This window comes from Burkholderia sp. HI4860 (genome assembly GCF_002223045.2).
Taxonomy (GTDB): Bacteria; Pseudomonadota; Gammaproteobacteria; order Burkholderiales; family Burkholderiaceae; genus Burkholderia.
Window position 1 is genome coordinate 627,165 of the sequence record NZ_NKFO02000001.1, and the last position, 918,865, is coordinate 1,546,029.

At 66.5% G+C, this 918,865-nt stretch carries 794 protein-coding genes, 2 tRNA genes, 3 rRNA genes, 13 pseudogenes and 1 riboswitch (1 of these 813 running past the window's edge); of the genes and pseudogenes, 452 read left to right on the forward strand and 360 right to left on the reverse strand.

The window, feature by feature from the left end:
- Positions 1-55: 55 nt before the first annotated feature.
- From CFB34_RS39170 to CFB34_RS02870, 4 genes and pseudogenes are all read right to left on the reverse strand, one after another.
- Positions 56-230 (reverse strand): annotated as a pseudogene (locus tag CFB34_RS39170) (LysR family transcriptional regulator); the annotation flags it as partial.
- 128 nt (positions 231-358) lie between these two features.
- Positions 359-778 (reverse strand): type II toxin-antitoxin system VapC family toxin, encoded by a 420-nt coding sequence (locus tag CFB34_RS02860; protein WP_174975468.1) that lies wholly within the window; start codon positions 776-778, stop codon positions 359-361.
- Positions 778-1,029: a type II toxin-antitoxin system Phd/YefM family antitoxin gene (locus tag CFB34_RS02865; protein WP_089429196.1), complete on the reverse strand. Its 252-nt coding sequence runs from the start codon at positions 1,027-1,029 to the stop codon at positions 778-780. Before CFB34_RS02865 ends, CFB34_RS02860 begins: the two co-directional genes overlap by 1 nt.
- A gap of 315 nt (positions 1,030-1,344) precedes the next feature.
- Positions 1,345-2,229: a LysR family transcriptional regulator gene (locus CFB34_RS02870; RefSeq protein ID WP_089443551.1), complete on the reverse strand. Its 885-nt coding sequence runs from the start codon at positions 2,227-2,229 to the stop codon at positions 1,345-1,347.
- 132 nt (positions 2,230-2,361) lie between these two features.
- Here CFB34_RS02870 and CFB34_RS02875 point away from each other — a divergent pair, with 132 nt between their 5' ends.
- Entirely contained in the window at positions 2,362-3,399 is a 1,038-nt protein-coding gene (locus CFB34_RS02875; RefSeq protein WP_089443552.1) for an aldo/keto reductase, read from the forward strand.
- A gap of 42 nt (positions 3,400-3,441) precedes the next feature.
- Here CFB34_RS02875 and CFB34_RS02880 read toward each other — a convergent pair whose 3' ends face one another.
- The gene (locus tag CFB34_RS02880) at positions 3,442-5,106 is read right to left on the reverse strand and encodes an ABC transporter ATP-binding protein (protein ID WP_089443553.1); all 1,665 of its coding nucleotides are present in this window, start codon (positions 5,104-5,106) and stop codon (positions 3,442-3,444) included.
- Positions 5,107-5,461: 355 nt separating this feature from the next.
- Between CFB34_RS02880 and CFB34_RS02885 the strand changes: the two genes are divergently transcribed.
- Positions 5,462-5,938 carry a GNAT family N-acetyltransferase gene (locus CFB34_RS02885; RefSeq protein ID WP_089443554.1) on the forward strand — a complete coding sequence of 159 codons (477 nt, stop codon included), beginning with the start codon at positions 5,462-5,464 and terminating at the stop codon, positions 5,936-5,938.
- Positions 5,939-6,095: 157 nt separating this feature from the next.
- On the opposite strand, the gene CFB34_RS02890 is transcribed toward CFB34_RS02885, so the two are convergent.
- Positions 6,096-6,821: a class I SAM-dependent methyltransferase gene (locus CFB34_RS02890; RefSeq protein ID WP_089443555.1), complete on the reverse strand. Its 726-nt coding sequence runs from the start codon at positions 6,819-6,821 to the stop codon at positions 6,096-6,098.
- 192 nt (positions 6,822-7,013) lie between these two features.
- On the opposite strand from CFB34_RS02890, the gene CFB34_RS02895 reads away from it, so the two are divergent.
- Positions 7,014-8,021 carry a hypothetical protein gene (locus tag CFB34_RS02895; RefSeq protein ID WP_089443556.1) on the forward strand — a complete coding sequence of 336 codons (1,008 nt, stop codon included), beginning with the start codon at positions 7,014-7,016 and terminating at the stop codon, positions 8,019-8,021.
- A 222-nt stretch (positions 8,022-8,243) separates the two neighbouring features.
- Positions 8,244-8,834 (forward strand): DUF4410 domain-containing protein, encoded by a 591-nt coding sequence (locus CFB34_RS02900; protein WP_069250552.1) that lies wholly within the window; start codon positions 8,244-8,246, stop codon positions 8,832-8,834.
- Between the two features lie 98 nt (positions 8,835-8,932).
- Here CFB34_RS02900 and CFB34_RS02905 read toward each other — a convergent pair.
- Positions 8,933-10,124: pseudogene (locus CFB34_RS02905) on the reverse strand (MFS transporter).
- 626 nt (positions 10,125-10,750) lie between these two features.
- Here CFB34_RS02905 and CFB34_RS02910 point away from each other — a divergent pair.
- Entirely contained in the window at positions 10,751-11,560 is an 810-nt protein-coding gene (locus CFB34_RS02910; RefSeq protein ID WP_089443557.1) for a TlpA disulfide reductase family protein, read from the forward strand.
- 37 nt (positions 11,561-11,597) lie between these two features.
- Here the strand turns inward: CFB34_RS02910 and CFB34_RS02915 are convergent, their stop codons facing one another.
- Positions 11,598-12,515, reverse strand: coding sequence for a LysR family transcriptional regulator (locus CFB34_RS02915; protein WP_089443558.1), 918 nt, complete (start codon positions 12,513-12,515; stop codon positions 11,598-11,600).
- 110 nt (positions 12,516-12,625) lie between these two features.
- On the opposite strand from CFB34_RS02915, the gene CFB34_RS02920 reads away from it, so the two are divergent.
- The 3 genes from CFB34_RS02920 to CFB34_RS02930 all read left to right on the forward strand — a co-directional run bounded on the left by CFB34_RS02920 (position 12,626) and on the right by CFB34_RS02930 (position 14,782).
- Entirely contained in the window at positions 12,626-13,225 is a 600-nt protein-coding gene (locus CFB34_RS02920) for an NAD(P)H-dependent oxidoreductase (protein ID WP_089443559.1), read from the forward strand.
- A gap of 87 nt (positions 13,226-13,312) precedes the next feature.
- Positions 13,313-14,149, forward strand: a complete 837-nt coding sequence (locus CFB34_RS02925) for an ion transporter (protein WP_089443560.1) — start codon at positions 13,313-13,315, stop codon at positions 14,147-14,149.
- Between the two features lie 144 nt (positions 14,150-14,293).
- Complete coding sequence (locus tag CFB34_RS02930) at positions 14,294-14,782, forward strand: heme-binding protein (protein WP_089443561.1); 489 nt, start codon at positions 14,294-14,296, stop codon at positions 14,780-14,782.
- A gap of 3 nt (positions 14,783-14,785) precedes the next feature.
- Here the strand turns inward: CFB34_RS02930 and CFB34_RS02935 are convergent, their stop codons facing one another.
- Entirely contained in the window at positions 14,786-15,037 is a 252-nt protein-coding gene (locus CFB34_RS02935; RefSeq protein ID WP_089443769.1) for a hypothetical protein, read from the reverse strand.
- Between the two features lie 20 nt (positions 15,038-15,057).
- A complete protein-coding gene (locus CFB34_RS02940; RefSeq protein ID WP_089443562.1) occupies positions 15,058-15,726 on the reverse strand; it encodes an NAAT family transporter in 669 nt (222 codons plus the stop codon).
- Between the two features lie 336 nt (positions 15,727-16,062).
- Here CFB34_RS02940 and CFB34_RS02945 point away from each other — a divergent pair, with 336 nt between their 5' ends.
- On the forward strand, positions 16,063-16,749 hold the full coding sequence (locus CFB34_RS02945) for an SDR family oxidoreductase (RefSeq protein WP_089443563.1): 687 nt from the start codon (positions 16,063-16,065) through the stop codon (positions 16,747-16,749).
- A gap of 109 nt (positions 16,750-16,858) precedes the next feature.
- Here CFB34_RS02945 and CFB34_RS02950 read toward each other — a convergent pair whose 3' ends face one another.
- From CFB34_RS02950 to CFB34_RS02975, 6 genes are all read right to left on the reverse strand, one after another.
- Positions 16,859-17,851 carry a serine protease gene (locus CFB34_RS02950; RefSeq protein ID WP_242808551.1) on the reverse strand — a complete coding sequence of 331 codons (993 nt, stop codon included), beginning with the start codon at positions 17,849-17,851 and terminating at the stop codon, positions 16,859-16,861.
- A 302-nt stretch (positions 17,852-18,153) separates the two neighbouring features.
- Positions 18,154-18,492, reverse strand: coding sequence for a hydroxyisourate hydrolase (gene uraH / locus CFB34_RS02955; RefSeq protein WP_089443565.1), 339 nt, complete (start codon positions 18,490-18,492; stop codon positions 18,154-18,156).
- Positions 18,493-18,523: 31 nt separating this feature from the next.
- Positions 18,524-19,039, reverse strand: coding sequence for a hydroxyisourate hydrolase (locus CFB34_RS02960; RefSeq protein WP_089443566.1), 516 nt, complete (start codon positions 19,037-19,039; stop codon positions 18,524-18,526).
- Positions 19,040-19,076: 37 nt separating this feature from the next.
- On the reverse strand, positions 19,077-19,793 hold the full coding sequence (locus tag CFB34_RS02965) for an outer membrane beta-barrel protein (protein ID WP_089443567.1): 717 nt from the start codon (positions 19,791-19,793) through the stop codon (positions 19,077-19,079).
- A gap of 130 nt (positions 19,794-19,923) precedes the next feature.
- Entirely contained in the window at positions 19,924-20,571 is a 648-nt protein-coding gene (locus tag CFB34_RS02970; protein ID WP_089443568.1) for a response regulator, read from the reverse strand.
- Positions 20,568-22,001, reverse strand: a complete 1,434-nt coding sequence (locus tag CFB34_RS02975) for an ATP-binding protein (protein ID WP_089443569.1) — start codon at positions 21,999-22,001, stop codon at positions 20,568-20,570. Before CFB34_RS02975 ends, CFB34_RS02970 begins: the two co-directional genes overlap by 4 nt.
- 476 nt (positions 22,002-22,477) lie before the next feature.
- On the opposite strand from CFB34_RS02975, the gene CFB34_RS02980 reads away from it, so the two are divergent.
- The 4 genes from CFB34_RS02980 to CFB34_RS02995 all read left to right on the forward strand — a co-directional run bounded on the left by CFB34_RS02980 (position 22,478) and on the right by CFB34_RS02995 (position 32,151).
- On the forward strand, positions 22,478-23,269 hold the full coding sequence (locus tag CFB34_RS02980) for a winged helix-turn-helix domain-containing protein (RefSeq protein ID WP_242808552.1): 792 nt from the start codon (positions 22,478-22,480) through the stop codon (positions 23,267-23,269).
- A gap of 107 nt (positions 23,270-23,376) precedes the next feature.
- Complete coding sequence (locus CFB34_RS02985) at positions 23,377-26,388, forward strand: sensor histidine kinase (protein WP_089443570.1); 3,012 nt, start codon at positions 23,377-23,379, stop codon at positions 26,386-26,388.
- A gap of 201 nt (positions 26,389-26,589) precedes the next feature.
- Positions 26,590-31,233 (forward strand): ESPR-type extended signal peptide-containing protein, encoded by a 4,644-nt coding sequence (locus CFB34_RS02990; protein WP_242808553.1) that lies wholly within the window; start codon positions 26,590-26,592, stop codon positions 31,231-31,233.
- A gap of 228 nt (positions 31,234-31,461) precedes the next feature.
- A complete protein-coding gene (locus CFB34_RS02995; protein ID WP_089443572.1) occupies positions 31,462-32,151 on the forward strand; it encodes a response regulator transcription factor in 690 nt (229 codons plus the stop codon).
- Between the two features lie 136 nt (positions 32,152-32,287).
- Here CFB34_RS02995 and CFB34_RS03000 read toward each other — a convergent pair whose 3' ends face one another.
- The 3 genes from CFB34_RS03000 to CFB34_RS03010 all read right to left on the reverse strand — a co-directional run bounded on the left by CFB34_RS03000 (position 32,288) and on the right by CFB34_RS03010 (position 43,245).
- Positions 32,288-33,007: a response regulator transcription factor gene (locus tag CFB34_RS03000; RefSeq protein WP_089443573.1), complete on the reverse strand. Its 720-nt coding sequence runs from the start codon at positions 33,005-33,007 to the stop codon at positions 32,288-32,290.
- Between the two features lie 268 nt (positions 33,008-33,275).
- Positions 33,276-33,998 carry an OmpA family protein gene (locus CFB34_RS03005; protein WP_089443574.1) on the reverse strand — a complete coding sequence of 241 codons (723 nt, stop codon included), beginning with the start codon at positions 33,996-33,998 and terminating at the stop codon, positions 33,276-33,278.
- A gap of 94 nt (positions 33,999-34,092) precedes the next feature.
- Positions 34,093-43,245, reverse strand: coding sequence for a YadA-like family protein (locus tag CFB34_RS03010; RefSeq protein WP_089443575.1), 9,153 nt, complete (start codon positions 43,243-43,245; stop codon positions 34,093-34,095).
- A gap of 475 nt (positions 43,246-43,720) precedes the next feature.
- On the opposite strand from CFB34_RS03010, the gene CFB34_RS03015 reads away from it, so the two are divergent.
- From CFB34_RS03015 to CFB34_RS03025, 3 genes are all read left to right on the forward strand, one after another.
- Positions 43,721-46,747, forward strand: a complete 3,027-nt coding sequence (locus CFB34_RS03015; RefSeq protein ID WP_089443576.1) for an ATP-binding protein — start codon at positions 43,721-43,723, stop codon at positions 46,745-46,747.
- 284 nt (positions 46,748-47,031) lie between these two features.
- A complete protein-coding gene (locus CFB34_RS03020; protein ID WP_089443577.1) occupies positions 47,032-47,367 on the forward strand; it encodes a SymE family type I addiction module toxin in 336 nt (111 codons plus the stop codon).
- Positions 47,364-47,684 carry a helix-turn-helix transcriptional regulator gene (locus tag CFB34_RS03025; protein ID WP_089443578.1) on the forward strand — a complete coding sequence of 107 codons (321 nt, stop codon included), beginning with the start codon at positions 47,364-47,366 and terminating at the stop codon, positions 47,682-47,684. Before CFB34_RS03020 ends, CFB34_RS03025 begins: the two co-directional genes overlap by 4 nt.
- 275 nt (positions 47,685-47,959) lie before the next feature.
- Here the strand turns inward: CFB34_RS03025 and CFB34_RS03030 are convergent, their stop codons facing one another.
- Together CFB34_RS03030 and CFB34_RS03035 are read right to left on the reverse strand one after the other, a co-directional pair.
- Entirely contained in the window at positions 47,960-48,235 is a 276-nt protein-coding gene (locus CFB34_RS03030) for a hypothetical protein (protein ID WP_242808554.1), read from the reverse strand.
- Between the two features lie 141 nt (positions 48,236-48,376).
- Positions 48,377-49,219: a peptidyl-prolyl cis-trans isomerase gene (locus tag CFB34_RS03035; RefSeq protein WP_089443580.1), complete on the reverse strand. Its 843-nt coding sequence runs from the start codon at positions 49,217-49,219 to the stop codon at positions 48,377-48,379.
- A 221-nt stretch (positions 49,220-49,440) separates the two neighbouring features.
- Between CFB34_RS03035 and CFB34_RS03040 the strand changes: the two genes are divergently transcribed.
- Together CFB34_RS03040 and CFB34_RS03045 are read left to right on the forward strand one after the other, a co-directional pair.
- Positions 49,441-49,839 carry a hypothetical protein gene (locus CFB34_RS03040; protein WP_143329539.1) on the forward strand — a complete coding sequence of 133 codons (399 nt, stop codon included), beginning with the start codon at positions 49,441-49,443 and terminating at the stop codon, positions 49,837-49,839.
- 357 nt (positions 49,840-50,196) lie between these two features.
- Positions 50,197-51,795 (forward strand): tetratricopeptide repeat-containing glycosyltransferase family protein, encoded by a 1,599-nt coding sequence (locus tag CFB34_RS03045; RefSeq protein WP_089443581.1) that lies wholly within the window; start codon positions 50,197-50,199, stop codon positions 51,793-51,795.
- Positions 51,796-51,932: 137 nt separating this feature from the next.
- Here the strand turns inward: CFB34_RS03045 and CFB34_RS03050 are convergent, their stop codons facing one another.
- From CFB34_RS03050 to CFB34_RS03065, 4 genes are all read right to left on the reverse strand, one after another.
- Positions 51,933-52,337 carry a peptide ABC transporter ATPase gene (locus CFB34_RS03050; protein ID WP_089443582.1) on the reverse strand — a complete coding sequence of 135 codons (405 nt, stop codon included), beginning with the start codon at positions 52,335-52,337 and terminating at the stop codon, positions 51,933-51,935.
- Between the two features lie 272 nt (positions 52,338-52,609).
- Complete coding sequence (locus CFB34_RS03055; RefSeq protein WP_089443583.1) at positions 52,610-54,193, reverse strand: DHA2 family efflux MFS transporter permease subunit; 1,584 nt, start codon at positions 54,191-54,193, stop codon at positions 52,610-52,612.
- Complete coding sequence (locus CFB34_RS03060) at positions 54,190-55,314, reverse strand: HlyD family secretion protein (RefSeq protein ID WP_089443584.1); 1,125 nt, start codon at positions 55,312-55,314, stop codon at positions 54,190-54,192. The genes CFB34_RS03055 and CFB34_RS03060 overlap by 4 nt, the downstream gene beginning before the upstream one ends.
- Before the next feature lie 59 nt (positions 55,315-55,373).
- Positions 55,374-56,792, reverse strand: coding sequence for a TolC family protein (locus CFB34_RS03065; RefSeq protein ID WP_242808555.1), 1,419 nt, complete (start codon positions 56,790-56,792; stop codon positions 55,374-55,376).
- Positions 56,793-56,926: 134 nt separating this feature from the next.
- On the opposite strand from CFB34_RS03065, the gene CFB34_RS03070 reads away from it, so the two are divergent.
- Entirely contained in the window at positions 56,927-57,700 is a 774-nt protein-coding gene (locus CFB34_RS03070) for a helix-turn-helix transcriptional regulator (protein WP_089443771.1), read from the forward strand.
- 113 nt (positions 57,701-57,813) lie between these two features.
- Positions 57,814-58,869: a LysR family transcriptional regulator gene (locus CFB34_RS03075; RefSeq protein WP_089443585.1), complete on the forward strand. Its 1,056-nt coding sequence runs from the start codon at positions 57,814-57,816 to the stop codon at positions 58,867-58,869.
- On the opposite strand, the gene leuA is transcribed toward CFB34_RS03075, so the two are convergent.
- Positions 58,787-60,496, reverse strand: a complete 1,710-nt coding sequence (gene leuA, locus CFB34_RS03080; RefSeq protein ID WP_179243759.1) for a 2-isopropylmalate synthase — start codon at positions 60,494-60,496, stop codon at positions 58,787-58,789. The two genes, CFB34_RS03075 and leuA, sit on opposite strands and share 83 nt — an antisense overlap.
- 970 nt (positions 60,497-61,466) lie before the next feature.
- Here leuA and CFB34_RS03085 point away from each other — a divergent pair.
- The 3 genes and pseudogenes from CFB34_RS03085 to CFB34_RS03095 all read left to right on the forward strand — a co-directional run.
- Complete coding sequence (locus CFB34_RS03085) at positions 61,467-61,856, forward strand: fucose-binding lectin II (protein ID WP_043178912.1); 390 nt, start codon at positions 61,467-61,469, stop codon at positions 61,854-61,856.
- A gap of 134 nt (positions 61,857-61,990) precedes the next feature.
- Positions 61,991-62,848, forward strand: a complete 858-nt coding sequence (locus CFB34_RS03090) for a fucose-binding lectin II (RefSeq protein WP_089443587.1) — start codon at positions 61,991-61,993, stop codon at positions 62,846-62,848.
- Positions 62,849-62,879: 31 nt separating this feature from the next.
- A pseudogene (locus CFB34_RS03095) lies at positions 62,880-63,059 on the forward strand (GyrI-like domain-containing protein); the annotation flags it as partial.
- Between the two features lie 70 nt (positions 63,060-63,129).
- Here CFB34_RS03095 and CFB34_RS03100 read toward each other — a convergent pair.
- Together CFB34_RS03100 and CFB34_RS03105 are read right to left on the reverse strand one after the other, a co-directional pair.
- Positions 63,130-66,432: an autotransporter outer membrane beta-barrel domain-containing protein gene (locus CFB34_RS03100; RefSeq protein WP_089443588.1), complete on the reverse strand. Its 3,303-nt coding sequence runs from the start codon at positions 66,430-66,432 to the stop codon at positions 63,130-63,132.
- Between the two features lie 478 nt (positions 66,433-66,910).
- Entirely contained in the window at positions 66,911-68,275 is a 1,365-nt protein-coding gene (locus CFB34_RS03105) for a M23 family metallopeptidase (RefSeq protein WP_089443589.1), read from the reverse strand.
- A gap of 350 nt (positions 68,276-68,625) precedes the next feature.
- On the opposite strand from CFB34_RS03105, the gene CFB34_RS03110 reads away from it, so the two are divergent.
- A complete protein-coding gene (locus CFB34_RS03110; protein ID WP_089443590.1) occupies positions 68,626-69,495 on the forward strand; it encodes a mechanosensitive ion channel family protein in 870 nt (289 codons plus the stop codon).
- 68 nt (positions 69,496-69,563) lie between these two features.
- Here the strand turns inward: CFB34_RS03110 and CFB34_RS03115 are convergent, their stop codons facing one another.
- Both CFB34_RS03115 and CFB34_RS03120 read right to left on the reverse strand, forming a co-directional pair.
- Positions 69,564-70,697: a branched-chain amino acid ABC transporter substrate-binding protein gene (locus CFB34_RS03115; RefSeq protein ID WP_089443591.1), complete on the reverse strand. Its 1,134-nt coding sequence runs from the start codon at positions 70,695-70,697 to the stop codon at positions 69,564-69,566.
- Positions 70,698-70,841: 144 nt separating this feature from the next.
- Entirely contained in the window at positions 70,842-71,879 is a 1,038-nt protein-coding gene (locus tag CFB34_RS03120; RefSeq protein ID WP_089443592.1) for a histone deacetylase family protein, read from the reverse strand.
- A 115-nt stretch (positions 71,880-71,994) separates the two neighbouring features.
- Here CFB34_RS03120 and CFB34_RS03125 point away from each other — a divergent pair, with 115 nt between their 5' ends.
- The 5 genes from CFB34_RS03125 to dbpA all read left to right on the forward strand — a co-directional run bounded on the left by CFB34_RS03125 (position 71,995) and on the right by dbpA (position 76,881).
- Positions 71,995-72,483, forward strand: a complete 489-nt coding sequence (locus CFB34_RS03125; RefSeq protein ID WP_039344260.1) for an Lrp/AsnC family transcriptional regulator — start codon at positions 71,995-71,997, stop codon at positions 72,481-72,483.
- Positions 72,484-72,552: 69 nt separating this feature from the next.
- Entirely contained in the window at positions 72,553-72,858 is a 306-nt protein-coding gene (locus CFB34_RS03130) for a hypothetical protein (protein WP_089443772.1), read from the forward strand.
- Between the two features lie 492 nt (positions 72,859-73,350).
- Positions 73,351-75,012: a malate dehydrogenase (quinone) gene (mqo, locus tag CFB34_RS03135; protein WP_179243681.1), complete on the forward strand. Its 1,662-nt coding sequence runs from the start codon at positions 73,351-73,353 to the stop codon at positions 75,010-75,012.
- A 277-nt stretch (positions 75,013-75,289) separates the two neighbouring features.
- Entirely contained in the window at positions 75,290-75,487 is a 198-nt protein-coding gene (locus CFB34_RS03140; protein ID WP_011356541.1) for a hypothetical protein, read from the forward strand.
- Positions 75,484-76,881, forward strand: a complete 1,398-nt coding sequence (gene dbpA, locus CFB34_RS03145) for an ATP-dependent RNA helicase DbpA (protein ID WP_089443594.1) — start codon at positions 75,484-75,486, stop codon at positions 76,879-76,881. Before CFB34_RS03140 ends, dbpA begins: the two co-directional genes overlap by 4 nt.
- A 160-nt stretch (positions 76,882-77,041) precedes the next feature.
- Here dbpA and CFB34_RS03150 read toward each other — a convergent pair whose 3' ends face one another.
- Complete coding sequence (locus CFB34_RS03150; protein WP_089443595.1) at positions 77,042-77,866, reverse strand: PhnD/SsuA/transferrin family substrate-binding protein; 825 nt, start codon at positions 77,864-77,866, stop codon at positions 77,042-77,044.
- Positions 77,867-78,166: 300 nt separating this feature from the next.
- Between CFB34_RS03150 and CFB34_RS03155 the strand changes: the two genes are divergently transcribed.
- The gene (locus CFB34_RS03155) at positions 78,167-79,192 is read left to right on the forward strand and encodes a fatty acid desaturase (RefSeq protein ID WP_089443596.1); all 1,026 of its coding nucleotides are present in this window, start codon (positions 78,167-78,169) and stop codon (positions 79,190-79,192) included.
- A gap of 184 nt (positions 79,193-79,376) precedes the next feature.
- Positions 79,377-80,579 (forward strand): benzoate/H(+) symporter BenE family transporter, encoded by a 1,203-nt coding sequence (locus CFB34_RS03160; RefSeq protein WP_089443597.1) that lies wholly within the window; start codon positions 79,377-79,379, stop codon positions 80,577-80,579.
- Between the two features lie 25 nt (positions 80,580-80,604).
- Here the strand turns inward: CFB34_RS03160 and CFB34_RS03165 are convergent, their stop codons facing one another.
- Together CFB34_RS03165 and CFB34_RS03170 are read right to left on the reverse strand one after the other, a co-directional pair.
- Positions 80,605-81,492: an NAD(P)H-binding protein gene (locus CFB34_RS03165; protein WP_089443598.1), complete on the reverse strand. Its 888-nt coding sequence runs from the start codon at positions 81,490-81,492 to the stop codon at positions 80,605-80,607.
- Positions 81,493-81,755: 263 nt separating this feature from the next.
- Positions 81,756-82,673 carry an AraC family transcriptional regulator gene (locus tag CFB34_RS03170; RefSeq protein ID WP_089443599.1) on the reverse strand — a complete coding sequence of 306 codons (918 nt, stop codon included), beginning with the start codon at positions 82,671-82,673 and terminating at the stop codon, positions 81,756-81,758.
- 194 nt (positions 82,674-82,867) lie between these two features.
- Here CFB34_RS03170 and CFB34_RS03175 point away from each other — a divergent pair, with 194 nt between their 5' ends.
- Complete coding sequence (locus tag CFB34_RS03175) at positions 82,868-83,071, forward strand: hypothetical protein (RefSeq protein WP_179243680.1); 204 nt, start codon at positions 82,868-82,870, stop codon at positions 83,069-83,071.
- Positions 83,072-83,092: 21 nt separating this feature from the next.
- Here CFB34_RS03175 and CFB34_RS03180 read toward each other — a convergent pair whose 3' ends face one another.
- Positions 83,093-84,046, reverse strand: a complete 954-nt coding sequence (locus CFB34_RS03180) for a LysR family transcriptional regulator (RefSeq protein WP_046548935.1) — start codon at positions 84,044-84,046, stop codon at positions 83,093-83,095.
- Positions 84,047-84,147: 101 nt separating this feature from the next.
- Here CFB34_RS03180 and CFB34_RS03185 point away from each other — a divergent pair, with 101 nt between their 5' ends.
- The 3 genes from CFB34_RS03185 to CFB34_RS03195 all read left to right on the forward strand — a co-directional run bounded on the left by CFB34_RS03185 (position 84,148) and on the right by CFB34_RS03195 (position 88,071).
- Positions 84,148-85,506, forward strand: coding sequence for an NAD(P)/FAD-dependent oxidoreductase (locus CFB34_RS03185; RefSeq protein ID WP_089443773.1), 1,359 nt, complete (start codon positions 84,148-84,150; stop codon positions 85,504-85,506).
- A gap of 325 nt (positions 85,507-85,831) precedes the next feature.
- A complete protein-coding gene (locus CFB34_RS03190) occupies positions 85,832-86,266 on the forward strand; it encodes a phosphatase (protein WP_089443601.1) in 435 nt (144 codons plus the stop codon).
- A gap of 179 nt (positions 86,267-86,445) precedes the next feature.
- Positions 86,446-88,071 (forward strand): histidine-type phosphatase, encoded by a 1,626-nt coding sequence (locus CFB34_RS03195; RefSeq protein WP_089443774.1) that lies wholly within the window; start codon positions 86,446-86,448, stop codon positions 88,069-88,071.
- A gap of 89 nt (positions 88,072-88,160) precedes the next feature.
- Here CFB34_RS03195 and CFB34_RS03200 read toward each other — a convergent pair whose 3' ends face one another.
- The 3 genes from CFB34_RS03200 to CFB34_RS03210 all read right to left on the reverse strand — a co-directional run bounded on the left by CFB34_RS03200 (position 88,161) and on the right by CFB34_RS03210 (position 90,656).
- Positions 88,161-88,691: a YcxB family protein gene (locus CFB34_RS03200; protein WP_089443602.1), complete on the reverse strand. Its 531-nt coding sequence runs from the start codon at positions 88,689-88,691 to the stop codon at positions 88,161-88,163.
- 228 nt (positions 88,692-88,919) lie between these two features.
- Positions 88,920-89,600, reverse strand: a complete 681-nt coding sequence (locus tag CFB34_RS03205) for an alanyl-tRNA editing protein (RefSeq protein ID WP_089443603.1) — start codon at positions 89,598-89,600, stop codon at positions 88,920-88,922.
- A 36-nt stretch (positions 89,601-89,636) separates the two neighbouring features.
- The gene (locus CFB34_RS03210; protein WP_089443775.1) at positions 89,637-90,656 is read right to left on the reverse strand and encodes a sterol desaturase family protein; all 1,020 of its coding nucleotides are present in this window, start codon (positions 90,654-90,656) and stop codon (positions 89,637-89,639) included.
- Between the two features lie 94 nt (positions 90,657-90,750).
- On the opposite strand from CFB34_RS03210, the gene CFB34_RS03215 reads away from it, so the two are divergent.
- Both CFB34_RS03215 and CFB34_RS03220 read left to right on the forward strand, forming a co-directional pair.
- Positions 90,751-91,797: an AraC family transcriptional regulator gene (locus CFB34_RS03215; protein ID WP_089431975.1), complete on the forward strand. Its 1,047-nt coding sequence runs from the start codon at positions 90,751-90,753 to the stop codon at positions 91,795-91,797.
- Between the two features lie 74 nt (positions 91,798-91,871).
- Complete coding sequence (locus tag CFB34_RS03220) at positions 91,872-92,177, forward strand: hypothetical protein (protein WP_089443776.1); 306 nt, start codon at positions 91,872-91,874, stop codon at positions 92,175-92,177.
- Between the two features lie 34 nt (positions 92,178-92,211).
- On the opposite strand, the gene CFB34_RS03225 is transcribed toward CFB34_RS03220, so the two are convergent.
- On the reverse strand, positions 92,212-92,508 hold the full coding sequence (locus tag CFB34_RS03225; protein WP_089443604.1) for a hypothetical protein: 297 nt from the start codon (positions 92,506-92,508) through the stop codon (positions 92,212-92,214).
- A 488-nt stretch (positions 92,509-92,996) separates the two neighbouring features.
- Here CFB34_RS03225 and CFB34_RS03230 point away from each other — a divergent pair, with 488 nt between their 5' ends.
- Positions 92,997-94,571: an EAL domain-containing protein gene (locus CFB34_RS03230; protein WP_089443605.1), complete on the forward strand. Its 1,575-nt coding sequence runs from the start codon at positions 92,997-92,999 to the stop codon at positions 94,569-94,571.
- Positions 94,572-94,660: 89 nt separating this feature from the next.
- Here the strand turns inward: CFB34_RS03230 and CFB34_RS03235 are convergent, their stop codons facing one another.
- The 7 genes and pseudogenes from CFB34_RS03235 to CFB34_RS03265 all read right to left on the reverse strand — a co-directional run bounded on the left by CFB34_RS03235 (position 94,661) and on the right by CFB34_RS03265 (position 96,965).
- Positions 94,661-94,972 (reverse strand): hypothetical protein, encoded by a 312-nt coding sequence (locus tag CFB34_RS03235; RefSeq protein ID WP_089443606.1) that lies wholly within the window; start codon positions 94,970-94,972, stop codon positions 94,661-94,663.
- A 46-nt stretch (positions 94,973-95,018) separates the two neighbouring features.
- Entirely contained in the window at positions 95,019-95,225 is a 207-nt protein-coding gene (locus CFB34_RS03240) for a hypothetical protein (protein WP_089443607.1), read from the reverse strand.
- 9 nt (positions 95,226-95,234) lie between these two features.
- Entirely contained in the window at positions 95,235-95,447 is a 213-nt protein-coding gene (gene rpsU / locus CFB34_RS03245; protein WP_006754722.1) for a 30S ribosomal protein S21, read from the reverse strand.
- Positions 95,448-95,480: 33 nt separating this feature from the next.
- Positions 95,481-95,690, reverse strand: coding sequence for a hypothetical protein (locus CFB34_RS03250; protein ID WP_089443608.1), 210 nt, complete (start codon positions 95,688-95,690; stop codon positions 95,481-95,483).
- A gap of 47 nt (positions 95,691-95,737) precedes the next feature.
- Entirely contained in the window at positions 95,738-96,016 is a 279-nt protein-coding gene (locus CFB34_RS03255) for a hypothetical protein (RefSeq protein ID WP_089428589.1), read from the reverse strand.
- Positions 96,017-96,418: 402 nt separating this feature from the next.
- Entirely contained in the window at positions 96,419-96,574 is a 156-nt protein-coding gene (locus CFB34_RS03260; RefSeq protein ID WP_179243679.1) for a hypothetical protein, read from the reverse strand.
- A 188-nt stretch (positions 96,575-96,762) separates the two neighbouring features.
- Positions 96,763-96,965: pseudogene (locus tag CFB34_RS03265) on the reverse strand (cold-shock protein).
- 351 nt (positions 96,966-97,316) lie between these two features.
- On the opposite strand from CFB34_RS03265, the gene CFB34_RS03270 reads away from it, so the two are divergent.
- The 4 genes from CFB34_RS03270 to CFB34_RS03285 all read left to right on the forward strand — a co-directional run bounded on the left by CFB34_RS03270 (position 97,317) and on the right by CFB34_RS03285 (position 101,921).
- Positions 97,317-97,613, forward strand: a complete 297-nt coding sequence (locus CFB34_RS03270; RefSeq protein WP_089443609.1) for a hypothetical protein — start codon at positions 97,317-97,319, stop codon at positions 97,611-97,613.
- Between the two features lie 140 nt (positions 97,614-97,753).
- Positions 97,754-100,138: a DNA polymerase II gene (locus CFB34_RS03275; protein ID WP_089443610.1), complete on the forward strand. Its 2,385-nt coding sequence runs from the start codon at positions 97,754-97,756 to the stop codon at positions 100,136-100,138.
- An 87-nt stretch (positions 100,139-100,225) separates the two neighbouring features.
- Positions 100,226-101,341 (forward strand): J domain-containing protein, encoded by a 1,116-nt coding sequence (locus tag CFB34_RS03280; protein WP_089443611.1) that lies wholly within the window; start codon positions 100,226-100,228, stop codon positions 101,339-101,341.
- Positions 101,342-101,597: 256 nt separating this feature from the next.
- Entirely contained in the window at positions 101,598-101,921 is a 324-nt protein-coding gene (locus CFB34_RS03285) for a DUF4148 domain-containing protein (protein WP_089443612.1), read from the forward strand.
- Between the two features lie 109 nt (positions 101,922-102,030).
- Here the strand turns inward: CFB34_RS03285 and CFB34_RS03290 are convergent, their stop codons facing one another.
- Entirely contained in the window at positions 102,031-103,407 is a 1,377-nt protein-coding gene (locus CFB34_RS03290) for a pectin acetylesterase-family hydrolase (protein ID WP_089443613.1), read from the reverse strand.
- Between the two features lie 66 nt (positions 103,408-103,473).
- Positions 103,474-104,193, reverse strand: a complete 720-nt coding sequence (plcR, locus tag CFB34_RS03295) for a phospholipase C accessory protein PlcR (RefSeq protein ID WP_089443614.1) — start codon at positions 104,191-104,193, stop codon at positions 103,474-103,476.
- 430 nt (positions 104,194-104,623) lie between these two features.
- Here plcR and CFB34_RS03300 point away from each other — a divergent pair, with 430 nt between their 5' ends.
- From CFB34_RS03300 to CFB34_RS03320, 5 genes are all read left to right on the forward strand, one after another.
- Entirely contained in the window at positions 104,624-105,850 is a 1,227-nt protein-coding gene (locus CFB34_RS03300) for an amino acid deaminase/aldolase (protein WP_089443615.1), read from the forward strand.
- 75 nt (positions 105,851-105,925) lie between these two features.
- Positions 105,926-107,344, forward strand: coding sequence for a D-arabinono-1,4-lactone oxidase (locus tag CFB34_RS03305; protein WP_089443616.1), 1,419 nt, complete (start codon positions 105,926-105,928; stop codon positions 107,342-107,344).
- Complete coding sequence (locus CFB34_RS03310) at positions 107,341-108,531, forward strand: MFS transporter (RefSeq protein ID WP_089443617.1); 1,191 nt, start codon at positions 107,341-107,343, stop codon at positions 108,529-108,531. The genes CFB34_RS03305 and CFB34_RS03310 overlap by 4 nt, the downstream gene beginning before the upstream one ends.
- A 136-nt stretch (positions 108,532-108,667) precedes the next feature.
- Positions 108,668-109,864, forward strand: coding sequence for a porin (locus CFB34_RS03315; RefSeq protein ID WP_089443618.1), 1,197 nt, complete (start codon positions 108,668-108,670; stop codon positions 109,862-109,864).
- A gap of 100 nt (positions 109,865-109,964) precedes the next feature.
- A complete protein-coding gene (locus CFB34_RS03320; RefSeq protein WP_089443619.1) occupies positions 109,965-110,987 on the forward strand; it encodes an AraC family transcriptional regulator in 1,023 nt (340 codons plus the stop codon).
- 78 nt (positions 110,988-111,065) lie between these two features.
- Here CFB34_RS03320 and CFB34_RS03325 read toward each other — a convergent pair whose 3' ends face one another.
- From CFB34_RS03325 to CFB34_RS03350, 6 genes are all read right to left on the reverse strand, one after another.
- Positions 111,066-111,971: a LysR family transcriptional regulator gene (locus tag CFB34_RS03325; RefSeq protein ID WP_089443620.1), complete on the reverse strand. Its 906-nt coding sequence runs from the start codon at positions 111,969-111,971 to the stop codon at positions 111,066-111,068.
- A 76-nt stretch (positions 111,972-112,047) separates the two neighbouring features.
- Positions 112,048-113,292, reverse strand: a complete 1,245-nt coding sequence (locus CFB34_RS03330; RefSeq protein WP_089443621.1) for an acyl-CoA dehydrogenase family protein — start codon at positions 113,290-113,292, stop codon at positions 112,048-112,050.
- 33 nt (positions 113,293-113,325) lie between these two features.
- Entirely contained in the window at positions 113,326-114,084 is a 759-nt protein-coding gene (locus CFB34_RS03335; RefSeq protein ID WP_089443622.1) for a glucose 1-dehydrogenase, read from the reverse strand.
- Between the two features lie 7 nt (positions 114,085-114,091).
- Positions 114,092-114,856, reverse strand: a complete 765-nt coding sequence (locus CFB34_RS03340; protein WP_089443623.1) for an SDR family oxidoreductase — start codon at positions 114,854-114,856, stop codon at positions 114,092-114,094.
- A 58-nt stretch (positions 114,857-114,914) separates the two neighbouring features.
- Complete coding sequence (locus CFB34_RS03345) at positions 114,915-115,946, reverse strand: phosphotransferase (RefSeq protein ID WP_089443624.1); 1,032 nt, start codon at positions 115,944-115,946, stop codon at positions 114,915-114,917.
- A gap of 19 nt (positions 115,947-115,965) precedes the next feature.
- On the reverse strand, positions 115,966-116,640 hold the full coding sequence (locus CFB34_RS03350; RefSeq protein WP_089443625.1) for a histidine phosphatase family protein: 675 nt from the start codon (positions 116,638-116,640) through the stop codon (positions 115,966-115,968).
- A gap of 208 nt (positions 116,641-116,848) precedes the next feature.
- Between CFB34_RS03350 and CFB34_RS03355 the strand changes: the two genes are divergently transcribed.
- A complete protein-coding gene (locus CFB34_RS03355; RefSeq protein WP_089443626.1) occupies positions 116,849-117,004 on the forward strand; it encodes a DUF3309 family protein in 156 nt (51 codons plus the stop codon).
- A gap of 174 nt (positions 117,005-117,178) precedes the next feature.
- Here the strand turns inward: CFB34_RS03355 and CFB34_RS03360 are convergent, their stop codons facing one another.
- On the reverse strand, positions 117,179-118,192 hold the full coding sequence (locus CFB34_RS03360) for an NAD(P)H-quinone oxidoreductase (RefSeq protein ID WP_089443777.1): 1,014 nt from the start codon (positions 118,190-118,192) through the stop codon (positions 117,179-117,181).
- A gap of 173 nt (positions 118,193-118,365) precedes the next feature.
- On the opposite strand from CFB34_RS03360, the gene CFB34_RS03365 reads away from it, so the two are divergent.
- The 7 genes from CFB34_RS03365 to CFB34_RS03395 all read left to right on the forward strand — a co-directional run bounded on the left by CFB34_RS03365 (position 118,366) and on the right by CFB34_RS03395 (position 124,207).
- Positions 118,366-119,259, forward strand: coding sequence for a LysR family transcriptional regulator (locus CFB34_RS03365; protein ID WP_226207436.1), 894 nt, complete (start codon positions 118,366-118,368; stop codon positions 119,257-119,259).
- 95 nt (positions 119,260-119,354) lie between these two features.
- Positions 119,355-120,092, forward strand: coding sequence for a response regulator (locus tag CFB34_RS03370; RefSeq protein WP_089443628.1), 738 nt, complete (start codon positions 119,355-119,357; stop codon positions 120,090-120,092).
- 1 nt (position 120,093) lies between these two features.
- Positions 120,094-121,179, forward strand: a complete 1,086-nt coding sequence (locus CFB34_RS03375; protein ID WP_089443629.1) for an ATP-binding protein — start codon at positions 120,094-120,096, stop codon at positions 121,177-121,179.
- 374 nt (positions 121,180-121,553) lie between these two features.
- Positions 121,554-121,907: a hypothetical protein gene (locus tag CFB34_RS03380; RefSeq protein ID WP_143329541.1), complete on the forward strand. Its 354-nt coding sequence runs from the start codon at positions 121,554-121,556 to the stop codon at positions 121,905-121,907.
- 391 nt (positions 121,908-122,298) lie between these two features.
- Positions 122,299-122,820: a PAAR domain-containing protein gene (locus CFB34_RS03385; RefSeq protein WP_089443631.1), complete on the forward strand. Its 522-nt coding sequence runs from the start codon at positions 122,299-122,301 to the stop codon at positions 122,818-122,820.
- A gap of 2 nt (positions 122,821-122,822) precedes the next feature.
- On the forward strand, positions 122,823-123,584 hold the full coding sequence (locus CFB34_RS03390; protein ID WP_143329542.1) for a hypothetical protein: 762 nt from the start codon (positions 122,823-122,825) through the stop codon (positions 123,582-123,584).
- Complete coding sequence (locus CFB34_RS03395) at positions 123,584-124,207, forward strand: hypothetical protein (protein ID WP_143329543.1); 624 nt, start codon at positions 123,584-123,586, stop codon at positions 124,205-124,207. Before CFB34_RS03390 ends, CFB34_RS03395 begins: the two co-directional genes overlap by 1 nt.
- Before the next feature lie 312 nt (positions 124,208-124,519).
- On the opposite strand, the gene CFB34_RS03400 is transcribed toward CFB34_RS03395, so the two are convergent.
- Complete coding sequence (locus CFB34_RS03400) at positions 124,520-125,206, reverse strand: hypothetical protein (RefSeq protein WP_089443632.1); 687 nt, start codon at positions 125,204-125,206, stop codon at positions 124,520-124,522.
- Between the two features lie 202 nt (positions 125,207-125,408).
- On the opposite strand from CFB34_RS03400, the gene CFB34_RS03405 reads away from it, so the two are divergent.
- Positions 125,409-126,686, forward strand: a complete 1,278-nt coding sequence (locus CFB34_RS03405; RefSeq protein WP_089443633.1) for an MFS transporter — start codon at positions 125,409-125,411, stop codon at positions 126,684-126,686.
- 417 nt (positions 126,687-127,103) lie between these two features.
- Here the strand turns inward: CFB34_RS03405 and CFB34_RS03410 are convergent, their stop codons facing one another.
- The gene (locus tag CFB34_RS03410; protein ID WP_089443634.1) at positions 127,104-128,051 is read right to left on the reverse strand and encodes a LysR family transcriptional regulator; all 948 of its coding nucleotides are present in this window, start codon (positions 128,049-128,051) and stop codon (positions 127,104-127,106) included.
- Positions 128,052-128,166: 115 nt separating this feature from the next.
- Between CFB34_RS03410 and CFB34_RS03415 the strand changes: the two genes are divergently transcribed.
- From CFB34_RS03415 to CFB34_RS03440, 6 genes are all read left to right on the forward strand, one after another.
- Positions 128,167-129,222 carry a 4-hydroxythreonine-4-phosphate dehydrogenase PdxA gene (locus tag CFB34_RS03415; protein ID WP_089443635.1) on the forward strand — a complete coding sequence of 352 codons (1,056 nt, stop codon included), beginning with the start codon at positions 128,167-128,169 and terminating at the stop codon, positions 129,220-129,222.
- Positions 129,223-129,289: 67 nt separating this feature from the next.
- Complete coding sequence (locus CFB34_RS03420; protein WP_089443636.1) at positions 129,290-130,462, forward strand: L-rhamnonate dehydratase; 1,173 nt, start codon at positions 129,290-129,292, stop codon at positions 130,460-130,462.
- Positions 130,463-130,470: 8 nt separating this feature from the next.
- A complete protein-coding gene (locus CFB34_RS03425; protein ID WP_089443637.1) occupies positions 130,471-131,388 on the forward strand; it encodes a dihydrodipicolinate synthase family protein in 918 nt (305 codons plus the stop codon).
- Between the two features lie 123 nt (positions 131,389-131,511).
- On the forward strand, positions 131,512-132,804 hold the full coding sequence (locus CFB34_RS03430) for an MFS transporter (RefSeq protein ID WP_039344369.1): 1,293 nt from the start codon (positions 131,512-131,514) through the stop codon (positions 132,802-132,804).
- A 51-nt stretch (positions 132,805-132,855) separates the two neighbouring features.
- Positions 132,856-133,803, forward strand: coding sequence for a hypothetical protein (locus CFB34_RS03435; RefSeq protein WP_089443638.1), 948 nt, complete (start codon positions 132,856-132,858; stop codon positions 133,801-133,803).
- Position 133,804: 1 nt separating this feature from the next.
- On the forward strand, positions 133,805-134,764 hold the full coding sequence (locus CFB34_RS03440) for an amidohydrolase family protein (RefSeq protein WP_089443639.1): 960 nt from the start codon (positions 133,805-133,807) through the stop codon (positions 134,762-134,764).
- Positions 134,765-134,895: 131 nt separating this feature from the next.
- Here the strand turns inward: CFB34_RS03440 and CFB34_RS03445 are convergent, their stop codons facing one another.
- Both CFB34_RS03445 and CFB34_RS03450 read right to left on the reverse strand, forming a co-directional pair.
- Positions 134,896-135,261, reverse strand: coding sequence for a DUF1493 family protein (locus CFB34_RS03445; RefSeq protein WP_071333448.1), 366 nt, complete (start codon positions 135,259-135,261; stop codon positions 134,896-134,898).
- 3 nt (positions 135,262-135,264) lie between these two features.
- Complete coding sequence (locus CFB34_RS03450; RefSeq protein ID WP_071333449.1) at positions 135,265-135,696, reverse strand: STM2901 family protein; 432 nt, start codon at positions 135,694-135,696, stop codon at positions 135,265-135,267.
- Positions 135,697-135,957: 261 nt separating this feature from the next.
- Between CFB34_RS03450 and CFB34_RS03455 the strand changes: the two genes are divergently transcribed.
- From CFB34_RS03455 to CFB34_RS03500, 10 genes are all read left to right on the forward strand, one after another.
- A complete protein-coding gene (locus tag CFB34_RS03455; protein WP_089443640.1) occupies positions 135,958-137,232 on the forward strand; it encodes a sugar ABC transporter substrate-binding protein in 1,275 nt (424 codons plus the stop codon).
- Positions 137,216-138,184, forward strand: coding sequence for a sugar ABC transporter permease (locus CFB34_RS03460; RefSeq protein WP_242808557.1), 969 nt, complete (start codon positions 137,216-137,218; stop codon positions 138,182-138,184). The genes CFB34_RS03455 and CFB34_RS03460 overlap by 17 nt, the downstream gene beginning before the upstream one ends.
- Positions 138,172-139,011, forward strand: coding sequence for a carbohydrate ABC transporter permease (locus CFB34_RS03465; protein WP_089443641.1), 840 nt, complete (start codon positions 138,172-138,174; stop codon positions 139,009-139,011). Before CFB34_RS03460 ends, CFB34_RS03465 begins: the two co-directional genes overlap by 13 nt.
- Before the next feature lie 10 nt (positions 139,012-139,021).
- Positions 139,022-140,056: an NAD(P)-dependent alcohol dehydrogenase gene (locus CFB34_RS03470; RefSeq protein WP_089443642.1), complete on the forward strand. Its 1,035-nt coding sequence runs from the start codon at positions 139,022-139,024 to the stop codon at positions 140,054-140,056.
- 291 nt (positions 140,057-140,347) lie between these two features.
- Positions 140,348-141,541 (forward strand): sn-glycerol-3-phosphate ABC transporter ATP-binding protein UgpC, encoded by a 1,194-nt coding sequence (gene ugpC, locus CFB34_RS03475; protein WP_089443644.1) that lies wholly within the window; start codon positions 140,348-140,350, stop codon positions 141,539-141,541.
- 30 nt (positions 141,542-141,571) lie between these two features.
- On the forward strand, positions 141,572-142,507 hold the full coding sequence (locus CFB34_RS03480; RefSeq protein ID WP_089443645.1) for an AraC family transcriptional regulator: 936 nt from the start codon (positions 141,572-141,574) through the stop codon (positions 142,505-142,507).
- Entirely contained in the window at positions 142,504-143,970 is a 1,467-nt protein-coding gene (xylB, locus tag CFB34_RS03485) for a xylulokinase (RefSeq protein WP_089443646.1), read from the forward strand. Before CFB34_RS03480 ends, xylB begins: the two co-directional genes overlap by 4 nt.
- Before the next feature lie 113 nt (positions 143,971-144,083).
- Complete coding sequence (locus CFB34_RS03490) at positions 144,084-145,109, forward strand: MerR family transcriptional regulator (protein WP_089443647.1); 1,026 nt, start codon at positions 144,084-144,086, stop codon at positions 145,107-145,109.
- A 59-nt stretch (positions 145,110-145,168) separates the two neighbouring features.
- A complete protein-coding gene (locus CFB34_RS03495) occupies positions 145,169-145,558 on the forward strand; it encodes a hypothetical protein (RefSeq protein ID WP_089443648.1) in 390 nt (129 codons plus the stop codon).
- Positions 145,559-145,674: 116 nt separating this feature from the next.
- A complete protein-coding gene (locus CFB34_RS03500; protein ID WP_143329544.1) occupies positions 145,675-146,211 on the forward strand; it encodes a hypothetical protein in 537 nt (178 codons plus the stop codon).
- Positions 146,212-146,535: 324 nt separating this feature from the next.
- Here the strand turns inward: CFB34_RS03500 and CFB34_RS03505 are convergent, their stop codons facing one another.
- Positions 146,536-147,948 carry a PLP-dependent aminotransferase family protein gene (locus CFB34_RS03505; RefSeq protein WP_089443649.1) on the reverse strand — a complete coding sequence of 471 codons (1,413 nt, stop codon included), beginning with the start codon at positions 147,946-147,948 and terminating at the stop codon, positions 146,536-146,538.
- Positions 147,949-148,032: 84 nt separating this feature from the next.
- Between CFB34_RS03505 and CFB34_RS03510 the strand changes: the two genes are divergently transcribed.
- Together CFB34_RS03510 and CFB34_RS03515 are read left to right on the forward strand one after the other, a co-directional pair.
- On the forward strand, positions 148,033-148,482 hold the full coding sequence (locus tag CFB34_RS03510; protein ID WP_089443650.1) for a GNAT family N-acetyltransferase: 450 nt from the start codon (positions 148,033-148,035) through the stop codon (positions 148,480-148,482).
- Positions 148,482-149,096 carry an NAD(P)H-dependent oxidoreductase gene (locus CFB34_RS03515; RefSeq protein WP_089443651.1) on the forward strand — a complete coding sequence of 205 codons (615 nt, stop codon included), beginning with the start codon at positions 148,482-148,484 and terminating at the stop codon, positions 149,094-149,096. The genes CFB34_RS03510 and CFB34_RS03515 overlap by 1 nt, the downstream gene beginning before the upstream one ends.
- An 84-nt stretch (positions 149,097-149,180) precedes the next feature.
- Here CFB34_RS03515 and CFB34_RS03520 read toward each other — a convergent pair whose 3' ends face one another.
- The 3 genes from CFB34_RS03520 to CFB34_RS03530 form a co-directional block, all read right to left on the reverse strand.
- Entirely contained in the window at positions 149,181-149,996 is an 816-nt protein-coding gene (locus CFB34_RS03520; RefSeq protein ID WP_089443652.1) for an alpha/beta fold hydrolase, read from the reverse strand.
- Between the two features lie 13 nt (positions 149,997-150,009).
- Positions 150,010-151,305: an MASE1 domain-containing protein gene (locus CFB34_RS03525; RefSeq protein ID WP_089443653.1), complete on the reverse strand. Its 1,296-nt coding sequence runs from the start codon at positions 151,303-151,305 to the stop codon at positions 150,010-150,012.
- Positions 151,306-151,654: 349 nt separating this feature from the next.
- Positions 151,655-152,155 (reverse strand): lipocalin-like domain-containing protein, encoded by a 501-nt coding sequence (locus CFB34_RS03530; RefSeq protein WP_089443654.1) that lies wholly within the window; start codon positions 152,153-152,155, stop codon positions 151,655-151,657.
- Positions 152,156-152,317: 162 nt separating this feature from the next.
- Here CFB34_RS03530 and CFB34_RS03535 point away from each other — a divergent pair, with 162 nt between their 5' ends.
- The gene (locus CFB34_RS03535; RefSeq protein ID WP_089443655.1) at positions 152,318-153,223 is read left to right on the forward strand and encodes a LysR substrate-binding domain-containing protein; all 906 of its coding nucleotides are present in this window, start codon (positions 152,318-152,320) and stop codon (positions 153,221-153,223) included.
- A 129-nt stretch (positions 153,224-153,352) separates the two neighbouring features.
- Positions 153,353-153,790, forward strand: coding sequence for a GNAT family N-acetyltransferase (locus CFB34_RS03540; protein WP_089443656.1), 438 nt, complete (start codon positions 153,353-153,355; stop codon positions 153,788-153,790).
- 33 nt (positions 153,791-153,823) lie between these two features.
- Here the strand turns inward: CFB34_RS03540 and CFB34_RS03545 are convergent, their stop codons facing one another.
- The 3 genes from CFB34_RS03545 to CFB34_RS03555 form a co-directional block, all read right to left on the reverse strand.
- A complete protein-coding gene (locus tag CFB34_RS03545; RefSeq protein ID WP_089443657.1) occupies positions 153,824-154,663 on the reverse strand; it encodes a peptidylprolyl isomerase in 840 nt (279 codons plus the stop codon).
- A 353-nt stretch (positions 154,664-155,016) separates the two neighbouring features.
- The gene (locus CFB34_RS03550; protein ID WP_089443658.1) at positions 155,017-156,951 is read right to left on the reverse strand and encodes an SMP-30/gluconolactonase/LRE family protein; all 1,935 of its coding nucleotides are present in this window, start codon (positions 156,949-156,951) and stop codon (positions 155,017-155,019) included.
- 550 nt (positions 156,952-157,501) lie between these two features.
- Positions 157,502-158,806 carry a dicarboxylate/amino acid:cation symporter gene (locus CFB34_RS03555; RefSeq protein ID WP_089443659.1) on the reverse strand — a complete coding sequence of 435 codons (1,305 nt, stop codon included), beginning with the start codon at positions 158,804-158,806 and terminating at the stop codon, positions 157,502-157,504.
- 605 nt (positions 158,807-159,411) lie between these two features.
- Here CFB34_RS03555 and CFB34_RS03560 point away from each other — a divergent pair.
- Genes CFB34_RS03560 through CFB34_RS03570 form a run of 3 tightly spaced genes read left to right on the forward strand, consistent with a single transcriptional unit; the run spans position 159,412 to position 161,890 of the window.
- A complete protein-coding gene (locus tag CFB34_RS03560) occupies positions 159,412-160,557 on the forward strand; it encodes a glycosyltransferase (protein WP_089443660.1) in 1,146 nt (381 codons plus the stop codon).
- Positions 160,557-161,123 (forward strand): hypothetical protein, encoded by a 567-nt coding sequence (locus CFB34_RS03565; RefSeq protein ID WP_241022387.1) that lies wholly within the window; start codon positions 160,557-160,559, stop codon positions 161,121-161,123. Before CFB34_RS03560 ends, CFB34_RS03565 begins: the two co-directional genes overlap by 1 nt.
- 23 nt (positions 161,124-161,146) lie before the next feature.
- A complete protein-coding gene (locus CFB34_RS03570; protein ID WP_089443661.1) occupies positions 161,147-161,890 on the forward strand; it encodes a polysaccharide deacetylase family protein in 744 nt (247 codons plus the stop codon).
- 246 nt (positions 161,891-162,136) lie between these two features.
- Here CFB34_RS03570 and CFB34_RS03575 read toward each other — a convergent pair whose 3' ends face one another.
- The 12 genes from CFB34_RS03575 to thrS all read right to left on the reverse strand — a co-directional run bounded on the left by CFB34_RS03575 (position 162,137) and on the right by thrS (position 178,200).
- Positions 162,137-163,372: an acyltransferase gene (locus CFB34_RS03575; protein WP_089443662.1), complete on the reverse strand. Its 1,236-nt coding sequence runs from the start codon at positions 163,370-163,372 to the stop codon at positions 162,137-162,139.
- Positions 163,373-163,437: 65 nt separating this feature from the next.
- On the reverse strand, positions 163,438-164,187 hold the full coding sequence (locus CFB34_RS03580) for a glucose 1-dehydrogenase (RefSeq protein ID WP_089443663.1): 750 nt from the start codon (positions 164,185-164,187) through the stop codon (positions 163,438-163,440).
- A 195-nt stretch (positions 164,188-164,382) separates the two neighbouring features.
- Entirely contained in the window at positions 164,383-166,101 is a 1,719-nt protein-coding gene (locus CFB34_RS03585) for a GMC family oxidoreductase (RefSeq protein WP_089443664.1), read from the reverse strand.
- A gap of 81 nt (positions 166,102-166,182) precedes the next feature.
- Entirely contained in the window at positions 166,183-166,947 is a 765-nt protein-coding gene (locus CFB34_RS03590) for an SDR family oxidoreductase (protein ID WP_089443665.1), read from the reverse strand.
- 66 nt (positions 166,948-167,013) lie between these two features.
- Positions 167,014-167,772: a cupin domain-containing protein gene (locus CFB34_RS03595; RefSeq protein WP_143329545.1), complete on the reverse strand. Its 759-nt coding sequence runs from the start codon at positions 167,770-167,772 to the stop codon at positions 167,014-167,016.
- Positions 167,773-167,803: 31 nt separating this feature from the next.
- A complete protein-coding gene (locus CFB34_RS03600) occupies positions 167,804-169,597 on the reverse strand; it encodes an FAD-dependent monooxygenase (RefSeq protein ID WP_218828639.1) in 1,794 nt (597 codons plus the stop codon).
- A 13-nt stretch (positions 169,598-169,610) separates the two neighbouring features.
- Positions 169,611-170,330, reverse strand: coding sequence for a methyltransferase (locus tag CFB34_RS03605; protein ID WP_089443667.1), 720 nt, complete (start codon positions 170,328-170,330; stop codon positions 169,611-169,613).
- Between the two features lie 16 nt (positions 170,331-170,346).
- A complete protein-coding gene (locus CFB34_RS03610) occupies positions 170,347-172,752 on the reverse strand; it encodes an AMP-binding protein (protein ID WP_179243678.1) in 2,406 nt (801 codons plus the stop codon).
- Positions 172,753-172,798: 46 nt separating this feature from the next.
- Entirely contained in the window at positions 172,799-173,530 is a 732-nt protein-coding gene (locus CFB34_RS03615; protein WP_242808631.1) for a hypothetical protein, read from the reverse strand.
- A gap of 78 nt (positions 173,531-173,608) precedes the next feature.
- Positions 173,609-174,931, reverse strand: coding sequence for a 3-dehydroquinate synthase II (locus tag CFB34_RS03620; RefSeq protein WP_089443670.1), 1,323 nt, complete (start codon positions 174,929-174,931; stop codon positions 173,609-173,611).
- Positions 174,932-176,209: 1,278 nt separating this feature from the next.
- A complete protein-coding gene (locus CFB34_RS03625) occupies positions 176,210-176,800 on the reverse strand; it encodes an autoinducer binding domain-containing protein (protein ID WP_179243677.1) in 591 nt (196 codons plus the stop codon).
- Between the two features lie 191 nt (positions 176,801-176,991).
- Positions 176,992-178,200 carry a threonine--tRNA ligase gene (thrS, locus tag CFB34_RS03630; protein ID WP_089443673.1) on the reverse strand — a complete coding sequence of 403 codons (1,209 nt, stop codon included), beginning with the start codon at positions 178,198-178,200 and terminating at the stop codon, positions 176,992-176,994.
- A 436-nt stretch (positions 178,201-178,636) separates the two neighbouring features.
- Here thrS and CFB34_RS03635 point away from each other — a divergent pair.
- From CFB34_RS03635 to CFB34_RS03645, 3 genes and pseudogenes are all read left to right on the forward strand, one after another.
- Positions 178,637-178,747 (forward strand): annotated as a pseudogene (locus tag CFB34_RS03635) (IS5/IS1182 family transposase); the annotation flags it as partial.
- Positions 178,748-178,879: 132 nt separating this feature from the next.
- Positions 178,880-179,494 carry a LysE family translocator gene (locus tag CFB34_RS03640; protein WP_089443674.1) on the forward strand — a complete coding sequence of 205 codons (615 nt, stop codon included), beginning with the start codon at positions 178,880-178,882 and terminating at the stop codon, positions 179,492-179,494.
- Between the two features lie 110 nt (positions 179,495-179,604).
- On the forward strand, positions 179,605-179,853 hold the full coding sequence (locus tag CFB34_RS03645; RefSeq protein WP_046548863.1) for a hypothetical protein: 249 nt from the start codon (positions 179,605-179,607) through the stop codon (positions 179,851-179,853).
- A gap of 60 nt (positions 179,854-179,913) precedes the next feature.
- On the opposite strand, the gene CFB34_RS03650 is transcribed toward CFB34_RS03645, so the two are convergent.
- From CFB34_RS03650 to pobA, 7 genes are all read right to left on the reverse strand, one after another.
- Positions 179,914-181,272 (reverse strand): MFS transporter, encoded by a 1,359-nt coding sequence (locus CFB34_RS03650; RefSeq protein ID WP_089443675.1) that lies wholly within the window; start codon positions 181,270-181,272, stop codon positions 179,914-179,916.
- A gap of 184 nt (positions 181,273-181,456) precedes the next feature.
- The gene (pcaC, locus tag CFB34_RS03655; protein ID WP_089443676.1) at positions 181,457-181,843 is read right to left on the reverse strand and encodes a 4-carboxymuconolactone decarboxylase; all 387 of its coding nucleotides are present in this window, start codon (positions 181,841-181,843) and stop codon (positions 181,457-181,459) included.
- Positions 181,844-181,853: 10 nt separating this feature from the next.
- Positions 181,854-182,639 (reverse strand): 3-oxoadipate enol-lactonase, encoded by a 786-nt coding sequence (gene pcaD / locus CFB34_RS03660; RefSeq protein ID WP_039344475.1) that lies wholly within the window; start codon positions 182,637-182,639, stop codon positions 181,854-181,856.
- Positions 182,639-184,012, reverse strand: a complete 1,374-nt coding sequence (locus CFB34_RS03665) for a 3-carboxy-cis,cis-muconate cycloisomerase (RefSeq protein ID WP_089443677.1) — start codon at positions 184,010-184,012, stop codon at positions 182,639-182,641. The genes pcaD and CFB34_RS03665 overlap by 1 nt, the downstream gene beginning before the upstream one ends.
- 89 nt (positions 184,013-184,101) lie before the next feature.
- On the reverse strand, positions 184,102-184,758 hold the full coding sequence (locus CFB34_RS03670; RefSeq protein ID WP_059240863.1) for a CoA transferase subunit B: 657 nt from the start codon (positions 184,756-184,758) through the stop codon (positions 184,102-184,104).
- 11 nt (positions 184,759-184,769) lie between these two features.
- Positions 184,770-185,486, reverse strand: a complete 717-nt coding sequence (locus CFB34_RS03675; protein ID WP_039344485.1) for a 3-oxoacid CoA-transferase subunit A — start codon at positions 185,484-185,486, stop codon at positions 184,770-184,772.
- Positions 185,487-185,628: 142 nt separating this feature from the next.
- A complete protein-coding gene (pobA, locus tag CFB34_RS03680) occupies positions 185,629-186,861 on the reverse strand; it encodes a 4-hydroxybenzoate 3-monooxygenase (protein ID WP_089443678.1) in 1,233 nt (410 codons plus the stop codon).
- Positions 186,862-186,977: 116 nt separating this feature from the next.
- On the opposite strand from pobA, the gene CFB34_RS03685 reads away from it, so the two are divergent.
- From CFB34_RS03685 to CFB34_RS03695, 3 genes are all read left to right on the forward strand, one after another.
- Positions 186,978-187,904 carry a LysR family transcriptional regulator gene (locus CFB34_RS03685; protein ID WP_089443679.1) on the forward strand — a complete coding sequence of 309 codons (927 nt, stop codon included), beginning with the start codon at positions 186,978-186,980 and terminating at the stop codon, positions 187,902-187,904.
- Positions 187,905-188,000: 96 nt separating this feature from the next.
- Entirely contained in the window at positions 188,001-188,633 is a 633-nt protein-coding gene (folE, locus tag CFB34_RS03690) for a GTP cyclohydrolase I FolE (protein ID WP_089443680.1), read from the forward strand.
- Positions 188,633-189,436, forward strand: coding sequence for an SDR family oxidoreductase (locus CFB34_RS03695; protein WP_089443681.1), 804 nt, complete (start codon positions 188,633-188,635; stop codon positions 189,434-189,436). Before folE ends, CFB34_RS03695 begins: the two co-directional genes overlap by 1 nt.
- 43 nt (positions 189,437-189,479) lie before the next feature.
- On the opposite strand, the gene epsC is transcribed toward CFB34_RS03695, so the two are convergent.
- Positions 189,480-190,400: a serine O-acetyltransferase EpsC gene (epsC, locus tag CFB34_RS39005; protein ID WP_089443682.1), complete on the reverse strand. Its 921-nt coding sequence runs from the start codon at positions 190,398-190,400 to the stop codon at positions 189,480-189,482.
- Between the two features lie 137 nt (positions 190,401-190,537).
- Positions 190,538-190,771 carry a hypothetical protein gene (locus CFB34_RS03705; RefSeq protein ID WP_011356723.1) on the reverse strand — a complete coding sequence of 78 codons (234 nt, stop codon included), beginning with the start codon at positions 190,769-190,771 and terminating at the stop codon, positions 190,538-190,540.
- Positions 190,772-191,048: 277 nt separating this feature from the next.
- On the opposite strand from CFB34_RS03705, the gene CFB34_RS03710 reads away from it, so the two are divergent.
- The 3 genes from CFB34_RS03710 to fnr all read left to right on the forward strand — a co-directional run bounded on the left by CFB34_RS03710 (position 191,049) and on the right by fnr (position 193,361).
- The gene (locus tag CFB34_RS03710; RefSeq protein WP_089443683.1) at positions 191,049-191,459 is read left to right on the forward strand and encodes a DUF3005 domain-containing protein; all 411 of its coding nucleotides are present in this window, start codon (positions 191,049-191,051) and stop codon (positions 191,457-191,459) included.
- Between the two features lie 584 nt (positions 191,460-192,043).
- On the forward strand, positions 192,044-192,511 hold the full coding sequence (locus tag CFB34_RS03715; protein WP_089443684.1) for a universal stress protein: 468 nt from the start codon (positions 192,044-192,046) through the stop codon (positions 192,509-192,511).
- Between the two features lie 103 nt (positions 192,512-192,614).
- The gene (gene fnr / locus CFB34_RS03720) at positions 192,615-193,361 is read left to right on the forward strand and encodes a fumarate/nitrate reduction transcriptional regulator Fnr (RefSeq protein WP_089443685.1); all 747 of its coding nucleotides are present in this window, start codon (positions 192,615-192,617) and stop codon (positions 193,359-193,361) included.
- 51 nt (positions 193,362-193,412) lie between these two features.
- Here fnr and CFB34_RS03725 read toward each other — a convergent pair whose 3' ends face one another.
- Positions 193,413-194,306: a LysR family transcriptional regulator ArgP gene (locus tag CFB34_RS03725; RefSeq protein ID WP_089443686.1), complete on the reverse strand. Its 894-nt coding sequence runs from the start codon at positions 194,304-194,306 to the stop codon at positions 193,413-193,415.
- 110 nt (positions 194,307-194,416) lie between these two features.
- Here CFB34_RS03725 and CFB34_RS03730 point away from each other — a divergent pair, with 110 nt between their 5' ends.
- Together CFB34_RS03730 and CFB34_RS03735 are read left to right on the forward strand one after the other, a co-directional pair.
- Positions 194,417-195,037: a LysE/ArgO family amino acid transporter gene (locus tag CFB34_RS03730; RefSeq protein ID WP_089443687.1), complete on the forward strand. Its 621-nt coding sequence runs from the start codon at positions 194,417-194,419 to the stop codon at positions 195,035-195,037.
- Between the two features lie 378 nt (positions 195,038-195,415).
- On the forward strand, positions 195,416-196,363 hold the full coding sequence (locus CFB34_RS03735; RefSeq protein WP_089443688.1) for an aldo/keto reductase: 948 nt from the start codon (positions 195,416-195,418) through the stop codon (positions 196,361-196,363).
- 62 nt (positions 196,364-196,425) lie between these two features.
- Here the strand turns inward: CFB34_RS03735 and CFB34_RS03740 are convergent, their stop codons facing one another.
- The 5 genes from CFB34_RS03740 to CFB34_RS03760 are packed head-to-tail and all read right to left on the reverse strand — an operon-like array spanning position 196,426 to position 203,319.
- On the reverse strand, positions 196,426-197,670 hold the full coding sequence (locus tag CFB34_RS03740; protein WP_089443689.1) for a type VI immunity family protein: 1,245 nt from the start codon (positions 197,668-197,670) through the stop codon (positions 196,426-196,428).
- Between the two features lie 14 nt (positions 197,671-197,684).
- Complete coding sequence (locus tag CFB34_RS03745; protein ID WP_089443690.1) at positions 197,685-198,908, reverse strand: type VI immunity family protein; 1,224 nt, start codon at positions 198,906-198,908, stop codon at positions 197,685-197,687.
- Positions 198,909-198,919: 11 nt separating this feature from the next.
- The gene (locus CFB34_RS03750) at positions 198,920-200,314 is read right to left on the reverse strand and encodes a hypothetical protein (protein WP_143329547.1); all 1,395 of its coding nucleotides are present in this window, start codon (positions 200,312-200,314) and stop codon (positions 198,920-198,922) included.
- Positions 200,311-203,073 carry a type VI secretion system Vgr family protein gene (gene tssI, locus CFB34_RS03755; protein WP_089443692.1) on the reverse strand — a complete coding sequence of 921 codons (2,763 nt, stop codon included), beginning with the start codon at positions 203,071-203,073 and terminating at the stop codon, positions 200,311-200,313. The genes CFB34_RS03750 and tssI (CFB34_RS03755) overlap by 4 nt, the downstream gene beginning before the upstream one ends.
- Positions 203,074-203,319, reverse strand: a complete 246-nt coding sequence (locus CFB34_RS03760; RefSeq protein WP_242808632.1) for a PAAR domain-containing protein — start codon at positions 203,317-203,319, stop codon at positions 203,074-203,076.
- Here CFB34_RS03760 and CFB34_RS03765 point away from each other — a divergent pair.
- The 3 genes from CFB34_RS03765 to CFB34_RS03775 all read left to right on the forward strand — a co-directional run bounded on the left by CFB34_RS03765 (position 203,221) and on the right by CFB34_RS03775 (position 206,486).
- Complete coding sequence (locus tag CFB34_RS03765; RefSeq protein ID WP_242808648.1) at positions 203,221-203,655, forward strand: hypothetical protein; 435 nt, start codon at positions 203,221-203,223, stop codon at positions 203,653-203,655. The two genes, CFB34_RS03760 and CFB34_RS03765, sit on opposite strands and share 99 nt — an antisense overlap.
- Before the next feature lie 138 nt (positions 203,656-203,793).
- Positions 203,794-204,768, forward strand: coding sequence for a helix-turn-helix domain-containing protein (locus CFB34_RS03770; protein ID WP_089443695.1), 975 nt, complete (start codon positions 203,794-203,796; stop codon positions 204,766-204,768).
- A 152-nt stretch (positions 204,769-204,920) separates the two neighbouring features.
- The gene (locus tag CFB34_RS03775) at positions 204,921-206,486 is read left to right on the forward strand and encodes a GMC family oxidoreductase N-terminal domain-containing protein (protein ID WP_089443696.1); all 1,566 of its coding nucleotides are present in this window, start codon (positions 204,921-204,923) and stop codon (positions 206,484-206,486) included.
- A 91-nt stretch (positions 206,487-206,577) separates the two neighbouring features.
- Here the strand turns inward: CFB34_RS03775 and CFB34_RS03780 are convergent, their stop codons facing one another.
- A complete protein-coding gene (locus CFB34_RS03780; RefSeq protein ID WP_089443697.1) occupies positions 206,578-207,558 on the reverse strand; it encodes a helix-turn-helix domain-containing protein in 981 nt (326 codons plus the stop codon).
- A 178-nt stretch (positions 207,559-207,736) separates the two neighbouring features.
- Between CFB34_RS03780 and CFB34_RS03785 the strand changes: the two genes are divergently transcribed.
- The 5 genes from CFB34_RS03785 to CFB34_RS03805 all read left to right on the forward strand — a co-directional run bounded on the left by CFB34_RS03785 (position 207,737) and on the right by CFB34_RS03805 (position 212,683).
- Entirely contained in the window at positions 207,737-208,270 is a 534-nt protein-coding gene (locus CFB34_RS03785; protein ID WP_089443698.1) for a 2,4'-dihydroxyacetophenone dioxygenase family protein, read from the forward strand.
- 18 nt (positions 208,271-208,288) lie between these two features.
- Positions 208,289-209,593, forward strand: coding sequence for an MFS transporter (locus CFB34_RS03790; protein ID WP_089443699.1), 1,305 nt, complete (start codon positions 208,289-208,291; stop codon positions 209,591-209,593).
- Position 209,594: 1 nt separating this feature from the next.
- A complete protein-coding gene (locus CFB34_RS03795; protein ID WP_089443700.1) occupies positions 209,595-210,716 on the forward strand; it encodes a 2,3-butanediol dehydrogenase in 1,122 nt (373 codons plus the stop codon).
- Complete coding sequence (locus CFB34_RS03800; protein ID WP_089443701.1) at positions 210,694-211,416, forward strand: SDR family oxidoreductase; 723 nt, start codon at positions 210,694-210,696, stop codon at positions 211,414-211,416. The genes CFB34_RS03795 and CFB34_RS03800 overlap by 23 nt, the downstream gene beginning before the upstream one ends.
- Positions 211,417-211,591: 175 nt before the next feature.
- Positions 211,592-212,683, forward strand: a complete 1,092-nt coding sequence (locus tag CFB34_RS03805) for a porin (RefSeq protein WP_089443702.1) — start codon at positions 211,592-211,594, stop codon at positions 212,681-212,683.
- A 289-nt stretch (positions 212,684-212,972) separates the two neighbouring features.
- Here the strand turns inward: CFB34_RS03805 and CFB34_RS03810 are convergent.
- Together CFB34_RS03810 and CFB34_RS03815 are read right to left on the reverse strand one after the other, a co-directional pair.
- Positions 212,973-215,813, reverse strand: a pseudogene (locus CFB34_RS03810) (TOMM system kinase/cyclase fusion protein); the annotation flags it as partial.
- Between the two features lie 20 nt (positions 215,814-215,833).
- Entirely contained in the window at positions 215,834-216,835 is a 1,002-nt protein-coding gene (locus tag CFB34_RS03815; protein WP_089443703.1) for an FHA domain-containing protein, read from the reverse strand.
- Between the two features lie 810 nt (positions 216,836-217,645).
- On the opposite strand from CFB34_RS03815, the gene CFB34_RS03820 reads away from it, so the two are divergent.
- The 3 genes from CFB34_RS03820 to CFB34_RS03830 all read left to right on the forward strand — a co-directional run bounded on the left by CFB34_RS03820 (position 217,646) and on the right by CFB34_RS03830 (position 219,614).
- Positions 217,646-218,356: a PadR family transcriptional regulator gene (locus CFB34_RS03820; RefSeq protein ID WP_089443704.1), complete on the forward strand. Its 711-nt coding sequence runs from the start codon at positions 217,646-217,648 to the stop codon at positions 218,354-218,356.
- A gap of 38 nt (positions 218,357-218,394) precedes the next feature.
- Entirely contained in the window at positions 218,395-219,216 is an 822-nt protein-coding gene (locus CFB34_RS03825) for a siderophore-interacting protein (protein WP_089443705.1), read from the forward strand.
- A gap of 173 nt (positions 219,217-219,389) precedes the next feature.
- On the forward strand, positions 219,390-219,614 hold the full coding sequence (locus CFB34_RS03830; protein WP_089428705.1) for a hypothetical protein: 225 nt from the start codon (positions 219,390-219,392) through the stop codon (positions 219,612-219,614).
- Positions 219,615-219,647: 33 nt separating this feature from the next.
- Here CFB34_RS03830 and CFB34_RS03835 read toward each other — a convergent pair whose 3' ends face one another.
- Positions 219,648-220,229, reverse strand: coding sequence for an undecaprenyl-diphosphatase (locus CFB34_RS03835; protein ID WP_089443706.1), 582 nt, complete (start codon positions 220,227-220,229; stop codon positions 219,648-219,650).
- 443 nt (positions 220,230-220,672) lie between these two features.
- Here CFB34_RS03835 and CFB34_RS03840 point away from each other — a divergent pair, with 443 nt between their 5' ends.
- The 4 genes from CFB34_RS03840 to CFB34_RS03855 are packed head-to-tail and all read left to right on the forward strand — an operon-like array spanning position 220,673 to position 223,990.
- Positions 220,673-221,413 (forward strand): acetoacetate decarboxylase, encoded by a 741-nt coding sequence (locus CFB34_RS03840; RefSeq protein ID WP_021157498.1) that lies wholly within the window; start codon positions 220,673-220,675, stop codon positions 221,411-221,413.
- A gap of 52 nt (positions 221,414-221,465) precedes the next feature.
- A complete protein-coding gene (locus CFB34_RS03845) occupies positions 221,466-222,251 on the forward strand; it encodes a 3-hydroxybutyrate dehydrogenase (RefSeq protein ID WP_039344578.1) in 786 nt (261 codons plus the stop codon).
- Positions 222,248-223,465, forward strand: coding sequence for a patatin-like phospholipase family protein (locus CFB34_RS03850; protein WP_179243675.1), 1,218 nt, complete (start codon positions 222,248-222,250; stop codon positions 223,463-223,465). The genes CFB34_RS03845 and CFB34_RS03850 overlap by 4 nt, the downstream gene beginning before the upstream one ends.
- A gap of 60 nt (positions 223,466-223,525) precedes the next feature.
- Positions 223,526-223,990 (forward strand): hypothetical protein, encoded by a 465-nt coding sequence (locus CFB34_RS03855; RefSeq protein WP_089443707.1) that lies wholly within the window; start codon positions 223,526-223,528, stop codon positions 223,988-223,990.
- A 70-nt stretch (positions 223,991-224,060) separates the two neighbouring features.
- Here the strand turns inward: CFB34_RS03855 and CFB34_RS03860 are convergent, their stop codons facing one another.
- Complete coding sequence (locus CFB34_RS03860; protein WP_089443708.1) at positions 224,061-224,945, reverse strand: LysR family transcriptional regulator; 885 nt, start codon at positions 224,943-224,945, stop codon at positions 224,061-224,063.
- Positions 224,946-225,065: 120 nt separating this feature from the next.
- On the opposite strand from CFB34_RS03860, the gene argC reads away from it, so the two are divergent.
- A complete protein-coding gene (argC, locus tag CFB34_RS03865) occupies positions 225,066-226,013 on the forward strand; it encodes an N-acetyl-gamma-glutamyl-phosphate reductase (protein ID WP_089443709.1) in 948 nt (315 codons plus the stop codon).
- A 158-nt stretch (positions 226,014-226,171) separates the two neighbouring features.
- On the opposite strand, the gene CFB34_RS03870 is transcribed toward argC, so the two are convergent.
- Positions 226,172-227,095: a LysR substrate-binding domain-containing protein gene (locus CFB34_RS03870; RefSeq protein ID WP_089443710.1), complete on the reverse strand. Its 924-nt coding sequence runs from the start codon at positions 227,093-227,095 to the stop codon at positions 226,172-226,174.
- A gap of 117 nt (positions 227,096-227,212) precedes the next feature.
- On the opposite strand from CFB34_RS03870, the gene CFB34_RS03875 reads away from it, so the two are divergent.
- Positions 227,213-228,298 (forward strand): tartrate dehydrogenase, encoded by a 1,086-nt coding sequence (locus tag CFB34_RS03875; RefSeq protein WP_089443711.1) that lies wholly within the window; start codon positions 227,213-227,215, stop codon positions 228,296-228,298.
- Between the two features lie 493 nt (positions 228,299-228,791).
- Here CFB34_RS03875 and CFB34_RS03880 read toward each other — a convergent pair whose 3' ends face one another.
- Together CFB34_RS03880 and CFB34_RS03885 are read right to left on the reverse strand one after the other, a co-directional pair.
- A complete protein-coding gene (locus CFB34_RS03880) occupies positions 228,792-229,271 on the reverse strand; it encodes a nuclear transport factor 2 family protein (RefSeq protein ID WP_089443712.1) in 480 nt (159 codons plus the stop codon).
- A 63-nt stretch (positions 229,272-229,334) separates the two neighbouring features.
- Positions 229,335-229,940, reverse strand: a complete 606-nt coding sequence (locus tag CFB34_RS03885) for a TetR/AcrR family transcriptional regulator (protein ID WP_089443713.1) — start codon at positions 229,938-229,940, stop codon at positions 229,335-229,337.
- A 182-nt stretch (positions 229,941-230,122) separates the two neighbouring features.
- Here CFB34_RS03885 and CFB34_RS03890 point away from each other — a divergent pair, with 182 nt between their 5' ends.
- Both CFB34_RS03890 and CFB34_RS03895 read left to right on the forward strand, forming a co-directional pair.
- Entirely contained in the window at positions 230,123-230,761 is a 639-nt protein-coding gene (locus CFB34_RS03890) for a GNAT family N-acetyltransferase (RefSeq protein ID WP_089443714.1), read from the forward strand.
- Positions 230,758-231,174 carry a hypothetical protein gene (locus tag CFB34_RS03895; RefSeq protein WP_089443715.1) on the forward strand — a complete coding sequence of 139 codons (417 nt, stop codon included), beginning with the start codon at positions 230,758-230,760 and terminating at the stop codon, positions 231,172-231,174. The genes CFB34_RS03890 and CFB34_RS03895 overlap by 4 nt, the downstream gene beginning before the upstream one ends.
- 397 nt (positions 231,175-231,571) lie before the next feature.
- Here CFB34_RS03895 and tdh read toward each other — a convergent pair whose 3' ends face one another.
- On the reverse strand, positions 231,572-232,600 hold the full coding sequence (gene tdh, locus CFB34_RS03900) for an L-threonine 3-dehydrogenase (RefSeq protein ID WP_011356765.1): 1,029 nt from the start codon (positions 232,598-232,600) through the stop codon (positions 231,572-231,574).
- Positions 232,601-232,613: 13 nt separating this feature from the next.
- Positions 232,614-233,813: a glycine C-acetyltransferase gene (locus CFB34_RS03905; protein ID WP_089443716.1), complete on the reverse strand. Its 1,200-nt coding sequence runs from the start codon at positions 233,811-233,813 to the stop codon at positions 232,614-232,616.
- A gap of 161 nt (positions 233,814-233,974) precedes the next feature.
- On the opposite strand from CFB34_RS03905, the gene CFB34_RS03910 reads away from it, so the two are divergent.
- The 3 genes from CFB34_RS03910 to CFB34_RS03920 all read left to right on the forward strand — a co-directional run bounded on the left by CFB34_RS03910 (position 233,975) and on the right by CFB34_RS03920 (position 236,237).
- Entirely contained in the window at positions 233,975-234,586 is a 612-nt protein-coding gene (locus tag CFB34_RS03910; RefSeq protein ID WP_089443717.1) for an XRE family transcriptional regulator, read from the forward strand.
- A gap of 148 nt (positions 234,587-234,734) precedes the next feature.
- Positions 234,735-235,115 carry a DUF2471 family protein gene (locus tag CFB34_RS03915; RefSeq protein WP_089443718.1) on the forward strand — a complete coding sequence of 127 codons (381 nt, stop codon included), beginning with the start codon at positions 234,735-234,737 and terminating at the stop codon, positions 235,113-235,115.
- A 102-nt stretch (positions 235,116-235,217) separates the two neighbouring features.
- Complete coding sequence (locus CFB34_RS03920; RefSeq protein ID WP_089443719.1) at positions 235,218-236,237, forward strand: tyrosine-type recombinase/integrase; 1,020 nt, start codon at positions 235,218-235,220, stop codon at positions 236,235-236,237.
- Positions 236,238-236,373: 136 nt separating this feature from the next.
- On the opposite strand, the gene CFB34_RS03925 is transcribed toward CFB34_RS03920, so the two are convergent.
- Positions 236,374-237,555, reverse strand: a complete 1,182-nt coding sequence (locus CFB34_RS03925; protein WP_089443720.1) for a DNA-binding protein — start codon at positions 237,553-237,555, stop codon at positions 236,374-236,376.
- A 1,823-nt stretch (positions 237,556-239,378) separates the two neighbouring features.
- Here CFB34_RS03925 and CFB34_RS03930 point away from each other — a divergent pair.
- Positions 239,379-240,746, forward strand: coding sequence for a replication initiation protein (locus tag CFB34_RS03930; RefSeq protein WP_089443721.1), 1,368 nt, complete (start codon positions 239,379-239,381; stop codon positions 240,744-240,746).
- Positions 240,747-240,835: 89 nt separating this feature from the next.
- Here the strand turns inward: CFB34_RS03930 and CFB34_RS03935 are convergent, their stop codons facing one another.
- Positions 240,836-241,897, reverse strand: a complete 1,062-nt coding sequence (locus CFB34_RS03935; protein ID WP_089443722.1) for a ParB/RepB/Spo0J family partition protein — start codon at positions 241,895-241,897, stop codon at positions 240,836-240,838.
- A 23-nt stretch (positions 241,898-241,920) separates the two neighbouring features.
- A complete protein-coding gene (gene parA / locus CFB34_RS03940) occupies positions 241,921-242,583 on the reverse strand; it encodes a ParA family partition ATPase (protein ID WP_011353621.1) in 663 nt (220 codons plus the stop codon).
- Between the two features lie 1,030 nt (positions 242,584-243,613).
- On the opposite strand from parA, the gene arsC reads away from it, so the two are divergent.
- Positions 243,614-243,973: an arsenate reductase (glutaredoxin) gene (gene arsC / locus CFB34_RS03945; RefSeq protein WP_089443723.1), complete on the forward strand. Its 360-nt coding sequence runs from the start codon at positions 243,614-243,616 to the stop codon at positions 243,971-243,973.
- A gap of 134 nt (positions 243,974-244,107) precedes the next feature.
- Here the strand turns inward: arsC and CFB34_RS03950 are convergent, their stop codons facing one another.
- Both CFB34_RS03950 and CFB34_RS03955 read right to left on the reverse strand, forming a co-directional pair.
- Positions 244,108-244,329, reverse strand: a complete 222-nt coding sequence (locus CFB34_RS03950; protein WP_089443724.1) for a zf-HC2 domain-containing protein — start codon at positions 244,327-244,329, stop codon at positions 244,108-244,110.
- Positions 244,307-244,906, reverse strand: coding sequence for an RNA polymerase factor sigma-70 (locus CFB34_RS03955; RefSeq protein WP_011353624.1), 600 nt, complete (start codon positions 244,904-244,906; stop codon positions 244,307-244,309). Before CFB34_RS03955 ends, CFB34_RS03950 begins: the two co-directional genes overlap by 23 nt.
- Before the next feature lie 368 nt (positions 244,907-245,274).
- On the opposite strand from CFB34_RS03955, the gene CFB34_RS03960 reads away from it, so the two are divergent.
- Entirely contained in the window at positions 245,275-245,829 is a 555-nt protein-coding gene (locus CFB34_RS03960; RefSeq protein ID WP_089443725.1) for an NAD(P)H-dependent oxidoreductase, read from the forward strand.
- A gap of 52 nt (positions 245,830-245,881) precedes the next feature.
- Here the strand turns inward: CFB34_RS03960 and CFB34_RS03965 are convergent, their stop codons facing one another.
- A complete protein-coding gene (locus CFB34_RS03965) occupies positions 245,882-248,140 on the reverse strand; it encodes a hybrid sensor histidine kinase/response regulator (protein WP_089443726.1) in 2,259 nt (752 codons plus the stop codon).
- Between the two features lie 108 nt (positions 248,141-248,248).
- Positions 248,249-248,590, reverse strand: coding sequence for a hypothetical protein (locus tag CFB34_RS03970; protein ID WP_089443727.1), 342 nt, complete (start codon positions 248,588-248,590; stop codon positions 248,249-248,251).
- Positions 248,591-248,610: 20 nt separating this feature from the next.
- On the opposite strand from CFB34_RS03970, the gene CFB34_RS03975 reads away from it, so the two are divergent.
- Genes CFB34_RS03975 through CFB34_RS03985 form a run of 3 tightly spaced genes read left to right on the forward strand, consistent with a single transcriptional unit; the run spans position 248,611 to position 250,533 of the window.
- Positions 248,611-248,979 carry a response regulator gene (locus CFB34_RS03975; protein WP_039344648.1) on the forward strand — a complete coding sequence of 123 codons (369 nt, stop codon included), beginning with the start codon at positions 248,611-248,613 and terminating at the stop codon, positions 248,977-248,979.
- Positions 248,972-249,598: a chemotaxis protein CheC gene (locus tag CFB34_RS03980; RefSeq protein WP_039344650.1), complete on the forward strand. Its 627-nt coding sequence runs from the start codon at positions 248,972-248,974 to the stop codon at positions 249,596-249,598. The genes CFB34_RS03975 and CFB34_RS03980 overlap by 8 nt, the downstream gene beginning before the upstream one ends.
- The gene (locus CFB34_RS03985) at positions 249,595-250,533 is read left to right on the forward strand and encodes a diguanylate cyclase (RefSeq protein WP_089443728.1); all 939 of its coding nucleotides are present in this window, start codon (positions 249,595-249,597) and stop codon (positions 250,531-250,533) included. Before CFB34_RS03980 ends, CFB34_RS03985 begins: the two co-directional genes overlap by 4 nt.
- 54 nt (positions 250,534-250,587) lie before the next feature.
- On the opposite strand, the gene CFB34_RS03990 is transcribed toward CFB34_RS03985, so the two are convergent.
- Positions 250,588-251,472, reverse strand: a complete 885-nt coding sequence (locus CFB34_RS03990) for an alpha/beta fold hydrolase (protein WP_089443729.1) — start codon at positions 251,470-251,472, stop codon at positions 250,588-250,590.
- 175 nt (positions 251,473-251,647) lie between these two features.
- On the opposite strand from CFB34_RS03990, the gene CFB34_RS03995 reads away from it, so the two are divergent.
- The 5 genes from CFB34_RS03995 (at position 251,648) to CFB34_RS04015 (ending at position 257,066) form a co-directional block, all read left to right on the forward strand.
- Positions 251,648-251,980, forward strand: a complete 333-nt coding sequence (locus CFB34_RS03995; protein ID WP_046548815.1) for a hypothetical protein — start codon at positions 251,648-251,650, stop codon at positions 251,978-251,980.
- Positions 251,981-252,253: 273 nt separating this feature from the next.
- On the forward strand, positions 252,254-253,102 hold the full coding sequence (gene hpnD, locus CFB34_RS04000; protein ID WP_089443730.1) for a presqualene diphosphate synthase HpnD: 849 nt from the start codon (positions 252,254-252,256) through the stop codon (positions 253,100-253,102).
- A gap of 13 nt (positions 253,103-253,115) precedes the next feature.
- Positions 253,116-254,369, forward strand: a complete 1,254-nt coding sequence (gene hpnE, locus CFB34_RS04005) for a hydroxysqualene dehydroxylase HpnE (RefSeq protein WP_089443731.1) — start codon at positions 253,116-253,118, stop codon at positions 254,367-254,369.
- Positions 254,370-254,384: 15 nt separating this feature from the next.
- Entirely contained in the window at positions 254,385-256,358 is a 1,974-nt protein-coding gene (gene shc / locus CFB34_RS04010) for a squalene--hopene cyclase (protein ID WP_089443732.1), read from the forward strand.
- A 51-nt stretch (positions 256,359-256,409) separates the two neighbouring features.
- On the forward strand, positions 256,410-257,066 hold the full coding sequence (locus CFB34_RS04015; protein ID WP_242808633.1) for a phosphorylase: 657 nt from the start codon (positions 256,410-256,412) through the stop codon (positions 257,064-257,066).
- Between the two features lie 112 nt (positions 257,067-257,178).
- On the opposite strand, the gene CFB34_RS04020 is transcribed toward CFB34_RS04015, so the two are convergent.
- Entirely contained in the window at positions 257,179-258,159 is a 981-nt protein-coding gene (locus CFB34_RS04020) for a VacJ family lipoprotein (protein WP_089443734.1), read from the reverse strand.
- The gene (locus CFB34_RS04025) at positions 258,152-260,785 is read right to left on the reverse strand and encodes an MMPL family transporter (protein ID WP_089443735.1); all 2,634 of its coding nucleotides are present in this window, start codon (positions 260,783-260,785) and stop codon (positions 258,152-258,154) included. The genes CFB34_RS04020 and CFB34_RS04025 overlap by 8 nt, the downstream gene beginning before the upstream one ends.
- Before the next feature lie 322 nt (positions 260,786-261,107).
- On the opposite strand from CFB34_RS04025, the gene CFB34_RS04030 reads away from it, so the two are divergent.
- Positions 261,108-261,704 carry an ABC transporter substrate-binding protein gene (locus CFB34_RS04030; protein WP_027790211.1) on the forward strand — a complete coding sequence of 199 codons (597 nt, stop codon included), beginning with the start codon at positions 261,108-261,110 and terminating at the stop codon, positions 261,702-261,704.
- A gap of 188 nt (positions 261,705-261,892) precedes the next feature.
- Here the strand turns inward: CFB34_RS04030 and CFB34_RS04035 are convergent, their stop codons facing one another.
- From CFB34_RS04035 to glcD, 8 genes are all read right to left on the reverse strand, one after another.
- The gene (locus CFB34_RS04035) at positions 261,893-262,537 is read right to left on the reverse strand and encodes a response regulator transcription factor (RefSeq protein ID WP_043186307.1); all 645 of its coding nucleotides are present in this window, start codon (positions 262,535-262,537) and stop codon (positions 261,893-261,895) included.
- Between the two features lie 28 nt (positions 262,538-262,565).
- Complete coding sequence (locus CFB34_RS04040; RefSeq protein WP_089443736.1) at positions 262,566-263,951, reverse strand: cache domain-containing protein; 1,386 nt, start codon at positions 263,949-263,951, stop codon at positions 262,566-262,568.
- Between the two features lie 189 nt (positions 263,952-264,140).
- Positions 264,141-265,703 carry a sensor domain-containing diguanylate cyclase gene (locus CFB34_RS04045; RefSeq protein ID WP_089443737.1) on the reverse strand — a complete coding sequence of 521 codons (1,563 nt, stop codon included), beginning with the start codon at positions 265,701-265,703 and terminating at the stop codon, positions 264,141-264,143.
- A 530-nt stretch (positions 265,704-266,233) separates the two neighbouring features.
- Positions 266,234-268,408 (reverse strand): malate synthase G, encoded by a 2,175-nt coding sequence (locus tag CFB34_RS04050; RefSeq protein WP_089443738.1) that lies wholly within the window; start codon positions 268,406-268,408, stop codon positions 266,234-266,236.
- A gap of 43 nt (positions 268,409-268,451) precedes the next feature.
- Positions 268,452-268,856 (reverse strand): heme-binding protein, encoded by a 405-nt coding sequence (locus CFB34_RS04055; RefSeq protein WP_089443739.1) that lies wholly within the window; start codon positions 268,854-268,856, stop codon positions 268,452-268,454.
- Positions 268,857-268,876: 20 nt separating this feature from the next.
- A complete protein-coding gene (gene glcF / locus CFB34_RS04060; protein WP_089443740.1) occupies positions 268,877-270,097 on the reverse strand; it encodes a glycolate oxidase subunit GlcF in 1,221 nt (406 codons plus the stop codon).
- A gap of 23 nt (positions 270,098-270,120) precedes the next feature.
- A complete protein-coding gene (glcE, locus tag CFB34_RS04065) occupies positions 270,121-271,197 on the reverse strand; it encodes a glycolate oxidase subunit GlcE (protein ID WP_089443741.1) in 1,077 nt (358 codons plus the stop codon).
- Complete coding sequence (glcD, locus tag CFB34_RS04070) at positions 271,197-272,696, reverse strand: glycolate oxidase subunit GlcD (protein ID WP_089443742.1); 1,500 nt, start codon at positions 272,694-272,696, stop codon at positions 271,197-271,199. Before glcD ends, glcE begins: the two co-directional genes overlap by 1 nt.
- A 224-nt stretch (positions 272,697-272,920) precedes the next feature.
- Between glcD and glcC the strand changes: the two genes are divergently transcribed.
- Positions 272,921-273,691 (forward strand): transcriptional regulator GlcC, encoded by a 771-nt coding sequence (gene glcC, locus CFB34_RS04075; RefSeq protein ID WP_089443743.1) that lies wholly within the window; start codon positions 272,921-272,923, stop codon positions 273,689-273,691.
- A 280-nt stretch (positions 273,692-273,971) separates the two neighbouring features.
- Positions 273,972-274,409: pseudogene (locus CFB34_RS04080) on the forward strand (DUF6306 domain-containing protein); the annotation flags it as partial.
- 112 nt (positions 274,410-274,521) lie between these two features.
- Here the strand turns inward: CFB34_RS04080 and CFB34_RS04085 are convergent.
- The 7 genes from CFB34_RS04085 to ugpC (CFB34_RS04115) form a co-directional block, all read right to left on the reverse strand.
- Complete coding sequence (locus tag CFB34_RS04085) at positions 274,522-275,139, reverse strand: LysE family transporter (RefSeq protein ID WP_089443745.1); 618 nt, start codon at positions 275,137-275,139, stop codon at positions 274,522-274,524.
- Between the two features lie 103 nt (positions 275,140-275,242).
- Positions 275,243-275,830 carry an AAA family ATPase gene (locus CFB34_RS04090; protein WP_089443746.1) on the reverse strand — a complete coding sequence of 196 codons (588 nt, stop codon included), beginning with the start codon at positions 275,828-275,830 and terminating at the stop codon, positions 275,243-275,245.
- 201 nt (positions 275,831-276,031) lie between these two features.
- Complete coding sequence (locus CFB34_RS04095; RefSeq protein ID WP_089443747.1) at positions 276,032-276,883, reverse strand: carbohydrate ABC transporter permease; 852 nt, start codon at positions 276,881-276,883, stop codon at positions 276,032-276,034.
- 17 nt (positions 276,884-276,900) lie between these two features.
- Positions 276,901-277,854, reverse strand: a complete 954-nt coding sequence (locus tag CFB34_RS04100) for a sugar ABC transporter permease (protein WP_089443748.1) — start codon at positions 277,852-277,854, stop codon at positions 276,901-276,903.
- Between the two features lie 54 nt (positions 277,855-277,908).
- Positions 277,909-279,168: an extracellular solute-binding protein gene (locus CFB34_RS04105; protein WP_089443749.1), complete on the reverse strand. Its 1,260-nt coding sequence runs from the start codon at positions 279,166-279,168 to the stop codon at positions 277,909-277,911.
- Positions 279,169-279,231: 63 nt separating this feature from the next.
- Positions 279,232-281,217, reverse strand: coding sequence for a beta-galactosidase (locus tag CFB34_RS04110; protein WP_089443750.1), 1,986 nt, complete (start codon positions 281,215-281,217; stop codon positions 279,232-279,234).
- A 9-nt stretch (positions 281,218-281,226) separates the two neighbouring features.
- The gene (gene ugpC, locus CFB34_RS04115) at positions 281,227-282,375 is read right to left on the reverse strand and encodes a sn-glycerol-3-phosphate ABC transporter ATP-binding protein UgpC (protein WP_089443751.1); all 1,149 of its coding nucleotides are present in this window, start codon (positions 282,373-282,375) and stop codon (positions 281,227-281,229) included.
- Positions 282,376-282,563: 188 nt separating this feature from the next.
- Between ugpC (CFB34_RS04115) and CFB34_RS04120 the strand changes: the two genes are divergently transcribed.
- On the forward strand, positions 282,564-283,604 hold the full coding sequence (locus tag CFB34_RS04120) for a LacI family DNA-binding transcriptional regulator (RefSeq protein WP_089443752.1): 1,041 nt from the start codon (positions 282,564-282,566) through the stop codon (positions 283,602-283,604).
- 113 nt (positions 283,605-283,717) lie between these two features.
- On the opposite strand, the gene CFB34_RS04125 is transcribed toward CFB34_RS04120, so the two are convergent.
- The gene (locus CFB34_RS04125) at positions 283,718-284,359 is read right to left on the reverse strand and encodes a GntR family transcriptional regulator (protein ID WP_089443753.1); all 642 of its coding nucleotides are present in this window, start codon (positions 284,357-284,359) and stop codon (positions 283,718-283,720) included.
- 131 nt (positions 284,360-284,490) lie between these two features.
- Between CFB34_RS04125 and CFB34_RS04130 the strand changes: the two genes are divergently transcribed.
- Complete coding sequence (locus CFB34_RS04130; protein WP_089443754.1) at positions 284,491-284,967, forward strand: OsmC family protein; 477 nt, start codon at positions 284,491-284,493, stop codon at positions 284,965-284,967.
- A 24-nt stretch (positions 284,968-284,991) separates the two neighbouring features.
- On the opposite strand, the gene CFB34_RS04135 is transcribed toward CFB34_RS04130, so the two are convergent.
- Entirely contained in the window at positions 284,992-285,942 is a 951-nt protein-coding gene (locus CFB34_RS04135; RefSeq protein WP_089443755.1) for a LysR substrate-binding domain-containing protein, read from the reverse strand.
- A 114-nt stretch (positions 285,943-286,056) separates the two neighbouring features.
- Between CFB34_RS04135 and CFB34_RS04140 the strand changes: the two genes are divergently transcribed.
- The 7 genes from CFB34_RS04140 to CFB34_RS04170 all read left to right on the forward strand — a co-directional run bounded on the left by CFB34_RS04140 (position 286,057) and on the right by CFB34_RS04170 (position 294,481).
- Positions 286,057-287,808: an IlvD/Edd family dehydratase gene (locus tag CFB34_RS04140; RefSeq protein WP_046548787.1), complete on the forward strand. Its 1,752-nt coding sequence runs from the start codon at positions 286,057-286,059 to the stop codon at positions 287,806-287,808.
- Positions 287,809-287,911: 103 nt separating this feature from the next.
- Complete coding sequence (locus tag CFB34_RS04145; protein WP_089443756.1) at positions 287,912-288,841, forward strand: dihydrodipicolinate synthase family protein; 930 nt, start codon at positions 287,912-287,914, stop codon at positions 288,839-288,841.
- Positions 288,842-288,877: 36 nt separating this feature from the next.
- Positions 288,878-289,807 (forward strand): Gfo/Idh/MocA family oxidoreductase, encoded by a 930-nt coding sequence (locus tag CFB34_RS04150; RefSeq protein ID WP_089443757.1) that lies wholly within the window; start codon positions 288,878-288,880, stop codon positions 289,805-289,807.
- Positions 289,808-289,890: 83 nt separating this feature from the next.
- Positions 289,891-290,895 carry an arabinose ABC transporter substrate-binding protein gene (locus CFB34_RS04155; RefSeq protein ID WP_089443758.1) on the forward strand — a complete coding sequence of 335 codons (1,005 nt, stop codon included), beginning with the start codon at positions 289,891-289,893 and terminating at the stop codon, positions 290,893-290,895.
- Positions 290,896-290,915: 20 nt separating this feature from the next.
- The gene (gene araG / locus CFB34_RS04160; protein ID WP_089443759.1) at positions 290,916-292,460 is read left to right on the forward strand and encodes an L-arabinose ABC transporter ATP-binding protein AraG; all 1,545 of its coding nucleotides are present in this window, start codon (positions 290,916-290,918) and stop codon (positions 292,458-292,460) included.
- Positions 292,461-292,492: 32 nt separating this feature from the next.
- Positions 292,493-293,512 carry an L-arabinose ABC transporter permease AraH gene (araH, locus tag CFB34_RS04165; protein WP_089433524.1) on the forward strand — a complete coding sequence of 340 codons (1,020 nt, stop codon included), beginning with the start codon at positions 292,493-292,495 and terminating at the stop codon, positions 293,510-293,512.
- Between the two features lie 51 nt (positions 293,513-293,563).
- Entirely contained in the window at positions 293,564-294,481 is a 918-nt protein-coding gene (locus CFB34_RS04170; protein ID WP_089443760.1) for an SMP-30/gluconolactonase/LRE family protein, read from the forward strand.
- Between the two features lie 93 nt (positions 294,482-294,574).
- Here the strand turns inward: CFB34_RS04170 and CFB34_RS04175 are convergent, their stop codons facing one another.
- The 5 genes from CFB34_RS04175 to CFB34_RS04195 form a co-directional block, all read right to left on the reverse strand.
- Positions 294,575-295,447, reverse strand: coding sequence for a hypothetical protein (locus CFB34_RS04175; protein WP_089443761.1), 873 nt, complete (start codon positions 295,445-295,447; stop codon positions 294,575-294,577).
- A 205-nt stretch (positions 295,448-295,652) separates the two neighbouring features.
- The gene (locus CFB34_RS04180) at positions 295,653-296,660 is read right to left on the reverse strand and encodes a hypothetical protein (protein ID WP_242808559.1); all 1,008 of its coding nucleotides are present in this window, start codon (positions 296,658-296,660) and stop codon (positions 295,653-295,655) included.
- Between the two features lie 67 nt (positions 296,661-296,727).
- Positions 296,728-297,633, reverse strand: a complete 906-nt coding sequence (locus tag CFB34_RS04185) for a hypothetical protein (protein WP_242808560.1) — start codon at positions 297,631-297,633, stop codon at positions 296,728-296,730.
- Entirely contained in the window at positions 297,599-301,453 is a 3,855-nt protein-coding gene (tssI, locus tag CFB34_RS04190) for a type VI secretion system Vgr family protein (RefSeq protein ID WP_089441348.1), read from the reverse strand. The genes CFB34_RS04185 and tssI (CFB34_RS04190) overlap by 35 nt, the downstream gene beginning before the upstream one ends.
- Complete coding sequence (locus CFB34_RS04195) at positions 301,454-301,723, reverse strand: PAAR domain-containing protein (RefSeq protein ID WP_089441349.1); 270 nt, start codon at positions 301,721-301,723, stop codon at positions 301,454-301,456.
- Positions 301,724-301,954: 231 nt separating this feature from the next.
- On the opposite strand from CFB34_RS04195, the gene CFB34_RS04200 reads away from it, so the two are divergent.
- The 7 genes from CFB34_RS04200 to CFB34_RS04230 all read left to right on the forward strand — a co-directional run bounded on the left by CFB34_RS04200 (position 301,955) and on the right by CFB34_RS04230 (position 311,328).
- Positions 301,955-302,458: a MarR family winged helix-turn-helix transcriptional regulator gene (locus CFB34_RS04200; protein WP_089441350.1), complete on the forward strand. Its 504-nt coding sequence runs from the start codon at positions 301,955-301,957 to the stop codon at positions 302,456-302,458.
- A gap of 233 nt (positions 302,459-302,691) precedes the next feature.
- A complete protein-coding gene (locus CFB34_RS04205) occupies positions 302,692-303,522 on the forward strand; it encodes a p-hydroxycinnamoyl CoA hydratase/lyase (RefSeq protein WP_089441351.1) in 831 nt (276 codons plus the stop codon).
- Between the two features lie 71 nt (positions 303,523-303,593).
- Complete coding sequence (locus tag CFB34_RS04210) at positions 303,594-305,042, forward strand: aldehyde dehydrogenase (protein ID WP_089441352.1); 1,449 nt, start codon at positions 303,594-303,596, stop codon at positions 305,040-305,042.
- Entirely contained in the window at positions 305,039-306,952 is a 1,914-nt protein-coding gene (locus CFB34_RS04215) for a feruloyl-CoA synthase (RefSeq protein ID WP_089441353.1), read from the forward strand. The genes CFB34_RS04210 and CFB34_RS04215 overlap by 4 nt, the downstream gene beginning before the upstream one ends.
- Positions 306,953-307,153: 201 nt before the next feature.
- Positions 307,154-308,359, forward strand: a complete 1,206-nt coding sequence (gene mhpT / locus CFB34_RS04220) for a 3-(3-hydroxy-phenyl)propionate transporter MhpT (RefSeq protein WP_089441354.1) — start codon at positions 307,154-307,156, stop codon at positions 308,357-308,359.
- Positions 308,360-308,421: 62 nt separating this feature from the next.
- Complete coding sequence (locus CFB34_RS04225) at positions 308,422-309,570, forward strand: porin (RefSeq protein ID WP_089441355.1); 1,149 nt, start codon at positions 308,422-308,424, stop codon at positions 309,568-309,570.
- A gap of 33 nt (positions 309,571-309,603) precedes the next feature.
- The gene (locus CFB34_RS04230; protein WP_089441356.1) at positions 309,604-311,328 is read left to right on the forward strand and encodes a tannase/feruloyl esterase family alpha/beta hydrolase; all 1,725 of its coding nucleotides are present in this window, start codon (positions 309,604-309,606) and stop codon (positions 311,326-311,328) included.
- 71 nt (positions 311,329-311,399) lie between these two features.
- On the opposite strand, the gene CFB34_RS04235 is transcribed toward CFB34_RS04230, so the two are convergent.
- Entirely contained in the window at positions 311,400-311,876 is a 477-nt protein-coding gene (locus CFB34_RS04235; RefSeq protein WP_089441357.1) for an Lrp/AsnC family transcriptional regulator, read from the reverse strand.
- Between the two features lie 156 nt (positions 311,877-312,032).
- On the opposite strand from CFB34_RS04235, the gene CFB34_RS04240 reads away from it, so the two are divergent.
- Together CFB34_RS04240 and CFB34_RS04245 are read left to right on the forward strand one after the other, a co-directional pair.
- Entirely contained in the window at positions 312,033-313,265 is a 1,233-nt protein-coding gene (locus tag CFB34_RS04240; protein WP_089441358.1) for a diaminopropionate ammonia-lyase, read from the forward strand.
- Between the two features lie 59 nt (positions 313,266-313,324).
- On the forward strand, positions 313,325-314,500 hold the full coding sequence (locus CFB34_RS04245) for a M20 aminoacylase family protein (RefSeq protein WP_089441359.1): 1,176 nt from the start codon (positions 313,325-313,327) through the stop codon (positions 314,498-314,500).
- A gap of 150 nt (positions 314,501-314,650) precedes the next feature.
- Here the strand turns inward: CFB34_RS04245 and CFB34_RS04250 are convergent, their stop codons facing one another.
- Positions 314,651-316,009 (reverse strand): aspartate aminotransferase family protein, encoded by a 1,359-nt coding sequence (locus CFB34_RS04250; protein WP_089441360.1) that lies wholly within the window; start codon positions 316,007-316,009, stop codon positions 314,651-314,653.
- A 530-nt stretch (positions 316,010-316,539) separates the two neighbouring features.
- Here CFB34_RS04250 and CFB34_RS04255 point away from each other — a divergent pair.
- Complete coding sequence (locus tag CFB34_RS04255; protein ID WP_089441361.1) at positions 316,540-317,112, forward strand: fimbrial assembly protein; 573 nt, start codon at positions 316,540-316,542, stop codon at positions 317,110-317,112.
- A gap of 251 nt (positions 317,113-317,363) precedes the next feature.
- On the opposite strand, the gene CFB34_RS04260 is transcribed toward CFB34_RS04255, so the two are convergent.
- On the reverse strand, positions 317,364-317,873 hold the full coding sequence (locus CFB34_RS04260; protein WP_089441362.1) for a GNAT family N-acetyltransferase: 510 nt from the start codon (positions 317,871-317,873) through the stop codon (positions 317,364-317,366).
- 142 nt (positions 317,874-318,015) lie between these two features.
- Positions 318,016-318,651, reverse strand: coding sequence for an XRE family transcriptional regulator (locus tag CFB34_RS04265; protein ID WP_089441363.1), 636 nt, complete (start codon positions 318,649-318,651; stop codon positions 318,016-318,018).
- A 296-nt stretch (positions 318,652-318,947) separates the two neighbouring features.
- Here CFB34_RS04265 and CFB34_RS04270 point away from each other — a divergent pair, with 296 nt between their 5' ends.
- The 3 genes and pseudogenes from CFB34_RS04270 (at position 318,948) to CFB34_RS04280 (ending at position 322,080) form a co-directional block, all read left to right on the forward strand.
- A complete protein-coding gene (locus CFB34_RS04270) occupies positions 318,948-319,301 on the forward strand; it encodes a RidA family protein (RefSeq protein ID WP_089441372.1) in 354 nt (117 codons plus the stop codon).
- Positions 319,302-319,332: 31 nt separating this feature from the next.
- A complete protein-coding gene (locus CFB34_RS04275) occupies positions 319,333-320,583 on the forward strand; it encodes an FAD-binding oxidoreductase (RefSeq protein WP_089441364.1) in 1,251 nt (416 codons plus the stop codon).
- Between the two features lie 169 nt (positions 320,584-320,752).
- A pseudogene (locus CFB34_RS04280) lies at positions 320,753-322,080 on the forward strand (amino acid permease).
- A 227-nt stretch (positions 322,081-322,307) separates the two neighbouring features.
- On the opposite strand, the gene CFB34_RS04285 reads toward CFB34_RS04280, so the two are convergent.
- On the reverse strand, positions 322,308-322,955 hold the full coding sequence (locus CFB34_RS04285; protein ID WP_089441366.1) for a glycine zipper 2TM domain-containing protein: 648 nt from the start codon (positions 322,953-322,955) through the stop codon (positions 322,308-322,310).
- Between the two features lie 464 nt (positions 322,956-323,419).
- On the opposite strand from CFB34_RS04285, the gene CFB34_RS04290 reads away from it, so the two are divergent.
- The 3 genes from CFB34_RS04290 to CFB34_RS04300 all read left to right on the forward strand — a co-directional run bounded on the left by CFB34_RS04290 (position 323,420) and on the right by CFB34_RS04300 (position 326,430).
- On the forward strand, positions 323,420-324,619 hold the full coding sequence (locus tag CFB34_RS04290) for an amidohydrolase family protein (protein WP_089441367.1): 1,200 nt from the start codon (positions 323,420-323,422) through the stop codon (positions 324,617-324,619).
- 85 nt (positions 324,620-324,704) lie between these two features.
- Positions 324,705-325,889, forward strand: a complete 1,185-nt coding sequence (locus tag CFB34_RS04295) for an amidohydrolase family protein (protein WP_089441373.1) — start codon at positions 324,705-324,707, stop codon at positions 325,887-325,889.
- Positions 325,890-325,956: 67 nt separating this feature from the next.
- On the forward strand, positions 325,957-326,430 hold the full coding sequence (locus tag CFB34_RS04300; protein WP_089441368.1) for a nuclear transport factor 2 family protein: 474 nt from the start codon (positions 325,957-325,959) through the stop codon (positions 326,428-326,430).
- Between the two features lie 98 nt (positions 326,431-326,528).
- Here CFB34_RS04300 and CFB34_RS04305 read toward each other — a convergent pair whose 3' ends face one another.
- A complete protein-coding gene (locus CFB34_RS04305) occupies positions 326,529-327,389 on the reverse strand; it encodes a LysR family transcriptional regulator (RefSeq protein WP_069252751.1) in 861 nt (286 codons plus the stop codon).
- Positions 327,390-327,574: 185 nt separating this feature from the next.
- Here CFB34_RS04305 and CFB34_RS04310 point away from each other — a divergent pair, with 185 nt between their 5' ends.
- From CFB34_RS04310 to CFB34_RS04345, 8 genes are all read left to right on the forward strand, one after another.
- A complete protein-coding gene (locus CFB34_RS04310; RefSeq protein WP_089441369.1) occupies positions 327,575-328,249 on the forward strand; it encodes an ankyrin repeat domain-containing protein in 675 nt (224 codons plus the stop codon).
- 239 nt (positions 328,250-328,488) lie between these two features.
- Positions 328,489-335,895: a hemagglutinin repeat-containing protein gene (locus tag CFB34_RS04315; protein WP_089441370.1), complete on the forward strand. Its 7,407-nt coding sequence runs from the start codon at positions 328,489-328,491 to the stop codon at positions 335,893-335,895.
- A 75-nt stretch (positions 335,896-335,970) separates the two neighbouring features.
- The gene (locus CFB34_RS04320) at positions 335,971-336,963 is read left to right on the forward strand and encodes an IS5-like element ISBmu2 family transposase (RefSeq protein ID WP_006412423.1); all 993 of its coding nucleotides are present in this window, start codon (positions 335,971-335,973) and stop codon (positions 336,961-336,963) included.
- A 212-nt stretch (positions 336,964-337,175) separates the two neighbouring features.
- Positions 337,176-337,964 (forward strand): hypothetical protein, encoded by a 789-nt coding sequence (locus CFB34_RS04325; protein ID WP_143329578.1) that lies wholly within the window; start codon positions 337,176-337,178, stop codon positions 337,962-337,964.
- A 313-nt stretch (positions 337,965-338,277) separates the two neighbouring features.
- On the forward strand, positions 338,278-338,592 hold the full coding sequence (locus CFB34_RS04330; protein WP_143329579.1) for a hypothetical protein: 315 nt from the start codon (positions 338,278-338,280) through the stop codon (positions 338,590-338,592).
- A gap of 5 nt (positions 338,593-338,597) precedes the next feature.
- Entirely contained in the window at positions 338,598-338,861 is a 264-nt protein-coding gene (locus tag CFB34_RS04335) for a hypothetical protein (protein WP_143329580.1), read from the forward strand.
- A gap of 313 nt (positions 338,862-339,174) precedes the next feature.
- On the forward strand, positions 339,175-339,435 hold the full coding sequence (locus tag CFB34_RS04340) for a hypothetical protein (protein WP_143329581.1): 261 nt from the start codon (positions 339,175-339,177) through the stop codon (positions 339,433-339,435).
- A 486-nt stretch (positions 339,436-339,921) separates the two neighbouring features.
- Entirely contained in the window at positions 339,922-340,182 is a 261-nt protein-coding gene (locus tag CFB34_RS04345; protein WP_089444677.1) for a hypothetical protein, read from the forward strand.
- Between the two features lie 37 nt (positions 340,183-340,219).
- On the opposite strand, the gene CFB34_RS04350 is transcribed toward CFB34_RS04345, so the two are convergent.
- On the reverse strand, positions 340,220-341,212 hold the full coding sequence (locus CFB34_RS04350; protein ID WP_006412423.1) for an IS5-like element ISBmu2 family transposase: 993 nt from the start codon (positions 341,210-341,212) through the stop codon (positions 340,220-340,222).
- Positions 341,213-341,395: 183 nt separating this feature from the next.
- Between CFB34_RS04350 and CFB34_RS04355 the strand changes: the two genes are divergently transcribed.
- Together CFB34_RS04355 and CFB34_RS04360 are read left to right on the forward strand one after the other, a co-directional pair.
- On the forward strand, positions 341,396-343,156 hold the full coding sequence (locus CFB34_RS04355) for a ShlB/FhaC/HecB family hemolysin secretion/activation protein (RefSeq protein ID WP_089441374.1): 1,761 nt from the start codon (positions 341,396-341,398) through the stop codon (positions 343,154-343,156).
- Positions 343,157-343,277: 121 nt separating this feature from the next.
- Positions 343,278-344,138 carry a hypothetical protein gene (locus CFB34_RS04360; protein ID WP_089441375.1) on the forward strand — a complete coding sequence of 287 codons (861 nt, stop codon included), beginning with the start codon at positions 343,278-343,280 and terminating at the stop codon, positions 344,136-344,138.
- Positions 344,139-344,415: 277 nt separating this feature from the next.
- Here CFB34_RS04360 and CFB34_RS04365 read toward each other — a convergent pair whose 3' ends face one another.
- The gene (locus CFB34_RS04365; protein ID WP_089441376.1) at positions 344,416-344,895 is read right to left on the reverse strand and encodes a helix-turn-helix domain-containing protein; all 480 of its coding nucleotides are present in this window, start codon (positions 344,893-344,895) and stop codon (positions 344,416-344,418) included.
- 362 nt (positions 344,896-345,257) lie between these two features.
- Between CFB34_RS04365 and CFB34_RS04370 the strand changes: the two genes are divergently transcribed.
- Both CFB34_RS04370 and CFB34_RS04375 read left to right on the forward strand, forming a co-directional pair.
- Positions 345,258-346,061, forward strand: coding sequence for an ABC transporter substrate-binding protein (locus tag CFB34_RS04370; protein ID WP_089441377.1), 804 nt, complete (start codon positions 345,258-345,260; stop codon positions 346,059-346,061).
- A 39-nt stretch (positions 346,062-346,100) separates the two neighbouring features.
- Positions 346,101-346,949, forward strand: coding sequence for a phytanoyl-CoA dioxygenase family protein (locus CFB34_RS04375; RefSeq protein WP_089441378.1), 849 nt, complete (start codon positions 346,101-346,103; stop codon positions 346,947-346,949).
- Positions 346,950-347,031: 82 nt separating this feature from the next.
- Here the strand turns inward: CFB34_RS04375 and hutC are convergent, their stop codons facing one another.
- Both hutC and CFB34_RS04385 read right to left on the reverse strand, forming a co-directional pair.
- Entirely contained in the window at positions 347,032-347,769 is a 738-nt protein-coding gene (gene hutC / locus CFB34_RS04380; RefSeq protein ID WP_069252748.1) for a histidine utilization repressor, read from the reverse strand.
- A 30-nt stretch (positions 347,770-347,799) separates the two neighbouring features.
- Positions 347,800-348,342 carry an XRE family transcriptional regulator gene (locus CFB34_RS04385; RefSeq protein WP_011353691.1) on the reverse strand — a complete coding sequence of 181 codons (543 nt, stop codon included), beginning with the start codon at positions 348,340-348,342 and terminating at the stop codon, positions 347,800-347,802.
- 133 nt (positions 348,343-348,475) lie between these two features.
- On the opposite strand from CFB34_RS04385, the gene CFB34_RS04390 reads away from it, so the two are divergent.
- From CFB34_RS04390 to CFB34_RS04400, 3 genes are read left to right on the forward strand one after another with little or no spacing between them, the layout of a single operon-like run.
- Positions 348,476-349,258: an aldolase gene (locus tag CFB34_RS04390; RefSeq protein WP_089441379.1), complete on the forward strand. Its 783-nt coding sequence runs from the start codon at positions 348,476-348,478 to the stop codon at positions 349,256-349,258.
- Between the two features lie 50 nt (positions 349,259-349,308).
- The gene (locus CFB34_RS04395) at positions 349,309-350,205 is read left to right on the forward strand and encodes a dihydrodipicolinate synthase family protein (RefSeq protein ID WP_089441380.1); all 897 of its coding nucleotides are present in this window, start codon (positions 349,309-349,311) and stop codon (positions 350,203-350,205) included.
- Positions 350,202-350,909: an MOSC domain-containing protein gene (locus CFB34_RS04400; RefSeq protein ID WP_089441381.1), complete on the forward strand. Its 708-nt coding sequence runs from the start codon at positions 350,202-350,204 to the stop codon at positions 350,907-350,909. The genes CFB34_RS04395 and CFB34_RS04400 overlap by 4 nt, the downstream gene beginning before the upstream one ends.
- 48 nt (positions 350,910-350,957) lie before the next feature.
- Here CFB34_RS04400 and CFB34_RS04405 read toward each other — a convergent pair whose 3' ends face one another.
- On the reverse strand, positions 350,958-351,722 hold the full coding sequence (locus CFB34_RS04405) for an SDR family oxidoreductase (protein WP_089441382.1): 765 nt from the start codon (positions 351,720-351,722) through the stop codon (positions 350,958-350,960).
- Between the two features lie 384 nt (positions 351,723-352,106).
- On the opposite strand from CFB34_RS04405, the gene CFB34_RS04410 reads away from it, so the two are divergent.
- Entirely contained in the window at positions 352,107-352,811 is a 705-nt protein-coding gene (locus tag CFB34_RS04410; RefSeq protein WP_089441383.1) for a YceH family protein, read from the forward strand.
- 91 nt (positions 352,812-352,902) lie between these two features.
- Here the strand turns inward: CFB34_RS04410 and CFB34_RS04415 are convergent, their stop codons facing one another.
- The 3 genes from CFB34_RS04415 to CFB34_RS04425 are packed head-to-tail and all read right to left on the reverse strand — an operon-like array spanning position 352,903 to position 355,174.
- Positions 352,903-354,168 (reverse strand): hypothetical protein, encoded by a 1,266-nt coding sequence (locus CFB34_RS04415; protein ID WP_089441590.1) that lies wholly within the window; start codon positions 354,166-354,168, stop codon positions 352,903-352,905.
- Positions 354,168-354,620: a hypothetical protein gene (locus tag CFB34_RS04420; RefSeq protein ID WP_242808561.1), complete on the reverse strand. Its 453-nt coding sequence runs from the start codon at positions 354,618-354,620 to the stop codon at positions 354,168-354,170. The genes CFB34_RS04415 and CFB34_RS04420 overlap by 1 nt, the downstream gene beginning before the upstream one ends.
- Positions 354,620-355,174 carry a hypothetical protein gene (locus CFB34_RS04425; protein WP_089441384.1) on the reverse strand — a complete coding sequence of 185 codons (555 nt, stop codon included), beginning with the start codon at positions 355,172-355,174 and terminating at the stop codon, positions 354,620-354,622. Before CFB34_RS04425 ends, CFB34_RS04420 begins: the two co-directional genes overlap by 1 nt.
- A 402-nt stretch (positions 355,175-355,576) precedes the next feature.
- On the opposite strand from CFB34_RS04425, the gene CFB34_RS04430 reads away from it, so the two are divergent.
- From CFB34_RS04430 to CFB34_RS04440, 3 genes are all read left to right on the forward strand, one after another.
- Positions 355,577-356,893, forward strand: coding sequence for a lipase family protein (locus tag CFB34_RS04430; protein ID WP_089441385.1), 1,317 nt, complete (start codon positions 355,577-355,579; stop codon positions 356,891-356,893).
- A 194-nt stretch (positions 356,894-357,087) separates the two neighbouring features.
- Entirely contained in the window at positions 357,088-358,218 is a 1,131-nt protein-coding gene (locus CFB34_RS04435) for a 3-deoxy-7-phosphoheptulonate synthase (protein WP_089441386.1), read from the forward strand.
- 225 nt (positions 358,219-358,443) lie between these two features.
- Positions 358,444-358,872 (forward strand): PRC-barrel domain-containing protein, encoded by a 429-nt coding sequence (locus CFB34_RS04440; RefSeq protein WP_046548755.1) that lies wholly within the window; start codon positions 358,444-358,446, stop codon positions 358,870-358,872.
- Between the two features lie 92 nt (positions 358,873-358,964).
- Here the strand turns inward: CFB34_RS04440 and dapF are convergent, their stop codons facing one another.
- Positions 358,965-359,795 carry a diaminopimelate epimerase gene (gene dapF / locus CFB34_RS04445; protein ID WP_089441387.1) on the reverse strand — a complete coding sequence of 277 codons (831 nt, stop codon included), beginning with the start codon at positions 359,793-359,795 and terminating at the stop codon, positions 358,965-358,967.
- Positions 359,796-360,064: 269 nt separating this feature from the next.
- On the opposite strand from dapF, the gene CFB34_RS04450 reads away from it, so the two are divergent.
- The 3 genes from CFB34_RS04450 to CFB34_RS04460 all read left to right on the forward strand — a co-directional run bounded on the left by CFB34_RS04450 (position 360,065) and on the right by CFB34_RS04460 (position 363,164).
- A complete protein-coding gene (locus CFB34_RS04450; protein ID WP_089428804.1) occupies positions 360,065-362,143 on the forward strand; it encodes a carbon starvation CstA family protein in 2,079 nt (692 codons plus the stop codon).
- A gap of 12 nt (positions 362,144-362,155) precedes the next feature.
- Positions 362,156-362,362, forward strand: a complete 207-nt coding sequence (locus CFB34_RS04455; protein WP_011353713.1) for a YbdD/YjiX family protein — start codon at positions 362,156-362,158, stop codon at positions 362,360-362,362.
- Positions 362,363-362,543: 181 nt separating this feature from the next.
- Positions 362,544-363,164: a hemolysin III family protein gene (locus CFB34_RS04460; protein WP_039349524.1), complete on the forward strand. Its 621-nt coding sequence runs from the start codon at positions 362,544-362,546 to the stop codon at positions 363,162-363,164.
- A gap of 67 nt (positions 363,165-363,231) precedes the next feature.
- Here the strand turns inward: CFB34_RS04460 and CFB34_RS04465 are convergent, their stop codons facing one another.
- From CFB34_RS04465 to CFB34_RS04475, 3 genes are all read right to left on the reverse strand, one after another.
- On the reverse strand, positions 363,232-364,641 hold the full coding sequence (locus CFB34_RS04465) for an MFS transporter (RefSeq protein WP_089441388.1): 1,410 nt from the start codon (positions 364,639-364,641) through the stop codon (positions 363,232-363,234).
- Positions 364,638-365,069, reverse strand: coding sequence for a nuclear transport factor 2 family protein (locus tag CFB34_RS04470; RefSeq protein ID WP_089441389.1), 432 nt, complete (start codon positions 365,067-365,069; stop codon positions 364,638-364,640). The genes CFB34_RS04465 and CFB34_RS04470 overlap by 4 nt, the downstream gene beginning before the upstream one ends.
- Before the next feature lie 118 nt (positions 365,070-365,187).
- Positions 365,188-365,541 (reverse strand): DOPA 4,5-dioxygenase family protein, encoded by a 354-nt coding sequence (locus CFB34_RS04475; protein ID WP_047851356.1) that lies wholly within the window; start codon positions 365,539-365,541, stop codon positions 365,188-365,190.
- A 492-nt stretch (positions 365,542-366,033) separates the two neighbouring features.
- Between CFB34_RS04475 and CFB34_RS04480 the strand changes: the two genes are divergently transcribed.
- Together CFB34_RS04480 and CFB34_RS04485 are read left to right on the forward strand one after the other, a co-directional pair.
- Entirely contained in the window at positions 366,034-366,411 is a 378-nt protein-coding gene (locus tag CFB34_RS04480; RefSeq protein ID WP_089441390.1) for a hypothetical protein, read from the forward strand.
- A gap of 223 nt (positions 366,412-366,634) precedes the next feature.
- Positions 366,635-367,123 carry a hypothetical protein gene (locus tag CFB34_RS04485; RefSeq protein WP_089441391.1) on the forward strand — a complete coding sequence of 163 codons (489 nt, stop codon included), beginning with the start codon at positions 366,635-366,637 and terminating at the stop codon, positions 367,121-367,123.
- Positions 367,124-367,354: 231 nt separating this feature from the next.
- Here CFB34_RS04485 and hpnH read toward each other — a convergent pair whose 3' ends face one another.
- The gene (hpnH, locus tag CFB34_RS04490; RefSeq protein WP_039349540.1) at positions 367,355-368,515 is read right to left on the reverse strand and encodes an adenosyl-hopene transferase HpnH; all 1,161 of its coding nucleotides are present in this window, start codon (positions 368,513-368,515) and stop codon (positions 367,355-367,357) included.
- 12 nt (positions 368,516-368,527) lie between these two features.
- Complete coding sequence (gene ispH / locus CFB34_RS04495) at positions 368,528-369,469, reverse strand: 4-hydroxy-3-methylbut-2-enyl diphosphate reductase (protein WP_039349543.1); 942 nt, start codon at positions 369,467-369,469, stop codon at positions 368,528-368,530.
- Between the two features lie 402 nt (positions 369,470-369,871).
- Between ispH and CFB34_RS04500 the strand changes: the two genes are divergently transcribed.
- Entirely contained in the window at positions 369,872-371,059 is a 1,188-nt protein-coding gene (locus tag CFB34_RS04500; protein ID WP_089441393.1) for a glycosyltransferase, read from the forward strand.
- Positions 371,060-371,176: 117 nt separating this feature from the next.
- Here CFB34_RS04500 and CFB34_RS04505 read toward each other — a convergent pair whose 3' ends face one another.
- Positions 371,177-372,631, reverse strand: coding sequence for a phage tail protein (locus tag CFB34_RS04505; protein WP_089441394.1), 1,455 nt, complete (start codon positions 372,629-372,631; stop codon positions 371,177-371,179).
- A gap of 108 nt (positions 372,632-372,739) precedes the next feature.
- The gene (gene hpnA / locus CFB34_RS04510) at positions 372,740-373,747 is read right to left on the reverse strand and encodes a hopanoid-associated sugar epimerase (RefSeq protein WP_059780150.1); all 1,008 of its coding nucleotides are present in this window, start codon (positions 373,745-373,747) and stop codon (positions 372,740-372,742) included.
- Positions 373,748-373,923: 176 nt separating this feature from the next.
- Here hpnA and CFB34_RS04515 point away from each other — a divergent pair, with 176 nt between their 5' ends.
- The 3 genes from CFB34_RS04515 (at position 373,924) to CFB34_RS04525 (ending at position 376,660) form a co-directional block, all read left to right on the forward strand.
- Positions 373,924-374,220, forward strand: coding sequence for an acylphosphatase (locus tag CFB34_RS04515; protein ID WP_069253069.1), 297 nt, complete (start codon positions 373,924-373,926; stop codon positions 374,218-374,220).
- 19 nt (positions 374,221-374,239) lie between these two features.
- Positions 374,240-375,139 (forward strand): EamA family transporter RarD, encoded by a 900-nt coding sequence (rarD, locus tag CFB34_RS04520; protein WP_089441395.1) that lies wholly within the window; start codon positions 374,240-374,242, stop codon positions 375,137-375,139.
- Between the two features lie 396 nt (positions 375,140-375,535).
- Positions 375,536-376,660 (forward strand): OpgC domain-containing protein, encoded by a 1,125-nt coding sequence (locus CFB34_RS04525; RefSeq protein ID WP_089441396.1) that lies wholly within the window; start codon positions 375,536-375,538, stop codon positions 376,658-376,660.
- Positions 376,661-376,706: 46 nt separating this feature from the next.
- On the opposite strand, the gene CFB34_RS04530 is transcribed toward CFB34_RS04525, so the two are convergent.
- Both CFB34_RS04530 and CFB34_RS04535 read right to left on the reverse strand, forming a co-directional pair.
- Positions 376,707-376,913 carry a hypothetical protein gene (locus CFB34_RS04530; RefSeq protein WP_089441397.1) on the reverse strand — a complete coding sequence of 69 codons (207 nt, stop codon included), beginning with the start codon at positions 376,911-376,913 and terminating at the stop codon, positions 376,707-376,709.
- 120 nt (positions 376,914-377,033) lie between these two features.
- A complete protein-coding gene (locus tag CFB34_RS04535) occupies positions 377,034-378,554 on the reverse strand; it encodes an oligopeptide:H+ symporter (RefSeq protein ID WP_089441398.1) in 1,521 nt (506 codons plus the stop codon).
- Positions 378,555-379,057: 503 nt separating this feature from the next.
- Here CFB34_RS04535 and CFB34_RS04540 point away from each other — a divergent pair.
- From CFB34_RS04540 to CFB34_RS04570, 7 genes are all read left to right on the forward strand, one after another.
- Positions 379,058-379,636 (forward strand): cupin domain-containing protein, encoded by a 579-nt coding sequence (locus CFB34_RS04540; RefSeq protein ID WP_069252724.1) that lies wholly within the window; start codon positions 379,058-379,060, stop codon positions 379,634-379,636.
- Between the two features lie 179 nt (positions 379,637-379,815).
- A complete protein-coding gene (locus CFB34_RS04545; RefSeq protein ID WP_089441399.1) occupies positions 379,816-381,429 on the forward strand; it encodes a peptide ABC transporter substrate-binding protein in 1,614 nt (537 codons plus the stop codon).
- Between the two features lie 11 nt (positions 381,430-381,440).
- Entirely contained in the window at positions 381,441-382,379 is a 939-nt protein-coding gene (locus CFB34_RS04550; protein ID WP_089441400.1) for an ABC transporter permease subunit, read from the forward strand.
- A 13-nt stretch (positions 382,380-382,392) separates the two neighbouring features.
- Positions 382,393-383,295, forward strand: a complete 903-nt coding sequence (locus CFB34_RS04555; RefSeq protein ID WP_089441401.1) for an ABC transporter permease subunit — start codon at positions 382,393-382,395, stop codon at positions 383,293-383,295.
- Between the two features lie 2 nt (positions 383,296-383,297).
- Positions 383,298-384,290, forward strand: coding sequence for an ABC transporter ATP-binding protein (locus CFB34_RS04560; RefSeq protein ID WP_089441402.1), 993 nt, complete (start codon positions 383,298-383,300; stop codon positions 384,288-384,290).
- Positions 384,287-385,306 (forward strand): oligopeptide/dipeptide ABC transporter ATP-binding protein, encoded by a 1,020-nt coding sequence (locus tag CFB34_RS04565; RefSeq protein ID WP_179243776.1) that lies wholly within the window; start codon positions 384,287-384,289, stop codon positions 385,304-385,306. The genes CFB34_RS04560 and CFB34_RS04565 overlap by 4 nt, the downstream gene beginning before the upstream one ends.
- 165 nt (positions 385,307-385,471) lie before the next feature.
- Positions 385,472-386,932 carry an OprD family porin gene (locus CFB34_RS04570; protein ID WP_089441403.1) on the forward strand — a complete coding sequence of 487 codons (1,461 nt, stop codon included), beginning with the start codon at positions 385,472-385,474 and terminating at the stop codon, positions 386,930-386,932.
- Between the two features lie 54 nt (positions 386,933-386,986).
- Here the strand turns inward: CFB34_RS04570 and CFB34_RS04575 are convergent, their stop codons facing one another.
- The 3 genes from CFB34_RS04575 to CFB34_RS04585 form a co-directional block, all read right to left on the reverse strand.
- The gene (locus tag CFB34_RS04575; RefSeq protein ID WP_089441404.1) at positions 386,987-387,982 is read right to left on the reverse strand and encodes a DedA family protein/thiosulfate sulfurtransferase GlpE; all 996 of its coding nucleotides are present in this window, start codon (positions 387,980-387,982) and stop codon (positions 386,987-386,989) included.
- Between the two features lie 152 nt (positions 387,983-388,134).
- Positions 388,135-388,404 (reverse strand): hypothetical protein, encoded by a 270-nt coding sequence (locus CFB34_RS04580; RefSeq protein WP_039349596.1) that lies wholly within the window; start codon positions 388,402-388,404, stop codon positions 388,135-388,137.
- 270 nt (positions 388,405-388,674) lie between these two features.
- On the reverse strand, positions 388,675-391,020 hold the full coding sequence (locus CFB34_RS04585) for a phospholipase C, phosphocholine-specific (RefSeq protein ID WP_089441405.1): 2,346 nt from the start codon (positions 391,018-391,020) through the stop codon (positions 388,675-388,677).
- 577 nt (positions 391,021-391,597) lie between these two features.
- Between CFB34_RS04585 and CFB34_RS04590 the strand changes: the two genes are divergently transcribed.
- The 3 genes from CFB34_RS04590 to CFB34_RS04600 all read left to right on the forward strand — a co-directional run bounded on the left by CFB34_RS04590 (position 391,598) and on the right by CFB34_RS04600 (position 394,405).
- Positions 391,598-392,098 carry a GNAT family N-acetyltransferase gene (locus CFB34_RS04590; protein WP_089441406.1) on the forward strand — a complete coding sequence of 167 codons (501 nt, stop codon included), beginning with the start codon at positions 391,598-391,600 and terminating at the stop codon, positions 392,096-392,098.
- Positions 392,099-392,370: 272 nt separating this feature from the next.
- Positions 392,371-393,966, forward strand: coding sequence for a thioredoxin family protein (locus CFB34_RS04595; RefSeq protein ID WP_089441407.1), 1,596 nt, complete (start codon positions 392,371-392,373; stop codon positions 393,964-393,966).
- 73 nt (positions 393,967-394,039) lie between these two features.
- Positions 394,040-394,405 carry a 5-carboxymethyl-2-hydroxymuconate Delta-isomerase gene (locus tag CFB34_RS04600; RefSeq protein WP_089441408.1) on the forward strand — a complete coding sequence of 122 codons (366 nt, stop codon included), beginning with the start codon at positions 394,040-394,042 and terminating at the stop codon, positions 394,403-394,405.
- A 77-nt stretch (positions 394,406-394,482) separates the two neighbouring features.
- On the opposite strand, the gene CFB34_RS04605 is transcribed toward CFB34_RS04600, so the two are convergent.
- A complete protein-coding gene (locus tag CFB34_RS04605) occupies positions 394,483-394,746 on the reverse strand; it encodes a DUF4148 domain-containing protein (protein ID WP_089441409.1) in 264 nt (87 codons plus the stop codon).
- Between the two features lie 254 nt (positions 394,747-395,000).
- A complete protein-coding gene (locus CFB34_RS04610) occupies positions 395,001-396,404 on the reverse strand; it encodes a GntP family permease (protein WP_089428826.1) in 1,404 nt (467 codons plus the stop codon).
- A 316-nt stretch (positions 396,405-396,720) separates the two neighbouring features.
- Between CFB34_RS04610 and CFB34_RS04615 the strand changes: the two genes are divergently transcribed.
- The 5 genes from CFB34_RS04615 to CFB34_RS04635 all read left to right on the forward strand — a co-directional run bounded on the left by CFB34_RS04615 (position 396,721) and on the right by CFB34_RS04635 (position 402,488).
- Positions 396,721-398,199, forward strand: coding sequence for a sigma 54-interacting transcriptional regulator (locus CFB34_RS04615; protein ID WP_089441410.1), 1,479 nt, complete (start codon positions 396,721-396,723; stop codon positions 398,197-398,199).
- A 54-nt stretch (positions 398,200-398,253) separates the two neighbouring features.
- Positions 398,254-398,781, forward strand: a complete 528-nt coding sequence (locus CFB34_RS04620; RefSeq protein ID WP_089441411.1) for a BON domain-containing protein — start codon at positions 398,254-398,256, stop codon at positions 398,779-398,781.
- Between the two features lie 61 nt (positions 398,782-398,842).
- Positions 398,843-399,115, forward strand: a complete 273-nt coding sequence (locus tag CFB34_RS04625; protein WP_081421152.1) for a hypothetical protein — start codon at positions 398,843-398,845, stop codon at positions 399,113-399,115.
- Between the two features lie 103 nt (positions 399,116-399,218).
- Positions 399,219-399,518, forward strand: coding sequence for an H-NS histone family protein (locus tag CFB34_RS04630; RefSeq protein WP_089441412.1), 300 nt, complete (start codon positions 399,219-399,221; stop codon positions 399,516-399,518).
- 612 nt (positions 399,519-400,130) lie between these two features.
- Complete coding sequence (locus CFB34_RS04635) at positions 400,131-402,488, forward strand: GNAT family N-acetyltransferase (RefSeq protein WP_089441413.1); 2,358 nt, start codon at positions 400,131-400,133, stop codon at positions 402,486-402,488.
- 687 nt (positions 402,489-403,175) lie between these two features.
- Here the strand turns inward: CFB34_RS04635 and CFB34_RS04640 are convergent.
- A complete protein-coding gene (locus CFB34_RS04640; RefSeq protein ID WP_039349620.1) occupies positions 403,176-403,727 on the reverse strand; it encodes a hypothetical protein in 552 nt (183 codons plus the stop codon).
- Between the two features lie 172 nt (positions 403,728-403,899).
- Entirely contained in the window at positions 403,900-404,721 is an 822-nt protein-coding gene (locus CFB34_RS04645) for an IclR family transcriptional regulator (RefSeq protein ID WP_089441414.1), read from the reverse strand.
- A gap of 664 nt (positions 404,722-405,385) precedes the next feature.
- Here CFB34_RS04645 and CFB34_RS04650 point away from each other — a divergent pair.
- On the forward strand, positions 405,386-406,234 hold the full coding sequence (locus CFB34_RS04650) for an ureidoglycolate lyase (protein ID WP_089441594.1): 849 nt from the start codon (positions 405,386-405,388) through the stop codon (positions 406,232-406,234).
- A gap of 109 nt (positions 406,235-406,343) precedes the next feature.
- On the opposite strand, the gene CFB34_RS04655 is transcribed toward CFB34_RS04650, so the two are convergent.
- Positions 406,344-406,727, reverse strand: a complete 384-nt coding sequence (locus CFB34_RS04655) for a VOC family protein (RefSeq protein ID WP_089441415.1) — start codon at positions 406,725-406,727, stop codon at positions 406,344-406,346.
- Between the two features lie 252 nt (positions 406,728-406,979).
- Between CFB34_RS04655 and CFB34_RS04660 the strand changes: the two genes are divergently transcribed.
- Positions 406,980-407,624: an ABATE domain-containing protein gene (locus CFB34_RS04660; RefSeq protein ID WP_089441416.1), complete on the forward strand. Its 645-nt coding sequence runs from the start codon at positions 406,980-406,982 to the stop codon at positions 407,622-407,624.
- Positions 407,625-407,659: 35 nt separating this feature from the next.
- Here CFB34_RS04660 and prpR read toward each other — a convergent pair whose 3' ends face one another.
- Positions 407,660-409,642: a propionate catabolism operon regulatory protein PrpR gene (gene prpR, locus CFB34_RS04665; protein ID WP_089441417.1), complete on the reverse strand. Its 1,983-nt coding sequence runs from the start codon at positions 409,640-409,642 to the stop codon at positions 407,660-407,662.
- A 170-nt stretch (positions 409,643-409,812) separates the two neighbouring features.
- Here prpR and prpB point away from each other — a divergent pair, with 170 nt between their 5' ends.
- The 6 genes from prpB (at position 409,813) to CFB34_RS04695 (ending at position 417,517) form a co-directional block, all read left to right on the forward strand.
- Positions 409,813-410,706, forward strand: a complete 894-nt coding sequence (gene prpB, locus CFB34_RS04670; protein ID WP_039349639.1) for a methylisocitrate lyase — start codon at positions 409,813-409,815, stop codon at positions 410,704-410,706.
- 162 nt (positions 410,707-410,868) lie between these two features.
- Positions 410,869-412,041 carry a 2-methylcitrate synthase gene (gene prpC / locus CFB34_RS04675; protein WP_027790338.1) on the forward strand — a complete coding sequence of 391 codons (1,173 nt, stop codon included), beginning with the start codon at positions 410,869-410,871 and terminating at the stop codon, positions 412,039-412,041.
- A 78-nt stretch (positions 412,042-412,119) separates the two neighbouring features.
- On the forward strand, positions 412,120-414,714 hold the full coding sequence (gene acnD / locus CFB34_RS04680) for a Fe/S-dependent 2-methylisocitrate dehydratase AcnD (RefSeq protein ID WP_089441418.1): 2,595 nt from the start codon (positions 412,120-412,122) through the stop codon (positions 414,712-414,714).
- A 26-nt stretch (positions 414,715-414,740) separates the two neighbouring features.
- Positions 414,741-415,931, forward strand: a complete 1,191-nt coding sequence (gene prpF, locus CFB34_RS04685) for a 2-methylaconitate cis-trans isomerase PrpF (protein ID WP_089441419.1) — start codon at positions 414,741-414,743, stop codon at positions 415,929-415,931.
- 167 nt (positions 415,932-416,098) lie between these two features.
- A complete protein-coding gene (locus CFB34_RS04690) occupies positions 416,099-417,151 on the forward strand; it encodes a CaiB/BaiF CoA-transferase family protein (RefSeq protein WP_089441420.1) in 1,053 nt (350 codons plus the stop codon).
- A 117-nt stretch (positions 417,152-417,268) separates the two neighbouring features.
- Positions 417,269-417,517 (forward strand): type II toxin-antitoxin system prevent-host-death family antitoxin, encoded by a 249-nt coding sequence (locus CFB34_RS04695; protein WP_089441421.1) that lies wholly within the window; start codon positions 417,269-417,271, stop codon positions 417,515-417,517.
- Between the two features lie 227 nt (positions 417,518-417,744).
- On the opposite strand, the gene CFB34_RS04700 is transcribed toward CFB34_RS04695, so the two are convergent.
- Positions 417,745-418,188 carry a PaaI family thioesterase gene (locus tag CFB34_RS04700; protein ID WP_011353771.1) on the reverse strand — a complete coding sequence of 148 codons (444 nt, stop codon included), beginning with the start codon at positions 418,186-418,188 and terminating at the stop codon, positions 417,745-417,747.
- Positions 418,189-418,458: 270 nt separating this feature from the next.
- On the opposite strand from CFB34_RS04700, the gene CFB34_RS04705 reads away from it, so the two are divergent.
- Positions 418,459-420,078: a methyl-accepting chemotaxis protein gene (locus CFB34_RS04705; RefSeq protein WP_089441422.1), complete on the forward strand. Its 1,620-nt coding sequence runs from the start codon at positions 418,459-418,461 to the stop codon at positions 420,076-420,078.
- Here CFB34_RS04705 and CFB34_RS04710 read toward each other — a convergent pair.
- The gene (locus tag CFB34_RS04710) at positions 420,051-421,160 is read right to left on the reverse strand and encodes an AGE family epimerase/isomerase (protein ID WP_089441423.1); all 1,110 of its coding nucleotides are present in this window, start codon (positions 421,158-421,160) and stop codon (positions 420,051-420,053) included. The genes CFB34_RS04705 and CFB34_RS04710 overlap by 28 nt on opposite strands.
- A gap of 114 nt (positions 421,161-421,274) precedes the next feature.
- Between CFB34_RS04710 and CFB34_RS04715 the strand changes: the two genes are divergently transcribed.
- Positions 421,275-421,973 carry an MgtC/SapB family protein gene (locus CFB34_RS04715; RefSeq protein WP_089441424.1) on the forward strand — a complete coding sequence of 233 codons (699 nt, stop codon included), beginning with the start codon at positions 421,275-421,277 and terminating at the stop codon, positions 421,971-421,973.
- A gap of 1,017 nt (positions 421,974-422,990) precedes the next feature.
- Positions 422,991-423,797, forward strand: coding sequence for a helix-turn-helix transcriptional regulator (locus tag CFB34_RS04720; RefSeq protein ID WP_242808562.1), 807 nt, complete (start codon positions 422,991-422,993; stop codon positions 423,795-423,797).
- 11 nt (positions 423,798-423,808) lie between these two features.
- Here CFB34_RS04720 and CFB34_RS04725 read toward each other — a convergent pair whose 3' ends face one another.
- From CFB34_RS04725 to CFB34_RS04750, 6 genes are all read right to left on the reverse strand, one after another.
- On the reverse strand, positions 423,809-424,765 hold the full coding sequence (locus CFB34_RS04725) for a D-aminoacyl-tRNA deacylase (protein WP_089441425.1): 957 nt from the start codon (positions 424,763-424,765) through the stop codon (positions 423,809-423,811).
- A 35-nt stretch (positions 424,766-424,800) separates the two neighbouring features.
- Positions 424,801-425,403 carry a LysE family translocator gene (locus tag CFB34_RS04730; protein WP_089428855.1) on the reverse strand — a complete coding sequence of 201 codons (603 nt, stop codon included), beginning with the start codon at positions 425,401-425,403 and terminating at the stop codon, positions 424,801-424,803.
- The gene (locus CFB34_RS04735; protein WP_089441426.1) at positions 425,404-426,219 is read right to left on the reverse strand and encodes a formyl transferase; all 816 of its coding nucleotides are present in this window, start codon (positions 426,217-426,219) and stop codon (positions 425,404-425,406) included. It lies immediately after the preceding gene.
- The gene (locus CFB34_RS04740; protein WP_089441427.1) at positions 426,216-428,786 is read right to left on the reverse strand and encodes a lyase family protein; all 2,571 of its coding nucleotides are present in this window, start codon (positions 428,784-428,786) and stop codon (positions 426,216-426,218) included. Before CFB34_RS04740 ends, CFB34_RS04735 begins: the two co-directional genes overlap by 4 nt.
- A gap of 3 nt (positions 428,787-428,789) precedes the next feature.
- A complete protein-coding gene (locus CFB34_RS04745) occupies positions 428,790-429,722 on the reverse strand; it encodes a pyridoxal-phosphate dependent enzyme (protein ID WP_242808635.1) in 933 nt (310 codons plus the stop codon).
- 81 nt (positions 429,723-429,803) lie between these two features.
- Positions 429,804-430,784 (reverse strand): GHMP kinase, encoded by a 981-nt coding sequence (locus tag CFB34_RS04750; protein WP_242808563.1) that lies wholly within the window; start codon positions 430,782-430,784, stop codon positions 429,804-429,806.
- 513 nt (positions 430,785-431,297) lie between these two features.
- Here CFB34_RS04750 and CFB34_RS04755 point away from each other — a divergent pair.
- The 16 genes from CFB34_RS04755 (at position 431,298) to CFB34_RS04830 (ending at position 446,536) form a co-directional block, all read left to right on the forward strand.
- A complete protein-coding gene (locus tag CFB34_RS04755) occupies positions 431,298-432,107 on the forward strand; it encodes a hypothetical protein (RefSeq protein WP_089428860.1) in 810 nt (269 codons plus the stop codon).
- Positions 432,108-432,177: 70 nt separating this feature from the next.
- A complete protein-coding gene (locus CFB34_RS04760; RefSeq protein ID WP_089441429.1) occupies positions 432,178-433,014 on the forward strand; it encodes an alpha/beta hydrolase in 837 nt (278 codons plus the stop codon).
- 79 nt (positions 433,015-433,093) lie between these two features.
- The gene (locus tag CFB34_RS04765; RefSeq protein WP_089441430.1) at positions 433,094-434,695 is read left to right on the forward strand and encodes an amino acid adenylation domain-containing protein; all 1,602 of its coding nucleotides are present in this window, start codon (positions 433,094-433,096) and stop codon (positions 434,693-434,695) included.
- Positions 434,628-434,885: an acyl carrier protein gene (locus CFB34_RS04770; RefSeq protein ID WP_089428863.1), complete on the forward strand. Its 258-nt coding sequence runs from the start codon at positions 434,628-434,630 to the stop codon at positions 434,883-434,885. The genes CFB34_RS04765 and CFB34_RS04770 overlap by 68 nt, the downstream gene beginning before the upstream one ends.
- A gap of 29 nt (positions 434,886-434,914) precedes the next feature.
- Positions 434,915-435,838: a chlorinating enzyme gene (locus CFB34_RS04775; RefSeq protein WP_089428864.1), complete on the forward strand. Its 924-nt coding sequence runs from the start codon at positions 434,915-434,917 to the stop codon at positions 435,836-435,838.
- 106 nt (positions 435,839-435,944) lie between these two features.
- Positions 435,945-436,160 (forward strand): phosphopantetheine-binding protein, encoded by a 216-nt coding sequence (locus CFB34_RS04780; RefSeq protein ID WP_242808564.1) that lies wholly within the window; start codon positions 435,945-435,947, stop codon positions 436,158-436,160.
- The gene (locus CFB34_RS04785) at positions 436,157-437,062 is read left to right on the forward strand and encodes an alpha/beta hydrolase (RefSeq protein ID WP_089441431.1); all 906 of its coding nucleotides are present in this window, start codon (positions 436,157-436,159) and stop codon (positions 437,060-437,062) included. The genes CFB34_RS04780 and CFB34_RS04785 overlap by 4 nt, the downstream gene beginning before the upstream one ends.
- Positions 437,059-437,637, forward strand: a complete 579-nt coding sequence (locus tag CFB34_RS04790; protein WP_089441432.1) for a GNAT family protein — start codon at positions 437,059-437,061, stop codon at positions 437,635-437,637. Before CFB34_RS04785 ends, CFB34_RS04790 begins: the two co-directional genes overlap by 4 nt.
- A 69-nt stretch (positions 437,638-437,706) precedes the next feature.
- On the forward strand, positions 437,707-438,330 hold the full coding sequence (locus tag CFB34_RS04795) for a LysE family translocator (protein WP_089428868.1): 624 nt from the start codon (positions 437,707-437,709) through the stop codon (positions 438,328-438,330).
- Positions 438,331-438,351: 21 nt separating this feature from the next.
- Positions 438,352-439,179: an alpha/beta fold hydrolase gene (locus CFB34_RS04800; RefSeq protein ID WP_089441433.1), complete on the forward strand. Its 828-nt coding sequence runs from the start codon at positions 438,352-438,354 to the stop codon at positions 439,177-439,179.
- Positions 439,176-440,777: a gamma-glutamyltransferase gene (locus CFB34_RS04805; RefSeq protein WP_089441434.1), complete on the forward strand. Its 1,602-nt coding sequence runs from the start codon at positions 439,176-439,178 to the stop codon at positions 440,775-440,777. The genes CFB34_RS04800 and CFB34_RS04805 overlap by 4 nt, the downstream gene beginning before the upstream one ends.
- Positions 440,770-442,311, forward strand: coding sequence for a threonine ammonia-lyase, biosynthetic (gene ilvA, locus CFB34_RS04810; RefSeq protein WP_242808565.1), 1,542 nt, complete (start codon positions 440,770-440,772; stop codon positions 442,309-442,311). The genes CFB34_RS04805 and ilvA overlap by 8 nt, the downstream gene beginning before the upstream one ends.
- 57 nt (positions 442,312-442,368) lie before the next feature.
- Entirely contained in the window at positions 442,369-442,941 is a 573-nt protein-coding gene (locus tag CFB34_RS04815) for a LysE family transporter (RefSeq protein WP_179243778.1), read from the forward strand.
- Positions 442,942-444,004: 1,063 nt separating this feature from the next.
- Positions 444,005-445,576: a flagellar hook-length control protein FliK gene (locus CFB34_RS04820; protein WP_218829648.1), complete on the forward strand. Its 1,572-nt coding sequence runs from the start codon at positions 444,005-444,007 to the stop codon at positions 445,574-445,576.
- A gap of 175 nt (positions 445,577-445,751) precedes the next feature.
- Positions 445,752-445,907 (forward strand): hypothetical protein, encoded by a 156-nt coding sequence (locus CFB34_RS04825; RefSeq protein WP_006481665.1) that lies wholly within the window; start codon positions 445,752-445,754, stop codon positions 445,905-445,907.
- A gap of 149 nt (positions 445,908-446,056) precedes the next feature.
- The gene (locus CFB34_RS04830) at positions 446,057-446,536 is read left to right on the forward strand and encodes a GNAT family N-acetyltransferase (RefSeq protein ID WP_089441436.1); all 480 of its coding nucleotides are present in this window, start codon (positions 446,057-446,059) and stop codon (positions 446,534-446,536) included.
- 268 nt (positions 446,537-446,804) lie between these two features.
- Here CFB34_RS04830 and CFB34_RS04835 read toward each other — a convergent pair whose 3' ends face one another.
- Both CFB34_RS04835 and CFB34_RS04840 read right to left on the reverse strand, forming a co-directional pair.
- The gene (locus CFB34_RS04835; protein WP_089441437.1) at positions 446,805-449,894 is read right to left on the reverse strand and encodes a heavy metal translocating P-type ATPase; all 3,090 of its coding nucleotides are present in this window, start codon (positions 449,892-449,894) and stop codon (positions 446,805-446,807) included.
- Between the two features lie 218 nt (positions 449,895-450,112).
- Positions 450,113-450,250, reverse strand: a pseudogene (locus CFB34_RS04840) (toxin-antitoxin system HicB family antitoxin); the annotation flags it as partial.
- Positions 450,251-450,536: 286 nt separating this feature from the next.
- Between CFB34_RS04840 and CFB34_RS04845 the strand changes: the two are divergent.
- Together CFB34_RS04845 and CFB34_RS04850 are read left to right on the forward strand one after the other, a co-directional pair.
- Positions 450,537-451,973 carry a DUF1254 domain-containing protein gene (locus CFB34_RS04845; protein WP_089441438.1) on the forward strand — a complete coding sequence of 479 codons (1,437 nt, stop codon included), beginning with the start codon at positions 450,537-450,539 and terminating at the stop codon, positions 451,971-451,973.
- Between the two features lie 148 nt (positions 451,974-452,121).
- Entirely contained in the window at positions 452,122-455,922 is a 3,801-nt protein-coding gene (locus tag CFB34_RS04850) for a DUF748 domain-containing protein (RefSeq protein ID WP_089441439.1), read from the forward strand.
- Positions 455,923-455,985: 63 nt separating this feature from the next.
- On the opposite strand, the gene CFB34_RS04855 is transcribed toward CFB34_RS04850, so the two are convergent.
- Positions 455,986-456,210, reverse strand: coding sequence for a hypothetical protein (locus CFB34_RS04855; protein ID WP_027790361.1), 225 nt, complete (start codon positions 456,208-456,210; stop codon positions 455,986-455,988).
- 311 nt (positions 456,211-456,521) lie between these two features.
- On the opposite strand from CFB34_RS04855, the gene CFB34_RS04860 reads away from it, so the two are divergent.
- Positions 456,522-458,201 (forward strand): alkaline phosphatase family protein, encoded by a 1,680-nt coding sequence (locus CFB34_RS04860; RefSeq protein WP_089441441.1) that lies wholly within the window; start codon positions 456,522-456,524, stop codon positions 458,199-458,201.
- Between the two features lie 94 nt (positions 458,202-458,295).
- Here CFB34_RS04860 and CFB34_RS04865 read toward each other — a convergent pair whose 3' ends face one another.
- The gene (locus CFB34_RS04865) at positions 458,296-459,192 is read right to left on the reverse strand and encodes a LysR substrate-binding domain-containing protein (RefSeq protein ID WP_089441442.1); all 897 of its coding nucleotides are present in this window, start codon (positions 459,190-459,192) and stop codon (positions 458,296-458,298) included.
- Between the two features lie 161 nt (positions 459,193-459,353).
- Between CFB34_RS04865 and CFB34_RS04870 the strand changes: the two genes are divergently transcribed.
- The 7 genes from CFB34_RS04870 (at position 459,354) to CFB34_RS04900 (ending at position 464,597) form a co-directional block, all read left to right on the forward strand.
- A complete protein-coding gene (locus CFB34_RS04870) occupies positions 459,354-460,205 on the forward strand; it encodes an ABC transporter permease subunit (protein ID WP_089441443.1) in 852 nt (283 codons plus the stop codon).
- Positions 460,206-460,212: 7 nt separating this feature from the next.
- Entirely contained in the window at positions 460,213-461,256 is a 1,044-nt protein-coding gene (locus CFB34_RS04875; RefSeq protein ID WP_089441444.1) for an ABC transporter ATP-binding protein, read from the forward strand.
- 26 nt (positions 461,257-461,282) lie between these two features.
- Positions 461,283-462,371: an extracellular solute-binding protein gene (locus tag CFB34_RS04880; RefSeq protein ID WP_089441445.1), complete on the forward strand. Its 1,089-nt coding sequence runs from the start codon at positions 461,283-461,285 to the stop codon at positions 462,369-462,371.
- 10 nt (positions 462,372-462,381) lie between these two features.
- Positions 462,382-463,215, forward strand: coding sequence for an ABC transporter permease subunit (locus CFB34_RS04885; protein ID WP_089441446.1), 834 nt, complete (start codon positions 462,382-462,384; stop codon positions 463,213-463,215).
- Entirely contained in the window at positions 463,208-463,741 is a 534-nt protein-coding gene (locus CFB34_RS04890; RefSeq protein ID WP_089441447.1) for a TIGR00725 family protein, read from the forward strand. The genes CFB34_RS04885 and CFB34_RS04890 overlap by 8 nt, the downstream gene beginning before the upstream one ends.
- A 122-nt stretch (positions 463,742-463,863) precedes the next feature.
- Positions 463,864-464,058, forward strand: coding sequence for a YqaE/Pmp3 family membrane protein (locus CFB34_RS04895; RefSeq protein ID WP_089441448.1), 195 nt, complete (start codon positions 463,864-463,866; stop codon positions 464,056-464,058).
- Between the two features lie 254 nt (positions 464,059-464,312).
- Positions 464,313-464,597 carry a helix-turn-helix domain-containing protein gene (locus CFB34_RS04900; RefSeq protein WP_089441449.1) on the forward strand — a complete coding sequence of 95 codons (285 nt, stop codon included), beginning with the start codon at positions 464,313-464,315 and terminating at the stop codon, positions 464,595-464,597.
- A 64-nt stretch (positions 464,598-464,661) separates the two neighbouring features.
- On the opposite strand, the gene CFB34_RS04905 is transcribed toward CFB34_RS04900, so the two are convergent.
- The gene (locus CFB34_RS04905; protein ID WP_242808566.1) at positions 464,662-465,567 is read right to left on the reverse strand and encodes a LysR substrate-binding domain-containing protein; all 906 of its coding nucleotides are present in this window, start codon (positions 465,565-465,567) and stop codon (positions 464,662-464,664) included.
- Positions 465,568-465,734: 167 nt separating this feature from the next.
- On the opposite strand from CFB34_RS04905, the gene CFB34_RS04910 reads away from it, so the two are divergent.
- Positions 465,735-466,382 carry a hypothetical protein gene (locus CFB34_RS04910; protein ID WP_242808567.1) on the forward strand — a complete coding sequence of 216 codons (648 nt, stop codon included), beginning with the start codon at positions 465,735-465,737 and terminating at the stop codon, positions 466,380-466,382.
- A 177-nt stretch (positions 466,383-466,559) separates the two neighbouring features.
- Here CFB34_RS04910 and CFB34_RS04915 read toward each other — a convergent pair whose 3' ends face one another.
- The 3 genes from CFB34_RS04915 to CFB34_RS04925 are packed head-to-tail and all read right to left on the reverse strand — an operon-like array spanning position 466,560 to position 469,159.
- Complete coding sequence (locus CFB34_RS04915; protein WP_089441452.1) at positions 466,560-466,739, reverse strand: hypothetical protein; 180 nt, start codon at positions 466,737-466,739, stop codon at positions 466,560-466,562.
- A complete protein-coding gene (cydB, locus tag CFB34_RS04920; RefSeq protein WP_089441453.1) occupies positions 466,711-467,718 on the reverse strand; it encodes a cytochrome d ubiquinol oxidase subunit II in 1,008 nt (335 codons plus the stop codon). Before cydB ends, CFB34_RS04915 begins: the two co-directional genes overlap by 29 nt.
- Positions 467,719-467,746: 28 nt before the next feature.
- Positions 467,747-469,159: a cytochrome ubiquinol oxidase subunit I gene (locus CFB34_RS04925; protein WP_089441454.1), complete on the reverse strand. Its 1,413-nt coding sequence runs from the start codon at positions 469,157-469,159 to the stop codon at positions 467,747-467,749.
- A gap of 501 nt (positions 469,160-469,660) precedes the next feature.
- Here CFB34_RS04925 and CFB34_RS04930 point away from each other — a divergent pair.
- The 3 genes from CFB34_RS04930 (at position 469,661) to ltaE (ending at position 471,745) form a co-directional block, all read left to right on the forward strand.
- Positions 469,661-469,987 carry a hypothetical protein gene (locus CFB34_RS04930; RefSeq protein WP_089441597.1) on the forward strand — a complete coding sequence of 109 codons (327 nt, stop codon included), beginning with the start codon at positions 469,661-469,663 and terminating at the stop codon, positions 469,985-469,987.
- Between the two features lie 13 nt (positions 469,988-470,000).
- On the forward strand, positions 470,001-470,555 hold the full coding sequence (locus tag CFB34_RS04935; RefSeq protein ID WP_089441455.1) for a YMGG-like glycine zipper-containing protein: 555 nt from the start codon (positions 470,001-470,003) through the stop codon (positions 470,553-470,555).
- 176 nt (positions 470,556-470,731) lie between these two features.
- Entirely contained in the window at positions 470,732-471,745 is a 1,014-nt protein-coding gene (gene ltaE, locus CFB34_RS04940; RefSeq protein ID WP_089441456.1) for a low-specificity L-threonine aldolase, read from the forward strand.
- Between the two features lie 114 nt (positions 471,746-471,859).
- Here ltaE and CFB34_RS04945 read toward each other — a convergent pair whose 3' ends face one another.
- The 4 genes and pseudogenes from CFB34_RS04945 to CFB34_RS04960 all read right to left on the reverse strand — a co-directional run bounded on the left by CFB34_RS04945 (position 471,860) and on the right by CFB34_RS04960 (position 474,378).
- Positions 471,860-472,072, reverse strand: coding sequence for a DUF1059 domain-containing protein (locus tag CFB34_RS04945; RefSeq protein WP_089441457.1), 213 nt, complete (start codon positions 472,070-472,072; stop codon positions 471,860-471,862).
- Between the two features lie 154 nt (positions 472,073-472,226).
- The gene (locus CFB34_RS04950; RefSeq protein ID WP_046548680.1) at positions 472,227-473,132 is read right to left on the reverse strand and encodes an HTH-type transcriptional regulator ArgP; all 906 of its coding nucleotides are present in this window, start codon (positions 473,130-473,132) and stop codon (positions 472,227-472,229) included.
- 72 nt (positions 473,133-473,204) lie between these two features.
- A pseudogene (locus tag CFB34_RS04955) lies at positions 473,205-473,447 on the reverse strand (tyrosine-type recombinase/integrase); the annotation flags it as partial.
- A 178-nt stretch (positions 473,448-473,625) separates the two neighbouring features.
- A complete protein-coding gene (locus CFB34_RS04960) occupies positions 473,626-474,378 on the reverse strand; it encodes an immunity 52 family protein (protein ID WP_242808568.1) in 753 nt (250 codons plus the stop codon).
- Between the two features lie 759 nt (positions 474,379-475,137).
- On the opposite strand from CFB34_RS04960, the gene CFB34_RS04965 reads away from it, so the two are divergent.
- The 4 genes from CFB34_RS04965 to CFB34_RS04980 all read left to right on the forward strand — a co-directional run bounded on the left by CFB34_RS04965 (position 475,138) and on the right by CFB34_RS04980 (position 478,944).
- Positions 475,138-475,653 carry an HAD family hydrolase gene (locus CFB34_RS04965; protein WP_179243775.1) on the forward strand — a complete coding sequence of 172 codons (516 nt, stop codon included), beginning with the start codon at positions 475,138-475,140 and terminating at the stop codon, positions 475,651-475,653.
- Positions 475,654-476,295: 642 nt separating this feature from the next.
- Positions 476,296-476,949, forward strand: a complete 654-nt coding sequence (locus tag CFB34_RS04970; protein WP_089441599.1) for a peroxiredoxin — start codon at positions 476,296-476,298, stop codon at positions 476,947-476,949.
- Between the two features lie 140 nt (positions 476,950-477,089).
- A complete protein-coding gene (locus CFB34_RS04975; protein ID WP_089441460.1) occupies positions 477,090-478,160 on the forward strand; it encodes an MBL fold metallo-hydrolase in 1,071 nt (356 codons plus the stop codon).
- Positions 478,161-478,284: 124 nt separating this feature from the next.
- Positions 478,285-478,944, forward strand: a complete 660-nt coding sequence (locus CFB34_RS04980; protein ID WP_089441461.1) for a glutathione S-transferase family protein — start codon at positions 478,285-478,287, stop codon at positions 478,942-478,944.
- A gap of 100 nt (positions 478,945-479,044) precedes the next feature.
- Here CFB34_RS04980 and CFB34_RS04985 read toward each other — a convergent pair whose 3' ends face one another.
- On the reverse strand, positions 479,045-479,737 hold the full coding sequence (locus tag CFB34_RS04985; RefSeq protein ID WP_089441462.1) for a phosphatase PAP2 family protein: 693 nt from the start codon (positions 479,735-479,737) through the stop codon (positions 479,045-479,047).
- 429 nt (positions 479,738-480,166) lie between these two features.
- Positions 480,167-481,399 (reverse strand): MFS transporter, encoded by a 1,233-nt coding sequence (locus CFB34_RS04990; protein ID WP_089441463.1) that lies wholly within the window; start codon positions 481,397-481,399, stop codon positions 480,167-480,169.
- A 101-nt stretch (positions 481,400-481,500) separates the two neighbouring features.
- Here CFB34_RS04990 and CFB34_RS04995 point away from each other — a divergent pair, with 101 nt between their 5' ends.
- The gene (locus tag CFB34_RS04995) at positions 481,501-482,484 is read left to right on the forward strand and encodes a LysR family transcriptional regulator (protein ID WP_089441464.1); all 984 of its coding nucleotides are present in this window, start codon (positions 481,501-481,503) and stop codon (positions 482,482-482,484) included.
- Between the two features lie 53 nt (positions 482,485-482,537).
- Here CFB34_RS04995 and CFB34_RS05000 read toward each other — a convergent pair whose 3' ends face one another.
- Together CFB34_RS05000 and CFB34_RS05005 are read right to left on the reverse strand one after the other, a co-directional pair.
- Positions 482,538-483,176: a 2-hydroxychromene-2-carboxylate isomerase gene (locus CFB34_RS05000; protein WP_089441465.1), complete on the reverse strand. Its 639-nt coding sequence runs from the start codon at positions 483,174-483,176 to the stop codon at positions 482,538-482,540.
- Positions 483,177-483,317: 141 nt separating this feature from the next.
- Entirely contained in the window at positions 483,318-484,139 is an 822-nt protein-coding gene (locus tag CFB34_RS05005; RefSeq protein WP_089441466.1) for an IclR family transcriptional regulator, read from the reverse strand.
- Positions 484,140-484,311: 172 nt separating this feature from the next.
- On the opposite strand from CFB34_RS05005, the gene CFB34_RS05010 reads away from it, so the two are divergent.
- The 4 genes from CFB34_RS05010 (at position 484,312) to CFB34_RS05025 (ending at position 489,097) form a co-directional block, all read left to right on the forward strand.
- Positions 484,312-485,298, forward strand: coding sequence for a hydroxymethylglutaryl-CoA lyase (locus CFB34_RS05010; RefSeq protein WP_089441467.1), 987 nt, complete (start codon positions 484,312-484,314; stop codon positions 485,296-485,298).
- Complete coding sequence (locus tag CFB34_RS05015) at positions 485,295-486,575, forward strand: CaiB/BaiF CoA-transferase family protein (RefSeq protein WP_089441468.1); 1,281 nt, start codon at positions 485,295-485,297, stop codon at positions 486,573-486,575. The genes CFB34_RS05010 and CFB34_RS05015 overlap by 4 nt, the downstream gene beginning before the upstream one ends.
- 82 nt (positions 486,576-486,657) lie before the next feature.
- The gene (locus tag CFB34_RS05020; RefSeq protein WP_089441469.1) at positions 486,658-487,965 is read left to right on the forward strand and encodes an MFS transporter; all 1,308 of its coding nucleotides are present in this window, start codon (positions 486,658-486,660) and stop codon (positions 487,963-487,965) included.
- A gap of 1 nt (position 487,966) precedes the next feature.
- Positions 487,967-489,097, forward strand: a complete 1,131-nt coding sequence (locus tag CFB34_RS05025; RefSeq protein ID WP_089441470.1) for an amidohydrolase family protein — start codon at positions 487,967-487,969, stop codon at positions 489,095-489,097.
- A 31-nt stretch (positions 489,098-489,128) separates the two neighbouring features.
- On the opposite strand, the gene CFB34_RS05030 is transcribed toward CFB34_RS05025, so the two are convergent.
- The 3 genes from CFB34_RS05030 to CFB34_RS05040 all read right to left on the reverse strand — a co-directional run bounded on the left by CFB34_RS05030 (position 489,129) and on the right by CFB34_RS05040 (position 490,554).
- Positions 489,129-489,605: an SRPBCC family protein gene (locus CFB34_RS05030; protein WP_089441471.1), complete on the reverse strand. Its 477-nt coding sequence runs from the start codon at positions 489,603-489,605 to the stop codon at positions 489,129-489,131.
- A gap of 126 nt (positions 489,606-489,731) precedes the next feature.
- Positions 489,732-490,217, reverse strand: a complete 486-nt coding sequence (locus tag CFB34_RS05035) for an SRPBCC family protein (protein ID WP_089441472.1) — start codon at positions 490,215-490,217, stop codon at positions 489,732-489,734.
- A complete protein-coding gene (locus CFB34_RS05040; RefSeq protein ID WP_089441473.1) occupies positions 490,189-490,554 on the reverse strand; it encodes a metalloregulator ArsR/SmtB family transcription factor in 366 nt (121 codons plus the stop codon). The genes CFB34_RS05035 and CFB34_RS05040 overlap by 29 nt, the downstream gene beginning before the upstream one ends.
- Positions 490,555-490,758: 204 nt before the next feature.
- On the opposite strand from CFB34_RS05040, the gene CFB34_RS05045 reads away from it, so the two are divergent.
- The 3 genes from CFB34_RS05045 (at position 490,759) to CFB34_RS05055 (ending at position 492,774) form a co-directional block, all read left to right on the forward strand.
- Positions 490,759-491,289 (forward strand): GNAT family N-acetyltransferase, encoded by a 531-nt coding sequence (locus CFB34_RS05045; protein WP_089441474.1) that lies wholly within the window; start codon positions 490,759-490,761, stop codon positions 491,287-491,289.
- An 11-nt stretch (positions 491,290-491,300) separates the two neighbouring features.
- Complete coding sequence (locus tag CFB34_RS05050) at positions 491,301-492,086, forward strand: YhfC family glutamic-type intramembrane protease (RefSeq protein ID WP_089441475.1); 786 nt, start codon at positions 491,301-491,303, stop codon at positions 492,084-492,086.
- 109 nt (positions 492,087-492,195) lie between these two features.
- On the forward strand, positions 492,196-492,774 hold the full coding sequence (locus tag CFB34_RS05055; RefSeq protein WP_069252651.1) for a hypothetical protein: 579 nt from the start codon (positions 492,196-492,198) through the stop codon (positions 492,772-492,774).
- Between the two features lie 84 nt (positions 492,775-492,858).
- Here the strand turns inward: CFB34_RS05055 and CFB34_RS05060 are convergent, their stop codons facing one another.
- Entirely contained in the window at positions 492,859-493,443 is a 585-nt protein-coding gene (locus CFB34_RS05060) for a TetR/AcrR family transcriptional regulator (RefSeq protein WP_089441476.1), read from the reverse strand.
- Positions 493,444-493,784: 341 nt separating this feature from the next.
- Between CFB34_RS05060 and CFB34_RS05065 the strand changes: the two genes are divergently transcribed.
- Positions 493,785-494,489 (forward strand): SDR family oxidoreductase, encoded by a 705-nt coding sequence (locus CFB34_RS05065; protein ID WP_089441477.1) that lies wholly within the window; start codon positions 493,785-493,787, stop codon positions 494,487-494,489.
- 64 nt (positions 494,490-494,553) lie between these two features.
- On the opposite strand, the gene fabV is transcribed toward CFB34_RS05065, so the two are convergent.
- Positions 494,554-495,756 carry an enoyl-ACP reductase FabV gene (gene fabV, locus CFB34_RS05070; RefSeq protein ID WP_089441478.1) on the reverse strand — a complete coding sequence of 401 codons (1,203 nt, stop codon included), beginning with the start codon at positions 495,754-495,756 and terminating at the stop codon, positions 494,554-494,556.
- Positions 495,757-495,917: 161 nt separating this feature from the next.
- On the opposite strand from fabV, the gene CFB34_RS05075 reads away from it, so the two are divergent.
- The 6 genes from CFB34_RS05075 (at position 495,918) to CFB34_RS05100 (ending at position 501,476) form a co-directional block, all read left to right on the forward strand.
- Positions 495,918-496,451 carry a MarR family transcriptional regulator gene (locus CFB34_RS05075; RefSeq protein ID WP_011353812.1) on the forward strand — a complete coding sequence of 178 codons (534 nt, stop codon included), beginning with the start codon at positions 495,918-495,920 and terminating at the stop codon, positions 496,449-496,451.
- Positions 496,452-496,539: 88 nt separating this feature from the next.
- Positions 496,540-497,847: an SDR family oxidoreductase gene (locus CFB34_RS05080; RefSeq protein WP_089441479.1), complete on the forward strand. Its 1,308-nt coding sequence runs from the start codon at positions 496,540-496,542 to the stop codon at positions 497,845-497,847.
- Positions 497,844-498,314, forward strand: coding sequence for a DUF2269 domain-containing protein (locus CFB34_RS05085; RefSeq protein ID WP_089441480.1), 471 nt, complete (start codon positions 497,844-497,846; stop codon positions 498,312-498,314). The genes CFB34_RS05080 and CFB34_RS05085 overlap by 4 nt, the downstream gene beginning before the upstream one ends.
- A gap of 97 nt (positions 498,315-498,411) precedes the next feature.
- Positions 498,412-499,284 (forward strand): DUF393 domain-containing protein, encoded by an 873-nt coding sequence (locus tag CFB34_RS05090; protein WP_089441481.1) that lies wholly within the window; start codon positions 498,412-498,414, stop codon positions 499,282-499,284.
- Positions 499,281-500,780, forward strand: coding sequence for a TIGR01777 family oxidoreductase (locus tag CFB34_RS05095; RefSeq protein ID WP_089441482.1), 1,500 nt, complete (start codon positions 499,281-499,283; stop codon positions 500,778-500,780). Before CFB34_RS05090 ends, CFB34_RS05095 begins: the two co-directional genes overlap by 4 nt.
- 72 nt (positions 500,781-500,852) lie before the next feature.
- Positions 500,853-501,476, forward strand: a complete 624-nt coding sequence (locus CFB34_RS05100) for a glutathione S-transferase (protein ID WP_089441483.1) — start codon at positions 500,853-500,855, stop codon at positions 501,474-501,476.
- A gap of 97 nt (positions 501,477-501,573) precedes the next feature.
- On the opposite strand, the gene CFB34_RS05105 is transcribed toward CFB34_RS05100, so the two are convergent.
- Positions 501,574-502,974: a serine hydrolase gene (locus CFB34_RS05105; protein WP_089441484.1), complete on the reverse strand. Its 1,401-nt coding sequence runs from the start codon at positions 502,972-502,974 to the stop codon at positions 501,574-501,576.
- Between the two features lie 259 nt (positions 502,975-503,233).
- Here CFB34_RS05105 and CFB34_RS05110 point away from each other — a divergent pair, with 259 nt between their 5' ends.
- The 5 genes from CFB34_RS05110 (at position 503,234) to CFB34_RS05130 (ending at position 507,436) form a co-directional block, all read left to right on the forward strand.
- Positions 503,234-503,653 carry an HIT domain-containing protein gene (locus tag CFB34_RS05110; RefSeq protein WP_043181059.1) on the forward strand — a complete coding sequence of 140 codons (420 nt, stop codon included), beginning with the start codon at positions 503,234-503,236 and terminating at the stop codon, positions 503,651-503,653.
- A gap of 256 nt (positions 503,654-503,909) precedes the next feature.
- Positions 503,910-504,074, forward strand: a complete 165-nt coding sequence (locus tag CFB34_RS05115; protein WP_179243774.1) for a hypothetical protein — start codon at positions 503,910-503,912, stop codon at positions 504,072-504,074.
- Positions 504,075-504,241: 167 nt separating this feature from the next.
- Positions 504,242-504,901, forward strand: coding sequence for an isoprenylcysteine carboxylmethyltransferase family protein (locus CFB34_RS05120; protein WP_089441485.1), 660 nt, complete (start codon positions 504,242-504,244; stop codon positions 504,899-504,901).
- 378 nt (positions 504,902-505,279) lie between these two features.
- The gene (locus CFB34_RS05125; RefSeq protein ID WP_039349867.1) at positions 505,280-505,726 is read left to right on the forward strand and encodes a hypothetical protein; all 447 of its coding nucleotides are present in this window, start codon (positions 505,280-505,282) and stop codon (positions 505,724-505,726) included.
- 873 nt (positions 505,727-506,599) lie between these two features.
- Positions 506,600-507,436, forward strand: coding sequence for a bifunctional allantoicase/(S)-ureidoglycine aminohydrolase (locus tag CFB34_RS05130; RefSeq protein WP_039349877.1), 837 nt, complete (start codon positions 506,600-506,602; stop codon positions 507,434-507,436).
- 201 nt (positions 507,437-507,637) lie between these two features.
- Here CFB34_RS05130 and CFB34_RS05135 read toward each other — a convergent pair whose 3' ends face one another.
- Both CFB34_RS05135 and CFB34_RS05140 read right to left on the reverse strand, forming a co-directional pair.
- Entirely contained in the window at positions 507,638-508,705 is a 1,068-nt protein-coding gene (locus CFB34_RS05135; protein WP_179243777.1) for a zinc ribbon domain-containing protein, read from the reverse strand.
- A gap of 158 nt (positions 508,706-508,863) precedes the next feature.
- The gene (locus tag CFB34_RS05140) at positions 508,864-509,658 is read right to left on the reverse strand and encodes an aminoglycoside phosphotransferase family protein (RefSeq protein ID WP_089441487.1); all 795 of its coding nucleotides are present in this window, start codon (positions 509,656-509,658) and stop codon (positions 508,864-508,866) included.
- A gap of 237 nt (positions 509,659-509,895) precedes the next feature.
- Between CFB34_RS05140 and CFB34_RS05145 the strand changes: the two genes are divergently transcribed.
- Both CFB34_RS05145 and CFB34_RS05150 read left to right on the forward strand, forming a co-directional pair.
- Positions 509,896-512,025 (forward strand): PBP1A family penicillin-binding protein, encoded by a 2,130-nt coding sequence (locus tag CFB34_RS05145; RefSeq protein WP_089441488.1) that lies wholly within the window; start codon positions 509,896-509,898, stop codon positions 512,023-512,025.
- A gap of 8 nt (positions 512,026-512,033) precedes the next feature.
- Complete coding sequence (locus tag CFB34_RS05150) at positions 512,034-512,645, forward strand: trimeric intracellular cation channel family protein (protein ID WP_089441489.1); 612 nt, start codon at positions 512,034-512,036, stop codon at positions 512,643-512,645.
- 85 nt (positions 512,646-512,730) lie between these two features.
- On the opposite strand, the gene CFB34_RS05155 is transcribed toward CFB34_RS05150, so the two are convergent.
- The 10 genes from CFB34_RS05155 to CFB34_RS05200 form a co-directional block, all read right to left on the reverse strand.
- Positions 512,731-513,117: a VOC family protein gene (locus tag CFB34_RS05155; RefSeq protein WP_089441490.1), complete on the reverse strand. Its 387-nt coding sequence runs from the start codon at positions 513,115-513,117 to the stop codon at positions 512,731-512,733.
- 107 nt (positions 513,118-513,224) lie between these two features.
- Complete coding sequence (locus CFB34_RS05160; RefSeq protein WP_089441491.1) at positions 513,225-514,046, reverse strand: heme ABC transporter ATP-binding protein; 822 nt, start codon at positions 514,044-514,046, stop codon at positions 513,225-513,227.
- Between the two features lie 19 nt (positions 514,047-514,065).
- The gene (locus tag CFB34_RS05165) at positions 514,066-515,154 is read right to left on the reverse strand and encodes an iron ABC transporter permease (RefSeq protein WP_089441492.1); all 1,089 of its coding nucleotides are present in this window, start codon (positions 515,152-515,154) and stop codon (positions 514,066-514,068) included.
- 15 nt (positions 515,155-515,169) lie between these two features.
- A complete protein-coding gene (locus CFB34_RS05170; RefSeq protein WP_089441493.1) occupies positions 515,170-516,087 on the reverse strand; it encodes a helical backbone metal receptor in 918 nt (305 codons plus the stop codon).
- Positions 516,084-517,175: a ChuX/HutX family heme-like substrate-binding protein gene (locus tag CFB34_RS05175; RefSeq protein ID WP_089441494.1), complete on the reverse strand. Its 1,092-nt coding sequence runs from the start codon at positions 517,173-517,175 to the stop codon at positions 516,084-516,086. The genes CFB34_RS05170 and CFB34_RS05175 overlap by 4 nt, the downstream gene beginning before the upstream one ends.
- 49 nt (positions 517,176-517,224) lie before the next feature.
- On the reverse strand, positions 517,225-519,492 hold the full coding sequence (locus tag CFB34_RS05180; protein ID WP_089441495.1) for a TonB-dependent hemoglobin/transferrin/lactoferrin family receptor: 2,268 nt from the start codon (positions 519,490-519,492) through the stop codon (positions 517,225-517,227).
- Between the two features lie 237 nt (positions 519,493-519,729).
- Positions 519,730-519,957, reverse strand: coding sequence for a hypothetical protein (locus CFB34_RS05185; RefSeq protein WP_039350095.1), 228 nt, complete (start codon positions 519,955-519,957; stop codon positions 519,730-519,732).
- 200 nt (positions 519,958-520,157) lie between these two features.
- A complete protein-coding gene (locus tag CFB34_RS05190) occupies positions 520,158-520,541 on the reverse strand; it encodes a DUF6232 family protein (RefSeq protein WP_089441496.1) in 384 nt (127 codons plus the stop codon).
- Positions 520,542-520,665: 124 nt separating this feature from the next.
- Positions 520,666-520,926: a DUF2866 domain-containing protein gene (locus tag CFB34_RS05195; protein WP_011353838.1), complete on the reverse strand. Its 261-nt coding sequence runs from the start codon at positions 520,924-520,926 to the stop codon at positions 520,666-520,668.
- A gap of 212 nt (positions 520,927-521,138) precedes the next feature.
- The gene (locus CFB34_RS05200; protein WP_089441497.1) at positions 521,139-522,296 is read right to left on the reverse strand and encodes a porin; all 1,158 of its coding nucleotides are present in this window, start codon (positions 522,294-522,296) and stop codon (positions 521,139-521,141) included.
- 308 nt (positions 522,297-522,604) lie between these two features.
- Between CFB34_RS05200 and CFB34_RS05205 the strand changes: the two genes are divergently transcribed.
- Positions 522,605-523,411 carry a MetQ/NlpA family lipoprotein gene (locus CFB34_RS05205; RefSeq protein ID WP_089441498.1) on the forward strand — a complete coding sequence of 269 codons (807 nt, stop codon included), beginning with the start codon at positions 522,605-522,607 and terminating at the stop codon, positions 523,409-523,411.
- A 133-nt stretch (positions 523,412-523,544) separates the two neighbouring features.
- Here the strand turns inward: CFB34_RS05205 and CFB34_RS05210 are convergent, their stop codons facing one another.
- From CFB34_RS05210 to CFB34_RS05235, 6 genes are all read right to left on the reverse strand, one after another.
- Entirely contained in the window at positions 523,545-524,660 is a 1,116-nt protein-coding gene (locus tag CFB34_RS05210) for a succinylglutamate desuccinylase/aspartoacylase family protein (protein WP_089441499.1), read from the reverse strand.
- 225 nt (positions 524,661-524,885) lie between these two features.
- A complete protein-coding gene (locus CFB34_RS05215; RefSeq protein ID WP_089441500.1) occupies positions 524,886-525,668 on the reverse strand; it encodes an ABC transporter substrate-binding protein in 783 nt (260 codons plus the stop codon).
- A 226-nt stretch (positions 525,669-525,894) separates the two neighbouring features.
- Positions 525,895-526,815, reverse strand: a complete 921-nt coding sequence (locus tag CFB34_RS05220) for a LysR substrate-binding domain-containing protein (protein ID WP_179243773.1) — start codon at positions 526,813-526,815, stop codon at positions 525,895-525,897.
- Between the two features lie 221 nt (positions 526,816-527,036).
- Positions 527,037-527,630 carry a hypothetical protein gene (locus tag CFB34_RS05225; RefSeq protein WP_089441501.1) on the reverse strand — a complete coding sequence of 198 codons (594 nt, stop codon included), beginning with the start codon at positions 527,628-527,630 and terminating at the stop codon, positions 527,037-527,039.
- 214 nt (positions 527,631-527,844) lie between these two features.
- Positions 527,845-529,233 carry an NCS2 family permease gene (locus CFB34_RS05230; protein ID WP_089441502.1) on the reverse strand — a complete coding sequence of 463 codons (1,389 nt, stop codon included), beginning with the start codon at positions 529,231-529,233 and terminating at the stop codon, positions 527,845-527,847.
- A 529-nt stretch (positions 529,234-529,762) separates the two neighbouring features.
- Complete coding sequence (locus CFB34_RS05235; protein WP_242808569.1) at positions 529,763-530,395, reverse strand: TetR family transcriptional regulator; 633 nt, start codon at positions 530,393-530,395, stop codon at positions 529,763-529,765.
- Positions 530,396-530,488: 93 nt separating this feature from the next.
- Here CFB34_RS05235 and CFB34_RS05240 point away from each other — a divergent pair, with 93 nt between their 5' ends.
- A complete protein-coding gene (locus tag CFB34_RS05240; RefSeq protein WP_089441504.1) occupies positions 530,489-531,154 on the forward strand; it encodes an O-methyltransferase in 666 nt (221 codons plus the stop codon).
- Between the two features lie 120 nt (positions 531,155-531,274).
- On the opposite strand, the gene CFB34_RS05245 is transcribed toward CFB34_RS05240, so the two are convergent.
- From CFB34_RS05245 to CFB34_RS05265, 5 genes are all read right to left on the reverse strand, one after another.
- Positions 531,275-531,811, reverse strand: a complete 537-nt coding sequence (locus CFB34_RS05245) for a DUF3455 domain-containing protein (protein WP_089441505.1) — start codon at positions 531,809-531,811, stop codon at positions 531,275-531,277.
- A 284-nt stretch (positions 531,812-532,095) separates the two neighbouring features.
- Positions 532,096-533,211 carry an alkene reductase gene (locus tag CFB34_RS05250; protein WP_089441506.1) on the reverse strand — a complete coding sequence of 372 codons (1,116 nt, stop codon included), beginning with the start codon at positions 533,209-533,211 and terminating at the stop codon, positions 532,096-532,098.
- Positions 533,212-533,282: 71 nt separating this feature from the next.
- On the reverse strand, positions 533,283-534,089 hold the full coding sequence (dkgB, locus tag CFB34_RS05255; protein WP_089441507.1) for a 2,5-didehydrogluconate reductase DkgB: 807 nt from the start codon (positions 534,087-534,089) through the stop codon (positions 533,283-533,285).
- Between the two features lie 133 nt (positions 534,090-534,222).
- Positions 534,223-535,182 (reverse strand): LLM class oxidoreductase, encoded by a 960-nt coding sequence (locus CFB34_RS05260; protein WP_089441508.1) that lies wholly within the window; start codon positions 535,180-535,182, stop codon positions 534,223-534,225.
- 13 nt (positions 535,183-535,195) lie between these two features.
- Positions 535,196-536,398 carry an MFS transporter gene (locus CFB34_RS05265; protein WP_089441509.1) on the reverse strand — a complete coding sequence of 401 codons (1,203 nt, stop codon included), beginning with the start codon at positions 536,396-536,398 and terminating at the stop codon, positions 535,196-535,198.
- 111 nt (positions 536,399-536,509) lie between these two features.
- On the opposite strand from CFB34_RS05265, the gene CFB34_RS05270 reads away from it, so the two are divergent.
- Positions 536,510-537,451, forward strand: coding sequence for a LysR family transcriptional regulator (locus CFB34_RS05270; protein WP_089441510.1), 942 nt, complete (start codon positions 536,510-536,512; stop codon positions 537,449-537,451).
- Positions 537,452-537,541: 90 nt separating this feature from the next.
- Here CFB34_RS05270 and zwf read toward each other — a convergent pair whose 3' ends face one another.
- Positions 537,542-539,017 carry a glucose-6-phosphate dehydrogenase gene (zwf, locus tag CFB34_RS05275; protein ID WP_089441511.1) on the reverse strand — a complete coding sequence of 492 codons (1,476 nt, stop codon included), beginning with the start codon at positions 539,015-539,017 and terminating at the stop codon, positions 537,542-537,544.
- A gap of 282 nt (positions 539,018-539,299) precedes the next feature.
- The gene (locus CFB34_RS05280; protein WP_089441512.1) at positions 539,300-539,920 is read right to left on the reverse strand and encodes an NAD(P)H-dependent oxidoreductase; all 621 of its coding nucleotides are present in this window, start codon (positions 539,918-539,920) and stop codon (positions 539,300-539,302) included.
- Between the two features lie 144 nt (positions 539,921-540,064).
- Here CFB34_RS05280 and CFB34_RS05285 point away from each other — a divergent pair, with 144 nt between their 5' ends.
- Complete coding sequence (locus CFB34_RS05285; protein ID WP_218828645.1) at positions 540,065-540,466, forward strand: helix-turn-helix domain-containing protein; 402 nt, start codon at positions 540,065-540,067, stop codon at positions 540,464-540,466.
- Between the two features lie 35 nt (positions 540,467-540,501).
- On the opposite strand, the gene CFB34_RS05290 is transcribed toward CFB34_RS05285, so the two are convergent.
- The 4 genes from CFB34_RS05290 to CFB34_RS05305 form a co-directional block, all read right to left on the reverse strand.
- On the reverse strand, positions 540,502-541,080 hold the full coding sequence (locus CFB34_RS05290) for a peroxidase-related enzyme (protein ID WP_089441514.1): 579 nt from the start codon (positions 541,078-541,080) through the stop codon (positions 540,502-540,504).
- A gap of 85 nt (positions 541,081-541,165) precedes the next feature.
- Positions 541,166-542,149, reverse strand: a complete 984-nt coding sequence (locus tag CFB34_RS05295) for an MDR family oxidoreductase (RefSeq protein ID WP_089441515.1) — start codon at positions 542,147-542,149, stop codon at positions 541,166-541,168.
- 45 nt (positions 542,150-542,194) lie between these two features.
- Positions 542,195-542,833 (reverse strand): TetR/AcrR family transcriptional regulator, encoded by a 639-nt coding sequence (locus CFB34_RS05300; protein ID WP_089441516.1) that lies wholly within the window; start codon positions 542,831-542,833, stop codon positions 542,195-542,197.
- A 187-nt stretch (positions 542,834-543,020) separates the two neighbouring features.
- Positions 543,021-543,731 (reverse strand): IclR family transcriptional regulator, encoded by a 711-nt coding sequence (locus CFB34_RS05305; RefSeq protein ID WP_046548623.1) that lies wholly within the window; start codon positions 543,729-543,731, stop codon positions 543,021-543,023.
- 165 nt (positions 543,732-543,896) lie between these two features.
- Between CFB34_RS05305 and CFB34_RS05310 the strand changes: the two genes are divergently transcribed.
- The 11 genes from CFB34_RS05310 to CFB34_RS05360 all read left to right on the forward strand — a co-directional run bounded on the left by CFB34_RS05310 (position 543,897) and on the right by CFB34_RS05360 (position 555,568).
- Positions 543,897-544,595: a diguanylate cyclase gene (locus tag CFB34_RS05310; RefSeq protein WP_039349976.1), complete on the forward strand. Its 699-nt coding sequence runs from the start codon at positions 543,897-543,899 to the stop codon at positions 544,593-544,595.
- Positions 544,595-545,542 carry an NAD(P)-dependent oxidoreductase gene (locus CFB34_RS05315; RefSeq protein ID WP_089441517.1) on the forward strand — a complete coding sequence of 316 codons (948 nt, stop codon included), beginning with the start codon at positions 544,595-544,597 and terminating at the stop codon, positions 545,540-545,542. Before CFB34_RS05310 ends, CFB34_RS05315 begins: the two co-directional genes overlap by 1 nt.
- A 21-nt stretch (positions 545,543-545,563) precedes the next feature.
- The gene (locus CFB34_RS05320) at positions 545,564-546,493 is read left to right on the forward strand and encodes an SMP-30/gluconolactonase/LRE family protein (protein WP_089441518.1); all 930 of its coding nucleotides are present in this window, start codon (positions 545,564-545,566) and stop codon (positions 546,491-546,493) included.
- A gap of 86 nt (positions 546,494-546,579) precedes the next feature.
- The gene (locus CFB34_RS05325; protein WP_089441519.1) at positions 546,580-547,959 is read left to right on the forward strand and encodes an MFS transporter; all 1,380 of its coding nucleotides are present in this window, start codon (positions 546,580-546,582) and stop codon (positions 547,957-547,959) included.
- Between the two features lie 46 nt (positions 547,960-548,005).
- A complete protein-coding gene (locus tag CFB34_RS05330; protein ID WP_089441520.1) occupies positions 548,006-549,157 on the forward strand; it encodes a porin in 1,152 nt (383 codons plus the stop codon).
- 10 nt (positions 549,158-549,167) lie between these two features.
- A complete protein-coding gene (locus tag CFB34_RS05335; RefSeq protein WP_089441521.1) occupies positions 549,168-550,214 on the forward strand; it encodes an amidohydrolase family protein in 1,047 nt (348 codons plus the stop codon).
- On the forward strand, positions 550,211-551,491 hold the full coding sequence (locus CFB34_RS05340; RefSeq protein WP_089441522.1) for an MFS transporter: 1,281 nt from the start codon (positions 550,211-550,213) through the stop codon (positions 551,489-551,491). Before CFB34_RS05335 ends, CFB34_RS05340 begins: the two co-directional genes overlap by 4 nt.
- Positions 551,488-552,726 carry an MFS transporter gene (locus tag CFB34_RS05345; RefSeq protein ID WP_089441523.1) on the forward strand — a complete coding sequence of 413 codons (1,239 nt, stop codon included), beginning with the start codon at positions 551,488-551,490 and terminating at the stop codon, positions 552,724-552,726. Before CFB34_RS05340 ends, CFB34_RS05345 begins: the two co-directional genes overlap by 4 nt.
- 11 nt (positions 552,727-552,737) lie before the next feature.
- Positions 552,738-554,060, forward strand: a complete 1,323-nt coding sequence (locus CFB34_RS05350; RefSeq protein ID WP_089441524.1) for an MFS transporter — start codon at positions 552,738-552,740, stop codon at positions 554,058-554,060.
- Between the two features lie 2 nt (positions 554,061-554,062).
- Positions 554,063-554,995, forward strand: coding sequence for an amidohydrolase family protein (locus CFB34_RS05355; RefSeq protein ID WP_089441525.1), 933 nt, complete (start codon positions 554,063-554,065; stop codon positions 554,993-554,995).
- A gap of 177 nt (positions 554,996-555,172) precedes the next feature.
- A complete protein-coding gene (locus tag CFB34_RS05360; RefSeq protein ID WP_039350098.1) occupies positions 555,173-555,568 on the forward strand; it encodes a hypothetical protein in 396 nt (131 codons plus the stop codon).
- A gap of 145 nt (positions 555,569-555,713) precedes the next feature.
- On the opposite strand, the gene CFB34_RS05365 is transcribed toward CFB34_RS05360, so the two are convergent.
- Positions 555,714-556,661: a GlxA family transcriptional regulator gene (locus tag CFB34_RS05365; RefSeq protein WP_089441601.1), complete on the reverse strand. Its 948-nt coding sequence runs from the start codon at positions 556,659-556,661 to the stop codon at positions 555,714-555,716.
- Between the two features lie 314 nt (positions 556,662-556,975).
- Here CFB34_RS05365 and CFB34_RS05370 point away from each other — a divergent pair, with 314 nt between their 5' ends.
- From CFB34_RS05370 to CFB34_RS05385, 4 genes are all read left to right on the forward strand, one after another.
- Positions 556,976-557,785: an SDR family oxidoreductase gene (locus CFB34_RS05370; protein WP_089441526.1), complete on the forward strand. Its 810-nt coding sequence runs from the start codon at positions 556,976-556,978 to the stop codon at positions 557,783-557,785.
- A complete protein-coding gene (locus CFB34_RS05375) occupies positions 557,766-558,686 on the forward strand; it encodes a type 1 glutamine amidotransferase domain-containing protein (protein WP_242808570.1) in 921 nt (306 codons plus the stop codon). Before CFB34_RS05370 ends, CFB34_RS05375 begins: the two co-directional genes overlap by 20 nt.
- Before the next feature lie 627 nt (positions 558,687-559,313).
- Entirely contained in the window at positions 559,314-560,504 is a 1,191-nt protein-coding gene (locus tag CFB34_RS05380; RefSeq protein WP_089441527.1) for a M20 aminoacylase family protein, read from the forward strand.
- Between the two features lie 58 nt (positions 560,505-560,562).
- Positions 560,563-561,897, forward strand: coding sequence for an MFS transporter (locus CFB34_RS05385; RefSeq protein WP_089441603.1), 1,335 nt, complete (start codon positions 560,563-560,565; stop codon positions 561,895-561,897).
- Between the two features lie 46 nt (positions 561,898-561,943).
- Here CFB34_RS05385 and CFB34_RS05390 read toward each other — a convergent pair whose 3' ends face one another.
- Positions 561,944-562,864: a LysR substrate-binding domain-containing protein gene (locus CFB34_RS05390; RefSeq protein ID WP_089428962.1), complete on the reverse strand. Its 921-nt coding sequence runs from the start codon at positions 562,862-562,864 to the stop codon at positions 561,944-561,946.
- Positions 562,865-563,001: 137 nt separating this feature from the next.
- Here CFB34_RS05390 and CFB34_RS05395 point away from each other — a divergent pair, with 137 nt between their 5' ends.
- Together CFB34_RS05395 and CFB34_RS05400 are read left to right on the forward strand one after the other, a co-directional pair.
- Positions 563,002-563,775, forward strand: a complete 774-nt coding sequence (locus tag CFB34_RS05395; RefSeq protein WP_089441604.1) for a transporter substrate-binding domain-containing protein — start codon at positions 563,002-563,004, stop codon at positions 563,773-563,775.
- 59 nt (positions 563,776-563,834) lie between these two features.
- Positions 563,835-564,950 carry a succinylglutamate desuccinylase/aspartoacylase family protein gene (locus tag CFB34_RS05400; protein ID WP_089441528.1) on the forward strand — a complete coding sequence of 372 codons (1,116 nt, stop codon included), beginning with the start codon at positions 563,835-563,837 and terminating at the stop codon, positions 564,948-564,950.
- A 383-nt stretch (positions 564,951-565,333) separates the two neighbouring features.
- On the opposite strand, the gene CFB34_RS05405 is transcribed toward CFB34_RS05400, so the two are convergent.
- Complete coding sequence (locus CFB34_RS05405) at positions 565,334-566,122, reverse strand: IclR family transcriptional regulator (RefSeq protein WP_039367952.1); 789 nt, start codon at positions 566,120-566,122, stop codon at positions 565,334-565,336.
- A gap of 228 nt (positions 566,123-566,350) precedes the next feature.
- Between CFB34_RS05405 and pcaF the strand changes: the two genes are divergently transcribed.
- Positions 566,351-567,553, forward strand: a complete 1,203-nt coding sequence (gene pcaF / locus CFB34_RS05410) for a 3-oxoadipyl-CoA thiolase (RefSeq protein ID WP_089441529.1) — start codon at positions 566,351-566,353, stop codon at positions 567,551-567,553.
- Positions 567,554-567,646: 93 nt separating this feature from the next.
- On the opposite strand, the gene CFB34_RS05415 is transcribed toward pcaF, so the two are convergent.
- The 3 genes from CFB34_RS05415 to CFB34_RS05425 all read right to left on the reverse strand — a co-directional run bounded on the left by CFB34_RS05415 (position 567,647) and on the right by CFB34_RS05425 (position 569,671).
- On the reverse strand, positions 567,647-568,174 hold the full coding sequence (locus CFB34_RS05415) for a DUF523 domain-containing protein (RefSeq protein WP_089441530.1): 528 nt from the start codon (positions 568,172-568,174) through the stop codon (positions 567,647-567,649).
- 82 nt (positions 568,175-568,256) lie between these two features.
- Positions 568,257-568,817, reverse strand: coding sequence for an N-acetyltransferase (locus CFB34_RS05420; protein ID WP_089441531.1), 561 nt, complete (start codon positions 568,815-568,817; stop codon positions 568,257-568,259).
- Positions 568,814-569,671 (reverse strand): class I SAM-dependent methyltransferase, encoded by an 858-nt coding sequence (locus tag CFB34_RS05425; protein ID WP_089441532.1) that lies wholly within the window; start codon positions 569,669-569,671, stop codon positions 568,814-568,816. The genes CFB34_RS05420 and CFB34_RS05425 overlap by 4 nt, the downstream gene beginning before the upstream one ends.
- Before the next feature lie 323 nt (positions 569,672-569,994).
- On the opposite strand from CFB34_RS05425, the gene CFB34_RS05430 reads away from it, so the two are divergent.
- Positions 569,995-571,539 carry a PAS domain-containing methyl-accepting chemotaxis protein gene (locus CFB34_RS05430; protein ID WP_089441533.1) on the forward strand — a complete coding sequence of 515 codons (1,545 nt, stop codon included), beginning with the start codon at positions 569,995-569,997 and terminating at the stop codon, positions 571,537-571,539.
- Between the two features lie 413 nt (positions 571,540-571,952).
- Complete coding sequence (locus CFB34_RS05435; protein ID WP_089441534.1) at positions 571,953-573,497, forward strand: PAS domain-containing methyl-accepting chemotaxis protein; 1,545 nt, start codon at positions 571,953-571,955, stop codon at positions 573,495-573,497.
- A gap of 119 nt (positions 573,498-573,616) precedes the next feature.
- On the opposite strand, the gene gabD is transcribed toward CFB34_RS05435, so the two are convergent.
- Both gabD and CFB34_RS05445 read right to left on the reverse strand, forming a co-directional pair.
- Positions 573,617-575,086, reverse strand: coding sequence for an NADP-dependent succinate-semialdehyde dehydrogenase (gene gabD / locus CFB34_RS05440; RefSeq protein WP_021156413.1), 1,470 nt, complete (start codon positions 575,084-575,086; stop codon positions 573,617-573,619).
- Between the two features lie 92 nt (positions 575,087-575,178).
- Entirely contained in the window at positions 575,179-576,462 is a 1,284-nt protein-coding gene (locus CFB34_RS05445) for a 4-aminobutyrate--2-oxoglutarate transaminase (protein WP_083266220.1), read from the reverse strand.
- 125 nt (positions 576,463-576,587) lie between these two features.
- Between CFB34_RS05445 and CFB34_RS05450 the strand changes: the two genes are divergently transcribed.
- Positions 576,588-578,099 (forward strand): PLP-dependent aminotransferase family protein, encoded by a 1,512-nt coding sequence (locus CFB34_RS05450; protein ID WP_089441535.1) that lies wholly within the window; start codon positions 576,588-576,590, stop codon positions 578,097-578,099.
- Between the two features lie 118 nt (positions 578,100-578,217).
- On the opposite strand, the gene CFB34_RS05455 is transcribed toward CFB34_RS05450, so the two are convergent.
- The 3 genes from CFB34_RS05455 to CFB34_RS05465 are packed head-to-tail and all read right to left on the reverse strand — an operon-like array spanning position 578,218 to position 581,449.
- Positions 578,218-579,750, reverse strand: coding sequence for a YfcC family protein (locus CFB34_RS05455; protein ID WP_089441536.1), 1,533 nt, complete (start codon positions 579,748-579,750; stop codon positions 578,218-578,220).
- Between the two features lie 29 nt (positions 579,751-579,779).
- Entirely contained in the window at positions 579,780-580,553 is a 774-nt protein-coding gene (locus tag CFB34_RS05460) for an IclR family transcriptional regulator (RefSeq protein ID WP_089441537.1), read from the reverse strand.
- Positions 580,550-581,449, reverse strand: a complete 900-nt coding sequence (locus tag CFB34_RS05465) for an N-formylglutamate amidohydrolase (RefSeq protein ID WP_089441538.1) — start codon at positions 581,447-581,449, stop codon at positions 580,550-580,552. The genes CFB34_RS05460 and CFB34_RS05465 overlap by 4 nt, the downstream gene beginning before the upstream one ends.
- A 348-nt stretch (positions 581,450-581,797) precedes the next feature.
- Here CFB34_RS05465 and CFB34_RS05470 point away from each other — a divergent pair, with 348 nt between their 5' ends.
- A complete protein-coding gene (locus tag CFB34_RS05470) occupies positions 581,798-582,901 on the forward strand; it encodes a porin (protein ID WP_179243772.1) in 1,104 nt (367 codons plus the stop codon).
- 35 nt (positions 582,902-582,936) lie between these two features.
- Here the strand turns inward: CFB34_RS05470 and CFB34_RS05475 are convergent, their stop codons facing one another.
- Entirely contained in the window at positions 582,937-583,773 is an 837-nt protein-coding gene (locus CFB34_RS05475) for a DMT family transporter (protein WP_089441605.1), read from the reverse strand.
- A 115-nt stretch (positions 583,774-583,888) separates the two neighbouring features.
- Here CFB34_RS05475 and selD point away from each other — a divergent pair, with 115 nt between their 5' ends.
- From selD to CFB34_RS05490, 3 genes are all read left to right on the forward strand, one after another.
- Positions 583,889-584,953 carry a selenide, water dikinase SelD gene (gene selD, locus CFB34_RS05480; protein ID WP_076841442.1) on the forward strand — a complete coding sequence of 355 codons (1,065 nt, stop codon included), beginning with the start codon at positions 583,889-583,891 and terminating at the stop codon, positions 584,951-584,953.
- A 73-nt stretch (positions 584,954-585,026) separates the two neighbouring features.
- Positions 585,027-585,617 carry a LysE family transporter gene (locus CFB34_RS05485; protein WP_089441540.1) on the forward strand — a complete coding sequence of 197 codons (591 nt, stop codon included), beginning with the start codon at positions 585,027-585,029 and terminating at the stop codon, positions 585,615-585,617.
- A 247-nt stretch (positions 585,618-585,864) separates the two neighbouring features.
- The gene (locus CFB34_RS05490) at positions 585,865-586,944 is read left to right on the forward strand and encodes a purine nucleoside permease (protein ID WP_089441541.1); all 1,080 of its coding nucleotides are present in this window, start codon (positions 585,865-585,867) and stop codon (positions 586,942-586,944) included.
- Between the two features lie 219 nt (positions 586,945-587,163).
- Here the strand turns inward: CFB34_RS05490 and CFB34_RS05495 are convergent, their stop codons facing one another.
- Both CFB34_RS05495 and ceoR read right to left on the reverse strand, forming a co-directional pair.
- Positions 587,164-587,457 carry a DUF4148 domain-containing protein gene (locus CFB34_RS05495; protein ID WP_089441542.1) on the reverse strand — a complete coding sequence of 98 codons (294 nt, stop codon included), beginning with the start codon at positions 587,455-587,457 and terminating at the stop codon, positions 587,164-587,166.
- 407 nt (positions 587,458-587,864) lie between these two features.
- Positions 587,865-588,869, reverse strand: a complete 1,005-nt coding sequence (gene ceoR, locus CFB34_RS05500) for a putative multidrug efflux transcriptional regulator CeoR (RefSeq protein ID WP_089441543.1) — start codon at positions 588,867-588,869, stop codon at positions 587,865-587,867.
- A gap of 174 nt (positions 588,870-589,043) precedes the next feature.
- Here ceoR and CFB34_RS05505 point away from each other — a divergent pair, with 174 nt between their 5' ends.
- The 4 genes from CFB34_RS05505 to opcM are packed head-to-tail and all read left to right on the forward strand — an operon-like array spanning position 589,044 to position 595,946.
- Positions 589,044-589,904: an alpha/beta hydrolase gene (locus tag CFB34_RS05505; protein ID WP_089441544.1), complete on the forward strand. Its 861-nt coding sequence runs from the start codon at positions 589,044-589,046 to the stop codon at positions 589,902-589,904.
- 32 nt (positions 589,905-589,936) lie between these two features.
- A complete protein-coding gene (gene ceoA, locus CFB34_RS05510; RefSeq protein WP_039367880.1) occupies positions 589,937-591,154 on the forward strand; it encodes a multidrug efflux RND transporter periplasmic adaptor subunit CeoA in 1,218 nt (405 codons plus the stop codon).
- 45 nt (positions 591,155-591,199) lie between these two features.
- Positions 591,200-594,400 carry a multidrug efflux RND transporter permease subunit CeoB gene (gene ceoB / locus CFB34_RS05515; RefSeq protein ID WP_089433382.1) on the forward strand — a complete coding sequence of 1,067 codons (3,201 nt, stop codon included), beginning with the start codon at positions 591,200-591,202 and terminating at the stop codon, positions 594,398-594,400.
- Between the two features lie 10 nt (positions 594,401-594,410).
- A complete protein-coding gene (opcM, locus tag CFB34_RS05520; protein WP_089441545.1) occupies positions 594,411-595,946 on the forward strand; it encodes a multidrug efflux transporter outer membrane subunit OpcM in 1,536 nt (511 codons plus the stop codon).
- A gap of 101 nt (positions 595,947-596,047) precedes the next feature.
- Here the strand turns inward: opcM and CFB34_RS05525 are convergent, their stop codons facing one another.
- Positions 596,048-596,644 (reverse strand): TetR/AcrR family transcriptional regulator, encoded by a 597-nt coding sequence (locus tag CFB34_RS05525; protein WP_047851230.1) that lies wholly within the window; start codon positions 596,642-596,644, stop codon positions 596,048-596,050.
- A 125-nt stretch (positions 596,645-596,769) separates the two neighbouring features.
- On the opposite strand from CFB34_RS05525, the gene CFB34_RS05530 reads away from it, so the two are divergent.
- Positions 596,770-597,204 (forward strand): Tautomerase enzyme, encoded by a 435-nt coding sequence (locus CFB34_RS05530; protein WP_089441546.1) that lies wholly within the window; start codon positions 596,770-596,772, stop codon positions 597,202-597,204.
- 65 nt (positions 597,205-597,269) lie between these two features.
- Here CFB34_RS05530 and CFB34_RS05535 read toward each other — a convergent pair whose 3' ends face one another.
- Positions 597,270-598,160: a LysR family transcriptional regulator gene (locus tag CFB34_RS05535; RefSeq protein ID WP_089441547.1), complete on the reverse strand. Its 891-nt coding sequence runs from the start codon at positions 598,158-598,160 to the stop codon at positions 597,270-597,272.
- Positions 598,161-598,256: 96 nt separating this feature from the next.
- On the opposite strand from CFB34_RS05535, the gene CFB34_RS05540 reads away from it, so the two are divergent.
- Entirely contained in the window at positions 598,257-598,700 is a 444-nt protein-coding gene (locus CFB34_RS05540) for a PACE efflux transporter (RefSeq protein ID WP_089441548.1), read from the forward strand.
- A gap of 146 nt (positions 598,701-598,846) precedes the next feature.
- On the opposite strand, the gene CFB34_RS05545 is transcribed toward CFB34_RS05540, so the two are convergent.
- The 5 genes from CFB34_RS05545 to CFB34_RS05565 form a co-directional block, all read right to left on the reverse strand.
- On the reverse strand, positions 598,847-599,698 hold the full coding sequence (locus CFB34_RS05545; protein WP_089441549.1) for an alpha/beta hydrolase: 852 nt from the start codon (positions 599,696-599,698) through the stop codon (positions 598,847-598,849).
- 272 nt (positions 599,699-599,970) lie between these two features.
- Positions 599,971-600,300 (reverse strand): DUF3579 domain-containing protein, encoded by a 330-nt coding sequence (locus tag CFB34_RS05550; protein ID WP_089441550.1) that lies wholly within the window; start codon positions 600,298-600,300, stop codon positions 599,971-599,973.
- Positions 600,301-600,325: 25 nt separating this feature from the next.
- The gene (locus tag CFB34_RS05555; protein ID WP_046546168.1) at positions 600,326-601,687 is read right to left on the reverse strand and encodes a sigma-54 dependent transcriptional regulator; all 1,362 of its coding nucleotides are present in this window, start codon (positions 601,685-601,687) and stop codon (positions 600,326-600,328) included.
- Positions 601,677-603,560, reverse strand: a complete 1,884-nt coding sequence (locus CFB34_RS05560) for an ATP-binding protein (RefSeq protein WP_089441551.1) — start codon at positions 603,558-603,560, stop codon at positions 601,677-601,679. The genes CFB34_RS05555 and CFB34_RS05560 overlap by 11 nt, the downstream gene beginning before the upstream one ends.
- Before the next feature lie 139 nt (positions 603,561-603,699).
- On the reverse strand, positions 603,700-605,064 hold the full coding sequence (locus CFB34_RS05565) for a 2-hydroxycarboxylate transporter family protein (RefSeq protein WP_089441552.1): 1,365 nt from the start codon (positions 605,062-605,064) through the stop codon (positions 603,700-603,702).
- A 432-nt stretch (positions 605,065-605,496) separates the two neighbouring features.
- Between CFB34_RS05565 and CFB34_RS05570 the strand changes: the two genes are divergently transcribed.
- The 6 genes from CFB34_RS05570 to CFB34_RS05595 are packed head-to-tail and all read left to right on the forward strand — an operon-like array spanning position 605,497 to position 611,719.
- The gene (locus CFB34_RS05570; protein ID WP_039367858.1) at positions 605,497-606,327 is read left to right on the forward strand and encodes a MetQ/NlpA family ABC transporter substrate-binding protein; all 831 of its coding nucleotides are present in this window, start codon (positions 605,497-605,499) and stop codon (positions 606,325-606,327) included.
- Between the two features lie 10 nt (positions 606,328-606,337).
- Positions 606,338-607,756, forward strand: a complete 1,419-nt coding sequence (locus tag CFB34_RS05575) for an LLM class flavin-dependent oxidoreductase (protein ID WP_089441553.1) — start codon at positions 606,338-606,340, stop codon at positions 607,754-607,756.
- 18 nt (positions 607,757-607,774) lie between these two features.
- Positions 607,775-608,965 (forward strand): ATP-binding cassette domain-containing protein, encoded by a 1,191-nt coding sequence (locus CFB34_RS05580; protein WP_089441554.1) that lies wholly within the window; start codon positions 607,775-607,777, stop codon positions 608,963-608,965.
- Positions 608,958-609,614 (forward strand): methionine ABC transporter permease, encoded by a 657-nt coding sequence (locus tag CFB34_RS05585; RefSeq protein ID WP_046546161.1) that lies wholly within the window; start codon positions 608,958-608,960, stop codon positions 609,612-609,614. Before CFB34_RS05580 ends, CFB34_RS05585 begins: the two co-directional genes overlap by 8 nt.
- Before the next feature lie 54 nt (positions 609,615-609,668).
- Positions 609,669-610,511 carry a hypothetical protein gene (locus CFB34_RS05590; RefSeq protein WP_089441555.1) on the forward strand — a complete coding sequence of 281 codons (843 nt, stop codon included), beginning with the start codon at positions 609,669-609,671 and terminating at the stop codon, positions 610,509-610,511.
- Positions 610,508-611,719 carry an acyl-CoA dehydrogenase family protein gene (locus tag CFB34_RS05595; RefSeq protein WP_089441556.1) on the forward strand — a complete coding sequence of 404 codons (1,212 nt, stop codon included), beginning with the start codon at positions 610,508-610,510 and terminating at the stop codon, positions 611,717-611,719. The genes CFB34_RS05590 and CFB34_RS05595 overlap by 4 nt, the downstream gene beginning before the upstream one ends.
- 16 nt (positions 611,720-611,735) lie before the next feature.
- Here CFB34_RS05595 and CFB34_RS05600 read toward each other — a convergent pair whose 3' ends face one another.
- Positions 611,736-612,557 carry a hypothetical protein gene (locus CFB34_RS05600; RefSeq protein WP_089441557.1) on the reverse strand — a complete coding sequence of 274 codons (822 nt, stop codon included), beginning with the start codon at positions 612,555-612,557 and terminating at the stop codon, positions 611,736-611,738.
- 247 nt (positions 612,558-612,804) lie between these two features.
- Here CFB34_RS05600 and zigA point away from each other — a divergent pair, with 247 nt between their 5' ends.
- The 5 genes from zigA to CFB34_RS05625 are packed head-to-tail and all read left to right on the forward strand — an operon-like array spanning position 612,805 to position 617,510.
- Complete coding sequence (zigA, locus tag CFB34_RS05605; protein ID WP_179243771.1) at positions 612,805-614,013, forward strand: zinc metallochaperone GTPase ZigA; 1,209 nt, start codon at positions 612,805-612,807, stop codon at positions 614,011-614,013.
- A gap of 58 nt (positions 614,014-614,071) precedes the next feature.
- Positions 614,072-614,992 carry a GTP cyclohydrolase FolE2 gene (folE2, locus tag CFB34_RS05610; RefSeq protein WP_179243770.1) on the forward strand — a complete coding sequence of 307 codons (921 nt, stop codon included), beginning with the start codon at positions 614,072-614,074 and terminating at the stop codon, positions 614,990-614,992.
- Positions 614,986-615,564 carry a 6-carboxytetrahydropterin synthase gene (locus tag CFB34_RS05615; RefSeq protein WP_089441560.1) on the forward strand — a complete coding sequence of 193 codons (579 nt, stop codon included), beginning with the start codon at positions 614,986-614,988 and terminating at the stop codon, positions 615,562-615,564. The genes folE2 and CFB34_RS05615 overlap by 7 nt, the downstream gene beginning before the upstream one ends.
- Positions 615,564-616,124 (forward strand): carbonate dehydratase, encoded by a 561-nt coding sequence (locus CFB34_RS05620; RefSeq protein WP_089433370.1) that lies wholly within the window; start codon positions 615,564-615,566, stop codon positions 616,122-616,124. Before CFB34_RS05615 ends, CFB34_RS05620 begins: the two co-directional genes overlap by 1 nt.
- A gap of 3 nt (positions 616,125-616,127) precedes the next feature.
- Positions 616,128-617,510 (forward strand): dihydroorotase, encoded by a 1,383-nt coding sequence (locus tag CFB34_RS05625; protein WP_089441561.1) that lies wholly within the window; start codon positions 616,128-616,130, stop codon positions 617,508-617,510.
- A gap of 15 nt (positions 617,511-617,525) precedes the next feature.
- Here the strand turns inward: CFB34_RS05625 and CFB34_RS05630 are convergent, their stop codons facing one another.
- Both CFB34_RS05630 and CFB34_RS05635 read right to left on the reverse strand, forming a co-directional pair.
- Positions 617,526-618,557, reverse strand: coding sequence for a hypothetical protein (locus tag CFB34_RS05630; protein ID WP_089441562.1), 1,032 nt, complete (start codon positions 618,555-618,557; stop codon positions 617,526-617,528).
- Positions 618,558-618,811: 254 nt separating this feature from the next.
- Positions 618,812-619,276: an Lrp/AsnC family transcriptional regulator gene (locus CFB34_RS05635; RefSeq protein WP_089441563.1), complete on the reverse strand. Its 465-nt coding sequence runs from the start codon at positions 619,274-619,276 to the stop codon at positions 618,812-618,814.
- A 154-nt stretch (positions 619,277-619,430) separates the two neighbouring features.
- On the opposite strand from CFB34_RS05635, the gene CFB34_RS05640 reads away from it, so the two are divergent.
- A complete protein-coding gene (locus CFB34_RS05640; RefSeq protein ID WP_089441564.1) occupies positions 619,431-620,060 on the forward strand; it encodes a LysE family translocator in 630 nt (209 codons plus the stop codon).
- 31 nt (positions 620,061-620,091) lie between these two features.
- On the opposite strand, the gene CFB34_RS05645 is transcribed toward CFB34_RS05640, so the two are convergent.
- Complete coding sequence (locus CFB34_RS05645) at positions 620,092-620,940, reverse strand: helix-turn-helix transcriptional regulator (RefSeq protein ID WP_089441565.1); 849 nt, start codon at positions 620,938-620,940, stop codon at positions 620,092-620,094.
- Between the two features lie 196 nt (positions 620,941-621,136).
- Here CFB34_RS05645 and CFB34_RS05650 point away from each other — a divergent pair, with 196 nt between their 5' ends.
- The gene (locus CFB34_RS05650; protein WP_089441566.1) at positions 621,137-622,099 is read left to right on the forward strand and encodes a DUF2167 domain-containing protein; all 963 of its coding nucleotides are present in this window, start codon (positions 621,137-621,139) and stop codon (positions 622,097-622,099) included.
- Entirely contained in the window at positions 622,096-622,821 is a 726-nt protein-coding gene (locus CFB34_RS05655; protein ID WP_089441567.1) for a site-2 protease family protein, read from the forward strand. The genes CFB34_RS05650 and CFB34_RS05655 overlap by 4 nt, the downstream gene beginning before the upstream one ends.
- A 78-nt stretch (positions 622,822-622,899) precedes the next feature.
- Here the strand turns inward: CFB34_RS05655 and CFB34_RS05660 are convergent, their stop codons facing one another.
- A complete protein-coding gene (locus CFB34_RS05660; RefSeq protein WP_089441568.1) occupies positions 622,900-624,279 on the reverse strand; it encodes an MFS transporter in 1,380 nt (459 codons plus the stop codon).
- Between the two features lie 247 nt (positions 624,280-624,526).
- Between CFB34_RS05660 and CFB34_RS05665 the strand changes: the two genes are divergently transcribed.
- Positions 624,527-626,104: an aldehyde dehydrogenase (NADP(+)) gene (locus CFB34_RS05665; protein ID WP_089441569.1), complete on the forward strand. Its 1,578-nt coding sequence runs from the start codon at positions 624,527-624,529 to the stop codon at positions 626,102-626,104.
- A gap of 208 nt (positions 626,105-626,312) precedes the next feature.
- Positions 626,313-626,867, forward strand: a complete 555-nt coding sequence (locus CFB34_RS05670; protein WP_089441570.1) for a hypothetical protein — start codon at positions 626,313-626,315, stop codon at positions 626,865-626,867.
- A gap of 118 nt (positions 626,868-626,985) precedes the next feature.
- Here the strand turns inward: CFB34_RS05670 and kdgD are convergent, their stop codons facing one another.
- Positions 626,986-627,900 carry a 5-dehydro-4-deoxyglucarate dehydratase gene (gene kdgD / locus CFB34_RS05675; RefSeq protein WP_089441571.1) on the reverse strand — a complete coding sequence of 305 codons (915 nt, stop codon included), beginning with the start codon at positions 627,898-627,900 and terminating at the stop codon, positions 626,986-626,988.
- A 229-nt stretch (positions 627,901-628,129) separates the two neighbouring features.
- Between kdgD and garD the strand changes: the two genes are divergently transcribed.
- From garD to CFB34_RS05695, 4 genes are all read left to right on the forward strand, one after another.
- Positions 628,130-629,683, forward strand: coding sequence for a galactarate dehydratase (garD, locus tag CFB34_RS05680; protein ID WP_089441572.1), 1,554 nt, complete (start codon positions 628,130-628,132; stop codon positions 629,681-629,683).
- Positions 629,684-629,963: 280 nt separating this feature from the next.
- Positions 629,964-630,356, forward strand: coding sequence for a nuclear transport factor 2 family protein (locus CFB34_RS05685; protein WP_089441573.1), 393 nt, complete (start codon positions 629,964-629,966; stop codon positions 630,354-630,356).
- A gap of 78 nt (positions 630,357-630,434) precedes the next feature.
- Positions 630,435-630,890, forward strand: coding sequence for an RbsD/FucU family protein (locus CFB34_RS05690; RefSeq protein WP_089441574.1), 456 nt, complete (start codon positions 630,435-630,437; stop codon positions 630,888-630,890).
- Between the two features lie 193 nt (positions 630,891-631,083).
- Complete coding sequence (locus tag CFB34_RS05695; protein WP_069260786.1) at positions 631,084-631,521, forward strand: DoxX family protein; 438 nt, start codon at positions 631,084-631,086, stop codon at positions 631,519-631,521.
- A 156-nt stretch (positions 631,522-631,677) separates the two neighbouring features.
- On the opposite strand, the gene CFB34_RS05700 is transcribed toward CFB34_RS05695, so the two are convergent.
- Both CFB34_RS05700 and CFB34_RS05705 read right to left on the reverse strand, forming a co-directional pair.
- The gene (locus CFB34_RS05700) at positions 631,678-632,985 is read right to left on the reverse strand and encodes an MFS transporter (RefSeq protein WP_089441575.1); all 1,308 of its coding nucleotides are present in this window, start codon (positions 632,983-632,985) and stop codon (positions 631,678-631,680) included.
- A gap of 341 nt (positions 632,986-633,326) precedes the next feature.
- Positions 633,327-634,463 (reverse strand): branched-chain amino acid ABC transporter substrate-binding protein, encoded by a 1,137-nt coding sequence (locus CFB34_RS05705; protein ID WP_089441576.1) that lies wholly within the window; start codon positions 634,461-634,463, stop codon positions 633,327-633,329.
- A gap of 658 nt (positions 634,464-635,121) precedes the next feature.
- Between CFB34_RS05705 and CFB34_RS05710 the strand changes: the two genes are divergently transcribed.
- Positions 635,122-635,916, forward strand: a complete 795-nt coding sequence (locus CFB34_RS05710; RefSeq protein ID WP_089441578.1) for an AraC family transcriptional regulator — start codon at positions 635,122-635,124, stop codon at positions 635,914-635,916.
- Between the two features lie 79 nt (positions 635,917-635,995).
- Here CFB34_RS05710 and CFB34_RS05715 read toward each other — a convergent pair whose 3' ends face one another.
- Both CFB34_RS05715 and CFB34_RS05720 read right to left on the reverse strand, forming a co-directional pair.
- Positions 635,996-636,259 carry a hypothetical protein gene (locus tag CFB34_RS05715; RefSeq protein WP_089441579.1) on the reverse strand — a complete coding sequence of 88 codons (264 nt, stop codon included), beginning with the start codon at positions 636,257-636,259 and terminating at the stop codon, positions 635,996-635,998.
- Positions 636,260-636,547: 288 nt separating this feature from the next.
- Complete coding sequence (locus tag CFB34_RS05720) at positions 636,548-638,440, reverse strand: sugar phosphate isomerase/epimerase and 4-hydroxyphenylpyruvate domain-containing protein (RefSeq protein ID WP_089441580.1); 1,893 nt, start codon at positions 638,438-638,440, stop codon at positions 636,548-636,550.
- Positions 638,441-638,696: 256 nt separating this feature from the next.
- Between CFB34_RS05720 and aroQ the strand changes: the two genes are divergently transcribed.
- The 3 genes from aroQ to CFB34_RS05735 are packed head-to-tail and all read left to right on the forward strand — an operon-like array spanning position 638,697 to position 641,379.
- Complete coding sequence (aroQ, locus tag CFB34_RS05725) at positions 638,697-639,152, forward strand: type II 3-dehydroquinate dehydratase (protein ID WP_089441581.1); 456 nt, start codon at positions 638,697-638,699, stop codon at positions 639,150-639,152.
- Positions 639,149-640,003: a shikimate dehydrogenase gene (locus CFB34_RS05730; RefSeq protein ID WP_089441582.1), complete on the forward strand. Its 855-nt coding sequence runs from the start codon at positions 639,149-639,151 to the stop codon at positions 640,001-640,003. The genes aroQ and CFB34_RS05730 overlap by 4 nt, the downstream gene beginning before the upstream one ends.
- A 32-nt stretch (positions 640,004-640,035) precedes the next feature.
- Entirely contained in the window at positions 640,036-641,379 is a 1,344-nt protein-coding gene (locus CFB34_RS05735) for an MFS transporter (protein ID WP_039339244.1), read from the forward strand.
- Positions 641,380-641,484: 105 nt separating this feature from the next.
- Here the strand turns inward: CFB34_RS05735 and CFB34_RS05740 are convergent, their stop codons facing one another.
- The gene (locus CFB34_RS05740) at positions 641,485-642,594 is read right to left on the reverse strand and encodes a 2-aminoethylphosphonate--pyruvate transaminase (protein WP_089441583.1); all 1,110 of its coding nucleotides are present in this window, start codon (positions 642,592-642,594) and stop codon (positions 641,485-641,487) included.
- Positions 642,595-642,853: 259 nt separating this feature from the next.
- On the opposite strand from CFB34_RS05740, the gene phnS reads away from it, so the two are divergent.
- The 13 genes from phnS (at position 642,854) to CFB34_RS05805 (ending at position 657,935) form a co-directional block, all read left to right on the forward strand.
- Positions 642,854-643,942, forward strand: coding sequence for a 2-aminoethylphosphonate ABC transporter substrate-binding protein (phnS, locus tag CFB34_RS05745; protein WP_089441584.1), 1,089 nt, complete (start codon positions 642,854-642,856; stop codon positions 643,940-643,942).
- Positions 643,943-643,976: 34 nt separating this feature from the next.
- Positions 643,977-645,080, forward strand: a complete 1,104-nt coding sequence (gene phnT / locus CFB34_RS05750) for a 2-aminoethylphosphonate ABC transport system ATP-binding subunit PhnT (RefSeq protein ID WP_069252529.1) — start codon at positions 643,977-643,979, stop codon at positions 645,078-645,080.
- Complete coding sequence (locus CFB34_RS05755) at positions 645,058-645,978, forward strand: 2-aminoethylphosphonate ABC transporter permease subunit (RefSeq protein WP_089441586.1); 921 nt, start codon at positions 645,058-645,060, stop codon at positions 645,976-645,978. The genes phnT and CFB34_RS05755 overlap by 23 nt, the downstream gene beginning before the upstream one ends.
- On the forward strand, positions 645,968-646,828 hold the full coding sequence (phnV, locus tag CFB34_RS05760) for a 2-aminoethylphosphonate ABC transport system, membrane component PhnV (RefSeq protein WP_060074338.1): 861 nt from the start codon (positions 645,968-645,970) through the stop codon (positions 646,826-646,828). Before CFB34_RS05755 ends, phnV begins: the two co-directional genes overlap by 11 nt.
- The gene (phnA, locus tag CFB34_RS05765) at positions 646,825-648,132 is read left to right on the forward strand and encodes a phosphonoacetate hydrolase (protein ID WP_089441587.1); all 1,308 of its coding nucleotides are present in this window, start codon (positions 646,825-646,827) and stop codon (positions 648,130-648,132) included. The genes phnV and phnA overlap by 4 nt, the downstream gene beginning before the upstream one ends.
- Positions 648,129-649,583 carry a phosphonoacetaldehyde dehydrogenase gene (phnY, locus tag CFB34_RS05770; RefSeq protein ID WP_089441588.1) on the forward strand — a complete coding sequence of 485 codons (1,455 nt, stop codon included), beginning with the start codon at positions 648,129-648,131 and terminating at the stop codon, positions 649,581-649,583. Before phnA ends, phnY begins: the two co-directional genes overlap by 4 nt.
- 4 nt (positions 649,584-649,587) lie before the next feature.
- Positions 649,588-650,142 (forward strand): phosphonate degradation HD-domain oxygenase, encoded by a 555-nt coding sequence (locus tag CFB34_RS05775; RefSeq protein ID WP_089441589.1) that lies wholly within the window; start codon positions 649,588-649,590, stop codon positions 650,140-650,142.
- Positions 650,143-650,649: 507 nt separating this feature from the next.
- A 16S ribosomal RNA gene (locus tag CFB34_RS05780) occupies positions 650,650-652,181 on the forward strand.
- Positions 652,182-652,244: 63 nt separating this feature from the next.
- A tRNA-Ile gene (locus CFB34_RS05785) sits at positions 652,245-652,321 on the forward strand.
- A 44-nt stretch (positions 652,322-652,365) separates the two neighbouring features.
- Positions 652,366-652,441, forward strand: a tRNA-Ala gene (locus tag CFB34_RS05790).
- 281 nt (positions 652,442-652,722) lie between these two features.
- A 23S ribosomal RNA gene (locus CFB34_RS05795) occupies positions 652,723-655,604 on the forward strand.
- A 134-nt stretch (positions 655,605-655,738) separates the two neighbouring features.
- Positions 655,739-655,851 (forward strand): 5S ribosomal RNA (gene rrf / locus CFB34_RS05800).
- Together the 16S, 23S and 5S rRNA genes with 2 tRNA genes alongside form the textbook arrangement of a ribosomal RNA operon.
- Before the next feature lie 659 nt (positions 655,852-656,510).
- Complete coding sequence (locus CFB34_RS05805) at positions 656,511-657,935, forward strand: DHA2 family efflux MFS transporter permease subunit (RefSeq protein ID WP_089441606.1); 1,425 nt, start codon at positions 656,511-656,513, stop codon at positions 657,933-657,935.
- 274 nt (positions 657,936-658,209) lie between these two features.
- On the opposite strand, the gene CFB34_RS05810 is transcribed toward CFB34_RS05805, so the two are convergent.
- The 3 genes from CFB34_RS05810 to CFB34_RS05820 form a co-directional block, all read right to left on the reverse strand.
- Positions 658,210-658,953 carry a 2OG-Fe(II) oxygenase gene (locus CFB34_RS05810; RefSeq protein ID WP_089441786.1) on the reverse strand — a complete coding sequence of 248 codons (744 nt, stop codon included), beginning with the start codon at positions 658,951-658,953 and terminating at the stop codon, positions 658,210-658,212.
- A 363-nt stretch (positions 658,954-659,316) separates the two neighbouring features.
- Positions 659,317-660,909 (reverse strand): inorganic phosphate transporter, encoded by a 1,593-nt coding sequence (locus CFB34_RS05815; protein ID WP_089441607.1) that lies wholly within the window; start codon positions 660,907-660,909, stop codon positions 659,317-659,319.
- A gap of 185 nt (positions 660,910-661,094) precedes the next feature.
- A complete protein-coding gene (locus CFB34_RS05820) occupies positions 661,095-661,682 on the reverse strand; it encodes a histidine phosphatase family protein (protein ID WP_089441608.1) in 588 nt (195 codons plus the stop codon).
- Positions 661,683-661,727: 45 nt separating this feature from the next.
- Positions 661,728-661,870, forward strand: a riboswitch (cobalamin riboswitch).
- Between the two features lie 32 nt (positions 661,871-661,902).
- Here CFB34_RS05820 and CFB34_RS05825 point away from each other — a divergent pair.
- A complete protein-coding gene (locus tag CFB34_RS05825) occupies positions 661,903-662,112 on the forward strand; it encodes a CbtB-domain containing protein (protein ID WP_089441609.1) in 210 nt (69 codons plus the stop codon).
- Positions 662,113-662,125: 13 nt separating this feature from the next.
- Positions 662,126-662,848 (forward strand): CbtA family protein, encoded by a 723-nt coding sequence (locus tag CFB34_RS05830; RefSeq protein WP_089441610.1) that lies wholly within the window; start codon positions 662,126-662,128, stop codon positions 662,846-662,848.
- 22 nt (positions 662,849-662,870) lie between these two features.
- Here the strand turns inward: CFB34_RS05830 and CFB34_RS05835 are convergent, their stop codons facing one another.
- On the reverse strand, positions 662,871-663,779 hold the full coding sequence (locus CFB34_RS05835) for a LysR family transcriptional regulator (RefSeq protein ID WP_089433228.1): 909 nt from the start codon (positions 663,777-663,779) through the stop codon (positions 662,871-662,873).
- 128 nt (positions 663,780-663,907) lie between these two features.
- Between CFB34_RS05835 and metE the strand changes: the two genes are divergently transcribed.
- The gene (metE, locus tag CFB34_RS05840; protein ID WP_089441611.1) at positions 663,908-666,202 is read left to right on the forward strand and encodes a 5-methyltetrahydropteroyltriglutamate--homocysteine S-methyltransferase; all 2,295 of its coding nucleotides are present in this window, start codon (positions 663,908-663,910) and stop codon (positions 666,200-666,202) included.
- Between the two features lie 106 nt (positions 666,203-666,308).
- Here the strand turns inward: metE and CFB34_RS05845 are convergent, their stop codons facing one another.
- The 3 genes from CFB34_RS05845 to speB form a co-directional block, all read right to left on the reverse strand.
- Positions 666,309-667,811: a cytosine permease gene (locus CFB34_RS05845; protein ID WP_089441612.1), complete on the reverse strand. Its 1,503-nt coding sequence runs from the start codon at positions 667,809-667,811 to the stop codon at positions 666,309-666,311.
- 172 nt (positions 667,812-667,983) lie between these two features.
- Positions 667,984-669,309, reverse strand: coding sequence for an MFS transporter (locus CFB34_RS05850; protein ID WP_089441613.1), 1,326 nt, complete (start codon positions 669,307-669,309; stop codon positions 667,984-667,986).
- A gap of 54 nt (positions 669,310-669,363) precedes the next feature.
- On the reverse strand, positions 669,364-670,320 hold the full coding sequence (speB, locus tag CFB34_RS05855) for an agmatinase (RefSeq protein WP_011353980.1): 957 nt from the start codon (positions 670,318-670,320) through the stop codon (positions 669,364-669,366).
- Between the two features lie 140 nt (positions 670,321-670,460).
- On the opposite strand from speB, the gene CFB34_RS05860 reads away from it, so the two are divergent.
- Positions 670,461-671,372, forward strand: coding sequence for a LysR family transcriptional regulator (locus CFB34_RS05860; protein ID WP_043181461.1), 912 nt, complete (start codon positions 670,461-670,463; stop codon positions 671,370-671,372).
- A gap of 135 nt (positions 671,373-671,507) precedes the next feature.
- On the opposite strand, the gene CFB34_RS05865 is transcribed toward CFB34_RS05860, so the two are convergent.
- Positions 671,508-671,972 (reverse strand): Lrp/AsnC family transcriptional regulator, encoded by a 465-nt coding sequence (locus CFB34_RS05865; protein WP_046549763.1) that lies wholly within the window; start codon positions 671,970-671,972, stop codon positions 671,508-671,510.
- Between the two features lie 134 nt (positions 671,973-672,106).
- On the opposite strand from CFB34_RS05865, the gene CFB34_RS05870 reads away from it, so the two are divergent.
- The 3 genes from CFB34_RS05870 (at position 672,107) to CFB34_RS05880 (ending at position 676,340) form a co-directional block, all read left to right on the forward strand.
- Entirely contained in the window at positions 672,107-672,733 is a 627-nt protein-coding gene (locus CFB34_RS05870; RefSeq protein ID WP_089441614.1) for a LysE family translocator, read from the forward strand.
- A gap of 247 nt (positions 672,734-672,980) precedes the next feature.
- Positions 672,981-674,588 (forward strand): S53 family peptidase, encoded by a 1,608-nt coding sequence (locus CFB34_RS05875; protein WP_089441615.1) that lies wholly within the window; start codon positions 672,981-672,983, stop codon positions 674,586-674,588.
- Positions 674,589-674,663: 75 nt separating this feature from the next.
- A complete protein-coding gene (locus tag CFB34_RS05880; protein WP_089441616.1) occupies positions 674,664-676,340 on the forward strand; it encodes a peptidase S1 in 1,677 nt (558 codons plus the stop codon).
- A 60-nt stretch (positions 676,341-676,400) separates the two neighbouring features.
- On the opposite strand, the gene CFB34_RS05885 is transcribed toward CFB34_RS05880, so the two are convergent.
- The 4 genes from CFB34_RS05885 to CFB34_RS05900 all read right to left on the reverse strand — a co-directional run bounded on the left by CFB34_RS05885 (position 676,401) and on the right by CFB34_RS05900 (position 680,071).
- Positions 676,401-677,621 (reverse strand): ISL3 family transposase, encoded by a 1,221-nt coding sequence (locus tag CFB34_RS05885; protein WP_242808571.1) that lies wholly within the window; start codon positions 677,619-677,621, stop codon positions 676,401-676,403.
- Between the two features lie 101 nt (positions 677,622-677,722).
- Positions 677,723-678,571 (reverse strand): ammonia-dependent NAD(+) synthetase, encoded by an 849-nt coding sequence (gene nadE / locus CFB34_RS05890; protein ID WP_089441618.1) that lies wholly within the window; start codon positions 678,569-678,571, stop codon positions 677,723-677,725.
- 242 nt (positions 678,572-678,813) lie between these two features.
- The gene (locus CFB34_RS05895; RefSeq protein WP_089441619.1) at positions 678,814-679,683 is read right to left on the reverse strand and encodes a DMT family transporter; all 870 of its coding nucleotides are present in this window, start codon (positions 679,681-679,683) and stop codon (positions 678,814-678,816) included.
- Between the two features lie 202 nt (positions 679,684-679,885).
- A complete protein-coding gene (locus CFB34_RS05900) occupies positions 679,886-680,071 on the reverse strand; it encodes a hypothetical protein (protein WP_006480515.1) in 186 nt (61 codons plus the stop codon).
- A 208-nt stretch (positions 680,072-680,279) separates the two neighbouring features.
- Between CFB34_RS05900 and CFB34_RS05905 the strand changes: the two genes are divergently transcribed.
- Together CFB34_RS05905 and CFB34_RS05910 are read left to right on the forward strand one after the other, a co-directional pair.
- On the forward strand, positions 680,280-681,038 hold the full coding sequence (locus tag CFB34_RS05905; protein WP_069252505.1) for a DeoR/GlpR family DNA-binding transcription regulator: 759 nt from the start codon (positions 680,280-680,282) through the stop codon (positions 681,036-681,038).
- 105 nt (positions 681,039-681,143) lie between these two features.
- The gene (locus CFB34_RS05910; protein ID WP_089441620.1) at positions 681,144-682,937 is read left to right on the forward strand and encodes a phospholipase D-like domain-containing protein; all 1,794 of its coding nucleotides are present in this window, start codon (positions 681,144-681,146) and stop codon (positions 682,935-682,937) included.
- Between the two features lie 75 nt (positions 682,938-683,012).
- Here the strand turns inward: CFB34_RS05910 and CFB34_RS05915 are convergent, their stop codons facing one another.
- The 3 genes from CFB34_RS05915 to CFB34_RS05925 form a co-directional block, all read right to left on the reverse strand.
- Positions 683,013-683,687 (reverse strand): TetR family transcriptional regulator, encoded by a 675-nt coding sequence (locus tag CFB34_RS05915; protein ID WP_011353990.1) that lies wholly within the window; start codon positions 683,685-683,687, stop codon positions 683,013-683,015.
- A gap of 116 nt (positions 683,688-683,803) precedes the next feature.
- Positions 683,804-685,072 carry an FAD-binding oxidoreductase gene (locus CFB34_RS05920; protein ID WP_089441621.1) on the reverse strand — a complete coding sequence of 423 codons (1,269 nt, stop codon included), beginning with the start codon at positions 685,070-685,072 and terminating at the stop codon, positions 683,804-683,806.
- A gap of 155 nt (positions 685,073-685,227) precedes the next feature.
- Positions 685,228-686,712, reverse strand: coding sequence for an amino acid permease (locus tag CFB34_RS05925; protein ID WP_306427085.1), 1,485 nt, complete (start codon positions 686,710-686,712; stop codon positions 685,228-685,230).
- 134 nt (positions 686,713-686,846) lie between these two features.
- Between CFB34_RS05925 and CFB34_RS05930 the strand changes: the two genes are divergently transcribed.
- A complete protein-coding gene (locus tag CFB34_RS05930) occupies positions 686,847-687,128 on the forward strand; it encodes a hypothetical protein (protein WP_143329479.1) in 282 nt (93 codons plus the stop codon).
- A gap of 311 nt (positions 687,129-687,439) precedes the next feature.
- Positions 687,440-688,951: an aldehyde dehydrogenase family protein gene (locus CFB34_RS05935; protein ID WP_089441623.1), complete on the forward strand. Its 1,512-nt coding sequence runs from the start codon at positions 687,440-687,442 to the stop codon at positions 688,949-688,951.
- Between the two features lie 105 nt (positions 688,952-689,056).
- On the opposite strand, the gene CFB34_RS05940 is transcribed toward CFB34_RS05935, so the two are convergent.
- The gene (locus CFB34_RS05940; protein WP_089441624.1) at positions 689,057-691,504 is read right to left on the reverse strand and encodes a DUF3772 domain-containing protein; all 2,448 of its coding nucleotides are present in this window, start codon (positions 691,502-691,504) and stop codon (positions 689,057-689,059) included.
- Positions 691,505-691,971: 467 nt separating this feature from the next.
- On the opposite strand from CFB34_RS05940, the gene CFB34_RS05945 reads away from it, so the two are divergent.
- The 8 genes from CFB34_RS05945 to CFB34_RS05980 all read left to right on the forward strand — a co-directional run bounded on the left by CFB34_RS05945 (position 691,972) and on the right by CFB34_RS05980 (position 704,436).
- Complete coding sequence (locus CFB34_RS05945) at positions 691,972-696,621, forward strand: RHS repeat-associated core domain-containing protein (protein WP_242808572.1); 4,650 nt, start codon at positions 691,972-691,974, stop codon at positions 696,619-696,621.
- Between the two features lie 15 nt (positions 696,622-696,636).
- A complete protein-coding gene (locus CFB34_RS05950) occupies positions 696,637-697,233 on the forward strand; it encodes a hypothetical protein (protein ID WP_089441787.1) in 597 nt (198 codons plus the stop codon).
- Between the two features lie 324 nt (positions 697,234-697,557).
- Positions 697,558-697,956 (forward strand): SMI1/KNR4 family protein, encoded by a 399-nt coding sequence (locus tag CFB34_RS05955; RefSeq protein WP_089441625.1) that lies wholly within the window; start codon positions 697,558-697,560, stop codon positions 697,954-697,956.
- A gap of 162 nt (positions 697,957-698,118) precedes the next feature.
- Entirely contained in the window at positions 698,119-698,775 is a 657-nt protein-coding gene (locus CFB34_RS05960) for a hypothetical protein (protein WP_143329481.1), read from the forward strand.
- 187 nt (positions 698,776-698,962) lie between these two features.
- Positions 698,963-700,390, forward strand: coding sequence for an MFS transporter (locus CFB34_RS05965; RefSeq protein WP_089441627.1), 1,428 nt, complete (start codon positions 698,963-698,965; stop codon positions 700,388-700,390).
- A gap of 399 nt (positions 700,391-700,789) precedes the next feature.
- The gene (locus CFB34_RS05970) at positions 700,790-702,100 is read left to right on the forward strand and encodes a hypothetical protein (protein ID WP_089441628.1); all 1,311 of its coding nucleotides are present in this window, start codon (positions 700,790-700,792) and stop codon (positions 702,098-702,100) included.
- 160 nt (positions 702,101-702,260) lie between these two features.
- Positions 702,261-703,373 carry a porin gene (locus CFB34_RS05975; protein WP_089441629.1) on the forward strand — a complete coding sequence of 371 codons (1,113 nt, stop codon included), beginning with the start codon at positions 702,261-702,263 and terminating at the stop codon, positions 703,371-703,373.
- A gap of 10 nt (positions 703,374-703,383) precedes the next feature.
- Entirely contained in the window at positions 703,384-704,436 is a 1,053-nt protein-coding gene (locus CFB34_RS05980) for a nucleoside hydrolase (RefSeq protein WP_089441630.1), read from the forward strand.
- Between the two features lie 6 nt (positions 704,437-704,442).
- On the opposite strand, the gene CFB34_RS05985 is transcribed toward CFB34_RS05980, so the two are convergent.
- Complete coding sequence (locus tag CFB34_RS05985; RefSeq protein ID WP_089433213.1) at positions 704,443-705,354, reverse strand: LysR family transcriptional regulator; 912 nt, start codon at positions 705,352-705,354, stop codon at positions 704,443-704,445.
- Between the two features lie 94 nt (positions 705,355-705,448).
- Here CFB34_RS05985 and CFB34_RS05990 point away from each other — a divergent pair, with 94 nt between their 5' ends.
- The 3 genes from CFB34_RS05990 (at position 705,449) to CFB34_RS06000 (ending at position 710,189) form a co-directional block, all read left to right on the forward strand.
- On the forward strand, positions 705,449-706,798 hold the full coding sequence (locus tag CFB34_RS05990; protein ID WP_089441631.1) for an NCS2 family permease: 1,350 nt from the start codon (positions 705,449-705,451) through the stop codon (positions 706,796-706,798).
- Between the two features lie 46 nt (positions 706,799-706,844).
- Positions 706,845-707,945: an adenosine deaminase gene (add, locus tag CFB34_RS05995; RefSeq protein WP_089441632.1), complete on the forward strand. Its 1,101-nt coding sequence runs from the start codon at positions 706,845-706,847 to the stop codon at positions 707,943-707,945.
- A 330-nt stretch (positions 707,946-708,275) separates the two neighbouring features.
- Positions 708,276-710,189, forward strand: coding sequence for a WG repeat-containing protein (locus CFB34_RS06000; RefSeq protein ID WP_089441633.1), 1,914 nt, complete (start codon positions 708,276-708,278; stop codon positions 710,187-710,189).
- 46 nt (positions 710,190-710,235) lie between these two features.
- Here the strand turns inward: CFB34_RS06000 and CFB34_RS06005 are convergent, their stop codons facing one another.
- Both CFB34_RS06005 and CFB34_RS06010 read right to left on the reverse strand, forming a co-directional pair.
- Complete coding sequence (locus tag CFB34_RS06005; protein WP_089441634.1) at positions 710,236-712,464, reverse strand: transglycosylase domain-containing protein; 2,229 nt, start codon at positions 712,462-712,464, stop codon at positions 710,236-710,238.
- Between the two features lie 194 nt (positions 712,465-712,658).
- A complete protein-coding gene (locus CFB34_RS06010; RefSeq protein ID WP_089441635.1) occupies positions 712,659-714,185 on the reverse strand; it encodes a PLP-dependent aminotransferase family protein in 1,527 nt (508 codons plus the stop codon).
- A gap of 123 nt (positions 714,186-714,308) precedes the next feature.
- Here CFB34_RS06010 and CFB34_RS06015 point away from each other — a divergent pair, with 123 nt between their 5' ends.
- Complete coding sequence (locus tag CFB34_RS06015; protein ID WP_089441636.1) at positions 714,309-714,947, forward strand: FMN-binding negative transcriptional regulator; 639 nt, start codon at positions 714,309-714,311, stop codon at positions 714,945-714,947.
- A 55-nt stretch (positions 714,948-715,002) separates the two neighbouring features.
- Here the strand turns inward: CFB34_RS06015 and CFB34_RS06020 are convergent, their stop codons facing one another.
- Complete coding sequence (locus CFB34_RS06020) at positions 715,003-715,584, reverse strand: thioredoxin family protein (protein WP_089441637.1); 582 nt, start codon at positions 715,582-715,584, stop codon at positions 715,003-715,005.
- A 227-nt stretch (positions 715,585-715,811) separates the two neighbouring features.
- Here CFB34_RS06020 and CFB34_RS06025 point away from each other — a divergent pair, with 227 nt between their 5' ends.
- Together CFB34_RS06025 and CFB34_RS06030 are read left to right on the forward strand one after the other, a co-directional pair.
- Entirely contained in the window at positions 715,812-716,552 is a 741-nt protein-coding gene (locus CFB34_RS06025; protein ID WP_089426714.1) for a response regulator, read from the forward strand.
- A complete protein-coding gene (locus CFB34_RS06030; RefSeq protein ID WP_089441638.1) occupies positions 716,549-717,871 on the forward strand; it encodes an ATP-binding protein in 1,323 nt (440 codons plus the stop codon). Before CFB34_RS06025 ends, CFB34_RS06030 begins: the two co-directional genes overlap by 4 nt.
- 60 nt (positions 717,872-717,931) lie before the next feature.
- Here CFB34_RS06030 and CFB34_RS06035 read toward each other — a convergent pair whose 3' ends face one another.
- The 4 genes from CFB34_RS06035 to CFB34_RS06050 all read right to left on the reverse strand — a co-directional run bounded on the left by CFB34_RS06035 (position 717,932) and on the right by CFB34_RS06050 (position 720,630).
- Positions 717,932-718,543: an alpha/beta fold hydrolase gene (locus tag CFB34_RS06035; RefSeq protein ID WP_089441639.1), complete on the reverse strand. Its 612-nt coding sequence runs from the start codon at positions 718,541-718,543 to the stop codon at positions 717,932-717,934.
- A gap of 62 nt (positions 718,544-718,605) precedes the next feature.
- Complete coding sequence (locus CFB34_RS06040; protein ID WP_089441640.1) at positions 718,606-719,340, reverse strand: metallophosphoesterase family protein; 735 nt, start codon at positions 719,338-719,340, stop codon at positions 718,606-718,608.
- Between the two features lie 111 nt (positions 719,341-719,451).
- On the reverse strand, positions 719,452-719,985 hold the full coding sequence (locus tag CFB34_RS06045) for a GNAT family protein (protein ID WP_089441788.1): 534 nt from the start codon (positions 719,983-719,985) through the stop codon (positions 719,452-719,454).
- Between the two features lie 12 nt (positions 719,986-719,997).
- Positions 719,998-720,630, reverse strand: coding sequence for a LysE family translocator (locus CFB34_RS06050; protein ID WP_089441641.1), 633 nt, complete (start codon positions 720,628-720,630; stop codon positions 719,998-720,000).
- A 305-nt stretch (positions 720,631-720,935) separates the two neighbouring features.
- On the opposite strand from CFB34_RS06050, the gene CFB34_RS06055 reads away from it, so the two are divergent.
- Both CFB34_RS06055 and CFB34_RS06060 read left to right on the forward strand, forming a co-directional pair.
- The gene (locus CFB34_RS06055) at positions 720,936-722,129 is read left to right on the forward strand and encodes a porin (RefSeq protein ID WP_089441643.1); all 1,194 of its coding nucleotides are present in this window, start codon (positions 720,936-720,938) and stop codon (positions 722,127-722,129) included.
- 100 nt (positions 722,130-722,229) lie between these two features.
- Positions 722,230-722,661 (forward strand): GFA family protein, encoded by a 432-nt coding sequence (locus CFB34_RS06060; RefSeq protein ID WP_089441644.1) that lies wholly within the window; start codon positions 722,230-722,232, stop codon positions 722,659-722,661.
- Between the two features lie 145 nt (positions 722,662-722,806).
- Here CFB34_RS06060 and CFB34_RS06065 read toward each other — a convergent pair whose 3' ends face one another.
- Positions 722,807-723,049: a hypothetical protein gene (locus tag CFB34_RS06065; protein ID WP_179243758.1), complete on the reverse strand. Its 243-nt coding sequence runs from the start codon at positions 723,047-723,049 to the stop codon at positions 722,807-722,809.
- 78 nt (positions 723,050-723,127) lie between these two features.
- Here CFB34_RS06065 and CFB34_RS06070 point away from each other — a divergent pair, with 78 nt between their 5' ends.
- Entirely contained in the window at positions 723,128-725,050 is a 1,923-nt protein-coding gene (locus tag CFB34_RS06070; RefSeq protein ID WP_089441645.1) for an SMP-30/gluconolactonase/LRE family protein, read from the forward strand.
- Between the two features lie 168 nt (positions 725,051-725,218).
- Complete coding sequence (locus CFB34_RS06075; RefSeq protein WP_089441646.1) at positions 725,219-726,094, forward strand: LysR family transcriptional regulator; 876 nt, start codon at positions 725,219-725,221, stop codon at positions 726,092-726,094.
- A 32-nt stretch (positions 726,095-726,126) separates the two neighbouring features.
- Here CFB34_RS06075 and CFB34_RS06080 read toward each other — a convergent pair whose 3' ends face one another.
- Positions 726,127-727,329 carry a multidrug effflux MFS transporter gene (locus CFB34_RS06080; protein ID WP_089441647.1) on the reverse strand — a complete coding sequence of 401 codons (1,203 nt, stop codon included), beginning with the start codon at positions 727,327-727,329 and terminating at the stop codon, positions 726,127-726,129.
- Positions 727,330-727,512: 183 nt separating this feature from the next.
- On the opposite strand from CFB34_RS06080, the gene CFB34_RS06085 reads away from it, so the two are divergent.
- The gene (locus tag CFB34_RS06085; RefSeq protein ID WP_143329482.1) at positions 727,513-727,710 is read left to right on the forward strand and encodes a hypothetical protein; all 198 of its coding nucleotides are present in this window, start codon (positions 727,513-727,515) and stop codon (positions 727,708-727,710) included.
- 110 nt (positions 727,711-727,820) lie between these two features.
- On the opposite strand, the gene CFB34_RS06090 is transcribed toward CFB34_RS06085, so the two are convergent.
- Positions 727,821-730,004: a TonB-dependent siderophore receptor gene (locus tag CFB34_RS06090; protein WP_089441648.1), complete on the reverse strand. Its 2,184-nt coding sequence runs from the start codon at positions 730,002-730,004 to the stop codon at positions 727,821-727,823.
- A gap of 398 nt (positions 730,005-730,402) precedes the next feature.
- Here CFB34_RS06090 and CFB34_RS06095 point away from each other — a divergent pair, with 398 nt between their 5' ends.
- Complete coding sequence (locus CFB34_RS06095; protein ID WP_089441649.1) at positions 730,403-730,849, forward strand: hypothetical protein; 447 nt, start codon at positions 730,403-730,405, stop codon at positions 730,847-730,849.
- A gap of 26 nt (positions 730,850-730,875) precedes the next feature.
- On the opposite strand, the gene CFB34_RS06100 is transcribed toward CFB34_RS06095, so the two are convergent.
- The 5 genes from CFB34_RS06100 to CFB34_RS06120 form a co-directional block, all read right to left on the reverse strand.
- Positions 730,876-731,970: a porin gene (locus tag CFB34_RS06100; protein WP_089441650.1), complete on the reverse strand. Its 1,095-nt coding sequence runs from the start codon at positions 731,968-731,970 to the stop codon at positions 730,876-730,878.
- A 102-nt stretch (positions 731,971-732,072) separates the two neighbouring features.
- A complete protein-coding gene (locus tag CFB34_RS06105) occupies positions 732,073-733,416 on the reverse strand; it encodes an MFS transporter (protein ID WP_089441651.1) in 1,344 nt (447 codons plus the stop codon).
- A 155-nt stretch (positions 733,417-733,571) separates the two neighbouring features.
- Positions 733,572-734,633, reverse strand: a complete 1,062-nt coding sequence (locus CFB34_RS06110) for a Rieske 2Fe-2S domain-containing protein (RefSeq protein ID WP_089441652.1) — start codon at positions 734,631-734,633, stop codon at positions 733,572-733,574.
- A 49-nt stretch (positions 734,634-734,682) separates the two neighbouring features.
- Positions 734,683-735,648 (reverse strand): PDR/VanB family oxidoreductase, encoded by a 966-nt coding sequence (locus CFB34_RS06115; RefSeq protein WP_089441653.1) that lies wholly within the window; start codon positions 735,646-735,648, stop codon positions 734,683-734,685.
- Positions 735,645-736,724, reverse strand: coding sequence for an aromatic ring-hydroxylating dioxygenase subunit alpha (locus CFB34_RS06120; protein WP_089441789.1), 1,080 nt, complete (start codon positions 736,722-736,724; stop codon positions 735,645-735,647). Before CFB34_RS06120 ends, CFB34_RS06115 begins: the two co-directional genes overlap by 4 nt.
- A 199-nt stretch (positions 736,725-736,923) precedes the next feature.
- On the opposite strand from CFB34_RS06120, the gene CFB34_RS06125 reads away from it, so the two are divergent.
- Positions 736,924-737,412: a MarR family winged helix-turn-helix transcriptional regulator gene (locus CFB34_RS06125; protein ID WP_089426730.1), complete on the forward strand. Its 489-nt coding sequence runs from the start codon at positions 736,924-736,926 to the stop codon at positions 737,410-737,412.
- A gap of 54 nt (positions 737,413-737,466) precedes the next feature.
- Here the strand turns inward: CFB34_RS06125 and CFB34_RS06130 are convergent, their stop codons facing one another.
- Positions 737,467-738,213: a TetR/AcrR family transcriptional regulator gene (locus CFB34_RS06130; RefSeq protein WP_089441654.1), complete on the reverse strand. Its 747-nt coding sequence runs from the start codon at positions 738,211-738,213 to the stop codon at positions 737,467-737,469.
- Positions 738,214-738,383: 170 nt separating this feature from the next.
- On the opposite strand from CFB34_RS06130, the gene CFB34_RS06135 reads away from it, so the two are divergent.
- From CFB34_RS06135 to CFB34_RS06160, 6 genes are all read left to right on the forward strand, one after another.
- Positions 738,384-739,565, forward strand: a complete 1,182-nt coding sequence (locus tag CFB34_RS06135; protein WP_089441655.1) for an isovaleryl-CoA dehydrogenase — start codon at positions 738,384-738,386, stop codon at positions 739,563-739,565.
- Between the two features lie 31 nt (positions 739,566-739,596).
- Positions 739,597-741,204, forward strand: a complete 1,608-nt coding sequence (locus CFB34_RS06140; protein WP_039339637.1) for a carboxyl transferase domain-containing protein — start codon at positions 739,597-739,599, stop codon at positions 741,202-741,204.
- A 19-nt stretch (positions 741,205-741,223) separates the two neighbouring features.
- The gene (locus CFB34_RS06145; RefSeq protein WP_089441656.1) at positions 741,224-742,009 is read left to right on the forward strand and encodes an enoyl-CoA hydratase/isomerase family protein; all 786 of its coding nucleotides are present in this window, start codon (positions 741,224-741,226) and stop codon (positions 742,007-742,009) included.
- Between the two features lie 45 nt (positions 742,010-742,054).
- A complete protein-coding gene (locus CFB34_RS06150; RefSeq protein ID WP_089441657.1) occupies positions 742,055-744,052 on the forward strand; it encodes an acetyl/propionyl/methylcrotonyl-CoA carboxylase subunit alpha in 1,998 nt (665 codons plus the stop codon).
- 327 nt (positions 744,053-744,379) lie between these two features.
- Complete coding sequence (locus tag CFB34_RS06155; protein WP_039339629.1) at positions 744,380-744,583, forward strand: hypothetical protein; 204 nt, start codon at positions 744,380-744,382, stop codon at positions 744,581-744,583.
- A 42-nt stretch (positions 744,584-744,625) separates the two neighbouring features.
- A complete protein-coding gene (locus tag CFB34_RS06160) occupies positions 744,626-746,740 on the forward strand; it encodes a phospholipase C, phosphocholine-specific (RefSeq protein WP_089441658.1) in 2,115 nt (704 codons plus the stop codon).
- Positions 746,741-746,844: 104 nt separating this feature from the next.
- Here the strand turns inward: CFB34_RS06160 and CFB34_RS06165 are convergent, their stop codons facing one another.
- Positions 746,845-748,167, reverse strand: a complete 1,323-nt coding sequence (locus CFB34_RS06165) for a galactosyl transferase GMA12/MNN10 domain protein (protein ID WP_089441659.1) — start codon at positions 748,165-748,167, stop codon at positions 746,845-746,847.
- A 444-nt stretch (positions 748,168-748,611) separates the two neighbouring features.
- Here CFB34_RS06165 and CFB34_RS06170 point away from each other — a divergent pair, with 444 nt between their 5' ends.
- A complete protein-coding gene (locus CFB34_RS06170) occupies positions 748,612-749,754 on the forward strand; it encodes a DUF2827 domain-containing protein (RefSeq protein ID WP_089441660.1) in 1,143 nt (380 codons plus the stop codon).
- Positions 749,755-750,160: 406 nt separating this feature from the next.
- Here CFB34_RS06170 and CFB34_RS06175 read toward each other — a convergent pair whose 3' ends face one another.
- On the reverse strand, positions 750,161-750,460 hold the full coding sequence (locus tag CFB34_RS06175) for a hypothetical protein (protein WP_143329483.1): 300 nt from the start codon (positions 750,458-750,460) through the stop codon (positions 750,161-750,163).
- 70 nt (positions 750,461-750,530) lie between these two features.
- Between CFB34_RS06175 and CFB34_RS06180 the strand changes: the two genes are divergently transcribed.
- Positions 750,531-751,334 (forward strand): EAL domain-containing protein, encoded by an 804-nt coding sequence (locus CFB34_RS06180; RefSeq protein WP_089441790.1) that lies wholly within the window; start codon positions 750,531-750,533, stop codon positions 751,332-751,334.
- 92 nt (positions 751,335-751,426) lie between these two features.
- Positions 751,427-751,843 (forward strand): hypothetical protein, encoded by a 417-nt coding sequence (locus tag CFB34_RS06185; protein WP_089441791.1) that lies wholly within the window; start codon positions 751,427-751,429, stop codon positions 751,841-751,843.
- Between the two features lie 283 nt (positions 751,844-752,126).
- On the opposite strand, the gene CFB34_RS06190 is transcribed toward CFB34_RS06185, so the two are convergent.
- The 8 genes from CFB34_RS06190 to CFB34_RS06225 form a co-directional block, all read right to left on the reverse strand.
- On the reverse strand, positions 752,127-753,263 hold the full coding sequence (locus CFB34_RS06190) for a DUF2827 family protein (RefSeq protein WP_089441661.1): 1,137 nt from the start codon (positions 753,261-753,263) through the stop codon (positions 752,127-752,129).
- Between the two features lie 27 nt (positions 753,264-753,290).
- Positions 753,291-753,755 carry a DUF4019 domain-containing protein gene (locus CFB34_RS06195; protein ID WP_089441662.1) on the reverse strand — a complete coding sequence of 155 codons (465 nt, stop codon included), beginning with the start codon at positions 753,753-753,755 and terminating at the stop codon, positions 753,291-753,293.
- Positions 753,756-753,780: 25 nt separating this feature from the next.
- Positions 753,781-754,935 carry a DUF2827 domain-containing protein gene (locus tag CFB34_RS06200; protein ID WP_089441663.1) on the reverse strand — a complete coding sequence of 385 codons (1,155 nt, stop codon included), beginning with the start codon at positions 754,933-754,935 and terminating at the stop codon, positions 753,781-753,783.
- Positions 754,936-754,949: 14 nt separating this feature from the next.
- Complete coding sequence (locus CFB34_RS06205) at positions 754,950-756,095, reverse strand: DUF2827 domain-containing protein (protein ID WP_089441664.1); 1,146 nt, start codon at positions 756,093-756,095, stop codon at positions 754,950-754,952.
- Positions 756,096-756,490: 395 nt separating this feature from the next.
- Entirely contained in the window at positions 756,491-757,159 is a 669-nt protein-coding gene (locus tag CFB34_RS06210) for an OmpA family protein (protein ID WP_089441665.1), read from the reverse strand.
- Positions 757,160-757,283: 124 nt separating this feature from the next.
- Positions 757,284-765,842, reverse strand: coding sequence for an ESPR-type extended signal peptide-containing protein (locus CFB34_RS06215; protein ID WP_242808636.1), 8,559 nt, complete (start codon positions 765,840-765,842; stop codon positions 757,284-757,286).
- Between the two features lie 1,062 nt (positions 765,843-766,904).
- Positions 766,905-767,807 (reverse strand): aminomethyltransferase, encoded by a 903-nt coding sequence (locus CFB34_RS06220; RefSeq protein WP_089441666.1) that lies wholly within the window; start codon positions 767,805-767,807, stop codon positions 766,905-766,907.
- Positions 767,808-768,123: 316 nt separating this feature from the next.
- A complete protein-coding gene (locus CFB34_RS06225) occupies positions 768,124-769,050 on the reverse strand; it encodes a LysR family transcriptional regulator (RefSeq protein WP_089441667.1) in 927 nt (308 codons plus the stop codon).
- Positions 769,051-769,355: 305 nt separating this feature from the next.
- Between CFB34_RS06225 and CFB34_RS06230 the strand changes: the two genes are divergently transcribed.
- The 11 genes from CFB34_RS06230 (at position 769,356) to CFB34_RS39010 (ending at position 778,763) form a co-directional block, all read left to right on the forward strand.
- Positions 769,356-770,270, forward strand: a complete 915-nt coding sequence (locus CFB34_RS06230) for a transporter (protein WP_089441668.1) — start codon at positions 769,356-769,358, stop codon at positions 770,268-770,270.
- An 87-nt stretch (positions 770,271-770,357) separates the two neighbouring features.
- The gene (locus CFB34_RS06235) at positions 770,358-771,518 is read left to right on the forward strand and encodes a prolyl oligopeptidase family serine peptidase (protein WP_089441669.1); all 1,161 of its coding nucleotides are present in this window, start codon (positions 770,358-770,360) and stop codon (positions 771,516-771,518) included.
- A 31-nt stretch (positions 771,519-771,549) separates the two neighbouring features.
- Positions 771,550-772,506: a VOC family protein gene (locus CFB34_RS06240; RefSeq protein ID WP_089441670.1), complete on the forward strand. Its 957-nt coding sequence runs from the start codon at positions 771,550-771,552 to the stop codon at positions 772,504-772,506.
- Positions 772,507-772,525: 19 nt separating this feature from the next.
- The gene (locus tag CFB34_RS06245) at positions 772,526-772,885 is read left to right on the forward strand and encodes a Rieske 2Fe-2S domain-containing protein (RefSeq protein WP_089441671.1); all 360 of its coding nucleotides are present in this window, start codon (positions 772,526-772,528) and stop codon (positions 772,883-772,885) included.
- 35 nt (positions 772,886-772,920) lie between these two features.
- A complete protein-coding gene (locus tag CFB34_RS06250) occupies positions 772,921-774,051 on the forward strand; it encodes an FAD-dependent oxidoreductase (protein WP_089441672.1) in 1,131 nt (376 codons plus the stop codon).
- A gap of 16 nt (positions 774,052-774,067) precedes the next feature.
- Positions 774,068-775,270: an MFS transporter gene (locus tag CFB34_RS06255; protein ID WP_089441673.1), complete on the forward strand. Its 1,203-nt coding sequence runs from the start codon at positions 774,068-774,070 to the stop codon at positions 775,268-775,270.
- A 2-nt stretch (positions 775,271-775,272) separates the two neighbouring features.
- On the forward strand, positions 775,273-776,088 hold the full coding sequence (locus CFB34_RS06260) for a cyclase family protein (protein ID WP_089441674.1): 816 nt from the start codon (positions 775,273-775,275) through the stop codon (positions 776,086-776,088).
- The gene (locus tag CFB34_RS06265; protein WP_089441675.1) at positions 776,085-776,681 is read left to right on the forward strand and encodes a cupin domain-containing protein; all 597 of its coding nucleotides are present in this window, start codon (positions 776,085-776,087) and stop codon (positions 776,679-776,681) included. Before CFB34_RS06260 ends, CFB34_RS06265 begins: the two co-directional genes overlap by 4 nt.
- Positions 776,678-777,685 carry a fumarylacetoacetate hydrolase family protein gene (locus CFB34_RS06270; RefSeq protein ID WP_089441676.1) on the forward strand — a complete coding sequence of 336 codons (1,008 nt, stop codon included), beginning with the start codon at positions 776,678-776,680 and terminating at the stop codon, positions 777,683-777,685. The genes CFB34_RS06265 and CFB34_RS06270 overlap by 4 nt, the downstream gene beginning before the upstream one ends.
- Positions 777,682-778,632, forward strand: coding sequence for an NAD-dependent epimerase/dehydratase family protein (locus CFB34_RS06275; RefSeq protein WP_089441677.1), 951 nt, complete (start codon positions 777,682-777,684; stop codon positions 778,630-778,632). Before CFB34_RS06270 ends, CFB34_RS06275 begins: the two co-directional genes overlap by 4 nt.
- Entirely contained in the window at positions 778,629-778,763 is a 135-nt protein-coding gene (locus CFB34_RS39010) for a hypothetical protein (protein ID WP_256979880.1), read from the forward strand. The genes CFB34_RS06275 and CFB34_RS39010 overlap by 4 nt, the downstream gene beginning before the upstream one ends.
- Before the next feature lie 96 nt (positions 778,764-778,859).
- Here the strand turns inward: CFB34_RS39010 and CFB34_RS06280 are convergent, their stop codons facing one another.
- The 3 genes from CFB34_RS06280 to CFB34_RS06290 form a co-directional block, all read right to left on the reverse strand.
- Complete coding sequence (locus CFB34_RS06280; RefSeq protein WP_011354057.1) at positions 778,860-779,078, reverse strand: hypothetical protein; 219 nt, start codon at positions 779,076-779,078, stop codon at positions 778,860-778,862.
- Positions 779,079-779,306: 228 nt separating this feature from the next.
- Entirely contained in the window at positions 779,307-779,957 is a 651-nt protein-coding gene (locus CFB34_RS06285; protein WP_089433181.1) for an NAD(P)H-dependent oxidoreductase, read from the reverse strand.
- A 325-nt stretch (positions 779,958-780,282) separates the two neighbouring features.
- On the reverse strand, positions 780,283-780,588 hold the full coding sequence (locus tag CFB34_RS06290) for an NIPSNAP family protein (RefSeq protein ID WP_089441678.1): 306 nt from the start codon (positions 780,586-780,588) through the stop codon (positions 780,283-780,285).
- A gap of 279 nt (positions 780,589-780,867) precedes the next feature.
- Here CFB34_RS06290 and CFB34_RS06295 point away from each other — a divergent pair, with 279 nt between their 5' ends.
- The 3 genes from CFB34_RS06295 to CFB34_RS06305 all read left to right on the forward strand — a co-directional run bounded on the left by CFB34_RS06295 (position 780,868) and on the right by CFB34_RS06305 (position 784,839).
- Positions 780,868-781,656: a GNAT family N-acetyltransferase gene (locus CFB34_RS06295; RefSeq protein WP_089441679.1), complete on the forward strand. Its 789-nt coding sequence runs from the start codon at positions 780,868-780,870 to the stop codon at positions 781,654-781,656.
- Positions 781,657-782,015: 359 nt separating this feature from the next.
- Positions 782,016-784,100, forward strand: a complete 2,085-nt coding sequence (gene kdpB, locus CFB34_RS06300; RefSeq protein ID WP_089441794.1) for a potassium-transporting ATPase subunit KdpB — start codon at positions 782,016-782,018, stop codon at positions 784,098-784,100.
- 40 nt (positions 784,101-784,140) lie between these two features.
- On the forward strand, positions 784,141-784,839 hold the full coding sequence (locus tag CFB34_RS06305) for a response regulator (protein WP_089441680.1): 699 nt from the start codon (positions 784,141-784,143) through the stop codon (positions 784,837-784,839).
- Between the two features lie 8 nt (positions 784,840-784,847).
- On the opposite strand, the gene CFB34_RS06310 is transcribed toward CFB34_RS06305, so the two are convergent.
- The 3 genes from CFB34_RS06310 to CFB34_RS06320 form a co-directional block, all read right to left on the reverse strand.
- Positions 784,848-785,501 carry a lytic transglycosylase domain-containing protein gene (locus CFB34_RS06310; RefSeq protein WP_089441681.1) on the reverse strand — a complete coding sequence of 218 codons (654 nt, stop codon included), beginning with the start codon at positions 785,499-785,501 and terminating at the stop codon, positions 784,848-784,850.
- Between the two features lie 129 nt (positions 785,502-785,630).
- Positions 785,631-786,974: a DUF3999 domain-containing protein gene (locus CFB34_RS06315; protein WP_089441682.1), complete on the reverse strand. Its 1,344-nt coding sequence runs from the start codon at positions 786,972-786,974 to the stop codon at positions 785,631-785,633.
- Positions 786,971-790,384 (reverse strand): DUF2339 domain-containing protein, encoded by a 3,414-nt coding sequence (locus CFB34_RS06320; RefSeq protein ID WP_089441683.1) that lies wholly within the window; start codon positions 790,382-790,384, stop codon positions 786,971-786,973. Before CFB34_RS06320 ends, CFB34_RS06315 begins: the two co-directional genes overlap by 4 nt.
- A gap of 483 nt (positions 790,385-790,867) precedes the next feature.
- Between CFB34_RS06320 and CFB34_RS06325 the strand changes: the two are divergent.
- The 6 genes and pseudogenes from CFB34_RS06325 to CFB34_RS06350 form a co-directional block, all read left to right on the forward strand.
- A pseudogene (locus tag CFB34_RS06325) lies at positions 790,868-792,159 on the forward strand (glycine betaine/L-proline ABC transporter ATP-binding protein); the annotation flags it as partial.
- On the forward strand, positions 792,152-793,048 hold the full coding sequence (gene choW / locus CFB34_RS06330) for a choline ABC transporter permease subunit (RefSeq protein ID WP_089441685.1): 897 nt from the start codon (positions 792,152-792,154) through the stop codon (positions 793,046-793,048). The pseudogene CFB34_RS06325 and the gene choW, both read left to right, overlap by 8 nt.
- Before the next feature lie 108 nt (positions 793,049-793,156).
- Positions 793,157-794,155, forward strand: coding sequence for a GlxA family transcriptional regulator (locus CFB34_RS06335; RefSeq protein WP_089441686.1), 999 nt, complete (start codon positions 793,157-793,159; stop codon positions 794,153-794,155).
- 98 nt (positions 794,156-794,253) lie between these two features.
- Positions 794,254-795,201, forward strand: a complete 948-nt coding sequence (locus CFB34_RS06340) for a choline ABC transporter substrate-binding protein (protein WP_089441687.1) — start codon at positions 794,254-794,256, stop codon at positions 795,199-795,201.
- Positions 795,202-795,503: 302 nt separating this feature from the next.
- Positions 795,504-796,130: a trimeric intracellular cation channel family protein gene (locus tag CFB34_RS06345; protein WP_089441795.1), complete on the forward strand. Its 627-nt coding sequence runs from the start codon at positions 795,504-795,506 to the stop codon at positions 796,128-796,130.
- Positions 796,131-796,262: 132 nt separating this feature from the next.
- Positions 796,263-797,021: a hypothetical protein gene (locus CFB34_RS06350; protein ID WP_089441688.1), complete on the forward strand. Its 759-nt coding sequence runs from the start codon at positions 796,263-796,265 to the stop codon at positions 797,019-797,021.
- A 38-nt stretch (positions 797,022-797,059) separates the two neighbouring features.
- Here the strand turns inward: CFB34_RS06350 and CFB34_RS06355 are convergent, their stop codons facing one another.
- On the reverse strand, positions 797,060-797,485 hold the full coding sequence (locus CFB34_RS06355; RefSeq protein ID WP_089441796.1) for a PACE efflux transporter: 426 nt from the start codon (positions 797,483-797,485) through the stop codon (positions 797,060-797,062).
- Between the two features lie 147 nt (positions 797,486-797,632).
- Here CFB34_RS06355 and CFB34_RS06360 point away from each other — a divergent pair, with 147 nt between their 5' ends.
- Positions 797,633-798,562, forward strand: coding sequence for a LysR substrate-binding domain-containing protein (locus tag CFB34_RS06360; protein WP_089441689.1), 930 nt, complete (start codon positions 797,633-797,635; stop codon positions 798,560-798,562).
- Positions 798,563-798,611: 49 nt separating this feature from the next.
- Here the strand turns inward: CFB34_RS06360 and CFB34_RS06365 are convergent, their stop codons facing one another.
- Complete coding sequence (locus CFB34_RS06365; RefSeq protein WP_089441690.1) at positions 798,612-799,760, reverse strand: sialidase; 1,149 nt, start codon at positions 799,758-799,760, stop codon at positions 798,612-798,614.
- A 67-nt stretch (positions 799,761-799,827) separates the two neighbouring features.
- Positions 799,828-800,097, reverse strand: coding sequence for a MoaD/ThiS family protein (locus CFB34_RS06370; protein ID WP_089441691.1), 270 nt, complete (start codon positions 800,095-800,097; stop codon positions 799,828-799,830).
- 236 nt (positions 800,098-800,333) lie between these two features.
- Here CFB34_RS06370 and CFB34_RS06375 point away from each other — a divergent pair, with 236 nt between their 5' ends.
- Positions 800,334-800,699 (forward strand): ASCH domain-containing protein, encoded by a 366-nt coding sequence (locus CFB34_RS06375; RefSeq protein WP_089441692.1) that lies wholly within the window; start codon positions 800,334-800,336, stop codon positions 800,697-800,699.
- 98 nt (positions 800,700-800,797) lie between these two features.
- On the opposite strand, the gene CFB34_RS06380 is transcribed toward CFB34_RS06375, so the two are convergent.
- Entirely contained in the window at positions 800,798-801,487 is a 690-nt protein-coding gene (locus CFB34_RS06380; protein ID WP_089441693.1) for an aspartyl/asparaginyl beta-hydroxylase domain-containing protein, read from the reverse strand.
- 242 nt (positions 801,488-801,729) lie between these two features.
- On the opposite strand from CFB34_RS06380, the gene CFB34_RS06385 reads away from it, so the two are divergent.
- The 3 genes from CFB34_RS06385 to CFB34_RS06395 all read left to right on the forward strand — a co-directional run bounded on the left by CFB34_RS06385 (position 801,730) and on the right by CFB34_RS06395 (position 802,727).
- Positions 801,730-802,074 carry a DUF4148 domain-containing protein gene (locus CFB34_RS06385; protein ID WP_089441694.1) on the forward strand — a complete coding sequence of 115 codons (345 nt, stop codon included), beginning with the start codon at positions 801,730-801,732 and terminating at the stop codon, positions 802,072-802,074.
- A gap of 80 nt (positions 802,075-802,154) precedes the next feature.
- Positions 802,155-802,430, forward strand: coding sequence for a DUF4148 domain-containing protein (locus CFB34_RS06390; protein WP_089441797.1), 276 nt, complete (start codon positions 802,155-802,157; stop codon positions 802,428-802,430).
- Between the two features lie 66 nt (positions 802,431-802,496).
- Entirely contained in the window at positions 802,497-802,727 is a 231-nt protein-coding gene (locus CFB34_RS06395) for a hypothetical protein (protein WP_089441695.1), read from the forward strand.
- On the opposite strand, the gene CFB34_RS06400 is transcribed toward CFB34_RS06395, so the two are convergent.
- The gene (locus CFB34_RS06400) at positions 802,697-803,224 is read right to left on the reverse strand and encodes a cytochrome b (protein ID WP_089441696.1); all 528 of its coding nucleotides are present in this window, start codon (positions 803,222-803,224) and stop codon (positions 802,697-802,699) included. The two genes, CFB34_RS06395 and CFB34_RS06400, sit on opposite strands and share 31 nt — an antisense overlap.
- A 187-nt stretch (positions 803,225-803,411) precedes the next feature.
- Here CFB34_RS06400 and CFB34_RS06405 point away from each other — a divergent pair, with 187 nt between their 5' ends.
- The 3 genes from CFB34_RS06405 to CFB34_RS06415 all read left to right on the forward strand — a co-directional run bounded on the left by CFB34_RS06405 (position 803,412) and on the right by CFB34_RS06415 (position 806,079).
- Positions 803,412-803,762 carry a hypothetical protein gene (locus CFB34_RS06405; RefSeq protein WP_089441697.1) on the forward strand — a complete coding sequence of 117 codons (351 nt, stop codon included), beginning with the start codon at positions 803,412-803,414 and terminating at the stop codon, positions 803,760-803,762.
- A gap of 62 nt (positions 803,763-803,824) precedes the next feature.
- The gene (gene hpnI, locus CFB34_RS06410; protein WP_089441698.1) at positions 803,825-804,994 is read left to right on the forward strand and encodes a bacteriohopanetetrol glucosamine biosynthesis glycosyltransferase HpnI; all 1,170 of its coding nucleotides are present in this window, start codon (positions 803,825-803,827) and stop codon (positions 804,992-804,994) included.
- Complete coding sequence (locus tag CFB34_RS06415) at positions 804,991-806,079, forward strand: lysylphosphatidylglycerol synthase domain-containing protein (RefSeq protein WP_089441699.1); 1,089 nt, start codon at positions 804,991-804,993, stop codon at positions 806,077-806,079. The genes hpnI and CFB34_RS06415 overlap by 4 nt, the downstream gene beginning before the upstream one ends.
- A gap of 48 nt (positions 806,080-806,127) precedes the next feature.
- On the opposite strand, the gene denD is transcribed toward CFB34_RS06415, so the two are convergent.
- The 8 genes from denD to CFB34_RS06455 all read right to left on the reverse strand — a co-directional run bounded on the left by denD (position 806,128) and on the right by CFB34_RS06455 (position 814,276).
- Positions 806,128-807,099: a D-erythronate dehydrogenase gene (gene denD, locus CFB34_RS06420; RefSeq protein ID WP_089441700.1), complete on the reverse strand. Its 972-nt coding sequence runs from the start codon at positions 807,097-807,099 to the stop codon at positions 806,128-806,130.
- A 28-nt stretch (positions 807,100-807,127) separates the two neighbouring features.
- Positions 807,128-807,904 (reverse strand): 2-oxo-tetronate isomerase, encoded by a 777-nt coding sequence (gene otnI, locus CFB34_RS06425; RefSeq protein WP_089441701.1) that lies wholly within the window; start codon positions 807,902-807,904, stop codon positions 807,128-807,130.
- Between the two features lie 80 nt (positions 807,905-807,984).
- Positions 807,985-809,310 (reverse strand): MFS transporter, encoded by a 1,326-nt coding sequence (locus CFB34_RS06430; RefSeq protein WP_089441702.1) that lies wholly within the window; start codon positions 809,308-809,310, stop codon positions 807,985-807,987.
- A 112-nt stretch (positions 809,311-809,422) separates the two neighbouring features.
- On the reverse strand, positions 809,423-810,061 hold the full coding sequence (locus tag CFB34_RS06435) for an aldolase (RefSeq protein WP_089441703.1): 639 nt from the start codon (positions 810,059-810,061) through the stop codon (positions 809,423-809,425).
- Positions 810,058-811,356, reverse strand: a complete 1,299-nt coding sequence (otnK, locus tag CFB34_RS06440; RefSeq protein ID WP_089441704.1) for a 3-oxo-tetronate kinase — start codon at positions 811,354-811,356, stop codon at positions 810,058-810,060. The genes CFB34_RS06435 and otnK overlap by 4 nt, the downstream gene beginning before the upstream one ends.
- A gap of 19 nt (positions 811,357-811,375) precedes the next feature.
- Entirely contained in the window at positions 811,376-812,266 is an 891-nt protein-coding gene (gene ltnD, locus CFB34_RS06445; protein WP_089441705.1) for an L-threonate dehydrogenase, read from the reverse strand.
- A gap of 49 nt (positions 812,267-812,315) precedes the next feature.
- A complete protein-coding gene (locus CFB34_RS06450) occupies positions 812,316-813,020 on the reverse strand; it encodes a FadR/GntR family transcriptional regulator (protein WP_011354089.1) in 705 nt (234 codons plus the stop codon).
- 188 nt (positions 813,021-813,208) lie between these two features.
- On the reverse strand, positions 813,209-814,276 hold the full coding sequence (locus CFB34_RS06455) for a GlxA family transcriptional regulator (RefSeq protein WP_089441798.1): 1,068 nt from the start codon (positions 814,274-814,276) through the stop codon (positions 813,209-813,211).
- Positions 814,277-814,565: 289 nt separating this feature from the next.
- Between CFB34_RS06455 and CFB34_RS06460 the strand changes: the two genes are divergently transcribed.
- The 7 genes from CFB34_RS06460 (at position 814,566) to CFB34_RS06490 (ending at position 822,119) form a co-directional block, all read left to right on the forward strand.
- Positions 814,566-815,951, forward strand: coding sequence for an L-serine ammonia-lyase (locus tag CFB34_RS06460; RefSeq protein WP_089441706.1), 1,386 nt, complete (start codon positions 814,566-814,568; stop codon positions 815,949-815,951).
- A gap of 16 nt (positions 815,952-815,967) precedes the next feature.
- Positions 815,968-817,212: a sarcosine oxidase subunit beta family protein gene (locus tag CFB34_RS06465; protein ID WP_006480591.1), complete on the forward strand. Its 1,245-nt coding sequence runs from the start codon at positions 815,968-815,970 to the stop codon at positions 817,210-817,212.
- A 22-nt stretch (positions 817,213-817,234) separates the two neighbouring features.
- On the forward strand, positions 817,235-817,534 hold the full coding sequence (locus CFB34_RS06470; RefSeq protein ID WP_089441707.1) for a sarcosine oxidase subunit delta: 300 nt from the start codon (positions 817,235-817,237) through the stop codon (positions 817,532-817,534).
- Entirely contained in the window at positions 817,531-820,542 is a 3,012-nt protein-coding gene (locus CFB34_RS06475; protein WP_089441708.1) for a sarcosine oxidase subunit alpha family protein, read from the forward strand. Before CFB34_RS06470 ends, CFB34_RS06475 begins: the two co-directional genes overlap by 4 nt.
- Positions 820,532-821,164, forward strand: coding sequence for a sarcosine oxidase subunit gamma (locus tag CFB34_RS06480; protein ID WP_089441709.1), 633 nt, complete (start codon positions 820,532-820,534; stop codon positions 821,162-821,164). The genes CFB34_RS06475 and CFB34_RS06480 overlap by 11 nt, the downstream gene beginning before the upstream one ends.
- Positions 821,161-821,601, forward strand: a complete 441-nt coding sequence (locus CFB34_RS06485) for a dihydroneopterin aldolase (protein WP_039346594.1) — start codon at positions 821,161-821,163, stop codon at positions 821,599-821,601. Before CFB34_RS06480 ends, CFB34_RS06485 begins: the two co-directional genes overlap by 4 nt.
- Before the next feature lie 194 nt (positions 821,602-821,795).
- Positions 821,796-822,119, forward strand: a complete 324-nt coding sequence (locus CFB34_RS06490) for a helix-turn-helix domain-containing protein (RefSeq protein WP_089441710.1) — start codon at positions 821,796-821,798, stop codon at positions 822,117-822,119.
- A 26-nt stretch (positions 822,120-822,145) separates the two neighbouring features.
- On the opposite strand, the gene CFB34_RS06495 is transcribed toward CFB34_RS06490, so the two are convergent.
- A complete protein-coding gene (locus tag CFB34_RS06495) occupies positions 822,146-823,219 on the reverse strand; it encodes an alkene reductase (protein ID WP_089441711.1) in 1,074 nt (357 codons plus the stop codon).
- A 172-nt stretch (positions 823,220-823,391) separates the two neighbouring features.
- Here CFB34_RS06495 and CFB34_RS06500 point away from each other — a divergent pair, with 172 nt between their 5' ends.
- Entirely contained in the window at positions 823,392-824,267 is an 876-nt protein-coding gene (locus CFB34_RS06500) for a LysR family transcriptional regulator (protein WP_089441712.1), read from the forward strand.
- Between the two features lie 22 nt (positions 824,268-824,289).
- On the opposite strand, the gene CFB34_RS06505 is transcribed toward CFB34_RS06500, so the two are convergent.
- From CFB34_RS06505 to CFB34_RS06535, 7 genes are all read right to left on the reverse strand, one after another.
- A complete protein-coding gene (locus CFB34_RS06505) occupies positions 824,290-824,688 on the reverse strand; it encodes a lysozyme inhibitor LprI family protein (protein WP_089441713.1) in 399 nt (132 codons plus the stop codon).
- Between the two features lie 22 nt (positions 824,689-824,710).
- Positions 824,711-825,394, reverse strand: a complete 684-nt coding sequence (locus CFB34_RS06510) for a lytic transglycosylase domain-containing protein (RefSeq protein WP_089441714.1) — start codon at positions 825,392-825,394, stop codon at positions 824,711-824,713.
- 158 nt (positions 825,395-825,552) lie between these two features.
- Positions 825,553-825,948, reverse strand: coding sequence for an NAD(+)--rifampin ADP-ribosyltransferase (arr, locus tag CFB34_RS06515; protein WP_089441715.1), 396 nt, complete (start codon positions 825,946-825,948; stop codon positions 825,553-825,555).
- A gap of 32 nt (positions 825,949-825,980) precedes the next feature.
- On the reverse strand, positions 825,981-826,748 hold the full coding sequence (locus CFB34_RS06520; protein WP_089441716.1) for an ABC transporter permease: 768 nt from the start codon (positions 826,746-826,748) through the stop codon (positions 825,981-825,983).
- Positions 826,745-827,683: an ABC transporter ATP-binding protein gene (locus CFB34_RS06525; protein ID WP_089441717.1), complete on the reverse strand. Its 939-nt coding sequence runs from the start codon at positions 827,681-827,683 to the stop codon at positions 826,745-826,747. Before CFB34_RS06525 ends, CFB34_RS06520 begins: the two co-directional genes overlap by 4 nt.
- Complete coding sequence (locus CFB34_RS06530) at positions 827,680-828,858, reverse strand: ABC transporter permease (RefSeq protein WP_089441718.1); 1,179 nt, start codon at positions 828,856-828,858, stop codon at positions 827,680-827,682. Before CFB34_RS06530 ends, CFB34_RS06525 begins: the two co-directional genes overlap by 4 nt.
- Entirely contained in the window at positions 828,855-829,778 is a 924-nt protein-coding gene (locus tag CFB34_RS06535; protein ID WP_089441719.1) for an ABC transporter substrate-binding protein, read from the reverse strand. The genes CFB34_RS06530 and CFB34_RS06535 overlap by 4 nt, the downstream gene beginning before the upstream one ends.
- Before the next feature lie 166 nt (positions 829,779-829,944).
- Between CFB34_RS06535 and CFB34_RS06540 the strand changes: the two genes are divergently transcribed.
- Positions 829,945-830,874, forward strand: coding sequence for a 2-hydroxyacid dehydrogenase (locus CFB34_RS06540; RefSeq protein ID WP_089441720.1), 930 nt, complete (start codon positions 829,945-829,947; stop codon positions 830,872-830,874).
- 95 nt (positions 830,875-830,969) lie between these two features.
- Here the strand turns inward: CFB34_RS06540 and CFB34_RS06545 are convergent, their stop codons facing one another.
- The 3 genes from CFB34_RS06545 to CFB34_RS06555 all read right to left on the reverse strand — a co-directional run bounded on the left by CFB34_RS06545 (position 830,970) and on the right by CFB34_RS06555 (position 833,690).
- Positions 830,970-831,977: a zinc-binding dehydrogenase gene (locus CFB34_RS06545; protein WP_089441721.1), complete on the reverse strand. Its 1,008-nt coding sequence runs from the start codon at positions 831,975-831,977 to the stop codon at positions 830,970-830,972.
- Between the two features lie 76 nt (positions 831,978-832,053).
- Positions 832,054-832,494 (reverse strand): DoxX family protein, encoded by a 441-nt coding sequence (locus CFB34_RS06550; protein WP_089441722.1) that lies wholly within the window; start codon positions 832,492-832,494, stop codon positions 832,054-832,056.
- Positions 832,495-832,568: 74 nt separating this feature from the next.
- Complete coding sequence (locus tag CFB34_RS06555) at positions 832,569-833,690, reverse strand: alkene reductase (RefSeq protein WP_089441723.1); 1,122 nt, start codon at positions 833,688-833,690, stop codon at positions 832,569-832,571.
- Positions 833,691-833,833: 143 nt separating this feature from the next.
- Between CFB34_RS06555 and CFB34_RS06560 the strand changes: the two genes are divergently transcribed.
- Positions 833,834-834,742, forward strand: a complete 909-nt coding sequence (locus CFB34_RS06560; RefSeq protein WP_089441724.1) for a LysR family transcriptional regulator — start codon at positions 833,834-833,836, stop codon at positions 834,740-834,742.
- A gap of 550 nt (positions 834,743-835,292) precedes the next feature.
- Here the strand turns inward: CFB34_RS06560 and CFB34_RS06565 are convergent.
- From CFB34_RS06565 to CFB34_RS06575, 3 genes are all read right to left on the reverse strand, one after another.
- Positions 835,293-836,396, reverse strand: a complete 1,104-nt coding sequence (locus CFB34_RS06565) for a methyltransferase type 12 (RefSeq protein WP_143329484.1) — start codon at positions 836,394-836,396, stop codon at positions 835,293-835,295.
- Between the two features lie 45 nt (positions 836,397-836,441).
- Complete coding sequence (locus CFB34_RS06570) at positions 836,442-837,404, reverse strand: class I SAM-dependent methyltransferase (protein ID WP_089441726.1); 963 nt, start codon at positions 837,402-837,404, stop codon at positions 836,442-836,444.
- 267 nt (positions 837,405-837,671) lie between these two features.
- Complete coding sequence (locus tag CFB34_RS06575) at positions 837,672-839,624, reverse strand: Xaa-Pro dipeptidyl-peptidase (RefSeq protein ID WP_089441727.1); 1,953 nt, start codon at positions 839,622-839,624, stop codon at positions 837,672-837,674.
- Between the two features lie 592 nt (positions 839,625-840,216).
- Between CFB34_RS06575 and CFB34_RS06580 the strand changes: the two genes are divergently transcribed.
- Complete coding sequence (locus tag CFB34_RS06580; protein ID WP_089441728.1) at positions 840,217-841,029, forward strand: hypothetical protein; 813 nt, start codon at positions 840,217-840,219, stop codon at positions 841,027-841,029.
- A gap of 32 nt (positions 841,030-841,061) precedes the next feature.
- On the opposite strand, the gene CFB34_RS06585 is transcribed toward CFB34_RS06580, so the two are convergent.
- Positions 841,062-842,315, reverse strand: a complete 1,254-nt coding sequence (locus CFB34_RS06585; RefSeq protein WP_242808573.1) for a lipoprotein-releasing ABC transporter permease subunit — start codon at positions 842,313-842,315, stop codon at positions 841,062-841,064.
- A 301-nt stretch (positions 842,316-842,616) separates the two neighbouring features.
- On the opposite strand from CFB34_RS06585, the gene CFB34_RS06590 reads away from it, so the two are divergent.
- Together CFB34_RS06590 and pbpC are read left to right on the forward strand one after the other, a co-directional pair.
- Complete coding sequence (locus CFB34_RS06590; RefSeq protein ID WP_089441730.1) at positions 842,617-848,619, forward strand: MG2 domain-containing protein; 6,003 nt, start codon at positions 842,617-842,619, stop codon at positions 848,617-848,619.
- Between the two features lie 72 nt (positions 848,620-848,691).
- The gene (pbpC, locus tag CFB34_RS06595) at positions 848,692-851,088 is read left to right on the forward strand and encodes a penicillin-binding protein 1C (RefSeq protein ID WP_089441799.1); all 2,397 of its coding nucleotides are present in this window, start codon (positions 848,692-848,694) and stop codon (positions 851,086-851,088) included.
- A gap of 34 nt (positions 851,089-851,122) precedes the next feature.
- Here the strand turns inward: pbpC and CFB34_RS06600 are convergent, their stop codons facing one another.
- Entirely contained in the window at positions 851,123-852,337 is a 1,215-nt protein-coding gene (locus CFB34_RS06600) for an MFS transporter (RefSeq protein ID WP_089441731.1), read from the reverse strand.
- A 288-nt stretch (positions 852,338-852,625) separates the two neighbouring features.
- On the opposite strand from CFB34_RS06600, the gene CFB34_RS06605 reads away from it, so the two are divergent.
- Positions 852,626-853,357 (forward strand): alpha/beta hydrolase, encoded by a 732-nt coding sequence (locus tag CFB34_RS06605; RefSeq protein WP_089441732.1) that lies wholly within the window; start codon positions 852,626-852,628, stop codon positions 853,355-853,357.
- On the opposite strand, the gene CFB34_RS06610 is transcribed toward CFB34_RS06605, so the two are convergent.
- Both CFB34_RS06610 and CFB34_RS06615 read right to left on the reverse strand, forming a co-directional pair.
- Positions 853,354-854,010 (reverse strand): hypothetical protein, encoded by a 657-nt coding sequence (locus CFB34_RS06610; protein WP_143329485.1) that lies wholly within the window; start codon positions 854,008-854,010, stop codon positions 853,354-853,356. The genes CFB34_RS06605 and CFB34_RS06610 overlap by 4 nt on opposite strands.
- A gap of 82 nt (positions 854,011-854,092) precedes the next feature.
- Positions 854,093-854,431: a helix-turn-helix transcriptional regulator gene (locus tag CFB34_RS06615; protein ID WP_011354126.1), complete on the reverse strand. Its 339-nt coding sequence runs from the start codon at positions 854,429-854,431 to the stop codon at positions 854,093-854,095.
- A gap of 79 nt (positions 854,432-854,510) precedes the next feature.
- Here CFB34_RS06615 and CFB34_RS06620 point away from each other — a divergent pair, with 79 nt between their 5' ends.
- Both CFB34_RS06620 and CFB34_RS39175 read left to right on the forward strand, forming a co-directional pair.
- Positions 854,511-855,410 (forward strand): hypothetical protein, encoded by a 900-nt coding sequence (locus CFB34_RS06620; RefSeq protein WP_089441733.1) that lies wholly within the window; start codon positions 854,511-854,513, stop codon positions 855,408-855,410.
- Between the two features lie 207 nt (positions 855,411-855,617).
- The gene (locus CFB34_RS39175; RefSeq protein ID WP_089441800.1) at positions 855,618-855,848 is read left to right on the forward strand and encodes a hypothetical protein; all 231 of its coding nucleotides are present in this window, start codon (positions 855,618-855,620) and stop codon (positions 855,846-855,848) included.
- Between the two features lie 97 nt (positions 855,849-855,945).
- Here the strand turns inward: CFB34_RS39175 and CFB34_RS06630 are convergent, their stop codons facing one another.
- The 7 genes and pseudogenes from CFB34_RS06630 to CFB34_RS06660 all read right to left on the reverse strand — a co-directional run bounded on the left by CFB34_RS06630 (position 855,946) and on the right by CFB34_RS06660 (position 861,244).
- Positions 855,946-856,953 carry an aldo/keto reductase gene (locus tag CFB34_RS06630; protein ID WP_089441734.1) on the reverse strand — a complete coding sequence of 336 codons (1,008 nt, stop codon included), beginning with the start codon at positions 856,951-856,953 and terminating at the stop codon, positions 855,946-855,948.
- A gap of 51 nt (positions 856,954-857,004) precedes the next feature.
- A complete protein-coding gene (locus CFB34_RS06635; RefSeq protein ID WP_089441735.1) occupies positions 857,005-857,331 on the reverse strand; it encodes a carboxymuconolactone decarboxylase family protein in 327 nt (108 codons plus the stop codon).
- A gap of 132 nt (positions 857,332-857,463) precedes the next feature.
- Positions 857,464-857,817, reverse strand: a pseudogene (locus CFB34_RS06640) (LysR substrate-binding domain-containing protein); the annotation flags it as partial.
- A gap of 35 nt (positions 857,818-857,852) precedes the next feature.
- Positions 857,853-858,731, reverse strand: a complete 879-nt coding sequence (locus CFB34_RS06645; RefSeq protein WP_179243756.1) for an alpha/beta hydrolase family protein — start codon at positions 858,729-858,731, stop codon at positions 857,853-857,855.
- 110 nt (positions 858,732-858,841) lie between these two features.
- Entirely contained in the window at positions 858,842-859,582 is a 741-nt protein-coding gene (locus CFB34_RS06650; protein ID WP_089441737.1) for an alpha/beta hydrolase, read from the reverse strand.
- Complete coding sequence (locus tag CFB34_RS06655) at positions 859,579-860,385, reverse strand: DinB family protein (protein WP_089441738.1); 807 nt, start codon at positions 860,383-860,385, stop codon at positions 859,579-859,581. The genes CFB34_RS06650 and CFB34_RS06655 overlap by 4 nt, the downstream gene beginning before the upstream one ends.
- Before the next feature lie 88 nt (positions 860,386-860,473).
- The gene (locus tag CFB34_RS06660; protein ID WP_089441739.1) at positions 860,474-861,244 is read right to left on the reverse strand and encodes an alpha/beta hydrolase; all 771 of its coding nucleotides are present in this window, start codon (positions 861,242-861,244) and stop codon (positions 860,474-860,476) included.
- A gap of 183 nt (positions 861,245-861,427) precedes the next feature.
- Between CFB34_RS06660 and CFB34_RS06665 the strand changes: the two genes are divergently transcribed.
- Positions 861,428-862,024 (forward strand): TetR/AcrR family transcriptional regulator, encoded by a 597-nt coding sequence (locus tag CFB34_RS06665; protein WP_089441740.1) that lies wholly within the window; start codon positions 861,428-861,430, stop codon positions 862,022-862,024.
- 69 nt (positions 862,025-862,093) lie between these two features.
- Here the strand turns inward: CFB34_RS06665 and CFB34_RS06670 are convergent, their stop codons facing one another.
- A complete protein-coding gene (locus CFB34_RS06670; RefSeq protein WP_089441741.1) occupies positions 862,094-862,525 on the reverse strand; it encodes a YciI family protein in 432 nt (143 codons plus the stop codon).
- Between the two features lie 159 nt (positions 862,526-862,684).
- The gene (locus CFB34_RS06675) at positions 862,685-864,448 is read right to left on the reverse strand and encodes an ATP-binding protein (protein ID WP_089441742.1); all 1,764 of its coding nucleotides are present in this window, start codon (positions 864,446-864,448) and stop codon (positions 862,685-862,687) included.
- Positions 864,449-864,609: 161 nt separating this feature from the next.
- Between CFB34_RS06675 and CFB34_RS06680 the strand changes: the two genes are divergently transcribed.
- Positions 864,610-864,840, forward strand: coding sequence for a hypothetical protein (locus CFB34_RS06680; protein ID WP_039369487.1), 231 nt, complete (start codon positions 864,610-864,612; stop codon positions 864,838-864,840).
- Positions 864,841-864,882: 42 nt separating this feature from the next.
- On the opposite strand, the gene CFB34_RS06685 is transcribed toward CFB34_RS06680, so the two are convergent.
- From CFB34_RS06685 to CFB34_RS06700, 4 genes are all read right to left on the reverse strand, one after another.
- Entirely contained in the window at positions 864,883-865,338 is a 456-nt protein-coding gene (locus tag CFB34_RS06685; RefSeq protein WP_242808576.1) for a hypothetical protein, read from the reverse strand.
- Positions 865,339-865,364: 26 nt separating this feature from the next.
- Entirely contained in the window at positions 865,365-866,777 is a 1,413-nt protein-coding gene (locus tag CFB34_RS06690) for an MFS transporter (protein ID WP_089441743.1), read from the reverse strand.
- Between the two features lie 173 nt (positions 866,778-866,950).
- Positions 866,951-867,712 (reverse strand): ABC transporter permease, encoded by a 762-nt coding sequence (locus CFB34_RS06695; RefSeq protein WP_083266168.1) that lies wholly within the window; start codon positions 867,710-867,712, stop codon positions 866,951-866,953.
- Positions 867,713-867,715: 3 nt separating this feature from the next.
- Positions 867,716-868,660 carry an ABC transporter ATP-binding protein gene (locus CFB34_RS06700; protein WP_089441744.1) on the reverse strand — a complete coding sequence of 315 codons (945 nt, stop codon included), beginning with the start codon at positions 868,658-868,660 and terminating at the stop codon, positions 867,716-867,718.
- A gap of 434 nt (positions 868,661-869,094) precedes the next feature.
- On the opposite strand from CFB34_RS06700, the gene CFB34_RS06705 reads away from it, so the two are divergent.
- From CFB34_RS06705 to CFB34_RS06750, 10 genes are all read left to right on the forward strand, one after another.
- Complete coding sequence (locus CFB34_RS06705; protein ID WP_089441745.1) at positions 869,095-869,391, forward strand: cupin domain-containing protein; 297 nt, start codon at positions 869,095-869,097, stop codon at positions 869,389-869,391.
- Positions 869,392-870,008: 617 nt separating this feature from the next.
- Complete coding sequence (locus CFB34_RS06710) at positions 870,009-871,622, forward strand: DUF2957 domain-containing protein (RefSeq protein WP_089441746.1); 1,614 nt, start codon at positions 870,009-870,011, stop codon at positions 871,620-871,622.
- 71 nt (positions 871,623-871,693) lie between these two features.
- Positions 871,694-872,947 carry a DUF2957 domain-containing protein gene (locus CFB34_RS06715; protein ID WP_089441747.1) on the forward strand — a complete coding sequence of 418 codons (1,254 nt, stop codon included), beginning with the start codon at positions 871,694-871,696 and terminating at the stop codon, positions 872,945-872,947.
- Between the two features lie 73 nt (positions 872,948-873,020).
- Complete coding sequence (locus tag CFB34_RS06720; RefSeq protein ID WP_071332061.1) at positions 873,021-873,845, forward strand: OmpW family outer membrane protein; 825 nt, start codon at positions 873,021-873,023, stop codon at positions 873,843-873,845.
- A 121-nt stretch (positions 873,846-873,966) separates the two neighbouring features.
- Positions 873,967-874,470, forward strand: a complete 504-nt coding sequence (locus CFB34_RS06725; protein ID WP_089441748.1) for an activator protein — start codon at positions 873,967-873,969, stop codon at positions 874,468-874,470.
- 181 nt (positions 874,471-874,651) lie between these two features.
- Entirely contained in the window at positions 874,652-875,158 is a 507-nt protein-coding gene (locus tag CFB34_RS06730; RefSeq protein ID WP_089441749.1) for an activator protein, read from the forward strand.
- Positions 875,159-875,393: 235 nt separating this feature from the next.
- Entirely contained in the window at positions 875,394-876,485 is a 1,092-nt protein-coding gene (locus CFB34_RS06735) for a hypothetical protein (RefSeq protein ID WP_089441750.1), read from the forward strand.
- Between the two features lie 488 nt (positions 876,486-876,973).
- On the forward strand, positions 876,974-878,116 hold the full coding sequence (locus CFB34_RS06740; RefSeq protein WP_089441801.1) for a glycosyltransferase: 1,143 nt from the start codon (positions 876,974-876,976) through the stop codon (positions 878,114-878,116).
- Positions 878,113-878,607: a hypothetical protein gene (locus CFB34_RS06745; RefSeq protein WP_089441751.1), complete on the forward strand. Its 495-nt coding sequence runs from the start codon at positions 878,113-878,115 to the stop codon at positions 878,605-878,607. The genes CFB34_RS06740 and CFB34_RS06745 overlap by 4 nt, the downstream gene beginning before the upstream one ends.
- 13 nt (positions 878,608-878,620) lie before the next feature.
- Positions 878,621-879,205 carry a dual specificity protein phosphatase family protein gene (locus CFB34_RS06750; RefSeq protein WP_089441752.1) on the forward strand — a complete coding sequence of 195 codons (585 nt, stop codon included), beginning with the start codon at positions 878,621-878,623 and terminating at the stop codon, positions 879,203-879,205.
- An 84-nt stretch (positions 879,206-879,289) separates the two neighbouring features.
- Here the strand turns inward: CFB34_RS06750 and betA are convergent, their stop codons facing one another.
- From betA to betI, 3 genes are read right to left on the reverse strand one after another with little or no spacing between them, the layout of a single operon-like run.
- Complete coding sequence (gene betA / locus CFB34_RS06755) at positions 879,290-880,990, reverse strand: choline dehydrogenase (protein ID WP_089441753.1); 1,701 nt, start codon at positions 880,988-880,990, stop codon at positions 879,290-879,292.
- Between the two features lie 25 nt (positions 880,991-881,015).
- Positions 881,016-882,485 carry a betaine-aldehyde dehydrogenase gene (gene betB / locus CFB34_RS06760; RefSeq protein ID WP_089441754.1) on the reverse strand — a complete coding sequence of 490 codons (1,470 nt, stop codon included), beginning with the start codon at positions 882,483-882,485 and terminating at the stop codon, positions 881,016-881,018.
- Positions 882,486-882,517: 32 nt separating this feature from the next.
- Positions 882,518-883,102 carry a transcriptional regulator BetI gene (gene betI, locus CFB34_RS06765; RefSeq protein ID WP_046549621.1) on the reverse strand — a complete coding sequence of 195 codons (585 nt, stop codon included), beginning with the start codon at positions 883,100-883,102 and terminating at the stop codon, positions 882,518-882,520.
- A gap of 732 nt (positions 883,103-883,834) precedes the next feature.
- Here betI and CFB34_RS06770 point away from each other — a divergent pair.
- From CFB34_RS06770 to fdhA, 8 genes are all read left to right on the forward strand, one after another.
- A complete protein-coding gene (locus CFB34_RS06770; protein WP_089441755.1) occupies positions 883,835-884,737 on the forward strand; it encodes an alpha/beta hydrolase in 903 nt (300 codons plus the stop codon).
- A gap of 67 nt (positions 884,738-884,804) precedes the next feature.
- Positions 884,805-885,374 carry an isoprenylcysteine carboxylmethyltransferase family protein gene (locus tag CFB34_RS06775; protein ID WP_046549619.1) on the forward strand — a complete coding sequence of 190 codons (570 nt, stop codon included), beginning with the start codon at positions 884,805-884,807 and terminating at the stop codon, positions 885,372-885,374.
- A gap of 17 nt (positions 885,375-885,391) precedes the next feature.
- On the forward strand, positions 885,392-886,675 hold the full coding sequence (locus CFB34_RS06780) for a nucleotide disphospho-sugar-binding domain-containing protein (RefSeq protein WP_089441756.1): 1,284 nt from the start codon (positions 885,392-885,394) through the stop codon (positions 886,673-886,675).
- Positions 886,672-888,267 (forward strand): DHA2 family efflux MFS transporter permease subunit, encoded by a 1,596-nt coding sequence (locus tag CFB34_RS06785; RefSeq protein ID WP_089441757.1) that lies wholly within the window; start codon positions 886,672-886,674, stop codon positions 888,265-888,267. The genes CFB34_RS06780 and CFB34_RS06785 overlap by 4 nt, the downstream gene beginning before the upstream one ends.
- A gap of 10 nt (positions 888,268-888,277) precedes the next feature.
- Positions 888,278-889,216: a glycosyltransferase family 2 protein gene (locus CFB34_RS06790; protein ID WP_089441758.1), complete on the forward strand. Its 939-nt coding sequence runs from the start codon at positions 888,278-888,280 to the stop codon at positions 889,214-889,216.
- Positions 889,217-889,224: 8 nt separating this feature from the next.
- Complete coding sequence (locus CFB34_RS06795; RefSeq protein ID WP_089441759.1) at positions 889,225-891,153, forward strand: efflux transporter outer membrane subunit; 1,929 nt, start codon at positions 889,225-889,227, stop codon at positions 891,151-891,153.
- Complete coding sequence (locus CFB34_RS06800) at positions 891,153-892,343, forward strand: efflux RND transporter periplasmic adaptor subunit (protein WP_089441760.1); 1,191 nt, start codon at positions 891,153-891,155, stop codon at positions 892,341-892,343. Before CFB34_RS06795 ends, CFB34_RS06800 begins: the two co-directional genes overlap by 1 nt.
- A gap of 340 nt (positions 892,344-892,683) precedes the next feature.
- Positions 892,684-893,880 carry a formaldehyde dehydrogenase, glutathione-independent gene (gene fdhA, locus CFB34_RS06805; protein ID WP_027789739.1) on the forward strand — a complete coding sequence of 399 codons (1,197 nt, stop codon included), beginning with the start codon at positions 892,684-892,686 and terminating at the stop codon, positions 893,878-893,880.
- Between the two features lie 141 nt (positions 893,881-894,021).
- Here the strand turns inward: fdhA and CFB34_RS06810 are convergent, their stop codons facing one another.
- On the reverse strand, positions 894,022-895,044 hold the full coding sequence (locus tag CFB34_RS06810) for a class I fructose-bisphosphate aldolase (RefSeq protein WP_089441761.1): 1,023 nt from the start codon (positions 895,042-895,044) through the stop codon (positions 894,022-894,024).
- Between the two features lie 381 nt (positions 895,045-895,425).
- Between CFB34_RS06810 and CFB34_RS06815 the strand changes: the two genes are divergently transcribed.
- The gene (locus CFB34_RS06815) at positions 895,426-896,343 is read left to right on the forward strand and encodes a LysR substrate-binding domain-containing protein (RefSeq protein ID WP_089441762.1); all 918 of its coding nucleotides are present in this window, start codon (positions 895,426-895,428) and stop codon (positions 896,341-896,343) included.
- Here the strand turns inward: CFB34_RS06815 and CFB34_RS06820 are convergent.
- From CFB34_RS06820 to CFB34_RS06830, 3 genes are all read right to left on the reverse strand, one after another.
- Complete coding sequence (locus CFB34_RS06820; RefSeq protein WP_089441763.1) at positions 896,332-897,219, reverse strand: DMT family transporter; 888 nt, start codon at positions 897,217-897,219, stop codon at positions 896,332-896,334. The genes CFB34_RS06815 and CFB34_RS06820 overlap by 12 nt on opposite strands.
- 184 nt (positions 897,220-897,403) lie before the next feature.
- The gene (locus CFB34_RS06825; RefSeq protein WP_089441764.1) at positions 897,404-898,162 is read right to left on the reverse strand and encodes a hypothetical protein; all 759 of its coding nucleotides are present in this window, start codon (positions 898,160-898,162) and stop codon (positions 897,404-897,406) included.
- A 262-nt stretch (positions 898,163-898,424) separates the two neighbouring features.
- Positions 898,425-899,846 carry a PLP-dependent aminotransferase family protein gene (locus CFB34_RS06830; RefSeq protein WP_089441765.1) on the reverse strand — a complete coding sequence of 474 codons (1,422 nt, stop codon included), beginning with the start codon at positions 899,844-899,846 and terminating at the stop codon, positions 898,425-898,427.
- Between the two features lie 272 nt (positions 899,847-900,118).
- On the opposite strand from CFB34_RS06830, the gene CFB34_RS06835 reads away from it, so the two are divergent.
- The gene (locus tag CFB34_RS06835) at positions 900,119-901,531 is read left to right on the forward strand and encodes a discoidin domain-containing protein (protein WP_089441766.1); all 1,413 of its coding nucleotides are present in this window, start codon (positions 900,119-900,121) and stop codon (positions 901,529-901,531) included.
- 58 nt (positions 901,532-901,589) lie between these two features.
- Here CFB34_RS06835 and CFB34_RS06840 read toward each other — a convergent pair whose 3' ends face one another.
- A complete protein-coding gene (locus CFB34_RS06840) occupies positions 901,590-902,615 on the reverse strand; it encodes a GlxA family transcriptional regulator (RefSeq protein WP_089441767.1) in 1,026 nt (341 codons plus the stop codon).
- A gap of 447 nt (positions 902,616-903,062) precedes the next feature.
- On the opposite strand from CFB34_RS06840, the gene CFB34_RS06845 reads away from it, so the two are divergent.
- The 12 genes from CFB34_RS06845 (at position 903,063) to CFB34_RS06900 (ending at position 918,562) form a co-directional block, all read left to right on the forward strand.
- Complete coding sequence (locus CFB34_RS06845; RefSeq protein WP_069260596.1) at positions 903,063-904,337, forward strand: serine hydroxymethyltransferase; 1,275 nt, start codon at positions 903,063-903,065, stop codon at positions 904,335-904,337.
- A 31-nt stretch (positions 904,338-904,368) separates the two neighbouring features.
- Positions 904,369-905,340: a dipeptidase gene (locus CFB34_RS06850; RefSeq protein WP_089441768.1), complete on the forward strand. Its 972-nt coding sequence runs from the start codon at positions 904,369-904,371 to the stop codon at positions 905,338-905,340.
- A 138-nt stretch (positions 905,341-905,478) separates the two neighbouring features.
- Positions 905,479-906,012: a DUF5943 domain-containing protein gene (locus tag CFB34_RS06855; RefSeq protein ID WP_006488993.1), complete on the forward strand. Its 534-nt coding sequence runs from the start codon at positions 905,479-905,481 to the stop codon at positions 906,010-906,012.
- Between the two features lie 76 nt (positions 906,013-906,088).
- A complete protein-coding gene (locus CFB34_RS06860) occupies positions 906,089-908,152 on the forward strand; it encodes an NADH:flavin oxidoreductase (RefSeq protein ID WP_021160633.1) in 2,064 nt (687 codons plus the stop codon).
- Positions 908,153-908,155: 3 nt separating this feature from the next.
- Positions 908,156-910,081, forward strand: coding sequence for a (Fe-S)-binding protein (locus CFB34_RS06865; protein ID WP_089441769.1), 1,926 nt, complete (start codon positions 908,156-908,158; stop codon positions 910,079-910,081).
- 4 nt (positions 910,082-910,085) lie between these two features.
- A complete protein-coding gene (locus CFB34_RS06870) occupies positions 910,086-911,255 on the forward strand; it encodes an electron transfer flavoprotein subunit alpha/FixB family protein (RefSeq protein WP_089441770.1) in 1,170 nt (389 codons plus the stop codon).
- Complete coding sequence (locus CFB34_RS06875; protein WP_089441771.1) at positions 911,252-912,037, forward strand: electron transfer flavoprotein subunit beta/FixA family protein; 786 nt, start codon at positions 911,252-911,254, stop codon at positions 912,035-912,037. The genes CFB34_RS06870 and CFB34_RS06875 overlap by 4 nt, the downstream gene beginning before the upstream one ends.
- A gap of 52 nt (positions 912,038-912,089) precedes the next feature.
- A complete protein-coding gene (locus CFB34_RS06880) occupies positions 912,090-913,331 on the forward strand; it encodes an aromatic ring-hydroxylating dioxygenase subunit alpha (RefSeq protein ID WP_089441772.1) in 1,242 nt (413 codons plus the stop codon).
- A gap of 29 nt (positions 913,332-913,360) precedes the next feature.
- Positions 913,361-914,515 (forward strand): hybrid-cluster NAD(P)-dependent oxidoreductase, encoded by a 1,155-nt coding sequence (locus tag CFB34_RS06885; RefSeq protein ID WP_089441773.1) that lies wholly within the window; start codon positions 913,361-913,363, stop codon positions 914,513-914,515.
- Positions 914,516-914,649: 134 nt separating this feature from the next.
- Positions 914,650-915,513, forward strand: a complete 864-nt coding sequence (locus tag CFB34_RS06890; RefSeq protein WP_089441774.1) for a glycine betaine ABC transporter substrate-binding protein — start codon at positions 914,650-914,652, stop codon at positions 915,511-915,513.
- A 231-nt stretch (positions 915,514-915,744) separates the two neighbouring features.
- Positions 915,745-916,737, forward strand: a complete 993-nt coding sequence (locus tag CFB34_RS06895) for an IS5-like element ISBmu2 family transposase (protein ID WP_006412423.1) — start codon at positions 915,745-915,747, stop codon at positions 916,735-916,737.
- Between the two features lie 169 nt (positions 916,738-916,906).
- On the forward strand, positions 916,907-918,562 hold the full coding sequence (locus CFB34_RS06900; RefSeq protein WP_089441775.1) for an APC family permease: 1,656 nt from the start codon (positions 916,907-916,909) through the stop codon (positions 918,560-918,562).
- A gap of 130 nt (positions 918,563-918,692) precedes the next feature.
- Here CFB34_RS06900 and CFB34_RS06905 read toward each other — a convergent pair.
- A pseudogene (locus CFB34_RS06905) lies at positions 918,693-918,865 on the reverse strand (sel1 repeat family protein); its annotated part runs 811 nt beyond the window's last position; the annotation flags it as partial.

The following is a 918,865-nucleotide window of genomic DNA, read 5'->3' on the forward strand; positions in this document are numbered from 1 at the left end:
ACCGGATGCGATCGCGGCAAGCGCGCCGCTGCAACGCGTTGCACACAGCGCCGGGAACACGCTTCAGCTCGCCGTCAATGCCGAGCGGCCATTCCGCATACAAGTCGGGCCCGAAACGCATTGCGATCCGTCATGTGCGGCAGGATCGTCCCGACGCGCCTGCCTGCCGTGTGCGGCGCGCACACCACGCGCCGCGCACGGCCGAGCGAGCGGCCGCGCAATGCACTATCCGTTGGCCCGGCCCATCCGCCAGTGCGGGGGATGCAAGGGGTGCGCGGAAGCGTTACCGTGAAATGCATGCGCGGTCTGTCAACGAACCCGCGCCCGTTTCATTGTTCGAGAGGGAGGGTTCGCTAGCTCAATCCCACGGATTAACGATAGGAACGCCGGTTTCAACAAAATCGGCGACATTGCGCGTCACGACGGTCATGCCATGCACGAGCGCCGTTGCGGCAATGAGTGCGTCCCGCTCCGACCGCCGATCCGGTACATGGAGTCGTGCGCATCGTTGTGCGACCGCAGTATCAACCGGCAGCACGCGACCCGCGAACTCCGGCAGGACATGCCCGTCAAGCCATGCCCGCAGAAGCGCACCTTGAGCCGTGTCCCGGCGTTCGATTTGCAAGACGCCTGTCTCCAGCTCCATGATCGTGATTGCCGAGACAAAAAGCGTGGGTGCGTCGACGGTTGAACTCCAGGCCACCAGACCTTTGTCTGCCTTGCCGGTTCGCACCTTCCTGAGTTCCGAAACAACGTTGGTATCGAGGACGAACATCATCAAAAATCAACCTTTTTGATACCGATCTCCGCGCGCGGAGGCTCAAACTCGATGTCCTCGACACCGGGCATGGCCAACGCGTCGGCAATGTTGCGCCGTTGCTGCGTGAGACGCTGGTATTCCTCGAAACTCAGCAGCACATGGGCAGGCCTGCCACGATCCGTAATGAACACCGGGCCATCCTTTGCTGCCTTCTTCGCTTTGGTCACATCCTGGTTAAGTTCGCGACTCGAGAGCGTTGTGATGGTCATCATGGGCTCCTCAAACCAATCAATGTAGGTATGTTACTACAATAAATGAGATTGCGCGGCATTGCCCGCCCCGGTTGATCCGGCCCCGTGCGCGTCTTCTTCGTCGATGACTCTTGCGCCTACGTACGAGTTACGTTTCCGGCGGCAAGGTCCTCTGGCAGGAAGAATCGTTTCCGTTCAATCACGCGCATCCGATTCCGAGGACAACCCATGCCGAGTTTCGCCGTTGCCGAAGCGAACTCGCCACAATGACCACCCGAAGGGCACGAAATTGGCGTCGTCACGTCGAGTCCGACGCAATTACATCCAACACGTTCACGCCGCCAGCGCCTGCGCCAGCCGTTCGATCAGCGCCCGCACCCGCCGCGGCTGCACCGCGTTGCCCGGATAGACGATCTGCAAGTCGACGTCGCCCGGCGAGAACGCGCGCAGGACTTCGACAAGCGCGCCGGAGGCCAGATCCTGCTCGACGTCGACCAGCGACTTCAGCGCAACGCCGTGCCCCGCAATGCACCACGCGCGCACGAGTGCGCCGTCGTTGGCCACCCGCCGGCCGCGCACCGTCACGCGCCGGGGTTCGCCATCGATGCTGAACGGCCATTCGGCATACAGGTCCTGCCCGAAGCGCATCACGATGCAGTCGTGCGCGGCAAGATCGTCCGGATGTTGCGGCGTGCCTTGCGCCGCGAGATACGCGGGCGACGCGCACACCACGCGCCGCGCACGGCCGAGCGAACGGCTGCGCAGCGAACTGTCGGCGAGCAGCCCGCGACGGATCGCGAAATCGAGCCCCTGCCCGACGACATCCACGTAGCCGTCACCGAGATGCAGATCGACCGTAACGCCCGGATGCTCGGCCAGAAACGCGTCGACGACGGGCACCACGCGCTCGCGCCCGAGATCGGCCGGCGCACTCAGGCGCACGGGGCCCGACAAGGTCTGCACGCCGAGCCGCACGCGGCCTTCGAGTTCGTCGGCTTCGGCCAGCAGGCGCCGCGCGCCGTCGACGAGCGTGCGGCCTTCGTCGGTCAGGCTGATCGCGCGCGTCGTGCGCATGAGCAGCGCCGCGCCGTAGTGGCGCTCGAGCGCAGCCAGCCGCTCGGACACGGTGGCCGGCGACAGCCCGAACTCGCGGCCCGCCGCGGCCAGGCCGCCCTTCTCCACAATGCGCAGGAACAGCGCGAGATTGTCGAGCAGCATTATTCGCCCCTTCCGAACGATATTTTCGAAGTCTGCCCAATTATCCGAAATATCCGCAAGCGATACAGTGTGCCAATGCGTCGCCTCGCGGCCGCCCCTCGACCCGTCGATCACCCCAAAGGAAAATCCGCCATGGAATACCGCACCCTCGGCCGCTCCGGCCTCAAGGTTCCCGCCCTGAGCTTCGGCGCCGGCACGTTCGGCGGCACCGGGCCGCTGTTCAGCGCCTGGGGCAACACGGGCGTCGACGAAGCGCGCCGCCTGATCGACATCTGCCTCGAAGCCGGCGTGAACCTGTTCGACACGGCCGACGTGTATTCGGACGGCGAATCCGAGCGCGTGCTCGGCGCTGCGATCAACGGACGTCGCGACCAGGTGCTGATCTCGACGAAGACGGGCCTGCCGACCGGCAGCGGCCCGAACGACGCGGGCACGTCGCGCGCGCGGCTGGTCCGCGCCGTCGACGACGCGCTGCGCCGCCTCGACACCGACTACATCGACCTGCTGCAACTCCACGCGTTCGATGCGAGCACGCCGGTCGAGGAAGTGATGTTGACGCTCGACGATCTCGTGCGCGCGGGCAAGCTGCGCTACATCGGCGTATCGAACTTCGCGGGGTGGCAGATCATGAAGTCGCTGGCGGTGGCGGACCGGCACGGCTGGTCGCGCTACGTGGCGAACCAGGTCTACTACTCGCTCGTCGGCCGCGACTACGAGTGGGACCTGATGCCGCTCGGCGCCGACCAGGGGCTCGGCGCACTCGTCTGGAGCCCGCTCGGCTGGGGCCGGCTCACCGGCAAGATCCGGCGCAACACGCCGCTGCCCGAAGGCAGCCGCCTGCATGAAACGGCCAGCTTCGGGCCGCCGGTCGACGATGCGCGCCTGTACGACGTGGTCGATGCGCTCGACGCGATCGCCGAGGAAACCGGCAAGACCGCGCCGCAGATCGCGCTGAACTGGCTGCTGCAGCGCCCGACGGTGTCGTCGGTGATCATCGGCGCGCGCAACGAGGAACAACTGCGGCAGAACCTCGGCGCGGTCGGCTGGGCGCTGACCGACGCGCAGGTCGCGAAGCTCGATGCGGCGAGCGCGGTGGAAGCGCCTTATCCGTACTTTCCGTATCGCCGTCAGCAGGCGTTTGCGCAACTCAATCCGCCGCTGCGCGGGTAAGCGCCGACGGCCGGCGGAGCCTGCGAATGGGACCGTGCGGCGCTACGCAGGCACACGCGCGTCGCCGAGCCGCACGACCTTGTCGGCCGGCCCGATGACCGAGCGCCGATGCGTGATCGCCACGACCGTGACGTCGCGGGCCAGCAGCCGCACGTGTTCCATGATGTCGCGCTCGGTGGCTTCGTCGAGCGCGGAACTCGCTTCGTCGAGGAACAGCACGGTCGGCTCGCCATACAGCGCACGGGCGATCGCGATGCGCTGTCGCTCGCCGCCGGACAGCTTCAACCCACGCTCGCCCACCGTCGTGCGGAAGCCGTCCGGCACGCTCTCGATGAACGTCAGGATCGTCGCCTTCGCCGCGGCTTCACGCAGACGTTGCGCATCGCGCGGCCGGCCGAGCAGGATGTTGTCTTCCAGGCTTTCGTTCAGCAGCACGACATCCTGCGGCACGACGGCCACCGCGCCGTACCAGTCGGCCCGATCGATCTCCGCGAGATCGACGCCGTCAACGAGAATGCGCCCGCCGGTCGGCTCGATCGACTTCAGCGCGAGCTTGAAGACGGTGGATTTCCCCGCGCCGGTTTCGCCGACGAGGAACGTGATCGCCCCCCGTTCGGCGACGAAGTCGACGTCGGTCACGCCGCGGCCGTTGTCGTACGCATAGGCGACGCGGTCGAACACGATGCGCCCGTCGCGCGGCGCGAACGCCGACGCGTGCGACACCTGCCGCTCCTCGGGTGCCGTCCACAGCGCCACGAACGGCACGAGCGCCGAGCCGGAGCGTGCGCACTCGTCGACGGCGCGCGCGATCATGTCGAACGGCTGGTTCAGTTGCAGCAGCAACGTGTTGAACAGTACGATGTCGCCGATCGACAGCGCGCCCGCCGCATGGCGCGGCAGCAGCAGCCAGAACGTCACCGCGAACTGGATCGCGAGGCCGAGCCCCAGCACCGCGAGATAGCGGACGTGCTGCAGCACATACGAACGCCAGCTGTCGCGCACGACACGCGCCTTCTCCGAGAAACGTTCGTTCATCCAGCGATGGCTGCCGAAATGCCGGAGCGTCTCCATCGCGTTGATCGCGCCGCCGACGAAGCGCGCATTCTCCTGCCCGGCCTCGATCGCGCGATCGAGGAACGCGCGCGAGCGCCGCGCGCCGACGATCGCGATCGTCACCGCGACCGCACCGTAGGCGGCGGTGATGGCCACGACCTCGACGTTGATCAGTGCGCCGAGCGTGACGAGCGTCAGCACGATCTGCAGCGTGCCGGGAATCAGGTCCATCAGGCTCAGTTGCACGATCACCGACAGCGCCCGGCTGCCGCGCTGGTTCGCGTTCTGGATTTCGGCGGGATTGTGCTCGACGAAGAACGCGGTGGTCTTCTTCAGGATGCGTTCGAAAAAGCGCGTGCTGGTGATGAAGCCCAGATTCTCCGCGCTCATGAACGCCAGGTACTGCACCACGCGTTGCAGCGCGCTGGACAGGCCCAGCAGCACCGCGTAAAGCACGAAGCCCGGGATCAGCGCGTGGACCACGCCGCGGTGCGACAGCGCATCGATCAGGCGCGAGAACAGATAGGGCGCGGCAACCGCACTCGCGCTCGACAGGAGGACGACCGCCACGACCGTCAGCAACATCAGGCGATCGGCCTTCCAGTAGGCCCGCAGGACCTCGGTGATCGGATGCGACGCACGGGTGTCGTTCATGGCGGGATGAACCGGGCACGGCGCAGCCCGGATGGCGGCGATGGGCGAAAAAGTCTAACAGAGTGACAGGCGTGGCGTGGTGGCGTGTGGGGCGGCATGGCGGCGGGTGTCGCGCGGAAGAAAGCCCACTGCTCGGGGATGCGCGGGGATTGAACCCGCCAGCCCAAGCGCAGTTGGCATGATCGCCGCGGGTTCTGGCCGACGGCAAGCGTCATGAGAGTTTGGCGGATCGTGGCACCATGAAATGCCACCATCCTGGGCCTACCCATGGGGCCGCGAACTTCCTATCGTGGAGACCTGCGACGCGCCGGCCGAATCGGCGGCGCCCACTTTTCTCATCGACAGGTCCGCCAACATGAACGCCAACGAAACCGAACTGACCGTACGCGCGGTCACGGAACACGACTACGACCAGTGGCTGCCGTTGTGGGACGGCTATAACCGCTTCTATGGCCGCTTCGACGACACGGCGCTGCCGCTGCGGGTCACCCAACTCACGTGGTCGCGCTTCTTCGACGGTTACGAACCCGTGCACGCGCTCGTCGCCGAGCGCGACGACAGGCTCGTCGGCCTCGTGCATTTCCTGTATCACCGCAGCACGACGCATATCGGGCCGACCTGCTACCTGCAGGACCTGTTCACGCTCGACAGCGAGCGCGGCAAGGGCGTCGGCCGCGCGCTGATCGAAGCCGTGTACGACGCCGCGCGTGCGCATCGCGCCGAACGCGTGTACTGGCAGACGCACGAAACGAATCACACGGCGATGCGGCTCTACGACACCGTCGCGGCCAAGCCGGGGGCCGTGCTCTATCGGAAGGAGCTGTCGCGCTGAGCGGAACGGCGAAACAGGGGCCGCGCCATGGCATGGATGGCCCCGCCCGATTGAAGACTACGATCGCTTCCGGAAACAGCCGCTTCGGCAAACTGGGTAGCCCCTGGGATACAAGACCATCCTTTCGGTCGATTTTTGCGCTCGCGGAGCTACCCAATCAAGCCACCGGCCGCGCCTTGATCCACAGAAACAGCGGCACGCGCGCCCACTGCTTCAACTGATCCGTATCGGCATGGTCGGGCGGCGGCTCGCGCAGCGACACGATCGCGAACCCGGCCGCTTCCAGCGCCTCCATGTACGCCTGCAGCGGCAGCGACCAGCCGGCGAAGTGCATCGACAGCCCGTCGCGCGTTTCCACCCCATCGAAATGCTCGCGCCCGAAATAGCTGCCCTTCAGCACGAACGGCGCATCGGGCTGCGGCCCCGCGAAGCCGCCGCGATCGCGGAACGGATGCACGAGCGAGATGAACAGCGTCACGCCCGGCTTCAGCACGCGGCGCGCCTCGTTCAACGCGCGCTGCATGTCGTCGAGATCCATCAGCACGTTGTACGCCATCACGAGATCGAAGCTGGCCGCGTCGAACGGCAGCGACGCCGCGTCGGCCAGCTGGTAGCGATGCGCGGAATCCGCGTGACGCGCGGCGTCGAGCATCGCGGGCACCACGTCGGTCGCGGTCACGTCGTAGCCGAGCGCCTTCAGCTCGCGGCTCACGCGGCCTTCGCCGCAGCCGATCTCCAGCGCGCGGCCGGTGTCGCGGCCAATATAGGCCGCGAGCCCCGCGCGGTATTTCCAGAACGCGTCGTGCCCCGGCTTGCCGGCCCAGCCGATCCATTGGTCGGCGACCTGCGTCCAGTGTTCGGTGATGGCTGTCGTGTCGGTCATGTGCGCTCCCGCCCGGTGTGCGTCGTTGGCTCAGGTTGCGCATGGTAAGCCGAAGCGGCGGAACGCGTCGGCGGGTGAGCCGTGCAACCGGTTTCCGTTTCCGGCTGCGACGTTCTACAGTGACATAAAACAATCTGCGCCGTTGCACGTCGCCGTCGTTCGACGATGCGCACCCGATTCCGAGGACATCCGATGCCGAGCATCCTGGCCGCGCCCGCCAATCTCCCCCCGAGCCCCGTCGCGGCCGAAACGCGCATGGTGCACGACGTCGCGACGCTCAAGCCGTCCGACTACCGTGGGACGGACGGTACATCGTGGGTCATCTCCACCGTCACGCCGGCCGCGGACAGCGGCACCAACGTGACCGGCACGACGTACTTCGACACCGCGAAAGGCCGGACCGTCCCGGTGCCCGACGCACGACGCCGCTATGTGAATCGCGGCACGTGGCAGGTCATTGCGAGTTCGAGCCCCTCCGTGCCCGCCACCGGCCGCTACGACTGGCTGACGCTCGCGTGGCTGCCGATCAACCGGCGGCCGCTGCCGCAAACACCCGAGCACCTGTATTCGCCGTTCATTCGCGGCGGCACGATCGTGTATCGCTGGAATCCGGCCGCGGAAGGCGGCGAGCAATTCGGCAACGTGCGGATGATCTTTCCGGAATGGACGCAGCAGGTGGCCGATGCGTTGCGGGTCGCTTCGGCAGCGTCGTCGGACGATGCCAACGCACCGGCCGCACCAGCGCCGCTCGATCGCCTGAAAGCGGACACGAATTCAATGACCGCCGTGCTCGACTTCAGCGATGCACTGCGCGACGAGCCGGTCGAGAAGATCGTCGCGCGGCTGCCGGGCCTGCTACGCGTGAAGGATCTGCACGAACTGTCGGCGATCGTGTTCCTGTGCCTGTCCGGATCACGTGCGGAAGACCGGCCGCGCTTCGCGGAAGTGGTCAACGGCTCGATCGCGTCGACCGACGACAGCGCGCGGCTGCTTGCGATCGCGTACGGCGCATTTGCTGCCGGCCGGGCGCGGCCTTATCCGTTCAACGATGCGGGGCAGACGGCGCGGATCAACGACGTGTTCGGCGCGTTGAAGCGGCGGACGGTGGCGCTCAATGTGCCGGTCGGGGAAGGGTCACCTTGGTATGAGTTCTTCACGGCATATCGGCTCGGCGACGCGGTGTCCGGCACGGGGCAATGAGTGACCGCGGCGACCCGCGCCGCGACGGCAAGACCCGATCACGGGTGTGAGAAATCTTTCGCCGCGCAGTCGCCGGCTCTTTCATGCATGCCAAACGCGGCGATGAAGCCATGCCGATTCGATTTTCGATCTATTCGACCTTTTGAATCGAATCGTCCGGTGTTAAATTCCCGCCCGGCCACAGAGCCATCTCAAATAACCCGAACTAAAAAAGACCAAATCATGAAATCTGTATTCCGTCATGCCGCGCTGGCACTGGTAACGATCGGCTTCCTGTCGGGCTGCGCGAGCAGCGTGACACGCGACGCCAGTGATCAGGCGGGGGCCATCGCAACGGCATCGACGCCCAAATTCGGCTCGAAGCCCGTGATCGTGCAAGTCACGCTCGACAATGCCGCGCAGGAAGCGCTGAAAGACAACCTGAAATTCAGCCCCGAGAACCTGAAAGGGAAAATCGAAAGCGCACTGGCCGCACGCAAGCTGCTGGCAAAGGCGGATTCGACCGATGCAATGCACCTGAACGTGGAAGTCACCGGCATTCGCGTGCGCTCGAGCTTCTCGGCCGTCATGTTCGGCTTCATGGCGGGCAACGATCATGTCGATGGCACCGTGACGCTTGTCGACGCCGACAATCATCAGGTCGACCGCTTCAAGGTGTCGGCTTCATATGCGCTCGGTGGTATCGCCGGCGGCATGGACGATACGCGCATGAACTGGCTCTACGAGAAATTCACCGAGAAGACGCTGACGACGCTCGAACCGGCGGCTGACGCGCAACAACAGGCAGACGCCGCGCAGGCGAAGAAGCTGTAATCGTCGACGCCCGCCGGGCCGCACATGCGCGGCTCGTCGGGCGGTCACCCCGGCGCGCGCCGCTTCGACGACGAAGCGGATATCGAACGGGGCAACGTTCAGCGGGCGTGTTCGTCCTTCAGCATGCCCTTCAGCAGCAGACACGCCCCGCCCCCCACCACGCTTACGCACGCGACATAGCCGAAGTACAGCTGATAACCGTGCATGCCCGGATACGCGGTCGTCAGCCAGCCGTTCAGCAACGGCAGGAACACGTCCGGCGAATAGCCGAGCAGCGAGATGATGCCGATCGCGAGCCCCGTGATGCGGGCAGGCACGTCGCAGCGTTCGAGCACGCTCCAGTACAGGCCGCGCACCGCATACGTCAGCAGGCCGATCACGACCACGACGCCCCACGAGCAGCGCAATCTGGTTGAGCGACGGAAACACGATCAAACCGATGAACGCGAGCGCCGCGCAGAACAGCGCGCCGCCGAGCACGTTCAGCGTGCCGATGCGATCGCCGACGAAGCCGCCGCCGATGCCGCCGATCGGCCGCATCCACAGCTTCAGCGACGCGATGAAGCCGGCCGCGACGATCGACATGCCGACGCCCTTCTGCTGCAGATACGGGGAAATGCTGTAGGTCGCCCACGACAGGTGATAGCCGCAGAACACGATCAGCGCGAATACCCACAGCCGGCGATTGCGCGCGAGCGTCAGCAGGTCGCGGCCCAGGTGGCCTTGCTCCGCCTGCACCGCATCGTGCGCCGCCGCCCCGCCCGTATCCTTGACGAACAGCAGCAGCGCGCCGAGCGCGATGCAGACTGCCGAATAACCGACGACCACCTGCCGGAACGCGCCGCCGTGCGACACGCCGCGCGTGTCGACGAGCCACGCGAACAGCGCGAGCGACGCAGTCGCCAGCAGCGCCTCGATCAACCCGCGGCCGCCGTCGAGAAACCCGAAGAACCGGCCCTGCTCGCTCGGCCGCGCGATCGTCTTCACGCGCTTGATCACGGATGCCCAGAACGTCAGGCCCGTCGTCACGCCCCAGCCGCAGAAGATCACCATCAACGTCGCATACGACGGTGCGCTCGCATTCGCATACCAGAAGCCGAGCGCGCCGGTGCCGGCGAGCGAGAAGCTGATCAGCCAGCGCGGCGGCAGGCGATCGGCAAGCCAGCCGCTCGGCAGGTAACAGACGAGGAAGGTGGTGCCGAGCGCCGAATAGAGATAACCGAGCTGCGTGCGCGTGATCTGGAACAGGTCCAGCATCGTGTCCTGGTAGAACTGGCGCAGGTACAGCATCGGGTAGATCGCGCCGGCCGCGCAAACGAGCAGCGCAAGCTGCACATAGCGGCCCGCGGAGGCAGTCGTGGCGGTGTCGCCGGGGTGCGCGGTGCGAAGTGCCGCGTCATGGTTCGTCATGTGTCTCCTCCATCGGGTGATTCCCGCCGGCTGTCGGCCGGCGTCGTGCAATGCGCGAGTGAATGCCCGGTGCTCGCATCTGGCAGCGGTCCTATTCCGTTTGATCAGCCGACAGGAGTCGGGTCGCGGCCGCGCCCACCGACCGCCACCAGGCATTCACGCCCGCACGCTCGACGACAAAAAATCGGCCACTCCGGGGGGCAGAGCGGCCGTCAAGGAGAGATCCCTGTTCGGGATGCCGGCGGACACCACTCCGGACCGGCCTGGGTATTGTTGATGAACGCCATTCCGCTGACCATCAGACCGGTCTGATTTGCAACCTCCCTGCATGAAAATCACGGCGTCCTGAGCCTGCCGCCTCCACCGAATCCGCAACGCGCCGTTACGTTCTCGACGGGAACCCCCATACGCGGCAACCTGTCGAATCGCCGCACCACCGTCGACGGCGTCATCGCCGTGGCGGACAATCCCTTCTCCTGCCCCGCTCGATCACGTCCCGCCCTTTCATGCTGAGCATTGGTCCTTTCTCGATCCGCGTCGTCGCGGTAGCCGTCGCCGCGCTGCTCGCGTGGCTCGTCGCCCGTTTCATCCAGCGTCGCCCGCCGGACGGACATCACAAGACCGCATCGAGCCTGATCCTCGATGCGTTGCTGTTCGGCCTGCTCGCCGCGCGTATCGGCTACGTCGCGCAGTGGTGGCATGAATACGCCGCCGCGCCGCGCTCGATCATCGCGCTCGGCGACGGCGGCTTCGACTGGCGCATCGGTCTCGCGGCGGGCATCGTGTTCGCGGGCTGGCGCCTGCGCCGCCTGCCCGCGCTGCGTCGCCCGGTAATGGCCGGCATGCTCGCCGGTGTTGCCGCATGGGGCATCGCGCAGGGCACGCTCGCCACGTTGCAGCACGGTGCGCCGCCGCTTGCCGCGTTGCAGCTCGAAGCGCTCGATGCCACGCCGGTGCCGGTGCAACGTTTCGCGGGCAAGCCCGTCATCGTGAACCTGTGGGCCACGTGGTGCCCGCCGTGCCAGCGCGAAATGCCGATCCTCGCGCAGGCGCAGCAGGATCATCCGGGCATGACGGTACTGATGGTCAACCAGGGCGAGGACGCGCAAGCGGTGCGCGCGTTCCTCGAACAGAAAGGGCTGCGATTCGATCACGTGCTGCTCGATCGCACGCTGCACGCGATGAAAACCTACGGTTCGCGCGGGCTGCCGACGACGCTCTTCTTCGACGCGACAGGCAATCTCGTCGAATCGCACATGGGCGAGATCACCGCCGCGCGGCTGAAGGATGCCGTGGCCGACCGCTTCGGCCAGTAACGCGCGTCTCGTCCAAAGGACCGCGGCAACCGCTTCGTCACATCCGTGCCTCGACCGCGGCCAGCCGCGCCGGCAGATGTTCCAGCAGCGCATCGACGGCGGCCCGGACTTTCAGCGGAAGATGCAGCGTGTAGGGCCACACTGCGTGAATCGGAAAGATCACGCCCGGCCGATCGGGCAGCAGCTCCCGCAACGTGCCGCTGCGCAACGCGTCACGCACCAGCCAGTACGGCAACCATGCGACGCCCAGATCCGCAATGGCCGCATCCATCAGCGCGCTCAAGTCGTCGGACAGCAAACGAACGGCGGGCTGCAATTCCACCCGCTGACCGTCGACGATGACGGGCCAGCGATGCACCTGGCCGAAACGCGTATAGGCCAGCGCCTTGTGCCGTTCAAGTTCCTCATAGGTCGAGGGTTCGCCGCAGCGGCTCAGGTATGCCGGCGATGCGCAGAACGCCATCCGGTGCTCGCCCAGCGGACGCGCCACCAGTTCGCTGCTGTTCGGCAACGTGCCGACGCGAACCGCCAGGTCGAAACGCTCCTCGACCATGTCGACGGAACGATCGCTGAACGACAGGTCGAGATCGAGCTCGGGATGCGCCTTCGCCAGATCGATCAGGATCGGCGCCACACACAGATGACCGAAGAGCGTCGGCATCGACACGCGCAGGCGCCCCTTCATCTGCCATTTGCCGGTTTCCAGCAGCGCTTCGCCGGCCTGGATCTGCTCCATCGCGCGCAGGCAATGGTCGTAGAACAACGCGCCTTCGTCGGTCAGGCTCTGGCTGCGCGTCGTCCGCTGAAACAGCACGACGCCCAGCCGCTCCTCGAGGCGCGCGATGCTCTTGCCGACCGCGGACCGCGTGATGTGCAGCCTCTCCGCGGCTTCCGCAAAGCTGCTCGCTTCCGCCGCGGCGACGAATACATCGATGCCCTTCAGGTTGTTTCGCATGCGATTGAGGACAAATACGCTACACAGTGCGTCGATCTTATCGCTTTTGGAGATAAAAGGTGGCTGATAGGATCGGTTCCAGTCCTCACCTTCGCAACGGAGCACCCCGCATGGCACGCATCCTCGTCCTTAAATCGAGCATCAACGGCAACCATTCGCAAACCGGTGCGCTGATCGACACGTTCCTGGCCGAGCGCCGGGCCAACGGCCATGCCGACGACGTGATCGTGCGCCATCTCGTCGACGCCGAGCTGCCGATGCTCGACAGCGAGCTGTTTCATGCGCTGCGCGGCGCGGCCAATCCGAGCGAGCGCGCGCAACGGGCGATCGTGCTGTCCGATGAACTGATTGCCGAGCTCAAGGGTAGCGACCTGCTGCTGATCGGCGCGCCGATGTACAACCTCAACGTGCCGACCCAGTTGAAGAACTGGTTCGACCTCGTCGCACGGGCACGCGTGACGTTCCGGTACACGGAGACCTATCCGGTGGGGCTCGTCGAAGGCATCAGCGCGATCGTATTCAGCTCCCGCGGCGGCGTGCACGTCGGCCAGGACACGGATGCGGTCACGCCGTACCTGCGTGCCGTGCTCGGCCTGATGGGTATCTCGGACGTGGAATTCGTCTATGCGGAAGGGCTCGACATGAAGCCGCACGGGGTCGAGGCCGGGCTGGCGAATGCACGCCGGCAGATGGATGCGCTGCACGCGTGAGGCCGGATCGCGCGCGGCGGAAAGCGCGACGCCGAAATCAGACACGTCCGATTGGCCGTGCCGGATGCGATCCGTAAACTCCGGCGCATGATTTCCGCACTCCAGTCCACCTTCGACGCGCTGCGCGACACCGTCGCGCGTTGCACCCGGCGCCCCGCGTTCCTCCGCAACCTCGACATCGTGGTGCTCGCCCTGATCGTCGCGAGCGTGCTCGTCGTGATGGCCGACAGCGTGCACGACCTGCACGAACGGTACGGCCACGCACTCTATGCGGCCGAATGGGCGTTCACGTTGCTGTTCACGGTCGAATACGTGGTGCGATTGCTATCCGCACCCAAGCCGCTTCACTACGCGCGCAGCTTCTTCGGCATCGTCGATCTCGTGTCGATCCTGCCCACCTATCTCGCGTTCTTCTTCCCCGGCCTGCATGCGCTGATCGACGTGCGGCTGCTCCGGCTGTTGCGCGTGTTCCGCATCCTCGGGTTGTCGATCTATCTCGAGGAAGGGCAGATGCTGATGCGGGCGCTGACCCGCGCGCGGCGCAAGATCTTCGTGTTCATCGGCGGGATGTTCGTGCTGACCGTGATTCTCGGCACCGTGATCTTTCTCGTCGAAGGGCCCGAGAACGGCATCACGAGCATTCCGGTGGGCGTGTACTGGGCGGCCGTGACGATGAGCACGACCGGCTACGGCGACCTGACGCCGCATACGCCGCTCGGCCGGCTCATCACGTCGTGCGCGATTCTGCTCGGCTACGGGATCATCGCGTTTCCCACCGGGATCATGGGCGCGGAGCTGGTGGCGTCGGCGCTGGAGCGCACGCGTGTCAACGCACGGCAGGCCACAGGCGATGAACCGTGCTGCCCGCATTGCGGTGTCGCGCTGCCGGCGCGCGGTGCGAGCGACACGCCGAATCAAAAATAAGCCCCGTCCTATTCAGCTTCACCGCCCCCTGATCGAAACTGGGCGCATCGAGCGGTTCGGTCGCTGCATCGCCGGTCATCACGACACGCGATGCGCACCGTGAATCCACCGCTCGCCTTTCTGCCATTTCGATAAGGAGTTCACATGATCATTCGATCGACCCTGGTGACGCTCGCCGCTGCCACGCTGACGACCGCCGCTTCCGCCCAAGTCCTTCAGGAAAAGAACCTGCCGCTGAACCTCGCCAGCGAAATCGCGCATCAGACCGTGCAGGCCTGCTCCGCCAACGGCTACAACGTAGCCGTGACCGTGGTCGATCGCAGCGGTCTCGCACGCGTCGTGCTGCGTGGCGACAACGCGGGGCTGCATACCGTCGACGCATCGAAGCGCAAGGCCTATACGGCGCTGTCGACGAAGACGCCGACCGGCACGCTCGCCGCGAACCTGCAAAAGAACCCGGCCGCCGCGCAGATGACGGCCATCGACGGGTTCCTGGTGCTGGGCGGCGGCGTGCCGATCAAGGCCGGCGACGACGTGATCGGCGCGGTGGGTGTGGGCGGTGCGCCGGGCGGGCATCTCGATGAAGCCTGTGCGCAGCAGGGGATCGCGCGCGTTCAGGCGAAATTGCTGTAACGGCTATGCCCGGATTGCGGCAAGTCGAACCGGCAACGCAACGTTACCGCGTGACGACTCCGGTTCCGGGCGCCGCCGTGGAATGTCTGCCGTGCCGGACAGTGTCCCGCCCAGCGCCGCGAGACGTCGGGCGGCCTCGACACGCACCAGCGTGTTGATGACCTCCTGCAACACGTCCGCTTCGTTCACCCCTGGTCCGGCCGTTTGCACGGCCTTCGCAAAGAGATCGCCGTCGATCGTCACGTTGAGCCACATGGCCAGCCCCTCATCCCGCCTCATCCCGCCTGCCCGCCCAGCGTCTGTGCGAACGCCGCCAGCCCCGTCAGCATGATCTGCACGCCCACGCAGAGCAGCAGGAACGCCGACACCCGCATCGCCACTTTCGTCCCTTCGCTGCCGAGATAGCGCGCAAGCGTCGTCGCGCGGCGATAGATCTGCCAGATCGCGAACGCGACCAGCGCCGCGACCGCGACCGACACCACCCCCGACGCCAGATAGTCGGCAACCGTGCGCGCACGGTTCGCATGCAGCGCGATGCCCGCCGCGATCGAGCCGGGGCCGATCGTCAGCGGCACCGTGAGCGGGAAAAATGCCCGCGCCATCAGCTTCGGCAGATCGTCGCCATGCACGGCGCTGTCGCCGCCCGGCACGTCGGGCGCGTTGAGCATCGACCAGCCGGCCACGGCCACCGCGAAGCCGCCGCCGATCCGCAGCGCTTCCATCGAAATCCCGAAGAAGTTCAGCACCGGCGCACCGATGAAAAAGATCACGAGCAGCGTGAAGAACACGTTCGTCGCGAGCTGTTTCGACAGCGTCGCGCGCTCGGCCTCCGTCAGCGATTGCGTGCGTTCGAGAAACACGAACGCCATGCCGAACGGATTGATGATGCCGATCAGGCCGGTGAAGCCGAACAAAATTTCAGGAATCAGGCGGTCGACCGGCATCGCGATCGTGCTCCTCGGTAACGGACAGGAAATAAAAAAAGGCGACCGGTCGAGATGACCGGCCGCCAGAGGACACACCTCAAAGTCCGGCGCGCTCGGGGGGCGCGCCGACCCGCAGACCCCCGATTGTCGATGAAGCACGGCGCTCGGGAAATCAGTCGAGTCTGATTTTGTACAGGCAACGCGCGAATCCCGTCGGACGCGCACACCCCCCACAAATAAACCGGCATGCGCGCGCGGATCGCCCCTCCGCTTATCCGACTGGTCCGATTGAACCGGCTTCCCGATGCAGGTTAGATTGCCCGGAACCCGTCACACTTCAATCGGAGGACACGCATGAAAACCATCTTCATTACCGGCGGCACGAGCGGTATCGGCGAAGCCACGGCCCGACTGGCCGTGGCCGAAGGGCATCGGGTGTATGTCACCGGTCGCCAGCGCCAGCGGCTGGATGCTTTCCTCGGCTCGTTCGATGCGCAGGCACGCGAGCGCGTTACCGGCGACATCGTCGATGCGGCGTCGTGGGAACAGACGCAACACGCGGTGCAGGCCTGCATCGATCGCTTCGGCGGGCTGGACGTCGCGTTTGCCAATGCCGGGTTTTCGTCGCGCGGCGACCTGCTGACCGGCGACCCGGAAAGCTGGCGCGACATGGTGATGACCAACGTGCTGGGCGCCGCGCTGCTGATCAAGGCATCGCTGCCGGCATTGACGGAACGGCGCGGGCATTTCCTGTTTACCGGCAGCACGGCCGGGCGCAAGGTCTATCCGGGCAATCTGTACACCGCCACGAAATGGGCCGTCACCGGGCTGGCCGAGAGCCTGCGGCAGCAGGTCGTCGGCAGCGGCGTGCGCGTGTCGGTGATCGCGCCCGGTCACGTCGACACGCCGCTGTGGGCCGAGACGCCCGATGCGATGATGAAGCCGGACGACGTCGCACGTGTCGTGATGTGGGTGCTCAAGCAACCCGACCACGTGGATGTCAGCGAATTGATCATTCGCGCGCTCGGTCAGTCGTTCTGACCGGCGGCCGCGCCAGGCGGCCGACACCGCGATGTCCGAACAGCCCTTCGCTCCCGACCGGGAGCGAAGGGCTGTCGACGTTCGCGATGCCTCGCGCTTTACGCGCCCGTCAGCGTTCCGTCAGACGGGTGTGCCCAGGCAAGTTGACCGTGAGATCCATGCCGCCTGCCGCCGGTCGCGCCGTGTCGCGCGTCGCCGCGAGCCATTGCGTGAATTCGGCTGCGGTCATGCCGACTGCCTGTGCGGCGCTCGATGCCGGTGCAGCCGGCGACACATCGGCCGCCGTTGCCGCCTGCTGCGCGTGCGCCGCCGCACCGTGAGCCGCAACCGCTCCGTTCTGCCCGCCACGCGCGCTCTGGGGCATGCCGCGCGCGGTCTTGCCGCGCAATGCGACCGCGGGCTGCGCCGTCGCGCGCGACTTCACGGCAACCGGCTTGCCCGCCGACGATGCACGGCCCGCAAGCGCTGCAGGCGCGGGTGCCGCCACTTCCGCAACGACGGCATCCGACGCGACGACCATCGCAACGTCCACCGGTGCGCTCGCCGACGCATCCGCGCCGGCATGCAACGCTCGGGATTCCGCGGCGACGGCTTGCGTCGCCGTCGTCACCCGCGCATCCGTCGGTGCCGAGTGATCCGCCGGCACGATCGCCACTTCCGCCGGCCGACCGGTCGCGTGCGCCACCTCGGCTGCCGCGACGGCCGCGGTCGGCGCGATCGATATCGCCGCCGCGTACACGTTGCCGGGCGTCGCCCCATGCTGGCGCTCGTCGATCAGGTGCGTCGCCACCACGCACACCACGCCGAACATCGCGGTGGCCAGCAGCGTCATCTTCCAGCGGCGGCGCAACGGATGCGGCCTGACCCACGCGCGGTTGTCCGAACCGAAATCCTCGGCGCGAACCGGCCTGGCGACCCTCGCCGCCTTCGCGCCGCGTGCCGCCGCGGCGGCCGGCACGCGTCGCTGGCCATGGATATCGAAAACGTACTGTCGCGCGCGCCGGCTCGCCACGAACGGCCGACGTCGCCGGCCATACGGCGGCGGCACGTCCGAGAACGGAAGCGCCAGCGGAATCGCGTAATGCCCGGTGATGTCCTGCATGCTCATGATGTCGGCGACGTATCGCGCAGCATCCGCCGCGGCAATCCGTACGTGCTCCTGTAGTTGAATGGTCGGCTTCGAGTATCGCCGTCGGGCCGTCGCCGGACAATCGGACCAGGCCGTATCCGAGGCGACACGGAGATCGGCCCAGTCCTACAGTCGTGTCAAGCATCGTCAAGCGCATCGGCACGGTGTCCTGCCGCGTCCGGTTCGTTGCGATGGCCCGATCCTGTCGGCGTCGCGGAGCACCGGACGGTCGAATCCGCGCGGGGCCGACGGCCTGCCATGCGCGGCCCGGCCGCTCAACTCCCGCGATACACCGACGCGTACCACGGCGTACACAGCAGCGGCACGTGATAGTGCTGCGCCGGATCGGCCACCGTGAACCGCACGGGTACGACGTCCAGCAGCGCGTCCGGCACGTTGAAATGCTCGCCGAGATGAAACCGCAACTCGAACGTCCCGCTGCGCGCCAGATCGCCGTCGAGCATCGGCGCGTCGTTGCGCCCGTCCGCGTTGCTGACGGCCCGCGCAACGAGCACCGGCGGCCGCTCGCCGACGTCGAACAGTTCGATCCGCACGCCGGTGATCGGCTTGCCGCTGGTCACGTCCAGCAAGTGTGTGCTGATGCCAGCCGCCATGTCGCGCTCCTTTTACGTTGTCGCGGCGGGCTCACGTGCCGCGGTAATACGTGTAGTGCCACGGGCCGAACTGCACCGGCACGTGCAGCCGTTGATCAGCACTTGCGATCCGGAACCGGATCGGCACCGTCGTCAGGAACGACGGCTTCGCCCCTTGCGCACCGATCGCGCGATCGCGGTAATACGCGTCGATGTGCAGCAGCAGCGCGTACGACCCGGCGCGATACGCATCACCTGCGAGCAGCGCGCCGCCCGTCCCGCCGCGTGCGTCGACGGTCGCCGTGCGCAGCGGCACCTCGCGTTCGCCGTCGACGCGCGACAGCTCGACGCGCAGCCCCTCGGCCGGCACGCCGCTCAGCATGTCGACGATGCGCACCGTCAGGTCGGGATGCGCATCGCGCCACTTGCCGCGCATCCCGCCCCACGCCTCGTCGGTCGGCGCGGCTTCAGCTGCCCCGGCGGCCGCCGAGGCCAGCACACCGCCGCCCGCGAGCGCCGCCGTCGCCAGCACGAGCCTGCGTCGCCCCGAATCGATGGCGTCCTTCATCTCCCCTGCCTCCTCGCGGATCGGTTCGATCCCGCGCTCAGAACCGGCCGCGCAACCCGATGAACACTTCGTTCGACGACAGATTCGACTTCAGCTGTTCGTCACGCGCGTTGATGCGGTTCGCGAACGTGTTGAAGCCCGTCTCGACGTTGCCCATGTCGACATAGCGGTAGCCGAGATCGATCGAGAAACGCTTGTTGATCGCGTAGCTGACGCCCGCGCCGGCCGAGTACGTGAGGTTGGTTTGCGTCTTCGACGCGAAGCGGCGCGAGTCGTTGGTCTGCCAGCCATCGGCCGACACGATCGCGACACCGATGCCGAGCGTGCCGTACACCGAGAAGCCGCGGCCGAGATCGAAGTCCTTGAAGCCGTTCAGCATCAGGCGCTGCGCCGACACGTGGAATTCGTTCGCGTTCGCGTCGAACGGCGCCCAGTAGCTCGTGAAGTTGTTGGTGCGCTTGAACACGTATTCGCCTTCCGCGCGCCAGCCGTTGCCGAACTGGTAGCCGAGGCCGAGCGAGCCGGTGAGGTTCGAGCCCGTGTCCGGGCCGCCGACGCGGCTTGCCACGCGCGGGCTCGTCAGCTCCATGTTCACCGCGTTGTCGAACGCGCCGATGATGCGGCCCGTCGCGTAGTAGCCCGCGTCGCCGAGTTCGGCGGCCTTCTTCGTTTCCGGCGCGGCGACGGTGTCGGCGAAAGCGGCACCCGAGAACAACAGGGCGAGCGTGGACGGCAGGGCAAAGCGCTTGATCATGATGAGGTCGATTCCTTGACGATGAGTGACTTGTCGGAGAAGCCGTCATCGTAGGAATCGCGCCGCGATCGTTGAACCCGTTCGGCTACGGGTTGCGCCTCCGTAGCTCTACGGAGGCGTGAGAGAAACGCTAAGGCGACGACGCACCCGCGAACGCCGCGTAATCGCGCACGAGCTCGACGAGCGACGCAGCCTGCAGCTTGTCGAACACGTTCGCGCGATAGGTCTCGACCGTGCGTGGCGACAACCCGAGTTCGCGCGCGATCTCCTTGTTGCTCCAGCCTCGCACGATGCCGTCGAGCACTTCCCGTTCGCGCACGCTCAGCGTCGCGATGCGCGCCTCGCGCGCCGGGTCCGTGCCGGCGTTTGCACCCTGTTCGCGCTGCGCCGCGTGCTGGCGGATCGCCTGCTGGACCGCGTCGATCAGCTCGTCGTCGTCCACCGGCTTGCGCAGAAAGTCGAGCGCGCCGCGCTTGAACGCGCGCCGGCACGCGTCGATGTTGCCGTGGCCCGTCATCACGATCGCGGGCAGGTCGCGGCGCGCGCGCAGCTCGTCGAGTGCGTCGAGGCCGCTCATCCCCGGCATGCGGATATCGAGCAGCACGCAGCCGAGCGCTGCATCGTCAGCATCGACGAGGAATGCCTGCGCATCCGCGTAGCAACGCGTCGGCAGGCCGACGGAGCGCAACAGCAACGCGAGGCCGTCGCGCACGGCTTCGTCGTCGTCGACGATCGCGACGACCGACGCGTCGGGTAGCGCATTCAACGGTTCGCTCATGCGACCTCCTCTTCTGCCAGCGGCAGCAACAGCGTGGCTTCGACGCCGCCCGCCGGTAAATTGCGCACCGTCAGCGTGCCGTCCTGCCGCTGCGCGAGCGTGTCGCACAACGGCAGCCCGAGGCCAAGCCCGTGCGTGCGGGTCGTGAAGAACGGCTCGAACAGGCGCGGCAGTGCATCGTCCGGCACGCCGGGGCCGTTGTCGACGACGCTGAAGCGGTAATGCCGGCCGACCCGCGCACCGCTCACGCGGATCTCTCCGCGCGGTGTGCCGGCGAGCGCATCGCGCGCGTTCTGGATCAGGTTGTGCAGGATCTGCTCGACCGCACCCTGTTCGGCGAACGGCCGCTCGCGCGGCGCCGCGTTGTGCCAGCCGAGTGCGACATGCTCGCGCGCGCAGTCGTCGCGGTACAGGAACAGCAGCATGTTCATCACGGCATCCGGATCGATCGCATCGCGCTGGCCGGCGCACGCGGACGTCACCGCCGCGCGCAGTCGTTCGAGGATCGCCGCCGCGCGCTTCGCCTGCGCGACGCTCGTCTGCAGCGCGCGGCGCACGCTGTCGTGTTCGGCGGGACGATCCAGCAGGCGCTCGGCTGCGCGAGTGTGCGTGACGATCGCGGTGAGCGGCTGGTTCAGCTCGTGCGCGAGGCCCGCGGCCATTTCGCCGAACGTGTCGAGCCGGCCGAAGCGATCGAGCCGCGCGCGGGCGTCCTCGCGACGACGTGCCTCGCGCAACCGCCAAGCGACCCACGCGCCCGCGACGAGCAGCGCGGCCACCGCGTTCCACAGCGCGATCGGCAGCCACGGGAGGTCGGCGATCGTCAGTGTGCGCGTCGTATGCAACACGAACGCCTGCGGCTGCGCGGGCAGGTGCTTCTCGAGGTGCATCGTCCAGCCGGGTAGCGCGCTGCCTGACTCACGCGACAGCAAATCAATTCGACGATCGCGCAGCGCCAGCGCCGCCGATGAGATCGCCGACGACCAGTCGCCTGGCGGGATCATCTGGCGCGGATCGACCCGCACGGCCCAGCCGGAATTGGCCACCAGCCAGTAGGCGGCGCCGCCGTCGAACATCAACGTGAACGGCTTGCCGGGCCTCGGCTGCGGCGTCATGGCGGGCGTGGGCCCACCGTCGGCCTGCCAGCCGGCGCCGCGCCGCCAGTACGCGAGCCCGTCGAGCTGCGGCATGCGTTCGCGCAGGTTGTCGAGCATGTGCGCGGGCGGCGCCGCAAGCGACGACGCGCCGAGCGTCGCGAGGATCGCCTCGTGCTGTGCGGCCTTCTGCGCGAGCAGGCGGATCGTGATGCTGGAATCCTGGAAGAAGCGGCCGTACGCGTCGGCGACGGCGCGCGACACGACGAAGGCCGTGCCGGCGAGGCTGAGCGCGAGCCACGCGAGCAGCGCGACGAGTCGGACGGAAGGTGTCATGAGCTAGAGCGGTTCGGCAATGGAAGACGCATCGCGAGTAGCGCTGCACAGCGCGGTGGACGGCCGACGCGATGCGGCGAAGGCGGCGAATGCCGCGGACTCGGTGCCCGCATTCCGCCGCCACACGCGACGCTCTCCATTGTCGGCAAGTCCGCACAGCCCGTGGTCCGAACTCCGTTATGTTTCCTGTCAGCCCCGTCCCAAACATGGCGCTCACCGGCAACGCCACCCGCAATTTCAGACCGGTCTGATTCTCTTCAGACGCCGAACCGACCACAATCGGCTTGCTTGTTCTCCGTGGCCTCCGGGAGTACAGGCTCCATAGTCGATATTTTCCCGCCCTCACCGGCGGGACTTTTTTTGGACGGCATCGCGCCGCTACCGCCCGGAACCCGTCCGGCCATGATCCCGCTTCCCTTCATCCGATCGCGAACGCACACCGCGACCGCACCGCGCCGGCTTCGCCCTTCCGCATCGTGATCGACACGCCCTCCACTTCCATCGCGATCCTGACGATCGACCACCCGAGCCGCGGCGCATTCGACGATCGCCTGCGCCGCGCGGGCTACGGCTACGACCGCCTGCGCATCGACGACATCCTGCGCCGGTCCGGCTACCGTCCGGCGCGCTTCGAGTATCTGCCCGACCTGCTCGCGGCCTGCGACACGCAGTCGTTCGACCTGTTCATCGTGCAGTGCGAAACCGCCTGCTGCCGCACGCTCGACGCGATCCGCGCCCTGCGCGCGCGCTTTGCCGGCACGGTCGCGATCGTGTCGATCAGCCAGCGCGATGCCGACGCGTCGCGCAGCGCGTGCTTCATGGCCGGCTCGAACGAGCACCTGCCCTACGCGTCGCCGGCCGACACGCTGATCGCGAGCATCGCGACGTGGCTCAGGTGGTCGCATCACCGCGCGACGCACCATCGCCACTGGCGGGTCGGCTGCTTCGAATTCGACGCGGCCACGCGCAGCGTGTGCGTCGCCGGCCGCGAGCACGTGCTGACCGAGAAGCACTTCCAGATCGCCACCGCATTCTTCCTGAACCTGGGCCGCGCGCTCGACCGTGCGCACGTGAGCCAGCTCGTGTGGGGCTCGCTCGTCGCATCGCAGAGCCGGCGGCTCGATACGCACGTCGCCTACCTGCGCGACCGGCTCGAACTCGACGGCCGGCACGGCGTGAAGATGATGACGATGTACGGCTTCGGGTACCGGCTCGTGACATGCGAGCCCGTGACACCTTCCCCGGACGCACCCGCCGCGGAACGATAGTCGCGCCACCGCGCGCGTTGCACGCCCTCGCAAGCCTGACAGGCCCCATTGCGCGCTGATCGGACTCCATTATCATGGGGGCACCTTGGCCGACCGCCCCGCCCGCAATGGACCACCGCGCTGCCTCCGATCCATCCCGCCCCGCCGGCGGCCCGTCAGCCGACTCCACACCGGCCGGCCGCCGCCAGCGCGCGCTGCTGTACGGCGGCGGCGCCGCCGTGACCGTCGCGATCCTGCTCGCCAGTGGGCTGATGCTCTACACGATGGCGCGCGAAGCGATCCAGGCGCGCTATACGACGTTCGCGGTGCGCCAGTTCTTCGTCCAGTTCGAATTCAAGATGCGCGCGGCCGCGATGGACACGCTCGTCGCGCACGACGAAGCCGTGTGGCACGAACGCCCGACCGACCCCGCGCGCGTCGCCGAGCTGGCAGCCGGGCATGGCCGGCTCCTGATCCAGGGCAGCCCGAGCTACCCGCCGTCGCTCGTGCTGGCCGACCTGTCGCCCGAGCACCCCGCCGCGTCGTTCGCGCGCGATCTCGCGATGGCGACCGACATGGTCTACCGCTCCGGTGCGTATGTCGCAAAGCACGATGCCGACCGCGCGATCGCCGGCTACACCTATCGCCCCGACCACCGCTTCGTGGTCGTCATTCCGAAGCCCGCGCAAACCGATGCGCTGACCGCGTCGGCGACCGTCAATGCCGAGATGCTGCTCGACAAGCTCGCGACCGGCCTCGTCACGCCGCCGCAAGGCCGCTACGAGTGGCACGCGCCGTACTTCGACCCCGTACAGCAGCGCGAGGTGTTCCGGCTCGTCGGCGCGATCTACGACGGCAACGTGGTGCGCTCGAATTTCGTGTCGACGCTGCCCAGCGAAATCGTGCGCGAGCGTCTCGCCGTCGGCGGCGACGCCGATGCGAGCGACGCGGCAATCCTCGTCGACGCGCAGGGCCGCACGCTGCTGCGTGCCGGCGCCGCCGTCGACGACACAGCGACGCTCGCGTCGCTTGAGCGGCTCGCCACGCGCATGCGCGCGGCCATCGACCGGGGCAGCCCGCGCACGGGCTACAGCGACCGCCTGTTCACACTGAGCCAGCCGATTCCCGACACCGGCTGGACGGTCGTACAAGCGTTCACGCTGGGCTCGCTGCTCGCGACGCTCGGCCTGCGCGCGGGTGGCTATGTGGCGATCATGCTGGCCGCGATCGCGATTGTCTGGTGGCTGCTCGTGCGCTTCGACCGCCGCGTGCTGAAGCCCGACGAAGCGCGCCGCCGACGCACGATCGAAAGCGAGAACCTGAACCGCACGATCGTCGAGGCCGCGCCGTCCGGTATTGCACTGCTGTCGCTCGCCGACGGCACGGTGCTGCTGCAGAACGACACCATGCGTGACTACGACGCGCGCCGCGCCGGTGAGCCGTCGCTGCCGGCGAGGCTGCTCGAGCGCTTTGACCGCACGGCCGATCCCGATACGTGGCAGTCCGGCCTGCACGTCGCGCTGCCCACCGCGGGCGGCGACGCGATCGACCTGCTCGTCAGCCTGGTGCGCACGCGCTACCGCGACGCGGACGTCGTGCTGGCCAACTTCTCCGACATCACGTCGCAGAAGAACGTCGAACGCGAACTCGACAACGCGCGGCAGGCGGCTGACGCAGCGAACAATGCGAAATCCGCGTTCCTCGCGACGATGAGCCACGAGATCCGCACGCCGCTGAACGCAATCCTCGGCAATCTCGAACTGATCGGCCGCGAGCCTTTGGCCGATACGCAGCGCGAACGGCTGCATACGGTCGAAGGCGCTTCATCGGTGCTGCTCGACCTGATCAACGACATCCTCGACCTGTCGAAGATCGAAGCCGGCCAGATGACGATCGAGGCGATCCCGTTCGATCTCGCGGACACGATTCGGCAGACCGGCGCGATGTTCGAGCCGCTGGCCGCCGCGAAGGGGCTGCAGTTCGACGTGTTCGTCGACGATGCGCTGCCCGCGCGCTACCTCGGCGACCCGACGCGGATCCGGCAGATCGCGGCCAACCTGCTCGGCAACGCGATCAAGTTCACGAACCACGGGGAGGTCACGCTCGAGGTGTACCTGCGCGACGACACCGATCCGGATTCGCCGATCGCGATCGGTGTGAGCGACACGGGCATCGGGATGACCGACGAACAGCGCGCGACGCTGTTCCGCCCGTTCACGCAGGCCGACACGTCGATCACGCGGCGCTACGGCGGCACGGGCCTCGGGCTCGCGCTGACGAAGCAGCTCACGCAGATGATGCACGGCGCGATCGACGTGAAGAGCGAAGCCGGCCACGGCAGCACGTTCGTCGTCACGCTGCCGTTGAAGCCGGCAACCGGCGAGCAGATCGCCGCGCAGGACGCGCAGCACGCCCACGATGCCGCGGCGCTGCCGTCGGTCGCCGCGCGCGTGCTGGTGGTCGACGATCATCCGGTGAACCGCAAGCTGCTGCAGGGGCAGCTCGTCACGCTCGGCTATGCGGCGGACGCGGCCGAGGAAGGGGCGTCGGCGCTGCGGCGCTGTACCGATACGCGCTACGACCTCGTGATGACCGATCTGAACATGCCGGGGATGGACGGCTATACGCTCGCCCGCGTGCTGCGTGCGCAGTATCCGGAGTTGCCGGTGGTGGCCGTCACCGCGCATGCGAGTGCAGCCGAGCATGCGCGCTGTGCGGAAGCGGGGATCGTCGCGGTGCTGGTGAAGCCGGTGCTGCTGGAGACGATCGACCGCACCGTTCGGCGGCATGCGCATGCGGTGCCTGCACGGGCGGCGGCCGCGCGCGCGCTCGTCGATCTGGCCGAAGGCCCGCTGCCGCCGGACGTGCATGCGCTGCTCGAAAAGAGTCTCGGGCAGTCGCTCGCGGCCGCTCGCGAGGCGGTGGCGCGTGACGATACCCCGGCACTGCGCCACGAACTGCATTCGCTGCGCGGCGCGTTCGCGACGATTCATGAGCACGCGGTGGCCGATGCGGTCGGCGCGTTGCAGGCGATCGTGCATGAAGGCGATATGGTGTCGTTCGATGCGCGGCTTGCGGAAATGGAACGCCTTGCTCGGGATGCGTTGCAACGGCGCGCGACGCAAGCGCCTTCTGCCTGAATACCGCTTCCCAGCCCTCGCGGGCCGGTCTCTCCCCTCCCTCCTGTTTGCGTTTTGCGGGCCACGCCCGCAACGCCGCCGCACGCATGTAGGACTGGGCCTACACGCACGCTATCTCGAATCAGCCGTGGACGACTGATTAGGACGAGGCCGATCCCTACCATCGGTTTGTGAACTGACAAACCGTAAGGAGTAGGGCAAATGAACAAGACTTATCGCAACATCTGGAACGCGACGACCCGCACGTGGACAGCCGTGGCCGAGACCGCGAAGTCGCATTCGAAGGGCTCGTCGCGCGCGGCGCGGCAGGCCGTGATCGCGATTGCGCTGGGCGGTATGGTAGTCGGCGGGGCGGCCGCGGCGGAAGTATGCAAAGCGGAAGATGGCTCGAGCGGGACGGTCGATTCGGCCGGTGTGTGCAAGGTCGCCAATTCTGGCGCAATTGGAGCAATAAGTTCGGTTGGGACGTTGGCGGCACTCGATGACGCGCTCATCAAGGTCGGGGCCGGACCGGATGCAACTGTAAGCGGGCGTCCCGCCAACATCGCGATCGGGGCCGGTGCCTCATCGACCGGAGGCTCGGCGAATAGCGCCACGATCGCCATTGGCGAAGGTGCCACTGCGTCGGGCAATGCGAGCGCTATCGCATTCGGCGCAACAACTCGCGCAACGGCGCAAGCCGCTATTGCCATGGGTATTCGTGCGAGCGCAGCGAGCTCAAACAGCATCGTCGTTGGTCAAGATTCCGGCGTGGATACCAATTCGACGTCCAGTCTCGCGCTGGGTCCCGCCGCTTGGGTTCGCGGAAATATCACTGGTACGACCACCACGACGGCCAACAACAGCATAGCAATCGGCTCCAACGCCTCCGTGACGAGTACCGCCGCTGCCAACGCGAACAACAGCGTTGCCATCGGCAGCAGCACTCGTGTCACGGCAGACGGTGCGGTCGCGCTCGGCTCGGGCTCCATTGCTGATACGGTCAACACTGTTTCGGTCGGAAATGGTACAACGCAACGCAGAATCGTCAACGTGGCCGCTGGCCTGAACAACACCGATGCCGTGAACTACGGCCAGATGAACACCGCGCTGTCGACGAAGGTCGACGACACGCTCATCAAGGTCACGGGCGCACAAGCGGCATACGCAGTTGGCGGAACGACAGCAGCGGTCGGTATCGGCAGCGGTGCCTCCGCGATCGGCAATACGAGTACGGCACTCGGCCCGAGCGCAACGTCGCAGGGCCAATCGTCGGTGGCGCTGGGCTCCGGCGCAAACGCGAACGGCACCGGCGCAATGTCGCTCGGCCGACTCACGTCCACTAGCGGCAACTACGCAATGGCGCTCGGCAACCAGTCATCCGCCGTGGCAGCCAGCGCGATCGCACTCGGGAATAGCGCGACCGTCGCGACATCGGCCACGGGCTCGGTCGCGATCGGTCGACAATCTTCCGTCGGTGAGAACGTAACCGATGCCGTTGCGATCGGCTCGGGTTCCATTGCGACTCTCAACAATACGATTTCGGTCGGCTCGGCTGGCAATGAACGCCAGATCACCAACGTCGCCGCCGGTATGGCGGACACCGATGCCGTGAACGTCAGCCAGATGAACGCGCGTTTCGTGACGACCGATGCCGCGATCAATGCGACGAAAGCGGATCTGTCGACGACCACTGCCCAGGTGGCCGGACTCGACATCGACATGAAGGCCGCGCAGCGCGACATCGATACGCACACCAACAATATCGCAACGATCAACGACCAGCTTGCCGGCTTGTCGGACGGCACGATCGGCCTCGTCAAGCAATCGGCTGCCGGCACGAACCTCACGGTCGGCTCCGATACCGACGGCGCAGCCGTGGACTTCAGCAGCAAGACGGGCACCCGAAAGCTCGCCGGTATCACGGCCGGCGATGTCTCGGCTGCCAGCAACGAATCCATCAATGGTTCGCAGTTGCATGGCGTCGCCGACAGCGTCGCATCGGCGATTGGGGGCGGCTCGACCGTCAACGCCAACGGCTCGATATCTGCCCCGGCGTTCACGGTCGGCGACGGCAGCGGTGGCACCAAGGTCGTCAACTCGGTCGGTGACGTCGTCACCAACCTCGACAGTCGCACGACGACCAACGAAGGCGACATCAAGAAGCTCGCCGACGATATCGGCAGCGGTACCGTCGGTCTCGTCCGGCAGGCCAACCCGGGCGACGACATCACCGTCGGCGCGGACACCGACGGCAACGCCGTGAACTTCAGCAGCAAGACGGGCACGCGCAAGCTCACCGGCATCACGGCCGGCGATGTGTCGACGACCAGCACCGACGCGGTCAACGGCTCGCAACTGCATGGCGTGGCGGATAGCGTGGCATCGGCGATCGGCGGTGGCTCGACCGTCAATGCCGACGGCTCGATCTCTGCACCGAGCTTCACGGTCGGCGACGGCAGCGGTGGCACGAAGATCGTCAGCTCGGTCGGCGACGCCGTCACCAACCTCGACGGTCGCGTCACCGACAACGAAGGCGACATCAAGAAGCTCGCCGACGATATCGGCAGCGGTACCGTCGGCCTCGTCCGGCAGGCCAACCCGGGCGACGACATCACCGTCGGCGCGGACACCGACGGCAACGCCGTGAACTTCAGCAGCAAGACGGGCACGCGCAAGCTCACCGGCGTCACGGCCGGCGATGTCACGGCGGCCAGTACTGACGCCGTCAACGGCTCGCAACTGCATGGCGTCGCCGACAGCGTGGCGTCGGCAATCGGCGGCGGCTCGACCGTCAATGCCGACGGTTCGATTTCGGCACCGCGCTTCACCGTCGGCGACGGCAGCGGCGGCACGAAGATCGTCAACTCGGTCGGCGATGTCGTCACCAACCTCGACGGTCGCACGACGACCAACGAAGGCGACATCAAGAAGCTCGCCGACGATATCGGCAGCGGCACCGTCGGCCTCGTCCGGCAGGCCAACCCGGGCGACGACATCACCGTCGGCGCGGACACCGACGGCAACGCCGTGAACTTCAGCAGCAAGACGGGCACGCGCAAGCTCACCGGCGTCACGGCCGGCGACGTCTCGGCTGCCAGCACCGACGCCGTCAACGGCTCGCAACTGCATGGCGTGGCGGACAGCGTCGCGTCGGCGATCGGCGGTGGCTCGACCGTCAATGCCGACGGCTCGATCTCGGCACCGTCCTTCACGGTCGGCGACGGCAGCGGCGGCACCAAGGTCGTCAACTCGGTCGGTGACGTCGTCACCAACCTCGACAGTCGCACGACGACCAACGAAGGCGACATCAAGAAGCTCGCCGACGATATCGGCAGCGGTACCGTCGGCCTCGTCCGGCAGGCCAACCCGGGCGACGACATCACCGTCGGCGCGGACACCGACGGCAACGCCGTGAACTTCAGCAGCAAGACGGGCACGCGCAAGCTCACCGGCGTCACGGCCGGCGATGTCACGGCGGCCAGTACTGACGCCGTCAACGGCTCGCAACTGCATGGCGTCGCCGACAGCGTGGCGTCGGCAATCGGCGGCGGCTCGACCGTCAATGCCGACGGTTCGATTTCGGCACCGCGCTTCACCGTCGGCGACGGCAGCGGCGGCACGAAGATCGTCAACTCGGTGGGCGACGTCGTCACCAACCTCGACGGTCGCGTCACCAACAACGAAGGCGGAATCAAGAAGCTCGCGGACCAGCTCGGCAGCGGCACGGTCGGCCTCGTTCGGCAGGACGCGACGACCGGCATGATCACGGTCGGCGCGGGCGGCGCCGGCTCGGTGGTCAACTTCGCCGGCAGCGGCGGCCCGCGCGTGCTGTCCGGCGTCGCGAACGGCGTGCACGACGACGATGTCGTGACCGTCTCGCAGCTCCGTGCGACCGGCCTCATCGACTACACGGGCAAGGAAGTCGGCGCGGTCACTTACGACAGCGGCCTTTCGTTCGATTCCGTGACCTTCGCCGGCACGGACGGCACGGTGCTGAAGCAGGTCGCGGCGGGCTTCGTCGGTCGGGACAGCATGGAAGCCGTCAACGGCGGCCAGCTCTACGCGCTGCAAGAGCAGTTCGCGAAGCAGTATGGCGATCTGTCGGGCCGCTTCGATGACCTGTCCAGCCGTGTCGGTGAACTTGAAACCAATCCCAACCCGGGCGACCCCGGCACGGGTGGTCCGGGTGCCGGCGGCCCCGGCACGGGCGACGGTTCGACCGTCGTCGGCGAAGGCGCGGACGCATCGGGCAAGAACAGCTCGGCCATCGGCAACGGCTCGGTCGCGTCGGGTGAAAACAGCTCGGCCGTCGGCCAGGGCTCCGTCGCGTCGGGCGACAACAGCTCCGCCATCGGTCAAGGCTCGGTCGCATCGGGCGAAGGCAGCACCGCGCTTGGCCAGGGCGCAACGGCATCGGGCAACAACTCGATCGCGGTCGGCCAAGGCTCGGTGGCCACCGAGGCGAACACCGTCTCGTTCGGCGACGGCACCGAAGCGGGCAACCGCCGGCTCGTCAACATCGCGGACGGCATCAACGCGTCGGACGCGGCGACGAAGGGCCAGCTCGACCGCGCAATGGAATCGGTCGACCAGCGCTTCAACGACACGAACCGCGCGATCAACGACGTCGCGAAGAACGCGTACGCCGGTATCGCGGCCGCGATGGCGATGCCGAACATGACGCCGTCGCAGCCGGGCAAGACGGTCGTCGCAGTCGGCGCCGCGAACTTCAAGAGCGGCTCGGCGATCGCGGCCGGCGCGACCTACCGTTCGCGCAACGGCAACTGGCTGGTGAACGGCGCGACGTCGATCACGTCGGTCGGCGACGTGGGCGTGCGTGCGCAAGTCGGCTACGAGTTCTGACCGGACGGCTCCGCGCAAGCGGAGCGTCGACCCGAAGCGGGGGGAGCGATCCCCCGCTGTTCGGCCGACGGCCAGTGGCGATTCCTCCGAGTTGCCACCGGCCGTCGGCGCGACGGGATCACGTCCGGGTCGCCACCGTGCCGCCCGCGACCGCACCAACCGCGCCGACTCCAACCCCAACGACGCCGAACGCGCGCCACCCGGCTCAGCGCGACGCGTGAGAACCACATGAACAAAACCTTCCCCATCCGCATCGTGATCGCCGACGACCATCCGGCGATCGTCATCGGCGCGCGCTACGAACTGTCGGCGACGAACACCGTCACCGTGGTCGCGACCGCGCACAACTCGACTGAACTGATGGATGCGCTCGCGAGCCAACCGTGCGATGTGCTCGTGTCCGACTATGCGATGCCCGGCACCGACTACGGCGACGGGCTCGCGTTGTTCACGGCCGTCCTGAAGCGCTTTCCCGGCCTGAAGATCGTCGTGATGACGATGATGGAAAACGCGGTCGCGCTGCGCGCGCTGATCAACCTCGGCATCGCGTGCATCGTCAGCAAGTCCGACCTCCCGAATCACCTGACGATGGCGATTCACGCCGCCTATACGAGCGGCCGCTACCTGTCGCCGTCGATGGACAAGATCCTGCGCAACGCGGGCAGCGTGACCGGCAAGGCGCCCGCGCTGTCGGTGCGCGAGGTCGAGGTGATCCGGTTGTTTGCGTCGGGACTGTCGGTCAACGAGATCGCCGAGAAGCTGAATCGCAGCAAGAAAACCATCAGCACGCAGAAGAGTTCGGCGATGCAGAAGCTCGGCATCGAGCGCGACGTCGATCTCGTCCGCTACGCGATCGCGTGCGGGCTCGTGACCGATTACGGGTATGCGTCGGCGCAGCCCGCCGGCGAAGCGGACTGATCGAGCCGAAAACTTGAAATGAAAGAATCGGCACCCGTGCGGTGCCGATGTGTTCGCCCATGCCGTCGTATCGCTTCGCGGCAAGGATGGGCCGCTGCGCGCCGCCATCCTGGGGCGCGTGACGCGATGCGCTCGGTCAGGCCGGGTCGCCGCCCTGCGTGCCTTCCGCTTCCCCGCTGCGCCCTTCGCTGCCCGCGGCGGCAACGATCCCGTTCTCGATCGCGTAGCGCAGCAGGTCGATGTCCTTCTCCACGCCGATCTTTTCCATCGCGCGCGCCTTCTGCGTGCTGATGGTCTTCTTACTGCGGCTCAGTTTCTCCGCGATTTCATTCACCGTCAGGCCCGACGCATACAGGCGCACGACCTCGATCTCGCGTGCGCTCAATTCGCGCTTCTGGTCGACGGCCCGCGCGCTCGAATGTGACGTGAGCGTGCGCACGACCTTCTCGACCGACGGCGAGTAGTAGGTGCCGCCCGTCGCGGCCGCGTGAATCGCCGGAATCAGGTGATCGACCGTATCGGATTTGCTGACGATGCAGGTGATGCCGAGGCGCGTGAGCGCGCCGATCACCGCCGGGTTGTCGAGCATGGTCAGCACGACCAGCTTCGCGGCCGGGTAATTGCGCTGCAGGTAGGAGAACAGCGTGATGCCGTCGCCATGCGCGCCGCCCGGCATCGCGTAATCGGACACCACGACGTCGCATGCACCTGCGTCCAGCAGCCGGATCAGCTCGGTCGAGCTGCCGGCCTTGCCGGTCAACTGGATCGTCGGCACCGACGACAGCCCATGCTCGACCCCGGCGAGCATCGCCGGATGGTCGTCGGCCAGTACCACGCGTATCAGATAGCTTCCCATAGTCGTCCAGATTTGCGCGGCCTGGCGTCGTGGCGGAAACCGCCACGCGCCGGCCGGCGACGGCGCTTGCGCGCGTCGTGGATCGTAATTGGGCGCTATCTTCGCATGAAACCGGGGTGGTATCCATGGATCGGGCCAACGGGCCCGAGCCGGGTTGTGCGGACGCACAAAAAAGCCGCCGGCTCGTTGCGAGCGGGCGGCTTCGGGAAAATGCCAGGCCGGGGAAGCAGGCGCGTCAGCCGCGCCCATCACTCAGCGCATCGTCAAGTCATCGCGCGTCGATCCGGATCTCGACGCGACGGTTCTGCGCGCGGCCTTCGGCCGTTGCATTGGTCGCGACCGGATCGGCGGCACCCATGCCCTCGGACTGGAACGACTGCGCCTTCAGGCCGTTGCTGCTCAGGTAGCTCATCACGTTACGCGCCCGCGACGCCGACAGCGCGAGGTTGTGCGTCTTGCCGCCCGTCGAATCGGTGAAGCCGGTGACGGTCACGCGGCGGAATTCGATACCACGGTTGATGTCGATGAAGCGGTCGAGCTGACCACGCGCCTGCGGCGTCAACGCCGCGCTGTCGAGCGAGAAGTTCGCGTCGCCTTGCAGCAGCACCTGGCGCTGCGGAACCGGCTGCGGCGCGGGGGCCGGCTGCGGTTGCGGCTGCGCGACCGGCGCAGCGACGGGCGCCGGCTGCGGCTTGCCGCACATGAAGGTGATTTCACGCGGGTCCTTCATCGGCGCGCGGCTGTACACGCGGTCGATCATCTCGAGCGGCGTGAAGCCCTGGCCGCGGCAGAATTCCTCGGCCGCCTTGGCACAGGAATTGGCGCTGCCCAGCAGCCCGTCGCAGCTCACGCGGAACACGTTGTCCGGCTTGCCCGGGATCGATACTGCGCGGATGTCGTAGGTGATGCCCGATTGCGTCGCACATGCACCGAGGGCCATCGCGATCGCGCCAGCCGACGCGGCGCGCAACAACAAGGTGGAAATTTTCATGGGAAAACGTCCGCCCGAAGGCGGACGACAAAAAACGGATTAATGGAAATGGATCGGGAGCGGCACGGGCGGGGCTTGCGCCCCGCCCTGCGCATTACCACTGATACGAAGCGCCCACGCCGACAGAATTGCCGCCGCTCGACATACCCACGCCGGCCTTCATCTTCAGGTTCTGCGTGATACGGGCTTCCCCGCCGAACGCCACGGCCTGATAGCCCTTGTAGGTGGCGCCGCCGATACCGAACGACAGCGTCTTGCCCGGATCGACGCCCGGAATCATCGTCAGCGCGGTGGCCGCGGCGATACCGGAGTACGCATTGCGCGACAGGTCGTTGACCTGGTTCTGCATGCCGCCCATTGCGCGGTCGAGCTGGCCCTTCGTCGCCGCATCCGACGCATTCACGCCGTCCGCGATGTTGACGATGCGGCGGTTGCCGCTTTCGGTACCGTTGCCGAACGAGACAGTGTTTGCCTCGGTCGCCACGGAGCCGGAACCGATCGCGACCGAGTTCGAACCCGATGCGCTCGACCCTTGGCCGATCGCCGTCGAGCCTTCGCCCTTCGCGTTCGAGCCGGAGCCGATCGCCGTGCCGCCGGTGCTGCCGACGTTCGAACCCGAACCGATCGCGGTGCCGTTGTTCGCGCCATCCGCGACCTTCGAACCCGAACCGATCGCCACGTTGCCGGTGCCGGTGCCCGGGTTCGCCGGGATGAACGTGCCATCCTCGCCGCCGGTACCGCCAACCACGTCGCTGTTGCCCGGGCCCGGGACCGGATCGGGGCCAGGGACGACACCCGATTCAAGCCTGCCCACGCGGCCGTCCATCTCGCCGATCTTGCCTTCAAGATTCGACTGCAGATCGGACAGCTGGCCGTAGTTCACCGCGTCGTACTGGTTCTTGCCGTCCGCGACGTTCGTCAGGATGATCGGCGTGCTGCCCGGCCCGCCCAGCGTGACCGACAGCGGCACCGTCGAACCGTCAGGATTGACGTCGTACTTCACCGCCATCGAGTCGGTCGCGCCGTAAGCCGCGGCCGCCTGGATCGCCTGCGTGACGTTCGAGTACGTCTCGCTGCCGATGTGGATCGACGGCGCCGACATCGACCCATCCTCGTTCACCGTCGCGCCACCGCCGAGCGCGTTCGCCACGCCCTTCGCCGTGCTGTACAGCTGCGAACCGTTGACTGCGTCCGTGCTCGACGCATTCACCACGCCGGCCGCCACGTTCTTCAGCGCGACCGGTGCCGTCGCACCCGCGCCGCCCAGCGTCACCGCGTCCTTGTTCGCGTCGTCATACGCCACCACCAGCGACGTCAGCTTGCCGTCGTCGCCTTCGCCGACGAGACCCGTCGCCTTCAGCTGCGACACGTTCACCGCGTCGTGATCGTCCACGCCGTCCGCCACGTTCTTCAACGCGACCGGTGCCGTTGCACTCGCACCGCCCAGCGTCACCGAGCGCGGCGCCGTCCCGTCCGGATTGACGTCGTACGTGACTGCCGTGAGGCTCTCGCCCGTCGACGGATCGACCAGGCCGGTCCTGCCGAGCTGCTTGCGCAGATCGCCGATGTCGCCGGTGTTGGCCGTCGTGCGGTCGTCCAGGTTCGTCAGCGCGTCGCCGACGGTATGGACGTCCTTGCCGCCGACGCTGAACGTCGGTGCGCCGATCGTACCGTCCGGGTTCACCGATGCACCGCCGCCCAGCGCGGAAGCCACGCTGCGCGCCGTGCCGAACAGCTGCGAACCGTTGATCGCGTCCGTGCTCGCCGCGGTCACTGCACCCGATGCCACGTTCTTCAGCGCAACCGGATCCTCAGCACCCACGCCGCCCAGCGTCACGCTGTTACGCGCCGTGCTGTCGTACGCCACCGCCAGCGACGTCAGGTTGCCGTCCTCGTCGTTGCCAACGAGGCCCGCCGACTTGAGCTGCGACACGTTGACTGCGTCGTGATCGTCCACGCCGTTCGCCACGTTCTTCAGCGCAACCGGCGTCGTCGAACCCACGCCGCCCAGCGTCACGCTGGACTTCGTTGCGTCGTCGTAGGCCACCGTGCCTTCCGCCGGCGCACCGCCACCGCTTTCCGCTGCCGCGACGAGCGCGTCGGCGACGTTGTGATATTGCTTGTCACCGATCGTATACGTCGGCTGGACGATGCTGCCGTCCGCACCCACGCTCGCGTTGCCGCCGAGCGCGTTGGTCACGCCCGCGAGCTGGCCCACGTTCACCGCATCCGTCTGCTGCGTACCCGCCGCGACGTTGATGATCTGGCGTTCCGCACCGATGCTGCCGATCGACAGCGCGTTGCCGCGGTTCGCGATCGAGCCTGCGCCGAGCGCGATGCCACCGTTCGCGCCTGCCGCCACGTTCGCACCCGAGCCGAGCGCCAGCGCGTCCGACACGTTGCGAGCGATATTCGCGTTCGAGCCGACCGCAATGCTGTTCGCCGCGCCTGCATTCACGACAGCATGGCTGCCCAACGCGATCGAGCCTGCGCCGACTGCCTGCGCGCCGTTGCTACCGATCGCGAGCGCGTTGTCCGCACCTGCCTCGACGTTCGCACCGAGCGCCACTGCTTCCTTGCCGGTCGACTGGGCGTTCGAACCCATCGCCACACCGTAATCCGATGCGTCGCCGACCTGCGCGAAGCTGCCGATCGCCGTTGCGTTGTTCGACATCGCCATCGCGTTCAAACCGTTGGCCACGGCGTTGCCGCCCGCAGCCACTGCGCCCGAGCCGATCGCAACGGCCGTATCGGTTGCCGGATTCGCGCCATTCAGCGACGCCGAATTCGGGCTCTGCACGCCTTCGATCGCGACGAGCGAATCGGACGCGGCCATCAGCTGCGACGAATTCGTGTTCATCTTGTCGATCGCGGCTTGCGTCTTCGCGTCGAGCGACGACGAGAACTCGTCGATCGCCTTTTGCGTCGTCGAATTCACCGACGTCGTCAGGCCGTTCATCGCGGCATACAGCTGGCCACCATTGATCGCATCCTTGCTTTCGAAGCCGACGTTACCGTCCGCCACGTTGACGATCCGGCGCTCGTTGCCGACGCGGCCGACCGACACAGTGTTCGCCTGGGTCGCGACCGAGTTGTAGCCGAGCGCCACCGAGTCCAGCCCGCTGGCGCGCGCACCGGTGCCGAGCGCCAGTGCGTGCGCACCCGTCGCGCCCGCACCGCTGCCGATTGCGACAGCCAGTGCACCGTTGGCGATCGCGGCGACGTTCGTCTGGTCGGCATTGACCTTGATGAAGCGCAGGTCAATACCGCCGTTGGTCAGGTCTTCGCGCAAGTTGGACAGGCCCGAATTCATCTGAGCAACGTTGACTGCGTCCGTGCCGTCGACGCCGGTCGCCACGTTCTTCAGTGCGACCGGGGTCGATGCGCCGGTACCGCCCAGCGTCACGCTGCTCTTTGCGTCGTTGTCGTACGTCACCGCCGCGATCGTCTTGCCCGTCGCCGGGTCGACCAGGCCGCTGTCGGCCAGCTTGCCACGCAGATCGGCAATGTCGCCCGTGTTGCCCGTCACGCGACCATCGAGGTTCGACAGTGCGTCGCCAACCGTACGCACGTCCGTACCGCCGACCGTGTACGTCGGCGCTTCGATCTTGCCGTCCGCGCCCACCGTCGCACCGCCGCCCAGCGCGTCTGCCACGCTTTGCGCCGTGCCGTGAAGTTGCGAACCGTTGATCGCGTCCGAACTCGTCGCGTTCACCGCACCTGCCTTCAGGTTCGTGATCGTCGTGCCGTCAGCGCCCGCCAGCGACACCTTGTCCTTATCGATGCCTTCATACGTCACTGCCAGCGACGTCAGGTTGCCCTTGCCGTCGTCGACAACGTTGCCCACTGCCTTCAGCTGCGACACGTTCACTGCATCGTGATCGCCCACGCCGTCCGCCACGTTCTTCAGTGCGACCGGGCTCGTCGAACCCGTACCGCCCAGCGTCACGCTGCTCTTCGCGTCGTTGTCGTACGTCACTGCCGCGATCGCCTTGCCCGTCGACGGGTCGACCAGGCCGCTGTCGGCCAGCTTGCCACGCAGGTCGCCCACTTGCTCGTTCGTCTCGAACAGTTGCGAGCCGTTCACGGCGTCCTTGCTTGTTGCCGACAGTTCACCCGCGCCCACGTTGTGGATCACCGTGCCGTTCGCGCCGCCAGCCAGCGTCAGCGAATCGAAGTTCGCCGCGCCGCTCGGGTCCTTGTCGTACGTCACCGCCAACGACTTCAGGCCACCTTCCGGATCCTTCGGATCGGTCACGACCAGACCCGAATCCTTCAGCTGCTTCAGGTTCACCGCGTCGTTGTCGGCTTGCGCATCGGCCACGTTCGTCACGCGCACCGGCGCGCCGTCAGCACCGAGCTTCACCTCGGTCTTATCTGCGTTCGTGTACGTCACTGCCAGCGATTCACCCGTCGACGGATCGAACACGCCACCTTCCGACAGCTTGTCCTTCAGGTTGCCCACTTGCTGATTCGTCTCGAACAGCTGCGAGCCGTTCACGGCGTCCTTGCTCGTTGCCGACAGTTCGCCTGCTGCAACGTTGTGGATCACCGTGCCGTTCGCGCCGCCAGCCAGCGTCAGCGAATCGAAGTTCGCCGCGCCGCTCGGGTCCTTGTCGTACGTCACCGCCAACGACTTCAGGCCACCTTCCGGATCCTTCGGATCGGTCACGACCAGACCCGAATCCTTCAGCTGCTTCAGGTTCACCGCGTCGTTGTCGGCTTGCGCATCCGCCACGTTCGTCACGCGCACCGGCGTGCCGTCAGCACCGAGCTTCACCTCGGTCTTGTCCGCGTTCGTGTACGTCACCGCCAGCGATTCACCCGTCGTCGGATCGAACACGCCGCCTTCCGACAGCTTGTCCTTCAGGTTGCCCACTTGCTGATTCGTCTCGAACAGCTGCGAGCCGTTCACGGCGTCCTTGCTCGTTGCCGACAGTTCGCCTGCTGCAACGTTGTGGATCGCCGTGCCGTTCGCACCGCCGGCCAGCGTCAGCGAATCGAAGTTCGCCGCGCCGGTCGCTGCGTCCTTGTCGTACGTCACCGCCGCGAGCGTCTTGCCCGTCACCGGATCAACCAGGCCACTGCCGGCCAGCTTGTCCTTCAGGTCCGAGATGTCACCGGTGTTCGCCGTCGTACGGCCGTCGAGATTCGACAGCGCGTCGCCAACAGTACGCACATCCGTGCCGCCGACCGTGTACGTCGGGGCTTCGATCTTGCCGTCCGCGCCCACCGTTGCACCGCCGCCCAGCGTGTCCGCCACGCTTTGCGCCGTGCCGTGCAGTTGCGAACCGTTGATTGCATCCGTGCTCGTCGCGTTCACCGCACCGGCCGCCACGTTCTTCAGCGCAACCGCGTCCGTTGCAGCCGTACCGCCCAGCGTCACACTGCTCTTCGTATCGTCGTCGTAGGCCACAGCATTCGGATCGGTGCCACCGTCGCCCGGCGTCGCCGCTGCTGCCGCAATCGCCTCGCCAACGGTGTGGTAATCCTTGCCGCCCACGGTATAAGTCGGCTGCGTGATGGTGCCGCCCGCGCCAACCGCCGCGCCGCCACCGAGTGCCGTCGTCAAACCCGACAGCTGGCCCACGTTGACTGCATCGGTCGCCGCCGTACCGGCCGCAACGTTGATGATCTGACGCTGGCCGACCGTACCGCCACCCACCGACACCGCGTTGCCGCGATTCGCCACGGACCCCTGGCCGAGCGCCACGCCGCCGTTCGAACCGGCGGCGACGGTCGCTCCCGCGCCGAGCGCAAGCGCGTTCTGTACGCTGGTCGCAACGGCAGCATTCGTACCGACTGCAATACTGTTGGTCGCATTCGCGTTCACGCGTGCGTTATTGCCGAGCGCGACCGAGCCTGCGCCAATCGCACGCGCATTGTTGCTACCGATTACCAGTGCGTTGTCCCCGCCAGCCTCGACGTTGGCACCCATCGCGACCGCTTCCGACCCCGTTGCCTGCACGTTCGAACCGATTGCCGTCGCGTAATCGGAGTCCGCGCCCGTTTGCGCGAAGCTGCCGATCGCCACGGCATTATTCGACCCTGCAACGTTCTGCAAACCGACCGCCACCGCGTTGCCACCGGCCGCCACGGACGACGAGCCGACCGCCACTGCCGTCGTCGTCGCCGGATCCGCGCCGTTCAGCGACGCCGTGTTGTTGCCGCGCACGCCTTCGATCGCGACGAGCGGATCGGTGACGTCCATGATGCCGATCGAATTCACGGAGTTCGACGCGAGTTGCTGCGTCTTCTGGTCGAACGTGCTGGTCAAGGAATTCAGTGCGTCGTACAGCTGCGAGCCATTGATCGCATCGGTACTGTCGGCGTTCACATCGCCGTTGGCGACGTTGACGACCTTCCGTTCGGCGCCCGCGCGGCCGACCGAGACGGTATTCGCCTGCGTGGCGACCGAATTGAAACCGAGCGCGACCGAGTTCACGCCCTGTGCACGCGAACCCGTACCGAGTGCAAGCGCACCCACGCCGTTCGCGTTCGCGCCCGAGCCGATCGCGACCGCGTTCGCACCCGCCGCATTGGCCTGCACACCGGTCGCGTTGACCTTGATGTAGCGCATGTCGAGCGTGCCGGCCGCGAGGTCGTCACGAATCGACTGCGTTGCGCCCGTCAGTTGGTCGACGTTGACGGCATCCGTACCGTCCACGCCCTGCGCGACGTTCTTCAGCGTCACGGGACGGCTCGCGGTCGAGCCACCGAGCGTCACGCTGGCCTTCGTCGGATCGTCATACGTCACCGCTGCCAGCGGCGCGCCCGTCACCGGATCGATGAGACCCGAGTTCGCGAATCGGTCGGTGAGTTCCGTCGTGCGACCATCGAGGTTCGACAGTGCATCGCCAACCGTGCGCACGTCCGTGCCGCCGACCGTGTACGTCGGTGCGCCAATCGTGCCATCCGGATTCACCTTCGCGCCGCCACCCAGTGCGCCGACCACGCCGGCGAGCTGGCCGACGTTGACCGCGTCGTTCTGCTGCGTGCCTGCTGCGACGTTGACGATCTGGCGTTGTTGCGTCGCCGAGCCGACGGATACGGTGTTGTCGCGATCAGCGACCGAATCCGCGCCAAGCGCCACGGCTGCTACACCTTGTGTGCGCGCGCCTGCACCGATTGCCACGCTGTCTTGACCGTGCGCGCGAGCGGCCACGCCAAGCGCGGTCGCCCCGGCGCCGGCAGCCGTCGCCCCACTGCCGACCGCGGTCGATTCCTCTTCGCTCGCTACAGCCTGAACGCCAAATGCAGAAGACAGGACACCCGATGCTGTCGCCTCGTCACCGAACGCCGAGCCCTCACGGCCTGCGTAGGCAAACCCGCCTACGGCTGTGGCCATCGATCCGGCGGCCGTTGCCCGCTCGCCGAGCGCCACTGCACCACCGGTCACGCCGCCACCTGGCGCCCATCGGTCATCGGCATACGCGCCGCCGCCGATGGCGATGGCACGCTCGGAAGCTGCCGTCGCCGATGCCGGATCGCTCTCGTTACCCCTGACCTTGATCAGGGTGTCGTCCGCCTTCGCCGCAAGCGCGTCCTTCATTTGGCCGACGTTCACCGCATCGGTGCTGGCCTCGCCGGCAGCGACGTTCTTCAGTGTCACGGGGCCGGTTCCATCCGCGCCGCCAAGCGTCACGCTGGCCTTCGTCGGATCGTCATACGTTACCGCCGCCACCGGCGCCCCCGTCACCGGATCGACGAGACCCGAGTTCGCGAATCGGTCTGCGAGATCCGTCGTGCGTTCGTCCAGATTCGAGATTGCATCGCCGACATTGTGCACGTTCGTACCGTCGACGTTATACGTCGGCGCCTGAATCGAGCCATCCGGATTCACCTGCGCCCCGCCGCCCATCGCACCCACCACACCGGCAAGCTGGCCGACGTTGACCGCGTCGTTCTGTTGCGTGCCTGCGGCGACGTTGACGATCTGACGTTGTTGCGCGGCGGAGCCGACGGACACGATGTTGTCGCGATCGGCGACCGAATTTGCACCGACGGCGATCGATCCTTGTCCGCTCGCCTTGGCGTTAAAGCCGAATGCAGAAGACATCTGGCCCGACGCACTCGCCATGTCGCCGAATGCGGAACCGAAGACGTCCGCACGGGAGTACCCGCCCACCGCCGTGGCCGCACCCGCAGTCGCCGACGCATGCTCACCGATCGCCACAGCGCCGCCGTTCACGATGGTGCCGCCCATGAACATGTCATTGGCGTACGCACCACCGCCGATCGCGACCGTATTCTGGGTTGCCGCCGTTGCCGGCGGCGGCGTATCGCCAAAACCGCGGACTCGGCTGAGGGGATCGCCGCCCGCGGCAATTGCGGCGTTCATCTGGGCAAGGTTCACGGCATCCGTGGCTTGCGTACCGGTCGCGACGTTCGTGATTTGGCGCTGGAGCGTGTCGGAACCCACCGACACGGCATTGCCGCGATTCGCAATACTGCCCGAACCCAATGCAACGCTATTCGTGGGGGTAGCCGTTGCCCCCGTACCCAGCGCGACCGATCCATTCGAGACACCGCGGGCTCCGGTGCCCACCGCCACGCCTCGCTGCGAGTATGCAGACGAGCCGATAGCGATCGCACCTGAACCGAGGTTGGTTGCGCTCTCGCCAATCACGATCGAACCGCCGCCTCCAGCACGCGAAGATGCGCCGATCGCAATCGTACCGCTGGGATTCGAAACATCGCCGTCGCCCACCAGCGCGTTGTTCCCGATTGCAATAGCATTGGTCGGATTGGCCGTATTCGTCATTCTCACTGCCGCCCCGGGTCCGATCGCCACGTTGGTCGTTCCCACGACGGTCGCGCCGTCCAGGGCACCCATGATGCCGATACCGGACGACTGAATTCCATCGGTTGCGGACGACTCCGTCACGACGCCAACATTCGTGCCGGCCGGCGAGTTCACCACGCGCGACAAATCGATTGGAGTCGAATCACCGCCGCCAACGTTCGTCAGGTCGTTCGCCGCCAGGCCGCCCACTTTCCCATTATCGGACACGCTCGACTTTTTACCGACCGTCTGGCTCACACCGTTCGTTTCGTCCACGCTATCGGTACCATCCAGCACATCGGCCGCCGATGCACCACCTACCATCACGCCGCCAAGCGCGATGACCGCGAATGCGTTGCGCGCCACGCGCGACGATCCTTTCGTTTTCCCGCGTGCCAGTTCATCGGCGGCACCCCAGGTGCCTGTCGATGCATTCCAGACGGTCCGATATGACTTGTTCATGTCGATTGCCTCAGTAAGAGAAGAAGTGAGGGACGTACCTCGTCCACATGAGGCAATATATTTTTCCGCTGTCAATCCGTTAATCAGACGCCGGGACAGGTATCAATTCATTTTGTAGGCCCAGTCCTAATCTGACCTTCATTGACAATCAGGTATGCAAATCAGGTCATTCACCGCGGAGTCGTTCCCGATTCCGTTTGACACGCCGCACACCTGCACCGTATAAAACGCATCGCGCATACAGCCCGCCGAATCGGACTAGTCCTATCCATTTCCGCTTTCAATTTCGGACTGCCCTACATACTCGCAAGCTCGCTATCCCGATAATTCGCTCGTTCCCCGAGCCGGCAGCGCGGTTCGCCTGCCTCACCACACGGCTTACGGATATCGCTCCACGTCCCGGCTTGCGCGCGGCCTGCGCTGCGCGACCCGTTCGCGGCTCCTGATTTGCGCATCGATTCACGGTATTCGCTCCATGCCCATCCGACATCTCTTCGCGTCCCAGGCGGATGCCAGCGCGCCGTTCGCTTCGATCGGCGGCGAGCCGCGCGACCTGGGCCTGCTGCACCGCTACCAGCGCTTCACGCTGTATGGCGGCGCCGTGCTGCTGTCGCTCGTGATGCTGTTCGCGGCGAGCATCCTGCTCACCGGCTCGGTGCGCGACTACATTTCGAAGCGGCGCGAGTTGCTCACGACGCACAAGGCGCTCGTGCAACTCGAGATCGAAGCGAAGCAGGCGTCGATGCGCCGTGCCGTGATCAATGCGGAACTGCTGTGGAACGGCCACCCGCCGCACGCACGGGTGCCATCCGACACGCTTCGGCGGGACGGACATGTCTTGTTGTCGCCGATGCGCGGCGCCACCGAAGTCTTCGTCGCCGCCACGCCCGATGCCACCGCCAACGGCGAATTCGACCGCTACGTGCAGTTGATGGAACGCCAGACGATCTCGATCGCGGCGGCCGAGCGCCAGACCGGACGCCCGATCACAGGCTATGCGTACAGCCCCGATCACCGCGTGATCGCGATCACGCCGCCGCCGAACACGCCGTACCCTGACCTGCTTGCCCGCATGGGTGCGCACGACACGCATGCGCTGATCGATCGCCTGGCATTCGACGTCGTCGACTGGCGCAATCCGGCGATCGCGCGTCACTGGCGCAACACCCGCCACATTGCGTGGCAGCCGCCCGCGGTCGATCCGCTCACGGGCAAGACCGTGTTTCGCCTCGTCGAGCCGGTATTCGACGGCCTCGATCAAGTGATGACGTTCGTCAGCGACCTCGACGTCGACGTGATCGCCGACCGGATGGATCACGCGCCCGACGACACGGTGGCCATGCTCGTCGACGAAACCGGCCACATTCTGCTGAGCGCGGACCGCACCGACGCGGCGACCGACGGCGCGGCGCTGATGCGTGACGCACTCGCCGATGGCGACTGGCGGCACGGCTTCGACCGGCTCACCGCGAACTATCGGGACGGCATCTTCACAGTCAGCGACCGGATCTCCGATACGGGTTTCGCGATCGTCTACGCGTATTCGTGGCGGATGATCGCGCATGCGATCTGGCCCGCGATGCTGCGCGAGTTCGGCACGACCGCGCTGATGCTCGCCGTGCTGTGGGGGCTCGTGATCACGTTCGACCTGAAACTGTTCGCGCCGCTGTTCCGCCGCTCGCGCCGCGTGTTCGAAAGCGAGCAGATGAGCCGCGCGATCATCGCGACCGCGCCGTTCGGCATCGGCCTCATCTCACTCGGCTCGCGGCAGGTGCTGTTGCGCAACCGGATGATGGAGCTGTATGAGAAAGAGGCCGCCTCACCGCCGCTGCATGAACGCCTGCTGGCGCGCTATCGCGAGCGCCAGGACGGCGATGCATTTCAGCTCGACGTCGAACTGCCCATCGCGCTGAACGACGGCCGCACGCGCGACCTGCTCGTCAACTTCGTCCGCGCGCGCTACAAGGGGCGCGACGCGCTGATGTGCAGCTTCTCCGACATCACCACGCGCGCCGACGCCGAACGCGCGCTCGGCAGCGCGAATCGCGCGAAATCGACGTTCCTCGCCACGATCACGCACGAGATCCGCACGCCGCTGAACGCGATGCTCGGCAATCTCGAACTGCTCGACAAGGCGCCCGACCCGAGCCGTCAGAAGCGGCGCCTCCATGCGGTCACGTCGGCCGCGCGGATGCTGCTCGACATGCTGAACAACGTGCTCGACATGACGAAGATCGAGGCCGACCGGATGACGCTCGAAGCCACCAGCTTCCGCATCGACGAACTGATGCGCGACCTCGCCGACCTGTTCGAGCCGATGGCCGCCGCGAAAGGTGTCGCGCTGAGGGTGGACATCGACCCGGCCGTCGCGCACGCGTATGTCGGCGACCCGATGCGCGTGCGGCAGATCGTCGTGAACCTGGTCAGCAACGCGATCAAGTTCACCGATCGCGGCACGGTGGCGCTGTCCGTGTCGGCATCGGCAGTCGATGCGACGCCGGTGACGATCCGCGTCAGCGATTCGGGGATCGGGATGACGGCCGACCAGCTCGCGCATATCTTCGAACCGTTCGCGCAAGCCGACCGGTCGATCGCGCGACGTTTCGGGGGCACAGGCATCGGGCTGGCATTGAGCCACAAGCTCGTCGAATCGATGGGCGGCAACATTGCGGTCGACAGCGTGCCGGGCGTCGGCTCGACGTTCGTCATTACGCTGCCGTTGCCGCTCGACCACCGGCCGGGCGCCGCGCGTGCCGACGCGGGGGCCGACGCGCCGAACGCCCGCGTGCTGTTCGTCGACGACAACCCGGTGAACCGTTCGCTGATTCACGATCAACTCGACGTTCTAGGCTATCCGGCCGATGTCGCGTCGAGCGTCGCGGAAGCACTCGATCTCGTCGACCGGCACGACTATGCGCTCGTGATGACCGATCTCAACATGCCGGGGCTCGACGGCTATGCGTTTGCGCGCGTGCTGCGTGAGCGAGGCCGCGCAAGGCCGATTCTTGCGGTGACCGCGCATGCCGAGCCGGATGAATTGCGTCTCGCGCGGGAAGCGGGGATCGACGAGATCGTCGCGAAGCCGACGTCGTTGAAATCGCTCGAGCTGGCGATCACGAAGCACACCGGGCCGTCGCAGGCGCCGCATGCGCCGCCGCCGTCGCGCCGGCATGGGCCGCTGCCTCATGATCTGCACAAGGTGCTTTCGGACACTGCGAACCGGTCGAATGGCGCAATCGCACGGGCGCTCCAGGATGGGGACTTGAAGGCGGCTCGCACGGAGATTCACAGCATGCGCGGTGCGTTCGCGATGATCGGCGAGCACGAGATATCCGCGGTTTGTGCATCGATGGAAGCGTTGGCGCTGGCGGGCGACGCCGCGGCGTTCGCGCGTGAGTTCGAGCGATATCGGCACGACGCGAAAGAGATCCTCGTGCGACGTGCGGCTGGCGAGTCGCAACAACCCGCCGACACGCTTTCTGACATATCGGCAATGAAGTGACGAAGCGATTCGCCGGCGCAACTGCCCTGGAATCGTTGAGCATCAAGGATGCAAGGCATCGGCCGAATGGCCAATGTCGATAAAACCGTACAAGACCGATATCAGCCAGCAGTCAATCTCGGTAGAGTGGTTGCACGTTTTCGCTTCGGATGTTCAGTCATTTCGACCTGCCAATCATGCAACGGGATGGTGATCGAAATCCGCTGCGTTAACGAGCGCGGCCCGCAGGTGACAACAACACCCGCGGGCCGCTGACCACAACCAACTCAAGCAAGGAGTTGACCATGGCTGGCGCGAATCATAACGCACCGACGTATTTCCGCGATTGTTTTTTCTCCCCGCAATCGTCCTCTCAATCTGGCCGCCTCGTCCCGCACGTCAGGCTGACCGACATGGCGCCGCCTGTGATGTATCTGTGGACGAAATTGTCCGGCCGATGGATCGAGGCAGCGGGTTTCGATCCGGAGCAACGCTTGCAGATCGAGGTATCGCACAAGCGGCTGGTGATTACCCCGATCGATGATGCAGGCGGCGATCATTGCGTCAGGCACGACCGCCCCGATGACGATCCTGCAACGGGACAGCAACTGGAATCGGTGATGGCAGGAGAAGCACAATGAACCACGATGCCCCGAATCAACACACCGACGGCGTGCCGGCCGATTTCGACTTCTACGACGTCGGGGAACTGGCGGCCAAGTCTGCGCTCGTGCTGAAGCTCAATGCGCTGATCGCGTCGCGCGGCCTGAGCAAGGATGAGGCTGCCGCGCTGGCGGAGATGACCCGGCCGGTGGTCACCCCCGAGCAGCGCGACAGGCTTCGGAACGTTTCGCTGGAAACGCTGATGGTGACGCTCGCCTCGCTCGGCCAGCATGTGGAAATCGTGGTGCGGCCCGCGACGGAATCGGGGCCGGTGGGTATCACGGTTTCGGTCTGACGGTTGGTGAAGTAGACGGAAAGTAGTGTGTGCGGTGGCCGGGTCCGGCCGCCGCCAATGCGACTCAGGTGACGCGCCCTCGGTCGCATCAGGGCGCCCACTGCGCCTGCGAATAGAAGTGTGTGGCACCGGAATATCTTCGGCGCTCGCATAAGGCAGCGTTAGGAGTAGCGCCATCAATGGATAGCATGACTGCGACCGGGCCCAACGGTCGCCGCCGAAGCCCCTCCGATACCACACGTATTCAATTTAACGTGAACGATCGTTACAACCAATCAGACCAGGCTGATTTTGCGATGCTCACCCTCCCGAACCAATCGATCGTCCGCGAGCTTGCGCGCGCAGCGCGCGTGTCGCCCACGGACTCTGATCGTCTCGCCAGACTGCATGACACCTTCCAGCTCGCGGTCGAACTGTTCGAATGCGAAGTGCTGGCCGCCCAGTGGATGCAACTGCCACACACTGAGCTTGCCGGGCAGAAACCGCTTGAATGTTTGGATACGGATCAGGGTCACGACCGCATACGGACGCTTCTGATACGAGCCATTCACGGAGTCTGCGCATAACCCGCGTCAGACTCACACCTGCTCGAACAGACCGAGCGGGGAATTCCACGTGAACGAAAGGCGGGCTGCCATCCTGTCTGACGGACGTCGCCAGACACACCAGGCAGCCCTTCACACACCACCAACTTACTGCTGAATCGTCGCCTGCGCCGCCAGCTTCTCGACCAGCGCAGCCATCGCCCGCTGATCCGCCTGCGCTTCGAGCTGCTGGCGCAGCACGTCCTTCGCCGCGTCGAACGTCGGCACGACGGTCTTCCGCTTCCCGTCGAGCTTCACGAACGCGAAGGCGTCACCGACCCGGATCGGCGCCGAGATAGCACCCGGTTGCAGCGTCGTGATCGCCTGTGCGACCGGAACCGGCACGCCAGCCGTGTTCCCTTCCGCCACCGGCGTATGCAGGTCGGCCCACTCGGCGATACCGCCGTTCGGTGTCGTGTTGAACTTCTTCGCGAGCGCATCGAACGCCGTGCCCTTCTTCAGTTCCGCGACGATCTCGTTCGCCTCTGCCGGGCTGCACACGGCAATCACTTCCGCGCGGTACTGGAACGGCGCGGCGCTCGCGACGATCTGGTCGTAGCGCGCCTTGACCTGCGCGTCGGTCACCGGCTGCGGGCGGGCCATTTCGTGCAGGTAGAGATCCGACGATGCGATCGTGCGGGCACGCATCACGACCTTGTTCACTTCCGGACGGACGCCGTAGTCCGCCTTTTCGGCAGCCTGCTCGATCAGCTTCTGGATGATCAGGTTCTGCTTGACCTGTGCGCGCAGTGCCGGCGTGTCGGGTTGACCCGACGTCTTGATCGCTTCGTCGATGTCGACACGCGGAATCGGCACGTTGTTCACGACCGCCTCGACGCCCGGCGGCAATGACGAATCGGGTTTCGGGCCGGCGGCGCGCGCAGCAGGCATGCCACCGGCACACGCGAGTGCGATCAGGGTGGATACGATGGAAAGATGATGCTTCTTCATGAAGTGTCCTTCATTGTGGAGTGGAAAAGCCGCGCAATGGCGGCGACAGGGAAAGCGGCGTGGCCGCTGCAGGCAGCCGATCGGGTCGGTGCCGGGATGGCCGCACGCAAGCAAATACGCGACGGCATGTCGGGAACGGGAATCAGGCGCCCCGCAGACAGACGTGAATGCCCTGCGCTCGCATGAGGCAGCGTTCTCCCAACCTGCGACCTGAAGGGTCGATGAACGGCCGAGCCCACCGGCCGCCGCAAGGCATTCACGGTTGTCCGCGCGGCACGCATCGCTCGATCGGTTCGGTCGGCGCGCGCATGTGGCCGGGAAAAAGACGCTGCCCGAAACCGGGCAGCGCATTGAACGAAGACATGCTTCGGATACGAGGTATCGGGCACATACCATGCGGCCGCCCGACCTGCGTATTGTCGAAGAACGATGCGCGTTCGCACAATCAGCCGGGTCCTAATCCGCATGATTTCGTCGATCGTGCGCGCGGCGAGGTCGTCCGTGTTCATGCGGATGCGCCCGTCGGCATCGCGAGCAGGTTCTTCGTCACAGCATCGAACATCGTCTGTCCTCTCGATCGAGTTGAGGCCGACCGTCCGGCCCCGAATGTCTCGCATTAAAAACGCAGGCGACATCGATCTCCATCAGACGGGTCTTACATCGCCCCCGCGGTACGCCCGAATCAGACTCGGCCTACGCGCATACGTCCAACGGGCTTCCCGGCGACTTTCGCAAGAGTTACGTACTAGTCAAAGTTCCAAATCATTCTGTTTAGGACTTGTCCGATTCAATTGCCGACGGTACCTGCATAAAGTGGAGTGCATCACGGCACCGGGGTCTTCCACCACAACCGGAAGGACAGCCCGCGACGCCATCCGGCGCCATGCTTCGCATCGCGAAGTGTTGCCGGTCCTCCCCGATTCACGATGCAGCCGATCGCCGCCCGATGCGCGAACGGCTTTCCGGAGAGAACTCACATGCAGATCACCCCGCACGACATGCCCACGCTTGCCGACATCCCTCGACTTCCGCTCGATTTCGCCGATCCGACGCAAACCGCTCCGATCGAAGCAGAGGCCGCGCCCGGCATGCTCGACGAATCCGTCGCCGCCGCCACGCAAACGTTGATCGAGCGCGGCGATCTCGCGCGCGCTGCCGAGCTCGCGGTCATGCACTGGCAACAGCATCCGGCATCGCCCGCGGCGGCGTTCAATTGCGGTTACGCGCTTCAGATGGCCGGGCGTCACGCGGAAGCGATCGTCCCGTATCGCAAGACGCTCGCGCTCGCCCCCGCGTGGCCATCGCTGAAGAACAATCTCGCGCTCGCGATCCGGCTGTCGGGCGGCGATCCCGACCTGGAACACGCCTTCATCGAAGGTGCGCTCGACGACGATCCGAACCACGCGCAGGCGTGGACCAACGCGGTCATCACGCGCGTCAACCGCTTCGACCTGGACGGCGCACTGCGCGCAGTCACCCGTGCCGTGGCGCTTGCGCCGGATAGCGCGCTCGCGGCCAACAATGCGGCCACCGCGCTCAAGGAAGCGCAACGATGGGACGAAGCCGAGCAGTACGCGCAGAGCGCGTGCGCGCTCGATTCGCACGACCAGACGCACCGCCACAACCTGTCGCTGCTACGGCTCGCGCGTGGCGACTTCGCATCGGGATGGGCTGACTACGAGGCGCGCTGGCACGGCGCAGCGGAGCTGCGCGGCACGCTGCCCGCGTTTCCGCGGCCGCGCTGGTGCGGCGAATCGCTTGCCGGCAAGACACTGCTCGTGTGGGGCGAACAAGGCATCGGCGACGTGTTGCAGTTCAGCCGCTACGTGCCGCTGCTCGCGGAGCGCGTGCATCGCGAAGGCGGCCGACTCGTGTGGAATGCGTTTCCGCAGATGGGCGCGCTGATCGAGCGCAGCCTCGGCGATCACGCCGACGTGTTCGATACCCATACCCGCGTCGAGCACCTGCCTCACTTCGACTACGAACTGCCGCTGATGAGTATTCCGTGGATGCTCGGCCTCGACGCGGACACCCTCTTCACGTCCGTGCCGTACCTCCATGCCGACGCCGGCGCGACCGACGCATGGCGCCACGCGTTGTCCGGCGAGAAGCGGCTGAAGGTCGGCCTTACGTGGACGGGCAGCCTAAACCATCAACGCAACCGCTTCCGCCGGGTCGGGCTCGAACGCTACGCCGATGCATTCGCCGGCCTGCAGAAGGACGTCGCGTTCTACTCGCTGCAACCGGGCGCGCAGCATGACGTCGAAGTCGCGAAAGCGGCCGGGTTCGACGTGACCGACATGACGCGTGAATGGAAGACGCTCGACGACACCGCCGCGTTCGTCGGTGCGCTCGATCTGGTGATCACCGTCTGCACGTCGGTCGCGCACCTGAGCGGCGCGCTTGGGCAGCCCACCTGGGTGCTGCTCGATGCGAACCCACATTGGATCTGGCAGCACGACCGGCGTGACAGCCTGTTCTATCCGAGCGCGGCGCTTTATCGCCAGCGGACGTTCGCCGAGTGGCAACCGGTGCTCGACGAAGTCGCGGTGGATCTTCGGGGTCTCGTCGGCTGACAGGCGAGCGCCGGTGTACGCTACAACCGCTTCACCGCCTGATCGCCGGACAACGCGCGTGCACTCGCGAGCAAACGGTTTCTTTCCTGCGCGGCCAATCTACGGTCGATGCGCGATGTGGCCGCGTGACGCGCCGCTCAGGGCCTCGACAACACCAGCACGCGCCCGCCCACCCGATGCAGCTTGAGCCAGCCCATGTCGTCGGTGAAACGCAGCTGCTGCAAGTTGAAATCGAACGTGGCCCGCTCGGCCGCCTTGATCACGGCATCGGCGATCCAGCGAATCAGCACCTTGCCCTCTTCGGTCGTTTGATGACCGGTCTGGCCGCCGCAGAAGTGGCGATTCCCGGCGTTGACTTGCATCTGCAACTGCATCCAGTGACCCGGCAGGCCCGGCAAGGTCCGGAACAGGTCGGCCACGCGCTGCGTCGTCAGGCTGCGCGCCCACAGGGCGCTGTCGCCATCCGGCCGCTCCAGGTTGTGCCGATCCGCAACTTGGGCCTGGCCCTTGATGTCGCCTTTCAGGGAGTCAGGTTTAGTCATGACGCTTTCCTCGTGAGGGGCCCTGCAGCGGGCCGGTTGAATGGACAAGGACTTCGGAGCACGGGCGGACGGAAGCACCGAGGGGTTCGACGTCGACACCAGGCCGCCACCACGACAGGCCGGCGACACGCGTCAGCCTGACTGGGCGGATCGGTCCGCACCTTGATCGATGTCGGGCGGGGCCCCGCCCGAGCCGGTTGAACGATACGCGCATTGCCGGAATTCGACGCCTGTCAGCTATGTCAGGCTTCAATATCCGGCGTCTGTCCCCATCACGCTTTCTTCTTCCCCTTCAGCACGAACGCCGCCGCCGTACACCCGATCATCGCGATCCCGGCGATCAGGAACGTATCGCTGTACGCCATGAACAGCGCCTCGCGCATCACGCGTTGGTTGATGAGCCCGAGCGCGATCTCGTGCACGCCGGACACCGACCCGCCCGGCAGCACGTCCGCACGCGGCGCATGCACGCGCGCAAGCAGCCGCGCGAGCGTCGCCATGCGCTCCTGGAACGCTTCGGAGAACGGCGTGACCGCCTCGCCGATACGCATCGCGTGCAGCTTCTGCCGCTCGACGACGATCTGGCTCATGACCGCGATGCCGATCGCGCCGCCGACGTTGCGGACCATGTTGAACACGCCCGACGCGGAGCCGAGCTGCGCCTTCTCGATGCCGTCGACGGCCATCACGGCCAGCGCGATCACGACGAACGACTGCCCGATCCCGCGCACGATCAGCGACGGCACGATCACGTTAGACGCAGCGTCGACGTCGAGGTGAATGTTCATCAGGCAGCCGGCCGTGACCAGCACGAAGCCGAGCACGATCGTCGTGCGCGGGCTGGTGCGGCGCATCAGCGGCGGCGTGAGGAACGACATCGCGAATTGCACGAGCCCGTACGGAATCATCGCGAGCCCGATGTCGCGCGCGCTGTAGCCGTGCAGTTCCGCGAAGTAGTTCGGCACGAGGAACACCACGCCGAACACGACCGCACCGAACAGGAACTGCATCAGGCTCGCGATCCCGAAGTTGTAGCGGCCCAGCAGGCGCAGGTTGATGAACGGCTCCTTGCGCCGCATCTCGATCGCGACGAATGCGACGAGACCGACCGCCGCGACGATCGACAGCTCCACGATCAGGTTCGACGCGAACCAGTCCTTGCGTCCGCCCTCCTCCAGCACGATCTGCAGCGCGCTCAGCCCGATCGCCATCGTCGCGATCCCGAACCAGTCGGCCCGCCTGAGCATCCCGAGCTGCACGGGCACGGGCTTGATCGCCCAGCCGATCGCCGCGACCAGCGCAATCGCCGGCGGAATCTGCAGGTAGAAGATCCAGCGCCACGAATACATGTCGGTCAACCAGCCGCCGACCGAAGGCCCGGCCGCCTGCGCGACGTTGTTCGCGATCGCGAACAACGCCATCCCGAGCGGGTGCTTCGATGGCGGCAATTCAGTGACGATCAGCTGGAACGACAGCGGAATCAGCACGCCGCCGAACGCGCCCTGCAACGCACGCGCGACGATCATCGTCGAGATGCTCGGCGCGATCGAGCACGCGAGCGAGAACGCGAGAAACCCGGTCGCGCCGACCAGCAGCACGCGCCGCGCGGAAAACACCTGCACGAGCCAGCCGGTCAGCGGAATCACGACGATCTCGGCGACCAGGTACGCCGTGGTGATCCACGAGCCTTCCTCGAAGCTCGCGCCGAGCGAGCCACGGATGTCGGGCAGCGACGCGTTGGTGACGTGCACGTTCATGCCGGCCATGAAGCAGCCGAACACGCCGCCGAGCACCGCGACCCACGCGCGCAGCGAAACGGTATCTTCGTGCGCAGCCTGCGCGGACGTCGCGGTCACGAGCCGGCCTCCTGCGTACCGCGCGTGTCGACGCGCGCGATCACCGACATCCCGGGCCGCAGCACGACACCGGCCGGCGGCGCATCGACGCGGATCTTCACCGGGATGCGCTGCACGATCTTCGTGAAGTTGCCGGTCGCGTTGTCGGGCGGAAGCAGCGCGAACTGGGCGCCGGAGCCCGGCGCGAGGCCGATCACGCGGCCGTGCAGCGTGTGGCCGGCATAGGTGTCGACGGCGATCTCGACGGGCTGGCCGTCGTGCATCGCCCCCAGCTGCGTTTCCTTGAAGTTCGCGACGACGTACACGTCGCTCAGCGGCACCACCGCGAGCAGCGGCATCCCGACTTCGACGTACTGGCCCGCACGCACCGCGCGCTGGCCGACACTACCGTCGCGCGTCGCACGGATCACCGTATGGTCGAGATCGAGCTGCGCGAGCGCCAGCTTGGCCTGGGCGGCCGCGAGCCGCGCACGCGCCTGCGCGATCGCCGCCGTGCTCTGCTCGCGGCGGCGCTGCAGCACCGTCTGCTGATCGGTCTGCACGCGCACGGCCGCGCCCGCGCGGGCCAGCTCGGCGCGCGCCTTCAGCGCGTCCGCGTGAGCCTGCTCCCAACGCTGGCCGCTCGCGGCCGATTCGGCGAGCAGTTGCTTGTAGCGCGTCGCATCGGCGTCGCGCCGCACGGCTTCGGCGCGCGCGGCAGCCGCATCGGCGTCGGCCTGCGCGATCTGGCTGCGCTGCTGGCCAACCTGCGCGTCGAGCGTCGCGGCCGCTGCCTGCTCGGCCTGCAGCGTCGCATCGGCCGCCGCGACGGCGGCCTGCGCATCGTCGACCTTCGCGCGATAGTCGCGATCGTCGAGCCGCACGAGCACGTCCCCGCGCTTCACCGGCTGGTTGTCGTCGACGGCGACCTGTGCGACATAGCCCGATACGCGCGAACTGACGGTCACGACGTCGGCGCGGACATACGCGTCGTCGGTGCCCTCGATGAAGCGGCCGACCGTCCACCAGTGCCAGCCGAACGCGGCGAGCGCGATGACGGCGAGCACGACGCCCGCGGCAATCAGTTGACGCCGGGAGAACCGGGCGGTTTTGGTTTTTTCGGGTACGGCAGTCGTGCTCATGATCGGAATGGAAAGTTGGCGTGCAAGAGAACGGACAGGTGCGCGGCGAACGCGGCCGGCTACGGTTGCCAGCCGCCTCCGAGCGCCTTGAATACGGCGACCTGGTCGAGTGCGACCTGCTGGGTCGACTCGGCCAGCGCCGAATCGACCGCGACGAGGCTGCGCTGCGCATCGAGCACGCCGAGGAAATCGAGTGCACCGGCCTCGTAGTTCAGCTCGGCGAGGCGATAGGCGCGCGCATGTTCGGTGCGCGCGGTTTCGAGCGCGGCGCGGCGGCGCCACGCGGCACCGTACTGCGCGAGCGCCTGCTCGGTTTCCTTCAGCGCGCGAAGCACCTGCGCATCGAATTGCGCACGGGCGAGCGTGTCGTCGGCGCGCGCCTGCGCGAGTCGCGCGCGACTCGCCGCCAGGTTCGGAAAGCGCCACGTGATCAGCGGCCCGACGCCCCATGCGATCGCGTACTTGTCGCCGAGCGTCGACGGATCGCCGCCGGTCGACAACCAGTTCACCGAGCCGCCGAGCGAAATCGACGGATACAGCTCGGCCGTCGCCACGCCGATCCGCGCATTCGCGGCGGCCAGTTGGCGCTCGCGTTCGCGCAGGTCGGGGCGGCGGCGCAGCAGCGACGCGCCATCGCCGACCGGGAACGGCCGTGCGAGCACCGGCGCCGTGCGACAGTGCGCGGCGGCGTCGGGCAACGCACCGGGCGCGCGCCCGGTCAGCACCGCGAGTTCATACAGCGCCGCGCGACGCGAGCCGACGAGCGCCGGCAGATCGGCGCGCGTGTCGTCGGCGAACGCGCGCGAACGCGCCACTTCGAGGTCGGACACGAGCCCGTGCGCGCGCTGCTTCGCCGTCAGCGCGGCCAGCCGGTCCGCGATCCCGACCGACTGTTGGGCCACGTCGATCCGCTCGCCGTACGCGCACACCTGCGCATACGCGGCCGTCGTCTCGGCGGCCACCACGACGCGCATCGCATCGGACGCAGCCTGCACCGCATCGGCATCCGCACGCGCGGCGTCGACCAGATGACGCACGCGGCCCCACAGGTCGACCTCCCACGACAGCGAGAACGACGGCGCGAAGCCCCAGCGCGTACGTGCATCGGTGCCCTTGGCGGCCGCCACGATCTGGTCGGGCGCATGCTTGCCGTAGTCGACGCCAAAACCGGCTGTCGTATCGGGCAATCGCGCGGCGCCCGCTTCGTCGAGCACGGCCCGCGCCCGCGCGACACGTGCCGCGGCCACCGCAAGATCGCGGTTCTGCGCGAGCGCTTCGCGCACGAGTGCGTCGAGCGCCGGATCGTCGAACAGTTGCCACCAGCGATCGGGCAACGCGCCGCCGGATGCGACGGGTGCATCAACCGCCGCGTCGAACGGCGCCGTACGCGCCGCATCGACCGCGGGCGGACGATACGGATCGCCGACCGAGCAGGCGGCAAGCGCGACGGCGCTCAGCAGCGCGGCGGCAACGGACAAACAGAAGGAAACCGGAGGAAAGGACGAGGCGCGCATCGTGCAATGGCAGTCGAACAAACGATGGGCCTATGGCAATTTCGCCCCATTCGGTCGATCTCGCGCGCAAAGCGCATTCGTCGTCGAGAAAAGGACACGTGGATCAATTTTTCAGCGCGCTCGAGCGCAAGGACAAGCACAAGCAGATCGCGGTCGTCGCGTCCGACGCGGCGGCCGGCAGCGCGTATCCGCCTCATTCGCACCAGCATGGCCAGCTGATTCACGCGATTTCCGGCGTGATGCTCGTGCATGCGGATGCCGGCAGCTGGGTCGTGCCGACGGGGCGTGCGGTCTGGGTGCCGGGCGGCACGCAGCACGAGATCCGGATGGCCGGCAACGTGCAGATGCGCACGGTGTTCGTCGCACACGAAGTCCGGCCGAGCCTGCCGCGCGAATGCCGCGTGATCGAGGTCGGCACGTTGCTGCGCGAGCTGATCGTGACCGCGAGCGACCTGCCGGCCGATTACGACCTCGCGCATCGTACGGGCCGTGTGCTCGCGCTGATCCTCGACGAAATCGAGATCGCGCCGCTGCTGTCGCTGCATGTGCCGATGCCGCGCCATCCGGCGCTCGCCGCGCTGTGCACGCGGCTCATCAACGAACCCTCGTCGGTCGTCACGCTGCAGTCGTGGGCGCGCGACGCGCACATGAACGAACGCACGCTCGCGCGCACCTTCAAGCGTGAAACGGGCATGACGCACGGTGCATGGTGCCGCCATGCGCGCCTGCTGCTGAGCCTGCCGCGCCTGGCCGCCGGTACGCCGATCCTCGAACTCGCGCTCGAACACGGCTACGACAGCCCCAGCGCGTTCGCGGCGATGTTCCGCAAGGCACTCGGCGTGCCGCCGAGCGAATATTTCCCGCGGCGCTGAACCGTACTGTCCGTTTCGCGACGATCGCGCGCTGACGGGCGCGCGCGGCGCGTCAGGTCGCCCGCTACAGTAGGCGCATCGCACGACACCGGCGCCACGCGCCCGCCCCGCCGATGGATCTGATTCAAAGCATGCAGGTTTTCGTGACGCTCGCCGACGCGGGGACCTTCACCGAAACCGGCAAGCGGCTCAACCTCACGACCGCGTATGTCAGCCGCACGATCGCGTCGCTCGAAACGCATCTCGGCATCCGGCTGCTGAACCGCACGACGCGCTCGATGTGCCTGACCGAAGCCGGCGAGCGCTATCTGGCGCGCGCACGCGACATCACGCTCGCCGTCGATGCGAGCGAACGCGAAGCACGCGGCGCACGGCTGCATCCGCACGGCCGGCTGCGCGCGCACTGCAGCGCCAGCATCGCGAACCATTTCGTGATTCCGCTCGTCGCGCGCTTCCAGGCGTGCTATCCGGACGTCTGCGTCGACCTGACGCTCGCGCCGCAGTTGCCGGACTTGATCCGCGACAGCTACGACGTCGCGGTGATCGCGATGCCGAGCCTGCCGAACTCCGATCAGGTCGCGATCGACGTCGGGCGGATCGGCAGCGTGCTGTGCGCATCGCCCGCGTATGTCGCGCGTCACGGGATGCCGGACACGCCGCGCGCGCTCGCCCGGCATCGCTGCCTGAAACTGGTCGCGCCCGCATACCCGGTGCGCGAATGGACGCTGACGCGCGGGGCGGATTCGGAAACGGTCGCGTTCGAGCCGGCGATGACGGCCGACGTCGCGGCATCGCTCGAAATCGCGGTACGGGAAGGAGCGGGAATCGGGCTGCTGCCCGAGTTCGTCGCGGACGACGGGCTGCGTTCAGGCGCGCTGGTGCGTGTGCTGCCCGGTTACCGGGCCGAGGATGTGGGTGTGTTTCTGGTGTATCCATCGCGCCAGCATCTCGACGCGAAGACGCGCGCGTGGGTGGATTTCATGAAGGCGGAACTGCGCGCCGCGCTCAACGGCCCGCGCGGCGGCAACCGCGCGGACCGCGACGCGACCGCGCCGGACACCGCCGGCGCGGCCGCCAACCCCTCGCTTACGCGACAGCCTTCACCGCGTGCTGCGCGCCAAAAAACGTCGCCTGCGCCGCTTCGTCCGCGCGCGCATACGCACGGTTGATGCCGCTGATCACCGCGCGGATCGACGCGGTCGTCAGGTTCGCGTCGATGCCGACGCCGAACGCGCTGCCGCGCACGCCCGTGCCGGCCAGCTCCGCGATCGCGATCGCCTTCGCATCGGCGCCCTGCGACAACGCGCGCTCCTCGTAGTGCTGGATCCGCAGCGGCGTACGCAACGCGTGCATCAGCGCATCGAGCGGGCCGTTGCCTTCACCGCGCATCACGCGGCGCTCGCCGTGCAGGTCGGCGGTCAGCACGATCGTCTCGCGGCCGTCGCGCTCGGTCAGCTCATGGCCGACATAACGCAGCGGCGCATCGCCTTCGACGTATTCCTGCTGGAACAGCGACCAGATCTGCGCGCTCGTCACCTCGAGCCCGCTGTCGTCGGTCAGACGCTGCACGGCCGCGCTGAAGTCGACCTGCAGGCGGCGCGGCAGCGCGACGCCATAGCTCTGCTCGAGCAGGTACGCAATACCGCCCTTGCCCGACTGGCTGTTCACGCGAATGATCGAGTCGTACGTGCGGCCGACATCGCTCGGATCGATCGGGAGGTACGGCATTTCCCACACGGCATCGGGGCGCTGCACCGCGAAGCCCTTCTTGATCGCGTCCTGGTGCGAGCCGGAGAACGCGGTGAACACGAGATCGCCGACATACGGATGGCGCGGATGGATCGGCAACTGCGTGCATTCCTCGGCCGTGCGCGCGACTTCATTGATCTGCGAGAAATCGAGGCCCGGATCGACACCCTGCGAGTACAGGTTCAGCGCGAGCGTGACGAGATCGACGTTACCGGTGCGCTCGCCGTTGCCGAACAGGCAGCCCTCGATCCGGTCCGCGCCGGCCATCACCGCAAGTTCGGCCGCCGCGACCGCCGTGCCGCGGTCGTTGTGCGGATGCACGGACACGATCAGCGAATCACGACGCGCGAGGTTACGGTGCATCCATTCGATCTGGTCAGCGTAGAAGTTCGGCGTGCCGACTTCGACGGTGGCCGGCAGGTTCACGATAGCCTTGTGCTCCGGCGTGGGCTGCCACACGTCGAACACGGCGTCGCACACTTCCTTCGCGAAATCGAGCTCGGTCGCCGTGAAGGTTTCCGGGCTGTATTGCAGCGTGAAATGCGTGTCGGTCGCGGCGTCGGCGAAGCGCTTGATGGTGCGCGCGGCGTTTACCGCAAGCGTCTTCACCCCGTCGCGGTCGAGGCCGAACACGATCTTGCGGAATTCCGGCGCGGTCGCGTTGTACAGGTGCACGATCGCGCGCTTCGCGCCGCGCAGCGAGTCGAAGGTGCGCTCGATCAGGTCGTCGCGCGCCTGCGTGAGCACCTCGATCGTCACGTCGTCGGGAATGTGGCCGCCTTCGATCAGCTCGCGCACGAAGTTGAAGTCGGTCTCGGACGCCGACGGGAACGCAACCTCGATCTCCTTAAAGCCGATCGCGACCAGCATCTTGAACATCCGCATCTTGCGCGCGGCGTCCATCGGCTCGAACAGCGACTGGTTGCCGTCGCGCAGGTCGGTGCTCATCCAGATCGGCGCTTGCGTGATCGTGCGCGTCGGCCACATGCGGTTCGGCAGGTTGACGGGCGTGAACGGTCGGTACTTCGTCGCGGGGTTCTTCAGCATCATGATGTTCGGTCCTCGGTCGATTGGTCGGGATCCCGTGGCGCGCTGGCCATCCGTCGGGATGGCAGGCTGCACGCGCAGCGGTAGAAACGGGTGAAAGCGGGTGAAAGCGGCAAGCAAACGGCACAACGGCAAAGCGGTACGGCGAACAACAGCCTTGGCGGTTGAGCGACCGGGACGGAGCGGAGCGATTCGGAAGAAGGACGAACTCAGGCGCCGGTCGACAACCGGGGCCAGGTCGGTGATGCGGGGGAAATCTGGCGCTTCAGGAAAGAAGCAGATGGAAAGCGCGCAGCCGCAGACCCAGCCCGGAGAAACGGGCTAGTAGTCGTAGCGAGAAGAGGGACTGGGCGGCTTGCATGGCCGAAATCAAATCACAGGGCGATGGGGGCTGTCAACGGGCTGGGCGTACATGGCGTGGAATTTGGTCGCTCAGAATCAGTCCTGTCCGATAGGCGGCGCGCCGCCGCGTCGATATGCTTCATGGGTGCGGCGCCGGTGAGGGCCCTGTTCACGTTCGGAGTGAGTTGGTCTACGTACTTCGCCGGTTGCCGCACCCCCTCCTGTTGCAAACAATCGGGTTTCGGTGCGGGCGTTCGGTGGTGGCCGGTGGGCGCGGCCACGACCGAGATGCTGATGTTGAAACCAACGCTGCCATATGCGAACGCCGAGCGTCCGCGCCGAAGCCCGATTGCCACCGCCTCCCCGCCCGCTCCACCTGCGCAACCGCGCATCATTCAGAAAATCGATACGCCCGCCGATTTAGTTTCTCGAATATATCGAAATACCTTCCATTAAACACATTTCATTAAATCGATTAACCGGTATTTTCGATTGACTGAACAATCGCCATTCCCCCGAGAATAATTTTTTATTTATTTTTCGGCATGCTCGGTACGTCGCGTTTCAAACGAAAAACGTTTGTGCGACACAGCTGGAAGCCTTATCCATCATTCCTCAGGAGGAAAGCATGGCCGATTCTCAAACGTCATCCAATCGCGCCGGCGAATTTTCGATTCCGCCGAATACCGATTTCCGCGCGATTTTCTTCGCGAATGCCGCCGAGCAGCAGCACATCAAGCTGTTTATCGGCGACAGCAAGGAACCCGCCGCGTATCACAAGCTGACGACGCGCGACGGCACGCGTGAAGCGACGCTGAATTCCGGCAACGGCAAGATCCGCTTCGAAGTGTCGGTGAACGGCAAGCCGTCGGCCACCGACGCGCGCCTCGCGCCGATCAACGGCAAGAAATCGGACGGCTCGCCGTACACGGTCAACTTCGGGATCGTCGTGTCGGAAGACGGCCACGACAGCGACTACAACGACGGCATCGTCGTGCTCCAGTGGCCGATCGGCTGACCTGACGCGCACCCGACGCGCATCTGGGGCCTCACCCCCGCCGGCCGCCTCCGGGCCGGCCGGCGGTTGCGCGCCGCCTTCAGCGGCGCCGCCCCCTTTTTGCATCGAAACCCGCCCAACCAACGGAGACATCCATGCCCCTCCTTTCGGCTTCGATCGTCAGCGCCCCCGTGGCGACCTCCGAAACCTACGTCGACATCCCGGGCCTGTACATCGACATCGCCAAGGCAGAGATTCGAGACGGGAAACTGCAGGTCATCCTCAACGTGCCGACGCCTTATGCGACCGGCAACAACTTCCCCGGCATCTATTTCGCGATCGCGACCAACAAGGGCGTCGTCGCGGACGGCTGCTTCACCTATTCGTCAAAAGTGCCCGAAGCCACCGGGCGCATGCCGTTCACGCTCGTCGCGACGATCGACGTCGGCACCGGCGTCACGTTCGTGAAGGGCCAGTGGAAAAGCGTGCGCGGCAGCGCGATGCACATCGATTCGTACGCGAGCCTGTCCGCGATCGGCGATACCGCCGCGCAATCGTCGTCGTCCGGCAGCGGAAGCGGCGGCGGTGAAACCGGCGCGGGTGGCAACCCGGGCAACCCGGGCGGCTCGGGTAGCATGGGTAGCGGCACGATCGGCGGCAGCGGCGAGCGCGACGGCACGTTCAACCTGCCGCCGAACATCAAGTTCGGCGTCACCGCGCTCACCAACGCGGCGAACGACCAGACGATCGACATCTACATCGACGACAACCCGAAACCGGCCGCCACGTTCAAGGGCGCCGGCGTGCAGGACCAGAACCTAGGCACCCAGGTGCTCGACTCCGGCAAGGGGCGCGTGCGCGTGATCGTGATGGCGAACGGCAAGCCGTCGCGGCTCGGCTCGCGGCAGGTCGACATTTTCAAGAAGTCGTACTTCGGGATCGTCGGCTCGGAAGACGGCGCCGACGACGACTACAACGACGGCATCGTGTTCCTGAACTGGCCGCTGGGTTAAGCAGCATCACGTAGCAACCCCTCATCGCCACGCCGCCCGGCGTGGCGATGCATTGCACCAGACGTTCTACCGCATCTGGAACGGCTGGCCGCCGACGTCGGGATTCAAGGCGGTCGACGCACCCGAGTTCGAGCGCTACAGCGCTGACTTCGATCCGGTGACGTGCGCCGGCGTGCTGGACATCTGGCTGCCGGTCGAGCCGGCTGCGTAGGCGGTTTGCCCTGATCGGCCGCGACGCCACCCGCCGCAGCCGATCGATCGACCCATCGCCACCGCCGACCTCACCACGCCCACCGCACGCCCGCATTCCCGGTGATCGTGCGCTGGTGCTCGCCGCCGAGGTTCGTCAGGTAGCTGACCGTCGCATACACGCTGCCGCGCTTCGTCAGTTGCGCCACGAGCCCCGCGCCGATCTGCCCGGCCGTCTGCCCGACCTGCGTGCCGATCGTCGTCGAGCCGCCGAAGGTGGTCTTGTCGTCGGCGCCGAACGCGCGCAGCACGTTCACGCGCAGGTACGGCTTCCAGCTCACGCCGTTCGCATCGAACGCATATTGCAGCCGCGCGCCGAGCCGGCCGAGGAACGTGTTGCCGTTGTTCCAGCTCACGCTCGAAACCCCGTCATTGAAGCGGTCGAGCGACAGCCATTGCCACACGAGCTGCGCCTGCGGCTCCAGCGTCAGTCCGTAGCCGAGCGCGATCGGCAACCCGGCTTCGACCGAACCCGTGAACGCGTTGCCGTTCGTCGAACCGTTGACGTTGTCGGTCGAATGCGTGCGAACCGTGAGCGCGCTGCCCATCAGCACCGCATCGGTGTACCAGCCGCCCGGGCCGATGTGCGTCCAGTAGCCGCCGAGGTTGTACGCGTTGACCTGCAGCGAACCGACGCCCATGTCTTGCTGCGTGAGCGCGAAGCCCTTCACGTCGCCCACTGCACGCGAGAACCCGAGGAAGAAGCCGTAGTGGTTGCGATGGCCGCTCGCGGTGGTGTCCGCGTACAGATCCTGACCGACCTGCATCCCCCACACCGTGCCGTCGTACGACGGGGTTACGTCGCCCTTCTGCTTGATGTCGCTGTGGCCACCCCATACGCGTGCCCACGATGCGGGTATCGAACCGTTCTCGGCCAGCAGGCCCTGTTCGCCCTGCCGGTCGTGGAACGTGTCGATCTGCAGCAGCCCGAGCTGGCGTGCGACGGCCGGCGCTTCCGCGTACAGCGGCACTTCGGGGCGATAGACCGGCTCCGGGTTGCCGCCGGTTCCCGCGTTGTCGACCGCGTCGACGATTGATTCCGGCGTGCCCTCGGCCGGCGTGATCGGCGGCTCGGTCGGCGGCGTCGGTTGTCCGGGCTCGACGACCGGCGGCTGCGGTTTCGGAGGCACCGTGTTGCGCAGGTACCAGCTGTCGCCGGTGCCGTGGGCCGCGCCGCCCTTCGCGAGGAAGTACGTGTACGCGCCCGCACTGACCGAGCCGCCCGACAGCGAGAACGCACCGGCGTTCGTCGTCGCGCCGTTGGTGGCCTGCACGACCTGGATGCCGTCGGCCACCGTCTGCGCGCCGGCACCGCCGACGTTCGTCACCTTCAGCGTGCTCGTGCCGCTTGCCGCGCCGCCGCTGACGATCAGCTTGTCCGACGGCGCGCCGTCGCCGGCCAGCGTCGTATTCAACGCGATCGTCGCGTTTTGCCCCACGTAGTTGCCGGCCACGGTCAGCGTGTTGCCCACGCCGCTGCCGCCGAGCTGCACGAGGCCCGCGTTCGTCAGCGTGCCGTTGATCAGCAGGTTGCCGGTCGGCCCGCTCGCGAGGCCCGCAAGCGCGTTCGCGACCGCGATCGTGCCGTTGTTCGTCACGTCGCCCGTCACGCTGCCGTAGCCGCCGAGCGTCGCGCCCGACGCGACCGTCACGAGGCCGCCGCCGGTCAGCGCGGCGAGGCTGTTCGATCCGCCGCCGACCACCAGCGTGCCCGCGTTCACGTTCGTGCCGCCGGCGTAGCCGTCCGCGCCGTTCAGGGTCAGCGTGCCGCTTCCGAGCTTCGTCAGCGAGCCTGCGCCGGAGATGTTCTGCGCGATCGTCGAGTTAAAACCTTGCGTATCGATCGTGCCGTTGTTCGCCGTGATCGCCACTGCGCGGCTCGCTGCAAGGTTGAACGAACTGCCGAGCTGCAGCGTGCCGCCGTTGAAGGTCAGGTTTCCTGACGAAGCGCCGAGCGCGTTGTCTGCAGCGACCGACAGCGTGCCTTGCGTGATCGTCGTGCCGCCGGAATACGTGTTGCCGCCCGCGGCGGAAGGCGCAACCGTCAGCGTGCCCGCGCCGGTTTTTTCCACCGCGCCCGCGCCGCTGATCGTGCCCGTGTACGTGCCGGCGCTGTCCTGCTGGAATCGCACGAGCCCGTTGTCAGTCACCGACAACGGCAGATTCGCCGCATTCGCCTGCAGCGTCGCACCCGCGTTGACCGTGGCCACGACCGACGCCGTCGTCGTGCCGAGCGTGCCCGTCAGGTTCAGCGTGCCGCTCTGCACGAGCGCGGTCGAGAACGTGCCGGTGCCGGCCCATGTCCAGTCCGTGCCGGCCATCGTCAGGCTCTGGAAGTTCGTGAATGCATTCGACGCCGTGCCCGTGCCCTGCAGCGTCACGGTGTTGGTGCCGGCGCCGCCGTTCGCGGTGCCGACGATCTGCGAGCCGGTCTGCAGGATCAGCGTCACGTTGCCGTTGCCACCCTGGATCGCGGTGCCGCCACCGCCCTGGATCAACCCCGCGTTGGTGATCGTCGTCGCGCCATTGGTCGAGCGCACGCCGATCCCGTTGTTGCTGATGATCTTGCCGCCTGCCTGGTTCGTGATCGTCGCGGTAAACGAGCTGCCGAGCGTGTTCGACACGACCGCATCGACGCTGCCGCCGCTCGTCGCGGTGCCGGTCGTCTGGATCGTGCCGCTGTTCACCAGCGTGTCGTTGTTGCCCTGCATGTACACGGCCGGCGCATCGCGGCCGTTCGACGTCAGCGTGCCGCTGTTGGTGATCGTGCCGTTGCCGCCCAGCAGCGACGCTGCGCGCGCGTTGTTGCCCGAGGTCGTCACGGTGCCGGTGTTGACGATCTGGTTGCCCGACGCGCCGGGGTTGCTCTGCCCCCACGCGGCCGTCATCCCGTACGCGTTGTTGCCGGTGGTCGTGATCGAGCCGTTGTTGACGAGCGTGTTGTTGTTGCCGTTCGCGGCCATCCCGTCGTTGTAGGTGCCGGTGGTCGAGATCACGCCGGTTGCAGCATTGGTCAGCGTGTTGCCGTTGTTCACGCCGATCAGCACCGCGCCGCGATTTGCCACGCCCGTGCCGTTGCCGGACATCGACAGGTTGCCGTTGTTGGTAATCGCGCTCTGGGTATCGACGGAGAACGGTGTCGGTGTGGATGTCACGGCATAGCTGCCGGACGCGGTCGAATCGAGGTTGATCGTGACGTTGGTGCTGCCGGTCGCGGCCACGACCGACGGAATCCCGGCGCCGGAGCACGTGACCGTCGTTCCGCTGCCCGGTGGGGTAGCGGGGGTACATGCCGCATAGGCACCCACCGGCATCGCACCGGTGAGAATCGCCATTCCGCCCAAACCCAGGTTCCGCGTCGTTCTTTTCATCGTTCCGCTCGCATTTATTGGTGACGTTATTGCTGCAAATCGGTGCGTGAAACGGGTTATATCACCTGCTTTGAAATAATCGCAAGATCGAAATAGGTGATATCGGAAATCAGCGCGGGATTAATTTCGTATTCGAAAATAACGGAATGGGCTGCGCTGCTGCGTTGCGGCAAACATCACGTCGCCGCAGCGAAGAGCAAGCGGGAAAGTCAGGCGGTTGAATTTGCCGAGTTTCAGGAAAATCCTGACTCGATGAACACGATGACTTGAATCAACCAGCAAATTTGACGCCATTCGGCAATCGATGGGTCGCGTAATGGCGGCATACCCATCCGGCCATGTTGCTTCGCACGATGACCGGCAATTCGGCATGGCCTGCACGCGTATCGACGCGCGCGAGCAACGATACCGCCAGCCACGGCCGGCGGCACCGCGCGAACCGTCAACCGGCGCGCGATCCGGCAAGCTCCGACATCGCCACCGGCTGCGACCACCCGGCCGACGCCAGTCGCGTGCGTGCATCGAATACCACGCGATTGAACGCGACGCGCCGTTCGCCGTTGAGCTTCGCTGCCTTGCCCGCCTGCACCAGCGCGACCGGGTCGACGAGACGGGCATGCCGCCGGATCTCGAAGTGCAGATGCGGCCCCGTGGCCGTACCCGTGCTGCCGACCGCGCCGACACGCTGGCCGCGCGCGACCCGCATGCCGGTTCGCAGCGTCGGCTCGAATGCCGACAGGTGTGCGTAGTACGACGCATAGCCGCCGTCATGACGAATCACCACGTACTTGCCGTAGCCGCGCGGCTCGGTGCCGATGAACGAGACGACGCCGCGCTCCGACGCGTGAACCGCGCGCCCGGCCGGCGCCGCGAGATCGACACCGGAATGCACGTGACGTGCGCCGGTGACCGGATGCACGCGCGTCCCGAAATGCGAGCTGATCCGGTTTGCGCTGACCGGCATCGCAAACCGCGCGCCGGCGAAGGGCATGCCGTCGAGGTCGTAATAGGCGCCCGGCGAGCCGGCATCGGGCGCAAACCACACGGCCGCGACGTGCTGGCTGTGCAAGCGAAGCTCGAGCGCCGTCACGCGCACGCCGCCCGGCAGTTTGGCCTCACTGTCCGGTTCGTAGGCGACGCGGAACGTGTCGCCAAGCGCACCGTGCTGTTTCAGGTCGATGCGACCGGCGAGCAGGCGGGTGATCTGCGCGGCGACGCCGGCCGGCAGATCGGCGCGCGCCAGCGACGCCTGCAGGCTGCCGACGATCGCGCCGGCCCGCGCGCCACGCACGGCTTGCTCGAACATGAACGGCTCGGCGCCGGCGAGATCGACGGGGCGCCGTTCGAATGCGGCGGACTCGCCCGTCGCGGGCAACGCCGACGCAAGACCGTAATCGAACCGCGACGCGTACGCGCGTTCGACCGCGCCGCGCGCCGCGTCGCACAGCACGCGGTAAGCCACGCAGGCACCGAAGCGCGCCACGGGGTCGTCGCGTTCGCCGGCCGTCGGCGCGGTCGACGCATGCGACGTGTAGGCAACGACGAGCGGCGCGGCCGTCGATGCATGCAAGCCGCCCCACGTCGTGCGCGCGGCATTGAAAAAAGGCACGTCGACAAGGTCGGCCATCACGGGCGAGAACGGCGCGGCGTCGTGCGACGCATCTGCCACCGCACCCGGTGCGCCGGCCACACAGGCCGCCGCGATGACACCGCGCAGCAGCGCGCGGCGCATCGGGAAACCTTGAACGCCGCGCTGTGCGGGTTGACCTTGTTCGCGTGCGAGACGGAAACGCAGGTCTAACCGCATGACGTCGTCACTCGCTGTCTGTCAATGAATCAGTGAAAAATCGGGAAAGAACCGGGTACCGCGGAGGAACGATCGTCGCGACCCGGCAACGTGAAAACGAGTGTATCGGCGCGATCGAATCGGCTGAATAGGACTAGTCTCATTTGAATGAAAAGCCCGTTAGTACAAAACCGAAATCTCAATTTCACGGCCGGGCAGCACGGCCATGCGGCATTCGACCCCACTCATTCGCGCGAACCATCGTCCCCCGTGTACGGTCGAACGCTGCCCGGCGCGTGAGCGCGAGCCTGCCCGATGACGGCCAGCGCGCCACGCGTCACGCATCGTTTCTTCAACCCGGAATCCCGTTAATGTTTCTCGATCAACTACATCCGGAACGCTGGACGTTCCTGTGGAACGCGCTGTCCACGCTCTCCCTCAAGCTCTGCGCCGGCCTGGCGCTGCTCGTCGCCGGCTGGTGGCTGTCGAAACGCATCGGCAACTGGTTGAACCGCCTGCTCTCGAACAAGGAGCGCGTCGACGACACGCTGCGGCCGATCCTCTGCGACGTCGCCGTGTGGGGCATCCGCATCGTCGCGATCGTCGGCGCGCTGTCGCAGCTCGGCATCGAAACCGCGAGCATCGTGGCGGTGCTCGGCGCGGCCGGCCTCGCGATCGGGCTCGCGCTGCAGGGCACGATGCAGAACATCGCGGCCGGCATCATGCTTTTGCTGCTGCGGCCGTTCAAGGTGGGCGACTATATCGACGGCGGCACGGGCGTCGCGGGCACCGTCGACGAGGTCGGACTCTTCATGACGCGGCTGACGAAGCCCGACGGCATCTGCGAATACGTGCCGAACAGCGCGCTGTGGGGCAGCTCGATCCGCAACTACACGCGCAACCCGACGCGCCGCCTCGATCTCGAAGTGGAAGTGTCGGTGCATGACGATATCGATCGCGCGCTCGACGCGCTGCGCAAGCTGGCGCTCGCCGACCCCGACGTGCTACAGGATCCGGAGCCGAACGTGATGGTGATGCGCTTCGACGACAGCACCGCGATCGCGAACGTTCGCGTGTGGACGCACACCGACAAGTTCTGGGACATGCGCTGGCGTCTGGCGCGGCAGGTGCGCAAGACGCTCGCCGACGCGAACTGCGCGTTGCCGATCCGCACGCGCGAGCTGCACATCGTGCATGACGCGGCGCGTCGCGCCGAACGCGCGCAAACGCACGCGCTGTAAACGGCGAAGGCCGCGAAGCACCGCCTGCTTCGCGGCCTTCGCGACGTCAACGCAACGTCACCGCCCCATTACATCTTCACGATATCGAGCAGCGCCTTCTTGCCGCTCCTGTACGTGAACACCGAGATCGCGCCGTGCTTCAGGTCGCCCTGCGGCGTGAAACTCGTCTCGCCGATCACGCCCTGGTAGTCGGTCGCGGGCATCGCAGCCAGCACCTTCGCCGGATCGGTCGAGTTCGCGCGCTTCATCGCGTCGACGATGATGTACACGGCGTCGTACGAGAACGGCGCATACACCTGCATCGGCTGGTGGTAACGCGCTTCGTAGCGTTTCGCGAACGCCGCGCCGCCCGGCATCTTCTCGAGCGCGATGCCGGCCTCGGAGCACACGACGTTGTCGGACGCCGGGCCCGCGAGCTTCGGCAGGTCGGTCGAGCACACGCCGTCGCCGGCGAGGAGCTTCGCGCGCATGCCGAGCTGACGCGCCTGCTTCGCGAGCGGCCCGCCCGTCGCGTCCATGCCGCCGTACATGATCGCGTCCGGGTTCGCGCCCTTGATCTTCGTGAGGATCGCGCGGAAGTCGATCGCCTTGTCGTTGGTCGCGTCGCGCGACACGACCTTCATCCCGGCGGCCTTCGCGGCCTTCTCGAACTCGGTCGCGAGGCCCTGGCCATATGCGGTCGAATCGTCGACCACGGCCACCGTCTTGATGCCCAGGTTCTTCGCCGCATACATCGCGAGCGCCGGCCCCTGCTGCGCGTCGGTCGCCACCACGCGATAGGTCGTCTTGAAGCCCTGCTGCGTGTAGGTCGGGTTGGTGGCGGCCTGCGAGATCTGCACGACGCCGCCGTCGCGATACACACGCGACGCCGGAATCGACGTGCCCGAGTTGTGATGGCCGACGACGCCGACGACCTTGTCGTCGACGAGCCGCTGCGCAACCTGTGTCGCGGTGCGCGGATCTCCCGCGTCGTCCTGCGCGTCGAGCTGCAACGTGATCTTCTTGCCGCCGATCGTCAGGCCCTTCGCATTGATTTCCTCGACCGCGAGGCGCGCACCGTTCTCGCTGTCCTTGCCGAGGTGCGCGATCGCGCCGGTCAGCGGCGCGACGTGCCCGATGCGCACCACCTCGTCCGCGTGTGCGGACAGCGCGCACGTGAGCGCCGCCGCTGCCGCGAATACCGTCATGGAATGTCGATGCATGTCTGTCTCCTGGTCAGTCTTGTGGGCCCCGTTCAACGCGGGACGTGTTGTGGTTCGGATGACGAATCGGTTTCGGTCAGTGATGCAGCGTGTCCTGCCCTGCCGGTCACATCCCCGTCGGCGGCACGGCTGCGGCGCCGCGCGTTACGCGCGCCCTTCGAATCCCAGCAGCACGTTGACCGCGTTGATGCCGATCTCGTCGACCATGTAGCCGCCTTCCATCACGAACAGCGTCGGCACGTTCAGGCGCACGAGCGCCGCGCCGATGCGCAGGTAGTCGGGCGAGCGCAGCCGGAAATGGCTGATCGGGTCGTGCTCGAAGGTATCGACGCCGAGCGACACGACGAGCGCGTCGGGCGCATGCGCGGCGATCGCGGTGGCCGCCTGATCAAGCGCCGCCGAATAGGTGTCCCACAGCGTGCCCTTCGGCAGCGGCAGGTTCAGGTTGAACCCTTCGCCCGCGCCGATGCCGCGCTCGTCCGCATAGCCGGAGAAGTACGGGTACGACACCGGCGGCTCGCCGTGGATCGACGCGAACAGCACGTCCGCGCGGTCGTAGAAGATGTCCTGCGTGCCGTTGCCGTGATGGAAATCGACGTCGAGCACCGCGACGCGCGCGGCGCCCTGCGCGACGAAGTGCTGCGCCGCGATCGCCGCATTGTTCAGGTAGCAATAACCGCCCATGTACTCGCGGCCCGCGTGATGGCCGGGTGGGCGGCACAGCGCGAACGCCGCGCGCGCCGCGCCGCTCGACAGCAGGTCGGCGCCGGTGAGCGCCGAGTTCGCGCTCGCGCTCACGGCATCCCACGTACCGGCGTTGATCGGCGCGCCGGCGTCCATCGCGTAGAAGCCGAGCTTGCCGTCGATGAACGCGGGCGGCGTCGCGGCCGCCGGCATCGCGCGCACCGGCCACACGAGCGGCAGCGCCTGGCAGGTGCGGCCCGTCGCGGCCCACTCGTCCCACGCGCCGGCGAGGAAATCGACGTAGCGGGCGCTGTGCGCGGCCGCGTAGTGGGCGCGATCGAACGGCTTCGGCGCGATCACGTCGCCGAGGCCGGCGGCACGCACCTGCGCAAGCACGGTTTCGGCGCGAAGGGGGTTTTCGAACGAATCGGTGATCGCGCCGTCCTTCAGTTCGACGCCGCGATGCAGGTGGTGATCGCTGCTGTAGACCGTGAGCATGGTTGACCGTTGCAGTGAGGGTGGCAACAGTTTATTGATGGCAACCGGCAATAGCTTTGCTTTCGACCCGCGCGTTTCGTACAATTTTGAGAAAACCGCCTACGGATGCCCGGAAATGAGCAAAAATCGCGCTTCGGTCGAACTGGATGGCGTCGACCGCGCCATGCTGCGCCTGCTGCAGGACGACGGCGCGCTGTCGAACGCGACGCTGGGCGAGAAGCTGTCGCTGAGCGTTACGCCCTGCTGGCGCCGCCGCAAGCGGCTCGAGGACGAAGGCGTGATCACCGGCTACCAGGCGAACCTCGACCGGCGCGCGCTCGGCATGAACGTGTTCGCGTTCGTGCAGGTGACGTTCAACATGCATTCCGGCCAGGATTCCGATCACTTCGAGGACGTGATGCGGCGTCACGACGAAGTGACGTCCTGCCACAAGATCACCGGCGCGGCCGACTACATCCTGCAGGTCGTCGCGGCCGATCTCGACGCATATGCGGAGTTCGTCGAGCGCGTGCTGCGCAAACAGGCCGGCGTATCGTCGATCCAGTCGAGCCTCGCGTTGCGCGAAGTGAAGTTCTCGTCGCGCGTGCCGGTACCGGGCGACTGACCGTTCATGCTGTTCCGCGCCCGTGCCCGGGCATCCGTTGTCGATCGTCATCCCATGGAGCGCTACCTGATGAAACGTCTTCTTCCGTCTGCTTCGCTGTCCGCCGCGATGGCCTGCGCGCTCGCGTTGAGCGCCTGTGCGGCGCAATCCACCGTGCCGGCCGCCGCGTCGGCACCGGCCGAGGCTGCCGCGCCGCCCGCGCCGCCGATGCCCGGCAGCGATCGCGATCCGCACGGCTGCATCCCGTCGGCCGGCTATTCGTGGTGCGAACAAACGCAGCAATGCGAACGCCCGTGGGAACTCGCGAAGCAGAAGGGCTTCGCGAATTCGGCGCTGGCGTACGAGCAGTTCTGCCGGAACAACTTCGCGAAGTGACGCAACAGGGCATGACGTGATCGGGACGCGGTGCAACGCCGCGCCCGACACCCCCGATCCCGCGCAGTCATCCCCAGCTTTCCCGCTTTCCGCGACCTTCATTCCGGAAACCCGGACACACAAAAAACCCCACAAAAACAACGGCTTTTTTCGTTTGTGACACAGCAAACGAGTTCGGTTACATTACGCGCCCCTTGCCACCCCGCCTCCGCAAAACGCGTCGCGCGCGGCCGCTTGCCACGCAGCCTGAAGCGTCTTCCGCTCAGGCTTGCCGCAAGGGCCCGGGCGCGTTGTGCGCCACTGTGACGCAGGCGCTTGCCTGCCCGCAGGCAGCCGATCCGAAGGTGTCCTTCCCGACGGCTTCGCGTGCGCAAATGCAACGGCGTACGGCGTCGATCCGGAATTCCGGATTCGCGTGTCCGGATCTCCGGATCCGCGTTTCACCGCGATCGACGCACGCGCCGGGCGGCTTGGCAAACCGATGCATCCAAGTTGAAAAAGGGATCTGCTGTGATCAAAACGTTACGGGTAATACTGTCGGCGCTCGCGCTGTGCGTCGCGACATCGTCCGCGCATGCCGCCGATACGAAGAAGGTCGACGTCCTGCTGGTGGGCGGCGGCATCATGAGCTCGACGCTCGGCGTCTGGCTGCACGAGCTTCAACCTGACTGGTCGATGACGATGGTCGAGCGCCTCGACGGCGTCGCGCTGGAAAGCTCGAACGGCTGGAACAACGCCGGCACCGGCCACTCGGCGCTTGCCGAGCTGAACTACACGCCGGAGAAGGCGGACGGCAAGATCGACATCTCGAAGGCGATCGAGATCAACGAGTCGTTCCAGATCTCGCGCCAGTTCTGGGCGTGGCAGGTCAAGCAGGGCGTGCTGAAGAACCCGCACTCGTTCATCAACTCGACGCCGCACATGAGCTTCGTGTGGGGCGACGACAACGTCCGCTTCCTGAAGAAGCGCTACGAAGCGCTGCAGGCGAGCCCGCTGTTCCGCGGCATGCAGTACTCGGAAGACTACGACCAGATCAAGCAATGGGTGCCGCTGATGATGGAAGGCCGCGACCGCAACCAGAAGGTCGCGGCGACGTGGACGCCGATCGGCACCGACGTGAACTTCGGCGAGATCACGCGCCAGTTCGTCGGCTACCTGAAGACGCAGCCGAACTTCACGCTGTCGCTGTCGAGCGAAGTGCGCGAGATCTCGCGCAATGCCGACGGCACGTGGCACGTGAGCTGGGTCAAGCTGCACTCGGATGAACCGGCGCAGTCGGTCGACGCGAAGTTCGTGTTCATCGGCGCGGGCGGCGGTGCGCTGCACCTGCTGCAGGCATCGGGCATCCCCGAGGCGAAGGACTACGGCGCGTTCCCGGTCGGCGGCTCGTTCCTCGTGACGGACAACCCCGACGTCGTGAAGCAGCATCTGGCGAAGGCCTACGGCAAGGCGTCGGTCGGCTCGCCGCCGATGTCGGTGCCGCACCTCGACACGCGGATCATCGACGGCAAGAAGATCATCCTGTTCGGGCCGTTCGCGACGTTCTCGACCAAGTTCCTGAAGAACGGTTCGTACTTCGACCTGCTCAAGAGCACCAACACGCACAACGTCGCGCCGATGATGCGCGTGGGTGTGGACGAATTCCCGCTGGTCCAGTACCTCGCCGGCCAGCTGATGCTGTCCGACGACGACCGCTTCAACGCGCTGAAGGAATACTTCCCGAACGCGAAGAAGGAAGACTGGCGCCTATGGCAAGCCGGCCAGCGCGTGCAGATCATCAAGCGCGACCCGGTCAAGGGCGGCGTGCTGAAGCTCGGCACCGAGATCGTCAGCTCGCAGGACGGCAGCATCGCGGGCCTGCTCGGCGCATCGCCGGGCGCGTCGACGGCCGCGCCGATCATGCTGAACCTGATGAAGAAGGTGTTCAAGGACAAGGTCGCATCGCCCGAGTGGCAGCAGAAGATCCGCCAGATCGTGCCGAGCTACGGCACGAAGCTGAACGACAGCCCGGCGAAGGTCGTCGAGGAATGGACGACCACCAGCGACGTGCTGCAACTCTCGCCGCCGCCGAAGATCGACGTCAGCACGCCGTCGCAGGCCACCGGCACCGCGCCGGCCCGCCCGGCGAAGGCGGCGGCCGACATGGCGCTGTAACGCACCGAGCGCCGCGCGACACCGTCGCGCCGCACGACACGGCCGCCCTCCGGGGCGGCCGTTTTTCTTGGCGGGTCGCGGGCGAAACCGCCCGGCCGGCCGCCCGCTTCCGCTAGAATTGCGGCACGCGCGACCCTGTCGCCGCCCGATCCATCATCCGCATCGACGCAATCCAAGCGACGCCCGGTGCGGCCCGCGCCCAAGCCGCGCGAGCGCCGCCCGCCGTTGCCGCGCCCGCCCGGGCGCGCCATCAACCGAATTCAGCTGGAGAAAGACCGTGTTTACCTGCCGAAACCAGAGCTGCGGCACGCCGTGGGAGCAGTCCGACGTCGTCATCAAGGACGAAGGCCAGGGGCTGCTGTTCCGCTGCCCGCTGTGCGGCGCGCGCAACTACCTCGAACGCTTCGAAGACGACGAAGGCAAGGTCGTCTACGAGCAGATGGAAGGCCGTCCTTACCTCGGAGACCTGGAATGACCCAGCCGACCGCCACGCCGTTCAGCGCGCTGTCGTTGACGCCCGCCACGCTCGCCAATCTCGCGCAGCTCGGCTACGTCGACATGACGCCGATCCAGGCCGCGAGCCTGCCGGTCGCACTGGCCGGCCAGGACCTGATCGCGCAGGCGAAGACGGGCAGCGGCAAGACCGCCGCGTTCTCGCTCGCGCTGCTGGCGCGCCTCGATGCGCGCCGCTTCGACGTGCAGGCGATGATCCTGTGCCCGACGCGTGAACTCGCCGACCAGGTCGCGCAGGAAGTGCGCCGCCTCGCGCGCGCCGAAGAGAACGTGAAGGTGCTGACGCTGTGCGGCGGCACGCCGATGCGCCCGCAGGCGCAGAGCCTCGAGCACGGCGCGCATATCGTCGTCGGCACGCCGGGCCGCATCATGGATCACCTCGATCGCGGCAACCTGAAGCTCGACGCGCTGAACACGCTGGTGCTCGACGAAGCCGACCGGATGCTCGACATGGGCTTCTTCGACGACATCGCGAAGGTCGCGCGGATGTGCCCGACCACGCGCCAGACGCTGCTGTTCTCCGCGACCTATCCGGACGGCATCGCGAAGCTGAGCCAGCAGTTCCTGCGCAACCCGAAGGAAATCAAGCTCGAAGAGCGCCACGACAACAGCAAGATCCGCCAGCGCTTCTATGAAGTGACGGAGGACGAGCGGCTGCATGCGGTGGGCCAGTTGCTGAACCACTACCGGCCGGTGAGCACGATCGCGTTCTGCAACACGAAGCAGCAGTGCCGCGACCTGCTCGACGTGCTGCACGCGCAGGGCTTCCACGCGCTCGCGCTGCACGGCGAGCTCGACCAGCGCGAGCGCGACCAGGTGCTGATCCAGTTCGCGAACCGCAGTTGCTCGGTGCTGGTGGCCACCGACGTCGCCGCGCGCGGGCTCGACATCGCGCAGCTCGAGGCGGTAATCAACGTCGATGTGACGCCCGACCCCGAAGTGCACGTGCACCGGATCGGCCGCACGGGCCGCGCGGATCAGGACGGCTGGGCGCTGAGCCTCGCGAGCATGGACGAGATGGGTCGCGTCGGTGCGATCGAGCAGGCGCAGAAGCGCGACGTCGAATGGCATCCGCTCGCGGAACTGACGCCGGCCGGCGACGGCGTGCTGACGCCGCCGATGGAAACGCTGCAGATCCTCGGCGGGCGCAAGGACAAGATCCGCCCGGGCGACGTGCTCGGCGCGCTGACCGGCGACGCCGGGTTCGACGGCAAGCAGATCGGCAAGATCAACGTGACCGAGTTCTCGACCTATGTCGCGCTCGAGCGCGGTGTGGCGCGCGACGCGCTGCGCAAGCTCAATGCCGGGAAGATCAAGGGCAAGCGGGTCAAGGTCCGGTTGATGGACGAAGAATAATCGGTAACGTGGAGGCGTCGCGGCGGCATCGCCGCGCCGTGGCGCCTACGCCGAACCTGAATCTGCCCCTGACCTTGCATCGCCCCGGGCAACCTGCGGTCGTTGCCCCGCTTTCGGCAATCGGCCGCCGCCCCGTCAAGCCGCCCTCATCGCCTGCTTGCTATGCGAGCGCCGGATATCCCTGCGCAGCAGCCTCCTGCTCGAACCGCGCAATCGCCTCGTAGTCATCCGGCGACAGTCGTTCGAATCCTTTCAGCCGCAGCACGCGCGCCCGCTCCGCATCGGTCGCCACCGCGCGGTCGAGCGCATCTCGCAAAGCAGCGACCTGTGTATCTTCGAGTGCGCGCGATGCGATGAACGGCAATCCCGGCGCAGCGGCCGTCATCCCGATGATCCGGATGTCCTGCAGCAGATCGGGCAACGCGTCGCGCACATACGCGAACGTCACGCAATCGATCGCCGCGCAATCGGCTTCCTCCGACGCCAGCGCACGCAGCACGTTCAGATGCGAGCCGAGCGCGGCAACCGATCCGAAGAATCGTCCGTCGCGTGCATGCGGCGCGACCGCATGCCGGAGCGCGTTCATCCCGCTGTGCGAATCCCGGCCGTTGAATGCGGCCCGCAGCCCGCGGCATGCGGCGAGCGTCGTCGCGCCGCCCGCATGCGCACGAGCCGACACGACCAGCACACTGCTGTAGTGCGCGCCGTGGCAACCCTGCGCATCGAACACGGGGGTTGCAATCAGTCGCACGACATCGCGCAGGCCCAGCATCCGGTACGGGTAGCCGCACGTCTGCGACAGCAGCAGGTCGTCGCGCCGCCACAGCGCGTGCAGGTCGGCGAAGGGTTCGTCGGGAAGCGTGACATCGGCAGGCCCGCCCGCGTTCGCGAACGCATCGAGCGTGTCGCGCAGCAGGGCGCGCCACAACGCGTCGTGGCGCGGCGTCACGTTGTACATCGGCAGTACTGCGATCCATGGGTTCATGCGGGCATTCTACGCATCGCCGCTCACGCAGCGGAACCCGGTTCGATCTCGGTAAAACGGGGGCTGATCCACGCGCCGCGCGCCTGAAGCTTATCGGCCGCGCGGCGATAAGCAAATGCGAATCGATTGGTTGGCCGCGCGGCGCGATCCCGGTACCGTCCTGATGCCTGCCCGAGCATCGCCATTGCACGTGATAACGGACAGGCCGACCGTGATCCGCGAGACACCTGCGCACCCGGGCCGAGCGCACCGGTTCAACCGCTCGTTCCCCGCACTGCCCGTTCAATCCGCCTCAACGCCATGGCCGAATACTTCGACGTCGACCACGCGCGTGCGATCGCCGCGCTCGACACCCGCTTCACCGCCCGCACCGAGTGGCCCACCTGGCTGCTGGTCGTCGCGATCTACGGCGGCTGGCTCGCCGTGCTGCTGCTCGTGCGCGACGGCACGCTGTCGCTCGCGGCCGCGACGCCGCCGCTGATCCTGCTCGGCGCGTGGCATTTGTCGCTGCAGCACGAGTTGCTGCACGGCCATCCGACGCGCTCCGCCCTCGTGAACAAGCTGCTCGGTTATCCGCCGCTGACGGTCTGGTATCCGTACACGCTGTATCGCGACACGCATCTCGACCATCATCGCGACGAAGACCTGACCGTGCCGGGCGTCGATCCCGAAACGAACTACGTCACGCGCGAGAGCTGGGCGCAGCTGCCGCGCTGGCGCCGCGTGCTGACGGTCGCACGCAAGACCTTCGTCGGACGATTCGTCGCCGGGCCGCCGTTGAGCATCTTTGCCATGTGCATCGATGCATTCGCCGCGTTTCGTCGCGGCGACTTCCGCTATCTGCCGATGTGGGCGACGCATATCGCCTGCGTGGTTGCGCTGCTCGCGTGGCTGCAATGGGCGATCGGCGTGCCGTGGTGGTATTACCTGCTCGTGATCACGTGGCCCGCGTTGTCGATCGCGATGATCCGCTCGCTGTACGAGCACCGTGCCGCACCGCATCCGAAGGCGCGCATCGCGATCAATGAAGCGGGCTTCGCGATGCGGCTGCTGTATCTGAACAACAACTATCACCTCGTCCATCACGACCTGCCGAAGCTGCCGTGGTACGACCTGCCGCGCGCATACCGGATGCGCCGCGACGCGTATGCGCGGAAATGCGGCGGCTTCGTGATTCGTGGCGGATATCGCGAACTGCTCGCGCGCCATGCGTGGACGCCGACCGATACGCCCGTGCATCCGTTCGATCAGGGCACGGCGTCGTTGTCGACGGGGAGCGGTGTGAAGGTGGCGGTGGTCGACAAGGTGCTGCAGATCAGCACGTGACGTGCGGCGGAGCCGACGATTCGTCCGCCCCGCTGCGCATTCCTTACGAAACGCCAACATTCTTGCTCCCACCCACGCATTGCCAATTGCGCCGGCAATGCCCAGAATGACGGCTCGTCCGGGGCTTCCAACAATCATTCGCCCCGGCTCTGCTCCCGGCCGCGCGCCGCACGCCCCCACGACGATGCAACCGAACACCCCGCCCGGCGCAATCCGCGCGATCGGCAACGACTGGTCCGTTTCCGCGATTACCGCGGGTTTTCTCGCGGTACTGATTTCCTACGCGGGCCCGCTCGCGATCTTCTTCCAGGCCGCGCAGGCAGCCCATGCGTCGAATGCGATGGTGTCGTCGTGGGTCTGGGCGATCTCGATCGGTGCCGGCGTCTCGGGCCTGTTCGCGAGCTGGAAGCTGAAGGTGCCGGTCATCACCGCGTGGTCGGCGCCCGGCACCGCGCTGCTCGTCGGCCTGTTTCCGCAACTGACGCTCAACCAGGCCGTCGGCGCGTACATCACCGCTGCGCTGATCATCCTGCTGATCGGCGTGACCGGCTATTTCGACCGGCTCGTGCGCCACATTCCGCGCGGCATCGCGTGCGGAATGATGGCCGGCATCCTGCTGCCGTTCGGCACGCATGCGTTCGCCGCCGCGTCGGAGCAGCCCGCGCTCGCGTTCGGGATGATCGCCGCCTACGTGATCTTCAAGCGCCTGCTGCCGCGTTACAGCATCGTGCTCGCGCTGCTGACGGGCGCCGCGCTCGCGACGCTGCTCGGGATGACGCATCTCGGCAACGTGTCGGCGAGCCTCGCGCACCCGATCTTCATCGCGCCCGAATGGACGCTCGGCACGACGCTCAGCCTCGCGCTGCCGCTCGTGGTCGTCAGCCTCACCGGCCAATTCCTGCCGGGCATGACGATCCTGCGCGTGTCCGGCTATCACACGCCCGCGCGGCCGATCATCACGGCGACCAGCGTGATGTCGCTCGTGGTCGCGTGCTTCGGCGGGATCACGATCGTCGTGGCGGCGATCACGGCCGCGCTGTGCACCGGCAAGGACGCGCACGAGGATCCGGACCGGCGCTACATCGCCGGGCTCGCGAACGGGGCGATCTACCTGATCGGCGGGCTCTTCGCGGGCACGATCGTCACGGTGTTCTTCGCGCTGCCGAAGGCGTTCGTCGCGATCCTCGCGGGGCTCGCGCTGATCGGCGCGATCGGCGCGAACGTGCACGGGATCTTCGATGACGAGAACCACCGCGAGGCGTCGTTGATCACGTTCCTCGCGACTGCGTCGGGCATGACGTGGCTCGGGCTCGGTTCCGCGTTCTGGGGGATCGTGATCGGGTCGATTTCGTATGCGGTACTGAACAAGGTGCGGCGATCGGCGTGATGCGCAATGCGGGTCGCCACCGCTGTTACCGCGCGTGCTGGCGCACCAGTTGCGCGAGCGCATCGGCCAGCGTCGTCGTCCCGTAAAGCCGCTCCGACACGCCCTCCTCGACATCGATCTGCCCCGCGTTGTGCACGTCGTAGAGATCGACGATCAACTGCGCATGGCGTTCGCTGAGGCCCGCCCGCAGCAGCGTCGCATTCCAGGTGTCACGCGGCAACTCATGCGCGACGATCGCCCGGCCAGCCGCCGCACCGAGCGTATCGGCGATCGCGGTCACGCTCACCCGCCGCGGCCCTTCGACGCTGACGATGCGCGGCCCGTTGCCGCCTTCGGGCGCATCGAGCAGCAACCGCGCCGCGACGACGCCCACATCGGGCGCCCAGACCGTCGGGAACACCTTGCCGACCGGATGGTGAAAGCTCGGCAGCACGCCGGTGCCGAGCGCGACCGGCAGGATGCGCGTCCAGTTCTGCAGATGCTCGGCCGAACGCAGCAGCGTCACGTGCGCCGGGATCGCCCGCAGCCGCTCCTCGAAGTGATGAAACAGCCGCGTGATGCCCGTATTGCCGTCTCGTTCCGCGCCATAGTCCGACAACGCGAGCAGCACCGGCGGCGGGTTGGCGGCGAGCGCGGCGGTCGCGACGTCGATCGTCCGTGTCATCGTCGCGGCCGGATCGGGGTCGGCGACGGGCACCGGGCACAGGATCTGCACGGCCCGCGCGCCGTCGATTGCCGATGCGACCGCGCTTGCGTCCGTCAGCTCGGCGATCACGACGTCGCAGCCGAGCTGCACGAAACGTTCACGATGGCGTGCGTCGCGCAATACCGCGCGCACGGGATGACCGGCGTTGCGTAGGGCCGTCACGGTCGACTGGCCGACGTTGCCGGATGCACCGAAGATCACGAACACGATTCGCTCCTGACAGGATGAAGGTGCGGTGATTGTCGGTTTGCGCGGAGGGAACGGCGCGCACGGAGGGATGAAACCAGCAGGAAAGGATGACGGATTGACTGGTGGCTGTCATGCGGGCCGTCCGCTGCCTCGCCTTCGGCTGCGAATCGTACGGTCTGCCTCTAGCCGAGGGCGCGGGCGAAAACAGTCCAGGAGCCTGTTGGAGAACCGCCCCGGGAGCCGACGCGACACCTCATATCCACCGCCGCGCCATCGCTCCGCTACGCATCACGCCCGCCACCTTCGCCGTCATACGCGAGCCGCAGCCCGCCCGTTGCCCCCGACCGCGCAATCTCGGTCGGCGTCGCCCCCAGCACGCGATTCATCCAGTTCGCCATGTGGCTCTGATGCGCAAACCCGGCTTCGAGCGCGATCTGGCTGATGCTGAGCCGGCCTTCGAGCAGCAACGCCTTCGCGCGCTCGACCCGGCGCCGCACGACGTACTGGTGCACCGGCATCCCGAGCGTCTCGCGGAACAGCACCTTGAAATGCGGCACGCTGATCGACACGAGCGCCGCGAGTTCGGCCAGCGTCATGCGCCGCTCCAGGTTCGCTTCGACGTAGTCGATCACGCGCGCGGCCGCCTTCGGCGCGAGCGTGCGGCGGCGCTCGCGGAACGCCGGCTGGCCGTCGACCAGCCGCGCGACGAGCGCCGTGCACAGGCTTTCCGCATAGAGCGGATCCGACGCGTCTTCCGCTTCGAGTTCGGCGGCCATCGCCCATGCGATGTGCTGCAGGCGCGGGTCACGCACCTGCAGCCGGCGGCGAATCTGCCCCTGCGACGGCTTCAGTTCGAGCTGCTCGACGGTTCGCCGCACGAATGTGTCGCTGAGCGCGATATGGAGGATCTGGCAGTCGGCGCTGTCGGTCCACTGGCCGGGCAGGCCGGCCGGAATCACGTCGACGTCGCCATGCGCCTGGATGCGCGACACGCGCTCGCCGTCGCACACGCAATCCGCGCGAACGGGCGACCCGATATGCACGCCGATCCGGTGATGGTCGGCCGCCGGAATCCGGTAGGTGCCCGCGCGGATGGCCAGCAGCGACGCGCCGAAGCCCTGCCAGCCGAGCCCGCGGCTCGAGCGCAGGCTGACCGGGACGCCGTTGTCCGTCGGCGCCGCGAGAATCGCATCGCTCATGGCCTTCCTCCAGTGGATCGGGATGTCGAACGCGCATTGTGACGCGTTTTCGGGCGGTCTGCCGGGCCTGCCGGCGGCCCGCCCAGGTCGAGCAAAAAAAGATCATCCGTTCCTGCTCAGGGCCATCCTTGCGTGTGCGTCGGCGGGCGCCGCACCGCTTACGATGGCCCCATCCGACACCTACGGAGACCGTCATGCCCCATCAGTGCCTTGCGCCGCGCGCCGCGTTCACCGCGCGCTCGCCTTCCGCCGCCAATCGCCCTTCATCCGGCCCCCGCAACGACCGCACCGCCTTCGCCACCGTCACCGCCTGGTGCCTGCGCATCGTCGGTTGGTATCGGCTCGAACGACTGCTCGCATCGATCCCCGACAGCAACGACGACTTCGGGCTCGTCTGACCGGCCGGCCGACGCATCCGCCTACTTGCGCCGCCGCTCGTGCGGCGCCACCGTCGCGCCGTCGATCACCGGCGCGCCCTGCTTGATCAGGAAATCGCGGAACAGCCCCGTGACCTGCGAGATCCGCCGGTCGGCGAGCGTCACCACATACCATTCGCGCTCGATCGGGTTGCCGGGGAACGGCAGTTGCCCGAGCAGCCCGGTGCGCAGTTCGAGTGCACACGCGTGCAGCGACAGGAACGCCACGCCGAGCCCCGCTTCGGCCATCTGCTTGATCGCCTCGTTGCTCGACAGTTCGGAGCCCACATGGAACCGGTAACCCGCGTTCTTGAACAGGCTCTCGACCGTCGAGCGCGTACCCGCACCGCGTTCGCGCACGAGCAGGTGCGCGGATTCGAGATCCTTCAGCGCGACGCGCTTGCGCTGCATCAGCGGATGGCCGGGCGCCGCGACGAACACCATCGGATGCTTCGCGAACTCGACCGCATGCGTGCGCAGTTCCTTCGGCGCGCTGCCCATCACCGCGAGATCGATTTCATGCGTGGCGAGCATGCGGATGATGTCGTCGCGATTGCCCACCTTGAAATACGTCTTCACATGCGGACGCGTCGCGGTGAATTTCACGAGCAGCGGCGGAATCAGGTACTCGGCCGTCGTGATCGCGCCGATCCGCAGCGTGCCGCCGAGATCGCCCGTCAGCGCGGCCACTTCGTCGCCGGCCTCGCTCCACAGATGCAGGATCTCGCGCGCATAGCGCGACACGATCTCGCCGGCCGCAGTCAGCTGCACGCCGCGCCCCACCCGCTGCAGCAACGCGGCGCCCACCGCCTCCTCGAGCAGGCGCACCTGCAGCGACACCGCCGGCTGCGTCAGGTTCAGTTCCTCGGCCGCCCGCGACACGCTGCCGAGCCGCGCAATCATGTCCAGCGCCTTCAGCTGCCGGAACGTCGCGGTCTTTCCTATAAGTGAATACATATGAGTCGCTTATAAACATTAAATTGTTCGAGTAGGTTCGAAACTATATCGTCGGTTCTTGAGCAATGTCATCCGAATCGTCATTCAAGCGGGAGCACTACATGGACAACACCACGCCCAACCTTGCAACGGACCGCGCCCCGCGCCTGCCGCGCATCGTGATCGTCGGCGGCGGCGCCGGCGGCCTGCACCTCGCCACGCGTCTCGGCGATACGGTCGGACGCCGTGGGCAAGCCGAAGTCGTGCTCGTCGACCGCTATCCGACGCATTTCTGGAAGCCGCTGCTGCACGAAGCCGCATCGGGCCATCGCGACCCGGCCTCACACACGATCGAATACGCGGCGCAAGCGAAGCGCCACGGCTTCCGCTTCGTGCAGGGCGCGCTGCAACAAGTCGACCGTGCGGCACGCACCGCGACGATCGCGGCCGTCCAGGACGCGGACGGCACGGAAATCCTGCCGCAGCGCGAGCTCGGCTATGACGATCTCGTGCTCGCCGTCGGCAGCGTGACGAATTTCTTCAACGTGCCGGGCGCGGAGCGCCACGCGCTGCCGCTCGAAAACCTCGACCAGGCCGAGGATTTCCGCCGGAAGTTCCTCGCGGCCTGCACGAAGGCGAATCATCTGGCCGAGCAGCAGCCCGCGCGGCGTGCGGCGCCGATCTGCATCAACGTGATCGGTGCGGGCGCGACGGGCGTCGAGCTGGCAGCGGCATTGCGGGATGCGATCCAGCAGCTGACGACGTACCGCTTCAAGGCGCTGGTGTCCGCGCGCGACGTGCACATCCGGCTGATCGAAGGCGGCCCGCGCATCCTGCCGGCGCTCGACGAGCGGATTTCCGGCAAGATGCACGCGCAGCTTCGTGCGCTGAACGTCGACGTGCTGACCGATACCCGCGTGGCGGAAGTCGGCGCGGATGCCGTGACGACCTCGACCGGCGAACGGCTCGCGAGCGACATCACGATCTGGGCGGCCGGCGTGGCGGGCCCTGCGTTCCTGCGGCAGATCGGCGACATCGCGCTCAATCGCTCGAACCAGGTGATCGTGACCGACACGCTGCAGACGCCGGACGACCCGCACGTGTATGCGTTCGGCGACTGCGCCGCGTGCCCGACGTCCGGCGCGAACGGCTTCCTGCCGCCGCGTGCGCAGGTCGCTTATCAGCAGGCCGTGTACCTGGTCAACGCGTTCGCGCGGCGTGTCGCCGGCAAGCCGGTGGCGGGCTTCACGTTCCGCGATGCGGGCACCGTGGTGTCACTCGGGCATGCAGGCGCCGTGTACCAGGCGGACATCAGCGTGCGTTCGCGCTCGCTGATCGTCGACGGGCTCGCCGCGATCGGGCTGTACAAGTTCCTGTATCGCAAGCACCTGTTCAGCGTGGTCGGCATGAAGCGTGCGCTGTTCCAGTCGTTGAGCCACTGGCTGCAAAGCCGCAACCAGCCGTCGATCAAGCTGCACTGATCACGTCGATTCACACGCGGCATCACAAGACGGCATATCGGGCGTGCATCGCTCGATATGCCGTTTTTTCATTTGCACTTGCACGGTGCATTCATTGCGTGCGCGAATCGGGTGCATCACATCGAAGGCCGTCGATACGAGGCGATTCGCGCGAAACAGGCCGCGCGGCACGCATCCCGCGCCCACATTGGCGCGCCGCCCATTCATTAGTTGAATCGTATGGGTCGGTTATAAATATTAATTGGTCGCGATTTCCGGATCGACGCTAAGGTGTGTGGCATTCCCGTCGGCGAACGGATCATCACGTCTCTGAAGAGGAATCACCGTGGTTATCGAAGCCATCGTCACCCGTCTCGACGCAGCATTCGCGCAAATCGAAGCAACACCGGATTCGCATGAATCGCGCCATCAACGCGACGCGATCATCCAGTGGCTCGACCGGGCATCGGAAGAAGGATATCGACTCGGTCTCGTCACGACGCTGCCGGCCGCACGGCTCAGCGACATGTTCGAAGGCCAGTTCGGCCGCGCGAACCTCGACCGCTTCTCGGTCGTCGTCACGGACGCCAATCAGCAGGACTCCCGATCAAGTCAGAACCCGTTCGACGTCGCGCTGCAGGCACTCGGCGTGCCGCCCGAACGCGCGGTGGCCATCGCGAGCAGCGAACCCGAGCGCCGCGAAGCCGAGCATTTCGGCCTGTCGCGCTGCGTGAACATCACCGACACCGTGCGCTCGATCGCATCGGCCGGGCTGCACTGAACGCCGCCACACCGGCCGGCGGTGGCCGGCCATGTACCACGCGGCGGCAATCCGACGATTGCCCGACTCAATCCTGACATTCTGCTGTCAAAGTCGCTTGCAACACTTCCGGGCTTGACCGATCACTCCCGGAGACGGGACGACGCGAACCTGCATCGTCCCGCCCGTTGCCCGCCACGATGACACGCCCGATCCGCACCGCCACCGCCCTCGCGATTACCTGCCTGCTGCTCGCTGCCTGCGGCGGGGATGACTCGACACCACCCGCGGCCGCGGCCGACAACAGCGGTTCGACGCCCGCACCGCAACCGCAACCGCAGCCTCAGCCCAAGCCGACACCCGCGACTTACTACCAGACGAAGACGCCGTACCGTCCGCAGCAGGACGCCGCGACGTACGAAGCGCCGCCCGCCGGCTACGCGCCCGTCTACACCGAACTCGTCGCGCGGCACGGCTCGCGTGGATTGTCGGGCTTCAAGTACGACGGCGCGATCTACGCGATGCTGGTCAAGGCAGAGGCCGACGGCGCACTGACCGCGCTCGGCGCGCAGCTCAAGGCCGACACGGTCGCGATGATGAAGGCCAATGCGCTGCTCGGCTATGGCGTGGCGGGCATCTCGACACCGGGGTACGGCAACCTCACGCAAACCGGTATCCGCGAACACCAGCAACTCGCCGCGCGCCTCGCGCAGCGGCTGCCCGCCTTGTTCGCGGCCGGCAACCGGCAGGTCGTCGTCGTCAACTCGGGCCAGGATCGCGCGGTCGACAGCTCGACGTATTTCTCCGCGTCGCTCGTGGCCGCGCAGCCGGCGTTGGCCACCGCGATCACGCTGCCCGCCGCGCCGTCCGGCTACCCCGCGAACGCGCCGGTCGCGCAGCCGGCCGGCACCAACCGCTTCCTGCTGTATTTCCACGCGCTGAAGCCGGCCACCGATCTCGTGACCGATACGGGCAATCCGTACTACGCGACCTACCAGGCGAGCCAGGCATACCAGGCCTATGCGAACGACGCGACGGTGGCCGCGAAGCTCAACGCGATCAAGGCCGCGCCGCAGGCGGCCGACGTCGCGCACACGGTGCTGTCCGCGCTCTTGTCGCAGGCCTTCATCGCGAAGCTCGGCACCGACGGCTACACGTTCGCGAACACGGGCACCTATGCATTCACGTCGGCGGACGGCAAGTTCACCAACACGCTGAAGGGCGACGGCAAGACGAAGATCGCGACGCCCGTCGATGCAGTGAACGTGCTGTACAACCTGCTGCAGGTCGCGCCCGCGATGACGGCGGAAACCGGCGGCGTCACGATGGAGAAGTACATCGGCGCGGAGCAGGCGCAGTATCTCGCGTATCTGCAGGATGCCGAGGACTACTACCAGAAGGGGCCCGGCATCCAGGAAGCGAACCCCGTCACGTACCGGATGGCGAAGGTGCTGCAGGACGATTTCTTCGGCGAAGTCGATGCAATCGCGCGCAGCGACCTGACCCGTGCCGCGAAGCTGCGCTTCACGCACGCGGAAATCGTGATTCCGTTCGCGTCGATCATGAACCTGAAGAACGTGTTCGTGCCGACGCCGCAGACGCAGACGTACACGTACACGAACAATCCGTGGCGCGGCGATCAGGTGTCGCCGATGGCCGCGAACATGCAGTGGGATGTCTATCGCAACGGCTCGCGGCTCATCGTGAAGATGCTGTACAACGAGCGCGAAACGGATTTCCAGGCCGCGTGCGACGGCGCGAAGATCGCGCCGGGCAGCCACTTCTATGACTACGCGGGGTTGAAGCAGTGTTACGGGTATCAGTGAGGTGACGCGGAATACGCCTCCTGCGACGAACCCGTTCGAAGCCCGGACGACGCAATGCGTCCGGGTTTCAGCGTGCGCTCACCGGCCTGCTAGATCTTCCGGACGCCGTTCTGCAGCAGCGTTTGGTGCAGGATGGCCACCTGCGGCTCCGCCAGCACCCGCTTCGGTATGAAGCGAAACATCAGCACCGACTGATAAAGCAGGATCGCATCACGATCTTCGCTCCAGTGAATGAGATCCGCAAAGCGAAATTCCTCGTGCGACGTCGGGGATTCGACGATGAAACCGTCACTTCGCCAGATGACCTTGTGCGGCTGGTGGAGTGTTTTCTGCTGGCTGTAGATCTTGTGAGCGACACGGCGCAGCATCAAATGGTTGAGCAGCGGCACGCCGATCGTAACCACCGCCGCGATTCCCACTATCCACCAGACATTGCGCCATTCCAGCCAGGCGCCGGTTACCACCCGGAAGCCACCGAAAAAAAGGACGATGTATGCGATCACCAAGATCGCGAATGTCTTGAGCAGATATTTCCAGTTGTATCTGCGCCAGAGATTCAGACGGTAAGCGTGGACCACGTCTTCCACGTTCAATTGAAATACGATTTCGGTATCGCTCATGCGCGGGCTCGGAATGTTCGCTGTTTTTATGCTTGCGCGGGATGTTTCACCGCGAGCGCCGCGATCCGGACAGTCGGCGAGGCGTCGGAGGGTGACCTGCAAACGAAGCCATGCGAAATCGCCGGCCATTCGATGCATGGACCGTCAATATACATGCGCGGAACAAAGGCTTCGTCGAATCACGTATCGGCGACGGCATTCCACCTTTCGGGCGGGCCCTCCCGAGCATCACGCAACCCGCTCGCCCCGATGCCCGCCAGTCATCTCCGGCTCGACCAGCATCACCTCGATCCGCTCCTTGCCCTTCCCGGTATTCCTGCGCTTGAGCGTCAGCATGCCGACCTCGCCGGTCGACGCCGGATGCGTGCCGCCGCACGCCATCGTCGCAAAGCCGTCGACCGTCCAGAACCGCCGTTGCGCGTCGACATCGCTGAAATCGGTCACGATGCGCAGGTCGCGCTTCGCCAGGTCGGCCGCGGCCGATTCGATCTCGGGAAACAGCGGCGCCACGCTCGTGTCGCTCGCAAAGTCGATGCGCGCCTTGTCCGGCCCGATATGCGCGCCGATGCGCTCGATGCCGGGCCTGAGCCGATAGACCAGCTGCAGCACCATTTCGGCCGCGAAGTGCAGACGCATCAGCCGGTAGCGCCGCGCCCAGTCGATGCGCCAGGTCACGCGATCGCCGACGCTCAGCGCATGCTCGTGCGGCAGCGTATAGACGATGTCGAGGCCCTGCTTGTCGGCCTGGATGACCGGATAGCCGCCGAGCGACCCCGCATCGCTTTCCTGGCCGCCCGAAAACGCAAAGAAGATGGTGGCGTCCACCCGCACGCGGTCGCCGTCGACGTGGCTGACGACGGTATCCAGCGTCGTCCGGTAGGGATCGTCCCAGAATACTTTCTTCGTCATTGCCCGCCGCGCCGTTCGCCGAGGAAAGCACGCAGGTTAGCCGGATCGCGTACCGGTGGCTTGTACGATCTTGCGCCCAGGCGCCGACGCATCCTCATCGGGCATCGCACCCGAGGTTGTCGCCGTCTCCTCCTCACCCTTGCGCTCGACACTCCACGTATGGATCGGCCGATGCCCCGGCCGCTCCCATTCGGGCGGCATCCACAGGTGTTTCAGCCGCTGCAGGACGGGCCCGGGTGCGAACACGTCGCGCCACATGTCGACGAATTCGTGCAGGTTCAACACCAGGAAGTTGTACGAACGAATCTGCTGCGTGATCCCGTAGTCGACCGGCTCCGTCTCCTCGACATACGTACCGAACAGGCGATCGAAGATGATCAGCACGCCGCCGTAGTTCCGGTCGATATAGCGCGGATTACGGCCATGATGCGCACGATGGTTCGACGGCGTATCGAACACGTACTCGAACCAGCGCGGCAGCCGCCCGATCGCTTCGGTATGCACGAAGTACTGGTACGCGAGATCGACCGCGAGCAGGAACAGCACGACGGCCGGCGGGATGCCGAGCCACACCGGCGGCAGGTAGAACACGAACACGCCGACGAACGCGTTCAGCAGCGACTGCCGCATCGCGGTCGTGAAGTTCATCACTTCGCCGCTGTGATGCGGCACGTGCGCGGCCCAGAACCAGCGCACGCGATGCGACGTGCGATGAAACCAGTAGTAGCAGAATTCCACGACGACGAAGATCGGCACGATCGTGAAGCCGTTCACCGGCACGTCGAACAGCCGGTGCCGATAGACCCACGCGAAGATCGCGCCCGTGAACAGGAGCCCCATCACGGTCTCGGCCACCTGATAGCCGGCGCCGAGCGACAGGTTCGCGACGATCTCCTTCCAGCGAAACGGCTCGCGGCGGCCGCGCCCGGTCATCACCGCGTATTCGATCGCGAACGCGATCAGGAAGACCGGCGTCATGCCGATCAGCAGCACCTGCTTCCAGTCCACGTCGTTACCCAGGAACGCATGGAGCCACGTCATCAACTCGGTCGGCATGTTCGCGGCCTCGATCAAGAACTGACCGGCAGTATGGTCGCGCGCGGGTCGTCCCGCGTTGACACTTGCCGACGATTACTTGACACTTTCCGCCATGCCCGCCGCCTCCCCGTTATCGACGCAGCGCGTCTACTACTCGAGCACCTACGTGCGGCTGCTGTTCGACTATCTGTCCGAGCAAGGCAAGGATGCCGCGCGCGTGCTCGGCGAGGCGCGGCCGCCCGAGGACGATCGCGGGCTCACGCTGTATGCGAGCGCTCACTGGCGGCGCCTGCTCGAATGCGCGGTGCGCGCGCTCGACGATCCGCTGCTCGGCCTGCACGTCGGCCAGCGAATCACGCCCGCCCATCTCGGTGCGCTCGGCTATGCGCTGCATGCGTGCCGCGATGCCGGCGCCGCACTCGCGCGCTGGCAGCAATACGAACACCTGATCGCGAACGTCGCGCGCATGGAGGTGCGGGTCGAGGCGACGTCGGTCGCGATCGAATGGCACGACGCGCCCGAGCCGCTCGGCCCGCTCGTCGACGAAGTGGCGCTGACGGCCATCGTCCAGTTCGCACGCAACATCACCGGCACGCATCACGGGCCCGACGAAGTCTGCTTCGTGCATCCGTCGCCCGGCGACGAACAACCGTACATCGACTATTTCGGCTGCCCGGTGCGGTTCGGCCAGCCGGTGAACCGCCTCGCGTTCCCGCTGCACCTGCTCATGCAGCCGCTGCGCCAGCCGGACGACGCGCTGCTGCAGATGATGGAACGCCAGGCGAGCGCGCTGCTTGCCGAGCTGCGGCAGACGGACGATCTCGAGCAGTCGGTGCGTGAAGCCGTCGCGCGCCTGCTGACACAGGGCGAAGCGAGCCTCGAACAGATCGCCGCGGATCTGCATGTGTCGTCGCGCACGCTGCATCGACGGCTTGCCGAACTCGGGCTCAACTTCCGGATACTGCGCGAGGACACGCGGCGGCGGCTCGCGATCGACCACCTGAACGATCCGCGGCTGACGCTCGCGGAAGTCGCCTGGTTGCTCGGCTATTCGGAACACAGCGCCTTTACGCGCGCCTTCCGGCGCTGGACCGGCGAATCGCCGCAGCAGTGGCGCAGCCGGCAACCGGCACGGGCCGCGAACGTCGCGCGAGGCTGAGCGCGGCGCGCAAGCGTGCCACCGACGAACTCGCGTCCGCCCGCGCGGTCGAACGAGCATCGCCGGAGAATCCCATGAAACGCGCTGCCCCTGTTGCTCTTCTGACCCTGCTGGCCGCCGTCAGCTTGCCGGCCGCCGCCGGTGGGCCGGCCGGTAGCGCCGAGCCTGCTCCCGTTCAAGTGCACGCAAAAAACTGCGTACCGTCCCGCGACGCCACGCCAGACGCGCGCGCGTCGTCAAAAGCGCCGCCGATCCGCGTTTGTGTCAGCGATGCCAACACGCAACTGAACCTGCCGTGGTTCCTGACCGATGTGCTCACCGCAGTGGATACGCACCAGTCGGGCGGTGACCTGCTGCGCAAGATGCGCAACGATTTCTGAACACGGCCCGCGCGACGCGCCGGCGCCGTATCGTTCACTCCTCTGCGGACGCCTGCAGCACCTGCACGAACGTACCGACCATGCCGGCCCACATCGCGGGGTCGGCAATGCTGCGCAGCAGCGCGAGCAATTCCTTTCGTTCACCTTTCGAAAGCGGGCCATGTTCACCGCTGATGGTGTTGTAGCGCGGCGTGCCGCGCGCAGCGAGCGAGCGGTTGAGCGAGTAGTTGCTGGCGTTCCCGTTCACGGCAATCCGGATCCACAGCGAACCGCCGTCGGCGGCGGCTGCGCCATCGGTCACGATGACCGTGCGCGCGGTATTTTCTTGCATCCCGAAGCTCCGGCGAGACGTGCGACCGTATCGCGCTGCGACCGATCGCAGGCCGTCGGCAGGTCGACGAAGACAGCATCCCGAAAGAATGTTTCCTTTCCAGACGCAATGACAAAACTACACCAATAGTTGAATAACAATATTTCGTAATCTCTCATCACATCTTATACTTGCCGCGCACCATCCTCGTGCCAAAGAGACGGTGCTTTTTCGTCCCGGCCGCAAGACCATGCGGTCGGGTTTTTTTCGGTGTGCTACGTCTATCTACATGTGCTGCAGGCACATGTTTTCTCAAGGCAAGTCACCGGAATGATTGGCCGATTGCGCCGGGTCTGCCGCAGATGCCCGTCGCGACCGTCGCATCGATCGCATTGCGATACCGGCACGCACCGCGCATGACCCGAACCCGGCATGACGCATGCGCCGGGGGTGTATCGACCGGTTCGACTCGCCTCTCCATACACACAACACCCAAGGCGACCGCGGGAATGTCAGCGTTCACGCCAGGCTCGAAGGCCGTTTTCCAGCGCAGCGGCGCATGGCCGCGGGTCGCCTTTTTCGCCGCCGTAATCGTTTGCGTGCTCGTGCCGGCATTCGCGATCGCGCTTGCCGACCGCTACGCGCGCGACGCCGTCACCGAGCATGAGCGCGTCATCGCGAACGACATCGTGGCCTCGGTGGACCGCATCCTGGACGGCGCGCGCCTGCGGCATGTGGACGAACTGACCGCGCTCGTCGGGCGGCCATGCCCGGCGGTGTTCCGGACGCTCGCCGAGATAGGCACGCGCCTGCGCTATCTGCGCGCCGTCGCGCTGGTGCACGAGGGCCGCGTCATGTGCTCGTCGGCGCTGGGGGCGATCGACCTGCCGCTCGGCGCGTATACCCACGAGCCGGAACCGGGCTCGACGCTCGTCACGCTGCTGCGCCAGACGCCGTTCCAGCAAGGCATCCCGGTGCTGCCCGTGTTTTACGCGACCGCACCCGGCGCGGGTGTGCTCTACCTGATCGAAGGCGACTACGTGGCCGACGCGCTCGCGCACGGCGCCCGCTACGGGACGGAAACCGCGACGCTGTCGATTGCGGGTTCGGGCCATCTCGACCAACACGGGAAATTCACGCCGGAATCGGCCACGGAACCCGTGGTTGGCAGCACGATCGTGTCGCCCCGCTGGCCGTTCACGGTGCGGGTTGCCGCATCCGCGCAGTATGCATCTCAGGTCCGGCAGCACTATCGGCTGATCGGCATCACGATCGTGCTGCTGGCGGACGGCCTCGTGATGGCGGCCTACCTGCTCGCGATGGCGCCGCGCCGGCTGTTGCTGAAGGCCGTGCGCAACGCGCTCAGGCGCGACGAGCTCCACGTCGTGTACCAGCCGATCGTCGATGTCGAGACGCGCAGGACCGTCGGCGTCGAGGCGCTGTTGCGCTGGCAGCACCCCAAGTGGGGGGCCATCAGCCCGGCCGTGTTCATCCCGCAAGTCGAATCGAGCGCGGTGCTGCCGAAAGTGACCGAATTCGTGCTGCGGACAGCCGTGGCGGAACTGTCCGCGCTGACGCCTTGCGCGCCGCTGCGGATCGCCGTCAACATCGCGCCGAAGGATCTCGAGCGCACGCGGTTCGTGTCCGTCGTCGAGGAGGCGATCCGCGCGCTGCCGCCCGGCTTTACGCTCGTGCTCGAAGTCACCGAGCGCATCCTGCTCGAGAAGAATGCGCGGACCACCGCGATGTTCCATGCGCTGCGAGCGAAAGGCGCGAAGTTCGCGATCGACGATTTCGGCACACACCACAGCAATCTCGACTTGCTGTCACGTTTTCCGTTCGACTATGTGAAGATCGATCGCCAGTTCGTCTCGCAACTGAACGGCGGCAGCGCGGGGTTGATCGAGGGGATCGCGTCCGTGGCGCATCACTACGACCTGAAGATCATCGCGGAAGGCGTGGAAACGGAAGCGCAGCATCGCGCGCTGCATACAGTCGGGATTCAGTATGCGCAGGGGTATCTGTATCAGCGGCCGCAGCGGGTGGAGCATTTGAAGCAGGAGTTTGCGTGGGTGCCGGTGTAGCGGCGTGGCCGCCTGCACGATCCCGCATGACTGACGCCGGCTCGACGCCGACCGGCACCCGCGTGCCGCCCGTGCGAGCGCGACCACGCTCAGACATGCTCCCGAAGGTAGCGGATGCACTTCATCCGCAAACTCGACCGGTCTGCCAGCGCATCCTGTGGCGCGCCCGTCTCCGGCGACTCAGCGTCGACCGGGCGGGCCGCCTTCGCGATCTGAAGCGAAGCATGGCCTATCCAGACCCGATCGCGCCAATCGCATTTGGCACGGTGGATAACCAGCCAGCCTTGCAGCGATTCGACGAGTTGAAACGACGACAGCCACTCGTGCGTCTTCCGTTGCGTCACGAGTTGCAATACAACGAGGAAATAGAGCAGATCGACGTACTTCGTCGTGACACGCATGGTTCGCCCTTGGGTTGTCGATGCTCGCGAGCGTGTCGTCGTCAGCTCATCCCTGGACGCTGAGCGCCTTCTCCAGCGCGGCAATCAACTTGAACGCATCGTCGCGTCCGATCAGAAAACCGCGGCTGGTGTACTCGCATCCGAACGCATAGAAGCTCGGCAGCAGCGTCACCATGTCCTTCTGCCGATCGAGATCGACCTGGCATTTGGTCAGCGGGAAAAACAGGGGCGCCTCGGCCGGCATGGTGTACATGATGCCCTCCTAGTACATTTTGCGCGGCGGCAACATGCGCTTCGCGCGCAAGCGCTGCCTGGCAACGGCGCTCGCCTTTTTCCGCTTGCGTTCCGTCGTGGGCTTTTCATAGCCCGTGCGACTGCGCAACTCCCGAATCAGCCCGGTTTTCTCGATATCGCGCCGAAATCGTCGCAGCGCGACATCGATCGGTTCGTTGACCTTCAGCGTAACGGTCGTCATGGTGTTCCTGTTTTCGAATGGTTGAACGGCGCACTAGCCGAGTCGTGTCATGACGGCACTCGCGATCTCGTCGGACTCGAACTCCGAATATCCGGCTCCGATCGACAACGCGCGTACCGCCACGAACATTTGCAGTTCCTGCTGATGGCACCGCGCTGAATCGCCGATTCCGGTGGGCAGGATGGCATCGGTCCTGATGACCTCATGCCGCCTGATCAGGCCGAGCAGTTCATCGATGATCATTTCGTCCTCCGAATTGACAACACATCGCGTTGCCTTGGCGGTTTGCCTCAAGGCGTGCCGGAAAAGAAGCCTTGCTTGTCGCGATTGTCGTCGATGATGTTTTCCGCGTAGCGCAGCGAAGCACGACGTGCATCGCCGGCACTGCCGAACGGGGCGTTGTCCCGCAACCTGAAGGTCTGGCTGTGCGTCAGCGTATCGCCGCGCAGGCAAATCTTGACTGCCGCATCGAAACCGGCATCGTAGTTGTGCGGGCTGCCATCCAGCGCCGGCGCGTGAGGGTAAATCAGTGGATAGATCTCGAATCCACGGTAAATATGCATGCTCATGACAAGCTCCTGCGTCCGGCCGCGACGAATCGCACGGGCGAACAGGGCCGGCCAGTATCCCCGTTGCGGGGCGGGCCAGTGAGGTGAAAGGGACAACGTTGCAGCGCGGAGGTGGGGCGATGCAGCAAACGGGTGGAGGGAGGAGCGAGCGACCGGCTTACCAGGGTCGATCGGATGAACCCATCATACGCGCATCGTTTGCCGAGCGCCCAACTTATTCTGGATGACGCACAACGACGCGCGGACGCGCCGCAGGTGCACGGTGTCGGGTTGCGGGGTGTCGCCCGGAGCGCGTTGCCTTGTACCGACGAAGCCGGTCACGATCGGGCCCGCGTCGCCAGAATCGCTCTCCTGGCGAAGCAGCCGGTGGCCGCCTCTTGACTGGCGGAATGATCCGGATCGCTATTGCGGGGCCGGCGTGCGCTTCTTCGGACGCGATTGCGTATCCAGGGCCGGCTTCGGCGGCACCCAGTTCAGTGCCGTGCCGAGCTTGGGCAGCACCACGGCCGGCTTGACGCGCGGCGGCGCCTTGTTGCTACGTAACTGACTTCGGGTCATGCGATTCTCCTGCTGCGCGGTGTGCACGATCCGATGAGCGCTGCTCGTCCGATCGTGTACACGCTGCGAAAGCGGTTGGCGCACCGGTGTGCACGCGGGCTCGACATCCCGATGCGCAGCGGCGGCACATAGCGCAAGAAGCGGCGATTGCGCACCGCTCCGTGAACGAGGCGGACGGCTCAGGGCGATTACAGCGGCGTGATGTTCGATGCCTGCAGGCCTTTGGGCCGTTCTTCGTTTCGTAGCTGACTTTCTGGCCTTCGGCGAGGGTCTTGAAGCCGTCGCCGCGAATCTCGGAGAAGTGCGCGAACAGATCATCGCCGCCCTTGTCGGGCGTGATGAAGCCGAAGCCCTTGCCATCGTTGAACCACTTGACGGTACCGGTATCCATGTTAGATATCCTGAAGATGAACGTGCGTAGCGCACCCTGACGGGTTCGGGAAAAGAATCAAGGAGGGGGAGGACAACGAATACCGCAGGCTACGGTCGATGAGGAGCAGCAATCGCGCTTCTTGAATACTTCACCGACCGACAGTACGTGTCATCACAGAGCGTGTCAAGCGCTTTCGGTGGACGGGCGGACTGCGCCGTTGCCGTCCGAGCGTCACTGTTCGACGCTTCGACGGGAGGCGCATTCGTCGACCATGGCCATCTCGGCGACGACATCAGAGGGTGGCCAGCAAACACAGTTGATGCTCTGTCTCGGTTCCATTGCCGCACCGCGACGTCCGGAGTGCTTTCGATGCCCACCGCTCTGCTGCTACGCACAACCCATTCACACCTGTACCCCGGCAGCATCGTGACGCTCGACCACGACGCGCCGCGCTCCGGGAAACCGCACCCGGCCGTGGTCGAGTTCGCCGATGGATCAGGCGCGGCCGCGACGCTCGTTCGCATCGATGGCGAAGCGCTCGAACTCGCCATCGACGCATACGTAACGCAAAAACGGCACGCGGTAGCGGCGCGACGCTGGTTGCTCAAACCGTCCGGTACAGCGCGCACCGAATGGCGCGTCGCACAACGGCTCGCCGTTGCCTGATTCCACGCGGGACAACAGGCACTCACCGAATGCATTCCGGGGGCGAGCGAGACGCGCACAATGTCGTGGCTGCCATTCCGGCAAGCCCCCCGCCCAAGCGCTAAAATCCGCCGCCTGGGCATCCACGACGAGCAAGCGTTTTGACGGCGTTCGAGCAGGGTTTCATCCTTACCCGCCACTGGCGGGACACCGCATCCGGCATCGAGATCGAGTTCTGGCTGGCAACCGAACACGGTCCGCGCCGCGTACGGTTGCGCCCGCAGGAAGCCGTCGCGTTCATCCCGGCCGAACAGCAGGCGCTCGCCGAACGCGCGCTGGCCGGCGAGCGCGAGGCCGAGTTGCGCCCGCTCGCGCTGCGCGACTTCCGGCAACGCCCGGTCGTCGGCCTCTATTGCAAGCGCTATCGCCATCTGTCCGGGCTGCAGAAGCGTCTCGCGGCAGCCGGCGTCGACGTCTACGAAGCGGACGTACAGCCGCCCGACCGCTACGCGATGGAGCGCTTCATCACGGCGTGCGTGCAGTTTCGCGGGCAACCCGGCCCCGACGGCACGCTGGCCGGCGCCGAGCTGAAAACCGCCGACGGCTATCGCCCGGCGCTGCGCTGCGTGTCGCTCGACATCGAAACCAGCGTGCACGGCGAGCTGTACTCGATCGCGCTCGAAGGCTGCGGGCAACGCCAGGTCTACATGCTCGGCCCGCCGAACGGCGGCGACGGTGACGCAGCAAACGCCATCGACTTCCGCCTCGACTACTGCGACAACCGGCCCGCGATGCTCGCGCGGCTCAACGAATGGTTCGACGAACACGATCCCGATGCGGTGATCGGCTGGAACCTCGTGCAGTTCGACCTGCGCATCCTGCATGCCCATTCGGAGCAATACGGCATCCCGCTGAAGCTCGGCCGCGGCGGCAGCGTGCTCGACTGGCGCGCGCACGGCCAGCAGCCCGACCACTTCTTCGCGGGCGCGGCCGGCCGGCTGATCCTCGACGGCATCGACATGCTGAAATCCGCGACGTGGACGTTCCCGTCGTTCAGCCTCGAATACGTGTCGCAGGCGCTGCTCGGCGAAGGCAAGTCGATCGACAACCCGTACCAGCGGATGGACGAGATCCAGCGCCGCTTCGATCACGACAAGCCGGCGCTCGCGCGCTACAACCTGAAGGACTGCGAGCTCGTCACGCGCATCTTCGACAAGGCCGACCTGCTGTCCTTCGCGCTCGAACGCGCGAGCGTGACGGGCCTCGCGGCCGATCGCACCGGCGGGTCGGTGGCGGCCTTCACGCATCTGTACCTGCCGCGCATGCACCGGCTCGGCTATGTCGCGCCGAACCTCGGCGACGTGACGGGGCAGAACAGCCCCGGCGGCTTCGTGATGGATTCGCGCCCCGGGCTGTACGACTCGGTGCTCGTGTTCGACTACAAGAGCCTCTATCCGTCGATCATCCGCACGTTCCTGATCGATCCGGTCGGGCTGATCGAAGGGCTCGCGCATCCCGGCGACGACGCGTCGGTGCCCGGCTTTCTCGGCGCACGTTTCTCGCGTACCGCGCACTGCCTGCCCGATATCGTGCGCCGCGTGTGGGAAGGCCGCGACGACGCGAAGCGGCAGCGCAACGCGCCGCTGTCGCAGGCGCTGAAGATCATCATGAATTCGTTCTACGGCGTGCTCGGCTCGACGGGCTGCCGCTTCTTCGACCCGCGCCTCGCGTCGTCGATCACGATGCGCGGGCACGAAATCATGCACCGCACGCGCGAGCTGATCGAAGCGCAGGGGTACGAAGTGATCTATGGAGACACCGATTCGACGTTCGTGTGGCTCGGCCGCGCGCACGACGACGACGAAGCCGGCACCAAGGGCCGTGCACTCGTCGAGCACGTGAACCGCTGGTGGCAAACGCACCTGCGCGAAACCTTCGGGCTCGAGAGCGCGCTGGAGCTGCAATACGAGCGGCACTACCGCCGCTTCCTGATGCCGACCGTGCGCGGCGCGGAAGAAGGCAGCAAGAAGCGCTACGCGGGGCTCGCGGCAGCGGCCGACGGCGGCGAGGACCTCGTCTTCAAGGGGCTCGAAACGGTGCGCACCGACTGGACGCCGCTCGCGCAGCAGTTCCAGCGCGAGTTGTACCGGCGCGTGTTCAGCCGCGAGCCGTACCAGGATTTCATCCGCGACACCGTGCGGCGCACGCTGGCCGGCGAATTCGACGACCAGCTCGTCTACCGCAAGCGCGTGCGCCGGCCGCTGCGCGAGTACGAGCGCAACGTGCCGCCGCACGTGCGCGCGGCGCGGATCGCCGACGCGTTCAACCAGGAACAGGGCCGGCCGCTGCAGTATCAGCGCGGTGGCTGGATCAGCTACGTGATGACGACGGCCGGCCCCGAGCCGCTCGAAACGATGCGCTCGCCGATCGACTATGCGTTCTACCTGAGCCGCCAGTTGCAGCCGGTGGCCGACGCAATCCTGCCGTTCCTGCGCGACGACTTCGAGCGCGTGATCTCCGGGCAGGGGCAGTTGTTCCTCGAGTAGCCGCGCCAGATCGGGCAAGCGAGACACGTCGGGCCGGTTAAAATACCGCGCTGCTGCGCGTCCTGCCGCAGCCGAAGGAGATTCATCATGACCGCACGTCGCGGAACAGCGGTCGCCATCGCGCCCGGCCACGAGGCAGCCAGCCTGTCGAACGCCCAGAAAGCATTCAATACGCTCGTCCAGCAGATCGAGAAGCGGCGCGAGCGGCTCGGCGCGTGGGAAGCGGCGATGCCGGCCTTCCAGAAGAAATTCGTCGACGAGCTGTTGCCGCTCGAACAGACCTCCACCGCACTGCGAATCCGGTTGCTCAATCAGCTCGACGACGCGTATCTGCAGAAGGGCTTGAGCAAGGCCGAGCAGCACACCCTGTCCGGGATGATCGCCAGCATGGCGCGCGACTTGCTCGACTTCAGCGACGACGCGCAGTTGAAGGCCATCCACGCCCGGCACAGCGCCGCCGATCACGGCAGCAACGCAGCAACCGAGCCGGAGCCGGAACCGAAGTCGGAATCGACGCCTGGCGTGACGAAGGAAGACGATCTCGACGCACTGTCGCCCGAGGAGCTCATGGCGCGCATGCAGGCCGAACTGGATGCGCAGTTCGAACGGGACATGGCCCAGCACGCGGCCCGCGAGGCACAGCGCGCCAAGCGCAAGAAAGCGCCCCGCCAATCGGCTGCGCTGGCGAAGCGCGAAGCCGAGCAGGCGGAAGCGAGCCGGTCGATCCGCGAGGTCTACCGGAAGCTGGCGAGCGCGCTGCACCCCGATCGCGAAACCGATTCCCGGGAACAGGAACGCAAGACCGTGCTGATGCAGCGGGTCAACCACGCTTACGCGAACGGCAAGCTCCTGCAACTGCTGGAGCTGCAACTGGAGATCGAGCAGATCGACCGGCACGCGATCAACGGCCTGGGCGAAGACCGGCTCGCGCGCTACAACGGCATCCTGGAAGATCAGCTGCGCGAGCTGGACCAGGAGATCCAGGACGTCGAGACCGGATTCCGGCGGACGTACGGGATCGCGCCGTCGGTCAAGATCGCGCCCGATACCATCATGCGCATGCTCGCGCGCGACATCGCCGGCACGCAACGCAGCATCCACGACCTGAACCTGACGCTGCGCGAGTTCGACGATCCGGCGAACGTCAAGGAATGGCTGAAGGACATGAAGCGCCAGCGGGCCTTCCCGCGTTTCGACGACTAGCCGTGCCGGGCAGGCATCGCGTGCATAGCCGGTCTGACGGAACGGTTGCGTGCCCCGCATCGATCGGCATTCCACGCGAATCAGCCCCCCCAAAACCGGGCACCAAGGACGCCATCCGTCACTCACTCTCACGGATTCGGAAACACAGTTGGACCGGAATCGGCATTTATCCGGCCGATCCGGGTTCCTAAACTTGTCTCGTCAGTTCAGCCAGCCACCATCGCGCCGAACCGCAACGAAACCGTCTGAGGAAACCGTGAAATCCATCATCGTCACCATCGCCACCGTCGCCGCTACCGCCACCACCCTTCTCGCCGCACCGGCCGTGTCGTACGCACAGTCGTCGCACTCGACGCTCACGCGTGCGCAGGTGCGCCAGGAATTGTTCGACCTCGAATCGGTCGGCTACGAGCCGATCGCCGCTGATGGCGACAACTATCCGGGTGACATCGTCGCCGCGCAGGAACGCCTGGCCGCCAAGCGGCTGGCCGAGCGCAAGAGCGCCGAAGCGGCCTACGGGTCGAACGGCGCGCCCGGCACGGACTCGGGCGCGCCGGCGGTTGCGGTGGTGAAGCCCTAACGCCCAGACGCCGCTCCGCACGGCCACGCATCGACGCAGGCGAGCGGCCACGACACCCGGCCGCCGCACTGCGCCGGGCTCGCCCGCTCGGGCGAACCGCCGCTTCGCTTCACGCCCGGTGCCCCGAGATCGGCCCCGCTTCGCCGGTCAGGTTGAAGATGCTGTCGATCCACGCCAGAAACGTCGAGAACGTGAAATCCGACCCCTGCTGCGTGCGGAACGCCTTCATCACCGGCGTATCGGCCGGGTCCTGCTGGTTCAGCAGGTTGTCGACGAAGGTGCCGATATCCGCGTCGATGCCGCGCTCGTGGATCCCCGACCCGGTGAAGCTGACCGCCGTCACCTGATGGTTGTCGATGAAGTCGTTGCGCGCCCACGGCATGAAGTAGCCGAAGTTCGGCAACGGGTTCAGCGTCTGCTTCAACCCGTCCAGTTCCTGGGCGAACATCGCGAGCGACAGCGTATCCTTCGTCGCGTCGTCGGGCGCCGCGATCACGGCCGGCACGAACGCGCGATAGTGATACGCGGCGATGATCTTGTCGCGCTGGTAGCTCGAGAAGCCGAAGCGGTCGTGCGGAAATGTCGCCGACAGCGCCGCATACGCGCTCCCCATGTTGCCCGGATCGAAATGGCGGGTCAGCCGGCTGTTCACGGTGATCATCCCGTCGGGGCCCGTCATCCCCCACTCGGTGCGCACGCGGTCGTACAGGCCGACCGACGGATGCGTGGCCGCGTCCGCATCGAACGGCGTGTTGAAGACCGTACCGGCGTCGTCGAGCAGCGAACTATGCGCCTGCGGCTGCAGCGTGTTGCGCAGCGTCGCGTAGTTCGCGAGCGTGCCGTAGCCGCCCGCGCTCATCCCGTACACCAGCAGCCGGTTCGGCTTGCCGAAGCCGTGCGACGTCAGCCACTGCGCGACGGCCTGGATGTTCTTCAGCCCGCTGTAGTGCTGCAATCGCCAGTCGCCGCTTGGCGACGTGTAGTTGCGCACCGCGCTGCCCATGTGGATATCTCCGGTGCAATAGGGCACGAAAACCTGTGTCCACTGCTGCGTCTCGACCTTTGGTTCGCCGACGAGAATATGCGCGAGATCCATCCGCGTGAGCAGTGGCGACAGGAACGACGACAACAGGCTCTGGTTCGCGGTGCCGTTCATGTAGTTGTGCGGAATGCCGTCCGGGTTGAAGCCGCCGAGGCCGGCCTCGGCGCCGGTCGACGTCTGCGTGCAGGTGCCGTAGTCCCAGCACGCGCCGCCCGGCTCCATCATGTACAGCAGGTTGTCCGACTGCGCACGATTGATGTAGAACCGCATCGGCGTGCCGTTGCCGCACGATGCACCGGTGCTCTCCGGCAACGTCACTTCGTACCACGAATAATACGGAATCGACGGATCCGGCATCGTTGTATCGGCGGCGTGGCCGTTCAGTGCCGCGCAACCGAGCAGCGTGGCAACGGCCGCGCGCAGCAGGCTTCGTGCTGTGGACATCTCCCCTCCTTGTCGATGGACATGACGCCGCCGCCGGGCTTCGCCTCGGCGTCGCGGATTCGGCGCTCAGTGCACGCCGGACGGTGAAGCACCGTCGAACAGCTGGACCCGCAACGCCTGCAGGCGCTGCGCGATGACGGCTTGTTGCTGATCGGGATCGGGAATGCTCGCCTGAACCTGCCGGACGACGTCACGGCTCTGCTGTGCGTACGAGCGATAGCGCGGGTCCTGCGCCGGCGACGGGCCGACCGTCTGCTGCGCGTAGGTGTCCCATTGCGCACGCATCGACCGGATCGCCGCGCCGCGCGTCGCGGGATCGGCTTCGGTATCGGTGAGCAGCGCCGCGCTCAGCGCCTCGGCCTGCACCGGCACGATCTCGTTGCGCGCGACATGATCGGGGAGTGCGTCGAGAATCCGGTGCGCGAGCGCAGCGCGCTCGGCTGGCGGCATGCTGTTGCGGCGATCCCCATACGCGGCAACCTCGTCGCGAAAGCGCGCGAACGCGACGATGCGTTTCACTTCGGCATCCGCATCGGGGCGCCCCGCGAGGCTGCGGCGCAGCGCGTCGACGTCGAGCCGCCGCTCCTCGGGGCCGGGCGTCGCGGCACCGGTGCCGGTACCGAACGTATCGGCTGTGCCTGGCTGCGCGCTCGCCGTCGTAGTCGTTGCGCCGGACGATGCGGCTTGCGCCGGTGTCGCCGCTTCATACCGCCAGACTGCAACGACGACCACGCCGATCGCCGCGATCGCGCCCGTGCGCCGCCAGCGTGCCCTGTTCTTCTTCACGTCGCCTCCTCGTCACGTCATGCCGTTCTTCGCCGGTGCATCCGCGAGTAGGTTCTAGGTCGAATCCGGCAGGCAGTCAAAAGCGGCACTAGAACGCCGGCACTAAACCTGCTCGCAGCGGCCGCGTCCCGCAAGCCGTTTGAAACGCATTGCGTGATCGATCGGCCAGGCGCGCGATGTCGCGCGTCACGCCCGTCCGGCGGCGGTTCGGGCCGACACGTACCGTGTGCGCCGCGACGCCAAGCAAGCGGCGATCCAGCCGCACGGCGCGCGAGGGTCACACACGGGCGTGACCGATACGGATGGCCGGATAAGACCCGTCGAACGACCCGCTGAGCGCTTGGTCGTCATTTTGGCCAGCCCTATGCTGGTTTCCGACACGCGCCGAACGGTCGGCGCGACGCCCACCCCACCCAGCCGAGCCCGTTCCATGAGCCGTGCAGACCTTCCGCATCGCGCACCCGCCGCCGTCCACGACTATCCGACCTATCGCGACGCGCTCGCGGGCCGCCGGCTACCTGCCGCATTCGTCGACCTCGACTGCCTCGACGCGAACCTTGCCGACCTGAAGCGCCGCGCACGCGGCCTGCCGATCCGGCTCGCGACGAAGTCGGTGCGCTCGCGCGAACTGATCGGCGCGGTGCTCGCCGCCGGCCCGTTCATGCAGGGGCTGCTGTGCTACTCGGCCGCGGAAGCCGCGTGGCTCGCGGACGGCGGGTTCGACGACATCGTCGTCGCGTATCCGACCGTCGAGCCCGACGACCTGCGCGCGGTGGCCACGCAGCTCAGGCGCGGCCGTTCGATCACGCTGATGGTCGACGACCCCGCGCAGGTCGACGCGATCGATCGCATCGCCCACGACGAGCGCGTGACGATCCCGCTCGCGATCGATCTCGACATGTCGTCCGCGTATCCGGGCCTGTACTTCGGCATGTACCGCTCGCCGGTGCGCGACGCGGCCGGCGCACTCGCGCTCGCGCACCGCATCGCCGAGCGGCAGCACGTGCGGCTCGACGGACTGATGGGCTATGAAGGACAGATCGCCGGCGTGGCCGACACGGAGCCGGGCAGCGGCGCACGCAACGCACTGGTGCGGCACCTGAAGCGCCGCTCGGCGCGCGAGATCAACGCGCGCCGCCAGGCGGCCGTGCAAGCGCTCGCGGCCGCTGGCCACGCGCTGCGCTTCGTGAACGGCGGCGGCACCGGCAGCATCGAGAGCACGCTCGGCGACGCGTCGGTCACCGAGCTCGCGGCCGGCTCCGGCCTCTACGCGCCGGCGCTGTTCGATCACTACGCGGCGTTTCATGCGCAGCCGGCCGCCGGCTTCGCGCTGCCGGTCGTGCGGATCCCACAGCCGGGCATCGTGACCTGCTCGGGCGGCGGCTATGTCGCATCGGGCCCGGCCGGCAAGAGCCGCCTGCCGCGGCCGTGGCTGCCGGCCGGCTGCACGCTGATCGACAACGAAGGCGCGGGCGAAGTGCAGACGCCCGTACGTGTGCCGCGCGGCGTCGCACCGGCGATCGGCGACCCGATCCTGTTCCGCCACGCGAAGGCCGGCGAACTGTGCGAACGCTTCAACGCGTTGCTGCTGATCCGCGGCGGCCGCGTGGTCGGCGAGGCGCCCACCTATCGCGGCGAAGGCAAGAGCTTTTTCTAGCGGGCCGCGCGGCCCATCGTTCAAAACCGGTCAACCCGTTCAACCTATTCAAACGACAACCACGGAGACAAAGCCATGTGGCGCAACTGGTCGGGATATGTCTGCAGTCCTGATGCAACCGTGTCGACGCCTGCGTCGCCCGCCGGGCTCGCGGCCGTGCTGCGCGACGCGGCGGCCGCCGGCGCCACCGTGCGCGCGGCCGGCGCCGGTCATTCGTTCTCGCCGCTCGTGCAGACCGACGACGTGATCCTGTCGCTCGACGCGATGCAGGGCGTGATCGACGTCGACCGCGACCGGCGCGTCGCGCGCGTGCATGCCGGCACGCGGCTGTGGGCGCTGGGCCCGGCGCTCGCCGCGCACGGCCTCGCGATGGAGAACCTCGGCGACATCAACGTGCAGTCGATCGCCGGCGCGACCAGCACCGGCACGCACGGCACCGGCATCACGCTCGGCAACCTGTCGACGCAGATCGACAGCCTGACCTTCATGTGCGCGGACGGCAGCGAGATCCGCGCGAGCGCCGACACGCATCCCGACCTGTTCGCCGGCGGCCGGATCGGGCTCGGCGCGCTCGGCGTGCTGACGGAGATCGGCCTGCGCCTCGTGCCCGCGTTCAAGCTGCGCCTCGAGCGCGGCGGGATGAATCTCGACGACTGCCTCGCGCAAACGGATGCGCTGATCGCGAAGCATCGCTCGTTCGAGTTCTACTGGTTCCCGCATACGGACACCGTGCTGACCAAGGCGTGGGACATGACCGACGAGCCGGCCGACGCAGTGCACTGGGCAAGCCGTGCATCCGAATCGTTCCTCGAGAACACGGTGTTCGGCGCGCTGTGCGGGCTCGGCCGGCGCGTGCCGTCGCTGTGCCCGGCGCTGAGCCGGCTGTGCGCATCGACGGTGTCGGCCGGCCGGCACGTGGAGGCGAGCTACGCGATGCTGTCGACGGTGCGCCGCGTGCGCTTCAACGAAATGGAATGGTCGGTGCCGGCCGAGCGCGGCGCCGATGCGCTGCGCGAGATCCGCGCGTTCATCGCGCGCCGCAGCTTCCCGCTGATGTTCCCGCTCGAATACCGCTGGGTGCGCGGCGACGACATCTGGCTGAGCCCCGACTACGGCCGCGACAGCGTGCGCATCTCGGTGCACCAGTATCGCGGGATGCCGTTCGACGCGTACTTCTCGGGCGTGCAGGCGATCTGCCGCAATCACGGCGGGCGGCCGCACTGGGGCAAGGTGCATGCGATGAAGGCCGCCGAGCTGGCCGCGTGCTATCCGCACTGGGACGATTTCCTCGCATTGCGCGAACGGATGGACCCGCACGGCCGCTTCCTGACGCCGTACCTGCGCACGCTGTTCGGCCTGCCGCCACGCGCGAGTGCAAGTACACGCGCAGCCTCAGCCGCCCGCGCCATGCCGGCCCGCCGAGGGACACACCCGATGCACGAAACGGCCGGCATCGCACATGATCGGCCGCGATCCAACCAGGAGGCCTCGTGAGCACCGCCACCCTGCATGCCGCCGCGCAGTCGCGCCCCGATCCGTCGACTGGCGCCGTCGTTCGTCTCGCGTTCGCGTTCGCCGCGGCCACCAACGGCCTGATCCTGTCGCCGTTCCTCGTCGCGGCCGTGATGACGCGCTTCCGGCTCGACGAAGGCACCGCGACCGCGCTCGTCAGCGCGGAGATCCTCGGCATCGCGATCAGTTGCGCGCTGCTGTCGCACCGGATCGCGCGCGCCGCGCGGCCGTTCACGCTGGCCGGCCTCATCGGCACGCTCGCCGGGCAGGCGCTGAGCGCGGTCGCGCCCGGCATCGTGTCCGCGGCGCTCGCGCGCGGGATGACGGGGCTGTTCGAAGGGATGCTGTTCGTCGTCGTCGCGTCCGGCGTGTCGCAGCGCGCGTCGACCGACCGCCTGTGGGGGCAAATCAACCTGCTCGCGGGCGTCATCAACGGCGGCATCCTCGTGCTGATCTCCGCGTTGCCGCCCGGCTGGCTCGAGCGCGGGGTGTTCGCGCTGCTGGCGGCCGTCGTCGCCGTGCTGGCGCCCGCGATCCGCGGCATCGACGCATTCGCGAGCGCCCCCGCGCAGACCCACGTGCGCGCCGGCACGCTGCCGTGGCGGCCGGTGATCGCGATCTGGATCGTGACGGCGCTCGTCTATGGCGTGCAGGCGTCGCAATGGGCGATCGCCGGCTTCGTCGGCGAACGTGCCGGGCTGTCTCCGACGACGATCGGCGTGCTGCTGTCGGTGTCGTCGCTGCTCGGCTTCGTCGGCGCGGCGATTCCGTCGCATCCGGCCAGCCACAAGCACCGCCTCGCGCTGATCTGGGCCGCGCAGCTCGCGATGATCGCGTCGATCGAATGGTTCTTCCGCGCGCGCGGCGGCAGCGCGTACTTCCTGAGCCAGTTCGTGCTGAACAGCGCGTTCTTCGTGATCGTGCCGTTCCTCACCGGGATGCTGTCCGACGTCGACCCGGACGGCTCGCTGGTCGCACGCACGCTCGTCGTCACGTTCTTCGCGGCCGGCATCGGCACCGCGCTGTCGGGCGCGCTGCTCGGCCGCTTCGGCGGCGCGCGCGTCGCCCACGTGCTGTGCGTGGCGGTGCTGGCCGCTGCCCCATTCGTGCGGCTTGCGCTGCGCCGCGCGGCGCCCGGCGCGGTGGCGCGCGCGTCGCCGTCGCCCTGACCGCAGTGCGTCACGCCGTGGCCGCGACGCACCACGAGATTGGCCGCCGCGGCCTTGGCCCGCGCAAATTTGGCTTTCTACAGTCGTTTCCGGCGGTACGCGCCGCCACCCCCTGCTCGATGCGGAGTCCAGAACAATGAATCGTCACGATAACGTTCGCGCCGCGTGCTGCGCGATGATGATCCTGGCCAGTACCGGCGCGCACGCGCAAAGCAACGTGACGCTGTATGGCGTGATCGATGCGGGCATCCGCTACGAAACCCACGGCGTGTCCTACGGCGCCGACGGCGCGCCGGTGTCGACGGGCCGCAAGATCTCGATGGCGGACGGCGGCGGCCTGACGGAGAGCTACTGGGGCCTCAAGGGGCAGGAGGATCTCGGCGGCGGGCTGTCCGCGCAGTTCAACGTGGAAAGCCACTTCGGCCCGAACAGCGGCGCGATCGTGCCGGCCGGCTCGCCGAACTTCTTCGAGGTCGCGTACGTGGGGCTCACGTCGACGTCGCTCGGCCAGCTCGCGCTCGGCCGCCAGTACAACGTGCCGTTCGAGATGGTGTCGCTGACCTACGGCTCGAACCTGTGGGCCGGCCCGCAGGACCCGTACTTCAACCTGTTCAAGCCCGAGCAGACGATGCTCGCGGGCTCGCGCACCAGCAACATGATCCAGTACGGCGCGCAGCTCGGCAGCCTGTACCTGCTCGCGCAGTACGCGCCGGGCGGCCACGCGGGCGGCGGCGTGCTGGGCGGCCAGGCCGGTGCGGCAATCGCGTATGCGCCGGACAAGGGGCCGTTCACGGTCGGCGCGTCGTTCATGCGCAGCTGGGACGACGTCACGCACGCGAAATTCGATATCTACGGCGGCGGCGGCTCGGTCACGCTCGGCAATGCGACCGTCAACGCCGGCTATATCGAGAACGCGCGCGACAACGACTTCACGTCGTTCGGGAACGGCCCGTTCAGCCCGACCGATCTCGCCGCGCTCGGCATCATCTCGCCCGCGCAGGTGGCCGATCCGTCGACGCCCGGCGGGTTCCGGCGCCGCAAGATGGCGCTCGCGGGGCTGACCTACCGGTTCACGCCGGCGTTCACGGCCGCCGTCAACGCGTGGTGGACCACGCAGTCGGGCTACACGTCGGACTTCGACGGCCGCGCGCGCCAGTTCCAGGTGATCGCCGGCTACAGCCTGTCGAAGCGCAGCATGCTCTACGCGGAAGTCGACTACGCGATCTATCGCGGCGGGCTGGTCGGCGCGCAGCTGGTCGGCATCAACGGACAGGCGCCGAGCACGAGCACCACGCAGCTCGGCGCGACGGTCGGCCTGCGCCACTACTTCTGACGCGGGGCCGCGCGGGATGTGGGCCATCGCGGCCGGGGCGGCGCCGGGTTTCCGGCCGGGCGGGACGAGTACAATCCATGGAAAAAAATACGGAGCATCCATGGACGAACCCGACCGTTATACGACGGCGAATCTGCCGGTCCATCTGTTGCGGTGCCTCGCGGAGACAAGCAAGGAACTGGGCATCGACCCCACGCGGCTGTGCCTCGGGCTCGGCTTCGACGTCGCGGACCTGTCGAATCCGTCATGCAGGATTTCCTTGCGGCAGGCGAGCACGATGATCCGCCGCGCGCTCGAGATGGCGCCGGGGCGGGCGCTCGGCCTCGAACTCGGCACGAGCGAGACGATCGCGTCGATCGGGCTGGTCGGCTATGCGATGCTGACGAGCCCGACGCTGAAGGACGCGATCGCGGTCGGGATGGAACTGCAGCGCCACACGGGGCCGCTGTTGCGCTTCGACGTGACGTCGGATGCACGCACGCTGTCGATCCGCGCGACCAACGTCTTCCTCGAACCCGACATCGAGGCGTTCCTCGTCGAGGAGGCGTTCGGCAGCTTCATGAAGATCGGGCGCTCGCTCGTCGGCCCCGCGTTCCAGCCGAAGGGCGTCGATCTCAGCTACCCGCCGCCGGCCTATGCGGAGCAATATGCGCGCGTGTTCCCGTGCCCGGTGCGGTTCGAACAGGAGCAGAACCTGTTCTCGTGCGACGCGGCGCTCGGCAACCGCCCGATCGCGACCCACGATCCGCTCGCGCATCGGCAGGCGCTCGAATTCCTGCAGGACGCGCTGCCGCCCGAACCCGAAGGCACGGAATTTCTCGAATCGATCGAACGGATCATGCGGCGCGACCTGCGGCACGCGCCATCGCTTGCCGAGATCGCCGCGCAGCTGTGCATGAGCGAGCGCACCCTCCGGCGGCGGCTCGCCGACCAGGGCGTGTCGTACCAGACGGTGATCGACACGATCCGCCGCAAGCGCGCATTCACGCTGCTGAGCAACCCGCGGCTGTCGATCGAGGACGTCGCGCACGAAGTCGGGTTCAGCGACGCGCACAACTTCCGGCGCGCGTTCAAGCGGTGGACGGGGCACGGGCCGAGAGAGGGACAGCGCACGGCGCCGTAACGGGCAAGGTTTCGACCGTGGCGGGCGGTGGCGCCGCACCGCTGCCGCATCTACCCGTTGACGTGGCCCGCACGCGCATCACTGCGCGTCGCCGATCCCGCCCATCAGCATCATCAGTTGCTCGCGCAGCCACCGGCTGCCCTGGTCCTGATCGGCGCTGCGATGCCAATAACAGAAGTATTCGAGGCCCGGCATCTCGAACGGCAGTTCGAGAATCCGCGCCGGATAGCGCTGCAGCAGCCGCAGCGGCGCCGTCAGCGCGAGATCGCCGCGCATCGCGATCAGCGGCGCGACCATGTAGTGCTGCACGCGCATCTGGATCGTGCGGCGCAGCCCGAGCCGCGTCAGCTCCGCGTCGACGTGCCCGCTGCCCTTGCGGCGGCTCGACACGTGGATGTGCCCCATCGCCAGGTAGTCGTCCATGGTGAGCGTGTCGCCCTTGAACGGGTGATCGTTGCGGATCATGCACGCATAGCGGTCGCGCACGAGCAGCGCCTGGTGCAGGTGCGGATCGCCGATCAGCGGCGCGTCGATCGCGAGGTCGACGGAGCCGTTGGCGAGCGCGGTCGCGACTTCGCGGCGGTCCATCGTGTAGCTGCGCACGTGCATGCCGGGCGCATGCGTCTGCAGCAGTTCGCCGAGCGCGGGCAGCAGCAGCGCCTCGGTCAGGTCGCTCATGCTCATCCGGAACACGCGCGTCGACGACGCCGGATCGAACACGTCGCCTTCGTGCGCGCTCGAATCGAGCAATTGCATCGCCTCGCGCACGCGGCCGACGATGTTCTCGGCCAGCGGCGTGGGCATCATCCCGGCCGGCGTGCTGACGAACAGCGGATCGTTCAGGGTCTTGCGCAGCCGCGCCAGCGCGTTGCTGACGGCCGGCTGCGTGAGGTTCAGCACCTCGGCCGCGCGCGTCAGGTTGCGCTTGGTGTAGATCGCGTCGAATACGACGAACAGGTTCAGGTCAATCTTCGAAAGGCGCATCGCCGGATCTCCTTGCCGGCATATTACGGCGTGCGCTTCCCGTTCGTCCACGGCCCTGCGCATCGTGGCGCGACGCTCAGCCGCGCAGCGGCGGCGTCAGGTACGCGGCCGTCGAACCCGGCTCGCCGTCCTTGATTTCCATCCGCGCGATCGCCTGCAGGTGCACCTCGTCCGGGCCGTCGGCGAAGCGCAGCGCGCGACCCCAGGTCCAGTGGTCGGCGAGCGGCGTATCGGGGCTCAACCCCGCCGCGCCGAACACCTGCATCGCGCGGTCGCACACGTCCGTATAGACGGTCGGCACCAGCGCCTTGATCATCGAGATTTCCTTGCGGGCAGCCTTCGCGCCGACCTTGTCGATCATCCATGCGGCCTTCAGCACGAGCAAACGCGCCTGCTCGATCTCGATGCGCGAGCGTGCGATCCATTCGCCGACCGTGCCGTGCTTGTTCAACGGCTTGCCGAACGCGACGCGCGACTGCGCGCGGTCGACCATCAGCTCCAGCGCAAGCTCGGCCGCGCCGATCGAGCGCATGCAGTGGTGGATGCGGCCCGGCCCGAGGCGAGCCTGCGCGAGCGCGAAGCCGCTGCCTTCCTCGCCGAGCAGGTTGCGCGCCGGCACGCGCACGTTGTCGAACGTGATCTCGCAGTGCCCTTCCGGCGCGTAGTGATTGACCACCGTGATGTTGCGCACGATCGTCACGCCCGGCGTGTCGCGCGGCACGAGGATCATGCTCTGCTGCTGGTGCGACGCGGCGTCGGGATCGGTCTTGCCCATCACGATGAGGATCTTGCAGTTCGGATGCGCGGCGTTCGTGATGAACCACTTGCGGCCGTTGATCACGTACTCGTCGCCCACGCGCTCGATGCGCGTCGTGATGTTCGTTGCATCCGACGACGCCACGTCGGGCTCCGTCATCGCGAACGCCGAGCGGATCTCGCCGCGCAAGAGCGGCTTCAGCCACTGTTCGCGCTGCTCGGGCGTCGCGAACATGTGCAGCAGCTCCATGTTGCCGGTGTCCGGCGCGTTGCAGTTGAACACTTCCGACGCCCAGCCCACCCGCCCCATGATCTCGGCGAGCGGCGCGTATTCGAGGTTCGTCAGGCCCATGCCGGGCTCGTCGTCCTTCAGGTGCGGCAGGAACAGGTTCCACAGCCCTTCCGCCTTCGCGCGCGCCTTCAGCTCCTCCATGAACGACACGGGATACTGGCCCGCGTGCACTTCCTCGTTCCACTGGCGAATGCGCGGCACGATGTGCGCATCCATGAACGCGCGCACGCGGCTGCGCAGTTCTTCCACTTTCGGGGTGTAGCCAAAATCCATGATCGACTCCTCGATTCCGTTCGTCCGGTTCGGTCAGAAGGCCGAGACACCGCCGTCGACGGCGACGGCCTGCCCGGTCAGATAAGTGTTTTCCTTCGCGCACAGCGTCAGCATCGTCGCGACGATTTCCTCGGGCCGGCCGAGCCGCTTCATCGGCGAGCCCTGCGCGAGAAAGTCCTGGCGGTCGCCGAGATCGCTGTCGGTGACCATCGGCGTCGTGCTGTAGAACGGGCACACCGCGTTCACGCGAATGCCGTGGCGCGCGTATTCGATGGCCGCCGTCTTCGTGAGCCCGACCACCGCATGCTTGGACGCCGCGTAGGCCGCCAGCTTCGGCGCGCCGCCGAGCCCGGCCATCGACGCGACGTTCAGGATCACGCCGGCGCGCTGCGCGAGCATCTGGCGGATCTGGTGCTTCATCCCGAAGAACACGCCCTTCGCGTTCACCGCGAAGCTCAGGTCGAGATCGGCTTCGTCGGTGTCGATCAGCGCCTTCATCGGCGGTGCGATGCCCGCGTTGTTGATGCCGACGTCGAGCCGGCCGAAACGCTCGGCCGCCGCCTGTACCAACGATGCGACCTCCGCCTCGACGCGCACGTCGCAGCGTTGCGCGATCACGTCGGCGCCGGCCGCACGCAGCGGCGCGGCCACGCGTTCGAGCGCGTCGGCGTTCAGGTCGCCGAGCGCGACGCGCGCGCCCATCGCGGCCAGCTCGCTCGCGAGCAACGCGCCGAAGCCGCTCGCGGCGCCGGTGATCATCACGGCTTGCCCGGCATAGCTGTCGATCTTCATCGCGCGCTCAGATCGTCAGGCCGCCGTCGACGACGATGCACTCGCCGTTCGTGTAGCTCGCCGCGTCCGACACGAGATACAGCACCGTGCCGGCCATTTCGCGCGGCTCCGCATGGCGGCGCAGCGGAATCTTGCCCATCCAGGTCTCGTAGATCTCCTTGTCGGCGAACAGCGCGCCCGCGAACTTCGTCTTCGTGAGCCCCGGCAGCAACGCGTTCACGCGGATACCGAGCGGCCCGCATTCCTTCGCGAACGCCTTCGTCATGTTGACGACCGCGGCCTTCGTGATCGAGTAGATGCCCTGCCGGTCGCCCGGCTGCAGCGCGTTCACCGACGCCGTGTTGACGATCGCGCCGCCGCCGTGCGTCTTCATCAGCTTGCCGGCCTCGACCGACATGAAGAAGTAGCCGCGGATGTTCACGTCGACCGTCTTCTCGTACGCGGCGAGGTCGGTATCGAGGATGTGCCCGAAATACGGGTTCGCGGCCGCGTTGTTCACGAGGATGTCGAGACGGCCGTGCTTGCTGCGGACGTGCTCGAACGTCGCGGCGATATCCTCGAGCCGCCCGACGTGGCAGGCCAGCGCCTCGGCGCGGCCGCCTGCCGCGACGATCTCGTCGGCCACGGTCTGGCAGTCGTCGAGCTTGCGGCTCGACACGATCACGTGCGCGCCCTGCTCCGCGAGCAGTTTCGCGATTTCCTCGCCGATGCCGCGGCTCGCGCCCGTCACCAGCGCGATCTTGCCCGTCAGGTCGAACAGATTCGTTGCCATGTTGCTGTGCTCCTCCTTTGATATGGTGTCCTGCCGCTGCCCGGTGAAACCGGCCGCTTCAGCGATGCGCGTCGATCACGCCGACGGCCAGTTCGGCGAGCCGCCCGGCCATCGCGCCGACGCGCAGCGCCTGCTCGCTCGACGCATTGCCCTGCAGCGCGCGCGCCTTCACGCCCTGCGCGATCGACGCGAGCCGGAAGAAACTGAACGCGAGGTAGAAGTGCCAGTCGCGGATCGGCTCGATGCCGCGCAGTTCGCAATAGCGCGCGACGATCGCCGCTTCGTCCGGCACGCCGAGTTCGGCGCGATCCTGGCCCGCGAGCCCGCGCACCTGCCCGCCCGACGGCAGCCGCAGGCACATGCAGAGATACGCGAGATCGGCGAGCGGATTGCCGAGCGTCGACAGTTCCCAGTCGAGCACGGCCTGCACGCGGTAGCTGTCGCGCGCGAACATCAGGTTGTCGATCCGGAAATCGCCATGCACCAGCGTCGGCCGGCCCGTGTCCTCCGGGCACGCCTTCGGCAGCCAGTCGATCAGCGTTTCCATCGCGTCGAGGCGCTCGGTTTCCGCCGCGCGGTACTGCTTTGTCCACACGCCGATCTGGCGCTCGAAGTAATTGCCGGGGCGGCCGTAGTCGGCGAGGCCCACTGCCTCGACATCGACGTCGTGCAACGCGGCCATCGTCTGCAGCAACGCGTCGTAGCAGGCCGCGCGATCGGCCTTCGGCAGTTCCGGCAATGCGGGGTCCCAGAAGATCCGGCCGTCCTCGTAGCTCATCACATAGAACAGGCTGCCGATCACGTCGCGGTCTTCGCAGAGGTGATACGGATGCGCGACCGGCACCGCGGTGCCCGACAGCGCGGTGAGCACGCGGAATTCGCGGTCGACCGCGTGCGCGGACTTCAGCAGTTCGCCCGGCGGCTGGCGGCGCAGCACGTAGCGGCCGCTCTTCGCGTGCAGCAGGAAAGTCGGATTCGACTGGCCGCCGGCAAACTTCTCCAAGTCGACCGGGCCTTCGAAGCCCGGCACGTGCGCTTCCAGATAGCGCGTGAGGCGGGCTACGTCGAGTTGCTGGGTAGGGTTCGTCATCGTCGCGATCGTTCGTGGGTCAGCCGTAGGTTCGCAGCGCGTGTCGTTCGGGATCCTCCAGATGCGGGATGCCGTTGAACGACGCGAGGTGGAACGCCTCGGCGTTGAAGAAAAACTGCGAAAGACTGCTGTTGCGGATCTGCAGGTTCAGCGCGATCGCGCTCGATGGCGGCGCGGCCAGCACCTGCTGCACGGTGACCGCGATCGGGCCGCCGGAACTCACCGCCAGCACGCGCTGGCCGCCGCCGTAGCGGATCGCCGCGCGGGCCTCGGCCACGCGCTGCTGGAAATGCGCCCAGGTCTCGGGGGCCGAATCGCCGAGCTTGTCTTCCGACCAGAGCTGCAGCACCTGCCGGAGCGCGCGGAAATGCTCTTTCATCGAGCCGGCCGCGAGGCGGGCGATGTCGGGGTAGTCGTGCGCGGCGGCCGCGAACAGGCCGTGGAAGTCGTATTCGTTCAGGCCCGGGTGGCGGTCGACCGGCGTGCCTTCGCGGCCCATCCCGCGCAGGATCGCGTCGACCGTCTGCGCGTGGCGGTTCAGCGTGCCGCAGATCACGCGGTCGAATGTGAGCGCTTGCTGCGCGAAGTATTCGCCGAGCCAGACGCCCTGCTGCTCGCCCGCCGCGGACAACCGGTCGTAGTCGTCCGTACCGAAGGACGCCTGCCCGTGCCGTACCAGAAAAAGTTCAGCCATCGCATGCCCGCCAGATCAGAAGGATTCAGCATAGGGGGCAGGGACGCATTTTTAAACTTTATTTTCTGAATCCTGGGGTATTCATTTCGTGAATCCATCCCGCGCCGGGCCTTGCCGCTGTTCGGCTCGCGCCGTCGCGGCACGCGCATTGCTCCCCTCACTCTCGGCGGGAGAACCGCGAAGTCCAATCCGTTCCAGGAGGGGTGCGATGCTCGGTACTATCCTTATCATCATTCTGATTCTCCTACTCATCGGTGCATTTCCTGCATGGCCCCACAGCCGAAGCTGGGGCTATTGGCCCTCGGGCTCCGTCGGGCTGGTCGTCGTCATTGTCGTGATACTGGTGCTGATGGGCCAGATCTGACGCAGCAGCGCGCCAGCCGGGCAGGCAGAGGCCCGTTTGAAACAATCGCTGCCGGCCATACCGGAACGTGCGCATACCCGCACCGGGATGGCCGGCAGGCGATTCACGGGCATGACGCGCATCGCATGCGATGCGTGTCAGCCCCGACGTCTGCCGGGCTGAAGCGCGGCCCGGTCACGCGGAATGCTTGCCGTCTGCGGCAAAAGCCGGCGTGCGCAGCACGATCTTGCCGATGTGGCGGCCGGAATCCATCAGCGTGTGCGCCGCGCTCGCGTCGCGCAGATCGAAGGTCTGGTAGACCTGCGGCTTCACCTTGCCCTGCCGGATCAGCGGCCACACGGCTTCCTCCAGCTCGCGGATGAGCTGCGCCTTCTCCGCGTAGGTACGCGAGCGCAGCGTCGAGCCGATGTGCGTGAGACGCTTGGTGAGCATCGGGAACAGGTCGAGCTCCTTCGCGGGCCCATTGATCACGCCGATCTGGACGATGCGGCCGTTCATCGCGGCCGCCGCGAAATTGCGTGCGACGTAGTCGCCGGCGATGATGTCGACGATCACGTCGACGCCCTTGCCGTCGGTGAAGCGCTTGACCGCATCGACGAAATCCTCGTTGCGGTATTCGATCGCGAGATCCGCGCCGAGCCGCAGGCTCGCGTCACGCTGCGCGTCCGAGCCCACCGTCGTGATGAGGGTCGACGCGCCGAACGCCTTCGCCAGCATCGTCGCGGTCGTGCCGATGCCCGACGCGCCGCCGTGAATCAGCACGCTGTCGCCGGCCGCGAACCCGCCGCGCTGGAACAGGTTCAGCCAGACCGTCATGAAGGTTTCGGGCAGCGCCGCGGCTTCCGTCATGTCGAGGCCGTCGGGAATCGCGAGCGTATTGCTCTCGTTCGCCACCGCGTATTCCGCGTAGCCGCCGCCCGGAATCAGCGCGCAGACTTCATCGCCGATCGCGAAGCGCGTGACGTCGCGGCCGACCGCGACGACTTCGCCGGCCACCTCGAGACCGGGAATGTCGGACGCGCCGGGCGGCGGGTCGTACAGCCCCTTGCGCTGGAATACATCGGGGCCGTTCACGCCGGCCGCATAAATGCGGATCAGCACTTCGTCGGGGCCCGGCGACGGCACGGGACGCGTGGTCGGCACGAGCACGTCGGGGCCGCCGGGACGCACGATTTCGATCGCCGTCATGCGGGCGGGCAGGGTTTTCACGTCATCAGTCACGATATGATCCTCAGCGTTCGTCGATGCGCGGCCGATTCGCGGAACCTCCTCGAATCGCGGCATCGCAATGGGTGTGAAGACAGTCTAGGGACGGTGCCGCGCGCGGGCACGCAGTGAATTGCCGAACGAGGAATGCAAAAATGCATCAGTCAGCACCATCGATGAACTGGGACGACGCACGCGTGTTCCTCGCGATTCATCGCGAACGCACGTTGCGCCGCGCGGCGCAAACGCTCGGGGTCGACCAGGCGACGGTCGGGCGCCGGCTCGCGCAACTCGAGCACATGCTCGGCGCCACGCTGTTCCTGCGCTCGTCGAAGGGCTACCTGACCACGCCGGTCGGCGCGCTGGCGCTGCGCGCCGCCGAGGCGATGGAGCAGCATGCGCACGAGCTCGTCCGGCTGACGCAGGGCGTCGACCGGCGGCTCGCCGGCGAGGTGAAGATCACGACGACCGATGCGCTCGCGATCGAATTCGTGATGCCGTCGATCGCGCGGCTGCATGCGAAGCATCCCGACGTATGCGTGTCGCTGAACACGTCGACGCAAATCCTGAACCTGGCGAAACGGGAGGCCGACATCGCGGTGCGCACCGTGCGGCCCGACAACCCCGATCTCGTCGCGCGCCGCCTCGCCCGCTGGGACATGGGCCTGTTCGCTTCGCACGACTATCTGCACCGGCATGGCGAGCCCGTGCGCGGCAGTGCGTTCGCGGGGCACGATCTGGTCGTCTACCAGCCGTATGTCGACGCGAGCCGCAAGCCGGCGATCGCCGGCGAGCCGATCGACGCAGGCCGCATCGTCGGGCGGATGAATTCGAGCCTGATGATGCGTGCCGCGCTGCGCTCGGGCCTCGGCATCGGCGAAGTACCGGTGCACATGGGCGAACGCGACGGCCTCGCCCGCATCTGGCCCGCGCAGACGCGGGAAGCGCCTTACGAGGTCTGGCTCGTCACGCACCGCGACCTGCGCCACACCGCGCGCATCCGCGCGACGATCGACGAGATCGTGTCCGCGTTCGACGCGCATCGGTAAGCGCGCCGCCGCGTACCACCGCCCGACCGCTGCTCGACAGCATTTCCCATGCGGTAGTATGGCGACTCGATGGAAACCCCGATGGACTCACACGTATGGCCCAGCCTGATCTCCCGCCCCCTTCCAGCGCCGGCCAGGACGCCCAGGCGCTCGTCCTCATCGCCGAAGACGAACCCGAGATCGCCGAGATCCTGACCGCCTATCTCGCGCGCGGCGGCCTGCGCACCGTGCACGCGGCCGACGGCCGCCGCGCGCTGGAACTGCACCTGCAGCTCAAGCCCGACCTCGTGCTGCTCGACGTGCAGATGCCGCACGTCGACGGCTGGAAGGTGCTCGCCGAGATCCGTCATCGCGGCGACACGCCCGTGATCATGCTGACCGCGCTCGACCAGGACATCGACAAGCTCACCGGCCTGCGCATCGGCGCCGACGACTACGTGGTGAAGCCGTTCAATCCCGCCGAAGTCGTCGCACGTGCGCAGGCGGTGCTGCGCCGTTCGATGGCCGGCTCCCGCCAGGAAGAGCAGCGCGTGCTGCGGGTCGCGCCGTTCGAGATCGATCTCGAACGCCACGAAGCCACGCTCGAAGTGGGCAGCGAACGGCACACGCTCGTGCTGACGCTCACCGAGTTCAAGCTGCTCGCGCAGCTCGCGCGCGCGCCGCGGCGCGTGTTCAGCCGCGCCGAGCTGATGGCCACCTGCCTGCCGGAAGGCGACGCGCTGGAGCGCACGGTGGACAGCCACGTCAGCAAGCTGCGCAAGAAGCTGGACGACCTCGGCGTGCAGGGCGTGCCCGTCAGCGTGCGCGGCGTCGGCTACAAGCTCTGGAGTTGACGTGAAGCTCGACGGCCTGAGCCGGCAGATCGCACTGACGATGGCCGGGATGGTGTTCGGCGTGACGCTGCTGATGGTGCTCACCGCCTCCGTCTTCTACTACGTCGCGTTCAACTACTGGCCCGCGCATTTCAACACGAAGGACTGGCTGCCGACCGCGCCGGAATGGCTGTGGCTGATCGCGACCACGTCGGTCGGCCTCGTGCTGTCGGTCGCGGTCGCCGTCAATCTCGCACGCCGCATCCTCGTGCCGCTCAACTCGGTTACTGACAGTATCCGCCGCGTCGCGCGCGGCGATCTCGGTGCGCGCGCCGTGGCAGGCGACCGCTCGCTGCACGAAGCCGCGCTGCTCGCCGACCACTTCAATGCGCTCGCCGACGAGCTGCAACGCGTGACCAACGAACAGGCGATCTGGAATGCCGCGATCGCGCACGAGCTGCGCACGCCCGTCACGGTGCTGCGCGGGCGCCTGCAAGGGCTCGCCGAGGGCGTGTTCAAGCCCGACGAAGCGCAGTTCCGCAGCCTGCTCACGCAAGTCGAAGGGTTGACGCGGCTGATCGAGGATCTGCGCGTGGTCAGCCTCGCGGATGGCGGCCATTTGAGCATCGAGATCCGCGACGCCGACCTTGCCGCCGACGTGCGCGCCGTGGTCGACGTGTTCGCCCATGCGCTGCAGGCCGCCGGCCAGCATCCGGTGCTCGATCTCGACCCGCGGCGCATGCGCTGCGACCCGGTGCGGATTCGTCAGGCGCTGCTCGCGCTGCTGGAAAACGCACGCCGCCACGCGGTGCCCGGCACGATCCGGATCCAGACGCGCATCGAAGCAGGGATGTGCCGGCTGCGCGTCGAGGACGACGGCCCCGGCATCCCGGCCGATTTCGCGCCGCACGTGTTCAAGGCGTTTCGGCGCGTCGACGAGTCGCAGCCCGGCGGCAGCGGCCTCGGGCTCGCCGTCGTCGCGGCGATCGCCCATGCGCACCACGGCGAAGCCGTCTGCGTGCCGACCGGCGCGGGCGGCACGCGGTTCGAAGTGCAGTGGCCCGACAACCTCGTGCCGGCGCCGGAAGACGCGCGCTTTCCGGCCTAGCAAATAGACCTGACATCCACCGGGGTCCATCAAGGACCACAAAAACCCTTGAAACCCGCATGGATACAGGTCTTTTCCTATCGAGCCCTACCGAAGCACACCGAAAGCCGTCTGGTTTTATGTCCAAGTAACGATTTTGGCCTGAGCCATCCTCTACTTGGACATCCGAAGGAAAAAAGTGGCACTCGCCGACACCGCCCTGAAGGCACTCGCCCAGGGACAAGACCCATACCGTCAGCGATGATCGCGGCCTGTATCTGGAGGTATTTCCAACAGGCGGCATGGTCTAGCGCTACCGCTACAGACTGACCGGCAAATACGAACAGCTCACGCGGGGCAAGTACCCAGCGCTTACCCTCAAGAACACAGGGCTCATGCGCGATGGCACATCGCAAATGGCAACAGTTGGCGAGTCGCCCGCCCAGAAGAAACAGCGCGCCAAGGTGCGTGGTCTGCTCAAACGCATGCTCGACTATGCAGTGACATGCAGGCTGATCTCGGCCACCCCGGTAATGGCGTTACCGATGCGACACGTCTACAAGGCCGTCGCGCGTGAACGTGCATTGCCGGCCGAGGACATCAAGCAGTGCCTCCAAGTCGTTCACCTGTCCAACGTGCGCCGTCAGTTCAAGATCCGTTTGCCGCGCCGCATCAGCGGCCGCGCTGAAGGTCCGCCTACGGCCGGCGCCGTCCAACCCATCAGCGCCTCATGGCGATCCCGCGCGTAACGCTGCCGTGTTCATGCATCTTGCTCAAGCCGGCTAGCTGGAACGCCAGGTCGAGGACTCGCGGCTGCGCGGTCGTGGAGATCGACTCGGAGCGCTCACACCCGCCCTTGGTTCGACTCAACGTGGGCCAATGAGGAAAACTGACGTTCGGATGCAATCGAACGTCAGCGTACTCATGTCGAAAGCAATATTCATAAAATAACGAACAACAACAAAAATCAATCTTCGTACTAAAAGCAGACGTATTCGATATTTTTTCAGACGCATCCCATATTCAAGCGCCCATCAAATGTGAAAACTTATATCCGCAATACCCGCCAAAACGACTTGCACTCAGAAATCCAGTTGACGGCGGCTGCGGAGATTTTTATAAAGAATTGGAGTTTTCTCGATGAGCATGCGCGCAAACATAAACGGAAAATCTCAGATCGTAGTTGGAGATCTTACGACCCATGGAGGAGTCGTCATCTCCGGAAGCCCTTTCCATACTTGGAATGACGTCCCCATAGTGCGGGTTGGTGACATTGTTACATGCCCAAAATGTTCACCTCATATCTTCAAGGTCGCCCAAGGGGTAGCAAGCTTCACCGACAATGAGCTACCGGTGGCTACAGAAGACCACTTAACAACCTGCGGTGCAAAGCTCATCGCACGCGCCGCTCCTGCAAGCCTCGTAATTGCCCATACTGCCTTTGCAAGCGGTTCGGGCTACGACGAACAATTCATCTTGCACGATCTGGACGGCAATGCAATTCCGGATATGCCATATAAAATTACCACAGCAGACGGCGCAGTTATTCGCGGGATCACTGATATAAACGGACGCACCGACCGCGTGATTTCTGCTGATACATTAGGAATTTCTATCGAACCCGATATGGATCATATACTCATCAACCATAACGAGGACTAACGATGGCAAATCCAGCCTGGCGAGGCGACGCCTCCACAAATACCGCCCCGCTAAGTGCCAGCAGAATCAGTGCAGACGTAATTCGATATATCAACAAAGTTGATTCCGACAGCGGCTGGTTACTTGTCGGGAGTGAGGATCTTCCACGTCTTCAGTGGAAATCACTTTTCAAATGTTGCAAAGTTATGCTCATCGGAAGCAAGAACGGCCGAACTTACTTCAAAGTGCTTGAGGGAGAATCGAAAGGACAAGTATCATTCTTGTCTGATGATAACGCGAATGAATATCTGGGAAAAACAGCTCCCAAGCAGCAGCCTGTCGAGTTGGTTGTGACCTATGGACACTTTGACCCAGGATGGTTCTCAAAGTCTCGAAATCAGCAGCTGCAACAGCAATTAGCACGCGGAGTTCTCGGTAGCATTCATTTTGAGGTCGCAATGAACACCAGTTGGAACGGCGACTTCTATCCTATTCCGCCAGGGACATACTCGATTTTGTTGCCTGATTTTCCTCACAAGAAAGACTACACCAATCAGTACAAGACTGAATACTCAAGACTGTCCCACCACCAAGTGTGGTTTCCAATTTCGTATGGCAACAATAGTCGATACGTTCACGTGGGCAATGTGTCTGAAGGTTGCGCGACTGTCTTGAGCTTAAGCAGCTGGTCTTCAATTCACGAAATGCTCGTTAGCCACCGTAGCGCGGACGGCAACGGCGTGGGTACACTGATTGTCAAAGGCAAACCCGAAAGGAATCGGTAATGATCAAAAGGTCAGTGCGCTTTGCTTGCTCACTTTTGCTTTCCTCTGTGCCCTTCCACGCCCATGCTTTCGAGGCAGATTTAAATGGGGACGTGGTTATTGATTGGCGGGATTTTCGAAATACAGCAATAAACTACAAGAGGAAAATCAATTTGACAGCCAATATTGAACAGGCAACCAAGGCAGAGGAGAGGGGAAGGAAATACTTCCTCGAAGGTCGTTACGAACACGCCTACTTTCTTGGCTATCAGGATGCTATCGGCTACATTCCGAGGCCGGAGTATTTTTTTATAGTCGGCGACATAAGACTAAGAACTACGCTGTCACTCCATAGCGACTCTCCGCATGCGCCGCCTGGGTATAAGGCGTGCTGGGACAAATATCAGCTTGCGACGGATGTAAGTAGAGATTTGGAACCTTCATTTCAAATGGGATTTGGCTTGGCGGATGAGCTGAATCTATCGAAGACCAAGGATTCAAAAATATACAAAAAAGCCATGGCCAATGCATCTTGCCTTGCTCGATTGACGAATAAATATTTAGAGCAGATGGGGCCCCAGTGCGTACCTATTGAGGAAGTAAAAGCATGCCTTGGAAGTCCGCTCCTGCTTCTTTATCACTAAGGGCTGGCAGGTTCACTCGTATCGTTTTTCACGGCCCGTCACCATCCCACATACACCGCCGTAATCTGCGTCCTTTCGTGTCCAAGTTCGCGGCTGATGGTCCGCCGTACTTGGGTATCCACGGATCACGCTTCTCCGTGGCATCAGGCATCTCCATTGTTATCCATGGTCGTCCACGAAGCGCTAGGACATGAATCTATGCCCAGGTTTATGTCCACGCGTCTAAAGCGACGTCGGGAAATCGCTTTAAATGCAATAGGGTAGGCGGCTTTCTCTTGCTTCTACATCAAGACGCCATCCGCCTTTACACCATCACGCGCCCGGTTCGCGCCCGACCTGTTCGAGCGGCGGGCTGAACCCGAGCACCGTGTACTCCCGCACGGACACCGTTCCTTTCCCGGCCGCGCCCTGTACGACAACCGCGCGCACCGCACCGTCGCGGTCGAATTGCAGGCGGGTGCCGAGGGTCGCGTTGCGCAGCGCCTCCAGTTCCTCGATCCGCGCGATCGCCAACTTGCGCACCGCGCCGGACACGTACACCGGCAGGAACACCAGCGCGATGAAGATCGACACCGCGTCCTTCGACGCGGTATCCAGCACCGGCTGACCCGACATCACGAGCGACAGCGAGGTTGCCGCGACGAAGATCGCGAGCACGGTCGCGCCCACGCCGAGCGACGAGAACCGTTCGGCCGCCTTCTTCATGCGCGCCTTCACGAGCGCGCGCGTGGTCGCGGCGGGCACCAGCCATTCGCGCTGCGCGCCGTGGTATCCGGCGAAGCCGAGGAACAGCGTCGCGACGGCGCTGATGCCGATGGCGGTGTACAGCGCGTCGAACAGCACGCAGACGAATTCGAGCACGAACACGATCACCGGCGGCCACAGCAGCAGACGGAACGAATAGCCGTCGCGGCCGTGCCCGCGGATCCACCATTTCACCGGCGGCAGCTCCCAGAAGCGGCTCTCGCGGCGGAGTGAAAGTTCTTCGTCGTCGGTCAATTCTTCACCTGTGGTGCTCCGTTGCGTCGGGTACGGCTGATGCGGATGATGCGGCTGATGCCGCTGAAACGGGAATGAATACCTGGGGTTATCGATTGATCCCAAAGATTCATTAGACAGTGTCTCCGCCGCCGCGCGATGCTGGCCCGGCCAGTGAACGCGGCGTCATTGTCACGCCGCGCACGAGAATGGAGTGAGACACATGCCTAACGACCCCCGTCAACGGCGCCACACGCTGTGGCTGCTGTGCGCGCTTTCGTTCATCCTCTACGTCGACCGCGTCAACCTCGCGACCGCGGCCGGCGCGATCAAGGCCGAACTCGGCCTGTCGAATACCGAACTTGGCGTCGCATTCTCCGCGTTCGCGTATTCGTATGCAATCTGCCAGATCGGCGGCGGCTGGATCGCCGACCGGTTCGGCGCCCGCATCACGCTGATCGGCTGCGGGCTGATCTGGGTCGTCTCCACCTTCACCACCGGGCTCGTGCACAGCCTCGGGCTGCTGTTCGCCGCGCGGCTGCTGCTCGGCATCGGCGAAGGCGCGACGCTGCCTGCCCAGGCCCGCGCGATCACCCACTGGTTTCCGCGCGAGCGGCGCGGCGTCGTGCAGGGCTTCACGCATTCGTTCTCGCGGCTCGGCAACGCGGTCACGCCGCCGATCGTCGCCGCGCTGATGACCTGGCTGTCGTGGCGCGCGGCGTTCTTCGTGATCGGCGCGGTCACGCTGGTGTGGCTCGCGTGGTGGATCGTCGGCTTCCGCGAGCATCCGGTCGGCGACGAAATCGGCCACGGCCGCACGCGCACCGCCCGCCCCGCGCCGCTCGCCGGCCCGACGCCGTGGGGGCCGCTGTTCCGCCGGATGGCACCGACCATCTTCGTCTACTTCTGCTACGGCTGGACCGCGTGGCTGTTCTTCACGTGGCTGCCGACGTTCTTCCTGAACGGCCAGGGCCTGAACCTGAAGTCGACCGCGCTGTTCGCATCCGGCGTGTTCTTCGCGGGCGTGGTCGGCGACACGCTCGGCGGCTGGCTGTGCGACCGGATCTACCGGAAGACCGGCAACCTCGCGCTGTCGCGCCAGAGCGTGATCGTCGCGAGCTTCGTCGGCGCGCTCGTGTGCCTGCTGCCGCTCGCGGTCGTGCATTCGACGGCCGGCGTCGCGCTGTGCCTGTCGGGGTCGTTCCTGTGCCTCGAACTGACGATCGGGCCGATCTGGGCGGTGCCGAGCGACATCGCGCCGACCCACGCCGGCATCGCGAGCGGGATGATGAACGCGGGCTCCGCGATCTCGGGGATCCTGTCGCCGATCCTGTTCGGCTACCTCGTCGATCGCACCGGGAGCTGGACGGTGCCGTTCATCGGCTCGGTCGCGATGCTGCTGATCGGCATCGTCGCCGCGCTGCGGATTCGCCCTGATCGCTCGTTGGCGGAATCGATGCCGGCGCTCGTTGACGCGCCAGCGGCGCCGTCGGCGCGCTGAGGCGGTTTGCTTCGGGGTCGTCTGCCTTATCCGTCTCGTTGACGGCGCTATCGCGCTTCACTACGTTCCGCGATGGTGGTGCGTGACCGGCTCGACTTGCTCGGCTTGCTCGGCTTGCTCGGTTAGCTCGGTTAGCTCGGTTAGCTCGGTTAGCTCGGTTAGCTCGGCTAATCCGGCTGGTTCGGCTGGTTCGGCTGGTTCGGCTGATCCGGCTGGCTCGGCTGGCTCGGCTGGCTCGGCTGGCTCGGCTGGCTCGGCTGGCTCGGCTGACTCGGCTGGCCGGGGTAGCGCGGCTGACCAGGTTGACTCGGCCGGCTCGGCTGATTCGGCCTGCTCGGCAGATTCGGCCACCGCGGTTGATTCGGCCACCTCGGCCGGCGCGGCTGGCTCGGCCGCCTCGGCTGGCAAACCGCCCCATCAAGCGCCGCCATCATCTCCGCCCCCTTCGCGGTGAAACAGCGCAAGAAACTGCTGCGCGGGAATGCTCAGCGGCCGGTCGCGCCGCACGAGGCTGCCGTACGACGGCAGCTTCTGTTCGAGCGTGTAATCGACGATCGCGACGAGCCCGTGCTCCGCGTTGCGCTGCGCCACCGTCAGCGGGATCACGCCGAGCATGGTCGAACGGTCGACGAGGTTCATCGTGGTCAGGATCGACCCCGTTTCGACCAGCCCGCGCGGCATCGGCTGATGCCGCGCATTGAACTCGCGCTCGACGACCTCGCGCGCCGGGCTGCCGGCCGGCTGCAGGATCCACGTGTAATCGAGCAGCGCGTCGAACGCCACGGGCCCCGCCCCCGCGAGCGGATGGTCGCGGCCCGCGATGATCGCGAGCGCCTCGTCGTCCACCACGCGGAAATCGCAATCGGTCCCGACGTGCCGCCCGATCACCACTTCGAGCACGCCTTCGCGCAGCTGCGGCATCAGCCGGTCGCTCGTATCCACCGCGATGTCGATCGCCAGCAGCGGGTAACGCGCCTTCAACTGCACCAGCGCCTCGGTGAGCCGCCCCGGCGACGCCGCCATGATGCTGCCGATCGCCAGCCGCCCCGCGCTGCCGAGCTGGAGCTCGCCAAGCTCGCGGTTCAACGCCTCCACGCTGCCGCGGATCCCGCGGAAATAGCCGAGCACGCGCTCGCCGGCCGGATTCAGCACGAGGCCGCGCCCGACGCGATCGAACAGCCGCTGGCCGAGCGCGCTCTCCAGCTCGGCCAGCATCTTCGTCGCGGCCGGCTGCGTGAGGCCCATCTGGTCGGCCGCCGCGCGCAGCGTCGAGCATTCGTCCACGGCCAGCAGCAGCGCGATCTGCCGCATGCGCAGCCGGTTCAGCAGCTGCGGCGTCGAGTCTCGTCGGTCGATCGAGCCCATCTTTGATTACTCCAGGTTATCGATTCATCAAGAGTTTTCAATTTACCGACTCATTCCGTCTACCTAGCATCAACCCCATAGACAAACGGCCAAGCGCCGCCACCGGAGACACCGCATGAACACCCCCTCGCCCGCCACGCCCCTGCCCGTCGTCGCGCTGACGCTCGGCGACCCCGCCGGCATCGGCGCCGAACTGATCGCGAAACTGCTCGCCCGCCCCGACGCCACCGCCCGCGCGAATCTCGTGCTGATCGGCGATCGCTGGCTGTGGGAAGCCGGCCAGCGCGTCGCGGGCGTGACGGTCGACGTCGAACCCGTCGCGTCGCTCACCGCTGCGCGCGGCCGGCCGTCGACCGAACGCGCCGCGTTCGTCGCCGTCGACACGATCGACCCGGCCGACGTCACGGTCGGGCAACCCGGCGCGGCCGGCGGCCGCTCGACGCTGACCGTGCTCGACCTGTGCCTCGACGCCGCGCTCGCCGGCGACATCGACGCGATCTGCTTCGCGCCGCTGAACAAGTACGCGATGAAGCTCGGCGGGCTGAAGCACGAGGACGAGCTGCACCACTTCGCCGAAGCGCTCGGCGTGACCGGCTACTTCTGCGAATTCAACACGCTTGGCGAGCTGTGGACCGCGCGCATCTCGTCGCACATTCCGCTGAAGGATGCGCCGGGCTACCTGAGCATCGAGCGGATCGAACAGGCATCCGAACTGATCTACCGGTCGCTGCTCGCGAACGGCGTCGCCGCGCCGAAGGTGGCGATCGCCGCGTTCAACCCGCACGGCGGCGACGGCGGCAGCTGCGGCCGCGAGGAAGTCGACATCATCGAGCCGGCCGTGCGCCGGCTGCAGTCGCGCGACTGGCCGACCGACGCGCCGTTCCACGGCCCGTTCCCAGCCGACACGATCTTCCTGAAGGCGCAGGCCGGCGACTACCAGGCGATCGTCACGATGTACCACGACCAGGGGCAGATCGCGATCAAGCTGCTCGGCTTCTCGCGCGGCGTGACCGTGCAGGGCGGGCTGCCCGTGCCGATCACGACGCCCGCGCACGGCACCGCCTACGACATCGCGGGCCGCGGCACGGCCGACGTCGGCGCGACCTGGCAGGCGCTGCAGATCGCCTGCCGGATGGGCGCCGCGCGCCGCGCACAGCCCGTTTCCGCGTGACCCGAGGGCCCCGCCGGCCGACCGCTTTCCAACACGACAACATCACACCGAACTCCGGAGACACCCGATGAAGATCCGATCCGTGCGCGCCCGCGTATTCCAGTGGAAAGGCAAGACCGTGCCGCCCCAGGGCAACTTCTGCTCGAACGCGATGGACCTGCTGTACGCGCCGCAGGAAACGATGAGCACGTTCCGCTTCCACTCGTGGACGGTCGTCGAAGTCGAGACCGACGACGGCATCGTCGGCCTCGGCAACGTCGCGCTCGCGCCGCATGTCGCGAAGGTGATCATCGACCAGTACCTCGCGCCGCTCGTGATCGGCCAGGACCCGTGGGACTACGAATACCTGAACCAGCGGATGTACCGCGCGACCCACGCGTGGGGCCGCAAGGGCATCGGCATGGCGGCGATCTCGGCGGTCGACATCGCGATCTGGGACATCCTCGGCAAGAGCGTCGGCAAGCCCGTGTTCAAGCTGCTCGGCGGCCGCACCAAGGAAAAGATCCCCTGCTACTACTCGAAGCTCTACCGCACCGACCTGAAGGAAATGCAGGACGAAGCGCAGCGCTACCTGAAGGAAGGCTTCCGCGCGTTCAAGATGCGCTTCGGCTATGGGCCCGCGCACGGGCAGCAGGGCGTGACCGAGAACCTGAAGTCGGTCGCGGCGATCCGCGAGGTGATCGGCTACGACAACGACCTGATGCTCGAGTGCTATATGGGCTGGAACCTCGAATACGCGAAGCGCATCCTGCCGAAGCTCGAGAAATACCAGCCGCGCTGGCTGGAAGAACCGGTGATCGCCGACGACATCGACGGCTACGCGGAGCTGAACCAGCTCACGCGCATCCCGATCTCCGGCGGCGAGCACGAGTTCTCGCTGTACGGCTTCAAGCAGCTGCTCGATCGCAAGGCCGTGTCGGTCGTCCAGTACGACACGAACCGCGTCGGCGGGATCACGATGGCGCACAAGATCAACGCGCTGTGCGAGGCGTACAGCGTGCCGGTGATCCCGCATGCGGGCCAGATGCACAACTATCACCTGACGATGAGCACGCTCGCGTCGCCGATGAGCGAGTACTTCCCGATGTTCGACGTCGAGGTCGGCAACGAGCTGTTCTATTACATCTTCGACGGCGAGCCGGTGGCCGAGAACGGCTTCGTGCAACTGCGCGACGACGTGCCGGGTCTCGGCCTCACGCTGAAGACCGAATTCCTCGACCAGTTCGACATCGTCGAGTGAGGCCCGCCATGCACGCACGCTACCAGGGCGTCTTTCCGGTCGTGCCGACGATCTTCGACGCGACCGGCGCGCTCGATCTCGACGGCCAGCGCCGCTGCCTCGAGTTCATGATCGATGCCGGCTCGCACGGCCTCTGCATCCACGCGAACTACTCCGAGCAGTTCGCGCTCGGCGACGACGAACGCGACCTGATCACGCGCGCCACGCTCGAGCACGTCGCGGGCCGTGTGCCGGTGATCGTCACGACGTCGCACTTCAGCGCGCGGATCTGCGCGGAACGTAACCGGCACGCGCAGGCACTCGGCGCGGCGATGGTGATGGTGATGCCGCCGTATCACGGCGCGACGTTCCGCGTGCCGGAGGCACAGGTGCGCGCGTTCTTCCGCGAAGTCACCGACGGCCTCGACATTCCGCTGATGATCCAGGACGCGCCCGCGAGCGGCGTCGCGCTGTCCGCGCCGTTTCTTGCATCGCTCGCCCGCGAGATCGACGCGGTGTCGTACTTCAAGATCGAGACGGCCGGCGCCGCGTCGAAGCTGCGCGAGCTGATCGCGCTCGGCGGCGATGCGATCGAGGGGCCGTGGGACGGCGAGGAGGGCATCACGCTGCTCGCCGATCTCGATGCCGGCGCGACCGGCGCGATGACGGGCGGCGGCTATCCGGACGGGATTCGCCACATCACCGACGCGCATTTCGCCGGCCGCCGCGACGAAGCCGTCGCGCAGTACGCGCGCTGGCTGCCGCTGATCAACTACGAGAACCGTCAGTCGGGATTCCTGACCGCGAAGGCGCTGATGCGCGAAGGCCGCGTGATCGCGTGCGACGCGCCGCGCTCACCGTGGCCCGCGCTGCATCCGCAGGTGCGCGCCGGCTTGCTCGACGCGGCGCGGCGGCTCGATCCGCTCGTGTTGCGCTGGGGGCGCTAGGCGCGAGGCACCCTGCATCGGTTCACCCGTGCAACGCCGCAGGGCGTTGCGCACCGGCGCGTCACGGCGTGACAGCGGTCCATCAGAAGACCGCCGCCGCCCACCACCAAGACTGGAGACACCATGACCCTGTTGAACCCGGCCACCCCGGCCTACGAAGCCGGCGAAGCCATTCCGCGCCGCCGCTGGCTGCGCGTGATTCCGCCGCTGCTGCTCGCCTGCATCATTTCGTACATGGACCGCGTGAACATCGCGTTCGCGATGCCCGGCGGAATGAACGCCGATCTCGGCATGGACGCGACGATGGCCGGCCTCGCCGGCGGCATCTTCTTCTTCGGCTACCTGTTCCTGCAGATTCCCGGCGGCCGGCGCGCGGCGCTCGGCAGCGGCAAGACCTTCATCGCGTGGTCGCTCGTGAGCTGGGCCGTGCTGTCGGTGCTGACCGGGCTCGTCACCCATACGTGGCAACTGCTGACGCTGCGCTTCCTGCTCGGCGTGGCCGAGGGCGGGATGCTGCCCGTCGTGCTGACGATGGTCAGCCACTGGTTTCCCGACCGCGAACGCGGCCGTGCGAATGCGATGGTCATCATGTTCGTGCCGCTCGCCGGCATGATCACCGCGCCGCTGTCCGGCTTCATCCTCGCCGCGTACGACTGGCATCACCTGTTCTTCAGTGCGGGTGCGCTGTCGCTGCTGTGCCTCGTCGTGTGGCTGATGTTCGCCGACGACGGCCCGGAGACCGCACGCTGGGTGTCGCCGCGCGAGAAGGCCTACATCCTCGACGCGTTGCGCGAAGAGCAGGAGCGCAAGCGCGCGGCCGGCACGCCGGCGGCCGCGTCGTTCGGCGAGCTGCTGCGCAACCCGACGATCTGGCTGCTGATCGCCATCAACTTCTGCTACCAGGTGGGCATCTACGGCTATACGATGTGGTTGCCCACCCTGCTGAAAAACCTCACGCACACCGGGATGGGCAAGATCGGCCTGCTCGCGATGCTCCCGTACGTCGCGATGGTGATCGGCATGTTCGTCACGTCGTATTTGTCTGACCGAACCGGCAAGCGCCGCCTGTTCGTGCTGCTGCCGCTCGTCGGCTTCGCCGCGTGCCTGGCGCTGTCGGTACTCACGCATGCGTCGATGGCCGTATCGTTCGCGTTCCTGATCGGCTGCGGCTTCTTCCTGCAGGCGGCCGCCGGCGTGTTCTGGGCGATTCCGCCGAAGCTCTGCAGCGTCGAGACGGCCGGCAGCGCGCGCGGCCTGATCAACGCGCTCGGCAATCTCGGCGGCTTCTGCGGCCCGTATGCGGTCGGCGTGCTGACCCAGCACGTGAGCGCGGCGGCCGGCGTGTACAGCCTCGCGATCACGCTCGCGGTAGCCGGCCTGCTCGCGCTGACGCTGCCGAAACGCTGCGAGGACTGACACCGGATACACGAATACGCAGGCTTGCTGACGAATTGACGGAGCCCCACCATGAACGACATCCTGTTGCTGGTGCAGAAATGCGCCCACACCTTCAGCTTCTACGACCTCGACACGAAAACCGCGCTCACGCACGTCGTGCTGCCGAACTTCCCGCACGAGTTCACCGTCGACGTGAACGAGCGCTTTGCGTACGTCGGCATCTTCGGGATCGAGACCGCGTGGTCGCGCGGCCATGAAGGCGATCACCGGATCGCGGAGATCGATCTCGTCGAACGCACGCACACGCGCATGCTCGACCTGTGGCCGTACTACCGGCCGCACGGGATGGCGAGCGATCGCGACGGCCGGCTGTACGCGATGAGCGAGGCGCACGACATGCTGCTCGTGTTCGACGAGCCGACCAAACAGCCCGTGCCGAACATGGCCGTGCCGTCCGGCGGCGTGAAGACGCACCTCGTTACGCTCACGCGCGATGCGAGCCGCGCGTACGGCGTGCACCTGCTGTCGAATACGGTCACGCAATTCCATCCGCGCGACGCGACGGTCGCGCCGCGCGCGGTGATGCCCGGCCCGCGTCCCGAAGGCAACGCGCTGTCGAGCGACGAACGCACGCTGTTCGTCGCGAATCGCGGCGACGACACGCTGGTCGAAATCGACACCGACACGATGACCTGCGGCCGCCGTGTGAAGACGCGCAGCGATCCGAACCGCATCTACCGCACGAGCGCGCCCGACGGCCGCGACCTGCTGCTGCTGACCAATTCGGGCGAGCGGTCGATTTCGGTGTTCGATGCGCGGCAGCTCGAGGAGATCGAACGCATCGCGCTGCCGGCGAACCCGACCGCGCTGTCGTTCCATCCGTCGCGGCGCGTCGCGTACGTGTCGTTCCAGGACGACTACGTGCGCGAGCTCGACCTCGATACGTGGCGTTTCGTCGGTGCATTGGCGACGCTGCGCGAGCCCGATGCGTCGTACGTGCTCGCCGGGGCACGCTGACATGCGCGACGCGTCGCCGCTTGACGGCATGCCGGATGCGCTCGTCGATGCGCATCACCACCTGTGGCGGCTCGATGCCGGTGCCCACTATCCGTGGCTGCAGGACGACTACGATCCGGCGCGCTTCATGTTCGGTGATTACACGGCGCTGTGCCGCGATTTCGGGGTGAGCGAACTCCGGCACGCGGCGCGGGGCGTGTCGATCGTCGCGAGCGTGCACGTCGAGGCCGAACGTGCGCGTGATGAGGCGCTGGCGGAAACGCGCTGGCTGCACGAGGTCGCGGCGTCGCACGGGTTGCCGTCGGCGGTCGTCGCGTGGGTCGACCTGCTCGCGAGTGATGCGGACGAGCGGCTTGCCGAGCAGGCCGCGTGGCCACGCGTGCGCGGCGTGCGCTTCAAGCCGCGCACTGCGGCTGCGCCGGATGCGTCCGTCGACGGGCCGGGCACGCTGCGCGATCCGCGCTGGCCGGCCGCGCTGGCACGCCTCGCCGCGCATGGCCTGAGCTGGGATCTGCGCGTGCCGTTCTGGCATCTCGGCGAGGCGGCTTCGATGCTCGCCGATGCACCGGATGTCGACGTCGTGCTCGAACATGCGGGGCTGCCGTGGGATCGCTCGGATGCGGGGCTCGCACATTGGCGGCGCGGCATGGAGGCGCTTGCCGCGTCGCCGCGCGTGGTCGTGAAGATCTCCGAACTCGGCTTGCGCGATGCAGCGTGGAACGAAGCGGACAACGCACGAATCATCCGCGACACGATCGCGATCTTCGGCGCGCAGCGCTGCCTGTTCGCCAGCAACTTTCCGGTGGCCGGGCTGCGCGTGTCGTATCCGGCGCTGCTGCGCACGTTCGCTCGCGCGATGACGCACCTCGACGACGCCGCGCGCCGCGCGATCTGGCATGACAACGCGCTGCGGGTGTACCGGATCGCACTCGACATTCCGCACGGGCCGGCGCGCGGATGAAGCTGCGCGCGCGATAAATGCACGGGCTCAAGCGCAATAAACAGGTAGGTAGAAAAATTTCGCGTGGCGTAATTGCGTTTCCGCCAGTGAAAAGGCCCGGTCAGTACATCGACCGGCCCTGCGATATACGATCACTGCCCCGCTGCAGCCTCTATCGCGTCCGTGTCCCACTTCCCACGTCGCGTTGCCTCGGCCAGCATCCCCAAGGTCAGCGGCCGCCGTTCCGGGTGCCGGAGGCGCTTGACGAACAGCCCGATAATTGACGACAGCAGTTCCTGACCTTCGGGGCCAAAATAGCGCCGGTACGGGAATCCCTGGGCGTCGACGCCGAATGTCTCTGCCCACCTGTCGATGAACTCCACCCCATCGAGACCCGTGACGCCGAGATCCTGCTCAAGCCGGGATTCCGGCTGCAGGTTCAGCTTACCGCCGAGCAGTGGCCGACCGAGTTCTTCGCGTGTGAAGGCTTCGAGGCGTTCCCAGGTATCGTCTTTCATGGTTCAGAGCACCCGGTCCTCGGGCTTTACGACTCGGTTGTAGGTCGACACGGTGTTGCGCATGATCAGATAGGCGTCGCGAGCCAGGAACACCTCGCCCACGACGGGGATCGCCCGACCGACCCACGCGCCGAGGCGGCGAGTGAAGGCGATCCGAATACCGGACAAGCCGACACCCATGATCATCGGCAGGCGAAACGGCAACGTTTGAGGAAACAACTTCCGAGCTGCAAGGGAGGCGACGGACGTGCCCGGCGTAGCGCCGGCGAACTTGCCAGGGACCGGGACGTCAGCCTGACCGAGAAGCATCGCTGACGCAGCGGCGAGATCGTCCAGGCCGAGTTGCTTGCGTGTCTCGTCGAACGCTACCAGGGCGAAGACGTCGACGGGCCGCAAATCCTGCCAGGTGCCGTACGTGTACCTGTTTTCACTCATTCATTTTTCTCCTGATCCAGCAAGAGCGCTGCTCTCTCAGCGGGTGCCCCCTGCGAAGGCGCTACTTTACCGCATCGCCTGGCACAGCCTGACCAGCCGGGTTCCCCACCCACCACCACATTTTGTGCATTGCACGACCAACCTTGAGCAAAAAGTATCGGTTGGCGTTTTCTTTTGATGTGGTGATCGCATCGCCCCCGTCACACCATTGTTCCTGCCGTCATCGACGGCATTCGAACAAGCAGAATCAAGGAGACACGGGTGAACAAGATGCGAATCGTCGCAGCCGGCGTGCTGCTCGGCGCCTGTCTGCCGGGCGTCGCGGCCGCGCAGGTCTGCAAGGTGCCGACCCTTCGGGTGCTCGCGCAGAAGAGTCTCGGCCTGTCGGTGATGGAGAAGTCGCTGGCCGACTACGAGAAGAAGAGCGGCACCAAGGTCGAGATCAGCTATTTCGGCGAGAACGACCGCCGCGCGAAATCGCGGCTCGACGCGTCGACCGGCGCGGGTTCCTACCAGATCTACTACGTCGACGAGGCGAACGTCGCCGAATTCGCGTCGGCCAACTGGATCGTGCCGCTCCTCAAGTACTACCCGAAGGAATACGACTACGACGACTTCCTGCCCGGCCGCCGCGCGGTCGCGAGCTACAACGGCGTTGCGTACTTCGCGCCGCTGATCGGCGGCGGCGACTTCCTGTTCTACCGCCGCGACCTGCTCGACGCCGCCCACATCCCGGTGCCGAAGACGCTCGACCAGCTCGTCGCCGCGATCAAGAAGCTCAACGCGCCACCGAAACTGTACGGCTGGGTCGCACGCGGCCAGCGCGGCTCGGGGATGAACGTGTGGCGCTGGTCGCCGTTCATGCTCGGGATGGGCGGTGCGTGGACCGACAAGGGCGGCCAGCCCGCGTTCAACTCGCCGGCCGCCGTGAAGGCCACGCAGCTCTACAGCGACCTGTTCAAGTACGCGCCGCCGGGCTCCGCGACCTACGACTGGAGCAACGCGCTCGAAGCGTTCCGCTCGGGCAAGGTCGCGTTCATGATCGAATCGACGCCGTTCGCCGACTGGATGGAGGATGCGAGCAAGTCGAGCGTGGCCGGCAAGGTCGGCTACACGCGCCCGCCCGCGCCGCTGCCGTCGGCCGCGTACGGCCACGGCTTCGCGATCTCGGCGGTCGGCGCGAAGGACGACTGCACGCGGATGGCCGCCGGCCGCTTCATCGCGTGGGCGACCAGCAAGGACCAGGAGCAGGCGCGGCTGCGCAACGGCGTGTTCAGCGACTACAACCGGTCGAGCACGATCGCGAGCCCGTACTTCAAGCAGCACGTCGCGCCGCAGATCCAGGCCGGGCTGAACGACACCAACCCGGTCACGCAGGTGACGATCTGGCGCACGCCGCAGTGGCCGGATATCGGCGACAACCTCGGCATCGCGCTCGAGCAGGTGTTCACCGGCACGCAGACGGACGTGCGCGGCACGCTCGACGACGCAGACCAGTACGCGAAGGACGCGCTCGAACATGGCGCTCGCAAATGACGGCGCCGGCGGACGCGCGCTCGGCGTCCGTCCGGCCCCTGCCCCGCCTTCCGCACCGTCCGCCCGGCGCGGCCGCGCGCGCCGCGACCGCACGAGCCTGCCGTGGGTGTTCCTCGCGCCGACGCTCGCGCTGCTCGCCGTCCTGAGCCTCGTCCCGACGGTCGCCGCGATCAACCTCGCGCTGCGCAACCGCGTGCTGCGCTATCCCGACAGCGAATACGTCGGCCTGCGCAACTTCATCCGGCTCGCGTCCGACCGGCGCTTCCTGAACGCGATCGAGGTGTCGGTGCTGTGGGAAGTCGTCACGGTGGCCGGCGCGGTGCTGGTCGGGATCGCGCTGGCCGTGTTCCTGTTCGAGCGCGTGCATGGCCGCTGGCGCCGCCTCGCGTCGCTGGTGCTGATCATGCCGGTGCTGCTGCCGCGCGTGTCGGCCGCGTTCATCTGGAAGTTCATGTACGCGCCGCTCACCGGCATCCTGAGCTGGCTGCTCGGCCTGCTCGGGATCGAGAACACCGCGTTCCTCGCCGATCCGCATCTCGCGCTGTACGCGGTCGCGCTGGTCGACGTGTGGCAATGGGGGCTGTTCTTCGCGGTCGTGATCCTGAAGCTGCTGGAGACGCTGCCGCCCGAGCCGCTCGAAGCCGCGCGGCTCGACTACGCGACCACGTGGCAGGTGCATGCGTACATCGCGCTGCCGATGCTGAAGGCGCCGCTCGTGAGCCTCGTGTTCATCAAGATGGTCGAATCGCTGCGCTCGTTCGACCTGATCTACGTGATGACCAAGGGCGGCCCCGGCATCGCGACCGAAACGCTCGACCTGTACGCGTACCAGCAGGGCATCGGCCTCGCCGGCAAGGTGTCCTATGCGTCGGGCATGGCCGTGCTGATGATGGTCGCGACCACGCTCGTCTTCACGCTCATCTGGAAGAGGGTCAACAAATGGGACGACTGATGGCCCGCCGCGGCCCCGCCGCGACCGTTTCGCACCTGTCGACCGTCGTGATCGCCGGCGCGATCCTGCTCGTCGCCGCGTTCCCGCTGTTCTGGGCCGTGCTCAATTCGCTCAAGCACCTGCTCGACATCGTCACGCCCGTGCCACGCTTCATCTTCACGCCGACGCTCGCGAACTACGAGCAGGTACTGTCGAGCCCCGAGGTGGTGATCGGACTCGGCAACAGCATCGCGATCGTCGGCGCGGCCGTGCTGATCGGCGCGGTGCTCGGCGTGCCGGCCGCGTATGCGATCGCGCGTTACCCGATACGCGGCAAGCGCGACATCCAGTTCTTCCTGCTGTCGCTGCGCTTCCTGCCGCCGGTCGCGGTCGCGCTGCCGCTGATCGCGATCTGGGTCGATCTCGGGCTGTACGACACGAAGCTGTCGATGATCGTCACGTACCTGCTCGTCACGCTGTCGACCATCACGTGGCTGTCGATCCCCGTGTTCCGCCGGCTGCCGCGCGAGATCGAGGAAGCCGCCGCGCTCGACGGCTACGGCCCGTATGCGGTGTTCTGGCACATCGCACTGCCGGTGTGCGCGAGCACGCTGCTCGGCGGCATCGTGTTCAGCTTCGTGCTGGTGTGGAACGAACTGATGATCGCGCTCGCGCTGACGTCATCGCGCAGCGCGACGCTACCGGTGGTTGCGTCCGCGTTCACGTCGCTCGGCCAGGAAGTGCCGTGGGGCGTGATCAACGCGTCGACGGTGCTGCTCGCGCTGCCGCCGCTCGTGTTCGTCGGCATGCTGAGCCGCCTGCTCAATTCGATGGTCAAGGGAAAATAAGGAGGATGTGTTGAAAGCACTCGTACTCGAACGCACGCGCGAACTCGCGCTGCGCGACATCGACCTGCCGCAGGCGCTCGGCCCTGGCGACGTCCGGATCAAGGTGCATACGGTCGGCGTCTGCGGCAGCGACGTGCATTACTACGTTCACGGCGGCATCGGCCCGTTTCGCGTCGACGCGCCGATGGTGCTCGGCCACGAGGCGTCCGGCACCGTCGTCGAGACCGGCGCCGGCGTCACGCACCTGCGCATCGGCGACCGCGTGTGCATGGAGCCCGGCGTGCCGCGCCTCGATTCGCCCGCGACGCTGCGCGGGCTCTACAACCTCGACCCCGACGTACGCTTCTGGGCGACGCCGCCCATCCACGGCTGCCTGACGCCGTACGTCGTGCATCCGGCCGCGTTCACGTACCGGCTGCCCGACACCGTGTCGTTCGCCGAAGGCGCGATCGTCGAGCCGCTGTCGATCGGCCTGCAGGCCGCGAAGAAGGCGGCGATGAAGCCGGGCGACCTCGCGGTCGTGATCGGCGCCGGCACGATCGGCGCGATGACGGCGCTCGCCGCGCTCGCCGGCGGCGCCGCGCGCGTGATCCTCGCCGACGTCGTGCCCGACAAGCTCGCGCTGTTCGCCGACAACCGCGCCGTCACGACCGTCGACGTGCGCACTCAGTCGCTCGCCGACGTGGTAGCCGAAGCCACCGACGGCTGGGGCGCGGACGTCGTGTTCGAGGCCAGCGGCAGCACGAACGCGTATGCGGGCCTCGTCGACCTGATGTGCCCGGGCGGCTGCGCGGTGCTGATCGGGATGCCGGTCGCCCCGGTGCCGCTCGACGTGGTCGCGCTGCAGGCGAAGGAGGGCCGCATCGAATCGGTGTTCCGCTACGCGAACATCTTTCCGCGCGCGCTCGCGCTGATCGCGTCCGGCGCGATCGACGTGAAGCCGTTCATCTCGCGCACGTTCCCGTTTTCCGAAGGCGTGCGCGCGTTCGAGGAAGCGGCGAGCGGCCACCCGAGCGACGTCAAGATTCAGATCGAAATGGATTAGGGCGTGTTCACGCTAATAACGGGCTTGCGAACGTGCCTTTCCGCCCGCAGTGCAAGGAGTAAGGAGCGCCGTTTGGCCGTGCCAAACAAGCGACGCACGACGCCGCAATGTGGGCGTAAAGGCACGTTCCCCTGTTTGAAAAATACATGCGTGGGGCTGGCCCCCAGAAGGGCCGATCGCCGCGTCATGCTCCTCGCGAATACGTCGAGTATTCGCTTCGTCGCAATCCTCGCGCTCGGCCCTTCTGGGGGCCAGCGCAAGCCCGTTATTAGCGTGAACACGCCCTAAACCATGGCCCAGATCACCTGCAAAGCTTTGTCGAAGCACTATGACGGCGGCCCCGCCGTGCTGCACCCGCTCGACCTCGAGATCGCCGACGGCGAATTCATCGTGCTGCTCGGCCCGTCCGGTTGCGGCAAGTCGACGATGCTGCGGATGATCGCGGGCCTCGAGGCGATCACCGGCGGCGAGCTCGTGATCGGCGACGCGGTCGTCAACGACCTGCCGTCGCGCGAGCGCAATGTCGCGATGGTGTTCCAGAACTACGCGCTGTACCCGCACATGACGGTGTACGACAACATCGCGTTCGGCCTGCGGCGCCTGAAGGTGCCGCCCGACGAGATCGACCGCCGCGTGCGCGACGTCGCGCGCATCCTGAGCCTCGACGCACTGCTCGACCGCCGCCCGCGTGCGATGTCGGGCGGCCAGCAGCAGCGCGCGGCGATCGCACGCGCGATGATCAAGACGCCCGCCGTGTTCCTGTTCGACGAGCCGTTGTCGAACCTCGACGCGAAGCTGCGCACGCAGTTGCGCGGCGACATCAAGCGGCTGCATCGGCGGCTGAAGACGACCACGCTGTACGTCACGCACGACCAGCTGGAGGCGATGACGCTGGCCGACCGCGCCGTGCTGATGCGCGGCGGCCACATCGAGCAGATCGGCACGCCGGCCGAGCTGTACGGGCAGCCGCACACGGTGTTCGCCGCCGGCTTCGTCGGCACCCCGGCGATGAACTTCGCGGCGGGCACGATCGAGCGCCGCGGCGCGAACGTGCTGCTCGACTGCAACGGCGCGCGCTGGCCGCTCGCGTCGCCGCGCTTCACCGGGCTGCACGACGGCCAGCAGGTAAAGGCCGCGATCCGCCCGAACCACCTGCGGCTCGTCATCGAACCGGATCCGACCCCGGGCGCGCTCACGCTGACCGGCACGGTCGAGCTCGTCGAGCTGCTCGGCGCCGAGGCGCTCGTCACGCTGGACTGGCACGGCCAGCCGTGCGCGGCCCTCGTGCCGGCCCCGATGGCCCCGGCGCCGGGGGCCGTGGTAGCGTTCCGCTTCGACGAAGAAGCCCTGCATCTGTTCGACGCCGGCACCGAGCGCAACGTCACGCTGCCGGACGCGAACCCTATCGCGCACGCGGCGCCGCCGGCGGCCGCGTCGCGCACCACCCCGCCCGCCGCGACGGGCTGGTCGATGTCCCGTTCGTAGCACGCCGGCACGCCCGCGACGGAGCACACGATGAACCCGGATCTCGAGATCGTTCCCACCCACCGCGACGAATCGTTCCGCGCGTGGGTCCACGACTATCCGCACTCGGTCGCGAAGTGGCACTTCCATCCCGAGTACGAGATTCATCTGATCCAGTCGTCGCACGGCAAGATGTTCGTCGGCGATCACATCGGCGATTTCGGCCCGGGCAATCTGATCATCACGGGGCCGAACCTGCCGCACAACTGGGTCAGCGAACTTCCCGACGGCGAGCGCGTGCCGTCGCGCGACGTCGTGCTGCAGTTCTCGCGCGATGCGATCGAGAAGATGGTCGGCGCGTTCAGCGAGCTGCAGCCGGTGATCGACCTGATCGACGATGCAGCACGCGGCGTGCAATTTCCCGACCGCGTCGGCCGCGACGTCGCGCCGCTGATGCTCGAGCTCGCGAACGCGCACGGCTGCCGGCGCGTCGAGATCCTGATGTCGCTGTTCGACCGGCTGTCGTCGTGCCGCGAGCGGCGCGTGCTCGCCGGCCCCGGCTACCGCAGCGACGCGCAGCACTACATGTCGTCGACCATCAACCAGGTGCTGTCGTACCTGCAGCAGAACCTGCCCGGCATGCTGCGCGAGACCGACGTGGCCGCGTTCGCCGGGATGAGCGTCAGCACTTTCACGCGGTTTTTCCGCCGCCATACCGGCTCGTCGTTCGTGCGCTACCTGAACCGGCTGCGCATCAACGAAGCGTGCGAGCTGCTGATGTTTTCCGACCTGACGGTGACCGACATCTGCTACCGGGTTGGCTTCAACAACCTGTCGAATTTCAACCGTCAGTTTCTCGCGATGAAGCAGGTGCCGCCGTCGAGGTTCCGCGCGCTGCACCGGCTCAACGAACCGCACGGCCGCGACGACGCGCCGCCCCCGCGACGCACGCCGCCGCGCGCCCCAGACAGGATGCTTCACACGTGACATTTCTCGGCATCGATCTCGGCACGTCCGAGGTCAAGGTACTCCTCACCGATTCCCGTTCGGTCCCGCTCGCGACCGGCTCGGCCGCGCTGTCGATCAGCCGCCCGCGTCCGCACTGGTCGGAGCAAAGCCCGCAGGCATGGTGGCACGCGACGCTCGACGCGATCGCGGCAGTGCGCGCCGCACACCCGGCCGGCTTCGCCGCGCTGCGCGGCATCGCGCTCTCGGGGCAGATGCACGGCGCGACGCTGATCGATCGCGCGGACCAGGTGCTGCGCCCCGCGATCCTGTGGAACGACACGCGCGCCGGCACCGAGTGCGTCGAGCTCGAGGCGCTGGTGCCCGAATCGCGCGCGATTACCGGCAACATGGCGATGCCCGGCTTCACCGCGCCGAAGCTGCTATGGCTCGCGAAATACGAGCCCGCCGTGTTCCGCGCGCTGCACAAGGTGCTGCTGCCGAAGGACTACCTGATCTGGCGCCTGTCCGGCGAATTCGTGTCCGAGATGTCCGATGCGTCGGGCACGCTGTGGCTCGACTGCGCGCGCCGCGACTGGTCCGACCGGATGCTCGCCGCGACCGAGCTGACGCGCGCGCAGATGCCGCGCCTCGTCGAAGGCAACGCGCCCGCCGCGCAGCTGCGCGACGCGCTGCGGCGCGAATGGGGCATCGCGGGGCCCGTGACGATCGCCGGCGGCGCCGGCGACAACGCGGCTTCGGCGATCGGCATGGGCGTCACGGGCGCCGGCAGCGGCTTCCTGTCGCTCGGCACGTCGGGCGTGCTGTTCGCCGGCAACGACCGCTTCGCGCCGAACCCGGATGCGGCCGTGCACGCGTTCTGCCACTGCGTCGAAGGGCGCTGGCACCAGATGAGCGTGATCCTGTCGGCCGCGGCGAGCCTCGACTGGCTCGCGCGCGCGCACGGCACGACCGCCGGCGAGCTGGCCGCGCGCGCCGAACGCGCGGAGCCGGCGCGCGGGCCGCTGTTCCTGCCGTATCTCGGTGGCGAGCGCACGCCGCACAACGACGCGCATGCACGCGGCGTGTTCTTCGGACTGTCGAACGAACACACCGCGGACGATCTCGCGTATGCGGTGATGGAAGGCGTCGCGTTCTCGATGGCCGACGGCTACGACGCGCTGCGCGCGGCCGGCACGACGCTCGACGCGGTGTCGTTCATCGGCGGCGGTTCGAAGAGTGCGTTCTGGGCGCGGCTGTGCGCGAATGCGACCGGGCTCGCGATGCAACGTCATGCGGACGGTGCGGTTGGTGCTGCACTCGGCGCGGCGCGGCTTGCACGCCTGGCCGCGACCGATGACACGCTTGAAGAAGTCTGCGTCGCGCCGCCCGCCACGGAGAGGGTCGCGCCTGATGCTGCGACGGCCCATCTGCTGGCCGGGCGGCTGGCGCGGTATCGGCGGCTGTATCACGCGCTGCGCGACGAATTCGCGGCGGCCGACTGACTGACGCGCGGCTCGGCCGGCGTCTTCGTCGATTCACACGCGAACGCGCTTGACCCGGCCCTTGGGATCGCCTTTATGCTGGACGCAACGAATCGACGACCCGAAGGTGACCCATGAGCGATGTCACGCGCGGCCTGAGCGCATCGGAAGCCGCGATGCGGCTCGGCGTATCGGTCAAGGCACTGCGGCTGTACGAGCGGCAAGGACTAGTCACGCCCGGGCGAACGGCAGCCGGATACCGCGCCTACGGCCCGGACGACCTGGCGCGTGCGGCCGAAGTCGCGGCGCTTCGCGCGCTCGGCTTGAGCCTGGCCCAGGTCGCGAACGTGCTGGAGGGCGATGCCCGCAGCCTGAGCGACGCATTGGCCACGCATGAAGCGGCCCTCGGGCGCGACATTCAGGATCTGGTCGGCAAGGTCGACAAGGTTCGGGCGATCCGCGCCGATCTTGCCCGTGGCCGCATGCCCGACGACGGCGAACTGACGCGCCTGCTCGCGCCGGCGGCCGCGGGCGTTGCGTTCAACCTCCCTTGGCCGTGGGACGGCGAATGGTTCGAGTTTCGCGATATCCGTCCGCTGAACTACATCATCGGTTCGCTCGGGAGCGGCAAGACCCGTCTCGCGCATCGGCTGGCCGACGCGTTGCCCGGTGCGGCGTTCATCGGGCTGGACCGGTTGGAAGACGGCGGCGCGGCGGCGTTCGCCACGTTGCGGGCCGATCCGGCGCTGAAGGCGCGGGTCGAACGCACGTCGGCATGGCTTGCGGACGAAGGCGCCACGGCGTCTGCGGCGCTGACCGTGCTGCTCGCCGGCCTCGAGGCGGACGGCGTGGGTGCTTTGGTCGTGGACATGATCGAACAGGATCTCGACCAGCCGACGCAGGCGGCGCTGATTGCGTGCCTTCGCCAGCGCGCCAGAGCCGACGGCATGCGGCCGCTGTTCATGCTGACCCGCTCGTCGGCGATCCTGGACCTGTCGGCCGTCGGCCCCGACGAAGCGATCATTCTGTGTCCCGCGAACCATAGCCCGCCGGCCCGCGTCGCACCGTACCCCGGCGCACCGGGCTACGAAGCGGTGGCTACCTGTCTTGCGTCGCCTGCCACCCGCGCGCGGATCGCACGGCGGCCGGAGGTGGGGTAGGGGCATCGCCTCGGGCTGGTAGGATGCGAAATTTGATCGAGATGCCTCGCAATGAACCGATGAAATTCGAAGCAGAGGGTAAGGCGGGGATCACCACTCCTAGTCCAGCCCAAATCACAAAGGGGATCCGGACTTTGAGAAGCTTCGGGAAGTCATCTTACGCGTCGTTGACCGATTCAGAAGGCAACTATGTTCAGGTGGCCGGCGGTGGCGTTAGTTGCCTGATCGAGCGTTTCGAAGTCAACGCGTCGCAACGATGGAGAGCATTTCACGATAGACCTTCCCCTGTGCGCCCAGATGGCACGCTCCTTGTCTTCCGAGCGGGAAGCATCCCGATGCGTGCAGATGAATGGTTCCTATCTGATCAGGTTCTGGAAGTCTTCCTAGCCTTTCTCAAAGGCACGCCGTTCCCGGAAAATGTCCAATGGAGGCCAGCCCCGGGCTTTTGACCTCTCAGGTTTGGTGAACATCACGTGTCCGATGCGCATAATCCGACCCGAGCAGACCTCAGATTTGTCGAAAGCAGCCGTTTATATATTTTTCCCGTGTCGTCAGGAAATCATCCATGCTTGCGAAAAGCATCGCATTTTTTATCGTGTGCACGTTGCCGTGCGCGTCGTTTTCCCAGACTGATTCGTCGCGATTGGTACGCCCTGCCAGCCAACGTGAAATAGAGGGTGACTGGCAACTGGCGCGTTTCCCCGATGCACTCCAGGCGAAAATTCTTCGGGCGAACCCATGGCCATCCGAGTGTCAGTGGTTCGCTTACCGGAAAGATGGCGTATTTAAGAGCTTGAGCCGACCAGCTGCGCCTTGCCCTCCACTAACGGCTACCGACATGGACGCCCCGCCGTTTGCCTCACCACCGAATCTGCCAGAAATTTCATGGAAGTACGAAACAGTCGAGGCGAGTGGAGAAGGCTATATCGTCATAAGTCGCTCAGATAAGAATGGTTATCACGAGATATGGCAAGCCGACATCGTTCAGAGCAGCTTCCAGAAAGGCGATATCGACTTTGTGCAAGGCGACCTAATTCTCTCCCTTGTTGACCCCAAATCAAACAAGGCTCTCTGGTATCGCCATCTTCAGCGTCTCGATTGACGCGATAGGCCACACGGTATTTGTTGGCCGATTGTCGACAACCAAAGTCCGAATGACGAACGACTGGCCCGGGCGGAGCCGCCCTCGGCGCTGCGAGCCAGGCCGGTTACGTCGACACGGTCGAAAGTCGAAAAATCGAGGTACCGGCCGTGCCCCCTAAGTGAACACGCGACCCATGAGGCGTGAATCCGAACGGCGACATCACGGGGTGCTATCGACCATGCGTAGAACGGTCGCAATACCTTAAATCCCACCATCGCAAAACCGTGGTGCCAGTCGCACGTACTCCGGCACCCTACGGGTGCGTAATCCACCACACACGATTCACGCGCCAACGAGCCGATACAGGCGTCGAACCAGCGTCAACGCCTGCTGCGCCGACGTCAGGTTCGTGAAACCGAGCAGCATGCCGGCTGGCATCCGGCCGCCCGGGCTCCAGTCGTTCAGCGGCTGGACGGAAAAACCCTGCGAGTCGGCCATGCGTGCGACGGCGCGATCGTCGACTGCCGTGCGCCAATAGGCCACCACATGCAGGCCGCCCGCGCGGGCCGGAATGTCCAGTGCATCACCGAACACCTTGCCCAACGCATCGACCAGCCACGCGCGGCGGGTTGCATATAGCGCCCGCATTTTCTTCAGATGGCGCGCGAAATGCCCTTGCTCCATGAAATCGGCGACGACGGCTTGCATCAGCATCTGGCCGCTGCCGCCGAGCCAGCCGGCGGTGTCGCGAAAGGCGGCGACCTGCTCTTCCGGAACGACGAGATACCCCAGCCGCAAGCCCGGATACAGCACCTTGCTGAACGATCCGGTGTAAAGCACGCGCTGGTGGCGATCCAGGCTCTTGAGCGCAGGCAACGGGCGACCGTGGTACCGGAACTCGCTGTCGTAATCGTCCTCGACGATCCAGGCCCGCTGCTGCCGGGCCCAGTCGAGCAAGGCCAGACGCCTCGGCAGCGACAGCGCGACACCGAGCGGGCTTTGATGGGTCGGCGTCACCACGGCAAAACGTGCATCGGCCGCCCGGCGCAGCCCCGTTTCCACGCACAGGCCGTCGTCGTCGACCGGCACGGACACGAGCCGCATCCCCGCGTGCTCGAGCAGGCGGCGTGCGTGGATATACCCGGGATCCTCGAACCAGCCGGCGTCACCTGGGCGCAGCAAGGTCCGGCAGATCAGGTCCAGCGCACCGCGATACCCCGCGGTGATGAAAATCTGCCCGGCCGAACAGTCGATGCCGCGCGACACGCCGAGGTACGCGGACAGCGCACGCCTGAGCCCGTCAAGCCCTTGAGGCGGCGCGTAGTCCAGCGACCGGGTCGCCATCGCCCGCACATGACGGCCGGTGAGCCGTATCCACGGCATGCGCGGAAACGCATCGAGTGCGGGAATGCCCATCTGGAACGGCTTCGGCCCGCTCGCCGCCGGATCGCCGCGCGGCGGTTCGTCCGGCCGGGGCGCCGCGGCGCGCGGCTGCCGGCCATCGGGCAACTGGGGCGACACGACGGTGCCGGCCGGCCCGCGTGCGACCAGGTACCCTTCGCCGATCAGGATCTGATAGGCCGCTTCGACGGTGCCGCGTGCCAGATTGAGTTCGCTGGCCAGGCTCCGTACCGACGGCACGCGCTTGCCCGGCGCCAGCTTGCCCGTCTCGATCGCATCGCGGAAGCGCCGGACCAGTTGCCGATAGACCGGCATGTCGAGATGACGGTCCGGCATCAGATCGTCGAATTTCATGTCCCAGTCAAATAGTCACTTTTTGGACCTTCAGGATACGCCATCCGATTCGTACAGTAGCGACGTTACCGTGGAGCAATCGTGATGCCAGGGATCCATTTGAAACGCGCCGTGACGGACGCGGATTACCGGTCGACGTTCGACGTGATGCGCGAGCTGCGCCCGCACCTGACCGATGCCGATGCGTTCGTGCTGCAGATGCGCCGTCAGGCCGAACAAGGCTATGTGCTGCTGACCGCGCGGCACGGCAGCCCGGACGGTGCGGTCGTCGCGCTGGCGGGATACCGTCACCTCGAAAACACGCTGTACGGCCGCTTCGTCTATGTCGACGATCTGGTCGCGACCGAACACGCGCGCGGTCAACGGCTGGGCGAGCGTCTTCTCGATGCGGTGCGCGACGACGCGCGGCAACACTGCTGCCGGCACCTGGTCCTCGATACCGGGCTGTCCAATGCGCTCGCGCAGCGTTTCTATTTCCGCCAGGGGCTGCTGTCCCGTGGCATGCATTTCAGTCAATCTCTCCAGCCGCTCTGATGAACAACCTTCTTTTTGTCGATGCCAGTCCGCATGGCAGTCATTCGCTGGGCGCACGCCTTGCGCACGAAGCCATCGCGCAATGGCGGGCGGCCCGCCCCGACGCGCGGGTCGTGTCGCGCAGCCTCGGTCGACCCGGCTTGCCTTCGCTATCGACCGACTATGCGCGTGCGGTGGTCGCGAGGCAGCCGGATGCCGATCCCGCACTGGCGTACTCGGAACAACTGATCGCGGAAGTGGAACACAGCGACGGCCTTTTGATCAGTACACCGATGCACAACTTCACGGTACCTGCCGCGCTGAAGTTGTGGATCGATTTCGTGCTGCGTATCGGCCGCACGTTCACGGCCACGCCGGAGGGCAAGTTCGGCCTGCTCGCCGATCGCCCCGTGCTCGTGCTGGTACGCTCCGGCGGCGTCTGCACCGGCGCAGCGGCACGGCAGCCCGATTTCCTGACCCCGTACCTGAAGCAGGTGCTGGCCGTCATCGGCCTGTCGACGGTCGACTTCATCTACCTCGAAGGCATTGCGCCGAGCGACGCCGCCGTCGATGCGGTACGCGCCCAGTTGGCCGCATCGACCCTGCTGGCGCGACGCGCGACGGAAACGGCATGAATTCGCCACGCCCTGGTACGCATGCGTGAACCGATGCGTACCGGGGCAGCGAATATCGCGCATCCCGGGCCGCGCACGTCGCCGTCAGGATTCCAGCCGGCCCATCCGGCGCGCCATCGCCGGGCTCACCGCATGCGCCGGATCGAACCCGAAGAAGTCGAGCACGTGGCGCGCGACGTCGTCGCGATCGTTGTCCGCGCAGATCATGTGATAGCTGTTCTCCAGCACGATCCCCCGCGCGTCGGGCATCTTTTCCAGCAGGAAATCGGCCGAGCGCAGGCTCGTCAGTTCGTCCTCGCGCGCATGCAGCACGAGCGTCGGGCACGGCGTGCCGGCCGCGGCCTCGAGCGCCCAGTCGCGCATCCGGTCGACCTGCCGCACGCACGCGAGCGGCACCCAAGCATAGTGGAAACTGTCCTCGCGCTCGAACTTCTTCTTCACGATCGCGCGGATCGTCGCGTTCTTGATGCCGAACGGATCGCCTTCTTCCACACGCATCCGCTCCGCCATACCCGGCACGCGGTACAGCACGTGCCGCAGCGCGCGATACCACGGCGTCGACCACCCGTCGATGAACAGCGGCGTGGCCAGCAACGCGAGCCGGCCGCGCGCATGCTGCACGCGATGACACAGCAGCAGCGCGACCAACGCGCCCATGCACATGCCCGCGACGTGCAGCGTGTCGTACTCGTTTTCCAGCGCACGATACTGCTCGGTCACCGCGTCGAGCCAAGCCTCCGCGCGCACGCCGACCAGATCCTCGGGGCGCGTGCCGTGCCCCGGCAGCGTGATCATGTGCGTGTCGGCGCCCGCGCGCCGCATCGCCTTGTGCAGCGAACCGAGATCGTATTGCGTGCCGCCGAGCCCGTGGATCAGCAGGACGCCCGTGCGGCCCGTCATGACGTGCGGCCGCTCATTCGTCCGCCGCCGGCCACACGCGCTCGAGTTGCCAGACACCCGCCACCACCGTCACGTCGACATTCGAATCGAGCAGCGGCGCGCCATGATCGGTGATCGTCCGCGTGCCGCCGTCGCGCTGCACGATGCGCAGCGACAGCGACGCACGATCCTCGCCCGCGATCTCCGCATCCCAGTAGTCGCGCAGCGCATCGCGGTCGCCCGGCTGCACGCGTTCGAGCACGAGCGGCACGCTCGCGATCTGCGAGGCATCCACGCCGACGCCGAACACGCGCTCGACGTCGCCGCTCCACTCGATCCGCCCCGATTCCGGGTCGAGCACGTACGCGATCTGGCCGGCGCTCGCGAGCGCGAGCTCCATGTTGTTCTGCAGGACGGCCGCATGCTCGTGCACGCGTTCGCGCGTCGTCTTCAGCGTGCTCACCGTCAGCACCAGCAGCGACGCCACCGCCAGATAAAGCTGCGCTTCGAGCAACGCACTGCCGTAATGCTCGTGAAACGACGCGAACGGGCCGTCGCCCTGCGCGGTCTGCTCGATCACGATCAGCGCGAGCACCAGCACCGACGACGAGCCCGCGCGGCCGCCGAGCAGCAGCGTCACCGCGACGGTCAGGAACAACGGGATATACGTCAGCGCGAAGCCCGCGCCGGTGCCGAATTTCCGTGACGTGTCGCCGTCGAAGATCACGAGCGCGACGCCCACGACCAGCGCGAACGAGACCATGCCGAGCACGAGGTCGAAGCGCTCGTGATCGCCCGAGCGATGCGCGCGAAAGCGCGACCATGACGCGAGCACCGGCGTGACCAGCAGCACGCCGACGAAATCGGACGCGGCCCACACCGACCACACGTCGAAGAACGGCGCACCCTTGACCACTGTGTACCAGGCCGCGCCGCCGATCGCGCCGACCACGCCCGCGATCAGGCCGGCGAGGATCACCGAGCGCAGGAAATACAGCCCTTCGAGCGAGAACCGCACGCGCTGGACGAGCCACACCGCGAGCGCGGCCGCGCCGACCTCGTCGACCGTGAACAGCACCGCGTTGACCAGGCTGGCCTGTTCGATGGCGCTCAGCGCGAGTTGCCCGACCAGGAACGCGCCGGTCAGCATCAGCCATTCGCGCATCGGCCGCAGCATGAACGCGCCGACGGTCACGCCGGCCGGCAGCCAGATATAGCCCGTCAGCCGGACGGGGCCGTTGAACTGGTGCGAGATGTAGCCGGTCGCGAGATACAGCGCCGCCCAGAGCAGCGCGGCGACGAGGCCCGGCCGCGATCGTTTGGTGTCCATCGAGAATCCCTGTGTGCTGCGCCTGCGGTCGGCAGGCGCGCGATGTGCGAATGATATGCGGGCGGGGCGGGCCGGGGAATACCGGGGCCGGAACCGCGTGCGGGGCGCCGGCGCGCCCGCGAGCTGGCGGTTGTGACCGGGAAATTATCGAAAAAGTTCGGTGTGTGCCGGGTACGGTCGGGACACGTCAGAACGTCGTCCTGGCCGGACGGCCAAAATCGTCAATGTCCGCATGCAGCTGTGGCAAACCTCGGACGGCGCAAAAACCGAATACGAAGTGACGAATGTCCTCGAACATCGCCCAGCCAACCTGCAGATTCAGCAGCCGGGGCTTTGACGCCCGCCCGCCTCAGTCCACGCGCCGCCACACCGAGATCGGTATGTCGCCGTTCGCACGCGGCGGCACGCGGTAGCTCAGCTCGCCGTCCTTCAATTGATAGCTTCGCGTCTGCGTTTGCCCGATCCAGTTCGGGTACGACGAATTGACGATGTGAAACGCGAGCTTGTGTTTCGCGGGATCGACGGTCAGCGTGCCGTAGTGGGTGCTCGCCCCGAGCACGGCGTCACGGAATTCGTCCGGCGTGCCGGTCGCCTTGTCGTTCGACGCGAAGCGCGGGCGCTCCGACTTGAAGATCTGCAGCGAATAGTTTCCGTGCACGTCGATCAGCAGCAGCCCCTTCGGATCGGCGCCATAGTCGCGGCCAACCGTGCCGTCGGGATGCTGTACGTCCGCCGCGACCAGCGTCCATGTCCCCGCGAGCGACGGCGCGGCCGATGCGTCGCCGGGAATCATTGATGCGGCCAGCAGCATGCCGGGAAAGCCTTGGCGGAATATCGAGCGGATGTTCATTCACGGTCCTCGTGAGAAAGAAGGGAAGCAACCTCACGGGCATCCGCAGCGGCGTATCGCGCGCATCCCCGTGAACCGGAAAGACCGGTTCACTTGATGGTAGCGACGGGAATGTGCAATAAATACGGTAATTCGACATCGACTTATAAGAAAAACTGAATCATGACGCTCCCGAATCTCGACATGGATGCGCTGCGCACGCTGATCGCCGCGGATCGGCTCGGCAGCCTCAACCGCGCCGCCGACCGGATCGGCCGCTCGCAGTCGGCGGTCAGCCAGCAGATGCGCAAGCTCGAAACGCAGATCGGCCAGCCGCTGTTTCGCCGCCAGGGGCGCGGCCTCGTGCCGACCGAGGCCGGCGAACTGATGCTGTCCTATGCGCGCCGCATTCTCGAGCTGAACGACGAGGCGATCGGCGCGATCCGCGGCGCGGCGATCGAGGGGGCCGTGCGATTCGGGCTACCGGGCGACTTCGCCGAATCGTGGCTGCCCGTCGCGCTCGGCCAGTTCAAGCGCACGCACCCGGGCGTGCGCGTCGACATCGTCGTCGACGGCAACGGCGCGCTGCTCGACCGGCTCGACGGCGGCGAACTCGACGTCGTACTCGCGATGGGCCGCGGGCATCGTGCCGACGCCGAACACCTTGTCACGCTGCCGATGGCGTGGATCGGGCCGCAGGGTGTCGATGTGCGTCCGCGCGCCGGCATGCCGCTGGATCTTGCGCTGTACAAGCCGCCCTGCCTGTTCCGCAAGGCCGGTACCGATGCGCTCGACAAGGCCGGGATCCCGTGGCGGCTCGCTTACACGACCGGCAGCCTGCAAAGTTTGTGGGCCGGCGTCGCGGGCGGGCTGGGGATTACGGCGAGAACGATGGTGGGTGTGCCGCAGACGTTGCGGCAGCTTGGCGAGCGCGACGGGTTGCCGCCGCTGCCGTCAGTCGACGTGTGCCTCCACGCGGGTGAAGGCGATGCGCCTTCCGCGCTCGCGAGCCTGAAACGCGTCGTGGTCGACACGCTGATCGCCAATCTCGCGGATGCACAGAAGGTGTCCGGCCGGCGTGCCGCATGATCGGCCTCGGAGGCGTGCCGGATTCGGCGCTGCGCCCTTTGACCCGCTGCCCGTCATCAGGAATGATGCGCTGCGGGGATCGGCCTTGCCGTCGACGCTCCCGCCTTCCCGAACGAACGAGTCCGCCCGATGACACACGCAATCCGACTGCGCCCGGCGTCTGCCGCCGACTTGCCGTTCCTGCTGAACCTGCGCCGGCTCACGATGACGGAGCACCTGGAACGCGCCGGCATGCCGACCGACGACGACGCGCACGACCGGCGCATCCGCGCGCATTTCGACGATGCGATGATCGTCTGCGAAGGCGATGAAGCTATCGGCTTGCTGAAGGTGACACGCGCCACCGACGAGTGGCACGTGCACCAGATCCAGATCCTCCCCGCGCATCAGGGCCGGGGCATCGGCGAAGCCGTGCTGAACGCACTGCTGAACGACGCCGCACGCGCGCACGTGCCGGTGTCGCTCAGCGTGCTGCACGGCAACCCGGCGCGGCGGCTCTACGAACGGCTCGGCTTCCGCAGCGAGTCGGACACCGACACGAGCGCGAGCATGATCTGGCGCGCGTGACGCCCGGCGTTTCAACGCCGACGCGTGACGGCATTACTGCGTGATCTTCGCGTCCTTCAGCAGGCTGCCGATCATCTGCGCACTCGCCTTCTCCACCGCGGCCGCCTGCAGTTGCTGCTGAAGCCCCGGCTTCGCGGCGGCGAAGCCCGGCACCTGCGTCGGCCGCTTCGCATCCAGCTTCACGATCGCCCGCACGCCGTCGACCGGAATCGAATCGTTCGTCACGGCGCCGACCTTCAGTTTCTCGAGCGCCTGCGCGACCGGCAGCGGCAGGCCGGACGTCTTGCCTTCCGTCGCCGGCGTGTGGAAGCTCACCCACGGCAGTTCGCCGCCGGCATCGCGGCTCGGCGCCATGCTGTACTGACGCGCCAGCCCTTCGAACGACTTGCCCGCCTTCAGCTCGCTGAGCACCGTCGCGGCCGTCACCGGATCCTGGACGATGATCAGGCGCGGCTTGTACTCGTTCTTGCCGAGCGTGGCCACGAGTTCGTCGTAGCGCGCCTTGACCTGTTCTTCGGTCACCGGCTCGGGCTTCACGTTGTCGCGCAGGTAAAGCTGCACTTCGGCGTTCGTTTTCGCCTGTTGCACCGCCGCCTTGACCTCGGGCTTGTCGGCGTAGTTCGCCTTCTCGGCGGCCTGCTGAACCAGCACGCGCGTAATCAGCTGATTCTTGATCGCCTGGCGGATCTGCGGCGAGTCGGGTTGCCCGGACGCGCGCAGCAGCGTATCGACGTCGGCCTGCGTGATCGGCGTGCCGTTGACCGTCGCAACGGTCGTCGTGGTCGCCGCCGTCTCTGCGTGGGCAGTCCCGCTCAGCGCGCCGGCCAGCGCAGCGATCAGCAACAGGCGATTCGGGGTGGTTTTCATCTTCATCTTTTCGTCACTTCGGCTCAAAAAACGCGGCAGGGGTTGCCGCGCACATTCACCGGCGCGGCAATGCGTCGGTGCAACCAGTCAGTCGATTCGGTTCATCGTCGTGCGCACGCGCAGTGCCGCCGACGCCGCTGTCATTGTGCCCTTATCGGGTTTTCCGTGTCGGGAGGTTCAGGACAGCCGCCCGGCGGGCGGTGCGGCGCGCGTTGCGCACGCCGGCCATTACGAACGCGGGATGTGGAAATTCTGTGGAAGCGGCATGGAAATCCCGCGAAACCGCGATGAATCACTTCATGGCGTCGCGAGCCCGGCCGCCGACCGAAGCCGAGGCCGCCGAACGTGAATCGTCAAGGTCAGGGCGTCCAACGATACACGGTGATGCTGTTCCCTTTCACGTTGTTCTTCATCACCACGTACTCGCCGTTCGATCGGCGGTATGCGCGGATGCTGTACATCGCATCGATCGCGCTGCTGGTATCGACGGTCGCGGGGCTCGTGTTGACCAGCGTGGTATCGAGCTTGCCGGTGGTGAGGTTGAACGCGTCGACGTTCGGCCACAGCGGCCCGCTGCTGCTGAACCAGTAGCCGACGAACAGATGGTTGCCCACCGCGTCGATCGATTTCGCGCCGCTGTGCGGCAGCGTGATCACCGGGTCGGGCTTCGTCGTGTTGCCCGCGCTCCAGCCGTGATAGACCTCGATGCGCGTGCCGATCGACGTCCAGTCGTTGCTCCCGATGGCGCCCTGCGCGAGCACCATCGTGTCGCTGTCCGCGAGATAGACGATGCGCGTGAGCGGCTGGATGCTGTCGGGCACGCGGGTCGCGACGCCCGACCCCCACGACGGCTTGCCGCTCGCGTCGAAACCGGTCAGCGGGTAGTGGGTAATCGCGCCTGTCTTGTCGAGGCCGGCCCACACGCCGCCCTTGCTGTCGATGCTGAAGCCGCTCGTCACGCGCCGCGTGGTGTTGAACGCGGGGCCCGGGATCGCGCCATCCGGAATCGCGATGTAGCCGTTCGCCGCGTTGAAGTGGAAGAAGTAGAAGATCGGCGGGTTCTGGCCCGCCGCGACGAGAATCCGGTTCGCGCCCACCGACGTGAGCAGCCCGAAATGCTCGTCGCGCTGCGTGTCGCTCATGTTGATGCGCGGATCGGCCGGATACGTGAACGGGTCGACCGTGTTCGCGACGAACGTGCCGCCCGCGCTACCGCTGTATACATGCGTGGCGCCGTAGAACAGCGCGCCGTCCGTGACCGGGTCCGGCGCGGCGATCCCTTCGAAGTTCAGCGACTGCAGCGTCCACCGCAGGCCGCCGGTGCTGCTGTACGCGTGAATGTCGGTCGCGCCGTTGCGGCCGAGATCCCAGCTGCCGCCCCACGGATTGTTGAGCACATAGAGATTGCCGCCGGTGTCCTTGCCGAGCCCGACGATGCGCGTGAAGCGCTGCGCGCCGACCTGCCCCTTGATGCCCGTCGTCGTGTCGAGATAGCCGCCGCGTACGCCGAACGTGCCGGCCAGCGCGGGCCGGCCCGACACCGTATAGCGCTTGATGTTCTGGTCGGGGCCTTCGTCGCCGACCAGCAACTGGCCGGCCGCCGCATCGAAAACCAGCGCCGACGGCTGCGACCCGGCCGGCATCCGGATCGTGTTCAGCAGCGCACCGGCCGGGCTGAAACCGACGATCGTGCCCGCGCTCTTCTGCGCGACCCACACGTTGCCCGCGCCATCCACCGCGAGTGCGCCCGGTGCCGACACGTTGATGTCCCGCTGCCACACGCCGTCGGTGGTGAATACACGCACGCGATTGCCGTAGAAATCGCTTGCATAGAGCAGCGAGCCGGCCGTCGCGAGCCCGGTGACGACGTCGATGCGCGGCTGGTTGGTCGCCGCGCTGACCTGGATGACAAGGTCGCGATACTTCGTCGCGCGGTTGTAGCGTCCCACCGCGCCGCTGCCGTATGTCTTGCCGGGCTGCAGCGCGACGAACAGCGACGTCGCGTTACCGGTGATCGCGCTGCCCTGGAACTCCGAGTGCGTGCCGATCGAGCCGATGCTCTTGCCGTTCTGGTAGACCGCGATACCGCCCTCGTCCTCGTCCCACATCGACGCCGTATAGATCACGCCTTCGGGCGCGACCCACATCGCGCGCGCGACGTTGCCGACGTGGGCCGCGAGCGTGCCGTACGTATTCGCCAGCCAGTCGGTGGTGTTGCCTGCGTGAACGGCGGGAGTCATCGCGGCGATTGCTGCGGCGAGAAGCGCAGCCTGAAACCGTTGTCGGGCGACCATGACGGATGCTCTCCTGAATGGTGCGAACACTCATATGAAGGGCTGGCCGGATGGCTCGAAAACCGTAATGCGTAAATACTTCCCCTGAATCATCCGGCGCAGTCGGTATTACGTGCAGCATGCGTTCGATAATGCGCAGCGCGAGAATAGCGTTATATAAATCGAAAAAAATTGCGAATCGCTCGCGTCATTGCGGTTTTCAGGGAATCGGCTTTGACGGCATTGCCGTTGGCACCCATGCGCGCTGACGGCGAGCGCGACAGCGCGACAGTGAATGATCACTTACACGGCGAATCGGGGATCGAGAAAATCAGGCGCGTGCCTGTCTGCGGGAATATCGCCGTGTGTTCAACGACGACGGATTGAAACGGCGAGCGCCACGTATCAATCGGGGAATCAGGGAATCGGGGAAAACGACCGCATTCAGGACGAAATCATTGTCCCAAAACAAATCGCCGGCCTGAATCCGTTTCGAATCCAGGCCGGCGATTATCCACTACCGGAAAGCAGGCGGCGCACCCCTATCGCTGCGCTGCCGCACTGCCGCACATCATGCCGATGCCGAGGTCTCCGGCACCTTCACCTTCATCGAACGGCCGTTGTCCGGATCGTTGTCGTCGCGCGGGTCGTCGAGCTGCCCTTCCCACTTCGCGACCACGGCCGCCGCGATCGAGTTGCCGACCGCGTTGGTGGCCGAGCGCCCCATGTCGAGGAACATGTCGACGCCCATGATCAGCAGCAGCCCGGCTTCGGGCAGGTTGAACTGGTTGAGCGTCGCCGCGATCACGACCAGCGACGCGCGCGGCACGCCCGCCATCCCCTTCGACGTGACCATCAGCATCAGCAGCATCGTGATCTGCGTGCCCAGCGGCAGATGAATGCCGTACACCTGCGCGATGAACAGCACCGCGAACGTGCAGTACATCATCGAGCCGTCGAGGTTGAACGAATAGCCGATCGGCAGCACGAAGCTCGAGATCTTGCGGTTCACGCCGAAACGGTCGAGCGCATCCAGCAGCTTCGGATACGCGGCTTCGGAGCTCGCCGTCGCGAACGACAGCAGGAACGGCTCGCGGATCAGCCGGATCAGCGTGAACGCACGCTTGCCGAGGAACGTCACGCCGGCGAGCGTCAGCACGCCCCACAGCAGCGCCAGGGCCAGATAGAAGCTCGCCATGAACTTCGCGAACGTGAGCAGGATGCCGAGCCCCTGGGTGGTGATCGTCGACGCCAGCGCCGCGAACACCGCGACCGGCGCGAACCACATCACCGCGCCCGTCACCTTCAGCATCACCTGCGCGAGATCGTCGATCACGCCGGTCAGGCGCTTGCCCGATTCGCCGAGCGCCGACAGCGCGGTGCCGAAGAAGATCGAGAACACGACGATCTGCAGGATTTCGTTGTTCGCCATCGCTTCCGCGATCGACTTCGGCACCAGGTGCACCACGAAGTCCTTCAGCGTGAAGGCGCCCGTCTTCAGCCCGAGGGACGCATCGGACGCCGGCAGCGGCAGGCTCAGATGGCTGCCCGGTTGCAGGATCGTGGCGGTCAAGAGGCCGAGCAGCAACGACGTGAACGACGCGATGAAAAACCAGCCGAACGCCTTGACGCCGACGCGGCCCACGGCACTGCCGTCGCCCATCTGCGCAATACCGACGGTCAGCGTCGCGAATACCAGCGGCGCGATGATCATCTTGATCAGGCGCAGGAATACGTCGGACAGCAACGACACGTAGCCGGCGACCTCCTTCGCCATGTTCGGGTCGGGAAACGCGCTATGACAGGCGTAACCCACTGCGATTCCAAGGATCATCGCGACAACGATGTACTTGGTGATGTTGTGCTTCTTCTTCATTAGTAATCCAAATCACAAAGCGTATGTTGCTAACGGCTGGCACATCTTCCGCGCCCGGCTACGAATCGAAACCCACGTCTCTCTGGGTGCGACGAGTCCGCCTTCGGCAGTCGCCATGGCGGACAAGGGGGGGCATTCTAACGCAAATGGCCGCCCGGCTTTCGAATCTGAAAGTCGAGCGCGTTGATCTGCGTCCGGATGCCGTCGAAAAAGCGGGTTTTGTCGCGATCCAGCCCGCTTCCTGCCCCCGCCGGCGAGGGTAATCGGGCCGCATCACCGGTCACACCGGGCTCGCCACGCTCCCCACACCGGCGACAGGAACCGTATCGCCGGACACCCCTCCTCCCCGGCGGCATCGCACCGCGTGACGGCACCGTGAACGATCGCGACACATGTTCACAAAGATGCGCAGACCTTGACACTACGGTACGTAATGCTTCTGTAATATTTTGAAACGGTTCGCGGTGACGCCCCCCCCGGGCGTCGATGCGCGATCCCGCATCGACCACGCGGGACCAGGTTCGAGTCATTGCTTTCAACAGGCGGACGCGCTCATTTTCTCAGCAGTCCTGCCGAATGAATGATCGGGGAAAGGCGGCATCGAGATGAACATTCTGTATACCAACTTCCACGGCGACTACGGCGGCGGCCAGGACACCTACGTCCGTGATCTCGCCGCCGCGATGAGCCGGCACCATCGCGTGACCGTCGCGTCACCGGAGGGCAGCCGCCTGTCGCGACTGTTGAAGGACAGTCCCGACGTGGCCATCTTCGACATGGAATTCAAACCGCGCTGGAACCGGCTGTGCCAGGAAATCCTCCGGCTGCGCCAGCGGATCGCAGCCGAGCGCTTCGACGTCATCCATGTGAACGGGTCCGCCGATCACCGGCAGGTGATGCTCGCGCTGCTCGGCTGCCGGTATCGGCCCGCCGTCGTGCTCACCAAGCACAACACCTACCGCGCCGACAGCTTCGGCAACGTGCTGCGCGCACGCCTCGCCACCGACCACACCATCGCGGTCAGCGACTACGTCGCGGGCATGCTCGCGCTCCGGTCGCCGTACGGGAACGTCACCGTCGTCAAGCACGGCGTGCGCCGGCAGGCCGCCGAACGACTGGCCAGCGACGAAATCCGTCGCCGCAAGATCGCGCTGTTCGGGCCGTCCGCCGCAGACGCGATCGTGCTGGGCAGCAGTGCCGGCACCGCGCCGGAGAAAGGCTGGATGGACCTGATCGCGGCGCTGGGCCGCCTGCCCGAGCACGAGCGCGAGCGGTTTCGCGTGCTGCTGGTCGGCGCGGAGCCGACCGCCGAGCAACGCGAACAGATCGCGCTGCACCGCATGGCCGCGCGCACCGTCTTCACCGGCCGGCTCGACGACGTGCGGACACCGTTCTCGATCATCGACGTGTCGTTCGTGCTGTCGTACCACGAGAGCCTGTCGTATGCGTGCCGCGAAGCGATGACACTCGGCTGCCCCGCGATTGTGACGCGCGTGGGCGGGCTGCCCGAGAACGTCGAGCCGGGCGTGGACGGCTGGGTCGTCCCGCCGCGCGAGCCTGAAGCGATCGGGGAAATCCTGCGCACGATCGTGCGCGAGCCCGGGTGCGTGCGCGCGATGGGGCGCAGCGCGCGGCTGAAGGGCAAGCGTGAATTCTCGTTCGAACGATTCATCGACGCGACGCTGTCCGTCTATCAGAAATCGATTCGCCACAACCCGTATCGTCGGGTGACATCCATGAGGTCCGTTTAATGGCAATGAATATCTGGAAGAAGTACTGGGCTCTGCGCACGCAGGAGTGCCCGTGTGACGTGCACTTCGTCGAATGGCTGGAAACCGCGCGCCTCAACGGTATCCGCATCTATCACTTCGGCACCGGCGGCCATCATCATGTCGGCGTGGAATGCGCGCGGCCGCACCTGAACAACACCGTTTTCGGCGTGACGGCGTCGCCGAAGGAATACAAGTCGTATGTCGATCTCGTCACGCGGCAACCGGAGGTGAGCAAGACCTATCTGGCCTATTTCGGCGACATCTATACGAGCAATTCGGACTTGCTGCCGGCCTTCGATGTCGTCACGCTGTTCCATCTATGCGAATTCCGCGACGAGTCCAACAGCCGCTACGGCGCGAAGACCGACGCCGAAGTGCTCGACCTGTTCGCACGACACACCGCGCGCGACGGCCACCTGCTGTTCTACAAGGGCTCGTCGGCATACCGGAAGGCCGAGCCGATCATCGCGCAATGGGCGGCGAATGCCGATTTCGTCGAAATCGGCGACTTCAAGACCCTGCGGATTTTCCGCAAGGCCGCGTAATTCCCCGTTCCCGCGACCCGCTCATGCTGCTGCCCGCCACGCGCTACCCGATCCTGATGTATCACCAGATCCGCACGCTGCCGCCGCCGACCGACCGGCTGCGCAGCCTGAGCGTCGCGCCCGATGCGTTCCGTCGCCAGATGACGCTGTTCAGGCGGCTCGGCTACCGCGGCCTGAGCGTGCGCGAACTACAGCCGTACCTGCGCGGCGAGCGCAGCGGGAAGGTCTTCGGCATCACGTTCGACGACGGCTTTCTCAACGTGCTGACGCATGCGATGCCCGTACTCGACGCGCTCGGGTTCACCGCGACCTGCTACTTCGTCGCCGGCCGGTTCGGCGGCGAGAACGACTGGGATGCGCCCGCCGATACCGCACGCTCGCCGCTGATGACGCACGCGGACATGCTCGCTTGGCGCGATCACGGCCATGAAATCGGCTCGCATACGCTCGATCATGTCGCGCTGTCGCACGTGCCGGCGCACGTGTCGGAGGTTCAGATCGTCGAATCGAAGCAGCGGCTCGAGGCGTTGAGCGGCCAGACGGTCGAATCGTTCTGCTACCCGTACGGCGACCTGGACCCGCGCGTGCGCGATCAGGTCGCCGCCGCGGGTTACCGCAACGCGACGACGACCCGGCGCGGCTGCGCCGACGTGAACGACGATCGGTTCCTGTTGCCGCGGATGACGGTCGCGGGTGGGGTCGGCGCGATGCGGCTGTGGTTCAAGTGTGCGAAGGCGCGGGTTCGGCGGCGCGGGTCGCTCGCGTGAAATTGACCGTCGCGCGGGCTATGCCGGCCAATGCCTGGGGAATGGGTTGCCCTGATGCGGCGCAAGTATTCAAAGGAAATTTCCTATTCGGATCCCATCAGCATGGACCCGATCGAGTGGATCTCGACGCCCGGAAACACGTGTCCGACGGCCGGCCCCCAAGCGCATGCACGCGCCCGTGGCCGCACCTGCCGCAGCGATACGCCAGGCGGCTGCCCGACGGCCGATCCGGCAGATGGGCCGCCTTCACCCCATCTTCGGCAAAGCCGCCTGCGCGCCCCCGGTCACGCCTGCGGCAACACGTCTGCCTGTCGCGATCATCGGTCGCTCGACACAGCGATACAGCAATTCCGTCACGCCCGCGACGAGCACCACCATCAACAGCGTGTACTGCGGCCACAACTGCGCGGTGATGGCCATCCCATGCGCGCGCGTGTACCGGAACATCAGCTCGTTCGTCAGAAAGAACATCGGAAGATGCACAAGATACAACGTGTAGGAGCGCCGGCCGATGCAGTCGAATGCCCATTGCAGCGGTTGCGGAAACGACACGATGCCGCCTTCGCAAGCGGCGAGGAACACGAGCGCGACCGACAGCATGGAGACGACCGGCACCGCGATGACGTTGTCGAACCCGATCGCAGTGACCGAGCCGAGCACCAACGCGAGTACGAGCACGACGACGCCGCCGAGATAGCCGTTTCCACGGGCCCTCACGCGTATCGCGGCGAACCAGGGCCGCGTGGTCGCCAGATATAGCAGGCAGCCGTAGAGCATGCCGTCGCACCGTGTCTGCGTATAGAAAAACACCTTGAGCGAATCGGCAAACAGATACGGGCGAATCGCCAGCGAGATGACGACCAGCGCTAGCGCGAGCAGCAGCGCCCGTTGCCGCGTCGAGCGCGTCAGTATCAGGAACATCGGGAACACGAGATAGAACTGCTCCTCGACCGACAGGCTCCAGTACGGCGCGAGCGGCACACCTGGCGCGATCTTGTGATCGGGCAGCCAGAAGTTGAACGTGTACGTGAAAATGGATAGCGCCGCCTGCAGGTTGTAGACGGTGCCGGCGAAATACGCTCCGGCATTCAGGAATGCCCCGCAGGCAATCACGATCAGGATCACGCACCACGCAACCGGCAGGATGCGGAACGCGCGACGCACGTAGAACGCCTTGACGTGCCTCGCGAGCGAGCCCGGGTCGTCACGCATCGCATCGAATTCGCCGACAATCGTGCGCGAAATGATGTAGCCGGAAATCACGAAGAACAGGTCGACGCCGGCCCATGCGTTGCCGAGGAGATCCAGCGGCGTCGCCGGGCCGCCGAAGTGCATCGTAAACGTCCACGGATAGAACACCTGGCGCCAGTGCACGTAGCAGGTCAGGAGCACGGCGATCGCCCGCAGGCGGTCCAGTTCCAGGTTGCGCGGCACCCGCTTCACGATGCGCGCGAGTTCCGGATTGTCCGGCAATGCCTTCATGATTTCCCCCGTCCAGGAAGGTGCGCCGGGGCAGCGGATGCGAGCCGGCGCGCCGAGCCGCGTGATTACAACTTGGTGCCGCCGTCGACCTGAACGATGTCGCCGGTGATCCAGCGCGCGCCGTCCGACGCCAGGAACGCGACGACATCGGCGATGTCTTCCGGCTGCGCGACCCGCTGCAGCGCCTGGAGCTTGAAGACCTGTTCGCGACCCGCTTCGCTGCGCACGAACGCCGACATGTCCGTGTCGACGACGCCGGGCGCGACGCCATTCACGCGAATACCGCGACTGCCCAGTGCCTGCGCGAAGTGCTTGACGAGCGTGTCGATGGCGCCTTTCGTCGCCGCGTAGGCGGAAATCTCACCCACCGGAGAACGCGCCCCGAGCGACGACAGCAGCACGATGCTGGCGCCCTCGCCCATCAACGGCAGCAACTGCTGGGTCAGGAAGTACGGCGCGCGCACGTTGACCGCGAACAACCGGTCGAAATCGTCGATCGCCATCTCGTCCAGCGGCGCATTCATGGCGATCCCCGCGTTCGCCACCAGAATGTCGAGGCGGCCGTCGAGGGCCTCGCGCGCGGCCGCGACCAGCGCGTGCGGGCCGTCCGCCGTCGCCAGATCGGCCGACAGCGCATCGGCGCGCCCGCCCGCTGCCCGGATGTCGGCCACCACGGCTTCGGCCTGCGCCGCGGCGTTCGAATAGTGCACAAGCACGTACGTGCCCTGGCGCGCGAGCGCGAGCGCCGTGGCGCGCCCGATGCCCCGCGATGCCCCCGTGACCAGTGCGGTTTTGTTACCCAGATGTGGCTTCATCCGTGATTTCTCCGGCAAAGTGATCGATGAATAGGAAACAGGCCGCGCCGTGCAGATACCTGAAGTGCGCAGCCCGAGGCCGCCGCGGCGTTCATCCGCTCCTGTCATCCGTAAGGGGAGCGGCGCTCGCGCACGGCGGCGGCATGCGGCTCCGCGCGGGGACGGCCCCGACGCGGAACGTTCGGCGCGCCCGGCTCAGCAGACTGCGGCCGAAGCCACCGCACCGCCTGCACGCGCCTCGGCAACGAGCTGATTGGCAGCCAGTTGCGCGACGGTCAGTACCGACGGGTGAATGTTGACCGCGGGTACTTCCGGGATCACCGAGGCGTCCACGACCCGCAGGTTCTGGATCCCCCACACCCGGAAGCGCGCATCGACGACGCTCGTGGCGGGGTCGCGGCCCGCTGCGCAACTGCCGACGAAATGCAGTCCCGGCGCGGCGTTCTGCCGGATGAACGCGAGCTTGTCCGCGTGCGTCCTGAGCGGCGCACTCGACTGCAGCCCGCCGTTGTACGGCGCAAGCGCGCGCGCCGCGCCGATGTCGAGCGTGCGATCGAGCGCCGCGATCATCGTGTCGCGGTCGATCGCCTCGGCCAGGTAGTTCGGATCGAGCGCCAGCGGCTGCCGCGGGTCCGCGCTGACGAGCCTTGCCACACCCCGGCTGCGCGGCTTCGCGAGGAACGGAATCAGCGTGTAGCCATCGCCCGGGGCGAGCGGGCCGCCGAACGGATACTGCATGCCGGCCACCTGGATGGTCGGCGCGCTGACCGCCGTTCCCCCGTAATACGCCATCGTCGACACGCCGTTCGACACCTGCGGTGCGATCGCCGCGCGCGCCTTGTACGTGACGCTCAACAGCAAGTGGTCGTGGAAATTGCGGCCGACGGCCGGCATGTCCTGCCGCACCTGGATATTGAGCGGAGCCAACTGGTCGAGCGGCCCCAGGCCGGACAGCATGAGCAACTGCGGCGACGCGGCCGTCCCGGCCGACACGATCGTCTCGCGGGTCGCATAGATCGTGCGCGTGGACGATCCGAGCCGCACTTCGACGCCCCGGCAAGTCGTGCCTTGCAGGGCCAGCTTCGAGACCAAGACGTTCGACAGGATCTTGACGTTCGGCCGGGTCAGCGCCGGCACCAGGAATGCCTGCGCCGGCCCGACACGGCGCCCGTCGGCGGTGGCGTTGACTTCGGTCACGCCGATGCCGTCGAGCCGCCGGCCCGCGTTCAGTTCGATTTGCCCGAGCCCCGTCGAGATGCCCGCCGCGAGATAGGCCGCGGTGATCGGATGCTGGTCGGCATAGCGGCCAACCGCAATGTGGCCGGCGGCGGAGCCGCACGTGCGCGACGCCTGCGTGACCTGCAGGTAGGCGCGATCGAGTTCGGCCGGGCTCCATTCCGGGCCGACGCGTTGCTGCCAGGCGCGATAATCGCGCGGATCACCGCGCAGCCAGATCATCGCGTTGATGCTGCCCGAGCCGCCCCAGGTCCTCCCTGCCGGCGACGCTTGCTGGCGGCCATCGAGCTGCCCTTGCGGCACGCTCGTGCGTGCCCAGTCGGTATCGCTGCCAAGATTGCGCAGCCAGTCCGCGACGAGTGCGACCTTCGGCTGACCGAGCTGGTTGCTGCCCGCCTCGATCAGCAAGACAGATGCGCCCGACGCGGACAACCTGTCTGCCAGCAGGCACCCCGCCGAACCGGCGCCGACAATGACGTAGTCGTAGCTGTCGCGCAGCGGCGCGGTCGAACCGGCTTGCGCCGTGTCGATGAACGGCGCGAACTCGCCGATCCCGGCCACGCTCGCGCCCAACGCCGCCAGTTTCCCTAGAAATGCACGCCGACTCCCGGGGCCATGACGGTCCGGATCGTTCGGTTGCGGATGTTGCGGAAAAAGATGCTCGCCTTCGTGACTCATGGACGTCTCGGCAGTGGGAGAAGGAAGAGGAAAAACGGGGAGCAACGGGCGGCGCTGCAGCGCCGCCCGGCAGACGGCCGGTCAGGTGCGCGTGATCGACACGCCGCCTTCCACGAGCAGGGCCGTTCCCGTCACGAAGCCCGACAGGTCGGACGCGAGATACAGCGCCGATTTCGCGATCTCATCCGGATTCGCCATCCGCTTGAGCGCGTGGATGCTCTCGACGAACGCCTTCTGCTCCGGCGTGCTGGCGGCCTCGCGACCCATCTCGGTGTCGGTGCCGCCCGGCAGCAACACATTGACGCGCAGGCCCGACGGGCCATACTCCGCCGCGAGCGTCTTGGTCAGTCCGATCAGCCCCGCCTTGCTCGCGGCATACGCCGCCATCCCCGGAAAGCCGACCGTGTGCCCCACGAACGACGACGTGAAGATCAACGAGCCGCGCCGGCGCGCGAGCAACGCGGGAATCTGATACTTGGCCCCGAGGAACGCGCTCGTCAGGTTGGCTTCGAGCGTGTCGCGCCAGCCGTCCAGCGTGATGTCGGTGACACTGCCGAGCGCCCCCATCGTGCCGGCATTGTTGAACGCGACATCGAGCCCGCCGAACTGGCCGACGGCCAGTTCGACGGCCTCCTTCGCGCAACGCTCGTCCGTCACGTCGCCCACCAGCGCGACGGCCTTGCCGCCGAACCCGCCAATTTCGTCGACCAGGGCGTTGAGCTGCGCCGCACGGCGCGCGACCACAACCACGCTCGCGCCCTCCTTCGCGAACAGCTTCGCGGCCTCGCGGCCGATACCCGAGCTGGCGCCCGTCACGATTGCGGTTTTGTCAGCGAGAAGATTCATTTTCTTTACCTTGATTAGCATTGCGTATTAACAGATCGCATCCGGGCGCACCGGCTGCGGTCTCACTTACGAACCCTCGGCCGATTTGAACAGCTTGATCAGGCCCGGCAGGTTCTTGCCGAAGGGTGCGACGCCTTCCTCGACTTTCTCGGCATAGCTCCAGAAATCGGTGCTGAACATCATGCCGAAATCGCGCGCCTCGCTGACGGCCTTCAACTGCACGATCGGGTTGTTCAGCGCGCCCTTGACGCCCGGCAGAATGGGCTTCGCGATCGACGTGAAGTATTCGAGCATCGACTCGCCTGGCACATCGGGCGTCCACACCAGCTGCACGACGACGGTCTTGTCCGTCACGTTGAGAAAACCGTGGATATGGTTGCGCGGACCGAATACGAGGCTGCCCTTCTTCATCGGGATCATCCGGATGGTGTCGCGTCCGGCAACGTTCGGCGGCTGGTCCAGGTCCCGGTACTTCTTCGTGCCCATCAGCATCACGATGCCGCCTTCCGGCGCATAGAACCACTCGTCGGTCAGCGTATGCAGGTGCAGCGGCGGCCCCGATCCCGGCGGAATCTCGACCTTCGCCATCAAGTACCGGCGGCCCGTGGTCTCGCCGGTACGCACGAACTTGATCGAGGCGCCCTCCGGCTCGCCGTTGACGACCAGCGGGTCGGGATCGTCCTCGACCAGCGCGAACGCGGCGGCGTTGTCCTGCGCGTCTTCGGCCCAGTCCGACTCGGCGTCGTCCTCCACCCGGTGCGGCAGCGCGCCGGCGTGATCGACCCGACCGGTCGATGTTTGCGTTTCCTCAAGCATTGCACTCATGGTCGCTCCTCAGTTGAACTTCCGTGTTGAACTATCGTGCCGCGCTTACCTGTTGCCGGGCCGTGTCGCCCGGAACACGTGCTTGATGCTCGATGACGGGCGAACGCACGGCGTGCCCCGTCACGCGATCCAGCAATTCGCTGGCGTGGCGCGGCACGCGATCGCCTCGCCACGCGACATGCTGGTCGGGCCGCACCAACACGAGGCGCCGCTCGTACAACGCGGGCGCTGCGTCCGACACGACCTCGACGATCGACAGCGGGATCGCCCGAAGGCACGCGGCATCGACGAGCCGCGCCGCATCGTCGTCGAGCGTCGGCGGTTCGGCCTTCGTTCCCACCCGCAACAACGTGAAACCCGTCCCCAGCAGGTCGAATATGGAACGGCGCGCGCCGTCCGCGCCGGTCAGCCACAGATGCGGCAGACGGCCGCCGGGCACACTGCTCGGCCGGTAGATCAGCGGGTCGTCGTCCGGCGCCTCGCCGTCGGGCCAGACAATCGCCGAGCCGTCGTATCGCGCACCGAGCTCCACACCGATTGCGTCGAACTGTGCGCGAAACGCCTGCAGCGCTTCGCCGAACCGGGCGCGCGCCGCGTCGCCCTGGGCGCCTGTCTCCTCGACTTCCGCCGGCGCGCGTATCTCTACGACGCGTTGCGTCAGCCGGCGCGCCGCAGCCGTGTTGCGTAGCGCGATCGGCCGGCGCTCCGCTTCATAGCTCGCGAGCAACGCCGCGCCGCCCCAGCCCTGCACCGCACCCGCCAGCTTCCACGCCAGGTTCGCGGCGTCGTCGATGCCGGTGTTCATGCCGAAGCCGCCCGTCGGAGAGAACAGGTGCACGGCATCGCCGCACAGGAACACGCGCCGGTCCGCGTAACGCTCCGCCACCAGGGCGACCCCGCCCTGCCACGGCGCGTGAGCGAGCACCTCCACCTCGACCGGCCGACCGACGCCTTCGCGAATCCGGCGAATCACCGTCGCGTCGTCCGGCAGCGCGCCTTCGTCGTCCGCTTTCGACATCAGCAGGAATTCGTCCGCGCCGTCGAGACTGATCAGCAGCATCCGCAAACCGGGCGCCATCACGTTGTACATCCAGGCTTCGCGCCCTTTGAGCAGCGTGCGATGCAGCGCGGGAATCCGCACATGGCTCGACAGCATTCGACCACTGAGAAACCCGTCGCTCGCCCCGCTCGCCCCGAGATAGCGAATGCCGAGCGCGCGCCGCACGAAACTCTGCCCACCGTCGCAACCGATCAGGTACGCGGCCCGCCACTGTTCGTCCGGCATCGAGCCGTGCGTCGCGGTCGCGTCGAGCCTGACGCCGGCCGCATCCTGCTCGAACCGGCTCACACACCAGCCGAACCGCAGGTCGATGTTCGGCCGGGTGTGTGCATGAGCGAGCAGGAACTGCTCGACGTACATCTGATTCGTACGCAGCAGCGGCTCGGGTACCTGGTCGGCGTCGTCCGCGGCGCGCGCCGCCTCCATTCGCTCGCGCTCCGAACCCATCGCAAGTCGCGTGAGCTCCCAATCGGCGAGCCGCGTGAAATACGCGATATCACGCGGATGACCGGGAGGCAGCCCCAGCGCGCGCACGGCGTCCGAAATGCCGAGGCGGCGGTAATGCTCCATCGTCCGGGCGTTGTGCGTGCTGCCCTTCGGATGCCAGCGGCTGCCGGGCTCCCGGTTGAACACGACCGACGCGACGCCGTGGCGATCGAGAAACAATGCCAGCAACAACCCCACCGGGCCGCCGCCCACGATGGCCACGGGACGCTCGCGCGCCGGCCACGACAGCGAGCGCATTTCAGTTTCGGCGTTCGACATGCAGGCTCCGGCGTCACGCCGCGTCGGCCGCGGGCACCTGCCGGCCGGGCCACAGTCGCAGGATGTCGTACCGGTGTGCGCCGGCGCCCTCGCCATAGGCCGACGCCACGATCGTCGACGAGTAGTTGTGTTCGGCCAGCATCTCCGCCAACGCCCGTTCGTCGCCGAGGCTGCTGAAGCCGATCAGCAACTCCCCGTCCGGCGTCAGGTGCCGCGACGCCTCGCGCAGGAACCGGCGATGCGCGAGGTACCCGGCGTCGCAGAACGCCTGCATGATCGGCTGCTCGAACACGTAATCCTCCGGCACGAACACGAAGTTCGAATTCCAGTAGATCTGGTCGAATCGTTCGCCGGGCTCCAATACGTCGAACAGGTCGCCGTGCCGCGCCGATACCCGGTCCGCCACGCCGTGCGACCGCACGTTTTCCTGCGTATTGCGCACGGCCGCCTCGCTGATGTCCGCGGCCACGACGCGTGCGCAACCGGAGAGCGCGGCCACCACCGACGTCACACCGGCGCCGCAGCCGATCTCGAGGAAACTGCCGCCGCGACGATACGGCAAGTGCCGGGTAAAGATGCCCGTCGATTGAAAATGCGTCGGCGGAAAGACGCCCGCATGCACGGCGAAATTGCGGCCTTCGCACACGTACTGAACGACGCCGTCCGCTTCGGCGGCCGCCAGCCGGCGCCGCACCGATGCGAACGCATCGGATTCGTAGTCTTGAGGGTTCATGGATCCTATCCTTCGATCAAACGCGTGCGACCGAGCCGCGCGCCACGTAAAGGACGTCGCGCGCCGCGACCACGTCGTCGGAGGCGTCGCGCAGCAGCCGCTTCAGCACCTTGCCCGTCGCCCCCATCGGCAGGAACGCCAAGCTCCGCACGATCGCCACGGCCACGCCGCGCTCCGACAGCTTTCCGCCGCATTCGGCGAGCAGCACCTCGAGCACGTCGTCCGCCACACTCACCGGATCGCCAGCATGCCGGTCGGGCAGCACCAGCGCCAGCACCGCCGGATCGTCGGCGGCGCCATCGCCCACCCCGACGATCGCGACATCGCATACGCCGTCCACTTGCTGGACCACCTCCTCCAGCTGCAACGTGTAGAGCTGCCCGCCGGACGTTTCGATCACGTCGACCTCGCGGTCGATCTGATAGAAGATGCCGTCCTTGCAATACGCCACGTCGCCGGTCAGAAAGTAGCCGCCGCGCCATGCACCGGCCGTCCGCGCCGGCTGTTGCCAGTACCCGGACGTGATCGTCGGCGCACGCACCGCGAGCAAGCCGCGCTGCCCCGGCGCCACTTCGTGCCCCGTCACCGGATCGAGGATCTTCGCGACCGCGATATCCACCGGCCTGCCGATCGCGCGTTGCGGCGCGAGCGCGGCCGCGGTCGATTCGCAGCGGAACAGCGCCATGCCCAGTTCGGAGCTGCCGAACGCATCGATGAAACGGGACTCCGGCGCGCCGACCAGCAGGCGACGCGTATGGCTCTGGTGCGCCGCGTCGCCCATGCTGAACCAGCGCCGGACGGAATCGAATTCACGCTCGCCGACACCGCCCTCGACCAGTTGCATGTAGCTCTTCGGGAACGCCACGACCGTGGTCGGACGGAACGCCTGGATGGCCGCGCGCACTGCGTCGCCCTCCTGCGTCCCCATCACGTAGGTCGGAATGCCGTGCAGCACTGCGGTTTCGAGATGACTGATCGCCGCCGAATGCGATTGCGGCAGCGCCGTCAGCAGCCGCTCGTCGGGGCCTTCGGCAAAGCGGCCGATGCGGGCCCGCTTGCCCATGAAGAATTGCCGATGCTCGAAGCGCACCGCTTTCGGTACCCCGGTCGTACCCGACGTATGGCTCAGCATCACCAGCGTCGAATCCTCTGGCTCCACCGGCCACCCGTCGGGCAGACGCGCGTCGCGCCGCAGCACCGCACGCGACACGTCCACCAGCCGGCCCGCGTTCGACGCACTCCAGCGTTGTACGAACGCGCTCGTCGCCTGCGTATGCGTGTCCGCCACCAGCGTGTCGAAGCCGTTTTCGCTCATGTACGCGACGCCCGCGTCGGCCGGCATCGCGGGATTGATCAGCGCAATCGCCGCGCCGAGGCTCGTCAGCGCCAGATAGTGGAGAAACGGCGCCATGCCGTCCTCGACGCAGACGGCGACCACGTCCCCGCGGCCGACGCCGAGGCCCAGGTACCAGGCCGCCAGCGCAGCGCGATACTGCTGCAGCGTCGCGAGGCTGAAGGCCTGCACCGGCACGTCGTCGGAGTAGTGCACCGGCTTGTCCAGCTGGAGGAATTCGATGTCCTTCGACGGATTCAGCGCGAGGCACAGATCGATGAAATTGCCGCTACCCAGCGATGCATCCGCACGCAGCGTGGCCAGCCCGGACTCGGGCATGCGCGCATCCACGTCCGTCGCGTCGGCTCCCGGATACGACAGCAGGTCGGTCAACATCGCCATCCGGCGCCGCACCATTTCTTCGCCGACCGCGATCACGCGTGCGCGCCGGTAGGGCTTCTCGGCCAGCATCCGGTCGATGATTTCGCGCATCACGATCGCGTGCTGCTCGTCCTCCTCGACATGAATCTGGAAGAACCGCGTGGCCTGAAGCGGCGCATTGCGATGCCGCATCGCCGCCAGGACCGGACCGTAGACGATCGGCACGATCGCCTCCGCACCGAGGCACAACGCGGCCAGGCCATCCAGCGGATCGGCGCCGCGGCAATAGTGGAACATCGCGTCGATCAGCGCACGCGTGGCCGGCAGCATCGGCAAGCTTCCCCGCACCGCCGACATCGCATCCATCGATTGAAGATACAGCTCCGCATGCGAAACCTGATCCGTGCCGTCGCCCAGCAGTTCCTCCGCCAGGTTGTGCGACAACGCCTTGAACTCGTTCACGTCGGTCAGGCCGCCCATCAGCGAGCACAGGTAACGTGTGAAGTACTGCGAATAATATTGATGCTGGATAAGGAATCCACGCAATTGCGCATCGCTGACCGTGCCATCGCGGCAAGCGGCGAGAAACGGGTTGGCGCTCAGTTCCTCTAGCAGCCCGGCCGGAAACATGTCCGTCCAAAGCTGCGGCAACTGCATGTCGTTGGCCATGCTCTGCTCCACCGGTGATTGATCAATCATTGCGTTCATCGAATTGGTTCTCCATGGCTGCGCCTCGGTGGCGCAGCAGACGGAATCACGCGACATCGAACTCGGCCACTTGCCCCGACCGGTCTTTCACGCTGTCCGCCAGTCGTCGCAGCAGCATTCGCGGCCGCGCGTGCTGGAACACGTTCCGGCCGATGCAAAGGCCGGTCGCGCCATTCCGGATCGCGGCCTGCGTCATCGCGACCAGCGTCCCCTCGTCCGCCTTGTCGCCGCCGGCAAAGAAGACCCGGATATCCCGCCCGTGCACGGAAGCAAGCTGCGCGACTTCGTCCACCGACGCATTCGCGAGCTTCACGGCGTCCGAGCCCAGCTCCGTCACCACCCGCACGAGGTGATGCAAGCGTGTCAGACGTTCCTCGGACGTAGGCGCCTTCACCTTGTCGTACAGCATCGTGAGCAACGGCAAGCCGGCGGCATGCGCGGCATCCGTCACCGCGCCGAGCATCGCGAAGTTGTGCGCGAAATTACCGGCCGTGAAGTTCACCTGAATCGACACCGCGTCCGCGCCCAGCCGCAAGGCCGTCTCGATATCGGCCACCATGACCTTGGTGTCCGCATCGGGCGAGAGGCTAGCCATCCCGTTCAGATGCACGATCACGCCCGTTGTCGGGTGCAAGCATTGCCGCATGATCAGACGCTCGACCAGGCCCTTGTGACCCAGGATCGCGCTGATGTCGGGGCTTCCGATCCAGCTTTCCAGTGCCGCGGTCGCCTGGATACCTGCAATCGGCCCCATCGTCAGCCCATGGTCCACCGGCACGATCAACCCGCGCTGCGAATCCGGGAACAGGATCCGGCGCTCTCTCAGTTTTCTACCGACGTAGCCCATCGACGCCCCCTACTTTTCGATGATCGTCTCGTTGATCTTGATTCCAACGTGGCGCCCCGGTTCGGTCACGTAGCCCAGCACCTTGTCGCCAGGCTTCAGTTCCGAGATATTGAGCGGCTTGGCGGCATCGGAGAACACGCGCACGTGCCAGTCGTCCTGCATCAGGATGTTGACGCGCTCTTTGCCCGGGAACTCCACCTCGATCAGGCGCAGCGGGCGCTGCTCGATCTTCATCCGTCCGACCGTCGCGCGCCGCACCCGGCCTTTCGAATTCACGATCATCACCGGCGAGCCCGCCTTGAGTTCGCTCATGTAATCGGTGCGGTTTCCGGTGTTGAAGACATAGGAGTGCACGGCCCCGGCGTTCACGCGAAACGGGCGCAACTCCATGTAGGGCAGGAAGAATACTTCCGGGCAGGCAAGGAGGCCGCCCTGCGACGTGCTGCCCACCAGCATCCCCTCGTCCGGCGCGAACAGCGTCGAGGTGTCGATACACGCGCGGTAGCCCATTCCGACCGGGCGGCTCTCGATCACGGTACCGGCCTGGATGCTCAGGTTCTCGTGTTCCGCATCCGCCATCTGCTCGAGAAACGCGCTCATCACCTGATGATCGCGCGGCGAGAAGATCACGCCTTCCGCGCCGTACTCCATCACGCCGTACGACACGATCGCGTCATCGACATTGGTCGGCTCGTTGATTTCCTTCATCAGGATCGTGCCCGTCGACTGCAGCGATGCGATCACCAGTTCCAGCGGGATGTTGGTCGGATCGCGGAAACGGATCCATAGATAGTCGAACGCCAGCCCGTCGTTGATGGAGCCGAGCAGGCTGTCGCGATCGTCCACGTAGCTCGTATAGCAGGTCGCAATGCCGTCCGCGCCCAGTTGCCGCAGCACGTCGAGATCCGGGCAGGCCACGATGCGCCGGCGATTGACGTCGTCCTTGAACTCGGCGAACAACGGGCCTTCGCGAAACGCCTTGATGTCGGCGGCATTGCCCAGGCGCAGCACGACCCTCATACGGGTGGGAATGGCCGGCAGCAGGTTGGCGACGTTACCTGGGTAGACCACGACGCCGCTGTACAGCGAGTTGACGACCCGCACGAACATGCTGTCGTCCGGATGTGGACGAGCCAGTTGTGCCGTGTCGTACCACACGAGTTGCCCGTCCAGGGACGCGCGCTTCGACTGACCGTTCGCCAGCACGTTGGTCAGCTTCACCGACGTCCGCTTCGCGACCGTTTCCTGTGTCTCGAATGGCGTGGCAGCCGCCGCTGCCTCCTTCGGTGCCGGCGCTTCCTTGATCTTCGCTGTCACGCTCGCATTGCTCATACGCATCATCTCCCGGTGGATAAACAAAGGCGCGGCGCATCTGAAATGCGCCTAGCCTGGAACAGCCGGCGGTCAAGCCCGAAGCAGTTCGCAAGGCATCCCCAACTGCGATACACGGCCCATCTTGTTATCGGAAATCAGCACTTCCCTCGGAGGCTCCTGTTTCAGACAGCGCCGCAATGCGGCGATTGCCGCAGCCATACGATCCGGAGTAAAGCCAACCGGCTCCCTCGGATAACAGATGTAACTTTTCCGGCAACTGAAAAATACATACCCGTTATTCGGTAAATTCGACGAATCAAAATATTCGACCACCCAGCAAATCTGAGCCGATTCGTTCATCATTGACTCACCCGAAAAACGCAAGCAGCCCGCGCAATCATCAGAAATTACGCACGCTCTATGCCAAATTAACGGTAAGTAAAACTAAATTAATAAAACAGACTGAATATCGACGATTCCATGGTGATTAATTCTCGAGCCACCCGCCGCCCGGCCCGGAGCCAGCGCCCAATCGGGCGGCATGCCTTTCTCAACTCACCCTGCCGTCTCTCACCGGCAGGCCATCGTCCTTCACACAAGCGCCGAAGCGATGCATCGCTTCTTGCTTTGAAACAATGATTTCGTCCATTTCCCTGGGCGAGACGACTTCACTGTTTCCGCAATCGATTTAATGCAATCGACTATTGAATCATTTCAACAAAAGCGCATATTGCTTCGCCTGATCATTATTCTATCCGACGGATTTTTGACATTCCTTCAACATCGTCGGCATCGCGTCGCTAGTGTAAATGCAGATAGCGCCGCTTTTGAATACCAGAGCAAAAAATTTATCCGAATGAGAGAGCAAGAATGCTATTGACTCGCCTCCCCGCGCTTGATCTCTTGGAGTATCGATTCCCGGATCGGGTACGCAGTCGAAATCGGGCGCCAGAGACTTGGCCGTCGGTGGCAGTGGGAGGGGAAGACAGCGGGGGTGTCAAGCGGTCGCTGCCGGTGTGCGTGGCGGCGGCATGCCATGGCCGCGCCTGAGGAGTGGCATCCTGAGTGGTATGTGCGGGATAGTGTGTTGAGCCTCGGGATCGAGGCCAGCCTCGGCGAAGCGTTCACTCATTGCGGAGTCACGGAACACCTGGTCTAGACCGACAAGCAAATCGGCGACGTATGCGGGCAACCCTTCCGCCAGTAGAACCTCTCGCTGCTGCTCGAGGGTCCGCTCTGCGTAAATAACATGACGACCTAGCAACTGTGAAAGTTCGTCGGCAATTTCATGCATCGTCATGGCACGCGGACCCGTGAGGTGATATCCCAACTGGACTTTCCTTCGGCGACCCATTTCAGGATTTCGAGTTCACGCGCGCTGAGGCACGGTGCATCGGATTGCAGCGCCTCCAGCCTGCGGCACGTGTCGAGCGTCAGATTCGCGACAAGTGCGCCCCACGACGGAATGGCGAAGGGCAAATCGCCGTTGTCAGACGCCCGCGCCTGTCGAACGAAGCTCACGCACGCCACATCGCCATGCCTGTTGTGAGCCGGAAACGACACTCCGTCGCCTAACCCGTACATGCGACTTCCGTCTCGAAGTTCGCGCTGTTCGGTTGTCGCGAAGATCCGGTCGCACCAGATCAGCGGTGTCAACGACGACATCGCATGCTGCGCGACCGGGTCGATCATCAGGTAAGCCCGCTCCCGATAACGGGACAACCACGCCTCCGGGTAGCTCGACAGTGTGCGGCCGCTCTTCAGTGTCCCGCCCGTCATTCGATAGTCCTGGTAACAGACATGGTCAAATCCCGCCAGGCGTCCGATGTCGACCAGCATCCGGCCCAGTTCGTCCATGCAAGTGCAACCGCCGATCTTGAACACCATCTCAAGCATCCGCTCACCGCACCGACACGATGCGGACTCACGACATCCTTCGGCCCATAGAATGACGCGTTCTCTGGCTTCTCTCGTAATTTTTAGAATTACTGATCAATTTATGCTTGAAAATCGATTCGATGAATTCTCAAGGCGCCCTCAATCCGCCTGCGATAGCAGGAAACGGCCCCGTCGTCGAATCAGAACACCCGCGTCGCTGACGGGACGCGCGCATGCTGCTTGACGTACGCGAGCGCATCGTTGATCGTCAGAACGTGCTGCTCCCCGTCCCTCATTCGTAACGACACCTCTCCGGCCAGCGCCTCCTTGCGTCCTGCAATTGCGACGATCGGCGCGGCCAGTTCCCTTGCATCGAAGATCTTGCGCGGCAGGCGCTCGGCGCGGAAATCCCTCAGCACCCGACAGCCGATGTCTTCGAAAGCGAACGCCGCGTTGTCGGCAAATTCGCGGTCTTCTTTCCCAATGTTCGCAACGACGATCTGGTCCGGTGCCAGCCAGGTCGGCAACCATCCCTCGTAGTGTTCGAGAAGAATACCGATGAACCGTTCAAGGCTTCCCAGGATCGCGTGGTGCAACATGACGGGCGTTGCCTTCCCACCGTCCTCTGCGACATATGACGCACCGAGCCGTTCCGGCAATACGAAATCGAGCTGGATCGTTCCGCACTGCCACTTTCGTCCTTGGCGGTCGAGCAGATGAAATTCGAGCTTGGGACCATAGAATGCCCCTTCTCCCGCCTGGATCGCGAAATCGAGACCTGCCGCGCGCGCAGCGGATGCCAGCATCGCTTCCGAGCGATCCCAGACCGCATCGTCACCCGCACGGACCGCCGGCCTCGTCGACAAAGCCACATCGAATTCGCCAAATCCGAAGTCTGCGTAGATCGTCTTCAGCAACACACAGAATCGTGCGACTTCAACCTCGACCTGATCCTGCATGCAAAGCACGTGAGCGTCGTCCTGCGTGAACGCACGGGCACGCATAAGGCCATGCAACGCCCCGGACGGTTCGGCCCGGTGGACCGCCCCAAATTCGGAATATCGGATTGGAAGATCGCGATACGACCGACTGCCTTTTTTGAAAACCTGCACATGGCACGGGCAACTCATCGGTTTGAGACAGTACGGATTGTTGTCACTCTCGAGTGAAAACATGTTTCGCCCGAATTTCTCCCAATGACCACTCTGTTCCCAAAGATCGCGCGAGACGATCTGAGGCGTCCGCACTTCGGAAAAGCCAGCCTGACGCATCCGGACTCGGATATATTCCTCGACAACCCGATAAAGAACCATGCCGCGCGGATGCCAGAAGACAGCGCCCGGGCTTTCATCCTGCTGATGAAACAGATCGAGTTTGTTGCCGAGCACTCGGTGATCGAAATCGTCCATCATGTTCTCCGTTGACTTGATACCGGTCGACGGAGCACAAAAAAGCCCCGTCCGTTTCCGGCGGGGCTTAGGGATGGTTTGAGGCACTGAGTTACGACGTGCAACCTCCCCCCGGCCCGCCGTTGGCGGTCGTGGTAGTGGTCGCGGTAGTCGTAACGTAAAGTGCGTTCATGGGACTAATCTAGTCAACCTGCCAACGTCTGTCAACAAACATTCGAGTCAAAATTCAGCGCCAATATTTTATCATCCGTTAAAAATCCTCAAACGGAAAATAAATGAAATTCACAGAAAGCATAATGAAATGCTCTTTAAGGTAACTAAATAATGGTTTTATTCATGGAATGGAAGTTGCGGGCAATCAGAAAAGGCGATCACTAGCAGGCCGTTCCCGAGATCAAGGAAAAGCAAGCCGATGCGAAGCGAGGACGGTTATAACGAATCGTTGCACATTCTGGTGGCCAATGTCCAAGCCGGGGCAAATGGCCGAGCCGAGCGCGACGTTGCCGCGGAGATGCTGCGGGACGTCGCGCGACCAGATCGACGCATCCCAAACAAGCCCGCAACCCAACCACCCCCTCCCCCGTACCGGCATTCGTCAAACCAACTGTACCGGTACTGTACAGAAAACCGTCGCTAAACTGACCTCCATCCCAGTCCAGAACCGAACGGAGAATCCGCGATGGAATTCCTCACCCTCAGCGCGTTGCCCGCCGGCATGCTGTTCGCGCTCGTCACGTCGATCACGCCGGGCCCGAACAACACGATGCTGCTCGCGTCCGGCGTCAATTTCGGTTTCCGCCGCACCATGCCGCACCTGTTCGGCATCAGCATCGGCGTCGCGATCCTGATGCTCTGCGTCGGCTTCGGCCTCGGCGAAGCGTTCAAGCGCCTGCCGCTGCTGTACACGATCCTCGAAGTCGCGAGCGTCACGTACCTGCTCTACCTCGCGTGGCGCATCGGCACGTCGGGCGAAGTGAAGGCCCACGGCGGCAAGCCGCGTCCGATGACGTTCATCGAAGCCGCCGCGTTCCAGTGGATCAACCCGAAGGCCTGGATGATGGTGCTGACCGCCGCGACGACGGTCCGCCTGTCCGCCGACTACGGGATGAACGCCGCCTGGATGGCCGTCGTGTTCATCCTGATCGGTTTCCCGTGCATCTGCCTGTGGGCCGCATTCGGCCTCGGCCTGCGCCGCTTCCTGTCGAATCCCCGCGCGCTGCGCATCTTCAACATGACGATGGCCGTGCTGCTGATCCTGTCGCTGTATCCGCTGGTCGCGCATCTGCTGGCGTAGTGAGCGCTCACCGCGCGCCCGTTGAGATTCGCCCGATGCAGGCGTACCCTTTTGTTACGGGCGCGCGCAGCCGTTTCGCCGGTTGCGCCGCTGCTGCCGGGAGAGTGTCGATGAAGCCATTGCTGAGGGCGGGCGAACACATCGAGGGGATGCACTGGATCGCCGAGTATCACCCGCTCACGCACGAGATTCGCGTGCTGCGCGAGGACATCGAGATCGGTATCTACAGCGCGCCGCCGACGATGTTCGGTGAAGAGGAAGACATGGGCGCCGCGAACCTCGCCGATCATCGCGGCCGGGAGGCCGCGCTGCGCGCGTATCTGCGCAACTTCGTGAGGGAACACGACACGGAGGAATAGCCGGCGGCCCGACGGCCGCCGTCCCAGGGGGCCGGCGCATCGCACCGGCCCGCGCTTCGCTCAATGCCCGAGCGATTCGATCTTGCCTGCCGGCTGCGTCACGCCATGCGGCCGCGCCATCTGCTTGATCAGCAGCGCGACACACGCAAGCAAGCCCGCGACGGCGATCGTCGCGAACACGCCCGCGAACGAGAAATGCCGGCGCGTCAGCTCGGCGACGAGGAACGATCCCGCAATCCCGCCGAAGCGGCCGACGCCGAGCATCCACGCGACACCCGTGCCGCGCCCCTCGGTCGGATAGAACGCGGCGGCGAGCGCCGGCATCGACGATTGCGCGGTATTCATCAGCACACCGGCCACGAACACGACCAGCACGAGCAGCCCGACGTTGCCGGCCGCCTGCCCGATCGCGTAGACGCTCACCGCCGTCAGCGCGTAGCACACCGCGATCACGCGGTTCGCGTTGAAGCGGTCCATCAGCACGCCGCACAGCACCGCGCCGACGCCGCCGAGCGGGAACAGCGCGGAGATCAGCGTCGCGCTCTTCGGCGTCAGGCCGGCATCCTTCAGCAGGATCGGCATCCAGTTGATCGACGCGTAGAAGATCACGAGCCCCATGAAGTACGCGAGCCACAGCATCACCGAGCCGACGATGTACGAGCGCGACAGCACGACGCCGAGGCCCTTGCTGCCGGTCTGCGGCGCGGCTTCGGTCAGCGCGAACGAGCCGGCGTTCAGCGCATCGCGCGAGATACGCGCGAGCGTCGCGCGAACCTTGTCGACGGCGTGGTGGTTGGCGACCATGAAGCGCACCGATTCCGGCATCTTCAGCAGCAACAGCACGCCGAGCAGCAGCGGCGTCACGCCGCCGAGGATCAGCACGCTGCGCCAGCCGAAATGCGGAATCATCCATGCGGCGAGGAAACCGCCGAACGCGGCGCCGAGCGGGAAGCCGCAGAACATCAGGTTGATCACGGTCGCGCGGCGCTTGTCCGGGCAGAACTCGCCCATCATCGTGACCGCGTTCGGCATCGCCGCGCCGAGCCCGACGCCGGTGATGAAACGCAGGATCGTCAGGTGTCCGATCGTCGTCGAGAAGGCGGACATCAGGCATGCGACGCCGAACAGGAACACCGAGCCGAGCAGCAGCGAGCGGCGCCCGAGCTTGTCGGACAGCGGGCCCGACACGAGCGCGCCGCACGCGAGACCGAACAGCGCGGCGCTCAGCACCGGTGCGAGATCAGGTTTGGTGAGGTTCCATTCGCCGAGCAGCGACGGCGCGATGAAGCCGATCGCAGCCGTATCGAAGCCGTCGAGCAGCACGATCACGAAACACATGAGGAATACGAGCCATTGAAAACCGCCGAACGGCTGCTCGTTGATGAAGGTCTGGACATCGACCACGGGTGTGCGATTCATCGCGAGTCTCCTGATATATACAAGCGACGCGGCCTCGGAACCACGTCTTGCCTTTATTCGCGCACCGGCCATCCGGTGCGCCGCGCGCCGATGCTCTGCCGGCACGTTCATTCATCGCCGAGGCCCGCGAACCATCCGCGGGCCTCGACTCAACATCGGACTACAGGTACTTAACCGGCCGCACCTAGGCGGCCCCATCCTGCTCCTTGAAGATCTTGTCCGCGAGATGGAACGCGGAATTCGCCGCCGGCACCCCGCAATAGATCGCGGTCTGCAGCAGCACTTCCTTGATCTCGTCACGCGTCACGCCATTGTTGCGCGCGGCACGCAGGTGCAGCGCCAGTTCCTCGCCGCGGTTCAGCGCCACCATCATCGCGATGGTCAGCAGGCTGCGCGTATGGCGCGGCAGGCCGTCGCGCGTCCAGATCTCGCCCCATGCATAGCGCGTGATCAGGTTCTGGAATTCGTCGGTCACCTCGGTGCGGTTCTCGATCGAGCGGTCGACGTGCGCATCGCCGAGCACCGCGCGACGCACCTTCATCCCTGCTTCATAACGTTCCTGGTCATCCATCGCCGGTGCCTCACGCAGTCAGGAAATCGAGCAGCGCGCGGTTGAAGCCGTCGGTGCACTCGATGTTCGAAATATGCGCGGCGTCGAATTCGACGTGCTGCGCACCCGGAATCGCGGCGGCCAGCGCGCGGCCCTGGTCGGGCGGCGTCGACATGTCCTTGGCGCCGGTCACGACGAGCACCGGCAGCGCGATGCCTTTCACCTCTTCGCGCAGGTCGGCTGCGTTCAGCGCGTCGCAGTTCGCCGCATAGCCGTCCTTGTCGGTATGCACGAAGGTGTCGCGGATCGCGTCGAACAGGCGCGGCTCGCGTTCGACGAACGCGTCGGTGAACCAGCGCGGCAGCACGGCGTCGGCGAGCGCGGCCATCCCTTCGGCACGCGCCTTCTGCGCCCGCGGCGCCCACACTTCCGGCGAGCCGATCTTCGCGGCGGTGTTCGACAGCACCGCGCGAACGATACGCGACGGGAAGCGTGCGGCGAGCGCCGCACCCGTCAGCCCGCCCATCGAGATCCCGCAGAAATGCGCGCGGGCGATGCCGACGTGGTCGAGCAGGCCGATCACGTCGCCGGCGAGTTGCTCGATCGTGTACGAACCGGCCGGCGCATCGGAATGGCCGTGGCCGCGCGTGTCGTAGCGCAGGATGTTGAAGTGCTGCGTCAGCGGGCGGATCTGCGGCGCCCACATCTGCAGGTCGGCGCCGAGCGAGTTCGAGAAGACGAGCCACGGCGCGTCGTCGCGCGCGGCACGGTCGATCCGGTAATGCAGTTTCACGCCGTTGACAGTGGCGAAAGGCATCAATGTTCTCCTGGTGATTGCGCGCCCGCATGCAGCGCGAGCACGGCGTCGACGTAGGCCTGCGCCTCGCCGACGTAATGAGCGGGATCGAGCAGCCGCGCGAGCGCGTCGCGCGACAGGTGGGCCGACACGGTCGCATCGGCGGCGAGCACGTCGAACAGCGTCGCGCCCGTGCGCACGGCTTCCTTCGACGCGTGTTCGACGACGTGATGCGCGTCGAGCCGGCCGATCTTGTCGCCGAGCGCGAGCATCACCGCTTCGCCGAGAATCAGCCCGCGCGTCAGGTCGAGGTTCGCGGCCAGGCGTTCGGTGTTCACGTCGAGGCCCGCGACGATCTGCGCGATCTGCGCCAGCGCGCCGCCGGTCAGGCGTGCGAGATCCGGCAACGCATCCCATTCGGCCTGCCAGCCGCCGAGTGCGCGCTCGTGTTCCTGGACCATGCCCGCGAATATCGTCGCGACGAGGTTCGGCGCACGTACGGCAGCCGTCAGCACGGCTGCGCAGCCGACCGGGTTGCGCTTGTGCGGCATCGTCGACGAGCCGCCCTTGCCGGCGGCGGCCGGCTCGCCGAGCTCGCCGACTTCGGTCTGCATCTGCAACGATACGTCGCGCGCGATCTTGCCGAGCGTGCCCGTCAGCATCCCGAAGCAGGACGCGGCTTCCGCGATGCGGTCGCGCTGCGTGTGCCACGGCACGGCCGGCGCCGCGAGCTTCAGGTCGGCCGCCAGCGCGGCCGTGACGCCGGCCGCCTGCTCGCGCAGGCTCGCGAGCGTGCCGGCCGCGCCGCCGAACTGCAGCACGAGCGCACGCTCGCGCAATTCGGCGAAGCGCGCGCGATGGCGCAGCAGCGCATCGAGCCATTGCGCGAATTTCAGGCCGAGCGTAATGGGCAGTGCCTGCTGCAGCCACGTGCGGCCGATCATCGGCGTCGCGCGATGCGTGCGCGCGAGCGCCGCGAGCGATGCGCATGCGTCGTCGAGCATCGGTTCGAGCACGTCGAGCGTGTCGCGCAACTGCAGCACGGTGGCGGTATCGATGATGTCCTGGCTCGTCGCGCCCCAGTGTACGAACTTCGCGGCCTCGGGGTCGTCGGCCTTCACCTGAGCGGTGAGCTGCTTGACGAGCGGAATCGCGAGATTGCCGCCGAGCGCCGCACCGTGCGCAAGCGCGTCGGCGTCGAGCCGGCTGGCTTCGCATGCGCGTTCGATCGGCGTGACCGCCGATGCGGGAATCACCTGCTGCGCGGCGAGCGCACGCGCGAGCGCGGCCTCGACGTCGAGCATCCGCTGGATCGTCGCGCGGGGCGACCAGATCCGGTTGAGCGGCTCGGTGCCGCAGATGAGGGAGGTCAGGCGGGCGCTGTCTTCGAGCATGGCATCAAGATAGGGGAAACGGCGTGCGCCTATTGTCCACCCAAGCGTGCCGGCCTGCGCGCAAGCGCACGCGCCGGCACGCTCGGGGTTCAGGCAGCGGCCTTTTGCGTCGCGTCGATCAGCGGCACGCCGGTCAGCTTCTGCAGTTCGTCGAACGACAGGTCGGTGAAGATCTCGCTCACCGCGAGGCCGTCTGCCGTCACGTCGAGCACGGCGAGATCCGTATAGATGCGGCTCACGCACTGCACGCCGGTGACCGGATACGAGCACTGCGCGACGATCTTGCTTTCGCCCTGCTTCGTCAGGTGCTCCATCATCACGAACACCTGCTTTGCGCCGATCGCGAGGTCCATCGCGCCGCCGACCGCCGGAATCGCATCGGGCGCGCCCGTGTGCCAGTTCGCGAGGTCGCCGCTCGCCGACACCTGGAACGCGCCGAGCACGCAGTAGTCGAGGTGGCCGCCGCGCATCATCGCGAACGAATCCGCATGGTGGAAATACGCGCCGCCGGTGAGCAGCGTCACGTGCTGCTTGCCGGCATTGATCAGTTCGTCGTCTTCCTCGCCGGGCGCGGGCGCGGGGCCCATGCCGAGCAGCCCGTTCTCGCTGTGCAGGAAGATTTCCTTGCTCGGGTCGAGGTGGTTCGCCACCAGCGTCGGCACGCCGATGCCGAGGTTCACGTACGCGCCTTCGGGGATGTCCTGGGCGACGCGCTTGGCCATTTCATCGCGGGTCAGTCGTTTCATGTCCGGTCTCCTCAGGCGGCTTGGGACGTGGCGTGTTCGGCGGCCAGCTCGGCCGCGTGCGCGGCCTGCGGTACCTCGACGATGCGCTGGACGAAAATGCCCGGCGTCACGATGTGTTCCGGGTTCAGCGCGCCGAGCGGCACGACTTCCGACACCTGCACGATCGCCACCTTCGCGGCGCTGGCCATGATCGGCCCGAAGTTGCGTGCCGTCTTGCGATACACGAGATTGCCCCAGCGGTCGCCCTTGTACGCCTTCACGAGCGCGAAATCGGCGTGGATCGGCGTCTCGAACACATACGGCTTGCCGTCGATCACGCGCGTTTCCTTGCCTTCCGCGAGCTTGGTGCCGTAGCCGGTCGGCGTGAAGAAGCCGCCGATGCCGGCGCCCGCCGCGCGGATGCGCTCCGCGAGGTTGCCCTGCGGCACGAGTTCCAGCTCGATCTCGCCGGCGCGGTACAGCCCGTCGAATATCTGCGAGTCGCTCTGGCGCGGGAACGAACAGATGATCTTGCGCACCTGCTTCGCCTTCAGCAGCGCCGCGAGGCCGGTCTCGCCGTTGCCCGCGTTGTTGTTGACGATCGTCAGGTCGCGCGCGCCCTGTTCGATGAGCGCGTCGATCAGCTCGGACGGCATGCCTGCCGTGCCGAAGCCGCCGATCATGATTGTCGCGCCGTCGTGGATGTCGGCCACCGCCGACTGAAGCGATTCGAAAATCTTGTTGACCATGTCTCTTCCTGATACGAACCCGCGGCTCGATGCGCGGCCTGTCGAGGGGACACGCGCGTGCCGCGTGCCGCGCCGGGGCCGATGTCGATCCCGGTTTTGTTCGCTATTCGAACCTAGATTCGATTAGCGAACGATGGGCCGATCATAGAGTCGCGCACAGCGCGTTGTCAAGGCGGGTTGCCTCGGGGGTCGCTGCGTCGTCGAACGGCAAGCCGACGTAGTTTTCGGCGAGCGACTGCGCGGCGGCCCGCGAGCGCGTCACGTATTTCAGCTCAGCAAACTTCAGGCGATTGACGAACGGCGAGTCGTCCGGCGACGAATGCAGCATGTTCGTCATGAAGTACGAGAAGTGCTCGGCGCGCCACACGCGCTCGAGGCAGGTCGCGGAATACGCGTCGAGCAGCGTCGCGTCGCCGTTGCGGTAGCGCGCACCGAGCGCGCGGGACAGCGCGCGGACGTCGGCCACCGCGAGGTTCATCCCCTTCGCGCCGGTCGGCGGCACGATGTGCGCGGCGTCGCCGGCAAGGAACAGGCGCCCGTGCTGCATCGTCTCGGACACGAAGCTGCGCATCGGCGTCACGCTCTTCTGCGTGATCTGGCCCTCGGTCGGCGTCCAGCCCGTGTCGTTCGAGAAACGCGTGTGCAATTCGTCCCAGATCCGCGTGTCCGACCATTCGGTGAGGTCTTCGTCGGGCTTGCATTGCAGGTACAGGCGCGTGACCGTCGGCGAGCGCATCGAGAACAGCGCGAAACCATTGTCGTGATGCGCGTAGACGAGCTCGTCGAGCGACGGTGCCGCGTCGGCGAGGATGCCGAGCCACGCGAACGGATAGACGCGCTCGAACGTGTTCAGCCGTTCGGCCGGAATCGTCTGGCGCGCGATGCCGTGGAAGCCGTCGCAGCCGGCGATGTAGTCGCAGTCGATGCGGTCGTCGCGGCCGTCGGCATGCTTGAACGTGACGAACGGGTGCTCGCCCTCGACGTCGTGCAACGCGACGTCACTTACCTCGAAGTGCATCGCGTGGCCATGCTCGACGCCGGCCGCGATCAGGTCGCGTACCACTTCGTGCTGGCTGTAGACGGTGATCGCGCGCCCGCCGGTCAGCTCGGAGAGGTCGATGCGGTGGCGCTGGCCCGAGAACAGCAGTTCTATGCCGTGGTGTTCGAGCCCTTCGCGGCGCATCCGGTCGCCGAGGCCGGCTTCGTTCAGCGTGTCGACCGTGCCCTGCTCCAGCACGCCGGCGCGGATGCGGTTCTCGCAGTATTCGCGTGAACGCGCTTCGACGAGGATGGAATCGACGCCTTGCAGGCGCAGCAGATGGGAAAGCAGAAGGCCGGACGGGCCAGCGCCGATGATCGCGACTTGGGTGCGCATTGTTCGTCTCCAGAACTTTGGTTCGAGTAATGGAACCCATTTGAGCGCTTTCCCGACTATGCGGCAACGCGATTCAGGAGATATGTTGTATACGTTTTGACGATACTGGCCCGGCGATGGATGCGCTCGATCTGAACCTCATTCCCTACCTCGTCGCACTCGACGACACGCGCAACGTGAGCCGCGCGGGCGACCTGCTCGGCGTCAGCCAGCCGCGCGTGAGCACGGCGCTCGGCCGCCTGCGCGAGTATTTCGGCGATCCGTTGTTCGTGCGCACGTCGCGCGGGATGGAGCCGACGCCGCGTGCGCTCGCACTGCTGCCGGCCGCCCGCGACGCGCTCGCGCAGATCGAGCGCGGCCTCGTCGCGCCGCACGACTTCGACCCGGTCGCGAGCACGCATACGTTCTCGATCGCGCTGTCGGACGTCGGCGAGATCGTGTTCCTGCCGAAGCTGCTGCAGGCGTTCGCGACGCGCGCGCCGCACGCGAACCTGCGCTCGGTCTCGCTCGCGCACGACGAAGTCGGGCGTGGGCTCGAAGCCGGTTCGATCGATCTCGCGGTGGGCTACTTCCCGGATCTCGACGGCAACAACTTCTTCCAGCAGCGCTTGTTCACGCACCGGTTCGTGTGCCTGATGCGGCGCGGCCATCCGTTCGAGCAGGCGCCGCCGTTCACGGTCGAGCAGTTCCTCACGTGCGGGCACGCGGTGGTGCGCGCCGAAGGCCGCAGCCAGGAAGTGCTCGAAAAATACCTCGCGAAGCAGCGCATGCAGCGCCGCGCGGTGCTCGAGACGCCGCACTTCATGAGCCTGCCGTTCATCCTGAGCCGCACCGACCTGATCGCGACGGTGCCGCATGCGATCGGCTATGCGTACGCGGCCGAACACGCGTTCATCGTGCCCGTCGAGCCGCCGCTCGCGCTGCCGCGCTTCGACCTGAAGCAGCACTGGCATCGCAAGTATCACAACGATCCGCGCACCGCGTGGCTGCGCGGCGTCGTCGCGTCGCTGTTCAACGACGAGCAGGACGAATGGCCGAAGTGAGGGCCGGGCCCCGGGCCGCACACGCGCCCCGCGAAAGCATGAAACAATGCCCGGATTCCGCGCCGCTCCGGCGGCGGCATTCGATGGAGCAGATAGATGGCTAAAAAGAAGTCCGCGCGGCCCGAGCCGGTCGCATCCCGACCGAGCCGCGAAGAAGCGGAAGACGCCGTTCGCGTGCTGTTGCGCTGGGCCGGCGACGATCCCGCGCGCGAAGGCCTGATCGACACGCCCGCACGGGTCGTGCGCGCCTATGAGCAGTTCTTCGCCGGCTATGCGCTGGAGCCGCGCGACATCCTCGCGCGCACGTTCAGCGAAGTCGACGGCTACGACGAAATGATCGTGCTGAAGGACATCCGCTTCGAGAGCTACTGCGAGCACCACATGGTGCCGATCATCGGCCGCGCGCACGTCGCGTATCTGCCGAATCATCGCGTGGTCGGCATCTCGAAGCTCGCGCGCCTCGTCGACGCGTTCGCGAAGCGCCTGCAGATCCAGGAAAAGATGACCGTGCAGATCGCCGACACGCTGTTCGACGTGCTGCAGCCGAAGGGCGTCGGCGTGATCCTCGAGGCCGCGCACCAGTGCATTTCCACACGCGGCGTGCACAAGCCGGGCGTCGAGATGGTCACGTCGCGCATGCTCGGCACGTTCCGCACCGATCCGTCGACGCGGCGCGAATTCCTGTCGATCGTCGCGAATCCTTCTTCCGTGAATCTGACGAATACGTAATGGAGCAGACGAAGCAAGCGGCGCACGCGCCCGTCGTGCTCGTGACCGGCGCCGCGCGCCGGGCCGGGCGCGCGTTCGCCGAGTATTTCGCCGCGCACGGCTATCGCACCGCGGTGCATTACGACCGTTCGGCCGATGCCGCGCAGGCGGCGGCCCGTGCGATCGCCGAGCGCGGCCACGATTCGGTCGCGCTGCAGGCCGACCTGTCGGATGCCGCGCAGATCACCGCGCTGATCGACCAGGTGTATGCGCGCTTCGGGCGCCTCGACGTGCTCGTCAACAATGCGTCGGTGTTCTGGCAGGACCATTTCCCGAGCTTCGACCTCGCGGCGTTCGACCAGGCGTGGGCCGTCAACTGCCGCGCGCCGATCCTGCTCACGCGCGCGTTCTACGAACGGGCTCGCACGGCCGGCGCGCAGGGTGTCGTCGTGAACGTGGTCGACCAGAAGATCAAGGAAAACTTTCACCGCGACCATTTCAGCTATACGGTCGCGAAGGCCGCGCTCGGCAACCTCACGCAGATGCTCGCGCTGTCGTCCGCGCCGGTGCTGCGCGTGAATGCGGTGTTCCCCGGGCTGATGCTGCCGAGCGACGACCAGACGCAGGCGGACTTCGAGCACGCGAGCCGCGCCTCGACGCCACTCGCGCGCATCGCCGGCCCCGACGATGTGGCGAGCGCGATCCTGATGCTGACGGGCAACGCGTACAACGGCGTCGATTTCGTCGTCGATGCGGGGCAGAACCTGATCCGCGTCGACCAGGACGTGCTGTACAAGCACCGCGCGCCCGACGGCAAGCACTGACCGGTGCGCGTCGACGGCCGGCGGCTGTCGGGCGCGCGCTGCGTTACGGCTTGTCGGCGCTCCCGCCTTCTCGCACCTTGCCCTGCGCGACGCTCGTGCCGGGCGGCACGCTGTGCGTGAGCCACACGTTGCCGCCGATCACCGAGCCGCGCCCGATCGACACGCGACCGAGAATCGTCGCGCCCGCGTAGATCACCACGTCGTCCTCGACGATCGGGTGCCGCGCATTGCCCTTGACCAGTGCACCTTCGCCATCGGCGGGGAAGCTCTTCGCGCCGAGCGTGACGGCCTGGTACACGCGCACGCGCTCGCCGATGATCGCCGTCTCGCCGATCACGACGCCCGTGCCGTGGTCGATGAAGAAGCTCGGGCCGATCTGCGCGCCCGGGTGGATGTCGATGCCGGTCGCCGAGTGGGCGATTTCATTGATGAACCGCGCCAGCAGCGGCACACCCAGCTGGTGCAGCGCATGCGCGAGCCGGTGATGCATCATCGCCAGCACGCCGGGGTAGCACAGCAGGATCTCGGTGATGTGCTGCGCGGCCGGATCGCCCGCATACGCGGCCTGGATATCGCTGACGAGCAGCGCGCGGATCGCCGGCAACTGCCGGCCGAATTCGCGCGCGATTTCGAACGCGCGTTCGTCGAGCTCGGCGAACGGCGTATCGGCATGCTCGGGCAGGAACGGCAACGCACGGCGGATCTGTTCGGACAGGATGCGCAGCGTGCTTTCGAGCGTGTGGCCGACGTAGAAGTCGACGCTTTCGTCGGTCAGATCCGCTGCGCCGTAGTGCGTCGGAAACATCGACGCGCGCAGGCCGGTCACAATCTTGCAGATCGCATCGCGCGACGGCAGTTCGCGAATGCCGCGCGGATGGCGCGTGCGATGGAGTTCCTCGCGCGACTCGCGCAAGCCGGCGACGATTTCTTCAAGGCCCCACTGACGGGCGGGTGATGTCGACATATGCCAATGCAGGCGGCCGCGCTCGGTCGCACGGCCGCTAATAAAGTGACGGGTTCCGCAAGATTACCGCGTTTTTTGTCCGGGAGCGGCACGCCGGGGCTCGGCCGGACGGACGATGGCACGGGATCGCGACGGCGTCAGATCGTGATGCTGCTCGCGTCGATCCATCGCACGGCCCAGTCGCGCGCGTGCGCGATCGCGTCGCCTTCGTCGTTGAACTGGAGCTCGATCGGGAAAAATCGGTTCGCAACGAGTTCCCCGTCGCTCGATCGGGAGATCACGACGTAGGGCTTGAACGAACCGTCGCTGGCGCGCGCGGGCGCGCAGTTCAACAGATAACCGCGGTGCGTGAAGGCAGTAGTCGCTTGCATGAATCCGCCACCTCTAGTCCCTTGCTTTGTTGTTCACTACCCGTCTTTAAGGGTGCTCGGCCCCCCGGTGCGGGCAGAGGCGGCGCGACTGAATCCCCTGTCGCCGCTTCGCAGGAAAAGAATCATACTCTGTAGAAAACGCGTCTTCTAGCTGAAATAAATCACGACAAATCAGTGCGCGTCGGGCGACCGCGGCGATCGCCCGCGCGCCTTTTCCCGTCATGCCCGGAACGGGATTTGCTTCGATCCGGAACGCTTCGCCGCGAGGAGAGCCGCGATGGAATCATCCGGTCAAACCGATCGTCCGCGTCCGCGCAGCATCGAGCTCGACAACGACGCCACGCACGACAGCACGGTCGACACCGACGGCAAGAACCGCGAGGCGTCGCGCCTCGCCGGCGGCGGGCCGATCTCGCCCGACGAAATCACGCGCAGCAACGCGTCGCTCGTCAATGCGATGCCGGAAGCCGGCGACGGCTTCGCCGGTTTCGACAGCCGCCCCGGCGGCAATCATCCGGCGTTCGCGCTGCGTGCCGGCTACATGGTGATCGAGAAGGGCTTCGACGCGCCGCCGCCCACGAGCGACGCGCTGTTCGGCCCCGTCCACCGGATGTACGGCAGCACGTACTGGCCCGGCCACCAGCGTCGGCCGGAGCGCGTCTTCGAGCTGACGGCCGTGCCGAGATAGCCGGCGCGGCGTTTGAATCGGTCGTTCGTTTGCGGATCGGTATCGGCCGACAGCCGATGGCCGGGGATCGGCGTACACGACCGTGCGCCGATCGTGTGCCGGCAACCGCACGATGCACGATGCGCGAACGAATGATTCCGCGCAGCAGCGCGGGCGGCGCCATGCACGCCGTGAATTGCACTGACGCACATGCGTTGATCGAGGTCATGTCGAAACGGCGCGGTTGCGATTGAATGGCGATGCGGGCAATGCAACCGCGTGATCGTCGTGTCGTGTCGATGCGATCGGCGTGCGCGGCCAGGCGTATGCGTGCGCCACGCGCGACAGCGATGCGCGCACATGCCTTCCCGCCGCCCCTGCAGACAACAGCGGCCACCACGTCACACGCAACGCGTCGCGTGTCGCAGCATGCGTAGGTGCGTGGCCGTGCGCCGCGGAAACGGCAGCGGCGCCGCCGCACAGCACGACCGGCACCTCACTGCAAAGTCCCGGCCGTTGGTTTACTCTGCCTCGCAGCATTGCGCATTGCCCAGCCCCAACGGCCATCCGGCCGACTTCGTTTCAACCCGCCACTCGGAGACACTATGTACAAGCGTATTCTGGTTGCCGTCGACGGCAGCGACACGTCCCGCCACGCGTTCGATGCCGCGCTGGCGCTCGCGAAATCGCACGGCGCCGAGCTGCAACCGTTCTACGTCGTCGAGAACGCCGCGATCTACTACAACGTCCCCGGCTACGATCCGTCCGTGCTGCGCGATCAGCTCGTCGCGCAGGGCAATGCACTCGCGAAGGATTTCACCGCGCTGATGCAGGCAGCGGGCGTGAAGGGCGAGACGAAGCTGGGCGAAGCCACGTCGCTCAACGACGTATCGTCGCTGATCCTCGAGGGCGCGAAAGCGTTCGATGCCGATCTCATCGTGCTCGGCACGCACGGCCGCCGCGGGTTCCGCCGCCTCGTGCTCGGCAGCATCGCCGAGCAGTGCGTGCGCCACGCGACGCTGCCCGTGCTGCTGATTCCGGCGGCCGCCAACGTCGACGAAACGGCCGCGTAAGCAGCGTTCGGCATGCGCGGGCAGTCGCGACGTTTTGTCACCCGACAGCGGCAAGTTGCGGTGGGACAATGATTCCGTCGATTCAACGCCGGAGTAAACGATCATGCTGACGCCCGTCGCCACACGTCCCGCCGCCACGCCTCATGCCGGCAGCTGGGCTCCTCGCCAGGCCGCGCACTGCTCGACGTGCGCCATGCGGCACCTGTGCATGCCGCAGGGCCTGGCACCCGAAGCGCTCAGCCGCCTCGAGTCGGTCATCTGCACGGCGCGCCCGGTCAAGCGCGGCGAAGCGCTGTTCCGCGAAGGCGACGCATTCGACAACCTGTACGCCGTGCGCTCGGGCTCGCTGAAAACCGTCGCGACGCGCCACGACGGCCGCGAGCAGGTCACCGGCCTGCATCTCGCCGGCGAAGCGCTCGGCCTCGACGGCATCTGCGACGACACGCATCCGCGCACCGCGGTCGCGCTGGAAGACAGCTCGGTCTGCGTGATTCCGTACAGCGCGCTCAAGGCACTGTGCTCGGAAGCCGGTTCGATGCAGTTGCGCATGCACAAGCTGATGAGCGAACAGATCGTGCGCGAAACGTCGCAAACGATGCTGCTCGGTTCGCTGAACGCGGAAGAGCGTGTCGCCGCGTTCCTGCTCGACGTCTCGTCGCGCTACCTGAAGCGCGGGTACTCGCCGTCCGAATTCAACCTTCGGATGACGCGCGAAGACATCGGCAGCTACCTCGGCATGACGCTCGAAACGGTCAGCCGCACGCTGTCGAAATTCCAGAAGCGCGGCCTGATCGAAATGCGGGGCCGCCACGTCCAGATCGTCGATTTCGACGGCCTGCATCACGTCTGATGTGACGCCGCACGGCGCGCACCTCGCGCGCCGCCTGCGTCACGCGATCGGTCAATCGAGAAACAGCGCGGCGCGCGCCTTCAGCGCCGCGCTGAAATCGTCGAGCCAGCCGATCGACAAACGCCAGCTCTGCCAGTAAAGGTCGATGTCGATCGTTCGCCCGCGCGACATGTCGACCAGTTCACCCGCCGCCAGTTGGCGGTCGACCATCCGGTCCGGACACATCCCCCATCCCAATCCCGTTTCGCACGCACGCAGGTAGCCCGCGACGTGCGGTATCCAGTGCTGCGGCGGATCGAGATCCGCGCGCGTCACGCGCCGGATGAAACGCGCCTGCAGCCCGTCCTTCGGATTGAACATCACGCACGGCGCGCGGCGCAGCGCATCGCGCGTGATGCCCGCGGCGAAGTAGCGTTCGTAAAACGCCGGCGAGCACACCGCACGGTAGCGGATGCGCCCGAGCCGCTCCGACCGGCACCCCTGGATCGGCTCCGCCTGCGCGGTCACCGCGCCCTGCACGCTGCCGTCGCGAATGCGCGACGCGGTGTAATCCTGGTCGTCGATCACGAGGTCGAGCAACGTTTCGCGCTCCGTGCAGAACGGCCCGACCGCGTCGATGAACCACGTCGCGACGCTGTCGTCGTTGACCGCCACGCGCAACGTCGGCCACGTGCTCGCGATTTGGCCCGGCAATGCGGGCATCCGGCCGCCCAGCTCCGCCTCGAGCAGTTGCACGCGCTCGGTATGCCGGCACAGCAGCGCACCCGACGTCGTCGCGACGCATGGCTGCCCGCGCTTGACGAGTACGCTGCCGACCCGCTCCTCGAGCAGTTTCACGCGCTGCGACACGGCCGACGCCGTGACATTCAGCTCCTTGGCCGCCCGCTCGAACGAGCCGTGCCGGATCACGGCCGCGAGGGCATCGAGCAACGCGTAGTCGAGCATTAGATTTCCTTAATCGGCATTAGGTGATTTAGCTTCTCTTATTTTCAGGCTGACCGCAGACTAGCGCTACCCGATTCATTCGTCTACTGCTTCCACTGCTGTCACCCATCATGAACTGGCTCGCTTTTTCCCACGGCGCCGCACTCTGCGGCTCACTCATCGTCACCATCGGCGCGCAGAACGCATTCGTGCTGCGGCAGGGCATCATGCGCTCGCACGTCGGCAAGATCGTGCTGCTGTGCGCACTGTCCGACATGATCCTGATCGGCGCGGGCGTCGGCGGCGCGTCGGCGCTCGTCGAACGCTATCCGACCTTCGTCCATGCGGTGCTGTACGTCGGCCTCGCGTATCTCGCGTGGTTCGGCATCAATGCGCTGCGCCGCGCGTTCAAGCCCGGCCACGAAACGCTCGACGTGCGCGGCGACGCGGTCGCGCCGCCGCCGCAGAGCGGCCTCGCGATCGTGCTGATGACGCTCGCGTTCACGTGGCTCAACCCGCACGTGTATCTCGACACGTTCCTGCTGATCGGCACGGCCGGCGCACGCGAGCCGGAAGGCGCGCGGCTCGCGTTCGCGATCGGTGCGATGTCTGTCAGCGTCGTGTGGTTCCTCGGGCTCGGCTACGGCGCGCGGCTGCTGGCGCCGTGGTTCCGCAAGGCGACGGCGTGGCGCGTGCTGGATGGCGCGATCGGCAGCATGGTGCTGTTTCTCGCGGCGGTGCAGTTGCGCTGACCGGCTCGCCAATGCGCGGGCGGCCGCTTGCCGCCCGTCGTCCCGCCCGCTTCGGCGCAATGCCGGAGCATCCACGCTCCCGCCCGCCTCCCGCCACCCACCGCTGCGCGTCACCTCGCGCCAGCCGCGACAAAAAATCGGTTCCCGATCGAACGCAACCACGCGAAACACCCACACAGCGGACGGGTTGTCCGTCATCTGCGTCAGGCCGTCCGCCATCGCGACGGTGCGCCGCCTGCACGATTCGGAGCGATCGGCGAGAATGTCCTGCGTCCCGCGACAACGGCGTGACCGCACCACGTACCCCGTCGTCTCGCCGTGATCGTCTCGGCCCATCCCGCAGTTCCATTCCGTCACCCGCAGATATCGGAGCAGAACATGGCACTACGCACCCTCGGCACATCTAACATCCAGGTTTCGCCGCTCGCGTTCGGCGGCAACGTCTTCGGCTGGACCGTCGACGAGAACACGTCGTTTGCGCTGCTCGACGCGCTCGCCGACACCGGCATCAATTTCATCGACACGGCCGACGTCTACTCGGCCTGGGTTCCCGGCAACAGCGGCGGCGAATCGGAAACGATCATCGGCAAGTGGCTCAAGCGGTCCGGCAAGCGCGAGCAAGTCGTGATCGCGACCAAGGTCGGGCTGCTCGCCGCGCGCGCGGGGCTGACCCGCGACAACATCCTGAAAGCCGCCGACGATTCGCTGCGCCGCCTGCAGACCGACTACATCGACCTGTATTTCTCGCATCGCGACCTCGCCGATACGGCCCCGCTCGAAGAAACGCTCGGCGCCTATCAAACGCTGATCGACGCGGGCAAGGTGCGGATCATCGGCGCATCGAACTACAGCGGCGCACGGCTGCGTGAAGCGGCCGACATCAGCAAGCGCGACGGGCTGCCCGCGTACCAGGTCATCCAGCCCGAATACAACCTGCTCAACCGCGCCGACTACGAGCGCGATCTCGAACCGGTCGTGCGCGATCTTAGGCTCGGTGTCGTCAACTACTACGCGCTCGCGAGCGGGTTCCTGTCTGGGAAGTACCGCAGCGAGGCCGACCTGAAGAAGAGCGTGCGCGGCGATCGCGTCGCCGGGTATCTCAATGAACGCGGGCTGCGCATCCTCGCCGCGCTCGATGCGGTAGCCGAGAAGCACGGCACGCAGCCGGCCGCGATCGCGCTTGCATGGCAGATCGCGCGGCCGACGATCACCGCGCCGATCGCCAGCGCGACGTCGCTGGCGCAGCTGGCATCGCTCGGCGAAGCGATCCGGGTTCAGCTCGATCAGGATGACATTCGCCGGATCGACGAGGCGAGCGCGGGCTGAAGTCACGCAGCGGCGGCCGATCACGGGAACCGCAAAATCCTGCGGCTCCTTGATTGGCCCAGTCAGCCGTCTACCTCGCGCAAATACCACGTCACGGCTCCATGCTGCGTCGTCTCCGGCCCCGGCATTGGCTCTCCCGCCTTTACTCGCAGCGTGCGCTTCAGGAACGGACTGAACCAATCCCCCTCGCGTGGACACGGCTGGCCCGGACGCGCACGCAGTACGCGAACGCTGACCGGTGGTGCTGCAGGCTCGATTTGAAGTGTCGCGGCCGGTTCGTCCGCGGGCGGTGCAGGTGAAATTGCAGTCGGCTCGACCGGGCGAGACGGCCAGATTCCCGGCGCATCGAACCGGCGCAGCCACTCATTTGTCGATATCTCGTCGAACCGAACTTCGCCTACGATCGAACCCATGTGCAGACAACGTAACTCGGGCACGCGTATCGGCTTCAAGAGCCGGTTTGCAGCCACGTAGGCGGCCGGCTGCGGATCGCGCTGCGTCCAACCCAGCGATGGCCATTCACCCGCCTTCACCATCACGCCGTTCGAGTAATCGACCAGCGACAGCCCGTTCGCCGCCTCGTTTTGGACCGCCCGCTCCAGCGCCTCTCGGCCGCCTAGTTTCTCCAGCCAGCTTCGATGCAGGATCGTGTACCAACTCACACTCTTGATGCCTTCACGTAGTTCGTCGTGACCTAGACCATTACCTACGTCAAATCCCAAAAATTGCTCGGCCTGTTCCAGTTCCAAATTCTCATAGCGATGCCCTTCATTTGACCGCTGAAAACCGAGCCCGGCGTGACCATGCAACACAGGTAGCCGCATCGCAAATTCGGCCAGTAGCTTCTCGAAGGCTGCTCGCCCGTTGCCGCGCAACACCCCGACTGGCAAATAGATTTGGAGGTAAGAAAGGTCTTTCCATGCTTCTTCGAACAAGCTTCCCTGCGAAAACGCACGCATCCCCCAATCGCCCACGTAGTCAAAACCCGGCCCGGATGACCAGGTAAATTCGATTGCATGCGTAAGCGGTCGCGTACGGACCCAGTCAGCAAATGTGGAAAAGCGCTCAGGTGTGTATTTGCCTTGCTTGCGCGGATGCTCCCAATAGCCCCACTGCAATCGTTGGCCCATGATCTCCTCCAACCGCAGCATCACCCCGGCCAGTTGCGCCCGGTTCGACGGCGCATACGACTTCAGCAGGTAGAACACGATCACCAGCCCGCCCTGCAACACGACCTTATCCGCGTCGTCCTCTGATCCGTAAGTGAAGTGCCACTTCGCCGCATCCCATTCTTCAAAGAATTCCACGATCGTCCTCAGCCTCAGTCTTCGCGCAGATACCAAGTCACTGCTCCCTGCTGCGTCGTCTCCGGCCCCGGCATTGGGTCCCCCGCCTTTACTCGCAGCGTGCGCTTCAGGAACGGACTGAACCAATCCCCCTCGCGTGGACACGGCTGGCCCGGACGCGCACGCAGTACACGAACGCTGACCGGCGGTGCTGCAGGCTCGAGCTGAACTGTCGCGGGCGGTGCAAGTGAAATTGCAGTCGGCTCGACCGGGCGAGACGGCCAGATTCCCGGCGCATCGAACCGGCGCAGCCACTCATTTGTCGATATCTCGTCGAACCGAACTTCGCCTACGATCGAACCCATGTGCAGACAACGTAACTCGGGCACGCGTATCGGCTTCAAGAGCCGGTTTGCAGCCACGTAGGCGGCCGGCTGCGGATCGCGCTGCGTCCAACCCAGCGATGGCCATTCACCCGCCTTCACCATCACGCCGTTCGAGTAATCGACCAGCGACAGCCCGTTCGCCGCCTCGTTTTGGACCGCCCGCTCCAGCGCCTCTCGGCCGCCTAGTTTCTCCAGCCAGCTTCGATGCAGGATCGTGTACCAACTCACGCTCTTGATGCCATCGCGAAATTCCGGATGCCCCATGGGGTCGGCAACGTCAAACCCCAAAAATTGCTCGGCAAGTTCCAATTCCAGGTTCTCGTAGCGATGAAACTCATCGCATTGCTGAAGACCTAACCCCGCGTAGCCGTGCGACACGGGCAATCGCATCGCCAATTCCGCCAATAGCTTCTCGAAGGCCGCGCGCCCATTGCCGTGCAACACCTCGACCGGAAAATAGATTTGAAAATATGAAACTGTTTTCCATGCCTCTTCCTTCAGGCTCATCTGAGAAAACCCACGCATCCCCCAATCGCCTACGAAGTCATAACCCGGACCAGACGACCAAGTAAATTGGACAACATGCGTAGGTGGTTGCTTGCGCACTGATTCCGCAAATGTGGAAAAGCGCTCGGGCGTGTATTTGCCCCTCTTGCGCGGATGTTCCCAGTAGCCCCACTGCAACCGTTGGCCCATGATCTCCTCCAGCCGCAGCATCACCCCGGCCAGTTGCGCCCGGTTCGACGGCGCATATGACTTCAGCAGGTAGAACACGATCACCAGCCCGCCCTGCAATACAACCTTATCCGGATCGTCCTCAGACCCGTAAGTGAAGTGCCACTTCGCCGCATCCCATTCCTCAAAGAATTCCACGCTCGTTCTCCTTAATCCGCCAGATACAACACGCGCACCGTCGCGTTGTGATTCAGCATTTCCAGCATCCGCATCGCGTCCTGCGTCATCCTTGGGGCCTCGCTGTCGCTTGCGGGCGGCGTCTGGGCTGCTGCGTTATAGATGGCGGCATTGGCCGCCGCCGCCGTCACGGCAACCTTCCCGATCGGGAAACGCGCCAGCGTCTGCGCCCCGTGCCCAACCAATTCCACCGCGCCGCCTAGTTCGCCCGCAGCGCCGGCAAGGGCACCCGCGCCGGCAAGGGCTGTTCCGGCCGCCGCGCCCGCCAACGGCGCACCGAGAATCAGCGTCAATTGCTCTCGCAAGCGTCGCCGTTCCGCTTCCTCGCGCTCCGCTCCCGTCGGGTCGTAGCTCCGCAACTCGGCCAGATAACGATGGTCATCAATCCGCCGAGCGCCGCCCCCGAACACTCGCCGCACTGCCTGCTGCTCGGCCTCCATGTCGTGCAGCAACAGGGCCGATTGAGGCAGTTGCGCATGAAACTTTTTGAGCCGCTCCGGCGAGGTCACGCCGCCTTCGACTGTGCGAAACACCGGCTCCGCCTTACGCGCCTTCTCCAGCCATTCGCGACGGCGGCGTGGCGTCTCGCACACCTTCGTTTCCAGCAGGCGGAATTTGTTGATCTCACCGTTCACAATCTTGTAGTAGGCTCGCGTCTGCTCATCCGTCAACACGTCCCCCTCGAACTTGATTTCGATCAGGTAAGCAATGTTGTCGGCAGCAAACCGCGCCGAGCCCGTGCCCCCCTTGTAGTCGCGCAAGCGAATCACGTCCGGAATGCGCAACAGCCCCGGGATCTTCGGCCGATCCAGCTCTGTCCAGTCCCACCCGGTATCGGCCGAACGCACCAGCCGGTACGCTTCGCGCACCTCATCGGGCGACAGGTTCTCCTCCAGATACGCAGTCGTCACCAGCGGCTCTGCCAAGCCGATCTGCACCCACGGCAAGGTGCCCTCGTCGATGCCCGCCTGGAACGCCACGCGTCGCCGGATGATCTCGTAACGCGATAGCGGCATGGTCGATGGCCGGAACGGCTCCCTGCGGCTCATGATGGCCTCGGGTGGTCGCCCACCAGCAGGAAGCATGTCGAAGCCGACTTCCCCCCAATACGGCCATTGCCAGAAACTTCCCTTGCAGTCGTAATGCACCCAGCGCGACACCTGCCGCTGACACAGCGCACGCCCTCGTGCATCGCGCATCGGGAACTGTTCCGCAAAGCCGGCTTTCTGGCACAGATACCAAAGGTCCATCGGGTTCTCGACGGGCAACACCGTGCCCGCCGCGTCGGGCCGTTTCGTCTGACTGCCCTTGCCGGGTTTCGGTACGTTCGGCGCTTGCTTGCGAGGCGGTGGGGTTGTGGTTGTCATGATCGGCTCACTCCCAATTCACTGATGCGCGCAAAATCCAGCTTGTATTCCGCTTCGTCGTCCCAATACCGCGCCCGCACCCAATCCGTCGCATCATCGGGCAGCGCCTCGCAATGCACGGGCGCACTTGATTCGGCATAGGCCTTCACGGTATGTCCCGCGGCATTCGTGCGTCCCTCGACCACACGACCATTCGGGTGCGTCAACTGATAAATGCGGTCGGGAAGCGCCTTGCCCGCTCGATCTCGAAGGGTGTAGAACTCTTCGAAGTCCGCGCCCGGCATCCCCGGGAACGGTTTCGTCACCGACTCCGGGCCGAACGTTTGATGACTGCCTGCATAGACCGTGTGCTCGCCGGCTGTCTTTACGACATACCCCCGTTCGCTGATGCGAACCTCGGTACTTCCCGCGTGCAGTACGATTTCATCCGCCGCGTGCAAGTGGATACTGTCGGCCGTACTCGTGATGTTGATGGTCTTCTTTGCTGTGAGGTCGACACCGTCGGTCTGCGCTTCAATCCGCACTTTCCCCGCCGCGGCGACGAGCGCCATGCCGGCCTTGTGCACGAACAGCGAGAACGTATTCGACACGCTCGCGAACAGCGAACGCCCTACGGCAAGCCCGACATGCCGGCCGCTCGTTATGGCGACATCCTCGCCGCTCGCAATATGAGCGCTACGCTCGGCCGCCAGACCGAATCCGGCTGGTCCGGCCAGTACGATGTCCGCCTCTGTCAATTCCGGGAAATCGTCCGGGCCGGCAGGCGTATTGCCACGAATTGCATCATTGCGTGCCTTGATCGACCTGGCCACATCGCTCTGGTCCGCGTCGGGCTGTTGTGCCTGGTGCCGTTGCGCCAGGCCTGTGAGGCTTTCCTGCAGCTCGCGCGCCCGAGTGAGTCGGCCTATGGCCTCCTTGGCGTCCTTCGCATGGCCCGGGCCGCCCGGTTGGCCGTCCGTCGATACAAACAAACCCCTCAACGCCCGAACGACGCCCCAATCGTCGGTGCGAAGATCGAAGCCTATGCCACGCGCATCGGCACGCCCCTTCTTTCGGGTAATGCGCCGGATATTGCCGAGACTCAATTGCGACGTGCCCGCATCGCTCGCAAGCTGCGTCTGGATTTGCTCCCGCGTATCGTCGATCGCCAGATGGCCGGATGCCGTGCCATGGAGCTCCCGACCACGAATGACCGACACCGCGTGGTTGTACGGCTGGTCCAGTGCAGGCTGGCGGAATGCGTTGACGGTGCTCCCGATAATCACGGGCAAATCCGGGTCGCCGTAGTAGTGCGACACCGCCACTTCATGGCCGATACGCAGAATGAACGTCGCACCCATGTCCGCGCCTTGCCAAGGCGACAGCACACGCAGCCAGATACCCGAATTCTCGTCGTGCTGGCCTTGCCGGTCCCACTCGAATTGCACCTTCACGCGGCCGTATTGGTCCGTCCAGATTTCCTGCCCGGCGGGGCCGACGACGATTGCTTTTTCCGGCCCGCTCAAAACGGGCTTGCAAACGCTGCGCGCCAGCCTGAACGGCTCGTTCGTCGGTAACAGTTCGAACTGCGCGTGGGCGCGATAGGTCTGCGCATGACCGGTCCTCCCGGCGAGGTCCTCGATATCGAGCGTGCAGGACACAACCACGTATTCACGATTCGCCGCCTGTTGCGGATGACCGATGAGCGTAAAGGTGTGGCCGACCGTGAGGCCGCGCAAACTTCCTTTGCCGTGCGCACGCCGCCCCATGCAGCGCTGCGCCTCGAGCTGAACGCGCGCGAAGTGCCGCGCCTCCCGCTCCGTATCGTTTGGCTGGCCAGTCAGCCCCTGCGCGCCGGCGAGCGGCTGACTGTAGTCTCCCCAATCATAAATCTCGCCATCCGAGCAGGCCGTCGGACGAGGGTCTTCCGCGGTAGTGCCCAGCCTCGCGCGTGGCCGCGTGTAGTCGTAATCCGTCACGCTCACGGAGCCTGCCGTCAATCGACTGGTCACGGACAGCGTGTGAATGTGTTCCTCGTCGATGCGCTGACCGCCGGGCGGCAGATAGCGCAACGTCTCATAAGCCTCCCCGTGCGGTTGGTGTCCGCCCATCGCGTCGCACAGGACCAGACGGTGATGGCCGTCATCGTGTTCGAACCACCACCAGATGCCCCATTCTTCCCAGAGGCGTTGCAGGAACGCCCAGTCCGATTCGAAGGCCTGTCGCTGTACGTCCCGTTTCGGGTAGACGCCCCTGAATGCGCCGAGACGCTTGTCGACGGGGTAGGGATACTTCGAAAGCACTGCGTCGGTGATTTCGACGACGGTCATATCCTGAAACAGACGGCAATCCTGCGTCAGGGTCGCGCGATGGAGCCATGGCCGCAGTTCCAGTTCGTACAGGATCGCCTTGCGATCCTGACCGGCAAGCCTTGCTGTTTCGACCAATCCGGTAATTTCACGCGTACCCGCGCCGATATTGCCAAGTCCGGCGGCACCCGCCAGCCCTGGAATGAACCGACCTTTGCCTTCGAGCTGGATCGACACGGTGACTTCCGTGCCGACTATCTTGTCCAGATCGAGATCAGCCGTGCGGCTCGGCGAAATGGCATAGGCGTCGTCGGTGCGCAGCGTGACGAGGTAGCGGCATTCGTCGAGGCGGCCGATGGTTTCGGTGCCTTGCAGGCGCACCGGGACGAATACCGGCAGCGCATCCACGCCATAGGTCGGCAACGACGCACCCGCGATCGACAGCGTGCGAGCCTGAGCAAAAAGCGCCATTTACTCGGCCCCCGCCGCTCGCCGACCGACGACGGTCGCACCGCACCCCGTCTTGTCGCCGTGATAACCCACGCGCCGACCGTGATGCGTGCGGGGGCCACTCGCCAGCAAAGGAAAAACGCCACCGCATTTCGGACAACGAACGCCATGGCCGTCAAGCGCCACGCCAATTCCGAGATGTTTCAGGTCATCCGCGCATTCGATGACTTCGCCGCCGTGGTCGGTTGTATCGCCCACGCGGACCATGTCGAGGCCTTGTTCATTTTTCATCAACGATCTCGCAAGTCACGGAGATCGAGATTGATAACGCGGAAATTCGGCGCCGACTATGGGATGAATACGATTTTTCCGAGTTTGTTTGTGGCCAGGAAAACGACGCCCTTCATTTACACCGTCCTTTCGGTAATCGGGGAAATCAGGAGATACCGACCGTCAGTCATGACGAATCTCAGCCGTTACGATGCGTTCATGTTGATGCTTTGGTTTCAGCACAAATCCGTTGCGCTTGATTGGTTCGCTGCCGTACGCCTACCGCAAAAACGCCTCCTCGACTTGACCACACCTGCCGTTTCTATTGCCTGATACGGACATCCCCTCGGACTCCGCCCGCAACGCCTCGCCGCAAGCGCATCACACACCCGCCCCGGGTCTTTCACGGATTGACCACGCCCTCCGCCATACCCGAGACTGCGCCGCTCAGGCGGTCATTGGGAGAACGTCATGCCGGACACCAGCACGGAGATCGCCACGATCTCGACGCGCGCCGTTCGCGGCCACGAGCGCGTCGACTTCTGGGTCGACCATGTCGCGCGCATGCTCGTGCGGATCGAATGCAGCGGCAAGTCGTCCGAAGGCATCGACGCATCGCTGCGCAAGCGCGATCTCGGGCTGTTCGGCGCCTGCGACATCGTCGCGAACCGGCACGCGGTCGTGCGCACGCCGCACAACATCCATGCGGACCCGCGCGACGCCGTGTTCATCTGCCTGATGCACGCCGGGCAAGGCTATACGTTCCAGGACGTCGACTGCATGCACCACGGGCCCGGCGACCTCGTCTTCTACGACACGTCGATGCCGTACGGCCACGGCTTTCCCGCCGACATGGCGATGACCGTGCTCGACGTGCCGCGCGACGTGTTCGAGGCGCGCGTCGGCCCGTGGCGTTACCGCGGCCTCGTCAAGATCGATCGTGACGACGGCGTCGCGTCGTGGGCCGTAAGGCAGGTCCATGCGCTGCTCGCCGCGCCGCAAGATCCGACGCCCGATGCGCGCGAACGGCGCGCCGCCGCGATCCTCGATCTCGTGCAGTCGATACTGCGGCTGCGCGACGGCAACGCGTCGCCGACCAAGTCGACCGTCCACACGTTGTCGCGCGCCAAGGCGTTCATCGACAGCCATCTCGCCGACGACGACCTTGACAGCCAGTCGGTGAGCCGCGCGATCAACCTGTCGCCGCGCCAGCTCGCGCGCGTCTTCGAAATCGAAGGGATGCCGCTCACGCGCTACATCCTCGCGCGGCGGCTCGAACGCTGCCGCGCCGACCTGCGCGACCGGTCGCTGAAACACCTGACGGTCAGCGAGATCGCGTTCCGTTGGGGCTTCAACAACAGCGCGCACTTCAGCCGCAGCTATCGCGCGCGCTTCGGCGAGACGCCGAGCGATACGCGCGCACCGGCGCCGGACGACATGCGCTAGCCCGCCATTTGCCACCCGCCACCCGCAGCCGTGTCCCTGCGAGGCAAGCACGGCGTCCGTCCCGATCAAATGGGGCCGCCTAGCGGTCGCTAAGCTGGCTTCCTGCGCGGCGGCACTCGTTTCGCCGCCCGACAGCAAGGAGAAGAAGCGGGATGGAGACGTACGACCATATCGTCGTCGGTGGCGGTTCGGCCGGCTGCACGGTCGCGCACCGGCTGGTGAAAGCCGGCAGGCGTGTGCTGCTGCTCGAGGACAGCCCGAAGGACGACAACCTGTTCATCCGGGTTCCGGCGACGTTCATCCGCGTGCTCGGCACGCGGCGCACAGTCACATTCGAGAGCGAGCCTCAAGCCGGCGCGGCGGGACGCAAGACCTACGTGCCGCAGGGTCGCACGCTCGGCGGCGGCAGTTCGGTCAATGCGATGCTGTACGTGCGCGGCACGCGCGACGATTACGACGACTGGGCCGCGCTCGGCTGCACCGGCTGGGGCTGGGACGACGTGCTGCCCGTGTTCAAGCGCGCCGAGTCGCACTTGCGGCTCTCCGAGCCGTTTCACGGCACCGACGGGCCGTTGAAGGTTGGCGACACGCGCTTCCGGCATCCGCTGAGCCTCGCGTTCGTGAAGGCCGCGCAGGAAGCCGGCATCGCTTACAACGATGATTTCAACGGCACCGCGCAACATGGCGTTGGCTTCTATCACACGACGATCTTCGACGGGCAGCGCGGCAGTACCGCGGCCACCTATCTCGCCGACGCGATCGGTCACCCGAACCTGCGCGTGCTGACCGGCTGCCGCGTCACGCGCATCCGGTTCGACGGCCGGCGTGCAACCGGCGTCGAATGGCGGACGGAAAGCGGTGCGACGGGCTCGGCCGCCGCGCGCGCCGACGTCGTGCTTGCGGCCGGCGCGCTAAGCACGCCGAAACTGCTGATGCTGTCGGGCATCGGGCCCGGCGCACACCTGCGCGCGCACGGCCTCGACGTGCTGCACGACAGCCGCGACATCGGCGCGAACTACCAAGATCATCTCGAAGTCTCGATCTACGGCCGCAGCCATGCGCCCGTCAGCCTGCTGGGCGAGGATCGCGGGCTGAAGGCGTTGCGACACGGGCTGCAGTGGATGCTATGTCGCACGGGCCTGCTGACGTCGAACGTCGTCGAATCCGGCGCGTTCGTCGACACGACCGGCAGCGGCCGCCCGGACATCCAGTTTCACGTGCTGCCGACGCTCGTCGGCGACGTCGATCGCGAGCCGCTGCCCGGCCACGGGCTGTCGATCAACCCGTGCCTGCTCAGGCCGCGCTCGCGCGGCTCGGTGCAACTGCGCGGCAATGATCCGGCCGCGCCGATCCTGTTCGACAGCGGCGCGCTGTCCGATCCGGCCGATGTCGACGGCCTCGTGCGCGGTGTCGCGCTCGCGCGGCAGATCATCCGCGCGCCGTCGCTCGCGCGCATCGTGCGCGAGGCCGAGACGCTGACCGACACGGCACTCGCCGACTACGTACGGCACCGCGCGAAAACCGTCTATCACCCGGCCGGCACCTGTCGCATGGGCAACGACGAGCATGCGGTCGTCACACCGCGACTCGCGGTGCAAGGTGTCGACGGATTGCGGATCTGCGATGCGTCGGTGATGCCGCGCATCGTGTCCGGCAATACGAACGCGCCGACGATCATGATCGCGGAGCGCTGCGCCGAATTCATGCTGGCAGAGTAACGCAACGCGGCGCGCGGGCGTTTTCCTTCACGACAATAAAAAACGGCGCGTGAAACACGCGCCGCCGCTCCATCCACATCACCTGCCGGAATCACCCCCCGTCGGTCCGCGCCGCCTCGCGCAGCGCCATCGGCGACGCGCCATAGCGCTCGCGAATCGCACGGCTGAAATGAGCCTGGCTCGAAAAGCCCCAGCGAAACGCGATTTCTCCGACGCTCGTCTTGCGCAGCCGCGCATCGGTCAGCTCGCGATACGCATGCGACAGCCGTTCCGACCAGATGTGCTGCGTGATCGACTCGCCTTCGGCCGCGAAGAGCCGGCTCAGATGCCGCAGCGACAGCCCGACCGCATCGGCGACGGCCTGCGGCCCGAGTTCCGGGTCGCCCAGATGCGTCGCGATGTACTGCTTCGCGGTCAGCAGATACGACAGCGAAGCACGCGACGCGCCCGCGCCATTCACCTCCGCATGGATGAGTTCCGCGATCAGCGTGCGCGTGTGTTCGGCGAACCGCGCGGCGTCACGCTCGACCGGATCCTTCATGAAGCGCTCGACGCTCGCGCGCAACGTCGCGCCGAGCATCGCGCCCGCGCCCGGTTTCGGCGCGATCCGCAGCGGCAGCGCCGCCAGTTCCGCATCGAGCCGGTCGTCGAACGTCGTGATCGGGATATCGATCAGCAGCTGCCGCATCGGCGTCAGGAATCCGAACAGATAGGGCACGCGCGTGTCGTAGACGACGACATCGCCGGCGTCCGCGAGCAGGCAACGGTCCCGCTGGATGAAATACGCGCGCCCGCTCAGGATCTGGCACGCGAACAGCGACTCCTTCGGCAACTGCCGCACCAGCGCGGGGCTGCGCTCGATCACGTGATCCTGGCCGCTGATGTCCGCGATGCCGAGGCCCGGCAACGCGATGTCGGTCTTCTCGACCTCGAGCCCGGCCGGCGACAGCGACGAACAGCGCAGCCCGACCAGCGTCGCCGCATTGAACGCATCCCAGTACGCCATCCTGTCGCGCGCCGGCACGTCGGCCGTCGAGCCTCGCGTTCGGGAAAAAACGGTCGAATTCGTCACGTCGCCTCCTGCGGGCGCCTGTCGTGCGGAACGGCACGGATTGGGGGATGGTTCGTCTGGATTTTGGTGCGATGCAATGTCCGGCGCGGTCAAGCAATTCGTCCAGCCCAGTCAAGAGCGGCGCGCACCGGCTGGCTAAAGTCGAGCCCACGACAACCGATACCCAAGGAGACAAACCGTGGTCGACAAAGCCGTAGCCGAATTCTGGCAAAACATCCCGCCGATTGCCAATCCGTTCAAGCCCGATGCACTGCCCGAAGCGTACATCGCGGACGCAGCCACCGACGACGAGCGCTATTACGTTCCGTTCACCGAAACGGTTTCGTCGCGGCCGCTGTGGATCTCCCCGTCGCAGAACAAATGGTGCGACATCCTGATGGCCAAGGAAGCCGGGCTCGTGAACCGGCACTATCACCCGCACGAGGTGTTCGCTTACACGCTGTCAGGCAAGTGGGGTTATCTGGAGCACGAATGGACCGCGACACGCGGCGATTTCGTGTACGAGACGCCGGGCGAAGGCCACACGCTCGTCGCGTTCGATCACCCGGAGCCGATGCGCGCGTTCTTCATCGTCAAGGGGCCGCTGATCTGGCTCGACGAAGCAGGCAACCCCGACGGCTACTTCGACGTGCATTCGTACATCGCGATGTGCAAGGCGCATTACGAGCGGGTCGGCCTCGGCGCGCAAGCAATCGAGAAGCTGTTCCGCTGACGTGCGGCGAGGCTCATCATGACATCCTCCACCTCCTCCCGATCCGCGTGGACGTACGAGAACAGGTTGCTGCTGATCCTGTTCATGACGTTCGGCTTCGTGTTCTTCGACCGCCTCGCGCTGTCGTTCCTGTTCCCGTTCATGTCGGCCGAGCTGCACCTGACGAACACGCAGCTCGGCATGGTGTCGTCCGCACTCGCGCTCACGTGGGCATTGTCCGGTGCCGCGACGGGCGCGTGGTCCGACGCGCGCGGCACGCGCAAGCCGCTGCTGATCGCGGCCGTACTCGGCTTTTCCGCGTGCTCGGCGCTGTCGGGGCTCGTCGGCGGCTTCGCGAGCCTGATCGCGTTCCGTGCGCTGATGGGCATCGCCGAAGGCCCCGTGCTGCCGCTGTCGCAATCGCTGATGGTCGAAAGCTCGACGCCGAGCCGCCGCGGGCTGAACATGGGCCTGCTGCAAGGCTCCGCTGCCGGCCTGCTCGGCGCGATGATCGGCCCGCCGGTGGTCATCGGCATCGCAACCACGTACGGCTGGCGCGAGGCGTTCTACGTGTCGTGTATTCCCGGCTTCCTGATCGCATTCTGCATCTGGCGCTGGGTGCGCGAAGCGCCGCCCGGCGGCGTGCGGCACGCGCAGGCCGAACCCGCCGGCGCACCGGCCGCGAGCGGCGCGGCAGTCAATCGATGGGCGCTGCTGAAGGAGCGCAACATCCTGCTCTGCGTGCTGATCAGCGGCTTCTTTCTCACGTGGTTCGTGGTGATCATCTCGTTCGCGCCGGTGTTCCTCGTGGAAAGCCGCCATCTGTCGCCGTCCGACATGGGCGTCGTGATGACCTGCCTCGGCGCCGCGTGGGTGTTCTGGGGCTTCGCGGTGCCGGCGATCTCCGACCGGATCGGCCGCAAGCCGACGATGATCGCGTTCGCGCTGATCGCGGCCGCGTGCCCGGTCGTGATGATCCATGCCGGCTCGCTGTGGGCGCTCGGCGCGCTCGTGTTCGCCACGTACACGGGCCTCGGCTGCTTCACGCTGTTCATGGCGACGATCCCGGCCGAAACGGTGCCGCCGCGCGCGATCGCCAGCGCGCTCGGCCTGATCATGGGTGCCGGTGAGTTGATCGGCGGCTTCGTTGCACCGACCGTCGCCGGCTTCGCGGCGGACACGTACGGCCTGCAGTTCGCGATGTGGACGTCGGCTGCCGGCGCGATCCTCGCGTGCGTGCTGTCCTTCGGCCTCGTCGAGACCGCGCCCGCCGTGCTGCGCAAGCGCGCACTCGCCGGCTCGGCTGCGAGCCATCTCGATGCACAGAATGTCGGAGGCCACTGACATGCGGGCACTTCAATGGCATGGCCCGCGCGACGTCCGTCTCGTGGAAATCGACACACCGCGCGTCGGCCCCGGTGACGTGCGCATCGCGGTCGCGTACTGCGGGATCTGCGGCAGCGACCTGCACGAATATGCGGACGGCCCGCACGCGATTCCGGTCGACACGCCGCATCCGCTGTCGCGCCGCACCGCGCCGCTGACGCTCGGCCACGAGTTCTGCGGCACCGTCGTCGAAGTCGGCGACGGCGTGACGGCGCTGCGCGCGGGCGATCGCGTCGCGGTCGAGCCCGAGTATCGCTGCAGCCAGTGCGCGTATTGCCGCACGGGGTCGTACAACCTGTGCGTATCGATGGGTTTCGCCGGGTTGATGGGCGACGGCGGCATGGCCGACTTCGCGGTCGTGCCGGCGTACATGCTGCATCGCCTGCCTGACGGCGTGAGTCTCGAACAGGCCGCGGTGATTGAGCCGGCAGCCGTCGCGCTGCACGCGTTGCGGCGTGGCGAACTGCGGCTCGGCGAAACCTGTGCGGTGTTCGGCCTCGGGCCGATCGGCCTGCTGCTGATCATGCTCGCGAAACTGCAGGGGGCGACCACGATCGTGGCCGTCGACGTCTCGCCCGAACGGCTCGCGGCGGCCGCGCGCGTCGGCGCGACGCATATCTTCGACGCGCGCGCACTCGGTGCATCCGCGCTGCAGGACGCGATCCGCGCGGTCACGGGCGGGCTCGGCGTCGACGCGAGTTTCGAAGCGGCCGGGCTGCCGGCCACGTTCGAATCGGCGATGGGGGCACTGCGCAAGGGCGGCCGCGTCGTGATGGTCGGCCTGATGCCGCATGCCGGCTTCGACGCGTTCCGCGCGGTCAACGACGAGCTGACCTTCACGGCGAGCGTCGGTTACCGGCATGCGTACGAAGACCTGCTGCGCATCGTCGCGACGGGCGCGCTCGACCTCACGTCGATCGTCACGCGCACCGTGTCGCTCGAAGACGCCGTTGCCGACGGCTTCGACGCGCTGCTCGCCGACCGCGCGCAAATCAAGATCCTCGTTTCACCGGCGCAACGGCCGGCCCGTCGCGCACAGACCATCGGGAGCGTCGAGCATGAGTCGTCAGTGGGCGTTTGAAGGCCGGTCCGTCGTCGTGACGGGCGGCACGTCGGGCATCGGTGCGCGCACGGCGATGCGGTTCGCGGAAGCCGGCGCGTCGGTCGTCGCGCTCGGGCTCGATGCAGCCGGCCCGCACGCGCCCGTGCATGCGGCTGTTCGCTGCGTGGAACTCGACGTGACCGACAGCGATGCGCTGACGAGCACGATCGCGGCGCTGCCGCGGCTCGACGTGCTCGTCAACGGGGTCGGCATCAGCCGGCACGCGGACGAATACCGGATGGACCAGTTCGAGCTCGTGCTGAACGTGAACCTGACCTCGGTGATGCGTGCCTCCGACGCCGCGCGGCCGGCGCTGTCGGCGCACGGCGGCAGCATCGTCAACGTCGCGTCCATGTACACGTACTTCGGCAGCAAGGACCGGCCCGCGTACAGCGCAAGCAAGGGCGGCATCGCGCAACTCACGCGCTCGCTCGCGCAGGCGTGGGCCGATCGCGGCATTCGCGTGAATGCCGTCGCACCCGGCTGGATCGATACGCCGCTCAGCAGCGGCCTGATGGCCGACATGCAGGCGTCGCGGCGCATCCTCGAACGCACGCCGCTCGGGCGCTGGGGCACGGCCGACGAAGTCGCGGACGTGATCCTGTTCCTGTGCTCGCCCAGCGCGTCGTTCGTGACCGGCGCGGTCGTGCCGGTCGATGGCGGGTATTCGACGGTCTAGTGCGCTGCCGAGCGGGCATCGGCACGCCCGCGATTGCTGCCGATGCCCGTCACACATCGATTTCCTTCGGTTGTCACTGAGGCGGGATTCGTCCGGCTCAACTTTGTTCACATCAATCAGTAGTCCAATCAAAAATATCCGACTCGATCGGAAACATGTGAGGAGCACATTGGAGATGACGAAAAAGACCCTTCTGGCGCTCGCGGCATGCACCATTCCCGTCGTGTCGTTCGCGCAGAGCAGCGTGACGATGTTCGGGCTGATGGATGCCGGCATCAGCTACGTCAGCAATCAAGGCGGCCACGGCGCCGCGAAGTTCGACGACAACATCTTCTTCCCGAACCTGCTCGGTTTCGAAGGCAAAGAGGATCTCGGTGCGGGCACGCGCGCGATCTTCCGGCTCGTCAACCAGTATTCGCTCGGCAACGGCTCGATCATCGGCGGCGGGCTGTTCGCACGCACGGCCTATGTCGGGCTGCAGAACGACCGGTACGGCACGCTGACGCTCGGCAACCAGTACGAGTTCATGGTCGACGCGCTGGCCGCGAGCGGCAACGAGATCGCGCAGGATCTCGTCGGCCTGTACGGCTTTCGCAACGGCCCGTTCGACAAGCTCGCGTTGCCGAACAACCCGACCGGCGCCTTCGACTGGGATCGCGTCGCGGGCAGCAATCGTGTCGCGAATTCGGTCAAGTACACGAGCCCGTCGTTGTCGGGCCTCACCGTCGGCGCGCTGTACGGCTTCGGGAACGTCGCTGGGTCGGTCGGCGCGAACAACACGGTCAGCGTCGGCGCGAGCTACGACAACGGCCCGTTCGGCGCGGGCGCGGCCTATACGAACCAGAAGTACGGCGCGACGGACGGGCTACCGCCGACCAGCGTGCGCAACTGGGGCGCGGGCGCGCACTACACGCTCGGCACGGTCACCGGGAAAGCGCTCTTCACGACCGTACGCAACGCGCAAAACGGCGCGGGTGCGTGGTCGGCGGAAGCCGGCGCCGCGTGGCGGCCATCGCCGGCGTGGGTGATCGGCACGAGCTACACGTACATGAAGGGCAACGACACGCTCGACAACGCGCACGCGCACCAGGTGCTCGCCGCCGTCCAGTACTGGCTGTCGAAACGCACGATGGTGTACGTCGCGGGCGTGCATCAGCGCGCGAACCACGGCAGCAACGCGCAGATCAATGGCGTGATGGATGCGAACGGCGCGTCGAGCGGCGCGCTGCAGTCGATCGCGCGGGTCGGGTTCAGTACGCGGTTCTAGGCCGCCTTCTCGGCGGATTCTGGCAGCGACCCTGTGTCTGGATCGCCTGACGACGCAGGCGCGGAGTCGGCCGCCGGCCGACCGGATCGGAACGTATGCGTGCAGCCGGAATCCACTCGGCGAAACAGGCGCGCAATAGCGTGAACGATGCGCCGGCTCCGGTGTTGGAGGGTGTACTCGGCTGTCATGGGGCTGTCTCCAGATTATTGAAGACCGATCCGGCCCGCTGCAGCACACGGGTTGCGGCGACGCTGGGACATCCGTGCATCGAATGCAGGGTTCACATGCACGCGCGCACGCAGTGTCCGTCAACGCCGAACGCCTGCGCGCCGGCATCGCGATCGACTTGTGCGGCCAGCGCCTGGTTGACTCGCGCATGGTTGGCGCACCGCACGGCCGGCGGCATCGACGCGTACGCCGCGTCGCGAATCAACGCGTGGCGGAACGAATAGAACACGCGATCGCGCCGATGCCGCGCGTACATGATCCGTTCTTCGAGCAGCAGCTGCAGGTGCGCATCGAGCGTCGCGCGATCGTGCGGCGAGGCCGCGGCGAGCAGGTGTGCATCCACCTCGAGCCCGATCGTCGCGGCGAGCTGCGCGGTGCCGCGCGCGTCGTCGATCCGGTCGAACGCGCGACCGAGCATTCCGCCGAGACTGAGCGGAAGCGGGCACGGGTCCATCGTCCGCAGCGCCGCGAGCGAGCCGTCCGCGCCGCTCATCGTCAGCTCGCGCGCGATCGCCTCGATGAACAGCGGAATGCCCGCCGTACGACGGACGAGCGGATCGATCCAGGCCGGATCGAGCGCGCCCTGGCCCAGGTGCGCCGACATCAGGCGCCGCGCATCGTCGCGCGGCAGGCGGCGCAATACCAGGCGCTCGGCTGTGCCGCGCCAGCGCGCGAGCCTGGCGGGACGCGACGTGAGCACGATGCAGAGCGCCGCCGCACGCGGCGAGCGCTGCAGGTACGCCAGAAAATCCTCGGTCGAGCGGTCGATCCACTGGACATCCTCGACGACGAGCATCACCGGCGCGCCATTGCCGAGCGACACGATCAATTGCTCGAGCGCATCAAACAGCGCGTCCTGTTCGCACTCGCTCGTCCGCCTCGCCGCTTTCGCATCGCAGGGCAGCCCCAGCCAGGTCGCAAGCGCGACACGGGCCGCCGCTCGATCGCATTCGAGCGCCGCCAGCATCGCGTCGATCGCCGCGCGCGTGATGTCGGCCGGACTGTTGGCGTCGAGCTGCCAATGCGCGCCGATGAACCGCAAGATCGGAAAGAGCGCATGATTCTCCCGCTCCGGCTGGCATCCGCAATGCGCGAACGCGTGGCCCTGTGTCCGCACGGCCTCGCACAGCGCGTGCACGAGGCGCGACTTGCCGATTCCCGCGTCGCCGACGACAAGTCGCGGCGGCACACCGTGCATTGCGCGACGATGACGTGCAAGCGTCTCCTGCCACGCACGCAGCAGTGCATCGAGTTCGCGCGTGCGGCCGATCATCGGTGCCCGCATACCGCCGTCGAGCGAATCGAACGGCGTATCGGCCCGACGCTCGCCGAGCAGTTCATACACTGGCTGTGGCGCGAGGCCCGCCCGGGCCAGCTGCAACGCTGTCGGCCGAAAATCCGCATGCCGTTCGAGCGCGAGCCGCGCATCGTCGCTGATCAGGATCTGCCCGGGCCCGGCCAGCCGCAACAACCGCGACGCAGCGGCCGGCGTCGATCCGCCCGGCCTCTGCGACGCAGGCGCGAGCACCTGCCCGACGTGAATCGCGGCGGCCACTTCGACGCGCCAGCCTTCGCCGCTGTCCGTACAGCCGGCGTCGGCCGGCACCGGCAGCCGCGCGCGCCCGGCCACCCGCACCATGTCCAGCGCCGCACGCGCCGCGCGGCGGGCAGGCCGGTCGATATCGCCTTGCAGGCCGAAATGGAACAGCAGCGTGTCGCCGAGCCGCTCGTCGACCTGCGCGCCATAGCCGACGGCGATATCCCCGCACTTCGTCAGCCATTGCGCCTCATAGCGATCGAGCAGGGCGCCGTGATCGGTGCCCGCATGACGTTGCCGGCCGTCTCCGGCGATCGTCACGCAACAGCACAGCGTGGTGACCTGCCGGTATTCGCCAGCCGTTGTGACCGCCTCACTGCGCGGCATGAACGGCGGCGGGTGCATAGGCCGGCTTGCACGGCCGGCATCGAACGGACCGACCAGCGCGGCGAAATTGAGCATGCGAAACTGCTCGGCGAGTTGGTCGGCCGAGGCGGCACGCTGCGCCGGATGCTTGCTCAACGCACGCCGCAGCACCGAGCCGAGCGGATGCGACGCGATCGCAGGAGGAAGCGCGACATCCACCGCACTGAGCTGCTGATAAAGAACGTCGGCCACGCTGGCGCCCTGCATCACGACTTCGCCCGTCAGGCATTCGATCACGACCAGGCCCCACGCGTACAGGTCGCTTCCGGGCGTCGGCGGTTCGTTGCGCAGTTGCTCGGGCGCGCAGTATGACGGCGAGCCGAGCACCTCGGCCCCGAGAGTCGCGTCCTGGGGCGCGCTATCTGTCGCGCCGGGCAACAGCGCGCCGATCCCGAAATCGAGAAGCTTCGCGTGCGGCCCGTCGTCGGCCATCGCGATCACGATGTTTTGCGGCTTCAGATCCCGGTGGACGACGCCGCGGCGATGCGCGGCTGCAAGCGCATCGAGCACCTCCGTCATCAGCCTTCCCGTGTCGACGGCCGACAGCGGCCCCTCCATCGCAAGCCGGTCGCGCAGGGTCTGGCCGTGCACGTATTCGAATACGGCGAACGGCCGCCCATTGGGTGCTTCCCCCTGGTCCAGCAGCGCCACGATGTTCGGGTGCCGCAGCGCCTCGCACAGACTCGTCTCGCGCCGGAAGCGCATGCGCTGGCGGGCGCGCTCGGCTTCGGTCCACGCGACCTCGTCCCGCATCAGCTTGATCGCGACGTCTTGCCCCGTCTCGCCGCACGTCGCGCGAAACACCACGCCGCTGCCGCCTTCGCCGAGCAGCGCACCGAGCCGGTAATGCCGCTTGCCGGCCAGCACCGCGAACGGCGCGGCAGGCTGCTGCGATTCATGCGCGGGGAGCGCGACGCGTGCGTGTGTCGCGGTCGACAACCCGGGCTGTCGTTCCGCGTTCACGAGCAATGGACGACCGGATCCGGCGCCGGACGAAGCATGCCGATACGCGGCTCGACGCCCGGCACCGACTGGCATTCAAGGCGCTCGCCGCGCATGACGCGGAACGGGAAATCGCCGAAGCGGACGCTGCCGCGCCGCCGCTCGATCAGCTGACTCGCGTCCAGCCCCGGCAGCGCCGCGAACTGGCTCCGGGCGCGATGAATCTGCACGTTGAGATGGGACGTATCGATACCGAGCATGCGCGCCAGCCGGTCGAGTTCGATCCAGCCTTGCGTGGCAGCGTCGTAGCCGGCCTGCATGTCGGCCGAACGTGCGCGGGCGAGCGTGACGAGGCTGTAGTGATGCGCGCGCTCGCCGAGATCGACCACGCCGCCGCGAACATGCAGCAGCGCACGCGCATGCTCTTCGTCCCGGCTGACGAAGAATTCGAGCAATCGGGCCGGCACGGCCGGATCGGCCGGCGCGCGCAGCGTCATCGTCGAGCCGTGGCGCACGAGCGCCACGCGCCACGTGACGTCGCCCGTCGACACTTCATCGCCGTCATGGAGCGCGCGCGGCGGCAACGTGTCGTCGCACAGCCAATCGCCGGCCGGCGACCGGACGATCGTGACCGGCTGCGCGGCGTGGGCGGCCAGGATCTGGCGCGGCGTGAGCACGATCGGGTGCACGGCGCCCCGTACCGGCCACAGCGTATCGGCCGGATCGTCGAGCGACGCGACGCGCCAGGGCGCGACACCCGCCCTGCCGAACCGGATCACGTCGCCTCGCTGCAGCACCGCGTGCTCGCCGTCGCGCAATGGCACGCCCGATACCGACGTGCCGTTGCTGCTGTGATCATGGAGCTCCCATCGGCCGCCGACCCAGCGGATATGGGCATGGACCCGGGACACCGACGCGTCGCGGATGACCGTATCGCAGCGTGCGGCATCGCGGCCGAACACGTGATACGCGCGGAGCAGGCACGCTTGCCCGGAAGAATCGTTCTTGAGTATCGCCATGGCCGCCCCGTATCGAATTCGCCCGGATCGCTCGAGTGACGCGTCGACGCCCGGGAAAGCGATTGATTCAGTGATCGCGAACGATGTGGACCGTTCGCCGCCTCGTTACCAGTTTCTTCGCCAACTTCTTTTCGGATCGTTGCTCATCCGGCGCGTGTCATTTCGGCTAATTGAATGGTCGGTGGTTTTGTTGTTTTAAATTCGAGCAACTTGATTAAAATCCTGCCAAACAAAATCCCGCATCGCAATCGAAATACTCAAATCCCGTTTTGATATTGCAATGCTTTACATTTTCGACGAATCTTCACTTCAAATATAAAGGGTCGAAAATCTTCATCGCCCCGCAACCCATGACAGGCTTACATCGAGCAGAAACACCACATTGAATGACGGGGTGCATTTAAATACCTTTGCTGGCGCGGAAGTTTTGTTTGATCAACAGAAAATAAATCAAACAGTTCAAACTAATTAAATAATGATTTCCGGTGTTTTAGTAGATTGCATTACATGAATTGCCGCAAGGTTCAAGCGTGTCACGGTGATTTTCTCGCGATGTCATCGGCATGCGGATACATGCCGGCACGCGGCTGCCTCACGATCAACGGCCGGCGAAGGCTGCAGAAGCCGGCAATGCATCGACTGTCTGATCGTCGCGGCCGACTCGCCGACGAACCCAGTGAAGCGCATCGACGGCAGTCTCCGCCGCAAGCCACCAGCCTCGCCGCACCATCCAGCCCCAATAAATCCCCTTGACGACCTATCTTTCGATATATATCTTTAGATATGTTTTACGACATATAGGACACGATCATGCGACACAACCTCTCCCGCGGCCATGCCCGATGCGACGGTCATGGTGCGCATGCCCGCCCTGACGGGTTCGCCGGTCTCTGGTACGCAATCGGCCGCCATCGTCGCGGCCACGATCCGTTCGGTGGCGGCCCGTTCGGCGGCCGTGGCGGGCGCGGCGGCTTTGGCGATTTCGGCGACGACGGCATGCCGCGCGGCCGCCAGTTCAGCTCCGACGATCTGCAGTTGCTGCTGCTCGCGCTGGTCGCCGAGCAACCGAGCCACGGCTACGAACTGATCAAGGCGCTCGACACGCGTTCGAACGGTTTCTACAGCCCGAGCCCCGGCATGGTGTATCCGGCGCTCACGTATCTCGAAGAAGTCGGCTTCGTCGCGTCGCAGGCGGAAGGCAACCGCAAGCGCTATGCGCTGACCGACGCCGGCCGCGCGCATCTCGACGCGCAACGCGAGCGCGTCGACACGCTGTTCGCGCGCCTCACGCACCTCGCCCGCAAGATGGAGTTCATGCGCCGCGCGTTCGCCGGGGAATCGGCGGGCAACGAAACGCCGGACGACGCGCAAGCCGGCTGGCTGCCGGAGTTCGTCGAGGCGCGTCTCGCACTCAAGCGCGCGCTGCTGCACAAGAGCGCCGCCGACGCCGACGAACAGCGCCGCATCGCTGCCATCATGCGCCGCGCGACGGCTGAAATCGAAGGGGGCACCGGCGCGTAATCCGCGCCGCCCCTTCAAACCCTAAGGAGAACGGACTGATGCAGAACACATCCGACCGCACCGTGACCCGCGTGCGTCATACCCTCAAGTTCCGCTTGCTGCAGGTCCTGCGCGTGCACACCGTCACGCCGCACCTGCTGCGCGTCACGCTCGGCGGCCCCGATCTCGCGGATTTCGAATCCGCGTCTTTCGACGATCACGTGAAAGTGTTTTTCCCGCCGCCCGGCGCCGAACGGCCGGTGCTGCCGACGCTCGGCGCGAACGGTCCCGAGTTTCCGGAAGGCGAGCCGAAGCCGGTCGCGCGCGACTTCACGCCGCGCCGCTTCGACCGCGCCGCCGGCGAACTCGACCTGGAATTCGTGCTGAACCACCCGGGCCCCGCGTCGCAGTGGGCCGCCCAGGCACGTGTCGGCCAATGGCTCGGCATCGGCGGCCCGCGCGGTTCGTTCGTCGTCCCGACCGGTTTCGACTGGCACCTGCTGATCGGCGACGATACGGCGCTGCCGGCGATCGCGCGGCGTCTCGAGGAATTGCCGGCCGGCGCGCGCGTAGCCGTCGTGATGGAAGTCGCGGATCGCACCGCGCAGATCGCGTTCGACACGCGCGCCGACGTGCATGAAATCTGGCGCTTCCGCGCCGAAGCCGACGCGGCGGACGGCGACGTGCTGCTGAATGCCGTGCGCGACCTGCCGCTGCCGTCGTCCGGCGACGGCTACGTGTGGGCGGCGGGCGAAGCGCTGTCGATGCGCGCGGTCCGCCAGCACCTGACCGGCGAGCGCGGCGTCGACAAGTCGCGCATCCGCGCGGCGGCCTACTGGAAGCGCGGCGCGGCGGCCGTGCACGAAACGCTGGAAGACTGATGGATGCGGGTGCCCGGCAAACGGGTATCCGATTGAGATTGACCGGCCGATGACACAATCGTGGCGTCGGCGCACCAGCGGGCTTGGCACCGCGATCGCGACTGGTATATATCTGTGGGTGCGACGCCGCTGTCGGGCGACAGCCGCCGCAGCCCGCCCAGGAGCGCCCGGTCATGACAAAAGAAAGCCACGCTTCGCCGTTCCTTCGCAACCTGAAGATCGTCGGCTATTGCGGCCTTGCCGCGGTAGTGCTCGCGCTGTTCGTCGCGATGTGCGCGATCCTGAAGGAAAGCGCACTCGACCGCGACGCCGCGCAACACCCGGCCGATACCGCTGAACTGCACGATGCGGGCGCTGGCCCGTCCGCATCGGCCGAATCGGCCAAGACACCCGGCTGACGGCGTCCTGCCCGATCTCCTGCTACTTACGACTTACGGTGCGTGCCGGCGGCCCATCACGGCGGCATGCACCGAATCGCCGAGCCGCTCGAGCAGCGCGATCACGCGTTGCCCGTACAGGTGCGCGGCCAGCGCGCCGGCCGTGCCGACCAGCACGCCGCCCGCCATGTCGAACGGCCAGTGCACGCCCGCATAGATACGCCCCCATGCAATCGCCGCGGCCATCGCGACCATCACGAACCCGGTGAACCGGGTCGTGCCGCCGAGCATCAACCCGACCGCCATGCTCCACGCGAACGTCATGTGATCGCTCGGAAACGAGCTGTCCGGCGCGTGCGGAATCAGCTGCGTGCCGACGCCCGCCATGAACGGGCGCGGCGAGAACCAGAAATGTCCGATGACCTGCGCGAGCACGAGCGCCACGCACACGCCGACGCCGGCTTCGATCGCCTGGCGCCGCGTCGGGCGCGTGCCGAAGATCCAGGTCAGCAGCAGCATCGCGGGCAACGCATAGACGAGCCAGTCGGCGGCGAAGATGGCGAGGCGGGCAACGCCCGGCTGCGGCGCAACCCCGGCGTTGATGGCGGAAAAGAGGGTGAGATTGAGGGTCTGCATGAATCCGGTTGCGTGGGGCGTAAAAAATCGGCCGGTTGCCCGGCCTGATACGAACGATGCTAAGGCGCACCCGCTTAAGCGATGCTTAATAAGACGGCCGCGCGCGACGAAGCCCGCCGCGACGAACGCACTTAGAGCCTGCACTGCAACACAAGTTCACACATTTGTCACATTCCTGCGTGACCGTCTCCCGAAAAGGCTCACCAGGCATCCCGTAAAGACTCACCTTTTTCACATCGTGGCGTCATCGACGCGTGCAACCATCGGGACGCCGGATGCCACCGAGGCCGTTTACCTCATTCATCTCAATATTTACGCGGCGAATGCTGCGAAATCGGCAACAATTAATTCCTAATGCGGCATCGCACAACGGTCACGCACAGGCATAGGATTACGAGCTTACGAGCACTCATCCACGAAGCGATCAACAACAAGGAGTCCGCATGAAACCCAGCGATGTCCGATCGAAAGCGTTTGCGATGCCGTTGACCAGCCCCGCCTTCCCGATGGGCCCTTACCGTTTCGTCGATCGTGAGTTCCTGATCATCACGTATCGCACCGATCCGGACCGTCTCCGCGAAATCGTCCCCGAGCCGCTGCAGGTCACCGAGCCGCTCGTGCATTACGAATTCATCCGCATGGCCGATTCGACCGGCTTCGGCGACTACACCGAAAGCGGTCAGGTGATTCCCGTCGAATACAACGGCCAGCCGGGCGGCTATACGCTCGCGATGTATCTCGACGATCACCCGCCGATCGCCGGCGGCCGCGAACTGTGGGGCTTCCCGAAGAAGCTCGCGTCGCCCACGCTGCACGTGAACACCGACCACCTCCTCGGCACGCTCGACTACGGCAAGGTGCGCGTCGCCACCGGCACGATGGGCTACAAGCACAAGGAACTCGACATCGACGAGCAGACCAAGCGTCTCGCCGGCCCCAATTTCCTGCTGAAGATCATCCCGCACGTCGACGGCACCGCGCGCGTCTGCGAACTGGTGCGCTACTACATGCAGGACATCAAGATGAAGGGCGCGTGGACGGGCCCCGCATCGCTCGAGCTGGCGCCGCACGCGCTCGCGCCCGTGGCCGACCTGCCCGTGCTCGAAATCGTCGAAGCCCGCCACATCGTCGCGGATTTGACACTGGGTCTCGGCGAAGTCGTCTACGATTATCTGGCTCAGTAACACGTCCGCAGTCCTTTCTCCCTGTCAATCCTTTCACCACGGGAATTCGAACATGAGCAACCTGAATGGCAAGACCGCAGTCGTCACGGGCGCCGCGAGCGGCATCGGCAAGGAAATCGCACTCGAACTCGCGAAAGCGGGCGCGGCCGTCGCGATCGCCGACCTGAACCAGGACGGCGCGAACGCGGTCGCCGACGAGATCGTCAAGGCGGGCGGCAAGGCAATCGGCGTCGCAATGGACGTGACGAACGAGGAAGCCGTGAACAGCGGGATCGACAAGGTGGCCGAAACGTTCGGCTCGGTCGACATCCTCGTGTCGAACGCGGGCATCCAGATCGTCAACCCGATCGAGAACTATTCGTTTGCCGACTGGAAGAAGATGCAGGCGATCCACGTCGACGGCGCGTTCCTGACGACCAAGGCCGCGCTGAAGCATATGTACAAGGACGATCGCGGCGGTGTCGTGATCTACATGGGTTCGGTGCACTCGCACGAAGCGTCGCCGCTGAAGTCGGCGTACGTGACGGCCAAGCACGGCCTGCTCGGCCTGGCCCGCGTGCTGGCGAAGGAAGGCGCGAAGCACAATGTGCGCTCGCACGTCGTGTGTCCGGGCTTCGTGCGCACGCCGCTGGTCGACAAGCAGATTCCGGAGCAGGCGAAGGAGCTCGGGATCAGCGAAGAGGAAGTGGTGAAGAAGGTGATGCTCGGCAATACGGTCGACGGCGTGTTCACGACCGTTCAGGACGTCGCGCAGACGGTGCTGTTCCTGTCGGCGTTCCCGAGCGCCGCGCTCACGGGCCAGTCGTTCATCGTCAGCCACGGCTGGTTCATGCAATGAAGCCGCACGCCCGCACCGAAAAGCAGGCCGTCGATGCGGCGGACCTGCATCACGAGGCCGGCGCACCAGCCGCCGCGCGCACGCTGCCGTACGAGACGATCGCGCTCGTGCTGCAAGGCGGCGGCGCGCTCGGCGCGTACCAGGCCGGCGTGTTCGAAGGGCTGCACGAGGCGGGCATCCCGCTCGACTGGATCGCGGGCATCTCGATCGGCGCGCTCAACACCGCGCTGATCGCGGGCAATGCGCCCGAGCATCGGGTCGAGCGGCTGCGCGAGTTCTGGGAAACGATCTGCAAGCCGGCGTTCTTCCCGACGATTCCGGCCGCATTCGAGTTCGCGCTGTTCAACAGCATCGACCAGGTCCGCACGTTCTTCACCGCGTCGCAAGCGGCGAGCGCGATGATGCAGGGCCAGCAGGGCTTCTTCGTGCCGCGCTTCCCGCCGCCGCTGCCGGGCGTGTCGGATCACCCGGAGAAGATCAGCTGGTACGACACGTCGCAACTGCGCGCGACGCTGCTGAAGCTGTGCGATTTCGACCGGATCAATTCGGGCGAAACGCGCGTGTCGGTCGGCGCGGTCAACGTCGGTACCGGCAACTTCGTGTACTTCGACAACTCGCGCATCCGTCTCGCGCCCGAGCATTTCATGGCGTCCGGCGCGCTGCCGCCCGCGTTCCCGCCGGTCGAGATCGACGGCGAGTACTACTGGGACGGCGGTGTGGTGTCGAATACGCCGCTGATGGAAGTGCTTCGCGCACGGCCGCGCCGCGACACGCTCGCGTTCCAGGTCGATCTGTGGAGCGCACGCGGGCCGCTGCCGCGCACGATGGCCGACGTCGCCGAGCGCACGAAGGACGTGCAGTATTCGAGCCGCACGCGTTTCGTCACCGACACGCTGCAGCGCGAACAGCGCTACCGCAACGTGCTGCGCCACGTGCTCGACCAGGTGCCGGAAGCGCAGCGCAAGGCGGATCCGTGGTGCGTCGAGGCCGATGCGATGTCGTGCAGCAAGAAGTACAACATCCAGCACCTGATCTACCAGCAGAAGGCGTACGAGCATCACTACAAGGACTATCAGTTCGGTCTGTCGACGATGCGTGACCACTGGTCCGCGGGTCTCGACGACATCCGCAAGACGCTCGCGGTCAAGGACGGCCTCGCGCTGCCCAACAACGACGCGGGCTTCGTGACGCACGATATTCACCGCAAGCGGTAATGCCGTGTGCGACGGATCGGCGCGATGCATGCGCCGGTCCGTCCTCTTCTCCGTTCAGACATGCCGATTTTCATTGCACTGTTCGCGCTCATCGCTCTCGGATGGGGCGCGGTTCACCTGTTTCACGTCATCGCCGCGCAGTTCGGCCGGCCGGTCGCGATCGCGGCCGCCGTGCTCGCTGCCGCGATCCTGATCGCGCTGGTCGCGTGGTGGATCAAGCGCCGCCGCGATATCGCACCGAATACGAAGGAAGAAGGCTGGACCCACGTCGTGCATCGCGCGTGGGGCGAGTTGCGGGTGTCCGCGACGCAGGGGTTGCTGTGGTTGTCGCACGACGGCGCGGACGGCCGCTATACGCTGTCGCAACTCGATGGCTGTCAGGCCGCACCGATCGGCGGCCGCTGGCATCTCGTCGTGCGCGTGCGCGACGCCGTGCGCAGCGAATGGAAGCTGCCGATGACGGACAAGCGCGATGCGCAGCGCTGGGCACGCGTGCTGACGCTCGCGAAGGACAACCGGCTCTGAAACAGCGCGCGGCCGATATGCACGTGCGCCCGGCACGAGCCGCCGCGCCGGCTGTCCCGTCGTGCGCGCGCTAGCGCGCCTTCAGCGCCCACAACGCATCGAGCACGTGCTGCGTCGCCCGCTCGACCGGCCCCGCCCGATGGGCAATCCCCAGCTCTCGCCACAACGCCGGACGCAACGCCCGCATGACGATGCGTGCGTCGGGTAGCGGCGCACCCGCCTCGTGCGGCAGCAGCGTCGCGCCGTAACCCGCCGCGACCAGGCTCTTGATCGCATCGTTGTAGTTGAGTTCGATCCGCGGCTCCGGCCGATGACCGCCGAGCGCGAACCATTCCGTCGTGAGCCGCGACAGGCGCGTGGTCGCATCGTTGAGAATCAGCGGACGGGCGGCCAGGTAGCCGGGCGTCACGCGCGCCGGAAGCGGCCAGTCCGCCGGCAGAAACGCCATCACCGGATCGCGCCGCCACGCACGGATCGACAGCCCCGCGACCGCCGTCTGCGGCAGCGCCACCAATCCGACATCGAGCGTGCCCTGCGCAATGCGCGCCAGCGTGTCGTGCGACGTGAGCACCGCGATCTGGACATCGATGTCCGGATGCGCATCGCGCAACCGGGCCACCGCCTGCGGCAACAGATGCGCGATCGCCCCGGTCGATGCACCGAGGCGTACGCGCCCGGACAGCCCCTGCACCTGCCGCTGCACATCGTCCAGCGTGGATTCGACCTCGGCCAGCAGGCGGCGCGCCCGTTCCACCAGCACTTCGCCGATCGGCGACGGCCGCACGTTGCCACGCGTACGCGACAGCAACGGCGCGCCGATCCGGCTTTCCAGTTCGGCAATGTGAAGGCTGACGGTCGGCGGCGCGAGATGCAGCCATTGCGCCGCCGCGACAAAGGACCCGTGGTCCGCGATGGCGACCAGCGTGCGCAGGCGGTCCAGGCTGATCTCTCGCATCCTTCACCTCTCGTTCAAGAAAACTGAATCTGGCAGTCAGCAAATTCAACTTTTCCTATTCTAGGTGTTCGGCGGACGATACGGCTTTCCCGACGACCGAACCGAAGGAACGCGACCCTCATGAGCCAGCCCATTGTCTACATCGACGGCGATCAAGGCACGACCGGATTGCTGATCCACGAACGCCTGCGCGGGCGTACCGACCTGCAACTCATCACGCTGCCGGACGCCGAGCGCAAGGATCCCGTGCGGCGCGCCGAAGCGATCAACGCAGCCGACATCGCGATCCTGTGCCTGCCCGACGCGGCCGCGCGCGAGGCGGTCGCCTTCATCCGCAATCCGGCGGTGCGCGTGATCGACGCGAGTTCGGCCCATCGCACGCAGCCGGATTGGGTCTACGGCTTTCCCGAGATGGCCGACGGGCACGCGCAGACGATTGCGCACGCGCGGCGTGTCACCAATCCGGGCTGCTACCCGACCGGTGCGATCGCACTGCTGCGACCCCTGCAACAGGCCGGCCTGCTGCCGCGCGACTACCCGGTAAGCATCCATGCCGTCTCCGGGTACTCGGGCGGCGGACGAGCTGCCGTCGACGCATTCGAGTCGAACGATGCTTCGCAAGCCAAACCGCTACAGGTCTACGGCCTCGCACTCGCGCACAAGCATGTGCCGGAGATCCAGTTGCATGCCGGCCTGACGAGTCGTCCGATGTTCGTGCCGGCCTACGGTGCCTATCGGCAAGGCATCGTGCTCACCGTGCCGATCGAGTTGCGCCTGCTGCCTGCCGGCGTCACCGGTGAACAGTTGCATGCGTGTCTTGCGCACCATTACGCCGGCGCGCGCCACGTCGACGTCACGCCGCTCGCGGAGACGCAAGCGATCACGCATCTCGATCCGCAAGCGCTGAACGGCACGAACGACTTGCGGCTCGGCGTGTTCTTCAATGCCGAACACGGCCAGGTACTGCTGTCCGCCGTGTTCGACAATCTCGGCAAAGGGGCATCCGGCGCAGCGGTGCAGAATCTCGACCTGATGCTCGGCGCGGCAAGCGTGGCGAAAGCGGCGTAAGCCGCGTGCGGGCACTATCGTCGGCCGGCCCCGCACATCGCGGCCGCGATGCGAGGGTCACCGTTCGACACGACCGACTCGCGACGCGATGGCGAGCCGGAAACGCGGCTTGCCGACGTTCCGCACATGCCCCCGTAAAAGCTCACCTTTAGCCGGTTTCAGGCCGTCTCGTCACCCGCGGCGGCATTCAAGCCGGCCAGCGTCTCCACCAGAAAATCCACGCACACGCGCACTTTCGCCGACGCCGCCACGCGTTCCGGATACACGGCCCAGATGTTCGCGGGCTGGATTGCATCCGGCAGCACGCGACACAGCGCGCCGCGTTCGATCAGCGGCGCGGCTTCCCAGATCGAACGCAACACGATGCCGCGCCCGGCCAGTGCCCACTGCACGGCCACTTCGCCATGGTTCGTCGACAGCGCGCCGCCGACCTTCACCGTTGCCGTTTCGCCGCGCACGTTCAGCCGCCACACTCCGAACGGGTGATCGCGCTCCTTGATGGCCAGACAGTCGTGCGACGCGAGATCCGCGAGCGAACGCGGCGTGCCGCGTCGTGCGAGATAGTCGGGCGCTGCACACAGCACGCGGTAGTTCGCGGCGAGGCGGCGCGCGATCAGGTGATCGGCGATCTCGTCGCCGATGCGCACGTCGAGGTCGTAGCCTTCGCCCGCAACGTCGACGAGCCGGTCGAACAGATCGAGCCGCACGTTCAGCTGCGGAAAGCGCGCGGTGAAGTCGAGCAGCGCCGGCGCGACGACGTGCCGGCCGAAGCCGAAGCTGCTCGAAATGCGCAGCGTGCCGCGCGGCACCGTGCGCGTGGTCGACACGTCCTCGACGAGATGATCGACGTCGTCGAGGATCTTCTCGGCGCGCGCGTACACGCGTTCGCCGGCTTCGGTGACCGTCACGCGGCGCGTCGAGCGATGCAGCAGGCGCGTGCCGAGCTGCGCCTCGAGCAACGCGATGCGCTTGCTGACATAGGCAGGCGACACCGCGAGCTGCTCGGCGGCCGCGCTGAAGCTGGTCAGGCGGACAACCAGGCTGAACACGCGCAGGTCGTCCAGATTCGGCGATTTATTCACGATTCGTGGAAAGTTGATTAACCTTTCGCACAATTTTAATCTGAATGGAAATAAATAGAATGATGTAACGCGCCGCTACCGTCCGAGGCAGCCGGCCGCCCAGCCAAGGAGATTTGCATGACCGACAGGACTTACAAGATTGCCGTGATTCCCGGCGACGGCATCGGCCGCGAAGTGATGCCCGAGGGCCTGCGCGCACTCGACGCCGTGACCGCGCGCTTCGGCGTGCGCTTCGACTTCGTCCAGATCGACTGGGCGAGCTGTGACTACTACGCGCAGCACGGCACGATGATGCCGGACGACTGGAAGGCGCAACTGTCGGGCATGGACGCGATCCTGTTCGGCGCGGTTGGCTGGCCGGCGACGGTGCCCGATCACATTTCGCTGTGGGGCTCGCTGCTGAAATTCCGCCGCGAGTTCGACCAGTACATCAACCTGCGACCCGCACGCCTGTTCGACGGCGTGCCGTCGCCGCTCGCCGGCCGCCGCGCAGGCGACATCGACTTCATGATCGTGCGCGAGAATACCGAGGGCGAATATTCGTCGGTCGGCGGCACGATGTTCGAAGGCACCGAACGCGAGATCGTGATGCAGCAGTCGATCTTCACGCGTCACGGCACCGAGCGCGTGCTGAAATTCGCGTTCGACCTCGCCCAGCGGCGCGCGAAGCGCCTCACCGTCGCGACGAAGAGCAACGGCATCGCGATCAGCATGCCGTGGTGGGACGCGCGCACGGCCGAGATGGCCGAACGCTATCCCGACGTCGCCGTCGACAAGCAGCACATCGACATCCTGTGCGCACGCTTCGTGCTGCAGCCTGACCGCTTCGACGTCGTCGTCGCGTCGAACCTGTTCGGCGACATCCTGTCGGATCTCGGGCCGGCCTGTACCGGCACGATCGGCATCGCGCCGTCGGCGAACCTGAACCCCGACCGCAAGTTTCCGTCGCTGTTCGAACCCGTGCACGGCTCCGCGCCCGACATCGCGGGGCAATTCATCGCGAACCCGGTCGCGATGATCTGGTCGGCGGCGTTGATGCTCGACTTCCTCGGCAACGGCGCGGGCCGCGAACGCGAAGCGCACGACGCGATCGTCGCCGCGATCGAGGACGTGCTGCGCACGGGGCCGCATTCGCGCGATCTCGGCGGCAGTGCGGGGACGCAGGAAGTGGGTAAGGCGATCGCCGCGCGGATCGCGGGCTGACGATCGTGCCCGGTGTGATCGCACGCGCCGGGTAGTGACTGCGCGAATCGGCGAGCGGCGAGCGAAGTGCGGTGAGCGGTGAGCGGTGAGCGGTGAGCGGTGAGCGGTGGGCGGTGGGCGGTGAGCAACACCGCACCGCAACGCGCCCGGCTCCCGCTATCCGTCGTCGACGTCGACACGATCGGTGAGTTGCACACCGCGCGCGTGCACACCGATCGTCAATCCACTGCCGGTGCTGTGCGATCGGTGAGATGCGTCACGCCGTGAATCACACCGTTGCATGCGGACACATGCATCACGAGATGCCAACATGCGCGGCGCGTCGGCTTTGCCCGATGCGATGCCGCATCGAACGGCTCACTACACACAGTCCGACGCGACATTTCATCTCCTCCCGAAAAATCTCACCCTCAGCGCACCGACTCCCGCATTTCCTCACCGTTGCATCCCGGTGACGTGCTCGTCGATCCGCCGAGTCGAGCCGACGCGCGCGTCACAGCCCGAGATCGGACAGCCCCGGATGATCGTCCGGACGGCGGCCGAGCGGCCAGTGATAGAGACGATCCTGCTCGCGAATCGGCAGGTCGTTGATGCTCGCGTGACGATGCGCCATCAGGCCATTCTCGTCGAACTCCCAGTTTTCGTTGCCATACGAACGGAACCAGTTGCCGGCGTCGTCATGCCATTCGTATGCAAAGCGCACCGCGATGCGATTGCCGTCGAACGCCCACAGCTCCTTGATCAACCGGTAGTCGAGCTCGCGCGCCCACTTGCGCTGCAGCAGCCCGACGATCTCGTCGCGGCCGGTCACGAATTCCGCACGGTTGCGCCATCGGCTTTGCGGCGTATAGGCGAGCGACACGCGCTGCGGATCGCGCGTGTTCCATCCGTCCTCGGCGGCGCGCACCTTCTGGCGCGCCGTTTCGAGCGTGAAGGGCGGAACGGGCGGACGGATTTCAGGGGAAGCGGACATGAGTTGCTCCTGGTCAGGTTCTGGCCACGGACGCCCGCGGCCGGTTCGGATTCGCTGCTTCGACTAGCGGGACACCGTGTCGAGCAGCAGTTCGGCCGTTGCGCGCGCGTCGCGCGCAGCATTTGCATCGCCGGTGACGAGCGCCACGCCGATTGCACCGTCGATCAGCACGAGCCATTGGCGCGCCAGACGCGCGAGCCCGCGGCGCTCGATGCCGGTTTCGTCGGCATACGCATCGAACCGCTCGCGTACGAATGCCAGCAGGCGTGCCTTGTGCTCGCGTGCGACGACGCGCACGGGGTCATCCGCGTCGGGAATCTCGCCCGATGCGTTGAGGAACGCGCAGCCGTGAAAGTCGGGCTGCCCAAACCAGTCGCGCAGCACATCGAACATGCCGAGCAACTGCACGCGCGGCGCCTTGCCGCGCGCCAGCGTGGCATCGACGAACCAGCGCATCCAGCGCTCGTCGCGACGTTCGAGCGCGGCCACGACCAGCGCCTCCTTCGATTCGAAATGCGAATAAAAGCTCTTTCGGGCCGCGCCGGATCGCCTGACGATCGCGTCGACGCCGGTGGCATGGATGCCGCCCGAATAGATCAGCGCTTCGGCTGCATCGAGCAGCCGGTCGCGAACGCCCGGTTCGGCGGAGGAGTCGTGAGGTGTGTTCATGGGTTTACGGTAGAACGATCGTTCTCCGTCGTCAACACCCGCATGGAAAAGCCCTGTCGGCGAGAGGGCTGAATCGCGGCCTGGCCGCGTGACGTGGCCCGCCGCGTTTACGACATTTTTTCTTGAAGCGGACGCGCGACGCTCACTACACTTCGGTCACCCTGTCTGGGCGAAAGGACATCATGCAGCGAGCGGAATCCGCGCGCCCCGCGCGCGCCTATGCGGCTTATGCGAAGCGGCTCGACGGCCGCGTCGTCGTGCGGCGCTTCGACCCGTGCAGCGATTCGTACGACGCGTTGACCGCGCTGCTGCATCGCGCGTTCGCCTCGCTTGGCGCACTGGGCTTCAATTGCCCGGGCGTCGATCAGCCAGCCTCGGCGACGCGCGAACGCGTGCTCACCGGCGAGTCCTTCGTCGCGCTCGGCAATGCGCACCTGGTCGCGACGATGACGATGCGTTCGCACGATCCCGATTCCCGCTGCGATCCATACCGCAGCCGGCACGTCGCGACGCTCGGCCAACTGGCCGTCGATCCCGTCTGGCAGGATCGCGGCATCGGCCGTTCGCTGCTCGCGTTCGCGCAACGGCGGGCCGCCGCGCGCGGCGCGACGCACCTTGCACTCGACGCGCCATCTGCGGCCGTCCGGCTCATCGATTTCTATCGACGCGAAGGATTTCAACCGGTCGACGTGATGCGCTTTCCGGGACACAACTACGACAGCACGATCCTGTGCAAATCGGTCAGCGTCGGGAGCGGTCGCATCGTTGCCGGCGATACGACGCAGTTCGACGTTACGCGGCTCGTCGGAGCACCGTCATGAAACACGATATGCCGAAGCGCGAAGGCGGCGACGATCACACCGGGCTCGACGTCCGGCAGGCACGGGTGCGCGCGGCGCGGCGGCTGCGCGGCGTGTTGAAGCTGACGCTTCTCACGATCGCCGTTGCCCAAGCGCTGGCGTTCGCGTTCGAAAGCCTGCTGGTGATGGCCGGCTTCGCGCCGGATGCCGCGACGGTGCTGCTGTTCCGCTTCGTCACATGCGCGCTCGTCAGCTTCTGGCTGCAGGCGGACGCGTTGCGCGCCTATCAATACGCGGCGCAACACGGGTTCGTCACCGTTCCCGGCGTGCACGGCGATCCGGCCGACATCGCGCCGCAATGCCCGAAGCGCTGGCTCGTCATGTTGAGTCTTCAGCTCGACCCGCGAGGAGCGAATGGTGAGCGGATCAAGTAGCGGCCTGCGCACCGGTCGATATCCATCGATGTCGATCGCTTTACGCATCAGTGAGTCGCAACGACACGTGAAGGCTCACGGTTGATGGTGCGGTTCGGCATGGCATCGCATGGCGTGCGTAGCGAACGATCGCGCGGCAAGCCAGGAGGGAAGTGCCCGGAAGAGGGGGAGCAAGTGCCGAACGGCGTGATGGCGCGTAGCGGGACGACTGCCGACAGGTGAAGTGAACGTGCGATTGCAGGTCACCGATGTGCGACGGTACCGCGATTCGGTGCGCAAACACAGCTCCCGAATAATCTCACCTTGAGCGCGGATTCGCGTGCTTCGACTCGCACACGCAGACGTAAAACAGAAACGGGGCGGGCGGCAAACTCGCCGCACCGCCCCTTCTCGGCACTCAGGCCGTCCAGTCGAGAATCACCTTGCCGCTTTCACCCGACAACATCGCGGCGAAGCCTTTCTCGTAATCGTCAGCCGCAAAGCGGTGCGTGATGATCGGCGACAGGTCGAGGCCGCTCTGCAGCATCGCGACCATCTTGTACCAGGTCTCGAACATCTCGCGACCGTAGATGCCCTTGATCTCGAGCCCCTTGAAGATCACCTGGTTCCAGTCGATCGCCGTCTGCGCCGGCGGAATGCCGAGCAGCGCGACCTTGCCGCCGTGGTTCATCGCCTCGAGCATGCTCGTGAACGCGCTCGGCACGCCCGACATTTCGAGGCCGACGTCGAAGCCTTCGGTCATGTGCAGGTCGGACATCACGTCGCGCAGCGACTCGCGCGCGACGTTGACCGCACGCGTCGCGCCCATCTTGCGCGCGAGTTCGAGCCGGTAGTCGTTGATGTCGGTGATGACGACGTTGCGCGCGCCGACGTGCTTCGCGATCGCGACGGCCATGATGCCGATCGGGCCGGCGCCGGTGATCAGCACGTCTTCGCCGACGAGGTTGAACGACAGCGCCGTGTGCGTCGCGTTGCCGAACGGATCGAAGATCGATGCGAGGTCGTCGGAAATCTCCGGCGGAATCTTGAATGCGTTGAACGCGGGAATCGCCAGATACTCGGCGAACGCGCCTTCGCGGTTCACGCCGACGCCGACCGTGTTGCGGCACAGATGCCGGCGCCCCGCGCGACAGTTGCGGCAGAACCCGCACGTGATGTGGCCTTCGCCGGACACGCGATCGCCGATCGCGAAGCCGCGCACTTCCTGCCCCATCTCGACGATCTCGCCGACATATTCGTGACCGACGTGCATCGGCACGGGAATCGTCTTCTGCGCCCAGTCGTCCCATTTCCAGATATGGATGTCGGTGCCGCAGATCGCCGTGCGGCGGATCTTGATCAGCACGTCGTTGTGGCCGACTTCGGGGCGCTTCACGCGCGTGAGCGTGAGGCCGGGGCCGCGCTCGAGCTTTGCCAGTGCTTTCATGATCGCGCCTCCGTCAGATGATGCCGAGCGACTTGCCGACGCGCACGAACGCGGCGACCGCCTGGTCGATCTGCTCGGGCGTATGCGCGGCGCTCATCTGCGTGCGGATGCGCGCGCGGCCGCGCGGCACGACAGGGAACGAGAAGCCGATCACGTAGACACCTTCGTCGAGCAGCTTGTCGGCCATGTTCGTCGCGAGCTGCGCGTCGCCGAGCATCACCGGAATGATCGGATGCGCGCCGGGCACGAGCGTGAAGCCGGCTTCGGTCATCTGCTGGCGGAACCGCGCGCCGTTTTCGCGCACGCGCTCGCGCAGCTTCGCGCCTTCGTCGCTGCCGAGCAGCTCCAGCACCTTCAGCGATGCCGCGGCGATGCTCGGCGTGAGCGTGTTCGAGAACAGGTACGGGCGCGAGCGCTGGCGCAGGAGTTCGATGACCTCGCGACGCGCGGCGACATAGCCGCCCGATGCACCGCCGAGCGCCTTGCCGAGCGTGCCCGTGATGATGTCGACGCGGCCTTCGACGCCGCAGTGCTCGGGCGTGCCGCGGCCATCCGTGCCGATGAAGCCGACCGCGTGCGAATCGTCGACCATCACGATCGCGCCGTAACGATCGGCGAGATCGCAGATGCCTTTGAGATCGGCGATGATGCCGTCCATCGAGAACACGCCGTCGGTCGCGATCAGCTTGTGGCGCGCGCCCGCCGCGTCGGCCTCCTTGAGCTTCGCCTCGAGGTCGGCCAGGTCGTTGTTCTTGTAGCGGAAGCGCTTCGCCTTGCAGAGGCGAACGCCGTCGATGATGCTCGCGTGGTTCAGCTCGTCGCTGATCACCGCGTCGTTCTCGTCGAGCAGCGTCTCGAACAGCCCGCCGTTCGCGTCGAAGCAGCTCGAATAGAGGATGCTGTCCTCGGTGCCGAGAAACGCGGCCAGCGCGCTTTCCAGTTGCTTGTGCACGGTTTGCGTGCCGCAGATGAAGCGTACCGATGCCATGCCGAAGCCGTCCTGGTCGAGGCCGGCCTTCGCCGCGTCGATCAGGCGCGAATCGTTCGCCAGACCCAGATAGTTGTTCGCGCAGAAATTGAGCACGCCGGCACCACCGGCGAGCCGCACGTCGGCCGCCTGGGGACTCGCGATCTCGCGCTCGGTCTTGTAAAAACCGTCCGCACGGATCTGGTCCAGCGTCCCGCGCACCTGGGCGAGAAAGGCATCACGCATCGCAAAGCTCCTGACAGGGTTTCGCATTCCGCAACGCGCCACTCGTGGCGGCGGGGCAGCGGCCTGCTACTGTTATAGTCGGTCGTTCGGTTGACCGCATTTATCCGATATTCCGAACTAGAATTCGAAATATCGAACAACTCTAAGCGAACGGAATCCAAATGGCAAGTTCCTCCGGTTCGCGGCGCACGCCCGCCAGCGCCGCCCCGCAACCGCCGGCCGCAACGCCGCCGCGTGTCGGCGAGCAGATCCAGCGGCTGCGCAACGAACGCAAGCTGACGCTCGACGACCTGTCGCGCGCGGCCGGCGTATCGAAATCGATGCTCTCCGAGATCGAACGCGACAAGGCCAACCCGACGATCGCCGTGGCGTGGCGGCTGACGAACGCGCTCGGCATCACGCTCGACGAGCTGTTCTCGCAGCCGAAGGCGCCCGAGACGATCCGGGTAGACGGCCCGCACGACATCCCGACCCTCGCCGGCCACGACGGCCGCTACCAGTTGCGTGTGTGGGGCCCGATCGACCTCGCCGGCAAGTTCGAGTGGTACGAGCTGACGCTGCCGGGCGGCGGTGCGCTGGTATCGAACGCCCACGAACCCGGCACGCGCGAACACCTCACCGTGCTGCAGGGCGCGATGGAAATCGAAGCCGCGGCCGCCAGCCGGCGCCTGAAGGTGGGCGACACCGCGCGCTACCCGGCCGACGAGCCGCACGCAATCCGCAATCCCGGCAAGACCGAAGCGCGGGCATTGCTGATCGTGATCCATCGCTGACGGCGCGCATAGCTGGCCAAACGGCCAAAGGATCTGTTGCAGGCCAGTTGCGGAAAGTACTGTATGTTTGTACAGTATACGGACATTCCGCCATGCATGGGCCGGAGCCGGCGCACCGAGGCGCCAGCCCGGTCGACAGGAGCCTGCAATGACAGAAGAACAAGATTTGGCCGCGCTCAGCTTCAAGGCTGCCGCGCACGACCTCGAGCTGATCGTCCGGCATATCGCCGGGCGCTACATCCACCAGCGCGTCCCGCTGACGTGGCGGCTGCTGCACGCCATCGAGGCCGAGGCGCTTGCCGATCTCGGCTTTGCCAGCCGGCACGAGGCCGGCATGCGTCAATTGTTCGAGCGACCGTTGGACATGACGTTTCCCGAAACGGACGATCCGATCGACTTCGGGCGCTCGAATGCGCTGCCCGCCGTATTTTCGTTCGCGGTTCTCGCCTATGAAGCAGCGTCAACCGCGTCGAACGACACGGCGCCGCCCGCGCGCGTTCATCGCCCGGCCAAGGCGTGGGGCGACTGATTCCCAGCCCGGGCCGCCGCGTATGGCGGCCTTGTCCAGCCTCTTGCTGCCCGAGACGTTGCGGAAAGGGCTACCATATACGCAACTAACGGAATAACTCACATGTCTCTTCCCGCCTCTCCCGACACCCCGGCACGCCCGGAAGAAACAGATCTGTTCGACCGCGGCGCATCCGACTGGATCGTCTCGCCGGAAGCCGCATTCGATGCCTGGCTCGCAATGCAGGACTATCGCCGCTCGTCAGCCGACGTCTACCGCGCTCAATGGGGCGCGTTCCTCACCTGGATGCGCGCGCACCAGAAGAATCTGGCCACGGTCGATACCGCAACCATCGCGAATTTCGTCGGCGAACTACCGATCCGGAAAACCCAGCGAATGCGCTATCTGCGACTGATCGAGCGCGTGCTCGACCACATCCGCCGCACCGAATACGCGTCGACCAACCCGGCCCGGTTCATTGCTCAGGACGGCGAAGCGAACTGGCGCAAGGCGCGCGACAACGAACCGACCGGTTTCCTCACGCCGGCCGAGCGCGCGACGTTGCTCGCGTACCTGTTCTCGCCGATCGGCGTATCCGGTTCCGCGTACTGGAAAGAGCGGCGCGACCGCGCACTCGTTGCCGCCTTTCTCGGTGCCGGCATCAAAACCGGCGAAGCGCGCGCGCTTACGATTAGTTGCATCAATACGAGTGGAACGTCACTGCGGATCGAGTCGACGCATCCGGATTTCGCACGCGAAACTCACCTGGCATCGTTCGCGATCGCCCTGCTGGAAGCCTGGCTCACCGAGCGCAAGCGCCAGGAGATTCCGGGGGAGCTCGTGTTCCCGGCATCCCATGCCGGGCGGCCGATGCACAAGGCGACGATGCTGCGCGCGATCGACGCGATCGTCGAATCCGCCGGGCTCACGTCGTCGCGCACCGCGCGCGCGAGCCCGCAAACGCTGCGCAATACCTACGCGGCCGAACTGTTCGAACACGACGTGCCGCCCGAGCGGGTCGGTAAATGGCTGGGCTTCATGCGGCCGATCTCGTCGAATCGCCTGCATCGTGCATGGAAGAACTGGCGTGACGGCCTGGCCGACGGCAACGGTGACGCGTCCGACAGCGACGAAACTCACTGATCACGAATGGGCTGCTCACGCGAAGCGATGCGTGAGCAGCCTTGTGTGGCGTAGCCTCACCGTTTCACAGCTCCCGAAAAACCTCACCTCAAGCTCCCCGGATCGTCTCACCTGTGCCGCACGGCCTGTGCGGGCGTCACGTGCGCGCGAATCGCGCGACCGCTTCGAATCGGGACGGCCATGCGCCCGAAGCATGCTCGCACTCGGGGCAGGCCACTTCGAAACCTTCTTCGCCGTGTGACAGCTCCGGCTCACCGTCGCAATGCGGACAATGGGCCGGCACCGGAATTTCCTGATCCAGCGAGGTGCCGATCGCGGCAAACGCCTCCGCATCCAGTTGCCCGGCATCGGCCAGACGGCGGATCAGCGCGGCGATTTCCGGACTCATGCCGCGGCTCGCGCGCAACGAACTCACATCGCGCGTCGCACGTTCCAGTTCATCACCCTGGCTGCGCAACTGTTCTTCGAGCCGGTCGGCACGTGCCTTCGCCGAACTCAGCTGCTGCAGGAAATCGAATTCCTTGCGCTGAACGTCGCGCAAACCGCTCTGGTAGGTCGACGCCATGCTGCGTAACGAATCCAGCTCGACCAGCATCGGCTTCACGCGACGTTCGGCTTCAGCCACGGCGTCCTTGATTTGCTGCGCGTAGTGCTCGGTGCGCTGCTGCAGTTCGGCCTGGAGCGCATCGATGCGGTCGCGCAGCGCCGCATTTTGCGTCTGCTCGGCTTCGACGCGGCCGGCGGCCGCGGCCAGTTCCTTCTCCAGTCGGGCGACTGTGGTGAGCAACGTCGCCTCGCTGGCCGAACCGTGCGTCGTTTGCGACGCGAGCTGGACCTCGAGTTCGGTCACGCGTGCCTGCAACTGCTCGTTTTTCGCTTCGCCACGCGCGAGCGCGGCTTCGAGCGTCTCCTGGCGGACGGTTGCGTCGCGCAACCGCTGTTCGGCATCGGCAACGCCGGCGCGAACCTGCTCGCGATCTGCATCCAGACTGTCCCGCGCGGCTTTCAACGCTTCTTCATAGAGTGCGCCGAGCAGTGCACCCGCCTTTTCCTCGACGGCTTTGGGAATCGCGGCACCGTCGAGCCTGATTTTGGAGGCGGAACGGATGCGCTCCCAGAAATGGTCGATGTCTTTCGGGATATCGCTGGCGCTGCCGGTCTGGGTGAGATCGCGGACATTGGCAGCCGACGGCCTGATGCCAAGATCGAAGAACAACCGCTTGCATGCGTGCAGCGACAGTTCCTGCCGTCGCGCACCGCTTGCACGCAGCGATTCCAGTTCGTCCCGAATGGCTTGACGTATTTCGTCGAGGGTCATCGCTGTGCTCGCAGACATTCAAATGTTGCAATCATAACGAAATACGTATCTATCGATACTTGTTTCGGCTTGCCGTTGTGAATTTACGTCGCTTTGCACAGAAAGCGGGTCTGTGAGCCGATCCAGACGACTGTGGCCGAAGATTCCGTGAAACAAAGCGAAGAAAGTCAGCCAAGTCCTTGTCTTGCAAGCATTTTCCTGCGGACCCCGAATTTTGGCATTTGTTTCACATGACAGCGGATCCGATTGCCTGTCGGTGTTCAGGGGTTGGGGTGTCTGTGGAAAACTCGTCAGCCGATGTCTTGAGAGTATTAGAAGTAAACACCCTTGAACCCTTAGTTAAAAACGTTAACGCCACGGCACAGCCTTATGCTGCAAGGCTTTCCGGCCGACAAGGTGAAGTTTTACGGGAGCCAAGGTGATCTTCTGCGGGAGCTGACGTGATGGGGTTCAGGGAGCTGCGTGAGCCGTTGCGGGAAACGTAGTGAGCGGATTCGGGATCACAGTGAAACACGAGATTTACCAAAGGTGAGGTTTTTCGGGGCCTCACAGCCACAGAACCCGCGCGGTGCCTCACTGCACAGTTTTCTGCCTGTGCAGACACAGGTGAGAATTTGCGGGACCTTCTTCGTGCCCCGATTCTGCCCATCTTTTAGGCAGTTTTTCTGAAAGGTGAGGTTTCACGGGACTCCACGGGAATTTGGTGTGAGGATTTCCGGGAAACGACCGCCATTTTGCACAGCAAAAGCGCCTGTGGGGGCCTGTGAAGCCCTAAAGGTGAGGTTTTTCGGGAGGGAAATCCGGGTTTTCCTGCCCGGATCTCCTTGAGGTGAGATTTTTCGGGGCCCCAATCACAGGCTGTGATGCCGGTCACAGGTGAGACTTTTCGGGAATGGAATTTGCCCGAAAAATGGGCAAAGGTGAGGTTTTTCGGGACCGGTGAACGGCAGAATTCGTCGAAAAGCCCGCCAGGACTGGAAGAAATCTCGTTTTTGCTGTGCCACTTTTGGGCACAGGTGAGATTTTTCGGGGCCCGACATGAGGTTGTCGTATGAAGGATTTCCGTCGAAAGGTGAGGCTTTTCGGGGGATGTCGGCGGTGCACAGCCAAATGCCATCTGTGCATAAGTATCGGAAGGCATTGGGGTTTTTGATACCGAGGCGGTTACGGTGAGGTTTTTCGGGAGTCGTTTCTCTGCCAGTGGTAGCACAGCGATTTTTGGGTAAGGTGAGCGTTTTCGGGAGGCCTTGGGAGTGAATCCCCCGCGTGTCGGGCATTCGCCGATATCCGGACGAATGAAGTCACTGTGCTCAAGGTGAGTATTTTCGGGACCCGATACGGTTTGCGCGCTGTACAATGCGCGCCCGGCCCGGAAAAAGCATGCTTGATCGGGTCGCGGGGGCCGGTTTCGCAGGCGTCTTTCGGGATGTCGGATCCGATTCCGATTTCCCGACAGGTCACGCCTGTACATGCATACAGGCCGATGGAGGGCGATCGGGGACGCGTGCCGACGTGGGATCGCAACGCTGTGCCGAACGCACTGCTGCGCAGTCGTAAAATTACGACAAATCGAAAGGTGAGCCGATACGGGAGCTCATTCCGCACGTGTCGCGCACAGGTGAAATTCTGTGAATCGGCGCATCCCGCAGCACGTCTGGACGAGTCCGGAACGCTGCAAATCCGGAGCGGTGAGAGTTTTCGGGAGCGCCTGGGGTGAGTGCCGTTTTGCACGCGCACTTCACCCGCTATGGTGAGCATGTCGTTCTGGACGCACTTCACCGCAGGCGCTATCCTTCCGGAAAACTTCTCCTCCGACCCGACGTATGGCCACGACGAAGCGCGCCAAGAAAACCGATGTGGATGTGGTGAGTGCCAGTTCAGCCGAATTGCGGAAGGCCGTCGAGGCGATCGCAATTCAGCCGAAGAGCGGCAAGATCACGCTCCTCACTCGCAAGCTGTTCAATGTCCTGCTGGCCGTGGCGCAGCAGGCCGACGACTCGGGCGATACGTATCGCGCGCTGCTGTCGGACATCGTCGCCAACTCCGCCTTCGATTCGAACGACACCGCGCTGGTGAAGGAACACCTGCGCCGCATGGTGTCGGTGCAGGTCGAATGGAGCACGGGGACGTCGAGCCAGAAGCCAGGCCGCAAGTGGGGGATCTCGACGCTGATCGCCGACGCGGAAATTCTCGAGGATCCGACGACCCGGCGCGTGTGGGTCGAATTCTCGTTCGCGCCGAAGATCAAGAAGAAGCTGCTCGACCCGGTCCAGTACGCGCGCCTGAGCCTGCAGTTCCAGAGCCAGCTGCGCAGCAGCGCCGGTCTCGCGCTGTACGAAATCTGCGTGCGCTACCTGACGAACCCGAGCCACCTGACGATGCGCGAGCCGTGGGAATGGTGGCGGCCGATCCTGTCGGGCACGCCCGACACGGAAGCCGGCGACGAGGCGAAGCGCGAGTACAAGTACTTCAAGCGCGACTATCTGCGTCCCGCGATCGCGGAAGTCAACGCAGTCACCAACATCTTCGTCGAGCTGATCGAGCACCGTGAAGGGCGCCGGGTCGCGGAGATCCAGTTCCGCGTGACCGAACGCAAGCAGCCGATGCTCGCGCTCGACGAACACCCGAACGTGTTCGACAGCACGCTGGTCGACCGGATGGTGAAGCTCGGGATCCCGTTGAAGGAAGCGCAGACGCTCTATGCGGACAGCGAGGAGAACCGGATTCGTGCCGCACTGCAGATGACCGAGCAGCGGATGCGCAGCACGACGCTGCCGCCGGTGCGCAGCGCGCCGGCGTTGTTCAAGGATGCGCTCAAGAAGGGGTATGCGCCGCCGGTCGAGTCGGTCGACACGCTGCCTGCCGGCACGCCGTCCCCGAAGATTGCCGCGGCCCAGCCGGACGATCTGAAGGCACGCCTGCTGAGCGAGTTCGCGGCGTTCCGCCGCAAGGAAGCGAAGGTGCTGTACGAAGAGCAGGGCGACGCCGAGCGCGAAGTGGCGCGCGAATCGTTCGAATCGGAGGCGCTGCCGACGATGGGCACGCATCTGCGCGATGACTGGCGCAAGCGCGGCCTCGATTCCAAGCTGGCCGAGACGGCCTTTTTCGACTGGCTGGCCCAGAGGACCTGGGGCGAGCCGACGGACGGCGATCTGCTGTCGTTCACGCTGAATCAGTCGCGGGCCGCCTGAGGCCCGCTCAGGCCCGCTGACGGGCCGCCGCCGGCCCCGCCCTCGATGGCGGGCCCGGCGTCCTCACCAGGCCCTGCCGGCCGTTTCCATCATTCCGACAACAGCATCCGCTCGAGCTGCTCGAGGATCGCGTCGCGCTTGTCCTTCGAGAGACCGCGCAGGCGCAATTCGATGCGATCTTCACCATACGACTTCAGGTCGCCGACCGACTTGCCGCCGAGCTTGATCTCGAGACGCTGCGCATAGCGCTGACGGCCCGCGGCCTTCGGCGTCTCCTGCGCCGCGACGCGGCCCTTGACGATGTCCGACACCTGGCGCGTGCTGAGATCGTCGGACACGATCTTGTTGATCAGCCGCAGCGTCGCCTCGGTGCCGCGCGCATTGTGATAGCGGCCGACCTGATACGCCATGTTCGAACCGAAGCGATCGGGGCGCGCGACCATTTCCTGCATGATCGCTTCCGGCAGCTTGCCGATCGACAGCGCGACGGCCACCGTCGATTCGTCGAGGCCGAGGTGCTCGGAGAGCTCCTTCTGGCTCTGGAAATGCTTGTCGTCGAGGAAGCGGCGCCACACGACGGCGTTGTCGAACACCGTTTGTGAATCGCGCTGGACGTTGAGATCGTAGCCGAGCTTGTAGCTCTCGATGCCGATCGGCACGTCGATCACGATCGCCTTGACCGATTCCTTGTTCGCTTCCTTCAGGGCCCGCACGCGGCGGCCGCCGTCGCTGACGAAATACGTGCCCGGGTTCTCGTAGTCCGGAATCACGTGGATCGCCTGCTGCTGCCCTTGCTTGGCGAGGTTGACGGCGAGTTCGGCAATCGACGACTTCAGATAGAAGTGTCGCGGATTGAACGGGCTATGCTTGATCGCCTTCAGCGGCAGCTCGATCACCTGCCCCGGCGCATAGCGATTCTCGAGACGCCACGCGCGATATTGCGCCGATTCATCGATCGACGAATCGAGCGTGAGTTCGGGAGCGGGCGACGGTGCGACGTCTTTCTTCGCGGATTTGGTCGGTGCCGGAGTGGGGGTCTCGGACTTGACGATGCCGTCGATCGCATTGAGTCGATCAAGCGCCGTGCGCTTCTCGCTCGTCGTGATATCCGGGCGCGCTTGGAATCCTTTGGCAAATTGGGAAGGTTTCATGTGACTCCTTTGTGCGCATAAAGTCAGGGCAGCATGGCGACGATTTCGTCGGCGCATGCGCGAATTTCTGCGGCGGCCAGCTTGCCGCCGCGATCGTTCATCTGCAGTACGGTTTGACCGAGCGCCATCGCCTGCTTGTACGCCTCCCGGGTCGGGATCTGCGTTTTCAGCAACGGGAAGCCGAGCTCTTCGAGCGCACGCTTGAGCTCGCGGGTCAGCATGCGCTTCTCTTCGGTCTTGTTCAGCAGGAAGACGGCGCGGAGGTCTTCGTTCATGACCTGCGCTTGCTGGATCAGTTTGACCAGCCCGACGCTCGACCAGTAATCGGCCGGCGACGACGACGTCGGGATCACGGCAATCGATGCGGCGAGCAGGACCACGCCCGATACCTTCTCGGTGATCGACGGCGGGCAGTCCACGACGATGATGTCGTAGTCGTTGATGAACTTCTTGATCTCGCGATGGATCTGGCCATCGGCTTCGGCCAGGTTGACGACCGGAAACGGAATGCCGGTGTCGCTGTCGCCGGATGCGCTCGACCAGTGAACCAGCGTGTTTTGACGGTCTGCGTCGATGACGAGGACGCGCTTCCCTTTTTCATGGAACGCGGCACCGAGGTGCATGGCAATCGTGCTTTTGCCGACGCCACCTTTTTGTTGAGTGACTGCAATGATTTCCGCGGCCAATTTTCACTCCTATTTTGGTCGTTGGAATTCTACAGGACGATATTTGGATTTCAATGAAATTGTCGTTCAACAACTACGCATTGGCCATTTGGGCTATCGGTTTATGCGCATAAACGAAGCGACGATGGAAGATGACTCGATCGGATGGTGCAGCGGATGCCTAGGAAGTCGGTGAGCGAGTCGGTGGCATTGCGTGCGGTGACGTCGGTGTGAGTGGCGAGTTGCCGCGCGTGTCGCAGTGCGCTGCCCTATCGTTCGAGGGGGTAAGCCCCGGCTGAGAGCCGCAGAGTTTGTGCGCATAAACTCTCCGTGGAAAGCGTGGCGGGCGATCGTGCCGGGAAGGTAGGCGCTTCTGATCTTGGTTGTGAGTGGTACATCCTGGCGGGGTATGCCGCATCGAGGTATGCCACTTGCCCAACGTGAGTCGCCCGAACGCGCTATCCAGGCACCGCGTTTATGCGCATAAACCGCGAGCGATAGACGGCGAGTAACGAAGGCCACCTCCCGGCCGCGCCGAAATCCAGTGCCGGGCGGCCAACCTGCGAGGCAGCGTATCGACGCGGCAATCCCACCGAAGCAGGCATCCCACCGAAGCAGGCATCCCACCGAAGCAGGCATCACACCGAAGCAGGCATCACACCGAAGCGCTGAAGCGTCTGCATTCGCCGCGCCGCGAATCGCGAGATCCCCGTGCCCGCCAGTCGCCCGCTTTATGCGCATAAACCAACCGGCCGGCGGCACCACCGGCTACACGCTTTGCAGACCGACCCCCATCGTATTGGCCAAGCGCGCGGACCTTTAATCACCATCCCGCGATAGAGTCCTACGCGCCTTTATGCGCATAAACCCACCAATTCATTGAAGCGTGTCCCGACCAGCGCTCCCCTTTCGCAATCCATCACACCGCATCATCCATCAGCGTCTACGAAGCAGCGAATCCGCGCCCGATCTACCGATTACTCGTCACCCGCCCCACCAAGCCCCCCAATGCAGACTGGCTACAATACAGGGCTCTACCCTCCAGGCCTGAATGATGATCACGATCTACCACAACCCCCGATGCTCGAAGTCGCGCGAGACGCTTGCGTTGGTCGAGGCGCTGAACACCACCGGTGCGCCGTTGAATGTCGTCGAGTACCTGAAGACGCCTCCGACGGTCGAGGAACTGGAAGCGCTGCATCGGCAGCTTGGCCGACCGGTTCGCGACATGCTGCGCGACGGTGAGGAGCCGTACAAGGCGCTGAATCTGGCCCGCGCCGATCTGACCGATACGGAAGCCTATGCGGCAATTGCCGCTCATCCGATTCTGTTGCAACGACCCATCGTCGTTTACCGCGGCAAGGCCGCCATCGGCCGGCCGCCCGAATCGGTGCAGGCACTGTTCGAATAATTCTTGCCCGCCGTATTTTTCTGATTGCGTCAGCCCGGCGCAAGCACCAGCAAGAGCGTCGGCAATCGAAACCAGCGCGAGCGCCGGGCAGCATGCCAGCACCGCCCTGACGCTTGCCGTCACGCGATCCGCGCCTAGCCTTCCCCGGACACCGCACCGTCATCATCCGGGGCAGGCCCCCGCCCCGCCGCCGCTTTCGCGGCCGTCCGCAGCAGCGCGATCTGCCCGCGGTAGGCTCTGCAGCCACTGCAGGTCGGCAGGTGTATGCGCACCTGCAGGCGCTCATGCAGGGTCAGATGCCGGTCGAGCGCATCCGACAGCAATCGCGTCACGTCAGTACATTTCCCCGGCAGCATCTTCGGTCGTCAGTCCTTGTTCACTCAGGCAGGTTCGCAGGCGCGTGCGCGCCCGGTAAAGCAGCACGCTGCAATGATTCGTCGTCAGCGTCAATTCGCTGCAGATGTCGGTCATTTCGAAGTCGAGGAATTCGCGCATCATGAACACGCGCCCGATCTGCTCCGGCAGATGGTCGAGGCACGCCTCGAACAGCGTCCAGAACTGCTGCTGCTGCAACAGCGTTTCGGGGCGTGGCCACGGTCGCGGCTTCGCATGCGCGGCCCAGTGCCCGTTTTCCTTGAACAGCTCGCGATCGAGTACCGATTCGCCGTCGAGCTCGGCATCGAGCGCGGACAGGCTCACCGTCCGCTGCCGCGCGCGCAGCACGTCGATCAGCTTGTTGCGCAGGATGCCGAACACCCAGGTCTTGTGCGCCGACAGCCCGGCGAAATCGCCCGCATGCGACCACGCGGCGGTGAGCGCTTCCTGCACGGCGTCTTCGGCCGCATCGGCGTCACGGAGCTGGAGCCGCGCGAAGCGCAGCAGATCGCGCCGCAGTTGCGCGAGATAAACGGGATCGTCGTAGGCGGACGGCATGGATGGGTTGCAAGTGTCTCGAAGCGATCGCGCGTGCGCCACCGGGCACGCACATCGCAGTGCGAGCAGCTTACTGGGCGCGGTGCCGGCCTGCAATGCATGTTCCGTCACGAATTCACGAAACCGGCCGGTGCGCTGCGCTATGCTTGCCGAACCCTGTGTCGCGGGTCGGCAACGACTCGCGGTAGGCAATCTGTCATGTCGGAACATAACGGCCGAGTTATCCACAATTTCTGTGGAAAACCTTGTGGAAAGTCGGCCGGACGGCCCCGTCGGGCGGTTCGCGGGCTGGCTTGCCTATAAACAGACCTTTGTCGCTCGTTCGGAAGCAATCGATCCGATTCCTCACTCACCGGAAGGAGAATGCCATGTCCTATCGCATCGCTATGGTGGTCGGCAGCCTGCGTCGCGCTTCGTGGAACCGCGCGCTCGCACACGCCGTGATCTCGCTCGCCCCCGCCGATTTCTCGTTCGAGTTCGTCGAGATCGGCGAGCTGCCGCTGTACAGCCAGGACTACGACGCGGATTTCCCGGAAGTCGCGAAGCGCTTCAAGCAGTCGATCGAGGCCGCCGACGCGCTGCTGTTCTTCACGCCCGAATACAACCGCTCGATTCCGGGCGTGCTGAAGAATGCGCTGGACTGGGGCTCGCGCCCGTGGGGTTCCAACTCGTGGTCGGGCAAGCCGGGTGCCGTGCTCGGCACCTCGCCGGGTGCGACGGGCACCGCGCTCGCGCAGCAACACCTGCGCAACGTGCTCGCGTATCTCGACGTGAAGACGCTCGGGCAGCCCGAGGTGTTCATCAAGCACGATCCGGCGCGCATCGACGACCAGGGCCAGATCGTCAGCGAAGACACCCGCAAGTTCCTGCAAGGCTTCGTCGATCGCTACACGGGCTGGGTGCGCTTGCTGAAGTCGGCCTGAGCGCCCCGCCCGATCACGCCGCCGGCACCGGCGCGGGCCCGCACGCAGCAGGTCACGTGCCGGTGTGCCGCGCGTGTCGTGCATCGCGCGCTTCACGGATGCCCAGCAGGATCTCGTCGAGCAGCGCGATGTCGAACGGCTTCGACAGCACGCGGACGTTGACGGTGCGCGTGCGGTCGAGCTCCTCCGCGTAACCTGTGACGAGTATCACGGGCAGTTTCTCCGGCCGCTGTTCGACCGCTTCGGCGAGGTCGATGCCGTTCAGGCGGCCCGGCATGTGGATATCCGAAATCACGAGATCGAACGCGTCGTTCGCGGCCGCGCCTTCGATCAGGCGCAACGCGTCGTCGGCGGTGGGCGCGTAGGTCACGCGGTGCCCGAGCAGCGACAGCAGCGCTTCGGTGCCGGCCGCGACTTCGCTGTTGTCCTCGACGAGCAGCACGTGCAGCCCGGCGAGCGCCCCCGCTCCCGCATCGTGCACGACCGCCGGCGGCCGCGCGACGACATCCTCGACGCGCGCGCGCGGCAGGTAGAGGCGCACCGACGTGCCGGCGCCGACCGCGCTGTCGATCGTCGCGAGGCCGCCCGAGCGTTCGCAGAACGCGAACACCTGCGGCAGGCCGAGCCCCGTCCCCATCCCCTGCGCCTTAGTGGTGAACAGCGGCTCGAACGCGCGCGCGAGCACGTCGGGCGCCATGCCCGAACCCGTATCGTCGAGCGAGATCTGCACGAAATCGCCGGTGAGCGGAAAACCGTCCTCGCGACGCAGCGTCACGTTGCGCGCGCCGACGGTGAAGCGGCCGCCGGTCGTCATCGCGTCGCGCGCGTTGACCGCGAGGTTGATCACCGCGAGCTCGAGCTCCGCGACGTCGACGCGGATCGGCCAGACACCGGGCTCGATCGCGACGACCAGCGACGATTTCGAACCGAGCGATGTCTTCAGCAGTTCGCGGCACGTGCCGAGCCATTGCCCGACGTCGATCGTTTCATTGTGCAGCGGCTGCTTGCGTGCGACACCGAGGAGCTGGCGCGTGAGCGACTGCCCGTTCTTCAGCGCGCGTTCGATCGCGCCGAGTTCCTTGTCGAGATGCTGGACCCCGCGCCGCCGCGCGATCTGCACGTTGCTCGAGATGATCATCAGCAGGTTGTTGAAGTCGTGCGCGACGCTGCCGACGAGATTGCCGAGCGCCTGCATCTTGCGCGACTGCCGGTACGCCGATTCGATCGAGCGGCGCATCGACGCTTCGGCCTGCCAGCGGTCCCACGCTTCCTCTTCCGCCTTCAGCCGCTTGAGCGACAGCCAGATCACGGACCACAGCGCGACCGACGGGGCGAACATCGAGATGAACAGCACGCTCAGGTGTTCGTACCATTCATGCCAGATCGCCGACGTGCGGTACGCGCACGTCACGTAGACGGGATAGCTGCCGACCTGGCGATACGCGACGATCTCGCTGCTCGCGCCGTCGTGGCGCACGCGCACGACGCCGGCGCGCGGATCATTGCGCGCGTCGCCGAACGTGACGGCGCGATCGGTGTGCGCGAGTGCAGGCGGCGGCGGATACGACGCGATCACCGCGCCGTCCGAGCGCGCGAGCGCCATCGTCATCGGCGTGCTCGCGCCGCCGAGCAGGTCGCGGTAGAACGCGTTGAAATACGACGACTTCAACGCGATCGACACCATCCCGGCGAACGAACCGTCGCTATGGCGCCGCGCGACGCCCGTGTTGAACACGGGAATGTTCTCGAGCTTGAGCGGCCCCATCATCAGCCGCGAGATGTGTTCGATGACCTTGCCGTCGCGGATGCCGGCGAAGTCGTCGCGGTTCGCGATCGACGCATAGGGCGCCGGATAGTAGAGGCTGTTCGCGAGCAGCATCCCGCTCGCGCCGAAGATCGACACGGCGGCCACCTGCGGATAGCCGCCGCCGATCGTGTTCAGCGCCTCGTGGATGTCGGACTCCCGGTTGCGCACGGTCGCGTCGTCCATGTCCTGCACGAGATCGACGATGCGCGCATCGAGCGTCTCGCTCAGGTCGAACACCTTGAGCGCGTGCTCCTCGGCCACCCGCACCGTGCGCATCGTCACGTCGCTCGCGGCGGCCTCGCGCGTCTTCAGGTCGTTGTACGCCATCACCACGACGTAGATGCACGGCAGCACGATCGCCGCGACGAGCAGCACGATCAGCGTCATGCGACGCACCGCGAAATCGTGCTCGGGCGCACCGGCCGCATAGTTGCTGTCGTCCTGCCAGTCGTCGGCGGGCGGGGAGGCGGGAGCGTGGGAATCGGCGGGCCGGTCGGACGTCATCGAGGAAGCGGGTGAGGCAGAGGTGCCTGCCATCATAAACGAGTTGCGACGGGCCGCCGCACGGCCCCGGACGCCAGCCATCCTGTCGATTTCGACAGGGGGAAATTGTCAGATTGAAAACGCGACGAATCCGGCAGCGCAAACGTACACAAGGAAAAATTTTGCGTGCTTATCTCGAAAATGCTCGGGGCTATTTTCGGAATGGCGCGTGTTTGGACCAATTTTGTTCGAAATGCTGAAAATGGCGAGTTGCATCGCCTCCGGTTTACTCAGAGAATCGCGCCTTGCTTTCCCTATGACAGATATATGCGCCCGCCGGCGTTCGCCGCGCGGTGCGTCGCGCGCACCTGCGTCGCGGCGCCCGCGCACGGCTGCCGGACGGTTGCCCGCACCCGAACGCATGGCGCCTAAAGAAGTGCGCCGCGCGGTCGTTAACGCGAGAGAGACCATTCCGTATACCGCATCGCCCCATGCCTTTGCCGATTGTAATTGCCGACGATTCGCTGCTCGCTCGCAAACTTCTGACAAAGGCGCTGCCGGGAGGCTGGGACGTCGAAGTCGCGTATGCCGCGAATGGTCGAGAGGCCTTGGCGCTCTATCGTGACGGCAAAGCTTCCGTAATGTTTCTGGACCTGACGATGCCCGACATGAGCGGATATCAGGTCCTGGAGACACTGCGCCACGAAGATCTGAACACGTTCGTGATCGTGGTATCCGCCGATATTCAGCCGCAGGCGCAAGCTCGCGTGCGTGAATTGGGCGCGATCGCATTCGTAGCCAAGCCCGTGACGTCGGAGGCATTGCTGCCCATTCTCAAGGAGTATGGGTTGTATGCCTGACTCGGTGTTCACGGCGGAGCAACGCGACGCGTTGCAGGAGATCGCCAACCTCGCAATGGGCCGCGCCGCCGCGCGGCTCGCGTTGTTGCTCGGGCACTTCATCGAGCTGTCGGTGCCGCGCGTGCGGGTCGTGAAAGCGACCGACGCGGGTGACGCGCTGCGCGAGATGACGGGTATTCACGACAACGTGACCGCCGTGCGCCAGGGTTTTCGTTCCGACATCAAGGGCGAAGCGATCGTGTTGTGCCGCACCGCGAGCATCGCGCGGCTCATGTCGGTCGTCGACCGGACGTTCGGCGATGGCGTGTACGGCGGGATGGCGACCCCCGACGAAGTCGTGTTCGACGTGGCGAACGTGCTGATGGGCGCGTGCGTCGCGTCGATCCTCGACGAGCTCGGCCGCAAGCCCGTGTTCTTTCCGCCGGGGCTGCTCGGCGCGAACGTGTCGTTCGACGATGTATTCCAGCCGACCGAGCTGGCCTGGAGCGTGGCATTGCTGCTGGAAGTGAACTTCGGGCTCGAGGACCACGCGTTCCGTGCCCACTTCGTGATGCTGATGGCCGAGGATTCGATCCGGCTGATGGGCGACGCGCTCGACGCGTTGCTGTCCGCGCTATGACGGCCGCCACCTCGTCGCTGAGCGACCTCGTGATCGAGCGGGTGGGCTTCGGCCTGTTCGTGCTCGACCGTGCGATGACCGTGCTGATGTGGAATCGCTTCATGCAGGACCACAGCGGCATCCCCGCGGCGGACGTGATCGGCCGCAACCTGTTCGACTGTTTTCCCGACCTGCCGCGCGCGTGGCTGTCGCGCAAGCTCGAGAGCGTGTTCCAGCTCGGCAGCTTCGCGTTCAGCTCGTGGGAGCAGCGGCCCTACCTGTTTCGCTTCGAGCACGACCGGCCGATCACGGGTGGCGTCGACTACATGCAGCAGGACTGCACGTTCATGCCGCTCACGCGCGGCCGCGACGTCGAAGCCGTGTGCGTGACGATCTCGGACGTCACGCATGTGAGCGTGATGCAGCGCGAGCGCGAGGAAGCGGTCGCGAAGCTGCGCGAGCATGCGAATCGCGATGGCCTGACCGGCATCGCGAACCGGCGCTTCTTCGAGGCGCGGCTCAGCGACGAATTCGCGCGCTGGCAGCGCTATGGCGGCGACCTGTCGGTGCTGCTGTTCGATCTCGACCATTTCAAGACGATCAACGACCGTTTCGGGCACGCAGCCGGCGATGCCGTGCTGCGCGAGACCGCGCGCCGCGTCGCGTCGATCGTGCGCGCGCAGGATACGTTCGGCCGCTTCGGCGGCGAGGAATTCGCGTTGCTGCTGCCATGCACGAATCTCGACGAGGCGATGCTCGTGGCCGACAAGGTGCGCGATGCGATCGGCAGCGTGCCGGTCGATGCCGAGGGGGTCAGCGTGCCGGTGACGGCGAGCGTCGGCGGCGCGTGCGCGAAGGCGGGCGCGCCGACCAGCGACGTGCTCGTCAACGAGGCCGACGCCGCGCTCTATCGCGCGAAGCGGCTCGGGCGCGACCGCTCGGTCGCGTATGCATAGGTAGCGCATCCGCCCCGCTGTGCGTGGAGCGGATGCGCTGGGCGCACGCCGCGTTCAGCTTTTCGCGATGTCGGCCAGGACGCCGGCGAGCACGGCCGGCTGCGACATGAACGGCGAATGGCTGCTGTCGAGCTGGTGCACGTGGGTCGGGTTGCCGGGCGCGAATGCGTCGGCTTCGTCGATGAAGCGCTGCTGCAGCGCGGGCAGGATCACGCGATCCTGCAGGCACTTGATGTAGTGACGATCGATCGCGCCCCAGCGTGCGGCCGTCGTCGGGATCGCGGTCGCGAACGGCGCGGCCGGCACGTCGCAGCTCATCAGGTTCGCGACGGCCTCGAAGTCGGCCTGCGGCACGTCGTCGTACAGCGCGCGCTTCGCGAGCTCGCGATAGGCGGCGTCGCCGCTGCGCGGATCGATGCGCAGCGCACCGGCGACGCGCGGGCTCGCCAGCATCAGCGGGCCGAGCATTTCACCCTTGTTTTCAGGTGCGCGCACGTAGTCGAGGCCCGGCACGCCCGACGCGGGCATGAAGGCCGCGAGATAGACGATCTTCGCGATCTTGTCCGGCGCGCGTTCGGCGGCCGCCGTGATCGCGAGGCCGCCCATGCTGTGCCCGACGAGCACGACCTTGCCGCGGCCGAGTGCGTACGCATCGTCGACCGCCTGCATCACCTGCGTCGCGTAATCGTCGAGCGTCGTGTTCGCGACCGGCGACGGCTCGGCGCCGAACGCGTCCTTGTCGAGCGGGCGCGCGAAGTAGGAAGCGGGAAAGCGGGCGTTGATGCCGTGCGCGGGCAGGTCACGCGCGATCGACAGGTGGCCGCGCGCGGCCAGCGCGGCCGCGACGTGCGCGTAGCACCATGCGCCGTGCCAGGCGCCGTGCACGAGCACGAAAACGGGATGATCGGACTGCGGGGTGGCGCTTGCGTTCGTCTCCATGGTGTCCGGGTCTTCAGATCTTGAGAAAGGTGTCATCTTAGACGAACCTGTATAGGCCCAGACGGACCGGATTCGATCTGTCCCTCTTGTCTCGTACAGGCCACATTTCGTTCGTATCCGATTTGAATTTATCGCGAAGCACGCTAATTTGTTGCTTTGCCTGCGATTGCGCCCCATGAACGTCGACTATCTCTTCTACCGGAGGCCGGACAAGCCCGGCCCCTATTCGCTCGACGACCTCGGCGACATCGCGCCGCCGATCGGCCCGGGCGACCTGGTGCGTGCGGGCATCGCCCGCGTGTTCGCGCAGATCGACTGGCAGGAATCGCCCGATGTGCCGGGCGCGTGGTTCGGCACGGGCGGCGCGACGTTCCAGTTCACCGCGGAGCCCGACGGCCGCGTGACGAGCTTCATGGGCTCGCGCCTCGAACGCCGCTCGATGCTGCAGCTCACCCGCGAAATGGGGCTCATTGCGCTCGACCTGCAACGCGACATCGTCTACGGTTGACGCGCCGCCGCCGCCGCCGCCGCCGCCGCCGGCGCCTGCCCGGGCCGGCCGCGCTTGCCGGTCAACGGCTTCCGGCCTGCCGCCGCACGCTGCGCGTGTCCGCCATCGAACTTCAAAGATTGCTATACTTTCGCCCAATTCCGGCTTCCGGCCGGCAATTTGTGCCTGTCTGTGTCGATCGTTCGCATATCTCGCACGCATTGACACCCTGACCATCCCAGCCGGGCATGGCTTCTTCAATCGCCCCGCGTGGGTGTCTCCGTGGAGCTCGTCTTGGCCGTTTCCCATTCTGTCGTGGACGAACAAGAAACCGACGCCGCTGCCGTCACATCGGGCAGTTCTTTCTATCTTGCGATGCGCATCCTGCCGGCTGCGCAGCGCGATGCGATGTTCCAGGTCTACGCGTTTTGCCGCGCGGTCGACGACATCGCCGACAGCGACCTGCCGCGCGCCGAGCGCCACGCGGGCCTCGACCGCTGGCGCGCGGACATCGACGCGTGCTTCGCCGGCCGCCCGCCGCGCCACCTGGCCGCGCTCGATCGCGAGATCCGTGCATTCAACCTGCAGCGCGACGACTTTCACGCGATGATCGACGGGATGGCGATGGATGCGGTCGAAGACATCTGCGCGCCCGACGAACCGACGCTCGACCTCTTCTGCGATCGCGTGGCGAGCGCGGCCGGCCGGCTGTCGGTGAGGATTTTCGGGATGCCGGAAGCCGAAGGGATCAAGCTGTCGCATCACCTCGGCCGCGCGCTGCAACTGACGAACATCCTGCGCGACATCGACGACGATGCGGCGATCAACCGTTGCTACCTGCCGCGCGAGCTGCTCGCGCGCGAAGGCATCGCGATCACCGACCCGGCGACGATCGTGCGCGATCCGGCGCTGCCGCGCGCGTGCGCGACGCTCGTCGAGCGCGCGCTCGAGCACTTCCGCCAGGCCGACGCGGTGATGGACACCTGCGCGCGTGCGCAGGTGAAGGCGCCGCGCATCATGTCGGGCGCGTATCGTTGCATCCTCGAAGCCGCGATCGCACGCGGCTTTGCGTTCCCGCGCGCGCCGCTGCGCAAGCCGAAAGCACGCATGCTGATGATCGCCGCGCGCTACGCGCTGTTCTGAGCCGACCGAGTCGATGCCCAGGACCGTCCACGTGATCGGCGCCGGCGTTGCCGGCCTGTCGGCTGCGGTCGAACTGCAACGCCGCGGGCGACGCATCGTGCTGCACGACGCGCACGCGCATGCGGGCGGCCGCTGCCGCTCGTGGTTCGACGGGACGCTGAATACGACGCTCGACAGCGGCCTGCACACGGTGTTCGCGGGACAGCCCGCGACGCAGCGCTACCTGCGCGCGATCGGCGCGGCCGACCAGCTCACGGGGCCGGCGCTGCCTGAATTCCCGGTCGTCGACGTCGCGTCGCAGCAGCGCTGGACGCTGCGCTTCGGCAACGGGCGCTGGCCATCGTGGTTGTTCGATGCCGCGTCGCGCGCGCCGGACACGACGCCGCTCGACTACCTCGCGCTCGCTCCGCTCGCGTTCGCGCGCATGGGCCGCTCACTCGCACAGACGATGCGATGCGACGGCATGTTGTGGGAACGTTGGCTGCGGCCGTATTTCCTCGGTGTGCTGAACGTCGAGCCGCGCCACGCGAGTGCCGAACTCGCGCGCGCGGCGCTGTGCAGCACGTTTTCCGCGGGCGGCCCCGCTTGCCGCCCGCTCGTCGCGCGACACGGCCTCGGCAGTGCATTCGTCGAACCGGCGCTGCGGATGCTGCAGCACGGCGGCGCGCAGATCCGGCTGAATTCGCGGCTCGACGCATTCGAATTCGGCGCGCACGGCAACGCAGTCGATGCGGTTTCGGTCGGCGGCGAGCGGATCGATCTCGCGCCGGGCGACGCCGTCGTGCTGGCCGTGCCGCCCGAGGTCGCGCAGCCGCTCGTGCCGGAACTCACCGCGCCCGACACGTTCAGTGCGGTCGTGACCGCGTATTTCGCGGTCGAAACCCCGGCCGGCAATCCACTGCAGACCACCGTCATCAACGGCGTTGTCGATACGGTGCGCACCGGCGGCGGCCAGCTCGCGGCGACGATCCGCGACGCGGGCCGCTGGCTCGACACGCCGCGCGACACGCTCGCGCGGCGCATCTGGGAAGACGTCGCGCGCGTGACCGGCGCGAACCCGGAAACCATCCCCGCGTGGCAGCTCGTCGTCGAGCCGCGCGCGGGCTTTGCGGCGGTGCCGTCGCAGGAAATGAAACGTCCGGCCGTGCGTACGCGCTGGACCAATCTCGTGCTGGCGGGCGACTGGATTGCCACCGGCTTGCCCGCCACGATCGAGGGTGCGATCCGCTCCGGCCAGCTGGCCGCGGACGTGCTCCAGACACAGTAAGTAAAAGAGGGACCGATGAACGATCTCACCGAAATGGCTACCCTGTCCGCCGGCGCCGTGCCGGCCGGCGTCGATACGGCCGTCGCGCGTGCGACCGACGCGCTGCTGGCCGCGCAGAACGCGGATGGCCACTGGGTCTACGAACTCGAAGCCGATTCGACGATTCCCGCCGAATACGTGCTGCTCGTCCACTATCTCGGCGAGACGCCGAACCTCGAGCTCGAACAGAAGATCGGCAAGTATCTGCGCCGCATCCAGCAGGCCGACGGCGGCTGGCCGCTGTTCACCGACGGCGCGCCGAACATCAGCGCGAGCGTGAAGGCGTATTTCGCGCTGAAGGTGATCGGCGACGACGAGAACGCCGAGCACATGCAGCGTGCGCGCCGTGCCATCCACGCGATGGGCGGCGCCGAGATGTCGAACGTGTTCACGCGCATCCAGCTCGCGCTGTACGGCGCGATTCCGTGGCGCGCGGTGCCGATGATGCCGGTCGAGATCATGCTGCTGCCGCAGTGGTTCCCGTTCCATCTGTCGAAGGTGTCGTACTGGGCGCGCACGGTGATCGTGCCGCTGCTCGTGCTGAATGCGAAGCGCCCGCTCGCGAAGAACCCGCGCGGCGTGCGCATCGACGAACTGTTCATCGATCCGCCCGTCAACGCCGGGCTGCTGCCGCGCCAGGGCCACCAGAGCCCCGGCTGGTTCGCGTTCTTCCGCGTGGTCGACCACGCATTGCGCGCGGTCGACGGCCTGTTCCCGAACTACACGCGCGAACGCGCGATCCGCCAGGCCGTGTCGTTCGTCGACGAGCGCCTGAACGGCGAGGACGGCCTCGGCGCGATCTATCCGGCGATGGCCAACGCGGTGATGATGTACGACGCGCTCGGCTACGCGGAAGATCACCCGAACCGCGCGATCGCGCGCAAGTCGATCGAGAAGCTGCTCGTCGTGCACGATGACGAAGCGTATTGCCAGCCGTGCCTGTCGCCGGTGTGGGACACGTCGCTCGCCGCGCACGCGCTGCTCGAAACGCGCGATGCGCGTGCCGAGGATGCCGCGATCCGCGGCCTCGAATGGCTGCGCCCGCTGCAGATCCTCGACGTGCGCGGCGACTGGATCTCGCGCCGCCCGCACGTGCGGCCCGGCGGCTGGGCGTTCCAGTACGCGAACGCACACTACCCGGACGTCGACGATACGGCGGTGGTCGCGGTGGCGATGGAGCGCGCGCAGCAACTCAAGCAGAACGATGCGTATCGCGATTCGATCGCGCGGGCGCGCGAGTGGGTCGTCGGGATGCAGAGCAGCGACGGCGGCTGGGGTGCGTTCGAACCGGAAAACACGCAGTACTACCTGAACAACATCCCGTTCTCGGATCACGGCGCGCTGCTCGATCCGCCGACGGCCGACGTGTCGGGCCGCTGCCTGTCGATGCTGTCGCAGCTCGGCGAGACGCCGCTGAACAGCGAGCCGGCGCGTCGCGCACTCGACTACATGCTCAAGGAACAGGAACCGGACGGCAGCTGGTATGGCCGCTGGGGAATGAACTACGTGTACGGCACGTGGACGGCACTGTGCTCGCTGAACGCGGCCGGCCTGACGCCGGACGATCCGCGCATGAAGCGCGGCGCGCAGTGGCTGCTGTCGATCCAGAACAAGGACGGCGGCTGGGGCGAGGACGGCGACAGCTACAAGCTGAACTATCGCGGCTTCGAGCAGGCGCCGAGCACCGCGTCGCAAACCGCATGGGCGCTGCTCGGCCTGATGGCGGCCGGCGAGGTGAACAACCCGGCGGTGGCGCGTGGCATCGACTACCTGATCGCCGAGCAGAACGAAGAAGGCCTGTGGGACGAGACGCGCTTCACGGCGACGGGCTTCCCGCGCGTGTTCTACCTGCGCTATCACGGCTATCGCAAGTTCTTCCCGCTGTGGGCGCTGGCCCGCTATCGCAACCTGAAGCGCGACAACACCACGCGCGTGACGGTCGGGCTGTAACGGGTGGCGCCGCAATCCACCGGCTCGCTGCCCGTCATCGCCGTGACGGGGATGGCATTCGAGGCGCGCATCGCGCGCGGCGACGGCGTCGAAGCCGTCTTTGCCGCACGGGCCGACCGCCTCGAACGCGCGCTGACCGAGGCGACCGCACGCGGTTGCGCAGGCATCGTGAGCTTCGGCACGGCGGGCGGGCTCGCACCCGACCTGGCGCCCGGCGCGCTCGTGGTCGCGAGCGCGATCGACGGGCCGTTCGGCCGTGTCGAGACCGATGCAGGCTGGAGCGCACGGCTCGTCGCCGCACTGCACGACACGCCCGTCTGGGCGCGCGTCACGCGCGGCACGATCGCGGCCGTCGGCGCACCGGTCATCAGCGAGCATGACAAGACGTCGCTGCATCGCGCGAAGGACGCGCTCGCCGTCGACATGGAGTCGCATATCGCGGCGGCTTTCGCGGCGGCGCGCGGCGTACCGTTCGCGGTGTGCCGCGCGATCGTCGATCCGGCGTGGCGCACGTTGCCGCGCGCGGCAACGGCCGGCCTGCGCGACGACGGCAGCACGGCGATCCTGCCGATCCTGCGTGAACTGCTGAAGCAGCCGTCGCAGCTCGGCCCGCTGCTGCAGGTCGCGAGCGATGCGCGCGCGGCGCGCACGACGCTGATCCAGGCGCGACACGCTTTCGAGCGTGCCGGTGCGATGCGGATCGCCTGAACGGCGCGCCGCCCGTCTCGCCCTTCTCCCCCGGTTTTCCGTTTCTCGCGGACAAAAAAAGAGCGCTGCATCTGCAGCGCTCTTTGTCTTTGCGGCGGTGGCCGCTGCAGCGTTACTGCTGCACGGCCGGCGCGCTCGCAGGCGTCGCGGGTGCGGCCGCCGATGCCGCCGCCGGTGCCGATGCCGCAGCCGGCGCAGCAGCAGGCGCGCTCGCGGGCATCGCGTTGTCCGCGCCCGGATCGTCGTACTGGGGCAGCCCCGGCGCGGCCGGCGCATTGCTCGGCGTGGCGCCCGATGCGCCGCCCGACTCGCCCGGATCCTCGTAGTTCGGCAACCCCGGCACGGCAGGCGTCGCGGCCGGCACGGCGCCCGCTTCACCCGGCTCGTTGTAGGTCGGCAGCGCGGCCGACGACGACTGGCTGCGATACGTCAGCGACTTGCGCTGCTGCAGGTACGCGTCGCGCACGAACGAATACGGATCGAGCGCGGCCTGCTTCAGCAGGTCGGTCGCGCCGAGCAGGTCCGAACGCGCGCTGATGAACTGCGCGATGTACATCGGGTTGCGCGCGGCCGGCTCGATGTAGTTCAGCAGGTTGAAGCGCACGTCCACCGCGCGGCCGACGCCGTCGCGGATCGTGCTCGGCCCGAACACGGGCAGCACGAGGTACGGGCCCGACGGCACGCCCCAGCGCGCCATCGTCAGGCCGAAGTCCTGGTGATGCTTCGGCAGCCCGGCGGGCGTCGCGATGTCGATCAGGCCGGCGACGCCGAACACCGAGTTCATCGCCACGCGCATCAGATCCTCGGTGGCATCGGTGATGCGGAGCTGCAGCAGGTTGTTCGCGATGTTGCCGAGATCGCCGAGGTTCGAGAAGAAGTTGCTGATCGCGGTGCGTACGGGCGTCGGCGTGACCTTCTGGTACCCCTTCGCGATCGGCTGGGCGATGTTCGTGTCGACGGTGTCGTTGAACTTGTACATCGCCCGGTTCATCGGCTCGAGCGGGTCGTTGGGGTTGCGGTTCGGCCCCGTCGCGCAGCCGGTCAGCGCCGCGCTGGCGGCAACGGTCGCCGCAATGATTCGCACCTTATTCATTGATTCCTTGCGATTGGTTCTTGGCGCGTTTGACGCGCGGTTTGCCCATCAGGACAGGCTGGAACACCACGGCGCCGATCAGCGTGCAGGTCAGGGCGAGCGCGAGCAGCTTGCCCATGCTCGACGTGCCCGGGTGGTGCGACAGCCACAGGCTGCCGAATGCGGTCGCCGTCGTCGCGGCGCTGAACAGGACGGCATGCGTGAGGCTCGAGTGCAGCAACCCGGTTTGCCCCGCGCGCCATGCCATCACGAAATACACCTTGAACGCGACGCCGACGCCGAGCATCAGCGGCAGCGCGATGATGTTCGCGAAGTTGAGCGGCATGCCGAGCACGACGCACAGCTCGAGCGTCACGACGCCCGATACGAGCAGCGGCACCAGCGTGCGCAGCACGTCGCCGAAGCGGCGCAGCGTGACCCACAGCAGGACCGTGATCGAGATGATCGACCACAGCGCCGCATGCAGGAACGCGTTGATGATCGTGTCGGCCGAATGCAGGATCGAGATCGGCCCGCCGGTCGTGCCCGGCTCCGCGGCTTTCACGGCCTTCGCGAAGCGGCGCAGCATCGTGTCGTCGCCCGGGTCGACGCCCTTCGGCACCTTCGGCGAGATCTGCACGAGCGCATGGCCGTCCGGCGCGACCCAGTCGCGCACCAGCTGCGGCGGCAGCGATTCGCGCGTGACGTCCTGCGGCTGCAGCAGCGACGCGAGCTGGTTGAGCGCGATGCGCAGCGTGTCGGAGAACGCGCGTTCGGCGCGATCGCGCGTCGCGGCATCCGCGGCGGCGAGCTTCGCGAGCGACGCCGACAGGTGCTGCGCGGCGGCCGCGCCCGGGCCCGGGTGATCTTCAGCCGCATAGCTCAGCAGGTCCGACACGCGCTTGAGCGCGGCGACGCGCTGCGCGTCGGTCGCGGGCGGCGCGGGCGGCTGCGTCAGCGCGGGCAGCAGGTCGCTCGCGGCCGCGGCGATCGCCGCGCGCTTGGCCGGCTGGTCGGCGGGGATGAAGGTCGACAGCGTGGTCGTGCGGCCGACTTCGGGCAGCGCGTCGAGGCGCTTCGCGGCCGCATCGGCCTCCGCGAGCGACGGCGCGAGCAGCGTGACGTCGTTGACGGCGGCTTCCGGCGAATCCTTCAACGCGAGCAGCGTCGCCATCGATTCGCTGTTCGGATCCTTCAGGTGCAGCGGGTTGAAGTCGAAGCGCAGGAACGCGAGCAGCGGCAGCGCGCCGATCACGACCGCGAGCGTGCCGATCAGGATCGGCTTGCGATGGCGGTCGAGGTAATCGTCGACCGGCGCGAGCCACGGAAAGCCCGGCGTCTTCGATTCGCCCGGCGGCGCGAACAGGCGCAGCAACGCGGGCAGCAGCGTGAGCGTGGTGAGCAGCGCGACGAACATCCCGACGCCCGCGATCAGGCCGAGCTCGGACACGCCGCGATAGGCGGTCGGGATGAACGAGAAGAAGCTCGCCGCGACGGCCGCGGTGGCCAGCGCGAGCGGCATGCCCATCGAGTGCGCGGCGCCGATCAGCGCGTGGTCGATGCGTGGATCGCGGAAGCGCTCCTCGCGGTACTTCACGCCGTACTGGATCGAGAAATCGACGCCGAGGCCGACGAACAGCACCATGAACGCGACCGAGATCATGTTCAGCGAGCCGACCATCGCGAGGCCGAGCGCGGCGGTCACGACGAGGCCGACGAACAGCGTGACGAGCACCGAGCCGATCATCCGCTTCGAGCGCAGCGCGAGCCACAGGATGACGAGCACGGCGAGCAGCGTGAAGACGCCGTTGAGTGCCGCGCCGTCCTCGACCGACGCGAATTCGTCGTCGGCGAGCGGTTGTTCGCCGGTCAGGCGCACGACCGCGCCGTAGCGCTTCTCGAGGTCGATCGAACGGGCCGCGTCGCGGATCACCTGGCTGGTTGCCGCGCCGGCCTTCAGCGCGCCGTAGTTGACCACGGGCTGCACGGTGACGAACGCGCGCGCGGGCTGCCGCGCGGCATCGTTGTCGACCAGCGCGCGCCACGAGAACGCGGCCGGCTTGCCGGCCAGCACGTCGTCGACCGTCGCGGCGCTGCGCGCGAGCAGCTTCGCCATCGCGGGCAGTTTCACCTGGCCGGTCAGCAGCGGCTGGCCGAGCGTGGTGGAGAGCGTCGTGGCGAGCCCGGTCAGGCTCGGGTTCTTCGCGAGTTCGTTGACGAGCGGGCGTGCGCTCGCGAGCTGCGTGGTCGTATCGGTGACTTCCTGCGGCGACAGGAACAGCAGCCCGTTGTGCTCGAAGAACGGCCCGCCGCCGGGCTCGGCGACCTGGCCGATGCGGCCGGCGGCGGCATCCTTCTGCAGCGCGTCAGTCAGCGCCTGCGCGGCGGCATTCGCGAATTCGGGCGCGGGCGCCTCGACGACCGCGAGGATCGTGCCGTTGCGTTGCGGGAACGCTGTGTCGACCGCGTGGCCGAGCGCGGCAAATTGCGGTTCCGCATCGACGAGCTTGCTGATGTCGGTGTTGATCTTGAAATGCTGCGCGACATAGACGCCGCTGAGCGCGGCGATGACGAGCGACAGCACGACGACCCAGACGGGCCGGCGTACCGACCATGCAACGAGTCGGACGATGAGAGATGTCACCATGTGGCGGTGGGGAGCGGCTGGAAAGGGCAAAGTAGCCAAGTATACCGGCGCAGCGTGGCGGCGGTCGTGACGTTGGGGGTTCCGAGAAGGGAAGGAGAATTGTTCGTGGCGGCGGAATCGATACCGGTGGCCGGCCCGTTTGTAAGGGGATATTTACATAAACGGCGCTGCGCTGCGTCGACGCCCTGCCGCGGGCATGTGACAAAGGATCTGAAAGGTAACAGTCGGTCACGGCGGCGCACCGAGGCGTCGAGCCCGGTATACTTTGCTCCGTCGGCCGGTGCAATGAACCGGTCGTTTTTTCTCATCGAGCGATATTCGTATGAAACGTCATCTGTTTGCTTTCGTCGCGGCGGCCGCCGTGTCGGTTTCCGCTTTCGCGCAGAGCGCGCCGGTCGATATCGTCCGCAATGCGGTCGAGGGCACCGTCAACGCGATGAAGGCCGATCCGGCCGCACGCGGCGGTGACATGGCGAAGGTCTCGGCCGTCGTCGAGCAGCGCTTCCTGCCCGCGACCAACTTCGAGCGCACGACCCGCATCGCGGTCGGCGACGCGTGGAAGCAGGCCACGCCGCAACAGCAGCAGGAGCTGTACAAGCAGTTCAAGCTGCTGATGACGCGCACCTACGCCGCGTCGCTCGCGCAGCTCGGCAGCCAGGACGCGAAGTTCTCGTTCAAGGCCGGCGGTGCGTCGGGCGCCGACGCGCTCGTCCAGTCGACGGTCACGACGCCGGGCGACAGCCAGTCGGTCGGCTATCGTCTCGGCAAGGTCGGCAACGACTGGAAGATCTACGACATCGACATGTCGGGCGCGTGGCTGATCCAGGTCTACCAGGGCCAGTTCAAGAGCCAGCTCGCATCGGGCGGGATCGATGGCCTGATCGCGTATCTGCAGAAGCACAATTCGCGGACGAATTGATCGGCCGCTGGCGAAAGCGGTTCGAATGGACGAAGGGCGCCTTTGAGCGCCCTTTTTTCATGGCTGTGCGATCGTGGAATTTCGCTCTGGGTATGGGTGTTCTCGTGTTGCCGATGAGGCGGCGTGACGGGAGACGCGAGCGGTCGGGTCATGCGTGAAGTCTTCACAGCCCGAACGACGCGGTGCGCCTACCTCCGCCGATGCTCGACCGCGAACTTGATCAGCTCGGCCTGCCCTTCTATCTCCAGCTTGCGCTTCAGATTGAGCCGGTGCGTTTCGACCGTGCGCACCGACAGCCCCGTCTGCTGCGCGATCTGCTTGCTCGACAGCCCTTCCGCCAGCGCGTCGAGGATGTCGCGTTCGCGCGGCGTCAACCGGTCGAGCGGCGACGCGGTCGCGCTCGCATGGATCATCCGCGCGGCGAGCCCTTCGCTGAAGAACGTCTGGCCGGCCAGCACCGCGCCGATCGCGCGCACGATCTCGCTCGCGGGCGAATCCTTGAGCAGGTAGCCGCTCGCGCCGGCACGCACGGCCTGCGTCACGTATTCGATGTTGTCGTGCATCGACAGCATCAGCACGCGGATGCCCGGAAAGCGCTCGTGGAACACGCCCGCGAGCGTAATGCCGTTCATCCCGTTCATGCCGACGTCCATCAGCGCGAGATCGGGTTCGAGCGACGCGGCGAGCGCGAGCGCCTCGTCGGCGTTGCCTGCTTCGCCGACCACGGACAGGTCGGCCGCTTCGAGCCGCATCCGCAAGCCGTCGCGCACGAGCGGGTGATCGTCGACGAGCAGCAGTCGGGCGACGGGCCGGGCGGTGTCGGGGGCGCTCATGCGTGAAGGTCTCCTGTGATGGGGCGCGTCATGACGCGGCGCCGGGCAGCGGCACGTGCGCGGCGACGATCGTGTGGCCGACCTGCGACGTGATCGTCAGCATGCCGCCGAGCGCGTCGAGGCGCTCGCGCATGTTGCGCAGGCCGATGCCGCGGCGCGCGTCGGCCTGCGAGCGTTCGGCGTCGAAGCCGCAGCCATTGTCGGCGATGGTCAGCGTGACGGATTGCGCGCCGACGTCGAGCGTGACGGCCGCGCGCGACGCCTGCGCATGATGCACGATGTTGCTGAGCGCTTCCTGGGCGATCCGGAACAGCGCGGTGTTGACGGCTTCGGGCAGCGGCCGGGCGCCGCTGTGCGCGACCTGCGTATAGCCGATGTCGATGCCGCTTTCGGCGCCGAGCTCGCGCACCAGTTGCTCGAGCGCGGCCGCGAGGCCGAGGTCGTCGAGCATCGACGGACGCAGCGCATGCGAGATGCGCCGCACTTCGCGCAGCGTGTCGCCGAGCCGCCCGACGCCCGATGCCAGCGCCTGCTCGGCTTCGGGCAGGCGCGCCGTGCCGCGTTCGAAACGGGCGAGCGCGGATTCGAGCATCAGCTTCGCGGACACCATCATCTGGCTAATTCCGTCATGCAGCTCGCGCGACAGCCGCGCCCGCTCCTGCTCCTGCGATTCGACGACACGCTGCGCGAGCAGCTTGAGCTTCGCGTCGGCGCTGCGCGACTCGCTGACGTTCAGCACCAGCGCGCACACGACGATCGCCGCCGCGCCGGTGAGCGCGATCGCGGTCAGCCAGCTCATCGTGCGCTCGATGTTCGCGGACGCGCGTGCGTCGATGCGCTGCAGCGCGGTGTCGACGTCGTCGAGATAGATGCCGGTGCCGACCATCCAGCCCCAGCGCTCGAGCGCGACGACGTAGCCGAGCTTCGGCGCGACGCGGCCCGTCGACGGCCGCTGCCACGCGTAGCGCACGTAGCCGCCGCCGCTCGATGCCGCGCCGATCAGCTTCTGGATCGTCAGCGCGCCCTGCGGGTCGCGCATCGACCAGTAGTTGTGGCCGACGCGCTCGGGCTCGCGCGGATGCATCAGCGAATTGCCGTGCAGGTCGTACACGAAGAAATAACCATCGGGGCCGAAATCCATCTTCTGCAGCATCGCGAGCGCCTGCGTACGCAGCATCGCGTCGTCGCGCGCGTTGCGGCCGCTCGCGTCGTAGAGCGGCATGATCGCGCTGGTCGCCAGCTCGACGTAGTGCTTCAGTTCGACTTCCTTGCTCGATAGGTACGCGGCCTGGATCGTCGCGTGCTGCGTGCGCGCAAGCGACGTCGCCTGCTGGCGCACGCCGAAGCCGATGCCGGCGATCGCGAGCAGGAACGGCACGATGGCCAGAAGGAAGATCTTTGCCTTGAGTCTCATGGTGGTGCGAAGCAGCCGCGCACCCGCGCGGACGGGCCGGGTGCGTCAGCCGTGCGGCGGCAGGTCGAGGCGACATTGTCGGCGATTTTGCGCACGGGCGGCGACGGCGGGCCGGCGGCCGCCCGGCCGTTGCTTGGCCGTTGCTCGGCCGTTGCTTGGCCTTCTCGGCGGCGCGGCGTCTCCGGCCGTTCAGGCCTGCCGCGCCTCGAGGCCGCCGGAAGCGGCCGGGTGCACGACGATGCGGTTGCGTCCGCCTTCCTTCGCGCGATACAGCGCGTCGTCGGCGAGTTTCAGCGCACCCTGCATGTCGTCGTCGTGTTCGGGATAGCTGGTCGTCACGCCGATGCTCACCGTCAGGCGGCCGGCGGCACCGGCGTCGTGCCGGATGCCGAGATCGAGGATGCCGGTGCGGATCGTCTCGGCGATCGTCACCGCGCCATCCGTGTCGATGTCGGGCAGCACCACGACGAATTCCTCGCCGCCGTAGCGCGCCGCGTAATCGGCCGGGCGGCGCAGGCAGCCGGCGATGCAGTGGCCGACCGCGGCCAGCGCGTCGTCGCCGGCCTGGTGCCCTTGCGTGTCGTTGTAGCGCTTGAAGTAGTCGACGTCGATGAACAGCAGCGACAGCGCATGCTGCGAGCGCGCGGCACGGCGCCATTCGCGCGCGAGCGTGACGTCGAGCATCCGGCGGTTGTCGAGGCCCGTGAGGCCGTCGGTGCGCGCGAGCGCCTGCAGTTCGGTTTCCGCGCGGTGGCGCTTGCGCAACTGCACGTCGAGCAGCAGCGACAAGCCGACGAAGCCGATCGCGAGCGCGGCCATCGCGGAGCCGATCGGAATCGCACGGTCGTACCACGCGGCGTAGGTATCGGCTTCCGAGCGCGCGACCATGATGATGAGCGGCAGGTTCTCGAGGTGCCGGAACACGTACAGGCGCCGCACGCCGTCGATCGACGCGGTGTCGGCGAAGCTGCCTTCATTGGCGGTCATGAACCGCCGGAACGTGCTGGCATGGCTGATGTCGCGGCCGACGATCTTCGGATCGTACGGCTCGCGCGCGAGCATCCTGCCGTCCGTGTTGATCAGCGCGATCGAGCCGCGATCGCCCAGCGACAGGCGCGAGAACAGGTTCTGGAAATATTCGAGCCGGATCGACATCACGGCGACGCCGCCGAACGAGCCGTCGGGCCTCGTGATCCGCCGGCTGAGCGCGATGCTCGGCGAGCCGCCGCGCATCCGCGAGCGATACGGGGGGCTGACGTACAGGCCGGCGTCGGGGTGATCGCGGTGCACGACGAAGTAAGGTTCGTTGCCGAAGTTGGCCTTGCGCGGCACGTCGCTCTTGCCGTCGACCGCGATGTCGCCCTTCGCGTCGAGCACGTAGATCCCGCCAAGGTACTTGGCCGTCGTCGCACGGTCGAACAGCACCTGGCGGCGCAGCGGCATCGGCAGCTTGACGACCTCGGGGTCGTTCTCGCCTTCGACGACGGCCTGCAGCGACAGCGAATAGATCTCGATGTTGCGCTCGATGTCCCACGACGCCATCAGCGCCAGATTCTGCTGCATCGCGATCGAGCGGTCGCGCGCATCGATGCGGCCTTCGTACAGCACGACCCCGCACAGGAGCAGCAGGACCAGCGCGATCAGCAGCCCGGTATAGAAGATCAGGTGCGGCAGCAGGAACCGGCGCAGATGCGCGGCGACACGGCTCGTCAGGCCGGATTCGCTGGGCATTGCGTAGTCGGTTTCTGCCATGGTCGGTGGATCGGTGGGCATTGCCGCCGGGAGGCGGGCCGATGCGATTGTTCGTATGTCGTGCCGGCGGCGATCCGGTACGCGGCCATTCCGACGCCTTCCTGCCGGCCGGCGGGGAAAATGGACGCCGATTATCGTTAATCGCGGCCAGATATACCGGTAAATCACGCATTCACCGGTGACATCTGCGCCGATTCAACGATCCGACGAATCGGGCAACGCGAATTCAACGGAGTATAACGCGCGCGTCCGAACGCGCGAGAAATGTTGCGGACGGTTGATCCCGATCAAATTACCGTGTAATCCCGTGCTTGCGAATCCCGGGCAGAACGTTGTGGCACAAGGCTTTGCGGCATGAACGGCCGCGGCGTGCGACATGCAGTCGCCGATACCCGCCGGTGAGCGACACACGCACGCGAAAAATGAAGGTATGCGATAGGCGCCGATTATTTGTTTCAACGGCCGGGCGAACGTGAAAACGAAAAACGGGCGGCCGTGGCGGCCGCCCGTTTCGTGAAGCACGCCTGCGCTTAACCGCCGTGCTGCTGTGCCTTGAACGCGAGGCGGAACTGGTGCAGCAGCGGCTCGGTATAGCCGCTCGGCTGCGACGTGCCCTGCAGCGCGAGCGCGCACGCGGCCTTGAACGCGGTCGACTGATCGTAGCCGGGCGCCATCGGGCGATAGTTCGGGTCGCCGGCGTTTTGCTGGTCGACGACGCGCGCCATCCGCTTGAACACGTCGAGCACGAATGCCTCGGTGATCACGCCGTGGCGCAGCCAGTTCGCGATGTGCTGGCTCGAGATGCGCAGCGTGGCGCGGTCTTCCATCAGGCCGACGTCGTGGATGTCGGGCACCTTCGAGCAGCCGACGCCCTGTTCGACCCAGCGCACGACGTAGCCGAGGATGCCCTGCGCGTTGTTCTCGACTTCGCTCAGGATCTCGGCTTCGCTCCACGCGGCGCGCTCGACGACCGGCACGGTCAGCAGGCCCTCGAGCAGCGCGTCGCGTTCGCTGGCGTACGGCGTCTTCTCGAGCTCCTGCTGGACGGCCTGCACGTCGACGAGGTGGTAGTGCAGCGCGTGCAGCGTCGCGGCGGTCGGCGACGGCACCCATGCGGTGTTCGCGCCGGCGCGCGGATGCGCGATCTTCTGCTCGAGCATCGCGTGCATCAGGTCCGGCATCGCCCACATGCCCTTGCCGATCTGCGCGCGGCCGCGCAGGCCGGCCGACAGGCCCGCGAGCACGTTGTTGCGCTCGTACGACTGGATCCACGCCGACGACTTCATGTCGCCCTTGCGGATCATCGGGCCCGCTTCCATCGCGGTGTGCATCTCGTCGCCGGTGCGATCGAGGAAGCCGGTGTTGATGAACGCCACGCGTGCGGCGGCCGCGGCGATACATGCGGCGAGGTTCACGCTGGTGCGGCGCTCCTCATCCATGATGCCCATCTTCAGCGTGTTGCGCGGCAGGTGGTACAGATCCTCGATGCGCGCGAACAGCGTATCGGCGAACGCGACTTCGACCGGGCCGTGCATCTTCGGCTTCACGATGTAGATCGAGCCGGTGCGCGAGTTGCGCCTCGCCTTCAGGTCGTGCAGCGAGCACAGCACGGTGACGACGCCGTCGAGGATCCCTTCCGGAATCTCGTTGCCGTCGCGGTCGAGCACCGCGCCGTTGGTCATCAGGTGGCCGACGTTGCGCACGAACAGCAGCGAGCGGCCGTGCAGCGACAGCGTGCCGCCGGCAGGCGTGGTGTACTCGCGATCGGCGTTCAGGCGGCGCGTGAAGGTCTTGCCGCCCTTCGCGACTTCCTCGACCAGCGTGCCCTGCATCAGGCCGAGCCAGTTGCGGTAGAGCTGGACCTTGTCTTCCGCGTCCACCGCCGCGACCGAATCCTCGCAGTCGATGATCGTGCTGACCGCGGCTTCGAGCACGACGTCCTTCACGTTCGCGAGATCGGCGCGGCCGATCGGCGTCGACGCGTCGATCTGGATCTCGAGGTGCAGGCCGTTGTGCTTCAGCAGGATCGCGGACGGCGCGTCGGCCGCGCCCTGGTAGCCGACGAACTGCGCCGGCTGCGCGAGGCCCACGATGCCCTTCGCGGTTTCGACGGCGAGCTGGCCGTCCTGCACGCGGTAGCGCAGTGCGTCGCGGTGCGAGCCGCTCGCGAGCGGCGCCGCGTTGTCGAGCACGTTGCGCGCGTAGTCGATCACGCGCTGGCCGCGCGTCGGGTTGTAGGCCGTGGTGCGTTCGGCGCCGCCGTCTTCAGGCAGCGCGTCGGTGCCGTACAGCGCGTCGTACAGGCTGCCCCAGCGGGCGTTCGCGGCGTTCAGCGCGTAGCGCGCGTTCGACAGCGGCACGACGAGCTGCGGGCCGGCCTGCGTGGCGATCTCGCTGTCGACGTTCGCGGTGGCTGCCGCGACGTTCGACGGGGCCGGCACGAGGTAGCCGATCTGTTCGAGGAACGCGCGATACGCGGCGTGGTCGCGCACGGGGCCGGGGTGCGCACGGTGCCAGGCGTCGAGTTCCTGCTGCAGGCGGTCGCGTTCCGCGAGCAGCTCGCGGTTGCGCGGCGCCAGGTCGTGCACCAGGGCCGAGAAACCGCTCCAGAACGCGGCCTTGTCGATGCCGGTGCCCGGCAGCGCTTCGTTTTCAATGAACTGGCTCAGCGCTGGCGCGACTTGCAGTCCTGCTTGGTCGATCATCGTTAATCCTCCCGGGGAAAAAATCGCGCGCGGCTTTGGCTGGTTACGCTGCGACGCTTTGTGTGCCGGCGCGGGCGATCTGCGCGTCCTGTTCGGACTTTACGCCAGACACGCCGATCGCGCCCGCGATCCGGCCGCCGACCGTGACGGGCACGCCGCCTTCGAGCAACCCCGTCAGCGGCGCGCTGAGAAACGCGGTGCGGCCACCGTTGATCATATCCTCATACGCCTTCGTCTCGCGCCGGCCGAGCGCCGCCGCGCGCGCCTTGTCCTGCGCGATATACGTGCTGGCCGGCGATGCACCGTCCAGGCGCGCAAAGGCGAGCAGGTGGCCGCCGTCATCGACGACGGCGATCGACACCGCCCAGCCGTGGCGCTCCGCTTCCGCGCGGGCGGCGGCGAGCATGCGGTCGGCATCGGCGAGTTCGAGTTCGGGTTTCGTCTGCATGGCAATCCTCCGGAATCCGGTCAGTTGACGAGGTGGTTGTCGACGAGCTCGATCCAGTGGCGCACGGGCGTGCGGCCCGCGCCGTTCAGGTGAGTCTGGCAGCCGACGTTGGCCGTGACAATCAGGTCCGGCCGCGCGGCTTCGAGCGCGTCGAGCCGGTTGTCGCGCAGTTTCGTCGCGAGTGCGGGCTGTGTCAGCGAATACGTGCCGGCCGAGCCGCAGCACAGATGGCCGTCGGCGACATTCGTCAGATCGAAGCCGAGCTGCGTCAGGATGCGTTCGACCGCGCCGCCGAGGCGCTGCGCGTGCTGCAGCGTGCACGGGCAATGCACCGCGATGCGGCGTGGCGTCGGCCCGGCCAGCGCGTCGAGCGGCTCGGCCGCGATCACCTCGGCCAGATCGCGCGCGAGCGCGCTGACGCGTTGCGCCTTCTCCGCATAGACGGGGTCGGAGCGCAGCAGGTCGCCGTATTCCTTGACGAAGGCGCCGCAGCCGCTCGCCGTCAGCACGATCGCTTCCGCGCCGGCTTCGATCGCGGGCCACCAGGCGTCGATGTTGCGGCGTGCGCGGGCGAGGCCGGCTTCCTGCGCGTTCAGGTGATAGTCGGTCGCGCCGCAACAGCCGGCTTCGCGCGCCGGGCTCACGCTGATGCCGAGCCGGTCGAGCACGCGCGCGGCGGCTGCGTTGGTGTTCGGCGACAGCGACGGCTGCACGCAGCCTTCGAGCATCAGCACGCGCCGTGCGTGGCGTACGGGCGGGCGCGGTGCGGCCGCAGGGACGGCGGCCGGGATCTTGTCCTGCAGCGTGCCGGGCAGCAGCGGGCGCAGCGCGCGGCCGGCCTTCAGCAACGCGGCGAACGTCGCCGGGCGCGGCACGACATGCCGCAGCCCCGCGCGCAGCAGGCGCTCGCGCGCGGGCCGCTGCGCGCGCTTCTCGGCTTCCGCGCGGCCGATGTCGAGCAGCGTGTGATAGCGCACGCCGGACGGGCAGGTCGTCTCGCAGTTGCGGCACGTCAGGCAGCGGTCGAGATGCTGCTGCGTGCGCTCGCCGCACGGCTCGCCTTCGAGCAGCTGCTTGATCAGGTAGATGCGCCCGCGCGGCCCGTCGAGCTCGTTGCCGAGCACCTGGTAGGTCGGGCAGGTCGCGTTGCAGAAGCCGCAGTGCACGCACGCGCGCAGGATCGCTTCCGCTTCGTCGGCCCGGGCGAGGGCCTTGCTTGCTTCGCTGAGATTGGTTTGCATCGGCGGGTCGGGATCGGGTCGCGTCAGAAGTCGGCGTACAGGCGGCCGGGATTGAAAATCGCATGCGGATCGAGCTGCGCCTTGAGCTGCCGGTGCACGCGCAGCAGCGCGGGCGGCAGCGGCTGGAACGGCTCGCGCGTCGTGCCCGGGGTGAAGCAGGTCGCGTGGCCGCCCCACTGCGCGGCGAACCGCTGTACGTCGGCCGGCGCGGTATCGCTCTTCAGCCAGCGCTGTGCGCCGCCCCAGTCGACGAGCTGCGCGCCGGGCAAGGCGTCGAGCGGTGCGGAGGCGGGCACCGACACGCGCCACAGCGGGCGCGGATCGTCGAAGAACGGCAGCGCCAGGTCGCGCAGCCGAGCCCAGAACGCATCGTCGCGATCATCCATGCGCTCGCCGCCGATCGTGTCGCGCGCGGCCTTCACCGAGCCCTCGCCGCCTTCGATCCGCACGTGCAGCACGCCGTCCGCGTGGCATGCGCCCGCGAGCGGCAGCCCCGCGCGACGCCATGCGGCAACGCGCTGCACGGCTTCGTCCACGCCAAGCTGCAACGCGAGATCGCCCGTCGCGCGCGGTTTCGGCAGCACCTTCAACGACACCTCGGTCACGACGCCGAGACAGCCGAAGCTGCCTGCGAGCAGCCGCGAGACGTCGTAGCCCGCGACGTTCTTCATCACCTCGCCGCCGAAGCGCAGGTGCTTCGCGTGGCCGGTGATCACGCGGCAGCCGAGCACGAAGTCGCGCACCGCGCCGGCCCACGGGCGGCGCGGGCCCGACAGCGCCGCCGCGAACATGCCGCCGACCGTTGCCGTGCCGCCGAACGTCGGCGGCTCGCACGGCAGCATCTGGCCGGCCGCGTCGAGCATCGCTTCGAGATCGGCGAGCGGCGTGCCCGCGCGTGCGGTGACGACGAGCTCGGTCGGGTCGTACGACACGACGCCGCGATGCGTGCGCACGTCGAGCGTGCGGCCTTCGACGGGGCGGCCGAGGAACGCCTTCGTGCCGGCGCCGCGGATGTGCAGCGGCTGGCGATCGTGGATCGCCGCGTCGACCTGCGCGACGAGCGCCGCGCTGTCGTCGATCGATTCGATTTCGCGTCGCATCAGAAGCGCTCCAGTTCGGGAAACGGCAGCTTGCCGTGATGGACGTGCATCGCGCCGAATTCGGCGCAGCGGTGCAGCGTCGGGATGTTCTTGCCGGGATTTAGCAGGCCCTGCGGATCGAACGCGGCCTTCACCGCGTGGAAGAAAGTGATCTCGTCGGCATTGAACTGCACGCACATCTGGTTGATCTTCTCGCGGCCGACGCCATGCTCGCCGGTGATGCTGCCGCCCGCCGCGACGCACAGCTCGAGGATCTTGCCGCCGAGCGCTTCCGCGCGGTCGAGTTCGCCGGGCCGGTTCGCGTCGAACAGGATCAGCGGGTGCATGTTGCCGTCACCCGCGTGGAATACGTTCGCGACCCGCAGCCCGTATTCGGCGGACAGCGCGGCGATGCCTTCGAGCACGCGCGGCAACTCGCGGCGCGGGATCGTGCCGTCCATGCAGTAATAGTCCGGCGACATGCGGCCGACTGCCGGGAATGCGTTCTTGCGGCCGGCCCAGAAGCGCTGGCGCTCGGCTTCGTCGCGTGCGACGCGGATCTCGGTTGCGCCCGCGTCGCGCAGCAGCGCGGCGACGCGTTCGGCGTCTTCGTCGACGTCGGTCGGCGAGCCGTCGAGCTCGCACAGCAGGATCGCCTGCGCGTCGACCGGGTAGCCCGCGTGGATGAAATCCTCCGCCGCGCGGATTGCGAGGTTGTCCATCATCTCGAGGCCGCCGGGGATCACGCCTGCGCCGATGATTCGCGCGACCGCCGCGCCGGCTTCCGCGACGTCGTCGAAGCTCGCCATCAGCACCTTCACGCTCGACGGCTTCGGCAGCAGCTTCACGGTGACCTCCGTGACGATGCCGAGCATCCCTTCCGAGCCGGTGAACAGCGCGAGCAGGTCGAAGCCGGGCGCGTCGAGCGCGTCGGCGCCGAGCGTGAGCGTCTCGCCGTCGATCGTCAGGATCTCGACCTTCAGGATGTTGTGCACCGTGAGGCCGTATTTCAGGCAGTGCACGCCGCCCGCGTTTTCGGCGACGTTGCCGCCGATCGAGCAGGCGATCTGCGACGACGGATCGGGTGCGTAGTAGAGGCCGTAGGGCGCGGCCGCCTGCGAGATCGCGAGGTTGCGCACGCCGGGCTGCACGCGCGCGATGCCGGCATCGGGGTCGATGTCGAGAATCCGGTTGAACTTCGCCATCACGAGCAGCAGGCCTTTCTCGAGCGGCATCGCGCCGCCCGACAGCCCGGTGCCCGCGCCGCGCGCGACCACCGGCACGCCGAGCGCGGCCGCGACGCGCAGCACCGCGCGCACCTGCTCGACCGTGTCGGGCAGCACGACCGCGAGCGGCACCGTGCGGTACGCGGCGAGGCCGTCGCATTCGAACGGCTTGAGCGCCTCGCGCTCGTGCAGCACGTCGAGGCCGGGCGCCGCCGCGTGCAGCGCGGCGACGAGTGTGTCGCGGCCGACGGTCGCCAGCGGGCCGTCGATCCGTTCGTCGTAGGTGAAACTCATCGGGGTTGTCTCCGTCTCCTTCATGCGGCGACCGCGCGATGGGCGGCGCGCCGGATGGACGGGATTCTTGGCGGGCGGCGCGCGTGTGTCCAGACGTGGTGAATGTGGTCATACCAGTTTTTGTGAGGCGATCGGAAAGCAGCGGTGTAGGTCGCCGTAAAACTGAATGGATAAAAGGGGTTGTGGGAAAATCGCCGATATCCTTTCTAAGTGGTCATACCAGTATGGAAATGCAGGATCGAGTGGGCCCGGTGCGGAACGTGGCCGACGTCGTTGCCGAGCGCATCGAGCAGCTGATCGTCGACGGCGTGCTGAAGGCCGGGCAGGCGCTACCGTCTGAACGGCGGCTGACCGAGAAGCTCGGCGTGTCGCGCACGGCCGTGCGTGAAGGGATGAAGTTGCTGCGCGCGCGCGGGATCATCGACACCACGCACGGCAAGGGCTCGTTCGTGGCGAGCCTGACCCCGCAACGCGAGATCACACCGATGATGCATCTGCTCGGCTCGCAGCCGCGCACGCTATACGACCTGTTCGAGGTGCGCGGGATGCTCGAGACGGAGGCCGCGCGGCTCGCGGCGCTGCGCGGCACGCCGGCCGATTTCATCCTGATCAAGCGTCGCTATGAAGAGATGACCGCGGCCGATGCGCAGGATCTCGACCCGGCCGCGCGCGCGAAGCTCGATCACGCGTTTCATCTGGCGATCTGTGAGGCGTCGCATAACCCAGTGCTCGTGAATACGCTGCAGTCGTTGACGGATCTGTTGCTGAGTTCGGTGTTTGCGTCGGTGAACAATCTCTATCACCGCGAGCCGTTGAAAAAGCAGATCGATCGGCAGCATGCGCGGCTTTATAACGCGGTGACGGGGCGGCTGCCCGATCAGGCGCGCAAGGCGGCGAGCGAGCATATCCGGCAATGCGTCGAGTATCTGCGGGAGATCGAGCAGGAGGAGCAGCGGTTGGTGCGGTCGACGCTGAGGCTCGAAGGGTGGACTTGAGGTCGGCTGTGCGTGGCGGTGTGTGTTGATGCGCATCACGCACAGTGGGTCGTCTGCAGACGCGTGTCACAGGGCCATGTCAGACTGTGAGCCATTCTTCGTGTGGCCCCGCTGCTGCCTGCCGTGATGCGTGGATGCCGTCGTGTGTGCAGTGCCTGACGGAACCACGCCGGACGAACCGGTGCGCCACGCTTCCCGAAACGGAGGACATCGCATGTCGAACCGGACCCACGACGACGGGCACGACGCCCGTCCCGCCAAAGCAGGGGACGAATCCGTGGATGCGCAGCGCGACGCGTTGCTCACGTTGCTGAACGAGCTGCTGGAAGCCGAGCGCGCAGGTGCGCGGGTTGCGTCGGAGACGGCGGCGGAAATCGACGATCCCGAACTTCGTCGGCTCGTGGCTGGGATTCGCCAGGATGAGGCGCACTGGTGTGCGGTGCTGGTCGACGCGATTCGGTCGCTCGATGCGACGCCGACGCACGCTACCGGGGCGTTCTATGAGAAGGCGATGGCGATTGATGGTCTGCCGGAGCGGCTGGCGTTCTTGAATCGTGGGCAGCGTTGGGTGGTGAGGAAGCTGCAGGCGTTGCTGCCGACGCTGGCGCAGCCCGACATGCACCATGCGCTCACGCAGATGCTGGTGTCGCATGAGAAGAACATCGGGTCGATTGATGTGCAACTGCGGATCAAGGGTGGTGGCCCGAGTGCGCCATAGCGACGGTGGTGCGAAAGACGTTGTTTGCGGATGCCCGCAGATGTCGGACCCGCAAGGAACGGTCGCCCATATGCAACGCGGCCGTTCAGACTGATTCCGCCGGGCGCAGTGTTCAACGAAATGCCTGCCGGATTCCCAGCGCAATCATGAGCCCGCCACATGTGAGGTCGATCCACGCCTTCGCGCGACGATATGCGGTCGCGATCGCCGCGTGCGACAGAACGAGCGCGACTGCTCCGTACCAGCACGTCGCCGATGCACCGACAGTAGCCAGCATTGCGACGAACGTCGGCGTGGAAACATGGGAGGGTACCGCTGAGGAAAACACCGCCGCATAAAAGGCGATGGACTTCGGGGTCGCGATATTTGTCGCGATGCCTTGCAGGAACGCGCTGCGAAACAGCGGCGCCTTCGTTGGGTGACGTGACGCTGGCGGGGTTGAACGTGCCGACGCAACGAGCCGTAGCCCAAACCAGATCAGATAAGCCGCGCCAGCAAGCCTGACGCCGACAGCGAGCCACGGGAAAATGGCGAACACCATTCCGAGACCCAGGATGGCGCAAGTCGCCCAGAACAGATTTACCGTCACGATTCCGGCGACAAGCGCGAGCGCATCGGCCCGTGTGCCAGTTACCGCCTTGTGAGTGATTGCGACGAAGTTCGGCCCGGGTACGACGGCCCCTGCAGCATAGACAGAAGCGACCGTCGCAATAGCAGACCAATCAACCATTTGACGCCTCACTGAAATGGGGTCGTACAAAACATGGCGTTGCTTCATCAGCCGGTATTCTGAAGCAATTCACGACGGACCGCTGGTGGCAGCCGACATCTGGCTACTTTGCGTTGCCGAAAAATTGCTGACGCATTTTCGAGAATGCAGTGGGGTTGGGTCGAGTCCGCAACCATGCCAGTACGGACTGGCCGCACTCGAGTGCGTTTGTAAACGACGTATCGATGACGTGATCGTAGTGCCGGTCAGCATGAATCGAGTGGAATTGAGACTTTGCCAATCCGATCTTACGGTCGCCACGGGCAAGCTCGCGCTCGATCAGAATCTCGAGCGAACAAAAGACTCCGACGATGAAGACCGGGAGACCGACCAAGTCTTCGAGCATGTAGTGCCATGCATCGGATGAAAGGACATGGTCAACGATCACTGGCTGACCATGCCTGGAAAAAGTCGCGGCAGTGGCATTGATTGCTCGGCACAGCGCGGCCATACGAATCTCTATCTCCTGCTTCTCAACTTCCCAGTAGTTTGCTGGCTCCATGTGTCGGAACACGTCCAACTCCACGTGCAAATGATGCTCAATCAAGTTCTCGCATAAATACCTGGCCAGCGTACTTTTTCCTGCACTACTCGGACCGTTGAGCACAACGACGGCCCCGTATGGTCGATGCGGCAATTCCGTGATCGGCATAGAGGTACCCGTCAGTGGTCCGTGAATGCAGGCGGCGCTCAATTGTCGGCGAACCGAGATGCGATGTCGAACGGCTGCTTGCGGTTGAAAATGAGCGGCATATACCGCGTTCCCAGTCAATTTACGCCAACAAAAAAAGCCCGCCGAAGCGGGCAACCTCACGATGCGGAGGGGGAGATACGAATAAGCGTGGCCGCGTGCTTAACCTTTGGTCGCACCGAACGTCAGCCCCGCCACGAAATGCTTCTGCATTGCGAAGAACATCGCGACGGACGGCAACGCCGCCAGGATCGACCCGGCGGACACGAGGTTCCACGACGTCGTCCATTGCCCCTTCAGTGCGGCAACGCCAGCGGTAATCGGCGCGGCTTCATCCCCTTGCGTGAGACACAGCGCCCAGAAGTAGTCATTCCACACGAACGTAAAAACGAGAATCGCCAGTGCGGCCAGCGCGGGCCGAATCAACGGCAGCACGATCCGGTAAAACACCGTCCATTCCCCCGCCCCTTCGATCCTTGCCGCCTCGATCAACTCGAACGGCAACTGCTTGATGAAGTTGCGCAGGAACAGCGTGCAGAACCCGGTCTGGAACGCGACATGAAACAGAATCAGCGCCTCGACGGTATTGAACACACCGAGCCTGAGCGACAGATCCCGCACCGGAATCATCAACACCTGCACCGGCACGAAGTTACCGGCAACGAACGTCCCGAACAGCGCCGTACTCCCGCGAAACTTGTAGGTCGCCAGCGCAAAGCCGGCCATCGCCGCGAGCGCAATCGCCCCGACAACTGAAGGCACCGTGATCTGCACGCTGTTCCAGAAGTAATGCAGCATCGGCGACGTCGTCAGCGCGTCGCGATAGTTCTCGATCATCGAGAAGTGCCGCGGCCAGCCCCAGTAGTGGCCTTCGACCAGTTCCTCGGTCGAGCGCACCGACGTGATGAACACGGCGATCATCGGCAACAGCCAGATCAGCAGCGCAACCGGCAGCGACAACTTGTACAGCCTGCGCGAGACAGGCTTCCATTGGGCAACGGGAGTCGGAAACATGATGGCCACCGGTCAGGTTATTGCTCGTTGCGCAACAGGCGGCGCAACTGGAACACGATGTAGACGAGCATGATCGCGAACAGCACGACCGCAATCGACGCGGAATAGCCGAGCCGGTAGTACTTGATCGCCTGGTCGTACATGTAATACGCGAGCACGGTCGAGCTCTCGAACGGGCCGCCGCTCGTCATCACCGAGATCAGGTCGAAGCTGCGCAGCGCGCCGATCACCGTGACGACGATCGCCATGAAGGTGGTCGGCCGCAGTTGCGGCAGCACGACGTGCCACAGCAGCGCGAAGCCGCGCGCGCCTTCCATCCGGGCGGCTTCGATCTGTTCCGGGTTGAGCGACGTGAGGCCGGTGAGGTACAGGATCATGCAGTACGCGGTCTGCGGCCACAGCGCGGCGAACACGATGCCGAACGTCGCGTAGCGCGCGTCGCCGAGCACCGGGATACCGTGCCCGGCGATCAGCGCGAGCAGGCCGAACGTCGGATCGTAGAACCACGAGAAGATCAGCCCGACGACCACGCCGGACAGCACGAACGGCGCGAAGAACAGCGACTTCACGAGCCGGATGCCGGCCACCGCCTGGTTCAGGTACAACGCGAGCGCGAGGCCGAGCGGCGGCGCGAGCATGAAGAGCGCGAGCCAGATCACGTTGTTGCGCAGCGCGGTGTAGAACGTCGGCGCATGCAGCAGTTCGACGTAGTTCGCGACCCCGACGAAGGTGCGCTCGGTCATCCCGTCCCAGTTGTACAGGCTCAGCCACAGCGTCGACAGGATCGGCCAGATCACATAGACGGCCACCATCGCGCAGGCCGGCGCGAGAAAGAGCCACGCGGCGCGCTGTTGCCGCCGCACGGCAGGCGACGGGCGACGCGCGGGCAGGGCGGTGGCGGCGGATGCGCTGCGCGGCGGCGGCGCGGCGCCCGCGCCGGCGGGCGGGGGGGACGTGATCGGACTGGACACGGCAAGCCTCCTGAACGGGCACGGCGGCACGGGGCCGCCGGTTGAGTCACACGGTCACTTCTTGTAGATGCGCTTGCGGGTCTGTTCGAGTTGCGCGAGCACGGTATCGAGCTGCGCGGGATTCGCGACGAACTGCTGCATGCCCTTCATCCCCTCGTCCGCCATTTCCTTCGTCATGTCGCGGTCGTAGAACTGCGCGACGCCGCCCTTCGTGTCCGCAAGGATCCGGAAGCCGATGCGCGAGATCGGATCGGCCGGCTCGGGCGACTTGCTGTTGGCCGACAGCGAACCGAGCCCCTCCGCGAGCTTCGCGCCCATCTCGGGCGTTTCGACGAACGCGAGGAACGTGTGCGCGTCGGTCTTGTTCTTCGCCTTCGCCGGAATGTGCAGCGATTCGACCGGGCCGTCCTCGGCGGTCGGTACCTTCGGGTCGATGATCGGGAAGCGGTAGTAGCCTATTTCCTGCTTCACGTTCGGCGGAAAGCCCGCCGCGATGAAGGTGCCCATCAGCATCATCGCGGCCTTGCCCTGGAACAGGAACGGCTGCGCGCCGTCGAGATCGTACGACAGCGCGTTGTCGATGAAGTAGCCCGCGTCGATCAGCGATTTCCACGTCGTGTAGACCTTCTTCACGCGCGGGTCGGTGTACGGCACGTCGCCGGCCATCAGCTGCTGGTGGAACACGTTGCCGTTCACGCGCAGGTCGAGATAGTCGAACCAGCCGGCGAGCGTCCATGCGTCGCGGCCGCCGACCGCGATCGGCGTGATGCCGGCCGCCTTCAGCTTCTTGCACGCGTCGAGAAACTGGTCCCACGTCTTCGGCTCGTCGGCGATGCCGACCTTGTGGAACAGATCCTTGCGGTAGAACAGCCCCCACGAGTAGTAGACGGTCGGCGCGGCGTACTGCTTGCCGTTGTATGACGATGCGTCGCGCGTCGACGCGTACATCGCGCCCCAGCCGTTCTTCGTCCAGTCGCCGCTCAGGTCCTCGAACAGCCCGCGCTTCGCGTAGTACGCCATCCGTTCGCCCGCGTGCCAGTTGACGACGTCCGGTGCGACGGTCGTGAGCCAGGCGGGGAGCTGCACCTTGTACGCTTCCTCGTCGACGAAGGTCGCCTTCACGTCGATGTCGGGATGCGCCTTGTGGAACGCTTCGATCGTCGACTGCCAGACCGCGCGCTGGCTGGCGCCCTTGAACGCGATGTTGATCGTCAGCGTGCCGGCATCGGCGGGCGCCGTCATGCCGAGCGATGCCAGTGCGACAGCGGCGGCCGTGGCGAGCCGGGCGGCGGTGCGAAGGGGGCGATGGGTCATACGTGTCTCCAGTCCTGGGTGTCGTTGTGCGTGACCGGCGCGTCGTGGCGCCGGTCGCGGTTGCTACGAACGGCTTCGATACACGGCCACGTCCTGCGGCCCGACTTGCGCCGCGCCAAGCACGAACGCGGACGGCGGCACCGCGTCGATCGTGTGCGGTGCGTCGCCGTAGTTGAAAACGTAGGTCAGGCCGCCGCGGCGGCTCACGCGCACGCCGTCGCCGAGCGGGGCGGGCGCGAGGCCGGCTTCGGCCGCGACATCGGCGAACAGCCGAACGGTGGTCGCGTCGTCGAACAGCGCGGCCCAGTAGTGCAGCGTGCCGTGCGATACCCACGCCGGGTGGCCGTCGGTGAAGCGCGCAGGCACGACGCTGTGCGTGTCGTCGTGCAATTCGACGAAGTCGCGCCAGTGGCGTGCGGTGCCGGCGAGCGGCGCGCCGTCGCGCAGCGTGCCGTCGACCCGCTCGGTCACGTTCGGCCGCAGCGATTCGACGCGCCACACGCGCACCGGCAGGATCGACGCAAGCGGGCCGGGCGGCAGCGTCGACGGGATCTGCAGGTCGACGGTCTTCGAGCCGGTGCGCGGGCCGAGCACGACTTGCGCGCCGGAGGCGGCGAGCCGTGCGGCGAAATCGTCCGGGACGACCGGCAGCGGCGGCACGACGACGAGGCGGTAGCCGTCGAGCGGCGCGTGCGCGGACACGATGTCGACGTCGAGGCCGAGCGAGCGCAGCGCCGAGTAGTACTCGAACGCGAAGCGCGGGTAATGGAAATCGGCGCCCTGCGGCTGCACTTCGAACAGCCACTTCGCTTCGTAATCGAAGACCAGCGCGACGGGGGCGCGTACGTCACCGTCCGCATCCGCGCCGGCGTCGTGCACGGTCGCGATCTCGTGCGCGACGCGCTGCGCCTCGCGGCCGCCTTCGTCGAGCTGGTCATCGGGGGTATGCAGGCCCGCATGCATCTGCTCCTGCGCGAACGGCGCCTGCCGCCAGCGGAAGTACGACACGCAGCCGGCGCCGTGCGCAAACGCTTCCCAGCTCCATAAGCGCACCATGCCCGGCAGCGGTGCAGGGTTCCACTGCGCCCAGTTCACGGGGCCCGGCTGCTGCTCCATCACCCAGAACGGCAGCTTCGACATGCCGCGATAGAGGTCGTGATTGAACGACGCGAAATCGGGATGGCCGGTGCGCAGCCAGCGCGCCTTCACGTCGGGTGCGAACCACTGCTCCTCGAGCGCGCCGAGCGGATAGCTGTCCCAGGTCGCGATGTCGAGGTCGCGTGCCACCTTGTAGTGATCGAACTCGGTGAACAGCTGCATGAAGTTGTGTGCGACCGGGCGGCCCGGCGAGTGCGCGCGGATCACGTCGACCTGCATCCGGTGATAGCGCGCGACTTCGTCCGACGCGAAGCGTCGGTAGTCGAGGCGGTGCGACGGGTGGGCCTCGGTCACGGTGCCGACAGGCGCGTCGACTTCATCGAAATGGCGATACTCCATGCTCCAGAACACGGTGCCCCACGCGCGGTTCAGCGCGTCGATCGTGCCGTAGCGCGCCTTCAGCCACGCACGGAAGCGCACGAGCGCGGCCGGCGAGTAGCTGACGACGGTCTGGTGGCAGCCCAGCTCGTTGTCGGTCTGCCAGTAGCGCACGGCCGGGTGGCGGCCGTAGCGTTCGGCGACCGCCGTGCAGATCTGGCGCGACGCGTCGAGATAGGTCGGCGACGAGAAGTCGTAGTGGCGGCGCGAGCCGAACGCGCGTGGCCGGCCGTCCGCACCGATCGCGAGGATGTCGGGGTGGCGATCGACCAGCCATTTCGGCGGCGTCGCGGTGGGCGTGCACATCACGATCTCGAGGCCGGCCGCGCCGAGCACGTCGACCGCGCGATCGAGCCAGCCCCAGTCGTATTCGCCCGGCGACGGCTCGATGCGGCTCCACGCGAATTCGGCGATCCGCACCTGCTCGATGCCGAGCGCTTTCATCCGGCGGGCATCGTCGGCCCACATCGTTTCCGGCCAGTGTTCCGGGTAGTAACAGACTCCGAGGCGCATGCCCGATCCTTATGCGTAATGGTGAACGTGGACGTCGGCGCACGCGGGCACCGCGCGGCCGTCTTCGGTGAAGAGATGGCAGGCCGCGGCCGGCGCATGCACGCGCACGCGTTCGCCGCTGCGCACCTGCGCGTCGCCGGGCACCTTCGCGATGAGCGAGTGGCCGCCGGGCTGGTCGAGATGCACGTAGGTCTGTTCGCCGAGGCGTTCGACAAGTGCGACGTCGCGCGCGAGCGACGTCGCGTCGTGCGCGACGCCGAGCGTCAGGTGTTCGGGGCGAATGCCGAGCGTCACGGTGGCGCCCGCGCCGAGCGCCGAGCCATCACGTGGCAGTACGAAGGTTTCGCCGGACGGTGTGAGCGTGACGGTCGTGCGACGCGCATCGCAGGCGGTCACGACGGCCGGCAGGAAGTTCATGCGCGGCGAACCGATGAAGCCCGCGACGAAGCGGCTCGCCGGGTGGTGGTAGAGGTCGAGCGGCGCACCGACCTGCGCGATGCTGCCGTGCTGCGCGGTATCGGCGCCGGCGTGCAGCAGCACGATCTTGTCGGCGAGCGTCATCGCTTCGGTCTGGTCGTGCGTCACGTAGACGACGCTCGCGCGTTCGAACTGCCGGTGCAGCTTCGCGATTTCGATGCGGGTCTGGCCGCGCAGCGCGGCGTCGAGATTCGACAGCGGTTCGTCGAACAGAAACACGCCGGGCTCGCGCACGATCGCGCGGCCGATCGCGACGCGCTGCCGTTGCCCGCCCGACAACGCCTTCGGCTTGCGATCGAGCAGCGTGTCGAGCTGCAGGATGCGCGCGGCATCGCGCACCTTCCGGTCGATCTCGGCCTTCGGCACGCGCGCGAGCTTCAGCCCGAACGCCATGTTCTCGTAGACCGTCATGTGCGGAAACAGCGCGTAGCTCTGGAACACCATCGCGACGCCGCGTTCGGCGGCCGGGACGTCGTCGACGCGGCGGCCGTCGATCGACAGTTCGCCCGCGCTCAGGTCCTCGAGCCCGGCGATCATCCGCAGCAACGTCGACTTGCCGCATCCGGACGGCCCGAGGAACACGCAGAACTCGTGCGCGCCGATCTCCAGATCGACGTCGCGAATGACCGGCGCGTGATCGCCATAGGCTTTCTGCACGCGCCGCATCGAGATGCTCGCCATTGTCTCCGCTCCATGTTCTAATGCGCTTTCATCAGTGATTAAGCGCTTAATCATCGCGATCAAAAAAGAGGCGATGCAATCGCGGCCGAGTCGCGCCCGTCGGTCGGGCGGCAGGGTGTGCGGCGATAGTGCGCCGCTTCGGTGAGCGAAGCAAATACTGGATAGACGTCTCATATAGTGAGCAAGCAATGGCAACCCTGGATGAAGTGGCGCGACGCGCCGGCGTGACGGCCGCGACCGTGTCGAACGTACTGCGCGACCGCGGCCGGGTGGGCGAGGCGACGCGGGCGCGGGTGCTGGACGCCGTGGCGGCGCTCGGGTATCGCCCGCATCTCGCCGCGCGGGCGCTGGCGGAGGGGCGTGCGCCGACGGTCGCGCTGATGGTGTCGAGCATCGCGAACCCGTTCTACCCGGAGTTCGCGCTGGCGGTCGAGCGTGCGGTGCGGCGCAACGGGCAGTTCCTGATCGTCTGCAACACGAACGAAGATCCGTTGCAGGGGCGTGCGTATCTCGACCAGATCGCCGGCACGATCTCCGAAGGTATTCTCGTGACGAATGCGAACCTGCATCTGCCGGATCTGCGCGACGTGGCGGCACGCGGCGTGCCGGTCGTGCTGTGCCTGTGGGAGCGGCCCGAGGCGCCGCCCGACGGGTTGCCGTGTGTCGCGATCGATTTCCGCGAGGCGGGGCGGATCGCGACGCGGCACTTGCTCGAACTGGGCCACGAGCGCATCGGCGTGATCATCGGCGGGTCGGCGAGCGGGGTGCAGGCGGCGCGCTACGACGGCTTCGTCGACGTGATGCGCGAAGCGGGGCTCGACGCGTCGATCGTCACGGCCGAGCCCGATTCGATCGAAGGCGGCGTGCGCGCGGCCGGGTGGTTGCTCGACGCGCACCCGCGGTTGACCGCGCTGGTCGCGACCAACGACCTGCCGGCGATCGGCGCGATGCATGCGGCGGCCGATCGCGGCCGGCGTGTGCCGGATGATCTGTCGATCGTCGGGATCACCGACATTCACCTGGCGAGCGACACGCGGCCCACGCTGACGACCGTCGCGATCCCGACCGCGGAGGCCGCCAGGTTGGCGGTCGAGCTGCTCAATGCGCTGCGCGAGGCGGGGGGCCAGCGCGACGCGGCGTCGAGCGTGCGTGTCGCGTCGCTACCGAGGCTGGTGGTGCGGGGTACGACGGGTCGTGTGGCGGGCGGGGGCGCGGCGCCGTCGACATGATGCGTGGTGGCGGCGAGTAGGTCGAGGTCGCGGTCGTGATCGTTGCGCCCCGGTATCGGGTGGCGCCCGCCTTGGCAAACGGCACACGGCAAGCGGCAAACGCACCGCCGTCCTCACCCGCCTTCGACGAGCCGCATCACGATGCTTCTGGCCGATTCCAGATGCGCGACCGTCATCGAGCGCGCCGCGCGCGCATTGCGTTCGCGGCACGCCTGCAGGATCTCCTCGTGCTCGACCTGGAACGACGGCGTATCCGCAAGCAGCGTGGCCTGCAGGCGCTCGTACCGTTCGACCTGGCTGCGCAGCTCCGTGATCGTCTTCAACTGCCGTGCGTTGCCGCAGCACGAATACAGCAGCGCGTGGAATTCGCGGTTCAGTTCGCCCTGCCGGCGCGGCACGGCCGCATCGCCGAGCAAACGATGGACGAGCTCGGCGCGCGCAAGCGTCTCGTCGTCGAGCCGCTTCACGCTCCGGTAGATTGCGTCGCCTTCGAGCAGCGCGCGCAGGTCGTAGATTTCCTGCACGTCCGACGCACTCAGCATCCGCACGACGGCGCCACGATTCCTGAAGATGTCCAGCAAGCCTTCGCGCTCCAGGCGCTGGATCGCCTCGCGCATCGGAATCCGGCTGATGCCGAACCGGTCGGCCAGGTCGCGCTCGACGAGCCGCTCGCCGGCTTCCAGCTCGCCGTTGATGATCATGTCCCGTAACGAGGCGGCGACCGCGTCCGCCGTGGAATCGAGTTTGGCTTCCATGCCTGCATGTTCCGTCCATTTGGAATAATGGTATACCAAACGGGAATCCGGTGCCAAAATGGCGAGCGCAGGCGGGCTTCGCAAAACGACATCCGGCCCGGCCGAAGCAACCCACATCAATGGAGAGCGAGATGGCATCTGGCGAACACAAGTATCGCGTCGCAGTGGAATGGACGGGCAATCGCGGCACCGGCACGTCGGGGTATCGCGAGTACGGGCGGGATCATCTGATCCGGGCTGGTTCCAAGCCGGATATTCCCGGTTCGTCGGACGCGGCGTTTCGCGGCGATGCGTCGCGCTGGAACCCCGAGGATTTGCTGCTCGCGTCGGCGTCGGCGTGCCACAAGCTTTGGTACCTGCATTTGTGCTCGGAAGCCGGTATTCGCGTGCTTGCGTATGTCGACAACGCGGAAGGCACGATGCTCGACAGCGCAGATGAAGGCCGCTTCACGGAAATCGTGCTGCGCCCGCACGTGACGATCCAGGCCGGCGACGATCGCGAACGGGCGGCACATCTGCATCATGATGCGCACGCGAAGTGCTATATCGCGAACTCGGTCAATTTCCCGATCCGCTGCGAACCGGTGATCGAGTTCGCCGCCGCGTAGTCGACTGGAACCGCCGCGGCGACGTCACAGCGCGACACCGTAAACCTCCCGCGCCGCCGCGCGAATCGCATCGGCCATCATCGCGACGGCGGGCGAATGCAGCCGGTCGGTGCGCGTGATGATCCCGAAGTCGTCCATCCGGCAATCCATCTCCAGCGGCAGCACCGTGACGATCCCGTGCCGCGCGTAGTAACGCGCGACGTCCTCGGCCAGCACCGCGATCATGTCGCTCTGTTCGAGCAGTTGCGTGATGAACAGCAGCGCGGACGTCTCGACGAGGTTCGCCGGCGGCGCGAGACTCGCGCGCTGGAACACGAGATCGAAGCGGTGGCGCAGCACGCTGCCGGCCGGCGGCACGACCCACGCGGCGCGCTGCACGTCCGCGAGCGACAGCGGCGCTTGTGCGAGCAGCGGATGGCCGGGCCGCACGACCGCGGCCACCGGCTCGCCGGTCAGCGGCTCGTAGCGCAGCCGCAGCTTGTCGTGTTCGGCGGAGAGCCGGCCGATCACGATGTCGATTTTTTCCTGCGCGAGATGTTCGAGCAGCACGTTGCTGGTGTCGATCTCGACCGACACGTGCAGGCCGGCATGCGTGCCCTTCACCGCGGCGACGGCCGGCGGCACGAGCCGCAGGCCCGGTGACGTGATCGCGCCCACCGCCACATGGCCCAGATGGCCGGCCTTCAGCGCGGCCAGCTCCTCGTGGGCCTGGTCGAGGCTGCCGAGCGCCGCGCGCGCGTGGCGGATCAGCGCGTCGCCGTAGAGCGTTGGCCGCATCCCGCGCGGCAGGCGCTCGAACAGCACCGCGCCGATCGATTCCTCGAGTTCGCGCAGCAGCTTCGACGCGGCCGGCTGCGTCATGTTCAGCGCGGCCGCCGCGCGGTGAATGCTGCCTTCGTCGGCGAGCGCGACGACCAGCAGAAGCTGGCGCGTCTTCAGGCGGCCACGGTTTCCCCACGGGCTGGCTTCGGGCATCGTACGGGTTTATATCGATATCGGAATCGATATCGTAATCGCCAAAAACGTCATTAGCCAGTTATCAAAATTCTGCCTAGACTGCGCCGGTATCCCGTCACCACAGGACTGACGATGTCGGCAACGAAACCCAGGCTGCGCTCCACCCAATGGTTCGGCACGAACGACAAGAACGGCTTCATGTACCGGAGCTGGATGAAGAACCAGGGCATCCCCGATCACGAGTTCGACGGCCGGCCGATCATCGGCATCTGCAATACGTGGTCCGAACTGACGCCGTGCAACGCGCACTTCCGCAAGCTCGCCGAGCACGTGAAGCGCGGGATCTCCGAGGCCGGCGGCTTCCCGGTCGAGTTCCCGGTGTTCTCGAACGGCGAATCGAACCTGCGCCCGTCGGCGATGCTCACGCGCAACCTCGCGTCGATGGACGTCGAGGAGGCGATCCGCGGCAACCCGATCGACGCGGTCGTGCTGCTGGCCGGCTGTGACAAGACGACGCCCGCGCTGCTGATGGGCGCGGCGAGCTGCGACGTGCCGGCGATCGTCGTGTCGGGCGGGCCGATGCTGAACGGCAAGCTCGAAGGCAAGAACATCGGCTCCGGTACCGCCGTGTGGCAACTGCACGAAGCGCTGAAGGCCGGCGAGATCGATGTCCATCACTTCCTGTCGGCGGAGGCCGGGATGTCGCGTTCGGCCGGCACCTGCAACACGATGGGCACCGCGTCGACGATGGCGTGCATGGCCGAGGCGCTCGGCGTCGCGCTGCCGCACAACGCGGCGATTCCGGCCGTCGATTCGCGCCGCTACGTGCTCGCGCACATGTCCGGCATCCGCATCGTCGAGATGGCGCTCGAAGGGCTCGTGCTGTCGAAGATCCTCACGCGCGCGGCGTTCGAAAACGCGATCCGCGCGAACGCGGCGATCGGCGGCTCGACCAACGCGGTGATTCACCTGAAGGCGATCGCGGGCCGCATCGGCGTGCCGCTCGAACTGGAAGACTGGATGCGCATCGGCCGCGACACGCCGACGATCGTCGACCTGATGCCGTCGGGGCGTTTCCTGATGGAAGAGTTCTATTACGCGGGCGGCTTGCCGGCGGTCCTGCGCCGGCTCGGCGAAGGCGGGCTGCTGCCGAACCCGGATGCGCTGACCGTGAACGGCAAGTCGCTGTGGGACAACGTGCGCGAAGCGCCGAACTATGACGAAGAAGTGATTCGCCCGCTCGACCGGCCGCTGATCGCGGACGGCGGCATCCGCATCCTGCGCGGCAATCTCGCGCCGCGCGGCGCGGTGCTGAAGCCGTCGGCGGCGAGCCCCGAGCTGCTCAAGCATCGCGGTCGCGCGGTCGTGTTCGAGAACCTCGACCACTACAAGGCGACGATCAACGACGAGGCGCTCGACATCGACGCAAGCTCGGTGATGGTGCTGAAGAACTGCGGGCCGCGCGGGTATCCGGGGATGGCCGAGGTCGGCAACATGGGGCTGCCGCCGAAGCTGCTGCGTCAGGGCGTGAAGGACATGGTGCGGATTTCCGACGCGCGGATGAGCGGCACCGCCTACGGCACGGTCGTGCTGCACGTCGCGCCGGAAGCCGCTGCCGGCGGGCCGCTCGCGGCCGTGCGCAACGGCGACTGGATCGAGCTCGACTGCGAGGCCGGCACGCTGCATCTGGACATTACGGACGACGAACTGCAGCGCCGTTTGTCGGACGTCGATCCGACCGCGGCGCCGGGCGTGGCCGGCCAGCTCGGCAAGGGCGGCTACGCCCGGCTGTACATCGATCACGTGCTGCAGGCGGACGAGGGGTGCGACCTCGACTTCCTGGTCGGCACGCGCGGCGCGGAGGTGCCGAGCCATTCGCATTGAGCGGCTGCGCGGCAGCCGGTTGCGGGCTCTCCCGGCCCGCGCAACGTGAAACCGTAAACGCATGACGGCCGGTCGCCACCGAGGCCGAAGCAGGACGCGAACCATGACATCGAGCAGCACGCCGCGTTATCGCGGCATTTTCCCCGTCGTTCCGACGACGTTTACCGATACCGGCGAACTCGATCTCGCGAGCCAGAAGCGCGCGGTCGATTTCATGATCGACGCGGGCTCGGACGGGCTGTGCATCCTCGCGAACTTCTCCGAGCAGTTCGCGATCACCGACGACGAACGCGACGTGCTCACGCGCACGATCCTCGACCATGTCGCGGGCCGCGTGCCGGTGATCGTCACGACGTCGCACTACAGCACCCAGGTGTGCGCGGCGCGCAGTCTGCGCGCGCAGCAGCTCGGCGCGGCGATGGTGATGGCGATGCCGCCGTATCACGGCGCGACGTTCCGCGTGCCCGAAGCGCAGATCTTTGATTTCTATACCCGCGTGTCCGACGCGATCGCGATTCCGATCATGGTCCAGGATGCGCCCGCGAGCGGCACCGCGCTGTCGGCCCCGTTCCTCGCGCGAATGGCGCGCGAGATCGAGCAGGTCGCGTACTTCAAGATCGAGACGCCGGGCGCCGCGAACAAGCTGCGCGAGCTGATCCGGCTCGGCGGCGATGCCATCGAGGGGCCGTGGGACGGCGAGGAGGCGATCACGCTGCTCGCCGACCTGCACGCGGGCGCGACCGGCGCGATGACGGGCGGCGGGTTTCCGGACGGCATCCGGCCGATCCTCGAAGCGTGGCGCGAAGGGCGCCATGACGACGCCTACGCGCGCTACCAGGCGTGGCTGCCGCTGATCAACCACGAGAACCGCCAGTCCGGGATCCTCACCGCGAAGGCGCTGATGTGCGCAGGCGGCGTGATCGCGTGCGAGCGGCCGCGGCATCCGATGCCGGAACTGCATCCGGACACGCGCGCGGAACTGCTCGCGATCGCGCGCCGGCTCGACCCGCTCGTGCTGCGCTGGGCGCACTGAACGGTCACCGAACGATTCGCGAAGGAGGCACGCACGATGAGTGATCAGGTTTCGCTGGGGGTCGTCGGCATCGGCAAGATCGCGCGCGACCAGCATCTGCCGGCAATCGACGCCGAACCGGGTTTCAAGCTGACCGCGTGCGCGAGCCGTCACGCGGAAGTCACCGGGGTGCGCAACTATCGCGATCTGCGCGCGCTGCTGGCCGCCGAGCGCGAGCTCGACGCCGTGTCGCTGTGCGCGCCGCCCCAGGTGCGCTACGCGCAGGCGCGCGCCGCGCTCGAAGCCGGCAAACACGTGATGCTCGAGAAGCCGCCGGGCGCGACGCTCGGCGAAGTGGCCGTGCTGGAAGCGCTCGCGCGTGAGCGCGGCCTCACGCTGTTCGCAACCTGGCATTCGCGCTGCGCGAGTGCGGTGGAGCCCGCCCGCGCCTGGCTGGCGACGCGCGCGATCCGCGCGGTGCAGGTGCGCTGGAAGGAAGACGTGCGGCGCTGGCATCCGGGGCAGCAGTGGATCTGGGAGCCGGGCGGCCTCGGCGTGTTCGACCCGGGCATCAACGCGCTGTCGATCGTCACGCGCATCCTGCCGCGTGAGCTCGTGCTGCGCGAGGCGACGCTCATCGTGCCGAGCGACGTGCAGACGCCGATTGCCGCCGAGCTCGATTGTGCGGATACCGACGGCGTGCCGGTGCGTGCGGAATTCGACTGGCGGCACGGCCCGGTCGAGCAATGGGAGATCGCGGTCGACACGGCCGACGGCGTGCTCGCGATCAGCCGCGGCGGCGCGCAGTTGTCGATCGCGGGCGAGCCGGTCGAGCTCGGGCCCGAACGTGAGTATCCGGCGCTGTATGCGCACTTCCACGCGCTGATCGCGCGTGGCGAAAGCGACGTCGACGTACGGCCGTTGCGGCTCGTCGCCGATGCATTCCTGTTCGGCCGGCGCGTGCAGACCGACGCGTTCGGCCGCTGAACCTGCGCGCTTCCGCATGAAGCGCGACGAATGACGGATTACGGCACACATCACGGCACCAGCCGATACAAAGGAGACACCTCATGAACCGCACGATTCGCCGCCATACCCTGCGCGCGCTGCTGGCCGCGCTCTGCATTGCACCGCTCGGCATGCAGGGCGCCGCGCGCGCCGACGCGCCGCTGAAGATCGGCTTCCTGGTGAAGATGCCCGAGCAGGCCTGGTTCATCAACGAGCAGAATGCGGCGTCCGCGCTCGGCCAGAAGGAGAATTTCTCGGTCGTGAAGATCGGCACGCCCGACGGCGAGAAGGTGCTGGCCGCGATCGACAACCTCGGCTCGCAGGGTGCGCAGGGCTTCGTGATCTGCGCGCCGGACGTGCGCCTCGGCCCGGCGATCGCCGCACGCGCGAAGCGCTACAACATGAAGTTCGTGACGGTCGACGACCAGCTCGTCGATTCGACCGGCAAGCCGCTGCCGAACGTGCCGCACCTCGGGATGTCCGCGACCAAGATCGGCAACCAGGTCGGCCAGGCGATCTCCGACGAGATGAAGCGGCGCGGCTGGAAGCCCGAGGAAGTCGGCGCGCTGCGGATCACGAACTACGAGCTGCCGACCGCGAAGCTGCGCACCGACGGCGCGACGCAGGCGCTGCTCGCGAACGGCTTCCGCAAGGAGAACATCTTCGACGCGCCGCAGAAGACGACCGACGACGAAGGCGGCTTCAGCGCGGCCGCGCCGGTGCTCGCGCGCCATCCGAACGTGAAGAAGTGGGTGGTCTACGCGCTGAACGAGGAAACCGTACTCGGCGCGGTGCGTGCGACCGAGCAGCTGCATATCCCGGCGGCCGACGTGATCGGCGTGGGCATCAACGGCGCGGGCGAGGCGTTCGCCGAATTCCAGAAGAAGGAGCCGACGGGCTTCTACGGGACGATCGCCGTCAGCTCGACGAACCACGGCAAGGACAGCACGCAGAACCTCGTCGACTGGATTCGCGGCGGCAAGACGCCGCCGGCCGACACGCAGACGAGCGGCAAGCTGATGACGCGCGCGAACTGGCAGGCGGTGCGCGCCGAGCTCGGCATCTGAGCGCACGAGGCGAGAACGCGATGACGACGCAGACGATGACGGCCGTATCCGGCAACGATGTCGCCGAGACGCCGCCGGGCGGCCCGCTGCTCGCGCTCGACGGCATCACGGTGACGTTCCCGGGCGTACGTGCGCTCGACGCCGTGTCGCTGTCGGTGCGCGCGGGCGAGGTGCACGGGCTGATGGGCGAGAACGGCGCGGGGAAGTCGACGCTGCTGAAGGTGCTGTCCGGCGTGAACCAGCCGCAGGCCGGCACGTTGACGCTGAACGGCACCGAGCAGCGTTTCACGTCGACGCGCGCGGCGCTCGAGGCCGGCATCGCGATCATCTACCAGGAACTGCATCTGGTGCCCGAGCTGACGGTCGCCGAAAACCTGATGCTCGGGCAACTGCCGAGCCGGCTCGGCGTGGTCGACGAACGCACGCTCGCCGCGCGCGCGCTCGACGCGCTGGAGCGGCTCGGCGAGCACATCGATCCGGGCATCCCGGTGAAGTACCTGTCGATCGGCCAGCGCCAGATGATCGAGATCGGCAAGGCGCTGATGCGCGACGCGCGCGTGATCGCGTTCGACGAGCCGACGAGTTCGCTGTCCGCGCGCGAAACCACGCAACTGTTCCGGATCATCCGCGCGCTGCGCGCGGAAGGGCGCGCGATCATCTACGTCACGCACCGGATGGAGGAAGTGTACGAACTGTGCGACCGCGTGACGGTGTTCCGTGACGGCCGCCGCATCGACACGTTCGATGCCGTCACCGATCTCGACCGCGACCGGCTGATCGGCTGCATGGTCGGCCGCTCGATCGAGGACGTGTACGGCTACCGGCCGCGCCCGGCCGGCGACGTGCTGATCGAGGCGAAGGGGCTGGCGGGGCCCGGGTTGTCCGAGCCGGTGTCGTTCACCGCGCGGCGCGGCGAGATCGTCGGCTTCTTCGGGCTCGTGGGCGCGGGCCGCTCGGAGCTGATGAAGCTGCTGTACGGCGCCGCGCGCCCGAGCGCGGGGCACGTCGAGCTGAACGGCAAGCGCGTGGCGTTCGGCAGCCCGCGCGACGCGGTGCGCGCCGGCCTCGCGCTGTGCCCGGAAGACCGCAAGCAGGAAGGCATCGTCGCGATCGCGTCGGTGGCCGACAACCTGAACATCAGCGCGCGCCGGCATTTCAGCCCGGCGCGGGTGCTGCTCGACGGGCGGCGCGAACGCGAACTCGCGCAACGCTACATCGAGCGGCTCGCGATCAAGACCCGCGACGGCGACACGCCGATCGGCGCGCTGTCCGGCGGCAACCAGCAGAAGGTGGTGCTCGCGCGCTGGCTGGCCGAGCGCATCGACGTGTTCCTGATGGACGAGCCGACGCGCGGCATCGACGTCGGTGCGCGCGCGGAAATCTACAACCTGTTCTACGAACTCGCGGAAGCGGGCCGCACGGTGATCCTCGTGTCGAGCGACCTGGCCGAGGTGATCGGCGTGTCGGACCGGATCATCGTGATGAAGGAAGGGCGGATCGCGGGCGAGGTCGCGAAGGCGCAGGCGACGCCCGACGCGCTGATCAAGCTCGCGCTGCCGCGCTAGCGCCCCGCAACGATCAACCGGATGCAAACGACATGAGCCAGGCAATGCAACCCCAACGCACTTCCCCGTCCCCCGATGCCGCCGTCGTACCTGCGCGAGCGCGCGGCGGCGTGTGGCAGCTGATCAACCGCTCCGGCATCGTGATGGTGTTCCTCGTGCTGTTCGCGACGCTGTCGCTGACCGTGCCGGACTTCCTCACGCCGCGCAACATCCAGGGCCTGCTGCTGTCGGTCACGCTGATCGGCTCGATCGCGGTGACGATGATGTTCGTGCTCGCGCTCGGCGAGGTCGACCTGTCGGTCGCGTCGATCGTCGCGTTCTCGGGCGTCGTCGCGTCGACGCTGATCACCGCGACGCACAGCGTCGTGCTCGGCGTCGCGGGCGGCGTGCTCGCGGGCGGGGCGGTCGGGCTCGTCAACGGCGTGCTGATCGCGCGCTGGCGGATCAACTCGCTGATCGTCACGCTCGCGATGATGGAAGTCGTGCGCGGGCTCGCGTTCATCACGTCGAACGGCGACGCGGTGATGATCTCCGAGGAACGCTTCTTCGATCTCGGCGGCGGCTCGTTCCTCGGCATCTCGTATCCGATCTGGAGCAACATCGTCGGCTTCGTCGTGTTCGGCTTCCTGCTGCGCAAGACGGTGTTCGGCAAGAACGTGCTCGCGGTGGGCGGCAACGGCGAGGCCGCGCTGCTCGCCGGGCTGCCGGTGATGCGCATCAAGATCACCGTGTTCGTGCTGCAGGGCCTCGTGACGGGGTTTGCCGGCGTGATGCTCGCGTCGCGGATGAGCCTGGGCGACCCGAAGACGTCGGTCGGGCTCGAGCTCGGTGTGATTTCCGCGTGCGTGCTGGGCGGCGTGTCGCTGACGGGCGGCGTCGCGACGATCTCCGGCGTGCTGGTCGGCGTGCTGATCATGGGCTCCGTGCAGGATGCGATGAGCCTGCTGAACGTGCCGACGTTTTACCAATATCTGATACGCGGCGGAATTCTGTTGCTCGCGGTGCTGTTCGACCAGTATCGTCGCAACCAGCGGCGCGCGATGAAGATCTGACCCTGGCGAACGCGCGGCCGCCTGCATAAGCGACAGATATCGGGAGACGGCATGCAACAGATTCATCCGGCCACGCAGGCGACGCTGCTGGCGGACACCCGCAACACGCTCGGCGAAGGCGCGACGTGGTGCGACAGGACGCACGCGCTGTATTGGGTGGACATCGAAGGCGCGCAACTGTGGCGCTGCCGTGGGGATGGCTCCGACCTCACGCCGTGGGCGATGCCCGAGCGGCTCGCGTGTTTCGCGCTGACCGACGACCCGGACGTGCTGCTCGTCGGGCTCGCGACGCATCTCGCGTTCTTCAATCTGCGCAGCGGCGCGTTCACGCGGATCGTCGACGTCGAGCCCGAGCTGCCGACGCGGCTGAACGACGGGCGCTGCGACGGTTCCGGCGCGTTCGTGTTCGGGATGAAGGACGAGGGCAGCGAGCCGCCGCGCGCGGTGGGCGGGTTCTATCGGCTCAATGCCGATCTCACGCTCGAACGGCTGGCGTTGCCCGCGGCTGCGATCGCGAACAGCATCGGGTTCTCGCCTGATGGCGCGAAGATGTATTTCTGCGATTCGCTGGTACGCGAGATTTTCGTGTGCGATTACCGTGCGGGCGGCGATGTCGCGAACGTGCGGCCGTTCGCGCGGCTGACCGATGCCGACGGCGATCCGGACGGCTCGATCGTCGATCGCGACGGCGGCCTGTGGAATGCGCAGTGGGGCGGCAGGCGCGTGGTGCGCTACGGGCCGGACGGTGTCGAAACGGATCGCGTGGCTGTACCGACCGCGCAGCCGAGTTGCGCGGCGCTCGACGGTGAGAGTCGCCTCTACGTGACGAGCGCGCGCATCGGATTGAGCGACGATGCGCTGGCCGACGACCCGCATGCGGGCGGTGTGTTCGTCGTGCAGACGCGGCACGCGGGGTTGCCGACAGCGCGGTTTGCGGGAACGCCGCGCGGCCTGAATGGCCGGCGATGACGGGGGAAGTCCATCCATTCGCGGACAAGAATCCGGTTAGTTCGGGGGGATGTCTTGAACGCGATTTTGCTTATGGACTTCGGTCTTTCCGGCTCACGCTTGATCAGATTCCGGGTCGTCCTGCATCCACCATACCGGATGATCATGCGGCTCTCGCAACCACATCCAGCGACCCGGCACGTGCTCGGTGGGCCGCCGTTGTTCGCGTTCCTCCCAAGGCATCAACGTGCGGACCGTGGGGAATGCTCGCCCCTTGTAGACCACCAATGAATGGCTGGAAACCGTGGAGAATCCCTCCCACAACCCGGTCTCGGGACACAGCATGCCAGTGCACAGGTTCATTTCGCCGTATTTCTGACGTTTCGCCTGTCGCTCTTCAAGGCGACGTTGCCTGCGTTCCTCGGGCGTCAAGATTTTGTATGTGCGGCGTATCTCGACTATCCACAGTCGCTGCGGAAATGATCCATCCACCGGATTGATGTAACCAAGATCGACATCGATTGGAAATTTGCTCCCGGGGACGTCTTTTGAGCGATAGCGAAAGGACTGCAAGTTGGGAGCATCGGGGGTGCGCGTCCTTATTTCATTCCCATATCGATGATTCCCTCGAGAGTTAACCCAATAGTCCTCTAACTGGAGAAGCGACTTTATTTCCGTGTCAGGCAGATTGGCAACCCTTGCGTCAACGACAATTCTTACCCCAGCCGGAACAATTTTCACCTTATCGCGATCCTCACTGTAGTCCTCCGGATCGTCGCCAGTGGAAAATTCAATCTTCGTCCCGCGCAGCGCACGATTTTTGTATTTATAAAGAAACCCTTTTGCGGGAGGATGCGTCCACGTCGTGTAATTCGCTCCGAAGACAATATGCTCGGGATCGTATGGCGCATTATCGCGCAGGATCGCCATTGCTGTTTTAAGGATGGCGCGCAGCATGACGCGCTGCTCCTCGTCTGTCGCCTGCATTTCAAACCCCTCCCCCAATGGCGTTAAGTGAAGCATCGTATCCTCCTGTGCATGTACCGGGGTTACGCACAAAAGCACGATCAGGGCGGTCCCAATAGGCTTGCACCACTTCCGCACACGCATAAGCATCTTCTTCATGTAACTGGCTCCGATATCCTCTTCGAAACTCACCATCTTTTTGCTTATGGGTTTTCGTCTTTCCGGGTCACGCTTGATTAAATTCCGGGTCGTGCATCCACCATACCGGATGATCGTGCGGCTCTCGCAGCCACATCCAGCGGCCCGGCACGTGCTCGGTAGGCCGCCGTTGTTCGCGTTCCTCCCAAGGCATCAACGTGCGGACCGTGGGGAATGCTCGCCCCTTGTAGACCACCAATGAGTGGCTGGAAACCGTGGAGAATCCCTCCCACAACCCGGTCTCGGGACACAACATGCCAGTGCACAGGTTCATTTCGCCGTATTTCTGACGTTTCGCCTGCCGCTCTTCAAGGCGACGTTGCCTGCGTTCCTCGGGCGTCAATATTTTATATGCGCGGCTAATTCTCACTTCATCAAGGAAAGGTGGAGATGATCCGTCGGGGGAAGTGACGTAAAAAAGTGAAACATCCACCGGGAACTTACTGCTCGGAACATCTTTCGATCGATACCGAAAACCTTCCAAATTCGGGTCGGCCGGAGTATGCCCACCAACCTGATTTCCGTAGTTTCGCCTCCCACCTCCATCAACCCAATAGTCCTCTAGCTGGAGAAGTGATTTGATTTCCGTGTCCGGCAATCCGACAACCCTCGCGTCGAGGACAATTCTTACCCCAGCTGGAACGATTCTTACCTTATCGCGGTTATCGCTGTAGTCCTCTGGATCGTCGCCAGTAGAAAATTCGATCTTCGTCCCGCGCAGTGCACGATTTGCGTATTTATAAAGAAACCCTTTTGCAGGAGGGTGCGTCCACGTTGTGAAATTTGTTCCGAAGACAATATGCTCGGGATCGTACGGTGCGTCATCGCGCAGGATCGCCATTGCTGTGTTAAGGATGGTGCGCAGCGCGACGCGCTGCTCCTCGGCTGTCGTGTGCATTTCAAATCCCTCCCCCAACGGCGTTAAGTGAAGCATCGTATCCTCCTGTGCACGTACCGGGGTTGCGCACGAAAGCACGATCAGGGCGGTCCCAATAGGCTTGCACCACTTCCGCACACGCATAAGCATCTTCTTCATGTAACTGGCTCCGATATCCTCTTCGAAACTCACCATCTTTTTGCTTATGGGTTTTCGTCTTTCCGGGTCACGCTTGATTAAATTCCGGGTCGTGCATCCACCATACCGGATGATCGTGCGGCTCTCGCAGCCACATCCAGCGGCCCGGCACGTGCTCGGTAGGCCGCCGTTGTTCGCGTTCCTCCCAAGGCATCAACGTGCGGACCGTGGGGAATGCTCGCCCCTTGTAGACCACCAATGAGTGGCTAGAAACCGTGGAGAATCCCTCCCACAACCCGGTCTCGGGACACAACATGCCAGTGCACAGGTTCATTTCGCCGTATTTCTGACGTTTCGCCTGCCGCTCTTCAAGGCGACGTTGCCTGCGTTCCTCGGGCGTCAAGATTTTGTATGTGCGGCGAATTCTCACTTCATCAAGGAAGGGCGGAGATGATCCGTCTAGCGAATTTACGTAAAGTAGATTCACATTCACGGGAAACTTGCTTCCCGGAATGTCTTTTGAGCGGTAGCGGAAGGATCGCAAATTCGGCATATTCGGATCGTGTACCATCATCTCGTTCCCGTATCGACGATTTCCCTCTCCGTCGACCCAGTAGTCCTCCAACTGAAGAAGTGATTTAATTTCCGTAGCCGACAAACCAGCAACCCTTGCGTCGAAAATAATCCTTACTCCGGCCGGAACAATTTTTACCTTGTCGCGATTATCGCTGTAGTCCTCCGGGTCGTCGCCTGTGGAAAATTCGATCGTCGTTCGACGTAGCGCACGATTGGCGTACTTATAAAGAAATCCTTTTGCCGGAGGGTGCGTCCACGTCGTGTAGTTTGTACCAAAGAGAATATTCTTCGGATCGTATGGTGCGTCATCGCGCAGGATCGCCATTGCTGTGTTAAGGATGGTGCGCAGCGCGACGCGCTGCTCCTCGGCTGTCGTGTGCATTTCAAATCCCTCCCCCAACGGCGTTAAGTGAAGCATCGTATCCTCCTGTGCACGTACCGGGGTTGCGCACGAAAGCACGATCAGGGCGGTCCCAATAGGCTTGCACCACTTCCGCACACGCATAAGCATCTTCTTCATGTAACTGGCTCCGGTATCCCTCTTCGAATTTCACCATCTTGGCCGCTGTTTCTGGCGACACTCTCAACAGCTTGCACACCTCGGCCTGTGCAATTGGCACGTCGGGCTTCAGATAGGATCCGCCCGTCTGATTCTGCAGATACGAAATCATCCAGTAATAGTGGAAAATCAACATGCGATGAAGTCCGGTGGCAACCCGTGCATCGCTGGGGATTTGAGTTTTCTTTGCAATCGCGTAAATATCTTCGTGGACATATTGTTGATAAATTACATTTATTTTATGAAACAAATAATAATCGTCGCTGTGCTGATTAAGCAAAGCCATCATCCAGAATGCCTGCTGGCAGTGTCGTGCTTCGTGATAAAGAAAGTCGGCGAACGCCTTCAGGTTGCCATTCAAGGTCGCTGCATTGTTTGATGATGCGATGATCTTCAGTATCTCGGTTTCTTGAATGACGATCGTCCACTTTGGTATGGAGAACGACGCGCTTACGTCCGAGCGCATGTTGTATTTGGCAAAACCTTCCGTTGCATTAACAATATCGATCTTGGGAGTCGCCCCATTTGAATTCATTGGGTTCCCTGAAGAACCACTTGGCAATCCAAATGGCCCTGCCGCAAGAGCGGTATTCAATACATTGCCAACCGCAAGCGCGATATTTTCCTTCAGGCTTCTTGATATCTCGCCGCTTAACGTATTGAACTTTCCCCACTCAATCCCATCGAGTGCCTTCTTGATCGCCGCCGTATAGGCCTTGGTCACCGGATACTCAATATCACGACGTACCGGCATGTCCGGGGGCGTATCGCCCTGTTTAGCCCCGTCGATGAAGTGATGGAAGCGCAACCCGAAGTTCAGCGGATCGCAGGTCGCGAACGCGGCCGGCTGACGCTCGGACGTCGCTCCCTGTTCCGGGGTGCTGACCTTCTTGCCCTTGATCGTCGTGGTGCGTTTGTCGGCGTTCGGAGCTTGCGCGGTGTAGGGCGTCGTGTTGTCACGCACGACGGCCGCCCGGTTCACCGCAATCACCCTGTCCGGATCGCTCGCCGCCAGCAGTTCCACCGTGCCGAACGCGATGTCGTGGCTCGTCACGACTTCCGTTTCGCCCAGCGCGTTACTTACGCCCTCGATCACGCGTCCGTTGTCGAGCGTGACGCGGTACGGCTGGTTCGGCAGGGCAAACCCACTGTCGTGTTCCACCAGCACAAAGTGCGCGGCAAACTGCCCAGGATTGTCGGGCGTGACTGGCACGCGCATCGGCCGCACCTGCGCCGCGTCTGTCTGATGGCTGCCTGCATAGACCGTATGTTCGCCGGCCGTCCGCACGACGTAACCTTGATCGCTGATGCGAACCTCCGTACTGCCCGCGTGCAGTACGATTTCCTCTGCCGCATGCAGATGGATACTGTCAGTCGTACTCGTGATGTTGATGGTCTTCCTTGCGGTGAGGTCGACACCATCGGTCTGCGCTTCGATCCGCACTTTCCCCGCCGCGGCGACCAGCGCGATGCCCGCCTTGTGCACGAACAGCGAAAACGCATTCGACACGCTCGCGAACAGCGAACGCCCCACGGCAAGCCCGACATGTCGACCGGTCGTCACCGCCACATCCTCTGCGCTCGCGATATGGGTGCTACGCTCGGCCGCAAGACTAATCCCCGCCGGCCCGGTCATCACAATGTCGGGTTCCGTCAGCTCCGGGAATTCGTCCACCGTACCGGACGGTGTTCCCCGAATCGCATCGCAACGCGCCTTGATCGTACGGGTTACATCGCTCTGGTCTGCACCACGTTGTTGTGCGTCGTGCTGCTGCGCCAAATTCGTAAGGCTTTCTTGCAGCGCGCGCGCCTGCGTCAGCCGGCCCACCGCCTCCTTGGCGTCCTTCGCGTGGCCCGGGCCACCTGGTTGTCCGTCTGCCGAGAAGAGCATGCCCTTCAACGCCCGGACAACGCCCCAGTCATCGGTCCGAAGATCGAAGCCTCTGCCGCGAGCATCGGCGCGCCCCGTCTTGCGCGTCATTCGCCGAAGGTTGCCGAGGCTCAGCATCGACATGCCCGCGTCGCTGGCAAGCTGCGTCTGGATTTGTTCCCGCGTATCGTCGATCGCCAGATGGCCGGATGCCGTGCCATGGAGCTCCCGGCCACGAATGACCGACACCGCGTGGTTGTGCGGTTGGTCCAGTGCAGGCTGGCGGAACGCGTTGACGGCGCTCCCGATGATCACCGGCAAATCCGGGTCGCCGTAGTAGTGCGACACCGCCACTTCATGACCGATGCGCGGAATGAACGTCGCACCCATGTCCGCGCCTTGCCAAGGCGACAGCACACGCAGCCAGATGCCCGAATTCTCGTCGTGCTTGCCCTGCCGGTCCCATGCGAATTGCACCTTCACGCGGCCGTATTGATCCGTCCAGATTTCCTGCCCGGCGGGGCCGACGACGATCGCTTTCTCGGGGCCGCCCATAATGGGCTTGCGTACGCTGCGCTCGAGCCGGAACAGCTCGTTCGTCGGCAGCAGTTCGAATTGCGCGTCGGCACGATAGGTCTGCGCGCTGCCGGCTCGCCCTGCGACTTCCTCGATATCGAGCGTGCAGGACACAACCACATACTCGCGATTCGCCGCCTGTTGCGGATGGCCGATGAGCGTGAAGGTGTGGCCGACCGTGAGGCCGCGCAGACTTCCTTTACCGTTCGCCCGTCGCCCGGCACAGCGCTGCGCCTCAAGCCGCACACGTGCGAAGTGCCGCGCCTCCCCCTCCGTATCGTTCGGCTGGCCCGTCAGCCCTTGGGCGCCGGCGAGCGGCTGACTGTAGTCTCCCCATTCATAAATCTCGCCATCGGAGCTGGCCGTCGGTCGAGGGTCTTCCACGGACACGCCAAGCCTCGCGCGTGGCCTCGTGTAGTCGTAATCGGTGGCGCTCACGGACCCTGCCGTCAATCGACTGGTCACGGACAGCGTGTGAATGTGTTCCTCGTCGATGCGCTGACCGCCAGGCGGCAGATAGCGCAACGTCTCGTAAGCCTCGCCGTGCGGTTGGTGTCCGCCCATCGTGTCGCACAGGACCAGACGGTGATGGCCGTCATCATGTTCGAACCACCACCAGATGCCCCATTCCTCCCAGAGCCGTTGCAGGAACGCCCAGTCCGATTCGAAGGCCTGTCGCTGTACGTCGCGTTTCGGGTAGACGCCCCGAAAGGCGCCAAGGCGCTTGTCGACGGGGTAGGGATATTTCGAGAGGACTGCGTCGGTGATTTCAACGACGGTCATATCCTGAAACAGCCGGCAATCCTGCGTGAGGGTCGCGCGATAGAGCCATGGCCGCAGTTCGAGTTCGTACAGGATCGCGTCACGATCCTGACCGGCAAGCCGTGCCACTTCGACCAATCCGGTGATCTGGCGCGTACCCGCCCCGATGTTGCCGCGCCCGGTGTTACCCGCCAGCCCCGGCATGAACCGACCTTTGCCTTCGAGCTGGATCGACACGGTGACTTCCGTGCCGACTATCTTGTCCAGATCGAGATCGGCCGTGCGGCTCGGCGAAATAGCATAGGCGTCGTCGGTGCGCAGTGTGACGAGGTAGCGGCATTCGTCGAGGCGGCCGATGGTTTCGGTGCCTTGCAGGCGCACCGGGATGAATACCGGCAGCGCATCCACGCCATAGGTCGGCAATGACGCACCCGCGATCGACAGCGTGCGAGCTTGAACAAAAAGCGCCATTTACGCTGCCCCTGTCGTCCGCTGACCAATGATGGTCGCACCGCACCCGGTCTTGTCGCCGTGATAGCCCACGCGCCGACCGTGATGGGTACGCGGGCCACTCGCCAGCAACGGAAAAACGCCACCGCATTTCGGACAACGAACGTCGTGGCCATCAAGAGCGACACCAATGCCAAGATGCTTCAGATTACTGGCAGCTTCAATGACGGTGCCGCCATGATCGGTGGCGTCTCCAAGTCGAACCATTTCGAGGCCTTGTGCGTTCTTCATCGATGACACGTTCGAGGAATGAGGCACTCTTTTACCTCGCATCAAAGCGCCGCACAATTTTCAAGATGGAGTTTGGTAATTTTCAATATTTTAATTAGCAGGTCGACTGATATTTTCGTACTTATATGAGTTCATTGTGAATGTGACCCGCGTTGAGATTGATGTCACGCCCATGCCGTTCACCGCCCGACCTGCTGGTAAGATGGCCCGCAATTCCATCCCGCCCGCACCATGAGTTCCGCACCAACCAAACCCGCGAATCCGAAGCCCGCCACGAAGCCCGCCGCCCGTGCGACCGGCGACAAGCCGAAGGCGCGCGTGCAGCAGCGCCTGACCTACGTGATCGGCGGTCTCGACCGGCTGCTGCGCCGCCACATGACCGACGCGCTCGCCCCGCTTGGCATCACGCTCGCGCAATACACGGCGCTGTCGGTGCTCGAGGCGCGCGGCGCATCGTCGAACGCGCAACTGGCCGAGCGCTCGTGGATCACGCCGCAATCGGCGAATGAAGTGATGAGCGTGATGGCCGCCCGCGGCTTCGTCACGCGTGAAGCGGACCCGTCGCACGGCCGCATCATCCTGCTGACGCTGACCGACGAAGGCGCGGCGATGCTGCGCGAATGCGAAGCCGTGCTGCGCCCGCTCGAGACGCGCATGCTCGGCGACGTCTCCGCCGACACGGCCGCGGACGTGCAGCGCGCGCTCGAACTGTTCTCGCGCAACCTGCGCGGCTGACCGCTTCCCCGATTTCACGACACGGGCCCGCCGGGCCCGCGCTCGCTTCGTCCGCGCCATCGACGGCCGGCCGACCGCTCCCTGATTTCCCCGCCGCTTTCTCCGCTTTCCGCTCCGGGTTTACACCGGCGCGCGTGCCGCTTGCAATATCAGGTAGCCTGATATTAAATGAAGCCGTCCGCAGCAGGAATGCTGCGCACCGAATCGCACAGGAACGAACGACAGGAACCGATATGAGCAAGTACGACAACCGCTGGCAGACCGTTGAAGTGAAGGTGGAGGCCGGCATCGCGTGGGTCACGCTGAACCGCCCGGACAAGCGTAATGCGATGAGCCCGACGCTCAACCAGGAGATGCTGCAGGTACTCGACGCGGTCGAATTCGACGACGAAGCAAAGGTGCTCGTCCTCACCGGCGCGGGCGCTGCATGGACGGCCGGCATGGATCTGAAGGAGTACTTCCGGGAGATCGACGGCGGCTCCGACGCGCTGCAGGAAAAAGTGCGCCGCGACGCATCGGAATGGCAATGGCGCCGCCTGCGGATGTACAACAAGCCGACCATCGCGATGGTGAACGGCTGGTGCTTCGGCGGCGGTTTCTCGCCGCTCGTCGCGTGCGACCTCGCGATCGCGGCCGACGAAGCGGTGTTCGGGCTGTCGGAGATCAACTGGGGCATCCCGCCCGGCAACCTCGTCAGCAAGGCGATGGCCGACACGGTCGGGCACCGCCGCGCGCTGCACTACATCATGACCGGCGACACGTTCACCGGCGTGGAAGCGGCCGACATGGGCCTCGTGAACAGCAGCGTGCCGCTGGCCGAACTGCGTGACGCGACGATCGCGCTCGCGGCGCGGCTGATGGACAAGAATCCGGTCGTGCTGCGCGCGGCGAAGCACGGCTTCAAGCGCGCGCGCGAACTCACGTGGGAACAGTGCGAGGATTACCTGTACGCGAAGCTCGACCAGGCGCAACTGCGCGATCCGGAACATGGCCGCGAGCAAGGGTTGAAGCAGTTCCTCGACGACAAGACGATCAAGCCGGGCCTGCAGGCCTACAAGCGCTGATACAAGCGCGGACGCAGCCGCCGGCTTCCCCGCCGGCGTATTCGCAAGAGACAGGCATGGCAGGAGACAACATGACCGACAGACGGATGCTGATCGCGGGCGAGTGGTGTGCGGCCCGCGACGGGCGCACCTTCGACCGATTCAACCCCGCGACGGGCGCGCTGGCGTCGCGTGCGCCGGCGGCCGGCCTCGCCGACGCCGACGCGGCGATCGACGCCGCGCACCGCGCGTTTCCCGCCTGGTCGGCGCTCGCGCCGACCGAGCGCCGCCGGCTGCTGCTGAAGGCGGCCGACCTGATGGACGCGCGCATCGACGCGTTCATCGCGACGGGCGTGGCCGAAACCGGCGCGACGCCGGGCTGGATCGGCTTCAACGTGACGCTCGCGGCGAACATGCTGCGCGAGGCCGCGTCGATGACGACGCAGATCGCCGGCGACGTGATCCCGTCCGACGTGCCCGGCAATCTCGCGCTGGCGATGCGCGTGCCGTGCGGCGTCGTGCTCGGCATCGCGCCGTGGAACGCGCCGGTGATCCTCGGCACGCGCGCGCTGGCGATGCCGCTCGCGTGCGGCAACACGGTCGTGCTGAAGGCATCCGAAGCGTGCCCCGGCGTGCATGCGCTGATCGGGGCGGTGCTGGACGAAGCGGGGCTCGGCGCGGGCGTGGTCAACGTGATCACGCACGCGGCGGCCGACGCACCCGAACTCGTCGAGCGGCTGATCGCGCATCCGCACGTGACGCGGATCAACTTCACCGGGTCGACGCATGTCGGGCGCATCATCGCGCGTCACGCGGCCGCCCACCTGAAACCGGTGCTGCTCGAACTCGGCGGCAAGGCGCCGGTGCTGGTGCTCGACGATGCGGATCTCGACGCAGCTGTCGACGCGATCGCGTTCGGCGCGTTCTTCAACCAGGGGCAGATCTGCATGTCGACCGAGCGCGTGATCGCCGCGCGGCCGATTGCCGATGCGCTCGTCGAACGCCTCGCCGCGAAGGCGCGCACGCTGGTCGCGGGCGATCCGCTGGCCGGCCATCCGCTCGGCACGATGGTCGACGCGGCGGCCGCCGCTCGCGCGGCATCGCTCGTCGAAGACGCGCGTGCGCACGGTGCTCAGCTGCCGCTCGGGTGCCGCGTGGAAGGCGCGACGATGCAGCCGGCGATCGTCGATGGCGTGACGCGCGACATGCGCCTGTATCGCGAGGAATCGTTCGCGCCGGTCGTCGCGATCCTGCGCGCGGACAGCGACGACGAAGCGGTCGCGCTTGCGAACGACAGCGAGTTCGGGCTGTCGGCGAGCGTGTTCAGCCGCGATGTCGCGCGTGCGATGGCGGTCGCACGCCGGATCGAATCGGGGATCTGCCACATCAACGGGCCGACCGTTCACGACGAGGCGCAGATGCCGTTCGGCGGCACGAAGGCGAGCGGCTACGGCCGCTTCGGCAGCCGTGCGTCGATCGCCGAATTCACCGAGCTGCGCTGGATCACCGTGCAGACCACGCCGCGGCACTACCCCATATGAGCGAGGCGACGATGAATGATGCGACGCTCGCCAGCGGGCCGGTGAACGACACGGGCGGCGTGCGCTATCGCGCAGCGGCCGTCGCCGTCGGCGCGGCCGAGATACGTCGCGCGGAAAACGGCGCGTGGTACCTGCGTTCGCGCGAACCACTCGGCGACTATCCGACGCGGCTGACCGACTGCCTCGTGAACGGCGCGCAAGCGCATCCCGATCGCGTGCTGGCCGCGAAGCGCGGCGATGACGGCCACTGGATCGAGATCACTTATGCGCAGATGCTCGAACGCGCCCGCGCACTCGGTCAGGGCCTCGTCGATCTCGGGCTGTCGGCCGAGCGTCCGCTCGCGGTGCTGTCCGGCAACGACCTGGAGCATCTGCAGCTGATGTTCGCGGCGATGCTGGCCGGCGTGCCGTACTCGCCGATCTCGCCCGCGTATTCGCTGGTGTCGACCGACTACGGCAAGCTGCGTCATACGCTCGGTGTGCTGAAGCCGGGTGCGGTGTTCGTCGCCGAACGCGCGCCGTTCGCGCGTGCGCTCGACGCCGTGTTGCCGGCCGATGCGGCGCTGATCGTCGCACGCGACGACGATGTCGACGCCGACGCCGACGGAAAGGGCCGCGCGGTGCCGCTCTCGCACTTGCTCGCCACCCCTCCGCGCACGATCGACGCGATCCACGCGGCGGTCGGCCCCGATCATCTCGCGAAGATCCTGTTCACGTCCGGCTCGACGAAGCAGCCGAAGGCCGTGCCGACCACGCACCGGATGCTGTGCAGCAACCAGCAGATGCTGCGCCAGACGATGCCCGAACTGACGCGCGAACCGCCGGTGCTGGTCGACTGGCTGCCGTGGAATCACACGTTCGGCGGCAGTCACAACCTCGGCATCGCGCTATACAACGGCGGCACGCTGTATATCGACGACGGCCGCCCGATGCCGGGCCGCTTCGACGAAACCGTGCGCAACCTGCGCGAGATCGCGCCGACGATCTACTTCAACGTGCCGAAAGGCTGGGAAGAACTGACGGCCGCGCTCGAACGCGATGCCGAGTTGCGCGACACGTTCTTCTCGCGCGTGAAGCTGTATTTCTTCGGTGGCGCGGGCCTGTCGCAGGCCGCGTGGGACCGGCTCGACCGCGTGACCGAAGCGCATTGCGGCGAGCGGATCCGGATCATGGCCGGCCTCGGGATGACGGAGGCGTCGCCGTCGTGCCTGTTCACGACGGGGCCGCTGATGCGCGCCGGCTATATCGGGCTGCCCGCGCCCGGCTGCGACGCGAAGCTCGTGCCGTGCGGCGGCAAGCTCGAACTGCGTTTCAAGGGGCCGAACGTGATGCGTGGCTACTGGCACGTGGACGTCGATCCGCGCGATGTATTCGACGACGAAGGCTATTACCGCAGCGGGGACGCGGGCGTGTTCGCCGATCCGGCGCGGCCGGAGCTCGGGCTGCTGTTCGACGGGCGGCTGACCGAGGATTTCAAGCTGAGCAGCGGCACCTTCGTGAGCGTCGGGCCGTTGCGCGCGAACGCGGTGTCGAGCGGCGCGCCGTACGTGCAGGACGTGGTCGTCACCGGGATCAATCGCGACGACATCGGGCTGCTGGTGTTTCCGCGCGTCGACGCGTGCCGTGCGTTGGCGGGGCTCGCCGCCGATGCGTCGGTGACCGACGTGCTGCGCGCGCCGGCCGTGCGCGCGGTGTTCGAGCAATGGCTCGTCGAGCTGAACCGGCAGGCGAGCGGCGGTTCGACGTTCGTCGCGCGCATCCGGCTGATCGACACGCCGCCGTCGCTCGACCTCGGCGAAGTGACCGACAAGGGTTCGTTGAACCAGGCGGCCGTGCAGCAGCATCGCGCGGCGACGATCGACGCGCTGTATGACCCGGCGCGGCGCGATCCCGACGTGATTTACGCGTAACCGGAAGCACATCGCATCACGCAGACACAACGACCTGCCGGCCACGATACCGGCAGGCATGCTTGCGGCCAGTGAATCAGGCTGCCTGATAAAGGCGGCCGTTCGGACGACACCTTGCGCGCTGCTTCGCCACTGGCCGGCGACGGCGCGCGGCGGCCGTTAGCGGGCCGACCGACTACAAGACATGGGACTGGAGACAGGATGAACACTTACGTTACCGAAAAACCCACGGTCGCGACCACGCTCGCACTGTGTTTCGCGATCGCTCTCCTCGAGGGGCTCGACCTGCAGTCGGTCGGCGTCGCCGCGCCGCGCATGGCGCGCGAATTCGGGCTGTCCGTATCGCAGATGGGCATCGCATTCAGCGCCGGCACCTTCGGGCTGCTGCCGGGCGCGATGCTCGGCGGGCGGCTCGCCGACCGGATCGGCCGCAAGCGCGTGCTGATCGCATCGGTCGTGCTGTTCGGGCTGCTGTCGATCGCCACCGCGCAGGTATCGACGTTCGCGATGCTCGTCGTCGTGCGCGTGCTGACCGGCATCGGTCTCGGCGGCGCGATGCCGAACCTGATCGCGCTGTCGTCCGAAGCGGTCGAGCCGCGCTCGCGCAGCAGTGCGGTGGCGACGATGTACTGCGGGATCCCGTTCGGCGGCGTGATCGCGTCGGTGATCGGCGTGCTGCTCGCCGGCGACACCGAATGGCGGCACATCTTCTACGTCGGCGGCGTGGGGCCGCTGCTGCTCGTGCCGCTGCTCGTGTGGTTCCTGCCGGAATCGCGTGCGTATCTCGACGTAGCGGGCACGCAGGCCGCGCGCACCAGCGTCGCACGCACGCTGTTCGGCGACGGCCGCACGACGTCGACGGTCGCGCTGTGGGTCAGCTACTTCTGCACGCTGATCGTCCTCTACTTCCTGCTGAACTGGCTGCCGTCGCTGATGGCCTCGCGCGGGCTCGATCGCGCACACGTCGGCCTCGTGCAGATCGCGTTCAACGTCGGCGCGGGGCTCGGTGCGCTCGGCATCGGTGCGGCACTCGACCGGATGCGCGCGTCGCGCGTGGTCGGCGGCATGTACGTGGGGATCGTGCTGTCGCTCGCCGCGCTCGCGGCCGCGCCAGGCTTCGCGTCGCTCGCGGCGGCAGCGTTCGCGGCCGGGATGTTCGTCGTCGGCGGGCAGTCGGTGCTGTACGCGCTCGCGGCGATCTACTACCCGACCGCGATGCGCGGCACGGGTGTCGGCGCGGCGGTGGCCGTCGGCCGGCTCGGCTCCGTCGTCGGGCCGCTCGCGGCCGCGACGCTGCTGGCCGCCGGCCGCAGCGCGCCGGTCGTGATCGGCGCGAGCATCCCCGTCACGCTCGTCGCGGCCTTCGCTGCGTTCGTGCTGATTCGCCGCCCGCAGGCGGGCGACTGATGGTTCGATTTTTTCAATGCGCGCCGTCAGAGCGCGCTTACTCAAGGTCTGGAGACGCAACGATGAAGACGAAGACAAGGAACGGCCTGCTGGCCGCCGGCGCGTGCTGCGCGCTCGCCGCGCCCGGTGCGCATGCGCAGTCGAGCGTGACGCTATACGGGATCATCGATACGGGCGTCGAATACGTGTCGCACGCGAACGCGGCAGGCGACCACGTCGTGCGGATGCCGGGCGTGACGGGCGAGCTGCCGTCGCGCTGGGGGCTGCGCGGCACCGAGGATCTCGGCGGCGGCTATCAGGCGGTGTTCACGCTCGAAAGCGGCTTCAACGTGCGCGGCGGCGATCTCGGCCAGGGCGGCCGGTTGTTCGGGCGCCAGGCGTTCGTCGGGCTGAAGAGCGGCTTCGGCACGCTCGCGTTCGGCCGTCAGTACACGATGACCTATCTCGCGCTGCAGGGCGCGGACATCATCGGCCCCGACATCTACGGGCTCGGCTCGTTCGACGCGTACGTGCCGAACGGCCGCGCCGACAACGCGGTGACCTACGTCGGCGCGTATCGCGGCGTGACGTTCGGCGCCGCGTATTCGTTCGGCCGCGACGGCGCGGGCACCGGCAACTCGCCGGGGCAGGGCACGTGCGCGGGGCAAGTGCCGGGCGACGCGGTGCAGTGCCGCAACTGGTCGGTGATGCTCAAGTACGACAGCGCGTACTTCGGTGCGGCGGCGTCGTACGAGGAACAGCGCGGCGGCACCGGCGCGGCCGCGAACTTCTTCGACGGCGTGGCGCCCGTTCCGTTCACCAGCAGCGGCGGCAAGGACGCGCGCACGCACGTGAGCGCGTATGCGCAGGCCGCCGGCGCGAAGATCGGCGCGGGCTGGATCGGGCGGCGCGTGTCGACCGGTTCGCCGGCCGCGGCCGGCGCGCATTCGGATTTGTTCTTCGTCGGCGCGTCGTATGCGGTGAAGCCCGATTTCGTCGTCGACGGCGAAGGCTACCGGATCGTCAACAGCGCGCACGACACGCGCGCGACGATGGCCACGCTGCGCGCGACCTATCTGCTGACGAAGCGCACGGCGGTCTACGCGCAATCGTCGTATCTGTGGAACAGCGCGCATGCGCGCTACTCGGTCAGCGGCGGCGGGCCCGGCACGACACCCGGCGAAGGGATGGGGCAGCTCGGCGCGATGGTCGGCGTGCGGCACATGTTCTGATTCACCGGCGTGACGAACCGAACGGGAGTTATCTTGAACAGGAAATCTGCATTCCTCTGTATTGCGCCGCTGTCCGCCGCCGCGATGCTCGCCGGTTGCGGCGGCGACGATTCGGTGAATTCCGCACCGACGCACCTGAGCGCCGCGACACCGGCCGCGATGGCGCAGACCTGCGACGCGCTCGCCGCGAAGCTCGCGTATGCGAACACGTCGTTCACGTCGGTGACGACCGCGGCTGCCGGCGCGCTCACGGTGGCCGGCAAGCCGATCGCCGAGCACTGCGTGATCGAAGGGAAGATGAACGAGCGCGTGAGCACGGTCGACGGCAAGACCTATGCGATCGGCTTCGAAATGCGCTTGCCGAAGGCGTGGAACGGCCGCTTCTTCTACCAGGCGAACGGCGGCCTCGACGGCAACGTCGTGACCGCGACCGGCGAGATCGGCGGCGGCGGGCCGCTGACCGACGCGCTGAACCAGGGCTTCGCGGTGATCAGCTCGGATTCCGGGCACAGCGCCGCGCAGAACCCGCTGTTCGGCCTCGATCCGCAGGCGCGCATCGACTACGGCTACGGCGCAGTCGATGCGCTCACGCCGATGGCCAAGCAGGTGATCCGGCTCGCGTACGGCAAGGCGCCCGATCGCAGCTATTTCGGCGGCTGCTCGAACGGCGGCCGTCACGCGATGGTCACGGCGGTGCGCAACCCGGCGGACTACGACGGCATCATCGCGGGCGATCCGGGCTTTCATCTGCCGAAGGCGGCGATCGGCGAAATGTACGGCGCGCAGCAGTTCGCGAAGATCGCATCGGCGACCGGCTCGAACGGGCTGCCGGATATCCGCAGCGGCTTCACCGACGCGGAGCGGCAGTTCGTCGGCGCGAAGATCCTCGAGAAATGCGATGCGCTCGACGGCGCGGCAGACGGGATGGTGCAGGACGTCGCCGCGTGCCAGGCGCACTTCAGCGTCGATGCGGACATTCCGACCTGCGCGAACGGCACGCGCACCGGTGCGTGCCTGACGACCGCGCAGAAGACCGCGCTCGAGAACGTGTTCACGGGCGCACGCAACAGCGCGGGCACGGCGCTCTACGCGGGCTTTCCGTACGATCCGGGCATCGCCGGCGGCGGCTGGGCCGCATGGAAGCAGTCGAATTCGATCACGCTCGACCCGGCCGCGATGGCGTTCACGTTCATGTCGCCGCCGAAAACCGCCGCGGCGCTCGCGAACCTGCCCGGTTTCGCGCTCGGCTTCGACATGGACAACGACGCGCCGGCGATCTTCGCGACCAGCGGCGTGTACACGCAATCCGCGTGGACGTTCATGACGCCGCCCGACGAGACCAACCTGTCCGCGCTGAAGACGCGCGGGGCGAAGCTGCTGGTCTATCACGGCACCGGCGACCCGGTGTTCTCGTTCGACGATACGCGCGACTGGTACTCGCGGGTTGCGCAGGCGAACGGCGGCGATGCGTCGGATTTCGCGCGCTTCTATCCGGTGCCGGGGATGAACCACTGCTCGGGCGGGCCGGCGGCCGACCAGTTCGACCTGCTGACGCCGCTCGTCGCGTGGGTCGAGCAAGGGCAGGCGCCCGGTGCGGTGGTGGCCACCGCGCGCGATGCGACGAACGTGGTGCCGAATGCGGACGTGCCGGCGTCATGGGGTGCGGGGCGTACGCGGCCGCTGTGCCCGTACCCGCAGGTGGCGCGCTACAACGGATCGGGCGACGTGAATTCGGCGGCGAGCTTCAGTTGTCGCTGACGTAGCCGTCGATGGGAGGCGGCCGGCGCATGCATTCGTGCGCCGGTCGCCTCATGTGTGCAACCACTCACTTACTCGGCCGGTTCGACCGGCACCTCGAGCCCGACCTTCACGCGGCTCATGCTCACCAGCGTCTTGAACCGCTTCACGTTGTTGTTCGCGAAGAACAGCTCGCGCGTGAGCGCGTTGTACTGATCCATGTTGCGCACGGCCAGGATCAGCACGAAATCCCATTCCCCCGTCACGTAGTAGCACTGCTGGATCTGCGGGCAGCGCTCGAAGGTGCGCTTCATCGCGTCGAGCTGGTCGATCTGCTCGCTTTCGACCTCGACGTTGACGACGATCGTCAGCGGATGATCGACCTTGTCCGGCGCGACGACAGCGGTATAGCGCTCGATCACGCCTTCGTCCGCGAGACGTTTCAGGCGCCGGTTCACGGCCGCGGTCGACAGGTTGACGCGCGCGCCGAGCTCGCTTTGCGGCGTTTGCGCGTCGCGCTGGATTTCCATCAGCAGCTTGCGATCGAACGCATCGAGTGGAGTGGTCATGATGGCGCGTGAAGCCTCGGAAGAATGAGAAATTTTTGCGTGGCGGCCGCCGATTTGGCGATTTTATTGACCGGTATGCGCAATATTATTTTTCGAACCGGCGGCGCGTGCAACCCGTGCGCGCCGACCCGAACCGACTCACGGAGCGCTGCCCCCATGCTGATCGCCAACCCCCGCGCCTCGCGCACCGCCTATCCCCACGCACTGCGCCGCGTGATGAACATCGCATCGGCCGACGAAAGCGGCGCGTGGTTGTCGCACTGGCCGCTCGTCGGCAACCTGCGCACGCCGCTGCGCGCGCTGCCGGATCTCGCCGCACGGCTGGGCGTCGCGAGCGTCAGCGTGAAGGACGAGTCGTGCCGCTCGCCGCTCGGCAGTTTCAAGGCGCTCGGCGCGCCGATCGCGCTCGTGCGGCTCGTGAAGCGGCTGCGACGCACGCAGGATCTCGATCCGCAAGGGCTCGTCACCGGCCGCTACGCGGCAGAACTGGCCGACCTGACGGTGATCAGCGCGACCGACGGCAATCACGGCCGCGCGCTGGCCGCCGCCGCGCGTGCGATCGGCTGCGGGTGCGTGATCGTGCTGCACGCGAACGTCGACGCGGAGCGCGAACGCGCGATCTCCGCGTACGGCGCGCGGATCGTGCGCATCGAGGGGAACTACGACGAGTCGGTCGTCTGCGCGGCGCAGCTCGCGCAGGCGAACGGCTGGTATGTCGTGTCCGATACGTCGTACGACGGCTACGAAGCGATTCCGCGCGACGTGATGCAAGGCTATGGCGTGATCGCCGCCGAGGCGGCCGCGCAGGCGGCTGAGGACGACGGGCGGCCATTCACGCACGTGCTGCTGCAAGGCGGCGTGGGCGGCCTCGCCGCGGGTGTCGCGAGTTACCTGTGGGAGCGCGACGGCGTGCAGCGGCCGCGTTTCATCGTCGTCGAGCCGCACCAGGCCGACTGCCTGTACCAGAGTGCGCTCGCGGGGCGCGCGTCCAGGGCGACCGGCAGCGTCGATTCCGTGATGGCCGGCCTCGCGTGCGGCGAGGCGTCGCCGCTGGCATGGGACTTCCTCGAGATGTGCATCGACTACTTCATGCTGATCGACGACGAAGACGCGGTGCAGACGATGCGCGGCCTCGCGGCCGGCAGTGAACGCGACGTGCCGCTCGTGGCGGGCGAATCGGGCGCGGCCGGCGTCGCGGGGCTCGAGGTGCTGATGCGCGACCCGGCGCTCGCGCGGCAGGTGGGGCTCGATGCGCATTCGCGCGTGCTGGCGATCAATACGGAAGGCGCGACGGCGCCGTCCGTGTACCGGAACTGCGTCGGCGAAACGGCCGATGCCGTGCTCGCGCGGCAGCGCGCCTGGCTGGACCGCACGGCAGTGGCGGCCTGAACGACATCCCGACCGATCCCGATCGATCCCGATCGACTACGACTGACGAGGCCAACGCGATGGACGCAACCGAAGAAAGCACGCTGCAGGGGCAACTGAAGGCCTGGCGCCGCCACTTGCACCAGCATCCGGAGACGGGTTTCGAAGAGGTGAACACGTCGGACTACGTCGCGCGCATCCTGACGACGCTCGGGCTCGACGTGCATCGCGGGATCGGCGGCACGGGGCTCGTCGCGAACCTGACGGCCGGCACCGGCAAGCGCGCGATCGGCATCCGCGCGGACATGGACGCGCTGAACATCGCCGAGCACGCGCCGGGCCGCGAACATGCATCGCGCACGCCCGGCAAGATGCATGCGTGCGGGCACGACGGCCACATGTCGATGGTGCTCGGCGCTGCGCAGCTGCTGGCCGAGCGCAAGGATTTCGACGGCACCGTGCGTTTCATCTTCCAGCCGGCCGAGGAGCATGGCCGCGGCGCGAAAGCGATGATGGCCGACGGGCTGTTCGAGCGCTTTCCGGTCGACGCGATCTTCGGCGCGCACAACATGCCGGGGATGCGCGCGGGCACGTTCTCGACGCGTGCGGGCGGCATCATGGCGAGCGAGGACAACTTCGTGATCCGAATTGACGGGCGCGGCACGCACGCGGCGCGCCCGCACATGGGCATCGATCCGATCGTGATCGGCGCGCAGGTCGTGCTCGCGCTGCAGACGATCGTGTCGCGCAATCTCGATCCGGGCCAGCAGGCCGTGATCTCGTGCACGGAGTTCATCACCGACGGGCTGCGCAACGTGCTGCCGTCGACGGTGACGATCAAGGGCGATACGCGCAGCTACTCGCGCGACGTGCAGGCGCTGCTGGCCACGCGGATGCGCGAGATCAGCGAAGGAATCTGCCGCACGCACGGCGCGACCTGCGCGTTCGAGTACACGCACGAGTTCGCGCCGACGGTGAATTCGCCGGAATGGGTCGACACGGCCGTGCGGGCTGCGGCGCACGTGGCGGGCGCGGAGAACGTGGATGCGAACGTCCAGCCGATGATGATCTCGGAAGACTTCGGCGCGTTCCTGCAGGCGGTGCCCGGCAACTTCGTCTTCATCGGCAACGGGGAGGCGGCAGGGCGCGGCGGCGTGCCGCTGCATAACGCGGGCTATGACTTCAACGACGAGATCCTGTCGATCGGCGCGCGGTATTTCGCGGAAGTGGCGCGGCGGGCGTTGAAGGCGGCGTAGCGCATCGCTGCATGATGCGGATGCGACGGGAAACGGCTCGCTGTGCGGCGGTCCGTTTCACTGTCAGGCGACACGAGCGACGCCGCAGCCGCAGGCAACACATCGTGGCCGCGCTCGCGCGATGTGTTGCCTACCGCGAATGTCACTGCATCACACCAGTTCGCCCAGACACGCGTCGAACTGCGCGACGAGCCGGTCGACATCATCGGCCGTCGTCTGCGGACACACGAGCATCATGTTGTGGAACGGCGTGATCAGCACGCCGCGATTCAGCAGGTACAGGTGCACGATGTGCTCGAGTTCGCTGTCGAGCTGCGCGCCGGCGATCGTGCCGTTGCGCGGCGGCGTGGGGGCGAACTGGAACTCGGTGCGCGCGCCGATGCGCGTCACGCACCACGGCAGTTCGTGTTTCGCGATCGCCTGCTCGAGCCCCGTCGCCAGCCGCGCGGCGAGTTCGAACATATGCGCATAGGCCGCGTCGGTCGCGACTTCGGCGAGCGTCGCGCGCATCGCATGCATCGCGAGCATGTTCGCGGTGAGTGTCGTACCGATCCCCGAATGGCCGGGCGGCGCGTTCAGCTTCGCCTGCTTCGCGCGTTCCGCGAATTCGGCGCTGAACCCGTACACCGCGCACGGCACGCCGCCCGCGATCGGCTTGCCGACCACCAGCATGTCCGGCTCCAGATCGTGTGCGACCGCATAACCGCCCGGGCCGCTGCTGATCGTGTGCGTCTCGTCGATCACGAGCAGCGTGCCGTAGCGGCGGGTCAGTTCACGGGCCGCCTCCCAGAAGCCCGGATCGGGCAGCACCATCCCGATGTTCGTCATCGCGGGCTCGGCGAGCACGCAGGCGACATCGCCGCCTTTCAGCGCTGCTTCGAGCGCGGCGAGGTCGTTGAATTCGACGACGCGCGTGTTCGCGAGCAGGTCGTACGACTGCCCGAGCAGGCTGTCGCGCTGCACGGGGCGGCCATCGACGAGATCGACGAACACGTCGTCGACCGTGCCGTGATAGCAGCCGTTGAACACCACGATCGTGTTGCGACCGGTGGCCGCGCGCGCCCAGCGCAGCACGAAGCGGTTCGCGTCGCTCGCGCTCAATGCGAACTGCCAGACCGGCAGACGGAAGCGGCGCGCGAGTTCGCGCGACACCCACGCGGCATCCTCGCTCGGCAGCATCGTCGTGTAGCCGCGCGTGGCCTGCTCGATGAGTGCCCGCGCGACGGGTTCGGGCGCATGGCCGAACATCGCACCGGTGTCGCCGAGGCAGAAGTCGGCGTAGCGGTGGCCGTCGACGTCGGTGAAGGTCGCGCCGCGCGCTTCTTTCACGTACAGCGAGAACGGCGTCGACCAGTCCTGCATCCAGTGCAACGGCACGCCGAACAGCAAGTGCTCGGACGCTTCCGCGGACAGGGCGCGGGAGACCGGCATGGCTTCGGTGAATGCGCGGCGCTCGCGATCGAACAGCGCGCGGGCGCGGATGAGGTCGACTCCGTGGCGGGAAGGCAAAGGCAGCTCCTGGGCTGTGAGGATGACGAAGACGATAGCGCGGAGCGCGGGGGGCTGAATAGAGGCGGAATTACCGAGGCGGACGCAGGTGTTCGGACGCGGCGATTCAATGATGCGCACGTTGACATGCGAGCAGCACGACGACCCGGCTCAGGTTTCCATTCGATGCAATTTGATTGAGAGATAGCATAGGTAAATAAAAAACGGAAATCGGCATAAAGGTTTCCATGTATTTGATTCCGGTTTTTCGCAACCTATCGTTGACGCATGTCGTTGCGTGAATATGTCCACATGGCTAGGTGAATATTGCCTTACGGGAGGGTGGCGGCAGGGTGGGCAGGCCGGCGAAAGGGCATTGCCGGCCCCATGCGCGCAATGGCGTAAATGGCATTCCACGGGGATATTGCATTCAAATTTCGAGATACTGGAATATCGAATTTGAATGGAATGGACGGAATGTTTTGTCCGAAGCGAACCGCTAATGGGCGGCGTTCGGATTTCACGAAACGGCCTGAATACGGAATAGAAAAATGAAGATCGGCAAATACATCATCGCGGCGGGCGCATGCATTGCATTCACCGGCATCGCCCAGGCGGGCCCGACGTCGCCGCACGCCGTCGTCAAGACGATCCGGCTGACGGCGCACATTGGCGACAGCCTGTTCGTGTCGACCTCGGGCGGTGCGGCCGCCTATGGCGTGGTCGAGCTGAATGCGACGGACGGCTCGCCGCAGACGTTCGGCGCAACGCTGCCGATCCGCGTCTACACGACGAATCCCGACGTCCGCGTCGCGCTGCTGCAGCCGCTGAGGCTGTCGAACGGCCGCTACGACATGACTGACGCGAAGGTCGTGCTGGCGGACAAGGCCGGCGGCGCGGACATCGCGCACGACGGCGCGCGTACGCTCACCCTGGTCAAGCCCGGCATCAATGGCTACGACGAAACCCGCGACCTGACGATCAGTGCCAATGCGCCGGCTACGCGCGGGGCAGCCGGGGTCAACGGAAGCTACCGGGGCGATCTGGTGCTGATGTTCGAACCGGTCGCGTCGGCGGGGGACGATACGGTACCGGGCGGCAGGGTGGCAGCGGTAGACAAGTAAGGATCTGGCCGGCCGGGGTTGCTGCAATAAAAGTTTTTGCGCATAAACCGACAGCGGCACGACTGGCCGCTGTCGTATTGCATGGAAAGTTAGTGGGCGCTCACACTTGGGCCGTTTCGGTCGGCGTGCGTTCGAGGCCGGTTCATGGTGTGCCGACGTCGCTGCGAATGACGGGAGCGTCGACGCGCGGTGCCGGTGAGTGGGTGCTCGCTTGGCGGTGCCTGGCGCTTCCCGTTCGCAGCAGCGGCACGCTACGCCAGCGTCTTGACCATGTGGTGTTCGTCGTAGAACCGCCCGTCGACGAACATCGAGCGCGGTTCCGTCCCGAACCGCACGAACCCCTGCGACGCATACAGCCGCTCCGCGGTGGCGTTGACCTCGTTCACGCACAGCGTCAGCTGCTTGCAGTCCCATTCCCGCGCCGCGTGCGCGGTCGCGCTCTCGAGCAGTGTTTGCGCGATGCCTCGCCCGCGATACGCGGGATCGACGAACACGCCCCAGATCGTCGCCTTGTGGGCGATCTTCACGCGCGCATCGCGGCGTACGCCCGTGATGCCGACGAGCGTATCGCCGTCGAACGCACCGTACACCGCACGTTCACGGGTCGGCGTGATGCGCGTCGCGAATTCGTCGACCGGCACCTGCGATTCTTCGTCGAGCGTCGGCAGGAAGGAGGTGGGGGCGGTGTCGACCGCACGCAGGCGAACGGTCTGGAAACGGGCGGCGTCGGCCGCATCGAGCAGGCGGGTGGTGATCGTCATCGGGAGCGTTCCGGTTGAAGGTCGTGCATGCCGGCGCGAGCCGCTGGGGCCGCAGGATGCATCGTCCTTATCGTAATAGGAATCCCGGTGTTGCGCGGTGGCGTTCGGCACCGCCGCGTGATCGCATTCAGACCGTCAGACGTCAGATCGCGTCGCGCGGCCGCCTGGCATCGCCGTCGACGCAGCACGCGAGCACCTCGGCATCGGTGTCGCCGAGGCTCAGGTACACGTGCCCGACCGCGCTGTCGAAATACAGGCTGTCGCCGGTGCCAAGCCGGTACGTATGGCCGTTCTCGAAGCGCAGCTCCAGCTCGCCGCTCAGCACGAACACGAACTCCTCGCCGCTGTGCCGGATGTAGTCGGCGAAGTCCGACAGCTTGCGCGCATGAATGCGCCCGCGCACGGGCACCATTCGCTTGCCGGTCAGGTCGTTCGCGAGCATCCCGTACGCGTAGTTCGGCGTGTCGTACACCATCTGCTGGCCGGCCGGCGTGAACGACGGCGTCATCGCGCCGGCGGGCGCCGGGCGGCCGAACATCGTGTCGAAGTCGAGCGCGAGCGCATGCGTGAGCGCCGCGAACTTGTCGTAGGTGAGCGCGATGTCGCCGCGCTCGGCCTTCGAAATCGTCGACACCGCGATACCGGAGCGCTCGGACAGTTGCGCGAGCGTCAGGCCGCGCGACTTGCGCGCGTCGCGCAGCCGCGCGCCGACCGTCTGGTGGTCGAGCTGCGGCGCGGCGTCGGTGGGCGGCGGAACGGGGACGGTGGATTTGGGCATGCGGATACGGGGCGCGGCGTCCGTGACGTGAATACGGGTTTTGTCGTATACGAGAATAAATTTTCTCGTATATGATAATTTTCGTCGAAATCGCCGACGGTGGGCGTGACGGCCACTCTAGCATCGGACGGCGCGAAACTCGCGGAGCCGGTGCGGCCGGCGTGAACGACGCGTATGCGTATCGGCACAGCTCGCCCGTGCGGCGGCTGCCCGACGATTCCGCACACGCCAGCGGCTTTCCCAGCCATTTATTTACCCGGCCGGTCGCGGCCGGCCTTGCGAAGGTGCAAACCATCATGTCCAGTGAAATCCAACGTCTGCAGACGGGCGCACGCATGAGCCAGGTCGTGATCGCGAACGGCTTCGTCCACCTGGCCGGCCAGGTGCCCGATACGGCCGGCGCGCCGATCGCCGTGCAGGCGACCGAAATCCTCACGCGCATCGACGCGCTGCTCGCATTGGCCGGCATCGACAAGACGCGCGTGCTGACGGCCAACATATGGCTCAGCGATGCCGCGCACTTCGACGCGTTCAATGCGGCGTGGGACGCCTGGGTGCCGGCCGGCCACGCGCCGACCCGCGCCTGTGTGCAGGCGTTGCTGATGAAACCCGGTCTCGACGTCGAGATCGCCGTGACCGCGCTCGCCTGACGCCGGCACCGCCCCGCCCGAGGAATTCCCGATGACATTCGACACGCTCGTCCTGGGCGGCGGCATGATCGGCGTGTCCGTTGCCGTGCACCTGCAACAGCGCGGCCTGTCGGTCGCGCTCGTCGACCGCAAGGCGCCCGGCAACGAGACGTCGCTCGGCAACGCCGGGCTGATCCAGCGCGAAGGCGTGTATCCGTATGCGTTTCCGCGCGGCTTCGGCACGCTGCTGAAATACGCGTGCAACCGCTCGCCCGACGTCCGCTATCACGTCGGCGCGCTGCCGAAACTGATTCCGTTCCTGTACCGCTACTGGCGCAATTCCCATCCGGCGCGTCATGCGGAGATCGCGCGCGCGTATGCGCCGCTGATCGAATACTGCGTGACCGAGCATCGCGCGCTGATCGAAGCGTCCGGCGCCGGCGCATTGCTGCGCGAAGGCGGGTGGCTGAAGGTGTTCCGCACGGCCGCGACGCGCGATGCGGAAACGCGCGCCGCCGAGCGCTGGCGCGCCGAATACGGCGTGACCTTCGACGCGCTCGATGCAGCCGCGCTGCGCGACGCCGAGCCGAACCTGAGCCGCGCGCTGGTCGGCGCGCTGCGCTACACGGGCTCCGATTCGATCAGCGATCCGAATGCGCTCGTGACCGCGTATGCGCGCCACTTCGAGCAGCTCGGCGGCCGCATCCTGATCGGCGACGCGCTGACGCTGTCGGCCGCGAACGGCTGGCGCGTCGACACCGCGCAAGGCCCGGTCGACGCGCGCGCGGCGGTCGTCGCGCTCGGGCCGTGGTCGGACCTGCTGTGCGAACGGCTCGGCTACACGCTGCCGCTCGCGGTCAAGCGCGGCTATCACATGCACTACGCGGCGCAGCCGGGCGCGCGGCTGAACGGGCCTGTGCTCGATGCCGACAGCGGCTTCCTGATCACGCCGATGACGCGCGGCATCCGCCTGACGACCGGCGTCGAGCTCGGGCTTTGCGATACGCCGCCGACGCCCACCCAGCTCGCCGCCGTCGAACCGGTCGCGCGCGAGCTGTTTCCGCTCGGCGCGCGCGTCGACGGCGCGCCGTGGCTCGGCCGCCGGCCGTGCACGCCCGACATGCTGCCCGTCATTGGCGCGGCGCCGCGCCACCGCGATCTGTGGTTCGCGTTCGGGCATGCGCATCACGGCTTCACGCTCGGCCCCGTGACCGGCCGGCTGATCGCCGACCTGATGACCGGCACGCAGCCGTTCGTCGACCCGACGCCGTTTCGCGTCGAACGCTTTCTGCACGGCCGCTGAACCGGCGACCGTGCGCTGCAGCAGGGCGGCCGGCACACGACGCCGGCCGCTCCATCCAGCGGTAGGCCAACCCGGCTCGCCGCGACGATCAACGACTGGAGACAACATGCAACAGCACACGATGCGGCGCGAACTCGGCGCGCGCCAGATCTCGTTCATGGCCCTCGGCATGGCCATCGGCGTCGGCCTGTTCCTCGGCTCGGCGTCCGCGATCAAGGCGGCCGGGCCCGGCGCGCTCGTCGCCTACCTGATCGGCGGCGCGATGATTTTCCTGATCATGCGCGCGCTCGGCGAGATGGCCGTGCACCGGCCGGTGTCCGGCTCGTTCGGTGCGTGTGCGTTCGAATACGTCGGGCCGTTCGCCGGCTACGTGGTCGGCTGGAGCTACTGGCTGCTGATGGTCGGCGTCGGCGTCGCGGAGACGACCGCCATCGGCATCTACATGGGTTTCTGGTTTCCGGACGTGCGCAGTGGCTGTGGGTCGTAGCGGCGATCGCCGCGATCTCGGCGTTCAACCTGCTCAACGTGAAGGTGTACGGCGAACTGGAGTTCTGGTTCGCGATCGTGAAGGTCGTGACGATCGTGCTGATGATCGCGGGCGGCGCGCTGATCGTGTTCACCGGGATCGGCCATGGCGGCGAGCCCGTCGGCCTGTCGAACCTGTGGCGCCACGGCGGCGTGTTTCCGCACGGCGTGCTCGGGGTCGTGAGCGCGCTGCCGATCGTCGCGTATTCGTTCGCGGGCGTCGAGATGATCGGCCTTACCGCCGGCGAGGCGCGCGAGCCGCAGAAGATGATCCCGCGCGCGATCAACTCGGTGCTGTGGCGCATCCTGATCTTCTACGTCGGCGCGCTGTTCATCATCATGGCGCTGTATCCGTGGCACGAGCTCGGCGAGCATGGCAGCCCGTTCGTGACGACGTTCGAATCGCTCGGGCTGAGGCAGGCGGCCGGCATCGTCAACTTCGTGGTCGTGACGGCTGCGTTGTCGAGCTTCAACTGCATCGTGTTCAGCGGCGCGCGGATGCTGTCGAGCATGGCCGGCAACGGCCTCGCGCCCGCGTCGTTCGCGGCGCTGAGCGCAAGCGGATCGCCGTCGCGCGCGGTGCGGGCGACCGTGCTGTTCATGTCGGTCGGCGTGGTGCTGAACTATGTGATTCCGGCGCGCGTGTTCGGCTGGCTGATGTCGTTCCTGTCGTTCGACGTGACCGTGATCTGGGCGATGATCGTGCTGACCCACATGCGGTTCCGGCGCGCGCTGGCCGCGCGCGGCGAGACGGTGGCGTTCCGCTTGCCGTACGCGTCGGTCACGTCGTGGATCTGCCTCGTGTTCGTCGCGTTCGTGTTCGTGATGCTCGGCGTCGACCCGACGACGCGCGGGTCGCTGTACGCCGGCGCGGCGGTGATGGCGCTGATGGCGATCATCTACCGGCGTTCGCGGCACCTGCAGGCGGCTGCGCGGTCGACGCGTGTCGGGCTCGGCGTCGAGCGCGTTTGATGGCGATGCGCTGAGTCGCGGCTGTGGGTGCGGGGGAGTGGCCGTGCGATGGCGCGCGTTGAAGACGGGTGCAAAGGCGCCGCGGCAGTGTCGGCGGCGCGTCATGCGCGCCGCGCGGGCACGAAGAATGAGGGTGACGTGAAGCAGGCGCGCCGTCGCGCCGAACCGGTGCCCGACGTCGAACGCGCGACGATGCGCCCGATCAGCTCAGGCGCACCGCAAGCGAATCAGTAACGCGCCAATTGATTGCCGTTGATCTGCACGCGATCGCCCGGACGCAGGTTGCCCGGCGACTGCACGTCGAACGAGCGCATCGTGCCGTCGCTGACCTGCACGTCGATCCGGTAGCTGCTCGGGCCTTGCGCGGCGCCCATCTGCTGGCCGATCTGGTTGCCGGCCACCGCACCGCCGAGCGCACCGATCACGGTGGCCGCATCGCGGCCGTGACCGCGGCCGAACTGGTTGCCGACCAGGCCGCCGACCAGCGCACCGACGACGGTGCCGGCGACGCCCGACGGGCCGACCGAGCCGTTGACCGGCTGGATGTTCGAGACCGTGCCGTATTGCGTGCCGTAGCCGTTGCCGTACTGCTGCTGATTGCCGTACTGGTCATACGGCTGCGACCCGTATTGCTGCGGGTTGCCGTACTGATCGTACGGCTGCGGCGCCTGGTTCGGATACGGCTGTTGCTGCTGCACGTAGCCCGGTTGCGAATACGCGGGCTGCGCGTAGCCGGGCGCCGCGTATTGCTGCTGTTGCGGATACCCCGGCTGCGCGCCGTAGTAACCCGGCGCGACGCAGGCGGTCAGCGGAAGCGCCGCGACGGCGACGAGCGAGGCGAACAGAACGGTCTTCGTGGAAGGCATGTGCATCATGATGATTCCTGCATCGGCAACGGGTTCGCCGACGAATGCCGGAACGGGTGGCGAACTCGGCGTGAGTATAAGGAATGGCCGGAGGCGCGTCCGGTGCGGCCGGGTAACAACGTGTAAAGTCTGTTGCCGCGTAAATCGCCTCGCCGGCGGGGCGCGGCAGCGACGCCCGGCAAGGGCGCGACGCGGCTTCCCGACGCCCGCCTTCCGGCGATGCCGATGCCGCGCGGTCGTCGGTTTTTCCGTCACATTTCCCGCGATCCCGCCCCATCGCCGTGCCGGGCCCGGCGGCCGCGCGCGCCGCGCATCGCGAAATCGAATGCGCGGCATCGCGACATTTAATTGGCCTCGGGCGACGGCGTCCGATATCGTGGCCGGATTCCCTGCCAACGGTCGCGCCGTGCCGGCTGCAGTGCCTTCCCCTGTCCGCGCCGGTGACGTGCCGCGACCGCCCCACATTCCGAGCCATGACCGATCGTCTCTTCATCAACGCCGTCGACACCGGCGGCCAGCCCATCCAACTCGTCGTCCGTGACGGCCGCTTTGCCGCGATCGGCGCCGCTTGCGCCGCCGCGCCCGGCGCGAAAACGATCGACCTCGACGGCCGCGTCGTGCTGCCCGGCTTCGTCGACGGCCACATCCACCTCGACAAGAGCTTCGTCGGCGATCGCTGGGTGCCGCACGAACCGGTCGGCACGCTGCGCGAGCGGCTCGCGGTCGAGAAGCGCCAGCTCGCGGCCGCGCCGCCGATCGTCGAGCGCGCGAATGCGCTGATCGCGCAGGCCGCCGCCTTCGGCACGGTCGCGATGCGCAGCCACGTCGACGTCGATGCGACCACCGGCCTGTCGAACCTGCAGGCCGTGATGGCCGCGCGCGAGCAATGGCGCGGCATCGTCGATATCGAACTCGTCGCGTTCCCGCAGGCCGGCGTCGTCACGTGTCCCGGCACCGCCGAGATTCTCGATGCAGCCGTGCGCGAAGGCGCGGACGTGGTCGGCGGGATCGACCCGACGACGCTCGACGGCGATGCGGACGGCCAGCTCGACATCGTGTTCGGCATCGCTGAGAAGCGGGGCGCGAAGATCGACATCCACCTGCACGAGCCCGGTGAAACGGGCATCGCGCAGTTGCTGCGGATCGCGGCGCGCACGCGTGCGGCGGGGCTCGGCGGCCGCGTGAACGTGAGCCATGCGTACGCGCTCGGCCAGGTGAGCGATGACGACGTGCAGCGCACCGCGGCGGCACTGGCCGACGCCGGCGTGTCGATCCTGACGAATGCGCCGGGCGACTGCGCGTTTCCTCCGGTGCAAGCGCTGCGCGACGCGGGCGTGCACGTGTTCGCGGGCAACGACAACATCCGTGACGCCTGGTGGCCGTACGGCAACGGCGACATGCTGCAGCGCGCGATGATGGTCGGCTACCGGTCGGGTTTCTACACCGACGAAGCGCTCGGCATCGCGCTGGACATGGCGACGCACGCCGGCGCACGCGCAATCGGAAAGGACAACTATGGAATCGCAGTCGGCTGCGATGCGACGTTCGTCGCGGTGCGCGCGCCGAATGCGGCGGCGGCCGTCGCGGGCGTGCCGGCCGAGCGCTGGGTGTTCCGTCGCGGCGAAAGCGACACCGGCGCACCGTTCGCTCCCGCGCTGCGCTTCACGCGCTGACCGACCTGACCGGCGGCATGGCATGCGCCGTGCCACCTTCGCACTGACCGCACTGACCGCACTGACCGACCTCACCGGAACCGACATGACGAACCTGCTGATCCGCAACGTCCGCCCGAACGCCGATGCCGCGCTCGACATCCTGATCGAAGGCGATCGCATCGTGCGCGTCGGCCCGTCGCTCGACGCGCCCGCCGGCTGCGCGATCGAGGACGGTGCGGGCGCGCTCGCGCTGCCCGGCCTCGTCGAAGGCCACACGCACCTCGACAAGACGCACTGGGGGATGCCGTGGTATCGCAACCAGGTCGGGCCGCGCCTCGTCGACCGGATCGAGAACGAGCGCCACTATCGCGCGACGAGCGGCCATGACGCCGGCGCCGCGTCGCTCGCGCTGGCGCGTGCGTTCCTCGCGGCCGGCACGACGCGCATCCGCACGCACGTCGACATCGATACCGAAGCCGGGCTGCGGCATCTGCACGGCGTGCTCGCGACGCGCGAGACGCTGCGCGGGGAAGTCGAGATCCAGATTGTCGCGTTTCCGCAATCGGGCGTGCTCAAGCGGCCGGGCACCGCTGCGCTGCTGTCCGAAGCGCTGGCCGCCGGGGCCGATCTGCTCGGCGGGCTCGACCCGTGCGCGATCGAAGGCGATCCGGTCGAGGCGGTGGACGTGCTGTTCGCGATCGCCGAGCGCCACGGCCGCGGGCTCGACCTTCATCTGCACGAACGCGGATCGATGGGCGCGTACTCGCTCGACCTGATCCTGCAGCGCACGGCTACGCACGGCATGCAGGGCAAGGTGACGATCAGCCACGGGTTCTGTCTCGGCGATATCGCCGACCGCGAGCGCGATGCGCTGCTCGCGCGGATGGCCGAACTCGGCGTCGGGCTCGTCACGACCGCGCCCGCGGCGGTGCCCGTTCCGCCGGTGGCCGCGTGTCGCGCGGCGGGCGTGACGGTCATCGGCGGCAACGACGGCGTGCGCGATACGTGGACGCCGTATGGGTCGCCCGACATGCTCGAACGCGCGATGCTGATCGGCATGCGCAACGATTTCCGCCGCGACGATGCGCTCGAGGTCGCGCTCGACTGCGTGACGCACGGCGCGGCGCGCGGTTGCGGTTTCGACGGTTACGGGCTGCAGCCGGGCAGCCGCGCGGACGTCGTGCTGGTCGACGCGCTGACGTTCGCCGAGGCCGTCGTTGCGCGGCCGGTGCGGCGGCTCGTCGTGTCGTCGGGGAAGATCGTCGCGCGCAACGGCGCGCTGGTCTGAGTGAAGCGTGAGCGCAGCGTCGCCCCGGTATGATCGGGTTTTCAGCGGGATTTCCCGGGAGACGACGATGCGACGCACGACAGCGGCACGGGCCGCACGATGGATGGCGGCGGCCCTGTTCGCCGTGACCACCGCGCACGCGGTGGCGGCCGGGTCAACGGACGCGCAGCAGGAAGCCAACCGGCGGACGGTGCTCGCGTTCTACGAAAAAGGCTTGAACGAGAAGGATGCCGACGCCGCGCTCGCGTACGTCGGCGATCGCTACGTGCAGCACAACCCGAACGCGGCCGACGGCCGCGACGGCTTCCGCAAGTTCGTTGCGTTCCTGCGCGACAAGTATCCGCAGTCGCACAGCGAGATCAAGCGCTCGTTCGTCGACGGCGACTACGTGATCCTGCACGTGCATGCGGTGCGCGAACCCGGCACGCGCGGCAGCGCGATCATGGACATCTTCAAGCTCGAGAACGGCAAGATCGTCGAGCATTGGGACGTCAATCAACCCGTACCCGAGCAGACCGCGAACGGGAACACGATGTTCTGACGGGGGGCGGGCGCGCGGGCGTGTCGACGTGCCCGCGGTCTCGTTGCATCGGCCGTGCCGCGGCGTCCTTCATATTGCCGCCGCATCCCGCCTGCTCGCTACTCCTCCAACTCCAGCATCGTCGCCAGCGCCTTCGTCAGTTCGCTGACCATCGGGTCGGCCGTCGGCCGATGCAGGATCGCGATGTCCATGTGCTCGATCGGCGCGAAACCCTGCTTCGCGGTCAGCACGACGTGCTCGTCCGTCACCACGCGCGCGGGCAGCACGCTGATGCCGAGCCCGTCCGCGACGGCAGCCTGGATGCCGCTCAGGCTCGACGTCGTGAAGCTGATCCGCCAGCGGCGGCCGCGCTCCTCGATCGCCTTGATCATGTCGTCGCGATAGAGCCCGCGCGGCGGGAAGACGACGATCGGCACCGGGTCGAGATCGATCGTCGGATGCTTCGCGCTGTCGATCCAGCGCAGCTTCTCGGGCCAGCGCACGACGGCCTCGCGGCTGTCGCGCCGCTGCTTGATCAGCACGAGATCGAGCTCGCCGCGGTCGTATGCCGCGCTGATGTCCCGGCTCAGCCCGCACGTCACTTCGAGCTTCACCTGCGGATGCGCGCGCTTGAACGCCGCGAGCGCATGCGTCGTGCGGCCTGCCGCGAAATCGTCGGGCACGCCGAGCCGGATCGTCAGCGCGACCGTGGCGCCCGACAGCGCTTCGAGCATCTCGTCGTTTAGCGCGATCATGCGCCGCGCATAGCTGAGCACCGTCACGCCCGCGTCGGTCGGCCGCACGTCGCGCGTGCCGCGGTCGAGCAGGCGGTGCCCGGCGATTTCCTCGAGCCGGCGCACCTTCTGGCTGACCGTCGACTGCGTCGAATGCAGGCGCGCGGACGCCGTCGTGAAGCTGCCGCAGTCGGCGACCATCACGAGCGCGCGCAGCAGGTCGAGGTCGAACAGGGGTCTATTCATTTATGCACTTCTGCGGATTCGAACATTTCATTTCCAAATGCGTTCGACGACTTTTAACATGGCCGGACGCCACGGGCAATCGCGGTTTCGCCGGACGCGGCGTGGCGTCGCGCGGTGCCAGGGTGGTGCGTGACGCATTGCAGCGGCCGCGTATCGGCGTGTGCGACACGCAAGGAGGAAACGGGATGTTGTTCAAACGGATCGCGATCATCGCCTCGTTTGCGTTGACCACGCTTACGTCGGCGGTGGCCGCCGCCGACGGCGGCGCGCTCGAAGGTCGGCTGCGCCGCGCGGCCGATCGCGGCGATGCGGGCGAAGTGCGCACGCTGCTCGAGCGCGGCGCGCAGATCGATTCACGCGACGAGCAGGGCCGCACGGCGCTTCTGATCGCGACGCACGGCAATCATGTCGATGCGGCGCGCGTGCTGATCGACGCGGGCGCGGACATCAACGCGAAGGATGCGAGCCAGGACAGCCCGTACCTGTATGCCGGTGCGCGCGGCCATCTCGACATCCTGCGGATGACGCTCGCGCATGGCGCCGACCTGCGCAGCACGAACCGCTATCGCGGCACCGCGCTGATTCCGGCGGCGGAGCGCGGGCATGTCGATACGGTGCGCACGTTGATCGATGCGGGCGTGGATGTCGACCACGTGAACCGGCTCGGCTGGACCGCGCTGCTGGAGGCGATCATGCTCGGCGACGGCAGCGAGCGTTATGTGCGGATCGTTCAACTGCTCGTGGACGGGCACGCGAACGTCAATCTGGCCGATTCCAGCGGCGAGACGCCGCTGCAGCATGCGCGCAGCCGAGGGTATGCGCGGATCGAGCGGATTCTGGTGGCGGCGGGAGGGCGGTAGGTATCAGTGGAGGGTACGATTTGCGCGTGAGTACGCCGTTGGTACTCGGTCGATCCACCGCAGCCGAGGCGACAATCCTATTCGCTTTCATGCGAGCTTTGTATGCAACACACGTCAATTGGACGAGTCTGATTTTTATTGTTTCGTAGTGTTTAAGAAACGTTTGTCGTTTTGTAACGCTTTGCTTTAGGCGCCTCGGGTTATGGTTCGTCGGTCGAATTCAGACCAGCAGAAGAACGATGAACAAAGAGACCTATCGTCTGGTGTATTCCAGGCTCCGGGGGATGGTGGTGGCGGTTGCAGAAACCGCGACTGCTACGGGGAAATCAGCCGATGGTGAGACTCGTGCTCTTCGCGTGTTGCGCAGCGCGTCGATTGTGGCCGCCGCCACCGCGCTGGGCGTCAAGCCTGCAATCGCACCGGCGCAAATCGTGCCGACACCGGGTGCGCCGACACACGTCATCCAGACGCCGAACGGCTTGCCGCAAGTCAACATCGCCGCACCAAGCGGCGCGGGTGTATCGATCAACAACTACAATCAATTCGACGTCCAACGCAACGGCGCGCTGCTGAACAACTCGCCGACGATGGTCCCGACGCAGCAAGCGGGGATGATCAACGGCAACCCGAACTTCGGGCCCGGACAGTCGGCACGCATCATCGTCAATCAGGTCAACAGCACGGCTGCAAGCCAGATTCGCGGCTACGTGGAGGTCGCAGGCAATCGCGCGGAAGTCGTGCTCGCGAACCCCGCCGGCATCGTGGTGGACGGCGGCGGCTTCATCAACACCAGCCGCGCCACATTGACGACTGGCCAACCGTACTACGGCGCTGACGGCTCGCTTGCGGGCTATCAGGTCAACCGTGGACTGATCACGGTCCAGGGCGCGGGCCTGAACGCGTCGAACGTCGACCAGGTGGATCTTATCTCCCGTGCCGTACAGGCCAATGCAGCGATCTATGCAAAGAACCTGAACGTGATCGCCGGTTCGAATCGGGTCGACCACCATGCACTCGCGGCCACGCCGATTCAAGGCGACGGCGCCGCGCTGGGCGTGGCAATTGACGTCAGTCAACTGGGCGGCATGTATGCCGAGCGCATCCTGCTGGTTTCGAATGAGCACGGTGTTGGGGTTGCCAATGCCGGAACAATCGCCGCGCAGTCGGGCAACCTGACGCTGCAGTCGAATGGCCGGCTCGTGCTGACCGGCAAGACGAGCGCCGCCGGCAATCTCGCGATCACGGCGCAAGACGGCATCCAGAACAGCGGCACAACGTACGGGCAGCAGAACGTCTCGGTGTCGACGGCCGGTACGCTGTCGAATAGCGGCGCATTGGCGGCGCAGCAGGCGCTGAACGTTTCGGCCGGCAGCGTTGCGTCGACCGGCTCGCTTGGCGCCGGTGTCAATGCGGATGGCGCGGTCAGCAGCAATAGCGACCTGACCGTCACCACTGCCGGCCAGTTGACGACGACCGGCCAGAACGTCGCGGGCGGCAACGTCACGTTGACGGGCAGCGGTATCGATCTGTCGGGCTCGAAGACGGCTGCGAACGCAAACGTTTCGCTGCTCGCGCAGGCGGGCGACCTCAACCTGACAAACGCGGCGACCAGCGCGCAACGCGCGATCGAAGCGCGTGCCGCGGGCACGCTCGTCAACGACCACGGCACGCTGTCGAGCCAGGCCGGCACGACGCTCGAAGCAGGCGCCCTGTCGAACCGGGGCGGACAGGTCTCCGCAGTCGGCCCGCTTGCAATCAATACGTCAGGACAGGTCGCGAACCAGGACGGGACGCTCGTGACCGACGGCGCCCTGACGCTGAATGCAGGTGATATCGAGAACGTCGCCGGCACGATGCAGAGCGGCGGCGCCTTGTCGGTGTCGGGTACATCGCTCGACAACTCGGCGGGTCGGATCGTGTCACTCAATGGCGACGGCCTGTCGTTGTCCACGACCGGCCAGCTGACGAATGCCGGGGGTACGACGGCGACCGGTGCGCAAGGCGGCGTGATCGGCGGCAACGGCGACGTGACCGTGAAGGCCGGCGCTGTCGTCAACCGCGGCAGCCTGACGGCACAGCAGGCGCTGAAAGTCACGACGGCCCTGCTCGACAACCGCGACGGCGCGATGGCAGCGGACCGGCTGAACGTAACGGCCACGGACCTGCACAATGCACGCGGCACGCTCACGCAGTATGGTAATCAGGACACGACGCTCGACGTCAGCGGCACGCTCGACAACGCGAGCGGCACGATCCAGACCAACGGCACGAACCTGACGCTCGCGCCGGCGATGCTGAACAACGCAAGTGGCACGATCATTCACGCTGGTACGGGCGCATTGATCCTGATGCCCGGCCTCGGGTCGGGGCTGCTGACGAACGCGGGCGGCTCAATCGTGAGCCGCGGGTCGGTCGGGTTGTCGGCGGGCACCTTCGACAACATCGGCGGCATGCTGGCTGCGCTCGGTTCGGTCTCGGCGAGCGTTGGCGGTGAACTGAACAATGCGGGCGGCTCGGTCGCGGCAAACGGTGACGTGTCGCTCGACGCTGGCACTGTGACCAACACCCAAGGCGGGCAGCTCGGCGGCGCGAACGTGCAGCTTCGCACGGACAGCTTGGCCAATGACGTCGGTCGAATCAGCGCCGATGGCGACGTCGATATCACGACGACCGGAGCGGTATCCAATGCGGGCGGCCAAATCGGCGCGACGCGAAATCTTTCCGTCAACGCGAGCTCGCTCTACGGCGGTGGTGCGTACAGCGCGGCGAACGACCTGGCGCTGTACCTGAAAGGAGACTTTACGAACACGTCGGACTACCAGTTCAACGCCGGTCGCAATCTGGCGTTTACGCTGCCGGGTACGTTCAACAACGTCGGCGGCCTGATGAGCGTGAACGACCTGAGCATCGACGCCGGCGACATCGCCAACAGCGGCGCGATGGCGGCCGGCGGCCTGCTGCGCACGCAGTCGAACGCGCTGATCAACACCGGCACACTGGTGGGCGGCAGCGTATCGCTGGCCGCAGCGTCGACGATCGAGAACCTCGGCCCGACCGCGCTGATCGGTGCGTCGGACAGCGACGGACTGCTCGAGCTGCTCGCGCAGAACATCGAGAACCGCGACGATACGACCGCGACCGATACTCCGGCGCTGACCGCGATCTACGGCCTGGGTCGCGTGGTGCTGGCAGGCGGCAAGGATGCGGCCGGCCACTACGCGAAGGCTGCGCGTATCCTGAACCAGTCGGGGTTGATCCAATCGGACGGCGACACGGCACTGCATGCCGGTCTCGTGACGAACACGCGTCGCGAGATGCAGACGGCGTGGACCTCGCAGGTTGATGCTGCGCTGCTCGAGAGTCTGGGCATCAGCCTTTCCGGCCGCACGGGTCAAGTCGGGGTGAAGGATCCCGACAGCATCGGCGGTGTCTACGTCGAACCGCCGCACGGTGGCGAGTACAACAGCACGTACCAGTACACGACCTATACGGGCACGCCGCTGGCGAACCTGATCTCGAAGATCACCCCGGAAGCCCAGATTGTGGTGGGCGGCAACCTGGATGCTTCGTCAGTCGACATGTTCCAGAACTACTGGAGCCGGGTGACGGCAGCCGGTGACATCGCGATGCCCGGCACGCTCGATCAGGACAGCTGGAAGGGGCAGCTTGCGCCCCAGATCAAGGTGACCTACACCGGCAAGTACTGGTACCGCAACTACGACGGCACCAAGTTCTGGAGCTATTCGTTCTGCGATACGCCGGGCTGCAACGCGCCGTCGGACCTGCGCGAGTACGCGCTGCCGGGCTACGAATCGAGCTTCGTCGCAAACGGTACGCTCTCCGGCACGGGCGTGAGCATCGACAACCCGGCCGGCAATGCGGGGACTCCATCGATCGGGCTGCCGCCGGGCGTTGACGTGAGCGCCGTCGGTGGCGGCATCGACCGGGTAATCGCTAGTGCGACGGCAGTCGACGTGCTGACGAACCTGACGATTCCGCAGGGCGGCCTGTTCCACCCGAACCCGGTGCCGAACGCGAACTACCTGATCGAAACGAATCCGGCATTCACGAACACGCGCTCGTTCATGTCGAGCGACTACTACCTGCAGCAGCTCGGGCTGAACCCGGACCAGACGGAGAAGCGTCTGGGCGACGGATTTTATGAGCAATGGCTGGTGCGCAATCAGCTCACCTCCCTGACCGGCAAGGCGGTGCTGGGGCCGTACACGGACATCGAATCGATGTACCGGGCGCTGTTGTCGTCCGGTGCCGATCTGGCGAAGTCGCTCAATCTGCCGCTCGGGATCGGTCTGGCAGCCGAACAGGTCGCACAGCTCACGAGCAACGTGGTGCTGCTGGAGACGCGCGTCGTCGACGGCCAGTCCGTGCTGGTGCCCGTGGTGTATCTGGCCAAGGCAAGCCAGCAAGACATGAACGGCCCGCTGATCGCCGGCGGCGATATCGATCTGAAGGAGGTGCAGTCGTTCTCGAACAGCGGCACGATCCGCGCAGCGGACAGCCTGTCGATCGGTGGCCAGCGCCTCGACAACCGCTTCGGCGCGCTGCAAAGCGGCGGCCAGATGACGCTGGCGACGACCGGCACGGTCGACCTGACCTCGGCGAGCGTGAAGGCCGGGAGCCTGGCGCTGGTGGCCGGCGGCGACCTGATCCTCGATACCGCGACGCAGACGCGAAGCCAGGCGAACGCCGACGGCGCGACGCGTGTCTCGACGATGCTCGGGCCGCAAGCGAGCATCGACGTCGCCGGCGACGCGGCGATCGTGACCGGCGGCAACTTCCAGCAGAACGCCGGCAATCTGAGCATCGGCGGCGATCTCGGGATGCAGGTCGGTGGCGACTGGACGCTCGGCGCGCAGCAGGTCGGCGAGCATAAGGTGGTCGAGCGGGCGAATGGCGTATCGGACACGGACATCAACCGAAGCGTCGGCAGTTCGGTCAAGGTCGGCGGTGTCTCCGGCATCGCGATCGGCAACGACCTGACGGCGCACGGTGCACAGATTGAACTGGGTGGCGGTGGCGCCGTCGTGGCCGGCGGCACCGTGACGCTGGGTGCTGCGAGCGCGACGTCGACCGTGAACAGTAACAGCTCGGGCGGCGGCGGTGGCCGCAGCTATGCGGAGACGCTGCATACATCGGATCAGGCCTTGACCGGCACGACGCTGACCGGTGGCGACAGCGTGGCGATCGTGGCCGGCAAGGACCTGAACGTGATCGGCAGCGCGATCAGCCTGGACAAGGGCAATGCGACGCTGGCGGCAGCCGGCGACGTGAACATCGGCGCGGCAACCGAGACGCACGAACTGAATGCACACGAAAGGCACAGCCGCAGCGGCGTGGTGAGCGGCACGAAGGTCGCGAGCGGGATCGACCAGACGATGACGCTGAACCAGGGCAGCCTGGTGTCGGCGGATGGCGTGACGATCGCGAGTGGCAAGGATCTGAATATCCAGGGCAGCACGGTCGTCGGCACGAACGACGTCACACTGAGCGCGGCGCGCAATGTGACGGTTACGACGACGCAGGATACCCTGGAGTCGTCGAGCTACTACCAGAAGAAGGAAACCGGACTGATGTCAGGCGGCGGCCTGTCGGTATCGGTGGGTAGCAGTTCGCTGAAGACGACCAGCCAGACGAGCGAGGTGTCGAACAATGGCAGCACGATCGGTTCGTTGAACGGCAATCTGAGCATCACCGCCGGGAATGACCTGCACGTGACGGGCAGCGACCTGATTGCCGCGCAAGACATCAGCGGCACGGGCGCGAACGTGACGATCGATACGGCGCAGGACACCGGTCATCGTCGCGAGACGCAGGAAGTGTCGAAAAGCGGGCTGACGCTGGCGCTGAAGGCGCCGGTGATCGACGCGGTGTCGAACGTGGTGGATCAGTCGCGCGCGGCCAGCAAGAGTCAGGACGGTCGAGCAGCAGCGCTGCACGGGATGGCGGCCGCCAGCGGCGCGATCGATGCAGTCGGCGCAGGCGCGGCCGCGCTGGCCGGAGGTGCGACGCCCGAATTCAAGGTCGAGGTCAGCGTCGGCAGCAGCCATAGCAAGAGCGCGTTCACCGAGGACAGCGCGACGAATCGCGGCTCGAGCGTGAACGCGGGCGGAACGGTGGCATTTGCGGCGACGGGCAATGGGCAACCGGGTAGCGGCAACGTGACGATCGCCGGTTCCGACGTGAACGCGAACGACGTGATTCTGGCGGCGAAGAACCAGGTCAACCTCGTCAATACAACGGATACCGATTCCACGCGCAGCACGAACGAGTCGAAGAGCGCGAGCGTGGGCGTGTCGGTGGGCACGGGGGGCTTTGGCGTATCGGCGGCGATGTCGAAGGCCAACGGCGACGGCAACAGCGATCTGGCCACGCAGAACAACAGTCATGTGAATGCCGCGAATACGGTCACGATCATATCGGGCGGCGACACGAACATCATCGGCTCGAACGTGAGCGGCAATCAGGTGAATGCCGACGTGGGCGGGAACCTGAACATTGCGAGCGTGCAGGACACGTTGTCGAGCGCGGCGCATCAGTCGAGCTCGGGCGGTGGCTTCAGCGTCAGCCAGGGCGGCGCCAGCGCGAACTTCAGTCAGAGCAAGGGCAACGCGACGGGCAGCTACGCGGGCGTGAATGAACAGGCCGGGATTCAGGCGGGCGATGGCGGCTTCAACATCAACGTCGCGGGCAATACTGACCTGAAAGGGGGGGTGATCGCAAGCGATGCTGACGCGTCGAAGAATGCGCTGACGACGGGGTCCCTCTCCTTCTCGGATATCCAGAATCAGTCGAGCTACGATGCGAAGTCGAGCGGCTTCAGCGCCGGCGCGACGACGGGTGACGGCGGGATGAACTACAGCACGCATGGCAGCGGATCGGGCAAGAATGCCGGTGGTGCGTCGCCGATGCTTGGCCAGCACGAGAGCGGCAACGACAGCGCGACGACGCAGAGCGGCGTGAGCGCGGGAACCGTCACGATCACTGACTCGGCGAACCAGAAGCAGGATCTGGCGAGCTTGAATCGTGACACGACCGACACGAACGGTACGGTGGCCAAACTGCCAGACATGCAGAACCTGTTAGACAAGCAGGCGGACATGATGGCGGCAGCCAGCGCGGCGGGCGAAGCAGTGTCGCGGCGGATCGGCGACTACGCGGACAAGATGATGGAGGCAGCGAAAGCCAACGGTGATCGGGCTGGCGTCGATGCGTGGAAGGAAGGCGGAGCGAATCGCGCGCTGATGCAGGGCGCGGGCGCGGCACTGGTGACGGGGCTGGCCGGCGGAAACGCTGTGGGTGGTGCCGCTGGCGCGGCGGTCGCGTCGATCGCTGCAGGTAGGCTGAACGACCTGAGCAGAGCGATCGAGGGCAGCGATCCGACCGGTAACGCCGATATGAACAAGGCGCTGGGCAATATCGTGGCGAACATGATCGCGACGGGGGCGGGTGGGGTTGTGGGCGGTGAATCCGGTGCGTTCTCCGGGTACAACGTCGACCGGTTTAATCGGCAGCTCCATCCCGACGAATCGAAATGGATCAAGGACAATGCAGCCCAATACGCTGCCCAGAAAGGGATTTCGGTTGATCAGGCAATCAGTGACTTGACTGCGCAAGGGAAACGCTGATTTATTCGGCTCGGCGGTCATCGCAGACGTAGCCGAGGACGTTTAGAAGACAGCTCACGGAACGGACCCACGACGATGAAGAGGCAGATCGGCTTCGCGGAAGCGGAAATTGCAGGCAAGAAGCGAGTGACGAGGCGCCAACGCTTCCTGGAAGAGATGGAGAAGGTCGTTCCGTGGCAGCGCTTGCTGTCGGCCATCGAACCGCACTATCCGAAGGGCACGCGAGGTCGCCCGCCGATTGGCCTTGAGCGGATGCTGCGAATCTACTTCGTGCAACAGTGGTACGGACTGTCGGACGAAGGACTGGAAGACGCGCTGTATGACAGCATCACGCTGCGAGCCTTCGCCGGCATCGATCTGGCGATCGAGAACGTGCCTGATGCAACCACGCTGTTGAAGTTCCGGCGCCTGCTGATCGAACACGAACTGACACGGAAGTTGTTCGACGAGATTGGCATCTCGCTGTGCGAGCGTGGGCTGATGATGAAGGAAGGCACGCTGGTTGACGCGACGATCATTGAAGCGCCGCCGTCGACCAAGAATGCCGGGAAGAGCCGTGACCCGGAAATGCATCAAACGAAGAAGGGCAACGAATGGCACTTTGGCATGAAAGCCCACATTGGCGTCGACGCCGACTCGGGCCTGATTCACAGTGTGGTTGGCACGGCGGCCAACGTGTCGGATGTATCGCAAGCTCATGCCCTGCTGCACGGGCATGAAGAGCAGGTGTTCGCCGACGCGGGCTACATTGGCGTCGACAAGCGCGAGGAAATGGCGGGCAAGGCCGTGAAGTGGCACGTCGCTGCCAGGCGGGGAAAGATCAAGGCGATGCAAGAAGGAGCGCTGAAGGACCTGGTGATCGCGCTCGAGCGAACCAAGGCGCAGATCCGTTCGCGGGTTGAGCATCCGTTTCATATCGTCAAGAATCTGTTTCAGCATCGCAAGACCCGATACAAGGGCTTGGCCAAGAACACCGCGCAACTGTTCAGCCTGTTCGCTCTGGCGAATCTGGTGATTGCGCGAAATCTGTTGCGATCGGTCCATGGGAGCAGTCCGTCATGCGTATGAAAAATGCGAGCAGGGGAGGCTCGCTTACGCGCCAAATTCACTGAATTGAGCGCCGATTCGCTTCGTCATCCAGAAAATTTGAAGCCATCTCGCCTGCAACTTCGGAAGTTGGTCCATTGATCAGCGTTTCCCAAGCGAATCGCCAAGTCCAAAATGGTTCCGCAGGGGCTTGGGATGCAAATGCAAGCGCGTTCTTGGGCCAGGCGCATGGCATGTTGCCCGCGGACGGAAACAACGGGCCGGGCTACATGTTCTACGGGACGCCTAACCAGAAAGCGGATTCCAATATGTACGGCAAGTACTATCCGAACGGGAACGGCATGAACGTTCCAGGCACACAAGCGGTCGCGGATTCAGCCAATCGAGAACAGGCATATCGCGACGCATACGGCAATCTTACCTGGGGTGCCGCTGCCGGAGCTGCGGCCATTGCTGCAGGCGGTCCGCTAGCGGCTCTGCCGGGCACACCGATCTTCAGTTCGGGCGGGGCGCTGGGTTCCGGAGCACTGGCGTCGCCAATTGGGACAGGGGCGATCTCGGCCGGCATCAATGCGGGTTCTCAATACATCCAGGACGGTAGTATCAATCCGATTGGCGTGGCGGGAGCATTTGGTACAGGCGCCGCGGGGTCGTACGGCGGGCTACTTTGGAATATCGGTGTCAATACCGTTGGTGGAGCCACAACGACGGCGCTCAATAATGTTCTGAAGGGAAAGAACGACAGTGTTGTATTCGGTGCCGTTGCAGGCGCGGTCGCTTCAGCAGCCGGTTACGGGACAGGAAAATTTATCGGTTCGGGCTTCAATAATCTTGCGCGACCAACACTTAACGGGAACTCAGGATGGTCAAATGTTGGGCAATGGGCGGGATCATCTGGGTTGAATATTTTTGGCCCTAACAACTGGTCTAATGTGGGAGCATCAATTGGTGGGGGCTTCGGAACCGAAGCGGCTGGTGCGGCAACAAATGGGGTAAAGAGTCAATTGGAGAAAAGGAAGTGATTCGTCTTTTTTTATTCTTTGCTATTTCCCTAGTCGCCTCAATCGTTTGCGTGGCCATTATCAAAGTCGTGGTCGTGATTATGGCCGAGGTTTTTTATGGTGGCGATTACCAATGGAGCCATGACGACATGCGTTTTATTATGATTCGCGGTTCCGTTATGGGTTTGGCGTTTTGCGCGCTTGGTCTCTTGCGATACATTCGGGAAAGGAATGGCCGGTAACTGTCTTCTCGAAATGTAACGAGTCATGTGGCGTAGAAAAAGGATTTTCAACTCCAATGTGCGCCACTTAATGATCGCAAAGACAATCAACTATGAAAACCTCCCTTCGGCTGGCGGCTCTGCCGCTCGCCCTGGTCTCGCTCGCGGTCAGTGCGCAACAGCATACGCCGACGCCGGCCGATGCCGCAGTGGGAGCGACAGCATCAGCGCTTGGCCTTGGTGCAAGCGCAATTGAGCAGGCCCTTCGACCAGATCTTGGGGCGTTCACAGTGGGTTTTGCGACTGATATGGCTGCAAAGCCCTTTATGGATCGGCTGCCTTTCTATAGCCCACTCATTAACGAGGTTCTTGAGCTTTGGAAGAATTCGGCGGCGGCGGATCAGATAAAAAATCAGATCAATAGGTGAGTTAGATGAAGCTGATCGAGGATGGGAATTTGAAGGGGTGGGTTAGGGGGGGGCTCGTGGTTGCTGGTATTGGTATGGTTTTGGGCTCGGCACTAAATGGTCTTGATGCGGTTATATCTAAAAGCGTCTTTATGATGGGCATCATTGTGGCGGCGGTAGGCGGATACGCGTCTCAAGCTCATATGCTGAAGATCAAGCCCTTCGACAACAGCTACAAGAAAGCGCGCGAGAGCTACAAGCAGAAGGACGACGACGATCATTCGAAGTAAGGAGTGAGGAGTGTGTCTTTCGCCGAGCTCTGTCGTTATGCGTGTTCGGTTCAATCGGTAGTTGTTCCGGACGAAACGAAATGGATCAAGGACAATGCAGCCCAATATGCTGCCCAGAAAGAGATTTCGGTCGATCAGGCAATCAGTGACTTGACTGCGCAAGCGAATCGCTAAGTCCAAAATGGTTCCGCAGGGGTTTGAGTTTGGCGTTGTTTTTGGTGGTTTTACCTAGACTCCCAATGTCAATGGAAACGCTGCGGGTGGTTATTCCGGTCAGATTCCTAACCCATTTGGAAAGTGATCGGGCAAGAATATGAAGAAACTCTCGGCATGGAAGATTTTTATTTTTTTCTTGTGGGTAATTTTGGCAATTTGGGTAATTTTCAGAAATCCATCTCAATCCACTGCAAAAGAGAAGCTTGAGATTATGGTCGGGGATTTGAGTTATCTGCTCAAAAACTCAACTATTTTGTCTCGGCATGAAAATGCAAAATCGGGGGCGGCACTTGCACTTTATAACGTGGATGCATCAAATTTTGACGAGGAAAAGTCGGAATTCTCGATAAATCCATGAAAGAACAGGGATGGATATTTGTGAGCGAAGATGATCGTGAATACATGATGTGCAAAAATGGAATAAAGACCTCTATTTCCAAGGGGCCGGTTAAACAGGTTCTGGGAGGAGTGGAGAGACACATATTTTCGGTAAGCATGGAGTTCAATTCAGGAACCGAGAATTTCTGTCGTCGGAAAGCACACTGACCGCTTCAATCGGCAACTCCATCCGGACGAAAGGACGCTCGCGAACCTCTCTTCGGTTAGCGGCGTTGTCGCGCACCTTGACCTCGCTCGCGGTGAGTGCGCGTTGACGCCGGTGTTGGAGGGTATCTCGTAAGCAACTCTGCCAACATCGTCAGTAATGGAGTTTGGCGGACAAGTTCCCTGGTGGGGCACCAGCTTTTAATGCAATGGTTAGCGAATTCAACAACACGCCGGCAGCAATATTTCTGCAGGATTTCGCAAATTCGTCGTGGAAGTATTTCACTGAAGGAAAAAAGAAATGAAAATTATAGAAGATGGAAATTTCACGTGGAGCGTTAGTATTTTTCTGGTTCTTGTGGGATTCGTTGTCATGTTCGGATTTTTGAAGTATGGCCCGCCGTCGGTTCTCAGCGCGCTCATGGTCTGTGTCGGTTTTGGTATCGCTGCGGTTGGGGGAATGACTAGGGAAACGCTGATCAATGGACCAACTTCCGAAGTTGCAGGCGAGATGGCTTCAAATTTTCTGGATGACGAAGCGAATCGGCGCTCAATTCAGTGAATTTGGCGCGTAAGCGAGCCTCCCCTGCTCGCATTTTTCATACGCATGACGGACTGCTCCCATGGACCGATCGCAACAGATTTCGCGCAATCACCAGATTCGCCAGAGCGAACAGGCTGAACAGTTGCGCGGTGTTCTTGGCCAAGCCCTTGTATCGGGTCTTGCGATGCTGAAACAGATTCTTGACGATATGAAACGGATGCTCAACCCGCGAACGGATCTGCGCCTTGGTTCGCTCGAGCGCGATCACCAGGTCCTTCAGCGCTCCTTCTTGCATCGCCTTGATCTTTCCCCGCCTGGCAGCGACGTGCCACTTCACGGCCTTGCCCGCCATTTCCTCGCGCTTGTCGACGCCAATGTAGCCCGCGTCGGCGAACACCTGCTCTTCATGCCCGTGCAGCAGGGCATGAGCTTGCGATACATCCGACACGTTGGCCGCCGTGCCAACCACACTGTGAATCAGGCCCGAGTCGGCGTCGACGCCAATGTGGGCTTTCATGCCAAAGTGCCATTCGTTGCCCTTCTTCGTTTGATGCATTTCCGGGTCACGGCTCTTCCCGGCATTCTTGGTCGACGGCGGCGCTTCAATGATCGTCGCGTCAACCAGCGTGCCTTCCTTCATCATCAGCCCACGCTCGCACAGCGAGATGCCAATCTCGTCGAACAACTTCCGTGTCAGTTCGTGTTCGATCAGCAGGCGCCGGAACTTCAACAGCGTGGTTGCATCAGGCACGTTCTCGATCGCCAGATCGATGCCGGCGAAGGCTCGCAGCGTGATGCTGTCATACAGCGCGTCTTCCAGTCCTTCGTCCGACAGTCCGTACCACTGTTGCACGAAGTAGATTCGCAGCATCCGCTCAAGGCCAATCGGCGGGCGACCTCGCGTGCCCTTCGGATAGTGCGGTTCGATGGCCGACAGCAAGCGCTGCCACGGAACGACCTTCTCCATCTCTTCCAGGAAGCGTTGGCGCCTCGTCACTCGCTTCTTGCCTGCAATTTCCGCTTCCGCGAAGCCGATCTGCCTCTTCATCGTCGTGGGTCCGTTCCGTGAGCTGTCTTCTAAACGTCCTCGGCTACGTCTGCGATGACCGCCGAGCCGAATAAATCAGCGTTTCCCTAGCAGGGCCAGAATGTTAAGAATCAAGCCCTTCGACAATAGCTATAAAAAAGCACGCGACAGCTACAAGACGAAAGACGGCGACGAGGACACGAAGTGAAAACCTCCCTTCGGCTGGCGGCTCTGCCGCTCGCCCTGGTCTCGCTCGCGGTCAGCGCGCAGCAGCATACGCCGACGTCGGCCGATGCCGCAGCCGCTGCACGCGCGAATGCCGAACAACAGCAGCAGTTGCAACAGCAACGCGACGCGCAGCAGCGCGAAGCAGTGATCGACGCGCCGACGGTACGTTCGGACGTCTCGCGTGTCGAGATCCATCCCGCCCTGCCGGAAGAAACGCCGTGCTTCCGGATCGACCGATTCACGCTGGATGTACCCGAGGCACTACCGGACGGGTTGAAGGCCCAAGGCGCATCGGCGCTGCCACAGGATCGCTTTGCGTTCGCGCGCGACTGGCTCGCCCACTACGCCGGCGCCTGCATCGGCAAGCAAGGCGTCGATACGCTCGTCAAGGGCCTGTCGCGGGTCATTCTGTCGCGTGGCTACGTCACGACGCGTGTGCTGCTGTCGGAACAGGACCTGTCGTCCGGCACGCTGACGCTCGCACTGATCCCCGGCGTGATCCGCCACGTGCGTTTCACCGACGAAAAACTGCGCGGCACCTGGAAAACCGCCTTCCCGACCCGCGCCGGAGAACTGCTGAGCCTGCGCGACCTCGAACAGGGGCTCGAGCAGATGAAGCGCGTGTCGAACCAGGACGTGTCGATGCAGATCGTCCCGGCCGACGTACCCGGCGAAAGCGACGTCGTCCTCGACGTAAAGCGCGGCAGGCCGTGGACGGTGGTCGCGTCGATCGACAACTCCGGCACGCGCGCGACCGGCAAGCTGCAGGGCAACTTGTCACTCGGCATCGACAACCCCCTGGGCCTGAACGACGTCTTCAACATCGGCGTGAGCCAGGACCTCGAACTCGGCGACAAGGGACTCGGCTCGCACGGCTGGAACGGCTTCTATTCGATCCCGTGGGGCTACTGGACTGCGACGCTGTCCGCATACACGAACACCTACTACCAGCAGATCGCCGGCGTAAACCAGACCTTCGTCGCAAGCGGTAACTCGAAGACGGTCGACCTGAAACTGCACCGTGTGCTCGCACGCAGCCAGAACGACGTGCTCGGCGCGCAGATTCGCCTGTCGCGCCGTTTCGGCCAGAGCTTCATCGACGACACGGAGATTCCGCAGCAGCGCCGCAACAACACGTTCGTCGAGCTGGGCCTGACCGATCGCCACTACTTCGGCGGCGCCCAGTTCGACGGCACGCTGGCCTACCGGCAGGGCGTCGGCGCATTCGGCGCGCAGGACGACATCCTCGCTTTCGGCGGCGGTCCGACCTATCGCTATCGGATGGCCGTGCTGGACGGCAACCTGTCCGTGCCGTTCGCGATCGCGCGGCAGCCGCTGCGCTACGTGACGACGGTCCACGGCCAGTACACGGGCAACACGCTGTACTACATCGACGATCTGACGATCGGCGGCCGCTACACGGTACGCGGCTTCGACGGCGAGACGATGCTCGCCGCGGCACGCGGCTTCTACTGGCGCAACGAACTGCAGGCGCCGATCGCACAAACTGGGCACGCGGTCTATGCGGGTCTCGACTACGGACGCGTGTGGGGTCCGCAACCGGTCGCGCTGGTCGGCACGCAATTGGCAGGCGCTGCGATCGGGATCAAGGGCAGCGTCGGCACGCGGTTCGGTGCGTACGCCTACGACCTGTTCGCCGGCACGCCGGTCTATAAGCCGTCGGGGTTCGACACGGCACGCGTGACGGTCGGCTTCCAGTTGACCGCGCAGTTTTGATCGTTGAATCGACGGGCGATTTCAGTGCTGTCCGGCACATCTGCGCGTCGCCGTCCGCGAGGCGACGTCGCCTCGTCCTAACCACACCTCCCCATGAGTGGGAAACCTGGAGAACCATACGATGCAGGAATTCTTTCGCTCCCCCCGTCTTCTTGCGGTTGCGCTGATCACGGCAACGCTGTCCGCGTGCGGCGGTGGAGACGACGGCAGCACACCCGGTACGGGATCGTCCTCGTCGTCCTCATCCGAAACCACTGCCCCGTCCGCACAAGCCGCGTGCAGACCGAACGGCAGCTTTACCTATTCCGGTTCCGCGTCTTCGGTTACAGCCAGCAACGGACAGTTCGCCGTGGTGGTTGTCCCGAGTCTGCCCACGGAGTATCAGAAGGGCCGAAATTTCACGGCGCCGGCGGCACCGGCCTCGAGCCAGGTTCAGCAAGCAAGCGGTGCGTTTACCACGCTGGCCTCCTCGGGCGCGGCAACCGATTGCCTCGGCCTCGACCACGGCATGGTGACCGACATCCAGGGTGTGGGCAGTGACGTCGCGATTGGCCGATGGGTTCAAGCCATGGACACGGATGGCAATACCTACAACATCCAGCAGGGCGTCCACTACGCGGTCGGCACGCCGCTGTCGTTGTCGGCGACGAGCGGAACGCTGGTCTGCACGCAATTGATCGCGGATACCGTCGCCAATAACAACGGCGGCCCGGCCGGCACGCTGGGAACGACTTCAGCCACGCTCGATCTGGGCACGCGCACGCTGAACGACCTGAGCCTGTCGATCAATCTGGCCAATACCCCGTACACGCTGACGAAGTCCAAGACGCCGTTGAATGCCGCTTCGACCGAGGGACAGTTGTCCATCCAGTCGGTTGTGGTGGGACATGACGTGGCGCAGCCGATGGTGGCGCTCGGCTACTCGGCAACGCTGCCGAATACGCAGGGGATTGGCGGTGTCGTGGTGTTGTCGTGCCGATGACGACGCCTGCGGTTGCAGCAACAACACGACGCGTGGCAGCGTCGTCGTCGCGCCCGGCGGATTCGGGGGAGGACAAGGCATTGACGGCGTTCCTCATGGACCAGATCGCATCGATCCTGTCGGAGCGTCACGAACCGCGTCCCCACTGCCCGCGATGTAGCGGTAGCCACATCAGCGGCGCGGGATTCAAGGTGCGGCAAGTCAGTCGGCGGCCGATGTTCGAGTGCGTGACGGAACAGGTGCTGCCACGGGCCGTCGGGTAAAGCACCCGGTGTGGTTACCCCCACACTTCCCGAGAAAGATGCAGATCCTTCGACCACGCGGCGAGACTCTTCCAGATGGTCCGCAGCGGCGTGCCTGAGCGCTCGGCGGCTTCCTCGGCGGCTTTCACCACCACCGGCAGCGGCACTTCGTCGAGGATGACGGAAAACTGCGATTCATATCCCGTCGGAATCCGTCCGGTAGCCAATGCGTCGGCCAGCAGCCGTTCGGTCAATTCACCCTTGTAACTGACGTTTGAACTCACAACGGCCTTGTAGAGACCGTTTTGCGGCTGCCGCGGTAGCGCAAGGAGTTCGATGCCGAGCACGCTGAGCAGCGTAATCAGCTTGTTGACGCCGAGATCCTTGACCTTGCCCGATTCGAGCTGGTTCACGGTGAGGCGAGACAATCCGGCGAGCTTTGCAAGTTGGGCCTGCGTGAGGTCGAGTTCTGCCCGCCGTTTTGCAACAGCCTGACCAATTTCATAGAGTTGCATGGCGACCTCCTGCCGTGGGTACGGCGATCTTCGATGTAAAGTATATCTTACATATTAGGGCGCGTTTTCGTCGTCGGAGAATTCCGTCGTGGTCTAGGGCGCATCGCCCACGCCGCTGCACATGCTTGGTCAAGACCGCGATGAGATCACCGGTATAGACATCGTCACCCTTTGCCACCGAGCACCTGCTACTCATCTCACCCCCATTTCTCCCGCTTGCGCTCAAAAATAGAGCGGTCTAGACTGCATCGCAGTTTCATCGAAGTCCCTGTCTTTCGCGCACCGCGCCGGGCGATCCCGCGCACCGCTCCCCACCGGACGCCGGCGTTCGCCCGCCGCGTCGAGACCTACAAGGACGCACCATGAACCGCATTGCAAAGCTCCTCGTTACCGCGCTCGCGTTCGCGCCGCTCGTTTCGTTCGCGCAGGACACGTCGACGATCCGCTGGGGCATCGATCCCACGTATCCGCCGTTCGAGGCGAAGCAGCCCGACGGCTCGCTCGCCGGCTTTGACATCGACCTGCGCAATGCGATCTGCGAGCAACTGCATGCGAAGTGCGTGTGGGTCGAGCAGGGCTTCGACGGGATGATTCCGGCGCTGCGCGCGCGCAAGTTCGACGTGATCATGTCCGCGATGACGGCCACCGACGAGCGGCTCAAGCAGATCGACTTCTCGAACAAGCTGTATGCATCGCCGGGTGCGCTCGTCGCGCCGGTCGGCTCGACGCTGCTGCCGACCGCCGCGTCGCTCGCGGGCAAGCGCGTCGGGATCGACCAGGGCACGACGCAGGAGGCGTACGCGAAGGCCGAATGGGCGACCAAGGGCGTGACGATCGTCTCGTACCAGAACCAGGACCAGGTGTACCAGGATCTCGTCAACGGCCGCCTCGACGCGACCTTCCAGGACAAGACGCAGGCCGGCTACTCGTTCCTGAAGACGCCGCGCGGCAAGGGCTATGCGTTCGCGGGCCCCGACGTGACCGACGTGCGGATCACCGGCTACGGCGTCGCGATGGGCGTGCGCAAGGGCGATGAGGCGATGAAGAAGCGGCTGAACGACGCGATCGTCGCGATCCGCGCGAACGGCACGTACCAGAAGATCGCCGCGAAATATTTCGACTTCGACATCTACGGCGCGAAGCAGCAGCTGACTCCCGCACCGTGAATCAGTGATTCCGTGATTCATTCCATCGACAGGCACACCATGACGAGTATCCAGGACCGCGTCGCGCAAGCCGTGACACCCGAATTGATCGCCGCGTTCCGCGAGGAAGGCGCGGTCTGCATCAAGGGCATCTTCTCGCCCGACGAAGTCGCCGCGCTGCGCGCCGGCATCGACGCGAATCTCGCGCACCCGAGCGAGCGCGCAAAAGTCGCGAGCCGGCCCGACGATCCAGGCTGGTTCTTCGAGGATTTCTGCAACTGGCAGCACAACGACGCGTATCGCGACTTCATCGTGCGCTCGCCGGCGCCGTCGGTCGCCGCCGCGCTGATGGGCACCGAGCACGTGCGGCTGCATCACGACCACCTGCTCGTGAAGGAGCCCGGCACGCGGCAGCGCACGCCATGGCACCAGGACCAGCCGTACTACAACATCGAAGGCGACGACAACGTCAGCATGTGGATTCCGGTCGATCCGGTGCCGCTCGAATCGACGCTGGAATTCGTCGCGGGCTCGCATCTCGGGCCGTGGCTGATGCCGCGCACGTTCATGGACAAGGAAGCGAAGTGGTTCCCGGAAGGGAGCCTGGCTGACCTGCCCGACATCGAAGGCGACCGCGCGGCGTTTCCGATCCGCCATTGGGCGCTCGAGCCCGGCGACATGGTGTGTTTCCGGATGCTCACGCTGCACGCGTCGGGGGGGACGCAGAACCGTCGGCGCGCGTTCTCGATCCGCTTCGTCGGCGACGATATCCGTCACGCGCCGCGCCGCTGGAAGACGTCGCCCGATTTCCCGGGGCTCGCCGAGCAATTGCCCGACGGCGCGCCGCTCGATCACCCGCTGTTTCCGGTCGTGTGGTCGCGCGGCGCGGGGCAGGCCCGCGCGATCTGACGTGGGCGGGTGTGCATGACGAACGCGGCGGCCGTTTCCTGATGAAACGGCCGCCGCGCGCTTTTGTACGGGGGGAACAGGATCAGGTCGGGTGGCGTCCGGCGCCCGGCTTGAAACGCGAGCCGAGCCGGTAGCGGTTGCCCGGATGCAGGAAGTGCACGAACGTGACGGGCTGCCCGTTCGTCCAGGTGCGGCGCGTGAGCGTGAGGCACGGCTCGTCGGCGCGCATGTCGAGCAGCCGCGCCTGTTCGCCGGTCGGCAGCGACGCATCGACCACGTGCTCGATCTCCAGTTCGTCGTGCGACACGTTGTTGAACAGGTACTCGGACGGCGGTTCGACCTGGAAATCCTGGTCGATGAAGCCGGGCGCGGCGGCCGGGTTCACGTAGCGATCCTCGAGCTGGATCGGGCGGCCGTTTTCCTCGTGCACGCACACCACGTGAAACACCGGCGTGTTGACCGGCAGGCCGAACGCGGCCGCGACGTCGAACGATGCGGGCTCGCTCGACTGGCTCAGCACGCGGCAACGATATTCGTGCCCGCGCGCGCGGATTTCGTCGCGGATGTGCGCGATCATCAGCAGGTTCGACTGCGGCTTCACTTCGGCGACGAACGTGCCGACGCCCGCGATGCGCTTCAGCACGCCTTCCTCGGTCAGCTCGCGCAGCGCGCGGTTGACCGTCATGCGTGCGACGCCGAACTGGGCGGCGAGATCGAGTTCGGACGGGATGCGATCCCCGGGGCGCCAGTCGCCCGCTTCGACGTTCTGGCGAACGAGCGTCTTGATCTGCTGGAACGGTGCGGTGGCCTTCGTGACCATCGGGGATCCTTGCGCGAAAAGGTGACGATGCTAGTCGTCGTGACTGACGATGACCAGGATCTCCGCCTGCGCGGTGCCGAGGCTGCGCGTGCGGTGCGGGATGAGTGCGTTGAAATAGACTGAATCGCCGGTCTTGAGTTGCACCGTCTCGTTCGGAAATTCGATTTCGACGCGACCCTTGTGCACGAACAGGAATTCCTCGCCTTCGTGCTCGCGGAACGTCGACGCGACGAATTCATGCGGCGGATGCACGACGAACGGCAGCATCTTCTTCGGCGCGACGCCGGCCGCGATGCTTTCGAAGCGGTGGGCCTGGCTGTCGGCTGCCGCACCCATCGCCGTGCGCTCGCCGGCGCGCGTCACCGTGATCAGCTCGCGGTTGTGGCTTTCCGAGAACAATTGCTCGACGTCGACATTCAGTGCCTTCGACAGCTTCAGCGCGACCGCGATCGACGGCACGCTCAGGCCGCGCTCGACTTTCGACAGGTAGCTCTTGGTGAGGCCCGTCTCGTCGGCCAGCACGTCGAGCGTCCAGCCCTTCTGTTTTCTGAGCAGCTTCAGGCGAATCGTCATGGGGCGCCAGGTGTCCTTCGAAAAACCGATTGTAACGCATGACACAATGTGTCCTGTGGTGTATTGTGTGTCATGTGTTGCAGGGAAGCGGCCGCGGACGGCGCGACCGACCCGATCCATTCAGGAGATGAACATGGCGGAAACGCTGAATCTGACGAAGGAGGCGCTGGTCGCGCTGGCGGAGCGGCGTCTGGACGACGCGGTGGGCGACAGCGGCTGGTCCGCGCGGCAGAAGCTCGCGCTCACGTGCCGCATCCTGTTCGACGCCGGTCACGACTCGGGCCTCGCCGGGCAGATCACCTGCCGCGCGGGCGACGCCGGCACGTACTACACGCAGCGGCTCGGGCTCGGTTTCGACGAGATCTCGGCGGCGAATCTGCTGCGGGTCAACGAGGATCTCGACGTCGTCGACGGCGAAGGCATCCCGAATCCGGCCAACCGGTTCCATACGTGGATCTACCGCGAGCGCCCGGACGTGAACTGCATCATCCATACGCATCCGGCGCACGTCGCGGCGCTGTCGATGCTCGAGCAGCCGCTCGTCGTGTCGCACATGGATACCTGCCCGCTGTACGACGATTGCGCGTTTTTGAAGGACTGGCCCGGCGTGCCGGTCGGCAATGAGGAGGGCGAGATCATCTCGAAGGCGCTCGGCAGCAAGCGCGCGATCCTGCTGTCGCATCACGGCCAGCTCGTGGTCGGCAAGACGATCGAGGAAGCGTGCATTCTCGCGCTGCTGATCGAGCGGGCCGCGAAGCTGCAGCTGCTCGCGATGGCGGCCGGTGAAATCAAGCCGGTGCCGCCGGCGCTGGCGCGCGAAGCGCACGACTGGATCTCGAAGCCGAAGCGCGATGCGGTGACGTTCGACTACTACGCGCGCCGGGCATTGCGGACGCATCAGGACTGCGTCGCATGAGCGGGCGATTCGTCGTTCTCGTCCCAGATCATCATTGAGGAATACGTATCGTGTCCATCTTGCTGAAAGGCATCATTGCCTACCCGGTGACGCCGTTCTCCGCTGACGGCGGCGTCGACCTGAAAACACTCGAAGCGCTGATTGAACGGCTGATTGCCGACGGCGTCCACGCGATCGCCCCGCTGGGCAGCACCGGCGAAAGCGCGTACCTGTCCGACGCCGAATGGGAGGCGGTCGCCACCGCGTCGATTCGCGCGGTGCGCCGGCGCGTGCCGACCGTCGTCGGCATCTCCGATCTCACCACGGCGGGCGCGGTGCGCCGCGCGCGCTTCGCCGAACAGGCCGGCGCCGATGCGGTGATGGTGCTGCCGGTGTCGTACTGGAAGCTCGCCAACGACGAGATCGTCGCGCACTATCGCGCGATCGGCGCTGCCATCGGCATTCCGATCATGCTGTACAACAACCCCGCGACGAGCGGCGTCGACATGTCGCCCGACCTGATCGCGACGATCTGCCGGACCGTCGACAACGTGACGATGGTGAAGGAGAGCACCGGCGACATCGGGCGGATGCACCGGCTCGCGCAGTTGAGCGACGGCGCGATTCCGTTCTACAACGGCAGCAATCCGATGGCGCTTGCCGCGCTTGCGGCGGGCGCGGCCGGATGGTGCACGGCCGCGCCGAACCTGAATGCGGCGTTGCCGCTGGCGCTGTTCGACGCGATGCAGGCGGGCGACCTGGCGCGCGCGAGGACGGTCTTTCATGCGCAGCTGCCGCTGCTGCAGTTCATCGTCAACGGCGGATTGCCGGTGACCGTGAAGGCCGGGTTGCGCCTGCGCGGCTTCGATGCCGGCGAACCGAGGAAGCCGCTGATCCCGCTCGGCGACGCGCGCACGCGCGAACTCGAACGCCTGCTCGCGACGCTGCCCGACGGTGTGACGACATGAGCGATACGGCACGACCGCTGGTCTCGGCCGCCATCGGCGCGGTGCGGGTCGGCAAGCGCCGGCCGCTGGCCGGCACGCCGCACGCCAGCGCGATCGACAAGCAGCCGGTCGGCGCGCGTCTGTGGCTGGGTACGCTCGGCTTCGCCGGCGACGAGCAGGCCGATGCACGGCATCACGGCGGGCCTGACAAGGCGGTGCACCACTATGCACACGATCACTATGCGTGGTGGTCGGCGCAGATCGGCGCGCGCGACGTGCTCGCGCAACCGGGCGCGTTCGGCGAGAACCTGTCGACGCACGGCGTGACCGAGCGCGACGTGTGTCTCGGCGATGTATTCACGCTGGGCGGCGCCGTGCTTCAGGTGTCGCAGTCGCGGCAGCCGTGCTGGAAGCTGAACGCGCGCTTCGATCATCCGCGGATGGCCGCGCTCGTGCAGCAAAGCGGCCGGACCGGCTGGTACTACCGTGTGCTGCAGGAAGGCTGGGTGGAATCGGGCGACGTGCTGACGCTGCATGAGCGCCGCTACCCGGAATGGCCGCTGGCAACGGTGCTCGACGTGCTGTACCGGCGCACGCTCGACATGGCCGCGCTCGATGCGCTGTGTGACGTGCCGAACCTGCCGCCTGCCTGGCGCACGATGCTCGAAAGGCGCCGGACGGAGCGGCAAGTCGAAGACTGGACGAAGCGGCTAGAAGGGCGATGATGCGCCGCGTGCCGCGTGCCGCGTGCCGCGTGCCGCGTGCCGCGTGCCTCAGTGGCTCGGCAGTTCCCGCACGTCGGCCGTCGGCACCGAGCCGAACGCGTCGCTCAGCGCATAGCCGATCAGCTGACGCGCGGCCGCCTCCGGCGTCGCGAGTGCGCCGCTCGACTTCAGCTGGTCGAATTTCTCGCGCATCGGGAAGTTGTCCTCGCTGGTCGAGCGGATCGTCGCCTGCATGCCCGTATCGACGACGCCCGGCGCGACGCTGCAGATCCGCAGCGCGCGGTTCGCGTCGAGCGCGACTGCGCGCGCATGGTGATCGAGTGCGGCCTTGGTCGCACAGTAGACGCTCCAGCCCGCGTATGCGTTGCGTGCCGCGCCGCTCGACACGTGCAGGATCCGGCATTCGGTCGTGGCCGATGCCGCTTGCGCGAGCGCGGCGGACAGCATCAGCGGCGCCGCGACGTTCACGCCGACCGCGCGTGCGACGATCGCCGGATCTTGCGCAGCGAGCGGGCCGATCGGGTCGACGATGCCCGCGTTGTTGAACAGCAGCACGATCGATGCGCCGTCGACGAAGCGGCGCAGCGTGTCGCCGGCCAGCCAGGCTGCGACGGCCGCCGGGTCCGACAGGTCGAGTTCGATTTCGGCGAAGCGGTCGCCGGCTTGCGACGCGAGCGACGGATGGCGGCTGCGCGACACGCCGAGTACGGCGACGCCTTCCAGCAGCAGTTGTTCGGCGAGCGACGCGCCGAGGCCGCGCGTGTGTCCGGTGACGATGGCGCGTACGTGCGGTGCGGAGGAGGATGCGGTCATGGTGGTGAGCGGGTCGAAGGGGTGAACGGGATGAGCGGCGTCGACGAGCGGTGCGCATGCGTGGCGGCATGGCGTGCGTGACGGGCGATGCGTGGTATTGCGTGCGAAGGCGGTCGCGCGGCGCCGCGGGCGTCAGGGTGACGCATATCGTAGCGCTCGCCTGCGCAGCGTGCAAACGCGGAATCCCCGGTGCCATGCGTATCCCTCGCCGCGCGGCACCCGCTCGCCGATACGTTGGACGAAACCCTGCTGCGGCAAGTGCGCGCGCCGGCACGCCGCGCGGCGCCGGGCCACGCGACGCGAGCTATCATATGGCTCGCCCGTGCGCGATGCCGGACGGGCCGCGATCGTTTCCCTTCACCTGCTTCACGCTGCGACGCCACCATGAACACCACGCCGGATACGCCCACGCCACGCGCCCTTCGCGAACTCACACCCCTCGAGGCCCGCATTCTCGGTGTGCTCGTCGAGAAACAGCACACGGTGCCGGACACCTATCCGCTGTCGCTGAACGCGCTGACCGCGGGCTGCAACCAGAAAACCGCGCGCTCGCCGGTGATGAGCGTCAGCGAGGATGAGGTCACGACCGCGCTCGACGGACTGAAGCACCTGAGCATCGTGATGGAAGGCAGCAGCAGCCGCGTGCCGCGTTTCGAGCACAACATGAACCGCGTGCTCGGCATTCCGAGCCAGGCGATCGCGCTGCTGACGATCCTGCTGCTGCGCGGCCCGCAGACGGCCGCCGAGTTGCGCCTGAACAGCGCGCGCCTGCACGGTTTCGCGGACATCTCGTCGGTCGAGGCGTTCCTCGACGAACTCGCGGCGCGCACGCAGCCGCTCGTCGTCCGGCTACCGCGTGCGCCGGGCGCGCGCGAGAACCGCTGGATGCACCTGATGTGCGGCGAAGTGAACCTGGCCGACTTCGCGAGCGCGGAGGCCGGCGGCGCGGATTCCGTGCCGCCTTCCGAATTCGAAGCGCTGAAGGCCGAACAGAAGCGCCTCGCGGATGAAGTGGCGCGGCTGAATGCGCTGGTTCTGCGGATGGCCGGCGAACTGGGCATCGACGTCGACGCGCAAGGCGCGTCCTGACATCAGCGGCTGCGGTGCGTATGCATCGCCCGGCCCCGTCGCCACACGGCCGGGCCGGTGCGCGATGCGGGCACCGCCACGCACCGCCGCGTTACTTCAGCTTGACGCCTGGCACGAGATAACGCGAACCGCCCGGTTTCAGGATCGGTGCCAGCGCCGCAAATGGCGTATCGAGTTGCGGCCCGAGACAGGCGCCCATCGCGTGCCCGATACCCGAGACGCTGAACGACAGCTTGCCGGGGGCATCGAATTCGAACGCCAGATACTGCGGGAACACATCAGCACACGCCATCGAATCGCCGTCGCCGTCCGTCGGGTGAGCGCTGGATTCGGCCTTGTCACGCAACCGCGTAATGAAGTTCACCAGCGCGGGGCTCGCTGCCGGTTCGCCGTCCTTGCCTGCCGCACTCGCGTCGATCACGCGATTCCAGTCGAGATACGTACCGCGCAACAGATCGAACGTGACCGGATCGTAGTGATTGTTCGGATGGGCGCCGCCGCAGTACGTACTACCCGATTCCACGATGCCGAGTGCCGCAGGTGACAGCCACGTGACCCTCACCTGTTCGTCGTCGAAGCCGCCGAGCGAACCGGCGGCCGGCCCGTCGTCCGAATAGCGGGTCGACGCGCATTCGAGCGCGGCGAGATTCATCTGCCAGTGCTGTTGCTCGAGCAGGCGGTTGACCCGTGCCATGACCGTCGGATCGGGATGGCGGCTCAGACGCGGATACATGAGCTTCGTGCGCGGGTCGCTCCACATCCGGTACGCAACGGTGCCGTCGCCGATCTCGGGGCCGGCCGGCTGCGCGTGCCCGGCAAGCTTCAGCGTGGCATAAGGCGCCTGCCGCATGTCGATGACCACGCCGCTTGCGATACCGCTGCCGACGCCGCCGGCGATGCTGTTGGTGACGGCTTCGACGGCACCGGGCGCAACCGCGTCGGGATCGTACTCCGCAACGCGCCGCAGCGTGAAGCTGCGCGTCTTGCCGGAGCGCGCATCGGTCCAGCGGCCGCGATAGCCGGCCTTGTCCCGCGTGCCCTGCCAGGTGGCCGCGGCGTGATCGAAATTGGCCTGCTCGCGGAATCCCAATGGCGTGCGCGCGTCGTCCGGCAACTGCGTTCGCACGAGCGGCTCGGTCAATTCCGCGGGCGTGCCGTGCAGCGGAATGTCGATGCCGTGCTGCGCATAGAAGTAGCGGCCCGAGATCGAACCATCCGCAGCCGGGCGATCGTCGAGTTCCATCACGACGGCGCCGGCGCCTTGCAGCGTTCCTTCATAGACCGTGCGCGGCGCGGCATCGACACAGCCCGCGCGCAGCGCGATCATCACCAGCACGATCCAGGTCAGCGGGCGCATCACCAGCGGCACCCGGTTTGTTCGGACGCGTCGATGTCCAGTACTCTGCCGAACGCGGTCTGCTTGCCGGTGCGCGCGCTGGTATAGGTCATCGAATAGATCATCGCGCCCTGCGACATCATCTCGTACCGTCCGTTGATCCTGCCGTCGACCATCTCGACCCAGGTCGTCGTGAACTGGTGCGGGCGCCCCTCGGCGAGCACTTCCTCGTCCACGTGCTCGACCACCAGCGGCAGCGCTGTTTTCGCTTTCGCGTAGCGGACCATGCCGCCCGACCAGTCGACGGCGTCGTCGTAGTAGGTTCGCATCTCGAAGCGCACGGGTTTGTCGCCGTCCGACTTGAAGCAGTACACCTCGGTGGAGACCTTGGCGAACACGGGCAGCGACGCGCAGAGCAGCAGGGCGGCAAGGATTTTTTTCATGATGAGCCGGTGAAGAATGAAGTGCGGCATCAACCTAGCACGATCCGCGTCGCGCCTGCATCGACGAGCCTGAACAGCAGATCCTCGACGGCCGTCCCGGGCGCGGAGCCGAGATCCGCATTGACGCGCCACCCGTGTTCCGTGCGAACCGGTTCCGACAGGTAATGAGCGATGCCGTGCAGGCCGTCTTCGGCCGGCGTGTTCTCGTCGTCGACATCGAACCACGCGAAGAACCACGCTTTGAACGCGTCGACGGCCGCGCTTTCGTCGAGACCGCCGGCCTCGATCGCGGCCCAGTCCCACACGAACGGGCGGATCGACACGGCCGCTGTTTCGAGGTCGAATTCCAACGGCTCGAACGCCAGCTGCGTGGCGGAATCGACCATCGCCGGCTGGCCCGCCGATTTGCCTTCGGTCGCGATGAGGTCGGCCCGGCACGGCAACGCGAGCGCCCCTTCGGTGGCGAGCGTGCCGTCGGCCCGCCGGTAGGCCGGTTCGACGATCACGGCCGGTTGCGCCGCCGCTTTCGCGAGCAGGTCGGCATACGGTTGGCGGATGGCGTGGAGCAGTTCGGAGACGGTCATCGTGGCGTATCGGTTGGGCAGGGAGCGATCGTTGCAGACAGCCGGTGTGCGGCGCGGCCGGCATCGCACGACGTGGCCTGCGGTACCGGACAGCCGTGATCGTACGGCACTTCGGCAACACGCGGACAGTCGGCCGAATGGCCTGCGCAACCCGCATCGCGCGCAACCGATTTAGACGTTTACCTTCAAACAATCGAAATCGCCCGTCGAGCGCGCGCTCGTTGTGCTTCAATTCATCCAGTTTGTAGTCCTACTAAAAATTAAAGGTTCAGAACAGGCCGGATTACTCATTCACAGGAGACAGTCGATGGCTCGGAAACCGTTTTGAAGCGGCACACGCGATGGTCTGCAATACCGCCGAACTTCCTTCGATGAAAGCAGGTTATCCCAGGGGCCCCCACCATGTCCTCGAGACGTTTCATGATGGCCGCGGCAGCGATGTCCGCCACGTTGGCCATTACCGCGCCGGCAGCCAGCGCCGCCGCGCCGACCCTATCCGACCCGTTCTACACGTACACCGGCACCACGCCGTTGGCATCGATTCCACCGGGCACGGTGCTCAAGACGCGCAACGTCACCTATCACGTGGCCGGCATCCCCACCACGCTGACCGCGCAGCAGTTGCTGTATCGCACCCTTAACGCGCTGAACCAGCCGGTCGTCAACGTGACGTCCGTGATCCGGAGCCCGGTCAGCAACGGCCAGGCCATCTCGTACCAGTCGGCCTACGATTCGCTGAACCCGTACGACGAGCCGTCGCAGGTGATCGCCGGCGATCGTGACGTGACCAAGGTCATCAACGTCGGCACGCTGCTCTACAGCGCGGAATCGATTCCGCTGTCGACGCTGCTGCTGCTCGGCTACAACGTCATCGTGCCCGACACGGAAGGCCAGACGGCCGATTTCGCCGCCGGCCCCGAATACGGGATGACGACGCTCGATTCGATCCGCGCGGCGCTCAATACGCCGTCCACGGGCTTGAACCCGTCGAGCAAGGTCGCGATGATCGGCTATTCCGGCGGCGCGATCGCGACGAACTGGGCCGCGCAGCTCGCGCCGAGCTATGCGCCCGAGATCAACAGGCAGCTCGTCGGCGCGGCGGAAGGCGGCGTGCTGGTCGATCCCGCGCACAACCTGCGCTACGTCGACGGCAGCATCGTGTGGGGCGGCGTGGCCGCGGCCGCGCTGGCCGGGCTGTCGCGCGGCTACGGCTTCGACCTGACGCCCTATCTCAGCGATACCGGCGTCGCCGTGTTCAAGGACATCCAGAGCCAGTCGCTCGCCTACATCCTGCCGAAGTACACGGGGCTGCGCTGGGGCACGCTGTTCAAGCCGCAATACGCGAACGACATCAACAGCATTCCCGTGTACGTGACGTATGCGAACAAGGTGAATGCGGGGCTGGCCGCCTCGCCGACGATCCCGATGTTCATCGGCCAGGGCACGGCGGGCGCGCTGGACGGCACGTTCAGCAGCCAGGTGGGCGATGGCGTGATGATGGCGTACGACGTGCGCGCGCTGGCGCAGAAGTTCTGTGCCAGCGGCACGCCGGTCACGTACAACGAGTATCCGCTCGAACATGCGGGCGCGATCGTGCCGTGGGTGGCCGGCATGCTGCCGTGGCTCTACGACCGCTTCAACGGGAAAGCCGCGCCGAGCAACTGCTGGCTGACGTCGCTGCTGCCGAGCAATTCGCTGGCGCCCGAGACGCTGCACTAGCCGCAACGCCGCGGGTGATGCGGCACATGGCCGGGCGACCCTCCGCGGGTCGCCTTTTTCTTTTTGGCTTTTGATCTGCGTCGCGCTGCGGCAAGGCCGCCGCGTCGGTCCCCCCGCCGCGACCCGTCACCGTCCCGTCCGGGTGCCATAATCGAGCCTGCCCATCATTCCAGACGTCCCCCCGGAGAATCACCATGCAGAACCTCGACAATCCTTCCCACGATCGCGAGGTAGGCAGCGCCGACGCGACGCAGGACACCACGCGCATCGACGACGTCCGCATCGGCGCCGTGCGCCCGCTGATTTCGCCGGCGCTGCTGCTGGACGAACTACCGGTGCCGGCCGCCACGCAGACGCTCGTCGAGGATACGCGCCGCGCGATCGGCGACATCCTGCACGGCCGCGACGACCGGCTGCTGCTCGTCGTCGGTCCGTGCTCGATCCACGATCACGACCAGGCGCTCGACTACGCGCGCCGCCTGAAGATCGCCGCCGATGCGCTGAAGGACGACCTGCTGATCACGATGCGCGTCTACTTCGAGAAGCCGCGCACGACGGTCGGCTGGAAGGGCTACATCAACGATCCGCGCCTCGACGGCAGCTTCCGCATCAACGAAGGGCTGCGCGCCGCGCGCCAACTGCTGCTCGACATCAACGCGCTGGGCCTGCCGGCGTCGACCGAATTCCTCGACCTGCTGAGCCCGCAGTACATCGCCGACCTGATCGCGTGGGGCGCGATCGGCGCGCGCACGACCGAGAGCCAGAGCCATCGCCAGCTCGCGTCGGGCCTCAGCTGCCCGATCGGCTTCAAGAACGGCACCGACGGCGGCGTGCAGGTCGCGTCCGACGCGATCGTCGCAGCAGCCGCGAGCCATGCGTTCATGGGGATGACGAAGATGGGGATGGCCGCGATCTTCGAGACGCGCGGCAACGATGACGCGCACGTGATCCTGCGCGGCGGCAAGAACGGCCCGAACTACGACGCCGAGCATGTCGAGGCGAGCTGCGCGGTGCTGCGCAAGGCCGGGTTGCGCGAGCAGGTGATGGTCGATTGCTCGCACGCGAACTCGAACAAGTCGCACGAGCGGCAGATCGAGGTCGCTCAGGATCTCGCGCGGCAGTTGTCGCAAGGCGAGCAGCGGATCGTCGGCGTGATGGTCGAGAGCCATCTCGAGGCCGGGCGCCAGGACCTGAAGCCGGGCGTGCCGCTGAAGTATGGTGTGTCGATCACGGATGCGTGCCTGAGCTGGACGCAGACGGAGCCGGTGCTCGACGTGTTGGCGGAGGCGGTGCGGCAACGGCGCGCGCAGTCGCGCAGCGCGTGACGAGGGCGATGTACGCGATTCGCTGCGGTGTCCGTAATGTCGCCATGGCAAGAGGCGCCTGACAGCGGCTGCGTCATCGCGTTCGATGCAGCGTTTCGCGAGTGGCGCTAACATGGGCCGGTGTGATGCGTCGTACAAAGGCCTTTCCGTTTCACGCGACGCATGCACGGAGGCGGCTTGGCCGGCCGCCGACACCGACAACAATTCACCGGAGTGCATAACAGCATGGCTTTCTACAAGACCCTCATCGCAGCAACCGTCCTCGCCTCGAGCGTCAGCGCACACGCGCAGATCGCGGGTGCGCAGCCGATCAGCGTGACCGTCGAGCAATCGCAGGCGCTGCTCGAAGGCTGGAGCGTGAAGAAGAGCGTGCTCGGCAAGGCCGTCTACAACGACGAGAACCAGAAGGTCGGCACCGTGCGCGACCTGATCGTCGCACCGGACGGCTCGGTATCGGCGGCGATCGTGTCGGCCGGCGGCTTCCTCGGCGTGGCCGCGCACGACGTCGCGGTGCCGATCGCGTCGCTCGACGTGCGCAACGGCAACATCTACCTGCCGGGCGCGACGAAGGATGCGCTGAAGGCGACGCCCGCGTTCCAGTACGCGAAGGTGCCGTCGCCGCCGAAGCCGAAGAAGCTCGACGACAAGCACTGAGCAAACGTTGATTTGCTCGGCCCGGCGTGCAACGCGCCGGGCTTGGCCCGGCCGGCCGCACGCCCGAGAGGCTCGCGCGTCGGTCCGGACACTCAGGCCGCGGGCGTTTGCTCGCCCAGCCAGTTTCCGCTGAACCCGAACACGACTGGCCCGCTTAACAGCACGCTACCGACGCCATCCCAACGCACAGTCACGTCGCCGCCGTCGCATTCGACCCGCACCGACGCATCCAGCAGCCCGCGCCGGATGCCATTGACGACCGCCCCGCACGAACACGATCCCGAACCGAGCGGCACGCCGCCGCCGCGCTCCCAGATGCGCAGGCGAATATGCGTGCGATCGATGACCTGAACGAAATGCACGTTGGTTTTCTGCGGAAACAGCGGATGCGTCTCGATGGCCGGGCCGAGCGCCGCGACATCGATCGTGCCGAGATCGCCGACGAAGAAGGTGCAGTGCGGATTGCCCATGTTGCACGCGGCCGGCGCGCCGGGCAGCGGCAGCGCGAGGGTGTCGAGTGCCTCGGCGAGCGGCACGTCCCGCCAGCCGGTGAGCGGGCTGCCCATCTCGACGGTGATCAGGCCGTTCGCCTCCGTCGAGCACACGAGATACCCGCGGGGAGTCTGCAGCACGAGCGACGACAGGCCGGTTTCCCGCATCAGTTGCCACGCGACGCCGCGCGTCGCGCTGCCGCAGGTGTCGAGCGGCGAGCCGTCCGCGTTCCAGAACGCGACGCGGGCCGCCGCGTCGTCGCAGTCCGACACGATCGCGAGCTGGTTGAAGCCGATGCCGAAACGCCGGTCGCCCATGCGCCGCACCAGATCGGGGGTGATGTGGTGCGCTTGATCCTGATCCTGACCGCGCAGGTCGACGATGGCGAAGTCGTCGCCATTCGCGTTCATCTTCTGAAATCCGATCGGCATGACAGTTCCGGAAGGGAGGCAGGCGAACACTGTACGTGGCTCGCCGTTCGCGATCAATCGCCGCACGACGCCGTGCTCGCGCCGCACATCTACGTAATTCTACGTAGCCCCACATACGTAGTTATCCGCTTGTAAGCCGCCCCGGTCGCGCGGAATACTACGGCCCATCGCCGCGACCTCTGCGAGGCTGCGGCACGACGCATCGACGTCACGCGGGTTCGGCCCCTCGCCGCATCCACTCAAAAACACATTGGAGACCAGGAGACGCCATGAATCGGGCTTCCAGTACCCTGCTCTGGATCGCGGTCGCGCTGCTCGGCGCGTTCGCGTTCGGCACGATCGCACTCGCACACGGCGAGCGCGTCAGTGCCCTCTGGATCGTGATCGCCGCAGTCTGCGTGTATCTGATCGCGTATCGCTTCTACAGCCGTTTCATCGCCAGCAAGGTCATGCAGCTCGACGGGCTGCGGATGACGCCGGCCGTCAAGTACAACGACGGCCTCGACTACGTGCCGACCAACAAGTACGTGCTGTTCGGCCATCACTTCGCCGCGATCGCCGGCGCCGGCCCGCTCGTCGGGCCCGTGCTCGCCGCGCAGATGGGCTACACGCCCGGCATGCTGTGGATCCTGGCCGGCGTCGTGTTCGCCGGCGCGGTGCAGGACTTCATCGTGCTGTTCATCTCGACGCGCCGCGACGGCCGCTCGCTCGGCGATCTCGTCAAGATGGAGCTCGGCACGGTGCCCGGCGTGATCGCGCTGTTCGGCGCGTTCCTGATCATGGTGATCATCCTCGCGGTGCTCGCGCTGATCGTCGTGAAGGCGCTGACGAATTCGCCGTGGGGCACGTTCACCGTCGCCGCGACGATTCCGATCGCGCTGTTCATGGGCGTCTACACGCGCTACATCCGTCCGGGCCGCATCGGCGAAGTGTCGATCATCGGCTTCGTGCTGCTGATGGCATCGATCGCGTTCGGCCAGCACGTGCACGATTCGCCGACGCTCGCCGCATGGTTCACGTTCACGGGCACGCAGCTCACGTGGATCCTGATCGGCTACGGCTTCGTCGCGTCGGTGCTGCCGGTGTGGCTGCTGCTCGCGCCGCGCGACTACCTGTCGACCTTCCTGAAGATCGGCACGATCCTCGGCCTCGCGATCGGCATCCTGGTCGTCGCGCCGGAACTGAAGATGCCGGCGCTGACGAAGTTCGTCGACGGCACGGGCCCGGTGTGGTCGGGCAACCTGTTCCCGTTCCTGTTCATCACGATCGCGTGCGGTGCCGTGTCGGGCTTCCACGCGCTGATCTCGTCGGGCACGACGCCGAAGCTGATCGACAACGAAACCAACGCGCGCTTCATCGGCTACGGCGCGATGCTGATGGAATCGTTCGTCGCGATCATGGCGCTGGTCGCTGCCTGCGTGATCGAACCGGGCATCTACTTCGCGATGAACGCACCGGCCGCCGTGCTCGGCTCGACGCCGGAAGCGGTGGCCAACACCGTCACGCAATGGGGCTTCGTGCTGACGCCCGACATGCTGACGCAGACCGCGAAGGCCGTCGGCGAAACGACGATCATCGCGCGGGCAGGCGGCGCGCCGACGCTGGCCGTCGGCATGGCGCACATCCTGCACCAGGTGATCGGCGGCGAAGCGATGATGGCGTTCTGGTATCACTTCGCGATCCTGTTCGAGGCGCTGTTCATCCTGACGGCCGTCGACGCCGGCACGCGCGCGGGCCGCTTCATGCTGCAGGACCTGCTCGGCACGTTCCACCCGGCGCTCAAGCGCACCGAGTCGCTGCCCGCGAACCTGGTCGCCACCGCGCTGTGCGTGGCCGCGTGGGGCTACTTCCTGTACCAGGGCGTGGTGGATCCGCTCGGCGGCATCAACACGCTGTGGCCGCTGTTCGGCATCTCGAACCAGATGCTCGCCGCGATCGCACTGGTGCTCGGCACCGTCGTGCTGTTCAAGATGAAGCGCGAGCGCTATGCGTGGGTGACGATCGTGCCGACCGTGTGGCTGCTGATCTGCACGCTGACCGCCGGCTGGCAGAAGATTTTCGACGCGAACCCGAAGGTCAGCTTCCTCGCGCACGCCGCGAAGCTGCAGGCCGCGGTGGACGAAGGCAAGGTGCTCGCGCCGGCGAAGTCGATCGCGCAGATGAAGCGGATCATCTTCAACGACTACATCGATGCAGCGCTGGCCGGGCTGTTCATCTTCGTCGTCGTGGCGATCGCGGTGTACGGCGTGATCGCCGTGCTGCGCGCGCGCCGCGAGTCGAAGCCGACGGTGCGCGAGACGCCGTACGAAGCGATGCCGGCCGCGCAGGCGCTCGGCAGCGGACGTTAAGGGGAGGCCGCGATGTTCAGCGATCTTGGCAGCGACCTGCGCAGCGCGGGGCGTTACCTCGGGCAGGCGTTGCGGCTGATGGTCGGCCTGCCCGACTACGACACCTACGTCGCGCACATGCGCGCGACCCATCCGGACCGCGAGCCGATGACGTATGAGGAATTCTTCCGCGAGCGTCAGAACGCGCGGTACGGGTCGGGCGCGGGGAAGTGCTGCTGAACCGGGCTGCCCAGGCGGTTCGGTCATCGAAAGGGAGGCGCCGCGATGCATGTCGCGGCGCTTTTTTCTTTGGCGGGCCGGCGGCGCGCTTCGCCGTTTGCCTGAACGCAGCACGGCAAATTCCGCCGGCCGGTATCATAGGGTTTCCTCTTTTCCCGATGGACCCGCAGGAGAACACGTCGTGCATGTCGGTGAGCGTTTCAACAGCATTTCCCATCTCGTCGGCGCGGTGCTGTCGGTGGTCGGCCTCGTCGCGCTCGTGACGATGGGCGCGCTCGAAGGCGATCCATACAAGGTGGTGAGCTTCAGCGTGTATGGCGCGATGCTGATCCTGCTCTATGCGATCTCGACGCTGTATCACAGCGTGCGCAATCCGCGCCTGAAAGCGATCCTGCAGAAGTGCGACCACTCGGCGATCTACCTGCTGATCGCCGGCAGCTATACGCCGTTCACGCTGGTCACGCTGCGCGGCCCGTGGGGCTGGTCGCTGTTCGGCGTGAGCTGGGGGCTGGCCGTGTTCGGGATCGTCCAGGAGCTGACGCTCGGGCGGCGCACGCGCCTGCTGTCGATGATCCTGTACGTGGCGATGGGCTGGCTCGCGCTGGTCGCGGTGCGTCCGCTGATCCATGCGCTGCCGCCGGTCGGCACCGCGTGGCTCGTGGCCGGCGGGTTGATCTACAGTGCGGGCATCTACTTCTTCATCAACGACGAACGCATCCGTCACGGGCACGGCATCTGGCATCTGTTCGTGCTGGCCGGGAGCCTGTGCCAGTTCGTTAGTGTCGCGATGTATGTCGCGTGAGCGGCGGGCGGCGTTGAGACAATGACGGCGCGCTGCTCCGCCGCCCGTGCACCTGCCGGAGCATGCGTTACCGGCGCGTGGCGGTTTGTAGCGACGCGGTCGGTTCGCCGGATGCCGGTGTCGGCCTCGCCGTGATCCACCACGTCGCGGCGGCGAGCGCCGACAATCCGGTCGCGATCCCGAGCGCCACCCGCATCGCCGCCGGAAACGGCTGCAACGTCGCGATGCACGCACCGAAAATCGCCACCCCAAGCGCCGATCCACTTTGCCGCGCCGCGTTCAGCGCGGCTGCCGCCACGCCGGCGCGGCGCCGGTCGACCGTCCCGAGCGCCGGCGACGTCGCGGCCGGCGAGATGAATCCCGATGCGAAGCCGATCGCGAGCATCGGCGCGACGGCGAGCCACGCGGGTGTCGTCGCGCCGATGCCCGTCATGCCGAGCGCGCCGGCCGCATAGAGCCCAAACGCCGCGCACATCGTGCCGCGCGCGCCGAAGCATGCAACCAGCTTGCCCGAACCCAGCCCGCCGAGCGCGACCATCGCGGTCATCGGCAGGAACGCGAGCCCCGTATCGAGCGGGCTCGCGCCGCGGACCTGCCGATAGAACAGGCTGAACACGAACAGCAGGCCGTAGAACACGAACGCCGACGCCATCGACACGAACGTCGAGCCGGAGAACAGCCGGTTGCGGAAGAACGCGAGCGGCAGCATCGGTTCGCGGCGCCGCGCTTCGATCGCGATGAACGCGCTCCACGCGACGACGCTCGTTACCGCGCCGCCGATGATCGGGCCCGAGCGCCAGCCGAGCGACGGACCTTCGATCAACGTGCCGATCAGGGCCGCGATCGCAACGATGGCCGCGGCCTGGCCGCCCCAGTCGAAATGCCGCGAGGCGTCGACAACGGCGGCGCGCACGACCGAGCGGCCGAGCCAGATGCCGGCCAGCCCGAGCGGCAGGTTCACGAAGAAGAGGCTGCGCCACCCGAACAGATGGATCAGCAGGCCGCCGATCAGCGGGCCCGACGCCATCGCGATGCCGCCGCAGCCCATCCACAGGCTGATCGCCGACGCGCGCGCGGCCGGTTCGGGGAACGCGCGGTTGAGCAGCGCGAGCGAGCAGGGCACCAGCATCGCGCTGCCGACGCCTTGCAGCACGCGGGCGATCGCGAGCGCCGGGAGCGTCGGCGCGACGCCGCACAGCGCCGACGCGGCGACGAAGATCGCGAGTCCGGCGATATAGACGTCGCGATCGCCGAGCCGGTCGCCGAGCGTGCCGCCTGTCATCAGCAGGCTCGCGAACGCGAGCGTGTACGCGTTCACGATCCACTGCAGGCCGGCCACGCGGCTGCCGAATGTCTGGGCGATGTCGGTGAGCGCGACGTTGACGATGGACGCGTCGAGCAGCACGAGCGTGTAGCTCACGCAGGTCGCGGCGAGCACGCGGCGCGCGGCGACCCGATCCAGTGCGGCGGCCGTCATGCGCGTTCGGGCGACGGTGTGGCGGCTCGCAGCGCATTGAACCCGACCCATCCCCAGTACACGCGATGATGCGCGATCAGCCCGTCGCGCAGATCCATCACCTCGACGAGATCGACCTGGTCGCCGTCCGGCGTGGCGCGCGGATATTCCCACGTGAGCTGGCGGCCGTTCGAGAAGAACAGCCCGGTACGGTACCAGCGCCCGAGCTTGTTGCCCGGGTTGCGGAGGCCCGCTTCGAAGAATGCGCCGATCGCGGCCTTGCCGTGCAGCACGCCGGAGCCGTGAGCGGGCAGCGTGACGACGATCAGCGGGGTTTCGAGTACCGCATCGTCGGCATACAGCGTCATCAGCGCATCGATGTCGCGCGCGACGACGGCCGCGTGCCAGCCTTCATAAATGTGCCGGGCATCGGCGTCGGTCTGTGACATGGCGGGTTCCCTGAAGCATCGGTAACGGAACCCACTGTATGGCCGCGCCGCCGCGGAACGTTTCACGTCGAGCCGAAACGTGGATGTCGCCGCGGCGCAGGCGGCCGCGTGCCGACCGTTATCCGGCCAGCGCGTCGAGATTCAGCTGATACGACTTCCCGATCCACACCGCGCAATCGCGATGGTCGCGCAGTTCGTCGTTCGTATTCGGATGCAGGAAGATGTCGAGCGCCCCGTGGTTCAGCACGAGCCACGGCACGATGTCGTCGAAGCGCGCGGCGTCGAACGCGATCTGGTACGACCACGCCGGGTGCGGGCCGACGAGGCGTTCGTGAAAGCGGCCGAGTTCGATGACCGCGCCGAACCGTTCGTCGACGACCTGGCGAAACGCCCAGGCCGCGTCGCGGCTCGCCGCATCGAAATAGACGTGCGCGTGCCAACTGTGGATGGCGGTAATGTCGAGGGCAGCCATGGAAGGACTCGATGAAGATGGGAATGCATGAGGCGCCGTGCGAAACGGCCGATGCGTGATTATCGCGCGTCCTTGCCGTGCGCGTCGTGTCGCGATCCGGCAATCCGTACGCGATGACTTGTCCTGAATCACGAGAAACGTTCGATTCGATTGGGCCGGCGATTGCGGTGTCCGCACGCGCGATATCACGCCGGAAGCCTTGTCGGCGGGTGCGCCGGTGGTGATTGCATCGGCAACATGTCATTTCCGAAATTGAAAAAGCGCGGCGTGCGCTGCTTCGGATCGTCTGAACAAACGCGATCAGGGCGTTGAATGAAATAAAGAAATGCCTGTTTGGCGGGATTCGCGCATGACGCGGTTTGCGCACCGGGTGTCGACACCGAAAATATCAATTGCGGAATCGGCTATTCATACGGAATGCAGCGCGTCATACGATGGTTTCAACGCATCGTCGATCATGATCGATGCGGGGACAACCATCTGGAGGCCACCATGCGATCCCTCGTTCCCGTTGCGGTACTTTCCTGCGCACTTGTTGCGCTGCCCGCTGTCAGTTTCGCTCAGTCTGCCGTGGCGGACGGCGCATCGAATGCGTCGCTGTCGAGCTGGTCGGCGGCGCGTGCCGAAACCGACGCGCAACTGCTGCAGATGACGCGCGCCGGTTATCGCGCAACGTCGGCCGGCAACCAGAACTATCCGCTCGCGATGCAGCGTGCGCTCGAACGTGTCCACAACCCGGTGCCGGACCGGTCGCGCGAAGCGCGTGCCGAGATGGAAGCGCGCGCCGCGCGCGACGTGCAGGGCGGCCATCCGGTCAAGGCGTTCTTCGTGAAGACCGCGTACTACCTGAAGGGAGAGAACACGTTCTGATGCGGGAGACGAACATGGCTTGCCCGATCCGATTTACCGGCGGCGTGCGCGCGTCGCCGCCACGCCGGCCGCCGGACGCGCGAGCGACGCCACGGCGCGACGATGGGCACGGCGCGCGGCGTCGTGCGAAGCATCTGCGCGATGCACGCCGCGACGCTGTTGCGTGCCGCCTCGCATGGCCCGCCTTCGAGGCGAGCGATGCGCCCGCCGACGGGAGCCCATCATGAAAGGCACCCGGAAGCACCGTCGCCACGTGCCGCTGACCCGCGAGTGGCTGCTGCCGCTGCCGCCCGTGCATGCGCGCGACATTTCGCTGAAATGCCACATGGCGCTCGTCGCGCTGCGTAGCGGGCATGGCAGCGAGGCGCTGCTGATGCGCTTGCGCACGAGCGTCTACCTGGTGTTCCTGGCGCTCGACGATGCGGTATGTGCGGACGCGGATATCGACCTGTGCGTCGATGCGGAACGTGCGCTCGACGCGGGCGTGGCGCGCGCGGCGCAAAGCGGTACATGGACGCTGCGCGACGACGAATGCGCGGTACTCGAGCAGGTGCTCACGGCGCACGACACGTGCGTCACGACGCTCACGCGGCATCGGCTGGCCGAGCTGTGGGAGCACGTCTGCGCGTTCGCATCGAGCGGCCAGCCGGCGCTCGTCGCGGGCGCGGCGCAGAAGATGCGCGTGCATGCGGCCGAATCGCTGGCCGCGTAGCGTCGCACCGGTTTCGCAGGGAGAATGGAGGAGACAGGGCCGGCCGCACCGACGCCGCCGACACGGTCGCGCTGATTCAGCGCAGGCGTGGCTGTCGCGGCAATCGATACGGTGGCGGAGAAACGCGATGCAGAACCGCGGCCCAAAACAAAAGCGCCACGGAGCGGACTCCGTGGCGCTTCATCTTTTCCCGCCGGCGCGGAGGCGTGGCCTCCGCGTGGCGAAACGCGCTTAAGCGGCTGCTGCCGGCTTCGCCGCCTTTTGCAGCTTGCCCTTGCCGGCGCGCTGGATTTCCTCGAGCTTGATCTCGACGTGACGCGAGAACACGTACTCGGCCGGGCGCTGCTTGTCGATCGGAATGTCCGGAGCGAACGGGCCGTCGGTCTTGATGCCCTTGCGGCTCACGGCGAACGCCTTCAGCGGATGCGCCATCGTGTCCATCACGGCGGTCGCTTCGAAGCCGCAGTGGACCATGCAGTCCGCGCACTTCTCGTAGTTGCCGACGCCGTAGTTGTCCCAGTTCGTGTCTTCCATCAGTTCCTTGAAGGTCTTCACGTAACCTTCGCCGACCAGGTAGCACGGCTTCTGCCAGCCGAACACCGTACGCGCCGGGTTGCCCCACGGCGTGCACTTGTACGTCTGGTTGCCGGCCAGGAAGTCGAGGAACAGCGACGACTGGCTGAACGACCAGCGCTTGCCGCCTTCGCCGCGCTTCAGGATTTCGCGGAACAGGTTCTTCGTCTTGTCGCGGTTCAGGAAGTGCTGCTGATCCGGCGCGCGCTCGTACGCGTAGCCCGGCGACACGGTGATGCCGTCGACGCCGATCGGCTTCAGCGTATCGAAGAACTTCGCGACGCGCTCGGGGATCGCATCGTTGAACAGCGTGCAGTTGATGTTCACGCGGAAGCCGCGGCGCTTCGCTTCCTTGATGGCCGCGACCGCCTTGTCGTACACGCCTTCCTGCGACACCGAGTGGTCGTGCATCTGCGCGTCACCGTCGAGGTGGACCGACCAGACGAAGTACGGGCTCGGCTGGTAGTCGTCCATCTTCTTTTCCATCAGCAGCGCGTTCGTGCAGAGGTAGACGAACTTCTTGCGCTTCATGATGCCGCGGACGATTTCCGGCATTTCCTTGTGCAGCAGCGGCTCGCCGCCCGCGATCGACACGATCGGCGCGCCGCACTCGTCGACCGCTTCCAGGCATTCCTGGACGGACAGACGCTGGTTCAGGATGGGGTCCGGGTAATCGATCTTGCCGCAGCCGTTGCACGCGAGGTTGCAGCGGAACAGCGGCTCGAGCATCAGCGCGAGCGGATAGCGTTTGTTGCCGGACAGGTGTTGGCGCGTGATGTACGCGCCGACGCGGACTTGCTGGAGCAGCGGAATAGACAAGAGATGTCCTCCTTAAACTTCGCGGGCGACAGCTTGCGTGAGCTTCGCCGGCAGCTTGAATTCGACTTTTTCCTCACGGCCCGCCATCGTCGTGACGTCGACGGGACCCAGCGCGCGCAACGCGCCGATGACATCTTCGACCATCTCCTCGGGCGCGGACGCCCCGGCGGTCAGGCCCACGGTTTTCGCATTCGCGAACCATTCGGCCTTGACTTCCGAACCGTCGGCGACGAGGTAGCTCGGCACACCGCTTTCGGTGCCGATCTCGCGCAGGCGGTTCGAGTTCGAGCTGTTCGTCGCGCCGACGACCAGCAGCACGTCAACCTGTTCGCTCAGCTCGCGCACGGCGGCCTGGCGATTTTGCGTCGCGTAGCAGATGTCGCGCGTGTCCGGGCCGACGAGGTCGGTGAACCGGCGCTGCAACGCTTCGATGATGCCGCGCGTATCGTCCACCGACAGCGTGGTCTGCGTAATGTACGCGACCGGCGTGTCGACGGGCAGCGTCAGCGTATCGACTTCGGCTTCGCTCTGCACGAGGATCACCTCGGCCGGAATCTGGCCGATCGTCCCCTCGACTTCCGGGTGGCCCGCATGGCCGATCAGGATCAGCCGGCGGCCCGCCGCGACATACTGGCGGCCCTGCACGTGCACTTTCGTGACGAGCGGGCAGGTGGCGTCGAGCACGTCGAGGCCGCGCGTTTCCGCGTCGCGCTCGACCGTCTGGGCGACACCGTGCGCGCTGAAGATCGCGACAGCGCCGTGGGGCACCTCGTCGAGTTCCTCAACGAATCGGGCCCCTTTATTACGCAGATTTTCGACGACATGCCGGTTATGCACGATCTCATGACGCACATAGACCGGCGCACCGTGCTGTTGCAGCGCGCGATCGACGATCTCGATCGCCCGGACAACCCCCGCACAAAAGCCGCGGGGCTGGGCAAGGATGACTCGCATAAGTGAGCGAACTCCGACGACAGACGCCGGGGTTCGAGGAGCTGGCACTCGCTCGCTCGCCCCGGCTTGATGTTATGAAGGCAGGAACGAACCGGCCGGCCAGGCCCCGGAACCCCGAATTAATCGCGCATTTTAACTCTATCGGGAAGTCCTTGCTCTGGTGCTGTTTCCGGCGTGTTGCATTTGCGGGAGAACCGCGTCGGCGCTGGCGCGCGCGGAACCCAGTAAACTACGCGGTTTCGCGGGCAGCCGCTCCGGCTGCCCGGCGTCGCGCTCATTTCAAGGCCATTCGATGACCGTCGATTCTTACGCGTATTGCCCGGCCGCCCGTGCGGTTTCGGGCGTTTTGTTCCCGACCCTTATTGATTTTGCCGATGTCGGCGCCCGACCGGAGGCGCGCCGATGATGCTGGTGCTTGCATTCCTGGTGTCCGGCCTGTCGCTGATGATCTGGATCGTGCTGCTCGTCGCGCGCGGCGGCTTCTGGCGTGCGGTGCCCGCGCGGCCGCTGCCGCCCGAGGCGCGCGGCGCCGCGGCCGAGGCCGGCTGGCCGGCCGTCGTCGCGGTCGTGCCGGCGCGCAACGAGGCCGACGTGATCGCCCGGGCGGCGACTTCGCTGCTCGAGCAGGATTACCCGGGCGACTTTCATCTGATCATTGTCGACGACCACAGCGACGACGGCACCGCCGACGCGGCCCGCGCGGCCGCGCTCGCGATCAACCGCGCCGACCGGCTGACGGTGCTGGCCGCGAAGCCGCTGCCGGCCGGCTGGTCGGGCAAGGTATGGGCGCAGTCGCAGGGGATCGCCGCGGTGCAGACGCTCGGCCTGCCGGCCGACTACCTGCTGCTGACGGATGCCGACATCGGCCATCCGCCCGACGCCGTCGCGCAGCTCGTCACGCGCGCGCAGGCCGAGAACCGCGATCTCGTGTCGCTGATGGTGCGGCTGCGCTGCGATTCGTTCTGGGAAAAGGCGCTGATCCCGGCGTTCGTGTTCTTCTTCGCGAAGCTCTACCCGTTCTCGTGGATCAACAACCCACGCAACCGGACGGCCGGCGCCGCGGGCGGCTGCATGCTCGTCAAGCGCACGGCGCTCGAGGAAGCGGGCGGCATCGAGTCGATCCGCGGCGCGCTGATCGACGACTGCAGCCTCGCCGCGCAGATCAAGCATCGCGGCGAAGGCTGCCATCCGATCCGACTCGACCTGGCCGACCGCAGCGTGTCGTTGCGCCCGTACGACAGCTGGCGCGACATCTGGAACATGATCGCGCGCACCGCGTTCACGCAGCTGCACTATTCGCCGCTGCTGCTGGCCGGTACGTTGCTCGGGATGACGATCATCTATCTCGTGCCGCCCGCCGCGGCGCTCGCGTACGGCGCGCGCGCATGGCCGGCATGGCTCGCGTGGGCGTCGATGTGCGCCGCGTATGCGCCGATGCTGCGCTACTACCGGCGCTCGCCGCTGTGGGCGCCCGCGCTGCCGCTCGTCGCGCTGTTCTACGTCGGCGCGACGTTCGCGTCCGCGTGGCGCTACTGGCGCGGCAAGGGCGGCCAGTGGAAGGCGCGCGTGCAGGCGCCGGTGGATCGCTGAGTCTTGCCCGGGAGGCGTGCCTCCCGGCAGCCGGAAAGCACACAGCCCGATCGGTGGAAACCGGTCGGGCTGTTTCGTTTTCGGCGGTGCCGGTTCGGTGGTGCGGCGTGCCGGTACTTAGCGCTGCGTCAGCATCATGTACATCTGGACCACGACGTCCGGCGAGAACGTGAACGGCACCCAGCCGTAGCCCGTGTGGCGGGCCACCAGCAGGCGGTCGCCGTTCGACTGTTTCTGCACGGCCATCATCGGGTTCTTCGTCGTCACGAAGCGCCAGCCGGCCGGGATGCCGGGCGGCGGCTCCGGCTGCATCGACGCACGCGCATGCGCGAGTTCCTCGATCAGCTGGCCCAGTTGTTCCGGGTGCAGCGTGATCGATTCGCCGTTGATGGTCAGCGTGAGTTCGTTCTGCGTCGGGCGCGACACGTGCAGCGTCGCTTTGTCGGACGGGGCCGGGGCGATGTCGACGTCGGCTTCGGCTGCGGCTTCAACCGGCGTTTCGGCTTGCGCTGTCGCGACGATGGCCGTTTCGGCGTCGGCCGTCGCATCCACCGCTTCGGCCGCAGCAGGCGCGGGTGCGATCGCGGCCGGTTCCGCCGCCGGCGCGTCGGACGGTGCAGGTTCGACGACTTCGGCTGCCACTGCCGTGGCGGGGACTGCGCCCGTCGCGGCTTCCTTGACGACGGCCTCGACCAGCGCCTCGGCGTCGGCGATGGCCTTCGCGTGATGCTGCGCCGCCGCTTCGGCTTGTGCGATCGCTTCGGCATGACGCTGCGTGACCGCTTCCGCCTGCGCGGTGGCATCGGCGTGGCGCTGCGCGGCGGCCTCGGCCTGCGCGATCGCTTCGGTATGGCGTTGCGTGACGGCTTCGGCCTCGGCGGTCGCCTCGGCATGACGCTGCGCAGCGGCCTGCGTTTCCGCGATCGCCTGCGTGTGCTGCTGCGAGAGCGCTTCGGCTTCCTTGATCGCAGCCGTGTGGCGCTGCGCGGCGGCTTCGGCTTCGGCGATGGCAGCCGCGAGACGCTGCGTGGCCGCTTCGGCTTCGGCGGTCGCTTCCGCGTGCCGCTTCGCGGCGGCCTCGGCTTCGACGGTCGCGGCCGCATGGCGCTGCGCGGCCGCCTCGGCTTCGGTGGCTGCCGCGTGATGGCGCTGCGCGGCGGCCTCGGCTTCGGCGATTGCTGCCGCGTGGCGTTGCGACGCCGCTTCGGCATCCGCGTGACGCTGCGCGAGCGCTTCGGTCAGCGCGGTGGCTTCCGCATGGCGCTGCGACGCGGCTTCGGCTTGCGCGGTGGCATCGGTATGACGCTGGGCGGCGGCTTCGGCCGCGGCGGTCGCGCTGGCGTGGCGCTGCTGCGCCGCCTCGGCATCGGCTGCTGCTGCCGTGTGGCGTTGTGCGGCGGCCTGCGCTTCGGCTTCCGCGGCGGCGTGACGCTCGGCCGCGGCCCGGGCCTCCGCTGCCGCGGCGCGCGCGAAGGCTTCCGCGCTGCGGGCCGCCTGCTGCGCGGCGTGGTGATCGTGGAGGAGCTGATCGACGCCCGTGGCGAGCGAAGCGATCTGATCGTTCAGGTTCATGCGTGTCTTCTCTGCGTAAGACCCGCGATTTTAACCGCTGCGCCGGTGGCGGGCCGCGCGGGACGTGTAACAAAGTGCGCAAAGCGGCGTGAAGCACGCCGCTTTGTGTTACTTCAGGTAGCCCGCGGCGCCGAACCAGTCGAGCGCATCGCGCAGCCCTTCGCGGTACGGGCGCGCCCGGTAGCCGAGTTCGCGCTCGGCTTTCGCGGACGTGAAATACATCTTGTTCTTCGACATCCGCAGCCCGTCCACGGTGACGAACGGCTCCTTCTTCGTGAACTTCGCGACCGCTTCCGCACCGACCGCGAGCGGGTAGAGCGGCCAGCGCGGCAGCGCGATCGTCGGCGCCTTGCGGCCCGTCATCTGCGCGATGTCGGCCAGCATCTGCTGCAGCGGCAGGTTCTCGCCGCCGAGGATGTAGCGCTCGCCGATCCGGCCGCGCTCGAGCGCGAGGAAATGGCCGTGCGCGACGTCGTCCACATGCACGAGGTTCAGCCCCGTGTCGACGAACGCGGGGATCTTGCCGAGCGCGGCTTCGACGATGATGCGGCCGGTCGGTGTCGGCTTCACGTCGCGCGGGCCGATCGGCGTCGACGGATTGACGATCACGGCCGGCAGCCCTTCGTCGGCGATCATCCGCTCGACCGCGCGTTCCGCGAGCACCTTGCTGCGCTTGTAGACGCCGATCGCCTGCTCGGCCGTGAGCGGCCGGTTTTCATCGGACGGATCGCCGGCGCTCGTCACCTTCAGCGTCGCGACGCTGCTCGTATAGACGATCCGCTCGACGCCTTCCGCGCGTGCGGCGCGCATCGTCGCGACCGCGCCCTCGAGGTTCGCGCGCTCGATCTCGTCGGGGTCGGGCGCCCACAGCCGGTAGTCGGCTGCGACGTGCAGCAGGTAGCGCACGCCGCGCAGCGCGGCGCGCATCGACGCCTCGTCGCGCATGTCGCCGGTGACGATCTCGGCGTCGAGATCCGCCACGTTCGTGCGCGGGCTGGTCGGGCGCACGAGCACGCGCACCGCATAGCCTTTCTGCTGCGCAATGCGCGCGACGGCCGAGCCGACGAAGCCGGATGCGCCGGTGACGAGAACGAGATCGCGGGAGGTATCAGTCATGCGTTTCCTTCAGGGCCGCGCGCGGGCGGCGCGGCGGTTGAGCATCGGCGAGATTGTACGTGGTCGGCGCGGGCGGCGACGCCAGGCTGCGACGGGCGTGAAGCGGCTCCGGCCCGTGTGCGAAGCGGCCGACGCGACTACAATGCCGGGCTTGAACGCAACGGGAGGGCGACGCGATGAGCCGCAATGAACTGGACGAACGGATCGAGACCTACTACGTGCGGGTGCGCGGCGTCGTGCAGGGCGTCGGCTTCCGTCATGCGACGGTGCGCGAGGCGCATGCGCTGAAGCTGCGCGGCTGGGTCGCGAATCTCGAGGATGGCACCGTCGAGGCGATGATCCAGGGCCCCGGCGCGCAGATCGACCGGATGCTCGCGTGGCTGCGCCACGGGCCGCCGGCCGCGCGCGTGACCGAGGTGACGTTCGAGGAACGCAAGACCGAGAAACGCTTCGAGCGCTTCCAGCAGCAATAAGAAGAGGCGCGGAACGATCATGACGGGGTATCCGGAGGCCGGGCGCGGCCTCATGTTGTCGGTGATGGCGTCGACACTGTTCGCGCTGATGTCGGTCTACGCGAAACTGCTGGCGCCGCTCACGGGGCTCGACATCTTCGCGTGGCGCGTGTTGTGGACCGCGCCGGGCGCGCTCGCGCTGATCGCGCTGCGCGGCCGCTGGCCCGCGCTCGTCGACCTCGTGCGGCGCAGCGTGCGCGACTGGCGCCTGCTGATTGCGCTGCCCGTGAGCGCCGCGCTGCTCGGCGTGCAGTTGTGGCTGTTCCTGTGGGCGCCGCTGCACGGCCGCATGCTCGAAGTGTCGCTCGGCTATTTCCTGCTGCCGCTGACGATGGTGCTCGTCGGCCGCTTCTACTATCACGAACGGCTCGATCCGCTGCAATGGGCGGCGGTCGCGTGCGCGGCGCTCGGCGTCGCGCACGAAATGTGGGCGACGCGCGCGTTCGCGTGGCCGACGCTCGTCGTCGCGCTCGGCTATCCGCCGTATTTCGTGCTGCGCCGGCGGATCAACGCCGATTCGCTCGCCGCGTTCGCGGTCGAGATCGTGCTGCTGTGCCCGGTCGCGTTCGCGATGGTCGCGACGAGCACGACGCAGGTGGCCGACCATCCGGTGCTGTGGGCCGCGCTGCTGCCGGGCCTCGGCGTGCTCAGCACGCTCGCGCTCGCGAGCTACCTGAAGGCGAGCCGGATGCTGCCGATGGCGCTGTTCGGGATCCTCGGCTACGTCGAGCCCGTGCTGCTCGTCGCGGTGTCGCTGCTGCTGCTCGGCGAGACGCTGAGCATCGCGGAGCTCGCGACGTACGGGCCGATCTGGGTCGCCGTCGCGCTCACCGCGTGGCACAGCGCGATGCTGATGCGGCGCCTGCCCGCGCGCGGATAAACGTCGATAGCGAAGCGGCGGCGCATGCGGCGTGCCGCGTCGCGCATCGCAAAACACCCACGCCGCAGCGGTCGGACGCATCGATGCTGACCGCAAACTGGCGTCGCGCTGACGCGAGTCTGGCGACGCTGCCTGCCTTGCGCGGCAAGGCTCGCGCCTGTAATCGAACAGAAGATTCGGTTGCACTTTGTTACTTAGGGTCTCCCCGGATCGGCCATTAGACTGGCCTTACCGACTTCCCTTCGTATGCAGCCTTTCAATGAACGGTCATCTCCGCGCCTGGCCGGCCGGGTTGGCGCGATGCGGGCATACGCGTATCGCCGCTGATCGCGCTCGCCTGCTTCTCCCCGATCCATTCTCCGGTGCGTGCCGCACCGCCGTCATGCAGGGGGGCTCATGTCGTTGAGCCCGCCGACTTCCGCCACATTTGCGCCGTCGCGCAGCGGCCGCCTGATCGAAGTCGATTTCTTCCGCGGCATCGTGCTGTTGATGATCGTCGTCGATCACATCGGCGCGAGCGTGCTGTCGCGCGTCACGCTGCACGCATTCGCGCTGTGCGATGCGGCCGAGGTCTTCGTCTTTCTCGGCGGCTTCGCGACCGCGAGCGCGTATGGCGCGATCGCCGAACGGCACGGCGCGCGCGCCGCGCAAAAGCGCTTCGTGCGCCGCGCGATGCAGATCTACCGCGCATTTCTCGCGACCTCGACGCTGATGCTCGTCGTGTCGGCCGTGCTCGACCACTACGGGATCGATGCGCCGAACCTCGCGCTCGACGACGTCAGCGTGATGCTCGCGTCGCCGCTCACGGGCGCCGCCGAGCTGCTGACTTTCCAGCGCCAGCCCTATCTCGCGTCGGTGCTGCCGATGTACGTGCTGTTCGCGCTCGCGTCGCCGGTGCTCGTGCCGTTCGCGCGCCGGCATCCGTGGCTGCTCGTCGCGCTCAGTATCGCGTCGTGGCTGACGGCAGGCTGGCTCGGCCCCGAGCTGCTGGATGCCGACGGGTTCCGCTGGAGTTTCAATCCGTTCGCGTGGCAGCTGATGTTCGTCGCCGGCGTGCTCGCACGCTGCCAGCCGTTCTACCGGCGCATCGCGCTCGGGCGCTGGGGGGCCGCCGCGACGGGGCTCGCATGCGCGGTCGTGCTCGGCTGCGCGAGCTACAAGCTGTTCTCGGGGCTGCCGCTGCCGGAAGGCGTGTTCAAGCGCGATCTCGCGCTGCCGCGTGTCGTGAGCTTCGCGGCCATCGCGTGGCTGATGGCCGATTGCGTGCGCTTCGGCTGGATCGCGCGGATCGCGCAGGGTGTGCGGCCCGTCGTGGCCGTGGGCCAGCGCGGGCTGATCTGCTTCGTCGCGGGCGCGGCGATCTCGCTCGTCATCGATTCGTTGCTGCATCCGGTCGTGCGCAGCGCGGATCTGCGGCACGTCGGCGTAGGCCTCGTGGCCGACGCATGCGCGCTCGGGCTGATGATGGCCGTGGCCGGCTCGGGAACGTGGATCGCGCGGTGGCGAAGCGCGGCCGCATGAGCGGCGCGGGAAGCGGCGCGTGCGGCACGGAATGTGCCGCGCGACGTCAGTGAGGTGAGTCGATACGGGAGCGGGGAACGGGGGTGGCGTCGTCGGATTCGGCGTCGTCGCGTTCGTCGGGCGCCGGATCGTCGCGTTCCGCGAGTACCGCGTCGGCTTCGGCCGCGGCGCGCGCGGCACGTATCGCGGTGCAGCGCTGAGCGTGCCGGATGTCCGACAGTATCCTCAAGAGCCGCGTTGCTTTGCTTTTCATCGTCTTCTCCCGCCAGTGCGCATCTCGCGAAGCGGATGCGCTTCCTGCAACCAGTGTAGGACGCGTTCGCGTGCCTGGCGGGAGAATGTGGCGTGCACGCCGCACGCCGAGGGATATTACTTACTGCGCGGTGGCGACGCCCTGCGCCTGCGGCGCTTCTTCGCGGCGCTCTTCCGCACAACGCTGGTGCTGGCGCGACAGGCGGTTCATCAGCGGCAGCAGCAGCAGTGCGAGCACCATGCCGATCGCGGCGAGCCAGCCGAGCTTCTCGAACAGCGACAGGTACAGCGGCAGCGATTCGGTGGCCGGCAGTTCGTGCGACGGCATCTGCGCGAAGTTCGCGACGACGCTGCCCAGATACTGAGACACGCCGGTCGCGACGAAGTACGCACCCATCATGAAGCCGCTCATGCGCGCCGGCACGTAGCGGGCGATCATCGCGAGGCCGAGGCCGCTCACCAGCAGTTCGCCGAGCGAGTAGAGGCCGTAGCCCCACACCATGAACCACGACGACACGCGGCCGTCGACCGCGTAGCGGCCGCTGATCGTGAACACCAGGTAGCCGGCGGCCACTGCGCCGAAGCCGAGCGCGTACTTCGCGGCGACCGGCAGGTCGCGGCCGCTCTTCGCGACGGCGTTGTACACCCACACGAGCACCGGGCTCAGCAGCATGATCCAGATCGGGTTCAGCGCCTGGAACTGCGCGGCGCTCCACGTGAACAGCGTCGTGTCGAACAGCATGAAGCGCGGATCGACGTTGCGCAGCGCGAACAACGTCAGCGACGTCGACATCTGCACGTAGAAAATGAAGAACAGGATCACCTGGCCGATCAGCACGAGCGCCGCGATCAGGCCCGCGCGCTCCGAGCGCTCCGACTTCGCGATCATGTACGCGAAGATCGCGAGGATCGCGAACGCGGCCGTCCACACGCTGGCGACGGCGAGCTGCTTGTGCTGCAGCACGTACAGCGTGATCAGCGCGAGCCCGACACCGCCCAGCGCGACCGCGCCGAGGCGCTTCCAGCGGATCGGCTGGTCGTCCGGCAGCGAGCCGACGTGCGCGAGCGTGCGATGCATCAGCATGAAGTTGAGGATCGCGAGCAGCATGCCGCCGCAGCAGACCGCGAACGCGGCGTGCCAGCCCCAGTGATCCTTGATCCACGGCGTCGCGAGCATCGACACCGTCGAGCCGATGTTGACCGCCATGTAGTAGATCGTGAACGCACTGTCGATGCGTGCGTCGTCGCCTTCATAGATGCGGCGCACGAGGTTGGCCGCGTTGGCCTTGAACAGGCCGTTGCCGACGACGATCACGCCGAGCGACGCGTACATGTACGTCAGCTGATCGTTCGGGACCGACAGCATCAGGTAGCCGGCGCACAGCACGGCCGCGCCGATGATCATCGTGCGACGGGCGCCGAGCACCTTGTCGCCGATCCAGCCGCCGATCGACGGCGCCGCATAGACGAGTGCGGTGAACGCACCCCAGGTCAGGTTCGCATGGCTGTCGGTGAAACCGAGCCGGTCGACCATGAAGAGGACCAGGAGCGCGGCCATGCCGTAGTAGCCGAAGCGCTCCCACATTTCGATGAGGAAGACCGTCGTGAACGATCGGGTTTGTGAAACGGGTGGTTGCATCATCAATCTCGTTTGAAACGGACGGCACGGATCACGCGTCGTCTTTTTGGGGTCGAACTGGCGCCGGTGCACAATGGGGCCGGGTAGGCTTCGTGCTGGCGGTGGAACAGTCGGGCGGTTAGCCCGGGCCGGGGTCTGACTCCGCCGGGAATGGCGGAGACGGGCCCCGACCGGCGCGCGCATGGTAGCGGCTACCGGTCCGGTGCGTCACGTATCTGCCACCTAGGGAAACTCCCAATATGGCAGCAGCTTTCAGGAACATTCGTCTCATCATCTATTTGTAAGCTTTCGTGCAGGCCCTCCGAAGATTCCCGGAGAGCCGCTTGCAGCTTGCCTGTGAAGCCGGCGAGTCTGGCAAGATAGCGCGTCGTTTCGCTCGCTTCGTGTCCCGTTTAGTGCACCGGGCTCGACACCGAAGAGGTGGGCGAACCCGAAGACTAAGCTATATCGTTCTAACTTAGTTATTTTCCATCAAACATTTTTTGACGATCACTTTTCGGCCTGCTATGGTTCCCCCCACTGAAAACTCGCGGGCTGCAGATGCTGCCGCGCTGGGCAGCAAGATTCGCGCGTTGCGCCAACGACTCAAGCGCACGCTCGACGACACCGCTACCGCCGCGGGGATTTCGAAGCCGTTTCTGTCTCAAGTCGAACGCGGGCTCGCGTCGCCGTCGCTGACATCGTTGGCCGGTATCGCGCACGCGCTCGGTGTGACGGTGCAGTACTTCGTGGATACGCCGAGCGAGGAACGCTCGGTTTGCCGAGGCGAGCAGCTGCGCTTCTTCGGGTTTGCCGATTCGGCGAACCTGTTCGCGCGGCTGACGAACGTGTCCGAAGGGCGCCAGCTGGAGGCGATCCTGGTGAGGATGCCGCCGGGGCAGAAGCGGTCCGAGGTGACGACACATGCAGGAGAGGAGTTCCTGTATGTGATTGAAGGGGAAGTGTCGCTGACGCTGGAAGGCAAGACGTTCGTCCTGCAGGCCGGCGACAGCTCGCACTATCAGTCGACGGTCCCGCACAGCTGGGTCAACACCGCGAAGATCGAGTCGGTGGTGGTCTGGGTCGGTACACCGAGGCTGTTCTAACGCACAGGTATTCCTTCGTTTCGAAGACGGAATACCTGTCGAAAGAAACGTAAGGAATACTAAAATGCAATACGAGAATCACGGGCCTCCTCAATCGCTGCGCCCGTCAGCGTCTCAAGCGTAATCCGCGGCATCCGCCGCGCGACGCTCACCGAACAACCTTTCTCAAGACTGCCACGATGAAATCCTTGCATGCCATGTCGGCCGTGCTGGCCGCGCTCGCCCTGACGCCTGTCGCCCACGCCGTTACCGTTCCGTCGAACGTCGCGCTCGCGCCTCAACAGGACCTGACGCGACAGGTGCCCGCCGAAGTCGAGTCGCTCGACCCCGCGCACATCGAGTCGTGGACCGGCAACACGATCGGCCTCGACCTGTTCGAAGGGCTGGCCCGCATCGATGCGGCCGGCCAGGTCGTGCCGGGCGTCGCGCTGTCGTGGGAGCGCAAGTCGCCGACGACGTGGATCTTCAAGCTTCGCCGTGACGCGAAGTGGAGCAACGGCCAGCCGGTGACGGCCGCCGATTTCGTCTATTCGTGGCAGCGCCTCGTCGATCCGAAGACGGGCTCGAAATACACGATCCTCGTCGAGTTCATCAAGAACTCGAAGGACATCATCGCGGGCAAGGCCGCGCCGTCGACGCTCGGCGTGCGCGCGGTCGATCCGTACACGCTCGAAGTGACGACCGACGTGCCCGTCGCGTTCTTCCCCGAGCTGACCGCGATGGCGCCGCTCGTGCCGGTGAACAAGGACGTGGTCGCGAAGTTCGGCGATGCATGGACGCGCCCGGGCAACATCGTCAGCAACGGCGCCTACCAGCTCGTCGACTGGCAGCCGAACAACCGCATCGTTGTGACGAAGGACGCGAAGTACTGGAACGCGCCGAAGGTCGTGATCAACAAGGTCACGTACCTGCCGATCGAAAGCGACGAAACCGCGATGCGCATGTACCAGGCCGGCCAGATCGACTACAGCTACTCGATCCCGTCGGGCATCTTCCAGCAGGTCAGCAAGCAGTTCGGCGGCGAGCTGCGCCAGGGCCTGCAGCTCGCGACGTACTACTACTACCTGAACAACAGCGACGCGGCGCTGAAGGACAAGCGCGTGCGCCAGGCGCTGTCGATGGTGATCGATCGCGACGTGCTCACGTCGAAGCTCACGCAGGCCGGCGAGAAGCCGATGTACGGCCTGATGCCGAACGGCACGAAGGGCGTGCAGCAACCGTTCACGCCGGAATGGGCGTCGTGGCCGATGGCCAAGCGCGTCGCCGCCGCGAAGGATCTGCTCAAGCAGGCCGGTTACTCGGACGCGAAGCCGCTGTCGTTCACGCTCACGTACAACACCAACGACCTGCACAAGAAGGTCGCGCTGTTCACCGCATCGGAGTGGCGCACGAAGCTCGGCGTCAACACGAAGCTCGAGAACGTCGAATTCAAGGTGCTGATGAAGCAGCGGCATGACGGCAAGGTGCAGATCGCGCGCGACGGCTGGTTCGCCGACTACAACGACGCGATGACCTTCTTCGACCTGATCCGCTGCGGCAGCGCGCAGAACACCGTCGGCTACTGCAACAAGCAGGTCGACACGCTCGTCGACGAAGGCAACCAGAAGCTCGACGACCAGGCGCGCGCCGCGCTGCTCACGCAGGCGCACGACACGGCGCTGAACGATACGCCGATGCTGCCGCTGTTCCAGTATTCGGCCGACCGCCTCGTGAAGTCGTACGTGGGCGGCTACTCGCTGAAGAACGTGATCGACATGCGTGCTTCGCAGGACATGTACCTGATCAAGCACTGAGCGGAGCGATCATGCTGGCCTACGCACTGAGGCGCACGTTGTGGGCGGTGCCGACGATCCTCGCGGTCGTCACCGTCTGCTACCTGCTCCTGCATTTCACGCCCGGCGGCCCGTTCGATACGGAAAAGCAGCTGTCCGCGGCCACGCTCGCGAACCTGAACGCGAAGTACCACCTCGACGAGCCGCTGTGGAAGCAGTATCTGCTGTACCTGAACGCGCTGCTGCACGGCGATCTCGGCCCGTCGTTCCGTTACGTCGACTGGTCGGTGAACGATCTCGTGAAGAAGGCGCTGCCTGTGAGCCTCGGCGTGGGCGGCGTGTCGATCCCGATCTCGATCGTGTGCGGCGTGCTGCTCGGCACCGTCGCGGCCGTGCGCCGCGACAGCTTCATCGACCGCTTCGTGATGCTGATCGGCAACTTCGGCAACGTCATCCCGCCGTTCGTGCTCGGCCCCGTGCTCGTGTGGATCTTCGCGATCCTGCTGAAGACGTCGTCCGGCAACGGCTGGCTGCCCGCGGGCGGCTGGGGTGACGGCGGCTGGGAGTACCGGCTGCTGCCGATCGTGCTGCTGACCTTCATCAACATGTCGCTGCTCGCGCGCGTGATGCGCGGCTCGATGATCGAGACGCTGTCGAGCAACTACATCCGCACCGCGCGCGCGAAGGGCCTGCCGGGCTCGACGATCGTGCTGCGCCATGCGCTGAAGCCCGCGCTGATGCCGGTCGTGTCGCTGTTCGGCACGGTCTGCATCACGTCGATCACGGCGGCCGTCGTCACCGAATCGGTGTTCGCGCTGCCGGGGCTCGGGCAGCTCGTCGTGAACGGTGCCATCAACCGCGACTACACACTGGTGCTCGGCCTCGTCGTGCTGACGACCGTCTGCGCGGTGCTGTTCAACCTGCTGGTCGACCTCGCATACGCGTGGCTCGATCCGCGTATCCGTTATTGAGCGAGGCACAGCGATGACTCCGACTACACCTGTCGTCGGCCTGCCCGTGCAGACCGACTCGCCGCCGCGTTCGCGCTCGCCGTTCGCGCTTGCGATGGCGCGCTTCCTTCACAACCGTGCGGCCGTGTTCAGCCTCGTGCTGCTCGCGCTCATCACGCTCGCCTGTTTCGTCGGCCCGTGGCTGCTCGCGGCCGATCCTTCGGCAAGCGACTGGGGCTCGATCAGCCTGCCGCCGACCTGGGCGAACCAGCACTGGTTCGGCACCGACGAACTCGGCCGCGACTTGCTGGTGCGCACGCTGATCGGCGGGCGCGTGTCGATCGAGGTCGGCCTGCTCGGCACGCTCGTGTCGGGCCTGTTCGGCGTCGCATGGGGCGCGACCGCGGGCTTCGCGGGCGGCCGCGTCGACTCCGTGATGATGCGCATCGTCGACATGATGTACGCGATCCCGTACCTGCTGATCGCGATCCTGATGATGACCCTGTTCGGCCGCTCGTTCATGCTGGTCGTGCTGACCATCAGCGCGTTCTCGTGGATCGACATGGCGCGGGTCGTGCGCGGCCAGACGCTGTCGCTGCGCAGCCGCGAGTTCGTCGATGCGGCACGGGCGATCGGCGTGACGCCGGCGTCGATCGTGCTGCGCCACATCGTGCCGAACCTGCTCGGCGTGGTCGTCGTGTACGCGACGGTCTCGGTGCCGGGCATCGTGCTGACCGAATCGGTGCTGTCGTTCCTCGGCCTCGGCGTGCAGGAACCGATGACGAGCTGGGGCGTGCTGATCCAGGACGGCGCGCAGAAACTGGAATCGACGCCGTGGCTGTTACTGGCCCCGGCCGTCATGCTGTGCGTGACGCTTTACTGCGTGAACTTCGTCGGCGATGGCCTGCGTGACGCGCTCGACCCGAAGGATCGCTAAAGATGGTCGCACTGCTTGAAGTAGACAACCTCGGCGTGCGCTTCACGCGCAAGGACGCGCCGCCGGTGGACGCCGTAAGCGGCGTGTCGTTCTCGCTTGAAGCCGGCAAGACGCTCGGCATCGTCGGCGAATCGGGCTCGGGCAAGAGCCAGACCGTGATGGCGATGCTCGGCCTGCTGGCCGGCAACGGCGCGACCACCGGCGCCGCGCGCTATCGCGGCGACAACCTCCTCGAGATGGATTCACGCGCGCTGAACAAGATACGCGGCGACCGGATCGCGATGATCTTCCAGGATCCGATGACGTCGCTCAATCCGTTCCTGACGATCGAGCGGCAGATGACCGAGACGCTGCAGCTGCATCGCAAGCTGTCGCGCAAGGAAGCCACGAAGCGCGCGATCGAGGCGCTCGAATCGGTGCGGATTCCCGACGCGGCACGCCGCATCCGCATGTATCCGCACGAGTTTTCGGGCGGCATGCGCCAGCGCGTGATGATCGCGATGGCACTGCTGTCCGAACCGGAAATCCTGATCGCCGACGAGCCGACCACCGCGCTCGACGTGACCGTGCAGGCGCAGATCATCGACCTGCTGCGCGAGCTGAACCGCGAGCGCGGCACGGCGATCGTGCTGATCACGCACGACATGGGCGTGGTCGCCGGCCTCGCGGACGACGTGATGGTCATGTATGCGGGCCGCACCGTCGAATACGCGCCGGCCGAATCGATCTTCGCGGCGCCGTCGCATCCGTACACGATCGGCCTGCTCAACGCGCTGCCGCGCCTGACCGACGCGGACGATGCGCCGCTCGTCGCGATTCCCGGCAATCCGCCGATGCCCGGCACCGCGCCGGCCGGCTGTGCGTTCGCGAAGCGCTGCACGTATGCGGAAGAACGCTGCGGCGCGGCGCGCCCCGCGCTCGAAACCTATGGCGCCGCGGGCGCGGTGCGCGCGTGCCACCGTCCGGTGGCCGATCTGACGGGAGGTCTGCGATGAGCGTCAATGAACGCCGCCAAGCCGACGCGACGGACGACACGCTGCTGTCCGTCGAAGGTCTGAAAGTGCATTTCCGCGTGCCGCTCGGCGGCTATCCGTGGTCGCCGAAGGGGACGCTGCGCGCCGTCGACGGCGTGTCGTTCGACGTGAAGCGCGGCGAGACGGTCGGGCTCGTCGGCGAATCGGGCTGCGGGAAGTCGACGCTCGCGCGCGCGCTGATCGGCCTCGTGCCGATGACGGCCGGCACGGTGAAATGGCGCGGCGAAGCCGTGGCGCCCGATCACCTGCGCGGCACCGCGATGCGGCGCGAAGTGCAGATGATCTTTCAGGATCCGCTCGCGTCGCTCGATCCGCGCATGACGATCGAACAGGTCGTCGCGGAGCCGCTCGTCACGCACCAGGCCGGCCTCGGCCGCACCGAGGTGCGCCGCCGCGTGGTCACGATGCTCGAACGCGTCGGCCTGAACGCGCATCACCTGCTGCGTTATCCGCACGAATTCTCCGGCGGGCAGTGCCAGCGCGTCGGCATCGCACGCGCGCTGATCGGCGAGCCGAAGCTCGTGATCTGCGACGAACCCGTCTCGGCGCTCGACGTGTCGATCCAGGCGCAGATCGTGAACCTGCTGCGCGACCTTCAACGCGAACTGTCGTTGTCCTATCTGTTCGTTGCGCACGATCTGGCGGTGGTGAAGGCCATCAGCCAGCGTGTGCTCGTGATGTATCTCGGCCGCGTGATGGAGTTCGGCACGCGGCATGACGTGTACGGCGTGCCGCAGCACCCGTACACGAAGGCGCTGCTCGATGCGGCGCCGACGCCGGAGCCGGCGCGCGAGCGTGCTCGCCGTCCGATGCTGCTGGCGGGCGAGATGCCCTCGCCGCTCAACCCGCCGTCCGGCTGCGCGTTCCGCACGCGTTGCCCGGTCGCAATCGACGCGTGCGCGCAGGACGTGCCGCTGCCGGAAGTTCGGCAGGGGTCGGCCGCGCGTGTCGCGTGCATCCGCGCGGGTGTGGCGTGAGCTGAAGTGACGCAGCAAACATAACCAAGGCAGGTCAACAGGGGTAGGTGCGGCGCGAACGATCTTCGCGCCGCGGGTACAGGCGCGTCCTTGATCGGGCGCGCCGGGGGGCCGGGCGCTGATCGCAACCGGCGTGGACGATATCAACACAAGACGAGAATTACGATGAAAAAACAGAAGACGATCGGGACGGCATCGAAAATGCTGCTTGCCTGGGGGCTGCCGGCACTCGCCGGTGTCTCGCTGACGGGCGTTGCGCACGCCGACGACGCGGCCCCCGCACCGCTGACGGTCGCGCAGGCCGCACCGGGCACGACCGTTGCGCAGGCAACGACCCCGAACGCCGTCATCAACGCCGAAGCGAACCAGGCCGTCACGCCGCCCGACGAGCCGTCGGCGCAGTCGCAGTCGAAGGGCTTCATCGCCGACAGCCATCTCAACTTCCTGTTCCGCAACTACGCGGACGTGCTCGACGCCAAGGGCGGGCCGCATCGCCACGCGTGGGTCCAGGGCGCGATGGCGAACTTCGAGTCGGGCTACACGACGGGCCTGATCGGCATCGGTTTCGACGCGTCGCTGTATGCGGCGCTGAAGCTCGACGGCGGCCAGGGCGCCGGCAGCATGGTGCACATCGCGAAGGGCGGCGGTGGCGGCAACCAGCTCGCGTGGGCCTATCCCGGCATCTACGACGTGAAGGCGCGCATCTCGAACACGGTGGTCAAGTACGGTCTGCAGGCCGTCGACAACCCGTTCATGGAGCAGCACGACAACCGTGCGCTGCCGCCGACGTTCCTCGGTGCGACGCTCGTCAGCAATGAATTCAAGAACGTGATGCTCGAGGCCGGCAGCTTCACGAAGACCGACGCGCGCGGTCACACGACGCTCACCAACCTGACGACGCAATACGGCGGCACGCGCATCAACCGCCTGTCGTACGTCGGCGGCACGTGGGACTACTCGCCGAACGGCGAAGTCGCGCTGTACGCGAACCAGGCCGACGACGTGTGGCACCAGTACTACGCGTCGGTGAAGCACAGCATCGGCAGCCCGCAGACGATCAAGTGGACAGGATTCGGCAACGTCTACTCGACGCACGACACGGGCGATGCGCTGCAAGGCAAGATCAACAACAACGCCTACAGCCTGTCGCTGGCCGCGCAGCACGGCCCGCACGAGCTGCTGCTCGGCTTCCAGCAGGTGCTCGGCGACCAGTTCTTCGACTACCTGAACGAAACGAACGGCATCTTCCTGACCAACTCGATGGACGTCGACTACAACGCGCCGCACGAAAAGTCGCTGCAGCTGCGTTACACGTTCTACGGCAAGGAAGCGGGCCTGCCGGGCTTCAAGGCGATGGTCTGGGGCGTGACGGGCTGGGGGGCCGACGGCAGCGCGGGTGCGGCGAACGACCCGAGCAAGTCGAGCATCTACTGGAGCAACGGCGCGCCGGTGCAGGGCCGTCACCACGAGTTCGGCTTCATCCCGTCGTACACGTTCCAGAGCGGCAAGCTGAAGGACACGAAGGTCACGTTCATCGCGATGTGGCACGCCGGCTCGGCACACTACTCGGACGCGACGAACACCGAGTACCGCCTGGTCGTGAACCTGCCGCTGCACGCGTTCTGATCGCAGGGGGCGCAGGCGCCCCCACTTCGCACGGCCGGCCTTCGATCGACGCGATCAGGCCGGCTTGTGCAGCCCCGCGACCGGATCGTTCGCAGCGGGCATCTCTTCCACGAGCGACGTGAGCTGGCGGCCGGTATCGCGCCATGCATCGAGGCCGCCGCGCAGCGCGAGCGCATCGGTGAAGCCGGCGTCGAGCAGGCGCTTCGCCATCAACGCGGCCGTGAACTCGTTCGGGCACGAGCAGTACACGACGAACTTCTGCGAGAACGGATAGCGCGCGACGATGTCGCCGATCTGGCGTTCGTCCGCGAACTGCGCACCGGGAATCGTGAACGGGTCGAGCTTGCGGTGCTCGGGCGAGCGCACGTCGAGGATCACCGGCGCGGTCGTATCGCGCAGCATCGCGTCGAGCTCGTCCACGCCGACCCGCGCGCTCGCGAGCTGGCGGATCAGCGCGCGGCGGCGCATCCAGCGGATCGCCGCGTACACGGCCAGCACCGCGACGGCCACCAGCAGCGCCGCGCGGCCGAGCTGGCCCGCACCCGCGAACAGCCAGTCGATCTGGCGAGCGAACATCAGCCCGACCATCAGCCCGACGATCGTCCACAGCGCGGCGCCGAGCGCGTCGTAGCCGAGGAACGTGCGATAGCGCGTGCCGAACGCGCCGGCCATCGGCACCGACACGAGCGACAGCCCCGGAATGAAGCGCGCGACGGCGAGCACGCGCACGCCGTAGCGGCCGAAGAAGCGTTCGGTTTTCTTCACGCAGCTGTCACGCGACAGCGACAGGCGGCAGATCGTCTTCAGCGTCGTGCCGCCGAAGCGCCGGCCGGCGAGGTACCACACCGTGTCGCCGATCAGCGCGCCGAGCACCGACAGCACGACCACCGTGACCAGTTGCGAGCCGATCATCGCCGGATGCATCGCGGACATCGCGCCGAACAGCACGAGCGTCGGCATCGCGGGCACCGGCAGCCCGATGGCCGCCGCGAGCACGTTGGCGAAGACGAGAAGCGGCCCGTATTGGGCGACGAGGTCGCGGAGGAGCATGACGGCTGGCCGAAAAGGAAACGCGCGCGGAAAGCACGCAGATGGGCCGATTATCGGCCTTTTTCAAGTCAGCGGCGGGAATAACGCAAAGTGCCTGACGGCGGCGGCGGGTGCGGTGAGCCGGCGCGTTGCGCGCGGCTCACCGTTCGAAATCAGGAGGAGGTGCGGGCGAGCGACGCGGCGCCGTGGTTTTCGCCGGGGAGCTCGGCGCCGTGCGAGCGGATCGCCGCGATCAGTTCGGCCGGCGTGATCTCGTAGCGGACTTCGCGGTGGATGCCCGGCTTGCGTTCGTCGATCTCGATCAGCAGCACGCTCTTGCCGTCGCCGGTTGCTTCGAGCCGGAGCGAGCGCAGTTCGCGACCGTCGGTCGGGTCGTGTTCGGTGAGCAGGGTCATTGCCCCGGATGAGCCGGTAGTGCGCATCGAACCTATCCTCGTATCGTGGATGCCGTAGTGGCGAAGATGTCTTTGTTGAATGCAGCTTGGCGCAGTTTAACGCGAACGGGCCGCAATTCGGAGCAATTTCGTTGGGGGGAATTGAGGGCTGAACCATCGATCCATCTGATGTTTGAGCCGCGCCGGGCGGGCGTTTGCGCCGGATCGGGCACAGCCGCGGCCGGCGCCTGACCGCCGTTCGCGGCCGGGCCGGCCCGGGCGGCGACACGCGGCGCAGCGCGGGTCGCCGCGGCGGCATCAGAAGCGGTCGGCGAGCCCCATCGCCGGGTCGCTGACCGAGTGGCGGCCGGTTTCGACACGGCCGGCGACGCGGCGCGAGAAACTCGCGTCGCTGTCCGCGGTGACGATGAAGTCGTACCAATGGCCGGTCGAGTCGAGCTGCCAGTGCAGCTCGGCCTGGTCGCCGGCGCGCACCGTGACCGTCCACGTGGTGCCGGTACGGTGGCCATGCCCCTGGCTGTTGCCGTCCTCGTTGCCGTGGCCGCGACCGCGATCGTCGTGCGCGCCACGGCCGGACAGCGGCCCGTAGACCTGGTTCGACTTCACGGTGAAGCGCACCGTCCCGCCGCCGTGGTTGCGCAGTTTCAGGTGGAGGTTGCCGCTCGCGCCCGCATAGCCGACGCGCACTTCCGGCTGCGGCGCGTGTGCACCGGCCAGGCGGCTGAGGTCGCCGGTGAAGCGGCGGTGATAGCCGTTCGGGCCCAGCACCCACAGGTCATATTTACCGCCGTTGTCGGCGCGCGCGGCCCAGTCGCCGTGCAGCGTCTTGTCCGGTTCGACGACGTAGCGCCGCGGCAGGCGGTCGAGGTGCAGCTTGTCATAGACGTGAAACACGGCGGCGGCGCGGCCCGTGTTCGCGAACTTCAGCGTGACCGTGCCGGTGCTGGCATCGGTACGCGCGCTGGCATGCAGTTCGTAAGGCAGCGCGCGCGACGGGCGCACGCCGCTCGCCTGGGCGGGCAGCGACGGCGCGGCCGGCGGCACGATCTTCGGCGCGGCCTGTTGCGCGGCGCTCAGCGCGTCGACTTGGCTTTTCGTCGTATGGCCCGCGAGCGTCGGCAGCGGTTCGTTGTTCGGCGAGCGGAAGTTGAACGCGCTCGTCAGGTCGCCGCACACCGCGCGGCGGTACGCGCTGATCTGCGGCTCCGCGACGCCGAAGCGCTGTTCGAGGAAGCGCAGCGTCGACGTATGGTCGAACACCTGCGAGTTGACCCAGCCGCCGCGGCTCCACGGCGACACGACCCACATCGGTACGCGCGGGCCCGGGCCGTACGGGCGGCCGTCGGTCGCCGGCTGGCTCGACGTGGCCGGCGTGAAGTCGTGGTACTCGGCGGCGACGTCGGCGTCCCGCAGCGTATGGCCGCCCGCGAGCGTGCCGTCGGCGTTGCGCGACGGCACGGCCGGCGACGGCATGTGGTCGAAGAAGCCGTCGTTCTCGTCGTAGTTCACCAGCAGCACGGTCTTGCTCCATACCTCCGGGTTCGCCGTCAGCGCATCGAGCACGGCCTGCACGTACCAGCCGCCCTGCGCGGGGCTCGACGGCCCCGGATGTTCGCTGTACACGGACGGCGGGATGATCCACGACACCTCGGGCAGCGCGCCGTTGCGGATGTCGTCGCGCAACGATTCGAGGAAGCCGTACGGCATCGTGTTGCCGAACCCCTTCGCGAGCGGGCTCAGCGCATCGTCGATCGCCGGATCGTAGAACGCGCCGGCCGCCGTCACCGGCTGCGTGATGTCGGTCGACGCGACGTACGCCGGCCGGCGCGCGGGCGGCATCTGCTCGATCGCCGCGCGCCAGTGGCGGAAGCTCATCATCTCGTTGCAGCCGAAGTTGTCGATCAGGCTCTGGTACACCTTCCACTTCACGCCGGCCTGCTGCAGCCGGTCGGCGTAGGTGGTCCAGGTCCAGCCCTGGCTCGACGGGCCGATGTCGTTGCCGCCGTTGAACTGGTTGTTCAGCGCGGCGATCTTCACGCGGCTGCCGTCGGCCGGGCTGATGCCGTTCGGGCCGTTGGTGCCGCTCCAGTAGAACAGGCGGTTCGCGATCGTGCCCGTGTGCATTCCGCAGTGGTAGTGGTCGCACAGCGTGAACGCATCGGCGAGCGCGCGCTGGAACGGTACTTCCGCCGCGTCGTAATAGCCCATCGACAGCGGCGTCTTTGCGTCGGGCCAGCGGTTCATCCGGCCGTGGTCCCACGCGGCCTGCGCATCGGCCCACGTGTGCGGCGTGCCGCCCGCGCGCTGCGCGTTGCCCTGGTTTGCGTCGAGGTGATACGGCGTGACGGTGGTGGCGGGCGTCGCTTTCGTGTACGTCTGGTAGAACACGTCGCGGCCGTTCGGCGACGGCACCGCGAAGCGGTCGCCGTAACCGCGCACGCCCTTGAACGTGCCGAAGTAGCTGTCGAATGCGCGGTTCTCCATCATCAGCAGCACGACGTGCTTCACGTCCTGGATGGTGCCCGTTTCGTGAAACGCGGGAATCGCGAGCGCGCGGCGGATGCTCGGCGGAAACGCGGACAGTGCGGCGGCGGCGAGGCCGGAAGTAGCGGTTTGCTGGAGGAATTTGCGGCGTGACGTCATGGCGTTCGGGTCCTGTGATGATGGGAGCGTTCGTGACTTCGTCTGGCGGCGCCCGTGCATCGCCCCCCTGGGACGATTCGCGCGGCGTGTGCGTACGAGTGCATCGGCCGCGCGTGGCGGAGGTGTGCGCATCGCGCGCGATGCGTGGTGCTGCGCGGATGCCTTGGCCGTCGCCGCGATCCCGTGCAACGCGCGCTCGTGATGCGCGGCCAGGACGTCGGCACACGCCGGCCCGGCGCATGCCGGGTTGGGCGGCGCCCAGTCTAGGGAGGCGGCGTGACGTCGACGTGATGAAGACATGACATCGCATGTCGCGCGGATGACGTTGTGTGCGCAACGATTAATGGGGAAGCGATGCGCGACGGAATGGGTCAGGAATTACCGACTGCGGTATGAGAATCGGTCAGTTTTTTCCGGTTCGCGATGGCTTGGCGTGGCGTGATCGCGCATCGTTGCGGGTGCAACGGCATCGCATGACGCCCATGTTTCAAATGCGTGAAATCGGATAAGCTCGACACGTTGCTGCGCAGGTGCGCAGCCCGCGCGACTGGCGCGACTTTTCGGACCCGGCCCACCCATGACCGACATCACGATCCGGCACAGCGAGACGCACGACGTCGACGCGATCCGGCAAATCGCCGCGCATCCCGCGGTGTACGCGAATACGTTGCAGCATCCGTTTCCGTCGCTCGAGAAATGGCAGAAGCGGCTCGACGGCGTGCGCGAGCACGGCGTGAGCCTCGTCGCCGAAATCGACGGCGTGGTGGTCGGCCATCTCGGCCTGCACCCCGAACAGAATCCGCGCCGTCGCCACGCGGCGGGGCTCGGCATGATGGTCGACGCGACGCACCACGGGCGCGGCGTCGGCAGCCGGTTGCTCGCGGCCGCGATCGATCTCGCGGAAAACTGGCTGAACGTCACGCGCCTCGAGCTGACCGTGTTCACCGACAATCGCGCGGCCGTCGCGCTCTACGAGAAGCATGGCTTCCGGGTCGAGGGTGAATCGCCGGGCTATGCATTGCGCGATGGCATGCATGCGTCCGTGTATCACATGGCGCGGATCAAGCCGCGGCAGTGAAGGCCCGGCCGACACGTATCTGACAGTACGCGCGGCCGCGATGCCGCGCGTCATATTCATTTGAGAATTCGTTCGTTTTCGCCCGGCTGTGCGCGTCGTATCGTCGAAGGATTTGCCGGCCGCCTCGGCCGGTGTGCGTTTTTCCGAAACGATCATGCGCGGCGTTGCACGTCGGCAGGCTTCATCGTCATCGCTTCATGGTTGTGACTTCGCAACCATCGCTTCGCGCGCCGCACCTTCCCGCAACCGTCTCTTTCAACGGACCCGCTTCGATGAAAACTGCTCTCCGGAATCTGACTGCCGCCTGCCTGCTTGCCGCCGCGGGTGCGGCGCTTGCCGCTGCCACGCCCACAAACGCCCCGGCGGCGAGCGCCGCGCCTGATGGCGCGCACCTGCCGCCCGGCATCGCGTGGCAGCACGGCGACGTCGACGCCGCCTTCGCGCTGGCGAAGCGCACCGGCAAGCCGCTGCTGCTCTACTGGGGCGCGGTGTGGTGCCCGTCGTGCAACCAGGTGAAGTCGACGATCTTCAGCCAGCAGGCATTCAAGACCCGCTCGTCGTTCTTCGTGCCCGTGTATCTCGACGGCGATACCGAAAGCGCGCAGAAGCTCGGCGAGCGTTTCAAGGTGCACGGCTACCCGACGATGATCCTGTTCCGTCCCGACGGCACCGAAGTGACGCGGCTGCCGGGCGAAGCCGATCTCGATCGCTACATGCAGGCGCTGTCGCTCGGGATGACGGCCGCGCACCCGGTGCGGCAGACGCTCGCGACCGCGTTGAAGAATGGTGCGTCGCTGACGCCGGACGAATGGCGCCTGCTGGCCGACTATTCGTGGGATACCGACGGCGCGCTGCCGGTGGCGACCGATCGCGTCGCCGAGACGCTGCAGTCGCTCGCGCAACGCGCACGCGCGGCCGGCGCGAAGGCCGAATCGGCGCGTTTTGCGCTGAAGTCGGCCGTGGTCGCCGCTTCCGACGATCCGGCGCAGGCCGGCGCGCTCGACAAGGCGGCGCTTGCCGATTCGTTGCGCACGGTGCTGCAGGATCCGGTGTTGTCGCGCGCTGATTCGGACGTGCTGGTTGCGGCGCCCGCGCGCGTGGTCGCGTATCTCGGCGTCGACGACGCGCAGCGCGCGAAATTGCGCGGCGCCTATGACACGGCCCTCGCGCGCTTGTCGACCGATACCACGCTGTCGTCGATCGACCGGTTGATGGCGCTGCACGGTCGCGTGCTGCTCGCGCGCGGCGAAGCACGCAAGGGGGCACCGCTGGCCGCGCCGGCGCTGGTCGACGCGGCGCGCAAGCAGATCGCCGCGTCGGTGCAGGGCGCCGCGAATGCCTATGAGCGGCAGGCGCTCGTCAGCGAAGGGGCCGACACGCTGACCGACGCGGGGCTGTACGACGAGTCGGATGCATTGCTGAAGACCGAGCTGACGCGTTCGTCCACGCCGTACTACTTCATGTCCGGGCTGGCTGCGAATGCGAAGGCGCGCGGCGACAAGGCCGCGGCGCTCGACTGGTACCGCAAGGCCTATGATTCGGCGAGCGGGCCGGCGACGAAGCTGCGCTGGGGCGCGACCTACTTTGCGAATGCGGTCCAACTGGCGCCGGACGATTCGGCGCGCATCGAAGGGATTGCCGCGAGCGTGCTCGCGCAGGCCGACAAGACGCGCGATGCGTTCTACGGCGCGAACCTGCGCGCGCTGACCAAGGTCGTCACGCAGCTGAACCAGTGGCGCAGCAGCGGTGCGCACGAGGCATCGGTCAGGTCGGTCGTGAAGCAGTTCGACGGCATCTGTGGGAAACTGCCCGCCGGCGATCCGCAGGCAAGCGCCTGCGCGCGCCTGATCCAGCCGGTCAAGGCATAGATCCGGTGGCACTGCGTGGGCTGTCGGGATGCCTTCCGGCGCTTGTCCCGATACCCACGAGGCCACCGACACCATGCCCCACCTGACGCTCGAATATTCCGCGAACCTCGACGGGTTCGACGCCGGCGCGACCTTGCGCGCGCTCAATGCCGCGCTTGCCGCGTCCGGTCATTTCAACGAGCTCGACATCAAGAGCCGCGCGCTGCGCTTCGATGCCTTCGCGGTCGGCACATCGCCGGCGCCGCGCGCGTTCGTCCACGCGAAGCTTGCGGTGCTGAGCGGCCGGACGATCGACGTCAAACGTGAATTGTCGGACCAGGTGCTGGCGGAACTGAAGCGGCACGTCGTTGCGCCGCCCGGCACGCACCTGCAGCTGAGCGCGGAAATACTCGACCTGGAACGCGAGTCCTACGCGAAAGCGAGCATCGAGCCGCGCTGAGCGGACGGTGCGGTGCGTGCTCCGTGAGCCGCGAACGAGGCGCTGATGCGCGCACGGCCGGCGGATTCGAAATCGGACTATTGACCCGTGGAGTACGTGCCGCGATTGCCGTCGCCGGCGCCCGCGGCCCGCGGCGCACCTTGCTGCCGCGCGATCTTCGCTTCGGCGGCCTGAATGCTGGCCGGGTAGAACCAGTCGCTCGGCTGGAAGCCGGCCTTTCTCAGTGCAACCACTTCGGCATGAACTTCGGCGCGCGTGAGCGGCTGGCTGGTTTGCGCCTGCGCGGCGAGCGGCGCGGCGACGGCGGCAGCGACGGCGATGGTGCGGATGAGCGGGTTCATGAGCGGATACCTCCAGGTTTTCGACGGTGCCGATCGCATGCGGTCACCGTTGAAAGCAGTGTAGGCCTCGCCCGTCGCGCGAAAAATGCCGCTGCGACCAACGTAGTGTTCCGCTGCGGATAACAATGCGTGAGCCGGCGAGCACGCGTGGGCGGCGTGCGGCGAAAGGGGGGGCGGAGTGGAGAGTGGCGGAGCGGCCGGCCGCATCGACGCGGCCGGCGGGCGGCGGCCCGGAGACGGGCCGCCGCGGGGTGTTACACGAGCCCCGTCGTGTAGTACACGGCGATCACGAAGAACACCGCGAGCGTCTTGATGATCGTGACCGCGAAGATGTCGCGATACGACTCGCGGTGCGTGAGGCCCGTGACCGCGAGCAGCGTGATCACCGCGCCGTTGTGCGGCAGCGTGTCCATGCCGCCGCTGGCCATCGCGACGACCCGGTGCAGCACATCCAGCGGGATATTCGCGGCTTGCGCACCCTTGATGAACAGATCCGACATCGCGGCGAGCGCGATGCTCATGCCGCCCGATGCCGAGCCCGTGATACCGGCAAGCGAGCTGACCGACACGGCTGCGTTGACGAGCGGGTTCGGGATGCTCTTCAGCGCATCGCTGACGACGAGGAAGCCCGGCAGCGCGGCGATCACGCCGCCGAAGCCGTATTCCGACGCGGTGTTCATCGCGGCGAGCAGCGCACCGGCGACGGCAGCCTTCGAACCCGCCGCGAAGCGGCCGCTCACGCGCTTGAATGCGGTCAGCACGACCAGCACGATGCCGAGCAGCAGCGCAGCCTCGACCGACCAGATCGCGACGACCGTCTTGATCGACGTCGTGACCGGCGCGTGCACGCCGGGCAGCACGTCCGGCGCGACCGTGTACGACGCGGCGCCGTACCACTGCGGAATCAGCTTCGTGAACGCGAAGTTCGACACGCCGACCAGGATCAGCGGCAGGATCGCGAGCGCGGGATGCGGCAGCGACGTGGTCTCGACGCGCTCCGGCTCGTTGACGAGCGACGTGCCGTAGCCTTCACCCTTCGCCATCGCCGAACGGCGGCGCCATTCGAGATACGTGAGGCCGACGACGATGATGAACAGCGAGCCGATCGTGCCGAGCACCGGCGCGGCCCAGGCGGTCGTCTTGAAGAACGTGGTCGGGATGATGTTCTGGATCTGCGGCGTGCCGGGCAGCGAATCCATCGTGAACGAGAACGCGCCGAGCGCGATCGCGCCGGGCATCAGCCGTTTCGGGATGTTGCTCTGGCGATAGAGTTCGGCCGCGAACGGATAGACCGCGAACACCACGACGAACAGCGATACGCCGCCATAGGTGAGCAGCGCGCACACCGCGACGATCACCGCATTCGCGCGTGAACGGCCGATGTAGCGGATCGCCGCATGGACGATCGACTCGGAGAACCCGGAGAGTTCGATCACCTTGCCGAACACTGCGCCGAGCATGAACACCGGGAAGTACAGCTTGACGAAGCCGACCATCTTCTCCATGAAGATGCCGGAGAAGACCGGTGCGACGGCGGCGGGTTCGGTCAGGAGCACCGCGCCGAGCGCGGCGATCGGCGCGAACAGGATCACGCTGTAGCCGCGATACGCGGCAAACATCAGGAACGCCAGCGCGGCGAGGACGATCACGAAAGACAAGGGAGTCTCCTAATGGCTTTGGTTGTTGTTCGATCGCGGGACGCGCCGCGGACCGGCTCAGGTTCGTGCAGGTTTCGTGCCATCGGCCGGAGTGCGCCGCCGGACATGGGTCCGCCGGAGACCGGCGGGCCCGCGCCGGTCGTTGTCTGAGGATTCTACATAAAATGTCTCCATCCGGAGACGAAATGGCCGTTCGGCCAGCCCGCGGAATCGGGCAGGGCTTTCCCGGACAACGCGTTGCGGCGTGTCTCCGGAGTGAGATAATCCGTCTCGATTCGGAGACAACCCGCCCAAAATACACGGAGACGACGACACGATGATGAACGACTGGGCCCGCCTGCCCGTCAACTACGGCGACGTGCTGCGGCGCGCCGCCGAGTCGCTGTTCCGGACCTTCGAGGATTCGAGCGCGGGCACGGTGGTCGTCGATCGCGATGCGCGCGTCGTGTGGATGAACGAGCGGTACGCGGCGCGCTTCGGTTTCGCCGATCCGCAGCAGGCCGTCGGCCTCGACTGCGAGGCCGTGATCCCGAACAGCCTGATGCGCGAGGTCGTGTCGACCGGGCAGCCGATCCTGCTCGACATCATGGAGACGGGCCGTGAGCCGCTCGTCGTCACGCGCCTGCCGCTGAAGAACGAGGCCGGCGAGACGGTCGGCGCGATCGGCTTTGCGCTGTTCGACCAGTTGAAGACGCTCACGCCGATCTTTTCCCGCTACGCCCAGCTTCAGCAGCAGCTGATCGCGACGCAGCGTTCGCTCGCGCAGGCGCGCCGCGCGAAATACACGTTCGCGAGCTTCGTCGGCACGAGCGCCGCGAGCCTCGAAACCAAGCGCCAGGCACGCCGCGCCGCGCAGGTCGATTCGCCGGTGCTGCTGCTCGGCGAGACGGGCACCGGCAAGGAACTGCTCGCGCATGCGATTCACGCGGCGTCGGCGCGTGCGCTCCAGCCGCTCGTGACCGTCAACGTCGCCGCGATTCCCGACACGCTGCTCGAAACCGAATTCTTCGGCGCGGCACCCGGTGCGTACACGGGCGCCGATCGCAAGGGGCGCATCGGCAAGTTCGAGCTGGCCGATCGCGGCACGCTGTTTCTCGACGAGATCGGCGACATGCCGCTGCCGCTGCAGGGCAAGCTGCTGCGCGTGCTGCAGGACAAGGAATTCGAGCCGGTCGGCTCGAACCGGATCGTGCGCGCCGACGTGCGGATCATCGCGGCCACGAGCGCCGACCTGCCGGCGCTGGTCGCGGCCGGGCGTTTTCGCGCGGATCTCTATTACCGGCTGAACGTGCTGACGATCCACGCGCCGCCGCTACGCGAGCGCGCGTCCGACATCGCTGCGCTCGTCTACGCGACGCTCGAGGAGCTGGCCGCGCAGCACGGGCGTGCCGCCCATTGCGAGCTGACCGACGATGCGCTGCGGATGCTGTGTGCGTATCCGTGGCCGGGCAACGTGCGCGAGTTGCGCAATACGCTCGAACGTGCGCTGATGCTGTCGGACCGGTCGGTGATCGACGCGCGCGCGCTCGCGCCGTTCCTGGGGCCGATGCGCGTCTCGACGGACGCGGCCGCACCGGCGCAGCCGCCGGCCGTGCCGCCGGTCGAACGGCGCGCGGGCGAGCGCGTTGCTGCGCCGGCCGCTTCGTATGCCGATGCATTGGCGGCGTGGGAGCGCCAGTTCCTGACCGATGCGCTGGCGGCCTGCGACGGGAAGGTGGTGGAAGCGGCCGCGCGCATCGGGATCGGCCGCGCGACGCTGTACAAGAAACTGGCGGCGCTGGGCATCGACCGGTAAGCCGGACGGCCAGGTCGACGCGCTCGAACGTGAAGCATCGAACAGGAGATCACGATGAAACGGATCGGCATCGCAGGGTGGCTGACCATGTTGCTGGCGACCGCTGCGTTCGCGCAGTCGGGCGACACCGATGCACCCGAGGCGCGGCGCAACTGGTACAACGATCCCTTCATCGCGCTGTCGCGGGACGTGGCCGAATGCCCGTTGCCGCTCGGCCCGTGGATGACCCGGGCCGAGATGACGGACGACGCGCATTACCGCGCCGAACGCGGCACCACCTGCTGGCTCGCGCATCGCTGCACGAAGCCGAATTCCTATATGTATGACGCACCGATCGCCGACGCCGTGAAGGCGCACTTCGCCGGCTCCGATCGGCTGCATGGCACGAGCCTGTGGATCACCGTGCAGCGACGTTTCATTTACGTCGAAGGATGTGCGGATACGGCGTTCGATCAACCGGCGTTGCAGCGCGAACTCGAGGCGCTTCCCGACGTCGAGCAGGTGTTCGTTCGCATCACCGACGATCCACGCAAGCGCTTGCCGTACAAGGCGCGCGGGCAACCCGACCGTACGCCGAACTGACGGCCGACGGGCCGCGCATGGCATACTCGCGACATTCAAAAAAAGGTTGACGGGAACCATAATGAAACACATGCTTGCGTCGGTCTGTCGGTGGCCTCGGGCGGCCGTTGTTTTGGCTCTGGTTGCAGGGCTCGGCGGGTGTGGCGGCAGCGCGCCGCTGTTCACTTCGGACGGGCGTCCGACTACCCAGGTGCAATGCACCGGTAGCGACTGGAGCAATTGCACGGACAACGCGCGGGCGATCTGCAACGGCGATTTCGAAGTGATTCAGCAATCGAGCGATGACGCCACGCGAAATCTTCTCTTCGCGTGCAAGAAAAAGAGCGGTTATTGATCCCGAGATAACCGGCTGAGGCGGTCACGATCGGGCGAAGTGTTTTTCTGTTGGCTGAGCGTCATCTATTTTTCACGAATAACACTCACGGAGTCCCATCCATATGGCGACCTACAGGCAACTGACCGCGCAGCTCGAACGGCTTCAGCAAAAAATCGACAAGGAACGTGAAAAGGCGATTGCCGATGCGATTGCCGAGATCCGCGCGAAAATCGAGGAATACGACATTACGCCGGAAGAGCTCGGGTTTCGTCCGGTGGGCGCGGCCGCTGGCGCAGCCAAGCCGAAGCGTGTGTCGCCGCCGAAATATCTGAATCCGAAGACGGGTGAAACCTGGAGTGGCCGCGGGCGCTCGCCGACCTGGCTCGGCAAGAATCGCGAGCGTTTCCTGATCAAGGACTGACTCCCGAAAAACCTCACCTTTCGCGTACTGACTGACGGTGCGAACGGCCATGCGGCCGTCGCACCGTTTTGTTTTTGTGCATGTCCGGCGCGATTCCCGATGGCGTATTGAACTGCGACGCCGCGCAATGAACGGATCCCGTTTTGTGAATTCGCTGCGATTCGACGGGATATCGCGGCGAATTCCGGTAAACAGCCGTGCAATTGCGCAGCACATGCGCATTGGCCTGCGCGATTCCCGTGGTGCACGCGTGCTGCGAACTCCGATCACCTTTCGTGTGTTGGCGCGTGGCGCCGTGCAATTCCCGAAGAGTCTCACCATGGCTCCTGTAAATCCTCACCTTTGACGAAGCGGACGAAGCGCACGCAGCGTCGCGCTGCATGCCTGCACCGTGTGCGCCGAGCGAAGGTGCTCGGACGGCGCGCGGCGACGGCTTCCATACTGGTGTTGCAGGGCCATGATGCGAGCGTTGACGTGGGTCGAACAGTCGGCCGTTCAGCATATAGGCAGCCGCATGCGCTTCGCCTATGCTTGGGGTTCGCGTCGATCGGCGTTTGGCCTGCCCGTGCCGCATGCCGATCGGGTCGTCTTTCGTTACCGCAGGGAGCCGATGTGACCGTCCGCCATCTCGATGCGTTGTTCCAGCCCAAGTCCGTTGCGGTCGTCGGTGCGTCGTCGCGCGCGGGCAGTATCGGCGCGATGGTGTGGTCGCGCGTGCTCGACGGTGCATTCGAGGGGCCCGTGTGGCCCGTCAATCCGAAGTATCGTGAGCTGCACGGGCATCCGGTCGTTGCCGATGTCGGCCGGCTGCCCGCGCCGCCGTCGGTGGCCGTGATCTGCACGCCGCCCGCGACCTGGGCCGGCATCGTGCGCAAGCTCGGCGAGCTCGGCACGCGCGTTGCGGTGATCGTCGGCGAGGCGCGCACCGATGCCGATCGCGCCGCGCTCGATCGCACGCTGAAGGCGGCGAAGCCGTTCGTGCTCCGTATCGTCGGGCCGGGCAGCCTCGGCGTGCTGTCGCCTGCACGGCATGCGCATTTCGGCGCGCCAGCCTACACGGCGCGATCGGGCGGCGTCGCATGGGTGTCGCAATCGAACGCGCTGACGAACGCGGTGCTCGGCTGGGCCGACGCACGGGGCCTCGGCTTCTCGCATGTCGTCGCGCTCGGCGGCGAGTCCGACGTCGATGCGGGCGACGTGCTCGACTATCTCGCGAGCGATCCCGGCACGCGCGCGATCCTGCTCGAACTCGATACCGTGCGCGCCGCGCGCAAGTTCATGTCGGCCGCGCGCGCGGCCGCACGCAACAAGCCGGTGCTCGCATTGCGCACCGGCCGCGCCGATCCGGGCGACGCGCTCTATACGGCGGCATTCCAGCGCGCGGGGATGGTGCGTGTGGATGCGCTCGACGATCTGCTCGACGAGATCGAGACGCTCGGCGTCGGCCGCGTCACGGCGCGCGGCGCGGCCACGCTCGTGACGAGCGATGCGGGTGTCGCGAAACTCGCGGTCGATGCGGTGGCCGAGGTGCGCGATGTGCTGACCGACTGGTCGCCCGCGGCCACGTCGGCGGTGTCGGCGGCGCTGCCGCATCTCGCATCGCCCGGCAATCCGCTGACGCTGGGCGACGATGCGCGCCCCGAGCATTTCGCCGCGGCGATCAAGGCGCTCGCGCCGTTCCCGCAAACGGGCACGCTGTTCGTCGTCCATTCGACTTCCCACAGCGCGCCGGCCGAGGCGGTGGCGCATACGCTGATCGAATCACGGCAGTACGCGCATCGCGGCATCCTCGCGTGTTTCTTCGGCGCGGTCGACGCGGCGACGCGCGATGCGCTGCACGCGAACGGCATTCCGGTGCACACCACACCGCAGCGGCTCGCGCGCGCGTATGCGCGTCTCGTCGACTACAACCTCGGGCGGCAACTGCTGATGCAAACGCCCGAGGGCACGCCGCCCCAGCCGGCCGAGTGCGTGGCATCCGCGCAGGCCGACGCGCGCCGGAGGGTCGAAGCCGGCCAGCATGAACTGACCGGCGACGCCGCGCTGCACTGGCTGTCTCATTTTGGGCTGCAGGGGGAGCCTGCCGTCGAGCCGGCCGGAAAGAAAGTCGTCGATGTCACCGTCGACATGTACGACGATTCGAACTTCGGCCCGGTGTTTCGCTATGCCGTGCCGCCCGCGGACGGCGTATCGGCGCCGTTCGTCGTCTATGGCCTGCCGCCGCTGAACACCGTGCTTGCCCGCGCGGTGATGGAGCGCTCACCGTATGCACGCAGCACACCCATCGAGCCGACGCTCGATGCGTTGACGGCGCTGTCGCAGGTCGTCTGCGACGTGCGTGAAGTCGTTGCGATGTCGGTCACGCTGCGCGTGCTGTCCGACCGCGCGCACGTGATCGCGCCGCGCATCACGCTGGCGGCGGGGCGCAGCCGGCTCGCGATCATGCCGTATCCACGCCACCTCGAGCAGACGCTCGAGTGGCGCGGCGAGACGGTGACGATCCGCCCGATCCGTCCGGAAGACGAGGCCGCGCACAACGAACTGCTCGGCGCGATGACGCCGGAGGATTTGCGGATGCGTTTCTTCGGCGCGGTGCGCAGCTTCGATCATTCGCAGGTCGCGCGCATGACGCAGATCGATTACGACCGTGAGATGGCCTTCATCGTGTCGTTCACCGATGTGTCGGGGCGCGACCACACGCTCGCGGTGGCGCGCGCGGTGGCCGATCCCGACAACGAGACGGCGGAGTTCGCGATCGCCGTACGACCCGATCAGAAGGGCAAGGGGCTTGGCCGGCTGATGATGACGCGCATCATCGACTACGCGCGCTCGCGCGGAACCACATGGATGATCGGCGAGGCGCTGCGCGAGAACACGGCGATGATCTCGCTGGCGAAGGCGTGCGGGTTTGCGGTGTCGACGACGGAGGAGCCAGGCGTCGTGGGGTTCAGGATGAAGTTGCAGCCGTAGCGCCTGTCGGCGGCTCGACGCCCGGGGGCGCTGCGTGCGGTGGAAGTCTCCGGCCTCCTGGCGCGTTCGGCATGTTGCCGGTCAGGAACGCAGAGCATTCACACCTGCGTCGCGAGCGAAGCAACCGAGAACGTGTCGGCGCCGGTTCGCAGCGGAAATATCGACGCACGAATGGCACCGGTCCGGCACCGCGAGACGCGTACCGCTTGCCGCGATATCCGCCCCACAGCGCTGTTTCAGACAAGGTGTCCGCACGCATTTACCGCCGCATTCCACCCTCGAAAACTCGAACTTGCCCAAAAGGTGAGACTTTTCGGGAGCTGCCGGTGAGCTTCTCCGGGAAGGTTGGGGTGAGTCGATACGGGAGCGCTTGGTGAGCCGATACGGGAACACTCGGTGAGCCTTCCCGGGAACGGCCGGTGAGCACGTTCGGGAGCCGCCGGTGAGCCTTTCCGGGGCGCATGGGTGAGGCTCTGCGGGAAGTGTCGGTGAGGACATCCGGGACGCTTGGGTGAGAGTCTCCGGGAGCCTGGGTGAGCTTATTCGGGAGGGTCAGGTGAGCGCTTGCGGGACGCAAAGGTGAGGCTTTTCGGGAGCACTCGGATGCACGTCTCCCGCAAGCGCAACGCCGGCCTGGGCCGGCGTTATGCGGGTGCGGGCACGCATGAACCGTGCCCGTGGCGACATTCAGGCAGCGAGTTTCGACGCTGCGTCGTTCACCTGGTCGCGCGAAATCGCGAGTTCCTCGAGGTGCGGATCGGCATAGACGGCGCCGGTTTCGCGTTCGAGGCGGGCGATCGTCAGCGCACAGCGCGCAGTGTCCTTCGGCATCGCGATGAAGCGCTTGACCGATTCGCCGGACGTGAACGCTTCGAACAGCGCGCCGCGCACGTCGTCCGGAAGCGTCTTGGTCCACTGGTACGGCTTGCCGTTGAACGTGATCGACGGCGGCAGCGTGCGTTCCTTCTTGGTCGCCGTGATGAGCCCGTAGGTGCGGGCCGCGTCGCCGATCTGTTCGGGCGAGAAGAGTTCGTCGGGCGTGATGTCGAACTGCTCGATGTAGCTCTCGATCGCCTGCATTGCAGCGGTACGATCGTCGCGCTTCTTCTGCGCGCGCGCGACGATATCGCGCAGCTCGTCCGCCTCTTCGGGCGTGATCGTGAAGCTTGCCTGCTTCTGCTGAAGTTCGGAGAAACGCTGGAATTCTTGATCGTTCAGAAGTTTGGCCATGACATCCATCGGACACGACGGCCGCGACAACCGGCCGCCGTAGTTTTTGAGAGGGCCGCTATTTTAGCGTAGCGCCGTGGGGGCACGATATGGCACCGTGCATCGCGCTCCGCAGAGGGGTTGCGCGCAACGGGGGCAACGCGATTGCGCCGCCCCCGTTGCGCTCCGTCGGGCCTGCGCGTCAGCAGGTCTCGTCGCGGCACATCGACAGATGGGCGGCCGTCTCGCGCACCCCTTCGACGACCGTGTCGACGGACGGCGCCATATGCGCATCGATCCGGCGCATGTACGGGCAGGTCAGCACCGCGATCGCATGGCCCGACGGCCCGAGGATCGGTGCGCTCAGGTCGGTCACGCCGTACGCCTGGCGGCTGTCCTCGCGCAGGTAGCCGTCCTGCCGGATGGACTGGCACGCATACGCGAGTTCCTGCTCGTTCAATGGCGCTTCGCCCTTGACCTTGCGGTGCTCGGCGAGCATGTGCGCGCGCTGCTCGGCACCCTGGAACGCCAGCATCACGCGCCCCGATGCCGTATCGGCGAGCCCGACACGCGAGCCGAGCCGGACCGACACGCCCCACGGGCCGGGCCCGTCGACCTGCGCGATCACGAGCAGGTTGCCGCGATCGTAGACGGACAGGTGGCACGATTGTTCGGAGGCATCGGCGAAGCGCTGCATCGGCGGCAACGCCTCGGCGATCAGCCGGCTCATCGGCGGATGGCGGTGCGCGAGCGAGAACAGCTTGAGGCTGAGCGTGTAGCGGTCGCCGCCGGTCGAGCGCATCACGTAGCGGCGCGCGACGAGGCGTTCGAGCATCCGGTAGATTTCGCTCGCGTTGCGGCCGAGTTCCTTCGTGATTTCAGTGCGGGTGAGGCCTTCTTTCTGCTCCGACAGGAGTTCGAGAATGTCGAGACCCTTGTCGAGCGCGGGTGCGCGATAGCGGTCGATTGCGCCCATCGATTCCCGTGCGTCGCAGCCGGGAAGCAGGTCGTTGGTTGTTTGCATTGTCGGTGTGAAGTTGGGGGATTACTTTCGATCGATTGGCGACGCACGCTGACCGATTCTGCAACACGCTTGTGTCGCGCCCGCGTGTGGCGACGAACGCCATCCGTTTGAGCTTAACAACAAACATTTAGTGTGCAATGCAGCGTCTTTTTACCGATCGTTACCGGATAAGAACGGATCGATTCCCGTTCGGGATGACAGGGAAGCCCCGAATACCCGGTATTCATGACAGGTGGCACGGGTTCAAGGTGTTCGAAAGGAAATCGGGCAGTGGCGCTGCCCGCGATGCTGCGCCGCAGCGCCGGCGGGCGCACCAATAGTCGGTATCCGTCGCGCGTCATTTCACGGCGCGCGGCCGATGGTACAAAGGCTGGCGGGCCAGCGACGGTGCGGCCGCGCGTGAAACCGGCCGGTATCGGCCGGACCATGTCGCGGGTGCCGGGCCGTCGTCGCCGATGCGCAGACCGGCGGCCGCCCGTTCGATGCGCGCCATACTTCCGTGCGGCGCCGCGATCGCTGCGCCCGCGCGACCCTCGCGCGTCGACCGTATGCCGGATGCGGCGTCGACGCGCGCAATCGACGATCGACAATCAGTCCGGCGCGCGGCCGCGAAAGGCCGCGTCGGCCGGTATCCTGTCCCATTCGACAACAGAGGTTGACCACGATGAAACTGCTTCGCTATGGCCCGTCCGGCCAGGAAAAGCCCGGGATGCTCGACGCGGACGGCCGGATTCGCGACCTGTCCGCGCAGGTGCCGGACCTGTCCGGCGATGTGCTGTCCGACGCGGGTCTCGCGCGGCTGCGCGCGATCGATCCGGCCACGCTGCCGCTGGTGTCGGGCGAGCCGCGCATCGGCGCGTGCGTCGGGCAGGTCGGCAAGTTCATCGGCATCGGCCTGAACTACGCCGATCACGCGGCCGAGGCCGGCATGCCGGTGCCGAAGGAGCCGGTCGTGTTCGGCAAGTGGACGAGCTCGATCTGCGGCCCGAACGACGGCATCGATATCCCGAAGGGCTCGGTCAAGACCGACTGGGAAGTCGAGCTGGGTGTCGTGATCGGCGCGACCTGCAAGGACGTCGACGAAGCGCGCGCACTCGATTACGTCGCGGGCTACTGCGTCGTCAACGACGTGTCCGAGCGCGAATGGCAGATCGAACGCGGCGGCCAGTGGGACAAGGGCAAGGGCTTCGACACGTTCGGCCCGATCGGTCCGTGGCTCGTCACGCGCGACGAGGTGCCCGATCCGCAGCGTCTCGACCTGTGGCTCGAAATCGACGGTCACCGCTATCAGAACGGCAACACGCGCACGATGGTGTTCACCGTTGCGCAGCTGATCGCCTATCTGTCGCGCTGCATGACGCTGCAGCCGGGCGACGTGATCACGACCGGCACGCCGCCGGGCGTCGGCATGGGCATCAAGCCGTCGCCGGTATTCCTGAAGGCCGGCCAGACGGTGCGCCTCGGTGTCGAAGGACTCGGCGAGCAACTGCAGCACACGCGCGACGCGCGATAGCCACGCACCCGGCGATTCCGTCGAGCGACCGCTACCGGCCGTTCAATAGCAAGGGCCCGATTCCGCATGGCGCGGAACCGGGCCCTTGTCTTTGGTGACGCGAGCGCGATTACACGACGTTGTCGAGTTCGCAATGCGCTTCCAGCCGATATCCGTCGGGGTCGACGACGAACGCCGCGTAGTAGCCGGGGCCGTAGTGGTCGCGCTTGCCGGGCCCGCCGTTGTCCTGGCCGCCGTGCTCGAGTGCGGCACGGTAGAACGCGTCGACTTCGACGGGCGAAGCGGCCTTGAACGACAGGTGCATCCCCGAGTCGGGATCGGGGGCGACAGGGCGACGCGCATATTGCAGCCACAGCTGCGGCTCGGTTGCGCCGTATCCGATGGATTCGTCGTCGGTATGCAGCCGTTTGTAGCCGAGCGCGCCGAGCGTGCTGTCGTAGAAGGCTTGGCTGCGGCCGACGTGTGCAACGCCGAACGAAAGGTGATCGATCATGTGTGGCTCCTTGGACTGAAGAGGGACGTCAGCGCGGCAAGCCTGCTTATAACCACCATGCCGGCCGCTTGTAGCGGAGTGTGCCGAGTGTGCTGTCGTAGAACGCGCGGCCGCGGTGGTTGTGGATAACGCCGGACAAAAGACGATCGATCATCTGTGGCTCCTTGAACTGAGGCGGGTGTCAGTGCAGCAAACCTTTTATAACTACCATGCTGGTTATGTTAGGAAGCGCTCGCGGGCTTGTCAACCGGCATGGCGGTTAGATACGATCCGGGCATGAGCGATACGCAACCTTCCGTCACGATGGACTGCCTGATTCCGGCGCCGCCCGAAACCCTGAGCATCGATTTCGCGAACACGCTGTACTGGCGCGGCAGCGATCCGCCGACGGAAACCTTCGGCACGATGGACGACCTGCTGGTGTGGTGTCGCGACCACGCCGGCGTGCCGGCCGGGCTGGCGCAAGCGTGTCAGGCGCACGGCGAAGAGGCCGGTGAGCCGGCGATGCTCGCGCACGCGCTCGCGTTGCGCGAGGCGCTGTATCGGCTCTTTCTTGCGCAGGCCGAACAGCGCGAGCCGCAGGCGGACGATCTCGCGCTGCTCGGCGGCTTCCTGGCGGAAGCGGCGCCGCGTGTCGCGCTGGCACGCGTCGATGGCGGTTATGCGTGGCGGATCGGGGAGGGGCGTGCGACGCTGGCCGGGCTGCTGAGCCCGGTATTGTGGTCGGCGATCGACCTGCTCGGCGGTGCGCGGCTCGCGAAGGTCAAGCGTTGCGCGAACGACGCCTGCCAGTGGCTGTTCATCGACGACAGCAAGAACGGCAGCCGCCGCTGGTGTTCGATGTCGTCGTGCGGCAATCGCGCGAAGGCGTACCGCCACTATCACAAGGCCGACTGACGGTCGGCCCGTTCACCGCGCGGCAGCCGCCCGAGTTATTTCACCGACAACTTTCGCCACAGCGTCGTCTTGCTGATGCCGAGCATCGCGCACGCGCGGTCGCGGTCGCCGCCGCATGCGTCGAGCACCGCGCGGATCTCGTCGGCTTCCGCGCGACGGCGGCGCGCGTGCAGTGTCTGCGCATCGTCGCTGTCGGCCGCGTCGGGTGGTGCCGCGAACAGCTCGGGTGCGATCGCCTGCAGCGCGTCGGGATCGAGCGCGCCGCACGCGGCGGCCGGATCGTTTTCATCGGCTTCCTCGGCGAGTTCCACCGCGATCCGCTCGATCACGTTCTGCAGTTCGCGCACGTTGCCGGGCCACCGGTAGCGCGCAAGCGCGGCCTGCGTCGCGCCGAGCACGCGCGCGGCATCGTCGGCGTCGCGCAGCCGCTCGGCGAGGCGCGGTTCGCGCCGTGCGGCCTGCACGAGCAGCGTGGCCGCGAGTGCGGGGATGTCGGCGGCGCGCTCGCGCAGCGGCGGCAGGCCGACATTCAGGATGTTGAGCCGGTAATAGAGATCCGCGCGGAACGTGCCGGCCTCGACGGCCACGAGCAGCGGACGGTGCGTCGCGGCGATCACGCGTACGTCGATGCGGATCGGCTCGGTCGAGCCGAGGCGGATCACCTCGCGCTCCTGCAGCACGCGCAGGAGCCGGCTCTGCAGCGACGGCGGCATCTCGCCGATCTCGTCGAGAAACAGCGTGCCGCGGTGGGCGGCTTCGAACAGGCCGGTCTTGCCGCCGCGCCGTGCACCGGTGAACGCGCCTTCCTCATAGCCGAACAGCTCGCTCTCGAGCAGCGCTTCCGGAAACGCGCCGCAATTGACCGCGACGAACGGGTAGCTGCGCCGCGCGGACAGCGCGTGCAGGCTTTGCGCGATCATTTCCTTGCCGGTGCCGCTTTCGCCGAGCACGAGCACGGTCGCATCCGATTTCGCGTAGCGGCGCACGAGCTCGCGTACACGTGCCATCGGTACGGATGCACCCACCACGTCGTCGAGCGCGTAGCGCGCGGCGAACTGCTGCGTGGTGGGCTGCGAACGCAATGCGCGGTCGAGCCGTTCGACCGCGCGCGATTCCTGGAACGTCAGCACGCTGCCCGACGTGACGCCGCGATCGACGAGCGGCCCGCGATGCACGACGTAGCGCACGCCGCGCACGGTCGCGAGTGCGTCGCCGTCCTCGCCGCGCAGCGTGCGCAGCTCGGGCCGCAGGTCGACGAGCGCGCGGCCGACAGCCGCTGCGGGTTCGACCCCGAGTGCCGACGCAAGCCGTTCGTTGATCGCTTCCACGCGGCCGTGTGCGTCGAGCGCGACCACGCCGTCGCGCAGGTGCTGGAGCAGGTTGTCGAGCCGCTGGCGGCGGAACGCCTCGGCGTGCGTCGCATACGCGACTTCGAGCGCGGTCTCGACGGCCTTGCGCACCGATGCATGCGAATACAGGAACACCGCGCCCATGCCGGCGCTGGCCGCGAGGTCGGTGACGAGGCCGGGGCCGACGATCGTCTCGATGCCGCGGTCGTGCAGGTCGTGCACGCAGGCTTCCGCTTCCTGCGCGGACTGATATGACGCAAACTGCACGTCGAGGCCATACGCGGCGACGAAGCGGCGCACTTCGGGCGGCGTTTCCCCGGCGCTGACGAGCGCGATGCGCGACGCGTCGCGCCGAGCGCGTGCCAGCGCCTGCATCACGTCGAAGCCGGTCGGCGACACGACCACCACCGGCACCTGCGCACGCGTCTTCAGGAAGCCGCCGTTCGAGCCGGCCGCGACGATCACGTCGGGTCGCGCGGTGCCGGCCTCGGCGATCGCGCTGAGCGCATCCTCATAGGCGCGCGTCACGATGCGCACGTCGGCGCGTTCGTCGAATTCGCCGGCGATCTCGCGAAACAGGTCGCGCAGGCGGCTGATGCCCATCGCCCAGATACGCGGGCGCGCCGCGCGATCGGCCGGGCCGACGGGCTTGGTCGAGGAGAGGTCCATGACGATCGATTATGCGCGCGCGATTTCATTTTTGAAACATGAAATTGCTGAATTGAAATCCCCGGGCACGTCGACGCCCGTGCCGGTTGCTTAAGAATCAGTGGGTTAGCGACGTTGGGCGAGCTGGCCCGGTCCTTGCTGTTAATGGTCGTTCCTTCAGGAGGCCGTTCATGAGCAATACGCATCTTCAGAGCGCCGGCGCGAAATTCCGCGCGGCAGTCGCGGCGGAGCAGCCGCTGCAGGTGGTCGGCGCGATCACCGCCTACGCAGCCAAGATGGCGCAGGCCGTCGGCTTCAAGGCCGTGTACCTGTCGGGTGGCGGCGTCGCCGCGAACTCGCTCGGCATCCCCGACCTCGGCATCAGCACGATGGAAGACGTGCTGATCGACGCGAACCGGATCACCAACGCGACCGACCTGCCGCTGCTGGTCGACATCGATACCGGCTGGGGCGGCGCGTTCAACATCGCGCGCACCGTGCGCTCGTTCATCAAGGCCGGCGTCGCGGCCGTGCACCTGGAAGACCAGGTCGGCCAGAAGCGTTGCGGCCACCGTCCGGGCAAGGAAGTCGTGCCGATCGAGGAAATGGTCGATCGCGTCAAGGCAGCGGTCGATGCGCGCACCGACGACCAGTTCGTGATCATGGCGCGCACCGACGCCGCCGCCGCCGAAGGGATCGACTCGGCGATCGAGCGCGCGGTGGCCTACGTCGAAGCCGGCGCGGACATGATTTTCCCGGAAGCGATGAAAACGCTCGACGACTACCGCCGCTTCAAGGCCGCCGTGAAGGTGCCGATCCTCGCGAACTTGACCGAATTCGGCTCGACGCCGCTGTTCACGGTCGACGAGCTGCGCGAGGCGAACGTCGATATCGCGCTGTACTGCTGCGGCGCGTATCGTGCGATGAACAAGGCCGCGCTGAACTTCTACGAGACGGTGCGCCGCGACGGTACGCAGAAGGAAGCCGTGCAGACGATGCAGACGCGTGCCGAGCTGTACGACTTCCTCGGTTATCACGAATACGAGCGCAAGCTCGACGAGCTGTTCGCGCAGGGCAAGAAGTAAGCGCCTGCGCGCCGGGACATGATTCCGGAGCGCGTTGCATGGGGCTGGACCAGGCGCTGAAGCGCCAGGTCCGGCCGACGGCTTTGCAGCGGTCGGGCCCGGCGCCGAGGCGCCGGTTGAACCGACCTCTGATACCCCCGATACACATTGGAGAGCAGAAACATGAGCGAGACGAAAGACGCAGCAGCACCGGCCGCCGCAGGCGCATTCAAGCCGAAGAAGTCGGTGGCGCTGTCGGGCGTGACGGCCGGCAACACGGCGCTGTGCACGGTCGGCAAGACCGGCAACGACCTGCACTATCGCGGCTACGACATTCTCGACGTCGCCGAATCGTGCGAATTCGAGGAAATCGCGCACCTGCTCGTGCACGGCACGCTGCCGAACCTGACCGAACTGGCCGCGTACAAGGCGAAGCTGCGCGCGCTGCGCGGCCTGCCGAACGCGTTGAAGGCGGCGCTCGAGCAGATCCCGGCGTCCGCGCACCCGATGGACGTGATGCGCACGGGCGTGTCGGTGCTCGGCACCGTGCTGCCGGAGAAGGACGACCACAACCTGCCGGGCGCGCGCGACATCGCCGACCGCCTGATGGCATCGCTCGGCTCGATGCTGCTGTACTGGTATCACTTCTCGCACAACGGCAAGCGCATCGAGACGGAAACCGACGACGACTCGATCGGCGGCCACTTCCTGCACCTGCTGCACGGCAAGACGCCGTCGAAGTCGTGGGTCGAGGCGATGCACACGTCGCTGATCCTGTACGCGGAGCACGAATTCAACGCGTCGACGTTCACAGGCCGCGTGATCGCGGGCACGGGCTCGGACATCTACTCGGCGATCACCGGCGCGATCGGCGCGCTGCGCGGCCCGAAGCATGGCGGCGCGAACGAAGTCGCGTACGAGATCCAGAGCCGCTACAGCTCGCCGGACGATGCCGAAGCCGACATCCGCCGCCGCGTCGAGAACAAGGAAGTCGTGATCGGCTTCGGCCACCCGGTCTACACGATCTCCGATCCGCGCAACAAGGTGATCAAGGGCGTCGCGCACAAGCTGTCGAAGGAAGCGGGCGACCTGAAGCTGTACAACATCGCCGAGCGCCTCGAATCGGTGATGTGGGAAGCGAAGAAGATGTTCCCGAACCTCGACTGGTTCAGCGCGGTGTCGTATCACATGATGGGCGTGCCGACCGCGATGTTCACGCCGCTGTTCGTGATCTCGCGCACGTCCGGCTGGAGCGCGCACATCATCGAGCAGCGCATCGACAACAAGATCATCCGCCCGAGCGCGAACTACACCGGTCCGGAAGACCTGCAGTTCGTGCCGATCGAAAAGCGCTGACATGCCCACCGCGCACATCGGCCTCCCGCGTGACGGGGGCCGGCGTGCGCCGGACGCCATACCCGAGTTCCCCACACCATGAATACCGCCAACCGCAAACCCCTGCCCGGCACGTCGCTGGACTATTTCGACGCGCGTGCCGCGGTCGAAGCGATCGCGCCCGGCGCTTACGACACGCTGCCGTACACGTCGCGCGTGCTCGCCGAAAACCTCGTGCGCCGCTGCGATCCGGCGATCCTTGCCGATTCGCTGAAGCAGATCATCGAGCGCAAGCGCGAACGTGATTTCCCGTGGTTCCCGGCGCGCGTCGTGTGCCACGACATCCTCGGGCAGACGGCGCTCGTCGATCTCGCCGGCCTGCGCGATGCGATCGCCGACGGCGGCGGCGACCCGGCCAAGGTGAACCCGGTCGTGCCCGTGCAGCTGATCGTCGACCACTCGCTCGCGGTCGAATGCGGCGGCTTCGATCCGGACGCGTTCGCGAAGAACCGCGCGATCGAGGATCGCCGCAACGAGGATCGCTTCCACTTCATCGAGTGGACCAAGAAGGCGTTCGAGAACGTCGACGTGATCCCGCCCGGCAACGGCATCATGCACCAGATCAACCTCGAGAAGATGTCGCCGGTGATCCAGGTGCAGGACGGCGTCGCGTACCCGGACACCTGCGTCGGCACCGACAGCCACACGCCGCACGTCGACGCGCTCGGCGTGATCGCGATCGGCGTCGGCGGCCTCGAAGCGGAGAACGTGATGCTCGGCCGCGCATCGTGGATGCGCCTGCCTGACATCGTCGGCGTCGAGCTGACCGGCAAGCGCCAGCCCGGCATCACCGCGACCGACGTCGTGCTCGCGCTGACCGAATTCCTGCGCAAGGAAAAGGTGGTCGGCGCGTACCTGGAATTCCGCGGTGAAGGCGCGGCGAGCCTCACGCTCGGCGATCGTGCGACGATCTCGAACATGGCGCCCGAATACGGCGCAACGGCCGCGATGTTCTTCATCGACGGCCAGACGACCGACTACCTGCGCCTCACCGGCCGCAGCGACGAGCAGGTGAAGCTCGTCGAGACCTACGCGAAGGCGGCCGGCCTGTGGGCCGATACGCTGAACCACGCGCAATACGAGCGCACGCTGACGTTCGACCTGTCGAGCGTCGTGCGCAACATGGCCGGCCCGTCGAACCCGCACAAGCGGCTGCCGACGTCCGATCTCGCCGCGCGCGGGATCGCCGGCCAGTGGGAAGAGAAGGCGGGCGAGATGCCCGACGGCGCGGTGATCATCGCCGCGATCACGAGCTGCACGAACACCAGCAACCCGCGCAACGTGATTGCCGCGGCCCTGCTCGCCCGCAACGCGAACGCGCGCGGCCTCACGCGCAAGCCGTGGGTGAAGAGCTCGCTCGCGCCCGGCTCGAAGGCGGTCGAGCTGTACCTGGAAGAAGCGAACCTGCTGCCCGAACTCGAGAAGCTCGGCTTCGGCATCGTCGCGTTCGCGTGCACGACCTGCAACGGGATGTCGGGCGCGCTCGACCCGAAGATCCAGCAGGAGATCGTCGATCGCGACCTGTACGCGACGGCCGTGCTGTCCGGCAACCGCAACTTCGACGGCCGCATCCACCCGTATGCGAAGCAGGCGTTCCTCGCCTCGCCGCCGCTGGTCGTCGCGTATGCGATCGCCGGCACCATCCGCTTCGACATCGAGAAGGACGTGCTCGGCCACGACCAGGACGGCCAGCCCGTCACGCTGAAGGATATCTGGCCGACCGACGAGGAGATCGATGCGATCGTCGCGTCGAGCGTGAAGCCCGAGCAGTTCCGCAAGGTCTACGAACCGATGTTCGCGCGTAGCGCGGATGCGGGCGAGCGCGCGGCGCCGCTGTACGAGTGGCGCGCACAGAGCACGTACATCCGCCGTCCGCCGTACTGGGAAGGCGCGCTGGCCGGCGAACGCACGCTGCAGGGGATGCGCCCGCTCGCGGTGCTCGGCGACAACATCACGACCGATCACCTGTCGCCGTCGAACGCGATCCTGCTGGACAGCGCGGCCGGCGAATACCTTGCGAAGATGGGCCTGCCGGAAGAAGACTTCAACTCGTACGCGACGCACCGGGGCGACCACCTGACCGCGCAGCGTGCGACCTTCGCGAACCCGACGCTGGTCAACGAGATGGCGATCGTCGACGGCGCGGTGAAGAAGGGCTCGCTCGCGCGCGTCGAGCCGGAAGGCAAGGTCATGCGGATGTGGGAAGCGATCGAGACCTACATGAATCGCAAGCAGCCGCTGATCATCGTGGCCGGCGCCGACTACGGCCAGGGTTCGTCGCGCGACTGGGCCGCGAAGGGCGTGCGGCTCGCGGGCGTCGAGGCGATCGCCGCCGAAGGCTTCGAGCGGATCCACCGCACGAACCTGATCGGCATGGGCGTGCTGCCGCTCGAGTTCAAGCCGGGCACGAACCGGACGACGCTCGGCATCGACGGCACCGAGACCTTCGACGTGATCGGCGAGCGCACGCCGCGCGCCGACCTGACGCTCGTGATTCATCGCAAGAACGGCGAGCGCGTCGAGGTGCCGATGACGTGCCGGCTCGACACGGCCGAGGAAGTGTCGATCTACGAGGCGGGCGGCGTGCTGCAGCGCTTCGCGCAGGACTTCCTCGAATCGTCGCAGGCGGCTTGACCGGGTCACACAGGGATAACGCACACATGGCTCACACTCCTCAAATCAGGATTCCCGCGACCTACATTCGCGGCGGCACCAGCAAGGGCGTGTTCTTCCGGCTGCAGGACCTGCCGGACGCCGCGCAGGCGCCGGGCGCCGCACGCGACGCGCTGCTGCTGCGTGTGATCGGCAGCCCCGATCCGTACGGCAAGCAGATCGACGGGATGGGCGGCGCGACGTCGTCCACCAGCAAGACGGTGATCGTGTCGAAGAGCGCACGGCCCGGTCACGACGTCGACTACCTGTTCGGCCAGGTCTCGATCGACAAGGCGTTCGTCGACTGGACCGGCAACTGCGGCAACCTGTCGGCGGCGGTCGGCCCGTTCGCGATCAGCGGCGGGCTGGTCGATCCGGCGCGCGTGCCGCGCGACGGCGTCGCGACCGTACGGATCTGGCAGGCGAACATCGGCAAGACGATCGTCGCGCATGTGCCGGTGACGAACGGTGCGGTGCAGGAGACGGGCGACTTCGAGCTGGACGGCGTCACGTTCCCGGCGGCCGAAGTGCAGCTCGAGTTCATGGACCCGGCTGCCGAGGAAGAAGGCGCGGGCGGGTCGATGTTCCCGACCGGCAACCTGATCGACGATCTCGCGGTGCCGGGTGTCGGCACGCTGAAGGCGACGATGATCAACGCGGGCATTCCGACGATCTTCGTCGAGGCGGAAGCGATCGGCTACACGGGCACCGAGCTGCAGGACGCGATCAACGGCGATGCGAAGGCGCTCGAGAAGTTCGAGACGATTCGTGCGCACGGCGCGCTGCGCATGGGCTTGATCGACACGCTCGATGAAATCGCGACGCGGCAGCACACGCCGAAGATCGCGTTCGTCGCGAAGCCGGCCGACTACGTCGCATCGAGCGGCAAGCGCGTGAACGCGGGCGACGTCGACCTGCTGGTACGCGCGATGTCGATGGGCAAGCTGCACCACGCGATGATGGGCACGGCGGCGGTCGCGATCGGCACGGCCGCGGCGATCCCCGGCACGCTCGTCAACCTGGCGGCGGGCGGCGGCGAACGCAACGCGGTGCGCTTCGGGCATCCGTCGGGCACGCTGCGCGTCGGCGCGGAAGCGCAGCTCGAGAACGGCGAGTGGACCGTCACCAAGGCGATCATGAGCCGCAGTGCGCGCGTGTTGATGGAAGGCTGGGTGAGGGTGCCGGGCGACGCGTTCTGAGCGTGGCCGGTTCCGGCAAGGCAGCCGCCCCAATCCCTGCGAAGCGGACCCCGCGACGCAGGGATTTTTTCATTTGACGCGTTGATACCCGCGTGACAGGTGCGATCCGATGCGAGGCGTATGGCATCGGAGACCGTCGCGATACGCGACACGGACAGGAGAATCGCATGCCGCTCGATGCACCGCTTTCCGGCATCCACATCGTCGAATTCGAAGGTCTCGGCCCCGGCCCGCTTGCGGGCTGGATGCTCGCCGGGATGGGCGCGCGGATCACGCTGATCGCCCGCCCATCCGGCCGCACGAGCGCGCCGGACGCGTTGCAGGCCCGCGATGGCGACCTGCTGCGCGAAGGCAAGACGATCGTCGAACTCGACCTGAAGTTGCCGGCCGGCCGCGACGCCGCGCTCGACCTGATCGCGCAGGCCGATGCGCTGATCGAGGGGCTGCGGCCCGGCGTGATGGAACGGCTCGGCCTCGGGCCCGACGATTGCGCACGCCGTCATCCGACGCTCGTGTATGGGCGGATGACCGGCTGGGGCCAGCACGGCCCGCTCGCGGCCGCGGCCGGACACGACCTGAACTACGTCGCACTGACGGGGCTGCTGTCGCTGTCCGCGCCGCGCGACGGGCGGCCGGGGTTGCCGCCGACCGTCGTCGGCGATGCGGGCGGCGCGCTCGGGCTCGCGTTCGGGATCGTCTGCGCGCTGTTCGACGTGCGCGGTGGCGGGCCGGGGCGCGTGGTCGACGGCGCGATCGTCGACATCGTGTCGATGCTCGGCTCGCTCGCGCTGTGGGCGCGTGCGAACGGGCAACTCGACGGCGCGCAGCCGAGCCTCTTTCACGATGCGCCGTTCTACGACGTGTATCGCTGCGCGGATGGCGAATGCGTGACGATCGGCGCGCTCGAGCCGCCGTTCTATGCGCTGCTGGTCGAACGGCTCGGGCTGACCGACGTCGATCCGGCGTCGCAGTACGACCGCGCGCGCTGGCCCGCGCTGAAGGCGCGTTTTGCAGAGGTATTTGCGCAGCAGCCTTCCGCGCACTGGCGTGCGCTGCTCGAAGGTACCGACGCGTGTTTCGCGCCGGTGCTGAATGTGGCCGACGCGGCTGCGCACCCGCACAACGCGGCGCGTGGGATCTATCGGACGGATGAGAACGGCAACGTGCGGGCGCGGGTGGCGCCGCGATTTTTGCCGCTGGCGGGGGACGGGGTGGAGTAGACGGACTGACACGTCGAGGTCGTTGAGCCAGTCTCGAAACGCACTTAAACGAAAGGCTCGCAGAATATTTGGTGCCAAATAGAGCACAATCGATTTCCTGTTGAAGAAGGAGTCGACATGCCTCATACCATCCTGGCCAACGTTGCGGCGAGCGTTTCGGAACTGAAACGGAACCCGATAGGCACGGTTGCGGCGGGAGAGGGTTTCCCGGTCGCGATCCTGAACCACAACGAACCTGCGTTCTACTGCATCCCGGCGAAGATGTGGGAGGCGATGGTCGAACGCTTTGAAGGTATCGAAGACAACGCGCTGGCCGACAGGCGCGCCAAGGAGAAGGTCGTCAAGGTCAAGCTGAATGACCTCTGAGCTCGCCTTTCTCGATCCTATGAAGTGCGCGATTCGGAAGTGCTCGTACTGGTCGTGGCGGTCGGTCGACGCGAGCGCGATGCGGTCTATCTTGCCGCGATGAAGCGTTAGATCCCGATGCGCCGCATGGGGAGCGGCCAGCTTGTCCGCATGCCTGACCGCTTGGCGCGGCTACGCGCTCATCGACTTCTGGAAGGACGGGCGATCCACCAAGTGCGGAGAACCGCTCACGCCGTTTCCTCCGGGGCATCCGGCATCTTGCCGTCGCCGACGCGGTTGATCGTGCCCTGCGCGATCGCGACGAGCCGCTCGTGATCGCCGTCGATGACGAACACATGACACTGGCAGGTTGCCTGATGCCGCCCCGCGTAGACGAGCTTCGCGCGGGCGACGAGCGTGCCGTTCACGGCCGGCCGCAGGTAATTGATCTTGTATTCCGCGGTGATCACGCGCGGGCCGAGCACGAGCGCGCCGGCGAACGTCAGCGCGTTGTCCGCGAGGTAGCTGATGACGCCGCCGTGCACGAAACCGTGCTGCTGCCGCAGTTCCTCGCGCACGGGCAGGCACAGCGACACTTCGTTGTCGCCGATGTGCATCAGCTCCGTGCCCAGCAGCATGCTGAACGGTTGCGCGCGCAATGCGCCGCGCGCGTGGTCCGTGATGTCGGTCATCGACTTTCCTCGAAATGAGTGCCCGCTTGCGCTGAACTCTAGGAAGGGGGATGCCGATAAGCAAGGAAATTCGTCCGCGTTTCGTGCAATTTCCAGCGTGATGCGACGCGATTATTGCGTCGAATGCCGTGGATTTCCCTGTTTGCGGGTGATTCCGCTGGAATGCGCGGCCAACGTGAATTTCGCTGCCGTCCGCACCTAAAGTCCGACGAAGAAATGCCGCTAATGCCGGGGCATTGCCTCATCGTCCGCTTTCCAGGAATCTCCTCCATGTTCGGAAAAATCAAGCTCGCGTCGGGTCTGCTCGGCGTGTTGACCGTGTTTTGCGTCTTCCTGTTTGCGATCGAGGCGCTCGGCTTCTGGGCGCTCAAGTCGACGCGCAGCGGCGTCGACGATCTGTCGAACGTCGCGATCACGCAGGTCGAGGCGGCCAGCCAGGCGACCCAGCAGCTGCTCGACGCGCGCATCAACCTGTCGCGCGCCGGCACGCGGATGGTGCGCGGCGGCCCGAAACCCGACGACATCATCCGCCATGCCGGCGCGTCGCTCGCGGAAGCCGACAAGGCGTTTGCCGCGCTGACGGCCGCGCAGCCGGTCGACGATGCCAACCGCGCGCGCGTCGCGGCGCTCACCGAGCGCTATCGCGCGCTGCGCGGCGCGCTCGGCGAACTCGTGCAGTTCCTCGACGCCGACAATATCCAGGCCTTCCTCGACCAGCCGACGCAGAGCATCCAGGATGCCTATATCGCCGAGCTGCGCCGCTTCACCGACTATGGCGGCGCATCGAGCCGCACGGCGCTCGACACGATCGACGGCGGCATGCTCTGGTTCAAGTCGGTCGGGATCGTGCTGCTGGTGGCGATGCTTGTGGCGAGCGCGGCGATCTACGCGGCCGCGCGGCGCGCGGTCGTCGCGCCGCTGGAAGAAGCCGGCCGCCATTTCGAGCGGATCGCGCAGGGCCGGCTCGATGAAGTCGTGCGGGCAGGCGGCGTGTTCGAGATCGACCGGATGCTGCGCGGCCTTGCCACGATGCAGACCAGCATCGCGGGCACCGTGCGTACGGTGCGCCAGGCGTCCGACGCGATCCACCTCGGCGCGGGGGAGATCGCGGGCGGCAACGCCGACCTGTCGGCGCGCACCGGCACGCAGGCCGCGTCGCTCGAGGAAACGGCCGCGAGCATGGAGGAACTGACGGCGACCGTCCGGCAGAACACCGACAGCGCGCGTGCGGCGAGCGCGCTGGCCGACGCGGCGCTCGAGGCGACGAGCCACGGCGGCGGCGTGGTCGACAGCGTGATCGACCGGATGCGCGGCATCGCGCAGAGCTCGGGGCGGATCGCGGAGATCATCTCGGTGATCGACGGCATCGCGTTCCAGACCAACATCCTCGCGCTGAACGCGGCCGTGGAAGCCGCCCGCGCGGGCGAACAGGGGCGCGGCTTCGCGGTCGTCGCGGGTGAGGTGCGCTCGCTCGCGCAGCGCAGCGCGCAATCGGCGAAGGAAATCAAGGCGCTGATCGAGGATTCGGTTTCGCAGATCAACGGCGGCGCGGAGCTCGTCGAGCGCGCCGGCGACGCGATGCGGACGGTGTCGGCGTCGATCACACGCGTCGTGCAGACGATGTCCGAGATCACGGCGGCGTCGGTCGAGCAGAGCGTCGGGATCGAGCAGGTGAACCAGGCCGTCACGCAGATGGATCAGCTCACGCAGCAGAACGCGGCGCTGGTGGAGGAGGTCGCGGCGGCGGCCGCGTCGCTGAACGACCAGACCGCGCACCTGATGCAGGCGGTGTCGGTGTTCGAACTGGGCGACGGCCGCGCCGCACGCGGCGAGCGCGCGGCGCCGTCGTTCGACGACGCGGGTTACGCGCCGGCCGGCAGCGCCGCGTAGGCGGTCTCGAGGTGGTAGGGCGTCGTCGACGGCATGTCGGCGCGCGCCACCTGCCCGTCCGCCGTCTTGCACTCGAACCAGCCGCGCGGATGCAGGAAGCGCGCGGCGAAGCGTTCGATCTGCCGCGCGAGCGGCGCGGAGGCCGGCGTGCCGCCGTGCGTCGCGAGCGCGCGCAGGTACTCGGTCTGCGCCCAGATCCGCTGCGTGCCGTCGATGCACGCGCCTTGCGCGTCGAGCGCCGCGCAGACGCCGCCCGTCTGCGGATCGACGCCGTATTGCTCCGCGAACACGAATGCGCGCGCCAGCGCGCCGGGGAGCCCGGTCTGCGCGAGCCGCGCGCCGGCCGCATCGACCAGATAGAACCACTCGAACTGATGGCCGGGCTCGAACCGGTTGTCGGCTGCGCCGAGCGGCAGCTCGGCCACGCAGCCGGTTGCCGCATCGACGAACGTGCGCTCGACGGCTTGCGCGGTGCGCGCGAGCGCGTCGTCGAACGCCGTGTCGCCGAACGCAGCCGCCGCCGCGAGCCACGCTTCGGTCAGGTGCATCAGCGGATTCTGCAGCGCCCCGCTGCCGGATGACGAGAAATCGGCGTGGCGTGCCGCGTCGAGCAGCGCGTCGCCGCGGTGCGGCGCGAAGCGGTCCTGAATCAGCGCGGCGGTCTCTTCGGCTGTCTTGCGCGCAGCGGCGTCGCCCGACGCCGCATACCACGCGGCGCACGCGAACACGATGAAAGCGTGCGTGTAGAGATCCTTGGTCGTGTCGAGCGGGGCACCCTGCGCGTCCACACTGTAGTGCCAGCCGCCGTGGCGCGGGTCGCGAAAGCGGCGGCCCAGCGCGTCGAACAGCGTGGCCGCGTGCGCGGTGTCGCCGGCCTGTGCGAACACGAACAGTTGCCGTGCACAGGCCATTGCGCGATAACGGGTCACGGGCAGCGGCGCATGGGTGGCCGGATCGACGGCTTCGAACGGCAACTGTAATGTCTGGTCGAACCCTGAACCCCGCCAGATCGGCAAGACGACGTGCGCGAAATGGTGGCGCAGCTGGGCGGCCTGGGCGGAAGCGGAGTCGGAAACGGACATGACGGGGTTGAGCGCTGGGTTCGAAACGTGTCGGCGCGGCCCGGAGGATCGGCGCGGCCGGGGCCAAGGATAAAACATTCCGCACCGCCGGCACCAAAAAAGGAGATAAATCGCATGCTGAGCAACCTGGAACTCGTGATGCGGCTCGTCCTCGCGGCGGCGCTGGGCAGTGTCATCGGCTTCGAGCGCGAGCGCCTGTCGTGGGCGGCAGGCCTGCGGACGCATATGCTTGTCTGTGTCGGTTCGACGCTGATCATGATCGTGTCGGCGTTCGGGTTCGCCGACGTACTCGGCAGCAGCGAGCACATCGTGCTCGATCCGTCGCGGATCGCCGCGCAGGTCGTGTCGGGCATCGGCTTCCTCGGCGCGGGCTCGATCCTGCTGCGCGGCGAGATCGTGCGCGGGCTGACGACCGCCGCGAGCCTGTGGTCGGTCGCCGCGATCGGCCTCGCGGTGGGCGGCGGGCTCTACGTCGCGTCGATTTCGGCGACGATCGTCATCCTGATCATCCTGGCCGGCATCAAGCCGCTGGAGCGGCGCTACTTCACGGTGCGCCAGCGGCGCCAGCTCGCGCTGACGGTCGTGAGCGGCACGCTGAACTTCGATTCGCTGCCCGCGGCGCTCGGCCCGGACAGTGCGCGCGTGAAGCAGTTCATCGTGCAGCGCGCCGACGATACGGGCGAGCACGACGAGGTGCGCATCGCGCTTGCGCGGGTGTCGGAACTCGAATACAGGGCGATCTGCGACAAGCTGCGCGCGCTGAAGGGCGTCACGCGTTTCGAAGAGGGGAGCGGGTTGTCGGGCGACGAATAGGCGGAATCGGCGACGGGGCGTGCGACAATGGCCGACCACCGATTCCGTTCGACATCCGGTTCCGCGCTTGTGGGCCTGGCCATCCGATTTTCCTTGATCTCCGCCAAATACGAGTCGAAATTGTCGTGATTTTCAAGGGTTTGCGGAGAATTGCTTTTCGACCCTTCAATCGCGAGAGGCTTTGCTTCAAGTCAGTCGATCCATCTGGGGATGGCCGGAAAGAGGTGAGGGTGGGGCACCGATACGATTCGTCGGGCGTGGGCGACCTTGCGCCAGTCGAGCGCTGTTTGTGGGGCGCTATCATCTCGCCACTTCAAAGACTGGGGTCCGTCCGCATCCAGGTTGCAAGCAATCGCGGGAGATGGGGCGGCGCCGGCACTTTGTCGGCACCTTTCACAAGATCATTCATTCTCAGCCCGATTGTCGTGGCTGGCGTGGCCGCTGCTTCAATCGCTTTGAGGGTTTCATGTCGATCGAGTGCGACTTCCCATTTTGTCGTCGCAAGCATGCACTTGGGAAGTTGTGCGGTCATTTTTTCTTTGGTAATGCGTATCTATTGCTGAATTCGACGACGTCTTTATATCCATGCCTGGATGCAAGAAAATGCTTAATTCTTGCCTCGGCATCTCGATGTTTGATCGTCCGAAATGAGTGGGTTTCGACGGCGCAACCATAAAAGAACGACATTCAATGGAATCATCGTCTGTAATTTTCGAGTAGAGCGCTTTACTTCGACGTGAGTGGGTTGCCTGCCCGCTTGCGGCGAACTTAAGGTAAGCTGGCGGAGCATGACCGTGCTTGCCGAAAGGCACAGCATGACTGTCGATGTGCTGGATGACGGGCGCCGCCCCAAAGTGGGGCGATTATTCCGAACAGCGTGTGCGGTATGCCCCTTTAAGAGGGAAAGCCGTTCTTCCGCGCCACATTCACAACCCACTATTGCGACACATGTCTTGTCCTTACTCGATTACGGTTCGCGGCGCGTTGAATTCGGCAGGAGCCGAAGTCGTTCGATCCATGCAATTGCCGTCGGGCATAACCCTGTCAGAATGGACAGGTCGCAATACGTTGACCGAATATAAAAGCTCGGCGGAGAACGTGCTGAGTATCTATTTGTCGGGCGGCGAAAATTGTGCACAGGTCGACGGAAGGCAGGTCGTTCGCCGGGGATTCAAAAGTGCAGTCTGTCTGTTTCCGGTTGGTGAAGGCGAATCGCAGTGGCAAATCACCGAGCGCCTCAATTTTCTGCATATCTATTTCGACATGCGCAACTTCGAGCCCAGCCTGCTTCGGGCCTTGCGCCAGCCACCGGAGGCCTACCGGTTCCGCGAGGTCTTCCAGGAAGCCTCCCCCGTCATCAGTGCGGCGGCGCACAGCATTGCGCAGTCCGACTGGAACGACGAGACGCTGTCGCTCGGCATCGATAGCCTGATGAGCTGGATTCTGCTCAACGCGATCCGCGGTTACGCCGAGGCCGATCTGGAGCCCGTGGATACGCGGGGGTGCCTGTCGACGAAGCAGGCCGACATGATCCGCGAGTATTGCAACGCCAATCTCGGCGAGATGGTGCGGCTCGAACATCTGGCGGATCTCGTGAGTCTCAGCCGCTACCACTTTCTGCGTAAATTCAAGAACACGTTCGAACAGTCTCCGCACGCGTTTTTGACCGGATTGAGGATGGCCCGGGCACACGACCTGCTGAGACACACCGACCAGAAGATCATGAGCATCGCACTCGAGTGCGGCTATGCGCAGCACAGCCGGTTCTCGACCGCATTCAAGCGACATTACGGCTATTCTCCCGGCGCGGTGCGCGGAAAGTGATATCGCTCAAGTCAGGGGCCGTTTTGCGCGTCGCGGATCAAGCCGGCCAAGTCGGCTGATCTCAACTTGCGATGCGAGAGGGCGGGGACGCGAAGTTCCAGTGCGAGATTGCGCACCTGCTGCTTGTGGGCAGCCTTTAGGTTGTCGTGAAACGCGATCGCATCGACACCGCCCTTGATCGATCGGGCGCACGCAATCAGGTCCTTCAATCGTTCCGGCGAGTCGTAGTCGTGCGCGACCAGCCAGTGATTGGGAAGCACGTGGGACAGCGCGAGTCCTTGCGTGTCGCCGTAATCGCGCAGCAACTGCGTGAATCCGGGCTCGAAATGGGTTCCGCCGATACAGAGCAGCGAGATCGCCGGTTGAGCCGCGTGTTCCCCCGCCGCCAGCAGTGCACGCACAAGCACGTCGGCGGCATCCGGGTTTGTCCACGCGTCCGCCGTGCTGCCGATTTCCAGATCGATGACCGATGGCATCACCGCGGAGACGAGGCTGCCGGGCTGGGCGCCGTAGAGCGGGCCGGACCAGTGCGTGGCTTCCATCCACGTCGAATACGAATCCAGGCCCGCTTTCCGACGCTCGTGTTCGACCGCCAGAAACAGGCTGCGCGTGATGGCGGGATCGACCGGACTGAACGTGCCGCTTTCCATGTCGCCGGTCGTCTGGATCGTGAAAATGCGGTCGGGCGCATTTTTCCCTTCATGCCAGTTGACGATAACGATCGCGTCGGCGTCGCCGAAGGCCTCGTTCAGCCGTGGCGCGTAGCGTCGGTAGTCGTGGCTGAGCACCTGGTCGAGCTGCAGCAGGTCGTAGCGCACGCCGCCGGATTGCGCGCGCAGTACCGGATGTCCGTCCAGGGTGCCTTCGGCTTGCCAGTCGATGCCGGAGGCGAGGAGCCGGGCCAGCACGTGCGCTGACACCGGATCCTTGTCGAGATCGGTGCAGAAAGCCAGAACGATGTGCTTCACGGGTGAGTTTTCCTGAAGTGGATCATGGCGAACGTTCAGAACAGCAGAAACGCGATCGAAGAGGCGGACAGCAGGGCCAGTGTTCGTTGGAGTGCCCTGCCGCGCAGGACTTGCGACATCACGAGGCCGAATACGGCCCAGATCGAGTTGCACGGGAAGAAAATGATCCCGAGCGTGAGCGACAGGAGCGTTGCGTCGACGTACAGGTTGCTGGTCAAGGGCAGGAACGTTGACGTCGCGCTGGCGCCGAGCAGCCAGATTTTCGGATTCAGAATCTGGAGCAGCGCGGCCTCACCGAACGTGATGGGATGCTCGATCGAGAGATTCCCGGCATGCGTCGGCTGCGACGTGTACAGCTTGTAGGCCAGGTACAGGATGTACGCGGTGCCCACCACCTTCAGCGCCGGGTGCAGCAACGGGTATCGGCTCAGCACGCTGGACAGCCCGAGCGCGATGACCATGAACAGGACGAATACGCCAACCGAAATGCCGGTTAGCGACGGCAGCGTGCGTCGATACCCGAACTGCGCGCAGTTGGCAGTCGTCATCAGGTTGTTCGGCCCCGGAGAGATGATCAGCGGGATCGAGAACAGTCCGATCTGGAGCAACTTGGCGACAAGCGCGGCGTCGACGTTCATCTAGCCTCTCACCTTGTCGCGATTCGCGCCTGCCGCTGTGCGCCGTCGGCGAATTGCGCCGAGGTGATGGGCAAGCTCGACGAGCGGGCCGCGGTCGCGCATGCGGTAGGTCGAGCCGACGTCCGGTTGCGGTTCGCTGTGCCACGTCGCGAGATCGGCGTTCTGCTTCAAGCGGGCAACGAGACTGTCCACTGCGGCTCGTTCGGCGCGCGAATAGAGCGTTTCCGAATTGTCGCCGTTGGAGAACCGGACTGGATGACGGCTGATGATGGCGCCCGTATCGAGGCCGGCGGACACGCGATGAATCGTCGTGCTCAGCTTGTCGAATTCGCCGTGATGCAGTGCGAAGAAGAAGCAGTGATTGCCCCGGTAGTACGGCAGGTGACCGCCGTGGATGTTGATGATGCGCCCGGGCGGTACGAGCGACAGCAACGCCTCGCCGATCTTCTTGGTGCCCATCACGATATAGACGTCGGACACGTCCTCGCGCAGTGCGTCGAGCACGCTCGTGTCGTTGATCCACGACGTTTCCAGATATTGAACACCGGCGTGACGTCGAAGTGCATCCCAGGTCCGCAGTTCGTCGTCGCGAAGAAAATAGCGGCGGCGGTACGCGTCGTATCCTGATAGTCTGCGTCGCCATTCGTGATAGCGAGTCCACAGATACGCACGATAGTTGCCGTTGCGAAACAGGCGAGATGCCTGTTCGCGCCCGGGCTCGACGATGACGCGAACGCGTCCGAACGCGGTAACAAGCTCCGCGGCGAGATAGAGATGATGCGGACCGTCCGAACAGAGCAACGTGACGTTGGTCATGCGAGCATACTCATGAAGCGGCGATCGAGCGCCTGTTGTGTCGCAGCGGTGCGGGACTCGCAGGATCGCTGGCGCCGGCGCTGATCCAGCAGGCGCGTGGCGAGTACTGCTACCGCCGTGTGCGTGTTCCGCGTCGATGGCCCACCGCCGCCGTCGAGCGCGTCGAACACGTTTGCACTTTCCAGCCGGGCATGAACGCGGTCGAGCATCGCTGCCGCCGTGGCGTGGAGCGAATCCGACGTGGCGCCGGGCGCGCCGGACAGTGCGCGTCCGACCGCCGCATGGGCATCCCTGAATGATGCCGCGCGTTGCTGCACGAGCGATTCCGCGACGAGCGTCGCGCCTGCATTCCCGATTTCGATCGCGCGGCGTGCGGCGTCGGCGTCGAACCGGATCTCGTTCATCGCATAGACGAGCACCTTCAGCATGTCGATGACGAGACCGCTCATCTCGGCGACCGTTTCGACCGCGGTGCGGCTGGCCTGATACGAGTTGCCGGTCGGCAGATGCGATAGCGACGACAGTGCCGCGGCGCAATGTCCGACGATGCGGTCGTGACCGAGACGCAGCCATTCGAGCAAGTACGGGTTGCGTTTCTGCGGCATGTTGGACGAGCCGCCGTACATGCCGTCCGGCAATGTGACGAGCCCGATTTCGCGCATCGACCAGAGCTGCAGGTCGGTCGCGATACGGTTCAGATTGCCGCTCAGCTCCGCCAGCAGGCACACGCAGCGCAGTGCCGGATTCTTGTCGGTGATCGCGCTCAGCGAATTGAGCGGGCCTGCCGAAAAACCCAGCAGGGTCGCCGTGCATTGCGGGTCGGTGGCGAACGTCGTGCCCGCGCCGGCGCATGCGCCGAGCGGGGAAACTGTGAGGCCGTCGCGCAGCGAGGAGAGCGCGTCAAGCGTGCCGAGCAGTATTTCGCACTGCGCGACGAGGTAATGCCCGGCCGATCCGGGCATCGCGGTCTGGTACTGGCTATAGATCGGCAGCAGGATGTCGGCCGAATCGGCGGCGCGTCGCATGAGCGCCGTGCCGAGATCGACGGCCTGGCCCGTGACGTGCGATAGCGCCTGGCGAATGGTCAGCAGAAGGTGCGTGCCGTTGATGTCGTTGCGTGAGCGCGCCGCCTGAATCATGCCGCCGGTGTCCCGTCCGCAGCGGCTGATCACATACTGTTCGTAATCGAAGTAGTCGCCGCGTCCGGAAACGTGCTCGAGCAACAGCGCCGGATTCGCTTCGAGTGCCATGACCGCATCGCGCAGCGAGTCGAACTGCTCGGCGTTCAGGATCGATCGTTCCCGCAACATGATCAGATGGGCTTTTTCGATCGCGAGAAGATGGGTCTTGAGCTTGCCGAAGCACGCGGGCGTACGTTCGTAGACGATGTCGTGAATCGTGTCGCGGTTCGGCACCGCCCGATCCGGTTCGTCGTAAAGCACGCGTGAACGCCTCCGGAGCGACAGCGCCTGCCGGAGCACCGAAGCAGCGCTTCGGCCGAACGAAATGACGTAACCGGCGCGATCGGAGAAGTCGAACTTGCCGGCGTTGACGCCTGCTTCGCGAAACAGGCCGGCGTCGGCGCAGTCGTCCGGAAAATCGATGCCGACATAGCGGCGCCCGACCTCCGGCACGACGAACGCGACCGCGCTATGCAACGCGGGCGTCGGCACGACGAACTGGCTGCGGCGCGCAAGATGGCTGCGCACGTACAGATCCGCGATCGACCATCCGTACGCACGCTCCATCAAGCGGGGAATCATCCCGCCGGCAAGGCGCGCGTTGATTTCGATGACGGTGATCGTGCCGTCGTGAACTTTCAGTTCCGTGTGCGCGGGACCGAATGCATAGCCGACCGCATCGAGTGCGCGACGTACCGTATCGACGATGCGGGCATGGGTGGCCGCATCGAGGTCCGCCGGCAGGACGTGCGCGAGTTCGAGAAAATGCGGCGGCTTGGTCACGAACTTGCGCGTGACCGCAAGCACATGATGGCCGTCGGCATCGCTGAACGATTCGACCGAGAACTCCGTTCCCGGAATGAAGCGCTGGCAGATGAGCGCGCCATCGGACGCATCCGGAAAATCCGGCTCGTGTTCGACGAGGCGCACGCCGATGCTGCCCGTGCCTTGCCTCGGCTTCACGATGACCGGATAGGTCAGATTGTGCGCCGCCTCCGCGGAATCGATCGCAGCGGTATACGGGTACGGGACGCCGTGGTCGCGCAACACGTCCTGCAGTCGCAGCTTGTCTCGACACAGCGCGACCGTGGCGCCCGGATTGCCGGGCAAGCCGAGCCGCTCGGACAATCGTGCCGCGTTCTCGATGAATGCATCGCTCGTCGATACGACGTAACGTACGTTGTCGATTTCACCGACGACACGCTCGAGTGCATCGACCGATTGCGTGTCGCAATCGATCACGCGAACGCCGGGCGGCAACCGATCGATAAACGCGTAGCGCGCACGGTCCCGCACGAGGAAGCAGGTTTCATCGTAGTGCAACGACGCGTCGAGCAGCATCTGCCCGAACCCCGTGGTGTTCGATTCGATGTAGATGATCGCCATGATTCACTGAAACCTGTGGATGTCCGAGCGATTCCAGTTCATCCACGCCCATTCCGTCTCCGCATCGTAAGCCGTCGGGTGCCCGATCTCGATCGGACGAAGTCGATCGTATGCGGGACTGTCGGGATGCGCGGTGAAGGTCGAGCCGACGTAGCGTGAACCGTCGTCCGGGCTCAGGAAGACGATCGGCGTATCCGGACATCTGTCGCGCACGGATCGGACGACCGCGTAGGCGGCGCCGGTGGTCGGCCCGCGGAAATGTCCGGTGGACGCATAGAGCTTGCGCGTGAAATGATCGGCAAGCTCCGCGCTGACCCAATGTACTTCGTCGAACAACGCATGCTTCAGGTTTCCGGGCATGATCGTGTTGCCGAGACCACGCAGTTTGCGCGGGCCGTCGACCTGGCCGAACAGGACGCTGTTGAAGGTGTCGACGCCGACGAGCGTGCAGTCGGCGCCTGCCGCGCGCAGCGACGTCGCCATGCCGCAGCTCGAGCCGCCGGAGCCGACCGGCGCGACGAGAATCAGGCGGGGGCCGATCCGGTCCAGCAGCTCGTGGGCGATGTTGGCGTAAGCGAGCGCGTTGTTCTCGTTGTCGTACTGGCGGCACCAGAACGCCCCTTGCTCGGCATCGAGAATTTCGTGCAGTCGATCGAGTCGCGCCTTCTGGTACCCCTGGCTACCCTTTTTATCCGTGACGATTTCCACCCGACCGCCCAGCATTTCGAGCTGGCGCTTGAATGTCGGATCGATCACGGGATCGCCGATCGCCACGAAGGGGTGGTTCAAGCGGTTGCACACGATGGCCATCCCGAGCGCGAAGTTGCCGCTCGATGTTTCCACGACCGTTCCGCCCGGCTGCAGTTCGCCGCGGGCGCGTGCCGTGCTGATGATGTAGTTGGCAGGCACGATTTTCATCGCCTTGAACGACACCATGTGCAGCGAACGCTCGATTGGAAACAGCACTGCGTCCTGCATCGCGTCGAGCGACGATTCGTATTGAAGCATGTACGTTTCCTATACCGTTGTGTATTGAGTGGATTCGATTCGAAGTGCGTGCAGTCGCTTCCGTGCATAAGCGGCCGCGTCGGCCGTATCGGCTGCGTTTGCGTCGTAGAGCAAGCCGACACACGTTCCCGAATGCGTCGCGGCGAGGCCGAGCGCGCCGGTCTCGGCGCGCAGCTTGCGCAGGACAGGGATGTGCGGGTGAGGATTGAATGCCTGTGACAGCTCGCAGCTTCGCGTCGCGATCTCGCCGAGCGCGTGCAGATCCGAGGTACGGATCGCTGTTTTCATGCGCGCCAGCATGCTGCGGTATTCGTCACGCACTTCCGCGGGCGGATCGCGTTTCTTCCGGTTGAATTCGATCGTGTCGCATTCTCCGCCGCGATCCGCGCTGACGATCATGAGGGCAGGCGTCTTGCCAAGCTGCTCGTCGAGTTTTACCTCGCGGTGGTAGAACGAGACGATGCCGTCATACATCACGCCGTCCGTCGGTTCGATGAAACGGAGGATCGATTCGATCGTCTCGGGCGTCGGCGTCCGGCCATATGCCGACGCAGCGGCACGGATCGACGCGACCATATCCGCCGACGAGCTCGCCAGTCCCTTGCCGACGGCGAACATCGACTTGAAATGCAGCATGCCGCCCGGCGGCAAGTCGTGAAGCCGCAGGTAGTCCTGAACCGCGCGACACGCCTTGGTCTTGAACCCGACATCGACCGCGACATGATCCGAATGCGTGATCTCGAATTCGACAATGCTCTTCAGGTTGACCGGCAACGTGACCAGGAAGTGCCGGTCGTCCGGCAGCACGCCTTGCATCAGCTCGCCGAAGGTCCCGTGGCATTCGCCTTTGGGAAACGGTGACAGGTGTCCGTCGTTTCGTAGCGCGTCAGCTTGCTCTGAGAGAACGGCCATTTCTCCCCCTCGAAATGAAAAAAATTTTGAGTGTCGAGCTGGAAGCATAGCGACGGCAGCTCCCCATCTTCTTTGCAAAAATTGCTCACTAGTATCGAAATATTGCTCCGGAACAGGGGGGCGGGGAGGGTGCCGACGGCTTAGAAAGTAGCCTGGATTCGATCGGCCGGCCCCGCTCGCAACGCGGTGAAAAAGGCCGCCGGATTGTTGTCGCGAAAGGGTTTGCGGCTGCGTGAACGGCGCGGTATTCGGGCTCGCCGATCGGCGTGCCATTGCGTGGCGATGCGTGTCGAGTCGCGCGATCGCGCGATGGCCCGGCACTTTACGTGCGCGGTGGGGCCGGGATAGAGTATTTCCACGACGATGAGGATGTGCCGGGCAGGGAAACGCGGACCAACAGAATTGGAACCGACGTTCCCTCCTGGAGCCTGTTCCGCAGAACACGGCATCACGTGCCGCCGAAAAATCAATCGCGGCTTCTCCGAATTAAATGGAATCGATGGAATTCGAACGCTCGGTTCGAAAGCCGCTCCATTGATTTGTCATCCTTATCATGTTTGAAAATCAATCAGACTATCCGGGAAACGTGAAATGGAAACGATGTTCGCTGGCCGGTTCATGACGTTCGACGGGCGGGACGTGAGCAGGAACATGACGCTGCGCGACGCCGTCGAATGCGTGCGCGATCGGGAAGTCGCCGCGGCACTGCTTGACGTGGTTGCGCCCGCCGACATCGATACGTGGTGGAACGATCGCGGCTTTCCCGATATGCGCGGCCACCAGTACCATCGCGCCCTGAATGCGACGGGCATCACACTCGGCCAGTTGCAACGTTCAGGATCCGAAGCGCTGGTCAGCAATATTGCCGAGTATTTCGGGCACGCCGGCGTGGCGAATCTTCACATGCGCGAGACGCATTTCATTCAGCTGTTTATCAAGGAGTTGGGTGCGGAAACCCTGCGATTCGGCAACTGGAGTCAGTTCATGCTGGCCACGAAGCGTGAATATCCTCCCTTCGAAGGGGATCCGTTCAGCTTTGCGCCGCATTGCGATTGCATCGACTTCGGGCGCGAGGTGGAGCGTTGGCCATTTCGACTCAATCTCGAGCAGCTGGGTGCATTCATCACGATCCAGAAGGCCGAGAACGAAGCGGGCTTCGTTCTGTGGAACATCCGCCCGGAATCGCGTCGTCAGCTCGACCAGTGGGCCGAGGAGTATGCGCAGCACAAGACGCTGGGCGTGCTCGAGGGCGTCGATGCGCTGACCGTGCGGCCGAAGAGTGGCCAGCTCTGCGTCTTCAACAGCCGCAATCTGCATGCGGTCGAGCGATGCTCGTCGCTGCGTCGCACGATCGGTACGTTCCTGGTGTATCACGAGGCAGGCTGGAAATTGCTGCACTAGTCAGGCCGACGCGCATCGTGTTCAGCCGATGGTCGTACGAGGCATCCCATTTCATTCGCAAACCCAGCATATGTACGAATCGTTCGTGACGGCGTCTGACGGAAAGCGGCTGCGAGTATTTCGCGGGGATTGGCGTGAAGCGAAACCGTTCTTGACGCTGATACTACCGTTCGGGCTTCGCCTCGATGCGGCCGGAACACTGTGCGCGATACTGTCGGGCGAATTCAACGTGGTGACCTGGCAAGGTCGCTCGCTATGCGACCAGCCGCCCGCCGCGCACGAAAGCGGGATGACACCCGAAGTCCATGTTCAGGACATGTGCTCGGTGCTGGACGCGTTGGGCGTACGCAAGACGGATGTGGTCGGATTCTGTTCGGGTGCCGGCATCGCGCTCGTCGCCGCGCGCATCGAAGGGCATCGAATCGATCGTCTCGCGCTGGTTTGCGGAGAGTACATGCTGAGTCCCGCGGTCTGCCCTCAATCGAATTTTCAGCGGGAAGTGGACAGTCTGCTGCCGTTGGCGGCGGAAAGCCTGAACTATGCGGCCGCGTTGTGCGAGAAGCTCACGGCGAGCCGGGTAGGGGTTCCCGCCAAGACCGAGTTCGATGAAGAAGTTCTCGTGCCGTTTTCATCGGCCGCTCGCCTGCATCGCCACGGGCTGAACTACCTGTCGTATCGCGGCACCGACTTCATGACGCTCGCCGGCGAAGTCCCGCACCGCACGCGCGTGATTTCGACCGATGGCGACGAGCAGGTCTGCCCTGCCAGCTCGCGGGTCATTGCCGCGCTGTTGCGCAATGCCGAGCGACATGTCGTGGTGCCGGGAGACCACTACGAAATTCTGCGCGAAAAGAACGCAGTCAACGATTCGATCATCGAGTTCCTCGGTCGCCGGGAGGCCGTATGACGGCGTGCACCGTGGTTCGCGTCGGGCCGTCTTGCCGCCCGGAGACGAGCGTCTGCCTTGTGTCGACCTGGAGCCGGAGATGAGCATACTCGAGCGATTCAGACAGGTGGTCCGGCTTCATGCGGCGCACACGGCGCTTGCCGCGCGAAGCGCGCGTTACACCTACGATCAGCTTGACGCGCTGTCCGATCGGTTGGCGGCCTGTCTCGACGGATTCGACGTGGCCGCCGGTTCGCCAGTCGTGCTGCTTCTGCCGCGCTCGCCCGGTGCGGTGATCGCGATGATCGGGGTGTTGAAGATCGGCGCCTATTACGTTCCGGTCGATCCGGCCGGTCCGACCGCGATAGTGAACGAGCATCTGCGGGAGCTCGGCGCGCGCGTCGTACTGACCTTGCCCGAATACGCCGCGCATCTGCAGCTCGATCCGGATCTCGAAGGCATCGTGCTCGTCGAGGTCGGTCGGGACGGGGTGTTGTGGACCCGGCATGACGTTCTCGACAGGCGTGCGTGTTCGCGGGCGGTGGCGCCGGATTCGCCCGCCTACGCAATGTTTACCTCCGGCAGCACAGGCAGGCCGAAGGGCGTGCTCGTGCCGCATCAGGCGATCCGGCGACTGGTCGTCGAGACGAACTACATCGAGCTGAATGCGCAAGATCGTGTGCTGCAAATGGCGCCGATTACGTTCGATGCGTCGACTTTCGAAATATGGGGCGCGTTGCTCAACGGCGCGACCTTGGTGGTCGAGGAATCGCCGGTGCTGGATCTGAATGCCATGGGCTGTCTCGTACGCGAAGAACAGGTCACGGTCATGTGGTTGACGGCTGCACTTTTCCATCTCGTGGTTCGCAACCGCCTCCCGTTGATGGCGGGGCTTCGCGTGCTGCTGGCGGGCGGCGACGTGCTTCAGCCGGAATCAGTTAGAACCGTGCTTTCCGCGTTCCCGTCGCTCACCGTGATCAATGGGTACGGGCCGACCGAAAACACGACCTTTACCTGCTGTCATGCGATGACGGCGGCTACGCCACCGGGCGCAACGGTACCCATCGGCAAGCCGATCACGGGTACCACCGTACGCGTACTCGACGAGAACGGGCGGCCGGTACGCCGAGGCGAGGCGGGCGTGCTGTATGCGGGCGGGATCGGCCTCGCGCTCGGCTATCTGAACGATCCGGAACGGACCCGTGCCGCTTTCGTCGACGATCCCGACGGTCAGGATCGGAAACTGTATCGGACGGGTGATCTCGTGCGCGAACGTGACGACGGTACCTACGAATTCATCGGTCGTCTCGACAGGCAGGTGAAGATCCGCGGGTATCGCGTCTCGGTGGAACAGGTGCAGCAGGTGCTCGCGATGGCCGACGGTGTCGAGGACGCGATCGTCGAGGTCGGCCAGGACGAGCTGGGGGAGAAGCGGCTCGTCGCATTCGTACAGTCGCCCGGGGATCCTGCCAAGGTCCGGGCGGCGGTCCGACAGTACCTTCGGCAGCGTCTGGCGGGTTACATGATCCCCGACGTGATTGAAGTGCAAGCGGCGCTGCCGTTGACTGCCAACGGCAAGGTCAACAGGAAGCGTCTGATGAGTTCGCGGGAGACCCGCAACACTGGAGAGGAGCATGAGCGAATCGCTGCAGTTCAAGGAGCCCATTCGGAAACGGCTGGCGGGGTTGTTGAAGGATCGTGAGGTCGGCGACGACGACGATTTTTTTGATCTCGGCGCAAGTTCGCTGTCGATCGTCGAACTGCAAGTCAAGATCGAAGCGGATCTGGGGGTGACCGTACCCACGGCCAAGCTGATGCTGACGCCGACGCTGGCCGGCTGGGCCGAGCTTTATCGCGCGGCGGCCGTCGCTGCGACGGCCGTCGAGAAATAGCACGAAGTGACTCAATCAAGAGGACCGACATGACGCAGTTTTCATTGACCCCGGACGAACTCGCTCAATTCCGCGCACAGGGCTTCTTCGGGCCGTTTCGCGTGTACTCGCCCGAGGAGGCGCGCAAACGCTACAGGGCAATCCGGGCCGAGCTGTTCGACAGGGAATACGCGATTTACGACCTGCCGGCAACCAGCCCCATCGCCAATTACGATCGTCACCTGGACGTGAACCTGCTCAGCGAGCATATCGGCAAGCGTGAGATCGTCGATCGCGTGGCGGGCATGCTGGGCCCGGACCTGCTGTGCTGGCGATCGGAGATGTTTCCGAAGTATCCGGGCGACGAGGGTACGGACTGGCATCAGGCCGACACGTTCGCGCATGCGTCGGGCGAACCGCAGATCGTCTGGCCCGGGGACAGCCGGTTCGGCGGTGCCATTACCGCATGGACGGCATTTACCGACGCGACCGAGGAGAACGGTTGCCTTCGCTTCATCCCCGGCACGCACGAGGAGATGTTCTACGACGAGTCGAAGAAGATGGCCTACGACTCGTCGAAGATCAATAACCAGGAAAAGGACGGGATCAAGCGCGGCTTTTTCGGTTACGACTACCGCACCCTTCAGAAGGATCCGTCGTGGAAGCCGGACGAATCGCAGGCGGTGTCGATCAAGATGCAGGCAGGCGAGTGCGTGATCTTCTGGTCTACGCTGATGCATTCGTCGTTTCCAAATTCGACGACCGACACGACGCGACTTGGATACGCGAGCCGTTACGTTCCGACCGGTGTGAAGGTGTATCCGAATACGGATGTCGTTGAGGAGTACGGCAGTTCCATCTCGCTCGACAAATACGGCGTGGTCCTGGTGTCGGGGGAGGACCACTACGGGCATAACAAGCGTGTCCATAACAATGCGAGAGGGCAGGTGTTCGCCTTCGAGGGTCGCGGCTGACGGCCCGGCACGGGAAATATCCGGAGCGCCGCATCCTGCGGGATGGCAAGGACGGCGGCGTTCCGATCAATGCGACGGAGTGGACATGCAGACAACCAGGGCACTCGTGAAGCGCCTTTTTTCCGAATCGCTCGGTATCGAGCACATCGCTTCCGATGCGGATTTCTTTGTGCTGGGAGGCGGATCGCTGGCAGCGGCGGTGCTGGTGACGAAGGTCGAGCAGGCATGCGGCATCGAAGTATCGCTGCTGGACTTCATGAACCATTCGACGATCGATGGCTTCGCCGGTATCGTCGAACAGCGCCTGAGCAGCGTCGCATGAGCCACGCTACCTGCTCGCCGGCCCTCACGGACGGAATGCGCGGCGCGGTCGATGCGGACGACGTCGAGATACATTACCTGAAGCGAGGCAGCGGCCCGTTGGTCATATGCTCGCATGGCTTTCCCGACAATGCCTTCACTTTCCTGCCGCTGGTCGACGCACTGGCGGAAGCCGGCTTTACCGCGGTCGCTCCGTACCTGCGCGGGTATGCGCCGTCGGGCGCAGCGCCGGTGGATCAGTACCACACCTGCTATATGGCCGGCGACCTGATCGCGCTGATCGACGGGCTTGGCTTCGAGCACGCGATTCTGGTCGGACACGACTGGGGCGCGCAGGCGTCCATCGCGGCCTCGATCCTGTTTCCGGAGCGCGTGACGAAGCTCGTCGCGCTGGGTTGGAGTCGTCCCGATGCCGCGCAGCGATTGCACTACGAATACCTGAAGGGAATCTGGCATACATTCTTCTTCCAGTCGCCGTCGGCCGAGCAGGTACTGGCCCATGACGATTTCGCCTTCATCGAAGCGTGGTGGCGTGATGCTTCCCGCAACTGGGACGTGCCGCGAGACACGATCGAATCGGTGAAGCGCACGTTTCGCCAGCCGGGCGTGCTCGAGGCTGCGCTCGCGCAATATCGTTGCCGCCACGTCCCGTTGCGTGATCCGCGGCGTCATGCGGAGCAGGCACGCATCGCCGCCGGGCCGGTACCGGTGCCGACGCTGCTGATGCATGGCACGCACGATCGGGAAGGGCGCCTCGACGCCTTCGTCGGCGACGGCGTGCCGGGGTATTTCTCGGCGGCCCTGACACGCAAGGTCGTCGAGGGGGCAGGGCATTTCCTTCACCTTGAAAAGGCAGCCGAGGTGAATCGCTCGATCATCGACTTCATTCTGGCGCAATCATGAACCGGATTCATCTGTCGGATATCCACGTGGACGACTTCATCGAGCAGGACATCGCCCCCTGTCTCGACTACTGGTATCGCTCGCCTTCGGCCCTGATGGAGTCGATGAATGTCGATGTCGACAAGCTGCCGAGCGAGCGCCGGATGCGGGAGCTGCTGACGATTCTGGTGCGATGGAACTGCAGCGGTGCCGCACCTGCGCCGATCCTGGCGATCCGGCACATGGGCCGCGCAATCGGCGTACATGAACTGACGCATCTCAGCCCGGGATGCAGCGCCGTCATGCATGCTCATATCTGGCAGGCCCGGTATCGCGGCATCGGCATCGGGTCGGTTTCGTATCCGGCGGCCATGCGCATTTTCTTCGAAAGATTCTCGCTGAAATGCATCCGCTTCGAAACGCCGATCGACAATCTCTCGGCGCAAAGCGTCAAGCGCAAGCTCGGGATCGAGCCGCAGGGTGAAGGCACCATCGATATGCCAATGCTTCGGACTCCGGTAAAAACGATCAGCTATCGCGTGCTGCGGAAAGAGCTGGAAGAAATCGAGAAATTCGTCAACCCGATCGCAGGTTGACCGCGATTCACGATCAACGCCCGCTGCCTCCCGGCAGCCATTGCAATCCTATCCGTCACGAGGCACTTCATGTCGTTTGCTCTTTCATCAGGGATCGACCAATTCAAACCACTGGCGGTCGCTGCGTATATTCTCGCGTTGTCGATTACGCCGGGCCCGAACAACGTCATGCTTGCTGCGTCGGGGGCGAACTTCGGATTCGTGCGCACGTTGCCCCATCTGCTGGGCATTACGGTGGGCGCGACCGTTCTGGTGATGCTGAGCGCAACGGGGCTCGGGGTCGTCTTCATCGAGTATCCGGCTGCGAGGCTGGCGTTGTTCGTGATTGGCGCGCTCTACCTGGCGTACCTCGCCTACAAGATTGCGAACGCCGGGCGTCCCGCCGCGAAAGAGGCGGAAACGAAGCCGTTTTCGTTCGTTCAGGCCGCCATGTTCCAGTTCGTCAATCCCAAGACCTGGCTCATGGCCGCGAACCTGATCGTTCTGTTCTCGGTCGATGGCCAGGGATTCGTTTCATCAGTGATCGGCATCTGCATCCTGATGATCGTGATCAATTTCCCGGCGGTGTCGGTGTGGGCGGCGCTGGGCGTCGGCATGCAGACCCTGTTGCAGACCGAACGCGCGCGCGTGATCTACAACCGCACGATGGCGCTGCTGCTGCTGGCGTGCGTGCCGTTGCTGTTCTGGAAATAAGCTCGATCGAGCGCATTCGCCATGCCGGAAATCGTCAAGTCGAGCCGCGGTCTCGTGTCTTTTTCCGCGAACGGGAAACCTGACGCGCGGATTTATTGCCTGCCCTACGCGGGCGGCAGCGCCTCTATTTTTGCCGGTTGGCGGCAGGCGCTGCCGGCGAACCTCGAAGTGTGCGCGATCGAGTTGCCCGGGCGGGGGGGCCGGTTTTCCGAACCCGCGCTGACGCACATGGATGCCATCGTCGATGAACTGGTTCGTGTCGTCGGCGACCGCGCGGACATTCCTTTCGCGCTGTTCGGCCACAGCATGGGGGCCGTCATCGCGGTCGAGCTGGCACGTCGGCTCGTCGACCTGGGACGTCGTCCGACTGCACTCGTCGCGTCCGCATGTGCCGCGCCGCACCTGCCGCTGCGCCGCGAGCACGTGCTGCACGTCCTTCCGCGCGATGCGTTGATCGACGCGTTGATACGTCTCAACGGGTTGCCGGCCGTCGCGCTCGAGCGGAGAGACTTCATCGACACCTTCATGCCGACCATCCGTGCCGATCTGCAGTGTCGGGAAACATGGCGCAGTACGCCGCGCGACCTGGGCATACCGGTCCACGTGCTCGCCGGGAAGGACGACGAACTGGTGTCGGAAGCGGATGCGCTGGCGTGGCAGGTATTCACGTCGACGCAATTTTCGATCACGCGCTTCGACGGTGGGCATTTTTTCATTCAATCGGCAATGCAGGCCGTACTGGATCACCTGGCCACGATCGTCCTGCGGTCGCTGCAGCCTTGTCACGGCAGCCCGGCTTCGCCCGCACGCGTCACGTGCGCCCTCAATCACGACAGAGGCATGAAGTGACTCATTTTGAAAACTGGCAGATCAGGAAACCCGTGGTTTCGGCTTCCGGCGGCATCGTTGTCAGTCAGCACTACAAGGCATCACGCATCGGGGCAGCGGTGCTGGAGGAGGGCGGAAACGCCATCGACGCGGCGATCGCCGCGAGCTTTGCAATCGGTGTGCTTGAACCCTGGCAAAGCGGCTTGGGCGGCGTGGGGCATATGGTCGTCGCGCCGGCCGACGGAACCGCATTCAACATCGACTTCGCGGCGAGGGCCCCGTTGGCGCTCGAGCCCGACGACTATCGCCTGACCGGAGAATCCGCACGGGGCATGTTCGGGTGGCCCGCGGTCGTCGACGATCGAAATCTCGAAGGCCCGTTTTCAATCGGCGTGCCGGGGCAGGTTGCCGGCATGACGCTGGCCCACCGTGAGTTCGGTTCGCTCCCGTGGCGGCGGCTCGTGGAGCCGGCGATTCGCTGTGCTCGCGAGGGGCTCGAAGTCGATTGGTATCTGACCTTGAAGGTGGCGTCGGCTGCCCCGGGGCTCGCACGTTATCCGGCGAGCGCGGCATGCTATCTGCCCGATGGGCACGTGCCCGCGTCGGACTGGTCCGGCGCCGCCGCGCCCATCATGCTCGAGCATCAGGCCGCCACGCTGGAGGCGCTTGCCGAGCGTGGCGGCGAGGATTTTTACCGCGGCGCGCTTGCCCGCCGGATCGCTGCCGATTTCGCGGCGGTGGGATCGCGCCTGTGCATCGACGATCTGGCCGCCTATGGCGCCGAGATCAAGCAGATCGAAGCACTGTGCTACCGCGATGCGGCCATCCTGACCTCATCGGAACTGACCGCGGGGCCGGCGCTGGCCTGCGCGCTATCGCTGTTCGCACGGCAACCGGCCGGCGACGACATGGCGGTTCCGGACGCGCGATTCTTTTCGCGCATTGCCGACGCGCTGGCGCAGACCTATGCCGAGCGTCTCGGCGCCGGGGCGCCTACGGACGACGCACGGCGCGGTACGTGCACGACGCATATCAGTGTCGTCGACCGACATGGCAACGCGGTCGCGTTGACACAGACGTTATTGTCGATGTTTGGCTCGAAAGTGACGTTGCCGCAAACCGGCATCGTCACGAACAATGCCGTCATGTGGTTCGATCCCCGGCCGGGGAAAGCCAATTCGATCAGGCCCGGAGCGGTGCCGCTGTCGAACATGTGCCCGACGGTGATCCGGCGAGCGAGTGGCGACGTGCTTGCGCTGGGCGCGTCGGGAGGTCGACGGATCATGCCGGCCGTCATGCAGCTCATTACGTATCTGGTCGATTGCGGCATGTCGGTCGAGGACGCGATTCACTTTCCGCGCCTGGACGTGAGCGGCGACCCGTGGGTCACGGCCGACGAGCGTATCGAAGCATCGGTCGTGAATGCGATCGGCGCGACGCACGAGGTTCGGCGCGCGGCCAACCTGATCGCGCCGAATCTGTTCGGTTGCCCTAACGTTGTACTGCGCCATGCGGAAACCCGACAGCTGACGGGCGGTGCGTTCGTCTCGTCGCCATGGTCGGCGGCAGCGGCGGAGCGCGACACACGTCGGGACCGCCACGATCCAGTTCATGATTGATCACGCCATGCATGCAGAATTCAACTATCTGACCGGTATTTTGAACGCACCCGTCTACGACGTCGCGGTCAAGACGCCGCTCGAATGCCTGTCCCGGCTTTCCGAGCGTTTCGGCAGTCGTGTGTTGCTCAAGCGCGAGGACATGCAGCCGAGTTTCAGCTTCAAGGTGCGGGGTGCCTACACGCTGATGGCACGGCTGTCGAGCGACGCGCTCGCGCGCGGGGTGGTGACCGCTTCGGCCGGCAATCACGCGCAAGGCGTGGCGCTCGCGGCGCACACGCTGGGCTGCAAGGCCAGCGTGTTCATGCCTCACACGACGCCTGCGATCAAGGTACAAGCCGTGAAGCGCTACGGTGCCGAGGTGGTGCTGTGCGGTGACAATTTCGACGACGCGTGCGATGCCGCGCTGTCCTGCGCGAACGATCGAAAGCGTACTTTCGTCCCACCGTTCGACCATCCTCATGTGATTGCGGGGCAGGGCACAGTCGGGATGGAGATTCTGCAGCAGACGACCCAGCTCGATGCGATTTTCGTGCCGATCGGCGGCGGAGGGCTGGCCGCCGGCATTTGCGCGTACGTCAAGCGCGTGAAGCCGCAGATCAGGATTTTCGGCGTGGAGCCGAATGATGCCGACAGCATGAGTCAGGCGCTCGCCGGCGGCGCACCGGTGCGGCTCGCGCACGTCGGTCGCTTTTGCGACGGTGTGGCGGTACGCCAGGTCGGGGCGCACAGTTTCGCGTTGTGCAAGCAGTATCTGGACGGCATCGTGCTGGTGAACAACGACGAAGTCTGCGCGGCGATCAAGGACGTCTTCGTCGATACCCGCTCGATTCTCGAACCGTCGGGCGCACTGGCGCTCGCCGGATTGAAGGCCTGGCAGCAGCGCGAACAGTTGCAGGGGGCGACGCTGGTTGCCATTGCGTCCGGGGCCAACATGAATTTCGATCAGCTGCGCTATATCGCCGAGCGCTCGACGATCGGTGAACACCGGGAGGTGCGTCTTGCCGTATCGATCGCCGAGCGTCCCGGGAGTTTTCGCGCACTCATCGAGCAGCTCGGCGAGCGTGTCGTGACGGCATTCGACTACCGCCGCACGACCGGACGCGACGCGCAGGTTTTTGTGGGGGTGCAGACGCCGTGTGCCGAGAACGCGCAAAGCATCATTCACGACCTGGAAACGGCTGGCTACCGGGCCACGGATCTTGGCGGCAGTACGTTGTGGAAGACGTATGGGCATCAGCTCGTCGGCGCGGACGCATGGCATCTCGAGCAGGAAAGGCTCTTTCAGGTGATGTTTCCGGAGCGCCGCGGCGCGTTGCTGAAGTTCCTGCTGACACTCGACGATGCGTGGGATATCAGCCTGTTCCACTATCGTAACGAAGGGTTCGACTACGGGCGGGTGCTCATCGGGATTCGATGCGATCGCGCCGATTCGTCCCGGCTGACCCGCGCACTGGAGGCGACGAATTTCGAGTTCAGCGAACAGATCGACGCGCGACCGTATCTGGCATCGCTTCGTCATCCGGAATACTGATAAAAGGCGGCTAACACGTCGTTCGAGGCTACGTTGAATACTCACCAATTGATCACGATGTGTTTTTACGCGGCTCTGGTGCTGGTTGTCCCGGGGCCGACCAACACGTTGCTGTTTTCATCGGGCATCAGTGTCGGCTTGGCGCGAACGCTGCCGCTTGTGCTTGCCGAGGCGGCAGGCTATGTCATCGCCATCTCCGTGTGGGGATTTTCGCTACTGACGTTCGCGGTGGCGCATCCTCACGTCCTGACCGTGATCAAGGTCGCATGTTCGTCGTACCTGCTGTTGCTGGCGATCAACATGTGGACGCAGGGCCGGATGGAAGAGGACAAGCGCGCGAAGGCCGTAACGTGGCGGAACCTGTTCGTCGCCACGCTGTTGAATCCGAAGGCCTTTCTGCTGGCCAGCACGGCATTTCCATTGCAGGCGTTCCATGATGCCGGCAACGGGGCCGTGGCATTCGGTGCGTTTCTACTGGTGCTCGTGCCTATTGGGACGGGTTGGGCCAGCCTGGGGCGCGTGACGAGCGTCCTGGCATCCGGGCCGCGGCATATTACGACGCTGCTTCGTTCTGCGTCGATGCTGCTGGTGTTGTTTTCCGGAACCCTCCTGTATTCACTCGTCAAATGAGCCTCCGGTGATCGTGCTGCTCGCCATTTAGGGGGGCGGCCTTTGCGGGTGCAGATGTCCCGGATACCCTGCCGGCCATCCGCGAGCGCTCGCGACAAGGCTTTCGACTGATGCATTGCCTCACTTTGGTATAGACGGAGCGCTGCGCCGGCGTTAGCGTGCGCGCAGTTCGCCCGCCGGCTGGATCAGCCAGGCCCTCGGTCGACATCGGGTTGGTGACATCGTCGACCTTGCGATCGAGCGCCGCACCCATTCCGGCATTGACCTCACGCCGGAAGCAATTTCCTTTTTGATGGTGCCGGCAGGCGGCAGGACGTCGAGTCCTATGGCATGTCGCAGTTGGGTGAAACAGTGCACCTGGATCCGGGCCTTTCGTTCGACCCGGTGTGTGCTGTGCAAGGTGAGTCGCGACGAATTGCGGCACCAGGGGCCACGGCATTGCCGGTTGGTGTGTCGCTTGGGTCGACTGTTTTGGAGGGGTGTAGTCGACTGCCATGACAGGATTCGCGGCGATGTGACCGTGTGCCCGCGTCCACTGCATGACGGCATGCATGCGTTGACGAGTGTGACTGGCCATAACAGTCTTCGTCAGCCAGATCGGGTGTAGGGCGTCTGCACAAGTAGCCCGGTCAATCGCGTCGAGCGTCCGGTTGCCGAGCCGGGGAAAGACGTCGCCTTCCAGGCTGCTGATCCAGCGGATTGCATGCTTTTTACTCGTTCACCTGGGCTCACGTTCGTCCTGGACTTGGCGGGCGGCTTGCTCGAACGCAAGGGCCGCCCCAACACTGGCGCCTCTCGATCCCGATTGCGCGGGTCGATGCGGTCTGCGCCGCTCAGTAGTCCGGTCACTTTTCCGGCGAAGCCGGGTTTGTCGGGTGGTTTGAGCGTTTTGGCTTGTTTGTCGGTTAGCATCGGTTTCAGGCCCATCACATCGCCCATCGGAAATCACTGGATAGGGTGGAATTCTGTCAGCGTAAAATGGACAGGTTGATGATGCAAATTATTGATTTGTTTAGAGATAGTTGGAATTCGATAGATGTTCTTGGACAGTAATTTGGCAGAAATGACCGAATCCGTTTCCTCGCCTCGCTTCCGTTCCAATCGTTCGTCGGCCCGTTCGCGCCCGCGCTCGGCTGCTGCCGCGGGCAGTACGTCCGCGAGGGCGACGGTGCGGTCCGGCAGTGCGCCGGCCGGCGACGCGTCGCGAGACGAACGGACGCTCGACCTGTTCGGCGACCCGGTGCTCGAGCCGGGCGAGCGTCTGCCGGCCGCGGCGCGTGACGAAGCGGGCGCGCAAGCCGAGGCGGCGGTCGATGTCGCGGACGATGTGGCGTCCGGGCGGCAGGCTGCGCTGGACGGGTTCAGTGCGCCGGATGGAGCCGCCGCGGCAGGGCATGTTGAAGCAGCGGAAGGTGCCGTGACGCCTGGAGACGCGACGGTGGCGCATGGCGTTTCGTCGCCTGAAGGTCGTGGTGACGCAAACGTCGACGTCGCGCCGGCTTCTGGCGCGGCTGCAATGAAGGCGGTCGATATTTCCCTGGGCGATGGCGTCGCAACGAAGGCCGCCGACGGGCCTGCGGGCGATGGCGCCGCAACGGCGGCGACCAAGCTGCAAGCAGATGAGGGTGCTGAGGTGAAGGCGACCGGATCTCAAGCGGCTGATGGCGAAGTAGAGAAGGCTGTTGCTGCTGCCGCCGTTAAATCCCGCGAAGGGCGGTCCTCCGGTGATGCCGTGAAGGAACGCCGTGGGTCGTCGGGCGGCAAACGGCGGGCGGCTGCCGGTGCGGGCGACGCGACAACGGAGCAATCCGCGCCGATCGTGACGAGCGTTGGCACGGCGGCGGAGGCGGCCGGTGCGAGCCCGGTGTCGGACACGGTGACGACGGTCGAGCCGCAAACGTCGGCGCAGCCGGCCAAGCCGGTGATTGCCGCCAACACGGCCAACACGGCCAATACGGCCAACACGGCCAATACGGCCAATACGGCCAACACGGCCAACACGGCCAACACGGCCAACACGGCGAACACGGCGAACACGGCGAACACGGCGAACACGGCGAACACGGCGAACACGGCGAACACGGCGAACACGGCGAACACGGCGAACACGGCGAACACGGCGAACACGGCCAACGCCGCGAAGGCCCATGACGCCGCGCCGCAGGTCGACGCCACCGTATCCCCCGTTACGCAGCCGCTGGCTTCCGCTGCCTCCTTTGTCACGAAGCCGTCGGCGGAGCGCACGCAACCGCCCGCGCCGGCCTTCGATCCGGATACGCACCTGCGCCCGCTGACCGACCGGCTGGCCGCCCTGCAGGCCGATGTGGATGGCCTGACGCGCACGGCCGATCGCGAGATGCGCCGCGTCAACCGCCTGCTGCTGGCGTTGGCCGTCGTCGTGCTGGCCGGGCTCGTCGCGCTGGTGATGCAGACGCGGCAGATCGCGCACCTGAAGCAGGACGTCGCCACGAAGCAGCAGCGGATCGATCGCCTCGCGGCCGATCTGTCGACGCAGCAGGCAACGCTGATGACGCTCGAGGAGCATCACGAGGCGCTTCTGTCGCAGGTCGACCGGCTTCAGCGCAACGCGAACCGCGAAGCCGCCGTTGCGAAGCGCGCTCGCCGCACGCGTTAATCGTTTCGACCCTATCCTGAGAGCTAGACGGAGCAAGGATCGCCGTGATGTACCGGCGATCCGCCGTCGCGCGCATGCGGCAAACTGATGCGGTGCGCTGGCGGAGTTCAGGGAAAACCCTTAGAATGGAGTCCGTCTAAGGGAAAACCCTAGTTACATCTGTCAGGAGTCTCACATGAGCTTCATCCTCGCCCTGCTGCAAAAGATCGACGACCTTTTCGTGTCCCCGCACCTGCCGCTCGACGCCGAATACTCGTACGCTGCGCGTCGTGCCGAAGCCGAGCGCGTGCGTCGTGCGCACCTCGTGCCGATCGTCCTGTACCGTCGCTGATTCGCTGATTCGCTGATTCGCTGATTCGCTGATTCGCTGCCAGCGCGGCGCCTGCCGCACCTGCCTGTCCGCTTTCCGCCGCTGCATCGCGCGCCGGCGCGACCGTCCCGCTACACTGGAAGTCCGATTCCGTTCACGGTGACCGGGCCATGCTGCAGATGCGGCCGATGACGGCCAGCGAATTCCACGCGTACCGCACGCGAGCCATCGACGGCTACGCGAGCGATCTCGTTGCATCCGGACAAAATGCTGTCGAAGGCGCGGCCAGCCGGGCGCGCGCCTGTTTCGACACGCTGCTGCCGGACGGCCTGCGTACCTCCGGCCAGACCCTCGTCGTGCTCATCGACGGCGCCAGCGGCGACGCGGTGGGCGACCTCTGGTACGCGATCGTGCCTGAAGGGCCGAACCGCACGCTGTTCATCTACGACCTCGACATTGCCCCGTCCCGGCGCCGCCAGGGCTGGGCCACGCGGACGCTCGAGGCGCTCGATGCCGAGGCACGCCGGTACGGCGTCACCGAGATCGGGCTGTCGGTGTTCAATCACAACGCGGCGGCCCGCGCGCTGTATCGTGCGTGCGGCTTCGCGCCGATCACGACGACCTTGATCAAGCCAGTCATTTCGGACTGAAGCCACCGGCCGGCGCCGCGTTGTCGTGCGCTGGCGATTTGACTCGCCATCGGCCAATGCCGGCCGACCTCACGATCCTGCCTGTTTGCCAAGCGCCGAACGCCGAACGCCGAACGCCGAACGGCCGTTCGGCACACGTCACCGGCACACGTCACCGGCACACGTCACCGGCACACGTCACCGGCACACGTCACCGGCACAAGTCACCGGCACAAGTCACCGGCACAAGTCACCGGCACAAATCACCAGCCCACGCCCCCGCCACACATCACCGCGCGCGCCCCTTCCATCTCCGCAACAGCAACGCATTGGTCACGACGCTGACGCTCGAGAACGCCATCGCCGCGCCCGCGATCACCGGGTTCAGCCAGCCGAGCGCCGCGAGCGGCACGCCGACCAGGTTGTAGACGAACGCCCAGAACAGGTTCTGCTGGATCTTCCGGTACGTGCGTCGGGAGATGTCGATCGCGTCCGCGACGAGCGCCGGGTCGCCGCGCATCAGCGTGATGCCGGCCGTGTGCATCGCGACGTCCGTGCCGGTCGCCATCGCGATACCGACGTCGGCCGCGGCGAGCGCGGGCGCATCGTTGATCCCGTCGCCGACCATCGCGACGATCCCGCCGTGCGTGCGCTTCAGCTCGGCGACGACGCGCGCCTTGTCGTCGGGCAGCACCTGCGCATGCACCTCGCCGATCCCGAGCGACGCCGCGACGGCGGCTGCGCTGCCGCGGTTGTCGCCCGTCACGAGCACGCTCGCGACGCCGCGCGCCGACAGCGCCGCGATCGCGTCGCGTGCGCCCGGCTTCACGGTGTCGCCGAAAGCGATCAGCGCGAGCAGTGCGCGCGGCGCGTCGGCGCGCATCAGCCACGAGATCGTGTTTCCCGCGCGCTCGAGCTCCGCCGCGCGTGCGTCGAGCGCGGGCGGCGTCGCGATGCCGAGCTCGTCGCGCCAGCGCGTGCTACCGAGCGCGAGCAACTGCCCGCCGACACGTGCTTCCACGCCGCGTCCGGCCACCGCACGCGCATCGGCGGCGACGGGCGACGACACCGCACCGCCGCGTGCGGCCAGGTCGGCGTCGTGCGCGGCGACCACGGCGCGCGCGAGCGGATGGTCGCTCTGGCGTTGCACCGCCGCCGCGAGCGCGAGCGCTTCGTCATGCGGCACGCCGACCGCTTCAAACGCGGTCACGGACGGCTTGCCTTCGGTCAGCGTACCGGTCTTGTCGAACGCGATCACGGTCGTGCGCTGCGCGAGTTCGAGCGCCTGCGCATCCTTGATCAGCACGCCGTGCCGGGCCGCGACGCCCGTGCCGGCCATGATCGCGGCGGGCGTCGCGAGGCCGAGCGCGCACGGGCACGCGATGACCAGCACCGCGACCGCGTTGAGGATCGCGGTTTCGGTGCCGGCGCCCGCGATCAGCCAGCCGACCAGCGTCAGCAACGCGATGCCGAGGATCGCCGGCACGAACACCTCGCTCACGCGATCGACGAGCCGCTGGATCGGCGCTTTCTCGGCCTGCGCGGATTCGACGAGGCGGATGATGCGAGCGAGCGTCGTCTCCGCGCCGATCGCGGTGGTTTCGACGACGAGCGCGCCTTCGCCATTGATCGAGCCGGCCGTGACGGGGTCGCCGTCGTCCTTCGGCACGGGCAGGCTTTCGCCGGTGATCAGCGATTCGTCGATGTGCGAGCGACCCGACACGATCCGGCCGTCGACCGGCACGCGCTCACCGGGACGGATGCTGACGCGGGTGCCGACGCGTACCTGCGCCAGCGGCACGTCGCGCTCGACGCCGTGCTCGACGACGCGCGCGCGGTCGGGACGCAGCGCGTTCAGCGCGCGGATCGCGTCGGTGGTCTGGCGCTTCGCGCGCGACTCGAGCCACTTGCCGAAGCGCACCAGCGTGACGATGACGGCCGACGCCTCGAAATACAGGTGGCCGGGATGCAGAGGATCGCGCAACAGCATCCACAGGCTCAGCCCGTACGCGGCCGACGTGCCGAGCGCGACGAGCAGGTCCATGTTGCCGGTGCGCGCCTTCACCGCATGCCAGGCCGCGCGATAGAAGCGCGCGCCGTAGCCGAACTGGACGATCGACGCGAGCATGAGCTGGAGCCAGCCGGGCAGCATCAGGTCGATGCCGAACGGTGCGACGAGCATCGGTGCGACAAGGGGCGCGCTCAGCACGGCGGACCAGATCACGAGATCGCGTTCGCGAATCGCTTCGAGGTGCTTGCGGGCGTCGGGGTCTTGCGCGGGGCTGCCCGGTTGCGCGTCAGCCCCGGCGGTGGCGCCGGCTGATGATGCGGCGGAGAGCGACGCGCGGTAGCCGGCTGTGGTGACGGCCGCGATCAGCGCCGCGGCGTCGAGCGCGCCGGCGCCGTGCACCGACGCACGCTCGGTCGCGAGGTTGACGGAAGCGCGCGCGACGCCCGGCACGGCGGCCAGCGCCTTCTCGACGCGGCCGGCGCACGATGCGCAGGTCATCCCGCCGATGTCGAGTTCGAGATCGGCGGGGGCGATGGCGGCCGCCGGCGGGATCGCGGCGCCGGCCACCGGCGTCGCGCCATAGCCGGCTTGTTTCACGGCTTCGGCGAGCCGGGCGGCGGTTACATCGGGCGCGGCGTCGACGGTAGCCCGTTCGGTCGCGAGGTTGACCGACGCGCGCGTGACGCCCGGCACCTTCGCCAGCGCCTTTTCGACACGCGACACGCAGGACGCGCACGTCATCCCGTCGATGTCGAGTTCGATGCTGGCGGGCGCGGCAGGCAGCGAAGGCGCGAACGCGGCGACGCCGGCATCCGTTACCGTCGGCGTCGCGCCGTAGCCGGCCTGCTTCACGGTGTCCACCAGTTGCGCGGCGGAAACGTTCGCCGCGGCATCGACGGTGGCGCGCTCGGTCGCGAGGTTGACCGACGCGCGCGTGACGCCCGGCACCTTCGCCAGCGCCTTTTCGACGCGCGACACGCACGATGCGCAGGTCATCCCGTCGATATCGAGTTCGATGGTGGTGCTGTCGGCCGGAAGCGGGTGGCGGGCAGTGGGAGCGGCCGCGGCCATCGGCGCGGGTGAGGCTTCGACAGGATGGGCATGCGGCGTCGCGGCGCCCCCGAGCAGCGGGTCGCGCACGGCGGCGCGGTAGCCGGCTGCGCCGACCGCCTCGACGAGTTGCGCGGCGTCGACCGTTTCCTGCGCAGTCACCGTCGCGGTGTGCGTGTCGAGGTCAACCGCCGCCTCGACGACGCCCGGTACCGCGGCCAGCGCCCGTTGCACGCGGCCCGTACAGCCGCCGCAATGCATGCCGTCGATGCTCAGCTCGATCGTATGCAGCGCTGCGGAGGCAAGTGGTTCAGTCATGTCGGATTCCCTGAATGCGCGGCTCATGCCGCCAATGATCCCAGTATCAACATTCCCACGATGGTAAGGTCAAGCGGTGGATGATGCATGCGATGCAAGGCGGGCGGATCGGCTCAAGGCCATCCCTGTTCACAGGGTGCCACGGCCCGGAAAAAGCGAACGCCCGGCTTCCACGAGGAAGGCCGGGCGTCACGAGCTGCACGCAATCGCGTGGCTGGCTACGCGCAGAGCTTGGCGCTGGCGAGACGGTTCAGGCTGACGCCCTGTTCGGCGGCCTGGATCACCAGCGCGCGGTGAGTTTGCGGCGGGATGCGGACCTTGAATTTACCGCTATAGGTTCGGTCGGCGATCGGTTCCGCCGCTGAGACAGATCCGAAGCCAGCCGAAACCGCTTCGATGCCGCCCCAATTTTCCTGAAGATCCGGCCAAACATTTGGGACCGGTCAGCCCGCGAATACGCGCCACCCGCTAATCGGCATATTGGGGGATGCCCTGAGGCGCTATGATACCGGCCTGACATCAGCGCCCACCGTTATGAACCGTAGCGAGACGGTTGTCCGGGCAGGCTGGGGTGCCTTGCTTTCGCCATTCGCAAGTCGAACAAGGCGTTGACTGAAAAGAATGATATTCGGCCAGTAATCGATGATTGAAAACCAGCAGGAATCAGTTTCTCTGCGGCGCGCGTGCGCGTCGCTCGCCATCATGGCGTTGCTAGCGGGGTGCGCGTCGCAACCGGACGCCATCCAGCGGAAAACCGGCTGGATGCGCGCGGAAGTCGCCGACTCCTACGTCTACGCGTATCCGCTCGTGCTGATGGACGTCGCGAAGGAAGCGGCGACGGGCGGCGACGGTGCGCAGCCGGGGCAGGCGCCGCTCAACACGCTGCGCCATGCGCAGGCGTTGCCGCCCGTCGGCGCGGTCAATCCGCCGCTGCCGGGCGTCGACACGCTCGACTCGACCGGCTGGCTCGACGTCGCGACCGAACCCGTGATCGTCACGTTGCCCGACACGCGCGGCCGCTACTGGGATGCGCGCGCACTCGACATGTGGACGAACGTGCTGTGGTCGTCGTCGAGCGTGGCCGCACGCGGGGCACGCGGCGGCGTGCGATCGCAAACGATTGCCTTCGTCGCGAAGGACTGGCAGGGCACGCTGCCGAAGGGCGCGGTCCGGATCGACGTCCCGTCGGCCAACGCGTGGCTCGAAGTCCGGCTGCAGACGAGCGGCGGGCGCGACCTCACGAACGTGAAGAAACTGCAGCGCGCGATCCGCGTGGTGCCGCTGTCCGTCTACACGGGCGCGGCGCGCGGCGCGTCGGTCGCGGTGCATGCGGGCAGCGCGCCGTCCGAAGCGGTGGGCGGCGGCACGCCGGCCGAGCAGGTGGCCGCACTCGATCCGAAGGCGTTCTTCACGCGCTTCGCGCAGGCGCTGCAGGACAACCCGGCGCCGGCCGACGATGCGCACGCACAGGCACTGCTCGGCGACATCGGCGTGTCGGCCGGCTACCCGGTGCTGTGGTCGGGCGACCGCCTCGCGGCCGCGACGGCCGGCGTCGCCGAGGCGCGCGCGCGGCTCTCGACCCCGCCGTCGAACCTGCTGAACGCGAACGGCTGGAGCTGGATCGGCGATACGGCCGGCAAGTACGGCCAGGACTACACGCTGCGCGCGTACGCGGCCTACACGCAGTTCGGCACCGCGACGCGCGATGACGAAACGCTCGCGGTCGTCCGCGTCGACAGCGACGGCCATCCGCTGAACGGGGCGAACCGCTACGTGCTGCATTTCGCGCCGGGCGCGCTGCCGCCGGTGCGTGCGTTCTGGACGCTGACGCCCTATACGACCAACGGCGCGCTGCCCGACGTCGGGTCGGCGCGCCGTTCGCTCGGCGATCGCGACCGCCTGCGCCGCAACCACGACGGCTCGATCGACATCGTCGTGTCGGCGTCGCCGGGCGGCACGCAGGCGGCCAACTGGCTGCCGGCGCCGCGCGCCGATTTCGCACTCGCGTTGCGCCTCTATGCGCCGAAGCCGCAGGCGAGCGACGGGTCGTGGATGCCGCCCGTCGTCGTCCGGAAATGAACGGATGACCGGCGGCGTTGTCCGACCGGCGGGCGCGACGGCGCCCGAACCTCGTCCCGTCCCCTCCTGAGCCTATACTTTCGGGATAGCGTGCGCGGCCGCCCGGTTCTCCGGCGCGGCCCGGCATTCCATCCCGAGGCATTCAAGCATGGCAAGCGCAGACAAAGAAACCGTACCCTCCACCCTCCATGCCCTCGGTGGCGTTGCACGCTCGCGCCGGGCCCGGCGCATCGGCATCGGCCTGCTGATCTTCATCGTTTTATTCGGACTGCTGGGGTTCTTCGCGGCGCCGCCGCTGATCCGCCATATCGCCGAACAGCAGTTGAGCAAGCAGCTCGACCGGCCCGCCACGATCCAGCGCATCGCGCTGAACCCGTACACGCTGAACCTCGAAGCCGACGGCATCCATCTCGGCGACAAAGGCGGGCAGGGCGACTTCATCGACATCGCGAAGCTCGTCGTGCGGCCGTCGTGGTCGTCGCTGTTTCGCGGCGCGCCGATCGTCAATGAAGTGCGCCTCGACTCGCCGCGCTTTCATATCGTTCGCTACGACGCGCAACGCTTCAACTTCACCGACCTGATCGAGAAGTTCTCGACGCCGTCGCCGAAACCCGAAAGCAAGCCGACGCAGTTCTCGGTGTCGAACATCCAGGTCAACAACGGCCGGATCGATTTCGACGACCGTCTGCTGAACGAACAGCACGTCGTCGACAACTGGACGCTCGGCATTCCGTACATCGCGACGCTGGCGTCGAAGACCGACATCTTCGTCGAGCCGAAGCTGCGCGCGCGCTTCGACGGCAGCCCGATCGCGATCGACGGCAAGACCAAGCCGTTCGCGCAGTCGCGCGAATCGGAGATCGCGCTGAAATTCGACGGCCTGGACGTGCCGAAGCTGATCTCGTACGTGCCGGCGAAGCTGCCGGTGGCCGTGACGAGCGGCCTCTTGAGCAGCGACCTCGCGGTCAATTTCGTGATGAGCGGTGAGACGCCCGCGCTGCGCGTGTCGGGCACCGTCGACCTGAAGGACGCGAAGGTGACGGACCATGCGTCCGCGCCGCTGTTCGCCGCGCGCGGCGTGCACGTCGCGGCGGCCAGCCTCGAACCGCTGCGCAACGCGATGCATTTCGACGAAATCCGGATCGACCAGCCGGTGGTCGACCTGTCGCGCGACAAGCAGGGCGTGCTGAACGTCGAGAAGCTCGCCGGGCAGCCGGCAGCCGCCTCGAGGCCCGCCGAAGGCAAGCCGGCGGCGTCGGGCGCTTCCGCCGCTGCCGAAGCCACTGCCAGCGGGGCAAAGGCCGAAGCCGGCGCCGGCGCGAAGGAGGCGCCGCCGCTCGACCTGACGATCCGCCATTTCGCGATCGACGGCGGCACGGTCAACGTCGACGACCGCGTGCCGGCGACGCCGACCGCGCTGTCGCTCACGAAGCTCGCCGCGACGCTCGACGGCTTCACGATGCAGGGCAAGACGCCCGCGAAATACACGCTGTCGACGTCGCTGTCGCGCGGCGGCGACGTGACGGCCGAAGGCGCGTTCAATCTCGCGCAGAAGCAGGTCGAGAGCAAGCTGACGGTCGCCGCGCTCGCGCTGCCGGCGCTGCAGCCGTACCTCGGCGAGGCGACGCGGGCGCGCGTGCTCGACGGCACGCTCGGCGCGACCGTCATCGCGAAGGCCGACTGGGGCAAGACGCCGCTCGCCGCGCAGGTTGCCGACAGCACGGTCAGCCTGAAATCGCTGAAGATCGCGACGCCCGACGCGAAGGCGCCCGCGATCGTGCTGCCCGACGCGCACGCGAAGATCGCGAAGGTCGACGTGGCCACGCGCATCGCGGAAATCGCCAGCGTCGACGTCAGCGGGCTCGCGCTCGACGTGCAGCGCCTGAAGGACGGCAAGATCGACCTCGCGGCGCTGGCCGAACCCGCGCAGGCCGCGGTGCCCAAGCGCACGGTCGCGCGCAAGGCCGAGGCCGCCGCGCCGTCGTGGCATTACCGGATCGACGCGCTGAACGTGAAGGATTCCGCCGCGAACTTCACCGACCTGTCGACGCCGCGCCCCGTGAAGCTGGCGATCAAGCCGCTGGACCTGTCGGTGCAGAAGATCAGCGACGACATGACCCGGCCGCTGCCCGTGCAGCTGAAGGCGACGCTGAACCGCAAGGGTTCGCTGAACGTGACGGGCGACGTGACCGCGCAGCCGCTGAAGCTCGGCCTGAAGATCAACGGCAACCGCCTCGACGCGGCCGCGTTCGAGCCGTATTTCGGCAGTGCGCTGAACGCGACGATCGCCAGCGCGCTGCTCAACGCGCAGGGCAACCTGACGTTCGCACAGGTGAAGGGCGCGCCGCGCGCCACCTACCGCGGCGATGTCGCGCTGGTCGACGTGCGGATGCTCGACAAGGCGACCTCCGACCCGTTCGCGGGCTGGCGCTCGCTCGCGCTGACGAACCTGAAGGCGAACTACGACGAGAAGGGCACCGACGTCGATGCCGCGCGCGTGACGTTCTCGAACTTCTACGGCCGCGTGCTGCTCGACGCGCAGGGGCGGTTGAACCTGAAGGACGTGGTCGCGAAGGAAACGGGCCCCGCGCAGTCGCTCACGCGTGACGCGAGCAAGGGCGAGCCGGTGCCGTTGTCGCCGGGCGTGACGCCGCCGGCTGCCGCCCAGGCGGCTTCGGCCGCGGCCGCGCAGCAGGCATTGGCGCCGGCCGCCGCCTCGGCGACGGTGGTCGTGAAGGCCGCGCCGCCGCCGCAGAGCCCGGTGCGCATGCATTTCGGCGAGCTGCTGCTGCAGAACGGCCGCGTGACGTACACCGACAACTTCATCAAGCCGAACTACACGGCGAACCTCGTCGCGATCAAGGGCACGGTCGGCGCGTTCGGCACGGATTCGACGACGTCCGCGCCGGTCGACGTCGCCGCGAACCTCGCGGGCAACGGGCCGATCTCGATCAAGGGTTCGGTGAACCCGCTGATCGAGAAGCCGGCGCTCGACCTCACCGCGACCGCGCACGACATCGAGCTGACCAACCTGACGCCGTACTCGGCGAAGTACGCGGGCTATCCGATCACGAAGGGCAAGCTCAACGTCGACCTGCATTACGAACTGGCGAACGACCAGCTGAAGGCGAACAACCACATCTTCATCGACCAGCTCACGTTCGGCGACCATGTGGAGAACGACACGGCGACCCGGCTGCCGGTGAAGCTCGCGATCTCGCTGCTGAAGAACACGCGCGGCCAGATCGACGTGAACCTGCCGGTGTCGGGCTCGCTGTCGAATCCGGAGTTCAGCGTCGGCGGGCTGATCTGGCGCGCGGTGCTGAACCTGATCGCGAAGGCCGTCACGTCGCCGTTCTCGCTGCTCGCGCATGCGTTCGGCGGCGGCGGCGAGGATCTCGGCTACGTCGAATTCGCGCCGGGCTCGTACCAGCTCGACGACGCGCAGCAGAAGAAGCTCGACACCGTCGTGAAGATGCTGACCGAGAAACCGTCGATCCGCCTCGACCTGATCGGCCGCGTCGATCCGGCGAAGGACACGTCGGGGCTGGGTGACGCGTACGTCGAGCGGCTCGTGCGCCAGCAGAAGCTGAAGGATGTGATCGGGCAGGGCGAGAGCATCGACCCGATGTCGGTGAAGGTCGAGCCGGCCGAGTACAGCAAGTACCTGACGCGCGCATACAAGGCCGCCGACTTCAAGAAGCCGCGCAACGTGATCGGCCTGCAGAAGACGCTGCCCGACGCCGACATGAAGAAGGCGCTCGCCGAGCACGCGCCGGCCGACGACAACGCGCTGCGTGCGCTCGCGCAGCAGCGTGCACAGGCGGTGCGCCAGTATCTCGACGGGAAGATCGATTCGAGCCGCGTGTTCATCGTCGCGCCGAAGCTCGATGCGAAGGGCATCGAGGACAAGGGCGCGACGACCCGCGTCGACTTCGGCCTGCAGTAAGCAGGCCATCCGCTGCCGCGCCCGTTCATCCGTTCGGGCGCGGCGGTGCGTTTCCTTCAGCGCTCAGCGCGCGGCGATCGCCGGTTCCTCGCGCTTGCCCAGTTCCTTCTTCGCGGCCAGCGGCAGACGCGCGTCGTCCCACTGCGCCAGCCATTCGACTTCCTTCGCGGTGAACACCTGTCCGTAGTTGCGCAACGCGTACTGCAACGCGTCGACGACGTGGTGGCGAATGATTTCGGGGGTGCGTGCATCGTCCAGCACGAACCGGAGGGCTTCCAGGGTCGACATACTCGTGCTCCGGGTCAGGGAAAACCCTTTATCACACGCCAATAGTCGCGCGCCAAGCCGGAAAAAAAATCGTACGACCGATGACGCCGCGGACGGATCGACCGATGCACCGGCGGCGTGCCTGCAGTTGAGCGCGCCTTTCGCAATATGCGCCAGGCCACATTGCTTTGCGACCGATTCGTGTCACTTGCGATTGGTTACGTTTGATAGAAAACAGAAAGCCCCGCTTCATGCGAGCGACCCACGACGCGCCCATATTCTTGCGCGCCTGATGGCAAGTCACGCAGTTCAACGTCAATCGAAGAGGTGGGGTGATCATGTCTTTCCTTGGTAAGCAGCGGAAGGTGGTGGCGATGGTCGCGAGCGCGCTGGCGCTCGCCGGTGCGGGTGCGCACGCCGCGCAGCAGGACGACGACAGTCACGGCGAGGACCGCGGCCACGCGAGCCGCGTCGTGAAGCACGTGCTGCTGATCAGCGTCGACGGCCTGCACGAGCAGGATCTCGCGCGCTGCATCGGCGCGAACACGTGCCCGAACATCGCGGTGCTCGCGAAGAGCGGCGTGACGTACACGAATGCCTATACGCCGGGCCTGTCGGATTCGTTCCCGGGCCTCGCCGCGCTCGTGACGGGCGGCTCGCCGAAGACGGCCGGCCTGTTCTACGACGTGTCGTACGACCGCAACCTGTACGCGCCGGGCGATACGAGCTGCTCGGGCAAGCAGGGCTGGAACGTCGTGTTCGACGAGACGACCGGCATCGATGCCCAGAACGGCGGCGCGCTCGTCCACCTGAACGGCGGCGGCGCGTTCAACCCGCAGGCGATCCCGAACGCGAAGGTCAACGGCAAGTGCGTGCCGGTCTATCCGCACAACTACGTGAAGACCAACACGGTGTTCGAGGCCGTGAAGGCCGGCATCCCGAACGCGACCACCGCATGGGCCGACAAGCACGCGTGGGGCTACGACTGGCTGAACGGGCCGTCGGGCACCGGCGTCGACGACCTGATGCGCACCGAGATCAACTCGATCGACCCGGTGACCAAGACGAACTACACGGATGTCTATTCGCATACCGCGCAGTTCGACAACCTGCACGTGCAGGCGCTGATCAACCAGATCAACGGCCGTGACTCGACGGGCACGAAGAGCGCGCCGGTGCCGACGCTGTTCGGCGGCAACTTCCAGACGCTCAGCGTCGCGCAGAAGGCGCCGGTCGCGAAGGGCGGCGGCTATCTCGATGCGAACTTCACGCCGAACGGGCAGGTCGCGAACGCGATCACGTACGTCGACAACTCGATCGGCCATATCGTCGCGGCGCTGAAGCAGGCGAACCTGTATGCGTCGACGGCCGTGATCGTCACGGCGAAGCACGGCCAGTCGCCGACCGATCACACGAAGCTCGTGAAGAACGGCGACACGCTGACGAAGCTGCTCGAAGCGAACAACTACATCGACCCGAACGGCAACTTCGGCCAGAACAACACGACGACGGGCAACCTGAACGACGGCTCGGGCCTGGTCGACACCGGCTTCGTGCAGACCGACGACGTCGGCCTGATCTGGCTGCGCGACCGCAACCAGCGCACGGCCGTGGTGCAGACGCTGAAGGCGAACCTCGGCTGCAACGCGCCGGGGATCTGCGCGGACGGCCCGCAGGCGTACGTGCTGTACGGCGCGGCGCTCGCCGAGCGCTTCGGCGATCCGGCCAACGGCCGCACGCCGGACATCATCGTCCAGCCGAATCCGGGCGTGATCTACACGTCGAGCACGAAGAAGGACGAGGAGCACGGCGGCAACGCGCCGGACGACAGCCACCTCGGCCTGCTCGTGTCGTACCCGGGCCTGCATCGCGCACGCACGGTGACCGACACGGTCGGCACGAAGCAGGTCGCGCCGACGATCCTCGGGCTGCTCGGTGCCGACCCGCGCCTGCTGCATGCGGTGGTGGCCGAGGGCACGGAGGTGCTGCCGGGGCTCGGCATCCGCCGCTGACGGCGACAGCCGGACGCCGCTGCCCGGTGGTGTCCGGTGCGGCGGCGGGGCGCGCGGCCCAGCGCGTCCTGTCGTATGACGAATGCGGGCCGGCTTACGCCGGCGCGCATTCGTCCAGCATCCATTCCCTGAAGTGCCGCAATGCTTCGCTCGTCTCGAGGCGTTCCGGCGCATAGCACAGGTAGTGCCCCTGCGCGTCGACCTCGACGGGCGCATCGAACGGTTCGACGAGCGTGCCGGCCGCGAGATTGTCCGCGATCAGGAAACGCGGCACGAGCGCGAGCCCGAGTCCCGCCTGCGCAGCCTGGATCAGCACCGAATACTGTTCGAAGCGCGGCCCGGCGAGTGCGTTCATCTGCGTCGCGCGATGGCGTTCCGCCCAGGCGGACCACGCGATTTCCGCCTGCTCGTGCACGAGGCGCGGCGCCGGCGCGGCGTCGGCGGGCGTGCGCAACGCGTGCCGCTCGCCGAATTCGCGCGTACAGACCGGCACGAAGGTTCGCCCGTCGAGGTAATCGCTTCGCACCCCTTCCCATGCCCCGTCGCCGTAGCGGATCGCCGCGTCGAGCCCGAACGGAAAGATGTCGCCGTGCGCGAGATGGCGGCGAAAGCTCAGCGTGACGCCCGGCGCGACGGCCAGGAAGCGCGAGAGGCGCGGCACGAGCCACTTGGTCGTAAACGTCGGCACGCTGGCGATCGTCAGCAGGTCACCGTTTTCGCGCGCGCTCAGCAGTTCGATCGACGCGTTGCCGATCTCGCGCAGCGGGCCGGCGACGCGGGCGTGGTACACCTGTCCGGCACGCGTGAGCTTGAGGCTGCGCCCCTCGCGCACGAACAGCTTCACGCCGAACAGCGCCTCGAGATTCGCGATCTGCCGGCTGACCGCGCTGGGCGTCAGGCCCAGTTCGCGGGCCGCGTACGAGAAATTCAGATACTTCGCAGAACAGGTGAATGCGTGCAGTTCCGAGACGTTCGGATACAGGTGCTTCATCGCGACTATTCCTTCGGCGCACAGATCGATGCGGGCTTTGTACGTTTTTTTCATGACGATGCCATGTCGATTCCGCACACTGCGGCCATCCAGAAAACGCGTGACAGCCCCGCACGGCGGGCGTTGCGCGGTGTCTTCGTCTCCTGTCCGCGAGTGTTTCCATGCCTGCGTCTACCGCCCCGGCCCTGGCCGATGGTGTTCCGATTTCGCGTAACAGGCCGGTGCGTCCGAGTGCCGGACGCCTCTTGCTGCACGCGCTCGTCGCGGTGTTCGGGCTCTACCTGTTGCTGCCGATCGCGCTGCTGCTGATCGGCTCGGTGGGCCAGTCGTGGACGAACACGCTGCTGCCGACCGGCTTCACCTGGCACTGGTTCGCCGATCTCGCCGGAAATCGCAGCTTCACCCGCGCATTCGGCGTGAGCCTGACGGTGGCGCTGGCGTGTTGTGCGCTGAACGCCGCGGTCGGCCTGCCGCTCGCGTATGCGCTGCATCACCGTGCGCAGGCCGGGCGCGGCATGGCGACCCGCCTCGTGATGCTGATGCCGGTGGCCGTGCCCGCGCTGACGCTCGGCTTCGGCTATATCGCGATCTTCAGCGGCGACACGCTGCCGTGGCTCGGCACGCTGCCGCTGATGATCGCGGCCCACGCGGTGCTGACGCTGCCGTACCTGCTGCAGACGCTGCTCAGCGATCTGCGCCACCTCGGGCTCGCGCGCCTCGAGGCCTGTGCGGCGACGCTCGGTGCGACGCCGCTGCGCCAGTTCGTCACGATCGTGCTGCCGAACCTGCGGCACAGCCTGTTTTCGGGGCTCGTGATGGTGGCCGCGCTGTCGATCGGCGAATTCCAGATCTCGAACCTGATCGCGGGCTTTCGCTATCGCAACTATCCCATCGTGCTGCTGCAGGCGTTCTACGGCGCGTCGGGGATGGCGTGCGCGGCGACCGTCGTGCTGCTCGTCCTCGCCGTGCTCGCGACGCTCGTATCGGTCGGCACCGTGCAACGTATGAAGTGAGTCCGTCATGAGTCTCGAGTTCGAACACGTCAGTTTCCAGTATCCCGGCGCGCGACATGGCGTCGACGACGTCACGCTGTCCGCCGTGCAAGGTGAGCTGCTCGCGGTGATGGGGCGCAGCGGCTCCGGCAAGTCCACGCTGCTGCGGCTCGCGGCCGGCCTGCTCGACGGCGGCAGCGGCCGCATCGCGATCGGCGGCGCCGACATGGCCGGCGTGCCGGTGTGGCGGCGCGAGGTCGGCATGGTGTTCCAGCACTACGCGCTGTTCCCGAACCTGTCGGTGGCCGACAACGTCGCGTACGGGCTGAAAATGCGCGGCGTCACGGCCGATGCGCGGCGGCAGCGCGCGCGTGACATGCTCGAGCGCGTCGGCCTGGCGGCGCATGCGGAACGCGGCATCGCGATGCTGTCCGGCGGGCAGCAGCAGCGTGTCGCGCTCGCGCGTGCGCTCGTGATCGAGCCGAAGCTGCTGCTGCTCGACGAGCCGCTGGCCGCGCTCGATGCCGGCATCCGCCATCAGCTGCGCGACGAGATTCGTGCGCTGCAGCGCGCGTGCGGTGCGACGACGCTGCTCGTCACGCACGACCAGGACGAGGCGCTGAGCATGGCCGACCGCGTCGCGATCGTCGACGGCGGGCGCGTGCTGCAGGTGGGCGCGCCGCGCGACCTGTACGAGCGGCCTGTGTCCGCGCAGGTCGCGCGCTTCGTCGGACATTCGACGCTGCTGCGCGGCCGCGTGACCGCGCCCGACACGGTCGACGTGCGGTTCGCGACGCTGCGCGTCGAGACCGGCGGGCACCGGCCGGGCGCCGAGGTCGAGGTGCTGGTGCGGCCCGAGCACGTGGAGGCCGATCCGCCGGCGCACGGCGTGAACCGCATCGACGGCGCGCCGGGCGACGTGCGCTACTTCGGCGCGACGCAACGCTACGACTTCATTCCCGCCGGCTCGGCCGACCCGCTGCTGTGCGAAGGCCGCGTGCCGGCCACCCGGCGGATCGCGATCGACCCGGGCCATCTGCTCGTGCTGCCGGCCGCGCCGGACGCGCAATGACCCCTTTCATTCAACGGAGATTCCCGATGCCTGCAGGCCACCCTCTTGTGAAAACCCTACGCGCCGGCGTGCTGGCGCTCTGCGCGTTCGCGGCGCTGGCGGTCGCGCCGGCGCACGCCGCGCCGTTGTATCCGGGCGAGGACGCGCTGTATGCGAAGGCCGCCGACGAAGGGCTCGTCGTGTCGTTCGACACGGGCCCCGAATGGGCCAACTGGAAGGCGCTGTTCGCCGAGTTCCGCAAGCGCTATCCGAAGGTCGAGATCACCTACAACGACATCGGCTCGGCCGCGACCGTGGTGTCGCTCGACAAGTCGCGCCGCCGTCCGCAGGCCGATACCGCGTACTACTTCGCCGCGTCCGCGCTCGACGCCGAAAGCAAGGATGTCGTCGCGCCGTTCAAGCCGGTCAACTTCGACAAGCTGCCGGACGTGTTTCGCTCGGCGGACGGCCGCTGGTTCGCGGTGCACTCGCTGAACATCGCGTTCCTCGTCAACCGCAAGCTCGTGAAGAACGTGCCGCAGCGCTGGTCCGACCTGCTGAAGCCGGAGTATCGCAACGCGGTCGTCTATCTCGACCCGCGTTCGACCGGGCAGGGGCAGGTCGCCGTGTTCGCGGCCGCCTACGCGAACGGCGGCAGCGTCGAGAACCCGAAACCCGGCACGGAATTCTTCGGCAAGCTGAAGCGTGCGGGCAACGTGCTGCGCGTCGAAGGCACGACGCCTTATGCGAAGTTCGTGAAGGGCGAGATTCCGATCCTGATCGGCTACGAGAACGACGGCCTGAAGGCGAAGTACGTCGACGGCATGGGTGACGCGGCCGACGTCGTGATTCCGCAGGACGGCAGCGTATCGGCGCCGTATGCGATGAGCCTCGTGAAGAACGGCCCGAACCCGTCCGCCGCGCAGCTCTGGCTGAACCTGGTGATGAGCGACGTCGGGCAGGCGCTGTTCGCGCAGGGCTTCGTGCGGCCGGCCGTGCCCGGCACGCCGGTCGCGCCGGATGTCGCGGCGAAGCTGCCGAAGGCGCCGCAGGTGCGTCCGCTCGACGTGGCGAAGGCGGCCGCGCGCAAGGCCGAGGTCGACCAGCTCTGGTCGCAGGCGACGCTCGGCCAGTAAGGGGCACACGATGCAGACCTCCCTGGCGGAACGCGGCGCGCTGCGCCGCTTCGGCGCGGTGCCGGCGGCGGTATTGCTGGCGGTGTGCTTCGCGCTGCCGCTCGCCGCGCTCGTCGGCTCGGCCTTCACGGATGGCGGCCGTGCGTTCGGTGCGGTGCTGCGCGATCCGCTCGTCGCCGATGCGATCGCACATTCGCTGGCGCTGGCGGTGGGCGCCGGCACGCTGTCGGTCGGCATCGGCGTGCCGGTCGCATTCGCGCTGGCGGGGCAGTCGCCCGCCCGCCGCCACTGGACGCTCGCGCTGCTCGGCGTGCCGCTCGCGTTCTCCGGGCTCGTGATTGCCTACGGCTTCATCCTCGCGTTCGGCCGCGCCGGCTTCGTCACCACGCTCGCGGCGTCGCTGGGCGCGGACCCGACCGTGCTCGGCGGCGCGATCTACACGATGCCGGGGCTGGCGGTCGCGTATGCGTACTACCTGATCCCGCGGGTCGCGCTGATGATCTACCCGGCGCTCGCGAATCTCGACCGGCGGCCGCTCGAGGCGGCACTGACGCTCGGCGCGCGCCCGTGGCGTGCGTGGCTCGACGTCGCGTGGCGCGAACTGTGGCCGTCGGTCGCGTCCGCGTGGTGCCTCGTCACGGCAATCGCGCTCGGCACCTACGGCACGGCGCTCGCGCTGGCCGGCACGCAGATCAACATCCTGCCGCTGCTGATGTATCTGAAGCTGTCGGACGGGCAAACCGATTTCTCGCAGGCGGCCGTGCTGTCGATCGTGCTGACGGCGATCTGCACCTGCGTTCTTGCATTGGGGGAAGGCCTTGTACGGCAACGACGTCATGGATGAGTGGTCGGGGGCGGCGTGCGACGCGCTGGCGCAACTCGCGCAACGGCAGCGCGGCACGCGGCGGCACCGCATGCCGGTCGGCGTGATCGGTCCGCGCGAGGCGACCGACGAACAGATGCGGGTCGCGCAGCGGATCGCGCATGCACTCGCGGCGGCGGGTGTCGCCATCGTCGGCGGCGGCAAGCAGGGCGTGATGGAGGCGGCCGCGCGCGGCGTGCATGCGGCCGGCGGGTGCGCGATCGGGCTGCTGCCGGAGGACGATGCGACGCTCGCGAATCCCTACCTGAGCGTCGCGCTGCCGACCGGGCTCGGCATCACGCGCAACGCACTGGTCGCGCGGGCGTCGCTGTGCCTGATCGCGGTCGGCGGCGGGCTCGGCACGCTGTCCGAGATCGCGCTCGGGTTGCAGTGGGGCAAGCCGGTGTTCGCGATTTGCGACGCGCCGCGCGTGGCGGGCGCCGAATGCTTCGACGAAGCGGATCCGCTCGTGGCACGGGTCGCGCGGTGGCTGGCCGATTCGGCGTAGGCCGATGGGATGAGGTTGAGGCTTCTCGTCCGGGGATCGTCGGCAGCGGACTTGAAATGGCGCGGGCAACTCGCCATATTGGCGATGCACGAACCTTCAACGACGCCTCGAAAGGAGTCCAGATGCGCCTTTTGCTTGCCCTGCTGCTGCCGTGGTTCCAGTTCTTCACGATCGGCCGCCCGATCGCCGGGATCATCTGCCTGATCCTGCAAATCACGATCATCGGCTGGATACCGGCCGCGATCTGGTCGGTGTATGCGCTGAGCCAGTACAAGACCGATCGGAAGATCGAGGCGGCGTTGCGCGAGCGGCGATAGGTCGTTGAACGAGAATCCGAGCGCTTTCAGCACTGCCTGAAGTAACGGCAAGGATTCATGTTTCGGCAGAAATCTACATAAGTTGTATGTGCTATTCGTTGCAATTTGTATAGATTTCCACCGAAATGACGGTATTTCCAATAATTGACGACTTCTGATTTCAAGCTGGAGCACGATGTCCATGCCTTTCTGAAGCCGGGGCTCGAGCGGCTGGCGCGTGAGCGGGATGCGTTGCGCTAGGCACGGGTGACGCAATGGACAAACGCTATAACGCGCTGCCGCTTCCCGAACAGCTTTCGCTCCGACGACAAGCGATCGAAGACGTGCTCGCGCATCCCGAGTGGTCGTTGCGCGAATCGGTACATCATCTGAAGAAAGCGATGCGGCTGACCAGCGCGGAAATGGCCAAGCTCGCCGGTGTGTCGACGAAGACGATTCAGGATATCGAGCAAGGCCGCAGCGACGGGACGGTACAGACGATGAACCGCATCTTCGGCATGCTGGGATTGAAGCTCGGTGTGGTGCGACAGAACGCCTAGGTGGACGTGACGGTGCAGCCGCCTTGGGCTGCCTCATCGGTTCCTGCTTTCTACCCCTCGCCGGCTATCCCGGCGGCGCCCCCTCCAGCGCCTCCGCCCGCGCAAACAGCCAGTCGACGAACGTGCGCAGCGACGGATCGTCGTCGTCGCGATACAGGCAATGAAACGGCGGCGCTTCCAGGTGGACTTCCGGAAACAGCGCGACGAGCCGCCCTTGCTCGATGTCGTCGCGCACCACCGCGCGCGGTGCGAGGCACACGCCGAGCCCGCTTGCCGCAGCCTTGGTCATCAGGAAGAACTCGCGATAGAACGGCCCGCGCAGCGTCTCGGTGACGACCGAGCCCGCCTGATGGAACCAGTATTGCCACGCCTGCGGCAAACCCGCGTAATGCAGCAGCGGCGCGTTGCGCAGGTCGGCCGGCGTGCGCGCCTGGCCGAGCACCGGGTGGCCGGGCGCGCACACCGGCACCGCGACGGTCGCGAGCAGCGGCCGCGACACGAACCCCTTGCGGCGCAGCTCCGGCGTATAGCGACGAACCACGATGTCGCAGGTTTCGTCGAACTGGTCGCGCTCGTTGTCGGGCGTCGTGACGAGTTGCACGTCGATGTCCGGATGGTCGGCCTGGAACGCAGCCAGTTGCGTGAGCAACCATCCGTGCGCGAACGAGACGGACGCGTTGATCCGCACCGGATGGCCGCCGCCGGGTTCGAACATTTGCCCCGTCGCCTGAGCGAGCCGGCCGAGGCAGCTCGCGACGTCGACGAGGTAATGCCGCGCGCGCGGCGTGAGCCGCAACGAGCGTCCGTCACGCTCGAACAGCTTCTGCCCGAAGAACGATTCGAGCACGCGGATTTGCTGCGCGACCGCGCTCTGGGTCACGTTCAGCTCGTCGGCGGCGAGGGTGAGGCTCTGCAGGCGGCCGGCAGCTTCGAAGCTGCGCAGCGCGTTCAGGGGCGGCAATCGGCGCATCGTGAGATCGCGAAGAAAAGCTACACAGTGGGTCAAAAAATGTCGTTTGTGGCGGTCGGGGCGCGTCCCTATGATGGCGCCGACAGGAGAACACCGCGATGACGATCATAGCGCCCCCCGATTGCCGATCAACCGTAATTCGCCGCCGACTTCGCGCCCGGCGCGCGATGCGTCGCGAGGCAGCGGTGCCGCCGGCGCGCGGCCGCGGCGCGCTGGCGCTCGCCTGTGCCGGACTGTTCGCGGTCCTGGCCGGGTGTGCAGCGAAGCCGGAAAACGAACGCCAGATCGGCAGCGGCGGATCGCTGGTGCGCTACAGCTCCAGCCAGACCGAAGTCGACCTGTCCGAAAGCGAGCAGCAGACGCTGCGCATGATGACCGATCGCCGCTATGCCGGTGCGACGCAGGGGCGCGCACTCGACGCGGTGGCCGGCGTGCTGCGCGCGCAGGGTTTTGCGCCGGTGACGGTCGATCGCGATTCGGGGCTGATCGAGGGCGGGCGCAGCGATACGCTGATTCCGAAGTGGCGGCAACTGCTGCGCGGCGCGCTGAAGGCGCGCATCGGCGGTTTGCCCGCGAAGCCGGATCACGAGCGGGTGGCCGCCATCGTCACGGTTCGCGTGACGGCGGCGCACGACGCGATCGTGCGCGCGCGATTCGACCGCACGATATGGGACAGCAACGGCGACTCGCGGATGAAGACCATCGTCGAGCCCGATTACTACCAGACCTTCTTCAGCGCGATGGACAAGGCGATGGACAAGGCGATGGACAAGGCGATGGACAAGGCGATGTGCACGACGTCGTGCGAGCGGTGATCGGCACGCAGGTGCCGGCGCCGGGAGCGCAAGGGGGAACGGGAGCGGAGTGCGCGCCGCCGTCGCCCGGAGCATGGCCGCGGATGCCGGCGCGTCGCCCGGTACATCCGGCCGAAGCGGCAGCCGTCGGCGAGAAAACGGCTGCCGGATCGTCGCCCGACCCGGCAGCCGCTTCGTCTACTTCACCGCAAACAGCGTCAGGTTCATGAAGATCTTGAACGCATAGCCGAGCGTGACGGCGCCGAGCACGCCGCCCGCCCACAGGACGACGAACCACATCCAGCCGCGCATGCGCGGCTTCGGCGCAGCGGGCTGGCCATCGGCGGAATCAGTGGTGGTAGTAATGCTGGTCTTCATGGCGCACCTTGCCTCGGAATACCCAGTAACCCATCGTCGTGTAGGCGATGATGATCGGGAGGATAACCGCTGCGCCGACCAGCGTGAAGGTCTGGCTGGAACGCGGCGCCGCGGCTTCCCAGATCGTCATCGTCTGGGGAATCGCATACGGGAACAGCGTGACGAGCAGGCCGACGTAGCCGAGCAGCACGAGCGCCAGCGCAAGCACGAACGGCGTCATGTCGTGCCGGGCGCGCACCGCGCGGCGCATCCACACCGCGCAGCCGGCGACCAGGAACGGCACCGGCAGCAGGCGCCAGAACAGCCCCGAGTCGAACCAGCGCTGCGCGATGGCCGGATCCTGCAGCGGCGTCCACAGGCTGACGACCGCGATGAAGCCGAGCAGCACGACCGTCAGCGGCCACACGACGCGATGCAGGCGCCGCTGCAGGTCGCCTTCCGTCTTTGCGACGAGCCAGCAGCAGCCGAGCAGCGCATAGGTCACGATCAGGCCGAGGCCCGTCAGCAGGCTGAACGGCGTGAGCCAGTCGAACGCATCGCCCGCGAACACGCCGTCCTTCATGTTGATGCCTTGAAGGAACGCGCCGAGCGCGATCCCCTGGAAGAACGTCGCGCCGGCCGAGCCGCCGATGAACGCGAGATCCCACAGCTGCTTCGTGCGCCGCGCCTTCGCGCGGATCTCGAACGACACGCCGCGGAAGATCAGGCACACCAGCATGAAGATCAGCGGCAGGTACAGCGCCGACAGCACGGTCGAATAGACGACCGGAAACACCGCGAACAGCCCGGCGCCGCCGAGCACGAGCCACGTCTCGTTGCCGTCCCACACGGGTGCGACGGTGTTCATCATCAGGTCGCGTTCCTTCTCGTCCGGGAAGAACGGGAAGACGATGCCGATGCCGAGGTCGAAGCCGTCGAGCACGACGTACATGAAGAGCCCCAATGCGATGATCGCGGCCCAGATTACGGTGACGTCCATGGTTTTCTCGTATGCGAAAAGGGTGGGCTCAGACGGTCTCAAGCGGCTCGTCGACGGCCGACATCGGGCGGCGCGCGGTGTGGTCGGGGCGCGTGTCGGGCGTGTCGTCGTGCTTCACGTCGGGCAGCGCGGGGCCGGCCTTCATCAGCTTCAGCATGTAGTACACGCCGGTGCCGAACACGAGGAAGTACACGATCACGAACGTCATCATCGACAGGCTGACCTGCTGCACCGACAGCGGCGACACCGCATGCGCGGTGCGCATCACGCCATACACGACCCACGGCTGGCGGCCCGCTTCGGTCGTCACCCAGCCCGCGAGCAGCGACACGAAGCCGGTCGGGCCCATCACGAGCGCGAAGCGCTGGAACCACTTCGATTCATACAGGCGGCCGCGGCGGCGCAGGAGCCACGCGAGCGCGGCGAGGCCGATCATCGCGAAGCCGAGGCCGACCATGATCCGGAAGCTCCAGAACACGACCGTCGAGTTCGGGCGGTCTTCCGGCGGGAATTCCTTCAGGCCGCGGATCTCGCCGTCCCAGCTGTGCGTGAGGATCAGGCTGCCGAGGTGCGGCACCTTCACCGCGTAGCGGGTCGTTTCCGCCTTCATGTCCGGGATGCCGAACAGGTTCAGCGGCGTGCCGCCCTTCTCGGTTTCCCACAGCCCTTCGATCGCGGCGATCTTCGCGGGCTGGTGCTTCAGCGTGTTGATGCCGTGCTGGTCGCCGATCACGGCCTGCAGCGGCGCGAGCACGAGCAGCAGCCACAGCGCCATCGAGAACATCTTCTTCACGCCCTTGTCGCGGCGGCCCTTCAGCAGGTGCCACGCGCCGGTCGCGGCCACCACAAGCGCGGCGACGATGAACGCGGCGATCGCCATGTGGAACAGGCGGTACGGGAACGACGGGTTGAAGATGATCGCGAACCAGTCGGTCGGCACGACGCGGCCGTCGACGATCTCGAAGCCCTGCGGCGTCTGCATCCAGCTGTTCGACGCGAGGATCCAGAACGTCGAGATCAGCGTGCCGATGGCGACCATCAGCGTCGCGCCGAAGTGCGCGCGCGGGCTCACGCGGTTCCAGCCGAACAGCATGATGCCGAGGAAGCCGGCCTCGAGGAAGAACGCGGTCATGACCTCGTACATCAGCAGCGGCCCCGTGACGGCGCCGGCGAAGCTCGAGAAGCCCGACCAGTTCGTGCCGAACTGGTAGCTCATCACGACGCCGGAGACGACGCCCATCCCGAACGCGACCGCGAAGATCTTCGACCAGAACAGGCAGAGGGTTTTGTAGTACTGCTTGCCGGTTTTCAGCCAGCGATATTCGAGCACGGCGATGAAGCTGGCGAGACCGATGCTCAGCGCCGGAAAGACGATGTGAAAGGAGACGGTGAACGCGAATTGCAGGCGGGCCAGATCGAGGGCCGAAAGAGCGGTGTCCATACCAGTTGACCGAGGCTGACGATACCCGCCGGCGGGTGCCGGCGGACCCCGGCAGACGGGCGTCGGGGTTGGCTGGAGTATGGGCCGCGATGTTGCACCGCGAAATGCGCCAACTCGTCGCAGATGTCCAGCCCGTCGCGCGCATTTCCGGGGTAAATCGTTGATTCGTATCAAGAAGGCTGCTTGTGATGCGCGCGGCCGCGGCGTGGCGGTCTGACGCACGTGCGGCAATATGGCGCGTCGCGTCATCGGAACGGTTGGGCGCGGGCGCCAACGTCGCGTGACACCGCGCGTCACGGCGGCCGCGCGCAGCCGAACCGTTTCAGTGCGTTATCGCGTAACGCACGCGGTCGTGCCGGCGGGCCGTGGCTGAATGCGGCTGTCACATGGGTAACGTCGCGCAACATTGGCGCGCCCGCCCGTAATGGATGACGGATCGCGCGCGGCGTAGCGTTCGGGATGTGGGTTCGCATCGACGAACCGCCAGCCGGAGAACGTGACGTGAATGGATTGAAGCTCGCACTGGGCGCGGTGGCCGCAGTGGCGATCGCGACGGGCGGCGTCGCTCATGCCGCCCGGGTCGGGGTCTATATCGGCCCCGGCTACCCGTATTACTACCCCGTCGTCCCCGCGCCTTACTACTACCCGCCGCCCGTCGTCGCCGTGCCCGTCGATCCGGGGCCGCCGCCCGAGTACGTCGAGAAGGGGCAGCCGCAGGACGAAGGCGACGCGAACCTCTGGTACTACTGCGACGCGTCGAGGCATTACTACCCGTATGTGAAGACCTGCAAGTCGGGCTGGCGATCGGTGCCGGCGCGGCCGCAGTGACGGAGGCGCGACGATGAAATCCCTATTTCGACCGCTGCGCGTGCCGGCCGCGCTGGCGCTGGCCGGCCTGCTCGGCGCGTGCGCATACATGCCGACCGGGCCGAGCGTGATGGCGCTGCCGGGCACCGGCAAGTCGTTCGACCAGTTCCGCGCCGACGATGCGAACTGCCGCCAATACGCGTTCGAGCAATCGGGCGGCGTGAGCGCGGGGCAGGCGTCGACCGCGAGCGCGGTCGGCAGCGCGGCCGTCGGCACGGCACTGGGTGCGGCGGCCGGCGCGGCGTTCAACGGCGGCACGGGTGCGGCCGTCGGCGCAGGCGCGGGGCTGCTCGCGGGCAGCGTGGTCGGCGCCGGTGCGGCGCAAGGCTCGGCCTACGACATCCAGCGCCGCTACGACTATGGCTACCTGCAATGCATGTACGCGACCGGCAACCGCGTGCCGGTGCCGGGCGGGATGAGCGGCGGCAGTGGCGGTGGCGGGTATGGCGGGGGCGGATATGGGGGCGCACCGCGCGCGGCGCCGCCGATGCCGCCGGCGGGCGTTCAACCGCCGCCGCCGCGCTACTGACGGCGGCCCGGGCGGCGTCGTACGGCATCGCGCGCACGTGCGCCGGGTGCGCCAGATACGCCGTGCGCGCATCGACCGTCGATACGCACGCGCTGCACGAATTGCGTACACTCTGAGTCTCGTTTCGGCAGGGCCGGACGCATCGGTTCCGGTCCGCGTTTACCCAGGACTCAGCGATGATCGATTTACGCAGCGATACCGTGACACGTCCGAGCCAGGCAATGCTGGCCGCGATGACTGCCGCCGAAACCGGCGACGACGTATGGGGTGACGACCCGACCGTGCTGCGCCTGCAGGCGGTGACGGCCGAGCGGGCCGGCAAGGAAGCCGGCCTGTTCTTTCCGAGCGGCACGCAGAGCAACCTGGCCGCGCTGATGGCCCATTGCGAACGCGGCGACGAGTACATCGTCGGCCAGCTCGCGCACACCTACAAGTACGAAGGCGGCGGCGCGGCCGTGCTGGGCAGCATCCAGCCGCAGCCGATCGAGAACGCGCCTGACGGCACGCTGCCGCTCGCGAAGATCGCCGCGGCGATCAAGCCGCTCGACAATCACTTCGCCCGCACGCGCCTGCTCGCGCTCGAAAACACGATCGGCGGCCAGGTGTTGCCGGAAGGCTATGTGCAGGAAGCCACCACGTTCGCGCGCAGCCGCGGGTTGTCGCTGCACCTCGACGGCGCACGCGTGTGCAACGCGGCCGTCGCGTCGGGCCGTTCGATCGCCGAGCTGGGCGCGCCGTTCGACAGCGTGTCGATCTGCTTTTCGAAAGGGCTCGGCGCGCCGGTCGGCTCGGTGCTGGTCGGCAACCGTGCGCTGATCGAGCGCGCGCAGCGCTGGCGCAAGGTGCTCGGCGGCGGGATGCGGCAGTCGGGCATTCTCGCGGCGGCCTGCCTGTATGCGCTCGACCACAACGTCGAGCGGCTCGCGGACGATCACGCGAATGCCGCGCATCTCGCCGAAGGCCTCGCGCGGATCGACACCGTGAAGGTGCTGTCGCACGCGACGAACATGGTGTTCGCGCAATTCCCCGAAGCCGATTGCGCGCCGCTCGAGGCGTGGCTCAAGGAGCGCGGGATTCTCACGCAGATGCTGTACGCGTCGCGCTTCGTCACGCACTGCGACGTGTCGCGTGCGGACATCGATACGTTCATCGACGCGGTCGGTGCGTATTTCGCGCAACGCCGCGCATAAGCTGGAATACGCCGGCCGGCGGGGACGCCGGCCCGATGTGGCGCGAAGCAGGAGGCGGAGAGGCGACGGGGGCGATGGGGCAACCCGTCTGTCGATATCGGGCGAGCCGGCGGATCATGCTTGCCGGGGTGCATCGGCGGGCGGTGTGCCGTCGTGGAACAGCGCTTGCAGTTGCGTGCGCAGTTCGGCGCTGTCGGTGTGCTGGTGAACCTGGACCGCATGTTGCACGGCGGCCTCCAGCAGTTCGTTGTCGGAGTCGGCAGAAATCGCGACCGAGCAATTCATCGTGCTGGGAAACTCGCGGCAATCGATGTAGCGGCGAGACATGACGTTCTCCTTGCGGGAAAGGGCGCGGCCGGACAGGCGTGATCGGCCGCGTGGCGCGTTCGCGAGGCCGATGGAAAAAGTATAGGCGGCGCGGCGGGGATTCTCGTCGTTACTCTTGCCGCACACGGCATCGGCGGTGCCGCTCAAACACGCGTCACGGCAGCGGCGCGAGCAGCCGCCGCGCCGCTTCGACGACCCGCTCGGACAACGACGCCATCGTCGGCGACTGCACGGTCCACGCGTGCCAGTACAGCGTGACGTCGGTCGGATGCGCGGGCGCGAGATCGACGAGCCCCTGCGTGTCGAGCGGTGCGCTGCCGATCAGCGGCTCCGGCACCATCGCGTAGCCGAGCCCGTGCCGCACCGCCGCGAAATGCGAATGAGTGCCCGGCACGTAGTGGCACGGGTACGCGCCTTCGGGCAACCCGAACTTCTCCTTCAGGAACGACGACTGCAGCGTATCGCGCCGCGAATACGCGACGACGGGCGCCTTGCGCGCGCTCGTCCGGTTCAGCCCGCGCGGAAACCAGCGCACCGCGAACGCGGCGGCGGCGAGCAGCCGGTAGCGCATCGTGCCGAGCGGCGTCGCGAGGCAGCCGCGCATCGGCTTCGGCTCGGTCGTCACGCAGCCGACCGCCATCCCGCTTTCGAGCAACGCGAACGTGTGGTCCTGATCTTCGACGATCAGCTCGAACAGGATGCGCTCGCCGGCGAGCACGGACGTCAGCGCCGGCAGAAACCACGTGCCGAGGCTGTCCGAATTGAGCGCGATCGTCACCGAGATCGGCGACTCGCGCTCGGTCGCGAGCGTGCTCTGCAGGTCGGCCTGCAGCAGCGCGACGCGGCGCAGGTGCTGCAGCACGCGCTGCCCGGCCACCGTCGGGCGGCACGGCCGCGTGCGCAGCACTAGCGGCGTGCCGAGGCTCGCCTCCAGCGCGCGGACCCGCTGCGTGACGGCGGACGCGGTCACGTGCAGGCGCACGGCGGCCTGCTCGAAGCTGCCCGTGTCGGCGACGGCCAGCAGCGCGGCGGCCTGCTTCGGATCGATCGTCATCGACATATGTCAGATAGCCCAAGACAGATTGCGATACTCAAAACGATGAAGCCTTTCTAGTTATGGCGTTGCGGCCGATCATGATGCGTGGCGATCGAGTGTGACACGGAAATCGGTCCCACCTTGGAACCAAACTGTGACCGATTCGGTATGTTGTGCCAGATGGCCTGGCGCTAGATGTGCATAACGGAGAACCATGTCGTAACTACACCATCCACGCAAGTCCTTCAGTCGCTCAAGCGGTGTGCCATTCTGAACATGCCAGCTAGCCCAGGTGTGCCGGGCATCGTCGAATCGAAAATTCTTGACGCCGGAAAGTTGGCGAGGATCGCTGACCAGTGCGGCATCGCCGGGAGGCAGTGCGAGCCCAGTCACGACGTATTGATCGGGGACGCGCAAACCAATTTGCCGAAGTAGCGCGGCAACCGAGGCCGAGCGGTCTGGAAAAAACAGGGCGGCCGGCGGCATGTTCGAGCATCCTTTCGCGCCGGCACCGTGGTTACAGGTCAGCGAACGCGGGCAGAAGGTCCTGGTCGACGAGCCGGATTTCAATACGGTTGGCAACCTCGACGTGTTCGGCGTTGTCCACTGAAAAAACGGCGTCAGCGACGCTCACAATAATCGTCCCAGTCTGCTTACGGCCGGCCTCGGGAACTGGAATCAATTCACGTGCTTCAGGGACTTGCTGAGTCGTGAGAACCTTCGGGAGATACAGCATCCAGCCAACGCCCGGTTTGTCATCAAACACCTGCCGGGGAAAATACTCTCGTGGCGAAACAGAGACATACATCGGGTCATAAACCGAGACCATCGCGGACACGATCTTAGCCGCGCCCTCATAGCTATGCTCGTCCGCCGAAACTGCATTCAATGCCGGTAGCCCAATTTCAACCTCACTGGGCCGCCTCTTCGCATCGATAGCTAACTTCAGCCTCGCGCTGTCGGCCGCGTCCATCTGACCATTCCAGAAGCCAAATACTTTAGGAAGGTCCATCTTTTTTCCGTACCGCTGCGCCAAGACTGCCAAAACGGCTGTCGAAGGTATGCCAGGCGCTTCATACATGGGATACAGACGGGCTTCTTCCTCGGTATCTGCCTTCAACCACCACTGCCCCAGACGTTCGTCCTCGCGTGACATGGCTTCAACCACCGGCCATAGACGGACGAGATGAGCCGCAAAATCGCCGAGCGGGGCGAAATCGGCAGGGCTACGAAATTGCGTGACTATTTCCATGTTTGTCAGGGCACCCATTTTGATTCGACTTGAAGACGGGTACGCGACGGCAACTGACCAGATGTGAATTCAAGTAACACTGGCGTAGATTGGGGCGTAGCTTTTTGAATAGTGCCTTATCGGATAAGGTGCAGGTATTGCTGCATCATTGGAGTGACGGGCGCAGGTACTGCGGTGGGTTGCATGCTCATGTGACCGGGAAAAGTTGCTTGGGCTGCCCGAGTTTACCAGTGGCCTAAACGGGACCGCTCGAAGTTCGCCGTTCGGCCAGATGCCGGAGATCATGACCCGCGACTGCCGGCCGGGAGCGGAAGTTCGACGCGACGAGGGAAGTCGCAGACAATCGAGATTCCAAGGCATCCTGCTATCCGTCCGTAACAATATGACCCGTCCGCCCCGTCGACCGGATCTGATCGTAAGCTTCACTCTGACGGCACGCAGAGTAGATGGCTCATTGAAAGAGGTCATCTCAGGCTATCGTCCGATCTACAAGGTGTGTGCCGACCACTGGGCGTCTGCACATCATGAATTCGTTGGCGCAACTGGCGTCTGCACGGGGCGCAAATGTAAGGCGGAAGTTTGGCTTTTGTCCCCCGAGGCATATCCACACCCATTTTGGATCGATCGACGCGTTGAAGTAGCTGAGGGTTCTAGATCTGTAGGCATTGCTGACGTCCTGCAGATAATCAACCCCCCTGCTCAATATGTCCGCAGATGGCTGACTATGGGAGCGTTTGTCGAGAGATTGCGCAGGGGTATCGCACCGATGGAAAAGGTATGGATGCGAAGAGGGTGAGGCTGATTATTTTTGACTTAGACGAAACCTTGGTGCATGCCACCGAGGTGCCTTTGTCTTGGCCACGTAGCTTTCAGGTTGGTCCGTACTTCATCTACGTCCGTCCGTTTGCACCGGAACTGATCAGTATAAGTGCCGCCTTGTTTGATGTGGCAGTTTGGTCCTCGTCGAGGGATCCGTATGTGGAGGCGGTCACCGCAGAACTGTTCGGGACACCATCTCCAGTCAAATTCTCGTGGTCAATATCCAGGTGCGTTCAGAAAATTGACGCTAGAAGTAACGGGTACGTCTATGTAAAGGATCTACGAAAAGTGATGAAGTACGGATACTCAGTCGACGAGATCATCATGATTGACGATAGTCCCGAGAAACTTCAACGGCAGTCCAACCGACATCTTGGTCTGCGAGCATTTACTGGCGATCCATTAGACAAGGAGCTTCTCAACGTTATCGAGCGGCTAAAGGCAATGGTGGCGGCAGGGCGAAACATCACGTAGCTGGAATGTCCGCAATGGCACAGCAACGGCTGGCGAACGGGCAAGCGTAGGTTTGTGTGCCGAGCCGTATCAGATAAGGCGCAGGTACTGCTGCATCATCGGGGGCTGCAAGTAACTTTGCTACCGGGCGTACGGGGTCGGCGTTCAGAAGCAAAAAAGCCCGCTGCGAGCGGCTTCGTTGTGTATCGGGGGAGGTGTGACCGAACTGTGCCTGCGATAAGAATCGATAGATTGGGAATTTAATAAAAATCAGCAAAATCTAGATAGCCCGCAATCTGACCGGCGCGAGACTAATGGTTAAAGATCAAAGGCTTACATGAATTTGTCTATGATCGATCGTCATCGACATGTCGGTGGGATTCCTGTGAACGTAAGACGAGAACAGCCGGTAGTGTAAGTCAGCACGTACCGGCGGCCGGGAGCGGCGCAAGGTTCTGCCGCGCCGCATTCATCGTCGGAATCGGCCACGTTACGCAAGCACGCCGCGTGCTCGATACCGGTGGCGCGCGCATTTTGACCTAGGCTATATGAACGCGCGGACCCCGGCATGTGCCATGCCGTCCCTTCGCGCGCGGACGATCGCGCGTCGTGCGCAAGCCGCGGCGCGGGCGTCATGACGATTCCCACTTGATGGAGACGAACATGTCGATTCGACTAGGCGAGGACGCGCCCGATTTCACCGCGGAGACCACCGAGGGAACGATCCGCTTTCATGAATGGATCGGCGACCACTGGGCGATCCTGTTTTCCCATCCGAAGGATTTCACGCCGGTGTGCACGACCGAACTCGGCTACATGGCCGGGCTCAAGCCGGAATTCGACAAGCGCAACACGAAGATCATCGGGCTGTCGATCGATCCGGTCAGCGATCACCAGAAGTGGGTGGCCGATATCGCCGAAACGCAGGGGCACGCGGTCAACTATCCGCTGATCGGCGACGACGAGCTGAAGGTCGCGAAGCTGTACGACATGATTCATCCGAATGCGAGCGGCGGCCCGCGCACGGCGGTCGACAACGCGACCGTGCGCTCGGTCTTCATCGTCGGGCCGGACAAGAAGGTCAAGGCGATGCTCGTCTATCCGATGAGCGCGGGGCGCAACTTCGACGAGGTGCTGCGCCTGCTCGACGCGCTGCAGCTCAACGCGAAGCATACGGTGGCGACACCCGTGAACTGGAAGCCCGGCGACGATGTCATCATTCCGACGTCGGTGTCGGACGATGCGGCGAAGCAGAAGTATCCGGACGGCTTCCGGACGCTGAAGCCGTACCTGCGCTACGTGGCGCAGCCGCGTTGACCGCACCGTGCCGGCCGGATGGTGGCCATGCACGACCACGACGCGGCGGCCCGCGCGACGGCGACAGTCGCGGCGCGGGCCGGACCACAGCATCAGGTGCGCATCGAACAAGCCTTAACCAGCGACGGAGCAACTTCGCGATGATCTTCCGGCAACTCTTCGACCCGCAATCGTCGACATACACGTACCTGCTTGCCGACAGCGCGTCGCGCGAAGCGGTGCTGATCGATCCCGTGTTCGAGCAGGTGCGCCGCGACGCGGCGCTGCTCGACGAGCTCGGGCTGCGGCTCGTCGCGACGGTCGACACGCACGTGCATGCGGATCACGTGACGGGCGCATGGCTGCTGAAGCAGCGCACGGGCAGCACGATCGCGATCTCGGCCGCGAGCGGCGCGCAGGGTGCCGACCGCTATCTGAACGACGGCGACCGCTGCGCGTTCGGCGCGCGCTACCTGACCGTGCGTGCGACGCCCGGCCACACGAGCGGTTGTATCAGCCTCGTGCTCGACGACGAATCGATGGCGTTCACCGGCGATTGCCTGCTGATCCGCGGCACGGGCCGCACCGACTTCCAGCAGGGCGACCCGCGCGCGCTGTATCGCGCGGTGCACGGCCGGCTCTTCACGCTGCCGGCCGCGTGCCTGCTGTATCCGGCGCACGACTATCGCGGGCTCACGGTAACGAGCGTCGGCGAGGAGCGGCGCTTCAATCCGCGTCTCGGCGGCGACCTGAGCGAAGACGATTTCGCGGGCTACATGCGCAACCTCGGGCTCGCGCATCCACGCCAGATCGACGTCGCGGTGCCGGCGAACCTGCAGTGCGGCGTCGCCGCGAACGCGCCCGATGAGCAGGCCGCGCCCGACTGGGCGCCGCTCGTCTATACGTTCGCCGGGTTCTGGGAAATCGATCCGCAATGGCTCGAGGATCATCTGCCGGCGGTGCAGGTCGTCGACGTGCGCGAGCCGGACGAATTCACCGGCCCGCTCGGCCACCTGCCCGGCGCGACGCCGATTCCGCTCGGCGAACTGGCCGCGCGCGTCGGCGAGATCGCGCACGACCGGCCGGTCGTGACCGTGTGCCGGGCCGGCGGGCGCTCCGCGCAGGCGACCGTCATTCTGCTGAAGGCCGGTTTCGACACGGTGGCGAATCTCGGCGGCGGAATGCTGCGCTGGCGTGCCGAAGGGCGCGTCGTGATGGACGGCCGGTCGTAACGGCCCTCGGAAGTCGCACAAAAAATCCGACTCGCTGTCGAAACGGCCGCGTGCCGTTCGTCGTCAAGGTATCCGATCACGTGGCGCCGCATCACGCGGCGTCGAAACCCTGAGAGACCGCACGATGAAGCCCACGCTCTACGCCCATCCTTTTTCGTCCTACTGCCAGAAGGTGCTGACCGCGCTGTACGAGAACGGCACGCCGTTCGCGTATCGCGTGCTCGCGCACGACGATCCGAAGCCGATGCAGGAGCTGGCCGCACTGTGGCCGCTGAAGCGCTTTCCGGTGCTCGTCGATGCCGGCCGCACGGTGATCGAGGCGTCGATCATCATCGAGTATCTCGGCCTGAACCACCCTGGCCCCGTGCGCCTGCTGCCCGACGATCCGCACGCGGCGCTCGAGGTGCGCACGATGGATCGTTTCTTCGACAACTACGTGTCGACCCCGCAGCAGAAGGTCGTGTTCGACGCGCTGCGGCCGGAGGCCGAGCGCGACGCGCGCGGGGTGGCCGATGCGCGCGCGATGCTGGAGACGTCGTACGCGTGGCTGGACAAGAAGATGGCCGATCGCGAATGGGCGGCCGGCGACCGCTTCAGCCTCGCCGACTGCGGCGCGGCGCCGTTCCTGTTCTACGCGGACTGGACGCACCGGATCGATCCGTCGTTCGCGAACGTACTGGCGTATCGCCGGCGTCTGCTGGCGCGGCCGTCGTTCGCGCGCGCGGTCGACGAGGCGCGGCCGTTTCGCCCGTTCTTTCCGCTGGGCGCGCCTGATCGCGACTGATCGGCATGGTCGTCGCGCGGCGCGACGTTGCCGCGCAGGGCCGGCAGCGCGTGCCGGGGCGACGGAACGTAAGCAGCGGCAGCATCGCGGTCTCTCCTCGTCACATCGTGTGGGTGGCCGACTGCGCGAGCGTCAGCAGTTCGTCGAACTGCGTGATCAGCTCGAAGCACAGCAGGAACGCGAGCGTATAGGCGGGCGCGGGGAAGCGCTGGATCGTCGCGAGTACCTGCGGCGCGAAGCGCGAGCGGATTGCATCGTGCGTCAGCAGCCACGCGAGCGCGATGCCGATCGCGGCACCCGCGATCAGGTCGGTCGGATAGTGAAAGCCGAGATACGCGCGCGGCACGCAGATGAACACGACCGCATACAGCAGCGCGAACACGCCGACGCGGCGCGCGATGATGAAGATGCCGGTGGCGATCGCCATCCATAGCATCGCGTGATCGCTCGGAAACGAACTCCATGCCTGCAGCGTGGCTGCACGTAATCCTGCCGACGGAAAGTGCAGGTGCAGGTCGGGGTTGTAGATCGGCCGCACGCGGAACGGCAGCACCTGCGCGAGCAGCCGGCCGATCGCGAGAGCGATGAGCCCGCTCGCGATCGTCGCGACGACCAGTTCGCGCTGCCGCTCGCGGTTCGGGCCCGGCTGGAACCACAGCCAGCACAGCACGGGAATGAGCACGAAGCCCTTGAACGTGTACAGGCCCGCGATCACGCGGATCGCGTGATTCATCAGCGGGCCGAACGTGATGTGGGTGAGGAAGGTCTGGATCGGGGTGTCGAAATCGTTCATGTTCTGTGCGACCCGGGCGGACGCTCAGCGCATGACATGCGGCCGGCAGGATCGAAAAGCGCGCTCGTACCGGAGCGCAACGGGGGGCAAGTATGTCACCCGATATTTCGAAGAAAATGCGAAAAAATACCGGGAATCCCCTGATAAAACGGGGCTGTGCGGTGGGGCCGGATGGGCCAGCGCCACGTGGCGGGGCGCATCGAATCATCCGACGTTTTCGCATCGATGCGCACGGCCGCCGGAAAAATAATCGGTTGAACTGGACATTCGTTCGAGCGGGTGCGGACCGTGCGAGGAATGGGGGCTTTTCGTGCCGAATGCGCACGAATCGGCCGGGCTGCGCCGCGTCATGCGTGCGGCGATCGAAAATAAAAGAAAAGGCGGGCAAGCCCTGTGGGCCTGCCCGCCTTGTGCATGCGATGCGGAATTTCAGTGGCGCCAGATCCGCACGGCGAGCGCGGCGAGCGACGTCACGACGGCCAGCCCGGTCACCGCATTCCAGCCTAGTTGCGCGAGCAACAAACTACCGATCGCGGCGCCGGCCGCCATCCCGATGAACATGCCGACGAACAGCACCGCGTTGAGGCGGCTGCGCGACGCGGGGTCGATCCGGTAGACGATTGCCTGGTGCGCGATCAGCGTGGCCTGCACGCCGAGATCGAAGCCGATCGTCGCGACCGCGAGCAGCACGAGCTGGGCATGCGCCGACATCAACGGTGCGGCGGCCATCGACGCGAACGACACCGTCGCGATGCCGATGCCGATGCGCGTGACGCGCTCGGGGCCGTGATGGTCGGCCAGGCGTCCGGCAATCGGCGCGGCCAGCGCACCGGCCGCACCTGCGAGGCCGAACGCGCCCGCGGCTGCGCTGCCGAGGTGGAACGGCGCGCCGTGCAGCATCACCGCGAGTGTCGACCAGAACGCGCTGAACCCGATGGCCAGCAGCCCCTGCGCGAGCGCGGCGCGGCGCAGCGCCGGATGCTGGCGCCACAACGCACCGAGCGACCCGATCAGCGCGCGATACGGCAGGCGCGTGGTCGGCTCGAAGTGCGGCAGCCCGCGCGCGGCCACGACGCCGATCACGGCGACGCTGGCGGCCGCGAGCGCGAACATCGCGCGCCAGCCGGCTGTTTCCGCGACGAACCCGGCCACGACCCGCGACAGCAGGATGCCGAGCAGCAGCCCCGTCATCACCGTGCCGACGATGCGGCCGCGATGCGCGTCGTGTGCGAGCGTCGCGGCGGCCGGTACGACGTCCTGCGCCATCGTCGCCGCGAGGCCGATCGCGAAGCTCGCCGCGAGCAGCAGCCCGAGCGACGGCGCGATGGCGGCGAGCAGCAGCGCGACGACCAGCGTCGCGGCTTTGGTCACGATCACGCGGCGGCGGTCGAACCGGTCGCCGAGCGGCGCGAGGAGCAGGATGCCGAGCGCGTAGCCGAGCTGCGTGAGCGTCGGCACGAAGCCGATTGCCCGTGCCGACGCGCCGAGATCGGGCCCGAGCGCGCCGAGCATCGGCTGCGCGTAGTAGAGCGGCGCGACCCCGAGGCCGGCGGCGGCCGCGAGCAGCAGCACGAGCCGGCGATCGGGCATCGAATGGGCGGCCGGGTGGGCCGGGGCGTGGGCGGCGCGGGGCGCGGCATCGAGACGGGACGGGGTGGACATGGCGTGCATCCTGGTTGCGATGAAGGAATGGACGCGAGTGTGGCGGCATGCGGCCGGCCACGGTAGTGCCGCCCTGCGCAGATTTGTTATACGCTCCACGAATGACCGAAAAATCTCCCTTCTCTCCCGCTGCTGGCGGGTCTGCGCGCATTCAGGCGGTGCCGGTGGACGGCGCCGGCTATCGTTTCGAGCTGATGGAAACCTTCGTACGCATAGTCGAGGCCGGCAGCCTGTCGGCCGCGGCCGCGCAACTGCATACGACGCAGCCGACGATCAGCCGGCGGTTGCAGGCGCTCGAACGCTCGCTCGGCATGCGGCTGCTGCAGCGGACCACGCACACGATGCGGCTGACCGTCGACGGCGAGCGCTGCTACAAGCGCGCGAAGGAGCTGCTGGCGAACTGGGCGGCGTTCGAAGCCGATCTGCGCGGCGCGCAGGAGGAGCCTGACGGGTTGTTGCGGGTCGCGGTGCCGCACGCGTTCGGTCAGGAGCGTTTCGTCGAGCCGCTCGCGCGGTTTCTGCGCGACTATCCGCGCGTGTCGGTCGAGTGGCTGCTGCAGGACGAGGTACGGGACTTCGTCGGCAGCGGCATCGATTGCGCGATCCAGGTGGGCGAGCCGACCGATCCGGCCGTGGTCGCGATCCGGCTCTCGAAGGTGCCGCGCTTCGTGGTCGCCGCGCCGTCCGTGCTGAACGGCGCCGACGTGCCGGCCGACCCCGACGCGCTGGCCGAGTTGCCGTGGCTCGCGCTGCGCACCTACTACCGCACGGAGCTGGCGCTCACGCATTCGGTCACAGGCGAGACGCGCCGCATCGCGATTCGCCCGCGTATCACGACCGCGAACCTGTACGCGCTGCGCAGTGCGGCGCTGCTGGGGGTGGGGGCGTGCGTCGGCTCGTCATGGATGCTGGCCGACCACCTCGCGCGCGGCGAGCTCGTGCACCTCGCGCCCGAGTGGCAGGCCGCGCCGCTGCCCGTCTACCTGACCTACCCGCATGCGCAGTTCTATCCGTCGCGGCTCGTGCGGTTCGCCGCGATGATGCGCGAGGCCGTGCCGGGGCTCGTCGAAGGGCGCGATACCTGACCTCTGACGCGGGATGTGCCGCAAGCGGAGGGCGGCGGGCGGCCGCAGCGGCTTCAGCCGCGCCGGATCCCTTCGGGCAGCGCGCTGATGCGGCGCACCTCGGGCGAATCGAGCCACGCGCGCGACGTCGCGCAGTCGGCGAACATGTCGGTCGCATCCTCGCCCCAGAACAGGTCGCCGTCGAGTGCGAAGGTCGGCACGCCGAATACGCCGTGGGCGATCGCATCGTCGGTGTTCGCGCGCAGCGCGTCCTTCACCGGCTGGGCGTCGACGGCCGTCACGCCTTCCGGAAAGCCGACCGCTTCGCACAGCGCGGCGAAGCCTTCCGGCGTCGACACGTCGTTGCCGTCGCGCCAGATATGCCGAAAGATTCGTTGGATCGCATCGAGTGAATTGCCCATCGCGATCGCGAGGCGCAGCGGCTTGATCGGATTGAACGGGTGCGCGGGCGGCATCCGGAACGCAATGCCGAGCTTGTCCGCGCGGTATTGCGCGTGGCGATAGGTGAAGACGCGTTTCGCCGCGATCTCGGCCGGTGCTTTCTGGCCCCAGTGGGCGAGCAGTGCGCCGAGCACGATGGGCTTCGGCTCGAACGCGGCGGCGGCCGGCAACCGGTCGAATTGTTCCTGCTGCAGATAGGCGAACGGCGAAACGAAATCGAAATACCAGGTAGCGGTGCGCGCGGCGTTCATGGTGGCGGCCCTCAAGCGTGTCCGGTTGGCGGTGGCTCGCGCGGCATGCCCGCAGGCGGCGCGCGATGCATGCATCGGCGGCCAGTGTCGCACGCGGCCGCCTTTTGCGCAGTGGCGTGGGCAGGCGCACGCCGCTGCCGGCTATGACGCCGCGTCGCCGTGGTCCGCTGGCGATGCGAGCCGCGCGAGGCTGTCGCGCACGGCCGCTGCGTCGTAGCGTGCACCTGAGCCGCCGAGCGCGACGGTCGCCTTCTGCGCGAACGGCAACAGCATCGCGAGCGCCGCCGCCATGGCCGGTGCGTCGGCGAGCCGCGATTTCGGGCCCGATACGGTCAGCGCGCCGACGCACTCGCCGGCGGCGCCGAACACGGGCACGGATGCCGACGCCGTCTCCGGGTCGCGCTCGCCGTACGACGCGGCCCACAGCTGTTCGCGCACGTCGTGCCATTGCGCATCCTGCATGTCGGTGAACGCCAGCAGCACCTTCCCGGACGCACCCTGGCGCACCGGAAACTCCTCGCCGACCCGAATCGACACGCGCACCGCACGCGCGGGCTCGACCCGGTACAGCACCGAGCGCATGTCGCGCTGGCGCACGTAGAACGACGCCGTTTCGCCGAGTTCGCGGCTCAGCGTCTCGAGCAGCGGCTCGACCACCGGGCCGACCCGGAACGAACGCTGATACAGCGCGGCGAGCCGCAGCGGCTCGTGTCCGATCGCGTACTGGCCGTCGTCGAGCTTGCGCATGAAGCCGCCATGTTCGAGCGCCGTGAGCAGGCGCAGGATCGTGCTCTTGTACAGCCCGGTGCGGCGCGACAGCTCCGCGAGCGACAGCCGGTCGTCGGTCGGCCCGAACGCACGGAGGATCGCGAACGCGCGATCGAGCACGGCGACGCCGCTGGACGCTTCTTCGGCCGTCGAATCGGGCTCGCTGCCGGCGTGATCGGTGGGTGTCTTGGGCACTGCGTGCTTCCTTCTGAGGATGATCGATCGACTATATCGTTCTGCCTGACAGAACTCAAGTTCCAAAAAATCGCAATTTCACGGGTATACCCCGCTTACAGCCCATTCGATGCGCGCATAGAGTTCTATCAAACAGAACGATGTTCTTTCAGATAGAACGATGGAGTATCAAATGAGCGTTTCCGAATATCCGACGGTGCTGGTCAGCGAGGTCGGGCCGCGCGACGGCCTGCAGAGCATCCAGGCCGTGATGCCGACGGCCGGCAAGCTGCGCTGGATCACCGCGCTGGCCGCGGCCGGCCTGCGCGAGATCGAGGTCGGCTCGTTCGTGCCGGCGAAGCTGTTGCCGCAGATGGCCGATGTCCGCGAAGTCGTCGCGCACGCGCTGGCGATTCCCGGGCTGCACGTCGCCGCGCTCGCGCCGAACCTGCGCGGCGCCGAGGGCGCATTCGAGGCCGGCGTGCACAAGCTGACGCTGCCGGTCTCGGTGACGGAAGCGCATTCGCTGGCGAACATCCGCAAGACGCCCGCGCAGATGATCGACGAGGTGCGTGCGATCGTCGCGCTGCGCAATGAGCGGTTTCCGTCGGTGCAGATCGAGGCGGGCGTGTCGGTCGCGTTCGGCTGCACGATCGCGGGCGCGGTGAGCGACGACGAAACGATCGCGATGGCGGTGGCGATGGCCGAATGCGGCGTCGACGAGATCGGGCTGTCCGACACGAGCGGCTATGCGAATCCGGCGCAGGTGCGCCGGCTGTTCCTGCGCCTGCAGCGCGAAGTCGGCGACAAGGCCGGCGGCGCGCATTTCCACAACACGCGCGGGCAGGGGCTCGCGAACGTCGTCGCGGCGCTCGACGCGGGCGTGACGACGATCGACGCGAGCCAGGGCGGCCTCGGCGGTTGCCCGTATGCGCCGGGTGCGACCGGCAACATCGTCACCGAGGATCTCGTGTTCCTGCTCGAGGCGATGGGATTCGACACGGGTATCGACGTCGACGCGCTGCTCGCCGCGCGCGCGATCCTGCACGCGGCGCTGCCGGCCGAGGCGTTGTACGGCCATGTGCCGGACGCCGGGTTGCCGAAAGGCTTCCGTTACGCGGACGGCCGCGCCCCGAGCGCGGTGCAACCGGAAGGATGCCTGACGGGAGTCGCGCAATGAACGACCACCAACCGGCTTCGACGCTGCCGTACGCAGGCACGCGCGTGATCGAGATGACGCACATGGTGATGGGCCCGACCTGCGGAATGCTGCTCGCGGATCTCGGCGCGGAGGTCATCAAGATCGAACCGATCGCGGGCGACAGCACGCGCACGCTGCGCGGCTCCGGTGCGGGCTTCTTCGGGATGTTCAACCGCAACAAGAAGAGCCTCGCCGTCGACGTGAAGGATCCGCGCGGGCTGGAGATCGTGCTGCGGCTCGTGGCGACGGCCGACGTGTTCAGCGAGAACTTCAAGAGCGGCACGATGGACCGGCTCGGCCTCGGCTATCCGGCGCTGCATTCGCTGAATCCGCGCCTCGTGTACGTGTCGCACAAGGGCTTCCTGCCGGGGCCGTACGAGCATCGCACCGCGCTCGACGAAGTGGTGCAGATGATGGGCGGCCTCGCATACATGACGGGCCCTGAGGGGCGGCCGCTGCGCGCGGGGGCGAGCGTGAACGACATCATGGGCGGCATGTTCGGCGCGATCGGCGCGATGGCCGCGCTCGCGCAGCGCGAACGCACCGGCCGCGGCCAGCAGGTGCAGAGCTCGCTGTTCGAGAACAACGTGTTCCTCGTCGCGCAGCACATGATGCAGTTCGCGGTGACCGGGCAGGCCGCCTCGCCGATGCCGAGCCGGATTTCCGCGTGGGCCGTCTACGACGTGTTTTCAGTCAAGGATGACGAACAGATCTTTCTCGCAGTCGTATCGGACACGCAGTGGGCGCTGTTCTGCGATGCGTTCGGCCTGGCCGCCCTGAAGGACGATCCGCGCGTCGCGACCAACAACCTGCGCGTGCAGGCGCGTGAGTGGCTGCTGCCCGAATTGCGCGCGCGGCTCGCGCCGTATTCGGCCGCGGAGATCGGCGCGATCTTCGAATCGAACGGCCTGCCGTACGCGCCGATCACGAAACCGCAGGACCTGTTCGACGATCCGCACCTGCTCGCCACGGGCGGCCTCGAGGCCGTGACGCTGCCGGCCGACGCGAGCAGCGCCGGGCGGCCGGTCGACACGCGCACCGCGCTGTTGCCGCTGACGCTTGCCGGCGAACGCCTGCGGCTGCGCGCGGCACCGCCCGCGCTCGGCCAGGACACGCGCGCGCTGCTCGGCGAGCTCGGCTACACGCCGGACGATGCGCGTGCGCTGATCGAAGCCGGTGTCGTCGCGGGCCAGCAGGGCGCGGACGATGCGGCGCCGGGCGGCGCGCCGTCACCGAACGAACTGGCGAGCGCGTAGCGCGGCCGCGATTCATCGAACGAACAAAGGCGTCCCGGCCGTGCCGCGCACGGGCGCGGCCGCCCCCTCCACGGAGACAACCATGACATCCGCTTCCCCGGCACTGGCCGACGCTCGCGAGACCGACGCGTCGATCGAGCAACGGGCCGTGCGCAAGGCCGCGTGGCGCTTCATTCCGCTGCTCGCGCTCGCGTACTTCTTCAACTACCTGGACCGCACGAGCGTCGGCTTCGCGGCGCTCACGATGAACCGCGATCTCGGCCTGACCGCGACGCAGTTCGGCTGGGGCGCGGGGATCATGTTCGCCGGCTACTGCTTGTTCGAGGTGCCGAGCAATCTCGCGCTGTACCGCTTCGGCGCGCGCCGCTGGCTCGCCCGCATCATGATCACCTGGGGGCTGATGGCCGCCGCGACCGCGCTGGCGACCGGGCCGACGAGTTTCTACGCGATCCGGCTGCTGCTCGGCATCGGCGAAGCCGGATTCTTTCCGGGCGTGATCTTCTTCCTCGCGGTGTGGTTTCCGGCGAGCTACCGCACGCGCGTGCTGGCGTGGTTCACCGTGTCGACGCCGCTGTCGTCGCTGATCGGCGGTCCGTTGTCGACGTGGCTGCTGCAGCTCGACGGCGTGCTCGGGCTGGCCGGCTGGAAGTGGATGTTCATCGTCGAAGGGCTGCCGGCGTGCGCGCTCGGTTTTCTCGTGCTGAAGCTGCTGTCCGATTCGCCGGCGCATGCCGCGTGGCTGTCCGACGACGAGCGGGCGGCGCTGCAGCGTGCGTTCGAACGCGACGGCACGGCCGCGGGCCGCAAGAAGCGCTTCGGCGTCGCGCTGCGCGACGTGCGCGTGTACCTGCTCGCGCTGATCTCGTTCGGCTTCACGATGGGGTCCTACGGGATCGGCATCTGGCTGCCGCAGATGCTGAAGGCGCACGGCATGTCGACGATGCAGACGGGCTGGCTGTCCGCGGTGCCGTACTTCTTCGCGACCGTCGCGCTGCTGTGGTGGGCGAGGCGCGTGGACCGGCGCGGCGGCCCGGTTGCGAACCTGGCGATCGGGCTGTTCATCGGCGCGGTGGCGCTCGGCGTGTCGACGCACTTCCTGACGCTCGGGCCGGCCCTCGTCGGCATCACGCTCGCGCTGATCGGCACGATCGCCGGCCGCACGATCTTCTACACGCTGCCGTCGCGCTTCCTGTCCGGCCAGGCCGCGGCCGGCGGGCTCGCGCTGATCAACTCGATCGGCGCGCTCGGCGGCTTCGCGGGGCCTTATCTCGTCGGCTACCTGAAGGACAGCTTCGGCACCTTTACCGCTGGCATGCTCGGCCTCGCGATCGTGCTGGCGATCACGACGCTGCTCACGCTGTCGCTGGTTGCATTCGACCGGAGCGAATGACATGGACACGACGATGTCGATCAAGCGACGCCGGCTGCTCGGTGCGGCCGCCGCCTCGCTCGCGCTGCCCGCGTTCACCAAGGCGCGCGCGGCCACCCAGGAAGGAGTTTCCCGCATGACGACGCAAAGCAACTATCTCGCGGTCCGGCCCGACTGGCTCGCGTCGGCGCTCGAACCCGCGCTCGAGCCCGACCTGCCGATCGTCGACGCGCATCATCATTTCTATGAGCGGCCGGGCTGGATCTACATGCTCGACGACTATCTGCAGGATGCGCGCTCGGGCCACAACATCCAGGCGTCCGTCTACATGCAGGCGCAGACACGCTATCGCGACTCGGGCCCGGCCGAACTGAAACCGGTGGGCGAGACGGCCTACGTCGCGGGCGTGACCGAGCCGCTGCAGCACGGCCCGGTGGCGGTCGCGAAAGGCATCGTCGGCCACGCGGACCTGCGTCTCGGCGAGCGCGTGCGCGACGTGCTCGAAGCGCATCTCGAAGCCGGTCGCGGGCGCTTCCGTGGGGTGCGTCACCTGACGACCTGGGACGCCGATCCGACGCTCGCCAATCCGCTGTCGGCGGTGCCGCGCGGGCTGCTGCTCGATCCCGCGTACCGGGCGGGCGTCGCGCAGCTCGCGCCGCTCGGGCTGTCGTATGACGCGTGGCTGTTCTTTCCGCAACTGCCCGAACTGTTCGAGCTGGCGAAGGCGAACCCCGATACGCGCGTCATCGTCAATCACTGCGGCGGTGTCGTGCGGATCGCCAGTTATGCGGACAAGCGGCCGGAGGTGTTCGAGCGCTGGTCGGCGTCGATGCGCACGCTCGCGCAACTGCCGAACGTGTACGTGAAGGTCGGCGGGCTCGGGATGCGCATCAACGGTTTCGATTTCGAGAAGGGCGAACGGCCGCCGTCTTCCGCGCAGCTCGCCGACACGTGGAAGCCGTGGATGATGACCTGCATCGACGCGTTCGGCCCCGGGCGCTGCATGTTCGAGAGCAATTTCCCGGTCGACAAGGGCTCATATTCGTTCGTGAACGGCTGGAATGCGTTCAAGCGGCTGACCGCGCAGGCGAGCCCGGACGAGCGCGACGCGCTGTTCCGCGGCACGGTCACGCGCGCTTACCGGCTCGGCTGACGCGCGCCGCCGGCCCCGGCGCGGCGCTGGCTCATCCGGCTTCCACCAGCGCCGCGAGCCGCGCCAGCGCCATCTGCCAGCCGGTCTCGTTGTCGGCGGCTGGCACGCCCGGCGGCACCCCGTCGTGCACGGCGTCCACGCGCGTGCCGCCCGCTTCGTCGGACAGCGTGATCGTGATCGTCATGGCACCGCGCAGCATCGGGTCGTCGGTCTCGAACACGTCGATCTCGACGATCTGCTTGTCCGGCACGAGCGTGACGAAGCGGCCGTGATAGGTATCGGTGCGCGCGGTGGTCTTGCCGGTGCCGGCCGACGGCGCGTCGTAGCTCAGCGATACCCGCAGCGCACCGCCTTCGCGTGCGTCGTACGCATGCACGCGGCACGTCATGCCGTCTGGCACCTTCCATTGCTCGACCGCGTGCGGATCGAGCAACGCGCGGTAGACGCGCCCGCGCGGGGCGTTCAGGTGCCGGCTGACCCGGGTCGAATGCGTGTGCGTATGCAACATGTGGCCTCCCGCGGCGTGCGCACGACGGTGCACGCCGGCGGCCGGCGTGTCGTCGTGCTTCCTTCAGGAATCCTAGGCGCGCGAGCGGCGGCATGCAATGACCGCACACACGCGGTCGCGGCCGGCTCAGCGCAATGCGGCCGCGAATTCGTCGAGCTGCGTGATGCAGGTGTTCCAGCCCTCGAAGAAGCCGAGCGCTTCGTGGCGTTCGCGCGTGGCGGCGTCCGGATGCATCACGCGCGCTTCGTAGCGGCTGCCCGCGTCGTCGTCGGCCATCGTGATGATCGCGGTGAAGCCCATCCACGGCGCCTGCGGCCGCCAGCCGCCCGTGAGCATCGACGTGAACACGATGCGCGATTCCGGCACGATGTCGAGGAAGCAGCCGGGATTGTCGCTGCTGCCGCCATCGGGGCCGCGCATGTAGGTGTGGAAGGCGCCGCCCGGACGCAGGTCGAACGCGCGCACTTCGGTGGTCCACGGTTTCGGGCACCACCATTGCTTCAGCAGTTCGGGGTCGGTCCAGGCACGCCACAGCGCGTGGCGCGGGGCACGCAGCGTGCGCGTGATGACGAGATCGTGCGCTTCAACGGGGTCGACGGGGCTGGCTGACATCGTGCTCCTCCTGGTGACGGCGTTCGACGAATTCGACGAGACGATCGGATCGGGCTTCCCATAGCGCGCGCTGCTCGGCGAGCCATGCCTCGGCTTCGGTCAGCCGGCTGCCGACCAGCGTGCAGGTGCGCGAGCGGCCGGCTTTGCGGGTCTGCACCAAGCCGCTGCGCTCGAGCACGGCGACGTGCTTCATGAACGACGGCAGCGCCATGTCGAACGGTTCGGCCAGCGCGGAGACGGTCCGTTCGCCGTGGCCGAGCATGCTGACGATCGCGCAGCGCGTGGGATCGGCGAGGGCGTGGAAAACGTCGCTGATGCCGGGTTGAAAGTTAGCCATGTGGCTAAGTATAGGAGAGACGAACGGCGATGCAATGGAATTTTTCGTCGCGTAGGATGATGGGGCGGTAACACGTGCCGACCGGGCGCGGCGTTGCCGCGCGCCTGCCGACGTTGCGCGAGCCGCGACGGCCGCCCGGCGTTCCTTCCCATCCGGACGCACGCCGAACCCATGTGTGCGACCCAACTGACTACCGGAGTTGGCATGACCGAATCCGTTACCGTCCGCCGCGTCGGCGCGGGCGAAGCGAAGCGCTGTGTCGAAGCACTGGCCGACGTGCTGATCGATTGCGTCGAGGGCGGCGCGTCCGTCAGCTTCATGTTGCCGATCGAGCGGGCGACCGCCGTCGCGTTCTGGACGAATGTCGCCGACGGCGTCGCGAACGGCGAGCGCATCCTGCTCGTTGCCGAGGACGCGGCCGGCCGGATCGTCGGCACCGTGCAGGTCGTGACCGCGCAGCCCGAGAACCAGCCGCATCGCGCCGATATCTCGAAGATGCTCGTGTCGCGGCACGCGCGCCGGCAGGGCATCGCCGCGCGGCTGATGGCGGCGGCCGATGCGGCCGCGCGCGACGCGGGCAAGACCGTGCTCGTGCTCGATACCGTGACGGGCGGTGACGCCGAGCGGCTGTACGAGCGGGCCGGCTGGCAGCGTGTCGGTGTCGTGCCGAACTACGCGCTGATGCCCGACGGCACGCTGTGCGCGACGACGTATTTCCACAAGCAGCTCGCGTAACGGCATTCGTCATGCATCCCGTCGCCCCGGCGCTCCTGTTCGTCACGCTCGCGGTGGGCGTCGTGGCGCTGACTGCGCCGGTGTTGCTCGCGGCCGCATGGCGGCGCCGCGCGCAGGTGCCGTGGCGGGTGTTTTTCTACGGCATGCTGACCTTTTTCGTGTTCCAGCCGGTATTGCGCATGTCGTGGCAGATTCCGCTGTTCCACTGGCTCGGCAACGATGCGCGCTGGCACCTGCCGATGCTCGTGTTCGCGGCGCTGACGGCCGGGCTCTTCGAGGAGTGCGGGCGCTGGGTCGCTTTCCGGTATCTGCTGCCGAAGCGACATGACGCGCCAACGGCCGTGATGCTCGGGCTCGGGCACGGCGGGCTGGAGGCGATGCTGCTGGTCGGCGTCGGATTCATCGCGCTCGCTACCGCCTACTTGCTCGCGCGAGCAGGCGTCGTGGTGCCTGAAGGTGCGCAGTCACTGATCGGGTCGCAGTTCTCCGGCATGACACTCGCGTCGCCGTTACTCGCGCTGTTGGAGCGCGCAAGCGCGATGGCCGCGCACGTGGGGCTGTCGCTGATCGTGCTGCAGGCATTCGTCCGCGGCACGAAGCGCTGGCTCGCATATGCGATCGCGTTTCATTTCCTGTTCGACCTCGTCGCCGTACTGCTGACGCGGTACTGGCATGTCGATACCGTGCTGGTCGAGGTGCTCCTGTTCGTGTGCAGTGTCGCGCTTCTGTGGCTGGGGATGCGCTGGAGCCGCCGGATGACGGGCGCCGGCGAGGCGAGCACGGGGCATGTTGTCTGATTGGCCGGGCTTCGTCAGGGAATCAAGCAAGGCCGCAGACATCGCCGGTCCGATATAGTCACGCAGGAAGACTTCAGCAGAACGAGAACGCCCCGGAACTACCGCCCCGATGAAACGCTCCCATGTCGCTTTCGCCCTCACGGGCCTGCTCGTCGCGCTGCCGATTGCCGCGTATGCGCTCGTCAAGCCGTTGCGCGTCGTCGCGCCCGCGCTGGTTCCCGGTGTGTCGTGCCCGAGCGCCGATATCTGCACGGACGATGCCGCGAAGCTCGGCGACGCGCAGCAGCTCTATCGCGACGGCTATGCGCGCGCGGCCGCGGCCGTCGGTGCATTTCAGGCGGCACCGCGCGTCGTGTTCTGCTCGACGCGGGCGTGCGCCGATGCGTTCGGCCTCGGCCAACGCGCGGCGCTGACGCTCGGGAATTTCGGCGTGGTGGTCGCACCGCGCGGCTGGCAGACCTACTTTCTCGCGCACGAACTGATCCATCACCGGCAGGCCGAAGTGCTCGGCAACCTGGCCGTCGCGACCCGGCCGCGCTGGCTGATCGAAGGGATGGCGTATTCGCTCAGCGACGATCCGCGCCACCCGCTCGCGGAGCCGTTCGAAGCGTGGCGCACGCGTTTTGCCGCCTGGAATGCGGCGCGCGGTGCCCAGCCGCTGTGGGATGCCGCACGGGCGGTCGAATAGCGCGGCAACGCGCCGAAACGTCGCCGCACTAGTGAGCCCACTCACACGCAGCGCGAGCCGACACGTCACGACGCCATGGCGCGGCTACGCCGGCGCGCCCGGATCGTCGCGCCCGGCGGTGAGCGTCTCCCGCCCGGCGGCGAGGATCTCGTCGGCCAGCGCCGGATCGGTGCCGGCGATCGCGCGCGACAGTACGAGCGCGCCGACCATCTGGCTGAAGACCGCGACCGCATCGCGACGCGTCTGCGCCGGCGTCGCGCCTTCCGTGGCCACCATCCGTTCCAGCCGATCGAGATACGTGGCGAGGCCGCGCGCGTAGCACGCCCGCGCCGCGTCGGTCAGGCGCGGCGCATCGCCCGCGAAACCGGACAGCGGGCATCCGGCCTCGACGTTGTCGCGATGCGCGGCCGACAGATACAACGCCACCTGCGCGTCGAGACTGCCGGCATTCGGCGAATCCGCGCGATCCTGCATCGCCTTTTCCATCACCTCGGCGACTAGCGCATCTTTCGACTTGAAGTGGTTGTAGAAGCCGCCCTGCGTGAAGCCGGCTTCCTTCATCAGCTCGGTGAGCCCGACCGCGTCGACGCCGCGCGCGCGGAACAGCCGCTCGGCGGCCGCGACGATCGCACTCCGGTTCTCGGCAGCCTGCTGTCTTGACACGCCCATCGATCCCTCCCTGATTTCGTCGATCGCGTCGATTGGAAAACACAATGGCGATCACCATTGACATGCCCGAGGGGCGAGAACACAATGCACCGCAAAGACAATGGTGATCGACATTGACATCGAGTGTAGCCGACTTGGCGGCGGGTGCAAAGCCGCTGCCGGAACACCAGATGGCAAGCGGTCGGGGTCTTGGGCGCCGCCGGGTCACGGGCACCGGGCGGCTCGCCGTCTGCCGGCGGCGTCGCCACGGTTCGACAAGCAACGGCAGGCTGGTTTTCCACCGGATCTCACGCGCGCGGCGAGCCGGCGCGCATGCGATTCATCATGCGAAAGGAACGAACATGAAGATCGAAGGTGCAGTGGTGTTCATCACGGGCGCAAACCGCGGGCTCGGGCTCGAGTTCGCGAAGCAGGCTCTGGCGAGAGGGGCGCGCAAGGTTTATGCGGCGGCGCGCGATCCGGCCACCGTGACGCTGCCGGGCGTCGTGCCGGTGAAGCTCGACGTGACCGATCCGGCGGCCGTCGCCGCCGCGGCCGATGCCGCACGCGACGTCACGCTGCTGATCAACAACGCGGGCATTGCGCGGCTCGGCAGCCTGACCGACGACGGCGCGCCCGACGCGTTGCGCGATCACTTCGAAACCAACGTGTTCGGGATGCTGGCGATGTCGCGCGCGTTCGCGGGCATCCTCGCCGGGAATGGCGGCGGCGCGATCCTGAACATCCTGTCCGTCGCGAGCTGGGTGAACCGGCCGATCCTGTCGGGCTACGGCGTGTCGAAATCGGCGGCGTGGGCGCTGACCAACGGGTTGCGCCATTCGCTGCGCGAGCAGCACACGCAGGTCGTCGGGCTGCATGCCGGCTTCATCGATACCGACCTGACGGCCGGCCTCGACGTGCCGAAGGCGACGCCAGCCGACGTCGTGCGCCAGGCGTACGAAGCGATCGAGGCGGGGGAAGAAGAAGTGTCGACCGACGAGTTCACGCGGCAGGTGAAGGCCACGCTGTCGTCGGGCGTTTATCTGGAAGAACCGGCGCCGCGTTGACGTCGCCGGTACCGCGAACCTGCCACCCGCGCTGCTTGGGCAGCACGGGCGGCGGGCCGACCCGTCAGACGGTGGTGTCGATGATGCCCGGGATCTTCACGTCCGGGTTCACGTCCGCGTCGTAGTCGACGCCGGCGATCTCGAAGCCGAACAGCCGCAGGAACTCGGTCTTGTAGCCGGTGAAGTCGGTCAGTTCGTACAGGTTCTCGTTCGTCACGTGGTTCCACTGCGCGACGACCTTCGCCTGAACTTGCGGATCGAGCTCCTTGTAGTCCGCGCGCAGGCGGCCTTCTTCGTCGACGTGCGGCGTCGCGCCGTACAGGCTGTCCTTGAACAGGCCGTACACCTGCTCGATGCAGCCTTCGTGCGTGCCGGCTTCCTTCATCGTCTTGAACAGCAGCGACAGGTACAGCGGCATCATCGGGATCGCCGAGCTGGCCTGCGTGACGACCGCCTTCAGCACCGACACGCGCGCGTCGCCGCCGTGCGCGACGAGCTTGTCGCGGATCGACAGCACTTTCTTGTCGAGATCCTTCTTCGCTTCGCCGATCGAGCCGTTCCAGTAGATGTCGTGCGTGATCTGCTCGCCGAGATACGTGAACGCGGTGGTCTTCGCGCCGTCGGCCAGCACGCCGGCTTCATCGAGCGCGTCGATCCACATCTGCCAGTCCTCGCCGCCCATCACGGCGACGGTGCCGTCGATCTCTTCCTGCGTCGCCGGTTCCAGCGTGACGTCGCGGATCACTTCCTTGTCGGTGTCGAGGCCGCGGAACGTGACCGTCTTGCCGATCGGCTTGAGCGTCGAGCTGATGGTTTCGCCCGTCTTCGGGTGCGTGCGGCGCGGTGCCGCGAGGCTGTAGACGACGAGATCGACCTTGCCGAGATCCTGCTTGATGGTGTCGATCGTGACCTGCTTCACCTTGTCGGAGAATGCGTCGCCGTTGATGCTGCGCGCATAGCGCCCCTTTTCGGCGGCGAATTTCTCGAACGCGGCGGTGTTGTACCAGCCGGCCGTGCCGGGCTTCGTCTCGCTGCCGGCACGCTCGAAGAACACGCCGAGCGTGTCCGCGTCCGAGCCGAAGGCGGCCGAGATCCGGGCGGCGAGGCCGTAGCCGGTCGACGCGCCGATCACGAGCACCTTTTTCGGGCCGTTGGCGATCGGGCCGTGCGAAGTCACGTAGTCGATCTGTTCCTTGACGTTGGCTTCGCAGCCGACCGGATGAGTCGTCACGCAGATGAAGCCACGCACGCGCGGTTTGATGATCATGGAAACCTCTTGTCTGAAAGGCAGAAAACGGCCTGAATTCGGGAAAATCCCGCGCATTGTAAAGGAAGCCGCCGATCGCGGGCGGGCGCCGCCGGAACCGGTCGGGTCGCCCACTTATTTCTCTATTGACAGAAATAACTGAAATGCCTAAATTTCACGTCATGGAACTCACACCGATTGCCGAACGATTCATTCTCCACTGGGGCGAAATGGGCTCGCGGTGGGGCGTCAACCGCACCGTCTCGCAGATCCACGCGCTGCTCTATCTGGCCGGCCGGCCGATCGCGGCCGACGAGATCGCCGAGACGCTCAACGTGGCGCGCTCCAACGTCAGCACGAGCCTGAAGGAGCTTCAGGCGTGGCGGCTGGCGAAAGTCGTGCACGTGCTGGGCGACCGCCGCGACCACTTCGAGACGTCGACCGACATCTGGGAGCTGTTCAAGCTGATCGTCGAAGGGCGGCGGCAGCGCGAGATCGAGCCGACGCTCACGGTGCTGCGCGACTGCCTGACGAATCCCGAGATCGCGAACGAGAGCCGCGAGACCGAGCAACGCATCCGCGACACGCTGCAGTTCGTCGAGACGCTCACGACCTGGTCGGACGAGATGCTGCGGCTCAAGCCCGATACGCTGATGAAGGCGCTCGGCATCGGCGCGAAGATCAGCCAGACTGTCAGGCGCAAGCCGTCGAAGTAAGCAGGACACGCCGTGCGGGCAGCCAGCCCGCTTTTTTTGGGGTTGTTATTTCTGTCTATACAGAAATAACTGTAAATAGAGGATGAAAATGACCGCCGTCTTGCCGTCGACCCGCCCGCCTGGCCGCACCGGGGCGCGCAGCATGACCGTGCTCGTGTGCGGGGCGAACGGCTTCATCGGGCGGGCACTGTGCGCGCGGCTCGAAGCCGGCGGCCATCGCGTGCTGCGCGGCGTGCGTCAGGCGGCCGGCCCGTCCGACGTCGCGATCGACTTCGCGAAGGACGTCGACCCCGACGCGTGGCTCGCGCGGCTGGAAGGCGTCGACGTGGTGATCAACGCGGTCGGCATCCTTGCCGATCAGCGCGGCGCGACGCTCGACGCCGTACATCGCGCCGCGCCGTGCGCGCTCTTCACCGCGTGCTGCCGCGCCGGCGTGCGGCGCGTGATCCAGATCTCGGCGCTCGGCGTCGAGCGTGGCGATACGCGCTACTTCGCCAGCAAGGTCGCGGCCGACTGCTTCCTGCAGACGCTGCCGATCGACTTCCGGATCGTGCGTCCCGCGCTCGTCTACGGCACGGACGGCGCGTCGGCGCGGTTTTTCCGGATGCTCGCGAGCCTGCCGGTGCAGGTGCTGCCGGCGGGCGGCCATCAGCGGCTGCGCCCCGTGCACGTCGACGATCTCGCCGAAGTCGTCGCGCGGTGCGTCGATGCGCCGGCGGCCGGCCGCCCGGTGATCGACGTGGTCGGCGCCGACGAAGTCGAATACCGCGAGATGCTGGCCCGCTACCGCGCCGCGCTGGGGTTTGCACCGGCCGTTCGCATCGGATTGCCGGGCTCGCTGGCCGGTGTGGCGGCCGTGCTGCTTGGCACGCTGCCGGGCGCGATCTTCACGCGCGATACGTGGACGATGCTGCGTGGCGGGAACACCGGCGATCCGGCCGCCGCCACGGCGATGCTCGGCCGGCCGCTGCGCGGGATCGACGGTTTCATCGGCGCGGACGCCGCGGCGCTGCGTCGCGACGCGCTCGCGATGTGGCGTCGTCCGCTGTTGCTGGGCGCGCTGGCGATCGTGTGGATCTGGACGGCCATCGCCAGCGCGTTCGTCCATCCGTTGCACGCGAGCCTCGCGCTGCTTGCACCCGCGCACCTGACGGGGCTGCCCGCGCTGATCGCGCTTTATGCGGCCAGCGCGCTGGATTTCGCGTTCGGCGTCGCAACCGTCGTCGCGCCGTCGCGTCGCCTGTGGGCCGCGCAAGCCGCGCTGATCGTCGCGTATTCGGCCGTCATCGCGGTCACGATGCCGGGCCTGCTCGCCGAACCGTTCGGCCCCGTGCTCAAGAACGTGCCGATTCTCGCGATCCTGTTGATCCTTTTTTCAGAAGAAGAACAAGCATGAATACCTATCTCGTCATCAAGGCGCTTCACATCCTGTCTTCGGTGCTGCTGGTCGGCACCGGGTTCGGCACCGCGTTCTACCTGTTCTTCGCGAACCGCACGCGCTCGGTGCCCGCGATCGCGGCCGTGTCGCGGCTCGTGGTGCGCGCGGACTGGTGGTTCACGACCCCGGCCGTGATCTTCCAGCCGGCATCGGGCCTGTGGCTCGCGCATACGGCCGGCTGGCCGTGGGATACGCCGTGGCTCATGGCGTCGATCGTGCTGTACGCGATCGCCGGCGTGTGCTGGCTGCCGGTCGTGTGGCTGCAGGTCGAACTGGCTGCGATGGCGAAACTCGCGCACGCGAACGGTGATGCCGCGCTGCCGGATCGGTACTGGCTTTACGCGAAGCGCTGGGAACTGCTCGGCTATCCGGCGTTCTTCGCGATGCTGACCGTCTACTTCCTGATGGTGCTCAAGCCGATGTAAGTGCGTTGCCGCCGCACGGGAGCGGCGATACGGCGTGCGTGAAAGCAGTCGATCGATTCATGAGGCATGCGACAGACAAAAAGAAGGAATGCGAATCATGGACTCAAGTGAACTGGTGCTGTACTTCGACGGACGATGTCCGTTATGCGTGGCGGAGATCAAGCGTCTCGAGGCGCGCGACGCGCGACGCCGGCTGGCCTTCGTCGATTTCGCCGAGCCGGGTTTCGATCCCGCGCCGCTGGGCGTCGACCTGCCCGCGCTGAATCGCGAGCTGCACGCGCGTTTGCCCGACGGACGCATGCTGACCGGCGTGGACAGCATCCTGGCCGCCCAGGCGCTGACCGGCCGTCGCTGGGTCGTCCGGCTGCTTCGCGTGCCGGCCGTGCGCGGTGCGTTGGCGCTGCTATATCGCCGCTTTGCGCGCAACCGGCATGCGGTATCGCGCTGGCTCGGCTATCGCACCGAAGCGCCGTGCGATGGAGCGGCGTGCGGTAGCGGTCGCGACCATGCTGCCGCACCCACGGTGGATCGTCCGGCGGGTGACGCGGCGCGCCGGATCGTCGTGACCTGGATGTACTGCGCGGCGCTTGCACATCTGCTCGTCGGCGTTGCCGTTCCTTGGGTTGCAAGCGCGCCGTGGCTCGACGCGTATCACCGCGCCATCGAGCTGCATTTCTGGGCGGGAGCGGCGCCTGACGCGGCGCATGCGCAACAGATCTGGTGGATGTCGCTGATGGGCGCGACGGTGCAATGCGCGTCGGTCTGGATGCTGGCGCTCGTGCACCTCGGCAACAGGTTGCAGAAACGGGAAGTGTGGGGATGGCTGCTGGCCGGCCTGCTGATCTGGGCGCCGCAGGACATGCTGTTTTCATTGCAGGCCCGGGTATCGGGCCACGTGGCGATCGACGCGGCGGCACTCGTCGCGATGGTGCCGCCGCTTGTCTGGCTTTGGAGGAGGGACGCGGTATGAACACCTTGCCCGCTTACGACTGGGTACTCAACCTGCTGATCGTGCAGGGCGCGATGGGCGCATTCGATACGCTCTATCACCACGAACTCACGCAGGATCTGCCGCACAGCCCGCGCGCGCGGCTCGAGCTGGGAATTCACGCGGTGCGCTCCGTGCTTTACGGTCTCGTGTTCGCATCGATCGCGAACGTCGCCTTTCACGGCGCGTGGGTCGCGGCCCTCGCGGTGGTGGTCGTCGTCGAGGTGGTGCTGACGTTGTGGGATTTCGTCGTCGAAGACCAGAGCCGCAAGCTGCCCGCGACCGAGCGCGTGCTGCACACGCTGCTGGCCGTCAACGGCGGCGCGCTGTTCGGGATGATCGCGATGCAGCTGGCCGCGTGGGCGCACGAGCCGACCGCGCTGCAGGCGATCGACCTCGGCTGGCGCGGCTGGTTGCTGAGCCTGTTTGCCGCGGGCGTGACGGTATCGGGGATCCGCGACGGAATTGCGGCCTGCCGGATCGCGCGACGCGAGCCGGTCGTCAATCCGTTCGCGGGGCAGCCGCCGGGGAATGTGCTCGTGACCGGCGGGACCGGCTTCATCGGCGAAACCCTCGTGAACCAGTTGCTCGATGCGGGGAATACGGTCACGTTGCTGGCACGCGATCCGCTGCGCGCGGCCTACCAGTTTCACGGCCGCGTGCGCAGCGTGACGTCCGTCGAACAGCTGCAGCCGCACGAGCGTTTCGACACGGTCATCAATCTCGCGGGGGCGCCGGTGATGGGCGCGCGCTGGAGCAAGCGCCGGCAGGCGGTGCTGCTCGCCAGCCGCGTCGGCGTGACGGAATCGCTGATGCGCTGGGTCGAGACCGCCGACGTCAAGCCGCGCACGTGGATCCAGGCATCGGCGATCGGTTACTACGGCGTGCGTCCTTCGGACGAGCGGCTCGACGAAGGCAGCAGCGCCGGCAGCGGCTTCATGTCGGCGCTGTGCCGGCAGTGGGAGCAGTCGGCACAACCGCTCGAGCGTCATGGCGTTCGCTCGGTCGTGTTGCGGCTGGGCGTCGTGTTCGGCCCCGGCGGCGCGCTGCGCCCGATGCTGCTGCCGCATTACTTCGGGATGGGCGGGCGATTCGGCGACGGCGCGCAGGTGATGAGCTGGATCCACCGGGACGACGTGCTGCGGATCATCGCGCGTGCGATGGCGAATTCGGGCATGCACGGCGTCTACAACGCGGTCGCGCCCGCACCGCTGACCCAGCGCGAGTTCGTGCAGGTCGTGTCGAAGGTGCTGCATCGTCCGGCCTGGCTGCACGTGCCGGCCGCGCCGCTGCGCGTTGCGATGGGCGAGATGGCCGAGCTGCTGCTGGACGGCCAGCGCGTGATACCGGCGCGGCTGCATCAGGACGGATTCATGTTCCGGTTCCCGACGGCCGAGCATGCGCTGCGTGACCTGACGAATCGGCCGCACGCGGATTTTCCGGGCACGGCATGTCGTTTGCCCTGCGGTCGCGTATAAACTCGGCGTGAACGCATTCGGGATGTGTCGTGCGTCCCGAATGCTCCGCATCCGACCTCACAAGGAGACTGCATGCTGCACATCCTCGGCAAGATCCCGTCCATCAACGTCCGCAAGGTGCTGTGGCTGTGCACCGAGCTGAACCTGCCGTTCGAACAGGAGGACTGGGGCGCGGGCTTCCGCACGACCCACGATCCGGCCTATCTCGCGCTGAATCCGAACGGTCTCGTGCCCGTCATCAAGGACGACGATTTCGTGCTCTGGGAATCGAACACGATCATCCGCTACCTCGCGAACCGCTATGGCGGCGACGCGCTGTATCCGGCCGAGCCGCAGGCGCGCGCGCGGGTCGATCAATGGATCGACTGGCAGGGTGCGGACCTGAACCGCTCGTGGGTCGGCGCGTTCCTCGGCCTCGTGCGCAAATCGCCCGATCATCAGGATCCGGCCGGCATCGCGCAGTCGATCGCGGGCTGGACGAAGCACATGCAGGTGCTGAACGCGCAGCTCGAAGCGACCGGTGCGTACGTGGCCGGCAGCAGCTTCACGCTCGCGGACATTCCGATCGGCCTGTCGGTGAACCGCTGGTTCGGCACGCCGTTCGAGCATCCGGATTTCCCGGCGGTGTCGCGCTATATCGAACGTCTCGCGACGCGCGAAGGCTTCCAGAAATACGCGGGCAGCGCGAACCCTTGATGTGTCGCAGGTCGTGTGCGGTGTGGCGGGGTGGCGGCGTGGCAAGCGCCACCGCGTTCGCGTCACGACCGATATGCACGGGCCCTCGGGCCCGTTTTCATGCGCCGGGCGCCGGCACCGCGTCGAGCACGCGTGCGAGAAACGCCTCGTGATTCCACGCGGATTCCGGCCGCGACAGCCCGAGCCGCACGACCACCAGCTGCCGGCTCGGCACCACGCTCACGAACTGGCCTTCATGGCCGACCGCATGAAACGCATCGACCGGCATCGCGACCGCATGCGGATCGCGATCGTTGAACGGCTCCGGCACCTTGACCCACAACTGCGCGCCATATTCCTGCCGCTCCGACTGCGGCGTCGTGCGCGTCAGGTAGCGTACCCAGCCTTGCGGCAGCAGCCGCTGCCCGTCCCACACGCCGTCCTGCAGCAGCAACTGCCCGAAGCGCGCCCAGTCGCGTGCGCTCGCATACATGTACGACGGGCTGACGAGCGTGCCGGACGCATCGGGTTCGAACACCGCGCTGCGCATCCCGAGCGGCGCGAACAGCGCGCGGCGCGGTAACGCGAGGTAGTCGGCGTCGCTGCCGCCCAGTGCCTCGCGCATCACGCGCGCGAGGATCGCGCTCGTGCCGCTCGAGTAGGACCACCGCGTGCCGGGTGTCGCGGCGAGCGGCTTCGCCGATGCGAACCGCGCGGTATCGGGCTGCGCATACAGCATCAACGCGACGTCGGACAGCGGGTCGTCATAGTCCTCGTTGAATTGCAGGCCGCTCGTCATGCGCAGCAGCGCGTCGAGCGTGATGGCCGCGCGCGGATCGCCGCTGCCGCGCCATTCGGGGAGCAGCGCCGACGCATCGGGCGACAGCTTGTGCTGCGCGACGAGCGTGCCGACCAGTGCGGCCGTGACGGTCTTCGTCATCGACCAGCCGGGCAGCGGCGTGTCGGCCGTGAAGCCGGGCGCATAGCGTTCGGCGATCACCTGGCCGCGCCACATCACGACGACCGCGCGCGTGCGCCGCGGCCGCGCCGGATCGGGTTCGTCGAATGCGCGGTCGAGCGCGGTCTGCAGCTTTCGCGCGTCGATGCCGGCCGGCAGCGTGGCCGGTGCAGGCTGTGCAGGCGGCGGATCGGGGAGGGGCGGCAGCACGGCCGGCAACGCGCCGGGCGACGGCCCGAGCGCGAGCGTGCAGCCGAGCCCGGGCCGGAAGTCGGCTTCGCGTTCGGCGAAGCCGGCGAAGGTCGCCGTCGCGCGATGATGGTCGGGATCGATCGACGGGTGTACCAGTTTCAGCAGCGGGTGCACGCCGGCCATGATGTCGACGTCGATCACGGACGCGGCCGGGCGGCCCGACACATACACGCCGGAACACAGCGCCTTCGCCGCATAGCCGGTCGCGATCGGCGCGAGCCGGGACAACATATAGCCCGTGTAGCCGACCGCCGCGACGACGGCGAGCGCGACGCCGCGCAGGATCAGCTTCTTGAAGGGGATCGTCATGCGCGAGCGTCCTCGGTGGCGTGCCGGCAGGCAGCGATGCGGCAGTGTCTCAGGTTCGGGCGATGCGTTGCAATCGCGGTGGCCTGACGCGCGATGGCGACCGGCGGTGGCCCGTGCGTTACGCGTCCTGTGCCCTGCTCGACGATCCGGCCGCCACCACACGGTGAACGAGTTGAAAACGGCCCCGCCGTCGGCCGATAATCGTCCGGCATCGCTTTCCTTTCCCACTCTCCCAGTCCAACCGTCATCGGAAAACGCCATGTCCTACGACAACAACAACCCGTTCGCCAAAATCCTGCGCGGCGAACTGCCGTGCGTGAAAGTCGCGGAAGACGACGCGACCCTCGCGATCATGGATCTGATGCCGCAGGCCGACGGCCACGTGCTCGTGATCCCGAAGGAGCCGGCCGCGCAGATCTTCGAGTTGTCCGGCGATGCCGCCGCGGCCGGCATTCGCATGACGCAGCGTGTGGCGGCGGCGGTGCGCGCGGCGCTCGAGCCGGACGGCGTGTTCATCGGCCAGTTCAACGGCGCGGCCGCCGGCCAGACGGTGCCGCATGTGCACTTCCACGTGATCCCGCGCTGGGAAGGCGCCGAGCTGCGGATGCATGCACGCGAGATCGCCGACGCGGCGACGCTCGAAGCGCTTGCCCAGCGCATTCGCGCGCGTTTCGTGTAACGCGTCGATTGCACGCGGCGACGGCACGGCTTGGCGCACCGGCCAGCCGTCGTGCCAACGCCTGTTTCAGCGGTCATGCGAGGTAACACGTGTAACCGCCGGCGAAACTCGGCCCGGCGCACCCGGCGCTAGACTCCGCGCATTGCTTCACCGAGCGACAGGAAGGGCGGATCGCCTCTTCGTGCCGGCCGCCGCCCTTGACGGCGGCAAGGCTGTTCGCGAGGTGCCATTCGTCTTTCGCGCCGGGAATCGAGCCATGACCAGACTTCTCATCACGCTTGCCCTGATCGCCGGCCTGTCCGGCTGCTACGTCGCACCGCCGTACGGCTACGCGCCCGCGCCGGCCTACTATGGCTATGCGCCGGCGTATTACGCGCCGCCCGTCAGCGTCGGGATCGGCGGCAACTTCCGCATCCGCTGATCCCGCACTGGGCGTAGCTGCCGGCCGCCTCCTTCAGCGCCGACGCGTTGCGCCGGAGACTCGCGCGGATTCGCGTATCGCATGACGGCGGTGTGCTGCGCAGCGCGGCGTGCGCGCACTTCCTATACTTCACAGGAAAGCGCATTCCACGTTCCGGTGAGGTAGCCATGGCAGTCACCCGCAAGATCGCAGTCGCGTCGGCCCTCTCCACGCTCGTCTACCTCGGGCTCGCGGTGCTCGGCAGCGGCGGGTTCGCGGCGTTCTTCTCGCATCCACAGCTGACCGTCGTCGTCGTCGCGACGCTTGCGATGGCCGTCGCCGCGCTGTTCACGGAAGGCAACCTGAGCAGCGGCGAGCGCGAGAATCGCGACAACCGCTGGGTGCTCGCGGCGTTCGGGGTGAGCGGGTTCCTGCTCGCATACCTGCCCGCGCTGACCGACCGGCTCGACTTCTGGACCTTCGGCGGCGATGCGGTGCGCTGGACCGGCGTCGTGCTGTACATCGTGGGCGGTGCGCTGCGCATCTGGCCCGTATTCGTGCTCGGCAAGCGCTTCAGCGGGCTCGTCGCGATCCAGCCGGGCCATACGCTCGTGACCGATGGCATCTACCGCCGCATCCGCAATCCGAGCTATCTCGGCCTGGTCGTCAATTCGGTCGGATGGGCGCTCGCATTCCGATCGGGAGTCGGCTTGCTGCTGGTCGTGCTGACAATGGTGCCGCTCGTCGCGCGCATCCGCTCCGAAGAGGCGCTGCTGCGTGCGCAGTTCGGCGCCGAATACGACGCGTATTGCGCGCGGACCTGGCGTCTGCTGCCGGGCGTGTACTGACCCTCTTCATTGCTTCCCCACGCCGTTTTCGGGCGCCGCCCACGATTCGTTCCCGATGTGTTGCCACGTGTGTCGCAAACGTGCGACGCCGTGCATCGGCGGCCTGTCGTTCCACACGGTCGGACCGGCGGCGGAGCCAATGCTGGCGCGGGTTTGCGGGCGTTCGGGTACAGCCGTTCGAACGCGCTTATTCGTAAACAACTTGTTACCAGAATGTCCACGGCAAGGATGCGGGACCGGTGCTATTCTTCGCCGCAAGCTCAATGAAATGAATTGGTCCGCGGTTCGGCACAATGCCTGACACGACGTCGATCGATTCAGATCGTCGTACCGAGCGGACCTTCAATAACCAGATTGCGAACAAGGAAGAATACGGGAATGTGGAAGAAAATCGCCCCCGCTCTCGTCGTCGCCGCTTTGACCGGCGCGACTGCACTGCCGGCCATGGCAGGTGACATGAACAACGCGCTTGGCGGCGCGCTCGGCGGGGTAGCCGGCGCAGCGGTCGGCGGTGCGCTCGGCGGCAGCACGGGCTCGGTGATCGGCGGCGCCATCGGCGGCGGCGCGGGTGGCGCGGTGACGTCGAACCGTCACGAGCGCACCGGCGCGATCATCGGCGGCGCCCTCGGCGGCGGCGCAGGTACCGCGGCAGGCAACGCGATGGGCGGCCGCACGGGCGGCCTGCTGGGTGCGGCGGTCGGCGGCGGCGCCGGCGCGGCGCTCGGCGGCAACATGTCGCGCAGCTCGTACGAGCGCGATTACGGCGGCCGCGGCGATCGTGGCTACCGCCACCGCAAGCATCACCATCATCGCGACTGGGACTGATCGTTGCTGGCGCAGCCCGGTGCGTGAACCGCGCACCGGCGCGCCGACGGCGTCGGCACCCGACGCGAGAGTCGGCCCGGCGGCCTGCCGGGCCGTCATCGCCGGCCAGACCGGCGAATTCCTTCCGGCTTCGTCAGCCGCGGCCCGATACCCGATCGACGGGCCGGCAAGTTTCTCTCCTCGTTGTATTTCCCCGTTTTCCGACTACATCGACTCTCGCGACTGAATGCGTCCGGGGCGTGCCGATATCGTTCGCGTTCCGTTCGATTTCCGTTGGCCTTGTTGTGTGGCCAGACGACGGCTCATGATTGGCGTGGTGCGGCTGGCCGCCGTGCACACGTTGGCGCGATCCAGTCTGCGTAACCAGAGGTATCGCGCACCGCGTGTGTCGCTGCAACTACAGCGGCTTTTCACTTGCCCCTCCAGCGTCCCGGCGAACGAGCGCGTTGCCTCGCCCGTCAGGATTTCCCTGATAGCCAGACCGTCGCTTCGCACTTCCTCACCGCGTATCACGGCTGCCGGCTAGTAGTGGGAAATCGAATGCAATCCATCGCAACATTTAATTGGTCGATTGCGAACGACTTCGCTATCGTCGGCGATGCTCGCGTACGGCATTGCACCGTGCTGCTGGCCGCGCCTCGCCGCATCATCGCGAGCGCCACGGCCCGGTCGCCGGCCCCACAAGCACGGGCCGTCGCCGTCCGATGAACCGGACGAACCCGTCGCGAAGCCTGGCCGACCGAACGAAGGCGCATGCGCCTTCAAGCCACCCCGACAACGATGTCCCGCCGCCGCATGCGTGCCCCACGCGCATACGTGCCGCCCGATGCCGTTGGCACCCGGGGCCGGACCAACCCATTGCCTGGATGCACTATGTCTAAGACAACGTATTACGCGCCGCACGGCGGCCACCCGCCGCAGACCGATCTGCTGACCGATCGCGCGATGTTCACCGAGGCGTACGCGGTGATCCCGAAGGGTGTGATGCGCGACATCGTCACGAGCTGGCTGCCGTTCTGGACGAACACGCGCCTGTGGGTGATCGCCCGTCCGCTGTCGGGTTTCGCGGAAACCTTCTCGCAGTACATCGTCGAAGTGAACCCGGGCGGCGGTAGCGACAAGCCCGAGCAGGACAAGAACGCCGAAGCGGTGCTGTTCGTCGTCGAAGGCGAAGCCGAGCTGACGCTGCAAGGCACGAAGCACGTGCTGAAGCCGGGCGGCTACGCGTTCATTCCGCCGGGCGCGGACTGGACGCTGCACAACGTCAGCGATGCCGCGGTGCGTTTCCATTGGGTGCGCAAGCACTATCAGGCCGTCGACGGCATTCCGCTGCCGGAAGCCTTCGTGACCAACGAGCAGGACGTCGAGCCGATCCCGATGCCGGGCACCAACGGTGCATGGGTGACGACGCGCTTCGTCGACATGAGCGACATGCGCCACGACATGCACGTGAACATCGTGACGTTCGAGCCGGGCGGCGTGATTCCGTTCGCTGAAACGCACGTGATGGAGCACGGGTTGTATGTGCTGGAAGGGAAGGCCGTTTATCGACTGAACCAGGATTGGGTCGAGGTCGAGGCCGGTGACTTCATGTGGTTGCGTGCGTTCTGCCCGCAGGCGTGTTATTCGGGTGGGCCTGGGCGGTTCCGTTACTTGCTGTACAAGGATGTGAACCGTCACATGAACCTGTTGCTGAATCCGGCGCGGTAAGCGTCGTTCAGGCAGTTGGATGTGAAAGCCCGCCGGTGAATGCCGGCGGGTTTTTTTTCGGGATCTTCGTGGGTTTCCAGGGGGCCGTTTGACGCCCCGTTTCCGACGGTCGGGTGGGCGCGGTTCCAACGGCAGGTATTGCCTGCGGATTCAATCCGGCATCGACGGAATCCAGCCAGTGCGTGTTGCGAACACAGACCGTCAGTCGGATGCCGCTGGCGACTCATTGCCCTGCGTAGTGCCACACTGATGGCAATGCGGAAAGAAGAAGAAATTCCGGCCACCGCATCCGCATACGTTGAAGAGCCGCAATCCGCAATGCACGCAGAACGTGGAGTCGTCGCCGCCGAGATTCCATTGTTTGTCGCATGACGGGCAGCGCTTTTTTTCGAGTGAGCGAACGGCCTTTTCGTATCCGATCGTGCGCGCACGTTCTCCCTGATCCTGCTGCAATTCGAGCCGCTTACGTTCGGCATAGCGCTGAAAGGCCTTCATCATGTAAAGGCCGGCGAACACCGTGAGCGCAATGCCGACCAGGACCCGGACATAGCCGCCGAAATTCGGCAAGTACGGAACCAGTTCGATGAAAAACGCGCTCAGTGAAAACAGGCCGAAGCCATACACGAAAGGCCAGTAGCGCATCTTGCGATAGCGCACGAACAACCAGATCGCGATCAGCAGAATCGGCAGCGTGAGCGCAAGCCGCAGTCCGAACACCTGCAACTCGTAATGCCGGTCCGCCTTTTCGAAGCGCTGTTGGGCTGCCGCGTCCGCGTCGGCGATTTGCGTGTCGACTTGAGTCTGCTGCGACGCCAGGGCCCGTTGCTGGTCGCCGATCGCATCGATCTGATGCTGCCAGTTGACGACCACGGCCTGGAGCGAATCCAGCTTGCGAGTTCTCGCCAGAATGTCCGGATCCCTCGCGCCGTCTCCCGTCACCGAGCGGGTTGCCAGCCAGTTGCGGAAACTTTCCTTCTCGGCCGCGTACTCCTTCGCGGCACGTCCGCGTGCCACCTCCATTGCGTCGGCCTTTTCGGCAAGCGTGTCGTGCCGTGCCTGCAGATCGCGCCGGGCTGCATCCAGCCGCGCCTTCAATGGCGCATCCGCGAATTGCTCGACGACGGGCGGCCCGCCCCTCGGAGCGAAGGCCATGTCGCGAATCACGAGACTGCCGAGCATGTTCAGAAAGACAGCGAAGATGATCGCAATCACCCACGACGCGAGCCGCAGGAGACGTGCCGGACTGGTCAGGCCGTCGCTGGAAGTCATCATTGTTTTGCCTTTGTTGGAATGGTTATATAAGCGGGATTGATTGTCGACGATTCCCGCACCCTTGTCGAACGTCCCCTTTTGGCCCGGAGCCGTCGGTTTTTCCCACGTTCCCCGGAAATTTGCGATGAACCTGTTTTCACGGGCGATGCGTGTGGCTACAGGCCGAGCGCAGCCGCCGCGAGCGTCCCGACCTGCAACCGCGTATCGGGCAGCAGCCCGTCTTCGATCAACCACACCGCAGACAAGCCCGACCACGCGAGTATCCACTGCAGCAGCCGGCGCCTGTCGAGCTTCGCCGCATCGGCCACGAGCGTAACGCGCCGCTCGAACCGCACCGGATCGACCGCAACGTCGTGCGAAGGATTGCAGAACAGGTTCGCGTAGTCGAACGCGCGATCGCCGCGCAGCCCTTTCGGATCGATCGCATGCCAGCCGCGATCGCCGAAATGGAGGATGTTGCCGTGATGGATGTCGCCGTGCAGGACGACTTCGTCGACGGGCGGCCCGTCCAGCAGCTGGCGCGCGACCGTTCCCGAGCAACAAAGCACGTCATTGGCTGAAGCGTCAGACAGCAGCGCCTGAAACCAGTCATGCAGCGCCACGACCGAGGGCGGCTCCGAAGCACGATACGCATGCAGCCGCGCGACGACATCGCACGCGATGCGCATCGCATCGTCGTCATGCCCCGATGCCGAAAAACCCGCCAGCGTCGGTTCCGGCTGCGCCCGTTCGAGCAGGACCGCATCGCCGTCGTGCAGCCACACCTGTGCGGCGCCTTGCCCGTTCCACCAGGTCATCAGCGCATTGCCGCGACGTTCTTCGTCGCAGGTAGCGACTTTCAACATCGCCGGCCGCGATTGCCAGACGACCGGCAGCAGGCCGCCGCTCGCGGTCAGGATCGGGCCGCCGTCGGGAACGAGGCCCCACAGGCCAAGGTATCGATCGAACATCACACGATGCTACCGCCGAACCGGATCGCGCGCAGCACGGTTCGTCCAACGATGCGTCACGCGGTCGCAGATGCGACGTGAACGACCCCGGCGCACTTTCCTAAATAAAATTTAGCCAGCCAAACTTTGGCTAAAGAATGTTCCGGTTTCGTGCCATCCCTTCGACAATGCGCGCCTTTCGTGACGGTCGGCGTCTCTCGAACGCAGCCCGTCGCAGCATCGAAGAAGGAGCACGACATGACCGACCACACCGCATCCCCGCCGCCGCCATCCGCGCCACCGCCACGCCGTCGCCGCATGTGGCGCACGCTCGCGGGCGCGCTGCTCGGCCTGACGGTCGCCTGCGCGGGCATCGGCGCATGGACGATCCAGCGCATCTGGACGCAATTGCCGTCCGTCGAGCACCTCGCCGTCTATCGTCCCGCGCTGCCGCTGCGGATCTTCTCGCGCGACGGCGACCTGCTGGCCGAATACGGCGTCGAGCGGCGCGAGTTCGTGCCGCTCGAGCGCATCCCGCCGCTGATGCGGCAGGCGCTGCTCGCGGCCGAGGACGCGAAGTTCTACCAGCACGGCGCGGTCGATTTCAACGGCCTCGCGCGCGCGACGTTCGCGAACGTCGTGACGGGGCAGCCGGGGCAGGGCGGCAGCACGATCACGATGCAGGTCGCGCGCAACTTCTACCTGACGCGCGACAAGGTGCTGAGCCGCAAGCTCGCCGAGATCCTGATGGCGACCAAGCTCGAACGCGAATACAGCAAGGACAAGCTGCTCGAGCTGTACATGAACGAGATCTATCTGGGCGAGCGCGCGTACGGTTTCGCGGCGGCCGCGAACGTCTATTTCGGCAAGCCGCTCGACGCGCTGAGCGCGGGCGAGGCGGCCGTGCTCGCGGGGCTGCCGAAGGCGCCGTCCGCGTTCAACCCGGTCGTCAATCCGGCACGCGCGACCGCGCGGCGCAACTACGTGCTCGGCCGCATGCATGCGCTCGGCCAGCTCGACGACGCGACGTATCACGCGGCCGTCGGCGCACCGATCGCGCTGGCCACCACGCCGCCGCCGGGGATCATCGCGGCGCCGTACGTCGCCGAGCGCGCACGCCGGATGATGGTCGAGCGTTTTCATGACGATGCCTATACGCTCGGCCTCGACGTGACGACGACGATCTCGATGCGCGACCAGCGCGCGGCCGAATCGTCGCTCGCACGCACGCTGAGCCGCCAGCCGCGCGCGCAGCGCGATGCGCGCAACGGGCTCGAGGGCGCACTGGTGTCGCTCGACGCGGCCACGGGCGACATGCTCGCGCTCGTCGGCGGCGCGGATTTCAACCGCAACGTGTTCGACCATGCGCTGCAGGCGTATCGCCAGCCGGGGTCGAGCTTCAAGCCGTTCGTCTATTCGGCGGCGCTGGAAAAGGGCTACTTCCCGGGCGTGCTCGTCGACGATACGCAGCGCACGCTCACGCATGAGGAAACCGGCGCGCGTCCATGGCGCCCGCGCAATTTCGCCAACAACTACGAGGGCTTCATTCCGGTGCGGCGCGGGCTCATGCGCTCGAAGAACCTGGTGGCGGTCAGCCTGATGCAGGCCACCGACGCGCGCTACGTGCAGCAGCACGCGGTGCACTTCGGCTTCGACGCGCAGCGCAATCCGGCGTCGCTGCCGCTCGCGCTCGGCGCGGGCGCCGTGACGCCGCTCGAACTCGCGAGCGCGTACAGCGTGTTCGCGAACGGCGGCACGCGGATGGAGCCGCGCCTGATCCTGTCGGTGAAGCAGCGTCACGGCGGCGCGATGTACGAGGCGACGGCGCCGTCGGGTGAGCGCGTCGTATCGGCGCGCAATGCGTTCGTGATGGACAGCATGCTGCGTGACGTCGTGAAGTCCGGCACCGCGCGCGGCGCGCTTGCGCTGCGCCGCGACGACGCGGCCGGCAAGACGGGCACGTCGAACGGGTCGAAGGATGTGTGGTTCGCCGGCTACTCGTCGGGCGTCGTCGCGGTCGCGTGGCTCGGCTACGACACGCCGCGCCCGATGGGGCGTGCGACCGGCGCGTCGCTGGCGCTGCCGGTCTGGCTCGACTACATGAAGACGGCCGTCGACGGGCGTACGCCGGTCGAGGCGACGCCGCCGCAGGATGTCGCGCTCGTCGACGGCGACTTCGTCTACGCCGAATACACGCGCGGCACGTGCACGGCCGACGTGCCGTCGTACATCCGCAGCCGCTTCGCGTGCGGCGGGGCGGCGGCAGCGGCGGTGGCTGGTGCGTCCGACGTGCGGGGCGACAACGGCAAGCCCGCCGAATCGACGCCTGCCGCGGTCGATGCGGCCGAGCGCGAACGCGTGCTCGACCTGTTCCGCACGGATGACTGACGCACGCCATGCATACGCTTTATCTGATTGCAATCGTCGCGGAAGCGATGTCGGGGGCGCTGATGGGCATGCGCCGCGGGATGGACCGCTTCGGGCTCGCGCTCGTCGGCGCGGTGACGGCGCTCGGCGGCGGCACCGTGCGCGACGTGCTGCTCGGCCACTATCCGCTCGGCTGGATCGCGCATCCCGAGTACCTGGTGATCACGCTCGTCGCGGCGACCGTCGCGTCATGGGCCGCACGGCATGTCACGCGAATGAAGACGCTGTTCGTCACCGTCGACGCGATCGGCCTCGCGGCGTTTACGATCATCGGCTGCGACGTCGGCGCGTCGACCGGCACCGCGCCGATCATCGTCGTGCTGGCCGGCGCGATCACGGGCGTCTGCGGCGGGATGCTGCGCGACCTGCTGTGCAACGAGATGCCGCTGATCCTGCGCGAGGAGCTGTATGCAAGCGTCGCGTTCGTCACGGGCGGGCTCTATGTCGGGATGCAGCATCTCGGCGTCGATGCGGGCTTCGCGACGGTCGTCGCGCTGGCGGCCGGCTTCTCGATGCGGATGCTCGCCGTGCGGCTCGGCTGGAAGATGCGCACGTTCGGCGCGGCGGATCTCGAGCATTGAGCAGAGGGGCTTGCCGTCCGCACAGCGCCGGACGAAGGCGATGCCGGCCTGGGCGTTCGAGTGAGTGCCCGGGCCGAACGGAACGTCAGTCGGCCTGCATCACCTGGAAGACGTTGCCTTCCGGATCAATGCCGTCGTACATCGTGTACGAGAACCCGTCGTAGCGCTTGAGATCGCGCACCGTCACGCCGCTGCCGGCCAGTCGATTGCGATGTGCGGCGATGTCCTGGCCGATCGAGAACACGAACTTCACGTGGCTGGTTTCCGCGCGCGCTTCCGTGTGAGCCGCCACCGCGTGGCGGAACGCCGGGCCGGCGAGATGCAGCGCGAGTTCGATGGCGCCTGCGCCGAGCACGACCCACTCGTGTTCGATTTCCTCGATGACGGGCAGATCGAAATGCCGTTGGTAGAACGTCTTCAGTGTTGCGACGTCCTGGACGTACAGGATGATGCGGGTCATCGGAAGCGGCACGTGGGTCTCCTTGAAGGGAATGCGCGAAGCGCGAATGATGCGTTGTAACAGTCGTTGCTATCGATCATGCGATGACATCGCGCGGCGCAATGCGCACGCCACACGCGCTACGCCGGCACCATCACCGGCGGCGCACCGTCGCCGGTTTCCACCATCTTCACCGCGAATCCGTAGCACCGCGCGATATGGGCCGGCGTCATCACGTCGCGCGGCGTGCCGTGCGCGACGATCGTGCCGTCGGCGAGCATCGCGATCGTATCCGCATGCCGCGCGGCGAGGTTCGGATCGTGCACGATCGCGAGCACGCCGAGCTGCCATTCGCGTGCAACCGCGCGCACGGTTTCGAGCAGGCGATGCTGATGCGACAGATCGAGTGCGGCGGTCGGCTCGTCGAGCAGCAGGTAGCGCGGGCCGCTTTCCATCGCATCGTCATCCGGCCACAGCTGCGCGAGCACGCGGGCGAACTGCACGCGCGCGAGTTCGCCGCCCGACAGCGTCGTGACGTCGCGGCCGACGAGCGCCTCGGCGCCCGCGCGTTCGAGCGCGCACCACGCGATGTCGCGATCGCGATGCGACGTCGCGCCGCTGCGCCGCGCATGCGGATAGCGGCCGAGCAGCACGATTTCGTCGACGCTGAACGGGAACGCCGGCTGCGCGGCCTGCGGCAGCACCGCGCGCAGGCACGCGAGCCGCGGTGCGTCGATGCGTGCGAGCGGTTCGCCGTTCAGCGTGATGTCGCCGGTCACGCGCACGCCGTTCGGCGCGACGCCGCCGGTGAGTTCGCCGGCGAAGGTCTTCAGCAGCGTGCTCTTGCCCGCGCCGTTGCGGCCGAGCAGTGCGGTCACGCGGCCGGGTTCGATCGACAGCGACAGGTCGCGCAGGATCGCGTTGTGTCGACGGGCGACGTCGAGGTGATGGGCGGTCAGCATGATCGTCGTGAAAGAAGGGTTAGCCGCCGAGCGCGCCGCGGCTCTTCCACAGCAACGCGAGAAAGAACGGTGCGCCGAGCAGCGCGGTCAGCACGCCGAGCGGAATTTCGGCGGGCGCGGCAACGGTGCGTGCGGCGAGATCGGCGGCGAGCGTCAGCAGCGCGCCGAGCAGCGCGGCGCCCGGCAGCACGACGCGCTGGTCGGGGCCGCACGCGAGCCGCACGCAATGCGGCGCGACGAGCCCGATGAAGCCGATGATGCCCGCGCACGACACCAGCGCGCCGACCGCGAGCGCGACCGCGACGAGCACGCGCCGCTTCAGCCGCTGCACGGGCACGCCGAGGTGCAGCGCCTCGGTTTCGCCGAGCTGCAACGCGTTTAGCGCGTCGCGTTCACGCGCGAGCAGCACGCAGCCGATCGCGACGCACGGCGCGACGGCCGCCAGCGCCGACCATTGCGCGCCGCCGAGGCTGCCGAGGCTCCAGAAGGTCAGCGAGCGCAATTGCGCGTCGTCGGCGACGAACGTGAGGAGCCCGATCGCCGCGCCGACCAGCGCGTTGATCGCGATGCCGGCGAGCAGCAGCAGCGGCAGCGCGAGCCGGCCGCGCGACGCGGCGAGCCGGTAGACGAGCGCGGCGACCGCGAGCGCGCCTGCAAACGCGGCGAGGGGCAACGCGGCCGCGCTCACGTGCGCGGCAACGAGTGCGGGGCCGAGCACGATCATCGTCGTCGCGCCGAGCGCGGCGCCGCTCGATACGCCGACGAGCCCCGGATCGGCGAGCGGGTTGCGGAACAGCGCCTGCATCGCGGCGCCGGTCGCGCCGAAGCCGCCGCCGACCAGCAACGCGAGCGCGACGCGCGGCGCGCGGATGTCGAACAGCACCGCGCGCGCCTGCTGCGCGGCCGCATCGCCGGTCAGCGCGGCCCAGGCTTCCGCGAGCGGAATGCGATAGGCGCCGACGCACAGCGCGACGACGGACATCGCGCACACGAGGCAGGCGAGTGCGGCCAGCGCGAACGGTGCAATGCGACGCGACGTGCCGATGCGTGCGGCGCCGGCGCTTGACGCGGGTGACGATGCGGGGAAAGGCGAGGCGTGAGCAGGCATCGGATGGATCCGGAATCAGGCGAGCGCATCCGACAGGCGTCGGTGCAGGGTCGTGACGGCGAGCGGCAGGCGCGGGCCGAAGCCGAGCAGGAACAGCGCGTCGAGCGCCACCACACGCTGCGCGCGGCCGGCCGGCGTCGCGCCGAAGCCGGGTGTCGCGAGCAACGCGGCGCGGCCGTCGACGGCCGCGAGCCCTTCGTCGGAGATCAGCACGATGTCGGGCGCGGCGGCGGCCAGCGCTTCGGTCGTCAGCGGCTTGTAGTGATCGAAGCCCTGCATCGCGTTGCGCGCGCCCGCGTAGCGGATCATCGCGTCGGCAGCCGTGCGCTGGCCGGCGACGAGCGCCTGGTTGCCGGTATGGTTCAGCACGAACAGCACGCGCGGCGGCTGCGCGCCGCCGGGCGCACGGGCGGCGACCGCGTCGCGCGCGGCCTGCCAGTCGCGGTCGAAACGTTGCAGCAGCGCGGTGCCCGCGTCACGCACGTCGAGCGCCTGTGCGACGCCGGTGATCTTCGCGCGCACCGATTCGACGTCGTGACGTTCATCGAACGTCGTGACGGCAACGCCGGCGTGCTTGACTTGCGCGATCGCGGTGGGCGGGCCGGCTTCGGCCGATGCGAGCACGAGATCGGGCCGCAGCGACAGCAGCCCCTCGGCCGACAGCGCGCGCTGGTAGCCGACCTTCGGCAGCCGCTTCGCGGCGTCGGGGTACGTGCAGGTCGTGTCGGCGCCGACGAGCCGGTAGCGCGGCGTTTCCGCGCCGCCGAGCGCGAACGCGGTCTCCGCGAGCGCACCGCCGATCACGACCACGCGTTTCGGCGCGGCCTGCGCACCCTGGGCGAGCACGCTGCCGGGCAGCGCGCCCGCGAGCGCGCCGGCCGCCGCGCTCGCCAGCACCGCGCGGCGGCGCGGATCGAACGGCCGCGCGCTCACCGCGCGCCTCCGCGTGCCGCGGCCGGCAGCGTCGCGACGAGCGCACGCCAGTCGTCGCGTTCGACCTTGCCCGGCTTGCGCTCGCCGAACAGCAGCGCGACGTGGTCGCCTTGCCGATCGAACAGCTCGAGCGACGTGACGATGCCGTCGCTCGTCGGCTTCTTCACGACCCACGCGGCGGCGATCAGGTCCTCACGCACATGCAGGTTGAAGCCCGGGTCGAGCACGTTGATCCACGCACCGACCTCGCGCACGTTCGCGACGGGGCCCGTATGGATCTGGATCATCCCCGCGTTGCCGACGAACACCATGATCGGCTGGCCGCTTTTCGCCGCGTGTTCGAGCACGTGGCGCAGCGCATGCGCGGTTTCGACCGGATACGCGTATTGCGGATCGGCGAGCCGCAGCGCCTGCATGCGGCTCACGCCGAAGCGTTGCGTGATGCCGAAGAACTGGTGCGTGTCGGTCATCGCATCCCAAGCGGCACGAAAGCCCGCGACGTCGATCTCGGTATCGGCGCGCTCGGGCGTTTTCGGCGCGGCGGGCGTGACCTCGAGGCCCGGCTCCTGCGACGGCGCACGCCAGCGCGCGACGAACGCGTCGTACGCCGCGTGGTCGCTGTGCGCGCGCAGGTAGACCTTGTGAATCGCATGACCCTGCGCGTCGAAGAACTGCAGGCTCTTCAGCGGGCCGTGCGCGGTCTCGTCGTGCACCGCGAACGCCGATACCCAGTGACGATAGAAGATGCGCAGGTCGATATCGCCGAGCGCGAGCCCGACGGGGCCGTCGTGGCTCATCTGCGCGTATTCGCCATCCTTTTCGTGGACGGCCGTGTCGTTGCGCGTGAGCGCCATCACGCGGCCGAGGCGCGGCATTTCCTCGAACATCGCCGGAAAGCGCGCGTCGAGCCGCACCACGTGCTCGCCGACGAACGCGGCGAGCGCCTCGCCTTCGCTGACGCCGAGCGCCTGCGCGACGTCGCGGTTGCGCAACTGGCGCTCGGTCTTGAGCTTGATGAACGCGTCGCGCAGTGCAGCGGCTGCGCGGGCCGGCGTGGCCGGTTGACCGGGAAGGGCGGATTGCATCATGTCGGACTCCTTCAAGTAACGGTTGGGGTGGCAGCGCGGGCGGCGCGCATCAGAAATCCACTTTCATGCTGACGGCGACCGTGCGACCGGACGACGTATACGCGTCGAGCACCTGCGAATCGGCGGCGATGCCGCGCACGTCCGACCAGTTCCAGTACTTGCGGTCGAACAGGTTGCGGATGCCGATCGTCGCGCTCACGTGCTTGTTGAAGCGATAACCGCCGCGCAGGTCGACGACGAACGATGACGGCGGCGAGAAGCACGCCTTGTTCGAGCAGTCGGACTTGTCGATGTCCTTGTCGCGTTTCGCGGCCTGGAACAGCAGGTCGGTCTGCACGTACCAGCGCTCGGTCGGCTCGTAGCGCACGCCGAACACGGCCGAGAACGGGTTGACGGTGTTCAGCGGCTGGCTGGCCGCGCCGTCGTTCTGCGTCGAGCCCTTCGTGAACGCCATCGCCGTCTTCAGCGTGATGCCGTTCGGCATCACCCATTCGGCGCGGCCTTCGAGGCCGTGAATGCGCGCGTCGGCGAAGTTCACGTACTGGAACACGAACGGATCGGTTGGCCGGCCGCTGCCGGCGATCGTCGTGCGCGAAATGAAGTTGCGGTAGCGGCCCGTGAAGGCGGCGGCGCTGTAGCGCACGACGCCGTAGCCGGTGCCGGCCTTGCCGCGCAGGCCGGCTTCGAAGGTATCGCTCGTCTCGGGCTTCAGGTTCGGATTGCCGATCGACGTGTAGCCGTACACCGGGTTCGAGAAGCTGCTGTTCACCTGATCGGGCGTCGGCGCGCGGAAGCCGTGTGCGTACTGCACGTACGGGATGACCGCGGGCGTGATCTCGTAGAGCACGGCGACGCGCGGCGACAGTTCGTTCGCGCTCGTCGATACGGCCTTGCCGGTGAACAGCGGATCGTTTGCGGTCGGGCTCAGCCGGTACGTGTCGAAGCGCAGGCCCGGCGTGACGAGCAGGCGGCCGTAGCCGATCTGGTCCTGCACGAACGCGCCGAACAGCGTGTAGTCGGTGTCGGGGAACGCCTTGTTCGGGAATGCCTCGCCGACGCCCGGCACCGTGCCGTCGCGCAGGTTCGTCACGCGCGACACGCTGCCGTCGACGCCGTAAAGCAGCTTGTGCGCGAACGGGCCGGTCGCGAAGCCGCTTTCGGCGAACGCGGAGCCGCCGAACGTGCGTTCCTTGTACTGGTTGTCGCGCGAACGCGAAGCCGCCCGGCCGCGCGTCTCGAACGCGTACTGGTCCTGCTTCGCGTCCTGGTAGTAGAACTGCACGTGCGCGGTCTGGAACCAGCGGAACGCCTCGTCGCTGAAATCGTAGTCGACGCTGAAGCGGTTGCGCTCGAGCCGGTCGTAGGTCGTGAGGCCGAGCGTGGTCGGCGGGCTGATCGCCGACAGCACGTCGGTGCTCACGCGGCGCTGCACCGTTTCGGCGGTGAATTTGATCGTGTCGCGCGTGGTCGGCGTCAGCACGAGCTTGCCGAGCAGCGATTCCGAATAGACGTCCTGCGGGTTCGACGTGGTGCGCAGCGTGCTTGCCGAGTTGTTGCTGCCGCGCGTGTCGACCTCGTGGCCGCGCCGGCCGTCGGCGATGATCATCCCCTGCACGCGATCGTTGCCGCCCGCGGCCGACACGGTCGCGCCGACGCTGCGGTCGGCGGAGTCGTAGCTCGGCCGGAACGAGAAGTAATAGGGCTTGTTGTAGATCGACAGCAGGTCGCGCGGGCCCTTCGTGATGAAGTTCACCGCGCCGGTCAGCCCATCGCTGCCGTACAGCGCCGACGCCGGCCCGCGCAGGATTTCGATGCGCTTGAGCGTGTCGAGATCGGCGTAGTCGCCGCGGCCCGCTTCGAGCGGCCCGAACGAAAACGCGTTCGGCAGGCGGATGCCGTCTTCCATCAGCAGCACGCGATTGCCTTCGAGGCCGCGGATGTTGATGCTCGAATCGCCGTCGCGGCCGCCGCCGAGCGCGGCGCTGCCGGGCCGGTACGCGGTGCGGCGTACCGTGACGCCCGGCTCGTAGCGCAGCGCGTCCTTGATGTTGGTGGCCTGCTGTTCTTCCAGATCGTCGTCGGTGATTACCGACACGGACGCCGCCGTGCGGCTCGCGGCCGTGGCGGTGCGGTTGGCCGTGACGGTGACGGGATCGAGCAGCGCCGCGTCGCCGCGCGTGGACGCGGCGACGAGGAGGGCGGCAGGCGGGTTGGCGCCTTGCGGCGTCGAATCGGCGTGAGCAGTGGCGGCGGACAGGCCGAACGCGCCGAACAGCGCGGCACAGATCGGCCGCCGCGCCAGCGTATAGCAATGCACAGGTGGTCTCCCATTGATGATGACAAGCCCGAAGGCTGGCTGGGTGACGCGTTCACCTGGCTGGCCCGCCCGCGCACGGAAGGCGGCGAGCGGCGAATTGAAAGGCAACTGATAACTTTACCAGTGTAAATGAGAATTATTATCAATACAAGAACGGAAAGCGGCTCGTGCGGGTGAGCGCTTACCTGCGCGGCTCGGGCGAGCCGGGGCGGGAAATTCGGGAAAGCGCGGGCGTGGCTAGGCCAGCGCTTCGATGCGGATCAGCAGGTTGCGCGCATGCGTGATGAACGCGTCATGCGTCGCGCGATCGCCGTGGCCTTCGAGGCCGGCCTGCTCGGCGAACGCGATCTGTTCGGTGTAGAGGTCGACGAGCGCTCGGCGCGTGTCAGGGGGAAGCGCGCGGATCATCGACACGATCAGCAGTTCCTGCGCGCGAAGCGTGCCGGACAGCGTCTGGACGTTCATGCTGGCCTCCATCGGACGATGCGGCGGCGAGCCGCTCTTTCCATACTAGGCGCTCGGCGGACGCAGCGCAGGCGCGGTGTGGGCGACGGGGAGGCGGAATGCGATTCGACGGCGCAATCGACGCTGCCGTCGCGCGGCGCGAAACGCGCCACGCGTGGCCGGCGCACCGCGAATCGAAGCGTGCAGGGAAGCGAACGGAATCAGCCGACGGCTTTCGCGGCCTGCGCATCGCGCACGACCTGCGCGACGCGTTCGACGAACTCGACGTCGACGCTCGACAGCGCTTCGCGCTTGCCGTCGGGCATCTCGACCATCAGGCGATACGTGACGTCCTGCGTGGCCCACGCAAGGTAGCCGACGACGACGAGCATCACGCCGACGACGAGCGCGGCGCTCGATCCGGCGATGCCGCCTGCGACGGCGACGGCCGCGCCGATCAGCGAGATCAGCGACGGCACGAGGCGGTTCTTCGGAATCTTGACGACGTCGACCTGGCGGATGTCACGGAGTGCGAATACCTGCCCGGCGGCCGACAGGCCGTTGCGCGTGATCATCACGCCCCGTTCGTTGAATGCGTTTTCCATCGTGTGTTGCGTGGACGAAAACGCGCAGCGTAGCAGGTTTCGTTGCGGCATCAAACGAGACCGACTGCCGCACGATGCGTGCGGCGCGGGTGACACCAGGGAAGCGGATGAAGCGGGAAGGCGCTCAGAACTGCAGGCGGCCGTCGCCGTAAAGCCTGCCCGGCACGTGCGAGGCGACGACCTCGGCGATTTCTTCGTCGGTCGATTCGGCCGGCACGATCTGGCGCCGCGCGGGCGCGTCGAGGTGCATCGTCCATTCGACGAGGCGATACGGCCGGCCCCACGGGCGCTGCATTTCGACCGATACGCGGCAGCTCTGGACCGGCATCGAGTGTTGGCACGTCAGAATCGCGTGCAGATGGCTGAAAACGGTATCTTCGATCATCATGGCCTCCGATCCTGTCTTGTCTTGTGGGCAATCGATGGCGGCGCCGTCGGCGGTTCAAAAAAAAAGCCGCCGATGTTCAGGCGGCCAACAGGGGGGGTGAGAGCATCCTCTCAGCCCAGAATTAAGCGAAACTTAAAAGCCCATAAAAAAGCGCCCCGCGTGGAGCGGGGCGCTTCTTGCCGTCGTGATCCGCGAGTTAAGCGGATGCTTTAGAACTTGTGACGGATACCGATACGTGCGGCGATCTGGTTCTTCGAACCCGTGCCCGACGTATTGAAGTAGCTCGTGCTCGAGCCGATCTGCGCTTGCACGCCCTTGCCCGACGCTTGTTGGTACACGACCAGGCCGTACACGTCCGTACGCTTGCTGAGTGCGTAGTCGGCGATACCGTTGACCTGGTTCCAGTGCCACGAGTTGCCGCTCTGCGTCGCGTTCGTGTACGTGTAGCCGAGGCCACCCGACAGCGCCGGCGTGAACGCGTACTTCGCGCCTGCTTCATACGCGTTGTAGAACGTGCCGCCCGCGCCCGACACGGTCGAGAACTGCGTACGCGTCCACAGCAGCCATGCCGTTGCCGGGCCCCAGACGTAACGGCCACCGACGCCGTACGTGCGCAGGTCGCGGACGTTGCCCGTTGCGATATTCGCGATCGTCGTCGAGAAAGCCGGCGTCGACTGGCTCGGGAAGCGGATGTCCGTGTACGCCGCGCCGACCGAGACCGGGCCGTTCGCGTAGTTCAGGCCGAAGCTGTATGCGCGCGACGAGCCTGCCGTCGTCGTCGTGCCCGTCGTCGTCGCCGGTGCGCCTGCGAAGTCCGTCGAGTTCGAGAAGCCGTACAACGCGCCGAACGTGAAGCCCGAGTAGTTTGCGCTCTGGAACTTCACGGCGTTGTTGATGCGGCTCGACGTGAGCTGGTCGAGGTCGTTCACGTGGTACGCGTAGTTACCCGCGACCGTGTTGCCGCCCGTCGAGTAGTTCGAGCCGAGGATGTCCGTCGAGAACGAGTACTGGCGGCCGAACGTGACCGTGCCGTATTGCGACTGGCTCAGGCCGACGTAAGCCTGGCGGCCGAAGATCGCGCCGCCCTGGCCGAGCGTGCCGTTACCGCTGTTGAAGCCGTTTTCGAGCACGAAGATCGCCTTCAGGCCGCCACCGAGGTCTTCGGTGCCGCGCAGGCCCCAACGGCTGCCCTGGGCAACGCCGTCGTCGTACTTGAACAGCTTGCCCGTACCGCCGTTGGCGGTCTTGCTGTGGTTCACGTAGCTGATACCGGCATCGATGACGCCGTACAGGGTCACGCTGCTTTGTGCGTGTGCGGTGCCGGCCGTTGCTGCCAGAACGGCGATGGTCAACAGTTTCTTGTTCAAAGGATTCTCCGAGCGAATAAATGGCGTGTCCAGTTGCGGTTCCGGCGCTCTCTATGGGCGCTTTCACGGACCGGCGGCAACTTTATCGAGGGGCCACGTAATGAATATGACAGCGACTGTCATATGAAGAATGTGTGGCGTCGATGCGACACCGAATTCTGCCCGGTTGTATAGTCGGTGGTTATACCGATTCAGACTGAGATTCGTCCGAAATCAGGAATATGTACATGAAATAAGCTTGGTTGGCGGCGTTCCGGCCCCATGCCACGATCCGTGTTCCAACAAACGACACGGGACAAGAGGTCACCATGCGACGTTCATTCCTGACCGGCCTCGGCGCACTCGCCGCCGCGCTGGCATTCGCGGCGCCCGGCGCGCACGCCGACCCGCAAACGCTCAAGATCGGCACGATGAGCGGCCCCGACGCACAGATCTGGACCGAGGTGACGAAGGTCGCCGCGCGCGAAGGCCTCGCGATCAAGGTCATCGAATTCAACGACTACGTGCAGCCGAACGCCGCGCTCGATGCCGGCGATCTCGATGCGAACGGCTTCCAGCACCAGCCGTTCCTCGACAGCCAGATCAAGCAGCGCGGCTACAAGATCGTCAACGTCGGGCTCACGTACACGGCGCCGATGGGTTTCTACTCGAAGAAGATCAAGTCGCTGAAGGACTTGCCGGTGGGCGCGAAGGTCGGGATCCAGAACGATCCGTCGAACGGCAACCGCGCGCTGTTGCTGCTGCAGAAGTACGGGGTGATCAAGCTGAAGCCGGGCGTCGGCGCGAACGGCGTGAACGCGACGCCGCTCGACATCGCCGAGAACCCGAAGAAGATCAAGATCGTCGAGCTCGATTCCGCGCAGCTGCCGCGCGCGCTGCCCGACGTCGATGCCGCGTCGATCAACACCGACTACGCGGTGAAGGCCGGGCTTACGCCGGTGAAGGATGCGATCGCGATCGAGGATCTGCGCGGGCCGTACGCGAACCTGATCGCGGTGCGCGCACAGGACAAGGACAAGCCGTGGGTGAAGAAACTCGTCGCGGCCTATGAATCGGACGACGTGCGCAAGTTCATCGACCAGAAGTTCGGCGGCGCGATCATCCCGGCGTTCTGAACGTTTTCAGGTACCGGATGGCCGAAGATCGACGATCCGGAAAGCCAATCGCCCGCGCAAGCGGGCGATTTCGTTGGTGCGGGCGGGTATGCGCGATACGTGCGCGCCGTGCTCCGGCGCGCACACCGGCCGCTCAGGCCGACAGCAGCGAACCCGTGCGGATCGCGGTCGCGCCGGCAATGCGCGCGACTTCCATGCCGGCCGTCGCGAAGCGTACGATCTGGCGCGCGTACAGCACGCCCGACACGCTGCTCTTCAGCGTGACGACGCGATCGGTCAGCGGATCGACGATGTCGGCCACGGCCTGCCCGGCCTCGATCATCACGCCGACCGGCGTGCGGAACACGATCACGCCCGACACCGGCGCGACGAGCGGATCGGTGCCCGCGAGCGGCGTGGCCGGATGCGCGAGCGGCGGCAGCGGCGCCGGCGTGCCGTCGACGACCCCACGCTCGGTCAGGTATTCGACGATCGCCTGTGCGTCCTTTTCGGCAAACTCGTACGACACGTCGCGCTCGCTGCGCAGCTCGATCGTGACGGAAATCGCGCCGTTCGGGATCGGGAAGCGGTCGCCGAAGCGGCTGCGCAGATCCGACCAGCAGAAGCTGTGGATCTCGTCGAACGGGTTGCCGACCGAATTCAGCGCGAGCAGCGACGCCTGCGCGTCGAGGTAGCGCGACAGCGGCTCGACGTCCGGCCACAGATCGGGATTCGTGTAGAGGTGCATCACCGCATCGCTGTCGCAGTGCAGGTCGAGCACGATATCGGCGTCGAACGACAGCTTCTGCAGCGCGAGGCGCTGCGAGTCGAGCTCGGTGCGCGGCTTTTGCTCGTCGAGCGCTTCGCGCATCGCGGCGCGCACGGCGACGAGGTTGTGCTGCGCGTCGTTCGTGAGGCGGTGTTCGACGCGCGGCAGCACGAGCGCCGCGAGATCGTAGAAATTGCGGTTGAAGTTTTGCATCGAGCCGAGCTCGAAGCGGCCGAGGTGATCGCCGAACACGTGTTGCGACAGGCCGATCGGGTTCGGCACCGGCACGATGACGACTTCGCCGCGCAGCTTGCCGGCCGTCTCGAGCGCGGCGATCTTGCGGCGCAGCAGCGTGGCGACCAGCATGCCGGGCAGTTCGTCCGCGTGCAGCGACGACTGGATATAGACCTTCTTGCCGCCGCGCGGGCCGTAGTGAAAGCTCGTGATCTGGCGTTCGGTACCGACGGCGGGGGAAATCAGCGGATGGGTCTGCGTTTGCATGATGGGGGAGTGCGGCGCAGCCGCGAATGATCCGGTGTGCGTGGAAGATCGATTGTACGTTGCCTTCCTCGCCGCCATCAAACCGGCGCCAGAACACGCCGTTTCCCTTTGAGAATCATCAGGTTGGGGCGGAAAAAATAACGCTGCCGGCGCCGCGGGCGAAAAAAAACGGGCTCCTTGCGGAGCCCGTTCGTGCCGAGGCGAAGCGTGTGCTTGCCGGGCGGATTACTTGCCGTAGACGTCGAAATCGAAGTACTTCTTCGCGATCTTGTCGTACGTGCCGTCCTTGCGCATGCCGGCGATCGCCCCGTCGATCTTCGCCTTCAGGTCGGTGTCTTCCTTGCGCAGGCCGATGCCGGCGCCGTTGCCGAGCGTCTTCGGATCGTCGATGTCCTTGCCGGCGAAATCGAAGTTCGCGCCGCGCGGGGTCTTCAGGAAGCCGATTTCAGCTTGCACCGCGTCCTGCAGCGCGCCGTCCAGACGGCCCGAGATCAGGTCGGCGTAGACCTGGTCCTGGTTCTGGTAAGGCACGACGTTCACGCCCTTCGACGCCCAGTACGTCTTCGCATAGGTTTCCTGGATCGTGCCCTGCTCGACGCCGACCGACTTGCCCTTCAGCGATTCGGCCGTCGGCTGCAGGTTCGCGCCCTTCTTCGTGACGAGGCGCGTCGGCGTGTTGAACAGCTTCGCCGAGAAGGCGATCTGTTCCTCACGCGCCGGCGTCATCGACATCGACGACAGCACGCCGTCGAACTTGCGAGCCTTCAGCGCGGGGATCATCCCGTCGAAGTCGTTTTCGATCCACACGCACTTCGCGTTCATGCGGCGGCAGATTTCGTTGCCGAGATCGACGTCGAAACCCACAACCTTGCCGTCGGCGCCTTTCGATTCGAAAGGCGGGTAGCTTGCGTCGACGCCGAACCGCACGGTCGTCCAGTCCTTCGCATACGCGGTGCCTGCCGATACGGCGAGCAGGGCTACGGTCACAGCCGCAAGAATCTTTTTCACTCGGTGACTCCTCGTTTTGTTCGATGGGTGCGCGGTTGTGCCGCGCCGTAAGCCTTCGGCCCGGCGCGGCTTCGCGTCGGACAGTCCGTTTCGCCCGCCCGATGGGGGCGCGCGACGTGCGGAAGATTATCAAGACAAAATACCGGCGGGGCGCCTAGGACAAGCCCCGATACCGGGCCCGGCGGCGGCGCATGAGGGGCGACGCCGTTTCAGACACAGGAACGATTCAGCCGAGCGTTTCGTTGACCGCGCGCTGCAGGCACGTGACGAATTGCGTGACGGCGGGCGTGGGCAGCAGGTCGCGCCGCGCGATGATCGACAGGTCGAAGCGCGGCATGGTTTCGTCGAGTTCGGCCGTGCGGATGCCCAGCGGCGCGACCATCGCGGCGAGCGGGCGCGTGAAGCAGCCGATCACGTCCGAGCGCGCGACGAGCCCCAACGTCACCGCGAACGACATCGGCGAGCGCAGCAAACGTTTGGGCAGCGGCAGCCTGTGCGCCTCGAACATCCCGACCATCACACTGTGCGGAAACTGCTCGGCGCCCACGGTGACGATCCACTCGGCATCGAGCAATTCCTCTAACCGGCGCGCATGCGCAAGCGGGTGGCCTTCGCGCATCACGACGGTGAATTCGGTCGACAGCAGCGGCAATTGCGTGAAATCGCGGTCGAGCGCGGGCACGTGGTGCATCGCAGCGATGTCGAGCGTGCCGTTGCGCAACTGCGCGAGCGCGTCGGGCACCGTCACTTCCTCGAGATGCAGGCTCACGTTCGGCATCGACTGGCGGAACGCCGTCACCGTGTGCGGCAGCGCGGTGAGCGCGATCGACGGCATCGTGCCGACCGCCACGCGCCCCGACATCTCGCCTTTCACCTGCTCGACGGCCTCGACCGTGCGGCGGATATCGCCGAGCAGTTGCTCGGCGCGCGGCAGCAGCGCATGGCCGCACGCGGTCAGCTCGACGCCGCGCACGCTGCGCGCGAGCAGTTCCGCGTTGAGCGCCGTTTCGAGCTCACGGATCGTATGCGTGACCGCGGGCTGCGTGACGCCGAGTTCGCGCGCGGCGGCGCGCAGGCTCTTGTGATGCGCGGCGGAGACGAACGCCTGGAGCTGCGCGAGGTTCAGGGGGTTGCGGATGCGGGTCATCGATCGGGTCCGGTTGGCGCGATGCTGTGGCGGGCGATGGGTTGAAGCGGAATTTGATGGCAATCCTGACGGTTGCGTGCGCATGGGTTTTCGGCGCCGTGGCTCGGGCAGGCGACAGGTGCGGTCGAGGCCGCGACGGCGTTCGTCGCCGGGCGGGTCGTGATCAAGCCGTGTTGATGCGGATAGCCTGCACGTGCCGCAATCGCGGGTGCGGCGAGGCCCTACGCCAGCGCCATTTCGACAGCCGTCAGCGTGCGGCGCCGAATCCAGCCGCTCGCCATCCGGATCGCGAGCCAGTACGGCATGAACAGCAGCCGCGTGCGGGCGGTCGGGCAATGCACGAAGGTTTCGGTGCGCAGCAGGTGCGCACCCGACGCGAGCCCGACGACTTCGAAGCGGAGCACCAGCTTCGCATCGCGCGGATCGTCGTGCCGCACGAACGCCGCCGCGTCGGCGATCTTCAGCACGCCGAGGTCCGGGCGCCAGAAGCGGCCGACGAGGCCGAGCGACAGCGACGTTTCGTCGCGATGCAGCGGCGTGAACGCATGGAGGCCGAAGCGTTCGCGTTCCACGCGTGTGGCGCCGGAGCGCAGCGACGCGGCAACGGCTGCCGGGAATTCGCGGACGTTGAGCAGCGCGTCGACGATCGGATCCGTGCGCATGTCGAGCGTGGCGACCGTGTCGATGATGCGCGCCGGCGCCGCATCGATCGGCTTCGATTCGTGCACTTCGTGGAAGCCGAACGACGGGATGAACGGCGGCTTGCGCGCCGACGTCCGGGTGCTCGATTCGGAGACGATGCCGAGCGCGTTCATGGGGGCTCCCGAAGGCAAAGCCCGATCGTAGCACCGGGGGCGGATTCGCGCCGCACCGTTTCCGCGATGCGCGCCGCACTGCGCCCCATCAACAAAAAAAGCCTGGAAACTTGCATTCCCAGGCTCGGAGACCATCAACGATGATGGTGGAGGAGACGATGTCGTCCCGATGCGCGCCGTCCTTCTGCCGGCGACGTCGCGCACGATTCGCTGATCAGATCGCCCAGCCGCCGAGATAGAACGTGACGAGCACGGCCGCGATGAGCACGGTGCCGACATTGAGCTTGCGGAATTCGCCGCTGGCGATGCGGCCGATCACGAGCGTCGAGAAGCCGAGCATGATGCCCGTCACGATGTTCGCGGTCAGCACGATGAACACCGCGCACACGAGGCCCGACATCGCGTCGACCATGTCGTCCATGTGCAGCTTGCTGACGCTGCCGAGCATCAGCAGGCCGACGTACATCAGCGCCGGTGCGGTGGCGTACGACGGCACGAGGCCCGCGAGCGGCGAGAAGAACATCACGACCAGGAACAGCAGGCCGACCACGGCGGCCGCGAGGCCCGTCTTCGCGCCGGCGGCCACGCCGACGCTCGACTCGATGTAGGCTGCCGCCGGCGCACCGCCGAGGAAGCCGGAGAAGATCGAGCTGAGCGAATCGGCGGTCAGCGCCCGGCCGCCGTTGATGATGCGGCCGTTCTCGTCGAGCTGGCCGGCTTGGCCCGCGACCGCGCGGATCGTGCCGGTCGCGTCGAACACGGCGGTCATCACCAGCGCCAGCACGCTCGGCAGCACGGCCATCGACAGCGCGCCCTTGATGTCCATCGCGCCGATCAGCGACGCATGGCCGGGTGCGCTCAGCGACGGCAGTGCGAAGATGCCGTGGTATTTCACGCTCGGATCGAAGATCAGGCCGAAGATCGAGATCGCGATCACGACGAGCAGGATGCCGCCCGGCACGCGACGCTTCTCGAGGCCGAAGATCGCGGCGAGGCCGACGATCGACATGATGACCGGGAACGCGGTGATCTGGCCGAGCGAGACCGGCAGGCCGGCACCCGGGTTCTTGATCACGAGGCCCACGTCGTTCGAGGCGATCAGCAGCAGGAACAGGCCGATACCGATCCCGGTGCCGTGCGCGACGCCCGCGGGCAGGTTGCGCAGGATCCACGAACGCACGCCGGTGACCGAGATGCCGGTAAACACGAGGCCCATCAGGAACACGGCGCCGAGCGCGACCGTCGGCGACAGCCCCTTGCCGAGCACGAGGCCGAACGCGGTGAACGCGGTCAGCGAGATCGCGCAGCCGATCGCGATCGGCAGCTTCGCCCACAGGCCCATCAGCAGCGAACCGAACGCGGTCGTGAGGCAGACCGCGACGAACACGGCGCTCGTGTCGAAGCCGGCCTTGCCGAACATGCCGGGCACGACGAACACGGAATAGACCATCGCGAGGAAGGTCGTGACGCCGGCAATGATCTCGCGGCGCTGCGTGCTGCCGCGCGACGAAATGTCGAAGTACCGGTCGATGACTCCCTTGGTGCCAAAGTCAGTTTCTTCCGCGCCGACGCCGACCGTCGGCTGCACCGGGGTATCACTCATGAGCTTGCTCCTTTATCAGCATGCTGAAACGGCCCGTAGCGAACCGTCGTCAGGGTGTCTCGTATCTAGTTGGGATTGTCGGCAACGTCGTGGGGACGAATGACGCGTGATCCGTGTCGTTACGTGCGAATCGAAACGATCGCGTGGGTGTCGCGTCGTGCGACGCGTGGTGGTGTCGACCCCGTCACGTGTGCTTTGCCGTAGCGAAGGTTAGGCGAACCGCCCATCACGTCCCATTGGGGGAAGAGCATGCAGCGCATGTCTCAGCGCTTATATCGGCGTGCAACGGGGCTCCGTCGCGTCGACACACGTGTATACGCCTAGTTCGAATCCGTTAAGGCGATTATTTGAATGCAGGGTCGACGGGCAAAGGGGAAGCGGGGGATGCATCGAAAATTACAAATATCTTTCATGGTGGCCGGGCAGGCCGGCGGAAGCAGGGGCTGGTGACGGGATCCGCCGCCGCGCGCAACCTGCATTCGGACGATGGCGCTGTCGCGCCGAGGCGATTTTCGTCGTCGCCCCGGCCTCAATTGTGCGCGAGATGGTCGAGATAGGCGCGGAACATGTCGGCCATCGCGTTCGAATACGCGTCGATTTCATCGGGCGAGCGCTCGCTTTCCGAAAACGCCTTGCCGGCCGCGGTGAGCGTGGTGACGATCAGGTCGCAGGCCAGTTCGCGCGTGGCGTCCGGTGCATCGGGCAGCGCCTCGCGCATGAACGCCTGGAAGATGCGGTTGCCGGCCGCCTTCGCTTCGTGCGCCTCCGGTGCGTTGCGATAGAGCGGCGCGGCGTCGTCGAGTGCGATGCGCATCCGCGCCTCGTCGCATTCCGAACGGATGAATGCGTGAACGGCCGTGCGCAGCCGCTCGGGCGGCGTGCGGTTCACGTCCTCCAGCATCCCGCGCAGCATCTCGGCCGTCTGCCGCCACTCGTCATGCTGCAGCCGGAACAGCACGGCCGCCTTGTTCGGGAAGTACTGATACAGCGAGCCGACGCTCACGCCGGCGCGCTCGGCGACGCGCGCCATCGTGAAGCGCTGCGCGCCTTCGGTCGCCAAAACCTGAACAGCGGCCTGGAGGACGGCCTCGACGAGCTGGGTCGAGCGAGCCTGCCGAGGCTGTTTGCGCGTGGCAATCCGGGCGTTCGAGCGGTCGGTCATGCGTGGCTGGCCAATGCGAATAGTAAAACCTGAATAGTTCGTCATATTCTAGCCAGGTGCACCGACGCACTCAACCTGAACCCGGAGAGTCGCATGACCACCCTGACGCTCGACCCGCTGGCCTCGCTGCTGGCACGCCTGTTCGACGAAGCCGACGCCTCGTCGCCCACGACGAGCCCGGACTTCGCCAGCCTGTCGCGCGACGAGCAGGCGCGGCTGATGCGCAGCAAGACCGACTACACCGATTTGTATGCGCGCCTGAAGGACTATCCGCTCGCGGTGTCGCGCGAGACCGGCACGCTGCTGTACATGCTTGCGCGCAGCGGCGGCGCGAGGGCTATCGTCGAATTCGGCACGTCGTTCGGCATTTCGACGCTGCACCTCGCGGCCGCGCTGCGCGACAACGGCGGCGGCCGGTTGATCACCAGCGAATTCGAGCCGTCGAAGGTCGTGCGCGCGCGGGCGAACCTGGCGGCGGCCGGGCTGGCCGATCTCGTGGAGATTCGCGAGGGCGATGCGCTGCGCACGCTGGCCGCCGATCTGCCGGATTCGGTCGACCTGCTGCTGCTCGACGGTGCGAAGGCGTTGTATCCCGAGGTGCTTGCTCTCGTCGAGCAGCGGTTGCGGCCCGGCGCGTTCGTCGTTGCCGACAATGCCGATTTCAGCCCCGACTATCTCGCTTACGTGCGCGCGCCGGAGAACGGTTATTTGTCGGTGCCGTTCGGTGGCGATGTCGAGTTGTCGATGCGGATCGGCTGAGCTTCACGGACCCTGCACGACGGCAGGTATCCGTGCATCAAGAATAGGATGACTGATCAATGTGATGCGAGAGAACGCCGCCGTCGCGACGGCACCTGTCGCTTCGGGCGCCGTCGCGCGTTACTTCAGGAACACGTAGCGTGCGAAATACGGAAAGCGGCCGACCGCATGCTCGGTCGAACACGCTGCATCCGGCGGCATGCCGCCCGCGGTATCGAGCCGCTGCACGAAGCGCACGCCGGCGAGCGTGCCGGCCGTGGCCTTCGCGTCCGTTGCGGCCGGCGTCGCGGCGAGCAGGAGTTGCGGAATGCTGCTGGCGCGCGCGCTCGGCGCTTCCGCGAGTTTCTTGCCGGTGATGCGGCTGCCGTCGAGCGCCTCCCATGACGGCCCCGTGCCGTGACGGACGACGAGCGTGCCGCTCGCGTCGAACAGCATCGCTTCCGGGTGCTGGAACACCCACGCGAGCTTGTGTCCGGCATCGTAGTCGCACGTGTAGACCTGTAGACCAGCCGCGGTCGTCGACAGCACGGGCGTGGCCGGCTGGGGCGGCGCGAGGCCGGCGGCGTCGTCGGCGCGGGCGGACGGCGCGCAGAAGGCGAGTGCAACGCAGGCCGCGGCGGCCGGCAGCATGGGGCGTTTCGGGAAGCGGCTTCGCATGGCGAGGCATCCTTTCGGGGCGGGTGACGGGTATTCGTCGACGAACCCGTCAACGCTAGACGCTAATTGCACCGGCTGCAATGCGCAAATGGCAATCGTGCCGATAGCCGTTGCGATTGCGCGTGGCCCGGGATGCGCGACCGTGGGTTGACGCGGCCGCGCCTGCCCGATTCAACCTCAAACCGGGCCAGCCGGCGTCGGTGCCTGCGCGGCCGCGAACGGCAGGATCGCGGCGAGCGCGAGCCGGCCAAGCGTTGCTTTCATGTGTGGCCCCAGCGGATGGGTCAGGCCGCGGCCTGGGCCAGCGTCGGATAGTCGGTCAGCCCGCGCTCGCCGCCGCCGAACAGCGTGTGGCGGTCGTGCGGTGTGAGCGCGGCACCCGTGCGCAGCCGCTCGGGCAGGTCGGGGTTCGCGACGAACGGGCGGCCGAACGCGACGAGGTCGGCCCAGCCGGCGGCGATCGCTTCGCGTGCGCGCTCGGCGGTGTACGCGCCGGCATAGATCAGCACGCCCGGGAATGCGGCGCGCAGTTGCCGCTTGAATTCGACCGGCATCAACGGTGCGTCGTCCCAGTCGGCTTCCGCGATGTGCAGGTAGCCGACGCCGAGTTCGCCGAGCAGCTTTGCAGCGGCGAGGTAGGTCGTTTCCGGATCGTCGTCGACGCAGCCGTTCAGCGTCGTCAGCGGCGCGAGGCGGATGCCGACGCGCGACGCGTCGCCCGTGCCTTCGATCAGCGCCTGCGTGACTTCGCGCAGGAAGCGCAGCCGGTTTTCGAGCGAACCGCCGTACGCGTCGGTGCGCGTGTTGGCATTCGAGTCGATGAACTGGTTCACGAGATAGCCGTTCGCGCCGTGCAGCTCGACACCGTCGAAGCCGGCCTCGATCGCGTGGCGCGCGGCGGCGCGGTATTGATCGACGATCTCGCGGATCTCGTCGATCGTCAGCGCGCGCGGCTCGGACGCCTGCACGAAACCCGGCGTGCTGCCGTCCTCACCCGCGATGAACACGTTCACGCCTTTCGCCTGAAGCGGCGACGACGACACCGGCTGCCGGCCACCGAGCAGGCTCGTGTGGCTCAGCCGGCCGACGTGCCACAGCTGCGCGAAGATCCGGCCGTGCGCGGCATGCACGGCGTCCGTCACTTTGCGCCAGCCGGCGACTTGCGACGGCGTGTGAATGCCGGGCGTCCATGCGTAGCCCTTGCCGAGCGGCGCGATATAGGTGCCTTCGCTGACGATCAGGCCCGCGCTCGCGCGCTGCGCGTAATACGCGGCCATCAGTTCGTTGGCTTCGTCGCCGGGCTGGCTCGCGCGCGAGCGCGTCATCGGCGGCATCACGATGCGGTTCGGCAGCGTCAGCGCGCCGAGTCGCAGCGGTTGGAAAAGCGGGTCCTGGGTCATGGTGCTGATGTCCTGTGGGTGCCGCGGCCTTCGGGCCGCGGTGAATCGAATGTGAGTGGCGGGTGGCGTGTTCAGTCCCACGTCGGCGCGAGGCCGGCCGGGTCGACTTCGCGGCCGTTGCGTTCGAGCGCGGCGATTTGCGCCATGTCTTCGTCGGTCAGGCGCAGCGTCTGCGCGAGCAGGTTGCTCGCGAGGTTCTCGCGTTTCGTCGACGACGGGATCACCGAGTAGCCGAGCTGCAACGCCCACGCGAGCGCGACCTGGGCGGGCGTCGCGTCGTGACGCTGCGCGATCGCGCCGATCACCGGATCGCCGAGCACCTTGCCGTACGCGAGCGTCATGTACGACGTCACGTGGATGCCTTCGGCGTTCAGGAATTCGACGAGCTTGCGGTTCTGCAGGTACGGGCTCAGCTCGATCTGGTTCGTCGCGATCGCGTCCTTGCCGACGGCCGCGATCGCTTCCTTCGTCAGGGCGATGTTGAAGTTCGAGATGCCGATCCGGCGCGTGAGGCCCTGCGCCTTCGCATCGGCGAGCGCGGCCATGAACGTGTCGAGCGCGACGCCGTTGTCGGGGGCCGGCCAGTGGATCAGCGTCAGGTCGACATGGTCGGTGCGCAGCTTGCGCAGGCTTTCCTCGAGGCTAGGCACGAGCTTGTCCGGCGCGTAGTTGTCGACCCAGATCTTGGTCGTGAGGAACAGGTCGTCGCGGTGCACGCCCGACGCGGCGATCGCTTCGCCGACTTCGGCTTCATTGCCGTAGATCTGCGCGGTGTCGATCGCGCGGTAGCCGACTTCGAGGCCGTTGCGCACCGAGTCGATGACCGTCTGGCCTTGCAGGCGGAACGTACCGAGGCCGAAGGCGGGAATCTTGCTCATCAGGTGCTCCTGGGAAAGTGGAACGGGTTTGCCATGGAAGTCATTCTGGCGTGTTGGATTGGTGAGATAAACGCCGTTGCCGGTCAAAAATATTTGATCTGAAATCAAGTATCGGGAGTGGATTCCGCCGGTGTCATGCAGCGCGCGTCCGTGCGTTTTCATTCGCGTGGAACACCGGCAGCACCTCTGCCGCGATCTCGGCCATCGTCTCGTCGAGCGGACGCTGGTTGCGGCGGAAATGCAGGCCGATGTGCTGCACGCCCGCGTCGCGCATGGCCGCCAGCTCCCCGATGAGCGCGAGACGCCCCGCGCGGGCGCCGAAGCGGTGACGCTGCAGCGGCGCGTGCGGGTCGTCCGCGAGGTCGAGGTGGATGAAGCTCACGTACGGCTTGTCGCCGGCCACCGCGCGCCAGTTCGCGGCGCGCTGCCGGTGGTCGTCCGGCGTGCCGGGATACGCGAGGCAGCCGTCCATGTGTTCGCCGATCCACGCGGGCGTTTGCTGCGCGAGACCCGCGACGAGCAGCGGCAGCGGCGCACGGGCGGCGGGCAGCACGTCGAGGCCGGGCGGCAGGTGCCCGCGCGCGCCGTCGCGCAGCAGCGCGATCTGGTCGCGGAAATTCGCGCCGCGTGATGCGAAGTCGCGGCCGAACAGCGGATATTCGACCGGCCGGTCGCCGCTGGCGACGCCGAGCAGCAGGCGGCCGCCGCTCAGTTCCTGGATCGACGCGGCCGATTTCAGCGTGAGCAGCGGCTCGCGCAGCGGCAGCACGACGGCCGCCGTGCCGAGCAGGATGTCGTTCGTGATGCCGGCGAGGTAGCCGAGATACGAGAAGGTTTCGAACACCTGCGCGGCGTCGCCGAACGCGGGGTCGTACACCGGCACGTCGCGCACCCAGAGCGCACGGAAGCCGAGCCTGTCGGCCCGTTGTGCGAGCGTCGCGTGGCGCGCGAGGTCGGGGACGCCGGGGTAGCGACGGTCGTGCTGGCGCTTCGCGTTGCCGGCCGGCGACCAGTCGTTGTCGAGCGGCAGTTCGAGGCCGATGCTGAAGCTGCCGTCTGCGAGTGTGTCGAGTGCCGTGAGTGAAGTGGACATGGTCGGGCTCCGTTCAGTGCGCGAGCTGGACGGGTTCCGCCGTACGTTCCGGCAGGCCTGCGCTGCGGTCGAGGCGACCGCTCAGGGCGGTGAGCGCGAAGGCGCCGAGCGTGACGGCTGCCGCGATCCACGGCGTGTGGCCGAGGCCGGCGTGCGCGACGATCACGCCGCCGAGTGCCGAGCCGCCCGCGACGCCCAGGTTGAACGCGGCGATGTTGAAGCCGGATGCGACGTCGGTGGCGTCGGGCGCGAAGTGCCGTGCCTGCTTCACGACGTACACCTGCAGGCCCGGCACGTTGCCGAACGCCACCGCACCCCACGCGAGCATCGTCAGCACGGCGAGCCATTTGACGTGGATCGTGAAGGTGAGCGCGAGCAGTACGATCGCGAGCAGCAGGAAGATCCGCTTGAGCGCCTTCACGGGGCCGACGGCGTCCGCGAGCTTGCCGCCCCACACGTTGCCGAACGCGACCGACACGCCGTAGCCGACGAGCACGAGGCTGACCTGCGACGGCGTGAAGCCGGCGATCTGCTCGAGCAGCGGCGCCATGTACGTGAACGCGATCAGCGAGCCGCCGTAGCCGACGGCCGTCATCGCGTAGACCAGCAGCAGGCGCGGCTGCGCGAGCACGCGGAACTGGCGGGCGAGCGGCGCGGGCGCCGTTTGTGGCAAGCCGCGCGGCACGAAGGCCACCGCGCCGACGAACGCGACGAGGCCGAACAGCGCGACGACCAGGAACGTCGCGCGCCAGCCGAAGTGCTGGCCGATGAAGGTGCCGAGCGGAATGCCGGCGACGAACGCGACGGTCATCCCGCTGAACATCGTCGCGATCGCGCTGGCGGCCTTCTCCTTTGGCACGAGCGTGGTCGCGATGATCGAGCCGACCGAGAAGAACACGCCGTGCGCGAGGCCGGTGAGGATGCGCGCGACGATCAGCGATTCGTAGCCGGGCGCCTGCCAGGCCACGAGGTTGCCGACGGTGAACAGCGCCATCAGCGCGGCGAGCAGCGTCTTGCGCGGCACGCGGCCGGTGAGCGCGGTGAGAAGCGGCGCGCCGATCGCGACACTCAGGGCGTAAAGGCTGACGAGCAGGCCGGCGGACGGCAGGCTGACGCCGAGGTCGGCGCCGATCGTCGGGATCAGCCCGACGATCACGAATTCGGTGGTACCGATGGCAAATGCGCTGAGGGTCAGCGCAAGCAGGGCGAGTGGCATGACGGGTGCTCCAGGGTCCGGTGAGGATGGAGCGCAGTGTGCCGACTTTACTTTTGCTGAAAAACAGGTCTATAAACCAAATTGTTTTGATTTGAAATCAAGAATGCAGCGATGAAGATTACGCTCGACGAACTCCAGGCCTTTGCCGCCGTGGTCGATTCCGGTTCGATCACGGCAGCCGCGCAGCAGCTCGATCTCACGGTGTCGGCGACGAGCCGCACGCTCGGGCGGCTCGAGGAGAAGCTGAAGACCACGCTGCTGCGCCGGACCACGCGCCGGCTCGAGCTGACCGAGGAAGGGCGCGCGTTCCTGCAGGATGCGCGCGCGATCATCGAATCGGTCGAGACGGCGGAAGAGCAGATGCTCGCGCGGCGCGAGATGCCGTCGGGGCGGCTGCGCGTGGACGCGGCGACGCCGTTCATGCTGCACGTGATCGTGCCGCTCGTGCGCGGCTACCGAGAACGCTTCCCGAAAGTCGAGCTGGAGCTGAACAGCAACGAGGGCATCATCGACCTGCTGGAGCGGCGCACCGACGTCGCGTTCCGCATCGGCCGGCTGAAGGATTCGACGCTGCACAGCCGCCGCATCGGCGCCAGCCGGATCCGCATGCTCGCGAGCCCCGCATACGTGGCGGCGCACGGCCAGCCGCGCAAGGTGGAGGATCTCGACAAGCACACGCTGCTCGGCTTCACGCAGCCCGAATCGCTGAACGTGTGGCCGATCCTCGGTACCGACGGCGAGCCGTGTCGCATCGAGCCGGGCATCCGCTCGTCGAGCGGCGAGACGCTGCGGCAGCTTGCGCTCGATGGCGCGGGCGTCGTCTGCCTGTCGGATTTCATGACCGCGCAGGATCGCGAGGCGGGCCGGCTCGTGCAGGTGCTCGCGCGCCAGACGCTCGAGGTCGAGCAGCCGATCCACGCGGTGTACTACCGCAATACCGCGATTTCGTCGCGGATCGCGTCGTTCGTCGATTACCTGATCGAGGCGCTGGGCGGTAGCGGAAACGATGCACCGGGGCGGCGCAAGGCGGCGTCGTGGATGGAGCCGCGCTAGGCGGCGGCCGGGACAGCGGGGCGGGTTACACCCCGTGCGATTTGACGTGCGATCCGGCGTGCCGTACTCCGGCACGCCGTCGGGTGGCGATTACGCCTCTTCGGACCACGACATCCCGTCGCGCGCGAGCAGCGCCGACGAAGCCGCGGGCCCGAACGTGCCGGCCGTGTACAGGCGCGGTCGATCACCGAGCTGCTTCCAGCCGTCGAGGATCGGTTCGACCCACGACCACGCGGCTTCGAGCTCGTCGCGGCGCATGAAGTGCGTGAGGCGGCCGCGGATCACGTCGATCAGCAGACGCTCGTATGCTTCCGCGCGCCGCTCCGGAATCGCCTGCTGCAGGTCGAGGTTCAGGCTCACGGGCACCATGTTCATCCCGCTGCCCGGTTCTTTCGCGAGCATCTGCAGCTGGATCGACTCTTCCGGCTGGAGCTGGATCACGAGACGGTTGCTGTAGTGGCGCGGGCCGGTCGGGATGATCGAGAACGGCATGTCCGCGAACTCGATCACGATTTCCGACTGGCGGCGCTGCAGCCGCTTGCCGGTGCGCAGGAAGAACGGCACGTTCGCCCAGCGCCAGTTGTTGATGTGCGCGCGCAGCGCGACGAAGGTTTCCGCGCGGCTGTCCGCCGGCACGTTGTCTTCCTCGAGATAGCCCTTCACCGGCTGGCCGTCGACCGCGCCGGCCGTGTACTGGCCGCGCACCGTGTCGCGCGCGACATCGGCCACCGCCATCGGCCGCAGCGAGCGCAGCACTTTCAGCTTCTCGTCGCGCACCGCGTCCGGGTCGAGCGACACCGGCGGCTCCATCGCGACGATGCACAGCAGCTGCAGCAGGTGGTTCTGCACCATGTCGCGCAGCGCGCCGGTATGGTCGTAGAAGCCCGCGCGACTGCCGACCCCGACCGTCTCCGCCACCGTGATCTGCACGCTGCGGATGCTCGGCGCCTGCCACAGCGGCCCGAAGATCGGGTTGCCGAAGCGCAGCACCATCAGGTTCTGCACGGTTTCCTTGCCGAGATAGTGGTCGATCCGATAGATCTGCGATTCCTCGAAGTGCTTGCCGACCGCATCGTTGATCGCCTTCGCGGACGCGAGATCGTGGCCGAGCGGCTTTTCGAGGACGACGCGCGAGTGCTTGTCGACGAGATGCGCGGCCGACAGGTTGTCGCAGATGGTGGTGAACAGCTCCGGCGACGTCGACAGGTAGAACACGCGGATCGCATCGCCGCGCGCCGCTTCCGCGAGGCGCAGGTAGTCGTCCGGTGCGTTCACGTCGATCAGCACGTACTTGAACAGGTCGAGGAAACGGCTCCAGGCCGCGGGATCGAACGCCTTTTCGTCGATGAACGGGCGCGACTGCTCGTCCATGAACTTGCGATAGCCGTCGATGCCCCAGTCGCGGCGGCCGACCGCGATGATGCGCGTCTCGGGCGGAAGGTTGCAGTGCAGGTGTGCCATGTACAGCGCGGGCAACAGCTTGCGGGCGGCCAGGTCGCCGCCGCCGCCGAAGATGATCATGTCGACGGGCCGGTCGGCTCCGGTCTGGGTAGGCTGATTCGTCATGGGAGGTTCGCGGTTTGAAACAGGGAACGTGAAACGAACATCGGCGGCGTCGGGCGCCGGTACGGCAAAACCCTAATAGTGCACGCTTTTGATGGATTGCGTGTGTGTCCGTTGACTGTCGCGAAGCCGCCGGGCGGCGTATTGCCGCCGAAGGGACAGGAGTGAGCGCTGACATCGGGTTGGCTCGCCGGGAGCCGCCAGCGGCCGTTCGGCCCCGGCGCGTGAAGGCGGGCGTCGGCCGGCGCCGCCCGCGTGCTGCGATCGACGGGCGCGGCCGTCGTCTCAACCAGCCTGTTCCACCAGTGCCTGCACGTCCTGCCCGGCCTTCGCGATGGCCGCTTGCACCGCCTCGGCGCCCAATACGGTGCCTTCCACACGCACTTCGCGGATGTCGGTGATCCCGATGAACCCGAGCAGATGCTTCAGGTAGCCGGACTGGTAGTCGAACGGCGCATACGGGCCTTCCGAAAAGATGCCGCCGCTGGCGGTAACCAGATAGACCTGTTTGCCTTCCACCGTGCCGGCGACGCCGCCTTCGACATAGCGAAACGTGACTTGCGGCCAGATCACGCGGTCGAACCACGCGCGCAGTTGCGTGGACGGGCCGAAGTTGGTCATCGCGGAGCCGATCACGACGATGTCGGCGGCGCGCAGTTCATCGACCAGCGCTTGCGCCAGCTCGACGGCCTGCGCTTGCTCGGCGTTGCGCACCTCCGGCGGCAGCATGCGGCCGACGACGTAAGCATCGTCGATATGCGGCAGCGCATCGGTGGAGAGATCGCGCAAGGTCACGGTGCTGTGTGCGTCGCGCGCCGCGAGTTGCTGCGCGAGGTCGTGCGCAAAGCGCGTGGACAGGCTATCGGTGCTGCGGGGGCTGGAGGTGATCAGCAGGATGCGGCTCATGAGCGTTCCTTTCGAGATAAGATGAGAACCCGGTAACTTTTAGTGACTGAGTTACCGAAAAGCATGTGGAATGCTAGGGTTCGCGCCCGGGCCCCACAAGAACGCACAGGGTTGTGCCCCAGTTACATCGATGTTCCTGCCACCATGTCCCGACCCAGCGAAGACGACTGCCAGGCGACCCGCCAGATCCTCGATCGCATTGGCGACAAGTGGAGCCTCTACATCATCGCGACGCTGAACGACGGTTCGCGGCGCTTCAACGAGCTGAAACGCGAGATCGAAGGGATTTCGCAGCGCATGCTGACGCTGTCGCTGCGCGGGCTGGAGCGCGACGGGCTGGTCACGCGGACGGTGTTCCCGACGATTCCGCCGCGCGTCGACTACGCGCTCACGCCGCTCGGCGCAACGCTGCTGGAGCCCGTGATGGCGCTCGTCAGGTGGGCGGAGCAAAACAAGCAGCCGATCGCGCAAGCGCGCGAGCGTTTCGACGAGGCGGCCGATGCGGCGCCGACGCCGGGCGAGGGCGTCGTTTACCGCAGTCGATAGGGGCGCGGCCGCCGCGCCCCGAGCGTTGTGCGTGCTCAGCGCCCGAGCGCGTAGAACTCCGCATTCGGCCGCATGTTCGTCACGTTCGCGATGCGGTTGGACATCCCGAAGAAAGCCGAGATCGCCATGATGTCCCACGCGTCTTCTTCGACGAAGCCGTGCGACTCGAGCGCGTCGAAGTCCGCTTCGCCCACCTCATGCGCGGCCTGCGACACCTTCATCGCGAAGTCGAGCATCGCCTTCTGCCGCGCGGTGATGTCGGCCTTGCGGTAGTTGGTGGCGACCTGGTCGGCGATCAGCGGATCCTTCGCGCGAATGCGCAGGATCGCACCGTGCGCGATCACGCAGTACTGGCACTGGTTCGCGCTGCTGGTGGCCACGACGATCATCTCGCGCTCGGCCTTGCTCAGGTTGCCCGGCTTGTCCATCAGCGCGTCGTGGTACGCCATGAACGCGCGAAACTCGTCGGGACGATGCGCCAGCGTCAGGAATACGTTCGGGATGAAGCCGGACTTTTCCTGGACGGCTGTGATGCGCTCGCGAATGTCCTCGGGCAAGTCTTCGAGCGCGGGCACGGGAAAGCGGCTGATGGGTGCGGTGTTTGCGGCGGTCATGAGGTCTCCTGGATAACGTGGCGCGGGCGTACTCGACGCGCGAGCCGCCGTCCGATTGAAGCGGCGCGGGTGGTCGTCAGCGGCGTCACGCGTTGACGTCGACGACGATGCGGCCCCGCACCTTGCCGTCGATCAATTCCCCGGCAAGCGGGATGGCGTCGCCCAGGCCGACCTGGTGGCTGATCGCGCCCAGCTTCTCGACGTCGAGGTCGGATGCGAGCCGGCGCCACGCCTCCAGCCGCTCGGCGCGCGGGCACATCACGCTGTCGATCCCGACGAGCGTGACGCCGCGCAGGATGAACGGCGCGACGGTCGCGGGGAAATCCATGCCGGCGGCGAGGCCGCAGGCCGTCACGACGCCGCGGTAGCGCGTGGTCGCGCACACGTTGGCGAGCACATGGCTGCCCGCCACGTCGACCGCGCCGGCCCAGCGTTCCTTGCCGAGCGGCTTGCCGGGCTCGCTGAATTGCGACCGGTCGAGAATCTCCGACGCGCCGAGCTGCCGCAGGTAGTCGGCATCGGCGGGGCGGCCCGTTACCGCGACGACGCGGTATCCCAGCTTGGCGAGGATAGCGGTGGCGACGCTGCCCACCCCGCCTGCCGCGCCGGTCACCACGATCTCGCCGTCGTCCGGGCGCACGCCGTGTCGCTCCAGCGCCATCACGCACAGCATCGCGGTGTAGCCCGCCGTGCCGATGGCCATCGCCTGTTGCGGCGAAAAGGCGGACGGCAGCGGCACCAGCCAGTCTCCGTCGACGCGGGCCTTTTGCGCGAGGCCGCCCCAGTGCGTTTCGCCGACGCCCCAGCCGTTGAGTACGACCTGGTCGCCGGGGCGATAGTCCGGGTGCGTGCTCGCTTCGACTTCGCCGACCAGATCGATGCCCGGCACCATCGGGAACTTGCGGACCACCGGGCTCTTGCCGGTGATCGCCAGCCCGTCCTTGTAGTTCAGCGTCGAATAGCCGACGCGAATCGTCACGTTGCCGATGGGCAACTGCGCGTCGTCCAGCGTTTGCAGCCGCGCGTGCTGGCCGGTTTCGTCCTTGTCGATCACGATGCCTTGGAACATGCGTCCTCCTTTTTAGACCGATCGTCTAATAAATGGTAAAAAAATTCAGCGGCGAGGCAATCCATTGAAGAAAAACTGCGCGAACAGCACGAGCGGCCCGTCGCTGCGTTCGAGCTTCGCGCGCAGCACCGCGCCTTCCCAGCCGATCCAGAAGAACGCGGCCAGCTCGGCGGGGGCGGCCGAATCCGCCAGCTCGCCTGCCTGCTGCGCGGCGCGCAGGCATTCGGCCAGACGGCGCTGCCAGTCTTCGAACGTCGCACGCAGCCGTTCGCGGAAGCTTTCCGGCAGCGTGCCCATTTCCTGTCCGAGGTTGCCGATCAGGCAGCCGCGGCTGTATGCATGGCGGGCCATGCCGTCGCGGGCGTCGTCGACGAACGCGCGCACGCGCGCCAGCGGCGAGCGTTCCGGCTGGCTGAAATGGCGGTCGAGCTTGCGGGCGAAGAACTCGGCGTAGCGGTCGATCAGTTCGAGCCCGAACGCTTCCTTGCTGTCGAAGTAGTGATAGAAGGAGCCCTTCGGCACGCCGGCGCGCCCGAGGATCTCGTCGAGCCCGGTGGCGGAAAAGCCCTTTTCGGTGAGGATCTCGAGCCCGGTGCGCAACAGCATGTCACGCGTGGCGACGAGGTCGTCGTGCTGCTTGGGCGGCCTGCCGCGGCGGCGAGGCGGATCGATTCGAGCGTCCATGGCGGGATAATAGACCGTTCGTCTCAAAAATCAATGGCCCGTGTGCCGGGCCGGTCGGACGGGCCGCCGCGTCGGTGCTGCGCTGCAGGTGTCGCGCCCCGACCCGCGCGTGGCGTCGTGCGAACGTGTCCGCGGGCAGGCGACGAACGGCGCGTCCACCTGAACCCGGCCTTTGCCGAAGCGGCGATCAGCTGCCGTACATGTGCTCGCAGAGCGCGACACTTGCGCCCAGCTTCCGCGATAGATCGGCGGCGGCATCCAGCTGCGGTCGATCCAGCTCGCCCGACTCGTGCGCGACACTGAGGCGGGATGCGGGACCGGAAAGCGTCAGCGCCGCCATGAACTTGTCGCCGGCGCCGAAGACCGGCACCGCGAACGCTGCCGTGTGCACATCGCGCGCACCCGCGGTGAAGAGGGGCAGTGCCGGCGGCTTGTCATAGATCGGTTCGCCGAGTCCCCAGAAACGGATCACCTGGCTGATGGCCGTGTCATCGAGCGGCAGCATCGTCCCCGCGAGCCGCGTTTCACGCAGGCCTTCGGACGGCTCGGCCCGAAACAGGCAGAGCCGGTGCCCGCTGTCATGCACGTAGTACGATGCGCTTTCCTTCGTCAGCGCGGCCAGCGCATGCAGCGCCGGTTCGACCACCGTGGACAGGTGGAAGGACTGCTCGTACAGCTTGCCGAGGTACAGCACGCGGTGCCCAAGCGAATAGTTGCCGGACTGCGCGCGCACGACATAGCCCATTCGCTCCAGCGAGTTCATCAGCCGATAGACCGTCGTCTTGTGCATGCCGGATGCCTGCGACAGCGTCGCGAGCGATTGCGATTCGGCGCCGGGCTTGAAGCAGTCCAGTAGCGAAAGCGCCTTTTCCACGGCAACGACACCGTCGTTTCCCATTCCTTTTCTCCGGTCGACATTCACCCGGAATTGTACAGAGTAAAACGCTGGTTTACCACGTAAAAGGGTAAACGCCAGTGCCATGACGCGTCTCCTCTGGTTATATTGGTTTCACCATGTACACCAGTGTTGTACAGAGTACAACGCGCAACCTGAGGTCGAATCATGAGCAACCCCTCCGCCAGCCCTTCGCCGATCACCCGCGACATCGAACGCGTCTCGCCGGAACTCGTTCAGGCTGCCGCGCGCTACCAGGCCGCGATCCTGGCCGACGTCGCGGGCCGCCGCGGCACGGTGCATGGCCGCGTGCGGCCGTTGTCGCCGAAGATGAAGGTCGCCGGCCCGGCGGTCACGGTCGAAGTCCGCGCGGGCGACAACCTGGCGATCCATGCGGCGCTCGCCGTCGCGAAACCGGGCGACGTCGTCGTGGTCGACGGCAAGGGCGACATCTCGTGCGCGCTGCTCGGCGAAATCATGGCGGCGCAGGCGAAGGCGAGCGGCATCGCCGGCATCGTCATCGACGGCGCGGTGCGCGACGCGCACGAACTGGCCAACGGCGACTATCCGGTCTTCGCGGCCGGCCTCAATCCGTGCGGCCCGACCAAAAGCGTCGCGGGGCGCGTGAATGCGCCGATCTCGCTGGGCGGCACGGCAGTGAATCCGGGCGACCTGGTGGTCGGGGACGCCGACGGCGTCGTCGTCATTGCGCGCGCCGACGTCGCGCGTATCGTCGATCTGGCGCAGAAAAAGCTCGATTTCGAAACCGCGCGTATCGCAGCGATCCACAAGGGCGACCTTCGTCCGGGCTGGATCGAGAAGGAACTGCGCGCAGCCGGCATGCTGGCCGAAGGCGAGGCACTGTGATGCAGATCGCTTCGCACAAGCCCGTGGTCCTCGTGACCGCCGCCGACCTTGCGCCGCAAGCGCTCGAGATGCTCGCGCAGTTCGACGTCGTGTTCGCCGGCAAGCAACCGACCGAGGACGACATCGTGGCGCTCTGCGCCCAGCACAAGCCGGTCGCGATCATTGTCCGGTACGGCAAGGTCAACGGCCGCATCATGGACGCCGCCGAAAACCTGCAGGTGATTTCGAAGCACGGCAGCGGCATCGACGTGATCGATCAGGACGCAGCTGCCGCGCGCGGCATCGCGGTGCGCGCCGCGGTCGGCGCGAATGCGGCCGCCGTCGCCGAGCACGCGTGGGCGCTGCTGCTTGCGTGCGCGAAGTCGGTTCCGCAACTCGACATCCGCATGCGCGAAGGCCATTGGGACAAGTCGACGCACAAGTCCGTCGAACTCGACGGGCGCACGCTCGGCCTCGTCGGGCTCGGTGCGATCGGCCGGCGCGTGGCCGCGATCGGCACGGCGTTCGGCATGACGGTGCTCGCGTTCGATCCGTTCGCGAAGGAAGCGCCCGCCGGCGTGAAGCTCGTGCCGCTCGACACGCTGTACGCGGCGTCGGACGTCGTGTCGCTGCATTGTCCGTTGACGGCCGACAACCGCCGGATGCTCGACCGCGACACGCTCGCGCGTTTCAAGCGCGGGGCGATTCTCGTCAATACCGCGCGCGGCGGCCTGATCGACGAAGCCGCGCTGGCCGACGCGCTGGCGAGCGGCCACTTGCGTGCGGCCGGGCTCGACAGCTTCGACGTCGAGCCGATGACGGTGCCGCACCCGTTCCAGCAGATCCCCAACGTGATTCTGTCGCCGCATGTCGGCGGCGTGAGCGATGCCGCGTACGTGAACATGGGCAAGGGTGCGGCGGCCAACGTCCTCGCGGTGCTCGACGAACGCGCGCACAGCGCGGCTTGAACCCTGGACATCGAGGTACGCATGTTTTATCTGACGAACCCCGACGTGCGCGAAGCCGACGTGTTCACGCGCATGCCGGAGAAGTTTCGCAAGCCGGACGTCCGCACGGAATGGGCACGCGCGAATCGCGGCGGCATGGTCACCGATTCGTTTCTCGAAGGGCCGGTCTGGGATCCGGACGGCTATCTGTTCGTGACCGACATTCCGCACGGGCGCATCTTCCGCATTTCGCCGTCGGGCGACTGGGATCTCGTCGTCGAATACGACGGCGAGCCCAACGGAATGAAGCGCTTCGACGCAGCGCACCTGATCATCACCGACTACCGGAACGGCCTGATGCTGCTCGATATCGAGCGCGGTGAAATTTGCCCGTATCTCGAGCGCCGCAACACCGAGCGCTTCAAGGGCGTGAACGACCTGACGTTCGACTCGGCCGGCAACATTTATTTCACCGACCAGGGGCAGACCGGGCTGCACGATCCGACGGGCCGCGTGTATCGGCTCTCGCCCGACGGCAAACTCGACATGCTGCTCGGCACCTGCCCGAGCCCGAACGGGCTCGTGCTGTCGCGCGACGAGAAGGTGCTGTTCGTCGCGATGACGCGCGGCAACGCGGTGTTGCGCATGCCGCTGCAAGCCGACGGATCGGTCACCAAGGTCAGCCCGTTCTTCACGTCCTACGGGCCGAGCGGCCCCGACGGCCTCACCGTCGATCTCGAAGGCCGGCTGTTCGTCGCGAATCCGGGGCTCGGCCGCGTGTGGGTGCTCAACCACTGCGCGGAGCCCGTCGAGATCCTGACCGGGCCGAAAGGGGCGTCGCTCACGAGCGTGTGCTTCGGCGGCGCCGACATGAAGACGCTCTTCATCACCGAATCGACATCCGGTTCGGTCCTGAAAGCGGACATGAGCATTGCCGGCCCGCTGCCGAAACAGGCAGCGAAGAAGGACTGACACCCGCGAACCGGGAAGCCGCTTGCCGGTTTCCCGCCCGTATGCCGAAAGATCGCGCCGCCAGTCGCGCGACGAAGGAGACAAGCATGACCATTACGCACGCGCTGCGTGCCGGCGATGACGCACCGCGCGCCGACGCCTCGTCCGCGAAGCGCCTGGCCGGCGACGATTACGCGGCCAGCGAGCGCACGCTCGCGAAGGCGTTCCGGCGCATTCTGCCGTTCATCTTCGTCTGCTACGTGATCAGCTATCTCGACAGGACCAACGTCGGTTTTGCCGCGCTCACGATGAACCAGGATCTCGGTCTGACGGCGGAGCAATTCGGTGTCGGTGCCGGCCTGTTCTTCATCGGCTACTTCCTGTTCGAGATTCCGAGCAACCTGATCATGCAGAAGGTCGGCGCGCGCGTGTGGATCGCGAGAATCATGATCACGTGGGGCCTGTTCTCGATGGCGACGGCGTTCGTCGTCGGACCGAAAAGCTTTGCGGCGGCGCGCTTTCTGCTCGGGCTCGCCGAGGCGGGGTTCACGCCCGGCATCTACCTGTATTTCACGCACTGGTTCCCCGGCAAGTGGCGCGCGAAGGTGACGGCCGCCTTCCTCGTCGGCATCCCCGTCGCGAACATGATCGGCTCGCCGATTTCCGGTGCGTTGCTCGAACTGGGCGGCCTGCACGGGCTGCGCAGCTGGCAGTGGCTGCTGCTGATCGAAGGCGTCCCTGCGGTGATGCTCGGCATCGCGTGCCTGTTCGTGCTGGCCGACCGTCCCGAGAAAGCCGCGTGGCTCAGTGACGAAGAGAAGGCGTCGCTCGCGAAGCGCCTCGCGTTCGAGCAGCGCGACATCGGCGCGAAGCACGGCAGCAAACTGCGCGACGCCATGACGAACTGGCGCGTGTTCGTGCTCGCGTTCGTCAACTTCTGCGGGATCGTCGGCTCGCTCGGCGTCGGCTTGTGGATGCCGCAGATCATCAAGCAGTTCGGCGTCGAACACGCGGTGGTCGGCTGGCTGACGGCCATTCCGTATGCGATCGGCGCCGGTGCGATGCTCTGGTGGGCGCGTCTCGCCAACCGCGCGGCCCACCGCATTCCGTATGTCGCAGGCGCACTGGCTGTCGCCGCCGTGGCGTTGTGTGCGAGCGCCTTCATTCATGCGCCGGTTTTCAAGCTGATCGCACTGTGCGTCACGGTGAGCGGGGTCCTCGCGTTCCAGGCGACGTACTGGGCCATCCCGTCAGGATTCCTCACCGGCCGCGCCGCCGCGGGCGGGCTCGCGCTGATCGTGTCGGTCGGCAATCTCGGCGGCTTCGTCGGGCCGTCGCTGATCGGCGCGCTCAAGCAATTCTCCGGCGGCTTCACCGCGCCGCTCATCGCCGTGTCCGGCGTGCTGCTGCTCGGCGCGTTGACCATCGCTTGGCTCGGCGATCCGGGCTCGGGCGCCGGCGAAGCGCCTGTCGCCCGAGAGCCCTGAATTTTCCTTCGTCCGACCCGTCCATAAAAAACAGTTTGGAGACTCCATGTTGTCGAATCAGGCCAGCCGCAATACCCGCCCGACCTCCCGCTTCGTGCTCGGCGCCATCACCGTCGCGAGCGCGACCTCGTGGTGCGGTGCCGCCCAGGCAGAAAGCAGCGTCACGCTGTACGGCATTGCCGACGTCGGCATCGAGCACATCAACAACACGAGCACCGGCGGCGCGCAGACGCGCGAAGTGTCGGGCAATCTGTCCGGTTCGCGCTGGGGATTGAAGGGCGTCGAGGATCTCGGCGCCGGCATGAAGGCCATTTTCCAGCTGGAAGACGGCTTCAACATCAATGACGGCACGACCGCGCAGTCGACGAAAGGCCTCGGTTCGAATGCCGCCACGACGTCGCGGATTTTCGGCCGGCAGGCGTGGGTCGGGCTGGCGTACCGGGGCCAGCAGTTGACGTTCGGCCGCCAGAATGCGCTCTTCTACGAACAGGCCGTGGCCTTCGACCCGATGGGCGCGTCGTCGCGGTATTCGTTGCTGTCGCTCGACTACGCGGCGGCCGCGCGTATCGACAATTCGGCGAAGTACACCGGCGTGTTCGGTCCGCTCACGGCGCAGGCCATGTACAGCACCCGCTACGACACCGGGTACGGCGCCGAGGTGCCGGGCGCGCAACTCACCGGCCGCTTCTTCAGCGGGGCGTTGACGTTCGCGCAAGGGCCGCTCGCCGCGAGCGTGTCGTACGAGCAGCGCAACAGCAACACCGTCGCGACGAACACGGGCACCGAGCGACGCGCGACGGCCGCCGCGTCGTATGCGATCGGACCGGTGAAGGGATTCGCCGGTTATCGCTATCTTCAGGCGTCGAACGCGTTCCTGCCGGCGAACCCGATCCGTCTCGCGAACGGTTCCGAAGCCAGCGCCGCGAACCTGTACTGGGCCGGCGCGCAATACGCGGTGTCGCCGGCGTTCGTGGTCACGGCAACCGCCTACTACCAGGACGTGCATTCGACCAGCGCCGATCCGTGGCTTGCCGTGCTCTGTGCCGACTATCTGCTGTCGAAGCGCACCGATATCTATGCGACGGCCGGTTTCGCGCGCAACAAGGGCGGCTCCGCGCTCGGCGTGAACGGCTATGGCACGGTCGCGCCCGATCACAACCAGACGGGCGTGGTGATCGGCATGCGCCAGAAGTTCTGAGGCGCGTGCGATGCAGACCGTTCACGCGCCCCATCTGCCCGTCCGGCCCGAGTGGCTCGCCTTGCGCGACGAGCCGGTGCTCGAACCCGAGCTTGCCATCGTCGACGCCCATCACCACCTGTGGGACCGCCAGACCGGTCGCTATCTCGCGGACGAGTTCGGTGCGGACGTGCGCAGCGGACATCGGGTCGTGTCGACGGTCTACGTGCAGTGTCGATCGATGTTGCGTGCAAGCGGGCCCGACGCATTCAAGCCGGTGGGCGAAGTGGCATTCGCGAGCGGCGTCGCCGCGATGTTCGACAGCGGCGCATACGGCCCCACGCGGTGCTGCGAGGCCATCGTCGGCGGCGCCGACCTGTCGCTCGGCGCGGAGCTCGATGCGGTGCTCGACACGATGCTGCAGGTGTCCGGCGGGCGACTGCGAGGAATTCGCAATCCGCTCGCGTGGCATGCGAGCGCCGACGTGCGATCGAGCCCGGTGACGCCGCCGCGCGACCGGATGTCGGATCCGGCTTTCCGGCGGGGTGTGGCGACGCTCGGCCGCTATGGGCTGTCGCTCGACGCGTGGGTCTATCACACGCAGCTCGACGACCTGTACGAACTCGCGCGCGCATGCGAGCACGTCACCGTCGTCATCGACCATTTCGGCGGTCCGCTCGGCGTGGGTCCGCATGCCGGCCAACGCGAGGAAGTCCATGCGCAATGGACACGGCAACTCGCGCGTCTCGCCGCGCTGCCGAACACGCGCATGAAGCTCGGTGGCGCGGGCATGAGTGTATTCGGCTTCGACTTCGCCACGCGCGACCTGCCGCCGTCGTCGCAGGAACTGGCGGCCGCGTGGCAGCCGTATTTCGACACCTGCGTTGACCTCTTCGGCGTCGAACGCTGCATGTTCGAGAGCAACTTCCCCGTCGACAAGGGGATGTTCGGCTATCGCGTGCTGTGGAACGCCTTCAAACGACTCGCGTCCGCGATGTCGGCCGATGAAAAGGCCGCGCTGTTCAGCCGGACGGCCGCATCGACGTATCGCGTCGCGATTCCCGGAGACAACCGATGAAGACGAGTGCAACCGTGGCCACGCAGGACATCGATTCCGCAGCCGCGGAGAAAGGGTTCACGCGCGTGACCGGTATCGAGTGGCGTTCGCTGTCGCTCGCGGGGCTCGGCTGGACGTTCGAGAGCTACGATTCGTTCCTGCTGTCGCTGCTGCTGCCGACGCTCGCGCTGCAGTTCGGGCTGAGCAAGGCGCAGCTCGGCATGTTCACGAGCGTCACGGCGGCCGGACAGATCGTCGGCGGCATTCTGTTCGGCTTCGTGTCGGACCGGATCGGGCGCGTGCGCACCGCGCTGCTCTGCGTCGGCATCTACTCGCTGTTCTCCGGCCTGATCGCATTTGCGCCCGATGCGCATTCGTTCGCCGCGCTGCGCTTTTTCGGCGCGCTCGGCATGGGCGGAACCTGGACTGCCGGCGCGGCGCTCGTCGCGGAAACCTGGCATCCGAGCCGGCGCGGCAAGGGCGGCGCGCTGATGCAGATGGGCTTGCCGATCGGCGCGATTCTCGCGATCGCGATCTCGGGCATCGTCGGCGCCGCGCATGGCGGATTGGCCGGCGACAGCTGGCGTGTGCTGTTCCTGATCGGCGCATCGCCGTTCTTCATTCTGTTCTGGGTCGCGCGCAAGACGCCGGAATCGCCGATCTGGCTCGAACGCAGGCACGCGAAGTCGCAGGCCCGCACGCTCGACACGGCAAGCCGCGAGAAGCTGAACGTGCGCGGCCTGCTCACCGCTTTCTGCTTCATCTTCTTTCTGCAGTACCTGTACTGGGGCGTATTCACGTGGACGCCGACGTTCCTCATCACGGTAAAGCACCTCGACTTCGTGCATAGCCTGAAGTTCGTGCTGGCGCTGCAGTTCGGCGCGATCACCGGATTCCTGCTGTTCTCGGCATGGGTCGACCGGCTCGGCCGGCGGCCGATGTTCCTGGCCTACCTGCTGGTCGGTGCGGTGGCCGTCGGCGTGTATATCGTGTCGGCGAATCCGTTGCTGCTGATGGCCGCGATCTTTCTGACCGGCTTCAGCGTGAACGGCATCTTCGCGGGTGCCGGTCCGTTCCTCGCGGAGATCATCGGCAATACGGCCTCACGCGGGTTCTTCATGGGCCTCGCGTACAACGGCGGCCGGCTCGGCGGTTTCATCGCGCCGTTGGTCATCGGTTCGCTGGCGTCGACGTCGGGCGGCTTCGTGCTCGGACTCGCGACGACGATCGTCGCGTTCGTCGCCGCGGCCGCGGTCGTGCTGGTCGCGCCCGAAACGCGTGGGAAGGCGCTGTCATGAACGTGGCAACGCAAGCGGGATGGGTGAACAGGCTGTTTCCCGCATTGACCGAGGCGTCGCTGCGGCGCTACCTGAGCGGGCAGGTCGCATCGGTGCTCGGCAGCTGGACGCAGAACGTCACGCTGAACCTGCTGATCTATCACCTGTCCGGCTCGGCGGCGATCCTCGCGCTGCTCAACTTCCTGCTGTACGGGCCGCAGTTGATCGTCGCGCCGGTGGCGGGCTCACGCATCGGCTCGGCCAACGCGCGACGCGTGACGCTATGCGTGCTGACGACGTCGCTGCTGCTGACGAGCAGCCTCTTCACGTTGTCGCTGCTCGGCCTGCTCGGCGTGAAGCTGATCCTCGCGCATGCGCTGGCGATCGGCGTGTCGAGCGCGGTGGAAACGCCGGCGCGGCAGGTGCTGCTGCTGACGAGCCTTCAGGATGCGACCCACACCTCCAACGCGGTCGCGATGAACACGATGGTCTACAACGTCGGGCGCATGGTCGGCCCGACCATCGCCGGCTTCGTCTATCCGACGCTGGGCCCCAGGACGTCGTTTGCGATCTATGCGCTCGCGCTGTGCTTCATGGCGGCATGCGTGCGGTCGATCCGGACTGCGGCGGCGGACCGCCCGTCGCGCGCGGACAGCGGCCTGCGCGACGCGGTCGGCTACGTGCTGTCCGATGCGTTTTCGGCCCGCTATCTGCCGATTCTCGCGTGCATCGGCCTGTTCGCCGGCAGCTACCAGACACTGGTGCCGCTGCTCGCGGACCAGGGCTTTCACGACGCCGCGCGCTTTACCGGCGTGTTCTTCGCGTGCGCCGGCGCCGGCTCGTTGAGCGCGGCCGTGCTGCTGTCGTCGGCGTTCGGGCCGCGCGCGTCGCACCGGTTCATCGCGTATGCGCCGTGGACGGCGGTCGGCGCGCTGGCCGTGCTGGCCGCGACGACCGATGCGGCGGGATCGATCCCCGCGTTCTATGCACTCGGCTTCAGCCTCACGTTCGCGGCCACGTCGACGAACGCGACCATTCAGCGCCAGTGTCCGGATCACGTGCGCGGCGGGCTCGTCGGGATGTACGGCATGGCCTACAACGGCACGATGCCGTTCGGTTATCTGCTCGTCGGCAGCGCATCCGAGGCGCTCGGCGTGCGACACACCTTCGCCGCCATGGCCGCCGTGCTCGCGTGCGGCGTCATCGCGGTCATCGCGTGGCAACGGTTCACAGGAACGCGCTCAGGCGCACAATAAACGGAGACAACATGCAAACCGGTTTCATGGACGCGTCCGCGATCGAGCGCCGGACCATACGGAAGGTCGTTTGGCGGCTCATTCCCTTTTTGATGATCTGCTACCTGCTTGCTTTCATCGACCGGGGCAACGTGGGGATGGCGTCGCTGCAGATGAACCATGACCTCGGGATGTCGGCGCAGGTGTTCGGGTTCGGCAGCAGCCTGTTCTTCATTTCGTACTTCTTTTGCGAAGTGCCGAGCAATCTCGCACTGCAGAAATACGGCGCGCGAATCTGGATCGCGCGAATCATGATCACGTGGGGCATCGTGTCGGCGGCGACCGCGCTCGTGCACAACGCGACGACGTTCTACGTGCTGCGTTTCCTGCTGGGTGCGGCCGAGGCCGGCTTTTTCCCCGGCGTGCTGCTTTATCTGTCGTACTGGATTCCCGCGCAGTATCGTGCGCGGATCGTCGCGACGTTCATGGTCGCGATTCCGGCCGCGAGCTTCATCGGCTCGCCGATCTCCGCGCTGCTGTTGCAGATGGACGGCGTGTGGGGCCTGCGCGGATGGCACTGGCTGTTCATCCTCGAAGGCGTTCCGACCGTGCTGCTCGGCATCGCGTGCCTGTTCGTGCTGACGAACAAGCCGGACGACGCGAGGTGGCTCGACGACGACGAGCGCGCATGGCTCACGACCGCGCTGGCCGCCGGCCACAAGACGCGCAAGAAGGTGCCGTCGCTACCGCTCACGCAGCTGTTCCGCAATCGCTACGTGCTGTGCCTCGCGCTCGTCGACACGTGCGCTTCCGCGGCAGGCAGCACGCTGTCCGTGTGGCAACCGCAGTTGCTGAAGTCGTTCGGCTTGAGCGTCATGGAGACCGGCCTGCTGAATTCGGTGCCTTACGCGATGGCGTCCGTCCTGATGGTCTACTGGGGCCGTCGCTCGGACCGCGTCGGCGAACGGCGCTGGCACACGGTCGTGCCGATGCTGCTGATCGGCGTGGGCCTGTTCGCGACGTCGCTGAGCGGATCGCTGCTGCCGACGGTCTGCATGCTCTGCGCGGTGCTGGTCGGCGCGTATTCGTTCAAGGGCCCGTTCTGGGCGCTTGCGACCGACATGCTGTCCAACAGCACCGTGGCGGCGGGGCTCGCGACGGTCAACGCGATCGCGAACCTGCTCGGCGGCGGGCTGATGGTGAACGTGTACGGGTGGGTGAAGGCGGCGACGGGCAGCTACGCGCTCGCGTTGATGCCGCTCGCGATCCTCACGCTCGTGAGCGTCGCGACGCTGCTGATGCTTACGCGCAATCATGCGTCGGGCAAGCTGGTCGGCAAGACGGGGACCATCTGATCATGGCGCGCATCGCGAGACGCGAATTCCTCCGGATCGCCGGCGCGACGCTGGCTTCGGCTGCATTGCCGAGGCTGGCCGCGGCCGACGAAACGTGGTCGAGCGGCATCGGGCGGCCGGCATTCCGGCTGCCCGACGGGGCGATCGACTGCCACATGCACATCTACGACGACCGGTTCCCGGTCGCGCCGGGCACGACGCTGCGCCCGCCGAATGCGACCGTCGCGCAATACCAGGGCGTGCAGACGCGGACCGGCGTGAAGCGTAACGTGGTCGTGACGCCGTCGACGTACGGGACGGACAACCGCTGCACGCTGGCGGCGCTCGCGCAGTTCGGCGACGACGCGCGCGGCGTGGCCGTCGTCGACGGCACCGTGAGCGACGACGAACTTCTGGCGCTCGATCGCGGCGGCGTCCGTGCGATCCGGTTCAACCTGAGCTATCCGGGCGCGACGACGCTCGACATGCTGGCGCCGCTCGCCGCGCGCATCGCGAACCTCGGCTGGCATATCGAGCTGGTGGTGCAGGGCGCGCGGCTGCCGGAGCTCGAGCGTCATCTTGCGGTGCTGCCGTGTCCGCTCGTCATCGACCATATCGCGCACGTGCCGCAGCCCGGCGGGCTCTCGTCGGCCGCGTTTCGCACCGCGCAACGCCTCGTCGACAAGGGCCATACGTGGATCACGTTGTCGGGGCCGTACGTCGACAGCAAGACGGGCGCGCCTGCCTACGACGACGTCGCGCCGGTCGCGAAGGCGCTGATCGACATGGCGCCGGAGCGCATGCTGTGGGGCACCGACTGGCCGCACCCGACGCAGAAGACGGACAAGCCGGACGATGCAAGCTTGCTGGACGTGATCGCCGGCTGGATCGGGCGTGCGGACTGGCAGCAACGGATATTCGTCACGAACCCGGCGAAGCTGTACGGATTTGCATAGCGCGGGGAGGATGTCGCGAGACGCTTCCGCGAACAGGTGTCGTTTTTGAACCCATGTCCGGAATCATTGCTTATTCGACATGGTGAGGGTGGTGAGCCGGGTGCCAGAATCGGCTGACGGTATCTGGACAGGCCGATGCCGCGCGCGTTCGATCAATCACCCGGAATCCTGAATACCATGCCTTATCTGCAACTGGACGTGAACGACCACTATTCGGTGGAAACCAAGCAGTCGCTCGCCGCCAAAATGAGCGAGACCTATGCGCGGATGATGTCGGTCGATATTCGGCGTATCAGCGTCGCGATCCGCGAGCTGGGTCAAGGCGGTGTCTGGCGTATCGCCGAGGCCGGCGAAGCGCCTGTCCCGGTCGCCGTGATGATGCTGGATATCCGACGGGGCCGCCCGCCCGGGCAGCGCATGGAGGTGGCGCAGGCACTTTGCGCGCATTGCGTGGAGATTCTCGGCTTGCGTGAGGATCGGCTCAATGTCGAATTCACGCAGCATTCCGGCGATGAAATGTACCACCCGGCGCTTGGCGGCTATAGCCCGGAGTGGGCGCCCGGCGAGCAGTAGATTTTCCGCCTGGACAGGGTGCTGCTTGCAGCCCTGGCACTTCATCGACGCAGAACCGCTCGTCATTCGCGATGGACGAAGCGAGCGCTCACGGTTTGGGCAAGCCGGACTGCGCGTACCTGCCGGCCTATGGATTCAACACGTCCTAATTCGTGAGCGGCGCAACGCCGGAGGCGCGCTGGATGGTCTGCGGGGGTTGCCCGAACGCGCGCAGAAATGCCTGGCGCATGCGCTCGCGGTCGCCGAAGCCGGTTTCTCTCGCAATGATTTCGATCGGGTGGCGCGACGTTTCCATCATCAGGCGAGCGGCTTCGACGCGCAGCCGCTCAACCGCCTTGGCGGGGGATTGCCCCGTCTCCTCCCGGAACACGCGGCTGAACTGGCGTGGGCTCAAACGTGCCGCCTCTGCCAGGCGTTCCACCGACAGATTGCTCGCCAGGTTTTCGCTCGCGTAGGTCAGCGCCATTTGCACGCGGTCCGATCGCGCGTTCAGTTCCAGCAAGGTCGAGAATTGCGACTGACCACCGCCGCGCCGTTGGTATAGCACGAGCTTGCGCGCGACCATGCGCGCCGTTTCCAGCCCGAAATCGCTTTCGACGATCGCGAGGGCGAGATCCACCCCGGCACTCATGCCGGCCGACGTCCAGACCTGGCCGTCTACGACGAAGATGCGATCTTCGTCGAGCTGCACGTTCGGATATTGCTTCTTGAAGTCCCGCGCGTGATACCAGTGCGTCGTGGCCCGTTTCCCGTCGAGGAGCCCGGCGGCCGCGAGGACGAAGGCTCCCGTACATATCGACGCAATGCGCCGCGAGTGGACGGGCGCGCGATGCAGGAAGTCCACCAGCGTCGCCGATGGAAGCCGGCATTCGTTGTCGCCGGCGACGATCAGCGTGTCATATCCCTCTTTGGCCAGCGGTTCGGTGTTGACCGAAAAGCCCTGCGACGACACGACCGCGCCGCCGTGCTCGGACACGATCCGGAACTGGTACACCTCCTCGCCGCGCAGCAGGTTCGCGTACTCGAACACGCTCGCCACCGCGAGCGCGAGCGACTGGAAATTTGGGTAAACAACGAGCCCCACGGTGTGCATGACGTCCGCCATGTATGTGTCCTGATCAATTGAATCTAGCATAAAACGGACATCGTCACGGGCTGCGGCCGCGTGTCATTGGATGGCATTGCGCGCGGTCGTCTTCAGGAGGCAAGACGCCGGGCGGAGCTAGCTACGGAACCGATTTTGGGTAATCGGGCGCCTGTCTCAAAGGACGAATCCGCAAGGTTTTCGGTCAGCGCGCGGATGGCATGAATCATTGCATATATGACATTGAGGATGAGTTCAGTCGAAGCCAGAATTCTTTCCACGAACCGACACCCGGTCGGCTCAATTCACGGAAAGGAAAAATCATGACCACTTCCACGAAAGGCACCGCGCTGATCACCGGCGCATCGGCTGGCATCGGTGCGATTTACGCAGACCGCCTTGCGAAACGCGGCTACGACCTCGTCCTGGTAGCGCGTAACCAGGACCGTCTGAACACGCTCGCGCGCCGCCTCATGGCCGAAACCGGCCGCTCGGTCGAGACCGTCGCCGCCGATCTGAACGACAAGGCCGCGCTCGCGAAGATCGAAGGCATCCTGCGCGAGAACAGCAACATCACGATGCTGGTGAACAACGCGGGCATCGGCTCGGTCGCGTCGATTCTCAACGGCGACGTCGACGCGATGGAGTCGATGATCAATCTGAATATCACCGCGCTCACGCGCCTGACTTACGCCGTCGCACCGGTGTTCGCCAGCAAGGGCACGGGCACCATCATCAACATCAGCTCGGTCGTTGGTATCGCGGTCGAACTGCTCAATGGCGTGTACAGCGCATCGAAGTCGTATGTGCTGAGTTTCGGTCACACCCTTCAGCGCGACCTGGCGGACAAGGGCGTGCGCGTGCAGACCGTGCTGCCTGCGGCGACGGCGACCGAGTTCTGGGATGTGGCCGGCTACGCGAAGCAGAAGGAGGCCGCCAGCACGATGACGGCCGACGACCTGGTGGATGCCGCGCTCGCGGGCCTCGACCAGGGCGAGCTCGTGACGATCCCGACGCTGCACGACGGCGACGGCTGGACGCAATGGGAAGCGGCCCGCCGCGCACTCACTCCCCAATTCGCCAACGCCAAGGCCGCTCCGCGCTACATGGCGGATGCCGGGACCGGCGCTTGAACCGGCTCACTTATTTTTTCGGAAGGGATTGATGATGAACATCCTCAAGATCGGTGCTGCCGTACTTGCCACGGCGACCGCGTTCGCATTGCCGGTGGGCGCGTCGGCGCAATCGCGCGGCAAGGTGCTGGTTGTCATGTCGAGCGCTCACGAGCTCGATTTGCGCGACGGCAAGAAATATTCGACGGGTTATTACCTCAACGAATTCGTCGTTCCATACCGCAAGCTTGTCGAGGCTGGCTACGAGCCGGTGATCGCCAATCCGAACGGCGACATGCCGATGATGGACGCGAATTCGAACAACAAGCTGTTTTTCGGTGGCGATGATGCAGCGCGCGCGGATGCACTGAAGTACGCGCAAGGCATCGCGCAACTGAAGCATCCGAAGACGCTGGCCTCCGTTGTCGCGGAGGGGGCCGGCGGTTATGTCGGCCTGTTTATCCCGGGTGGCCATGCGCCGATGGTCGACCTGCTCAAGGACCGGAATCTTGGCAAGATCCTGGTCAGCTTCCACGACAGCGGGCGCCCCACCGGGATCATCTGTCACGGGCCGATCGTGTTGCTGTCCACGGTGCGCGACCCGAATGCCTTCGTCGCATCGATGGCCGCCAACGACGGTAACGCGAATTCCTTGGCGGCTGGCTGGCCGTATGCCGGTTACCGGATGACTGTCTTCTCGACGGGCGAGGAGCAGCAGCTCGAAGGTCCGCACGGGCTGGGCGGCAACGTGCAGTTCTATCCGGTGAACGCGTTGGCTGAAGCCGGCGCTCACGTCGACACGGTGGCGAACTGGCACAGCAACGTGGTCGTCGATCGCGAACTGATCACGGGGCAGCAGCCGATGTCGGCACCGGAATTCGGCGACGTCCTCGTGGCGAAACTGAAGGCCCGTACGAACTGAGTTCGTCAGCGATGGCAGCGGCCGGCCGTGTCGCGCCCGGCCGCTCCGACTTCGTTGCCGATGACCGGGCGGCCATGACGATTCGACATGGACCGGGCAAAGCGCGGTATTTAATTTGGGTGCGAAGTATCCGGCGCGGCGGGAAGGGGCGCTCGACCGCACGATTATGCGATCAACTGCGCCAGGAGTGCCAGTTGGCGGTCATGCTGCGCTTGACGACGGAAGTCCGGCTCACGCGTTCGGCCACGTGCAGCTCGCGCTGACGATGCTGGTGGTCGACAGAAGCGGAAAATCCTGAAGCGGTACGTGGGACCACCGGCTTTCGCCAAGCCCGATGACGTTATCGGGCAGGCGTTGAATAAGCGCCGCAATGGAATCTGCGCCAGCATTGCAGTGCCCGCCCGGTGCTCGGTGCCGAAATGGCGTACTCGATCCTCAGGGGCACCTCGGGAAATACCGATCGCGTCGAAAGCGACAGCCTCCCCATCACATAGTACTAACCCTGATTAAAAACACTTATCACGGTGAAAAATTCCGCATCTTATTGAACCGATATCGGCTCGCTATAGTGGCTCGCTTTCCCGTACGCACCCGTTGCATGCGCAGACAAACAGCCGGAGCCCCTTGATGCCCACCGATACCCGCTTCACCGAAGTCGAGGATCTGTTGCCCGCCGCCGGCGGGTTGCGCGAGATCCGTCACCACATCCATCACCACCCCGAACTCGCGTACGAGGAGCACGACACGGCCGCGCTCGTCGCCGAGAAGCTCGAACGGTGGGGCTGGCAGGTGACGCGCGGGGTCGGCAAGACGGGCGTGGTCGGCACGCTGCGCGTGGGCGACGGCACGCGCAGCATCGGCATTCGCGCCGACATGGATGCGCTGCCGATCATCGAGGCGACGGGGCTGCCCTATGCGAGCGGCACGCACGGCAAGATGCACGCGTGCGGCCACGACGGCCACACGACGATGCTGCTCGGCGCCGCGCAGCACCTCGCGAAAACCCGCAACTTCTCCGGCACCGTGCACCTGTATTTCCAGCCGGCGGAAGAGCATGGCGTCGACAGCGGCGCGAAGAAGATGATCGACGACGGCCTGTTCGAGCGCTTCCCGTGCGACGCGGTGTTCGGCATGCACAACCATCCGGGCGCGGCACCCGGCGTGTTCCTCACGCGGCGCGGCCCGTTCATGTCGGCCGGCGACAAGGCGATCATCACGATCGAAGGCGTCGGCGGCCACGCGGCCCGGCCGCACCTGACGGTCGATCCGGTGGTCGTCGCGGCGAGCATCGTGATGGCGCTGCAGACGATCGTCGCGCGCAACGTCGACCCCGCGCAGCCGGCGGTCGTCACGGTCGGCTCGATGCATGCGGGCACCGCGAACAACGTGATCCCGAACGGCGCGCGCCTTGAACTCAGCGTGCGCTCGTTCAGCCCCGACGTGCGCGCGCTGCTCAAGCGTCGCATCATCGAGCTGGCCGAAACGCAGGCCGCGAGCTACGGCGCAACCGCGCACGTCGAATACATCGAAGGCTATCCGGTCGTCGTCAATTCGGATGCCGAAACGGATTTCGCCGCGCAGGTGGCGCGCGAACTCGTCGGCGACGCGCACGTGGTCGAGCAGACCGACCTGTTGATGGGCAGCGAGGATTTCGCGTTCATGCTGCAGCAGCGGCCGGGTTCGTTCGTGCGGCTCGGCAACGGCGAAGGCGAGGACGGCTGCATGGTGCACAACCCGAAATACGACTTCAACGATCGCAACCTGCCGATCGGTGCGGCGTACTGGACGCGTCTCGTGGAGCGTTACCTGGGGCAGTGATGCCGGCGGCGGCGCGAGCGGCCGGCGCTTCCGGCTGCATTGAGAGGAGACGATGACGATGCAGAAAGACCATCTCGCGCTGCACCACGCATCGACGGCGGCGGCCGAAGCCAGTCCCGCGCCCGGCGCGCCGGCCGTCACGCGGCGCGGTGCGATCGCCGCGGCCGTGATCGGCAACTGGCTCGAATTCTTCGATTTCACCGTGTACGGCTTCTTCGCGGTGCTGATCGGCAAGCTGTTCTTCCCGTCGAGCGACCCGACCACGTCGCTGCTGCTGTCGGTCGCGACGTTCGCCGCCGGCTTCTTCACGCGGCCGCTCGGCAGCGTCGTGCTCGGCGTCTATGCGGACCGCAAGGGGCGCAAGGCCGCGCTGAACCTGACGATCATGCTGATGGCGCTCGGCACGGGCCTGATCGCGATCGCGCCGACGTATGCGCAGGTCGGCGTGGCCGCGCCGCTGCTGGTCGTGTTCGCGCGGCTGCTGCAGGGCTTCTCGCAGGGCGGCGAATTCGGCGCGGCGACGTCGACGCTGCTCGAACAGGGCGGCACGTCGCGCCGTGCGTTCCGCGCGAGCTGGCAGCTCGCGACGCAGGGCGGGGCCGCGCTGATGGGCTCGGGTTTCGCGGCGCTGCTGTCGAACACGATGACGAAGGATGCGCTGGAAGGCTGGGGCTGGCGGTTACCGTTTCTCGTCGGCGTGCTGATCGCGCCGGTCGGGATGTTCTTGCGTCGGCGGCTCGCGGACGACGCGCCCGGCGACCGCCATCACGGCATCGAACGCGGCGTGCTGCACGAGCTGTTCTCGAAGCACACGCGCACGGTGGTGCTGCTGATGCTCACGGTGATGGGCGGCACGGTGTCGACCTACATCCTGACGTTCTACATGCCGACCTACGCGATCCACACGCTCGGCCTGCCGATGAAGCTGTCGATGTTCGTCGGCGTCGCGTCGGGCTGCGTGATGCTGGCCACGTGCCCGCTGTTCGGCTGGCTGTCGGACACGCTCGGCAGCCGGCGCCTGCCGATCTTCGTCGGCCGCGGCGTGCTGGTCGCGTTGCTGTTCCCGGCGTTCTGGCTGATGAATCATCACCCGACGCTGTCGGTGATCCTGCCGCTGACCGCGCTGATGCTGCTGTTCTATTCGCTCGGCTCGGCGTCGGAAATGGCGCTGATGTGCGAGTCGCTGCCGCGCCACGTGCGCGCGACCGGCATCTCGATCGCGTATGCGCTCGCGGTGACGATCTTCGGCGGCACCGCGCAGCTGATCGCGACCTGGCTCGTGAAGACGACCGGCAGCAAGCTCGCGCCGGCCGGCTACGTGGCCGCCTGCGTGGTGCTGTCGTTGATTGCGGTGGCGATGCTGCGCGAGACGGCACGGGATTCGATCGACTGATACGCGTCGCAGCACGGCACGACGGGCGGCGAGCGGCGATACGCGCTTACCGCCCGCGCACCACCCTCAGATACGACGCGAGCATCGTCGCGAGTTCCTGCGCGGCCGGCGTCAGCGGCACGGCCGCGCGCTGCAGCAGGCAGATGTCCTGCGATTCGGCCTGCTCGCGTACGGGCACCTTCGCGAGCGCGCCGGCAAACGGCCCGTGCCGCGTCACGGCTTCGGTTTCGAGCGACAGGCAATCGGTCTGCGTGACGAGCTGCAGCGTCTCGAACATTCCTTCGACGGTGGCGAGGATCTTCGGCGGCGGCAGGCCGTGCACGTCGAAGTACGCGAGCAGCCGGTTGACGACGGGGTCCGCGCTCAGGTTCGGCGAGCGCGTCGACACCCACGCGTAGTCGGCCAGCTCGGCGAGCGATTGCGCATGCATCGCCGGATGCCCGTTGCGGCACACGACCACCGGCGCGGATGCGCGCAGCGGCGTAACCGCGAGATCGGTCGTGTCGGTCTGCTTCGCGACCAGCGCGATCGCGAAATCGACGGCGCTTTCCCGCAGCCAGCCGATCATCATCCGCGACGTGCCGGTGCGCAGGTGGACGTCGACCTTGTCGAAGCGCGCGCGGAACGCGCTCAGCACCGGCGCGAACGCGTCGATCAGCGGTTCGGCCACGAGGCCGAGCGTGACGGTGCCTTCGTACGCGCCGCTCAGTTGGCGGATTTCCCGCTCGACCTGCTCGCATTCGCCGAGGATCGAACCGGAGCGCGCGAGCAGCCGCTGGCCGACGGCCGTCGGCACGATCCCGCGATTGGTGCGCGTGAACAGCGTCGCGCCGAGCGTTGCCTCGAGGCTCTGCAGCTGCTGCGTGACGCCGCTCTGCGCGAGATCGAGCGCGCGTGCGGCGGCGCGCAGGCTGCCGTGCTCGACGACGGCCTGGAAGATGCGGAGCTGGGAGAGCGTGAACGCCATGGGCAAGCGCGGGGCCGGTGATCGGGAAAAGTGATCATGATAAGGCAGCGGGCGATTCCGGCGGCGGCGCGTGCGCACTACGATCGCAGGCAGTCCGGCTCGTGCCGTTTGCCCACATCGTCCCGCCTTCGTCGACCATGAAACGTCCCTTCCTGCCGCTCGTTTCCCTATGCCTTGCGCTCGCGGCCGGTTCCGCGCACGCACTCGATGCGCGCGCCGTGCGCCTCGGTATCGACCCGACCTATCCGCCGATGGATTCGAAGGCGCCCGACGGCAGCCTGAAGGGCTTCGACGTCGATCTCGGCAACGAGATCTGCCGTCGCGCGCAGTTGCATTGCCAGTGGGTCGAGCTCGAATTCTCCGGAATGATTCCCGCGCTGCAGGCGCGCAAGATCGACGCGATCCTGTCGTCGATGGCAATCACCGAGAAGCGCGAGAAGCAGATCCTGTTCTCGTCGAAGCTGTTCCGCTTCAAGTCGCGGCTCGTCGCGCGGCCCGGCAGCGGCGTCGACAGCACGACCGCGTCGCTTGCGGGCAAGCGCGTCGGCGTGCAGTCGGGCACGCAGTTCGAATCGTGGGCGCTCGCGCACTGGGCGCCGGCCGGCGTCAGCGTGGTGCCGTACAAGAGCCAGGACGACGTGTTCGCCGATCTCGTCAACGGCCGCCTCGACGCGGCGCTGCTGGGCACCGTGGAAGCCGACTACGGCTTCCTGCGCACGCCGAAGGGCAACGGTTTCGCGTTCGTCGGTGCGCCGCTCGACATGGGCGATCGCGGCGTGGGCATCGGCATGCGGCAGTCGGATACGGCGCTCAAGGCGTCGATCGACGGCGCGATCGCGTCGATGCTGAAGGACGGCACGTACGACCGGATCGCGAAGAAGTATTTCGACTTCAACCCGTACGGCGATTGAGCGCCGGGCGACCTCGGCGTTCACCCGTTTCTTCGTTTTCATTTCGTTCGAGACCATCGATGCAGATTCGCACCACGCCGCTCCTGTCGCCGTCGATCGGCACGCAGCGCACGCTGACGAGCTTTCATTTCGGGCCGGCCGATACCGGCCGCAAGATCTACCTGCAGGCCGCGCTGCACGCGGACGAGACGCCCGCGATGCTCGCGGCGTTCGTGCTGAAGCAGCGTCTCGCGCAGCTCGATGCCGACGGCCGGCTCGCAGCCGAGATCGTGCTCGTGCCGGTCGCCAATCCGGTCGGTCTCAATCATCATCTGCTCGGGCAGTTCATCGGCCGTTTCGATCTCGCGAGCGGCCGCAACTTCAATCGCGGCTTCCTGCCGCTCGCGGAGATCGCCGCGCGTGCGCGCGACCGGCTCGGCGACGACGGCGAGCGCAATCGCGCGATCGTGCGCGAATGCGTCGGCGCGGCGCTCGCCGAGATCGCGCCGCGCACGGAGTTCGATGCGCTGCAGCTCGCGCTGCTGAAGCTGTCGCTCGATGCCGAGGTGGTGATCGACCTGCATTGTTCGCTCGAAGCGGTGATGCATGTGTACACGAGCGATACCGCCTGGCCGGAAGTCGAGCCGCTCGCGCGTTATCTCGGCGCGGAGGTATCGCTGCTCGCCGAGGATTCGGGCGGGCACGCGTTCGACGATGCGCATCACCTGCTGTGGTCGCAATTGCGGCAGCACTTGCCGGCGGGCACACCGATGGCGGCCGGCACCGTGGCCGTGACGGTCGAGTGTCGCGGCCAGCGCGACGTGACGTACGACTATGCGGAACGCGATGCCGATGCGCTCGTCGACTATCTCGTCTGGCGCGGTGCGGTGCAGGGCGAACCCAAGCCGCTGCCGCCGCTCGCCGCGCCGGCCACGCCGCTCGCAGGCAGCGAGCAGTTCCATGCGCCGGTGAGCGGGATACTCGTGCACCGCGCGGCGATCGGCGCGACGATCCGCGCCGGCGATCCGCTGTTCGATATCGTCGATCCGCTGACGGACGCGATCACGACGATTTCGAGCGGCACCGACGGCGTGTTCTACATGCGCCGCGCGATTCGGTTCGTCACGGCCGGCGCACCGCTCGGCCGCGTGACGGGCACGGTGCCGGTGCGCAAGGGGATGTTGCTCGGCGCGTGAGCGGCGCAGTGTCCTACCCGTGTGCGACGCGGTTTCGTTCTTGTCAAATTGACCGCGGTTCCGTGCGTCACTAAATTGTGCGGCACGGAGTTCGCTCCGTGTTCCGTGAGAAGAACGTTGTAACCAAGTGGAGTTGATACGGGCAGCCCTGGGCTGCCCGTTTTTTTGCGGTGCGCCTACGGCAACGCGCTGTGGCGAAGGTCGTGAAACAGGTCGTAGACGAGCGTGCATGCTGTTCGGCAGCGATGTCAATTCGCCAGACAGTGTCTGGCGAATCTTCCCCGGCACTGGTACGCCCGAGGCGACTCGACGAACTGGCGCAGTGCTTCACGCTGCCGTGGTCGGCCTATGTGCGGCTGCTGTCGGTCAAGGACGACCAGGCCTCACCCCCGCCGCGCCACCAGCTCCGACACCGTCTGCGCGGCCTGCTGCAGCGGCCCGAGAAACTCCTTCACCATCTGCTTCGCGGTATGCCGCTGCGCGTTGCCGCTGATGTTCATCGCCGCGATGATCTGCCCGCGCCGGTTGCGGATCGGCGCGGATAACGACATCAGCCCCACTTCGAGCTCCTGGTCGACCACCGCCCAGCCCTGCTGGCGCACCTGCGCAATCGCCGCCTTCAGTTCGCCGAGGTCGGTGATCGTGCGCGGCGTATGCGCGCGGATGCCGCTTTGCGCGAGCGTCTCGTCGAGCTCGGCGTCGTCGAGCGCGGACAGCAGCACACGGCCCATCGACGTGCAGTACGCGGGCAGCCGGCTGCCGATCGACAGGTTGATCGTCATGATCTTGCGGGTCGGCACGCGCAGCACGTAGACGATCTCGGTGCGGTCGAGCACGGCCGCCGAGCAGCTTTCGTGGATCTGCGCGGACAGCTGTTCCATCACGGGATCGGCGAGATTCCAGAACGGCATCGACGTCAGGTACGCGAAACCGAGTTCGAGGATCTTCGGCGTGAGCCGGAACAGCCGGCCGTCGGCCTCGACGTAGCCGAGCGTCTGCAGCGTGAGCAGGATCCGACGCGCGCCCGCGCGCGTGAGCCCGGTGGCCGACGCGACCTCGGTGAGCGTCTGCTCCGGGCGCGCCGCGTCGAACGCGCGGATCACCGCAAGGCCGCGCGCGAACGACTGGACATAGGAGTCGCCGGGTTTCGTCTGAGTGTCTTCGGTTGTCATGAGCGCCTGGAATATCGTGCAGCCGAGAAGATAGCGCATGGGGCCCGGCACGCCAACCGCGCGGCGGACCGCGCGCTTGACAGGTCGTCCCCGCACTCCCTATGATGCGTTGAACGTTCGATACACGATCTTATGTTCGTATATAGAACATTTAAGCGCATCCCGACGGGCAATGCAAGGGGCGCGCCCTGTTCATTCCCCCAGCCTGTCCTGGGACCGGAGACACTGATGACCGAAGCTTTTCTGTGTGATGCGATCCGTACGCCGATCGGGCGTTACGGCGGTGCACTGTCCGGCGTGCGCGCCGACGATCTGGGCGCGGTGCCGCTCAAGGCGCTCGTCGAGCGCAACCGCGACGTCGACTGGACGGCGATCGACGACGTGATCTACGGCTGCGCGAACCAGGCCGGCGAGGACAACCGCAACGTCGCGCGCATGTCGGCGCTGCTCGCAGGGCTGCCGCAGGGCGTGCCCGGTTCGACGATCAACCGCCTGTGCGGTTCCGGGATGGATGCGGTCGGCGTGGCCGCGCGTGCGATCAAGTCCGGCGAGGCCGCGCTGATGGTCGCGGGCGGCGTCGAGAGCATGACGCGCGCGCCGTTCGTGATGGGCAAGGCCGCGAGCGCATTCGCGCGCCAGGCCGACATCTACGATACGACGATCGGCTGGCGCTTCGTGAATCCGCTGATGAAACAGCTGCACGGCGTCGATTCGATGCCGGAGACGGCCGAGAACGTCGCGGTCGACTACGACATCAGCCGCGCCGACCAGGACCTGTTCGCGCTGCGCAGCCAGCAGAAGGCCGCGCGCGCGCAGCAGGACGGCACGCTCGCCGAGGAAATCGTCGCGGTCACGATTGCGCAGAAGAAGGGCGATCCGCTGGTCGTGTCGCGCGACGAGCATCCGCGCGAGACGTCGCTCGAAACGCTGGCGAAGCTGAAGGGCGTCGTGCGCCCGGACGGCTCGGTGACGGCCGGCAATGCGTCGGGCGTCAACGACGGCGCCGCCGCGCTGCTGCTCGCGAACGAGGAAACCGCGAAGCGCTTCGGCCTGACGCCGCGCGCACGCGTGCTCGGGATCGCGACGGCCGGCGTCGCGCCGCGCGTGATGGGCATCGGCCCCGCGCCGGCCACGCAGAAGCTGCTCGCCCGGCTCGGGATGACGATCGACCAGTTCGACGTGATCGAGCTGAACGAGGCATTCGCGTCGCAAGGTCTCGCGGTGCTGCGCATGCTCGGCGTGGCCGACGACGATCCGCGCGTGAACCCGAATGGCGGCGCGATCGCACTGGGCCATCCGCTCGGCGCGTCGGGCGCGCGTCTCGTGACCACCGCGATGTATCAGCTGCATCGCACGAACGGCCGCTTTGCGCTGTGCACGATGTGTATCGGCGTCGGCCAGGGCATCGCGATCGCGATCGAGCGCGTCTGACCTGCGTCACACGGCGAAGCGGCAGCGGCACGCGCCGCTTCGTCCTATTCGAATCGATGCGCGGCACGAGGGTTCTCGTGCCGCGCATCGTCGTTAACCGGCCTGCGACAACTGCTTGAGGCGCGCATCGAGCGCGTCGATCTCGGTGTCCGCGAACACTTCGATGCCATGCTCGCGCAGCAACGCCGCCGTGACACCGGCACCCGCGTGCCGCCGATTCTCGAAACTCCCGTCATAAATGAACGTGCTGCCGCACGACGGACTGCCGTCGGCGAGGATCGCGAAGCGGCAATCATGCGCGCGCGCAAGGGCCAGCGCGGTGTGCGCGCCGGATACGAACGGCGCCGTCACGTCCGTTCCATTCACGTCGACGATACGCGCGGCGCCTGCCAGCACCCGCTGCCCCGATTCGCCGCCGGCGATTTCGGCGGGCGGGCGCGGCACACTGAAGCCGCCGGCCAGTTCGGGGCAGACGGGCACGAGACGCCCTTCGCGCTGCCACCGTTCGAGCGCCTCATGTGCGGCGGTCTTGGCCGAGCCGTTGTAACGGACCGGATGACCGATCACGCACAGGCTGACGAGGATCTTCGGCATGGCTTGCGGCTGCGCTTCGTTCTGCAATTTCGCTCTCCGTGATGCGGCGATAGCCGATGGCGGCCATGGCAAAGCGGGAAATTCCACGCTTCACCCGCGCGCCGGTGCGTCAGGCCGTCGGTCCTTCCAGATGAATGTCCTCCGGCTCGAGCGCGTACAGCGCCGGGTCGGGCGACGCGCTGACCGTGAAGCCGAGCCGCAGGTAGAAGTCGATCGTGTTCCGCGACGGCGTCGCGGACACATACAGGCGCGCAGCGCCCATCGCGCGTGCCTGCTCGCGGGCCGCGCGGTAGAGCTGCTGGCCGAGCCCGCAGCCGCGCCAGTCGTGGCTCACGTGCAGGAACTTCAACTGCAGCATGTCGCCGTGCGGGCCGAGCGGCTGGCTGTCGACGAAGACCGCCGCGACGAGCCGCGCGCCGTCGAACATGCCGAGACACCAGCCGCCACGATCGTGGCAGTCGAGCAGGATCGGCGTGTAGTGGTCGGCTTCGCCGTCGGGCCAGCCTGCGACGTCATAAAAATCGGGAACGAGATGCAGCGCGCCATCGCGCAGCACGTACAGGTGCTCGATGATCTCGCGCCGGTCGATGGTCCACACGAGCGGCACGTCGTCGCGCGTGAGCAGGCGGGCGGACAGTGCGTCGCGTTCGGCGGCGGTGCGGCGCGTCATGCGGCCTCCCGGTGCGGGGCGATCGCATACATCAGCGGCAGGCGCGGCATGTGATCGGGCGGCACCATCCGGCGGCCGTCCAGCTCGCGCATGCCGTCGAAGCCCTTCCAGCCGTTCGCGTACGGATATTCGGTCAGGCGGTCGATCGCGAGCCCGGCCGATACGAGCGCGTTCACGACTTCGCCGATACCCCACATGAACTCGTAGCTTGGATGCGGGTTCGCGAAATCGACGACGCCCGGATGGTCGTGCTGCGCGCCGAGGCCCGTGCCGGATGCGGCAACGTAATCGCCGACGCCTGCCGGCTCCTCGGTCGCATCGCCTTTGAAATAGTCGTAGTGCGGCTTCCAGTGTTCGTCGAAATACAGCGCGAACGGATGGAATTCGACCATCGCGAAACGGCCGCCGGGCGCGAGCAGCGCGGCGATCCCGCGGGCCCACGCGTTCAGGTCGGACAGCCAGCAGATCGCGCCGTACGACGTGAACACGCGATCGAAGCGTTCGCCGCGCGCGGCGGCCTCGGGCATCCAGTCGAGCACGTCGGCGCGCTCGAAGCGTGCGGGCAGGCCCGCGTCGGCCGACAGTTGCCGTGCGAAGGCGATCGCTTCGTCGGAGATGTCGACGCCCGTCGCGTCCGCGCCGTCGCGCACGAGGCTCAGCGTGTCCTGCCCCGCGTTGCACTGCAGGTGCAGCAGCCGCAGCCCGCTGACGTCGCCGAGCAGTTCGCGTTCTTCCGGGAAGAGCGTCGAGCCGCCTGCGCGGAAAAATGCGGCCTGATCGCCTTTATGACTGTTATGCGCGACTGTCGCCGTATTCCAGGACAGCCGATTCAGTTCGTGCAATGCCTTTTTCATCGAATTCGAATACCGATTGAATGGAGCAGGATAGACGGAATCGTTTCGCCGCGTGCAACGGCCGGCGGCGTCGGCGTGCCGTGCGGCCAGGCGGGGCGGTGCGGCGTGACATGTGGATGAACACGCGCAGCGAATATTGCCGGATTATTTGATCGAAATCATGGCGACCGCCGAATTGAATATTTTATGCGATAAAAGGGTAAGGTTTTTCCCCAATATGCCGACAGTAAGTGAAGACCGTCGTAAAGCGATAAACCGTTTTTCGGCTACTGAGCGTGAAGTCAGCGCGACGCGGACGTCAGATCCGCTTTTCGGAGCCTTGCATGCGCAACAACCAGCCCGTTACCCACCAGGAATTCGATTTTCCCGACGACGTCACGCTGATGTCGACGACCGACGCAGACAGCATCATCACGTACGCCAACACGACGTTCGCGCAGGTGAGCGGCTTCACGAACGAGGAACTCGTCGGCCAGCCGCACAACGCGGTGCGCCACCCGGACATGCCGCGCGAAGCGTTTGCCGACATGTGGGCGACGCTCAGGCGCGGCGAGCCCTGGACCGCGCTGGTGAAGAACCGCCGCAAGAACGGCGACCACTACTGGGTGCGTGCGAACGCGATTCCGGTGATGCGAAACGGTGAGCCGCAAGGCTACATGTCGGTGCGGACGAAGGCGCCGCACGACGAGTCCGCGGCCGCCGACGCGCTGTATCGCGCGTTCCGCGAAGGCAAGGCCGGCCAGCGCCGGTTTCACAAGGGGCTGGTGATCCGTACGGGGCTGCTGCGCATCGCGTCGCTGTCGCAGACGATGTCGGTGCGCGCGCGCGTGCACTCGGCGCTGTGCGTGCTCGCGCCGGTGGTCGTTGGCGCGGGCTGGGCATGCGGGCTGGCGGGCGGCGGGCTCGCGGCATTTGCCGGCGTGACGGTCGGCGTGGCGGCGGCGGCCGGCCTGTGGCTCGATGCGCAGATCGTGCGTCCGCTGAAGCGACTGCACGACCAGGCGCTGAACGTCGCGACCGGCGAAAGCCGGCGCGGCGTGCGGATGAACCGTGTCGACGAGATCGGCATGACGCTGCGCACGATCAACCAGCTCGGGCTGATGTTCCGCTGGCTCGTCGACGACGTCAGCGAGCAGGTTCACAACGTGCAGCGCGCGAGCAACGAGATCGCGCAGGGCAACAACGACCTGAGCGCGCGCACCGAGCAGGCGGCGTCGAGCGTGCAGGAGACGGCCGCGTCGATGGCCGAGATGACGGCGACCGTCGACAGCAACGCGGAGACCGCGCTGCAGGCGAACCGGCTCGCGATGTCGGCTAGCGAGGCGGCGGGGCGCGGCGGGCAGGCGGTGGGCGAGGTTGTCACGACGATGAGCGACATCACGGCCAGCTCGCGCAAGATCGCCGACATCATCGGCGTGATCGACGGCATCGCGTTCCAGACCAACATTCTTGCGCTGAACGCGGCGGTGGAAGCGGCACGCGCGGGTGAACAGGGGCGCGGCTTCGCGGTGGTCGCGGGTGAAGTGCGGGCACTCGCGCAGCGCAGCGCGAATGCGGCGAAGGAGATCAAGACGCTGATCGGCGCGAGCGTCGAGCGGGTCGAATCGGGCGCGCGCCGCGTGGACGAGGCGGGCAAGACGATGGAGGATATCGTCGCGCAGGTAAAGCGCGTGTCGGATTTGATCGCGGAGATCAGCTCGTCGACGGCCGAGCAGAGCACGGGGGTTGCGCAGGTCGATCAGGCGGTCGTGCACCTGGACAACATCACGCAGCAGAACGCGGCGCTGGTCGAGCAGAGCACGGCGGCGTCGGAGAGCCTGAAGCAGCAAGCGACGCGGCTGGTGGATGCGGTGAACGTGTTCCGGTGATCGTCGGGGCGCGCACGTGACGTGCGCGCCAAATCAAACCATCCGGGTTGACGCGCGCAATGCGCGTTCAGGTTTTTCGATTCATTGAAAATGCGGAAAACGAGAAATATTCGTATTCAAGATTTCACGTTTTTGATTTGGATCAATTCAGGCGAATTACGTTAAATCGTCAGATGAATATCCACCAAACCGTTGCCAGTCATGGTGTTTAGTTTCATCCATAAACAATGTTTTCGGTAAAAACAAGATAATGCTTTTCTAATGCATATTTTCCCGAATACACCATAATGTTTTCGTGGAATTTGCCGAAAGCGCAGGGGTAAGACCAACGTGCATGCGGACAGGCCGTCATGCGCGGCGTCTCGAATCAATCGACAAGCGGACGCAAGATCCGTTACCCGGAGCCCCACACCATGCGCAACAACCAGCCCGTCACGCAACGCGAATTCGATTTTCCCGATGACGCGACCCTGATGTCGACCACCGACGCGAACAGCTACATCACCTACGCGAACGCGGCCTTCATCCAGGTCAGCGGATTTTCCCCCGAAGAGATCGAAGGCCAGCCGCACAACGTCGTGCGCCACCCGGACATGCCGAAGGAGGCGTTCGCCGACATGTGGGCGACGCTCAAGGGCGGCGAGCCGTGGACCGCGCTCGTGAAGAACCGCCGCAAGAACGGCGACCACTACTGGGTGCGCGCGAATGCGATTCCGGTGATGCGTAACGGCCAGCCGAAGGGCTACATGTCGGTGCGCACGAAGGCGACGCGCGACGAGATCGCGGCTGCGGAGGCGCTCTACAAGGAATTCCGTGAAGGGCACGCCGGCAACCGGCATTTTCACAAGGGGCTGATCGTCCGCAAGGGCGTGGCCGGATTCACGTCGCTGTTCCAGACGATGTCGGTGCGCGCGCGGCTCCATGCGTCGCTGTGCGTGCTCGCGCCGGTCGTGGTGGCTGGCGGCTGGGCGTGCGGGCTGGCCGGCGGCGGGCTCGCGGCATTTGCCGGTGTGACGGCCGGCGCGGCGGCTGCCGCGGGGCTGTGGCTCGATGCACAGATTGCGCGCCCGCTGATGCAGTTGCGCGACGAGGCGCTGCGCGTGGCGACCGGCGAAAGCCGCAGCGGCGTGCGGATGAATCGCGTCGACGAAATCGGGATGACGCTGCGCACGATCAACCAGCTCGGCCTGATGTTCCGCTGGCTCGTCGACGACGTCAGCGAACAGGTGTTGAACGTGCAGCGCGCGAGCAACGAGATCGCGCAGGGCAACAACGACCTGAGCGCGCGCACCGAGCAGGCGTCGACGAGCGTGCAGCAGACGGCCGCGTCGATGGCCGAGATGACGGCGACCGTGTCGAGCAATGCGGAGACGGCGCTGCAGGCGAACCAGTTGTCGGTATCGGCGAGCGACGCGGCCGAGCGCGGCGGGCAGGCGGTGAGCGAGGTGGTCGCGACGATGAACGACATCACGGCCAGCTCGCGGAAGATCTCGGACATCATCGGCGTGATCGACGGCATCGCGTTCCAGACCAACATCCTTGCGCTGAACGCCGCGGTGGAGGCGGCGCGGGCCGGCGATCAGGGGCGCGGTTTCGCGGTGGTTGCGGGTGAGGTGCGGGCGCTTGCGCAACGCAGCGCGAATGCGGCGAAGGAGATCAAGACGCTGATCGGTGCGAGTGTCGAGCGGGTCGAATCGGGCGCACGGATCGTCGATGGCGCGGGCAAGACGATGGAAGACATCGTCACGCAGGTGAAGCGCGTGTCGGATTTGATCGCGGAGATCAGCTCGTCAACGGCCGAGCAGAGCACGGGGGTTGCGCAGGTCGACCAGGCGGTGGTGCATCTGGACAACATCACGCAGCAGAACGCGGCGCTGGTCGAGCAGAGCACGGCGGCGTCGGAGAGCCTGAAGCAGCAGGCGACGCGACTGGTGGAGGCGGTTAACGTGTTTCGGTGATGAGCGGTGGAAGAAGTGACGCGGGCACGACGGAGAGAGAGGGACGCCGGCCCGCGTCGGACCGCCCGGTTCCGGCCGGGCGGTCAGGGCCTGTCGCCGAAGCGCCAGGCCCTGAACCGTCAGACGGCGAGGCAGAGGTACTTGATCACGACATAGTCGTCGATGCCGTAGTGCGAGCCTTCGCGGCCGAGGCCCGACTGCTTCACGCCACCGAACGGCGCGACTTCGTTCGAGATCAGGCCCGTGTTCACGCCGACCATCCCGTATTCGAGCGCTTCCGCCACCTTCCACACGCGGCCGATGTCGCGGCTGTAGAAGTACGCGGCAAGGCCGAACTCGGTGTCGTTCGCGAGGCGGATCACTTCGTCGTCGCTGCCGAACTTGAACAGCGGTGCGAGCGGCCCGAACGTCTCTTCCTTCGCGACCTTCATCGCCGGCGTGACACCCGTCAGCACGGTCGGCTCGAAGAAGCCGTGGCCAAGCGCGTGGCGCTTGCCGCCCGTCACGACGGTCGCACCCTTCGCGAGCGCGTCCTCGATGTGCGCCTCGACCTTCAGCACGGCGGCTTCGTTGATCAGCGGACCTTGCGTGACGCCCGGCTCCGTGCCGCGGCCCACCTTCAGCTGGCCGACGGCTGCCGCGAGCTTCTGCGCGAACTGGTCGTACACGGCTTCATGCACGTAGAAGCGGTTCGTGCACACGCAGGTCTGGCCGCTGTTGCGGTACTTCGATGCAATCGCGCCCTGCACGGCCGCATCGAGGTCGGCGTCGTCGAACACGATGAACGGTGCGTTGCCGCCGAGCTCCAGCGACACTTTCTTGACCGTCGCCGCGCATTGCGACATCAGCAGGCGGCCCACCGGCGTCGAGCCGGTGAACGACAGCTTGCGCACGATCGGGTTCGACGTCAGCTCGCCGCCGATCGCCTTCGGGTCGCCCGTGACGACGCTGAACACGCCGGCCGGCACGCCCGCGCGCTCGGCCAGCACGGCCATCGCGAGTGCGGAGAACGGCGTCGCCTCGGCCGGCTTCACGACGATCGGGCAGCCTGCGGCAAGCGCCGGGCCGACCTTGCGCGTGATCATCGCCGCCGGGAAGTTCCACGGCGTGATCGCCGCGCACACGCCGATCGCTTCCTTCGTCACGACGATGCGCTTGTCGCTCGCCGGCGTCGGGATCGTGTCGCCGTACACGCGCTTGCCTTCTTCCGCGAACCACTCGAGGAACGAGGCGGCATAGCCGATCTCGCCCTTCGCTTCGGCCAGCGACTTGCCTTGTTCGGTCGTGAGGATCAGCGCGAGGTCGTCGGCGTTTTCCATCATCAGGTCGTGCCACTTGCGCAGGACGACCGCACGCTCCTTCGCGGTCTTCTTGCGCCACGCCGGCCAGGCGGCGTTCGCGGCTTCGATCGCGTGACGCGTCTCGGCCGTGCCCATCGCCGGCACCGTGCCGAGCAGGCCGCCCGTCGCCGGGTTGCGGACTTCGAACGTCTCGCCGTTCGTCGCGCCTTGCCATTCGCCGTTGACGTACGCCTGCTGGCGGAACAGCGACGGGTCTTTCAGTGCCAGGGTTTCCTGAACCGTGCTCATATGAATCACCTGCTTCGAAAAGGACGGATGAAACGGCCGCCGCCGTCATGAAGACGGCGGCGGCGCATTCAGTGGATGAAGTCGACGGACACTCAGGCCGGCACGCCGACCGTTTCCTTCAGCACTTCCTCGAGGATCACGAGTGCTTCGTCGAACACGGCTTGCGGGATCGTCAGCGGGAACAGGAAGCGCACGACGTTCGAGTACACGCCGCACACGAGCAGCAGCAGGCCGCGCTCGAGCGCACGCGTCTGCACGCGCTTCGTGAATTCCGCATCCGGCTCGCCCGAGCCCGGCTTCAGGAACTCGACCGCGATCATCGCGCCCGGGCCGCGCACGTCGGCGATCTGCGGCACGTCGGCCTGCAGGGCGTTCAGCTTCGCCTTCAGCACGTCGCCGAGTTGCGTCGCGCGCTCGCACAGCTTCTCTTCGTCGATGATCTCGAGCACCGCGTGCGCCGACGCGACGGCCAGCGGGTTGCCCGCGTACGTGCCGCCCAGGCCGCCGGGCGCTGCCGCGTCCATCACGTCCGCACGGCCGACGACGCCCGACAGCGGCATGCCGCCGGCAAGGCTCTTCGCCATCGTGATCAGGTCGGCCAGCACGTCGTAGTGCTGCATCGCGAACAGCTTGCCGGTACGCGCGAAGCCCGTCTGCACTTCGTCGGCGATCAGGAGGATGCCGTGCTCGTTACAGATCTTGCGCAGTGCGCGCACGAATTCGGCCGGCGCCGGGTTGAAGCCGCCTTCGCCCTGGACCGGTTCGAAGATGATCGCGGCGACGCGCTTCGGATCGATGTCGGCCTTGAACAGCATCTCGATCGCCTTGATCGAGTCGGCGGTCGTCACGCCGTGCACGGCGTTCGGGTACGGGGCGTGGAACACGTCGCCCGGGAACGGGCCGAAGTTCAGCTTGTACGGGGCGACCTTGCCGGTCAGCGCCATGCCCATCATGGTGCGGCCGTGGAAGCCGCCCGAGAACGCGATGACGCCCGGACGGCCGGTCGCTGCGCGCGCGATCTTGATCGCGTTCTCGACGGCTTCCGCGCCGGTCGTGAAGAACGCGGTCTTCTTCGGGAAATCGCCCGGCGCGCGGTCGTTGATCTTTTCAGCCAGCTCGACGTACGACGCGTACGGGACGATCTGGTACGCGGTGTGCGTGAAGTTGTTCAGCTGATCCGCGATCGCCTTGACGATCTTCGGGTGGCGGTGGCCGGTGTTCAGCACCGCGATGCCGGCGGCGAAATCGATGAAGCGGCGGCCTTCGACATCCCACAGTTCCGCGTTCTCGGCGCGGGCTGCGTAGAAATCGCACATCACGCCAACGCCGCGCGGGGTGGCGGCGTTCTTGCGGGCCTGCAGGTCGGCATTCTTCACGGTCATCTCCTTGATGTTCTGTCCGGTGAGTAGAAATCGGGCGCTTCGACCGCCCATGGAGGCGACTATAATCACATTTGGCTCTGGCAATCAGAGCCATTTCAATAAATATTCAGGAGCCAATCATGCGCGCGAGCGTGTTGTCGGACTGGCTGGCGCAGCGCCTCGTGCGCGGCGGCGAACAGCCGATCTACCGGCAGCTTCATCGGCTGCTGCAACAGGCGATCCTGTCGCGCGAACTGCCGGCCGGCACGCGCGTGCCGTCGTCGCGGCTCCTGGCCGCCGAGCTCGGGATCGCGCGCAACACGGTCACGCAGGTTTACGAGCAGCTTGCACTCGAAGGTTACGTGAACTCGGCGACCGGCCGCGGCACGTTCGTCGCCGACAGCGCGCCGGACGAGATCGTCGGCGCGCCGACCGACGCGGCCGCCGCGCGCCCGGCGCTCGTGCAGCCGTCCGCGCGGCGGTTGTCCGCGCGCGGCACGCGGCTCGTCGAAGGCGCCGGCGTGTCGAAGCGGCAGGGCGGCGCGTTCATGCCGGGCGTGCCCGATGTGTCGCGATTTCCGGCGCGCGTGTGGACGCGGCTGCACAACAAGTACTGGCGGCGCCTGCGCCCCGACCTGCTGACCTACGCGCCGGGCGGCGGGCTCGCGCTGTTGCGCGAGGCGCTGGCCGACTACCTGCGCACGTCGCGCTCGGTGCGCTGCACGCCCGAGCAGATCGTGATCACGACCGGTATCCACCAGTCGATCGACCTGGCGGTGCGGCTCTTGACCGACCCGGGCGATGCAATCTGGACCGAGGATCCGTGCTACTGGGGCGTGCGCAGCGTGCTGAACGTGTCGGGGCTGACGACGCGGCCGATCCCGGTCGACGACGAAGGCATCGCGCCATCGGCCGCCGATCTCGCCGAACCGCCGAAGCTGATGCTGGTCACGCCGTCGCACCAGTATCCGCTCGGGATGGTGATGAGCCTCGCGCGGCGGCGGATGCTGCTCGAATACGCGCGCCAGCACGGCTGCTGGATCATCGAGGACGACTACGACAGCGAATTCCGCTACGGCAGCCGGCCGCTCGCGTCGCTGCAGGGTCTCGATACGGCCGGGCAGGTGATCTATGTCGGCAGCTTCGGCAAGACGCTGTTCCCGGGGCTGCGGGTCGGTTATCTGGTTGCGCCGGAGCCGCTCGCGGAAAGTTTCGCGACCGCCAGCGCCGAGCTGTATCGCGAAGGACAGTTGCTGCAGCAGGCGGTGCTGGCCGAATTCATCGCGGAAGGGCACTTCGTGTCGCATATCCGCAAGATGCGCACGTTATATGGGCAGCGTCGCGAGGTGCTGCTCGACGCGGTCGCGCAACGCTACGGCAACACGCTGCACGCGCTCGGCAGCGATGCGGGGCTGCATCTGGTCACGCAGTTGCCGGACGGCGTCGACGATCGCGCGGTCGCGCAGGCCGCGCTCGAACGCAATATCGTCGTGCGGCCGTTGTCGGGGTATTACGCGGATCGCGACCGTGCGGCGTCGGGGTTGCTGCTCGGGTATGCGTGCGTGCCGGAGGACGAGATCGCGACCGCGTTCGCGACGCTCGCCGAGGCGATCGACGAGCGGGCGTTTGGTCGGGTGGTCGAGGTGGCTTGAGCGGCGCATTCGGTGGCGGTATCGCGTGGCGATGGCCGTCGCGGCCATCGATACCGGACGGCGGCGTGCGCTGCGCACCGCGAAGAGCACGCGCGTTGTGCAGACCCTGCCGTGAACCTCAATACCCGATCCACACCGCGAACGTCAGTACGACGCACGACAGCGCGAGCAGCGTCAGGAACAGCGGCAGCACGAAGCGGATCCACGCACCGAAATCGACGCGTGCGGTTGCCAGATACGCGAGCAGCATCCCGGACGTCGGCGTGACGAGGTTCGTCAGCCCGCCGCCGAGTACGAACGCGAGCACCGACGTCTGGCCGCTCACGCCGGAGAGCTGCGCGATCGGCCCGATGATCGGCATGCTGACCGCGGCCTTGCCCGACACCGACGGAATGAACACGTCGAGCACCATCTGCACCCCCATCAGCCCGTTCGCGACCCACACCGGCGACTGCCCGTCCGCGAGCCGCGTGAAGAAGTTGATCAGCGTGTCGAGCACGAGGCTGTTCTGCAGCAGCAGTTCGACGGAAGCGGCGAGCCCCATCAACAGCGCCGCGAGGATCATGTTCTTCATCCCGTCGACGAACGCGTCCGCCGCACTGCGCGAATCGAGCCCGCCGATCACGGCCGTCGCGAGGCTCACGAACGTATAGAACGCCGCCAGCTCGACGTTGCCCCACTTCAGTTCGCGCGTGCCGTAGATCAGCATCGCGACCGCTGCGGCGAATACGACCAGCGTCGCCTTGTGGCGCAGCGACAGCTTCGCGGCCGCGTGCGCGGCGTGGCCCGCGGCGGTCTGCCCGGCGCGATAGCCGGTGCTGCGCACGTAGCGCAGCAGGTACAGGATGCCGATCGTCAGGAAGACGACGAACACGGCCGCGCGCAGCGCGACGCCGCTGAACAGCGGCACGCCGACCAGCGGCTGCGCGACGGCCAGCGCGAGCGGGTTCGTCACCGACGCGATATAGCCGATCTTCGCGGCGAGCGCGACCAGTGCGACCGCGAACAGGTCGGAGAGACCCAGGCGCCGCGCGATCACGACCACCATCGGAATGATCACGAGGTACTCGGAGATGAAGCCGAGTAGCGTGCTGCCGAGCCCGATCAGGATCATCAGCATCGGTGTGAGCAGGTACGCATTGTTGCCGGTGAGCTGCAGCAGCCGGTCGATGCCCGCGTCGACCACGCCGGTGCGGCGCATCACGCCGAACATCCCGCCGACGAACATCACCATCACGATCAGCGGCGCATTCTTCAGCAATCCTTCCGGTATCGCGACGAATGCCGAGACGAGGCTCGCGGGCATCGCATGCGTGGGCGTGCTGTGGCTGACTGCTGGTGCAACGAGCGTCGTGAGCGCCGTGGTCTTCGGCACCACGTGATAGGTGCCCGGCACGACGAGCCGGCCGTTGCGCTCGAAACGGCCGGAATCGACGATCCAGGTGAGTGCGATCGCGACGGCCAGCACCCACAGCATCATCACGACCGGATGCAGCATCTTGCCGTGCGGATGCGGCGCGCGGCCGGCGTGGGCCGATGCGTCGCCGGACGCATTGCCGGTCGCGTCGTGGGTCGATGCGTCAGCAGGCGCCGCGAGCGCGGTGGCGTCGGCGGCGCGTGCGCCGGCCGGGTTCGGGGAAGAGGCGGACATCGGATCCTCGTCGAAGAAGGAGCGGGCCGTCAGGCCGGTTGCAGCGCGGCGCGCGCCGGGACGTAGCCGAGTTCGGCGGAAATGGCGAGGCTGCATGCCTGCAGGCGCTCGAGATAGTCGGGGATGTCGGCGTGGCTCACGCGCACCTCGGGCCCCGTCACGCTGACGGAGGCGACCGTCGCACCCGTCAGGTCGCGCACCGGCACCGCGATCCCGACCGCGCCGGGCGTCACCTCGCCGCTGCTCACCGCGTAGCCCTTGCGCGCGACCGCATCGAGTTCGCCGGCGAGCTTCGCCGGATCGTCGGCGTGCCCGTTTCGGCGCAGTTGCGCGAGATAGTCGTCGCGCACCGCGTCGGGCGCGAATGCGAGCAGCACCTTGCCCGATGCGCCGAAATTGATCGGCCGGCGGTTGCCGACCGCGCCGACGGTGCGCACCGCGTGCGTCGTTTCGCAGCGCGCGACGCACACCGATTCGAGCCCTTCGCGCACGCGCAGCACGATGGTCTCGTTGATCGCCTGGTTGAGCGCGAGCATGTGCCGGTGCGCGGCGCGCACGAGCGCGTTCTGCTGCGACGCGGCCACGCCGATCACGAACGCCTGCGGGCCGAGCGCATAGGTGGACGTGCGCGGGTCCTGCACGACGAAGCGATGCAGTTCGAGCGTGCACAGCATCCGGTACGTGCGCGACTTGTTGATGCCGAGCTGCGACGCGAGTTCGGTCACGCCGAGGTTCGGATGCTCGGCCACGTAGGTCAGCAGCTTCAGCGCGCTGTCGACGGCGTCGACGATGTAGGTCGTCATGCGGGGTCTCCCTGCGGCGCGATGCGCGCGCGAACGTAATCGGCGAGTGCATCGAGATACGCATCGACCGAGCGCTTCAGCGTGGCGAAGCCCGCGTGTTTCGTGAATGCGGCCTCATCCATGTACAGCGCGCGGTTGAATTCGATCTGGATGCTGTGGCGCTGCCGCGCGGGATCGGCGAGCGCGGTCAGCAGGTCGCCGCCCTGGTACGGGTCGTTGACCTGCACGCGATAGCCGGCGTCGGCGAACCACTGCGCGGTCCACGCGGTGAAGGCCGGGTCGGCGGTCGTGCCGCGCCGGTCGCTGACGACGACGTCCGGCCGCCATGCGCCCGCGTCGACGTTCATCGCGTTGCCGCGCGACTTCATCGAATGGCAGTCGATATGCCACAGCGCGCCGTGCGCGGCGTGCAGCGGCTCGGCGATGCCGGCGAGCGCGCGGCGGTACGGCAGGTAGTACGCGTCGATCCGGTTGCGGACTGCTTCGAGCGACAGCTTGCGGTCGTACAGCGGCACGCCGGGCAGCGCGTCGCGCCGGATCAGCCCCATCCCGCGCTGCGTGTACGGCTGCGGCGACAGCGGCTCGGGCCACGGTTCGGCGAGCAGCGTTGCGTCGATGTCCGTTTCCGCGCGGTTCGGATCGATGTACGCGCGCGGAAACGTCGCGCCGAGCAGCGTGCCGCCGCGCGCCGGCGCGCCGGCCCACAGTTCGTCGACGTACGCGTCCCACGTCGTGCGGATCGCGTCATCGGGCGCGACGGTGGCGAAGTCCGGCGGATACGCGATGCCGCTGTGCGGCGAGTCGACGACGATCGGCAGGGCCGGCACCGTCGGCGTCGCGACGAAATACGCAGGCGATGCGCCGGCAGTCGCGTTGTTGCAATTAAACGTCAGCATGGGGATCAGGTTCTTTACCTAGTTTCTCGAAGCGTCTCGTGCGTTTGTTTTAATCATTAAAACAGCGTATCAATATTTCACAACGACTGAAAATCGCGGTCAAGGGCTTTTTGCGATACCGGGATTGCACATCGTGATCGGGCTGAAATGCCCGTGGTTATTGGGCTTGTTTCATTCTTTAAAACGCCTGGTGATTCAGGGGTATTCGACTCCCATGTGTGATTTTTGGCATCGCTTGACGCTTCAAATCGACGAATTCGACAATGAATAAGACGATGTTTTATTCAATAAAACACGTTTCGAGCGAACAAAATCGCTCCCCATATTCAATTGATAAAAGGGTCGGAGATGAAGCGAAAAGGAATGGCGGTCGCGCTGGCGGGACTCGCATCGGCGGCGGGTGCGATGCACGCGCATGCGCAGTCGAGCGTGACGCTGTACGGCGTGGTCGATTCGGGGATCACGTACACGAACAACCAGAACGGGCATGCCGCGTGGCAGGCGACCGGCGGCAACGAGCAGGGCACGCGCTTCGGGCTGCTCGGCAAGGAAGACCTCGGCGGCGGCACGCGCGCGGTGTTCCGGCTCGAGAACGGCTTCAACATCGAGAGCGGCGCCGCGAGCCAGGGCGGCCGGCTGTTCGGGCGCCGCGCGTACGTCGGGCTGGAAAACGACCGCTGGGGCACGCTGACGATGGGTCGCCAGTACAACGCGGCGCAGGAAGTGCTGGAGCCGCTGCAGATCGGCGCGACCACCGCGCTCACGCAGTACGCGCTGCATCCGTTCGACACCGACGACCTGAACAACACGTTCCGCACCAATAACGCGGTGCAGTACCAGACGCCCACCTGGTACGGCTTGCGCGCGGTCGGCCTGTACGGTTTCTCGAATTCGACGTCGTTCGCGCAAAACCGCGTGTGGAGCATCGGTACGAGCTACGAGAACGGGCCGCTGCAACTCGGTGCGGCCTACGTGCGCGTCGATCATCCGGCGCTCGACACCACCGGCGCGGCGGCATCCGACAACTACTACACGTTCATCAAGGGCGTGACGCGCCAGCAGATCTGGGGCGCGGGCGGCGCGTATGCGTGGGGCGCCGCGACGTTCGGGCTGCTTTACACGAGCTCGCTGTTCAATCTGCAGACGGGCGGCGCGATGCGCTTCAACAACTACGAGGGCAGCGTGCGCTACCTGATGACGCCCGCGCTGCAGTTCGCGCTCGGCGAAACCTACACGCAGGTGCTCGCGTCGCAGGGGCCGAAGCCGAGTTCGCACTACCTGCAGACGAGCGTCGGTGCACAGTATTTCCTGTCGAAGCGCACCGATATCTACGTAAACGCGTTCTACCAGCGTGCGTCGTCGAACACGGTGGCCGCGATCGAAGGAATCTCGAATCCGTCGAGCACGCGCACGCAGATCGTCGCGGTGACGGGCATCCGCCACAAGTTCTGACGCGCCGGCAAGCCGCGAGCGCGCGCGCTTTCCGCTTACAGCCGGATCAGCGCCGCGCCCGCCACCACCAGCGCGCACGCGGCGAGCCGCTGCGCGCCGGGCCGCTCGCGCATCACGAGCCAGCCGATCGCGACCGCGAAGATCGAGCTCGTTTCGCGCAGCGCGGACACCGTTCCGACCGGCAAGTACCGGTACGCGAGGATCACGATCCCGTACGCCGCGAGCGAGATCGTGCCGGCGATCGCGCCCTGCGTGAGCGCGGTGCGCGAGCCGAGCACCGCGCGCGGGCCGCCCCGCACCGCGCAGACCAGCACGAACTGCGGCACGCTCCACAGCACGTACACCCACGCGATGTAGCCGAGCGCGCTGCCGGATACGCGCGAGCCGATGCCGTCGCAGATCGAATAGGCGGCGATGAACACGCCCGTGAGCAGCGCAAACGGCACGCCTTCGCCGGAGAACCGGAAGCCGCGCCGCAGCGCGAGCGACATGATGCCGAACGACACGAGTGCGATGCCCGCGAAGCCGAACGGCGTCGGCCGCTCGTGCAGGATCGCGAGCGCGAGTACCGACACGAGCAGCGGAGAAATCCCGCGTGCGATCGGGTAGATCTGTCCGAATTCACCGCTGCGATATGCGCGCGCCAGCGTGAAGCAGTACGCGACCTCGAGCGCGGCCGACCCGGCGACGTACGGCCACGCGGCAGGCGCCGGCGCGGGCAGCAGCGCGGCGCCGGCGACGCCGAACACGAAATACGGCAGCGACATCGCGCCGAGCTGGACGAGCCGGTCTTCGCTGACATGGAGGAAGGCATTCCAGATCGCGTGCAGCAACGCGGAGCACAGCACGAGGCCGATGAAGAGGTGGTCCATGGACGAAGCGGCGGACAGGGGCGGGAGCGGAGGCGGCGCGATCATTATGTGGGTATCGGGCGCACTCGCAAGGAATTGTCGATAATGGCGTGTTGTTATTCACCGGATGCCGACCATGACCGAAGCCACCCAAGCCCAGCCTGCCGTTCCGCGCCTCACGAGCCTGTCACATGGCGGCGGCTGCGGCTGCAAGATTGCGCCGGGCGTGCTGTCCGAGCTGTTGAAGCGCGCGACGCCGCCCGCGCTGTTCCCGGATCTGCTGGTCGGCACCGAGACGTCCGACGACGCGGCCGTCTACCGCCTCAACGACGAGCAGGCGATCGTCGCGACCACCGACTTCTTCATGCCGATCGTCGACGATCCGTTCGACTTCGGCCGCATCGCCGCGACCAACGCGCTGTCCGACGTCTATGCGATGGGCGGCAAGCCGATCCTCGCGCTCGCGCTGGTCGGCATGCCGATCAACGTGCTGCCGCACGAGACGATCGCGGCCGTGCTGCGCGGCGGCGAATCGGTATGCGCGGACGCCGGCATCCCGGTCGCGGGCGGCCATTCGATCGATTCGGTCGAGCCGATCTACGGGCTCGCCGCGATCGGCGTCGTGCATCCGTCGCGCGTGAAGCGCAATGCGGCCGCGCGCGCGGGCGACGTGCTCGTGCTCGGCAAGCCGCTCGGCGTCGGCGTGTTGTCCGCCGCGCTGAAAAAGAACCAGCTCGATGCCGACGGCTATGCGCAGATGGTCGCGACGACCACCAAGCTGAACCGGCCGGGCGCCGAACTCGCCGCGTTGCCGGGCGTGCATGCGCTGACTGACGTCACGGGCTTCGGGCTGCTCGGCCATACGCTCGAGCTGGCGCGCGGCGCGCACCTCACCGCGCGCGTGCACTATGCGTCGCTGCCATGGCTCGCGGGCGTCGAGGCGTTCGTCGCCGATGGCGTGTTCACCGGCGCGTCGGGCCGCAACTGGGCCGCGTACGGCGCGGACGTGCAACTGGCCGCTACGCTGCCGCCCGTCGCGCAGGCGCTGCTGACCGACCCGCAGACGTCGGGCGGCTTGCTGGTCGCGTGCGCACCGGAGGCCGTCGACGACGTGCTCGCGTGCTTCCGTGCCGACGGCTTCGACCGCGCGGGCGTGATCGGCGAGATGGTGGACGGGCCCGCACGCGTCGACGTCGCGTGACGTTCAAGCGGCATACACGATTTTTTGCGGTCGCTAGAATCGATGCCTTCCACCGAGAAGGCATCGACGACCGATGAACGACTTCCTGTTCGGGCTGATGATCGCGCTGTCGGTCGGGCCCGTTGCGCTGATGATCGCGAACTACGGGATGCGCGCCGGCACCGCAAGCGGCGTGCGCGCGGCGGTGGGTGTCGCGACGGCCGATGGCTGCTATGCGGTCGTCGCATTCACGCTTGGCGCGATGCTCGCGAGCACGCTCGCCGCCCATCTGTCGCTGTTTCGGCTGATCGGCGCGCTCGTGCTGCTCGCAATGGGCGCGCGGATGCTGTGGCAGGCACTGCGGGATCGCCGCCGTACGTTCGACGGTGATGCACGGCCGCCAGGCAGCCGCCCGTTTTCATCGATGTTCTTCGTCACGCTGGCGAACCCGCTCACGATCCTGTTGTTTTATGGCTATGCAACGGCTGCCGCCGGTGCGCATCGACACTGGCTGCTGGGTGCTGCGTGCGTGTTTGCCGGCAGCCTCGCGGGGCAGCTCGTGTTCGCATTCGGCGGCAGCGTGATCGGCCGGATCGTGAAGTCGCCGGCGCTGCTCGCGGCGAGCCATGTGGTCGCCGCGCTTGTCGTGCTGGGTTACGGGGTGGCGGGGCTGGCGCGGTTGTAGCGGTTCGCCGGGTTACGCGCGTGCCAGTGCGATTGACGTGTTGGAGTCGATCAACCGGATAGTAATCCTGATGGTGTGTCGACGCGCGGAGACCATTTCCTTCGTCATTCCCGCGCGTAGCGGACCCGCACCGACGCACCGTCGCCGTTTCGTAGTCGGGTTCCGCATCGGGCACGCGCGTTCTATACTCCGACGCGCAGTCTACGAGAGCCGTTCTCACCCAACATCATCGAAACAAGGAACGCCGATGCTGACTCGCTCCATTCTTTCCGCCGCTGCATTCTCGCTCGCAGCCTGTGCGACCGCGCCGTCGATCGCGCAGGACAACCAGGGCAACAACGCGGGCAACAATGCATTCGCCGAGACCGGTGCACAGGGCCGCCCGGTCAAGGTCATGATCATTACGATGTTCGGTCCGGAGGGCCAGGCCTGGCTCGACCGGCTCGGCCCGTGGCGCGACATCGCCGTGCCCGGCCTGTCGCCCGACTATCCGAACGTGCATTGCAACAAGCAGGACGTGTGCGTGGTCACGACCGGCATGGGCTATGCGAACGCGTCGGCGACGATCATGGCGCTCACGTTCTCGCAGCGCTTCGACCTGCGCCGCACGTATTTCCTGATCTCCGGCATCGCGGGTGTCGACCCTGCGCAAGGCACGGTCGGTTCGGCCGCGTGGTCGAAATACCTCGTCGATTTCAGCCTGCAGTGGGAGCTCGATGCACGCGAGATTCCGGCCGGCTGGAATACCGGCTTCCTCGGCATCAACACGAAGAGCCCGAACGACAAGCCGCCGCTCGACTATCGCACCGAGGTGTTCCAGCTCAACCCGCAGCTGACCGACGCCGCGGTCGCACTGTCGCGCAACGTCGTGCTCGCCGACAGCGCGCAGGCGCAGGCCGCACGCGCGAAGTTCAACTACGCGCCGGCGAACCGGCCGCCGACGGTGATCCAGTGCGACACGTCATCGGGCAACACGTGGTTCTCGGGCACGCTGATCGGCGAGCGCGCGCGCCAGTGGACGAAGATCCTGACCGACGGCAAGGGCACGTACTGCATGACCGCGCAGGAAGACAACGCGACGTATGAAGCGCTCAAGCGCGCGGCGAGCGTGAAGCGGGTCGACCTGTCGCGCGTCGCGGTGCTGCGTACCGGGTCCGATTTCGACCGGCCGTATGCGGGGCAGACGAGCGCCGACAACCTGCTGAACTACGCGGACCAGGGCGGCTTCGCCCCGGCAACCGAAAACCTGTATCGCGCGGGCAATCCGCTCGTGCAGGACATCGTGACGCACTGGGGCGAATGGCGCGACGGCGTGCCGCGCCGCTAAGTACCGGCCGACGACTCAGCCGCGATCAATGCGAATGCGGGGCCGAACGGAACGGCGTCCACACCGGCGTGGTGTCGTCCCAGTGATCGAGCGGCGAAGGGAGTTGATCGTTCATCATGTTCTCCTGCAACTAACTATCTAGCTGACTGACTCGGCGAGTCGTCGATGAAGGGCTCGAAACGCCGCGCGCGGGGCAACCCGTTGCGCGGCGTTGCGCGTTTACCGGCCCCCGCCGGCGAGCTGGTTGCTTTCCGGCAACGAGCGATACGGGCCTTGCACCAGTTCGAGCCCTTGCGGATACGAGTTGGCCTTGCGCAGGTACGCGAGCGTGCCGTCCTTGCGTGCCTGCTCGACTTCCGCGCTCACTTCGGCGCGCGTGCGCGGGCCGTTGTGTTGCGAGTACCACGACGTGTTGCCGTAGTCGCCGGCGTGCGGGGTGCCGGAATCGGCGAAGGCCGGGGCGGACACGGCGAGCGTGAGGGCGAGGGCGGAGAGAAGATGGCGGCGGTTCATGGCGTAACTCCTGTCTGTCGGAGCTGGCGCTGGAGCGCTTACTCCGGTCCCAACAAGCGGGATCTGTTCGATGCGCAACGAGGTGCGCGACAGGGTTTACTCTAGGTATCTGTTCCGTCGCGATAAATGCGGCAGATGCGAATTGAATTGTCGTGTCAGTGGAACAATCGCCATCCGTACACCCGGCAGGGTTATGCGGAAATCGCTCGAACCCGCTTGCAGCGGGCCTCGCACGGGAGCGGCGACGGCGCGCGGCGACGCAGGCGGACGATTGCGTCGCACGGCACAAAGGTTTGCTGCGGATTCGGGAAGGATCGGGTGCGCCGGGCGGGAAATGGGGCGCGGAGGCGGGACGACACGCGGGCGGGGCAGCCCGCGTGTGCGGTTCAGTTGCTCAGTTCAGGCGCTTACGCAACCCACTCGTTGATGACCGGCGTGTCGAGCGCGGGCGCGCGTTCGGCTTCCTCGAACGTGCGCTTGCTGCACGTCGCGTCGAGGCTGCCCTTGCCGCTCAGCAGCGGGCAGCGGTCGAACACCTCGGCGATCCAGTCGACGAACACGCGCACCTTCGGCGACAGATGGCGGCTGTGCGGATACACGACCGAGATCGGCATCGGCAGCGGCTTGACGCCCGGCAGCACTTCCTTGAGCCGGCCTTCGCGCAGATGCGGCAGCACCATGAAGAGCGGCGGCTGGATCAGCCCGAAGCCTTCGATCCCGCAGGTCACGTAGGCATCCGCGTCGTTCACCGACACGATGCCCTCCATCTTCATCTCGACTTCCTTGCCGTCGGTCAGGAACGTCCAGTCGATCGTGCGGCCGGTGCGGCTCGAGAAATAGTTGACGGCCTTGTGCTGGCTCAGGTCGTCGATCGTCTGCGGCTCGCCGTGGCGCTCGAGATAGTCGGGCGATGCGACCGTCACGCATTCGAACAGGCCGACCCGGCGCGCGACGAGCGACGAGTCCTGCAGCGCGCCGACGCGGATCACGCAATCGACCCCTTCCTGCAGCAGGTCGACCGGCCGGTCGGACAGGCCGAGTTGCAGGTCGATGTCCGGATAGCGCGTATGAAATTCGCACAGCGACGGAATTACGAGCAGCCGCCCGATCGAACCCGGCATGTCGATACGCAACTTTCCGTGCGGCTTCCGGTTGTTCGCCTGGAAGCTTGCCTCGGTTTCCTCGACGTCCGCGAGGATCCGCACGCATCGTTCGTAGTACGCGGCGCCGTCCGGCGTGAGCGACAGCCGGCGCGTAGTCCGGTGCATCAGCCGCACGCCGAGGAACGCTTCGAGATTCTGGATGATCGTCGTGACGGACGCTCGCGGCAAGCTGAGCGTTTCTGCTGCCTTGGTGAAGCTGCTTGTATCGACGACGCGAGTAAACACCTGCATGGCCTGAAGCCGGTCCATCACAACCTCCGCAATCTAATGAGCCTCCGGAACAAAGAGGCTGCGCTACCTCGTGGGTAAACGCAGCCTCGGATTGTTCGGGGGCGTTGAATTGTGTTGCCGGATTATAGGCATTTATCCCAATGTCTGCCGGACCCAGAATTCGTTCCATCTCGAAATGGATGCTGCATCGTCATGGACGCTTCTGAATTCAGCAAATTCCTGAAGGCCGCGTTGCCCGTGCAAGCCACGGCAGGCGCGGCGCTGACGGTCGCCGAAGTCGAAATTCCCGGCTACGCGCAGGACATCGTGCTGCGCCTCTACCGCCGCCCGGACAAGACCGGGTTGCCAGTAGTGCTTTATTTCCACGGTGGCGGCTTCGTGCGCGGTTCGCTCGAAGACGCCGATTTCGCCGCGCGTTTTTTAGCAGAACGCTTACCAGCACTCGTAGTGTCGGTCGGTTATTCGCTCGCACCGGCCTTTCCTTTTCCGGCTGCGCCGGAGGATGCGTATCGCGCCGCCGTGTGGGCCGCGACGCGCGCCCGCGCGTTCGGCGGCAACCCGAAGAAGATCGGTGTCGCGGGCCACGACGCGGGCGGCCAGCTCGCGAACTGCCTCGCGTTCATCGCGCGCGATCGCGGCGAGGTGCAGATCGTCGCGCAGGCGCTGTTCGGGCCGATGCTCGACCCCAGCATGACGCGCATCGGCGACGCCGATCGCCTTGCTTCCGACATCACCCCGCGCGAATGCGCGGCCTGTTATCGCGCGTATCTGCCGCAGGCCGCGCAGCGCATGCACCCGTACGCGGCGCCGCTCGAATCGGTGCGCCTCGCGGGGCTGCCGCCGACGCTCGTCGTCACCGCGCAGAACGACGTGCTGCACGTCGAGGCGGAGAAATATGCGGGCTGCCTGATCTCGTCGGGCGTGCTCACGCAGGTGATCCGCTATCCGGACATCACGCACGCCGCGCTCGCGACGCACGAAGCCGCCTTCGAGGAAGCCGTGCGCTTCTTCCAGTGCCGCTTCCAGGCGCGCCAGCCGAACCGTTCCGAATAACCAAAACCAATCCACGTTTACTGGAGATCCACATGGCCATCCTACGCACCTCCCGTTCCCGAATCGCGACAGCGGCGATCGTGACGCTCGCCGTCGTCGGCCTCGGAACATTCGGCGCGATGCGCGTGAACGCAAACGCACCGGAGAAAGCGGCAGCACCGCTGCCCGAAGTCGACGTCGCGACCGTCGTGCCGCAGACCGTGACCGACTGGCAGAGTTATTCGGGCCGCCTCGAAGCGGTCGAGAAAGTCGACGTGCGCCCGCAGGTGTCGGGCACGATCGTCGCGGTGAACTTCAAGGACGGCGCGCTCGTGAAGAAAGGCGACGTGCTGTTCGTGATCGACCCGCGCCCGTACCAGGCCGAGACCGATCGCGCGGCCGCGCAGCTCGCGGCGGCACAGGCGCGCAACGGCTACGCGCAGACCGACTGGCAGCGCGCGCAGCGGCTGATCGGCGACAACGCGATCGCGAAGCGCGACTACGACGAGAAGCAGAATGCGGCCCGCGAGGCGACGGCGAACCTGAAGGCCGCCGAAGCCGCGCTGGAAACGGCGCGCATCAACCTCGGCTATACGCGGATCACGGCGCCGGTGTCGGGCCGCGTGTCGCGTGCGGAAATCACGCTCGGCAACGTCGTGTCGGCCGGCGCGTCGGCCGCGCCGCTCACGACGCTGGTGTCGGTGTCGCCGATCTACGCGTCGTTCGACGCGGACGAGCAGACCTACCTGCAATACATCAACGGCGCGCGCAACGGCCGCAAGGTGCCGGTCGAGCTCGGCCTCGCGAACGAAACCGGCTACTCGCGCAGCGGCGAGATCGACTCGGTCGACAACCGCCTCGACACGTCGTCCGGCACGATCCGCGTGCGTGCGCGCTTCGACAACGCCGACGGCGCGCTCGTCCCGGGCCTGTATGCACGCGTGAAGGTGGGCGGCAGCGCGCCGCACGAGGCACTGCTCGTCGACGACGCGGCGATCAACACCGACCAGGACAAGAAGTTCGTGTTCGTCGTCGACCAGCAAGGCCGCGTGTCGTACCGCGAAGTGCAGCAGGGGATGCAGCACGGCAACCGGCGCGTGATCGTGAGCGGGCTTTCCGCCGGCGATCGCGTGATCGTGAACGGCACGCAGCGCGTGCGCCCCGGCGAACAGGTGAAGCCGCACATGGTCCCGATGACGGGCGGTGACGCGCCGTCCGCGCCGTTGGCGGGCAACGCGAAGCCGGCCGCCCCGGCGAAGGCGGATTCGTAAGCGGCCTGCCGCTTCCGATCCGCGTTCAACCAGACAGAGCAACTCATGAACATTTCCAAATTCTTTATCGACCGGCCGATCTTTGCAGGAGTCCTATCGGTGATCATCCTGCTCGGCGGGGTGATCGCGATGTTCCTGCTGCCGATCTCCGAATATCCGGAAGTCGTGCCGCCTTCCGTGATCGTCAAGGCGCAGTATCCGGGTGCGAACCCGAAAGTGATCGCCGAGACGGTCGCGTCGCCGCTCGAAGAGCAGATCAACGGCGTCGAGGACATGCTCTACATGCAGTCGCAGGCGAACAGCGACGGCAACATGACGATCACCGTCACGTTCAAGCTCGGCACCGATCCGGACAAGGCCACGCAGCTCGTGCAGAACCGCGTGAACCAGGCGCTGCCGCGCCTGCCGGAAGACGTGCAGCGGCTCGGCATCACGACGGTGAAGAGCTCGCCGACGCTGACGATGGTGGTCCACCTGATCTCGCCGGACAACCGCTACGACATGACCTACCTGCGCAACTACGCGCTGATCAACGTGAAGGATCGCCTGTCGCGGATCCAGGGCGTCGGCCAGGTGCAGCTGTGGGGTTCGGGCGACTACGCGATGCGCGTGTGGCTCGATCCGCAGAAGGTCGCGCAGCGCGGGCTGTCGGCCGAGGACGTCGTGCAGGCGATCCGCGAGCAGAACGTGCAGGTCGCGGCCGGCGTGATCGGCGCGTCGCCGTCGCTGCCGGGCACGCCGCTGCAGTTGTCGGTGAACGCGCGCGGCCGCCTGCAGACGGAGGACGAGTTCGGCGACATCGTCGTGAAGACGACGCCGGACGGCGGCGTCACGCACCTGCGCGACATCGCGCGGATCCAGCTCGACGCGTCCGAATACGGGCTGCGCTCGCTGCTCGACAACAAGCCGGCCGTCGCGATGGCGATCAACCAGTCGCCGGGCGCGAACTCGCTGCAGATCTCGGACGAAGTGCGCAAGACGATGGCCGAGCTGAAGCAGGACATGCCGGCGGGCGTCGACTACAAGATCGTCTATGACCCGACGCAGTTCGTGCGTTCGTCGATCAAGGCCGTCGTGCACACGCTGCTCGAAGCGATCGCGCTGGTCGTGATCGTCGTGATCGTGTTCCTGCAGACCTGGCGCGCGTCGCTGATTCCGCTGATCGCGGTGCCGGTGTCGATCATCGGCACGTTCTCGCTGCTGCTCGCGTTCGGGTATTCGATCAACGCGTTGTCATTGTTCGGGATGGTGCTCGCGATCGGGATCGTGGTCGACGACGCGATCGTGGTGGTCGAGAACGTCGAGCGCAACATCGAGAGCGGGATGAACGCACGGGCGGCGACCTACAAGGCGATGCAGGAAGTGAGCGGGCCGATCATCGCGATCGCGCTGACGCTCGTTGCCGTGTTCGTGCCGCTCGCATTCATGTCGGGCCTGACCGGCCAGTTCTACAAGCAGTTCGCGATGACCATCGCGATCTCGACGGTGATCTCGGCGTTCAACTCGCTGACGCTGTCGCCGGCGCTGTCCGCGATCCTGCTGAAGGGCCATGGCGACAAGGAAGACTGGCTCACGCGCGTGATGAACCGCGTGCTCGGCGGCTTCTTCCGCGGCTTCAACAAGGTGTTCCATCGCGGCGCGGAGAACTACGGCCGCGGCGTGCGCGGCGTGCTGTCGCGCAAGACGCTGATGCTCGGCGTGTACCTCGTGCTGGTGGGCGCGACCGTGCTCGTGTCGAAGGTCGTGCCGGGCGGTTTCGTGCCCGCGCAGGACAAGGAATACCTGATCGCGTTCGCGCAACTGCCGAACGGTGCGTCGCTCGACCGCACCGAGAAGGTGATCCGCGACATGGGGTCGATCGCGTTGAAGCAGCCGGGTGTCGAGAGCGCGGTCGCGTTCCCGGGGCTGTCGGTGAACGGCTTCACGAACAGCTCGAGCGCGGGCATCGTGTTCGTCACGCTGAAGCCGTTCTCGGAACGGCACGGCAAGGCGCTGTCGGCCGGCGCGATCGCAGGGGCGCTGAACCAGAAGTACGGCGCGATGAAGGACTCGTTCGTCGCGGTGTTCCCGCCGCCGCCGGTGCTCGGCCTCGGTACGCTGGGCGGGTTCAAGATGCAGGTCGAGGATCGCGGCGCGGTCGGCTATGCGCGGCTCGCGGACGCGACCAACGACTTCATCAAGCGCGCGCAGCAGGCGCCTGAACTCGGCCCGCTATTCACGAGCTACCAGATCAACGTGCCGCAGCTCAACGTCGATCTCGATCGCGTGAAGGCGAAGCAGCTCGGCGTGCCGGTGACCGACGTGTTCAACACGATGCAGGTGTATCTCGGTTCGCTGTACGTGAACGACTTCAACCGCTTCGGCCGTGTGTACCAGGTGCGTGTGCAGGCCGATGCGCCGTTCCGCCAGCGGGCGGACGACATCCTGCAGTTGAAGACCCGCAACGACCGTGGCGAGATGGTGCCGCTGTCGTCGCTCGTCACGGTGACGCCGACGTTCGGCCCGGAAATGGTCGTGCGCTACAACGGCTACACGGCGGCCGACATCAACGGCGGCCCGGCACCGGGGTTCTCGTCGGGGCAGGCGCAGGCGGCGATCGAGCGCATCGCGCATGAAACGCTGCCGCGCGGCGTGCGGTTCGAATGGACCGACCTCACGTACCAGCAGATTCTTGCCGGCGATTCGGCGATGTACGTGTTCCCGATCAGCGTGCTGCTCGTGTTCCTCGTGCTCGCGGCGCTGTATGAAAGCCTGACGCTGCCGCTCGCGGTGATCCTGATCGTGCCGATGAGCATTCTGTCGGCGCTCACAGGCGTGTGGCTCACGCAGGGCGACAACAACATCTTCACGCAGATCGGCTTGATGGTGCTGGTGGGGCTGTCGGCGAAGAACGCGATCCTGATCGTCGAGTTCGCGCGTGAACTCGAACACGACGGCAGGACGCCGCTCGAGGCCGCGATCGAGGCGAGCCGGCTGCGGCTGCGCCCGATCCTGATGACGTCGATCGCCTTCATCATGGGCGTGGTGCCGCTCGTCACGTCGACGGGTGCCGGTTCGGAAATGCGCCATGCGATGGGTGTCGCGGTGTTCTTCGGGATGCTCGGCGTGACGCTGTTCGGGCTGATGCTGACGCCGGTGTTCTACGTCGTGCTGCGCACGCTCGCGGGCGGCAAGATCCACGTCGCCGGGAAGGACTCGGCGGGTTACGGAGTGCCGTCCCAGCACGTGCCGGCTTCGGATGCTTGAGGACAGGAAGATGAATAACTTGCACAACACGAATGGCCTGATGCGCTTCGCGAAGGTGGCGGCCGCGAGCACCCTGCTCGCGACGCTGCTCGCCGCGTGCGCGGTGGGGCCCGACTACAAGCGCCCCGATGCGCCGACGCCTGCCGCATTCAAGGAAGCGCCGACGCTCGCCGCCGGCGAACAGGCCGGCACGTGGAAGATGGCTGAGCCGTCGGACAGCGCGCATCGCGGCGAATGGTGGAAGGTGTTCGGCGACCCGGTGCTCGATTCGCTCGAAGCGCAGGCGCTCGCCGCGAACCAGAACCTGAAGGCCGCGGCCGCGCGGGTCGAGGAAGCGCGTGCGGCGACCCGTACCGCGCGCTCGCAGTGGTTCCCGCAGATCGGCGCCGGCTTTGGGCCGACGCGCGAGGGGCTGTCGTCGGCGTCGCAGTTCCAGCCGCAGGGCACGGGGCCGACCAACGCGACGCTGTGGCGCGCGCAGGGCACGGTGTCGTATGAAGCCGACCTGTTCGGCCGCGTCGGCCGCAACGTCGAGGCGTCGCGTGCCGACCAGGCGCAGAGCGAAGCGCTGTTCCGTTCGGTGCAGCTCGCGCTGCAGGCGGACGTCGCGCAGAACTACTTCGAACTGCGTCAGCTCGATTCCGACCAGGACCTGTACCGCCGCACGGTGGAGCTGCGCGAGCAGGCACTGAAGCTCGTGCAGCGCCGCTTCAACGAAGGCGACATCAGCGAGCTCGACGTGTCGCGCGCGAAGAACGAGCTGGCCACCGCGCAGGCCGATGCGGTCGGCGTCGCGCGGCGGCGCGCGGCGTCCGAGCATGCGCTCGCGATCCTGCTCGGCAAGGCGCCGGCGGATTTCGCGTTCAAGGAAACGCCGATCGTGCCGGTCGCGGTGAAGATCCCCGCGGGGCTGCCGTCCGCGCTGCTCGAACGCCGTCCGGACGTGTCGGCGGCCGAACGTGCGATGGCGGCCGCGAACGCGCGGATCGGCCTCGCGAAATCGGCGTACTTCCCGAAGCTCGATATCACGGGGGCGTTCGGGTATGAGGCGTCGACGCTCGGCAACCTGTTCCTGTGGTCGAGCCGCACGTTCCTGCTCGGGCCGTTCGCCGGCACCGCGCTGACGCTGCCGCTGTTCGACGGCGGCCGCCGTGCGGCCGGCGTGCAGCAGGCACGCGCGCAGTACGACGAGCAGGTCGCGAACTACCGGCAGCAGGTGCTCGTCGCGTTCCGCGAGGTCGAGGACAATCTCGCCGACCTGCGCCTGCTCGACGACCAGATCCGCGCGCAGGATGCGGCCGTCAACGCGTCGCGCCGCGCGGCGACGTTGTCGCGCACGCAGTATCAGGAAGGCGAGGTCGCGTATCTCGACGTGATCGACAGCGAGCGCTCGGTGCTGCAGTCGCAGTTGCAGTCGAACCAGTTGACCGGCGCGCAGGCCGTGTCGACCGTGAACCTGATCCGCGCGCTGGGCGGCGGATGGGGGCCGGCACCGACGGCGGTGGGCGATGCGGCGACGGGTAAGGCGGAGGTGGCGGCGCGGTGATGCACCGGCCCGAGACGGGCCGACTTACCGGGTAGTCGATCGAAGCACCCCGATCCGTGGCGACGCGGATCGGGTTTTTTATTGGTGGTCAGTCAGGGCGGTCAGGCCTGTTGCTCCGGTTTCACGTCCGTGCGCTCGGCGATCACGACCGCGTAGCGGCCGACCGCATCGGCGATGCGTTGCGCGAGCTCGGGATCGCGCACCGCGCGCGCGAGCGTGACACCGCCTGACAGCAGCGCGAGGAACGCGATTGCCCGATCGTCATCGGGTGGGCTGTCCATTCCTGCCGACACTTCGTCGACGATCTGCCGCAGTGCCTGCTCATACGCGTCGCGCGTCTCGTCATCGGCGCGCATCACTTCCGGGGACAGGCTCGGCAGCGCACAGCTTTCGCCGAGTTCGCAGGTGCGTCGCGGGCCGAGGTAGAACGACACGAACGGGCGCCGCCAGCGCGCGCCATGCTCGGCCTTGAACGTCGCGACGCCTTGCCGGAGCTGGGCAAGGCCATCGAGGACGACCTGCCGGAACGCTTCACCCTTCGTTTTGAAATGGCCGTAGAACGCGCCGTTGGTGACGCCCGCCGCCTTCGTCAGCGGACCGATGCCGGAGCCGCCATACCCCTCCTCGCGAAACAGCCGGCTCGCGGCTTCGAGGATGCGCGTACGGGTTTCGTGCTTGTGCTCGACGGAATAACGCATGACAGGCTCGCTTCAGAGCGATCACTCTTTATCTTGCATAGAGAGCGATCAGTGTCTAATGTATAGAGAGTGACTGGTATTTATATCACGTCACCTGACCGATGACCTGACCAGGAGAAAGTGCGATGCCGATTACGCTGACCGTATCCGAAGGGGTTTTCACGCCGGACGACGAGGGGCCGGTGTTTGCCGAGTTGACCGATGCGCTGCTGGACGTTGAGGGACTGACCGGGAATGCGTTCCTGGCGCCGAACGTGGTGGGCACGCTCAACGTGCTGCCGCGACACCGGACCTTCGTGCATGGGCGCGCGGAGCCTGCCGCGTTCGTCGAGCTGAAGTTGCCCGCCGTGGCGCTCGCGGCGCCCGAGCGGCAGCGGGAATTCGTCGAACGGGCGACCGAGATCGTGCTGCGCTGGGCAGGTGGGCGGCTGACGGCCGCGCAGGTGTGGGTGAATGTGGTTCATGCGGTCGACGGTGGATGGGGCATTGCCGGACGACGCTACGACAACGTGTCGCTCGTCGATTCGATCCAGAGCGCGGCGGCGGCGGCCACGCACTGATCGCAACTAACGGTCAAGCCGTCCGGCGTTGATCGACGGCGTGGCGGCGTTCGCCGCCACGCCGGTCATTTTTCGTCACCCGCCACCCGCAGCGCGCGAACCAGTTCGCTCGCCGCCTTGCCGAGCCCCGTATGCTTCGGCCGGCGCAGGTACACCGGTAGCGGCAACCCGTTGCGGATGTTCGCGAACACGAGCGGCGCGAGCTCGCCGTCGGCGACGTATCGGCCGATCATGGATTCAGGCAGGTTCGCCCAGCCATGCCCGGCCTTCACGAGCGCGATTGCGGTAGCCATGTCGGTCACCTTCCACGTGCGGTTGCCGATCACCGGCCGCACGTCGGTCAGCGGCCGCTCGGGATCGGCGATCACGATCTGCCTGAAGCCCGACAACCGCTCGATTGCTTCCGGTTGCGCGCATTCGGCGATCGCCGGATGGCTCGGCGCGGCGACCGCGACGAGCGTCTCGGTCCACAGCGCGTGGATCTGCTCCTGCGGATGCAGGTCGAGCCCGCCATACGCGACGCAGAGATCGACGGCGCCGCGATGCAGCGCATCGATGATCACGTCCTGCGGCGCCGTGACGATGCTGATCGCGAGCGCCGGGTATTTCGCGGCGACGGCCGTCAGCGCGCGGGCGACGGGCGCGCCGTCGAGTTCGGCGGCGAGGCCGAGCCGCAACGTATCCTCGACGCCTTCCGACAGGTGCTGCGCATGCGCGCGCAGCGCGTGCAGCCGCTCGGCGATCGACCGCGCGTCGGGCAGCAGCGCCGCCATCGCGGCGGTCGGTGTCGGTTCGCGCGTGCCGCGGTCGAACAGCACGAGGTCGAGTTCGGCCTCGAGGTTCGCGATCGCCATGCTGATCGCCGACGGCGTGCGGCCGAGCGCGCGCGCGGCCGCGGAAAACGAGCCTTTGTCGATGACGGTCAGCAGCATGTCGATGTGGTCGCTGGTCAGCACGCGCGCCTCCTGTCAGAAAAATTGAAAGGACCTGACTTTGGCGGACGAAGTGCCCGCTGTAGTCTCGCCACCTGGTTCGAAACGAAGGGGGCGGTGATGCAAGGATGGAAGAGGCGCATAGTCTACGTCGTGATGTTCGAGGTGCTCGGCATCCTCGTCGCATCGTCGGTGCTCGGCATGCTTAGCGGCGCGAGCGCGGCGACGAGCGGCTTGCTCGGCGTGATGATCTCGACGACGGGCGTCGTCGTCAATTTTCTGTACAACCTCGGGTTCGAGGCGTGGGAGCGGCGGCGTGCGGAAACCACGCGCACGGTCGGGCGGCGCGTCGTGCACGCGGTCGGATTCCAGATCGCGCTCGTGACGTTCCTGATTCCGCTGATCGCGTGGTGGCTCGACGTGTCGCTATGGCAGGCGTTCCTGTACGACGCGGTGCTGATCGTGTTCTTCCCGATCTTCACGTTCACGTACAACTGGGCGTTCGACAGCGTGTTCGGGCTGCCCGATGCGGTCACGCGCAAGGCGGAGCCGGCCGTGTGGTAAGCGGTGCTGAAGGAATCGCGCAGGCAGATTGACGGGACGGACGCGCCGGCGACGCACGGCGGTTGATGAAGCGGCGATGCGGCGCGTATCCGCATCGTCGTTGAACAGCGAGGAGAACGGGCGGCGCGGAAGCCGCCCGCGAGCGCTTACGCGGCGACGAACTCGTGCACGAAGCGGTTGAACACGGCGGGGCTCGCGGCGTTCATCCCGTGCGATGCGCCGGCGACGGTCTGCCGTTGCGCATTGCCGATCCATTGCGACAGCGTGTCGACGTTGTTGCGGAACATCTTCGGGCTGCGCTGGCCGTCGATCAGCAGCGTGCGGCATGCGATGTCGCCGGCCGTGTGCTGCGAGTACGCGGGCAGCGGGTCGCGCAGCTGCTTCGGCAGCGTGCTCGCGTTGTCGATCGCCATCGTGCGGAAACGCGACGTGCTCTTCTTCCATGCACCCGGCAGGCTCACGGAATCGACGAACATCTCGAGGCCCGATTCGACGTCGCCTTGCCCGATCAGATTCACGGCCTGCGTGCGCAGCGCGATCGCGGCGGCCGGCAGCGCGGCTTCGCGCACGCCCGGCTGTTGCAGCGGGCCGCCCGGATCGGCGAGCGTCAGCGATTCGACGAGTTGCGGATGCTGGCGCGCGACGTTGAACGCGACACTGCCGCCGCGCGAGTGGCCGACCAGGTGCACCGGGCCGAGATCGAGCGCGTCGATGAATTCGGCGAGCTCGTCGACGTGGTTCTGCCAGCTGAACTCGTCCTGGATGCCCGCTTCGACGGCCGGCCAGTAATGGCTGAGGCTCGGCGCGATGCAGCGGTAGTGGGCCGACAGCGCGGCGAGCTGCGGATCCCAGTAGCGGTAGTCGCACAGCGAGCCGTGCACGAACACCATCGGCGCGCCGCTGCCCCGCTCGACATACGGCAGGCTGATGCCTGACGAAAGCGTCGCAAATTGCAGGTCGGGGTTCGCGAGCACGGACGGCTCGATTCGCATGTTCATGACTGAAAGACTCAAAGGTGCGTCAACACGACGCAACTATGCATCACGGCGACCTGCAAGGAAAACGCATAATTTTCATCGTGACGATCAATTTTATTGATGGCTCGGCCGCAAACCCTTGTCGGAAGGGGACGGGTGTCGATGCTTTCAATCGTCTAACGATTGGTCGCGGCGCCGGAAACGCCGGAAAAGGGGCGTGCGGGGACCTGCGCATCCGCGCATGGCTCCTTTGGAAAACGGGAAGAACGCGAGCCGCGAAAGCGGCCCGCGCGTCAGCGCACGGTCAACGCGGGCGCGGTCTGAAGCGCGACGGGGAGATCGTTGTCGGCCGCGAACCGCATCGCGAAATCGAACGCGTCCGCGCACACGGTGCGCAATTCGTCCGACACGAACAGGCATTTGACGTTGCCGTCAACGACGGGCATCGCGAGCCGCGACAGCGCGCACGGATAGCCGGGCCGCCGCTCGCCGACGAACAGCGTGATGACGCCCGCGAGGCGCTCGGGCCAGTCGCTCGGGCGGAAGGTTTTCTGCGCGTGCGTGACGCCGCGGATCAAGTGGCCAGTGACGCGGCCGTGTTCGGTGATGTCGATGCGATCCATGCTGGAGTGTGTGTCCTCGTTCGCGTCATTCGCCGCCATCGGCCGCCGCGTCGCCGCGCGCGGGAATCCGCAGGTTGCGCAGCTTGTGATAGAGCGTTTTCTTCGGCATCCCGAGCGCTTCGCTTGCGTCCGCGACGTTGCCGTTGTGACGCTGCAGCATGTCCTCGATCAGCATCCGCTCGAAATACGCGAGCTGCTCCGCGAGCGTGCCGCCCGCGGCCGGCGTGCCGCCGGACGACAGCAGGCTGTCGCCGGTCAGCCCGAGCACGAAGCGGTCGGCCACGTTCTGCAGCTCGCGCACGTTGCCCGGCCATGCATGCGTCATCAGTTCGGACACCTGTGCAGCCGTGACGACCGGCGCCGGCTGCCCGAAGCGGCGCGCGGCCGCGAGCACGAAATGCTCGAACAGCAGCGGGACGTCCTCGCGCCGCTCGCGCAGCGGCGGCAGTTCGATCTGCGCGACGTTGAGGCGATACAGCAAGTCCGCGCGAAAGCGGCCGTCGGCCGCGAGCTCGGCAAGATCGGCCTTCGACGCGGCGACCACGCGGCAGTCGACCGGAATCAGCTCGTTCGCGCCGAGCCGCTCGACCACGCGCTCCTGCAGCACGCGCAGCATCTTGACCTGCAGCGGAATCGGCATCGTCTCGATCTCGTCGAGGAACAGCGTGCCGCCGTCCGCCCATTCGATCTTGCCGATGCGCTTCTTGATCGCGCCGGTAAATGCGCCGGCTTCATGGCCGAACAGTTCGCTCTCGAACACCTGTTCCGGCAAACCACCGCAGTTCAGCGCGACGAAATGCGCGTCGCGCCGGCCGCCGAAGTCGTGCAGGCTGCGCGCGATCAGTTCCTTGCCGGTGCCCGTCTCGCCGGTGATCAGCACCGACACCGACGTATCGGCGAGGCGCAGGATTTTCTTGCGGACGTCGGCCATCGCGGGCGACTTGCCGAGCACGAACGCCTCGATGCCCTGCCAGTTGTTCAGCGCCGCGCGCAGCCCCTGCACTTCCAGCGTCAGACGGCGCTTCTCGACCGCGCGCGCGACGCGCCCCGCGATCACGTCCGACGAAAACGGCTTCTCGATGAAGTCGTATGCGCCGACCTGCATCGCGCCGACGGCCGTCGAGATGTCGGCATGGCCGCTGATCAGCACGACCGGGATCTGCGCGTCGATGGCCATCACGCGATCGAGCAGCTGCAGCCCGTCGATGCCCGGCATCCGCACGTCCGACACGATCACGACCGGTGCGCCGGGCGCGACGTGATGCAGCGCGTCGGCGGCCGACGCGAATGCGTCCACTGCGAAGCCGGCAAGCGCTACCGCCTGCTCGACGCCGATCCGGACGTTTTCATCGTCCTCGACGACCAGCACCCGAATCTCATCTTCCATGCTCTGTCCTTTGCAGCGTGGCCGCCGCGAATTCGATACTGAACTGCGCGCCGCCTTCGTCGCGGTTCGTCGCGGCGATCTTCGCGCCGAACGCCTCGACGATACGCGACGTGATCGCGAGGCCGAGCCCGAGGCCCTGGCCGCGCGGCTTGGTCGTGACGAACGGCTCGAACAGGTGCGGCAGCACCTCGGGCGCGATGCCCGCGCCGCTGTCGGCGACGGTGAAGCGCACGCGGCCGGCTTCGTCCGGCCCGGCGGCCGCGATGACGATGCGGCGCACGCTCGCGTCGTGCACCGCGTCGAGCGCGTTGCCGAGCAGGTTCACGATCACCTGCTGCAACTGGCTCGATTCGGCCGATACGGCGGTGCCCGGCGCGATGTTCACGTCGAGCTGCACGCCTTCGTCGCGGATCCGCGCATCGTAGATCAGCCGCGCATGCGCGACGGCTTCGTTCAGCGACACCGCGACGCGTTCGACGTCGGGCTTGCGCGCGAAGGTCTTCAACTCGCCGGTGAGCACGGCCATGCTGTCGACGAGCTTGCCGATCCGTTCGAGATTGGCGAGCGCCGGCGCGGGCTGGCCGCGCTCGAAGAACGTGCGCGCGTTGTCGCACAGCGTGCGGATCGCGACGAGCGGCTGGTTCAGCTCGTGCGTGAGGCCGGCGGCCATCTGCCCGAGCACCGCGAGCTTGCCCGCATGCACGACTTCCTGCTGCGACGCGCGCAGCCGCTGTTCGGTACGCTCGCGCTCGACGATCTCGCGCTGCATCCGTTCGTTCGCGGCCGTCAGCGCGGCCGTGCGCTGCGCGACGGTCAGCTCGAGCTGGTCGTTCGCGTGCCGCAGCGCGTCCTGCGCGCTCAGCCGCGCGACGATCGCCCGACGTCGCTGGATCGCGTAGCCGGCGAGCAGCGCGGCGATCAGGAACGCGCCGGTGACGAACACGAAGGCCGTCTGCTGCTGGCGCCGCGCGCCCGCGATGTCGAGCAGCACCATCAGCGAATCGCCGGCCTGCGGCGCGGGGCGCGACATCACGAGATAGCGCGTGGTGCGGCCGCTGTGGTGCGTATCGGGGAAGGTGCCGAACCACGCGGCCGCGCTGCGGTCGCCGATATGGCGGTACGGCAGCACGTCGACGGTGCGGCCCGCGTATTGCCGCGACGCCTGGATGTCGTGCTGCTGCTGCGCGGTGATCGGGCGCAGCGCGGTGAATTTCCATGCGGGTTCGGTCGAGATCACGACCACGCCGTTGCTGTCGACGACCATCGCGGCGACGCCCGGCGCGCGCCACGCCGATTCGAGCGGATCGACGCTGATCTTCACGGCGGCCACGCCGATCGGCACGCCTTCGTCGCGCACCGCGCTGGCGAAGTAGACGCCCGGCACGCCGGTGTTGGTGCCGATGCCGAAGAAGCGGCCGCTGCCGCGCGCGAGCGCGTCCTTGAAGTACGGCCGGTACGACACGTTGGTGCCGACGAAGCTGAGCGTCTCGTTCCAGTTGCTGGCGGCGATCACGTCGCCCTGCAGGTCGATCACGTCGACCGCGCCGCTGCCCGCGTCGCGGTTCACGGCTTCGAGGTAGGTATCGACCGTGTGCACGAGTTCGGGAGCCTCATGCGGCGCGGCTTTCAGCATCGCGCGCACGCCGTCCTGCCGCGCGACCAGGCCGGGCAGGATCTCGAAGCGGCCGAGCTCGCTCTTCAGGCTCGACGCATACAGGTCGAGCCGGTGCGCGCCGGTTTCCTCGAGCGCGTCGATCGCGCGTTCCCACGCGAAATCGACGGCCGCGGCCGCCACGCATACATACAGCACGCCGGCCGATGCCCAGCCCCACCACGGGATGCCCTTGAAGCTCTTCTGCACGTTCGCCCTCATCGAAACCCGCAACCGCCCGCCCGGCGTGACGCCCGAAACGACACCCGAAGCGACGCCCTGAACGACGCGCGCCGCGCGCCGGCTGGGCCGGCGGCGGCGCGTGCGAAGCGGCCGGCGCGACGGTGCGCGCGGCGGCGCGTCATCCGAAGTGGGCGATCAGGATCAGCGTGACCGTGACGACGATCGCGCCGCCGATCCGCGTCGCGATCTGCGCGAACGGCATCAACTGCATCCGGTTCGCGGCAGTCAGGATCGCGACGTCGCCGGTGCCGCCTTGGCCGCTGTGGCAGGCGTTCACGATTGCGGTGTCGATAGGGTACATCTTCATCAGGCGGCCGACCACGAAACCGGTGCCCATCAGCGTCGCGACGGTCGACACGATGGTGACGACGTTGACGATCGTGAACGCGGCGGTCAGCTTGTCCCACGGCGTCATCGCGACGCCGATCGCGAACAGCAGCGGGTACGTGACGGCGGTCGAGAAGAACTTGTAGACGACGAACGCGCCTTCCTGCAGCGGCGGCGACACCGCACGCGCGAGCTTCACGAGCACCGCGAGGAACAGCATCGCGACCGGCGCGGGCAGGCCGAACAGCTTATGCGCCATCAGGCCGACCAGGTACAGCGTGATGGCCGTGATGCCGGCGCCCGCGATGTGCGAGACGTCGACGTGGCCGCGGATTTCCTCGTTCTCGGGCGTCATGTCGCCCGATTCGCCGACCTGCAGGCGGCCGTTGCCGGTCAGGTGCGGGAAGCGCTTGCCGAGCATGTCGAGCGCGCCCGACAGGATGATCGCGGTCAGGCTGCCGAGCATCACCGGCGGCAGCACCATCGCGAACATCTCGCCTTGCGGCAGGTGCATCAGTTCCGAATAGCCGATCGACAGCGGAATCGCGCCTTCGCCGACGCCGCCGGCCATGATCGGCACGACGATGTACAGCAGCGTGTGGCGCGCGCCGAGGCCGAGCGCGGTGCCGACCGCCGTGCCGACGATCGCGGCCGCGACCGAGCCGGCCGCGAGCGGGATGAAGATCTTCACGAAGCCCTGGATCAGCACGCGGCGATCCATGCTCAGGATGCTGCCGACGATGATCGACGCGATGAACAGGTACAGGAAGTTGGTCGACTTCGTGAACTCGACGGTGAGGTTCAGCACCGGCTTCGGCAGCACGTGGTAGTACGTGAGCGCGGACGGCACGAAGGTCGCGAAGATCGCGGCCGCGCCGATGTTGCGCAAGAGCGGCAGGCGCTTGCCCAGTTCCGCGCAGGTGAAGCCGAAGAACGCGAGCACCGCGATCGCCATCGAGATTTCGCCGGGCACCTTGCCGGTCACCGAGAAGCCGACGATCAGCGCGAGCAGGATGAAGTAGACGGGCAGCGGAATGATGCCGATGCGGATTTCCATCAGTTTCCACCAGCCTTCCGGCCAGAAGCGCGCGCGCGGGGCGGCGACGGCGTCGGAAACCGGCTCCGGATGGGACGGGGTATGGATAGAGGTCTGCAAGACGTGTCTCCTGATGTTGGTATGCCTGCATGGCTTCGCGGCATCGTGTGCCGTCTATTACGCAACCCCCGTGCCAGAAATCCCGCTCGCCGGAAGATTTTTAATGCCTTGATTTATAAGGAGTTTGTTTCGTCTGCGGAAAGGGCGCCCCGACCGGCTGGCCGAGATTTCGGAATTCGCCCGGCGCCCAGGCCGAGATTTCGGCCTGGCGGCCGGCCGGGCACCCGGTCGCACCCCCGATCCCGCATGGCCGCCCGCCATATCGCCGCGCGCGATTTTCTTCGCACAATCGCTTCGTAGACCGCCCCCGCGCCGCTCTCTATCATCGGCTGATCTTTTCCGATGCGTTTGACCTCTGTCCGGAGAACGCCCGTGCGTTCGCCGCGGCGTCGCTCATCCATCGATACCGTCTTTGGACAGGAGAGTGGTTTCATGCTGCATGCCGTTTTTTCCGCCCGCTTTTCCGCCGGCCGCGTCGCGCGCCTGCTGGCTGCCGCCGTGCTTGGCGTCGCATTGCTCAATGGCGCGCACGCCGACACCGCGCCGCTGAAGGTCGGCATCTCGACCAGCCCGCAAATCGAAGCGCTGAAAGTTGCCGCAAAGGAAGCGAAGGCGCAGGGGCTCGACGTGAAGATCGTCGAATTCACCGACTGGAATACGCCGAACGCGGCGCTTGCGAACAAGGACATCGACGTCAACTACTTCCAGCACATCCCGTTTCTCGAGAACGCGAACAAGCAGGGCGGCTACAACTTCGTGTCGATCGCGCCCGGCACGATCATGAAGATCGGCCTCTATTCGAAGAAGGTGAAAAGCTTCAGCGAGCTGAAGGACGGCGCGAAGGTCGCGATCGCGAACGATCCGGTGAACGGCGGGCGCGGGCTGTTGCTGCTGCAGCGCGCGGGCCTCATCACGCTGACGCCGGGCGCCGACTACCGCGCGACGACGCACGACATCGTGTCGAACCCGAAGCACCTGAAGATCATCCCGCTCGAAGCGTCGCAGCTCGCGCGTTCGCTCGACGACGTCGATCTCGCGCAGGGCTACCCGAGCTTCATCAAGCTCGCCGGCACGACCGACCCGAACAGCGCGCTGCTGTTCGACGGCACCGAGAACAAGATCTTCGCGATCCAGTGGGTCGTGCGCCCGGACAGCGTGAACGATCCGCGCATCCGCAAGTTCATCTCGATCTACCAGCACTCGCCGGCGGTGCGCAAGGCGCTCGACAACGCGTTCGGCTCGCTGTACGCGATCGCGTGGTGACGGAGGCGGCATGACGACGGCGAACCGCAAGAAAATCCTGCTCAACGCGTTCAACATGAACTGCGTCGGGCACATCAACCACGGGCTGTGGACGCATCCGCGCGACCGCTCCGCGCACTACACCGATCTCGACTACTGGGCCGACCTCGCGAAGACGCTCGAGCGCGGCAAGTTCGACGGGATCTTCCTCGCGGACATCGTCGGCGTGTACGACGTGTTCGGCGGCGGGCCCGACACCGCGCTGCGCGAATCGGTGCAGGTGCCCGTCAACGATCCGCTGCTGCTGGTGCCCGCGATGGCGCAGGTCACGCGGCACCTCGGCTTCGGCGTGACCGCGAACCTCACCTACGAACCGCCTTACCTGTTCGCGCGCCGCATGTCGACGCTCGATCACCTGACCAAAGGGCGCGTGGGCTGGAACATCGTCACCGGCTATCTCGACAGTGCCGCGCGCGGCATGGGCCTCGCGCAGCAGATCGGCCACGACGACCGCTACGAGCGCGCGGACGACTACATGGACGTCGTCTACAAGCTGTGGGAACAGAGCTGGGACGACGATGCGGTGATCCGCGACGCGAAGGCGCGCGTGTTCGCGCAGCCGGGCAAGGTGCGGCGCGTGAAGCACGACGGGCCGTTCTATTCGATCGATGCGATTCATCTGTGCGAGCCGTCGCTGCAACGCACGCCGGTGCTGTACCAGGCCGGTTCGTCCGCGCGCGGTGTCGAGTTCGCGGGGCGTCACGCGGAATGCGTGTTCGTGAACGGGCAAAGCAAGGCCGCCGCGCGCGCGGCGACACTCGACATCCGCGCGGCCGCTGCACGGCAGGGCCGCGACCCGGCGTCGATCAAGATCTTTGCCGGTGTGAGCGTCGTGACGGCGGAAACCGAACTTCTGGCACGCGAGAAATTCGACGAATACCGGCGCTACGCGAGCGCCGAAGCGGGCCTCGCGCATTTCGCGAGCTCTACCGGCATCGACTTCGCGAAGTACGGCCTCGACGAGCCGATCTCGTATGTGAAGACCGATTCGATCCAGTCGGCCGTCGACGCGATCTCGCGCAAGAGCACGACCGGCACGTGGACCGTGCGCCGCATGCTCGAACAGATGTCGCTCGGCGGCCGCTATGCGCCGATCGTCGGCTCGCCGTCGCAGGTCGCGGACGAACTGCAGTCGTGGATCGACGAGACCGGCATCGACGGCTTCAATCTGACGCGCACCGTGATGCCCGAATCGTTCGAGGATTTCGTCGACTGGGTCGTGCCCGAGCTGCAGAACCGCGGCGTCTACAAGGAAGACTACAATCCCGCGCCCACGCTGCGCGAGAAGCTGTTCGGCGCGGGCCCGCGCCTGCCCGCGTGGCATACGGGCGCGCAGCACCGGCCGGGCGCCGCCGTGCACGCCGAATCCGCGCATCCCGCGCATGTCTGAACGTGACGGAGCGAAGCGATGACGCAATTGTTCGATACGCTGGGTTTCATCGAGACGTCGGCAGTACGTGCGGGAGCCGAGGCAACGGCACATGACGAAGCGGCCGTGTCGGCCGAATCGACCCGCGCCGGCGTTGCCGTGTCGCTGGAGCAGGTCGGCAAGGTGTTCGCGACGCCGCGCGGCCAGGCCGCCGCATTGCGCGACGTGACGCTCGACGTGCGGCGCGGCGAGGTCTTCGGGATCATCGGCCGCAGCGGCGCCGGCAAGTCGACGCTGCTGCGGCTCGTGAATGGCCTCGAACGGCCGAGCTCGGGCCGCGTGCGCGTGCAGGGCGTCGATGTCGGCGCGCTCGACGAGGATGGCCTCGTCGCGCTGCGGCGGCGCACCGGCATGGTGTTCCAGCATTTCAACCTGCTGTCCGCGAAGACGGTGTTCGAGAACGTCGCGCTGCCGCTGAAGATCGCCGGCGTGCCGAAGGCCGAGCGCGTGCGCAAGGTCGAGGCGCTGCTCGAACTCGTCGGGCTCGCGGCGAAGCGCGACGCGTATCCGGCCAGCCTGTCGGGCGGGCAGAAGCAGCGCGTCGGCATTGCCCGCGCGCTCGTGCACGATCCGGAGGTGCTGCTGTGCGACGAGGCGACGTCGGCGCTCGATCCCGAGACGACGCAGTCGATCCTCGCGCTGCTCGCCGACATCAACCGCCGCCTCGGGCTGACGATCGTGCTGATCACGCACGAGATGGAAGTGATCCGCGCAGTGTGCGACACGGTCGCGGTGATCGAGCAGGGCGAAGTCGTCGAAACGGGCCCCGTGTGGCGCGTGTTCGGCGATCCGCGCCACGGCGCGACGCGCGCGCTGCTCAGCACGCTCGTGCACGACCTGCCGGCCGAACTGGCCGCGCGCGTGCAGCCGTTGCCGGAACAAGCGGCGTTGCCTGAAGGCGCGCAGGTGGTGCTCGACGTCCGCTATACGGGCGAGAGCGGTGGCGAGCCGGATGTCGGCGCGCTTGCAGTGGCGCTCGGCGGCTCGGTGCGGTTCCTGCACGGCGGGATCGAGCGCATCCAGGGGCACGCCCAGGGGCGGCTCGTGATCGCGACGGCACTGCGTGCGGACGACGCCAGCCAATCGACCGCCCGCGGCGGTGCAGTGGCCGCGCTGCTCGAACGCGCGCGCCGCCACGCGAATCACGCGGAGGTGCTCGGCTATGTTTGACCTCTGGTGGCCCGAACTGCTCGACGCGATCCGCGACACGCTGTCGATGGTCGCCGCGTCGGCCGTGATTGCCGCGCTGATCGGCATCCCGCTCGCGGTGATTCTCGTGACGACCGCGCCCGGCGGCATCTACGAGCGGCGCGGCGTGAATGCGGTGCTCGGCGCGCTCGTCAATGTCTTCCGCTCGACGCCGTTCATCATCCTGCTCGTCGCGCTGCTGCCGTTCACGCGCGTGCTGATCGGCACGACGATCGGCGTCTGGGCGGCCGTCGTGCCGCTGTCGATCGCCGCGATCCCGTTCTTCGCGCGGATCGCCGAGGTGAGCCTGCGCGAAGTCGACCGCGGGCTGATCGAGGCCGCGCTCGCGATGGGCGCGAAGCGCCGCCACATCGTGTGGCACGTGCTGCTGCCTGAAGCGCTGCCGGGCATGCTCGGCGGCTTCACCATTACCGTCGTCGCGCTGATCGGCTCGACGGCGATGGCGGGCGCCGTCGGCGCGGGCGGCCTCGGCGATCTCGCGATCCGCTACGGCTACCAGCGTTTCGACACCACCGTCATGGCGACCGTGATCGTGATCCTGATCGCGCTCGTCTCGGCCGTGCAAATCACGGGCGACCGCCTGGTCCGACGCGTGACCCGGCGTACCTGAGCGACGCCACAAGCGTCTGCTCGCTTCATTCATGATCCTGAGAGAAAGAATCCTATGACCTTGCCCATCGGCGCGCCGCGCGAATGGAACGGACAATTCGAGGAAGCGCTGTTTCTCGACGTGGCGCGACGCCATCGTCCTGACTTCCCGGCGAAGCTCGCCACGCCGCCGCGCGAGCCGCGCAACGACGACGAACTGGCCGCCGTCGCCGACTACTACACGAAGATGGCGTCGCACGACCTGTTCATCGTGCAGGTCGTCGCGAAGGCGATCGACACGCTGTTCCGCGACGATCCGCACTTCCAGCTGATCCTGTCGCGCCAGCTCGGCGACGACGGCGCGCACGCGGTGATCGGCCGCGAACGCGTGACCGAACTGACGGGGCGCGATCCGCTGCCGGAAGTCGACCGGCTCGTCGCCGCGCACTGGGCGCGCATCGGCGACATCGCGGTGCGCGACATCGCCGGCTTTCTTGCGTTCGAATGGCACTACGAGCTGCACATCCTCGCGAAGCTGTGGATCCAGCGCAAGACCGGCCTCATCGGCGATTCCGCGATGCGCGAGCATGGCGAGAACCGGATCCGGCCGGACGAGGAATGGCATCGCGTGCAGATCGTCCAGTGGTGGTTCGACACGCTGAAGGCGCTGCCGGTGGCCGAACGCGATGCGCTGATCGATCGCGTGATCGCGGCCGACGAGGAGACGCAGGCGCGGCTCGACGGTTACCTGCACGACGAGTACGCGCATACCGCGCACGTGTTCGGTGCCGATATCGCCGAATACCGCGCGATCTACGACGACTGGCGGCGCGAGATCCTGTCGCGGCTGACCGGCCGCCAGCTCGACGCGCTGGTGCCGCTGTCGGGTGAAGCGGTTGCGCAGGAAGCCGTCGCATGAACGATCCGCGTGGCCCGGCGACCTTTGCGCCCGATACCGATACGCCTGCTTTCGACCCCGTCGCGCTGGCGCGCGCGATCGACGCGTTGCGCACCACGGCCGCCGCGCGCGACCGCGCGGGCGGTCATGCGGCACAGGAGAAGCAGTGGCTCGCCGATGCGGGCCTGCTGACGCTCGCGGTGCCGCGTGCGTTCGGCGGGCAGGAAACCGCATGGCCCGGGATCTACGATGCGATCCGGCAGATCGCGCGCGTCGACAGCGCGCTCGCGCATCTCGTCGGGTTCCAGTGCCTGCAGGTGGTGAGCGTCGACGTGTGGGGCAACGCCGCGCAGCGCGAACGCTACCTGCGCGGCACGGTCGAGCAGCAATGGTGGTGGGGCAACGCGGTCAATCCGCTCGACACGCGGCTCGTGGCCACGGCCACGCCTGACGGCGGCTACCGCCTCGATGGCGTGAAGGGCTTCTGTTCGGGCACGCGCGGCTCGCAGCGCATGACGGTGTCCGCGCACGATCCGGACACCGGCCGCACCGTGTTCGGCGTGGTGCCGACCGATCGCGCGGGGATCACGGTCAACGAAGACTGGGATCCGATCGGCCAGCGCCAGACCGACAGCGGCAGCGTGCGCTTCGACGGCGTGACGCTTGCGGCAGACGAGGTACTGCACCGTTCCGAGACGCCGCCGACCCCGCGCGCGACACTGCGCACGCTCGTGTCGCAGCTCGTGCTGACCAACCTGTTCGTCGGGCTCGCGGAGGGCGCGCTGGCGGAAGCGCGCGACTACATGTTGAAGCATGGCCGCCCCTGGATCCAGTCGGAGGTCGCGCAGGCGAGCGACGATCCGTACACGCTGCAGCGCTTCGGCGACATGCGCGTGCGGGCGATCGCCGCGGCGGCGCTGGCCGATCGCGCGGCCGCCGCGTTGCAGGGCGCGTGGGCGCGGCAGGATGCGCTGACGGCGGACGAGCGCGCCGAGGTGGCGCTTGCGGTATCGGAGGCGAAGATCGTCGCGCAGCGCGCGGCGCTCGAGAACGGCGAGGCGCTGTTCGACGCCTGCGGCGCACGTGCGACGGCCGCGTCGCTCGGCCTCGACCGCTTCTGGCGGAACGCGCGCACGCATACGCTGCACGATCCGCTCGACTACCGGCTGCGGGATGTGGGCCGGTTCGCGTTGACGGGCGAGTTGCCGCAGGCGTCGCTCTATACGTAAGTGAGCGCCCGCGCCGTTACTGGTCGACGGTAGGCAAGGTGTCAGGCGGCACGGCCACCGGGGCGGACGCGGGCGCAGGCTGACTGGCCAGCGGTGCGCCGCCGTCCGCGCCGGCGCGCTTGAACGACACCAGTTCGTTCGAATAGCGCGCGTTGCGCATCCCGTTCGCGTCGTAGAACTCCTCGACCGACTTGACCCAGCGTCCGACCGCCGACACGTACCAGAACGCCATGTAGGTCTTGCCGGTCCCTTCCGCCGTCCCGTTGTTGTGGCTCTGCATCACGATCGTCGAGCCGTTCGCGTTGCGTGACACGCCGGACGTGACCGATTGCCCCGGCGCGAGCTGGGCCTTCCACGTGCCTTCGGCCTCGACCTTGATGGCATCGAACTTGCCGCCTGCTACGGTGACGGTGTCGGGGCCGACGACCTTGTAATGCGTGTCGTACGCCTCCGACACGTGCCGCGCATTCGGGTGCGACTCGCTGTACTTGACCTCCCACGTCTTGCCGACCGTCAGCGGAAACGCCAGCGGACGGTTCACCACGGTGTCCGTGCCGTTGACGCTGCGCGAACGGCTCCAGTCCGCATCGACGATCAACTCACGCGGCGCCTGCGTCGTGCCGCTCTGCTGCGTTTCGACGTAGATGTGCTCGGACGTCGTGCGCTGCACGGAAATCTGGTCGCGCGTCTGGCGCCAGCCATTCGGGCCGATTTCGACGGTGTTGATGTAGGTCCAGGTATCGCCGGGCTTCAGCACGGGGGCCGCGATCGATTGGGCGAGCGCGACGCCGGGCAGCGCGGCGCACAGTGACAACGCAGCAAGTATTTTCGTTTTCATGGTGTGTGGGGGCCATCGGTCTCGCCGGAGAGCTTACCAATCACACCTTTCAATCGGCATGCCGTGCGCGATGCCGCTGCCGCTCGCGTAGAACCCGCGCCCGCGCCTCATCGCTCGATCGCGCGTAGGACTGATCGACGGGGCTGCTGGTCGCAGTCACGGCCTGCTGGACGCCCGAAATGATATGTTATATCGTTGCGATACAATATATCATCCTCTCCTCACCGTCCTCAACCGGAATCGCCCGATGAGTGCTGCACTCCAACCGCCCGCGCGGCTTCCCGTGACCGTCCTGTCCGGCTTCCTCGGCGCCGGCAAGACGACGCTGCTCAACCACATCCTCAACAATCGCGAGGGCCGGCGCGTCGCGGTCATCGTCAACGACATGTCCGAGGTCAACATCGACGCCGCGCTCGTGCGCGACGGCGGCGCGGGGCTGTCGCGCACCGACGAGAAGCTGGTCGAGATGAGCAACGGCTGCATCTGCTGCACGCTGCGCGAGGATCTGCTGATCGAGGTCGACCGGCTCGCGCGCGAAGGGCGGTTCGACCAGCTCGTGATCGAATCGACCGGCATCTCGGAGCCGCTGCCGGTGGCCGAGACGTTCACGTTCGAAGGCGAGGACGGCCGCAGCCTCGGCGAAGTCGCACGGCTCGACACGATGGTGACGGTGGTCGACGCGTTCAATTTCCTGCGCGACTACGCGTCGCGCGACAGCCTGCAGTCGCGCGGCGAATCGATGGGCGAAGAGGATGCGCGCACGGTCGTCGATTTGCTGATCGACCAGATCGAGTTCTGCGACGTGATCGTGATCAACAAGATCGACCTGATCGACGCAAGCGCGCGCGAGCGGCTGGTCGCGCTGCTGCGCGGCTTGAACCCGCGCGCACGGATCGAGATCGCCGAGTTCGGCAAGGTGCCGCTCGAGCGCGTGCTCGACACCGGCCTGTTCGACTTCGAAGCCGCATCGCGCGCGCCGGGCTGGCTGCAGGAGATGCGCGGCACGCACACGCCCGAGACCGACGAGTACGGCATCCGCAGCTTCGTGTATCGCGCGCGCCGGCCGTTCCATCCGCAGCGTTTCTTCGATCTCGTCGAAAGCGAATGGCCGGGCGTCGTCCGCTCGAAGGGGTTCTTCTGGCTGGCCACCCACCCGACCGTCGCCGGCTCGTGGTCGCAGGCCGGCGCGGTCGCGCGGCACGGGCCGGCCGGCTACTGGTGGGCGGCCACGCCGCCCGAGCGCTGGCCACTGGATCCGGAAGCCGTGGCGCAGATCCGCGCGCGCTGGGACGAGCACGTCGGCGACGCACGGCAGGAGCTCGTGCTGATCGGCATGGACATGGACGAGCCGGCGCTGCGCGCGCGCTTCGACGCGTGTCTGCTGACCGACGCCGAGATGGCCACCGGCCCCGAACACTGGACCACGTGGGACAACCCGTTTCGCGACTGGCCCTGACCTGACCGCGCTTCCTGCATCGATCCGGATGGAGAAGGCGCTCCACCGGATTTCGAGCATGAACGCACCGCTTCCCGATATCTCCCTGACCGATGCCGCGCCGGGTGGCCGCCCGCTCGAATGGGTCGGCATGCAGGGCATCGACCTGTCCGTTGCAGTGGCCGAACCCGGCTGCCGGCGCGACGTGCATGCGCGCGCCGACGTGCAGGTCGATCTGCCTGCGCCGCACGTGAAGGGCATCCACATGTCGCGGCTGTACCGGCTGCTCGACGGGCTCGATGATGGCGCGGCGCTGTCGCCGGCCGGCCTTCAGCGTGTGCTGCACGCGATGGTCGACAGCCATCGCGACTGCGACACGCGCAGCGCGCGGCTGCGGTTGCGCTTCGACTTGCTGGCGCGCCGCGCCGCGCTGGTGACGGACGGGCTGGCCGGATGGAAAGCCTATCCGGTCCGGATCGACGCGATGCTGACCGGCTCCCGGTTCGCGCTGCGCGCGCAGGTGACGGTCGTCTATTCGTCGACGTGCCCGTGCTCCGCCGCGCTGTCGCGGCACTGGGTCGAGCAGGGATTCCTGGCGGCATTCGGTCGCGACGATCGCGTGGAGCCGGCGGCGGTCGCCGCGTGGCTGAAGCGGCACGCGACGGCGGCCACGCCGCACAGCCAGCGTAGCGAAGCCGTCGTCAGCGTGGCGCTGCCCGCCGATGGCGCGACGCTGGGGCTGATCGACCTGATCGATCGCATCGAGCACGCGCTCGGCACACCGGTGCAGACGGCCGTCAAGCGCGCGGACGAGCAGGCCTTCGCGGTGCTGAACGGCGGCAACCTGATGTTCGTCGAGGACGCCGCGCGCCGGGTTCAGGCCGCGCTGGCCGGCCACCATGCGACCCCGCACGTGCACGTGCGCCATCTGGAAAGCCTGCATCCGCACGATGCGGTCGCCTGGGCCGCGCCGGTGCGCGAAGGCGCCGACGCATGCTGATCCGCAAGCTGTTCCGCTTCGAGAACGCGCACGTCGTGCGCGGCTGCAGCACGCGGCGCTGCTCGCATTCGATCCACGGCCATTCGTACCGCGTCGAGCTGCTGCTGGAAGCGCACGCGCTGGATCACGGGCAGATGATCTACGACTTCGGGCTGCTCAAGGGCGACGTGCGCGAGCTGATCGACGCGTTCGATCACGCGGTGACGCTGTGGACGGACGACGACCCGTGTTATGTCGAAAGCATGCGCCGGCATTCCGAGCGCTGGGTGCTGCTGCCCGTGTCGCCGAGCGCCGAGCAGTTCTCGCGCGTGTTCTTTCGCCTCGTCGATGCGGCGCTGTCCTGCACCCGCATGACGAACGGCGAAGCCGACGTGCGGCTGCATTCGATCATCGTTCACGAGACCGAGACCGGTTACGCGCAGTGCTTTCGCGACGATGCGTTCAACCCGCGCATGGGCCGCATCGACCTGGACGACATCGTGTTCGCGCCGGCCATCGCCGCACAGTGGCGCGATCCGGGCCTGTTCGAGCGGATCAAGCGCGGCCGCCCCCTTTCAAGGCAGGAATCCTGATGATCAGAAAGAACCCGCGCGGCGACCTGCCGCAAATTCACCCGAGCGCCTTCGTCGATCCGACCGCCATTCTGTGCGGGCTCGTGATCGTCGAGGAAAACGTGTTCATCGGCCCGTACGCGGTGATCCGCGCCGACGAAACGGATGCCGGCGGCCGGATCGCGCCGATCGTGATCGGTGCGCATTCGAACATCCAGGACGGCGTGGTGATCCATTCGAAGTCGGGCGCGAGCGTCACCATCGGCCAGCACACGTCGATCGCGCATCGCGCGATCGTCCACGGCCCGTGCAAGGTCGGCAACGGTGTGTTCGTCGGCTTCAACAGCGTGCTGTTCAACTGCACGATCGACGACGGCTGCGTGGTGCGCTACAACGCGGTCGTCGACGGCTGCCACCTGCCGCCGGGTTTCTACGTGCGTTCGACCGAGCGCATCGGACCGGAAACCGATCTCGCCGCGTTGCCGCAGGTGACGGCCGACGCGAGCGATTTCTCCGAGGACGTCGCACGCACGAACAATGCGCTGGTGCTGGGCTACAAGCACATCCAGAACGAGTTCTGAGTCATGGACGAGCCTATCCGACGTGAAGCGGGCGTGAGCGACGCGCTGCGGCTACGTCACGCCGGCCTGCTCGTGCACGGCGGCACGGCGATGACGCCCAACGGCGCCGAGCGGATCGACATTGCGTGCGTGGACGGCCGTGTCGTCGCGCTGGGCGCATTGCACGGCACGTGGAGCGCCGACGTCCTGCTGGACGCCGGCGGCCTGCACGTGTTGCCGGGCGTCGTCGACAGCCAGGTGCATTTCCGCGAACCGGGCTTGACGCACAAGGAGACCCTCGAGGCCGGCACGCGCGGCGCGGTGCTCGGCGGCGTCACGACGATCTTCGAGATGCCCAACACGCATCCGCTGACGCTGACCGCGCAGGACCTGCAGGCCAAGCTGGATCTTGCGCGCGGCCGTGCCTGGTGCGACTACGCGTTCTACATCGGCGGCTCGGCCGCGAACGCCGAACGGCTGCCGGTACTCGAAAACCTGCCGGGCTGCGCGGGGGTGAAGGTCTTCATGGGCAGTTCGTTCGGCGACCTGCTGGCCGACGACGAAGCCGTGTTGCGCCGGATCGTGCGCAACGGGCGGCGACGCATGGCCGTGCATGCGGAAGACGAGGCGCGGCTGCGCGAGCGCCGGGCGCTCGTGGAAGCGAGCGGCGACGTGCGGGACCATCCTCGCTGGCGTGACGAGGAAAGCGCGCTGGCGGCGACGCGGCGCATCGTCGGGCTGGCTGCCGAGACGGGCCGGCGGCTGCATGTGCTGCACGTGTCCACTGCCGGGGAAATGGCGTTCCTCGCGCGGCATCGGCATCGCGTGACCGTCGAGGTCACGCCGCATCACCTGAGCCTGCACGCGCCCGATTGCTACGCGCGGCTCGGCACGTTCGCGCAGATGAATCCGCCGGTGCGCGAGCGGCATCATCAGGATGCGCTTTGGCAGGCCGTGCGAGATGGCGTGGTCGATGTGATCGGCAGCGATCACGCGCCGCATACGCGCGACGAAAAACGCCGGCCCTATCCGCAATCGCCGAGCGGGATGACCGGCGTGCAGACGCTGCTGCCGCAGATGCTCGATCACGTGCAGGCGGGCCGCCTGAGCCTCGCGCGGCTGGTCGACCTGACCAGCGCCGGGCCAGCGCGCATCTTCGGTATCGCGGGGAAAGGGCGCATCGCGGCGGGCTACGACGCCGATTTCAGCATCGTCGACTTGCGTGCGCGTCGCACCATCCGCGACGAATGGATCGCCAGCGTGAGCGGCTGGACGCCGTACGACGGCTGCGCGGTCACGGGGTGGCCCGTGCATACGGTCGTGCGTGGGCAGGTCGTCGTGCGCGACGGCGCGCTGAACGGGGAGCCGGCCGGGCAGGCCGTGATGTTTCTGGATGCGGCGGAGTAGCGATGCACTATCCCTTCAGTCCGTGCGGTTCCGAATAAGCACGTAAGCCTTCCCTGAAGGCGCCTGCACGACCGAGGTGTCGTCGGCGATCGTACCGTCCGACTTGCTGACGGCCGGTTGGCCCGGTGCAGGCGTAAAGACCCATGCGCCGGGATACCTTTCGCGAAGCCCGCGCCGGCCGGACGAAACCCGGGTTCCGGCGGGGTAGGTGATGTCGCCGACGCGGGCCGCGTGCGCCAGCGTAGTGGAGTCGAACGCGAGCACGCGATGTTGCCGGTCGAGATTCAGCGTCGGGTGCCGCAAAGACAGCCTGTCTAGCTCGAACACGAAGCCGTCGGCGACATCGACGCGCCAATAGTCGTTGTCGTGCAGGCCGTCGCCATAAGTGGTCGTGCTCCTCATCAGGGTCGAGCCGGCCGGAATGACCGAGTCGCCTGCCCGGTTGCCTTCGGCCAGACGGCACCGCCAGAGCGTTTTGATTCGCGCATCGTTGCGCAGGACGATCCTCATCGGTTCGCCGCCGGCATCGCACGTCCAGCCGTCGAGTGTCCGGGGTCCGGTGATGGCAAGCGCCAGCGCCGTGAGCATGGTGGGGTGCTGGTTGTTCCACGGTGCTTCATCATCGAATTCCGACCCGGCCGTCAGCGCCATGGCGGGTATTCCGTAGACGCTGACCGCGTGCGGAAATTCGGCGGCCGTGAGCGACGACATGTCGCCCGCGGTATAGAGCGACAGTCTGGTCGCGGGCGGCATGTCGACACCCAGCAGGTGGGTGGACTTTTCGAGTACCGGATGCTTCGCTGCCTCTGTCTTTCTGGATTCCAGCTCAATCTGCAGATAGCCGACGGCCAGCGTAACAAACAGGCTGCCCGCCCAACACAACACGCCGAGCAAAAGGGCCCAGCGGATCCGATGCGCGCCAAACGCTCGCCGTGCGCGTGGAAACACGGCCAGCGCGACAACCCAGACCAGCACCGATACGGCGGCCAGAAACGAAACGCCGAGAACGATGAAGAAGGTGCCGGAGAAAATCGGAGCGGGAATCATTGGAGCGGCGAGTGCCCGGACGGAATTGTCATTGGCGTTGCCCCGGCGCCCCGGGGAAGACCGGCATCGTCAACGGAAGGTTGCCACGGGCCGTCTGGCCCGGTGGCAAACGATCTTGCAACGTCCGGCACGGATGGCGCCCATTGTAGTGTGCAAATGCATTTGTCCGACGGAAGCGCGGCGTGTGTCATATGCACCTCGTTGCTGCCATGCATTGCGCCCGACGAGCAACTGGCCGTGACGTTTCTGGATGCCTAGATCGGCAGGCGAACCGTCTGCTTGATGCGCTTCAGCGGAATCTCGGTTTCGACGTTGCGGACGCCTTCGATCTGCGTGAGCGTTTCCATCTGAAAGCGCTGGTAGTCGTCGAGATCGCGCGCGATCACGCGCAGCAGATAGTCGTAGCTGCCGGCCATCAGATGACATTCGAGTACTTCGGGCGCTTGCTCCATTTCGCGCGCAAAGCGTTCGACGGTGGTCTTATCCTGGCGCTCCAGCGTGACGCGCACGAACGCGGTGAATCGCAGGTCGACGGCAGCCGGGTTCAGGAGCGCGACATACGCATCGATCACGCCTTGCTCCTCGAGCAGATGAACGCGGCGCAGGCACGGTGTGGCCGACAGCCCGGCCTGTTGCGCGAGTTCGGCATTCGTCTGGTTCGATTTCCGTTGCAATGCACGCAGAATGCGCCGGTCGATCGCGTCCAGTTTGATTGGCATTTTTTGCTACCAGAAGCTTGAAAACTAGAGATTAGCTCCAAATCGCTGATTTCATGTAGCCAAATACGCATCCAATCTCCACGGAAGGGCACCGATAATCTGACGACCGGCCGCGCGATTCTCGTCCATCGGCCATCCCTTCAGGAGCGCTCCCATGTCGCATCTATCCTGGCTGCCATTCATCGCAACGTCGCTTCTGATCATCGTCACGCCGGGTCAGGACATGGTGCTCGTGATGTCGCGCACGCTGTCCGGCGGCACGCGTGCGGGCCTCGTGACGGCCGCGGGCGTCAGCGTCGGGCTGCTCGTTCATACGATGCTCGCGACGCTCGGTCTGGGCGCGCTTCTTCAGGCATCCGAATGGCTGTTCACGGCGCTGAAAGTGATCGGTGCGATGTATCTGCTGTACCTCGGCATCACGTTGCTGCGGTCGTCGGGTGAACTGACGCTCGCGAGCGGGCGCGACGGTGCGCAGGCATCACGGCTTCGCACGTTCGCGCAAGGCGCGCTGTCCAACGTGTCGAATCCGAAGATCGCGCTCTTCTATCTGGCGTTCCTGCCGCAATTCGTGCCGGCGGGCACCGCGCATCCGATGCTGTCGCTGTTCGTGCTGGGCGCGACGTTTGCCGGCCTGACGTTTCTCGTCAAGGGGCCGGTCGCGTTGTTCGCGGGCCTGCTGTCTACATCGATCCGCCGCAATCCGCGCATCCTGACGCGCATGCATCGCGTCAGCGGGGTGGTGCTGCTGGGGCTCGGCCTGAAGCTGGCGCTCGAGCGCCGCTGATCGCGGCCGCGGCGCCGGCGCGCGGCCGGCTTTATTCCACCGGCAACGCATCCGCCAGCGCCCGCATTGCCTCCACCGTCTCCGGGTTCGCCGGAAAGAAAGCCTCGATCGCGAGTTCCGACAGCGTCACGTCGACCGGCGTGCCGAACACCGTCGTCGTACTGAAGAACGTCAGTTCGCCGGCTGCCGTGCGCAGCCGCAGCGGCACGGCGATCTCCGCGAAGTCGGTGCGCGCCTGCGTGTCGTCGGGCTGGCCGGCCGGCGCCGGATACGCGGCGAGTTCGTCGTGCAGCGTGTGCAGCGTGCGGTCGCCGCTCGCATCGATCTGTCGCTGCAGCCGATGCAGGATGTGCGCGCGCCATTCGTGCCAGTTGATGATCTGCGACGCGAGCCCGTCCGGATGCAGGCTCAGCCGCAGCACGTTGACGGGCGGCTGCAGCAGCGCCGGGTCGGCTTGCGCGACCAGCGCGCCGAGCATCCGGTTCGCGGCGAGCAGCGTCCAGTGGCGGTCCACGGCGAGCGCCGGATAAGGCTCGTGGCCGCGCAGCACGGCTTCGACCGCATGGCGCGCGGCATCCAGTTGCGGATCCGAAAACGGCCGTTCGCGGAACAGCGGCGCGAAGCCGGCCGCGACGAGCAGCGCATTGCGTTCGCGCAGCGGCACGTCGAGACGCTCGGCAAGATGCAGCACCATCTCGCGGCTCGGCTGCGCGCGGCCCGATTCGACGAAGCTCAGATGGCGCGCGGAGACGTCCGCATCGAGCGCGAGCGCCATCTGGCTCAGGCGGCGGCGTTGTCGCCACGTGCGCAGCAGCGGGCCGATGCCGGACGCGCGGCCGGCGGACGGGGAGGGCGAATGGAGGGCGGCGGTCGGGTTCATGTGGCAGATGATAGGCAATCCCGCGCACCTTGGGCATTACCTCGGACGTAAGCATCGCGCCGCTCCCCGGGCGCGTCACCGCGCTGCGTTACCATAGCCCCCGTGCCAACTGAGAGACGACGCCGGACCCGCGATTGAAAACGCCTGGGCCGGTGGCGTGCATATTTACGACAAGGCATTCCAGGGGAATCCAACAATGAAAAAACTTGCCGTCCGGCTCGCCTGCGTGGCGACGCTCGCATTCGCCGCGACCACCGGCCACGCGCAGACCGAAGCTGCGCAGGTGGAAATGAGGGCCGCCGCCGCGGCCGCCAACGACGCGGTCGTGAAGGGCCCGACCGATATCGACGTGAAACACGAAGCCGTGCTGAAGCTGAAAGCCGGCGAATCGTTCGTGCCGGCTGCCGAAGCCGGCCGCTACCTGCGCTCGATGGGCAACTCGATCGACGAATCCAAGCTGGTCGGCCTCGTGCTGCCCGACGATCCCGATGCCGACTGGATCTCGGTCGTGTCGTTCGAGCCGAGCGGCTATATCCGCGACGACGACGCGAAGGACTGGAAGCCCGACGAGCTGCTGAAGAGCCTGCAGTCCGGCACCGAGGAAGACAACCCGGGGCGCAAGGAGCGCGGCCTGCCGGAGACCGAGGTGGTCGGCTGGGCGAAGGCGCCCGCCTACGACGCCGCCACGCACCGGCTCGTGTGGTCCGCGATCATCCGCGACAAGGGCGCGGCCCCGAACGCCGAGAACGACGGCGTGAACTACCGGACGCTCGTGCTCGGCCGTGACGGCTACCTGTCGCTGACGATGGCGTCGACGCTGGCCGACCTGCCGAAATACAAGGCGTCGGCCGACGAACTGCTGTCGAACATCCGCTTCAACGACGGCAAGCGCTACGCCGATTTCAACAAGTCGACCGACCACGTCGCCGAATACGGCCTCGCGGCGTTGATCGTCGGTGTCGGCGCGAAGAAGCTCGGCCTGCTCGCGCTGATTGGCGCGTTCGCGGTGAAGTTCTTCAAGATCGGCGCGGTCGCGCTGCTGGCCGGTGGTGCGGCACTGAAGCGCTTCTTCGGGCGCAAGCCGAAGGCGGCCGCGGTGCCGGCCGTCGCCGAGGCATCCAGCGTCGCCGACGTATCCGGCACGGAGCGCAAGGAATGACGAAGCTGTTGCTGCTGATCTTCGGCGGCCTGAAGCTCGGCAAGGTGCTCATGTCGGCGGGCACCATGCTGGCGTCGATCGCGGTCTACGCGCTGTTCTACGGCTGGCGGTTCGCCGCCGGTTTCGTGGCGCTGCTGCTGGTGCACGAGGCTGGCCACTACATCGCCGCGCAGCGGCGCGGGCTCGACGTCGGGCTGCCGACCTTCATCCCGTTCGTCGGCGCGTGGATCCAGCTGAAGGAAATGCCGCACGACGCGGAAACCGAGGCGTACGTCGGGCTCGCCGGGCCGTTCGTCGGCACGCTCGGCGCGCTGGCCTGCTACGCGGCCGCGCGCCACACCGACAGCAACCTGCTGCTCGCGCTGTCGTACACGGGCTTCTTCCTGAACCTGTTCAACATGATTCCGCTGTCGCCGTTCGACGGCGGGCGGATCACCGCGGTGCTGTCGCCGCGCATCTGGTTCGCGGGCGTGCCGGTGCTGATCGCGCTGTTCGTGTACCGCCCGAGCCCGTTGCTGATCGTGATGGCGATCCTCGCGCTGCCGCAGCTGAAGCGCGCGTGGCGCTACGACCCCGACGCGCCGGAAAACCGCGTGTACTACGCGACGTCGATCGAGACGAAGACGACGTACGCGCTCTGCTACGTGGGCCTGCTCGCGTTCCTCGCGCTGATGACGTCCGGCGTGCACGACATGCTGCGCGTCGCGCATTCATCGGTCTGACGGCCGGTACCCGAGGTCGAATGCAACAACGGCGGCCGTTTTCATGCGGCCGCCGTTGCTTTGTCTTGAAGCCGAACGTCAGGCGTCGCGATGACGCAGTTCGACGCGTTTGATGTCCTTCACGATCGCGAGATAGCTGAACACGGTGACGAGCGCGTTCAGCCCGACGAACACGAGTGCGCCGTTGAACGAGCCGCTCGCGCCGACGAGGTAGCCGATCGCGATCGGCGCGACGATGCCGGCCGTGTTGCCGAACATGTTGAACAGGCTGCCCGACAGGCCGATCGCTTCCTTCGGCGCGGTATCCGCGACGACGGCCCAGCCGAGCGAGCCGATCCCCTTGCCGAAGAACGACACGGCCATCAGCACGATCACCAGCACTTCGCTGTCGACGTAGTTGCAGCCGATGATGACCATCGACAGCGCCATCCCGCCGACGATCGGGATCTTGCGCGCGAGCGTGAGCGACACGCCGCGGCGGATCAGCCCGTCCGACAGCATCCCGCCGAGCACGCCGCCGAGGAACCCGCAAATCGCGGGCAGCGACGTCATGAAGCCGGCCTTCAGCAGCGACATCCCGCGCGCCTGCACGAGGTAGATCGGGAACCACGTGAGGAAGAAGTACGTGAGCACGTTCACGCAATACTGGCCCAGATACACGCCGATCAGCATCCGGTTCGACAGCAGCTGGCGCACGTAGTACCAGCCGGCCACGCGGCTGCTTTCGGAGCGCGCGCCGTTGCCGCTGCGTGCGGCGGTGCGCACGAGGCCGCCGCCTTGCTCGATATGCTCGAGTTCCGCGCGGTTCACGGCCGGATGGTCGGCCGGATCCTTCATGATCCGCAGCCACAGGAACGCGAGCGCGATGCCCGCGAGGCCGAGCCACAAATACACCTGGTGCCAGCCGTACGCATGCGTGAGCCACGCCATCAGCGGCGAGAACACCACGGCCGCGAAGTACTGCGCGGCGTTGAAGATCGCCGACGCGGTGCCGCGTTCGGCGGTCGGGAACCAGCTGGCGACCACTTTCGCGTTTGCCGGAAAGGCGGGGGCTTCGGCGATACCGACCGCGAAGCGCATCGCGAACAGCGCGGCGACCGCGAACGCGGCGCTGCCGCCGAGGCCGATCGTGCTCTGCAGCAGCGTGAACGCCGACCACAGGAAGATGCTGGCCGCATACACGCGCCGCGCGCCGAAGCGGTCGAGCAGCCAGCCGCTCGGCAGTTGCGCGAGCACGTACGCCCAGCTGAACGCCGAGAAGATGTAGCCCATCGTCACCGGATCGATGCCGAACGCCTTGCGGATCGGCGTGCCGGTGATCGACAGCGTCGCGCGGTCCGCATAGTTGAGCGTCGTGACGACGAACAGCATCGCCAGGATCCAGTAGCGCACGGCGGTCCGGCGCGCGGTGCATGCGAGGTCGAGCGGAAGCTCGTGAGAAGGGGTTTGATTAGGCACTTTAATGTATGTCGTCGTATGACTTGGCGACAGTTTATTGGCAATAATCAGACGCAGAAACCTCGGGTTTTCCCTCTGGATGGTGACGTGAAGGCGTAAAAATCCCAGATATTGGCGCGTGTAATAAGGGTTTTGCGCGTGCCGGCACCTGCCCGACCATTGACGCGAATATTGAGGTTATGTGGGCGGACATCATATCTGTTGAGCTACAATGAACGACCTATTCCCGAACCACGGAGCACACCCCATGCAACTGACTGGAGAGATGCTGATCGGCGCCGAAGCGGTCGCCGGCTCGGCCGGTACCTTGCGCGCGTTCGACCCGTCGAAGGGCGAGCCGATCGACGCGCCGGCGTTCGGCGTTGCGTCGCAGGCCGACGTCGAGCGCGCATGCGAACTCGCGCGCGATGCGTTCGACGCGTACCGCGCGCAGCCGCTCGCGGCCCGCGCGGCGTTTCTCGACGCGATCGCGGATGAAATCGTCGCGCTCGGCGACGCGCTGATCGAGCGCGCGCACGCCGAAACGGGCCTGCCCGTCGCGCGGCTGCAGGGCGAGCGCGGCCGTACCGTCGGCCAGCTCCGGCTGTTCGCGCGCGTCGTGCGCGACGGGCGCTTCCTTGCCGCGTCGATCGATCCCGCGCAGCCGGCGCGCACGCCGCTGCCGCGTTCGGACCTGCGGCTGCAGAAAGTCGGGCTCGGGCCCGTCGTCGTGTTCGGCGCGAGCAATTTCCCGCTCGCGTTCTCGGTGGCCGGCGGCGATACGGCGTCGGCGCTCGCGGCCGGCTGCCCGGTGATCGTGAAGGCGCACGAGGCGCACCTCGGCACGTCCGAGCTGGTCGGCCGCGCGATCCGCGCCGCCGTCGCGAAAACCGGGATGCCGGCGGGCGTGTTCTCGCTGCTGGTCGGCCCCGGCCGCGTGATCGGCGCGGCGCTCGTCAGCCATCCGGCGGTCCAGGCGGTCGGCTTCACGGGGTCGCGGCAGGGCGGGATGGCGCTCGTGCAGCTCGCGAACGCGCGCCCGCAGCCGATTCCCGTCTACGCGGAAATGAGCAGCATCAACCCCGTCGTGCTGTTTCCGGCGGCGCTTGCCGCGCGCGGCGACGCGATCGCGACGGGCTTCGTCGATTCGCTGACGCTGGGCGTCGGCCAGTTCTGTACCAACCCGGGCCTCGTGCTCGCGATCGACGGCGCCGATCTCGACCGCTTCGAAACCGTCGCCGCGCAGGCGCTTGCGAAGAAGCCGGCCGGCGTGATGCTCACGCGCGGCATCGCCGATGCGTATCGCAACGGCCGCGGCAAGCTGGCCGAACTGCCGGGCGTGCGTGAAATCGGCGCGGGCGAGGCGGCGCAGACCGACTGCCAGGCCGGCGGCGCGCTGTACGAAGTCGGTGCGCAGGCGTTCCTGGCCGAGCCGGCGTTCAGCCACGAGGTGTTCGGGCCGGCGTCGCTGATCGTGCGTTGCCGCGATCTCGACGAAGTCGCGCGCGTGCTCGAAGCGCTCGAAGGCCAGCTGACGGCCACGCTGCAGATGGATGCCGACGACAAGCCGCTCGCACGCCGGCTGCTGCCGATCCTTGAACGCAAGGCGGGCCGCCTGCTGGTCAACGGCTACCCGACCGGCGTCGAGGTGTGCGACGCGATGGTGCACGGCGGGCCGTTCCCGGCCACGTCGAACCCGGCCGTCACGTCGGTCGGCGCGACGGCGATCGAACGTTTCCTGCGGCCGGTGTGCTACCAGGATTTCCCGGACGATCTGCTGCCGGAAGGGTTGCAGGAAAGCAATCCGCTCGCGATTCCGCGGCTGCGGGACGGGAAGGCGGAGTAATTGGCTGAGTGGGTGGTCCCGGCGGCGGGTATGTCGGGATGAAGGCCGGAAACGGAGAGGCGGAAGGGGTCGGTTGACCGCTTCCGCCTTTTTTCATGGCCGGCTTTCCCGCCGCCCGCTTTTCTCCTACAGTACCGAAGCCCCGGGTCGACCGACCCGCAGGGCGAAACCTGAGAGATCCAGAAAAAGACCAAGAGGGAACGGCATCATGAACATCAGCAAACGTGGCGACCACCTGTTCGCGGCCGGGTTGTGGAAAGCGATCGGCGACGTCGCGAAATCGGTCCGTACCCAGATCGGCGAATACAGCGAAGGGCGCGTGCTGGCCGACGCGCTATTCACCCTGCAGCGCGAGCTGGGCGGCAGCGAATTCGATGTGACGATCAACCAGGGGCGGCCCGTCGCGGGTTCCGATCCGCATTCGTTGACCTTCGGTAGGGCCGTCGAGCGTTTCAGGCACGACATGGAGGCGGTGGTGTTCGCGCTGAAGCACCGCCGCAGCATCGACGTGCCCAACGGTGCGCAGCGCGCCGAAGAACTGACGCAGGCCAACACGCATCTCGCGACCGCGAAGCAGTACGCGATGTTGACGGTCGGGCGGTTCTTCGATGCGGTCGTCGATCGCGACGTGCTGGAACAGATCGTGGGTGCCGAGTCGCCCGCGCGCGGCCGGCCGATCGCAGCGCGCAAGGGAATCGACGAGACGCAGCGCACGCTCGCCGGCGTGCGTCAGCGGATCATCGGCGCGATCGCGCAGATGTAACGCAATGGCCGCGCCGGCTCGTCGAGCCGCGCGGCCGCCATTGCGTGATGCGGATACGGAGCGCGGGGGAGCCGGCGTGCGGCGCCGATGAAGATCGCGCGCCGCCGACGAACACCGCTTATTGCGGCCCCATCTTCTTGATCAGCACGTCGAGCTCCGCCGCTTCTTCGTCGGTGAGATCGACGAGCGGCGCACGCACCGGGCCTGCGTCATGGCCGACGAGCCTCGCGCCCGCCTTCACGATGCTGACCGCGTAGCCCGCGCGGCGATTGCGGATCTTCAGGTACGGCAGGAAGAATTCGTCGATCAGGCGGCCGACCGTGGCGTGGTCGTCCTTCGCGATCGCTTCGTAGAATGCCATCGCCGTCTTCGGGATGAAGTTGAACACGGCCGACGAATACACCGGTACGCCGAGCGCCTTGTACGCGGCGGCATAGACTTCAGCCGTCGGCAGGCCGCCGAGGTACGCGAACCGGTCGCCGAGGCGGCGGCGGATCGTCACCATGCTTTCGATTTCGCCCACGCCGTCCTTGAAGCCGATCAGGTTCGGGCAACGATCGGCGAGGCGCTCGAGCATGTCGGCGTTCAGCTTCGAATTCGCGCGGTTGTACACCACGACACCGATCTTCAGCGCACGGCACACCTGCTCGACGTGGTCGGCGATCCCTTCCTGGCTGGCTTCGGTCAGGTAATGCGGCATCAGCAGCACGCCGCTCGCGCCGAGGCGCTCGGCCTCCTGCGCATATTCGATCGCGACGCGCGTCGCGCCGCCCGCGCCGGCGAGGATCGGCACCTTGCCCTTGCAGGTTTCCGTCGCGACACGGATTACGTCCGAATACTCGCGCTGCGTGAGCGAGAAGAATTCACCGGTGCCGCCGGCCGCGAACAGCGCGCTCGCACCGTACGGCGCGAGCCATTCCAGGCGCTCGGCATAGGTGGACGGGCGGAAGCTGCCGTCGGCGTCGAAGTCCGTCAGCGGAAACGACAGCAGGCCGTGGGAAATGATCTGTTTGAGTTCTTGCGGTGAGGTCATGGTTGGGTCGTCCGTCTAGCGCGAGTGCTGGGTTCGTCGGGAACGGCATACGAGCCACATTGGCGATGTCGTTGTATGTCATCGTACAACGAGGGGAGGGGGGACGCAAGCGGTTTGCTGGTAAAGAAATAGTAGGGTCTTTCCGGATAAGGGTTTACGCAGCATCGCTGATTCCGGTCGAATGTCGTATGATGACTAACGATATGGCCGATAGCTTCCAGGAATTTCGATGACTGCTTCCCCGCTCTATATCCGTGTGCATCCGGACGACAACGTCGCGATCGTCGTCAACGACGGCGGCCTGCCCGAGGGCGCGACGTTCGCCGACGGGCTGACGCTGCGCGAAGGCGTGCCGCAGGGGCACAAGGTTGCGCTGGTCGATCTCGCGGCCGGCGACCCGATCGTCCGCTACAACGTGGTGATCGGCTATGCGCTGGCCGAGCTGCGCCGCGGCAGCTGGGTCAACGAACGCACGATGCGCATGCCCGAGCCGCCGGGGCTCGACGACCTGCCGCTCGCAACCCGCGCCGCGCCGCCGCTGCCGCCGCTCGAAGGCTATACGTTCGAGGGTTTCCGCAATGCCGACGGCTCGGTCGGCACCCGCAACATCCTCGCGATCACGACGACCGTGCAGTGCGTGTCGGGCGTCGTCGAGCACGCGGTGAAGCGGATCAAGGCCGAGTTGCTGCCGCGCTACCCGAACGTCGACGACGTGGTCGGGCTCGAACACACGTACGGCTGCGGCGTGGCGATCGACGCGCCCGACGCCGACATCCCGATCCGCACGCTGCGCAACATCAGCCTGAATCCGAACTTCGGCGGCGAGGTAATGACCGTGAGCCTCGGCTGCGAGAAGCTGCAGCCCGAGCGCCTGCTGCCGCCCGGCACGATTCCGGTCGCGGCCGACGGTGCGACCGACAACGGCGGCGTGGTGTGCCTGCAGGACGCCGCGCACGTCGGCTTCAACTCGATGATCGACTCGATCATGACGATGGCCGAATCGCATCTCGAGCGGCTCAACCGCCGCCGCCGCGAGACGTGCCCGGCATCGGATCTCGTCGTCGGCGTGCAGTGCGGCGGCAGCGATGCGTTCTCGGGGCTCACCGCGAATCCGGCCGTCGGCTTCGCGGCCGACCTGCTGGTGCGTGCGGGCGCGACGATCATGTTCTCCGAGGTGACGGAAGTGCGCGATGGGGTCGCGCAGCTCACGTCGCGCGCGGCGACCGAGGACGTGGCGCGCGAGATCATCCGCGAGATGGACTGGTACGACCGCTACCTGCAGCGCGGCCGCGTCGACCGCAGCGCGAACACGACGCCCGGCAACAAGAAGGGTGGCCTGTCGAACATCGTCGAGAAGGCGATGGGATCGATCGTGAAGTCGGGCAGTGCGCCGATCGCCGGCGTCGTGCGTCCCGGCGATCGCGCGAAGCAGAAGGGGCTGCTGTACGCGGCGACGCCCGCGAGCGATTTCATCTGCGGCACGCTGCAGCTCGCGGCCGGGATGAACCTGCATATTTTCACGACCGGCCGCGGCACGCCATACGGTCTCGCGCAGGTGCCGGTGATCAAGGTCGCGACGCGCAGCGATCTCGCACGTCGCTGGCACGACCTGATGGATCTCGACGCGGGTCAGATCGCGACCGGCGCGGCCACGATCGAGGACACGGGCTGGGCACTGTTCCGGCTGATGCTCGACGTCGCGAGCGGCAAGCGCCGCACGTGGGCCGAGCAGTGGAAGCTCGCGAATGCGCTGACGCTGTTCAATCCGGCGCCGGTGACCTGACACGCGCGGCTGTTGCCGCCGGACGAAGCGGGCGCCCGAGGGCGCCCGTTTTCATTTCGGTGGAGCGTGTGTCGGCGGGATGTCCATGGTGAGGAGAACTTGCAGCATGGCGGATCATGTCCGGCGTGCGGAGCGGCCACTGGCTCGACGCGACCGGCGCGATTTCCTTACCCCGCACGTAATCGACCGCCCGCGCGAGGCCGGCGACGATGTCTGCACGCGAACACGAAACACGCCACGTTCGCGACATCGTCTTCTCATCGACACAAGGAGCCTCGCCATGAACACCGCCCAATCCGTCTCGTCCGTTCACGCCGACCTGATCGACCGCTACATCGACGCCTGGAACGAACCCGACGTCGCGCGCCGCCGCGCACTGATCGACGCGACCTACGCGAGCGACGCGGCCTATCGCGATCCGCTGATGACCGGCGACGGCCACGCCGGCATCGATGCGATGATCGCGGCCGTGCAGGCGCGTTTCCCCGCGTTCCGCTTCCGCCGCACGACGGACGTCGACGGGTTCGGTCAGCACCTGCGGTTCTCGTGGGCGCTCGTGTCGCCCGACGGCGCGGCGATCGTGAAGGGTTCGGACTTCGGCACCGTCGACGCATCGGGCCGCCTCGCATCGGTCACGGGTTTCATCGACGAAATGCCGGCCGCGGCGTCGTGACGCGAGCGACGCATGCGCAGTGTCCACCGGGATCGGGTAACGTTATGCGTTCGTTCCTGATCCCGGAGACTAGCCGACATGCTGAAGAATCTCGACCCGCTGCTGCACGCCGACATCCTGCACACGCTGCGCGCGATGGGCCACGGTGACGAAATCGCGATCTGCGATGCAAATTTCCCGGCGGAATCCGTCGCGGAGCACACGGTGGTCGGCCGCGCGTTGCGGATCGACGGCGCCGATTCGGCACGCGTCGTGCGCGCGGTGCTGTCCGTGCTGCCGCTCGACACGTACGTCGACACCCCCGCGTGGCGAATGGAAGTCGTCGGCGACGCAGCCGCGGTGCCGCCCGTACAGCGCGAAGTGCAGGCCGAGATCGATCGTGCCGAAGGGCGCTCGGTGCCGCTCACGGGCATCGAGCGGTTCGCGTTCTACGAGCGCGCGCAGCAGACGTACGCGGTGATCGTCACCGGCGAGCTGCGCGGCTACGGCTGCTTCATCTTCAAGAAGGGCGTGTTGTTGAGCGACGCGGGCTAAACGCGTTTTCATCCCGCCGTCATCGGGCCGCGCGGCCGCCGCCGTGTAAAGATTTGCTACAACCTTTTGCTTGGACACGGCCGAAACTCTGTCTATGCTGGCCCATTTGCCGCGGGCCCCGCAGGGTCGCGCGGCGCCGAGCTGTCCGGGTGTGCTCCGGGCAGCCGGCCGAATTGCATACGAGGAGAGAGGCATGACGCGTTCCGTCGATTCCGGCGTCATTTTTTTCGCGCGCCTGGCGCTGGCGGCGTTGTTCCTGTGGGGCGGCGTGATGAAGCTGCTCGGCTATGGCGATTTCATCGGCTACCTGCATGGTCTGAACGTGCCGTATCCGCAGGTGATCGGGCCGATCGTCGTCGCGATCGAGGGGCTCGGCGGGCTGCTGCTGATCGTCGGCTACAAGGTGAAACCGCTCGCCCTGCTGATGGCGTTCTACACGGTCGCGACCGCGATGGTCGGGCACAATTTCTGGGACGCGACGGACGCCGCGGTCCAGCACGACATGGTGATCCATTTCTGGAAGAACATCGCGATCGCCGGCGGTTTCCTGCTGCTGTTCGTCACCGGCGCCGGCGGCGCGAGCATCGACGGCCTGCGCCGGCCGAGTACGACGTACGGCAGCCTGCGCTGATCGCACCGACTCGCGCCGTTGCCGTTGCGCTGAAGCAAAACAAAAGGGCCGAATCCCGCGGGATTCGGCCCTTTGTTCATGGAGCGCGCGTGCGTCGCGTGTGCGTCCGGTCATTCGATGCGGCGCTGGACATCGCCGCACGCGCACCGTCGCCGCTCAGTGCGGCGAATCCTCCTTCGCTTCCTTCGAGAACTGCACGGCGATCGCGCCGAGCACGCAGATCGCGGCAACGTACACCACCGGTGCGAGCGGGTTCGACTTCATCATCAGCGACACGATCACCGGCGTGAGGCCGCCGAAGATTGCGTACGCGACGTTGTACGAGAACGAGATGCCGGAGAAGCGCACGACGGCCGGGAAGCTCTTGACCATCACGAACGGCACCGCGCCGATCGTGCCGACCATGAAGCCTGCGATCCCGTAGTAGAGCGGCAGCGTCGACGCGTCGGCCGCGACCTGCGCGAACAGGAGGTAGTAGCACGCGGCCAGCCCGATGCCGCCGATGGCGAGCACACGCTTCGCGCCGATCCAGCCCGCGAGCGAACCCGCGGTGATGCAGCCGGCCGTCAGGCACAGCGTCGCGACGCTGTTCGCGAACAGCGTCGTCGCGGGTGTCAAGTGGAACTGCTTCTGCAGCAGCGCGGGCGTCATCAGGATCACGACGACGATCGCGGCCGACAGCATCCACGTGAGCAGCATCGACACGATCACCGCGCGGCCGTGGTCGCGCAGCACGGCCTTCAGCGGAATCTCGGCCGCGAGCGCCTTTTTCGCCTTCATCTCGGCGAACACCGGCGTCTCGTGCAGCCAGCGGCGCAGGTACACCGAGAACAGGCCGAACACGCCGCCGAGCAGGAACGGGATGCGCCACGCGAACGCGCCGACTTCCGCGCTCGAGTAACGGCTGTTGATGCCGGCGGCGACCAGCGAGCCGAGCAGGATGCCGGCTGTCAGGCCCGCGGTCAGCGTGCCGCACGCATAGCCGATGTGGCGCGACGGCACGTGCTCGGACACGAACACCCACGCGCCCGGCACTTCGCCGCCGACGGCCGCGCCCTGCAGCACGCGGAACAGCAGCAGCAACACCGGCGCGAGGATGCCGATCGTGTCGTAGGTCGGCAGCAGGCCCATCAGCAGCGTCGGCACGGACATCATCAGCACGCTCAGCGTGAACATCCGCTTGCGGCCGAACAGGTCGCCGAAGTGCGCCATGATCACGCCGCCGAGCGGACGCGCGAGGTAGCCGGCCGCGAAGATGCCGAACGTCTGCAGCTGGCGCAGCCAGTCGGGAATGTCGTGCGGGAAGAACAGTTGCCCAATCGCCGGCGCGAAGAACACGAAGATGATGAAGTCGTAGAACTCGAGGGCGCCGCCGAGTGCGGCGAGGCCAAGGGTCTTGTAGTCGCTGCGCGTGAGCGCGCGTTCGGCGGCGCGAGGCACGCCGCTCAATTCGGAAGCTTGCATGGTCAGGACGATCGGTTTTCGAATGTTGTTGTCGGTGCTGCGTCTCCAGGGCCCGCTTTTCGGCATGGACTGACAAGGCGCGGCTTGCGTCGTCGAAGCGTGCGGCGTGCCGGGTGCGGCACGAAACACGCGCCGCCGCACCGGGATGGGGCGCGACGGAGACGAAGCGTCAAAGCGGGTGGGGGGATTCTACAGGAGCGCGAAATGCACGCGCGTGGGGGCGCGCCGAGGAACGGTTCGGATCGCGAAGCCGAAGCAGGCGCAGACGCGGACACAGAAGCGCGCGCGGCGCGGGCGGCCGGTGAGCCGCTGACGCGCCGCGCGGGGCAGGGTCTTGCGGATCAGTTGCCGGCGATCGTATCGACCGGCTTGAACGCGCCATGCTCGACCTTGTAGATCGTCACCGGCGCATCCTTCAGGTCGCCCTTCGTGTCGTACGCGATGCTGGGGGCCGACACGCCCTTGACCGACACCTTGCCGAGATACGGCGTGTACACCTTCGGGTCGGTCGAGTTCGCGTCCTTCATCGCGGTGAGCAGCGCGATCGTGCCGTCATACGAGTACGGCGAGTAGGTGATCACGTCTTCGTTGAAGCGCGCCTTGTAGCGTGCCGCGTAGCCGGAGAAGCCCGGCATCTTCTCCTTCGGCAGCCCGCCCATGTAGACGATCGCGCCTTCGGCCGCGTCGCCGCCGACCTTCAGGAACGTCGGCGAGCGCGACATCTCGCCCGTCACGAACGCCGACTTCATCCCGAGCTGGCGCATCTTGCGGATCATCGGCGACGATTGCGCGTCGCCGCCGCCGTAGAAGATCGCGTCCGGGTTCATCCCCTTGAGGTTGGTCAGGATCGCGGAGAAATCGAGCGCCTTGTCGTTCGTGAAGTCGCGCTTGATGATCGTGCCGCCGGCCGCTTCGACGGCCTTCGCAAATTCGTCGGCGATGCCCTGGCCGTAGGCCGTGCGGTCGTCGATGATCGCGATGCGCTTGAAGCGCAGCGTCTTCACCGCGTACGTGCCGACGATGCGGCCTGCCTGCGCGTCGCTCGTCAGCAGCCGGTAGGTCGTCTTGTAGCCGCGTGCCGTGTATTGCGGCGACGTGGCCATCGAGATCTGCGGCAGCCCCGCGCGATCGTACAGGTCGGACGCGGGAATGCTCGTGCCCGAGTTGAAGTGCCCGATGATCCCGCGGACGTTGTCGTCGATCAGCCGCTGCGCGACGGTCGTGCCGGTGCGCGGGTCGGCCTGGTCGTCCTGCGAGTCGAGCTGGAACGTGACGGGCTTGCCGCCGATCGTCGGCCGCGTCGCGTTGAAATCGGCGATCGCGAGTTGCACGCCCTTCTGCATGTCCGTGCCGTAGTTCGACTGCGGGCCGGTCAGCGGTGCGGCGAAACCGATCTTGACGACGTCGGCGGCGATGGCGTGCGCGCCTGACAGTGCGCAGGCAGCGGCCAGCGCGACGTGCGATACCTTCAGCTTCACTTTCACTTCCCCTTGATGGCGTGGTTGGGCCGCCGCCGGCTGGCGGGCCGGCGCCGGTAAACCGGGCGAGACGGTTCGGTCGGCAGGCCGATGCGAGGGCCATGCGTGCGTGCCGCGTGCTGCCCGGGCTGTGCCGGAATCGGCGCAGCTGATGGCCGATGCCGCAGGCCATGCATGCCGATTGCTGCCGCGGCGTGAGGTCGTCTCGTGACCGTGAAGCGAAGTCTAGATAGCGAAAATGCGTGCGTCTTGCGCGTTCGATGCGCGGCCGGCGACGATATCGGCATATCGTCGATAACCCTGATATATGCCGAAATCGTCATGCCGAATGCGCAAACGCGCCAAGACGCTGCACGCTCGCATTTTTATGCTGGCGAGTTCGGGCGTACCGTGCCGGCGTGCGAGTGCGCCAGTCCGCGTGGCGTGCCGGTACCGGCGCACGCTGGGTGGCCGCGTCGACACAAGCGGAGTCGCGGCCGGCCGCCGCACGCTCGACGCAGTGGTTGCGCACGCAACGTATGTCGCATGACGATGCCGGCCGATCGGCGGCGCGTTGCGACGGCTGCCGCCAACTTGCCCGCCTTTGCGATCGGCGCGACGCGATCGAAGGGCGCTTCTATAATCGACGCCATCTGCCACTCGCATTGCGGTTGCCGGGATGACGCCCTTGCTTGCCGTACCGCCCATGAGCCTGTCCGAACCGTTGCGCTACCATCCTGACAATGCCGATTTCGGCGCGATGCTTGCGCACTTCCGCCTGCTCGAACCGGTGTTCGATGCACTGCCGGACGTCGCCTTCTTCGTGAAGGATGCGAGCGGCCGCTACGCGATCGTCAATCGCACGCTGGCGATGCGCTGCGGCTACAAGGACAAGCGCGACCTGCTCGGCAAGACGGCCGACGAAGTGTTTCCGCGCCGCTTCGGCCGCAGCTATTTCGAGCAGGACATGGCGACGATCAATGCCGGCCAGCAACTGATGGACCAGCTGGAGCTGCACCTGTATCCGGGCCGTCAGCCGGGCTGGTGCCTGACCTGCAAGGAGCCGCTGCGCGATGCCGCGGGCAGGGTGGTCGGCCTCGCGGGCATCTCGCGCGACCTGAAGGCGCACGAGGGATCGCACCCGGCGTACAGCCGGCTCGCCGACGTCGTCCAGCACATCCAGGATCACTACGTGCAGCCGCTGAACCTGAAGCATCTCGCGCAGATGGCGGGGATGTCGGTCGCGCAGCTCGAACGCTACTTCCACAAGGTGTTCCACCTGACGCCGCGCCAGGTGCTGCTGAAGGCACGGCTCGATGCGGCTACCGCGCTGCTCGTCACGCACGACAAGGTGACCGACGTCGCGGCGCTATGCGGCTATACGGATCACAGTGCGTTCACGCGCCAGTTCAAGGCGACGGTCGGCGTCACGCCGACGGAATACCGGTTGATGCTGCAGGAGCGGGCAGGGTGACGCGACACGCCGACAGGGCCGGCGGGTCGCTGGGAATCGGGGTGATGCGGGAAAGCGGGAAAGGGATGAAAACGTCGGCTCAGCGGTAGCCGAGCCCTTTCAGCACGGCGGTGCCGTCTTCGGTCAGCCGGAAGCTGGGTGCCGTTTCGGTGTCGAGCTTGACCATCTCGACGAGACCGGCTTCCTGCAGCGCAGGCAATTCGGGTTTGGCATTGGCGCCGATCGGTGCGTGCAGCAGCACGAGCAGCGTCGCGATTTCGTGATGACTGAGCAGGCGGCGCAGCATCGTCTTCTTTGCAGGGGGCGCGGCCGGGCGGCCCGCGGGTGGTTCTACGGCGCTCATCGCTTTCCTCCTTTTCGAGATAACCATCGGGTACTGGTTGCGGATGGTGCCGTCGAAGACTTAAGCGATTCTTAAAACCGCACGGGGCGACGCGATGCTGCGCTGCGGTACGGGTTACCGGATGTAACGCCCGATGGAATGCGGTTTCCGGCCCGATCGCGGCGAGCCGCGCGGGCGGGGGTGCGGCCAAGCGATTCCCCGCGATGGTGCGCGCAAGATGTGGCCCTTTGAGGCGGCCACGAGGCGCGAATGTGATGCGCCCCTTGAATCCCTGTCGGCTTCCTTCCCTTATTTTCTGCGTTGTGCCTGGGCGGCGAGCCGCACGGCCGCATTCGTCGCGCCGTAGCCGTCGTATCCGCCGCGCCGTTCGACGATCTCGAGCGAGAAGCGGTTGTCGACCAGTTCTGTATACGCATGCAGGAATTCGCCGCCGTGTTCGTCACGGTCGTACAGCAGGTGATGCGTGCTCAGCGTGTCGATCAGGTCGTCCGGCAGCGCGTAGCGTGCGGCGAGATCGTCGTAGTAGTTCGGCGGAATGCGCAGGAACGGAATGCCGTCGGCCGCGAACGCGGCGATCGTCTTCACGATGTCGTCGGTGCGGAACGCGACGTGGTTCAGCCCCGTGCCGTGATAGCGGTCGAGCGATTCGGCAACCGCCGTGTGCCGGTCGACCGACGCGTTCAGCGCGATCCGCACCGAGCCGTCGGCGCTGCGCACCGCGCGGCTGCGCATCAGCCCGTACGGGTCGGGCACGAGCCAGCTGCGTTCCGCCTCGAAGCCGAATGCCGTCTTGAAGAACAGGATCCACGTATCGAGCGCGTCGGCCGGCAGGGCGAGGCACACGTGGTCGATACCCGTGAGCGGGCCGACTTCGCTCGGGCCGTCGATGTCGGTCAGCACGAAGTCCGATTCGTACAGCGTCGGCGCGTTCGGCGCTTCGTCGACGAAGTATTCGAGGCTGCCGTCCGGCGCCTGCACGCTCGGCAGCACGCGCTCGTTCGGCCCGACGCGGCCGGAGAACGGTGCATAGCCGAAGCCGGCCGCGCGTTCGAACGCCACTTTCGCGTCGTCGACCCGGAATGCCGATGCGCACAGCGACAGCCCGTGCTGCTGGAAGAACGCATCGGCGAACGAATCGCGCTCGGCGTTCAGCACGATCGACGCGGCGCCGTGCTGGAACAATGTCACGTCCTTCGAGCGATGGCGGCCCGCGAGCCGGAAGCGCATCCGGCCGAGCCATTCGCCGACGGTCGCTGCCGCCTTCGCGTCGACCGCGAATTCGATGAACTGGAACCCGACGTGCGCGGGCGGCGCCGGCGGCGCGAACAGCGGCTGGTCGGCGGCCGGCGCGCGGCCGTCCTGCGCGAGCCGTTCGCGCGTCAGTTCCTCCAGATAGAGCAGCGAACGATGGCCGTCGGCGGCCGTGATCGCGGTCGGCGCGGCGCGGAAGCCGTCGTTGAAGATCTCGAGCGACAGCGGCCCGGTATAGCCCGACTCGATCACGCGCGCGGTGAAGCGTGCGAGGTCGAAGTCGCCCTGGCCCGGGAACGAGCGGAAATGGCGGCTCCATTCGAGCACGTCCATCGCGAGCTTCGGCGCATCGGCGATCTGCACGAACGCGATCCGGTCGCCGGGGATGTCCGCGATCGCGTCCGGCGAATCGTCGAGCGACAGCGTGTGGAAGCTGTCGAGCGCCAGGCCGAGATGCGGGCTGTTCACCGCATTCACGAGTTTCCACGCATGGCCGTAGCGCTTCACGACGCGGCCCCACGCGAGCGCTTCGTACGCGGCGACCACGCCGGCCTGCCGCGCGGCTTCGGCGAGCGCGCCGAGCTGGTCGACGAGCAGCCCGTCGTCCGCGATCGTGTCGGCCGATACGTTGCTGCACACCAGGATGCGGTCGGTGCCGAGCGCATGCATCACGTCGAACTTGCGCTTGATCCGGTCGAGGTTGCGGGCGAGCTGAGCCGCGCTCACCCCCTCGAAGTCGCGAAACGGCTGGAACAGCACGATATCGAGGCCGAGATCGGCGGCCATGCGCCGGACGTCGGCCGGCGATCCATCGAAGTAGACGAGGTCGTTTTCGAAGATTTCGACGCCGTCGAAGCCTGCGGCCTGGATGGCGGCGAGTTTCTCGGCGAGCGTGCCGGACAGTGACACGGTGGCGATCGAGCGCTGCATGGGCGATTCCTGAGGATGAGCGGGCATGGCGTCGGCCGAACCGGCCCTGAATGAACCAGTCGTTGAGTTCATGGCGGACGCCATATCCCGAATTTACTAGGCGGGTGATGCATATTGTACAAACTAACTAGGTGGTACAAATTAGCGAAAACCCGAAAAGACAGCCCGCTTGCAGGGGCGCACACTAGCGCCACATTCCGATGTCTTCGGGGCGGCGCCGATCGTGGTCTGCCCCTGTTTCAGGAGCAGAAACACGATGAGCAAGCACAAGGTGCTCGTGCTGAACGGCCCGAACCTGAATTTGTTGGGCACCCGCGAGCCCCATATCTACGGCGCGGAAACGCTGGCCGACGTCGAGCAGCGCTGCCGTACGGCGGGCGAGGCGCTCGGGCTGGAAATCGACTTCCGCCAGTCGAACGCCGAGCACCAGTTGATCGACTGGCTGCACGCCGCGCGTCACGACACGCACGGCATCGTGATCAACCCGGCCGCCTATACGCATACGTCGGTGGCGCTGGCCGATGCGCTTTCCGCGATCGCGAAGCCGGTGATCGAAGTGCATATCTCGAACGTGCATCGCCGCGAGGCGTTCCGGCACCATTCCTATGTGTCGGCGCTCGCCGAAGCCGTGATCTGCGGCTGCGGCACCGAGGGCTACCTCTTCGCGCTGCAGCGCCTGGCGACGCTGTTCGCGCAGGGAGCCGCACGATGAGCCGCCCGTCGTTTCTGATCGGCCTGATCGGCCAGGGCATCGGCGGCTCGCTGTCGCCCGCGATGCACGAGGAAGAAGGATTCCGCCAGGGGTTCGGCTATGTCTACCGGCGCATCGATCTCGACGTGCTGGGCGTGACCGTCGACGCGCTGCCGCAACTGCTCGATGCCGCGCAGCGGATGGGCTACAACGGCCTGAACATCACGCACCCGTGCAAGCAGCGCGTGATCGAACACCTCGATGAACTGTCGGACGACGCACGCGCGCTCGGCGCGGTGAACACCGTGCTGTTCAAGGGCGGCAAGCGGATCGGCCACAACACCGACTGGTCGGGTTTCGCGAAATCGTTCCGCCGCGGGTTGCCGGGCGCGTCGCTCGAGCGCGTCGTCCAGCTCGGCGCGGGCGGCGCGGGCGCGGCCGTCGCGCATGCGGCGCTGCAGATGGGCGCGGCCGAACTGACGATTTTCGATGTCGACGGCACGCGCGCCGCCGCGCTCGCCGCCGAGCTGCAGCAGCGCTTCCCGGCGGCACGCGTCGTGCAGGGCGACGATCTCGCGGCCGCGATGCGCGCGGCGACGGGCCTGATCCACTGCACGCCGACCGGCATGGCCAAACATCCGGGCCTGCCGCTGCCGGCCGAACTGCTCCACGCGGGCATGTGGGTGGCCGACATCGTGTACTTCCCGCTCGAAACCGAACTGATCCACGCGGCGCGCGCGGCCGGTTGCGCCACGCTGCCGGGCGGCGGGATGGCCGTCTACCAGGCGGTCGACGCGTTCGAGATCTTCACCGGACGCACGCCCGACGCCGAGCGGATGTTCGAACACTTTCAGTCGCTCGTCGCGCGCTGACCTATTCCAGAAAGAGAGACCAGGAGACGACCATGCAGCACACCACTCACACGAGCGCCGCGCCGGCGCAGGCGTCCGGCACCGTCCGGCGCACTTCGGCGCGCTACAAGATTCTCGCGCTGCTCGCGATCGGCACGATGATCAACTATCTCGACCGCACCGTGCTGGGGGTGGCTGCGCCTCAGCTCACCAAGGAGCTCGGCATCAACGCGGCCGTGATGGGCATCATGTTTTCCGCGTTTTCGTGGACGTATGTCGCGATGCAGGTTCCCGGCGGCCTGTTCCTCGACCGCTTCGGCAGCAAGATCACCTATTACTGGTCGATGACGCTGTGGTCGCTGTGCACGTTCCTGCAAGGCTTCGTGCCGGGCGTCGCGACGCTGCTCGCTTGCCGGCTCGGCCTCGGCGTGACGGAAGCGCCGTGCTTCCCGACCAACAGCCGCGTCGTCGCGACGTGGTTCCCGCAGAACGAGCGTGCGATGGCGACAGGGACCTACACCGTCGGCGAGTACATCGGCCTCGCGTTCTTCAGCCCGGTGCTGTTCGCGCTGATGGGTGCGTTCGGCTGGCGCTCGCTGTTCTGGGTCGTCGGCGCGGTGGGTATCGTGTTCGGCCTGGTCTGGTGGAAGTTCTATCACGAGCCGCGCAACCATCCGGGTGCGAATTCGGAGGAGCTGGCCTATATCGAGGCGGGCGGCGGTCTCGTGCACGGTGCGCGCAAGAGCGGCGACAAGGGCGACAAGCCGGCGCAGGCCAAGTTCAGCTGGTCGATGGTCGGCCAACTGGTGAAGAAGCGCCAGCTCGCGGGCATCTGCCTCGGCCAGTTCGCCGGCAACTCGACGCTCGTGTTCTTCCTGACCTGGTTCCCGACCTACCTCGCCACCGAGCGCCACATGGGCTGGCTGAAGATCGGTTTCTTCGCGGTGATGCCGTTCATCGCCGCGTCGGTCGGCGTGATGTTCGGCGGGATCTTCTCCGACTGGCTGCTGCGTCGCGGCAAGTCCGCAAACCTCGCGCGCAAGCTGCCGATCATCGCGGGCCTGCTGCTCGCATCGACGATCATTCTCGCGAACTACGTGCAGAGCAACGAGGCCGTGATCGCGATCATGTCGGTCGCATTCTTCGCGCAGGGGATGGCCGCCCTCGGCTGGACGCTCGTGTCGGACATCGCGCCTGACGGCCTGCTCGGCGTCACGGGCGGCATCTTCAACTTCGCGGCGAACCTGGCGGGCATCGTCACGCCGCTCGTGGTCGGCTTCATCGTCGCGTCGACCGGGTCGTTCGTCGGCGCGCTCGTGTTCATCGGCGTGATCGCGCTGGTCGGTGCGGCGTCGTACATCTTCGTGGTCGGCGACATCAAGCGGATCGAGCTGTAAGCACCGGCTCCACGCAGATCCTGTGCGTTAGCCCGGCAGCCGCAAGGCGCCGGGCTTTTTTGCGTGCGCGTGCCGGCGGCTCTGCCGGCTGGCGCGGTACGGCGCTTACGCGCGCTGCACCGCGATGCCGAGCGATTCGACCGCCTGCGCAATTGCGGCGACCGCTCGGCGGATGTCGTTCGAGTCGATCGCGCCGATGCAGCCGACACGGAATGTCTCGAGCTGCGTGAGCTTGCCCGGATACAGGATGAAGCCCGCATCGCGCACAGCGTCGTAGAAGCGGCGGAAATCGTAGGCCGGGTGGTCGGGCGCGTGGAACGTGACGATCACCGGCGCCTGCACGCTCGCATCGAGGAACGGCGTGAAGCCGAGCGCGTGCATCGATTCGACCAGCGTCCGGCAGTTGTCTACATAGCGCGCGCCGCGCGCCGGCTGGCCGCCTTCGGCGAGGTACTGATCGAGTGCGGCGCGCAGCGCGGCGATCACGTGCGTCGGCGGCGTGAAGCGCCACTGGCCCGTCTTGCGCAGGTACGCGTATTGATCGTGGAGATCGAGCGCGAGCGACGGCGAGTTGCCTTCGCTCGCGTCGAGCGCGTCGCGCCGCACGATCGCGAACCCCATCCCCGGCACGCCTTCCAGGCATTTGCCGCTCGCCGAGATCAGCGCATCGATGCCGCTGCCGGCCAGCGTGATCGGCAGCGCGCCGAACGAGCTCATCGCGTCGACGATCAGCCGCTTGCCGTGGCGCCGGCACACGGCGGCGATGTCGTCCAGCGGGTTCAGGATCCCGGCGCTCGTCTCCAGATGCACCTGCGCGACGTGCGTGATGCGCGGCTCGCGCACGAACGCGGCTTCGATCGCGGCCGGATCGACGGCCGCATCTTCACCGAACGGCAACGCGATGGCTTCGATACCCAGCCGGCCGAGGATCTTCAGGATGCGCGCGCAGTACGCGCCGTTGTCGGCCACCAGCACGACGCCGTCACGCGGCACCAGCGTGCCGAGCGCGGCTTCGACGGAGAACGTGCCGCTGCCCTGCATCGGCACGCACACGTATTCATCGCCACCGTGCGCGATCGCGACGAGATCCGCACAGACGCTGGCCGTCAGTTGATTGAACGCGGCATCCCAAGAGCCCCAGTCGTGTTGCATTGCGTGGCGCGTTGTGGCGGACGTGGTGAGCGGGCCAGGCGTAAGAAGAATCGGATCGGACATGGTTTTCCTCTGCAAAGGTCGGAAGAAACGCCGGGCAGCATTTCTGAATGACTTGCATGATATTGGCAAAATGTGTCATTTTTTGGAAATTGCCGCATTCGTCACGGGTTTGTCATCGAACGCTGTGATCCTTCGCTTGCCGCGCGAAACCTCACCTCGGCGCGGTAGCGAGGCGGGCCGTCGATCGGCCTTGCCCGGAGATAACAGGAGAGCCGGATCGTGCCCCGGCCATTTGGTGTTCCGCCTACGGAGAAGTCAGATGACACTGCAGAAACCCTCGCGCGCCGTTGCCGGCGCGTTCCGCAAGCTTGCGCTGGCCGCCAGCGTCGCCGGCCTGATGGGCGCCGCGCTGCCCGCCCATGCGGCGAGCGCGGTCGTGCTGTATACGGCAGACGGTCTCGAGAACCTCTATCGCGATGTGCTGCCGGCTTTCGAGAAGAAGGAAGGCGTCAAGGTCAACATCGTGACGGCGGGCAGCGGTGAAGTCGTCAACCGCGCGAACATCGAGAAGAACTCCCCGAAGGCCGACGTGATCGTCACGCTGCCGCCGTTCATTCAGCAAGCTGGCCAGATGGGCCTGCTGCAGCCGTACCAGAGCGTGAACTACAAGAATGTGCCGGCCATCGCGAAGGCTGAAGACGGCACGTGGGCGACGTTCGTGAACAACTACTTCTCGTTCGCGATCAACCCGGACGTCGTGAAGAACCAGCCGAAGACGTTCGCCGACCTGCTCGCGCCGGCCTACGCCGGCAAGGTCGCGTACTCGAACCCGGCCACCGCCGGCGACGGGATGGCCGTGCTGATCCTGACGACGTCGCTGATGGGCGAGGACAAGGCGTTCGACTACCTCGCGAAGCTGTCGCAGAGCGTGAAGTTCCACACGAAGGGCACGGGCTACCTGAACGTGCTGCTGTCGCGTAACGAAATCAGCGTTGCAAACGGCGACCTGCAGATGGACCTCGACGACGCCGAACACGGCGCGCTGTCCGTCAAGCCGATCTTCCTGGCCGCGAAGGAAGGCGACCAGCCGACCACGTTCCAGCTCCCGTACGGCATCGGCCTGATCAAGAGCGGCCCGAACCAGGACGCCGGCAAGAAACTGATCGACTACCTGATGTCGACGGACGTGCAGTCGAAGGTGCCGGACATGTACGGCATCCCGGGCCGCACGGACGTGCCGCTGGCCGGCAAGAACGGCGAGGCGGTCAAGAAGGCGATCGCGGGCGTGAAGCTGATCCCGGTCGACTGGACCCAGGTGATGGCGAAGAAGCCGGTGTGGATCGAGCGCTGGAAGAAGGACGTGATCGGCAGCTCGGGCAAGCAGCTCGACGTCGTCAAGCCGAAGTGATCGGCGCACGCCGCCTGTATTTGTGAGCAAGAGGATGAACCCGGTGGACACCACCCTGACCCATCCCGGCGCATTCGGCGCCGCCGAACCGCAGGCAACGCTGCGGTCCGGCGCGCCGGGCGGCGTGCAGATCGAACACCTGAGCGTGCGCTACGGCGCACGCACGGTGCTGGAAGATCTGTCGCTGTCGATCGGTGCCGGTGAATTTCTGACCGTGCTCGGCAAGAGCGGCTGCGGCAAGACCACGCTGCTGCGCTTCATCGCCGGGTTCGTGAAGGCCGACGGCCTGACCGGCACGCTGACCGTGGCCGGACGCGACCTGACCTATGCGCCGCCGCACAAGCGCAATCTCGGTCTGCTGTTCCAGAATTACGCGTTGTTCCCGCACCTGACGGTGTTCGAGAACGTTGCATTCGGGCTGCGCGCACGCGGCATGGCGTCGTCGGAAGTGACGCGCCGCGTCGCCGATGCGCTGAAGCTCGTGCAGCTCGGCGATGCGGGCCATCACCTGCCCGCGCAACTGTCGGGCGGGATGCAGCAACGCGTCGCGCTGGCGCGCGCGCTCGTGATCGAGCCGGACGTGCTGCTGCTCGACGAGCCGCTGTCGGCGCTCGACGCCAACCTGCGCGCGTCGGTGCGCAGCGAACTGAAGGCGCTGCACGAGCGCCTGCCGAACCTGACCGTCGTCTGCGTGACGCACGACCGCGACGACGCACTCGTGCTGTCCGATCGCGCGCTGCTCATGCGCGACGGCCACATCGCGCAGCTCGGTACGCCGCAGCAGCTGTACGACGCGCCGCAGGACGGCTACGTCGCACGCTATCTCGGCCCGGCGAACCTGCTGCCGCCGCACGTGATCTTCCCGCTCGGCGATCCGCGCCACGAAGTGCGCGGCAAGGTGGCCTGCGTGCGCCCCGAGCGCCTGACCCTGATGCCGCCCGCCGCGGGCGGGCTGCACGGCACGGTGTCGTCCGTCGAATGGCAGGGCGCGGACTTGTCGATCGCGGTCACGATCGATGCGGCCCCCGACGAGCCGGTGCGCGTCACGATGCAACGCGGCCGCGGTGCGGCTCCCGAGCGCGGTGCGCGCGTTTCCCTGCATTGCGAGGCAGACGATGTCGTCCTTATCGAGCCCTGAAGCCGGCCTGCCGCCGCACGTGCTCGCGTCGGCCGCCGCGCACGCCGCCGCCGCGCGGCGCCGCAAGCGCATGGGTGATCTGCACCTGGCCGCGCTCGCGATCGTCCTGCTCGGCCCGCTCGTCGTCTATCCGCTGGTGCGGCTCGTGCTGCTGAGCGTGTCGGGCGACCACGGGCTGAGTTTCGCCGCGTACCGCACGTTCTTCGGCAACCCCGACACGCGCAGCGTGATGCTGACCACACTCGGCGTGCTGTTCGCGAGCGCCGGCACCGCGTCGGTGCTCGGCGTGCTGCTGGCCGCGCTGCTGTTCTTCAAGCCCTTTCCGGGCGCGTCGCTCGTCACGCGTTTCCTGGAGCTGTACGTCGCGTTCCCGTCGTTCCTCGTCGCGTTCACGCTGATCTTCCTGTACGGCTCGCAAGGGTCGATCAGCATCGCGCTGCAGCACCTGTTCCATCTGGAGGAGCCGCCGCTGAACTTCCTGTTCGGCATCGGCGGCGTGATCCTCGCGCAGACCGTGTTCTATACGCCGTTCGTCGTGCGGCCGACGCTCGCGTCGTTCGCGACGCTCGATCTGCGGCTGATCGAAGCCGCGCGCAGCCTCGGCGCGTCCGGCTGGATGCTGGCACGTCGCGTCGTGCTGCCGATCGCGTGGCCGGGCATCGCCGCCGGCACCGTGCTGTGTTTCCTGCTGACGCTGAACGAATTCGGGATTCTGCTCGTGCTGGGCAGCGCGCGGCTCGTGACGCTGCCGGTTGCGATCTACAGCAGCGCGACGGTCGACCTCGATCTGCCGACCGCGTCGGCCGGCGCGGTCGTGATGCTCGCGCTGTCGCTGGCGCTGTATGCGGTTTATCGCCGGGTGAACCGGCGTGCGACGGGAGGAAACGATGTCCGCTGAATTTCGTATCGGGCAAGCCGTGCCGCGCCACCAGATCGGCTGGGGCGACACGGTGCTCAAGCATGCGTCGCGCGCGGCGCTCGCGCTGGCCGCGTTCGCGTGCTTCTGGCTGTTCGTGTTGCCGGTCATCGTCGTCGCGCTGTCGAGCGTGTCGACGCAGTGGTCGGGCACGATTCTGCCGGCCGGCTACAGCCTGCGCTGGTTCGAGCGGCTCGGGTCGCCGGAATACGATGCGCTGCTGACGAGCCTGGAAATCGGCTTCGGCGTGTCGGCGGTAGGCACGGTCCTCGGGCTGTGGCTTGCACTGGCGCTCGAAGGGCGCGACCGGCGCGGCCTCGGCGCGGTGGTCGATGCGCTCGTGATGGTGCCGAACGGCGTGCCGAGCGTCGTACTGGGGCTCGCGGTGCTGATCGCGTATCACCAGAAGCCGGTCGACCTGTCGAGTTCGGCGGCGATCGTCGTGCTCGTGCAGCTCGCGCTGATTTTGCCGTTCTGCTATCGCTGCGCGGCCGCCGCGCTGCGTCCGGAACTGACCGTGCTGCGCGAAGCGGCGGCGAGCCTCGGTGCGCCGCCCGCGATGGTGCTGCGCCGCGTGCTGCTGCCGCAGCTCGTGCCGGCGCTGCGCGCGAGCCTCGCGCTCGGGTTCGCGCTGTCGCTCGGCGAGCTCGGCGCGACGCTCACGGTCTATCCGCCCGGCTTCGCCACCGTGCCGATCGTCGTGATCGGCCAGGTGGAGCGCGGGTATTACCTTCCGGCATCGGCCCTGTCGCTGCTGATGCTCGGCGCGTCGCTCGCGGCGCTGCTGCTGATCGCTGCGCGCGTGCCGCGCGGCAAGCGGGTGGCATCATGAACGCCGCGTTCGCCTTGCGCCAGCCTGGTGAAGCGTCGGCAGCCGGCGCATCGACGGGTCTCGCGGGACGTTCCGTCGACGTCAACGGCCGTCACTATCGGCTGCCGGTCGAACCGACCGTCGTCGTCTGCGTCGACGGCTGCGAGTACGACTATCTCGAACGGGCGGTGGCGGCGGGCGTCGCGCCGTTCATCGGCCGGATGATCGCGGAAGGCACGGCCTGGCGCGCCGATTGCGTCGTGCCGACCTTCACCAACCCGAACAACCTTTCGATCGTCTGTGGCGTGCCGCCGTCGGTCCACGGGATCTGCGGCAACTACTTCTGGGATCCGGCCGCCGACGGCGGGCGTGGCGCCGAAGTCATGATGAACGACCCGGCCTACCTGCGGGCCGGCACGCTGCTCGCGGCGGCGTCCGACGCCGGTGCGCGGGTTGCCGTCGTGACGGCGAAGGACAAGCTGCGCCGGCTGCTCGGCTGGCAGCTGAACGGCATCTGCTTTTCGGCCGAGAAGGCCGCGCAGGCGAATCTCGCCGAAAACGGGATCGTCGACGTGCTCGACTGGGTCGGCCTGCCGTCGCCGGACGTCTACAGCGCGGCGTTGTCCGAATTCGTGTTCGCGGCCGGCGTGCGGCTTGCGCAGACGCGCCAGGTCGACCTGATGTACCTGTCGACCACCGATTACGTGCAGCACAAGTGCGAGCCGGGCAGTGCCGGCGCGAACGCGTTCTACGCGATGATGGACGGCTACCTTGCGCAGCTCGACGCGCTCGGCTGGGCGATCGGCCTCACGGCCGACCACGGGATGAACGCAAAGCACGATCCTGCGACAGGCCGGCCGAACGTCATCTATCTGCAGGATGCATTCGACAGCTGGTACGGCGTGCAGGCCGCGCGCGTGATCCTGCCGATCACGGATCCGTACGTCGTGCACCACGGCGCGCTCGGCTCGTTTGCGACCGTCTATCTGGCGCCGGGCGTCGACCGGGCCGAGGCGATGTGGCGCGTGGGCGGCCTCGACGGCGTCGAGCTCGTGCTCGACAACGCGGAAGCCGCCGCCCGTTTCGAGTTGCCGGCCGACCGGATCGGCGATCTCGTCGTGATCGGCCGCCGCAACATGACGCTCGGCACGCGCGAGCGCGAACACGATCTGTCGGGCCTCACGGTGCCGCTGCGTTCGCATGGCGGCGTGTCGGAGCAGGAAGTACCGCTGCTGTTCAATCGCCGTATCGAGCCGATCGATCCTGCGCGTCGCCCGCGCAACTTCGACGTGTTCGATTTCGTGCTGAACCGGGTCGCGACATGATGGCTCATCCCCGACACGACCACCCGGCGTTTCGTGCAGAGGCGCTGCGCTGGTGCGGCACCCGCGCGACGCGGGAACGCACGCTCGATGTCATGGACCCTTACACCGGCACGCGCGTCGGGACGGCGCCGCTGGCGAGCGCCGACGATGTGCGCGCGGCATTCGACTATGCGATGGCGTACCGGCCGAAACTCACGCGTTACGAGCGTTCGCAGATCCTCGAGCGTGCGGCCGCGCTGCTGCGCGAGCGCACCGAGGAAGCTTCCGACCTGATCACGCTCGAATCGGGGCTGTCGAAACAGGACTCCCGCTACGAGATCGGCCGCGTGGCCGACGTGTTGAAGTTTGCGGCGGTCGAGGCGTTGCGCGACGACGCGCAGAGTTTCTCGTGCGACCTGACGCCCCACGGCAAGGCGCGCCGCGTGTTCTCGCAGCGCCAGCCGCTCGACGGTGTGATCGTCGCGATCACGCCGTTCAATCATCCGATGAACCAGGTGGCGCACAAGATCGCGCCGGCGATCGCGACCAACAACCGTGTGATCGTGAAGCCGTCGGAGAAGGTGCCGCTGTCGGCGTTCTACCTGGCCGACCTGCTGTATGAAGCCGGTTTGCCGGAGCCGATGCTGCAGGTGCTGACCGGCGATCCGCGCGAGATCGCGGACGAACTCGTCACGCACCCGCACGCGTCGCTGATTACCTTCACGGGCGGCGTGGCGATCGGCAAGGCGATTGCTGCGCGCGCCGGCTACCGCCGCATCGTGCTGGAACTGGGTGGCAACGATCCGCTGATCGTGCTCGACGATGCCGATCTCGATCGCGCAACGTCGCTGGCGGTGCTCGGCTCGTACCGGAATTCGGGGCAGCGCTGCACGGCCGTCAAGCGGATGCTGGTGCAGCGCTCGATCGCGCCCGCGTTCACCGAGTTGCTCGTCGAGAAGACGCGCGCATGGAAGTACGGTGACCCGTTCGATCCCGCGAACGAGATGGGCACGGTGATCGACGAGGAAGCGGCGCGGCTGTTCGAGGCGCGAGTGGAGGAGGCGGTCGCGCGGGGCGCGCGCCTGCTGACCGGCAACGTGCGGCGCGGCGCGCTGTATGCGCCGACGGTGCTCGACAACGTCGACCCGTCGATGACGATCGTGCGCGAGGAGACCTTCGGCCCGGTATCGCCGGTGATCACGTTCGACACGATCGACGACGCGATCCGGATCAGCAACGGGACGGCGTTCGGGCTGTCGTCCGGCGTCTGTACCGACAGCACGGCAGCGGTCGTGCGGTTCGTGAACGAGCTGAACGTCGGCACGGTGAACGTATGGGAAGTGCCCGGATACCGGATCGAGCTGTCGCCGTTCGGCGGGATCAAGGATTCGGGGCTCGGTTACAAGGAAGGCGTTCAGGAGGCGATGAAGAGCTTCACGAACCTGAAGACGTTTTCGCTGCCTTGGGAGTGAGTGAATGGCATTGACGGTGGAAGAGATCCACGGGCTGTATCGCGAGCATGGCCATGTGGCCTATAGCGGCGAGCCGGTCACGCAGCTCGAGCACGCATTGCAGAGTGGATTGCTGGCCGAAGAGGCGGGGGCTGACGAAGCGCTGGTCGCGGCCGCGTTCCTGCATGACCTCGGGCATCTGCTGAATCGCCAGGGCGAGACGCCGAGCGCGCGCGGGATTGACGATCTGCATCAGTATTACGTGCTGCCGTTCCTGCGGCCGCTGTTTTCCGACGCGGTGCTGGAGCCGATCCGGCTGCACGTCGACGCAAAGCGCTGCCTGTGCCGCACGGACGCCGGCTACTTCGAGAGCCTGTCGCCGGACTCGGTGCGCAGCCTCGCGCTGCAGGGCGGCATCTTCAGCGAAGAGGAGACGGCGGCGTTCCTGCAGCGCCCGTTCGCGGAGGCGGCGCTGCGTCTGCGCCGCTGGGACGATACGGCGAAGGAGGAAGGCAAGGTGACGCCGGATCTCGATCACTATATGGAGATCGTCGCTCGCCAGGTGCGCGCGGCGGCCTGACGGTTCGGCGGCTTCCATATAAGGCCCCGCACGCGGCAGCGTGCGGGGCCTTATATTTTTCGAGAAACCCCTTGCGCAGATCGAAGAGGCTGCCTACAATCACGCCTCTTTCGCGCTAACGGAAACGCGGCGCGGGAGAAGGGAAGCAGGGTTGGCGGTGTGCTGGAGTCTGGAGCGCGCCACTGGCCTGGAAGTTGAGCCCCGCAGTCGCAACGATGCAGTGTAAAAAGTTGTTGACGAACTGCGAAACACGGTTCATAATCTCGCTTCTCTGCTGCTGAAAACGCAGCGCTGCCGGGAAACACGAAGTTCCTCGCAGAATGCTCTTTAAAAATTAACAGCCGATAAGTGTGGGCGCTTGATGAAAGCGAGCTGATCCTCGGATCAGATAGCGAAAGTATCAAGAGTCTCACACTAAAGTAAGTCAGGTTTATGAAGTGATTCATATTCCTGTCAGCTTTGAGTGAGCGACCGGTTCTTAACCGAACCGAAAACAGTAACAGGTTTAAACTGAAGAGTTTGATCCTGGCTCAGATTGAACGCTGGCGGCATGCCTTACACATGCAAGTCGAACGGCAGCACGGGTGCTTGCACCTGGTGGCGAGTGGCGAACGGGTGAGTAATACATCGGAACATGTCCTGTAGTGGGGGATAGCCCGGCGAAAGCCGGATTAATACCGCATACGATCTACGGATGAAAGCGGGGGACCTTCGGGCCTCGCGCTATAGGGTTGGCCGATGGCTGATTAGCTAGTTGGTGGGGTAAAGGCCTACCAAGGCGACGATCAGTAGCTGGTCTGAGAGGACGACCAGCCACACTGGGACTGAGACACGGCCCAGACTCCTACGGGAGGCAGCAGTGGGGAATTTTGGACAATGGGCGAAAGCCTGATCCAGCAATGCCGCGTGTGTGAAGAAGGCCTTCGGGTTGTAAAGCACTTTTGTCCGGAAAGAAATCCTTGACTCTAATACAGTCGGGGGATGACGGTACCGGAAGAATAAGCACCGGCTAACTACGTGCCAGCAGCCGCGGTAATACGTAGGGTGCGAGCGTTAATCGGAATTACTGGGCGTAAAGCGTGCGCAGGCGGTTTGCTAAGACCGATGTGAAATCCCCGGGCTCAACCTGGGAACTGCATTGGTGACTGGCAGGCTAGAGTATGGCAGAGGGGGTAGAATTCCACGTGTAGCAGTGAAATGCGTAGAGATGTGGAGGAATACCGATGGCGAAGGCAGCCCCCTGGGCCAATACTGACGCTCATGCACGAAAGCGTGGGGAGCAAACAGGATTAGATACCCTGGTAGTCCACGCCCTAAACGATGTCAACTAGTTGTTGGGGATTCATTTCCTTAGTAACGTAGCTAACGCGTGAAGTTGACCGCCTGGGGAGTACGGTCGCAAGATTAAAACTCAAAGGAATTGACGGGGACCCGCACAAGCGGTGGATGATGTGGATTAATTCGATGCAACGCGAAAAACCTTACCTACCCTTGACATGGTCGGAATCCCGCTGAGAGGTGGGAGTGCTCGAAAGAGAACCGGCGCACAGGTGCTGCATGGCTGTCGTCAGCTCGTGTCGTGAGATGTTGGGTTAAGTCCCGCAACGAGCGCAACCCTTGTCCTTAGTTGCTACGCAAGAGCACTCTAAGGAGACTGCCGGTGACAAACCGGAGGAAGGTGGGGATGACGTCAAGTCCTCATGGCCCTTATGGGTAGGGCTTCACACGTCATACAATGGTCGGAACAGAGGGTTGCCAACCCGCGAGGGGGAGCTAATCCCAGAAAACCGATCGTAGTCCGGATTGCACTCTGCAACTCGAGTGCATGAAGCTGGAATCGCTAGTAATCGCGGATCAGCATGCCGCGGTGAATACGTTCCCGGGTCTTGTACACACCGCCCGTCACACCATGGGAGTGGGTTTTACCAGAAGTGGCTAGTCTAACCGCAAGGAGGACGGTCACCACGGTAGGATTCATGACTGGGGTGAAGTCGTAACAAGGTAGCCGTATCGGAAGGTGCGGCTGGATCACCTCCTTTCCAGAGCTTCTCGCCAAGTTGAGCGCTCACGCTTATCGGCTGTAAATTTAAAGACAGACTCAGGGGTCTGTAGCTCAGTCGGTTAGAGCACCGTCTTGATAAGGCGGGGGTCGTTGGTTCGAATCCAACCAGACCCACCATTGTCTTGTCTGGCGGTAGGTACCTGAGGCAAATCTGTACTCATGGGGGCATAGCTCAGCTGGGAGAGCACCTGCTTTGCAAGCAGGGGGTCGTCGGTTCGATCCCGTCTGCCTCCACCAATCTTCAATGACAAGCATTCGACTTGAGTCGAATCTTTGTCATTGGCGATTGAGCCAGTCAGAGGATATCAACAGATATCGGCTGTCGTTCTTTAACAATCTGGAAGAAGCAAGTAATTTGGATAGCGGAAGCGTCTTGAGATGGACGTGGAAACTATCCGGGTTGTGATTGTATCGATGTATCTCAAGATGATTCGAACTCTATGTTCGACTTAAATTGGAATACGGCACAACGCGAGAACTCAACCTGTAGCGACTGTCGCGAGACAGACTCGTTATAGGGTCAAGCGAACAAGTGCATGTGGTGGATGCCTTGGCGATCACAGGCGATGAAGGACGCGGTAGCCTGCGAAAAGCTACGGGGAGCTGGCAAACAAGCTTTGATCCGTAGATGTCCGAATGGGGAAACCCACTCCTTTTGGAGTATCCATGGCTGAATACATAGGCCATGTGAAGCGAACGCGGTGAACTGAAACATCTAAGTAACCGCAGGAAAAGAAATCAACCGAGATTCCCAAAGTAGTGGCGAGCGAAATGGGATGAGCCTTGCACTCTTTATTTGTATTGTTAGCCGAACGCTCTGGAAAGTGCGGCCATAGCAGGTGATAGCCCTGTAGGCGAAAACAGTATGAAAGAACTAGGTGTGCGACAAGTAGGGCGGGACACGTGAAATCCTGTCTGAAGATGGGGGGACCATCCTCCAAGGCTAAATACTCGTGATCGACCGATAGTGAACCAGTACCGTGAGGGAAAGGCGAAAAGAACCCCGGGAGGGGAGTGAAATAGATCCTGAAACCGCATGCATACAAACAGTCGGAGCCTCGAAAGGGGTGACGGCGTACCTTTTGTATAATGGGTCAGCGACTTACGTTCAGTAGCAAGCTTAACCGTATAGGGCAGGCGTAGCGAAAGCGAGTCCGAATAGGGCGTTCAGTTGCTGGGCGTAGACCCGAAACCAAGTGATCTATCCATGGCCAGGATGAAGGTGCGGTAACACGTACTGGAGGTCCGAACCCACTAACGTTGAAAAGTTAGGGGATGAGCTGTGGATAGGGGTGAAAGGCTAAACAAACTTGGAAATAGCTGGTTCTCTCCGAAAACTATTTAGGTAGTGCCTCGTGTCTCACCTTCGGGGGTAGAGCACTGTCATGGTTGGGGGGTCTATTGCAGATTACCCCGCCATAGCAAACTCCGAATACCGAAGAGTGCAATCACGGGAGACAGACATCGGGTGCTAACGTCCGGTGTCAAGAGGGAAACAACCCAGACCGCCAGCTAAGGTCCCCAAATATAGCTAAGTGGGAAACGAAGTGGGAAGGCTAAAACAGTCAGGAGGTTGGCTTAGAAGCAGCCACCCTTTAAAGAAAGCGTAATAGCTCACTGATCGAGTCGTCCTGCGCGGAAGATGTAACGGGGCTAAGCTATATACCGAAGCTGCGGATGCGTGCTTTGCACGCATGGTAGGAGAGCGTTCCGTAAGCCTGAGAAGGTGCGTTGAAAAGCGTGCTGGAGGTATCGGAAGTGCGAATGCTGACATGAGTAGCGATAAAGGGGGTGAAAGGCCCCCTCGCCGTAAGCCCAAGGTTTCCTACGCAACGTTCATCGGCGTAGGGTGAGTCGGCCCCTAAGGCGAGGCAGAAATGCGTAGCTGATGGGAAGCAGGTCAATATTCCTGCACCATTGTTAGATGCGATGGGGGGACGGATCGCGGAAGGTTGTCCGGGTGTTGGAAGTCCCGGTCGCTGCATTGGAGAAGGCGCTTAGGCAAATCCGGGCGCGTAATTCAAGGGTGTGGCGCGAGCTCCTTAGGGAGCGAAGCAATTGGAAGTGGTTCCAAGAAAAGCCTCTAAGCTTCAGTCTAACGATGACCGTACCGCAAACCGACACAGGTGGGCGAGATGAGTATTCTAAGGCGCTTGAGAGAACTCGGGAGAAGGAACTCGGCAAATTGGTACCGTAACTTCGGGATAAGGTACGCCCTTGTAGCTTGACTGGCCTGCGCCAGGAGGGTGAAAGGGTTGCAATAAACTGGTGGCTGCGACTGTTTAATAAAAACACAGCACTCTGCAAACACGAAAGTGGACGTATAGGGTGTGACGCCTGCCCGGTGCCGGAAGATTAAATGATGGGGTGCAAGCTCTTGATTGAAGTCCCGGTAAACGGCGGCCGTAACTATAACGGTCCTAAGGTAGCGAAATTCCTTGTCGGGTAAGTTCCGACCTGCACGAATGGCGTAACGATGGCCACACTGTCTCCTCCCGAGACTCAGCGAAGTTGAAGTGTTTGTGATGATGCAATCTACCCGCGGCTAGACGGAAAGACCCCATGAACCTTTACTGTAGCTTTGCATTGGACTTTGAACCGATCTGTGTAGGATAGGTGGGAGGCTATGAAACCGGAACGCTAGTTTCGGTGGAGCCGTCCTTGAAATACCACCCTGGTTTGTTTGAGGTTCTAACCTTGGCCCGTGATCCGGGTCGGGGACAGTGCATGGTAGGCAGTTTGACTGGGGCGGTCTCCTCCCAAAGCGTAACGGAGGAGTACGAAGGTACGCTAGGTACGGTCGGAAATCGTGCTGATAGTGCAATGGCATAAGCGTGCTTAACTGCGAGACCGACAAGTCGAGCAGGTGCGAAAGCAGGTCATAGTGATCCGGTGGTTCTGTATGGAAGGGCCATCGCTCAACGGATAAAAGGTACTCTGGGGATAACAGGCTGATACCGCCCAAGAGTTCATATCGACGGCGGTGTTTGGCACCTCGATGTCGGCTCATCTCATCCTGGGGCTGTAGCCGGTCCCAAGGGTATGGCTGTTCGCCATTTAAAGAGGTACGTGAGCTGGGTTTAAAACGTCGTGAGACAGTTTGGTCCCTATCTGCCGTGGGCGTTGGATATTTGAAGGGGGCTGCTCCTAGTACGAGAGGACCGGAGTGGACGAACCTCTGGTGTACCGGTTGTCACGCCAGTGGCATCGCCGGGTAGCTATGTTCGGAAGAGATAACCGCTGAAAGCATCTAAGCGGGAAACTCGCCTTAAGATGAGATATCCCTGGGAACTAGATTCCCTTGAAGGGTCGTTCGAGACCAGGACGTTGATAGGTCAGGTGTGTAAGCGCAGTAATGCGTTCAGCTAACTGATACTAATTGCCCGTAAGGCTTGATCCTATAACAAGTCTGTTTCGGCTCCATGCGATGTGAGCCAGGACTGGTTGGATTCTCGTGTGTGATACACACAACTCAAAATTACTGCTTCTTCCAAGATTGGTTGTGCTGCGAAGCCAGCGCAACAACCCTCTTTGCCTGATGACCATAGCGAGTCGGTCCCACCCCTTCCCATCCCGAACAGGACCGTGAAACGACTCTACGCCGATGATAGTGCGGATTCCCGTGTGAAAGTAGGTAATCGTCAGGCTCCCTAAGCCAAAAACCCCCGCCTGAAAGGCGGGGGTTTTTGCATTGGCGCGGCGGAAATGCATGGGGGCGCGTAGTGGACGGCCTAGCCATATCCACGCGCCGAATGTGTCGATTCAGACGCCTGCCGTTCCCGAGAGCTCGCAGCTCCCGGCACGCCAATCGGCCAGTATCACCCGCGATCCATTGGCCTATTGCTGCCATCTCCGATCAAGGCGGCAATTTCTCTCTCCGGCGCCTGGGTTAGTCTTGAGCGATCTACAACTCGGTGCCACCGACATCTCCCGGTGCGCTCGCTACATCAATCGACACGCAGTGAGTGTTCATCTAACGTCGAACCATCCATAAATGGCCCAACAATGGCCGACGATGAGCGATGTTTGTCGAAAATTGCCGGAAATTGATAAGTCTGGACGAAAGCCCTCCAGACCATCCACTGGTCATTCGACACGTTGCGTCAACATGATCATCGACGCACGCAACGCAAACAGCGCTAAATCATCATAAAAAATCTATGCGCATAAAGTCCATTCGCGCGACATGCCCTACAGAGCGGCGTGCAAGCCCTTCGAGGTAATATCACCATTCGTCCCGATTCCCGATGCTTCCAGGCATCCGTTGGCGGTCGGGGTCCGCCGTCTTCCGTCTCCCGCACCGTTCATGACTGACAGCCCTGCCCAAAGTGGTCGGACGACCGACTTCTTGCCGTATCTCGTCGCCGCAACGTTCTTCATGGAGTACCTCGACACGACCGTGATCGCGACCGCGCTGCCGCAAATGGCGCGCTCGTTCGGTGTCGGGCCGAATGCGCTGAGCCTCGGGATGACGGCCTACATGCTGGCGCTGGCAGTGTTCATCCCGATCAGCGGCTGGATTGCGGACCGGTATGGCTCGCGCACGGTGTTCGCCAGTGCAATCGTCGTCTTTACCGGTGCATCGGTGCTGTGCGGGTTGTCCGAAGGTGTCGTGACCTTCACCGCTGCGCGCCTGCTGCAAGGCGTCGGCGGGGCGATGATGGTGCCGGTCGGGCGCATGATCGTCGTTCGCAGCACCGAGAAGGCGAAGCTGATGCGCGCGATCGCGACGATCACGTGGCCAGGCATCGTCGCTCCTGTCGTCGGGCCGCCGATCGGCGGCTTCATCACGACCTATGCATCATGGCGGTGGATCTTCCTGCTGAACGTCCCGTTCGGCATTGCCGCACTGGTCTGCACCTGGCTGATCGTCCGGAACACGCGGGCCGACGAGCAACGACCGCTCGACTGGGTTGGCTTCGTGCTCGCCGGGGGGGCGCTGACCTGTCTGCTGATCGGCACCGAAGCGGCCGGCCAGCAGGACGTCCACTTTACGCGCGCAGCCGTTCTGGTGGGCGCGAGCGTGCTGTTCGGCATCGCCGCCTGGTGGCATGCGAAACGTTGCGCGCATCCGCTGCTCGACTTCACGACATTGAAAGTGCCGACGTTCTCGGTGACCGTGATGACCGGGTCGATCACGAGGATGGCCATCAATGCCGTGCCGTACCTGCTGCCGCTGCTGTTCCAGATCGGTTTCGGGCTGTCGCCGTTCCAGTCCGGCCTGCTGCTGCTCGCGAGTGCGCTCGGCAATCTCGGGATGAAGGCGGGAACGTCGTGGATTCTCGACCGCTACGGCTTTCGGCGCGTCGCACTCGTCGACGTGACGATAGTCGGCCTCTTCACGATCGCATGCGGCTGGCTGACTGCATCGACGCCACTGGCGATCACGCTGCTCGTCGTATTCGTCTACGGACTGACGCGGTCGATGCAGTTCACGACGCTCGCGACGCTCGCCTATGCGGATATCCCGGCCCAGCAGACAAGCGCGGCCAGCACGCTGTGGAGCGCTGCTCAGCAGATGACGATCGGGATGGGCATTGCGTTCGGTGCGTTGTCGCTTCGACTCGCGGCGTTGGTAAGGGGCGATGAGGCCGGCATGCACTACGTACTCGACGACTTTCGCTGGGCGTTCGCCGCAGCGGGCGTGCTCGCGTTGCTGACGTTGCCGGGCTATGCTCGGCTCGCCTCCGATGCGGGCGACCGGCTGCGGGCAAATGTGGCGCGCGGGTAGGCCGGGTTTCCCGTCGACTGCGTGCCGCGGCAGGTGAGCGTATGGGCGCTCTGTCGCTCACTCCAAATATCGGCCCAGCGTGCAGCGACGGTTTGACGAGAAACGAAAAGGTCATCTGTCATGGCGGCTGACTGAACTGATCGCGTGGTGATACCTGTTCGCGAAGAGCCCTGATCGATCACGCGCGATTGGCCCGTCGGATGCGCAGCATGTCCCGCGAGAATGCGCCTGCGTGGCGGATGGCGCGGCAGCGTCGTGCTCGTTCCGTTAGCCGTCACTGCGCGTCATGGAAGATGATGCCGACCGTGTGGCGATGGCCGCTCCGAATCCGGCTGACGCCGTGACGCAGGTTGACGCGATAGACGCCGCGCGTTCCCTGCACGGGCCTGCCGTGCACGGCGAAGATGACGGCGTCGCCTTGTGTCAGCGGCACCACTTCCGCGCGCGACTGCATGCGTGGTCGCTGTTCCGTCAGCACGAACTCCCCACCCGTGAAATCGCGGCCAGGCGCCGACAGCAGGATCGCGACCTGGAGCGGAAAGACGTGCTCGCCATACAGGTCCTGATGGAGGCAGTTGTAGTCGTCGGCGTCGTATTGCAGGATCAGCGGCGTCGGTCGCGTCTGTCCTGCCGCGTGGCAGCGATCGAGGAAGGTCGCGTGGTTTGCCGGATAGCGGACGTCGATTCTGAGTGCCTTGTTCCAGCGATTCGCGATGGGCGCGAGATGCGGGTAGAGCGTCGCGCGCAGCTCGGCGACGACCGCGGGGAGCGGATACGCGAAATACTTGTATTCACCGCGACCGAAGCCGTGCCGCGCCATCACGACGCGCGAGCGATAGAGCGCATCGTGTGGATAGAGCGATGCGAGCGTCGCGCATTCGCTGGCCGAGAGCAGACCCGGCACGCGCGCGCATCCATAGCGATCGAGATCGGCATCGACAGTCGTCCAGTCGATCGCGTCGACGCGTTGCGCAATTTCCAGTGATTCGACGGCAGGTTGCAGGTCGGCAATGTTCACGGGCATACCTCGGTTCGTCAGCGATGTGGCGCCATGCAGTCGTGCGGAATGCTTCGGGCACGTCGTCCGCACGGTCGAGTCCACGGTAAATGTTGATGAACCCAGTCTACGGATGTCGATGCGCCGGCGCGCTCCAGATCTTGCGCTTCAATTCGGGAAAGGGAGAGGGTGAGCATTCGCGACGGCATGGACGCACCGAATGCCTCGACGAGTCGAATTGGAGAGACGGAGAGACGGAACGGCGGGACGGCGGAACAGCGGAGCAGCGGAACAGCGGAACAGCGGAACAGCGGAACAGCGGAACAGCGGAACAGCGAGGCCAGCAGGTAGCCGGCTCCTCCCGGCCACCCGCTGCATTACCGCTTACGCCACCGACCGGAACAGCCAGTAGAGCCCGCCGGCAAGCACGATCGACGCCGGCAGCGTCAGCACCCACGCCAGCACGAGGCTGCGCACCGTGCCCCACTGCAAGCCCGATCCGTTCGCCGCCATCGTGCCCGCGACGCCCGACGACAACACGTGCGTCGTCGACACCGGCAATCCGTACACGTCGGCCGCGCCGATCGTGAGCATCGCGACGAGTTCGGCCGATGCGCCCTGTCCGTACGTCAGATGCTGCTTGCCGATTTTCTCGCCGACGGTCACGACGATCCGCTTCCAGCCCACCATCGTGCCGAGGCCCAGTGCGATCGCGACCGCCACCTTCACCCACGTCGGAATGAACTTGGTCGCGTGGTCGAGCTGCTTGCGATAGTTGTCGATCGCGAGCTTGTCGTCGGCGGCGAACGCGGGCCGGCCGGACTTCTCGATCAGGCGGATGGCTTCGGAGACCAGATACATCGTGTTGCGCACGTTGTCGACGTCGCGTTGCGGCACGGCCGCCATCGAGCCCGATGCACCGACGGCGGTGGCGAGCGATGCGGACAACTGCTGTACGGCGGGGATCACGGCCGGCGTCAGTTCGCGATGCTGTACGTAAAGCTCGACGTCGGCACGCGGGTTCGCGGACGGTGCAACGCCGTTCGTGTACTTCCCGAACGTCGCGGCGGCCTGGTTCGCGACCGCCACGAAGGTCTGCGTCTCGGCCGGTGTGACGGCCTTGTTCAGCGCATAGGCAGTGGGCACCGTGCCGATCAGGATCAGCATGATGAGCCCCATCCCTTTCTGGCCGTCGTTCGAGCCGTGCGCGAACGACACGCCCGTGCAGGTCAGGATCAGCAGGCAACGAATCCAGAACGGCGGCGGCTGGTCCTTCGGCGGCTCCTTGTACAGCTCAGGAATCCGCACGAGGGTTTTCAGCACGAGCAGCAGCAGCGCCGCGCACAGGAAGCCGACGAGCGGCGAGAGCAGCAGCGACTTGCCGACGCCGAGCGCCTGGCCCCAGTCGACGCCGCTCGTGCCGGACGGCCCGTGCATCAGCTGGTTCATCAGCCCGACGCCGATGATCGACCCGATCAGCGTATGCGAGCTCGACGACGGCAACCCGAAATACCAGGTCGCGAGGTTCCAGACGATCGCGGCGATCAGCAGCGCGAACACCATCGCGAAGCCCGCACCGCTGCCGACCTGCAGGATCAGCTCGACCGGCAGCAGTTGCAGGATGCCGAACGCGACGGCGCCGCTCGAGATCATCACGCCGAGGAAGTTCCACAGGCCGGACCAGATCACCGCGACGTTCGGTGTCAGCGAGTGCGTATAGATCACGGTGGCCACCGCGTTCGCGGTGTCGTGGAAACCGTTGACGAATTCGAAGCCGAGCGCGATCAGCAGCGCGGCGCCGAGCATCAGGTACGGGAACAGCGATCCTTCGCGCATCGGCGACAGATCGTCGATCAGGTGCGTGGCGATATAGATCGCACCGATCGCGAGCACCAGCAGGAAGACGGCGTAGCCGAGCTGCCTGGTGCGCTCGACGGAACCCGAATTGTTCGGGGCAGATGAAGCAGGCTGATTCATGACGGTATCTCGTAAGGGAACCGCGACCGATCCTAGCTTCGGCTAGCAGTCAGTTTGATGACAGCAGGGACAACGAACGTCGTGTCTTGCAACGATGTAAGGTGAACATCGCCAGGCAATTGCGATACGACGCGACCCGTCGGCTCGTGTCGTGCCCGATATGGCGAACGCGACACGGCAGGCGGCTACGCCGCAGTGTCGCGCCGGTCGTCGGCGGCGATCAACGTCCATCCGTGCGGCGACGCAGCGAATGTCGTGCACGACAGTGGTGCGACGTCGATGCGGATTGCCGCGCCGGGATCCATTCGCAGCGCATGCGCGACGGCCGCGCGAACGAGCGGCGCATGCGTGATGGCGACGATGTCGCGGCCGTGTTGCAGCGCGTTCAACCATGTGCCGACGCGGCGCATCGCTGCATCGAACGATTCGCCGCCATGCGGCGACGCGGAGGGATCGCCGATCCACGCGGCCACTTCGTCAGGCAGGTCGCGTGCGAGGTCGTGCAGCCGCTTGCCGCGCCAGTTTCGGTAATCGATGTCGCGCAGCGCGTCGTCGATGTCGGCACGCAGGCCGAGCGCATCGGCGGTCTGCACCGCACAGCGGGCCGGGCTGCACAGCACGCGCGCGCCGGTCACGCGTGCCCACCGGTCGTGCAGCGCCGCGGCGTCGGCGAGCCCGTGCGCGTCGAGCGGGTCGTCGTCGGGAAACGTACCGGTGCGCATTGCCCGGGTCGAGGCGTGCGCGATCAGGCGCAGCGAGGCAGGCATGTTCATGTCGTTGTTCGGATGATCCGGGACGAGTGAATGCGATCGCCGGTCGCCGCTTCAATACGCGAACGTTCGCGCGTACAATTCGCCCGATACGAAACGCGGAAGCCGGTGCAATTCCGGCGCGGTCGCGCCACTGTAACCGGTGATCCATGATCCCGGAAGCCAGACCTGCCTTCGTACCCATCCAACATTTGTCGGGGCGCGATTCCCCTGAGGTGCATCCATGAGCGAAGCAGTGCTGAAGCCGGCGGTCGTGCCGGCACCCATCCCCGTCCGCGAACTGTTGCCGTGGGCCGTGTTCGCCGGCCTGATCCTGTTGCTCGCGCTGTATTTCGTCGGTGCGGAACAAGGCGCGACGTCGCTGGTGCCGGGCATGTATGTCCACGAGTTCGTCCACGACGGCCGCCATCTGCTCGGCTTCCCCTGCCACTGACGCGGAGTTCACGATGGTCGGAAAGCTGCTCATGCGCGGGATGCTCGCAGGCATCGCCGCAGGCCTCCTCACGTTCGGTTTCGCGAAAATAGTCGGCGAACCGCAAGTCGATCAGGCAATCTCCTTCGAGGAAAAAACCGAAGCCGCCCGAGGCGAAGCACCGGAACCCGAACTGGTCAGCCGCCACACGCAAGCCGGCTTCGGTCTGCTGACGGGCGTCGTGACCTACGGCGCGGCATTCGGCGGGCTGTTCTCGCTCGTCTTTGCCTATGCGTATGGCCGAGGCAGCCGTCTCCCGGCACGGCCGCTGGCTGCGTGGCTCGCGCTGGCGTCGTTCGTCTCGCTCGTGATCGTGCCGAACCTCAAGTACCCGGCCAATCCGCCGTCGGTCGGCGACCCCGACACGATCGGCTATCGCACGGGGTTGTTCTTCCTGATGATCGCGATCTCGGTCGCGACGATGGTGTTCTCGGTCAGCGTGCGCCGCCATCTGCTGGCGAAGCTCGGGCAGTGGAACGCGTCGATCGTCGCCGGGCTCGTGTTCGTCGCGATCATCGCGGCCGTGCAGATCGGGTTGCCGTCGGTCAGCGAGTTGCCGGCCGAGTTCCCGGCGGCCTTGCTGTGGAAGTTCCGCGTGGCGGCCATCGGCATGCAGGTGATCATGTGGACGACGATCGGCCTGCTGTTCGGCGCGTGGGTCGAGCGCGGCGAACGCATCGGCATGCGCGCCGCCTGACGCACTGCGCAACGAAGCGCGCCTAGCGCAGCATGCGCGGCGCGCTCCACGTCGATTCGCGCGCGAGCGCGACGAACGCGGCCAGATAGTCGATCGATGCATCTGCTTCGCGGATGCCGAGGAAGATCTGCTTCGCGATCCCTTTCTTGCCCAGCTTGACCGGCACGACCGGCATCCGGTCCGCGTATTCGTCGGCAAGCCATCTCGGCAGCGCGGCCACGCCGCGCCCGCTCGCCACCATCTGCAGCATGATGTCGGTCGTCTCGATCGACTTGTGTCGCCTCGGCACGATGCCGGCTGGCGTCAGGAACTGGTTGTAGATGTCGAGCCGGTCGGTTTCGACCGGGTAGGTGATCAGGATCTCGTCGGTCAGCTGCTCGGGCGTCACGTAGTCGGCGTTCGCGAACCGGTGTGAATCGGCGACCACCAGCACCTGCTCGTAATCGAACACAGGGTCGAAGCGCAGGCCCGGCTTGTTCAGCGGATCGGGCGTCACGAGCACGTCGATGTCATAGCCGAACAGCGCGCCGATGCCGCCGAACTGGAAGCGCTGCTTCACGTCCACGTCGACGTCGGGCCAGCGCGACAGGTAGGGCGACACGACCTTCAGCAGCCACTGGTAGCACGGGTGGCACTCCATCCCGATGCGCAGCGTGCCGCGCTCGCCCTTCGCGTACTGCTTCATCCGCTCCTCGGCGAGCTCGAACTGCGGCAGCAGCCGGTGCGCCAGCTTCAGCAGATACTGCCCGCCCTGCGTGAGCCGCAGGCCGCGACCCTCCCGATCCCAGATCGGCGTGCCGAGCTGCTGCTCGATCTTCCGGACGGTATGGCTGAGCGCCGATTGCGTGAGGTGCAGCGCATGGGCGGCCGCGGTCAGCGAGCCCTGGCGCTCGACCTCACGAATGACGACGAGATGGAATCGTTCCAGCATGGATATCGCTCGCGCAACAAATACATGAATAACTTTAATGGATGAATGAAATAATGCCATTTTATTTCATGGTTTGAAATCCCTATCATGGCTCCCGGACATTCAATTTCTCTTCTGGACGGCAGCTCATGGTCACGACACACAACCTCGGTTTTCCGCGCATCGGCGCGAAGCGCGAACTCAAGTTCGGTCTCGAACGCTACTGGAAAGGCGAATCGTCGCGCGACGAGCTGAAGGCGCTGGGCGCCGAGTTGCGCCAGCGTCACTGGAACGACCAGCGCGGCCTGGACCTGGTGCCGATCGGCGACTTCGCGTTCTACGATCAGGTGCTCGACATGAGCTTCACACTCGGTAACCTGCCGAAGCGCGTGCAGGGTTTTCACGGCGACGTGCTCGACAACTATTTCCGCGTCGCACGCGGCCGTTCGGCGCAGTCGGCGGACGCGCATGCCGCGTGCTGCGGCGGCGTCGCGGCCGGTGAAATGACGAAGTGGTTCGATACGAACTACCACTACATCGTGCCGGAATTCCACGCGGACACGAACTTCTCGCTCGACCCGTCGCGCCTGCTCCAGCAACTGGCGGAAGCGCAGGCGCAGGGCGTGGCCGCGAAGCCGGTGATCCTCGGCCCCGTCACGTATCTGTGGCTCGGCAAGGCGAAGGACGATTCCGACCGCCTCGCACTGCTGCCGAAGCTGTTGCCCGTGTACGGCGCGCTGCTCGACACGCTGACCGCGCAGGGCGTCGAATGGGTGCAGATCGACGAGCCGATCCTCGTCACCGAACTCGACGACGAATGGCAACAAGCGTTCAAGACCGCATACGCCGCGCTCGAAACGCGCCGCATCAAGGTGCTGCTCGCGACGTATTTCGGCCAACTGCAGGGCAATCTGGCGCTCGCGAGCTCGCTGTCGGTCGACGGCCTGCATGTCGATGCGATCAACGCACGCGATGACGTCGACGCGCTGGTGCGTGACCTGCCGGCCGGGCGCGTGCTGTCGGTGGGCGCGATCAACGGCCGCAACATCTGGAAGACCGACCTGAACGCGACGCTCGACTGGCTCGAGCCGCTCGCGAAGCAACTGGGCGATCGCCTGTGGCTCGCGCCGTCGTGCTCGCTGCTGCACGTGCCGGTCGATCTCGCGAGCGAGGAGAAGCTCGATGCGGAAATCCGTTCGTGGCTCGCGTTCGCGCTGCAGAAGCTCGACGAGCTGAAGGTCCTCGCGACCGCACTGAACGAAGGCCGCGACAAGGTGGCCGACGCGCTGGCCGCGAACGCCGCCGCGATTCATTCGCGTCGCCAGTCGCCGCGCGTGAACAACTCGGCGGTGAAGGCCGCGATCGCCCGGATCGACGCGCAGCTCGGCAACCGCGCGAGCCCATATCCGCAGCGCGCGCGGAAGCAGTCGGCACGCCTGAACCTGCCGGCGTTCCCGACGACGACGATCGGCTCGTTCCCGCAGACCGGCGAAATCCGTCAGGCCCGCAGCCAGTTCAAGGCCGGCGCGCTGGATGAAGCCGGTTACCGCGCGGCGATGCAGGCCGAGATCGAACGCAGCGTGCGCGAACAGGAATCGCTCGAACTCGACGTGCTCGTGCACGGCGAAGCCGAGCGCAACGACATGGTCGAGTACTTCGGCGAGCAGCTGGACGGCTACGCGTTCAGCCAGTTCGGCTGGGTGCAGTCGTACGGTTCGCGCTGCGTGAAGCCGCCGATCCTGTTCGGCGACATCAGCCGACCGAAGGCGATGACGGTCGAATGGATCACGTACGCGCAGTCGCTGACGAACAAGCCGATGAAGGGCATGCTGACCGGCCCGGTGACGATCCTGAACTGGTCGTTCGTGCGCGACGACCAGCCGCGCTCGGTGTCGTGCTACCAGCTTGCGCTGGCGATCCGTGAAGAAGTGCTCGATCTCGAGAAGGCCGGCGTGCGCGTGATCCAGATCGACGAGGCCGCACTGCGCGAAGGGCTGCCGCTGCGCCGCGCGCAGTGGGGCGAGTACCTGAAGTGGGCGGTCGAATCGTTCCGCATCGCCGCGAACGGCGTGCAGGACGATACGCAGATCCACACGCACATGTGCTATTCGGAGTTCAACGACATCATCGCGTCGATCGCCGACATGGATGCGGACGTGATCACGATCGAGACGTCGCGATCGGACATGGAGCTGCTCGACGCGTTCGACACCTTCAAGTATCCGAACGAAATCGGGCCGGGCGTGTACGACATTCATTCGCCGAACATCCCGACGCAGGCGCACATCGTCGGCCTGATGAAGAAGGCGGCCGAGCGGATTCCGGCGGAACGCCTGTGGGTGAACCCGGACTGCGGCCTGAAGACGCGCCAGTGGGCGGAAGTGATTCCGGCGCTGACGAACATGGTCGCCGCCGCGAAGACACTGCGCAACGCGGTGCAATAACGCGAGCGGGTTGCGTGCCGGCCGCCGCGCTCGATGATCGGGCGGCGCGGCCGGCGGCGCGACTTATGCCGTGACGGGCTGGCCCGGTGTCACTGGCAGTGCGTGATCATGCGCGCTCGTGTTCGAGGGGCCCGGCGAGCGTTTCAGGTGAGGGCGTCTCGGCAATGATGCGGCGTTCGCGTGCGAGGTCGAGCGACCGCGACAGCAGCCAGTACGCCGCACCCGCGACCACCAGGCCGACGAGCCACGCGATATCCACACCGCCGAGCAGGCGAGCGAACGGTCCGACGAAAATCTCGCGGTTCGCCTCGGCGTCGAAGATGTAGAAGAACGGCACCATCGCCGCGAAGCCGACGAGGTAGGCGACGATGCCGCGCGGTTGCCACGCGCCGTAGAGCCCGTTCGACATGAAGAAGTGCGCGATCGCATAGTGACCGCGGCGCACGAAGAAATAGTCGACGAGATTCACGGCGGTCCACGGCACGAGGAAGTAGAGCATCAGCGTGAGGAACGTCTGCAGCAGCGCGATGCCGTTGCCGCGGATCGCGAATACGCAGGCCAGCACGAACGTGCTGATCGCGATGATCGATGCGACGCGCGCGCGGCGCGTCGGCCGGATCGGCACGATCGAATCGACGGCGGTCAGTACGGTCAGCATCGCGCTGTACGCGTTGAGCGCGATGATCGGCAGGAAGCCGACCAGCGAGACGATCGCGATCAGCTTGCCGAGGCCCGGCACGAGCGACGTGCCGACGTCGTTCATCGCGACCAGCGCATCGGCCGCATGCAGCTTCTGCGCGAGCCACGCGCCGAGGCCGATCATCCAGGTGCCCGACAGCGACGCGCCGGCGAAGATCACGGCGATCAGCTTCGCGCGGCTCGTGTTTTTCGGCAGATAACGCGAATAGTCCGACACATACGGGGCATATGAAATGTTGTAGCTCGCGGCGATCGCGAATTGCGTTGCGAACGCGATCCAGCTGAAGCCCGGAGCGGCAACCGGTGCAACGGTAGTGGGTGCCGGCGTCGCATGGCCGAGCGCGAGTGCGAGTGTCACGAGCGCATAGAGCGGCAGTGTCGCGATCAGCGCCCATGTGAAAGTCCGATGCATCAGGTCATGGCCGTAGATGGCGAGCAGCGCACCCGTCGTCACGGCGGCGACGGCGACGAAGCCGCCATCGATGCCGAATACGTTGTGCACGCCGTCGACCATCAACGACACGTTGACGACATTGAAGCCGACGAACACGAACAACGTCGCGAGCAGCGCGACGATCACGCCGCGATAGCCGAACTGCGCGCGCGACTGGATCATCTGCGGCAGCCCCATCTCGGGCCCCTGCGAGCCGTGAAACGCCATGAAGATCGTGCCGAACATGATCCCGAGCGCGCCCGCGAGCGTCGTCCAGCCGGCGGACAGGCCCATGCCGGGCCCGACGAAGCCGATCGAGATCGTGAAGAAATGGAAGTTGCCGAGGAACCAGAACGGGCCCTGGCTGGCGAGCTTCGCGTGGCGCTCGTGTTCGGGAATGTAGTCGATCGAGTGGTGCTCGATCGCAAGGCCGGCCGATTCGGTGCGACCGAGATCGAGCGTGTCGGGGCGGGTCATGACGAGTTGTCTCCTTGGTCGTGCGCGGTTCGGCAGAGCGACCGCGTGCGCCAGCCTGCCGCGACGTCTGCGTGGCAAGCGATGAATAGCGTGGAACCGGGAGGCGGTGCGATGCACCGCCGAGGCGTACAACGAAAAACGGGCAGGCGAGGCACCTGCCCGTTGCGAGCGGTTACGCGGTGCGTGCGCCGCGCGGCAGCGGCGTTTCCTTCTGGTTTGTCGCACCCGCATCGTCGATGCTCACGCGGCGCGAGATCAGCCACACGCACAGCGACGACAGGATCGCGGCGCTCGTGTACTGGAGCGCGAGCGGCCACCATTGCGGCGCGGTGTTCTGCGCAATGATGGTCGCGACGAGCGGCGTGAGGCCGCCGGCGAGCGCGCCGCACACCTGGTACGCGATCGAGATCGCCGTGTAGCGGATGCGTGCGACGAAGATGCCGCTGACGAAGCCCGCGACCACCGAGTAGTAGCCCGATTCCGCGAGCGTCGCGAGGCCGACGCCGACCGTGATCGACAGCGGCGTGCCCATGTGCACGAGCGGCAGCATGACGAACGGGACGATCGCGGCCCAAGCCCCGGTGATCAGCAGCACGCGCGTGGTGCCGAAGCGCTGCGCGAGGAACGCGGCCGCGAGCTGCACGACGAACTGCAGCACGGCGACGATCGTCATGCAATGCAGCACCATCGACCGGTCGAGCGACAGGAACTGCGTCGCGTAGCTGATCATGAAGATGTTGCTGAAATACACGCCGGCGATGCCGTACACGTTCGCACCGATCGCGAGCAGCAGCAACGGCCAGTACTTGAGCGCTTCGCGCAGCGGCTTTTGCGCGATGTTGCCGCTCTTCTTGACTTCCTCGAACTCGGGAGACTCGGACACGCTCGCGCGGATCACGAAGCCGACGATCAGCAGTACGGAGCTTGCCAGGAACGGCACGCGCCAGCCCCAGCTCATCATGTCTTCCTTCGACAGCGTGCTGATCGCGCCGAACGCGAGCATCGACAGGATTAGGCCGCTCGCGCTGCCGAGCTGCGCGAACGACGCGAAGAACGTGCGCTTGCCTTCCGGCGCATGCTCGCCGGCGAGCAGCACCGCGCCGCCCCATTCGCCGCCAACCGCGATGCCTTGCAGCACGCGCATCAGCACGAGCAGGATCGGGGCGATCACCCCGGCTTGCGCATGCGTCGGCAGCAGGCCGATCGCGACGGTCGACACGGCCATCAGCATCAGCGTCGCGAGCAGCGAGCGCTTGCGGCCGAAGCGGTCGCCGAGGTAGCCGAACATCACGCCGCCGAGCGGCCGTGCGAAGAAGCCGACCGCGAACGAGCCGAACGACGCGAGCAGGCTGATGAAGCGGTTTTCGCCGGGGAAGAACAGCGGCCCGAACACGATGGCGGCGGCGGTCGCGTAGCTATAGAAGTCGTACCACTCGATCGTGGTGCCGACGAACGACGCGAGCGCCGCCCGCTTGGGTTGCTTGACGGAAGTCCCCATCTTTATGTGTGCTCCTCTGAATCCTCTGATTTGGAATAGGTGGCGGCGCGGGGATCAGTCTCGGTACGCGACGCCCGGCAGTACGCACAGCAGCTCGTACGCGAGGTTCGCGCCGAGCAGCGCCGTGGTGCCGAACGGGTCGTACGGCGGCGCGACTTCGACGAGATCGCAGCCGACGATGTTCAGCCCCTTCGCGCCGCGGATGATCTCGAGCGCCTGCGGCACCGTGAGGCCCGCGATTTCCGGCGTGCCGGTGCCCGGCGCGTAGGCCGGGTCGATGCCGTCGATGTCGAAGCTGATGTAGACGGGCGTATCGCCGACGCGTGCGCGCACTTCTTCCATCAGCGGCGCGAGCGACTTGTTCCAGCATTCCTCGGCCTGGACGACGCGGAAGCCCTGCTCGCGGCACCAGTCGAAATCCTCGGCGGCGTAACCGGTGCCGCGCAGGCCGATCTGCGTGACCTTGTCGCCGTGCAGCAGGCCTTCCTCGACCGCGCGGCGGAACGGCGTGCCGTGCGCGATCTTTTCGCCCATCATCGTATCGTTCACGTCGGCGTGTGCATCGACGTGGATCAATGCAACCTTGCCGTGCTTGCGGTGGATCGCGCGCAGGATCGGCAGCGCGATCGTATGGTCGCCGCCGAGCGTGATCGGCTTGCAGTCGTGCTCGAGGATCGCGTCGTACGCCGCTTCGATGCGCGCGATGGAGTCGTGCAGGTTGTACGGATTGATCGCGACGTCGCCGATGTCGGCGATCTGCAGCGAATCGAACGGTGCGGCGCGCGTGGCCATGTTGTACGGGCGCAGCAGCACGGATTCGGTACGGATCTGGCGCGGGCCGAAACGCGCGCCGGTGCGGTTGGAGGTGCCGAGATCGAACGGCACGCCGACGAAACAGGCGTCGAGGCCTTCGGCGCTCGCCACGTGCGGCAGGCGCATCATCGTCGCGATGCCGCCGCAGCGCGGCATTTCATTGCCGCCGAGCGGCTGGAAATGGGTGTGGTCGTTCATGGGGCTGTCTCTTCCGATGTGGGGTTGCCGTATCATGCGACGCGGCTTGACGCACAGTTTTACGCGCTCGGCCCGGAAAGAAGAATGCGAAGATATCGACGTAAACATCGATTTTCATCGATGTATGGAAGGGGATGAATGTGCTGGGGAATCTGTCGACCCTCGATCTGCGGTTGATCCGCGTGTTTCTCGCGGTCACGGACGCGGGCGGCGTCTCGGCCGCGCAGGCGGTGCTGAACGTCGGGCAGTCGACGATCAGCGCGCAGCTTTCGTCGCTCGAGACGCGGCTCGGCTACCGGCTCTGCGAGCGCGGCCGTAGCGGCTTCCGGCTCACGCCGAAGGGCGAGCGGTTTCACGCGATGAGCCGCAAGCTGCTCGCCGCGCTCGACGAATTCGGGATGGCCGCGCGGCACATGGACCGCCAGCTGGTCGGCACGCTGCACATCGGCCTGATCGGCCATACGCCGGTGAGCCAGAACGCGCGGATCGCCGAGGCGATCGCCGCGTTTCGCACCCGCGACGAGGCCGTGCGTTTCTCGATTTCCGTGCGCGCGCCGGGGGATCTCGAGGAGAAGCTGCTGAGCGACGAGATCCAGATCGCGGTCGGCTACTTCTGGCACCGGGTGCCGTCGCTGCACTACACGCCGCTGTTCATCGAGCGCCAGGTTGCGTACTGCGGGCGCGGCCATCCGCTGTTCGACGGCGCCGGCGCGCTGACGCCGGCCGACGTCGCGGGCTTCGAATGGGCGTGGCGCTCGTATCCGCTGCCCGAAGCGCAGATGTCGACGACGCCCGACCGTGTGACCGCGACCGCCGACAACATGGAGGCCGTCGCGCTGCTGATCCTGTCCGGCCACCACCTCGGCTACCTGCCGCAGCACTTCGCGGCGCCTTACGTCGCGCAAGGGTTGCTCACGCCGCTCAATCCGGAGCAATTGCGCTACGACGTGACGTTCCACATGGTCGTCGCGCGCAACGGGCGCGGCAATCCGCTCGTGGAAGCGTTTCTCGAGGATCTCGAACGCGCGCACCAGCCGCCCGACATCGCATAGGCTGCCGGTCTCAACAATGTGGGCGAGTGTTGCGGCGGCGCGGCCCGACTCGGCCCGACGCGGTCCACATCGATTGGCGTCGACGTGACGGACCGGGCGACAGGATCGGCTTGCGGGTGCCGTCGCCCGCCGGCATCACGGCACCGGCAGCCCCGCGTCGTGCTTGACCTCGCGCAGCGACAGCGCCGATTCGATCGACGTCACGCCCGGCAGCATCCGCAGCGATTCGCGCAGGAACGTGCCGTAGTCGTCGAGATCGCGCGCCACGACCTGCAGCAGATAGTCGGCCGTGCCCGCCACGTTGTGGCACGCCAGGATCCGCTCGATGCCAAGGACTTCCCGCTCGAAGCGGTCGGCGGTCTTGCGATCGTGCGTCGCGAACCGCACGAGCACGAATGCGACGACGCCGAAACCGAGCGCCTGGCGTGACAACTGCGCGCGGTAGCGCTCGATGTAGCCGTCGTTTTCGAGGCGCTTCAGGCGCCGCGCGCAGGGCGTCTCGGAAAGGCCCACGGAATCGGCCAGGCGCGCGATCGGCAGGCGGCCGTCGCGCTGCACCGCGGCAAGGATGGCGCGGTCGGTTTTGTCGAGTTCGGTCATGTTGGCGGAATCCTTTTATGGATTGCATGATTGTGGCGGATTCCCCTACGGATCGCCAATCCTGAACCAAAGATGGCCAATAATCCCTCGCACTCTGGCGGCAACATATCGTCGTAAGAGGACAGGGGCAGACCATGATTTCCACGCATTTGCTGTTGATTTATCTCGCCGCGCTGGCGGCCATTTACGCGGTGCCGGGGCCGGACATGGCACTCGTGCTGCAGACCAGCATCGGCCGCGGCGTGCGGCCGGGGATGGCGGCGGCGGCCGGCCTGTCGCTCGCGCGCACCGCGCACGTGACGCTGTCCGCCTGCGGCGTCGCGGCGCTGATTCGCAGCGCGCCGTGGCTGTACGAAGTGATCCGCTACGGCGGCGCGCTCTATCTCGCCTATGTCGCGATCCAGGTGTTCCGCTCCCCCGTGTTCGCGCTCGGCGACGGCGATGCGGCGGCCTCGGCGGACGCGCTGCGCCAGTCGTTCGTGAAGGGCTTGCTCACCAACCTGCTGAACCCGAAGGCGCTGCTGTTCTGCTCGGTGCTGCTGCCGCAGTTCGTGCGCCCGGAGGCCGGGCCGGTCGTATTGCAGATGTTCGAGCTGGGCGCGCTGCTGGTGGCGGCCGGCGTGTGCTTCGACCTCGCGTGCGTGTTCGGCGCGTCGCGGATCGCCGCGTGGATGCGCGCGCATCCGCTCGCGCAGACGGTGCAGCGCTGGACGTTTTCCGCCGCGCTGATCGGCTTCGCGCTGCGACTGTCGATGGACTGAGACCCGATGCGGCGTTGCGCCGGCGCAGGTCGCGCGGCGCGGCGCCGCACGCGATGCAGGCCGCGCGCAACGCCGGCCCGCGCGTGCGCCCCGTCGCAGAACGGCGTGCGCGCAAATCGTCTGACTGTTCTAAACTCCCTGTTACTTCGCGCTGCGCGAACCGACCGACCGAACGGAACCGTCTCCCGCCGGCCCTGTCCGATTTCCTGGCTGTTCCGTGCAACGCGGTACCAAGGAGGGACTGAACATGGCAAGGCATCTTCACGCCGACCGTGAACCCCGAATCGTCGCCGAGTCCAAGTGCCTCGGCCCGTGCGATCCGGCAGAACGCATCCACGTCACGATCATGTTGCGGCGGCAGGAAGAAGGGCAACTCGATACGCTGCTTCACCAGCTCGCCACCGGCGACGCGCAAGCGAAACCGGTGTCGCGCGCCACCTTCGCGCAACGCTTTTCCGCCAATCCCGACGATATTCGCAAGGCCGAGGACTTCGCGCGTCGTCATCAGCTGACGGTCGATCGCGTCGATCCCGTTGAAAGCGTGGTCGTGCTGTCCGGCACGATCCAGCAGTTCGAAGCCGCGTTCAGCGTCAAGCTCGAGCGCTTCGAGCATCGGTCGATCGGCCAGTATCGCGGCCGCTCCGGCCCGATCGCGCTGCCCGACGAACTCGGCGATGCCGTCACGGCCGTGCTCGGCCTCGACAGCCGTCCGCAGGCGCGGCCGCACTTCCGGCTGCGGCCGCCGTTCAAGCCCGCGCGCGGCGGCGCATCGAGCGTCACGTTCACCCCGATCCAGCTGGCCTCGCTGTACGGCTTTCCGGCCGGCGACGGCGCCGGGCAATGCATCGCGATCATCGAGCTCGGCGGCGGCTACCGCGCGGCCGACATCCAGCAGTATTTCCGCGGGCTCGGCATCACGACGCCGCCGACGCTCGTCGACGTGAACGTCGGCACCGGCCGCAACACGCCGACCGGCGACCCGAGCGGCCCGGACGGCGAAGTCGCGCTCGACATCGAGATCGCCGGCGCGATCGCGCCGGCCGCGAAGATCGCCGTCTACTTCGCGCCGAACAGCGACGCGGGCTTCATCCAGGCCGTCAACGCGGCCGTGAACGATACGACCAACAAGCCGTCGGTGATCTCGATCAGCTGGGGCGGCCCGGAGGCGATCTGGCAGGCGCAGTCCGCGCAGGCGTTCAACCGCGTGCTGCAGGCGGCCGCCGCGCAGGGCATCACGGTGTGCGCGGCGTCGGGCGACAGCGGTTCGGGCGACGGGCTGCAGGACGGCGCCGATCATGTCGACTTCCCCGCCTCGAGCCCGTACGTGCTCGGCTGCGGCGGCACGCAGCTCGACGCGCTGCCCGGGCAGGGCATCCGCAGCGAGGTCACGTGGAACGACGAGGCGGCCGGCGGCGGCGCGGGCGGGGGCGGCGTCAGCACGCTGTTCGACCTGCCGGCGTGGCAGCAGGGGCTCACCGTCACGCGCGCCGACGGCAGCAGCGCACCGCTCGCGAAACGCGGCGTGCCGGACGTGGCCGGCGACGCGTCGCCGCAGACCGGCTACGAAGTGTCGATCGCGGGCACGGCCACGGTGATGGGCGGCACGAGCGCGGTCGCGCCGCTGTGGGCCGCGCTGATTGCACGGATCAATGCGGCGGCGAGTGCGGCGGCGGGCGGTGCGACTGCCGGCTGGATCAATCCGGTGCTTTACAAGAATCCGGGTGCGCTGCGCGACATCACGCAGGGATCGAACGGTACGTACGCGGCCGCGCAGGGCTGGGATGCGTGTACGGGCCTCGGCAGCCCGAACGGCGCGCAGCTCGCCGCGATCCTGACGCGCAAGCCGTCGAGCTGACGGCCGCGGGAGACGTCTTTCCGTATGGCGCGGGCTTCCGGTCCGCGCCTTTTTCTCACCTCCAGGAGCAGCACGATGGGCATCGATTCCGCATCTTCCGGCGGCGTGTATCCGCTGCATCACGGCGACCACAACTCGCATGGCGTGCCGCCGACCATCAACCCGGTCGCGCTGAGCCACGGGCGCGACCAGCCGTTCTTCGATCCGGTCGCGTACGGCAATGGCCCCGACGACTCGGTGACCGACACGACCGAGGCGGCCGCGATCACGCATCACACGATCCTGATCGACGGGAAGCGCATCGCGTACACGGCGACGGCCGGCCACCTCGTGACGGTCGACCCGAGCAGTTCGCAGCCGGCCGCGAAGCTCTTCTACGTCGCGTTCACGGCCGACGGCGCGAAGGAAGAAACGCGGCCCGTGACGTTCTTCTATAACGGCGGGCCGGGCTCGTCGTCGGTGTTCGTGCTGCTGGGCTCGTTCGCGCCGAAGCGCATCAAGACGTCGATGCCGGGCTTCACGCCGCCCGCGCCGTACCAGATGGAAGACAACCCGGACAGCATGATCGACCACAGCGACCTGGTGTTCATCAACCCGGTCGGCACCGGCTATTCGGCCGCGGTTGCGCCGAACAAGAATCGCAACTTCTGGGGTGTCGACCAGGATGCGGATTCGCTGAAGCAGTTCATCAAGCGCTACCTGACGAAGAACAACCGCTGGAATTCGCCGAAATACCTGTTCGGCGAATCGTACGGCACCGCACGCAGCTGCGTGCTCGCGTACAAGCTGCACGAGGACGGCGTCGACCTGAACGGCATCACGCTGCAGTCGTCGATCCTCGACTACCGGCAGGCCGGCAACCCGGTCGGCGCGCTGCCGACCGCGGCGGCCGATGCGTGGTATCACAAGAAACTCGGCGTCACGCCGGCGCCGACCGATCTCGGCGCGTTCGTCGAGGAAGTCGCGCAGTTCGCGCGCACCGACTACCTGACCGCATTGCGCAACGTGCCGCATGCCGACCCGGCCGCCGTAAAGAAGCTGTCGCAATACACGGGCATCGACACGGCAACGCTGCAGACCTGGGGGCTCGATATTGCCGGTTACAACGCGCGCGGCAATTCGCTGTTCCTGACGACGTTGCTGCAGGCACAGGGGCTGGCGCTCGGTTCGTACGACGGCCGCGTGACCGGGATCTCGTCGGGTATCGCCGGCAAGATCGACCCGAACTCCGGCGGCAACGATCCGACGATGACGGCCGTGACGGGCGTCTATACGGCGATGTGGAACAGCTACCTGAACGAGCAGTTGAAGTTCACGTCGAGTTCCGCGTTCACCGACCTGAACGACCAGGCGTTCCAGAACTGGGATTTCCACCACATCGACCCGACCGGCGCGCAGCAGGGCATCGATGCGCAGGGGAACGTGATCCTCTACACGGCCGGCGATCTCGCGGCGGTGATGGCGTTGAACGTCGACCTGAAGGTGTTGTCGGCGAACGGCCTCTACGATTTCGTCACGCCGTTCTACCAGACCGTGATCGACCTGCAGCAAATGCCGCTCGAGGATCAGAAGGTGCGGCAGAACCTGTCCGCGCGTTTCTATCCGTCGGGGCACATGGTGTATCTCGACGGCGGCTCGCGTACCGCGCTCAAGCGCGATCTCGCGGCGATGTACGACGCGACGGTCAGCGATACGGGCGCGCGGATGCGGATTCGTGCGCTGCAGGCGACGAAGACGGGCGGGCACGCGTAACGGTGCCCGTCGGCAGGACGCCGCGCGCAGCCGTGACGGTGCGCGCGGCGTTTTTTTGGTTCATCGCGGATTACCGGGGAACGCGGCGCGGATCTTGAGGAAGAAGTATTCCTCGTCGCGATACCCGTAGGCCCGACGTTTGATGACCTTGATGGTGTTGTTGATGCCTTCGACGACGCTGGTATTGAGCGGATGGCGGCAGCGGGCGAGGATTCCGTGCCAGTAACCCTGTAGGCGCTGCGCGAACAGTTGCAGCGCGGCAATCCCGCTTTGCCGGGCCTGCTCGATCCAGTGTTCCCAGGCCTTTTCCGCCCAGGCAGGCTTTCGGTAGAACCAGAGCCGTTTGAGTTCGTCGCGTAGCACGTAGACGCACAACAAGGGCTGATTCGCTGCCAGCAGTTCCTTCAGATGCACGGACTGCTCGGGCTTCAGGTTGTGGCGGTTGCGCAGCAGCAGCCAGCGACTGGATTTCAATACCTTGCGGGCCGGCCGGTCATGGCGTAACTGATTGGCCTGATCCACACGTACCCGATCGATCACCTCGCGCCCGTACTTGGCCACGACGTGGAACAGGTCGTAGACCACCTCGGCCTGCGGACACTGCGCCTTGATTTCCAACTCGTAGGCCGTGGTCATGTCGATCGCGACTGCTTCGATGCGCTCGGCGACACCCTCAGGAAGCTGCTCGAAGAAGGCGCGGGCCGTCTCGCGTGAGCGTCCCGATCCAATCCAGAGCACCTGCCGGCCGATCGGATCGACCACCACCGTGGCATACCTATGGCCTTTATGGAGTGCAAACTCGTCCATCGCCAGATAGCGGATCGTCGACCAGTCCGGCTCAGCCACACGCGCTTGCAAGCGCATCTTGTCGATCGATTTGACCGTGTGCCAGCCCAGATCGTAGAAAGCCGCCACTGCCTGTACGCTGGCCGCTTGCAGCAGTTTCTCGCAGGCCTTGGCAAATCGCTCCGTCACTCGCTGGTAACGGCCCAGCCACACCAGCTTCTCCAGTCGCGGACCGCCGCAGCGTTCGCACCAGACCCGGCGGCAGGGGACGTGCAGCACCACCCGGTACTCGAACAACGGCAGATCGCGCACGCGGCGAACCGTCGTCTCGTGGATTTGATGGCACCGTGCACCGCATTGCTCGCAGTACATCACCTTGCTGACCGGCTTCAAATGCAGCGACAGCGTACGGCCTTCTCCTTCCGGCCATTCCACCCGCTCTAACCGATAGCCCGTCCAGCAGCCCAGTGCCTGAAGTGCCTTGCGATCGAGCAATTGCTCCTCCTGACGTCCTTAAAGTCAGGCGTCAGGTTACGCAATCCCCCTCAAACGCTCCACGGTTTCCCGCGATGAACCGTTTTTTTAAGCTGGGCGGCTTACGCGGCCGGCCAGTCGAACATCGTGTACGGCAGCGCGCGCTTGTGGCGCGACGCGTCGTAGAAGCGCAGCACCGTTTCGTACACGTGGTCGGCGACGGGCTTGCCTTCGAGGAAGTCGTCGATCTCGTCGTAGGTGACGCCGTACGCGTGCTCGTCGGGGCGCAGCGGGCGCAGTTCCTCGAGGTCGGCCGTCGGCACCTTCATCACGATCAGTTCGTCGCCGCCGAGCGCACGGGCCACCGCGCGCACGCGACGCTTGTTCAGCCCCGCGAGCGGCAGGATGTCCGCGCCGCCGTCACCGAACTTCGTGAAGAAACCCATCAGCGACTCGGCCGCGTGATCGGTGCCGATCACGATGCCGCGCCGCGCGCCGGCCACCGCGTACTGCGCGATCATGCGCTCGCGCGCCTTGACGTTGCCGTGCACGAAGTCCTGCTGCGCCGGCGTCTCGAACGCATGGCCGGACGCGACCAGCGCGGCGAGCATCGCGTCGGCGGCCGGCTTCACGTTGACGGTCAGTTCCTCGTCCGCGCGGACGAACGCGAGCGCGCGCTGCGCATCGGCTTCGTCGTTCTGCACGCCGTTCGGCAAACGCATCGCGATGAAGCGGGCATCGTAGCCGCCTGCGCGCAGCTTTTCGACCGACAGCTGGGCGAGCCGGCCGGCCGTCGACGAATCGACGCCGCCGCTGATGCCGAGCACGTAGGTCCGCAGGCCGGTCGAACGAAGGTATTGCGCGAGGAATTCGACGCGGCGGTCGATTTCGGCCTCGGCGTCGAAGTGCGGGGCGACGTTCAGTTCGGCAATGATCGCGCGTTGGCGGCTGGCGTAATCGGCGGATGTCATGAAAGGAGTTCCGGAACGAAATCAAGGCGCCCATCATAAGCGCAATCGCGGCGCGGTGCCGCGCCGGGCGTGCGATCCGGCGATTTCGCGTTGCTTCGGCGAGACGGCCGCATCGCCGTGGTGCACGGCGGGCCGGGCGGGTGCAACGATGCCGCGTGACGGGCGTTCGCGCGGCCGGGATTCGATGCGTGTGGCGGCTGATGTGGGCGCGGCTGCATGGCGCCCCCACACGGCCGGCCGCGTCAGCGCCGCGCGAGCACGACGCCCACCAACGCGAGCGCGAAGCCGGCGAGCTGGATCGCCGCGAGCGTCTCGCCGAACAGCCAGTAGCCCTGCAGCGCGGCCAGCGGCGGCGCGAGGAACAGCAGCGACGTCGCGCGTGCGGCGTTGCCGCGCCGCAGCATCCACATCAGCATCGTGACCGCGCCGCCGGACAGGAACACGACGCCCCACACGAGCGACACCCACAGCGCCGGCGCGCCGATCCAGCGCGTCTCGTGCAGCAGCGCGACGAAGATGGCCGCGACGACGGCTGCCCCGAAGTTCTGGATGGCAACCGCCGTGCGCAGGTCGCTCTGCGCGAGCTTGCCTTTCTGGTACAGCGAGCCGGCGGTGATCGACCCGACCGCGAGCACCGAGACGGCGACGACGAGCCACGCCGGCGCGGCGCCCGGCGGCGGCGCGACGCCGCCCGTGACCTTCGGCGCCAGCACGAGTGCGACGCCGGCGAGGCCGAGCGCCATGCCGAACCAGCCGCGCGCGGGCAGGCGCTCGTTGAACAGCGGGACGGCGAGCACGGCGGTGGCGAGCGGCTGCAGTGCGCCGAGCAGCGCCATGACGCCGGCGTTCAGCCCTTGCGCGACGGCCCAGTAGCTCGCGCCGAGATAGACGCCCTGCAGCAGCGCGCCCGCGATCAGGTGGCGCGGCCATTCGCGCCGGGCCGGCCACGGCGCGCGAGAAACGAGCGCCACCGCGCCGAACAGCGCGGCCGTGCCCGCGAAGCGCGCGAGCAGGAACAGGTTCGGATCGGCGTAGGGCTTGATTGCCCGCGCAACGATGAAGCCGGTGGACCAGAGGGCGACGAAGGCGGCGGCGACGAGCGAGGTCAGCATGCGTGGCGGGCCGCGACGCGGCCGGACAGAATCGTGAAGTCGGCCAGTATCGGGGGAAGCGATGCGGGCGTCTTGTCGAATCCTGCACTCGTGCCGCGTGCCGCGCAGGCGGCCGGCTGTCGATGCGGGTTGGGCGGGCGGTGCCGGGGGGAAGGCGGCGGGCGCCGCCCCGGAATGCGGAGTGAGCGTGAAGCCGCGGAGATCAGTCGATCGAGAACGTGTCGAGCGGCTGGTTGGCGCGTGCATCGGTCGCGAAGCGCGCGGCGAGCTGTTCGTAGAGCCGGCGGGCCTCGTCGAGCGTCAGGTCGATCCAGTACGGATCGCCGGCCGCGTCGTTGAGACGTTCGGGCGGAAACTGGATTTCGATCACACTGCCTTTGCGGTACATGGCGCGAGCCCCTTTGCTTGGTCTGTCGTTCGGCGAAGCGCAAAGTGTAGCAACCGGCGCCGCGCCGATTCGCGCGCGTCAGGCAATACAGAATTTCGCTTTCGGGAAACGCGGCCCGGCGGGTTTCCCGCCGCAGTCAAATGCCGGTCAAACGGCCGTAATACAATGGTTGGCTTACCCATAACCAGTCGCCTCGGGCGCACACGCGATGCTGGCGGAACAACGTCATCAATTCATCCTGTCGGAGCTCGGACGGTCGGGCGCATTGTCGGTCGCGGAGCTGGTCCGCTCGCTCGACGTGTCGCGCGAGACCGTGCGGCGCGACCTGAACGCACTGGCCGCACGCGGCCTGCTCGTGATGACGCACGGCGGCGCGCTGGCCGCGGATCGCCGCGAGCCGAGCCTGTCCGAACGCGAAGCCGCGAACGCGGAGGCGAAGCGCACGATCGGGCGCCGCGCGGCCGAGTTCGTGCCCGACGATGCGTCGGTGCTGATCGATTCGGGCAGCACGCCGCATGCGGTTGCGCTCGCGCTCGCCGACCGTCACCGGCTGTCGATCTACACGAACGACTGGCGTACCGCGTTCGTGCTCGCGCGGCGCAACGGCAACCGCGTGACGCTGCTCGGCGGCGAGCTGTCCGACGACGAGGACGCCACCTTCGGGCTCGACACGATCCAGCAGCTGGCGCAGTACCACGTCGATTTCGCGTTCGTCGGCGCCGGCGGCATCACGCCCGACGGCGAATGCACCGACTACTCGCGGCTCGCGGCCGAGGTGCGCAGCCGGATGATCGCGGCGGCCGGCACCGCGATGATCGTTGCCGACCATTCGAAATTCGGCCGCGTGACGCCGGTGCGGATCAACGGCACCGGCGCCGCCCGTTATCTCGTGACCGAGCGCGCACCCGACAAGGCCGTGCGCCGTGCGCTGACCGCGCGCGGGATCGAGCTGCTCGTGTGCGACTGACGCGCGTCCGACATACAAGGTTCATCGAACCGTCATCCGCAGGGAAGAACTGCCGTCAAGACTGACCCATTCACCTCGACCGGCCGCAAGGCCAGGGAGCAACGAATGACCGTCAGCGTGCGCAGCTATCTTTCCCCCACCTTGGTCCTGCTGGCCTTCGACTGGCCCGATGCGGCGTCGCGGTCCGATTTCCTCGGCTTCGCGATCCGGCGCACGCCGGGCTTCTGGTCGGCCGACGGCAAGACGCGCGCGCCTAACAGCTGGTTGCCGAACCGCCTGACGTTCGACGGCCCCGCCGCACAAACTCAGGGCGATGCGCCGACCGACCAGGCGCCGATCCAGAAATTCATGTGGTGGGATGCACGCATCGATCCGCAGGATCGCGGCGCGGCGTTCCGCTACGACGTGTATCCGGTCGTCGGCACGCCGGCGAACCTGCAGGTGCTCGACGCGCAAGCCGGCGTGTGCGACGTCGTGCTACCCGCGCACATCGAGGACGGCATCGGCACGTGGTTCAACCGCGCGGTGGTCAGCTCGCAGGCCTTCGCGAGGCAGGTGGCGGCGCTGGGCCTCGCGCCGAATGCGGCGCCGAGCGCGGCGCAGGCGCTGAAGCTGCGCACGTGGCTCGCGAACGACATGGAGCAGGTGTTCGCGGAGATGCTCGACCCCGCGTCGCGCGCCGCGTCGGCCGTCTATCACCTGACCGACACGCTGTGGGCGCTGCCCGCGTTCGAAGCGTTCGGACGCCAGCACGGCGAAGCGTCGCTCGCGATCGTCTATGACGCGCACACGACGGCGCGCAAGGGCAAGCCGCCGCTGCCGTCGCCGAACCAGCCGGCCGTCGATGCGCTGCAGGGTCTCGCGACGCTCGCGCCGCGCGACAAGACGCACATCATGCACGACAAGTTCATCGTGACCGATGCGTCGTCGAATGCCGCGCCCTCGCGCGTGCTGACCGGTTCCGCGAACTTCACGACCGAAGGGCTCACGGAGCAGGCGAACGTGCTGCACGCGTTCGATTCGCCCGCGCTTGCCGCGCTGTACAACGATCGCGCGCATGCGCTGGCCGGGAATCCGTCGATCGCGGAGACGGCGAAGCTGTCGCCGGGCTGGTCGGCACCGATGACGATCGGCAGCGCGCAGGTGCGGCTCGCGTTTTCGCCGGAGCCGGCGGGGCAGCGCACCGAGATCGACACGATCGTCGCCGCAATCGCGGCCGCGAAGCATTCGGTGTGCTTCTGCCTGTTCATGCCGACCGACGCGGCGCTGCGCGACGCGTGTTTCGCGGCCGGCGACCGCGGGCTGATGATGTTCGGGCTGGTGAACAAGATCAACGTGGGTAGCGCGACGAAGGCCGATGCCGGGCAGCAGGGCGGCCAGACGCTCGATGCCGCGACGCTCGCGAACCTCGAGCTGTACCACCGCAGCCGCGACAACCACGACGTGATCGATGCCCAGTATTTCTCGCCGGCTACCGTGCCGCAGGGTTTCGAGCCGGAATTGCGGTTGTTTCCGGGGGAGCCGGCGCCGGCCTTTCCGCCTGTCGTGATCCATCACAAGTTCATCGTGATCGATGCGGAAGGTGCGAATCCGGTCGTCTATACGGGCTCGGCGAACATGAGCCGCAATTCCGAGCAGTACAACGACGAGAACCTGCTCGAGATCCGCGACCAGCGCATCGCGGCGATCTATCTCGCGGAATTCCTGCGGCTGTACGAGCACTACCGCGCGCGGGCACTGGCGATCAATGCGAAGCAGCACGGCACGGACGGCGGCACGGGCACGCATGCGCGGCTCGCGCTTGCACCCGATTCGAGCTGGGCGAAGAAGTATTACGTGGCGGGAAGCCCGGAAGAGAAGGCGCGGATCGCACTGGCGTCGACCGCGCCGACGGACTGACTCACGAGGGAGCGCCGGGCGCGGATGTCGCGCGCCCGGCTCGAGTCTGGCAGGGAAACCGGCCGGCGCCGCCGCTTATGCGGCGACGTAGCGCAGCACGGCGTCGGCGATCGTGTCGCGGTGCCGCGCGCGCAGGCGCGGCGCCGACGGATCGCGGCCGAATGCGGCGCCGAACGTGTAGCGGTTCGACACGCGGTGGAAGCAGAACGAGCTGATCAGCAGGTGCAGGTCGAATGCGTCGATGTCCTTGCGGAACGCGCCGCTCGCCGCGCCGCGCTCGACCAGTTCCTCGAGCGTCTTGATGATGCTGACGTTGCGGTTCTTGAACGACTTGAGCTGTTCGAGATACTTCGCGCCGTGGATGTTCTCGATCGACACGAGGCGGACGAAGTCGCGATGCTTGTCGTGATAGTCGAACGTGAATTCGACGAGGCGGCGCATGCCCTCGCGCGGCTCCATGTCGCCGACATGCAGCTCCTGCTCAAGCGCGCGGATGTCGCCGTACACCTTCTCCAGCACGGCCTCGTACAAGCCTTCCTTGCTTTCGAAGTAGTAATAGAGCATGCGCTTCGTCGTGTTCGTGCGCTCGGCGATGGCATCGACGCGCGCGCCGGCCAGGCCCATCGCGGAGAACTCCTGCGTGGCGACGTCAAGGATGTTGCGCTTGGTTTGCTCGGGATCGTATTTGCGCCGCGCATCGGACGGAAGCGCGCGGGTGTCGGACGTGGCGGCCTTGCTTCCTGCTTTCATGTGGACTTATTGTGGCTTCGGCGGCTTGGAAAAGCCATTCTAGCATGTGGGAAATTCCCGCCCGGCCGACCTTCCGCTCTAATCGGCAGGGCGGTTTCGGCCGCCGTGGCCGCCGCTCAGCGGCGGCAGGACGCGAGCGCGTCGCGGGCCTGGTATGCCGTATACGTGAGCTGGGCGGCAGCGAGGCCCGCCAGCCCGAACGTGCGCGTGAGCCCGAACGCGTTGAAGCCTTCCGGCACCGGCCGGCCTTCGGCCAGCGTGGCCGCGAGCACTTCGCCGGCCACCGTGGTCGGCGCCATCCCGTGGCCGCCGAACGCGATCGCGTGCCACACGCCGTCCGCGTCGCGGCCGATCTGCGGCATCTTGTGCCGCGCGTAGCTCATCAGCCCGCCCCACGCGTAGTCGACCTTCACGCCTTCCAGTTGCGGATACACGCGCAGCAGGTCGCGCCGCAGCAGGCGCGCGATCGCGTCGGGGCCGCGGTCGAGCACGGAGATCCGGCCGCCCCACAGGATGCGCGTGTCCTTCAGCGGACGGTAATAGTCGAACGCGAAACGCGTGTCGTAGATCGCGTACGGTGCGTCGATCGCGTCCGGCAGGCGCGCGCCGAGCGGTTCGGTCGCGATCACGTAGGTTGCGATCGGCAGCACCGCGCGCTCGATGCGCGGCGACACGCCGCGCGCGTAGCCGCCGCCGGCGAACACGACGTCCTTCGCGCGCACCGTGCCCTGTGCCGTGCGCACGACGTAACCGGCGCCTTCGCGCGCGATGCCGAGCGCGGCCGAGCGTTCGTACACCCGCGCACCGCCGCGCGACGCGGCCGCCGCGACGCCGAGCACGTACTTGAGCGGATGGAAGTGGAAGGCGTTCGGCTCGAACAGGCCGCCGTAGTAGCGCTGCGTCTTCAGCCGCTTGCGCAGCGCGTCCGTCGAAACGGGCTCCCAGTCGACGCCGAGCTCATCCTTCATCAGCGTGCGCACGCCGTCGAGCCGGGACGGATCGTCGAACCAGTTCGCGAGCATCACGCCCTGGTCGACGATGTCGCAGTCGATGCCGTAGCGCGCGATCCGCGCGCGGATCAGGTCGACCGCGTCGACGGTGAGCCGGTACAGCCGGCGCCCTTCGTCGCGGCCGAGCGTGCGCAGCAGGTCGGCGTTGTCGAGGCTGTAGCCGCCGAAGACGAAGCCGCCGTTGCGGCCCGATGCGCCGAAGCCGACGCGTTCGCTGTCGAGCACGACGACGTCATGCACGCCGCGCTCGACGAGGCCGAGCGCCGTGCACAGGCCGGCGAGGCCGCCGCCGACGATGCAGACCTGCGTGTCGATCGTGCCGGTCAGTTGCGGGTAGGGCTGGCGGGTAACGGTGGCTTCGTAGAAGTTCTGCATGCGATTTCGTTGACTCTTGACGGCGGAAAAACAGGCGGCGCGCGTCGATCTTGCCTGAACGTGCGCGCCGCGTCGAATGGGGGTTGCCTGGGCACCGGCTGCCGCGCTCGCATGGCGGCCGGTGCGATCCGGGTCGATCGGGCCGATCCGCCTGATCAGGTGCCCGGCGTCGGGTTGGCCGGACGGGCGACGTAGCCCGCGTAGCCGGTTTCGGCTTGGGAGGCGGGCTCGGGCGTCGCGTTGAGTTCGATCCACGGTGCGATCTCCATGTCTTCGTAGCGCACGAGACGGCATTTGCGCACGATTGCGTAGCCGAGCCAGATCGCGAGGAAGAACGGCAGGCCGATGTAGGTCGCGGCGACGCCGACCCAGTCGATCTTGTCGGAGAGGAACGCCTGGTAATCCTGGCCGAGCGCGATCACCGCGCACAGCACGAACGCGAACAGCGGGCCGAACGGGAACCACTTCGACCGGTACGGCAACTGGTCGAGCCGGTAGCCCTGCTTCAGGAAGCCCTTGCGGAAGCGGTAGTGGCTGACCGCGATGCCGAGCCACGTGATGAAGCCGGCCATGCCCGACGTGTTCAGCAGCCACAGGTACACGGTCTTGTCGCCGTACAGCGACGTGAGGAAACACAACGCGCCGACGGCCGTCGTCGCATACAGCGCGTTGCGCGGCACGCCGCCGCGCGACAGCTTCGCGAAGATCTTCGGCGCACGGCCTTCGACCGCGAGGTTGTAGAGCATCCGCGTCGATGCATACATGCCCGAGTTGCCGGCCGACAGCACGGCCGTCAGGATCACCGCGTTCATCACGCCGGCCGCGAATGCGAGGCCCGCGTGGCGGAACACGAGCGTGAACGGGCTCACGCCGATGTCGGTCACGTCGCTCTTCAGCAGGTTCGGATCGGTGTAGGGAATCAGCACGCCGATCACGAAGATCGCCAGCACGTAGAACAGCAGGATGCGCCAGAAGATCTGGCTCACCGCGCGCGGGATCGTCGTGCGCGGGTTTTCCGATTCGCCGGCCGCGACACCGATCATTTCGGTGCCCTGGAACGAGAAGCCCGCGATCATCGCGACGCCGAGCATCGTCGCCCAGCCGCCGGCGAACGGCGCGTCGCCGATCGTGAAGTTGCCCCAGCCGGCGCTCGGGCCGCCCTGCATGATCCCGAAGATCATCAGCAGGCCGACGCCGACGAACGCGAGCACCGTCAGCACCTTGATCAGCGCGAACCAGTATTCGGCTTCGCCGAAGCCGCGCACCGACAGCGCGTTGAGCGCGAAGATCAGTGTGAGGAACAGCGCGCTCCACCAGACGCCCGGCACATGCGGGAACCAGTAGTTCATCACGAGCTGCCCGGCGACGAGCTCCACGGCCAATGTCACGGCCCAGCTGTACCAGTAGTTCCAGCCGAGCGCGAAGCCGAAGCCTTCGTCGACGAACTTCGCGCCGTAGGTCGCGAACGAGCCCGATACCGGCATGAACGCGGCCATCTCGCCGAGGCTCGTCATCAGGAAATAGACCATCAGGCCGATCACCATGTACGCGAGCATGGCGCCGCCGGGGCCGGCCTGCGAGATCGACGCGCCGGACGCGACGAACAGGCCCGTGCCGATCGAGCCGCCGATCGCGATCATCCGCAGATGGCGTGCCTGCAGCGCACGGTGGAGGGACGGCTTCGCGGGCGGCGAGCCGGAGGGGCGGGGCGAATCGGGGCGGGCGTCTGAATGCATGGCGGGCGCTGGGCGCTGTCTCCGGGATTGTTTTTTCGGTGACGAAGCGCGACGCGTTGCCGGCCGCGGGCCGGGCAGCGGTGATGCGTGCCGAAACGGGCCGGATGAACCGGGCCGCGATGCGTGCGCCTTCGTCTGTCGTCCGGCAGCCGTGGTGGCGGCCGGCGGCGCGCCGGGTGCGTTGCACCTCGACGCCGCAACGATTGTGTGTGCGCGGTGCACGGGCGGCAAACGATATTTCCGAACAGGGTGATGCGGCTTTGTCATCAACTTATGCGCCGTCGCAGCATCGCCAATGCCCGTTCACCGGCCTTGGGTAAGTCTGATATCAGCGAAGAAACGCACGGTGTCATCCCGCCCGGGTGTTGCGTTTTCGGAATGAAGTCGTGAGTTAATATCAATAGCGGCCCGACTTGTGGCCACCGACAATGTGTTTCATGGATCGTGCCCTGCGAGGCGAGGGCGCGCCGTCCGGCGGGTTTCCGGCGGCGGCGCGGTGCGAGGCGCCCAACGGCGCACCGGGCCTGCCGCGGGGCGCATCCGCTTGCACAGGGCGCGCGAACGCGCTCCAATCGAATCACGCGGGCGGCGTTGCCGCCGCACCGATCAATCTGTCCCTGAAGAGGAAGTGATGCAATTCAACGACATTCTTGCCGCGCTCGATATCGATCTCGCGCAGTGGAAAGGCAATGCGCTGACCGCGCGTTCGCCGCTCGACGGCGCGACGCTCGCGACGCTGGCCGTCGACACGCCCGCCGACGCCGAGCGCAAGATCGACGCCGCGCACGACGCGTTCCTCAAGTGGCGCACGGTGCCGGCGCCGGTGCGCGGCGAGCTCGTGCGCGTGTTCGGCAACGTGCTGCGCGAGCACAAGGCCGAGCTCGGCCGCCTCGTCACGCTCGAAGCCGGCAAGATCACGTCGGAAGGCCTCGGCGAAGTGCAGGAAATGATCGACATCTGCGATTTCGCGGTCGGTCTGTCGCGCCAGCTTTACGGCCTCACGATCGCGTCCGAGCGCCCGGGCCACCGGATGATGGAAACGTGGCACCCGATCGGCGTGTGCGGCGTGATCTCGGCGTTCAACTTCCCGGTCGCGGTGTGGGCATGGAACGCGGCGCTCGCATTCGTGTGCGGCGATTCGGTCGTGTGGAAGCCGTCCGAGAAGACGCCGCTGACCGCGATCGCATGCCACGTGCTGCTGCAGAAGGCGATCCGCGAATTCGAGAAGACCCACCCGGGCGTCGCGCCGGCGGAGCTGAGCCAGCTGGTGCTCGGCATGCGCGATGTCGGCGAGGTGCTGACGGCATCGAAGAAGGTGCCGGTGGTCAGCGCGACGGGCAGCGTGCGGATGGGCCAGGAAGTCGCGAAGGTGCTGAGCCAGCGTCTCGCGCGCGGCATCCTCGAGCTCGGCGGCAACAACGGGATGATCGTCGCGCCGAGCGCCGATCTGGATCTCGTGGTGCGCGCGGTCACGTTCGCGGCGGTCGGCACGGCCGGCCAGCGCTGCACGACGCTGCGCCGCCTGATCGTGCATCGCAGCCTGGTCGACCAGCTGCTGCCGCGCATCGAGAAGGCCTACGCGTCGGTGAAGGTCGGCAACCCGCTTGAAGAAGGCACGCTGGTCGGCCCGCTGGTCGATCGCGCGTCGTTCGATGCGATGCAGAAGGCGCTGGGCGATGCACGCGAGCAGGGCGGTGAAGTGAAGGGCGGCGAGCGCGTCGACGTCGGTCACGCGGATGCATACTACGTGCGTCCGGCCATCGTACGGATGCCGAAGCAATCGGCGGTGGTCGAGCGCGAAACGTTCGCACCGATCCTGTACGTGATGGTCTACGACAACTTCGACGACGCGATCGAACTGCACAACGCGGTGCCGCAAGGCCTGTCGTCGGCGATCTTCACGAACGACATGCGCGAGGCCGAGCAGTTCATGTCGGCAGCGGGCAGCGACTGCGGGATCGTCAACGTGAACATCGGCACGAGCGGCGCGGAGATCGGCGGCGCGTTCGGCGGCGAGAAGGAAACGGGCGGCGGCCGTGAGTCGGGTTCGGATGCGTGGAAGGCCTACATGCGCCGCGCGACGAACACGATCAACTACAGCCGTCAGCTGCCGCTGGCGCAGGGCGTGAAGTTCGACGTGTGATGCGGGGCGCCCGGGAGGGCGCTGCGTAGGAGTAGAAAGGGCCGGCTGCCGCGTTGCGGTGCCGGCCCTTCGTTCATCTGCGCGACGGCAAGCGTGCGAGCCGCGTCATGCGTCTCCCGCCGCCGGCATGTTCTGCACGACGAGCATCTGCGGGCTCGACAGCGTGATGCCCGCCGCGCGCAACTGCTTCAGGATCTCGAACAGCAGGTCGCTCTTGGTCGAGCCGGCGATCCGCGGGCTCGACACGTAGCCCGTCACGCTCAGCGTGATGCCGTCCGGCGTGAGCTGGCTGAACGTGACCGACGGCGCCGGCTTCTCGAGAATCGCCGCGTGCGAGCGATAGGCTTCGAGCAGCAGGTCGCGCACCTGCTCGGGATCGGTGTTCAGCGGGAACGTCAGCACCAGCGTCGCGACGCCCTGCGTGCTGTTGCCCATCGTCACGTTGCGCAGGTTCTGCGAGATCAGTTGCGAGTTCGGCACGATCACGGTCGAGCGGTCGCTGAGCTGGATCTCGGTCGCGCGTACGTTGATGCGGCGGATGTCGCCTTCGACGCCCGCGATGCTGATCATGTCGCCCACCTTCACCGGGCGCTCGGTCAGCAGGATCAGCCCCGACACGAAGTTCTTCACGATCTCCTGCAGGCCGAAACCGATACCCACCGACAACGCACTGACGATCCACGCGAGGTTGTTCCACCGGACGCCGAGCAGCCCGAGCGTCATCAGCACGAGCAGCACGTAGCCGACGTTGGTGAACAGCGTGATCAGCGACACGCGCATCCCGGTATCCATGCCGAGCGCGGGCATGAACTCGCTGTCGAGCCAGCGGCGCAGCGAGCGCAGCAGGTAGAAGCCGATCGCGAACCCGATCACGGCGTTCATGATCCGGTCGGGCATGATGTTCAGGCTCTGCAGCCGCTGGCTGCCGATCATCGCGACCGCGCTGTCCATCAGGTCGCCCGGTGTCGTGCCGAAGCCGCCCGTCAGCAGCGCGATGGCCGCGATCAGCATCAGCAGGCTCGTGCCGAAGCCGGACAGGACCGTGCGGGCCTGGTCGAGGTGGCGATCCTCGAGCGCGAACAGGTGCTTGATCTGCTGGCCCGTCGTCAGGCTCGACGAGAATAGGCTTTCGCTCGCGTCGCGCGTCAGCTGGATCAGGATGTAGGTGGCGCCCAGCACGATCTCGAACCACACGAGCTCGTAGGTAATGAAGCGCGCGACCGTGATGTAGCCGATCAGGAGTGCGATCAGGGTCGCGATGATGGCGAGCGTGACGGCGGCATGGATCAGCCCGGCGAGCGTCGAGCGCTGCTCGGGCGCTTCGCCGGCGGCCGCGAGCGCGCTGCGCGCGCGGTTCGAGCGCAGCAACGATGCACCGACCGTCACCGCGACGACGAGCGACACGATCCCGCGGCCGAACAGCGTGACCGACAGGCTGGTGTCGACGATCCGGTTGATCGACTCGAGCGTGCCGGACACCAGCAGCAGCGCGGCCAGGATGCCGGGGAACGGCTTCATCGCGAGCGCGACGGGATCGGCGAGCGCGGGCAGGCGCCACGAAGGATGCTTCGTGCAGAGCAGCGCGCGGCCGAGCCCGGCGATCAGGGCACAGGTGGCGGCGAGTTTCGCGAACTGGTCCCACAGATCGTTCAGCGCCGGCGTGAGGTCGTAATGGCGCGCGACGGCGAGGTAAAAGATCTGGACGGCGATGGCGGTTGCCAGCAGCGTCGCCAGCGCGGTCGACAACGCCAGCGCGCTGCGGCGCAAACGCGTGGCCGGCAGGCGGTTCACGCAGAACCACGCGAGCCCGCGCTCGATCAGCCGGCGGCCGCCGATCCATGCCGCGAATGCGGCAACCAGCAGCAGCACCGTGATCGCCTTTTGCCCGGGTACCCACGACGAGCGCAGCATGTCGAGCATTTCTTCGTCGAAATCCCCGAGCCGCTGGGCGTCGTCCGGCGAAAGATGGAACAGCGGCAGCCAGAACTGCGCACTGAAAATGCCGCCCGAACGGAACGCGAGCTGGTTCTTCAGCAGGCCGCGATGCAGCTTCGCGAACTGCTCGTTCAGGTTCGTGAGGCTGGCCTTCTGGTCGGCGGCCTGCTTCAGCGCCGCGTCGATCTGTGTCTTGCGCGCATTCAGCGTGGCCCGCTGCTTCGCGACGGCCGGCGTTTCCGGTGCGGCACCCTCGGCAGGCGGGGGGCCGAGCACGTCGAGCTGCCCCTGGATCTGCGCACGCTGCGGCACGAGTTCGCTCTGCAGCTTCTCGACATCGGTGCTCAACTCCTGCGTCGAGTCGCTGAGCCCGTCCAGCTCCTTGCTGTTGGACGCGTTCGAGGTCTGCTGCTTGATGCGGTCGAGTTCGGCCTGCATCTGCTTGAGCTGCGCGATGGCGTCGTTCAGCGAGATGGCCGGGACGGGCGCGCCGACGCCGCTCGCGTTCGGGGCCGAGGCGGCCGCCGGAAACGCCGACGCGGTCGCGATCGCCGCGAACTGCAGCAGCGCGATCAGGGCGATCCGGCGAGCGTAGATGGATAGTCGTTGTATGGACATGGAATGCTTACGATTTGCCGACAATTCAGGTCGCCGAAGGGCGCCCGGAAGCCGGTGGTTGGCCCGGTAGCATGTTACCGGGGTGTGGGGACGAGCGATGTCCGAATCTGCGGGGGCGGAATTGGGGCGCGGTGAGGGGGGGCGGGCCATTTCCGGCGGCTTGTGCTCCGGTTTACGGGGCTTGCGTGGATCGTGCCACGCAGGAAAGGTCGCGGTTCGTGGTGCCCGGTGACGCTGACGGGCCAGATAGATGGTTACCGAATTTACATAACATTCGGGGCAAGGCGTGCCAACAAATAGGGTGCAATGCGCCGTTTCGGGGGTGGGCTAGAGAGCCGTGACCTTTCATTTTCCGGTCGTCCATTCGTCGGTACAATGCCGCGGGTCGCTGGCATGACCTCCATGAGATGAACCGGGGACGGCTGCAGCGGGCCAAAAAAACGAACAACGAGAAGAAACCTGAGAGCATGGCAGATCAAAAACTCCCGCCGGGCGCGGAATATGAGCAGGCCACCCCGTGGCTGACCGATGTGCATCCGGACGACGTCGTGGCGTCCGGCGAAGGCTTCAACGCGTGGCTGATCAGCGTGACGAACGGCTACGTCAACGTCGACCGGCTGGCGACGGTAGCCAGCATGATTCCGGTCCTCAACAACCTCATGGCGCTGGCCGACGCCCTGACCGACATCGTCTCGATCATCCGCAAGCGTGGCGGTGAACTGCTCGACTATCTCGGGCTGGCGATCAACCTGATCGGCGTGATTCCGTTCCCGCCGGTACTGGCGCCGATGCGCCTCACGGCACGGCCGCTGCTGGCGCTGATCCGTAACCAGCTTCTGATTCACAAGCGCGACATCGGGGCCGCGGTCGTGTCGATCGTCGTCACGCACGTGCAGGCGTCGTTTTCGACCGAGGTCGAGGATTTCCTGACGAAGCTGCAGGCCGTGGTCAACGACCTGATCGACCATTGCGCGGCGAAAGCGCAGGAGATCTTCACGGGTCTGGCCGACGGCATCGACGCGGTGGTGGCGGGCAAGCTGTTCGATCCGACTAAGAACGAACGGCAAGCCGCCGAATACCGGCAGTTGATGAAGAAGAGCGGATGGCTCAGCAAGGACCTGGTAAAGGGGGCGTGGGGTTATCTGTCCGAGTCCGGCGTGGCACTCGGCAAGCGCAACGTCAACTCCGCCGGCAGCACGGCGGCAGGGCTCGTTCCCGAGGAGTACGTCGCGCCGATTCGCTCGATTGCGGCGTCGTTGCGCACGTTGGCGCCGGTGGTGGTCGCCAAGATCAAGGAACTGAAGGGCAGCGACGAAGGCAAGCTGATGTGGCTGCTGCTGAAGCTGATCAATGCACTGCGGCACAAGCGTGAAGCGATGCGGACCGCATCGATCAAGTCGCAGGGCACGACGGAAGCAGAGGCCCGGCGGCCGCAGGTGCCGCTTGCGGCGGCGAAGAAGGAGGCGAAAGCGAAGGGCGCAGGTGTCGACCATTGCGAAGAGTGCGGGGTAGGTGCATCGGTCGGCGCGATCAGCTATTCGTTCGGCGACGAGACGTTTTCCCATGCCGATTTTGACTTGCCGGGTGCGATGCCTGTCGTGTGGATGCGGGTCTATCGGTCCCGGCTGGCCGGATACGACGACGGCGAACAGGGTGCGCGCTGGCTGTCGCCGTACATGACGCGGATCGATGATCGGGGCGGTAAGTGGATCTACAGCGACTCAACCGGCCGCAACATCGAATACCCGGCGCTCGCTGCAGGTGCGGTTCACGACGATCGCGTGGAAGGCGTCACGCTGAGCCGGCTCGACGACACGTGGGTGACTGTCGCGTACGGTCACGATTTGCTTCATGTCTACGAGAAGCGCGGCGATTCGTTCCGCCTCGCATTGCAGAAGGACCGCGCGGGCAATACGATCGCGCTCGATTACGACGACGCGAATCGCCTGGCGCGGCTCGTCAGCTCGGCCGGCCATACGCTCGCGTTTCGTCACGACAGTCACGGGCGTATCGCAACGATCGAGCAGATCGTCGACGCGAATACCCGCAGGACACTCGCGCAGTACGAATACGACGAGAACGGCGACCTGGTTCGGGCAACTGATCGTTACGGCAACGCACGCCAGTATGCGTACCATCGCCACCTGATTACCCGCTACACGGATCGCACGGGCCGCGGCATGAACCTCGAGTGGGAGGGGGCCGAGCGCGACGACAATACGAACGCACAGTGCGTGCGTGAATATGCCGATGACGGCAGTCACGACATTCGCCTGATGTGGCATCCGAACATCCGGTTGACCTATGTGACCGATGCGTTGGGCAACGTCACGCGGTACTACTACAACATCCGCGGGTACATGTACCGGATCGCGTATCCGGATGGCACCGAGGAGTGGATGCGGCGCGACCAGGACAACAACCTGGTGATGCACGTTCATCGCGACGGCGGCATCGAGGAGATGGACTACGACGCGCGCGGGAACATGACGAAGCACTATCGCGTCGACGGGGCGGTTGTCGCGATGGAGTACGACGACAAGGATCAACTCGTTCGACTCAAGGATCCCGAAGGGTACGTGTGGGAGCGTTCGTATGACGACGCGGGCAATCTCGTGGGGCAGAAGGATCCGCTCGGGCGTGAGACGAAATACGCGTACAACGCGGCAGGGATGCCGGTCAAGATGGTCGATGCCAAGGGTGGTGCGACTTCGCTCGTCTATGACGACGCCGGGCAATTGCTGCAGTACACCGACTGTTCCGGCAAGGTGACGAAGTGGCGCTACGATACCGATGGGCGACTCGCGCAGTCGATCGACGCTGCGGGCAATGCCACGGTCTACCAGTATGGCAAGAATGGCGGGTTGAGCGAGATATCGTCGGCGGCCGGTACTGTTCGATTCACGCATGATGCGGAAGGCCGGTTGCTGTCCCAAACCGATCCGATGGAGCGCGTCACGCGTTTTTCGTACGACGTGGCGGGGCGTGTGGCAAGCCGCGTCGATGCGCTCGGCTATACGCTTTCATATCGCTATGATCGTCTCGGTCGCTTGACTGCATTGACCGATGCGAATCGCGCGACCTATCAGTTCCACTACGATCCTGCGGGGCGCTTGCTGGAAGAGATCGGTTTCGACGGCAAGCGGACGACGTACGGATACGCCGAAGGCACGCTGCAGCCGGTGAAGATCGATGAGGCCGGGCAGGTGACGGAACTCGAGTTCGATCAGGCCGGCCGGATTACGCGCCGGACCTCGGGGGCCAGCGAGGAGCGGTTCGCGTACGACGCGAGCGGACGGCTCATCGAGGCGCGCAACAGTCATAGCCGGATGCAGGTGTTCTTCGATCCGGTCGGTAATCCGGTTCGCGAGCATCACGCTTACCGGTTGTTCGGCGAATCGCGCAGCTACGTGTGGCATCACGAATACGATGAAATCGGCACGCGGATCAAGACGGTTCGACCCGATGGGCATGTGCTGGACTGGCTGACCTATGGCTCTGGTCACGTACACGGGCTCGTGCTCGATGGCGAGGAGCGAATCCAGTTCGAGCGTGACGATCTGCACCGCGAAACGGGGCGGACGCTGTCGAGCAAACTGGCGCAGCAGACGCAATACGATCCGGCCGGCCGGATTGCCCGGCAGGCGGTTCGGCGATCGAATGCGCCGGCTGCGCTGGCCGAGCGCCGGTATCGGTACGATGCCGTTGGACAACTTGAGCATATCGAGGACAGCCGGAAGGGGCTTATCAGTTATCGCTATGACCCGATCGGCCGCCTCATTGCGGCGATCGGGCCGCTCGGCGCGGAGCATTTTGCGTTCGACCCTGCAAGCAACATCGTTGATCCAGGCAGCCCCAAGCACGCGCGCACGCCGGGGCTGGCGAAAGCGAGCCCGGTGGTGCCGGACAGCGTGGACAGCACGTTGCCGCCCGAAGTGCCGAAAGTGCTTGGCAATCTGTTGAAGGAATACGCGGGCACGCACTTCGAATACGATGCGCGCGGGAATTTGATCGGGAAGCGTTCGCCGTCGGGGAGGCAGGAGTACGAGTGGGACGGATTCAACCGGTTGAGAGTCGCGCGTGTCGAGGAATCTGAGCGGCAGCATGAAGCGCGGTATTTCTATGATCCGTTTGGACGTCGGATTGGCAAGGACGTGGACGGCGTGCGGACGGTGTTCGGCTGGGACGGTGATCAGCTTGCTTATGAAAGCAGCGAGGGCGGCGCGACGCAGTATGTGTACGAGCCGGAATCGTTTGTGCCGCTTGCCCAATATGTGACGGCGCAGCCGGTTGCGGGGATTCAGACGCCGGTGTGGCGAGAAGGCGAGCCGTATGTGCCGGAGAATGATCCGCTGCAACGTGTACCGGAACGGCAGTCGGACGCGCATTTGTTCTACTACCACTGTGACCAGATCGGTACGCCGTTGCTGATGACGGACGAGGCCGGCGAGGTAGTGTGGGAGGCGGCGTATCGGGCCTGGGGCGAAGCGAGGGAGGTTATCGCGAGGGTGTCGCAGCGGGCGGGCATCGCGCCGCGGAACCCGATTCGGTTTCAAGGGCAGCAGGAGGATGCGGAGACGGGGCTGAGGTATAACCGGAATCGGTACTATGATCCGAGTAGCGGGCGATTCGTATCCAAAGACCCGATCGGACTCGCTGGTGGCATCAACGTCTATCAATACGCACCGAGCCCTGTCCAGTTCGTTGATCCGTTCGGCCTTGCAGCAAAGAACCAAATTGGCACCTATGGAAAATTAAATGGAGGCGATAATGTAGGTGATGGCCTCGAAGTTCATGAGCTCGTTCGCCACGAGGCGTTGGTGAGAATGGGGTGTGCCAACAAGCGACGCAGAAACAAGGATAATCCGTCGATTGCAGTTGAGCCAAATACTCATGACTCAATTCACTCAAATGAGAATGCTCTGGCGAGAATGCATTTGGGGCTTGGTACAAATGCATTTGATTTTGATCCAAAAACGGGTCGGCCATCGAAGAGACAGATGGATGTTTGGCAGGGGGCAATTCGAAAATCTGGTGTTTCTGCCGCCGATGCAAAGAAGCTTCGCAAGAAGGCAATGGCTTATCTGAGGACGCTCGATTGCTGTTGTGATAAATGATTTGAGGAGGTGAAAGTGTATAAGGAACTGGTTTTTTCCCCCTTGAGGCCGACCAAAGGTGATGCATACGTCGGTGGAGGAGCTTATCTTCCGGCCGAAATTCGATGGCCCGTATCTGGTAACGGCGAACCTTTAACTCATCTGATGAGCCTTCCCGGGTGGTGGTTCAATGAAAACCTTAAAGACGATAATTTCTGGATTTCCATATTTATTCCGTACGTAAGAGATCAGGTTGGGCATTATCGGCAGCTTCGTGAAAGGGATGGACGCTCTGAGGCGGTTGTTGTCGGGTACCTAGCGAGTGAATCCCTCCGAAATGAAGGCGCAAGTGAGATCAACGAAGTTGGTGGGGTCGCAATTTCACTGAGCAGTGATGCTGACGATTCTGAGAATCTTGCCTCGAAAATTGACGGAGTAGATGCATGGTTGCAGCGCTCAATTGCAGTGCCATGCATGCATAGAAGAATGTCGATATACGGTGGTGACCTTGATTTGGCGCTGCCGAATTATAAGGGCATACTTTCAGATGGTATGGGATATCTGTTTGTTGATAGTGCTGAGCTTGAGAGGAAGAGCGCAGAGTTAGGTAAATTCTTTCTTCAACTTGGCTAGATTTCATGTAAATCGGTAAAGGCGCGAGGGATCGGTGCGATGAAGGTGGTAGCCGACAAGGCGGGGCACATGAAGCATACGTTTCCCCTCGCGTTTGACTAGATAAAGAAGGCATCAGCGAGATGCCGAGCACTTCGGGATCCGTCCACACCCAAATCTCGGGTATGCAGTGGGCATTCCAAAATCAAAATGGCTTCAATACGGATGTACGGACAGAACTTAACGAGGCTGCTCGGCAGATGAGGGCGGCAGGTGTCCAAGAAGCTGTCGTGCGACGAGCGATACGGCAGAATAACAAATATTTCGACTGTTTGAGAGCTTTCAATGCTAAACAAAGCGTATCTTGGCCAACACTTCGAACTCAGAATCCCGGCGACCCTTAGCCAGATTAATGTTGCAGAGGCGAAGGCTGGGTTGTCTTTTTCTAAAGAATGCGTTGAATTTCTTTCGATTACTAACGGTCTAAATTCGGCGGGTTGCTTGGCTCTTCATGAAATAGAAATTTTTCCTGAGAGAAATGTCAAATATGAAGTCCAGAAGTATATTCCTGGATATTTTATGATCGGAGATGATGGCGGTGGCCAAGCAATTCTGATTAACTCTGCCGGAGAAGTATTTGAAGTGGGGATGGGGGTAATGAACCCGAATTTTTTGGAGAGATCGGCTGACTCGCTGACCGATCTGTTGGTGAATCTCAAAGGCTTGACGCTTGGGGAGAGGTGAATCCAAGGTCGCGCCACTCGGAGCCGTTGATCAAAAGTCCGGTGGCTTCGTGTTGTTTGTGCGCACGGACCCAATGTCAATGTGAGAAGCAAGACTGCCAGATGAGGCCGGTGGTACAAAAGGGGCGCGAGTACTTCTGTTGATGCTTGGGATTAGCGATAGTTGGATTTGCCGGGCGAGGAACTGTCTGCCGCGAAGTATTACGTTCTGTCTCAAAGAGCGGACCCGGGATGCCCGATCGGCATGCTGAATGGCGCGCTGTACGACAAGTACTATCAGGACACCACGAGTGTAGGCGTCGGATACTTCCCCTGGTATGCAAACCCGTCGCGCGGGAAGGCGCACGAAAAATTTCCGGATGGCGTCGTCTTCATCACCCAAGACGATCGGTACGATTTCGATGTCCGCGCAGACTTGGGTTTTCATTACCTGATGAGCGAAAGATTTGGTGCGGTCGTTTCTGAACTGAACGTGCCGATGGTGGACGTCGCACCGGTCAGGATTTTGTCTTTGGAAGGAACGCTCGCATCGAGAGACGGCTATTGCGTTGCAATCTTCCCGAGCTTTCGACCTGAAGAGGTGGACGGCGGCGAATCGAAGTTTGTAGACGGGAAATTTGGCGGAATTGCAAGAATAAGGAAACTGGTTGTATCCGACGATTTCGCATGCCCTATCTTCAAGCTGATCGGCATGGAAGGGAGCAGCAACGCGCTGATCTGCTCCGAGGAATTTCGCCACGAAGCCATCAGGGGTGGCATCAAGGGAGTCGAATTTCTGGATGCAGAGAGCGTCGATTGGCCGGCGGTGAAGCCCGTATGACGTTGTGCTCCGATCGCCAGTGACGGTGGAACTGGCTTGATCAAGGCTGCTCCTATGCGTTGCGGCGCGCGACCGAGCGTCAGATGACTGATGTGTTCCGCCGCTCGCCTCGCTAAAATGCGCGAAGCCGCTCGCCAACGCCCCTCTGGTAGCGCCAAGACAATCAAGAATCCGGAGACTTGCCACCATGGCATCCACCCAGCCCGACCCGCTCGCCGCAGCGGCCGTCACCCGCGTCGCGGCGATCGACCCCGGCTCCATCTCGGCCCGCCTCGACCGCCTGCCGCCCACCCGCACCGTCTGGAAACTCGTCGTCCTGCTGAGCCTCGGCTTCTTCTTCGAGCTCTACGACCTGCTCTATAGCGGCTACGTCGCCCCCGGCCTCGTGAAAAGCGGCATCCTGTCGGCAACGACGCACGGCCTGTTCGGCACCACGGGCGTCGCGAGCTTCATCGCCGCGCTGTTCTCCGGGCTCTTCATCGGCACGATCGCATGCGGCTTCCTCGCCGACCGCTTCGGCCGTCGCGCGATCTTCACGTGGTCGCTGCTGTGGTACACGGCCGCCAACGTCGTGATGGCGTTCCAGGACACCGCCGCCGGGCTGAACTTCTGGCGCTTCGTCGTCGGTCTCGGCCTCGGCGTCGAGATGGTGACGATCGGCACGTACATCTCCGAGCTCGTCCCGAAGCAGATCCGCGGCCGCGCATTCGCGTGCGAGCAGGCGGTCGGGTTCGTCGCGGTGCCGGTGGTCGCGTTCCTCGCGTACCTGCTCGTGCCGCACGCCCCGTTCGGCCTCGACGGCTGGCGCTGGGTCGTGCTGATCGGTGCACACGGCGCGCTGTTCGTGTGGTGGATTCGCCGCGAACTGCCGGAAAGCCCGCGCTGGCTCGCGCAGCAGGGCCGGGTCGAAGAAGCCGATCGCATCATGCGTGCGCTCGAGGCGAAGGTCGAAGCCGAATACGGCCGGCCGCTGCCGCCGCCCGCGCCTGCCGAGCCCGTGCCGCCGCGCGGCAGCTTCCGCGACATGTGGGTGCAGCCGTATCGCAGCCGCACGATCATGATGACGATCTTCAACGTGTTCCAGACGGTCGGGTTCTACGGTTTCGCGAACTGGGTGCCGACGCTGCTGATCAAGCAGGGCATCACGATCACGTCGAGCCTGATGTATTCGAGCGTGATCGCGCTTGCCGCGCCGATCGGCCCGCTGATCGGCCTCGTGATCGCCGACCGCTTCGAGCGCAAGTCGGTGATCGTCGCGATGGCGGCGGCGATCGTCGTCTGCGGGCTGCTGTTCAGCCAGACGACGGTGGGCGCATTCCTGATCGTGCTCGGCATTGGCCTTACGCTCGCCAGCAACATCATGTCGTACAGCTTCCACGCGTATCAGGCCGAGCTGTTCCCGACGTCGATCCGCGCGCGGGCCGTCGGCTTCGTCTATTCGTGGAGCCGCTTCTCGGCGATCTTCTCGTCGTTCGTGATCGCGGCCGTGCTGAAGGGCTTCGGTACGTTCGGCGTGTTCGCGTTCATCGCGGGCGCGATGGTGATCGTGATGGCCGCGATCGGATTCATGGGGCCGCGCACGAAGGGCATCGCGCTCGAAACCATCTCGAAGTAACCGGTGGTTGCGCACGCATGCTGCATGGTTCGCGCGGCGTGCGTGCGATGCGATGTAGATTGCATCGCGCGTAGGGTGCGTACTGCGTTTGGCGAGTGATTTGGTATCCGAATCGATTTGTAGATCCAGTCGTGCCTTCACGAAGCACTCCGCTTCTTGTATCGATCGCTAACGCACAGCGAATCAGACTGCCACGTAACGAAAAAGCAAGCGGCAACGAGTTGAAACAAAGTTGAAACAAAGCGTGACGAAGCGCAAAACCGCGACGCTCGCCCCTGCCGATTCTTGCATGGACGCGTAGAATGAAGGGCCTGACGACTCATTAGCCGCCATCGGACCGACCGCGTTGCAACAGCGAACGGCTCCGACGCGAAGAGGCGTCGGCGCCGGGCGCACACGATGCGCCGGACGTGTCGATGGTTCGCGCGGAAGATGCGCCGCCCGCAACAGCAGCATGCGGCGGCCGGATCGGCCGATGGCTTCGAACGTATGATGCCTTTCAGCTTCACGCGGCGATTTGCGAAGCCGCGTTGCCTTGCCCGTGTCGCCGCTGCGTGTATTGGGATCGCTGCGGCACTGCCGATCTCCGTGCTTGTCGAGCGGCCTGCCTTTGCGGCGTCCGACGCATCGGCGCCCGTCGCTACGTCATCCTCATCAATCGAGACACCCGCATCGGCAGCTTCTCGAGTGCATCCCGCTTCGGCGGCGCATGCATCGTCGGGAGCGTCGGCGGCGAAGCCCGCGGCTGCGGCATCACATGTGCGTCCCGCAGAGCCTGCCAGCCCGGCGTCGGGCGCATCGAGTGCATCGGGCGCATCGGCCGCATCCACCGCCGCACCTGCATCCGCCGCTTCCGCCACGCCTGCCAGCGAGACCGAGCCACCCGCACCGACACCGCCGCGCCAGCATCCGCCCCTGTCCGCCGAAGAGGCAAAGGATGCGACGGCGCGCGCGATCGACATGCGCAAGCGCTTCACACAGGAAGTCACGCGGCGCCTGAACGTACCGGCAAGCGAGCAACGCGCGTACGGCGAGCGTCTCCAGAAGGCGCTCGACGACGCTGACCTCGGCAACCTGGCCGGCGAATACATCGCGATGGTCGACCGCGCACCGAACGTCCAGGCGCTGTTCATCTACTTCCGCGCGACGCCGGCCAACGCGTGGATGATGATCGGCGCATCGCCGGTCGGCACCGGGCTGCCGGGCACGTACGACCATTTCCTGACGCCGCTCGGCGTGTTCCATCACTCGCCGGACAACATGGATTTCCGCGCGGAAGGCACGACGAACGAGAACGGCATTCGCGGCTATGGGCACCGCGACATGCGCATCTACGACTTCGGCTGGGTGGACGGCGAGCGCGGGTGGGGCAAGGGCGGCGTGTCGCCGATGCGGTTCCAGATGCATGCGACCGATCCCGATCGCCTCGAAGCGCTGCTGGGCATCCGGCACTCGAAAGGGTGCGTGCGCATTCCCGCGTCGCTGAACACGTTCTTCGACCGGCACGGCCTGCTCGACGACGACTACCAGGCGCGCGTCGAGGCCGGCAAGTCGCTGTGGGTGCTGCGCCGCGATCGCGACATCACGCCGATCGCGGGCCGCTACCTGGTCGTGATCGACAGCGCACGCAAGACGCGGCCGGCATGGTCGCCGTTGCCGGGGCGCAAGGCGTGGTCGCAGCTGCCGAAGGGCGGCGACACGGCGGATTGACGGCCGGCGAGGCGGGCACGGGAGCGATCTGGATGAGAATAAATCCGTTTTATTGAACCATAATAAAAGCAAACTTTTATTATCCGATCCGGGTTCGTATAGTCGAGGCCAGTTTCGCGGAACCCTGCCGCGCCTGGACCACCACCGATCACACGACCCGATGAAAACTCTCTACAAGCTCGCTCCGCTCGCGATGCTCGGCGCCTTCGCGACGCATGCCTGTGCGCAAAGCAGCATCACGCTGTACGGTCTCATTTCGGCCGGTGTCGGGTTCGCGACCAACCAGGGCGGCAAGAACGCCTGGCAGGCGTTGTCCGGCACGAACCAGAATCCGCGCTGGGGGCTGAAGGGCAAGGAGGATCTCGGGCAGGGGCTGTCCGCGATCTTCCAGCTGGAGAACGGCTTCAACGTGATGACCGGCACGGCCGCGCAGAACGGCCGCGAGTTCGGGCGGATGGCCTACGTCGGCCTGGCCGACCGCACCTACGGCGCGTTGACGTTCGGCCGCCAGTACGACGCGATCCACGACTACATCGGGCCGGTGATCATCGCGAGCAACGGCGTGAACATCGGCGACAACGACAACGGCTACAACGACATCCGCGTGCAGAACTCGGTGAAGTACGTGAGCCCCGTCTACTACGGCCTGAAACTCACCGCGCTGTACGGCTTCAGCAACGCGACCGGCTTCGCGAACAACAGCGCATACAGCTTCGGGCTCGGCTACGAGCAGGGCGCGCTGCGCTGGAGCGCGGTCTACGCGCAGTACAACCATCCGTACAGCGCGACGAACCAGGACGGCGCGATCGCGAACGACTACGCGTCGCCGCTGCTGATCTTCAGCAAGAGCGCGATGTCGCCGGCGGCTTACGCGAGCCGGCAGCGGATCGCGGGCACGGGCGGCTTCTACACGATCGGCCGCGCGCAGTTCGCGGCGATGTTTACCGACGTGCGCTACGATTACCTCGACAATTCGCACCTGCACCTGCAGAACCTCGGCGTGAACGTCGTCTACACGATGACGCCGCAGCTCTTCCTCGGCGCCGCGTATGCGTTCACGAACGGCAAGTACGACGTGATCGACAAGCGGCCGAAATGGCACCAGGTGAACCTGCAGGCCGATTACTTCCTGTCGAAACGCACCGACGTCGCGCTGACGGTGATCGCGCAGCAGGCGGCCGGCGACGCGGACCATGCGCAGATCTTCGCGTACGCACGCTCGACCGGCACGCGCCAGATGATGGCGACGCTCGGCGTCCGGCATGTTTTCTGAGCGCCCGACCATGACCCATCCGATCGCCTCCCGCCGCACCTTCCTGAAACTGTCCGCCGCGCTGGCCGGCACCGCGCTGCTGCCCGAAACGGGCGCGTTCGCGGCCGGCGGCGACGCCGCGCGCCGCACGGTGATCATCGATACCGACCCCGGGCAGGACGACGCGATCGCGATCCTGTTCGCGCTGGGCGCGCAAGACAGGCTCGACGTGCGCGCGCTGACCGCCGTCGCCGGCAACGTACCGCTCGACCTGACCGAACGCAATGCGCGGATCATTCGCGACTGGGCCGGCCGCACGAAGACGCTGCCCGTCTACGCAGGCTGCCCGCGTCCGCTCGTGCGCGACCTCGTGACGGCCGCGAACGTGCACGGCAAGACCGGGCTCGAAGGCGTCGAGTTGCACGAGCCGCGCGCACCGCTGGCTGCCGGTCATGCGGTGTCGTATCTCGTCGATACGCTGAGCCGCGCAGCGCCGGGCAGCGTGACGCTGTGCGCGCTCGGCCCGCTGACGAACCTCGCGACCGCGCTGGTCGAAGCGCCGCAGATTCGCGGCGCGCTGCGCGAAATCGTGCTGATGGGCGGCGCGTTCTTCGAGCGCGGCAACATCACGCCGGCCGCCGAATTCAATATCTACGTCGACCCGCAGGCGGCCGAAGTCGTATTCGGCAGCGGCGTGCCGATCGTCGTGCTGCCGCGCGACGTCGCGGTGAAAGCGCCGATCACGCCGGCGCGCGTCGCGCCGTTTCGCGCGCTCGGCAACCGCTGCGGCGCGATCGTCGCGGACATCATGGACGCCGAACTCGCGTACAACAAGAAGCGGCGCGGCGTCGAAGATGCGCCGATGTACGACCCGACCGCGGTCGGCTATCTCGTCGATCCGACGCTGTTCGGCGGGCGCAAGGTGAACGTGATGGTCGAGACGACCGGGCAGTGGACGCTCGGCGAGACCGTCGTCGACTGGAACGGACGCAGCGGCCGCGCCGCGAACGCGACGTGGATCAACGAGGTCGATGCGGACCGCTTCTACGCAGCGCTCGTCGAGCGCATCGCGAAGCTGCCCTGAAGGCAATCAGATGTGCTTCGCAATCCATTCGCGGCACGCCCGCACGTGCGGGCCGCGATCGTCGCCGGTGAGCGAGATCAGCGAGATCGCGCGCGTGACGCGCGGCTTGTCGACGCGCAGCGCGACGAGTTCGGGATCGTGCAGATGCATCGTGTAGAGGCTCGGCAGCACGGCGGTCGCGAGGCCGTTGCGTGCAAGCGCGTAGAGCGGCTCGGTGTATTCCATCCGGTACGTGACGTTCAGGCGCAGCTTCTCGGCGCCGCCGGTGCGATGCAGCGATTCGCTGACGCTGCCGCGCACGAACACCGCGAGCTCGCGATCGACGAGTCTGGCCCACGTGACGCTCTTCGCGCGGGCCAGCGGATCGTCATGCCGCACGACGATCACGATCTCGTCCTCGAAGAGCTGCTGGTAGCGCAGCGTGCCGTCGTCGCTGTCCGGTTCGCGCACGCCGATACCGAGATCCGCGACGCTGTCGCGCACGGCTTCGACGAGCGCGCTGTTCGGCAGGTCGGTGAGGGTGAAGCGCAGCGTCGGATGCGCGTCGCGCAGTGCATTGAGCGCGGGCAGCAGGCGGCCCGCGACCGACGGGATGAACGCGATGCGCACGGTCTGGATGCGTTCGCCGATGAGCCGCGTCATGTCGTCGAAGGTGCCGCGCGCCTGGTTGAGCAGGCGTTCGGCGAGCGGCAGCACGGCTTCGCCCGCGGACGTCAACGTAAGCCGGTGCGCGGAGCGCGCGAACAGGCGCCCGCCGAGCAGGAACTCGATCTGGCGGATCGACGCGGTGAGCGCGGGCTGCGTGAGCGACAGCGCCTGCGCGGCCTGCGTGAAGCTGCGTGCGTGGGCGAGCACGACGAAGTGCTGGACCTGCCGCAGCGTGAGCGCGGGCAGCAGCGACGAGCGGTCGGACGACATCGGGCAATAACGGTCGGGATGCGGTACGCGGCAGTATAAGACCGCGCTGCGTGAATCGACACAGGACAATATTCGGAATCACAGGAGAACCACCATGTCAGCGACTGACACGATGCCGGCGCGCGTGCCGGCCAACTGGCTCGAACGCCGCTTCGCGCTCGCCGCGCGCGGCACGAGCGTGCGCACGGAGACGATCGCGGGCGTCACGTCGTTTCTCGCGGCCGCGTACCTGCTCGTCGTGATCCCGTCGCTGCTCGCGACGGGCGGCATGGAGCGCGGCGCGGCGACGACCGCGACGATCATCGTGTTCGTGCTGTTCACCACGCTGATGGGGCTCTACGCGAACCTGCCGTTCCTCGTCGGCCCCGGCATCGGCGGCTCGGTGATCATCGGCGTGACGCTCGCGACGACCGAGCACGTCGGCTGGCAGACGGGCCTCGGCATCGCCTGCGTGTCGGGCGTGCTGTTCTTCCTGCTGACGATCCTCGGCGCGCGCGGCGTCGTGGTGCGGCTGATTCCGGTGCAGATCAAGCTCGGGCTCGGCGCATCGATCGGGCTGTTCGTGACGATGCTCGGGCTGCGCAACGCGGGCATGGTCGTCGCGAACGCGAAGACCAACGCGTTCGCGCTCGGCGACTTCTCGCGGCCGGGCGCGCTCGTTGCGCTGATCGGCCTCGCGGTCGCGATCGTGCTGCAGGCGCGCAAGGTGCCCGGCGCGATCCTGATCGCGATCCTCGTCGCAGCCGCGGCCGGCGTGCCGCTCGGCGTCACGCATCTGCCCGCGTCGTTCGTGTCGCTGCCGCACAGCATCGCGCCGATCGCGTTCAAGCTCGACATCGGCAGCGCGTTGAGCCTCGCGGCCGCGCCGTACCTGTTCGCGTTCTTCGCGGCGGAATTCTTCTCGACGCTCGGCACCGCGCTCGCGGTCGGCGCGAAGGCGAACCTGCTCGACGAACAGGGCAACCTGCCGAACATCAACCGGCCGTTTCTCGTCGATTCGCTTGCGGCGACGCTCGGGCCCGTGTTCGGCATTCCCGCGCTGACCGCGCTGATCGAATCGGCGGCGGGCGTCGAGGCCGGCGGCCGCAGCGGGCTGTCGTCGCTGGCGGCGGCCGTGCTGTTCGCCGCGATGCTGCTGTTCGTGCCGGTCGCGCTCGCGATCCCGAAAGAGGCGACCGCGCCGGCGCTGATCCTGATCGGGCTGTCGATGTTCGCGACGATCCGCCATACGCATTTCGACGACTTCACCGATGCGCTGCCCGTGATGTCGATGGTGCTGCTCACGCTGATGTCGAACAGCTTCGGCACCGGTATCGCGGGCGGGCTGCTGTGCTACGTGCTCGTCAAGCTGCTGGCCGGTCGCTGGCGCGACGTGTCGTGGGGGCTCGTCGTGCTCGCGCTTCCGCTCGGCTACTACTTCTGGACCGTCGTGAAGCCGCACTGAGAGACGGCTTTCGCGACGCATCGGCACTACCCATAACGAGACTGCAATGAAGGCAACACCAGGTAACGTCCCGGCCGCGCGCACGGGCATCGAGATCACGCCGGCCCATCGGGCCTTCTTCCACGCGCTGCCGAAGGTCGAGCTGCATTGCCACCTGCTCGGCGCGGTGCGGCACGACACGTTCGTCGCACTCGCGGCGCGCAGCGGCGCACCGATCGAGCGCGCGGAGATCGACGCGTTCTATGCGCGCGGCGAGAAGCCGGTCGGCGTGCTGCACGTGCTGCGCGCGCTCGACCGGTATCTGCTCACGCAGCCCGACGACCTGCGGCGGATCGCCTACGAGTATCTGGAGGATGCGGCCGCGCACCACGTCCGGCATGCGGAATTCTTCTGGAATCCGACGGGTACGGTGCGCGTGTCGGGTATCGCGTATGCGGATGCGCAGGCCGCGATCGTGACGGGGATTCGCGACGCCGCACGCGACTTCGGGATCGGCGCGCGCCTGATTCCGAGCATCGACCGCGAGCAGGATCCGGACGAAGCGGTGGCGCTCGTCGAATGGATGAAGGCGAACCGCGCGGACGAAGTCGCGGGGCTCGGGATCGACTATCGCGAGAACGACCGGCCGCCGGAGTTGTTCTGGAAGGCCTACCGCAATGCACGCGCGGCGGGCTTTCGCACGACCGCGCATGCGGGCGAGTTCGGGATGCCGTGGCGCAACGTCGAGACGGCCGTCGATCTGTTGCAGGTCGATCGCGTCGATCACGGTTACACGATCGTCGACAACCCGGAGCTGTGCGCGCGCTATGCGGAGCGCGGAATCGTCTTCACGGTCGTGCCGACGAATTCGTACTACCTGCGCACGCTGCCGCCGGAGCAATGGGCGGAACTGCATCCGATGCGCAAGATGCCGGGCCTCGGGCTGAAGATTCATCCGAACACCGACGATCCGACGCTGCACAAGGTCAATCCGTCGGAGGCGTGGGAGCTGATGTTCAGCCATTTCGGCTTCACCGTGGCCGAGCTGAAGCAGTTCATGCTGAACGGGATCGACGGCGCGTGGGTGGACGACGCGACGAAGGCCGCGTGGCGTGCGGCGTGGGCGCCGGAGTTCGATGCGTTGGCAGGTACGCTCGCGGCGGCCTGAGCGCGGCTGCGTCATACGCCGGCTGGTGCTTCAACCGGCCGGCGACTCGTTGTGCCGGAACAGCCTCGCGACGCCCGGCAGGCCGCCGGCGTCGAGCAATTCCGCGTAGCGGTACAGCAGGATCGCGATCGCGACTGCGCCGTGGGTCATGCCGGTTCCCCCTCGTTGAGCGATGACGACGATGGTGCGCGGCGCGCGGCAAGTCCGCTTCGTCCGGATGGACTAATCCGGCGCGCGGCGTTCTACAGGCAACCGTCTTCGTCATCGCGCGCTCCTATAATGAGCGCCGACACGACAACAGCAACAATAAAGACGAGGGCGACCCTTCCAATGGGCAATCGATCATGGCTGTATCTCCAGGCCGGTGACGGCGACGACGCGCGAACGATCGCGCTCGCGGAATCCAACAATCACTTTCCGCTGCTGTGGCGCGTGCTGCTCGCCGACGGCGGCGCGGGCGACGCGATCACCGATCAGCGCATATTCGGCGATGCCGGCACGCCGAATCTCGCCAGCGACGCGCGCACCGCGCTTGCGCGACTCAGCCGGCTCGCGTCGTTCGTCGTCGCGTATCCGCTGCCCGGCGACGATCCTGCGCTCGCGCGCCAGTTCGATGCGGTCGTGCGTCATCTCGGCGAATCGATCGATGCGTTCGGCGACGCGCACGGCGCACCCCGGTTTTCCGCGAATCTCGACGAGTTGTCGTGGCTCGACGGCGGCGATCCGAACGACTACATCGACCAGGAACGCGATACCTGCACGCGGCTGTGGTGGCAGGTCGCGAACTGCATGGATTTCCGCGACGTGCGCGGCGTGCGCGATGCGCTCGAGATCGAGTCGCCGCCCGACTGGCGCGACTGGGCGTGGGGCTTCGGGTTCGGCGGCCTGTTGCATCACTATTTCGTTCGTCAGCAGCCGCCGCGCGGCGTGACGTTTGCCGAGCTGTTCGACGCCGGCGAAGTGCACGGCGACCGGCTCGGCTACGGCATGTTCAGCTTTCGTGCACGCAACGGGCTGTGGGGTGTGCGACGTGAAACCGACGATGCGTGGCACGTGATCGTGCCGCCCGAGTGGACGAACCTGTGGGCGAGCGGCGCGCGTGACGACCGGCTACTGTGGGCCGCGCGCGACGGGAAGGTCGGCCTGCTGTTCGCCGACGGCGATGTCGACCGCGATGGCGACGAGATGCGGATCGTGCGCGAACCGTCGTTCGACGCCGTGTGGGATTTCAGCGGCGACGTCGCCTGCGTGCGCGTCGGTGAGCGGTTCGGACTCGTGCGCACGGACGGCACGTGGGTGCTCGAACCGTCGCTCGACGACTTCGGCGATTTCACGGACGGGGTCGCCTCCGCGAGCCTGGACGGCCGCTGGGGCTTCGTCGACACGCGCGGTGCGTGGGCGATTCCGCCGCGTTTCGACGATGCGCATGAATTCGAGAACGGCACCGTCGCGGCGGTATCCGAAGGCGAACGGTGGGGGCTGATCGGGCGCGACGGGCAATGGCGCGCGCAGCCCGAGTGGGACGCGCTCGAATGGTCGTCCGAATGCGGCGCCTTCGTCGCGCGGCGCAACGGTCACGTCGGCCTCGTCGATGCGAAAGGCCGCGTCGTCGTCGAGCCGCATTATGCGGAAGTCGCCAGGCTGATCGACGACGAACGGACGGACATGCTGACCGAACTCGGCGCGATCCGCCATATCGTGCGGCGCGACGACGGGCGTTGCGCGATCGTCGACGGACAGGGCCGCGTGCTGACGCCGTTCGACTTCGTCAACATGGGGGCGCTGCCGTGGTTGTCCGATGACGAAACCGTGCCGGGCGAGCTGTTCACGCGATACGCGATCGGTGTCCTGCCGGGCGAGCCGGTGCAACTCGCGGTCTGCGATCTCGAGACGGGCGCGACGCTCGTGCAGGGGCACTACGACGACGTGGCCGGCCTGTTCTGGGGCGCCGATCACGGCTGGCTGGCCTGGGTGGAGGAGGGCGGCGACGACGTGCGGGCGACGGTGCTTCGCGCGGACGGCACCGTGCTGCATCCGGCGCGTTACACGCGCATCGGTGACGATGCGCTGTTCGACGACGATCGCGACGCCGCCGACGGACACGCGATGCTGATGCCGTGGTTCGTCCGCCGTGTCGCGGTCGCGCAGAGCTGGAGCCTGGGCGAGCCGGTCGCCGCATTGCGCGACGACGGCGTGCCCGTATGGCTCTACGCGGACGGGCAAGCGACGACGACGCGTCGATAGGCCGAGCCGTTGTCGTGGAGGCCGGCGTGGCGCGCCGGCACCCCGATCAGCGGAAGAACCTCAGCCAGTCGAACAGCCCCGGATGCGGCGTGCGCCGGCGCGGCGCCGGCGCGCTGCGCGGCCGGAAATCCGGCGAGAACTGCGCGTGCGGATCGATCGCCTTCGCGCGCAGCGCCGCATCGTAGAAACTGCCGACGATCGGCAGCGCGCTGTGCGCGCCCGCGCCCCAGTAGTCGCTGCGCAGCGTGACGCTGCCGTCGTCGAAGCCGACCCACGCGCCGGCCACGAGCTGCGGATGCATCAGGATGAACCAGCCGTCCGCGTTGTCCTGCGTCGTGCCCGTCTTGCCGGCGACGTCGACGCGAATGCCATACCGTGAACGAATGTCGGCGCCGGTGCCGCGATCGACGACATCGCGCATCACGTCGACCAGCGTCTGCGCGGCGGGCTCGGGCAACGCACGTTCGGGCGGCGCGCTGCCGAAGACGGCGAGCACCTTGCCGTCGCGATCCTCGATGCGCGTGATCATCTGCGGCGCGACGTACACGCCGCGGTTCGCGATCGTGCCGTACGCGGACACCATCTCCTTCAGCGTGACGGGGCTCGTGCCGAGCGCGAGCGACGGCACCGCGTCGAGCGGGCTTTCGCGCACGCCCATCGCGCGGGCGAGCTGCGCGACCTTCGCGGCGCCTTCGTGCTGCATCACCTGCGCGGTGATGCGGTTGCGCGACAGCGCGAGCGCATCGCGCAGCGTCATCGGCTCATCGGTCGGCGGCTCGGCATCGGTCGGGCGCCAGACCGCGCGCCCGTCGATCGGGATCGCGACGGGGCGGTCGACGAACGTATCGCCCGGCCGCATGCCGTCCGCGAACGCGGCGCCATAGACGAACGGCTTGAACGTCGAGCCGGGCTGGCGCCGTGCCTGCGACACGTGATCGAACGGCTCGCTGCCGAAATCCGGGCTGCCGACCCACGCACGGATCGCGCCGTTGCGCGGATCGATCGCGACGAAGCCGGCCTGCACCTGCGTCTTGCGCTCGCACAGCGCGCGCATGAAATCGCGATTGGCGCCGAGCCGCTTCAGTGCCACGACGTCGGTCAGCCCCGTGTCGCGCGCCTGCCGATAGTCGGGCGTCTGGCGGATGAAGCCGCGGAACAGGTCGTTGCGCAGCCCGCAGCCGGACGGGCCGCGCCACGCGCTATCGGCGATCGCCTGCAGCCGTTCGGTCTGCCGCGTCAGCGCCTGCGTCGCCATGTCCTGCAGCCGCGCGTCGAGCGTCGTGTGCACGACGAGTCCATCGGAGTACAGATCGTAGTTGTTGCGATCGGCCCACGCGATCAGCCATTTGCGCAACTGCACCGCGAAGTGCGGGGCGAGGCCGGGCTGCCCCGACTGCGGCTCGAAGTCGACGCGCAGCGGCTGGCGCTGCAGTTTCGCGAGCTGCTGCGGCGTCAGCATGTGCATCTGCGCCATCCGGTCGAGCACGATGTTGCGCCGCTGTACCGCGCGCTCCGGGTTCAGCACCGGGTTGTAGTAGCTGTTGCCCTTCAGCATCCCGACGAGCGTCGCGCTTTCGACGATGTCGAGCTGGTCGGCCGACTTGCCGAAGTAGGTGCGCGCGGCCATTTCGACGCCGTACGCGTTGTACAGGAACGGCACGGTGTTCAGGTAGGTCTCGAGAATCTCGTCCTTGCTGTACACCGACTCGATCTTGAACGCCGTGATCAGCTCCTTCACCTTGCGCGTGAGCGTCGGCGCGCGGCCGACTTCATCCGGATACAGGTTGCGCGCGAGCTGCTGCGTGATCGTCGAGCCGCCCTGGCGGTCGCCCGAGAACGTGTGCAGCCCGGCCGCGAGCGTGCGGCGCACGTCGATGCCGTGATGCGCGTAGAAACGGTGGTCCTCGGTCGCGATCAGCGCGTCGACCATGTGCGGCGAGATCTGCTTGAGCGGCACCCATTCGCGGTTGACGGGCCGGAACTCGGCGATCAGCTGGCCGTCGGCGGACAGCACGCGCGCGGGACGGTCGATGCGCGCCTTGCGGATGTCGCCGATGCTCGGCGTGAACGGGACGAACGCGAGCAGCACCAGCAGGCCCAGCACCGGGATCGCGGCGAGCGTCAGCGCGACGCCGCGGCGCGTCGGATGGCGCAGGCGATGCAGCGCACCGGCGCCCAGCGCGCGGAGGCGCGCGCCGCTGGCGGCGGCGAACGGTGTGACGCGGGCGCGGCAACGGCGCCACGCGTGTCGGAGAAGCGGCACGAAGCGATTCAAGGCGACAGGAGCGCGGATGGAAGAGGCGCGATCCTAGCAAACGGCACGCGTGCGACGCCCGCCAAAACGGCCGTTTGCTTGCAGGATTTACAGACGATTACGTTTGTTGCCCGCCGACAACCTTTTACGGCGCGGCGTGGCGCGATTCTCCCGACGAATCGTGGCCGGCCCGCCAGCGCTCGAAGCTCCTCCGGTCAGCGCGCCACGGCGCCGTCGGCGGCCATTGCGACCACCTCCGCGAGCCGCTGCGCGGCCGCCTCCATCTGCGCGCGGCCGAACCCGCCGAAGCCCAGCACGAGCCCCGGGCGGGCGGTACCGGGCGCGAACATCGGCGACACCGCGCGCACCGCGACGCCGGCTTGCGCGGCGCGCTCGACCACGTCGAGATCGTCGATCCCTTCCGCGAGCCACAGCACGACGTGCATCCCCTGATCGCCCGGCTGCACCCACGCCCGTTCGCGCGGCAGCCGCGCACCGAGCGTGTCGATCAGCAGCGCGCGCTGTTCCGCATACACGCCGCGCACGCGGCGGATGTGGCGGTCGAGGTGGCCTTCCGCGATGAACGCGGCCAGCACGTGCTGGTCGGCGGTCGGCACATGACGATCCATCAGCACGCGGGCGCCGCAGAACGCGGGCACGAGATCGTCGGGCGCGATCACGTAGCCGAGCCGCAGCGATGGAAACAGGATCTTGCTGAACGTGCCGAGGTAGATCACGCGGTCGGGGTCGAGCCCCTGCAGCGACGGGAACGGATGGCCTTCGTAGCGCAGCTCGCTGTCGTAATCGTCCTCGACCACCCACGCGCGTTGCGCACGCGCCCAGGCGAGCAGCGCATTGCGCCGCGCCATGTTGAGCGGCATGCCGAGCGGATACTGGTGCGACGGCGTGACGAACGCGACCCGCGCATGCGGCGCGAGACGGATGCCGGCGTCGACGTCGATTCCGTCGGCGTCGACCGGCACCCGCACCATCGCGTCGCGCCGCCCGGTGCTGTCGAGCAGCGCGGTGATGCCGCGATAGGCCGGATTCTCGACCCACGCCTGATCGCCCGCGCCGAGCAGCACCTGGCTCGCGAGATGCAGCCCCTGCTGCGTGCCGCTCGTGATCACGACCTGGTCGGCATGGCAGCGCACCGAGCGCGAGCGGCGCACGTAGTCGGCGATCGCTTCGCGCAGCGGCAGCGCGCCTTGCGGATCGGCATAGCCGGACGGTGCGCCGGCGCCGCGTGCGCGCAGGCGGTTGCCGAGCCTGCGCCAGATGTCGTCGGGCGCGGTGAGGCCGATCGGCACCGAGATCGCGAACGGCATGGCCGGCAGCGGACGGAATTCGCCGGCGATTCGCGCGAAGGTGGCGGCCGGCTCGGGGAGGCCGGTATGCGCCGGCGGTCGGCGCCGGGCAGGCGGCTCGGGCGCGTTGACGGGCGCGTTGACGGGCGGCGGCTCGGCGAGCGCGAGCGCGCTCGCGACCCGCGTGCCCGCGCCGCCACGCGATTCGAGAAAGCCTTCGGCGATGAGCTGCGCGTACGCATCGACGACGGTGCCGCGCGCCACCTGCAGCGACGCGGCGAGCAGCCGTGTGGACGGCAGCGCGTCACCCGGATGGACGTCGCCGCGCCGCACGGCGTCGCGCAGCGCCTGCGCGAGCTGGCGGCTCAGGTCGCCGGCTGCACGATCGAGCGCGCCGAGCGACGGGATGTCGACGTTCCGCGTCGTTCTTGCCATGATTCTGGTCCGCTGAAATTGTTTCAAACCGGCTCTACAGCATAAACCAGTTTGGCGCCACAATCGGCGCATGACGGGCCAGCGCCCGATCCAATCCCACCCCCGCATGACCGTGGAGCCGCCATGTACGTCCCCGCCGATTTCAACGAGCCCAACCCCGACGCGCTGCGCGAGCTGATCGTGCAGCATCCGTTCGGCAGCCTGATCACGCACGGCAAGAGCGGGCTCGACGCGAATCACATCCCGTTCGAGCTGCTGCCCGGCGACGGCGGGCTCGGCGAACTGCACGCGCACGTCTCGCGCGCGAATCCGGTCTGGCAGGACGTCGCGAACGGCGACGAGGTGCTCGTGATCTTCCGCGCGGGCGATGCGTATATCTCGCCGACCTGGTATCCGAGCAAGCATGTCGCGCACCGGCAGGTGCCGACGTGGAACTACGTGGTCGTGCACGCGCACGGCCGCATCACGGTGCGCGACGACGCGAAGTTCGTGCGCGGCGTGGTCGCGCGGCTGACGCGCACGCACGAGGCGTCGCAGCCGGTGCCGTGGAAGATGGGCGACGCGCCGGCGGATTATCTCGACGCGATGCTGCAGGCGATCGTCGGGCTGCAGATCGAGATCACGCGGCTCGTCGGCAAGCGCAAGCTCGGGCAGAACAAGGACGAGGCCGATATCCGCGGCGCCGGCGACGCGCTGGTCGCGAACGGCAGCCTCGCGATCGGGGAAGCGATGATCGCGGCGGCCGACGCGAAGCGCGGGTGAGCGCTCGCGACGGGCAGGCAAGCGCGGGCAAGCGCCGCGCCCGCGCGCCGGCCCGTCACTGCGTGCGGGTCGCGCCCTTCGCGCCTTCACCAGCCTGCGCGAGCGCGCCGCGAATCGCGGCGTCGGTCTTGTCGTACTCGCCTTCGCCGTAGCGCGTATAGACGACCTTCCCGTTCGCGTCGATCAGGTACAGCGCGGGCCAGTACTGGTTGCCGTACGCGCGCCACGTGTCGTAGCGGTTGTCCTGCGCGACCGGATATTTGATGCCGAAGCGCTTGATCGCATCGGCGACGTTGCCCGCGTCGCGCTCGAACGGATACTCGGGCGTATGCACGCCGACCACGACGAGCCCCTGGTCGCGATACTTCCGGTCCCACTCCTTCACGTACGGAATCGTATGAATGCAGTTGATGCACGAGTACGTCCAGAAGTCGACGAGCACGACCTTGCCGCGCAACTGGCCGAGCGTCAGCGGCGCGCTGTTGTGCCAGCGGTCGATGCCGGTGAAATCGGGCGCGGCCATGCCGGCCTGCGAAGTCGGCATGCCCGCGTCGTCGCGGGTGCCTGCGAAGGCGGCGAGCCCTGCCGTGGCGGCAAGGGCGAAGACGAGGGCGGCGATCTTGAGTCGGGGCAGCATGGCGTTCTCCTGAGCGGGAGGCCGCCGCGCGGTGGCGGCGGCCGGACGGGTTTCGACAGGCCCCATTAAGCGGCGCCGACGTATCTGCGATGTGTCCGGCGAGCCACGCGTGTGCAATGTTGTGTGTCGTCACGGCGGCGCGATACATTGGGATACAAACGGATGCCCGCCGTGCGGTATAAAAGCGGACATCACCTGCCCGACTACCTCGACACCGACCACGACTCATGGACAAGATCGACCACGTGCTGATCGTCGACGACGACCGCGCGATCCGCGAACTGATCGCGGATTACCTGGAGAAGAACGGCATGCGCGTGTCGCTGGCCGCGAACGGCCGCGAGATGCGCAACGTGCTGGACGACGGCGCGCCCGACCTGATCGTGCTCGACCTGATGATGCCGGGCGAGGACGGCCTCACGCTGTGCCGCGACCTGCGCGCCGGCAAGTTCCGCACGGTGCCCGTGCTGATGCTGACTGCGCGCGGCGAGGAAACCGACCGCATCATCGGCCTCGAGATGGGCGCCGACGACTACCTGGCCAAGCCGTTCGCGGTGCGCGAGCTGCTCGCGCGGATCCGCTCGGTGCTGCGCCGCGCGCGCATGCTGCCGCCCGGCATGCAAGTGACGGAAACGGCTGAGATGCTCGCGTTCGGAGAATGGCGGCTCGACACGACCGGGCGCCACCTGCTCGATGCGGAAGGCACGCTGGTCGCGCTGAGCGGCGCCGAATACCGGCTGCTGCGCGTGTTCCTCGACAACCCGCAGCGCGTGCTGACGCGCGACCAGTTGCTCAATCTCACGCAGGGTCGGCAATCCGATCCGTTCGACCGGTCGATCGACCTGCTCGTGAGCCGGCTGCGCCAGCGCCTGCGCGACGGTGCGCGCGAACCGCGCTACATCAAGACGCTGCGCAACGAGGGCTATGTGTTCTCGTCGGCCGTGACCGCCGTCGACGGTGCGCCATGAGCGCGCGCATCCCGTGGCACTGGCCGCGCTCGCTGTTCGCGCGGCTCGCGCTGATCCTGTGCGTGGGCCTCGCGCTCGCGCAGACGCTGTCGTTCTGGCTCACCGTGACCGAGCGCGACCAGGCGACCACCAACCTGATGATGGGCTACATCGAGCGCGAGGTCGCGAGCTCGGTCGCGCTGCTCGACCACCTGCCGCCCGCCGAGCGGGCCGCGTGGGTGCCGCGCCTTGCGCGGCGCAGCTACGCGTTCATCCTCGGGCCCGGCGAGACCGGCACGCCGCCGGAAGCGCGGCTGTCGGCGCGCGTCGAGCGCTCGATTTCCGACGGCATCGGCGGCGACTACCCGTTGACCGCGAACGCGATTCCCGGCGACCGCGAACATCTGCAGGTGCATCTGCGGCTGACCGACGGATCGCCGCTGACGATCGACATCCATCCGATGTCGACGGTGCCGCTGTCGGGCTGGCTGCCGGTCGTGCTCGTGCTGCAGCTGGCGGTGCTGGCCGCGTGCTGCTGGCTCGCGGTGCGGCTCGCGACGCGGCCGCTCAAGCAGCTCGCGCAGGCCGCCGATGCGCTCGGCCCCGACCTGAAGGGCGAGCGGCTGAACGAGGGCGGGCCGTCGGAAGTCGCGCGCGCCGCCCGGGCGTTCAACGCGATGCAGGATCGCATCGCGCAGTACATGGCCGAGCGGATGCAGATTCTCGCGTCGATCTCGCACGACCTGCAGACGCCGATCACGCGGATGCGCTTGCGCGCCGACATGATGGAGGACGACGCGCAGGGCGCGAAGCTGCGCCAGGACCTGCTCGAGATGGAGCATCTGGTGAAGGAGGGCGTCGCGTACGCGCGGACGCTGCACGGCAACGAGGAAGCCGCGCGCCGTATCGATCTCGATGCGCTGCTCGACAGTATCGTGTGCGACTACACGGATGCGGGGCAGGACGTCGCGCTGCACAGCCGCGCGCCGCTCGCGCTCGTCACCCGGCCGAAGGCGCTGCGCCGCATCGTCGGCAACCTCGTCGACAACGCGCTGAAGTTCGCGGGCGCGGCCGAGATCGACGTGCACGCCGCGCCGGACGGCGGCGCGGTGATCGCCGTGCTCGACCGCGGGCCCGGCATTCCGGACGATCAGCTCGACGCGGTGTTCGAGCCGTTCCGGCGCGTGGAGACGTCGCGCAACCGCGAGACGGGCGGCACGGGGCTCGGCCTCGCGATCGCGCGGCAGCTCGCGCTGGCGATGGGCGGCACGCTCACGCTGAGCAACCGGGCGGACGGTGGCGGGCTCGAGGCGCGGCTGACGTTGAGGAATGCGGGGTGACAGCGTGCGGCGTGTGAGCGCCGCGGGTTCAGGTTGGTGCTGAAGCCGACGCGCGCGACGTCACCCGCGCTGCAGATGCGCATCGACGAGCGGCGCGAGCGTCGTTGCATGCACGGCTGCGAGATCGTGCCGGCCGCCCGGCACGACATGCAACTGCGCATCGGGCAGCCGTTCGAGCAGGCGCCGGCCGGCCGCGACGGGGCTGATCGGATCGTCGTCGCCCCACAGCAGCAGCGTCGGCTGTGCGATGCGCCCGATCTCCTGCGACAGGTCGGCACGGAACGTCAGGAACCAGTCGGGAAGCTGCGGGTTCGCTTCCGCGAAACCGGTGCGCCAGTCCTGCGCGCCGAGCCCGGCCATGTCGAGGCCGCCGGACGTGACCGTCAGCACGAGGTGCGTGATCAGTGCGGGTTTGTCGAGCGCCGCGCGCATCGCGATCACGCCGCCCATCGACTGCGCGATCACGGCGGTCGGCCGGTCGATCGTTTCCAGCACATGACGCACGAGGCTGTCGAAATCGTCGACGGCCGGATCGTGCGGCGTGTCGCCGAAGCCCGGGTAGCCGACGATGCGGCGCTCGGCCGGATGCGTGAGAAGGCCGGCGAGCGGTTGCCAGAAAGCGGTGCTGCCCGATGCGCCGGGCAGGAAGAGCAGTTGCGACGGAACGGGCATGGCGGTGCGGTTTCCCGGTGAGTGAAGTGAAGCGGAAGGGCGCGCGACGTGAGCCGGGCGCATCAGCACCGGCCGGTGCGCAGCGCGACGGTCCAGTCGTCGCGTCCGCGCGAGGCCGCGGTGGCGGCTGCCGTGTGCCAGTCGTATTCGACTGCATGGAATTCGACGTTCCAGCCGGTGGCCGTGCGCGACACCATCGCGTAGCGCGCATGCGGCGAGCCCGTCTCGATGCGGTGCGGATGCGGCAGGTCGTCCGTGTAGGCCTGCAGCCCGACGCTGCCCGGGTTGACGATCAGCCGGCCGTCGTCGAGCCTGGCGGTACGCGGGATATGCGTGTGGCCGCACAGGATCAGCGATGCCGGTTCGTCGCCCGCGCGCTGCGCGATTTCATCGGGCGTGGCCGCGCGGCAGCCGTCGGGCGTGACCGTTTCGAGGAAATAGACGAGGTCGCTGTCGGGCGTGCCGTGCACCATCAGCACATCGTCGCCGAGCGTCATGCGTTCGGGCAGCGCGGCGATCCATTCCAGATGATCGGCGCGCAGCGTGTCGTGCGCCCAGCGATCCGACAGCCGCATCGACTCGCGATCGCCGGTGAGCAGTTGCCGTTCGTGATTGCCCTTGATGGTCGGCAGGTCGAGCGCGATCAGGCGGTCGGCCGTTTCGGGCGGATGGAGCGCGCCGGACAGGATGTCGCCGAGATTGACGATCACGTCGGCGCCGCGGCGGCGGACGTCGTCGAGCACCGCGTCGAGTGCGGCGAGGTTGCCGTGGATGTCGGACAGCGCGGCGATTTTCATGGTGGGTCGTCGGGGAAGGGAACGGCGATTGTCGCCAATTCGGCGCAGGTCGTCCAATGGCGCGCGCATGCGACGCGGTGAGCGGTTTGACGTGACGCCGCGGGTGGTGTGTCAGTCGGTCGCGAGGCGCGCGTACATCGCGAAATCGCCCGGCGTGCCGCGCACCATCTTGTACGCGCGCAACAGCCCTTCGTAGCGGTAGCCGCATTTCTGCAGCACGCGCGCGGAGCCTGCGTTGCTGGTCAGCACGACGGCCTGCATGCGCATGAAGCCCTCGGCGAATGCCCACTCGGTGACGGACGTACACAGTGCGCTCGCGATCCCGCGCCCCCAGTGCGACGGCGCGAGATCGTATGCGATCTCCGCCGAGCGGTTCACGGTCGAGACGGTATGCAGGCCGATCGTCCCGGCGAGCACGCCCGATGCGTCGTCGATCACGGCGAGACGCCGGATCGAATCGGGATCCGTCGATTCGATGGCGTCGAACAGTGGCAGCAGATCGTCGGGCGAGCGCAGGTTCCAGCTCGTATGGCGGTAGACGTCGGGGTTCGTCAGGTATGCGTGCCACGCGCCGAGGTCGGCGCGTTCGATCTGGCGGAGCGACAGGCCGGGAAAGCCGGAGCGGGGCGGCGCAGCGATTTTCATCGGCATCCGCGCCTATGCCGCATGACGCCGATACAGCGCCAGCGACCCGGCGAGCGCGAGCAGCATCGCGCCGCACGTGCGTTCGAGCCACAGCGCCCCCGCGCGCTTCAGCAACCGCACCGCGCGTGCGCCGAGCAGCGCGTAGCCGAACATCACGACCCCGTCGAGCAGCGCGAACGTGACCGCGAGCGCGACGTATTGCGGCGCGAGCGGCGCGGACGGATCCAGGAACTGCGGCAGGAAGGCGGAGAAGAACAGATAGCCCTTCGGGTTGGTCACCGCCGTGAGGAAACTCTTCGCGAAGATCGACGCGTTGCGCCCGGAAGTGTCGCCACCGTGCGCGGCGGCGACGTCGAGCGAGCCCTTCGACATCAGCAGCCGGATGCCGACGTACGCGAGATACGCGGCGCCGAGCCACTTCACCACCGAGAACCAGAACGCCGACGCCATCAGCAGCGCACCGAGGCCGAGCGCGACCGCGCCGATCAGCACGAAGTCGGACAGCATCGCGCCCACGAAGCCGTAGGCCGCGCGGCGCACGCCGTAGCGCGAGCCGTTGGTCAGCGCGAGCAGCACGGTCGGGCCGGGTGTCGCGATACCGACGAACGCGACAGCGGCGAAGATCAGCAAGGTCGTCTCATGCATGAAGGCACTCCCGGTGGATGGCGCGCGTTCGATTATCGGTTGCGCCCGCCCGGACTGTACAGGTGCGACGCGCTGCGCACACGGCCGGCTGCGCGACTATCTCGATTTTGGCAAGAAACTGTTTTCATTATTGTGCTTTCGACGGGAACCGGTTCCATCTACCATGGCGGCCGCAGTGGGCACGCCCGCCGCGTCGTCGCGCGCGGACGCGGCCGGCCTCGCACCGCCGGCACATCTCGCCGCCCGCGCGCTGCTCGCAACTGACAGCCAGAACAACGGGTTCAACGCCCGGAGACACGACAATCATGAACAAGCAACTGATCGCAGCCCCGTTGCTGCTCTCGCTCGCGGGCATCGCCGCCGCGCAAAGCTCCGTCACGCTGTACGGCATCGTCGATGCGGGGGTGACCTATCGCAGCAACGAGCGGGTCGGCTCCGCGGGCGCGTACACCGGCCATTCGAGTGTCGGACTCACGACCGGCAACCTGTCCGGCAGCCGCTGGGGGATCAAGGGTTCCGAGGATCTCGGCGGCGGGATGCGCGCGCTGTTCGTCCTCGAGAACGGCTTCGACATCACGAACGGCACGTCGGGGCAGGGTGGCCGCCAGTTCGGCCGCCAGGCGTTCGTCGGCCTCGGCAGCGACCGCTACGGCACGGTCACGCTCGGCCGCCAGTACACGTCGCTCGACGACTTCGTGAGCCCGGTCGGCCCGTCGTCGTACATCGGCGGCTTCGGCGCACACCCGGGCGACATCGACGACCTCGACCAGACCGCGCGGGTCGACAGCTCGATCAAGTACACGAGCGCCAACTACTCGGGCTTCACGTTCGGCGCGCTGTACGGTTTCGGCAGCCAGCCGGGCAGCATGAAGCAGCGCAACACGTGGAGCGTCGGCGCGGCATATGCGGCGGGCCCGCTGCGCGTCGGCGTCGGTTACGAGCGGTCGGACAACAGCAAGACGGGGGCGACCGACCCGACGGCCGGCAAGTGGCAGAGCACCGACGACGGGCTGTTCAATTCGTCGATCAACGAAGGCTATGCGAGCGCGCAATCGCAGCAGATCATCGCGACCGGCGCGACGTACGACTTCGGGCAGGCCGTCGTCGGCGTGAACTACAGCAACGTGCAGTACCGCAGCGGCGGCCAGTCGCTGTTCACGGGCCACGCGACGTTCAACGTCGCGGGCGTGTTCACACGCTGGAACGTGCGCCCGCAGACGCAACTGTTCGCGGGCTACAGCTACACGCGCGGCAGCGACGTCGATGGCGTGGACGACCGCGCGCAGTATCACAACGTCACGCTCGGCGCCGTGTATGACCTGTCGAAGCGCACCAGCGTGTACCTGCTCGGCGCGTACCAGCATGCATCGGGCACGACGCTCGACGCGCTCGGCCGGCCGGTAGCCGCGACCGCGTCGGTGTCGGACAAGGCGAACGGCCACTCGTCCGATTCCCGCTCGCAGGCCATCGTCAGCCTCGGTCTGCGCCAGAAGTTCTGACGCGCAGCGATCGTTGCGACCGCAACGTTGCCCGCAGTCGATGCCGGCAGCGTTGCACGCAGGCTCCTATACTGTCGCCTCCTTTCCTGGAGGAGGCGACATGACCCGAACGCATTCCGCGAGCTGCCTGTGCGGAACCGTCACCGTGACGTTGCGCGGCGAGCCGGCGGCGCGCGCGAACTGCCATTGCGCGACCTGCCGCGATTTCTACGGCACGCCGGTGCTGTCGGCGACCGCGTGGCCGCCCGAGCAGGTTGACGTCGAAGGCGAAAGCGCGACGTTCCCGCATCCCGCAAAGTCGATGTCGCGCACGTACTGCGCGTCGTGTGGCGAGATCGTGTTCGGCACCAACCGGCTCGGCATGCGCGTCGTGCCGAACAGCCTGGCCGCGCGTGCGCACGGCGGGCAACTGCCCGGCGACCTGCGGCCGACGATGCACTTGTTCTACCGGCACCGCGTGATCGACGTCGTCGATATGCTGCCGAAATTCCTCGACGGGTGGGACGGTCCGACGCTCGACGAAGCGAACTGAACGATCGCGACCGCGTGCCGGCATGGCCGGCGCGTGGTTTTCGGGTTTTCTCCGCCGTATTCCGCTTTCCTCTTCCTTCCTTTCGCCGCATGCCGCCGTGCCGAATCGCGACAACGCGATCGCGCCGGATATTATTTTTTCTCTTTCATTTCAATTTCGATTTGTAATCATTTGGCCCATTTCCGGGGAATGAAAAAGACCATGCGGGCGTTTCAGGAAAAATGACGCATTCGCATTGAGTGAGCCGGAAGAAAATGCCGGGGAAAAAGGCGCCGAAACCATGCGCCCGGCAAGCTGCTGCGGCGCGGTTAGCGGGTTTGACCATCGTTGACGGAAAAGCGCCGGACGGCAAAAAGAACGGAGTGAATAATTCGGGAGGGCGGCGCATGTGCTTTAGCCGAAATCACCAATATTTCACGTGCCGCGATTTACAGTGTCGACCCTTGAACGTTCGGGAGCATTATTCATGTCAATGAAACAAATTCGGGCGGCGTTGCTGGGAATGTGCATGGCAATGCTGGCGCCGGCGAGCCACGCGCAGGCGCAATACTCGACCGACTGGCTCGCGAACACGTACGGTACGCTGGCCCAGCACGTCGGCAATGCCGCGCGCTCGATGTGGGTCGCGCCCGAGGGCGTGATCTACACGTCGTCGCGCTGGGACGAGAACGCGGGCGGCGTCGCGCTCTACCAGAACGGCCAGACGATGGGCACGATCGGTATCCACGACGAATTCCAGGGCGGCGCGATTACCGGCAACGCGACGTCGATCTTCGTCGCGCTCGGCTACAACCGCACCTTCGGCAGTGGCTCCGTCGGCCGCTACGATCGCAGTACGAACAAACGCGACCTGCGTATCCCGGTCAGCACGTGGACGGGCCTCCAGAACCCGGACGTGATCACCGGCCTCGCGACGGCCGGCAACCTGCTGTACGCGAGCGACTTCTACGGCAACCGCGTGCGCGTCTATACGACCGACGGCGTCTGGCAGCGCGACATCGGCGTGACCGGGCCCGGGGCGCTGGCGCTCGATGCGGCGGGCAACCTGTGGGTCGCGCGCATGAGCGCGGGCGTGGTCGTGCAGTACAGCGCGACCGGCACGCTGATGAACACGATCCAGATGGCGGCCGGCGCGCGGCCGTCGGCGCTGTATTTCGACGCGTCGACGGGGCAATTGCTGGTGGGCGACCAGGGCCCGGACATGAACATCAAGCTCTACAGCCTCGCCGGATTGCCGCAGCAGATCGGCACGTTCGGCGTGCAGGGCGGCTATCTCGACACGACCTCGGGCATCAAGGGGCAGGTGGGCGACAAGCGCTTCACGCGCGTGGTCGGCATCGGCAAGGATTCGGGCGGCAACCTGTACGTGCTGAACAACGCGTGGGGCGGCGGCTGGGATCTCGGGCGCAACGGCAGCACCGATCTTCATGCGTACAGCCCGACGGGCGCGCTGCAATGGAAGTTGCAGGCGCTGAATTTCGAGGCGATCGCCGCGCCCGACCCGGCGACCGACGGCGCGTTCTTCTACAGCGGCAACAACGTGTATACGGGCTCGGCGGGCGGCACGTTCGTCGCGAACACGGTCGACCCGTTCACCTATCCGAAGGACCCGCGCCTCGACATGAACGACTACCAGCGCGGCCAGCACTTTGGCCAGCTCGTGATGGTGGGCGGCAACCGGATTCTCGTCGCGTCGGGCCAGAACCCCGGCAACTTCAACTTCTACTACTTCACGCCGGCGACCGGCTACATCGCCAATCCGGCCGGCTCGCTGCCGGGCAAGCCGTTCAACACGACGCTGCAGGTCACGACCGGTTTCGACATCGACGGCAACGGCGACGTGTGGGCCGGGCTGAACGGCTCCAACGCGATTACCCGCTACCCGATGACGGGCTTCGACGCGACCGGCAAGCCGTCGTGGGGCAAGCCGGTGACGACGCCGGTGCCGAGCACCGTGGCGCCGACGACGCGGATCATCTACCAGGCGGACAGCGACACGATGATCCTCGCGCAGGGCCTGGCGAACAACTGGGACTGGACCGCGATGAACGGGCACATCGAGGTCTATCACGGCTGGAAGAACGGCAACACGACCGCACCGAACCCGGTGATCAACCTGACGAGCGCGAACCCGAAATCGATCGCGGCGGCCGGCCACTACCTGTTCGTCGGCTACGTGCACACGGTGCCGAATGTCGACGTGTTCGATCTCAACACCGGCGCGCTCGTGACGACGCTGACCAACTCGAACACGTCGGCGATGGACGTCGGTAACGACGTCGATTCGATGTACGGGATCCGCGCGTACCTGCGCTCTACCGGCGAATACGTGATCACGAAGGACAACTACAACGGCACCAGCATGATCGTGTATCGCTGGCATCCGTGAGTGTGCAGGCCGTGCGGTCGCGTACGGCACGGCCTGGATTTTGCGCTTGTCGAACGATATTTTCCGTATTGATATGGAAACCTGATTATTGAAATCGGATGGGTAAGGCGACTTGTATAATTGCGGCCAACCAACACAACCCTGCCTTACCGAGAGAGAGCGTCATTCATGAACTGGGACGATGCCCGCGTTTTTCTGGCCGTTCATCGCACCGGGACGCTGCGCGAAGCCGCAGCCGTGCTCGATGTCGATCAGGCCACCGTGGGGCGACGGCTGATGGCACTGGAAAAGGTGCTGGGCGCGAAGCTGTTTCTCAAGACGTCGTCCGGTTATGTCGTGACGCAGGTCGGCGGGCATTCGCTGCAGGCCGCGGAAGCAATGGAACAGGCGGCGAGCGACTTCGAGCGTCGCGTCCACGGCTCGGACGATCGGCTCGAAGGCGAGGTCCGGGTGACGACGACCGACTCCCTCGCGATGGATTTCGTCGTGCCCGCGATACGGTCGTTGCGACAGAAATCCCCTGCGATACACGTGATCCTGACGACGTCGGTACAGGTGCTCAACCTGACCCGGCGCGATGCCGATCTCGCGATTCGAACCGTGATGCCGGAAAACCCCGATCTCGTCCGCCGGAAGCTGGCCGAGTGGGAGGTCGGGCTGTTCGCGAGCCGCGAGTATCTGGATGCACATGGCGCGCCCATGATCGGATCGGCTTTCGACGGGCATGACCTGGTCGTCTATCAACCTTCCATCACGTCCAACCAGGGCGACACGCTGTGCGGCGAGTCGATGGAACGCGGGCGCATCGTTGCGCAAGTGAGTTCGAGCCTGATGCTGGCCACGTCGATCCGGTCGGGCATCGGCATCGGTGAACTGCCGGTGTATATGGCGCAGGAGGATGATTCGCTCGTGCGAATCTGGCCCGACAGGACGCGAGCCGTGCCGTATCAGGTCTGGCTCGTGTCGCATACGGACCTGAACCGGACGGCGCGCGTTCGGGCCGTTACCGCCGAGATTGCTGCTTCATTCGACCGCTATCGATAGCGGTCGTGCTCTCGGCGGCGCGGTGCCGGTGCTTAACGCGGCAGGGTTTTTCGCATCGAGAGCGTGCGTCGCATGGCATACCAGCGAGGCACGATCGCGACCGCCGCGACGATCGCAAAGAACGGGATGGCCGTCGCGAGCACATGGCTGCCCGTACCGAGCAGGCCGCTGGACACGGTGGCCGCGAGCGACGCACTGCCGATCTGGAAGAAGCCGACGAGCCCGGACGCCGTGGCCGCACGTCCGTGTTCGCTCGCGATGGCGCCCGACACGGCGAGCGACAGCGACGATCCGTTCGACAGGCTGACGACGAACATCGGCAACACGATCGCGATGATGCCCTTGATGTGCGACGACTCGCACAGCGCGAACGCGATGCCGCCGGCCACGAAGCAGCCGACGCCGGCCACGACGATCGCATCGTAGGAGATCCGGTCGAGCATGCGGCGCGAGAGTATGTTGGCGGCAATGATGCCGGCGGTCAGCGGCAGATAGAGCCAGCCGCTTTGCTGTTCAGACAGGCCCAGGCCGGAGAAGATGAACGGCGACTGCGTCAGGTAGACGAACCACGCGCAATAGATCGCACAGACGACGAGCGTGTACCGGATGAAGGCCCGATCCCCGAGCACGTCGGCGAAGCCGGCCAGCGGGATGGCGCGATGTTGCCCCGGTGTGACGGCCGGCCGCGTTTCTTTCAGGAGAAGCTGGACGAGCGCGAGCGCCACTGCGCCAAACACGGCGACGAACATGAAGTCGCTGCGCCACCCGAACCATGCCGCCAGATATCCGCCGATCGCGGGCGCGATTGCCGGAGACAGCGACACGAGCGGATACACGATGCTGTAGACCTTCGCGGATGCGTTCTTGTCGCAGGTGTCGGCAATGATCGCGCGACCGATGACGAGACCGGACGCCGCGCCGATCGCTTCGAGCACGCGCCAGCCGAGAAAGCTCGCGAAGCCGCTGGCGCTTGCGCAGCCGATCGAGCCCAGGATGTACAGGAGGATGCCGGCCGTCAGCACCGGTTTGCGTCCCCATCGATCGGAGAGCGGGCCGTAGAACAGCTGCGCACAGGCGAGCGCGATCAGGTAGACCGATACCGTCTGCGGCATCTGCCATGCGTCGATCGAAAACGCGTGGGCCATCGACGGCATCGCGGGCAGGTAGACGTCGGACGCGATCAGGCCAAAGGCGCTCAACAGGGAGACGACGAGGATGAGTGAGAAGTGGGACATGGTCGCTGGGTGGTTGGGGCGGGACGCGCGAGCGGATCGAAGTGACGACGCGCGTTGAGTGGCCTTGGGAAAAGGCCGGAGGCGATATTACGGCGTGCGATGCGGTTCTGGAGCCGGCGGAATTGCATTGCTCGGATGCATTCCTGCGGGCGGCGAAGCGGGGGCCGGGGACGCGTGCGGAGGATGGCGTCGGGTGTTGCGCAGGATGCGGGTCAAGAAGAATCTGGCGCGGGTGTTGGCGAAGAGCAACGAGGCGCTTCGCCGTCGTTCCTGTTGCGCCGGATGATAGAGCGGTGTTTCGTCGCCGCGTTGTTGTTCGACGCGATGCGCACGGGCTTGCAGCAATCGATCGGTCGTGAAGTGGCCGGGGTGCTGCGCTGAGAGGGAGAGGGGGAATGGCTGAGTGAGCGTGGAACGCTGCCGCCGATGCGGGTTTGCGGGTGAGCCGCCGCTTGCCGGCCAGCCCATGCCCGCATCGGGGCATCAGCCCATCAAAACGACACCGTCGTCGTCAGCGTGACGAGCCGCGGCTCGCCGACCGCGATGATCAGGTTGTTGTTGCTCGACGGGTAGTAGGTCTTGTCGAGCAGGTTCTTCACGTTGAGCTGGAAGCGCGTCGGGAACTTGCCGATCGTCGTTTCGTACGCCGCGAACGCGTCGACGGTCACGTAGCCGGGGAGCGTGAAGCTGTTCGCGGTGTCGCCGGAGCGTGTGCCGACCAGACGTGCGCCGCCGCCGAAGCGCCAGCGGCCGGGCAGGTTAGCGATCGCCGTGTCGTATACCGCGAAGAGGCTGCCCGTATGGCGCGCAACGTTGGTTAGCGGCGTGTTGCTGTCGCGATCGGTCGCATTCGTGTACGCATAGCTGCCGATCACGCTCAGGTGGCGCGTGATCTGCCCCGCGACGTCGAGCTCGATCCCGCGCGAGCGCGCGGTGCCGATCGTCGACGTCAGATCGCCGACCGTGACCGCGACGTTGCGCTTGTCGATCTGGTAGACCGCGAGCGTGCCGGTGATCGCCTGCTTCAGGCTGAACTTCAGCCCGGCCTCGAGCACGCGGCCGTATTCCGGTGCGAGCGGCGCCGCGACGTTCGTGGCGACGTTCGGCTTGAACGAGCGGCTCACGTTCGCGTAGGCGGTCAACGCCGGTGTGAGCGCATAGGCGAGCCCGAACTGCGGCAGCCACACGGTGCCGCGCGAGCGGTCGGCGAACACGAACGGTCGCCCCATCCCCGATTCCTGCTGCCAGTTTTCCCAGCGCAGCCCGCCCACCGCGGTGAGCCGGTCGGTGAGCTTCACCGAGTCCTGCACGATCGTCGAATACGCATGCACCACCGAGCGCGAATCGCTTTGCTTCGGGTTGGGTATGCCGCCCGGCGCGAGCAGGTCGTACACGGGATCGTAAAGATTGAAGCCCTTCGTCGCCTTGCCGCGGATCGTGTCGCCGCGGAAGCTGCGCTGCCGCTCGTATTCGCCGCCGATGTAGATCGCGTGGTGCATCCCGGCGAGCGTCACGTTGCCGAGCAGCCCGAGCGTCGCGATCTGGTCGGAGTCGTTGCGCCCGAGATTCGCATCGGACGAGCGCGTCAGTGCGCCGGTGGTGCTGTTGAACGTGGTGGCGCGGGTAATGTACTGATCGTAGCGATCCCGGCCCCAGCCGTAGGTCGCACGCACGCGCCATGCATCGGAGAAGCGGTGCTCGACGCGCGCACGCAGCGTTTCCTGAATGCCGGTGCTCTGCGACCACGCTTCCTCGTAGCGGCGATAGCGGAGCGCATCGTCGAGCTGGCCGTTCACGAGCACGGTGCCGCGATCGAACGGCGTCGTGTAGTCGACGTACTGGTAGCTGACGTCGATCGACGTGTTCGCGTCGTGCCACGACAGCGCGGGCGCGATCAGCGCGTCGCGCTGGCGGCCGAAGCTGCGCCAGTAGCGGCTCGTGTCGTACTGGCCGGTCAGCCGGAACGCGAGCGTGCCGCCCGCGACCTGGCCCGGGTGGCCGACTGGGCCCGTGAGATCGAACGTCGCGCTGCTGCCGCCGTGGCTCGTGCGCGAGGCCGAGATCGACCCGCCGAACGTGTCTTCCGGCTTGCGCGTGACGAGGTTGATCACGCCGCCGGGATCCTGCATCCCGTAGAGCAGCGACGCCGGGCCCTTCAGCACTTCGACGCGGTCGATCGTCGCCAGATAGCTGTGCAGCACCGGCGTGCGCACGCCGTCGACGAGCACGGAGCCGTCGTTGTTCGACCCGAAGCCGCGCTTGATGAACGCGTCGCGCGTGCCGCCGAGCGTGTTCGTTTGCGTGACGCCGCTGATGTTGCCGAGCACGTCGTCGAGCGTGCGCGCCTGCTGGTCCTGCATCACGCTGCTGCTGACCACCGCGACCGATTGCGGAATCTCCTTGATCGAACGGGTGTCGCCGCCCGCGATGCTCGTGGTGCGCGGCTGATAGCCGACCGTCGGATCGGCGGTTGCCGATGCGCTGACGCTGATCGCCGGGAGTTCGCGCGCGGCCGGCGGCGCGGGTGTGGAAGCGGCAGCGACGCGTTCGTCGTCAGCGCGTTCGGCGGCGGACGCATGCGTGCCGCTCGCGACGCACAGGGTAATCAGGGCAGGCAGGCTCGTGCGCCACGGACGCAGGGTCCGGGCGCGGCGGGGTGTTCGGCGGGATGGCATGAATCGATACAGGACGGAGTGCTAAGGATCGGGGCGCGGGCCGCGGCGTTTGCCATGACCAGGACGCGAATAATACACGTAATGAGAATCATTTGCAATTGTAATAAGGGGATCTGCGCCACGGGGACCTTGGTTGCCGGGCCGTTGGCCGTCTGCTACCGTAGCGACCAAAATCAAACGCAGTGAAATTCAATGAGAGAGCCGGGGGCCGCACCATGTCACCTTCCTGTCACGTCGCGTTCAGCGCGACGCTGCGCACCGCACACGACCATGCGGGTGGAGAAGTGATCGCAGCCGTGTTCCGCCATTCGAACGATTAAACCAACGGAAGCGAATTCGTCCGGCGCAAGTGCCGGGCTTCAATCACTTCAACCACCACGCTAGACGGGAGACCACCCATGAAGAAGATTTCCGCGCCGTTCGCGGCGGCCGCGCTTGCGGCATGCACGATGCTCGCGGGCGTTTGCCAGAGCGCCTGCGCCGCGTCGGACACCGAGCCCGCGATCGACGCGCATTACGGTGCCGTGATCGAGGCCTATACGCAGGATATGGCCGCCGCGAAGACGAAGTACGACGGCAAGCGCCTCCTGTTCGTCGGCGCCGTGATCCGGATGGGCGGCGACCCGGGCGGCACCTATTTCGGCGCGCTGACGGCCGACGGCGAGCAGTTCGACACGCATTTCGACGTGGCCGACCAGGACGCGCTGAAGCCGAAATTCCCCGGCGGCGAGATCAAGCCGTTCGTCACGTCGGCGGCGTTCCGCTTCAGCTGCGTGAACGAAGGCTATATCGATGCGCCGGTGCTGCCGGGGTTGAAGCTCTCGCACTGCCGCCTCGCCAACTGACCCCGCGCCGGCGCGGGGGGCGGCGTTCAGAACTTCTGCTGGATGCCGGCCATCACGCCGAGCTGGTTCATCCCGGTCCCGACCGTTCCGCCGGCGGCGACCGCGTTCGCCGCCAGCGTGCTGTTGAACATGTAGCCAACCGACGTGTAGACGGTCGTCCGCTTCGACAGGAAATAGTTCGCGCGGCCGACGAGCAGCGTGGCGTTCGTGCCGCCTTCGCTGTTTTCGCGGCGCTGCAGGTAGCGTACGCCTTGCAGGTCGAACGCGAGGTAGGGCGTCGCGTAGTACGTGCCGCCGGCGAACACGATATCGGCCTGCAGGTGTTCGGCCGCCGCGAGGTTGCGGCGGATCCACCCGGCGCCGAGTTTCGCCGGGCCGATCTTCACGTAGCCGGCGACGATGTCGCGCGTGTCGGTGTACGCCGGATTGTTCAGCGGCGCGAGCGCGCCGCCGCCGCCGCGCATCACGTCGTGCGATGCGGCGAGCCCGAAGTTGCTCGCGTCATACGCGAGCATCGCCGTGTACTGGCGGCAGGCGACGATGTCGCCGGGCACCTGTCCGGCACAGCCCGTCGCCGACGGCCCGGCCGGCCCGGCCGCGTCGCGGCCGAAGCTGTAGGTGGCGCCGAGCGTCACGCCGTGGAACGTGCCCTTGTAGCCGATCGCATTGTCGCTGCGCGCGTTCGGCAGATAGGAATCGAAATCCGCCATCGAGTGAATCGACGGGCCGATCACGTCGGCATTGGTCAGCACGATCATCGACATGTTCATCTGGCGGCCGAGGGTCAGTGCGCCGAACGGACTATTCACGCCGACGTTCGCCTGTCGTCCGAACAGGCGCCCGCCGTAGTTCAGTGCGCCGGTGCCGGGCTGGAAACCGTTCTCGAGCACGAAGAAGGCCTGGTAGCCGCCGCCGAGATCCTCCGTGCCTCTCAGCCCCCACCGTGACGGCACTTCGCCGGTCAGCGTCGGCATGCCCGTGAACGATCCGCCGTGCGCGGCGTTGTTGTAGTAGGACACGCCGGTATCGATGATCCCGTACAGCGTGACGCTGCTTTGCGCGCAGGCCGGTCCGGCCAGTGCCATTGCCGTCGCGAGCGCGACGCCCAGTTTATTTTTCATGGCTGTCTCCAAACAGTATGTAGTTATGCTTATCGATTTTTATGGTGACCCGGACAAATCCGGGATGCCGACAGGTATCGGCGAGACGGCTGGCGTCGCGTGTTACGACATCGCCGGGTCGCGTTGCGGGCGCGGTGCCGCGGTACGCTCGCCCACTACGGCGACGGCGATTGCCGCGCCGGCCATCGGCACGAGGAACGCGAGATAGAGATGGGACACGGACCAGCCGTCGTCCAGCAACGCACCGACCGTCATCGGCGACAGGATCGCGCCGAGGCGGCCGATGCCGACCGCGAGGCCGATGCCGGTCGTGCGGATTTCGGCGGGGTACGGCGTCGGCGACAGCGCATACATGCCGGCCACGCACGCATTGATCACCGCGCCGAGGAACACCGCGACGGTCATCCCGATGCCGAGCGAGCCGGTGTTCGCGCCGAACACGACCATCAACGCGCCGCCGAGCAGCAGGGTCGCGCCCAGCAGGTTGCGCAGGCCGACGCGCGTCGACAGCAGGCTGAAGAGCGAGGCGCCCGCAATGCCGCCAAGGTTGAGCAGGACGCCGCCGGTGACGCCCTGTGATGGCGACAGCCCGGCCTGGACAAGCAGCTTCGGCGTCCAGCTCACGACGAAGTAGAAGCTGCCCATCACGAGGAAGAACGCGATCCACAACGCGATCGTGCGGCGCGCGAGCGGGGCGCGCAGCACGGCCGTCCAGCTCGACGCGGGGCTTGCGGTGTCGATCGACGAGGCCGCGGGCGGCAGCGCGTCGATCGGTGCGCGCTTCATTCTTGAGAGGATGCGGTTGATTTTCTGCAGCGCGTGGTCCGGACGCCTCGCCAGCAGGAAATCGAGCGATTCAGGCAGCAGCGCGAGCACCATCGGGATCGACAGCAAGGTCAGGATGCCGCCGAACGCGAACACGCTGCGCCATCCCCACGTCGACAGCAGATAGCCGGCGATGACGCCGCCGGCGGTGGCGCCGATCGCATAGCCGGCCGACTGCATGCCGATTGCGGCGCTGCGCCATCGGTTCGATGCGTACTCGCCGCTGATCACGGTCAGGCTCGCCAGCATGCCGCCGATGCCGAGCCCGGTGTACGCACGCGCAACGGCGAGTTGCAGCGTGCTGTGGGTGGCCGCGCAGGCGAGCATCCCGGTCGAGATCACGGCGAGGCAGAGCAGGATGATGCGGCGGCGGCCGACGCGGTCGGCCAGCGGCGCGATCAGCACCGAGCCGATACCCATGCCGGCCAGCCCGGCACTCAGCAGCAGGCCGATTTCCTTGCCGCTCAGTTTCCATTCGGCCGCCAGGTGCGGCGCGGCAAACGCGACGGCCAGCACATCGAAGCCATCGAGCATGTTCAGCACGACGCAGGCCGTGACCGCCATCGTCTGGAACGCGCTCATCGGGGATTCGTCGATCGTATTGCGGATATTTGCGCTCACGTCAAAGACCCTTCATCAAATAGTATGACTAATCAAATGGAATGGCATCGAAGCCGGCGGTAGCGAATGGGACAAAAGCGAATGCTGGGCTGATGGGCATCCTCGGCGACCACCCGCTGCGGCCGGCAGGCGCCGCCAGTGCGCCGGCAAGATGCTTACGCGGGCTCGGGTTGCAGCAGCAGCCGCTCGATCACGCGCCGCGCACGATTGGGGCCCGCGTCGACGTGAATGTCGAGCTGGCGACCGTCCGGAAAGCGCAGCTGATTCCGGTATTGCGCTTCGATCACGGCCTTGTCCTCGTCGAACGTCGCCGCGGATTGCTCGATGACCGTTTGCGCGATGCGCTCGACGTCGTGCTGCGGATTGGTCGCGACGGTCCAGAAGTAGTGCGTCGTCGTTTCCGTTTCGGGCGTGATGCCGTGGAAGCCGCGCATGTGGAGGCCGCCGCGTGCCGGATCGTGCAGGTCGCCGGTGCCGGCGTCGATCGCGCCGGTCCAGATGCGGATGTGCGACACGTGGAACTCGATTTCCTGCCAGCGATCGACGCGGGCCGCGAACGGCCATGCGGCGGTGTAGGTCGGCGGCGGGACGGAATCCGGCATTCGTCGCACCAGCGTCACCGTGTCGCCGTCGCTGCTGACGCGCGTTTCCGCGCCCATGTGCAGCGGCGCGTTGCCGCCGATCGTCTTCAGGTGGACATAGCCGAGGTGGCTCAGGTCCATCAGGTTGTCGTGAATCAGTTGATACGGCGCGTCGTAATGGTACTGGCCGCCGCCGAACCGGTATTGCGGATCCGTATGGAACGCGTAGCGGGGCGGCGCGCAGGTCGGTCGAGCGTGCGCGTCGGCGCCGATCCAGATCCACACGATCGCGTCCTGCTCCTGCACCGGATACGACGACACGCACGCCTTGGCCGGAATCCGGTCCTGCCCGGGAATCTCCACGCATGCGCCGCCGCGGTCGAACAGCAGTCCGTGATAGCCGCAGCGCAGGCCGCGTGCTTCGAGCGAGCCGCACGACAGCGGCAGCGACTTGTGACAGCAGCGATCCTCCAGCGCACCGACTTCCCCGGACGGCAGCCGGAACAGGACGACCGGATGGCCGAGCAGCGTGCGGGCGACGGGTTTGTCCGTCAGTTCGGACGACAGCGCGGCGACCCACCATCGGTCGACCGGGAATTTAGCAGTGTTGATTGATGGCCGGGCAGGTTGCGCCATTGATCGTCTCCATTGTGGGGGTGGGCCGCCTCGGGTCGGGCGTGTCCGTCTACAGGTCGAGTACCAGCAGGTCGGTTCGTGCTCGCGAGCAGCAGGGCATGAACTGGTCGCCGGCGGCTTTTTCCTCGTCGGTCAGATACGCGTCGCGGTGATCGGGCTCGCCTTGCAGCACGCGTGTCACGCATGTGCCGCACACGCCTTGCTCGCACGACGTCAGCACGTCGACGCCGTTGGCCGCCAGTGCGGCGATGACCGTGCATTCGGCCGGCACGTCGATCACCTGGCCGCTGCTCGCGATCCGTACCTGGAACGCGCGATCCGCGCCGGACGCGGCCACCGCGCCGCCGAAGAACTCGTAGTGCAGTCGCGCTTCCGCCCAGCCGCGCTCGCGCGCTCCGCTCAACACCGCATCCATGAAGCCGCGCGGCCCGCATACGTACAGGTGCGTGCCTTCGGGCGCCGCGGCGAGCACGGCGGCCAGGTCGAAGCGTTGCTCGGGCGCGCCGTCGTCGACGTGGAAGCGGGCACGATCACGGAACCCGGCCGCGTTGATCCGCTCGACGAAGGCCATGCGGTCGGTCGAGCGTGCGCAGTAATGCATGTCGAATGCGCCGCCGGACGAGAACAACCGTTCCGCCATGCTGAGGATCGGCGTGACGCCGATCCCGCCTGCGAGCAGCAGGTGGTGCGGTGCGTCGGGGGCGAGCGGAAACTGATTGCGCGGCACGCTGATCCGCACGGTATCGCCTTGCCGGACGGCGTCGTGAATGGCGCGCGACCCGCCGCGGCCGTCGACATCGCGCAGCACGGCGATCTGGTAGCGGTCGCCTTGCTCCGGGTGGTTGCACAGCGAATACTGGCGCACGAGGCCGCCCGGCAGATGCACGTCGATATGGGCGCCGGCGTCGAAGCGCGGCAGCGGCGAGCCGTCATCGCTGACGAATTCGAAGCCACAGATGTCGCGTGCTTCCTGCCACTTGCGGGCCACGCGGACCGTCAGCGTCGCGGTGCTCATGACGCCTCCTTGATCTGCACGACCGGAATCACGGGCCGCGACGGGCTCGACGCGAGCTCGTCGGCGAGCAGCCGCTCGATCACCTTGCGCGACAGCACGCCGCCGGCATCGATGTTGAGCTTGAGCAGCTTGCGATCGGGCCACTTCTCCAGGTTGAGCTGCTGGCGCTCGAGCATCTCGAGATCCTCGGCGAAGATCTTGCCCTGGCCTTCGCGGATCTCGGCCGTCAGGGCGTGATCGTCGGGCCGGAAGTTGCGCGCCATCCCCCAGAAGTACCAGATCGAGGTGTCCGTCTCGGGCGTGATGAAATCGACGACGATCGACGACGCCTTCAGGTCGGCCGGCGCGTCGTAGCCGCCGTGGCCCGCATGCGCGACACCGACTTCGATCATCACGTGGCTCGGCGGCGCGAAGCGGCAGATCTGCCAGCGGTCGACCGGCACGTCGTCGGCCAGCCCGTTGCCGCGCAACGCCATCTGCCAGAACGGCGGCGGCATCACGTTCTCCATGAAGCGGCTCGTGACGACTTCGTCACCGTGGCTGGTGGTCTTCGGCGGTGCTTCGTCGATTTCCTTCTGGCCGATGCTCGACGCATGCACATAGGTTTCGTGCGTGAGGTCCATCAGGTTGTCGATCATCAGCCGATAGTCGCAGCGGATGTGATACAGGCCGCCGCCGTGGGCCCAGGCCGGGTCTTCCGCCCACGCCAGCGCGGGCAATTTGGCGGGATCGGCAGCCGACGCATCGCCCGGCCAGACCCAGATGAATCCGTATCGCTCCACCACCGGGAAGCTGCGAATCGGCGGGAAGCCGCCGACGCGCTGGCCCGGCATGCCGGCCGCCTTGCCGTTGCAGCCCATTTCCAGCCCGTGATAGCCGCACACGAGCACGCCGTCGCGCACGAAGCCGAGCGACAGCGGCGCGCCGCGGTGCGGGCAGAAGTCCTCGAGCGCCGCGACCTGGCCGTCCGCCGCGCGGTAAAACACCATCGACTCGTTGCAGATCTGGCGGCCCAGCGGCTTGCCGTCGATTTCATCGGGCGTGCACGCCACGTACCAAGCATTCTTGAGAAACACGTTCGTCGTCTCCTTCAGGTCGATGCCGCCGGTACGCGGCATCTCTTCATTCCGTGTACTGAATGAGATTCAGTGTACTCATCGAGATTGGCGGGAGCAAGGCGGGCGGTATACTGGTTTTCCCGCGAAATGGCGCGAGGCAGCGCCATGCCGTCGGCGCGTGCAACCGGCATGCGCCGTTTATGTCATCGACTCATTCATGGAAAAAACGAATCCCGCCGACCTGCCGGTTTTCCCGCTCGATCTGTACGACGAACCCGGGCACCTGATCCGGCGCGCGCACCAGATCGCGGTTGCGATGTTTTACGAGAAGCTGGGCCGGGACGTGACGCCGGTGCAGTACGCGGTCCTGCGGATGCTGTACGAGTGCCCGGGGCTCGATCAGGTGACGCTCGCGCAGCGGGTCGCGCTCGACACGTCGACCACCGCCGATCTCGCGGTCCGGCTCGAAGCGAAAGGATTGATCGTGCGCGAAGTGCTGCCGCGGCGTCAGCGCCGCTTGCTGCTGACACCGGCGGGCGTCGAACTGCTCACGCACCTGATTCCGTCGGTGAAGGAATTGCGTGCCGGCCTGTTCGACGGGATGGGGGAGGACGATTCGCAGGAACTGGTGCGCCTGTTGCGCAAGTTCGTCCATTTGAACAACGAGCAGAGCCGCGCGCCGCTGCGCGTCGGCGACGAGTCGTAACACCCTCGACCCCGGTAGCGGCGGGGAAGCGGCGGGCGCGCTGCCCGCCGTGCGTCACCGGTGCGTGCTGTCGCCTTCCAGCCGCCGCACGGCTTCCGCCACTTCGTTCCTGAAGCGCACGAGCGCCGCCTGTTCCGGCGCCGGCGGCTGCACGGCCGCCCACAGCATGTCGACGAGCTGCGTGGCCGTCGTTTCCGTATCGAGCTTGCGGTGGCCGAGGATCGCATCCCACAGCACGTGCTCGATCGGCCCGAACACCATCGAGCGCAGCAGGCTCAGCGGCAGGTCGGTGCGCACCTGCCCGGCCGCCTGGCCGCGCGCGAGCACATCCATCAGCGGCGCGGTGTAGCGGCGCTGCAGCGCGGTGAGCTCGTCGCTCAGCGCATGCTGCTTCGCGCGGCCTTCCGACAGCACCAGCGCGCACAGTCCCGTGCCGTTCACCAGCATCAGCCGCAGGTGGGTGCGCACGATGAACGCGAACTGCTGCTGCACCGACGCGTCCTGCGGCATCCCTGCCTCGAATGCGGCGATGTTTTCGTCGTACCAATCCGCGATGACACGCGCACACAGCTCGCGCTTGCCGCGGAAATAGCTGAACACCGTCGCCTCCGACACGCCCACGCGCTGCGCGATCTCGGCGGCCGTCGCATGCTCGTAACCTTTTTCGGCGAACACTTCCCGGCCGGCGCGCAGGATGTCCTGCACGCGTTGCTGGGATTTGCGCCCGGCGGGCGCGCGCGAGGGATCGGTGCGGTCGGCTTTGACGGTGGCGGTCATGGGGTCGGCGGTAGCGGCTGTCATCTCGGCATGATATCTGAGTGTCACTCAAAAAAATATTGACGCCGCACCCGACGAGGCGCGAAACTGTGCAAAATTTACGCTGTATCGGTCAATGAATCTGGGTATTCATTCGATTTGAGCGAAACTCAGAAATCGGTGAGTGCCACACACTTTCTGGAGACGGAGGAGACATGATCAACCTGCCCGGTGTGCAATTCATGCTCGGTGAAGACATCGAGATGCTGCGCGACGCCGTCGCGACGTTCGCGGCGAAGGAAATCACCCCGCGCGCGGCGGAGGTCGACCGCACCGACCAGTTTCCGATGGATCTGTGGAAGAAGTTCGGCGATCTCGGCGTGCTCGGCATGACGGTGGCCGAGGAATACGGCGGCGCGAACATGGGCTACACCGCGCACATGGTCGCGATGGAAGAGATCTCGCGCGCGTCGGCGTCGATCGGCCTGTCGTACGGCGCGCACTCGAACCTGTGCGTGAACCAGATCCACCGCAACGGCACGGAAGCGCAAAAGCAGAAATACCTGCCGAAGCTCGTGTCGGGCGAACACATCGGCGCGCTCGCGATGAGCGAGCCGAACGCCGGCTCCGACGTCGTCAGCATGAAGCTGCGCGCCGACAAGCGCGGCGATCGCTACATGCTGAACGGTACGAAGATGTGGATCACCAACGGCCCCGATTGCGACACGCTGGTGGTCTACGCGAAGACCGACCTCGAAGCCGGCCCGCGCGGCATCACCGCATTCATCGTCGAGAAGGGGATGAAGGGCTTCTCGGTCGCGCAGAAGCTCGACAAGCTCGGCATGCGCGGCTCGCACACCGGCGAGCTGGTGTTCCAGGACGTCGAAGTGCCGGAGGAGAACATCCTCGGCCAGCTCAACGGCGGCGTGAAGGTGCTGATGAGCGGCCTCGACTACGAGCGCGCGGTGCTGTCGGGCGGCCCGACGGGCATCATGGCCGCGTGCCTCGACGCGGTGGTGCCGTATATCCACGACCGCAAGCAGTTCGGCCAGGCGATCGGCGAATTCCAGCTGATCCAGGGCAAGGTCGCCGACATGTACACCACGTTCCAGGCCTGCCGCGCGTACCTGTACGCGGTCGGCCGCCACCTCGACTCGGCCGGCAGCGACCACATCCGCCAGGTGCGCAAGGACTGCGCGGGCGTGATCCTCTACACGGCCGAGAAGGCGACGTGGATGGCCGGTGAGGCGATCCAGATCCTCGGCGGCAACGGCTACATCAACGAATACCCGGTCGGGCGCCTGTGGCGCGACGCGAAGCTGTACGAGATCGGCGCCGGCACGAGCGAGATCCGCCGGATGCTGATCGGCCGCGAGCTGTTCGCGGAAACGATGTAACGCCCTACGTCACGCGAACGGAGCCCCGTCGATGCCGATCATCGAATCGAAACTGAACCCGCGCTCGGAAGACTTCCGCGCGAATGCCGCCGCGCTCGAGGCGGTCGTCGCCGACCTGCGCGCGAAGATCGAACAGCTCGCGCAGGGCGGTGGCCAGGCCGCGCGCGACAAGCACCTGTCGCGCGGCAAGCTGCTGCCGCGCGACCGCATCGCGCAACTGCTCGATCCGGGCGCGCCGTTCCTCGAGTTCTCGCAGCTCGCGGCGAACGGCATGTACAACGACGACGCGCCGGGCGCGGGCGTCATCACCGGGATCGGCCGGATCGCGGGCCGCGAATGCGTGATCGTGTGCAACGACGCGACGGTCAAGGGCGGCACGTATTACCCGGTCACCGTGAAGAAGCACGTGCGCGCGCAGGAAATCGCCGCCGAAAACCGGCTGCCGTGCGTGTACCTCGTCGATTCGGGCGGCGCGAACCTGCCGAACCAGGACGACGTGTTTCCCGATCGCGACCACTTCGGCCGCATCTTCTTCAACCAGGCGACGATGTCGGCGGCGGGGATCGCGCAGATCGCCGTCGTGATGGGTTCGTGCACGGCGGGCGGCGCGTACGTGCCCGCGATGAGCGACGAGTCGATCATCGTGAAGGAGCAGGGCACGATTTTCCTCGGCGGGCCGCCGCTCGTGAAGGCCGCGACCGGCGAGGAAGTGAGCGCCGAGGATCTCGGCGGCGGCGACGTGCACACGCGCCTGTCGGGCGTGGCCGACCATCTCGCGCAGAACGACGCGCATGCGCTGTCGATCGCGCGCAACATCGTCAGCCACCTCGCACCGAAGATCGCGCCACCGGTCGCGCTGCGCGAGCCGAAGCCGCCGCGCTACGACGCGAAGAGCCTGTACGGCGTGATTCCGGTCGATACGCGCAAGCCGTTCGACGTGCGCGAGGTGATCGCGCGCATCGTCGACGATTCGGAATTCGACGAATTCAAGGCGCGCTACGGCACGACGCTCGTCACGGGCTTCGCGCACATCTGGGGCCACCCGGTCGGGATCGTCGCGAACAACGGCATCCTGTTCTCCGAATCGGCCGTAAAGGGCGCGCATTTCATCGAGCTGTGCTGCCAGCGCAAGATTCCGCTCGTGTTCCTGCAGAACATCACGGGCTTCATGGTCGGGCGCAAGTACGAGAACGAAGGCATCGCGCGGCACGGCGCGAAGATGGTGACGGCCGTGTCGAACGCGAAGGTGCCGAAGTTCACGGTGATCATCGGCGGCTCGTTCGGCGCCGGCAACTACGGGATGTGCGGCCGCGCATTCGGTCCGCGCTTCCTGTGGATGTGGCCGAACGCGCGCATCTCGGTGATGGGCGGCGAGCAGGCCGCGTCGGTGCTCGCGACGGTGCGCCGCGACGGCATCGAGGCGAAGGGCGGTTCGTGGTCGGCCGAGGAAGAGGATGCGTTCAAGCAGCCGATCCGCGACCAGTACGAACGCCAGGGCCATCCGTATTACGCGAGCGCGCGGCTGTGGGACGACGGCGTGATCGACCCCGCGCAGACGCGCGACGTGCTGGGCCTCGGCCTCGCCGCGTCGATGAACGCGCCGATCGAAGATACACGCTTCGGCGTGTTCCGCATGTAACGGCCGGGAGGGCTGAACGATGCGATACGAAACGATCAAGGTAAGCGAAGCCGGCCGCGTGGCGACCGTCACGCTCGCGCGTCCCGACGTGCGCAACGCGTTCAACGAGACGACGATCGCCGAGCTGACCACTGCGTTCGAATGGCTCGACGCGCACGAAGGCGTGCGCGCGATCGTGCTCGCCGCGGAAGGCGCGGCGTTTTGCGCGGGCGCGGACCTGAACTGGATGAAAAAGATGGCCGGTTACTCGGACGACGAGAACCGTGCCGATGCGCGCAAGCTCGCGCGGATGCTCGAGGCGATCCATCGCTGCGGCAAGCCGGTGATCGCACGCGTGCATGGCGATGCGTATGCGGGCGGCGTGGGCCTGGTGGCGGCGGCCGACATCGCGATCGCCGCCGACGGCGTGAAATTCTGCCTGTCGGAAGCGCGGCTGGGGCTGATCCCCGCGACGATCGCGCCGTACGTGGTGCGCGCGATGGGCGAGCGCGCGGCGCGCCGCTACTTCACGACGGCCGAGGTGTTCGACAGCGCGCGCGCGGCGTCGCTCGGTTTCATTCACGACGCGGTGCCGGCCGACGCGCTCGACGACACCGTCGCGAAGCTGGCCGCGACGTTGGTCGCGAACGGCCCCGACGCGGTGAAGGCGTGCAAGCGGCTCGTCGCCGACGTCGCCGGCCGGCCGCTCGACGCGACGCTGATCGAGCAGACCGCCGACTGGATCGCGCGCACCCGCGCCGGCGCGGAAGCGCGCGAAGGGATTGCGTCCTTCCTCGAAAAGCGCACGCCGTCGTGGCGTGAATGATCGCGCAGCGCGCGTGACCCCCTCTTTCCGGACGACACCGAAGCCATGTTCGACAAGATTCTGATCGCCAACCGCGGCGAAATCGCGTGCCGCGTCGCCGCGACGTGCAAACGTCTCGGGATCGCGAGCGTCGCCGTCTATTCCGACGCGGACGCGAACGCGAAACACGTGGCCGCGTGCGACGAGGCCGTGCACATCGGCGGCTCGGCCGCGGCAGACAGCTACCTGCGCATCGAGCGCATCATCGAAGCCGCGCGCGCCACCGGCGCGCAGGCGATCCACCCCGGCTACGGATTTCTGTCGGAAAACGAAGATTTCGCGCACGCGTGCGAAGCGGCCGGCATCGTCTTCATCGGGCCGCCGGTCGACGCGATCGCGGCGATGGGGTCGAAGGCGGCCGCGAAGGCGCTGATGCACGCGGCGGCCGTGCCGCTCGTGCCCGGCTATCACGGCGACGACCAGGACGCGGCCAACCTGCATCGCGAGGCCGACGCGATCGGCTATCCGGTGCTGCTGAAAGCCAGCGCGGGCGGCGGCGGCAAGGGGATGCGCGTGGTCGAGCGCTCCGACGATTTCCCGGCGGCGCTCGCATCGTGCCAGCGCGAAGCCGCGAGCAGCTTCGGCAACGATCGCGTGCTGATCGAGAAGTACCTGACGCGCCCGCGCCACGTCGAGGTGCAGGTGTTCGGCGACACGCACGGCAACACCGTGTACCTGTTCGACCGCGACTGCTCGGTGCAGCGCCGTCACCAGAAGGTGCTCGAGGAAGCGCCGGCGCCCGGTTTGCACGACGACGTGCGTCAGGCGATGGGTGAGGCGGCCGTCGCGGCCGCGCGTGCGGTGAATTACGTCGGCGCGGGCACCGTCGAATTCATCATGACGGGCGAAGCGTTCTACTTCATGGAAATGAACACGCGCCTGCAGGTCGAGCATCCGGTCACCGAGATGGTCACGGGGCTCGATCTCGTCGAATGGCAACTGCGCGTCGCCGCCGGCGAGCCGCTGCCGCTGAAGCAGGACGAACTGCGCGTGCAGGGCCACGCGCTCGAGGCGCGCCTCTATGCGGAGAACCCGGCGCGCGGCTTCCTGCCGTCGACGGGCACGCTGAAGCACCTGCGGCTGCCGGCCGGCGTCGAGTTCGCGATCGGGGCATCGGTGCGCGTCGACAGCGGCGTGCGCGAAGGCGATGCGATCACGCCGTTCTACGATCCGATGATCGCGAAGCTGATCGTTCATGGCGCGGACCGTGCGGAAGCGCTGGGCCTGATGCTGCGCGCACTGCGTGCCTGTGAAGTGGTCGGCCTGCATACGAACGCCGCGTTCCTGCAGCGAATCGTTGCGTGCGCACCGTTCGCGACGGCCGATCTCGACACGGGCCTGATCGAGCGGAACCACGACGCGCTGTTCGTGCCGCAGGAGCCGCCGCGCGCGATGCTGGCGCTCGCGTGTGCTGCGCTGCTCGCCCGCGAACGCGGCGCGGGTGCACAGGGTTCATCGCCGTGGGGCGCGCTGCCGGACTGGCGGCTGAACGGCGGCTATCGCCGCACGCTCGAATGGCACGCGGCCGAGCGCGAAGCGGACGTGACGGTGACGTACGAGGACGACGGCGCAGGTGCGCGCGTCGCGATCGGCGGCGCCGCCGCGCAACCGTTCGCGTGGACGCGTGGCGCCACGCCGCTCGATTTCGACGTGACGCTCGGCGGCGTGCGCAGCAGCGGCCGCGTGTATGCGGACGGCGACCACTTCCACGTGTTCACGCAGGGCGCGGCCGAGACGTTCGAATGGCGCAACCTGCTCGCGCATGCGGGTGACGCGGAGCAGGGCGGTGGCCGCCTGACCGCGCCGATGCCCGGCAAGGTGATCGCGGTGCTGGTCGAGCCCGGCCAGAAGGTCGAAGCCGGTACGCCGCTGATCGTGATGGAAGCAATGAAGATGGAGCACACGATCGGCGCGCCGAGCGCGGGCGTGGTCGCGGAAGTGCTGTACGGCGTCGGCGACCAGGTGTCGGATGGCGCGCAGTTGCTGATGATGGCGGAAGGCTGAGCAGCGCTTTCGTCGTACACGGGCCGGCGGCTGCCGGCCCGCTCAAAGCGCGTCGCGATTCACCGCGCACCGGTGGTTGCGACAGCGCCGCTTCGATCGCCTCGACAAGCGGCAGTAGTACGAAGCTTTCGATTGAATTACGAATTCGCCGGCGCTGATGCCATGTCGTGCCGCACATTCCGCACCACGGGTGTTTTCACCCGCCGCACACCGATTCTGCCGCCGCACGACACCATCGTGTAACACGTCGAAATTAGCATCTCGCCGTCGATATGACCGGAGCGCATCCGCGCCTGGGTCACGTCATCACATCCACGGAGAGACGTTATGCGAAACTCGGCCCTACGGCCCTTCGCGGTCGCTGGCCTGATCGCGCTGACCGCACTCCTCGGCGCCTGCAACGACGACGTGACCGCACCCGCCGCGCCCGTCGCGCAGCAGAAGGCCGCCTGCGGCGGCGGCGTGGTCGCCACCGCGCAGATGCACTGCCCGCCCGGTTTCACCGCACCTGCTTCCTCGCCCGCTTCCTGATCCCGGCCGTTTCCACCAGAAATCCAATCAAGAGCAACCAGCATGGCCACCCATTCGCGACGCGACTTTCTGAAGTTCTCTGCCGGCCTCGCCGGCGCGACCGCCGCCACCGCACTGCTGCCGGAATCGATCCGCAAGGCGCTGGCGATCGAGCCGAATACCGTCACGGGCACGATCCAGGATGTCCAGCACATCGTCGTGTTCATGCAGGAGAACCGTTCGTTCGACCACTACCTCGGTCACCTGAGCGGCGTGCGCGGCTACAACGACCGCTTCCCGGTCACGCTGCCGAACGGCAAGCCGGTGTGGTTCCAGCCGCGCCAGGAGGACAAGACGAGCGTGATCGCGCCGTTCCGCTACGACACGACCAACCCGGGCGTGAACGCGCAGTGCATCGGCGGCCTGCCGCATACGTGGGCGACGACGCACGGCGCGATCGACAACGGCCGCGCGGATCAATGGGCGGTGCAGAAGTCGAACATGACGATGGGCTATCACGTTCGCGACGACATCCCGTTCCATTACGCGCTCGCGGATGCGTTCACGGTGTGCGACAACTACTTCTGCTCGATCCCCGGCAACACGCACCCGAACCGCATGTACCTGATGACGGGCATGGTCGACCCGCTCGGCACGGGCGGCGGCCCGCTGCTCGACAACACCGACTACATCGACAACCAGTTCGACAAGGTCCAGTTGCCGCCCTTCAGCTGGACGACCTACCCGGAGCGCCTCGAGAAAGCCGGCATCTCGTGGCAGATCTACCAGCAGGGCACCGGGTTCGACAACTTCACCGGCAACTACGGCACGAACATGCTCGCGTGCTTCAACAACTTCGTGAATGCGCCGGCCGGCTCGTCGCTGCAGACGCGCGGAATGAGCACGCGCCCGATCACGCAGCTGAAGGCCGACGTGCAGGCGAACGCGCTGCCGCAGGTATCGTGGCTGCTGCCGCCCGCCGCGTATTCGGAGCATCCGAAGTTCACGCCGCTGTACGGCGCGTACTACCTGTCGACGATTCTCGATGCGCTGACGTCGAATCCGGACGTCTGGAGCAAGACCGTCCTGCTCGTCATGTACGACGAGAACGACGGCTTCTTCGATCACGTCGTGCCGCCGTCGGCGCCGACGCTGCCGGGCTCGGGCATGAGCACCGTGGACGTGTCGCTCGAGCGGCACAACGTCGTGACGTCGACGCAGACCGGCACGTACACCGCCGACAACCTGCCGTACGGCCTCGGCCCGCGCGTGCCGATGTTCGTGGTCTCGCCGTGGTCGAAGGGCGGCTTCGTCTGCTCGCAGGTGTTCGATCACACGTCGGTGCTGCAATTCATCGAGAAGCGCTTCGGCGTGATGGAAACGAATATCTCGCCGTGGCGGCGCGCGATCTGCGGCGACCTGACGTCGGCGCTCGACTTCTCGAAATCGGATGCCACGCTGCCGACCCTGCCGAGCACGCAGGCGTATGTCGCGCAGGCGGACCTGCAGTGCTCGCGCGCGTCGTCGCAGACCGCGCCGGCCAGCACCGCGCAGCAGGTCGTGACCGCGCAGGAGCCCGGCACGCGGCCGGCGCGCGCGCTGCCGTACGAACTGCACGTGACCGGCCAGCTCCAGGCGCAAGGGTACGCGCTGACGTTCGCGAATACCGGCACGCAAGGCGCGCACTTCTGGGTCTATACGGGAGACGCGACCGCGATGCCGCGCCGCTATACGGTCGAAGCGGGCAAGCAGCTGACCGATACGTGGGCGCTCGACGCGAACGGCAACTACCTGGTGAGCGTGTGGGGGCCGAACGGTTATTTCCGGCGCTTCGCGGGTTCGGCCGCGGCGGATGCCGGCGCGAAGCCTGAAATCACGCCTTGCTACGACACGGCCAACGGCGACGTGTACGTGACGATCGCCAACGCGGGTACCGGTGCGCTCACGGTCACGGCCACCGATGTCGCGTACGGTAGCGCCCCGCGCACGCTGACGGTGCCGGCGGGGCAGCGCATCGAGGCGCGCTGGGATCTGTCGTGCAGCAGCCACTGGTACGACCTGCAGTTCGCGGTGGCGGGGAATGCCGGGTGGACGCGACGCATTGCGGGGCACGTCGAAACCGGCAAGCCCAGCCTTACCGATCCGGCCGCCGTCGCGCCGACGATTACGGCGATCTGACCGTGGCCCGGGCGTGCCGGCGGCTCGCCGGCACGCGATGAGCGCCGTTGCTCGGGAAATGGATCGTCGTCATCCAGCGGGTTGTGCCGCCCCGAACATCGGTGTCAGCGCAGCACCCCGTCGTCGTGCGCCATCATCAGCGCGCGCATCGCGGACCACATCCCGTAGTAGTGGACGATGTAGCTGTCCGCGCGGCGAAACAGCCAGGGCGTGTTGAAGCTGACGAGATCGGCCACGCCTTCGCCGTGCAATTGCCCGTCGCGCTCCATCGCGCGAATGAAATGCAGCTGGTCGCCGTCGCTCGCATAGACGCTCGACCGGTCGTGCAGCGCGGCGATCGTCGTCATCATGTCGCGCAGCATCGCGTCGTTGCGCGCGGTGCGCCGGAACGCCATCACGCCCGAGTTGAACGCCCACTGGCCGAGATCGTGCGCGAGCAGCCAGTCGCGCCCTTCGAGCAGCGGCGCCAGCGCTTTCTGCTGGTCCGCGATCAGCACGTCGGCATCGAGCCACACGACCCATTCGTGATGCTGCAGGTACGCATGCAGCAGCCACGGCTTGAACCAGTTGCCGGTCGCGTTCAGGCCGATCTCGGCCGGAATGTCGCGATGCACGTAGAGCGTGTAGCCGTGCGTCTCGCAGTAACGCCGGAAATTCCGTTCGGCGACGCGCGCATAGCTGCCGATGTTCGGCGTGTAGAGCGTCATCAACGCAATCGGGCGGCCCGGATTGTAGGTGCTGCGCTCGGCGGCTTCGTCCGGCGTATGGGCGGCATCGTGATCGAACGAGAACATCGGCCGGCCGGCGGCACGGCATCGATTGACGTACGCGACGAGCGTGTCGCGGAAACGGGGCGTCGCGCCTTTTCGTTCGGGATCGTGCGGCGTGTCGTCGATGCTGATCGCGAACGTCGGTTCGCGGCTCCACATCGGATCGAGGTCGGGGCTGCTCGGCATGACCGGATACAGCCCGTCGATCGGGGTCATGTAGCGATGCGTGTCGAGCGCCGCGAACAGCGCGGCCTCCGAGGTCAGCCGCGGTTCGCTGCCGAGCTTGCAGCGTTGCACCAGCTGCATCACGATCGCCCGCACGGCCGCCGTATTGCGCCAGATCTGCACGTCGACCTGCGGCAACGGGGGCGCGAACGCGTCGACGAGCAGCATGTCGCGGCCGCACATCAGGCGATCGAGCGCGACGGGCTCGATGATCGCCGCATCCTCGCTGAGCAGCAGCACGAGCTCGTCGGGCTGCGCGCCGCGCAGCACATGGAGCAGCGATTCGTAGCGATGGAGCGGCCGCAGCGGCAGCGCGTGCGGCATCGCGGAGGCGTCGACGATGGCGTGGCGATAGCCGTGCGCCTGCGCGTATTGCCGGTGATTCTCGAGGCTGGCGGGCGCGTCGTGACTGAAATGGCTGAGGACGATCATCGCGCGCTCCGAAGGCCGCGAAGCGGGTAACGGCGAGCGCCGGGCGCGGGGTGTGTCGGCACGGCAGCGCGGCCGGGCACGCGTTTCGGCGCGTGCCACCCCTGTTCGTGATGGATTGCCCGGAAGACTTGCACGGCGTCGCGTTCCATTCTGTCAGCCATTTTTCCGCAGCGGGGCTGCGAGGTCGTTTTCTGCCCGCGCCGGATGCCGGTACCGTCCGGTCATCCCCCGGCATCCCGGTCGCGCGGCGGGTCGCCGGAGTATCGCACAGCCGTCTCGCCGATTGGCATGCGCCGGCCGCGCGCTGACCATCCCTGACAGTATGCGGCCGGCGCTCCGCTAGAATGCCGGCTTGCCGCCGGCGAGCGCCGCTTGACGCGGGCGGCGCATCGCGCGCTACACTGCGTCCATTCCATCCCCATCCAACCTTCCATCCTGCCGACGATGACGTCTCCTGTCCTGAACGGCCTGCGCATCGGTATCACGATCGGACTGCGTGCCCCCGACGAAAGCCTGTGGATCAACGGCATCAAGCAGAACGCGCTGTTTCTCGCGAAGCTGCTGATGGCGTCGCCGCACGGCTACCGCGTGACGCTGGTCAACACCACCGATGTGCCGCTCACCGATGCGCTGCCGTGGGATCGCCACGTATTCGACACGCGCACGTTCGACGACATGAAGGATTCGCTCGACGTGGTGATCGAGCTCGGCGGCCAGGTCAACGCGGAGCAGACGGCCTACCTGAAGGCGCGCGACGCGAAGCTCGTCAGCTACTGCTGCGGCGTCGAGTACATCAACGTGATGGAGTCGATGCTGTTCGGCCGCCGGCTGTGGGATTCGCTGTTCATCAACCGCGGCTACGACGAGGTGTGGGCGATTCCGCAGATCGCGCCGTCGTCGCTGCCATTCCTGCAGTCGCTGCGCCGCTGCCCGGGGCGCGTCGTGCCGTTCGTGTGGGATCCGATGTTCCTGAGTGCGCGCGCCGCGCCGCTGCCCGAGCACGGTGAATACCGGCCGCGCAGCGAGCCCGGCAAGCGGCTGACGGTGATGGAACCGAACCACGACGTGGTGAAGTTCTGCGTGTATCCGATGCTGATCATCGACGAAGCGTATCGGCGCGACCCCGATGCGATCTGCTTCGCGCACGTGACGAATGCCCTCCATCTCGCACACGACAGCCCCGAGTTCGTGATGCTGATGAACTACCTCGACATCGTGCGCGCGGGCAAGGCGAGCTTCGTCGGGCGCTTCGATACGCCGCTGTTCCTGGCCGACCTGACCGATATCGTCGTGTCGCACCAATGGTCGAACCCGCTCAACTATTTCTATTTCGACGTGTGCTGGCAGGGCTATCCGCTCGTGCACAACGCGAGCCTCGCGCCCGATCTCGGCTACTACTATCCGGACAACGACGTGCAGCAGGGCGCCGACGCGCTGCTGCGCGCGCTGCATACGCACGATGACGACTGGGAAGCGTACACGCGGCGCCAGCGCGAGATCCTCGGCCGCTATACGTCGGCCAATCCGGCACTCGTCGCCGAATACGACGCGCTGCTCGCGAACCTGATCGGCGCATCGGCCGCATAAGGCCCGATGTTTCGCGCGACGCACACCGTCGCGCCGAATTCCGCCATCGGGATAGTCCCCGCCCTAATGTCTGACGAAATCGTGCCGTTAAAAAAGAAACCGCCGAACCCGATCGGTTCGACGGTTTTGAAGGCACGAATTTGACGGCTCCGAGGGAAGTCCGTCGGAAATCATTTTAGAGGCTAACAAGTATTTAAAATTGTTAAAAATGGTTCAATCGATAATCGTCATATGAATTAAATTGATATTATCGATTCAAGGATGTCCGATTCCTGTTTGAAAATTTAATAATTCGTTTGAAACAATAAAATTGAGTGCTGCGATGATCGAATGACGTGCGGCAACCGATTTTCGACGTCGGTGCCGGCGTTAGCAGCGGGCCTGACAGCGGGCGAGACACGATGCTTCACGGGTTGGCATTTATCTGATCAATTCGGGATTTCCTGATTTCGAGATCCGTAAATTGCGGGGATCTGAATCGGATCGGGTTGTTTAGGTAAGGGCAATAAACAGTATCCGAATCGGGTTCCGTAATTTGCGTTAGTGTGACCTGTCGCACATTCGATATCGTGCGCGCATGGTGTATTTCCAGTAATTGAATATCGTTGAAAAATATCGAATTTTGACGGCGCGCCGAAGCGAACAGTACGCTCCCGGAAAAGATCGACATAACAGGATGGGCCGGGTAGGCGGCGGAGCGCGTCATGGTCGGCTTGCTCCGCATGTTTCTTGAGGTCGAGCCGCGATCGGCGGCTCGCCATTTGCCGGAGCGCCGGATGAATGCGGTCGAAGCTCGCCTGGAGGCGAATCGGGAAGCGAATCGTGACGAAATCGATCTCGTGTTCGGCGCCCCCGACGATCATCCCGACCTTGCGTCGGTACGCAGTTTCGTGGAAAGCCGGCTCGGGTTCGCGCAAGAGCCCGTGTGCCGGGCCGACCTGTCGGGTGGTGTGTTGTACCAGGAATGCCTGGCGCGATTGCGGTGGGGCGAGCGCGATGCGCTGCCGCCGCTCGCGTTCCTGCCGCGCCTCGAGGCGCTCGGGCTGATGCGGTGGTTCGACCGGCTCGTGGTCGGCCGGACGATCGACGCGCTGCGTGCCGATCCGGCTGCCGTCTACGGCTGCAATGTGGCGGCGGCGAGCGCGGTGGTCGACGACGCGTGGCTGGCCCTCTTCAGGCGGCTCGAGCGCGAGCCGTCGGTCGCGGCGCGGCTGGTGGTCGAGATCACGGAGACGGGGCCGCTGAATCCCGTCGCGGGGCGATCGTTCGTGAACCGCTTCCGGCAGGCCGGGTGCCGCATCGCGATCGACGATTTCGGGGTCGGTTTCAGCGCATTGAACAACCTGGTGGTCGGCAATCCCGACATCGTGAAGCTCGACCGGTCGATTCTGTCGATGATCAAGCGCAACGCGATCGGGCGCTACCAGCTCCGCCGGCTGATCGCGTTCGCGCATGAAGGGGCGCGACACGTCGTCGTCGAAGGCGTGGAGAGCGAGGTCGACCGGCAGATCATCATGGATGCCGGCGTCGCGTGGGCGCAAGGCATCCGTTTTTCGTGGCGGCCGCCGGCCGCCGCGTGACGGCGCGGGAACAGGCGAGGTGGCGTGCACGATGCACGCCGATGTCGGGCGTGATCGGCGCGTGGCCGGGACGAATCGCAAAGGGGCTGAGCATGGCAGGGACGAAGGCCGGAGGCGGAACGGGCACGCATGGGGCCGGTGCGCGCGACCTCGTCGCGATCACCGAGCTGGCCGACATGCTGTGGCAACTGGGCGCCGAATCGACCGAGGTGCCGATCGACGTCGCGCCGTATCTCGACGGCCTGAAAGCCATTGCGCGTCGCATTCAGCGGATGACGCCGCTCGACGCCGGCGGCCGCGAGCTGGCGGCGCGGCACTATTACGCGGCCGTCATCGCGGGCGCGTGCGGCGACGATTCGGCCATCGCGCGTGGCGTGTCCGACAGCCTCGTCAAGTCATCCGGCGGCGCCAGCCGGCCGGTGGCGCATTGCTTCGCGGTGCTCGCGCGGATGGGGCGGCGGCATGGCCGTATGTTCGCCGCGCAGTGCGGCGATCGGGTGCTGGCCTAGCGCCTGTTCACGCCAGTCACGGGCGCTGGCGCAGCGCGAGACGCGCGGCCCGCATCGACATCATCCGCGCGCCGCGGCCCCGATTCACATCCTGTCGATCAATCCGCCGAGCGCACGGAACAGCGTGCGCTGCGGCTCGAACGCATACACGCGGCAGCCGCATTGATCAGTGCTTCGGCCTGAAACGCGGAGTGCCGGTTGATGACGAACGGGCCATGTATCGAATCGATCGCGACGAAATTGCGGACGGTCTGCTCCGGGAGCGGGAGCGGTGCGAAGGAGGTCAGCCGAGTGCGCGGCCGTCGAACAGCTGCCGGATCTGCGCGGAATACGCGTGGACGTTGTGCTCGGCGAGCGTGTCGACCTGGTGCAGGCAGCGGCGGGCCGCGGCCGCATAGTCGTCGAGCCGCGCGTCGTGCGTCTGCGCGGCGGTCGCGATCGCACGCGCCGCATCGAAGATCTCGAAGTCCGGGTAGTAGTAGCCGACGTCGCGCAGGAATGGCGAGTTGTGCACGAGCGGGTAGTTGCCGTACAGCGCGTCATACAGCAGGTAGTTGAGGCCGTTTTCCCAGTGATGGGACACGACGATGTCGGTGTGATGCGCGGCCCAGGCGACGAACGGCGCGCGCACGTCGGCGGTCGCCTTGCCGTCGCGCACCATCTCGAGCCCGAGCGCGAGATGCTTGAAGGCGACGTTTTCCTTCTTGTCGAACGTGTTGGTCATGAACACGTGCTCGACGAGCTCCGGATGATCGACGTAGCACGCATTCGCGGCGAGCATCGGCACGATCGAGCTCTTCACGACGTTCAGGTTCGGTTCGAAGAACGCGATGCGCTTCGCGGTGCCGTGGTTGCGATAGCCGAAACGCGCCTTCAGTTCAGGATCCGCGTCGAGGCTGCGTTCGATGAAATACGGCGACCAGATGTGCGGCAGCTCGATCACCGGCGCGCGATAGACGGCCTGGAAATACGCCGCGCACGTGTGCATGTGCTGCGGGTTGGTCCAGATCTCGTCGAACTGCACGCGGTTCGGGTTCGGCCGCCACTGATTCTTCTCGAAGTTGATCGTCTCGACCGCGATCACGTAGTCGTTGCCGAAGCGGTACGACACGCATTTGCCGCCGCGCCGGCGCACGGCATCCGTGTGGGTCTGATCGATGAACGCATTCATCTCGATCAGCAGGTCGGTCTGGTGCACGACGGCCGACAGCGGCCGCAGCGCGTCGCCGAACGCGTCCATCATCAGCGCCTGCGGATAGTCGGTGATGCCGTCGTCGTGCGCGAGCCAGACCTCGCCGATCAGCGGCGACTGCTTCAGCAGCATGTACAGGAACACGCAGTGCTGGTTCGCGCCGTTGTACCAGATCGACTGCGTCGCGTCGCGCTGCACGTTCATCGTTATCGCGACATTGAGTTTCATGTGGCCTCCGTCCCGTTGGTGCGGTGCTTACTTGGCGACGTCCCGGGTCATGCGCGGCGCATAGCCGGTCAGATGCCAATGTCCGTCGTTGTCGAGATGGAAGCTCACTTTTTCGTACACGGTCGTCCCGGTGGTCAACGTCGTCACGTAGTCGACGTTTGCGTAGAGGCCGTCGGGTACCGTCGCATTCGTGTAGCGGTTGCGCGAGATCTGCTCCCACTCGCGGTGGCGGACCAGGGCGACCGTTTGCCACGCGCGCCGGATGTCGGTCACGAACTGGTCCTGTTTGAAGCGGGTCTTGATGAAATCGGCCGAGTCGAGCCAGATGTCGTTGAACTGGCCGGCCTCGAGTTGCCTGAACACTTTGTTGGCGGCTTGCAGCAACTCGTCCGCGGATTCTCCGGTCGATTGCGCGTGCGCGCCGATCGCGATCGAAGCGACGGCGCAGCCGATCAGCCATTTGGCGCGGGTGAGGGGCGTGCGTGCAGTCATGTCGGTGTCCGGGAAGGGCGGCGCGTCACGCGTCGCGATAGAGGGTGGCGATCGCGTCCGTATAGGCGACGACGTTCTCGGGGTTGTAGATGCTGACGGAACTGAGCACGTGCCGCGACTGCTCGCGGTACGCCTCGAGGTTCGCGTCGTGTTCGGTGAACGCCTTCAGCAGCGCGCGGCCACCTGCCTGGCAGTCGAAGTCCGGATAGAAATACCCGGCCTTGCCGAGGAACGGCGAGTTGTGGATCAGCGGATAGTCGCCGTACAGCAGCTCGTAGTACAGGTAGTTCTGCGCGTTTTCCCACGTGTGCGACACCACCGCGTCGCCGTAGGCCGCCATGAACTCGTACACCGCGTAGCGGCTCTCGAACGTCGTGATCCCGTGGTTCACGATGTCGAGGCTCTTCGCGAAATGGACGAACGTCGCATGCTCCTTCAGGTGCAGCGTGTTGCACACGCGCACGAATTCGAGGAAATCAGGCTTCGCGCGATACGCTTCCTCCGTCACCAGCATCGGGATGACGCTCGTCTTCACCATGCAGATGTTCGGCTCGAACATCGTCACGCGCCAGCGCGGCTTGCCGGGCTCATAGCCGAACGACAGCCCGGCGCCGAGCGTCGCGCGCGCCTTGTCGAACAGCATCGGGTGCCAGATGTGCGGGACGATCGTGACGGGCGCGCGCAGGCCCGTCTGGTAATAGTGCAGGCACGAGCGCTCGAACTCGGGAATCGTCCACACGGCGTCGTACGGTGCGCCCGAGAACAGGAAACCCGACGGCTTGTTGAACATCGCGCGCTCGATGTCGATCACGTAGTCGTTGCCGACCCGCATCGTGACGACCTTGCCGCCGCGCTCGTGGAACGCGCGCAGGTAGTCCGCGCCGAACTGCGCGCTCATTTCGATCAGCACGTCGCAGCGCTGCAGCGCTTCGTCCATCGACAGCAGCGGCACGTCCCATTCGTCGAGCATCATCTGCGGATCGGCGGCCTGTTCGCCACCGTTCACCATCACGGCTTCCGCGACGAGCGGCGACTGGCGCAGCAGCAGGATCAGCAGCAGGCAGTTCTGGAAGATGCCGTTTTCCCACAGCGACTGGCCGGCGCCGCGCACGAACAGCGATACGCCGACGACGAGACGCTTGCCCTCGCCGGGCGCTTGACGGGCATTGGAGTCCGACATGCGTATTCTCCGGTTCAGGCGACCAGACGCGAGACGAACGCGTCGAGGTTCGCGGGGTTGTCGATCGAGACCGACTGCAGCAGCCGGCCGGCCTTCGCGCGATAGTCGTCGAGGCGTTCGTCGTGATGCAGCCACGCGTCCAGCAGTGCTCGGCCGCCCGCGGCGGAATCGAAGTCCGGGTAGTAATAGCCGGCGTCGCCGATCAGCGTCGAGTTGTGGATCAGCGGGTAGCCGCCGTACAGCACGTCGTAATACAGGTAGTTCTGCCCGTTTTCCCAGTGGTGCGACACGACCGCGTCCGCATGGCGGGCCATGAAGCCCGGCAGGTCGAGGCGCGGCTCGAAGGTCGCCTTGTGCTGGCGCACGAGGTCGAGGCTGTTCGCGAAGTGCACGAAGGTCGGATGCTCCTTCATGTGCAACGAGTTCACGACGAACATGTGCTGAACCGCGTCCGGCCGCGCGCGGTAGAACTCGTCGCACGCGAGCATCGGGTAGTGGCAGGACTTGGCGACCGAGATGTTCGGTTCGAGCGTCGCCAGGTGCCACGGGCGGCGGCCCGGCCGATAGCCGAACGTCGCGCCTTCCGCGGCGAGCGCGGCGACGCGGCGATCGAGGAAGTACGGCGACCAGATGTGCGGCATCAGGTGGACGGGCGCGCGCAGGATGGTCTGCAGCATGGGCGCGGCCGTCTTGTCGTATTGCGGCAGCAGCCACACTTCGTCGAACGGCGCCCCGTTGAAGATGTGCCCCGACGGTTTGTCGAAGATCGGCGTTTCGCACAGGCCGGCATACACGTGCCCGCAGAAGAACGCGGCGATCTTCTTGCCGAGCGCCTTCATGTGCCTGAGCCATTCCACCGGCAACTGCGCGCCCATTTCGATCACGACGTCGAGTTCGTGCGTGACGTCGGAGGGCTTCACGAGCGGGATGTCGAGGCCGTCGAGTTCGAGGCCGGCCGGCAGCGCGCTGGCGTCGCCGCCGTTCAGGAAGTAGACGGGGCCGACGCGATCCGAGCGCTTGAGCATCATCGCGAGGAACGCGATGTTCTGGTGGATGCCGTTTTCCCAGATCGCCTGGCCGTCGCGCGCAAACAGCGAGATGCCGACCGCCGGCCGTTGCTTGCGGGTGCCGCCCGAAGCGGCTTCATTGATGTCCGTCACCGGTTGGTTTCCTCTGCGGCGTCGTGCGTCCGGGCATCGCGTCGAGCGTCTGGCCCCGGAAGCGGCGCGCCGTGGATTGTCATGGTTGCATGTGCGCCGGTACGCCGCGGCCGGCGAATCGGGCGACCTGGTTCGCGAGGGCGGCAGCCGGATTCCGGCGTGTCGTCGGGCACGCCTGGCACGGCGTGCGATGCGGGCAGGCTGCCCCGGCGACTGTCTGCGGCGATTGTGGCACGGAAACCACCGGTTTTGGCGGGACGTGACGAACTTTGACATAGCCGCCGGCCAACGGAAACGGGCGCCTGCGAAGCGGCGCCCGGGGTGGTCCGGCGGAGGTCGGGTGCGGGGCCGGCGCGGCGCGGGTGGCCGGCCGGATCGGGGCGGCGGCGGCCCGCTCAGTGCTGCAGGCGGATTTCGACGCGGCGGTTGCTGGCGCGGCCTTCCGGCGTCGCGTTGGACGCGACCGGATCGGCCTTGCCGCGACCCGTGACCGTCAGCGAGTCGGTCTTCAGGCCGTGCGCCTTCAGGTACGCCGCGACCGATTCGGCGCGGCGCTTCGACAGCGCGAGGTTGTAGTCGTCGCTGCCCACCGAGTCCGTAAAGCCGGTGACGCTCACCTGCGAGTACGTATGGTCGGCGCGCTCGCTCAGCAACCGGTCGAGCGATTCGCGCGCGGTCGGGGCGAGCGTCGCGTGGTCGGTTGCGAACAGCGCGTCGCCCGACAGGTTCACCTGTTCGACGACGGCAGCCGCCGGCGCGGCGGCCGGGGCCGAAGCCGTCTCGGCGGGTGCGGCGCCGCACTGGAACACGAGCGTCGCGGGATCGGATTTGTCGCGCAGTGCGCGGGCCGAGTCGACGGCGCGCACGGGCTCTTCGCCGCAAATCTTGCGGGCGGCCTTCATGCAGGTCTGCGGGCCCGACAGCAGGCCGTGGCAGTCCACCTGGAAGGTGCGCACGCCGTCGCGCGGCTGCAGTTCGGAGGCGCTGAAGGTCGGGCCGGATGCGGTCGAGCACGCGGCGAGGGCCGTTGCGGAGAGTGCGAGCGCAAGAGCGAGTTTGTTCACGGTTACATCCTCAATGCTTGGGTTGACTGAAGCCCGCCACGGGTGGCGCGGCGGGCTCGTCCGGCCGTCGGGGCCGCCGCGGGCCGTCCGGCTGGCGTGCCGGGCGGCCTCGCGGCGCGACGCGTTACTTCCACTGGTACAGCATGCCGGCGCCGATCACCTTCTGACCGCCGCTGAAGCCGCCGTTGATCGACGCCTTCAGGTTCTCCGTGATGCGAGCCTGCATGTTGACCGCCATCGCCTTCTGGCCGAGGAAGGTCGACGTACCCACGCCCATCCCGAAGTTGGCATCGCGATCGAGCTGCGGGATCGATGCCATCGCGCCGACGGCCGCGATACCCTGCTTCGCCATCTGGTCGGTCTGCTGCAGTTGCGAACCCAGCGAGTTGATCTGCGCCTGCTGGCCCGACAGTGCCGTCGACAGCGTCGTCTGCACCTGCGTCAGCTGGTTCACGTTCACCGCGTCGGTGCCTTGCGTACCCGGCGCGACGTTCGTGATCTGGCGCTGCTGCTGGTCGCTGCCGACCGACACCACGTTCGAGCGGCCGCCGTCGTTGGAGCCCGCGCCGATCGCCACCGAGTTCGAACCGGCGGTGACGACCGGAAGGTCGTTGCCCTTGCCGTTCAGGTCGGCCGCGACACCGTTGTTGTTGTTGGCGCGAATCGTGTTGTTGTTGATCGTCGTCGACAGCGAGTTCAACGTGTTGTTGATGTTCGTCACGCCGGTCGACAGCGAGGCCACGTTGCTGTTCGTCGTGCTCAGGCCGGTGGACAGCGAACCGATGCCGGTCGAGGTCGACGTCGACAGCGAGTTGACGTTGCTGTTCGTCGTGCTGAGGCCCGTCGACAGCGAGTTGATCGCGGTCGAGGTCGACGTGGACAGCGAGGCCACGTTGCTGTTCGTCGCGCTCAGGCCGGTGGACAACGAGTTGATGCCCGTCGACAGCGACGCGACGTTCGACGCGGTCGACGTAGACAGCGTGTTGATCGCGTTGTTCGTCGCGTTGAGCTGGCTGCCGTTGATCGCGTCCGTGCTGCTGGCCGAGATCCGGCCCGCGGCGACGTTCGTGATCTGGCGTTCCTGGCCCGGTGCGCCGACGCTCACCACGCCGACCGGCGAGCCGCCTGCGAAGGGGTACGTGACGCCGCCGATCGTGGCGCTCGATGTCGGGTTCGCGGCGCTCGTGACCGAGTTCGCGCCGAGTGCGATCGAGTTGGCCACGTTGGCCTGTGCGTTCGTGCCGAAGGCGAGTGCGTCGGCGGCGGTTGCCTGCGCTGCCGAGCCGTACGCTTGCGCGCCGGTAGCGCTTGCCGTGGCCTGGTTGCCCAGCGCGATCGTGTTGTCCGCGGTGGCCTGGTTCGAGCTGCCGAGTGCAAGTGCGCTCGCGCCGTTGGCCGTGTTCGCGTTGCCGAGCGCCACTGCGCCGTTGCCGGTCGCCGTGTCGTTCGCGCCCATTGCCACCGCGCCGGTACCCGTTGCGATGCTCGGGTCGCCGATCGCGACCGCGCCGTCGCCGGTTGCCGTGTTGCCGGAGCCGATCGACACGGCCTTGCCGCCCGTTGCCGATGCGTTCTGGCCGATGGCGACCGCGCCCGCCGTCTGCGCGTTCGAGCCGTCGCCGACCGCGACGCTGCTGGCGCCTGCCGCGCTGGCGTTCACGCCGGCTGCCAGGGCGTTGGTGCCCGTTGCGCCCGTGTTGTCGTAGTTGGCTTGCTGCACGCCGTTGTCGTTGACGCTGTAGTAGTGCGTCTTCGCGGCGTTGATCGCGGTCGAGGTCGAGGTCGACAGCGACGTCACCGAGCTGTTCGTGCTGCTCAGACCGGTGGACAGCGAGCCGATGCCCGTCGACGTCGACGTGGACAGCGACAGGATCGTGCTGTTCGTGCTGCTCAGGCCGGTGGACAGCGAGTTGATGCCGGTCGAGGTCGACGTGGACAGCGACGTGATCGAGCTGTTGGCCGACGAGAGGCCGGTCGAGGTCGAGGTCGACAGCGAGGCGATCGAGCTGTTGGCCGACGACAGACCCGTCGAGGTCGAAGTCGACAGCGAGGTCACCGAACTGTTCGTCGAGCTCAGGCCCGTGGACAGCGAACCGATCGAGCTGGTGGCCGACGAGAGGCCGGTCGACGTGGAAGTCGACAGCGAAGTGATCGAGCTGTTGGCCGACGACAGACCCGTCGAGGTTGAAGTCGACAGCGAGGTTACCGAACTGTTCGTCGAGCTGAGGCCGGTGGACAGCGAACCGATCGAGCTGGTGGCCGACGAGAGGCCGGTCGAGGTTGAAGTCGACAGCGACGTGATCGAGCTGTTGGCCGACGACAGACCCGTCGAGGTCGAAGTCGACAGCGACGTCACTGAACTATTCGTCGAGCTGAGACCCGTGGACAGCGAACCGATCGAGCTGGTGGCCGACGACAGGCCGGTCGAGGTCGAGGTCGACAGCGACGCAACCGAACTATCCGTCGAGCTGAGACCAGTGGACAGCGAACCGATCGAGCTGTTTGCCGACGACAGGCCCGTCGAAGTCGAGGTCGACAGCGACGTCACCGAGCTATTCGTCGAGCTGAGGCCGGTGGACAGCGAACCGATCGAGCTGTTTGCCGACGACAGGCCCGTCGAAGTCGAGGTCGAGAGCGAGGTCACCGAGCTATTCGTCGAGCTGAGGCCAGTGGACAGCGAACCGATCGAGCTGGTGGCCGACGAGAGGCCGGTCGAAGTCGAGGTCGAGAGCGACGTCACCGAGCTATTTGTCGAGCTCAGGCCGGTGGACAGCGAACCGATCGAGCTGTTGGCCGACGACAGGCCCGTCGAAGTCGAGGTCGAGAGCGAGGTCACCGAACTATTCGTCGAGCTGAGGCCAGTGGACAGCGAACCGATCGAGCTGTTGGCCGACGACAGACCCGTCGAAGTCGAGGTCGACAGCGACGTGATGGAGCTATTCGCCGAAGACAGGCCGGTCGAGGTCGACGTGGACAGCGACGTGATCGAGCTATTTGCTGACGAGAGACCGGTCGAGGTCGATGTCGAGAGCGAGGTGATCGAGCTGTTGGCCGAAGACAGACCCGTCGAGGTCGACGTGGACAGCGAGGTGACCGAGCTATTGGTCGACGAGAGGCCGGTCGAGAGCGAGCCGATCGAGCTATTGGCCGACGACAGGCCGGTCGAGGTCGAGGTCGACAGCGACGTGATCGAGCTGTTGGCCGATGACAGGCCGGTCGAGGTCGAGGTGGACAACGACGTGATCGAGCTGTTTGCCGACGACAGGCCGGTCGAGGTCGAGGTGGACAACGACGTGATCGAGCTGTTTGCCGACGACAGGCCGGTCGAGGTCGAGGTCGACAGCGACGTGATCGAGCTGTTGGCCGACGACAGGCCGGTCGAGGTCGAAGTCGAGAGCGACGTGATCGAGCTGTTAGCCGACGACAGACCCGTCGAGGTCGAAGTCGACAGCGAAGTGATCGAGCTGTTTGCCGATGACAGGCCCGTCGAGGTCGAGGTCGACAGCGACGCAACCGAACTATCCGTCGAACTGAGGCCAGTGGACAGCGAACCGATCGAGCTGTTGGCCGACGAGAGACCGGTCGAGGTCGAGGTCGACAGCGACGCAACCGAACTATTCGTCGAGCTGAGGCCAGTGGACAGCGAGCCGATGGAGCTGTTAGCCGACGACAGACCCGTCGATGTAGAGGTGGACAGCGAAGTGATCGAGCTGTTAGCCGACGAGAGGCCGGTCGACGTGGAAGTCGACAGCGAGGTGACCGAGCTATTGGTCGACGAGAGGCCGGTCGAGAGCGAGCCGATCGAGCTGTTTGCCGACGACAGGCCGGTCGACGTGGAGGTCGACAGCGAGGTGATCGAGCTGTTGGCCGACGAGAGGCCGGTCGAGGTCGAAGTCGACAGCGAGGTGATCGAGCTATTAGCCGACGAGAGGCCGGTCGACGTCGAGGTCGAAAGCGAGGTGATCGAGCTGTTCGCAGACGAGAGGCCGGTCGAGGTCGAAGTCGACAGCGAGGTGATCGAGCTGTTGGCCGACGACAGACCCGTCGAGGTCGACGTGGACAGCGAGGTGATCGAGCTGTTAGCCGAGGACAGCCCCGTCGACGTGGAAGTCGACAGCGAGGTGACCGAGCTATTGGTCGACGACAGGCCGGTCGAGAGCGAGCCGATCGAGCTATTGGCCGACGAGAGGCCCGTCGAGGTCGACGTCGAGAGCGATGTGATCGAGCTGTTAGCCGAGGACAGCCCCGTCGACGTGGAAGTCGACAGCGAGGTGACCGAGCTATTGGTCGACGAAAGGCCGGTCGAGAGCGAGCCGATCGAGCTGTTGGCCGACGAGAGGCCGGTCGAGGTCGAGGTCGAGAGCGACGTGATCGAGCTGTTAGCCGAGGACAGCCCCGTCGACGTGGAAGTCGACAGCGAGGTGACCGAGCTATTGGTCGACGACAGGCCGGTCGAGAGCGAGCCGATCGAGCTGTTGGCCGACGAGAGGCCGGTCGAGGTCGAAGTCGAGAGCGACGTGATCGAGCTGTTGGCCGACGAGAGGCCCGTCGACGTGGAGGTCGACAACGACGTGATCGAGCTGTTGGCCGACGACAGGCCGGTCGAGGTCGACGTCGAGAGTGAGGTGATCGAGCTGTTAGCCGAGGACAGGCCGGTCGAGGTCGAAGTCGACAGCGACGTGATCGAGCTGTTCGCCGAGGACAAGCCGGTCGAGGTCGAGGTGGACAGCGACGTGATAGAGCTATTGGCCGATGACAGACCCGTCGAGGTCGAAGTCGACAGCGAGGTAACGGAACTATTCGTCGAGCTGAGGCCCGTGGACAGTGAACCGATCGAACTGTTGGCCGACGAGAGGCCGGTCGAAGTCGAGGTCGAAAGCGACGTGATCGAGCTGTTCGCCGAGGACAAGCCGGTCGAGGTCGAAGTCGACAGCGAGGTGATCGAGCTGTTAGCCGATGAGAGGCCGGTCGAGGTCGAAGTCGACAGCGAGGTGATCGAGCTGTTAGCCGACGAGAGGCCGGTCGAGGTCGAAGTCGACAGCGAGGTGATCGAGCTGTTAGCCGACGAGAGGCCGGTCGAGGTCGAAGTCGACAGCGACGTGATCGAGCTGTTCGCCGAGGACAAGCCGGTCGAGGTCGAGGTGGACAGCGACGTGATAGAGCTGTTGGCCGACGACAGACCCGTCGAGGTCGAAGTCGACAGCGAGGTAACGGAACTATTCGTCGAGCTGAGGCCCGTGGACAGTGAACCGATCGAGCTATTGGCCGACGACAGACCGGTCGAAGTCGAGGTCGACAGCGATGTCACCGAGCTATTCGTCGAGCTGAGGCCCGTGGACAGTGAGCCGATCGAACTGTTGGCCGACGACAGGCCGGTCGAGGTCGACGTGGACAGCGACGTGATCGAGCTATTGGCCGACGACAGGCCAGTCGACAGCGACGAGATTGCGCTGCTGGACGACGACACCGTCGTCGACAGCGAATTCACGGCCGCATTGGTTGCAAAGAGCTGCGAGCCGTTGATTGCGTCGGTACTGGCCTGGGTGATCTCGCCGGCCGCAACGTTAGTGACCTGGCGCTGGTTGGTCGAGCTGCCAACACTGACCACGCTCGTCGGATTGCCGCCCGCGAACGTGCTGGTTACGCCGCCGACGGTACCGGTAGGCGTCGGGTTGGCCGGGGCGGTGGTGGAGCCGCTGCCCAGCGCGACGCTGCCGACGTTGCTCGCGACGGCATTCGGGCCGATCGCGACCGCGTTGCTTGCGCTCGCGCTCGCAGCATTGCCGACAGCGACGCCGCTTGCGCCGGCTGCGTTGGCAGCATTGCCGACGGCGACACTGCTGGCGCCCGCGGCCGTGGCGGCTACACCGGCGGCGAGCGAGTTGATGCCCGTTGCGCCCTTGTTGTCGTAGTTGGCTTGCTGCACACCGCCGTCGTTGACGCTGTAGTAGTGCGTCTTCGCGGCTTCGATCGCAGTCGAGGTCGAGGTGGACAGCGAGGTAATCGAGCTGGTGGCCGACGACAGACCGGTCGACGTGGACGTGGACAGCGAGTTGATACCGGTCGACGTGGACGTGGACAGTGAAGTAATCGAGCTATTGGCTGACGACAGACCCGTCGAAGTGGAAGTCGACAGCGAGGTCACCGAGCTATTGGTCGACGAGAGACCGGTCGAGAGCGAGCCGATCGAGCTGTTAGCCGACGACAGGCCGGTCGAGGTCGAAGTCGACAGCGAAGTGACCGAGCTGTTGGTCGACGAGAGACCGGTCGAGAGCGAGCCGATCGAGCTGTTCGCCGACGACAGGCCGGTCGAGGTCGAAGTCGACAGCGAAGTGACCGAGCTGTTGGTCGACGAGAGACCGGTCGAGAGCGAGCCGATCGAGCTGGTGGCCGACGACAGACCCGTCGAAGTGGAAGTCGACAGCGAAGTGACCGAGCTGTTGGTCGACGAGAGACCGGTCGAGAGCGAGCCGATCGAGCTGGTAGCCGACGACAGGCCAGTCGAGGTCGAAGTCGACAGCGAAGTGACCGAGCTATTGGTCGACGAGAGACCGGTCGAGAGCGAGCCGATCGAGCTGGTAGCCGACGACAGGCCAGTCGAGGTCGAAGTCGACAGCGAAGTGACCGAGCTATTGGTCGACGAGAGACCGGTCGAGAGCGAGCCGATCGAGCTGGTAGCCGACGACAGGCCAGTCGAGGTCGAAGTCGACAGCGAAGTGACCGAGCTATTGGTCGACGAGAGACCGGTCGAGAGCGAGCCGATCGAGCTGTTGGCCGACGACAGACCCGTCGAGGTCGACGTGGACAGCGACTTGATCGAGCTGTTAGCCGACGAGAGGCCGGTCGACGTGGAAGTCGACAGCGAAGTGACTGAGCTATTGGTCGACGAGAGGCCGGTGGACAGCGAGCCGATCGAGCTGTTGGCCGACGAGAGACCCGTCGACGTCGAGGTCGAGAGCGAAGTGATCGAGCTGTTAGCCGACGACAAACCGGTCGATGCCGACGTCGACAGGCTCGTGATGCTCGACGTCGTCGTGCTTGCAACTGCGTAGAGCTGGCTGCCGTTGATGGCGTCGGTGCTGGTCCCGCTGACGAGGCCTGCCGCGACGTTCTGGATGCGGCGCTCCGCGTTCGGCTGGCCGACGCTGACAATGCCGCCCGTCGGCGTCCCGGCCTGGTAGTTGCCGAACGTCTGGCCGCCGATCGTGGTGCTGTTGACGGCGGTATTGCCGCCGGTCGTCGCCGACGCGGCGCTACTCGTCACCGAGCTGCTGCCGAGGGCGACCGAATTCGCGACGTTCGCGGTCGAACCCACGCCGATGGCGATGGCGTTCGAGACCGTTGCATTCGCATTTTGGGCGAACGCGATCGAACCCGAACCCGACGCAGTCGAGTTCGAGCCGAAGGCCGTCGCATAGTTGTTCGAGGCCACGGCGGCGGAGCCGACGGCGACCGAGCCGGACGTGCCGCTGGCCGTCGAGCCGTTGCCGAGCGCAATGGCGTCTGCGCCCGTCGCACGCGTGTTGGCGGCGAAGCTGCCGACGGTGCCGAGTGCAATTGCGCCGACGCCCGTCGCGGTTGCCGAATTGCCGATTGCGACGGCGCCGTTCGTGCCCGTCGCGTTCGCGGAGCTGCCGATTGCCACCGCGCTGTTGCTTGCGGTGCTGCTGTTGCCCAGCGCGACGGAGCCTGTGCCACTCGCCGAATTGCCGTTGCCGAGCGCAAGCGCACCGGAACCGTTCGACGTGTTGTTCGCGCCGATTGCCAGCGCCCCCGTGCCGGTTGCGCTGTTCGGATCGCCGATCGCAACGGCGCCGTCGCCGCTTGCGACCTGGCCTCGACCGATTGCGACCGCACCGCCGCCTGCCGTGGTGCCGTTCGCGGTGGTGCCGGACGAGCCGATCGCCACGTTCTGGCCCGTCGCGCCGGAGGTGACACCGTCGCCTTGCGCGATGCCGTATGCGCCATTGACGGCCGCGCCGCGGCCGACTGCGATCCCCGACGTGGCGCTCGACGCCACCGACGACTGCCCGCCGATTGCAATACCGTCCGAAGCGGCCGACTGCGCTCCCTTGGTTGCATTGCTGCCGATCGCAACCGCGCCGGCACCCGAAGCGATGGTCGAGTTTGCGTAAGAGAGCGGGGTCGTGCCATTGCCGGCTGCGCCGCCGATGGCGACCGAATTCAGCGCATTGGCTGTTGCGCCGAAGCCGAGCGCGGTGGCACCCGCGCCGCTGGCCGTCGACTCGAGGCCGGCGGACGTGCCCCACAGCCCGGCCGACGACAGAAAGCCCGTTGCCGTGCCGCCGGTACCGGTGACCTGTGCGAACGCACCGTACGCCGTCGCTGCCAGGTTGTTGTTGCCGGTGGAGTTACAGCCAGCGACCGTGGAATAAGTGCCGGATCCGTCGACCGGATACGCATTGGTGTTGCCGGTCGTCGTGCGGCCGACTGTAGCGTTGCCACTGCCCGACGTACATGACGACACCGTGAACTGGGTGCCGTTGGTCGTTCCTGGGACGAACGTATTGGCGTTCGCGAACGAAGGCAGTGCGGCCAGCGCGACGAGCACGGCGGCGGCAACAGCCGACTTGTTCGGCTTGCCCCGTGCCGAGTCGTGTTCCGATGCGGCGACCCACGCGCCAAGGGCTTCGTTCCAGATCGAGCGGTATGTGCGGTTCATGTCCTGCTACCTCCAAATATGCACGCCACACACCGGTCTCTTTTGTTAGAGGAATGCTCCGTGCGCTCGCGCGAATCTCAAAATTGATGGGCGGAGTTTATTGGAGGTGGATTTTTCAGATTGATAAAAAGTGATAAATAGAGTGTTTGGAAAGTTAAAGGATGGTTAATAGATCGGTTTTTGATGCATTGAGTCAGAATGTATTTGTAAGATGTAAGAATGTTTAGCGCAGGGTTTTAAAATTCCGGGCGCATCTCTGTTTGTCTTATAAAAATCAATAACTTACGGTGGTTTTGTGCGTTGGGTTACACAGTGAGGATGATCAATTGTAAGACAAATGAAATAGCAAACGTTTGCGGGATGGACGATACTTTCATTCATGTAATGTTTTCGAGGGTGCCTGTTGATAATATTATTGCTATCTTGTTAATCTGTTAATTTGGGATTTATGATTAGATTTAATATTGATTTGTCGGATTATCTTTAAATCAAATTAATTTCAAATGGAGAGCGTCTGGTTGTGCTGATTTGCGCATCTGGTCCGCTGCGATGGCCCGCGAGACGGGCGTTTCGGGCCGGTCGGCCCGTCGAATTTGTAAAAAAGTGCTACAGGGCGGTGAACCGGATTGTCACCATTCACCTTTCGAACTTGTCCTATTGACTATTTCGGTGATTGTGACAATCAGATGGGATTCGGCGACGGGGCGAATCCGTCTGGCAAGCGTGACCTGCGTCGAAGGTGCGCGCGGCGGCGACAGGTTGTTAAAGAGGCTGTCCGGCAGCGGTGGCGACGCCCCCGGATTGTTAAATCCCGGGTGTGACAATTTGTCCGCGCGTGCCGAAGCACCGAAGAAAAAGGGCGGGAGTGAATGTGTCAGGCGCGCCACGTCCGGCAGGGTCGATGCAGGTCTGCGAGGTTCCACGCCGCATACGATGGGGCGGCCTCGAGTGGGTGGTGGGCAGTAGCCTCAGTGAGGCGGCTCGCCATGGAAGTGCAACGACCGCGTAGCGAAGTTCGAATGCGCAACCCGGGCAACCGGACGGCTGCCCGGTGCGGCAACCCTACTTCTTGAGAAACCGCAGCGCAAACCGCGCCATGCGCGGCACGAACGTCGGGCGCAGCAGGCGCTTGTCGTAGCCGGCCATCCGCCGGTCGTTCTCCTCGAGACACAGTTCGATCAGCTCGCGCGGATTCAGTGCATCGCCGATATCGGCGGTGCCGGTTGCCGGGAAGTTCGCGTCACGTGCGACGCCGTCGGAATCGATGCCGCGCGCGATGCCGATGCGCTCCCGGATCAAATGCACCCACACGGCCGCGACCCGCGCGAAGAACCACGGCCGGCGCCACCACGGGAGCGAGCGCCAGTACCACGCGTACCAGTTCACGAAGAACAGGATGTGGCGGCCTTCTTCCTGGATCACTGGCTCGAAGGTGTCGACGAGCTCGGGCGGGAAATAGCCGGAGCGCTGGGCGGAACGGAACAGGCCGAACGCGAAGAAGCTGTCGATGCATTCGCTGAAACCCGTGACGATCCACCACCACTCGGGATCTTTCGGCGCGGGGTAGGCCGGCTCGGGCGCGAGCCGGATGCCGTATGCCTCGACGAGCTTCGACAGCACGACCTTGTGCCGCGCTTCCTCGCCGCCGTCCATCTCGAGTGCGCGGCGCAGCAGCGGATTGCCGATCGTCGCCGCATAGGTGGCCACGCGGATCGATGCGCGGCCTTCGGTCTGCACCGCGATGTCCCAGATCGGCAGCGACGTGAGCCGCTTGAGCTCGGCGGGTGTGAGGGCCGGCCAGTCGATCACGGCCGGCTTGTACGGATTGTGTGTGTCGAGCAGCATGCGGCAGAACATCTGCAGGTGCGCGTCGGAACCGATCCGGACCGGACCTTGCCTCTCGAAGGTCCAGTTGCGCATTGCATGATCTGCGGCTGCGTGCTCTTCCTGCAGCGTGTCACTCATGGCTGTTGTTATGCGATTACGGGCCGAAAGATTCTTGCATAGCTTCCGTAAACGCGTATTTTCGAGCGGACATCGGCACGCCGGTGTCGTTTGTCGCTAAGGCAGCGCGGATCGGCATCCAAGGCGAGCGAGAGGGCTCCCATGCGGTAGTGGTTGTTGTGCCCGACCTCTCGGTGAACGCAGCCCGCATCAATTCCGGACGCCAACCGCTGTCGAGCATGAACAAGGGCGGTTGCAGGCATCTGCGCCGCGTCGATACGCGGCCAACCACGGGGATCCATTCGCTCTCGCCGAAGCCAGGCCGGCGTGAGCCGGCTCAGCGAGCGTCATGGCGCCCTTCGTCCATCTTCGCGACAGCCTCTTTCAGCAGCCCGCGCAACCAGGTGAGCCCGGGGTCCGAGGTCCGGTGCTTGTGCCATTGCATCGCCTGCTCCATCGTCGGGACCGGCACCGGTACCTCGCGCAGCACGATAGGCAGGCTGCGCGCGGCTTCTTCGGCGAGCCGCCGGTGCATGGTGGCGATCCGGTTCGTGCCGGCCAGCAGGTGCGCCGGCGACACGAAGCTGTACGTGCTCGCCTCGACCCGCCTCACAACGCCGAGCCGCTGCATGAACCAGTCTTCGATCGCCGCCTGTGCGTCGCCGACCTGCACGACGACGTGCCCGGCCGCCATGTAGCGCTCGTTCGTCATCTCGCCTTTCGCGAGGGGGCTGTCGCTCCACATCACACAGCAGTAGGTTTCCTCGAGCAATACCTCGGCCGGATGCTCGGTCGAGCAATACTCCTTGGGGATGATCAGAAGATCCGCTTCACCGCGTTCCAGCAAGCGGTGGGGATACGCGATTTGCGGGCGCAGCTCGAAGCGGATGCCGGGTGCTGCCTTGTAAGCGAGTGCGAACAGGTGCGGCATGAGCGTCGTCATCGTGTAGTCCGAAACGAACAGGCGGAACAGCCGGTTCGCGTGCGCCGGCACGAATTCGGGTTGAGCCGACACCGTCGCGTCGACGCGCACAAGGATGTCGCGCACGGCGTCTTTGAGCGCATCGGCGCGCGGCGTCGGCTCCATCTTGCGACCGACCTGCACGAGTAGTTCATCGTTGAAGTATTCGCGCAACCGCGAAAGCGCGTTGCTCATCGCCGACTGGCTCAGGTGGATCTTCTCGGCCGCCCGGCTGATGTTCTGTTCGCTCAGGAGCGCGTCGAGCGCCACGAGCAAGTTGAGGTCGAGCTTGTTGAACCGCATGCGCGCTGTCTCCGTTCTCCTCTTCGCTACCGCGTGACCGTGCCGTATGCGATATCAGGGTTTCACCTGAAAGTATTGATGCCGTCGATAGCGGCAATGGATCGAATCCATTTTTAGCATACATCAGCCTGTCCTAACCTAGCCACATCTCGACGCGACAGCAGCCCACGCATCGTATCGGGAGACCAGCGTCAGGTCATTTTCGGATCGAACGTACCGCTGTACCTCGGCCGTCTGCACCGCGCTTTCCACTATTAAAAGAGATGCCAGGCGGCGCAAACGCGCCTCCCGGAAGAGGAGACAGCATGTCCACGAAACTGATCGCAGCCGTTGTCGGTTGCGCTGTGTTGGCGACGGGTTCGATGAAAGACGCACAGGCATTCGAAGGCGGCGTTTCACCGTATCCGGCCGGCGCGGTGGGGACGAACATCGCCAACCTGCCGCCGATCCCCGGCCTGTTCGCACTGGAGCAGTTCAACTACAGCTTTGCGAACGGCCTCTATGGCAACGACGGCAAGAAACTGCCGATTCCGTTCCATACGTCGGTGTTTTCGGAAACCACGCGTCTGCTGGCGGCGTATCCGTTCCATCTGCTCGGCGCAAACGTCTATACGCAACTGGTCATTCCCGTTGTGTCATTGCACAGCACCGTGTTCGGGCAGTCGAGTACGCAGAACGGCCTCTCCAACATCACGCTGACGCCCGTGTTGCTGCAGTGGAATCTCGCGCCGAACCTGGCGATTGCGTCGGGCATCGACGTTGCATTCGAGACGGGGTCCTATAGCCCGGTCAAGTCGAGTGTCGCGGTGGGCTACACCTCGGTGCAGCCGGTGATCTCGATTCGCTACAACGTTCCCAACGGAATCGACGTCGCGCTCGCAAATCGCTTCCTGCTCAATCTGAAGAACGGCACGACGGACTACAGCTCGGGTGACGGTTACGTCGCCGAGTTCAACGCCGGCTGGAACTTCGGCCCGTGGAAACTCGGCGTGGTCGGCGCGTACCTGAACCAGTTCAGCGACGACAAGGCCGGCGGCGTGAGCGTGGGCAATCGCATGCGGACCTTCGGTATCGGCCCGTCGATCGTGTACGACGCGAGAAGCTGGAACGTCAACCTCAATTATCAGCAAGGCGTCTATGCCGCGAACACGGCCAAGAGCAGCAGCGTGTGGCTGAACATCGCCATCCCGTTGTGGGCCGGCTTCGGGCACAAGGGCTGAGCATCGTGTCGCGCGCCGGACTGCGCGCGAGAACCGGTCATCGGCGCCGTCATCGAGCAACACGCAATTTCAATCAAGGCAATCAGCATGTTCCGATACTTTCCTACCAACTACGTCTGGAATCTGTCCGTCAATCTCGCCATCGAAATGGGCGCGCGCATCGGTGAAATCGAGGACATGTGCGGGCCGCTCCAGGAAGCGGCCAGGCAACCGGACGCCGACGGCACGCGTGCGTTTCGCGAAGCGTGGGTCGAGAAGGCCGATCGCCTTTGCGATCTCGCGCAGGACGACGAGGCCCGGGGACGGCGGTTGTCGGCGGGCGAGAAGTACAAGCGTGCCGCGATCTATCTCATCACGGCCGAGCGTATGCTCGCGCACGATGCCCCGGGGCGTATCGAGCTTTACCAACGCTCGCTCGATACGTTCGACGACGGCATCGCACGCTCTGGCGACAACTGCGAGCGCGTCGCCATTCCGTACGGCGACACGCATCTATCCGGACTCCTTGTGAAAGCGAAGAACGCCGACGCGCGCAGTCCGCTGCTCGTGCAGGTCAACGGGCTGGATTCGACCAAGGAAATGAAGTACTTCGTGGGCTTGCCGGCCTGGCTGGCCGCGCGCGGCGTGTCGTCGTTGATTGTCGACCAGCCCGGTACCGGCGAAGCGTTGCGGCTGCACGGCCTGAATGCGGTATACAACTCGGAAGTCTGGGCGAGCAGGATCGTCGACTGGCTCGAAGGCCGGGACGACGTCGATCCGAAGCGGATCGGCATGGAGGGCGTGTCGCTCGGCGGCTACTACTGCCCACGCGCAGTCGCGTTCGAGCCGCGTTTCGCCTGCGGTGTGGTGTGGGGCGCCAACCACGACTGGCGCGACGTCCAGAAAAAACGCCTGCAGCGCGAAGGCAACTTCCCGGTGCCGCACTACTGGAAGCACGTCTGCTGGGTCTGGGGCGCGAAGGATATCGACGACTTCACGCGCATCGCCGAAAACGTGCATCTCGACGGTGTGCTCGATCGTATCAAGGTGCCGTTCCTCGTCACGCATGGTTCGCAGGATTCGCAGATCCCGGTCGCCTGGGCTCACCGCACTTACGAGCAACTCGTGAACAGCCCCAAGCGCGAGCTCAAGATCTTCACCGAGCGCGAAGGCGGCGTCCAGCATTCGAGCTTCGACAACTCGATCAACGCGGGGCACTTCATCGCCGACTGGATCGCCGAAACGCTCGGCGGACGCACCTCGCTCTGACTCATTCACCCATCTCAAGCACGCACATCTCATGAATATCATCGGACCCGATACGCTGGTCTTCGGCGTGGACGACGTCGCCGCCTGCAGCCAATATCTGCTTGACTACGGGCTGTTGCCGGTGCGCAGCGACGACGCCGGTGGCCGTTTCGAGGCACTCGACGGAACAGGCATCGACATCGCGCGCCGCGACAATCCGGCGTTGTCGCCTGCGCTCGGCACGGCAAGCATGCTGCGCAAGACGATTTACGGCGTCGCCGATGCCGCGACGATCGACGCGATCGCGGCGGAGCTGCGCCGCGACCGCGAAGTGAGCACGCTCGCCGACGGATCGATCGAATCGCTCGACGACATGGGCTTCGCGATCGGCTTCCAGGTGACCAGGCGCCGTTCGCTTGCCTTGGCCGCCGAGCCCGTGAATGCGCCGGGCGCGCCTGCGCAGCGCGCGCCGAACATCGTGGCCGTGAGCGACGATGCGGTGCTGACTCCGCGCACGCTCTCGCACGTCGTCTACTTCGTGCCGGATGCGGCGAAGGCCGAAGCGTTCTATGTGGAGCGTCTCGGCTTTCGCTGCACCGACCGATTCACGGGCGTCGGGCCGTTTCTGCAGCCGGCCGGCACGCTCGACCATCACACGTTGTTCATGATTCAGACGCCGCCTTTCATGAAGGGTTGCGAGCATTTCACGTTCCATATGGGCGGACCGACCGAAGTGCTGCAGGCGGGCACGCGTTTCGTCGCGAAGGGCTACCAGTCGTTCTGGGGGCCGGGGCGTCATCGGTTCGGCTCGAACTGGTTCTGGTATTTCAACAGCCCGCTCGGCTGTCACGTCGAGTACGACGCCGACATGGATCTGCATGACGATGCATGGAACGCGCGTGAGGCGCCCATGGGCGCCGACGCGTCGCAACTGTTCCTGTTCCAGCATCGCGACAAGTGGGCGCCGAGTGGTCCTCCGCCGGGGGCAGCGGCGGCGAAGTCGGATTGACGGCGAGCATCGCTTCGTCATGTCCGAGACATATCCCGATCGCATCCGTCTCGCAAGCGTCGACGATCTGCCCGATCCCGGCGCGCGCGGCTTCGATCCCGATGGGCAGGGGCACGACACGCTTTTTGTCGTGCGGTACGGCGCGCAGGTTCGTGCGTATCGCGATGCGTGCCCGCACTTTTTCGGCGAAACGCAGATGGCCTGGCGCAAGGACGCCTACCTGAACGGCGACGGCACCCGCATCGTCTGCCACGCGCACGGTGCGCAGTTCGACATCGCAAGCGGTGAGTGCGTACTCGGCCCGTGCCTCGGTCAGCGGCTGACACCCGTCGAGATCGACGTGACGCACGACGGCACCATCGTGCTGATCGCGACATGACACACCCACACCAGACATAACAAGGAGACACCCAGATGGCAGCCCCTCTTCAACACGTCCTCGTCATAGGCGGCGGTTTTTCCGGTATGGCGACGGCGATCCAGTGCGCGAAGCTCGGCCTCACTGTCGAGCTCGTCGAGATCGACCAGGGCTGGCGCTCGTACGGCGCCGGCATCAGCATTGGCGGGCCTACGTTGCGCGCGCTGCGCACGATCGGCGTGCTCGACGCCTTCTTCGAGCGCGGCCACGGCGGCGACGGCGTGAATCTGTATACGGCCGGCGGCCAGTCGATCGGCACGCTGCCGACTCCGCGAGTGGCCGGCGAGGACGTTCCTGGCGGCGGCGCAATCATGCGCCCGGTGCTGGCCGATATTCTCGCCAAGGCGACACGCGCCGCAGGCGTGCGCGTGAAGCTCGGCTGCACCTTCTCGCGGATCGAGCCGCGCGGCGAACAAATGGACGTGGCGTTCACGGACGGCACACATGGTACGTACGACCTCGTGGTCGGAGCGGACGGCCTCTACTCGAAAGTGCGCGCCGCTGCGTTTCCCGATGCGCCGAAGCCGCGCTATACGGGCCAGGGCGTGTGGCGCGCCGTGGTGCCGCGACCGGCGGAGATCGCTTGCGCGACGATGTGGCTGGGGCACCGGATCAAGGCGGGTGTCAATCCGGTTTCCCGGGAGGAAATGTACGTCTTCGTCACCGAGGACAGGCCGACCAACGACTACATCGATCCCGCCGAATGGCCGCGCATGCTGTCCGAGTTGCTGGCCATGTTCGACGTGCCGCTGATCCGGTCCATCCGCGCGCAGATCGGCGCCGAATCGCGCGTCAACTACCGCCCGCTGGAAAGCCTGCTGCTGCCGGCGCCCTGGTTCAGCTCACGGGTGGTGCTCGTCGGCGATGCGGTGCACGCGACCACGCCGCATATGGCAGCGGGCGCGGGCATCGGCATCGAGGATGCGATCGTGCTCGCAGAAGAGCTGGGGCGCGGTGTGACGGTGGAAGCTGCCTTGCAGGCATTCCAGGCGCGCCGCTGGGAGCGCTGCCGCATGGTGGTGGAAAACTCCGGGCGTCTTGGCGAGATCGAGATCGGCGGCGGCGACAAAGAGGAACACCGGCGCATCATGCACGAGACGCATATGAGTCTCGCGCGGCCTATCTGACGCAAGCGGAGGCACGATGGAGACGAACCTTTCCCCCACGACGCCGGCAAGTGCCGACCTGTCGATATCGACCGACACGACGCGGCTTGGCGCGTTCGGCACCGTTGCGTTGATGCTCGCGCATTGCGCCGGCATGGTCGATCTGGTGGCCTTGCCGGTTTGGGTCGGCACGTTGATCGGTGCGTATCGGCTCGATCCCCAGAAGGCGGGCCTGCTTGCCACGCTGTTTCTGGCGGGTGCCGTACTGAGCAGCGTCTTTTTCTCGCCGCGCTTGAATCGCCTGCCGGCGCGCGCGATGTCGACCGTCGGCTTCGGCATCGCGGCGGGTGCGTTCGTCGGCATCACGTCCGTGCCGGTTGATCGCTATCTGACGTTGGCGACTCTGCATGCCGTCGCGGGCGTCGCTGTCGGATGCGGCCTGAGCTTCACGCACGGCACGGTTGGACGAAGCCGCAATCCGCATCGCCTGTTCGCGATCTCCGGCCTCGCGCTCGGCATCTTCGCGATCGCGTTTCTCGGCACCGTGCCGGGACTGATAGCAACGCATGGCGGCCCGATGCTGTTTCACGTTTTTGCGAGCGTGATGGGCGTTGCCGCGATCGCATGCGCGCTCGCGTTTCCGTCGCTTAAAGCGCGCGGCAGCGCGGCAACCAGCGACGAGCCTCGCTTCGAGCGTGTCGTCTGGTTCGGCATGGCAGGCGTCGGCTGCATGGCGCTGACGCAGTCGATGCTGTTCAGTTTTGTCCAGCGTATCGGCCTCGATCGCGGATTCGGTTTGAGTGCCGTGATCGCGACGCTGATCGCGCTCGGCTTCGTCAACCTGTTTCCCGCTCCCGTCGCGGGACTGCTCGAAACGCGCGTGCCGGGCCGCAAGGTCGTGCAGGCGGGCCCCGTTGTGCAGGCCGCGCTGGCGCTGGTCATCACGCAAAGCGCGGCGTTCGTGCCGTACGCGGCGGCCACCTCGGTCTTTGCTGCCGTGATGATCTTCACCCACACCTTCGCGTTCGGCATGCTGGCGCGCATCGACCGCACCGGCCGCGCCGTTGCCGCGACGCCGGCGATGCTGATGACGGGCGCCGCCATTGGCCCGGTGCTCGGCGGCACGCTCGTCAAGCAGTCCGGCTACGGCAGCCTCGGGTTCGCGGCAGTGCTGATCGCCGCCGCTGCGGCAGTCTGCTTCTCGCGGCTCGATCGCCGTTCCCCATCCCAAGGAGTCTGAACATGAGACCCGTTCGACGGTTCGTCGATCTCTCCATCTATCTCGAGAACGACGTTCTCTCCGATCCGCCGCCGCTCGCGCCGAGGATCAGCTATCAGAAGCACGGCGACACGCTGCCCGAATTCATGGCGATGCTGCCGGGTACAAAACCCGAGGACTATCCCGACGGTGAAGCTGCCGCTGCGGAGTGGGTCACGTTGACGACCCACAGTGGCACGCATCTCGACGCGCCCTGGCATTTCCACTCGACGATGGATGCGAGCCTGGGTGAGGCCCGACCGTCCATCACGATCGATCAGGTGCCGCTGGAATGGTGCTTCCAGCCGGGCGTGAAGCTCGATTTCCGGCACTTTCCGGACGGCTACGTCGCGACAGCGGCCGATGTCGAAGCCGAACTCGCGCGCATCGGCCATGAACTGCAGCCGCTCGATATCGTCGTCGTGAACACGCGGGCCGGATCGCGCTACGGGCACGACGACTACGTCAATGCGGGCTGCGGCATGGGCTACGAAGCGACCATGTACCTGTTGGAGCGTGGCGTGCGCTTGACCGGCACCGATGCATGGAGCTGGGATGCCCCGTTCTCCTACACCGCGAAAAAGATCGCGGAAACGGGCGATACGTCGCTGATTTGGGAAGGGCACAAGGCGGGGCGCGATATCGGCTATTGCCATCTGGAGAAACTGCACAACCTCACGGCCTTGCCGCCGACCGGCTTCACGATCAGTTGCTTCCCGCACAAGATTCGCGGTGCGTCGGCAGGGTGGACGCGCGCCGTCGCGATTTTCGACGACACCGACGTGGAGGCAGCAGCATGAGCTTTCCAGCGATTCGTCGCGTGGTGACCAGTCACGATGCCGACGGTCGGGCAGTCGTCGCATCCGACGGTCCTCTGCCGACCGTGGTGGAAATCGCCGCGATTCCCGGCACCGTATTCCACGAAGTGTGGAGCACATCGTCGAGCCCCGCCATGGTCGACAATGGCGCCGATCCCACGATCGGCGCGCTCATGCTACCGCCGCCAAAACAGGGCACCCGTATGCGCTTCGTCGACATTCCACCCGACACGCCGGAATTTCTCGCGCACGGTGCGGTGAAAATGCACGATGCGTTCAGCCAGATCGGCGACGCAGCAGCGTCGACGGTGAAGGCCGGCTCGCCGCATCCGCTGATGCATCGCACCGAGTCGATCGACTATGGCGTGGTGATCGAAGGCGAAATGACCCTGATCCTCGACGATGCCGAGGTCGCACTGGCGCCGGGCAGCGTGGTGATTCAGCGGGGGACCAACCATGCTTGGGCGAATCGCTCGGGCCGTCCATGCCGAATGCTGTTCGTTCTGATCGACGGTGCCTACGATCCGGCGATTGCCGCCGTGCTCGACACGCCCGCATACGGAGGCGCACGATGAAATTCGCCACCTTGCCCGACGGTGGCGCCGATGGGCGCTTGCTGCTCGTGTCGCGCGACCTGCGCCATGCCGTCGAAGCTGCACCGATCGCAACGACACTGGCTGAGGTGCTCGATCGTTGGGACGTGCTCGCGCCCGGCTTGCAGGCGCGTTACGACGCGTTGAACGCCGGCAGCGTGCCCGAGGCGCGCCCGTTCCATCCGGCCACATGCGCTGCGCCCCTGCCGCGCAGTCCACAGTGGTGCGACGGCTCGGCGTTTCTGAATCACGGCCGCCTGATGGAGCAGGCGTTCAATACTCCGCCGATTCCCGAGTTCGATACGGTGCCCGTCATGTACCAGGGCGCCAGCGACGACTTCCTCGGTCCGGCCAGCGACGTGCCCTTGCCTGACGAGGCCGACTGCATCGACTTCGAAGGCGAATTCGGTGTGGTGGTGGGGCACGTGCCGATGGGCGTATCGGCCGCCGGTGCGCTGCGCTGCATCCGGCTGATCGTACAGCTCAACGACTGGAGCCTGCGGGCGTTCGGCCCGCGCGAAATGAAGACGGGCTTTGGTTTCCTGCAGGCCAAGCCCTCTACGAGCTTTGCACCGGTTGCCGTCACACCCGACGAACTCGGCGAGCACTGGCGCGACGGCCGCGTGCATCTGAGCCTGCACGTCGAATGGAACGACCGGTGGTTCGGTCATCCGCATGGACGCGAGATGAACTTCGGCTTCGGTGAACTCGTCGCGCATGCGGCCCGTACGCGCCGCCTGTCGGCGGGGACGATCGTCGGGTCCGGCACGGTGTCGAATGCCGATCGCAACGCGGGCTCGGCGTGCGTCGCCGAGCGCCGCGTGATCGAAATGATCGACGAAGGGGCCGCGCGCACGCGGTTCATGCGCTTTGGCGACCGGGTCAGGATGACGGCGCGCGATGACGCCGGCAACGCACCGTTCGGCACGATCGATCAACGGGTTGTGCGCGCGCCGCGCGCCGACGACGAGGAGGCTCGGCCATGAGAGTGCTGGTGACCGGGGCGGGCGGATTTGTCGGAACGGCGTTGGTCGAACGGCTGCTGCGCGACGGTATCGCGGAGCCCGGCGATGTGTCGGAACTGTTGTTGGTCGACCGGCAAGCGGAGTGGCCGTACGACGATGCGCGAATCACGGCACGGGTCGGCGATTTCAGCAGCCCGGAGATTCTCGAGCCGCAGTTGTCGAAACCTGTCGACGTCGTCTTTCATCTGGCGAGCATGCCCGGCTCGCAGGCGGAAGCCGAACCGGCCGAGGGTGACCGGGTGAATCTGTCGGGGATGCTGGCGCTGTTCGAGCGCCTGGCGAAGCAAGCGACGGAGCAGGGGCGTGCGGCGCGCGTCGTCTATGCCAGCAGCGTTGCCGTGTTGGGCGAGTCGTTACCCCCGTCCGTGGACGAGCACACCCTGCCGCGCCCGACGATGAGCTACGGCGTGCACAAGCTGGTTGGCGAGCTGATCCTTGCCGACTGGACGCGACGCGGCAAGCTGGATGGCCGTGCGTTGCGTCTGCCGGGCATCGTGGCTCGTCCGGCGCTTGCTGCGGGACATGGGTCCGCGTTCATGAGCCAGATCTTCCGCGCGGCGCAGAGCGGCCAGTCATATACATGTCCCGTTTCGCCCTCGGCCACCGTGTGGTGGATGTCCCGCAGATGCTGCGTCGACAACCTGCTGCACGCCGGACGCATGTCCGCAGAGGGGTTGCACGTCGGCCGAGTCTGGACGCCCCCAGTGCTGCATCTGTCGGTTCAAGAGATCGTCGATGCGTTGGTCCGGCGATTCGGCTCGTTCGACATCGACTACGCGCCGGTGGAGCGGATCGAGCGGCTATTCGGACGACAACCGCTGCTGACTGACCGCCGTGCCGTCGAGGCGGGATTTCGGCACGACGGCACGATCGACGCGCTCGTCACCCATGCGCTCGAGCGCACGTGAATTCCGGCACGAATCTCGTGATCGTGATCCGTTCAGTTTCAGCCGTCGCAGCCTCCGGCGCGGACACCTGGCCGCCGGACAGCGTGCGCGGCCTGAAAGGGGCGGCGGAATTTGTTCGTGTGAAAAAATGAAGCGGGCAATCATGGCGGAATGATCTGCAAGCCATTGATTTCATTCATGGTATGCCGCTCGTCTTCATCGACGAACGATAGCCGGCCAGGCGTGCGTCACGCGTTCGTGTCGACCCAGAGGCGGCCCCAGCGGGACGCGTAGGCCAGCGCGTGCTCTTCCTCGAAGAAGAAATCGATCGCGTCGAACGACACGGCGCGCGGCGACGGGCCGCCGCTCGCTTTCTCGATCGTCAGGTTGGCGGCGAACAGCCCGTTCGGCAACCGGGCGGCAGCGGGGGCGACTTCGTAGCCCTTGTAGCGGATCGTACGGTTCATGGCGTGCGCGGAGAAAGTTCGGAGGTTCAGCGTACGAAAACCCGCCCGCGGCGTGAACCAATCTTTCGGCCAATGCAAATCACGCAGCGGGCCGAATTCTTATCGGTGCGGGGAAAGGGCGGCAGGGAGCGGCGTCGACGGACACGGCGCGTGGCCGCGCGTCCGAATGCACGCCGCCCGCGCCGGCGAATGGAATCGTCCGGGCGCGGGCGGCGGAAGGCGGGAAAATTACTGGTTGGCGATCTTCAGCACGGGTGCGAGCGCATCGACCGATGCCGCATGCGAGGCCGCGCGATGCGAGGCGAACGCGAGCGCGAACTCGGCCGCCTGCGTGCCGACCGTCTCGAGCTGCGCGACGACCTTCGGATCCGAGCAGCTTTCGGCGCTGTCGAAGCGCGTTTCGAGCGTGTTCACGGTGGCGCCGAACGGCGTCGGCCAGCCGCGCAGCGCGTGCACGATCGAACGCAGCGACGTCAGCACGGTGCCGGCCGCCTGCCAGCCGTAGGCCGTGACGATCAGGCCGACCGCACGACCGTCGAGATACGGGCGATCGTCGGCGCGCAGCTCCTCGAGCGTGTCGAGTGCGTTCTTCACGAGGCCGGAGACGCCGCCGTGATAGCCGGGCGTCGCAATGATGATCGCGTCGGCCTGGCGCACGGCGTCGATCAGTTCGCGCTGCGCGTCGGTCAGCGTTTTGTGTTCGGGCGCGTAGTGCGGCAGCGTATGCAGGAACGGGCCGTCGAACAGCCGCGTGCGTGCGCCGGCCGCTTGCGCGCCGCGCAACGCGAACGACAGCGCGCGTTCGGTCGACGACGCTGCGCGGGTGGTACCGCCAATGCCGACGACGAACGGGCGGCGGTGTTGATCGAATGCAGTCAAGGGGCGCTCCTTGGGGATGGCTTGCCCGGCTAAGCACAGGCTTAAAACCAGATGGTAACGACCCCGCCGCCACTCTGAAAACGACTTTTCGTTCTATCGATATGCCGCGCGGCAGGGGCAATCGTGTGCGAGGCCGCCCAGATCGATAGCAGAAATGCTTGGTTGGGACGGCGCGCCGTGGTCGATAAGATGGGCCTGTCTCCTCCATGATGTCTCTACTGACATGGGTTGGCCCCGCCGCGCGGATGCAGGCGGGGCTTTTTTTCGTCCCGGTCAGGAAAAAGGGGCGCGATGCGTCGGGCCGTTGCCCGTCGCCCATTACCTATTACTCGAACACCGGCCGGAAGAAGCTGCGCTCGTAGCTGACGATGCAGCGTGTTTCCTCCGCGTAGCGGAACGCGGCCTGGCAGGCCGGGTCGGCCATCGAGCGTTCGCGGTAACGCTCGTATTCGGCGAGGCTCGGGAACGAGAACATCGCGAGCGCGATGTTGTTCGCCCCTTCGGACGGCAGGAAGTAGCCGTGATGCGTGCCGCCGAATTTTTCGACGAGCGGGATCCACATCTTGCCGTAGGTTTCGAACTGGTCGAGCTTGTACGGATCGATGACGTAGCGAAGGTAGCAGGTGATCATGAGCGCGCTCGGGGAGGGATGGAACCCGCGAGTCTGGAAGGCGTCGCTGCATGTGTCAACGGCACATGCCAACGCGTGATCCGGCCACGGGATGCATTGCTTGCGCAAACAACGATCGGCGTTCCGTCATGCGTTCGCAACGACGCGCGCAGAGCCACGGCGCGCACTGTCGCAACCCTCTCTCCCGCACGCATTTCCCCAAACTTTTACGACATTTTTTCTTGCGAGGGCGGCTGGCGCGCTCATAGACTTCGGGCATCCCAACCACGGAGCAAGGCAATGTCGATACCCTGGAACGCGATCGCCGAACACACCCCCGCCGCGCCGCCTTCCGTGTGCGCCGATCGGGTGATCGTGCGGCGTTTCGATCCGGCCTTCGACAGTTATGCCCAACTCACGCCGATGCTGCATCGCGCGTTCGCGCGGCTCGGCGCGATGGGACTCAACTGCACGTGCGTCGACCAGAGCGAGGATGTCACGCGCCGCCGCGCGGAAGCGGGCGAGTGCTACGTCGCCGTGTGCGGCGGGCGCGTGATCGGCACGGCCACGCTGTATGCGACCGATCCTTCGTCGGCGTGCTCGCTGTACCGGCGAGAAGGCGTCGCGAGCGTGCGACAGGTGGCGGTGGACCCCGATTGCCAGAGCCACGGGATCGGCGCGTTGCTGCTGTCGTTCGCCGAACAGTGGGCCGCGCTGCGCGGCTATACGCTGCTCGCACTCGATACGCCGCATCCCGCTTCGCACCTGCTTGCGTTCTACGGCGCACAGGGTTTCGAGGTCGTCGACGTGATGCGCTTCGACGGCAAGCGCTACGACAGCGCGATCCTCTGCAAGCGGCCCGTCGCGCACCTCGCGCGCCGCGTGTCGCCGGCGTCGCGCATGGCCGCGCGCGTGGCGGCCGTGCGGCGTCTTGCGTATGCGTTGCCGTCGCGCATGGTTGCCGTGGCCCGGCGCGGCCAGCACGTGCGCCGTGGCGCAGGCTGGGCGGCACGACGCGCGGCCGGTGCCGCGAGTTGTCGCTCGTCGCCGTGGCGCCCGCGTCAGCACGGGCGCTACACGTTCGGCTGAACGCCGCGCCCCGGTTCGATTTCCTGCTTTGCCGCGTAAGCGTCGGATGAGCGGAGTGTGGCGCTCCCGCTCGTGTACGGCCCTCGAGACACCCCCGCCGCGCCGCGGCGAAACGGACGTTTACGCGCTTTTTATACCCTGACGCGATCCTTTGCCGCGATCTTCACGCGAACCTTCATAAGATGGTTGCGTGGAAACGGAAGCCGTACGCGACAACCCGCGTCGGTAGCCGGCTCGCCTGACCGATGCCGGCTGCCGATGCGCGGGCGCGCCGGCAAAAGGAAACCGCCATGTCTCTCTCGCCCATGACAGGCCCGCGCCCCGCGCAGCCGGGCCATCCGCGCACGGCCGTACGCTCGATGTTCGACCCCGCGCTCGTGCGCCCGGCGATCGCCGATTCGTTCCGCAAACTCACGCCGCGCACGCAGTTCCGCAACCCGGTGATGTTCTGCGTGTACGTCGGCAGCATCCTGACGACGATCCTGTGGATCGCCGCGCTGTTCGGCCAGGCCGAAGCCCCCGCCGGCTTCATCGTCGCGATCGCGCTGTGGCTGTGGTTCACCGTGCTGTTCGCGAACTTCGCCGAAGCGCTTGCCGAAGGACGCTCGAAAGCGCAGGCCGCGTCGCTGCGCAGTGCGAAACACAACGTGGTCGCGAAAAAGCTCGCGGCGCCGCGTGCGAAGTCGGTCGTCGAAGTGATGGCGTCGACCGACCTGCGCAAGGGCGACGTCGTGCTCGTCGAAACCGGCGACACGATCCCGGCCGACGGCGACGTGATCGAAGGCGTCGCGTCGGTCGACGAATCGGCGATTACGGGCGAATCCGCGCCGGTGATCCGCGAGGCGGGCGGCGACTTCTCGTCGGTGACGGGCGGCACGCGCGTGCTGTCCGACTGGATCGTCGTGCGCGTGGCCGTCAATCCGGGCGAGGCGTTCCTCGACCGGATGATCGCGATGGTCGAAGGCGCGAAGCGCAAGAAGACGCCGAACGAGATCGCGCTGACGATCCTGCTCGTCGCGTTGACGATCGTGATGCTGCTCGCCACCGCCACGTTGCTGCCGTTCTCGACGTTCGCGGTCGAAGCGATGAAGGCCGGCCATGTCGTGACGATCACCGCGCTGGTGGCGCTGCTCGTGTGCCTGATCCCGACGACGATCGGCGGCCTGTTGTCCGCGATCGGCGTGGCCGGGATGAGCCGGATGATGCAGGCCAACGTGATCGCAACGTCGGGCCGCGCGGTGGAAGCCGCCGGCGACGTCGACGTGCTGCTGCTCGACAAGACCGGCACGATCACGCTCGGCAACCGCCAGGCGTCGGCGTTCGTACCCGCGCCGTTCGTGACCGAGGAAGCGCTGGCCGATGCCGCGCAACTGTCGTCGCTCGCCGACGAAACGCCGGAAGGCCGCAGCATCGTCGTGCTCGCGAAGCAGCGTTTCAACCTGCGCGAGCGCGACATGCAGGCGCTGCATCCGGTGTTCCTGTCGTTCAGCGCGCAGACACGGATGAGCGGCGTCGACCTGTTCCCCACGGGGACGTCCTCCGGGGCGCCGGGGCGCGAGATCCGCAAAGGCGCGGCGGACGCGATCAAGCATTACGTCGAGTCCCACGGCGGTCATGTCACGCGCGAAGTCGACGCGGTCGTGACCGACATCGCGCGTCGCGGCAGCACGCCGCTCGCGGTGGCGGAGCGCGTCGACGGCCTTGTCCGCGTGCTCGGCGTGATCGAGCTGAAGGACATCGTTAAGGGCGGCATCAAGGAGCGCTTCGCCGAACTGCGCAAGATGGGCATCAAGACCGTGATGGTGACGGGCGACAACCGGCTGACGGCCGCGGCGATCGCGGCGGAAGCGGGCGTCGACGATTTCCTCGCGGAAGCGACGCCGGAAACCAAGCTTGCGACGATCCGCGAGCATCAGGCGGCGGGCCGTCTGGTTGCAATGACGGGCGACGGTACCAACGACGCGCCGGCGCTCGCGCAGGCCGACGTCGCCGTGGCGATGAACACCGGCACGCAGGCGGCGAAGGAAGCAGGCAACATGGTCGACCTCGACTCGAACCCGACGAAGCTGATCGAGATCGTCGAGATCGGCAAGCAGATGCTGATGACGCGCGGTTCGCTGACGACGTTCTCGATCGCGAACGACGTCGCGAAGTATTTCGCGATCATCCCGGCCGCGTTCGCGACGACGTATCCGCAACTGCGCGTGTTCGACGTGATGCACCTCGCGTCGCCCGCGTCGGCGATCCTGTCGGCGGTGATCTTCAACGCGCTGATCATCGTCGCGCTGATCCCGCTTGCGCTGAAGGGCGTGCGCTATCGCCCGCTCGGCGCCGCGCCGCTGCTGCGCCGGAACCTGCTGCTGTATGGCCTCGGCGGCGTACTGTTGCCGTTCCCGTTCATCAAGCTGATCGACATGGTGCTGGTGGCATGCGGATGGGCCTGAGCGTGGGCGCGCATCACGCAACGGACGAAGGCGCTGCCGGATGAGCGAACCGGGCATCGTCATCGTGATCGTCGACGAAGACAGGTTCATCCGGCGTTTCGTCCGTGTCGCGCTGAAGGCCGAACACATGCATGTCTTCGAGGCCGCGACCGGTGCGGCGGGCGTCGCGGCCGTCGGCGCACGACGTCCCGACCTGATCGTCGCGGACACGAACCTGCGCGATCTCGGCGGCACCGACCTGATCCGTGCACTGCGCGCGTGCTCGGCCGCACCGCTGATCGTGCTGTCGGCGCTGAGCGCGGAACGCGACAAGGTGGCCGCGCTCGATGCGGGCGCGGACGATTACGTGACCAAGCCGTTCGGCGCCGCCGAGCTGATCGCGCGGATGCGTGCGCACCTGCGGCGGCAAGCGGGCGGCGGGCGCATCGATGCGGTGTGCGTGCGCTTCGGCGACGTGACCGTCGATCTCGGCGATCGCCAGGTGCTGCGCGGCGGGGCGCGCGTGCATCTGAGCCCGATCGAATTCCGGCTGCTGGCCGCACTCGCGCATCACGCGGGCCGGCTACTGACGCACGACCACTTGCTGAGCGAGGTGTGGGGCGCGGCGCACGGCAAGGATGCGCACGACCTGCGCGTGTATGTCGGCCATCTGCGGCGCAAGCTGGAATGCGACCCGCGGCGGCCCGCGTACATCGTCACGGAGACGGGCGCCGGCTACCGGCTCGACGGTGCGCGGTAGCGCCGCGCTCAGGGGTTCGCGGCCGTCCGCAGCGCGTCGCTCGCCGCGCCGTTCGAACGGCGCAGCTGCGCATCGAATTGCTGCACGCGCAGCGCGACCCGCTGCGCATAGCGCTTCGTGCCGCCGTTGTAGCGCACGAGCGCGGTTTCGACGTCGCCGTCCGCATCGTCGAGATAGCCGCGGAAGATCGCCGCGCCGATCCGCACGTTGGTGGCCGGATCGGAGAGATCCTTCACATGCGCGACGAGATCGCGATGGGCGGTGGGCATCACCTGCATCAACCCGCGCGCGCCGGCGACACTGACCGCGTGGCGATCGAAGCCCGACTCGACCGCGATGATCGCGAGCAGCAGCGCCGGTGCGAGCCCATAGCGATCCGATTCGGTCTGCACCGCGCGCGCGATCGTGCGCGCGTCGGCGTATGCGACGTGAAAGCGGTTGCGCAGCGCGGTGACGATCGTGTCGAGCGTCGGGGGAAGCGAGGGTTCGGGCGTGCTGGCGGCGCTGATCGGCGCTGCGGGCGTGTCGTCGGCATGCGCGGGCCATGCGATCGACAGCGGCAGCACGATCGGGAAGAGCAGCAAAAGCCGCTTCAGCCGCAGGGCCGGGCGCACGCGCGTGCGCGGCGCCGGCCGGTCATACGATGGATAGGTTTCCTGCATGTCGTCGCATCGTGGTTCCGATGCGACGACTGTACGCAGTTATGCATTGCGACCGTCAAAAGAAACCGGCGCGCGAGATAAACGGCGCGTAAAGACGGGTGGACGGGTGGTGCGCATGGCTGCGCGGCGTCAACCGTTGCGGCCGTTCGTGTCGCCGCCGCCTCTCGCGAGGCGCCACGCAATCGTGCCGAGCACGCCGACCGCGATGACCAGCGCGCCCCACAGCACGTAGCGGCGCGGTGCGTCGGGATCGGCGGCCGGCGCCGGCGCGACCGCCGACACCGGCAGCGCCGCGCCGACCCGCGCGGGCCGCACTTCGGGCGCCATGCCCACCAGCAACGCGTCGCGGCTCACGGCCGACGACACGAGCGACGCGTCGCCGACGCCGAGCGTAAACGGCGGCGTGCCGCGCGCGACGAACGTCAGCGCGGCCGGATGCCAGCCGATCGCGACGGCCGGCTGGCCGCCGCCGAATCCGCCGTTGCGCATGTCGACGACGATCCGCCACGCGCGATCCGTATTCGCCGCGAATTCGAGCGGCGGATTGCGCTGTTCGCCGGCCTTGCCCTGCAACCGGAACAGCACGGCGCCCGCGACGTCGCGCCACGGCGCCTGCGCGTCGGCGCGGCTCTGCAGCGTCGCGCGCGCGACCGTGTTCGGCTGCGGCAGGTCGATGCGCACGCGGTCGACCGGATACGCGCCGTCGGTGTCGAACAGATACTCGCCAGGCGTGCCGCCGGTCCGCACGCGCACGGCGTCGCGCCATTGACGCGGCACCGATGCGGTGTCGGTCCCGCGTGCATCGCGCGGGTGCGTCTCGACGTCGATCGACGCGATCGCGGGCGCACCGTCGAGCCAGTCGAGCCGCAGGTAGCGCGGCGCCGCGCCTTCGAGTGCGATGCGTTCCTGCACCAGCATCGCGTCGCCGTGGCCCACTTTCAGCAGTTGCGTGCTGCCGAGCGACCGCCAGCTGCGCAGGTCGTCGCTGGCCTCGACGGCGACACGCCCCTGGTAGCTGTCGTCGCGCACGTGCACGAGCAGCGCGTCGATTTCGCCGTCCGCATGCGACAGGTCGACGAGATCCGCGCCGTGCTCCGCGCGCACCGGTGCGGCGACGCCCGCGCGCAGCGCGCCGTCGGGGCCGACCGTCACGCCGAGCGGCGCGTTGCCCTTGTCGGCGCGGGCGGGCGGCAGTGCAAACCAGTGCACGGGTGTGCGCTTCGGCGGGACGGCGGGCGCGGCCGCCGCGGGGGCATCGAGCGAATACGGCACCGGCTCGCCTGCGCCGTTGAAGATGCGCACGTCACCGAGGTCGTCGCGCCGGCTTGCCGCATAGACGGGCTGCGGCACGGTGAGCTGGTAATACGCGGCGGCGCCGTCGAGGTCGAGCGAGAAGCGCTGCGCGACGCGCCCGTCGGCCGCCGCGAACGATGCGAGCACGCTCAGTCCGAGCAGGGCGGCGAGTCGCTTCATGCGTGGTCGTCCTGTTGCGCGGCGGCCTTCGGCGGTAGCGGCGAGAAATACCCGATCAACAGCAGCAGCACGCCGATGCCGATGAACGACACGATGCGCTCGATGCCGGACACGTGCGACAGGTCGAACAGGAACAGCTTGACGACCGTGAGCGCGAGCAGCGCGGCGCCGACGAACCACAGCGGACGCAGCCCGCGGCGCGTGGCCCAGATCGTGATGGCGAGCGCGCAGAGCGTCCAGTACACGGACACCGACGCCTGCACCAGTGTCGATTCCGCCATCGCGCCGAGTTCGTACGGCACGCCGGCCCAGTGATGCAACGTGCGCAGGAGGATCGCGTTCAGCCACAGGAACGCGGTCGCGCCGGCCGCGCTCAGCAGCTCGACGCGATACTTGCCGAACGACCAGCCGAGCTTGCGGGCGCGCACGAACCACGACGCGGCGAGCGCATAGACCACCGCGAGCACGAGGTCGAGCGGGTTGAAGAGCGGCACGCGCGCCCAGCTTCCGCCGTCCTGCGTGAAGTTCGCGTAGAAGGTCCACACCCACATCACGACGATCAGCGGCAGCGACGCGAGCGCGCACATGCGAGCGATGCCGTCGCGACGCGTCAGCCACATCCCGGCGAACGCGAACAGGCTCCAGCCGACCACGAACACCTGCTGGATGCCGAACGACGACAGCACGGTGTCGATGTCGTAGGCCAGGTGGAAGCGCTGATGCAGCGTGCGCAGCATCAGTGCGTTGAACCACAGGAACACGGTCGCGATGGCCGCGTAGTCGACGACGCGCGGATGCCACGCGATACCGAGCGTCCGCAGGCGGCGCAGCCACACGGCGAACGCCACGAACACGAGGAACTGCGCGATGTCGAGCGGGTTGAGCAGCGGCAGCCAGAAGAGCGGCGCCGCGTTGCCGTCGCTGATCACGCTGGCGATGCTCCACAGCCACAGCAATGCCGCGAGCGGCGCCGCGCCCCACACCTGGTACGCGCGCGGAAACGCCGCGACGGGCCAGCGCAGCCGCGAGCCGGGGCCGGACACCAGCAGGAGCAGCGCACCGAGGCCATAGGCCCACGCGCTCCAGCTCCACGCGCCTTCGGGCACGTACGCACGCAGGCGCCAGAAGCCTTCGAGCGACAGCAGCCCGCACACGGTCCAGAACATCAGCGTATGCAGCGGTGCGATGATGCCTGCGGAGAGGGATGGCGCGACGCCGCGCGCCGAGCCGGGTGCGGCATCGACGCCTGCCGTGCCGCGCGACTGACGCCACAGCAGCGCAAGGCCTGCGCCGACGGCGAGGGGCCACGCAAATGCGCCCATCCCCGACAGCGGCGCTTCGTGCGCATCGAACGCACGCAGCGCGAGCAGCGCCAGCACCGGCGTCAGCGCGAGCGCCGGCCATTCGGCGAGCGGCCACGCCAGCCGGCGGCGCGCTACGTGCGCGAGCCACGCGGTGCCGGCCGCGAACAGTGCGGTCGTATCGACGACGAAGCGGTCGGCATGCAGGTCGACGTGACGGCTCGCGTAGACGAGGATCTCGTGCAGGCCGCCGCTCACCCACCACAGCAGCCCCCATGCGGCGGCCGCGGCGCCGATCTCGGGCATCCACGCATGCCACGCGCGCGCTTCGCTGCGCCCGTGCAGCCACCAGCCGGTGAACAGGCCCGCGAGCGCGATCAGCAGCATCGCGATGTAGGGGCTGTTGAGCACCGGCAGCGCGGTGGCGTCGGCCGGCCCGAGCAGGCTCGTGAAGAACGCGCCGGCCGCGGCAACCTGCATCAGCAGCCCGAAACCGAACCGCAGCATGCGCTTCTCGCGCACGCCGAGCCAGACGACGGCCGCGCCTTCGATCGCCCACGCGGCGCTGGTCGTCGGACCGGAGAACGCGAGCGGCACGGCCAGCGTCGCGAAGATCACCGCGAGCGCGAGCGTGGATTCGAACAGCAGCGCGAGGCGGTCGCGGCGCCGCGCGAGCCACGCGGCGACCACGACGTAGAACGCCGACAGCGCGACGGCGCTCCACGCGAGCCCGAACGGCATGTCCTTCACGAGCGACGCCTGCAGCGCGGTCGCGACGATCGGCGTGCCGAACACGAGCGTGCCGTCCACGTAGTGCCGCAGCGCGAGCTCGCGCTTCACCGCGTACAGCAGCGCGATGCCGACGTACATCAGGAAGAACAGGATGAGGAACGGCTCGGTGCTCGCGAACAGCGCGGGGCGGTAGGCCGTCACGCCCCATGCCGAGCCGATCGTGAACGTGAAGACGAAGCCGAGCAGGTTCAGCGGACGCCAGGCCTTGAACCAGGCGATCGCGAAGATGCCCGCGTTCAGCAGCGCGTAGTAGCTGAACAGCGCGACATGGTTGCCCTGGCCGGTCGACAGCAGCACCGGCGCGAGAAAGCCGCCCGCGGTGCCCATGAACGCGAGCGGCAGCGCGTTCTGCCGCACCGCGAGGAACGCGCTCAGCGCGCACACGGCCACCATCAGCGGGAACGCGGCGCCGACGGCCAGCAACGCGTAAAGCTTGGTCGCGGCGAAGATCGTCAGGTACAGGATGCCGACGCCGCCGCCCTGCAGCACGAGCCCGTACGCCGCACGACGCGCGCGCATGCGCCAGCCGATCGCGAGCAGCGCGGCCGCGGCCAGCGCGGTGCCGGCGAGGCGGAATTCGATCGGCAGCATGTTGTTGTCGGCCGCGTACTTGAGCAGGAACGCGACGCCGAAGAACAGCACGATGATCCCGACGCGCACGACCGTGTTGCCGCCGAGCAGCCAGTCGCGCGCGGCGCGCAATGCACGCTCGACGAGGTCGGGTTCGCGCGGTTTGGGCGGCGCGGGGGGCGCCGACGGTGCGGGCGCCGGGGCGGCAGGTGTTGCGCTCGCGCGGATCGCGGCGGCCGGTGTCGGTGCCGGCGTGGCGGCGCGCACGGGGCTGGGAGCCGGTGCCGAGGCGGACGCCGGTGCGTCCGCGCGTGCGGCGGCCGGCTGGGCAGGCACGCGCGGTGGCAGGGCGGCCGAAGGCGGGAAGGATGCGGATGGGGCTGCCGAGGCAGAGGCAGAGGCGGCCCCCGTGGACGTGTACGCGGTCGCGTCAGTCGCGGCCGAGCCGGCCTTCGCGCCGGCCAGCTGGCCGCGCAGTGATGCGACTTCGCGCGTCAGCGTCTCGACGGTCGCCTCGAGGCGCGCGACGCGCTCGGCCAGTGGCACCGGCGGCTGGGCGGGCGGTGCCTGCATCGCTGACGCGCCGGGGGCCGTGCCGTTGTTCTTGCGTTTGCGCTGTTGCAGCGTGTTGTCGAGGCAGAATCCGATCGCGGCGCCGAGCACTGCGCCGGTGATGGCGGAGAAATCCCCGATCAATGCGGCAATCCCGCCCACGATGAAGCCGATTGCGGTAAAAGCCCAGTTCATCTCGCCTTGCTCCCTCTCTCGTATCGTTATCGGCCTGCGATCGGATGTTTGCCCGTCGAGGCGGTGTCGGCATGGCCGGCAGGCGAACCGGCATGCGCTGCTGACCACGGTGGCCGCGTGGCGGCCTGCGTCGCGATCAGCGTATTGGCGGGGAATGTATCACAGCGGCTGTCGGGGATTTTCCGGGTTGGCGCGGTATCGCGGCGCGCACCGTCCGGTGTCGCCGCGCGGCTTTTTTGCACGGTCATGCTTTTTATTGGGGCAGACGATGCGCTTTCGTCTGAGCAGATCGACGCATGATCGGACGTGAAATTGTCGTAAAGCGACGCGTGCCCGATGCGAATTGGCGCAACGCGCGATGCGATCCGTGCTGCGCTGCTGCGCACAAGTCCGACGCGCGATGCCCGCCGTTGCTGGCCGTGCGCGTATTGCGCCGCCGCAATCGGGTGCCGCCGCGTGCCGCGGCCCGCCCGGCGGGGCTGGCAGCCGTGTCGTATTTGCGCAAGCGTTTGTCGTAATTCGTCGGCAGGTCGGGGTTTTTTCTGGCAACTATGTAGGCACGCTAAGACAAGCGCGAGTCCCCGCTACACGAGGAGAAGGTTTCGATGGATGCCCCCAAGGTCGTGGTCGAAGGTCTGTGCAAGGTGTTTGGAAGCAACCCGCAGCAGGCGCTCGACATGCTCGCCGCCGGCGCGACGAAGGACGAGGTGCTCAAGCGCACCGGCCAGGTCGTCGGCGTGCACAACGTCTCCTTCGATGTGCAGGAAGGCGAAATTTTCGTGCTGATGGGCCTGTCCGGCTCCGGCAAGTCCACGCTGATCCGCCTCGTGAACCGGCTGGTCGATCCCAGCGCCGGCAAGGTGATGATCGACGGGCTCGACGTCGCGTCGGCGCGCCGCTCGGCGCTGACCGCGCTGCGCCGCAAGGACATGAGCATGGTGTTCCAGTCGTTCGCGCTGATGCCGCACCGCACCGTCGTGTCGAATGCCGCGTTCGGACTCGAAGTCGGGGGCATGGGCAAGAAGGAGCGCGAGCGCCGCGCGATGGAAGTGCTCGAGCAGGTCGGCCTCGCCCCGTTCTCGCACAAGCTGCCGTCCGAGCTGTCGGGCGGCATGCAGCAGCGCGTCGGCCTCGCCCGCGCGTTGGCCGTGAACCCGTCGCTGATGATCATGGACGAGGCGTTCTCCGCGCTCGATCCGCTCAAGCGCCGGGAAATGCAGGATGTGCTGCTGCAACTGCAGAAGGAACAACGCCGCACGATCATGTTCGTGTCGCACGATCTGGAAGAAGCGCTGCGCATCGGCAACCGCATCGCGATCATGGAAGGTGGCCGGCTCGTGCAGGTCGGCACGCCGCAGGACATCATCGCGAACCCGGCCGACGATTACGTGCGCGCGTTCTTCGACGGCATCGACACCAGCCGCTATCTGACCGCCGGCGACCTGATGCAGACGGGCGCCGTGCCGATCGTGTCGAAGTGCGATGCCGCGAACGTCGCGGCAACGCTGAACGGCAGTGCCGACTATGCGTTCGTGCTCGATGCGCAACGCAAGATCCGCGGCTTCGTCACGCGCGATGCGATCGGTCAGGCGACGCCGTTCGTGAGCCCGATCGAATCCATCCGGCGCGACGCGTCGCTCGAACATGTCGTCGCGCGTGTGGTCGCGAGCCCGAACGCACTGCCGGTCGTCGACGACGACGGCTGCTACTGCGGCTCGGTCGATCGTGCGCTCATCCTGAAGGCCATCACGCGTTCGCGAGGTTCCCATGTCTGAAATGATTCCGCTCGGTACCTGGGTCGACCAGTCCGTTCACTACCTGCTCGACCACGACGCCAAGACGTTCGACACGATCGGCCAGGCGATCGAAGGGCTCGCGGCATTCGTCGAGCACGGCCTGCAGGCGATCCCGATGTGGCTGATGATGGCCATCTTCATCGGCGTCGGGCTGTGGCGGGTGGGCTGGCGCTTCGCGCTGTTCACGACGCTGTCGCTGCTGCTGATCTTCGCGACGGGCTTCTGGGACCAGACGGTCATCACGCTCGGCCTCACGCTGTCGTCGACGATCATCAGCCTCGTGCTCGGCATCCCGCTCGGCATCTGGGCCGCGAAGAGCAAGTGGGTCGCCGCGATCGTGCGCCCGATCCTCGACCTGATGCAGACGATGCCGGCCTTCGTCTATCTGATTCCGGCCGCGATGCTGTTCGGTCTCGGCCGCGTGCCGGGGATCCTGTCGACGGTGATCTTCGCGATGCCGCCGGCGGTGCGCCTGACGAGCCTCGGGATCCGCCACGTGAACCGCGAGATCGTCGAAGCCGGCCAGGCCTTCGGCTGCACGCCGTGGCAGCTGCTGTACAAGGTGCAGTTCCCGAATGCGCTGCCGTCGATCATGCAGGGCGTGAACCAGACGATCATGATGGCGCTGTCGATGGTGATCATCGCGTCGATGGTGGGTGCGGGCGGCCTGGGCAACGACGTGCTCGCCAGTATCCAGCGCCTCGACATCGGCCTCGGTTTCGAAAGCGGTCTGTCGGTCGTGCTGCTCGCGATCATTCTCGACCGCATCACCGAAAGCTTCGGCCGTGCGCCGGGCACCGTGAAGGCGCCGCTGTTCTCGGGTCTCAAGCAGCTGTTTCGCGTGAAGGCCTCGCCCGCGCAGGCTTGACCTCCGGCGGCCGGAACCCTCCGGCCGCTCATCCTGAACATAGATGATGGCCTCCGCGGTTTCGGCCGCGGGGCTGGCCCCCTGCAACCTCCTCGACAGGAGACCGATGTGACGTCCGCCGTCGCTGTCGCGCCCGCAGCCTGCGTTTCACCGGTTTCATCGCTCGCCCATTTCGGCTTCCTGACGCTGCCGAACTTTTCGATGATCGCGTTCTCGAGCGCCGTCGAAGTGCTTCGGATGGCGAACTACGTCGGGCGCGCCGATCACTACCAGTGGTCGATCTATTCGCTCGACGGCAGTCCGGTGCACGCCAGCAACGGCATCGCGGTACGGCCCATGCAGGCGCTCGACTACACGAACCTGCCCGACGTGATGATCGTGTGCGGCGGCATCCGCATCCGCGACGTGGTCGACGAAGGCGCCCGCGATACGCTCGCGGCGCTCGCCGAACGTGGCCTGCCGCTCGGCGGCATCTGCACGGGCGCGTATGCGCTGATGTCGAGCGGGCTGCTCGACGGCTATCGCTGCACCGTCCACTGGGAGAACCTGTCCGCGCTGCATGCCGAGTTTCCGCAAGTGGGTTTCGCCGACGAACTGTTCGTCGTCGATCGCGACCGGCTGACCTGCACCGGCGGCACCGCGCCGCTCGACCTGATGCTGAACCTCGTCGGGATGCGCTTCGGCCAGCAACTGGCCGCGCAGGTATCCGAACAGTTCATCCTGGAGCGCATCCGCAGCTCGACCGACACGCAGCCGATTCCGGTCGATGCGCGCGTCGGCTTCTCGCGCGCGGAGCTGATCGAGGTCGTGCGGCTGATGGAGGCGAACATCGAGGAGCCGCTGTCGCTCGAGGAACTCGCGCGGCTCGTGAGGCTGTCGCAGCGGCACCTGCAGCGCATGTTCAAGGTGTACCTGAACGTGTCGCCGACCCACTATTACCTGACGCTGCGCCTGAAGCGCGCACGCGACCTGCTGCGCACGACCGACGCGTCGATCGCACGCGTGACGACGGTCTGCGGCTTTCATTCGCCGTGCCATTTCAGCAAGGCCTACCGTGCGCAGTTCGGCCACGCGCCGAGCTACGAGCGCCGGTTGCCGGGGCGCTGACCGAACCCATGGTCCGCGACGCCGCCGGGATCGCGGCGCGCGGCTTCAATAAACGATCCCGCATTCAAGCAAACGACATCACTTTGAGGAGAAGCAAGATGAAGCGCCTATTGATCGCAGCGGTGTGCGGGATCGGGATAACCGCGCCGATGTCGGCCGTGTATGCGGCCGATCCGCCCGTGTGCAAGAACGTGCGCTTCGCGGACGTCGGCTGGTCCGACATCGCGGCGACCACGGGCCTCGCGTCGACGATGCTGCAGGGGCTCGGCTACAGCCCGACGAAGACGATCGCGTCGGTGCCGATCACGTTCGCCGGCATCAAGAGCAAGCAGATCGACGTGTTCCTCGGCTACTGGTCGCCGACGATGGACCCGATCATCCAGCCGTTCACTAAGGCCGGCCAGATCAAGGTGCTGTCGACGCCGAACCTGACCGGCGCGAAATACACGCTCGCGGTGCCCGACTACGTGTACCAGGGCGGCCTGAAGTCGTTCGCGGACATTCAAAAGTATGCGGACAAGCTGAACGGCAAGATCTACGGGATCGAACCGGGCAACGACGGCAACCTGCTGATCAAGAAGATGATCGACGGCAACCAGTTCGGCCTCGGCAAGTTCAAGATGGTCGAGTCGAGCGAGGCCGGGATGCTGGTCGAGGTGAATCGCGCGATCCGCGACAAGCAGTGGATCGTGTTCCTCGGGTGGGAGCCGCATCCGATGAACGTGCAGATGAAGATCGACTACCTGAGCGGCGGCGACGACGTGTTCGGCCCGAACTACGGCGAAGCGAAGGTGCTGACGGCGACGCCGCCCGACTACGCGCAGCGCTGCCCGAACGTCGCGAAGTTCGTGTCGAACCTGCAGTTCACGACGACGATCGAGAACCACGTGATGGTGCCGATCATGAACAAGGAAGACCCGAACAAGGCGGCGGCCGAGTGGCTGAAGGCGAACCCGCAGGCGCTCGACAAGTGGCTCGCGGGCGTGACGACGCTCGACGGCAAGCCGGGCCTGCCGGCGGTGAAGGCCTATCTCGGCGTGCATTGAGCGTAACGCGTCGGGCTTCGCGGCTTCGGCTGGAAGCCTGACATGTTTCCGAGCCGGTGGAAGCAGGATGCGCATCCTGCTTCCACCGGCTTTTTGCTTCGGGATTCAGGTTCGGCCCGTCAGTGGACGGGCGATGCGCTAGACTGCCCGATCCCGATCGAGGAGACGGCAATGATACGCAGTGCGCTTGAGGTATCCGGATGGCGGCAGGTGGCCGGCAGGCGGCCGAGGCCGAACGGCGCGTCGGCTTGTCGCGACGCAGGCTGCAGCCGGACGATGCCGCACTGCGGCTATTCACGCGCATGAAGCGCATCGAGCGAGTGGTGCTGGCCGCCGATCTCGCGGGCACGGCGGTGTTCGCGGTCGAGGGTGCCAATGCGGCGATCGGCGCCGGGCTCGACCTGTTCGGGGTGATGGTGCTGTCGCTCGTCGTCGCGCTCGGCGGCGGCGTGATCCGCGATCTGCTGATCGGCGCACGGCCGCCGAGCGCCGTGAGCGACTGGCGCTATCCGGCGCTTGCGTTCGCGTCAGGCCTGTTCGCGTTCGTGTTTCATGAGCGGGTCGCCGCGTTTTCTCCATCGCTGGTCACGACGCTCGATGCGGCCGGCCTTGCGTTGTTCGCGGTCGCGGGCGCGGTGAAGGCGCTCGAATTCCGGGTTCATCCGTTCATTGCGACGCTGATGGGCGCCGTGACCGGTTGCGGTGGCGGTGTCGTGCGCGACGTGCTGCTCGCGCGGATACCGGTCGTGCTGGTCACGGACATTTATGCGAGCGCGGCGCTGCTTGGCGCGGTCGTTGTCGTATCGTGCCGGCGGCTCGGTTGTCCGCCGGTCGTCGCGGCCGTGCTCGGCGGCATCGCCTGCTTTGCGCTGCGCATGGCGGCCGTGCGCTTCGGCTGGCAGTTGCCGAAAATCGTGGGCGGGGCGTAAACGGCACTTCCAGCACACTTCACGGAGCCGCAGCCGCTTGCCGCGCGGAAAAGGATAGGACAGAATCGCGCCGACTGATCCGGACCGGACGTTCGTTTCGCGCAGCGCAATGGATCGCAATCGGGTACGCCTATGCCGCCTCTCGTCGAAGCAATCCTGGGTTGGGCCACAGTCGCGCTGGGCGCACTGGGCTTGATCTGCATGATGATCTGGCCGCTGACGCCGGACCGGTGGGTGTTCGAGGCCGGCTATGCGTGCGTGCCCGACGGCCGGGACCTGATCCTGTCGCCGCGGCGCATGCGCATGGGTCACTTCGTGTGGTGGTCGTTCGGCTTCGGGCTGAGTGCGTTGGGACTGGCCTGCATGATGGGCGTACCGCTGCTTGCGGGGAGCGCCACCCGTGACGAATTGCATGCGTGGTACGCATGGCTCGGGCTTGGCGTCTTCGGTGTGTTCGTCGCCGGCGCGGGCGTGCTGTTGATCTGGATCGGCCGCAAGCTGATGCGCGCGCGCTGGTTTGCCGGTCCGCTGCGCGAAGCGCATTTTTGCTGGCGCGACGACGAACGCTGGATCGATATTCGCACCACGCGGCTGCTGCGCAAGCCGGTGCTGAGCAGCTACGCGTGCCGCGATCTGGAGCACCTGCTGGTCGGTGGCCGGAAAAGTATCGACGGCGCGGTCGTGGGCGGTTCGCGGGTGAAGATCCAGAGCGACCTGGCGCAGCTCGTGCTCGTGTTTCGTAGCCGTCAGCCGATCGACCTGATGGGGCGGATCAACGACGGCGAGCAGGCGCGCCGCATGGCCGGCATGATCGGCGCCTGGTGCGGTGTCGACGTGCAGCGGGTCGATGGTTTGCCTGGCGTGACGCCGTTCAACTTCGACCGGATCTGACTTTGCGCGCCTCGCGGGGTGAGTACCTCGCACCCGCCTCACGACCCCTTCGTCGCCGCCGGCACGTCGAACACCCGATCGAACGCCCACTGGAACACGAACGCGTAGCAGAAGAAGAACGCGAACAGCCCGATGTCGACGACGAACGCGTCGAGCCACGAGATGTCGAGCCACCCCGCCACGACCGGCACCAGGATGAAGATCAGCCCGCCTTCGAATCCGGTCGCGTGGAGGATCCGCCGCCCGAGCGTGCGTGTCGGCTGACGACGCGACGCTTCCCAGCGCTCGAACAGCGCGTTGAAGATCATGTTCCACAGCATCGCGATCGCCGACATCGTCGCCGACAGCGCGCCCGAATAGACGAGGTCCTGCTTGAAGATCGCCGCGATCACGGGCGAGATGCAGGAAATCGCGATCGCTTCGTAGAGCACCGCCTGCGTGATCCTGCGCGGTAGGCCTTGCACGTTGTTGCTCCAGTGGGACGTCACTCGCCGCGGCACCGTGCCGTGACGTTCCGCAAGGCTATCCGCGTTGCATGCGCGCTTCAATTCACCTAATCTCACCCGGATTCAATTGAATTCAACCCGGCCCGATCCGGCCCGCGAGGCCCCGTGTTCTCGAAAATCCCCCTGACCGCATTGCGTGTATTCGAGTCGTCGGCGCGGCTCGGGGCGTTCAAGGCTGCCGCGGACGAACTGTCCGTGACGCCGGCCGCCGTGTCGCATCAGATCAAGTCGCTCGAAAGCCGGCTCGGCGTGCTGCTGTTCGAACGCGGCGCGAGCGGCGTGCGGCTCACGGCCGAGGGCGAGCGCCTGTTTCGCGCGAGTCACGATGCCCTGCTCGCATTGAGCCGCGGGCTCGACGCGGTGCGGCCCGAGGCGGCCGGCGAGCGCACGCTCGTGCTGACCACCACGCCCGCGTTCGCCGCGATGTGGCTGATTCCGCGCCTCGGGCGGTTTCGTCGGGTCGATCCGCAACTGCACATCAAGGTGGAAACCGGCAACACGCTCGCGGATCTCGAACGCGATGCGCGGATCGATCTCGCGATTCGCGCGACGTCACGCACGTTTCCGGCGCTGCACGAGATTGCGCTGATCGACGAGTATTTCGGCGCGTATGCAGCCGCCGGGTTCGACGCGCATCGCACGGACGAGCCGCTCGACCTGATCGAGACCGTGTGGGATACGCCGCTGCCGGTGTCGGTCGACTGGGTGTCGTGGTGTCGCGCGGCTGGCCGCGAAGCGTGGCTCGAGCGCGCGGTGTTTCGTCATTACGACGACGAGCATTACGCGTTGCAGGCGGTGCTGCACGGGCAGGGCATCGCGTTGCTCAGTTCCGTGCTGGCTGCCGAGCATGTCGCGCATGGGGCATTGATGCCGATCGAGCCTTCGGTGCGGATCGACGGCGCGCGTTTCGTCGCGCTGTGCCGGCCCGGGCGGGAGCGGGAGCCGCAGGTCAGGTCGTTTCTCGACTGGCTCGAAGCGGAGATTGGGCTGACGCGGGAGGCAGTGGGGCGGATGGGGGCGGGCATTGAGCGGTAAAGCGGGCCGTGCAGGCCGGATGCGAACCGACCCCCACGCATACCCACCATCACCCGAACCTGACGCAATAAACCGGCGGCAAATGCGCAGACACCAGTTGCCAGTTTTCGCCGCCGTCGCCGGACGTCCATAACCCGCCAGTCGTCGATCCCATCGCGAGGCGCGTGCCCGTGTCATCGATCGCGAGCCCATGCCGATACACGAGGTCGTACGCCGGTGCACTCGGCAGCCCGTTCGAGAATTGCTCGAAACTGCGCCCGCCGTCGCGTGTGCGCGTGACGACGAACCGGCCGTTCACCGGAATCCGGCACGCGTCCTTCACGGCCGGCACGAACCACGCGGTATCCGGTTCATGCGGATGGACGGCTACCGCGAAGCCGAAGCTCGAAGGCTGCGCCTCGATGCGCCGCCAGTGTTCGGCACCGTCGGTCGAGCGGAAGATCGCGCAGTGATGCTGCGTCCACACCACGTCCGGGTTAGCCGCGCACTGCACGACGCGATGCGGGTCTTGCGCGTTGGGCTCGCCGCGTCGTTCGGGCGGCATGTAATCGGCTTCCATGCCGTCCGCGGTCACGCGCCACGTCGCGCCGCCGTCCGCGGTCTGCCAGACGCCGCCGCACGAGATGCCGACCATCACGTGCCGGCTGTCGCGCGGATCGACCATCACCGAATGGATACCCGGCGCATCGTATCCGCCACCGCCCCATTCGGCGCGCTCCGGGCGATCCCATAGCGGGCGGTTGAGCTCCCACGAATCGCCACGGTCGTCGGAGCGAAACAGGCCGCCGGGAATCGTGCCGGCCCACAGCACACCGGGTTCGTCCGCGCCGCCGGTTTCGAGCGACCAGATTTGCTGGAGCGTCCACGGCGGTTGCGGCGTGCCGGGCGGCGCGTCGTCGTCGTCGCCGGTGCCGGCATTCGCGCGGGCGCTGGCGGGTGGCTCGTCGGCGGGCTGCGGCGGATAGACGGGAACCGCGCATTCTTCCCAGTCGGCGGCACCAGCACGCCGGCGATGCAGCTTGACGCCGAAATGGCCAAGGTTCAGCGCGGCATACAGCGTGCCGTCGCGCGGGTCGGCGAGCACCATGCTGACCGGCTCGCCGGCAAAGTGCGGCTCACCGAGCGTCCAGCCGCCGTGGCCGTCGGCCTGCAGGACGAACAGGCCCTTGCGGGTGGCGACGAGCAGTCGATCGTTCATGTGAGATGTCTCCTGATGGGCGGGCCTGACGTAGGTGTGCGCGGTCGGTGCTGGTGCATACGTCCCCTTATCCGCCGGTCAATGCTTGCACGACATAGACCCGGCTGGCGTCGCCGAGCACATCGGACAGGTGTTGCCGGTCGCGGATCGGCTGGCCGTCGATGAATACCGACAGGTGTTTGCGCAGCGCACCCTGGTCGTCGAGGATGTAGCCGCGCAGTCGCGGCTGCTCGCCGAAAACGGTGTCGAATGCTTCGCCGACCGAGTGGGCGTCGACTTCGCGCTCGGGCGTTTCGATATGCCGCTGGATCGAGGCGGCGAAGAAGAGGTGCGCCATGGCGGTGGCTGGCAGGAGCCGCGCTGTAGGGACGGTCTGTAGTTTAGGCGATCCAGCGGGGGCGGAAAGCCGGCATCGCGTAGTCGCGGTGCGCCGGCGTGTCCGATTCGTCCCGGTCGACACGTTCCAACGAATCGGCAACAATCCTGCCCGAACCGTCATCGCATACAGGAGTCGGCTGTCATGCCGACCGACGGGCACACGCTCTCCATTTACCGATGAAGGAAATGTCTGCCATGCCGCGATCCGCGCTGTCGATCGTCAAACCCGCCGTCGACGACATCGTCGCAGGCCGGAAGCGGGTCGAAATCCGGTCGTGGGCGCCGCCGGACCTGCCGCTGCGCGATCTCGTGCTGGTGCAGAACACGATCTTCCTGCGACAGGACGGGCACGAGGACCCTGACGGTATCGCGCTCGCGCTGGTCGACGTCGTGGGCGTACACGACTGGACGCCGGATGAAGCCCGCGCGCAAGGCAAGCAGTGGTGTGCCGGGTACGTGAGCTGGGAATTGACGAACGTGCGGGCGCTCGATCCGCCGTTCCCGTGTGTCGCCAGGCGCGGCATCTACGCGTTGGATGAAGATGCCGGAAAGGTGTCCTGATGATTGCGCCTGCATCCGGCATGCGCTGAGCGCCTTCCAGACACAAGCGAGGGCAGTCGCGAAACGATGGGTCGCCCGGCGCATGCCGGTTACGTGCGCTAAACCGGAATCGACCGCCCGCGCATCCTGATCCCGATCCGCACGACGCCGATCACCGCATTCGACAGCCACGTGAGCAGGCGCGGCATCCCGCGCCGGCGGATATCGAGCAGCAGCACGATCCGCACAGCGTCGCTGTCGTTCCACACCTCGTGCATGAAGGTGTCGTCCCACAGCAGGAAACGTCCTTCCTCGAGCCGGTATTCGCGGCCGTCGACCTTCAGCACGGCGGCCGGCGTGCCGTCCGCGCGCTTCGGCATCGACAGCACGAGATAGCCGCGCAGGATGCCGCGAAACGGCCCGCGATGCGGTGGAATGTGCTTGCCGGGTGCGAGGAACGACAACGATGCGGACAGCACGTCCGGCGATGCCGCGACGATCGATGCGACGGTCGGGCAGCGCGACAGGTTGCGCGGGAACGGCTGCCCGTACGCCTGCATGATGAACATCCGCCAGTCGCGTGCATCGTTGGCCGAGATGTCGTACTGCTCGCGCATGATTTCGTGAAAGCGCGGGATGCGCGCCATGTCGCGCGCCACGGCGAATGCCTCTGCCTGGATGTCGGTCCATGCACGGACGAAACGCTCGGCGTCGGGAAACACGGCCGTGTCGAGCACCGCGCCGCCGTCGATATGGCGGTCGAACAGCGTGCGCAGCAGGCCGGCTGCATAGTCGTAAGCGACGGACATGATCGATCGAAAGGCGATCCGTAAGGGGTGACGTCAGTCTGCCCGAAGCGCGGCGGGCGCTGCGTTACGTCAGGTTACGCCGGCTGACGAAAGAATGACAGTTGCATGAACGTCCATTCCGGGCACTCCCGGCGCGGGAGAAGCCACGTGATCCGGTTGCGCGACGCGCGGGAATAAACGCATGCGCTCCGTCGTCATACGGGTGTAGCACGTCGTCTCGTTGACTTCTCAAGGAGTGGAACATGAACACGCATGGGCTGGTGGCCGCCGCGGTGGCGGCGATTTCTCTCGCGGGTATCGCGACGCAAGCGTCGGCACAGGAACTGACGCGCGCGCAGGTCAGGCAGGAACTGATCGACGCCGAACACAACGGGCTGCGCTTCGTGACCGATACGTCATATCCGGACGTGAGCCCGCTGTTCCAGCGGCAGGCCGAACAGATGCCGGCGCATCAGGCCAGTACGGCGATCGGCCGCGATCCGGCCGCGTCATCCGAAGCGGGCAGGCCGGCGACGATGTCGCCGCGCCAGGGTTCTGCCGTCTGCGTCGGCCCCGCGAGCTTCTGCACGGTTTATTTCGGAAGCTGACGCAACCGCCTGCGTTTGCAGGTCAGGCATTCGAGGGATTCGACACGGTTGATCGATACGGAACATTGAAGGAGTTCATGATGAAAACATATATCGCAGTCCTGACGATGATCGGCGCGATCGTCGCGCAATCGGCCTTCGCGCAATCGGCCGCGCCGTTGACGCGTGCACAGGTTCGCGACGAATTGATGCGCCTGGAAGCGGCCGGGTACGACCCGGCGAAGGGAGACGACGGCGAGTATCCGGCGGACATCCAGGCGGCGGAAGCAAGGCTTGCCGAGCAGGACCGGGCCCGGATGGCGGCTGCCGCCGAGCACGCATCGGCCTCCGGTGTGCCGGCGCAGACCAGCAACTAGGTGTCGACATGGTCTTGTGCGACTTCAGGCCGGCGTGTTCGCGACACGGCAGTACCGCAGCCCTTCGTGCCGCTCGACGCGGCAGAAGGGCGCCGGCCGCGCTGCCCGTCATCGCGCGCCGCTTCGCGCGGCGGCGCGATCATCTCATCGGCCGCGTGCGATGAGCGGCCGGCCGCGCATGCGATGAACCGGGACGAAGACGGTATCGGTATCGGCGGCAATCCGGCACATGCGCGCGACGGCATGCGCTGCCGCCAGCGTGGCGATCACCAGGGCATCATGCGCTGCACGACCTGATCGCGCAGCACGAAGCGGTGCGCGAGCGCGGCTGCGACGTGCAGGCAAATGCCGACGAACAGTGCCCACGCGAGGATGCCGTGCACGTCGCCCATCGCGTGGCCGAATGCGGAGCCGGCCGCCGACAGCGCGGGCAACGGCACGATCCCGAGCAACGTCACGCTCCAGGCGCGCGACGACGCATTGATCCAGCCGAGCAGCGGCACCGCGATCAGCAGCGCGTAGAGCGCGAAATGCGTCGCGCCCGACAGTGCGCGCATCGCGGGCGGCAGGTCACTCGCGGGCGGGCGATGCGTCACGCGCCACAGCACGCGGCAAGCCATCGCGGCGAGCAGCGCGGTTCCCACCAGGAGGTGCGCGGCGATCAGGCCGATGGGCTGCGTGTCGCGATGCACGTCGGGCATCGTCCAGCCGATCGCATATTGCGCGATGACCAGCGCGACGATCAGCCAGTGAAGCAAGCGCGCAACGGTGTCATATCGGGCGGGCGTGGACATGGAGACTCCTGCGGACGACGGGGACGATATCGGTCGGGTGGATTCTACGTTCGCTTTCTTAACGAAACGTTAAGCAGGCGTCGCCACAATCGTTCTTCGCTGGACTCGCTGTTCCTGATCCTGACCCACGCGACCTTTCGAATCTTTCAGATCGATAGCGGTCGTCCGCACGGGAGATTCTTTCACCATGGCGTCTTCGACGATCGAGCGATGGCGTGCCCACCTGCTGATCGCCGCGCTGGCCGGCGTGTTCATCCAGTGTTTCGTGCTGGTGTCGTTGCTTGCATGGCACGTACCCGAAGCATTTTTCACCACGATGACGTTTCGTATATGGGTCGCCATCGCGTTGGCCACCGCGATCCTTTCGGCCCGCAAGCTTGCCGACGTCGCGTTCCGCGCCGCGCTCGCCTGCGGCTACGTGCGCGTGACAGGAATCGATCACCGCACGGTAGTTGTGTCATCCAATTGCGCGTATCGTCGCTTGGTCGTCCTTCACATCCGGCTCCACGGGAATCGATACGGCGGCGTGCACGGGTGACCCTGCGTGCGCGCGGCGGCTCCCGGGTGTCGTGGTCGCACGGGTCACCACTGGGGAGAAGCATGGTTTTGCTGCATGTGCTGCGCGGGCTGGCCGGAGCAATGTCGATCGTCTGCGAGCTGGGCGTATTACTGGGCATTGCCTACACGATCACGGCCAGCGTGCTGGTCGGCCGGTTCTTTTCCCGGGCGGCGGCCGAGCCGCGCGATTATCCGGGCGTCACCGTCGCGAAGCCGCTGCACGGCGACGAGTGGCAACTCGTACAGCATCTCGAAAGCTTCTTCGTGCAGAATTATCCGGGGCCGGTCCAGCACCTGTTCGGCGTGCACGACGCGAATGACGAGGCGCTCGTGGCCGTCGAGGCGCTGCGGGCGCGCTACCCCGACGCGAACATCAAGGTCGTCGCCGATGCGCGGCTCTACGGGCCGAACCGCAAGATCGCCAATCTCGTGAACATGCTCGAACACGCGGAGCATTCGGTGCTCTGTCTCGCCGACAGCGACGTGCTGGTCGAGCCCGATTATCTGCGCGCCGTCGTCGGCGCGCTGCAGCAGCCGGAGGTCGGCATCGTGACGAGCGTGTATCGCGGCATCGCGTCGCCCGGCTTCTGGCCCGGTGTCGCCGTCGCGATGACGAACTACCATTTCCTGCCGGGCGTGATCACCGGGCTCTTCATCGGGCGCGCACGGCCCTGCTTCGGCCAGACGATCGCGATCACGCGCGCGACGCTCGAGCGCATCGGCGGGCTCACGCGTTTCGCGCATCACCTGGCCGAGGATCATGCGCTGGGCGAGGCGGTGCGGCAGGTGGGCGCGCAGGTCGTCATTCCGCCGTTCGTCGTCGGGCATGCGTGCGTCGAGGAGACGTTCGCGAAGCTGTACGCACACGAATTGCGCTGGAGCTGCACGATCCGCGCGGCGGACCGGCTCGGTCACGCCGGCTCGGTGCTGATGCATCCGGTGCCGCTCGCGTTGCTGGCGCTGCTGTTCTCCGGCGGCACGGCCGTCGCGTGCGGGCTGGCGGTCGCGGCGCTGGCCGCGCGCTCGCTGCTGATGCTCAAAACGAGCCGGGCGACCGGCGCGGGCCTGCGCGGCGCGCTCTGGCTGCCGTTCGTTGATCTCCTGCAGTTCTTCGTGTTCGTGTCGAGCTTCTTCTCGTCGCATGTCGTGTGGCGCGGCACGCGTTTTCGCGTCGACCGGGAAGGCCTGCTGTCGCCCGCGAGCGAATCATGACGACCCGGACGAACCCCGCTGCCGATGCCGCGGAGCGCAACGCCGCGCGGGGCGACGCACGGCTGCGTCACGTGGGGCAGGTGGCGGCGCTGGGCGGGCTCGCGCTCGCCGTGTGGCTGATCTGGCGCGAGCATCCGCTCGACATCCTGCATCGCCTGCAGATCGCCGGCGCGGGGCTGTTGCTCGCGGCGCTGGCGCACATCCTGCCGATGCTCGCGAATGCGTGGGACTGGCGGATGCTGATCCGCGGCCCGCGCCGGCCGTCGTTCGCGACGATGCTGAAGCTCGTGTGGATCCGCGAATCGATCAACGGGTTGTTGCCGGTCGCGCGGATCGGCGGCGAGATCGTGTCGTTCGGCCTGCTGCGGCAGGCGGGCGTGCGGCCGGCGACCGTCGTCGCCAGCCTCGTCGCCGACATGCAGCTGACGCTGATCAGCCAGCTGGTGTTCGCGCTGGTCGCGATCGGCTACGTGCTCGAGCACGTGTCGTCCGACGCCGCGCGCGTGGCCGGCAACCTCGCGATCGCCATGGCCGCGCTGGTGCCGGTGCTGCTGCTGTTCGCGCTGGTGCAGCATGCGCGGCCGTTCGAACGCGCGATGCGCGTGCTCAACCGCGTCACGAGCGGCAAGGTGGTGGCGCTGGTCGGCGAATCGGCGCGCACCGATCAGTCGATCCGGATGATCTGGAGAAAGACCGGCATCGTCGTGCGTTATCTCGTGATCTGGCAGACGCTCCAGTTCGTCGGCTATGCGCTGGAAATCTGGCTCGCGCTGTATTTTCTCGGCGCGGAGCCGACGTTCGCGCAGGCGCTCGCGATCGAGGCGCTGATCCAGCTCGTGAGCAGCATCGCGTTCCTGATGCCGGGCGGGCTCGGCGTGCAGGAGGGCGGGTTCGTGCTGATCGGCGGGCTGCTCGGGTTCGACCCGCCGACCTGTCTCGCGCTGGCCGGCGCCCGCCGCGTGCGCGACCTGCTGTTCTATCTGCCGGGCCTGCTGGCATGGCAGTGGGCGGCCGGTTCGGCGAACCGGCCGGGCGGAACGAAAAACGCGCCGTTGCCCATCGGGGAGTCGGCCCGGTCGCGTTGATGTGACCGGGCAACCCCTGCCCGCCACGCGCGGCGGGCTGCGCGGGACTCAGCGCCGTTCGTCGGCGAGATGGCTGCGGATCACGTCCGCGAACGACGTATCGCCCGTCAACCCGAGCGCTTCCGCGCGCGACGTATCCCAACGGCCCGGCCAGCTGCCGACGATCTTCTCGACGCGTTCGTCCGGCACATGGCGGATCAGCTTCACGACGTCGTCGCCCGCGACTTCGCGCAGCGCCGCGATCATTTCGTCGACCGACACCGACAGGCCGGGCAGATTGATCACCCGTTTGTTGCCGAGCTTCGCGCTGTCGATCTCGCAGCCCGCGACGAGCGCTTCGATCGCGCCGCGCGGCGACAGCAGCCACAGCCGCGTCGAACCCGGCACCGGGCACACGCTTTCCTCGCCGTTCAGCGGCTCGCGGATGATGCCGCTCGCGAACGACGACGCCGCCGCATTCGGGCGGCCCGGCCGCACGCTGATCGTCGGCAGCCGCAGCACACGGCCGTCGACGAAGCCGCGCCGCGCGTAGTCGCACAGCAGCAGCTCGGCGATCGCCTTCTCGGCGCCGTACGACGATTGCGGATTCAGCGCGGTGTCGTCCTGCACGACGTCGGGCAGCGTGCCGCCATAGACCGCGACGGAGCTCGTGAACACGACGCGCGGCCGATGGCCACGCGCGCGGCATACTTCGAGCAGCGTGCGCGACGCGTCGAGGTTGATCCGCATGCCGAGGTCGAAATCGGCTTCGGCCTGCCCGCTGACGATCGCCGCGAGGTGGAAGATCGCGCCCGTCTGCGTGTCGATCGCGCGGTCGAGCACCGCGCGCTCGGCGATGTCGCCGACGATCGACGTCACACGCGCGTCGCCGAAATCGCTGCCCGCGACGACGTCGAGCAGCACCAGCTCGTCGATCTTCTCGCTGCGGCCGTCGGGGCCGGTGAGTTCGCCGCGCTCGAGCAGCTTGCGCGCGAGACGCTGGCCGAGAAAGCCGGCGCCGCCGGTGATCAGTACTTTCATGTTCTTTACCCTCGGAAGAATGCTGGAATTACAGGTACGGCTTGAGCCAGCCGAGCCCTTCGGACGTGCCGGCCTTCGGGCGGTACTCGCAGCCGATCCAGCCGTCGTAGCCGAGCGCGTCGATCAGCGCGAACAGATACGGGTAGTTGAGTTCGCCGAGATCCGGCTCGTGGCGCTCGGGCACGCCCGCGATCTGGATATGGCCGATGCCCGCGAAATCGCGCTTGAGCTTCATCGCGAGATCGCCTTCGACGATCTGGCAGTGGTAGCAGTCGAACTGCACCTTCAGGTTCGGCGCGCCGACTTCCGCGCAGATCGCCTGCGCGTCGTCCTGGCGGCTCAGGAAATAGCCGGGCATGTCGCGTTGGTTGATCGGCTCGATCAGGATCGTGATGCCGTGCGCGGCGGCAGCCTGCGTCGCATGGCGCAGGTTCGCGAGGTAGGTGTCGCGATGGCGGGCGCGGTCGGCGCCCGGCGGCACCATGCCGGCCATCACGTGCAGCTTCTTGTTGCCGAGCACGCGCGCATAGTCGAGCGCCTGGTCGATGCCGCGCCGGAACTCGTCCTCGCGGCCCGGCAGCGACGCGGTGCCGCGTTCGCCCGCGGCCCAGTCGCCGGGCGGCGCGTTGAACAGCGCCTGTTCGAGGTGGTGCGCGTCGAGGCGTGCACGGATGTCCTCGGCGGCGAAGTCGTACGGGAACAGGTACTCGACGGCCTTGAAGCCGTCGTAGGCAGCAGCGGCGAAGCGTTCGAGGAACGCGTACTCGGGGTACATCATCGAGAGGTTGGCGGCGAAGCGTGGCATGGCAGCGGGTCCTGTGAATGAATGGGGCGGGGCGCATGGCGCCCCGCGTCGAATGGCGGCCGGATCGGCGACTCGGCGAATCAGCGGTTCACGAGTTTCGCGGGCGTGAGCCACACGGCGATCGCGCCGATCACGAGCATCGCGGCGAGTACGTACATGCCGGACGCCGTGCTGTGCGTGACGTCCTTCAGGTAACCGATCACGTACGGGCTCGCGAACCCGGCGAGGTTGCCGACCGAGTTGATGATCGCGATCCCGGCCGCGGCCGCGGAGCCCGCGAGGAACGCGGTCGGCAGCGACCAGAACAGCGGCGCGCAGGTCAGCACGCCGCCCGCCGCGAGCGACAGGAACACGATCGACACCGCCGTATTGTGCGAGTACGACGCGGCGACCGCAAACCCGATTGCGCCCATCAGCGCCGGCACGATCAGGTGCCAGCGGCGTTCGCGGCGCTTGTCCGCGCTGTGGCCGAACAGGTTCATCACGACGATCGCGACGAGGAACGGAATGGCCGACAGCAAGCCGATCTGCAGCGTATCGGTGATGCCGGTCGACTTGACGAGCGTCGGCATCCAGAACGTGAGGCCGTACTGGCCCGTGACGAACGCGAAGTAGATCAGCGACATCCACCACATGCGCGGGTCCGCGAACACGGCCTTCAGCGAATGGCCGTGCTGCTGCTGTTCCTGCGGCTGCGCGGCGATCTCGTCCTCCAGCAGCTGCTTTTCACGCTCGTCGAGCCACTTCGCGCTGCGGATGCTGTTGTCGAGATACAGGATCGTCGCGATGCCGACGAGCACGGCCGGTACGGCTTCGATCATGAACATCCATTGCCAGCCGTGGAAGCCCGAGCCGCCGTGGAAGCGCTCCATGATCCAGCCGGACAGCGGGTTGCCGAAGATGCCCGACACGGGAATCGCGGACATGAACACCGCGATGATCTTCGCGCGGCGATGCGACGGGAACCAGTACGTGAGGTACAGGATCACGCCGGGATAGAAGCCGGCTTCCGCGAGGCCGAGCAGGAAGCGCAGCACGTAGAACTGCGTCGGCGTCTGCACGAACGCGAACAGCGCGGACAGCAGGCCCCACGTGATCATGATCCGTGCGATCCAGATGCGTGCGCCGATGCGATGCATCAGCAGGTTGCTTGGCAGTTCGAACAGAAAATAGCCCAGAAAGAAAATGCCGGCGCCGAGCCCGAACACCGTTTCGCTGAACGCGAGATCCTGCGACATCTGCAGCTTCGCGAAGCCGACGTTCACGCGGTCGAGATACGCGACCACGTAGCAGAGCATTAGGAACGGCACGATGCGCCAGAACACTTTCTTGTAAGTGCGGTCGAGTTCCGCGGCATGGGCGGGCGCGGCGGGCGAGCGGCCAGCGGCCGCGTCGAGAGCAGTCATCGTCGTCTCCAATGATGTCGTGTGCCGGCGGCGCGTACGTCGCCGGTCGTGTGTGTGCTGACGGAAGGGCCCGCGCACACGGCGGGCATGGGAATCGTTGCGTGGCGCGCCGCTACCAGCGCGCGCCGAAGCTCGCGCGTAGTTCGTCGAGCGCGGCGTCGTCGAGCGGCTCGGGTTTCGGGTGCGTCATCAGCCACAGCCGCGCCGTCTCCTCGAGCTCCTCGAGCGCATACGACGCGTGCGACACCGACGGTCCCCACATCACCGGGCCGAGGCGCTCGAGCAGCACGCCGCGCACCTGGTCGGCGAGCGCCGCGACTACGGCCGCGACGCCCGGATCGCCGGGGCGGCGGTAGCGGATCAGCGGAATGTGGCCGACCTTCATCACGTAGTACGGCGTGATCGGCGGCAGCACGTCGGTGTCGCGCCACACGCCCGCGAGCGTCAGCGCGACGAGATGCGTCGAATGCGTATGGACGACGCCGTTCGCTTCGGCGTTGCGCGCGTAGATGCCGCGATGCAGCGCGAGCGTCTTCGACGGCTTGCCGCCCGATACGGGCTGGCCGTCGAAGCCGACCTTCGCGATGTCGTTCGGGTCGAGCCGGCCGAGGCACGCATCGGTCGGCGTGATCAGCCAGCCGTCGGCGAGGCGCGCGCTGATGTTGCCGGCGCTGCCGACCGCGTGGCCGCGCGCATACAGGCTTGCTCCGACGACGCAGATCTCTTCGCGCAGTTTCGCTTCGTCGCTCATCGTGCGGCTCCGTCCAGCGCGCGCAGCGCCTTGTCGAAAAAGTCCGTGGCGCCGAAGTTGCCGGACTTCAGCGCGAGGCCGAGCGGCTGCGCGTCGATGGTGGCCGTCGCCGGCACGCCCGGATCGATCTGCGCGCCGATCTGCAGCGACTTCACGTCGAGCGCCTGCACGACCGCGCCGGACGTTTCGCCGCCGGCGACGACGAACTTGCGCACGCCGAGATCGCGCAGGCCGCGCGCGATCGCCGCGAGCGTGGCTTCGACGAGATGGCCGGCCGCATCGACGCCGAGCGCCTGCTGCACGGCCTTCACTTCGTCGGGCGTCGCGGTCGCATAGATCAGCACGGGCTGCGGCAGGTACGCGCGCGCGAACGCGAGCGCCTGGTCGACGACGGGTTCGCCGCGCGAGGCCGCGAGCGGATCGATGCGGAAGCTCGGCCGCGTGGCGCGCCATGCGGCGACCTGCGCGTTGGTGGCCTTCGACGCGCTGCCGGCGAGCACCGTCGAGAGCCCTTCGATGCGCGGCAACGACGCCGCGTTGTCGCGCTCGGGCAGTTGCTCCGCGCGACGGAAATTCGCGGGCAGGCCGAGCGCGATGCCCGAGCCGCCGGTGACGAGCGGCAGGCCCGCGCACGCTTCGCCGAGCACGTAGAGGTCGCGATCCGACAGCGCGTCGGCGATCGCGAAGCGCACGCCTTCCGCGCGCAGTTGCTCGATCCGCGTGCGCACAGCCGCCGCGCCCAGCGCGATCGTGTCGTAGCGGATCAGGCCGACCGGCGACTTCGTCTGCCGTTGCAGCACGCGGATGAGGTTCGCGTCCTTCATCGGCGTGAGCGGATGGTTCTCCATCCCCGATTCGTTCAGCAGCACATCGCCGACGAACAGGTGGCCGCGATAGATCGTGCGGCCGTTCTCGGGGAACGCCGGGCACGCGATCGTGAGGCCGCCGCCGGCCGCATCGAGCAGCGCATCGGCGACAGGCCCGATGTTGCCTGCGTCGGTCGAATCGAACGTCGAGCAGTACTTGAAGAAGAACTGCCGGCAGCCTTGCGCGCGCAGCCATTCGTACGCGGCGAGCGATTGCGCGACGGCGTCGGCGGCGGGGATCGTGCGCGACTTCAGCGCGACGACGATCGCGTCGGCATCGAGCGCGGTGTCTGCGGCGCCGTCGGCGGGCACGCCGATCGTCTGCACGGTGCGCATGCCGCTCTTCACGAGCATGTTCGCGAGATCGGTCGCGCCGGTGAAATCGTCGGCGATGCAGCCGAGCAGGGGGCGGGAAGCGGAAGCGGTCATGGCGGAAGCGTCGGTCGAATCAGCGGGCGGGCGGCAGCGTGATGCCGGGGAAAGTCTTGATCACGGCGGAATCGTCCTCGCCGCCGTGGCCGGCGCTCGACGCGCTCATGAACATCTGGTGCGCGGTGGCCGACAGCGGCAGCGGGAACTTGCTGCGGCGCGCGGTATCGAGCACGAGGCCGAGATCCTTCACGAAGATGTCGACGGCCGACAGCGGCGTGTAGTCGCCGTTCAGGATGTGCGGCACGCGGTTCTCGAACATCCACGAATTACCGGCGCTGTGCGTGATCACGTCGTACAGCGCATCGGCATCGACGCCTTCGCGCAGGCCGAGCGCCATCGCCTCGGCCGCTGCCGCGATGTGCACGCCGGCCAGCAGCTGGTTGATGATCTTCACTTTCGAGCCGATGCCGTGCGCGTCGCCGAGGCGATAGACCTTGCCGGCGATCGCCGCAAGCACGTCCTCGCAGCCCGCATAGGCGGCCGCCGGCCCCGACGTCATCATCGTCATCTCGCCGGAGGCCGCGCGCGCGGCGCCGCCGGATACCGGCGCATCGAGCATCTGCAGGCCGGCCGCCTCGATGCGTGCGCCGAGCGCGACCGCGAATTCGGGCGCGACGGTCGCGCTGGCGATCACGACGCCGCCCGGCTTCATCGCCGCGACCGCGCCGTGCGCGCCGAACAGCACCGTTTCGGTCTGCGCGGCATTGACGACGAGCGTGACGACGACGTCGCACTGCGCGCCGAGTTCGGCCGGCGTCGCACAGGCGATGCCGCCTTCGGCGGCGAACGCCTGCAGCACCGTGTCGCGCACGTCGCATGCGTGCACGCGCAGGCCGGCGCGCAGCAGCGAGCGGGCGACGCCGAGGCCCATCGCGCCGAGGCCGATGACTCCAACATTTCGTGACATGGTCAACCTTGATCGATTCGGGAAAGGGGCGGCGCGGCGGCCGCCGGGTTCAGCAGATGCCGGCTTCCGCGAGGCGGCGGGCGGCGTTGTACATGTGCGTGCGCGCCGCGTTGCGGGCGGCCATCGGGTCGCGCGCGCGGATCGCGTCGGCGATCGCCGCGTGTTCCTCGCGCACCTGGCGCGAGAAGTCCTCGCGCGTCGCTTCGTTGCGACGCGTGACCTTCACGCCGGCTTCGAGGTACTGGTTCAGGAACTGCAGCGTCTTCAGGAAATACGGGTTGCCGGTGACGGCCGCGATCGTGCGGTGGAACGCGACGTCTTCCGCGACGCCGTCGCGCCCTTCGGCCACCGCGTCGTCGATCTTGCGCAGCGCATCGTCGATGTCGGCCATGTCTTCATCGGTGTGGTTCAGCGCGGCCTCGGCCGCGACCTCGGCCTCGATCGCGCGGCGCACCGCGAGCAGGTGCGGCAGCGACGTGGCCTCGACCGCTTCCGCATAGTCGATCCGCAGCGGCCGGATCGCGCCGTGCTGGTTCACGTACACGCCGCTGCCCTGGCGCGGCTCGACCACGCCTTCGTTCTTCAGCCGCGAGATCGCCTCGCGAATCACCGTGCGACTCACGCCGAATTCCTGTGCGAGCACGGCCTCCGTCGGCAGCTTGCCGGTGGCGGAGAAACTGCCGACTTCGATCTGCTTGAGCAGTTGCTGCGCGACATGGTCGCTCATCGCGCGGGCGGGAATTTTCTCGAACATGGTGCTCTGGATTGTCAGGTTATGTGGTCATCATACAAATTTGAATGGACAGTAGCATCCGGGATAACCCTCGGTTAACGGAGCGCAACGTCGGTTAAATTGACTGGAACCGGTTCCAATTGAGCTGAAACCGATGCGTTCGAGTGTCGTGTCGCGATCGATTGGAAAAGGAGCGGGGCCCGTCGCCGTCAGTCGGCGATGTCCTCGACGGCGTCCGCCGCGATGGCCGCGCCGGCTTCCGCCACTTCCCCGCCACGCTCGCGATACGTCGCCGGCGGCACGCCGAACTGCTTGCGGAATTCGCGCCCGAGGTGCGACGCATCGGCGAATCCGCAGCTCGACGCGATATCGGCCACCGTGCGGTCGGAGCTCGTCAGCAGCCACGCGGCCGTGCGCAGCCGCACCTGCTTCGCGAACGCCTGCGGGCTCTTGCCCGTCTCCGCCTTGAACAGCCGCTCTAGTTGCCGCGTCGACAAATCGAGCTTGCTCGCGAGCTCGTCGAGCGACAGCGCACGCCCGACATGCTGTTCCATCAGGAGAATCGCGCGCTTGACCTTCGGGTGCGTCGCCGGCTCGAGGCCCGGCGGATGCGGCTGCGGCGCATTGCCTTTCTGCATCTCGCCGACCAGCAGGATGCGCAGCGCCTTCTGCACGGTCGCGTGATCGAAGTGGCGCAGCAGGATCGCGGCGGCGACGTCGATCGACGCGCGGCCGCCCGAGCAGGTGATGCGGCGCCGGTCGATCACGAACAGCCGGTCGGCGATCAGCAGGTCGGGATCGGCGGCCGGAAAGCGCTCGATGAAATCCCAGTAGTGGAACCAGCTCACGCAGGTGCGGTAGCCGTCGAGCACGCCGGCCCGCATCAGCGTGAACACGCCGGTGCAGATGCCGACGACCGTCGCGCCGCCGGCCGCCGCGCGGCGGATGAAGTCGAGTGTCTCGGGGCCGGCCTGCGGCCCCGAATGCAGCAGCCCGCCGACCACCACCACATAGTCGAACGGCTCGGCCGCGTCGAACGTTTCCCACGGCGTGATCTGGATCCCGCAGCTCGCGCGCACCGGCGCGAGGGTCTCGCCGATCACGCTCCACGCGCAGCGCACGGGCTTGCTGTAGTCGCCGTCGTCCGCCGACAGCCGCAGCATGTCGACGAAGCCCGAGAAGGCCGTCAGCGTGAAGTTCGGCAGCAGCACGATGCCGAAGCGGATACGCCGCGGCGCGGGTTCTGCGAGGGGGGAAGCGGGTACGTCGGTTGTCATCGCGGCCAATCTCTTCACGCCGGGCGGGCGGTCTCACTCAGTCTGTTGATACGGGGCATGCGGGTACGGCGGCCGGGCGGGGCGGATGCAGCCAGCGTCGCTGATCGGTTCCGGCACGACTTGTGGTTTTCCGTCGCGAACCATCGCCAAAACGCACTTTCGGGCCTGCCGGCGGGGCGCTTGGCGGCGGTATCCCACGCCGATGCCGTTTTTGTTCTATCGGCCGATTTTACGCTTTGATGTACTGGCGCCAACGTCATTTCACGTGTGTGCCACCCAGAGGAAGCCAATGAACGTCAGCGTCTTCGACCTGTTCAAGATCGGCATCGGCCCGTCCAGTTCGCATACGGTCGGCCCGATGATCGCCGCGTGCCGCTTCGCGTCGCACGTGGAGGACGCGAACCTGCTCGGTTTCGTGCGCCGCGTGCGGGTCGAACTATACGGCTCGCTCGGCGCGACCGGCAAGGGCCACGGCACCGACAAGGCCGTGCTGCTCGGTCTCGAGGGCCACCTGCCCGACACGATCGATCCGGACCTGATCGAGCCGCGGCTCGCCGCGATCCGCGCGGAGAAATCGCTGTCGCTGCTCGGCAAGCAGACCGTCCGCTTCGAGGAAAAGGAGCACATCGGCTTCTATCGCAAGCTGATGAGCGGCACGAGCATCGTGCACCCGAACGGGATGCGCTTCCAGGCCTTCGACGAGCACGGCCAGCTGCTCGTCGAGAAAGAGTATTACTCGGTCGGCGGCGGCTTCGTCGTGAACCGCGACGGCGATCGCGTGAACGGCGTGCGCGCGGCGGTCGAGGTGCCGTATCCGTTTCGCACCGGCGACGACCTGATGCGCCAGTGCCGCGAGCACGGGCTGTCGATCGCCGAGCTGATGATGCGCAACGAATGCGCGCTGCGTCCCGCCGACGAAGTGCGCGCCGGGTTGCTCGCGATCTGGCGCACGATGGCCGCCTGCGTCGAGCGCGGCTGCAAGGTCGAGGGCGACCTGCCGGGCCCGATGCGCGTGAAGCGCCGCGCGGCCGAGCTGAACAATCGCCTGCGCGCGCGTTCGGAAGAGTCGCTGCGCGACCCGCTGTCGATGCTCGACTGGGTCAACCTGTATGCGATGGCCGTCAACGAGGAGAACGCGGCGGGCGGCCGGGTCGTCACCGCGCCGACCAACGGCGCGGCCGGCGTGATTCCCGCGGTGCTGCACTACTACGTGAAGTTCGTGCCGGGCTCGAACGAAGCCGGCATCGTCGAATTCCTGATGACGGCCGCGGCGATCGGGATTATCTACAAGGAAACCGCGTCGATCTCCGGCGCGGAAGTCGGTTGCCAGGGCGAAGTGGGCGTCGCGTGCTCGATGGCCGCGGCCGCGCTCGCCGCGGTGATGGGCGGCACGGCGACCCAAGTCGAGAACGCCGCCGAGATCGGCATGGAGCACAACCTCGGGATGACCTGCGACCCGGTTGGCGGGCTCGTGCAGATCCCGTGCATCGAGCGCAACGCGATGGGCGCGATCAAGGCGCTGAACGCGTCGCGCATGGCGCTCAAGGGAAACGGCCAGCACTACGTGTCGCTCGATTCGGTCATCAAGACGATGCGCGAGACGGGCGCCGACATGAAGACGAAATACAAGGAAACGTCGCGCGGCGGTCTGGCCGTGAACGTCATCGAATGCTAAACGAAGGATCACTCACATGAGCCGCTACTCGATATTCAGCCTGTTCCGCAACGGCCTCTCGTATCACGAGAACTGGGAAAAGCAGTGGAAGAGCCCGGAACCGAAGAAGGAATACGACGTCGTGATCGTCGGCGGCGGCGGCCACGGCCTCGCGACCGCGTATTACCTCGCGAAAGAGCACGGGATCACGAACGTCGCGATCCTCGAGAAAGGCTGGATCGGCGGCGGCAACACCGCGCGCAACACGACGATCGTCCGCTCGAACTATCTGTGGGACGAATCGGCCGCGCTGTACGAGAAGGCGATGAAGCTGTGGGAAGGGCTGTCGCAGGACCTGAACTACAACGTGATGTTCAGCCAGCGCGGCGTGATGAACCTGGCGCACACGCTGCAGGACGTGCGTGACACCGAGCGCCGCGTGAACGCGAACCGGCTGAACGGCGTCGACGCCGAATTCCTGACGCCCGCGCAGATCAAGGAAATCGAGCCGACCATCAACCTGAACAGCCGCTACCCGGTGCTCGGCGCATCGATCCAGCGCCGCGCGGGCGTGGCGCGTCACGACGCGGTGGCCTGGGGCTTCGCACGCGGCGCGGATCGCGCCGGTGTCGACATCATCCAGAACTGCCAGGTGACGGGCATTCGCCGCGAAGGCGGCGCGGTGGTCGGCGTCGATACGGTGAAGGGCTTCATCAAGGCGAAGAAGGTCGCGGTGGTCGCGGCCGGCAACACGACGACGCTCGCCGACATGGCCGGCGTGCGCCTGCCGATCGAGAGCCACCCGCTGCAGGCGCTGGTGTCCGAGCCGATCAAGCCGGTCGTCAACTCGGTGATCATGTCGAACGCGGTGCACGCGTACATCAGCCAGTCCGACAAGGGCGACCTCGTGATCGGCGCCGGCATCGACCAGTACACGGGCTTTGGCCAGCGCGGCAGCTTCCACATCATCGAAAGCACGCTGCAGGCGATCGTCGAGATGTTCCCGGTGTTCTCGCGCGTGCGGATGAACCGCCAGTGGGGCGGCATCGTCGACGTGTCGCCGGACGCGTGCCCGATCATCACCAAGACCGACGTGAAGGGCCTCTATTTCAACTGCGGCTGGGGTACCGGCGGCTTCAAGGCGACGCCCGGCTCGGGCTGGGTGTTCGCGCACACGATCGCCCGCGACGAACCGCATCCGCTGAACGCGCCGTTCGCGCTCGACCGTTTCTACACGGGCCACCTGATCGACGAGCACGGCGCCGCCGCCGTCGCGCACTGACCACGCATACGAGGAGAAAAACATGTTGCTGATCGAATGTCCGTGGTGCGGGCCGCGCGCCGAATCCGAGTTCTCGTGCGGCGGTGAAGCCGACATCGTGCGCCCCGTGAACAACGAGAACATGACCGACCGCGAATGGGGCGAGTACGTGTTCATGCGCGAGAACAAGCGCGGGCTGCACAAGGAGCAGTGGCTGCACACGCAGGGCTGCCGCCGCTGGTTCAAGGCCACGCGCGACACGGTGACCTACGATATCAAGGGCTACGAAAGGTTCGGTGGCGAAGCTGCCGGCAACGCACACGAAGAGGGCACGAGCAAATGAGCCAGAAAGACCGCCTCGGCACCGGTGGCCGCATCAATCGCGCGATTCCGTTGACCTTCACGTTCAACGGCCGCACGTATCAGGGCTTCCAGGGCGACACGCTCGCGTCCGCGCTGCTCGCGAACGGCGTGCACTTCGTCGCGCGCAGCTTCAAGTACCACCGTCCGCGCGGGATCGTGACGGCCGACGTCGCGGAACCGAATGCCGTCGTGCAGCTCGAATCGGGCCCGTACACGGTGCCGAACGCACGCGCGACCGAGATCGAGCTGTACCAGGGGCTGGTCGCAACGAGCGTGAACGCGGAGCCGTCGCTCGAGAACGACAAGTACGCGATCAACCAGAAGCTGTCGCGCTTCCTGCCGGCCGGCTTCTATTACAAGACCTTCATGTGGCCGCGCAACATGTGGCCGAAGTACGAAGAGAAGATCCGTGAAGCGGCCGGCCTCGGCAAGGCGCCGGAAGCGCTCGACGCCGATCGCTACGACAAGTGCTACGCGCACTGCGACGTGCTCGTGGTCGGCGGTGGCCCGTCGGGCCTTGCGGCCGCGCATGCGGCGGCGACGGCCGGCGCGCGCGTGATCCTCGTCGACGACCAGCGCGAGCTCGGCGGCAGCCTGCTGTCGTGCCGCGCCGAGATCGACGCGAAGCCCGCGCTGCAATGGGTCGAGAAGATCGAGGCCGAGCTGCGCAAGCTGCCCGACGTGACGATCCTGTCGCGCAGCACCGCGTTCGGCTACCAGGACCACAACCTCGTGACGGTCACGCAGCGTCTGACCGATCACCTGCCGGTGTCGATGCGCAAGGGCACGCGCGAACTGCTGTGGAAGGTCCGCGCGAAGCGCGTGATCCTCGCGACCGGCGCGCACGAGCGTCCGATCGTGTTCGGCAACAACGACCTGCCGGGCGTGATGCTCGCCGGTGCGGTGTCCACCTACGTGCATCGCTTCGGCGTGCTGCCGGGCCGCAACGCGGTCGTGTTCACGAACAACGATCGCGCGTACCAGACCGCGCTCGACCTGAAGGCGTGCGGCGCGAAGGTGACGGTCGTCGATTCGCGCGCATCGTCGAACGGCGCGCTGCCGGCCGCCGCGAAGCGGCAGGGCGTGACGGTGATGAGCGGCGCGGTCGTGACGGGCGCATCGGGCAAGTGGCGCGTATCGTCGGTCGACGTCGCGTCCTACTCGAACGGCCAGACCGGCGGCAAGCTGCAGACGCTGCCGTGCGACCTCGTCGCGATGTCGGGTGGCTTCAGCCCGGTGCTGCACCTGTTCGCGCAGTCGGGCGGCAAGGCCTGCTGGAACGACGAGAAGGCGTGCTTCCTGCCGGGCAAGCCCGTGCAGGCGGAAGCGAGCATCGGTGCCGCGGCCGGCGAATTCGGCCTGGCCCGTGCGCTGCGACTCGCGGTCGATGCGGGCGTGGAAGCCGCGAAGGCAGCGGGTTTCACCGCCGAGCAGCGCGCGGTCGCGCCGCAGGTTGCGGAAACCGTCGAAGGCGCACTGCAGCCGCTGTGGCTGGTCGGCAGCCGTGAAGCCGCGGCACGCGGGCCGAAGCAGTTCGTCGACTTCCAGAACGACGTGTCGGCCGCGGACATCCTGCTGGCCGCACGCGAAGGCTTCGAGTCGGTCGAGCACGTGAAGCGCTACACGGCGATGGGCTTCGGCACCGACCAGGGCAAGCTCGGCAACATCAACGGGATGGCGATCCTCGCGGGGGCGCTCGGCAAGACGATTCCGGAAACGGGCACGACGACGTTCCGCCCGAACTACACGCCGGTGTCGTTCGGCACGTTCGCGGGCCGCGAGCTCGGCGATTTCCTCGACCCGATCCGCAAGACCTGCGTGCACGAGTGGCACGTCGAGCACGGCGCGCTGTTCGAGGACGTCGGCAACTGGAAGCGGCCGTGGTACTTCCCGAAGAACGGCGAGGATCTCCATGCGGCCGTGAAGCGCGAATGCCTCGCGGTGCGCAACAGCGTCGGCATCCTCGACGCGTCGACGCTCGGCAAGATCGACATCCAGGGCCCGGACGCGGTGAAGCTGCTGAACTGGATGTACACGAACCCGTGGAACAAGCTCGAAGTGGGCAAGTGCCGCTACGGGCTGATGCTCGACGAAAACGGGATGGTGTTCGACGACGGCGTGACGGTGCGCCTCGCCGACCAGCATTTCATGATGACGACCACGACGGGCGGCGCGGCGCGCGTGCTCACGTGGCTCGAGCGCTGGCTGCAGACCGAATGGCCCGACATGAAGGTGCGGCTGTCGTCGGTCACCGATCACTGGGCGACGTTCGCGGTGGTCGGCCCCAAGAGCCGCAAGGTCGTGCAGAAGGTGTGCCAGGACATCGATTTCGGCAACGAGGCGTTCCCGTTCATGAGCTACCGGAACGGCACGGTTGCAGGCGCGAAGGCGCGCGTGATGCGGATCAGCTTCTCGGGCGAGCTCGCGTATGAAGTGAACGTGCCGGCGAATGCGGGCCGCGCGGTGTGGGAAGCGCTGATGGCGGCCGGTGCCGAGTTCGACATCACGCCGTACGGCACCGAGACGATGCACGTGCTGCGTGCGGAGAAGGGCTACATCATCGTCGGCCAGGATACCGACGGCTCGATCACGCCGTACGACCTCGGGATGGGCGGGCTCGTCGCGAAGTCGAAGGACTTCCTCGGCAAGCGTTCGCTTGCGCGCTCGGACACCGCGAAGGAAGGCCGCAAGCAGTTCGTCGGCCTGCTGACCGAGGACGAGCAGTTCGTGCTGCCGGAAGGCGCGCAGATCATCGCGAAGGACACGCAGGTGTCGGCGGTCGATCCGACGCCGATGCTCGGCCACGTGACGTCGAGTTACTACAGCCCGATCCTGAAGCGCTCGATCGCGCTCGCGGTGGTGAAGGGCGGCCTGAACAAGATGGGCGAGAGCGTCGTGATTCCGCTGGCCAACGGCCGCCGCATCACCGCGAAGATCTCGAGCCCGGTTTTCTACGATACCGAAGGGGTGCGCCAGCATGTGGAATGAAACCAGAAACCAGACGCAGGTGGCGGGCGCGGGCGGCGTGACGCTTGAATCGCCGTTCGTCGGCGCGGCCGACGTGCTGAAGCCGCACCAGGCGCGCGCCTCGAAGAAGTTCACGCTGCGCGAGCGGCCGTTCCTCGATCTCGTCAACGTGCGCGGCGAATTGAGCGATCCGGCGTTCGTGAGCGCGTTCGAGCGCGTGGTCGGCTGCCGGCCGCCCGCGGCGCCGAACACGGTCGCGCGCGGCGCCGAGTACGACGTGCTGTGGCTCGGCCCCGACGAGTGGCTCGTGCGCTCGAACGGGCCCGTGCCGGCCGGCGTGCTCGAAGCGAAGCTCGCGGAAGCCGTGCAGGGCACGTATGCGGCGGCCGTCGATGTCGGCAGCGGCTATACGGTCGTCGAGCTCAGCGGCGAACGCGTGCGCGACGTGCTCGCACGCGGCTGTCCGCTCGATCTCCATCCGCGCGCGTTCAAGCCGGGCCAGTGCGCGCAGTCGCATTACTTCAAGTCGTCGATCGTGCTGATTCCGACCGGTGACGATGCGTTCGAGATCGTCGTGCGCCGCAGCTTCGCCGACTACTTCGTGCGCATCATGCTCGACGCGGCCGCGCCGCTCGCATCATGAAGCCGTTCGACGAACCGTTCGTGGCGATCGACGCGCCGCGCCTGCGCGGGCGCGGCTGGAGCGTGTTCGTCGACGAACTGAAGGTGCCCGCGCGGATCGGCATTCATGCGCACGAGCATGAAGCGCCGCAGCCGATCGTGATCGATGCGCGGCTCGGCTACCGGTGCGAGCCGAGCGAGCAGGGCGAGTGGATCGATTACGACGGCTATTGCGCGCGCCTTGCGGCGTTCCTGTCGCACAAGCCGCATACGCGGCTGCTCGAGACGCTCGTCGCCGATATCGCGGTGCTGTCGTTCCGCGAGTGGCCGGCGCTGGAGTCGCTGACGCTGTCGGTGTACAAGCCGAAAATCCGGCCCGGCACGAAGCGGGTTGGCGTGTCGCTCGACTGGACGCGCGGGGATTATTTGCGGTGGACGGGGGCGGTGGGGCAGTTTTGACGCAGGAGAGGCGGCCGATGAGTGCGTCGAAACGATGCCGGTCGGCCGCCGGCCGTGGCACTTGTTGGTCTTTATAGTTCCTGAAATATGCGAACAATTCGCCGTCGCTGACGTTCAAGCCTTTAATTCCGATATTCTCGTAACAATGCCGTCGATGCCGTTCGTCGGCGTTTTGTTCCTGGTATCCCGGAATTATGGCCCGCACCTTACCCCGCCCCATTGCATCACCCGACCCGCTCGCGCAGGATCTCGCGGCGCTGGGTGCGCTCGTCCGCAACCGGCGGGCGCAGAACCGGATGCGGATCGACGACGCAACCGACATGCTCGGCGTCTCCAAGGACGTGCTGTCGCGGCTCGAAAACGGCCGGGCGGTGGGCCTCGACAAGTTGTTCAAGGTGCTCGACGGTCTGGGACTCAATTTGCTCGTCGTACCGAAGCGCGAAGTGCCCGTCGCACGCAAGGCATTGCATGAACTTGCCGAGCCGACTGTGCCGGCGGAGTCGCGGGAGGGCGCGTGACGTTGCGATCACCCTGAGCCGATACATCAAGCCGCAGCCGCCCCATCCAGCGCCGGATAGTCGACATACCCGCGCGCATCGCCGCCGAAGAACGTTTCGCGCCGCGCATCGTTCATCGGTGCGCCGGTCTTCACCCGCGTCACGAAATCCGGATTCGCCAGCACCATCTGCCCGTACGCTTCGAGATCGGCCAGCCCCGACGTCACGTCGGTGCCGATCGCGTCGCGCGTGCGGCCCGGACGATTCAGGATCAGCGTGCCGCTCCAGCGCGCGCGCAGGTCGGCCAGCAGCGCTTCGTTGCCCTGATGCATCACGTGCAGGTAGGCGAGGCCGAGACGGTCGAGCTCCGTCGCGAGATGGCGATACAGGTCCGGCCCTTCCGCTCCTTCGTCGAGGCCGCCCAGCGTATTGCCGGGCGATACGCGGATGGCCGTGCGATCCGCGCCGATCTCGTCGGCGATCGCCGTGGCGACCTCGATCGCGAAGCGCGCGCGGTTCTCGATCGAGCCGCCGTACGTGTCGGTGCGCGTGTTGGCATTCGGCGCGAAGAACTGCTGGATCAGGTAGCCGTTCGCGCCGTGGATCTCGACGCCGTCCGCGCCCGCCTCGATCGCGCGGCGCGCGGCGAGGCGGAAGTCGTTCACGGTCGCGCGCACTTCCTCGGTCGTCAACGCACGCGGCACGGGGATGTCCTGCATGCCCTTCATCGTGAACATCGGCGCATTCGGCGCGACCGCCGACGGTGCCACGCCTTGCCGGTGATGCGGCGTATTGTCGGGATGCGACATGCGCCCGACGTGCATCAACTGGATGAACAACCGGCCGCCGCGTGCATGCACGCGGTCGCTGATCGCCTTCCAGCCGGCGACGTGCGCGTCGGTATGGATGCCGGGCGTCGTCAGGTAGCCTTGCCCGTCGTCCGACGGCTGCGTGCCTTCGCTGACGATCAGGCCGAGGCTCGATCGCTGCGCGTAATACTCGGCGGCCCATTCGCCGGGCGTGCCGTCGGCGGCGGCGCGGCTGCGGGTCATCGGCGCCATGACCAGGCGGTTTTCCAGCGTATATCGGCCCACGCGGACCGGGGTGAACAGTTGGCTCATGATGCGTCAGCTCCTCGAGAGTCGGGACGGCGGCACCGGGTCGGTGCGGCCTCTGGCGCCGGCCGCGCACGGGTGTGCCGACCTCGCCTCCACACGCCCATCATCCATTGCTTCCTTTTCGGGATAAACCGGGTAATCTGGATAGAATTGATCCATTGATGGAGCAGTTGGCATGGAACTACTGAACGACATGGCGCTGTTCGTCGAAGTCGTGAAAGCGAAGGGTTTTCGCAGTGCGGCCGAGACGCTGGGGATGCCGAACTCGACGCTGTCGCGGCGCATCAGCGCGCTGGAGAAGGCGATCGGGCTGCGGCTGCTGCATCGCACGACGCGCCGGATCGAGCTGACCGAGGCCGGCCAGCTCTACTTCGAGCGCTGCAAGCGCATCGTCGACGAGGCGCGGCTCGCGCACGAGCAGCTCGGCGGGTTGCTGGCGGAGCCGACCGGCGTGCTGCGGGCGTCGTTTCCGGTCGATTTCGCGGTGACCTACCTGGCGCCGCTGATCGTCGAGTTCTCGACGCGTTACCCGAAACTGACATTCGATTTCGAGCTGACGTCGCGGCGGGTCGATCTGGTGAGCGAACCGTTCGACGTGGCGATCCGCTTGGGCGAATCCGAAGATTCTCAACTGATCGCGCGGCGGCTGGCCACGCTCGGGAACTACCTGTATGCGTCGCCCGGCTATCTCGTGCGCGAGGGTGAGCCGCGCACGCCGGACGACCTGGCGCGGCACGCGTGCCTCAGCCTGGCGAGGACCGGCACGTGGACGCTGCACGACGGCACGCACACCGTCGCGGTACCGGTGAGCAGCCGTTTCGCGGGAAACAGCGTCGGCATGCTGCGGCGCCTGGCCACGCTCGATGCGGGCATCATCGTGCTGTCCGAAGCGATCGTCGCGGATGACCTGGCCGCCGGCCGGCTGCGCCGCGTGATGCCCGCATGGGAGGGCGAGCCGATTCCGGTCTACGCGATGACGGAAACGCGGCTGCTGCCCGCGAAGACGCAGCATTTCATCGAGTTTTTGCGGGAGCGTTTCGCGCAGGCGTGACGGGCGGGTAGCCGTTCGTCGTTCAGTTCTGCGCCGGTGGCGGTGCGTCCAGCTGCGCTTCCCATTTCTTCAGGATGCGCACGCGTGCCTGGCTGAAATCGACCCAGCAGTTCATCCGCGCGTCTTCCGGGATCATCTGCTGCGGATGGGCGGCTTTCACGTAGTCGCAGGTGTCGTCGGCGAAGCGGGTCCAGCTTGCCTGCGACTTCGCGAGTGCGCTGGCGGCATCGGGGTTGCGCTGCTTGAGCTTGTGCTCGAGCGACCGGTATGCGCGCTCGACGGCCTGATTATTCTGATCCAGGATGCAGACCCGCACGTTGTCCATCGTCGGGCCGTGTTTCTCGCAATCGACGGCGGCGAACGCAGCGATGTGGCCGGTCGCCAGCGCGGCGACGGCAAGGAAGCGGGTGGCGTGGCGCATGCGCGTCGAACGAAGGGGGAGACTAGTTGCCGCGGGCCGACGTCGGGCTCGTCTTTTCGCTGACCGGCACCATGCGGGCCTTCGCATCGTTCGCGGGATTCGAGGGATTCGCGGCTTTCGCATCGTCGTCGGGTTCAAGCACGAAGCGGAACGAATCGACGCGCTGCATCACCTTCGCCGCATACGCGTTCGAACCGCCGCTGTAGCTCCTCAGTCCGGCCCGCACGTCGCCACCGGCCGCCCTCACGTAGCCCGACAGGATCGCGGAGCCGACCTCGACGTTCGCGTTCGGGTCGGTCAGGTCCTTCACGTTGCGCACCAGGCCGCGGTGCGCGGTCGGCACGACCTGCATCAGCCCGGTCGCGCCATGCTGGCCGCGCGCCTTTTCCTGGAAGCGCGATTCGATCGAAATAATGGCGTAAACGAGTGCGGGAGGCAGCGAATATTTCGTCGCAGTGACGCTCACGATATCGGCGAGCTTCGCGGCCCGTTCCTTCGCGACGCCGAATTTCTTCGTCAGGTAGGACGTGATGCGGCGGTTTGCTTCGTTCGGCTGATCGTTGGCGTCGGCGAGCGGCGCGGATGCGACGGACGGCGCCGATGCGGCTGCTTCCGGCGCGGACGCAGGCAGTGCGGGCGCTTGCTGCGCCGACGCCTGTTGCGCGATGCCGAGCGAAAGCACGATCAGCCAGAGAAACCGTCGCATGGTGGAGTGCGGGGAATGGGAAGGCGCCTAGTATATCGGCCAATCGCGGCCGGTGGTCGAGTGCCGGTTCGAATGAAAGCGGCATGTAGGCTTGTGTCGTGGCGAGTCGATCGAGGCGCCGATCGTTGCACGGACACGCATCGGAGTCCGGACGAACGCTAGTTGATGATCTCGCCGGTGCCGGTTTCGATGCGGATTCTGAGCTGCTGGATGAACGCCGGATCGTAGGGTTCCCAGCGCTCGAGTTCGCCGACGATCTTCAGAGGCGATGTGCTCCGGTACGATCGCGTCGGATTGCCCGGGAATTTCTTGTCCGTGACGTTCGGGTCGTTTTCGAATTCGCCGGTGGGTTCGACGATGTAGACTCGCGGCCGGCCGTCGCCTTTGGCCATTTCCGCCGCCAGGCCGGCGCCTTTGGGCAACGCCGTGAAGTAGATGTGATTCATCACGACGTCATCGCGATAATTCGATCGGAAGCCTGCCGTCAGCAAGTCGCCGATCCGCAAATCCGCTTTCGTGCCATGAAAAAACGGGCCGGTGTCCGAAACGGTCATGGTTTCTCCTTCCAAGAATCGCGCAACGGCTTCTACGCGCGCCGTGCGGCCGCCACCCGTGCAATCGCGCTGATCGCATCGCTGACGAGCACCGCGAGCAGCCCGACGATCACGCCGCCCTGCAGCACGAACGCGGTGTTCGACGTCTGCAGCCCTGCGATGATCACGTCGCCGAGCCCGCGCGCGGCGACCGTCGAGCCGATCGTCGCGGTGCCGAGATTGATCACGACCGCGAGCCGCACGCCGTTGATGATCACCGGAAACGCGAGCGGCAGCTCGACCGACACCAGTTGCTGCCAGCCGCTCATCCCCATCCCGCGCGCGGCGTCGACGACGTCGCGCGGCACGTCCTCGAGCCCCGCGATCGTGCTTTCGAACACGGGCAGCAGGCCATACAACACGAGCGCGATCAGCACGGGCTTCAGGCCGAAGCCGACGGCCGGCACCGCGAGCGCGAGCACCGCGACGGGCGGGAAGGTCTGGCCGATGTCGACGACGCTGCGCGCGACCGGCAGGAAATCCGCGCCCCACGGCCGCGTGACCGCGATGCCGGCCGCGACCGCGACGATCGTGCCGATCACGCTCGACAACGCGACCGTGCCGAGATGCGCGAGCGTGAGGTCGAGCAGGCTCGCGCGATCGTAGATCACCGGCGCGCCGTTGTCCGCGAACGGCGCGAACAAGCCTTGTAGCCAGGCGGGTCGCAACAGCAGTACGAGCAGCAGCGCGAGCGCGGCCGCGCGTGCGAGGTAGGCGGGAAGGGCCGACCGCCCGGGCCGCGTGCTGCCGCGCGTCGTCATGCGGGCTTCCTTGCGTGCCCGCGGATCGCATCGAGCGTGATGCGGCGCGTGGTGCGGCCGTCGCCATCTTCCACCGGAAGCACATCGACACCGCGCCACAGCAGCTCCGACACTGCGTCGCGCAGCGTGCGCGTCGCGGCGATCGGTTCGCCATCGGCATGACCGGGTTCGGCCACCGCATCGATGGGCGTCAGCGCGAGCAGGCGCAGCGGCCGGTCGACGCCGGCGACCAACTGTTCGACGACGCCGGCTGCCGGCTTGCCGAGAATCTCGGCAGGCGTTGCGACCTGCAGCAGCCGGCCGCCGTCCATCACCGCGATCGTGTCGCCGAGCTTCAGCGCTTCCTCGATGTCGTGCGTGACGATCACGACGGTGATGCCGAGGCGGCGCTGCAATGCAAACAGGTCGTCCTGAGCCTTGTTGCGGATGATCGGATCGAGCGCGCCGAACGGCTCGTCCATCAGCAGCATCGCGGGCTCGGCCGCGAGCGCGCGCGCCACGCCGACGCGCTGTTGCTGGCCGCCCGACAGTTCATGCGGCAGCTTGTCCGCGAACTCGGCCGGCGGGAGATGGAACAGGTCGAGCAATTCGTTCACGCGCGCGTCGATGCGATCGGCCGACCAGCCGAGCAGGCGCGGCACGGTCGCGATGTTGCGCGCGACGCTCCAGTGCGGAAACAGCCCATGCCCCTGGATCGCATAGCCGATGCCGCGACGAAGCTGCTCGGGCGCAACGGTGGCCGTATCGACGCCGTCGATGCGGATCGTGCCGCTGGTGGGCGCGATCAGCCGGTTGATCATGCGCAGCAGCGTCGACTTGCCGCTGCCCGATGCGCCGACGAGCGCGGTGATCGTGCCGCGCTTCATCGTCAGCGAAACATCGTCGACGGCGACGATATCGCCGAAGCGTTTGCCCGCACGTTCGATCTCGATCATCCTGCACGCCCCTTCGCGAGCGTGGTCGCGGCTTCGAATATGACGGCCGCCACCAGCGCGAGCGCGATCGTCGGGATCGCGCCGAGCAGCACGAGATCGGCGGCCGATTGCCCGATCCCCTGGAAGATGAAGGTGCCGAAGCCGCCGCCGCCGATCAGCGCGGCGACCGCGGTCAGCCCGATGTTCTGCACGAGCACGATGCGCACGCCGCTCAGGATCACCGGCAGCGCGAGCACGAGATCGACGCGCAGCAGCCGCTGCGCACGCGTCATACCCATCGCGCGCGCCGCTTCGGTCACGTGCGGCGGCACCTGGCCGAGCCCGACCACGACGCTCGACGCGATCGGCAGCAGCGAATACAGGAACAGCGCGAGTACGGCCGGCGCCACGCCGATGCCGCGGATGCCGAGCGCGGCCGCGAGCGGCACGTGTGCGGCGAGCAAGCCGAGCGGCGCCATCATCAGCCCGTACATCGCGATGCTGGGGATCGTCTGCACGATATTGAGCACGGGCATCGCGACGGTGCGCACCGCCGCGATGCGCGCGCAGGCGATGCCGAGCGGCACGCCCGCGACGAGCGCGGCGGCCACCGAGCCACCGGTGAGCGACACGTGCCGGATCGCCTCGATCCAGAAGTCGTCGCTGCGCACCGCGTATTCGCGCATCACCGAGAGGCCGTCCCACCAGCCGCTCGCGAGCGGTACCGAAATCGCTGCTATCGCGACGACGAGTGCGGCGAGACGCCGCCAGGGGCCGAACGCGAGCCGTGCGAGCGCATCCGCGACGAGCACGGCCCACGCGAACAGCAGCAGCCAGACGCCGGAGGAGGGCGATACGCGGGCGAGCGTGTCGTCAGGCGCGACGAGGTGCGTCGCGGCCGCGCCGACCGCGTACGCGAGCGTGGCAAGCCACGCGCAGCCGGCCATCAGGCGCCACGCGGGGCGGCTGGCCGTCATTGCCCACAGCGCGCCGACGATCCACAGCGCGGCGAGCCCGGCGCCCTGCAGGGCAGGCAGCGCGGCGAACACCGACAGGTCGGTGCCGGCCGCGATGCGGTTCGGCCGCAGCACCGCGAACGGCAGGCCGAGCACGGCGACGATCGTCAGGACCCCGATCAGGATGCCGACCTTGTCCGCCGTGATGCGCCGCGCGGACGCCGCCGCGCGACCCGTCATTTAACGAAGCCCTTCGCTTTCAGGTAGCTTTTCGCGACGCCGGCGGCCGGTTCGCCGTTGATCTGGATGCGCGCGTTCAGCGTCTGCAGCGTCTTCAGGTCGAGGCTCGCGAACACGGGCTTCAGGTAGTCGGCGATTTGCGGATGCGCTTTCAGCACGGCTTCGCGGATCACCGGTGCGGGCGCGTAGACGGGCTGCACGTGCTTGTCGTCGTCGAGCACCGCGAGGCCGCTCGACGCGATGCCGCCGTCGGTGCCGTAGACCATCGCCGCATTCACGCCGTCGGTCTGGTTCGCGGCGGCCTTGATGGTTGCGGCCGTATCGCCGCCGGACAGCACGACGAGTTGGTCGGGTTTCAGCTTGAAGCCGTACGCCTTCTCGAACGACGGCAGCGCCGACGCGCTGTTCACGAATTCGGCCGACGCCGCGAGCTTCACCTTGCCGCCGCCGGCCACCCACTTGCCGAAATCGGAGAAGGTCTTCAGGTGCTGCGACTGCGCGACCGGTGCGAGCACGGCGACGCCCCACGTGTTGTTCGCAGGCGCCGGGGTGAGCCAGACGAGATGGTTCGCCGCGTAGTCGAGTTGCTTCGCGGTGTCGTAGCCCTGGCTCGCGTTCTTCCACAGCGGATCGTCCGCCTTGTTGAAGAAGAACGCGGCATTGCCGGTGTATTCGGGGTAGACGTCGATCTCGCCGCTCGTGAGCGCCTTGCGCACGATCGGCGTGGTGCCGAGCGCGATCTTTTCGGTGACGGGAATGCCGTGGGCCTTCAGCACCTGCGCGATGAGGTTGCCGAGCAGGTTGCCTTCGGTGTCGATCTTCGACGACACCACGACGGGCGTGTCGGCATGCGCGCCGGGCGCGACGATGGCGGCGGCGAACGCGAGGCCCAGGATCCGGGCGGGCAGGGCGAGCTTCATACGGGCCAATCTCCAGGACGGGGGCGTACGCCGAAAGTTACTTGACTGAGCCGGCTTTGGCAAACCGCGTGCGGCGGCGTGCCCACAGCCCGTGTGGGGATTACCCGCATCCGTGTGGCAGGCTTGTTACACTGAATCCGTTCCCGCCTTGCCGACACTTCCTGACATGACGCCCGAGTTGCTGGTTCTCATCGCATTGCGCGGTGCCGCGCATCGCGAGATCGCCGCGTCGTTCGACGTGCGCTACGCCCCGACATCCGATGAACGCGAACGTGCGATCGCCGAACACGGCGGCACGATACGCGCGGTGCTGACCAACGGCAGCACGGGGCTCACCGCCGCCGAAATCGATCGTCTTCCGCAGCTCACGTTCGTCAGCGCGCTCGGCGCCGGCTACGAGCACATCGATGTCGCCCATGCCAAAGCGCGTGGCGTGACCGTGGTCACGGGCGCCGGCACCAACGACGATTGCGTCGCCGATCATGCGTTCGCGCTGCTGCTCGCGGCCGTGCGCAACGTCGTGCAGCTCGATGCGAAAACCCGCGCGGGCGTGTGGCGCGACGGCCTGGCGATGCCGCCGAACGTGTCGGGCAAGAAGCTCGGGATCGTCGGGCTGGGCAAGATCGGCGAGAAGTGCGCGCGCCGCGCGGCCGGCTTCGACATCGAGATCGGTTATCACAACCGGTCGCAGAAGAGCGTCCCTTACCGCTATTTCGACCGCGTCGACGCGCTCGCGCAGTGGGCCGATTTCCTGATCGTCGCGACACCAGGCGGCGCGGGCACGCGGCACCTGATCGATCGCACGGTGCTCGACGCGCTCGGCCCTGGCGGGTTCGTCGTCAACGTGTCACGCGGCAGCGTTGTCGATACCGCTGCTTTGGCGGAGGCGTTGCGCGAAGGGCGTATCGCGGGCGCGGGGCTCGATGTTTACGAAGGCGAACCCGAGCCGCCGCGCGCGCTGACGGATCTCGACAGCGTCGTGCTGACGCCGCACATGGGCGGCTGGTCGCCCGAGGCGCTCGATCGGTCGGTGCGGCAGTTCATCGACAATGCCGAGCGGCACTTTTCAGGGCGGCCGGTGTTGACGCCGGTGTGAGCGGCGCGGGACGATGATTCGCCGCCCACCGTTTCGCGCGTGATCGATGGTCGCGTGAGAGGCGCCACGTGACGGGCGAGGGCGGAGGCGGAGTGCTATCGATCGATACGCAGCACGAGCTTGCCGATCGTCCTGCCCGATTCGAGTGCCGCATGCGCGTCGACGATCGCGTCGAACGCATAGCTGCCCCCGATCAGCGGCTTCAGCGCTCCGGTGGCCAGCAAGCCGAACAACTCCCCGAGCGTCTGCTGCACGACGTGATCGGCGAGGAATGCATGCAACGCGAAACCCGACAGCGAGCGGCAGCCGAAGATGAACGCGTTCATCAGGCTGTCATCGACCGTCAGCAAGTGGCCGCTTGCCGCGCCATAGGCGACGAAACGACCGTGCGGCGCAAGGCTGGACGCGAGCGTGCGGGCCACGGCGCCACCGATCGAATCGAACACGACGTCGGGGCCCGTGCCGCCGGTTGCGGCGCCGAGTCGATCGACCCACGCGTCGTCGCGATAGCTCACGGCCTGATCGGCACCGAGCGCCCGCACCGTCGATAGCTTCTCCGTGGAACCGGCCAGGCCGACGATCGTCCTGGCGCCGTCGAGTCTCGCCAGCTGGACGAGCATCGAACCGACGCCGCCGGCTGCGGCGGTGATGGCGACGGATCGTGCGGCCACCGGCGTCTCGCGCAGCAGCATGCGGGCGACCAGCCCCTGCAGCATCACCGCGACGGCGTCGTCGTCCGAAACGGCGTCGGGAATCGCGACGACCAGCGGAGCGCGTACCGTCACATATTCGGCATAGCCGCCGGTTCCGCTCGTTGCGCCGAACAGCGCCGCGGCCACGCGATCGCCGATCTGGAAGTCCCGCACGTTCGCGCCGACGGCTTCGACCGTGCCGACCGTTTCCGATCCCAATATCGCCGGCAACGTCGGCGCCGGGCCCGGATAGGTACCGGCGCGTTGCAGCGTTTCCGCGAAATTCAGTCCGATGCGCGTCACGCGCACGAGGACTTCATCGGGAGCCGGCGTCGGGCGCGCGATTACGACCGGCAGGAGTACGGACGGCGCGCCGAAACGATCGATCTGAATGGCATTCATGGTATTCACGGGAAAATCTCGCTGGATGCGGGGGCATTGCCCCCCGGGTGTGTGAGGTGTCGGGCAGGACGCGGCGTCGGCCGGATCACTCCGGCAGGGATGTTCGATCGCCGCGATCGAACGACGCGCGGCCCGCGCCATTCAGCACGAGCGCGAGCAGGCCGCCCGTCATCGACAGGTTCATCATGAAGAAGGTCTGCTGCGTCTGGTCGCCGCCGCTATGGAAGATCACCGCGGCGATGACCGAAAAGATCGCGAGCCCGAGCGCGGCGAGTCGCGTCATGAAGCCCGCGATCAACGCGAGGCCGCCGGCGACCTCGACGAAGATCACGAGCGGCAGCAGTGCCCCCGGTACGCCCATGTGCGCCATGTATTGCTCGGTGCCTGCGTAGTTGAAGATCTTGCTGATGCCCGCGCCGACGTAGACGCCGGCGATGAGGGTGCGCACCAGGACGGACAGGATGGCGTTGACGGCGGGCGTCTGCGTAGCGGTTCGGTACAGGGTGCGGTTGATCGATCGAATCATGGTGAGTCCTTGTTCGTGAGGCGGCGGATCGGCGATCCGCCGCCGTGTTCAGCGGTTCGGGTTCGGGGCCGCGCTCATGCGCGGAACGGCGGGTAGTCGGTATAGCCGGCTTCGCCGCCGCCATAGGCCATGGACATGTCCGCATGCGCGAGCGGCCGGTCGTGCCGGAGGCGTTCAGCAAGATCCGGGTTCGCGATGAACGGGTAGCCGAACGACACGAGATCGGCGTGGCCCGTGGAAAGCGCCGTTTCCGCGCGTGCTTTCGTATAGCCGTTGTTCGCGATGTAATGCCCGCCGAACGCGCGCTTGAGCGCGCCGTAGTCGAATGCGGGCACCGCGTCCGGTGCGGCCTGGGGGACGCCTTCGACGACATGGAGATAGACTGCGAGGCCGCTCAGCCGGTTGGCGAATCGCTCGAACAGCGTTTGCGGATCGCTATCCGCGATTCCACCGAAATGCGGCGTGACCGGAGAGATACGGACACCTAATCGATCGGGGCCTGAAACGAGGCCGACTGCGCGCACGACCTCGAGTGGCAGCCGAAGCCGGTTGTCGATCGTGCCGCCGTAGTCGTCGGTCCGGCGGTTCGTGCCGTCGCGCAGGAACTGGTCAAGCAGGTAGCCGTTGCCGGCGTGAATCTCCACGCCGTCGAACCCGGCCTGCAATGCGGCACGAGCGGCCAGCACGTATTGGTCGACGATGGCGGGCAATTCGGCGGTTTCGAGCGCGCGCGGTACCGGGTACGGCTGCGGGCCCGTCGGCGTATAGGCGTCGCCGTCGGGCCGGATCGGCGACGGCGCGACCGGTCGTGCACCGTCCGGCTGCAGGTCCGGGTGACCGATGCGGCCGACGTGGGCCAGTTGCACGAAAATGCGGCCGCCTTCACGGTGTACCGCGTCGGTCACCTGTTTCCAGCCCGCGATCTGCGCATCGCTGTAGATGCCCGGCGTGAACGGATAGCCCTTGCCCTGCGGCGAGATCTGCGCGCCCTCGGTGACGATCAGGCCGGCCGAGGCCCGTTGCGCATAGTAGGTCGCGTTCATCGGGCCGGGCGCGTCGCCGGCACCGGCACGGCTGCGCGTCATCGGCGCCATCACGATGCGATTCCTGAGCGTGATGCGCCCGAGCTCGATCGGGTCGAACAGCGTAGGACGCGCAGGCGCCCGGGGCGGCGAGAGAAAGCGGTCGGTCGTCATGGTTCCATGTTCCTGTGACATTGAGGGGAGACTGTCGACGCGGGGGCGCCGCGATCGACATGGCGTGACAGGAATGTAGGGGATCGTTTCGATCGAAACAATTGGCTAAAATGGATCGTTAAAATCAATTTTCTGGATAGATCGTGGATCGCAGCCCCAATCTGGATCAGCTTCGTGCGTTCGTCGCCGTCGTCGAGGCCGGCAGTTTTTCAGGGGCGGCGCGTCGGCTCGGCAGGGCGCAATCGGTGGTGAGTTATGCGGTCGCCAGCCTTGAGGCACAGCTGGGCATGCCGTTGTTCGAACGCGGCAGGCGCCGTCCGCAGCTGACGGCGGCCGGCGAGGTCGTGCTCGCCGATGCGCGTCGGCTCGACATGCTGATGGGGCAGTTGCAGGCGAAGACGGCCGGTTTGCGGGGCGGCGTGGAAGCCGAGCTGTCGCTGGCCGTCGACGTGATGTTTCCGTTGCCGAAACTGGTCGAAGGGATGCAGGCGTTTGCCGAGGCGTTCCCGACCGTCGCACTCAACCTGGCGATCGAAGCGCTCGGCGGCGTCATGAAGCTGGTGCTCGACGGCGGCTGTGCGCTCGGCATCAGCGGCCCGATTCCGAACTGGCCGGATGCGATCGACGCGACCTCGATGGGCGCGATCGAGTTGCTGACCGTTGCGGCGCCCATGCATCCGCTCGGGTTGCGCGACATGCCGATTCCGCTCTCGGAGGCGCGCGAACATACGCAGATCGTGCTCACCGACCGCAGCAAGGTCACCGACGGGCAATCGTTCGGAATCCATGCGACCCGCACCTGGAAGGTGGCCGACCTCGGCGCGAAACATCGGTTGCTGCTCGCCGGGCTGGGCTGGGGATCGATGCCGATGCATCTGATCGAGGACGATCTGCAGTCGGGCCGTCTCGTCCCGGTGCAACTGGCCGATCGGCGCACGTTCCGATACGGACTATCGCTGATCCGGCGTGCCGATCGCGCGAGCGGTCCGGCCGCGCAGTGGCTGATCGATTATTTGAGTCGTCAGGGCGATCCGAATGGCCGGCGCGCCTGACCCATGCCCGGCGGTGAGCGGCCGGGCAGGCCGCCCGGCCAGCCTTGCAATCCGCGACGATTGAAGGCTGGCCGGACGTTCGGCCGTGTGAGCGACGCGCGCCGGCGGAAGCGCGTTCCGCGCGGCGCACGCCCGCTCAGGACGAAGCCAGCGGCACCGTCACCGACGTACCGGCCGGGTCAAGCGTCAGTCAGCCCGGTGCCCGGCGTCGGCCGCAGCGTCGCCTCGTTGTCGCTCGACAGCACGACGAGCCCCAGCCGTTGGCCGGCTTCCAGCAAGAAGATGAAAAAAATTGCGTCGCGGCGGCCAATCAAGCGCCGAAATAGCGATCTGCGTGAAACGGCATTTCACTCCATAACGTCCGGCGATTGGCCGGATACGGGCCGCAGATGGAGATGATCGGCCCGGGAGGATGTGGTCATAATGGCAGACCAACGGCGCGTGGCATGCGGCTCGCAATTGCGCGCGCGGGTGTTCGCGACAGCGCGCAGCATGTCCGTTGCCGTTGTTTCGACCGTATCGACGCGTTTGCGTGGCCGATCCGGTTGCCTCAATTCGCGGGACGGACACCGGCCAGATCGGCCGCCGCGATTTCATCCGTGGAAGGAAGCGGCCGAATGGTCACCTCGCCGGAAATGAACCGTTTCCCCTTGGCATCGCGGCCATGGTAGCGCGTGCTGATCGCGTGAAATTCCGCATTCCCCGACGCCAGATGCTCGAGCTCCGTCACGTAGGCGCGCACGTCCGCCCGATTCCCGAGCGGGCCGGCAAGGACGCGGTCGCGCGCGGCGATCAGATTGCGCTCGTTCTGCGCAACCAGCGTTGCCAGCCTGTTCAGCGCGTCCTGGAGTTTCAGGCCCTCCCGGTACATCAGCAGCCAGACCGAGTTGACCGAATCGGCGATATGAATTTCCTTTCGGAATGAGTACGGGTCGTTGACCAGCGTAATCGAATCGATGGCGGCCGTTCTCATTTCCGCCAACGAGCGGTCGGCCACCAGGTGCTCGGTCATGTCGACGTCGATGGCGTACTCCGTCATGATGGCTGCCCATTCCCCATAGTTGTCGATGCGCCGCATCTCCAGGTAGGCGTCGAACGTGAGTTCGTCCATCTTCAGGGCCAGCGGATCCGTCTGCCTGATGATCAGCGTATGCAGCGCGTCCTCCATGCGTTTCCAGACACGCGGTTTCGACGCCAGATGTGCCTTGACGGGCAAGAGCCCCTCGTACAGCAATTGCGCGATGGGCGCGGTGTCGGGCGGGCGAATGCCGGCGATCGCATCGAAGTAGTGCTGGCGCAATGTCGAGCGCTTGTGTGCCTGCTCCAGCATCGCGGGGTTGGTGATGGTGTCGTCGATCAGCGTGGTGATGCTCATCATCCGTTCCAGATCGTAGATCCTGTCGTTCAGCGTGTGCGGATAGCACAGGCCACCGAATGACGGCATGCTTTGCGCCAGATAATGTTCGACGGCCTTCTGGCTGCCGTAGTAGGCGAGGATGTACGGGCTGTCCGTGAGCGCGATCCGCCGTTCCGCCTCGTCGTGGAGCGGATGCCACATGGGTTTCAATTGCAGATGGAAGTCCGGATGGAAGATTGTCTCCCCGGGCTTCGGCAGGCCAGGCAGGTTGCGGACGAAGTTGGGAATATCTGTCATGGCGGGTTCTCGGGCTTGATGTCCGGCGGCGCGAACGGGCGGCCTTCATCGACCTTGCTTGAGCACGAAGCTATAGATGGAAACCTGATGCTTCACGATGGCGACGGCCAGGCTTTCGCACATCACGCGGAGTTCCTCCAGCGCGCCGACCGCACCCGTCGGGAAATGGCGCTCGATGTTGTCCTGAACGTTCAACAGCCACCGCGTCGCGTCTGTCCGGTTCGGCAGGACCTGCATGTCCTGGACGCGGAAGCCGCTTTGCTCGAATACCTGGCGCAGGTACGCGGGCGTCTTGCGATACTTGCACGCCAGCCTGTCGACCAGGTCGGGCGTATCGGAACGGTATTCGGAGAGATCGACGTTATATAAGTTATCCGAAACGATGACCGTCCCGTTTGCGCCCAGCCGCTGACGCAATTTGGCCATCACGATTTCGAAGAGATCATAGGGGAAATGGGAGATCACACCCCGCATGATCACGAGGTCGTAGGGCTGGTCGACATCCGGCAGCAGGTCGATGTCCAGCGCATTGCACTGGAACAGGTTGATCCTGTCGGACAATCGCCGCGCGGCGTTCACCTCGGCGCAATATTCGAGCTGGCGGCTGCTGATGTTGATGCCGTCCAGGTGATGGCAGCCGGGAAACCGCTCGGACAGATCGCGCAGCACGGTTCCCCATCCGCATCCGATATCGAGTACCCGGTTGATCGGCTGGCGCGCGGGCGTCTCCAGACCGGCGATCTTCAATTGCCGTTCGAAATACCTGCGGCCGGATTCGTCGAGATCGACCGGCGTCGGCGATTGGGGATGGTCAAAGACGCCGAACTGGAACCAGAGGCGATCGCCGATGGCCTTGCTCCAGTTCACCGGGTCGTCCTGGTAGGCCTCCACGACCCGGGATTCGTAATCGTTTCGCTCTCGGCCGCGAATTGCCGCGAATGGCGGGTTACGCCGATCGTTCAATGGCGGAGCGGATGCGGCGGTTGTGCCGGTAACCAGGTTGTTCATTGCCATTTCCCCGCGGCGACCGGATAAAAATGTCCGGATTATTGATTTTTAAATCTAGCCGGTGGGGAATCGATGTCAAGCGATATCAGATTGTTTCTGATTTCGATTCAATAATGTAATTGATTTATAAGGTGTGAAATTCGTGTTTTAAAGAGCCGTTGCTTCTATTCCCATAAGAATCGGGAAATGGAACCGAATGAATGAAGCGATCCCGGGACGCCGGTGCACTGGCGTCCCGGGATCGCTTCAGGACGGGCATGCTGCCGTTCAGGAAGCCAGCGGCACCGTCACCGACGTGCCGGCCGGGTCAAGCGTCAGCCCGGTGCCCGGCGTCGGCCGCAGCGTGGCCTCGTTGTCGCTCGACAGCACGACGAGCCCCAGCCGGTGGCCGGCTTCCAGCTTGTAGTCACGCGGCATGAACGTCAGCTTCAGGTCGTACGGCATCCCGGGCAGAACCGGCTGCGAGACCCACTCCGACACGCGGTTGCGCGGGTCGGTCCACGCACGCGTGACGATCGTCGCCGTGCCGTCCGGCGCGCGATCGACCAGCAGGGCCGTCACGTTGGCCACGGCCGTGAAGGTCAGCCTGACGCGCGCGGTCGCGGAACCGGACAGGCGTGTCGCGGCCGTGAGCGGCGCGGTTTCGAAGCGGCTGCGGTTCTCGCCCGTCGGCGCGTTCGCCAGCGTGAGCGCGGTGATGCGCGCATCGTCGGTGAAGCGTGCGAGCGGGCCGCCGGTCGGCAGCCGCAGCAGCGTGCCGGTGCCCGCGCCGTCGCCGCCCGCGAAGTACGTGACCGGCGTGGCGTGGCGTGCGGCCCAGTCCGCTTCCTTCAGCAGCGTGCCGTCCGCCTGCTCGATCACCGCGCGCGGATCGCGTTCGACGCCGTTGTCGAAACCGATCAGGTAGCGCGTGAACCAGCGGTTCACTTCCGCGGTCCACGCATCGGCCATCGCCGGCACGCGGGTCGGGTCGGTGTGCTTCAGGCGATGCAGCCACAGCTGCGTCGGCACGCCCTGGCGCCGCATCGCGAGATGCCACAGCGTCGACTGGTCGACCCGCACGTTGTCGTCGGTGAGCCCTTGCGCGACGAGCGCCGGCGCGACCGCGTACGCGGTGGGAATGTCGCGCGCGGCCCAGAACGGCGAATAGTCGCCGGTCTTGCGGTCTTCCTGCTGCAGCGCTTCGTCGATCAGGTGCGTGCAGCGCTCCGGATGCGCGTTCGTCAGCAGCGCCTTGATGTACACGTCGACGTCCTCGCCCTGATAGCCTTCCGGCGCACGCACGAGCCCGCCCGAGCGGTAGTAGCCGTACATGTTGGTCAGCCCGGCGACCGGCACGATCGCGTCGAGCCCGCGCGTGCGCAGGCTCGCGACCATCTTCGGCAGCGTGCCGTCGTACGACACGCCGTACATGCCGACGTGGCCCGTCGACCAGTTCGCGACGACCGTCTTGCCGTTCGCATCCTTCGCGGTCGCGTCGCGGCCGAGCCAGCGGATCACCGATGCCATCGCGACCGATTCGTCGCGCGTGAGGATCGTCGGGCAGCCGTCCGAACCGGCGGTGCCGAGCGAATCCGCGTAGACGATCGTGAAGCCGCGCGGGATGAAGTAGCCCTCGATCCACGAGCGCCCGGCGGCGGCCGCCTCGACCTGCTGCAGCATCCGCACCTGCGGCGCGGCGGCCATGATGCGCGCGGAGGCGCCGGTCGCTGCCGTGGCCGCCGTGGCGGCCGGATGCGGCGTGCCGTCGAGTTCGACGTCGACGTTGTGGTCGGGGCTGTCGGCGAGGCCCGCGTAGTACGGGCTCGCGAGCACGATGACAGGCGTGCGCGCGCCGTTCGCGGTTTCGGTCGGGCGCACGATGCGCACGTGGATGCGGTCGCGTTTGCCGTCGCCGTCGGAATCGACCGGCGTGTCGACCCACGCGTTCTCCTCGATCGTGCCGCCCGACAGCGACGGCTGCACCTGGCCGTTCGCGATCACGGGCCGGTAGCGGCCGCCGCTGGCCGGGTTGGCGTACGGCACGCCCGACGGCGAAATGCGTGATGCGAGCGACTGCTTGTCGGCCGCCGACGCGGCGGCCTCCTCCTGTTGGCCCTGCGCGAGCGCGGAGACGCCCGCCACGCTGCCGCCGTCGTCGCCGCCGCACGCGGCGAGCGTTGCGGCCGCAACGAGCGCGGGAAGCCACGCGCGACGCAATCCGGTTCGATGAATGTCCATTGTCGACCTCTTCTTGTGATTGTCTGGAACCGGACGGCCCGCGATATGCCCCCTGCGGCCCGGCCGGGCGCTGCATCGGATGAAACGGAACTGCACCTTCTAAAGCGCCGGGCGCGATGCCCGGGTGTCACGGCCGGTGTCGACGCGCGTCACGCATCGCGCAACCCGGCGAGCGTCGGGGCGATTGAATCGCCTCGACCGGAAAGCGTCAGCGCGGCGGCCGATTCGGGCCGCCCGGTCGAAGCGAGGCCGGCGGCACGACATGAATACAGGAGTGCGAATCAAATGCGGGCATGCCCGATCTTCCTTCAGGTTTCAGATGAAACGGAACGGCACGATGCGATGAGGCGGGGATGGTACGAACGGCGGTGCTGCAACGGCAGGAAAGCGCGACGCGAGTCGGCGGGGCCGGCCGGAATGCTTTCCGGAAGCTTGCGCAAAACTTATCTCAGTGAAATCTCGGTGTCAAACTTTTTTAGTTTGAGTCAAACAAAGTTTTAAAGCGTGCGAGGAGACGGACCGGCGATCGGTCTAAATTTCCGGGAAATCCGTCCGTAAACGGTAAAAAGCGGATTGAAAGGAGAGAGAGGGCATGACGACTTCAGTCACGGCAGCGAGCGGCCTTTCGCTCGTGCAGATGGCGCAGCAGGCTGCGCTCGACGGAGGCCGGCAGACGGCCGCGGCGGCCGGGCAAGCGCAGGACACGCCGATCACCATCCGGGCGCTGGACCAGGACGCGATGCACGCGGCGCGCATGAAGCAGATGTCGATCCTGGGCAACCTGTCGACGAAGCTGCGCGACGTCACCAGCCAGCTCGCGACGAGCCTGCACGAGATCATCGCGAAGCGGCCGGACCTGGCCGACGCGCAGTTCGACTTCATGACCGACAACGGCCAGATCAAGGTCGTGTCGAAGACGATGACGGAAAGCGATCGCGCGTGGGTGGAGTCGACGCTGAATGCGAACGCGGGCCTCGTGCTCGCGACGCGCGCGTTTCATCAGCAGGCCGTCGACTTCGCGGAGCAGGGCGCGGCCGCCGTCGGCGAGACGTTCACGGACGATGATCGCAAGGTGGCCAGCCAGCGCGCTGATGCGGATTTCCGCTTCATGAAGGAGATGAATGCGTCCGTCGCGCGCAACCGGAAGTTCAACGAGGCCGGCGGGCATTTCACCACGCAAGACGGCACGCGGCTGACGTTCGATCAGTCGGCCGGCACCGCGCGCGGCACGCTCACGCTGCTGGATACCGACCGCCAGTTGTCGTCGGGTGCGGCGATCTTCGTCGACGATTCCGGGCAGAAGACCTACGGCCGGCGTGCCGGCCTGATCGACGTCGGCTTCGGGGAGGCGTTCGAGAACATCCTGAACGGCCGCAACAGCATTGGCTTCCACGAGATCGCGTAGCCACGCGCGTCACGGAGCCCGACGCCGCGCGCCTATTCGTCGCGCAGCGCCTCGGCCGGCCGCACCCGCGCGGCGCGCCAGCTCGGGTAGAGCGTCGCGACGCACGACATCAGGAATGCGGCCGCGGCGATCTCGATCACGTCGGCCGCCGCGAGCTTCGACGGCAGCGAGCTGAGGAAGTACACGGACGGCGTCAGGAAGCGGATGCCGAGCACCTGCTCGATCGCGGGCATCACCCACGGGATGCTCACCGCGATCGCGCAGCCGAGCGCGACACCCGCGAGCGTGCCGGCGAGGCCGATCGTCATCCCCTGGATCGCGAAGATCTTCATGATCGACCCGGGCGGCGCGCCGAGCGTGCGCAGGATCGCGATGTCGCCCTGCTTCTGGGTGACGGTCATCACGAGCGACGACACGAGGTTGAACGCGGCGACCGCGACGATCAGCATCAGGATCAGCGACAGCATGCGTTTTTGCAGCCGTTCGGCCTCGAACCACGTGCGGTTCTGCCGCGTCCAGTCGCGGAGATAGAGGTTGCCCGACAGCGTGCGCGACAGTTCCAGTGCGACGTCCGGCGCGCGCTGCAGATCGTCGAGGCGCAGCCGGATGCCGGTCGGCGCACGCACGTTGAACAGCGTCTGCGCGTCGCGGAGGTGGATGTAGGCGAGCGCGCTGTCGTACTGGTAGTGGCCTGACTCGAACGTGCCGACGACGTTGAACTGCCGGAACCGCGGCAGCGCGTCGCCGATGCGCGCGGTGTTGCCGGGCGCGAAGAACGTGATGCGGTCGCCGATCTTCACGTGCAGCGCGTCGGCCAGCGCCGAGCCGAGCACGATGCCCATCTCGCCTGGCACGAGTGCGTCGAGCCGTCCGGTCTTCAGCTTGCGCGCGATCTCGGACACCCGCGGCTCCAGCACGGGATCGATGCCGCGCAGCGCGACGCCCGTCACGCTGCCCGCGTTCGTCAGCAGCGCCTGTGCGTCGACATAGGGCGCGACGGCGCGTACCGCCGGATTCTGCAGCGATTCATGCGCGGTGAGCCGCCAGTCGGGCATCGCGCCCGTCGGCGAGAAGATTTCCACGTGGGCGAGCACCGACAGCATCCGGTCGCGCACTTCGGTCCGGAATCCGTTCATCACCGACAGCACGACGATCAGCGCGGCGACGCCGAGCGCGATGCCGGCCATCGCGGCGCCGGCAATGAACGACACGAAGCCGTCGCCGGCCGAGCGCCGGCCGCCGCGCGCATTGCGCAGCCCGATCTGCCATTCGAACGGGAGTTTCAAGCGGTTTCCTTTCATTTCGATTCGATCCTGCCGAGCCGCGCATTCTAGCGAACGCGGCGCCGCCGTGTGCAGAGGTTGCGCCGTGGACGACCGAGATCCGCCCGACCGGCCGGTCATCCGGCGGCGTTGCGCGCCGGCACACCGATATTTCCATCGTTTCGGGTCTGATCGATAATGGCGCCCAGCATCCGGTCGAACATACCAAGCAAGTACGGCGCAACCGGGCCGCGCCGTCACAGACCCATAACAATTCGGGGAAGGTTGCCGCACCCGGCAGCATGTCCTTGACAAGGAAATAACAATGGATTTGCTGCGCTTCCTGCTGCTCCTGCCGATTCGCGTGGCGGGCTTCTTGTGGTGGCTGCTCGGCTGCGCGCTGCGGCCGCTGGTGGGCGACGTGTCGTGGACGGCGCCCGCGTGGATGGGCGTCACCGCCGCGGCCGTGCGCCGCCGCCCGTGGCATGCGGGCGGCCTCGTGCTGCTCGCGGCCGCGCTCGGCTACGGCGGCTACTGGTTCAAGCATCGCCCGAAGCCGCCCGAGCCCGCGACCGTCAGCTTCACCGTGAAGGCGCCGGCGATCACCACCTACGAGGTGGACGACACCGACAAGCCGAAGATCACCGTGCATCCGCTCGAAGTCATGTTCGCGCAATCGGCGGCGCCGATCGAACAGGTCGGCAAGCCGGCCGGCGACGGCATCGAGATGACGCCTGCGCTGAAGGGCGCATGGGAGTGGGCCGACGACAAGACGCTGCGCTTCACGCCGGCGGCCGACTGGCCGGTCGGCGCGCACGTCGAGGTGCGTTTCGCGGTGCACCGGGTGTTCGCGCCGCAGGTGCTGATGCACGACGACCGTTTTGCTTTCGACGTGCCGGCGTTCGCCGCGACGGTCGGCAACAACGAGTTCTACCAGAACCCCGACAATCCGGCGGAGAAGCAGGCACTGCTGCAGTTGCGCTTCAACTACCCGGTCGATCCCGCCGAGTTCGAGAAGCGCATCGGCCTCGTGCTGGTCGGCCGCGACGGCAAGAATACGACGCCGCTGCGCTACACCGTCAGTTACGACAAGATGAAGACGAGCGCATGGGTCCGCTCGCAGTCGCTCGAGATCCCGCTCAACTCGATGGCGGCACGGCTCGACGTCGACAAGGGCGTGAAGAGTGCGCGCGGCGGCAACGGCACGCCGGACGTGCTGCATGCATCGGTCGACGTGCCGGGGCTCTACAGCCTGTCGATCGACAACATCGCGCCGACGCTCGTCGACAACGAGCGCTACGAGCCCGAGCAGGTGCTCGTCGCGGAGGCTTCCGACGGCGTGCGCAGCGCCGACCTCGCCGCGCGCGCCAAGGCGTGGGTGCTGCCGAAGCGCAAGCCGGGCGTCGACCAGTCGGACGACGATCCGCCGTACGAATGGAACGTGGCCGACATCAGCGACGCAGTGCTGAAACAGTCGAAGCCGCTGGCGCTCGACGTGGTACCGACCGAGAACGACTACGCGACGCTGCAAAGTTTCAAATATCACGCGACGCCGGGCGATCGCATCTTCGTGCGGTTCGCCGAAAACCTGAAATCCGCCGGCGGCTACCTGCTCGCCGAGCCGGTGACGACCGCGTTCACGGTGCCCGACTATCCGAAGCTGCTGCGCTTCATGGCCGACGGCTCGCTGCTGTCGATGAGCGGCAGCAAGCGGCTGTCGGTCGTGTCGCGCAACCTGCCGGGGATGAAAGTCGAGATCGGCCGCGTGCTGCCCGACCAGCTCCAGCATCTCGTGAGCTTCAACAACGGCACGTACGCGCGGCCCGAGCTGTCGTATTCGTTCAGCGAGGATCACATCGTCGAGCGCTTCGTGCAGACGCGCGCGTTCCCGGCCGGCGACCCCGGCAAGGCGCACTACGAAGGCATCGATCTCGGCCAGTACCTGAAGGGCGGCAAGCGCGGCGTGTTCCTGCTGCACCTGACGAAGTACGACCCGGCGGCGGAGAAGAAGAAAGCCGACGATGCGAAGGACAGCGATGCATCGTCCGGCGACGGCAGCCAGGATCAGTCGGACAACGCGGACTCGGGCGACAGCAGCGGCAACGGTGACGACAACGACAGCGCGCTCGGCGACACCCGCCTGATCGTCGTGACCGATCTCGGGATGCTGGTCAAGAAGGCGCTGGACGGCAGCCAGGACGTATTCATCCAGTCGATCCGCACGGGCAAGCCGGTTGCGGGCGCAACGGTGTCGGTGCTCGCGGTGAACGGCCAGGCGCTGTTCACGCAGACCACGAGCGCCGACGGCATCGTGCATTTCCCCGCGTTCAAGGGGCTCGACCGCGAGAAGCGGCCGCAGCTGTATGTCGTGAAGAAGGACAGCGACCTGTCGTTCCTGCCGGTGGCCGGGCGCGACCGCCAGCTCGACTTCTCGCGTTTCGACGTCGACGGCGAGCGCAACGCGACGGGCCAGGGTCAACTGTCCGCGTACCTGTTCTCGGATCGCGGCCTGTATCGGCCCGGCGATCCGTTCCACATCGGCCTGATCGTGCGCGCGGCGAGCTGGGCGCGCAGCCCGGCCGGCGTGCCGCTGCAGGCGGAAATCGTCGACCCGCGCGGGATCACCGTCGAGCGCAAGCCGGTGACGGTCGATGCGACCGGCTTCACCGAGCTCGGCTATACGACGGCCGAAACGGCGCCGACCGGCACGTGGACGGTCAACCTGTATATCGTCAAGGACGGCCAGCCCGGTGCGGAGCCGATCGGCAGCACGACGGTGCAGGTGAAGGAGTTCCTGCCCGACCGGATGAAGGTCGACGCGAAGCTGTCGCAGCAGGTCGTCGAAGGATGGGTGAAGCCGAAGGGGCTGAAGGGCATCGTCGATGCGCAGAACCTGTTCGGCACGCCGGCGGAGAAGCGCCGCGTCGCGGCGACGCTGACGCTGCGCCCGGTGTGGCCGTCGTTTCGCAGCTGGCAGGGCTATCACTTCTTCGATGCGCGCCGCGCGAAGGAGGGCTATACGACGACGCTGCAGGACGGCACGACCGACGACAAGGGCCATGCGGAGTTCGACCTCGATCTCGACAAGTATGCGGACGCGACCTACCAGCTCTACTTCCAGGCGAAGGCCTATGAAGCGGAAGGCGGGCGCAACGTCGCCGCGAACGCGCAGACGCTCGTGTCGAACAACGACTGGCTCGTCGGCTACAAGTCGGTCGACGATCTCGGCTACGTGAAGCGCGGCAGCCCGCGCACGGTGCGGCTCGTCGCGATCGATCCGAACGCGAAGGCGATCGACGTGAAGGACCTGCGCGCGCAGCTCGTCGAGGAGCGCTACGTGTCGGTGCTGACCAAGCAGGATTCCGGCGCATATAAATACGATTCGCGGCTGAAGGAAGTGCCGGTCGACGACAAGCCGCTGGCGATTCCGGCGGCCGGGCTCGACTTCACGCTGCGCACCGACAAGCCGGGCAGCTATGCGCTCGTGATCCGCAACGCGGCCGGCGCCGCGGTGAACCGGATCGAGTATTCGGTCACCGGCGACGCGAACGTCACGCGCTCGCTCGACCGCAATGCGGAGTTGCAGGTGACGCTCGCGAAGCACGACTACAAGCCGGGCGAGCAGGTCGAGATCGCGATCCGCGCGCCTTACGCGGGCAGCGGCCTGATCACGATCGAGCGCGACAAGGTGTATGCGCACGCATGGTTCCATGCGGACACGACGAGCTCGATCCAGCACATCACGGTGCCGGCCGGCTTCGAAGGCAATGGCTACATCAACGTGCAGTACATCCGCGATCCGTCGTCGGACGAGATCTTCATGAGCCCGCTGAGCTACGGCGTCGTGCCGTTCTCGGTGAACCTCGATGCGCGCCGCAACGCGGTGTCGGTCGATGCGCCGGCGCTCGTGAAGCCCGGCGACACGGTGAATTTCACCGTGCATTCGGCGAAGCCCGCGAAGGTCGTCGTGTTCGCGGTCGATGAGGGCATCCTGCAGGTCGCGCGCTACAAGCTCGGCGATCCGCTGAAGTTCTTCTTCCGCAAGCGGATGCTCGAAGTCGGCACGTCGCAGATCCTCGACCTGATCCTGCCGGACTTCGAGAAGCTGATGGCGATGGCTGCGCCGGGCGGCGACGCCGACGATGCAATCGGCCGCCAGTTGAACCCGTTCAAGCGCAAGCGCGACAAGCCGGTCGTCTACTGGTCGGGGATCGTCGACGTGAACGGCGACACGCGGCTGAGCTATACCGTGCCCGACTATTTCAACGGCAAGCTGCGCGTGATGGCCGTGTCGGTATCGCCTGATCTGGTCGGTACGTTCGAAAGCGCGACGACGGTGCGCGGCGATTTCGTGCTGTCGCCGAACGTGCCGACGACGCTCGCGCCGGGTGACGAGGCCGACGTCAGCGTCGGTGTCGCGAACAACCTGACGGGTGTCGGCAACCAGCCGGTGCCGGTCGCGGTCACGCTGAAGACGGGGCCGCAGTTGCAGGTGATCGGGCCGGCCACGCAGAACGTCGCGCTCGCGCCGCAGCACGAGGGTGTCGTGATGTTCCGCGTGAAGGCGACCGACACGCTCGGCTCGGGTTCGCTGTCGTTCGGCGCGCGTTATGGCGCGAAGGGCGCGCAGCAGCGCGTCGACGTGTCGGTGCGGCCGGCCGCCGCGTTCCGCACGCAGCTCGACATCGCACGCCTCGATCCGGGCAAGAAGGCGAGTGTGCCGAACCTGCGGTCGATGTACGACGCGTATGCGTCGCGCGATGCGAGCATCTCGACCGCGCCGCTCGTGCTGTCCGAAGGGTTGTCGTCGTATCTCGTCAACTTCGAGCACACCTGCAGCGAGCAGCTGGTGAGTGCGGCCGTGCCGCGCGTGTTCGCGGCGAAGTGGCTGTCGGTGCGGGCGCTGACGAGCGCGATGCATGCGACCGACGCCGGTGCCGACGCGACGAACGCGGCGGCGATCACGCAGTTCCTTGGGGTGCTGCGCAGCCGGCAGAACGCGCAGGGCGGCTTTGGCCTGTGGAGCGCGACACCCGACGCCGATCCGTTCGTGTCCGCGTACGCGATGCACGTGCTGCTCGACGCGCGCGAGCGCGGCATCGCAGTGCCGAAGGACACGCTCGACGCGGGCAACCAGTATCTGCAGAAGCTCGCGGCGAACGATTCGCTCGGCTCGCTCGACCTGCTGCGGCAGCGCGCGTACGCGGTGTATCTGCTGACGCGCCAGGGCAACGTGACGACCAACAGCCTCGCGGCCGTGCAGAAGCGGTTGCAGGATGCGTATCCGAACGACTGGAAGAACGATCTCGCGGCCGCATGGCTTGCCGCGTCGTACCAGCTGCTGAAGCAGGACAAGGAGGCCGCGGCGCTGATCGCGGGCCCGCAGGCGCTGCTCGAGCGCAAGCGCGCGTCCGACGGCGGCGACGTGACGGGCTACTACCTCGATCCGTTGACGCGCGACGCGAGCGTGCTGTACCTGATCGCGAAGCACTTCCCCGAGCGCGTACGCAAGCTGTCGCCGCGCGCGATGGACAACCTCGCCGCGCCGCTCGTCGACAACCGCTACAACACGCTGTCGTCGGCGATGACGATCCTCGCGCTCGATGCGTATGCGGCGTCGAGCGCGGGCCAGCTCGACCAGCTCGCGATCGACGAAGTGCGCGCGGGCGCCGCGCCGAAGGACGTGTCGTCGATCCAGGCGAATCTCGTGCGTTCGGGCACGTGGTCGGCCGGTGCGTCGCGCGTCGACTTCGTGAACGGCAGCACGCTGCCTGCGTGGTGGATCACGAGCCAGTCGGGCTACGACCGTGGCACGTCGACGAAGGCGATCAAAAACGGGCTGGAAATCGTGCGCGACTATACCGGCACGGACGGCAAGCCGCTCGACAAGATCACGGTCGGCCAGGAGATCGACGTGCACCTGAAGATCCGTGCGACGGGTTCGGCGAGCGTCGGCAACATCGCGATCGTCGATCTGTTGCCGGGCGGCTTCGATCCGGTCATCGCGCCGCCGCCCGTCACCGACACGCAGGAGGGCGACAGCAACGGCGACGGCGGCGCGTCGGCGCCGGTGGCCGATGCGCCGTGGCGTTCGCCGATCGGCGTGAAGGGTTCCACGTGGCAGCCGCAGTTCGCTGACGTGCGCGAGGATCGCGTGGTGATCTACGGCACGGCGACGACCGACGTGCGCGAGTTTGTCTACCGGATCAAGGCGAGCAATGCGGGCCGCTTCATCGCGCCGCCGGCCTACGGCGAGTCGATGTACGACCGCCGCTTGCAGGCCCAGGCGCCCGGCGGGTCGACCCTGACGGTGGAGCGCGTGCGATGACGATGGGGCTGCAACGTCGTTGCCGGCCGCGCCGGGTGCGAGGAGCGCCCGCGCGTGGCTGACGACGTTTCGATGCGCCGGCGCGTGCTGCACGGCGCCGGCCGCTGGCTGCATCGTTGGCAGAACTGGATCGCCGGCGTGCTGCTCGTGTTCGGCGCACTGGCCGCGTGCCGGCTGTGGCCGCATCCGCCGCTGCGCGACTGGAAGCCGTCGTCGGTCGCGGTAACCGACGCACAGGGCCGCTTGCTGCGGCTCACGCTCGCGAAGGACGATCGCTACCGGCTGTGGGTGCCGCTCGGCCGGATGTCGCCGCAGCTCGTCGAAGCCGTGATGCTGCATGAGGACCGCTGGTTCTGGTGGCATCCCGGCTTCAACCCGTACGGGCTCGCACGCGGCGCGTGGATCACGTACGTGCGCGGCGGCAATCCGCAGGGCGGCTCGACGCTGACGATGCAGCTCGCGCGCTCGCTGTGGCGGCTGAACACGCGCACGCCGGCCGGCAAGCTCGAGCAGGTGGCGCGCGCGGTGCAACTCGAACTGTTCTATTCGAAGCAGCAGATCCTCGAAGCGTATCTGAACGATGCGCCGTACGGCCGCAACGTCGAAGGCGCGGGCACCGCGAGCGTCGTCTATTTCGACCGGATGCCCGACGCGCTGACGCTGCCCGAGGCGCTCGCGCTCGCGGTGATTCCGCAGGACCCGGCGCGGCGGGTGCGGGGCGGGCAGGACGAGATCAACCGCGCGCTGGCCGCGTCGCGTAACCGGCTGTATGCGCGCTGGCTGGCGAAGCATCCGGGCGATGCGTCGCTCAAGCCGCTGTTCGCGTTGCCGCTTGCAATGCGGTCATTGTCCGCACTGCCGTTCGATGCGCCGCATGCGGTCGACCAGGCGCTCGCCGCGCGCAACGCATGGCGTACGAACTCGAGTGCCGCGGCAAACGACAGCGACGCCGACGCGCGACTCGTGACGACGCTCGATCTCGACCTGCAGCACACACTCGAACGGCAGATCGCACGCTATGTCGCGCGCAACGACACGCGCGGCGTGCGCAACGCGGCGGCGATCCTCGTCGATACGCGGGACATGGGCGTGAAGGCGCTCGTCGGCTCCGCGAATTTCTTCGACCGCACGATCGACGGGCAGGTGAACGGCACGCTTGCGCGGCGTTCACCCGGCTCGACGCTCAAGCCGTTCATCTATGCGCTCGGTTTCGACCAGGGCGTGCTGCATCCGCAGACCGTGCTGCGCGACGTGCCGACCGCGTTCGGCCCGTATGCGCCGGAGAATTTCGACGGCCATTTCCTCGGGCCGATCACCGCGACCGATGCGCTGAACCGCAGCCGCAACGTGCCGGCCGTGTGGGTCGCGTCGCAGCTCAAGTCGCCTGACTTGTACCGGCTCCTTCAGGAGGCTGGCGTGCGCCGGCTCGCAAGCGCGCAGCACTACGGGCTTGCGCTGGTGCTCGGCGGTGGCGAAGTGACGATGCAGGATCTCGCGGCGCTCTACGCGATGCTCGCGAATCGCGGTGAGTTCCGGCCGCTGCGGCTGCGCGCGGACGAGCCGGCGCTGCCTGGCAAGCGCCTGTTGAGCGCTGAGGCGAGCTACATGACGATGGACATGCTGCGCCAGCATCTGCGCCCCGACGAGACGAGCGGCGCGCAGCCGTCGAGCGTGCCCGTCTACTGGAAGACCGGCACGTCATGGTCGTTCCGCGATGCGTGGACGGCCGGCGTGTTCGGCCCGTATGTGCTGGTCGTGTGGGTCGGCAACTTCGACAACTCGACCAACACGGCGTTCGTCGGCGTCGATGCGGCCGCGCCGCTGTTCTTTCAGGTCGTCGATGCGCTGAATGCCGAGCGCACGCTCGTCGAGCCGCCGCGCGCGGTGCCGCCGAAGCTGAAGCGCGTGCGGATCTGTCTCGCGAGCGGCGACTTGCCGAACGAGTGGTGCCCGCAGCAGGGCTGGACGTGGTTCATTCCGGGTACGTCGCCGATCCGCGTGAGTACCGTGCACCGGCCGGTCGTGATCGACGATGCGACGGGGAAGGCCGCGTGTCCGCCGTACGACGGCAAGCGTACGCATGCGGAGATCTTCGAGTTCTGGCCGTCGGATTTGCAGCAGGTGTTCGCGCAGGCCGGCATTCCGCGCCGGCGGCCGCCGCAGAACGCGGATTGTCGCGACGCGGGGCAGATCGAGGGCGATCCGCCGCGCATCACGTCGCCGCTGCGCGGCAGTACGTATGCGATGCGCGTGAAGAGTACGGAGGAGACGCGCATCGCGTTCAACGCGACGGCCGATGCGAGCGCGCACGCGCTGTACTGGTTCGTCAACGATGCGTTTGTTGGGCGCGGTGTGCCGGGCGATGCGCTGTTCTGGCAGCCGCGGACGGCCGGCAGTTACACGGTGCGGGTGGTCGACGATCACGGGCGCAGCGATCAGCGGCCGCTGGCGGTGGGGTTGGAGCAGTAGGTGCTGTATCTGTATCCGTATCGCGCGTTCGTGGTCAGCGTGCCTCGACCGGTGCGTTGTCGCGGCGAAGACTCGTGTGAGTGAGCATCAGCAAGTTGATGACGACGACGGCGATCGTCGCGACGATCATCCCGTTTACGCCGACGTGGGTCACCAATACGCCCGCTACGTACGGAAATCCAAACAGGCCCGTGAAGTAGGCGATCGTGAAGACCTGCGAGCTTGCTGATGCGGACAAGCCTTTTTCACTGGCGAGATTGACCGCCATGCCGTTCAAGGTGGAATAGCTGAGTCCGTAGCCGATCGCGAAGACGAACGAGCCGGTCACGTACAGGATTTCACTGCCCGGATTGAACACGAAGAGAACCAGCGCCAGGAGCGTCATGGCGAACAGTGTGAAGGCGAGCTTTCGGACCGGCAATCGGCTGATCGTCTGCGCCAGCGTGAACCGGCAGAAGACGGTCGTCAACGTGAAGGTCACGAAGAAGAGATCAGGCGACAGGTGGCGCGACTCCGCATAGATCGCCTGAAAATTCGATAACGCGGAAAAGACGCAGGCGGCAAGTCCGATCATGATGATCGGCAGGCGGGTGACGTTGCGCAGGATTTCAGCCACGCGCGCGGCCGTCAGGCCGGTTGCATCTGCGGGCGGGTGCGGTAGGCGTTCCGTCTGTTTTCGGACAATCGAAAATACGACGGCTGCAACCACGCAGAGACACGCGAGACCGGCATAGACGATGGCATACGACCCGAAGCGGCTGGCGATGAAATGGCCCATCGGTGACGCGAGACCCAGCCCGACCATTTGACCACCCGAGAGCAAGGTCAGGTACTTGATCCGTGCTGAGGGGCTGACGTGATGAATGATCTGAAGCGGTGCGAGTATGTAGAAGGTCGACCATCCCATTCCCAGAAGCAGGCCGCCGATGAATGCGATCCTCAAATCGCGCGCTGCGAGGCTGAATGCGAGCATGGAAAGCGCCATGACGGCAGCGGCCGCGACGATCGTCGACATCAAGCCGATTCGTTGTGCTACCCATCCCGCGACGAGGGAGCTGACGATCATGGTCAGGATGCCGGTCGAGATCACGGCGCCTGCCATCGACGAATCCAGGCCGCTCTGACGCAAATGCTCGGAAAGGAGGAAGCTGGCGCCGTAGGCGGCGGCCAGTGCGATGCTGGCGATGAGGAATGGAACGAACGTGGCAGCGGCGAGCGAAGACGGAAGCGGGTCAGCGGATGTGTTCATGGAATTGGCGTCCCGTTTTTATCGCCGCCGTGATGCCTCGAGCGGGCCGGATTTCGTTGATCGTCTTGTACTCACCTACGGCGTGCGGAAGGCCCTCCGGATTGTCTGATCCCGAGCCTGACGGGCATTGTGTTTTGGGTGGAAGCGGGATGAAATGTACAGTGAAGCCGATTTTCTTCTGCACAGTACATGTCGTTGCTCATGAGCCTGGGCTCAGGAACTTGAAGTCGACCAAGATTACGTTGGATGGTTTCGAAACGCGATCCACTACCTGCCTGAGTCATTCCGATGTTGCTACCGCTCATATTTCTACCCGCGATGCCGTGCGACGCTCGGATGTATGCCGATCAGGTCGACGCGCTGAAGGATCTTGTTTCACCGACCGTGAAGATACTGGCGCAACCGACATTCGCCGAGAGTGCCGAGCAACTCCTTGCATCGACAAGCAGTGCGTTCATTCTTGCGGGCACGGCATACGGCGGATGTCTCGCGATGGAAGTGCTCGCGAGGGCGCCGGACCGCGTTCGTGGGCTCTGGCTGATGAATTGTCAGCCGGGCGTTCATCCGAATCCGGACGCCGGTCGTGCCACCAGCCGGCGCATTCGTACCGGAGAGCACGAGCGGGTCATGGCGGAGTTCGCCGAGCAGGCAATCCCGGGGCACGACGGCACGTCACGGGCTGCATTCATGCAGATGGCCCGCGATGCCGGGGCGGATCTGTTTGCACGTCAATCTGATGCCACGCTGACGCGCTCGGATCATTGGTCGACGCTTGCGGCGAGCAAAGTGCCTACGTTGCTCGTCTGGGGGGCCGCTGACCGTTTTGTTCCCGTCGACGTTGGCCGGTGTATCGCCGGCGTGATGCCACATGCGCGATTCGAAGCGATAGAAGGGTGTGGTCATTTCCCGACGCTGGAGCGGCCGTCGCGATGCACGGCGATTGCGCGTGAGTGGTTGTTGGAATCGGTGCTTCACATCTTGTCGATCGGAGACCAGACGAAACCCGCGAGTGATGGCTAACCTGCATCAACAGAAAGGCCGCGTAACCGCAGTGTCTTGCACACCGTGTCTAACACCGCGTCGTTATCCCGCGCTCCGACGAAATAGCGCTCGTTGCCGAGCGCGTCCATGCCGGACTGAAGGGCGAAAATCGGAGTGACCTGATTTTTGACGGATCCTTCCAGATAGTAGCTATACCCGTTGTCGCGGTCCGCGGATGAATAGACGCATTGGTAACCGCCAAGCCATTTGCCGAACGACCGGCTAACGCGGTAAAGCGCGGGGTAGAGTTTTCCGAGCGCGCTGGTAAGAAAATGAACTTCGCCGACCGTCCATAGTGCGCCTCGAGCCGTTCGAGGGGGGGCGATCGTAACGATTGGCGACTTCTCCGCGTCGACTTCGCCCTCCTCCCCATATTGCAGCCCTCCAAGGTGCGCAAAATACAGAACGATGTGTTGTGCTGCCGCGATTTCTCGCGGTGGTTCCGGCAGTTCACGGAACCATGTCAGAACAGCATCGCTGTCGCTTGGGGCGGAGATAAATCGATACGATATGCCCATTTGGTGGGTAGGGTATGCGGGTTGACAGTCGATAGTATCTTGCGCGAGGCGTTGATCGGCGAAACTGAACCCATGCTCTTTCGGGGGTGCGGGCTGGCCGCTTCGGGGCGTCAAGCGACATCCACCGCAATCTCCGATGTGCCTTCTCTTCGTTCCGGTGCCAGCCGCTGCAGTGCATAAGCAGCGCACCCCCCCATCACCCATCATCCGCCTTCGCCTGCAGCCCCTTCAACCCCTGAATCACGACCAGCAGCGCGCGCCCGTGCTCATCCGACCCGTCCCACGCGTCGACGATCGCGTCGCGCAGCAGGTCGTTGTACTGGCGGCGCGACGGCCCGGTATCGACACCGTAGAAACTGCATAGCTTATTGAATGGCGCGCTGCGGCGCAGCCGATGCCCGTTCGACAGCCTCAGGCGCGATACGGTCGGCTGGCTGACCCCGGAGAGTCGCGCAATTTCGCTGGACGAGCGTGTATCTGCCATCAGGCGGCGCAACAGGTCTTGAACGGGAAAATCTTGGTCCGGGGCTTCCATGCGATGCATTATACCTATACAGTTACGGCTGTTGAATGGGCTTGCTGTCACCAGCGAGGCTGTATCCCCGAGAAAGTTGATGACACTGAAACACCTCCCACCCACGTTCTGCTGGACCAAGATCGGTACCGAGTCCGGCGAGGATTTGCCGACCGTCGTGCTCCGCAAGGAATGGGAGCGCCGGCTCGGGGGCGGCCGTTTTCTGTGGGGCATCAACCAACCGCTCGGCAGCAGCGCGCAAGTCGCCGCGCATCGCACGGGCTCGCTGCTCGCACTGTTTTCGCCGGTCGCATCGCGCCCGCGCGCGGGCGAGCGCAAAGACATGCTGCTGTGGAACGCATGGGTCGACGCAAGCGGGCAGGTGCGGCCGTTGCCGCCGCACACGTTCATCGCCAGCCGCTCGACCTTGCCGTCGGGCCGGCGCCGCGAACAGCACTACGCGCTCGTGTGCGCGTCGTCCACCGCGCTGACGGTCGGCACGCAATTGCGCGTGTTTCCCGATCACCTGCGCAGCGTGAGCACCGGCCAGCCGCTGGGTGCCGCCCAGGGCGCGGCCGTGGTCGATTGCGTCGGGCGTGCGAAGGAGCAGACGGGCAAGAGCTATCCGCTCGCGCTGTCGGTCGAGCTCGAAGCACCGTATTTCGTGCGGCTTGCACAGCCGTGCGTGCTGAAGGCGCGCGATCTCGCGGAAGTGAACAAGGCCACGCGCGCGGGCGATTTCGATCGCTTCGTCGAGCTCGTCGCGCGTTTGCGCGGCCGGTCGCCGACGGACGCCGTGCGCGGCGTCACGCGTGATCTGTTCGACGTGCCGCCGATCGAAACGGCAGCCGCGTATGTTGCGCCCACACACGTGGCGCGATTGCGCAACCGGCCGGCGGCCGAGCATCCGCGTGATCTCACCGGCGACCTGTTCGACCTGTCGCCGGGTGAAGCCGCCGCGTTCGCGGGCCTTGCGCATCCGCGTATCGGGCGCGCGTGACGAAACGCGCGCAGCAGATCGCGCAAGAATTTGTTGCAATCTCGCCATAGCGGAGCGGCGAACGCAGAGAGACAATCGGCACGAAGCGCGCTGCGCGGCGGCCGATGCGTCGAGACTCGATGGGTCGTGGTTCACGCCGCCGACATGCGCACCACGCACACTGAGCGTCGGCGTGCTTCACACTGCAACCCTGAGGGAGAAGTGTCGATGTCGACCCACATCTGTTCGCGGGAAGCCCGGGCCGCGCAGCGCTTCGTCGAAGCCACGCGCAATGTCGATCAGGCGTTTCGCGCCGTGCGCGGCGAAAGCGACGACGACGTTTCGTCGGCCGAATACGCACGCGCGATGTCGCGCCTCGATCGCGCGCTCGACGAGCTGGCGCGTGCGCAGGAATTTTTCGATCGCGTCGTCAGCGCCGACACAGCGCACGACAACTGATCGCGCGGCATCTACGTGAAAGCGCGTCGGGCGGCGCGCGTTCATCTTCATGCCGGGCATCGCGCCCGGCATGTCATTCAGTCATCCCGTTCCGACTTCAAACCTTGCGGCCTTCGACCGGATAGCCGGGATCGGTATAGCCGTGCGTCGAGGCATGCCCGGGCGGCACGAGCGCATCGACGAACCGTTCGTCGTCCGGGCCGAGTTCGAGTGTCAGTGCATCGATGTAGCTGTCCCAATGCGCTTCGGTGCGCGGCCCCGCGATCGTCGAGCTGACGATGCGGTTCTTCATGACCCACGCGAGCGCGAACGCAACCGACGTCGTGCCGCGCGCGGCGGCATGCGCGGCCACCTGCTGCGCGATGTGCAACGATTCGGGTCGCCATTCCGTTTGCTGGATGCGACGGTCGCCGCGGCCCGCGCGTGAATCGGCGGGCGGCTGCGCATCGACTGCGTATTTGCCGGTCAATACACCGCGCGCGAGCGGGCTGTACGGCACGACGCCGATCCCGTAATGCGCGGCGGCCGGCAGTTGTTCGACCTCGGCCGTGCGATCGACGAGGTTGTACAGCGGTTCGCTCGCGACCGGGCGATCGATGCCGAGCTGGTCCGCGAGCCGCACGATTTCGGCGATGCGCCAGCCCTTGAAGTTCGACAGCCCGAAGTAGCGCACCTTGCCTTGCCGGATCAGGTCGGCGATCGCGCGCATGCCTTCGTCGAGCGGCGCGTCGGTCAGCGCGCGATGGAAATAGAGGATGTCGATGTAGTCGGTACCGAGCCGCTTCAGGCTCGCGTCGACCGATTCGACGATCCATTTGCGCGACTGGCCCTGGCGGTTCGGCCCTGCGTCCGGCCCGGCCGGATAGCCGAACTTCGTCGCGACGACCCAGCTGTCGCGACGCGATGCAATCGCGCGGCCGACGACTTCTTCCGAGCGGCCGGCGTGATAGACGTCGGCCGTGTCGATGAAGTTGACGCCCTGGTCGAACGCCTTGTCGATGATGCGCGCCGACGTCGCTTCGTCGGTCTCGCCGCCGAACATCATTGCGCCGAGGCACAGCGGCGACACCTTGAGCGCGCTGCGCCCGAGATAGCGGTAATCCATGAAGGCTCCATGCGGGCGCGTGCCCGCCGGTTGAATATAGGGGCGCGGCGCTTACACGCCGGCTTCGTCGAACACGCGCTGCGCGATCGTCAGCGCCGAGCTTGCAGTCGGCCAGCCCGAGTAGAACGCGAGGTGCGTGATCGCTTCGACCAGCTCTTCGCGCGTGAGGCCGTTGTCGAGCGCTTTCTTCAGGTGGAACGGTAGCTCGTTGACGCGATACAGCGACACGAGGCTCGCGACCGTGACGAGGCTGCGATCGCGCGGCGACAGGCCGGGGCGCTGCCACACGTCGCCGAACAGCACGTTGTCGGTGTAGTCGGCGAGGGCGGGGGCGATGGCGCCGAACGCTTTGCGTCCGGCGGAAGTCGGTTCGGACATCGAGGGCTCCGGGGAAAGTGGGGAACACCGTCGATGGTAGCCACCGATGCGTCTAGCGATAATCCCCGCCAATCCGCATGCACTTATCGACCCGATTCATGAATCGCGGCGCAGGTGCGGCGCAAAGCGGGCTCATGCGCGATAGCGCAGCGCCTCGACGATCACGGCGAGCGCGCGCGATGACTGCCGCCGGCTCGCGTAATACAGGTGATGGCCGGGGAACGTCGGGCACCAGTCGGCGAGCACGCTGTCGAGGCGGCCGGCGGCGACATGCGGCGCCGCGAGTTCGGCGGGCACGTAAGCGAGCCCGTAGCCCGCGAGCGCCGCATCGAGTGTTTCGCAGGTGCCGTTGAAGGTGACCTGCCCGTCGACGCGCACCTGCAGTATTTCGTCCCCGCGCGTGAGCTCCCACGCGTACAGCGCGCCGTGCGTCGGCAGGCGCAGGTTGATGCAGTCGTGCGCGACGAGATCCTGCGGCGACATGGGCCGCGTCGCGTCGCGGCGCCGCGATGCGGCGCGCGTCAGCCCGCCCGCGTCATGCCCGGCGCACGGGGCGCGGGATGGTACGCATAGCCGCGCTGCTGGAACGACGTCGCGAAGAACCGCATCTGGTAGCGGATCGCATTCGCCCAGTAATCCCACGTATGACCGCCCGGCCGTTCCGCATAGTCGTGCGGCACGCCGAGCGCGACGAGCCGTTCGTGCAGCGTGCGGTTCGAGCCGACGAACGCGTCGTCGCGGCCGCAATCGATCGTCAGGTCGAGATGCGCACGCACGAACGCGCTGGCGCTGGCGACGATCACGTTGCGATCCCAGAACGACGGATGGCGGCCGGGGTCGCCGAATACGTGGTCGATGCCCGGTTCGTCCGCGCAACAGCGCGGATCGACCGCGCCGCTGATGCTGCCGACCGCGCCGAACGTGTCGGGCCGGTCGAGCGCGATGCGCAGCGCGCCGAAGCCGCCCATGCTGAGCCCGGTGATCGCGCGGGCGCGTTGCGTGGCGATCGTGCGGAAGTGCAAGTCGATGTACGACACGACTTCGTCGCCGATGAAGGTTTCGAAGCGGCTGCCCGAATCGAACGGGCTGTCGATGTACCAGCTCTCGTGCCCGCCGTCGGGCATCACGAGGATCACGTGGTAGCGGTCGGCCAGCGCGGCGATGCGCGTGTTCGACGTCCAGTCGGTGTGATCGCCGCCCGAGCCGTGCAACAGATAGACGACCGGATAGCGGTCGCCGTCGCGGGTGCCGCGCGCATAGGCGTCGGGCAGCACGACGGTGGCCTTGAGCGTCTCGTTCATCGCGGCGCTGGGAATCGCGACGACCCGCGCGTGGAAGGCGAGAGCAGGGCCTGAAATGGCGACCAGCAGAAGTAGCCAGAAGGCGCGTGCCAGGTACATCGATCCTCGCATGTGTCGACCCCATCCGGCGCCGGGCGCCGGGAAAACCCTGTTCGGACGACTCTAGCAACCGCGCCTTTCAACCATATTTCGGCGAATCCTACGGGTTGTCAGGCGGGCGGCGCGGACACGATGCGCTCGAGCGCCGCGCGAAACGCATCGGGTTGCTCGGCCGGGATCAGGTGCCCGCAGCGCGCGATCGTGTCGAAGCCGGCGCAGCGCGCGAGCGCCCAGTCGGGCAGGTGCCAGCCCGCGCGCGAGCGTTCGCCGGCCATCAGCCAGACCGGGTGACGCTCGAACACGTGCGCGAGTGCCTGCAGATAGCCCGGTTCGCCCGTCGTCGCGACCACCGAGCGGCCCATCGCGCGCAGCGTCGATGCGGGCTGATGCGCGAGCCAGCGGCGGGCGTCGTCGACGAGGCGCGGCGACGGCGCGTCGATCGCGCCGCGCAGCCAGCCGTGCGGATCGGCGCGCAGGCCGTCCAGCATCGCGTCGGCTTCGGCAGGCGTCATGCGGCCGACCGACGCCGACCAGAACGCATGGTCGAGCGTGAAGTTGCCCTCGACGTTGACGATCCGCCGCACGCGTTCCGGGTGCGCATGCGCGAACAGCATCGCGATCGCGCCGCCGACCGAGTGGCCGACGACATCGACCGGCTGCGCGCCGAAGTGCGTAGCGACGGTATGCCGAAGGTGCTCGACCTGCGCGGCGAGCGTGATCGTGTCGGACGGTACTGTGCGATGCGCGCCGTAGCCGAGGAGGTCAGGCGCGAGATGGGGGCCGTTCCACCCGCGCACGTCGAGCGTGCCGATGAAACCGTGGATGAAGACGATGGGCGTGGGCTGGGTCATGGCGCGGGCGCGGCAGGAAGGGGCGGCAATTCGAGTTCGGCGAGCAGTTCGTCGAGTTCGAGCACGTGGGTACGGTCGTGGTCGAGCAATTCGCGCACGAGTTCGTCGAGCGACGTGCGGCGGATGCCGTCGCGCAGCCCGCAGCGTGCGAGTTGCGCGGAATCGAGCGCGGCCGCGGTTGCACACAGCGCGGCGCGGCCCGTGCGGAATGCCGTGACCGCGGCGTCGAGCGGCTGCGCGAGATAGTCGCGTTGCGCGGCGAGTGCTGTGCCGTCGACGGATGCCATCACGGGCAGGTCGAGCGTGCGTACGGCGTCGATGCGCTCGGCGAAGATCGCATCGAGATCGCGCAGGTGGCACGCATGCTCGATGAGCGAGAAGCCCGTGCCGTCGGGGCGGCGCGTCCACAGTGCGGCCGGCACGTGCGCCGCATACGCGGCGAGCCGATCGGGCAGGCGGGCCAGCGCGGCGACGACGTCAGCGAACGGCAGCCGTTGCGGATACGCGCTGAACACCGCGCCATAGCTGAATAGCGAGCCGCCGAGCCGCCCGCGCGCCTGCACGACGTCGTGGCCGTGACGGCGCATGATTTCCGCGACCATTGCGCCGCAGAACTGGCGGGCTGTCGTGTCGGTTTCGATTTCGGGGAATTTGTGCGCGATCTCGTGCTGGATCGCACCGATCGCGGCGACGCCCACGCGCGACAGCGCCGCGAATTCGACGTAACGCTCGGGTTGCGCGATCAGCGCTTCGAGCTGGGCGCCGAGCGCGGTGAGGCGGAAACGGTCGAAGCGGGAATGCATGACGGAAGCGTCTCGGCGAGTAACGTATCAAAACGTTACGTTACTCGCCGGGGGGACGTCAACAGGCGGAATCGGGCAAGACCTGGGCTCACTCCTTGCCGACGCCCTTGGCTGCCTGTTCGATCAGCTTCGCGACTTCGGCCGGGTGCGAGATGTACGCGACATGGCTCGACTTGAGCTCGATCGTCTTGCTGCCGGCGCGTTGCGTCATGAAGCGTTCGAGCTCGGGGTTGATCGCGCGGTCGGCCGTGGCGACCACTGCCCAGCTCGGCTTCGTCCGCCATGCGGCATGCGTGATCGGCACGCCGAAGGACTGCGCGGCCGGCGTCACCTGCGAGATCGCCATGAATTTCGCTTCGGCGGCCGGCACGTCGGCCGCGAAGTCGGCATGGAACGACGCTTCGTCGAAATACAGGTGGCCGTCTTCGGTGGCCTTGATCGCCTTCGTCGCGGGCGGCGTCTTCTTGGTCAGGTCGAGCGGGCTTTCGCCGGTGTCGGGCTGGAACGCGGCCACGTAGACGAGGCCCGCGACCTTGTCGTCGTTGCCGGCTTCGGTGATCACCGCGCCGCCATAGCTGTGGCCGACGAGGATGCTCGGGCCGTCCTGCGCGTCGACGACCCGCCGGGTTGCCTTCACGTCGTCGTCGAACGACGTTTCCGGTTGCTGAACGACGGAAACCTTGTAGCCGTCGCGCGTCAGGATGTTCGAGACGGCTTGCCAGCCCGAGCCGTCGGCGAAGTAGCCGTGAACCAGCACGACGTTCTTGACAGGGGCGGCGACGGCCGCGTGCGAACCGAATGCGGCGGCGGAAACGGCGAGTGCGGCGGCGATGTGGCGAAGTTGGGAAAAGCGCTTCATTTTCATTCTCCAGATGGAAGACAGGGTGGGGAAACCGTCGGATATCGACAGGCGTCTTGTTCTGTCGATGGAGTCATCCTACTAGTAGGTAGATGGATCGACAAGGAGAATTTGCGGCTGGAAAAGACTATCTCAGGGCAGTAAACTATCGCTGTTTTTCATCCGACTAGATGGTAGGTAGATATGACGGTATCGGGGGACAGTACGGCGGGCCGCATTATCGAGGCCGGGCGGCAATTGATCATGCGGCGCGGCTATAGCGGGTTCAGCTATGCCGACATCGCCGACGCGATCGACATCCGGAAGGCGAGCATCCATCACCATTTCCCGACGAAAGCCGATCTGGCGGTCGCGGTGCTGCAACAGTCGCAGGCGAAATTCGACGCCGACATGTCGCTGCTCGACGCGAGCGGCGCCGACGCGCTGGTGCAGATGCGCGCGTACATCGGCTACTGGGAACGCTGCATCGCGGACGACAGCGCGCCGTTCTGCGTCGCCGGCATGCTCGGCGCGGAGCTGCCCGCGCTGCCCGACGAAGTCGCGCGGGCGGTGAGGGCGCATTTCGACGACCTCGCCGCGTGGCTGGTGCGCGTGCTCGAGGCGGGGGTGAGAGAGGGCGTCGTGCAGCCGGACATATCGGTGCAGACCGAGGCCGCGACATTCGTGTCGCTGGTCTATGGCGCGATGCTTGCCGCGCGGGCGTACGGCAATGCCGCGATGTTCCGGGACGTGACCGGCGGCGCGGTCGAGCGGCTCGCGGTGCCGCGCAAACGAGCGTGAGCCGCGCACCCATCAGCGGGTAGCGGCGGCGTCCGGCGGTGACGCGAAACCGTCCGGCACCGCCGCGATTTACGCGTGTTTTCCGGCGTCGGCTTGCGCGCTCAGCCGCGCTTTCTGCTCCTGCAATGCTTCCGTGAACGCCGGGCTGAAGTCTTCCGCCTCGAACAGCGGGCGGATCTCGATGTCGGAGTCGCCGGGCATCGGGTTCGGGCAGCGCTTCACCCATGCGACCGCTTCTTCCATCGATTTCACCTGCCACAGCCAGAAACCGGCGACGAGTTCCTTCGTTTCGGCGAACGGGCCGTCGACGACGGTGCGGTTCTTGCCGGCGAAGTGCACGCGCTTGCCGCGCATGCTCGGGTGCAGCCCGTCGGCGGCGAGCAGAATACCGGCTTGCGCCAGTTCTTCGTTGAACCGGCCCATCGCGGCGATCATTTCAGTGTCGGGCATCCGGCCGGATTCGGAATCGGTGGTGGCCTTGACGATGACGAGGACGCGCATGGTGGACTCTCCTTGAGTGGAATGAGGGGGCGCCGCCGATCGTGCCGACGGCAAAAACGATCGGTTACGACAACACGACGCGCGACGGCGACGCGAATCGACATCGCAGGAAAAAATCTCAGGGGTGACCGGCGTGTGCGGCGTTGCGCCGGCAATCCGTCATGTCGTGCCGACGCCCGCATCGAGCGCGCTGCGGATCCGGGCGGCGAGTTCGTCGCGCCGGTATGGCTTGCCGAGCAGCATCACGCCGGGGTCCAGCCGTCCCGCATGGAAGATCTCGTCTCGCGTGTAGCCGGACGTGAACAGCACGGGCAACGGCGGCTTGCGCAGCGCGGCACGGCGTCCGAGTTCGCCGCCCTTCACGCGGCCGGGCATGATCACGTCGGTAAACAGCAGGTCGATTGGCGTCTCGCTGTCGAGCACGCGCAATGCGGCTTCGCCGCTGGACGCCGTGATGACCTTGTAGCCGAGCTGCGCGAGCATGTCGACCACGGTCAGGCGGACGTCCGCGTCGTCCTCGACGACGAGGATGGTCTCGTGGCCGCGCACCGCGTCGTGCTGCGGTAGGCGGGCCTGCTCCTCGGCCGCGCCGTGGCAGCGCGGAAACGTGAGGCGCACGGTGGTGCCCTGGCCCGGCGTGCTGTCGATCGACACATGGCCGCCGCTCTGCTTGACGAAGCCGAACACCATGCTGAGCCCGAGCCCCGTGCCTTCGCCATCCGGCTTGGTCGTGAAGAACGGTTCGAACGCGCGCTCGAGCACGTCGGCCGTCATGCCGGTGCCCGTGTCGGCGAGCTCGAGCGTCACGTATTCGCCGGGTGGCGTCGGCGTGCGGCCGGCGTCCGACGCATCGCCTGGCTGCACGTTGTAGGCGGCGATCGTCAGCGTGCCGTCGCCGCGCATCGCGTCACGCGCATTGAGCGCAAGGTTCAGGAGGGCGTTTTCGAGCTGGTGCCGGTCGGCGAGCACGTTGCCGACATCGGGTGACAGTGCGGGGACGATCCGGACCGTTTCGCCGAGCGCGCGGCGCAGCATCTCGCTCATGTCCACGATCAGTTGCCGCGGATTCAGCGTCGTCGGCGCGAGCGGCTGGCGGCGCGCGAAGGCGAGCAGGTGCGACGCCAGTTTCGCACCGCGCCGCACGGCGTTGTTCGCGTTTTCGATCCGGGGTTGCGCGCCCGCATGGGCGCCGAGTTCGACGGAGAGGATCTGCAGGTTGCCACTGATCACCTGCAGCACGTTGTTGAAGTCGTGCGCGATGCCGCCGGTCAGGTTGCCGATCGCTTCCATCTTCTGTGCATGACGCAACTGTTCCTCGATCGCCGCGCGCTCCGCGATCGCGTCGGTCACGCGCTGCTCGAGCGTCTCGGTCAGGTCGCGCAGCCGGGCATTGGACGCCTGCAGTGCCGCTTCCGCGCGATCGCGGTGGCGCGTGGCGAGCACGCGTTCGGTGGTTTCGACGACGACGGCGAGCACGCCGCCCGGTGCACCGTCGTCGTCGGGGATCGGGCTGTAGTGCAGATCCATCCAGACGTCTTCGGGGCGGCCGCTGCGCAGCAGCACGAGGGCCTTGTCGCGATAGGACAGCGTGCCGCCGGCGAGGCAGGTGTCCATCACGTTGCGGTTGAAATCGGCGACTTCGGGCCAGCCGAGTTCGACCGGCTGGCCGAGCAGATACGGATGGCGCCCGCCGGCGAACCCGGCATACGCGTCGTTGTAGATCATGTAGCCGGGGCGGCCCCACAGCATCACCAGCGGCAGCGGCGACGCGAGCACCGTGCGCACGGCCGTGACGAGGCTGGCCGGCCACCCGTCGAGCGGGCCCAGCCCGGTGGCGGCCCAGTCGAATGCGGCGATGCGCCGGGCCATGTCGCCCTGCCAGCCGGTACAAGCGTGATGCTGCGCGAACAACTCGACATGCATGGGAGCGCTCCGATGAGGACGTGCGGTCTCGGGCGGGGGACAAGTCGCGAAAGCGTGCTCCATTCTAGGGCAGATCGATTCGTGCGGCGACGCTGCGCCGTTCCGGAGCCTGTCGTCAAAACTGGTATGCTGATCCTCACCACGTTCACGCGGAGGACGCCATGGCTGCTAAGGAAGTCTCGAAGAAGAAGTACCTGAAAATCCTGAACAAACGCCTGCGCGCGGAGCCGGCGGCACCGGCCGGCGCGTCGTTCGTGTTTTTCCCGCTGGGTGCGAAGGCGAAGCACGCGACAGGTGTCGTGTCCGGCGACTCGCGCAGCAAGCGCGAACTGGCGGTGATGGCCGCGGTGCAGCGCAAGGCGGCCGAAGAGTTCATCGTCGCCGGGGCCTGACCCGCACCTGCTGTACCGCTGCTGGATTGCCGCCTCCGCCGCCTATGCGGTGGCGGTCTCGCAATGGGCGAGCGCATCGGCGTGCACGCACGGGATGTCGTGCATGCGGGCCGGGCCGTGCCTCGGCAGGATGAGGTCGAGATCGAGTGGGTGGATCGGGCACAGCGCACCGGCCACGCAGGCGAGCGAGGGCAGGTAGTCCGGGCGCCGGCTCGAATCGACGGTCGCCGGCAGCGGGCCGTCCGTCGCTTCACGGCCGAAGCGCATCAGGATGCCCGACGACAGCAGCGCCTTGTCCGCCGGCAGGTACCCGACTGACCCATTCCACTGATGGATGTGTTTCGTGACGATCGGCACGAGTTCGACGCCGGAGCGGGCGTCGGCACCGTGCCGGGCGGGCGCGCGACACGGTGCCTCGGCTTGGTCCGGCCGCGAATCCGGCCGCTTCGCGCAGCAGCCGGGCACGGCGCTGCGCACCGTCCCGGCTATCGTGAACATCCGGGTCGACCGGGCGCTCAGGGCACCTAGTCCGCCGCCGCCGCGTACCTGCCACTCCCACCCGCTTCATCGCCCGCCGCGAGCTGTTCCAGCGCGAGCCCCTTCGTTTCGATCCCGAGCGTCCACACGGCCAGCGCGGCCGCGATGAACGACAGCGCGCCGAGCGTGAACACGCCGCCCTGGCCGAACACCGGCAGCACGACGCCGACCACGTAAGGCCCGATCAACGAACCGACGCGCCCGATCGCCGACGCGAAGCCCGAGCCGGTCGCCCGCGCGCCGGTGCCGTACAGCTCCGGCGTGTACGTGTACAGCGCGGCCCACATCCCGAACAGGAAGAACTGCATCGCGAGGCCGGTGCCGATCAGCAGCGCCATGCTGCCGCCGTACAGCGCGCTCTGGCCGTACGCGTACGCCATCACGCCGCCGCCGATCAGCGACGCGATGCAGGTTGGCTTGCGTCCCCAGCGTTCGACGAGCCACGCGGCGCACAGGAAGCCCGGCACGCCGCCGAGCGAGATCAGCACCGTGTAGAACACCGATTTCGTGACCTCGAAGCCGGCCTGCTGCAGCAGCGCGCCGAGCCACGACGTGAGGCCGTAGAACCCGAGCAGCGCGAAGAACCACAGCAGCCACACCATCACCGTGCGGCGGCGGTACACGCCGCTCCAGATCTCGCGCAGCGCACCGCGCCCGCGGGCGGCGACCGGCTCGGCGAGCCGCGACGGCGGCGGCAGCGTCGTGACGCCGGCCGAGCGCATCACCTTCGCCTCGATCGTGTGCATCACCGTGTCGGCTTCCGCGTGCCGGCCCGCATGCTCGAGCCAGCGCGGCGATTCCGGCACGATGCGGCGCACGACGAGCACGAACACGGCGGGAATCGCGAGCAGCGCGAACACGGTGCGCCAGCCGAACTGCGGCAGCACGAAGTACGCGACGATGCCGGCCGTGATGAAGCCGAGCGGCCAGAAGCCGTCCATCAGCGCGATCAGGCGGCCGCGCTTCTCGGTCGGCACGAATTCCGACAGCAAGGTCTGCGCGACCGGGAATTCCATCCCCATCCCGATCCCGAGCAGCGCGCGGTAGACGATCAGCGCGTCGACGCTCTGCGCGGTCGAGCACAGATAAGAGGCCGCGCCCCACAGCACCATGCTCCACTGGAACACGGGTCGGCGGCCGAAGCGGTCGGCGAGCAGGCCGGCGACGGCCGCGCCGAGCACCATACCGAAGAAGCTCGCGCTCGCGACGAGGCCGGCGGCCGCGGTCGACAGCCCGAACTCCTTGCGGATCGAGCCGAGCACGAACGTCATCGTGCCGAGGTCGACCGAGTCGAAGAAGAACGCGATCGCGATGATGAAGAAGATCCGCTTGTGATAGCCGGAGAACGGCAGGCGTTCGAGCCGGGCGGCGGCGGAGGCGGGAGCGGTGGCGGCGGGCATGGCGTCCTCTGAAATGAAAAGGGGCCGCGAAGCGCGTGCTTCGCGGCCCCGATGCTTCGTCTTCAGTAGACGCGACCACAAAATGCCGCATCAGAGGAAAAGCGCCGCCTGCTTGCTCAAATGCGTCATCGGCGGCCGCGCGGGGGGCGGCCATCGCGCATCAATTGCATCAATTAATTCTTCAGCTTGTAGCCGGTGCGGAACATCCACGCGACGATCGCCAGCAGGATCACGAGGAACAGCGACGTCGCGCCGAGGCTCACGCCCACATGCACGTCCGCGATCCCGTAGAACGACCAGCGGAAGCCGCTGACCAGGTAGACGATCGGGTTGAACAGCGTGACGACGCGCCACGCGGGCGGCAGCATGTCGACCGAGTAGAAGCTGCCGCCGAGGAACGTGAGCGGCGTGATGATCAGGAGCGGCACGAGTTGCAGCTTCTCGAAGCTGTCGGCCCAGATGCCGATCACGAAGCCGAACAGGCTGAACGTGACCGCCGTCAGCACGAGGAACAGCACCATCCAGAACGGATGCAGGATGTGCAGCGGCACGAACAGGCCGGCCGTGGCGAGGATGATCACGCCGAGCAGGATCGACTTCGACGCGGCCGCGCCCACGTACGCGATCACGATCTCCCAGTACGACACGGGCGCGGACAGAATCTCGTAGATCGTGCCCGTGAAGCGCGGGAAGTAGATGCCGAACGACGCGTTCGAGATGCTCTGCGACAGCAGCGACAGCATCACGAGGCCCGGCACGATGAACGAACCGTAGCCGATGCCGTTCACGTCGCTGATGCGCGAGCCGATCGCGGAGCCGAACACCACGAAGTACAGCGATGTGGAGATCACCGGCGCGATGATGCTCTGCATCAGCGTGCGGCGCGTGCGGGCCATTTCTGCGCGGTAGATCGCGCGGATGCCATGCAGGTTCACGTGTCAGGCTCCTTGCTTGCCGTTGCGGCGGTTGTCGATCAGGCTGACGAAAATATCCTCGAGCGAGCTCTGCGTCGTGTGCAGGTCGCGGAAGCCGATGCCGGCCGAGCCGAGCGCGTTGATCAGCTTCGCGATGCTCGCGTCGTCGCGCTGCGAGTCGTACGTGTAGACGAGCGCGGCGCCGTCGGCCGCGCGTTCGAGCCCGAACGGCGCGAGCGCGGGCGGGACGTCCGCGAGCGGGTGCTCGAGCTGCACGGTGAGCTGCTTCTTGCCGAGCTTGCGCATCAGCTCGTGCTTTTCCTCGACGAGCACGAGCTCGCCGCCGAGGATGATGCCGATCCGGTCGGCCATTTCCTCGGCTTCCTCGATGTAGTGCGTGGTCAGCAGGATCGTCACGCCGCTCTCGCGCAGCGAATCGACGAGCTTCCACATGTCGCGGCGCAGCTCGACGTCGACGCCGGCCGTCGGTTCGTCGAGGAACAGGATGCGCGGCTCGTGCGACAGCGCCTTCGCGATCATCACGCGGCGCTTCATGCCGCCCGACAGCGTCATCAGCTTGTTGTCGCGCTTGTCCCACAGCGACAGCGCCTTCAGCGTCTTCTCGATATACGCGGGATCGGGCGCCTTGCCGAACAGGCCGCGGCTGAACGACACGGTCGCCCAGACGGTCTCGAACGCGTCGGTGGTCAGCTCCTGCGGCACGAGGCCGATCATTTCGCGGGCCGCGCGGTAGTGATCGCGGATGTCGTGGCCGCCGACCGTCACGCGGCCTTCGGTCGGCGTGACGATGCCGCAGATCGAGCCGATCAGCGTCGTCTTGCCGGCGCCGTTCGGCCCGAGCAACGCGAAGATCTCGCCGGGGCGGATGTCGAGGGTCACGTGCTTCAGCGCCTGGAAGCCGGACGCGTAAGTCTTGGAGAGGTCGGAGACGGAAAGGATCGGTTGCATGCTCACGGAGGGCACGGCCGGCCGGCGCGACGGCGTGCGCCGCACGTGCCCGGCGTCGCCGCCGCTGCGAAGCGGCCGGGATCGGGGACGGCATGGCGAACGGGCGTCATGTCGAACGGCGTTGTGGTGCGGGATCGCAGGACCGCCATATTAGCAATCGGTAGATGGAAATGCATTCTCGTGGAAAGGGCGTGGGGCGCCGGTGCCGGATTTGCGTGAATTGACCGCGCATCGCCTAATAACGCGGCGATTTATTTGTGGTGCGTGAACAATGGGTGCCGGTTTCGGCGAGCCGCGCTGCGATCTCGTTTCGGCGCGACCGCAGTGCGGCCGGCCGGCCGACTGTGCCGCCCGAAGGCCGTCGCGCCGTACCGGGACGGCGTGCGCGGTGCTCGCGATAATGCATTCCTTTCATCGTTCTCGGAGCGGCGCGCATGTCTTTGGTCGACTTCAAATCCGTGGCGGCCGCGCAGCCGGTCGCGTGGAAATCCACGATTGTCGGCGAGGTCGGGCCGGCCAGGATCAAGGTGCTGCGCATGGATGCGCAGCCTTACGAAGCGGAAGTGCACGACTACAACGAAGGGCTGCTGGTGCTCGACGGCCGGATGATGCTCGAGGTCGCAGGCGAGACGATCATCGTCGAGGCCGGGCAGATGTACCTCGCGCTCGCCGGTGTGCCTCATGCGGTGCAGCCGGGCAGCCACGGTACGCTCGTGATCATCGACGTGTAAGGTTGCGCCGCAACATGCCGGCGGGCGGCTGAGGCCCGGCTGGCTTGGCCAGGCGCGGATTGGCGGCCGCCATTCAAACGCGTGTTATACCGCTTGGGTATTTGTCTGAGCAAATAAATTGAAGGCTGTTTGAAAATCTGTCAAATACCGTGTAAACGCTAGGATTGCGCGGTTTTGGTCGTTTGGAACTCTGCATCCATTTACTTGTGGGTATCGTCCGATCATAGTCTCCACAAACGACGCATCACGATAACGAATCAAGCGTACGGATGGAGACCCATACATGAGACGCCTATCCGCGGGGCCAGTCGGACTGCCGTTTCCCGTTTTTTCGCTGAATGCAGGCGCGATGCAGAGCGCGTGCCTGCGTTGCCCTGTCGCCGTGTAGCGGCGAACCACTTCCCGTTTCGATCGTTCTCACGGCGCCGTGCCGCATGACGGCGCCGCGGGAGAGCGCTTGCCTGCCGCCGCGGCGTGTGCCGCATGTGCCTGACCGGCATCGCGGCCGTCTTGCGCGCGCCGTCATGCGCCGCGCATTCGTGCCGCGGCGCGATACCAACCGGCGGGCCATGCAGCCTGTCCGGACGAGACTTGTCGTACCCGAAAAGGAGGGGTTGATGATTTGCATTCCTGAATGGCGGAAAGCGGTTCTGTCGTGCGCGGTGCTGGCGCTGCCGTTCGTTGCCGGTTGCGGCGGCGGCGACGATCCGGGGCCGATCAACGTGCCGCAGTGCTCGGGCAGCGCATGCGGGCCGAGCGGGGCTGAAACGACGCCGCCGGTCGTGACGAAGCTGTGTCCGGACGCGCTCGATTACACGACGACTTATACGGGCGGCGCAGGCAGCGGCGAGTATGTGAAGGTGAAGTTCGACACCACGAAGCTCACCTATCAGATGCAGTTCCTGGAATCGTCGGTGCCGACGTCGGCCGGGCAAGTCAACAACACGCGCGCGGGCCTGACGATCAGCGGCGCGTTCCATCATCCGACCACGCTCCCGACCGCCGAGCAGAACCGCTGCGCGTTCGTGCTCGACAGCGGCGCGACGAGTGATGGCGCGTATTCGGTGACGATCAACCGTGCCGATCCGCCGATGCTTTTCGTCGGCAATGGCGTGGTGGGTGGCGGGATTCCGGGGGCGACGATTGCGTTCGCCGGTCTTGAGCCGTTCCCGGGCGTCGTGCTTGGCGTCGTGCCGTCGCGCACTTTCGATTTCTATCCGTTCATCGGCTTCACCAACACCGAAACGGACTTTACGAAAGTGGCGGGTAACTACAACGAACTCGGGATCCACCTGTCGCCGGTCGGCGGAAACGCGCAGAGCAGCGCGGGGGCCGTCGGCTGGCAACCCGATGTCGTCAACTGGAACCAGACGTTCAATGCCGACGGCTCGTGCACCATCACGGCAGGCAGCGACTACTCGTGCCAGACCACAGGAACGCCGTGGGCGTTGCGCAAGAACGCGGACGGCTCGTCCGACAACGTATTCGTGAGCAATCCCGTGGCGACCGCGGGCGGCGTGCCCATGTATCCGCTCGCGGGGCAGGGGTCCGCGATCGTGATTGCCGCACCTAGTCAGGCGAAGGGCATCATGATCGTCGGCAAGTTGAACGGCGTACTGGTGCCGATCGTGATTCGCGTGGGTTACACGCATATCGACGCGAGCAACCTCCTGGCATCGGTCGCTGACGCCGAGGTGGGAATCTCGATGCTGTCGCGGACCGCCGCCGTCGCGGCCAATTCGCTGAAGGGTGGCTTCATAGGCGCAACGAGCGCTTCAGCTTGCGGTATCGTGGCGCCCAGCACTGCCACGTTTGCGATCGCGACGTCCGGACCGAGCTTCAACAACAACATCCCGCATCCGGATCTGCCGGGCACCTTCGACGGCACCTTCTTCCTGGCACAGGCCGGCAGTTGCAACGACGGCACGGCCGTGTCGACGATGGCCGCGAACTATACGTCGACGCTGTTCCAGGGGGCTACCGCAGCATTCATCGATCCGCAGACGTCATCGGTGACCTCGCAGTTCGGGCTCGACTACACGCAGGCGACACCCGGCAAGATCAAGGTCACGGCCACGCAGAACTTCAACGCGAAGGGCGCCGGCGGCGACGTGGCGATCTTCAAGAAGGGCGATACGGGCTGGATCGTGAAGGCCGGCAACGTCTACGCGATGGTCGTCAACAACAGCCAGGTCAATCCGTTCTTCACGGTCGGCGCATTCGTCCAGTAACACTGCATTGAACATGTAACACCGGCGGCGCATGCGTCGCCGCCGGCGAATCGAATTTAAAGAGGATTCCTATGAATTTGAAGCAATGGATGGCCGCGGCCTCGCTCGCGCCCGTGCTGGCAGCATGCGGCGGAGACGGCGACCCGCCGCCCGCACCGGCGGTCCGGCTGTGCCCGCAGACGATCGACTACAACACGGTGTTCGTCGGCGGGTCGGGATCGGGCGAGCTCGTGAAGGTGCAGCTCGACACGACGAAAATGACGTACCGGATGACGTATCTCGCATCTCCGGTGCCGACCACCACGGGCACCGTGCAGCCGACCCGCGACACGACGCCGGCCAACGTGGTCGACGGCACGCTCGCCGACGAAACGGGGCTGCCGACGGTGAAGCTGAACCAGTGCACGTTCCGGATGCAGAACGCGAGCCTCGACCCGAACCGGCCCGCGCGGCTGTTCCTCGGCGAGGGCGTGCTGGGCGGCGCGATTCCCGGCGCGACGATTCAGTTCGACGGCGTGATCGGCGTCGGCAAGATCACGAAGACGACGTTCCCGTACTACCCGTTCATCAGTTTCTCGTCGCTGGAAACCGACCTGACGAAGATCGCCGGCAAGTACAACCAGCTCGGCTATCACCAGGTGCCGTCGCAGAGCTTCCAGCCGGTGGCGCTCGACCAGCAGGTGACGATCAACGCGGACGGCAGCTACGTCGAGACCGACAACTTCGGCAAGAAGAACGGCGGGCAGCCGCTTGCATCGAGCGCGACCGTGAACCAGCCGTTCACGCTGCGGCCCGATGCGCCGGCGTTCCAGTCGCTCAACTACCTGCCGCAGATTCAGCCGACGCTCGCGGCGGTCGATCCGGCGAAGGCCGGCAAGGGGATCCTGATCGTCGGCAAGCTGCGCAACCAGCTCGTGCCGATCTTCATCCGCACGGGTGCAGCCAACGCGGACCTCACGCAAGGCCCGCCGAGCGCGGACGACGAATCGGGCATCTCGTTCCTGAGCCCGCAGACGGCGATCGCGCAAGGCTCGCAGAACGGCGAGTACACGGGTGTCGACAGCGCGTTCAACTACCGCGCGACCGCGCTCGTCGGCGCGCAGGCCACGCTGCTCGATCCGTTCAATGCGTCGCAGGCCGCGCTCACGCGTGCGCTGAATCTCGACTACACGCAGAAGGTGCCCGGTGTCGTCACGACCGTGCATGCGGATGCGGCGTCGGGGCCGGCGACCGGCAAGTTCGTGTTCACCGGCGGCGTATTCGGGTTCCTCGACATGAACGATACGAGTAACCCGTACTTCACGGTCGGCGCATTCGTGCAGTGACGCACGCCTGGATGGAGACGCGGTGGCGCCGCGCGCGGATGCGCGGCGCCCGGACAGAATGAGGGGAGACTTCATGAAGAAGCTGATTGTCGCGGGTGTCGTCGCAGGCGTGTCGACGCTCGCATCGGCCCAGCAGGCGGGCGACAACGTCGCGACGCTGGGCTGGCTGCACATCATGCCGCAGGATTCGACCAACGGGCTGACGACGAATCTTGCCGGCATGCCGATCAATGGGCCGTTGCGCCTGCCCGGGTCGTTCACGTCGCCGGGCACGAGCCTGACGGTCAACAACGCCGATACCGTCGGCCTCACGCTCACGCACTTCTTCACCGACCATATCGCGGTGACGTCGGTGCTCGGCGTGCCGCCCGAGTTCACGCTGACCGGGCACGGCTCGATCCGGCCGCCCGGCCCGGCCGGTGCGCTCGGCAGCGTCAACATGGACAACCCGGCGAACCAGCCGGCGGTGAAGAACGCGCGGCAGTGGAGCCCGACGATCATTCTGCAGTACTACTTCAACTCGTCGACCGCGCGGTTCCGGCCGTTCGTCGGGATCGGCGTGGCCTACAGCTGGTTCAGCAACATCGAGCTGAATGGCAACTTCGCGAAGGACATCAACGAGAACCTCGGCAGCGTGCTTGCGGCCGGTGCCGGCAAGCCGGGGCCGACGTCGGTGGAGGGCAAGGCGTCGTCGTCGTTCACGCCGGTCTACAACGTCGGCGCGAGCTATGCGATCGACAAGCACTGGGGGCTCACGGCGACGCTGACCTACATGCCGCTGAAGACCTACTCGTCGCTCGTGATCAAGGCGGCCGACGGCTCGACGCTTGCCACCACGCGCACGCGGCTGAAGGCTGACCCGCTGATCACGTTCGTCGGGATTTCCTACAAGTTCTGAGCCGACCGGTGCGCATGACGCGCGCCGGCGGCTTCCTGCGACCGGCTGGCCGGACCTGTTCGGCCGGGAGGTCGCGTTCCTGGCGGCGTGCCGCCATTTGTGAAGAGAGGGGGCAGTTCAAATGAGCATTCGCAAAATCGTATCGCTTGTTGCTGCAGTGGCTTTCACCGCGGTTTCGGCCGCGCCTGCTTTCGCAGTTACCGTTACGCGGGCCGACGGTCAGCCGATGAACCCGAACGGCGAGCCGTTCTCCGTATCGGGGCTCACCAACCTCAGCAAGGGATCGATCAGTGCAGCCTGTACCGCGACGTTCAACGGCACGATTACGTCGACCGGTATCGTCAACATCACGTCAACGCAGTTTTCCGGCGGCGGCACGTGCGGCCTGATCAGCGGCACGGCGAGCAGCACGTCGCCGTGGACGGGCCAGGCCGACAGCACGACGCAGTTGTCGATCAATAACGTGCACGTGAACGTCACGCTGCTCGGCGCGTGCGGCCCGAGCAAGGTGGTAACGGCATGGAACGATGCGAACTCGTCGCTGACGTTCAATAACTCCGTCCTGACGCCGAACTGCACGGTGTCCGGCACGGTCACGACGTCGCCGAAGTTCCACGTGCAGTAAGCGTCGCGGATCTAAGCGGGTGCCCGCCGCGCGCGAGGGCCGTGCGGCATGTGCGGCGGGTTTCCGCCGTTTCGACGGGTTCGTGCCGTCGCGTGTATCGGCGCGGCGGCCGGATTCATTCTGCAGAGCGGTCGCGTTTCTCGTGTAAGGCCGCCATATATCAAGAGAGAGGGCCATACAGATGACAATTCGTCAAATTGCATCGCTTGTTGCAGCAGTGGTGTTCACCGCGGTTTCGGCTGCGCCCGCATTTGCGGTAACCATTTCGCGCGCGGACGGCCAGCCGATGAATCCGAACGGCGAGCCGTTTTCGGCGGCGGGGCTCTCGACGCTCCAGAAGGGTGCGGTCAGTCCGATCAACTGTACGTTGACGCTCAACGGTACCGTCACGTCGACCGGCATCATCAATATCACGTCGACCCAATTCACCGGTGGTGCCTTGTGCGGGTTGATCACGGGTAGTGCGTCCAGTGCGGCGCCGTGGACGGGGCAGGTGGACAGCACGACGCAAGTGTCGATCAACAACGTGAAGTTGAATGTGACCTTGCTCGGCACATGCGGGCCGAGCAAGGTCACGGCGGCGTGGAACGATCAGAACTCGTCGACGGCGTTCAATAACACCGTGCTGACGCCCGATTGCAACGTGAACGGCACGGTCATGACGTCGCCGAATTTCCACGTTCAGTAAGCGATCGCAGATCGAAGCGGGGGGCTCGCTGTGCACTAAGAGCGTGCGGGAGGCACGCGGCTTTCCGCTTCCTCGATGCTTTCGAGCCTTCGTCCATATCAGCGCGACGACAGGCTGACCGTACGTATCGCGATCCGATGCGCACGGTGTTGCAGGGTCGGCACGGCGTACCGCGCCATCCGATCCGACTGAATTAAACACTATTCCAATTGGCCAGAACACTCCCGGAAGACCCATGCTTATCGATCCAGCAAAGTATGGAGATGCCCGCGGCGCGACGCCTGACCGGCTGCGCACGGCCGCGTGGCTGCAGTATCTGATCGAACGACTCGACGCCGCCGCGTGCGCGGCGGAGACGGGTGACGCCGGCGACACGACCGTCATCGCGTCACACGCGATACGCATGCGGGCTGGCGCGAACCTGTCTCGGGAAGCGACAGCGATGCTTCACCGGCTCGCGCCGTGGATCGCGTCGGACGGCGACGCCTGTGCATGCGATCTGACGGACCCGCGTGGCGCGTGCTCGCATGTGCCTTCGATGCAGCAGCTCGCCGAAGCCGAACGTAGCTGCCCCGGCTCGCGTACCGCGTTCGACACCGCGTACGGCGTGATCGATGCATGCGCATTCGACGACCCCGATGTCGGCTGGGCCGCACTCGAGCGGATTGCCGGGGGTGTCGAATGCGGCGGAGGCGATGACGGCGAATGCACTGAACATGAAAAGGGCGCGCAGGACGACATGCCGCCTGCGAAGAACCTGAGAGAAAGACTGGCCGTGGTCGCGGCGGCGAGTGGGGAAACGTCGGTCATGTCTGGCGCCGTCATCGACGCGATCGTGCTGCGTGTGTGCGGGCCGCGCGACGATGCATCGCGCATCGACGAGATGGCGGCGCTCGTGACGTTCTCGGCCGCGCTCGCCGCTGGCGACGGGGCCTCTGTTGCCGCGTATGGCGGTCAGCACAACCTTGTTGCCCGGGCGATCCGCACACATCGCGCCGATCTCGCGTCGGTGGACGGGCTGCTCGCGGCGTTGTCCGTGTGCAGGCTCGATCAGCTCGTCGGCGCGGGCAGTTTCTGGGCCTACTACTTGCTGGCGGGCATCGTGATTGCAGCGCCCGACGCCGTACGGGAAGTCGGTCGCCGCTTTCATGGTGACGAGTGGCAGGCGTGGCTCGATCACGTGCTCGCTTGGCCGGCGGTCAGCCGCTTCGGGCCGAAGGAGGACGTCGCGTTCGAAGGCCTGCGCGGTGCAATGAGCCTGACGTCGCGATGGAATCCGATCGTTCGCGGGAAGCGGATGCGGAAGCGGGGTGTTGTAACGCCCTGATTTGAGGAACACGGGGACACGGCAGGCTAATGCAGCGCTTTTGCCGAATCGATACTCAAGGATTCCAAACGAATCGCGCACGAGCACCCTGGCTCGCGCCGAAATGACGGGCCTCGTTCGTACGCGCGAACGGGCGTCAGGCGGCGCGCTGAGCCTTCGTGCTGTCAGCGTCCACACCGGCCGCGCGCCACGCCGTCCACGCCATCTATCCTTCCAGACCGCCAGACCGCCAGACCGCCAGACCGCCAGACCGCCAGACCGCCAGACCGCCAGACCGCCAGACCGCCTCGCGCCACCCCCGATCCTGGCACGATCAACCGAACGCAGTATGATTCCGCAGTCGATGCCGGCGATCGCTGCGCTGTAACCGCCCGCCCGCATCGCCCAAGATCTGCCAAGCTTGTTGTAAGCCGGACGCACACCGCCGCCGCGTGAGAGCGCCGCCGCGAACCCGCCGCCGGGCCACCTTCATCGAAATGGTCAGTCAGATGTCAAAGCAAAACAAGAAGATCCTCCTCCTGAGCGTCAGCGCCGGCGCTGGCCATACCCGGGCGGCCGAAGCGATCCGCGCGTTCGCCGACCACCACCCCGCCGGCATCGAAGCCACCCACCTGGACGTGATGGATTTCGTATCCACCGGCTTCCGCAAGCTGTACACCGATCTCTACATCAAGCTCGTCAGCAGCCAGCCGGCGCTGTGGGGCTACCTGTACCAGAAGACCGACGAAGTCGATCCCGCCGCGCCGTCGCAGAAGATCCGGCGCGCGATCGAGCGGCTCAATTGCCGGGCACTGCTCGCGGAGATCGAACGGCAGCGCCCGGACGCGATCATCTGCACGCACTTCCTGCCCGCCGAGCTGCTGTCGCGCGAGATCCGTAAGGGGCGCGTCGACACGCCGGTGTGGGTGCAGGTCACCGATTTCGACCTGCACAGCATGTGGGTCGTGCCGAACATGCGCGGCTATTTCGCGGCCAACGACGAGATCGCGTGGCGCATGCATGCGCGTGGCATGGCGCCCGACACGGTGCACGTCAGCGGCATCCCGATCATGCCGGCGTTCGGCCAGCCGCTCGATCGCGCGGCCTGCGCGGCCGAATTCGGCCTCGATCCCGCGCGCCGGACCTTCCTGATGATGTCCGGCGGCGCGGGCCTCGGCGGGCTCGACGTGCTGGCCGCGCGCCTGCTCGAGATGGAGGCCGACTTCCAGCTGATCGCGCTGGCCGGCAAGAACAAGGCGATGCTGGCGTCGTTGCAGGAACTCGCCGCGCAGCACCCGGGCCGGCTGTTTCCGCAGGGCTTCACGCAGCAGGTCGAGCGCCTGATGGCCTGCGCCGATCTCGTGATCACGAAGCCGGGCGGCCTGACGACGTCCGAGTGTCTGGCGATGCAGCTACCGATGATCGTCAACTCGCCGATTCCGGGCCAGGAAGAGCGCAATGCGGATTTCCTGCTCGAACAGGGCGTCGCGCTGAAGGCGATCGACGACGATGCGCTCGTCTACCGGATCCGCGCGTTGCTGCAGACGCCCGAGCGTCTCGCCGACATGCGCCGCCGTCTCGCGCCGCTCGGGCGGCCGCTCGCCGGCCGCTTCGTGCTCGATCGCGTGCTGGGCCTGGAGCCGGCCGCATGAGCGGCGCACGCTTTGTGCCGACGCGTCATACGGTGTTCGTCGTTGCATGGGTCGTGCTGCTCGCGTACTTCTTCGCGAACGTCGAGATCCAGATCGAAGGCAGCGCGGGCTGGGCCGCCAACCTGCCGACGTGGCGCATCGAACATCACTGGCTGCTCGACCTCTTCTGGGGCGGGCGGCCGATGACCGGCTACCACGCGTGGGTGTTCCCGTTCGTCGCGCTGTTCTTTCACCTGCCGGCCGTGTTCAACGGGCGGTGGTCGTGGCGCATCGAAGCGCGGATCATCGCGTGCATCATGGTGTTCTGGCTGACCGAGGATTTCCTGTGGTTCGTGCTGAATCCGGCGTATGGCCTGGCCCGCTTCAATCCGGCGAACGTGCCGTGGCATATCCACTGGCTGGGCGTGGCCCCGACCGACTACTGGACGATGAGCGCCGCCGCGATCGTGCTGTTCGTCGTTTCCCGCGAGCGCAAGCGCGCCTTTTACTGATCTCCGAACCGACATGAAAATCGCCGTCATTGCCGCGCTCGCCGCTACGCTCGCAGGGCTCGTGCAGCCGGCCAACGCGGACCCGGCCTCCGAGGTGTCCGCCCGGCCGATCAAATGGGCGCAGAGCGTGACCGATGCGCATGTGAACAACCTGCACCGCATCACGCCGACGCTGTATCGCAGCGCGCAGCTGTCGCGCTCGGACGTGCCGGAGCTGCAGAAGCTCGGCATCCGCAAGGTCATCAGCTTCCGTTCGTTTCACGCGGACGACACCATCCTGGCCGGCACGCAGATCCGGATGCAGCGCATCCGGATCAACACGTGGGACATCCGCGACGAGGACATGGTGACCGCGCTGAAGGCGCTGCGCACGGCCGACCAGGACGGCCCGGTGCTGATCCACTGCCAGCACGGCGCCGATCGTACCGGCCTCGTGTCGGCGCTGTACCGGATGGTGTACCAGGGCTGGACGCGCGAGCAGGCGCTCGATGAACTGCAGCACGGCGGCTACGGGTTCCATCCGATCTGGCAGAACATTACGAACTACCTGAAAAACGTCGACGTCGAGCGCTTGAAGCGGGAAGTGAACAGCGGCTGACGATCCCATGCAAAACGCCGCCGACAATGGCTGTCGGCGGCGTTTCGTCAGTACATCGATACGCGGGCACCACGCCCGCCGCGGTCAGACCGTCTCCGGCTGCCGCACCGCCTTCGCGATATTGCGGGCCATTGCGCCATTCGCGACGAAGTAAGGCACGTCCACGCGCGCAAGCGGCTTGCGCCCGCGAATCTTGTCCGCGATTTTCTCGGCGATCATGATCGTCGGCGCATTGAGGTTGCCGGTCGTGATGATCGGCATGATCGACGCATCGACGACGCGCAGCCCTTCGAGCCCGTGCACGCGGCCTTCTTCATCGACCACGGCCATGTCGTCGTAACCCATCTTGCACGAGCACGACGGATGGAACGCGGTCTCCGCGCGGGCGCGCACGAACGCGTCGAGTTCCTTGTCGGACTTGCAGTCCGCACCCGGATTCAGTTCGCGGCCGCGATATCGATCCAGCGCGGGCTGCCGCATGATCTCGCGTGTCGCACGGATCGCATCGCGGAACTCGCGCCAGTCGAGCGCTTCGGCCATGTAGTTGAACAGGATGCTCGGATGGTCGTTCGGATCGCGCGAGCGCAGCTTCACGCGGCCGCGGCTCGGTGAGCGCATCGAGCCGACGTGCGCCTGGAAGCCGTGCATCTCGATCGCGTTCGAGCCGTTGTAGTTGATCGCGACAGGCAGGAAGTGATACTGGATGTTCGGCCACAGATCGTCGTCGCGCGTGCGGATGAAACCGCCCGCCTCGAAGTGGTTGCTCGCGCCGAGGCCGGTGCCGTTCAGCATCCATTCGAGGCCGATCTTCGGCTGGTTCCACCACTTGAGCGCCGGGTACAGCGAGACCGGCTCCTTGCACTCGTACTGGATGTACATCTCCAGATGATCCTGCAGGTTCTGGCCGACGCCGGGCAGGTCGAGGACGACGGGAATGTCGAGTTCCTTCAGCCACGCACCGGGGCCGACGCCGGAGCGCTGCAGCAGTTGCGGCGACGCGATCGCGCCGCTGCACACGAGCACTTCGTGGCGCGCATGCGCGGTCGCGCGTTCGCTGCCGCGCAGGTACGTGACGCCCGACGCGCGCTGGCCGTCGAACAGGATGCGATCGGCGAGCGCGTGCGTGACGATCTCGAGGTTCGAGCGCACCTTCGCCTGGTCGAGGTAGCCGCGCGCGGTGCTGGCGCGGCGGCCCTTCGGCGTGACGGTGCGGTCCATCGGGCCGAAGCCTTCCTGCTGATAGCCGTTCAGGTCGTCCGTGCGCGGATAGCCGGCCTGCACGCCTGCATCGACCATCGCCTCGAACAGCGGGTTCACGCCCGGCTTGCTGGTCGTGACCGACACGGGGCCGCTGCCGCCGTGATAGTCGTTCGGGCCGACGTCGCGCGTTTCGGCCTTCTTGAAGTACGGCAGGCAGTCGAGATACGTCCAGTTCTCGAGGCCCTTGTGCGTCGACCAGTTGTCGTAGTCGAGCGCGTTGCCGCGGATGTAGCACATGCCGTTGATCAGCGACGAGCCGCCGAGCCCCTTGCCGCGGCCGCATTCCATCCGGCGGTTGTCCATGTGCGGCTCGGGGTCGGTTTCGTAGGCCCAGTTGTAGCGGCGGCCCTGCAGCGGATAGGCGAGGGCGGCCGGCATCTGCGTGCGGAAGTCGAAGCGGTAGTCGGGGCCACCCGCTTCGAGCAGCAGCACCGTCACGTCCGGATCTTCCGTCAGGCGCGTTGCGAGCACGTTGCCCGCGGAACCCGCGCCGCAGATGATGTAGTCGTATTCGCGTGTCGTCATGACGGTCAGTCTCCTTTCGTGATCCTTAAAACACCGGGTTGTAGCGGCCGAGCTCGACCTGCACCGACTTGATTCGAGTGTAGTGCTCGAGCGTCGTGATGCCGTTCTCGCGTCCGACACCGGATTGCTTGTATCCGCCAACCGGCATCTCCGCCGGCGATTCGCCCCACGTGTTGATCCAGCAGATGCCGGCTTCGAGGCGATGGATCGTGCGGTGCGCGCGCGACAGGTTCTCGGTCACGACGCCGGCCGCGAGGCCGTAGTGCGTGTCGTTCGCGCGGGCGATCACTTCGTCCTCCGATTCGAAATCGAGGATGCTCATCACCGGCCCGAAGATTTCCTCGCGGACGATCTTCATGTCGTCGCGGCAATCGCCGAACACGGTCGGCGCGACATACTGGCCGCTGCCGAAGTGGCCGTCGGTCAGGCGCGTGCCGCCCGCGAGCAGCTTCGCGCCTTCGGCCTTGCCGCTTTCGATGAAGCCGAGCACCTTGTCGAGCTGCGCGGCCGACACGAGCGGGCCGAAGTTGGTAGCGGCATCGGTCGGCTTGCCGACGCGGATGCGCTTCACGCGGTCGAGCACACGCTGCGTGAATGCATCCTTGATCGAGCGGTGCACGAACACGCGCGTGCCGTTCGTGCAGACCTGGCCCGAGCTGAAGAAGTTGGCGGTGACCGCGATGTCGGCCGCGCGGTCGAGGTCCGCATCGTCGAACACGATCAGCGGCGACTTGCCGCCGAGCTCCATCGTCACTTCCTTCAGCGACGATGCGCCGGCCAGCGACATCACCTTCTTGCCGGTTTCGACGCCGCCGGTGAACGACACCTTCGCGATGTCCGGGTGGCCCGTCAGCAGCGCGCCGACCGAGCCGTCGCCCTGCACGACGTTGAACACGCCGGGCGGCACGCCGGCTTCCGTATAGATTTCCGCGAGTTTCAACGCGGTGAGCGGCGTGACTTCGCTCGGCTTGAACACCATCGCGTTGCCGGCCGCGAGCGCGGGGGCCGTCTTCCAGCACGCGATCTGGATCGGGTAGTTCCACGCGCCGATGCCGGCGCACACGCCGAGCGGCTCGCGGCGCGTGTAGACGAACGACTCGGCGCGCAGCGGCACCTGCAGCCCTTCGATCGCGGTCGCGAGGCCCGCGTAGTACTCGATCACGTCCGCGCCGGTGACGATGTCGACCGCGAGCGTCTCGCCGATCGGCTTGCCCGTGTCGCGCGTTTCCAGCGCCGCGAGTTCGTCGTTGCGCTCGCGCAGCAGGTCGACCGCGCGGCGCAGGATGCGCGAGCGCTGCATCGCGGTCAGCGCGGCCCATTCACGCTGGCCTTCCTGCGCGGACGCCACCGCGCGGTCGACGTCGGCCGCGCTGGCCTGCTGGACCTGCGCGAGCAGTTCGCCGGTGGCGGGATCGAAGGTGTCGAAAGTCTTGCCGCTCGTGGCGTCGACGTAACCGCCGCCGATGTAGAGGCGCTGCAAACCGAATACGGACATGAGGATCTCCTTGAGGGCGACTGCGTGACGCGTCAGTCGGACGCGAGCAGCAGGTCGATGTAATCGTGGGCGAGCTTCAATGCAGCCCGGGTGTCGATCGGGCCGCCGGCGAGTGCGCCGCGCAGCCACAGGCCGTCGATCAGCGCGGCGAGGCCGCTGGCGGCTTCGCGCGCTTGCGTGCGCGGCAACGCCTTCGCGAATTCGGCGCACAGGTTCGAGTGGAGGCGCCGCGTGTTGACGTGCTGCAGGCGCTTGAGCATCGGGTCGTGCATGCTCTGCGACCAGAACGCGAGCCAGGTCTTCATCACGGGCGCGCTGACCTGCGTGTCGTCGAAGTTCGCGGCGACGATCGCGCGCAGCCGGGCGCGCGGATCCTTGCGTGCCGCCACGCGGCGGCGCGTGGTGGCCGACCACAGGTCGCGCAGCACGTGCCGCATCGTCGCTTCGAGCAGGCCGTCCTTGTCGCCGAAGTAGTGGCTGACGATGCCCGTCGAGATGTTCGCGCGTTGCGCGACCGATGCGAGCGTCGTGCCGGGCAGGCCCGCCTCGTCGATCGACCGCAGCGTGGCGTCGATCAACTGTGCGCGGCGAATCTCCCGCATTCCGACTTTCGGCATCGCGACTCCTTTCGCCCGGACGGGCCGTCCATGGAAGTCGACAGCTTAGCGGTTTTTTATTGATCGTTCAATCAACAAAAAATCGGGGTCCGACGGCGACGGCGGTTACCGGGCAGGTGAGCGGCAGGTGAATGGGGCCTCCGATCGCGCGTTGTGCAGGTGCGGAAAAATAATTGAAAGATGTTTAAAAAAGGTGGAGTTTGTTTAAAACGCTTCCTGAAGCGAGCACTCAATCCGGTTAATCGTTGCAGGTGTCGAATCGATTACGGAATGAAAGAGTAATGAGCTGTGTGATATTTGTTTAAGCGCGGAAGTCGATGCGCGAAACGGCGTCACGATTCATTCATGAAAATCCGTTTGAAATGGGCGGATGAAACGAAATAACGTATTGATTGTAAATGGAAGTTTATCAAATAAACGGGGATCGACCACCGCTCCGCAAACGATTGCGACCGCCCCCGGCCGAATTCCGCTTACCATAAAAAATGCGGGAATAATTTGAATCTGGCGCATTTCCTAACGGAGTAGAGGTTATCGTTGGAATGACTTGAGTCAGTAATATTGTCCGTATTAGTATGGCGCCGCACTACGAGGAATGAATCGATGCCGCCGGTATTGCCGCGGTGCATTGGCCAATCGCGCGATTCGGATCGCGCGTGACACACCGGCGCAGTCATTGCGCACCTGCAGCATGCCGCGACGTCGAGACGCCGCATCCACCGGAGAACGACGATGCTGACCGAAAAACACGTGGTCCCATTGCCGAATGGTCTGAAGGTCTATGTCGAACGGAACGTGTTCGACCCGGCGTTCGACACGGCAATGCTCGTCAACGGCGCGCTCGCGACGACCGCGTCGTTCGGGCAGACCGTCCAGTATCTCGGCGAGCGGATGAACACGATCTGCTTCGACCTGCCGTATGCGGGGCAGTCGCGCCAGCACAACCCGGGCTGCTTCATCCTGACGAAGGACGACGAAGCCGCGATCCTGCAGCACCTGGTCGAGCGCTTCGCGCCGGCGTACCTCGTGTCGGTGTCGTGGGGCGGCGTCGCGTCGCTGTTCGCGCTTGCACGCGGCTGCCCGAGCGTGCGGCGCGCGGCGATCTGCTCGTTCTCGCCGTTCCTGAACGACGCGATGGTCGACTACGTGACGCGTGCCCGCGACCACATCGCGGCCGGCGAGAACCTGAAGGCCGCGCAGCTGCTGAACGACACCGTCGGCCGCTACCTGCCGCGCATCATGAAGCTGTACAACTACCGGTATCTCACGCGCCTGCCGCGCGACGAGCAGGACCAGGTCGCGTTCCACGTCGACCAGATCCTGTCGCTGCAGCCGGAGCGCTACCTCAGCGAGTTCTCGAACATCGGCTGCGAGCTGCTGTTCCTGAACGGCGAGCGCGACGAATACACGACGCCCGCCGACGTGCGCCAGCTCGGCGCGCACGTGCCGCGCGCCCGGTTCGCGACGGTGCCGGACGCCGGCCACTTCCTCGACATCGAAGGCCGCGCGCAGCGCGAATACACGCGTTCGGCGTTGCTCGACTTTTTCTGCGGCGGGGCGTCGCTCGCCGCCGGCATGGCGCTCGCCGCCGCGCAGTCGTGCGTGCCCGCACCGATGCACGCGTTGTCGTCGTGACGCCGCACGCCGTGCGTCCGATACGCGCGGCGCTCCCGAATTCCCATCCCAACGAGGCAGGCCCGCCGTGAATATCGTTCAGACCATCGCCATCGTCGTTCCGTGGGCCGTGTGGCTCGCCTACTGGATCGCCACTTCGCAAGGCGTGAAGACGACCGTGCGCAAGGAAGCGTCGCGCTCGCGCACGTTGCAGTCGATTCCGCTGATCGTCGGCGGCGCGCTGATCATCCTGCCCGATCCGTCGTGGCAGGCGCTCGTGCCGGACTGGCAGCGCTTCGGCCTGCAGGCGCAGTGCGGGCTCGCGGTGCTCGTGGCCGGCCTGCTGTTCTCGGTGTGGGCGCGGCTGCACCTCGGCACGAACTGGAGCGTGTCGGTCACGCTGAAGGAAGACCATGAGCTCGTCCGCACGGGGCCGTATGGGCTCGTGCGTCACCCGATCTATACGGGCTGCCTGATCGCGCTCGTCGGCGCGGCGCTGATCGGCGGCGAATGGCGCGGCGCGATCGGCGTGCTGCTCGTGTTCGCGTCGCTCGCGTACAAGGTGCGCGTCGAGGAAAGCTGGCTGACCGGGTATTTCGGGCCGGCGTACACGCAGTACCGTCGCGAAGTCGCGGCGCTGATTCCCGGCTTCTACTGAACCCCGCGAGGCGCGCGATGGCGAAGATGATCGTGACCGCGATCGGCTCGGCGGGCGACGTGCATCCGCTGCTCGGCGTCGCACGCACGCTCGCTGCGCGCGGTCACGACGTCGTGTTCTGCACGCATGCGCCGTTCGAGGCGGTCGTGCGCCGTTGCGGGTTTGCCTTCGTGCCGATCGGCACCGCGGCCGACTACGAGGCCGCGATGGCGAACCCCGCGCTGTGGGATTCGCGCACGTCGTTTCGTACGCTGTGGGCGGTGATCGCGCCGACGCTGCGCCCGCATTACGACGCGCTGCGTGCGCTGACCGACGACGATACGGTGCTCGTCGGCACGCTGTGGGCGTTCTCCGCGCGCTTCATGCAGGAGCTGCACGGCACGCCGTACGTGTCGGTGCAGGTGTCGCCGTCGACGCTGCTGTCCGCGCATGCGCCGCCGACGCACCCGCGCCTGACGATTCCCGCGCGCTGGCCGCTGCCCGTGAAGGCGGCGCTGATGACGCTGATCGAGCGGCAGGTGCTCGATCGCACGTGCGGCCCCGCGCTCAACGCGGTGCGCCGCGCGCTCGGGCTCGCGCCCGCGCAGCGCGTGCTGGGCCGCTGGCTGCATTCGACCGACGGCGTGCTGTGCCTGTTTCCCGGCTGGTTCGCGCCGCCGCAGCCGGACTGGCCGTCGAATCATCTGCAAAGCGGTTTCCCGTTGTTCAACGATATTGCGACCTCCGAAGACGATGTGGCACTCGATGCGTATCTCGCGGCCGGTGAACCCCCGGTCGTGTTCACGGCCGGTTCGACACGCGTCGATCACGCGGCATACGCGCGCGCGGTGGCGGACGCGCTGCGCACGACCGGCGCGCGCGGGATCCTGCTGACGCCGCACGATGCGGCGCCGGACAGTGACCGCTTGCTCGTGCGCCGCTTCGTGCCGATGCGCACGCTGCTGCCGCGCTGCCGCGCGCTCGTGCATCACGGCGGGATCGGCACGGCGGCGCTCGCGTGCGAAGCCGGCATCGTGCAAGTCGTCACGCCGTTCGCGCACGATCAGTTCGACAACGCGCAACGCGTCGTCGCGAACGGCTGCGGCGTGCGCGTCGACGGCCCGCTCGACGGCGGGCGGCTCGGCGCGGCACTCGCGCGCGTGCTCGACGAACCCGCGTTCGCGGTGCATGCGGCGCGTACGCGTGCGTTGCTCGCGGCCGCGCCGGACGGCTGCAACGCGGCCGCCGATTTCATCGAACGGTTCGTGCCGAAGCGCGGGCGGGCGCGCGCGCGGGCCGATGTCGCGGTGGCCGGCGCATGAGCACCGCGTCGCCGCTTCGCGACGGGCCGGTCGCGCCGTCCGCGTTCGACGCGCCGGCGCCTGCGCCCGCCGCTCGGCCGGTGCGCGGCATCCGGCTCGCGCTGCTGACGTTCGCGCTGTCGCTCGCGACCTTCATCGAAGTGCTCGACTCGACCGTGACGAATGTCGCGGTGCCGGCGATCTCTGGCAGTCTCGGCGTATCGAACAGCCAGGGCACGTGGGTGATCAGCTCGTATTCGGTCGCGGCCGCGATCGCGGTGCCGCTGACGGGCTGGCTCGCGCGCCGCGTCGGCGAGTTGCGGCTGTTCGTCGGCGCGATCCTGCTGTTCACGCTGACGTCGCTGCTGTGCGGGCTCGCGCGCGACCTGCACGTGCTGGTGATCTGCCGCGCGCTGCAGGGGCTGTTTTCCGGGCCGATGGTGCCGCTGTCGCAGACGATCCTGCTGCGCACGTTCCCGCCGGACAAGCGCACGATCGCGCTCGCGCTGTGGGCGATGACGGTGCTGCTCGCGCCGATCTTCGGGCCGGTGGTCGGCGGCTGGATCGTCGACAACTTCTCGTGGCCGTGGATCTTCCTGATCAATTTGCCGATCGGGCTGTTCTCGTTCGCGGTCTGCACCGCGATGCTGCGCCCTGACGCGCAACGTGGTGAAGCCGGCCCGATCGACGTGCCGGGCATCGTGCTGCTCGTGATCGGCGTCGGCTCGCTGCAGGCGATGCTCGATCTCGGCCACGATCGCGGCTGGTTCGGCTCGCCGCTGATCGTCACGCTCGCGGTGGTCGCGGCGCTCTCGATCGTGTCGCTGCTGATCTGGGAGGCGGGCGAAGCGCATCCTGTCGTCGATCTCAGCCTGTTCCGCGATCGCACGTTCTCGTTCTGTGTGCTGATCATCTCGCTCGGGATGATGAGCTTCTCGGTGGTCGGCGTCGTATTCCCGCTGTGGATGCAGGCCGTGATGGGCTACAACGCGTTTCACGCGGGGCTCGCCACGGCATCGCTCGGCGTGCTCGCACTGGTGTTCTCGATCCTCGTCGGGCTGCATGCGCATCGCTTCGACGCGCGCGTGCTCGCGACCTTCGGCTTCCTCGTGTTCGCGGCCGTGCTCGCGTGGGACGCGCATTTCACGCTGAAGATGACGTTCGCGCAGATCGCCGCGCCGGGCCTGATCCAGGGGATCGGGCTGCCGTGCTTCTTCATTCCGCTGACTGCCGCGACGCTGTCGCGCATCCCGGACGACCGGCTCGCGGCCGCGTCGAGCCTCTCGAACTTCCTGCGTACGCTGTCCGCCGCGTTCGGCACCGCGATGAGCGTGACGCTGTGGGACAACCGCGCGACCTATCACTACGACGTCGTGTCGCAATCCGTCACGCACGCGTCGGCGAACACGCAGCGCTTCGTGCATACGCTGAACGCGATGGGCGTGGACGGCGTGCGCGAGCTGTCGACGCTGCACCAGGTCGTGATGCAGCAGGCCTACATGATGGCGACCAACGACATGTTCTGGATGGCGAGCATGACGTGTCTCGCCCTTGCGGCAATGATGTGGCTGACGCGGCCGAAGCGCGGCGCGGCGGCCTCGTTCGGGCATTGAGGAGAGGAACATGACGACACTCGGCGCACTCGTGATCCTGTATCACCCGAGCGATGCCCAGCTCGACGCGCTCCGCGCATGGCGGCACGCGTGCGACGCGCTGCTCGTCGTCGACAATACGCCGCAGCCCGATACGCGGGCCCGCGAGCTGTGCGCGCGCGAAGGCATCGCGCTGCTGCATCACGGCAATCGCGGCGGGATCGCGGGCGCGTACAACGCGGGGCTCGCGGCGCTGTTTCGCGATCGCGTCGATGCCGTCGCGCTGTTCGACCAGGATTCGTCGGTGCCGGCCGCGTATTTCCCCGCGATGCGCGAAGTCTGCGCGGGGCTTGGCGGGCGCGCGTTCCTGGCCGGCCCGCGCATCTTCGACGAAAACGCGCGCAGCTTCCTGCCCGAACTGTCGACCAACGGGATCGGGCTGCGCCGCCTGCGCATCGAGCCGGGCGCGCCGTTGCAGCGCTGCGCGTTCCTGATTTCGTCGGGCTGTGTCGTGTCGCGCGACGCGTTCGACGTGCTCGGCCGCTTCGACGAGACGCTGTTCATCGATCACGTCGATACCGAATACAGTTTCCGCGCGTTGTCGCGCAACGTGCCGCTCTATGTCGTGCCGTCGCTGGTACTGCCGCACCGGATCGGCGCGAAGCAGCGTCATGCGCTTGGCCCTTTTGAAATGACGTCGATGAATCACTCGTGGCAACGGCGCTATTACAGCGCGCGCAATGCGGTGCAGCTCGGGATGCAGTACGGGTTGCGCTTTCCGGTAGCGATCGTGCCGAACCTGTTGACGCTATGGCAGGTCGTGCAGATCGCGCTCGTCGAACGCGACAAGCGCGCGAAGCTCGCCGGCATCCTGTTCGGCGTCGCGGACGGCCTGTTCGGCCGGCTCGGCCCGCTCGAACGCACGCGGCCGCGTCTGGCCGCGCGTGCGCAACGCGTGCAGCAGGGATGAGGGGCGCGATGCGGCGGGTGAATCAAGCGGCGCATGTGGCGCGTGGCGTGAAGGGCGGCTCGATGATGATCGTCGCCGTGGCGGCGTCGCTGGTGTTGAGCGGATGCGTGCCGTCAGGCTTCCTGCCGTCGCTGTCGTTGCGCGCACCGGCCGACGATGCGCTCGTGCACACGGCCGGCCCCGGCGTGAACGGCGCGTGGCCTGCGCCCGACTGGGTGAAGCAGTTGAATGATCCGCAGCTCGACGCGCTGGTGGCCGAGGCTGCGCAAAACAACCCCGACCTGCAGGTCGCGCAGGCGCGGCTGCGGATCGCGCAGGCGCAGCTTCAGCAGTTCGATGCGTTGACGGGGCTGACGGGCACGGCCGGCGCGACGGTCAGCCGCGCGCGGATGCCGAAGCCGGGCGACGACGTCGCCAACGTGTCGGTCAGCGGCTATCGCGTGCCGGTGGAGATCTTCGGCGATCCGAACACCTCGCCGTCGTCGGTGTTCGTCGGGCTGACCTACCAGCTCGACCTGTGGGGCAAGAACCGCGCCGCGACGAAGAGCCTGATGTCGCTGCGCGAAGCGGCGCGGGTCGAGGCCGAGCAGGTGCGGCTCTCGCTGGCGGTCGCGATCGTCACCGTCTACTGCCAGCTCGACCAGGCGTATGCGACGCAGGACCTGCTGCAGCAGAAACTGAAGGTCAGCCAGCGCGTGACGACGGTGCTGCGCGAGCGCACCGCGCGCGGGCTCGACAACGCGTACGACGCGAGCGACGCATCGATCAAGCGCAGCAAGCTGCTCGCGCAGATCGCGATGAACGACGAGCAGATCAAGCTCGCGCAGCTGCAGCTCGGCGTGCTGTCCGGTCGTGGCCCGGAGCGCGGGCTCGCGCTGCAGCGGCCGCGGGTCGGCGCATTGGCGGGCGGCGCGCTGCCCGCGCGGCTGCCGGCCGATCTGCTCGGGCGCCGGCCCGACATCGTCGCCGCGCGCTTGCGTGTCGAAGCCGCGTTCGCGAATGCCGATTCGACGCGCGCCCAGTTCTATCCGGACGTGAACCTCGTCGCGCTCGGCGGCGTGTTCGCGCTCACGCCCGCGTCGCTGTTCTCGCGCGACGCGCTCGCCGGCTCGGTCGGCCCGGCGATCTCGCTGCCGATCTTCGATCGCGGCCGGCTGAAGGCGAAGCTCGGTGCGGATGTCGCGCAGGCCGACGTCGCGATCGGGCTGTACAACAAGACCGTCGACGACGCGCTCGGGCAGGTCGCGCAGTTCGTCACGTCGCTGCAGACGTCGCAGACGCTCGTCGCGCAGCAGCAGGACGCGGTCGCGGCCGCGCAGAAGATCGTCGAGATTGCGACCGACCGGCACCGGCGCGGCGTGCTGATGCAGAAGGACGTGGACGTCGCGGATCTCACGCTGATCGACGAACGCGCGCAGATGATCGCGTTGCTCGGCCGGCAGCGAGCGCTGCGCATCGGGCTCATCGGCGCGCTGGGCGGCGGGTTCGATGCGGGGGCGACGGTTGCGCAGGCGCCGGCCGCGCATCGGGCGCGTGGCGGGGTGGCGAAGCGGGGCGCTTCGACTGCTACGCCCGCGGCGACCGCCGTGGTCGCACTGACGTCACCGACCGCACCGACTGCATCAACTGCATCGACCACACCGACCACGCCGACCACGCCGACCACGCCGACCACGCCGACCCCGAGCCGACCGGTGGCGACGCCGTCGGCCGATGTGCGTGCGGCGAGCGTGGCCGTACCGCTGATCGTCGCTACATCGAATGCGGGTTCCACACGACGCGACGACACGCCACGCACGCCGGCCGCCGCCGCGACGCCTCGCGTCACCCCCGTTCTCGCGCATACGGCCGCGGCGAATCCGGCGCCGAGCCCGTCGGTCATGCCGCCGATCCCCTTGTTCCAGCACGATCGTCTGATCGTTACGCAAAGCGACTGATGCACCACGACAACCTCCATACCGCCGCGCCGCCGGCCGCACTGAACGACCCGGCACTCGACGCGCGCCGCGCGACGCGCCGCAAGCGCTTCATCGCGTTCTTCGCGGTCGTGCTGGTGGCTGCGCTCGCATGGATCGCGTACTGGCTGCTGAGCGATCGCTATTACGAAGACACCGACGACGCGTACGTCGCCGGCAGCATCGTCCAGGTCGCCGCGCAGATCCCCGGATCGGTGACCGACGTCGTGGTGGCCGATACGCAGGCCGTGCGCGCCGGCCAGACCCTCGTGAAGCTCGACGACACCGAGGCGTCCGTCGCGTTCGCGCAGGCGAAGGCGCAGCTTGCACAGGCGGTGCGGCAGGTCGCGAACGCGAAGATCTCGAACACGATGTACGTCGAGGCCGTGAATGCGCGGCGCGCCGACCTGGCGCTCGCGCAGCGCGCGTTCGCCACACGCTCGGGCGCGTCGGTCGAGATCGTCGCGCCCGAGGAACTCGCGCGAGCGCGCGCGGCGGTTGCCGGCGCGCAGGCGAATCTCGCGGCCGCGCAGGCGCAGCTCGATGCGGCACGTGCGCTCGGCACCAAGTTGCCCGTCGAAGAAAACCCGGCGGTCGTGCAGGCGGCCGCGCAGTTCAAGCTCGCGTACCGGAACCTGAAGCGCACGACGATCGTCGCGCCGGTCGACGGCACGATCGGGCAGCGTTCGGTGCAGGTCGGCCAGCAGGTCGGGCCCGGCGTGCCGCTGATGTCGATCGTGCAGCTCAACCAGTTGTGGATCGAGGCGAATTTCAAGGAAGGGCAGATTCGCCACATGCGCATCGGGCAGCCGGTCGAGGTCGTGTCGGACCTGTACGGCTCGCGCGTGACCTATCGCGGCCGCGTGCAGGGCTTCTCGGCGGGCACGGGCAGCGCATTCTCGATGCTGCCGTCGCAGAATGCGGCCGGCAACTGGATCAAGGTCGTGCAGCGCGTGCCGGTCGTGATCGCGCTCGATGCGCGCGATCTGGCCGCGCATCCGCTGCGCGTGGGATTGTCGATGCGCGCGACGGTCGACACGCACGATCGCAACGGCCATGCGCTCGACAGCGAGCCGCCGACGCCGGCCGTCAGCACGCGCGTGCATGACGGCGTCGCGAGCGACGTGGAAAGCGCAGCCGCCGCGATCATCCGCGAAAATCAGGGCGGGTAACGCCAGCCCGAGAGTGGGGGCGGCCGGTTGTCACGACCGGCCTGTCGCCCGGCGCGTTGCGGCGCTCGCTAGCGCCTCCAGCGCCCTCAAGCACCTCCAGCACCTCCAGCACCTCCAGCACCATCACCATCCAGCGCATCACCCCACGCGCCAAACCCTCCCGTCGTTTCCCACCCGACTTTCGCATTTCCGCCATCGATGTCGGCGCCGTTCAAACGCGTGTCGCGTTTGAGACATCGGCGCCCCTGCCTCCGGGACTACTCTCGAACAGCACGTTGCGCGTGCGCCGCATGGCGCCGGCGCGCCGCGGCGCCATCCAACGAGACATGGAGACAATACGATGAGCAGCAATCGAGGTGTCGTCTATCTTGGGCCGGGCCAGGTCGAAGTCCAGAAAATCGATTATCCGAAGATGGTCGACCCGAGCGGCCGCGCGATCGGCCACGGCGTGATCCTGAAAGTGGTGAGCACGAACATCTGCGGTTCCGACCAGCACATGGTGCGCGGCCGCACGACCGCGCCGGTCGGCCTCGTGCTCGGTCACGAGATCACGGGCGAGGTGGTCGAGATCGGCCGCGACGTCGAGACGCTGAAACTCGGCGATCTCGTATCGGTGCCGTTCAACGTGGCTTGCGGCCGCTGTGCGATGTGCAAGGACACGCATACGGGCGTGTGCCTGAACGTGAACCCGTCGCGTGCCGGCGGCGCCTACGGCTACGTCGACATGGGCGGCTGGATCGGCGGCCAGGCCGAGTACGTGCTCGTGCCGTATGCCGATTTCAACCTGCTGAAATTCCCCGATCGCGATCAGGCCATGGCGAAGATCCGCGATCTGACCTGCCTGTCCGACATTCTGCCGACCGGTTATCACGGTGCGGTGAGCGCGGGCGTGAAGCCGGGTTCGACGGTCTACATCGCGGGCGCGGGCCCGGTCGGGATGGCGGCGGCCGCCTCGGCGCGCCTGCTCGGCGCGGCCGTGACGATCGTCGGCGACATGAACGCGGAACGCCTCGCGCACGCGAAGGCGATGGGCTTCGAGACGGTCGACCTGTCGAAGGACGCCTCGCTTGGCGAGCAGATCGAGCAGATCCTCGGCGTGCCCGAGATCGACTGCGCGGTCGACTGCGTCGGCTTCGAGGCGCACGGCCACGGTTCGTCGGGCCATGCGGAGGAAGCGCCCGCGACGGTGCTGAACTCGCTGATGGAAATCACGCGCCCGGCCGGCGCGATCGGCATCCCGGGCCTGTACGTGACGGACGATCCGGGCGCGAAGGACAAGGCCGCGCAGCACGGCAGCCTGAGCATCCGCTTCGGCCTCGGCTGGGCGAAGTCGCACTCGTTCTTCACGGGTCAGACGCCGGTGCTGAAGTACAACCGCAACCTGATGCAGGCGATCCTGTTCGACCGGCTGCCGATCGCGAAGATCGTCAACGTCGAAGTGATTTCGCTCGATCAGGCGCCGGAAGGCTACAAGAAGTTCGACGGCGGCGCGCCGCGTAAATTCGTCATCGACCCGCACGGGTTGCTGGCGGCGTAACGCGACAGAACACCGCGCGGCAATCGAAGGGGCCGAGGCGTGCAAGCGCCCCGGCCCTTTGTGCGTTCGGGACGCGCGCGCTCAGTGCCCGCGATAGCGCCGGGCGAGACGCTCACGCGTGAACGATCGATCGGGTGCCGTTCACGCGGTGCGCTCCATCGCGGCATCGTACTGACCGCAACAGGCCGCACTGTTCAGGCGTGCACGCAGCAGCAGCGCCTCCTGCGCGGCGCGTACGTTGGCCGCCTGTCCTTTCCAAGCGGCCAGCGGCGGCTCCTGCAGTGCGCGTCCATAGGAAAAGCTCAGCACCCACGGCCGCCCGTCAACGCGATTCATCGCGTCGAGATGCGCGGTCGCTTCCTCGGGCGTCTGTCCGCCGGACAGGAAGAAGATGCCGGGCACTTCGGCCGGCACGATGCTGCGCAACAGGCGCACCGTGGCTTCGGCGACTTCGGCGGGGGCCGGCTGTTCGGCGTGCGTGCTGCCCGCGACGACCATGCTCGGTTTGAGCAACATGTGCGCCAGCACGACCCGGTGCCGGTGCAGCGCGTTGAACACGGCGTGCAGCACGGCGTCGGTCACTTGCGCGCAGCGGCCGATCGAATGATCGCCGTCCATCAGCACTTCCGGCTCGACGATCGGCACGACGCCGGCCTCCTGGCAGATCGCCGCATAGCGCGCCAGCGCTTCGGCATTGGCTTCGATCGCCGCATGGCCCGGCAGCGTGGCGGACACGTTGTACACCGCGCGCCATTTCGCGAACCGCGCGCCCTGCCGATGGTAGCCGTCGAGGCGCGCGGCAAGCCCGTCGAGCCCTTGCGTGATTTCGTCGCCGGGCGCGAGCGCGAGCGGAATCTTGCCCGCGTCGACCTTGATGCCCGGCACGATCTGCTGGCGAGCGGCGAGTTCGGGCAACGGCGTGCCATCGTCCGCACATTGCCCGAGCGTCTCTTCATACAGGATCACGCCGCTGACGAATTCGCCGAGGCCCGGCGTCGACAGCAACAGGGTGCGCCATGCGCGGCGGTTCGCTTCGGTCGATTCGACCGCGATCGTCTTGAAGCGCTTCGCGATGGTCGGCCCGCTTTCGTCGGCCGCCAGCAAGCCTTTGCCATCCTGAACGAGTGCCTGGATCGTCGCCTGGAGTGTGCTCTCGGTGCTCATGGAATTCCTCCGCTCAAACCGCCACGCGGCCGGGGCGACCGCACTCTGTTCACTTCGTCGCGGTCGTCGCGCCGCCTTCCGATTTCATTCTTTGTCGCGCGCCGGCCGGAACGCAAGGCGCGTGCTCGGGCGCATCGTTCGTGCCCGGGGGCTCGTGCGTGACGGGCTGGCGTTCGACGCGTGTGACGCGCAGCGCGAAACGGGCCGTGCCGGAAACGGGCCGCCCGTTTTTTGCCGGGAAGGCGCAGGGGGAGAGTCGGCGCCGCATACGTTCGCACAGCCCGGAACACGAGCGCCCCGCCATCCCGGGTACGCGCAATTGCTGCGATAATCATCGCCCGTTCCCGACCCCATCGCCACCGTTCGGCGGCGTATCCACGGATGGCCAAGTCACTTCCCCTCGCAGCGTTGCACACGTTCGTCGAAGTGGCGCGCTGCGGCAGCATGAAACAGGCGGCCGACCAGCTCTGCATTTCGCCGGGCGCCGTCAGCCAGCATGTCCGCAATCTCGAGGATCGCCTCGCCGTGCGGCTGTTCGAGCGCACTGGCCGCGAACTCGAGCTGACCGGCACGGGCCGCGCGCTGTTCGACCAGCTTGCCGGCGGCTTTAACGAAATCGAGGCCGCATGGGCGAACGTGCACGGGGCGAACCGGCGCATCGTCCGCCTCGCGGTGACGACCACCGCGTCCTTCGCGAACACGTGGCTCGTGCAGCGCCTCGGCGCATTCAATGCCGCTTACCCCGACATCGAAATCACCGTCGAAACGCGCGCGCAGCTGGTCGACCTGCGGCGCGACTATGTCGACGTCGCGATCCGGCACGGATTGGGCCACTATCCCGGGCACGCATCGTTCCGCATCTGGACCCCCGAGCTGTGGCCCGTCTGCAGCCCGCAACTGCTCGATCCCGCTCGCCCGATCGCCGCGCCGGCCGACTGCCTGTCGTATCCGCTGCTGCAGGACGCGGATCGCGCCGACTGGGCGCTGTGGCTGCGCGCGCAGGGAATCGAGGATCCTCGTGCGCCGCGCGGCGCGAGCTTCAGCGAGGATGCGTTGTTGATCAAGGCGGCGGTCGCCGGGCAGGGCGTGGCGCTGGTGCGCGACATCTATGCGCGGGACGAAGTCGCGGCCGGCCGGCTGGTTCGCGTGCTCGCACGGCCCTGGCCGACCGAGTTGTCCTATTACGTCGTGTGCAGCGAAGCGCGCCAGCACGAGTGGAAGATCGCCGCGTTCCGCGACTGGCTCGCGAGCGAGATCGGCGGCTGCGACGACGACGGCCCGCGCGATCTACTGGCGTGACCCGCGCACGGTGGCGGGCGTGAAGCCCTTGAGCTTGCCGGTCGCGAGCGCGGTGCCGAGCAGGATGATCGCGCACCCGGCGAGCGTCTGCACAGTGACGGTCTCGTGCAGGAAGATCGCGCCCCATACGACACCGAAGATCGGAATCAGGAACGTGACCGACGCCGCATACTGCGCGCCCGCGTTGCGGATCAGCCCGAAATACAGCAGATAGGCGACGGCCGTGCAGATCGCACCCAGCAGCACCACCGCGATCCACGCGGAGGGTTGCACGGGCCCGTGCGGCCACATCGGCAGCGCGAGCGGCACGAGCGCGACCGCCGCGAACAACTGGCTGCCGAACGCCGACACGAACGGCCTGACGTTCGCCAGCCTGCGCTTCGAGTAATGCGCGGCAAAGCCGTACGACAGCGTCGCGAGCATCGCCGCGGCGATCGCGCGCGATGCGCCGGGCGTGCCGGCGCCGACGGCCGAACCGGCGAGCACGACAACACCGGCAAAGCCCAGCGCGAGGCCGAGCGCCTGCGGTTTCGTCAGCGGCGCACGCAGCCACACGTACGCGACGATCGCGGTCCATAGCGGCGTCGTCGCATTCAGGATCGAATCGGTGCCGGCCGACACGAACAGCGCCGCGTAGGTCAGCAGGCAGAACGGCAGCGCCGAGTTCGTGATGCCGACGACGAACAGCGGCACGGCATGCGAGCGGAATTCCTGTCGCGCCCGCGCGTTGCGCAGCACCGGCGACAACAGCACGGCCGCGATCGCGACGCGCAGCGCGATCAGCGGGACGACGCCGAATTCCGGTGCGCCCATGCGCATGAACAGGAAGGACGCGCCCCAGATGGCGGCCAGGGTCACGAGCTGTAGTGCATTCATCGACGACTCCGTTCGGTGGATCAGGCGGCCGGCCGGAACGCAATACACGAGATGCGAGATGCGCCGGCGCGGGCGAATGACCCATTGAACGTCACGCGTGGGTCGCGACGCAAACGAGGTTTTGCGAGGGGCGGTTTAGAAAAATGAATCGACGAACGCGCCTGCGTGCGCTATGCCTGCGCGCTCAGTGGCCGCGATAGAGCTGCGCGATTTGCTGCGTATTGCTGGCGGCGCGTCGCGTGCGTGCGGTGTGCGTGCTCACGCGGTGGATGGTGTGTGGACGATGCGCGGCACCGTGATTGCCGTTCCAGCCCGCGAGGCGAACCGTGGCGGCGGAGTGCGACCGGTCGGGTGCGCGCATGGCCGGCGCCGCTCGCGCGACTGCCGTCCGTCCCGCCGGTGCACGGGCGGCTTCCGGGCCCGGGCTGCCCGGTCGGGCGACCGCCGCCTGCGTTCCGTCAGTCGAATGAAACGGATAGACGGGGGCGGGCAAGACCGGCAGCACGGGGTCGTTCGATGCGTACGGGGCGGCATCGCTCGCCATCGCGCGCGAATCATTCGAACCGCGACAGGCCGGATCGGCCTTGCAGGTCCGGTCGACCACCACATAGCCGCCGACCAGCAGCACGAGTGTCAGGATGCTCAGGATCGGCGCGGTCGATGCGCGAGGTTGCTGGAGCGCCGCGTTGCGAAGCGCGCGCGTGATGCGCGACGACCACGTGTGAGCGGCGTGCGGAGCAGGCGTGGCATCCGGTGCGCGGGAGATCGAATCGAACGGCCAGTTCCGCCGTCCGCAGTCGGGGCAGTGCTCGAGCGCACGGAAGGCCATGAAGCCGCATGCCCTGCAGCGGAAGCTGGCGGTGCGTCGCGCGTGCGCTCGCGCGTTCAGGATCGCGCGCCAGTCGTCGCGTGCGCGAATTGTACGGTTGAGGAGGACTCGCATCGCTGGAAGCGGGTGGGCGCCGTCAACGACGCGAACGTGCGCCGGGCGTCATGAGCCGTTCCGGCACGGCGGCCGATCGGCCCGTGCCGGAATGCAGTGGAGCGTACCTCGTCGACTGTCGTTCGCATGCGGTGTTCATGGATTCTCCGTGACATCGGGTGCGCGGAACACATTCGTCCGTGATGGCCTACCGATTCATTTTTGGTCGCTGGCGCGTGAAACGCAAGGCACAAACAGGCTGTCGTGAGGCGTCGGTTCCGCGCTAACCGTCCCGCCGCTGCCGGGTCGCGAGCGTCCCGATGGTCTCCATCGCGTGTTCGACGGCCGGCGTCCACGGCCGGCCGTAGTTGAGCCGAAGAAAGCGGCGAAATCCGCCGGTCGCGGAAAAGATCGGCCCCGGCGCGATGCTGACGCCGCTTTCCATCGCATCGCCGAACAGGTGCATCGCATCCACGCGCGGCGGCAGTTCGATCCACAGGAAATACCCGCCGCGCGGCGCGAACACTTCGGTGCCGGCCGGAAAATACGCGCGCACGGCCGCCAGCATCTGTGCCTGGTGCGCGGCAAGATTGCGACGCAGCTTGCGCAGGAAGCGGTCGTACGCGCCGTCGCGCAGGTAGCTCGAAATCGCCATCTGCGCAGGCACGTCAGCTGCTGGCGCGCTGGCGCCCTTGGCCTGACGAATTTGCCGCACGTAGCGCCCGGCCGCGACCCAGCCGATCCGAAACCCGGGCGCGAGGCATTTCGAGAACGAGCCGCAATGCAGGACGAGACCGCTGTCGTCGTACAGCTTCGCGGGACGCGTGGGTGCCGTGCCGAAATGCAGCTCGCCGTAGACGTCGTCCTCGATCAGCGGCACGTTGCGTGCCGCGAGCAGGTCGATCAGTGCGCGCTTGCGCTCGTCGGTCAGCGTCGCGCCGGTCGGGTTGTGAAACGACGTCATGAACCAGCACGCGCGCACCGGATGCGTGTCGAGCGCTTTCGCGAGCGCGTCGAGATCGAGGCCGGTGCGCGGGTCGACCGGAATCTCGACGGCCTTCAGGTGCAGGCGCTGCACGGCCTCCAGGACCGCATGAAACGCCGGTCGCTCGATCGCGACGATATCGCCGGGGCGTGTCAGCGCCTGCAGGCTGAGCGTCAGCGCTTCGAGCGCACCGGTCGTGATGACGATCTCGTCCATCGGCAACGCCGCGCCCGCAATCAGGTAGCGCAGCGCAATCTGGCGGCGCAGCCCGTCATGGCCGGGCGGTGCGCCGGACAGCAGGGCCGTGCGATCCATGTTGCGGGCCGCCGACGCCATCGCGCGCCACAGGCTGCTCATCGGGAACAGCGAATAGCTGGCGAAGGCCGAGCCGAGCGGGACGATGTCCTCGCATCTGAGCGAGTCAAGCAGCCGGAACAACGTATCGCCGTTGCCCGCGGGCGGGGCGGCCGGCTTGCGCGGCGGTTCGTGGCCGAACCGCACGTGCTTGTCTTCGAGGTTCGCAACGAAATAGCCGGATCGTGCACGCGCGACGATCAGGCCCTCGCTTTCGAGCGCGTAGTACGCGCGAAACACGGTGGAAGGACTCACGCCATATGCGCGGCACGCGGCGCGCACGGTGGGGATGCGCGTACCGGGGGCCAGATCTCCCCGCCGGATCGACTCGGAAATCGTCCGGGCGAGCATCGCATAACGCTTCATGCCTGCCTCAAGTCGAGCAACTTTGTGCCGAAAAAGAGTAGCACGGCGCGCGCTGCGCCACAGGTCGTTATCCGTGATCCGCTCGTTTTTCACGCGCACTGATCCTGTTTTTCAGCGCGATGCGCTGGCATGCTTTCGCCCCTCGAGCAATCCTTGTTCCCGACATTGACCGATACGGAATTCACGCTGTCCGCCGGCTGATCCGTGCCCCGTGCGCCTGTGCGTGCGAGGTCTAGTCAGCGGTGTCATGACCCTAACCGGAAACCTACAGCGTGAAATTGAACACTCTCGTCGCGGGCCTCGTGGCCGGCGTTGCCCTCAACCTCCTCGGCGGCGCCGCGCAGGCCGCCTGCATCAGCAATCCCCCGACGCAATCCAACGCGACGTTCCCCGCCGCACTGACCGGCAAGCTCGTCTATCACAGCTACGTCAAGTACGGCGACGGCACGAGCCAGCTGTTCCTGTACGACTTCTCGGCTCATACGCTGACGCAACTGAGCAAGAGCGCATGGGGCATCACCGATCCGATGAACGGCGTGTTCAGCCCCGACGGCAAGTGGCTCGCGTTCATGGGCATCAGCAACGGCGCATGGAACGTGTTCATGCTGCAGCTCGGCGCCGGCACGCCGCCCGTCAACCTGACCAACAGCACGGGCGCCACGCGCAACGAGGATCCGAAATTCAGCACGGACGGCAAGACGCTCGTGTTCAAGCAGAACGGCGACGTCAAGCAGGCGACGCTGTCGTACACGAGCGCGGGCCCGGTGTTCACGTCGGTCGTGAGCCTGACGAACGCCCCCTCCGGCGCCGAATACTCGATGCCGTTCCTCGCGCCCGACGCGAGCGCCGTGTACTACGCGACCGGCACCGGCGCGAACATGGGGCTGATGAAGCGCACGCTCGCGACCGGCGCGACTGCGGTGTTCGACGCCCCGGCCGGACTGCAGACGTACTACCCGATCGTGCGTGGAGACGGCATGGTGTTCTACGCGCGCTGGAAAGACAGCGGCCAGGCCGACCAGATCTATACGAAGACGGCGGACCCGGCGTCGACGCCGAACGCGTTGCCGATCAACGACTGCGTGAGCAACAACTCGGATCCGGCGCCGGTGAGCGGCACCAACTACGTGTTCTTCTCGTCGACGACGGCGGGCGGCTATCAGCTCTACGTCGGTGACGTGACGACCGGCCAGCGCTGGAGCCTGTCGCCGTTCGGCGTGAACGCCGACACGACCAAAGCCAAGCTCGGGTCGAGCTACTACGGCGGCCCGGCCGCCGCGCAGCCGACGCTGCTGTCGCAGGGTCGTCCGGCTGCCGCGTCGGCGAGCTACAACGCATCGCTCACGCCCGACAAGGCGTTCGACGGCAACACCACGAGCACGCGCTGGGATTCGCCGGAAGGCGCGGGCGTCGATCCGCAATGGATCTCCGTGGATCTCGGTGCGACGAAGACGATCAGCAGCATCGATCTCTACTGGGATGCGGGTGCGCTCGTCTACCAGATCCAGACGTCGAACGACAATGCGAACTGGACGACGATCTACTCGACGAACAACGGCGTGTCGTATGGCCATGTGACGCTGCCGAACCTGAACGGGCATGGCCGCTACGTGCGGATGTATGGCACGAAGCGCGCGACGCCGTGGGGGTATTCGCTCGACGAAATGCAGGTGTGGGGATCGTAAGCGCAAAGAAAAAAGCGACCTTCGAGGTCGCTTTTTTTTGCATCAAGCGCGGCGCGGATCACGCATGCAGCACATGCGCCGGAAAGGCGGGGCTGGCGCTCACCGCACCCTGCGCAAGCGGCGCCACCTGCTTGCGGCGCTCGCGGGTCGGCGCGACGCCGAACGCGTCGCGATAGCTCTTGCTGAAATGGCACGCCGACTGGAAGCCGCACGCCATCGTGATGTGCATGATCGACATGTCGGTCTGCAGCAGCAGTTCGCGCGCGCGGCGCAACCGTAGCGTCAGGTAGTAGTGCGTCGGCGTCATGCCGAGGTGTTCGCGGAACAGGCGCTGCAGTTGCCGCTGCGACATGTTCGCGAGCCGCGCGAGTTCCTCGCGTGACAGCGGCTCCTCGATGTTGTTCTCCATCAGCGAGATCACTTCGAACAGCGACTTGTTCGCGGAGCCGAGGCGCGCGACGAGCGGCATGCGCTGCTGCGCGCTCGTGTCGCGCACGTGCTCGACGATGAACTGCTCGGCGATCTGCGTGACGCGCGCGGTGCCCACGCGCGCGGCGATCAGGTTCAGCATCATGTCGAGCGGCGCGACGCCGCCCGTACACGTGATGCGGTCGCGGTCGATCACGAACAGTTCCTTCAGGAAGCGCGTGTCCGGAAACTCTTCCTTCAGCGCCGACATGTTTTCCCAGTGGATCGCGCACGCGTAGCCCGCGAGCAGCCCCGACTTCGCGAGCGCATAGGTGCCCGTGCACAGGCTGCCGAGCGGGATGCCCGCGCGCGCGAAGCGGCGCAGCGTCGACAGATGGGCGGGCGTGGTCGCGCGCTGCACGTCGACGCCGCCGCACACGAACACGATGTCGGGCTGCCCCACGCATTCGGCCGGGCCGGTGTCGACCGTCAGGCCGTTGCTCGCGGTGACCGGGCCGCCATCCGGGCTGATGACCGACCAGCGATAGAGCGGCTGGCCGCTCAGGTAGTTCGCCATCCGAAGCACCTCGATCGCATTGGTGAACGCGATCATCGTGAAGTTCGGTAACGGCATGAACGCGAAGTGGGACAGCGACGCTGTGCGGTCGGGCGACATGGGGAGCGTTCCTAGAATCTCTAATAGCTTTACGCCCGGGGGCACCGATCGGGCTGCGATATTGTGTGAGCCAGCGCAACAAGCGTGCCATACGGCTAAACCCTAGATCCATACGTTGTCTGGCTGAAAGCGGCATGCTGCACTGCACCGTATCCGTGACGGGTTGCACCCCGACCGGGCGGCAATCGCACCGCCGGCGTGCCTGTTCATAGGTGAACTGGCTCGACCACTTTTGTTGGTCATCCGAAAAAGCACGACCGGTCACTTGTATAAAACGGACGCGGATGGCGGAAAAGGCAAAGAACGCGTCTAAATTCATCAATCCGCCGAAAATCCGAACGACAAGAATAGAGCCGTCGGCAGCCTTGTACGGGACGAGCGGGAAACCCAGGCAGGGCGGGCCTTGAGCTTCGGTTTCAGCCCCTTATTCTTCGTCACGGACGCACTATGTCGAACACCCAGCCTTTCTTCTCGCAGTCCCTCGCCGAGCGCGACGCGCCGGTGCGCAGCGCCATCCTGAAGGAACTCGAGCGTCAGCAGTCGCAGGTCGAGCTGATCGCGTCGGAAAACATCGTGTCGCGCGCCGTGCTCGAGGCGCAGGGCTCGGTGCTGACCAACAAGTACGCGGAAGGCTATCCGGGCAAGCGCTATTACGGCGGCTGCGAATTCGCGGATGAAGTCGAGGCGCTGGCAATCGAGCGCGTCAAGCAGATCTTCAATGCCGGCTATGCGAACGTGCAGCCGCACTCGGGCGCGCAGGCGAACGGCTCGGTGATGCTCGCGCTGGCCAAGCCGGGCGACACGGTGCTCGGCATGTCGCTCGACGCCGGCGGCCACCTGACGCACGGCGCGAAGCCGGCGCTGTCGGGCAAGTGGTTCAACGCCGTGCAGTACGGCGTGAACCGCGACACGATGCGGATCGACTACGACCAGGTCGAGGCGCTCGCGCACGAGCACAAGCCGAACCTGATCATCGCCGGCTTCTCGGCCTACCCGCGTGCGCTTGACTTCGCGCGCTTCCGTGCGATCGCCGACAGCGTCGGCGCGAAGCTGATGGTCGACATGGCGCACATCGCCGGCGTGATCGCCGCGGGGCGCCACGCGAACCCGGTCGAGCATGCGCACGTCGTCACGTCGACCACCCACAAGACGCTGCGCGGCCCGCGCGGCGGCTTCGTGCTGACCAACGACGAAGACATCGCGAAGAAGATCAACTCGGCCGTGTTCCCCGGCCTGCAGGGCGGCCCGCTGATGCACGTGATCGCCGGCAAGGCCGTCGCGTTCGGCGAAGTGCTGCACGCGGACTTCAAGACCTACATCGACAACGTGCTCGCGAACGCGCAGGCGCTCGGCGAAGTGCTGAAGGCGGGCGGCGTCGATCTCGTCACGGGCGGCACCGACAACCACCTGCTGCTGGTCGACCTGCGTCCGAAGGGCCTGAAGGGCGCGCCGGTCGAGCAGGCGCTGGAGCGCGCGGGCATCACCTGCAACAAGAACGGCATTCCGTTCGACACCGAGAAGCCGACCGTCACGTCGGGCATCCGCCTCGGGACGCCGGCCGGCACGACGCGCGGCTTCGGCGTCGCGGAATTCCGCGAGGTGGGGCGCCTGATCCTGGAAGTGTTCGATGCGCTGCGCGCGAACCCGGAAGGCGACCACGCGACCGAACAGCGCGTGCGCCGCGAGATCTTCGCGTTGTGCGAACGCTTCCCGATCTATTGATCCCACCGACCCGACAATACTGGAGCAACACATGAGCACGCTGCATCAAGACAGCATCATCATCGACGGGCTGAACATCTCGAAGTTCGAGAAGCCGGTGTTCGAAGACATGCGCAAGGGTGGCATCACGGCCGCGAACTGCACGGTGTCGGTATGGGAGAACTTCACCAAGACCGTCGACAACATCGGCGTGATGAAGAAGAAGATCCGCGACAACAGCGAGCTGCTGACGCTGGTGCGCACGACGGAAGACATCTTCCGCGCGAAGAAGGAAGACAAGACCGGCGTGATCCTCGGCTTCCAGAATGCGCATGCGTTCGAGGACAACATCGGCTACATCGAAGCGTTCGCCGACATGGGCGTGCGCGTCGTGCAGCTCTGCTACAACACGCAGAACCTCGTCGGCACCGGTTGCTACGAACGTGACGGCGGGCTGTCGGACTTCGGCCGCGAAGTGATCACCGAGATGAACCGCGTCGGCATCATGGTCGACCTGTCGCACGTGGGCGGCAATACGTCGTCGGAAGCGATCGCGTTCTCGAAGAAGCCGGTGTGCTACTCGCACTGCCTGCCGTCGGGCCTGAAGGAACATCCGCGCAACAAGAGCGACGAGCAGCTGAAGGAGATCGCCGATGCGGGCGGCTTCGTCGGCGTGACGATGTTCGCGCCGTTCCTCAAGCGCGGGATCGAAGCGAACATCGACGACTACATCGAGGCGATCGACTACGTCGTGAACCTGATCGGCGAGGATGCGGTCGGCATCGGCACGGACTTCACGCAGGATTACGCGAAGGAATTCTTCGACATGCTGACGCATGACAAGGGCCGCTATCGCCAGCTGACGAACTTCGGCAAGGTGATCAACCCGGACGGCATCCGCACGATCGGCGAATTCCCGAACCTGACGGCCGCGATGGAACGCCACGGCTGGAAGGAGTCGCGTATCCGCAAGATCATGGGCGAGAACTGGGTGCGCGTGTTCAAGAACGTGTGGGGCGCATAAGCGCCGCGAACGCCGCCCCTTTCAGCGATTCAACATTAAAAGAAATCGGGACGTGCCCGTGCAAGCCGCACGGGCGCGCGGACGATGTCGCGCCGGTGCACTGAGCCGCGCGGCCACTTTCCTCACGGAGTCACCACGATGCAACCGCAACTGCCGATCAACGTCGATCCCGATACCGGCGTCTGGACCACCGACGCGCTGCCGATGCTGTACGTGCCGCGCCACTTCTTCACGAACAACCACGTCGCCGTCGAGGAAGCGCTCGGCGTCGAGGCGTATGCCGAGATCCTGTACAAGGCCGGCTACAAGTCCGCCTACCACTGGTGCGACAAGGAAGCGAAGCTGCACGGCCTGACCGGCATGGCCGTGTTCGAGCACTACCTGAAGCGCCTGTCGCAGCGCGGCTGGGGCCTGTTCTCGATCATCGAGGCCGACCCGGCAAGCGCGCGCGCGAAGATCGAGCTGCGTCACTCGTCGTTCGTGCTCCAGCAGCCGGGCAAGGAAGGCAAGCTCTGCTACATGTTCGCGGGCTGGTTCGCCGGCGCGATGGACTGGGTCAACGACACGACGCCGGAAGGCAAGGGCGCGCCGCGTGCGCAGTCGAAGGAAGTGCAGTGCGCGGCCGAGCATCACGACCACTGCGTCTTCGAAGTGTCGCCGATCGCGCACTGAAGCCCTGACGCACGGATTTACCGAAACACAAAAACACCCGCAACACGAGACATTCGAACGCCAGAGGTCGCCAGCGATGCGTTATCCCCACCTGTTCAAACCCATGCAGCTGAACCAGCTGACGCTGCGCAACCGGATCGTCAGCACCGCGCATGCGGAGGTGTATGCCGAGCCGGGCGGCCTGCCGGGCGACCGCTATATCCGCTACTACGAAGAAAAGGCGAAGGGCGGCGTGGGCCTCGCGATCTGCGGCGGGTCGAGCCCGGTGTCGATCGACAGCCCGCAGGGCTGGTGGAAATCGGTGAACCTGTCGACCGACAAGATCATCGATCCGCTCACGCGCCTCGCCGACACGATGCACAAGCACGGCGCGAAGATCATGATCCAGGCGACGCACATGGGCCGCCGCTCGTCGTTCCACGGCGAGCACTGGCCGCACCTGATGTCGCCGTCGGGCGTGCGCGAACCCGTGCACCGCGGCAACGCGAAGATCATCGAGATCGAGGAAATCCGCCGCATCATCGGCGACTTCGCGGCCGCCGCGAAGCGCGTGAAGGCGGCCGGCATGGACGGCATCGAAATCTCGGCCGCCCACCAGCACCTGATCGACCAGTTCTGGAGCAAGCGCTCGAACCACCGCACCGACGAATGGGGCGGCAGCCTGGAGAACCGGCTGCGCTTCGGCATCGAAGTGCTGACGGCCGTGCGCGAGGCGGTCGGCAAGGATTTCTGCGTCGGCCTGCGCATGTGCGGCGACGAATTCCACGAGGACGGCCTCGATCACGAAGCGCTGAAGGAAATCGCGCAGGCGATGTCGGAGACGGGCCTGATCGACTACCTGAGCGTGGTCGGCTCGGGCGGCGACACGCACAACACGATCGCCAACTGCATGCCGCCGATGGCGCTGCCGCCGGAGCCGTTCGTGCACCTCGCGGCCGGCATCAAGTCGGTCGTGAAGATTCCGGTGATGCACGCGCAGAGCATCCGCGATGCGGGCCAGGCCGAGCGCCTGCTCGCGACCGGCATGATCGACCTGGTCGGCATGACGCGCGCGCAGATCGCCGATCCGCACATGGTGATCAAGATCCGCGACGGCCGCGAAGACGAAATCAAGCAGTGCGTCGGCGCGAACTACTGTATCGACCGCCAGTACAACGGCCTCGACGTGCTGTGCATCCAGAACGCGGCGACCTCGCGCGAAGCGACGATGCCGCACATCATCGAGAAGTCGCGCGGCCCGAAGCGCAAGGTCGTGGTGGTCGGCGCGGGCCCCGCAGGGCTCGAGGCCGCACGTGTCGCGAAGCTGCGCGGCCATGATGTGGTGCTGTTCGAGAAGAATGCCGAAGTGGGCGGTCAGGTGATGATCGCCGCGAAGGCGCCGCAGCGCGAACAGATGTCGGGGATCATCCGCTGGTTCGACATGGAAACGAAACGCCTGGGCGTCGATCGCCGCCTCGGCGTGGCCGCCGACGAGAAGATGATCATGGCCGAGAAGCCGGACATCGTCGTGCTCGCGACGGGCGGGTCGAGCTTCACGTGGCAGGTGCCGGGCTGGGGCGTGGCCGAGGGGCTGGCCGTCAGCTCGTGGGACATCCTGACCGGCAAGGTCGAGCCGAAGCAGAACGTGCTGCTGTTCGACGGCGTGAGCACGCATGCGGGCGCCGGCGTGGCCGACTTCATGGCGAGCCGCGGCTCGAAGGTCGAGGTCGTCACGCCGGACGTGAAGGTCGCCGACGATTGCGGCGGCACGACGTTCCCGATCTTCTATCGCCGCCTGTATGCATTCGGCGTGATCCCGACGCCGAACACGATGCTCGATCGCGTCTACGAAGAGGACGGCAAGCTGATTGCCGTGCTGCGCAACGAGTACACGGAAGAGCTGGAAGAGCGCGCGGTCGATCAGGTGGTGATCGAGAACGGCTCGTCGCCGAACGACGAGCTGTACTGGAAGCTCAAGCCGGAATCGGTGAACCGTGGCCAGATCGATCCGCACACGCTGTTCGCGGCCGAGCCGCAACCGTGCCTGTCGGAAGAGCTCGGCAACGGCCGCTTCCTGCTGTTCCGCGTCGGCGATTGCATCTCGATGCACAACGTCCACGGTGCGATCTACGACTCGCTGCGTCTCGTGAAGGATTTCTAAACGATGAACCCGTCCTTCCTCATTACCGCCCTGTTGTGGCTGTCGGTGGCGGGGCTCGCGTTCGCGGTCGCGAAGCGCTCGTCCTACTGGCGTCTGGGCCGGGCCACCGCGCCCGGTTCGTTCGGCGTCGCGAACCTGTTCGCGATCCCGAAGCGCTACTTCGTCGACCTGCACCACGTGGTCGCCCGTGATCCGTACATCGCGAAGACGCACGTCGCGACGGCCGGCGGCGCAATCGGCGCACTCGCGCTGGTGTTCGTCAACTACGGCCTCGCGATCTACTCGCCGTGGCTCGACAAGCTGATCTTCCTCGCGGCGCTCGCGATGCTGGTCGGCGCGGTGTTCGTGTGGCGCCGGCGCGCGGCCAAGGACGTGCCGGCACGCCTGTCGCGCGGCCCGTGGAATACGCTGCCCTGGCTGCTCGGCTCGTTCGCGCTCGGCCTTGTGCTGTTCATGCTGGTGCCGACCGGCGCGATGTCGGGCGCGTTCGCGGTGCTCTGCGCGGTGCTGATCGGTGTCGGTGCCTTCACGATGACGGTCGGCGCCGCGAAGGGCGGCCCGATGAAGCATGCGATCGCAGGTCTCCTGCACCTGGCCTTCCACCCGCGCCAGGAGCGTTTCGCGGCCACCCGCGACTCGTTCACCGGCAACGGCACGGCCACGCCGCCGACCGCGCTGAAGCTGCCGGACATCGAGCATCAGGAGTACGGCGTCGCGAAGCCGGTCGAATTCCGCTGGAACCAGTTGCTGAGCTTCGACGCGTGCGTGCAGTGCGGCAAGTGCGAAGCCGCGTGCCCCGCGTTCGCGTCGGGCCAGCCGCTGAATCCGAAGAAGCTGATTCAGGATCTCGTGGTCGGGATGGCCGGTGGCACCGATGCGGCCTACGCGGGCAGCCCTTCGCCGGGCATTCCGGTCGGCCAGCATCGCGGCGAGCCGAACGGCCCGATCGTGTCGGGCCTGATCGAAGAGCAGACGCTGTGGTCGTGCACCACCTGCCGCGCGTGCGTGCAGGAGTGCCCGATGCTGATCGAGCACGTCGACGCGATCGTCGACATGCGCCGCAACCGCACGCTCGTGCACGGCACGGTGCCGGGCAAGGGCCAGGAAGTGCTCGCGAACCTGCGCGAGACGGGCACGATGGGCGGCTACGACACGGCCGCGCGCTACGACTGGTCGGTCGACCTGAACGCGCCCGTCGCGCAACCGGGCAAGCCGGTCGACGTGCTGTTCGTCGCGGGTGAAGGCGCGTTCGACATGCGCTACCAGCGCACGCTGCGCGCGTTCGTCACGGTGTTGAACAAGGCGGGCGTTGACTATGCGGTGCTCGGCGCGACCGAGACCGACACGGGCGACGTCGCCCGCCGGCTCGGCGACGAAGCGACGTTCCAGCAGATGGCGAAGCGCCTGATCGGCACGCTCGGCACGCTGTCGTACAAGCAGATCGTGACGGCCGACCCGCACGTGATGCACAGCCTGCGCAACGAATACCGTGCGCTCGGGCTGCGCGTGACGGTCAAGCATCACACGACCTTCCTCGCGGAGCTGGCCGACAGCGGCAAGATCGCGCCGAAGGCCGTCGAAGCGCTGCAGGACAAGCGCACCACGTATCACGATCCGTGCTACCTCGGCCGCTACAACGGCGAGACGGAAGCGCCGCGCAAGCTGCTGAAGACGATCGGCATCCAGGTCGTCGAGATGGAGCGCAACGGCATGCGCGGCCGCTGCTGCGGCGGTGGCGGCGGGGCGCCGCTGACCGACATCCCCGGCAAGCAGCGCATCCCGGACATCCGCATCGCCGACGCCCGCACGATCGGCGCGGACGTGGTCGCGGTTGCCTGCCCGAACTGCACGGCGATGCTGGAAGGCGTCGTGGGCCCGCGCCCCGACGTGCTCGACGTGGCCGAACTCGTTGCCGCCTCGCTGGAGTGAATCGATGAACACGATCAAACGAATCGATCCGCGCCGGCCGTTCATCATCACGGCCGCCGGCCTGAAGCGCATCACGCTCGGCGAGGAAGGCAGCGCCGATGCGAACGCCGTGCACGGGATCGCGCACGGTCATGGCGCGGCGGCTGCGAAGCCGCGCCGCGCGGTGCAGGATCCGAAGCACGTGATGCTGGTGGTCGCGCACGGCGAACGTGGCGCGCTCGACGATCATTCGCGGCAGGCGATCGCCGCCGCCGCATTGCTCGCCGATGCGCAGACCGAAGTCGCGCTGCTGGCGTTCGGCGAACTGAAGGACGACGTGGCCGAACTGGGCGTCGACAAGCTGCTTGAACTCGCCGGCTTCGATCGGCGCGCGTTCGACCCTGAAAGCGAATTGCAAGCGCTGCAGGCCTGCGTGGCGGCGCTTGCGCCGAAACACGTGTTCGTGCCCGACAACGCGACGGGCGACGGCGATCTCGGTCGGCGTTACGCGGCGGCCGCGGGCGCGAGCGTCGCGACGCATGTCGTCGAGATCGACGCGAAGCATGTCGGTGCGTATGCGCACGCCGGGCGCGCGTTTGCCACCCGCGCGCTGCCCGACGTGATCCTGCTCGCGCAGAACGCGGTCGACGCGAAGTTGCCGTTCGTCGGTGCGGGCGAACGCGTGGCTGCCGACTTCATCCGCCCGGCACACGACGCCGCGCAACCGTACCGCGATCTCGGCCTCGACGAAATCGACGCGGCCCAGGTCGCGCTCGAGGAAGCCGACTTCATCGTATCGGCCGGCAACGGCGTGTCCGACATCGGCGCGTTCGAGCGGCTGGCCGGTGCGTTCGGCGCGGCGATCGGCGCAAGCCGCGTTGCGGTCGACAACGGTCACTTCACGCGCGACAAGCAGGTGGGTGCCACCGGCAAGACGGTCGAGGCGAGCGTGTACATCGCGTTCGGCATCTCGGGCGCGGTGCAGCACCTGCAGGGGATCAAGGACTGCCGCCACGTGATCGCGGTGAACCTCGACGGCAGCGCGCCGATCGCGAAGCGCGCGAACCTGACGGTGGTCGGCGACGCGCAGGGCACGATTGCCGCACTGATCGAACAGGTGCAGGCCGCGCGCGCCGCGCGTGGCGAATCGCCGGCCGCGGTCGGCACCCGTGAACCGGAAGGAGTCGCCGCATGAACGCCCCCCGTCCCTTGCAACGCATCGCGGTGCTCGTGTCCGTCGGCCGCCATCCGGTCAGCGGCGTCGCGCGCTACAGCCGCAACGACGCGGCCGCGCTCGAAACCGGCCGCCAGCTCGCGGAGCGGCATCGCGCGAAGCTCGACGTGATCCACGCAGGCGACCCCGCGAATGCGGCGCTTGCCGAATATCTCGCGCTCGGCGCACGGGAGGTCGAGGTGCTGGCCTGCCGCGACGGCGACGACGCCGTGCATGCGCTCGCCGCGCGTGTCGAGGACTACGACCTCGTGCTGACCGGCACGCGCGCCGAGGGCGCGTACGACACCGGCATGCTGCCGTATCGCGTCGCCGCGACGCTCGGCTATCCGCTGGTCGGTTCGGCCGTCGACGTGACGGTCGAAGGCGGTCGCGTGGCCGTCCGGCAATTTTTGCCGAAAGGGCTGCGGCGGCGCGTCGACGCGGCGCTGCCGGCCGTCGTCGCCGTCCATCCGCTCGCCAATGCCGAGCCGCGCTATGCGTATGCGCGGCTGCGCGCCGGCGCGATCCGGCCGGCGCTCGCGGCGCCCGGCGCGGACGCCGACGCGGCCGCGTGGAAGGTCGGCCCGATCGAGCGTAAACCCGTAAAGCTGGTCGCCGCCGAGAAGCGCTCCGGGCATGCCCGGATGCTGTCCGCGACGACGACCGAAAGCCGTGGCGGCAACGTCGTAAATGAAGGGAGTTCGGTCGAAAAAGCACAAGTGATCCTCGCGTATTTGCGCGAGCATCAGCTCATCGACTACTGATTTTGATGCCTGTCGGCAAGAACCCAGGGATGCAAGGAATCCGGAGCAAACGATGAAAGTATCGGCAGACATTCGTGCATTGATCGAGCGGCGCAAGGAAGGCTACAGCCTCGAGGCACCGTTCTACACGAGCGAGGACATCTTCGCGCTCGACATGGAGGCGATTTTCCGCCAGCACTGGATCCAGGTGGCGGTCGAGCCGGACATTCCGGAGCCGGGCGACTACGTGACCGTGGAACTGGGGAGCGATTCGATCCTGATCGTGCGCGACGACGACATGGCGATCCGCGCGTTCCACAACGTGTGCCGTCACCGCGGCGCGCGCCTGTGCAACGAGGACAAAGGCTCGGTCGGCAACATCGTGTGCCCGTACCACAGCTGGACCTACAACCTGACGGGCCAGCTGATGTTCGCCGAGCACATGGGCGAGAAGTTCGACCGCTGCAAGCACAGCCTGAAGTCGGTGCACGTCGAGAACCTCGCGGGCCTGATCTTCGTCTGCCTCGCCGACGAGCCGCCCGCCGACTTCGCGCAGCTGCGCGCCGAGATGGAGCCGTACCTGCTGCCGCACGATCTGCCGAACACGAAGATCGCCGCGCAGGTCGACATCATCGAGGAAGGCAACTGGAAGCTCACGATGGAGAACAACCGCGAGTGCTATCACTGCGTCGCGAACCATCCGGAGCTCACCATCTCGCTGTACGAATACGGCTTCGGCTACCAGCGCTCCGACGCGAACGCCGAAGGCATGGACGCGTTCGCGGAAACCTGCGTGCGGCGCGGCAAGGAGTGGGCCGAGATGGGCCTGCCGTCCGAAGAGATCGAGAAGCTGCTCGACGTGACGGGCTTCCGCACGCAGCGCCTGCCGCTCGATCGCCACGGCGAATCGCAGACGCTCGATGCGAAGGTCGCATCGAAGAAGCTGCTCGGCGGCTTCGACAAGGCCGACCTCGGCGGGCTGTCGTTCTGGACGCAGCCGAACTCGTGGCACCACTTCATGAGCGATCACATCGTGACGTTCTCGGTGATCCCGCTGTCGGCCGGCAAGACGCTGGTGCGCACGAAGTGGCTCGTGCACAAGGACGCGAAGGAAGGCATCGACTACGACGTGAAGAACCTCACGGCCGTGTGGAACGCGACCAACGACCAGGATCGCGCGCTCGTCGAATTCTCGCAGCGCGGCGCGACCAGCAGCGCGTACGAGCCGGGCCCGTATTCGCCGTTCACGGAAGGTCTCGTCGAAAAATTCTCGGCCTGGTACATCGGCCGGCTCGCCGAAAAAACCGGCGCGTAGTACCCAGAAGCGGACAAGCGGAGCAAGACATGATGCGAGATGCGGCCAACTTCGAGCCGACGGACAGCCGGGTCACGCGCCCGGCGTTCTGGAACGCCCTTCCCGAGCGCTGGACGAGCGACGTCGAGGAAACGCTGGTGTGCTGCCACGTGCGGCAGGAAACGCACGACGTGAAGAGTTTCTTCTTCCGTTCGCCGCAGGGCCGCTCGTTCTCGTTCGAGCCCGGGCAGTTCCTCACGCTCGAGCTCGACATCGACGGCGAAACGATCAACCGCTGCTACACGATCTCGTCGTCGCCCGCGCGGCCGCACACGGTGTCGATCACGGTGAAGCGCGTGCCGGGCGGCAAGGTGTCGAACTGGCTGCACGACAACCTGCAGCCGGGCGCCGCGGTGCGCGTGCTCGGCCCGGCCGGCGAATTCACGTGCGCCCGGCATCCGGCGCGCAAGTACCTTTTCCTGTCGGCCGGCTCGGGCGTCACGCCGCTGATGTCGATGAGCCGCGCGCACCATGACCTCGCCGAGGATCGCGACATCCTGTTCGTACACAGCGCACGTACGCCGGACGACATCATCTTCGCGCGCGAGCTCGACCTGATCGCGTCGAACCACACGAACTTCCGCACGTCGTTCGTCGTCGAGCGCGTCGGTGCACGCACCAACTGGCCGGGCGTCACGGGCTTCCTGACGCTGCCGCTGCTGAAGCTGATCGCACCGGATTTCATGGAGCGCGAAATCTTCACGTGCGGCCCCGCGCCGTACATGAAGGCCGTGCGCGACCTGCTCGACGAAGCCGGCTTCGATCGCAAGCAGTATCACGAGGAAAGCTTCTCGTTCGAAACGCTTGCCGAAACCGCAAGCGACGAACTGCTCGCCGATCTCGCGCCACTGGCCGACGGCGCCGACACCGGCACCGAAACGAAGCAATACACGGTCAGCTTCGCGAAGAGCAACCGCGAGATTGCGTGCGGCTCGGAGCAGCACGTGCTGGATGCGGCTCGCCAGTCGGGCGTGCGGCTGCCGGCATCGTGCACGCAGGGCATGTGCGGCACCTGCAAGGTGAAGCTCGTGTCGGGGCAGGTGGAAATGAAGCACAACGGCGGCATCCGCCAGCGCGAGATCGACCAGGGGATGGTGCTGCTGTGCTGCAGCAAGCCGCTGTCGGATCTCGTGATCGACAAGTAGTCGCAACACGCGATCGACTGTCCGGGCGCGTCGCGTCCGGACAAGCATCCGTCGGAAAACAACGATACCGCGGATTTGTGGTTGAAGAACCTAGAGAGACCACGCGCACGGCGCGCATTTCACGGAGATCGACCATGAAGCTGTTCGGAAAATTGTTGTGGACCGGCACCCTGTCGGCAATGGTGGCATTGAGCGCGTCGGCGCTCGCCGATACGAAGCCCACGCTGAAGATCGGTTACGTCGAAGGCTGGGACGACAGCGTGGCGACGTCGAACGTCGCGGCGCGCGTGATCGAGAAGAAGCTCGGCTACGAAGTGAAGCTCGTGCCGGTCGCGGCCGGGATCATGTGGCAGGGCGTCGCGCGCGGCGATCTCGATGCGACGCTGTCCGCGTGGCTGCCGGTCACGCACGGCTCGTACTGGGATGAGTACAAGGCCAAGGTCGTCGATCTCGGCGCGAATTTTCCGGATGCAAAGATCGGCCTGATCGTGCCCGCTTACGTGAAGGCGAAGAGCCTCGACGACCTGAACGCGGAGAAGGGCAGCTTCGGCGGCCGGATCGTCGGCATCGATGCCGGTGCCGGCGTGATGCGCAAGACCGACGACGCGATCAAGAGCTACGGGCTGAACTACACGCTGATGCCGAGCTCGGGCAGCGCGATGACGGCCGAGCTGTCGCGTTCGGTCAATGCGAGCAAGCCGGTCATCGTGACGGGCTGGGCGCCGCACTGGATGTTCGCGAAGTGGAAGCTGCGCTTCCTCGAGGATCCGAAGAAGGTGTTCGGCGGCGCGGAGCACGTCGACAGCGTCGTGAATCCGGGGCTCGAAACGAAGGCGAAGCCGGTGGTCGCGTTCCTGAAGAAATTCCAGTGGAAGCCGGGTGAAATCGACAGCGTGATGCTGGCGATCCAGAACGGCTCGAAGCCGGAAGCGGCAGCCGATGCGTGGATAGCCGCGCACGCGGATCGTGTGAATGCGTGGACGGAAGGCGTGCAGTAAGCCGGCAGTGAATCGCCTCGATAAATAGATGAAGAGACAGTCCGGGAAGGGTCGGTAGTAATGCGAAATAATCGCACTGCGACGCGACCTTATCCCGGAATTATTTTTTTGATTCTGCAGAAAAGAGCGTAAGTTGTTACACTAGGGAAACGCTGATTTATTCGGCTCGGCGGTCATCGCAGACGTAGCCGAGGACGTTTAGAAGACAGCTCACGGAACGGACCCACGACGATGAAGAGGCAGATCGGCTTCGCGGAAGCGGAAATTGCAGGCAAGAAGCGAGTGACGAGGCGCCAACGCTTCCTGGAAGAGATGGAGAAGGTCGTTCCGTGGCAGCGCTTGCTGTCGGCCATCGAACCGCACTATCCGAAGGGCACGCGAGGTCGCCCGCCGATTGGCCTTGAGCGGATGCTGCGAATCTACTTCGTGCAACAGTGGTACGGACTGTCGGACGAAGGACTGGAAGACGCGCTGTATGACAGCATCACGCTGCGAGCCTTCGCCGGCATCGATCTGGCGATCGAGAACGTGCCTGATGCAACCACGCTGTTGAAGTTCCGGCGCCTGCTGATCGAACACGAACTGACACGGAAGTTGTTCGACGAGATTGGCATCTCGCTGTGCGAGCGTGGGCTGATGATGAAGGAAGGCACGCTGGTTGACGCGACGATCATTGAAGCGCCGCCGTCGACCAAGAATGCCGGGAAGAGCCGTGACCCGGAAATGCATCAAACGAAGAAGGGCAACGAATGGCACTTTGGCATGAAAGCCCACATTGGCGTCGACGCCGACTCGGGCCTGATTCACAGTGTGGTTGGCACGGCGGCCAACGTGTCGGATGTATCGCAAGCTCATGCCCTGCTGCACGGGCATGAAGAGCAGGTGTTCGCCGACGCGGGCTACATTGGCGTCGACAAGCGCGAGGAAATGGCGGGCAAGGCCGTGAAGTGGCACGTCGCTGCCAGGCGGGGAAAGATCAAGGCGATGCAAGAAGGAGCGCTGAAGGACCTGGTGATCGCGCTCGAGCGAACCAAGGCGCAGATCCGTTCGCGGGTTGAGCATCCGTTTCATATCGTCAAGAATCTGTTTCAGCATCGCAAGACCCGATACAAGGGCTTGGCCAAGAACACCGCGCAACTGTTCAGCCTGTTCGCTCTGGCGAATCTGGTGATTGCGCGAAATCTGTTGCGATCGGTCCATGGGAGCAGTCCGTCATGCGTATGAAAAATGCGAGCAGGGGAGGCTCGCTTACGCGCCAAATTCACTGAATTGAGCGCCGATTCGCTTCGTCATCCAGAAAATTTGAAGCCATCTCGCCTGCAACTTCGGAAGTTGGTCCATTGATCAGCGTTTCCCTAGCGCCCTTGTGCGGAGTCATCACAGGAGGAATTGGATGAGTCAAGCAGGACTGCGTGCGAATCGCACCAGTGATGTTGAGGCAACCATCTCACATGATTCGCCGGGCCACACGCTGCATCGTGGCCTGACTTGGAAAGACGCTTTTTGGGTAACGAGCGGCGTGCCGGCAGGCGTGCTGTTCACGATCGGCGGCGTATGCGCGACGATCGGCCAGCCCGCGTGGGCGATCTGGATCGCCGCGATCACGATGGGGCTGGTTCAAAGCGCGACTTATGCGGAAATATCGGGGCTATTTCCCCATAAATCGGGCGGCGCGTCCGTGTATGGCGCGATCGGCTGGGTTCGTTACAGCAAGCTGATTGCCCCGGTTTCCGTGTGGTGCAACTGGCTCGCGTGGTCGCCGATGCTCGCGCTCGGCTGCGGCCTCGCGGCGAGCTATGCGCTCACGAGTCTCTTTCCCGCCGACGCGGCGGTGCTGCACTGGCAGCTCAAGGTTGCGGATCTCGGGTTCATCAAGCCCGGTCTGTCCCTGCGGATCAATGCGACGTTCATCATCGCGACGATCCTGCTTCTCATCACGTTCAAGCTTCAGCACAGCGGTGCGTCGAAGGCCGCGCGTACGCAGCGCATTCTCGGCATCGCATCGCTCACGCCGCTGTTGATCGTCGGCATCGTGCCGTTCATCACGGGCGACGTGCCGATGTCGAACCTGCTCCCGCTGCTGCCGCTCGGTCACGACGCGCACGGCAACCTCACGGCCGCGACGTTCGGCTCGTGGAACGGGCAGGGCGTCACGATGGCGCTCGGCGCGATGTTCATGGCCGGCTGGGCGTCGTACGGCTTCGAGACGGCCGTCTGCTACACGCGTGAATTCCGTGACCCGCGTCGCGATACCGCCAAGGCGATCTTCTGGTCGGGCGCGCTGTGCCTCGTCGTGATGACGCTCGTGCCGATGGCGTTCCAGGGCGCGCTCGGCACGCAGGCGATGCTCGATCCGTCGATCGGCGACGGCACCGGCGTCGCGGCTGCGATGGCGAAGATCGTCGGCGGTGGCGCATGGGTTGCGAATGCGGTGGTCGTGATGCTGATGCTGTCGATCCTGCTGATCGTGATGACGTCGATGATGGGCTCGTCGCGCACGCTGTACCAGGCATCGGTCGACGGCTGGCTGCCGAAGTACCTGTCGCACGTGAACGAGCACGGCTCGCCCACGCGCGCGATGTGGACCGATCTCGGCTTCAACCTCGTGTTGCTGATGATGTCGGACTACATGACGGTGCTGTCGATCTCGAACGTCTGCTACATGCTGTTCGTATTCCTGAATCTTCAGTCGGGCTGGATCCACCGGATGGATCGCGGCAACTGGGATCGGCCGTTCCGCTGCCCGACGTGGCTGCTCGTCGGCGGCGCGATCTGCGGTTACGCGAACCTGGTGTATGTCGGTGCAGGCGCGAACCTGCAGGGCGAGGGCACGCTGCGCAATGGGCTGATCGCGATGCTGCTGATCGTGCCGGTGTTCCTGTTCCGCCACTACTGGCAGGATCGTGGCCGCTTTCCGGCGCAGATGCAGCGCGACATGGAACTCGAAGTGCCGAAGCGTGCGATGTGGCTGAACCTGATGCCTTACGTCGCGCTGGTTGGCGCGGGGCTCACGATCTGGTTGTCGTATTACTTTGCTTGGGTGAAGTGAACGTGTAGTGCGAAACGCGACTCTCGGGCCGGACGCGGAAACTGCGCACGGGTCAGGCACGGGAGGCGCAGTGCGCGCGACATGTGCGCTTGACTGTGCCCGGCGCCGCCGAGACTTAGCCCCGAGCGCCGGCGAGCGGCAGCCCCGTTGCCGGATCAAGATGCTTCGCCTTCGCCATTTCGTTGATCATCTCGTCGGAAGGCTTTTGCGGAGGTGTGGCGGCATCTTGTTCTTTCTGCCACTGGAAGCTGCCGTCCCACGGCGGAAGTTTTGCGGGTGGCAGAGGGACGATCTTGTCGATTT

What these genes read in the sequence shown, in the direction of transcription:
- CFB34_RS02860 (WP_174975468.1), bottom strand. Translation starts at nt 778, where the DNA reads ATGATGTTCGTCCTCGATACCAACGTTGTTTCGGAACTCAGGAAGGTG.
- CFB34_RS02865 (WP_089429196.1), bottom strand. Translation starts at nt 1,029, where the DNA reads ATGACCATCACAACGCTCTCGAGTCGCGAACTTAACCAGGATGTGACC.
- CFB34_RS02870 (WP_089443551.1), bottom strand. Translation starts at nt 2,229, where the DNA reads ATGCTGCTCGACAATCTCGCGCTGTTCCTGCGCATTGTGGAGAAGGGC.
- CFB34_RS02875 (WP_089443552.1), top strand. Translation starts at nt 2,362, where the DNA reads ATGGAATACCGCACCCTCGGCCGCTCCGGCCTCAAGGTTCCCGCCCTG.
- CFB34_RS02880 (WP_089443553.1), bottom strand. Translation starts at nt 5,106, where the DNA reads ATGAACGACACCCGTGCGTCGCATCCGATCACCGAGGTCCTGCGGGCC.
- CFB34_RS02885 (WP_089443554.1), top strand. Translation starts at nt 5,462, where the DNA reads ATGAACGCCAACGAAACCGAACTGACCGTACGCGCGGTCACGGAACAC.
- CFB34_RS02890 (WP_089443555.1), bottom strand. Translation starts at nt 6,821, where the DNA reads ATGACCGACACGACAGCCATCACCGAACACTGGACGCAGGTCGCCGAC.
- CFB34_RS02895 (WP_089443556.1), top strand. Translation starts at nt 7,014, where the DNA reads ATGCCGAGCATCCTGGCCGCGCCCGCCAATCTCCCCCCGAGCCCCGTC.
- CFB34_RS02900 (WP_069250552.1), top strand. Translation starts at nt 8,244, where the DNA reads ATGAAATCTGTATTCCGTCATGCCGCGCTGGCACTGGTAACGATCGGC.
- CFB34_RS02910 (WP_089443557.1), top strand. Translation starts at nt 10,751, where the DNA reads ATGCTGAGCATTGGTCCTTTCTCGATCCGCGTCGTCGCGGTAGCCGTC.
- CFB34_RS02915 (WP_089443558.1), bottom strand. Translation starts at nt 12,515, where the DNA reads ATGCGAAACAACCTGAAGGGCATCGATGTATTCGTCGCCGCGGCGGAA.
- CFB34_RS02920 (WP_089443559.1), top strand. Translation starts at nt 12,626, where the DNA reads ATGGCACGCATCCTCGTCCTTAAATCGAGCATCAACGGCAACCATTCG.
- CFB34_RS02925 (WP_089443560.1), top strand. Translation starts at nt 13,313, where the DNA reads ATGATTTCCGCACTCCAGTCCACCTTCGACGCGCTGCGCGACACCGTC.
- CFB34_RS02930 (WP_089443561.1), top strand. Translation starts at nt 14,294, where the DNA reads ATGATCATTCGATCGACCCTGGTGACGCTCGCCGCTGCCACGCTGACG.
- CFB34_RS02935 (WP_089443769.1), bottom strand. Translation starts at nt 15,037, where the DNA reads ATGTGGCTCAACGTGACGATCGACGGCGATCTCTTTGCGAAGGCCGTG.
- CFB34_RS02940 (WP_089443562.1), bottom strand. Translation starts at nt 15,726, where the DNA reads ATGCCGGTCGACCGCCTGATTCCTGAAATTTTGTTCGGCTTCACCGGC.
- CFB34_RS02945 (WP_089443563.1), top strand. Translation starts at nt 16,063, where the DNA reads ATGAAAACCATCTTCATTACCGGCGGCACGAGCGGTATCGGCGAAGCC.
- CFB34_RS02950 (WP_242808551.1), bottom strand. Translation starts at nt 17,851, where the DNA reads ATGCAGGACATCACCGGGCATTACGCGATTCCGCTGGCGCTTCCGTTC.
- uraH (WP_089443565.1), bottom strand. Translation starts at nt 18,492, where the DNA reads ATGGCGGCTGGCATCAGCACACACTTGCTGGACGTGACCAGCGGCAAG.
- CFB34_RS02960 (WP_089443566.1), bottom strand. Translation starts at nt 19,039, where the DNA reads ATGAAGGACGCCATCGATTCGGGGCGACGCAGGCTCGTGCTGGCGACG.
- CFB34_RS02965 (WP_089443567.1), bottom strand. Translation starts at nt 19,793, where the DNA reads ATGATCAAGCGCTTTGCCCTGCCGTCCACGCTCGCCCTGTTGTTCTCG.
- CFB34_RS02970 (WP_089443568.1), bottom strand. Translation starts at nt 20,571, where the DNA reads ATGAGCGAACCGTTGAATGCGCTACCCGACGCGTCGGTCGTCGCGATC.
- CFB34_RS02975 (WP_089443569.1), bottom strand. Translation starts at nt 22,001, where the DNA reads ATGACACCTTCCGTCCGACTCGTCGCGCTGCTCGCGTGGCTCGCGCTC.
- CFB34_RS02985 (WP_089443570.1), top strand. Translation starts at nt 23,377, where the DNA reads ATGGACCACCGCGCTGCCTCCGATCCATCCCGCCCCGCCGGCGGCCCG.
- CFB34_RS02990 (WP_242808553.1), top strand. Translation starts at nt 26,590, where the DNA reads ATGAACAAGACTTATCGCAACATCTGGAACGCGACGACCCGCACGTGG.
- CFB34_RS02995 (WP_089443572.1), top strand. Translation starts at nt 31,462, where the DNA reads ATGAACAAAACCTTCCCCATCCGCATCGTGATCGCCGACGACCATCCG.
- CFB34_RS03000 (WP_089443573.1), bottom strand. Translation starts at nt 33,007, where the DNA reads ATGGGAAGCTATCTGATACGCGTGGTACTGGCCGACGACCATCCGGCG.
- CFB34_RS03005 (WP_089443574.1), bottom strand. Translation starts at nt 33,998, where the DNA reads ATGAAAATTTCCACCTTGTTGTTGCGCGCCGCGTCGGCTGGCGCGATC.
- CFB34_RS03010 (WP_089443575.1), bottom strand. Translation starts at nt 43,245, where the DNA reads ATGAACAAGTCATATCGGACCGTCTGGAATGCATCGACAGGCACCTGG.
- CFB34_RS03015 (WP_089443576.1), top strand. Translation starts at nt 43,721, where the DNA reads ATGCCCATCCGACATCTCTTCGCGTCCCAGGCGGATGCCAGCGCGCCG.
- CFB34_RS03020 (WP_089443577.1), top strand. Translation starts at nt 47,032, where the DNA reads ATGGCTGGCGCGAATCATAACGCACCGACGTATTTCCGCGATTGTTTT.
- CFB34_RS03025 (WP_089443578.1), top strand. Translation starts at nt 47,364, where the DNA reads ATGAACCACGATGCCCCGAATCAACACACCGACGGCGTGCCGGCCGAT.
- CFB34_RS03035 (WP_089443580.1), bottom strand. Translation starts at nt 49,219, where the DNA reads ATGAAGAAGCATCATCTTTCCATCGTATCCACCCTGATCGCACTCGCG.
- CFB34_RS03040 (WP_143329539.1), top strand. Translation starts at nt 49,441, where the DNA reads ATGAACGGCCGAGCCCACCGGCCGCCGCAAGGCATTCACGGTTGTCCG.
- CFB34_RS03045 (WP_089443581.1), top strand. Translation starts at nt 50,197, where the DNA reads ATGCAGATCACCCCGCACGACATGCCCACGCTTGCCGACATCCCTCGA.
- CFB34_RS03050 (WP_089443582.1), bottom strand. Translation starts at nt 52,337, where the DNA reads ATGACTAAACCTGACTCCCTGAAAGGCGACATCAAGGGCCAGGCCCAA.
- CFB34_RS03060 (WP_089443584.1), bottom strand. Translation starts at nt 55,314, where the DNA reads ATGAGCACGACTGCCGTACCCGAAAAAACCAAAACCGCCCGGTTCTCC.
- CFB34_RS03075 (WP_089443585.1), top strand. Translation starts at nt 57,814, where the DNA reads ATGGATCTGATTCAAAGCATGCAGGTTTTCGTGACGCTCGCCGACGCG.
- leuA (WP_179243759.1), bottom strand. Translation starts at nt 60,496, where the DNA reads ATGCTGAAGAACCCCGCGACGAAGTACCGACCGTTCACGCCCGTCAAC.
- CFB34_RS03085 (WP_043178912.1), top strand. Translation starts at nt 61,467, where the DNA reads ATGGCCGATTCTCAAACGTCATCCAATCGCGCCGGCGAATTTTCGATT.
- CFB34_RS03090 (WP_089443587.1), top strand. Translation starts at nt 61,991, where the DNA reads ATGCCCCTCCTTTCGGCTTCGATCGTCAGCGCCCCCGTGGCGACCTCC.
- CFB34_RS03100 (WP_089443588.1), bottom strand. Translation starts at nt 66,432, where the DNA reads ATGGCGATTCTCACCGGTGCGATGCCGGTGGGTGCCTATGCGGCATGT.
- CFB34_RS03105 (WP_089443589.1), bottom strand. Translation starts at nt 68,275, where the DNA reads ATGCGGTTAGACCTGCGTTTCCGTCTCGCACGCGAACAAGGTCAACCC.
- CFB34_RS03110 (WP_089443590.1), top strand. Translation starts at nt 68,626, where the DNA reads ATGTTTCTCGATCAACTACATCCGGAACGCTGGACGTTCCTGTGGAAC.
- CFB34_RS03115 (WP_089443591.1), bottom strand. Translation starts at nt 70,697, where the DNA reads ATGCATCGACATTCCATGACGGTATTCGCGGCAGCGGCGGCGCTCACG.
- CFB34_RS03120 (WP_089443592.1), bottom strand. Translation starts at nt 71,879, where the DNA reads ATGCTCACGGTCTACAGCAGCGATCACCACCTGCATCGCGGCGTCGAA.
- CFB34_RS03125 (WP_039344260.1), top strand. Translation starts at nt 71,995, where the DNA reads ATGAGCAAAAATCGCGCTTCGGTCGAACTGGATGGCGTCGACCGCGCC.
- CFB34_RS03130 (WP_089443772.1), top strand. Translation starts at nt 72,553, where the DNA reads ATGAAACGTCTTCTTCCGTCTGCTTCGCTGTCCGCCGCGATGGCCTGC.
- dbpA (WP_089443594.1), top strand. Translation starts at nt 75,484, where the DNA reads ATGACCCAGCCGACCGCCACGCCGTTCAGCGCGCTGTCGTTGACGCCC.
- CFB34_RS03150 (WP_089443595.1), bottom strand. Translation starts at nt 77,866, where the DNA reads ATGAACCCATGGATCGCAGTACTGCCGATGTACAACGTGACGCCGCGC.
- CFB34_RS03155 (WP_089443596.1), top strand. Translation starts at nt 78,167, where the DNA reads ATGGCCGAATACTTCGACGTCGACCACGCGCGTGCGATCGCCGCGCTC.
- CFB34_RS03160 (WP_089443597.1), top strand. Translation starts at nt 79,377, where the DNA reads ATGCAACCGAACACCCCGCCCGGCGCAATCCGCGCGATCGGCAACGAC.
- CFB34_RS03170 (WP_089443599.1), bottom strand. Translation starts at nt 82,673, where the DNA reads ATGAGCGATGCGATTCTCGCGGCGCCGACGGACAACGGCGTCCCGGTC.
- CFB34_RS03175 (WP_179243680.1), top strand. Translation starts at nt 82,868, where the DNA reads ATGCCCCATCAGTGCCTTGCGCCGCGCGCCGCGTTCACCGCGCGCTCG.
- CFB34_RS03180 (WP_046548935.1), bottom strand. Translation starts at nt 84,046, where the DNA reads ATGTATTCACTTATAGGAAAGACCGCGACGTTCCGGCAGCTGAAGGCG.
- CFB34_RS03185 (WP_089443773.1), top strand. Translation starts at nt 84,148, where the DNA reads ATGGACAACACCACGCCCAACCTTGCAACGGACCGCGCCCCGCGCCTG.
- CFB34_RS03195 (WP_089443774.1), top strand. Translation starts at nt 86,446, where the DNA reads ATGACACGCCCGATCCGCACCGCCACCGCCCTCGCGATTACCTGCCTG.
- CFB34_RS03200 (WP_089443602.1), bottom strand. Translation starts at nt 88,691, where the DNA reads ATGAGCGATACCGAAATCGTATTTCAATTGAACGTGGAAGACGTGGTC.
- CFB34_RS03205 (WP_089443603.1), bottom strand. Translation starts at nt 89,600, where the DNA reads ATGACGAAGAAAGTATTCTGGGACGATCCCTACCGGACGACGCTGGAT.
- CFB34_RS03210 (WP_089443775.1), bottom strand. Translation starts at nt 90,656, where the DNA reads ATGCCGACCGAGTTGATGACGTGGCTCCATGCGTTCCTGGGTAACGAC.
- CFB34_RS03215 (WP_089431975.1), top strand. Translation starts at nt 90,751, where the DNA reads ATGCCCGCCGCCTCCCCGTTATCGACGCAGCGCGTCTACTACTCGAGC.
- CFB34_RS03220 (WP_089443776.1), top strand. Translation starts at nt 91,872, where the DNA reads ATGAAACGCGCTGCCCCTGTTGCTCTTCTGACCCTGCTGGCCGCCGTC.
- CFB34_RS03225 (WP_089443604.1), bottom strand. Translation starts at nt 92,508, where the DNA reads ATGCAAGAAAATACCGCGCGCACGGTCATCGTGACCGATGGCGCAGCC.
- CFB34_RS03230 (WP_089443605.1), top strand. Translation starts at nt 92,997, where the DNA reads ATGTCAGCGTTCACGCCAGGCTCGAAGGCCGTTTTCCAGCGCAGCGGC.
- CFB34_RS03235 (WP_089443606.1), bottom strand. Translation starts at nt 94,972, where the DNA reads ATGCGTGTCACGACGAAGTACGTCGATCTGCTCTATTTCCTCGTTGTA.
- CFB34_RS03240 (WP_089443607.1), bottom strand. Translation starts at nt 95,225, where the DNA reads ATGTACACCATGCCGGCCGAGGCGCCCCTGTTTTTCCCGCTGACCAAA.
- rpsU (WP_006754722.1), bottom strand. Translation starts at nt 95,447, where the DNA reads ATGACGACCGTTACGCTGAAGGTCAACGAACCGATCGATGTCGCGCTG.
- CFB34_RS03250 (WP_089443608.1), bottom strand. Translation starts at nt 95,690, where the DNA reads ATGATCATCGATGAACTGCTCGGCCTGATCAGGCGGCATGAGGTCATC.
- CFB34_RS03255 (WP_089428589.1), bottom strand. Translation starts at nt 96,016, where the DNA reads ATGAGCATGCATATTTACCGTGGATTCGAGATCTATCCACTGATTTAC.
- CFB34_RS03260 (WP_179243679.1), bottom strand. Translation starts at nt 96,574, where the DNA reads ATGACCCGAAGTCAGTTACGTAGCAACAAGGCGCCGCCGCGCGTCAAG.
- CFB34_RS03270 (WP_089443609.1), top strand. Translation starts at nt 97,317, where the DNA reads ATGCCCACCGCTCTGCTGCTACGCACAACCCATTCACACCTGTACCCC.
- CFB34_RS03280 (WP_089443611.1), top strand. Translation starts at nt 100,226, where the DNA reads ATGACCGCACGTCGCGGAACAGCGGTCGCCATCGCGCCCGGCCACGAG.
- CFB34_RS03290 (WP_089443613.1), bottom strand. Translation starts at nt 103,407, where the DNA reads ATGTCCACAGCACGAAGCCTGCTGCGCGCGGCCGTTGCCACGCTGCTC.
- CFB34_RS03300 (WP_089443615.1), top strand. Translation starts at nt 104,624, where the DNA reads ATGAGCCGTGCAGACCTTCCGCATCGCGCACCCGCCGCCGTCCACGAC.
- CFB34_RS03305 (WP_089443616.1), top strand. Translation starts at nt 105,926, where the DNA reads ATGTGGCGCAACTGGTCGGGATATGTCTGCAGTCCTGATGCAACCGTG.
- CFB34_RS03315 (WP_089443618.1), top strand. Translation starts at nt 108,668, where the DNA reads ATGAATCGTCACGATAACGTTCGCGCCGCGTGCTGCGCGATGATGATC.
- CFB34_RS03320 (WP_089443619.1), top strand. Translation starts at nt 109,965, where the DNA reads ATGGACGAACCCGACCGTTATACGACGGCGAATCTGCCGGTCCATCTG.
- CFB34_RS03325 (WP_089443620.1), bottom strand. Translation starts at nt 111,971, where the DNA reads ATGCGCCTTTCGAAGATTGACCTGAACCTGTTCGTCGTATTCGACGCG.
- CFB34_RS03330 (WP_089443621.1), bottom strand. Translation starts at nt 113,292, where the DNA reads ATGGATTTTGGCTACACCCCGAAAGTGGAAGAACTGCGCAGCCGCGTG.
- CFB34_RS03335 (WP_089443622.1), bottom strand. Translation starts at nt 114,084, where the DNA reads ATGAAGATCGACAGCTATGCCGGGCAAGCCGTGATGATCACCGGCGCC.
- CFB34_RS03340 (WP_089443623.1), bottom strand. Translation starts at nt 114,856, where the DNA reads ATGGCAACGAATCTGTTCGACCTGACGGGCAAGATCGCGCTGGTGACG.
- CFB34_RS03345 (WP_089443624.1), bottom strand. Translation starts at nt 115,946, where the DNA reads ATGACGAACCCTACCCAGCAACTCGACGTAGCCCGCCTCACGCGCTAT.
- CFB34_RS03350 (WP_089443625.1), bottom strand. Translation starts at nt 116,640, where the DNA reads ATGGCTGAACTTTTTCTGGTACGGCACGGGCAGGCGTCCTTCGGTACG.
- CFB34_RS03355 (WP_089443626.1), top strand. Translation starts at nt 116,849, where the DNA reads ATGCTCGGTACTATCCTTATCATCATTCTGATTCTCCTACTCATCGGT.
- CFB34_RS03360 (WP_089443777.1), bottom strand. Translation starts at nt 118,192, where the DNA reads ATGACGGCGATCGAAATCGTGCGTCCCGGCGGCCCCGACGTGCTCGTG.
- CFB34_RS03365 (WP_226207436.1), top strand. Translation starts at nt 118,366, where the DNA reads ATGCATCAGTCAGCACCATCGATGAACTGGGACGACGCACGCGTGTTC.
- CFB34_RS03370 (WP_089443628.1), top strand. Translation starts at nt 119,355, where the DNA reads ATGGCCCAGCCTGATCTCCCGCCCCCTTCCAGCGCCGGCCAGGACGCC.
- CFB34_RS03380 (WP_143329541.1), top strand. Translation starts at nt 121,554, where the DNA reads ATGCGCGATGGCACATCGCAAATGGCAACAGTTGGCGAGTCGCCCGCC.
- CFB34_RS03385 (WP_089443631.1), top strand. Translation starts at nt 122,299, where the DNA reads ATGAGCATGCGCGCAAACATAAACGGAAAATCTCAGATCGTAGTTGGA.
- CFB34_RS03390 (WP_143329542.1), top strand. Translation starts at nt 122,823, where the DNA reads ATGGCAAATCCAGCCTGGCGAGGCGACGCCTCCACAAATACCGCCCCG.
- CFB34_RS03395 (WP_143329543.1), top strand. Translation starts at nt 123,584, where the DNA reads ATGATCAAAAGGTCAGTGCGCTTTGCTTGCTCACTTTTGCTTTCCTCT.
- CFB34_RS03405 (WP_089443633.1), top strand. Translation starts at nt 125,409, where the DNA reads ATGCCTAACGACCCCCGTCAACGGCGCCACACGCTGTGGCTGCTGTGC.
- CFB34_RS03410 (WP_089443634.1), bottom strand. Translation starts at nt 128,051, where the DNA reads ATGGGCTCGATCGACCGACGAGACTCGACGCCGCAGCTGCTGAACCGG.
- CFB34_RS03415 (WP_089443635.1), top strand. Translation starts at nt 128,167, where the DNA reads ATGAACACCCCCTCGCCCGCCACGCCCCTGCCCGTCGTCGCGCTGACG.
- CFB34_RS03420 (WP_089443636.1), top strand. Translation starts at nt 129,290, where the DNA reads ATGAAGATCCGATCCGTGCGCGCCCGCGTATTCCAGTGGAAAGGCAAG.
- CFB34_RS03425 (WP_089443637.1), top strand. Translation starts at nt 130,471, where the DNA reads ATGCACGCACGCTACCAGGGCGTCTTTCCGGTCGTGCCGACGATCTTC.
- CFB34_RS03430 (WP_039344369.1), top strand. Translation starts at nt 131,512, where the DNA reads ATGACCCTGTTGAACCCGGCCACCCCGGCCTACGAAGCCGGCGAAGCC.
- CFB34_RS03435 (WP_089443638.1), top strand. Translation starts at nt 132,856, where the DNA reads ATGAACGACATCCTGTTGCTGGTGCAGAAATGCGCCCACACCTTCAGC.
- CFB34_RS03440 (WP_089443639.1), top strand. Translation starts at nt 133,805, where the DNA reads ATGCGCGACGCGTCGCCGCTTGACGGCATGCCGGATGCGCTCGTCGAT.
- CFB34_RS03445 (WP_071333448.1), bottom strand. Translation starts at nt 135,261, where the DNA reads ATGAAAGACGATACCTGGGAACGCCTCGAAGCCTTCACACGCGAAGAA.
- CFB34_RS03450 (WP_071333449.1), bottom strand. Translation starts at nt 135,696, where the DNA reads ATGAGTGAAAACAGGTACACGTACGGCACCTGGCAGGATTTGCGGCCC.
- CFB34_RS03460 (WP_242808557.1), top strand. Translation starts at nt 137,216, where the DNA reads ATGGCGCTCGCAAATGACGGCGCCGGCGGACGCGCGCTCGGCGTCCGT.
- CFB34_RS03465 (WP_089443641.1), top strand. Translation starts at nt 138,172, where the DNA reads ATGGGACGACTGATGGCCCGCCGCGGCCCCGCCGCGACCGTTTCGCAC.
- ugpC (WP_089443644.1), top strand. Translation starts at nt 140,348, where the DNA reads ATGGCCCAGATCACCTGCAAAGCTTTGTCGAAGCACTATGACGGCGGC.
- CFB34_RS03480 (WP_089443645.1), top strand. Translation starts at nt 141,572, where the DNA reads ATGAACCCGGATCTCGAGATCGTTCCCACCCACCGCGACGAATCGTTC.
- CFB34_RS03490 (WP_089443647.1), top strand. Translation starts at nt 144,084, where the DNA reads ATGAGCGATGTCACGCGCGGCCTGAGCGCATCGGAAGCCGCGATGCGG.
- CFB34_RS03495 (WP_089443648.1), top strand. Translation starts at nt 145,169, where the DNA reads ATGAAATTCGAAGCAGAGGGTAAGGCGGGGATCACCACTCCTAGTCCA.
- CFB34_RS03500 (WP_143329544.1), top strand. Translation starts at nt 145,675, where the DNA reads ATGCTTGCGAAAAGCATCGCATTTTTTATCGTGTGCACGTTGCCGTGC.
- CFB34_RS03505 (WP_089443649.1), bottom strand. Translation starts at nt 147,948, where the DNA reads ATGAAATTCGACGATCTGATGCCGGACCGTCATCTCGACATGCCGGTC.
- CFB34_RS03510 (WP_089443650.1), top strand. Translation starts at nt 148,033, where the DNA reads ATGCCAGGGATCCATTTGAAACGCGCCGTGACGGACGCGGATTACCGG.
- CFB34_RS03515 (WP_089443651.1), top strand. Translation starts at nt 148,482, where the DNA reads ATGAACAACCTTCTTTTTGTCGATGCCAGTCCGCATGGCAGTCATTCG.
- CFB34_RS03520 (WP_089443652.1), bottom strand. Translation starts at nt 149,996, where the DNA reads ATGACGGGCCGCACGGGCGTCCTGCTGATCCACGGGCTCGGCGGCACG.
- CFB34_RS03525 (WP_089443653.1), bottom strand. Translation starts at nt 151,305, where the DNA reads ATGGACACCAAACGATCGCGGCCGGGCCTCGTCGCCGCGCTGCTCTGG.
- CFB34_RS03530 (WP_089443654.1), bottom strand. Translation starts at nt 152,155, where the DNA reads ATGAACATCCGCTCGATATTCCGCCAAGGCTTTCCCGGCATGCTGCTG.
- CFB34_RS03535 (WP_089443655.1), top strand. Translation starts at nt 152,318, where the DNA reads ATGACGCTCCCGAATCTCGACATGGATGCGCTGCGCACGCTGATCGCC.
- CFB34_RS03540 (WP_089443656.1), top strand. Translation starts at nt 153,353, where the DNA reads ATGACACACGCAATCCGACTGCGCCCGGCGTCTGCCGCCGACTTGCCG.
- CFB34_RS03545 (WP_089443657.1), bottom strand. Translation starts at nt 154,663, where the DNA reads ATGAAGATGAAAACCACCCCGAATCGCCTGTTGCTGATCGCTGCGCTG.
- CFB34_RS03550 (WP_089443658.1), bottom strand. Translation starts at nt 156,951, where the DNA reads ATGGTCGCCCGACAACGGTTTCAGGCTGCGCTTCTCGCCGCAGCAATC.
- CFB34_RS03555 (WP_089443659.1), bottom strand. Translation starts at nt 158,806, where the DNA reads ATGAAGAAGAAGCACAACATCACCAAGTACATCGTTGTCGCGATGATC.
- CFB34_RS03560 (WP_089443660.1), top strand. Translation starts at nt 159,412, where the DNA reads ATGAACATTCTGTATACCAACTTCCACGGCGACTACGGCGGCGGCCAG.
- CFB34_RS03565 (WP_241022387.1), top strand. Translation starts at nt 160,557, where the DNA reads ATGGCAATGAATATCTGGAAGAAGTACTGGGCTCTGCGCACGCAGGAG.
- CFB34_RS03570 (WP_089443661.1), top strand. Translation starts at nt 161,147, where the DNA reads ATGCTGCTGCCCGCCACGCGCTACCCGATCCTGATGTATCACCAGATC.
- CFB34_RS03575 (WP_089443662.1), bottom strand. Translation starts at nt 163,372, where the DNA reads ATGAAGGCATTGCCGGACAATCCGGAACTCGCGCGCATCGTGAAGCGG.
- CFB34_RS03580 (WP_089443663.1), bottom strand. Translation starts at nt 164,187, where the DNA reads ATGAAGCCACATCTGGGTAACAAAACCGCACTGGTCACGGGGGCATCG.
- CFB34_RS03585 (WP_089443664.1), bottom strand. Translation starts at nt 166,101, where the DNA reads ATGAGTCACGAAGGCGAGCATCTTTTTCCGCAACATCCGCAACCGAAC.
- CFB34_RS03590 (WP_089443665.1), bottom strand. Translation starts at nt 166,947, where the DNA reads ATGAATCTTCTCGCTGACAAAACCGCAATCGTGACGGGCGCCAGCTCG.
- CFB34_RS03595 (WP_143329545.1), bottom strand. Translation starts at nt 167,772, where the DNA reads ATGAGTGCAATGCTTGAGGAAACGCAAACATCGACCGGTCGGGTCGAT.
- CFB34_RS03600 (WP_218828639.1), bottom strand. Translation starts at nt 169,597, where the DNA reads ATGTCGAACGCCGAAACTGAAATGCGCTCGCTGTCGTGGCCGGCGCGC.
- CFB34_RS03605 (WP_089443667.1), bottom strand. Translation starts at nt 170,330, where the DNA reads ATGAACCCTCAAGACTACGAATCCGATGCGTTCGCATCGGTGCGGCGC.
- CFB34_RS03610 (WP_179243678.1), bottom strand. Translation starts at nt 172,752, where the DNA reads ATGAACGCAATGATTGATCAATCACCGGTGGAGCAGAGCATGGCCAAC.
- CFB34_RS03620 (WP_089443670.1), bottom strand. Translation starts at nt 174,931, where the DNA reads ATGAGCAATGCGAGCGTGACAGCGAAGATCAAGGAAGCGCCGGCACCG.
- CFB34_RS03625 (WP_179243677.1), bottom strand. Translation starts at nt 176,800, where the DNA reads ATGGTGTTCAAGATCGGCGGTTGCACTTGCATGGACGAACTGGGCCGG.
- thrS (WP_089443673.1), bottom strand. Translation starts at nt 178,200, where the DNA reads ATGGACGATTTCGATCACCGAGTGCTCGGCAACAAACTCGATCTGTTT.
- CFB34_RS03640 (WP_089443674.1), top strand. Translation starts at nt 178,880, where the DNA reads ATGGAATTCCTCACCCTCAGCGCGTTGCCCGCCGGCATGCTGTTCGCG.
- CFB34_RS03645 (WP_046548863.1), top strand. Translation starts at nt 179,605, where the DNA reads ATGAAGCCATTGCTGAGGGCGGGCGAACACATCGAGGGGATGCACTGG.
- CFB34_RS03650 (WP_089443675.1), bottom strand. Translation starts at nt 181,272, where the DNA reads ATGAATCGCACACCCGTGGTCGATGTCCAGACCTTCATCAACGAGCAG.
- pcaC (WP_089443676.1), bottom strand. Translation starts at nt 181,843, where the DNA reads ATGGATGACCAGGAACGTTATGAAGCAGGGATGAAGGTGCGTCGCGCG.
- pcaD (WP_039344475.1), bottom strand. Translation starts at nt 182,639, where the DNA reads ATGCCTTTCGCCACTGTCAACGGCGTGAAACTGCATTACCGGATCGAC.
- CFB34_RS03665 (WP_089443677.1), bottom strand. Translation starts at nt 184,012, where the DNA reads ATGCTCGAAGACAGCGCCCGCCTGACCTCCCTCATCTGCGGCACCGAG.
- CFB34_RS03670 (WP_059240863.1), bottom strand. Translation starts at nt 184,758, where the DNA reads ATGAAACGACTGACCCGCGATGAAATGGCCAAGCGCGTCGCCCAGGAC.
- CFB34_RS03675 (WP_039344485.1), bottom strand. Translation starts at nt 185,486, where the DNA reads ATGGTCAACAAGATTTTCGAATCGCTTCAGTCGGCGGTGGCCGACATC.
- pobA (WP_089443678.1), bottom strand. Translation starts at nt 186,861, where the DNA reads ATGCGCACCCAAGTCGCGATCATCGGCGCTGGCCCGTCCGGCCTTCTG.
- CFB34_RS03685 (WP_089443679.1), top strand. Translation starts at nt 186,978, where the DNA reads ATGGATGCGCTCGATCTGAACCTCATTCCCTACCTCGTCGCACTCGAC.
- folE (WP_089443680.1), top strand. Translation starts at nt 188,001, where the DNA reads ATGGCTAAAAAGAAGTCCGCGCGGCCCGAGCCGGTCGCATCCCGACCG.
- CFB34_RS03695 (WP_089443681.1), top strand. Translation starts at nt 188,633, where the DNA reads ATGGAGCAGACGAAGCAAGCGGCGCACGCGCCCGTCGTGCTCGTGACC.
- epsC (WP_089443682.1), bottom strand. Translation starts at nt 190,400, where the DNA reads ATGTCGACATCACCCGCCCGTCAGTGGGGCCTTGAAGAAATCGTCGCC.
- CFB34_RS03705 (WP_011356723.1), bottom strand. Translation starts at nt 190,771, where the DNA reads ATGCAAGCGACTACTGCCTTCACGCACCGCGGTTATCTGTTGAACTGC.
- CFB34_RS03710 (WP_089443683.1), top strand. Translation starts at nt 191,049, where the DNA reads ATGGAATCATCCGGTCAAACCGATCGTCCGCGTCCGCGCAGCATCGAG.
- CFB34_RS03715 (WP_089443684.1), top strand. Translation starts at nt 192,044, where the DNA reads ATGTACAAGCGTATTCTGGTTGCCGTCGACGGCAGCGACACGTCCCGC.
- fnr (WP_089443685.1), top strand. Translation starts at nt 192,615, where the DNA reads ATGCTGACGCCCGTCGCCACACGTCCCGCCGCCACGCCTCATGCCGGC.
- CFB34_RS03725 (WP_089443686.1), bottom strand. Translation starts at nt 194,306, where the DNA reads ATGCTCGACTACGCGTTGCTCGATGCCCTCGCGGCCGTGATCCGGCAC.
- CFB34_RS03730 (WP_089443687.1), top strand. Translation starts at nt 194,417, where the DNA reads ATGAACTGGCTCGCTTTTTCCCACGGCGCCGCACTCTGCGGCTCACTC.
- CFB34_RS03735 (WP_089443688.1), top strand. Translation starts at nt 195,416, where the DNA reads ATGGCACTACGCACCCTCGGCACATCTAACATCCAGGTTTCGCCGCTC.
- CFB34_RS03750 (WP_143329547.1), bottom strand. Translation starts at nt 200,314, where the DNA reads ATGACAACCACAACCCCACCGCCTCGCAAGCAAGCGCCGAACGTACCG.
- tssI (WP_089443692.1), bottom strand. Translation starts at nt 203,073, where the DNA reads ATGGCGCTTTTTGCTCAGGCTCGCACGCTGTCGATCGCGGGTGCGTCG.
- CFB34_RS03765 (WP_242808648.1), top strand. Translation starts at nt 203,221, where the DNA reads ATGGCCGTCAAGCGCCACGCCAATTCCGAGATGTTTCAGGTCATCCGC.
- CFB34_RS03760 (WP_242808632.1), bottom strand. Translation starts at nt 203,319, where the DNA reads ATGGTCCGCGTGGGCGATACAACCGACCACGGCGGCGAAGTCATCGAA.
- CFB34_RS03770 (WP_089443695.1), top strand. Translation starts at nt 203,794, where the DNA reads ATGCCGGACACCAGCACGGAGATCGCCACGATCTCGACGCGCGCCGTT.
- CFB34_RS03775 (WP_089443696.1), top strand. Translation starts at nt 204,921, where the DNA reads ATGGAGACGTACGACCATATCGTCGTCGGTGGCGGTTCGGCCGGCTGC.
- CFB34_RS03790 (WP_089443699.1), top strand. Translation starts at nt 208,289, where the DNA reads ATGACATCCTCCACCTCCTCCCGATCCGCGTGGACGTACGAGAACAGG.
- CFB34_RS03795 (WP_089443700.1), top strand. Translation starts at nt 209,595, where the DNA reads ATGCGGGCACTTCAATGGCATGGCCCGCGCGACGTCCGTCTCGTGGAA.
- CFB34_RS03800 (WP_089443701.1), top strand. Translation starts at nt 210,694, where the DNA reads ATGAGTCGTCAGTGGGCGTTTGAAGGCCGGTCCGTCGTCGTGACGGGC.
- CFB34_RS03805 (WP_089443702.1), top strand. Translation starts at nt 211,592, where the DNA reads ATGACGAAAAAGACCCTTCTGGCGCTCGCGGCATGCACCATTCCCGTC.
- CFB34_RS03815 (WP_089443703.1), bottom strand. Translation starts at nt 216,835, where the DNA reads ATGGCGATACTCAAGAACGATTCTTCCGGGCAAGCGTGCCTGCTCCGC.
- CFB34_RS03820 (WP_089443704.1), top strand. Translation starts at nt 217,646, where the DNA reads ATGCGACACAACCTCTCCCGCGGCCATGCCCGATGCGACGGTCATGGT.
- CFB34_RS03825 (WP_089443705.1), top strand. Translation starts at nt 218,395, where the DNA reads ATGCAGAACACATCCGACCGCACCGTGACCCGCGTGCGTCATACCCTC.
- CFB34_RS03830 (WP_089428705.1), top strand. Translation starts at nt 219,390, where the DNA reads ATGACAAAAGAAAGCCACGCTTCGCCGTTCCTTCGCAACCTGAAGATC.
- CFB34_RS03835 (WP_089443706.1), bottom strand. Translation starts at nt 220,229, where the DNA reads ATGCAGACCCTCAATCTCACCCTCTTTTCCGCCATCAACGCCGGGGTT.
- CFB34_RS03840 (WP_021157498.1), top strand. Translation starts at nt 220,673, where the DNA reads ATGAAACCCAGCGATGTCCGATCGAAAGCGTTTGCGATGCCGTTGACC.
- CFB34_RS03845 (WP_039344578.1), top strand. Translation starts at nt 221,466, where the DNA reads ATGAGCAACCTGAATGGCAAGACCGCAGTCGTCACGGGCGCCGCGAGC.
- CFB34_RS03850 (WP_179243675.1), top strand. Translation starts at nt 222,248, where the DNA reads ATGAAGCCGCACGCCCGCACCGAAAAGCAGGCCGTCGATGCGGCGGAC.
- CFB34_RS03855 (WP_089443707.1), top strand. Translation starts at nt 223,526, where the DNA reads ATGCCGATTTTCATTGCACTGTTCGCGCTCATCGCTCTCGGATGGGGC.
- CFB34_RS03860 (WP_089443708.1), bottom strand. Translation starts at nt 224,945, where the DNA reads ATGCGAGAGATCAGCCTGGACCGCCTGCGCACGCTGGTCGCCATCGCG.
- argC (WP_089443709.1), top strand. Translation starts at nt 225,066, where the DNA reads ATGAGCCAGCCCATTGTCTACATCGACGGCGATCAAGGCACGACCGGA.
- CFB34_RS03875 (WP_089443711.1), top strand. Translation starts at nt 227,213, where the DNA reads ATGACCGACAGGACTTACAAGATTGCCGTGATTCCCGGCGACGGCATC.
- CFB34_RS03880 (WP_089443712.1), bottom strand. Translation starts at nt 229,271, where the DNA reads ATGTCCGCTTCCCCTGAAATCCGTCCGCCCGTTCCGCCCTTCACGCTC.
- CFB34_RS03885 (WP_089443713.1), bottom strand. Translation starts at nt 229,940, where the DNA reads ATGAACACACCTCACGACTCCTCCGCCGAACCGGGCGTTCGCGACCGG.
- CFB34_RS03890 (WP_089443714.1), top strand. Translation starts at nt 230,123, where the DNA reads ATGCAGCGAGCGGAATCCGCGCGCCCCGCGCGCGCCTATGCGGCTTAT.
- CFB34_RS03895 (WP_089443715.1), top strand. Translation starts at nt 230,758, where the DNA reads ATGAAACACGATATGCCGAAGCGCGAAGGCGGCGACGATCACACCGGG.
- tdh (WP_011356765.1), bottom strand. Translation starts at nt 232,600, where the DNA reads ATGAAAGCACTGGCAAAGCTCGAGCGCGGCCCCGGCCTCACGCTCACG.
- CFB34_RS03905 (WP_089443716.1), bottom strand. Translation starts at nt 233,813, where the DNA reads ATGCGTGATGCCTTTCTCGCCCAGGTGCGCGGGACGCTGGACCAGATC.
- CFB34_RS03910 (WP_089443717.1), top strand. Translation starts at nt 233,975, where the DNA reads ATGGCAAGTTCCTCCGGTTCGCGGCGCACGCCCGCCAGCGCCGCCCCG.
- CFB34_RS03915 (WP_089443718.1), top strand. Translation starts at nt 234,735, where the DNA reads ATGACAGAAGAACAAGATTTGGCCGCGCTCAGCTTCAAGGCTGCCGCG.
- CFB34_RS03920 (WP_089443719.1), top strand. Translation starts at nt 235,218, where the DNA reads ATGTCTCTTCCCGCCTCTCCCGACACCCCGGCACGCCCGGAAGAAACA.
- CFB34_RS03925 (WP_089443720.1), bottom strand. Translation starts at nt 237,555, where the DNA reads ATGACCCTCGACGAAATACGTCAAGCCATTCGGGACGAACTGGAATCG.
- CFB34_RS03930 (WP_089443721.1), top strand. Translation starts at nt 239,379, where the DNA reads ATGGCCACGACGAAGCGCGCCAAGAAAACCGATGTGGATGTGGTGAGT.
- CFB34_RS03935 (WP_089443722.1), bottom strand. Translation starts at nt 241,897, where the DNA reads ATGAAACCTTCCCAATTTGCCAAAGGATTCCAAGCGCGCCCGGATATC.
- arsC (WP_089443723.1), top strand. Translation starts at nt 243,614, where the DNA reads ATGATGATCACGATCTACCACAACCCCCGATGCTCGAAGTCGCGCGAG.
- CFB34_RS03950 (WP_089443724.1), bottom strand. Translation starts at nt 244,329, where the DNA reads ATGCTGCCGGGGAAATGTACTGACGTGACGCGATTGCTGTCGGATGCG.
- CFB34_RS03955 (WP_011353624.1), bottom strand. Translation starts at nt 244,906, where the DNA reads ATGCCGTCCGCCTACGACGATCCCGTTTATCTCGCGCAACTGCGGCGC.
- CFB34_RS03960 (WP_089443725.1), top strand. Translation starts at nt 245,275, where the DNA reads ATGTCCTATCGCATCGCTATGGTGGTCGGCAGCCTGCGTCGCGCTTCG.
- CFB34_RS03965 (WP_089443726.1), bottom strand. Translation starts at nt 248,140, where the DNA reads ATGACGTCCGACCGGCCCGCCGATTCCCACGCTCCCGCCTCCCCGCCC.
- CFB34_RS03970 (WP_089443727.1), bottom strand. Translation starts at nt 248,590, where the DNA reads ATGGTCTCTCTCGCGTTAACGACCGCGCGGCGCACTTCTTTAGGCGCC.
- CFB34_RS03975 (WP_039344648.1), top strand. Translation starts at nt 248,611, where the DNA reads ATGCCTTTGCCGATTGTAATTGCCGACGATTCGCTGCTCGCTCGCAAA.
- CFB34_RS03980 (WP_039344650.1), top strand. Translation starts at nt 248,972, where the DNA reads ATGCCTGACTCGGTGTTCACGGCGGAGCAACGCGACGCGTTGCAGGAG.
- CFB34_RS03985 (WP_089443728.1), top strand. Translation starts at nt 249,595, where the DNA reads ATGACGGCCGCCACCTCGTCGCTGAGCGACCTCGTGATCGAGCGGGTG.
- CFB34_RS03990 (WP_089443729.1), bottom strand. Translation starts at nt 251,472, where the DNA reads ATGGAGACGAACGCAAGCGCCACCCCGCAGTCCGATCATCCCGTTTTC.
- CFB34_RS03995 (WP_046548815.1), top strand. Translation starts at nt 251,648, where the DNA reads ATGAACGTCGACTATCTCTTCTACCGGAGGCCGGACAAGCCCGGCCCC.
- hpnE (WP_089443731.1), top strand. Translation starts at nt 253,116, where the DNA reads ATGCCCAGGACCGTCCACGTGATCGGCGCCGGCGTTGCCGGCCTGTCG.
- shc (WP_089443732.1), top strand. Translation starts at nt 254,385, where the DNA reads ATGAACGATCTCACCGAAATGGCTACCCTGTCCGCCGGCGCCGTGCCG.
- CFB34_RS04015 (WP_242808633.1), top strand. Translation starts at nt 256,410, where the DNA reads ATGGCATTCGAGGCGCGCATCGCGCGCGGCGACGGCGTCGAAGCCGTC.
- CFB34_RS04020 (WP_089443734.1), bottom strand. Translation starts at nt 258,159, where the DNA reads ATGAATAAGGTGCGAATCATTGCGGCGACCGTTGCCGCCAGCGCGGCG.
- CFB34_RS04025 (WP_089443735.1), bottom strand. Translation starts at nt 260,785, where the DNA reads ATGGTGACATCTCTCATCGTCCGACTCGTTGCATGGTCGGTACGCCGG.
- CFB34_RS04030 (WP_027790211.1), top strand. Translation starts at nt 261,108, where the DNA reads ATGAAACGTCATCTGTTTGCTTTCGTCGCGGCGGCCGCCGTGTCGGTT.
- CFB34_RS04035 (WP_043186307.1), bottom strand. Translation starts at nt 262,537, where the DNA reads ATGAGCGCCCCCGACACCGCCCGGCCCGTCGCCCGACTGCTGCTCGTC.
- CFB34_RS04040 (WP_089443736.1), bottom strand. Translation starts at nt 263,951, where the DNA reads ATGAGACTCAAGGCAAAGATCTTCCTTCTGGCCATCGTGCCGTTCCTG.
- CFB34_RS04045 (WP_089443737.1), bottom strand. Translation starts at nt 265,703, where the DNA reads ATGGCAGAAACCGACTACGCAATGCCCAGCGAATCCGGCCTGACGAGC.
- CFB34_RS04050 (WP_089443738.1), bottom strand. Translation starts at nt 268,408, where the DNA reads ATGATCGACCAAGCAGGACTGCAAGTCGCGCCAGCGCTGAGCCAGTTC.
- CFB34_RS04055 (WP_089443739.1), bottom strand. Translation starts at nt 268,856, where the DNA reads ATGCAGACGAAACCCGAACTCGAACTCGCCGATGCCGACCGCATGCTC.
- glcF (WP_089443740.1), bottom strand. Translation starts at nt 270,097, where the DNA reads ATGCAAACCAATCTCAGCGAAGCAAGCAAGGCCCTCGCCCGGGCCGAC.
- glcE (WP_089443741.1), bottom strand. Translation starts at nt 271,197, where the DNA reads ATGCGACGCGAAATCGAATCGATCGACGACAGCGCGGCGCTCGTCGCG.
- glcD (WP_089443742.1), bottom strand. Translation starts at nt 272,696, where the DNA reads ATGAGTTTCACCTACGACGAACGGATCGACGGCCCGCTGGCGACCGTC.
- glcC (WP_089443743.1), top strand. Translation starts at nt 272,921, where the DNA reads ATGGAAATGCAGGATCGAGTGGGCCCGGTGCGGAACGTGGCCGACGTC.
- CFB34_RS04085 (WP_089443745.1), bottom strand. Translation starts at nt 275,139, where the DNA reads ATGGTTGATTGGTCTGCTATTGCGACGGTCGCTTCTGTCTATGCTGCA.
- CFB34_RS04090 (WP_089443746.1), bottom strand. Translation starts at nt 275,830, where the DNA reads ATGCCGATCACGGAATTGCCGCATCGACCATACGGGGCCGTCGTTGTG.
- CFB34_RS04095 (WP_089443747.1), bottom strand. Translation starts at nt 276,883, where the DNA reads ATGTTTCCGACTCCCGTTGCCCAATGGAAGCCTGTCTCGCGCAGGCTG.
- CFB34_RS04105 (WP_089443749.1), bottom strand. Translation starts at nt 279,168, where the DNA reads ATGACCCATCGCCCCCTTCGCACCGCCGCCCGGCTCGCCACGGCCGCC.
- CFB34_RS04110 (WP_089443750.1), bottom strand. Translation starts at nt 281,217, where the DNA reads ATGCGCCTCGGAGTCTGTTACTACCCGGAACACTGGCCGGAAACGATG.
- ugpC (WP_089443751.1), bottom strand. Translation starts at nt 282,375, where the DNA reads ATGGCGAGCATCTCGATGCGGCGCGTGCAGAAAGCCTATGGCGATCAC.
- CFB34_RS04120 (WP_089443752.1), top strand. Translation starts at nt 282,564, where the DNA reads ATGGCAACCCTGGATGAAGTGGCGCGACGCGCCGGCGTGACGGCCGCG.
- CFB34_RS04125 (WP_089443753.1), bottom strand. Translation starts at nt 284,359, where the DNA reads ATGGAAGCCAAACTCGATTCCACGGCGGACGCGGTCGCCGCCTCGTTA.
- CFB34_RS04130 (WP_089443754.1), top strand. Translation starts at nt 284,491, where the DNA reads ATGGCATCTGGCGAACACAAGTATCGCGTCGCAGTGGAATGGACGGGC.
- CFB34_RS04135 (WP_089443755.1), bottom strand. Translation starts at nt 285,942, where the DNA reads ATGCCCGAAGCCAGCCCGTGGGGAAACCGTGGCCGCCTGAAGACGCGC.
- CFB34_RS04140 (WP_046548787.1), top strand. Translation starts at nt 286,057, where the DNA reads ATGTCGGCAACGAAACCCAGGCTGCGCTCCACCCAATGGTTCGGCACG.
- CFB34_RS04145 (WP_089443756.1), top strand. Translation starts at nt 287,912, where the DNA reads ATGACATCGAGCAGCACGCCGCGTTATCGCGGCATTTTCCCCGTCGTT.
- CFB34_RS04150 (WP_089443757.1), top strand. Translation starts at nt 288,878, where the DNA reads ATGAGTGATCAGGTTTCGCTGGGGGTCGTCGGCATCGGCAAGATCGCG.
- CFB34_RS04155 (WP_089443758.1), top strand. Translation starts at nt 289,891, where the DNA reads ATGAACCGCACGATTCGCCGCCATACCCTGCGCGCGCTGCTGGCCGCG.
- araG (WP_089443759.1), top strand. Translation starts at nt 290,916, where the DNA reads ATGACGACGCAGACGATGACGGCCGTATCCGGCAACGATGTCGCCGAG.
- araH (WP_089433524.1), top strand. Translation starts at nt 292,493, where the DNA reads ATGAGCCAGGCAATGCAACCCCAACGCACTTCCCCGTCCCCCGATGCC.
- CFB34_RS04170 (WP_089443760.1), top strand. Translation starts at nt 293,564, where the DNA reads ATGCAACAGATTCATCCGGCCACGCAGGCGACGCTGCTGGCGGACACC.
- CFB34_RS04175 (WP_089443761.1), bottom strand. Translation starts at nt 295,447, where the DNA reads ATGCAGGCGACAGACGAGGAGCAGCGCGTCATGCTGCGCGCCATCCTT.
- CFB34_RS04180 (WP_242808559.1), bottom strand. Translation starts at nt 296,660, where the DNA reads ATGAAGAAGATGCTTATGCGTGTGCGGAAGTGGTGCAAGCCTATTGGG.
- CFB34_RS04185 (WP_242808560.1), bottom strand. Translation starts at nt 297,633, where the DNA reads ATGCTTCACTTAACGCCGTTGGGGGAGGGATTTGAAATGCACACGACA.
- tssI (WP_089441348.1), bottom strand. Translation starts at nt 301,453, where the DNA reads ATGGCGCTTTTTGTTCAAGCTCGCACGCTGTCGATCGCGGGTGCGTCA.
- CFB34_RS04195 (WP_089441349.1), bottom strand. Translation starts at nt 301,723, where the DNA reads ATGAAGAACGCACAAGGCCTCGAAATGGTTCGACTTGGAGACGCCACC.
- CFB34_RS04200 (WP_089441350.1), top strand. Translation starts at nt 301,955, where the DNA reads ATGAGTTCCGCACCAACCAAACCCGCGAATCCGAAGCCCGCCACGAAG.
- CFB34_RS04205 (WP_089441351.1), top strand. Translation starts at nt 302,692, where the DNA reads ATGAGCAAGTACGACAACCGCTGGCAGACCGTTGAAGTGAAGGTGGAG.
- CFB34_RS04210 (WP_089441352.1), top strand. Translation starts at nt 303,594, where the DNA reads ATGACCGACAGACGGATGCTGATCGCGGGCGAGTGGTGTGCGGCCCGC.
- CFB34_RS04215 (WP_089441353.1), top strand. Translation starts at nt 305,039, where the DNA reads ATGAGCGAGGCGACGATGAATGATGCGACGCTCGCCAGCGGGCCGGTG.
- mhpT (WP_089441354.1), top strand. Translation starts at nt 307,154, where the DNA reads ATGAACACTTACGTTACCGAAAAACCCACGGTCGCGACCACGCTCGCA.
- CFB34_RS04225 (WP_089441355.1), top strand. Translation starts at nt 308,422, where the DNA reads ATGAAGACGAAGACAAGGAACGGCCTGCTGGCCGCCGGCGCGTGCTGC.
- CFB34_RS04235 (WP_089441357.1), bottom strand. Translation starts at nt 311,876, where the DNA reads ATGACCACTCCACTCGATGCGTTCGATCGCAAGCTGCTGATGGAAATC.
- CFB34_RS04240 (WP_089441358.1), top strand. Translation starts at nt 312,033, where the DNA reads ATGCTGATCGCCAACCCCCGCGCCTCGCGCACCGCCTATCCCCACGCA.
- CFB34_RS04245 (WP_089441359.1), top strand. Translation starts at nt 313,325, where the DNA reads ATGGACGCAACCGAAGAAAGCACGCTGCAGGGGCAACTGAAGGCCTGG.
- CFB34_RS04255 (WP_089441361.1), top strand. Translation starts at nt 316,540, where the DNA reads ATGAAGATCGGCAAATACATCATCGCGGCGGGCGCATGCATTGCATTC.
- CFB34_RS04260 (WP_089441362.1), bottom strand. Translation starts at nt 317,873, where the DNA reads ATGACGATCACCACCCGCCTGCTCGATGCGGCCGACGCCGCCCGTTTC.
- CFB34_RS04265 (WP_089441363.1), bottom strand. Translation starts at nt 318,651, where the DNA reads ATGCCCAAATCCACCGTCCCCGTTCCGCCGCCCACCGACGCCGCGCCG.
- CFB34_RS04270 (WP_089441372.1), top strand. Translation starts at nt 318,948, where the DNA reads ATGTCCAGTGAAATCCAACGTCTGCAGACGGGCGCACGCATGAGCCAG.
- CFB34_RS04275 (WP_089441364.1), top strand. Translation starts at nt 319,333, where the DNA reads ATGACATTCGACACGCTCGTCCTGGGCGGCGGCATGATCGGCGTGTCC.
- CFB34_RS04285 (WP_089441366.1), bottom strand. Translation starts at nt 322,955, where the DNA reads ATGATGCACATGCCTTCCACGAAGACCGTTCTGTTCGCCTCGCTCGTC.
- CFB34_RS04290 (WP_089441367.1), top strand. Translation starts at nt 323,420, where the DNA reads ATGACCGATCGTCTCTTCATCAACGCCGTCGACACCGGCGGCCAGCCC.
- CFB34_RS04295 (WP_089441373.1), top strand. Translation starts at nt 324,705, where the DNA reads ATGACGAACCTGCTGATCCGCAACGTCCGCCCGAACGCCGATGCCGCG.
- CFB34_RS04300 (WP_089441368.1), top strand. Translation starts at nt 325,957, where the DNA reads ATGCGACGCACGACAGCGGCACGGGCCGCACGATGGATGGCGGCGGCC.
- CFB34_RS04305 (WP_069252751.1), bottom strand. Translation starts at nt 327,389, where the DNA reads ATGAATAGACCCCTGTTCGACCTCGACCTGCTGCGCGCGCTCGTGATG.
- CFB34_RS04310 (WP_089441369.1), top strand. Translation starts at nt 327,575, where the DNA reads ATGTTGTTCAAACGGATCGCGATCATCGCCTCGTTTGCGTTGACCACG.
- CFB34_RS04315 (WP_089441370.1), top strand. Translation starts at nt 328,489, where the DNA reads ATGAACAAAGAGACCTATCGTCTGGTGTATTCCAGGCTCCGGGGGATG.
- CFB34_RS04320 (WP_006412423.1), top strand. Translation starts at nt 335,971, where the DNA reads ATGAAGAGGCAGATCGGCTTCGCGGAAGCGGAAATTGCAGGCAAGAAG.
- CFB34_RS04325 (WP_143329578.1), top strand. Translation starts at nt 337,176, where the DNA reads ATGTTGCCCGCGGACGGAAACAACGGGCCGGGCTACATGTTCTACGGG.
- CFB34_RS04330 (WP_143329579.1), top strand. Translation starts at nt 338,278, where the DNA reads ATGAAAACCTCCCTTCGGCTGGCGGCTCTGCCGCTCGCCCTGGTCTCG.
- CFB34_RS04335 (WP_143329580.1), top strand. Translation starts at nt 338,598, where the DNA reads ATGAAGCTGATCGAGGATGGGAATTTGAAGGGGTGGGTTAGGGGGGGG.
- CFB34_RS04340 (WP_143329581.1), top strand. Translation starts at nt 339,175, where the DNA reads ATGAAGAAACTCTCGGCATGGAAGATTTTTATTTTTTTCTTGTGGGTA.
- CFB34_RS04345 (WP_089444677.1), top strand. Translation starts at nt 339,922, where the DNA reads ATGAAAATTATAGAAGATGGAAATTTCACGTGGAGCGTTAGTATTTTT.
- CFB34_RS04350 (WP_006412423.1), bottom strand. Translation starts at nt 341,212, where the DNA reads ATGAAGAGGCAGATCGGCTTCGCGGAAGCGGAAATTGCAGGCAAGAAG.
- CFB34_RS04360 (WP_089441375.1), top strand. Translation starts at nt 343,278, where the DNA reads ATGCAGGAATTCTTTCGCTCCCCCCGTCTTCTTGCGGTTGCGCTGATC.
- CFB34_RS04365 (WP_089441376.1), bottom strand. Translation starts at nt 344,895, where the DNA reads ATGCAACTCTATGAAATTGGTCAGGCTGTTGCAAAACGGCGGGCAGAA.
- CFB34_RS04370 (WP_089441377.1), top strand. Translation starts at nt 345,258, where the DNA reads ATGAACCGCATTGCAAAGCTCCTCGTTACCGCGCTCGCGTTCGCGCCG.
- CFB34_RS04375 (WP_089441378.1), top strand. Translation starts at nt 346,101, where the DNA reads ATGACGAGTATCCAGGACCGCGTCGCGCAAGCCGTGACACCCGAATTG.
- hutC (WP_069252748.1), bottom strand. Translation starts at nt 347,769, where the DNA reads ATGGTCACGAAGGCCACCGCACCGTTCCAGCAGATCAAGACGCTCGTT.
- CFB34_RS04385 (WP_011353691.1), bottom strand. Translation starts at nt 348,342, where the DNA reads ATGACGATTCGCCTGAAGCTGCTCAGAAAACAGAAGGGCTGGACGCTC.
- CFB34_RS04390 (WP_089441379.1), top strand. Translation starts at nt 348,476, where the DNA reads ATGGCGGAAACGCTGAATCTGACGAAGGAGGCGCTGGTCGCGCTGGCG.
- CFB34_RS04400 (WP_089441381.1), top strand. Translation starts at nt 350,202, where the DNA reads ATGAGCGATACGGCACGACCGCTGGTCTCGGCCGCCATCGGCGCGGTG.
- CFB34_RS04405 (WP_089441382.1), bottom strand. Translation starts at nt 351,722, where the DNA reads ATGACCGCATCCTCCTCCGCACCGCACGTACGCGCCATCGTCACCGGA.
- CFB34_RS04410 (WP_089441383.1), top strand. Translation starts at nt 352,107, where the DNA reads ATGAACACCACGCCGGATACGCCCACGCCACGCGCCCTTCGCGAACTC.
- CFB34_RS04415 (WP_089441590.1), bottom strand. Translation starts at nt 354,168, where the DNA reads ATGCGCCCGCTGACCTGGATCGTGCTGGTGATGATCGCGCTGCGCGCG.
- CFB34_RS04420 (WP_242808561.1), bottom strand. Translation starts at nt 354,620, where the DNA reads ATGCCGCACTTCATTCTTCACCGGCTCATCATGAAAAAAATCCTTGCC.
- CFB34_RS04425 (WP_089441384.1), bottom strand. Translation starts at nt 355,174, where the DNA reads ATGACCGTCTCCGAACTGCTCCACGCCATCCGCCAACCGTATGCCGAC.
- CFB34_RS04430 (WP_089441385.1), top strand. Translation starts at nt 355,577, where the DNA reads ATGTCCTCGAGACGTTTCATGATGGCCGCGGCAGCGATGTCCGCCACG.
- CFB34_RS04435 (WP_089441386.1), top strand. Translation starts at nt 357,088, where the DNA reads ATGCAGAACCTCGACAATCCTTCCCACGATCGCGAGGTAGGCAGCGCC.
- CFB34_RS04440 (WP_046548755.1), top strand. Translation starts at nt 358,444, where the DNA reads ATGGCTTTCTACAAGACCCTCATCGCAGCAACCGTCCTCGCCTCGAGC.
- dapF (WP_089441387.1), bottom strand. Translation starts at nt 359,795, where the DNA reads ATGCCGATCGGATTTCAGAAGATGAACGCGAATGGCGACGACTTCGCC.
- CFB34_RS04450 (WP_089428804.1), top strand. Translation starts at nt 360,065, where the DNA reads ATGAATCGGGCTTCCAGTACCCTGCTCTGGATCGCGGTCGCGCTGCTC.
- CFB34_RS04455 (WP_011353713.1), top strand. Translation starts at nt 362,156, where the DNA reads ATGTTCAGCGATCTTGGCAGCGACCTGCGCAGCGCGGGGCGTTACCTC.
- CFB34_RS04465 (WP_089441388.1), bottom strand. Translation starts at nt 364,641, where the DNA reads ATGACGGCCGCCGCACTGGATCGGGTCGCCGCGCGCCGCGTGCTCGCC.
- CFB34_RS04470 (WP_089441389.1), bottom strand. Translation starts at nt 365,069, where the DNA reads ATGTCACAGACCGACGCCGATGCCCGGCACATTTATGAAGGCTGGCAC.
- CFB34_RS04475 (WP_047851356.1), bottom strand. Translation starts at nt 365,541, where the DNA reads ATGGCTGCCCTCGACATTACCGCCATCCACAGTTGGCACGCGCACGTC.
- CFB34_RS04480 (WP_089441390.1), top strand. Translation starts at nt 366,034, where the DNA reads ATGCGATCCCTCGTTCCCGTTGCGGTACTTTCCTGCGCACTTGTTGCG.
- CFB34_RS04485 (WP_089441391.1), top strand. Translation starts at nt 366,635, where the DNA reads ATGAAAGGCACCCGGAAGCACCGTCGCCACGTGCCGCTGACCCGCGAG.
- ispH (WP_039349543.1), bottom strand. Translation starts at nt 369,469, where the DNA reads ATGCGAGTCATCCTTGCCCAGCCCCGCGGCTTTTGTGCGGGGGTTGTC.
- CFB34_RS04500 (WP_089441393.1), top strand. Translation starts at nt 369,872, where the DNA reads ATGATGCTGGTGCTTGCATTCCTGGTGTCCGGCCTGTCGCTGATGATC.
- CFB34_RS04505 (WP_089441394.1), bottom strand. Translation starts at nt 372,631, where the DNA reads ATGAACCTGAACGATCAGATCGCTTCGCTCGCCACGGGCGTCGATCAG.
- hpnA (WP_059780150.1), bottom strand. Translation starts at nt 373,747, where the DNA reads ATGACTGATACCTCCCGCGATCTCGTTCTCGTCACCGGCGCATCCGGC.
- CFB34_RS04515 (WP_069253069.1), top strand. Translation starts at nt 373,924, where the DNA reads ATGAGCCGCAATGAACTGGACGAACGGATCGAGACCTACTACGTGCGG.
- rarD (WP_089441395.1), top strand. Translation starts at nt 374,240, where the DNA reads ATGACGGGGTATCCGGAGGCCGGGCGCGGCCTCATGTTGTCGGTGATG.
- CFB34_RS04525 (WP_089441396.1), top strand. Translation starts at nt 375,536, where the DNA reads ATGTCGTTGAGCCCGCCGACTTCCGCCACATTTGCGCCGTCGCGCAGC.
- CFB34_RS04530 (WP_089441397.1), bottom strand. Translation starts at nt 376,913, where the DNA reads ATGAAAAGCAAAGCAACGCGGCTCTTGAGGATACTGTCGGACATCCGG.
- CFB34_RS04535 (WP_089441398.1), bottom strand. Translation starts at nt 378,554, where the DNA reads ATGATGCAACCACCCGTTTCACAAACCCGATCGTTCACGACGGTCTTC.
- CFB34_RS04540 (WP_069252724.1), top strand. Translation starts at nt 379,058, where the DNA reads ATGGTTCCCCCCACTGAAAACTCGCGGGCTGCAGATGCTGCCGCGCTG.
- CFB34_RS04545 (WP_089441399.1), top strand. Translation starts at nt 379,816, where the DNA reads ATGAAATCCTTGCATGCCATGTCGGCCGTGCTGGCCGCGCTCGCCCTG.
- CFB34_RS04550 (WP_089441400.1), top strand. Translation starts at nt 381,441, where the DNA reads ATGCTGGCCTACGCACTGAGGCGCACGTTGTGGGCGGTGCCGACGATC.
- CFB34_RS04555 (WP_089441401.1), top strand. Translation starts at nt 382,393, where the DNA reads ATGACTCCGACTACACCTGTCGTCGGCCTGCCCGTGCAGACCGACTCG.
- CFB34_RS04560 (WP_089441402.1), top strand. Translation starts at nt 383,298, where the DNA reads ATGGTCGCACTGCTTGAAGTAGACAACCTCGGCGTGCGCTTCACGCGC.
- CFB34_RS04565 (WP_179243776.1), top strand. Translation starts at nt 384,287, where the DNA reads ATGAGCGTCAATGAACGCCGCCAAGCCGACGCGACGGACGACACGCTG.
- CFB34_RS04570 (WP_089441403.1), top strand. Translation starts at nt 385,472, where the DNA reads ATGAAAAAACAGAAGACGATCGGGACGGCATCGAAAATGCTGCTTGCC.
- CFB34_RS04575 (WP_089441404.1), bottom strand. Translation starts at nt 387,982, where the DNA reads ATGCTCCTCCGCGACCTCGTCGCCCAATACGGGCCGCTTCTCGTCTTC.
- CFB34_RS04580 (WP_039349596.1), bottom strand. Translation starts at nt 388,404, where the DNA reads ATGCGCACTACCGGCTCATCCGGGGCAATGACCCTGCTCACCGAACAC.
- CFB34_RS04585 (WP_089441405.1), bottom strand. Translation starts at nt 391,020, where the DNA reads ATGACGTCACGCCGCAAATTCCTCCAGCAAACCGCTACTTCCGGCCTC.
- CFB34_RS04590 (WP_089441406.1), top strand. Translation starts at nt 391,598, where the DNA reads ATGACCGACATCACGATCCGGCACAGCGAGACGCACGACGTCGACGCG.
- CFB34_RS04595 (WP_089441407.1), top strand. Translation starts at nt 392,371, where the DNA reads ATGAAAACTGCTCTCCGGAATCTGACTGCCGCCTGCCTGCTTGCCGCC.
- CFB34_RS04600 (WP_089441408.1), top strand. Translation starts at nt 394,040, where the DNA reads ATGCCCCACCTGACGCTCGAATATTCCGCGAACCTCGACGGGTTCGAC.
- CFB34_RS04605 (WP_089441409.1), bottom strand. Translation starts at nt 394,746, where the DNA reads ATGAACCCGCTCATCCGCACCATCGCCGTCGCTGCCGCCGTCGCCGCG.
- CFB34_RS04615 (WP_089441410.1), top strand. Translation starts at nt 396,721, where the DNA reads ATGATGAACGACTGGGCCCGCCTGCCCGTCAACTACGGCGACGTGCTG.
- CFB34_RS04620 (WP_089441411.1), top strand. Translation starts at nt 398,254, where the DNA reads ATGAAACGGATCGGCATCGCAGGGTGGCTGACCATGTTGCTGGCGACC.
- CFB34_RS04625 (WP_081421152.1), top strand. Translation starts at nt 398,843, where the DNA reads ATGAAACACATGCTTGCGTCGGTCTGTCGGTGGCCTCGGGCGGCCGTT.
- CFB34_RS04630 (WP_089441412.1), top strand. Translation starts at nt 399,219, where the DNA reads ATGGCGACCTACAGGCAACTGACCGCGCAGCTCGAACGGCTTCAGCAA.
- CFB34_RS04640 (WP_039349620.1), bottom strand. Translation starts at nt 403,727, where the DNA reads ATGGATGTCATGGCCAAACTTCTGAACGATCAAGAATTCCAGCGTTTC.
- CFB34_RS04645 (WP_089441414.1), bottom strand. Translation starts at nt 404,721, where the DNA reads ATGCAAACAACCAACGACCTGCTTCCCGGCTGCGACGCACGGGAATCG.
- CFB34_RS04650 (WP_089441594.1), top strand. Translation starts at nt 405,386, where the DNA reads ATGAAACTGCTTCGCTATGGCCCGTCCGGCCAGGAAAAGCCCGGGATG.
- CFB34_RS04655 (WP_089441415.1), bottom strand. Translation starts at nt 406,727, where the DNA reads ATGATCGATCACCTTTCGTTCGGCGTTGCACACGTCGGCCGCAGCCAA.
- CFB34_RS04660 (WP_089441416.1), top strand. Translation starts at nt 406,980, where the DNA reads ATGGCGGTTAGATACGATCCGGGCATGAGCGATACGCAACCTTCCGTC.
- prpR (WP_089441417.1), bottom strand. Translation starts at nt 409,642, where the DNA reads ATGGACCTCTCCTCGACCAAGCCCGTCGGCCCGGCCGATCGCGCGGCG.
- prpB (WP_039349639.1), top strand. Translation starts at nt 409,813, where the DNA reads ATGAGCAATACGCATCTTCAGAGCGCCGGCGCGAAATTCCGCGCGGCA.
- prpC (WP_027790338.1), top strand. Translation starts at nt 410,869, where the DNA reads ATGAGCGAGACGAAAGACGCAGCAGCACCGGCCGCCGCAGGCGCATTC.
- acnD (WP_089441418.1), top strand. Translation starts at nt 412,120, where the DNA reads ATGAATACCGCCAACCGCAAACCCCTGCCCGGCACGTCGCTGGACTAT.
- prpF (WP_089441419.1), top strand. Translation starts at nt 414,741, where the DNA reads ATGGCTCACACTCCTCAAATCAGGATTCCCGCGACCTACATTCGCGGC.
- CFB34_RS04690 (WP_089441420.1), top strand. Translation starts at nt 416,099, where the DNA reads ATGCCGCTCGATGCACCGCTTTCCGGCATCCACATCGTCGAATTCGAA.
- CFB34_RS04695 (WP_089441421.1), top strand. Translation starts at nt 417,269, where the DNA reads ATGCCTCATACCATCCTGGCCAACGTTGCGGCGAGCGTTTCGGAACTG.
- CFB34_RS04700 (WP_011353771.1), bottom strand. Translation starts at nt 418,188, where the DNA reads ATGACCGACATCACGGACCACGCGCGCGGCGCATTGCGCGCGCAACCG.
- CFB34_RS04705 (WP_089441422.1), top strand. Translation starts at nt 418,459, where the DNA reads ATGTTCGGAAAAATCAAGCTCGCGTCGGGTCTGCTCGGCGTGTTGACC.
- CFB34_RS04710 (WP_089441423.1), bottom strand. Translation starts at nt 421,160, where the DNA reads ATGTCCGTTTCCGACTCCGCTTCCGCCCAGGCCGCCCAGCTGCGCCAC.
- CFB34_RS04715 (WP_089441424.1), top strand. Translation starts at nt 421,275, where the DNA reads ATGCTGAGCAACCTGGAACTCGTGATGCGGCTCGTCCTCGCGGCGGCG.
- CFB34_RS04720 (WP_242808562.1), top strand. Translation starts at nt 422,991, where the DNA reads ATGCAATTGCCGTCGGGCATAACCCTGTCAGAATGGACAGGTCGCAAT.
- CFB34_RS04730 (WP_089428855.1), bottom strand. Translation starts at nt 425,403, where the DNA reads ATGAACGTCGACGCCGCGCTTGTCGCCAAGTTGCTCCAGATCGGACTG.
- CFB34_RS04735 (WP_089441426.1), bottom strand. Translation starts at nt 426,219, where the DNA reads ATGACCAACGTCACGTTGCTCTGTTCGGACGGTCCGCATCATCTCTAT.
- CFB34_RS04740 (WP_089441427.1), bottom strand. Translation starts at nt 428,786, where the DNA reads ATGGCGATCATCTACATCGAATCGAACACCACGGGGTTCGGGCAGATG.
- CFB34_RS04745 (WP_242808635.1), bottom strand. Translation starts at nt 429,722, where the DNA reads ATGGTGTCGTTCAAGGCGATGAAAATCGTGCCTGCCAACTACATCATC.
- CFB34_RS04755 (WP_089428860.1), top strand. Translation starts at nt 431,298, where the DNA reads ATGGAAACGATGTTCGCTGGCCGGTTCATGACGTTCGACGGGCGGGAC.
- CFB34_RS04760 (WP_089441429.1), top strand. Translation starts at nt 432,178, where the DNA reads ATGTACGAATCGTTCGTGACGGCGTCTGACGGAAAGCGGCTGCGAGTA.
- CFB34_RS04765 (WP_089441430.1), top strand. Translation starts at nt 433,094, where the DNA reads ATGAGCATACTCGAGCGATTCAGACAGGTGGTCCGGCTTCATGCGGCG.
- CFB34_RS04770 (WP_089428863.1), top strand. Translation starts at nt 434,628, where the DNA reads ATGAGCGAATCGCTGCAGTTCAAGGAGCCCATTCGGAAACGGCTGGCG.
- CFB34_RS04775 (WP_089428864.1), top strand. Translation starts at nt 434,915, where the DNA reads ATGACGCAGTTTTCATTGACCCCGGACGAACTCGCTCAATTCCGCGCA.
- CFB34_RS04785 (WP_089441431.1), top strand. Translation starts at nt 436,157, where the DNA reads ATGAGCCACGCTACCTGCTCGCCGGCCCTCACGGACGGAATGCGCGGC.
- CFB34_RS04790 (WP_089441432.1), top strand. Translation starts at nt 437,059, where the DNA reads ATGAACCGGATTCATCTGTCGGATATCCACGTGGACGACTTCATCGAG.
- CFB34_RS04795 (WP_089428868.1), top strand. Translation starts at nt 437,707, where the DNA reads ATGTCGTTTGCTCTTTCATCAGGGATCGACCAATTCAAACCACTGGCG.
- CFB34_RS04800 (WP_089441433.1), top strand. Translation starts at nt 438,352, where the DNA reads ATGCCGGAAATCGTCAAGTCGAGCCGCGGTCTCGTGTCTTTTTCCGCG.
- ilvA (WP_242808565.1), top strand. Translation starts at nt 440,770, where the DNA reads ATGATTGATCACGCCATGCATGCAGAATTCAACTATCTGACCGGTATT.
- CFB34_RS04815 (WP_179243778.1), top strand. Translation starts at nt 442,369, where the DNA reads ATGTGTTTTTACGCGGCTCTGGTGCTGGTTGTCCCGGGGCCGACCAAC.
- CFB34_RS04820 (WP_218829648.1), top strand. Translation starts at nt 444,005, where the DNA reads ATGACCGAATCCGTTTCCTCGCCTCGCTTCCGTTCCAATCGTTCGTCG.
- CFB34_RS04825 (WP_006481665.1), top strand. Translation starts at nt 445,752, where the DNA reads ATGAGCTTCATCCTCGCCCTGCTGCAAAAGATCGACGACCTTTTCGTG.
- CFB34_RS04830 (WP_089441436.1), top strand. Translation starts at nt 446,057, where the DNA reads ATGCTGCAGATGCGGCCGATGACGGCCAGCGAATTCCACGCGTACCGC.
- CFB34_RS04835 (WP_089441437.1), bottom strand. Translation starts at nt 449,894, where the DNA reads ATGACTGAACCACTTGCCTCCGCAGCGCTGCATACGATCGAGCTGAGC.
- CFB34_RS04845 (WP_089441438.1), top strand. Translation starts at nt 450,537, where the DNA reads ATGATTGAAAACCAGCAGGAATCAGTTTCTCTGCGGCGCGCGTGCGCG.
- CFB34_RS04850 (WP_089441439.1), top strand. Translation starts at nt 452,122, where the DNA reads ATGGCAAGCGCAGACAAAGAAACCGTACCCTCCACCCTCCATGCCCTC.
- CFB34_RS04855 (WP_027790361.1), bottom strand. Translation starts at nt 456,210, where the DNA reads ATGTCGACCCTGGAAGCCCTCCGGTTCGTGCTGGACGATGCACGCACC.
- CFB34_RS04865 (WP_089441442.1), bottom strand. Translation starts at nt 459,192, where the DNA reads ATGAAGCACCTGTATCCGAACGTCTCGGAACTGCACGCATTCACCTGT.
- CFB34_RS04870 (WP_089441443.1), top strand. Translation starts at nt 459,354, where the DNA reads ATGCCTGCGTCTACCGCCCCGGCCCTGGCCGATGGTGTTCCGATTTCG.
- CFB34_RS04875 (WP_089441444.1), top strand. Translation starts at nt 460,213, where the DNA reads ATGAGTCTCGAGTTCGAACACGTCAGTTTCCAGTATCCCGGCGCGCGA.
- CFB34_RS04880 (WP_089441445.1), top strand. Translation starts at nt 461,283, where the DNA reads ATGCCTGCAGGCCACCCTCTTGTGAAAACCCTACGCGCCGGCGTGCTG.
- CFB34_RS04885 (WP_089441446.1), top strand. Translation starts at nt 462,382, where the DNA reads ATGCAGACCTCCCTGGCGGAACGCGGCGCGCTGCGCCGCTTCGGCGCG.
- CFB34_RS04890 (WP_089441447.1), top strand. Translation starts at nt 463,208, where the DNA reads ATGGATGAGTGGTCGGGGGCGGCGTGCGACGCGCTGGCGCAACTCGCG.
- CFB34_RS04895 (WP_089441448.1), top strand. Translation starts at nt 463,864, where the DNA reads ATGCGCCTTTTGCTTGCCCTGCTGCTGCCGTGGTTCCAGTTCTTCACG.
- CFB34_RS04900 (WP_089441449.1), top strand. Translation starts at nt 464,313, where the DNA reads ATGGACAAACGCTATAACGCGCTGCCGCTTCCCGAACAGCTTTCGCTC.
- CFB34_RS04905 (WP_242808566.1), bottom strand. Translation starts at nt 465,567, where the DNA reads ATGCGCCGATTGCCGCCCCTGAACGCGCTGCGCAGCTTCGAAGCTGCC.
- CFB34_RS04910 (WP_242808567.1), top strand. Translation starts at nt 465,735, where the DNA reads ATGCGTCGCGAGGCAGCGGTGCCGCCGGCGCGCGGCCGCGGCGCGCTG.
- CFB34_RS04915 (WP_089441452.1), bottom strand. Translation starts at nt 466,739, where the DNA reads ATGAAGACCAGCATTACTACCACCACTGATTCCGCCGATGGCCAGCCC.
- cydB (WP_089441453.1), bottom strand. Translation starts at nt 467,718, where the DNA reads ATGGACGTCACCGTAATCTGGGCCGCGATCATCGCATTGGGGCTCTTC.
- CFB34_RS04925 (WP_089441454.1), bottom strand. Translation starts at nt 469,159, where the DNA reads ATGGACACCGCTCTTTCGGCCCTCGATCTGGCCCGCCTGCAATTCGCG.
- CFB34_RS04935 (WP_089441455.1), top strand. Translation starts at nt 470,001, where the DNA reads ATGAAATCCCTATTTCGACCGCTGCGCGTGCCGGCCGCGCTGGCGCTG.
- ltaE (WP_089441456.1), top strand. Translation starts at nt 470,732, where the DNA reads ATGATCGATTTACGCAGCGATACCGTGACACGTCCGAGCCAGGCAATG.
- CFB34_RS04945 (WP_089441457.1), bottom strand. Translation starts at nt 472,072, where the DNA reads ATGTCTCGCCGCTACATCGATTGCCGCGAGTTTCCCAGCACGATGAAT.
- CFB34_RS04950 (WP_046548680.1), bottom strand. Translation starts at nt 473,132, where the DNA reads ATGTCGATGACGATCGATCCGAAGCAGGCCGCCGCGCTGCTGGCCGTC.
- CFB34_RS04960 (WP_242808568.1), bottom strand. Translation starts at nt 474,378, where the DNA reads ATGGGTGCCCTGACAAACATGGAAATAGTCACGCAATTTCGTAGCCCT.
- CFB34_RS04965 (WP_179243775.1), top strand. Translation starts at nt 475,138, where the DNA reads ATGGATGCGAAGAGGGTGAGGCTGATTATTTTTGACTTAGACGAAACC.
- CFB34_RS04970 (WP_089441599.1), top strand. Translation starts at nt 476,296, where the DNA reads ATGTCGATTCGACTAGGCGAGGACGCGCCCGATTTCACCGCGGAGACC.
- CFB34_RS04975 (WP_089441460.1), top strand. Translation starts at nt 477,090, where the DNA reads ATGATCTTCCGGCAACTCTTCGACCCGCAATCGTCGACATACACGTAC.
- CFB34_RS04980 (WP_089441461.1), top strand. Translation starts at nt 478,285, where the DNA reads ATGAAGCCCACGCTCTACGCCCATCCTTTTTCGTCCTACTGCCAGAAG.
- CFB34_RS04985 (WP_089441462.1), bottom strand. Translation starts at nt 479,737, where the DNA reads ATGAACGATTTCGACACCCCGATCCAGACCTTCCTCACCCACATCACG.
- CFB34_RS04990 (WP_089441463.1), bottom strand. Translation starts at nt 481,399, where the DNA reads ATGTCCACCCCGTCCCGTCTCGATGCCGCGCCCCGCGCCGCCCACGCC.
- CFB34_RS04995 (WP_089441464.1), top strand. Translation starts at nt 481,501, where the DNA reads ATGACCGAAAAATCTCCCTTCTCTCCCGCTGCTGGCGGGTCTGCGCGC.
- CFB34_RS05000 (WP_089441465.1), bottom strand. Translation starts at nt 483,176, where the DNA reads ATGAACGCCGCGCGCACCGCTACCTGGTATTTCGATTTCGTTTCGCCG.
- CFB34_RS05010 (WP_089441467.1), top strand. Translation starts at nt 484,312, where the DNA reads ATGAGCGTTTCCGAATATCCGACGGTGCTGGTCAGCGAGGTCGGGCCG.
- CFB34_RS05015 (WP_089441468.1), top strand. Translation starts at nt 485,295, where the DNA reads ATGAACGACCACCAACCGGCTTCGACGCTGCCGTACGCAGGCACGCGC.
- CFB34_RS05020 (WP_089441469.1), top strand. Translation starts at nt 486,658, where the DNA reads ATGACATCCGCTTCCCCGGCACTGGCCGACGCTCGCGAGACCGACGCG.
- CFB34_RS05025 (WP_089441470.1), top strand. Translation starts at nt 487,967, where the DNA reads ATGGACACGACGATGTCGATCAAGCGACGCCGGCTGCTCGGTGCGGCC.
- CFB34_RS05030 (WP_089441471.1), bottom strand. Translation starts at nt 489,605, where the DNA reads ATGTTGCATACGCACACGCATTCGACCCGGGTCAGCCGGCACCTGAAC.
- CFB34_RS05035 (WP_089441472.1), bottom strand. Translation starts at nt 490,217, where the DNA reads ATGTCAGCCAGCCCCGTCGACCCCGTTGAAGCGCACGATCTCGTCATC.
- CFB34_RS05040 (WP_089441473.1), bottom strand. Translation starts at nt 490,554, where the DNA reads ATGGCTAACTTTCAACCCGGCATCAGCGACGTTTTCCACGCCCTCGCC.
- CFB34_RS05045 (WP_089441474.1), top strand. Translation starts at nt 490,759, where the DNA reads ATGACCGAATCCGTTACCGTCCGCCGCGTCGGCGCGGGCGAAGCGAAG.
- CFB34_RS05050 (WP_089441475.1), top strand. Translation starts at nt 491,301, where the DNA reads ATGCATCCCGTCGCCCCGGCGCTCCTGTTCGTCACGCTCGCGGTGGGC.
- CFB34_RS05055 (WP_069252651.1), top strand. Translation starts at nt 492,196, where the DNA reads ATGAAACGCTCCCATGTCGCTTTCGCCCTCACGGGCCTGCTCGTCGCG.
- CFB34_RS05060 (WP_089441476.1), bottom strand. Translation starts at nt 493,443, where the DNA reads ATGGGCGTGTCAAGACAGCAGGCTGCCGAGAACCGGAGTGCGATCGTC.
- CFB34_RS05065 (WP_089441477.1), top strand. Translation starts at nt 493,785, where the DNA reads ATGAAGATCGAAGGTGCAGTGGTGTTCATCACGGGCGCAAACCGCGGG.
- fabV (WP_089441478.1), bottom strand. Translation starts at nt 495,756, where the DNA reads ATGATCATCAAACCGCGCGTGCGTGGCTTCATCTGCGTGACGACTCAT.
- CFB34_RS05075 (WP_011353812.1), top strand. Translation starts at nt 495,918, where the DNA reads ATGGAACTCACACCGATTGCCGAACGATTCATTCTCCACTGGGGCGAA.
- CFB34_RS05080 (WP_089441479.1), top strand. Translation starts at nt 496,540, where the DNA reads ATGACCGCCGTCTTGCCGTCGACCCGCCCGCCTGGCCGCACCGGGGCG.
- CFB34_RS05085 (WP_089441480.1), top strand. Translation starts at nt 497,844, where the DNA reads ATGAATACCTATCTCGTCATCAAGGCGCTTCACATCCTGTCTTCGGTG.
- CFB34_RS05090 (WP_089441481.1), top strand. Translation starts at nt 498,412, where the DNA reads ATGGACTCAAGTGAACTGGTGCTGTACTTCGACGGACGATGTCCGTTA.
- CFB34_RS05095 (WP_089441482.1), top strand. Translation starts at nt 499,281, where the DNA reads ATGAACACCTTGCCCGCTTACGACTGGGTACTCAACCTGCTGATCGTG.
- CFB34_RS05100 (WP_089441483.1), top strand. Translation starts at nt 500,853, where the DNA reads ATGCTGCACATCCTCGGCAAGATCCCGTCCATCAACGTCCGCAAGGTG.
- CFB34_RS05105 (WP_089441484.1), bottom strand. Translation starts at nt 502,974, where the DNA reads ATGACGATCCCCTTCAAGAAGCTGATCCTGCGCGGCGTCGCGCTCGCC.
- CFB34_RS05110 (WP_043181059.1), top strand. Translation starts at nt 503,234, where the DNA reads ATGTCCTACGACAACAACAACCCGTTCGCCAAAATCCTGCGCGGCGAA.
- CFB34_RS05115 (WP_179243774.1), top strand. Translation starts at nt 503,910, where the DNA reads ATGACCAGACTTCTCATCACGCTTGCCCTGATCGCCGGCCTGTCCGGC.
- CFB34_RS05120 (WP_089441485.1), top strand. Translation starts at nt 504,242, where the DNA reads ATGGCAGTCACCCGCAAGATCGCAGTCGCGTCGGCCCTCTCCACGCTC.
- CFB34_RS05125 (WP_039349867.1), top strand. Translation starts at nt 505,280, where the DNA reads ATGTGGAAGAAAATCGCCCCCGCTCTCGTCGTCGCCGCTTTGACCGGC.
- CFB34_RS05130 (WP_039349877.1), top strand. Translation starts at nt 506,600, where the DNA reads ATGTCTAAGACAACGTATTACGCGCCGCACGGCGGCCACCCGCCGCAG.
- CFB34_RS05135 (WP_179243777.1), bottom strand. Translation starts at nt 508,705, where the DNA reads ATGACTTCCAGCGACGGCCTGACCAGTCCGGCACGTCTCCTGCGGCTC.
- CFB34_RS05140 (WP_089441487.1), bottom strand. Translation starts at nt 509,658, where the DNA reads ATGTTCGATCGATACCTTGGCCTGTGGGGCCTCGTTCCCGACGGCGGC.
- CFB34_RS05145 (WP_089441488.1), top strand. Translation starts at nt 509,896, where the DNA reads ATGACCGACCACACCGCATCCCCGCCGCCGCCATCCGCGCCACCGCCA.
- CFB34_RS05150 (WP_089441489.1), top strand. Translation starts at nt 512,034, where the DNA reads ATGCATACGCTTTATCTGATTGCAATCGTCGCGGAAGCGATGTCGGGG.
- CFB34_RS05160 (WP_089441491.1), bottom strand. Translation starts at nt 514,046, where the DNA reads ATGCTGACCGCCCATCACCTCGACGTCGCCCGTCGACACAACGCGATC.
- CFB34_RS05165 (WP_089441492.1), bottom strand. Translation starts at nt 515,154, where the DNA reads ATGCCTGCTCACGCCTCGCCTTTCCCCGCATCGTCACCCGCGTCAAGC.
- CFB34_RS05175 (WP_089441494.1), bottom strand. Translation starts at nt 517,175, where the DNA reads ATGATGCAATCCGCCCTTCCCGGTCAACCGGCCACGCCGGCCCGCGCA.
- CFB34_RS05185 (WP_039350095.1), bottom strand. Translation starts at nt 519,957, where the DNA reads ATGAACGTCCAGACGCTGTCCGGCACGCTTCGCGCGCAGGAACTGCTG.
- CFB34_RS05190 (WP_089441496.1), bottom strand. Translation starts at nt 520,541, where the DNA reads ATGGAAAACGCATTCAACGAACGGGGCGTGATGATCACGCGCAACGGC.
- CFB34_RS05195 (WP_011353838.1), bottom strand. Translation starts at nt 520,926, where the DNA reads ATGATCGAAGATACCGTTTTCAGCCATCTGCACGCGATTCTGACGTGC.
- CFB34_RS05205 (WP_089441498.1), top strand. Translation starts at nt 522,605, where the DNA reads ATGCGACGTTCATTCCTGACCGGCCTCGGCGCACTCGCCGCCGCGCTG.
- CFB34_RS05210 (WP_089441499.1), bottom strand. Translation starts at nt 524,660, where the DNA reads ATGCAAACGCAGACCCATCCGCTGATTTCCCCCGCCGTCGGTACCGAA.
- CFB34_RS05220 (WP_179243773.1), bottom strand. Translation starts at nt 526,815, where the DNA reads ATGACCCGCATCCGCAACCCCCTGAACCTCGCGCAGCTCCAGGCGTTC.
- CFB34_RS05225 (WP_089441501.1), bottom strand. Translation starts at nt 527,630, where the DNA reads ATGAACGCGCTCGGCATCGTCTCCGAATCGAGCACCCGGACGTCGGCG.
- CFB34_RS05230 (WP_089441502.1), bottom strand. Translation starts at nt 529,233, where the DNA reads ATGAGTGATACCCCGGTGCAGCCGACGGTCGGCGTCGGCGCGGAAGAA.
- CFB34_RS05235 (WP_242808569.1), bottom strand. Translation starts at nt 530,395, where the DNA reads ATGACCGACCGCTCGAACGCCCGGATTGCCACGCGCAAACAGCCTCGG.
- CFB34_RS05240 (WP_089441504.1), top strand. Translation starts at nt 530,489, where the DNA reads ATGACCACCCTGACGCTCGACCCGCTGGCCTCGCTGCTGGCACGCCTG.
- CFB34_RS05245 (WP_089441505.1), bottom strand. Translation starts at nt 531,811, where the DNA reads ATGCGAAGCCGCTTCCCGAAACGCCCCATGCTGCCGGCCGCCGCGGCC.
- CFB34_RS05250 (WP_089441506.1), bottom strand. Translation starts at nt 533,211, where the DNA reads ATGACCCAGGACCCGCTTTTCCAACCGCTGCGACTCGGCGCGCTGACG.
- dkgB (WP_089441507.1), bottom strand. Translation starts at nt 534,089, where the DNA reads ATGAGCAAGATTCCCGCCTTCGGCCTCGGTACGTTCCGCCTGCAAGGC.
- CFB34_RS05260 (WP_089441508.1), bottom strand. Translation starts at nt 535,182, where the DNA reads ATGTCCACTTCACTCACGGCACTCGACACACTCGCAGACGGCAGCTTC.
- CFB34_RS05265 (WP_089441509.1), bottom strand. Translation starts at nt 536,398, where the DNA reads ATGCCACTCGCCCTGCTTGCGCTGACCCTCAGCGCATTTGCCATCGGT.
- CFB34_RS05270 (WP_089441510.1), top strand. Translation starts at nt 536,510, where the DNA reads ATGAAGATTACGCTCGACGAACTCCAGGCCTTTGCCGCCGTGGTCGAT.
- zwf (WP_089441511.1), bottom strand. Translation starts at nt 539,017, where the DNA reads ATGACGAATCAGCCTACCCAGACCGGAGCCGACCGGCCCGTCGACATG.
- CFB34_RS05280 (WP_089441512.1), bottom strand. Translation starts at nt 539,920, where the DNA reads ATGAGCCGCATCCTGCTGATCACCTCCAGCCCCCGCAGCACCGATAGC.
- CFB34_RS05285 (WP_218828645.1), top strand. Translation starts at nt 540,065, where the DNA reads ATGTCCCGACCCAGCGAAGACGACTGCCAGGCGACCCGCCAGATCCTC.
- CFB34_RS05290 (WP_089441514.1), bottom strand. Translation starts at nt 541,080, where the DNA reads ATGACCGCCGCAAACACCGCACCCATCAGCCGCTTTCCCGTGCCCGCG.
- CFB34_RS05295 (WP_089441515.1), bottom strand. Translation starts at nt 542,149, where the DNA reads ATGTTCCAAGGCATCGTGATCGACAAGGACGAAACCGGCCAGCACGCG.
- CFB34_RS05300 (WP_089441516.1), bottom strand. Translation starts at nt 542,833, where the DNA reads ATGGACGCTCGAATCGATCCGCCTCGCCGCCGCGGCAGGCCGCCCAAG.
- CFB34_RS05305 (WP_046548623.1), bottom strand. Translation starts at nt 543,731, where the DNA reads ATGGGAAACGACGGTGTCGTTGCCGTGGAAAAGGCGCTTTCGCTACTG.
- CFB34_RS05310 (WP_039349976.1), top strand. Translation starts at nt 543,897, where the DNA reads ATGAGCAACCCCTCCGCCAGCCCTTCGCCGATCACCCGCGACATCGAA.
- CFB34_RS05315 (WP_089441517.1), top strand. Translation starts at nt 544,595, where the DNA reads ATGCAGATCGCTTCGCACAAGCCCGTGGTCCTCGTGACCGCCGCCGAC.
- CFB34_RS05320 (WP_089441518.1), top strand. Translation starts at nt 545,564, where the DNA reads ATGTTTTATCTGACGAACCCCGACGTGCGCGAAGCCGACGTGTTCACG.
- CFB34_RS05325 (WP_089441519.1), top strand. Translation starts at nt 546,580, where the DNA reads ATGACCATTACGCACGCGCTGCGTGCCGGCGATGACGCACCGCGCGCC.
- CFB34_RS05330 (WP_089441520.1), top strand. Translation starts at nt 548,006, where the DNA reads ATGTTGTCGAATCAGGCCAGCCGCAATACCCGCCCGACCTCCCGCTTC.
- CFB34_RS05335 (WP_089441521.1), top strand. Translation starts at nt 549,168, where the DNA reads ATGCAGACCGTTCACGCGCCCCATCTGCCCGTCCGGCCCGAGTGGCTC.
- CFB34_RS05340 (WP_089441522.1), top strand. Translation starts at nt 550,211, where the DNA reads ATGAAGACGAGTGCAACCGTGGCCACGCAGGACATCGATTCCGCAGCC.
- CFB34_RS05345 (WP_089441523.1), top strand. Translation starts at nt 551,488, where the DNA reads ATGAACGTGGCAACGCAAGCGGGATGGGTGAACAGGCTGTTTCCCGCA.
- CFB34_RS05350 (WP_089441524.1), top strand. Translation starts at nt 552,738, where the DNA reads ATGCAAACCGGTTTCATGGACGCGTCCGCGATCGAGCGCCGGACCATA.
- CFB34_RS05355 (WP_089441525.1), top strand. Translation starts at nt 554,063, where the DNA reads ATGGCGCGCATCGCGAGACGCGAATTCCTCCGGATCGCCGGCGCGACG.
- CFB34_RS05360 (WP_039350098.1), top strand. Translation starts at nt 555,173, where the DNA reads ATGCCTTATCTGCAACTGGACGTGAACGACCACTATTCGGTGGAAACC.
- CFB34_RS05365 (WP_089441601.1), bottom strand. Translation starts at nt 556,661, where the DNA reads ATGCACACCGTGGGGCTCGTTGTTTACCCAAATTTCCAGTCGCTCGCG.
- CFB34_RS05370 (WP_089441526.1), top strand. Translation starts at nt 556,976, where the DNA reads ATGACCACTTCCACGAAAGGCACCGCGCTGATCACCGGCGCATCGGCT.
- CFB34_RS05375 (WP_242808570.1), top strand. Translation starts at nt 557,766, where the DNA reads ATGCCGGGACCGGCGCTTGAACCGGCTCACTTATTTTTTCGGAAGGGA.
- CFB34_RS05380 (WP_089441527.1), top strand. Translation starts at nt 559,314, where the DNA reads ATGCCCACCGATACCCGCTTCACCGAAGTCGAGGATCTGTTGCCCGCC.
- CFB34_RS05385 (WP_089441603.1), top strand. Translation starts at nt 560,563, where the DNA reads ATGCAGAAAGACCATCTCGCGCTGCACCACGCATCGACGGCGGCGGCC.
- CFB34_RS05390 (WP_089428962.1), bottom strand. Translation starts at nt 562,864, where the DNA reads ATGGCGTTCACGCTCTCCCAGCTCCGCATCTTCCAGGCCGTCGTCGAG.
- CFB34_RS05395 (WP_089441604.1), top strand. Translation starts at nt 563,002, where the DNA reads ATGAAACGTCCCTTCCTGCCGCTCGTTTCCCTATGCCTTGCGCTCGCG.
- CFB34_RS05400 (WP_089441528.1), top strand. Translation starts at nt 563,835, where the DNA reads ATGCAGATTCGCACCACGCCGCTCCTGTCGCCGTCGATCGGCACGCAG.
- CFB34_RS05405 (WP_039367952.1), bottom strand. Translation starts at nt 566,122, where the DNA reads ATGACAACCGAAGACACTCAGACGAAACCCGGCGACTCCTATGTCCAG.
- pcaF (WP_089441529.1), top strand. Translation starts at nt 566,351, where the DNA reads ATGACCGAAGCTTTTCTGTGTGATGCGATCCGTACGCCGATCGGGCGT.
- CFB34_RS05420 (WP_089441531.1), bottom strand. Translation starts at nt 568,817, where the DNA reads ATGACGCGCCGCACCGCCGCCGAACGCGACGCACTGTCCGCCCGCCTG.
- CFB34_RS05425 (WP_089441532.1), bottom strand. Translation starts at nt 569,671, where the DNA reads ATGAAAAAGGCATTGCACGAACTGAATCGGCTGTCCTGGAATACGGCG.
- CFB34_RS05430 (WP_089441533.1), top strand. Translation starts at nt 569,995, where the DNA reads ATGCGCAACAACCAGCCCGTTACCCACCAGGAATTCGATTTTCCCGAC.
- CFB34_RS05435 (WP_089441534.1), top strand. Translation starts at nt 571,953, where the DNA reads ATGCGCAACAACCAGCCCGTCACGCAACGCGAATTCGATTTTCCCGAT.
- gabD (WP_021156413.1), bottom strand. Translation starts at nt 575,086, where the DNA reads ATGAGCACGGTTCAGGAAACCCTGGCACTGAAAGACCCGTCGCTGTTC.
- CFB34_RS05450 (WP_089441535.1), top strand. Translation starts at nt 576,588, where the DNA reads ATGCGCGCGAGCGTGTTGTCGGACTGGCTGGCGCAGCGCCTCGTGCGC.
- CFB34_RS05455 (WP_089441536.1), bottom strand. Translation starts at nt 579,750, where the DNA reads ATGTCCGCCTCTTCCCCGAACCCGGCCGGCGCACGCGCCGCCGACGCC.
- CFB34_RS05460 (WP_089441537.1), bottom strand. Translation starts at nt 580,553, where the DNA reads ATGACGACCTACATCGTCGACGCCGTCGACAGCGCGCTGAAGCTGCTG.
- CFB34_RS05465 (WP_089441538.1), bottom strand. Translation starts at nt 581,449, where the DNA reads ATGCTGACGTTTAATTGCAACAACGCGACTGCCGGCGCATCGCCTGCG.
- CFB34_RS05470 (WP_179243772.1), top strand. Translation starts at nt 581,798, where the DNA reads ATGAAGCGAAAAGGAATGGCGGTCGCGCTGGCGGGACTCGCATCGGCG.
- CFB34_RS05475 (WP_089441605.1), bottom strand. Translation starts at nt 583,773, where the DNA reads ATGGACCACCTCTTCATCGGCCTCGTGCTGTGCTCCGCGTTGCTGCAC.
- selD (WP_076841442.1), top strand. Translation starts at nt 583,889, where the DNA reads ATGACCGAAGCCACCCAAGCCCAGCCTGCCGTTCCGCGCCTCACGAGC.
- CFB34_RS05485 (WP_089441540.1), top strand. Translation starts at nt 585,027, where the DNA reads ATGAACGACTTCCTGTTCGGGCTGATGATCGCGCTGTCGGTCGGGCCC.
- CFB34_RS05490 (WP_089441541.1), top strand. Translation starts at nt 585,865, where the DNA reads ATGCTGACTCGCTCCATTCTTTCCGCCGCTGCATTCTCGCTCGCAGCC.
- CFB34_RS05495 (WP_089441542.1), bottom strand. Translation starts at nt 587,457, where the DNA reads ATGAACCGCCGCCATCTTCTCTCCGCCCTCGCCCTCACGCTCGCCGTG.
- ceoR (WP_089441543.1), bottom strand. Translation starts at nt 588,869, where the DNA reads ATGGACCGGCTTCAGGCCATGCAGGTGTTTACTCGCGTCGTCGATACA.
- CFB34_RS05505 (WP_089441544.1), top strand. Translation starts at nt 589,044, where the DNA reads ATGGACGCTTCTGAATTCAGCAAATTCCTGAAGGCCGCGTTGCCCGTG.
- ceoA (WP_039367880.1), top strand. Translation starts at nt 589,937, where the DNA reads ATGGCCATCCTACGCACCTCCCGTTCCCGAATCGCGACAGCGGCGATC.
- ceoB (WP_089433382.1), top strand. Translation starts at nt 591,200, where the DNA reads ATGAACATTTCCAAATTCTTTATCGACCGGCCGATCTTTGCAGGAGTC.
- opcM (WP_089441545.1), top strand. Translation starts at nt 594,411, where the DNA reads ATGAATAACTTGCACAACACGAATGGCCTGATGCGCTTCGCGAAGGTG.
- CFB34_RS05525 (WP_047851230.1), bottom strand. Translation starts at nt 596,644, where the DNA reads ATGCGTTATTCCGTCGAGCACAAGCACGAAACCCGTACGCGCATCCTC.
- CFB34_RS05530 (WP_089441546.1), top strand. Translation starts at nt 596,770, where the DNA reads ATGCCGATTACGCTGACCGTATCCGAAGGGGTTTTCACGCCGGACGAC.
- CFB34_RS05540 (WP_089441548.1), top strand. Translation starts at nt 598,257, where the DNA reads ATGCAAGGATGGAAGAGGCGCATAGTCTACGTCGTGATGTTCGAGGTG.
- CFB34_RS05545 (WP_089441549.1), bottom strand. Translation starts at nt 599,698, where the DNA reads ATGAACATGCGAATCGAGCCGTCCGTGCTCGCGAACCCCGACCTGCAA.
- CFB34_RS05550 (WP_089441550.1), bottom strand. Translation starts at nt 600,300, where the DNA reads ATGGATCGCATCGACATCACCGAACACGGCCGCGTCACTGGCCACTTG.
- CFB34_RS05555 (WP_046546168.1), bottom strand. Translation starts at nt 601,687, where the DNA reads ATGGAAGATGAGATTCGGGTGCTGGTCGTCGAGGACGATGAAAACGTC.
- CFB34_RS05560 (WP_089441551.1), bottom strand. Translation starts at nt 603,560, where the DNA reads ATGAGGGCGAACGTGCAGAAGAGCTTCAAGGGCATCCCGTGGTGGGGC.
- CFB34_RS05570 (WP_039367858.1), top strand. Translation starts at nt 605,497, where the DNA reads ATGCTGCATGCCGTTTTTTCCGCCCGCTTTTCCGCCGGCCGCGTCGCG.
- CFB34_RS05575 (WP_089441553.1), top strand. Translation starts at nt 606,338, where the DNA reads ATGACGACGGCGAACCGCAAGAAAATCCTGCTCAACGCGTTCAACATG.
- CFB34_RS05580 (WP_089441554.1), top strand. Translation starts at nt 607,775, where the DNA reads ATGACGCAATTGTTCGATACGCTGGGTTTCATCGAGACGTCGGCAGTA.
- CFB34_RS05585 (WP_046546161.1), top strand. Translation starts at nt 608,958, where the DNA reads ATGTTTGACCTCTGGTGGCCCGAACTGCTCGACGCGATCCGCGACACG.
- CFB34_RS05590 (WP_089441555.1), top strand. Translation starts at nt 609,669, where the DNA reads ATGACCTTGCCCATCGGCGCGCCGCGCGAATGGAACGGACAATTCGAG.
- CFB34_RS05595 (WP_089441556.1), top strand. Translation starts at nt 610,508, where the DNA reads ATGAACGATCCGCGTGGCCCGGCGACCTTTGCGCCCGATACCGATACG.
- CFB34_RS05600 (WP_089441557.1), bottom strand. Translation starts at nt 612,557, where the DNA reads ATGAAAACGAAAATACTTGCTGCGTTGTCACTGTGCGCCGCGCTGCCC.
- zigA (WP_179243771.1), top strand. Translation starts at nt 612,805, where the DNA reads ATGAGTGCTGCACTCCAACCGCCCGCGCGGCTTCCCGTGACCGTCCTG.
- folE2 (WP_179243770.1), top strand. Translation starts at nt 614,072, where the DNA reads ATGAACGCACCGCTTCCCGATATCTCCCTGACCGATGCCGCGCCGGGT.
- CFB34_RS05615 (WP_089441560.1), top strand. Translation starts at nt 614,986, where the DNA reads ATGCTGATCCGCAAGCTGTTCCGCTTCGAGAACGCGCACGTCGTGCGC.
- CFB34_RS05620 (WP_089433370.1), top strand. Translation starts at nt 615,564, where the DNA reads ATGATCAGAAAGAACCCGCGCGGCGACCTGCCGCAAATTCACCCGAGC.
- CFB34_RS05625 (WP_089441561.1), top strand. Translation starts at nt 616,128, where the DNA reads ATGGACGAGCCTATCCGACGTGAAGCGGGCGTGAGCGACGCGCTGCGG.
- CFB34_RS05630 (WP_089441562.1), bottom strand. Translation starts at nt 618,557, where the DNA reads ATGATTCCCGCTCCGATTTTCTCCGGCACCTTCTTCATCGTTCTCGGC.
- CFB34_RS05635 (WP_089441563.1), bottom strand. Translation starts at nt 619,276, where the DNA reads ATGCCAATCAAACTGGACGCGATCGACCGGCGCATTCTGCGTGCATTG.
- CFB34_RS05640 (WP_089441564.1), top strand. Translation starts at nt 619,431, where the DNA reads ATGTCGCATCTATCCTGGCTGCCATTCATCGCAACGTCGCTTCTGATC.
- CFB34_RS05645 (WP_089441565.1), bottom strand. Translation starts at nt 620,940, where the DNA reads ATGAACCCGACCGCCGCCCTCCATTCGCCCTCCCCGTCCGCCGGCCGC.
- CFB34_RS05650 (WP_089441566.1), top strand. Translation starts at nt 621,137, where the DNA reads ATGAAAAAACTTGCCGTCCGGCTCGCCTGCGTGGCGACGCTCGCATTC.
- CFB34_RS05655 (WP_089441567.1), top strand. Translation starts at nt 622,096, where the DNA reads ATGACGAAGCTGTTGCTGCTGATCTTCGGCGGCCTGAAGCTCGGCAAG.
- CFB34_RS05665 (WP_089441569.1), top strand. Translation starts at nt 624,527, where the DNA reads ATGCAACTGACTGGAGAGATGCTGATCGGCGCCGAAGCGGTCGCCGGC.
- CFB34_RS05670 (WP_089441570.1), top strand. Translation starts at nt 626,313, where the DNA reads ATGAACATCAGCAAACGTGGCGACCACCTGTTCGCGGCCGGGTTGTGG.
- kdgD (WP_089441571.1), bottom strand. Translation starts at nt 627,900, where the DNA reads ATGACCTCACCGCAAGAACTCAAACAGATCATTTCCCACGGCCTGCTG.
- garD (WP_089441572.1), top strand. Translation starts at nt 628,130, where the DNA reads ATGACTGCTTCCCCGCTCTATATCCGTGTGCATCCGGACGACAACGTC.
- CFB34_RS05685 (WP_089441573.1), top strand. Translation starts at nt 629,964, where the DNA reads ATGAACACCGCCCAATCCGTCTCGTCCGTTCACGCCGACCTGATCGAC.
- CFB34_RS05690 (WP_089441574.1), top strand. Translation starts at nt 630,435, where the DNA reads ATGCTGAAGAATCTCGACCCGCTGCTGCACGCCGACATCCTGCACACG.
- CFB34_RS05695 (WP_069260786.1), top strand. Translation starts at nt 631,084, where the DNA reads ATGACGCGTTCCGTCGATTCCGGCGTCATTTTTTTCGCGCGCCTGGCG.
- CFB34_RS05700 (WP_089441575.1), bottom strand. Translation starts at nt 632,985, where the DNA reads ATGCAAGCTTCCGAATTGAGCGGCGTGCCTCGCGCCGCCGAACGCGCG.
- CFB34_RS05710 (WP_089441578.1), top strand. Translation starts at nt 635,122, where the DNA reads ATGACGCCCTTGCTTGCCGTACCGCCCATGAGCCTGTCCGAACCGTTG.
- CFB34_RS05715 (WP_089441579.1), bottom strand. Translation starts at nt 636,259, where the DNA reads ATGAGCGCCGTAGAACCACCCGCGGGCCGCCCGGCCGCGCCCCCTGCA.
- CFB34_RS05720 (WP_089441580.1), bottom strand. Translation starts at nt 638,440, where the DNA reads ATGCAGCGCTCGATCGCCACCGTGTCACTGTCCGGCACGCTCGCCGAG.
- aroQ (WP_089441581.1), top strand. Translation starts at nt 638,697, where the DNA reads ATGAGCAAGCACAAGGTGCTCGTGCTGAACGGCCCGAACCTGAATTTG.
- CFB34_RS05730 (WP_089441582.1), top strand. Translation starts at nt 639,149, where the DNA reads ATGAGCCGCCCGTCGTTTCTGATCGGCCTGATCGGCCAGGGCATCGGC.
- CFB34_RS05735 (WP_039339244.1), top strand. Translation starts at nt 640,036, where the DNA reads ATGCAGCACACCACTCACACGAGCGCCGCGCCGGCGCAGGCGTCCGGC.
- CFB34_RS05740 (WP_089441583.1), bottom strand. Translation starts at nt 642,594, where the DNA reads ATGTCCGATCCGATTCTTCTTACGCCTGGCCCGCTCACCACGTCCGCC.
- phnS (WP_089441584.1), top strand. Translation starts at nt 642,854, where the DNA reads ATGACACTGCAGAAACCCTCGCGCGCCGTTGCCGGCGCGTTCCGCAAG.
- phnT (WP_069252529.1), top strand. Translation starts at nt 643,977, where the DNA reads ATGAACCCGGTGGACACCACCCTGACCCATCCCGGCGCATTCGGCGCC.
- CFB34_RS05755 (WP_089441586.1), top strand. Translation starts at nt 645,058, where the DNA reads ATGTCGTCCTTATCGAGCCCTGAAGCCGGCCTGCCGCCGCACGTGCTC.
- phnV (WP_060074338.1), top strand. Translation starts at nt 645,968, where the DNA reads ATGTCCGCTGAATTTCGTATCGGGCAAGCCGTGCCGCGCCACCAGATC.
- phnA (WP_089441587.1), top strand. Translation starts at nt 646,825, where the DNA reads ATGAACGCCGCGTTCGCCTTGCGCCAGCCTGGTGAAGCGTCGGCAGCC.
- phnY (WP_089441588.1), top strand. Translation starts at nt 648,129, where the DNA reads ATGATGGCTCATCCCCGACACGACCACCCGGCGTTTCGTGCAGAGGCG.
- CFB34_RS05775 (WP_089441589.1), top strand. Translation starts at nt 649,588, where the DNA reads ATGGCATTGACGGTGGAAGAGATCCACGGGCTGTATCGCGAGCATGGC.
- CFB34_RS05805 (WP_089441606.1), top strand. Translation starts at nt 656,511, where the DNA reads ATGACTGACAGCCCTGCCCAAAGTGGTCGGACGACCGACTTCTTGCCG.
- CFB34_RS05815 (WP_089441607.1), bottom strand. Translation starts at nt 660,909, where the DNA reads ATGAATCAGCCTGCTTCATCTGCCCCGAACAATTCGGGTTCCGTCGAG.
- CFB34_RS05820 (WP_089441608.1), bottom strand. Translation starts at nt 661,682, where the DNA reads ATGAACATGCCTGCCTCGCTGCGCCTGATCGCGCACGCCTCGACCCGG.
- CFB34_RS05825 (WP_089441609.1), top strand. Translation starts at nt 661,903, where the DNA reads ATGAGCGAAGCAGTGCTGAAGCCGGCGGTCGTGCCGGCACCCATCCCC.
- CFB34_RS05830 (WP_089441610.1), top strand. Translation starts at nt 662,126, where the DNA reads ATGGTCGGAAAGCTGCTCATGCGCGGGATGCTCGCAGGCATCGCCGCA.
- CFB34_RS05835 (WP_089433228.1), bottom strand. Translation starts at nt 663,779, where the DNA reads ATGCTGGAACGATTCCATCTCGTCGTCATTCGTGAGGTCGAGCGCCAG.
- metE (WP_089441611.1), top strand. Translation starts at nt 663,908, where the DNA reads ATGGTCACGACACACAACCTCGGTTTTCCGCGCATCGGCGCGAAGCGC.
- CFB34_RS05845 (WP_089441612.1), bottom strand. Translation starts at nt 667,811, where the DNA reads ATGACCCGCCCCGACACGCTCGATCTCGGTCGCACCGAATCGGCCGGC.
- CFB34_RS05850 (WP_089441613.1), bottom strand. Translation starts at nt 669,309, where the DNA reads ATGGGGACTTCCGTCAAGCAACCCAAGCGGGCGGCGCTCGCGTCGTTC.
- speB (WP_011353980.1), bottom strand. Translation starts at nt 670,320, where the DNA reads ATGAACGACCACACCCATTTCCAGCCGCTCGGCGGCAATGAAATGCCG.
- CFB34_RS05865 (WP_046549763.1), bottom strand. Translation starts at nt 671,972, where the DNA reads ATGACCGAACTCGACAAAACCGACCGCGCCATCCTTGCCGCGGTGCAG.
- CFB34_RS05870 (WP_089441614.1), top strand. Translation starts at nt 672,107, where the DNA reads ATGATTTCCACGCATTTGCTGTTGATTTATCTCGCCGCGCTGGCGGCC.
- CFB34_RS05875 (WP_089441615.1), top strand. Translation starts at nt 672,981, where the DNA reads ATGGCAAGGCATCTTCACGCCGACCGTGAACCCCGAATCGTCGCCGAG.
- CFB34_RS05880 (WP_089441616.1), top strand. Translation starts at nt 674,664, where the DNA reads ATGGGCATCGATTCCGCATCTTCCGGCGGCGTGTATCCGCTGCATCAC.
- nadE (WP_089441618.1), bottom strand. Translation starts at nt 678,571, where the DNA reads ATGACATCCGCCGATTACGCCAGCCGCCAACGCGCGATCATTGCCGAA.
- CFB34_RS05895 (WP_089441619.1), bottom strand. Translation starts at nt 679,683, where the DNA reads ATGCTGACCTCGCTCGTCGCCGCCGCCTTCGTCGCCCTCTGGTCCACC.
- CFB34_RS05900 (WP_006480515.1), bottom strand. Translation starts at nt 680,071, where the DNA reads ATGTACCGCAAAGGCAGTGTGATCGAAATCCAGTTTCCGCCCGAACGT.
- CFB34_RS05905 (WP_069252505.1), top strand. Translation starts at nt 680,280, where the DNA reads ATGCTGGCGGAACAACGTCATCAATTCATCCTGTCGGAGCTCGGACGG.
- CFB34_RS05910 (WP_089441620.1), top strand. Translation starts at nt 681,144, where the DNA reads ATGACCGTCAGCGTGCGCAGCTATCTTTCCCCCACCTTGGTCCTGCTG.
- CFB34_RS05915 (WP_011353990.1), bottom strand. Translation starts at nt 683,687, where the DNA reads ATGAAAGCAGGAAGCAAGGCCGCCACGTCCGACACCCGCGCGCTTCCG.
- CFB34_RS05920 (WP_089441621.1), bottom strand. Translation starts at nt 685,072, where the DNA reads ATGCAGAACTTCTACGAAGCCACCGTTACCCGCCAGCCCTACCCGCAA.
- CFB34_RS05925 (WP_306427085.1), bottom strand. Translation starts at nt 686,712, where the DNA reads ATGATCGCGATCGGCGGCTCGATCGGCACGGGCCTGTTCGTCGCGTCC.
- CFB34_RS05935 (WP_089441623.1), top strand. Translation starts at nt 687,440, where the DNA reads ATGCAATTCAACGACATTCTTGCCGCGCTCGATATCGATCTCGCGCAG.
- CFB34_RS05940 (WP_089441624.1), bottom strand. Translation starts at nt 691,504, where the DNA reads ATGTCCATACAACGACTATCCATCTACGCTCGCCGGATCGCCCTGATC.
- CFB34_RS05945 (WP_242808572.1), top strand. Translation starts at nt 691,972, where the DNA reads ATGGCAGATCAAAAACTCCCGCCGGGCGCGGAATATGAGCAGGCCACC.
- CFB34_RS05955 (WP_089441625.1), top strand. Translation starts at nt 697,558, where the DNA reads ATGCTAAACAAAGCGTATCTTGGCCAACACTTCGAACTCAGAATCCCG.
- CFB34_RS05965 (WP_089441627.1), top strand. Translation starts at nt 698,963, where the DNA reads ATGGCATCCACCCAGCCCGACCCGCTCGCCGCAGCGGCCGTCACCCGC.
- CFB34_RS05970 (WP_089441628.1), top strand. Translation starts at nt 700,790, where the DNA reads ATGCGCCGGACGTGTCGATGGTTCGCGCGGAAGATGCGCCGCCCGCAA.
- CFB34_RS05975 (WP_089441629.1), top strand. Translation starts at nt 702,261, where the DNA reads ATGAAAACTCTCTACAAGCTCGCTCCGCTCGCGATGCTCGGCGCCTTC.
- CFB34_RS05980 (WP_089441630.1), top strand. Translation starts at nt 703,384, where the DNA reads ATGACCCATCCGATCGCCTCCCGCCGCACCTTCCTGAAACTGTCCGCC.
- CFB34_RS05985 (WP_089433213.1), bottom strand. Translation starts at nt 705,354, where the DNA reads ATGTCGTCCGACCGCTCGTCGCTGCTGCCCGCGCTCACGCTGCGGCAG.
- CFB34_RS05990 (WP_089441631.1), top strand. Translation starts at nt 705,449, where the DNA reads ATGTCAGCGACTGACACGATGCCGGCGCGCGTGCCGGCCAACTGGCTC.
- add (WP_089441632.1), top strand. Translation starts at nt 706,845, where the DNA reads ATGAAGGCAACACCAGGTAACGTCCCGGCCGCGCGCACGGGCATCGAG.
- CFB34_RS06000 (WP_089441633.1), top strand. Translation starts at nt 708,276, where the DNA reads ATGGGCAATCGATCATGGCTGTATCTCCAGGCCGGTGACGGCGACGAC.
- CFB34_RS06010 (WP_089441635.1), bottom strand. Translation starts at nt 714,185, where the DNA reads ATGGCAAGAACGACGCGGAACGTCGACATCCCGTCGCTCGGCGCGCTC.
- CFB34_RS06015 (WP_089441636.1), top strand. Translation starts at nt 714,309, where the DNA reads ATGTACGTCCCCGCCGATTTCAACGAGCCCAACCCCGACGCGCTGCGC.
- CFB34_RS06020 (WP_089441637.1), bottom strand. Translation starts at nt 715,584, where the DNA reads ATGCTGCCCCGACTCAAGATCGCCGCCCTCGTCTTCGCCCTTGCCGCC.
- CFB34_RS06025 (WP_089426714.1), top strand. Translation starts at nt 715,812, where the DNA reads ATGGACAAGATCGACCACGTGCTGATCGTCGACGACGACCGCGCGATC.
- CFB34_RS06030 (WP_089441638.1), top strand. Translation starts at nt 716,549, where the DNA reads ATGAGCGCGCGCATCCCGTGGCACTGGCCGCGCTCGCTGTTCGCGCGG.
- CFB34_RS06035 (WP_089441639.1), bottom strand. Translation starts at nt 718,543, where the DNA reads ATGCCCGTTCCGTCGCAACTGCTCTTCCTGCCCGGCGCATCGGGCAGC.
- CFB34_RS06040 (WP_089441640.1), bottom strand. Translation starts at nt 719,340, where the DNA reads ATGAAAATCGCCGCGCTGTCCGACATCCACGGCAACCTCGCCGCACTC.
- CFB34_RS06045 (WP_089441788.1), bottom strand. Translation starts at nt 719,985, where the DNA reads ATGAAAATCGCTGCGCCGCCCCGCTCCGGCTTTCCCGGCCTGTCGCTC.
- CFB34_RS06050 (WP_089441641.1), bottom strand. Translation starts at nt 720,630, where the DNA reads ATGCATGAGACGACCTTGCTGATCTTCGCCGCTGTCGCGTTCGTCGGT.
- CFB34_RS06055 (WP_089441643.1), top strand. Translation starts at nt 720,936, where the DNA reads ATGAACAAGCAACTGATCGCAGCCCCGTTGCTGCTCTCGCTCGCGGGC.
- CFB34_RS06060 (WP_089441644.1), top strand. Translation starts at nt 722,230, where the DNA reads ATGACCCGAACGCATTCCGCGAGCTGCCTGTGCGGAACCGTCACCGTG.
- CFB34_RS06065 (WP_179243758.1), bottom strand. Translation starts at nt 723,049, where the DNA reads ATGCGCCGCCCTCCCGAATTATTCACTCCGTTCTTTTTGCCGTCCGGC.
- CFB34_RS06070 (WP_089441645.1), top strand. Translation starts at nt 723,128, where the DNA reads ATGTCAATGAAACAAATTCGGGCGGCGTTGCTGGGAATGTGCATGGCA.
- CFB34_RS06075 (WP_089441646.1), top strand. Translation starts at nt 725,219, where the DNA reads ATGAACTGGGACGATGCCCGCGTTTTTCTGGCCGTTCATCGCACCGGG.
- CFB34_RS06080 (WP_089441647.1), bottom strand. Translation starts at nt 727,329, where the DNA reads ATGTCCCACTTCTCACTCATCCTCGTCGTCTCCCTGTTGAGCGCCTTT.
- CFB34_RS06085 (WP_143329482.1), top strand. Translation starts at nt 727,513, where the DNA reads ATGGCGTCGGGTGTTGCGCAGGATGCGGGTCAAGAAGAATCTGGCGCG.
- CFB34_RS06090 (WP_089441648.1), bottom strand. Translation starts at nt 730,004, where the DNA reads ATGCCATCCCGCCGAACACCCCGCCGCGCCCGGACCCTGCGTCCGTGG.
- CFB34_RS06095 (WP_089441649.1), top strand. Translation starts at nt 730,403, where the DNA reads ATGAAGAAGATTTCCGCGCCGTTCGCGGCGGCCGCGCTTGCGGCATGC.
- CFB34_RS06100 (WP_089441650.1), bottom strand. Translation starts at nt 731,970, where the DNA reads ATGAAAAATAAACTGGGCGTCGCGCTCGCGACGGCAATGGCACTGGCC.
- CFB34_RS06110 (WP_089441652.1), bottom strand. Translation starts at nt 734,633, where the DNA reads ATGGCGCAACCTGCCCGGCCATCAATCAACACTGCTAAATTCCCGGTC.
- CFB34_RS06115 (WP_089441653.1), bottom strand. Translation starts at nt 735,648, where the DNA reads ATGAGCACCGCGACGCTGACGGTCCGCGTGGCCCGCAAGTGGCAGGAA.
- CFB34_RS06125 (WP_089426730.1), top strand. Translation starts at nt 736,924, where the DNA reads ATGGAAAAAACGAATCCCGCCGACCTGCCGGTTTTCCCGCTCGATCTG.
- CFB34_RS06130 (WP_089441654.1), bottom strand. Translation starts at nt 738,213, where the DNA reads ATGACAGCCGCTACCGCCGACCCCATGACCGCCACCGTCAAAGCCGAC.
- CFB34_RS06135 (WP_089441655.1), top strand. Translation starts at nt 738,384, where the DNA reads ATGATCAACCTGCCCGGTGTGCAATTCATGCTCGGTGAAGACATCGAG.
- CFB34_RS06140 (WP_039339637.1), top strand. Translation starts at nt 739,597, where the DNA reads ATGCCGATCATCGAATCGAAACTGAACCCGCGCTCGGAAGACTTCCGC.
- CFB34_RS06145 (WP_089441656.1), top strand. Translation starts at nt 741,224, where the DNA reads ATGCGATACGAAACGATCAAGGTAAGCGAAGCCGGCCGCGTGGCGACC.
- CFB34_RS06150 (WP_089441657.1), top strand. Translation starts at nt 742,055, where the DNA reads ATGTTCGACAAGATTCTGATCGCCAACCGCGGCGAAATCGCGTGCCGC.
- CFB34_RS06155 (WP_039339629.1), top strand. Translation starts at nt 744,380, where the DNA reads ATGCGAAACTCGGCCCTACGGCCCTTCGCGGTCGCTGGCCTGATCGCG.
- CFB34_RS06160 (WP_089441658.1), top strand. Translation starts at nt 744,626, where the DNA reads ATGGCCACCCATTCGCGACGCGACTTTCTGAAGTTCTCTGCCGGCCTC.
- CFB34_RS06165 (WP_089441659.1), bottom strand. Translation starts at nt 748,167, where the DNA reads ATGATCGTCCTCAGCCATTTCAGTCACGACGCGCCCGCCAGCCTCGAG.
- CFB34_RS06170 (WP_089441660.1), top strand. Translation starts at nt 748,612, where the DNA reads ATGACGTCTCCTGTCCTGAACGGCCTGCGCATCGGTATCACGATCGGA.
- CFB34_RS06175 (WP_143329483.1), bottom strand. Translation starts at nt 750,460, where the DNA reads ATGACGCGCTCCGCCGCCTACCCGGCCCATCCTGTTATGTCGATCTTT.
- CFB34_RS06180 (WP_089441790.1), top strand. Translation starts at nt 750,531, where the DNA reads ATGAATGCGGTCGAAGCTCGCCTGGAGGCGAATCGGGAAGCGAATCGT.
- CFB34_RS06185 (WP_089441791.1), top strand. Translation starts at nt 751,427, where the DNA reads ATGGCAGGGACGAAGGCCGGAGGCGGAACGGGCACGCATGGGGCCGGT.
- CFB34_RS06190 (WP_089441661.1), bottom strand. Translation starts at nt 753,263, where the DNA reads ATGAAACTCAATGTCGCGATAACGATGAACGTGCAGCGCGACGCGACG.
- CFB34_RS06195 (WP_089441662.1), bottom strand. Translation starts at nt 753,755, where the DNA reads ATGACTGCACGCACGCCCCTCACCCGCGCCAAATGGCTGATCGGCTGC.
- CFB34_RS06200 (WP_089441663.1), bottom strand. Translation starts at nt 754,935, where the DNA reads ATGTCGGACTCCAATGCCCGTCAAGCGCCCGGCGAGGGCAAGCGTCTC.
- CFB34_RS06215 (WP_242808636.1), bottom strand. Translation starts at nt 765,842, where the DNA reads ATGAACCGCACATACCGCTCGATCTGGAACGAAGCCCTTGGCGCGTGG.
- CFB34_RS06220 (WP_089441666.1), bottom strand. Translation starts at nt 767,807, where the DNA reads ATGAGTGACACGCTGCAGGAAGAGCACGCAGCCGCAGATCATGCAATG.
- CFB34_RS06225 (WP_089441667.1), bottom strand. Translation starts at nt 769,050, where the DNA reads ATGCGGTTCAACAAGCTCGACCTCAACTTGCTCGTGGCGCTCGACGCG.
- CFB34_RS06230 (WP_089441668.1), top strand. Translation starts at nt 769,356, where the DNA reads ATGTCCACGAAACTGATCGCAGCCGTTGTCGGTTGCGCTGTGTTGGCG.
- CFB34_RS06235 (WP_089441669.1), top strand. Translation starts at nt 770,358, where the DNA reads ATGTTCCGATACTTTCCTACCAACTACGTCTGGAATCTGTCCGTCAAT.
- CFB34_RS06240 (WP_089441670.1), top strand. Translation starts at nt 771,550, where the DNA reads ATGAATATCATCGGACCCGATACGCTGGTCTTCGGCGTGGACGACGTC.
- CFB34_RS06245 (WP_089441671.1), top strand. Translation starts at nt 772,526, where the DNA reads ATGTCCGAGACATATCCCGATCGCATCCGTCTCGCAAGCGTCGACGAT.
- CFB34_RS06250 (WP_089441672.1), top strand. Translation starts at nt 772,921, where the DNA reads ATGGCAGCCCCTCTTCAACACGTCCTCGTCATAGGCGGCGGTTTTTCC.
- CFB34_RS06255 (WP_089441673.1), top strand. Translation starts at nt 774,068, where the DNA reads ATGGAGACGAACCTTTCCCCCACGACGCCGGCAAGTGCCGACCTGTCG.
- CFB34_RS06260 (WP_089441674.1), top strand. Translation starts at nt 775,273, where the DNA reads ATGAGACCCGTTCGACGGTTCGTCGATCTCTCCATCTATCTCGAGAAC.
- CFB34_RS06265 (WP_089441675.1), top strand. Translation starts at nt 776,085, where the DNA reads ATGAGCTTTCCAGCGATTCGTCGCGTGGTGACCAGTCACGATGCCGAC.
- CFB34_RS06270 (WP_089441676.1), top strand. Translation starts at nt 776,678, where the DNA reads ATGAAATTCGCCACCTTGCCCGACGGTGGCGCCGATGGGCGCTTGCTG.
- CFB34_RS06275 (WP_089441677.1), top strand. Translation starts at nt 777,682, where the DNA reads ATGAGAGTGCTGGTGACCGGGGCGGGCGGATTTGTCGGAACGGCGTTG.
- CFB34_RS06280 (WP_011354057.1), bottom strand. Translation starts at nt 779,078, where the DNA reads ATGAACCGTACGATCCGCTACAAGGGCTACGAAGTCGCCCCCGCTGCC.
- CFB34_RS06290 (WP_089441678.1), bottom strand. Translation starts at nt 780,588, where the DNA reads ATGATCACCTGCTACCTTCGCTACGTCATCGATCCGTACAAGCTCGAC.
- CFB34_RS06295 (WP_089441679.1), top strand. Translation starts at nt 780,868, where the DNA reads ATGTCGATACCCTGGAACGCGATCGCCGAACACACCCCCGCCGCGCCG.
- kdpB (WP_089441794.1), top strand. Translation starts at nt 782,016, where the DNA reads ATGTTCGACCCCGCGCTCGTGCGCCCGGCGATCGCCGATTCGTTCCGC.
- CFB34_RS06305 (WP_089441680.1), top strand. Translation starts at nt 784,141, where the DNA reads ATGAGCGAACCGGGCATCGTCATCGTGATCGTCGACGAAGACAGGTTC.
- CFB34_RS06310 (WP_089441681.1), bottom strand. Translation starts at nt 785,501, where the DNA reads ATGCAGGAAACCTATCCATCGTATGACCGGCCGGCGCCGCGCACGCGC.
- CFB34_RS06315 (WP_089441682.1), bottom strand. Translation starts at nt 786,974, where the DNA reads ATGAAGCGACTCGCCGCCCTGCTCGGACTGAGCGTGCTCGCATCGTTC.
- CFB34_RS06320 (WP_089441683.1), bottom strand. Translation starts at nt 790,384, where the DNA reads ATGAACTGGGCTTTTACCGCAATCGGCTTCATCGTGGGCGGGATTGCC.
- choW (WP_089441685.1), top strand. Translation starts at nt 792,152, where the DNA reads ATGTCTGAAATGATTCCGCTCGGTACCTGGGTCGACCAGTCCGTTCAC.
- CFB34_RS06340 (WP_089441687.1), top strand. Translation starts at nt 794,254, where the DNA reads ATGAAGCGCCTATTGATCGCAGCGGTGTGCGGGATCGGGATAACCGCG.
- CFB34_RS06345 (WP_089441795.1), top strand. Translation starts at nt 795,504, where the DNA reads ATGAAGCGCATCGAGCGAGTGGTGCTGGCCGCCGATCTCGCGGGCACG.
- CFB34_RS06350 (WP_089441688.1), top strand. Translation starts at nt 796,263, where the DNA reads ATGCCGCCTCTCGTCGAAGCAATCCTGGGTTGGGCCACAGTCGCGCTG.
- CFB34_RS06365 (WP_089441690.1), bottom strand. Translation starts at nt 799,760, where the DNA reads ATGAACGATCGACTGCTCGTCGCCACCCGCAAGGGCCTGTTCGTCCTG.
- CFB34_RS06370 (WP_089441691.1), bottom strand. Translation starts at nt 800,097, where the DNA reads ATGGCGCACCTCTTCTTCGCCGCCTCGATCCAGCGGCATATCGAAACG.
- CFB34_RS06375 (WP_089441692.1), top strand. Translation starts at nt 800,334, where the DNA reads ATGCCGCGATCCGCGCTGTCGATCGTCAAACCCGCCGTCGACGACATC.
- CFB34_RS06380 (WP_089441693.1), bottom strand. Translation starts at nt 801,487, where the DNA reads ATGTCCGTCGCTTACGACTATGCAGCCGGCCTGCTGCGCACGCTGTTC.
- CFB34_RS06385 (WP_089441694.1), top strand. Translation starts at nt 801,730, where the DNA reads ATGAACACGCATGGGCTGGTGGCCGCCGCGGTGGCGGCGATTTCTCTC.
- CFB34_RS06390 (WP_089441797.1), top strand. Translation starts at nt 802,155, where the DNA reads ATGAAAACATATATCGCAGTCCTGACGATGATCGGCGCGATCGTCGCG.
- CFB34_RS06400 (WP_089441696.1), bottom strand. Translation starts at nt 803,224, where the DNA reads ATGTCCACGCCCGCCCGATATGACACCGTTGCGCGCTTGCTTCACTGG.
- CFB34_RS06405 (WP_089441697.1), top strand. Translation starts at nt 803,412, where the DNA reads ATGGCGTCTTCGACGATCGAGCGATGGCGTGCCCACCTGCTGATCGCC.
- hpnI (WP_089441698.1), top strand. Translation starts at nt 803,825, where the DNA reads ATGGTTTTGCTGCATGTGCTGCGCGGGCTGGCCGGAGCAATGTCGATC.
- CFB34_RS06415 (WP_089441699.1), top strand. Translation starts at nt 804,991, where the DNA reads ATGACGACCCGGACGAACCCCGCTGCCGATGCCGCGGAGCGCAACGCC.
- denD (WP_089441700.1), bottom strand. Translation starts at nt 807,099, where the DNA reads ATGAAAGTACTGATCACCGGCGGCGCCGGCTTTCTCGGCCAGCGTCTC.
- otnI (WP_089441701.1), bottom strand. Translation starts at nt 807,904, where the DNA reads ATGCCACGCTTCGCCGCCAACCTCTCGATGATGTACCCCGAGTACGCG.
- CFB34_RS06430 (WP_089441702.1), bottom strand. Translation starts at nt 809,310, where the DNA reads ATGACTGCTCTCGACGCGGCCGCTGGCCGCTCGCCCGCCGCGCCCGCC.
- CFB34_RS06435 (WP_089441703.1), bottom strand. Translation starts at nt 810,061, where the DNA reads ATGAGCGACGAAGCGAAACTGCGCGAAGAGATCTGCGTCGTCGGAGCA.
- otnK (WP_089441704.1), bottom strand. Translation starts at nt 811,356, where the DNA reads ATGACCGCTTCCGCTTCCCGCCCCCTGCTCGGCTGCATCGCCGACGAT.
- ltnD (WP_089441705.1), bottom strand. Translation starts at nt 812,266, where the DNA reads ATGTCACGAAATGTTGGAGTCATCGGCCTCGGCGCGATGGGCCTCGGC.
- CFB34_RS06450 (WP_011354089.1), bottom strand. Translation starts at nt 813,020, where the DNA reads ATGTTCGAGAAAATTCCCGCCCGCGCGATGAGCGACCATGTCGCGCAG.
- CFB34_RS06455 (WP_089441798.1), bottom strand. Translation starts at nt 814,276, where the DNA reads ATGACAACCGACGTACCCGCTTCCCCCCTCGCAGAACCCGCGCCGCGG.
- CFB34_RS06460 (WP_089441706.1), top strand. Translation starts at nt 814,566, where the DNA reads ATGAACGTCAGCGTCTTCGACCTGTTCAAGATCGGCATCGGCCCGTCC.
- CFB34_RS06465 (WP_006480591.1), top strand. Translation starts at nt 815,968, where the DNA reads ATGAGCCGCTACTCGATATTCAGCCTGTTCCGCAACGGCCTCTCGTAT.
- CFB34_RS06470 (WP_089441707.1), top strand. Translation starts at nt 817,235, where the DNA reads ATGTTGCTGATCGAATGTCCGTGGTGCGGGCCGCGCGCCGAATCCGAG.
- CFB34_RS06475 (WP_089441708.1), top strand. Translation starts at nt 817,531, where the DNA reads ATGAGCCAGAAAGACCGCCTCGGCACCGGTGGCCGCATCAATCGCGCG.
- CFB34_RS06480 (WP_089441709.1), top strand. Translation starts at nt 820,532, where the DNA reads ATGTGGAATGAAACCAGAAACCAGACGCAGGTGGCGGGCGCGGGCGGC.
- CFB34_RS06485 (WP_039346594.1), top strand. Translation starts at nt 821,161, where the DNA reads ATGAAGCCGTTCGACGAACCGTTCGTGGCGATCGACGCGCCGCGCCTG.
- CFB34_RS06490 (WP_089441710.1), top strand. Translation starts at nt 821,796, where the DNA reads ATGGCCCGCACCTTACCCCGCCCCATTGCATCACCCGACCCGCTCGCG.
- CFB34_RS06495 (WP_089441711.1), bottom strand. Translation starts at nt 823,219, where the DNA reads ATGAGCCAACTGTTCACCCCGGTCCGCGTGGGCCGATATACGCTGGAA.
- CFB34_RS06500 (WP_089441712.1), top strand. Translation starts at nt 823,392, where the DNA reads ATGGAACTACTGAACGACATGGCGCTGTTCGTCGAAGTCGTGAAAGCG.
- CFB34_RS06505 (WP_089441713.1), bottom strand. Translation starts at nt 824,688, where the DNA reads ATGCGCCACGCCACCCGCTTCCTTGCCGTCGCCGCGCTGGCGACCGGC.
- CFB34_RS06510 (WP_089441714.1), bottom strand. Translation starts at nt 825,394, where the DNA reads ATGCGACGGTTTCTCTGGCTGATCGTGCTTTCGCTCGGCATCGCGCAA.
- arr (WP_089441715.1), bottom strand. Translation starts at nt 825,948, where the DNA reads ATGACCGTTTCGGACACCGGCCCGTTTTTTCATGGCACGAAAGCGGAT.
- CFB34_RS06520 (WP_089441716.1), bottom strand. Translation starts at nt 826,748, where the DNA reads ATGACGACGCGCGGCAGCACGCGGCCCGGGCGGTCGGCCCTTCCCGCC.
- CFB34_RS06525 (WP_089441717.1), bottom strand. Translation starts at nt 827,683, where the DNA reads ATGATCGAGATCGAACGTGCGGGCAAACGCTTCGGCGATATCGTCGCC.
- CFB34_RS06530 (WP_089441718.1), bottom strand. Translation starts at nt 828,858, where the DNA reads ATGACGGGTCGCGCGGCGGCGTCCGCGCGGCGCATCACGGCGGACAAG.
- CFB34_RS06535 (WP_089441719.1), bottom strand. Translation starts at nt 829,778, where the DNA reads ATGAAGCTCGCCCTGCCCGCCCGGATCCTGGGCCTCGCGTTCGCCGCC.
- CFB34_RS06540 (WP_089441720.1), top strand. Translation starts at nt 829,945, where the DNA reads ATGACGCCCGAGTTGCTGGTTCTCATCGCATTGCGCGGTGCCGCGCAT.
- CFB34_RS06550 (WP_089441722.1), bottom strand. Translation starts at nt 832,494, where the DNA reads ATGATTCGATCGATCAACCGCACCCTGTACCGAACCGCTACGCAGACG.
- CFB34_RS06555 (WP_089441723.1), bottom strand. Translation starts at nt 833,690, where the DNA reads ATGACGACCGACCGCTTTCTCTCGCCGCCCCGGGCGCCTGCGCGTCCT.
- CFB34_RS06565 (WP_143329484.1), bottom strand. Translation starts at nt 836,396, where the DNA reads ATGACAGATATTCCCAACTTCGTCCGCAACCTGCCTGGCCTGCCGAAG.
- CFB34_RS06570 (WP_089441726.1), bottom strand. Translation starts at nt 837,404, where the DNA reads ATGAACAACCTGGTTACCGGCACAACCGCCGCATCCGCTCCGCCATTG.
- CFB34_RS06575 (WP_089441727.1), bottom strand. Translation starts at nt 839,624, where the DNA reads ATGGACATTCATCGAACCGGATTGCGTCGCGCGTGGCTTCCCGCGCTC.
- CFB34_RS06580 (WP_089441728.1), top strand. Translation starts at nt 840,217, where the DNA reads ATGACGACTTCAGTCACGGCAGCGAGCGGCCTTTCGCTCGTGCAGATG.
- CFB34_RS06590 (WP_089441730.1), top strand. Translation starts at nt 842,617, where the DNA reads ATGGATTTGCTGCGCTTCCTGCTGCTCCTGCCGATTCGCGTGGCGGGC.
- pbpC (WP_089441799.1), top strand. Translation starts at nt 848,692, where the DNA reads ATGCGCCGGCGCGTGCTGCACGGCGCCGGCCGCTGGCTGCATCGTTGG.
- CFB34_RS06600 (WP_089441731.1), bottom strand. Translation starts at nt 852,337, where the DNA reads ATGAACACATCCGCTGACCCGCTTCCGTCTTCGCTCGCCGCTGCCACG.
- CFB34_RS06605 (WP_089441732.1), top strand. Translation starts at nt 852,626, where the DNA reads ATGTTGCTACCGCTCATATTTCTACCCGCGATGCCGTGCGACGCTCGG.
- CFB34_RS06615 (WP_011354126.1), bottom strand. Translation starts at nt 854,431, where the DNA reads ATGGAAGCCCCGGACCAAGATTTTCCCGTTCAAGACCTGTTGCGCCGC.
- CFB34_RS06620 (WP_089441733.1), top strand. Translation starts at nt 854,511, where the DNA reads ATGACACTGAAACACCTCCCACCCACGTTCTGCTGGACCAAGATCGGT.
- CFB34_RS39175 (WP_089441800.1), top strand. Translation starts at nt 855,618, where the DNA reads ATGTCGACCCACATCTGTTCGCGGGAAGCCCGGGCCGCGCAGCGCTTC.
- CFB34_RS06630 (WP_089441734.1), bottom strand. Translation starts at nt 856,953, where the DNA reads ATGGATTACCGCTATCTCGGGCGCAGCGCGCTCAAGGTGTCGCCGCTG.
- CFB34_RS06635 (WP_089441735.1), bottom strand. Translation starts at nt 857,331, where the DNA reads ATGTCCGAACCGACTTCCGCCGGACGCAAAGCGTTCGGCGCCATCGCC.
- CFB34_RS06645 (WP_179243756.1), bottom strand. Translation starts at nt 858,731, where the DNA reads ATGTACCTGGCACGCGCCTTCTGGCTACTTCTGCTGGTCGCCATTTCA.
- CFB34_RS06650 (WP_089441737.1), bottom strand. Translation starts at nt 859,582, where the DNA reads ATGACCCAGCCCACGCCCATCGTCTTCATCCACGGTTTCATCGGCACG.
- CFB34_RS06655 (WP_089441738.1), bottom strand. Translation starts at nt 860,385, where the DNA reads ATGCATTCCCGCTTCGACCGTTTCCGCCTCACCGCGCTCGGCGCCCAG.
- CFB34_RS06660 (WP_089441739.1), bottom strand. Translation starts at nt 861,244, where the DNA reads ATGAAGCGCTTTTCCCAACTTCGCCACATCGCCGCCGCACTCGCCGTT.
- CFB34_RS06665 (WP_089441740.1), top strand. Translation starts at nt 861,428, where the DNA reads ATGACGGTATCGGGGGACAGTACGGCGGGCCGCATTATCGAGGCCGGG.
- CFB34_RS06670 (WP_089441741.1), bottom strand. Translation starts at nt 862,525, where the DNA reads ATGCGCGTCCTCGTCATCGTCAAGGCCACCACCGATTCCGAATCCGGC.
- CFB34_RS06675 (WP_089441742.1), bottom strand. Translation starts at nt 864,448, where the DNA reads ATGCATGTCGAGTTGTTCGCGCAGCATCACGCTTGTACCGGCTGGCAG.
- CFB34_RS06680 (WP_039369487.1), top strand. Translation starts at nt 864,610, where the DNA reads ATGGCTGCTAAGGAAGTCTCGAAGAAGAAGTACCTGAAAATCCTGAAC.
- CFB34_RS06685 (WP_242808576.1), bottom strand. Translation starts at nt 865,338, where the DNA reads ATGTTCACGATAGCCGGGACGGTGCGCAGCGCCGTGCCCGGCTGCTGC.
- CFB34_RS06690 (WP_089441743.1), bottom strand. Translation starts at nt 866,777, where the DNA reads ATGCCCGCCGCCACCGCTCCCGCCTCCGCCGCCGCCCGGCTCGAACGC.
- CFB34_RS06700 (WP_089441744.1), bottom strand. Translation starts at nt 868,660, where the DNA reads ATGCAACCGATCCTTTCCGTCTCCGACCTCTCCAAGACTTACGCGTCC.
- CFB34_RS06705 (WP_089441745.1), top strand. Translation starts at nt 869,095, where the DNA reads ATGTCTTTGGTCGACTTCAAATCCGTGGCGGCCGCGCAGCCGGTCGCG.
- CFB34_RS06710 (WP_089441746.1), top strand. Translation starts at nt 870,009, where the DNA reads ATGATTTGCATTCCTGAATGGCGGAAAGCGGTTCTGTCGTGCGCGGTG.
- CFB34_RS06715 (WP_089441747.1), top strand. Translation starts at nt 871,694, where the DNA reads ATGAATTTGAAGCAATGGATGGCCGCGGCCTCGCTCGCGCCCGTGCTG.
- CFB34_RS06720 (WP_071332061.1), top strand. Translation starts at nt 873,021, where the DNA reads ATGAAGAAGCTGATTGTCGCGGGTGTCGTCGCAGGCGTGTCGACGCTC.
- CFB34_RS06725 (WP_089441748.1), top strand. Translation starts at nt 873,967, where the DNA reads ATGAGCATTCGCAAAATCGTATCGCTTGTTGCTGCAGTGGCTTTCACC.
- CFB34_RS06730 (WP_089441749.1), top strand. Translation starts at nt 874,652, where the DNA reads ATGACAATTCGTCAAATTGCATCGCTTGTTGCAGCAGTGGTGTTCACC.
- CFB34_RS06735 (WP_089441750.1), top strand. Translation starts at nt 875,394, where the DNA reads ATGCTTATCGATCCAGCAAAGTATGGAGATGCCCGCGGCGCGACGCCT.
- CFB34_RS06740 (WP_089441801.1), top strand. Translation starts at nt 876,974, where the DNA reads ATGTCAAAGCAAAACAAGAAGATCCTCCTCCTGAGCGTCAGCGCCGGC.
- CFB34_RS06745 (WP_089441751.1), top strand. Translation starts at nt 878,113, where the DNA reads ATGAGCGGCGCACGCTTTGTGCCGACGCGTCATACGGTGTTCGTCGTT.
- CFB34_RS06750 (WP_089441752.1), top strand. Translation starts at nt 878,621, where the DNA reads ATGAAAATCGCCGTCATTGCCGCGCTCGCCGCTACGCTCGCAGGGCTC.
- betA (WP_089441753.1), bottom strand. Translation starts at nt 880,990, where the DNA reads ATGACGACACGCGAATACGACTACATCATCTGCGGCGCGGGTTCCGCG.
- betB (WP_089441754.1), bottom strand. Translation starts at nt 882,485, where the DNA reads ATGTCCGTATTCGGTTTGCAGCGCCTCTACATCGGCGGCGGTTACGTC.
- betI (WP_046549621.1), bottom strand. Translation starts at nt 883,102, where the DNA reads ATGCCGAAAGTCGGAATGCGGGAGATTCGCCGCGCACAGTTGATCGAC.
- CFB34_RS06770 (WP_089441755.1), top strand. Translation starts at nt 883,835, where the DNA reads ATGCTGACCGAAAAACACGTGGTCCCATTGCCGAATGGTCTGAAGGTC.
- CFB34_RS06780 (WP_089441756.1), top strand. Translation starts at nt 885,392, where the DNA reads ATGGCGAAGATGATCGTGACCGCGATCGGCTCGGCGGGCGACGTGCAT.
- CFB34_RS06785 (WP_089441757.1), top strand. Translation starts at nt 886,672, where the DNA reads ATGAGCACCGCGTCGCCGCTTCGCGACGGGCCGGTCGCGCCGTCCGCG.
- CFB34_RS06790 (WP_089441758.1), top strand. Translation starts at nt 888,278, where the DNA reads ATGACGACACTCGGCGCACTCGTGATCCTGTATCACCCGAGCGATGCC.
- CFB34_RS06795 (WP_089441759.1), top strand. Translation starts at nt 889,225, where the DNA reads ATGCGGCGGGTGAATCAAGCGGCGCATGTGGCGCGTGGCGTGAAGGGC.
- CFB34_RS06800 (WP_089441760.1), top strand. Translation starts at nt 891,153, where the DNA reads ATGCACCACGACAACCTCCATACCGCCGCGCCGCCGGCCGCACTGAAC.
- fdhA (WP_027789739.1), top strand. Translation starts at nt 892,684, where the DNA reads ATGAGCAGCAATCGAGGTGTCGTCTATCTTGGGCCGGGCCAGGTCGAA.
- CFB34_RS06810 (WP_089441761.1), bottom strand. Translation starts at nt 895,044, where the DNA reads ATGAGCACCGAGAGCACACTCCAGGCGACGATCCAGGCACTCGTTCAG.
- CFB34_RS06815 (WP_089441762.1), top strand. Translation starts at nt 895,426, where the DNA reads ATGGCCAAGTCACTTCCCCTCGCAGCGTTGCACACGTTCGTCGAAGTG.
- CFB34_RS06820 (WP_089441763.1), bottom strand. Translation starts at nt 897,219, where the DNA reads ATGAATGCACTACAGCTCGTGACCCTGGCCGCCATCTGGGGCGCGTCC.
- CFB34_RS06825 (WP_089441764.1), bottom strand. Translation starts at nt 898,162, where the DNA reads ATGCGAGTCCTCCTCAACCGTACAATTCGCGCACGCGACGACTGGCGC.
- CFB34_RS06830 (WP_089441765.1), bottom strand. Translation starts at nt 899,846, where the DNA reads ATGAAGCGTTATGCGATGCTCGCCCGGACGATTTCCGAGTCGATCCGG.
- CFB34_RS06840 (WP_089441767.1), bottom strand. Translation starts at nt 902,615, where the DNA reads ATGTCGCCCGACCGCACAGCGTCGCTGTCCCACTTCGCGTTCATGCCG.
- CFB34_RS06845 (WP_069260596.1), top strand. Translation starts at nt 903,063, where the DNA reads ATGTCGAACACCCAGCCTTTCTTCTCGCAGTCCCTCGCCGAGCGCGAC.
- CFB34_RS06850 (WP_089441768.1), top strand. Translation starts at nt 904,369, where the DNA reads ATGAGCACGCTGCATCAAGACAGCATCATCATCGACGGGCTGAACATC.
- CFB34_RS06855 (WP_006488993.1), top strand. Translation starts at nt 905,479, where the DNA reads ATGCAACCGCAACTGCCGATCAACGTCGATCCCGATACCGGCGTCTGG.
- CFB34_RS06860 (WP_021160633.1), top strand. Translation starts at nt 906,089, where the DNA reads ATGCGTTATCCCCACCTGTTCAAACCCATGCAGCTGAACCAGCTGACG.
- CFB34_RS06865 (WP_089441769.1), top strand. Translation starts at nt 908,156, where the DNA reads ATGAACCCGTCCTTCCTCATTACCGCCCTGTTGTGGCTGTCGGTGGCG.
- CFB34_RS06870 (WP_089441770.1), top strand. Translation starts at nt 910,086, where the DNA reads ATGAACACGATCAAACGAATCGATCCGCGCCGGCCGTTCATCATCACG.
- CFB34_RS06875 (WP_089441771.1), top strand. Translation starts at nt 911,252, where the DNA reads ATGAACGCCCCCCGTCCCTTGCAACGCATCGCGGTGCTCGTGTCCGTC.
- CFB34_RS06880 (WP_089441772.1), top strand. Translation starts at nt 912,090, where the DNA reads ATGAAAGTATCGGCAGACATTCGTGCATTGATCGAGCGGCGCAAGGAA.
- CFB34_RS06885 (WP_089441773.1), top strand. Translation starts at nt 913,361, where the DNA reads ATGATGCGAGATGCGGCCAACTTCGAGCCGACGGACAGCCGGGTCACG.
- CFB34_RS06890 (WP_089441774.1), top strand. Translation starts at nt 914,650, where the DNA reads ATGAAGCTGTTCGGAAAATTGTTGTGGACCGGCACCCTGTCGGCAATG.
- CFB34_RS06895 (WP_006412423.1), top strand. Translation starts at nt 915,745, where the DNA reads ATGAAGAGGCAGATCGGCTTCGCGGAAGCGGAAATTGCAGGCAAGAAG.
- CFB34_RS06900 (WP_089441775.1), top strand. Translation starts at nt 916,907, where the DNA reads ATGAGTCAAGCAGGACTGCGTGCGAATCGCACCAGTGATGTTGAGGCA.